The organism is Variovorax boronicumulans (assembly GCF_009811375.1).
Taxonomy (GTDB): domain Bacteria; phylum Pseudomonadota; class Gammaproteobacteria; order Burkholderiales; family Burkholderiaceae_C; genus Variovorax; species Variovorax boronicumulans.
Genome location: NZ_BKDH01000001.1, coordinates 503,078 through 1,403,543 on the forward strand (window position 1 = coordinate 503,078; position 900,466 = coordinate 1,403,543).

Below are 900,466 nucleotides of genomic sequence, written 5' to 3' on the forward strand. Positions count from 1 at the left end.
TTCGTAGGGCTGGGTCCAGTCGCGCTCCAGCCGGTCGGCGGGCACGGGCAGGCCGTGGCGTGCGAGCAGGCGCAGCGATTCGTCGTAGAGCGAGGGTGCGCGGTAGGCTGCATCCACCTGCGCGAGCAGGTCGGCGCGATGCGCGTGCGGCTTGAGCATGGCGGCGTTCTTGTTGCCGAGCAGGAACTCGATGCAGCGGTACTGCGCGCTCTGGAAGCCGCTGGAATTGGCGAGGTAGGGGCGCATCGCCGTGTACTCGGGCGGCGTCATGGTCGAGAGCACGGTCCACGCGCTTACCAGCTGTTCCATGATGCGGCTCACGCGCGCGAGCATCTTGAAGGCGTCAGGCAGGCGCTCTTGCGCGATGCACTGCACGGCGGCGTGCAGCTCGTGCAGCATGAGCTTCATCCAGAGCTCGCTGGTCTGGTGCTGCACGATGAACAGCATCTCGTCGTGCGCGGGCGACAGCGGGTGCTGCGCGTTGAGGATCTCGTTGAGGTGCAGGTAGTCGCCGTAGCTCATGGACTTGCTGAAGTCCAGCTGCGCCTTCTCTTCGTGGACGATGGACTCGGGGGTCTTGTTGCTGTCGTTGTCGGTGCTCATGTCACTGCGTTCTTGCGGTTGAATTCGGCGCGTCGCCACTCGCCGGTCTCGAGCACCTGCACGAGGTGTTCGACCGAGTGCCACACGTCCTCGAAGCCGAGGTACAGCGGCGTGAAGCCGAAGCGCAGGATGTCGGGCATCTGCGAATCGCCGGCGCGGTAGTCGCCGATCACGCCGCGCGCGATCAGCGCCTGCACGATGGCGTAGGCGCCTTCCTCGCGGCTGAGGCACACCTGCGAGCCGCGCAGCGCGTGGTCGCGCGGCGTGACGAGCGAGAGGCCTTGTCCTGCGCAGCGTTGCTCGACCAATTGGATGAACAGGTCGGTGAGCGCGAGCGATTTGGTGCGTAGCGCGGCCATCGCACCGCCGGTGCCGTTGAAGGCTTCGGCGGCCAGCACGGTGTCGAGCCCGCATTCGAGCCCGGCCAAGGCGATGACCGGTTGCGTGCCGCACAGGTAGCGGCCGACGCCTGGGGCAGGGCGGTAGTGCGGCGTGAACTCGAAGGGCGCCGCGTGGCCCCACCAGCCCGACAGCGGCTGTTCGAACTGGCCTGCGTGCTTGGTGTTCACCCAGGCGAAGGCCGGCGCGCCGGGGCCGCCGTTGAGGTACTTGTAGCCGCAGCCAATCGCGTAGTCGGCGTTGCTGTCGTTGAGCGCCACGGGCACGGCGCCCGCGCTGTGCGCGAGGTCCCACACGGTGAGCGCGCCCGCGGCGTGCGCGGCGGCGGTGACGGCCTTCATGTCGTGCATGGCGCCGGTGCGGTAGTTGACGTGCGTGAGCATGAGCACGGCGACTTCGTCGGTCAGCGCGGCAGGCAGCTCGGCTGCATCGATCAGCTTCAGTGTGAAGCCGCGTTCACGGCACAGCGATTCGGCGATGTACAGGTCGGTGGGGAAGTTGCTGCGCTCGCTCACCACCAGCTTGCGTCCGCTCGCCTTCTGCTGCGAGAGCGCGGCGAACAGCACCTTGTAGAGATTGACGGAGGTGCTGTCGGTGCACACCACTTCGCCGGGCGCGGCGCCGATCAGGCGGGCCACCTTGTCGCCCAGGCGCTGCGGCAGGTCGAACCAGCTCGCGGTGTTCCACGAGCGGATCAGGCCTTCGCCCCATTCCTTGGCCACCACGTCGGCGATGCGCGCGGGCGCGGCCTTGGGCAGCACGCCGAGCGAGTTGCCGTCGAGGTAGAGCACGCCCTCGGGCAGGGTGAATTGGTCGCGCAGGGCGCGCAGCGGGTCTTGCGCGTCGAGGGCGCGGCAGTCGGCGAGGGTCGTCGTCATGGAAGGAAGGGTTTCAGCGGGGAAGTTCGCGCAGCACGGCGCGCACGGGGGAGGCATCGGCGCTTGTCAGCTTGAGCGGCAGCGCGATGAGTTCGTAGTCGCCCTCGGGCACGTCGTCGAGCACGAGGTTCTCGAGCACGCGCAGGTCGAGGTGGCGGATGCGCTGGTGGCTGTCGAGGGTCTTGCTGTCGGCCGGGTCGATGCTGGCGGTGTCGATGCCGATGAGCTTCACGCCCATGGCCGCCAGGCGCTCGACGGTGGCGGGTGCATAGGCCGCGAGCTGCGGGTCCCAGCGGTCGACGGGCATGGCCGGGTAGGTGCGCACAAGCACGCGCGGGGGCAGCGTGTCGTTCACGGCATGCGCGATGTGCTCCCAGGTGACCAGCGGGCCGCGGCCGATCGCATGGATCACGCGGCAGGGGCCGAGGAAGGGCGTGAGGTCGACCTGGCCGATGGTCTGGCCTTCGGGGGCGTAGTGCAACGGCGCGTCGGCATGGGTGCCCACGTGCGGCGACAGCGTGATCGCGCTCACGTTGACCGGGCAGCCGGGGCCGATGGTGGCGCACCACTGCTGCGAATACGGCGTGTCGCCCGGGAACACCGGGCTGCCGGCGTGCACGGGGGCGGAAATGTCCCAGAGTCGGAGCGGGGCGGTCATGGCGGGCGGCAGGGCGAAGGAAGAAAAAGGGCAGTGTGGGCCGGTTGGAGTCGGTCCACAAGGGGCCGGCGGGTGCCGAATGCTATGCGCAGTGGCTGCCTTGAGTCGAGAAGTTATCCATCAATCATCGAAAGATTGAATAATCTATTCAATCGACAGGAAATGGAGAACAAATCATGCAAGCCGACCTCGACCGAACCGACCTCCAGTTGCTGCGCGCGCTGCAGGACAACGCCCGCCTGACCTCGGGCGAGCTGGCGCAGATGGCGCACCTGTCGCAGTCGCCGTGCTGGCGGCGGGTGAAGAAGCTGGAGGACGACGGCGTGATCGGCGGCTACCACGCGGGCCTGAACCGGCGCGCGCTGGGTTTCGGCGTGCTGGCCTTCGTGATGGTCGGCATCGACCACCAGACCGAGATCTCGTCGCGCGCCTTCGAGGACGCGGTGTGCGCCATTCCCGAGGTGGTGATGTTCCACGGCATCTCGGGGCCGGCGGACTTCATCCTCGTGGTGGTCGCGAAGGACCTCGATGCGTACTCCGACCTGTTGCAGCGCAAGCTGCACCGCCTGCCGGGCGTGCGCCATGTGCAGACGCATTTCTCGCTGCAGGAGTTCAAGGGGCAGCTGGGCGGGTTGCCGGTACCCATGGCCTGAGAAGGTGTGAATCAACCTACTGCGCGCCCCGATCTCGCATCTGCGGTCCTCACCGTACGCGTGTACGGTTCCGGTCCTCGATGCGACCTCGGGGCGCTCGCTACGGTTTCTTCACACCTTCTGGGCCGTCAGTGCAGTTCGTCGGACAGCATCGGCAGCCCATGCCGCAGGCGCGCGCGCTGGCAGGCGTCGCTGCCGGCCTGCAGCTCGTGGCAGGGGTTGGGTCGCCATTCGTAGATGCCGCAGGCCACCGACTGGCCGATCTTGCCGGTGAGCGCGGCGCAGCGCGCCGGCGTGTGGTCGGTGCCGCGCATGCGGCACAGGGCGTCGTTCACGTCGACCGCCAGGCCCGAGGGCACGCGACCGCCGTGGTCGTCGAGCTCGTGCACGCTGAAGTCGACGCGGTAGCTGGCGCAGCAGGCGCCGCAGGTCTGGCAGGGAGACATGGGATCAGGAAGCGAGCAGCGCGGCGTCACGCACGCGCTGCAGCATGCGGCGGCGGATCAGCCCGCTCGCGGGTCGGATCAGCAGCCAGTAGGCGGTGAAGCGGCGCTGCGCGGCGGCATCGCCGCACCAGACCCGGGTGCGGGTGGTGAGGCGCGTGCCCGTGCCTTCGGGCTCGGCCGTGAAATGAAGCACCAGCTTGGCCAGGCCCGTGGCATCGAGCGCGGCGAAGGCCGGGCCGTCGGCCAGCGGGACCAGGCCGTAGTCGAAGCGCCAGAAGCGGCCGGCCAGGCCGAAGGCCAGTTCGCGCTCGCCGTCGCGCCCCAGCGGCGTGAAGTCGGCAAACCCGAAAGCCTCGCGCTGGCGCAGCGTGGGGGCGGCCAGCCCGAGCCGGCTGGCCAGCCGGTTCGGCAGTTCGCGCAGCGCGATCAGGCTGCGCGCCACGGGGTCGTCGGTGATCTCGGGGCGGGCCGCCACGTCGAGCACGCGCGCGGGCGACGCGGGCACGTGGAGGCTGTGCGTCTCCGCGAACTGGTAGCGCGGCAGGTAGCGGTTCATCAGCTCCATGCGGCGCCCGGGTGGTTCATTGGATCGATGTCAGAGCCTGCCGAGCAGCAGGAACTCCATCAGCGCCTTCTGTGCGTGCAGGCGGTTCTCGGCCTCGTCCCACACGACCGACTGCGGGCCGTCGATGACCTCGGCCTGCACTTCCTCGCCGCGGTGCGCAGGCAGGCAGTGCATGAAGAGGGCGTCGGACTGGGCGATGCGCATCATGTCTTCGTCGACGCACCAGTCGGCAAAAGCCTTGCGGCGCGCCTCGTTCTCGGCCTCGTAGCCCATGCTGGTCCACACGTCGGTGGTGACCAGGTCGGCGCCGCGGCAGGCTTCCATCGGGTCCTTGAAGACCTTGTAGCTGTCGCCCGAGCGGATGCCGGCGATCGACTGGTCGACCTCGTAGCCGCTGGGCGTGCTCACGTGCACGGTGAAGCCCAGGATCTCGGCCGCCTGCAGCCAGGTGTTGGCCATGTTGTTGCCGTCGCCGACCCACGCCACCGTCTTGCCCTGGATCGAGCCGCGGTGCTCGATGTAGGTGAAGATGTCCGCCAGGATCTGGCAGGGGTGGAACTCGTTGGTCAGGCCGTTGATGACGGGCACGCGCGAGTGCGCGGCGAAGGCGTCGATCTTGGTCTGCTCGTAGGTGCGGATCATCACCAGGTCGACCATGCGGCTGATGACCTTGGCGCTGTCCTCGATGGGCTCGGCGCGGCCCAGCTGGCTGTCACCGGTGGTCAGGTGCACCACGCTGCCGCCGAGCTGGTACATGCCGGCCTCGAAGCTCACGCGGGTGCGCGTGCTGGCCTTCTCGAAGATCATGGCCAGCGTGCGGTCGACCAGCGGCTGGTGCTTTTCGTAGGTCTTGAACTTCTTCTTGATGATCGCCATGCGATCGAAGAGGTAGACGTACTCGTCGGCCGTGAGGTCCGAGAACTGCAGGTAGTGGCGCAGGGCGTTCGGTGCGGCGGCGGTCGTCATTGCGCAACGGGCTCCGAGAGGAAGGTTTTGACGATCGGCGCGAGAATCGCAACGATCTCGTCGGCCTCGGCAATGCTCAGGATGAGCGGCGGCACGAGGCGGATCACCTTGTCGGCCGTGACGCTCAGCAGCAGGCCGGCGTCGCAGGCGCGGTTCAGGATCGCGCCGCAGGGCCGGTCGAGCTCGATGCCCAGCATCAGGCCCTGGCCGCGGATCTCCTTCACGCCGGGCAGGCTGCCGATTTCGCGTTCCAGCGCAGCCTTCAGGTGGGCGCCGACGGTGGCGGCGTTCTCGAGCAGCTTGTGCTCTTCCATGATGCGGATGGTTTCCACACCGGCGCGCATCGCCAGCGGGTTGCCGCCGAAGGTGGTGCCGTGGTTGCCCGGGCCGAAGATGTTGGCGGCCTTGGGGCCGGCCACGACGGCGCCGATCGGCACGCCCGAGCCCAGGCCCTTGGCCAGCGGCATCACGTCAGGCTTGATGCCCGCCCACTGGTGGGCGAACCACTTGCCGGTGCGGCCCATGCCGCACTGCACTTCGTCGATCATCATGAGCCAGTCGCGCTCGTCGCACAGCTGGCGCACCTGCTTGAGGTAGTCGACGCGCATCGGGTTGATGCCGCCTTCGCCCTGGATGGTTTCGAAGAACACGGCGACCACGTTCGGGTTGCCTTCGGTGGCCTTCTTCAGCGCCTCGATGTCGTTCAGCGGCACGCGGATGAAGCCTTCGACCAGCGGGCCGAAGCCGGCCTGCACCTTGGGGTTGCCGGTGGCCGACAGCGTGGCGATGCTGCGGCCGTGGAAGGCGGCTTCGTAGACGACGATCTCGGGGCGCTCGATGCCCTTGTCGTGGCCGAACTTGCGCGCCAGCTTCAGGGCGGCTTCGTTGGCTTCCAGTCCGGTGCAGCAGAAGAAGGCGTTGGTCAGGCCCGACAGCTCGGTGAGCTTGGTGGCGAGCTGTTCCTGGCCGGTCACGTGGTAGTAGTTGGAGCTGTGGATCAGCTTGGTCAGCTGGTCCTGCAGGGCGGGCACCAGCTCGGGGTGGTTGTGGCCCAGCGTGTTGACGGCGATGCCGCCCAGGCCGTCGAGGTAGGCCTTGCCCGTGGTGTCCCAGACTCGGCAGCCCTGGCCGTGCGACAGCGCGATCGGCAGGCGACCGTAGGTGTTCATGACGTGGGGCGAGGTGGGTTGCTGGGCGGTGGCGCTCATTCGGTTCTCCAGATAGGGAACGCGAATTCTAGGCGTGCGGTTTGACGGCTTCGTTGAGGATTCCGCATCACAGCAATGCCCCCCATTCAGGATGCAAAAAGGGCCCCGGATACAATCGCTTGCTGCACCGCAGCACCTGTTCCGGTCGCCTCACTTCACGATGATTTCCCCCAACGCCAAAGAAATCTTCATCCAGGGCATCACCCACGATGGCCGCACTTTTCGCCCCAGCGACTGGGCCGAACGCCTCGCCGGCGTCATGTGCTCCTTCCGCCCCGGCGGCGCCTACCCGGGCAGCCACCTGAGCTATTCGCCCTGGTGCATTCCCACGACCATCAACGGCGTGAAATGCGTGGTGGTGAACCGCGCCCTGCGCGACGCCGAGCCCATGGCCTGGGACTTCTGCGTGAACTTCGCCAAAGACAATAACCTCCAGGTGGCCGAGGCCTGCCTAGTGCCCGACCCGGCGGACACGCCGCCCCCTCCCCAAAAGGCCTGACTTCCAGGCCTTTTTCTTTTCTGCGCGGCCGTTTTGGCCTGGGCACTTTTCGAGCGCCCATGAAAAAACCGCCCGAAGGCGGTTTTTCACTTTTGCTTGCTGCAGCGCACCCCGATCAAACGGCGGACCGGAGGATTCCGGTCCGGGCTTGCCTGACAGGTGTCAGGCGGCGGCCTTTTCAGGCGCCAGGGCGAGGGCCTTGACCTTGGCCGACAGGCGGCTCTTGTCGCGGGCGGCCTTGTTCTTGTGGAAGATGCCCTTGTCGGCGACGGTGTCGACGATGCTCTGGGCCTTCGCGAACAGTTCGCTTGCCTTGGTCTTGTCGCCAGCCAGAACAGCCTTTTCGACGTTCTTGACAGCGGTACGGTATTTGGAGCGCAGCGAGGTGTTCGCAGCGTTGAGCTTGACGTCCTGGCGGACGCGCTTGCGGCCCGACGCGAGGCGCGGGTTCTTCTTCTTGGGCTTGGCGGATGCCATATTTAGTGTTCCTTAGGTGTCTGAGGATGATGCAGCAAAGCCCTCCATTATAGGCTGGGTTCCGGTTTTTGCCGAATTGCCTGCTTTTGCCACCTTTCGCAGCCCTACACTCGCCCCCGTGTCCCTGTTCAAATCCGCCTCCACCGTCTCCCTGCTGACCCTCGCTTCGCGGATCACGGGCCTCGTGCGCGACGTGCTGTTTGCCTCGGTGTTCGGCGTCAGCGCGCTCACCGACGCCTTCAACGTCGCTTTTCGCATCCCCAACCTGTTTCGCCGCGTGTTCGGCGAGGGCGCCTTCAGCCAGGCCTTCGTGCCGGTGCTGGCCGCGCGCAAGACCGAGGCGGGGCAGGAGGGCGCCCGGGAGCTGGTCGACCACGTCGCCACGCTGCTGACCTGGGCCCTGGTGGTGCTGTGCGTGGCCGGCGTGGCCGGCGCGCCGCTGCTGGTCTGGGCCATGGCCAGCGGCCTGCAGGGTTTCGACGCCGCCGTGGTCATGACGCGCTGGATGTTCCCCTACATCGGCTTCATGTCGCTGGTGGCGCTGGCGGGCGGCATCCTCAACACCTGGCGCAAGTTCGCCGTGCCGGCGGCGTCGCCGGTGCTGCTCAACATCGCGCTGATCCTGTCGATCTCCATCGGCGCGCCGCTGTTCCGCCGCTACGGCATCGAGCCGATCTACGCCCAGTGCGTGGGCGTGATGGTCGGTGGCGTGCTGCAGCTGGCCCTGCAGATTCCGGCGCTGCGCGCATTGGGGCTCATGCCTCGCATCGGCGCCAGCTTCAAGGCGCTGCGCGCCGCGTGGACCGATCCGACCACCCGCAAGGTCATGAAGCTCATGCTGCCGGCGCTGCTGGGCGTGAGCGTGGCGCAGATCTCGCTGCTCATCAACACGCAGATCGCCTCGCACCTGGCCACCGGCAGCGTGACCTGGGTCACCAACGCCGACCGGCTGATGGAATTCCCCACCGCCATGCTCGGCGTGGCGCTGGGCGTGGTGCTGATGCCGCAACTCGCGGGCGCCCGCGCCGCCAAGGACGACGCGCGCTATTCGTCGCTGCTCGACTGGGGCCTGCGCCTCGTGGTGGTGCTGGCGGCGCCGTGCGCCGTGGCGCTGCTGCTGTTCGCCAAGCCGCTCGTGGCCGTGCTGTTCCACAACGGCGCCTACACCGGCGAGGACGTGGGCCGCACCACCGTGGCGCTCATGGGCTACGGCGTGGGGCTGGTCGGCCTCGTGGCGGTGAAGGTGCTCGCGCCCGGCTACTACGCCAAGCACGACACGCGCACGCCCATGCTGATCGCCGTGACGGTGCTGGTGTTCACGCAGGTGCTCAACTTCTTCCTGGTGCCGCTGCTGCAGCACGCGGCGCTGACGCTGACCATCGGCATCGGGGCGCTGGTCAACGCGCTGTGGCTGCTGATCGGCCTGATCCGCCGCGGCAGCTACACCCCCGAGCCCGGCTGGGGCAAGTTCGCGCTGCAGGTGCTGCTGGGCACCGTGGTGCTGGCGGTCTTGCTGGCCTGGGGCGCGCACTATTTCGACTGGGTCGGCCTGCGCGCGCAGCGCTTGCACCGCATCGGCCTTCTGGCCGCGCTCATCGCCGGCGCCGCGCTGCTCTATTTCGCCGTGCTCACCGCCGCAGGCGTGCGCCTGCGCAGTTTCATGCGCCGCTGAAGCGCTGTTGGCGAGCCGGAAAACACTGCCTTGACGCTCCCCGCGGGCTCCTCTACAAAGCCATATGACGTTCAGCTACCAGGTTCCCACGGCACTGGAATATTTCGAGTCGCTGGTCGGCAGCGATGACCACTTTCCGCTGCTCGAAGCGGCGGCCAGCATCGCGCAGGACGAATACCCCGAACTCGACGTGCAGCAGGTGCTGGGCGACGTCGACCAGCTGCTCGCGCGCCTCAAGCGCCGCCTGCCGGCCGACGCCGCGCCGCTGGCCCGGCTGCGCGCGCTGAACCAGTTCTTCTTCAGCGACCTGAATTTCGGCGGCAACGTCAACGACTACTACGACCCCGACAACAGCTACCTGAACGCCGTGCTGCGCACCCGCCGCGGCATTCCGATCTCGCTGGCCGTGCTGTGGATGGAGCTGGCCCAGGGCCTGGGCCTGCAGACGCGCGGCATCAGCTTCCCGGGGCATTTCATGGTCAAGGTCACGCTGCCCAAGGGGCAGGTCGTGATCGACCCGTTCACCGGCAAGTCGCTCTCGCGCGAAGAGCTGGGCGAGCGGCTCGAGCCCTACAAGCGCGGCAACGGGCTGGTCGGCGAGTTCGACGTGCCGCTGGGCCTGTACCTGCAGCCCGCGAGCCCGCGCGAGATCATCGCGCGCATGCTGCGCAACCTGAAGGAAGTGCACCACGCGCAGGAAGACTGGCCGCGCTACATCGCGGTGCAGAACCGCCTCATTGCCCTCTTGCCCACCGCCTGGGGCGAGCACCGCGACCGCGGCGTGGCGCATGCCGAGCAGGGTCATGCGGCGCTGGCCGTGCGCGACCTCGAAACCTACCTCGCCAACGCCGAAGACGCGCTCGACATCGACGCGATCGCCGAGCGCGTGGCGCTGCTGCGGCGCCTGGCCAACTAGCCACAACGCCCATGACCGACACCCGCACCGGCGTGAGCGCGGCGCCCGACCTGGGCACGCTGCACGAATTCCACGGCGTGCAGCCGGTGCTGCCGGTGTCCGACGTCTCGCGCGCCGCGCGCTGGTTTTCCGAGGTGCTGGGTTTCGAGATCGACTTCATCGCCGGCGAGCCGCCCAGCTACGCCCGCGTGATGAAGGGCGACCGCAGCTACGGCGACCCCGTGTACCTGCGCCTGTGGCAATGCGGCAGCCGCGAGGCCCGGCCCTGGCGCGGCGAAATCGTGATCCACGTCGGCAAGGACATCGACGGCCTGCACGCCGCCTATGTGAAGCGCGGCGTGACCATCATCGAGCCGCCCACGTCCCAGCCCTGGGGCCTGCGCGAATTCGCGATCCGCGAACCCGACGGCCACGTGCTGCGGTTCTGCGGCTATCTCTGAAACACAAAATTACAAACAGATCGATGCGGCCGTGTCGATCCGCGGCCCGCTCGCGCGACGTGTGAACAGGAGCACGCAGATTCCGGCGTCTCCCGATCCCCACCCACTTTCAGGAGAAACGACATGCGATTCATGGTTCTGGTCAAGGCGAGCAAGGATTCCGAAGCCGGCGTGATGCCGAGCACCGAGATCCTCACCGAGATGGGCCGGTTCAACGAAGAACTGGTCAAGGCCGGCGTGCTGCTGGCGGGCGAAGGGCTGCACCCGTCGTCCAAGGGCGCGCGCGTGCGCTGCGAAGGCAAGAAGCGCACCGTCATCGACGGCCCCTTCACCGAGACCAAGGAGCTGCTCGCGGGCTTCTGGCTGCTGCAGGTCAAGTCGAAGGAAGAGGCCATCGAGTGGATCAAGCGCAGCCCGTTCCAGGAAGGCGAGATCGAGATCCGCCAGGTCTTCGAGGCCACCGATTTCGGCGAGGCCATGACGCCCGAGCTGCTGGCGCAGGAAGACCGCTTGCGCGCCGAGTCGGCTGCCAAGGCCGGCCGCTGAACTTCATCCATTCCTCGAAGGAGAAACGATCATGCGATTCATGCTGCTGATGATTCCCCACGGCTACGAAAGCGCCGCGCCCGGCACGGTGCCCGACGACGTCGAGCGCGTGGGCTCGATGATGGCCTTCAACGAGTCCCTGCAGAAGGCCGGCGTGCTGATCGGCTGCGAGGGCCTGCACCCGCCGTCGATGGGCGCGCGCGTGAGCTTTCCGGGCGGCAAGCCGAAGGTGGTCGACGGCCCCTTCGCCGAGGCCAAGGAAGTGCTGGGCGGCTACTGGCTGATCGATGTCGCCTCGCGCGCCGAGGCCATCGAATGGGCGAGCCGCTGCCCGGGCAGCGAAGACGAGGTCATCGAGATCCGCCAGGTGCAGGAGATGGAGGACTTCTCGCCCGAGGTGCAGGACGTGGCGAGCGAGTTCACGTCGATGCAGCAGACGCTGAAGAAGTGAGCCGACCCTAGTCTTCCCGCACCAGCCGGATGCCCACCAGCGTGTAGCGCGTGTCCGGCGCATTCCAGTTGCGATACGACGAGCGGGCATAGAAAGCCCAGGTGTGCCAGGAGCCCCCACGGCGCACCCGCACGGTGCCCGTGGCCGGGCCCTGGGGGTCGTCGACCGGTGAGCGCGCGTAGTATTCGTCGCCATGCCAGTCGGCCACCCACTCCCACGCATTGCCGTGCATGTCGTAGAGGCCCCAGGCGTTCGGCGCGAAGCTGCCGACCGGGGCGGTGAAGGCAAAACCGTCGTCGCCCGCGAGCGCCATCGCGCGCCAGCGCGGCCAATGGGCGGCGCTGCGCGTGTCGAACACGTTGGCCCCGCGCAGCAGCGTGGCCGGATCGTCCCCCGTGCTGTAGCGGGTGCGCGTGCCGGCGCGGCAGGCGTACTCCCACTCGGCCTCGGTCGGCAGGCGGTAGTGCCGGCCCTCCGTCTTGCTCAGCCAGGCGGCCAGCGCCTGCGCGTCGTTCCAGCTCACGTTGACGACCGGGTGGTCGTCGCCCTGCGCGAAGCCCGGGTTGCGCCACGAGTAGCGCGGGTCGCGGCCTTCGAAGGCGTCGCCGCGCCGCGTGGTGGCGGGGTCGTAGTCGGCGCGCCAGCCGTAGCCGCCGGTGCCGTCGGCCACCGATTCGGGCACGTGACCCGAGGCCTCGAGGAAGCGCCGGAACTGGCCCACCGTCACCTCGTGCCGGCCCATCCAGAACGCCCGCGTGATGCGCACCTTGTGCACCGGCCCTTCGTCGGCCAGCTGCGTGAAGCGCTCCTTGGGCAACTGCGGGTAGTCGCGCGCCAGCGCGTCGGGCGCCTCGTCGCTGCCCATGAGGAACTCGCCGGCGGGCAATCGCACGAAGGCCATGCCCAGGCTGTTGCGCTCCACGGCGAGGTCGTCCGCCCGGGCGCCGCCGCAGGCGAGGCCGAACGCGAAACCCAGGCTCCACAAGACGAGGCGTGGTGTCATGGCCCCATGCTATCCGGCCCGCCGCGCCGCAGCGAGGCCGCATGAGCAGCGGACCAGACACCGCCGCCATTCACCGCGCCATCGAGGCGGTCTGGCGCATCGAGTCCGCGAAGATCATCGCCGCGCTCGCGCGCAAGGTGCGCGACGTGGGCCTGGCCGAAGAGCTGGCGCAGGACGCGCTGGTGGCCGCGCTCGAGCAGTGGCCCGTCGACGGCGTGCCCGACAACCCCGCCGCCTGGCTCACGCAGGTGGCCAAGCACCGCGCCCTCGACCGCCTGCGCCACGTGCAGCTGGCTGAGCGCAAGGCGCCCGAGATCGGCCGCGAGCTCGACGCGCTGCACGCCATGGCGCAGGCCGACTTCGCGCAGGCGGTGGATGCGGCGCTCGACGACGACATCGGCGACGACCTGCTGCGCCTGGTGTTCACCGCCTGCCATCCGGTGCTCTCGACCGAGGCGCGCGTGGCGCTCACACTGCGGCTGATGGGCGGCCTCACGACCGACGAGATCGCGCGCGCTTTTCTCGTGCCCGAGGCCACCGTGGCGCAGCGCATCGTGCGTGCCAAGCGCACGCTGGCCGAGGCGCGCGTGCCCTTCGAGGTGCCGCGCCGCCACGAGCTCGAAGCCCGGCTGGCCTCGGTGCTCGAGGTGCTCTACCTGATCTTCAACGAAGGCTACTCGGCCACCGCCGGCGACGACTGGATGCGCCCCACGCTGTGCGACGAGGCGCTGCGCCTGGGCCGCATCGTGGCCGAACTGGTGCCCGGCGAAGCCGAGGTGCACGGGCTGGTCGCGCTGATGGAAATCCAGGCCTCGCGCGCCGCCGCGCGCGTGGGCGCCTCGGGCGAACCGGTGCTGCTGCTTGACCAGAACCGCGCACGCTGGGACCCGATGCTGATCCGCCGCGGCCTGGCGGCGCTGGCGCGCGCCGAAGCGCTGGGCGGCGCGCTCGGCCCCTACGCGCTGCAGGCCGCCATCGCCGCCTGCCACGCCCGCGCGCGCACCGCGGGCGAGACCGACTGGGCCCGCATCGCGGCGCTGTACGACGCGCTGGCCGCGCTGTCGCCGTCGCCCATCGTCGAGCTGAACCGCGCGGTCGCGCTGTCGATGGCCTTCGGGCCGGCCGCCGGGCTGGAGGTGGTCGATGCGCTGCAGGACGAGCCCGCGCTGAAGGGCTACCACCTGCTGCCGACCGTGCGCGGCGACCTGCTCTTCAAGCTGGGCCGCCACGACGAGGCGCGGCGGGAGTTCCAGCGCGCTGCCTCGCTCACGCGCAACACGCGCGAGCAGGCGCTGCTGCGGGCGCGCGCCGAGGCCTGCGGCGACAAGCCTTAGCGGACGGGCGCCGACGTGCCCGCGGAAGGCGAGCCCGGCAACCCGAACTGGTGCCACGCGCGGCGCAGCTGCGTGTCCGAGCCGAAGCCCGACAGCTCGGCCGCGCGCGTCACGCTGGCGCCCGAGGCCAGCGCCAGTTGCGCGGCCGCCAGCCGCAGCCGGCGCAGGTAGGCCAGCGGCGCCACGCCCGCATGCTCGACGAACAGCCGCGTCAGGTGCCGCGCCGAGGTGTGGGCGACCTCGGCCATGCGCGGCACGCTCCAGTCGGCTTGCGGTTGTTCGCTGACCGCGTCCTGCACCCGGTGCAGCGCCGCGTGCAGGTGGTTGCGGTAGGCGAGAAAGGGCGACAGTTCCGGGTCGTGCGGGCCGCGCCGCAGCGCCACCACCATCGTCTGCGCCACCTGGGCCGCCAGCGCCTCGCCGCAGGTGTCGGCGATGCGGTGCAGCATCAGGTCGATGCCCGTCGTGACGCCCGCGCTGCTGTAGACCGGCGGGTCGATCACGAACACGCGGTTGCTCACCACCTCGCAGCGCGGCTCCACGGCGCGCAGTTCGTCCAGGTGATGGTGGTGCGTGGTGACGCGCCGCCCCGTGAGCGCGCCCGCGTGCGCCGCGAGCAGCGCGCCCGCGCAGACCGTGACCAGCTCGACGCCGCCGCGCGTGAAGCGCTGGCCGCGCAGCCAGTGCAGCAGGTCCTGCGCCTCGGGGGTGTCGGTCGCGATGGTGTCGCCCGGCAGGCCGACCAGCACCACCCAGCCCGGGCCGTCCCACTGCGTCGGCAATGGCGACAGCCCCGACAGCGCGACGCCGACCGAGCCCATGACGGTCGGCCTCGGCCCCGCGAATTCGATGACGAAGCGCTCGGGCTGGCCCGCTGCACGCAGCCGCTGGTTGGCGATGCGCAGCGCCTCGGCCGGCCCGGCCCAATCGAGCACCAGGCTGTCGGGCAGGAGCACGAAAACTACGCGGACAGGGGCTCGTTGCGGGTCCATGCGTAGTCCATCTGGCGCGCGGTGCGCTCGGCCAGTTCGCGCCCGGCCAGGCGTTCGACCAGATGCAGGCTCATGTCGATGCCCGCGCTGATACCGGCCGAGCTGACGATGCGGCCGGTGTCGACCCAGCGCACGCCGTCGCGCACGTCGAGCTGCGGGAATTGGGCGCGCAGGTCGGCGAGGTCTTCCCAGTGCGTGGTGACCGCCTCGCGCGTCACGACGCCGCTTTGTGCCAGCAGGAAGACGCCGGTGCAGACCGAGGCGACGAGCTGCGCGCCGGCCGCACACCGGGCGATCCAGCGCAGGGTGTCGGGGCTCGCCATCGGCGCATCGACCACGCCGCCGGGGATGACCAGCACGTCGGCGGTGGCGGCGGCATCGGCCAGCGTGTGGTCGGCGAGCAGCCGCAGGCCGGCGCGCGCCTGCACCGGTTCCCCGGCGCGGGTGTGGGCGACCGAGGCGACCTCGAACGGCGCGGACGCACCCGGCTGCAGGCGCTGGTGGACGCGGGCAGCGGTGGTGAAGACCTCGAAGGGGCCGGCGAAGTCGAGCGCCTCGACGCCGTCGTAGGCCAGGATGCGCACGCGCAGCGGGGTCATGCGGCGGCGCTTTCCGTGGCGCGTTCAAGTGCCTGCGCCACGCTGCAGACCGTGGCGAAGCGCCCGTCCAGCACGGTCGCGGTGCGCGCCTTGATGTCGGCGGCCGACAGGGGGCGGCCGTCGGGCTGCACCATGTCGAAGGTGAGGGTGGCGTCGGTCACGTAGTCGACCTCCCAGCCCAGGTCCGAGGCGTGGCGCGTGGTGGTTTCGCAGCACTGCTCGGTGCGGATGCCGCTCACGATCAGGCGGCGGATGCCGTGCTGCGTGAGCCACACGTCCAGGCCGCTGTTGACCAGCGCGCTGTGGCGGTGCTTGGTGAAGGTGGCGGCCGCCTCGAAGGACGCTAGGCCCTCGATCGGGCGCACATGGCCCGATTCGACCGCGAAGGGGTTGGACGCAACCTGCGGCGGATCGACGTGGAAAACACGCACGACGGGCAGCCCGGCCGCCACGGCGCCGGCGATCAGCGCGTTCTGGGCCTCGAGGTAGGGCGCGAGCAGGGCGGCGTTCCAGTAGGGGCGGTGGCGGAACGATTCCTGGGCGTCGATCACAATCAGACAGGTGGTCATGGCGGTGGCGGGCAAGGCAAAGTGGATGATGCCGCCTATTCTTGGACGCCGCCAGCGCCTCGTCCGCGCCGATGCGGACCGGAACCGATCAGATCAGGACATCAGCCGGCCGCTAGACCAGGCCGCCCGCGTGCAGTTCTTTTTTCAGGTACGCGTAGTACAGCGGCGCCGCCACCAGCCCGGCGGGGCCGAACACCGCCTCGGCCACGAACATCACCGACAGCAGCTCCCACACGCGCATCTGCGTGCGCGCGCCGACCACCTTGGCGTTGATCACGTACTCGGCCTTGTGGATCAGGATCAGGAAGGCCAGGCAGGCCGCGGCCGTGACTGGCGACACCGACAGCGCCACCAGCGTGATCACCGAGTTGCAGACCAGGTTGCCCACGATCGGCACCAGCCCGGCCACGAAGGTCAGGGTGATCAGCGCGGGCGTGTAGGGCAGCTCGAGGCCCCACAGCGGCATCAGGAACAGCAGGAAGATCGCTGTCAGCAGCGTGTTGAAGGCGGCGATCCAGAACTGCGCCGCCACGATCTGGCCGAAGGCCTCGCCGAAGGTGGTGATGCGCTGGAACATCTGCTGCGCCAGTGGCCGGCGCTGGGCCGGCGGCGGTGCCACGGCGGCCAGCGCGCCGATGATCAGGCCCACGTAGGCGAACAGCAGCCCGCCCAGCCAGGCGCGCCCGGCCATGGCGAGCGAGCCGGCCTGCGTGCGCAGGTAGTTGGCGACGATGCGCTGCACCTCAGCCGCGCCCTCGGGCAGGTAGACGGCGATGTCGGGTGGCAGCTTGGAGCGCAGCTCGAGCACCGTGCGGGCCGTGTAGTCGAGCAGTTCGCGGTACTGGTCGGGCGCATCGAGCACGTACTCGCGCGCCTGAGAGAACCCCAGCGTGACCAGGCCGATCGGGCCCAGCAGTACCAGCGTGACCGCCACCACCCGGGCCAGGCTGTCGGCGCCGGAACGCAGGGGCTTCAGGCGCGACAGCCAGCCGCCCAGCAGCCGGGCGAACCAGCGTGCGACCAGGAAGCCGATGCACACGCACAGCAGCCCCGGCAGCAGGTGCTGCCACATCACGAGCATCAGCCCCGCGAGCATCAGCAGGTAGCTGGCCAGTACCACGTGGCGGGAGGCGGCGACCGGGGGCGGGGCGGCGAGGGTGGCGTCGGGCAGCGGCGTGGCCATCCGGGGAGCGGGGCGTGCGGTGAGAAAAAGAAAAAAGAACGGGCGCGCGATCAGGCGACGACCACGGCCGCGCCGTCGCCGCGCTCGGCGATCACGCCGATCTCGTGCACCGACTCACCGGCGGCGCGCAGCGTGGCGGCGCAGGCGGCGGCTTCGGCCGCATCGATCACCACGACCATGCCGATGCCGTTGTTGAAGGTGCGGTTCATCTCGATGTCGTCGATGCCGGCCACCTTCTGCAGCCAGGCGAAGAGCTCGGTCTGCGGCCAGCTGCCCTTCGTGAGGTGGGCGGCGGTGCCTTCGGGCAGCACGCGCGGGATGTTCTCGAGCAGGCCGCCACCGGTGATGTGGGCCAGGGCCTTGATCGGGTGCTTGCCCAGCGCCTCGAGCACGGGCTTCACGTACAGGTGGGTGGGTTCCATCACGGCTTCGCGGAAGGGCTTGCCGTCCAGGGTGGCGGGCAGGTCGGCGCCGGCGCGCTCGATCACCTTGCGCACGAGGCTGAAACCGTTGGAATGCACGCCGGCCGAGGCCAGGCCGAGCACCACATCGCCGGGCTTGACGTTCTGGCCCGTGAGGATCTTCGACTTTTCGACCGCGCCGACCGCAAAGCCGGCCAGGTCGTACTCGCCGGCCGGGTACATGCCGGGCATTTCGGCGGTTTCGCCGCCGATGAGGGCGCAACCCGAGATTTCGCAGCCGCGGGCGATGCCGCCGACCACGGCCGCGGCCGTGTCCACGTCGAGCTTGCCGCAGGCGAAGTAATCCAGGAAGAACAGGGGCTCGGCGCCCTGCACCAGCACGTCGTTGACGCTCATGGCCACGAGGTCGATGCCGACCGTGTCGTGCATGTTCCATTCGAAGGCCAGCTTGAGCTTGGTGCCCACGCCGTCGGTGCCGCTCACCAGCACGGGTTCCTTGTAGCGCTTGGGCACTTCGAACAGCGCGCCGAAGCCGCCGATGCCGGCCAGCACGCCTTCGCGCATGGTTTTCTTCGCCAGCGGCTTGATGCGGTCGACCAGGGCGTCGCCTGCGTCGATATCGACACCGGCGTCCTTGTAGCTGAGCGGGGTGGGCGTGGAGGAGGTCATGGGCGGGCGGTGTCGAGAAGAAGGAGCGAAAAGGTTCGCGAAGCGGCGAGGAAGGGCAGGCAGGGGAGGCGCCGGCGACCGAGGCGGCCGGGCCGATAGAATTCCTCACGATTTTAAGGGCCCTCCGGGCCCCCTCCATGAACCTTCCCGGGATGAAACAGCTCGCGCTCGATATCGGCATTGCGACGGGCCCCAGCTTCGACGCCTTTTTTGCCGGCCCCAACGAGGCGGCGCTGCGACACCTGCAAGTGTGGGTCGGCGGCGCCGATGGCAGCCCCGCGCTGCACTCGCCGGTGCCGACCTACCTCTGGGGCGACAGCGGCAGTGGCAAGACCCACCTGCTCGAATCCGTGCGTGTCGCACTGGCCGAGCAGGGCGCCAGCGTGGGCTGGCTGCACGCCGGCCTGCTGGAGCCGCCCGAGTTCGACGAGCGCTGGGGCGCCGTCCTGCTCGACGACGTCCACCTCTACACCGCGGTGCAGCAGCACGCGGCCTTCAACTGGTTCGTCAACGCCCAGACCCTGCAGCGCGGCGTGGTCGCCGCCGGCGCCTTGCCGCCGGCCGACCTGCCGCTGCGCGAAGACCTGCGCACCCGCCTCGGCTGGGGCCATGTCTTCCATCTGCAGGTGCTGAGCGAAAGCGAACGCCGCGCGGTGCTGCGCCAAGCGGCCGACGCGCGCGGCGTGATGCTGTCCGACGACGTGCTCGACTTCATGCTGCACCGCTTCAGCCGCGACCTGGGCAGCCTGATGGAGCTGCTGTCGCAGCTGGACGGCTACGCCCTGCAGACCCAACGCGCGATCACCATTCCGCTGATCCGCTCCATGCTCGAAAACGAATAGACAGATAAGAAGAAGCGCCTGCTCCTCCTCGAAAAACAACCAATGATCAAGAAATTCATCGACAAGCTGCTCGGCAAGTCCGCCGGCGGCACGCAGGGCAAGAGCCGCTTCGGCAAGCGCCAGGAGGTGCCGGCAGAGGTTCACAAGATCGATCCCGCCCTGGTCGACGAACGCGCGAAGAACGTGGTCACCACGCTGCAGCAGGCCGGCTACGAGGCCTACGTGGTGGGCGGCGCGGTGCGCGACCTGCTGCTGGGCCTGCGCCCCAAGGACTTCGACGTGGCCACCAATGCCACGCCCGAGCAGGTCAAGTCGCTGTTCCGCCGCGCCTTCATCATCGGCCGGCGCTTTCGCATCGTGCACGTGGTGTACGGCCGGGGCCGCGAACACGAAGTGATCGAGGTCTCGACCTTCCGCGCCTACATGGACAGCGCCGCTGCCGAGCAGGTGGCCGGCAACGAACGCACCAGCAAGGGCGAACTCGCGAGCATGAAGCACGCCGTGGACGCCAGCGGCCGCGTGCTGCGCGACAACGTCTGGGGCCCGCAGGAAGAAGACGCGGCGCGCCGCGACTTCACCGTCAACGCCATGTACTACGACCCGGCCAACCAGGTGGTGGTCGACTATCACAACGGCATCAAGGACGCCCAGAAGCTCACGCTGCGCATGATCGGCGACCCGGTCACGCGCTACCGCGAAGACCCGGTGCGCATCATTCGCGCCATCCGCTTCTCGGCCAAGCTCGCCGCGCTCGGTTTCAAGATGGAAGCCAAGACCGCCGCGCCGCTCATCGAATCGAGCAAGCTGCTGGCCGACGTGCCGCAAAGCCGCATGTTCGACGAGATGCTCAAGCTGTTGCAGACCGGCCATGCCATCGCCACGGTCGAGCAACTGCGCAAGCTGGGGCTCGCCACCGGCATCTACCCGTTGCTCGACGTGGTGGTGGAGCGCGCCGACCAGCCCTTCGTGAAGGCCGCCCTGCAAGACACCGACCGCCGCGTCGGCGAAGGCAAGCCCGTGGCGCCCAGTTTCCTGCTGGCCTGCGTGCTGTGGGCCGACGTGCGCGACGGCTGGGCCCAGCGCCAGGAAGGCCGGCACGGCCAGCGCCCGCAGCCGCCCTTCCCGGCGCTGCAGGACGCGATCGACGACGTGTTCAATTCGCGCATCGGGGACGTGTCGGGCCGCGGCAAGCTGGCTGCCGACATGCGCGAGATCTGGATGATGCAGCCGCGTTTCGACAAGCGCACCGGCTCCACGCCCTACAGCCTGGTCGAGCAGGCGCGCTTCCGCGCCGCCTTCGACTTCATGCGCCTGCGCGCCGACGTGGGCGAGGTCGGCGAGGCCATCGCCGAGTGGTGGCAGGAGTTCAGCACCGCCGACGACCTGCGTCGCCAGGACCTGCTCGAGCAGGTGCGCGAAGAACAGAAGGTGCGCCAGCGCGTGCGCCTGCGCGATCCGGCCGCTGCGCCCAAGCCGCGCAGCGAGCAACCGGCGCGCCAGAAGCAGGCCGCAGCCGAGTCGGACGACGGCGACGGACCCGACATCGAGGCCGATGCCGTGCCGCCGGATGGCGAAGCGGCGGCCCCGCGCAAGCGCAAGCGCCGACGCAAGCCGCGCCCGGTGGGCGGCGGTAGCGGTGGTGGCGGCAGCGAGGGCGGCGGGAGCGCCGCAGGCGAATGAGTGCGCCCGACCGGCCGAAGGACGGCAAGAAGAGCGCCCCGGCTGCCAAGGCAGCCAAGGGGGGCAAGCCCGCGCCGCGCGCCGGAAGCAAGCCGCCATCGGCAGGCAGCAAGAGCGGCCCGCCCGCGCGCCGCGCGCCTTCGCGTCCACGCGGTCCGCGTGAGGACTACCCGACCGTTCAGGCCTTCGTCGCCATCGGCGCCAACCTGGGCGATGCCGAGGCGACCGTGAAGGAGGCCATGGCCGCCATCGGCGCGTTGCAACGCACCCAGGTCACGGCCCGCTCGTCGCTCTACCGCAGCGCGCCGGTCGATGCCGAAGGCCCCGACTTCATCAACGCCGTGGTGGCCGTGCGCACCGGGCTGGACGCGGAGCAGCTGCTCATCGCGTTGCAGCGCCTGGAGACGCTGGCCGGCCGCGAGCGGCCCTTTCCCAATGCGCCGCGCACGCTCGACCTCGACCTGCTGATGCACGGCAATTCGGTGATCGAAAGCCCCACGCTGACCCTGCCGCACCCGCGCATGCGCGAGCGCGCCTTCGTGCTCAAGCCGCTGGCCGAGATTGCCCCCGACAAGGTGCCGCGCGCCGCGCTGGCACGCGTGACCGGCCAGGTCATCCAAAAAATCCGCTGACTCTTGGGGCGGCCGGCATGCGGCTGTCCCTGCCGGATCTCGCCGGCGTTGCCGCGTGCGTGCGGCTGGTCGTGGCACTGCGGTTGCCGGCCTGAGCGGGCCGGTCAAGCCGGGGCCCGAAGGTCGGCCCGACCGGTCGTTCCGGTCGCGCCCGTTAAACTCGGGAAGTTTTCACGAAGGCGTCATGAAATTGTGATTGGCGCGTCCCAGGAGTTTTTTCCATGTTCGGCAAGCTGCTGCCCCGAGAGGGCAATTTTTTTGAAATGTTCAACCAGCATGCCGAGCGCATCGTGGAGGCGGCGCGTGCGTTCGAGCAGCTCGTCACCCACTATGCGGACGTGCACCTGCGCGAACAGTACAACCGCGACGTCGACAACGCCGAGCGCGCCGCGGACCGCGTGACGCACGACGTCAACCGCCTGATCCACAAGACCTTCATCACGCCCATCGACCGCGAGCAGATCCACAAGCTCATCAACACGATGGACGACGTGGCCGACCTGATCCAGGACTCGGCCGAGACCATGGCGCTGTACGACGTGCGCCACATGACCGACGAGATCGTGCGCCTCACGGCCCTGAGTGTGAAGTGCTGCGACCGCCTCAAGGACGCCGTGAAGTACCTCGGCAAGATCGCCGACCCGGCCGTGGCTGAGGCCACGCTCAAGACCTGCGAGGAAATCGACCGCCTCGAATCCGACGCCGACCGCGTGATGCGCAGCGCCATGAGCAAGCTGTTCCGCGAAGAGCCGGACGTGCGCGAGGTCATCAAGCTCAAGGCGATCTACGAGCTGCTCGAGACGATCACCGACAAGTGCGAGGACGTGGCCAACGTGATCGAGGGCATCGTCCTCGAGAATTCCTGAGCGGGTAGCAGCCGATGACAACGGTGCAGGTCGCCCTCTGGGTGGTGGTGGTGCTGGTCGCGCTCGCGATCCTGTTCGACTTCATGAACGGCTTCCACGATGCCGCCAATTCGATCGCGACGGTGGTGTCCACCGGCGTGCTCAAGCCGGGGCAGGCCGTGGTGTTCGCGGCTTTCTTCAACCTGATCGCGATCTTCGTCTTCCACCTGAGCGTGGCGGCCACCGTGGGCAAGGGCATCGCCCAGCCCGGCGTGGTCGACGTGCACGTGGTGTTCGGGGCGCTCATCGGCGCCATCAGCTGGAACCTCGTCACCTGGTACTACGGCATCCCGAGCAGCTCGTCGCACGCGCTGATCGGCGGCATCGTGGGCGCTGTGATTGCCAAGACCGGCACCAGTGGCCTCGTGGCCTCCGGCATCTGGAAGACCGTGGCCTTCATCTTCGTGTCGCCGCTGCTGGGCTTCCTGCTGGGCTCGCTGATGATGATCGTGGTGGCCTGGGGCTTCCGGCGTGCCACGCCGTCGCGCGTGGACCGGTGGTTCCGGCGATTGCAGCTGGTCTCGGCCGGTGCCTACAGCCTGGGCCACGGCGGCAACGACGCGCAGAAGACCATCGGCATCATCTGGATGCTGCTGATCGCCACCGGCTACGCCTCGGCCAGCGACGCGGTGCCGCCGACCTGGGTCATCGTGAGCTGCTACGCGGCCATTGCGCTGGGCACCATGTTCGGCGGCTGGCGCATCGTGAAGACCATGGGCCAGAAGATCACCAAGCTCAAGCCCGTGGGCGGCTTCTGCGCCGAGACCGGCGGGGCGCTGACCCTGTTCCTGGCCACCGCGCTGGGCATTCCGGTGTCGACCACCCATACCATCACGGGCGCCATCGTCGGCGTCGGTGCCACGCAGCGCGCCAGCGCGGTGCGCTGGGGCGTGGCGGGGAACATCGTCTGGGCCTGGGTCCTGACCATTCCCGCCTCGGCCTTCGTCGCGGCGATGGCTTACTGGTTCAGTTGGCAGATTTTCTGAAGCACTGAAGCGTCGGCGCCTCGTTCGCAGAGGCGCCGCGCTTGGCTGAGCGACTATTGCGAGATTTTTCGGCCTTCTTCGATCTGGTGTTCGAAGTAGTGCTGGAAGCTGTACACGATGCTCGCCATCAGGATCGAACTGCCGAAGAACAAAGACGCCACCACGGCGCCGATCGTGAGCCAGTTGGTCTGGCCCGGTGCAGCGTCGGTCGGTGCGCCGGCGTTGAAGCGGGCATTCCATTTTTCGGGCGTCATGAGGCCGTAGATGATCGCCATCAAGGCGCAGCCCGCGATCGTGAAGCCGAGCAGCGGGATCAGTGCCCAGCTCACGCCGTCGTCCACGCCGTACATGCGCAGGCGCTCGATGCCGTAGATGCCCAGCGCGGTGGGAATGGGCAACAGCCAGCCGAGCCAGTCGCCCATGCCGCGCAGGTAGAAGCGGTGCAGGCCCAGCGGGCCACCGAGGAAGGAGAGCCAGGCGGCGACGGTCTTGCTTTTCATTTTCTTCATCACATCATTCGGGTTTGGTGCGGCTGCCTTCGCCGAGTACTTTTTCCATCAGGACCACGTCGCGCCAGGCGTCGAACTTCCAGCCGCAGTCTTTCAGCACGCCCACGTGCGTGAAGCCCTGGCTGCGGTGCACGCCGACCGAGCCGGCGTTGGCCGAATCGCCGATCACCGCGATCAGCTTGCGCACGCCGACCGCTTCGGCCGCCTGCGAAAGCGCCGCCAGCAGCTGTGCGCCCACGCCCTTGCCGCGCGCGGCCTCGGACATGTAGATCGAGTCTTCGGCCGAAAACCGGTAGGCCGGGCGGGGCTTGAACCAGTTGCAGTAGGCAAAACCCAACACTTCGCCGTTTTCTTCGGCCACGAGGTAGGGCAGGTTCTTGCCCAGCACGTCGGCGCGCCGGGCGGCCATGTCGGCCTCGGACGGAGGCTCGGTTTCGAAGGTGCCGGTGCCGTGCAGCACGTGGTGGGCATAGATGGCCGTGATGGCTGCGATGTCTTCGTCGCGGCTGGGGCGGAGGGTGAGGGTCATGCGGGTGGGGCAGGCGGCGCGGGGCCGGAATTCGGAGAAAAACCCGGGTCGGGCTATAATCGTGGGCTTTTCAGCGTGCGCTGGCCGGGTGGCCATGTCGCGTGTCTCGACGCTGGAAGAACATCGTGAGCGGGCCTCTTTCTATTTGAACTGGCTCGCTGACCACCCAAGGATAAATCATGGTCGTCATTCGACTCTCCCGCGGCGGCTCCAAAGGCCGTCCGTTCTTCAACATCGTCGTGTCGGACAAGCGCGTTCGCCGCGATGGCCGTTTCATCGAGCGCCTGGGTTTCTACAACCCGACCGCCAAGGAAAACGAAGAAAGCATCCGCATCGCCCAGGACCGCCTCGCGTACTGGAAGAGCGTCGGTGCCCAGGCTTCGCCCACGGTGCTGCGCCTGATCAAGCAAGCCGCTGCCGCGGCCCCCAAGGCGGCCGCCTAAGCCGCCCCGCACGGCGATGCTGCCCACACTCGAAGCCGCCGAACTGCCGGCGGATGCGATCGAGGTCGGACGCATCGCCGATGCCTGGGGCATCAAGGGCTGGTTCAAAGTCCTGCCCCACAGCGCCCAACCCGAGGCGCTTTTTTCTTCCAAGCGCTGGTTCCTGCAGGCTCCCGGAGCCTCCACGCCCGCCGCTTTCCGGCTCGCGGTCCGCGAAGCCAAAGAACATTCCGACTGCATCGTCGCCTCGTCCGAGGACGTGCCCGACCGCAATGCGGCCGAGGCGCTGCGCGGCGCGCGCGTGTTCGTGCCGCGCTCGAGCTTCCCGACCGCCGGTGACGACGAGTACTACTGGGTGGACCTGATCGGCCTGTCGGTCGTCAACCGCGAAGGTGTCGTGCTCGGTGCGGTGCGCGAACTGCTCGCCACCGGCCCGCAGACCACGCTGGTGCTGACGGCCGAAGAAGACGGCAAGACCATCGAGCGCATGGTGCCGTTCGTCTCGGTCTTCGTCGACAAGGTCGACCTGCCCGGCCGCCTCATCACGGTCGACTGGCAACCCGAGTTCTGACCCGGGCCGCGCGCGCATGCGCTTCGACGTCCTCACGCTTTTTCCAGAACTGTTCGCGCCCTTCATGGCCAGCGGCGTGACGCGTCGCGCCTACGAATCGAAGCAGGTCGAGGTCGTGCTGTGGAATCCGCGCGATTTCGCGCAGGGCAACTACAAGCGCGTGGACGACCGCCCCTTCGGCGGCGGGCCCGGCATGGTGATGATGGCCGAGCCCCTGGCGGCCTGCCTCGATGCCGCGCTGGCGGTCCGTGGCGCACCGGCGCCGGTGGTGCTGTTCTCGCCCATCGGCGAGGCGCTGCGCCACGAGGCCGTCGAGCGCTGGTCGGCGAGCGAGGGTGCGGTGCTGGTCTGCGGACGCTACGAAGGCATCGACCAGCGCTTCATCGATGCGCGTGTCACCCACCAGGTCAGCCTCGGCGACTTCGTGCTGTCGGGCGGCGAGATCGCGGCCATGGCGCTGCTCGACGCCGTGGCCCGCCTGCAGCCAGGCGTGCTGGGCGACGAGGCCAGCCATGTGCAGGACAGCTTCAACCCGGCGCTCGACGGCCTGCTCGACTGCCCGCACTACACACGGCCCGAGCAGTGGAACGGGCAGGGCGTTCCGGCGCCGCTGCTCTCGGGCCACCATGCGCAGATCGAGCGCTGGCGGCGCGACCAGCGCCTGGCCATCACGGCCGCGCGGCGCCCCGAGCTGATCGATGCCGCCCGGGCGGCAGGCAAGCTCAACAAGGCCGATGAGGTCGCGCTGAAAAAAAAGCTATAATCCGCGGTTCCCCGATCCTCTGTCCGGCCGCGCCCGGTTTCTTGGTGGTTCTTCCGCCAAAGCCCACGGCGCCTTTAGTGCAGCCCGAAACGATCGATATCCAGGAAATCATGAACCTCATCCAGACCCTCGAGCAGGAAGAAATTTCCCGTCTCGGCAAGACCATCCCCGATTTCATGCCCGGTGACACGGTCATCGTCAGCGTGAACGTCGTCGAAGGCAGCCGCAAGCGCGTGCAGGCCTACGAAGGCGTCGTGATCGCCAAGCGCAACCGTGGCCTCAACAGCGGCTTCACCGTGCGCAAGATCTCCAGCGGCGAAGGCGTGGAGCGTACGTTCCAGACCTACAGCCCGCTGATCGCCGGCATCGAAGTCAAGCGCCGCGGCGACGTGCGCCGTGCCAAGCTGTACTACCTGCGCGAGCGCAGCGGTCGTTCGGCACGCATCAAGGAAAAGCTGCCGGGCAAGTCGCAGAAGGCTGCGTCGGCCGCTTAATCAGCCGCCGTCCTTTCTGCTCAAAAAGCCGCCGCTCTGGCGGCTTTTTGCGTTGGCGCTGCGCTTCAAGACAGTTTTCCATTTTTACGCTCTACTCCTTTCATTCCGCCACAGGCCGCATCCTCTCTTGACCTCCTCCACTTCCGCCCCCACGTCCTCCGCTGTCGTCGAACCCGTCAATGCCGTGGTGCCGCCCGCGTTGCTGCAGATCGACCCGCGCCAGGCGCCCTTCGTGGACGGAAGCGATGGTCTGCCGGCAGTGGCGCCGGCGCAGCTGACGGCAACGGCCCTGCGCGCGCGCTTCGCCTCGCCGCCCGTGTGGACGCCCGAGTTGCGCCGCGAGCCCCGCATGACCGACCGGGTGCCGGCCCAGGCCGCCGTGCTGGTGCCGATCGTGCAGCGCCCGCAAGGCGCGACCGTGCTGCTCACCGAGCGCACCACGCACCTGTCGACCCACTCGGGGCAGGTGGCCTTTCCCGGCGGGCGCGTCGACCCCGAGGACGCCAACATTCAGGCCGCCGCGCTGCGCGAAGCCTGGGAAGAGGTGGGCCTGTCGGCGCAGTTCATCGAGGTGCTCGGCACCTTGCCGACCTACACGACCGTCACGTCGTTTGTCGTGACCCCGGTGGTCGCGCTGGTGCAGCCCGACTTCGTGCTCGACATCAATCCGTTCGAAGTGGCCGAGGCCTTCGAGGTGCCGCTGGCCTGGCTGATGGACCCGGCCAACCACCGCCGCCACGCGGTCAGCGCCACCGATGGGGTCCGACGCGAGTGGTACTCGATGCCGTACGTCGATGGCCCGCACGAGCGCTTCGTCTGGGGCGCCACCGCGGGCATGCTGCGCAACCTCTACCGTTTCCTCGCCGCCTGAGCCGGATCGGGCGCCACCTGGGGTCAAAACCTTCAGGTGCTCTCGCTATCATCGAAGGATGAGCTTCTTTGCCATCCTGTGCGCGTTGCTGATCGAGCAGGTGCGGCCGCTGGGCCCGCACAACCCCGTGTACGGCGGCGTCCTGGCGTGGACGCGCTGGACCAGCCGCAATTTCGATGCGGGTAAGCCGCACCACGGATGGATCGCCTGGGGGCTCGCGGTGTTCGTGCCCACGCTCCTGTCGCTGGGCGTGCACTGGCTGCTGGTGCTCACGCTGGGCCTGCCCTTCGCCGTGCTGTGGAGCGTCGCGGTGCTCTACATGACGCTGGGTTTTCGCCAATTCAGCCATCACTTCACCGACATCCGCGACGCGCTCGACGAGGGCGACGAGCCGCTCGCGCGCTCGCTGCTGGCGCACTGGCAGGGCGTCGATGCCGCCGAGCTGCCGCGCAGCGAAATCGTGCGCCACGTGATCGAGCATTCGGTCATTGCGGCGCACCGGCATGTCTTCGGCGTGCTGGCCTGGTTCTCGGTGCTCGCCGCTCTCGGCCTGGGGCCGGCAGGCGCGGTGTTCTATCGCATGAGCGAGTTCGTCGCGCGCTACTGGGCCCACAAGAACGGCGCGCCGGTGCAGCCTTCGAGCGTGGCGGTGCAGGATGCCGCCGAGCGTGCCTGGCATGCCGTCGACTGGCTGCCCGCGCGCATCACGGCGCTCGGCTTCGCCGTGGTCGGCAGCTTCGAAGAGGCCATCGACTGCTGGCGCAACGATGCGCGGCGCTTTCCCAACGAGAACGATGGCGTGATCCTCGCGGCCACGTCCGGCGCGGTGAACGTGCGTCTGGGCGGCGGCTCGCTGAGCCCGATCCCGGTGGCCGATCCGCTGCCGCGCGCGCAGGCCGGCGAGTCGCCGAGCGTCGGGCGGCGCCTGGACAGTGGCAGCACGCCGGGGCGCGAGCCCGAGCCCGGCCACCTGCGCAGCGTGGTCGGCCTGGTCTGGCGCTCGGTCGTGATGTGGATGGTGCTGCTGGCCTTGCTCACGCTCGCGCGGCTGCTGGGCTGAGGCCATGACCACCCCGCCCGCACCGGCCTTCTGGAGCCCGCGCGTCGGCGCGCTCGAGCCCTACGTGCCCGGCGAGCAGCCGCGCATTGCCAACCTCGTCAAGCTCAACACCAACGAGAACCCGTACCCGCCATCGCCGGACGCCATCGCGGCGATCCAGCGCGCGGCGGCCGACGGCCTCGAACGCTACCCCGACCCCACGTCGCTCGCGCTGCGCGAAGCCGTGGCACGCCGCCACGGCCTGCAGGTCGGCGAAGTGTTCGCGGGCAACGGCTCGGACGAGGTGCTCGCGCACGCGTTCTTCGCCTTCTTCCAGCAGGCGCAGCCGCTGCTGATGCCCGATGTGAGCTACAGCTTCTACAAGGTCTATGCCCAGCTCTACGGCATCGCCTGCGAGCAGCTGCCGGTCGATGAGGGCCTGCGCATCGACATCGATGCCTTCGCAGCGCGCGCACGGCAGGGCTGCGGCGGCATCGTCATCGCCAACCCGAACGCGCCGACCGGCATCGGCCAGCCGCTGGCGCGCATCGAGCAGCTGCTGGCGGCGTGCCCGGATCGCGTCGTGCTGGTCGACGAGGCGTATGTCGATTTCGGCGGCGAGAGCGCGCTGTCGCTGATCAGTCGGTATCCGAACCTGCTCGTGGTGCAGACGCTGTCCAAGTCGCGCTCGCTGGCCGGGCTGCGCGTCGGTTTCGCCTGCGGGCAGGCGCACCTGATCGACGCGCTCGTGCGGGTCAAGGACAGCTTCAATTCGTACCCGATCGACCGGCTGGCGTCCGCCGGCGCCGTGGCCTCGCTCGACGACGAGGCGTGGTTTCGCAAGACACGCGACCAGGTCGTCGACACGCGCGAAGGCCTGACTCTGCAGCTCGAGGACCTGGGCTTCGAGGTGCTGCCGTCGCAGGCCAACTTCGTGTTCGCGCGCCATCCGCAGCGCGATGCGGCCGAGCTGGCTGCACTGTTGCGCGAGCGCGCGGTGCTGGTGCGGCATTTCAGGCAGCCGCGCATCGCGCAGTACCTGCGCATCAGCATCGGCACGCGGGACCAGTGCAGCGCGCTCGTGCAGTGCCTGCAGGACATCCTGGCCTGACCTCCCGAGGCAAGTCCATGTCGACCCTTCATGCCGATCCGCGCGCTGTTGCCTGCACATCGTTCTGGCAAGTCTTGAGCGACAGGCTCGAGAGCCTGCATGCCTTGTCGGGACACGCGCTGGTGGAGGCGCTGAACGCGCTGCTGCAGCCCTTCTTTCCGAACCTGGCCGCCGAAGTGCTGGGCGACCCGCCGGCTTTCACGCTCGTGCTGACGGCGCATGGCGCCGAAGACGATTTCGAAGACCTCATGGCCCTGGTGCACAGCGCGCCCGCGTTGCCCCAGGTCGAGGTGGAGGCCTTCCGGCAGCGCATGCGCGAAGGTTTCAGCATGCGCATGAACGACTTCGAACTGGCCAGCGCGGACGTTCTCGTGAAGCACGAGCCTTACAGGGGGCGGGTGGCGCTGGAGATCGGCTTTGCCAAGCCCATTCCGATGGACATGCAGGACCACGCGCGCCACATGAGCCTGATCATGCTCGACCACATCCTGGGCGAGTACGACTTCGCCGTGAAGGTCGGGCCGGTCGATCACGTCGAGGCCGATGCGCAAGCGGATTTCGATGGTGTGCCGCTCGATGACTTCGTGCCTCTGTTCGACGCATGCTGGCGCGAGGACCTGGGCCACACCGGCGTGTTTCCCGCGGGCGAGCACGGCTGGTCCGGCCTGACTGCCACGCGCACTGCTGAGGACGGCCGCGAGGTCGAGGCGGTCGTGATGCGAAACGACGCCGCGAATGCGCTGCTCGGGCGTGCCGACCTGGGTCATCGGCTCTCGGCCGCCATCCCCGTCGAATCGGGCGAGGAACTGGACGAGGCCCGTGTCTATGAAGACCGGCTGACCGCGCTGCTGCAGACGCACGGCGAAGGCTGCTGCACGCACATCGTGCTGGAGGCGGGCGTTCGCACCGTGCACTTCCATGTGGCCGATCCGCAGGCGGCCATTGCGCATGCGCAATCGGTTCAGGAAGCGCTGGAGTTGCCGGTGACGCTGGACCTGGCCTTCGACCCGACCTGGAAGTCGTACCGCACCTGGCTGGCCTGAGCGCGGCCGGGCCCTCGGTGCGGCGTCAGTAGCGCGTCTGGCTCAGCTCGGCGAACAGCTCACCGTAGATCTTGTAGCGCGAGGCGCTGATCGGACCGGGCTGCGTCGCTGTTTCGACGTTCGAGATCACGCCGCAGCCGGGCTCGTGCAGGTGGGTGCAGTTGTAGAACTTGCAGTCGCCCGTGTGCTCGGCGATGTCGGGCATGAGGCCGGCGAGCTGCATCGGCTCGATGTGGTTCAGGCCGAATTCCTGGAAGCCCGGCGAGTCGATGAGGCCCGTGGTGCGGGCCTCGTCGATCCAGTACCAGGTGGTGCTGGTGGTCGTGTGCTTGCCCGAGTTGAGGGCTTGCGAAATCTCTTGTGTCAGCACGCTCGCGCCGGGCACCAGCAGGTTGGTGAGCGTGCTCTTGCCCGAGCCCGACGGGCCGAGCACCAGCGTCGACTTGCCCTCCAGCAGTTTCATCAGCGAGGCGTAGTCCGCTTCGCCGGAAGCCTTGAGCGACAGCGGCAGCACGCCGTGGTGCATGCGGCGGTAGGGCGCCAGCTTGGCCCAGGCGCGCGCAAAGGGTTCGACGAGGTCGCTCTTGTTGAGCGCGATGATGGGCGTGATGCGCTCGGCCTCGGCCGCGATCAGCGCGCGCGCCAGCTGGTGTTCGGAAAACTCCGGCTCGGCCGCGATCAGGATCAGCACATGGTCGAGGTTGGCCGCGAACGACTTGGTGCGGATCTCGTCCTGCCGGTAGAAGAGGTTGCGGCGCGGCAGCACCTCTTCGATGGTGCCTTCGTCTTCGGTGGCCTGCCAGCGCACGCGGTCGCCGACCACGGCCTGGCTCTTCTTGCCGCGCGGGTGGCAGATCAGCCGCTCGCCCGTGGGCGTTTCGACGAGGCAGTGACGCCCGTGGCTGGCGACGACGAGGCCGTCGTGGTGCGCCTTCCCCGTGTTGTGCGCAGCGGGGGTGAAGGCGGCGCGGCCCGGCTTAGCCACAGGCGCGTGTCCTCATGCGGCGGGGCTCGCGACCAGCGCGTCGGCTTGTCGTGCGCAGTCGAAGTCGGTGATTGAGAGGCCGTTCACATCGTGCGTGTTGAAGCGCACCACGCAGCGGTTGTAGTGCACCGACAGGTCGGGGTGGTGGTCCTGCGTGTGGGCCACCATGGCCAGCGCGTTCACGAAGGCGATGGTCTCGAAGTAGTTCGCGAAGGTGAAGGTCTTCTCGATCGCGACATCGGCGCCGTCGCCGGTGAGCTTCCAGCCGTCGAGCTGGGCTAGGCCCGAGACGATCTCGGTGGCGCTCAGGGCCTTGCGGGGCGGAAGGTTCTTCCAGTCCTTGGGTTTGAACATGCTGCTCATGAGGGGCTTCGCTGAAAAGGTGGTTCGAGGGTCACGCCGCGGCCATGCGCGCAAGGCGCTCGGAGGCGGGGGGATGGGAGTAGTAGAACTTGACGAACACCGGGTCGGGCGTGAGCGTCGAGGCGTTGTCCTGGTAGAGCTTGAGCAGGGCGGCCGACAAGTCGGCGCCGCTGGTCTGCGCCACGGCGTAGGCGTCGGCCTCGAACTCGTGCTTGCGCGACAGGCGCGCCGGCAGCGGGGCGACGAAGAAGCTGAACACCGGCACGGCCAGCATGAACAGCAGCAGCGCCAGCGCGTTGTTGGGCGCCGCGGGCGACAGGTTGGGCTGCACGCCCAGGCCGGCGTAGAACCAGACCTGGGTCGAGACCCAGCCCAGGAGCGCAAAGCCGGCCAGGCTCAGCGCGAACATCGCGACCAGCCGCTTCACGATGTGGCGGTGCTTGAAGTGGCCGAGTTCGTGCGCGAGCACGGCCTCGACTTCGCCGGCGTTGAGCTGGCGCAGCAGCGTGTCGTAGAACACCACGCGCTTGCTGGCGCCGAAGCCGGTGAAGTAGGCATTGGCGTGCGCGCTGCGCGTGCTGCCGTCCATCACGAACAGGCCCTTGGCCGCGAAGCCGCAGCGCTTCATGAGCGCCGTGACGCGCGCCTTGAGCGTCGGGTCGTCCAGCGGCTTGAACTTGTTGAACAGCGGCGCGATGAAGGTCGGGTAGATCAGCATCAGCAGCAGGTTGAAGCCCATCCACGCGCCCCAGGCCCAGAGCCACCAGAGCGTGCCGGCCGCGCCCATGAGCCACAGGATGAGCGCCGCGATCGGCAGCCCGATCAGCGCGCCGAGCAGCGTCGACTTGACGGCGTCGGTGAGCCAGAGCTTCCAGGTCATCTTGTTGAAGCCGAAGCGCTCCTCGAGCCGGAAGGTCTGCCACAGCGTGAACGGCAGCTCCAGCAGGCCGCCGATGAGCGCAAAGGCCGCCAGCAGCGCCAGTTGCTGCACCATGCCGCCGCCCAGCCACACCAGCAGCAGCTTGTTCAGCAGGTCGAGCCCGCCGAGCAGCGTCCAGCCCAGCAGCAGGGCGGCGCCCCAGGCCATTTCGACGAGCCCGAAGCGCGCCTTGGCGATGGTGTAGTCGGCGGCCTTCTGGTGCGCGGCGAGCGTGATGGTCTGTGCAAAAGCTTCCGGCACGGCGCCGCGGTGACGTGCCACGTGGCGCACTTGGCGGGTGGCCAGCCAGAACTTCACGAGCAGGCCCGCCACGAGCGCCGCCGCGAAGGCAAGGGTGAAGATGAGCGAATAAGACATCATGAAGCGGCGAGTTTAGTCCGCGGTATGTCGGGGTGCAGGCCTTCGACGACAATCCTGCGATGCCCGAATCCCTTGACCCGACGCCCCCCGCAACCGTCCCCGCCCTGAAGAAAAGCGACCAGAACCTGGTCTGGCTCGACTGCGAAATGAGTGGCCTCGACCCCGAGAAAGAGCGCCTGCTCGAGATCGCCGTGGTCGTCACCGGCCCCGACCTCACGCCCCGCATCGACGGCCCCGTGCTCGTCATTCACCAGAGCGACGCCGTGCTCGACGCCATGGACGCCTGGAACAAGGGCACCCACGGCCGCAGCGGCCTGATTGACAAGGTCAAGGCCTCCACGCTGGACGAAGCCGCGGCCGAGCAGCAACTGCTCGAATTCATCGCCAAGTACATCCCCAGGAGCGGCTCGCCCATGTGCGGCAACACCATCGGGCAGGACCGGCGCTTCCTGGTCAAGTTCATGCCCAAGCTCGAGGCGTACTTCCACTACCGCAACCTCGACGTCAGCACCCTCAAGGAGCTGGCCAAGCGCTGGAAGCCCGCGGCCTACACCGCCTTCAAGAAGCAGCAGGCGCACACCGCGCTGGCCGACGTGCACGAGTCCATCGAGGAGCTCGCGCACTACCGGGAAACCTTCCTGCGCTTGGTGGATTGACAACAATTAGGTAAAAACCCGAAGCCGTGCCATAATCGCAGGCTTCGCTGATTTGAACGCGTCTTTGGACACAGATCAGCGTCTCTCGCATCTCCCTATCTTGCACACCGCGCCCGATCGCATTCGCTGATCAAAAAGGGCCGCAGCCTCCGACGAAAGCCGGAAGTTGAATGTCGTTGGATGGTTGATGTTTTTAACCACCAACGGGGCGCCGCCTACGGCAGCGCTCGCGTTTGAGATTGATATTCATGACCGACGCTTTTGAAGCGCAGGGCGAACTCGCGCCTGTGCAATCCGCTACCCATAACGAATTCACCGCTGTCGCGGAAACCGTGTCCGAGGCTCCGATCCTCGACGCACTGGACGCCGCAGCCCCCGAGGCCGCCGAAGCCGAAGCGCCTGCCGCGCCCAACGGTTTCATCAAGCTGGGCCTCGCCCCCGAACTGATCGCCGCCGTGGCCGACATGGGTTTCACCCAGCCGACCACCGTGCAGGAAAAGGTCGTGCCGATCGCCATGGGCGAAGCCGGTTCGGCCCGTTTCGTCGACCTGATGGTGTCGAGCCAGACCGGCTCGGGCAAGACCGCCGCCTTCCTGCTGCCCGTGCTGCACACGCTGATCAAGCGCCAAGCCGAGGCCGAAGCCGAAGCCAAGGCCGAGTTCCAGCGCTTGGCCGCTGAAGCCGCTGCCCGTGGCGAAGCGCCGCTCAAGAAGCCCAAGCGCAAGGACCCGACCAACGCCCGTCATTTCAAGGCCGCCACCCCCGGCGCCCTGATCCTGTGCCCGACGCGCGAACTCGCGCAGCAGGTTGCACACGACGCCATCGAACTGGTGCGTCATTGCCGCGGCCTGCGCGTTGCCAACGTGGTGGGCGGCATGCCTTACCAGCTGCAGATCGCCAAGCTGCAGAACGCCGACCTCGTGGTCGCCACGCCGGGCCGTCTGCTCGACCTGCAGCGCTCGCAGCAGCTCAAGCTCGACCAAGTCAAGTTCCTCGTCGTCGACGAAGCCGACCGCATGCTCGACCTCGGCTTTGCCGACGACCTGGCTGAAGTCAACCAGCTCACCATCGAGCGCCAGCAGACCATGATGTTCAGCGCCACCTTCGCGCCGCGCATCCAGCAGCTGGCCCAGCGCGTCATGCGCGAGCCGCAGCGCATCACCATCGACAGCCCGCAAGAGAAGCACGCCAACATCAAGCAGTCGCTGTACTGGGCCGACAACAGCCAGCACAAGCGCAAGCTGCTCGACCACTGGCTGCGCGACACCAGCATCAACCAGGCGATCGTGTTCGCCAGCACGCAAGTCGAATGCGACGGCCTCGCCAACGACCTGCAGCAAGAAGGCTTCAGCGCCGTCGCGCTGCACGGCGCCCTGAGCCAGGGCCTGCGCAACCGCCGCCTGATGGCACTGCGCCAGGGCCAGGTGCAGATCCTGGTGGCCACCGACGTTGCCGCCCGCGGCATCGACGTGCCGACCATCACCCACGTCTTCAACTTCGGCCTGCCGATGAAGGCCGAGGACTACACCCACCGCATCGGCCGTACCGGCCGTGCCGGCCGCGATGGCCTGGCCATCACGTTCGCCGAGTTCCGCGATCGCCGCAAGATCATGGACATCGAGCACTACAGCCGCCAGCAGTTCAAGGCGGAAGTGGTTGCCGGCCTCGAGCCGCAACAGCGCATGCCGCAATCGCGTCCCCCGATGGGCGAGTACCGCGGCGGCCGCGGCGACAACTTCTCGCGCGATCGCAAGTTCGGCAACGGCGGTGCGGGCGGCGGCGGTGGCTACCGCGGCAACAACAACGGTGGCGGCTATGCCGGCGCCAGCGGCTTCAACGACCGCAATTCGCGCGGCCCGGCCCAGGGCCAAGGCCCGCGCGGCTTCCAGGGCGGCCAGAACGCCGGCTTCGGCGGCGGCCGTGACGAAGGCGGCAATGGCGGCGGCTACGGTCGCAAGCCGGGCTGGGGCGACAGCGCCCCGCGCGGCGGCCACGGCCATGGCGGCGGTCGCGGCGACGGCGGTTTCGCACCCCGTGAAGGCTTTGCACCCCGCGAAGGTTTCGCACCGCGCGGCAACGGCGCCGGCCACGGTGGCCCGGGCAAGGTGTTCGTGCCCCGCGACGCGCAAAAGCGCGCGTTCAAGCCCAGCCGCTGATCGCCCCCGCAAGCGGCCCTGAAAAGGGCTGCTTCCCCCCAAAAAGCCCGCGCTTCTCACGAACGCGGGCTTTTTCGTTGTCGGGTTTCCGAGCAGTCCGGCGCCCATGAAGTTGGTTGACACCTGAATCGATGAAAAGTAATGTAATGGCGCATTGCTTCTCCCCGGTCCGTTCGCGGCTGCCGGTTCATCGACACCTGTTCTCGACTTTCGATCATGAAAATTGCGATTCTTGGGGGTGGCCACGGCGCCTATGCGGCCGCCGCGGACCTGTCTGAAACCGGCCATGAAGTGCGCCTGTGGCGCCGCGACGCCGCCGCGCTCGAACCCGTCGTGCAGGCCGGCGCGATCACGCTGAAAGACGCCGCCGGCGCGCGCGAGGTGCCCATCGCGCTCGCTACTGCCGACATCGGCGCCGCGCTCAAGGGCGCCGAGCTCATCGTCATTCCCACGCCCGCCATCGCCCAGCACGACATCGCGCTGGCCATGGCGCCGCACCTGGTCGACGGCCAGGTCGTGTTCCTGCCACCGGGCACCTTCGGCAGCTACGTGATGGCGCAGGCGGTGAAGGCCGCCGGCAACCGCGCCGACGTGGCCTGGGCCGAGACCGGCACCTTGCCCTACCTTGCGCGCAAGCACGGCGAGCGCGAGGTCAACGTCACCATCCGCGCGATCCGCCTGCCCACCGGTGTCTACCCGGCGCGCAAGGAGGCGCAGGCGATCGAGGTGATCCGCCGCGCCTACCCGGCCGTGCACGGCTGCGGCGACGCGCTCTCGGGCGCGCTGATGAACGCCGGCCCCGTCATCCACCCGCCGCTGATGGTGATGAACGCCGCGCCGCTGCAGCACTTCGAGCGCTGGGACATCCACAACGAAGGCACGCAGCGCGCCGTGCGCGACGTGACCGACCGGCTCGACCGCGAGCGCATGGCCGTGCGCGAGGCCTTCGGGCAGGGTGCGCCGCACTATCCGCTGGCCGACCACTACAACAACGACCAGTGGATGTACGGCGATGCGCACAAGCAGCTCGTCAAGTCGGGCGATTGGCGCGAGAACATCGACCTGCACACGCACCGCTACATCACCGAAGACACCGAACTCGGCCTGGCCTTCCTGGCCTCGGCCGCACGCCATGCGGGCGTGGATGCGCCCATCGCGCACGGCCTGCTGGCCATCGTCGGCGGCTTCCTCGGGCGCGACCTGCGCAAGGGCCCGCGCACCTTCGAAAGCCTCGGCCTGGCCAGCCTGAGCGCAGCCCAGCTCAAGCAGAGGCTGCACGATGGCGAATGAGCCCGCGCCGCCGCGCTTTGCCGCCGTGGGCGCCGGCCGCATGGGGCGCGGCATCGCCATCGCGTTCGCCTATGCGGGCCACCGGATTTCGCTGATCGACCTGCGCCCGCGCACGCCCGAGGCCTGGCAGCGCCTGCGCGACGAGGCACAGGCGGAAATCACTGCGAGCCTCTCAGGCCTTGCACAGCTCGGTGTGATCGATGCCTCGCAGGTCGAGTGCATCGCTGCACGCGTGGATTTCGTGAATGCAGCAGAAGCACCGCGCGCACTGGCCGCCGCCGAACTGGTGTTCGAAGGCGTGCCCGAAACCATGGAGGCCAAGCGCGAGGCCTTCGAGCAACTCAACCGCCATTGCCGCGACGACGCGATCCTCACCTCGACCACCAGCAGCATCCTCGTGACGCATCTGGCTGCGCTGGTGCGCCGGCCCGAGCGCTTCCTGAACATGCACTGGCTCAACCCGGCCTACGTGATTCCCGTGGTCGAACTGAGCTGCCACCCCGGCACCGACGCCGGCGTGCTCGCGCGCACGAAGGCACTGATGGAGGCCATCGGCAAGCTGCCCGTGGTCTGTGGCGCTTCGCCCGGCTACATCGTGCCGCGTCTGCAGGCGCTCGTGATGAACGAGGCGGCCCGCATGATCGAAGAAGGCGCTGCCACAGCGGAAGAAATCGACAAGGCCACGCGCTACGGCCTGGGCCTGCGCTTCGCGGCACTCGGCGTGGTCGAGTTCATCGACTTCGGCGGCTGCGACATCCTGCACCACGCGAGCCGCGAGATGTCGGCCTCGCTCGACGCAGGCCGCTACACCGCGCCGGCCATCGTCGGGCGCATGGTCGAGGAGGGGCGGCTGGGCCTGAAGAGCGGCAGCGGCTTCTACGACTACGCGGGCCGCGACACCGCCGCCTACCGGCGCGACGTGCTCTCGCGCACGCTCGGTGAACTGAAGCACGCGGGCCTGTGGCGCGCGCCGGCCGACGAGACGCTGCCATGACGATCCGCCGCGCCTTCGCCGACCTGTCGGTGGGGCAGGTGCACTACGCCGTGTGCGGCGACGCGCAGGCGCCGGCCGTGTTGCTGCTGCACCAGTCGCCGCGCAGCTGGGCCGAGTACCGCGAGGTGCTGCCGCTGATCGCCGGCGCGGGCTACCGCACCATCGCCATGGACACGGCGGGCTTCGGCGATTCGGCCGACGGCGGCGTGCCCGCGAGCATTGCGCAGTGGGCGCGCGTGGCGTGCGAGCTGCTCGATGCGCTCGGCATCGCGCAGGCCGACGTGGTGGGGCATCACACCGGCGGCGTGATCGCGATCGAGCTGGCCGCGGTGTTTCCCGAGCGCGTGCGCAGCCTCGTGCTGTCGTCCACGCCGTACACCGACGAGGTGTTTCGCCGCGCCCGCGCGCAGCGTCCACCCATCGACGAAGTGGCGCCCAGCGACGACGGCAGCCACCTCGCCGCGCTGTGGCAGAAGCGGCAGGCCTTCTATCCGCCGGGGCGTCCCGACCTGCTCGAGGCTTTCGTGCGCGATGCGATGAAGGTCGGCCATCGTGTCGAAGAAGGGCACCGCGCCGTGGCCTCGTACCGCATGGAAGAGCGCATCGGCCGCGTGACGCAGCCGACGCTCATCGTGCGCGCCACGCTCGACCCTTTCGCCGCGCCGCATGCGGCAGAGCTGCAGCATCACCTGCCGCAGGCGCGCATCGTCGACATCGACGGCGGCATGGTGCCCTTGCCCGACCAGATGCCCGAAGCCTTCGCGCGCACGGTGCTCGACTTCCTGGCGACGCGGCCATGAAGGCCGTTCGCATCCATGGCTTCGATGCCGCGCCGGTGCTCGAGGACGTGGCCGACCCCGTGGCGCGACCCGGCCACACCCTCGTGCGCATGCAGGCCGCGACCGTCGGTCACATCGACCGCACCGTGTGGCAGGGCCGCTTCCTGCGGCATCCGCCGTTGCCTTACACGCCGGGCGTGGAAGCGGCGGGCGTTGTCGTCGCGAGCGAGCGTTATGCAGAGGGGCAACGCGTGTGGTTGCGTGGCAGCGGCTTGGGCACGCTGCTCGACGGCACGTGGTGCGAGCTCATCGATGCGCCTGACGATGCACTCGGCGTGCTGCCCGATGCGGTGCCGATGACGCTCGGCGCAGCGTTCTTCTCGCCCACCACATCGGCGTGGGTCGCCTTGCATGAGGTCGCCCGATTGCAGTCTGGAGAGCAAGTGTTGGTAACGGGCGCGAGCGGCGCGGTGGGTTCTCTGGTGATGCAGCTGGCACGCGATGCAGGCTGCACCGCAACGCCGGTCGATCCGAAGGCAGGCCCGCCTGAAGCCGCCAGCGCCGACCTGCTCATCGACACCGTCGGCGGCGACGTGCTCGCCTCCGCCTTGCCTGCCGTGCGCCCCGGCGGCCGAGCCGTGCTGATCGGCTACACCGCCGGCCCGACGCTGCAGCTGGACATCGCGCACTTCCTGCAGCGCGACGTGGCGCTGCTGCCGCTCAACATGTTCCGGCGCGAAGCCGCGGGCCGCGCAGCCGCTCCAGAGTTGCTTGCGAGGCTGGCCGACGGCCGCCTGCACCTCGACGTGCAGCCCTTCGCGCTCGCCGATGCAGCCCTCGCGCTCGACTGGATCGCCAGACGCGGTCATGGCGGCCATCGCGGCCGCGCGGTGCTCGTGCCCTAGTCAGGCCTCAGGCCGGACGCTTCAGTCTTCGTCCGGCACCTCGACCGGCACGTGCACATGCAGGTCGATCATCTGCCGCAGCGTCTGCTTGAGCTCTTCGGCGCGTCGCAGGCCGAAGGGCTCAAGCACGCGGCGCTCGTGCTCGCGCGCCAGTTCCATCAGGTGCTCGACCGCTTTCAGCCCCGCGGGCGTGATGCGCACCAGCGTGATGCGGCGATCACTTTCATGGGGCAGGCGCTCGACCTGACCGCGCGCTTCCATGCGGTCGAGCAGCCGCGTCACCGTCGGCTGCTTGGTCACCGTGACCTGCGCGAGCTGGCCGATGCTGACCGCGTCGCTGCCCGCCAGCGACGCCATCACGCGCCACTCCGACACCGAAAAACCCTGCTGCCGCGCCACCTCGTGGAACTCCGAAGAGATCAGCTGGCTGGCCTGCGCGAGCAGCGCGGGCAGGTAGTCATCGACGAAGCGATGCGTTTCCTTGGATGGTTCAGACATGAAGGCGCCTCCTGTTTGCCGCAGGCATGCGGATTGCATGGCTAGGGTAATTCATGATTGTGGATACATTCATTTCTAAACATTATAGGAACCGTGATGTGACCCCGGGGCCGCATCCTCCCACGAGAAAGAAGAAGGACATCCATGGCTGAGCGTTCGTTCGTCGAAGAAGTCAAGAAGCTGAGACTTACTGGTGGAGAAGTGTTTCGTGGCGAAGGCATTCTGGCCGTCACCAAGGCCCTGCTGGAGTCGGGGGTGTCGTATGTGGCGGGCTACCAGGGCGCGCCCATCTCGCACCTGATGGATGTGCTGGCCGACGCGCAGGACATCCTGGCCGACCACGGCATCCGCTTCGAGAACAGCGCCAGCGAAGCCACCGCCGCTGCCACGCTGGCCGCCTCCGTCAACTACCCGCTGCGCGGCGCCGTCACCTTCAAGGCGACCGTGGGCACCAACGTGGCGTCCGATGCATTGGCCAACCTGGCCTCGGGCGGCGTCACCGGTGGCGCGCTCATCATCGTGGGCGAGGACTACGGCGAAGGCTCGTCGATCATGCAGGAGCGCAGCCACGCCTTCGCCATGAAGTCGCAGATCTGGCTGCTCGATCCGCGGCCCAACCTGCCGAGCATCGTCGATGCGGTGAAGACGGGCTTCGACCTCTCCGAGGCCAGCAACACGCCTGTGATGCTGCAGCTGCGCATCCGCGCCTGCCACGTGCACGGTCACTTCATCGCCGGCGACAACAAGCGCGCCAAGTTCACGCTGAAAGAGGCACTGGAGAACCCGCAGCGCGACGTCAGCCGCATCGTGCTGCCGCCCGCGAGCTTCGTGCATGAACAAGAGAAGGTGAAGGACCGCTGGCCCGCCGCCGTGCGCTTCATCGAGGAGCGCCAGCTCAACGAGTTCTTTTCCGAAGAGGCCGACGACATCGGCATCATCGTGCAGGGCGGCAGCTACAACACGCTGCTGCGCGCGCTCGAACGCCTGGGCCTGGCCGACGTGTACGGCGAGACCCGCGTGCCGCTGTACGTGATGAACGTGGCCTATCCCGTCATCGAGAGCGAAGTCATCCGCTTCTGCGAAGGCAAGCGCGCCGTGCTCATCGTGGAAGAAGGCCAGCCCAACTTCGTCGAGCAGAACCTCGCCACCATCCTGCGCCAGGCCGGCTCCACCACCGCGCTGCACGGCAAGGACATGCTGCCCGTGGCCGGCGAGTACACGACGCTCGAACTGCTCAAGGGCGCGCGCACCTTCTGCGAGCGCTACGAACGCCTCGCGCCGCTGCCCGTGCCCGTACCGGTGCGCAAGGTGATCCCGTTGAAGGAAGTGGCGGCCATCGGCGTCGACGATGCACCCGAGCCCGCGCAGCCGTCGAGCGCGCTCGGCGACGTGGTGCATGCGCGCCCGCCGGGCTTCTGCACCGGCTGCCCGGAGCGCCCCATCTTCAGCGCGATGAAGCTGGTCGAGCGCGAACTCGGTGCGCACCACGTGAGCGCCGACATCGGCTGCCACCTGTTCTCGATCCTGCCGCCTTTCAACATCGGCAACACGACGATGGGCTACGGCCTCGGCGGTGCAGGCGCTTCGGCGCTGAACGCACCGGCCGGCAAGCGCGCGATCTCGATGATGGGCGACGGCGGCTTCTGGCACAACGGCCTGACGAGCGGCGTGGCCAACGCGGTCTTCAACAAGAGCGACAACCTCACCATCATCGTCGACAACAACTACACCTCGGCCACGGGCGGGCAGGACATCCTCTCGTCCACGGCTGTCAACAAGACGCGCAGCACCGGCCACGAGATCGAACGCGCCGTGCGCGGCGTGGGTGTCGAATGGGTGAAGACCATGCGCCGCACCTACGACGTCGCCGGCATGCGCGACGCACTCAAAGACGCACTCACCACCACCAAGAAGGGCCCCAAGGTCCTCATCGCGCAGTCGGAGTGCATGCTCAACAAGCAGCGGCGCGAGAAGCCGCTGGTGCGCAAGGCCATTGCCGACGGCAAGCGCATGGTGCGCGACAAGTTCGGCGTCGATGCCGACACCTGCACCGGCGACCACTCGTGCATCCGCCTGTCGGGCTGCCCGTCGCTCTCGATCAAGCCCAACCCCGATCCGCTGCGCGTCGACCCCGTCGCCACCGTGCTCGACAGCTGCGTGGGCTGCGGCAACTGCGGCGACGTGTCGCACGCCGCCGTGCTCTGCCCCTCGTTCTACAAGGCGCAGGTCGTGAGCAACCCGACCGCTTGGGACCGCTTCCGCCAGCGCGTGCGCACCGCCGTCATCGGCTGGATGCAGCGCGGCGACGCGCGCCGCCGCGACGCCCATGCCTTCTGACGCCATGACGAACAAGGTTCAACCGATAAAGATTGCCATCCTCGCCATGGGCGGGGAGGGCGGCGGCGTGCTCGCCGACTGGATCGTCGACATGGGCGAGGCCAACGGCTACGTCGCCCAGACCACCTCCGTGCCCGGCGTGGCCCAGCGCACCGGCGCGACGATCTACTACGTCGAGCTGTACCCCGACGCGCAGGCGCACGCCGACGGCGGTCGCCCCGTGCTCGCGCTGATGCCGCTGCCGGGCGACGTCGACGTGGTGCTCGCCTCCGAGCTCATGGAAGCCGGCCGCGCGGTGCAGCGCGGGCTGGTCACGCGCGACCGCACCACGCTCATCGCCTCCACGCACCGCGTCTTCTCCATCGCCGAAAAAAGCGCCATGGGCGACGGCCGCGTCGACAGCGAGCAGCTGCTCGCCCACACCGCGCGCGCCGCCAAGCGCTTCATCCGCTTCGACATGGCGCAGGCCGCCGAAGCCTCGGGCAGCGTGATCAGCGCCGTGCTGTTCGGCACGCTCGCGGGCTCGGGCGTGCTGCCCTTCAGCCGAGCCCACTTCGAGGCCACCATCGAGCGCGGCGGCGTGGGCGTGAAGCCCAGCCTCAAGGCCTTCGGTGCGGCCTTCGACCGCGCACAGGACGGTGACGACGGCGAACCCGCCAAGGTGGCGCCGGCTGCCACGCCCGCACCTCAACCGCGCCACCCGGCCGTGCGCGCGCTGGTCGAGCGCGTGCAGCGCGACTTTCCGCAGCCCGCGCACGACTTCCTGCTCGAAGGCGTGCGTCGCCTCATCGACTACCAGGACCTGGCCTACGCCGGCCTCTACCTCGACCGCATGGACGCTGTTGCGAAGCTGCCCGACGACGCCCACCGCCTGCTGCGCGAAACCGCGCGCCACCTGGCGCTGTGGATGTCCTACGAAGACACGGCCCGCGTCGCCGCCCTGAAGACCCGCGCGACCCGCTTCGAGCGCGTGCACGGCGAGGCCGGCGTGCAGCCGGGCCAGCTGCTCGCCATCCACGAGTACATGCACCCGCGCCTGCAGGAAATCTGCGAGACGCTGCCCGGCGGCATTGGCCGCTGGCTCATGCACTCCACGCTGCCCAGGAAGATCGTCGAGCGCTTCACGCAGCACGGCCGCGTGATCCGCACCAGCTCGCTGCGCGGCTACCTGATGCTGCGCATGGTCGCGGCCTGCAAGCGCTGGCGCCGTTCGACGATGCGCTACGCCGACGAGAACCGCCGCATCGAAGAGTGGCTGCAACGCATCGCCGCCACCGCGCCACGCAACCCCGCGCTCGCCGTCGAACTCGCCCAGTGCCAGCGCCTGGTCAAGGGCTACAGCGACACGCACGAGCGCGGCCTGCGCAACTACGACACCGTGATGCGCGCGTTCGAACGTGCGGGTGCCGCGCTGGCGCCCGCCACCCTGCGCGAACTGCGCGACGCGGCGCTGGCCGACGAACACGGCCACAAGCTGCAGGCCGCGCTGGTGCAGCACGCCTTGGCCTGAAGGGACCCGAACCATGACCGCCCCCACGCTCCAGCTTCGCGTCGCCGAAGCGCGCGCCCTCAACCCGCTGATCCGCCTGCTGCGCCTGCGCGCCGAAGACGGTCGCGCGCTGCCCGGCTTCGCCGCCGGCGCGCACATCCGCGTGCAGGTGACGCTGGCCGACGGCGCCACCGACTGGCGCCACTACTCGCTCGTCAACTTCGCCACCGAGCGCAACGCCACCAACGCCCCGACAGACTACGTGATCGCGGTGCGCAAGGAGGCCGACGGCCGCGGCGGCTCGCGCTTCATGCACGAAGGGCTGGCCGAGGGCAGCGTGCTCACCATCGAGCCGCCGAAGAACGACTTTCCGTTGCACACCGGCCCGGGCGGCACGGTGCTGGTGGCCGGTGGCATCGGCGTGACGCCGCTGGCCTCGATGGCCGCGCGCCGCCGTGCCGAAGGCGCCGCCGTGCGCATGCACTACGCCGGCCGCAGCCGCGACCTGATGGCCTTCCTGCCCGAGCTGCAGGCGCTGCTGGGCGACGACCTGCGCGTGCATGCCGACGCCGAGGCCGGCGCGCCGCTGGACATCGACGCGCTGCTCGACGCCGTGCCCGCCGGCGACCGCCTCTACGTGTGCGGCCCCAAGGTCATGCTCGATGCCGTGCTCGCGCGCACCCAGGCCCGCGGCTGGGAGCACGACCGCGTGCACTTCGAGCTCTTCACCGAACCCGTCGTGGAGGAGGGCGACCAGCCCTTCGAGGTGGAGCTTGCCCAGTCGGGCCAGCGCTTCACCGTGCCGGTCGGCCAGAGCATCCTCGACTGCCTCATCGAACACGGCTGCGACCCGATGTTCGATTGCAAGCGCGGCGAGTGCGGCGTGTGCGCCGTGCCCGTGATCGAGGGCGAGATCGACCACCGCGACTACGTGCTCACCGCCCGCGAGAAGGCAGAGGGCACCGTCATGCAGATCTGCATCTCGCGCGCCAAGGGAGCGCGCCTGGTGCTCGACCTCTGAGAAAAGCCAGCCAGGAAGGAGCCAGGAGAACCATGCCTTCGTACCGAGACAACCCCGATGCCGTTCGCGCGCTCGTGCAGAACGACCGCGTGCACCGCGACCTGTACACCAGCCAGGAGCTCTTCGAGCTGGAGCAGGAGCACTTCTTCGCCAACACCTGGAACTACGTCGGTCACGAGAGCCAGCTGCCGAAGTCGGGCGACTGGATCACCAACGAGATCGCGGGCCGCCCGCTGATCGTCGTGCGCCACAGCGACGGCAGCGTGCGCGTCATGATGAACCGCTGCGCCCACAAGGGCTCGCGCCTGGTGAACGGGCCCTGTGGCAACACCGGCAAGTTCTTTCGCTGCCCGTACCACGCCTGGACCTTCAAGACCGACGGCGCGCCGCTGGCCATTCCGCTGAAGACCGGCTATGAGCACACGCAGCTGCACGAGTGCGAGTCGGGCAAGGGCCTCACCCCGGTGAAGCACGTGCGCAGCCACCGCGGCTTCATCTTCGTGAAGATCAACGACGCGGGCCCTGACTTCGACGACTACTTCGGCGATTCGCTGAGCTCCATCGACAACATGGCCGACCGCTCACCCGAGGGCGAGCTGGAAATCGCCGGCGGCTGCCTGCGCTTCATGCACCAGTGCAACTGGAAGATGTTCGTCGAGAACCTCAACGACACCATGCACCCCATGGTGGCGCACGAGTCGTCGGCCGGCACCGCCAAGCGCATGTGGGCCGACAAGCCCGAGGACGAACCCAAGCCCATGGCCGTGGAGCAGTTCGTGCCCTTCATGTCCGACTACAAGTTCTTCGAGGACATGGGCATCCGCACGTATGACCACGGCCACAGCTTCACGGGCGTGCACTTCAGCATCCACAGCAAGTACAAGGCGATCCCCGAGTACGACGACGCCATGAAGGCGCGCTACGGCGAAGAGAAGACGGCGCAGATCCTGGGCATGGCGCGGCACAACACCGTGTACTACCCGAACCTCACGATCAAGGGCGCGATCCAGGCCATTCGCGTGGTCAAGCCCATCTCGGCCGACAAGACCCTCATCGAGAGCTGGACCTTTCGCCTGAAGGGCGCGCCGCCCGAGCTGCTGCAGCGCACGACCATGTACAACCGCCTCATCAACTCGCCGTTCTCGGTGGTGGGCCACGACGACCTGCAGGCCTACCGCGGCATGCAGGCCGGCCTGCACGCCAGCGGCAACGAGTGGGTGAGCCTGCACCGCGACTACGACGAATCGGAGTTGAAGGGCGGCGAGATCACCACGGGCGGCACCAACGAGCTGCCCATGCGCAACCAGTACCGCAGCTGGGTGCAGCGCATGACGGAGACGATGTAATGGCCGCCGCCGATATCACCCGCCAGGACCTCGTCGACTTCGTCGTCAACGAAGCGCGCCTGCTCGACACCCGCCGCTACGAGGAATGGAACGCGCTCTTCACCGACGATGCGTTCTACTGGATTCCGCTCGTGCCCGACCAGGAAGACGGCCTGAACCACACCTCGCACCTGTACGAGGACAAGCTGCTGCGCGAGCTGCGCATCGAGCGCCTGAAGAGCCCGCGCGCGTTCTCGCAGCAGCCGCAAAGCCGCTGCCACCACCTGCTGCAGGTGCCCGTGGTCGAGACCTTCGACACCGAGGCCCAGCGCTTCGTGGTGCGCACCGAGTTCCACTACACCGAGTCGCAGGGCGACGAGCTGCAGTTCTACGTCGGCACCTTCTTCCACCACCTCACGGTGCAGGACGGCGCGCTGCGCATGACGCTCAAGCGCGTCGACCTGCTCAACTGCGACGCGGCGCTTCCGGCCGTGCAGCTCTTCATCTGACAGGGACGCGATGACCCACGCCACCGTCCACCAGGTGTTCGCCGCCACGGCCGCGCGCACGCCGCAGGCCGAGTTCCTCTTCACCGAATCGGTGACCGCCGCCGCCTACGGCATCGCCGCCGGCGCCATCCGCTGGGGCGAAGCCGCCGCAGAAATCGATCGGCTGCGCACCCTCTACGCACAGGCCGGCTACGGCCACGGCCACCGCGTCGGCCTGCTGCTGGAGAACCGGCCCGCCTTCATCTTCCACTGGCTCGCGCTGAACGCGCTGGGCGCCAGCGTGGTGCCGATCAACGCCGAGATGCGTTCGGCCGAGCTGGTCTACCTCATCGGCCACAGCGAGATCGGCCTGGCCGTCACGCTGCCCGAGCGCGCCGCCGACCTGCAGGCTGCCGCCGCGCAAGCCGGCGTGGCCTTCGAGACCATGGGCCCCGACGATGCCGTGCCGCCCGCGAAGACCGCCGCGCCGCGCGCCGGCGAGCCCGTGGGCACCGACACCGAATGCGGCCTGCTCTACACCTCGGGCACCACGGGCCGGCCCAAGGGCTGCATCCTGAGCAACGCGTACTTCCTGCGCGCCGGCGAGTGGTATGCCGCGCTCGACGGCGTGTGCAGCATCCGCCCCGATGCCGAGCGCGTGATCACGCCGCTGCCGCTCAACCACATGAACGCGATGGCGTTCTCGACCATGGTCGTGCTCATTGCAGGCGGCTGCCTCGTGCAGCTCGACCGCTTCCATCCGAAGAGCTGGCTGGCCAGCGCGAAGGAAAGCGGCGCGACCATCGCCCACTACCTGGGCGTGATGCCCGCGATGCTGCTGTCGGCCCCCGCGTCGGCGGCCGACCGCGACCACGCGATCCGCTGGGGCTTCGGCGCCGGCGTCGACCGCAAGAACCACGCGCCCTTCGAAGAACGCTTCGGCTTCCCGCTGGTCGAGGCCTGGGCCATGACCGAGACCGGCGCGGCCGCCTGCATCATGGCCAACCGCGAGCCGCGCCTCGTGGGCACCAGCTGCTTCGGGCGGCAGGAAGACTTCGTCGAGATCCGCCTCATGGGCGAGGACGGCAGCGACGTGGGCACCGACATGCCCGGCGAACTGCTGGTGCGCTCGGCCGGTGCCGACCCGCGCCGCTATTTCTTCTCCGGCTACCTCAAGGACGAAGAAGCCACGCGCGAAGCCTGGGCCGACGGCTGGTTCCACACCGGCGACCTCGTGCGGCGCGATGCCGACGGCAACTTCTTCTTCGTCGACCGCAAGAAGAACGTGATCCGCCGCAGCGGCGAGAACATCTCGGCCGTCGAGGTCGAGAGCGTGCTCAACCAGCACCCGGCCGTGAAGACCTCGGCCGTGGCCGCCACGCCCGATGCGGTGCGCGGCGACGAGGTGCTCGCCTGCATCGTGCTGCGCGACGGCAGCGATGCGTCGCAGCGCGAAGCGGTCGCGGCCAGCATCGTCCAGCATGCGCTGGCGCAACTGGCGTACTACAAGGCGCCGGGCTACGTGGCCTTTGTCGAGGCGCTGCCGCTCACGCCTTCGCAGAAGATCCAGCGCGGCCAGCTGCGCGAGATGGCGCAGTCGCTGCCGGGCCAGGGCCATTGCATCGACACGCGCTCCATGAAAAAGAGGCAGGCATGACCAAGCGACGGCTCTCTTACGAAGGCGTCGCGGTCGCGGTGCCCGTCACCGTGCCCTACGTGCGCTACTCCACGCGCACCGCGCACTGGTTCGTCGGCCAGGCCATCGACGCGCTGGTGCAGGCCAGCGGCGTGGCCAAGGAGCAGATCGACGGCCTGTGCCTGAGCAGCTTCTCGCTTTCACCCGACACGGCCGTGGGCGTCACGCAGCACCTGGGCCTGTCGCCACGCTGGCTCGACCACATGCCCACCGGCGGCGCCTCGGGCGTGATGTGCCTGCGCCGCGCGGCGCGCGCCGTGCAGGCGGGCGATGCCGACATCGTCGCCTGCGTGGGCGCCGACACCAACCACGTCGACTCCTTCCGCCAGACGCTGGGCAGCTTCAGCAACTTCGCGCGCGATGCGAGCTACCCCTACGGCTCGGGCGGGCCGAACTCGATCTTCGCGTTCATCACCGCCAACTACATGCGCACCTACGGCGCCACGCGCGAAGACTTCGGCCGCATCTGCGTGGACCAGCGCACCAACGCGCTGGGCAACCCCAACGCCATGTTCAAGAAGGGCCTCACGCTCGATGAGTACATGGCCGCGCGGCCCATCTCCGACCCGATCCATCTGTTCGACTGCGTGATGCCCTGCGCCGGCGCCGACGCGTTTCTCGTGATGAGCGAGGAGCGCGCACGCGACCTGGGCCTGGCGCACGTCGTGATTCGCGGCGCCATCGAGCGCCACAACGCCTACGCCGAAGACCCGGTGATGGTGCAGGGCGGCTGGCGCAAGGACCGCGATGACCTCTACGCACAGGCCGGCGTGCAGCCCGCCGCGCTCGACTTCGTGCAGACCTACGACGACTACCCCGTCATCGTGATGATGCAGTTCGAAGACCTGGGGTTCTGCGAGAAGGGCGAAGGCTCGGCCTTCGTGCAGGCCAACACCATGACCTTCGACGGCAGCTTTCCGAACAACACCAGCGGCGGCCAGCTCTCGGCCGGGCAGGCCGGTGCGGCGGGCGGCTTCCTCGGCATGGTCGAGGCGATCCGCCAGCTGACGGACCAGGCCGGCGCGCGCGCCGTGCCCAACGCCCAGCTGGGCCTTGTCGCCGGCTTCGGCATGGTGACCTATGACCGCTGCCTCTGTACGGGCGCCGTCATTCTCGGGAGACCCGCATGACGATGCCCATGATGCGCCCCCCGCGCAAGAACCCGGTGCTGCGCACCCGGCAGATGAACCTGCCGCCCGGCGCGCGCGGCCGCGTCGCGCTCGGCCTCACGGCCGCCGCCGCCGAGGGCCGCTTCGAGCTGCAGACCTGCGAGGACTGCGGCACGGTGCAGTACCCGCCGCGCGAGGTCTGCCACAAGTGCCTGTCGTCGGCGCTGCGCTGGCGCCAACAGAGCGGCGAGGGCGCGCTGCTCGGCAGCACCACGCTGCACCACAGCAACGACCTGTTCTTTCGCGAGCGGCTGCCCTGGCGGCTGGGCCTGGTGCACCTGGATGCCGGCCCCACGCTCATGGTCCACCTGCACGGCGAGGTCGGCGATGCGCCCGCGCGCGTGCGTGTCGGCGCCCGGCTCGACCGTGCCGGCCAGGCCGTCCTCATTGCTTTTCCGACTGAAGGGAGTCCCCACATGGCCGACGACAAGATGCTGCGCGAAATGACCAGCGACCCCAAGTTCCGCAAGGTGCTGGTGACCGACGGCAAGACCGAGACGGGCCAGGCCCTCGTGCGTGCGCTGGTGAAGGCCGGTGCCGACATCGTCTGGGTCGGCCATGCCGAACCCTGGAAGAAGATGGGCGACGGGCTGGACGACATCTCTGCGCTGCCGCAGGTCACGCTCGTGCCGCTGGACCTCACCAACGGCCGCCAGGTGACCGAGCTGGCCGGCTCCATCGGCGGCAAGGTCGACATCGTGATCAACAACGCCGAGGTGCACCGCACCTTCGGCATCGGCGCGCGCCGCGGCACCGACGTGGCCAAGGCCGAGATGGACATCAACTACTTCGGCCTGCTGCGCCTGGCGCAGGAGTTCGGCCCCGCGCTCAAGGGCCGCTCGGCCGACGGCGCCACGGGCGCGACGGCATGGGTCAACCTGCTGTCGATCTACGCGCTGAGCAACTTCCCGCCGCACGGCACCTTCAGTGCCTCGAAGGCCGCGGCGCATTCGCTGGCGCAGTGCCTGCGCGCCGAGATGCGGCCCGCCGGCATCCGCGTGATCAACGTGTTCCCCGGCCCCATCGACGACGAATGGAACCAGCACACGCCGCCGCCCAAGCTGGCGCCGACCACGCTGGCCAACGCCATCGTGAAGGCGCTGCGCGACGGTGTGGAAGACGTGTACCCGGGCGACGTGGCGCAGGAGTGGCTGGAGCGCTGGCGCGACAACCCGAAGGTGCTCGAACGCGAACTCGCGGCGGGCGGCTGAGCAGAGGAATCACACGATGACCACGACCACCAACGAACTGATGTCCGCCGCCGAAGTCCTCGGCAGCCTCGTGACCGCCATGGCCAGCGGCCGCATCCGCGTGATCGACCTCACGCAGACGCTCACGCCCGAGTTCCCGCAGATCGCGCTGCCGCCCGAGATGGGCCAGTGCTGGCCCTTCCGCATCGAGGAAGTGTCGAAGTACGACGAGCGCGGCCCGGGCTGGTACTGGAACAACTTCTCCTGCGGCGAGCACACGGGCACGCACTTCGACGCGCCGATCCACTGGATCTCGGGCCGCGACCTGCCGAACAACTCGGTCGACACCATCCCCGTGCAGCACTTCGTCGCACCGGCCTGCGTGATCGACTGCTCGCCGCAGGTGAAGGACGACCCCGACTACCTGCTGACGCTCGAAGACATCGAGGCCTACGAGGCCGCGCACGGCCGCATCCCGAAGGGCGCGTGGGTGCTCATGCGCACCGACTGGTCCAAGCGCACCGACCCCGAGGCGTACCAGAACTTCGACGAGACCGGCCAGCACACGCCGGGCCCGAGCACCGAGGCCGTGCGCTTCCTGGTCGAGCAGCGCGACGTGCTGGGCTTCGGCTCCGAAGCCATCGGCACCGACGCGGGGCAGGGCTACCACCTGCGTCCGCCCTACCCCTGCCACTACTACATGCACGGCGCGGGCCGCTACGGCCTGCAGTGCCTGAGCAACCTCGACCTGCTGCCGCCATCGGGCGCGGTGCTGATCTGCCCCCCGCTGAAGATCGAAAAGGGCAGCGGCAGCCCGCTGCGCGTGCTGGCCCTGGTGGGAGCCACGGCATGAGCGCCGCCGCCCCCAAGGTCGCGGCCGTCACCGGCGGCAGCGCCGGCATCGGCAAGGCCATCTGCGAAGACCTGCTCGCGCAAGGCTACGAGGTGGTCTCGCTCGCGCGCCGCAAGGCCGAGATCGACCACCCCAAGATGCACAGCCTCGAGGTCGACCTGGCCGACCGCGCCGCCACCGGCCAGGCCGTGCGCGAACTGGTCGAGCGCTTCGCACCGACCACGCTCGTCCACAACGCCGGCGTCATCCGCGCCGCGCTGCTGCCCGACGTGAAGCTCGACGACCTCGATGCGCTGGTCGACCTGCACTTGGGCTGCGCCATCCAGCTCGTGCAAGGCGCGCTGCCCGCGATGCGTGCGCAGCGCTTCGGCCGCGTGGTGCTGCTGTCGTCGCGCGCCGCGCTGGGCCTGGCCACGCGCACCAGCTACTCGGCCACCAAGGCCGGCATGCTGGGCATGGCGCGCACCTGGGCGCTGGAGCTCGCGGCCGACGGCATCACGGTGAACGTGGTGGCGCCGGGCCCGATCCGCACCGACATGTTCTACGACGTGGTCGAGGCCGGCAGCGAGAAGGAGCGCGCGCTCGCGGCCTCGGTGCCCGTCAAGCGCCTGGGCGAATCGGCCGACGTGGCACGCGCCGTGCGTTTCTTCGCCGCGCCCGAGAACAGCTTCGTCACCGGCCAGGTGCTGTATGTCTGCGGCGGCACCAGCGTCGGCAGCCTGGCCCTCTAGTTTCATTTCAGCGTCCGTTTCGTTTCGTTCAAAAACATCACCTCTGGAGCATCGCCATGAAAGTCCTGAACCGAATTCGCACCCTCGCGGCCGTCGCCGCGGGCCTCGGCGCGCTGAGCGCCGCCAGCGCGTGGGCCGCCGATCTGAAGGTCGGCTTCATCACCTCGCTGTCGGGGCCGGTGTCGTCGCTGGGCATTCCGTACGAAAAGGGCATGAAGGCCGCGCTCGCCTACAAGGCCGACCTGGGCGGCCGCAAGATCCAGCTGGTGCAGCTCGACGATGCGTCCGACCCCACCACGGCCGCGCGCAACGCACGCAAGATGATCGACGAGGACAAGGTCGACGTCATCATCGGCACGGCCGGTTCGCCCGGCGCGCTGGCCATTGCCGGCGTGGCGCGCGAAACCAAGACGCCGCTGATCTCCATCGCCAACGCCAACCTGCCGGGCGAGGAGGGCGCGTGGATGGTCACGCTGCCGCAGCCCGCACCGCTCATGGTGAGCGCGGTGGTCGAGCGCATGAAGAAGTCGGGCGTGAAGACGGTGGGCTACATCGGTTTCTCCGACGCCTGGGGCGACCTGGTGTACGGCGCGCTGCAAAAGAGCGCCGAGCCGGCCGGCATCAAGATCGTGTCGAACGAGCGCTATGCGCGCGGCGACGCGTCGGTGACCGGGCAGGTACTCAAGATCGTGGCGCTGCGCCCCGACGCGGTGATCACCGGCACCTCGGGCACGCCCGGTGCGCTGCCGTACCTCGCGCTTTCGGAGCGCGGCTACAAGGGCCAGATCTACGGCATGCACGCGCTCATCAACCCCGATTTCGTGCGCGTGGGCGGTGCCTCGGTCGAAGGCCTGCTGGCTCCCACGGGCCCGGTGATCGTGGCCGAGCAGCTGCCGAACGACAACCCGATCCGCAAGGTGTCGATGGACTTCCGTGCGGCCTACCAGAAGGCCAACGGCGCACCGCCGACCGACGCCTTCTCGGCCTACACCTTCGACGCCTGGCTGGTGTACCTGGACGCCGCCCAGCGCGCGCTCGCCACCAAGGCCGAGCCCGGCACGCCGCAGTTTCGCCTGGCGCTGCGCGATGCCATCGTGAGCACCAAGGAGCTGGTGGGCACGCACTCGGTCTACAACTTCAAGCCGACCGAGCGCTACGGCTCGGACGACCGTTCGCGCGTCGTCGTGAAGCTCGAGAAGGGCCAATGGAAGCTGGTGCCCTGAACGCCCTCGCGTCGATCCGATGAACGCCGCCCACCCCATGCACCCGCTGCTTCGTTCCCTGCGCCGCCGGCGCGCGACCGGCACCGTGCTGTTCGCCGCCGCGCTGCTGGCCGGCTGCGCCGCGACCGCCCCGGGCGGCAGCGGCGAGGTCACCATCAAGCGCGACCGCTACGGCGTGCCGCACGTCTACGCCAGCGACACGCGCGGCCTGTTCCACGGCTTCGGCTATGCCGTCGCCGAAGACCGGCTCTACCAGCTGGAGATGGCGCGGCGCTCGGGCAACGGCAGCGTGGCCGAGGTGCTGGGGGCCGAGTTCGTCGCGACCGACAAGGCCACGCGCGCCAACATCGATCCGGTGTCGATCCGCCGCCAGATCGACGCGCTGAGCGCGGACGACCGCGCCATGTTCGAAGGCTATGCCGCGGGCGTCAACGCGCGCATCCGCGACGTGCTGGCCGACCGCGCGAAGCTCATGCCGCGCGAGTTCATCGACAACGGCTTCGAGCCGGCGCCCTGGACCGCGGACGACGTGGCCATGGTCTGGATCGGCCTGATCCTCAACCGCTTCTTCGCGGGCACCGCCGAGGTCGCGAACCTCTCGCTGCTCAACCAGCTCAAGGCGGCGCGCGGCGACGTGGCCGGCCTGCAGCTGTACGAGCAGCTGCGCTGGCTCGAAGACCCGACCGCGCCGACCATCGTGCCGCGCGGCAACGCGAACCGGCTGGCAAGCGCCGAGCCCGGCGATGCCGCGCTCGCGCCGGTCTCCGCGCAGGCCGCGGCCGACTTCCGCGCCACGCAGGTCGCCCGCATGGGCCTGGCCGCCACCGAAGGCATGCCGACCGCCAGCAACGCCTGGGTGCTCGGCCCCTCGCGCACCAAGGAGGGCGTGGCCGTTTTGTACAACGGCCCGCAGCAGGGCTTCAACAACCCGTCGTTCGTGCACGGCATCGGCCTGCACGGCGCGGGCTACGACCTCACGGGCCTCACGCCCATCGGCCTGCTGCCGGTGCTCTTCGGCACCAACGGCACCATCGCCTGGGGTTCGACGGTGGGCTCGCTCGACACCAACGACATCTACCAGGAAGAACTGAACCCGGCCAACCGCTACGAGTACCGCTACGACGGCGCCTACCGCCCGATGACCCGGCGCACCGACGTGATCCGCGTGAAGGGCGCCGCGCCGCAGAGCGTGGACATCTACGCCACGGTGCACGGCTTCGTGCAGAGCTGGGACGTGGACAACGCCCGCGCTTACACCGCGCGCAGCACCTGGCAGGGCCGCGAGGTCGAGACCATGCTCGGCTGGGCGCGTGCCGCACGGGCGCGCGACTGGTCGGGCTTTCTCGCGCAGGGCGAGCGCGTGGCCGCATCCATCACTTGGTTCTATGCCGACGTGGCGGGCAACATCGGCGCCGTGGGCCTGGGCCGCATGCCGCGCCGCCCGGCCACGCAGGACATCCGCTTTCCCGCGCGCGGCGACGGCAGCATGGAGTGGCAGGGCAGCCTGCCGTTCAGCGCCAACCCGCGCGCCTACAACCCCGCGCAGGGCTACCTCGCGAGCTGGAACAACCAGATCGCCGAAGGCCTGCGCGCGGACGGCGCCAACTTCTCGCACGTCGATCGCGTGGCCGAAATCCACGCGCAGCTGCAGGGCACGGCCAAGCTGGGCGCCGACGAGGTCTGGCGCGTGAGCCAGGGCGCGGCATTGGCCGACCTGAACGCGCGCTACTTCGTGCCCCTCATCGTCGACGCGGCCAAAGGCCTGCCGGCCGGCGACCCCGCGCGCCGCGCAGCCGACCTGCTCGCCAACTGGGACCTGAAGAACCGCGTCGCCCCGGGCGGTGAGGTCTACGACAACCGCGCCACCACCGTGCTGCGCGCGTGGCTGGGTGCGATGTCGCGGCGCCTGCTGGCCGACGACCTGCCGCCAGCCGTGTTCGCCACCTACGCCAACCTCGGCTATCCCACGCTCACGCCGCGCGGCTCGCCGGGCAGCGCCCAGCCCGCGGCCGTGGCGAAGCTGCTGTGGAACGCGCTGAGCGGCCCGGCCTCGGGTGTGCCGCAGCGCCACGACTTCTTCAACGGGCAGGACCCGCGCACGATGGTGCGCGCGGCGCTGACCGATGCGGTGGGCGAGCTGCGCACCCGCCTCGGGCCCGACATGGCCGCGTGGACCACGCCCGTGGTGCGGCACCGCTTCTCGCGCATCAACGCCATCGGCGTGCCGTGGGCCGGCGCGGGCGACGAGCCCGAGGTCAGCCCCTACATGAACCGCGGCACGCTCAACTACCGCGTCGTGCTGCGCCCGGGCGCGCTCGACATGTGCTCGGTCGCGGCGCCGGGGCAGAGCGGCTTCGTGAGCCCGGCCGGCGTGCGCGACCGCCATTACGCCGACCAGCTGGCGCTGTTCGAGCGCTTCGAATGCAAGCCGGAGCGGCTCACGCCCGCGCAGGTCGATGCCGACCTCGAATCGCGCCGCACCTTGCGTTACTGACCCGTCCCTCGTCCCCATTCCAACCCCCGAAGAGGAAGCTCCCATGAAGAAAATCTCCCGCCTTGGCCTCGCGCTGCTGGCCGCCTTCACCGCCGTCGGTGCGGCGGCGGCAGACCTCAAGATCGGCTTCATCAGCTCGCTCTCGGGGCCGGTCGCGGCGCTGGGCGTGCCCTACGAGAAGGGCATCCGCGCGGCCATCGCCGAGCGGCCCGAGATCGGCGGGCGCAAGGTGCAGCTCATCGTGCTCGACGATGCTTCGGACCCGACCACCGCCGGGCGCAACGCGCGCAAGCTGGTGACCGAAGACAAGGTCGACGTGCTCATCGGCACCTCGGGCGTGCCGGGCGCGATGGCCATCGCCTCGGTGGCGCGCGAGCTCAACACGCCGCTCATCTCGCCCACGCCCGTGACCATTCCGGGCGCGGACGGCGCGTGGACCGTCACCGTGTCGCAGCCGTTCCCGCTCATGGTGGCGGGCGTGGTCGAGCGCATGCAGAAGTCGGGCGTGAAGACGGTGGCCTTCATCGGCTTCTCGGACGCGCTGGGCGACCTGGCCTACGACTCGCTCGTGAAGAGCGCCACCACCGCCGGCATCAAGGTGGTGGCCAACGAGCGCTATGCGCGCAGCGACTCGTCGGTGGCCGGGCAGATCCTGAAGATCGTCGCGGCGCGGCCCGACGCGGTGTTCGCGGGCAACTCCGGCACGCCGGGCGCGCTGCCTTACCTGGCACTGGCCGAGCGCGGCTACAAGGGCAAGATCTACGGCACGCACGGCCTCATCAACGCCGACTTCGTGCGCGTGGGCGGCACGGCCATCGACGGCCTGCAGGTGCCCAGCGGCCCGGTGCTGGTGGCCGACCAGCTGCCCGACAGCAACCCCATCAAGAAGGTCGCGATGGGCTTTCGCAATGCCTACCAGAAGGCGAACGGCGCGGTGCCCACCGATGCGTTCTCGTCGTACACCTACGACGCCTACCTGCTGCTGGCCGACGCGGCCTCGCGCACCAAGGGCGAGCCCGGCACGCCGCAGTACCGCACGGCGCTGCGCGATGCCATCGTGGGCACGAAGGAGCTGGTGGGCACGCACGGCATCTACACCTTCAAGCCCGACGACCGCTACGGCTCGGACCAGCGCGGCGTGGTCATCGTGCAGATGAACAAGGGCCAGTGGAAGCTCGTTCCATGAACTGGCTCGCCCCCAGGCTGCGCGCACTTCGTGTCGCTTCGCCAACCCCCTACCGGGGGCAACACCAGTGGCCCGGCGAAGCCGGTTCCACGGTGTTCCTCGGCGGCACGCTGACATAGCTCGAAGCAGGAGCACGATCACATGACCGCCTACCGCAACCGCCCCGATCTCGTCGCGGCGCTGGTCCGCGACGACCGGGTGCACCGCGACCTGTACCTCAGCGACGAGCTGTTCGCGCTGGAGCAGGAGCGCTTGTTCGCCCGCACCTGGGTCTTCCTGGGCCATGCCAGTCAGGTGCCGGCGTCGGGCGACTTCGTCACGCAGGAGATTGCGGGGCGTCCGCTGCTCATGGTGCGCCAGCCCGACGGTGCGGTGCACGTCATGTACAACCGCTGCGCCCACAAGGGCACGCAGCTGGTGACCGACGAGAGCGGCAACACCGGCCGCTTCTTTCGCTGCCCGTACCACGCGTGGACCTACAAGCTGGACGGCGCGCCGCTGGGCCTGCCGCTGAAGAACGGCTACGAGGGCACGCAGCTCAAGGCCTGCGAGTCGGGGCAGGGGCTGTCGGTGGTCAGGCACGTGAAGGTGTACCGCGACTTCGTGTTCGTGCGCCTGTCCGACACCGGCCCCTCGTTCGAGGACTACTTCGGCGATGTGCTGGGCGCGCTCGACAACATGGTCGACCGCTCGCCCGAGGGCAGGCTCACCGTGGGCGGTGGCGTGCTGCGCAACATCGTCCATTGCAACTGGAAGATGTACCTGGAGAACATCAACGACACGGTGCACCCGATGTCGACGCACGAGTCGGCCACCAAGGCCGCCGAGGCGCTGTGGGAAGGGCATGCGCCCAGCGACCCCAAGCCGATGGCGATGGAGCAGATCCTGCCCTTCGGCTCGGGCTACGAGTTCTTCGACCAGATGGGCGGGCGCGTGTTCGCCAACGGCCACAGCGTGCTGGGCGTGAACTTCAGCATCCATTCCAACTACGCGCAGCTGCCCGAGTACGAGGCCGCGATGCAGGCCGCGCACGGCGTGGAGCGCGCCGCCGACATCCTGCAGCGCTCGCCGCAGAACTCGGTGCTGTACCCCAGCCTGTCGGTCAAGGGCTCGCCGCAGGCCATCCGCGTGATCCGCCCGCTCGCGGCCGACCGCACGCTCATCGAGGCCTGGAGCTTCCGCGCGGCCGGTGCCCCCGCGCTGCTGTTCGAGCGTGCCATGAGCTACAACCGGCTCGTGTTCTCGCCGATGTCGGTGGTGGCGCACGACGACGTGCACCTGTTCGAGAGCATCCAGAAGGGCCTGCGTGCCGGCGGCAACGAATGGATCAGCCTGCACCGCAACCACGACCCGGCCGAGACGCAGCAGGCCACGGTGACCACCAACGGCACCAACGAGCTGCTCATGCGCAACCAGTTCCGCGCCTGGGCCCGGGCCATGACGCCGGAGGTGGCAGCATGAACGACCCGCGCGACTTCATCGCCCACGAGGCGGCCCTGCTCGACGCGCGCCGCTTCGACGACTGGCTGGCCCTGTTCGCCGACGACGGCCACTACTGGGTGCCGTTGCTCGGCGCGGCGCAGGCCGATCCGTTCTCGCACAACTCGCTGGCCTACGAAGACCGGCTGCTGCTGCAGCTGCGCGTGGAGCGGCTGAAGAACCCGCGCGCGCATTCGCAGCATCCGGCCAGCCACAGCCAGCATGTGCTGCAGCCCTCGCGCATCGAGGAAGAGGGCACCGACGACGTGCGCCTGCGCACGCCGTTCCTCTACATCGAGGCGCGCGGCGACGACCAGATCCTGCTGAGCGGCACCGCCCGCCACCACCTCATTCGCACCCCCACGGGCTGGTCCATCCGCGAGAAGCGCATCGACCTGCTCAATGCCACGCGCGCCTTGCCCGCGATCCAGTTGTTCATCTGAGTTTCTGTTCCTTCCATCCTTCCTCACTGGAGCTACGACATGAAGAACCTGATGCAGACCTTGACGCGCGGTGCCCTCGCCGCGGCGCTGACCGCCTGTGGTGTGGCGAGCGCACTGGCGGCCGACCTCAAGGTCGGACTCAGCGTGTCGCTGTCGGGGCCCAACTCCTCGCTGGGCGTGCCGTACGCCAAGGGCATGCAGGCCGCGCTGGCCTACAAGGGCGAGGTCAACGGCCGCAAGATCCAGCTCGTGGTGCTCGACGACGGCTCCGACCCGACCACGGCCGGGCGCAACGCGCGCAAGCTCATCGAGGACGAAAAGGTCGACGTGCTCATGGGCACCTCGGGCGTGCCGTCGGCCATCGCGATGGCGCAGGTGGGCAAGGAGGCGAAGACGCCCATGATCGGCCTCACGCCGATCCTGCTCGACCCCAACGAGAACCCGTGGGTCATGACGGTGGCGCAGCCCACGCAGCTCATGATCGACGCGGTGGTCGAGCGCATGAAGCGCAACAACGTCAAGACCGTGGGCTACATCGGCTTTTCCGACGCCTGGGGCGACCTGGTGTACGAGGCCCTCATGAAGGCCGCGCCGGGCGCCGGCATCAAGGTGGTGAGCAACGAGCGCTACGCACGCGCCGACGCCTCGGTGACCGGCCAGGTGCTGAAGATCGTGGCGCTGCGCCCCGACGCGGTGATGACCGGCGGCGCCGGCACACCGGGCGCGCTGCCGTTCCTGGCGCTGCAGGAGCGCGGCTTCAAGGGCGGCGTGTACGGCCAGCACGGCCTGATCAACCCCGACTTCGTGCGCGTGGTCGGCGCGGCCGGCCAGAACGCGCTGATGCCCACGGGCCCGGTGATCGTCGCCGAGCAGCTGCCGGCCGACTACCCGACCAAGAAGATCGCGACCGACTTCCGCGCCGTGTTCCAGAAGGTCAACAACGCACCCACCAGCGACGCCTTTTCGGCCTACTCGTTCGACGGCTGGCTGGTGTTTGTGGACGCAGCCTCGCGCGCCATGAAGAAGGCCGAGCCGGGCACGCCCGAGTTCCGCGTGGCGCTGCGCGACGCGATCTTCAGCACCAAGGAGGTGGTCGGCACGCACGGCGTCTACACCTTCAAGCCCGGCAGCCTGTACGGCGTGGACGAGCGCGCGCGCGTGATCGTCAAGCTCGACAACGGCCAATGGAAGCTCGCCCCTTGAATCTCCTGTTTCCCTTCACGACAACGACAACGATGACTCCGACAGAGGTTTTTCTATGAACTGGGACGTGGCATTGATCCTCGTCACCGACGGCCTGGCCAACGGTGCCGTCTATCTGCTGGCCGGGCTCGGGCTGGTGCTGATCTTCTCGGTCACGCGGGTGGTGTTCGTGCCGTTCGGCGACATCGCGGCCTTTGCCGCCCTGTCGCTGGCGGCCTTCGAAACCGGCCGCGTGCCGCCGACCATCGGCATGGTCGCGGTGCTGGCCGCGCTGGCGCTGGCCACCGAGATCGGCAGCCTGCTGCTGCGCGGCGAGGCCGCGCGCATACCGAAGGCGGTGCTGATGTGGGGCGTGCTGCCCGCCATTCCGTGCGTGCTCGCCTGGCTGGCGGCGCGGCCCGGCGTGCCGGTGGCGGTGCACATCGCGGTGGCCGTGCTGCTGGTGGTGCCCATCGCGCCGCTGCTGGCGCGCGTGGTGTTCCAGCCGATCGCCGATGCTTCGGTGCTGGTGCTGCTGATCGTGTCGCTGGCGCTGCACTTCCTGCTGTCGGGCCTGGGCCTGCTGTTCTTCGGGCCCGAGGGCTCGCGCACCACGCCGCTCACGAGCGCGGTGTTCACGCTGGGCGACGGCTTCACGGTCAGCGGCCAGGTGGTGCTGATGGTGGGGGCGGCCGTGGTGCTGAGCGGGCTGTTCTTCCTGGTGTTCGAGCGCACGGTGGCCGGCAAGGCGCTGCGCGCCACGGCCGTGAACCGCGTGGGCGCGCGGCTGGTCGGCATCCGGCCGGTGCGCACGGCGCTGCTGGCCTACGGCTGCGCCTCGCTGCTGGCGGGGCTCATCGGCGTGCTGATCGCGCCGGTGACCACCATGTACTACGACTCGGGTTTCATCATCGGCCTGAAGGCCTTCGTGGCCGCGATCATCGGCGGGCTCGTGAGCTACCCGATGACGGCCATCGGCGCGCTGGCGGTCGGCGTGGTCGAGAGCTTCGCGTCGTTCTGGAGCGGCGCGCTGAAAGACGTGATCGTGTTCAGCCTGCTGATCCCGGTGCTCATGCTGCGCTCCTTCATGGCGGCCCATTCGGAAGAGGAAGAAGACGAGGTGGACCAATGAACGGCAACACGAAACGCATGGCGTGGATCGCGGGCGTGATCGTCGTGCTGGCCCTGGTGCCGGCCGTGGCGGGCAGCTTCACGGTCTCGCTGCTGAACGACATCGGCATCGGTGCGCTGGTGGCGCTGGGCCTCGTGCTGCTCACCGGCGTGGGCGGCGCCACCTCGTTCGGCCAGGCGGCCTTCGTGGGCATCGCGGCCTACGCCACGGCGTGGCTCACGACCGCGCAGGGCCTTTCGCCGTGGCTGGGGCTCTTGTTCGCGCTGCTGCTCACGGGGCTGTCGGCGCTGGCCATCGGCATGCTCACGCTGCGCCTGGGCGGGCACTTCCTGCCGCTGAGCACCATCGCCTGGGGGCTGTCGATCGCGATGCTGTTCGGCAACGTCGATGCGCTCGGTCGCCACACGGGCCTGTCGAACATCCCGGCGCTGCAGATCGGCGGCTGGTCGCTGGCCGATCCGCGCGCCATGTACTACCTGATCTGGGTGGTGGTGGGGCTGGCCTGCCTGTTCAGCCACAACCTGCTGCAGTCGCGGCCCGGCCGCGCGATTCGCGGGCTGCGCGGCGGCGCCACGCTGCTGGCCAGCGTGGGGGCGGATGCCTACCGCGTGCGGCTGTCGCTGTTCGTCACGGCGGCGCTGTTCGCGGGGCTGGCGGGCTGGCTTTATGCGCACATGAACCGCTTCGTGAGCCCGTCGCCCTTCGACGTGCGCGCCAGCATCGAGTACCTGCTGATGGCCGTGGCCGGCGGGCTCGGGCAGCTGGCGGGCGCGCTGGTGGGCGCGGCGCTGGTGCTGGTGCTGAAGAACGGCCTGCAGGACGTGCTGCCGATGCTCACGCAGCGCGCGGGCCAGCTGGAGGCCGTGGCCTTCGCGGCGCTCTTTATCCTGCTGCTGCACTTTGCGCGCGGCGGCGTGATGGGCCTGCTGCGGCGCTGGACGCGCCGGCGCGCCGCGCCGCAGGGTGCCTCGCGCTACACCGGTGCGCCGGTCGAGCCGCTGCCGCACCGGCAGCTGCCGGCGCGCGGCACGCAGGTGCTGTCGGTCAATGGCGCCGTGAAGCGCTTCGGCGGGCTGGTGGCGGTGAACGACGTGAGCTTCGACGTCAAGGCGGGCGAGATCATCGGCCTCATCGGGCCCAACGGCGCGGGCAAGTCGACCATGTTCAACCTGCTGACCTGCACGCTGCCGATGAGCGCGGGCCAGGTGCGCTTTCTCGAGCACGACATTGCCGGCATGCCGCAGCGCGCGGTGGCGCGGCTCGGGCTGGCGCGCACCTTCCAGCACGTGAAGCTGCGCCCGCACATGAGCCTGCTGGACAACGTGGCGCTGGGCGCGCACTCGCGCACGCGCTCGGGCATCCTGAAGGCGGGCCTGCGGCTCGATCGCACGGAAGAAAGCCAGATCCTGCAGGAGGCGCAGCGCCAGCTCGACCGCATCGGCCTGGGCGACCGCGCGCACGAGCTCGCGGGCAGCCTGCCGCTGGGCACGCAGCGCATCCTGGAGATCGCGCGCGCGCTGGCCGCCGACCCCGTGCTGCTGGTGCTCGACGAGCCCGCGGCCGGCCTGCGCCGCAAGGAAAAGATGGCCTTGGGCGACCTGCTGCGCAAGCTGCGCGAGGAGGGCGTGACCATCCTGATCGTCGAACACGACATGGACTTCGTGATGAAACTGGTGGACCGTCTGGTGGTGATGAACTTCGGCTCCAAGCTCGTGGAGGGCGTGCCGTCGGCGGTGCGCGCGGACGAGCGTGTGCAGGCCGCATACCTCGGGAGCGTTGTATGACCGCGATGCTGGAGATTGGCGATCTGCACGTGTCGTACGGGCAGGTGGAGGCGGTGCGCGGCGTGTCGCTCGACGTGCAGCGGGGCCAGATCATCTCGGTGATCGGCCCCAACGGCGCGGGCAAGACCACGCTGCTGGCCGCGGCCATGGGCCTGCTGCCGTGCAAGGGCACGCTGCGCTTCGAAGGCGAAGACCTGCAGGGGCTCGATGTGGAGTCGCGCGTGGAGCGCGGGCTGTGCCTCGTGCCCGAGCGGCGCGAACTGTTCGGCGAACTGACCGTGCTCGACAACCTGCAGCTCGGCGCCTACGCCAAGCGGCTGCGCGGCGACGCGATGAAGCGGCAGCTGCAATCGGTGTACGACCGCTTCCCGCGCCTGGCCGAGCGCCGCGCGCAACGCGCCGACACGCTCTCGGGCGGCGAGCGGCAGATGCTGGCGGTGGGCCGCGCGCTCATGTCGGCGCCGCGCTTGCTGATGCTCGACGAGCCCAGCCTGGGCCTTGCGCCGCTGATCGTGCGCGACATCCTCACCATCGTGCGCAAGCTGCGCGACGACGGCGTGTCGATCCTGCTGGTGGAGCAGAACGCACGCGCCGCGCTCGAAAGCTCGGACGAAGGCTATGTGCTGGAGACGGGCGAGATCGCGCTGTCGGGTGCTTCCGGTGACCTCGCGAGCGACCCGCGCGTGCAGGCCACCTACCTCGGCGGAGGCACGCACGATGACGAGTGACCCGCGCGCGGTGCCGCCGGCGCAGCGCACGCTGCCCGCCATGCTGCAGCGGCAGGCGGCGCTGTTCGGCGCTCGCCCGCTGCTGCGCATCGCGGGCCGGCAATGGACGCACGCCGACGCGGCCGATGCGGCGGCCACGCGCGCCGGCGCACTTGCGCAGCACGGCTTGGCGCGCGGCGACCGCATCGCCGTGATGTGCGGCAACCGCATCGAGTTCCTCGACACCTTCCTCGGCGCGGGCTGGCTCGGCGCCTCGGTCGTGCCGGTCAACACCGCATCGATGGGGCCGCAGATCGAATACTTCCTCGCGAACAGCGAGGCGAAGCTGCTGGTGATCGAGGCGGGCTTTCTCGATCGGCTGGCGACGGCCGACCTGGCCCGCACGGCGCTGCGCGAGGTGTGGGTGGTCGGCGAGGCCGAAACGCCGTGGACGCCGCCCGCCGGCGTGCGCGTGTCGGCCTACCCGTCGGGCGCGCAGGCCCTGCCGCCCGCTGCGGTGCAGCCGGGCGACCCGCTCGCCATCCTCTACACCTCGGGCACCACGGGCCCGGCCAAGGGCGTGATCTGCCCGCAGGCGCAGTACTTCTGGTGGGGCGTGAACAGCGCCGAGGTGCTCGGCGTGGGCCGCGACGACGTGCTGTGCACCACGCTGCCGCTGTTTCACATCAACGCGCTCAACACCTTCGCGCAGGCCGCGCTCACCGGGGCCGAGGTGGTGTTCGAGTCGCGCTTCTCCGCCTCGGGTTTCTGGCCGGCGATGCGCACCAACGGCGCGACCGTGGTCTATCTGCTCGGCGCGATGGTGCCCATCCTGCTCGCCCAGCCCGAGGGCGAGGGCGAGCGCGACCACCGCGTGCGCACCGGCCTCGGCCCCGGCGTGCCCGCCGCGGCGGGGCAGGCCTTCAAGGCGCGCACGGGCGTGGCGCTGCTCGAAGGCTACGGCTCGACCGAAACCAACTTCGCCATTGCCACCGCGCCCGATTCGCCGCGCGGCGGCGTCATGGGCTGGCTGCGTCCCGGCTTCCAGGCCTGCGTGGCCGACGAAGACGACGTGCCGCTGCCGCCCGGCGAGGCCGGCGAACTGCTGCTGCGCGCCGACGAGCCCTATGCCTTTGCCAGCGGCTACTTCCACATGCCCGAGAAGACCGTCGAGGCCTGGCGCAACCTGTGGTTCCACACCGGTGACCGCGTGGTGCGCGATGCCGACGGCGCGTTCCGCTTTGTCGACCGCATCAAGGACGCGATCCGCCGGCGCGGCGAGAACATCTCGTCCTTCGAGGTCGAGCAGGTGCTGCTGAGCCACCCCGGCGTGGCCTCGTGCGCGGTGTACCCCGTGCGCTCCGAACTGGCCGAAGACGAGGTGATGGCCGCGCTGGTGGCGCGCGAAGGCGTCGTCATCGACCCGGCCGAGTTGGCACGCTTCTGCGAAGGCCGCCTGCCGTACTTCGCGGTGCCGCGCTACATCGACCTCTTGCCCGACCTGCCGCGCACCGAGAACGGCAAGGTGCAGAAGTTCAAGCTGCGCGAGCGCGGAGTGGGGCCGCAGACCTGGGACGGTCGGCCCGCCAAAGCCGGATGACGCACGCCACCACGCTTCCGCTGGCCGGGCGCGTGGCCTTCGTGACCGGCGCCGGGCAGGGGCTGGGCGCGGCCATCGCGCGCGGGCTGGCGCAGGCCGGTGCGTGTGTGGCGGTGGCCGACATCGACGAGGCCAATGCACAGGCCGTCGCCACCGAGGTGAACGGCCTCGCGCTGCCGCTCGACGTGCGCGACGAGCAGGCCTTCGGCGACCGTTTCGCGCAGGCCGTGGCGCACTTCGGCGCGGTCGACATCCTGGTCAACAACGCGGCGCGCACGCCGACCACCTCGCTGTGGGACATCACGCCCGCCGAGTGGGACGACGTGCTCGCCATCAACCTGCGTGGCAGCTTCTTCGGCTGCCGCATCGCGGGAAGGCACATGCGCGAACGTAGCGCGGGCCGCATCGTCAACCTGGCCTCGCTGGCCGGGCAGCAGGTCAGCAGCGCCACCGGCGTGCACTACGCGGCCAGCAAGGCCGGCCTGCTGGCGCTGACGCGTGCCTTTGCGCAGGAACTGGCGCCGCACGGCGTGACCGTGAACGCGCTGGCACCCGCCGCCATCGACAGCCCCGCGCTCGCGGCGCTGCCACCCGAGCGGCAGCAGGCGCTGAAGGCCGGCATCCCGCTGGGCCGCTTCGGGCTGGCCGACGAGGTGGCCGCCGCCGTCGTCTACCTGGCCTCGCCGGCCGCGGCCTTCATGACCGGGGCGACGCTGGACCTCAACGGCGGCCGTTTCATGCGGTAGCACCCTGCTGGTGCGCAAATGGCTAAAATGATTCAGAACTAAACCATTCAGGTATGCACACAAATTCGCTCACTGGCCGTCATGCCCTCGTCACCGGCGCCGCTCGCGGCATCGGCGCAGAGATCGCCCGCACCCTTGCCGCCCAGGGCGCTGTGCTGACCTTGCTGGGCCGCGATGCGCAGGCCCTGCAGCGTGTGGCCGAGACCCTGGCCGGCAGCGGCCACGGCGTGGTGGCGGCCGACGTGGCCGACCCGGAGGCTGTTCAGTCGGCCTTTGCGCAGGCGCGGGCCGAGCGCGGGGCTGTGACCGTGCTGGTCAACAACGCGGGCGCCGCCGAGAGCGCGCCGTTTCTGAAGACCTCGGTCGAGCTGTGGCAGCGCATGCTGTCGGTCAACCTCACCGGCAGCTTCCTGTGCGCGCAGGCCGCGCTGCCCGACATGCTCGACGCCGGCTGGGGCCGCATCGTCAACATCGCCAGCACCGCGGGGCAGAAGGGCTACGCCTACGTGTCGGCCTACACGGCGGCCAAGCACGGCGTGATCGGCCTCACGCGCGCGCTGGCGCTCGAAGTGGCGCGCAAGGGCATCACCGTGAACGCCGTGTGCCCGGGCTACACCGACACCGACATCCTGCGCAACAGCGTCGCCAACGTGGTCGGCAAGACCGGCCGCAGCGAAGCCGATGCGCTGGCCGAGTTCTCCAGCGTGAACCCGCAAAAGCGCATCGTGCAGCCCGCCGAAGTGGCCGACGCCGTGCGCTGGCTGTGCGGCGAAGGCGCCGCGTCGGTCACGGGCCAGTCGATCTCCGTTTCAGGAGGAGAAGTCACATGAGTCGCAACGATGCCTCCCACGCCGTGCTGAGCGACGCCGAAGAACTCGGCCACGAAGCCCGCGCCGGCCATGAAGACCACGCCATGCTCAAGCTGTGGCTGCGCATGCTCGCGAGCACCACGCAGATCGAGGCCGAGATCCGGCGCCGGCTGCGCGAGCGCTTCGGCATCTCGCTGGCGCGCTTCGACTACATGGCGCAGCTGTACCGCTACGAAGACGGCCTGAAGATGCGCGTGCTCTCGCGCTACCTGATGGTCACCGGCGGCAACGTCACCGGCCTGACCGACGAGCTCGAGCGCGAAGGCATGGTGGCGCGTGCGCCCAGCCCCGACGACCGCCGCGCCTGGATCGTGAGCCTCACGCCCGAAGGCCGCAACGCCTTCGAAGCCATGGCCACCGAGCACGAGCAGTGGATCCTCGAGATGTTTTCGGGCCTGGACATGAAGACCGTCAAGCAGATGCACAACCAGCTCGGGCTGCTGCGCGTGCACGTGATGCGCGGCGACGGCGCGGTCGAGGACCGCGCATGAGCGGCGAGGGCGGTGGTGTGGAGTTCCAGCGCCCGCGCCTGATCCGTTTCTCCGACTGCGACCCGGCGGGCATCGTCTTCTATCCGCAGTACTTCGTCATGCTCAACGGCCTGGTCGAAGACTGGGTGAGCGAGGGGCTCGACGTGGGCTACCACGCACTGATCGGCGAGCGCCGCGTCGGCCTGCCGACCGTGAAGCTCGACGCCGACTTTCGCGCCGTGAGCCGCATGGGCGACCGCGTGATGCTCGGCCTTTCTGTCGCGCAATTGGGCTCGCGCTCGATCACGCTCGCGTTGCGCTGCTTCGAGCCCACCACGGGCGAGCTGCGCATGCAGGTGCGTCAGGTGCTGGTGACGACCTCGCTCGACACCCACCGCGCCATCGCCGTACCCGACGACATGCGCGCGGCCATCCTGCGCGATGCGCCAGCGCTGGCCGTTGCCGAGCCCGCTGGCAAGACCTGAGAGAGGCTAGAGCGCCGGCGCAGGGCCGTCGGCAGGCTCGAGCGCCTTCTTCTCCTGCGCGTGCTTCTTCAGCCAGCCGCTGAGCTCTCGTTTCCCTTTGGCGTTGGCCTGGCGCCACGCCTCGCGCGCGGCCGCCACGAAGCGTTCTTCCGCCGCATCGGGCGGTGCTTCCGAAGGCGCAGTGTTGTCTTCGTCGAGCCAGCCGGCGGCCACGTCGCAGTGCCGTTCGATCTGCCGCGCGAGCTTGTCGCCGATGGGCCGCGCACTCTTGATCTGGCTCCACATGCTCGGAGAGATTTCGAGCTTGCGTGCGAACGCCTGATCGAGCCCCTTGGCGGGCAGGCCCGCCGCGACGGCGTCCTCGAGAAAGCGGCGATGCAGCACAAGCGCATTGCGGCGGCGCGCGACGGTGGTATGGGGCACTGTTCAAAAACAACAACAAGACAAGAAAAGATTGTCCCGGTTGTTGACGTCGCCGTAAACACTCTTTACAGTTGCCTCCAATTCACGGCAGCAGCCGTCCCTTTTTTCCAACCCCTTACAGCCGACAGCGGCAATTTTTGACCAGGAACCATCGTGAACACCGCACTGACCCTCACCAGCATTCGACCCGCCTCGGGCCGACCGCTCGTGCGCGTCGGGTTCTGCCATGGTTTCGACATGCCGTCGCCCCTGTCGTTGTCTTCGCACCTGAACACCGCGTACGCCGCCAAAGCCGCAGCCCGTCTGCGCGTGGGTGGTCAGTTCGAGGCTCATCAGGTGCCCCCGGGTGGAGGTCGCGCGTAGGCGCGCATCTCTCAAGCTCTCTCGCAAAGAGGCCCGGACACCGCAAGGTTCCGGGCCTTTTTGTTTTTGCCGCTTTCCATTTCGGGTGTGCCTTCACCCCACCGCCAGAAATTGCCGCGTCGACGGTCTGGCGGGATGTGCATGAGTTGATCACTCCTGTGCAGCGACGTTCGACGGGGCCGCGCCCAGCGCGCGGCCCGTCGCGTGAGGACACAACCGAAATGGAAGCGCGGCAGGCTTTCTTGGTTTTTCTTCCGTGTGTGGCGCAGCCTGGTAGCGCATCTGGTTTGGGACCAGAGGGTCGCAGGTTCAACTCCTGCCACACGGACCACACCCGAGCGGGACCGGGCCATGCCAACGCGTGGCCCGCCCGCGGAAACCGGCCGCAAAGATAGGGCGGCGCCGGAACCCGTCACCGGACATTTTTCAAGTCATTACTTTCTTTTTTCGTCACCCACCAAGGAGGCCCTCATGCGCAAGCGCAACTCACCGATCCGGATGATCGCCGTGCACCCGGCGCCGCTGCCGCGCAGGCACATGGTGTGGTCGCTGGCCCAGCGCTTCGGCGTGGGGCTCGGGCCGCGCTACGTGGCCGATCGCGCGTCGGCATTGCCGGGCGGCAGCGAGGCGCCACTCGACAGCCTCGACCTCGACCAGCGCGTGCGCGCGTCGGGCGAGTGGTAGCAGCTCAGCACTGCTCGTCTTCTGTTTCTTCAATGGTGCGTGTAGCTCAATGGCAGAGCCGCGGGTTGTGGTCCCGCTGACAACGGTTCGATTCCGTTCGTGCACCCCATCCGTTCACCACAAGCCATCGCCGCGAAGGGAGGCGATTCGTCATGCATTCACACGTCCTGCAACTCGATATTCAGGGCACGCCGCAAGCCTGGATCTCGCTGGAGCAGGCGGTGTTGCACTACGCCACGGGCAACGTGGCCTGGGAAGACGGCGCGCTGCCGCTGGCCACGCTGCGCGGCGGCTTCAACGTGGCGCGCGGTGTGCAGTCGCGCATCGACGTCGCGCCCATCATCGCGCTGCGCGGTGCGTCGAAGATCAACCTCTTCGACGTCGTGCCCGGCGTGACCAAGGCCAAGCTGCTGCGCCGCGACCGCCACACCTGCGCCTACTGCGCGCAGGTGTTCGCCGACCGCGACCTGCAGTGCGAACACGTCATGCCCGAGTCGCGCGGCGGCCCGTGGAGCTGGACCAACCTCGTCAGCGCCTGCGCCGTCTGCAACAACCGCAAGGCCGCGCGCACGCCCGAAGAAGCCGGCATGCCGCTGGTCTACCTGCCGTACGTGCCCAGCCGCTTCGAGAACTTTCTGCTCGAAGGCCGCAACATCCGAGCGGACGTGCACGAGTGGCTGGCCAGGCGCCTGCCACGCGGCTCGCGGCTGCAGTAGCGCGATGTGCACGTGCACGCGCACAAAGAGAAAAGCCCGCTTCCGTTGGATCAACGGACAGCGGGCTTTGCCTTGTGCGGCTCGCGGTGCGCGAGCGATGCGTGTGTGAATGAATGAAGGCGCGAGTGGCTTGTTGTGTTCAGCGCCCCGCGCCGAAGAAGCTGTAGGCCACTGCGGTGGCTGCTGCGAGCCCGCCGAGCAAGATGAAGAGCACCTTTGTCGTACGGCGAGGGCCGCGCCGTGAACGGACCCAATGTTCCGGCCCGATCAGATCGATCGGAACCGTGGGTTTGCCTATGTCGGATGCCTTTTCCATGCCAAGAAATATAGCGCAGGCGCCAAGGCAAGAAGTTACAACGGCTTTTTGGCCCCATCGCACCGTGGCCGCTTGCCGACACCAGACAGAAACGTGTGAAATATTCCTCATGAACCAACAAATCATTCTCGAGAGCCTGGTCCGCGCCCTGGAGAGCTGGGTCCGCAACGCCTCCGCGGCCGAGCTGTGGCGCGTGCACCGCGAGGGCGGCCTGGGCGCATCGATCCGCACCGAAGGCGAGAGCGTCGTGCACGTGCGCATCGCGCTCGACGGCCCGCCCGATGCGTTGTCGAGCATCGGCAAGACCGACGGCCGCCTGCCCATGACCGAAGCGTTCAGAGGCGCACACGGTGAAGCAGGGTGGGGCACCCCGCCACCGCAAGGCAGCGCCGAGCGCGAGCAGTGGTTTCTGTCGAGCGATGTGGCGCAAGAGCAGGCGCGGCAGTACCTGTTGGCGGAGGTGGTGGCGCGGCGGGATGCGTTGGTGCGGCGGGTGGAGGCGTGGGCTGCGGGTGCGGGTTGAGGTGGGCGAGCGGCTCGCAGCGCGATTGCCTTCGCGTGCGCGACTACAAGTCGACGCGAGTCCTCATTTGTTCACCGTGAGAGTCTTCCGCTGACGCGCTTCTCTCCCTACATTTGAACGACCGCCGCGCCTCACAGCGAGACATCGATGCACGCCGCAGCGATGTCGATGTGAGGCACAAAAGGCGACGGCCAGGGTGCGCTAACACCCTGACCGTCTGACCAAGTGACGTGCAAAACTTTGGAAAGAGCGCACACCAAATGGCTGATCAAATTATCGCCGGGCGAACCACGCCCGAATCCCACGATGCAACCCACCAGCCGGATGCGTCAGACATCCTCGAGAACAAGCTGACGCAATTGCGATCTCTGCTGAGTTGTTGCCATGGTGACTGCAGTGAATGGTTCGATGCGATTGGAGCGCAGCATCGAGACAACATCATGTGGATTGCCGCTGATCTTGTGGATGATGCGGAGCGGCTGTTCCAACAGCTGGCGACATGTCCGGAACAGTCAAACGCGTCAAATAGATAGGGCCAAGAGATGTTGCTGGCCAATATCAAAACGCCACTTCAAGATCCACTTGCTTGACGCAGCTTTGAGTCTTGGAGTGATTGCCGGCGCTCTGCCAAGCATCGTCATTCAGGACGACATCTGCCAACGCGGCTATCGGGAGGCATCGCCAGTTCGAAGGGGCACCGGCCGGTGCCAAACCCTTCTTGCTCTTTCCCGCATACTGGTAGAAGAGCGCTTGCTCCTGACCATCTCTGCCCAGGCCAATGGCATGAGGGGAGAGTTGGCGAAATAGCCCTTCGTACATTGCATTGATGTTGCGTTTGTCCAGGATGGCTTGGCGAATCAAGTTGTAGGTAGTGCTGGTCATGACGGCGTTCGATGATGAACTCAACACTCTAGGTGCCAACGCATCCGTTAAATCGAATGGTTTACCCTTGGAGAGCGTGAGCCGATGTCTCGTTGCCGCGCAATGCCTTGTCAAATCGATTTCATGACACTGGCATCGTATGAGGGCCCCGCTCTGCGCGATCAGATCGCGAGGTACGTACCGGTGGGTTGTGAATCAGACCAGCGTCAGGATCGTCTGAACCTCAGTGACACCGAGCGACGGCAAGCTTCCAACATTGATGCTGTATTTGATGCCAGAGACGCCAAGTGGCGGCGTGTAGTCATCGGGCAATCGAGGGAACTCTCCTGCGACCTCGAATACGTGGACATCACGGAAGGTGAATCGCAGCAACGAGCCGGTCTGCCGCAGACCCTCGTGCCACCCGAGCTGAGCCAGTCGTGCTTCAAACACATCGATGGCGCGCCCGTCATTTCCTAGTTTTTCCCGAATTTCATCCACGCGGTCCGCAAGCGTCTCGTCGCCCCCCAGGGTTCGCTCCAGGAGGACGCTAACGAGGAGTAAGCGTTTCCCGGGAGGTGCTCGAAGCTGATCAAGGCGCGAAATCTCATGCTTCGGCTCGGAGCGAGTTGTGGTTTTCACCTCGATGTGAAGCCCCTGGCCTACAAAGTCGTGGCGTTCGCTGTCGGGTCCGCTCCAGAGGTGGCAGATTCGAGATCCAACCGTCGGGAACAGGACATTTGTGAGCACCCAGAGTTCACCGAAAAGGCCGATCTGCTCACTTGCACCGAGATCCGGCGCAAGCGGACGCAAGGCTGCGCGCACATCGTCGATGATTCGATCGACTGACAGGGCTGGATCGCGACCCTCTGTGCGAATCGCATAGAGCACTTTGTTCGCGACCAGTGTGAGCAGCTCCTCGTGGTGACTACGGGCCGATACATCGAGCCAGGTTTGCTCACCCTCAACTACGCGGACCTGAATGCTCTGGAGGTCCGGCGGCAGGTTCTGGGGGGCAACGTCGACAGCGATCAGGAGATGCAGTCGTCCATCTTCCGTAATGCCGAGGAGGGCGTTCGTGAAATCATCGATGGCGAGCTCGTAGAGGGGCTCATGGCGGGAGCGCAGTTCGCGCAGCCTCGTCCAGCGCTCTGATGTGATTTCACTCATGAAGCAGCCCGCGATTCGCGACGAGTCGATGCTCGCCGTCAGTGGTTCGTGGGAATGACAGCGCCACGCCGAGCACTGCTTGTGTCGGCGCACGCAACGGCTCCGGGTCGAGCGGGTAAAGCAGCAGCAGCCCCTGAGAAGGAGGGCGATCCTCACGCATGGCTCGTGCACTGAATCCGGAGGTCACACGGTAGTTCTCTGGCCCTCCGTGCAAGCCTATGCCCTCATGACGCGGGTCAATAAGAATGCCGATTGATTCGTTCGCCTGTAACGAGCGATGCACAAGCCCGAAAGGCCGACCTCCCAAGAGCACTTGCCGATCACGCTGCGGATTGGCAATGAAAACGGTCCAGTTGACGAGCTCTCCCGCCACAGCGCGTTCCAGGATCCAGTCAGCTATCTCGGCGCCCTGAAACGCAATACTGCTCGGGTGCCCCTCGTACTGGCGCAGGAACAGTGCGACGTCTTCCGCAGGGACGTCGTGCGCGATTGCCCCACCGTGCGCATCCTGCGTTGGCGGGTGCTGACGCAGCAGACCCGACGCCAGCTCAAGGTTCCGCTCCAGTGCATCACCGTCGTGCAGAGGGAACAGGATGGTCTGGGGATTTTCTCCAGACCATGAGCGAGCGTCGTCCGTCAGCATCTTGCTCTTGGCCTTGCTCGTGAGAAGCAGCTTTGAGTGCGCGCGCATTCGGATCGCCATCTCGTCGGGTCGCCGTCCGGCCCTGTTCAACGCCGTGATCGAGTCCCGTAGAGACTCCTCGACAAGTGCGAGTTCGACGAACCATTGAGCGATACCGTCGGTCGTCCAGATTCGTATCAGGTCGTCGTAGCCAGTGCGGAAGCCGTACCAGCGAGCCATCTGAAGCAGTGCATCAGCGAGGGTGGTCGTGCGCAAGAAGTAGGCAACGGTGAGTCCTTCGAGCGTAAGCCCGCGCGACAGTCGGTTGCCGCCGACCGCGATGAGTTGGCGTCCGGGTTTTTCGTCGTATTCCAGCTCGCCACCCGTGGTGCTGTTCAGGACCACGACTTCCGCGCGGGCGAGATTGTTCACTGCTTCTTCGAGTACCGCTTCTTCGGTTGCTGGCAGCTCGACGGCGCCAAGGCTGGTCAGGGCGGACTTGATCATCCGCCGGAGCACGCCGGGTTCGGCTTCTTCGTGATGAAACCAAGTGCGGATCTGCTCCTCAATGGCCGAGCCAATACGTGCCTGATCCCGTTGAAGCTGGGACACATGCACGAGCATTGTGTGTGGCTTGCCCGTCTGACCTCGCAGCAGTCTGATCGCGCCAACGAGTGCGAATGTCAGTAGCGCGTCGGACAGCGACTGAGGTAGATCGAGCGGCCCTCGAGCCACAACGGCCTCGCTTTTCTTTCGCTGCTTTGGCTTCAGAGCTTTCACATCCGCGGCGTCTACGGGTCGCAGGACATCGCGCCCCTCGGCACTCACGCCGAACAGTTCTTCTGTGCCGGTGTAGCCGTCAGGACGCGGGAGCTGTACCACGAAGTCCTTGGGGAACAGGTCCTCACCAACCTTGCTGTCGCTTGCGTCGGGATCAATGAGGATGTTCGCGAAAGGCGTTGCGGTGTAGGCAATGTAGGTCGCTCGCGGGATCTTGTTCAGGATGTCCCGGATCAATGCATTGGTCAGAGAAGGCGCGGTATTTTCGTCGGGAGAAGTCTCCTCATCGACGCTCGGATCGCGACGATTTCCGCGTGTATTGATGGAAGCCTGATCGGCCTCGTCATCGATGAGCAGCACCGGAACTTCGTTGAGCCGGCCCTCCAGCTTGCCGAGCCATTGATTGATTCGCGTCAAGATCGGCGTGATCTTCTTTGCAACGATCAGTACGGTGCCGGTGGAGGCGAAGCCATCGGCAACGGGTGGTTCGTGGAAGTCGGTGGTTTCATCGGTGAGCGTGATCCAGTCGACGCCGACATCCACCAGCTCGCGGTTCAGTCGTCGCTGGGTTTGATTTCGCAGTGAATCGTGAATGCCCGACAGCACGATGATCAGCCGGTAGCCGACATCGGCCGCCCGCGCGGCGACGGCTGTAAAGTTCGCCGTCTTGCCGGACTGGACATATCCGACGACCAAACCGCGACACTGAAAGTTGGGGCGCCCTGCAGGTGTGGTCTTCGAGATGATGCGAAGTGATTCTTCGGCGACTGACGCGATCTGGTGGGGCTGCCACTTTGGCTGGGATAGCAGGAACGCTTCGTGTCGAGACCAGTTCGTCCAGGATGTCCCGTCGGTCCAGAGCTCGAGTCTGGGCTTCAGAGTCAAGCGCGGCGGTAACTTGCCAGCCATCAAGGTTTGTCCGTCAAGAGACCCGGTACGCCAGCGGCCTCAAGTACACGGAGGAATTCGGAAAGAGCCGCCTTGGCTTCAGCGTCTTTCTCAATGACCTGTACAAGCGCGACCAACGCAGGCACTTGCGGCGTGATCTCGACATGCTCACCGCCGAAGCCGAGTTTGCGTTCCCACGGTGTGGAGCCCGTGCTGACAAGGCGAAGTGCGACTTTGTCCTTTTTCGGGGGGGAGGGTGACGTGGTTCCGGCGACAGGCTGTCCATTTGAAGGAGAGAGAGCGTCCGAACTGCCGCCTCCAGGAGAGCTCGTCGTGGAAGAGCCGGATGCACCTTTCTTGCCGCCCGCGGTGGGTTGCTGGTCCGTAGACTTTATCTTCTTGTCATACCGGCTTCGAGCCGCTGCACGTGGGGCCTTCAGAAGTTCTTTAAGGTGGTCGGCGACGGCGAAAGGCAGACGAATGAGTTGCTTGCTGATATCCACCTGGAGCTGTTCTTCTGCCAGTCGGTCGAAGTCCACAGCGACGCGAAGCAACTTGGTGTGTTCGTCTTTGGCAAAGAGGTCCTCCCAGCCGCCCCACTTGATGAGGCGATTGAGACGGTAGAAATAGAAGCCTTGTGCATCATTTGCTCGCCCGTTCAGAGAGAGGCGGTCTCGTTCGACGCGCTGTTCCAAGGGGGGCATCAGCTTGATGTAGTCGTCAAACTCAGCTTCGTTCGGTGTGACGTGCGCACGAACAGAAAGTACCGGCACTTTGTCGAACTCCAGGGCTGGAAGCTCGATACGACGTTCTTCGAAGACTCTGGTCAACGGGTGACCCATCGGGTTGTTGGCTCTCAATGGTTCGCCGTTGAGTCGGATGATCACTTTCTCCCGGCCCGGCACCTTGCCCTCCAGGTAGCGGTGAAAAACCAGCTCCAGGTGTGCCTTGATTGCAGCCAGCTCCAAGGCGTATGGAGATTCTCCCTTGCCCTTGGTCGGTTCCATGGTGGGGCGCATCTGCGTGAGCAGGACTGCGGTACCTGATTCACCGATATCGACGACGCCAGCGTGCTCTGGGGTGACGGTGTTGCTCAACAATTCCCAGCGCCGTGTCTTCGCAAGGTGCTCCTTGTCCCAAGTGAGAGTGCCGGTCTTGTCTCCGGCAGCCTTTGATACCACCGTCAGGCGATCAGCCTGAGACCAAGCAGCGCCCTTGAGTCCATAGCCGAATTTGCCAAGGTCGGCGTCGTCGTATTCGCGTTGGTGCCCGATCTTCATCGCGTTGCGCAGGTCATCGGGTGTCATGCCTGTGCCGTCGTCGCGGATGCACATCCACCTGCCGCCATCGTTCGGATTCGGAAAGGTGATGTCGATCTCTTTGGCCTCATGGGAAAGGCTGTTGTCCACGAGGTCGGCGACAGCGCTGGGAAGGCTGTGCCCGGCGCGTGCCAGGATCTTGAACAGTCCGAGCGGGTCAGGTGCGACGTCGTCGTAGTCGTTGCTCTTGTCGGCCTTGGGTTGGGACGTCACGGGCACTGTTTCGGCCTCCTTGAAAAGTTGAGGGAAGTACTCCGCTAGCACTGCATGGCAGTACGCGCCTTCATCTCCGTACAACGCGATCATCGCGGACTGGCCGAGGCGGGCGCTTTCGCCGTGGTTCACGATGGCCGTGCGGGCCGGGTGATCCAGAGGGAGAGCCACCCATGATGCCTTTGCCGGTGTCATCGAAGCGTCCACGACCATCGCGAACAAGACGCCGGGATCGACGTAGTCGTAATAGGGCGAGATCGGGCAATCGCCTTCGAGTCGCCAGTTTCTGTGCTGCCGCTTGAGCCAGGACGGTACCTTGATGACTGTGTTCGCGTCTTCGAGGCGGTTGCAATCGATGGCAATGATGTCTGAGTCTTTTGCGGAGGGAAACACCTTGTCGACTACGTCCCAGTCGAAGTTGATCGCACGCTGCTTGCCGCGTTCCTTGCCCTGGCGACGGTACTCGTGAAACATGCCGAGTTCCGAGTGGGTAAGGAGTCGAAGAATCGTGAACTTCACTTCGTCCCTTCCGTGGTCTTGATCTGTGACTTTCGCAAGCCGAGCAGTGCTACGCGCATGTCAGGCGTTTCGGGGGCACCCAGGCACTCTCGCATTCCACGCGCGATGGCATAGGCGAACAGTGGAGGCACCGCATTGCCGATCTGCTTGAAGGCCGGGTTCATCGAGCCTTTGAAAATGAAGCCGTCCGGGAAGGATTGAAGTCGGGCAGCCTCTCGGACGGTGATCGTGCGGGCCTGTCCTGAGTCGAAGTGGATATGGGAGTACGAGTCCTTGCCAAGATGCGCCATCAGCGTGCGTACAGGCGTCTCGGCACGAAGTTTCCACCACTTGTTTGGAAACTTTGTCGGGTCGTAGGGAATGCGCCAGGACGTGACGAAGTGACTTACATCGGGGTCGCGGGGGTCGGTTGGTAGCCCGCGCCGCTTTCGACTGGCGAGCCATGTCGCGATCTTCTTCTCAACGTAGGCATGAACCTGCGGATACTCCCAACCAGGCTGAACCTCTGCAAAGATCTTGTAGTCCCGCGGCAGGTAGCGAAAAACGTGGCCGGTTGTGGCCTTGGTGGCAAAGCCCAGCCATTCCCGCATCAGCCGCGAGTAAGCCGTGCTCGGCTTGTTCGTGGTGTAGTCCACTGGCTCGGACGGGTCCTTCGCCCCGCGTCGGATGCGGCCGGTGCGAAGCATTTCCTCCGCGTAAAGAGGCGGCAGGTCGGCGAGAGCATCCGAGGCCGATGTCGCAGGGGGTGCGTCGGCTATCGGGTCGGCAATCCAGCGGTGATGTTCGGAGCCCTCAGCCTTCAGGACGCGTCGAGCAGCGTTCTTTGAGCTGATGTACCCGGACGGCAGCACCAAGTGGTGCGTGGGGGCTGGAAAGCGCGGCTTGATTCCCGTGGATCGATGAAAGCCCACAAGTATCATCCGCTCGCGCATCTGAGGGACGCCGTACCACACAGCATTAAGCAACGTGTAGGCGACGTCGTAGCCCTCTTCGGCAAGGCTCTTCGATACCAGTTCGGCCACGTTGTTGCCGCCGTGGTTGAGGATGTCCGGGACGTTTTCCATCAGCAGTGCTACCGGCTTTGTCGCCCGGATGAAGGCGACGTAGCGCTCCCAAAGGCTCACACGGCCGTCGACCAGGAAGGCTTGGTCAGCGGTAACTTCCTCGCGCAGGCGTGCTTGCTCACGGAGCTTGGCCCGACCCACGCGGGCGAAGGCTTGGCAGGGAGGACCGCCTACCAGCACGTCAATCTGGTTGTCTGTGGCGCCATCAAGCTCCAAGTCAGCAAAAACTGTTTCGGCAGTTTCAGTAACCGCATCGCGGGAGGTGTGGTGGGCGGCGCGATCTCCTCCAGTGGAGCGTGGGCCGAAGTTCGCACCGTGGGAACGTGCGGCCCAGGGATCGCTTTCTATGGAGGCAACCGGCGTAAAACCAGCCGTCAGAAAGCCGAGCGAAATGCCGCCGCACCCGGCGAACATGTCCATATAGCGGATGGATTCACCGCCCTGGATGCGGCGCAACTTGCCGCGAATCAGTTCGCTGTCGACGTCGGACACAAGAGGCGGGTTCGGAGGGCGTGGAGCCAGGTCGGAGCGGGATGCTCGGGGCTTTTCAGGCGTCTTGGAGGACTGCAGCGGCTGCAGAACATGGTGGATGGGCATCCGATCTCTCTCATCAGGAACTTGCTCCGGGACAGCCAGTTGGGGCCGGCCCTGACAAGGCTGCGTCAGGTTTATTCATATCGTGCGCTCCAGCCTGCATCGATGAACGCCTGGAACTGCGGGCGTCGCACTCCAGAATGGCAGTCAATCGATCGGGCCGAAGTTCTTCGCCGTTTCGTGACGGAGTGTAGTGAAGCTGGCAGCTCGTCAAAACTTGCGACTGCAGCTGCCTTGATCGTGCAATGGTCTGGAGCCTCGGAAGGAGTTGACTGGGATAGTGGTAGATGCTTTGGCTACGAAAGATGAGGTCGTGCAGATGAAATACGATATCCGCCAGAGCTTTTACTGGGGAATCCGATGGCTGCATATCGGGGACGACCTCTCCTTGGTCTGTGGGTTGGGCGAAGGTTGCGCCACCGAATAGATCCTCGTGAATGGACGGGAGCTCATGCCGGGCTTTTCGAGTGAAGCTCGGGTTCGTTGCCCGCCGCAACGCGATTGCCTGGCCCGCCCGGCTACTCCTGCTTTGCAGCACATGTGATGGACATCGTCTCCCCTGACAAGCGGTCCCGGATGATGGCCGGCATCAAAGGCAAGGACACGAAGCCGGAAATGGTGGTCCGCAAGCTGATTCACGGAATGGGCTTCCGTTTTCGCCTTCATCGGAGGGACCTGCCGGGATCGCCGGATCTCGTGTTTCCTCGCCTGCGAAAAGTGATCTTCGTGCACGGCTGTTTCTGGCACAGGCATCCGGGGTGTAGATTTGCCTACACGCCAAAGTCGAACGCAGAGTTCTGGCTGACGAAGCTGGAGGGAAACATGCGGCGCGATGCTGCGGTGCAGGACGCGCTGGCTGCCTTGGGCTGGGACGTCATGGTCGTTTGGGAGTGCGAGGCCGCCAACGTGGCTGAGCTCGCGAAGAAAATCCGGGTCTTTCTTTCAGCGGAATCGTTGCCATAAAGCAGGGACTCTCTTGGTCACCGTAAGCCGATAGATAGATCGCGAACTCCGGATAGTCTGTGGCCGGCGAGACCGCTATGCCATTGAGATGTGCAGGCGCGGAATTGGGGATGGGCTGGAAAGGGTGGGCTGACTGATGCAAGTCTTGCGCAAACACTCCGCCCCGAATTGAGCGGCGCCATTGGCTATACAGCGAGCGAAACGGAAAAAGCCCGCTATCTTTTGAATAGCGGGCTTTTAATTTGGTGCCGGAGAGATGAATCGAACACCCGACCTTCTCATTACGAATGAGCTGCTCTACCGACTGAGCTACACCGGCGAAGCCTCAGATTATAGCCAAGAAATCAAGGCTTCTCGGCGTGGTACTGCGTCAAACGCTCGACTTCGTGACGCGAACCCAACATCACGCTCACGCGCTCGTGCAGTTTGGTGGGCTTCAGGTCGAGGATGCGCTGCTTGCCGTTGGTGGCGGCGCCGCCGGCCTGCTCGACGAGCCAGCTCATGGGGTTGGCCTCGTACATCAGACGCAGCTTGCCGGCCTTTTCGGGCTCGCGCTTGTCCCACGGGTACATGAACACGCCGCCGCGCATCAGGATGCGGTGCACGTCGGCCACCATGCTGGCAATCCAGCGCATGTTGAAGTCCTTGCCGCGCGGGCCTTCCTTGCCGGCCAGGCATTCGTCGATGTAGCGCTTCACGGGCTCGTCCCAGTGGCGCATGTTGCTCATGTTGATGGCAAATTCCTTGGTGTCGGCCGGAATCTGGATGTCTTCCTGCGTGAGCACGAAGCTGCCTTGTTCGCGGTCGAGCGTGAACATGGCCACGCCGTTGCCCACGGTGAGCACCAGGGTGGTCTGCGGGCCGTAGATGCAGTAGCCGGCGGCCACCTGCTGGGTGCCGGGCTGCAGAAAGTCGGCTTCCTGCACGCCGGGGGTGTCGTCGGGCTTCTTCAGCACGCTGAAGATGGTGCCGATGCTCACGTTGACGTCGATGTTGCTGCTGCCGTCGAGCGGATCGAACATGAGCAGGTATTCGCCTTGCGGGTAGCGGTTGGGCACCACGTGGATGGTTTCCATCTCCTCGCTGGCCATGGCCGCGAGGTGGCCGCCCCATTCGTTGGCTTCAATGAGCACTTCGTTGGCGATGATGTCCAGCTTCTTCTGGATTTCGCCCTGCACGTTCTCGCTCTCGGCGGTGCCGAGCACGCCACCCAGCGCGCCCTTGTTGACGGCCTGGCTGATGCTCTTGCAGGCGCGGGCGACCACTTCGAGCAACAGGCGCAGCTGGCCGGGAATGAGGCCGTCGGCGCGTTGCTGCTCGACGAGGTAGCGGGTGAAGGAGATTTTTTGCTGTGCCATGGGATCTGTCCTATCCAAATGAGAGGGTCTGTTCGTGGAACACCGCGGAACCGGCTTTGCCGGGCCGCTGGTGTTGCCCCCGGTGAGGGGGTTGGAGAAGCGACACGAAGTGCGCGAAGCCTGGGGGAGAGCTCAATTACCGGCGAGGGCGCGGGTGACGACTTCGTGGGTGTCCTTGCTCAGGTCGGGCTTGGCGGCCACGCGGGCAATCGCTTCGCGTGCGGCGCTGCGGTAGGGCTCGGCCAGCTTGCTCCAGCGGTCGAGCGCGCGCGCCAGGCGGGCGGCCACCTGGGGGTTGATGGCGTCGAGTTCGATCACGCGGTCGCTCCAGAACACGTAGCCGGCCGCGTCCGCGCGGTGGAAGGCGCCGGGGTTGCCGCTGCAGTAGCTGAAGATCACGCTGCGCGCGCGGTTGGGGTTCTTCAGCGAGAAGTCGGGGTGCTTCATGAGCTGCTTGACCAGCGGCAGGATGTCGCCGCCGCGGTCGCTGGCGCCGGCCTGCAGCGAGAACCACTTGTCGATGACCAGCGCCTCGTCCTTGAACATGGCGTGGAAGCGCGCAAGCGCCTGCGCCGCCAGGGTGTGGCCCGACGACACGAGGGCGTTGAGCGCGTTGAAGCGGTCGGTCATGTTGCCCGCGTCCTTGAAGCGCTGCAGGGTCTTGCCGGGCCACACGGTGTCGCCCGAGGCGCGCGCCGCCAGGCACAGGAAGTTGAGCGCCATGCCGGCCAGCGCGCGGCGGCCCGACGAGGTCGGGTCGGGCGTGTAGGCGCCGGTGTCCTTGTTGTCTTCGTAGGCCTGTTCCCAGTCGGCGAAGAGGGCGGTGGCGAGCTGGGCGCGCATGGCTTCGCGCACGAGGTGCACGCGCTGCGGATCGACCACGTCGAGCTGCTCGGCAATGTAGGTTTCCGACGGCAGCGTGAGCACCAGTTCCTTGAAGGCGGCGTCGAGCTGCGGGTGGCGCAGCACGCCGCGCATGGCGTCGAGGTAGGCGTCGTTCAGCACCGGCGTGGTGTCGGTGGCGTGCGCCGCAATGGCTTGCAGCGCGGCGCGCAGGCCCAGGCGCTGGCCGGCTTCCCAGCGGTTGAACGGATCGGGGTCGTTGGCCAGCAGGGTGAGCAGCTGGGCGTCGGTGTACGCAAAGTCGAGGATCACCGGCGCGCTGAAGCCGCGCAAGATGGACGGCACGGGCTCGGCGTCCAGGCCCACGAAGGTGATCTGCTCGCCGGCGCGCGACAGCACGATGGTGCGGGTGCCGCGTGCCACGTCGCTTTCGCCCTCGAGCTGCATGGGCAGCTCGCGGCCGGTGGCGGCGTCGAGCAGGCCGATGTTCAGCGGAATGACGAAGGGTTCCTTGGTCTGCTGGCCCGGCGTGGGCGGGCAGCTTTGCACCACGCTCAGGGTGTAGCTGCGGTTCTGCGCGTCGTACACGCCGTGCGCGGCCAGGCGGGGCGTGCCGGCCTGGCTGTACCAGCGCTTGAACTGGGGCAGCAGGCGGGCCAACTCGGAATCCGGGTTGGCGTCGGCAATGGCCTGGGCGAAGTCGTCGCAGGTCACGGCCTGGCCGTCGTGGCGCTCGAAGTACAGGGTGATGCCCTTTTCGAAGCCCTTGCGGCCGACCAGCGTCTGCATCATGCGAACGACCTCGGCACCCTTTTCGTAGATGGTGACGGTGTAGAAGTTGCTGATCTCGATGTAGCTGTCGGGCCGCACCGGGTGGGCCATGGGGCCGGCGTCTTCGGGGAATTGCGCGGTGCGCAGCACGCGCACGTCTTCGATGCGCTTGACGGCGCGGGCCGAGGCGTCGGCGCACAGGTCCTGGCTGAACTCCTGGTCGCGGAAGACGGTGAGGCCTTCTTTCAGCGACAGCTGGAACCAGTCGCGGCAGGTCACGCGGTCGCCGCTCCAGTTGTGGAAGTACTCGTGGCCGACCACGCTTTCGATGTTGCTGTAGTCGGCGTCGGTGGCGGTGGCCTGGTTGGCCAGAACGTACTTCGTGTTGAAGATGTTCAGGCCCTTGTTCTCCATGGCGCCCATGTTGAAGTCGCTGGTGGCCACGATCATGAAGCGGTCCAGGTCGAGCGGCAGGCCGAAGCGGGCTTCGTCCCACAGCACGGAGTTGACCAGCGAGTTCATGGCGTGCTCGGTCTTGTCGAGGTCGCCGGCGCGCACGTACACCTGCAGCAGATGTTCCTTGCCGCTGCGCGCTTTGATGCGCTGCTCGCGCGCCACGAGCTTGCCCGCCACCAGGGCGAACAGGTAGCTGGGCTTCTTGAAGGGGTCGACCCACTTGGCGAAGTGGCGGCCCTCGGGCAGTTCGCCCTGGTCGACGAGGTTGCCGTTCGACAGCAGCACCGGGTAGGCGGCCTTGCTGGCGCGCAGCGTGACGGTGTACATCGCCATCACGTCGGGACGGTCGAGGAAGTAGGTGATGCGGCGAAAGCCCTCGGCCTCGCACTGCGTGAAGAAGGTGTCTTCGCTCACGAACAGGCCCATCAGCTTGGTGTTCTTGATGGGGCAGCAGGTGGTGAAGAGTTCGAGCTCGAACGCGTCGGGCAAACCGTCGATGACGAGCTGGTCGCCTTCCATGCGGAACGAGGCGCCCTGGCCGTTCACGAGCACGCGCGCCAGGTTGAGCTCGTCGCCGTCCAGGCGCAGCGGCTGGGCCGGCACCTCGGGGTTGCGGCGCAGCTGCATGCGGTTGAGCACGCGGGTCTTGGCGGGGTCGAGGTCGAAGGTCAGGTCGACGGTGTCGATCCAGAACGCCGGCGCGGCATAGTCTTCGCGGCGGATGGCAATGGGTTGCCCTTGGGCGTCACGCTGAAGCAGCATCGAGGGTCTCCAGAAAATTCGAATGGGCCAGTTCGTTGTAGTCGCGAACGGCGGCGATCACGTGGGGGCCGGCCAGCTCGGCGGCGGTATGGGTGCTGCACACGGCCACGGCGCGCATGCCGCCGCGGCGGGCCGCTTCGATGCCGAAGGGCGCGTCTTCGAAGACGATGCAGCGCTCGGGCGCCACGCCGATGCGGCGCGCGGCTTCCAGGAAGATCGCGGGCGTGGGCTTGCCCGAAAAGCCTTCGTCGCCGCCGACGATGGCCAGCGGCAGCGGGTCCATCTTCAGGCGCGACATGGCGAACGCGATGTTGTGCCTGTCGCCGGCCGTGCCCACCGCCACCTTCAGGCCGCGTGCCACCGCGGCCTTGGCGAAGGCGGTGAAGCCCGCCACTTCGGTGAAGTTGTCGTGGAAGAGCTCGCGGTAGATCTCTTCCTTCTCGTGCACCAGGCCCAAGCACTCGGCATCGGAGAGCTCGCGCTCGAACAGCTCGCGCATGCTCTCGGTGCCGGTGCGGCCCGTGGTGCGCGCGAGGATCTCGCTCACGTCGAGCTGCACGCCATGGCGCTGCGCGAAGGTCACCCACGAGCGCGCATGCCAGGGCATGGAGTCGATCATGGTGCCGTCCATGTCGAAGATCAGGGCTTCGACCCTGCCGGTGTTCAGGCTCATCGGTCAGACGCCTTGCTTGAGCGAGGCTTCGATGAACACGTCGAGGTCGCCGTCGAGCACCTTCTGCGTGGCCGAGACTTCGACGTTGGTGCGCAGGTCCTTGATGCGGCTGTTGTCCAGCACGTAGCTGCGGATCTGGTGGCCCCAGCCCACGTCGGTCTTGCTGTCCTCGAGCTTTTGCTGCTCTTCCTGGCGCTTGCGCATCTCGTGGTCGTACAGGCGCGAGCGCAGGCGCTTCCACGCCACGTCGCGGTTGCTGTGCTGGCTGCGGCCGTCCTGGCACTGCACGACGATGCCGGTCGGGATGTGCGTCAGGCGCACGGCCGAGTCGGTCTTGTTGATGTGCTGGCCGCCGGCGCCCGAGGCGCGGAAGGTGTCGGTGCGCACGTCCGAAGGGTTGATCTCGATCTCGATCGAGTCGTCGATCTCGGGGTACACGAAGATCGAGGCGAAGCTGGTGTGGCGGCCGCCCGACGAGTCGAACGGCGACTTGCGCACCAAGCGGTGCACGCCGGTCTCGGTGCGCAGCAGGCCGAAGGCGTAGTCGCCCTCGACCTTGATGGTCGCGCCCTTGATGCCGGCGGTGTCGCCGGGCGTTTCGTCTTCGATCTGCGTCTTGAAGCCCTTGCGCTCGGCGTACTTCAGGTACTGGCGCAGCAGCATGCTGGCCCAGTCGCAGGCCTCGGTGCCACCGGCGCCGGCCTGGATGTCGACGAAGGCGTTCAGCGGGTCGGCCGGGTTGTTGAACATCCGGCGGAATTCGAGCTGCTTGATGTCGGCTTCGAGCGTGGCGGCGTCATCGGCAATGGCCTGCAGGCCATCGAGGTCGCCGTCTTCCTTCGACATCTCGAAGAGCTCGGTGTTGTCCGACAGCCCGTTGGTGAGCCGGTCGAGCGTGACGACCACGTCGTCGAGCGACTTCTTCTCCTTGCCCAGTTCCTGGGCCTTCTTGGGGTCGTTCCAGACGTTCGGGTCTTCGAGCGATGCGTTGACTGTCCTCAGTCGTTCAGCTTTGGCATCGTAGTCAAAGATACCTCCGTAAATCGACCGTACGGACGCTCAGGTCCGCGAGCATTGCGCCGATTTGGTTGATCTGTTCTGCGTCCATGGGGTGTCCTGACTGTGTGAGGTTGGTGTTCGGGGGAACCCGTCATTTTCTCACGGTCCGCCAACCCGCCAGGCAGCGCCCCTGTATTGCGCCTTCCCTCTCGGGGGGAAGGCGCGGGCACCGGAATCAGAACGCCGGAATCAACGACCCCTTGAACTGCGTCTCGATGAAGCTGCGCACCTCCGGCGACTGGTAGGCCGCCACGAGGCGCTTGGCCCAGGGCTTGTCCTTGTCGGCGCGGCGCACGGCGATCAGGTTGGCGTAGGGGCTCTGGGCCGATTCCTTGATGACGGCGTCCTTGCCGAAGGACAAGCCGGCCTTCTCGGCGTAGTCGTTGTTGATGGCCGAAATGGCCAGGTCGTCGAGCGAGCGCGGCAGTTGGGCGGCGTCCAGCGACACCAGCTTGAGCTTCTTGGGGTTGGTCACGACGTCCAGCGGCGTGGCGTTGTTGTTCTTCACGGCCTCGGGCTTGAGGGTGATGAGCTTGGCCTGTTGCAAGAGCAGCAGGGCGCGGTTGCCGTTCGAGGGGTCGTTCTGGATGCCGACCGAGGCGCCGTCAGCCAGCTGGTCGATCGACTTGATCTTGCGCGAGTAGAAGCCCAGCGGCGCGGTGATGGTCAGGCCCACGGGCACGAGGTCGAAGCCGCGCGCCTTGATCTGGTTGTCCAGGAAGGGCTGGTGCTGGAAGGCGTTGGCGTCCAGGTCGCCGGCGGCCAGCGCCGCGTTGGGCAGCTGGTAGTCGTTGAACACCACGACCTGGACGGTCAGGCCGTCCTTGGCGGCCACCTTCTTGACCACTTCGAACACCTGCTCGGCGCTGCCGACGGAAATGCCGACCTTGACGGTGTTCTTGTTGTCCTGCGCGAAGGCAGCACTGCCAGCGAAAAGGGCGGTGGCGAGGGTGGCGAGCACGAGGCCGCGGCGGCGGAAAGTGGAATGCATGGTGGCGCGAAATCGAAGAAATGAAGGCGCCGAATGTGGCATTGCCGCCGCAGATCGGGAACGAACCAATCCTCATATCGATATGGCGTCCACTCGCTCCATGCGGTCTTTCTTATTTGATTTTTCATATAAGCACGAGCCGATTTGTTCGTTCCCTTTCGGCTTGTTTCTTTTCATACTCGGCACCTTTTTGCGAACCTGCGCGGTCGCGCCTGTGCGGCCCGCGCCTTCTTTCATGACCTTCCCTTCGCCTGATGCGGCACGCGGCAACGCGGCGCCGGTCATCCGTCTTCAATCGGTGCAGAAGTCGTTTGCCTTGCCCAGCGGCGAGGTGTTCGACGCCGTGCAATCGCTCTCGCTCGAGATCCAGCAGGGCGACGTGTTCGGCCTCATCGGCAAGAGCGGCGCCGGCAAGTCGACGCTGCTGCGCCTCATCAACCTGCTCGAGCGCCCCGATGCGGGCCAGGTGTTCGTCGGCGGGCGCGACCTCACGACGCTGTCGCGCCGCGAGCTGCGCGACACGCGCCAGAACATCGGCATGATCTTCCAGCAGTTCAACCTGCTGCAGAACGCCACCGTGTTCGACAACGTGGCCTTCCCGCTGAAGATCCATGGCCGCCACTCCAAGGCCGAGATCAACGAGCGGGTGCGCGAGTGCCTCGATCTCGTCGGCCTGGCCGAAAAGATCGACACCTACCCGGCTCAGCTCTCGGGCGGCCAGAAGCAGCGCGTGGCCATCGCCCGCGCGCTGGCGCCGCGCCCGCAGGTGCTGCTGTGCGACGAGCCCACTTCGGCGCTCGACACCGAAACCACCCGCGCGCTGCTCGAAACGCTGCGCGACATCAACCAGAAGATCGGCGTGACCATCGTGATCGTCACGCACGAGCTCTCGGTGGTCGAGGTGCTGTGCCGCAACGTGGCCATCCTCGAAAAGGGCCGCCTCATCGAGCAGTTCGCCGTCGATGCGCCGAGCGAGGAACGCAAGACCGCGCTGGGCCGCGAGATCGACGAACTGGTGCGTCGCCGCGAACGCGAGGCGCGCGAACCCGTGGCGCCGCGCGTGGCGACCGCACAGCGCAACGCGCAGGAGCTGGCCTATGTTTGAGAACATCACCCCCATCCTTCCCGAGCTGTGGACGGCCACGGGCCAGACCTTCTTGATGCTGGCCATCGGCCTGTCGGCGGCGGTGCTCATCGGCGGCCCGCTGGGCATCCTGCTGTTTCTGCTCGGCCCGGGCCAGTCGCTCGAGAACAAGCCGGCGTTCCACATCCTCAACTGGATCGTGAACACGGTGCGTTCCTTCCCGTTCATCATCCTGCTGGTGGCGCTGGTGCCGTTCACGCGGATCATCGCGGGCACCTCCATCGGCCCGCTGGCGGCCGCGGTGCCGCTGTCGTTCGCGGCCATTCCGTACTTTGCGCGGCTGGTCGACCAGTGCCTGCGCGAGGTGCCGCGCGGCGTGATCGAGGCGGCGCACGCCATGGGCGCGTCGGAGTTGCAGATCGTCTGGCGCGTGCTGGTGGTCGAGGCGCGCTCGGGCCTGGTGCTCGCGCTCACCGTGCTGGCCGTGAGCTTCCTGTCGTACTCGGCGATTGCCGGTGTGGTGGGTGGCGGCGGCATCGGCGACCTGGCGATCCGCTACGGCTACTACCGCTTCCAGACCGACGTGATGGTGCTCACCGTGGCGCTGCTCGTGGTGCTGGTGCAGATCCTGCAGTTCGTGGGCAACACCACGGCGCGCCGACTCGACAAGCGTTGATTTCCCTTTCTTCTTTTTCCTCTCTCATCTTTCTGTCCATTCCATGAAAACCGCACTGCTGCGCCGTTCCGTTCTCGCCGTTTCCCTCGTCGCGCTGTCGCTCGGCGGCCTCTCGCTGTCGGCGCAGGCGCAGGACGCCAAGAAGAACCTCGTGATCGGCGGCACCGCCGGCTCCAACGCCGACCAGCTCAAGGCCGGCATCATTCCGATCCTCGAGAAGAAGGGCTACAAGGTGAAGCTGGTCGAGTTCAACGACTATGTGCAGCCCAACCTCGCGCTGGCCCAGGGCTCGCTCGACGCCAATTTCTTCCAGCATCGCGTCTACCTGCAGAAGTTCTCGGCCGACCAGAAGCTCGACCTCGCCGAGCTGGTGCAGGGCCCGATCGCGCCCATGGGCGTGTACTCGACCAAGCGCAAGACGCTGGCCGACGTGAAGGAAGGCGACCGCGTGACGCTGCCGAACGACCCGAGCAACCTGGCGCGCGCGCTGGTGCTGCTGGAGCAGAACAAGCTGGTCACGATCAAGGCCGGCATCGATCCGCTGCGCGCGTCCGAGAAGGACGTGGCCGAGAACCCGAAGAAGCTCAAGTTCATTCCGCTCGAGGCCGCGCAGCTGCCGCGTTCGCTGGGTGACACCGAGTACGCCATCGTCAACGGCAACTTTGCGATCTCGTCGGGCCTGAAGCTCACCGAGGCCGTGGTGCTCGAGAAGACGCCCGACTACTACCTGAATGTGGTCGCCGTGAAGAGCGCCGACAAGAACGCCGCCTGGGCCAAGGACATCGCCGAGGCCTACCGCTCGAAGGAATTCAAGACGGTGGTCGACAGCAAGTTCCAGGGCTACGCCAAGCCCAGCTTCCTGCAGTAATTCACCACGCTTCAGCGAAGGACGCCCCATGCCCGTGCTCGCCGTATTCGATGGCCAGGCCAATTGGCGCGACACGCACGTGTGCGACGGCTGGATCAGCGACCACCTCGCGCGCCACGGCGTGCGCTGGGGGCGCGGCGAGGCCGACGGCCAGCGCGTGCTCGACAGCGCGGGGCTGTTCTATCTGCCGACGGCGGACGGGTATCTGGGGCTGTTGGTCGAAGGCGGGGAGTGGGTCGCCATGCCCGCCGAAGCGCCGCATTTCTTCGATGCGGGCGAGGCTGCTTCGCTCGACGGGCTGCCCGCCGCGTTGCCGCGCTTCGAGGCCTTTGTCGAAGAGGTGCTCGCGATGACGGGCAACGACGCCAGCGACGAGTAAGTCAGCGACGGGCCTGCGCGGCCCGTCGCATCCCCGGCGTCGGTCAGGCCGGCGCCGTCGTCGGGCTCGGGCGCGCCGAACGCGACGGCCCTTGCGTGTAGCGGTCCATCGCCAATCCATCTGTGCGGATCTCCGGCCGCTGGCCCGTCACCAGGTCCGAGATCAGCTTGCCCGAGCCGCAGGCCATGGTCCAGCCCAGCGTGCCGTGGCCCGTGTTCAGGAACAGGTTGGGGTAGCGCGTGGCGCCGACGATGGGCGTGCTGTCGGGCGTCATCGGGCGCAGGCCGGTCCAGAAGCTGGCGTTGGGCAGGTCGCCGCCCGGGAACAGGTCGCTCACCACCTTCTCGAGCGTGGCGCGGCGCGCCGGATTCAGGCGCAGGTCGAAGCCGCCGAGCTCGGCCATGCCGCCCACGCGGATGCGGTTGTCGAAGCGCGTGACGGCCACCTTGTAGGTTTCGTCGAGCACGGTCGATTGCGGGGCGAGCGATTCGTCGAGCAGCGGCACCGTGAGCGAGTAGCCCTTGACCGGGTACACCGGAATGTCCAGCCCCAGCGAGGCGATGGCGGCGCGCGAGTAGCTGCCGAAGGCCATCACGTAGCGGTCGGCCGTGAGGATCTTGCCGGCGCGCGTGCGCACGCCGGTGATGCGGCCGCCGTCGGTCTCCAGGCCGTCGATGGTCTGGCCGAAGCGGAAGTCCACGCCCAGGCCGTGCGCGATCTCGGCGAGGCCGCGCGTGAACAGGTGGCAGTCGCCGGTTTCGTCGTTGGGCAGGCGCAGGCCGCCCGTGAGGCGGTCGCGCGCGCCGGCCAGGCCGGGTTCGACGCGCGCCAGGGCGTCGCGGTCGAGCAGTTCATAGGGCACGCCGCATTCCTCGAGCACGGCGATGTCGCGCTGCACCGCGTCGAGCTGCGCCTGCGTGCGGAACAGCTGCAGCGTGCCGCCGGTGCGGTGCTCGTACTGCAGGCCGGTGTCGGCGCGCAGCTGCTGCAGGCAGCCGCGGCTGTATTCGGCCACGCGCATCATGCGTTCCTTGTTCACGGCGTAGCGCTCGGGCGAGCAGTTGCGCAGCATGGCGGCCATCCAGCGCAGCTGGAACAGCGTGCCGTCCGGGCGGATCGACAGCGGCGCGTGCTTCTGGAACATCCACTTGATCGCCTTCAGCGGAATGCCGGGTGCAGCCCACGGCGTCGAGTAGCCGGGCGACACCTGGCCGGCGTTGCCGAAGCTCGTTTCCTCGGCCGGACCGGCCTGCCGGTCGAGCAAGGTGACTTCGGCGCCGGAGCGCGCGAGGTAGTACGCCGTGGTGGTGCCGATCACGCCGCCGCCGAGAACGATGACTTTCATGGTGTATCCGCTGATCTGAATGGAATGATGTGAATCTAAAGTGCACAATGCAGTGGATTCCATTGTTTTTAGGTCTTTGGCCGTGAAAATCTCTGCCGAAAACCGTCCAAGGCCCCGCGCGGAGTGAAATGCCCGAACTCGACCGAATCGACCGCAAGATCCTCGACCTGCTGCAGCGCCAGGGCCGCATTTCCATGACCGAACTGGCCGAGCGCATCGGCCTGTCGGCCTCGCCCTGCGCCGAGCGCGTCAAGCGCATGGAGCGCGACGGCGTCATCACCGGCTACCACGCGCACGTGTCGCCCGAGGCGCTGGGCAAGACGCTGCTGGTGTTCGTGGAGATCAAGCTCTCGGCCAAGTCGGGCGACGTGTTCGACAAGGTCAAGCAGGAACTGCTGCACATGCCCGAGGTGCTCGAATGCCACCTGGTGTCGGGCAGCTTCGACTACCTCGTGAAGGCGCGCCTGAGCGGCATGAGCGAGTACCGGCACCTGCTGGGCGACATCCTCAAGAAGCTGCCGGTGGCGGCCGAGTCGCACAGCTACGTGGTGATGGAAGAGATCAAGGAAACGCTGATGCTGGCGGTGGACCGGTGAGCGCTGGCGCTATCGTCATCCGGCCCTGGCGCCTGGCCGACTTCGACGCGGTGAAGGCCATCCTCGACGACACCTTCGCGAGCACCTGGCTGCCGCAGCTCACGCCCGAGGCCGCGAAGGCCTATGCCGACAGCGGCGAGCCCGTGGGCTACATCGACGAGAGCGGCCCGGCCTTCTTCGTGGCGGAACTCGATGGCGAGGTGGTCGGCATGGTGCACTGGGAACACGACTTCGTGCAGGCCCTGCACGTGCCCGCCGCGCACCAGCGCAAGGGCATCGCCCGCGCGCTCATGGCCTATGCCGAAGCCGGCATGCGCGCCGACGGCGTGGCGCGGGCGCGGCTCGAGACCGACACCTTCAACACGCAGAGCCAGGGCCTGTATCGCGCGCTCGGCTACCGCGAGGCCGGCCGCTACCCCGACCTCGAATGGCACAGCGGATTCACGACCATCCTGTATGTGAAAGACTTGGCCTGAGCTTTCTTTCCACCTCTTCAAGGACATCGGCATGACCCTCTCGATCCGCCGCGACGGCACCACCGGCACGCGCCACATCCTCAAGATCCGCAACCACGAGATCCCTGTCGATGCCTCGCCCGCGGGCGGCGGCAGCGACGGCGGTGCCGAGCCGCACGACCTGTACGACGCGTCGCTCGCGGCCTGCAAGGCGCTCACGGTGCTGCTCTATGCGCGCCGCAAGGGCATTCCGGTGGAAGACATCGAGGTCGTGGTCGACCGCGATGACAGCGAGGAGCGCAAGGGCATCTACCGCCTGAAGTCGGGCCTGCGCCTGACGGGCGATCTGACCGAGGCGCAGCGCGACGAGCTGCTGCGCGTGGCGGGCAAGTGCCCGGTGCACAAGCTGATGACCGAGGTCAAGACCGAGATCGAAACCGGCTGGGCCGACTGAGCGCGTTGCGCCCTTACTTGGCCGCTTCGGCCTGCTTGCGCGCCGCCGCCACGCGCTTGGCATAGCGGTCGCCCCAATCGGCCAGCGGCCCCAGCGCCGCATTGAGCGTGGCGCCGAGCGAGGTCTCGGAGTACTCGACGCGCGGCGGTACTTCGTGGAACACCTCACGGTGCACGAGGCCGTCGGTTTCCATCTCGCGCAGCTGCTGGATCAGCATCTTCTCGCTGACCTCGGGCAGCAACCGCTTCAGCTCGCCGAAGCGGTAAGGCTGCAGGTGCAGCTCCCACAGGATGACGGCTTTCCACTTGCCGCCGATGACCTCGAACGCGGGGCCGATGCCGCAGTTGTAGGGCTTCTTCGCTGCCATCTCTTGCTCCTTGCGATTCCAATACTTCCCATTTGGTAAGTACCTTACTTTATCGTAGGTACTTGACCATGTGGAAGTGCAATTTCTACCATGCAGGCGTCATCAACCACTGCATCGGATTGCCATGAGCAACAAGAAGGAAGTTTCGGTTCTGGGCCTGGGCGCCATGGGCGTCGTCATCGCACGGCTCTTTCTCGACCAGGGCTACAAGGTCACGCTGTGGAACCGCACGGCCGACAAGGCCGACGCGCTGGTCGCCCGCGGCGCCGTGCTGGCGCGCAGCGCGGCCGAGGCCTTGCGCGCGAGCCGCATGGCCGTGATGTGCGTGTACGACTACCGCGCCGCCGACGCGATCTTCGCGATGGACGGCGTGGCCGCCGCCATGGACGGCCGCCTGCTCGCGCAGCTCACCACCGGCAGCCCGAAGGACGCGCGCGAGGCCGAGGCCTGGGCGCACCGCCACGGCGCCGCGTACCTCGAAGGCGCGATCCAGGCCGCGCCGGACCAGATGGGCCGGCCCGACACGCCGCTGCTGGTGTCGGGTGCGCAGGCCGTGTTCGCCGAGGCCGAACCCTTGCTGAAGGTGCTGGCCGGCGGCATCGTCTACCTCGGCGAGAAGGCCAGCGCGGCCGCGGCCATGGACCTGGCCACGCTGTCCAGCATCTACGGCACGATGCTCGGCTTTTTGCACGGCGCGCGCATTGCCGAGCACGAAGGCTTCGACGTGGCCGAGTACGGCCGCATCGTGGCCGGCATCATGCCGACCTTCGCGGGCTTTCTCCAGCACGAGGGCGCGGTCATCCAGTCGGGCGACTTCGCGATCACGCAGAGCCCGATGCGCATCTCGGTCGAGGCCACGCAGCGCATCCTGCAGACCGCGCAGGAGGCGGGCATCAACACCGAGTTCCCGGCCTTTGCCGCGGGCCTGTTCCGGCGCGCCGATGCGGCGGGGCTCGGCGGCGAGGAACTGGCGGCGCTGATCAAGCTGCTGCGCCAGTAAGGATCAGGCCCAGCGCATCGACTGGATCGCGCGCACCACCTCGGCCTCGCGTTCCATGAAGAAGTCGGTGTGGTTGCAGTGGTCCAGCGTGAGCCGGTGCGAGGTCTGCAGCGCGGCGGCCAGGCGGTCGGCGTCGGCGCGGCGCACGCGGCGGAAGATGCGCAGGAAGTCTGCGGCGTCCTGGCCGGTCTGCGCGTCGAGCGGTCGTTCGAGCCAGGGGAACAGGTCGCGCTGGTCGAACGGCAGCGCGGTCACCACCAGCGCCGGCGCGCGCACCGGCCGGTAGTCGGGCGAGAAGCGGTGGGCTGCGGTGTCCATCGCGGTTTCCACGGCGTCGGGCGTGTTGGGGCGCACGCTGCCGTCGGCCAACTCGTCGAGCGCGTCGCGCAGGTTGGCCTCGAGCGCGGGCCACCAGTTCTTGGACTTGCGTCGCAGGTACGCAATGGCCGCCTTCATCGAGCGGCCGTCCTCGGGCGTGGGCGCGGGCTCGTCGAGCCGGCGGTTCAGCGGCGGGTCTTCGCCACCGGTGTCGGCGTCCTTCGTGTAGTCGAAGGTGGTATCGAGGTACACGAGGCCGCGCACCCGCTCGGGAAAGCGGCCCGCGAAACGCGTGAGTTCGTTGCCCGCGATCGAGTGGCCGCCGAGCACCACACGCGTGAGGCCGAGCGCATCGCACAGCGCGGCCAGGTCGTCGACCAGCGTGTCGACCTCGTAGTGCTGCGTGGCGCTCTTCACCGGCAGCGGCTTGTCCGACAGGCCGTAGCCGCGCCGGCTCACGGCGAGCACGCGCGAGGCGGCGCCGGCCGCGACCAGCGCGGGCGCCAGGCTGTCGAAGCAGCGCGCGTTGCCGCCGAGGCCGGCGAGCAGCACGAGCACGGGACCGCCGTCGTCGCTGCGCTGCCAGTCGCGCACCTGCAGCGAGACGTCGGGCGTGCTCGACACCTTCACGCGGCGGTCGGTGGCCGCCACGGGAAGGTCGTTGCCGATGGGGGCAGTGCCGGCGTTGCCGCCGCCACCACCGCCGCAAGCGGCCAGCCCAGCCGCGCTGCCCAGGAGCACGGCGCGCAGCAGGTCGCGGCGCTGGAAGTGAAGCGGGTTCGCCCAGTGCGGGCGGACCGTGGAAAGACAGGGGCGAGGCACGTCGGGGCTCCAGGCAGGAAGAAGAAAACAGGAGCCTTGCAGTGTGGGCACGCCGCCTGAAGAAGCCCTGCAGCCTTCATGAAGGCTTCCTGAAGCGCAACGACGGGGTGTGGCAGATACTTCGGCCACTTCCCGGAACCGGGCTTGTTCGCTTGGAATCCTTCCCATGAATCTTTTGCTTGTTGAGGACGATCTTGATCTTGGCAACGGCGTGCGCATTGCGCTCGCCAACCAGGGCCTGGATGTGGTGTGGGTCCGCAGGCTCGACGACGCGCTGCGCACGCTCGACAACGGCGCCTTCGACATGGTGCTGCTCGACCTGGGCCTGCCCGACGGCGACGGGCTCGACCTGCTGCTGCGCCTGCGCCGCACCCGCCAGATCCTGCCGGTGCTGGTGCTGAGTGCGCGCGATGCACTCAACGACCGCCTGCGCAGCCTGGACGACGGCGCCGACGACTACCTCGTGAAGCCCTTCGCACTGGCCGAGTTGCTGTCGCGCGTGCGGGCCCTGGCGCGGCGCAGCTACGGCTTCAACGACGAGACCATCCGCATGCGCGGCCTGGCACTGCACGAGCCCACGCGCGGCGTGATCGTCGATGGCGAGCCGGTGGAGCTGTCGCGCTGCGAGTTCGACCTGCTCGCGTTGCTGCTCAAGCGCACCGGCCGCGTGGTCACGCGCCGCGTGATGGAAGAGCAGGTGCTGCCCGGCGGCCAGGCCAACGGCAGCAACTCGCTCGAGGTGCACATCTCCAACCTGCGCAAGAAGATCGGGCAGGGCTACATCCGCACGGTGCGCGGCATCGGCTATGTGATCGACACCCAGTCGCTGGTGCGGAGCCCGTCGAAATGATGCGCCAGCTGGCGCGCGGCTGGAAGAACTGGAACCAGCCGTCCCTGATGCGCCGCCTGCTGGTGGCGCAGATGGCCGTGGTCGCGCTGCTGTGGACCTCGGCCGTGGGGCTGCTGCTGTACGACTCCTACAAGGACCCGGGGCTGCTCCGGTTCACCAGCATCTTCAAGGCGGCGATCTCCATTGCGCAGAAGCTGGAGGACCAACCCGAGCGGCAACGAGAGGCGCTCGAGGCCTTCGACGCCGCGCTCATCGAGGCGCTCAGCGACGGCGACGAAACCAACGAAGCCCTGGCGGTCATGCAGGTGTGGCAGCGCGGCAAGCTGATCTATAACTCGCGCGCCGGTGTGCCCGTGCTGCTGAACTCGGTGCCCGACCGCAACGAGACCGTGGTCGCGGGCGGCCGCGAGTGGCGCGCGCGCACGATGGCCTCGCCCATCGCCGACACCCGCGTGGTGCTGGCCGAGCCCAGCGTGTGGCGGCTGGCCGTCACCGTGCTGTCGCGCGGCTACTACCTGCTGCCGCTGGTGATCAGCCTGCCGTTTCTCGTCTTTCCCGCGTGGCTGTCGGTGCGGCTGGCGCTGCGTCCGTGGCGCCAGGTGAGCCGCGAGACCGCCGAGCGCGGTCCCGACGACCTGACGCCGCTGTCGTACACGCCGCCGCACAAGGAGCTCAAGCCGATGGTGCAGAGCATCAACAGCCTGCTGCTGCGGGTGCGCGACAGCACGACGCGCGAGCGCAGCCTGATCGCCGATGCGGCGCACGAGCTGCGCACGCCGCTGGCGGCCATGCGCGTGAACGTCGAGGCGCTGAAGGAGCAGAGCAGCGACGAGGGCCAGCGCGAACTCATGGCCAACCTGCTGCGCAGCAACGACCGCGCGGCCCGGCTGGTGGGGCAGCTGCTGCAGCTCATGCGCAGCGACGCGGTGGCCACCAACGCGCTGCCCGTGATGCTGTCGCTCGACGGGCTGGTGCAGGACCGGCTGGCCATGATCGAGGGCCTGGCGCGTGCGCGCGGCGTGGAGCTCGAACTGGTGTGTGACGACGCCGTGCCGGTGCTCGGCGAGCGCGAGAGCCTGGTCTCGATGATCGACAACCTGATCGACAACGCGATCAAGTACAGCCCCTGCGGCGCCACCGTGACGGTGCACGTGGCGCGCGAGGGCGCACGGGCGTTGCTGACCGTGGCCGACACGGGCCCGGGCATTCCGCCCGCGCTGCGCGAACGCGTGTTCGACCGCTTCTTCCGCAACCCCGACCAGACGCAAAGCGGCAGCGGGCTGGGCCTGGCCATCGTCAAGTCGGTGGTCGACCGGCACGGCGGCGATGCGGTGCTGGGCGAGGCCCCGGGCGGCGGCCTGCTGGCCACGGTGCGGCTGCCGCTGGCGCAGGCCGACGTGCCGCAGCCTTTGCTCGTCGGCGCCTGAGCCCGGGGGAAAAGGCCCCGGCCGGGCCTGTTCCGGGGCAAGGATTTACACTAGCCGGCTCCCCCGGCGCTCGTCTACAGGACACTTTCACCAATGAAGTGGGTCATTCTTGCCATCTTCGTGCTCAGCGCACTCTACGTTCACTTCCGTGGCCAGGTCCGGCACAAGTTCTTCAGACAGCTCTCTGATCACTCGACCTTCCTGGCGCCGCTGAACGTCTTCATGTACCTTTTCTCGAAGGTGCCCGGTACGCCGTACCTGTCGCCTGCGCAGTTCCCCGAGATGCGCATCCTCGAGGAAAACTGGGAAGTGATCCGCGAAGAGGCGCTGGCCATGCGCAACGGCGGCAGCATCAAGGCCTCGAGCCAGTTCAACGACGTGGGCTTCAACTCCTTCTTCAAGAGCGGCTGGAAGCGCTTCTACCTGAAGTGGTACGACGATGCGCACCCCTCGGCCGCCGTGCTGTGCCCGCGCACCACCGAGCTGCTCAAAGGCATCGGCACCATCAAGGCCGCGATGTTCGCCGAGCTGCCCCCGGGCAGCCGCCTCGTGCGCCACCGCGACCCGTTCGCCGGTTCGCTGCGTTATCACCTGGGCCTGTGGACGCCGGGCGTCGAAGGCTGCTATATCGACGTGGACGGCCAGCGCTACCACTGGCGCGACGGCGAGGCCGTGGTGTTCGACGAGACCTACATCCACTACGCCGAGAACACCACGGACCACGACCGCGTGATCCTGTTCTGCGACATCGAGCGCCCGCTCAAGTACCGCTGGGCCAGCGCCGTGAATCGCTGGTTCGCGAAGAACCTGCTGGCCGCCGCCGCCTCGCCCAACGATGCGGGCGACAAGACGGGCGGCCTGAACCGCGCCTTCAAGTACATCTACCAGATCCGCGTGGTCGGCAAGCGGCTGAAGGCCTGGGACAAGCGCGCGTACTACCTCGTGAAGTGGACGATCTTCGGCGGCCTCGCCCTCTGGATCTTCTGGTGAACTAGGCTCGCCCCCAGGCTACGCGCACTTCGTGTCGCTGCGCCAACCCCCTACCGGGGGCACCACCGGCGGCCCGGCAAAGCCGGTTCCGCGGTGGTTCTTGAAGGATCCAGCCTGACAGCTCTGCTCAGGCCTCAGCCAGTATCAAACGTGCACGCGGCGCACGCCGCCAGCACACCAGGCCCGCCAGCAGCACACCACCGAGCACGTCGAGCAGCACGTGCTGGCGCGTGGCCAGCGTCGAGTAGACGATCCCCGCGGCCCACAGCACGTTCACCCATTGCGTCCACGCGGGCGCCTGCACGCTGCGCAGCTGGCGGCCGAGCCACACGGCCGCGAACACGGCGAAGGCCACATGCAGCGACGGGAAGGCATTGCCGCCCGCATCGGCGCTCTTGAGGAACTGCAGCGCCGGGTACTGCGACCAGTCGATCGCAAAGCTCGGCACGACCGTCGGAAAGCACCAGAACACCGCCAGGCCGATGGCGGCCATGAGCGCGGCCCCGCGTGCGCAGGCCCACAGCTCGGCCTTGTTTTTCGTGAAGGCCGGGGCGAGCGAGATGTAGAACCACAGCGAGCTGTACAGCAGCATCGCGTCGTCGCTCACGTCCACCCAGTGGTCGATGGCCGTGAGCGGCATCACCGTCGGCACCGAGGGCGGGTGATGCATCACCCAGAAGTACAGGACGAAGAAGCCCGAGATGCCGAGCGTGGTGCCGATCATCTTCACGACCCACAGCGTGGCGAAGCGCTGCCCCAGCGCCAGGTGCCAGGGCGTGACGGGGAGGGCGGCGGGGTTCGGGCGGGAGGGCAGCGTCACCGGTGCGCTTTCAGGAGAGGGAAGCGCCACAGCGTAGGCGCATGCATTGCGTGAACATTGCGTTACCTCATGCGAGGGCTCTCTAGAATCACCCGCCTGTCCGGTCCCTCCCCATCCCCCCCATGAGAATCCTGCTTGTCGAAGACGAAGCCGACCTGGCGCAGGCGCTCGCGTCGGCGCTGCGCCAGAACCAGGCGGTGGTCGATGTGGCGAGCTCGCTGCGCGCGGCCGAGGAGGCCGCGCTCGGCGCGCCCTACGACGTGGTCGTGCTCGACCGCGGCCTGCCCGACGGCGACGGCCTCTCGCTCGTCGCGTTCCTCGCGCAGAACCACATCGCCTGCGCCGTGCTCGTGCTCACCGCCATGACCGACGTGGCCGAGCGCGTGCTGAGCCTGGACGGCGGCGCCGACGACTACCTGGCCAAGCCCTTCTCGATGGACGAGCTGCTGGCCCGCGTGCGCGCGCTGGCACGCCGCCCCGCGGTGCGCGCCAACTTCATCATGACGCTCGGGCAGCTGCGCTTCGACCACCACACGCGCCAGGCCCATGTGGGCGAGGCCTGCCTCACGCTGCCGCGGCGCGAGCTGCTGGTGCTCGAGACGCTGCTCGAACACCGCGGCCGCACCGTGCTGCGAGAGGCCCTGCAGGACCGCGTGTACGGCCACAAGGACGACATCCAGTCGAACGCGCTCGACACGCACGTCTCGCGCCTGCGCTCGAAGCTCGACAAGGCGGGCGCGCAGGTCGAGATCCATGCGATCCGCGGTGTGGGCTACCTGATGTGCGCGCCGCAGTCGGCATGAGCCTCAGTTTGCTTTCGCTGCGCTGGCGGCTGATCTGGAGCCTGATCCTCTTGCAGGTGGTGGTCGGCCTGCTGGTGATGGGCGGCTTCCTCGGGCTGGCGTGGGCGTTGGGCCGCGTGGTCGACGAGACCGGCCACGAGACGGTGGCCGCCATCCAGCGCGCCCTGATGCGCGGCGCCGACGGCCAGCTGGTGGTCGAGCCCACGAGCGCGCTGCGGCGGCTGCAGAAGGCCGACCCGCAGTTCTGGTTCATCGTGCGCGACCCGAACGGCGTGCAGCTGCGCCACGGCGAGGTGCCGCCCACCTACCTGCGGCTGCTCGATGCGCTCGACGACACCGAGCGCGTGGCCATCGATCCCGAGAGCGACGGCACCCGCCCCAAGGCCCGCTTCGAGCGCATCGAATCGCGCGCCGGCCCGGTGGTCGTGATGGCGCAGACCGGCGGCCCGCTCACGGTGGAGAACACGCTCAAGGGCACCGGCATCGCCTTCCTGTTCCTGGTGGCGCCGATGGCGCTCGTGACCTGCCTGGGCGTGATCCTGGCGACGCCGTTCGTCGTGAAGCGCGGCCTGAAGGGCGTGGTGGCCACGGCGGAGCATGCCGAGGGCATCGACGTGCACGAGCGCACCACCCGCCTGCCGCTGGCCAACGTGGCCAGCGAGATCCGCCCGCTGGTCAACGCGGTCAACCGCGCCTTCGACCGACTCAATGAAGGCTACGACCGGCAGGAGCGCTTCCTGGCCGATGCCGCGCACGAGCTGCGCACGCCGATCACCACGCTGCAGATCCATCTCGAAGGCCTGCCCAACGACCCGCTGAAGATGAAGCTCATGCAGGCCTCGGCGCGGCTGGCCACGCTGGCCGAGCAGCTGCTCGACCTGCAGCGGCTCGACCACGGCCTGTCGCTGGACCAGCAGGTGGAGCTGAAGTCGCTGTGCGAGCGCGTGGCGGCCGACATCGCGCCGCTCGCGATCCGCAGCCGCTGCACGCTGTCGGTCGACGCGCCGCAGCCGCTCACGGTGCGCGGCGATGCGCCCTCGCTGGAACGCGCGCTCACCAACCTGATCCAGAACGCCATCGAGCACGGCGGGCCGGGCTGCGACATCCAGGTGCGGCTGTGCGAGCCCTCGTGCATCGAGGTGCGCGACTCGGGCCCCGGCATCCCCGAGGCCGACCGCGAGCGCGTGGTGGCGCCGTTCCACCGGCTCGTGCCGCGCGGGCGCGGCGCCGGGCTGGGCTTGCACCTCGTGGCCGAGGTGGCGCGGCTGCATCGCGGCCAGCTGAGCATCGGCTCGAGCGAATCGGGCGGCGCGAAGATGCGGCTCGAACTGATGAACCTCGAGGCCTGAAGAGGAGCCGCTTGTCATGAACGCCATCGACCGGCTGCCCGAACCCACGAACCTTGCCGGCGCGCAAGCGCTGATCGCGCGCGTGCAGGCGATGCTCGATGCCGAAGGGGTGGCGATGCGTGCGCCGCCGCCGGAGCCCACCACCTGCTGCGGGCGCGGCTGCAATGGGTGCGTGTGGGAAGGGTGGCTGGCGGCGGTGGCCTATTGGCGGGATGAGGCGTCGCTGCGGCTGGGTTAGTAGATGCGGGGCCGCAGCACCTTGATCGTTTCCGCACCCGCCAGATGGTCGACAAAAAGATGCTCTGCGAAAAGGTAGCGCCCCACCACGCTGCGCAGATCAGGTGACTCGCACACCGTCACGGTCTCATGGCGCTCGGTGTACATGAGTTGGAAGGCCGGACCTTCCTTCAGCATGTAGAAGCAGCCATCGCTGCTGATTCGCTCGGCCCTGATCCTGCCTTCGTACCAGCGGGTGGCCATCGCATGGTCGACCAGCGCGTCGGCGTCGATGGTGAACACCGCTCGGCACTCTTCGGGCGTGAAGTCGTCGCGAAGTGCCGTGCCGTCTTCGCCGTTGTAGGCCTCGTGGATCAGGTCCGATGCCGTGTTGTGCAGCAGGGCCTCGAGTTGCGCTTGGCGGTCCGGAGGCTGCACCATCTGGTAGGGGGCGATCAACGGAGGCGTGGCAAGGCTGGCGATGTGAAAAGGCTCGACACCCGTTTCCAGGCTGGTGGAAAGCTTCAGGTACCAACGCTCCTGTGCTGCGCGCGGTGTCCTGCGAGTGGCTGTCACGCTGCCGGCATAGTGCACGCGGCGTTCGCCTGTGCCGGTGGGCGTCGATGGCGCAGCATCGGCACTGCCCGTGCCCCAGAACTGATCCCTCAACGACCAATCACCGTCCGCCGGATCGTTCAGGGTCTGGACGATGAGGTCCGCGAGGATCTGCGGCGGTGCCTGCGCGGGCTGGCCATCGACGGACACCGGCACCATGGCATCGACCCTGAACGCCATCGGCTCGCCGAGGCGAAAGCTTTCACCACGATCGACGTGAATCGCTTCCAGTGCCCGGCGCCGTGGTGGCGGCACGGTGCGTCGCACAAGGGTGTAGGCGGCCACGAGCGTCAGCACAGTGAAGATCGGAAACACCGGCAGCCCCACCAACAGCCACAGCAGGTTCCGACCTCCACTCAACGACCAGCGCAGTGCGTTGAAACCGAAGGCGGCAAAGAAGGCCAGCACCGCCAGCGCGACCAGCGAACCCAGCCAGTCGGTGATGCTGGTTCGTGAAGGGGCATTTGAAGGCGGCGGTGCCGGAGACGTCCACGCCGTGTCGTGCCGCTGCACGATGCGCGGCAGGCCGATCACGCGCGGATCGGGCAGCGGCGTCCAGAAACTGTCGTCCTGGGCGGCCAGCGCGATCGTGCGGATGCCATCGCGGTGTTCAAGCTGCAGCGCTGCCTGCGCGACGCCGTCATGCGCCGTGTCATCGAAGCGCTGAGGACGCGCATCGGGCACGCGGTGGTAGCGGCGCTTCTCGACATCGACGATCAGCGCATCCGCACCCGCCGATGCCGCATGAAAGCGCTCGTCAGAAGACGGAAGGCCTTCCGACAGCGGCAGCGCCAGAACCCGCGCGAGGACATCGAGGTAAGAGTGGGGGCGAGACATGCGTCCGAATCTAGCCGGCGATCCCGAGCGCCGCAGCCGCCAGCTTCGCCACCTCCAGCGTGCTCCCGGGCGCCTCGCCGTCTTCCAGCATCCACACCGACGACAGTCCGGCCCACGCCAGCACCCATTGCAACAGTCGCCGCCGCTCGATGCCCGTGGCCTCCGCGATGACCTCGATGCGGCGCGCGAAGCGCCCCGGCGCCAATGCGCTCTCGCCGTCCGGATTGCACAGGATGTTCGCGTGGTCGAAGCCGCGCTCGCCGTGCAGGCCCTTGGGGTCGATGGCGAGCCAGCCGGCCGGGCCGAAGTCGAGCACGTTGCCGTGGTGAATGTCGCCATGCAGCACGACCACGTCGCGCGGTGCGGTCAGCAGTTCGCGTGCGGTGCGTGCGCTGTGGTCGAAGACGCCGCCGTGCGTGGCCGCGCCGGCCCACAGCGATTCGAACCAGCGCGAGAGCGGCACCAGCGTCGGGGGCGGCGGCGTGTCGCGCGGGGCGTGCAGGCGCGCGGCGGCGGCGCACAGGATGCGCGTGGCCTCGTCGTCGTGGCCTTCGTGAACCATCTGCGGCAGCGAGGCAGTGCCTTGCGCGCGCACCATCAGCAAGGCTTCGCCGTCATGGGCCAGCACGGGCGCGGCGCCGTCGCCGTTCCACCAGGCCATCAACAGGCTGCCCGCCTGCTCCTCGGCCTCGTGCGACACCTTGAGCATGGCCGCCACGCCCTGCTGGCGCACGGGCAGCAGCGTGCCGCTCAGCGAAGTGAAGGCCTCGCCGTCGGGGGTGAGGTTCCAGCGTTCCAGGTAAGGCGCGAACACGCCGTGCGGGTCCACTAGCGCGATTCCCAGAACCCCCGGTGCGTGGCGATCATCTCGTCGGCCACCTCGGGCACGGGGCCGATCACCTCGACGGGTTTCTGTCCGCGCGCGAAGACCTCGCGGCAGGGCAGGCTCAGCGTCGGGTTCTCGGGGTGGTCGCCGGTGAGTGCGAGCAGCGCCGATTCCTCCGCGCCGTACACCACGCGCCCGATGTTGGCCCAGTAGCTCGTGCCCGCGCACATGGCGCAGGGCTCGAAGGTGGTCACCAGCGTGCACTGCCACAGGTACTCGGGCGGCCAGTTCTGCGCCGCGTGGCGCGCGAGCGTGGCCTCCGCGTGGTGCACCGTGTCGATGTTGCCCTGCTCGGCGAGAACGGTCTCGCCGTCGGGTGCGACGAGCACGGCGCCGAAGGGGTGGCGGCCCATGGCCATGGCGCGTCGCGCCACGGCGTCGGCGCGACGCAGCGCGCGGGTGATCTGTTCGGGGGTCATGCCCCCATTATTTATGCGTTCTGCGAGCCGCGGTGCGCCCAGCCTGTCGTGTGCTTCTCGATGAGGCTGAACAGCTCATACATGATCATCGCCATCGCACCCACCACCATCAGGCCCGCGAAGGCCAGGCCCATCTGCATGGCCGAGCCGGCCGAGATCAGCAGGTAGCCGATGCCCTCGTTGGCGGCGGTCATCTCCGACACCGTGGTGCCGACGAAGGCCAGCGTGATCGCCACCTTCAGCGAGCCGAAGAAGTAGGGCATGGAGCGCGGCAGGCCGATCTTGATGAGCACGTCCCAGCGCTTGGCACCCAGCACGCGCAGCACGTCTTCCAGCTCGGGCTCGAGCGTGGCCAGGCCGGTCGCGATGTTCACCATGATCGGGAAGAAGCTGATCAGAAACGCCGTGAGGATCGCCGGCCCGATGCCGATGCCGAACCACACAACCAGGATCGGCACGAAGGCCGCCTTGGGCAGGGCGTTGAAGGCCGTCATGAGCGGGTAGATCGCCGCATAGGCCAGGCGCGAGCTGCCGATCACGAAGCCCAGCAGCACGCCCACCACGATCGCCAGGCCAAAGCCCGCCATCGTGACCCAGAAGGTGCGCCACGCGTGGCCCGCGATGATTTCCTTGAACTCCCAGAACTGCTCCCAGATGCGCAGCGGGCTGGGAAAGATGAAGTCCGACACGCCGAAGCCCGCGCAGATCACCTGCCACAGCAGGAGCACCGCCACGAGCAGCAGCCACGGCGACCAGCGCTCGAGTTGTTTGCTGTTTTTCATTGCCGCCTCCTCAGTGCGCCGCCGCCGCGGCGGAGGGGGTGGTGGCGTTGCCGCGGATGGCGCCGATGTGGCCGCGCAACTCGAGCACGATGTCGGTGAACTCCTTGGTGTAGGTCAGCTCCAGCTCGCGCGGGCGCGGCAGGTCGATCTCGCGCTTGACCACGAAGCGCCCGGGGCTCTTGCTCATCACGTACACCGTGTCGGCCAGGAACACCGACTCGCGCAGGTCGTGCGTGACCAGGATCACGTTGAACTGCTGCTCGGTCCACAGGTCGCGCAGGATGCACCACAGCTCCTCGCGCGTGAACGCGTCGAGCGCGCCGAAGGGCTCGTCCAGCAGCAGCATCTTGGGCTCGTGGATGAGCGCGCGGCAGATGCTCGCGCGCTGCTGCATGCCGCCCGAGAGCTGCCACGGAAACTTGTCCTCGTAGCCGCCCAGGCCGACCTTCTGCAGCAGGCGGCGGGCGCGCTCTTCGTATTCCTTGCGTTTCGCTTTGAAGTTCGAGCGGTAGGGCTCGACGATTTCCAGCGGCAGCAGCACGTTGTCGACCGTGGTGCGCCACGGCAGCAGCGAAGGCGCCTGGAAGGCCATGCCCGAGATCTTCAGCGGCCCGGTCACGGGCTGGCCGTCGATGCGGATCTTGCCCATCGAGGGCATCTTCAGCCCCGTGGTGAGCTTCATGAAGGTCGACTTGCCGCAGCCCGAGGGGCCGACGATGGCGATGAACTCGCCGCGCGTCACCTTCAGGTCGATGGCCTCGACCGCGAAGTGGTTGGCGCGCAGCAACTCTTCGTTGTAGGCGAGCCAGACGTCCTGGAAATCGACGAAGGGGGCGGCTGCGTCGGGTGTCGTTGCGCCGGCCGCCATCACTTGCGCAGGATTCCGCTGAGCTCGGCCGCGGGCGGGAGCATGGCCGCGGTCCACACGGCGTCGGGGCTCACGCGCGTCTTGGTGTTGAAGGCGTCGGAGACCTGCGAGGCCATGAGCGACATGCGGCCCGCGTTGACGGCGCCGAAGCCGTCGGTGCGCGCGTCGGCGCTGTTGATGACGGTGTCGATGGCCAGTTGCAGGCGGCGCGTCTCGAGCTTGCTGTCGATGATGCCGTCGCGCGCCTTCACCGACTCGATGCCCAGGGCCGGGTTGGCGATGACTTCCTTGGCGCCCTTGGCAAAGGCCGAGAGGAACTTCTTCACCGCCGCCGGGTTGTCCTTGAGCAGCTTGGGCGAGGCGATGATCACGTTGCCATACAGCTTCACGCCGTAGTCGGGGTAGGGCAGGATCACCACGTCGGCCGCCTTGGCGCCGCGCGCTTCCAGGTTGAGCAGCGAGGTGAACGTGAAGCCCGTGATGGCGTCGATGTCGCCGCGCACCAGCATGGTCTCGCGCAGCGTCGGGTCCATGGCGGTCCAGTTCACGGCACCGATGTTGTTGGCCTTGGCGAAGATCGGGAACGCGCGGCGGCCGGCGTCGAACACCGGCGCGCCCAGCTTCTTGCCGGCGAGGTCGGCCGGCTTGGTGATGCCGCTCTTCTTGAGCGCCATGACCGAGGCCGGTGTGTTGTTGTAGACCATCATCACGGCCACCGGCTTGTTCGGGCTGTCGGGGTTGTTGGCGTGGAACTCCATCAGCGCCGCGAGGTCGGCAAAGCCCATGTCGTAGGCGCCCGAGGCCACGCGCGTCACGGTGCCGCCCGAGCCGTTGCCGGCGTCGATGGTCACGTCCAGGCCGGCGGCCTTGAAGTAGCCCTTGGCCGCGGGGTGCAGGAACAGCGCGGCCGGTCCTTCGAAACGCCAGTCGAGCTGGAACTTGATCGGCGTCGGGCTCTGGGCCATGGCCGAAGACAGGCCGAAGCTGAGGGCCGAGGCGGCGAGGAAGGACTGGATCAGTTGACGCTTGTTCATGCGGGTTCCGTGAATGTGAATGCTTCGGCATTCAAGCAAAAACGGTGCCCGCACGCGATTGGTGCGAACCCTTCCGGTGAATCACCGAGGTGCGTGGCCCGCCCAGGGCGTGTGCGGCGTGCACCGCGCCTGGGAATCCGGGCCGTGGACCGCCGTCAGAGCGCGGCGCCGATCTTGCGCAGCTCGGCGATCTGCGGCGCCTTGGGCAGCCAGACCTTGTCGAATTCGGCGATGACCGGCGCGGGGTTGTAGTTGCTGGCGTTCTTGATCGCGATGCCGCTGGCCTTGAACTTGTCGATGAGGCCCAGCTCGGTGGTCACGATGTCCTTGATCTGCGCGTCGAGCTGCTGCTTCACGAGGTCGGTGATGAGCGCCTTGTCCTTCGCGTCGAGCGTCTGCCAGATGCGGCCCGACACCAGCGGCGCGAAGGGCATGAACAGCGCGTTCATCGGCAGCAGCGTTTTCGAGACGCGGTCGAAGCGCTGGTTCCACGAGAACTCGATGTCGGCTTCGAGCCCGTCGACCTGGCCGTTGGACATGGCGTCGAACACGCCCGGTGTGGGAATGGGCGTGGGCGCAGCGCCCAGCAATTGGTAGAAGTCGCGGTACACCGGCGTGGGGTTGATGCGCAGCTTCATGCCCTTCAGGTCGGTGGGCGAGGCGATGTCCTTGGTCGCGAACACCACGCGCATGCCGGTGATGCCCCAGCCCAGGCCGATGGTGCCGGTCTCGCGCGGCAGCACGTCGAGCAGCTTGAGCGCCGCGGACGTGCGCACGAGCGAGGCGACGTTGGTGGTCGAGCGCACGAGGTAGGGCGCATTGATGGCCGCCACGCTCGCCACGCGCGAGCCGAGTTCGGCGGCTTGAATCCAGCCCATGTCGAGCGCGCCCGACTGCAGCTGCTGCATCATGGCCGACTCGTTGCCGAGCTGGCCCGAATGGAACACCGTGGCGCTCAGGCGGCCGTCGGTGGCCTTCTTCAGCGCCTCGCCGAAGCTCACCGCGGCGCGGTTCCACGAGTGGCCCGCGGGCGTGATGAGGCCCAGGCGGAATTCCTTGGCGGCGGCGGCACGCGACACGGTGCCGAAGAGGGTGGTCGACGCGGCGGCGGTGCCGGCGGCGGCCTGGACGAACTGGCGGCGGGAGAGGGGCATGCGAAGCTCCTGTGGGGTGAGGTGAATGAACGGGAACGCGGATCAGCGCTTACTTGATGAGCGCCAGGGACAGACTCGGGAACAGCGACAGCAGCACCAGCGCCACGCAGCAGATCAGGAAGAAGGGCAGCGTGACGATGAACATCTTTCCGGGCTTGGCGCCGGTCACCGCCGACGCCACGAAGAAGCTCAGCCCCACCGGCGGCGTCATCAGCCCGAGCACGAGGTTGATCACCACCACCACGCCGAAGTGGCGCGGGTCGATGCCGTAGATCTCCGTCGCGATGGGCAAGAGGATCGGCACGGTCATGATGAGACCGGGAATGCCGTCGATCACGGTGCCGATCACCAGCAGGATCACATTCACCAGCAGCAGGAAGGCGATCGGGTCCTTCGCCACGGTCTGAATCCATGCGGCCGTGGCCTGCGGCACCTTGCCGTAGATCAGCAGCCACGAGAACACCGCGGCCGCCGCCACCAGGAACAGCACCACCGCCGAGTAGATCGCCGACTTCAGAAGGATCTGCGGAATCATCGCGAAGCGGAATTCCTTGGTCACGTAGCGCCCCACCAGCACCGCCGCCACTGCGCCCACCGCCGCCGATTCGGTGGGGTTGGCCAAGCCGCCGAGAATCGAGCCGACGATCACGATGGGAATGAGCAGCGTCGGGCAGGCCGTGAGGATCGTGTGCAGCCGCTGGCGGGCGGTGCGCTTTTCGGTGCGCGGGTAGTTGTAGATCACGCCCATGCCGGCGATGACGATGAAGAACAGCACCGTGAGGATCACGCCGGGGATGATCCCCGCGATGAGCATGTCGCCCACCGCCACCTGCGCGAGCACGCTGTACACCACGAACATCACCGAGGGCGGAATGATCGGGCCGAGCATGCCGCCGTACACCGTGATGCCGGCCGCGAAGGTCTTGTCGTAGCCCTGCTTCTCCATCTCGGGCACCATGATCTGGCTCATGATCGCCACCTGCGCGGTGGCCGAGCCGATGATCGACGACACCAGCATGTTCGCCAGGATGTTCACGTAGGCCAGGCCGCCTTTCACCGAGCCGATGAAGGCCAGCGCGAGGTCGACGAGGCGCCGCGTGATGCCGCCGCCGTTCATGATCTCGCCGATGAGGATGAACAGCGGAATCGCAATGAGGCTGTAGCTGTCGACGCCGCCGAACATCTGCACCGGGAACGACTGGAACAGCACCGTGTCGCCCGAGTTGAGGATGTAGACGATGCCCGACAGGCACAGGCAGGCACCGATCGGCACGCCGACCAGCATGATCAGCAGGAAGAAGGCAGAGGTCAGCATTTCAGTTCACGGCGTCCGCGTTGGCGACATGGAACTCGTCGTGCGTGCGCTTGGGCTGCAGGCCGAGGTCTTCGAAGAGGTTGGCCAGCGCATGCACGCTGAGGGTGAGCGCGAAGATCGGCAGGATGAGCTGCACCACCCACGTCGGCCAGTCGAGCGTCTGCGTGCGCTCGGTGTAGAGAAAGTTGAAGCTCTCGGCCGCGAATTCCTTCGCGTCGAAGCCGTGGCGCACGATGCCCGCCGGGTCCATCCACAGCCAGCACATCGCGAGCAGGGCCTGCCCGAGCAGCAGCACGCCGCCCGAGGCGCTGGCCTTGGCGACGCGCGCGGCCCGGGTGCCGAGCTTGTCGGTGAGCAGGGTCACCGCAAAGTCCAGCCGCAGCCGCGTCATCGCCGACGCACCGATGAAGGTGAGCCAGACCACGCAGTACACCGAGGCCTCGTCCACCCAGTAGAGCGGAAAGCCGCCGTAGCGCGTGACCACGTTCAGCAGCACCAGCACGATGAGCAACCCCATGAGGCTGCTGAGCAGGTGGCGCTCGCAGCGCAGGACGAAGTCCGACGCGTCGAGCACGCGGCGGGACAGGCCGCCGCTTTCTTTCAAGGCGTTTTCTTGCATGGTGTTCTGGGCCTTGCGGTGCGTCGTGCGCGCGGCGATTACATGACCGACTGGTACTGCGCGGGCCGCGTGGCCAGCGCCTTGGCGACGACCTTCTCGATGAAGGCGCGCTCCTCGCCGATGAGCGGCAGGCGCGGGCGGCGCATGTGCTCGGTGCCCACGCCCACCAGCAGGTCGATGAGCTTGAGGTTCTGCACCAGCTTGGTCGACACGTCCAGGTGCAGCATCGGCGTCATCCACTGGTACAGCTTCAGGGCTTCGGCAAACTTGCCCGCCTTCATCAGGTCGTACAGCGCGACCGTCTCGCGCGGGAAGGCGCAACCGACACCGGCCAGCAGGCCGTCGCAGCCCAGCGCCAGGCCTTCGTAGGCCAGGTCGTCCACGCCCAGGAACAGCTGGTAGCGGTCGCCCACCGTGTTGCGCAGGTCGGTGATGCGACGGATGTCGTCGGTGCTCTCCTTGATCGCCGCGATCCACTCGCAGTCGGCCAGCTCGACCATGTGTTGGGGCTTGAGGTCCACGCGGTAGGCCACCGGGTTGTTGTAGACCATGATGGGTTTCTGGGCCGCGTTGGCGATGGTGCGCACGTTGAGCATCGCTTCGCGCGCGTCGGCCACGTAGATCACCGAAGGCATGACCATGTAGCCGGCCACGCCCAGCTTGTTGGCGCCGTCGACGTAGCGCAGGGCTTCGCGGGTGCTGGTCTCCGAGACGTTGGCCAGCACGGGGATGCGGCCGTCGGCGGCTTCCAGGGCAATCTTGGCGACCTGCAGCTTTTCTTCCAGCGTCAGCGTGCTGGCTTCACCGAGCGAGCCGCAGGTGACGAGGCCGTGGATGCCGTTGCGGATCTGGAAGTCGATGTGGCGGGCGGTGCCCTCGGCGTCGATGCTTTCGTCGGCGTGGAACTTGGTGGTGATGGCGGGGAAGATGCCTTGCCAGCGGGGATTGCTCATGAACGCGTACCTCGAAAAAAGAAGAAAAGGGCGCTGCGGACAGCGGTCGAAACCAGGGCTTGAGGGCTTGGTTTTTAAATATATTAGTAAGATATGAGAAATATCTGCTCAGGGTATTAGCAGATTGCATGCCAGCCGAAATGGTGGTTGGAGGCTTCTGGAAAGGGCGTTCGGGCCCCCGGAAGCACCGCCTTGGCGCACCCACGCCTCAGGATGCGGCGGACGAAAAAAGCCCCGCAGCGGTGAACGCGGCGGGGCGTGCGGCTTGCGCCGGCGCGGTGCTCAGGTCGGCGTCGTCGCCCCGAAGCCCAGCCAGTACGGATCGCCCACGCGCTTGCCCACACTGCTGGCCGCGTCGCGCACGGTGGCGCCGAAGCGCTCCACCAGCGCTTCCGACAGCTGCTCCGCGGGCAGCGCGATGCCGAAGGCGTAGGTCTGGCGCGTGGCGGGGTCGAGCACCGCCGACGAGATACCCGCCACGTTGGTCACGTACTCGCCGCGCGACAGGGCCCAGCCGGTGTCGCGGATCACGGCCAGGCGCGCCAGCAGGTCCTTGCGCGTCTTCGGTGCGTGGCCGCGGCCCTGGTCGAGCTTGGTGCCGATCAGGGCGCCCACTTCGTCGTCGTCCAGGCGCGCCAGCAGCGCGCGGCCCATGGCGCTCGAGTAGGCCGGGGCACGGCTGCCCGGCGGCGTGTAGATCTGCAGCGCGCCGGCGCCGGTGCGCATTTGGATCACGAGCGTGTCGGTGCCGTCCAGCACGTTGATGTAGCCCGTGCAGCCCGTCTCGCGCACCAGCGCGTCGAGCGCCTCCTCGACCAGCGAGGCCGTGTTGCGCGAGGCGCGGAAGTGGTACGAGGCTTCCATGATCACGCCGCCCGGGCGGTAGGCGCGCGTGGCCGCGTCGCGGTCCAGGAAGCCGTAGCCGGCCATCATGCTCAGCGTGCGCGAGGCCGAGCTCTTGGGCAGGCCCAACTCGGTCACGACGTCCGTCACCGTGATGTCGCGGCGCAGCCGCGCGATCAGCTTCAGGACGTCCATGGCGTTGGCAAGGGTGCTCATCGTGTTCGATAGGTTGGGGTGGGAATCATAGGTTCGGCGCCGGTGCGTCTTTTCGGCCGACCCGGGTGAACGCCCGCTTGACAGCCGAAAGTACGGTTTTATCATTCAGTCCAAGTTTATTGGACATGGTTCCAAAATATGGAACTAACAAGGAATGACCATGCACCATGAAGTGACCGCCGTCGCGCCGCTGGAAGACGAGGGCGCCGGGCACACCGCGCCGCCGCCGGCCGCGCTGCATCCCAAGGCGCTCGCGCCCGCCAACCTGATCCTCACGGTGGTGCTGAGCGTGTTCGGCGCCATCGTCGGCATCCAGATGCTGGCCAGCCTGGGCATCACGCCGAGCACCTCGCTGATCGGCGCGCTCGCGGCCATGACGCTGGCGCGCGTGCCGCTGGCCATGTTCCGGGGCTTTCGCTCGGTGCATGCGCAGAACCTGGCGCAGACGAGCATCTCGTCGGCCACCTTCGGCGCGGCCAACAGCCTGTTCCTGCCGATCGGCATTCCTTTCCTGTTCGGCCTGCCGCAGATGGTGGTGCCGATGCTCATCGGCGTGAGCCTGGCGATGCTGCTCGACGCCTGGCTGCTGTACCGCATGTTCGACACGCCGGCCTTCCCGGCCAAGAACCCGTGGCCGCTGGGCATCGCCGCGGCCGAGGCCATCAAGGCAGGCGACAGCGGCGGCAAGCAGGCCTGGCTGCTGCTGGGCGGGCTGGCCACCGGCGTGGCGGGCGCGGTGTTCAAGCTGCCGATGTCGGCCTTCGGCGTGGCGCTGATCGGCGGGCTCGGCGCCATGACCGCCTTCGGCATCGGGCTGCTGGTGCGCGGCTATTCGGCGCCGCTGTTCGGCTTCGACATCGGCACGCGCTACGTGCCGCACGGGATGATGATCGGCGCCGGCCTCGTCGCGCTGGTGCAGGTGGCGCGCGTGGTGCTGAAGAAGCACGGGCGCGCGGCCGACACTGACAGCACCGCCGCGACGAAAGAGGCGCTGGCCGAGGCGCGCGGCGCCAGCGTGCTCGGCCGCTCGCTCAAGCTGGGCGGCGCGGGCTACCTCGCGATCATGGTGCTGCTGTGCGCGGGCACCGGCATCTACACCGGCATGTCGCCGGGCATGCTGGCCTTGTTCATCGTGTACGGCACCTTCGCGGCCTTCGTGCACGAGCTCATCGTGGGCATCGCGGCCATGCACTCGGGCTGGTTCCCGGCCTTCGCGGTGGCGCTGATCTCGCTGCTGCTGGGCATCCTGATCGGCTTTCCGCCCGAGGCGCTGGTGGTGCTGGCCGGCTTCTCGGCCGCCACCGGCCCGGCCTTTGCGGACATGGGCTACGACCTCAAGGCCGGCCACCTGCTGCGCGGCGAGGCCTCGGGCTCGGCCTTCGAACTCGAAGGCCGGCGCGAACAGATGATCGCCGGCATGGTCGGCTTCGGCGTGGCGATCGTGGTGGTGGCCTGCGCCTACCCGCTGTTCTTCGCCAACCACCAGACCGCGCCGATCAACGCCGCCTACGTGGCCGCGATCAAGGCCGGCATCTCGGGCGAGACCGCGCGCAACCTGGCGCTGTGGGCCGTGCCCGGCGCGCTGCTGCAGCTGGCGGGCGGGCCGCGCCAGCAGCTGGGCGTGCTGTTCGCCACCGGCCTGCTCATCGCCAGCCCGATGGCCGGCTGGATGGTCGCCGCCGGCATCGCTTGCCGGCTCGCGGTGCATGCCGTGCTCGGCGCCGCTGCGCGCGAACGGCTCGAGGTGTTCGCCGGCGGCGTCATCGCGGGCGACGCGCTGTACAGCTTCTTCTCGGGCGCGGTGAAGAGCCTGCGCAAGTAGTTCTCCTTCTTTCCTTTCATCACACACACAGGAATCGAATCCATGAAACGCAATCTGACCAGCGACGACGTCCGCGCGGCCATCTGGGGCGGCGCCATCCTCGGCGGCGGGGGCGGCGGGCTCATTGCGGCCGGCGAGCGCGCCGCGCGGCTGGCGCTGCAGGTCGGCACGCCGCAGCTGTGGAGCGTCGACGAGTTCGACGACGCCGCGCTCACCGCCACCATGGCCCTCGTGGGTGCGCCGGCCGCGCCCGACCCGCACGTGCAGCCGGCGCACCTGCTGCGCACGCTGGAGCTGCTGCGGCGCGAGCTGCCGGCGGGCCAGAAGCTGGTCGCGTTGCATGCCAACGAGAACGGCGCCGAGACCACGGTCAACGGCTGGTTTCACGCCGCCATGACCGGCCTGCCCGTGATCGACCTCGCGTGCAACGGCCGCGCCCACCCCTCGAGCGTGATGGGCGCGCTGGGCCTGCACACCGAGCCCGACTACCTCTCGGTGCAGGCCTACGCGGGCGGCGAGCCGCACCGTTATGTCGAAGGCGTGGTGTCGGGCCGGCTCGAACAGACCTCGGCCGTGGTGCGCCGCGCCTCGGTGGAGGCGGGCGGCCTCGTGGCCGTGGCGCGCAACCCCGTGACCGTGGGCTACGCGCGCCAGCACGGCGCGCCGGGCGCCATCAGCCACGCCATCGCGCTGGGCCAGGCCTTCCTGGACGGCGGCGTCGATGCCGTGGCCCGTTCGCTCGACGGCCGCCTCGTCGCCGAGGGCACGGTGCGCAGCTACCGCTGCGAGCAGCAGGAAGGGCTGGACGTCGGCGTGGTCGAGCTCGACGACGCGGCCGGCACCACGCTGCGCTTCATCAACGAGTACATGCTGCTGGCGCAGGGCGGCGAGCGCATCGCGCGCTTTCCCGACCTGATCATGACCTTCTCGGACGACGGCCAGCCCGTGGTGTCGGCGCATGTGCGCCAGGGCGCGCGGCTGCGCGTGCTGGTGGCGCCACGCGCGCGGCTGCTGCTGTCGCGCACCATGTTCATGCCCGAGCTGTACCGGCCGCTCGAGAAGTCGCTGGGCGAAGCCTTCGCGCCGGCCTGAACGGAGAAGCCACATGACACTGCGCATCCGCTGGATCCGGGCCGTCGGCAACGACACCTACAACGCGCGCTTCGCGCAAGAGTTCGCGCAGGTGAAGAACCCTGGCACCGAGGTCGAGGTGGTGTCGCTGCGCAACGCCTCGGTGCAGCACCACGTCGAGTACCAGAGCTACGAGGCGCTGCTGGGCGCCGACATCGTGCGCGCCGTGCGCGACACCGCGCAGCAGGGCTTCGACGCCGTGGTGGTCGGCTGCTTCTACGACCCGGTGCTGGTCGAGGCGCGCGAAATCTCCGGTCAGACGGTGGTGGTCGCGCCCTGCCAAGCCTCGTTCGAGGTCGCGTCCAACCTGGCGCAGAAGGTGTCGGTGATCGTGGGCCGGCGCAAGTGGGTGCCGCGCATCGAGGCGCGCGTGCGCGAGTACGGCTATGCGCACCTGATCGCCTCGTTCCGCGCGCTGGAACTCGGCGTGGAAGACTTCCAGCGCGACCGCGACGAAACCGTGCGCCGCATGATCGCGCAGGGCCGCCGCGCCATCGACGAGGACGGCGCCGAGGCGCTCATCCTGGGCTGCACGCTCGAGTTCGGCTTCTACCGCCAGTTGCAGGACACGCTGGGCGTGCCCGTCATCGATTCGGCGCTGGCCGCCTTCAAGCGCGCCGAGGCGCTGGCCGACATGAAACAGCGTTTCGATTGGAAGCCCAGTCGCGTCGGCGGCTGCGAGCCACCGCCTGAAGACAAGGAGCTGCTGGCCTGGAACGTGTTCGACCCGGCCGACGTGCCCGTGGTGTCGCTCGTGCGCGCCTGAGCATTGCGCCATGAAAAACGCCCCGCCGCGGAGACCGCGACGGGGCGTTGTGTTTCATCGACGAAACGTCGGCGTCAGTCCTGGGACTTCACCTTCGCCACGGCCAGCGCCGTCATGTTGATGATGCGGCGCACCGTCGCCGAAGGCGTCAGCACGTGCGCCGAGCTCGCGCCACCCAGCAGGATCGGGCCCACCGTGATGCCGTTCGCGCCCGTCATCTTCAGCACGTTGTAGAGGATGTGCGCCGAGTCGAGGTTCGGGCACACCAGCAGGTTGGCCTCGCCCGTGAGCGTGGTCTCGGGCAGGGCGGTGCGGCGGATCTCGTCGGACAGCGCGGCGTCGCCGTGCATCTCGCCGTCGCACTCGATGTCGGGTGCCATCTGCGAGAACAGGTCGCGCGCCAGGCGCATCTTGCGCGCCGAGCCGCGGCTGGAGGTGCCGTAGTTCGAGTGCGACAGGAAGGCCACCTTCGGCGGCAGGCCGAAGCGGCGCACCTCTTCGGCGGCCATCACGGCGATACTGGCCAGCAGTTCGGCGCTCGGGTCTTCGTTCACGTTGGTGTCGGTGATGAACACCGTGCGCTTTTCGAGCGTGAGCGCGTTCAGCGTGGCGAAGCCGGGCGCGCCGCGCTTCAGGCCGATCAGGTTGCGGATGTGCTCCAGGTGCACATCGAAGCGCCCGACCAGGCCGCAGATCATCGCGTCGGCATCGCCCAGGTGCAGCATCAGCGCGGCGATGGTGGTGTTGGAGCGGCGCACCATGGTCTTGGCGGCCTCGGGCGTGACGCCGCGGCGGCCCATGAGCTTGTGGAAGCTCTCCCAGTAGGTGCGAAAGCGCGGATCGTCTTCCGGGTTCACGATCTCGAAGTCGGTGCCGGGGCGGATGTGCAGGCCGGCCTTCTGGATGCGTGCCTCGATCACCGCGGGGCGGCCCACCAGGATGGGCTGGGCCAGGCCTTCGTCGACCGCCCACTGCGCGGCGCGCAGCACGCGCTCATCTTCGCCCTCGGCGTAGGCCACGCGCTTGGTGGTGGAGATTTTTGCGGCGCTGAACACCGGGCGCATGAACATGCCCGTCTGGTAGACGAAGCGCGTCAGGTGCTGGCGGTAGGCCTCCATGTCCTCGATGGGGCGCGAGGCCACGCCCGAGGCGGCGGCCGCCTTGGCCACGGCCGGCGCGATGCGCAGGATCAGTCGCGAATCGAAGGGCTTCGGAATGATGTAGTCGGGGCCGAAGGCCAGCTCCTGGCCGGCGTAGGCGGTGGCCACCTCTTCGCTGATGTCGGCCTTGGTGAGGTCGGCAATCTCGCGCACGCAGGCCAGCTTCATTTCTTCCGTGATCTTGCTCGCGCCGCAGTCGAGCGCGCCGCGGAAGATGTACGGGAAGCACAGCACGTTGTTGACCTGGTTCGGGTAGTCCGAACGGCCCGTGGCAATGATGCAATCCGGGCGCACGGCCTTGGCCAGCTCGGGGCGGATTTCAGGCTCGGGGTTGGCCAGCGCCAGGATGATCGGCTGCGTGCCCATGGTCTTGACCATCTCGGCGCTCATGACGCCGGGGGCCGAGCAGCCCAGGAACACGTCGGCGTCCTTCACCACGTCGGCCAGGGTGCGCGCACCGGTGTCCTTCTGGGCGTAGCGGGCCTTCGATTCGTCGAAGCCGCCCGCGCGGCCCATGTAGATCAGGCCCTTGGAGTCGCAGGCGTAGATGTTGGCGGGCTTGGCGCCCAGGCCGACCATCACGTCCAGGCAGGCGATGGCGGCAGCGCCCGCGCCCGAGACGGCGATCTTGACGTCCTCGATCTTCTTGCCGACCAGTTCCAGGCCGTTGAGCAGCGCCGCGGCCGAGATGATGGCCGTGCCGTGCTGGTCGTCGTGGAACACGGGGATGTTCATGCGCTCGCGCAGCTTCTTCTCGATGTAGAAGCACTCGGGCGCCTTGATGTCCTCGAGGTTGATGCCGCCCAGCGTGGGCTCCAGCGCCGCGATGATGTCGACCAGCTTGTCGGGGTCGTTCTCGGCCAGCTCGATGTCGAACACGTCGATGCCGGCGAATTTCTTGAACAGGCAGCCTTTGCCTTCCATCACGGGCTTGGAGGCCAGCGGGCCGATGTTGCCCAGGCCCAGCACGGCGGTGCCGTTGGTGATGACGCCCACGAGGTTGCCGCGGGCGGTGTATTCGGCCGCGAGCGCGGGATCTTCCGCAATGTCGAGGCAGGGGTAGGCCACGCCCGGCGAGTAAGCCAGCGACAGGTCGCGCTGGTTCAGCAGGGGCTTGGTGGGGGTGATCGAGATCTTGCCCTTGACGGGCGAGCGGTGGTATTCGCGCGCTGCTTCTCGAAGTGCTTCTTCAGCGGGGGACAGGGATGCAGCCATTTGAAAAGTCTCCTAGGTTCTGGCGGGCAATGAGGCTACCGCAAAAGCGCGGCCTCTTCTCTCGGGGGGAACGACGAGACCCTCTATCTTCCGCCTGATCGAGAGGGTCTGCCGACTCGCTAAACTTCAACACCCCCGTTTCCGGGGGGCAAATCCGTGCCGCACGGGCGGTGCGGCGAACCAACGTCCACAACCACAGAACAACACGGAGGGACATCGAATGACACCCGGACCTTTCACCGGCACCGAGCCGGACGTCGTGGTCATCGGCGGAGGCCCTTCGGGCTCCACGGTGGCCGCCTTGCTCGCAGACAAGGGCCACGACGTGGTGCTGCTCGAGAAGGCGCAGCACCCGCGCTTTCACATCGGCGAATCCTTGCTGCCGATGAACATGCCGCTGTTCGACCGGCTCGGCGTGCGCACCGAGGTCGAGGCCATCGGCCTGCGCAAGCACGGCGCCGAGTTCGTCTCGCCCTGGCACGACCACAGCAGCCACTTCGACTTCGGCCAGGCGATGGACAAGAGTTTTCCCTATGCGGTGCACGTGCGCCGTTCGGAGTTCGACGAGCTGCTGTTCCGCCACGCCGGCAAGCGCGGCGCGCGCACCTTCGAGGGCCGGCGCGTCACCGGCGTCGACATGGACGCGGGCAAGGGCACGCCCGACAACCGGGCGCTGGTGAAGGTCAAGGCCGACGACGGCACCGAGACCGAATGGCGCCCGCGCTTCGTGATCGACGCCAGCGGGCGCGACACGCTGCTGTCGAACCAGTTCGACGCCAAGCAGCGCAACCGCAAGCATGCGAGCGCGGCGCTCTATGGCCACTTCGCCAACGCCGAGCGCCGGCCGGGCCGCTTCGAGGGCAATATCTCGCTCTTCTGGTTCGACCACGGCTGGTTCTGGTACATCCCGCTGAAGGACGGCACCGTGAGCGTGGGCGCCGTGGCCTCGCCGGCCTACTTCAAGCGGCGCCAGGGCGCCTCGCTCGAGGACTTCCTGATGCAGACCATCGCGCTGGCGCCCAAGCTGGCTGCGCGGCTGAAGAACGCCACGTTGATGGAAGGCGCCACCACCACCGGCAACTACGCCTACGACTCCAAGTTCTGCCGTGGCGACCGCTTCATGATGGTGGGCGACGCCTACGCCTTCGTCGACCCGATGTTCTCCTCGGGCGTGTACCTGGCGATGAACAGCGGCTTCGAGGCCGCGACCTGCGCCGACCACTGGCTCAAGGGCGAGGCGAAGGAGGCCGAGAAGGCCTTCCGCCATTACGAGAAGGTGATGAAGCACGGGCCGAAGATGTTCTCGTGGTTCATCTACCGCATCACCTCGCCCGCCATCCGCCGCCTGTTCATGGCGCCGCGCAACATCTGGCGCATGCAGGAGGCGCTCCTGTCCATCCTGGCCGGCGACCTGTTCCGCAACACGCCCATCGGGCCGCGCTTCTGGGGGTTCAAGGTGACGTACTACGCGTCGTGCCTGGGCATCCTGCCGCAGGCCGTGAAGACCTGGGCATGGCGCCGGCGCAACCTGAAAGAGTCTCTGGAGACTGCAAAGACCTAGTTTCAGTCGGGAGTCACGGTGTGCTGGGCGAGGGCTTCCAAAGCCTTCACCAGCGCCGAGTGATCCAGCTGGCCGTAGCCCATCGCCGCGCAGGCGTTCATCAGCTGCGCTGCGTTCGCGGTCTGCGGCAGCGCCACGCCCAGCGAACGGGCGCTTTGCATCGCCAGGTTCAGGTCCTTCTGGTGCAGCGCGATGCGGAAGCCCGGCGCGAAGGTGCGCTTGATCATGCGTTCGCCGTGCACTTCGAGGATGCGCGAGCTGGCGAAGCCGCCCATCAGCGCCTGGCGCACCTTGGCCGGGTCGGCGCCGGCCTTCGAGGCGAACACCAGGGCTTCGCTCACGGCGGCGATGTTCAGCGCCACGATGATCTGGTTGGCCACCTTGCAGACTTGGCCGTCGCCCGCGCCGCCCACCAGCGTCACGTTCTTGCCCATCTTGTCCAGCAGCGGCTTCACGCGGCCGAAGGTGCCTTCGTCGCCGCCGCACATGATCGTCAGGCTCGCGGCCTTGGCGCCCACTTCGCCGCCCGAGACCGGTGCGTCGATGTAGCCGGCGCCCAGCGCCACGATGCGGCGCGCGAATTCCTTGGTGGCGATCGGGTCGATGGAGCTGCAGTCCACCACGATCTTGCCCTGCGAACCCTTCAGGCCGTCGGCCACGCCTTCCGCGCCGGGGGCGCCGAACAGCACCTTCTCCACGTCAGGGGTGTCGGGCACCATGATGAAGACGATGTCGGCCTTGCGCGCCACTTCGGCGGCCGAGCCGCAGATGGTGGCCTTCGAGACGAAGGGTTCCGGCGTGTTGCCGTGCGTGTTCACGAAGAGCGTGTGGCCTGCGTCGAGCAGGTGGCCCGCCATGGGGGCGCCCATGATGCCCAGGCCGATGAATCCGATTTTTTGTGCTGCAGTGGTCATGTCTCTGTTTCCTTCGTGAACGTTCATTGCTTCTTCGTGAGGGCTTCGCGCCAGCCCAGGCCTTCCACCGTGGTGGCGCGGGGCTTGTATTCGCAGCCGATCCAGCCGTCGTAGCCCAGCGCGTCGATGTGCTGGAACAGCCACGGGTAGTTGATCTCGCCCGTGCCCGGCTCGCCGCGGCCCGGGTTGTCGGCCAGCTGGATGTGGCCGATGCGCGCCAGCTGCTTGGTGAGCGTGTTGCCCAGCTCGCCTTCCATGCGCTGCGCGTGGTAGATGTCGTACTGCACGCGCAGGTTGTCCGAGCCCACCTCGTCGATCAGCGCCAGTGCCTGGTCGGTGCGCGTGAGGAAGAAGCCGGGGATGTCGAAGGTGTTGATCGGCTCGATCAGCAGGCGCAGGCCCGCGGCTTCGAGTTCGCGCGCTGCCAGGCGCAGGTTCTCGACCACGGTCTTGTGGGCCGCGTCGGTGCTCACGCCCGCCGGCACCTTGCCGACCAGGCAGTTGAGCTGCGGGCAGCCCAGTGCCGTGGCGTAGTCGATGGCCAGCGCGATGCCTTCGCGGAACTCGCCGGTGCGGTCCGGGTGGCAGGCGATGCCGCGCTCGCCCTTGTCCCAGTCGCCGGCCGGCAGGTTGTGCAGCACCTGCTGCAGGCCATTGGCGCGCAGGGCGGCGACGAGTTCCTTCTTGTCGAAGGGGTAGGGGAAGAGGTACTCCACCGCCTTGAAGCCGGCCTTGGCGGCCGCCTCGAAGCGCTGCATGAACGGCAGCTCGGTGAAGAGCATCGTGAGATTGGCTGCGAACTTGGGCATGTCTCTTGTCTCCTCAATCAGTCCAGCATCGCCACGGCGAGGGCGGTCGGTGCGTCGGCCGTGCTTTCGGCCAGCGGTTCGAATTCGTTGATGGCGTCGATCTCGGTGCCCATCGCGATGTTGGTCACGCGCTCCAGCATCACCTCGATGACGACCGGCACCTGGAACTCGGCCATGAGCGCTTCGGCGCGGGCGATGGCGGGCGCCATCTCTTCCTGCTTGTGCACGCGGATCGCCTTGCAGCCCAGCCCCTCGACCACCTTGAGGTGATCGACGCCGTAGCTGCCTTCGATGCCGGCGTCGGCCGGTGCGTTGATGTTGTCGAAGGCCAGCTGCACGCAGTAGTCCATCTCGAAGCCGCGCTGCGACTGGCGGATCAGGCCGAGGTAGGAGTTGTTGACGACGATGTGCAGGTAGGGCAGCTTGAACTGCGCGCCCACGGCCAGCTCTTCGATCATGAACTGGAAGTCGTAGTCGCCCGAGAGCGCGACGATCTTGCGCGTCGGGTCGGCGGCACGCACGCCCAGCGCGGCGGGAATGGTCCAGCCCAGCGGGCCGGCCTGGCCGCAGTTGATCCAGTGGCGCGGGTTGTACACGTGCAGGAACTGCGCGGCCGCGATCTGCGACAGGCCGATGGTGCTCACGTAGCAGGTGTCGCGCTCCAGGTGGTTGTTCATGCACTGGTACACGCGCTGCGGCTTCATCGGCACGGTGTCGAAGTTGGTCTTGCGCAGCAAGGTCTTCTTGCGCTCGCGGCATTCGCCGGCCCAGGCGCCACGGTCGGTGAGCTTGCCGGCGGCCTTCATTTCCTCGGCCACTTCGACGAAGAGTTCGAGCGCGGCCTTGGCGTCGGAGACGATGCCGAAGTCGGGCGTGAACACGCGGCCGATCTGCGTGGGCTCGATGTCCACGTGCACGAAGGTGCGGCCCTTGGTGTAGACGTCGACCGAGCCGGTGTGGCGGTTGGCCCAGCGGTTGCCGATGCCCAGCACGAAGTCCGAAGCGAGCACGGTGGCGTTGCCGTAGCGGTGGCTGGTCTGCAGGCCGCACATGCCGGCCATGAGCGGGTGGTCGTCGGGAATGGCGCCCCAGCCCATGAGCGTGGGGATCACCGGCACGCCGGTGGCTTCGGCAAAGCGCACGAGCAGGTCGGAAGCGTCGGCGTTGATGATGCCGCCGCCGGCCACGATCAGCGGGCGCTCGGCCGCCTGCATCATGCCGATGGCCTTCTCGATCTGGGCGCGCGTGGCGGCCGGCTTGTAGGGCTTGAGGGGCTCGTAGGCGTCGATGTCGAACTCGATCTGCGCCATCTGCACGTCGAAGGGCAGGTCGATGAGCACGGGGCCCGGGCGGCCCGAGCGCATGAGGTGGAAGGCCTGCTGGAACACCTGCGGCACCTGGCCGGGTTCGCGCACGGTGACCGACCACTTGGTGACGGGCTTGGAGATCGACTCGATGTCGACCGCCTGGAAGTCTTCCTTGTACAGGCGGGCGCGCGGCGCCTGGCCGGTGATGCAGAGAATGGGAATGGAATCGGCCCAGGCCGAGTACAGGCCCGTGATCATGTCGGTGCCCGCCGGGCCCGAGGTGCCGATGCACACGCCGATGTTGCCGGCCACGGCGCGGGTGTAGCCCTCGGCCATGTGCGAGGCACCCTCGACGTGGCGCGCGAGGATGTGCGAGATGCTGCCGCGCTGGCGCAGGGCCGAGTACAGCGGGTTGATCGCCGCGCCCGGCACGCCGAAGGCCTGCGTGACGCCTTCTTTTTCCATCACCAGAACTGCGGCCTGGACCGCTGTCATCTTTGCCATTTGAAAGTCTCCTTGAGGTGGCCTCACTGTAGGAAGCGGGGCGCATTCCAAGAAGACGGCTGGGGGCCATAAAACCTATTCCTCCATGGAATAACTGGCTACCATCCGGCCATGGACCGACTACTGGCTATGGAAATGTTCGTGCGGGTCGTCGAGACGGGGAGCTTCTCGAAGGCGGCGCGCGAGTTCAACACCACGCAACCCACCGTGACCAAGCAGGTCGCGGCCACGGAGGCGCGGCTGAAGGTGCGGCTGCTCAACCGCAACACGCGCGGCGTGAGCCTCACGGAGCCGGGCGCGCTGTACTACGAGAAGTGCAAGACCATCGTGCGCGACGCCGAGGAGGCCGACAGCATCGTGCAGCTGCGCCAGAACCAGGCGCAGGGCCTCTTGCGCGTGGGCACGTCGGTGGCCTTCGGGCGGCGCGTGGTGGTGCCGCTGGCGCTGGAGTACATGCGCCGGCATCCGCAGGTGCAGCTGGACCTGAGCTTCGAGGACCGCTACGTGGACCTCATCGCGCAGGGCATCGACGTGGCGATCCGCATGGGCAAGCTGGCCGATTCGTCACTGGGGGCGCGCTACCTCGGCGCGAATCCGTGGGTCATGGTGGCGTCGCCGGCCTACCTGAAGAAGCACGGCACGCCCAAGCGCGCGCAGGACCTCAGCGCACACGTGGCGCTGATCTACAGCAGCGTGGTGGGCGACGAGTTCTGGCGCATGCACACGCCGCGCGGGGAACCGGTGACGGTGCCGGTGTCGGGGCGCTTCCGGTCGAACAACCTGTCGGCGGTGCTGGCTGCGGCGCGTGATGGGTTGGGGATCGCGTTGATGCCGCGCTATGTGGCGAGCGAGTCGCTGGCGGCGGGGAAGGTGAACGCCGTGCTGGGGGACCATGCGTTGCCGGAGCAGGAGATCCACGCGGTGTTTCCTTCGCCGAAGTTGGTGCCGGGGAAGGTGTCGGGGTTCGTGGCGTTTCTGCAGGGGCGGTTTGATGAGGGGTGGTGGGACGCCTGACGGGGTTTGTTCAGGGCGCGTGCACAGGACATCGGGTACTCCCCTCCGCGAATGTCCCCCGGGGCTGCGCCCCTCCTCCTTGATTTCGCTGCGGGGAGCACCCAATGCCCTGCGCACAGGGCACGCTGTGGGTGTTCGCCCTGCGTGAAAGGCCGGCTTCAGGCTGCGAGCCGTTGCGGCGTCCGCCCTGCAGGCCGGGCCAACCCAAGGTGGTCGCGCAACGTGCGCCCCTCGTATTCCGTGCGAAAGATGCCCCGCTTCTGCAGGATCGGCACCACGCCGTCCACGAAGTCCTGCAGCCCATGCGGCAGCGCGTCGGGCATCAGGTTGAAACCGTCGGCCGCGCCGCCCTTGAACCAGCGTTCGATGTCGTCGGCGATCTGTTCGGGCGTGCCGACGATCACGCGATGCCCGCCGCCACCCGCGAGTTCGCGGATCAGCTGGCGCACCGTGTAGCCGTGCGTGCGCCCGGCCGCGACCACGGCGTTGAAGAAGGTGTGGTTGCCGTTGCCATTGCCGGGCAGCGGCAGGTCGTCGGGCAGGCGCTCGTCGAGCTTCAGGCGGTCGGGCGTGATGCCCAGCGTGCCGGCCAGGCGCGTGAGGCTGTAGTCCCAGGGGATCAGGTCGACCAGCGCGTCGCGGCGGCGAAGCGCCTGCGCTTCGGTGGCGCCGACGATGGTGGTGAGGCCAGCCAGCACCTTCACTGCGTCGGGGCCGCGGCCCAGTTCGGCGGCGCGGGTCTTGAGGGCGCGTGCGTAGGCCTGCGACTCCTCGAAGGATTGCGAGGCGGAGAACACGGCTTCGGCATGGCGCGAGGCAAGCTCGCGCCCGTCGGCCGAGGCACCGGCCTGCACCAGCACCGGGTGGCCCTGCGGCGGGCGCGGCAGGTTGAGCGGGCCCTGCACCGCGAAGTGCTCGCCGCGGTGCGCAAGGGCGTGCACCTTGGCCGGGTCGATGAAGCGGCCGGCGGCCTTGTCGCCGACGAAGGCGTCGTCTTCCCAGCTGTCCCACAGTGCCTTGACGATGTCGGCGAACTCGGAGGCGCGGGCGTAGCGCTTGGCATGGTCGGGCGTGGTGTCCAGGCCGAAGTTGCGCGCCGAGGGCAGGTCGGCCGTGGTCACCATGTTCCAGCCGGCACGGCCGGCGCTCACGTGGTCGAGCGTGGCGAAGCGGCGCGCGAGGTTGTAGGGCTCGTTGTAGCTGGTGGAGGCCGTGGCGATGAGGCCGATGTGCGTGGTCGCGGCGGCCACGCAGGCCAGCAGGATGGTGGGCTCCAGCGCGGTGATCGGGCGGAAATGGATCTGGTCGACGATGGCCGCGTTGTCGGCCAGGAACACGGCGTCGAGCTTGGCGGCCTCGGCGATCTGCGCGGTGCGGATGTAGTGCTGGATGTCGGCGAACGCCCACGGGTCGCTCTCGGGCAGGCGCCAGGCCGAGGGCACGAAGCCGGAATGCAGGATGTTGACGTTGAGGTGCAGCTGCCTGCGCGGCGCGGAGTTGTTGTGATTGCTCATTGGCTGAAATAGTCCGGCAGCCGGTAGCCCGCCCACACGGGGTTGGCCTTGAAGAACTTCTGGAACTCGGGCGACTGGTAGGCGGTGGCGATGTCCTTCGCGAATTTCGCGTGTTCGTTGCTGCGCTTCACCGCCACCACGTTGACGTAGGGCAGCGTCATGTCTTCGAGCTTCAGCGCCTCGGTGAGCTTCAGGCCGGAGGCCACGGCGAAGTTGCCCTGCACGGCCGCGAGGTCGGCATCGGCCAGCGAGCGCGGCGCCTGCGCGGCGTCCAGCGGCACGATCTTCAGGCGCTTGGGGTTGCTCGCGATGTCGCGCTCCGACACGCTCAGCGGACTCACGCCCGGCTTGAGCGTCACCCAGCCGATGGCCGCGAGGATGTTGAGCGCACGCGCCGCATTCACCGGGTCGGCCGGCAGCGTGACGGTGGCGCCGTCGGGCACGGCGTCGAGCGTCTTGTGGCGCCGCGAATACAGGCCCATGGGTGGCGTCGGCACATGCACCACGGGCACGAGGTCGAAGCCCTGCTGCTTGTTGGTGGCGTTCAGGTACAGCGAGTGCTGGAAGATGTTGGCGTCGATCTGGCCGCGCTCCACCGCGTCGTTGGGCTGCACGCCCTGGCTGAACTCGACGTACTTGATGCTGTAGCCCAGCTTCTTCAACTGGGGCTCGATGCCGTGGGTGAAGGCGTCGCGGTAGGGGCCCGGCATGAAGCCGACGCGCAGGTCGTCCGCGTGGGCGGGCGCGAGCAGCAGCAGGCTCAGGGCGAGTCCGCCGGACAGCGGGGCAAGGCGGCGCAGCCACGAGGGGGCGCGCGAAAGGGAAGGCATGGCGACAACTCCGGGAGACGGCAAGGGGAGTCGGGCACTCTAGGACGCACGCTGCGCGCTGCGAACGAAGATTTGCGCGCTTGCATATCCGCAGGCCGGATAAACCGCGCCGGCTTTTGTAGGATGCGCCCCATGACCCTGCACATCGGAATCGTCGGCTGCTCCGCCGAAGGCGCGGCCCTTTGCTACAAGACCATCTGCATCGAGGGCGCGGCGCTGCTCGGCCCGCACGCGCACCCCGAGGTGTCGATGCACACGCCCTCGCTGGCGGAGTACACGCGCTGCCTCGACGCGGGCGACCTGGCGGGCGTGGGCGCGCTGATGCTCGGCTCCGCGCACAAGCTCGCCGCGGCGGGCGCGGACTTCCTGATCTGCCCCGACAACACCATCCACCAGGCCTTCGACCACGTGGCGCCGCATTCGCCGCGGCCCTGGCTGCACATCGCCGAGGTGGTAGCCGACGAGGCCGTGCGCCGGGGCTTTCGCCGCATCGGCATCACGGGCACGCGCTGGCTGACCGACAGCGAGGTGTATCCCGAGAAGCTCTCGGCGCGCGGCCTGGAATATGTTCGCCCCACCGTCGACGAGCGCGCCGAGATCGGCCGGATCATCATGGACGAGCTGGTCTGCGGCATCTTCAAGCCCGAGGCCGTGGCCACCTTCCAGCGCGTGATGCAGCGCCTGAAGGACGCCGAGGGCTGCGACGCGGTCGTGCTCGGCTGCACCGAGATCCCGCTGATCATGAGCGACGCGAATTCGCCGTTGCCGACGCTGGATTCGACGCGGCTGCTGGCGCGCGCGGCCTTGCGTCGCGCCACGCAGAAGTAGAACTAGGCCAGGAAGCCTTCGATCAGCTGCGCCACGCGCTGCGGCTGGTCGTGGTGCAGCATGTGGCCCGCGTCGTCGAGCTGCTCGATGCGCACCGAAGGCACGGACTTCAGCCGCTCGTGGAATTCGGCGAGCGTGTAGCGGGCCTTCCACCAGCCGTGCAGGCTGTCGTCCGAGGCCTCGACCATCAGCGTCGGCGCGGTGATGCGCGCGTAGAGCGCCAGTGTTTCGTCCACGCGGAAGATGTTGGCGTTGACGATCTTGTGCGCGGCTTCGCCGAGGATCTGCCAGCGCGTGCTGCCGTCGGGCTGAGCCTGCGGCGCCGACCAGTGGCCGGCCAGCCAGTCGGCCTTGTCCTGCGTGAGGCGCGGGTTGGTCTTCATGAGGCGGCGTGCCACGCCGTCCACCGCCGAATAGCCCGCGAGCGCCTTCTCGCCGCGGTGCAAGCCCTTGAGCTCGTCGATCCACTGGCCGTAGCGCGCGGGCGCCTCGGCGGGCTGGCGCGCGGGCATGCCGAAGCCCTCGAGGTTGACGAGGCGGCGGATGCGCGCCGGGCGCACGCCCGCGTAGTGCATGGCGACGTTGCCGCCCATGCTGTGGCCCACGAGGTCGACCGGGCGGGCATCGTCGCCTTCGCCGGCGTAGTGGTCGAGCAGCCATTCGAGGTCGGCCAGGTAGTCGGGCAGCCAGTAGTTGTCGACACCGCCGCCGTCGGTGAGGCCGAAGCCGCGCCAGTCGGGGGCGATGATGAAGCGGTCGTCCTTCAGCGCATCGACCACGAACTGCCAGGAGGCCGCCACGTCCATCCAGCCATGCACCAGCACCAGCGACGGGCGATCGTTCGACGGCTGGCCCCAGAGGCGGACGTGGTAGTTCAGGTTGCGCACGGGCACGAATTCGCTGCGCGAGCGGCGGAGGGCTTGGTACATATGGCGCTCGATGATACGGAGAGGCCGCGCCGCGCGCAGTCCGCCACAGGACAGGGCGGCGCTCGGTTTCTCGGGGCCGGGGCTGCGCCTGCCGCGCGGGCGCGCTAGCATTCCGCGCATGAAAAAGATTCCACTCGGTCAGAGCGACCTCCACGTCACCCCGATCTGCCTCGGCACCATGACTTTCGGCGAGCAGGTCGATGAGCCCACGGCCCACGCTGTATTGAACCGTTCGCTCGAGCGCGGCGTCGACTTCATCGACACGGCCGAGATGTACGCGGTGCCGGCAAGCAAGGAAACCTGCGGCGCGACCGAAACCATCATCGGGAACTGGTTTGCGGCCAACCCCGGCACGCGCCAGAAAATCACGCTGGCGACCAAGGTGGCCGGCCCCTCGCGCGGCATGCCCTGGGTGCGCGAAGGCACGGGCATGACGGCGGCCGACATCGAGGCCTCGTGCCACGGCAGCCTGCGCCGCCTGCAGACCGACGTGATCGACCTGTACCAGATCCACTGGCCCGAGCGCCACGTGCCGGTGTTCGGGAACATCCACTACAACCCCGAGAAGGAAACCTCGCAGACGCCGATCCACGACCAGCTCGAGGCGCTGGGCAAGCTGGTGAAGGCGGGCAAGGTGCGCACCATCGGCCTGTCGAACGAGACGCCCTACGGCGTGCACGAGTTCGTGCGGCTGGCCGAACAGCACGGGCTGCCGCGCGTGGTGTCGGTGCAGAACGTCTACAACCTCGTGAGCCGCGCGCACGAGAACGCGCTCGACGAGACCATGCACCGGCTGGGCGTGTCGCTGCTGGCGTACTCGCCGCTGGCCTTCGGCCTGCTGACGGGCAAATACGACCAGAGCGGCATCGAAGGCCCCGACGCACCCAAGGGCGCGCGCATCTCGAGCTACGAGTCGGTGCGTAAGCAGCGCTGGGGCAAGCCCGACGCGCTGCGCGCGGCGCGACGCTACAACCAGCTGGCGCGCGACCACGGCCTGAGCCCCACGCAGCTCGCGCTGGCCTTCTGCTACACCAAGTGGCAGGTGGCGAGCACGATCATCGGCGTGACCTCGGTGGCGCAGCTCGACGAAGACCTGGACGCCTACGGCACGACGCTGTCGGCCGAGGTGCTGGCCGAGATCGACAAGATCCGCCTGGACATCCGCGACCCCGCCGCCTGACCTGAGCAAGTGAGCAAGAAAGCCCACGTCTCCGAGACGCCCGCCACCCAGCTGCTGCGGGCGAACAAGGTCGCCTTCACCGAGCACCCCTACGAATACCTGGAGCACGGCGGCGCCCAGCACAGCGCGCAGGTGCTGGGCTTCGATCCGTTCACCGTGGTCAAGACGCTGGTGATGCAGGACCAGGACGCCAGGCCGCTGATCGTGCTGATGCACGGCAACCGCACGGTGTCGACCAAGAACCTCGCGCGGCAGATCGGCGCCAAGTCGGTCGAGCCCTGCAAGCCGGAGGTGGCGCAGCGCCACAGCGGCTACATGGTGGGCGGCACCTCGCCCTTCGGCACGCGGCGCGAGATGCCGGTCTACATCGAGTCGAGCGTGCTCGAACTGCCGAAGATCGCGATCAACGGCGGGCGGCGCGGCTACCTCGTGGGCATCGATCCGCAGGTGTGCGTGACGCTCCTGGGCGCCAAGCCCGTGCAGTGCGCGCTGGCAGAATAGCCGGCGTTTGCTTTTTCCCGCCGGGCATGCAGGCCGGCGGCGCACAACAACAATCCGTTCCCCGGAGACCCGCCTTGAGTTTCGATCTGCCTTCCCTCCTTGCCATCGTGGCGTCGTACCTGATCGGTTCGCTGTCGTTTGCGGTCATCGTGAGCAAGTCGCTCGGCATGGCCGATCCGCGCAGCTACGGCAGCGGCAACCCCGGTGCCACCAACGTGCTGCGTTCGGGCAACAAGGGCGCGGCGCTGGCCACCTTGCTGCTCGACGCGGCGAAGGGCTGGCTGCCAGTGTTCCTGATCCGCCAGTTCGGCGCGCAGTGGGGGCTGGGCGAGGGCGTGGCGGCGCTGGCGGGCCTGGCGGCCTTCCTGGGCCACCTGTACCCGGTGTTCTTCAGCTTCCAGGGCGGCAAGGGCGTGGCCACGGCCGCCGGCGTGCTGGTGGGCATCGCGCCCTGGCTGGGGCTGGCCACGGGCGCGACCTGGCTGATCATCGCGATCTTCTTCCGCTATTCGTCGCTGTCGTCGCTGGTGGCGGCGTTCTTCGCGCCGGCCTACTACCTGCTGGGTGGAAACATTGCGTGGCCACTCGACCGCACGGTGCTGATTGCGATCATCATCATGAGTCTGCTGCTGATCTGGCGGCACCGCGAAAACATCCGCCGGCTCGCGGCCGGCACGGAGTCGAAACTCGGCTCGAAGAAAAAGGCTTGAACTCACCATGGCATCCATCACCCGCTTCCACGTCGGCCCGCGTCTGTCCGAGACCGCGGTGCACAACGGCACCATCTACCTCGCGGGCCAGGTGCCCGACGACACCACGCAGGACATCCGCGGCCAGACCGCGCAGGTGCTCGGCATGGTCGACCGCCTGCTGGCCGAGGCCGGCAGCGACAAGTCGCGCATCCTCATGACGCAGATCTTCCTGGCCGACATCGGCGACATCGGCGCCATGAACGAGGTGTGGGACGCGTGGATTCCGGCCGGCAACACGCCGCCGCGCGCGACCGTAGAGGCCAAGATGGCCAACGCGGCCTACAAGATCGAGATCGTGGTGACGGCCGCGCAGGCCTGAGGCCGGATCGGGAGCGGTCTCAGTACCGCTTCTCGAGAATCATCTCGTCGGCGTCGCGCCGCATCGAGAAGCGGTTGAGAAAGCTGTTGCCCAGCAGCACGAAGGGCATGGGTTGCTGCGAGACGATGGCGTCGATGTCGTAGACCTCGACGTCGCCCACGCGCACGCTCTGCAGCCGCAGCCTGTAACCCGCAGCGTTGCCGTTGGCCGTGCGCATCTGCACCAACTGCCCCTTGCTGTAGTCGAGCCCGATGCGCTGGGCATCGACCGCCGACAGCGCGATGGTGGTTGCGCCGGTGTCGAGCATGAAGGTGACGGCGCGGCCGTTGATCTGGCCCTGCGTCATGTAGTGGCCCCGGCTGTCGGCCTGCAGCACGATGCGGTTGCCGCCGCTGCCGGCAATGCCGCCCCGGCCGATGCTCACGGGCGAATCCATGCGCAGCGAGAAGCGCTTGCCCGCCGATTCGACCACCGCCTGGTCGGCCTGCAGCGACACGAGCTTGACGCCCTGGAAGGTCTCCCCGGCCGCCACCGTCTTGGGCGGCGCGCCGTTCACGATGAGGATGGCGCGGCTGCCGATGGAGCCGGTCAGCGTGACCGAGTCGGCGGCGTGCGCCGCCATGGCCGCGGCCGCCCACAGCGCCGCGACGAGGAGCGCCTTCATGCGCGGGTCAGTCGCGGAAGTTGTTGAAGGACAGCGGCATGTCGGGCACGTCCTTCTTGATGAGGGCCATGGCGGCCTGCAGGTCGTCGCGCTTGGCGCCGGTGATGCGCACGGCGTCGCCCTGGATCGCGGCCTGCACCTTGAGCTTGCTGTCCTTGACGATGCGGGTGATCTTCTTGGCCTGCTCGCTCTCGATGCCGTTCTTGATCTTGATGACCTGCTTGACCTTGTCGCCGCCCATCTTCTGGACGTCGCCCTTGTCGAGAAAGCGCACGTCGACGTTGCGCTTGGTGAGCTTGTTGCGAAGGATGTCCTCGACCTGCACGAGCTGGAACTCGGCGTCGCCGATCATGGTGATCTCCTTGTCCTTGAGCTCGACGGCGGCGGCGGTGCCCTTGAAATCGAAGCGTGTGCCGATTTCCTTGGCGGTGTTTTCGACCGCATTCTTCACTTCGGGCAGATTGGGCTCGCAGACGGTATCGAAAGACGGCATAGGCTCTCCTGGACGCACGGGGACTGAATGCGACAATTCTCCCATGATCGTGGAGTCCAATGTCCCGCTGCAGCCCTACAACAGCTTCGGCATCGTCGCGCGTGCGCAGCACCTGGCGCGCATCGCCAGCGAGGCCGACCTGGCCGCGCTGCACGCCGACCCCGCCTGGCGCGACGAACCCCGTTTCGTGCTCGGCGGCGGCAGCAACATCGTGCTCACGGGCGACGTCAAGCCGCTGGTGCTGAAGGTCGAGATCAAGGGCCGGCGGCTGGTCGAAGAGACGCCGCGCGCCTGGATCGTCGAGGCCGGCGCTGGCGAAACCTGGCACGACACCGTCGAATGGATGGTGCGCAGCGGCTATCCGGGGCTGGAAAACCTGGCGCTCATTCCCGGCACGGTGGGCGGCGCGCCGGTGCAGAACATCGGCGCCTATGGCGTCGAGCTGCAGGACCGCTTCGACTCGCTCGACGCCTTCGACCTCGAAACCGGCCGCGCCTTCACGCTCGACGCGGCGCAGTGCGCCTTCGGCTACCGCGATTCGGTCTTCAAGCACGTGCGCAGCGGCCCGAATGATTTCGGCCTGGCGGGCCGCGCGGTCATTACGCGGGTGCGCTTCCGGCTGCCCAAGCCCTGGAAGCCGGTGGTCGGCTACCTCGACCTTGAGCGCAAGATGGAAGAAACCGCCAACTTCACGCCGAGCGCGGTCGACATCTTCGAGTGGATCTGCGCCATCCGCCGTGCCAAGCTGCCCGACTGGCGCGTGCTGGGCAACGCCGGCAGCTTCTTCAAGAACCCGACGGTCACGCCCGAGCAGTGCGCCGACATCATCGCGCGCGACCCCAAGATCGTTCACTACCCGATGGACGACGGCAGCATCAAGCTCGCGGCCGGCTGGCTCATCGACGCCTGCGGCTGGAAGGGCAAATCGGTGGGCAACGCCGGCGTGTACGAAAAGCAGGCGCTGGTGCTGGTCAACCGCGGCGGTTCGGCCAACCCGGTGACCGGCGGCGAGGTGATGACGCTGGCCAAGGCGATCCAGACCAGCGTGTACGAGCGCTTCGGCATCCGATTGGAGCCGGAGCCGGTGGTGGTCTGACGCGGTGGATCTCGACTTCCTGCACCTGAACTACCGCCGGCGCATCGCCGTGCTGGGCTGGGCGCAGCTTGCCGTCATCGTGGCGGGCATCGCCTCGGTGTTCCTGGTGCGGGCGGGCTGGTGGGGGTCGGTGCTGCTGATCCTCGCGGCCCTCTTATTCGCGGGGCTCCTGAGCCAGATCGAACTCAGCCTGCGCCGCCAGTTCATCCGCGAGGCCCGGCTGCCGCCGTTCCTGATCGGCAAGCTCCGCGCGGCGCACCCGCAACTGAGCCGACGCGACGCCGAGTTGGTGCTGCGCGGGCTGCGGCAGTTCTTCATGGCGTACCTGCGCAGCAACCTCAAGTTCGTCGCCATGCCCTCGCGGGTGGTCGACACGGCCTGGCACGAGTTCATCCTGCACACGCAGGGCTACCAGACCTGGTGCCAGGCGGCCTTCGGGCGCCTGCTGCACCACAGCCCGGCCGAGGTACTGGGGCAGGACGCACGGCGCAACGACGGCCTGCGCCGCACCTGGTACTGGGCCTGCAAGGAAGAAAGCATCGACCCGCGCAATCCGGCGCGACTGCCGCTGCTGTTCGCGCTGGACATCAAGTTTGCGATTGCGGACGGCTTTCACTACATCCCCGATTGCCGGGCGGTCGAGCGCGCGACGGGCACCGACGCGCACTGCGGCTCGAGCTTCGGCGATTCGTCGTCCGACGGTGGCAGCTCGGGCGATGCCGGAGGCTTCGGCGGCAGCGAGGCGAGCGGGAGCGGCGATGGCGGCTCCAGCGACGGAGGTGGCGCGTCCGATGGGGGCGGTGGATGCGGTGGCGGGTGCGGAGGAGGCGGCGACTGACGCCGGGTGCACCTTCCAAAGAAAAACGGGCCCCGAGGGGCCCGTTGTCATTGCTGCCCTTGCGGTTGGCAAGGGCGGCGAAGGGATCGATCAGCTCGCGTCGCCGTCGTTCGCCAGCTTCGGCAACGAGGCGCCTTCGCCCGACGACAGCAGGCCGACCTGCGTGTAGATGGCGAGCTTTTCGCGCGTGTCGACGATGTCCAGGTTGCGCATCGTGAGCTGGCCGATGCGGTCCAGCGGCGTGAACGCGCCTTCGACCTTTTCCATGCTCAGGCGCTCGGGCTTGTACGTGAGGTTGGCCGATTCCGTGTTCAGGATCGAGTAGTCGTTGCCGCGGCGCAGCTCGACCGTCACTTCGCCGGTGATGGCGCGTGCCACCCAGCGCTGGGCCGTTTCGCGCAGCATGATGGCCTGCGGGTCGAACCAGCGGCCCTGGTACAGCAGGCGGCCCAGGCGGCGGCCGTTGTCGCGGTACTGCTCGATGGTGTCTTCGTTGTGGATGCCGGTCACGAGGCGCTCGTAGGCGATGAACAGCAGCGCGAGGCCCGGGGCCTCGTAGATGCCGCGGCTCTTGGCCTCGATGATGCGGTTCTCGATCTGGTCGCTCATGCCCAGGCCGTGGCGACCGCCGATGCGGTTGGCTTCGAGGATCAGCTCGACCAAGTTCGCGTAGCGCACGCCGTTCAGCGCAACGGGCACGCCTTCTTCGAAGCGCACCGAGACGGTTTCGCGCTTGACTTCGACTTCGTCCTTCCAGAAGGCGACGCCCATGATGGGCTGCACGATCTGCATGCCGCTGTTCAGGTGCTCGAGGTCCTTGGCTTCGTGGGTGGCGCCCAGCATGTTCGAGTCGGTCGAGTAGGCCTTTTCGGACGACATCTTGTAGGCGAAGCCGGCCTTCTGCATGAACGCCGACATTTCGGCGCGGCCGCCCAGCTCGTCGATGAAGACCTGGTCGAGCCAGGGCTTGTAGATCTTCAGCGCGGGGTTGGTGAGCAGGCCGTAGCGGTAGAAGCGTTCGATGTCGTTGCCCTTGTAGGTGCTGCCGTCGCCCCAGATGTGGACGTCGTCTTCCTTCATGGCCGACACCAGCATGGTGCCCGTCACCGCGCGGCCCAGCGGCGTGGTGTTGAAGTAGGTCACGCCGGCGGTGGTCACGTGGAACGCGCCGGCCTGCAGGGCGGCGATGCCTTCGTTGGCCAGCTGTGCGCGGCAGTCGATCAGGCGGGCGTTCTCGGCGCCGTAGAGCATCGCCTTGCGCGGGATCTCGTCGTAGTCGGGCTCGTCGGGCTGGCCGAGGTTGGCGGTGTAGGCGTAGGGGACCGCGCCCTTGAGCTTCATCCAGTGCAGCGCCGCGCTGGTGTCCAGGCCGCCCGAGAAGGCAATGCCGACCTTCTGGCCGGCGGGAACGTTTTGGAGAATGGTCGACATGTCAGGGGTTCCGTTTCAACCGAAGTGGCAGATGTAGCTGTAGGGCTCGCCGCTCACGCGGATCTGGAAGCTGGAGTTGCCCGGGATGCTGAACTTCTGGCCGGGGCCCGAGGCGATCCACTCGCTGGTGCCTGCAAGCTGGTATTCGCAGCTGCCGCCGGTGCCTTCCATGATTTCAGGCGCGCCGGTGTTGAAGGTGAGGGTGGAGGGCAGGACCACGCCGACCGATTTCTTGGTGCCGTCCGCCAGCGTGAGGTTGTGGCTCACGCACTTGCCGTCGAAATACACATTGGCCTTGGTGGCCACTGCGGCGCTGTTGATGGTGTCGGTAGTCGTCGTCATTGGATGGATGGCGCCGGCGCCTGCGCGTTCGGCGGATCGAGGGACGCGCCGCGGCAGCAGCACCCCCGGGGTTGGAGAAGCCCTCGATTTTAGGGGCTCGGGCGAGCCGGCCCGCCGTGGGGGAACTCAGTAGCGCCAGCCGTGGCGATGGCCGCCCCATCCGCGGTAGCCACGGTAGTAGCCGCCACCGCCCCAGCCGCGCGAATAACCCAGGTTCAGCGAGATGCCGACCGGCGGGTAGACATAGGGCTGCGCATACGGGTAGGTGTAGGCGGGTTGCACGTAGACGGGCGGGGCGTACACCGGGGCCGGCTGCACGTAGACCGGCGCGGGCGCATTGGACACCACCACGCCGGGTTCGGGCACGACGCTGTCCCAGGGGGAGTTGGCACCTTGCTGGTACTGCCCCTGTTGCGGGTACGGCTGGTACTGTTCCTGGTACTGCGGGCCGTTGTTGGCCTCGACCGGGTAGGGCTGCAATTGCGACTGGGGCTGGACCGGCGCGGTGGTCACGCCCGACGTGGTCACCCCGTAGCCGCTGGCCTGGATCGGGATGGTGGCGCCCGGCCGGCTGGTGGTGCGGGTCGTGTACTGGCGGCCCTGGTACTCGTAGGTGACGTTGTAGCTGACGTCGCTGCCGGTCGTTTCGCGGATCGGCGTGGCGGAAATCACGCGCGCCTGGACCACTTGCTGGGCCTGCACGACGCTGGCGCCCGTGGCCAGCAGGCCGGCCGCCGAGAGCCCCGTGAGGATGCGAAAAACGTGTCTGTTCATGGTGTTCTCTCCTGCAGATCGGGGTTGGAGGCCGGCCGGCGGGACGGGGTTCCGGGGTTTACACGGCGTTCACAGCCCAGCTATCGGCATTGAAACCAGTCGTTACGCCCGTCTTCGGGCCCCAATCGACCACAGGCCGCTTGATCAGGCTGGGGTTGGCCAGCAGCACCGGGCGGGCCGAGGCGGCGTCGACCACCGCGTCGCGCGTGGCCTCGTCCAGCTTGCGCCAGGTGGTGCCCTTGCGGTTGACCAGTGCCTCCCAGCCGGGGGCCTGGAGCCAGCGGTCGAGTTCGGCCTCGGGCACGCCCTGTTTCTTGAAATCGTGGAAGGCGTAGGCCACGCCATGGTCGTCGAGCCAGGCGCGGGCGCGCTTGACGGTGTCGCAGTTCGGAATGCCGTATAGGGTTGTCATGGCCGCCATGATGCCGCGTGCGGCGGGTCGGCGACAATGCCGGCCTCCATGGAAACCCTGAACGACTGGCTCGCGCGCGCCGAGCACCTTCATCCCGACAAGATCGAACTCGGGCTCGATCGCGCCAAAGAAATGGCGCAGCGTCTGGGCCTGCGTTTCGACTGCCCCGTCATCACGGTGGCGGGCACCAACGGCAAGGGTTCGACCTGCGCCATGCTCGAATCGATCCTCACGCACGCGGGCTACCGCACGGCCGTGTTCACCTCGCCGCACCTGGTGCGCTTCGAGGAGCGGCTGCGGCTCAAGGGCGAAGCGGTCGATGCTTCCAAACTGATAGCAAGCTTCGAGGTGGTGGAAAAGGCCCGCGGCGACATGGCCCTGACCTACTTCGAGTTCACCACGCTCGGCATCCTGCATTGCATGATCCAGGAGAAGCCCGACGTGGCGATCCTCGAGGTCGGCCTGGGCGGCCGGCTCGACGCGGTGAACATCATCGACGCCGACTGCGCGGTCATCACCAGCATCGACCTGGACCACATGGAATATCTCGGCCCCGACCGCGAAAGCATCGGCTTCGAGAAGGCCGGCATCCTGCGCGCCGGCAAGCCCGCCATCGTGAGCGATCCGGTGCCGCCGCAAAGCGTCATCGACCACGCCAACGCCATCGGCGCCGACCTGTGGCGCTTCGGGCACGACTTCAACGTCTCGGGCGACAAGCAGCAGTGGGGCTGGTCGGGCCGGGGGCGGCGCTACAGCGGCCTGGCGTACCCGGCGCTGCGCGGCGCCAACCAGTTGCTCAACGCGGCGGGCGTGCTCGCGGCGCTCGAGGCGCTGCGCCCGCAGCTGCCGGTCACGGCGCAGGCGGTGCGCAACGGGCTCGCGATGGTCGAGCTGCCGGGCCGCTTCCAGATCGTGCCGGGCGAGCCCACGCTGGTGCTCGACGTGGCGCACAACGCCCACGCCGTCGCGGCGCTGGCCGAGAACCTCGACGCGATGGGTTTTTCGCCCACCACGCACGGCGTGTTCGGGGTCATGGCCGACAAGGACCTCGCGCCCATCCTGGCGCGCATCGGGCCGCTGATCGATCGCTGGTACTTCACCGACCTGCCCACGCCGCGCGCCGCCAAGGCCGCCGATCTGCTGGCCGCGTGGCAGGCCCAGAACACGCGCAAAGACGCCTCGGGCAGCGTGCACGCGAGCCCGATGGACGCCCTGCGCGCGGCCATCGAGCAGGCAGGTGCCACTGATAGAATCGTGGTCTTCGGATCGTTCTTCACCGTGGGTGGCGTCCTCGAAAACGGCACCCCCCGGCTGCAAGCCAAACACCTGCTGCCAGGCGGCTGATCGTCGGGCTGTCCACACCCATCCGGCACCATCGGGCACCACCTCGCTGCACTCCTCCAGGGATCGAACTTCATGGCGTTTTTCAAGTTCCGCGCGCGCGGCCCACAAGGCAACGAAGGACGCAGCGCCCCCGCGGCGGTGCCGGCGGAAAGTGTCGAATCCATGCGCCGGCGTGCGCGCCATCGGCTGCTCGGCGCGGCGGTGTTGGTGCTGGTCGGCGTGATCGGCTTCCCGCTGCTGTTCGACACCCAGCCGCGCCCCGTGCCGGTCGACATTCCGATCGAGATTCCCGACCGCAACAAGGCCAAGCCGCTGCCCGTGCCCGCCACGCCGGCACCCGCGACGAGCAGCGCGCCGTCGTCGTCGTCCGATGGCAGCTCCCGCGTGGCGGCAGCCTCGTCGGCCGGCGGCATGATCACCGAGACCGCCGACGGCACCGTGATCGAGCCCGGCACGACTGTGCCCGCCACCCCGGCGACGCCCAAGCCCGCCGTGGAGCCGAGGAAGCCCGAACCCAAGCCGGAACCCAAACCCGAGCCGAAGCCCGAACCCAAACCGGAGCCCAAGCCGGAGCCGAAGAAGCCCGAACCGAAGCCCGAGGCCAAGCCGAAGCCGGAACCCGCCAAGCCCGCCGCGAACGCCGACGACGGCGCCCGCGCCCGCGCGCTGCTCGAAGGCAAGCCGCCCGCCGCCGCGCCCAAGCCGGCCGCCGACGACAACGGCCGCTTCGTCGTGCAGGTCGGTGCCTTTGCCGATGCCGACAAGGCGCGCGAAGTGCGCCAGAAGCTCGAACGCGCCGGCCTCAAGACCTACGTACACGTCGCCAAGACGACCGACGGCGAACGCACGCGTGTGCGCGTCGGGCCGTTCGCCTCGCGTGCCGAGGCCGAGAAGGCCGCGGACCGGGTCAAGGGCTTGTCTTTGGCCGCAGCCATCCTCACGTTGTAAGCACCGCCGTCGCCTGCTGCCTGTAGTTCATTGCCGTGGCCCTGCTCGACTGGATCGCCATCGCGCTCATCGTGCTGTCGATGCTGTTCGGGCTGGTGCGCGGCCTGGTGTTCGAAGTGATTTCGCTGATCGGATGGGTGGCCGCCTTCATCGTGGCCCAGTGGGTGGCCTCCGACGTGGCGGCCTGGCTGCCGTTCGGCGACCCGCAGGCCACTTGGCGCTACCCGCTGGCCTTCGTGCTGGTGTTCGTGGCGGTGGCGTTCGGCGTGGGGCTGGCGGCAGCTCTCACGCGCAAGCTGATCGCCGCGGTCGGCCTGCGGCCGGTGGACCGGATTTTGGGAGCAGCGTTCGGCGCGGCACGGGGGGCGGTGGCCCTGCTCGTGCTGGCGGTCGTTGTTCATTTGCTGGCGTTGAGCGACAGTGCCTGGTGGCACGAATCGCGCAGCGCCATTGTTCTCGATGCGGCATTGCAGGGCCTCAAACCCTCGCTGCCTGAAAAGTTGGCAAGCTACCTGCCCTGAGAGGAATCGTTCATGTGTGGAATCGTCGGCGTTGTCAGCAACGCACCCGTCAATCAGCTGCTCTATGACGCGCTGCTGCTGCTGCAGCACCGCGGCCAGGACGCGGCCGGCATCGTGACCTTGCTGGAACGCAAGTTCTTCATGCACAAGGCCAAGGGCATGGTGCGCGACGTGTTCCGCACCCGCAACATGCGCGCGCTGCCGGGCAACGTGGGCCTGGGCCAGGTGCGCTACCCGACCGCGGGCAACGCCTACAGCGAAGAAGAGGCGCAGCCCTTCTACGTGAACGCGCCCTTCGGCATCGTGCTGGTGCACAACGGCAACCTGACCAACGCGCACGCCCTGCGCGCGGAACTGTTCTCCACCGACCACCGCCACACCAACACCGAGAGCGACTCCGAAGTGCTGCTCAACGTGCTGGCCCACGAAGTCGAGCGCTCTTCGCGCGGCGTGCCGCTGCACCCGGCCGAGGTGTTCGCCGCCGTCAAGAACGTCTACAAGCGCCTGCGCGGCTCCTACGCCGTGGTCTCGCTGATCGCCGGCCACGGCCTGCTGGCCTTCCGCGACCCCTACGGCATCCGTCCGCTGTGCATGGGCCGCAGTGCCGACGGCACCGTCATGGTGGCCAGCGAATCGGTCGCGCTCGAAGGCTCGGGCCACGTGTTCGAACGCAACATCGAGCCGGGCGAAGCCGTGTTCATCGATCTCGAGGGCAACGTGCACTCGATGCAATGCGCCGAGGGCGCCTCGCTCAACCCGTGCATCTTCGAGTTCGTGTACCTCGCACGTCCCGACTCGGTGCTCGACGGCATCTCGGTGTATCAGGCACGCCTGAACCTGGGCGAAACGCTGGCCAAGCGCGTGGTCTCCACCGTGCCGCCGAACCAGATCGACGTGATCATTCCGATTCCCGAATCGAGCCGCCCGAGCGCCACGCAGCTCGCGCACCTCCTGGGCATTCCGTACCGCGAAGGCTTCGTGAAGAACCGCTACGTGGGCCGCACCTTCATCATGCCGGGGCAGGGCGTTCGCAAGAAGTCGGTGCGCCAGAAGCTCAACGTGATCGGCAGCGAATTCAAGGGCCGCAACGTGCTGCTGGTCGACGACTCCATCGTGCGCGGCACCACCAGCCGCGAGATCGTGCAGATGGCGCGCGACGCCGGCGCGCGCAAGGTCTACCTGGCCAGCGCCGCGCCGCCGGTGCGCTACCCCAACGTCTACGGCATCGACATGCCGACCAAGGACGAACTCGTGGCGCACGACCGCACCGTCGAGGAAATCCGCGAACTCATCGGCTGCGACGCGCTGATCTACCAGGACGTCGACGCCATGAAGCGCGCCATCGGCTCGCTCAATCCGAAGCTCGCCGGTTTCGACGCCTCGTGCTTCGACGGCGTGTACGTGACCGGCGACATCGACACCGCCGCCATCTCGCGCATGAACGGCAACCGTCCGCGCATCGAGGAAAACGAAGAAGACGCTTCGCGCCTCGCCCTGCCGAACCCCAGCGAGTAAGAGAAAGAAGAGAGGGCCGACGTGAGCCAAGACGAACGCACCTTGCCACCCGGCCTGCACCGCGACACCCTCGCGCTGCGCACCGGCCTGGCGCCCAGCCAGCACGGCGAGCACTCGGAGGCCCTGTTCCTCACGAGCGGCTTCGTGCAGCCCGACGCCGAAACCTCGGCCCGCCGCTTCGCCGGCACCGAGGCCGGCTTCACCTACTCGCGCACCTCGAACCCGACGGTCGCCAGCTTCGAGCAGCGCCTGGCCGCGCTCGAAGGCACCGAGGCCGCCATCGGCGCCTCGACCGGCATGGGCGCGATCCTCATGATGTGCATGGGCCTGCTCAAGGCCGGTGACCACGTGATCTGCTCGCGCTCGGTGTTCGGCTCCACGCTGAACCTGTTCGGCAAGGAGTTCGCCAAGTTCGGCGTCGAGACCACCTTCGTCTCGCAGACCGACGTGGCCGAATGGCGCGCGGCGCTCAAGCCCAACACCAAGCTGCTCTTCGCAGAAACGCCGACCAACCCGCTGACGGAAGTCTGCGACATCCAGGCATTGGCCGACCTGGCCCACGGCGTGGGCGCGCTGCTCGCGGTCGACAACTGCTTCTGCACGCCGATCCTGCAGCGGCCGGCTGAGCTGGGCGCTGACCTCATCATCCATTCGGGCACCAAGTACCTCGACGGCCAGGGCCGTGTGATGGCTGGCGCGATCTGCGGTCCGTCGAAGCTCATCGTCGATGTCTTCGGCCCCGTGGTGCGCACCGCCGGCATGGCGCTGTCGCCATTCAATGCGTGGGTCGTGCTCAAGGGCATGGAAACGCTCGGCATTCGCATGAAGGCGCAATGCGCGAATGCGCTGGCCGTGGCGCAGTGGCTCGAGCAGCAGCCCGGCATTGCGCGCGTGTACTACCCCGGTCTTGCCTCGCATGGACAGCACGAACTCGCGATGCGCCAGCAGTCGGGGCAGGGCGGGGCCGTGGTGTCGTTCGACGTGGTCGGCGACACGCCCGACGCCGCGCGTGCCAACGCCTTCCACGTGATCAACAGCACGCGCGTCGTGAGCATCGCCACCAACCTGGGCGACACCAAGACCATCATCACGCACCCCGGCACGACCTCGCACGGCCGCCTGACCGAAGTGCAGCGCCAGGCCGCGGGCATCAGCCAGGGGTTGATTCGCCTCGCGGTCGGCCTCGAATACATCGACGACATCACGGCCGATCTTTCGCGCGGCCTGAGCACCCTGACTTCCTGATTTTTCATTTCATGACCGGCAAAGTTCGCACCCGCATCGCACCGTCTCCCACCGGCTTCCTGCACCTGGGCACGGCGCGCACCGCACTCTATTCGTGGGCCTACGCGCGCCACCACGGCGGCGAGTTCGTGCTGCGCATCGAGGACACCGACGTGGCCCGCTCCACGCAGGACTCGACCGACCAGATCCTCGCGTCGATGCACTGGCTCGGCCTCGATTACGACGAAGGCCCGATCTACCAGATGCAGCGCCTCGAGCGCTACCGCGAAGTCATCGCGCAGATGCTCGCGGCCGGCACCGCCTACCACTGCTACTGCACGCCGGCCGAGCTCGACGAGATGCGCGAAGCCCAGCGCGCGCGCGGCGAGAAGACGCTGTACGACCGCCGCTGGCGCCCGGCGCCGGGCAAGGTGTTGCCGCCCGTGCCGGAAGGCGTGCCGCCCGTGGTGCGCTTTTGCAATCCGCCCGAAGGCGATGTGACGTGGAACGACCTCGTCAAGGGCGAGATCACCATCAACAACCGCGAGATCGACGACCTGATCATCCTGCGTCCTGATGGTGTGCCGACCTACAACTTCGCGGTGGTGGTCGACGACTGGGACATGGTCATCACGCACGTGTTCCGTGGCGACGAGCACATCAACAACACGCCGTGGCAGATCAACATCTTCCGCGCGCTTGGCGCATCGCTGCCGCAGTTCGGCCACGTGCCCGTGATCCTCGGCGACGACGGGCAGAAGCTCTCGAAGCGCCGCGGTGCCGTGAGCGTCACCGCGTACGAGGACAACGGCTACCTGCCCGAAGCCATGCTCAACTACCTCGCGCGCCTGGGCTGGAGCCACGGCGACGACGAGCTCTTCACGCGCGAGCAGATGGTGAGCTGGTTCGACGGATCGCACCTGTCGAAGAGCCCCGCGCAGTGGGACGCGGCCAAGCTCGCGTGGGTGAATGCGCAGTACATCAAGGCCAAGAGCGGTGACGAGCTTGCACCGCTTGTTGCAGCGCAGTTGCAAAAGCGCGGCATCGTCGCCGACGAGCGTCTGCCTGCGATCTGCGCGCTCTTCAAGGACCGTTGCGACACCACGGTGGCGCTCGCGGGTTGGGCTGCGGCGTTCTATTCGGACATCGAAGTGAGCGATGCGGACCGCGCGCAGCACATCACCGATGCAGTGAAGCCCGCGATCGCAACACTCGTTGAAAAATTGATGACGGTCGCCTGGGAGAGGGCCGAAATCGCAGTTATGATCAAGGAAGTCCTCGCGACACACGCGCTGAAAATGCCCGTGTTAGCGATGCCAGTACGAGTGCTTGTGATGGGAACATCGCAGACACCGTCCCTCGATTCAGTGCTCGAAATTTTTTCCCGTGAAAAAGTTATCGAGCGATTGAAAAAGGCCTGAAAAATCGGGCTATAATTCGAGGCTCGACACCCACACGGGGGTATAGCTCAGCTGGGAGAGCGCTTGCATGGCATGCAAGAGGTCATCGGTTCGATCCCGTTTACCTCCACCATCAAAGTGTCGAGTAGGTTAGAGATGCTGATCGCAGCACGTCCAAGGTTTTGACCCTATCGTCTAGAGGCCTAGGACACCACCCTTTCACGGTGGCTACCGGGGTTCGAATCCCCGTAGGGTCGCCAGTTTCACTTCGGTGAAGTCGGCACGAGTCGTCAACACTCGGTTCCGCAAGGAACGAACGTTGTCTACCAGGAGTGGTAGTTCAGTTGGTTAGAATACCGGCCTGTCACGCCGGGGGTCGCGGGTTCGAGTCCCGTCCACTCCGCCAATAAAATCAACGGGTTGCAGCAGAAATGCTGCAACCCGTTTTTCTTTGTTCGGGCCGTGGGAACACCTGTGGGAACACTTGAACTTGGGAGCAACGCTAGCCTCACCGCCGTGGGTAGCCTATCGGCGCACGCAAACTGCAGTGGGCCTGTGTTTGTGGGGGGAAATGATGAAACTCAGCGAGATGACGAAGATGTCGCTCATGTGCCGCCACCAAGCTGAACGCACCGAGAAATCAGTCGTGCCGGAACTGGGTTGAGCATGGATCTCGCTCTTCTTCGCCATATGCTTGCGCCACTTGTCGAAGCGCTCAAGGATGCAGGTACGCACGCAGAGCTTCCGTCCCTCTGCGAAGGGTTGGGCTTACCGCATCCCGACTCCGAGGGCTCGAAACGAGAGCGCATGATCGCGAGCTTCAATGCGCTCGCCGACGCGGATCTGCCCAACACCGCGCAACGTTTCCTGAAGCGGCATCCCCCTTCTGCTGCGACGCGCAACGTCATCCAGGACATCCTTTGGGCCGACTCCGCATGCCCTGAAATCCCCAAACGGTTCCGTCGCGAAGTGGCGCAGGCTGTGGATATCGAAGATCTCTTTGGGGATGCCCGGCAGTTTGACGCACTGCTTGATCAGCTCTGGATCTTGGATACTGATCCGTGGGCCGGTATGTTCGGCAATAGCAGGACGAACCTTCGGCAAGAAATCCAGCAACACGTGCACAGAAACCGGGGCGATTGGTCCACCGAATCTCTCTTCGATAAGCTGGGTGCGTACACGGCTTCCACTGGGCGCTTCGTACGCTTTCTCGAAGGTCTCGCATCGTCCGATATCCGCCCCGACGAAGCGGCGCAGCGCCACTTCGTGGCGACCGTCAACACGGCGCTGCGCAAATGCGCTGCCGAGCTCAGAGAATGCGATACGGATGGTGGCTATCCCGTCTTCAGCCTGGTTGCCACACACACCGCGGCGGCCGGGCGCCCGAAGAACCTGATCTTTGCTTCATCGATCAAACCTGATCTTAGGTTTCGCGATGCGGTGAACAACGACATCGAGATCGTCACCAATGCCGACAAGGTGCTGGTCTATGACCGTCCCATCGGCATGGATGGTCTCCTTTGGAGCGATTTGCAATCGTGGTGGCGCGACACGGCGAAGATTGCTGATGCCGCGGCAGCAAAGAAGAGCCTCTACAGGCGGTTACGCGATAGCCTGCCGTCCAACTCTCCACCGCAATCCGTCCTCTTTAGCTCGTTCTATGGCAGCTTCGGAAGTGCGGTCCCTGATCTGCCTGCACTGCTGCCCGAAGTGTGGCTGCACTGGGACCCGCGTACGGTCAAAGAGCGCGGCCGTGACGCGCTGCTGCGGTTCAGAATGGACTTTCTGTTGCTGCTGCCCCAAGGGGTCCGCGTCGTCATCGAGGTGGATGGCAAGCACCACTATGCTGACGACGCAGGTCGGGCCGATGTTGTTCGGTACGCGCAAATGGTGGCCGCCGATCGCGAATTGAAACTGGCGGGCTATCAGATCTTCCGGTTTGGCGCTCACGAGTTGCTTAGCGACTCGGCAGGGGGGCTGGTCAAGACGTTCTTCGAGTCACTGTTCAAGAGGTATGGGGTTCCTGTAACTTACCGTCCATGAATCCAGACGACGACGCAGCTCACCGAAAGATCAGGCTCGCCGTGGCGGCGACGGAAACCGGTGCCGTGCTCTTTTCCGGCTCTGACACCTCAACACAGTTTGATCGCGGGTGCGATCATGTCTGCGCGCTGCTTCGCGATGCGTATACCTTGTTCACGGCAGGCTCGTTTCCTACAGCAGTCTTTTTGTCCATCACGGCAATCGAGGAGATAGCGAAGCTTGAGATTGCTGCATTCAGGCAGCCTGGTCTAACCGTGCCCGCGAAGCGCCGTAGCGACGACCACCTCTACAGCCACAAACTGAAGCATGCGATTGCGCTCCAAGAAGTGATCGCTATTGGAACGAGGCTGCCGGCGGCCATTGGCGAAGCACGCGTCCGCGAATTGCTGGATATGTCGGAGTCGGGCGGGCTGGTGGCCCTGCGTGAGTCTTCCCTTTACGCTGAAAATGTCGATGGGCAATTCTTGTGTCCGCACGACCGCATCGATCGGGCACTCGCGCGCGAAATGTTGCTCTTAGCGCTTGAAGTCTGGGACGACAGACTTGTGGGTCTCAGCAACCATACCTATGCACTCGACGGGGAGCTTGTGGCCATGTTCGAGGCCGTAGCGCGGCCATAGCCGGTAGCGATGCGAGGTGCCATTTCCGGAAACAGCATGCTTAAGACTGGGTCATACCGCGCGGGCCGAAGATAGCTTTCGTCGTCCGCTGCCACTTTGTCGATGATGGTTTGGCGCCACGCGGCATAGAGATCGGCTTGCTTCTGCGTAAATCGCGCTTCCAGGCCAAAGGCCTTCACCGCCATGGGGTAGAGCGTATGCCACTGACGGGTATCGGTTCCACTCTGCATGATGGCATTGAGAACCTGAAACCCGGTGTCGACGGCGTAGCCGATGCCGCGGTTCTGTTGGATTGAAAGGAGGCGTGGGATGACGCCGGCTTCGTCCACCATCTCCGCATCTGCGGCGCCTGGCAAGCCATGCGCGGCCAACGCTTCTGCAGCCGCCATGATTTGCGCCCAAGGTTCGCTGTCTGGCCCGAGGAGCGTGGGCTTCGGCGTGCTGTCTCCATGCGCTCGTCGGGCTTTCTTGATGCCAGTGTTCGCGTCGTAAAACGCGATCGCCGCCGAGAGGTAGGTACCTGCCCATTTCGATGCAGATGTCGCGAGGTAGAGAGGGCGCCGGATTTCGATCAGGCGCTTTTGATACCGAAGAGTGACCGGGTGCCGGGCCATCTCCGCTTCCAGAATCTTTCGCTTGATGCGCCAGACGGGATGGTGAACCCAGCGCTTGCCGATCGTCTTGTCGACGACCAGGGTGCGCAACCCGTCCAAGGTGACCTGTCCTCCGAGTGAGCCTATGTTGATCTCGAGTGTCGGTAGATCGAGCTCACGGATGCGGCGTAGCTTTTCTGCGTCGATGCCGTGAGTCACTGTCACCTCGACCAATAAGGTAAGCGGCCAAAGTGGGCTGTAGGTGTCTTCAACATCCTCCTCGAAGTCTCCACTGACCATTGTCATGGTGCCGCCGTGGGTATGAGTCTGGCGTCCGCCGAGCGTGCCGATCACATCAGGCACGATGCTGCCCAGGCGCCGTTCCAGTCGTACCTCATCCAACGCCAGGTTGCGAGAGGCCGTCATCCAAAGCTTGCGAATCCTTTCTTCTTCCCAGTCGCCACCGAACTCCTCAGGGGGATCGCGGATGACCTCGACTTCGAGGCCGGGCGTCGCAATAGACGAGGCTTGCTCAAGGATGGCCTTGACCTGGCGGTGGAGCAGCGTTTCGCGGCGCCAGCGTTGCATGGTTGTAGCATCCGTGTCGGGCGGGAGGTGCGAGCGAAAATCCGCTTCATCGGACTCTTGCCAGCCGTCCAGCGCATCCCGTGCCGCCTGAGTGGCGGCTGCATCGGCCTCTGCGCTCAGTTCTTGATCGTTCCAATGGGCGCACCAGCGGATGTCCGGAAGGATGCGCAGCCGGGCGCGAATCTCCTCGGGTCCGAGCATCGCGATGGTTGGATCGGAAAGCGACAACGTGACGATGGCGTGTCCGCGGCCATCGCTGTCGGCTTGGCGAAGACCTGTCAGGTCGACCAGCAACTCTCGTCCATCGTCAAGCGTCAGCAGCGCCGTCGCGTGGTCATGTAGTGACGCGCCGATAACGGCAACGCGTGCGGCCGGCGCTTCAACCCAGACCTCGTAGCCTTGGCCGCTGAAACCCTCGGCAGTCGCCGACATTCTCCGCCGCGGAAGATCGATGAAGCCTATCTCCAGCAGGTGTCGCGTGGCGGCCAGGCGTGCCGCAACCAGAGAGCAGTCATCCTTCTGCGCGCCCGCCGGATGACGGAAATGCGCCGTGGGACGTGTTCGCAGTGGCTGGCCCGCCATCACGGGAATCAGCGATAGTTTGCACGCAGGGCAGATGCACGTGCACCCAGCTTGCGCGACTTCGGGATCATGGATGTAACGCGGCTCACCGGTTTGCGCGTCGTGCGCCCACTTCAAAGGTACGGTAGTGGAATCGACGGCCCGGTTCCGCGCCATCTCCGGTTGGATTTCAACCTTCCACGTGTTCAAGTCTTGCACCATTCGATCAGCCCCTTTCGGATCCAAAAATGGCATCGGCACATTTTCTGCTGATGGACCGAGGGGGAAACCGTTGGGCGCCTCCAGAAATCATGCCCAACTTCCCAACGTGGACGACGTTCGGGATTCAGCGAAAGCGATATCTGCACACCGCATCCGCCTGGGCAACTCAAGCACGCCCATTTCTTGACGCCGCCGTCCACCACCAACCACAGTTCACCGGCAGGAACCTCGGTCTTTCCCGGGTGTCGATCGACTCGTTTCACGAGAAAGTTGAAGTCCAGAAGCCCGAGGCGGCGCAGCATCAACGCGACGAAGCGTTTCATAAGGTCACCCGATCACGCCAAGAAAGGGATTCACGTCACCGCGGCCCCAGGTGACTTCGGTTGCGCAAACGGGGCATGTCGGAACCGGCCGGCACGTCATCGAGCGATCCTCCACACGGTCGAATCGGCGAATGCGGTTGTGCGTCATGCCGCCTTGGCCGCGGAAACCTGTCAAACCCTGGATCAGCTCATCTACTGCGGCGCAGGCAATGCTGGTAGTGAACGTGACCACTGCCGGGGCCGGGTCGCCACCGCCCTCCACATACGCTTCCGCCTTGCGGCGTTCGAACTCCGCGGGATCAATGCGCTGCAGTCCTTCGGCCGCGGCACGCTGGGCATTGACGACGCCGAGGCACATCAGGCAAGGATTGCCGGGCCTGATTGTCGTGATGCGACCCGTCATGTCGTAGTCCACCCCGCTCTTGGCCGACCGCATTCGCAACCCCACGTCGATCAGCGGAATGCCGTAGTAGTGGGCAAGCCGGTTCAAGGTCAGCCGACCTTGGTTGTCATCGGTACAGCCGAAAAGCACATCGCAAGACCGCAGCACGTCACGCAGTGAGGGGTCCCCTACCCATGCACGCCGGGTTACAACCTTGTTGCCCAGGCCGCAAGCCTCGATTTCGCGCGCGAGGATGTCCACTTTGGCCAGCTTCGCAGGCACGTCGGCGGCGCGCGATCCGTGGACACGATTCAGGTTGGTCGTGTCGATCGTATCGTTGTCCATCAACGCGAGGTGCCCGACACCCAGCCGAGTCAGCAGCGAAACCACGGCACTGCCCGTGCCACCGCATCCGATCACTCCGACGCGCAGCGCCCGCACGATGGGATTGAAATCTTTGCCAAACAGTGCTGCCTGTCGAGCCAGAAACTTCGCATCTTCGCGCTCGGAGTCCGCGCGCCAGATATTGATCTTGCTTCCGACGATAGAGATGGACGACGCTTGCGTGGATGCCTTGGCCGAGGTCCACAGGCGCCCCGCGATGGCGTCGTTCCGGCCGAAGACCAAGCTGGCAAGCCCGTGCGCCCCCTTGTTGAAAGTGGTGCGCGCCAGTTCCGCTTCGTTGCGGTCGTCCTGGTCGGAGAAGAACGCGCTCGCGCCAGGATGCGTGTGAACGAGCCCAGGAACAAGGTTGCGGTGCTGCGCCAGACCCAGCAGTCGCATGAATCCCTGTGTAGACCACGTCACGTGCACTGCGGAGGACGACACCATCTCGTCGGACGTGATTGGCACCACCTCATGCGAGATCAGGCGAATGCGCGGCTGGTTGGACCAGGGGTCCGCCGCGATCTCGGCCTTGCCGAACAGCACGTAGGCCGCGGCCTCCGCGCCGTTCTCCCGGTGAAGCAGCGCGCGCAGCGCCGCTTCATGGGATTCCAGCAAGATGATGTCCAGCGCTGCGGCCGGCATCACTTGGCCTCCACCAGTGCGTGCTCGATGCGCTTGATCATCGTGTGCAGGCCATCGACCCCCGGGCGCCAGCTGTTGTTGTGGCGAGACCAACGCTGCCAGTTGCGGCCCATGAAGGCGTGTGGCTGGTCCGCGCACGTGGGGTAGCGGCCAGCGGATGCCAGCGTCAGCCAGGGGTCGCAGAAGAACATGTCCGGCGCCACGTCGGGATAGCCGGGCGGCAGGATCACCAACACGTCGGCGACCGGGTGGTTGAACTTGCCCTCCGGCAGTTGCATCTGCTTCAGCACAACACCCGTGTGCGTGCCGTCACCGACCACCTCAACGGCGAAGCCGTGGCTGTCCAGATAGCGCTGATCGGCTTCTGGCAAGGCCGCTAGCCCCTCCGTCGTGTCGCGGATCAGCGTGATGAAGCGCTCGATACCCGGCTTGCTGAGGTCGATCAAATCGGCGTCACGGATGAGCACATCCTGGCCGCCGCCACGCACTTCGAGGTAGACGTCATAGGTGTCGGGAGGGACGCCAGCCAGCGCCTTCAAGATCTTGCCGCTGATGGAGGGCTTGCCCCATTCCATTTGGCGATCGTCGATCGTGAACTTGAACGCGCGATCCGTCTGGAAGATGACGAAGCGCTCCGTGCCGCGCGCGCGCAGGTCGTAAGTCTCGTCGAGACGCAGATCTTCGAATTCGCCCGACGGCAGGATCGCGTAGATGCTGAATTCAGCCACCGGACGGACTCCGGCAGCTTGGAGGATCTGGCGGCCGGTAGGGACGGGATCGCTCAGATCCAGGTTGCGCTCGTTGAGCTGTTCATCGGCCACCACGATGCGATAGAGGTGTGCCAGGCGAAGACTGCGGCCTTCGCGGATGGCGGCGCCCACATCTTCGAGGGGGATACAGCTGTCATCGCCAGGATTTTGCGTTTGCATTTGATTGACTTTCTGTCGGCCTTCTGCGGGATTGCAGTTTTCTTGGCCTCCACTAGGTCAATCGCAGCCGATTTCCGAACCGGAAAGCTCGCTCAAGCTTTTTTTATGGTGATCGCGCCGACTGGAAGATCGCCGCAGATGAAGAAGCTGGGGCACCGGGGGCAAGTGCGCGCTTCTTCCTTTATAGGAAAATCGCCACTGCGGACGCGCCTGACGAATTCTTGGACCTTCTCGCTGCGCGTCTTGAGCTTGCGCTCGGAGATCTCCATCGGCTGCGTCGTCTCGCTGGTCAAGTAGGTGACCTCGACCTGGGCCGATCCACCATAGGCCTGCGCGGTCGCAAGATGGAGCAGTGTGTACTCGATATCATCGAAGGCGTTGGATCGCGGTTTGCCGGTTTTGACGCGCCGAACGACGATATGCCCCTCCTCGCCCCGGGCGACGCTGTCGGGTCTGACGAGAATCTCACCTTCTGCCCATCCAAGCGAGATCGGGGGGGCAGGGGCCGGTACGCCACGGCTACGGGTCTCGATGATGCAGTCCACCAGCCGCCGCGCGATCCGCCGGTAGTCTTCCGCATAGCCATGCTCGACCGACCCCTTGGCTTGCCATGCTTGATCGAAGCGAGCGCCGAGTTCGGCTTCGCTCGGCATCGTTAACGCATGTGCGGTCTTCAGCCAATCGAACACATCTCCAACAACGTTGTGCATCTTCATGAAGGCCGTCTCAGTACGGCGGCCTCCGAGTTTCATGACGTGGGTGTAGAGAAACCGGCGTGGACATCGTTCGAACAGGCTCACCTGGCTGTCGGTCCAGGCCGGTTTCTGCTCCCAAGCAATCTGCAAGGCTGGCCTCGGCCGCGACCCGGCAGGTCGATGCGGCGGAGTTGGCGGTTGGATCAGGTGGTGATGGATGGAGGCCATGAACTTGGAAGGGTTGCGTCCTCTGCCATCCGACTGAACTGACGACGCATAGAGGAACAGCCGATCACGGGCGCGGGACAGGGCCACGAAGAACAGGCATTCCTCTTCTTCGTCGTGCCCCGCCTTCACCGCGGTCAATCCAGTGATTCCGTCGGAGCCGTGAATGAGGCCGTCGGGTGGCGCACAGCGCGGTGCCATGTTGTTGCGCGGCAAGCCCGAGGTCACCATCCCGGGAATATGGACGGTGTGAAACTCGAGTCCCTTGCTGGCGTGAATGGTCATCAGGCGGACTGCATCGATACCGTCGGCCGCCCCTGGCAAATGGCGCAATCCGCGGTCTTCCGAAAGAAGGACGAGTCGGCGAATTCGATCTAGAAGGCGCACGCAGGGTGCGCCGGCGCCGGAGGGTTGTTGACGGCAGAAGTTGAGGAACTGCCACAGTGCCAGGCCCCTCATCCTACTTCTCGCGTCACCTGCCTGGTACAGGGTCTTGGCGAGTCCGAGGCGATCGATAACCCAGGTGGATAAAATGCTCCAAGGATTGCCGGTGGCGCTCATCCCCTCAAAAAGCATGGCCACACGGGCCAAGGACGCCTTGCTCGTTTCGACGAGTTCCGCGGGCCAGTTCTTGGTGAGGCGCCACTCGAGAGCCGCCACCTTGCTTTCGCGCAACCGCTCGGCGATCTGTGCGACATCATGCAACGGCAGTTGGTATGTTGGCATCGTGGCGACGCGGACCAGTCCTACGGCGTAGGGGTCGCCTAACATCGAGAGCATGGCGAGGAGATCCTTGATCTCCGGTCGCTCGAACAGACTTCCGAGGTGCAGTACCGGAATGCCTCTGGCTTCAAGGCCTTCGGCGATCTCGCTCAGGCGGGCGTTGGATGCGCAGAGCAGCGCCTGTTCGCGAAATGCGGTTCCGGTTTCCTGCTGGTGCTTGATCGCGGCAGCCACCGCCGAAATCTCGTCCTCCGTTGAGCCCGCAACTCTGAACTCCGGTTTGGTACCCGTGGCACCACGGCTGGACTTCAGGTGCAATGGCAACGACCCGCTGGATGCCTTCATCTTCGCGGAGAAGGCGGTAAAGACGTCAATGACTTCTTGCCCAGACCGATAGTTGACTCCCAGTTGGGCGACCTGCGCTCCGGGGAAATCCAACGTGAACTGGGCCATGTTGGTGGCCGATGCGCCGCGAAAACGGTAGATGGATTGCCGTGCATCGCCGACGACCCAGAGGTCCCGTCCGTCACCTACAAGGGCTTTGAGAAGGCGTACGGAAGAGCGGTTGACATCCTGGTACTCGTCCACGAGCACATGTTTGTGCCGTGCGCGCAGCGCATCTCTCACTTCGGCATCGGTTTCGACTAGGCGCACAGGTTGAGCAACAAGATCGCCAAAGTCGATCAGTTGCTTCTCGGTCATCAGGCGTTCGTATGTCTCGTAGACCAACGCAACTTCCAGGCACTTCTCGGCGCTCTTCATCGCCTCCGCGTCGGTGCCGGATTTCTGCGCCATGGATTGCGCCAATGCTCTATAGCCGGCAGCATCGACCACTTCGTCCTTGGCGCGCGAAATCGCACTGAGCATGTCACTAAGATCGAGCGCCGGATCCCACAAGTTCCGGTAGTGCCGTAGCGCTAGCCGCGGCAGTTCGTCTTCCAGCAGTTCAATGCTTTCGGATCGATCGATGAGACGAGGGTTCGGTGGAAGCTCGAGCTTGTCGTGAAAACGATGGATGACATCCAAGCCGAATGCGTGAAAGGTGCCGATCCACATGGCCGCGGCAGCTTGCGGGTTCCGTGCGGCGAGCCGCTCGCTCAACTCGTTCGCCGCCTTGTTGGAGAACGTGAGAACAAGAATGGATAGAGGGTCCACGCCTTCGGTCAGAAGGCTCTCGATGCGCTGCACCAGCGTTCGCGTCTTGCCCGTTCCCGGCCCGGCCTGCAACTGGAATGCCGTGTCGCGATGGTTGGCCGCTGTAGTCTGGGTAGGGTCGGGGGTCAGTACAGGGACACCTGCGGTAGGCTCCGCGACGACGGGCGGATCGTTCGGCATGAGCAGTGCATCCAGAAGCTGCTGCTGAACCACTTGCAAGGGCGCTCCAAGGCGTGTGGCGATATCGAAGGAAGAGCAGCCGCCGTCGATGTGATGACGCCGCGCTACCGGGCGCGGCAGGAGGAGTTCGCGTGCAAAAAGATCCATGCGGACCTCCCGGCGTTCCCTGGCGCCGTAGTCGAGCACACGCTCTACACCGACCGGTGCATCCTCGGCCGAGCGGTCCGGTTCGACTTCCTCTGTCACGACGTCTTCAGCGCCACCTTCCAAGACGAAATGTCCAAGTTCGTGCGCTATCAGGAAGGCGCGATCGAACGCTGATCCAATGTCTTCATAGAGGATGCACCCGGCTTGGCGGTCGAGCACTGCGCGCCCGCCTTTCAGCGCTGAATCACCCCGTGCTAACGCGTACACATCGAGATCTCGTCGGGCCGCTTCGCGGCTCACGAATTCGAGCAGGCTCCATGGATCGGCACCGTCCTCGACGGCCGCTTGGTGGATGCGTTCCGCTTCGCGCCGCGCGGCCTCGGTTGCGTTCATGGCTAGTCTCGCAATCCCTGAAGGGTCGCCTTCTGGGCTGGCGTCAGCTGGGACGTCTCGAGCGCCTGTTCGAACGATATCTGGGCGGCCACTTCGGGCTTCACGTTCGAACGGAAGCTTTGGCTGGACACCATGGCGGCCGGGCTACACAGATAGGCCGACACCGCATCGGCGGTCGCGTCGAGTTCGGCCGCTAGCCGTTGAACGAAGCGCCCGGGAATGGTAGCGGCGTCAATCGCTCGTTCGCGCAAGCGGATCAAGAACAGATTGCTGACGTCCAGCCTCTTGGCGGTTGCTTTGAACGCGGTGGGATTCAATTGCGCAAAGGGGTTGGCAATAGCCGTGCTTTGTGCAGGTTCCATCGCAGCTTGAAACTGTTGCCAAGCGTGCTCGACGACCTGATCAGACGAAACCTGCACATCATCGCCGGCACGTGAGGCATCCATCATCATCAGCTCAATCGAGCAGTCCACAAGTGCCTGCGCATGTTCGGGATACTGGCTCAGGTAGCGCTCCAGCGTTGCGCGGTCATGCTTGGGCTCAACGGAGAACGCAAGGAGAACTTCTTCTTCGTCGAGTCGGGAATGTTCGGTGCTCATAGTTCAGCCTCCTTTTCAAGAACGGCCTTGAGAGCTTTGCAGGCACGATCACGCCGGTTGCGAACCGTCCTTTCGTCGCACTGCAGAATGCGTGCAATTGTCATGACATCTTCTTCCTTGGAATCGATTGGAATGCCCTGCAAGAGGAGGCCGATGACCTGCTTTTGATCCGGGGGTAGACGGTCAATCGCGGCGAACAGCACTAACCGGAAAGCGGGATCGTCAATTTTTTGCGGATCGCCGTTCAAGAAGGCCTCCAAGGCCACTTCAACCTCGGGCGAAACTTCGGAGCCATCAGGCTCCTGAGACCCCAGCGGAACCGTTGTAACGTCACCGGCTATCGCCTTGAACTTGCGCAGCACGGACGTTCGAAGCGCCACCATCGCTTGGTTGAAATGGATTTCGTAGAAATCCAGCAAGCCTGCTTTTGACGTGCAATCTCTGGTGATCAAGACGACAAAGCGGCTAACGATTTCGTCCCGGACATCGGCCGCGCTGCCGATGTCAGAGTTCCAGATCGTCGAACGCAGTGAATGGTCGACGCGCTTTAGAAGAATCTTAAAAATCTTCTCGAACTCTTTGCGTTCCCCTTCGGCCCACGCTCGCCGAAGAAAATAAAGCAACACTTCTGTTGGCACGTACTCAGGTCGCGCCCTCGCCACTCCATCGAACCGCATGAGTCGAGCATCCGCCTCCACTGGCTCGAGCGTTTCGATCCAAGCTTCGACGGCAGCTGGCCGCTGGTAGAGCGTGCCGTCCTTTTTCTTGCGTGTAAGTGCTACCGGCATCTCTCGCCTCCACTATTTTGGTTTGACCGATCAGCGCATGTTTCACCGAATCCGGATCGGCAGCGATACCTGCGGCTGGATCGGCACCAGCGTCTTTGCATACGCCCGCAGGATCTCGTTGTAGAGATCTGCGTGCTTCGGCGCTTCGACGGTGATGATCAGCGCGTAGCGGATCTTTTCGGCGCCGGTGGCGCTGTGGCCGGCTTCGCGCGCGTTGTAGTGGATGTCGAAGACCGGGTTCTTGAGGGTGCTGCCACGCATGTTCTTCGCACTGTGCAAGACTGTCTCCCATTTGCCCATGTCGGAGCGTCGTTCTTCTTCGGTCGCGTATTTCTTCATGTCGAAGAAGCTCTTGGTGTCGGCGTTGGCCTTGCCATCCTTGATCTTCTCGTCGCTAGGGCGGAATACAACCTCCAGGCCCGCGCGCGTGTACGCAGCGGCATCCTGCGGATCCGTTGGCGAGGCATAGCAGAAGGTTGCTTTGAGGCGGATGCTGCCCTTCAGGCCGCCGACAGGCAGCGGCAGCGAGGCGCGCAGATATTTGCCTGGCTTCAGCTCTCCTTGGTAGACCACGCGCGCCACGCCTTCCGGACAGGTGATGATGCTCGTCAAGTCTTCAGGCACCTTCCCCCAGCCCACCTCGAGCTTGTCGTGCGTCGCTGTGTCCGCGGCGTGGACCAGCAGCGCCTTGATCGCAAGCGGCGACAACTCCGCCCCAAGGATGGCGCGAATGCCAACCGCGCTGCGCAGCAGATACGGAGAGGCAAAGCTGGTGCCCAGTTGCGGCGATAACGCGGCCTTCTTGCCAGGCGCAATCACATGGAAATAGTTGCCCGCATTGCCGCCGAACGCCATGAGGTCCGGCTTGACGACACCCGGACTGCGGCCGGGGCCGACTGCGCTGTATGGCGCGCGCGCCCAATTCGCCTCGGTGTCGTTGGTGGCACCGACAGCCAGCGCATTGACACAGTCCGAAGGTACCTGCACACGGGCGTTTCCGGATGCGCGGTCCATCTGGCCGTTGTTGCCGATGGCGACCGTCATCAAAGTGTCGCCGTCGCTCAGCAGGTCATCGATGACCGACGTCCAGGCGTGCACGTCGGTATCCTCGATCGGCAGGTCCGGGCCCAGACTGAGGTTGATGAACTGGTACTGCCGGGAGAGCAGGACCTGCTCGACGAAACCCAAGGTCCGGTACAACTCCAGCGGATCTTCCGTCTCGGCATCCTTGTCCAGCACGCGCAAGTGATCGACGTAGGCGAAAGGGCGGGCGGCAGTGCCATTCGGCTGGATGGGGCCGAACAGGAACGCGGAACTCACGGCCAGGCCATGCTCAAGGCCCGCCGGATCGTCCTGCGCGTTTTCATCAAGAACGCGGTACGAGCGCAGCCACGGGCCGATCGCGTGTTGTTTGGGCAAGCCGCCATCGAGGATGGCGACCTTGGGCTCCGACGACAGCGGCTGCTCGGTCGGCAGGCTGCAGCCGACCGACACCTCGCCCGTGCGGTGCACGGGCCGCATGCCGCGCAGCTTGGGCACTGGACGGATGACGCGCACGAACACGAATTCGGCAAGCCGTTCGATGTGGTCATGCTTGCCTTCGACGGGCACGAACCACAGGTTGCCTGCGGTGAAGCCAAGTTCGCTGTGAACCTTGACGCTTACTTCCTTGGCGTACTTCACGAAGGCCTGCTGAACGAACAGGCGGCTTTCATCCGGCAGCAGATGGATGCCGACCTCGAAGAAGCGATCCTTGGCGCTGCCGTAGTCCGCAATGCGTTCACGGGGCGTGAATGCGGAGAACTGCTCGATGTGCGCGAGGTCCAGCGCTTCATCGGCCCCTTCTTCGATCTGGTGAGCCCATTCGTTAAGGTGGCGAAACGCCTGGCGCTTGCCGGCAACGAACAATTCTGTCGTCGTGGATTCCTGCGGCACGCCCTTCTTGGTCCATCCGCCGGGTGTCACTTTCACAGTGCGACTGCCGACCGACTCCAGGCCGACGGTGCGCAGCATCGCCGTGGGGAAGAACGACCGGGCGATGTAGCTAGGGTTCATCGTCAGTCGGGCAACCCCAAAGTCACTGGGGCAGGCGTGCGAAGGCAGGGCGTCGAGCGCAGTGGCGGTCGCCGAGAACTGGGGCGTCAGCCGCTGCACAGCTTGCGCGAAGGAGTACACCTCGGCCTTGCCCGGCATGCGCTTGGGCCCCTTGATGTCATGAGTCAGCAGTTCGCCGCGCCCGATCAGAAAATTGGTTTGGCTCATGCGTCAGGCTTTCCTTTCGAGGTTTTCTTGGCCGCGGCCGGTTGCTCGCTGGTGTATTTGCGGATGGTGTCGCGGCTCACGCCAGTGATCTCGGAGATGGTGTGCTGCGACAGGCGGGTCTGCTTGGCCAGCAGCACCGCCAGATCGATGCGGCCTTGACGCTCCAGGACGAGCGCGCGCGACTTGACAAGCTCTTCGATCAAGTCGGCATCCGAGGCCGTGCCCAATGCAATGGCGCGCCGGAAACGCTGGAGGTCCCGTTCGATATCGCTGAACGACTCGCCGTTGAAGACGAAGGTGAGGATGTCGATCCAGCGGCCGAACAAGGCATAGTCCGGCCCCAGAAAACGCTTGATCGCCTGTTTGACGGCCGGCATTTCCGGCGCCTTGAAGTTGACCACCAGGTCGAAGCGCCGCCACAGCGCCGGGTCGATCAGTTCCGCGTGATTGGTGGCCGCCAGTAGCAACCCAGTGCCAGGCCACTCGTCGACCTCCTGCAGGATAACGGTGACCAGGCGCTTTAGCTCGCCGATGTCGGTATCGTCGCTTCGCCGCTTGGCGATGGCATCGATTTCATCGAGCAGCAGCACGCAGGGGCTGCGTTTGGCGAAATCGAGTGCGGCTCGCAGGTTGTTCCCGCTGCGCCCGAGCAGGCTGCTCATGACGGCGGTCAGATCGAGCACGTACAGCGGCATGCCCAGTTGAGACGCCAGCCAACGTGCCGTCAGCGTCTTGCCGACCCCCGGAGGACCGACAAAGATGGCTGAGCGCGTGGGGGTCAGGCCCATCGATACCAAGCGCTTCGTCTGGCGGCGCTCCTGGATCAGTTGGCTTAAGGTTTCTTCCAGGTCGAGCGACAGCAGTGGTTGCTCTCGATCGGGCGCGTCCTTGAAAACCTTCAGCAGAGACAGCCTAGATTCGTCATCGACAGGCAGGGACTGTGCTGGAGCGGCGGGTGGCGCGACCTTGCGCATGGGAGCGCTCGCGCGGGGAGCCTTCGCGCGCAGGTACAGGTCCATCTGCTCAGCCAGCTCCGGATCGGAGTTGCGATACTTGCGCACGAGCCGGGCGACGAACAGCCGCACGTCCTCCGTCTGCTCTGCGAGTGCGAGCCGGATCAACTGGGCTAAGTCTGACTGAACTTCGTTCATTTCGTCCAGCATGCTTGTAACTCGTTGATTTTCAATGGGTTTATTTTTTAGAAAAATGGAATAGACGTATTTTCTCACGTTTCCGTGACGCTGGGAAACGACTAGCAAAGGGGGCGTCCGGCGTCGGGTCGGGGCCTTTGCCCCGCACGTCCCTCGAAGCTTCCGACCGAGTGCGTTTCCGATCTGTGCGCTACCCAAAGGGTGCGGACGCTGCGGCTAAAGTATCCATATGTCACAAACGGAAGAGATCATTCAGCCCAAGAGTTCGCTCGCCTTGAATTGGCCGACGGCACTCAGTTTGTTCACCGCTCTCGTTGCAGCAGGCACGGTCACCCTTCACCTCATTGGTGACGTCAGGCATCGGCAATATCTCGGGTATTGGGGCATCGATGCCGGCCTGTTTCCGAAAACGACAGACTGGATCTTGATCAATGGGTACTACGGGGTGGTCGACCGATTCGTCGCCATCCTGATTGCCATGTTGGGCAACATTCATTGGTTGGCCACTGCCGCCGTCATCCTGGGCGTATATGTCTTCATTTTGCTGTCGCCCGCGAGTGGCGCGTCAGGCAAAGCGCCAGCGTGGCTGTTGCGACAGCCTGAATGGCGACGACGCCTCATCCGGCAGATGCTGCTTACGGGATTGTTCGTGAGCGTAGTTCCCTGCGCGCTTTTCCTGCTGACAGGCTTCATGGCGGTTCCCGCCGCCCTCGGGGAAACTGCTGGCAAGGCCGCGGCCCAGAGCGAGGCTTCGGAATACAGGAAGGGCTGCCAGACGTCGAAAATTCCTTGTGTCGAACTGAAGAGAGAGGGGGGAGTCATCTCCACAGGCTTTGTACTCGACAGTTCCCCGTCGCATATCGCCATCTTCGACGCCCAGATGCAGCGAGGCCGTGTTATCGCGCTTGAAAAGCTTGAGGTGGTTTCGAGCGGCGTGCCAAAGCTCGGAGAGGGCGTCTCGCCCTGATTTCACTGCCGCCTACGAGAGTTCCACATGCCAACAGCCAGAGAGACGTTCGACAGTTCCATCAAGGATGCGATGGAATTGCTCGATCACTTTAATGCCATCAACGTTCTTCCGCCACCGCCGAATGCGGAGGTACTGAAGCGCGCGGGGCTCATCATGGCTTGCACGGCATGGGAGACCTATGTGGAAGATCGGGTGCAGGAAGCCGTGCTGCAGAGGCTGGGCGAAGGCAATGACAGTTTCCAGAATCGATTCGTTCTGCGGCATCTGCAAGCGGTACTCAAGCAGTTCCACAATCCCAGCGCTGAGAAGACCTGCAAGTTGTTCTCGGACTTCCTGGGCATTGATGTGGCGGCATCTTGGCAGTGGAACAACTACGACAGCGCGCGTGCCCGCCAGGAACTCGATGCGCTGATCAAGAAACGGGGCGAGGCGGTACATCGCTCGAAGGCCCCGGCCGCTGGAGTACCTGCCGCTCATCTCATTCGGAAGGACGAGTTGGAGAAGGCGATCAGGTTCCTGAAAAGCTTGGTGGAGGCGACAGAGAAGGCTACCGAGGCTTGACCCAGTTGCTCGATCACTGCTCATGGCTGAGCCGGTACCCTGTCGTTTTATCGAGCGAGGGCGCTTGTGAGCCCAGGGGCTTTGCTCCCATTTATGCAGCATGATGGGTGCACGCACGTGCTCACGGACCGCCTGGCAAAAATTGGCACGCGCAAACAGTCCTGCTCGGTCATGAACGACGCGAAACAGTAAGCCATGACAGCTTCGACCGCAATCGATACGACGAACTTGCTCACGATCTTGGGTGTCATCGCCGCAGTGTGGGCACTCATTTCACCAACCAGCAGACTGCGATTTCGCTTTTGCATGACCTGGCCGGATTGGATCGTCGGCGGCGCGGTCTTTCTCCTCGCCCACTATTTGGTGTTCGCGCCTGCCTTGCAAAGCCTCGGGCTGTACTACAGCCTGGGACCCTGGCGTTGGGGATTCGACAGCACGAGCACGGTTTACCTGCTCCTTCTTGCTGTCGTCTTCTACTTTTTCTGGAGAACAAGATCTCCCACGCTGGCCCGGAGCAGAGTCGGCGTCTTTCATGAGCTGATCGAGAATGTGCTTCTCACCAAGCGCTACGACGAACTGGTGTTGCTGGTCGAGCCGCAACTGCCGAAGCTGATTCGCCTGAGCCAAGAGCAACCCACGCTCGCCCGTTGGGTTGACCGGCTCGATCCACCGAGCATTGACATGGCTGCTCTCTTGCGGGGGGCACGACCCCGTGCGAAGCCGGTTTGGCACCGGCGCTGGAGTGCTGTGCTGCAGGGCTTGAAGTCCTGGTGCGTGAGACGTGACGGGACCAGCGCGCAGGCTCGTGCAGTCCTCGTGAATCTCATCACGTCTCCCGAACTAACCATCCACCTGGCAGTCGCTCACCCACACTTCTGCCTCAAGCTCCTCGAAGCCGACGAAACGGTACGGTCCGACTTCATCGATCACTACATGGATGCACTGCTCGATGCGCCGGGAAGTCGTCTCTACGTGGAGCTGAAAAACAACCAAAACCTGAATGGCGGGAGTCGTCTGTACCTGCCGGAGAACAACCGGCTGCTGCGTTTCTTCTTCGCCGACGCCGCTGCAGCTGTCAAGAACGGTCTAGATGGGGCCGTTGGAGAGGCGGTATGCCGGCGATTGGAAGAAGATGGAAAACTGATTGAGAAGCTGAACGGGCCGCTGGGGTCTTACCGTGACGCAGGCAAATTCCGTTGCCCGATCAATTCCGGCATAACGCTCTTTGAGATCATGGTCCACGAGGGCATCCATCAGGGGCTGCAGGACCATATGTGGCTGCACTACTTCGGGCACTTTGCGGAAAAGATACTGAAGCAGATGTCCGTGGCGCCTGACGAACAGACATATCAGGAGTGGCCGACGCCTTTTCACTATCTTCTCTACCGATTGGTCAGCGTCGCCACTGATTGGGCTGAACAGTGCGCGCGCATCGAGGATTCAGAGATCCCGATGGACACGCGCACCGCCGATGGCTTTGACCGGCACTTCATTTCCAAGGAAGCCACCAAGGTGCTTGGCTCGATGCTGGAAGACATTATTCCAAGCAACAAGATTTCCACATCCTTCAAGACGTATCTGCTGGAAGTTGCCATTCGCAGTCACATCAAGCTTCAGGGCAACCGCGATCTCGCTGACGTCGCATCCTCATTCATGACCGCCGTGATCCGGGGCGCGGCTTCTCCGACAAGGGCGTCCTATCGGGTTGAGCTTCGGAATGTATTTGGACGAATGGACCACAGGATGAGGCACGAGGCAGCGCGATTCGAGGAAGCCTTGGAGGCATCGCTTTCAGATGCCCATGTTGCACAGCGCTGAGTGCGTCAGCGTGAGCCCTTCGGCGCCCGGGAGCTGAGAACCCAAGCACCCAGGCCTGCGCTGCGAACATTCGCGGTCGGCACGACTTGATTGAGGCCGTAGCCGGTCCGCTCATCTCCTTCGGAGATGAGCCGCATGATGGCCCCATGCAGTTCGGGGGACACTGATGCGCCAGTGTCCATGTCACGGAAGAAGCGCATCGTGGCTCCGGCCACGACATCGGCCAGTTGCACCCCCACGGTCTCATGTGACTGACTGAATTCAAGGGCGGCCTCTTCCTCAAACCGATAGTCGGACTGTGGCGTGTAGGGGAGCTCCATGGTGCTACCCAGGTGCTCGGCAGTGGCCTTGCCCTGGCGCAGGATGCTCTCCACCTCGAACTGCTGGTCGTGCACCAGCCGGATGCCGGCCAAGCGGCGCCCGTAGTAGCGATTCATTCGGGCGTAGATGCTGGTGAAGGAAGTCAGGTTCGGCAGCATCCAGACCTGCTTCGCATGTTTGTTGAGATCAGGAGGCGGAAGAAACCGCAGCCAGGACTCGCTTTGAGAATCACATAGCTCGCAGTACTCGGCTTCGGCCACTTCAACCATGTGGGCGACTCCCTGGGCGATTTGCACTGCCGCCCCTTCATATGTCGGTTGCGTGGCCATCTCGCGCAGGCCGGCGAACGATGCGCGAAGAGTCGCGTCTTCTGGCGCCAAGCAGGATGCGATGAACGTGTCCAGCACGCGCTCAGATGCGTGGAAGTGCAAGAAGTCGGCAACTGTGTTTTTGAGGAAGTTAAGCTCCATCGACTCGGGGTAGCCGAGACAGGGCGCCAGAAGCTGGAACGATGTGATGCTGGTGCAGATGAAGTAGCGCTTGTCGACGAGCTCAACGAAAAGAGGCGCTTCCTGGTCGAGCAAGGCGGCGATGACTTCGGCGGAAAACTTCGGCTTGGAGGTCAGCGACTTCGACTTGAGTTCACCCGGAGGAATGCGGTGGCGACTTCGCAGCTCACTGATGCGGCCTTCCCAGTCATGGCCATCCTCAAGTCCGACGCCGGCCAATGCAAAGTAAGGCTGTCCTTTGAAGTCGTAGCCTTTCCCGCTGTTGATCATGTCGCCGCTGTGGCCGCTTTCGTCGATATAGATGGTGGTCATGGTGCCGGTCATCTTCTTCGCAATAGGTTCTTCTTCGCACCTGCAACGCATTTTGGGTGTCCCGGCCAAGGGTACATGGCCGGCCGCGCTGTCGTGCTGCGCATCGAGCCACCCTTGGGGTCTCGCCCCCTTCGGGCTTCCATCGTTCCCGCGCTCCGCTCGGCTGACGCCTTCGGCCCGGCTCGCTAACCCGGGCCTGCGCGCTGCGCTTGCCTTCAGGGGATCGGCTGTGCAGCACTTCCCCACCGCGCTGTGCTTGGCGTCCCTGTGATCCCGCCGAACCGGCTGTGCCGATCGGTCTTCGCGCCTGCGGCGCTGCGCGCTTCGCTTGCGTGGGGTCGGCGTGAAGGGCGGGCCGTTGCCTGTCCAGCCATCTTTCCTGACCTCATCACCTTGTGCGCGACTGTAGCCCGCGGCCGGGTGCCGTCAAGGCGCGCCAGGCCGAGTCCTCGGCTGCGCCTGCGGGCCGCACCTACCTGACGCTTGTTTCCTTGACGGCACCCGTCCGCGCGCTCCTGGCCGTCGCGGGCGATGAACTCAGGAAAGACGGTGGCAACGAGGCCAACCGGGTTCTTCGTGCCGACCCCACCGGAAGACCCGAAGAGGGCTCCGAATCTAGGAATCCGGTGGGGGTTGTTCAACAGCCAACCTTGTCAGGAGAAAGATCATGCAACTCGCTTCCCGATTCGCACCGGCTTCGCCGGTGCTGCGTTCGGAATCCCCACTGTCGGATGACCGGATCAGGGCCGTGGCGCCGTCGATCTTCGCGGAGGCTCCCCACGGCAGCCGCTCGGAACGCTACAGCTACATCCCCACGGCCACCGTGTTGCGGGAATTGAGAGGGGAGGGCTTCGAGCCCTTCATGGTGTGCCAGACCCGCGTGCGGCAGGAGGGGCGGCGCGACTTCACCAAGCACATGATCCGGCTGCGCCATGCGAGCCAGATCAACGGCCGAGAGGCCAACGAAATCATCCTGCTGAACTCGCACGACGGCACCAGCAGCTACCAGATGCTGGCGGGCATGTTTCGCTTCGTCTGCCAAAACGGGCTGGTGTGCGGCGACACCGTGGCCGATGTGCGGGTGCCCCACAAGGGCGATGTGGCGAGCCACGTCATCGAGGGCGCGTATGAGGTTCTGGGCGGCTTCGACCATGCATCGGAATCCCGCGAAGCCATGCAGGCGATTGCGCTGGATGCCGGGGAGTCGGAGGTGTTCGCCCGCGCCGCACTGATCCTCAAGTACGACGATCCGGACAAGCCCGCGCCCGTCACGGAAGCGCAAATCCTGATGCCACGTCGCACAGACGATGACCGCCGCGACCTGTGGAGCGTGTTCAACCGCACGCAGGAAAACCTCATCAAGGGCGGAATGAACGGGCGCGCCGCCAACGGGCGCCGCCAGAGCACGCGTCCGGTGCAGGGCATCGACCAGAACCTGCGGCTAAACCGCGCCCTGTGGCTGCTGGCCGATGGCATGCGCCAGTTCAAAGCCTGAACCCCAAGCCCGGAGGGGCGCAAAGCCTCTCCATTCATTCCCCGCCTTTTCCATGTTTCCTCATAGGAGCTACACCATGAACACCGCTACCTTTCAAGAAACCAACGCCGTCGCCACGGCCGGCGCTGTCGCCGCCTCGCAGGAACTGCTGCTGATCCCGCTGTCCAAGCTGCGGCCTTCGAACCGCAACGTGCGCAAGAGCGGCGGCACGTCGATACCCGAACTGGCCGCGAGCATCGTGCGCGTCGGCCTGCTGCACAACCTCACCGTGGTGGCCGCGCCCGATGGCGAGCACTACGACGTGGTGGCCGGGCGGCGGCGTCTGGCCGCGTTGAAGCTGCTGGTCAAGCGCCGCAAGCTGGCGAAGGGCCATGAGGTGCATTGCCTGCTCGTGCTTGACGATGCGGCCCGCACCGTCAGCCTGACGGAGAACGTGCAGCGCGAGGCCATGTCGCCCATCGAGGAACTGTTCGCCTGGAAAGACCTCGTGGCCGAAGGCCGGCCCGTGGAAGACATCGCCGCCGATTTCGGCGTGACGCCCTTGGTGGTGCGGCGGCGCTTGAAGCTCGCGAATGTCTCGCCTCGGCTGCTGGCGGACTTTGAATTGCAGGCCGTGACGCTGGAGCAATTGATGGCACTGGCCATCACCGACGACCATGCAGCGCAGGAAGCCGCGTTCTACGACTCGCCGCAATGGCAGCGCAGCCCGGAGGCGCTGCGTGATCACCTGACGAGCGACGAGATCGACGCGAGCCGCGATGCGGTGGCACGCTTCGTCGGTTTGGAGACCTATGAGCAGGCAGGTGGCGGTGTTCGCCGCGACCTGTTCGCGGACGACCAGAACGGCATCTTTCTGACGGATGGCGCGCTGCTGGAGGCACTGGCGCGCGACAGGCTCGCGCCGATGGTCGAGCAAGTGCGGGCCGAAGGGTGGGCCTGGGTGGATGCCGTCCCACGCGCCACGTCATCCCATCTGTACCAGTTCCAGCGCGCACGCAGCTCGCGCCGGGAACCCAGCAAGGCCGAGGCCAAGCGCATCGCCAAGCTGGAAGACCGGCAATCGACGTTGCACGAGCGGCTGGACGACGACAACGAGGACATGACCGACGAGCAGGCGCAGGCGCTGCACGACGAAATGGACGAGTTGGGCAACGAACTGGACGCCATCGAACGCCAACTGGTCGAGTACCCGCCCGCCGCGGTGGCGCTGGCCGGCGCCATGGTGTCGCTGGACCCCATGGGCGGCGTGGTCGTGCATCGCGGCCTGCTGCGCGAGGAACAGGCCAAGGCGTTGCGGGAACAGGCGCGGCAGGAGGAGGACACGAACGCCAGTAGCTCGAGCGCGGCCACCGAAGAACCGGCCAAGCCCGACATCTCGGAGAAGCTGGCGAGGCGCCTCAGCGCGCACCGCACGGCGGCATTGCAGGCCGAGGTGGCGCGGCACCCGCAGGTTGCGCTGGTGGCTATGGTGCATCGCCTCGCGCTGCGCGTGATCGTGGACTGCTACGGTTCGGGCGGCTCGCCGGTCGATATCAGCGCCACGCCGCAGGATGGGCTCGGGCTGCATGCGCCGGACATGGCGCAGTCGCGCGCCGCCATCGGCATGGGGAAGGTCCGGCAGGCTTGGGCCGACCGCCTTCCCAACAACCCCGATGCGCTGTTCGCCGAACTGCTGGCCTTCCCGCAGCAGGAACTGCTGTCGCTGCTGGCGGTGTGCGTGGCCTCCACAGTCAGCGCGCTGGCGTCGCATGAGGAAGAAGTCCCCGCCGCTGCGCTCGCGCAGGCGGTGAACCTCGACATGCACGACTGGTGGACGCCGACCGCTGCGGGCTACTTCGAGCATGTCTCGAAATCCAAGGCGCTGGAAGCGGTGCAGGCGTTTGCGCCCGATCACGTCAACCGGCTGACGAAGCTGAGGAAGGCCGAACTCGCGAGCGAGGCCGAGCGGCTGGCGGCGGGAACGGGCTGGCTGCCCGTGATGTTCCGAGGGCGGGAGATTGCTGCCGAAATGCAGGCCGCGCCGGAGGGCAAGGCCGAGACCGATGCCGAGTCCAGCGGCGGTGCCGAGGCAGAAGACCGCGAGGACATGCACGCTGTCGCGTGAGCATGGCGCCCCGGCCTGCGGGCCGGGACTTTTGAATCGGCGCGACGCGCGCGGCAGGTGTGCCGCGCGCGTTTTCACATCCAGCGGCTGCGCCGCCGACATCTCAAAAAGTGAGCCCCGTCGAAGAACGGGTGCAGGGCTGCGACAGGCCTTGCTGCGCTGGGTTCCGGAATGCGGCGCCGTCCCCGACGCTGGCGGGCAGGTCCCGTGAACAACGGGTGGTAGTCACCGACAGGCCATCCGCCATGCTCTCCGATTTACACGCCGCCGATGCCGATCTTGTGTGCCGCCACGCGGCGGAGCGTTCTCCCTTGTCTTCGCCTGTCTGCCGGCTTGGCATTCGGCCGCAGCCGAATCCGTGCAGGGAGGCTGTCTCCGCGGGCAATTGCCGGGCGCATGCGTCCCTTGCGAGGACAGGTCCGCGCCCACGGCCTTGTATGTGTCGTGAATCCTGGCGCGGGCACGGCGGCGCTGCTCTGCGTTTCGCTTGCCTCGGGCTTCATCGCCGCAACCGTCCGGCCCGACAAATTTCCCCTCTGCTGCGCAGATTCCTCGCGAGGCAAATTTCTCGGGCCTGCCGGTCCTCCGCTGCACTGCGGCCTTCGGTGCGGCGCGCCCGAACCCGCGCCGTCCGGATCACGCCAAGGCCGCGATGGGCGCGGACCTGGATCAACCTCGAAAGGACTTCATCATGAGCACCATTGGCAACTTCACCGCATCGGGCAACGGCTACACCGGCACGGTTCGCACCCTGACCTTGAACGTCAAGGTCAAGATCGCCGCCAGCGACAAGGCGAGCGAGAACGCCCCGGACTACCGCGTCGTCGCGGGCAACGGCCTCGAGATCGGCGCGGCGTGGAAGAAGGTCAGCAAGGCGGACCGGCCCTACCTGTCGGTGACGCTGGACGACCCGTCGTTCCCGGCGACCATCTATGCCCGCCTGGTCGAGGGCGATGACGGCGCGCACAACCTGATCTGGTCGCGCAGCAAGGGCGACTGAGCGTCGCCCTCGGCGCCCCGCTGCGGCGGGGTGCCGTCTTCCGCCAATCGCTTCGACGGTCCGCGAGTGCTCGTGGGCCTTGTCGCGTCTGATTTCCAGTTCCTGGGTACCGTGTTCCTTTGCGGCAGCGCGGATCGGCCCAAAAGCGTGATGTCGTGTTCGCACTTCGTCGTAAAGCCGATGTCCCGGGTTCGTGTGTCTGTGGCTTTGCGGAGATGCGCCATACCGGATTCGCGGTTCAGCGGATGTCAGCAGATGCGCTTCCGAGGGCTCACGGATCCGTGCGTCTCCGGCGGTGCCGGACCGCGCTGTCGTGCTGGCGCATCGAGCCGCCCATGGCGTCTCGCCCCGTTCGGGCTTCCATCCCTGACGCCTTTGCACCTGCGGTGCTGCGTGCAGCCGCTTGCGATGCGGGTGCATGCAGGGGGGAGGGCTGGCTTGCTGTTCCCTTCATCGTCGCACGCCGGTCTGGCCGTCAAGGTCTGCGCGTGCCTTGCACGCTGGCGTCCTGGCGGCCGTCTTCGAACCCTGACGGCTGCGCTGCGCCGTGCCGCTTCCGGTCTCGGGCAATTCCGCCCGGCATCCTTCCAAGGAGAAAGACCATGACGACGCTCATCACCGACGAACAACGCGTGCTGCTGCTGGCCAACGGCCGGGAGTCGGCCGAGAACCCCGACTTCGATCCGCGGCCGGTGGTCAAGCTGTTCACGCCCAACGCGGGCGCGACCTGGCTGTTGACCGAACTCGATTCCGAAGACATCGCGTTTGGACTCTGCGATCTCGGGCAAGGTTTTCCCGAACTCGGCTATGTGAGCCTGACGGAGCTGGAGGGTTTGCGCGGGAGATGGGGGTTGCCTATTGAGCGCGATCTCTACTTCGTCGCTGACAAACGGCTGAGCGGCTACGCGCGCGAGGCGCGGCTGGCAGGGCGCATCGTGGCGTAGCGCCAAAGGCGCGACCAACCGGTCGCGCTTTCATTCTGTGTGCGAACCTTGGATTTCTGCCAACTCGCGCCGTACACGCTCGAAGAGCTTGTCTCTGGCCTTGTCGTCGCTGCCATAGGCGAGCGTCAGCAGCGTGAGTGGATGCACGTCCATGACCTCGCAAAGGTCGCTCACCTTGCTGAGGGTCGGACTCTTCAGGCCGCGTTCGAGCGAACTCAGGTACGTGCGACTCGACACATCGGAAAACGCTTCCTGACTCAGGCCACGGGCTTTCCGCACAGCCTTGAGAGCCGCGGGGAAAGAGTGGGGGGCGGAGGTCATTCGGTCGTTCGTCGGGGAACGGCGATGACAACCTATCGACCTCTATAGGGCTACAATCTATAGTGTTCAAAACGCATTCTCATCAAGGCGTTATCGAGTGCGATTCGACGGCGAGGCATCGCGCAAAGCTTTGTGTCGCATGAAGTCACCAATTCGACTTACAGATCTTCGTCTGTCGCACTAGCATTCCAAGGTCTCCTCTCGAAGCCATGGCATTCCTCACCGAACAACAGCGCGACCAGATGCTGGCCAACGGCGCAGCGCGCGCCGATGGCCGCGCCGTCGATCCTTATCCCGTCGTCAAGCTGTACACCTTGGACGCCTCGGCCTGCTGGTTACTCACCGAACTCGATGCCGATGGCGATCGCGCCTATGGGCTGACCGATGCCGGCACGGGCTTCCCCGAACTCGGGCACGTGAACCTGTCGGCGCTCGAGCGTGTGCGCGGACCCCAGGGATTGCGCATCGTCGCCGATCCGCATTTCAGGGCTCGTCAGCCGCTCTCCGGCTACACGGCCGACGCGCAGCGCGACGGGTCGATCAACGATTGAACTTCATCGGTGGGCGGGGCGCACGGGATCGTCGCCGCCCGCGCGACAGCGCATCGCCGCAAAAGCCAGCCACATCGACCGTGCCTGTGGCAGCCTTCGCGCAAGCAAGATGAAGTGAGCTCTGCTATGACCGACCGCAAGGCCGAAGGCCTGCCGAGCGCGCCCTGGCGCGCGTCGGCGGCCTACCTCTACACGCTCGATCTCGACAGTCCCGCGCTCGCGTGGGAGTACCTGCGCCGCCATCCGCAGTACCAGGCGGACTGGGCACGGCGCGCCGCATCGCTCAAGCGGTGGGGGTTGCGACAGCGCCGAAGATCCCCGTCTCGATGCGCGCGAAGCGCGACCGTACTGGATCACGGCGGCTGACGAGTTGCTGCACGTGCGCGCTTCGCGCGCGCACGGCGCTTCGACCCGGCCGACCTTCGACCTCTGGCGCGTGCCTGGCCGCAAGCGCCTGGCGCTCGGCGGCTCGGGCCTCACGTTGCTGACCGAGGTGTCCGCACAGCGGCTGCGCATGTCACTGGCCGATGACCTCTGCGATGGCGCGGCCTACACCTGCGCCGTCCCGCTCGGCCCTGGCCTGCGCGGCCAGTTGGATGCGTTCAACGCGCAAGCGCAGGTTCTTCAGGGCCATGCGCCTGCCGGCAATTCCACGCGGGCTGTCACCCGTGCCGCGCTGCTGCATCTTCGCGCCTTGCAGGCGCTCGACGGCGCGCAAGCCGGCGCGTCGCACCGCGAGATTGCCCAGGCCCTGTTCGGCTTCGAAGCCGCGGTGCGCTGGCATGCCGATGGCGAATTGCGCGCCGCAGTCAGGCACCTGCTGCGGCGCGCCGAGGCGTACATGAGCGGTGGCTATTTGAGCCTCGCGGGCATACAGCGCACTGCAACTGAGTCTCCCGGAGACGAACCGGTGCGCTGAATATCTCCCTGCGCAAGAAGGCCCTTACTCCCGAGACTGCCTCCATTGGGCTGCGAATGGTTCGCGGCCCCGCGACAACGATGGAGGCCCTCATGGCAAGTGCCAGTTCCCCGTTTTTCGCCCGCGCTGCGACGGCTGCGCCGCGACCCCTTGCGGTGCCCGCCGCGCCGGCCAACCCCGAGTTCTTGACCACCGACGAGGCGGGCGCCTTCCTGCGCTTGTCGCCGCGCACGCTGGAGAAGCATCGCGTGCTGGGCGGTGGGCCTCGCTTTCGGAAGTTCGGGGCACGCGTCGTCTACGCGATCGAGGATCTGCGGGCCTGGGCGAACAGCCGGGCCTATGAGATGACGTCCGACCCCGGCTACGTGCAGCGCGACTCCGTCCGCTGACCGGCGAGCGGGCAGGAAACATCACCATGTCGAAGCGTCAGAGCGAGCGCGAACAGCTGTCGCTGTTCCGCGCGCTGCCGGGCGCTGACATGGCGCTGCGCGATGCGCAGGACCTGATGGCCTACCCGTTCTTCTCGCTGGCCAAGTCGCCGCGCGCCGTCCCGATCCGCTTCGAAGCCGGAGGTGTCTCGCTCACCGTCGAAGGGGTGCCCGAGCACGGCATCGCCACGATCTGGGATGCGGACGTGCTGATCTGGGCCGCGAGCCAGATCGTCCAGGCCAAGAAGGAAGGCATCGCGCCTTCGCGCCTGATGGTGGTCACGCCCTACGAGATCCTGCGCTTTGCGCAGCGCGGCACCGGCCGCAGCGACTACCTGGCGCTGCGCGCCGCGCTGGACCGGCTGCAGTCCACCACCGTCGCCACGACGCTGCGCCAGCGGGAGCGTCCGAACGGCGCGATGCGCGTGCACCGCTTCTCCTGGATCAACGAATGGAAGGAGTACATCCGACCCGACGGACGCGCCGACGGCATCGAGTTGATCCTGGCCGACTGGTTCTTCTCGGGCGTGATGGACGAAGCCTTGGTGCTCACGCTCGATCCCACGTACTTCCGGCTTTCCGGCGGCATCGAGCGCTGGCTGTACCGGCTGGTGCGCAAGCACGGCGGGCGCCAGCCCGCGGGATGGCGCTTCGAGATGCGCCACTTGCACCTGAAGTCCGGAAGCCTGCAGCGCCGCTCCGACTTCGCACTGCAGGTGCGCCAACTGGTAAGGCGCCAGGCGCTGCCGGGCTACCGGCTGTCCATCGAGCGCAGTGGTGGCATGGAGTGGTTGGCTTTCCGGCCGATGCCGGGCGAACCGTTTCATAGGGACTTATCCACAGTTTCTGTTGAAGAACCTGTGGATGACGTGGGGACGGGCTCGGTGGATCGCCCGCATGACCCTCGGTGGATCACCCGCAGAACTATCGGTGGATCGCCCGCACCGATCGGTCCGGAGGCCGTGCCCGGCAACGGTTTCGCCCCTCCCTAAACATCTAAAGGGATACATAAATGGAAGTCACGCGCGCGCGAGCCGAAGGTGCTCAAACAACGGGCAGTGCTTCGATCGAAGCAGCCCAAACGGGCCAGACAGCCGAGAACCGCTCGCGGGAAAGTGGTCCTCGGCCCGGCAAGGTGATCGCGCTGCTGAACCAGAAGGGCGGCGCAGGCAAGACAACGCTCGCCACGCATCTGGCCGGCGAGCTGGCGATGCAGGGAAGCCACGTCACGCTGCTCGATGCCGATCCGCAGGGCTCGGCCTTGGACTGGGCGCAGCGGCGGCTTCAGAACGGTCAGGCGCGGCTGTACGGCGTGTTCGGACTCGCGAGGGACTCGCTGCACCAGGAGGCGCCGCAGATCGCCTCGCAGGCCGACTACGTGGTCATCGATGGCCCGCCGCGGGTCGCGGCCCTTGCGCGCTCCGCATTGCTGGCCGCTGACCTGGTGCTGATCCCGGTGCAGCCCAGTGCCTACGACGTGTGGGCCAGCCACGAGATGGTGCAACTCGTCATCGAAGCGAGGGTGTTTCGGCCGCAACTGCGCGCCGCTTTCGTGATCAACCGGCGTGTGGTGGGGACGGTCATCGGGCGTGAGGCGCGCGCGGCGCTGGCCGATCAGCCGTTCGCTGCACTGCCCGCTGAAATCTCGCAGCGCATCGTGTTTGCCGACAGCGTTGCCGCCGGTCGACTCGCCTGCGAAGCGGCGCCGTCGTGCGCCGCGGCGCGCGAGATCGCTGCGCTGGCGCAGGCCGTGCGGGAGATGCTGCGATGACGTCGCGAGCGACATCCGCCTCGCCGAAGCGCGCGCCGATCGGCCGCAGGCCGGCTGCCGATCCGGCGTCGGCCTGGGTGCGGCGGGCCGACGAACCTGCGGCCGCGATCAAGGCGTCGATCTACACCGCGCGCTTGACCATCGACGTGACGCCGGCGCTGCGAGGTCACATCAAGGTGGTCGCGTTCAAGCGCGGCGTGACCGCGGCCGAGATGCTGCGCGAACTGCTGGAGCGAGAGTACGGCGGAGGTGAACCGTGATGCAGCCGCAGCCGCCTTCTGCGCAGTCCTCGCCCTCGGCCGTCGTATCTCCCGGGACCACGCGAGGGCCTACCTCCATGCGGGTGTCATTGGCCTTCGTCGAGCATTGCGTGAACGTCTGGCTGCGCTTCGGTCGGCCAGCGCACGAGACCATTCTGGATCGCTGGCGGCGCGTCGCGATCTTCGAGCCGGATGCGGTCTGCTGCCGTGTCAAGTGGATCGGCAACGACTATGGCACGGCGCTCTGGCAGCTGATGGTGCTGCAGGCCCCCATGCCGTCCGACGGCGCACAGCGCGTTGCCGGTGTACAGCCGGGCGCGCGCATTCTGCTGCGCGCCGATGGCGAGATCCAGGTCAAGGCAGTGCTCGCGGCGATCGACGCCATCGAGGCCTCGGGCATCGACCCGTGCATGGTGGCCGTCACGTACTGGCGCACGGCCGGCAACCGGCTGGCTGCGCGCCAGCCGCTGCCGGCCTACACCGCTGAGCGGCATGCGGCGCATCTGGCGCGCCGGGCGCTGCGATGACGCCGCGCCTGCTCTTCGCCTGCATGGGCGTCGGCTTGGCTGCGTTGTGCGCGCCCGCCGTCATGCCGGTGGGGGCGCACGATCGCGTGTTCGTGGTCTACAACCCGAGCGACAGCGTACCGCGCGGTTGGTACCGCATCGGCCGCATGGAAAGCGCAGCCTCGCTGCACGTCGGCAGCATCGTGCTGGCACGGCTTCCGGCCGACGTGGCCGCCTTCGCGGCCCAGCGCGGCTACCTGCCGAGCGGCGTGCCGATCCTCAAGCGCATCGGCGCGCTTGCGCCGCAATCGGTGTGTGTTTGCGATCAGCTCGTGCGCATTGACGGTGCCGTGGTGGCGAGCCTGCGAACGCATGACGGCGCGCATCGCCCGCTGCAAGCCTGGTCGCAATGCCGCCCCCTTGCGGTGGGCGAACTGTTTCTGCTCGGCGACACGAACCCGGCGTCGTTCGACAGCCGGTATTTTGGGCCCATCTCCGCTTCGGCCGTGTTGGGCGTCGCGCGGCCTTTGTGGACATGGGGTGCACCATGAACTGCGCGGTTTCCTGCGAACGAGCATGCCGTCGAACTGCAGCCGGACGTGCGTCCGTGCTGCACCTGGTCTTGCAGAGGGCCCGCCGCCAGCGTGCAGCGCGAGCTGCACCGCCGCTCCCCTTCGGGCAGCGTTGCGCCCCCCGTGCGCGGCTGGCGGCAGGTCGGAGCCGGGAGCGGATGCGGGAGGCGGAGGCGGAGGGCCAGATAAAAAGGACGGCACGCCGTACCCCCAAATACCAGTCTGCACGTGGGCTTGGCGCGGCACCGCGAGGGATCTCGCGTGTGCCTTGCAGTCACGGGTACCCACGTGGCCGCGGCGTTTGTCTCGTGCCGTTTACGACGGACTGCGTCCCGGGGCGCTCGGAGCTTTGCCATGGCCGGACATGACGACGATCGCTTCCGGGTCAAGCCGGCGGCGCCGAGGTTGCGGGCCGGACCGGGCCCGCAGCGCTTCATCGCGCAGGTGCTCAAGGAAATCTCGAAGGCCGGAGTGAAGCGTTTCGGCAAACAGGAGGGGCGGCCGGCGAGCACTTTCGGACGAGGGCGGATCGCGGCCGCCGTGGCCGGACGACGCCTCGGCCCGAATGCCCGGCGTGTCGTCATCAAGAGTCGCTTCGTCGTCCTCAAGCGCGCCGCTGTGAAGTCCGTCGCTGTCCACCTGCGCTACATCGAGCGCGATGGTGTCACGCGCGATGGACGGAAGGGTCGGGCCTACGGCGCCGACACCAACGAAGTCGACCTGAAGTCCTTCCAGGAACGCGGACAGGGCGACCGTCATCAGTTCCGCTTCATCGTCGCACCCGAGGACGGGCTGGAACTGGATGACCTCAAGGAATTCACCCGCCAACTCATGCGCCGTGTGGAGGTAGACCTGGAAACCCGGCTGGACTGGGTGGCTGTCGATCACTGGGATACGGACAACCCGCACACCCACATCGTGCTGAGCGGGCGGACCGCCAGCGGAGAGGATCTGGTGATCGCCCCGAACTACATGGCGCACGGCATGCGCATGCGCGCCAGCGAGATCGCCACCGAGTGGCTGGGCCCGCGCACCGAGCTCGAGATTCGGCAGAGCCTGATGCGCGAGGTGGACCAGCAGCGGCTGACCGGCCTAGACCGGGCGTTGATCCGGCAGGCCGACCGGGAAGTCAGCATCGACCTCACGGGCCACTCCCCGGCTCGGCAGCGTCAGAACATTTTGCGGGTGAGGCTGCAGCGGCTCGAAGAGATCGGACTTGCCGAGCGGGCGGGTGCAAATCGTTGGAAGCTCCGACCTAGCATGGCGGCCACGCTCAAGACGATGGGTGAACGCGAGGACGCGTTGGAAGCGATGCGACGAGCGCTCAAGGGTCAGCAGCGTGAACTCGTGGTGCACGGCGCAGAGGGCGCTGGCGCCGTCCCGGTGATCGGTCGCATAGTCGGCAAGGGATTGGCCGACGAACTGAACGACCGTGGCTACCTGGTCATCGACGGCATCGACGGCCGAGCGCATCATCTGCAGTTGCCGGCACAGGTCGACCTGTCTCAGCTTCCGCTGCACGCCATCGTCGAGGCTCCGCAGCAGGGCAGGGTGAAGGACGTCGACCGGACGATCGTCGCCGTGTCGGAGAACGGCATCTATGACGCCATCAATCATCTGAACAGGCTCCGGCACGCCGGTGATGGCGATCCACAGGCCACCCTCGACGTTCACGTGCGCCGGCTCGAAGCCTTGCGCAGAGCTGGTCTCGTCGAGCGCGTGCCCGAGGGCAAGTGGAGGATCCCGGCCGATCTGATCCAGAGGACCCAGCAGAACGACGCGCGCAAGACCGCGGCCCGGGTGATCGAGTTGCACTCGCATCTGGCCATCGAGCAGCAGGTGCGAGCGATCGGCGCGACATGGCTCGACCGGAAGCTGGTGACCGACGCGGGCGTCGCGCGTCAGGGCTTTGGTGCCCAGGTGTGCGACGCGATGCAATCCCGCGTCGACTTCCTCTGCGAGCAGGGCTTGGCCGAGCGCCGGGGCCACCGTGTGGTCCTCGCGCGCAATCTGCTGGTAACCCTGAGAGATCGTGAGCTTGCAGCTGCCGGAAAGTCATTGCGGGACCAGACCGGCAAGACCTACAGACCGCTGCAGGATGGGCAGCAGGCCAACGGCATCTATCAACGGTCGATCCAGCTCGTTAGCGGGCGCTTCGCCGTGCTCGACGACGGCGTGAGCTTCAGCCTCGTGCCGTGGCGGCCCGTGATCGAGCAGCGCCTAGCGCAGCATCTGTCGGCCGTGGTGCGCGGGGTATCGGTCACGTGGAGTGTTGGCAGGCAGAGAGGTCCTTCTATTTGACGTCCTCCATTGACGCCCTGATCGATCGCCCGTGCCGGCTAGATCGTCATTCATCACGCGCCTCCGGCTTCAGGAGCACCTCGCCGCCTTCGCGTGCGGTCCAGGATGAGTTCAGGATCTAAGGTGTTGCACGTCGCCGCCACTTGGTCGAGCCACTTCTGTGCGATCTCGATGTCCATGGGCGTACTGCCTCGTTGAAAGCTCGTCCATGGGCTGCAGGGGCCGCAGCATCCGCGATGTGGGGCGGTTTTTTGACCACGCAAAGCGGTTTCGACCCGCGCTCGTCGCTTTCCATGCAGATGCCTTTGGGCTGGATGTAAAACGAGGTCGTCGATCCGGGGTTTCTCGGTAGCATGCGCATAGGCTGGCTGGGCGATAGCGGCCTGAGGTGCGTTGGCTCAGTGCAGCAGATAGAAGCGATAGTCCGAGCCGCCTGCGGCTGCCCCCTTTCGACAGCCTCGTGCCAGCGGGGCGAACCGCCCCATTCGCAGAAAGAAGCGCAACGCTCTTGCGATGATGACCATGGTGTGGGCGCTGCTCACGCTCTGCGCCGCAGGACCTTGCCCGGCCGTGCCTCGGTTATCGAAGCGTCGCGCATCACGGCAGTTCCGTTGACAAAAACGTGAGTCACACCCGTCGACTTGACGTTCGGGTTTTCCAACGTGGAGTGACAGTGGATTTGATCGAGATCGAAGATCGCAACGTCCGCGTAGTATCCAGCCCGGAGTTCTCCCCGATGCTCCAGCCGGAAACGCCGTGCGGGAGTCCAGGTCAGGCGCCCTACCGCCTCGACAATATCCAGGACGCGCTGATCTCTCACGTATTTCTGAAGGAACGACGCTGCCCACGAGAAAGCGATCGGCGAGAACCTCAGGTCTTTCAAAGCGCCCACTTCACTGACGGACACGCCATCGGAAATCACCATGCAGTCGGGCTGCCGGATCAACGTATCAATGTCGGCTTGGCTCGATACCCGTCCGCACCACATCAAGCGAGACATCTCGGCGCCTTCTTCCAGGAGGAGGTCGCAGATGCAATCCCAAGGCGTGGATTGCCGCTCGACGGCAATCTGCTGAATGGTTTTTCCCATGTAAGAAGGGTTCGCTCCGCAATGGTAGAGAACCAGCAAGTCCCACCGGTGGTCGGCAAGCAACTTCCAGTTGGGAAATGCGTTCTCCTGCAAGCGCGCTCGGGAAGGTCCGGGTCGCAGTAGGGACCGCAGTTCGTCGCTTGGCAGCTCAAGTGCCCAAGTCGGGAGAGACGCAATGACTTTCGTGGGCCCCCATTCATCGGGAATGACATCGAAGCCCACATCGGCGCCATCTTTGCGCGCCCAGCGCACCATCTCCAGCAGACGATCCGCCGCGCCCTGCGGCGCGCCGTACTTCGGAGCTATGTGAGACAGCTGGAGCTTGGACCGGGTCGTGCGAGCGATGCCAAGCGCTTCTCCGACCCCCATTTCGATCAACCAGTCGCGGTTGCGGACGTGACTGGCGTACACCACGTCGAACTCCGCCGCAATCGCACCTGCCTCCAAGAGTTCCACGGCGGTCGCATGCATGCCTGGCGCGTACTCCAGCCCAGTGGAGATACCAATCGCACCGTCGTCAAGAGCTTGGCGCAGATACGTCCCCATCGCTGAGAGTTCGTCCGCACCGGCTGCGGAACTGGCCGTTCCCTTGACGGCAAGGCGAACCGTACCGTGGCCCACGTATGAAGCGACGTTCAATACGGGACGCGTGGCCTGGAGCACGTCAAGGTATTCGGCGAACGTCCTCCAGGTGATCTCTGTCGAATCCTGCACCGCGAGAAGGTGCTTCCTCAGCAAAATAGGGTCGGCGCAAGGTGCACAGCTATGACCGCAATTGCCGGCGATCTCGGTCGTGACTCCTTGCGTGATCTGACTCTGGCCACCGGAATCCTTGAGAAACGCAGCATCCGAGTGGGTATGAATATCGATGAACCCAGGTGCAACGATCAAGCCAGAGCAGTCGATCCTCTGGCGCGCAGGTGCGTCGACGATGCCTTGCTGCACCCACACGATCCGTTCGCCTGCGATGGCCACCGTGCCTACGAAGGGCTCCGCTTGGCCCTCGCTCGCGACAACCTGGCCGCCGACGAGTAGGTAATCGATCATCATGCTGGTCGGCTCAGTTGTCGATGCGAATGTTCTTCGCCTTGATCAGGCCGGACCACCGTCCTTCTTCGGCCGCAATGAAGCGAGAGAACTCGCCGGCATTCCGGGGTTGGACCACCATGCCCCGGCCTCGCAGGTCTTGCAGCACTGCGGGGTCCTTGAGGACTTCTAGGATTTCCTTCGAAAGGTAATCCTTGATGGCAGAGGGCGTCTTGGCGGGCGCCGCGATGCCGTACCAGAGTGAGACGTCGATTCCAGGGAGGCCCTGCTCTGCAAGGGTTGGGACGTCAGGGAAAGAGTCCATCCGCTTGTCCACGGTGACTCCGAGTATCTTCACCTTGCCCGATTTTGCGAGCTCAGTGGCACTCAGCGCCGACAGGAACATGAGATCGATCTGTCCGCTGAACACTTGGGTCAGCGCAGGAGCGGTACCCGGAAAGGGAACGTGCAGGAGTTCCACGTGTGCGGCCTGCTCCATCAATGCGATAGCGGCGTGCGCGGTGCTTCCAACCCCCCAGCTTGCTGCGGAGACCGAGCCGGGCTGTTGCTTTGCCACGCGAACGAGATCCGGAACACTGGCAGCCTTCGAGCTCGGATTGGCAACGAGCGCAAAAGGCATGATGCCCATGAATGCCACCGGGTCCAGATCCTTCGAGGTATAGCTGATGTTCTTGTACACCATCGGGTTCAGCACGTTTGTCTCCGGCAGTGCCAACATGAGGGTATAGCCGTCAGGCTGCGCACGAGCGACGGCCGTCGTGCCGACGATTCCGTTCGCGCCGGGCTTGTTGTCCACCACCACCTGTTGGTTTATTCGCTCCGAAAGCTTCAAGGCCATCAGCCGCGCAATACCGTCCGTGTTGCCCCCTGCGCTCCAAGGCACGACCAGCCTGATCGGTCGGGATGGGAACTTTTCGGTCTGCGCGGAGGCCGGCAGAAGGATGGCCGCCAGCAGGGCGCCAAATGCGAGATTGCGGAAAGACATAGTGGGTTCCTAGGTAGTGACGTTCCAAATCTAGTTGGATCGATTTCTGTCCCGCGTGCCACTTTGTCGGAAAGGGAAAGACCGGTTACGGGTTTTCGGATGCACTACTTATCGCGGGCCAAAAGGTGCCGCGCGCCATGCGCCCGGCAGGACACGCAGGTCCGCGATTTTTCAAGCCTGAAGGTTGGAGGAGGGCACGCGCGCGCAAGGTCACGCAATTGCGTCATCAGGCCCCAGGCGAACACCCTCACCCTCAGCGGCAGACCACGACGAACTCGCGTTGTCCCAGCGTGCAATTCGGCCATCGCGGACTTGAAGAATCTCGATGGCTCGAGTGTGCTGCAGCGTTGAGTGTTCAGGTGACTTCCAGCGCAATCGCGCGTCGCAGATAACCAGGTCGCCGGCGACTGCGCGAACAGTCTTGCGAAGGTCGTAGTGGGTGTATCTCGAATATCGCTCACGGATGATCGGACCCAGCTGCTCCTTGCCGGTAAGGAGGACTGCGCCGAGGTCGGCGATAACGTCATCCGTGAAGATATCTAGGATGAGATCAGGATCCAAGGTGCTGCAGGTCGCCACCACTTGATTCAGCCAATTCTGTGCGGTCTCCGCATCGAGGGCTGCACTGCCGTCTTGATAGCTCTTCCAATCGGTCATGGGGATATCTCCGGTAAATAAAGGTGGAATCAGGTCGCCTGACGATCAAGCCTCGTAAGCCACGCCGTCGCGGCCAGGGTCAGCGCCACCCTCGAGCTGTTCGCCGTTGATGCGGATCCCGTGCACAGAAGCAATCGTGTACCCGAAGGGGTTTCGGACCACTTCGTAGCCCAGACTCTCAAGCGGCCGGGACACGGAGCGTGGAATGCGATTCGAAATATCGATGATGTTGCTCGTGGACGAGAAGCGCGGAGCAGCTACGGCCTCTTGCATGTTCATCCCATGATCCGCAACGTTCAGGATTGCCTGCAGCACGCCCATTGCGATCTGCGTCCCGCCTGGCGCGCCAAGCACAATTTCGGGCTCGTCTCCGCGGAACACGATGGTGGGACAGGCCGAAGTGAACCTTGCCTTTCCGGGTGCGATGCTGCCCGTTCTGCCTGGTCGCGGGTCGAACACGCCCATGCAGCCGTTGTACATGAAGCCAAGGCCGGGCGTCATCACACCGGACGGCATCGCGAGCGAATGCGTGATGGCAACACAATTGCGTTCACCATCCACCACTGACAGGTGCGTCGTGTCCTTTGGAACAGGGGCCCCTAAGTTGAGACGGGGCACGTCGGCCTTCTCGCCGGCATTGATAGCGGCAGCAGCCTGCGCCGCGTAAGCCTTGGAGAGCAGGCGATCCAGCGGCACCTCTAGAAAAGCCGGGTCACCGAGATGCCGGTCCTTGTCGATGGTGGCGCGCTTCATGGCCTCACACACGATGCGGATGTATTCCGGCGTGTTGTGCCCGAGCGCCGTCAGGTCGAACTGCTCCAAGATGTTGAGCATCTGGAGCAGCATCGCGCCGCCTCCAGGAGGCTGATTGGTGGTGATGCGCCGGTCTCTGTAGGTTCCTGCCAGCGGAGCGTTCTCGCGTGGTGCGTAGGTCGCGAGATCTTGCAAAGACAGCAGGCCGCCGTGGGTAGCAAAGTCCTCCACCATACGGTGGGCGAGTTCACCGCGGTAGAAGGCCGCTGCGCCATCACGCGCGATCGTTTCCAGCGTGTTCACGTAGTCCGGGTTTCGCAGCGATGTGCCGATGGTCTTAGGAGTGCCGTCCGGCCGGCAGAAAAGTTCCCGACCGGCGGCCGAGTACAGGAGCCGCTCTCTATTGCTTGCTCGACCGGCGAGCGGCTCGTCGATCCAGAACGCATACATCGCCGGCCGTACCATGAACCCGTCCCGGGCCCATGCAATGGCAGGTGCGACCACTTCTCGCCACGGAAGGCGGCCATGCCGCGCGTGCAGGCGCTCTAACCCGCTGAGTGTCCCTGGAACCGCGATAGCTTGGTAGCCGATGTCGTTCAAGCGGCCCTTGATGCTGAACCCAAAACCGTCGCGCGTCTCACCCTCTAGCAAGTGCTCCCACATGTCTGCGCGAGCGCCAAGCGGCGCGGGAGCGTGGAAGTCCACATACTCGTGAATGCCGGCTTCTGGGCGGTATACGGCGGCCGTGCCGAAGCCGCCAATGCTGCACATCAGCGGATCCACCACGGTTTGCACAAGGGCGCAGGCGACTGCCGCGTCGACTGCGCTCCCGCCGGCCCGCAGGATTTCAACGCCCGACTCGGCTGCTTCAGGCTGCGGACAGCTCACCATTCCTTTGCTGCTCATGTCGACTCTTGTATCAAGTTGAGCCCACGGCGCCGGTTGCCCGCTGCCGCTCGGCCGGGCGGAGTGTGCTAGCGCGTCATGCGTCCGGAGTGTTGTCGACCTCCTGCCGTTCTACGCTGGGCAGCTTCTCGTACTCCTCGATGTACCGCGGCACCGGGACGTCCTGCCGACCTTGGGGATCGCGGATGGCACCCGCGAAGACCTGCTTAATCAGCAGTTCACCGGCCCAGCAATCGCGGTCCAGATCGAACTCGAAATCGGTGGGTGGACCCGACCGCATCTTTGCCACAGCCTCGGCAATGGGAATGCGCATCACCGTCGTGCTGTTCAACTCCTTGGAGTTCGGAGGCCTCACATCGGCAAAACGGCCTTTCAGGACGTGGCGCGCGTAGGCCTCGAAGGAGGCGATTTTTTCCTGTGGATCCGTCACTTCTTCTGGACGCCCGAACACCACCACGGAACGGTAGTTAACGGAGTGGTTGTAAAGCGCGCGTGCCAAGACGAGGCCATCCACATGAGTGACAAGGACGCACACCTCCCCACTCAGCGCCGCGCTGAGCATGGTGCTCTGGTTGGAGCCGTGAATGTAGATGTAGTCGCCAATCCGGCCGTAGCCAGTCGGCAACACGCGGGGCGCACCTTCGTGGACGTAGGCCACATTGCACATGAACCCTTCGTCCAGGATGGCGTGGATGGCCTCCTTGTCGTAGATCCCACGGTGCGGACGACGGGTTAGCTTCGTCCGCTCTGTCACTTCGTACTTCTCAGTCATCGACTTTCCTTCGGATTGGGGGGCTGTTCCCCTGGAGCGCGGGGCGCGAAAAGTGTCTTGCTAACGATTCTTGACGGATCTAAGTGTCACTGTCGGGCCACTTTGCGGCGTTGTTGCAGGCCACTTTGCGAGCCTGCATGCTGCGCGCCCGCCCCGATCTACTTCGCGGGTCCGACTGATGCCGGTCGCCTCGCGATGAAGTCCCCGCGGATCTGCTCGTATGCCGCTCCTGCACGAAGTACCTTGGCGTCGCCGCCGTACGGGCCGATCAGCTGGATGCCCATGGGCCAGCGGCCGTTCGGATGGAAGCCGGCGGGTACCACCAAGGCCGGCAAGCCGCCCAGGGTGGCGTAGATTGCGACCTCCATCCAGCGGTGGTAGGTGTCCATCTCACGTCCCGCGATGTGTTTGGGCCAGCGCTCCTCCGCGTTGAATGGCCAACACTGCGCGGAGGGCAGCACGAGCAGATCCCACTGATCCAGCATGGTGCGCATATGCTGGTAGTAGTTCGTGCGAACCTGGCTTGCCTGACGGAAATCGGTGAAGCTCATGCCGCGCGAGCACTCGTACTCCCACTGAGCCTCCGGCTTGATCTTCTCCTTGGCACCCGGCAGTTGCATGAGCGCCCCGACACGTGGCCCCGCGCCTGCGCGGCGCCAAGTCAGCCAGCATTCCCACAGTTGCTTGGGATCGAACCCCAATGGCACCTCCTCGACCACGGCGCCCGCCGCTTCGAGGTGATGCAGCGCTTCGCGACAGGCGTCCAGCACCCCGGTTTCCATCGCGAGGTGGCCGCCAAGGTCGCCCAGCCAGCCTATGCGCATGCCGCTGAAAATCCCCGGATCGACGGCCTCGTTTTCGTTCCAGCCCAAAGGCATCTGCATGGAAAGCGGCGAACGCGGATCGAAACCGCTTTGTGTGGTCAGAAGCCGCCCCACATCGCGGATGCTACGGCCCATGGGACCCTCGTTCGATAGCAGGTCGATCCACACGTCCGACATTCCAGCCTGGGGCACCCTTCCTTGCGACGGGCGCATACCGAAAACATGGTTCCAGCCTGCCGGGTTCCGCAGTGAACCCATTCCGTCTGACCCGTCCGCGATAGGGAGCATGCGCTGCGCCAGGGAAACGGCCGCGCCTCCGCTGCTGCCGCCGGCGCTCACTGCCGGATCCCATGCATTGCGGGTCACACCCCACAGAGTGCTGAACGTATGCGAGCCCAGTCCGAACTCAGGCGTCGTCGTCTTGCCGACCACGATGCAGCCTGCGGCCTTCATGCGTGCGGTCAGGATGGAGTCGCTCGTCGGCATACTGCGGGCCAGCAGCTCGCAACCTTTCGTGGTGGGGAAGCCAAGGACGTCTGCGAAATCCTTGACGGCCATGGGGATGCCATGCAGCCAGCCCCGCACCTTGCCGCTGGCTAGTTCGGCGTCAGCAGCATCGGCTTCGGCCAATAGCTTCTCGACCGGAGCCATGTTTACGATAGTGTTGAAGATGGGGTTGAGCGCATGAATGCGATCGACCGTGGCCTGCATCAGCTCGCGGCAAGAGAACGACCGGCGCCGCAGGCCATCGGCGAGTTCGGAAGCCGTCAGGTCGGTCAAGGCAGGCCTCACGGAGGCGGTTTCACTCATCATTTCTCCTTGGGCCGCGGCAGGGCACAGAACAGAATCCTCCCGCGTCGAGCCACTTAACGTCGTCTGTCATATAAGTGGCATGCCACTTGCATCATCAGCGAGCCACACTCGGCACCATGCCGAAGCGACTTGGCGCATTCTTGACGGGGAACAGCGCGATGAACGGGCCACTTTCAATCGATGAATCGAACCACTTTGGTGCGCAGCCCAAGCCCCGGCGACGGCGAGCGCGTGCATCCAGGGCACGCCTGCTTGAGTTCCTGGTGATCGATCGGCAAAGCCCGGTGACTGTGGTGGACCAAGTTGCCACCGGGATTGAGCACCTGATCGTCACCGGCGGCCTGAAATCAGGCGACCTCCTGCCGTCGACGCGCGAGCTCGCCCGAACGCTCGACATCGGCAGGGCCACTGCGCTCAGTGTCATCGCCAGGCTCAGCGCAGAGGGATTCGTCGAGACCCGCGTCGGCTCCGGCTCGCGAGTGCGCGAGCGATCAGCCGACTTGTTGACCGGGAGTGCCGCGCCCGCGCCAAGCTCGCTCAAACGCAGCCACGTGCCGGGCGCCGTGGCCATCCAGCAGCAGGTTGCCTTGCTGGACACCTTGCCAAAGCATGTCTCGCGCAGTACCCGTTTGATGGATTTGCAAGGCCTGTCGGTGGCTACGCCTTTCGCTCCAGGGATGCCGGCAATCGATCAGTTCCCCTATCACTCCTGGAGCGACTTCTGTGCAAAGTCCTGGAAGCACGCGACGGCCGCCATGCTGGAAACTCGCGACCCGGCCGGCTACAGGCCGCTTCGCGAGGCACTGGCTGGCTACCTGGCGAGTGCACGTGGGGTACGTTGCACGGCGGACCAGATCATCATTGTCTCTGGTGCTCAGCACGCGTTCGATCTCACCTTGCGCGTGCTGACGCAGCCGGGTGACCGGGTGTTGATTGAGGATCCGGGCTTTCTTGGCGCCAGGAATGCCATGCTGTCGGCAGGATTGAATCTGAGGGGGGTCCCGTTAGATGAAGAAGGTGTCATGGTGCCGGACGACAACGGCGGCGCCAAGCTGCTCTACACCACCCCGTCGCACCAGTATCCGATGGGTAGAACCATGAGCCTCGCGCGCCGCCGGGCACTCCTCGAGTGGGCGCGCCGGACATCCTGCTTCATCTTCGAAGACGACTACAGCAGCGAATTTCGGTATGACGGCAAGCCTTTGCCTTCCCTGCAGGGGTCTGACGAGTACAGCCGGGTGATCTACGCTGGAACGTTCAACAAGATCATGTTCCCGTCCTTGAGGCTGGGTTACCTCGTCGTCCCGGAAGAACTCGTTGATGTTTTCCTGAGTATCCGAACCTGGTCGGACGGCTGTCCTCCGGGCGTGATCCAGGCTGCCATGCTCCAGTTCATCGAGCGGGGAGCTTTTTACTCGCACATCCGCCGGTTGCGAGAGATCTACGCAGCACGCCACTCGCTGCTGTGCGAGCTGATCTCCCAGAGGATGGGGCTGATGCTGTCGGTCATCTCGGATCCGGCTGGACTGAACCTCGCGGCGGTCGCGAAGCGCCCGATGGACGACGTGGCCCTCTCACGCCGTGCTCGCAATGCGAATATCGTCTGTCCGCCCCTGTCTCAGTACTTCGTCCATGTGGAACCGCAGTGTGGGTTCCAATTTGGCTTCGCTTCGAGCAACGAGGCTCAGATGAAGGCGGCCATCGACCGACTCGAAGTGGTCTGGGGCCAAGGAGCGTCGACTGCTACTTAACTGGTCTGAGGAACTGGCGCGAAGTGGCATGCAGCAGGAGACCTTCGATGCTTACGCTTCTCGGATCACGAAGGGAACCGCTCATGCTTCAGACTCGAATTGGCTACGAACTTGCTCAAGATGACACAGAGGCGCGCCGCCTGGCGCTGATCGTGCTACGCACGGACCGCACCATCGAGGGCGAGGTGCGATCGAGCCTTCCAACCTCGCAGCCCATCTCCCTGTACCACAGTCGCATCTTCAACGACTTCGAGATCACCGCAGCGACCTTGGAAGCCATGTCGGACCTGCTGCAACCGACGGCGGCCTTGATCCCCGCCGAGTTCAAGCCGCATGTGGTGGGCTACGGCTGCACGTCGGCCACGATGCTCCTGGGCGAGGAACGCATCGCAAGCATCATCCGCCAAGCACATCCGGGCGTACAGGTGACCGAACCCGTTACTGCTTGCATTGCGGCATGCAGGTCGTTGGGCATGAAGAAGATCAAGCTGGTCACACCCTACGAGAGCGCGGTGAACCGGAAGATCGTGGACGGACTGCGTGCCCGCGGGCTGGACGTGGACTCCGTGGTCTCGTTCGAAGAGCCCGATGACCTGAAGGTGGGCGCCATTTCCACGAACAGCGTGGTCGAGGCCGCCCTCCATGCGGGCGGTGGAGTGAAGTCGGACGTCGATGGTGTCTTCATCTCATGCACCACGCTGCCGAGCTTCGGTGCCATTCCGATCATCGAGCGCCTCACGGGCAAGCCCGCGACTTCAAGCAATCATGCGCTGGCATGGCACATGCAAAAGCTTGCCGGCATCAAGAAGTTCCAGAGCTCGCTCGGGCGCCTCTACGCAGACTAGCCGTGGGCTGGCGTCCTCCGACGGCGTTCCCGCCTCTTGCGACATGCTTCGCCGCCGCACCGTCGTCCGTGAGAACGCCGTTACCCCTCTGATGCTCGACCTCAACGAATACCTGAAGAGGATCCTCAGGGCCCGTGTGTACGACGTGGCCGTGGAAACCCCGTTGCAGCCTGCCAGAGAGTTGTCGAGCCGGCTTGGCAATCAGGTTCTCCTGAAGCGCGAAGACCAGCAGGCCGTGTTCAGCTTCAAGCTCCGCGGCGCCTACAACAAGATCGCACAGTTGTCGCCCGAGGAGATGCGTCGCGGGGTGATCTGTGCCTCTGCGGGTAACCATGCTCAAGGTGTCGCACTTGCCGCGCGGCGCTTGGGCGCGACCGCGGTCATCGTCATGCCTTTTACCGCGCCACGCGTCAAGATCGAGGCGGTCAAGGGACTGGGGGGCACCGTGGTGCTGCACGGGGAGAGCTACTCCGAGGCATACGCTCATGCCCTGGAACTACAGGAGGCGGACGGGTTGACGTTTGTGCATCCCTTCGACGATCCCGATGTGATCGCCGGGCAAGGCACGGTAGGCATGGAGATCCTGAGGCAGCATCAGGCGCCGCTGCAAGCCGTGTTCGTGCCAGTCGGCGGCGGCGGGTTGATCGCTGGCGTCGCTGCGTACGTCAAGGCAGTCCGCCCGGAGGTTCAAGTGATCGGGGTGCAGACCGTCGACTCGGATGCCATGGCGCGATCGGCTCTGGCTCGCGAACGCGTCACGCTGGGCGACGTGGGCTTGTTCTCGGATGGAACGGCCGTGAAGCACGTGGGCGCGGAGACCTTTCGCATCGCCAGCAGTCTTGTGGACGACTATGTGACGGTGGATACGGACTCCATCTGTGCGGCGATCAAGGATGTATTCACCGACACTCGCAGCATCGTGGAACCGGCCGGGGCGCTGGCAGTGGCCGCCGTGAAGCAGTACGTCAAGCAGCGAAAGACGCGCGGAGAGACGTATGTAGCCATTCTCAGCGGCGCCAATATGAACTTCGACAGGCTCCGGTTCGTTGCGGAACGGGCGGAGATCGGTGAAGAGCGGGAGGGCCTGCTCGCGGTCACGCTTCCCGAATCACCTGGAAGCCTGTTGCGCCTGTGCAAGACCATCGACACCCTGTCCGGCCCCGCTCGCAGCATCACGGAACTCAAGTACCGTGTATGCGACGCCGAGAATGCCTCGGTGCTGGTCGGGCTGACGATCCACTCCGCAGGGGAAACGGCGCGGGTTGCGGAAGTCCTGACGCAGGCTGGCTTCTCCGCCCAAGATCTGACGCACGATGAACTGGCCAAGGAGCACATGCGGCACATGATGGGCGGACGCTCGCCACTCGCTGCGGGCGAGCGTGTGCTGCAGTTCGTCTTTCCGGAGCGTCCGGGTGCCTTGATGCAATTTCTCTCGTCATTGCCGCCCAACTGGAACATCACGATGTTCCACTACCGCAACCAAGGCGCCGACTACGGCCGGGTGTTGGTTGGCCTGCAGGCGCCCAGCCCAGACGAGGACGATTTCCACCGTGTTCTGGAGAGAGTGGGCTATCCGCATGAGGAGCTCACGTCCGCTCCTTCCTATCGGCTTTTCCTGGGGCCACGCAGCTAAAGGCACGATCAGGGGTCGCCCGGTGCTCGTGCGAGGCCCGACTTGTGCGGGGCCCACAAGTAACTCAGCTGATTGTCATCAAGGACGCGTTGCCGCCGGCCGCTGCCGTGTTGATGCTCACCCGAAGGAGTTGACCGGCGTCACTATCATGAGGAGCCGCGCGGGTGAACGGCCCACGTTCTTGCCGCTGTGTGGCTGTTCGCAAGAGAAGTGGACACAGTCGCCTGGCTCGAGCACCAGTGTTTTGTCGCCGATTCGGAATTCAAACTGCCCGTCCAACAGGTACAGCACTTCCTCGCCTGCGTGCGTCAGGACCTCCGGGTTCATCGACTCGCCCGCGGGGTAGACCAGTTCAAAAGCGCTCATCTGCTGATCGATGAGCTCTCCACTCATGAGGTGGTACGAGTATCCCCGAGCAGTGAGTGGCGGTTCGCCACCGCGGTCCTTGGCTCTGTTCAGGATGTAGCGCGGAGCGGCTTTTGCACCAGGATCCTCGAAAAAATCGCCCAGTGGGATGCCGAGGCGGCCCGCAATCACGATCAGGTTGGAGATCGAGGCACTCGATTCGCCGCGTTCCAGGCGCGACAGGAAACCCGGGGAGAGGTCTGTGTCTTTGCTCAGACGCTCGAGGGTGATCTGCTTGGCGCGGCGGGCTTCCCTGATCCTCGCACCGAGCCGGATTGCAACGGCCCGGGTCTTTTCCTCGAGTTCTGATTTGTTCTTGTCCATCGCAGCGCTGATTTTTTGTGTGTGGTGCAAATCTACCATCGCGGCACGGTGCAGCAAAGAACGCAGGACGTGGAGCTCACAGGCAGGCGCCGGTGGCGCTACTTCCCGCCTGTGAACTGGGCAAGGCTTCTGGCCGAGTCGGGGTCGCGGCCAGACTTTCGGGCAACCGGTACGTCGATGGAGTCGACGGGCGAGACAATCATCAACAGGCGTGCCTCTCCGTGCCCGATGTTCTCGCCGGTATGCGGTTGATCGCAAGCAAAGTGCACGCAGTCTCCGGGCTCCAAGACTATCGTGTCGGATCCGATGCGGAACTCCATGGTGCCTTCAAGAAGATAGAGGACTTCCTCGCCTCGGTGTGTCAGTACCTCTGGATGCATCGTCTCGCCGGCAGGGTAGACGAGTTCGAATGCGCTGACCTTCTCGCCCTCCAGATCGCCGCTGGTGAGGCGGTAGGTGTAGCCGCCGGCACTCAGCGGAGCTTCGCAACTCCTGTCCTTTGCCCGCGTCAACACATAGTCGGGTCGGGGACATTCGTGCGCATCCTCGAAGAAGTCACGCAATGCGATCCCCAGGCTCTCCGAGATCACGATGGGGTTGGAGATCGAAGCGCTTGTCTCTCCGCGCTCGAGGCGAGACAGAAAGCCCGCCGATAGATCGGCCTTTGCGCTGAGGACTTCAAGGGTGATGGCTTTGGAGCGTCGTGCATCACGCAACCGCTCACCCAAACGCCTGGCCACTGTCCTGATGGTCTCGTCGAGGTCGGCTTTGTTTTCTTCCATGAGTTCCGTTGCTATCTGAGTGCATCACTGAAAGGTGCGGCATGCACCAAGGTGGTTGTCGTCTGCCCTTTCCGCGTGCCTTGGAGACGTTCCTCGGTAGGCACGAAACATGCATCATAGGCAAAAAACGGCTAATAACTTTCCCTATGGACAAATGTGCATGGCATGCACATCATTGTGTTCCTAATACAAATTTGAAACGATGACAGCTCCAGGCATTTCAGGCGGCATGACGGAGAACATCCCCGACGTTGGGGGCAGCTACGCGCTCGTCGTCGAGGGCTTAACCAAGGACTTCGGCGGCTTCACCGCCGTGAATAATGTTGACCTTCGAGTACGGCGCGAGACCATCCACGCCCTGATCGGCCCCAATGGCGCGGGCAAGACGACGTGCTTCAATCTGATCACTCGATTCATCCGACCCACCTCCGGCCGCATCTTCTACAACGGGCAGGACATCACTTCGGTGGCGCCCGAAGACGTTGCCAGTCAGGGTCTGGTGAGATCTTTTCAGATATCCGCCATCTTTCCGAAGCTCTCGCTCGCCGAAAACGTTCGTGTGGCGCTGCAGCGCCGGCTGGGAACGACGTATCACTTCTGGAAGCCGCTCTCCAGCCTTAAAGCACTGGATGCGGACGTGGACCGGCTGCTCGATTCGGTCGGCCTGCTTCATCAGCGCGACCAAGTGGCAGGAACGCTGTCCTACGGCCGCAAGCGCGCACTGGAGATTGCGACGACTCTGGCGCTGGAGCCCCAGGTGCTTTTGCTCGACGAGCCGATGGCGGGGATGGGACGCGAGGACATCGAGACCGTCGCCGCGCTTATTCAAAGGGTCTCGAAGGGGCGGACCGTCTTGATGGTCGAACACAACCTGGGCGTGGTCGCGCGGCTCGCGAACACGATCACCGTTCTGTGTCGTGGGGAGGTGCTCGCGGAAGGAACCTACGAGGCCGTTTCAAAGAATCCCGAGGTTGTGTCCGCCTATATGGGAGGCGCTCATGGCTGAGGCCCATCTTCGTGTCGGCGACCTGCACGCGCAGTATGGCGAGAGCCGGATTCTGCATGGGATGAACTTCACCGTTCAGCGAGGCGAGGTCGTCACCCTCCTTGGTCGAAACGGTGCAGGCAAGACGACGACGCTTCGCGCCATCATGGGCTTGGTCGCAAGGAAAAGCGGTTCCGTAGAGTTCGAGGGTCGGGAACTATTGGGGCGGCTTCCCGAGGCAGTCGCCCGCGCCGGCATAGCGTGGTGCCCCGAAGAGCGGGCCATCTTCTCCGGCTTGACTGTGCAGGAAAACCTCATGCTTCCGCCCGTGGTGCGCCCTGGAGGCATGAGCGTCCAAGAAATCCTGACGCTGTTCCCGAATTTGGCTCAGCGCATGAAGAGTCCTGGAACGAAGCTGTCCGGCGGAGAGCAGCAGATGCTTGCCATCGGCCGCATCCTGCGCACCGGCGCGCAACTGCTGTTGCTCGATGAGCCGAGCGAGGGACTGGCCCCGGTGATCATCGAGCAGATCGGATTGACGATCCAGAAGCTCAAGGCGCGTGGCATCTCCATCCTACTGGTTGAGCAGAACGTGAGGTTCGCGACGAGCGTGGCCGATCGTCACTACGTCGTGGAGCATGGCGAAGTAGTTGACACGTTCTCCAGCACAGAGGTCGACAACAAGAGCGCTCAGTTGAGCGCCTACCTGAGCGTGTAAGGCGTCACATGGGCATCGAATCAATTTTTGGCATCCCCACAAATGCGTTCATGAGTCAGCTCTTGCTGGGTCTGATGAACGGGTCGTTCTACGCCATGCTGAGTCTTGGCCTGGCAATCATCTTCGGCCTGCTCAATGTGATCAACTTCCTGCACGGCGCCCAGTTCATGGTCGGAGCGTTCGTAGCCTGGATGTTGTTGACGTGGGCCGGCGTCGGATATTGGGTTGCGCTGCTGGTGGCGCCGCTTGCCGTCGGACTGGCAGCTGCGCTCGTTGAGCGGCTACTGCTGCGTCACCTGTATCGCCTGGATCACCTCTACGGGATGCTGTTGACCTTCGGACTGATGCTGATCGCCGAGGGCGTGTTTAGGAAGAGCTTTGGTTCATCGGGACTGCCTTACCCGAACACCATGCCGGGAGGAATGGACCTGGGATTTATGTTCCTGCCGTACTACCGCGCCTGGGTGGTGGTCGTGTCGTTAGCGGTCTGCCTGGCTACATGGCTTCTCATCGAGAAGACCCGATTGGGAAGCTACCTGCGTGCCGCGACCGAGAACCCTGACGTTGTGCGGGCATTCGGAATCAACGTTCCTGTCTTGCTCACGCTTACCTATGCCTTTGGCGCGGGACTCGCGGCACTGGCTGGGGTCATGGCGGCTCCGATTTATCAAGTCAGCCCTCTGATGGGCTCCAACCTCGTCATCCTCGTCTTCGCGGTCGTCGTCATCGGTGGCATGGGGTCGATCATGGGCTCAATCCTGACCGGATTCTCGCTGGGTGCCATCGAGGGACTGACCAAACTCTTCTATCCGCAGGCGTCCGCCACCGTGATCTTCCTCGTCATGGTCATCGTGCTGCTTGTCAAGCCGGCGGGGCTCTTCGGAAAGATCAAGTGAGAACACTATGAGACAAGCCGCTTCTTTGACACTTCGCCCGATCGTCTTCCTGTTGGCGGCTGCAGTGATAGCGCCCGCGCTGATCTACCCCATCTTCCTGATGAAGGTGATGTGCTTCGCGATATTCGCGTGTGCGGTCAACTTGCTCGTCGGCTATGTTGGGCTGTTGTCGCTCGGGCATTCCATGTTTTTTGGCATGTCTGCCTATGTCACAGCGTACACCCTCAAGGAATGGGGTTGGCCGTTCGAGGTTGCGCTGCTCTGTGCCGTCTTGGCGAGCACGGTGCTGGGCTTTATCGCCGGCGCCATCGCGATCCGAAGGCAAGGAATCTACTTCGCGATGATCACGTTGGCCCTGGCGCAGATGGTCTACTTCTTCTGCCTTCAGGCGCCGTTCACTGGCGGTGAAGACGGTCTGCAGAAGGTTCCTCGGCCAGTGGTCCTTGGCCTGCTCGACACCGCCAACGATAACGTTCTCTATGTGGTGGTGCTCGCGATGTTCCTGGCGGCGTTCGCCATCTATCACCGGACGATTCATTCACCGTTCGGCCAGGTGCTCGAAGCCATACGCGACAACGAGCCGAGAGCCGTCTCGCTGGGCTACAAGGTCAATCGATATAAGTTGCTGGCGTTTGTGCTCTCGGCCGCGCTGACCGGGTTGGCTGGCGGAACCAAAGTGCTCGTCTTTCAGCTTGCTTCACTCACAGACGTGAATTGGCACATGGCCACCGAAGTGGTTCTGATGGTGCTGGTCGGCGGCATGGGTACCTTCCTGGGCCCCTTGGCGGGAGCGGTCTGCATTCTCGCCATGCAGGAATACCTGGCTCCGCTCGGTGAGTGGGTGATGGTGATCCAGGGGGTGATCCTGGTCACTGTGGTTATGGTCTTCCGTCGCGGACTGGTGGGCGAATTCGAGGTATGGCGCACTCGCAAAAGTTCACTGATTGAGGCTGGGAAACACGCCGGCCATCAAGAAGGCGCTGCCGGACTTGCCACCCCGAAGGGTGCGAATCCACACCGTTGATCTCTCATTTTTTTGATTTTCAGTTTGCATGAGATGCACAGGTATTGCCCTGGATGCACGTGAGTGCAAACACCTTTTCCATGACCACTACCAACTTCCTCAGAAAGGAATGAACATGTCCTCGAAAGCGCTCAAGTTCTTCGCAGCCGGCTTGGCTGCGCTCACCGCCATCGCGAGCGTTGTTGCCTCGGGACCTGCCCGCGCGCATGTGTCAGGCGATGTCGTGAAGATCGGCATCCTGAACGACCAGTCCGGCCTGTATTCAGACTTGGCCGGCGTTGGCTCGGTGGAGGCCGCACGCCTCGCGATCGAAGAGTTCGGTGGCCAGGTGCTCGGCAAGAAGATAGAGCTTGTCTGGGCCGACCACCAAAACAAGGCGGACATCGGCGCAGGCATCGCGCGAGCCTGGTTCGACAAGGACGGCGTCGACGCGATCGCCGATTTCTCGAACTCCAGTGTGGGGTTCGCGGTGCAGGCACTCGCGAACGAGCGCAAGAAGATCACGCTGATCACTGCAGCGTCCTCCGACTTCACTGGAAAGGCGTGTACGCCGTTGTCCACCCAGTGGGTCTACAACAGCTACAGCAACGGCTACGGCCTGGCCCGTCTCATGACCCAACGCGGCTTGGACTCCGTCTATCTCCTGACGGTGGACTACGCGTTTGGCCATGCCTTCGCGAACGATGTTCGAAAGGCCGTTACCGACAACGGCGGAAAGGTCGTCGGCGAGTTGCGTTTTCCCCTCAATTCCTCGGACCTGAGTTCGTACCTGCTTCAAGGGCAGGCCTCCAAGGCCAAGCTGATCGTGGCGGCGAGCGCCGGCAGCGACATGACCTCGATCGTCAAGCAGGCGACTGAATTCGGCATCACCCCGAAGCAGGCGCTGGCGGCTCCCTCTGTCTTTCTGACTGATGTGCACAGCATGGGGCTGCAAGCCGCGCAAGGGCTGCAGTTCCTGACGGCGTTCTATTGGGATCGAACCGCGGCCTCTCGCGCTTGGTCCGAGAAGTTCTTCGCGCGCCGCAAGGCCATGCCGACGATGACTCAGGCGGGGGTCTATTCCGCCGTGCGGCATTACCTCAAGGCCATCGAGGCCGCAAAAACCGATGACGCGGCTGCGGTCGCCAACAAGATGCGCGAACTGCCCATCAAGGACATGAACATCGAGAACGGCCGCGTCCGCGAGGACGGGCAAGTAATGCACGACATGTACCTCGTTGAGGTCAAGAAGCCGGCCGAATCCAAGCGCGCCTGGGACTACTACAAGGTCGTTGCTACCGTCCCTGCAGAGCAAGCCTTCCAGCCGCTCGGCGCCAGCGCCTGTCCGCTGGTCAAGAAGTAATCAATTTCCAACCCCTTCCAAGGAGAAAAAAGTGAGCGATTCCATCCGTATGAAACTCGACGAAGTCCACGAGCTCGCAACAACGCTGTTGCTCGCCCAGGGCTTCAACCAAGCCCACGCCAATGCCATCGCCAATACGGTGACTGCGGCCGAGCGCGACGAGTGCCGCCATCATGGCTTGTTCCGCATTCCCTTCTACGTCAATGCACTGCGCGCTGGGCAAGCTTCCGGTGATGCGGAGCCGACAGTCGACGACCTTGCGCCAGCGGTGATACGAGTCGATGCCCACTATGGCTTCTCACCGCTGGCGCTGGAAGTCGGCGATGAGCTCCTCGCCAAGCGGGCGCAGGAGACGGGCATCGCCGCACTGGCCGTCAACAACGCCCTCAACGTGGCGGCCTTGTGGCCAGAGGTCGAGCGCCTGGCGAACCGCGGCCTGGTCGCGTTCGCGTTTGTCGCCGCAGCGCCCTACGTTGCGCCGCATGGCGGCACCAAGCCGCTTTACGGTACCAACCCCATGGCCTTCGCCTGGCCTCGACTCAACCACCCTCCGATGGTCTTTGACCAAGCTTCCAGCGCAAGCGCGCGCGGCGAAATCCAGGTTCGTCTGCGTGATGGCAAGCCGCTGCCCGAAGGCTGGGCGGTGGGCCCGGACGGGAAGCCGACAACGGACCCGAAGGCCGCTCTTGCAGGCGCTCAGCTGCCGTTCGGTGGTGTGAAAGGCGCTTCCATTGCCATGATGGTCGAGTTACTCGCCGGTCCGTTGGTCGGTGATCTGCTGAGCTATGAGGCCGGCGAGAAGGATGTCGCGAACACCGGCGCCCCGTGCGGAGGCGAGCTGATCATTGCCATCGACCCCGTTCGATGCCTCAAGAACGGCAACCGCAAGGCGCAGTTGGAACACGGGGAGCAACTGTTCAGCAAGATCCTCGAGCAGGAGGGAACGCGGCTGCCGTCGCAGCGCCGGTATGAAGCCCGCGGACGTACGGTGGTGGAAGGCGTCACCGTGCCGAAGTCACTGTACGACACGCTGAAGCTGTTCAGCACAGGCACCTACGTTCGGCAAGAGAACGCCTACGAGGGCGACGACCTGCTGCGCGGAAAGCCGGCGAAGGCAGTGGCCTGAGCATGGTCGCCTCAAGCCAGAACTCTCAGTACGCGCCAACGCCGCGTACCCAAGTCAGACGCCGGCCGGAGCGGGCCAGCTACGATCGGCAACTGGTCCATTCGATCATCGACGAGGCTATCGTTTGCCACGTGAGCTTTATCTACGAGGATCAGCCGTGCATCATTCCGACGACGATCCTTCGCATCGATGAAGACCTCTATCTCCACGGCAGCCCGACGAATCGAATGCTGTGCGTCCTCGCTCAAGGTGTACCGGCTGCCATCGCCGTCACCCACATCGATGCTGTTGTGGCGGGTCGGTCCGGTTTCGGTTGCAGCGTGGACTATCGATCCGCCATCATCTACTCCAGCGGGCAACTCGTGGAGGGCCCGCACAAGGCAGAGATCGTCGACCGCGTGATTCAGTCCGTCGTGCCGGGTCATCGGGTGCGCGCGCCAAAGCAAAAGGAGCTCGACGCCACGATGGTGCTGCGCTTCCCAATAGTCGAAGTCTCTGCAAAAGTCCGAGACGTCGGCGTGCGCGACTACGAAGAGGACCTGGGGCTGGACTTGTGGGCCGGCACGATACCTCTGCGTGTCGTGGCCGGAGCACCGGTCAATGCGCCGGATCTGCGGCCGGGCATCAGGACTCCGGACTACGCGCTGAACTACCGACGCGGCAGGGGCTGATCGCTGGTTCGTCGGCTCACCGGGCACGAGGACCAGCATGTGCATTCGCGGCGTACGGAGGTCCGCTGCGCCGGCGTGCCCGGCGCCCGGCCGCCGCCTCGACAAGGGTGCACAGCCTCTTCCACCACTTTCCATTTCGTCACCTCATGGCCACTAGAAACTACCGCCAGCCAGCAACGCCGCTTGACTATCGGAACCAAGCAGCGGTTCCGGACCATCAACGCTATTCGGACAACTGGCGCGCGATGAGCGAGTCAACGCGAAAGCGCCTGGTACATTGGTCCGATGTACCGTACGGGCAAGGAGAACTGCAAACGTGCGACATCTTTCCTGCTCGGAACAACAATGCGCCGGTCTTCGTCTTCATTCATGGCGGCTGGTGGCACTTCCTGGACAAGTCGGATTACAGCTACGTTGCGGAGCCGTTTGTCGAGCGCGGCGCGGCGTGCGTCTGCATCAACTATCCGCTCGCTCCGAAGGCCACGATCGGTGAGATCGTCGCCAGCGTGCAAGCGGCGCTGCTATGGATACATCACAACATCCGTGAATACGGAGGTGATCCCGGCCGAATCGCGGTGGGCGGGCATTCTGCGGGCGGCCACCTATCGGCCATGTCTGCGTTCACGAACTGGGCCAAGCTCGGCGGACCGGAGAACCTGGTGAAGGTCAATTGCGCCATCAGCGGTCTTTACGACCTTGTTCCCATCCTCGACACACCCCACAACGAGAAGATCCGGATGGACAGGGCGACCGCGGACCTGATGAGCCCCGTCGATCTGGTCCGCCCTTCGGCTGCAAAGCACATCCTGTGCGTCGGAGCCGCGGAAACCGAGGGCTTTCTCTGGCAGCACGACACCTTTGTCGAACTTTGCAGACAGCGAGGATTGGCCGTCGCGGATCTGCGCCTCGCAGGTGAGCATCATTTCAGCGTTGTCGACCAAGTGGCAAACGCAGAAAGCGAGTTGTTCAAGTCGCTTTGGGCCGCGATGACCAGCGGCTAGCGACGCGCTGCGCCTTGCCGCTCAGGATACGCAGCTTGGTGGAGTTCTTCACTTCTTCCATGGCTGCGTAGGTGTGCGTCTCACGCACACCGGACCTTGCCACAGTACGGTGCCGGCGAATGCGCGATAGGTGTCCATGTCAGCAACGCGCGTCTTGATCAGGTAGTCGAACCTGCGCGCGACCATGTGGGTATCCAGGACTTCGGGTTGGACTTGCACCGCAGCGCGGAACTGATCAAAGACATTCGGTGTGGTGCGATCCAAAAGTACGTCGATGAATACCAAACTTTGAATAGTTCTGCGAAATACGAAAAATTCGAACAAATGTTCGGTCGCTACAGCTTGATGATAGCGAACAAGACATACCCTGCCATGCCCATGAGCACCCCCCCTGTTCACGTCTGCGAAACCTTCTTTCAGCCCTCTGTGTTAGCCGTTGGCGCGCGCGCGATCTGGCCCTTGGAGGCAGAAACCCTCCTGCAGAGACTGCCAATCGAGGTCGCTTTGGATTCCGTACTGCTTCATGGGGCGACGGATGAGGTCGAGCGCATTCAGCACCAGCTTGCTCGTCGTGACGGCCCCGTCGTTTGCGTCGAACGCATGCAGCCCGGGGATGCAGACGTACCGCTCGAGCGCCTCATGATCGAGCGTGCCTTGAGTATCAACACCGCGGCTGCCGGTGGCAACGCTTCACTTATGTCGATCGGTTGACTATGCGCTATCAAATTGCGTTCGTGGGTGGCGGCAACATGGCCCAAGCGATGGTTTCGGGCCTGCTGCAGGTGGGGGTGCCTCCGCACGATGTCCTCATCATCGACCCCGATGCCCAACAGTTGAAGCGAGTGCAGGAAACCCATGGCGTGCGAGTTGCTGACACGCCGGAAGGGAATCTCGACGGCGTGGACTTGATCGTCTGGGCGGTAAAGCCACAGGTGCTTCGCTCGGCGGCGGAGAAGGCACTGCCTCCCGGCCTTGATGTCTTACACCTGAGCGTCGCTGCGGGAGTGCGGCTCTCCGAGTTGACAACGTGGCTGCGGTCCGGGCGCGTAGTGCGCGCCATGCCGAATACGCCTGCCTTCGTCCGGGCGGGCGTGACGGCGCTGCAGGCAGCCTCGGGTGTGGACGAATCGGAGCGCCGCCTGCTCGAGCGCCTGTTGGGAGGGATCGGCCGAACATTCTGGGTGAACACCGACGCAGAAATGGACGGCGTCACTGCGGTCAGCGGCAGCGGGCCGGCGTACGTGTTTCACTTCCTCGAAAGCCTCCAGTCGGCCGGTGAGGAGCTCGGCTTCTCGCCCCAGATGGCGCATGATTTGGCGCTCTGGGTTGTGGGCGGCGCAGTGCAGCAGGCAGCAGCCAGCCCTGAATCGTTCGCGGAGCTACGCCGACGGGTCACCTCCAAGGGAGGAACGACGGAGGCGGCGCTGGAAGTGCTGCATACACGCAATTGCAAGGGCGCATTGGCTGAGGCGGTGAAAGCAGCGGCGGATCGCGCACGCGAACTAGGCGACCAAGTGGCACAGGGGTGACGAGGCGATCTGTCGCGGACGACGTCAGGGCCGGACGAACGCAGGCGAGATCACGCTCATGAAGGCGGTGGGCACCGCACTGGAAGACCGGTCCGCCGTGTCACTGGCTTTCGATGCGCTCCAGAACCCACCGCAGACCGCTTGAACCCGGACGCGATGGGCGCTCCCCCAACGTCAAACAACGGCGTCCGGACGAGACTGGTTGTCGCCAACCACGTCGTTGCCTGACGCAAGACGCGAAAGAGCCGGTCTGGTGCTTCAAGAGGTGCATCGCCCGCAGATGCCCGTCTCGCAAAGTGGCACCGTCCGAAAGCCATAAGTGGCTAGTAGGTCTGCGAATTGCCAGCCTAAGCTCAACCCGCGCCAGAGTGATTGGCACTCCGATCAAAAGATCGCGAGGTGGCGATCTCTTCGAAACCCACAACGTATGTCATTGCCTAACGCCTCTGTCTTGGAGGGTGTTCTCGTTCTCGATGCGGCCACCTACATTGCGGCGCCGTTGAGCGCGGCGATCCTCTCGGAGTTCGGCGCTCAAGTGATCAAGATCGAACACCCGCGCTCCGGGGATCCGCTGCGGCGCTTCGGAACGAAGGGGACTGATCCCGGGGCCTCCATGCAGTGGCTCAACGAGAACCGCAACAAGCGGTCGGTCACCATCGATCTCGGCAAGCCCGAAGGGCGAGACTTGTTCATTGCACTCGCGAAGCAAGCCGATGTCGTCGTGGAGAATTTCCGCCCCGGCACCTTTGAGAGATGGGGGTTGTCCTGGGAAACCCTTCACGCTGCCAACCCGCGTCTCGTGATGCTTCGGCTTTCCGCATTCGGCCAGGACGGGCCGCTCAGGGAGCAGGTTGGGCTTGCGCGCATCGCGCATGCATTCAGCGGAGTCATGTCCATCAGCGGTGAGCCGGATCGGCCCCCCGCGAATCCGGGGCCGACTTCCCTCGCTGACTACGTCGCGGGTGTCTACGGTGCGCTCGGCCTTCTCCTGGCCCTCTTGGAGAGAGAGCGGTCGGGGCAGGGACAGTTCGTCGATCTGGCACTCTATGAACCCATGTTGAGGACGATGGATGAGGCCTTTGCCGTCTTCGATCGGACCGGCTTCATTCGCCAACGCTTCGGATCGCAAGTTGCCACTGTCGCACCAACGGCCAACTATGAATGTGCGGACGGCCGTTTCGTCACGATAGGCATTCCCGATGAGAAGATGTTTGCGCGTCTCGCCTGCGCAATGAACTTGCCCCATTTGGCACAGCCCGGCTCCCAATTCTCGACCAACGCGATGCGCGTCGAGCATAGAACCGAGATCGAAAGCATCGTCCGCGCTTGGGTTGGGTCGCATGACCGCGACACCGTGATCCGGTTGCTCCAGAACGCAGACGTTCCATGCGCGCCGATACTGGACGTGGGGGAGCTTGCGCGGCACCCGCACGTCGCGGCTCGCGAGAACTTCGTCACGCGCCCGGACGGTTCCGGCGGAACGATCACGATGCAGACTCCCGTGCCTAAGCTTTCGCGCACACCCGGTCGGGTCTCAACCTCCGGCCCCGCGCTAGGGGAGGCGACGGACGAAATCCTGACCCGCCTGCTTGGATTGGGCGAGCTGGAACTCACTGATCTGCGTGCGAAACAAGTCATATGAGTTCGCAGTTTCGGCAGCGCTCTACACTCGAACTTCACCGTTGCGACGGGGTGCTCGTGGTTTGTCTGAACCGTCCCAAGGCTCTCAACGCCATCAACCGAACGATGCGGGAAGAACTGCGCCAAACGCTCGGCGAAGCGCAGCGCGATAGCGGCATATCGGCTCTTGTGCTGACAGCCAGCGGCAGGGCGTTTTGTGCTGGGCACGACATCAAGGAACTACTGGCGCTTTCTCCATCCGCGGCGAGTGCGGTCATGCTGGAGATTGGTGACCTCTACCGTGACCTGCGCGCCTTCTCCAAACCCCTGGTCACTGCGCTCAACGGCCTAGCCCTCGGGGGCGGCGTGGCGTTGGCGCTCTTGTCGGATGCACGTCTCGCCACACCTGATTTCGAGTTCGGTTTTCCCGAGATTGACCACGGCCTGGTGACGGCACTCGGGCCGTGGTTGCTCGGGCTCTTCCTGCCGCGGGCACTTGCACATCAGATTGTGCTGAGCGGCGCGCGCCTTTCAGCCGAACAGTGCGCCAAATATGGACTCGTCTCAGAAAGCGTCGAGCCGAACGATCTGCTCTCGAAGGCCATCTCCTGCGCGTCATCATTGGCAGAGAAACCGCAGAGCGCGTTCTCCATCATGAAGGCGCGATTTTCTGCGGTCACCGACGCCGGTTTTCATGAGGCATTGGCAGCTGGCGCCGGAATGCAAGAGGTCGCGCACGCGGCGCGATTGGAGGGCGGCTCACACTCGGAGAAGCACGAGCATGGTCCGGTCGAAGGAATCAGACCCCAACATTGCCAAGGATCCAGCTCCTGAATGCACCTCTCGCTTCTGCCGCTTCCATGTCACCGTTCGGGCTGCCTGAAGAAGCCTCGCATGAACGCTTGATCTTCGCGACGAACCCGGACGGACTCCGATGCATCGTCGCCATCCAAAGCACCCAGCGCGGTCCAGCGTTCGGCGGCTCACGCCTATGGAAATACAGGGAACGATGCAGATGTGATGGCCGAGGTCGCCTTGATTGGGGAGCGCATCGACAAACTTTTCGATCGCATGCGCAACGGGATTACGCCCTCGCGTGTAGCCGAACTCTGGGCCCGAAGGAAGCTTGGCATGACGTAAGCGACGGCGCATTGGACTAAGAATCCTCTAGGTCCTTCAGCGTGCGCCAACTGGCCCCCCATATCCGAGCGAAGTGGTTTGCGCGGGGGGCGGGCTGCACAACTAGAGTGTCCAGGTCATTCCTGGGGAACCAACCATGTCTCTTCGCAATCTCGCACTGGGCGCCGTCTTGGCTGCCTTCCTGCTGCCGGTATCTGCACAGATCGACAACTTTCCACAACGGCCCATCAGGCTTGTCGTGCCTTGGTCTCCTGGAGCTCACACCGACGCAGTGGCCCGCCTCATGGCCGATAGGCTGACCACCAGGCTCAAGCAGCCGGTCCTGGTCGATAACAAGCCGGGCGCCACCGGGATCATTGGCGCTACCCTGGTGGCTCGTTCGCAACCTGATGGGTACACGTTGCTGTTTGCGCTGCCGGAAACGAACGTGCTGAACCCATTGATCTACAAGAACATCGCGTACGCCGCCAAGGACTTTGACGCAGTGGCGTTCATGGGTGTCGTGCCGTTTGCGCTCGTTGCCAACCCAAGCTCGAAAGCGAGCACGGTGTCCGACTTCGTGCGGCTGGCGAAGGAAAGGCCCGGAGCGGTCTCGGTTGCGACCTGGGGTATCGGGAGCACTGCGCATGTGGCTACTGCGTTGATTGAGCAGTCCGCGAACGTGCACCTGCTGCACGTTCCGTTTCCCGGATCCGCCCCCGCGCTGACGCAACTCCTCAGCGGGCAGGTCGATCTCATGTTCATGGGAACCCAGACCGCCGCAGACCTGGCCAAGGCAGGGAAGGTGAAGGTGCTCGGTGTGACGTCGGCCAAGCGGATGGACGCGTACCCGGAATTCCCGACTCTTGCCGAGCAGGGCTTGCCAATCGATGTTGCGGTCTGGTACGGCTTCATGGTGCCCGCAAACACGCCAGCGGCCATCAAGGACTACTTGGCCAAGGAGATTCTGGCAGTTCTGCAGGACCCTGCCGTGCTGAAAGAGCTGCGCGATCGCACGATGGTGATCACGCCGCAATCTGCCGCCCAGTTCTCACGGTTCCTGAGTGACGAAGAAGCGCGCTGGACCAGCCTCATCAAGGCCAAGAACATCCGAATCGACAACTGACGCGTTCCGACCCACCTGAGGAGATGCCATGAATCTTTCCGAGATCAGCAAGCTCCCCACCGAGCAAAAAACGGCCTTCCTGCGTCAGGCGAGCACCACCTGCTGCTATTACGTCAGGCCCACAGTGCTGGTGGACTTTGACCACGACCACCGGCTCGTTCGGGAGGAAATCTTCGGCCCGGTGCTGGTGGCCATCGAGACCTTGAAGTGCGCGATTTACGAATACATCCAGTACTACAACGTGGATCGGATCAAGCTGGGGCTAGGAGGACTGAGTTCCAATTGCTCGCGCAATTGAACAAAAAAACGGAGTAGTTCCAGAAGTGACTTCAGCCGAATTGAGCGAGTGCGTGCCAGATTGAACCGCTGGAATGAACGCAAGGATGATCGAATTTCGCCATCTCCGTTACTTCATCGCCGTCGCCGAGGAGCTCAATTTTCGTCGCGCCGCTGAGCGGGTTCATATCGACCAAACCCCACTGTCGCGAACCGTACGTGACTTGGAAGAGCGAATGGGTGTGGCGCTCCTCGTTCGGAGGCCCCGCAGACTTCAGCTCACTCCTGCAGGCGTCAAGTTGCTCGACCATGCGCGAAGACTCTTCCTTCGTCTGGAGCGCATCAAGCGCGCTGTGCGGGAAACCGATGCTCGCTACCGGGCGCCGCTTCGCATCGGCGTCGCCGACGGGATCGCCCAACCCAAGCTTTCCGAGTGCTTCGCCAACTGGCGAGCGCTGGCGCCCAACATCCCGCTTGACATTGCCGAGATGCGCGCGGTCGAGCTGCTGGCCGCGTTGCGGCGCGAGGAAATCGATGTCGGATTCTCCTTCGGCGTGCCGGACGACGAGGCCGTCGTCCAGGAAGTGGCATGGTCCTACCCGTTGGTGGCATTGCTCCCGCCCGGTCACAAGTTGGTAGCACGTGACGTCCTGCCGATCTCTGAACTCCTTGCGTTTCCGATGATCGCCTCGCACCCCGGTCGCTTACCGGGGCTGCGCGAGCAGATGGACGCTGTGCGTCGGCAGTACACGGCGAGTCCCATCATCGCGGGCGAGGCCCGGACCCTGGCAGGCTACATCACCCGCGTGGCCTCCGGCCTGGGAGTCGGGGTCGCCGATGCCGGCCACATGGAAACTCTGCGCCGCGCCGACGTAGTGGCCGTACCTCTGGCCGAGGACATACGCATCAACACCTACGTGCTGCACAAGCCTCAAAGCCACGAGTTGCACGACGCGCTGCAACGTTTTCTGGCGCATGCCAAGACGCCGCATTGATGCAAGCGGCGCGCGGCGTTTGGCGCGATGCTGCCTCGCGCCGTTGGCGTTGGACAAAGCGCCGATCCTTTGAAATGCTACCCGCCGCCTGACAGGGCGCGATCTTCCGCGCACAGCCTTCAACAGGCCCAAAGCCACAACAACACGTCCGCCCACGTACGCTGCGCCACGCCCCCGTGGGTGTGCGCTGCGGCACTTCGAATCCAGACTTCAGAAAGCGGTGCGCTTCTGTATGTGCGCCGGAAATGAATGCGGAGGTGACCTATGCCGAGGGAAACGAACGGCATCCTGTTCGGACAGATTGTTGTGGTACTCGGTACCACGACGGGTGGGGTGTGGACGGCCACGCAGTGGACTGCGCATGCGCTGGGCTACCAGCCTAGGCTCGGCCCTCCTTGGTTCGAGACTTCCGGCGTGCCAGTCTACGAGCCGTGGAAGTTATTCGAATGGTGGTACTTCTACGATGCCTATGCATCCCGCGTCTTCGAAAGTGGCGGTGCCATCGCCGCTCTCAGCGGCATGCTCGCCACTGGCGCCGCGATTGCGATGGCGATCTGGCGCGCGCGACTGTCCAAGCAGGTCACGACATATGGCTCCGCGCGTTGGGCTGAGCACCATGAGATCGCCAAGGCCGGACTGACAAACGCGACGGGGGTGTTCCTCGGCAAGGCGCCCGGCAGGGATGAAGCCTACCTACGCCACGAAGGACCGGAGCATGTGATGGCCTTCGCGCCCACGCGCTCCGGAAAGGGCGTGGGACTCGTGGTGCCCACGCTGCTGTCCTGGCCCGGCTCCGCTGTGATACACGACATCAAGGGCGAGAACTGGAATCTCACGGCGGGCTGGCGCTCGCGTTTCTCGCACTGCCTGCTGTTCAACCCGACCGATGCGCGGTCGGCTGCGTACAACCCGCTGCTCGAGGTGCGCCGCGGCGCGCACGAGGTGCGTGACGTGCAGAACATCGCGGACATTCTGGTGGATCCCGAGGGCGCCTTGGAACGTCGCAATCACTGGGAGAAGACCAGCCATGCGCTGCTGGTCGGCGCGATCCTGCATGTGCTCTACGCCGGCGAGGACAAGACGCTGCGCGGCGTGGCCAACTTCCTGTCCGACCCCGCATGCCCTTTCGAGGTCACGCTGCACCGGATGATGACGACTCGGCATCTCGGTGAGGACATTCATCCGGTCGTTGCCTCGGCCGCCCGTGAGGTGCTCAACAAGAGCGACAACGAACGGTCCGGCGTGCTGTCCACGGCCATGTCCTTCCTGGGGCTGTATCGCGACCCGACGGTGGCCGAGGTCACCTCGCGTTGCGACTGGCGCATCGCCGACCTGATCTCGGCGGAACACCCGGTCTCGCTGTACCTGGTCGTTCCGCCCTCGGACATCAGCCGCACCAAGCCGCTGATTCGGCTGATCCTCAACCAGATCGGCCGGCGGCTGACGGAATCGCTCGACGGTTCTGACGGCATCGCGCGCCTCCACAAGGCATTGCTGATGCTCGACGAATTCCCGGCCCTTGGTCGGCTGGACTTCTTCGAGTCGGCGCTGGCGTTCATGGCCGGTTACGGACTGCGTGCGTTCCTGATCGCGCAGTCCCTCAACCAGATCGACAAGGCCTATGGCATGAACCACTCGATCCTCGACAACTGTCACGTGCGCGTCGCATTCGCGACGAATGACGAGCGCACCGCCAAGCGGATCTCGGAAGCGCTGGGGACCGCGACCGAGCTGCGCGCGCAACGCAACTACGCGGGCCACCGGCTCGCTCCCTGGCTCGGCCACCTGATGGTGTCGCGCCAGGAGACGGCGCGGCCGTTGCTGACGCCGGGCGAGGTGATGCAGTTGCCGCCCGACGACGCGGTGGTGATGGTCTCGGGCCATCCGCCGATCAAGGCTAAAAAGCTGCGCTACTACGAGGACCGCAACTTCACGCGGCGCGTGTTGGCGCCTCCTGTGCTGGCTGCGGGCGCCTACGCAGACCGGCCGACAGCGCAGCCCGATGATTGGAGCGGACTGGCGCCGCTGGCCGCGCCCGAGGTTGCGTCGGGCAACTTTGCGGGAGGCTTCACCGACGAGGGTGGCCATCAGCTCAAGCCCGAATTGGAGGTTGTGCGCGACACGCGGGGTCTGCCTGAAGATGACGGCCTTCTGGTGCTCGAGGACGAGGAGGACGTGCCGCTGCGCCCGCAGGACGTGGACCGTCAGCTCGCGCGTACCGCACGCCTCGCAGCGCTGGACCCTGACGACGGGATCGCGCTATGACACGGGCTCGCCTCAATATCTTCATCGAGCCAGAGCACGCCAAGCGCCTGGATCGGTTGGCGGTGCACAAAGGCGTGTCGAAGTCGGCCGTGATCGCCGCCGCGCTGGCTTCGTTCCTGTCGCCCGACGGGGGCGACCAGCGCGAGGCCGCGCTCGCCAAGCGCCTGGACCGGCTCTCGCGCCAGTTCGATCGGCTGGAGCGCGATCAGAACGTGCTGATCGAGACGGTGGCGCTCTATGTCCGCTACTTCCTCACGGTCTCGATCCCGGTGCCCGAGGGCCAGCTGGAAACCGCCCGCGCGCAGGGACGGGCCCGCTTTGCCCAGTTCATCGAGCAGCTCGGGCGCCACTTGCAGCGCGGGCGCAGCCTGGTGCGCGAAGTCCATGAGGAGATTGAGCCCGAAGCGGCGGCGCCCTTGCGGGCAGGGCAGAGGGAATCGGAGGAGGCCGTCGATGGTCCAGCCGCGTGATCCTTCTTCCGGCGCATCGGACGGCGGCGCTGCGGACAGCGCCGTGGCGCGGCGCATCCGCATGCTGCGCACGGCCATGGGGCCCGAGATCGCGGCGGCCCTTGCGGACCCGGAAGTCGTGGAGGTCCTGCTCAACCCCGACGGCTCGCTGTGGGTGGACCGGCTCGGCACTGGCCGCGAGCCCACCGGCGCGGCGCTGCCTTCGCCGGTGGCCGAACGCATCATCCGCCTCGTCGCCACGCACGTGCGCGCCGAGGTTCATGCGGGCCTCCCGATCCTCTCGGCCGAGTTGCCCGAGACTGGCGAGCGCTTCCTGGGCGTGCTGCCGCCGGTGGTCCGCGCCCCCTCGTTCGCGATCCGCAAGCGGGCGCTGCGCATCCTGAGCCTGGCGCAGTACGTGGCCGACGGCATCCTGACGGGGGACCAGGCCGCATTCCTGCGGCGGGCCGTGCACGATCGCCTGAACGTCGTCGTGGCCGGCGGCACCAGCACGGGCAAGACGACCCTCGCGAACGCGCTGCTCGACGAGATCGCCGAGACGCGCGACCGCGTCTTGATTCTCGAGGACACGGTGGAGTTGCAATGCCGCTCCGACGACCACGTGAGCATGCGCACCGAGCCGGGCGTGACCACCATGGCCGACCTGGTGCGCGCCACCTTGCGGTTGCGGCCGGACCGCATCGTGGTTGGCGAGGTGCGCGGCGCCGAGGCGCTGGACCTACTCAAGGCCTGGGGCACAGGGCATCCGGGGGGCATCGCCACCGTGCATGCCGGATCCGCGCTGGGCGCCCTCACGCGGCTGGAGCAACTGGTGCAGGAAGTCTCGGTCACCGTGCCGCGCGCCCTGATCGCCGAGGCGGTCCACGTCATCGTCTTCATCGCCGGCCGCGGCCGCGCCCGGCGGGTACGCGAGATCGCGCGCGTGATCGGCCACGACAGCGAGGGCTACCGGCTTGATACCTCGGCGGTGCCTGGCTTTCCGTTGCTCTCTTCATCCCTCTCTGCTCCTTCCACCCCGTCGTCTCCTGGAGAACCGCCATGACGATTTCACGCAGTTCCGCAAAGCCGCTTCTGTCCATGGTGACGGAGGCCGCGCTCCTGCTGGCCATCGCGCTGCCCGCGCACGCGGCCGGCTCCAACATGCCCTGGGAAGCACCGCTGCAGTCGATCCTCGATTCGATCCAGGGCCCAGTGGCCAAGATCGTCGCAGTGATCATCATCATCGTGACCGGCCTGACGCTGGCCTTCGGCGACACCTCAGGGGGTTTCCGCCGGTTGATCCAGATCGTGTTCGGCCTGTCGATCGCGTTCGCCGCCTCGAGCTTCTTCCTGACCTTCTTCAGCTTCTCGGGTGGAGCGGTGCTGGCATGAATGAGTCGGCTGCTTTCTCCCCGGGTGTCGCGCCCGGTTTCGAGATCCCGCTGCACAGGTCGCTCACCGAACCGATCCTGTTAGGCGGCGCACCGCGCACCGTGGCGATCGCCAACGGCACGCTGGCCGCCGCGGTCGGTCTCGGGCTGCAGCTCTGGGGGCCCGGCATCGCGCTCTGGATCGTCGGCCACGCGCTGGCCGTCTGGGGTGCGCGCCTGGACCCGCAGTTCCTGCAGGTCTTCGCGCGGCACATCAAGCAGCGGCCCCTTCTCGATGTCTAGGGGATGCGTGATGCAAGAAGGGGAGACGCCATGCTGAATCTCGCCGAGTACCGCAAGCGCCCGGCGCTGCTGGCCGACTGGCTGCCCTGGGCCGGTCTGGTCGCCCCTGGCGTCGTGCTCAACAAGGATGGATCGTTCCAGCGCACGGCGCGGTTCCGCGGGCCGGACCTTGACAGCGCGACGCAGGGCGAGCTCGTCGCGACCTCGGCACGGCTCAACAACGCGCTGCGCCGGCTCGGCGCGGGCTGGGCGATGTTCGTGGAGGCCGAGCGGCGGGAGGCGGCCGGCTATCCGGAGTCGTCGTTTCCCGAGGCGCTGTCCTGGCTGGTCGAAGAGGAGCGCCGCGCCGCGTTCGAGGAGGACGCCAGCCACTTCGAGAGCCGCTATCACCTGACCTTGTTGTACCTGCCGCCCGAGGAGTCGAAGGCGCGTGCCGCGGGGCTGCTCTATGAGCGCGCAGGGACAGACGTCCAGGATGGATCGGGTGCAGCGGACGGGTCGGATTGGAAGGGGCGGCTGGAAACCTTCGTCTCCGAGACCGAGCGCTTTTTCGGTCTGCTCGAAGGCGTGATGCCGGAGGTCGAGTGGCTTGACGATGCGCAGACGCTGACCCACTTGCACAGCTGCGTGTCCACGCGTCGGCACGCGGTCGCGGTGCCCGAAGTGCCGATGCACCTCGATGTGCTGCTGGCCGACGAGCCGTTGACGGGCGGGCTCGCGCCGATGCTCGGCAGCCGGCATCTGCGCGTGCTGTCGGTGCGCGGCTTCCCGACCTCGACTTGGCCGGGCCTGCTCGACGACCTGAACCGCCTGGGCTTCGCCTACCGCTGGAGCACGCGCTTCCTCTGCCTGGACAAGGCCGAGGCGGAGAAGGAGCTCGTGCGCCTGCGTCGCCAGTGGTTCGCCAAGCGCAAGAACATCGTCGCGCTTCTGCGCGAGACCATCTTCCAGCAGGAGAGTGCGCTGGTCGACTCGGACGCCTCGAACAAAGCGGGAGATGCTGACGCTGCCCTGCAGGAACTCGGCAGCGACCAGGTGGCCTTCGGCTATGTGACGGCTACGGTGATCGTGCTCGACGCCGATGCGGCGGCCGCCGACGAGAAGCTGCGCGCGGTGGAACGCACGATCCAGGGCCGCGGTTTCGTCACGATCCCCGAGACCCTCAACGCGGTCGAGGCCTGGCTGTCGTCGATCCCGGGCCATGCCTACGCGAGCGTGCGCCAGCCCATCGTCTCGACCTTGAACCTCGCGCACATGCTGCCGGTATCGGCCGTCTGGGCCGGTCCCGAGCGCAATGCGCATCTCGAGGGTCCGCCGCTGATCGTCACGCGCACCGATGGCGCCACGCCGTTCCGGCTGGTCACGCACATCGGCGACGTCGGGCACACACTCGTGGTCGGGCCGACCGGCATGGGCAAGTCGGTGCTGCTCGCCACGCTCGCGCTGCAGTTCCGCCGCTATGCTGGCTCGCGCATCCTGGCTTTCGACATGGGGCGCTCGTTGCGCGCCACGATCCTGGGGCTGGGCGGCGAGCACTACGACCTCGGGACTGATGGCGAGATCGCCTTCCAGCCGCTCGCGCGCATCGACCTGGACGGGTACCGCACCTGGGCGGTGGAGTGGGTGGAGGGACGCCTTCGGCAAGAAGGCCTCGAGGTCGGGCCGGCCGAGCGGGAGATGGTGTGGTCGGCGCTGGCCAGCCTCGCCACCGCACCACTCGAGCAGCGCACGATGACCGGTCTGGCGGTGCTGCTGCAGTCGAATGCCCTGCGCCAGGCGCTGGCGCCCTACGTGCTCGGTGGTGCGCATGGGCGGTTGCTGGACGCGGACCGGGACCGGCTGGGCGCGTCCTCCATCCAGTGTTTCGAGATGGAGGAGCTGATGCACAGCAAGGCGGCCGTGCTGGCCGTGCTGAGCTACCTGTTCGCGCGCTTCGACGAACGCTTCGACGGTGCGCCGACGCTCCTGATCCTCGACGAGGCCTGGCTGTTCCTCGACGACCCGGTGTTCGCCGCGCGCATCCGCCAGTGGCTCAAGACGCTGCGCAAGAAGAACGTCTCGGTGATCTTCGCGACGCAGAGCCTGGCCGATATCCAGAACTCCAGCATCGCGCCAGCCATCGTCGAGAGCTGCGCGAGCCGGATCTTCCTGCCCAACCCGCAGGCCACGGAACCCCAGATCCGCGTGATCTACGAGGGCTTCGGACTCAACCGCCGGCAGATCGAGATCGTCGCCACGGCGCAGCCCAAGCGCGACTATTACTACCAGTCGCGCCTGGGCAACCGGGTGTTCGAGCTCGGGCTCGGACCGGTGGCGCTGGCGTTTGCCGGCGCGGGTTCGCCCGAAGACCAGCGCGAGATCGACCGCGTGCAGGCCTCGGTGCTGGCGTCGCCGTTCGCGCGGATGCTTTCGGTCTTCGCGGCCGCCTGGCTGCGGCACCGCGGTCTCGGATGGGCGGCCGACCTCATTCCATCGTTTCCATCTGCATCTCCATCTCTTTCCTCAACCTCGCAGGAGCCAATGCCATGAACCTCCAGTTTTCCTTCAAACCCCGGATCGCCGCGCTGGTCGCGGTCAGTGCGATCGCTTTCGGTGTGGCGCCACCGGCCCATGCCATCTTCGGCGTCGGCGACACGGTGTTCGATGCGTCCAACTTCATCCAGAACATGCTGACGGCAGCCCGTGCGCTGGAGCAGATCAACAACCAGGTCGAGCAGCTGCAGAACGAGGCGCAGATGCTGCGCAACCAGGCGAGGAACCTGCAGGGGTTGGACTTCAGTGCGCTGTCCGAGCTCAAGTCGACGCTGGCGGCCACGAACCAGCTGATCCAGCAGGCGCAGGGACTCGCGTTCAACGTCTCGCGCATGGAGGACGAGTTCAAGCGTCTCTATCCGGAGTCCTTTTCAGCGGCGATCTCCGGCGCGCAGATGGCCGGCGATGCGCGCCAGCGCTGGCGCAACTCGCTGGAAGCCCTGCGCACCGCGACGCGGGTGCAGTCGCAGGCGATGCAGAACTTCGCCGCCGACGAGCGCGCGCTCACGGATCTCGTGAACCGCAGCCAGTCGGCCACGGGCGCCTTGCAGGCGATGCAGGCGACCAACCAGCTGCTGGCGCTGCAATCGCGCCAGGCGATCCAGGCGCAGCAGCTGCAGATCACGCAGGACCGCGCTGCGGCGCTGGAACAGGCGCGGCAGGTGGCGGTGCAGGAGCGTGCGCGCGAGGTGCGTCGCCGCTTCATGGGCAGCGGCACGCCGTACACGCCCCATAACGTGAATTTCTACGGCAGCTGAGGGGCGTCCATGAAGAACCTGCTTCTCATCGCGACAGCCGCTTTGGCCCTGGTGCTCGCCGGCTGCGGCAAGTCCGAGCCTTCAGCGCCTGCGATCGAGTCCGTCGAAGCCCTGGTCGCGAGTCCCGAGCGGCTGAAGGAGCTGCGCGCGCAGTGCAAGGCCGACCATGCCAGGATGGGCGACGCGCAGTGCCAGGCGGCGGCCGAGGCCACGCGCCAGCGCTTCATGAGCGGCGGCCCATCGCCCTACGCGAGCGATCCGGTCCCGCCACCGGCCGCACCTGCTTCGCCGCCGGCCGGCGCGGGCGCCAAGGACTGAAGCGATGAACGATGTCGCGGTCATCGATCGCTTCCTGGATGTCTTCTCGCGCTACATCGATTCGGGCTTCGGCTTGCTGCATGGCGAGGTGGCGTTCCTCACGGCCACGCTGGTCGTGATCGACATGACCCTGGCCGGGCTGTTCTGGGCCATGGGCCATGCGGCGGGGCAGGGCGACGACGTGATCGCGCGGCTGATCCGCAAGGTGCTCTATGTGGGGGCGTTCGCTTTCATCATCGGCCACTTCAACCAGTTGGCCGGGGTCCTGTTCCGGTCGTTCGCGGGGCTCGGCCTGATGGCGTCGGGCTCCGGCCTGACGCAGGCGCAGTTCCTGCAGCCCGGCCGGCTTGCGCAGGTCGGCATCGAGGCGGGCCGGCCGATCATGGAACAGATCGGCGAGATGACGGGCTTCCCCGAGACCTTCGCCCATCTGGACACCATCGCGGTGCTGTTCCTGGCCTGGCTGGTGCTGATCGTGAGCTTCTTCGTGCTCGCGGTGCAGCTCTTCGTCACCTTGATCGAGTTCAAGCTGACGACGCTGGCGGGCTTCGTGCTCGTGCCCTTCGCGCTGTGGAACAAGACCGCGTTCCTGGCCGAGAAGGTGCTGGGCAACGTGGTGTCCTCGGGCATCAAGGTGCTGGTGCTGGCGGTGATTGTGGGGATCGGCACCGGCCTCTTCGCGGAGTTCCGCACGCCGCCTGGGGCCGAGCCGTCCATCGACCATGCGCTGACGATCATGCTGGCATCGCTGGCGATGCTAGGCCTGGGAATCTTCGGACCGGGGATCGCGACGGGCCTGGTGTCGGGCGCGCCGCAGCTCGGTGCCGGCGCGGCGGCCGGTACGGCCCTGGGTGCGGCGGGGCTGGCCGTCGCCGGTGGCGCGGCCGTGGCGAGCGCGGGTTCCGCCGTGGCCGCGGGCACGCGCATGGCGCCCGGCGCAGCGCGTGCGGCCATCGGCGGCGGCGCGGCGGCCGCGCGCTCGGCCAGCAGCCTGGCGGACGGCGCGAAGTCGGCCTACCAAGCCGGCGCGGCGGCATCCAGCGGTGGAGGTGTGCGCGCGGCCGGTGCCGGCCTTGCCCATCTCGCGAAAACCGGTGCCGGTGCCGTCGGCCAGCAGGTCGCGTCTGGCGCCAGGGCCGTGAAGGACCGCGTGGCGAGCTTCGTGGCCGATGCCTCTGCGCCTGCGACGACGGGGCATGCGGCATCTACCGGTGCGTACGAGCCCGACGCACAGGCCCACGAGCCTGCATGGGCCCGACAGATGCGCCGCAAGCAGCAGCTGAGCCATGCGGCCTCCACGACGGCACATGTCCTGCGCTCGGGCGACCACGGCGGCAGCGGCACGGGCCCGAGCCTGCGCGACGACGCCAGCACCTGATCCGGATTCTTGAGGAGAACGACCCATGCGATTCAAGCGACCCCAGGTGCGGTACTCGGACACGCCCGAGCCCGTCACCCCCTATCAAGCCGCGGCGCAGGTCTGGGACCAGCGCATCGGCAGTGCGCGCGTGCAGGCGAAGAACTGGCGGATCATGGCCTTTGGCTGCCTCTCTCTGGCCCTGCTGATGGCCGGCGGGCTGGTTTGGCGCTCGGCGCAGTCCATCGTGACGCCCTATGTCGTCGAGGTGGACAGCGCCGGCCAGGTGCGTGCGGTCGGCGAGGCCGCCACGCCCTACAAGCCCAGCGACGCACAGATCGCGCACCACCTGGCGCGCTTCATCACCGACGTGCGCTCGCTGTCGATCGATCCGATCGTGGTGCGGCAGAACTGGCTCGAGGCCTACGAGTACACGACGGACCGCGGCGCCGCGACCTTGAACGAATACGCGCGAGCCAACGATCCGTTCTCGCGCATCGGGGAGAGCTCGGTGGCGGTGCAGATAAACAGCGTGGTGCGCGCCAGCGATTCGTCGTTCCAGGTGCGCTGGACGGAGCGCCGCTACGTCAATGGCGAAGCGGCCGGGCTGGAGCGCTGGACCGCGGTGCTGGCGATCGTGCTGCAGGCGCCGCGCACCGAGGAGCGGCTGCGCAGGAACCCGCTGGGCATCTACGTCAACGGTCTGTCCTGGAGCCGCGAGCTCGATGCGACGGACACAGCGAAAGGAACCAAGCCATGAAGACGGATTTCCGTGAACACGCATTTGCGCCGATCCTGATGGCGGCGGCCGTCCTCGCCGGTTGTGCCACGCAGGGCAAGCCGCCGCCGGCGATCCCGCTGGACGAGCCAGTGGCCGTCGCCGCACAGCCGGTGCCCGAACCGTCCCCGCCCGTCGAGGTGGTGGAGGTGCCGAAGCCCTTGCCGCTGCCCGGGCAAATGAAGGCGCTGCCGAGCGCGCAGGAGGCCAAGTCGGTGCCTGAACCCCTCGACGAGAAAGTGCGCGTCTCACGGGCCAACGAGGAGGCCCGCGTACCACCGACGCGCGAGGGCTACGTCAATGCGATCCAGGTCTGGCCGTATGCGGACGGCGCGCTGTATCAGGTCTACACGAGCCCGGGCCGCGTGACCGTGATCGCACTGCAGGAGGGCGAGGAACTGGTGGCGGTCTCGGCCGGCGACACGGTGCGCTGGATCGTGGGCGACACGGTCAGCGGCAGCGGTGCGAGCCAGCGGGTCCACGTGCTCGTGAAACCCACGCGCGTGGGCCTGAAGACGAACCTGGTCATCACGACGAATCGGCGCACCTACCTGTTGGAGCTGTCTTCGACGCCGCAGGCCTGGATGGCGTCGGTGTCCTGGGACTATCCGAAGGACCGGATGCTGGCGTTGCAGAAACAGTCGAGTGAGGCGCGGGCCGCCGCGCCTGTGGATGCGGGCCTGTCGGTGGAGCAGATCCGGTTCCGCTATGCGATCAGCGGCGATACGCCGTCCTGGAGACCGCTGAGGGCCTTCGACGACGGGCAGAAAGTCTACATCCAGTTCCCGGGCGGCATCGCCCAGGGCGAGTTGCCGCCGCTGTTCGTCATCGGGCCGCAGGGCGACGGGCAGCTCGTGAACTACCGCTTCCGCTCGCCGTACTACGTGGTCGACCGCCTCTTCGGCGCGGCGGAGCTGCGGCTGGGCGGCTTCAAGGGCGGCAGAGCCGAGGTGGTGCGCATCGAGCGCACGGATGGCGCGATCGGCAGCGTACAGGGCACGCGGAGCGGTGGGTCATGAGCGCGGAAGAGACCGTGCCGCCCCTGTCGTCCCAGGTCGCGCCCAAGGTGGCGCCGGAGACGGTGGCCCTGCGCGCGCAGCCGCGGCCGGTCATGCGGCTCAATCGCCGCATGCTGGCGGTTGGCGCCGGCACCCTGGCCGCGGCTGTGCTCGGTGGCACGATGTGGTCGCTGCAATCGCAGAAGCGCGAGCGCAACCCGGCGGCCGAGCTGTATAACGTGGACCGCGTGGCCCGGGCCGATGGGTTGGACCAGTTGCCGAAGGACTATGCCGGGATGCCGCCGGCGTCGAAGCCGGCGCCACCGATGCTGGGGCCGCCGCTGCCGGGAGACCTCGGGTCGGCCATGGTGAAGGCACAGCAGCCGATGGAGGCGAGGGCGGGGCAGGGCGTTGATCCGGCGCAGGCCGAGCGCTTGGCGGCCGAGGAGGCGGCGCGATCGTCGGTGTTCTTCCGGCGCGGCGGCGACGGCGCCGCCGCGAAGCGGGGGACGGCCGTCGAGCGGGCCTTGCCCGCAGCCGCCGCGGATCCCTCCGGGATGACGGCGGGGCAGCAGCCGTTCAATCCTTTGGGCGCGATGAACCCAGCCGTGGCTTCGCCCACCGACCCTACGACGGCACAGAACCAACAGGACCGCCAGGAAGCTTTTCTTGCGAATGCCGGTGACACGGCCACGCGCAATCCGGGCAGCCTGCAATTGCCGGCTTCGCCGTACCAGGTGATGGCGGGCACCATCATCCCGGCTGCGCTGGTGACGGGCATCAACTCCGACTTGCCGGGGCAGGTGATCGCCACCGTGACAGAGGCGGTCTACGACACGGCCACGGGGCGCCATCTGCTGATCCCGCAAGGCTCGCGGCTGATCGGGCGTTACGACAGCCAGGTAGCCTTCGGGCAGCGGCGCGTGCTGCTGGTATGGACAAGGCTGATACTGCCGGACACGTCCTCGGTGGCGCTCGATCGGTTGCCGGGCATCGACCCGGCCGGGTACGCCGGGCTGGGGGACGCGGTCGACTGGCACTGGGATCGCATCCTGGCCGGCGCGGCGTTGTCCACGCTGCTCGGCGTGGGAGCCGAGTTGGCCGCGCCGCAGAGCCGGGCGGACCAGGATGGCAATCGCCTCGTGATCGCGGTGCGTGAGGGCGCGCAGGACACGGTGAACCAGGTCGGGCAGGAAATCACGAAGCGCAATGCGAACATCCAGCCGACGCTGACGATCCGGCCGGGGTTTGCGATGCGGGTGATGGTGAACAAGGACTTGATCCTGCGGCCGTATCAGCTATTGTTTTTAAAGCGCGGGAGTTCGCAATGAACAAGACCAAGCTCCGGCTGGGCCCACTGCCGAAAGCGGAAGTGGTCAAGCTGACGATCTCAGTGTCCGCTGAACTGAAAACGACGCTGGACCGGTACGCAGAACTGCACAGTCGGGAATATGAACAGGCCGTCGATGCGGTTGCGCTGATCCCTCACATGCTTCATGCGTTCATGGCACGCGACAGGGAGTTCAAAAGAGTAGTGGCCAAAGCGTCGTCGGACGTTCGGTCTAAGGCCGGTGGTCCGTTGTCGCCATCGAGAGCTGCGCATGAAAGCTGATGCAGCTACTGCAAGGTGGGGCGCGTCAATTACCGATGGTGCTGAGCAACTGCATGCTTTCTGCGGCCAGATAGAGTTCATCCTCTTTGGTCACGAACCTAGCGTGCATCATTGCAAGGCGGATGGGGTATAGCCGTCGGAAGGACTCCCGCACGCTACGGCAACAGATGGACGCAGTGCGTCGGTGCTGCGCAGTGAGCCCAATCATCACGAGCGAAGCCCCACACATTGGCGGGGTACGTGACCCGTGTGGCCTCCGGCTTGCGCGTCGAGGTTGCCGATGCCGGCCACATGACAACCTTGTGCCGCTCATAGAGGACATCCGTGTCGTTGTTGGGCGATCCGCAGCCAAACGAACGCCCCGACGGGCCGAGGTCCGATGCTTCGAAAGTGAGAGTGCCGCTTCCGCGCGCTGCGGTTTGCTGGAACCCGAAGGGCTGTATGCGGCGGTAGGATCAGAGATCGCGTTACGCCATCTCCGGCCTTACGTCGGAAAGTGTGCGAAGGACTTCGCAAACAGCCGAGATGCCTGGACTTGAAAATGCATCTGCAGTGCGGTCCAGCACTCCAGTCGAGCCGCGTACATACGTCGATTCAGCTACTCATCCGGCGACTTCAACCTTGGGTGCCGCGTCCGTGGCACCGCTGGAAATTGGCCTCAGCTCTTTGCGCAGAATTTTCCCCACTGCTGATTTGGGCAGCGACTCGAGGAACGTGATGTGGCGAGGCACCTTGTATGCGGCAAGGAGCTTGCGGCAATGCGCTTCCAACTCTTCCGCCCTCAGCCCAGGTACGCGGCGAACGACGAAGAGATGCGGGGCCTCCGCCGAGCGCTCGTCAGGCACCCCGACGCACGCGCATTCGAGCACGTCCGGGTGCATGGCGACCACGCCTTCGATCTCGTTCGGGTAGACATTAAAGCCGGAGACCAGGATCATGTCCTTCTTCCGGTCGACGATGTACATCAGGCCTTGCGCATCCATGGTGACGATGTCGCCGGTCTTGAACCAGCCGTCCGGCGTGAACGACCTGCGCGTTTCTTCCTCGCGGTTCCAGTAGCCCGCGAAGACCTGCGGGCCCTTGATCAGCAGTTCACCCGGCGTGCCGAGCGGCACCGGTTCGCCCGCCTCGTCGGCGATGAGAACGTCGGTCGACGGCACAGGCGCGCCGATGGTGCCGTTGCGCCCCGGCGCATTGAAGGTAGCGCTGGGCGACGTTTCAGTAAGCCCATAGGCTTCGGTGATGGGTGGGCCGCCGGCCGCAACCCACTTGGCTGCAACGGCGGCCTGGATCGAGGCACCCGCGCCGATGACCACGTTGCAGCGGGAGAAGTCGATGCTGGACAGCTCGGGCAACGTCACCAAGGCATTGAACATTGTGTTGACGCCGATCAGCATGTCGAAGGGCGCCCGCTCGAGTTCGGCGCAAAGCGCCTGGGCGTCGCGCGGATTGATGACCAAGCGGTTGTGAGCGCCGCTGGCAAGGGCCGTCAAAGCCATCCCGAGCGGAAAGATGTGATACAGCGGCAACGGCGTTACGATCTCGAAGTTGTCAATGTCGAGTGCCAACCCCAGCCATGACCGCATCTGCAGCGAGCTGGCAAGCACGCTACGGTGTGTCAGGCAAGCGCCCTTGGAAACACCCGTCGTGCCGCCGGTGTACTGCAGAAAAGCCAGATCGGAGGGACGCACATGCTCGCTGGCAAATTCGGCGTCCGGTAGCGCGGCGGTCGCGTCGCGCAAACCGACGACGCGAGGCCCATCGTTCGCAGCTGGCGCGCCTGCATCGCCGCCCGTCGCGAACAATGCCTGCTTCACCTGTTGCATCGGCACGGTCATGACATACCGAAGCTGTGTCTGGCCGAGAACCTCGGTGACCACACCCATGAACGACTCGGCAGCCACCAGTGCAGACGCCCCCGAATCGGCCAGTTGGTACGCCAGCTCGCGTGCCGTGTAGAGCGGGTTCATGGTCACCCCCACCATGCCCGCGCGCAGGATGGCGGCCAAAGCCACGGGGTAGATGAGGTTGTTGTGCAGCAGAAGGGCGACTCTGTCACCGCGCTTGAGCCCGGCCGCTTGCAGGGACCGCGCGAGCAGCGCCGACGCGTGCTCGACCTGGGCGAAGCTCAGCGATTCTCCGGCGCAGGTGACGGCCGTCCTGGACCCGTGCCTCGTGAACGCGCGTTCGAGCAAGCTGACGAGGGTTTCACTGTCGTCCAGGACGATCTCGCGGGGAAGCCCTGCGGGGTAGGAGGCATGCCAGGGGCGGTGTTCCATGAGTTTTTCCTTCATGCGGTTGGCGGCGGCTCAGGACAGGGCTTCGCGAACGAAGTCCATGCGGTCCTGTCCGAAGAACATCTGGTCGCCGACGAATAGCGTGGGTGCGCCGAACACGCCGCGTTCGACGGCCTCTTGCGTGGTTGCCTTCAGTGCCGTCTTGGTTTCGGCATCCTGCGTCAGGCGCTCGATCTCGGCGGGATCGAATCCGCCCTCGGCCAAAATGCGGGCCGTGAGCTGCGCATCGTTCAAGTTGAGCGCGTCGATCCACAGTGCCTTGAACACGCAGCCGAGCAGTTGCTGCAACTGCTCGGGGCGCCGCAGCTGAATGCCGGTGACCGCACGCATGAGGAACAGCGTGATGACCGGAAAGTGCGGATTGCCCTGGAAGGGAACGCCATAGCGGCGCGCATGGCGCTCGTAGTCCATCTGCGTATAGCGGCCCTTGGCGGGGATGGTGGCCGGTGACGCGTTGCCCGTGGCCTGGTAGACGCCGCCGAGCAGCATTGGCCGGTACACGAGCTCGGCGCCGTGGCTGCCGCATAGCGCGGGAAGCTGCGTCCAGGCCAAGTAAGAAGACGGGCTGCCGACATCGAAGAAAAAATCAACCGACTTGCGCATTCATGGCTCCTTTAATTAAACGAACGTTTGGTTAACGAAAGCTATGTGATTAACGCGCCACCGTCAACGGGGTTTCACTGGACTTCATTCCTCATTGACAAACGAACGTTCAGTGATTAACGTGCAATGACCTAACGAACGTTTTTTAAAGGAGACCGTATGGACCCATCAGCCAACCACCGCGGCGTGGCCCTCGTCATCGGTGCGGGCGACGCGACCGGCAGCGCGATCGGCGCGCGCTTTGCCCGCGAAGGCTACGTCGCGTGCCTGACACGGCGATCGGCCGACAAGCTGGAGCCCGCTGTCGAGCGCATCCGCAAGGCCGGCGGCCAGGCGTTCGGCTACGGCAGCGACGCGCGCAAGGAGGAAGAGGTCGTGGCCCTCATCGACCAGATCGAGAAGGAGCGCGGCCCGATCGAGGTGATGGTCTTCAACATCGGCGCCAACGTGCCCAGCAGCATCCTGGAGGAAACGGGGCGCAAGTACATGAAGATCTGGGAGATGGCCGCCTTCAGTGCGTTCCTGAATGCGCGCGAGGTCGCGCGCAGGATGGTTGCGAGGGGACGCGGGACGATTCTGTTCACCGGCGCGACGGCGGGCATTCGCGGCTCCGCGAACTTCGCGGCCTTTGCCGGCGCCAAGCATTCCCTTCGCGCACTGGCCCAGAGCATGGCGCGAGAGCTCGGCCCGCGGGGCATCCATGTGGCGCACATCGTGGTCGACGGCGCCATCGACACGGAGTTCATCCGCAGCAACTTCCCGGAACGCTACGCGCTCAAGGAGCAGGGCGGCATCCTGAACCCCGAGCACATCGCGGAGAACTACTGGTACCTGCACACCCAGCCTCGAGACGCCTGGACGTTCGAGATGGACCTGCGCCCCTACATGGAAACCTGGTGAAAGACACATGAAAACACGCATCACTGAACTCTTCGGCATTCGCCACCCGATCATCCAGGGCGGCATGCACTACGTCGGCTTTGCGGAGCTGGCCGCGGCCGTGTCCAATGCCGGCGGGCTCGGGCTCATCACGGGCCTGACCCAAAGAACCCCCGAGCTCCTGGCCAAGGAAATCGCGCGCTGCCGCGACATGACGGACGAGCCCTTTGGCGTCAACCTCACGTTCCTGCCGACCTTGTCCTCGCCGCCATACCCCGAGTACATCGCGGCGATTGCCGAGGGCGGCGTTCGCATCGTCGAGACGGCCGGGCGCAGCCCCGAGGCCTACATGCCCGCGCTCAAGAAGGCCGGCATCAAGGTGATCCACAAGTGCACCTCGGTGCGCCACGCGCTGAAGGCCGAAGCGATCGGATGCGACGCCGTGAGCGTGGACGGTTTCGAGTGCGGCGGACACCCGGGCGAGGACGACATGCCCAACATGATCCTGCTGCCCCGGGCCGCCGAGGAACTGAAGATTCCATTCGTGGCCTCCGGGGGCATGGCCGACGCACGCAGCCTGGTGGCGGCCCTGGCGCTGGGCGCGGACGGCATGAACATGGGCACGCGCTTCGTGGCGACGCAGGAAGCGCCGGTCCACCAGAACGTGAAGGACGCCATCGTCGCGGCCACCGAGCTCGATACGCGGCTCGTGATGCGCGGTCTGCGCAACACCGAGCGCGTGTTGACCAATTCATCGGTCGAGCAGCTGATCCGGATCGAGAAGGAAAAGGGGGCCGATCTCAAGTTCGAGGACATCATCGACCAGGTCGCGGGCGTCTACCCGCGCGTGATGCTGCAAGGCGAGATGGATGCCGGCGCCTGGAGCTGCGGCATGGTGGTCGGCCTGATCAACGACATTCCGACGGTGCAGGAACTGATCGACCGCATCATGGAAGAAGCTGAGCATCTGATCGTGCAGCGCCTCGCCGGGTTCCTGGAGCCGGCGCTGGCCTAGCCCTGGACATCCGCCGGCTCGCTGCCCCGCGGGCTGGCTCGCACCCTCTAGGCCAGGTAGCGATCGCGCAGCAGTTTCTTGTAGAGCTTGCCGGTCGCGTGCCGGGGAAAGTCGGATTCGAAATCGATGCTTCTCGGCACCTTGAGCGGACCGAGCAGCTCGCGGCAGCGTGCCTTCAGCGCATCGGCGATCCCCGTGCCCGTGAAATCCGAATGTGCCGGCTGGATGACGGCTTTGACTTCTTCGCCGTATTCCTCGTTCGGCACCCCGAAGACCGCGGCATCTGCGACACGGGGGTCTTGCAGCAGCACGTTCTCGATCTCTTGCGGGTAGATGTTCACGCCGCCCGAGATGATGACGAAGTCCTTGCGGTCCGTCAGGTAGAGGTAGCCTTCATCATCGAGATGGCCGATGTCGCCGAAGGAGCGCCAGCCCTGCGGACTCGTCGCCGCGCGGGTCTTGGCGGGATCGTTCCAGTACTCGAATTGGACATCGCTTTCGAAGTAGACGTTCCCGGTTTCGCCCGTGGGCAGCTCACGGCCGGCGTCATCCAAAATGTGCAGGATGCCGTCGGTCGCTCGGCCGACCGAGCCCTTGTGCTCGAGCCATTCGCGCGACGTGATGGCCGTGGAGCCGATGCCCTCGGTGCCCGAGTAGTACTCCTGAAGGATCGGCCCCCACCAGTCGATCATCGCCTGCTTGACGTGCACCGGGCAGGGCGCCGCGCCGTGAACCGCCTGGGCCATGGAGGCCGTGCTGTAGCGGCTGCGTACATCGCCTTCCAGTCGCAGAAGGCGATGGAACATGGTCGGCACCCAGAGCGAATGCGTGCACCCGAAGCGCGCGATGGCTGCGAGCGCGCGCTCGGCGTCGAACTTCGGCATCACGATGCTGGTGGCACCGGCATGGATCGCAGCCGAGAGGAACCGATTGGGCGCGCTGTGATAGAGCGGCGAGGTGGACAGATAGACCGACGAGGCGTCGAGCGCGAATGCGCGCGCCACCGCGGCGTTGCGGTTGTCGACGGCATCGAAGTCACCCTCGAATGGCGGCTTGCGCACGCCCTTGGGCCGGCCGGTCGTGCCCGATGAATACAGCATCTCGCGTCCTGGCGCGAGCACGGGCGGCAGCTCGCCCGGCGCAGCCAGAAAGCGCGCATCCCAGGATTCGATGGCCGAATCCGCAAAGCCGATCCCGACGCGCCGTGCGCCACCCAGGTCCAGCGACCAAACCGTTTCGGCGCTCATGCAGGCCGACGACACGACCGCGACCGACGCCCCCGAGTCCTTCACGATGTATTCGAAATCCGCAGCCAACAGCCGCGTCGAGGCGAGCACGTAATACAGCCCGATACGCTGCGCGCCGAGTGCAAGAAAGAGCAAAGCGGGCGCGTTCTCGATGCACAGCACGATGCAGTCGCCCCGCTTCAGGCCGAGCGACAGCAAGGCGTTGGCCGCCCGGTTCGCCTCGCGTTCCAGCTGTGAGAAGCTGAACGCCTCGCCCGATTCGAGAAAGTGCACCGCCACCTTGTCGGGCGTGGCAACTGCGAAGCGGCTCAGGTGGTACATGCCGCGCGGTCAGAAGAGATCGATCGCCGGTTCCATCAATGCCGAAGACCCGGCCCGGATCTCGCCGCAGAGCGCCGCCGTCTGCGGCAGGAGCCGCTGGAAGTAGAAGCGGGCGGTGGCGATCTTCGATGCATAGATTGGATCGGTCGACTCGGCGTGCCTGAACGCCACTTCGGCCATGCGGGCCCAGGTCCATGCGAGGGCCACATGCCCCACCAGGCGCAGATAAGGCACAGCGGCGGCCCCAGCCGCGTGCGGGTCATGCGCGGATGTGGCAACGAGCTTGCTTGTGAGTTGCCTCACTTCAGCGACCAACCCGGCGAGCGGTTCCGCGAATTCGCGCATCGCCTCGCGCGGGCCACAGGTCTCGGCGAATGCGCGGGCCATGTCCAGGAAGGCGCCCATCTGCCGGCCCTGGTCGGCCAGCACCTTGCGCCCGAGCAGATCCATGGCCTGCACGCCGTTCGTGCCCTCGTAAAGGCCCACGATGCGCACGTCTCGCAGATGCTGCTCGACGCCGTTCTCGCGGATGTAGCCGTGCCCACCGAACACCTGCATGGCGAGCAGCGTGCACTCCACCGCGAGGTCGCTGGACAGCGCCTTGACGAGCGGGGTCAAGAGGCCCAGCAGGTCGGCCGCCTCGTCGCGTTGAGCGACGTCGGGGTGAAGGCGCTGCACGTCACTGAGCTGCGACGTCCACAGCGCCAGGGCACGTGCGCCCTCGATGTTCGCCTTCTGCGTGAGCAGCATTCGGCGCACGTCGGCATGCCCGATGATCGGGTCGGCCACCTCACTGGAAGATCTCGCGCCGCTGGCACGGCCCTGCAGGCGCTCCTTCGCATAGGCCCGAGCCTTCTGGTAGGCAGCTTCCATCAGCCCGATGGCGATCATGCCGACCAGCACGCGCATGTGGTTCATCTGCACGAACATGCCCGCCAGACCCTTGTTGGGCGCACCCAGCAGCCAGCCGGTCGCGCCGTCGAAATTGATGGTGCAGGTCGAGTTGCCGTGGATGCCCAGCTTGTGCTCGATGGAGCCGCAGACCACCGCATTGCGCGCCCCGGCGGCGCCGCTCGCATCGGGCAGGAACTTGGGAACGATGAAAAGAGAAATGCCCTTCACGCCGGGCGGCGCGTCCGGCATGCGCGCCAGCACCAGGTGCATGATGTTGTCGGTCAGGTCCTGCTCGCCGCCCGAGATGAAGATCTTGCTGCCGGTGATGCTGTAGCTGCCATCGGCCTGCGCCACGGCACGGGTTCGCATCAGGCCCAGGTCGGTGCCGGCGTTCGGCTCGGTCAGGCACATCGTGCCGGCCCATTCGCCCGAGGCGATCTTCGGCAGGTAGAGTGCCTTCTGTTCCTCCGATCCGTTGGCCGCCACGTTCACGTAGGTGGCATGGGACATGCCGGGGTAAGACGACCACGCCATGTTCGCGCCGCCGAAGACTTCGTAGACCGCATTGGCTACGACCGAAGGAAAGCCCTGGCCTCCGAACTCGGGGCTGCACGCCAGTCCGGGCCAGCCGTTCTTCGTGAACTCGTCATAGGCCTTCTTGAAGCCCGGCGGCGTCTGCACCACGCCGGGCGAGGGCATGCTGCACCCGTGCTCGTCTCCGGGCCCATTGAGCGGCGCGATCACCTCGGATGCGAACTGGCCGGCCGCGGTGAGCACCTGGTCGATGGTTTCGGCGTCGAGCTCCGGCTGGCCGCAGGCCTCCAGCATGGCCGGCACCTGGAGCACTTCGTGCAGCACGAATTGAATGTCCCGCATGGGGGCCTGATAGGTCATCGTGATCTTCCTTGCCTCAAGCCACTTCGAACAGGCCCGCAGCGCCCATGCCGCCGCCGATGCACATCGTCACGACGACGAAGCGCGCGCCGCGCCGCTTGCCTTCGATGAGCGCATGCCCTACCAGCCGCGAGCCGGTCATGCCATAGGGATGCCCGATCGTGATGCCGCCGCCGTTGACGTTCAGCTTTTCCGGATCGATGCCCAGGCGATCGCGCGAGTACAGCACCTGGCAGGCGAAGGCCTCGTTCAATTCCCACAGGCCGATGTCGCTCACCTTGAGCCCGTGGGTCTTCAGCAGCTTGGGCACGGCCAGGACCGGGCCGATGCCCATTTCCTCGGGCGCCAGGCCGGCCACCGCAATGCCGCGGTAGGTGCCCAGGGCCTTGAGCCCGCGGCGCTCGGCAACTGCGCGCTCCACCAGCACGCAGGCCGATGCGCCATCCGAGAGCTGGCTCGAGTTGCCCGCGGTGATGACGCCGCCTTCGATGACCGGCTTGAGCATGGAAAGGCCTTCGAGCGTGGTGTCGGGGCGATTGCCTTCGTCGCGGTCCAGCGTGACGTCGCGGTAGCTGATCGCGCCCGTCTGCTTGTCGGCCACGGCCATGCGCGCGGTGATGGGCACGATCTCGTCATCGAACAGATGGCGCTCCTGCGCCAGGGCGGTGCGGCGCTGCGCTTCCGCGGAATACGCGTCCTGCGACTCGCGCGAAATGCCGTACTTCTTTGCCACGATCTCGGCCGTGTTCAGCATCGGGATGTAGGCGTGCTGCACGCGCGCGATGAGCAGCGGGTCGGCCTCTTCACCCACCCACTTGACGAAAGGATTCTGCACGGCGGAGATGTTCTCCTGGCCACCGCCCACGGTCACGTCCATGCCGTCGACGATGATCTGCTTGGCCGCCGTTGCGATGGCCATCAGGCCAGATGCGCATTGCCGGTCCATCGTCTGTCCCGGAACCGACTGCGGCAGTCCCGCCGCAAGCGCCGCGAGACGCCCGATGTTCATGCCCGCGGTGCCGGCGGCCATCGCGCTGCCGACGACCACGTCCTCCACTTCTCCGGGATTGATGCCAGCCCGCTGGACGGCATGCTGGATCGCATGGCCCATCAGGGTCGGCGACTTGATGTTGTTCAATGCGCCGCGAAACGCGCGGCCGATGCCCGTGCGTGCGGTGGAAACGATGACGGCTTCTCTCATGGTCAGACTCCAGGGGTTGGCTAGACAGGTTGGCGCAGCGGCTCGCCGCGGTTCAGGCGCAGGGCGGGCGAGAGTTCCTCATGGCCATCGCTTCGTCCGCCTTACTTTAAATAACGATCGTTTGATAAACGGTAGTGCAATATAGTTTTGCGGCGAGGGCAGCGTCAACACGCTGGAGCGGGTTTGCGGCAGGGGGAAACCCTTGATGTGGAGCCCAGGGGGCCGCGATGGAATCACGATCGTTTATCAAACGAGTGGCATGCTATGATGGGCGCCTCCACGATCTGCAGAGGCCAACTCATGCGCTATCCGTCCACTCACAAAGAGGAAACCCGCAAGAAGCTGCTCGCGAATGCCCGCGCCATCGCCAAGAAGGGCGGCTTCGGCACCACCGGCGTCGATGAATTGATGGCGAGCATCGGCCTGACCGGGGGCGCTTTCTATGGACACTTCCCGTCCAAGGAGGCGCTGTTCGCCGAGCTCCTCGAACACGAGATCTCCAATAGCACCGACATGCTGGCCGGAGACCGCGACTCTCCGCCCGACCACGTCGCCAAGCGGTTGCGCAGCTACCTGAGTTCTTACCACGCGCTGCATCCCGAAACCGGATGCGTCCTGCCGGCCCTCGGGCCGGAGATCGCAAGGGCGGGGCCCGAGGTGCGTGCGGCGGTCGAAGACGGATTGAAGCGCCTGCAGAAAAGCTGGAGTTCGCGCATCGGCGACCCGGATGCGGCATGGGCGTTGATTGCCCAGTGCGTCGGCGCACTGGTGCTGTCCCGTGCGGTCGAATCGGAGCGCACCCGCAAGGAAATCCTGGCCTCCAGCCGCCGCTTCATCGACCAGACGCACGCATTGGACGAGACCCCTGCAAAGCCGTCCAAAGCATCCTGACAGCCGACGCCGATGCTGTCTCGGCGAGCCACTCCTGCAAGTGCGCTGATGCAAACGCTCTCTGCACCGCAGGCAAGCGCGGCGGCTGCCGCGAGCCTTCAGCGGTCAGCCTGCACCTACACCAAGGCGCATCAACTCGCTCGCCTGATCAGGCATCACTATGACGCGGAACTTAGCAAGGTCGGTCTCAGAATCACGCAGTACCGGCTGTTGACGGAAGTCCTGGCACGCGGGCCGGTGCGCCCCTGCGATCTGGCCGAGACGATGTCGCTCTCTCCATCAACGCTGACACGCACTCTCAAGCCCCTCATCTTGACAGGTTGGGTGGATCTTGGACCGGGTACTGACGGGCGCACTCGGAGCGTGCGTATCACCGCTGCGGGCCGCGGCAAGTGTGCCGAGGGCATGCCTCACTGGAGCGTGGCCCAAGCCAAGGTGCACCAGTTGATTGGGAGCCGAAATGCCAGCGCATTGCATGCGCTCATTGGGGAGTGCCTGATGCGCATTTCAGCAGTGGAATGAATGACATCAAGCCATGTCCGGGGCTTGCGACATGGGGAAAAGGGGATGTCGAGGGGGCTCGATCTGGCACTGAAGAAGGCTTCGGCCACTAATTGAAAAGCGGCCGATTAGCGCTCTGCGATCAGCGTCGCAGTTGCATCAGACGAGCGCACCCGGTGCGGCGGCGTCGAAGCCCTTCAGGTTCTTGTGATCGCCCGATTGAATCTTCGAAACCCAGTGCGGATCGCCGAGCAATGCACGGCCGACGGCAATCAGGTCGAATTCGTTGCGTTCCATGCGCTCGACCAATCGCTGCACGCTCGCCGCTTTCGATCCCTTGCCGGCAAAGGCGTTCAGGACGTCGCCGTCCAGGCCGACAGAGCCCACGCTGATCGTGGTTGCGCCGGTCAGCTTCTTGGCCCAGCCCGCGCAGTTCAGGCCGTTTTCGCCGTCGAGCTCCGGAAATTCCGGCTCCCAGAAACGCCGCTGCGAGCAATGCAACACGTCCACGCCAGCTTCCACGAGCGGCAGCAGCCAATCCGTCATTTCCTTGGGGGTGGGCGCGAGACGTACGGTCAGGTCCTGCTGCTTCCATTGGCTGACACGCATGATGATCGGAAAGTCGGGACCCACCGCCTTGCGGGTGGCGGCCACGATCTCGCTGGCGAACCGCGAACGCTCCTTGAGTGTGGCGCCGCCATACCGATCGATGCGCCTGTTGGTGCCGGACCAGAAGAACTGGTCGATGAGATAGCCGTGTGCACCATGAATTTCCACGGTATCGAAGCCCAGGCGCTTGGTATCTGCCGCGGCTGCAGCGAACGCCGCCACGGTGTCCGCGATCGCTTCCTCGGTCATGGCTTCACCGCGCGGCTTGTCCGGTGCGTCCAGGCCCGACGGGCTTTCCACCGGCGAATCGGGTTCTCACCCGGTGTAGCGCGCCGAACCGGTATGCCAGAGCTGCGGACCCATGCGGCCGCCGGCTGCGTGCATGGCATCGACCACCCCCTTCCAGCCGGCCAGCGCAGCTTCGCCGTGAAAGACGGGATGTTGGGATCGTTGCGGGAGGCAGGGCGATCGACGACCGTACCTCAGTGCGAAGGTGCGTGTCTTCATCGACCGGGCGGCGACGCTCTTCGAGCGCCACGAAGACTTGCGACGCAGCTGATCTTTCCGAAATCCGGGAGTGGAGGCGAGGATGCGCCGCGGCTGCTCAGGGAGAACATTCGACCGTCACATAGTCCGCGGGCGTGTTGATCTCTATCAGCTCGAGGTCGTCAGACTGGCGAATGACGTTGTGCGCCACTCCGGCGGGCTGACTGAGGCAGGAGCCGGCAACGACGGTCACCGGTTCCGGCATGCCGTCAAACCTGAATTCGACCCAGCCTTTCAGCACGTACACGAAGTGCGCGGTCATGTCGTGCCAATGCCAGCCGGTCTCCTTGCCGAACGGCTGGACAGCGCGGATGTGCTTGGCGCTGATGCGGCCCCTCGAAGCCTCCGCCATTCCGAGATCCCGGTACTCGACATTCGAGCGAGGACCATCCCGATGAAAGCGGCGGTCGTCCAGAGGGGTGAGAACAAACTTGGATTTCGCCTGGTCAAGCGGCAAGGGACCTGGGTATCGCGCAGTCTTGCTCATCGGATTTCCTTTCAGTTGATTGGTCAGCGAGTGCTGTCGAGATGCACGGCGCTGGCGCAGGTGGCGATGGATGGGCGGTTGGTCTGATCACGCAGCAATCGGCGCAAGAGTCTGGAGCGCGCCGCCTTGCCGAGCCGAAGCATAGGCCGCGTCCATGATCTGCATCATTGCCTCGGCGTCACGCAATGACGCGATCGGCTTCGCACCCGTGCGACATTCGGCAAGGACCCGTTTGACGAACAGGGGGTAGTAGGCGTCCGTGTCCAGTTCGAGACGCAGACTCCGGGTGCCAGCGGCAAGATTGGTTCGGTCGCGGAACTCGATCCGGTCGGGGCCCGATTTCGCGTACATGCGATCGGATGCAAGGGTGAACGAGAACTCGCGCTGCTCGTCAGGGGTACTGGGGAAGCTGTAGCCGGTCTCCACGAGACCGATCACGCCATCTTCGGTTTGCATCGTCAGCAACGAATAGTCTTCAACCTCACGTCGGTGCGTCCTGGCGTTCATGGTCGCCGAGACGCGTGTGACTTCCTTGCCGGTCAGCAATCTGAAGAGGTCGATGAAGTGCGTCGCGACATTGATCGTGGATCCGCCGCCGGAAAACGCGGGATCGAGCGCCCAGCCTGCGCCTGCAGCTTCGTAACGTCCGGGTGGCCCTACGATGAACCGGAAGGACATGTAGTTGAAGTCCGACGGGACACGGCCCTCGGCACCGTTGACTGCGTTGAGCAGGTCGCTCATGCGAAAGATGAGCGGTACCGCGCAATAAAGATCGGCTTCCTCGGTCAGTTTTCGCAGCCGGGTCACCTGCGACATGTTGACGCCGCAGGGCTTCTCCAGCGCAAATGGAATTCGCCGCGCAATCACCGCTTCGGCGAGCTTCGGCATTTCGGAATGCCGACCGAACACAAACGCGAAATCGACTTCCTCGCGCTCTAGCAGTTCATAGGGCGACGAGTACAGCCTGCTCCCGAATCGCGCGGCAATTGCTTCTCCCTTGACATGCTCCGCATCCGAAACGGCGACCACCTCGATCCCGGGTGTCTCGAGCGCATCAAGATAGAGTGGGACATGCCAATGGCTGGCTTCCAGCAATGCAACTTTCATGCGTATTCTCCCCTCGTGCAGCCAGCCGCGCGGAATGCTGCGGCGAACCTGGAAAGCCTATTCATGACATCTTCCTTTCATTCAGATGGCCACAACTGCGTGGTTTCGGGCCCGTCCGGTAGTGACTTGCCGTCGGGTCGGTAATCGAATCCAAGAAAACGAAGGGCATGCAGCGCCTGCCCTTCATGCATCGGGCGTCCGCCTTGGGTGCGACACCCGCGTGCATCGGCGGCGCGGCAAAGCGGCGTCGGCTCGGGTGCATTGACGATGTCCACGACGATGCTGCCGGGATCCAGCCGTTCGGGATTCACGGGCATGGGATCGTTCGCGTGCATACCCAGCGGCGTGGCGTTGATGACGATCTCGAATCCGCGTGGATCGGCTGAACCGGAACGCGTGGTGCAACCGGTTGCGGCGGCGACGGAGGTGGCGAGTTCGTCGGCGCGTCGCTCGTCGACATCGAAGATGGACAAGGCACGGGCGCCCGCGGAAGCGACTGCAAATGCGATGGCTCTGCCTGCACCTCCGGCACCGACGAGAAGAACGGACTTGTTCGCCGGGTCATTGCCTTCCCACTGCATGCCAAGCACACAACCGAGGCCATCGAATATGGCACCGACCCAACGTCCATCCGCATCGCAGCGGATGACGTTGACTGCGCCAACCTGACGCGCAGTCGGATGCAGTTCGTCGACAAAGGACAGCATCCGCTGCTTATGGGGCATCGTGACCAGCACGCCGGAAAGGTTCCCCAACGCCCGTGCACCGGTGACGAATGCGGGCAGGTCATTGTCCTTGACCGCGAACGGGACGCAAACCGCGTCTGCGCGCTGTTCGATGAAGAGCCGGTTCAATAGTTCGGGCGACTTGGCTGTCGTCAGCGGATCGCCCACCAACCCATAGAGTCGGGTTGTTCCGGTGACATGCGGGATCATGCTTTGGCCAGCGCTTCGGTGTAGCGGGTGCGCACCTCGAGCACCACGGCTGCGGGCGCCAGGTCACGCAGGATCATGCGCTGGAAGGCTTCGCCGCAGATCTGGTTGAAGGTCGACTGGATCATGGAGTAGTTCACCATGCGGCCGCGTTTTTCCACCAGTGCCTTCCAGCCCAGCTGGTCTTCGGCTTCCGGCGTCTTGAAATAGGCATCCTTGTAGGCGCTGGCGCGCGCCACCACTTCGCCGCCTCGCGCGGCGATCGCCTGAGCTGCCGGGCTGGCCATGAACTTGACGAACTCCCACGCGCCACCCTGGCGTGGCGAATGGCGATTGATGCACATCTGGAAGCCGTACACCGCGTGCTTGTCGTCGGGCTCCACCGAAGGCGCCGGCGCCCAGGCCAGATCGTCGGCCACGGCTGCCTTCAGGCCTCGATAGCGGTACAGCCCGAAGGTGGCGGATGCCACCGTGCCCGCCCGCATCCCATCCTGGAGCTCGTTGTACGCGAACTGAAGGCTCACAGGCGTCGCAGCTTTCTTTTGGAAGAGGTCCTTGACGATGGTGGCGGCCAGCAACAGCCGCTTGTCGCTGAAGCCAATTTCGCGGCCGCTGGGCGCGAAGAAGGGGTCGCTGTTGCCCGCAACGATGGAGCTCACGATGAACTCCATGAACGCCTGCGCGCCGCCGATCCCGCCGCTCAGGCCGATAGGGACGCCGTAGGCCATCTGGTTCTGCTTGGTCAGCAGCGGGCCGAGCGCGCTCACTTCTGCGTACGTGCGCGGCGGCGTCGCAATCTTTGCCTCCTCGAACTTGCTCTTTCGGTAGACGTAGATCGGGATGCGATAGTCCTGCTGCAAGCCCCAGATCTTGCCGTTGACGCGGGTCTGGTCCATGCCGATCAGCCAGTCCGTGGTGTCCACCTTGTCGCGCGCGATCAGCTCGTCGATGGCCAGCACCGAGCCGGTAGACACGAACTCGGGCATCTGAAAGTTGTTCACGCGGATCACGTCGGGGCTGTCCGACTTGGCGCGCGCCGCGCGTACGCCGTTCTGCCCGGCGGGGTCCACCACCACGCGTACCTTCACACGCGGCTGGCTGGCCTCGAAAGCCGCGATCATCTGCGTCTGCGCCGCCGCGCGCGGGTCTTTGGTGTTGGCCGGGTCGAGAAAGGTGTCGTAGGCGATGGTCTCGGTGGTCTGGGCGAAGGCCCGGCCTGCGGGTGCGCCCAGAATGGCAGCCATGCCACCCAGGAAGATGCGCCGGCTCGTACGGGGCGCTGATTTCTGTTCGTTCATGCTTGCTGGTTTCTGCTCGTTCATGTTTGTCTCCTGGTTTAAGTGCACGTGTGGCGAACTAGCCTTTGACAGCGCCGGCGGTCAGGCCGCTGATGAACCATCGCTGCGCGAGCACGAAGATGGCGACGATGGGAAGGGAGGACACCACGGCGTAGGCCATGACGTACGACCAGGTGATGCCGATGCTGTCGAACACCTGGTTGACCAGGGCCACCTGCAGCGTGCGGTGCGCTACCTCAGGCGCGAACGCGGCCACGGTGATGTAGTCATTCCAGGTCGTGACCATGCCGATGACGGCACTGGCGGCGATACCGGGCCGCACCAACGGCAAGATGACTTTTGTGAAGGTTTGCCAGTGATTGGCGCCGTCCACCTGGGTCGCCTCGTCCAGCTCGCGCGGCACCGCGTCCACGAAGTTCTGCATGAACCACACCGTCTGCGGCACAAGGCGCGCGGCCTGCACCACGATGATGACCGCCGCGTTGTTCAAGAGGCCCAGCGCGTCCAGCAGGAAGTACGTCGGCACCAGCAGCGCAACGCCGGGAATCATGGACGTGGACAGGATCAGCATCATCACGGTGCGCTTGCCGCGGAACTCGAAGCGTGAAGCCGCGTAGCCGGCAGGCGCGGACAGCAGTACGGCGAGCACAACCGCGCCGACCGCGTACAGCACCGAGTTGAACAGGTCGGAGCCGAAGGTCTCGTTGCGGAACACCGCCTTGTACGCCGAGAGGCTCGGCTCGCTAGGGAAGAAGGTAGGCGGGTAGGCCATGACATTGGCCTCGCTCTTGAGTGAGGTGAGCACCGCCCAGGACAGCGGGATCAGCACGACCAGTACCTGGGCCGTCAGCACGGCCCAGGACAGCATTTTTTCGGAACGTCGGATATGCATGATGTTCAGCCCGAGACGCGGCCGGTGAGCCGCGTGTAAAGGTAACCAAGGAAGAGGTTGACCCCCAGCACCACGACGGAGATGACCGACGAGGGCGAGAGGTCCACCGAGCGGAAAGCGCTGGAGAACACTTCGAAGCTCCAGGTTGCGGTCGAGCCCAGCGGCCCGCCGCCGGTGAGCACCAGGATCAGCGTGATGAGCGTGAGATAAAGGATGCCCAGCGCCAGCGCGGTGCTGCCCAGCGTGGGCGCGATGTGCGGCCACACCGCGTGGCGCAGGCGCGCGCGCAGGCCACCCCCGTCGATGTCGATCGCCTCATACAGTTCTGCCGGGATGCTTTGCAGCGAGGCGCTCATCATCACCATCACGTAGGGGAAGGACCACCACGCGGTGACCAAGATGACGAGAAGGAGCGCCAGCGAAGGATCGCCCAGCATCAGGCCGGGCTCCATGCCCAGGGACCGCATCAGGTAGCTCATGGGCCCGTACGAGGGATTGAGCAGCCACAGCCAGAAGCAGCCCACCACGCCCATGGACAGCGTCCAGGGCAGCAACAGCAGGGTGCGCACATATGCAGCGCCGCGCGCAATGTTCTGCAGTGCAAGGGCGCTGGCCAGCCCCAGAGGCAGCACCACTGCCAGCGCGCCGAACACGTACAGCAGGGAGTTGAGGCTGAGTTCAAGGAAGGCGGGAGAAGAGATCACCGAGACATAGTTCGCCAGGCCCACGCCTTGCACCACTTCATAGAGGCGCGTGCGGTGAACGCTCAGCCAAAGCACCACGACCGTGGGATAGAGCGTGACGGCGAGCAGCACGGCGACGGCTGGCGCAAACCAGGCGAAACGCGCCCAGAAGCCCGGCGGTCGGGGGTCCGCCTGCATCACAGTCGCGGCTGCCGCGTAGGGAATGGCATTCATAAAGACGACCTCACATAGAACGACGTTCCAATGTAGTGACTTGACTATGCCTCGTCATGCGGGATATCCCTTGATATTGGCTTGGGTCTCAGTGCTACATTGGAACCCTGTTCTAAATAGATGGAGATTTTTGTGGCCACTGGCGACATGATCGAGCGCGTGCTGGACATCCTCACGCTGCTGGCCGACTACCCCCAAGGGCTGCCAATCAGCGAGGTCGCGCGGCGACTGGAACTGCCCAAGAGCGCCGTGCACCGACTGCTGTCCATATTGGTGAGGCGGGGGCTGGCGGTGCAGGATGAGTACAGCCAGCGCTACCGTATGACGGTGAAACTGGCCGCCATCGGCTTTCGCTTTCTCGCGGCCTCCGGCATCACGGAGATTTGCCAGCCCTCCCTTGACCGGCTCGCCGCGCGCACCGGCGAACTGGTTCGCCTGGCGTTGGTGGAAGACGACGCGCTGATCTGGATCGCCAAAGCCCAGGGCGCGCTCTCCGGCCTGCGTTACGACCCCGATATGGGTCAGCCCGTGGTGCTGCACGCCACGTCGACCGGCAAGGCCTGGCTCGCAACCCTGGACGACGCGCAGGCCGTGGCCCTGGTGAAGGCGCGGGGCTTCGTCGTGCCTTCCCGGTTCGGCCGGCCCGTCGTGCGCGACGAGGCCAGCCTGCTTGCCGAACTTGCGCTAACGCGCGAGCGCGGCTATGGCACATCCATCGAGGAAGGGGAGCCAGGCACATGCGCGGTGGGCTGCGCCATCGTGGATCCGCAAAGCCGCCGCGCCATCGGCACCGTCAGCGTGGCCGGCCCCGTGGCGCGACTCCCGCCGGAGCGCATCGCCGCCATCGCGCCCGACGTGCAAGCCACCGCGGCGGAGATCGCCGACCTGTGGCCCAGCCGCAAGGTGATGGAGGCCATGATGGGGATGACGCCGCTGAAAGTCTCCAATGGCTGAAGGCCTTCCCCGTTGGAAGCTCGCCGGAGCCGAGGTGCCATGCGCGTGCGCCGCTCCGGGCGTCGTTCTCGTTCACAGGCGCCTATCGTGCGCGGCCAGCCGAGCGGCTGCGCTGTGTTTCCGAAGGGGCGGCCAAGTCGCGCTCAACCTGCGCGCGGCCGTGCTCACCACATTCAAGGAACAAAACCATGCTGGCAGGTGAAGGTGCAGTGGCTATCTGGAACGACATCGCCGAGGCCGGGCGCGCAGAGTTTTACGCTTGGCATCTGCACGAGCACATGCCCGAGCGCGTGGGCATTCCCGGTTTTGTGCGGGGGCGCCGCTATCGCGCTGCCGATGCAGCGACCCAGCCAGAGTTCTTCACCCTGTATGAAACCTCGAGCTTCCAGGTCATCCAGAGCAGTGACTACCTGTCGCGCTTGAACGAGCCTACGGAGTGGACGCGTGCGACCACCGCGCATTTCCAGACGACCACGCGATCACTCACGCGCGTGGTGGCCAGCCACGGCGTGGGCTCGGGTGGCGCGATGCTGACTGTGCGCTTCGACATTGCGGACGACGCGGTGCGCGACGTGGTGCCGCGTCTCGGTTCGGCTCTGGAAGCCGCTGCGCGGCTGCCGCGCATCAGCGGTGCGCACCTGCTGGGCTCGGATGTCGGCATGTCGGGCCAGCGCACCGCCGAAAGCAAGGATCGCAAGGACCTGCAGGCCCCGGCTCGCTGGGTGCTAGTGCTGGAAGCATGCGACCCCGGCGCCTTTGACGCGGCCCTTGCGCTGTTGCAACAGTCCACCGAACTGCGTGACGCTGCCGTGGGCCGCTATCTGCATGAATACACGCGGCTAAAAACCGCCTGGCAAGCGGGATGAGGGATCACAGCTCCCCCTTCGACCCGCAGGTGCGCGCAGCGGCACGCGGCCGGCTCTGCGCGACAACAGCTTCAATTTTTGAATGAGGAGACACCAAGATGGCAACAGTTGAGATCCAGGACGTAGCCAAGTCCTTCGGCAGCACGCAGATCATCCGCGGCGTGAGCATCGACATCCGCGACGGTGAATTCGTCGTGCTGGTCGGCCCGTCGGGCTGCGGCAAGTCCACGCTGTTGCGCATGGTCGCGGGCCTGGAAGGCATCGACGGCGGCGAGATCCGCATCGGCGGGCGCCGCGTGAACGGCCTGCTGCCCAAGGATCGCGACATCGCCATGGTGTTTCAGAACTATGCGCTGTACCCGCATCTCACGGTGGCGGACAATCTCGCGTTCTCGCTGAAGCTGCGCCATGCGCCGCAGCAGGAGACCGAAGAGCGCGTGGCCCGCGCCGCCAAGATCCTGGGACTGGAGCCGCTGCTCACGCGGCTGCCCAAGCAGCTCTCCGGCGGCCAGCGTCAGCGCGTCGCAATGGGCCGAGCCATCGTGCGCGACCCGCAGGTCTTCCTGTTCGACGAGCCGCTGTCCAATCTGGACGCGAAGCTGCGTGTGGCCATGCGCGCAGAGATTCGGGAGCTGCACCAGCGCCTGAAGGCCACCACCGTCTACGTGACGCACGACCAGATCGAGGCCATGACCATGGCAGACAAGATCGTGGCCATGCACGACGGCATCGTGGAACAGGTAGGCACGCCGCTCGACTTGTTCGACCGGCCGCGAAACGTCTTCGTCGCGGCCTTCATCGGCTCGCCGTCGATGAACCTGCTGCCCGTCAAGGTGAACGGCAAGGGTGTTGTGGACAACGCGGGCAACCACTGGACTGTGCCGGGCGTGCCGGCCACAAGCGGGCAGGCCCTCACGCTGGGCGTGCGGCCCGAGCATCTGCGGCTGGACGCCGAGGGCGTGGAAGCGCGCGTGCTGGTGGTGGAGTCCACCGGCTCGGAGACGCACCTCATCGTCGATGCGGGCGGTACCAAGCTCACCTGCGTGCTGCGCGAACGGGTCGGTGTGCGCCCCGGCGACCAGGTACGCCTGGGTGCGGACAGCGCGCATGTTCATCTTTTCCGCGCGGATTCCGGCGAACGGCTCGAGACGTTGCACTGATCCTGCAAGGACCGGCGTTCAAGGGGCGGCCATCAACGGCATCGCAGCGGCGGTGCACTTGAGGCAATGCGCACCAAGGCAAAGACGGCGACGCGGAGTTTCACGCCCTGCCGTAACAGGCCAACGGCACGCCGGGCTGGCTGGCCCCAGGGATGACAGCCCGGCGGCAAAACTCCGAATGAGGTTTGCCTCAGACCGGAAATATCAGTCGACACAAGGAAACAGGCAAATGAACGGTATCCAGATCGAGCGCGCCGACAGCGTGACCGGCGCTTCTTCGACTTGCGGCGAGATCCACGGGATCTTTTTCAGCCGAGGCGTGCTGCGCCGCCCGGACAAAGCGGCAGCGCACGCGGGGCTGGGCGCATGAACAGCCTCGAGCCGAGCGCCATCGAGGCCGCCGCGCGCTACCTGCACGCACTTCAGACGTCGGGTCGCTCCGGTGCAAGGCTCGAAGCCGGCTTGCGCCCTGCCACGCCGGAAGACGGTTGGCGCATCCAGCGGCGAATCAGCGAACTGCGCGGCAGCCCCGCCATCGGCTGGAAGTGCGGATTGCCCCCGGGCGATCGCTGGGTCGCCGCCGCACTGCATGAAGCCAGGCCATCGGGCGGCATGGCTGCCGCGCCTGCCGGACCGACCGGCGCAGCGCGCATCGAGCCCGAACTGGCATTCGAGCTCAAGCAAAGCCTGCCGCCACGGGCCACCCCCTACACCCCTGCAGATGTCAATGCCGCCATCGGCGGCGTGCGGCTGGCGGTCGAGGTGCTCGGTTGTCGCTATGACGATGCTGCAGGCGCCAGTGGCCCTGAACTGATGGCCGACAGCCTCTGGCACCAAAGCGTGGTGCTGGGACCGACTGCCGCACTGGACTTTGCGCAGGAGCCATTTCCTGGTCCCTTCGAGATTGCACTCTCGGTACAGGGCCAGGACGACATCACATTGGCAGCCAGCCACCCCAACGGCGACCCGCGCTTGCCTCTTTACTGGCTGGCCGAGCTTCTGCGCAGCCAGGGCATGGGTCTGGAGGTCGGGCAGGCCGTCATCACCGGCTCATTGGCGGGGGCGATTGACCTGCCGTTCAAGCGTCCCGCCGTGCTTCGCTACGGCGACTTCGGCGAAGTCGCGCTGACGCTCGAACCGCTGTGACAACGCGGCCTCCAATCTGAATTCACACCTCCAAAGCCAACAGGATTCCCATGCGTCTCGTTCGATTCGGCCCTCGCGGCTCTGAAAAACCCGGCCTCCTTGATGCACAAGGCACCTTGCGCGATTTGTCCTCCGTCGTGAGCGACATTCACGGGCCGACGCTTTCACCCGAGAGCCTTGCGAGGCTGCGCGCCCTCGATGCCTCGAGTTTGCCCGCCGTGCCTGCCGACACACGGCTCGGCCCCTGCGTGGGCCAGGTTCCGAATGTGGTTTGCATCGGCCTCAACTATTCCGACCATGCGGCCGAGACCAACACGCCGATTCCCACGCAGCCGATCGTCTTCAACAAGCACACCAGCGCGCTGGCTGGTCCCAACGATCCGGTCGTCATCGCGCCCGGCTCGGGCAAGCTTGATTGGGAGGTCGAACTCGCTATCGTGATCGGTCGTCCGGCCTGGCATGTCAGCGAAGCAGAAGCGTTGCAATATGTGGCCGGCTACTGCCTCTGCAACGACGTGTCCGAGCGTGCCTGGCAGATCGAAATGGAAGGCCAGTGGACCAAGGGCAAAAGCTACCTTGGCTATGCGCCGATAGGCCCCTGGTTGCTGACGGCTGACGAAGTGCCGGACCCGCAGAACATCGACCTCTGGCTCGACGTGAACGGAACTCGCCGGCAGACCGGCAACACCCGCACGCAGATTTTCGGCGTTGCCACCATCGTGTCCTATCTCAGCCGCTTTATGGCGCTTCGGCCCGGCGACGTGATTCCAACCGGTACACCGCCGGGTGTCGGTCTCGGCCAGAAGCCGCCTGTGTTCCTGAAGGACGGTGATGTCATGACCTTGGGCAGTGACCTGCTCGGCACGCAGCGCCAGCAAACCATCGCCTACAGCGACACTATGGGCGCCGCCTGGCGCGCTGGCCACTTGCCTGCGCTTTAAGGCGATTGCCCACGCGAGTACGCCCGAGGGCGCCATGCGAATGACTGAGTCGGCCGCGATCTGCCTGTACCTAGCCGCGCGGTTCTCGGCGGGCCAGGGGGATGTAGGTTGCGGCGAGCAGGACTTCGGGCCGTACCTCAACCACCTCCATTTCGGCGAGGCGACCTCGACCTTTCCGCAGACGCTCGTGTTGCGGTATGCGCACTTCGAGCCGGCGGAGCGGAAGCAGCCACAGGTGGCTGACGACTATGCCAAGTGGTTCCTCGCGCGCCTGCGAACGCTGGAGCCGCTGCTCGCCTTGCTATCCCTTGCCGTGCGACGACGGGCTGCTGGCGCCGGCGAGCCGCGCGATCTGAAAGACACTGTCTGGCGAGACCTGGACATAGTCATTCAGTCCGCCGGACCGCATGATCGGATAGGCCTCGGCGGTCTGATATACGCCGTCTTTGAGGAGTGCCTTGTCGATGTACACGGCCACCACCTCGCCCAATACGAGCCAGCCACTGACCTTGTCGCCATCGGTGTTCCGGAACTGCACGACGTCGATCACCTTGCATTCCATGGCTGCGCGGCTTTCGCCCACCCGCGGGACGTTGACCATGCGACCCGGCACGGCCGTGAGGCCGGCGAACGGAAACTCGTCCTCGCCGTGCGCAAGCGGTGCTGAGGTCTGGTTCATCTGATCACCCAGCTCGCGGGTGACCAGGTTCCAGGTGAACTCCCGCGTTTCCGATGCGTTTTGAACGCTGTCTTTCCAGGCGATCGAAGAAAACCCGATGATCGGTGGGTCGTAGTTGAACGCGTTGAAGAAACTGTAGGGCGCGAGATTGACCCGCCCCTGCGCGTCGCGCGACGAGATCCAGCCGATGGGCCGCGGGGCCACCAGCGCATTGAGCGGGTTGTGGCTCAACCCGTGGCCCTTGGCGGGCTCGTAGTAGTGAAAGTCTCGAATTGTCATCATTGGGCCTGCTTTTCCGCGCGGCGGCGCTATTGCGCCACCAGATTGAGGGTCTTCGCGATGCTGACGAACTTGTCGTTCTCTGTGCGCAAGAAGGCCGCTGCCTGCTGCGGCGTCATGGAGTCCAGCTTGCGCAAGCCCTGTGCCGCCGCAAGCGCGACGAACTCCGGACTCTCGTTCCACTCGTGGAAGGCCTTGCTCAGGCGCGCGACGACGGCATCGGGTGCGCGCGCGGGCGCGAACAAGCCCGTCCAGATGCCGAATTCGAAGTTCTTGAACCGCGCGTGCTCGCTCAGCGTCGCGAGGTCCGGCAGGAGTGGATGTCGCTTCGTGCTCGCGATGGCGAGGGCCTTGATCCGCCCCGTCTGGATCATTCCCAGGATCGGTCCCGCGAGAGGAACAAATGCGAGGTCGACTTCGCCGCCGCCCACGGCCGTGGCGATGGGTGCGATGCCTTTGTACGGAATCTCCAGCAACTTGACACCGACGCGCCCCTGCAATTCGGCGGCCGCAAGATGAGCGAGCGTGCCCTGGCCCCAGTGTGCAATGGACAACTCCTTCGCGCCCGGCTTTCGCATCTGCTCGAGGAGCGCGCCGAGGTTGTTGAAAGGGCGGTCGGGATGGCTGACGAGGACCATGTCCGCGCTCCCGAATGAACCGATGAGCTTGAAGCTGTCGGACGCGTACTTCGCCGAAGCGAGAGTGAGCGGCGCCACCACCAGATCCGGACCGGCAGTGGCGAGCAGCGTGTATCCGTCGGGCGCGGCGTTCAACACGTTCATCGCTGCGATGGAGCCGTTCGCCCCGGGCATGTTTTCGATCACGAGGGTCTGCCCGAGGGCGCGCTGCAGAACGGGTGTGGATGGCCGCACCGAAGCGTCGACGCCGAACCCAGCCGGGTAAGCGACCTTGACCAGGATGGCTTTGTTCGGATAGGGCTGCGCGGTCGCGGCAGCGCAGCCGCAAAGCGCGACCGCGACAAGAGCGGCATCAAAGAATCTGCGAGTCAGAGTTTTCATGTTTGTCTCCGTGCGCCGGCCAGAAAGCCGGCTAAGTGTTGTGAATAAAAGATTCATGCGTACACATCGGTGATGGCGTCGACAGCTTCGAACCCATCAAGACGTCTCCAATCGCACTGGGGCGCAGCAATGACTTCCGGTGGCGCATCAACCGGGCCGACTGTTGCGCGGGCAAAGGGATAACTGCTGCGGGCACGGAGCGGGGCACTTGGGCATTTGTAGAACGATCGTTTAGTAAACGAAGACTATGTCACCGCCAGCCACCTGTCAACAAGAAGCTCTTCCATGAGATCCGGGGAAACCCTGGGCGTATGCGCGGGTTTGGACGCCGCCGGCGATGTCTTTCACGCACGCGCAAGCCTTACCAGGCGGAGATCCATGAAGTGGCACTTCGAAGCAAGGTTGGCGCTGCGCTGCAATCACCACGGGCGAAGTTCCGAGAGACTGGGGGCCTCAGCAACCCATCTTCACGGAGACACAACATGCCCGTCATTGTTTGCGAATGCAAGGTCGGAATCCAACCCGGCGTCAAGGCCAAGATCGCCACCGAAATCACGAGCGCGATCAGGGAAATCATCCTTTCGCCGCTCGACTTGATCAGCGTCGTATTCCATGAAGCCACGCCCGAGAACACCTACCGTTCGGGAGAGCCCACTTCCGAAACCCTGATCTTCTGCCACATACGTGACGGGCGCAGCGACGGCGCCGTGCTGTCGCTGGCCAAAAAGGTGAGCGCGATCTGGAGCGCATGCACCGGCGCATCCGAGGACGAGGTCGAGGTTCTCGTTGCACTGTATCCCGCCAAATACGTCGTGCGCGGCGGCGAACGCCTGCCCGAAGCCCCTCGCGTCTGAGGGTGGTGCGGCTGTAGCGCCGCACCTGAGCGTCGTGCCAAAAATCAAAGGAGACAAGTCAATGAAATCAACCCGCCCGATAGATGTTCACAAACTGGCCGACGAGGCGAAGTTCAACAGCTTTCACCGCTCCGTACTGATCTGGTGTTCCGTCATCCTGGTCCTCGATGGCTACGACCTGGCGGTCGCCGGCACCGCGCTTCCGTCGATCATGAAGGCAATGAATGTCGACGCAGCGACCGCGGGCTTCATGGCCAGTTCGGCGCTGTTCGGCATGATGTTCGGTGCGATCGGGCTCGGCGCGCTCGCCGACAGGATAGGGCGCCGATGGGCGATTGCGATCTGCGTGTTCCTGTTCAGCGTGTTCACCGCCGCCGCCGGGTTCACCAGCGACCCGGTCACCTTCAGCGTGATGCGCTTCCTCGCCGGGCTCGGCATCGGCGGCGCGATCCCGACTGCGGCCGCGCAGATGACCGAATACTCGCCGAAGAAGGTGCGCGGCTTGATGGTCACGCTGATGTGCTGCGGCTACGCGGTCGGCAGCATCCTCGCAGCGCTGCTAGGCAAGCAGTTCATCGAGACCTACGGCTGGCAATCGGTGTTCATTGCCGCCGGCGCGCCGGTGGTGTTGATCCCGTTCATCCTGAAGTACATGCCGGAGTCGCTGCCGTTCCTGATCAAGCAGCACGACGACGCGCAACTGCGCGAAGTGGTCCGGAAGATTCGGCCAGACATGCGGTTCGAGCCGCACGAGGAGTTCCTCGTTCCTGCCGAGGACAAGGCCGAAGGTCCGAGCGTAGCCAGGCTATTCCTGGACGGCCGCGGCTTCAGTTCGGTGATGTTGTGGGTCGCCTTTATGACCTGCCTGTTTATGCTCTATGCGCTCAGTTCGTGGCTGGTCAAGCTGATGGGCATGGCCGGCTATAGCCTGGGCTCGGCACTGAACTTCCTGCTCGCCTACAACACCGGTGCCGTCGTCGGCGCCGTCGGTGGCGGATGGCTTGCAGACAAGCTGAACATCAAGTGGGTGACAACCGCATTCTTCGCGGTTGCCGCGGTCTCGCTGACTTTTCTTGGCTACGGCGCGCAGCCGCTGTTCCTGATCGTTGCCATCGTGGGCGCGTCGACGCTGGGCACCCAGATTCTGCTGTACGCGTATGCCGGGCAGTTCTACCCGACGTCGATCCGTTCGACGGGCCTTGGTTTCGCCTCAGGAGTCGGGCGCATCGGCGCGATCGCAGCGCCCATCGTGATCGGCCTTTTGGTCTCCATGAAGTTGCCGCTGGCGCACAACTTTCTTGCCATTGCACTGGCCGCCGTGATCGGAGGTGTCGCGGTTGCACTGATCAATCACAAATCGTCGGACACGCTCCGACCTACAACCAACCAAGGAAAATTCCATGTCTCGCAAACTTGAAGGCAAGATCGCAATCGTTACTGGTGGATCCACGGGAATCGGGCTCGCTACCGCCCAGCGGTTCGCTAGTGAAGGAGCCCACGTCGTTATCACCGGTCGCCGACAAGCCGAACTCGACGCTGCGGTCTCCGCGATCGGTGACGCTATCGGCATCCGGGTCGACTCATCGAACATGGCCGAACTCGACACGCTGTTCGATCGGGTGAAGCGGGATAAGGGTCGGATCGACGTATTGTTCGTGAATGCCGGCGGCGGCTCGCGGCTGCCGCTCGGGAGCATTACAGAGGAGCAGTATGACGACACATTTGGCCGTAACGTCAAAGGCGTACTGTTTACTGTACAGAAGGCGCTGCCGTTGCTGGCGGACGGCGCATCAGTCATCCTGACTGGCTCCACCGCCGCCAGCGGAGGCACCGAAGCATTCAGTGTCTACGCCGCCTCAAAGGCCGCCGTACGCTCGTTCGCCCGCAATTGGATTCTCGATCTAAAAGGCCGCGGCATCCGGGTCAACACGCTCAGCCCTGGACCTACCAAGACACCAGGCTTCTTTGACCTGGCCGGTCCCGACGCCGCACGGCAACAGGGAATGCTCGATGCGATGGCCACGCGGATCCCCATGGGCCGCGTCGGCGAACCGGACGAAATTGCGAAAGCGGCAGTCTTTCTTGCCTCCGACGATTCGAGCTTTGTCAACGGCATTGAGCTGTTCGTGGACGGCGGCAAAGCCCAGATCTGAGTACGCAGCAAGCGAGAGAAGCAGATCATGTCATGAGCAAAGTCATCATCACCTGCGCTGTCACGGGTGCAATTCATACGCCCTCGATGTCACCCTATCTCCCGGTCACACCGGAAGAGATCATCGAAGCCTCTGTCGGCGCCGCCGAGGCGGGCGCGGCGATCATTCACCTTCACGCACGCGATCCGATCACGGGTAAGCCGGATCAGAGCCCCGAGGCATTCGGCCGATTCCTGCCGCAGATCAAGGCACGCACCGATGCGGTGATGAACATCACCAGTGGCGGCTCGCCGTACATGACGATAGAGGAGCGCATTCAGCCGTCAATGCGCTTTGCGCCCGAGGTGGCCTCGCTCAACATGGGATCCATGAATTTCGCGCTGTTCCCGATGTTGGCGCGGTTCAGCGAATTCAAACATGCCTGGGAGCGCGAAGCGCTCGAAACCAGTCGTGACCTGATCTTCCGCAACACCTTCAAGGATATCGAATACGCCCTGGCGCAATGTTCGGCCAACGACACGCGCTTTGAATTCGAGTGCTACGACGTGAGCCACCTCTACAACTTGGCGCACTTCGTCGAGCGCGGTCTGGTCAACGCACCGTTCTTTGTTCAGACTGTGTTCGGCATCCTGGGAGGAATCGGCACGCACCCTGAAGACGTGTTGCACATGAAGCGGACAGCCGACCGGCTGTTCGGCAATGATCTTCGCTGGTCGGTGCTGGGCACAGGCAAGGATCAGCTTCGTCTTGCAGCAATATCTGCCAGTATGGGCGGCAATGTGCGCGTTGGACTGGAGGACAGTCTGTGGCTTGGACGCGGCACGCTGGCCGAGAGCAACGCAGCGCAGGTGCGGCAGGTACGACAGATTATCGAAGGGCTTGGTCTTGAAGTCGCCAGCCCGAAAGAAGCAAGGGAGATCCTGAAATTGAAGGGCATTGGGCAAGTCAACTTCTGAGGCGACGCATCAGTGTGTTGCAGTCCTGCGGAATTCGGACGGCGTCATGCCAGTTGCTTGCTTAAAAGCGGTGCTGAAGTGTTGAGCGTGACTGAAGCCGCAGTCCAGCGCGATTTCAGTTGCGGTGCGACGGGGATCCAGGAGGAACTCCTTAGCCCGCTCGAGACGCAGACTGTAAACAAAGCGTAGGGGTGTCTGCCCGGAACTCTCGCGAAAAGCCCGGATGAAATGCCGGGGACTGACACCAGCAACTCGTGCCAGGTCCTCGATCGTGAAGGGCCTGGACAGGTCGGCCTCGATGTAGTCGACTATGCGCCGGAAGCTGCGGGGGGCAAGGCCACCGCTCGAACGGACGGTGGCTGCCTGACTGCCGTCAATCCGCGCCAGAAGAGCGAGCGTCTGCATTGCCCAGCCATCCGCGAACAACCCGTAAAGGCTGTCTGCATTGCGCGCCTCACGGCAAAGCATTGAAAGGCTACGTTGCAAATCCTCGCTGCCGAAGCCAATCAGGGGTCGATTGAAATGACAGCCGGCGTCGGACGCGACGGCCGGGTCGAGGAAGGCTACCGTGTAGTCGAACGAGGGGGCAACCTTGAACTCGCCTACGACGGAGGTCGAGGCCGGGAGCAGCGTCAGGTTTGTTCCCTTTCTGATCTCCGAGTCGATGCGGCGTCCGTCAAGTTCCAGATGCAACTCGTTGAGGCCGCTGCGAAACCAGAACAGCGCAAGTCGCGGTTGACAGAAACGCCAGGAGATGGGCCCGGTGGCTCGGCGCGCGAGGACTTCAACATGCGTGGTGCGCGAGTCAGCAATGGTTCCGGAGACGAGTTCACCTCCAACCTCTCGGTACTCGGTTTGTGAGTCCAGGTGACCATGCATTGCTTACCTCCGGCATTCTGGCGTGGATGGCTTTGCACTACACGATGGATGTCATGACGCAAAGATCGGTGCTAACTGGCGATTGCTTTCTCGTAATCGGCCCGGAACTCGCCCAATACTGAGCGCGCCGGACGCGGCGCACCGAGATGCAGGTAGCGTAGTTCATCCATCAAGGCACTCCAAAGTGAAGGGCCGCCCTTTTCCAGCAGCTCCGAGCGCAAAGACGCCTCCGGATCCGTATGCCGAAGGCCCCAGGCAGCCATATATGCGAGCAGAGGTACAAGCTGTATGGCCGCTTCCGTGAGGCTGTAGATGCCTTTCTGCTGATGATTCGGATCCGAACCTCGTGTCAGCAGGCCGGACGCGGTCAAGTGCTTCAGCCGGCTTGCCAGAATGTTCGAGGCGATGCCTTCCTTGTTTTGCTCCAGCAGGGCGCCATAGCTGCGCCTGTTCTCGAACATGACATCGCGGATAACGATCAGGCTCCAGCGGTCGCCGATCTGCTCAAGCGTCAGGTTGATCGGGCAGCCCGATCGTCTTGTTTGCGACAAAGTCCTCTCCTGAATTTCTACTTGCATTATGCAAGTTGTAGGCGTACCATTCAACCGCTTGCACAATGCAAGTGCCGTAGAGATCTTGGCAGATCGTTAGGAAACACTATGAAATTCTCCACCATCACTTCGCGTGCCGTGCTCGCAGTATCGCTAGCATTCGCTGGCACCTTCGTTGCGGTAGCACCGGCCCAAGCTGAAGCGCCGATGCAGCGCAAGCAGGTTCCTGGCTTCTATCGCACGATGATCGGCGGCTATGAAGTCACCGCGCTCCTTGACGGCGGCGCCGGCATTGACTCCAGCCTCCTGCATGGCGATCCAGCGCTCATCCAGTCCCTTTTGGCGCGCTCCTTCCAGAACGATCCGAAGAATGTGTCGGCCACCGTCCAAGGCTACCTCGTCAACACCGGCTCCAAGCTTGTTCTCATCGATACGGGTGCAGGCGGCCACTGGGGTGGCCCCACGCTGGGCAAGCTCGTGCAGAACTTGAAGGCTTCCGGCTACAAGCCGGAGCAGGTTGACCTGGTGCTGCTGACCCATCTTCACGCTGACCATGTTGGCGGGATCTACAAGAACGGGAAACGCGTCTTCCCGAAAGCGACCGTGATGATGAAGAAGGCCGACGCCGACTTCTGGCTGTCGAAGGAAATCGCCGCCAAGGCCCCCAAAGAAGCAAAAGTCTTCTTCACGATCGCACAGGATGGCGCTGCGCCTTACATCGCTGCAGGCAAGTGGAAGCCGTTCGAAGGCATGGATGAAATCGTCCCCGGTATCGCTCCCTATGCCATTCCCGGCCATACGCCCGGTCACACCGGCTACATGATTTCCTCAAAGGGTCAGTCGCTGCTGGTCTGGGGCGACACCGCTCACGTCGTCGCCGTCCAGATGCCGCACCCGGAAATCGGCATCGTCTTCGACTCGGACGGCCCGATGGCCATCAAGACTCGTGAAGACCTTCTGGTGAAACTCGCTGCGGACAAGACGATGATCGCCGCCGCCCACATGCCGTTCCCTGGCCTGGGCCGCGTTCGCAAGGCTGACACCGGCGCTGGATACGACTGGGTCCCGGCGACCTTCCTCGACCTGAAGTGAGCTGAACGATGACCTACGATTCATCTTCCGTCCGCAAGCTCCGCGATGCGATGTTCGCCTTCAACATTGCGCATCCCGAACAAACCATCGAGACGCTCCGCGTTGGCATGGAGGCAATTCCACAGGCAAACCCGCCGGCGGCTGACCTGACCGTCGAACCGACGAAGCTCGGTGGCGTGGCAGCGGTAGCGATTACGGCTCCCGGCGCGTCCAAAGACCGAGTCATCTACCATTTTCACGGTGGTGGCTGGGTGGCTGGCTCTCCTGCCTCGCATCTGGGCATGCTCGGAGAGCTGTCTCGAGCCGCAAAGTCCCAGGTCATCGTCCTGGACCACTCCAAGGCACCCGAGCACCCGTTTCCGGCTTCCTACGACGAGTCCATCCGCGGCTACGAAGCGGTGCGTGCGCTTGGCAAGCCGTTCGCCGTGACAGGAGACTCCAGTGGCGGTGGCATGGTTCTCAACGTTCTTGCCTATGCATCCTCGAAGGGCCACAAGGACGCGCGAGCAGCGCTACTGATTAGCCCATGGGCAGACCTAACACTGACGCTGCCCTCGTTGACGCAGTTGGCCGACCGCGACCCCATGGTCAACGCGAGTGCGATGCGGGAGATGGTCGAGGCTTACGCTGGCAACCACGACTTGAAGGATCCGCGCATCTCGCCCGTGTTCGCCGACATGCACGGTTTTCCTCCACTGCTCATCCATGTCGGAAGCGACGAAGTACTTCTCGACGACGCGCTTGAAATTGACAGAAAGGTGCGCGCGGCCGGCGGCGAGTCGCACCTTGAGGTCTGGCCAGAGATGCTGCACGTTTGGCACATTCAGACAGGCTCTTTGCCTCAGGCCCACGACGCGCTGCAGAGAGCCGGCGAGTTTCTCGTCGGGCACCTCGAGAAATAGAAGTCGTAGGCATGCGATGGGAATATCGCAACGACTACTGAGACCAACCTAGGAGATTGCAATGACCACTGACACCAACGCGCCGGGAACGGCATGGATGCAAATCGTCAAGAAGAAAGGAACGAGCGACTTCGCGGCGTCGTTCACCGCTGACGCCAGCCTTCAGACCTCAGCCCTCAGCAAGGCCGTGGTCGGCCCGGCACTCATCGGGGCGTTCTTTGCCGCTACGAGCAAGATGTACGAAGACTTCGTGTTCACCGCGGAGACGGTCGACGGTGCGAAGACTTACCTCGAGTGGGATGCCACCCACGGTGGCAAGCCGATCGCCGGCACCACCATCATCACCCGGAATGAGTCTGGCCTCATCAAAAACATCAAGCTCTTCCAGAGCCCGTTTCCTGTCGTTCGTGAATTCTCATCTGGCCTCGAGAAGCGGCTCGCAGGAACACTCGGCCAAGACTTCTTTAGCTAAGCCGGGAAAACAGCCAACTTCAACGCCTCATTTAACCTGAACAACACAACCGAGGAAACACTCGTGCCAACATTTCACGCCCACATTCCGGCTCAAAAGTTCTCCAGCGAAGAGAAGCGGGCCCTGGCGGATGCCTTAAATCTCGCTCTTCATGAAGCCATGGATACGCCTATGGATGACCGTTTCGTCATCATCAGTGAGCACAAGGACGATGAATTCTTCATCCATCCGACCTTTCCTGCCATGGAGAGATCCGACAAGCGCATGGTCGTAACGGTGACGTTCGGTACGAGCAGGACGGTGGAGCAGAAACGCAAGCTCGCGGAGTTGGTTACCCGATACGCAGTAGAAAAGGTTGGCGTCAGCAAAGACGATATCAGCCTGATGATGTATTCCATTCCCTTGGAAAACATGAGCTTCGGAGGCGGAAAGCTGGTCTCTGATATCGACCTCTCCATGCCTTGGGTAAACAAGTAAGAAGGACGAAGCTGCCCTGTTCTTGAAAACGGGGCAGCGAATTGACTGGAAACGGATGTCTCGTTCGTTTCTCAGGCGTGTGGCTCATGTGGCTTCGATCCGACACCATTCTCGCGACGGGAATCGCGATTGAATAAACCACCACTCCGGTCCTTGGTGCTGCGGACGCGCACCGAGCCGGAGGCATTGGAGGCTGCATTCCTTGCGCCCGTCCAAAAAGAGGTAAAGCTATGACCGACTGGCATTTCTACGAACCGGCGCGGGGGCATTCCCTGCGTCACGATCCGCTCAACGCCATCGTCGCTCCGCGACCGATTGGTTGGATCAGCACAGTCTCTAACGACGGCGTGCGCAACCTTGCGCCCTACAGCTTCTTCAACCTGTTCAGCTACAAGCCGCCGATCGTCGGCTTTTGCTCGCTTGGTGCGAAGGACTCGCTCGCCAACGCGCGTGACACCGGCGAGTTCGTATGGAATCTGGCGACGCGAGAGCTCGCCGAGGCGATGAACGCCTCCGCGGTAATGGCGCCCGCGCACGTCGATGAGTTCGAGTTGGCCAAGCTGGAGACGCTGCCCTCTGCCAAGGTGCGGCCATCGCGCGTTGCGGCTAGCCCGGTGCAGTTCGAGTGCGTGGTCACCCAGATCGTGCAGCTTGAGGCGCAGGGCGGCGCGGCGCTCCCGGCGTGGCTGGTGTTGGGCGAAGCAGTAGCGATCCACATTGACCGGCAGCTGATCACGAACGGCGTTTACCAGACTGCGCAGGCGCGCCCGATCCTGCGCGGCGGTGGGCCGGCCGACTACTTCGAAATCGGCGCGGGACAGCTCTTCACGCTTGAGCGACCGGGTGATTGACTTGGCGTCGAGCGAGATGGTGCACGCAGCGATTCATCGCCGGCCGCTTGATGGCGTCCGGAAATTTTCCGCGGAACTCGGTCGCCGCCTGCAAGGCAAGGTCGATGCGAGTCACTTTTACGGCGCCGCCTGACATCTTTCTACAAGGAGAACTCCCATGTTTCAACGTACCGATATCGCATTCGAAGCCGAGGGCGGCGTCACGCTGCGCGGCTGGCTCTATGTGCCCACCGGCGGCACCGGCCCCCATCCCGCCATCACCATGGCGCATGGCTACGCAGGCGTGAAGGAGCACGGCTTGGAGCGATTCGCCGAGAAATTCGCCTCCAACGGCTTTGTCGTCCTCCTGCACGATCACCGCAACTTCGGTGCCAGCGACGGCACGCCGCGCCAGGATATCGACCCATGGCGTCAGATCGCCGATTGGCGGCGCGCGATCAGCTTCCTCGAACACCAGGACGTCGTCGACGCGAAGCGCATCGGCTTGTGGGGCACGAGCTATTCCGGTGGCCACGCACTCGTGCTTGGCGCAACCGAACGCCGCTTGCGCGCGGTCGTCACGCAGGTGCCGACGATCAGCGGCTTCGAGCAAGGACTGCGCCGCATTCCGCCCGACGCCATCGCCGCCATCGAGGAGGCCTTCTCGGCGGACGAACGCGCGCAGGCGCGCGGCGAGCCGCCGCGCCGGCAGACGATCGTCAGCGCCGATCCGGCCGTCCCTGCTTCGTACCGCGCCAAGGGCGCCATCGAGTTCTATCTGCAGCCCGTGCCCGACGGCGCCTGGGAGAACAGCGTCACGGTGCGCTCGACGCGCGCCGCGCGCATGTACGAACCGGGCGCGTGGATTGCGCGCGTGTCTCCCACGCCGCTGCTGATGATCGTCGCGCTGCAGGACACGATCACGCTGACCGATCTCGAGCTGGCCGCCTACGAGCGCGCCCTTGAGCCGAAGCGCCTCGTGACGATCCCCGGCGGCCATTTCGATCCGTACATCACCAGATTCGATCAATCCAGTGCGGCCGCGCTGGACTGGTTCAAGGAACACCTCGCGTAACCGCAACTTGCAACAACGCAGGAGCCCGACATGTCTCATCTCACCCATGCCATCGAGCATGGCATTGCCACGATCATTCTCGATCGCTCACCGCAAAATCGCATCGGCGACCAGATGGTTAACGAACTGGCCATGGCGATCAACGCGATCGAACACAGTGACGCGCGCGTCGTGCTGGTGCGCGCCGAAGGCGAAAACTTCAGCTTTGGCGGCGACATCATGCCGTGGCCCGACGACACCCCCCGCCAGTTGCGTGCGCGCTTCGAGGGTTACATGGACGTCTTCAATCGCTTCGAACGCCTGCCCTTGCCTGTCATCGCGGTGGTGCACGGCTTGTGCGCCGGCGGTGGTTTCGAGCTGGCGTTGCGCGCCGATGTCATCTTTGCGGCCGAAAGCGCAACGTTCTGCCATCCGGAACAGTCGCTTGCCTTGGTGACCCTGCTGGGCGGCATCTACCGCGTCGCCGAACGCGCAGGACGCGCACGTGCCATGGAATGGGCACTGACTTCCGAGCGCGTCCGCGCCGCAACGATGGAGCGCTTCGGCGTGATCAACCGCGTCGTCACCGATGTCGGGCTGCTTGCAGAGGCGCACGCGTTCGCCGCGAAGTTCGTGCACGGCCCTACACGCGCCCACGCCGTCCACAAGGCCTTGCTGCGCGCCTGGGCCAACGGCGGTGTCCAGGCGGCCGACGATGTGATGTTCAACGTTGCCATGCCCTTGTTCGAGACAGAAGACGTGAAGGACGGGCTTGCTTCGGCCATCAAGGCTCTGAAGGCCGGCACACCGCGCCCGCCGCTCGAATTCAAGGGCCGTTGATCCGCCACGCAAGCCCTGTCAAGGAGCGGCACATGCACGAGTTGCTGGAGCGGGTGGTCGAGGCGCACGGGGGGATTGGCGCGCTGGAAGCGGGATGAAACGCTCAGCGCCACGATCGTGACGGGTTGACCTGCCCCCAGTACCTCACTTGATTAACAGAAGGAATTCACATGTCTCATCCATTCCCCGATTTTCGCCTTACTGGCCAGGTCACCGTCGTTACTGGTGGCGGTAGCGGTATTGGCAGGGCCCTGGCACACACGTTTGCTGGCGCGGGTGCCCGGGTCGTTGTACTAGATACAAACGGCGCGGCGGCAGAACAGGTGGCCAACGAGATAGGCTCGATGGCACAACATGCGGTTGCCGACGTGTCCAATGAAGACGCGATCGAAAGCGTCATGGAGGACGTCGCCCGCCAACACGGTCGAATCGACGTGCTATTCAACAACGCAGGTATCAATCGGCGCAACACCTCGTTTGATTTGACGATCGCGGATTGGAATGCGGTTGTAGCAGTAAACATGACCGGCATGTTTCTTTGCGCCAGGGCCGCCGCGCGGCACATGCGCGATGGCGGCGGCGGGCGAATCGTCAACACCGCATCGATACTTGGTATTTCCGGCGGTTGGTATCCGAATATTGTCTACCAGGCTACTAAAGGCGCGGTGGTCAATATGACCCGTTCGTGGGCAGTCGAATGGGCGCCCTACAACATCCGCGTCAATGCTGTAGCGCCGAGCATTATTCGCACTCCAATGACCGAGGCGCTCACAAGTCAGCCGGACGTGGTCGCGAAATTCGAAGCGCTGACACCGTTAGGAAGACTGTGCGAACCCGCGGACATGACCGGGCCAGTGTTGTTTCTTGCTACTGCCGCATCGAGCATGGTTACCGGCCATATCCTTCCCGTCGATGGCGGCGTATTGGCGCAATAACAGTTGAACCCAACCGGCCCCAACAGATCGTCGATCCAGATTTGGGCCACGGTTTCCTGTTCAGTACGCCACACAATTTGCCGGTCCTGCCCTGCAATTTCTGAATTAATTAAACTGAAACATGGAGAAAACACTATGAATTACAAGGGGTTTGACCTTGCTGGAAGAGTCGCAATAGTAACCGGCTCAACTTCCGGAATTGGGCTAGCCATTGCTCGTGGCTTGGCCCAATGCGGTGCGCAAGTCATTGTATCAAGCCATCTCCAGTCGGACACCGATGCGGCAGCGTCGTTATTGGCAAGCGAGGGTTTCGACGTCAAAGGTATCCGCTGCGACATCACCAATCTTGATGACGTCAAAAGCTTTGCCGAAGAATCCAAACGCGCTTTCGGTCGCGTCGATATTGTCGTTTGCCACGCGGCCGGCCCGGTCCCGGTCGGGCCGATTGCCGACACCGACATTGATCTGCTGGACGCTTTGCTCCTCACAACAGTGCGAAATAACCTGGTGTTAATCCGTCAATTCTTGGCGGGGATGGCCGAACGCCGCTACGGGAGCATTCTCATGACGTCCAGTATCGCATCGGAACGCGCCAGTCCGGCCCTCGGCGCCTATGGTGCCGCCAAGGCTGCGCTGAACGGCGTGGTACGCAGCATCGCGGCCGAATGGGGGCAATGGAACATTCGCGCCAACGCCTTAGCCCCATCGATGGTGCGCACGGCGTTCTCGCAAATCATGTTGAACACCCCAGACGCTGTAAAAGCGATGGCCGCAAAATCGCCCTCTAACCGCATCGCCGAACCAGACGATATCGTCGGCGCCGCGATTTTGCTGGCGTCGCCGGCCGGATCGTACATATCCGGCCAAACCCTGCTCATCGACGGCGGTCGTTCAATCATTTAACCGGTACTACGGCGCGATTCGCACTGCACTTACACAAACAAAATACGGAGACAACATGTCGGAGAATCAAAAAATTAATGTCCGTTCGTTCATCGATGACCGGCCGGTCGGGCGCTATCAAATCTTTATTATTATCTTGGTTTTTCTGGTCGTTGCATTTGATGGCATGGATGTCGCGATCATGGGTTTCGCTGCGCCGGAAATCATTCGGACCTGGGGCATTACAAAGTCGCAAATGGGCTCGATCTTGGGGGCAGTTTTCTTCGGCGTAGCAGTCGGTGCCCTCATTGCAGGCCCCATCGGCGACCGCTACGGTCGCAAGCTCATTCTGACCGCGAGCGTGTTGTGGTTCGGCGTGCTGACCTTGGTTTCCTCTCAGGCGGCAGACGTCAATACGTTGATCACGCTGCGGATCTTGACAGGCCTCGGCCTCGGCGCGGCATTGCCGAACGCTGTTACGCTGATTTCCGAGTATGCACCAATGAGAAAACGCTCGCTGATCGTCACGATCGTCTACAGCGGCTTTACTGGCGGGGCTGCCGTTGCCGGCCTGATTGCGGCATGGCTACTTCCGGCATTTGGATGGCGAGTCATGATCGCAATCGGGGGGCTGCTCCCGATCGCATTGGCCCTCGTCCTAGCCATGTGGCTGCCTGAATCGGTCGCGTTTCTCGCGCTGAAAGGAAAACGCCTTGCGGCCATCCCTAAAATTCTCCGCAAGATCGACAAAGGCTCCAGCGTCCTCTCGGATGCCACGTTTTGGATTCCGACGCCCGTTGATCAATCAAAGGGATCTGTCGCCATCTTGTTCACAAAAGCCTATGCCATGGGGACTTTTTTGCTGTGCCTAGCGTATTTCATGGGCGTGTGCGCCACATACGTCATGGTCAACTGGCTGCCAGTCATTGCCAAGGACGCCGGTTTCACCCTCGGGCAGGGCGTGGTCATTACGTCCCTGATCACGCTCGGCGGTCCGATCGGATCGATCTGTATCGGTGCGATCATGGATCGGGTACGTCCGCACTGGGTACTGGTACCGACGTTTCTGATCGCTGGCGCATTCCTCGCCTCCCTCAGCGTCGCACCAAGAAATTTTGGTGCCTTGTGCATATTGATGTTTGCTTTGGGGTGCTTCTTCCACGGATCAATGACTGGCTTGCAGGCGCTCTCGGCCATGTCATTCCCAACTGCGGCCCGCTCGACAGGGATCAGCTGGATGCATGGCTTCGGCCGCTTGGGCGCTATTGCCAGCGGCTTTATCGGCGCAACCATGATGGGCTGGGGATGGGGACTCGGACAGATTTTCATGGCGCTGGCGGTGCCGATGGTCGTCGCAGCCTGTGCGGTCGCTCTTTTGGGCATGCGCAATGAGCGCACTCGTATTGAGCGTATTGAAATAGGTAACTCACAGGCACTCAGTTTGCGAACCTGACCCAGCCACCGGAGCATTGGCGCTGCGGTGGGCGAATGCCACAGCGCCAGTATTGACGTTCCCGAAGGCGTGACGTAGAAGTTCTCACGCAGGTAGTCCATGACACGGTGATGCTCATCGCCTCCATGATCAAGCCGATCACGAGCGCCGCAGCCATACAGCTGGTCGAGCAGGGCAGGTTGAGCTTGGGCGATCCAGCTGCCGCAGTGGTCCCCGAGCTGGGCGCTCTCAAGGTCCTGCAAGGCTGGGACGCGAACGGTGTGCCCCTGCTGCGCGATGCCGAGGATAGCGACATCCGCTAGATGTCAGCTGTCAAGAGCAAGCGCAGCGTGTATTGCGCTTGTGCTTGGGCCGTGCGCCGACAATGCTTCCGCCCTGGCTCATCCGGCCGCTGCGCCCGACCAAAAAGCGCTAAGGAGCGAGCTGATGGAGACGTCACGTCAGTTGACGTCAAACTTGCGCTTGGGGAGCTCCCCCTCGGAGTCAGGTGTCGCCATACATGAACGAGAGAAAAACAAATCGAACCCCGGCAGTCACTTCCAGGACTTCGTGCAAAAGTGAGGAGGAGAAGACCATTGCAGCGCCAGTGGGGGGCCGGTATAAGGTCTCGCCGAACTCAGGGAAGCGCAACTCGCCGCCGGTAAATTTATCGGCGTTCAGGTTGATCGACAGCGCGAAGCGCCGATATTCGGTAGGCAGGATATTGTCTCGGTGGCCATACCCGAAGCCGCCGCGGATGCCTTCATATCGCGCCATACGCATCGTCTCGTGCTTTGTGATGCGATAGTGGAAAGCGCGGGCGACCTCCTGTTCGACACGCAGCATCCGGCGCAAAAGAAATTGAACCGTTGCTTTTTCATGAAAGAAATGATCTACCCGGTCTCTGCGCCCCTGATCAGGGGCCGGCACTTTATAGTCTGCGTTGAAATAGTTAATCGCCTTACTCGCCTGCACGAGAACCTGGCCGCGCGTGTTGAATAATTCGATCAGAGTGCGGCACTCGTCGGCGCTGAACACGTCTGGCACTGTAAGTACCGGCGCGCGAGACAACATGTTTTCCGTAGCACGCTCCGACTGGAGCCGGGCACAGGCGACGTGGCGTGCAGCAGGAAACGCGGAAGCCGTCGAACATGGGACGATTGCCGCAATACGCTGATTACCGCGCAGCAAGATCGCCTTTGCACCTTCCCTCAGGGCAGCGCAGACTTACCGCAACCGCCGAGCGCGAGGCTTACTTGAGCAGGGTCAAGCTCGTCGCGCTGACTGGTGAAACGATCCTCTCACTCGCCACGCTGCGCCGGGGTGAAATCGCACGGAGCTGGGTACAACTGCTTCCTTGCTCTCCCTCTCCGTCTACAGACCAACACGAGCTGAGTTCATGTGAGTTTGCATGAGCGTGCTTACGCTACGGTATGCCTGGATGGGTCGTTCGCGGCTGCACCGCAGGGCAATCTGTTGACCTGATGTTCTCAGGAGTGTGCAGCTTGTCTACCAATGAATCCGATGATCGCGGAAAGTCTGGTGCTGGTGCTCCACACCTGCTGACCGCTGCGCCAGCGTTCTTCCGCATTGCCGACGTGATGCGCATCACCGCCTTGAGCCGCGCCACCGTGTATCGGCGGATCGCTGACGGGATTTTTCCGCCACCGGTGCATTTGGGTGGGCGGGCCTGTGGCTGGACGCCGGCGGCGCTCCAGGCCTGGATCGACGATCCAGGTGGCTACCGCGCACCTCGCACGCCACATGATGATGACGGTGCCGAATTGATGCCAGCGTCGCCAGGGAAGAGGAGGGCGGCGACAGACTCCCTGAAGCAAAGCAGGAGTCAGCCTTCAAGCAGGACTGCGCTGAGCCGCTCGCCGAGCTTGCGCCAGGCTTCGCGTTTCTCGTCGGCGTAGTCATGGTGAAGGTAGTGCCGGCGCACCTTGCTGCCCGGCATGACGTGGTTTTGGCAGCGGTCGATGACATCCAGGCTGATGCCGAGCGACTGCATCATCGTGGCCGCGGTACGGCGCAGATCATGCGGGGTCCATTCCCCGTTCTCCCCTTTGGACAGCACCAGCGTGTCGTCGTTGCGGCGGTTCTTGAGCGGCTTGCGGTTCTTGAAGCGCATCTGTCTGTCGCCGACCTGCTTGGAAACGGTTTTGACGTCGATATGTCCTTCTTTCTGGCGGGCAGGGAAGCACCACGCGCTCTTGCCTTCACCTTCGCCAGTGAGCCCGCGCAGTTCCTTGAAGTGGCCAAGCACGAAGTCCGATAGGTAAACCTGCCAGTCCACGCGCGTCTTGGTGTTCTCGCGCGGAACGAACCAGGTGCCGGCCTCGAGGTCTATGTGTTCCCATCTGGCCATCAGCAGCTCGCCGATGCGACATGCGGTGCCGAGGCAGAGCCACAGGGCCAGTTGCGTTTCCCGTTGCAGCGGACGATCGGCGCTGCGCCGGTTCTCGGCCGATTCGTACTGCGCCAACGTCGTCGCGAAGATATCCCGCAACTCGCGGATTTCGGCAGGCTTGAGGACACGTTGGCGGATGACGGGCTCGTAGCCGCTGGGCACCACCTGCTTGGTCTCGACCAGCTCGGCCGGGTTTCCCTCGCTGAGCAGTGCTTTCCAAGGCTGTCGCTTGATCGCCCAGCGATACATTTGCCGAATCTCGGACAGCATGCGTTCTGCCGTGCGCCCGCGGCCACGGCCGCGACCGACCTTACGCAGCGCGTCGCACAGTTCGGTGTCAGTGATGCCGCGCACGGGCCTGTTGCCAAGGCGGGGCAGGATGTCCTTATCGAACGTGCGGCGCAGTTCGGCGTTGCCGTCGGAGCGTTGCACGCCGTTCTCGAGCCATGCATCGAACATGTCGCCCAGGGTAGATGCCTCACGTTTGCGCTGGATCTCCGCAGCGATGAGGGCCTCGCGCTGAGCTGCCTGCTCGGCCTCGCGTTCCATCATCGCCACACGCGGGTCGGCACCAGAGGCGATGCGGGCGCGCTCCTCGGAGGCGACTTCGCGTGCCTTCGCGAGCGACACGTCGGCGGCGTTGCCCAGGGCAAGTTTTTGGCGCTTGCCGTTGAAGCCGTAGACCAGCATCCACGACTTGTAGCCAGTTGGCAAGATGCGCAGGAACAACCCGCCGCCGTCAGCCATCAGGCGTTCTTTTTCTGTTGCTTTGGCGGTTTTGACCGCCCGATCTGTCAGTTGAAAGTGAGCCATCCCGTCGTCCCTGGTGTAGGGGCTCGTGAGGGGTGGCCGGGCATTTGTTCGCATGCTCCGACGTCAATCCACGACCCCCGGGCAATATGGGGACAGAATAACTCAAATGTGGGCTCCATGGGAACACCGTGGGAACAATTGGCACGCGCTTGAAAGAGTCGAGGCTAGGCCGTTTGGTGCTGCATGAGACAAAAATTCCTTTTTAAAACAATGAGTTGTGGTTTACTCGGATGTTTTATGGCGCCTCAAGTTGTCGCACTAAGTTGGTGTATTTCTTGGGATTTACGGCCTGTCACGCCGGGGGTCGCGGGTTCGAGTCCCGTCCACTCCGCCAAACACAAGCCCCAGTAGCAGTTCTGCTACTGGGGCTTTTTGTTTTGCTCCGGGGCTTGGGCGCAGATGGGCACTTGTTCCAGGGATTCCGGCTAACCCCACCACTACCAGCTGGCAGCGTGACATTTGGGAACGTTCTTCACCGTGGCGATGTACGCGACGCCGCCAGGCCAGGCGTTGGTGATGCATCAGGGCAGTTTCTCGCCCTCCAGGAGATGAAATGATTTTTCCCCGGTCCACTCTCAAGCTCGGTGTCGCAGGTCTCGTGGCTGCCGCCGCCGTTTTCACCGCCGCATCGGCCAGTGCGGCCACCAGCTGGTCCATTGGCGTCAACCTGCCTGGCGTGGTCGTGAGCGAGCCCGCACCGGTCTACTACGAGCCAGCGCCTGTCTATTCGAGGCCAGCCCCGACCTACTACCAGCCCGCACAGCCGGTCTACTCCGCCCCGGCACCTGTCTACTACGAGCCTGAATCCCGTTGGGAAGAGCGCCGCGCGCAACGCTGGGAGGAACGCCGCGCAGAGCGCCGTGAATGGCGTCGCCGGCAGTGGGAGCGCGAGCAGCACCGTCGCTACTACGAGGATCGCGACTGACATCGGGAACGTCGATCCCTGCGAATCTGCCGGGCCTGGCATCAGTGATCTGCTGCCAGGCCCGGCTCGCACGCACGCGCGGTTGACCTGAGCGCAGCGCGCTTCCGGAGCGCTGCCACGCGCTCCCGGCGGTTGCCTGCGCGCCCTGCGCATCCGCAGGGCCGACAGGACTTTCACCGAGCCATCAACGCATGAAGTCCGGGCATACTCGCGCGCCCTCCAGATTTCCAACAACTACGCCAAGAAGAACTTCATGTCAGGACACGGCTTTCACGTGCATGGTCCGCACGATCACGAACTCGAACATGCCGCCTCCGGCGGCCACGACCACGGCCATGACGGTGCCACCTCCTCAGGCAAGGGCATGAGCACGACGGGAAAGATTGCCGTGAGCACCGCCGCCATTGCGACGGCGGGCGCGATCTTCGCGTACATGGGCGGGGCCACGCAAGCGAACGCCGGCCTCTACAAGAACAACGCGGCCATCAAGAAGACCGAGGCCTCGAACCAGTGGAATTACTTCCAGTCGAAGAGCACCAAGCAGGCGCTGGCGGAGTTCGCACGCGACACCGCCACCGACGACGGCCGTCGCCAGGGCTGGCAGGTGAAGGTCACCCGCTACGAGCAGGAGAAGACCGAGATCCAGGCCGCCGCCAAGAAGCTGGAGGACGAGGCCAGCCGCTGGGACGCGCAATCCGAGACGCAGATGCACCAGCACCACCGATGGGCGCAAGCCACCACCGTGCTGCAGGTCTCCATCGCGCTGGCGGCCATTGCGCTGCTCACCCGGAAGAAATGGCTGGAGCGCGCGATGTACGGCGTGGCCGTCGCGGGCGTGGCGATCGGCGCGCTGGCGGCACTGCATATCTAGGACGGGGCGGGGCGGTTCACCAGCGCGTGAATCCCGCGCAGGTCCAACCGCTCCAGCAGATCGACAAGCAGGGCCATGAAAGGTGCGTAGGCGGCTTCGTCGGCGTGGCGTTCGATCCAGTGCTCGATGTCCGTGACGCGACCCTGAAGCGCCAGACTGGCGAGTTCGTCCAGGGCGCGGTCCCCCGGCATGGCATCTCGGGGCATCGCGGGCGTCGGTGATGCTTCGCCAGGCGCTGTCTCCCGCTGCGCGACGACGGGCCAGTCCGCGTCGGATGCATCGACCGGCACCGACAGCGTGAAGGAGAACGTCGCACCCTGACCGGCCACGCTGGCCACGCTCAGCGTTCCGCCCATGGCCGAGACAATGCGCTGCGCGATGAACAGGCCCAGTCCCGTGCTGCCGCTCGCGGGGTGCATCTGCTGGAAGGCGCCGAAGATGTCGATGTTCCGGCTCATGTCGATGCCGATCCCGGTGTCACTGACCGCGAAGCTCAAGACACAGGCGCGCCCTTCGGGCCTGGCCGTGACGGACAAGGTCACCACGCCGTCGCGCGTGAACTTGGCGGCGTTGGACAGCAGGTTCAGCAGCACCTGCTGCATGCGCCTTCCGTCCAGGCCGATCTCTCGGGGCATTCGCTCGGAAGGGCGGTAGCGAAAGCGGTTGTTCCGCTGCGCGCACAGAGCGACGGCGTAGTCGGAAATGTCGTCCAGCAGGCGCGGCAGGTCGGTGGTGACGGGGTGGACCGTCAGCGGTTGCAGCTCTGCCTTGGCGTACTCCAGCAGTTCGTCGATCAGGTGGAGCTGGTACTTGACGCTGCGCTGGATGGTCAGCAGATGCTTGCGCTGCGTGTCGTGCGCATCGGCGAGCAGGAGAGACGCGTACCCGCCGATCGTCGCAAGCGGTGCGCGCAAGTCGTGGCCGATGTAGCCCAGGATCTCGACTTTCTGATGGGCCTTGGCCTCGATGTGGGCGAGGGCCGCGCGCAGATCGACATGCAAGGCGGCGGCGTGCATGTTGCCGAACGCGAGCGCGTAGCCGATGTGGGTCAACTTCAAGCCGAAGGCCAGCAGGGTCTGGAAATTGCCCGACGCCAGAAAGTCCTGTGGCACGGGAAAGAAGGGCGTGCCGACCAAGCGTGCACCATGAACCAGCAACGCCAGCAAGGCGACGACGACCACTTCGGGGTTGCTGTTTCCCCCGCGCCCACGACCCATCGTGCACAGTGCCTGAAGGGTCATCAGGGCGATCACGGACTGGGCCGCGCCGTACACGTAGACACGCGCCGAGGTGTCGTACGTGACATAGGAGAAGCAGGCCAGCAAGGCCACTTCCACCGCCAGTACCCCTGCCATCCAGGGCAGCCACGCGCGGCGCCGGTCGAAGAACAGGCAGATGCCTGCATAGAACAGGACCGAACTCTGTGTCGTGAGGAAATTCCCGAGGAGGATGGAGAAGAAGTCGGGGATCCTGTCCCGCAGGATGAGCAGCAAGGCGCCGACGCCGAACACAAGGAAGCCGACGCCCCAGACCAGCAGATAGCGCGCGCGTCCCTTCGCCCACAGCGCCAGCATGCCGGCGGCAAGGACAAACTCCGCCAGCGCCGTGAAGAACGCAGCAGTTCCCAGATTCAGATTCATTTGGACTTCGATCGACGCTTGGCGATGCGCGTCGCTCCGAGGGGAGTCCGATTCTGCGGAGGATCTCGTCAGCCGCCTTTGCCTGGCGGTGCGCCGGTTTTGATCGGGCGCCCTGTCCGGTCATTGACCGGTTCGCGCCTTCCCAGGTTGCGCGAGTTCAGGCGCAGCGCTACCCCAGCAGCAAGACCTGCGTGCCGTCGGAGGCCACCATCACGCCCGGCGAGGCCGCATCGATCTCGATGCGGATGCCCATGTGCAAGGCCGGGTCCAGGGGGCGCTGGCGGCCCGCGTTGAAGAGCGCCACGTCGCGCAGATAGGTGCCGTGCTGCGCAAGGTTCAGCACGAACTTTTCCGGATAGGCACCGGTCGCGGTCAGGTGATCCGAGAATTTCTCGGTCATCGTGAAGAAGAGGAACAGCGGGTTGTCGGCCATGCCGCGAATCTAGCCGCGCTGCACGCAATCCGACTACCGGGTTTGTGGGAGGGGGGGAAGCGCCCGGCCGCAGCCTTCAGGCCATCCCGTAGCGCAGCAGCCAGTTCCAGATCACCGCCGAGCCGTTCGACATCGCCAGCGCCGACTTCGCGTAGCCCATGAGGTCGGCCAGCCGCACCTCGGCGCGGATCACGACGTCGTGGCGCTGCAGGTCTTCTTCCTTCACGTCCGCGCGGCGCCGGTCGAGCTCGTCGCGCAGCACGGTGGCGTAGGCGCGCGGGCTCTTCAGGCGCAGGAACATGATCGGCTCGACCACGGCGTCGAGCGCGGGATCGACGAAGGTGTGGATCTCGGGTTCGCGCGAGACGACCTGGTCGCCATGCGCGTCCCGGATCAGCTGCTGGGCCTCTTCGAGCGCGGCCTCGTTCGCCGCGTAGATCCGACCGCCGCGTCCTTCGCAGATGAACACGTACTGGTCGGGTCGCGAGAGCCAGTCGACCGGCCCGCGCTGGGCGAAGACGGCCAGGCCTTCGGCGCCGGGCAGCAGCGACTGGCGCAGCGGGTACTTGGTGAGGGGGTCTTCAGCGAACATCTTGCAGCTTCCTCGAAATGACGAGCGACGGGGTGTCGGCGCGGCGGTCGGCGGGCACGACCAGCACATCGCCCGTGGCCCAGCACAGCACGCGTTGCGCCACGCTGCCGAACAGGAAGTCGGCCAGCGGATGGGCGCGGCGCTTGCCGACCACCAGCAGCTCGGCGCGCGCATGCTGCTGCTGCACCGTGGCCTGCCGCGCCGGGTCGCCGCGGCCGATGGCCGACAGCACGCGGTTGCGCCGCGCGCTGGACGAGTCGGTGAGCGAGAACAGCCGCTCGCGCGCCTGTCGCATGCTGTCGTGGCGGTAGGTCTTGATGGCGTGTTCGGACACTTCGGCGTAGCGCAGCTTGCTCTCGTGCATCGTGTTGAGTGCGTGGAACAGCTCCAGCGCGGCGTCGGGGTCCAGCCCGTGGGCCAGGCTCACGAGCTCGCGCGAGGCGGGCGTGAAGTCGACGGCCACGAGGATGCGGCTGTAGCGCAGGCGCGTGTCGAGCCGCGTCACGAGCACCGGGCAGCGCAGCTGCCGCAGCAGGCGCTCCACGGGCTGGCCGGTGAAGAAGGCGGCGGGCGAGCGGTCGCGTTCGTGGCTCAGCACCACGAGGTCGACGTAGCGTGCCTCGTCCACGATCTGCGCGAGGCCGCCGCCCGGCCCCGCGACCTGCTTGACCAGCACATCGAAGCGCGAGGCCATGGCGCGGGCCAGCCCCGCGAGGGCGGTCGCTGCTTCGGCGTGCGCGAGCGGCGCCAGGTCCGCGGGCGCGTACACGAGCTTCAGCAGCGCGCCGTGCTCGGCCGCGAGCAGCGCGGCGCGTTCGACCGCGCGGTTGCCGCGCGCCGTCAGGTCGGTGACGGCGAGGATGGATTGAAAAGACGGCGTGCTGGATGCGACGCCGCCTCCGGGAAGGGCGTGCTCCCGCTGAACCTGATGATGATGCATGACGCACTCCAGTCGAACGCGACCCCGGATGACGGGGGCGCAGCCGCGCGGGGCAGGTGCCCGGCGGTCGATGGTTTGCGCTGAAAAGAGAGAGGGGGAAAGAGGCGGACCGCCGGGCTCAGGAATGTGCGGGCGTCTGCTGGGCCGCCGCTGTCATCCGCGCCCACGCAGGCGTGCAACCGCCGGGGCGGGACGTCAAGGTGCGGAGGAAGGGCTGGGCGTTCATGCGGGGGAGTCTAGGCCGGATGCGGCCGAATCCGCTCAGTACCCGCACAACCTTTGCCAGATTGACGCCGCGCGGTGCAGGGCGCGCGCGGTGGGGCTTCCCATTTTTCCTTTTCATTTGTCATGCGCAGGAGGGGACGTGTTTCCGTGTCTGTCCCCGTCTTCCTGGAGGTTCACGCATGAGATCCCACTGCCTAGCGCCCGGCCGGGCCGCAGAGATAGCCCATGAGCGCATCGACGATCGAGGCCTCGAGCGCGGCCGGCTCGAACTGCGCGGGCGGCTCGATGACGGCCGCATGCACCAGCGTCTCCATGATCTGCAGCACCACCCAGGTGGCGAGGTCGAGGTTGCGCGGCGCGAGCTCGGGGCGGTGCTCGTCCAGCAGCTGGCGCACGCGCCGGAAGATGTCGTGGTCGGCCGCACTCTCTTCGCGCGGCGCATCGAAGAAGGGAAATTCCTTTTCGAGCACGCGATGCAGCGCCGGGTAGAGCGCATGCGCCGCGAGCAGCGCGCGCACCATGGCCTGCACGCGCCCGCGCAGGCTGCGCGCACGCGAGGCGGCCAGCACCTCGTCGATCACCGCGTACATCTGACCCGCGTGCCGCTCGTGCAGCGCCGTGATCAGCGAGTCCTTGTTCGGGAAGTACTGGTAGAGCGAGCCCACGCTCACGCCGGCGCGTTCGGCCACCACGTTGGTGTTGGTGCCGGCATAGCCGCGCTCGCCCAGAACGCGAGCCGTGGCTTCCAGAATGACCTCGACCATCTGCTGGGAGCGCGCCTGGCGCGGCGTCTTTCTTGGCTGGGGAAGGGATTTCATCGGGCGGTTCGAATGCGAGTTTTCAATGCGAGTGAAGGCTCGTATTCTAAGAAGAACCGAGCAAATGCTCGCATTCAAGAGTTCGCAACATCCGAATCGATACACACACCATGACAGCCAATGCCTCCGAGGCCCACGCGCCGCGTGCGTTGCCTTCCGCCTTCCCGCTCCTGCAGCCAATCGCCGCGGTCCCACCCGAACGGGGCACGCGGCTGGAAGCCCATGTCCTCCAGTGCCGCCTCGTGACGCCGCACATGCGCCGCATCACCCTCGGCGGCCCGGACGTCGCCGCCTTCTTGCGCCACGCGGCGGCCGACCAACCCGGCGCCTGGGTGAAGGTGTTCGTGCCCGGCGGCGAAGGGCGGGCCTACACCATTCGCCGCATCGACCGCGTCGCCGCCACGCTCGAGCTGGACTTCGTGCTGCACGGCGACAGCGGCCACGAAGGCCCCGCTTCGGCCTGGGCGGCACGGGCGCAGCCAGGCGAACGCATCGGCTTCGCCGGGCCGCGCGACGGCGGTTTCGCGCTCCCGGACGACGCGCGCTGGGTGATGCTGGCCGGCGACGCGACCGCGCTGCCTGCGATCCAGTCGATTGCCGCGAGCCTCGGGCCGGAGATCCGCCTCAAGACCTATGTCGAAGTGCCCACGGCGGCCGATGTGCAGGAGATCCGCAGCCAAGCTGTGTTGCGCACCTGCTGGCTCACCGGCGATCCGGCCGAGCCGGGGCTGGCGCTTCAACAACAGCTGATGCACCGGCCGCAGCCGGCGGGGCCCGGTTACATCTGGCTGGCGGGCGAGTCGGGCGTGGTGCGCACGTTGCGCGCCCATTTCCTGAACGACCAGGGCCTGGCGCGCACGCGCCTGACCGCCAAGGGCTACTGGAAGCACGGCGAAGCCGATCACCGCGACCGGGCCTGAGCCCGACGCGCCGGGTCAGTGTTCCGCCGGTGCGTGGCGCGTGCGGGTGTCCGACGGCCGCTCGCCGAAGCGCGCGCGGTACTGGGCCGCGAAATGGCCCAGGTGAAGGAAGCCGTATTTCTCCGCCACGTCGCGCACGCCCGTCTGCGTGGACGCGGCCTGCAGCTCGGCGCGCACCCGGTCCAGCCGCAGCTCGCGCAGGAACTCCATCGGTCCCTGGCCCGCATGCTGGCGGAACGCGATCTGCAGGGCGCGCGCGCTGCAGCCGGCCTCGCGGCACACGTCGGCCAGCGACAGCGGCTGCTCGGCGTGCGCGGCCATGAACTCCTGCGCCTTGCGCACCGCACGCGGCAGCAGGTGGCGCTGCGCGTCGCCGGCCAGGGCGCGCGAGTGGTTGTGGCCCGCCGACATCAGCAGGCTCGACATCAGGTACTCCTCGGCATGTTCGGCCAGGCGTCCGCCGCCTTGCAGCGCATTGCCGGCATCGAGCGTGAGCCGCAGGTAGTCGATGAAGTGCACCAGCGGCGCGAGCGCGGGGTTGTCCAGCGGCACACCGAGGTCGAACACCAGGTGCTGGCGCACGGGCGCCTGCAGCAGCGCCTCGAGCCGCGACAGCAGCGCCGCGCGCGCGATGCGCACGATCAGGTGCGGGCTGTCGTCGGCCCAGCGCATCGACAGCAGCTCGGTGGGCGAGGGCAGCGAGGCGACGCGCGGCGTGGCCTCGACCTGCTGGCCGCCACAGCGGATGTCGGCGCCGCCGCGCAACGGAATCTGCAACAGGAAGAAATCCTGCAGGTAGCCTGGGTCGATCTGCACGCCGGGGCCGTACTGCACGTAATTGAGGCTCACGTCGCGGTGCAGCCGCGCGCTGTGGTGGCAGGCGTCCAGTTCGGTGCGCGGGCGCAGCATCGTGAGGCCGTGGGGGCAGAACACGCGGGCCACGCTCTCGCGCGCCTCGTCCATGTCGTGGCTCTCGAACAAACGGTAACGCTGCAGCGGCAGCCGTGGGGCGGTGGCGGTTTCCATAGGGAAGCGCAGTGACCGTAGCAAAAAGCCTTCCAGCCCACAATTCGGGCCGTCCCTTGGCCCCCCCGAAAAAACCTGCGCGGCAGGGACAGCGCCTGCGTTTTCGGGATCGGCCGGCGAGGCCTTGCGTTCTACCTTTGGCCCATTCGCCGAACCGGCGATTCAACCGAGGAGAGCAAGCGTCATGTTCAAGGGACTCGAAGGCAAGAGCGCCATCGTCACGGGTGGTTCGACATTGATAGGCGCCGGCGTGGTGCGCGCCTTCCACGCGGCGGGCGTGAAGGTGGTCATCGCCGACATCGACGCCGACAAGGGCCAGCCGCTGGCCGACGCGCTGGGCGCCGGGGTGCGCTTCGTGCGCACCGACATCACCGACGACGCGCAGGTGAAGGCCTGTGTCGACGAGGCCGCCACCCGCCACGGCGGCGTGCACTTTCTGGTGAATCTGGCGTGCTCGTACGTGGACGACGGCTTCAAGTCGCCGCGCGCCGACTGGCTCACCTCGTTCAACGTGAACGTGGCCAGCGCCGTGGCCATGCTGCAGGCGGCGCACCCGCACATGGTGGCGGCCGGCGGCGGGGCGGTGGTCAACTTCACCAGCATCTCGTCGCGCGTGGCCCAGACGGGGCGCTGGCTCTACCCCGTGAGCAAGGCCGCGATGGCGCAGCTCACGCGCAACATGGCGATGGACCTCGCACCCGACCGCATCCGCGTGAACAGCGTCTCGCCGGGCTGGACCTGGTCGGCCGTGATGGACCAGCTCACGGGCGGCGACCGCGCGCGCACCGACCGCGTGGCCGCGCCCTACCACCTGCTGGGGCGTGTCGGCGACCCCGACGAGGTGGCGCAGGTGGTGCTGTTCCTGTGCTCCGAGCACGCGAGCTTCGTCACCGGCGCCGACTACGCGGTGGACGGCGGCTACTCCGCCATGGGCCCGGAGCAGGCCGTGCCAGCCATTCCCCGCCTGATGGAGCCCTGATCGGCATCCACAACAACACCCCCACGAGACAACACAGAAGGAGCAAGCCATGAAGCGAATCGCCATCGTCGGCGCGGGCCAGTCGGGCCTGCAACTGGGACTGGGCCTGCTGGACGCAGGCTACGAGGTCACCATGTACAGCAACCGCACGGCGGACGACATCCGCCACGGCAAGGTCATGTCGAGCCAGTGCATGTTCCACACCGCACTGCAGGTCGAGCGCGACCTCGGGCTCGACCATTGGGCCAGCGACTGCCCCACGGTCGATGGCATCGGCTTCGCCGTGCCGCACCCCGAGCAGAAGGGCGCCAAGGCCGTCGAATGGGCGGCGCGGCTGAACTCCAGCGCGCAGTCGGTCGACCAGCGCGTGAAGGTGCCGGCGTGGATGGCGCTGTTCCAGCAGAAGGGCGGTGAGCTGGTCTTCAAGGACGCGGGCATCGACGACCTCGAGGCCTGCACCCGCAGCCACGACCTCACGCTGGTGGCCAGCGGCAAGGGCGAGATCTCCAAGCTCTTCGAGCGCGACGCCGCCAAGTCGACCTACGACCAGCCGCAGCGCGCACTGGCGCTCACCTACGTGAAGGGCATGCGCCCGCGCACGCCGTACTCGGCCGTGTGCTTCAACCTGATTCCGGGCGTGGGCGAGTACTTCGTGTTCCCGGCGCTCACCACCACGGGCCCGTGCGAGATCATGGTGTTCGAAGGCGTGCCCGGCGGCCCGATGGACTGCTGGGCCGACGTGAAGACGCCGCAGGAGCACCTGGCGCGCAGCAAGTGGATTCTCGACACCTTCACGCCCTGGGAGGCCGAGCGCTGCGCCGACATCGAACTCACCGACGACAACGGCATCCTCGCCGGCCGCTTTGCACCCACCGTGCGCAAGCCCATCGCCACGCTGCCCTCGGGCCGCAAGGTGCTCGGCCTGGCCGACGTGGTGGTGCTCAACGACCCGATCACCGGGCAAGGTTCGAACAACGCGGCCAAGTGCGCCGACACGTACCTGAAAAGCATCCTGGCGCGCGGCGAGGGCGCGGCCGATGCGCCGTGGATGCAGCAGACCTTCGACCGCTACTGGTTCGGCTATGCGCAGTGGGTCACGCGCTGGACCAACATGCTGCTCGCACCGCCGCCGCCGCACGTGCTCAAGCTGCTCGGCAGCGCCGGCGCCGTGCCGCCGATGGCCAGCGCCATCGCCAACGGCTTCGACGATCCGCGCACCTTCTTCCCGTGGTTCGCCGACCCGCAGGAGGCCGACCGCTACCTCGACACCTGCGCGGCTGCTGCGGCAGCTGCGTAGGCGGAGCCAGCGCATGACACGACGCGTGGCCATCGTCGGCGCCGGCCAGTCCGGCATGCAGCTCGCGCTGGGCCTGCGGGCCAGGGGGTACGCCGTGACGGTGTATGCGAACCGCACGGCGCAGGAGATCTTCGACGGACCGGTGATGTCCAGCCAGTGCATGTTCGAGACCGCGCTGCAGACCGAGCGCGAACTGGGGCTCGACAGCTGGGCCGACACCTGCCCGGTGGTCGAGGGCATCGGCATGTCGGTGCGCAGCCCCGAAGGCCAGCGCGCCATCGCGTGGGAGGCGAAGCTCGACGGCCCCGCGCAGTCGGTCGATCAGCGCCTGAAGATCTCTGCGTGGATGCAACTCTTCGAGGCGCGTGGCGGCCGCCTCGTGCACCAGGACGCGGACATCGACACGCTGGAAGACTGCGCGCGCACGCATGACCTCGTGGTCGTTGCGAGCGGCAAGGGCGAGATCTCGGCGCTGTTCCCGCGCGACGCGGCGCGCTCGCCGTTCGACGCGCCGCAGCGCGCGCTGGCGCTCACCTACGTGAAGGGCATGCGCCCGCGCGAACCGTTCGCGGCCGTGAGCTTCAACCTCATTCCGGGTGTCGGCGAGTACTTCGTGTTCCCGGCACTGACCACCAGCGGCCCGTGCGAGATCATGGTGTTCGAAGGCGTGCCGGGCGGTCCCATGGACTGCTGGGACGACGTGAAGACGCCGCAGGAGCACCTGGCGCGCAGCAAGCAGATCCTGGCCACCTTCCTGCCGTGGGAGGCCGAGCGCTGCGAACACATCGAACTCACCGACGACCACGGCGTGCTGCGTGGCCGCGTCACGCCCGTGGTGCGCCACCCGGTCGCCACGCTGCCCTCGGGCCGCCAGGTGCTGGGGCTGGCCGATGCGGTGGTGCTCAACGACCCGATCACGGGGCAGGGCTCGAACAACGCGGCCAAGGCGGCCGACATCTACTTCAAGCGCATCCTCGAGCATGGCGATGCGCCCTTCGACGCCGCGTGGATGCAGCAGACCTTCGACCGTTATTGGGAGGGCTACGCCCGCTGGGCCACCGACTGGACGCACAGCCTGCTCACGCCGCCCGCGCCGCACCTGCAGAAGCTGCTGCAGAGCGCCACGCACAGGCCGGCCGTGGCGAGCGCGGTGGCCAACGGTTTCGACGACCCGCGCAACTTCGCGCCCTGGTGGTTCGACGCGGCCGAGGCCGATCGCTTTCTCGAAGCCAAGGCGCGCGAGGCCGCGGTCGACCGCTTCGACCGGCGCGACTTCCGCAAGGCGCTCGGCCAGTTCAGCACCGGCGTCACCGTGATCACCACGCGCGCGCTCGACGGGCGCCGCGTGGGCATGACGGCCAACTCGTTTTCGTCGGTGTCGCTCGATCCGCCGCTGGTGCTGTGGAGCCTCGCGCGGCAGGCGCCCAGCGTGGCCGACTTCACGGGCGCGAGCCACTTCGCGATCAACGTGCTGGCCGCGCCGCAGCATCACCTGTCGCGCCAGTTCTCGACGCCGCAGGCCGACAAGTTCGGCGGCGTCGACTGCTGCGAGGGCACGGCCGGCGTGCCGCTGCTCAACGGCGTGCTCGCGCGCTTCGTGTGCCGCAACGTGCGACAGTACGACGGCGGCGACCACCTGATCTTCATTGGCGAGGTCGAGGGCTACGAACGCTTCGACGGCGAGCCGCTGGTTTTTCACTCGGGCTACTACCAGGTCACGACGCGCCATCCGGAATGCGTACAGTGAGCCCCTGGTTCCCCACGTCCACCTTTGAGCATTGAACGGAGTCACACACCCATGCAGAACAAGGCATCCACCTCCTCGTCGCAAGACATCCGCATCCAGGCCGCCGACGGCAGCGGCAGCTTCGGCGCCTACCTGGCCCTGCCGCGCGGCGGTACCGGCCCGGGCCTGGTGCTCGCGCAGGAAATCTTCGGCGTCAACAAGACCATGCGCGACGTGGCCGACTACTACGCCGAGGAAGGCTATGTGGTGCTCGTGCCCGACCTGTTCTGGCGCCAGGAGCCCGATGTGCAGCTGGGCTACACGCCCGACGACTGGCAGCGCGCCTTCGCGCTGTACCAGGGCTTCGACGAAGCGCTCGGCATGCAGGACATGCAGGCCGCCATCACCGCGCTGCGCCAGCGCCCCGAGGTGCCCGGCGGCAAGGTCGGCGTGCTCGGCTTCTGCCTGGGCGGCAAGCTCGCCTACCTGGCGGCCTGCCGCACCGACGCGGATGTGGCGGTGGGCTACTACGGCGTGGGCATCGACGCCGCGCTCGACGAGGCCGACCGCATCCGCTGCAAGCTGGCGCTGCACGTGGCCGAGCTCGACGGCTTCTGCCCGCCCGAGGCGCGCGACCGCATCGTGCAGACCCTGCGCGGCCGGCCGAACGTCGAGGTGCATGTGTACCCCGGCGTCGACCACGCCTTTGCGCGCGTCGGCGGCGAGCACTTCCACCGTGCCTCGGCGCTCATGGCGCACGAGCGCAGCGTGGCCGCGCTGAAGTCGGCCATCGGCCCGAACTACGACCTGGCCGCGTTGTGGGACAAGCACTGCGAGTACGAGTTCGGCACCCGCAACGTGGACGACACCATGGGCACCATGGTGGCCGAGCCCTACGTCAACCACATCCCGACCATGACCGGCGGCGTGGGCTACAAGAACCTGCACGCGTTCTATACGAACCACTTCGTCAACAGCAACCCGCCCGACACCTCGCTGGTGCCGATCTCGCGCACCGTGGGCGCGACGCAGGTGGTCGACGAGATGCTGTTCTGCTTCACCCACACCACCGAGATCCCGTGGATGCTGCCCGGCGTGGCGCCCACCGGAAAGCGCGTGGAGATCCCGCTGCTCGCGGTCATCAAGTTCCGCGGCGACAAGCTCTACCACGAGCACATCTACTGGGACCAGGCGAGCGTGCTGGTGCAGGTGGGCCTGCTCGACGCGGCGTTGCTGCCGGTGGCGGGCGTGGAAACGGCGCGCAAGCTGCTCGACGAGACGCTGCCGTCGAACACGCTGCTGACGCGCGCTTGATGCGAACCTGATGCGAACCTGATGCGTCCGCGCGGCGAAGCTGCCGCGCGGGACGCGGCGGGCGTCTCAGACCGTCATGCCTTGTTCGACGTCGAGCGTCTTGCGGCGTGCCATGGCCAGGTTCGACTTGGTCTTGTCCAGCACCAGGTAGACGAACAGGCCTTCCTTCTTCTGCATCGGGCGGATGATGTGGTACTGCTTGCCGAGCGTGATCAGCATGTCTTCGATGCTGTCGTTCAGGCCGAGGTCGCGCATGGTGCGCAGCTTGGCGCGGACCACTTCGGTGTTGCCGGCGGCGGCCACCTCGAGATCGACGCCCGAGCCGATCTGGCCCAGGATCATGCCGCTGCTCGAATCGACCAGCGCTGCGCACAGGGCGCCGTCGCAGGTCATCAGTTCGTCCATGGATTGCTTGATATTTGCCATCGAAATCTTTCCTAGTCCTCGCCCCTGAAAGTCGGCGGCCACCCGGGCGAAGGGAATGGGCGGCTGCCGGTGTCGAATGGGTGTGGTGCGCCGATGCCCGGCGTCAGGCGTGCTGCAGCAGCTGCGTCGCCTGTTTCGCGAAGTAGAGGACCTGGCCGATGATGGCTTCGCGGCTGGTGACCACGCTCACGATCAGCGTCATCTCGGGGTGCCGCGCCTGCAGCATCAGGATGTGGCCGTGCGTGGCCTCGATCGCCACGTTGTCGCAGTGGCCCAGCTGGCTTTCCTCGCCGGCCACGGCGCCCAAAGCGGCGAGCGAACTGGCAATGGCCGACAGGCGCGCGACCTGCGCGGTGTTCTCGACGCGCGCGGCCAGCTCCAGGCCGTCCTCGGTCGAGATCACCACGGCCTTCACGCCCTTGATTTCCCGCATCAGGGTGTCGATGGCCGATTCCGCTGCAAGCCTGATTCTTGGAGTGATGTTCATTGCTGCCTGAATGGAAGGAAAAGGAGAAAAAGAGGGGCGTCCTGCGTTCAGACCTCGAGCTGGAGCAGGAGCAGTTCCAGCAGCTGCACGACCTGCTGCGCATCGGTGACGTTGGCCGGCAGCACCGGGCACACGACGCCCTTGGCCTCCATGCGGCGGGCGTAGGCGTCGATGCCGGGGCTCGGGTGCGTTTCCATGCGGCCCACCGCCACCACGCAGGCGGTCTGCGCGATGAGCTCGGCAAAGCCGTCCAGGTAGATGTCCAGGTCGGCCAGCGGATCGGGGCGGCTGTTGTCCACCAGGATCACCACGCCGAGCGCGCCGCGTCCCAGGATGCGCCACATGAAGTCGAAGCGCATCTGGCCGGGCGTGCCGTACAGGCGCAGCTTCTCGCCGTTGTCGAGCGTGAGTTCGCCGTAGTCCAGGCCGACCGTGGTGGTGGCCTTGGCGACCGAGGTGTCGCTGTTGCGCACGTCGGTGCTCACGGGCGGGATCTCGCTCACGCCGGCGATGGCCGTGGTTTTGCCGGCGCCCATGGTGCCGGTGAAGAGGATCTTGTGTTCTACGGTCATTGAGGGCCTGACGGCAGCAAGCCGAGTCGGTTCCTGATGCGTGCGAGCAGGCCGGGCTGCACGGTGTCGCGGGCGGGTGCCGGGAAGCGGCTGTCGGGAAAGACGCTGTCGGGGGCCGAGGCCGCCACCAGCGCGCCGGGGGGCGCGGCGCGTTCGAGCAGGCCGGCGCGCTGCAGGTCGGCCAGGAAATCCGCGCACTCCTGGCGCGTGGCGGGCGAGCGCTGCTGCAGCGACAGCACCGACGCCGGCCGGTTGGACATCAGCGTGGCCAGCCGCAGGCGGATCGGCGCCTCGAGCACGGCCGCGGGCGGCCAGCGCAGCATGCGGAATTCTTCGTGCTCGCCGATCGGCACCTCGGTCGTAGCCAGCCCCAGGCCGCGGGCGTGGACCACCATCGCGCCGAGGCGGTTGAGCGCCACTTCCAGCGCATCGGTGTGCAGCGGCAGGGCCAGGAAAGGGCCGCGTTGCGGGTCTGCATGGGCGACGGTCAGCGTGGGCACCGCCGGTTGCGGCGAGGCGGCGGCAAGGGCGACCTGGTCGCCGACGACCCGCAGGTCGGCCTGTTCAGCTTTCCATGACCAGTTCTGGTGCGTGCGGTGGTCGAGCAGCCGGATCAGCGACTTGAGCAGCACTTCTTCGCGGTGCGGCAGCCCTTCGACGCTGTAGCTCAGCAGAGCGCGTTGACTTTTGGGAACGGTGTTAACGGCCGTCATGCAGCCTCCGCACCACCGTGCCCATCGGCCGGCCGCTGTGGGATGTTGCGTTCAACCGCATCGAAAACACCGATTGGAGGCGGCATCGCCGTTCTTTTTGCAACTTAAGCACTCACTGTAAGAAGTTGGACGGAGACGCCGATCGCAACGCTGGCTGGGAGAACTAAAGTGTTTGTTTGGAGGTGGCGTCAAAAATATAACACTTGTTTCAAATAAAAACACAAGATTACGAACAACTGTTTTCAGTGGGTCGCGGACGCGACAAAGCCTCGCGTGCCGCAGCGCGGCACGCGAGGTTTCAGGGAGGGGCGGGGAAAGCGGCGGGCGGGGAGAAGGGTGCCCGCCGGGGCGTCAGTGCGCCAGTTGGGCCTGCAGCTCGGCCACTTGCCGGCGCAGGTCCGCGTTCTCGGCCGTGAGCTCGGCCACGCGCTGTTGCAGTTGCTGCACGGCGTCGAGCGCCGCCGGTTCGGCGCCTTCTTCGGTTTCAGGTGCGGCCTCGCGTGGCTTGCGCTTGGCCTCGCGCACGCGCTTGGCGGCCTGCTTGAGCTCGTCCTTGCCGGCGTTGGCGGCCGACACCTGCTCTTCGGCGGGCAGCGAAGCGACGGCCGCGGCCGTGTTGATCGAGATCACGCCCGACTTCACGGCCGCCACCAGTTCGGGCGCGGCCTGCTTCTGGATCTTCTCGATCATCACGACCTGGCTGCTGCTCAGGCGCGCGGCGCGGGCGATGGCCTCGCGGCTGTTCAGCGGCACGGGCGGCGGCAGGGCCTCGTCGGAAGCGGGAGTGGAGGTCGAAGCGGGCGCGTCGTCGACGTCGAAGGGCGGGTCGTCCGCCGTGGTCGGGGTGGTCGGCGTGGAGGCGGTGCTGCGGGCGCGGCGCTCGTCCACGATGTCTTTCTTGCGCAGCGCCAGCACGCCGCGCAGGTAGTCCGAGATGCTGCGGCGGCCCAGGTGCTGGTCGATCATCCACAGGTGCACGTCCTGCAGCGTCTTGAAGCGCGTGTTCTGCACGGTCTGGAAGGGCAGGCCGTGCTTCTGGCAGATGCCGTAGCGGTTGTGGCCGTCCACCAGCACGTCGCCCCACAGCACCAGCGCGTCGCGACAGCCTTCGGTGAGGATGCTGCGTTCGAGGGCTTCGTACTCCTCCGGCGTCAAGGGATCGATATAGGCTTTGAGTTCTTCGTTGACGACGATGTTCATGGGTACGGGAGCGATGTAAGGGGCGGAATTTTAGGTGTCTCGGTTTCGGCCGCTCGAACGTCTAGACAGGGAGAGAGACGAGAAGGCGTCACTGGGAAAAACAGGGCTTTCTTGCGTCATCAAATGGTAATAGTTCTTATTTGCATCTTTGCCCTTGAACACTTCAGGAGTACCCATGGATCTGTCGCTTTCCCCGTCCGCGCCCACGCTGGGGGAGGTCTTCATCGCGAACCGTGCCCAGCTCCAGCGCGTCGCGCAAAAGATCGTCCGCACCGCTGACCTCGCAGACGAAGTGCTGCAGGACGCCTACCTGAAGCTCGCCGACGGCGCTTCGGTGCGCGATGTCCGCAAGCCGCTCGGCTACTGCTGCCAGGTGGTGCGCAACGTGGCGGTCGACTACCACCGCCACCATTCCGTGGAGGCCAGCTACCGCACCTACTGCGACGACGTCGAGCTCGTGAGCCCGCCCAGCAGCAACGACGCACCCGACCGCGTGCTCGGCGGCCGGCAGGCGCTGGTGGCCATCGACCGCGTGCTCGAGGCCTTGCCGCCACGCACCCGCCTCGCGTTCGAACTCAACCGCCTCAGTGGCCTGACCCAGCGCGAGATCGCCACGCGCCTGGGCTGCTCCGCCACGCTCGTGAACTTCATGATCAAGGACGCCGACGCGGCACTCGAAAGCTGCCGCTACCTCGTGCAAGCCGCCTGAGTTTTCCGACGCACCGCATCGGCGCTACGATGGCCGCCGATGAGCAGCAGCAGCAACGACACGCAAAGCGACCCCACCTGGCAGACCGCCTGGGCGTGGGTCCGCCGCCAGCACGCCGGCGAGGGCGAGCTCGACGCCGCCGCGAGCGCCGAGCTCGCGCATTGGCTCGCCGCCGATCCCGCGCACCACCAAGCCTACGACGAGGCAGGCCGCCTCTGGCTGCTCGTCGGCCTCGTGCCGCCCGCGCACGACGTCCCTTCGCCGGACGCCGAAGACGCGGCCCGCTAGCCCGCTCCCTCTTTTTTTCGCAGCTCCTGCAGCGGCCCTCGCCGCGGCGCAGCCGTGCACGGTCTGGATGCATGCGGGACTAAACACCCGGCCTCGCGGCGCGTCTTGTATCGCAAGGGCAAACCCTGCCCGTCATTGCACTTACCAAGAGGACCGCCCATGTCTACCAGCTGTTTCGACCGCGAGGACGAGACCTTCATCGTGCTCGTCAACCACGAAGCGCAGTACTCCATCTGGCCGCACTGGAAGGCCGTGCCCGGCGGCTGGAGCGCCGTCGACGGCGTCAAGGGCGACAAGAAGACCGTGCTCGACTACGTCGAAGCCCAGTGGACCGACATGCGCCCGAAGTCGTTGCGCGACTGGATGGCCGCGCAGCAGCCAACCGACAACGCCTCCACCTCCGCCTGACGCGCATGCAGGCCTCGCTGCCCCTGCTGTGCCTGCCCTGCGCGGGCGCCAGCGCCACCATGTACCTGCGCTGGCGGCGTGCGCTGCCGCGCTGGATCGAGGTCGTGCCGGTCGAGCTGCCGGGCCGCGGCGGGCGCCTGGGCGAGAGCTTCGTCGACGACTTCGACCGCATGGTCGCGCAGCTGTGCGCCGAGCATGAAGGCCTGCTGCGCGGTCGCTACGCGCTCTTCGGCCACAGCATGGGCGCCTTGCTGGCCTGGGGCATGGCGCAGCACCAGCGGCAGCAGCAGCGCCCGCTGCCGGGCGCGCTGATCGTCTCCGGCAGCGCAGCGCCTTCGCAGCGCGACCCCGACCGCTTTCTCGACACCACCGACGACGCGGCCCTCATCGCCGACCTGCGCAAGCAGGGCGGCACGCCGGACGAACTCTTCGACAGCCCCGAGCTGCTGCGCATGACGCTCGACACCCTCGGCGCCGACTACCGCCTGTGCCGCAGCTTCGTGCACGCCGACCCCGCGCCGCTGCCCGTGCCGCTGCATGTGCTGGCCGGCCGCCAGGACGACATCGCCCCGTGGCGCATGCAAGCCTGGGCCGGCGAGACCGCGCACGCGCGCTTCACGCTCGAGGGGTTCGAGGGCGGCCATTTCTTCATCCGCCAGCACGAGACCCCCGTGCTGGCCGCGCTGGCGCGGCACCTCGCGCCGGCGGTGATGGCGGCGGGAGGCGTCGATGCGGCTCGTGCCCTGGCATGACCCGTTGCCGTCGGGCATCGCGTTGCATCGCCTGGACCTCGACCTCGCGGCGGACGACGGCGATGCCTGGGCCGACCTCGCGCCCGATGAGCGCGCACGAGCGACTCGCTTCGCCCGCCGCGCCGACCGCGTGCGCTTCGCCCACACCCGCGCCGCCGTGCGCCGCCTGATTGCGCAGCGCCTCGCCTGTCGTCCAGCGGACGTGCCGCTGCGCACCGACGCACACGGCAAGCCCTTCGTCGAAGCCGGTAGCGACAACGCCGCGCCCCTCTTCAACGTCTCGCACGCCGGCGACCACGCGCTCATCGCGCTGGCCGATCCGGCGCGCGTGCGCTGCGTGGGCGTCGACATCGAAGCCTGCGCGCGCGACCTCATGGCCGACGCCGACGCGTTGCTCGCCATGGCCTTCACCGCGCGAGAGCAGCGCGAAATCCGCAGCGACGCCGACCTGCCACGCGCCTTCTACCGACGCTGGGTCGGCAAGGAGGCTGTGTTGAAAGCCGCCGGCGTCGGCATGGCCGAACACCTGCAAAGCATCGGCATCCACCCCGACGCCCACGGCGCGCTCGCCGTCGACTGCGCCGTGCCCGCGTGGGCCGGCATCGAAGCGATGGCGCTGTCCGCGCCGCCGGGCTATGCCGCCGCGCTGGCCTGGCACACCAAGGAAGACCCCCTGTGAACCCGATGCATCCCGTGGACTTCGTGACCCATCTGCGTGACCTCGCCGCGCAGCGCCCCGACGACATCGCATTGATCGCCATCACCGACCGCGATGGCAGCGCACTCGACACGCCCATCAGCTACCGCGCCCTCGACGCGCGCGTGCGCGCCCTCGCGGCGCACCTGCAGCAGGCCTTCGCGCCCGGTGGCCGCGCACTGATCATGCTGGACAACAGCGACGACTACGTCGTGAGCTTCTTCGCCTGCCTCTACGCGGGTCTCGTCGCCGTGCCGGTGTTCCCGCCCGAGTCCACGCGCAAGCGCCACCTGGGCAAGCTCGAAGGCATCGCCGCCGATGCCGATGCCTGCTGCGTGCTGACCCACGCCGCCATCCGCGATGCGATGGCGGGCGTGGACGCCGCCTTTGCGCAAGCCGTGCTCATCGCCGTCGATGAGATCGACGCCGCCGGCGCCGACGCATGGCGCCCGCACACGCCGGCCGCCACCGACATCGCCTTCCTGCAATACACCTCCGGCTCCACCTCGGCGCCCAAGGGCGTCATGGTCACGCACGCCAACCTGATGGCGAACATGCGCGCGATCGAAGAGGGCCTTTCGGTCTGCACGAGCGACACCTTCGTCACCTGGCTGCCGCTGAACCACGACATGGGCCTCATCGGCGGGCTGCTGCAGCCGATGCACCGCGGCACGGTCGTGGCGCTGATGTCGCCGCGCTACTTCCTCGAGCGTCCCGTGCGCTGGCTCGAAGCCGTCTCGCGGCTGCGCGCCACGGTCAGCGGCGGGCCCGACTTCGCCTACCGCCTGTGCCTGGACCGCGTGTCCGACGCGCAGTTGCAAAGGCTCGACCTGTCGTCGTGGCGCCTCGCGTTCTCCGGCGCCGAGCCGGTGCGCGCCGACACGCTGCGGTCGTTCCAGCAACGCTTCGCGCCCGCGGGCTTTCCGGCCGAGGCGGTGTACCCCTGCTACGGCCTGGCCGAATCGACGCTGTTCGTCACGGGCGGACACCGCGGCGCCGGCATGGTCGCGCACGCCTTCGACAAAGCGCGCCTGGCACAAGGCGCCGTGGTGCGCGACGACGGCGGCGCCATGCTCGTGGGCTGCGGCCGGTCCGTCGCACACCATGCGGTGCGCATCGTCGACACCGCCACGCTGACCGCCTGCGCCGACGGCGTCGTCGGCGAAATCTGGGCTTCGGGCCCGAGCCTGGGCGGCGGCTACTGGAACAAGCCCGAGGTGTCGCAGAAGACCTTCGTCGAGCACGAGGGCACGCGATGGCTGCGCACCGGCGACCTGGGCTTCGTGCACGACGGCCAGCTCTATGTGGCCGGCCGCATCAAGGACATGATCATCGTGCGCGGCCACAACCTGTATCCGCAGGACATCGAGCGCGAAGTCGAGCGCGAGGTCGAGGCCGTGCGCAAAGGCCGCGTCGCGGCCTTCGCGGTCGAGGGGCCGGAAGGCGAGGGCATCGGCCTCGCGGCCGAGGTGTCGCGCAGCATCCAGAAGCTGGTGCGGCCCGAGGTGCTGGTCGAGGCGTTGAGCGCCGCCGTGAGCGAGCAGTGCGGCGAGCCGCTGTCGGTCGTGATGCTGCTCAACCCCGGCGGCATGCCCAAGACCACGAGCGGCAAGCTGCAGCGCGGCGCCTGCCGCCAGGGATGGATCGATCGCACGGCGGACGCCTATGCGATCTACGCACACGGCGCGTTCGTGCTGGGCGGCAGCGCCCCCGCAGTCGACACACCCGAAGTCGCACTCGACGACGTCGAACAGGCCCTCGCCACGATCTGGCACGAGGTGCTGCGCCGCCCCGCCGAACGGCCGCTGGCGCGCGATGCGCACTTCTTCACCCACGGCGGCAACTCGCTCGCCGCGACGCAGGTGGCCGCGCGCATCGGCGAGCGCTGGGACATCGACTTTCCATTGCGTGCGCTGTTCGAACAGCCGCGCCTGGGTGACCTCGCGCGCGAACTGCGGCGCGTGCTCGCGCTCGGTCAGCGCCGCGCGCACCAGCCGATCCCGGCCCTGCCGGCCGAGCGCCGCACGGGGCTGCTCGCGCTGTCGCATGCGCAGGCGCGCCAGTGGTTCCTCTGGCAGCTCGATCCGAAGAACAGCGCCTACCACGTGGGCGTGGCGCTGCGCCTGTCGGGCGTGCTGGATGCCGACGCACTGAAGGCGGCGCTCGAAGGCCTGCTCGCGCGCCACGAGAGCCTGCGCACCGTGTTCCGCACGGCGGCCGACGGCACGGTCGGCCAGCAGGTGCTGTCGACCGCACCGCTGGCGCTTGCCCACATCGACCTGCGCGCGCTGCCGGACAGCGACCGTGAAGGCGCCGCCGCCGCACAGGCGCGCGCGCTGCAGGCCGAGCCCTTCGACCTCGTGGCCGGCCCCGTGCTGCGCGCCGCCTGGCTCCAGCTCGGCGACACGCACCACATCCTCGCGATCGTCACGCACCACATCGTGTCCGACGGTGCCTCGCTGCAGGTGCTGCTCGACGAGTTCGGCGTGGCCTATGCGGCGCACGCGAAGGGCGAGGCGCCGTCGCTCGCCGCACCGGCGATCCAGTACGCCGACTACGCCGCGTGGCAGCGCGACTGGCTCGCCGCCGGCGAGGCCGAACGCCAGCTGGCCTACTGGCGCACCCAGCTCGGCAGCGACCACCCCGTGCTGGCACTGCCCACGGACCGCCCCCGTCACGCGGTCGCCAACTACCGCGCGGCCTCGCATGCCTTCGACCTCGACGCGGCCCTCGTCGCCCGCCTGCAAGCCACCGCGCAGGCGCATGGCGCCACGCTGTTCATGGTGCTGCTCGCGGGCTTCCAGGCGCTGCTGCATCGCTACACGGGTCAGCCCGACGTGCGCGTGGGCGTGCCGGTCGCCAACCGCCACCGCCCCGAGACCACGGGCCTCATCGGCTTCTTCGTCAACACGCAGGTGCTGCGCGCCACGCTGAACGGTCGCACCCCGTTCGCGCAACTGCTGGCCCAGATCCGCGAGGCCGCGCTCGGCGCGCAGGCCCACCAGGACCTGCCGTTCGAACAGCTCGTGGACGCCCTGCAGCCGCAGCGCAGCCTGAGCCACAACCCGCTGTTCCAGGTGATGTTCAATCTGCTGCGCGAAGACACGGCCGTGCTGCGCGGCCTGCCGGGCCTGGCGGTCGACGAGTACCGCATGGAGGACAGCGCCGCGCAGTGCGAACTCGCGCTCGACATCCGCGAGCGCGCCGACGGCCAGGTACGCGCGGTCTTCACCGCGGCGGCAGAGCTGTTCGACGGGGAGACCGTCGCGCGCATGGCCGCGCACTACCGCGCGCTGCTCGACGCGCTGACCGCCGACCCGGCCCGCGCCATCGGCGATGCGCCATGGCTCGTTGCCGAAGAGCAGGCGCAACTGCACGCCTGGGGCACAGGCACATCGCCCGCATCCGCCGCGACACCCGTACACCGGCTTTTCGAGGCGTACGTCCGCCGTGCACCGGATGCCATCGCGTTGATCGCCGGTGACACCGAACTCTCCTACGCCGCCCTCGACCGCCGCGCGAACCGGCTCGCGCACCGCCTGCTGCGCCACGGTGTGCGGCCCGACACGCCAGTCGCCGTGGCCGTCGATGCCCCGGTCGATCGCGTCGTCAGCCTGCTGGCCGTGTTGAAGGCCGGCGGCACCTACCTGCCGATGGACCCGTCGCATCCGCCGCAGCGGCTGTCGGAGTTGCTGGCCGACAGCGGCGCCGCGCTGCTGCTGACCGGCAGCCACAGCTCAGTGAACGGACCCGTCACGCGCATCACGGTCGATGACGCATCGCTCGACGACGAACCGGACGCCCCCCCGCAGGTCGCGCTGCACGACCACCACCTGGCCTACGTGATCCACACCTCGGGCACCACCGGCCGCCCCAAGGGCGTGGCGGTCGCGCACGGCGCGCTGTCGATGCACCTGCAGGCCATGGCCGACACCTGCGGCTTCACGGCGAGCGATCGTTCGCTGCAGTTCGCGCTGCCGCACGTCGACGCCGCCATCGAGCAGTGTCTGCTGCCGCTGACCACCGGCGCCGCGCTGGTGCTGCAGCCGCAGTGGTGCTCGCTCGCCAGCGAACTCGACGCCTTGCTCCAACGCCACCGCGTCAGTGTGGTCGACCTGCCGCCGGCCTACGCGCGCCAGCTGCTGCAAGACCAGCCGCCGTTCCAGCACGCCGTGCGCCTCGCGCTCTTCGGCGGCGAGGCCTGGACCGGCGAAGACCTCGCGCTGGTCCGCCGCGAGCTGCACCCTGCACGCATCGTGAACGCCTACGGCCCGACCGAGGCCGTGATCACGCCGACCCTGTGGTCCGCCGACGCCGAGGCCATCGTGCAGGGCTACGCCCCCATCGGCCGCCCGGTCGGCCGCCGCACGGCCCATGTGCTCGACGCCGATCTGCAGCCCGTGCCGCAGGGCGTGCCCGGCGAGCTGTACCTCGGCGGCGACGGCCTCGCGCGCGGCTACCTCGGGCGCGCAGCGCTGACGGCCGAGCGTTTCGTCGCTGATCCCTTCGACGGGGCCGGCGGTCGCCTGTACCGCACCGGTGACCTCGTGCGCTGGCGTGCCGACGGCCAGCTCGAGTACCTCGAGCGGCTCGACCACCAGGTGAAGGTGCGGGGCTTCCGCATCGAACTTGGCGAGGTCGAGGCGCGCTTGCGCGAGCAGCCCGGCGTGCGTGAGGCGCTGGTGTGCCTGCACGAGGGCGCAGCGGGCCCGTCGCTCGTGGCCTACGTCGCACCCGCTGCAGGCGCATCGCTCGACGCGACCACGCTCAAGACGCAGCTGGCGCAGGCGCTGCCCGACTACATGGTGCCTTCGGCGCTGATGGTGCTCGACAGCTTCCCGCTCGGCGCCAATGGCAAGGTCGACCGCCGCGCGCTGCCCGCACCGGCGGCCGCCGGCACCCCAGGCTACGAAGCCCCCCGCGGCGACGTCGCGCAAACATTGGCCGCGATCTGGGCCGAGCTGCTCAAGGTCGCGCAGGTCGGCCTGCACGACAACTTCTTCGACCTCGGCGGCAACTCGCTGCTCGTGATTCGCATGCACCGGCTGGTGGAAGACCGCCTGCAACCGGGGCTCGCGGTGGTCGACCTCTTCAAGTACCCGACCGTCGGCGCGCTCGCCCGTCACATCGAGCAGAAGGGGCGCAGCCCCGCCGCTGCTTCCGCCACCGACGACGCCGCGCAGGCAAAACAGCGCGCGCAGCAGCAGCGCGCCGCCTTGCTGCAACGCCGCCGACCCACGGAAAGAACCCTCTGATGCACGCGCAAGACGACACCCCGCTTTCCCCTGACACCACGGGCCTCGAGATCGCCATCGTCGGCATGGCCGGCCGCTTTCCCGGTGCGCCCGACGTGGACGCCTTCTGGCGCAACATCCGCGACGGCGTCGAGTCGGTCACCGTCTTCAGCGACGACGAGCTGCGTGCGCGCGGCGTGCCCGAGCGCGCGCTGGCCGACCCCGACTACGTGAAGGCCGGCGTGCTGTTCGACGGCTTCGACCGCTTCGACGCCGGCTTCTTCGGCTATTCGCCGCGCGAGGCCGAGCACCTCGATCCGCAGCAGCGCATCTTTCTCGAATGCGCCTGGGAGGCGATGGACCATGCGGGCTGGCCGACCGGCCAGAAGGGCGGGGCGCCCGTCGGCGTCTACGCGGGCGACGGCCCCAACCTCTACCTCATGAAGCACCTGCTGCCCGCCGTCGGCATCGACGCGGGCACCGGCATCGCCGACATGCTGGGCCTCATGAGCGGCAACTCCGCCGGCTCGCTGTGCACGCGCGTGGCCTACAAGCTCGACCTGCGCGGCCCGGCGCTGAGCGTGCAGACCGAATGCTCGACCTCGCTGGTGGCCGTGCACCTGGCCTGCCAGGGCCTGCTGAGCCACGACTGCGACATGGCGCTGGCCGGCGGCGTGTGGCTCAACCTGCTGCAGGAGGGCGGCTACCGCTACCAGAACGGCGCCATCCTTTCGCCCGACGGCCATTGCCGCGCCTTCGACGCCCAGGCCGCGGGCACGGTGATCGGCAGCGGCGCGGGCATCGTCGTGCTGCGCCGGCTGGCCGACGCGCTGCGCGACGGCGACACCATCCACGCCGTCATCAAGGGCACGGCCGCCAACAACGACGGCGCCGACAAGATCGGCTTCACCGCACCGAGCGTGCAGGGCCAGGCCGGCGCGATCCGCGCGGCGCAGCTCATGGCCGACGTGCCCGCGCACACCATCGGCTATGTCGAGGCGCACGGCACGGGCACCACGCTGGGCGACCCGATCGAGCTGGCTGCGCTCACGCAGGCCTTCCGTTCGGACGGTGGTGATGGCGGGCGCTGCGGCTACTGCGCCATCGGCTCGGTCAAGACCAACATCGGCCACCTCGACGCGGCGGCCGGCGTGACGGGGCTCATCAAGGCGACGCTGGCGCTGCGCCACCGCACGCTGCCGCCGAGCCTGCACTTCGAGCAGCCGAACCCGCAGATCGATTTCGCGAACAGCCCGTTCCGCGTGAACACCGAAGCGCGCCCGTGGCCCGAGGGCGACACGCCGCGCCGTGCGGGCGTCAGCTCTTTCGGCATCGGCGGCACCAACGTGCACGTCGTGCTGGAAGAGGCGCCGCCCGCCGCTGCGTCCGAATCAACGACAGGCTGGCAGGTGCTGCCGCTGTCGACCCGCAGCGCATCCGCAACGCGACAAGCCGCGCAGCAGCTGGCCGATCACCTGCGCGTGCACCCCGCGTTGCCGCTCACCGACATTGCTCACACCCTGCAGGCGGGCCGCCGCGTCTTCGAGCACCGCAGCGCCGTGGTGGCCGACCATGCCGAAGGCGCCGTGCAATTGCTCTCGGCGGGTGAAGGACTGGCCGTGCGCGCCGCGCCCGCGCAGGCGCCCGAGGTGGTCTTCCTCTTCCCGGGCGGTGGCACGCAACATGCCCAGATGGGCCGCGCGCTCTACGAGGACGACGCGGCCTTCCGCGACGACATCGACCGCTGCTGCGCGCTGCTGGAACCCGAGCTGGGCTTCGACCTGCGCACCGTGCTGTTCCCCGCGCCCGGCGGCGAAGCCGAGGCCGACGCGCGGCTGTTCGACATCGCGCTCGCGCAACCCGCGCTCTTCGTCGTCGCGTACGCGATGGCGCAATGGTGGATGCGCCGCGGCGTGCGGCCCGCGGTGATGATGGGCCACAGTCTGGGCGAGTACGTCGCCGCCTGCCTGGCGGGCGTGTTCCGCCTCGAAGACGCGCTGCGCGTCGCGGCCCTGCGCGGGCGCCTGCTGCAGTCGATGCCGCCCGGCGCGATGACGGCGGTGCCGCTGTCGCGATCCGCGCTCGCGCCCTTCCTGGCGCCGGGCTGCGACCTCGCCGCCGCCAATGCCGAGCAGCTGTGCGTGATCGCCGGCCCGCGCGACGCGGTCGAAGCCGCCGAGGCGCGGCTGCGCGCGGCGGGCCACCTGCCGCGCCGGCTGCATGTGTCGATCGCTTCGCACTCGGCGATGACCGAGCCGCTGCTCGCGCCGCTCGAGGCGCTCATCGCCTCGGTGCCGCGCCGGCCGCCGACGATTCCCTTTGTCTCGAACGTCACGGGCCAGCTGATCACGCCCGAAGAGGCCGTGAGCCCCGCCTACTGGGCGCGCCACCTGCGCGGCACCGTGCAGTACGCCGACGGCGTGGGCACCTTGCTGCAGGTGCCGGGCCGCGTGCTGCTCGAGGTCGGTCCCGGCGAAACGCTGGCGGGCCTGGCGCGCCAGCATCCGCTGGCCGACACCGCCGCCGGCGTGTTCGCCAGCCAGGCGCATCCGCAGCAGCAGGCACGCAATGCGCAGCAGATCGCGCAGACGCTGGCCCAGCTGTGGGTCGCGGGCGTGGACATCAACTGGGCCGCCTGTCGCGCGGGCGCCGCGCGTCGGCGCGTGCCGCTGCCGGCGTATCCGTTCCAGCGCCGCCGCTACTGGGTCGAAGCGTCCAGCGCTGCGAAGGCGCCGCAACGAACCAACGCTGACGCGTTCTATGTGCCCTCGTGGCAGCGCACGGAGCCGCTGGTCGTCGCGCCTTCGACCGATACCGGCGGTTGCCTGCTCGTGCTCGGCGACAGCCGCAGCCTCACGGGCCACCTCGTGCGCCAGCTGCGCGCGCAGGGCCGCACCGTGGTGCTGGCCGAGCGCGGCAGCGCCTTCGCACGCACGGGCCACGGCCACTGGACGTTGCGCCCCGGCGCGCGCGACGACCACGCCCGCTTGCAGACGGAGATCGCGGCCGACTTCGGCGCCATCGCCGGCATCTACCACCTGTGGAGCCTCGACGAGGCGCTGCCCGCGCAGCAGCCGCAGGCCGGGTTGCTCGAGCGCAGCTTCTTCAGCCTGCTCGCGCTCGTGCAGTCGCTCGACGCGGGCGAGCGCACGCTGCCGCTCGCCGTCGTCGCCAACCAGCTCGAAGACGTGACCGGCACCGAGCCGCTGTGCCCCGAGAAGGCCACGCTGCACGGCATCGGCAAGGTGATTGGCCAGGAATACCCGCGCGTGCATTGCCGCGTGATCGACGTGGTGCTGCCCGCGCCCGAAAGCGATGCCGAAGGCCGGCTGGTCGCGCAGATCGTGGCCGAGGCCGCGGCGCTGCAGGCCGAGCCCGGTGAGCCGCTGGTGGCCTGCCGTGGCGCGCACCGCTGGATCAAGACCTACGAACCCGCAGCACTGACCGCTGCGGCGCAGCCACGCCTGCGCCACGAAGGCGTCTACCTCGTCACCGGCGGCCTGGGCGGTGTTGGTCTCGCGCTGGCGAAGCACCTGGCCGTGCACTGGCAGGCGCGGCTGGTGCTGCTCGGCCGCACGGCGCTGCCGGCGCGCGCGGATTGGCCGGCGCTGGTGGCGGCCGACAGCACACCCGCCGATCTGAAGGCGCGGCTGCAGCAACTGCTCGAACTCGAAGCGCTCGGCGCACAGGTGCTCACCGTGTCGGCCGACGTGTCCGACGCCGACGCGGTGCGTGCCGCCCTCGCACAGGCGAACGCCCGCTTCGGCCCGCTGCACGGCGTCGTGCACGCGGCCGGCGATGCGGGCGGCGGCATGATGGCCGGGCGCACGCGCGCGCAGGTCGACACCGTGTTCGCGACCAAGGTGCGCGGCACGCGCGTGCTGTTCGATGCGCTGCGCGGCCAGCCGCTGGACTTCGCGCTGCTGTGCTCGTCCATCTCCAGCGTGGCCGGCGGCCTGGGCATGAGCGACTACGCCGCCGCCAACGCCTACCTCGACGCCGTGGCCGTCGCGCACGAACGGCTCGGCGCGTTCCCGGTGTTCTCGGTCAACTGGGACGCCTGGCGCGGCCTGGGCATGGCCGCGCACATGGACGTGCCCGACGACATCGGCATGGACGGCCCCGAGGGCGCGCGCGTCTTCGAGCGCATCGTCAACGGCCCGGCGCGGGCGCAGACCGTGATCTCGACCACCGACCTGGCCACGCGCCTGGGCCCGCTCGACAACGGCATGCTCGACCTGCTCGGCGATGAGGCACCGGCTGCCGCCGCAGGCTCGGCCCATCCCCGGCCCGCGCTGCAGACCCCGTTCGTCGCGCCGCAGGGCGAGATCGAGACCGCGCTCGCCGCGCTGTGGACCGAGCGCCTGGGCATCGCGCCCATCGGCGTGGACGACAACCTGTTCGAGCTCGGCGGCGATTCGCTCGTGGCCATCCAGCTGCTGTCGCGCGTGCGCAAGCGCTACGCGACCGAGCTGCACCCGAGCGAGTTCTTCAAGGCGCCGACCATCGCCGGCCTGGCCGCGCGGCTCGGCGTCGCCTCGACCACCGCCGCGCCGCAGCGCAGCGCGATGGAGATCACGCCCGTCGCGCGCGGCGGTGCGCTGCCGCTGTCGCCGATGCAGCACCGCCTCTGGCTGGTCGACCGCCTCACGGACGCCGCCAACCGCAGCGGCCGCGCGGCCTACAACATGTCGGCCGGCCTCGCGCTGCACGGCGAGCTCGACATCGGCGCGCTGCGCGCCGCCATCGACGCGATCGTCGCGCGCCACGAGGTGCTGCGCACCGTGTTCACCGAGGACGACGACGGCGAACCCATGGCCGTCGTACGCCCCGGTGCGCCGCTCGACATTCCCGTGATCGCGCTCGACGACGGAGCGCGCTACGGCCAACTGTTCGACGAGCTGGTGCGTGCACCGCTCGCGCTGGCCGAAGGGCCGCTCATCAAGGCCACCGTCGTGCGCATGGCCGCGCGCGAGCATGTGCTGGTGCTCGTGGTGCACCACATCGTGTTCGACGGCTGGTCGATCGCCGTGTTCGCGCGCGAGCTGGCCGCGTTCTACGAACGCGCGCGGCGCGGCCAGCCGCTGGCACTGGCGCCGCTGCCCGTGCAGTACGCCGACTACGCCGGCTGGTATGCGCGCGCGCTCGCCTCTGAAAGCTTCGCGCCGAAGGCCGCGTTCTGGCGCGAGCGGCTGGCGGGCGCGCCGCAGGCCTCGGGCATCAAGCCTGACCACCAGCGCCCGGCCGCGCCCACGCATGCCGGCGACTCGGTGCGGCTCACGCTGTCGCCGGCGCTGTCGCAATCGCTGGCCGCGCTCGCGCGGGCGTCGGACACGTCGCTGTTCACGCTGCTGCTGTCGTCGTTCTTCCTGTTCTTCCACCAGGCCTCGGGTGCTGATGACATCGTCATCGGCACCGACGTCGCGGGCCGCGGCCACCCGGACCTCGAAGGGCTGCTCGGCTTCTTCGTCAACGTGGTGCCGCTGCGCTCGCGCCGCGCGAAGGCTGGCACCGACTTCGCGCAATGGCTCGCCGCCACCAAGGCCGACACCCTGGCCGCGATGGACCACCAGGACGTGCCCTTCGACCGCATCGTCGAGCTGTCGGGCGTGCCGCGTGCGCGCGACCGCAACCCGCTGGTGCAGGTGCTCTTCGTGCTCCAGAACACGCCCGAGATCCGGTTTGCCATCGAAGGCGCCGAGGTCCAGGTGCTGCCCCAGCAGATGAACGAATCCAAGTTCGACCTGGCGGTGTTCGCCAGCGAACAGGGCGGCGCGCTCACCGCCGAGTGGGTGTTCGCCACCGACCTCTACCGGCGGGAGACCGTCGAAACCTTCACCGCTTCGTGGCACGCGCTGCTGGAGCGGATCGTCGCCACACCCAGCCAGCCGATCGACGCGCTGGCCCCCATGCCCTCGGAGGAATCCATCGCCATGACAAACGCTCCCAACGTCCGCCCGGCCTCGAAACTGGACAAGCTCGGCAAACTTGGAAAGCTCGACGCCCTGGGCGCCGGCCGCGCCCCCGTGCGCGCCGCCGCGCGGCCCGCCGTGCAGACCTCGTTCCTGAAGCCCGGTGCCGAGTTCCCCATCGTGCTGCAGGCCACCAGCCCCGAGCTCGACACCGTCGCCTGGGCCAAGGGCCAGGCCGACTACATCGAGATGCTGGTCGCGAAGCACGGCGGCATCCTGTTCCGCGACTTCGGCCTGAAGACGCCGCAGGACTTCGAGGCCTTTGCCGAGGCCATCGAGCCCGAGCTGTACGGCAGCTACGGCGACCTGCCGAAGAAGGAGGGCGGCAAGAAGACCTACCGCTCCACGCCATACCCCGAGCGCCAGATGATCCTGTTCCACAACGAGAGCGCGCACCTGGACCGCTGGCCGCGCAAGCAGTGGTTCTTCTGCGAGCTGCCGTCGCCCGTGGGCGGCGCCACGCCCATCGTCGACTGCCGCGAGATGCTGCGCCGCCTGCCGGCCGAGGTGGTCGCCGGTTTCGAGCGCAAGGGGCTGCAGTACGTGCGCACCTTCACGCCCGGCCTGGACGTGAGCTGGCAGGATTTCTACAAGACCGATCGCCGCGAGGACGTCGAGGCCCGCCTGGCCGCCGCCGGCATCGAATGGCGCTGGTTCGACGGCGACACGCTGCAGACGCGCACCCGCTGCCCCGCCGTGATCCGCCACCCGCTCACCGGCGAGCGCGTGTTCTTCAACCAGGTGCAGCTGCACCACGTCGCCTGCCTCGAGCCGCAGGTGCGCGAAGACCTGCTGGCCATGGGCGGTGTCGAGCGCCTGCCGCGCCACGTGACCTACGGCGACGGCTCGCCCATCGCCGACGAGACCATGGCCATCGTCGGCGAGGCCTACGAGGCCTGCGCCGTGCGCTTCGACTGGCGCCAGGGCGACGTCGTGATGCTCGACAACATGCTCGCGGCCCATGCACGCGACCCCTTCGAGGGCCCGCGAAAGATCGTGGTGGCGATGGGCGCGATGTTCGACCGCGCCGCGCTCGACGACGGCGCGCGCGGTGCCGAGTCCCGCCTGGCCGACGAACAGGGCGCCTGAACGAAATGACGACCATGACCGACCACTTCGACGACACGACCTTCCCGCTGAGCCCCGAACAACGCGCCGTGCCGGCCGATGCGCCGCGCCTGCTGCTGCGCGCCGACATCGAGGGCGGGCTCGACGCTGCGCGCCTGCGCGACGTGGTGGCGCGCGTGCTGGGTGCGCACGGTGCCTTGTGCAGCGCCATCCGCGCGGTGCCGGGCTACCGGGGGCTGCGCCAGCAGTACAACGAGGGCATGGCGCCGTTGGCCTGGAGGAATGCCGATCTGCGCGATGCGCCCGAATCTGCGGTCATCGAATGGCTGGCGAACCTGCAAGCCACGCCGCTGGACATCGCGCGCGGCGAGATGGTCCATGCCGGGCTCGCACGCACCGGTGAAGCGCGTCACACGTTGGCGCTTTCCGTGCATGCCTGGGTTGGCGACCGGGGCAGCCTGCAACATCTGTTCGACCAGATCGCCACGGCCTTCGCTGACGAAAACGCTTTCGATGCCGCCGAGGTGTTCCCGTATGCACGCTTCGTGACTTGGCGCCAGGACCTGCTCGATGGCGAAGACGCTGCCGAGGGACGCGCCTACTGGCATCGCTACCTCGCGCAGGCCGCCACGCTCACGCCGCCGCGCCTCGTCGGTCGGCAAGCTGCTGCCTCCCAGCAGGCTGTGCGCGTGCGTGCTGACGAACCTGTCGACGCCACTTTCGCGGGCCGCATCGCCGCCTGCGCCGACACACTGGGCGCACAGCCCGACACGTTGTTGCAGGCCGTCTGGTGGCTGCTGATCGCGCGCCTGGACGGCACCGGCCGTTTCATCGCCGGCTGGCAGCACGACTGCCGCCGCGACTACCCGCCGATGCAAGGTGCAGTCGGCGTGTTCGACAAGGTGCTGCCGCTCATCGTCGAGACCGCGCCCGAGACGCGCTTTGGCGACTGGTTCGACAACGTCGACGGCACGCTGGCCGCGCATGTCGAGGCGCAGGAATACTGGGCCGTCGAGGAGCCACCCATCGCCGCGCACCTCGCGGTCGGCTTCGCGTGCCACGAACGGCCGCGCCGTCACGGCGCGGATCCGCAATGGCAACTGGCTGCGCTGCCGGGGCCGCTGCCGACGTTCGAACTCGCCCTGCAGGTCGCATGGGACGTCGACGGTGCCGCGCTCTCGGTGCATGCCGCTGCGGCGCGCCACAGCGAGATGGCGGTGCAGCGCCTGCTGATGCAATACCTCTGCCTGCTGGACGCCGTGGTCGAACGCCCCGACGCCGCGCTCGGCGCGCTGCCGCTGGTCGGTGCGCGCGAGCGCGAGCTGCTGCTGCAGTCGCAAGAGGCCGTGGCCGATGTCGGCACGCAGACGGTCACCCAGCGCATCGCCCACTGGGCCGTCGAAACGCCCGATGCGCCCGCACTAGAAGCAGGCGACCAGCGCCTGAGCTACCGCGAACTCGACCAGCGCATCGGTCGCATCGCCCGCTGGCTGCAAGGGCAGGGCGTGGTGCCGGGCACCATCGTCGCGCTGAACCTGCCGCGTGCGCTCGACCTGCCGGTGGCGATCCTCGCCGTCTGGCGCGCGGGCGCCGCCTACCTGCCGCTCGACCCCGACTGGCCCGAGGCGCGCCGCGCGGCGGTGCTGGCCGATGCGAAGCCGTTGTTCACCATCGACGCGGCGTTGCCCGATGCGGCCACGCTGCCCGAAGCACAAGCCGCATCGCACATCGCCGCACCGAACGACCTCGCCTACGTGCTCTACACCTCCGGCTCCACCGGCACGCCCAAGGGCGTGGCCGTCGAGCAGGGCCAGCTGCAGAATTACGTGGCAACCGCCTCGGCCGCGATGCAGCTCGACACCTGCCGCCGCTGGGCGCTCACCAGCTCGGTGGCGGCCGACCTGGGCAACACCGCGCTGTTCGGCGCGTTCCACAACGGCGCCTGCCTCGTCGTGGCGGCGCCGCACGAGGCCAAGGACGCCGAGGCCTTCGCGCGCTTCATGCGCACACACGCCATCGACGCACTGAAGATCGTGCCCTCGCACCTCGAGGCGCTGCTCGAAAGCGCCACGCCCTGCCTGCCGCGCACGCTGGTGCTCGGCGGCGAGGCCGCGCCGCGCGCGCTGGTCGAGCGCATCGCGCGGCTGGCGCCGCAGTGCGCCATCTACAACCACTACGGGCCGACCGAGGCCACGGTCGGCGTCATGGTGCATGCCGTCGAACCCGGCGCGCCCGTGCCCGAACAGCTGCCGCTGACGCGCGTGCTCGCGAACAACCGCGTGCGCGTGCTCGATGCATCGCGCGGCCTCGTGCCGGCGGGCGGGCTGGGCGAGGTGTACATCGGCGGGGCGCAGCTGTGCCACGGCTACCTGAACCGCGCGAACGCTGACGTGTTCGTCGCCGACCCGTTCCGCGCCGGTGAGCGCCTCTATCGCACGGGCGACCTCGCGTGGGTGCTACCCGAAGGCGGCCTGCGGCTTGCGGGGCGCGCGGACCACCAGGTGAAGGTCCACGGCTACCGCGTCGAGCCGGCCGAGGTCGAGGCGGCGCTGCTGGCGCGGCCCGGCGTGCGCCAGGCCGTGGTGCTGGCCGTGCCCGATGCGGCCGGCGCGACCACGCTCGCCGCCTTCTTCGTCGGCGACAGCGAGGCGGCCGACGGCCGCGCGCTGCGCGAACAGCTCGCCGCGCTGCTGCCCGCGCACATGGTGCCCGCGCGCTGCACGGCCGTGAGCGCCTTCGCGCGCCTGCCGAACGGCAAGATCGACCGGCTCGCGCTGGCGGCCTCGGCCCCGGCCGAAGCGCCACGGCGTGCAGTGAAGGCCCCGCGCGACGCGCTCGAAGCGCTGCTTGCCGACGGCATGGCCACGCTGCTGGGCAGCGGCCCGGTCGGCGTGGAAGACGACTTCTTCGAACTCGGCGGCCACTCGCTGCAGGTCATCAAGCTGGTGGCGCGCATCCGCAAGCTGCTGCAGGTCGAGGTGGCGGCCGGCGTGGTGTTCGACCACCCGACGCCCGCGGCGCTCGCCGCCGTGCTGCGCGAGGCCAGCGTCGACGCGGCCGCACTCGAAAATCTGGCGCAGACGCACCGGCAGCGCGACCTCGCCGACGAATCCGTGGGCGAGGCCGCATGAGCATCGCCATGGACGAGATCACCCGCACCGTGCACGACGGCCAGGCGGTGCCGCTGTCGTATGCGCAGGAGCAGCTGTGCTTCCTGCAGAAGCTGGAGCCTGGGCTCACGGCCTACAACCTGCCGCGCGTGTTCCGGCTGACCGGCGCGCTCGACGCCGATGCGCTGGCGCGCGCGTTCCAGGCGGTCGTTGCGCGCCACGCGATCCTGCGCACGCACTTCATCGAGCACGACGGCGTGCCGATGCAGGTGGTGCAGGCCGAAGTGCCGTTCGCGCTGGAGCGCATCGACCTCGCGGACCAGGGTGCCGACGCGCAGCAGGCCGCTGTCGATTCGCTCGTGCGCCGCACCGCGACGCATGTGTTCGACCTGGGCCGCGCGCCCGCGCTGGTGGCCCGGCTCGCAAAGCTCGCAGACGATCGGCATGTGCTGGCCGTCTGCCTGCACCACATCGTCTCCGACGCCTGGTCGAACCCGATCCTGGCGCGCGACCTCGGCGCGGCCTATGCGCTGGCGCTGCGCAGCGAGGGCCCGGTGCAGCTGCCGCCACCGCCCGTGCAGTACGCCGACTTTGCCGTGTGGCAACGCGCCCGCGTGCAGGGCGGGGCGCTCGCGCCGCAGCTCGCGCACTGGAACCGCCACCTCGGCGACGAGGTGCCGTCGCTCGATCTGCCCACCGACCGCGCGCGCCCCGCGCAACAGACCTTCGCCGGCACCGCGCTCGGCTTCGAGCTGCCGCCGGCTCTGGCGGCAGCGCTGCAGACCTTCTGCCGCGCCGAACGCTGCACGCCGTTCGTGGTGCTGCTCGCGGCCTGGCAGGTGCTGCTGTCGCGCTGCAGCGGGCAGGACGATTTCGCCATCGGCGTGCCCAACGCAGGCCGCCACCGCGAGGAGGTGCAGGACCTGCTGGGCTTCTTCATCACCACGCAGGTGTTCCGTGCGCGGCTCGCGCCCCGGCGCACGCTGCGCGAGGTGTGCCGCCAGGTGCGTGCCGATGCGCTGGCCGCGCTTGACCATGCCGACCTGCCGTTCGAGGTGCTGCTGGCCAGCCGCAAGGACCGCCGCGACCCCGCGCGCAGCCCGCTGTTCCAGGCCATGTTCGGCGTGCAGATGGCCGGCGAGGCCGTCGCGCTCGACTTCGCCGGCGTGCGCGCCGAGCTGCAAGAGTTCGACGACGCGGGCGCCAAGTTCGACCTGTCGCTGGACTTCTACATCGACCCGCACGGCGTGCGCGGCCGGCTCGAATACAACACGGACCTGTTCGACGCCACGACCGCGCAGCGCCTGGTGCGCGCCTACCAGCGCGTGCTGCAGGCGATGTCGGACGACCCCGACCGCGTGCTCGCGAACCTCGTGCTCACCGACGCGGACGACGAAGCGCGGCTGCGCGCGTGGAGCGAGAACCTGCCGCACCGCCCGTACACGCAGCCCGTGCACCAGCGGATCGAAGCGCAGGCGCGCGAGCGGCCCGAGGCGGTCGCGCTGGTGTTCGGCGACACGGTGCTGCGCTACGGCGAACTCGACGCGCGCGCCAACGCGCTGGCCCATCACCTGATCGGCCTCGGTGTACGGCCCGACATGCCCGTGGGCATCGCCGCCGAGCGCAGCCTCGAGATGGTGGTGGGGCTGCTGGCGATCCTGAAGGCCGGCGGCGCCTATGTGCCCATCGACCCCGAGCTGCCGCGCGAGCGCATCGCCTACATGCTGGAAGACAGCGGCGTGACGCTGCTGCTCACGCAATCGCATCTGCGCGAGGCGCTGCCGGTCGCGGCGCACGTGCAGGTGCTCGCGCTCGATGCGCTCGACCTGTCGGCCGAATCCACCGCCTGCCCGCAGGTCGCGCTGCATGGCGAGAACCTCGCCTACGTGATCTTCACCTCGGGCTCCACGGGCCGCCCCAAGGGCGCGGCCAACCGCCACAACGCGCTCTACAACCGTCTGGCCTGGATGCAGGACGCCTACGCGTTGAACCATGGCGACACCGTGCTGCAGAAGACGCCGTTCGGCTTCGACGTGTCGGTGTGGGAGTTCTTCTGGCCGCTGATGCAGGGCGCGCGCCTTGTCGTGGCCGCGCCTGGCGACCATCGCGAGCCGGCACGGCTGGTCGAACTGATCCGCACGCACGGCGTGACCACGCTGCATTTCGTGCCCTCGATGCTGCAGGCCTTCCTGGCGCACGACGGCATCGAGGCCTGCACCAGCCTGCGGCGCATCGTCTGCAGCGGCGAGGCGCTGCCCGCCGAGGCGCAGGCGAAGGTGTTCGAGCGCCTGCCGGGCGCAGGGCTGTACAACCTCTACGGCCCGACCGAGGCGGCCATCGACGTGACGCACTGGACCTGCCGCGCCGACGGGCTGAACCATGTCGCCATCGGCCGCCCCATCGCGGGCTGCAAGACCTACGTGCTCGACGCGGGCCTGAACCCGGTGCCGCCGGGCGTGGGCGGCGAGCTGTACCTGGGTGGCATCGGCCTGGCGCGCGGCTACCTGCACCGGCTGGGCCTCACGGCCGAGCGCTTCGTCGCCGACCCCTTCAGCGACAGCGGCGAGCGGCTGTACCGCACGGGCGATCTCGTGCGCTGGCGCGACGACGGCCAGCTGGCCTACCTGGGCCGCATCGACCACCAGGTGAAGGTGCGGGGCTTCCGCATCGAGCTCGGCGAGATCGAGGCGCAGTTGCTGGCGCAGCCGCGGGTGCGCGAGGCCGTGGTGGTGGCCGACGAAGGACCGGGTGGCACGCGGTTGATCGGCTACGTGTCGCCGCAGCCCGGTGCGGTGGTGGACGCGGCCGTGCTCAAGGCGCGCCTGGCCGAGGTGCTGCCCGAGTACATGGTGCCGGCGCTGCTGTGCGTGCTGGCGGCCCTGCCGCTCAACGCCAACGGGAAGATCGACCGCAAGTCGCTGCCCAAGCCCGAGCGCAGCGGGGCGCAGGCCTACGAGGCGCCCGAGGGCGTGGTCGAGCAGGCGCTCGCCACGGTCTGGGCCGAGGTGCTCGGCCTGCCGCGCGTGGGCCGGCAGGACAACTTCTTCGAACTCGGTGGTGATTCGATCCTGAGCCTGCAGATCGTGTCGCGGCTGCGCACGGCGGGCTGGAAGCTCACGCCGCGCCAGATGTTCGAGCGCCAGACCATCGCCGGGCAGGCGGCCGTGGCCGAGCCCGTGGGCGCGGCGGTGCAGGCCGAGCAGACCGCAGCCGAAGGCGAGGTGCCGCTGCTGCCGTTCCAGGCCGCGTTCTTCGAGGCCGACATGCCCGAGCGCCACCACTGGAACCAGTCGCTGCTGGTGCAAGGCCGCGAGCCGCTGGCGGTGCCCGCGCTCGAAGCCGCGCTGGCGGCCGTGGTGCAGCACCACGATGCTTTCCGCCTGCGCTTCCATCGCGCGGCCGATGGCCGCTGGCAACAGGCCTACGAGGCCTTGCCGGCGCGCTGGCGCGAGGAATGGCTCTGGGTGCGCGATGCAGCGAACCCCGCGCAGATCGCCGCGCTGTGCGACGAGGCGCAGCACAGCCTCGACCTCGCGCATGGACCGCTGCTTCGCCCGCTGGTCATCCGCCTGCCCGGCGGCGACTGGCGCCTGCTGCTGGCGGCGCACCACCTCGTGGTCGATGGCGTGTCGTGGCGCATCGTGCTCGACGACCTGGCCACCGCGTACGCGCAGTGCCGCGACGGCCGACCGGTCGTGCTGCCGCCGAAGAGCGCCAGCCTGCAGGCCTGGGCGCGCGCGTTGCAGAGCGAAGCTGCCGCGATGGATGGCGAACTCGCGCACTGGCAGGCCTTCGCCGACGTGCCGGTCGCGCTGCCCTGCGCGCGGCCCGAGGGCGTGAACACCGTGGCGCGCCGCGCCAGCATCGCGTGGCAGCTCGACCGCGCGCGCACGCAGGAACTGCTCAAGGCAGCACCGGCCGCCTACCGCACGCAGGTCAACGACCTGCTGCTGACCGCGCTCGGGCGCGCGCTGTGCGGCTGGAGCGGGCACGCGCAGCTCGCGATCCTGCTCGAAGGGCACGGCCGCGAAGACATCCTCCCCGCGCAGAAGGCGCTCGACCTGTCGCGCACCACCGGCTGGTTCACCAGCCTGTTCCCCGTGCGGCTCGATCCGCTGGGCGCGTGGGGTGATGCGATCAAGCGCGTGAAGGAAGACCTGCGCAGCGTGCCGCAACGCGGTCTCGGCCATGGCGTGCTGAGGCACCTGGGCACGGACGCACAGCAGCAGGCGCTGCGCGCATTGCCGCGTCCGCAGCTGGTCTTCAACTACCTGGGGCAGGTCGACAGTGCGCCCGAGGCCGTATGGTCGCTCGCGACCGAAGACGCGGGCGAGCCCGTCGCGGCGAGCGCGCCGCTGCTGCACGAATTCAGCGTCAACGCGCAGGTGCGCGACGGTGCGTTGCAACTGACGGTGGACTTCAGCGCGGCGCGGCATGCGCAAGAGGACGTGCAGGGCTGGATGAACCGCTTCGGTGACGAACTCGAGGCGCTGATCGCGCACTGCACGTCGGGCGCTTCCGGTGTCACGCCGTCGGACTTTCCGCTGGCCGGGCTCGACGCCGCGCAGCTCGACGCACTGCCGCTGTCCGTGGCACACCTCGAAGACCTCTATCCGTTGTCGCCGATGCAGTCCGGCATGCTGTTCCACAGCCTGGTCGATGCGCAGGGCGAGGCTTACATCAATCAGCTGTGCATGGACATCGACGGCCTCGATGCCGAGCGCTTCCGCGCCGCATGGCAGCGCGTGCTCGCGCGCCACGAGATCCTGCGCAGCGGCTTCCTGGCCGACGGCGCCATGCCGCTGCAATGGGTGGCGCGCAGTGCCGAGATGCCGTGGGCCGAGCAAGACCTGCGCGAGAGCGCCGATGTGCCAGGTGCACTGGCGCGGTTGGCCGCCTCGCAGCGCGCGAGCGGCTTCGACCTCGCGCGCCCGCCGCTCATGCGCATCGCGCTGGCCCGCACGCAGGCGCAGCGCCATCACCTCGTGTGGACCTGCCACCATCTGCTGCTCGACGGCTGGAGCGTGGCGCAGCTGCTGGCCGAAGTGCTGCGCAGCTACGCGGGGCAGGCCGGCGAGCCCGCACCCGGACGCTTCCGCGACCACATCGCGTGGCTCGCGGCGCGCGACGCGCAGGCCGGCGAGGCGCACTGGCGCCGCGTGCTGGCCGGCGTGGAAGAACCGACGCGCCTGGCGACCGCGCTGGTGCAGCCGGTGCCACCGCGCCCCGGCAAGGCCCGCCAGCGCCTGGCCTTCGACACCGAAACCACGCGCATCCTGCGCGAAGCCGCGCGCACCGCGCACGTCACGCTCAACACGGTCGTGCAGGCCGCCTGGGCGCTGCTGCTGGGCCAGCGCACGCGCAACGGAACCGTCGTGTTCGGCGCCACCGTCGCCGGCCGCAACGCCGAGATGCCGGGCGCCGAGCGCATGCTGGGCCTGTTCATCAACACGCTGCCCGTGGTCGGGCGCCTGCGGCCCGGCCAGCCCGTGGGCGAGTGGTTGCGCGAACTGCAGGCGGCGCAGGTCGCGTCGCGCGAACACGAGCACACGCCGCTGCACGAGATCCAGGCCTGGGCTGGGCAGGGCGGGCAGGGCTTGTTCGACACGCTGGTGGTGTTCGAGAACTACCCGGTCGATGCGGCCTTGCGCGGCGACGCTGCGGCGGGCCTCCGCTTCGGTGCGGTGCGCACGCAGGAAGAAACCTCGTACCCGCTGACGCTGATGGTGCACGACGATGCGGCGCTGCACATCGACCTCGTGCATGCGCTCGACGTGTGCGACGACGCGCAGGCCGCGGCGCTCGTGGGCCAGTTGCGCGCGGCGCTGCTGGCGCTCGCCGGCGATGCGGCGCAGGCCGTGGACCAGCTGACGCTGACCGATGCGACCGAGCGCGAGCGGTTGTCGTCATGGTCGCGCGGTGCATTCGCACCGCAGGCGGTCGTGCCCGTGCACCACCTCATCGAACAGCAGGCGAAGGCGAACCCCGACGCGCTGGCGCTCGTCACGGCCGAGCATCGCCTCACCTACGCCGCACTCAATCGCCTCGCCAACCGCTGGGCGCACCGGCTGATCGCGCAGGGCGTGCGCCCCGACATGCCGGTTGCGATCGCGGTCGATCGCTCGGCCGAAACCGTCGTCGGCCTGCTCGCCGTGCTCAAGGCCGGCGGCGCCTATGTGCCGCTCGACCCGGCGTTCCCGCCCGAGCGACTCGCCTACATGGTCGAGGACAGCGGCGCCTCGCTGCTGCTCACGCGCCGCGCGCTGATGCCGCGCCTGCCCGACGCAGCGAGCGTGCAGCGGCTGGCGTTCGACCTCGACGCGGCCGACGACGGCATGGCCGCCTGGCCCGACCACGACCCGGCGGTGCCGGTGCATGGCGAGCAGCTGGCCTATGTGCTCTACACCTCGGGCTCCACCGGCCGCCCCAAGGGCGTGGCGATGCGTCACGACGCGGTCGCGCGTCTCATCGCGTGGCAGCTGCAACGTCTGCCGGGCGCGAGCCGCACGTTGCTGTTCGCCTCGCCGTGCTTCGACGTGGCGTTCCAGGAAATGGTCAGCGGGCTGGCCGGCGGCGGCTGCCTCGTGCAGACCACCGATGCGCAGCGGCTCGACCTCGACGCGCTGGAAGACCTGGTGCACAGAGAAGGCGTCGAACGCATGTTCCTCACCTTCTCGGTGCTGCAGCATTTCGCCGAGCAGTCGCTGGCCTCGGGCCGCCGGCTGCCGGCGCTGCGCCAGGTCATCACCGCGGGCGAGCAGCTCAAGCGCACGCCCGCGCTGGCCGAGTGGCTGGCGCGCGAGCCGCAGTGCCAGCTCATCAACCAGTACGGGCCGACCGAGACGCATGTGGTGAGCGAGTTCGTGCTCGACGGCGCAGGCGACGAAGACCTGCCGCCCATCGGCACGCCCGCATCGAGCGCGCGGCTGCGTGTGCTCGACGCGCAACTGAACCCCGTGCCTGTCGGCGTGGCCGGCGAGCTGTGCGTGGGCGCCGAGGTGCTGGCGCGCGGCTACCTGCACCGCGCCGGCCTGACGGCGCAGCGCTTTGTCGCCGACCCGTTCGATGCGAACGGCGGGCGGCTCTACCGCACCGGCGACCTCGTGCGCTGGCGCGATGACGGCCAGCTCGAGTACCTCGGCCGGCTCGATCACCAGGTGAAGGTGCGGGGATTCCGCATCGAACTCGGCGAGGTCGAGTCGCAGCTGCTCGCGCAACCCGGCGTGCGCCAGGCCCTGGTGCTGGCGCAGGAAGGGCCGGGCGGTGCGCGGCTGGTGGCCTATGCGGCCGGCGCCGAAGGCCAGCCGCTGCGCCCCGCGGCGCTGCGTGCGGGGCTGGCGGCGGCGCTGCCCGACTACATGGTGCCGAGCGTCATCGTGGCGATGCCGCAGGGGCTGCCGCTGAACGCCAACGGCAAGGTCGATCGGCAGGCGCTGCCACCGCCCGAGGCCGCGGAAGCGCGCGCCCACGTGCCGCCGCAGGGCGCCACCGAAACCGCGCTGGCCGGCCTCTGGGCCCAGGTGCTGGGGCTGTCGCGCGTGGGACGCGGCGACAACTTCTTCGAGCTCGGCGGGCATTCGCTCGCGGTGCTCAAGCTGCGCCAGCAGGTCAAGGCGCAGATGGGCATCGACCTGCCGCTGCAGCGTTACTTCGAGCTGCCCGACCTGGCGGCCTGCGCGCAGGCGCTCGACGCGCAAGGGCCGGCGCAGGCGCAGCAGGCCGCGCAGGCCGAGAGCGATCTCGATCGCATGGATGCATTGTTGGAAAGTCTGGGGGGTTGAGTGAGCAGTAGCGAACGCAGTAGGGCCATCGCCCAACGGCTGGCGGGTTTGCCGCCGGCGCGGCAGAAGGAATTCATCGCCGCGTTGCGTGCGCAGGGCATCGATTTCGGCCGCCTGCCGATCGTGCCCGACCCGGCCGCCGTGCCGGGTGCGCCGCGGCCCGCCTCGTACGCGCAGGCGCGCCAGTGGTTCCTCTGGCAGATGGACCCCGAAAGCACCGCGCAGCACATCACGGCCGCGCTCACGCTGCACGGCGTGCTCGACCACGCGGCGCTGCGTGCGAGCCTGCAGGCGCTGGTGGTGCGGCATCCGTCGCTGCGCACGCGCTTCGGCGTGAGCGACGACGGCGTGCCGCAGCAGACGGTGTCGTCCGAGGCGGTGCTCGACCTGCGCGAAGCCGATCTTCGCGCCCACCCCGCGCAGGTGCGCGACGAGGTCACGCGCCTCGTGCGCACGCCCTTTGACCTCGCGCGCGGCCCGCTGCTGCGCGTGGGCCTGCTGCGCACCGGCGAGACCGCGCACTTGCTGGTGCTGGTGATGCACCACATCGTGTCCGACGGCTGGTCGATGCAGCTGCTGGTCGACGACTTCGGCGCGCTGTACCAGGCGCACCGTCAAGGGAACGACGCCGCCGTGTCGCCCGCGCCCGCCCTGCAGTACGCCGACTACGCCGCCTGGCAGCGCCACTGGCTCGAAGCAGGCGAGGGCGAACGCCAGCTCGCCTACTGGACCGAACGCCTGGGTGGCGAACAGCCGCTGCTGCAACTGCCCGCCGACCGCGCGCGTCCGCCGCAGGGGCCGTACCTGGCCGCGCGCCGCCGGCTCGACCTGCCGGGCGAGCTGGCACAGGCGCTGCGCCGCCGCGCGAGCGCCGAGGGCGCGACGCTCTTCATGGTGCTGCTGGCCGGCTTCCAGGTGCTGCTGCACCGCTACACGGGCCAGGGCGACATCCGGCTCGGCGTGCCCGTGGCCAACCGCGACCGGCCCGAGACGGCCGGCATCCTCGGCCTGTTCGTCAACACGCAGGTGCTGCGCGCCGAGCTGGCCGGCCACACCACGCTGGCCCAGGTACTGGCGCAGGCGCGCGAGGCGGCGCTGGGCGCGCAGGCGCACCAGGACCTGCCGTTCGAACAGCTGGTCGAGGCGCTGCAGCCCGAGCGCAGCCTGAGCCACCCGCCACTGTTCCAGGTGATCTTCAACCACCGGCAGCAGGACCTGGGCGCGCTCGACCGGCTTGAAGGCCTGCGCATCGAACCCTGCGAACTCGATGAACAGGCGGCGCCTTTCGAACTCGCGCTCGACACGCTGGAGCAGGCCGACGGCACGCTCGGCCTGAGCTTCACGTACGCCCGCGCGATCTTCGAGTCCGCCACCATCGAGCGCATGGCCGCGCACTACGTCGCGGTGCTGCGCCAGCTGGCCGACGACCCTTCGCGCACGCTGCGCGAGGTGGCGCTGCTCGGCCCGCAGGAACACGCCCAGCTGCGCGAATGGGGCGAGGGCCGGGACACGGCCTGGGACGAGGTGCCCGTGCACCGCCTCGTCGAGCGCCAGGCCGCGTTGCGGCCCGAGGCCACGGCGCTGATCGTCGATGGCGTGCCGATGCGCTTCCGAGACTTCGATCGGCGTGCCAACCGGCTCGCGCACGCCCTCATCGCGCAGGGCGTGCGGCCCGAGGACCGCATCGGCCTCGCGGTGGAGCGCTCGCCCGAGATGGTGGTGGCGCTGCTCGGCGTGCTGAAGGCGGGCGCGGCCTATGTGCCGCTCGACCCCGACTACCCGCCCGAGCGGCTCGACTTCATGGCGGCCGACAGCGGCGTGCGGCTGCTGCTCACGCAGGCGCGCGTGCGGGAACGGCTGGGCGCATCGATGCAGGCGCTGCCCGCGCTGCTGCTCGACGGCGGCGTGCTCGACAGCGGCCCCGAAGACGCACCCGATGTCGCGGTGCATCCCGAGCACCTGGCCTACGTGATCTACACCTCGGGCTCCACCGGCCAGCCCAAGGGCGTGGCCGTGGCGCATGGCCCGTTGAGCATGCACATCCAGACCATCGGCCGCGCCTACGGCATGACGCCGGAGGACCGCGAGCTGCAGTTCGCATCGATCAACTTCGACGGCGCGCACGAGCGCATCTGGACGCCGCTGGCCTTTGGCGCCACGCTGATGCCGCGCAGCCAGGAGCTGTGGACCGTGCACCGCAGCCGCGAAGAGATGCAGCGCCACGGCATCACCGTCGCGTGCTTCACGCCGGGCTACCTGCAGCAGATGGCCGACGAACTCGGCGAGGAAGGGCGCGTGCTCACGCTGCGTTCGTACACCGTGGGCGGCGAGGCCATGGGCCGCGTGGCCTGCGAGCGCGTGATGCAGACCCTGCAGCCGCCACGCCTCATCAATGGTTACGGCCCGACCGAGACGGTGATCACGCCAACGATCGCCAAAGCCTATGCCGGCACTGCTTTCGACGCCGCCTACCTGCCCATCGGCGCGCCCGTGGGCGACCGCCGCGCCGTGGTGCTCGACACCGACATGAACCTGGTGCCGCCCGGCATGGCCGGCGAGCTGTACCTGGGCGGTTCGGGCCTGGCGCGCGGCTACCTGAACCGCGCAGGCCTGAGCGCCGAGCGCTTCGTGGCCGATCCCTTCGACACCGCGGGCGGGCGCCTGTACCGCACCGGCGACCTCGTGCGCTGGCGCGCCGACGGTCAGCTCGAGTACCTGGGGCGGCTCGATCACCAGGTGAAGGTGCGCGGTTTTCGCATCGAACTCGGTGAGGTCGAGGCGCGGCTGCGCGCGCAGCCCGGCGTGCGCGAGGCTGTGGTGGTCGCGCGCCACCGTGCGGGCGGCGCGCTGCTGCTGGCCTACGTGTCGAGCCTCGATGCGCAGCGCCCGGTCGAGGCCTTCACGCTGCGCGATGGGCTGGCGCAGGTGCTGCCCGAGTACATGGTGCCCTCGGCGATCACCGTGCTCGCGGCGCTGCCGCTGAACGCCAACGGCAAGGTCGACCGCGGGGCGCTGCCCGAGCCCGTGTTCGCTGCGGCGGCCAACACCTGGGAAGCGCCGCAAGGTGCGGCCGAGGAGGCGATGGCTACGGTGTGGGCCGAGGTGCTGGGCGCGCCGCGCGTGGGCCGCAACGACAACTTCTTCGAACTCGGCGGCCATTCGCTGCTGGCCATGCAACTGCTCGAGCGGCTGCGCCGGCAGGGCTTCGGTGCGCAGGTGCGCACGCTGTTCCAGAACCCGCGCTTCGCCGACTTCGCGCGCGCCACGCTGGAAGCCGGTGCCGCGCCGCGCCCGGCGCCGGTGGTGCCCGACAACGCGATCCCCGACGGCTGCACGCGGCTCACGCCGCAGATGCTGCCGCTGGTGACGCTCGACGACGCGCAGCTGCGCCGCATCGAGGCCGCTGTGCCCGGCGGCGCGGCCAACATCCAGGACATCTACCCGCTCGCGCCGCTGCAGGAAGGCCTGCTGTTCCACCACCTGATGCAGGCCGAGGGCGACGTCTATGTGCAGTCGCTGCAGATGCGCTTCGACAGCGAGGCCCGGCTCCATGCGTTCATGGACTGCCTGAACCGCGTCATCGCGCGCCACGACATGCTGCGCACGGCGGTGCTGTGGGAAGGGCTGGCGGAGCCGGTGCAGGTGGTGCACCGCCATGCACCCGCCGAGATCGAATGGCTGGCTATCGACGCCGCCGCGGGCGATGTCGCCGCGCAACTCGAAGCCCATGTGCGCCCCGGCCACTACCGCCTCGACGTGCGCCGCGCGCCCATGCTGCGCGCCATCGCCGCGCACGATGCGGCGGGCGGCGGCTGGCTGTTGCAGTTGCCAAGCCACCACCTGGCGCTCGACCATGTCTCGCGCGACCTGCTGGTCGAGGAGATCACGCTGCTGCTGCAGGGCCGCGCCGACGCGCTGCCCCCACCCGTACCGTTCCGCAGCTTCGTCGCGCAGGCGCGGCTCGGCGCCGACGTGGCCGAGCAGGAGACTTTCTTTCGCCGCATGCTCGGCGACGTGCGCGAACCGACCGCGCCCTTCGACCTGTTCGATGCGCGCGGCGACGGCACGGCCGTGGAAGAAGCGCACCTCGAACTCGACGCGGCGCTGGCGCAGGCCGTGCGCACGCAGGCGCAGCGCAGCGGCGTGAGCGCGGCCACGCTGTTCCACCTGGCATGGGCGCTGGTGCTGGCCAAGACCACGGGCAAGGACGACGTGGTGTTTGGCACCGTGCTGTTCGGCCGGCTCGCGGGCGGCGAGGGCGCGGGGCGCGCGCTCGGCATGATGATCAACACGCTGCCGCTGCGCGTGACGCTGGGCCGCAGCCATGCACTGGCCTGCGTGCGCCAGACCCACGCCGCGCTGGCCGGCCTGCTGCACCACGAGCACGCGAGCCTGTCGCTCGCGCAGCGCTGCAGCGCGGTGCCCAAGGGCACGCCGCTGTTTTCGACGCTGCTGAACTACCGCTATGTGGCGCAGGCGCCCGAGGCGGGTGCCGATGCCGGCGGCTGGGAGGGCATCGAGACGCTCGGCGCGCAGGAGCGCTCCAACTACGCCTTCGCGCTGTCGGTGAACGAACGCGCCGACGGCTTCGCGCTGACCGCGCAGGTCGATGCATCGGTTGGCGCCGCGCGCGTGTGCCAGTACATGCACGACGCGGTGCGCCGCGTGGCCGACGACCTCGCGCACGCGGCCACGCACCCCGTCGTGGCCTTCGATCTGCACACCGCCGACGAGGCGCAGCGCCTGCAGGCCTGGGGCGTGAACGCGCCCGCCTACCAAGACACCGCGCCGGTGCATGTGCTGGTCGCGCGCCAGGCCGCGCTGCGGCCCGAGGCCACGGCGCTGATCTTCGGCGAACGCACACTGAGCTACGCCGCGCTGGAGGCGCGCGCCAACCGGCTGGCGCACCACCTCGTGCGCGCGGGCGTGCGGCCCGAAGTGCGCGTGGGCCTCGCGGTGCGGCGTTCGGCCGACATGGTCGTGGCGCTGCTCGCGATCCTGAAGGCCGGCGGCGCCTACGTGCCGCTCGACCCGGCCTACCCGCCGCAGCGGCTGGCGTACATGGTGGAAGACAGCGGCGTCGCGCTGCTGCTGGCCGACGATGCCGTGGTGCTGGACCGCATCGGCATGCCCGGTGTGAAGGCGCTGACGCTCGACACGCTCGACCTGTCGGACGGCCCGTCGCACGACCCCGGCGTGGCGGTGCACCGCGACCACCTGGCCTATGTGATCTACACCTCAGGCTCGACCGGCAAGCCCAAGGGCGTGGCCGTGGCGCACGGCCCGCTGGCCATGCATGTGCAGTCGATTGGCGAGGCCTACGGCATGACGCCGGAGGACCGCGAGCTGCAGTTCGCGTCGATCAACTTCGACGGCGCGCACGAGCGCACCTGGGTGCCGCTGGCCTTCGGCGCGGCGCTGATGCCGCGCGACGAAGAGGTCTGGCCGGTGGAGCGCACCTGCGCCGAAATTGCCCGCCACGGCATCACGATTGCCTGCTTCACGCCCGGCTACCTGCACCAGATGGCCGAGCTGATGGGCGAGGCCGCGAGCCGGCTGCCGATCCGCTCCTACACCGTGGGCGGCGAGGCGATGCCGCGCACCAGCTTCGCGCTGGTGCAGTCGGTGCTGAAGCCGCCGCGCATCGTCAACGGTTATGGGCCGACCGAGACGGTGATCACGCCGATGATCGCCAAGGCCGCGCCGGGCGAGGGTTTCGACGCGGCCTACATGCCCATCGGCCGCCTCGTCGGCGACCGCACGGCCTACGTGCTCGACGGCGCCATGAACCAGGTGCCGCCCGGCGTGGCCGGCGAGCTGTACCTCGGCGGCGACGGCCTGGCGCGCGGCTACCTGCAGCGCGCGGGCCTGAGCGCCGAACGCTTCGTGGCCGACCCCTTCGGCGCGCCGGGCGGTCGGCTCTACCGCACGGGCGACCTCGTGCGCTGGGAGGCCGACGGGCAGATGGCGTACCTCGGGCGCATCGACCACCAGGTGAAGATCCGCGGCTTTCGCATCGAACTGGGCGAGATCGAGGCGCAGCTGCTGGCGCTGCCGCAGGTGCGCGAGGCCGTGGTCGTCGCCAGCCAGGGCGCGGGCGGCGCGCGGCTGGTGGCGTATGTGTCGCCGTTGGCGGGCGAGCGCATCGAGCCGGCGCGGCTGCGTGCCGGCCTCGCGGCGCTGCTGCCCGAGCACATGGTGCCGGCGGCCATCGTCGTGCTCGACACGCTGCCGCTCAACATGAGCGGCAAGGTCGATCGCCATGCGCTGCCGGCGCCGGTGTTCGCCGGCGGCGACGGCTACGACGCGCCGCGCGGCAGCGCCGAGCAGGCGCTCGCGCGCATCTGGTCCGAGGTGCTGGGCGTGGCACGCGTGGGCCGCGACGACAACTTCTTCGAACTCGGCGGCGATTCGCTGCTGAGCCTGAAGGTGATGGCGCAGGCACGGCGCCTGGGCCTGCCGGCGCTCGATCTGAAGCTGCACGACTTCCTGCGCACGCCGACCATCGCGGGGCTGCTGGGCGGGCGTGCAGACGCGCCGCCGCTGGTCGCCCTGAACGCCGTGGTGCCCGTTGCGGCGCCGCTGTTCTGCCTGCATGCCGCGCTGGGCACGGTGTACGACTACGCGCCGCTGGCGCGCCGTCTGCAGGGCGTGCGCACCGTGTACGGCCTGCCGTGCCGCATGCTCGCCGATCCCGCGCACCGCGACGTGTCGCTGGCGCGCATGGCCGACGACTACGCCCGCATGGTCCGTGGCGTGCAGCCGCAGGGGCCGTACCACCTGCTGGGCTGGTCGCTCGGCGGCGCGCTCGCGGCGGCCGTGGCCGCGCGGCTCGAAGCAGAAGGGCAGGCCGTGGCGTTCCTCGGCCTGGTCGATCCCTACGTGCCCGAGCCCGACGCGCCCCTGCAGACGGTGGACGACGACGGCCGCCGCGACTTCGCTGACTTCGTCGCCTCGGCCTGGCCGGCGGCGCGCCTCGACGGGCTGCTCGACATCGACGACTTCGTCTGCGACGAGGCGACGGTCGCCGCGCTGATCGCCCTGGGGCGTGCCAAGGCGCAGGCCCGCGGCGACGCGCTGGAGATGCCGGCGCACGCGAACCTGCCCGACGACGAACTGGCCCGCATCTTCCTCGTGAGCCAGCAGCTGAAGGCGATCGAGACCGAGGCGCTCGTGCCGCTGCGTTGCCACGCCGAGTGCTGGTGGATCGCGCGGCGCCCGGCGGCGGACCGCGCCGCGCTCGCGCTGCAGCTGGGGCGGCCGGACCTCGCGAGCGCTGCGGCGCTCGACGAGGACCACCACGCGATCCTGCGCAGCCCGGTGTTGTTGACGCAACTGGGCGAGCGACTGGGCGAGGCCGAAGTCCTCGCGGCCTGACGCCCGGGCATAAAAAAACGCACGACCCGGAAGCCGGGTCGTGCGTCAAGGGCACCTTCTGCCGGTGCCGCCCTAAGTCAATTCGTTGGTGCGTGTCAGAGCTTGTAGCTGAGCTTCAGCCAGGCGTTGCGCGGGTTGCCCTGCGTGTAGCCGTTGTAGGCGCCCAGGCCGTTGTAATAGCGCTTGTCGCCGAGGTTCTCGATGTGCAGCGAGGCGCTCAGGCGGTTGTTGATGTCGTAGCGCGCCATCAGGCCGAACAGCGTCAGGCCGCCTTGCGAGGCGCGGCCGAGTTCGTTGAACTCGTCGTAGTAGATGCCGCTCTGGTAGCTCACGCTGCCGCCGATGGTGAGCTTGCTCCACTCGCCCGGCAGGCGGTAGCTGGTGGCCACCCGGAACAGGCGGCGCGGGTACTGCGGGTTCAGCAGCACGCCGTCGGCATCGCGCTTGGCGTGGTAGGTGTAGCCCGCAAGCATCTGCAGGCCCGGCAGCACTTCGCCGGCGGCGGTGAGTTCGAAGCCCTTGCTCTTGGCGCCCTGCACCGCGCGGTACGGAATGCCGCCGTCGGGCAGCAGCGAGCCGGCGCCGGTGTCGATCACGGCCAGGTTGGTCTCGCGCGTCTTGAAGATCGCGGCGCTGGTGTTGAGCTTGCCGCCGAAGTGCTCGCCCTTCAGGCCCAGCTCGATGTTCTTGCCGCGCTGCGGCGCGATGAGCGAGTTGTTGCGGTCGCGCACCGTGTTGGGCTGGAAGATGTCGGTGTAGCTGCCGTACAGCGAGAGTTCCTTGCTCACGTCGAACACCACGCCCAGGTAGGGCGTGACCACGCCGTTCTCGCGCATCGAACTCACGCCGGTGCGCCGCCAGGTGGTCCAGTCGAGCGTGGACGCATCGGATTTGTACCAGGTGCCGCGCGCGCCGACGATCAGCGACAGCGGCTCGGCCAGCTTCAGCCGGGTCGAGGCGTAGATGGCTTTCTCGGTGGTGTTCAGCGGCGCCGTGTACAGCGGGTACGAGAAGGAGGTCGGCTCGGGGAAGCTCTGCAGCTGGTAGAAGTTCAGCGGCCGGCGGTCGATCATGCGCGGCACGGCGCCACGCGTGTAGACCGTGGCGTCGTAGGTGTTGTAGCTCATGCCCACCACGGCCTCGTGCGTCTGGCCGAAGGCCTCGAACGGGCCCTTCAGGTGCACGTCGAGGGCCTTGTTGGCGCCTTCGGCGGGGTTCTCGCGGATGTCGATGGTGGAGGCGCCGGTGCGTGCGTTGATCGCGCGGTAGATGCTCAGGTCGCCCGAGGCGCGCTCGCGCTTGCTCTTGAGGTAGCTGGCGTCCACCTTGAGTTGCCAGCCCGCGCCCAGGCGCTGGTCGAGGTTGGCGAACAGCTTGTCGGAGTACATGTCCCAGTAGCTCCACGGGGCGCTGGAGTTGAATGAGCGCGGCAGGTTCGTGCGCTGGCCGTTGCTGAAGAACAGCGGGCTCTGGCCGTAGTTGGCGCCGTCGATGGCGGTCTTCTGGTGCTCGAAGCCCACCGACAGGCGCGAACCCGCCGCGAGGTCGACTTCGAGAATGCCGTACAGCGCGTCTTCGCTGCGCTTCTTGTTCTCGATGAAGCTCTTGCCGTCGGTGCGCGAGGCCATGAAGCGGCCGCGCACGGTGCCGTCGGCGTTGAGGGGGCCGCCCACGTCGATTTCCGCGTTGTAGCGGCTCCAGCTGCCGATGCCGCCCGAGATGTGGCCGGCGAATTCGGAAGTCGGGCGCTTGCGCACGAGGTTGATGGCGCCGCCGGGCGAGCCCACGCCGTTGAGCAGGCCAGCCGCGCCGCGGATCACTTCGACGCGGTCGTAGAAGGCGGTGCTGATCATGCTCGACTCGCCGGCCACGCTGTTGAAGCCCAGCGTGGGCACGCCGTCGATCATGGTGCTCAGGGCGAAGCCGCGCGAGGAGAAGGTCACGCGCTCGTCGTTGCGGTCGGCCACGATGCCGGGCGTCTGGCGCAGCACGTCTTCGAGGGTGACGAGGTTCTGGTCGTCGATCTGCTGGCGGCCGATGACGCTGACCGACTGCGGCGTTTCGCGCAGCGACAGGTCCATGCGCGTGGCACCGGCGGCGGCGCGCGTGGTGTACGAGCCCGTGCCTTCGGTGGTGCCGTCGGTGGCGGCCTGCGCGGCCACGGTCACGGCCGGCAGCGTGGACGCGCCGGCCGTGCTCTGGCGCTGGATGGTGACGCGCGTGGGGCCGTTGCGCACCGCCACGAGGCCGCTGCCGGCCAGCAGGCGGTCGAGCGCCTGCTGGAAGCTCAGGCGGCCCGACACGGCCGGTGCGGCCAGGCCCGAGACCACGTCACCGGCGGCGAGCACCTGCACGCCGGTCTGGCGCGACAGCTCGTTGAGCGCGGCGCCCAGCGGCTGGGCGGGGACGTTGATGTCGCGTGCTTGTGCAGCGGCCTGGTCGGCGCCCTGGGCGGCGGCGAGGCCGCTCCAGCTGGCAAGGGCGGTTCCGAAGGCAGCGGCAAGCGCGGCGCTCAGGAGTCGGTGGCGAGGCGAGAAACGCATGGGTGAAGGCTCCAGACAAATAAATCGGTGCGGCATGAAAACGGGGCGCGCCGCAGCCGTCGATCGGATGCGGGGTGCTTCTGGATGTAAGACGTTTGAACTCGAAAAAGAGAGACAGGCCCGTGACAAGGCATCGGCCGCCGCGTCGATGCGGGTCGAAAAACGAGCGGGAAAAGGAGCAGCGCGCCCGTGGGCACGCCCGGGTCAGCGCGCCTGCAGGCGCACGCTGCCGTCGGGCCGGGCCACCGCCACCAGCGGCAGGATGGCCGGCAGCGCGTCGAGCAGGCCGGCCGAGTCGTTGGTCCGAAAGCGCCCCGAGAGCCGCATCGCGTCGATGCGGGCGTCGGCGCCGACGATGGGCGCGCTGCGGTAGCTGTTGACCGCGGCCAGCGCGTCGCCCAGCGGCGTGTTGTCGAACACCAGCCAGCCGTCGCGCCAGGCCGAGAGGGCGGCGGTGTCGGCCTGGCGCACTGGGTCGGCGTGGCCGTCGCGCACCTCGAGCATGTCGCCGGCGCGCAGGTCGACCACTTCGCCGCTGCGTTCGGTACCGGCGTGGCGCAGCACCTGCACGCGCACATGGCCGTGCTCGACGCCCACGGTGATCGGGCCGCCGCGGTCGCGCACGGTGAAGGCGGTGCCGACCACTTCGATGATCGCCTCGCGCGTGCGCACCACGAAGGGCCGCTCGGCGTCGGGCGCCACGTCGAAGCGGACCTCGCCGCGCGCCATGTCGATCATCCGGCGGCGGCGGTAGAGCGTGACGTCGACGGCGCTCTGGGGCGCGAGGTCGAGGCGGCTGCCGGCCGAGGCATCGGCGGCATCGGCCAGCGTGACCTTGAGCATCCGCGCGTTCGGTGTGCGGTACGTCGCCTGGAACACCGGCTGCTGCCAGTACCACTGCACGCCGCGCCCGGCGACCACGCCGGCGCCGAGCAGCCCGGCGACCGACAGCAGCATCTTGCGGCGCGAGGGGTTGCGCGGGGCCGGTGCGGGCACGGGCTCGTCGAAGTGCGCGCGCAGGTCGTCGGCCATGCCGCCCAGGGCGTTCCAGCGCTCGCGCGCCTCGCGCACGGCGGCGGCGTGTTCGGGCGAGCGGGTGCGCCACTGGTCGAGCGCGAGCCGGGCGCTGTTGGCGGCCGGGCTCGGCGGCGCGATCTCGTCCTCGACGATGAGCGCGAGCGCGCGTTCGATCAGCCGTTCACGCGGAACGACCGCTGTGGCCGCACGGCTCATGAAAAGTCTTCGGCCAGTGCGGTGTCGAAACCGGCGTGGCTGTTCACCGCCTGCGGCTCGATCAGTTCCTGGCGCAGCTCGGCGAACACGCGCGAGCAGTCGATGGTGGCGCGCAGCAGGTGCTTGGCGACCGCCATCTCGGTGATGCCCAGGCGCTGCGCGATCTCGGCGCGCGAGTGGCCGTAGGCGCGGAACAGCAGGAACACCTCGCGCCGGCGCGGCGGCAGCTGTTCCATGGTTTCCACCACGCGGCGCAGCACGCGGTGCTGGGCCACAACGTATTCGGACGAGGGGGCCGTGAGGTGCGTGCCCACGACGGCATGCGAGACGGCCCACTCCTGCGCCACCTTGCGGTGGCGGGCTTCGTCGATGCACAGGTTGCGCGCCACGCGGAACAGCAGGGCGCGCGGCGACTCGATGGCGGCGCCGTCACGCAGGCCGAGGGTGTGCGTGTACACCCGCTCGAAGCTGGACTGCGCGATGTCGGCCGCATGGTGCGGGTCGCGCAGGTCGCGCGTGAGCTGCCGGCGCAAGTCCGCGTAGTGAGACACAAGTTCCTGGACGAGGTCGCGCATCCGGTCGCCTTCTCGCAAGCATCGACAAAAGACCCCTGGGCCGATGGCTGGTGCGCGCCGGTGAAGAGGAGGCGAGGGCGCTGGCTTCGGTGACCCCGGGGATGGGGTGAATAAGAACTATTCTTATTGAGTGTAGCACCGAAGCCTTGCGTTTCCGTGGCTAGACCACGGGCGCGGCGTGGGCGGGGCGCTCTGCGGCCGGCACCTGTGGCGCCTGCGCCGTGTGCCGCGGCGTGGCGTTCAGCAGCGCCTGGCCGATCTCGTCGGAGCGGATGGCGGTGACCGACAGCAGCGTGTCGCTCAGGCCGTGGCTGGTCTCGCAGGCGCCCTGCAGGAAGATGCCCGGGCGCAGCGCCGGCGTGCCCTGCACGCGGTAGTCGCGGTCGACCGAGAAATCGCCCAGGTAGGGCGCCAGCGGCGCCAGCAGCGTGCGGTGCGCGTCGCGCGCGTAGCCGGTGGCGAGCACCACGGCGTCGTAGGCCTTGTCGTGGCGCGCGCCGGTGTTCAGGTCGTGCAGCGACAGGTGGATGCCGTCCTGCGCGGCGCGCACGGCCGACACCTCGTGCCGCCGCAGGAAGCTGTGGCGCGTCGAGCCGGCCACGCGCTGGCGGTAGAACACGTTGAAGATCTGCTGGATCAGTTCCAGGTCGGGCGCGGCGTAGTTGGTGTGCCAGAACTCCTCGAGCAGCTCGGCGCGCTCGTTCACCGAGCGGTTGAACACGAAGTCGGTGAAGTCGGTGTTGAAGATCTCGTTCACGAACGGGCTGTCGTCCGAGGGCTTGATGGAGCGCGCCCGCATGATCAGGTCGACCTGCGGCTTGGCCGGGTGCGACTGCAGGTCCATGAAGATCTCGGCCGCGCTCTGGCCTGCGCCCACGATGGCGATGCGGTCGGCGCCGGGGTGGCGGGCGATGGCCTCCAGGTAGGTGCTCGAATGGAACACGCGGCCGTCGTCCCGCAGGGGCTGGAAGCGCGCCGGGATGTTGGCCACGCCGCCCACGCTCACCACCAGGTTGCGCGCCAGGCGCTCGCGCACCGCGCCGTTGGCGTCGCGCGAGCGCACGCGCAGCAGCGAGACCTCGTTGCCCTTCATCTCGGGCACCACCTCGAACACGGCCTCGCCGTAGGCGCAGCGGTCTTCGAACTGCGCCGCTGCCCAGCCCAGGTAGTCGTTGAACTCGTGGCGGCTCGGGAAGAAGGTCTTGAGGTTGATGAAGTCCTGCAGGCGCTGCTTCTCGTGCAGGTAGTTCAGGAAGGTGAAGCGGCTGGACGGATTGCGCAGCGTGGCCAGGTCCTTCAGGAACGAGATCTGCATGTGCGCGTTGTCCAGCAGCATGTTGCGGTGCCAGACGAAGCCCGGCTGCTTCTCGATGAACAGCGCATCGACGAAGTGGCCCTTCTGGCGCTTCTCGTCGAGCGCGATGGCCAGTGCGATGTTGGACGGGCCGAAGCCGACGCCGATCAGGTCATGGATTTGCATGGATGTCCTCCAGGGATGGCTCGTGTCGACGAGCCGGGGCCGGCGAAGCGGCGGTGGGGTCGGCGCGCGGAATCCACAGCGCCTCGCCGAAGAAACGCTCGCGCCACAGCACGCCCAGCAGGGCGCGCTTGTGCGGAAAGTCGAACTCCTTCACATGGGCGTAGCCGCAGCGGCCCAGGCTCCGGATCATTTTTTCGTTGTCGGCGCGCGGCTCGATCACCAGGCGCTGCGTGCGCGGGTCGTCCAGGAACAGGTAGTGCGACACCGACGGCATCCAGGCCGTGAGAAAGGGCTTGCCGCGAAAGCGCGCCTCGCCCACCAGCGCATGCCAGCCGCGGTCGTGGTCGGCCGCGTCGTAGAAGGGCGCGATGCGGTCTTCCTTGGCCCAGTAGGCCTCGAAGTAGCCGAAGGGCTCGCCGTCGAAGCGGCCGACGAGGCCGGTCACGCGCGGGTCGGCTGCGATGCCTTCCAGGTACTGGCGGTGGCGCGCGAGGTCGCCTTCCTCTTCCCAGAAATGGGCGACCACGGGGTCGTTCATCCACCGGTGGAAGGCGGGGAGGTCGCGTTCGATGTCGACCGTGTCGAGCGTGAGCGTCTTACCCAGCCACGGGACGTGCCGGCGGTACACCGTGCCCTGCGGCTTGGCGGGGCGCAGCGGATGGCGCTTGCCCTGCGTGACGACGAAGCGCTGCGCGAAGGGCTCGCGCGGCTGCGGCAGCCAGGCCCGCGGCCATTGCCAGAAGGCTTCGCGCGTCACCGTGGGCAGCGCGCCCTCGGCCGGCGTGACGATGCCTGCGTCCACCAGCCGCGTGCCGGTCGGCAGCGGCGATTGCAGCGCGAGCTGCCGCGCGGCCGGGTGGCGCTGAAAGGCCGCCTCGATCGCCGCCAGCAGGTGCGCTTCGTCAGGCTCGCCCGCGCAAGCGCCCAGCCATTCGAGGCGCGGCGTGCCGGGCTGCGCGCGCAGGGCCCAGGTGCTGCCGTGGCGGTCGCCGTCGAGCGGCGTCACCTTGAGCGCGGTGCCTTCCAGCCGGACGTCCAGCACCCGGCCTTCGGGATGCGCGTGAAAGCGCCATGCAGTGTCGTGGGCGGTCAAGCAAAACCTCCGGGGTGTGGTCGATGTGTGTGGGATGCAGAAGGAAGACGCGGGCTGCGGCCGGATGTTTAGTCGGCGGTGCTTGCACAGCGCTCCCGCTCGAACTCGGGCGAGAGCGGGCACGCGCCGCAGTAGCCCAGCCGCGGCACGAGGTAGTAGAGGCAGCACTGGCGGTGCAGCGCGATCGGCGGCGCGCTGCGGTCGGCCACGCGCACGCCGCGGCGCGCGGGCATGCACATCGGGTTGTCGCGCGCCTCGCCGCACGGTTGCGGCCAGGTCGGGCGGTGCAGCAGGTGCTCGAGGTCGGCGGCCACGGCGGGCGCCTGGCCGCTCATGCGCAGGCCTTCTTCCAGCACCGGCTCGAGGTAGCGCACGGCGTTGCCCCAGAGGATCTTGGGCGCCAGCCGCGTGAGCTGCGTCAGCCGCGCGAACAGGGGCGCGAGGTGCGTCCACAGCAGAACGTCGTAGCGCGCGGTCGTGTCGGTGCCGGGGCGCGGCGTGCCGATCTCGACGATGTGGAAGCACTCCGGGTCGCCGTCTGCGTCGTCGAGGCTGACCCAGACCTGCTCGGGCCTGACCGGAAAGCCGTGCTGCAGCAAGCTCGCCGCAGCGGCCACGGGCGGCAGCAGCGCGTGCAGGTAGTTCATGCTCCAGGCGGAGGCGACCGCGCGCAGGTCGCGCTCCGGCATGTTCAGCGTGCGCGCCTTCAGGCGCAGCAGCGCCAGCAGGCGCGGCGGGTCGGCCAGCAGGTCGGCCACGCGCACGGCGTCGGGCGGCGGGTGCGGGGCGCAGGCCAGCGTTTCGCCGTAGGGCGCCCACTCGCCCTGGAAGATCGGCGCGAGCAGCGGGATCACGGGGCGGGGCCGAAGGTGGCGTGAAGAAGAAGGCGCACAGGCATGCAGCAGAAGACGCGCCGGCGCGCGGGAAATTTAGTCCACGCAGGCCCCGCACCTAAACAGCGTGCCCCACGGAGCGTCTACTCACTCATCGACAGCAGTGCAGGCGTGCGAATCCCCATGAGCTTCCCGAGACACCGTCCCTCCGATCCGGCCTTCAGCATGGCCTGGCGGCTTTTTCGCGAGCTGCACGACGCACCGTCGCCCGAGCGCGCCGAGCAGCTCGTGGCCTGGCTCGGCCAGGACCCGGGCCATGTGCGCGCGCTCGACGAGGCCCTGACGCTGTGGGCGCTGGCGGGCGCCTCGGTGGTGGAGGCCGCGCGCGAGGCGGGGGCGCAGCCGCTGCTGCAATAGGCGCTGCGCCTTCCTGCTAAACAAGCAGGCGCGCCGAACGTCATTGCAGGGAGCCCGTCTCCCTTTGCAACGAACCGTCCGCCGCATGAACCTCACACCCGCCAGCGCCCCCGCGTCCGAACTCGTCCGGCTGTTGCGGCCCTACTTCCCGTGGATCGCGCTGTCGACCGTGACCGGCATCGGCGCGGGCATCGCGACCGTCGCGCTGCTGGCGACCATCAACCAGGTGCTGCATCGCCCCGGCGGCCTGGCCGGCGGGCTGCTGCTGACCTTCATCGGCCTGTGCGTGGTGGCGCTGGTCGGGCGCGCCACCTCCGACATGTCGAACAACGTGGTCGGCCAGCGGTTCGTGGCGCAAGTGCGCAAGAGCCTGGCGCTGAAGATCCTCGCGGCGCCGATCGATGCGCTCGAGCGTTACCGCATGCACCGCCTGATGCCCGTGCTCACGCAGGACGTCGACATGATCAGCGACGTGGCCTTCATGCTGGCCTCGACCATGATCGCGCTGGCCGTTTCCCTTGGTTGCCTGGGTTACCTGGCGTGGCTTTCGCCGCCGCTGTTCGGCCTGCTGCTGGGGGCGCTGCTCGTGGGCATCACCGTGCAGAGCCTGGCGCATGCGCGCGGCATCTCGGGCTTCTTCAAGGCGCGCGAGCAGGAAGAGGCGCTGCACAAGGCCTACCGCGGCATCAGCGAAGGCGCGAAGGAGCTGCGCATGCACCGCGCGCGCCGCGCCAAGGTGTACGAGCAGCAGGTGGCGCACACGGTGGAGCGCATCCACGACATCAATCGGCGTGCCATCAACATCTTTGTGCTGGCCTCGTCCTTCGGCTCGGCGCTGTTCTTCTTGCTGATCGCGCTGATCCTCGGCTGGGCCGCGTTCCGCGACACCGCGCCCGTCGTGCTCAGCGGCTTCGTGCTGGTGCTGCTGTTTCTGAAAGGCCCGCTCGACCAGGTGGTGGCGGCCCTGCCGCACCTGGGGCGCGCGAAGGTGGCGTTCGAGCGCATCGGTGACCTGTCGGCCCGCTTCGCCACGCCCGAACCGCACCTGGACCTGCACGCGCCGCCCGCCACGCCGGTGCTGCACGACGCCATCGAGCTGCGCGGCGCGCGCTATGCGTTCCCGGCGGTGGAGGGCGCAGAGCCCTTCGTGCTCGGCCCGGTGGATTTGCGCATCGGCCGCCGCGAGATCGTCTTCGTCGTCGGCGACAACGGCTCGGGCAAGACCACGCTCATCAAGCTGCTGCTGGGCCTGTACGCGCCGGTGGATGGCGAGCTGCTGCTCGACGGCAAGCCCGTGACGCCGCAGACGCGCGACGACTACCGCCAGCTCTTCACCACCGTGTTCTCGGACTTCTACCTGTTCGAAGACCTCGTGGCCGGCGAAGAGGGCGGCCACCAGGCGCTGCCCGAAACCGCCTTGCCCTACCTGCAACGGCTGGAGATCGCGCACAAGGTGTCGGTGAAAGACGGCGCCTTCAGCACCACCGACCTCTCGACCGGCCAGCGCAAGCGGCTGGCGCTGGTGCACGCGTACCTCGAAGGCCGGCCGGTGCTGGTGTTCGACGAATGGGCCGCCGACCAGGACCCGGCCTTTCGCCATCTGTTCTACACCGAGCTGCTGCCCGAGCTGCGCGCCAAGGGGCATTCGCTGGTGGTCATCTCGCACGACGACCGCTACTTTCATGTGGCCGACCGCATCGTCCACATGAAGGCCGGGCGCATCGCGCAGGCCACCGAGGCGCCGGCGCCGAGCCTCGCGGCTTGACCCGTTCGCGAAGCGGGTGCTAGTGTGAGGTTCGCTTCGAACGAACCTCCACAACAGAAAGAACAGGCTTCCTCATGCACCTTCGCTCCACCCCGCGCTCATGGACGCGCGCCGCCTGCCAGGGCGCCGTGCTGGCCAGTGCCTTGCTCGCCGTCAACGCCATGGCCCAGAAGCCGCACCAGGGCGTGCTCGACGCCGCCACGCAGCAAAAGGACGAGACGCTGCAGCTGCTGGAGCGCATGGTCAACATCGATTCCGGCTCGACCAACACCGAAGGGTTGGCCAAGGTGCGCGAGATGGTCGCGGACGAACTGCGCAAGCTCGACGCGCGCATCGAGAGCTTTCCCGCCGAGCCGCACCCGGGCACCAACCTGGTCGCGACGCTGACCGGCCAGGGCAAGAAGAAGATCCTCATCCTGGCCCACATCGACACCGTGTTCAAGGACGGCACGGCCGCGGCCAAGCCCTTCTACATCAAGGACGGCCGCGCCTACGGCCCCGGCGTGATGGACAACAAGGGCGGCGTCGTGGCCGGTCTGCAGGCGCTGAAGATCCTGCAGAAGATCGGTTTCAAGGACTACGGCCAGATCACCTTCCTGATCGACACCAACGAAGAGACGGGCTCGGTCGGCACCAGCGCGCTCATCGAGCGCGTGGCCAAGCAGCACGATGTGGCGCTGAACCTCGAGCCGGGTCGCCCGGCCGACGGCCTCGTGGTCGAGCGCAAGGGCTCGGCCACGGCGCTCATCGAGGTGAAGGGGCTCGCGTCGCATGCGGGCGTCGCGCCCGAGGCGGGCCGCAACGCGGCCATGGAAGTCGCGCACCAGGTGCTGCAGTTGTCGAAGGTGGCCGATGCGGCCAAGAAGACCACGGTCAACTTCACGGTGCTCACGGCCAACGGACCAACCAACGTGATCCCCGCGTCGGCCAGCGCCAAGGGCGACGTGCGCGCCGCCACGCCCGAGGAGCTCGACCGCGTCGAGAAGGACCTCATGCGCATCGCGCAGAACAAGCTCATCCCCGAGACCGAGGTGCGCGTGCGCCTCGTGCGCGGCCTGCCGCCGATGCCGCGCTCGCCCGCATCGGACAAGCTGGTGCGCATGGCCGAGGGCATCTACGGCGAGATCGGCAAGAAGCTCACCATCGAGAGCAGCGGCGGCGCCGCCGACGCCAGCCTCGTGGCCGGTGTCGGCGTGCCGGTGCTCGACGGCTTCGGCATCGTGGGCGGCGGCATCCACACGCCGGAGGAGTACGCCGAGGTCGAGAGCGTGGTGCCGCGGCTTTACTTGCTGTCGCGGATGCTCATGGACTTGAGCGCGAACTAGGGCCTGTTGCCGGGGCTTCAGCCCCGCTTCGGAATGCCCAGGCCCTTCACCACCGCCGGCCGCGTCACGAAGGCCTCGAGCACGCGCGCGACGTTCTTGAACTCGCTGAAGCCCACGAGGTCGCCGGCCTCGTAGAAGCCGATCAGGTTGCGCACCCACGGGAAGGTGGCGATGTCGGCGATGGTGTAGCTGTCGCCCATGATCCATGCGCGGTCGGTCAGGTGCTTGTCGAGCACGCCGAGCAGGCGCTTCGATTCGGCCACGTAGCGGTCGCGCGGGCGCTTGTCTTCGTAGTCCTTGCCGGCGAACTTGTTGAAGAAGCCGAGCTGGCCGAACATCGGGCCGATGCCGCCCATCTGGAACATCACCCACTGGATGGTCTCGTAGCGGGCCGCCGCATCCTTCGGGATGAACTGGCCGGTCTTCTCGGCGAGGTACAGCAGGATCGCGCCCGATTCGAACAGCGCCAGCGGCTGGCCGCCCGGGCCGTTCGGGTCGAGGATGGCGGGGATCTTGTTGTTCGGGTTGAGCGACAGGAACTCCGGCGACATCTGGTCCTGGGTCTCGAAGCTCACGAGGTGCGGCTCGTAGGGCAGGCCGGTTTCCTCCAGCAGGATCGACACCTTCACGCCGTTGGGCGTGGGCAGCGAGTACAGCTGCAGGCGCTCGGGGTGCTGCGCGGGCCATTTCTTCGTGATGGGGAAGTGCGAGAGATCGGTCATGGGGGAAGTCCTTGGAATAGGGGCGACAACGGCGAGCGCCGGATTCTGCACGGGTCAGGCTGGCGGCGTGCGCGCATGGCCTTGCAGGCGCGGCAGCACCTCGCGGCCGAGCTCGTCGACGATGTCCTGCGCGGGCCGCCGGCTGCTGCGCACGAGGTTCAGCAGCACGTGCGCGACGCCGGCGTCTTCCATGCGGTCGAGGTAGTCGATGAGCGCATGGCGTCCGGCGCGCAGACCGAGTTCGATGGGCTCGGCGGGCGCGTCGGCATCGTCCAGCAGGTCGAGCTGCAACGACTGAACGAAGGGCTTGGCCTCGCCGCCCGCGCGTTCGCGCAGCGCGGTCTGCCACAGGCCGATGCGGCCCTGCTGGCGCGCCTCGTCGCGGTGGTAGGTGGCCCAGCCGTCGGCGTGGGCGGCGGTCCATTGCAGCGACTGGCGCGCCGAGCCCACCACCAGCATGCCGATGCGCGCGGCGGGCGCCGCCATGAGGTCGTGGCCGCCGGTGGCTTCGTGCAGCGCGGCGCGTTCGTGCGCATCGGGCGAGAGCGCCGAGCGCACGAGGTTCCAGCGTTCGCGGAAGACGTCGCCGCGCAGCGCGATGTCCTGTTGGAAGATGGCGAACTCGGCCTCGCGGTCGCCCGAGCCCAGCCCGAGGATGAAGCGGTCGTTCGACAGGCGGTTGAGCGAGAGCGCGGCCTTGGCCACGTGCAGCGGATGGCGCAGCGGCAGCACGGCGGCGGCGGTGCCGAGCGCGATGCGCTGCGTGGCGGCGGCCAGCGCGGTGAGCCAGAGGAAGGGCTCGTCGAGCACCGCGGTTTCTTCGCCCTGCGGCACCATCACGGGCACGTCGCGCGTCCACAGCGCGGCAAAGCCGAGCGTGTCGGCCAGGCGGGCCAGCTGCAGTTCGGACGCGGGGTCGGCCATCGCGCCGGGCGGGCGCGCCAGCGGCGTCATCAGGCCCAGGGTGAGGCGCCCGGCGAGCAGCGTCTGCCGGTAGGCGGTGTTGAAGGGCGCCATGGCGGCGTCAGGCGCGCCGCTTGCGGGAGGCCGGCGCGGCGGGTGCAGCGAACAGCCTCTCGATCGATTGCCGCACGTCGGCCTGCATGTCGGCGATGGCCTTGGTGTCGCCCGAGAGGTGCTTGAGCAGCGCCTGCAGGAACAGCCCGTCGAAGAGGGCGTAGCAGGCCGAGGGCGGCAGGCCCGGCGCCTGGCCGGAGAGTTCGGCGAAGCGGCTCATGATGCGCCAGATCATGTCTTCGAGGCTCTTGTCGATCTGCACCACGTCGTCGTGGAAGGCCGCTTCGAACAGCGCCTGCGAGCGCAGGTCGTACCAGAGCCGGTGCACGTGGCCTTCGCCTAGCAGCGTGTCGCCCAGGCTCTGCAGGAAGCCTTCCATGAGCTCGTCATACGTCGTGGCGGTGTCGACTGCGTGGTCGTAGCGCGTGACGCAGCGCGCCTTGTACTGCTTGACGCTGCAGACGATGAGGTCGACCTTGTCGCTGAAGTAGTAGTGCAGCACGCCATGCGAGAACTCGGAGTTCTGCGCAATTTCGCGCAGGCTGGTGCGCGCGTAGCCGAGCGTGGCCAGCGTGGTGAGGGCGGCTTCGCCGAGCTCGGCGCGGCGCTGCTCGAACTTGTCGGCCGGTGCCTTCTGCACCCGTCCGGCGTGCTTCTTTACCCGTGAATGAGTGGTCATTTCTAGCCAGGCCGCAGAGTGCCGGCCGCTGTGTTTCCTGGTGATTGCAAACCATAGCACGCGGCGTGGGAAATCCCTCGTACGTGCATTCCAGAGGCATTTTACGAAATTTGGGCAGTCGTCAAAAAAATTCTTGACACTCGTCAAGTCGATTCCTAGCATGGCCGCTCCATCTCATACACATATCCACAGGAGACAAGTGATGGCCAAGTTCGACTTGACGGGGCGCAAGGCCCTGGTGACGGGGGGTGCGCGCGGCATCGGCGCGGGCATCGCCCAGGCGTTGGCGCAGGCGGGTGCGTCGGTGATGATCGGCGACGTGCTCGCCGATCTGGGCAAGGAGACCGCGCAGCGGCTCTCCGCCGAAGGAGCGAAGGTGGGCTTCGTCCCGCTCGACGTCACGAAGGACGGCGATTGGGCTGCTGCCACCGAAGCCACGGTGAAGGCGCTGGGCGGCTTCGACATCCTGGTCAACAACGCCGGCATCGAGATCACCTCGCTGGTGGTCGACGTCGACGGCGACGACCTGCGCCGCATGCTCGACGTGAACGTGGCCGGCACGCTGCTGGGCATGAAGCACGCCTTTCGCGCCATGCGCCCCGGCGGCAGCGCGGGCGGCGGCGGGGCGGTGGTCAACATCGCCTCGGTCGCGGCCACCATCGCCTTTCCCGCCATTGCCGGCTACTCGGCGACCAAGTCGGCGGTCGACCGCGCCACGCGCGTGGCGGCCATGGAGTCCGGCAAGCTGGGCTACGGTGTGCGCGTCAACTGCATCTATCCCGGGCTCGTGCCCACCGACATGGGCATGAAGCTCGCCAACGACATCGTGGCCGCGGGGCTCGCGCCCAGCGTCGAGGCCGCCGTGGGCGACGTCATCGGCCAGACGCCGCTGGGCCGCCTCGGCGAGATCGGCGACATGGCCGACGTGGTGGTCTTCCTCTGCTCCGACGCCGCCCGGTTCATCACCGGCGCGGGCCTCGCGGTGGACGGCGGCATGGGCATGTGAGCGATCAACCAGGAGAGAAACAATGAGCAGCAAGAAGAAACCCGTCATCGTCTACGGCGCCTCCGGCTACACCGGGCGCCTGGTCTGCGAGTACCTGCGCGAGTACCACATCCCCTTCATTGCGGCGGGCCGCAGCGCGGAGAAGCTCGAGGCCGCGATGAAGTCGAACGTGCCCGGCATCGAGACCGCGGACTACGAAGTGGTCGAGGTCGCGCACACGGTCCAGGCACTCACCGAGCTCTTCACCGGCGCCTCGGTCGTGCTCAACACGGTGGGGCCGTTCGCCAAGTTCGGTCCCGAGGTGGTCGATGCCTGCCTGGCCGCCGGCTGCCACTACACCGACACCACCGGCGAACAAGACTGGCTCATCACGCTCGACCAGAAGTACGGCGCCAAGTTCGCCGCTGCAGGCCTGCTGCTGTCGCCCGGCCTGGCCCAGATGTACACCACCGGCGAAATCGCGGCGCAGCTGTGCCTGGAAACGCCCGGCCTGGACACGCTCGACATCGCCGTGTTCTGGGGCGGCAGCCCGACCATCGCGTCGACGCAGACCATCCTGGTGAACGCAGCCACGTCCAAGGCCTTCTACCTGGAGCAGAACCAGTACGTCGAGTGGCAGCCCGACGCGGGCCTGTACCACCTGTCGATTCCCGGCCAGCACGAAGCCGCACTGGCATTGCCCTGGGGCGGCACCTCGCACCCGGTGTGGTTCAAGCGCGACCCGCGCGTGGCCAACGTGAAGGTGCTCGGCGGCGTCTTCAACAAGCCGCTGATGCTGGGCGTGCCGCAGATCGTGGCCGCCGCGCTCAAGGCCACCGAAGGCATGAACGACGAAGACCGCTATGCCGCGCTGGCCCAGACGGCCGCGGGCGTGATGAACACCATGCCGCCGCGCGAGAACCCGCGCATCAACAAGTCGGTCGATTCGGTGCATGCCTCCGGTCCGCTGGGCCGCGCGCACTGCGTGATCTTCGGCAACTGCAACTACAAGCAGACCGGCCTGCTGCAGGCCTATGCCGCGGCCTCGCTGCTGCAGCAGGCACCGCGCCGCGCCGGCTTTGCCTCGGGCTGCCAGGCCTTCGGGCACCGCGAGCTGTTGGGGGCGCTGCGCAGCTTCGGGCTGGTGCAGGAACCCGTGCTCACGCGGATGGGCTGACGCGCATGCGCCTCGTCGACTACCTCGACAAAGGCGCCCAGCAGGGCGCCGATTCGCCGTGCCTCACCATGGGCGACGCCGACCTGAGCTACGGCCAGGTGCAACGCATCAGCTGGCGCGTGGCGCGCGGCCTGCAGCGCGCGGGCATCCAGCCCGGGGACAAGGTGGCGGTGCTCTCGAGCAACGACGCCCTGGCCTTCGCCACGGTGTTCGGCATCTCGCGCGCCGGTGGCGTGTGGTGCCCGATCAACCCGCGCAACGAAGCCAGCGAGAACGCCTTCGTGCTCGACACCTTCGATTGCGCCTGCCTCGTGTTCCACAGCAACTACGCGCCCATGGTCGAGCAGATGCGCGCGCAGCTGCCGAAACTGAAGGCGCTGGTGTGCCTCGACCAGCGGCAGGCCTTCGCGCCCGCCATGGACGAATGGCTCGACGGGCTGGACGATGCGCCGATCGACATCGCACCGCCCGACGACGTGGCCATGATCGCCGGCACCGGCGGCACCACCGGCCAGCCCAAGGGCGTGATGCTCTCGGGCGGCAACCTGGAGGCCATGTCGGCGCTGACCCTCATGGGCTACCCGTTCGAAGGCCGGCCCGTGTACCTGGCGCTCGCGCCGCTCACGCATGCGGCCGGCGTGCTGTGCCTGCCGGTGATGGCGCTGGGCGGGCGCGTGGTCATCATGCCCAAGCCCGACCTGAGCGAGTTCCTCGCGCTCATCGAGCGCCGGCGCGTCACCCACACCTTCCTGCCGCCGACGCTGATCTACATGCTGCTGCAGCACCCGGAGCTGGCGCAGACGAAGCGCGACTCGCTGCAGTGCTTCTGGTACGGCGCCGCGCCCATGTCGGCCGCGCGGCTCGAAGAGGCGCTCGACAAGATCGGCCCCGTCATGGCCCAGCTCTTCGGCCAGACCGAGGCGCCGATGATGGTCTCGATGATGCCGCCACGCGATCACTTCAATGCCGATGGCTCTGTGGCGCGCCAGCGCCTGGCCTCGGCGGGGCGGCCCGGGCCGCTGGTGCAGGTCGGCATCATGAACGGCGAGGGCGCTTTGCTGCCCACGGGCGAGAGCGGCGAGATCGTGGTGCGCGGCTCGCTCGTGATGCGCGGCTACTACAAGGATCCGAAGGCCACGCAGGAGGCCTCGCGCCACGGCTGGCACCACACGGGCGACATCGGTTACCTCGACGGCGACGGCTTCCTGTACATCGTCGACCGCGCCAAGGACATGATCATCTCGGGCGGCTTCAACGTCTACTCCGCCGAGGTGGAGCAGGTGCTGATGCAGCACCCCGACGTGCAGGACAGCGCTGTCGTCGGCCTGCCCGACGAAAAGTGGGGCGAGCGCGTGGTGGCCGTGCTGCAGCTGCATGCGGGCCGCAGCGTGGATGCCGAGGCGATCAAGACCTTCGTCAAGTCGCGCATCGGCAGCGTGAAGGCGCCCAAGCAGGTCGAGGTGTGGGCCGACCTGCCGCGCTCCAAGGTCGGCAAGGTGCTCAAGAAGGAAGTGCGGGCGTCGCTGCTGCAGAAGCTGCAGTCGCCCTGATGCGGATTCAGTCGCGCTGGTAGTGGCCCTGGTGCGCCTGGCGCAGCTCGAACTTCTGGATCTTGCCCGTCGAGGTCATCGGCAGCGCGGGCAGGAAGACGATGTCCTTGGGCACCTCGAAGCCACCGAGGTGCTCCTTGCAGTGCGCCGTGAGCGTGGCTTCCGAGAACTCTGCCGGCGCATCGGGCCGGCGCGTGACGAAAGCCGTGATGGCCTCGCCCCAGCGCTCGTGCGGCAGGCCGACCACCGCCGCATTGAGCACGCCCGGGTGGCGCAGCAGCACTTCTTCGACCTTGAGCGAGGGCACGTTCTCGCCACCCGACTTGACCATGTCCTTGAGCCGGTCGAGAAAGATCAGCTGCCCGTCGTCGTCCAGCTTGCCCAGGTCGCCCGAGTGGTGCCAGCCGAAGCGCTGCGCGTGGGCCGTGGCCTGCGGGTCCTTGTAATAGCCGAGCATCACGTTCGGCCCGCGAAAGACGATCTCGCCGACCTGGTTCGGTGCCAGCAGCTCGCCCTCGTCGCCCATCACCGCGACCTCGTTCACCAGCGTGCCCACGCCCCAGTACGAGCCGAAGCGCTCGCGCTGCTGGTGCGTCTCGAAGATGGTGGCGCCGGGGTACATCTCGGTCTGCCCCGAGGCCAGCGCGAAGTTCGGGCACAGCGCATCGAGCAGGCGCAGCAGCAGCGTGCGCGACATCGGCGCCATCGCATACACGCACAGCCGCAGGCTCGACAGGTCGCGCGATTCGCGCTGCGGGTGGGCCAGCAGCGCGCCGTACATCATGGGCAGCCCGACCGTCACGGTGATCCTGTGGCGCTCGATGGCGGCGAGCATCGCGCCGGGGTCGAAGCCGCGCAGGATGACGTTCGTGCCGCCCACCGCGAGCGCCGACATCAGCACCGTGTGCTGCCCGCAGTGAAACAGCGGCAGCACGTTGCTCCACACGTCGTGGTGCGCGGGGCCGCCGCCCCATTCGAGCATGTTGCTCTGGAGCACCGAGTGCACCGAGGCGTGCGAATGCATCACGCCCTTCTGCCGGCCGGTGGTGCCGCTGGTGTACATGATGAGCGCGAGCTGGTCGCTGTCGATGGCCACGTCGGGCAGCGTGGCGGGGCCCTGCGCGATGGCCTGCGCCACGGTGGGCATGCCGGGCGGCGGCGTGTCGCCGTCGAGCACGCACAGCAGCGGCGAGACGCCCGCCCTGTCCAGCAGCTGGCGCAGCTCGGGCTTGGCGTGCAGCGCGGTGTCGATCACCAGGTGCCGCGCTTCGGCGTGTTCGAGGATGTAGCCGATGGCATCGACCGCGAGCGCCGTGTTGATCGGCACCCACACGAGGCCGGCCTTCTGGATGCCGATCAGCGCGACCACCATCTCGATCGAGTTGTTGCACAGCATGGCCACGCGCTCGCCGCTGGCCAGGCCCAGGCCCAGCAGGTGGTGCGCGAAGCGGTTCGATGCGGCGTCGAGCTCGCTGTAGCTCATGCGGTGCTCGCCTTCGATGAGCGCGGTGCGCGCGCCGAAGCGCCGCGCGCTGCGGTGGATCACGTCGCCCAGCGCGATGCGGGCGATGCGTTGGAAGGAGGAGGGCGTGGGCTCGGTACGGGCGGCGGGCATGGGGGCGTGTCTCCGGTCGTTGGGGGTGTTCGATCGGAGCGCAGACTAAGACCGGCACCGCCTGCCGGTCTTGCGAAGAGTGGCTATGCGGCGCCGGCCGCCCGCCGGGGCCGCGTCAGAAGCGGGCCTTGAGGAAGGCCGAGGGCCCCTGCAGCCGCACCTTCAGGCGCGAATCGGCAAAGCCGCCCTCGCGCGTGAGGTCGATGTTGGTCACGCCATACGACAGCACCAGGCCCACGTTCTTCACCGGAAACCACTCCACGCCGGCTGCGGCGTTGTAGATGTTGCCGTGGAAGCGACCGCTGCTTTTCCACACGCCGGAGGCGTCGGCGAACAGCCGAAGGTCGGGCGTGATCGCGTGGCGCACGCCGACCTCGAGCAGGGGCGCGATGGCGTTGTCGCTCGAACGCTCGCTGACCGAACGCACCTGCCCGTTCACGCCGACCAGCGCACTGGCGCCGAGCGTCGCGCGGTAATAGGCCGCGCCGGCGCCCAGCCCGAAGACGGTGTTGCCCGAACCGAGCCACCACTTGTAGGCGAGCTTGGCGAAGTCGAGCTGGGCCGAGAGGTTCGCGTTGCCGATGGCGCTCAGCGAGCCGAAGCTGCCGAACGAGGTGTTGCCCGCGACCTGCCCTTCGTAGTCGCGCTTGTAGCGGTAGTAGTCGAAAGACAGGCCCTGGCTGTCGCCGATCAGCACGTCGGCCGAGATGCGCGGCATGGTCACGCGTCCCGGCTTGAGCTCGTTCGAGCGCAGCACGCCGTAGGGGGTTTCGACCGAGGCGCTGAACTTGGGATCGGCACTGAAGGCCCCCACCGAGAAGCTGAATCGGTCCAGCGCCGGCGAGGGCTCGGCCGCAGCAAAGGGCGCGAAGCAGAGAAGGGAGAGGGCGCCGGTTCCGGCCAGGGCGCCCAGGGCGCCGAATCTCGCGGTCCGGTCGAACGGACGCGAACGAAGCAACAGCATGAAAGAAATCCTTCGGGTGAAAGATGCCTCGGGCATGTGCATGGCGCGATGCCTCCGGGCTGAGGCTCCCTGAAACCGCATCACCTTAGTGACGAGGCATCGCGCTGCGCATGCGCCGTTGGCCGATGTGCCTGTAGGAAATTGCCGATCGCACGCCGATGCATGCCGCGGCGCTACAGTCCGCCCATGCGCGAACACCTTTCCACCACCACCGGTCCCCAGCGTCTTCTCTACGGGGCCGCGGCGGCCGTCGCGGTGGCGCTCGTGCCCTGGCCGATGGGCCTCACGGCGCGCGCGCTGGCCGGCTGGTGCGCGGGCGTGGCGGTGTACCAGGTGCTCAGCTGGTGGCTGGCCGAGACCTTCGATGCCCAGCGCACGCGCGAGCGCGCGCAGCAGCTGGACCAGCCCAACGTCGTGATCCTGGTGTCGATGCTGGTGGCGGTGGGCGTGAGCGTGGTCGCCATCGCGATGCTGCTGCAGCAGGTGCGCCAGCTCAGCGGCTGGGCGCGCGGCGCGCACGTGGCGCTGGGGCTGGTGGCGCTGGCGGGCTCGTGGCTCATGATGCACACGATCTACGCCTTCCACTACGCGCACCGCTATTACATCGACCGCAAGGACAGCGCCTCCGACGGCGGGCTCGACTTTCCGGGCAAGGAGGCGCCCGACTACTTCGACTTCATTTACTACGCCTACGTGATCGGCATGACCTCGCAGGTGTCGGACGTGCAGGCCACCTCGCACGAGATGCGGCGCATCACGCTGGTCCACAGCGTGCTCGCCTTCGCCTTCAACATGCTGGTGCTGGCCCTGTCGGTGAACGTGGTCGCAGGCGTGGTCTGAAGAAAACTCAGCCCGCGGCCTTGCGCAGCGACGGCAGCTTGACGATGCCGGTCGACAGCGCCACGCCGCACACGATCACGAAGGCGCAGATCAGCATCCACTGCGTGATCTGCTCGCCCAGGAACACGGCGCCGTAGAACAGCGCGAACACCGGCACGAGGAAGGTCACGGTGAGGGCGCGGGCCGGGCCGGCGCGCTCGATGAGCCGGAAGAACAGGATGTAGGCCACGCCCGTGCAGGCGATGCCCAGGGCCAGCAGCGCCAGCCACGCGCGCAGGCTGGGCATCTGCGCGGGCCAGAGCCAGATCGCGGGCAGCGCGAGGAACAGGCTGGCGCCGATCTGGCTGCCGGTGGCCGTGGTCAGCGCGGGCACGCCCGACAGATGGCGCCGCGTGGCGCTGGCCGAGATGCCGTAGCACAGGCAGGCCGCCAGGCAGGCCAGCACGGCCCACAGCGCGGCGTGGTTGCTGGCGCCGGCATGCAGGCCGGCGCTGCGGCTGGCGAGCATCGCGACGCCCGCGAAGCCGATCACCAGGCCGACGAGGCGCGAGCCGTTCGGCCGCTCGCGGAACCAGGCCCAGGCCACCAGCGCGCCGAACATCGGCGTGGTGGCGTTGAGCACCGCCGCCAGGCCGGTGTTGATGGTCAGCAGCGCAAAGCAGAAGAGCGCGAAGGGCATGCCCGAGTTGAAGATGCCGACCGTGAGGCTGGCCTTCCAGTGCTTGGCGATCGACGGCCCCTGGCCGCGCAGCAGCGCGATCGGCAGAAGGAACAGCGCCGCGATGACCACGCGCACGGCGGCCGTGGGCAGCGCGCCGAACTCCGCCGCGCCGATGCGCATGAACAGGAAAGAGGCGCCCCACAGCGCCCCCAGCAGCACGAGGTCGACGAGCCACGCCTTCGGTGCGAGCGCGGCGGGGGCGGGCGAAGGCGAGGGAGCGACGGTGGTGTTGTTGTTCGTTGTGGTCATGCGTCTCTTTGGGGATTGGCGCGGCGCCACATCGAGGGCATGTGGCGCTGCGCCATGGGCGGTGTTTTCTTCTGTCTTACTTGCCGGTCTCGAGTTCGAGCAAGGCCGTCTTGCGCTCGAGCCCGCCAGCGTAACCGGTCAGCGAGCCGTCTGCACCGAGCACGCGGTGGCAGGGCACGATCACGCTGATCGGGTTGCGCCCGACCGCCGCGCCGACCGCGCGCACCGCGGCCGGGTTGCCCACGCGCTGGCTCAACGCGCCGTAGGTCGTGGTCTCGCCGGCCGGGATGGCGAGCAGCGCCTGCCACACGCCCTGCTGGAAGGCGGTGCCGTGCGACAGGTCGAGCTGCATGTCGAAGTGGCTGCGACGGCCCGCGAAATAGTCGCGCAGCTGCGCGGCGGCCTCGACCAGCGCGGGGTGGTCGTCCTTGGTCTGCCAGCCCGTGGTGTCGGGCCAGTGGCGCTGATGATCGAACCAGACACCGGCCAGGCCCTGGTCGGTGGCGGCCATCGTGACGCCGCCCAGCGGCGTGTCGGTGTGCGAGGTGTAGATGACGGTGCGTTTGAATTTCATGGTCTTTCAGGCACGGGGCCTGCCGTTGCGAGGTCGGAAGAAGTGGCGGTCGGCGCGGCGGCCGATGCCGGTTCGGAGGGCGCGGGCGGCGTGTGCCAGGCCCGCAGCACGGCGTAGCTGCGCCAGGGGCGCCAGGCCTGCGAGGCCTCGCCCGCGGCGCGCGCGGTGGTCACGCCCAGCGCCTTCTGCAGGGCCACGTCGCCGGCGGGAAAGGCGTCGGGCCAGCGCAGCGCGCGCATCGCGATGTACTGCGCGGTCCAGGCGCCGATGCCGGGCAGCTCCTGCAGCGCCGCGAGGGTCGAGGGCACGTCGGCGCCCGCATGCAGCGCCAGCCGGCCCGAGGCCACTTCGCGCGCGATGGCCTGCAGCGCGGCCTGCCGCTGGCGCACGATGCCCAGCTGCCCGAGCGCATCGCCGCTGGCCGCTGCCAGCGCGGCGGGCGTGGGGAAGAGGCGGCTCAGGCCGTCGATGGGCGTGTCGATCGCGTCGCCGAAGGCCTCGACCAGCCGCGAGCCCAGCGTGCGCGCCGCGGCCACGGTGATCTGCTGGCCCAGCACCGCGCGCACCGCGAGCTCGAAGCCGTCGACCGTGCCCGGCACGCGCAGCCCGTCGCCGTGCGGAAAGGCCGCATGCAGCGCTGCGTTGATCGCCATCGGTTCCGCGTCGAGGTCGAACAGCGCGCGGGCGCGGCTGATGACGATGGGCAGCACCGCGGCCAGCGAATCGCTCACGGCCAGCAGCACCTGCTCGCGTTCGAGGTCGAAGCGCAGCTGCAGCCAGCCGGCGTGCGTCTGCCCGCCCTGCTGCACGCGCAGGGTGCGCGCCAGCCGCACATAGGTGGGCGTGCTGCCCTTGGCGGGCTCCTTGCCGTCGGCGGTGTGCACGGTCTCGACGCCGCGCAGCGCGCGCCGTGCGAAGAAGCCGAGCATGGCGTTGGCGTCGTAGGGCGGGCGAAAGCCCAGCCGCACCTCGATGGCCTTGCCTTCACCGCCCTCGGTGCCGCCCGCGCGGCGCAGCGCGCTCGGGTTGAGCCCGTAATGCTCCACGAAGGCTGCATTGAAGCGCCGCACGCTCGCGAAGCCGCTGGCCAGCGCCACCTGCGTCATCGGCAGGCGCGTGTCGGCGATGAGCTGCTTGGCCGCCAGCAGGCGGCGCGTCTGCAGGTACTGCAGCGGCGACACGCCGAACTGCGCCTCGAAGATGCGCCGCAGGTGGCGGTCGCTCACGCCCAGGCGCGCCGCGATCTGCGCCGCGCCGGGGCCTTCTTCGGACCAGGCGTCGGGCTCGTCGATGAGCCGCGCCGCCTGCAGCGCCAGGATGCGCGAGGCATCTTCGGTCGACCAGCTGGCCGCGCGCGGTGCCAGCTCGGGCCGGCAGCGCAGGCAGGGCCGAAAGCCTGCGGCCTCGGCCTGGGCCGCGTGGCGGAAGAAACGGCAGTTCTCGCGCCGCGGCAGCTTCACGCGACACACCGGCCGGCAGTAGATGCCGGTGGAGGTCACGGCCGTGAAGAACGAGCCGTCGAAGCGCGCGTCGTGCGTCTTCATCGCCAGGTAGCAGGCGTCGCTCTCGAGCACTTCGGAGGGGGCGTGGGCGGTAGACATGGGGAAATGATACGGTTTCGACTCGTTTCAACTGGCCGTTTTCGGACATCGATGTCTACAACGCGTTGCCTACAATGCCCGACTCCGAACCAACAGTGACCCCGCCCTTCATGCAGCTCAGCGCATCGATCTTCAAGGCCTATGACATCCGTGGCGTCGTGCCCCTCAGTCTCGATGTCGAAGTGGCCGAGGCGCTGGGCCGTGCCTTCGGCAGCGCAGCCCGCGCGGCCGGCGAGACCGCGGTGGCCGTGGGCCGTGACGGTCGCCTGTCGGGCCCGGCGCTGGTGGACGCGCTGATCGACGGCCTGGTCGCCACCGGCGTCGAGGTGATCGACATCGGCGCGGTCACGACCCCGATGCTGTACTTCGCGGCCCACACGCTGTGCACCAGTGGCATCCAGGTCACGGGCAGCCACAACCCGAAGGACTACAACGGCTTCAAGATGGTGCTGGCCGGCCGCGCGATCTACGGCGACGAGATCCAGGGCCTGCGCAAGACCATGGAAGACGGCAGCGCCACGCTGGCGCCCGGCGGCAGCGTGCGCAAGGTCGACGTGACCGACGCCTACGTGCAGCGCATCGTGGGCGACATCAAGCTCGCACGCCCCATGAAGATCGTGGTCGATTCGGGCAATGGCATCGCGGGCGCGACCGCACCGGCCATCTTCCGCGCCATCGGCTGCGACGTGGTCGAGCTGTTCAGCGAGGTCGACGGCAACTTCCCCAACCACCACCCCGATCCGAGCAAGCCCGACAACCTCCGGGACCTGATGGCCGAACTGGCCAAGGGCGGGGCCGAGCTGGGCCTGGCTTTCGACGGCGACGGCGACCGCCTGGGCATCGTCACGAAGGACGGCCAGAACATCTTCCCCGACCGCCAGATGCAGCTCTTTGCGCAGGACGTGCTCTCGCGCGTGCCCGGCGGCACCATCGTCTACGACGTGAAGTGCTCGCAGCGCCTGGCGCCGGCCATCGAGGCCGCGGGCGGCACGCCGATGATCTACAAGACCGGCCACTCGCTCATCAAGGCGAAGATGAAGGAAATCGATTCGCCGCTGGGCGGCGAGATGAGCGGCCACATCTTCTTCAAGGAGCGCTGGTACGGCTTCGACGACGGCACCTACGCCGGCTGCCGCCTGCTCGAGATCCTGAGCAAGCACCCGGACGCGAACGCCGTGCTCAATGCGCTGCCCACCAGCTTCTCGACCCCCGAACTGAACGTCGCCTGCGCCGAAGGCGAGCCGCACGCGCTGGTCGCCCAGCTCGTGCAGAACGCGCGCTTCGACGCGCCCGCCCAGGTCTCGACCATCGACGGCCTGCGCGTGGACTGGCCCGATGGATTCGGGCTGATCCGCGCTTCCAATACCACCCCCGTGCTGGTGCTGCGCTTCGAAGGCCAGACCGAGGCGGCGCTCCAACGCATCGAGACCGAGATGCTTGCGGTGCTGCGAACGGTCAAGCCCGACGCCACGCTGGCCGCTGCTGCCCACTGAAGAACCTGTGCGTTCCCTGCTGCTTCGCCTCTACGGCGTCTTCACCACCGCCGTCCAACCGCTGGTCCGCCGCAAGCTGCGCCGCCGCGCCATCGCCGAGCCCGGCTATGCCGTGGCTGTCGAAGAGCGCTTCGGCCACTACGACGACGCCACCACCGGCTTTGCCCAGTGCTGGGTGCATGCCGTCTCGCTGGGCGAGACGCGCGCCGCCGCCATCCTGATCGCCGAGCTGCGTCGCCAGTACCCGGGCATTCCGATCCTGCTCACGCACGGCACTGCCACGGGCCGCGAAGAGGGCGCCAAGCTGCTCGAGCCGGGCGACACGCAGGTCTGGCAGCCGTGGGACACGCCGGGCGCCGTCGCCCGCTTTCTCGACCGCTTCCAGCCGCGCATCGGCGTGCTGATGGAAACCGAGGTTTGGCCCGAGATGGCCGCCGCCTGCGCCGAGCGCCGCATTCCGCTGGTGCTGGCCAATGCGCGGCTCAACGAGAAATCGCGCGCCGCGGCCGAACGGCTCAGCGGGCTGGCGCGGCCGGCCTACTCGGCGCTCGCCGCCGTCTGGGCGCAGACCGAGGCCGACGCGCACCGGCTTGTGTCGCTGGGCGCCAAGGTGGCCGGGATCTACGGCAACCTCAAGTTCGACGCCACGCCCGACGCGCGGCAACTGGCCACGGCCGTGTCGCTGCGCGAGCACCTGCCGCGCCCGATGGTCGTGCTGGCCAGCTCGCGCGACGGCGAAGAACGCCTGCTGCTCGAGGTGCTCAAGCGCTTCGGCGCCACCTCGCCGGTGCCGCCCGAGCAGGGCGCGATCCGCTCGATCGCCAAGCGCGTGCACGACGTGCAATGGATGATCGTGCCGCGCCATCCGCAGCGTTTCGACGAAGTGGCGGCGCTCATCGAGGCCGAAGGCTTCGCCGTGGCGCGCCGCAGCGCGGCCGGCCAGCCGGCCGAGGCCGAGATCTGGCTCGGCGATTCGCTGGGCGAGATGGCGCTGTACTACGGCCTGGCCGACGTGGCCTTGCTCGGCGGCAGCTTCGAGCCCCTGGGCGGACAGAACCTCATCGAGCCGGCGGCCTGCGGCTGCCCGGTGGTCATGGGCCCCTCGACCTTCAACTTTGCCGAGGCGGCGCAGCTGTCGCTCGCGGCGGGCGCGTCGCTGCGCGTCGAGGGCATGGAGCAGGCCGTGACGGCGGCGCTCAAGCTGGTCGAGAACCCGGAGCGCCGCGCCGTGATGGCGCAGGCCGCGCTGGCCTTTTCGTCGTCGAACCGTGGCGCGGCCGAACGTACGGCGGCGGCGGTGCTGGCGATTGCGCAGGCGGCGGAGCCGGTGACGACACCGGTGGCCGGCGACGACAGCGCGCCGCCCGAAGCGGCGCGGGCCGAACCCACGCTGGATTGAGCGGCCCGTTGCCGGGTCAGCGCACCGGCGGGTTCAGGATCACCGGCGGCGGCGGTGCCGACGGCATCGTCGGCGCGGGCGGGTTGAACGGCTGCACCGGCACCGGCGGCACCACCGGAATGGCCGGCGGCGTCACGGGCACCACAGGCGCACCCGTCGTCGCGGCAGGCACCGCAGGCGCGCTGCCGTTGCGTGCCAGCGTCGCGTTGATCGCGTTCATGTCGTCGGTCGTCAGCGTGCCGTTGGCCTGGCGCAGCTTCAGGTTGCCCAGCAGCACGTTGTAGCGCGCCTGCGCGAGGTCGCGCTTGGTCTGGAACAGCTGGCTCTGCGAGTTGAGCACGTCGATGTTGATGCGCACGCCCACCTGGTAGCCCAGCTTGTTGGCGTCGAGCGCGCTCTGGCTGGAGGATTCGGCCGCTTCGAGCGCCTTCACCTGGCCGGCGCCCGACACCAGCCCGAGGTAGGCCGCGCGCGTGGCCTGCGCCACGCTGCGGCGCGTGCCCTCGAGCACGCTGCGCGACTGGTCTTCGAGGGCCAGCGTTTCCTTGATGCGGTTCTCGGTGGCAAAGCCCGCGAACAGCGGCAGGTTGAAGGTGACGCCGACCGTGGCGGCGTTGACGCGCGTGCCCACCGTGCTGGTGCTGGTGCCGGTCGGGTTGCGCGTGACGTTGTAGCCGAGGTTGGCGTCCAGCGTGGGCTTGTGGCCGGCCTGCGCCTTCTGCACCTCGAGCCCGGCCACGTCCAGGCCCAGGCGCGCCTGGCGGATCGCCGGATGCACCTCGTCGGCTTGCGCCACCCAGGCGTTGATGTCGGCGGGCTGCGCGGTCGGCAGCACGACCGGCGCGGCCAGCGGCACGGGCACGCTGCCCGGGCGGCCGACCAGCTGGTCGAGCACCACCTTCTTGACCTGCAGGTCGTTCTCGGCGGCGATTTCCTGGGCGATCACGAGGTCGTAGCGGGCCTGGGCCTCGCGCGAGTCGGTGATGGTGGAGGTGCCGACCTCGAAATTGCGCTTGGCCGAGGCCAGCTGCTCGGCCACGGCCACCTTCTGCGCGCGCACCAGGGCCAGGCTGTCCTGGCTGGCGAGCACGTCGAAGTAGGCCTGGCTCACGCGCACGATCAGGTCCTGCTCGGCGATGGTGAGCACCGCCTGCGCCACCTCGGCCTGGCGCTTGCCCTGCTCGTAGGTGGCCCAGTTGGCGGGGCGGTACAGCGGCTGCGTGGCGTTGATGCCGACGTTCTGCGTGGTGAAGTCGCGCGAGGCGCTGCTGCCGCGGCCGGTGCCGGTCAGGGTGTCGATGTCCAGGTTGCTGCGGTTCACGCCCGCGGTGAGCCCGACGGCCGGCAGGATGCCGGCCTTGGCCTGCGCGGCGCGCGCCAGGTTGGCCTCGTACTGGGCCCGCGCGCCCTGGTAGGTGGCATCGAAGCCGCGCGCGGAATCGTAGAGTTCGTTCAGTGTCTGGCCCTGGGCCGGCAGTGCGAGCAGGCTCGCAATGGCGCTTGCGAGGGCTGCGGAAAGAGGCAGAAGCCGGGGCCTGGGAGGCATTGAACGTCCTTGGGAGGGAAAGAATCAGTAGCGCGGCACGCTCGGGTCGTGCTGCGCGGACCAGGCGTCGATGCCCCCCGCCACGTTGGCGAGCGAGTCAAAGCCGTTCTGGTGCAGAAAAGCGGCCACGCGCTGGCTGCGGGCGCCGTGGTGGCACAGGCAGGCGATGCGGGGCGCGGGCTGTCCGTCGCCGCCGGCGAGTTCGGCCAGCCGGCCGGGGATCTCGTTCATCGGGATCGAGACCAGCGTGAAACCCTGCGGCGCGACGCTCGCCGTCTGCAGCTCCCAGGGCTCGCGCACGTCGAGCAGCACCGGGGCGGCGTCGGCGTCCTGTGCGAACCAGGCGGCCAGGTCGGCGGGGCGGACTTGATCGATCATTCGGTGGGCCGCTCGATCAGAAGGCGAAGCGCGAGGGCTCGGGGAAGTTCAGCAGGCGCGGCGCCACGGTGTCCCAGGGCTGGATCGTGTCCCACTTGCTTTCGCTGGTGCGGGTCACGAAATGGGCGCGCATCATGGGCTCGTCGCCGACGATGGCCGACAGGCGGCCGCCGACCTTGAGCGAACCGAGCAGGTTCTGCGGAATGCGCGCGACCGAGCCGCTGAGCACGATCACGTCGAAGCTCGGGCCGCTGGCCAGGGGCACGGCGCCATCGGCGTGGCGCACTTCGACGTTGGTCACGCCGTTGCTGCGCAGCGTCTCGGCGGCGCGGGCGGCCAGCACGGGGTTGATCTCGAGCGACAGCACCTGGGCCGCGCGGGCGCCGAGCAGGGCGGCCATGAAGCCGGAGCCGGTGCCGATCTCGAGCACCGATTCGTGCTTCTGGATGTGCAGGTCCTGCAGGGTGCGGGCCTCGACCTTGGGCGACAGCATGAATTCGCCGGGCACCGAGCCGTCGAGCAGCGGCAGCTCCATGTCGAAGAAGGACAGCGTGCGGTGCGCGTCGGGCACGTAGTCTTCGCGGTGAATCTCGGCCAGCAGCTCGAGGATGTCCGACTCCAGCACGTCCCAGGGACGGATCTGCTGTTCGATCATGTTGAAGCGCAAGCGCTCGAGGGTGGGCGTGGGGTTCATGGCGTGGCTTTCCTTGAAGGCTCTGGACGGGACAAACCTTCAATTTTAGGTCGCGTCGATGACGCCACCGCGCCAGTCGGCCATCGGGCGGGCGTCATGCGGGGCTCCCGGGGCGCACGCACAGGCCGTAAAGCACGGTTTCGCACTGGGTGGCGATGAATTTTTCGGGGTCGAGCGTGCTGACGCCGTCGACGCAGACCATGGCCGAATGCTTCCAGAGCATGAGGAACACCATGGGCGCGACCACCGAATAGATGGCGTGGTCGATGTCCATTTGCACGAACTCGCCGCGGTCGATGCCGCGCTGCAGGATGCGTCGCAGGAGTTCGTGGCCGGGGCGCACCACCTGCTCGCGGTAGAACTCCGCCAGCTCGGGGAAATTGCCGCCTTCGCTCATCATCAGCTTGGTCAGGCCCGAGGCCTTGGTCAGGCCGACGCGCTCCCACCAGACGTTCATGCAGTAGCGCAGCATCTCGGCCGTCGTGCCCTCGAAGGCCTCGAACTCGGCGTTCCACTCTGTGAAACGGCCGCCGAGGTTTTCGATCACCACGGCCTTGAACAGCTCTTCCTTGCTCGGAAAGTAAAGAAAGAGGGTGCCCTTGGACACGCCGGCGCGGGCCGCCACTTCTTCCGAGCGGGTGGCGGCAAAGCCCTTTTCGACGAACAGGTCGAGCGCCGCCGCCAGCAGCTCGCCCGGACGCGCCTCCTTGCGCCGCTCGCGCTTGGACGGCAGCGGGCAGAACTTGTCGACGAGGGAGCGGGGGGAGGCCATGGCGTTAATGACTGACGGGTTAGTAATGTAGTGACCGGCATCCGGCCCGTCAAGCCGCGACAATACCGGTCCCCGCTTTTTCCAACCCACCCGGAGCCGCGCCATGTCTTCCTCACCGTCGCCCACCGAAACCATCGTGCTCGGCGGAGGCTGCTTCTGGTGCACCGAGGCGGTGTTCGACCGGGTGCAGGGCGTGCTGGACGTCGAATCGGGCTACAGCAACGGTCAGACCCTGAACCCGAGCTACGAGCAGATCTGCACCGGCCGCACCGGCCATGCCGAGGTCGTGAAGCTCGAATTCGACCCGGCGCAGATCAGCCTGCGCGAGCTGCTCGAGATCTTCTTCGTGGTGCACGACCCCACCACGCTCAACCGCCAGGGCAACGACGTCGGGACCCAGTACCGCAGCGGCATCTACACCACGAGCGATGCCCAGAAACAGGTTGCCGACTCGGTCATCCGCGAAATCGAGGCCAGCAAGACCTACAGCTCGCCCGTGGTGACCGAAGTGGCGCCGCTGGCCAACTACTCGACCGCCGAGGCCTACCACCAGGACTACTTCCTGAACCACCCGAACCAGGGCTACTGCGCGTTCGTGGTCGGCCCGAAGGTCGAGAAGTTCCAGAAGACCTTCGCCTCGCGCGTCAAGGCCTGAGTCTCTTTTTTCACGCCCCGTGTCCGCCACCCTGCGCCAGACCCCGACCCGCACGACGCGCGCCACCCGCGCGCTCGTCGTCGCGCTGGCGTTCGCGCTCTGGTTCGCCGGCACGATGGGGCTCATGCACCGCTCGCTGCACGTGCCGGGCCTGCCCGCCGCTGCTGCGGCGGCGCAGGCACAGGCCGCGCACCGGCACGACAGCGGCCACACGCTGGCCAGCCTGTTCGGCGTGCACGACGACGCCGACTGCCGCCTGTACGACCAGCTCGCGCACGGCACGGGCGTGCCCGGCGTGCCGCTGGTGGTGCTGCCGATGCTGCTGCCGGCGGCCACGTTTGCTTATCTGCAGGGCGAAGCCATCGCCCGCTGGGTCGCGCTCTTCGACGCGCGCGGCCCGCCGTCCACTCGCTGAATCCCCCGTGTTCCGGTTGCTGCACCCCTTCGGGCGGGTGAGGGCGGCCGGTCGTTCCCCGATTCAACGAGTGTTCCTTCTTCATGACCCCCCAATTCCGTCGCAACGCCATCGGCGCTGCCGTTCTTTCGCTCGCCTCGGTGGCGAGCCTGGCCCAGACCGCCGACACCGCCGCCGCCCCAGCCGCTGACGCCACCAGCCTGCGCGAAGTCACCGTCACCGGCAACCCGCTGGGCGCGAGCGACCTGATCGCGCCGACCACCTCGCTGTCGGGCGACCAGCTGCTGCTGCGCTCCGAATCGACGCTGGGCGAAACGCTGAACAACCTGCCCGGCGTGAGCAGCAGCTACTTCGGCCCCAACGCCAGCCGCCCCAGCATCCGCGGGCAGGACGGCGACCGCATCCGCATCCTGCAGAACGGCGGCGGCGCACCCGATGCCTCGGCGCTGAGCTACGACCACGCGGTGCCCGTCGACGCGCTGGTGACCGAGCGCATCGAGGTGCTGCGCGGCCCCTCGGCGCTGCAGTACGGCGGCAGCGCCGTGGGCGGCGTGGTCAACGTGATCGACAACCGCATCCCGACCGAGCCCATCAACGGCTTCGGCGGCCGTGCCGAGCTGGGCTACGCCAGCGGCAACAAGGAAAAGAGCGGCGGCGTGCTGCTCGAAGGCGGCAACGACCGCTTCGCGCTGCACGTCGACGCCTTCAACCGCGATTCGAAGGACGTGGCGGTGCCGGTCGACCTCGAATGCAGCAAGCCCGGGCGCCTGTCGCTCGCGCGCCGCATCTGCAACTCGCAGAACGAGGCGCACGGCGGCGCGGTCGGCGGCACGCTGTTCTTCAGCCAGGGCTGGATCGGCGCCTCGGCCAGCACCTACCGCAGCAACTACGGCACCGTGGCCGAGGACGACGTGACCATCGGCATGAAGTCCGACCGCTACGCGCTGGAAGGCGAATGGCGCCCGGGCGGCTTCATCCGCAGCATCCACGCGAAGGTGAGCCGCACCGACTACCGCCACACCGAGTTCGAGGGCCGCGAGGCCGGCACCACTTTCTCGAACCTGAGCAACGACCTGCGCATCGAGGCGCGGCACGAGAAGATCGGCAACCTCGAGGGCCTGGTCGGCTTCAGCCGCGAGACCAACCGCTTCGCCGCCGACGGCTCGGAGGCCTTCGCGCCGCACAGCCGCACGCGCTCCAACGCGCTGTTCCTGCACGAAGAGCTCGGCACCTCGTGGGGCCGCCTGAGCTTCGGCGCGCGCACCGAGAAGGTCACGGTGCGCTCGCTGGGCTACCCCGACGACCTGTCGGTGACGCGCTTCGCCATCGGCGAGCGCAGCTTCAACCCGCACAGCGCGGCGTTCGGCGCGCTGGTCAACCTCACGCCGCAGTGGCAGCTGACCTCGAACCTGGCCTACACCGAGCGCGCACCGAAAGACTACGAACTGCTCGCCAACGGCCCGCACGTGGCCACCGCGGCCTGGGAGGTGGGCGACCCGAACCTGGGCAAGGAAAAGTCCACCGGCTTCGACCTGGGCGCGCAGTGGAAGTCGGGCCCGAACACGGCCCGCGTGAACGCGTACGTCACGCGCTTTCGCAACTACATCGGCCTGACCGCGTCGGGCCGCACGCTCGACGAGGAAGGGCAGGTCGTCACCGACCCCGAAGCGACCGACACGCTGGCCGAGTACCGCTACGGCGGCATGCGCGCGCGCTTCACCGGCATCGAGGCCAACGGCAACCTGCGGCTGCTGGGCGCCGACGGCTTCGCGCGCATGGCCGACGCGGGCACGCTCGACCTCGAGTGGCGCGGCGACATCGTGCGCGCCAAGAACCTCGACACCGGCGAGCCGCTGCCGCGCATCGCGCCGCTGCGCCTGGGCGCCACGCTGGCCTACGGCAACGGGCCGTGGACCGCGCGCGTCGGCTTCGACTACAACGCGGCGCAGCGCCGGGTGCCGAGCGTGGGCGCGCGCGAGACGGACGCGTACACGCTGTGGAACGCGTCCATCAGCTACCGCATGAAGGTACAGCGCGCCAACCTCACCTGGTACGCGCGCATGGACAACATCGGGAACACGCTGGCCTACACGCCGACCTCGATCCTGACGACCACGGTGTTCCCGAAGGCGCCGCTGCCGGGGCGTTCGTTGAAGGTGGGCTTGCGCGTCACGTTCTGAGGCTGCGGCCTTGCGCGCGGCGGGCGCGCGCTATCCTCGCCGGGTGAATTCGTTCGTCATTTCTTCCCTGCTGCCCGTCGTTCTCCTCATTGCCGCCGGCTACCTCGCCGGACGGCGCCGGTGGATCGGCGGCAATGCGGTGAAAGACCTGTCGAATCTCATCTTCCTGCTGCTCGCGCCCGCGCTGCTGTTCCGCGCCATGAGCACGGTGCACGTGCAGGAGTTGAGCCTGAAGCCCGTGGCGGCGTACTTCATCGCCTCGGGCCTGCTGTTCGCGGCCACGCTCGCGTGGCGCGGCTTCAACCGCACGGGCGCGGTGCTCGCGCTGGCCAACACCTACAGCAACACCGTGATGATCGGCATCGCGCTGATCGGCCTGGCCTACGGCGAGCCCGGCATGGTGGTGCTGCTCACGCTGATCTCGCTGCACTCGCTCGTGCTCATGACCAGCGCCACCGTGGTGCTCGAGCTGGCCGTGGCGCGCGAGCACGCGGCGGTGAGCGGCGCCGATCGGCGCTCCATGGCGCGCACCGTGGGGCGCGCGCTGCGCAACGCCATCATCCATCCGGTGCCGCTGCCCATCATCGCGGGCCTGCTGTTCGCGCAGACGGGGCTCGTGATGCCCGAGGTGATCGACAAGCCGATCCAGCTGCTGGGCCAGGCCTTCGGGCCGGTCGCGCTGGTGATGGTGGGCATCACGCTCGCGCTCACGCCCATCGGGCGCCACTGGCGCGGCGCGCTGGTGCAGGCGCTGGTGAAGAACCTCGTGCACCCGCTGCTGGTGGCGCTCATCGGCTGGCTGCTGGGCGTGCGCGGCATCCCGCTCACCGTGATGGTGGTGGCGGCGGCGCTGCCCATCGGCGCCAACGTGTTCCTGTTCTCGCAGCGCTACCGCAGCGCCGAAGACCTGGTCACGGCCAGCGTCGCCGTGTCGACCGTGCTGGCGCTGGGCACGCTCACCCTGGTCATGGTCTGGGTGCAGTGGTTGCCCTGACGGCCCCCATTTCTCCCGCGCTTTTCGCGAACTTTTGCCCGACTGAGCGACAGCGCTAGCCCTATGCCGTTTGGCAGGGGTGGCCGTTTGGTGGGCTGGCGAGCGGCGTTCGCGCCCCTACATTTGCCGGCTGATGACGATCTACCCGGCGCGTGTTTCGCCCCTTGCCCTTGCAGTGACGGCGGTGGTCGCGACGGTGATCGCGCTGCACGGCGCGCGCGCGCATGCGGCGGGCGAGGCCAAGCCATGCCGCACGCCCTGCCTGGCCGTTCCGGTGCCGGCCGAGGCGCCGCAGGCCAAGGAAGCCGAGCCCAAGCCCGCCGTCGTGCGGCCGGCGCCGAAGCCGCGCCCGCAGATCACCGCCACCGCAGCGCCGGCCCCGGCCCCGGCGCCCGAGGCGCATCGCGAACCCGTCGAGCGGCGTCCCGCGCCTTCGAAACGCTGCAGCGAGATCAACATGCGCGCCGCCGTGGGCGAGCCGCTGTCGGACCAGGACATGACCATTTTGAGGAGCCAGTGCTGATGACCACGACCCACACGAACACAGCGAACACCGCCGCCCCCCGCACCCTGTGGCGCGTGCTGGCGCTGTGCACTGCCGCGCTGCTGGCCACCGCCTGCGCGCACCGCCCCGCGCCCAGCAGCGCCATGCCCTTCGATCAGGCCGTCACCCAGGCGGTCGACGACCTCATGGTGCAGACGCAGAAACTGCCGGCCTTCCTGGCCAAGGTGGAGTCGACGCTGACGCAGCGGCGCATCGTGATCGACCCGTTGCTCGAAGGCGCCAGCGGCCAGCAGACCGAGGTGACACGCGTGGCCGAGCAGCGCATCGTGCAGCGCATGCAGGCGCAGTTCAAGCAGTTCACCGTGACGCCGTTCAACGCCAACGAGATCGGCAACGCGCAGTACGTGCTCAACGGCACGCTGGTGCGCGACAAGGACGCCTCGGGCGCGCCGTACCGGTTGAACCTCGCCATGACCGAGATCAAGAGCGGCATGGTGATCGCGCAGTCGGTGGCGCGCATCAGCGATGCCTCGCTCGACACGCGGCCCACCGCCTTCTTCCGCGACAGCCCCGTGAACGGCAAGGACCGCGGCGTGGAGGGCTACATCCGCACCGCCGAGACGCCGGCCGGGCAGGCCGCCGACGCGCTGTACCTGGAGCGCCTGCCGACCGCCACGGTGCTGCAGGAGGCCACCGCCGCCTACGAGGCCGGCCGCATGAGCGAGGCCCTGAGCCGCTACGAGGCCGCGTCGAAACGCGCCGACGGCCAGCAGCTGCGCATCTACAGCGGGCTGTACCTCACGCAGTCGCAGCTGGGCCGCACGGCCGACGCCGAGCGCACCTTCGGCACGCTGGCGCGGCTGGGGCTCGAGAGCAACAACCTGAGCGTCAAGTTCCTGTTCAAGCCGGGCTCGACCGACTTCCTGGCCGACCCGAAGATCAGCGCGGCCTACCCGATGTGGCTGCGCCAGATCGCGCGGCAGGCGGCGCAGATCGACGCGTGCGTGGTGGTCACGGGCCACACGAGCCGCACGGGCTCGGAGGCGGTCAACGAGCGGCTGTCGCTGCAGCGCGCGACCAGCGTCAAGGCGCGGCTGGTGGGCGAGGCGCCGCCGCTGTCGAAGAAGCTGCGCGAAGCCGGCATGGGCTTTCGCGAGAACATCGTCGGCACGGGGGCCGACGACGCGAGCGACGCGCTGGACCGGCGCGTCGAATTCAAGGTGGCCGGTTGCGAGGCCTGAGCCAGGCTCAGGGCGCGAGGCGTTCGCGCACCCAGTCCGCACCTTCGAGCCGGTAGCGCAGCCGGTCGTGCAGCCGGCTCTTGCGGCCCTGCCAGAACTCCCAGCGGTCGGGCACCAGCCGGAAGCCGCCCCAGTGCGGCGGACGCGGCGGCGAGAGCAGGTGCTTGGCGGCGTACACGGCGGCGTTCTTCACCAGCACGTCGCGTCCGCTGATCACTTCGCTCTGCGGGCTGGCCCAGGCGCCGATGCGTGAATCGAGCGGGCGGCTGGCGTAGTAGGCGTCGCTCTCCTCGGCACTGACGCGTTCCACGCGGCCTTCGATGCGCACCACGCGCTCCAGCTCGACCCAGTGGAACTGCAGCGAGGCATACGGGTTGCCCGACAGCTCGCGGCCCTTGCGGCTGTCGTAGTTGGTGTACCAGACGATGCCGCGCGCGTCGTAGCCCTTGATCAGCACGATGCGGCTGGACGGGCGCAGGTCGCTGCCCACGGTGCACAGTGTCATCGCGTTGGGCTCGGGGATGTGCGCGTCGACGGCCTCGGTGAGCCAGCGCTCGAACTGCTGGATCGGGTCGGCGGCGCTGCGGGTCTCGTCGAGCTCGGCGCGCTCGTAGCTCTTGCGCAGCGCGGCCAGCGCGTCCTTGGAAAGAGGAGAAGAAGTCATGCCGGGATTGTTGCGCACATACTTCGCCCATGACGACAACCGAGACGAACGCCCCGACCGTGATCGTGCTGGCCTCGGGCCGTGGCGAGCGTTTCATCGCGGCCGGCGGCACGGGCTCCAAGCTGAAGGCGCTGCTCGCGGGCCGGCCGGTGCTCGAGCGCACGCTCGACGCGGTGCGCGCGAGCGGCCTGCCGTGGCACCTGGAAGACGCGGGGCACCCCGGCATGGGCGATTCGATCGCCGCCGCGGTGCGTGCCACGCCCGACGCGGCGGGCTGGCTGATCCTGCCGGGCGACCTGCCGCTGGTGCAGCCCGCGACGCTGCGGGCGGTGGCCGCTGCGCTCGGCGGGCGGGTGAATGCCGTGCAGCCGCAGTACCGGGGCGAGCGCGGGCACCCGGTGGGTTTTGCGGCGGGCTGCAGGGCCCAGCTGGCGGCGCTGGAGGGGAATCTGGGCGCATCGTCCGTGCTGCGGGCGATGCGTGCCATCGATTCGGTCATCGATCTGGCCGTGGACGATGCCGGCGTCGTGACCGACATCGACACGCCCGAGGCCCTGGCGCGGGCCGAGGCGCTCTGGCAGGCGCGCGCGGGCGCCTGACCGCTCACACTTTTTGCTTAGTTCTGGGCAACGACCGCGCAGAGCACGCGCGGGCCGGAGTTGCCGGCGGGCTGCGTCGTGAAGTCGTCGCGGTCGCGGTGCACCACGAGCGCGCGGCCGCGCACGTTGTTGGCGGTGCCGTCGGTCAGCGAGATCGCGTGGTTGTCGACGCTGAAGCGCGCCACGCCGCTGGCATCGGCCACGAGGCTGGGCAACTCGCCGGCGTGGCTGCCGGGCGCGGAGAACTTGCCGTGCGTGCCGCCGGCCGGGTTGAAGTGGCCGCCCGAGGCGTTGCCGTTGTTGCCGCAGTCGCCCTTTTCATGGATGTGGAAACCGTGCTCGCTGCCCGGCGCCAGGCCGCGCACCTCGCCGGACACGCGCACGCCGTGGTCGAGTGCGGTGAGCGTCACCGAGCCGCGCGCGGGGTTGGGCGTGACGGCGGCGGTCGGCGTCAGCTCGACCGTGGTGCTCGGCTTGCCGCCCATGCTGCCGCAGGCGGCGAGCACGGCAGTGGCGAGGAGGGCGGTGCCAGTGGCGAGGAGACGGCGATGGATCATTGGTTTTCCTTGTTGATGAACGGGGTGGAGGGTTGAGAGGAAGCGGTGTCCGAAGACCCCGCAACGTATACCGGAGCCGGGGCTGTCCCGCAATCGGCGGGTGTCTGAAATGGCGGTTCGGCGGCCAGCGCCACCAGCCGGGCCAGCGCGGCGTCGTGGATCGCGTGGCGCTGCAGCTCGAGCAGGGTCTGGCGTGCGTAGTCGAGCGAGCTGCCGTAGCGGCCCACGGCATTCGCGAAGATGTGGCGGTAGCGCTCGTCGCTGAGCTCGCCCGTGAAGTTGGGGCTGCGCCGTGACAGCGTGAAGGCCAGCGCGCGCACCGGCCCTTCGGCGGTGCCGCATTGCAGCCACTTGGGGTCGTACACGCCGGTCGGCATCTCGCGCAGCCAGAGGCGCTTCAGCGTCTCCAGGCCCTCGGCCTTCGGCACGCGGAACACGACGCCCCGGCAGCTGCCGCCCGAGAGCAGCCCGAACACCAAGCCCGGCGTCTGCACGCTGCCGCGGTTGACGCGGCTCCACATCTTGAGCGCGCGGTGCCAGCCGTGCACCGAGGCCGCGCGCCGCTCCGCAAAGCCGAACTCGGGCCGCCAGATCAGCGAGCCGTAGCCGAACAGCCAGAGATCGTCGCGTCCGCCCCAGTCGGCGATCGCGCGTTCCAGCATCGGCTGCGGGTCGCGCAACGGACGGGGCATGGGGTCCAGCCCCGGCGGACCGGGGTCCGGCGCGCCGGCTGACACGGGGGTGTCGGGGGTGGCGCCTACAATTTCGTGATCATGGTTCACCGCACCATTATTTACCGACCCCTTTCCTACGGAGATCGCGCTTCCATGAACAACGACGACAGCCAGCAGAATTTCGCCCTCGGCTTCCTGGTGGCATTGATCGCGCTCGTGATCATGTTCGTGATCGGCGTCGCCTTCTGGCACAAGGGCCTGGGTGCGACGGCCGCGCAGGCCAAGCCCGCTGTCGCGGCTTCGGCGCCGGCACCGGGCGGCGCGGTGCAGGTGACCGAAGTCACCGAGACCGTCACCGTGGTGATCCCCGACGGCGCCAGCATCCGCGTGGTCGGCGGCGTGGTGAACTTCTACTTCGCGACCGGCAGCGCCGACCTCGCACCGGGCGCCGCCGAGGCGCTGGCCCTGGTCATCAAGGGCGTCGAGGGTGGCCGCAAGGCGGTGGTTTCGGGCTTCCACGACACCACCGGCGACGCCGCCGTCAACGAGGAACTGGCCAAGAAGCGCGCCCAGATGGTGCGCGAGGTGCTGGCGGGCCTGGGCGTGCCGGCCGAGAAGATCGACCTGCAAAAGCCCGCCGTCACCGCCGGCTCGGGCAACAACGCCGAGGCGCGCCGCGTCGAAGTCCGGCTGGTCGACTGAGCGATCCGGCCTTTTGCATCTCCATCAAAAAACCCGGCATGGCCGGGTTTTTTTGTGCCTGCACGCGGCCGGGTGCATGCCTGAGTAATTTCGTATCGTTCTGCGGCCTGATTTCATCGGGGCGTCGCGCTCGAATTGGTACGATGGGCCTCCAGGCCCACAGTCGCGCCGGCGACACGCAGCAAGAGCCAACTTCCCCATGAGCAGCACACACCCCACCGTCCGCGACGTCACCGATCGCATCCGCGCGCGCAGCCGCGACACGCGCAGCACCTACCTCACGCGCCTGGCCGAGATCCGCGCCCGCGACCGCGGCTCCGACCGCATGGGCTGCGCCAACGTGGCGCACGCCGTGGCCGGCATCCCGGCCAACGACAAGTTCAAGGTGGTGGCCGAGCGCGCGCCCAACCTGGGCATCGTCACGGCCTACAACGACATGCTCTCGGCCCACGCGCCGTATCAGGGCTACCCGGACATCATCAAGCACGAGGCCCGCCGCCACGGCGCCACCGCGCAGGTCGCCGGCGGCGTGCCCGCCATGTGCGACGGCGTCACGCAGGGCACGCCCGGCATGGAGCTGAGCCTGTTCAGCCGCGACCTGATCGCCATGAGTACCGCCGTCGCCCTCACGCACGACATGTTCGACGGCGCCCTGATGCTCGGCGTGTGCGACAAGATCGTGCCGGGCCTGCTGATCGGCGCGCTGCATTTCGGCCACCTGCCCACCGTCTTCGTGCCCGCCGGGCCGATGCCCTCGGGCCTGTCGAACACCGCCAAGTCGAAGGTGCGCGAGCAGGCGGCGCAGGGCCTCGTGGGCCGCCAGGGCCTGCTCGAGGCCGAGATGGCCGCCTATCACACGGTCGGCACCTGCACCTTCTATGGCACTGCCAACAGCAACCAGATGCTGCTGGAGGCCATGGGCCTGCACGTGCCCGGCACGGCCTTCATCCAGCCCGGTGACGCCATGCGCGAGACGCTCACGCGCGAGGCGGTGCGCTCGGTGCTCGGCAAGGCGAGCGACACGGCCTTCAACTGCCCGCCGATTGGCGAGATGGTCGACGAGCGCTGCATCGTCAACGCCATGGTCGCGCTGCTGGCGACGGGCGGCTCCACCAACCACCTGATCCACTGGGTGGCCGTGGCGCGCGCCGCGGGCATCCTCATCGACTGGGACGACTTCTCCCAGCTGTCCGACGTGGTGCCGCTGCTCACGCGCGTGTACCCCAACGGCAGCGCCGACGTGAACGAGTTCCAGGCCTGCGGCGGCCCGGGCTTCGTGATCGGTGAGCTGGTCGAGGCTGGCTTGATGCACGCCGACGTGCTCACGGTGCGCGCCGGCGGCATCCGCGAATTCGCCAACATCCCGTCGCTGGCCGGTGAGAACACGCTGCAATGGACGCCCGCTGCACCGCTGCAGAAAGAAGCCGTCACGCGCCCGGTGGCCAGCCCCTTCAGCGCCACCGGCGGCCTCAAGCTGCTCAGCGGCAACCTGGGGCGCAGCGTGATCAAGGTGTCGTCGGTGCCCGACGATCGCCATGTCATCGAAGCGCCCGCGCGCGTGTTCGACTCGCAGGCCGCGCTGCAAAAAGCGTTCACGGCCGGCGAGCTGGAGCGCGACGTGGTCTGCGTGGTGCGCTGGCAGGGCCCGCAGGCCAACGGCATGCCCGAGCTGCACAAGCTCACGCCGCCGCTGTCGGTGCTGCAGGGCAAGGGCTTCCGCGTGGCACTGGTCACCGACGGGCGCATGAGCGGCGCCTCGGGCAAGATTCCCGCGGCCATCCACGTGTCGCCCGAAGCCGCCGCCGGCGGCCCGCTGGCCAAGGTGCGCGACGGCGACCTGATCCGCCTCGACGCCGTAGCGGGTACGCTCGCCGTGTTGCTGCCCGAAGACGAATGGGCCGCGCGCGAGACCGCGACGCTGTCCGACGCACAACGCATCGCGGACGGCCACGGCCTGGGCCGCGAACTGTTCGCCGGCATGCGCCGCAACGCACTGACCGCCGAAGAGGGCGCCTGCACCTGGATGTGACGGGGCCCACGCGGGCCGCAAGAAATTTTTGGAGCCATGAGATGACAGACAGACTCACCCCCCTCGACGTGATGCGCGACGCACCCGTCATTCCGGTCATCGTGCTGAACGACGTGAAAGACGCCGTGCCCCTGGCGCGCGCGCTGGTCGCAGGCGGCATCCGCATGCTCGAAGTGACGCTGCGCACGCCGCAGGCGCTGCAGTGCATCGAGGCCATCGCCAAGGAAGTGCCCGAGGCCGTCGCCGGCGCCGGCACCATCCGCAGCGCGGCCGACGCGCAGGCCTCGGCGCTGGCCGGCGCGAAGTTCGGCGTGAGCCCGGGCTACACGCGCGCGGTCGGCAAGGCCTGCCACGACCTCGGCCTGCCGCTGCTGCCCGGCGTGGCCACCGGCAGCGAGATCATGACGGCGCAGGAAGACGGCTACACCCAGCTGAAGTTCTTCCCCGCGCTGCAGGCCGGCGGCCTGCCGATGCTCAAGGCCTGGCAGGGCCCGTTCGGCGACGTCACCTTCTGCCCCACGGGCGGCATCCATGCGGGCAACGCAGCCGAGTTCCTCGCGCTGTCGAACGTGGCCTGCGTGGGCGGTTCGTGGATCGTGCCGACCGACGCCATCCGCGACGGCGACTGGACCCGCATCGAGCAACTGGCGCGCGCCGCGAGCCAGCTGCCGCGCTGAGCATGTCGGCCGATTTCGACGCGGGCGACCTCAAGGTCATCGCGTTCGACGTGTTCGGCACGGTGGTCGACTGGCACAGCGGCATCGCGGCCGAGGTCGAGCGCGTGCTGCCCGGCGTGGACGGCGCGGCCTTTGCGCTGGCCTGGCGCGCCGGCTACCAGCCCGCCATGAAGGCCGTGATGGAACGCATCGCGGCCGGCGAGGGCGGCTTCACGCTGCTCGACGAGCTGCACTTGAGCATGCTCGAACAGGTGCTGCACGACTTCAGCCTGGCCGACCACCTCGACAGCGCCGCCAAGCGCGACCTGAGCCGCGCCTGGCACCGCCTGCCGGCCTGGCCCGATGCGGTCGAGGGGCTCACGCGGCTGAAGAAGAAGTTCACCATCTGCACGCTCTCCAACGGCAACATCGGCCTGCTCACCGAGATGGCCAAGCGCGCCGGCCTGCCCTGGGACTGCGTGCTGTCGGCCGAGGTGTTCAAGGCCTACAAGCCCGACCCGCGCACCTACCTCGGCGTGGCGGGCGTGTTCGACGCGACGCCCGGGCAGGTCATGCTCGCCGCGGCGCACCACGACGACCTGGCGGCCGCGCGCGTGTGCGGCCTGAAGACGGCGTACATCGAGCGGCCCCACGAGTTCGGCCGCAACCAGCCGAAGGTCGTGTCGCCGCAGCCGGACAACAACCTGCATGTGCGCGACATCATCGCGCTGGCCGACCGGCTGGGCTGCTGATCGATCAGTCCGTGATGAGCTTTTCCACCGTGCGCAGGTTGCGCGTGGTGGTGCTCGACTTGTAGCGGGTCTTCGCAAGCAGCTTCGCGACCGGCGTCTCCAGGCTTTCGCCGCGCGGGCACTGCCAGTACAGCACGCCATCGCCGCGCACCAGCTGTTCGACCTTGGCGTCGACCGTGCCGGCTTTGTCCATGATCTCGTCGAGCATCGCGGCGTCGGAGCCGAACACGAGGTACGGATGGTGCGTGTCGTCGATGCGCTCAAAGGGGTAGCTTGCGGCCATGTCGGCCACGCGCTGCTGCGTGAGCAGCACGATCCACGCCTCGTAGCCGAAGCACTGACGCAGCGCCTGCTCGATGCGCGTGCGCAGCGCGGCGGCATCGGGCGCGTCGGTGTCGAACAGCACGTTGCCGCTGGCGAGCACCGTGCGCACCGCGCCGAAGCCGAGTTCGTCGACGAACAGCGCCTTCAGGTCGGCGCTCTTGATCGTGATGCCGTTGACGTTCACGCCGCGCAGCAGGGCGACGTAGCGCGTCAGCGGCGCGTCTTTCTTCTTTGTCTTCGGGCTTGCCATGGCGTGGGGTGTGGCCCGAAGCGGCTCAGCGCAGGCCGCCGCCCGCGGCGTTCTCGTTGCGCTGGATCAATTCAATCTTGTAGCCGTCAGGGTCCGTCACGAAGGCGATCACCGTCGTGCCGCCCTTGACCGGACCGGCCTCGCGCGTCACGTTGCCGCCCGCGGCCTTGATCTTGTCGCAGGCCGCGTAGGCATCGGGCACGCCGAGCGCGATGTGGCCATAGGCGGTGCCGAGCTCGTAGCTCTCGGTGCCCCAGTTGTAGGTGAGCTCGATCTCGGCCTGGTCAGGGTTGCCGTTGCCGTAGCCGACGAACGCGAGGCTGTACTTGTACTCGGGGTTTTCCGACGTGCGCAGCAGCGTCATGCCGAGCACCTGCGTGTAGAAGTCGATGGAGCGCTGGAGATTGCCAACGCGCAGCATGGTGTGGAGAAGTCGCATCTCGTGGGTCGTGTCGTTATGGGGGATGGCGCTATTGTCGCCCTCTGGTCCGGGCGATCAAGCGGCCAGCGTCAGCAGGTGCGCCTGGTACTTCTTCAGGAAATCCATCAGATGCCGTGGGTACTCGGGCACCACCGCCGCGCGCACGCTGGGGCGCGCCGCCAGCGCGTGGCGCCAGGCGTTCACCTTGGGCAGCGCGTCGAACAGGTGCGAATCGCTGATCGCGTCGAACACTTCGAAGTAGCGGAACACCGGTGCGAACACCGCGTCGACGAGGCTGAAGGCTTCGCCCGCGAAGTAGGGGCCTTGCGCCAGCGCGGCCTCGACGCGTTCGAACTTGGCGGCCAGTGCCTCGCGCTTCTGCGCGAACACGGCGGCGTCCTGTGTGGTCTCGTAGCCCCACAGGTCGGCGAGGATGGCCGAGCCGAACTCCATCCATGCACGGTGCTGTGCACGTGCGAGCGGGTCTTCGGGGTGCAGGCGGGCGCCGGGTTGCGTTTCCTCGAGGTACTCGCAGATCACGTTGCTCTCGAACAGCACGGCCTCGGTGCCGTCGGGGCGCTGCACCTTCAGCAGCGGCACCTTGCCCAGCGGCGAGATGTCGAGAAACCACTGGGGCTTGTTCGCGAGATCGATCACGACGCGCTCGAAGGGCACGTTCTTCTCGTGCAGCGCGATCGCGGCGCGTTGCACGTAGGGGCACAGCAGGTGGCTGACGAGGGTGAGGGCCTGGGTCATGGGGCGTTCCGCTTTCGAAGAGTTGGGGTCGGGATCGGCGCGATTCTTGCGGGCCTGAACAACCTTTTCTGGAAAAGCCCATTCGGGCGCCGCCCGGTTGCTACGGCTTGGGAAAAAGGTACGCGCCGGCCGCAGGCTTGAGAAGGGGCTTGAGTTCGGTGAACGGCAGCGCCACCGTGGTGCCGAGGCAGGCGCCGAGCGCATGCGGCACGCCGCTGACCGCGACGGCCAGCGCATCGCGCCCGCGGGTGCGCTCGAAATGCAATGCCAGGTACTGGGGCCACACCTCGTCGCAACCCGTGTAGTGCTGCGGGTCTGCGGCGGCTGCGGATTCGGGCCCACGTCCCTCTGCCTTCAGCTTCTTCCCGATCAGCGCCATGAGCGTCTGGCTCGGCACGAACCCGTCCGGCGTCCTGGTGAACGCGCGGAACAGGCGTTCGAAGTCGAGGTACTCGCCACGGACCAGGTCGAGTGTGTAGGGCGCGTAGTGGTTGTGGGGATGGGCGCCGCCGCAGTCGGCGCTTCCCGATTCGACGACGCTCATCAGCGTCGGGCTGAGAAAGGTGACGCGCACCGATTCCGCGTCGTAGTTTCCCAGCGAGCCGGCCGCCGGATGCGTCTCGGTGTAGAGGGTGGCCTTGCATTCGAGCGCGGCGAGGCTGAGCTGTCCGTGCCTGCGCGCGAGGATGGCGTTGACCTTCTCGACCACGCGCGCATCCGGGTGTCGCGTGAGCCGCGGGTAAGAGAAGGGCGTGCGCGGATCGATGACCATGCGCCATGCCACCGCTCCGCTGACGTGCTCCGCGCCTTGCTTGAGCGGGGTCTGCAGCTTCAGGTGGTCGTAGGGTGCCGTCTCGATGGAGATCGGCGCGTCCGAAGCCGCGCCGGTGGTGTTGCCTGGCGGGATGGCGCGCGTCACCGGCGCAGTGGCGCCGGGACTCCGGTCTGGGTCGTACTGGCGAACTTGCCGAAGCTCGAACGCGACGTTTTTCTTGCCGGGGCCATCGCTCCAGCTTCCGGCAAAAGTGCCGTCAACCACCTGGCCGCGCCACGTCGGGCCCGGCTGCCGGGTCTGCGCATCTTCGAACAGCGGCGCGTTGCCGCCTTGTGCCGCCCGGTACATCGCCTCGCCCTGGATCGGGAGGGCTTCCACGAGCTTCGTCACCGGCCCGGAGAGTGGAATGTCGACACCGTGGCGGCGATAGAAATACCGCCCGCCGCTGGAGGCATTCACTTCGAGCACGACCTCGCTGGTGCCGAGGGTGCCTTGGTAGACCGTACGGACTTCTGCCAGGGCCGGCGTCGCCGACCCGAGCAACGTCGCCCACGCGAGGAGGAGTCGGGTCGCGTTGCGCATATCGGAGTTCCTTCCGCTACGAGGCCGTTTCCAGCCAGTGCGTGATCCGCCCGTTGTGCATCACGCCGATGCGGTCGGCCATCGCATGCGCCTCGGCCTCGTTGTGCGTGACCAGGATCGCGGTCTGGCCGGCCTTCTTCAGGATGCCGCGCACCTCGGCGGTCAGGCGCTCGCGCGTGCCGCCGTCGAGGTTGGAAAACGGTTCGTCCAGCAGCAGCAAGGCGGGCGAGGGCGCCAGCGCGCGGGCCAGTGCGATGCGTTGCTGCTGGCCGCCCGACAGCTCGTGCGGGTAGCGCTCGCCGGCCTCGGCCAGGCCGACCAGTGCGAGCATCTCGGCCACGCGCGCCTGCTGCGCCGCGCGGCCCAGGCGGCGCAGGCCGAAAGCAACGTTCCTGGCGGCCGACAGGTGCGGGAACAGCGCGTACTCCTGGAACATCATGCCCACGCGCCGCTGCTCGGGCGGCAGGTGCTTCTGGGGCGACGACAGCAGCGTGTCGCCGAGGCGGATGGTGCCGGCGCGCACGGGCTCGAAGCCGGCGATGGCGCGCAGCACCGTGGTCTTGCCGCAGCCCGAGGGGCCGAACAGGCAGGCGATCTCGCCCGCGGGCAGGTCCAGCGAGAAGCCGTCGACCACCGTGTGCGGGCCGCGTGGCGTGTCGTAGGCGAGCTGGAGCGAGTCGAGATGAAGCGGGGAACTCATGCGGGGTCCGTGTCGGGAGGCGTCACCGCCGGTGTCGTGCCGAGCTGGTTGCGCGCCAGCAGCACCACCGGCAGCAGGCCGGCGACCACGATGGCCAGCGCGGCGATCGCGCCTTCCTCGTAGGTGCCGCGCGCGGCCTCGGCATACAGCCAGGTGGCGAGGGTGTCGAAGTTGGCCGGGCGCAGCAGCAGAGTGGCTGGCAGTTCCTTCATGGCGTCGACGAAGACCAGCAGTGCGCCCGCCGCGATGGCGGGCTGCAGCAGGGGAAGGTGCACGCGGCGCAGCGTGCCGCCGGTGGTTTCGCCGAGCAGGCGCGAGGCCTGCTCGATGGCCGGCGGAATGCGCGCCAGCCCGGCCTCGATGCCACCCACGGGCATCGCAAGAAAGCGGATCGCGCAGGCCATGACCAGCACGATGCCCGCACCCATCAGCGGCAGGCCCTGCCAGCCCATCGCGCCGGCCAGCGCCGCGTCGAAGGCCAAGGCCGGCGTCAGCAGGCCGATGGCGAGCACGGTGCCCGGCACCGCGTAGCCCAGCGTGGCCGCGCGCGCCTGCCAGCGGGCGCGGTTGAGGCTCGTGCCCTGGCTGCGCGAGGCCCAGGCCACGACCAGCCCCGCCGCCACGGCCACCACCGTCACGCCGGCCGCCAGCGCCAGCGTGTTGCCCAGGCTGGCCACGAGGCCCTGCGAAATGCCGCCGCCCTGGTGCAGCCGCTTGCCGCTTTCCCAGACCAGGTACAGCGCGGGCGCGACAAAGCCGATCAGCACCGGCAGCGCCGCCGTCGCGGTCGCCGCCCAGGCCGCGCCGCCGTGCAGGCGCCGGGGCTGCACCGCGCGCATGCGCTGCGCGGAGCCGAAGCGCTGGTGCTGGCGGCCGTTGCGTTCGAGCCAGACCAGCGCCACCACCACGAACAGCATCGCGCAGGCGATCTGCGCGGCGCCGGCCAGGTCGGAGCGCGTGATCCAGGTGGTGTAGACCGCCACCGTGAGCGTGTTCACGCCGAGGAATTCGGAGGCGCCGATGTCGTTGAGCGTCTCGAGCAGTGCCAGGCTCAGGCCCACGGCCAGCGCCGGCCGCGCCAGCGGCAAGGCCACGCGAAAGAACGCGCCGCGGCGGCTCTCGCCCAGCGTGCGCGCCGCTTCCAGCAGGTGCGCCGGCTGGGTCATGAACATCGCGCGCGCCGTCATGTAGACATACGGATAGAGCACGAAGCCCAGCACGAAGATCGCGCCCGGCATCGAACGCAGGTCGGGCAGGCGGAACTGGCGCGGGCTGTCGAAGCCCAGCATCCAGCGGATCGCGCCCTGCACGGGGCCGATGGGGTGCAGCAGGTCGAGGTAGGCGAAGGCGACGATGTAGGTCGGCATCGCCAGCGGCAGCAGCAGCGCCCAGTTGAGCACGCCGCGGCCGGGAAAATCATGCGCCGTGACCAGCCAGGCGCAGCCGGTGCCGATCACAAGGACCAGGGTGCCGACGCCCGCGAGCAGCAGCGCGGTGTTGAGCGCCGCCTGCGGCAGCACGTGCGCGAACAGCGGCCCCCAGTGGCCGACGCCCGAGCCGAACGCGAGCCAGGCCAGCGTGAGCACCGGCGCGAGCACGCCGAGCGCGATCAGGAACGACGCGCAGCGCCATGCCGGGCCCGCGGCGCGCAGGCCCGGCGGCTGGCGCCGCGAAATCAGCATTCAGTTGCCGGCAAGGTGTGCCCGGCCATGCAAAGTCACTGGTCGAAGCCGACCTTGTCGACGAGGGCGCTGGCCTGCTTGCGGTATTTGGCAATCTCGGTCAGCGGCAGCGGATCGACCTTCAGCTCGCCGATGGACTGGCCGATGATCGGGTCGAGGGCCACGCCCTTGCGCACCGGGTACTCGTAGTTGGCGTCGGCGTACAGCGCCTGGGCCGGTTCCGACACCAGGAACTCGAGCAGCTTGACCGCGTTGGCGCGCTGCGGCGCGTTCTTGGCCACGGCCGCGCCGCTGATGTTCACATGCGTGCCGCCGCTCTTGGCGCTGGCGAAGGTCGGGCGGATCACCTTGATGGCGTCGCCCCACTTGCGCGCGTCGGTGCCTTCCTTGGCGCTCTTCATCTGGCCCACGTAGTACGAGTTGGCCACGCCGATGTCGCAGATGCCGCCGAGGATGTCGCGCGCCACGTCGCGGTCGCCGCCGGTGGCCTTGCGCGCCAGGTTGCCCTTGACGCCGCGCAGCCACTGCTCGGTCTTGGCTTCGCCGTCGTGCGCAATCATCGCGGCCACCAGGGCCGTGTTGTAGGGGTGCTGGCCGGCGCGGATGCAGACCTTGCCCTTGTACTTCGGGTTGGCCAGGTCTTCGTAGCGGAAGCTGGTCAGCGGCTGGTTCTTGTCGGCGTACAGCACGCGCGCGCGCAGCGAGAGCGCGAACCACTGGCCGTCGGCGCCGCGCAGGTTGGCCGGAATGGCCGACTCGAGCGCGGCCGACTTCACCGGCTGCGTCACGCCGCCTTCGACGAGGTCGACGAGGTTGCCGATGTCCACCGTCATCAGCACGTCGGCCGGCGAGCGCGCGCCTTCGGCCTTCACGCGTTCCAGCAGACCGTCCTTCACGAACACCGTGTTGACCTTGATCTTGCTCTGCGCGCTGAACGCCGAGATCAGCGGCTGGATCAGCGCCGGCTCGCGCGTCGTGTAGAGCGTGAGCTCGTCATTGGCGGCGTGCGCGGGCAGGGCGGAGAGGGCGAGCCAGGCGGCAGAAACGCCGAGGAGGGCGTGCGCCACGCGGCCCTGGGGGCCGGAACGGTCGGTCATGAAGGATCCTCCAGGTGCGGTGAGGTGTTCTAGGAAATGCATCGGCGACGGCGGAGCCTGTCGCTGATGCGAACAATTATCACTGACAGGGAGGAGCGGGTTTTCCTTTTGGCTTACAGCTTGAGGGCCTACTTGAAGCGCCTCACCGCCCCGCCGGCACCTCGAACACCAGGCACGTCGTCGTCGCATGCGCATACAGCGTGCCGTCCGCCCCGACCAGCCGCGCCTCGGCGGTGGCGAGCTGCCTGCCGCAGTGGATCACCTTGCCCTCGGCGCGCACGCGCTGCACCTTCGGCGTGAGGCCCTTGACGTAGTTCACGCTGAGTTCGGCCGTCGTGTACGCGCGACCGGGCGGCATCATGGTGTGGACCGAGCAGCCCAGGGCCGAGTCGAGCATCGTGGCGACCCAGCCGCCGTGGATGGTGCCCAGCGGGTTCAGGTGCTGCGGCAGCGGCGTGCCCTGGAAGATGGCGATGCCCTTGCTGACCGAGACGATGGTGAAGTCCAGCGTCTTGGCGATGGCGGCGTAGGGAATCTCGCCGTTGAGCATGGCCTGCATGACCTCCAGGCCGGTCTTGCCGGCGACCTGCTCGGGGCGTGCGAGCCCGGGGCCGGGGCCGTTCTCGAGGCGCTCGGCGATCTGCCGTTCTTCGGCGATCCATGCGTCGAGCAGATTGGAAGGGGTGTCGGTGAAAGCTTGCTGCGTCATGCCTGTGTTCCTGCTGGGGGCTTTGCGGGGAGGGGTTGATTGCATATGCAATAGTTGCACATACAATAATACCCCATGGACACACCCACCCAACCCCGCGGCTGCACCAGCTTCAAGACGCGCCAGCTGATGCGCCGCCTGACGCAGCACTACGACGCCGAGGTGTCGCGCAGCGGCCTCAAGACCACGCAGTACTCGCTGCTGTCGCACCTCAAGCGCCTGGGCCCGATGCGCCCGGTCGACCTGGCGGGCGAGTTGAAGATGACCGCGTCCACGCTGAGCCGCAACCTGCAGCCGCTCATTACCGCGGGCTGGGTGGCGCAAGTGGCGGGCGCCGATGCGCGCAGCCGGCTGGTGTCGCTCACCGACGCCGGCGAGGCCAAGTGGCGCGAAGCGCAGCAGCACTGGAAGACGGCGCAGCTCAAGCTCAATGCGCTGCTGGGCGTGGAGCGCGTGCTGGCGCTGCATGCGCTCATCGACGAGTCGCTCGCGCTGCTGGGCACGGGCGAGCCGGTCGACGTGCAGTACTGACGCTTCCCACCACCTTCAGCAACGAACACGTTCCGCGTCTACGCAGCCGCGCGGCCGGATTTCCTGTCTCTTCGTTTCTCCCCCGACCCATTCCAACAGTTCCAGAGGTCCCATGTTCGCCACCCACGTCTCCGCATGGCTGCAGCGCCGCGGCATCCACTACGGCTGGATCGTCGCCACCGTCACCTTCCTGACCATGCTCACCATGTCGGCCGCGCTCGGCCTGCCGGGCGCGATGATGAAGCCGCTCGGCGAGGAGTTCGGCTGGAGCACCGAGCAGATCTCGTCCGCGCTCGCGCTGCGTTTTGCGCTGTTCGGCCTCATGGGCCCGTTCACCGCGGTGCTGATGGAGCGCTACGGCCTGCGCGCGGTGATGTGCGCCGGCCTCACGCTGGTCGGCCTGGGCATGGCGCTGGTCACCACGGCCTCGCAGCTGTGGCAGCTGTTCGTGCTGTGGAGCCTGATGCTCGGCCTGGGCACCGGCATGACGGCGTTGGTGCTCGGCGCCGTGGTGGCCAACCGCTGGTTCGTCGCGCGGCGCGGCCTGGTCGTGGGCATGCTCACGGCCAGCGCGGCCACCGGCCAGCTGGCCTTCCTGCCGCTGGCGGCCTGGATGATCGAGCACTGGGGCTGGCGCTCGGCCATCGTGCCGATCGTGGTCGGCAGCGTGGTGATCGCGCTGCTCGCGCTGTGCCTGGTGCGCAACCGGCCGTCGGACATCGGCCTGCTGCCTTATGGTGAAGCGCCCGGCACGCAGCCGGCGCCGGCGCCCGCCTTCACGATGAACTTCGCCACGCCGTTTCGCGTGCTGCGCGAGGTGGCGACCAACCGCACCTTCCTGATCCTGGCCGGCACCTTCTTCATCTGCGGCCTGAGCACCAACGGCCTGGTACAGACGCACTTCATCTCGCTGTGCGGCGACTACGGCATGAGCGCCGTGCCCGCCGCCTCGGTGCTCGCGATGATGGGCGCCTTCGACTTCGTCGGCACCATCCTGTCGGGTTGGCTCTCCGACCGCTACGACAACCGCAAGCTGCTTTTCTGGTACTACGGCCTGCGCGGGCTGTCGCTGTTCTGGCTGCCGCATTCGGAGTTCACGATCTACGGCCTGGGCCTGTTCGCGATGTTCTACGGCCTGGACTGGATCGCCACCGTGCCGCCGACCGTCAAGCTCGCGGGCGCCGCCTTCGGCCCCGCCAAGGTCGGGCTGGTGTTCGGCTGGATCTTCGCCGCCCACCAACTGGGCGCGGCCACCGCGGCCTACGGCGCGGGCTTTGCGCGCACGCTGCTGCTGACCTACACGCCGGCGCTGTACACGGCCGGCGCGGCCTGCCTGTTCGCGGCGCTGATCGTCATGGCGATCCGCCGTCCCGCCAAGACCGCCACCGCACCGGCTGCGGCCACCACTAACGCCGCCGCACGCGCCTGACCGCCGGAGACCCGCATGACCACCCCCCAACAAGCGAACGGCGACCTCGATCCGCGCACGCGCCGCCTGCTCGAGGCGCCCATCATCCCCACGCTGCTGCGGCTGGCCGCGCCCAATGTGCTCGTGATGCTGGCGCAGGCCTCCGTCGGGCTCATCGAGACCTACTTCGTCGGCAAGCTCGGCACCGACGCGCTGGCCGGCATGGCGCTGGTGTTCCCCATCGTCATGCTGATGCAGATGACCTCCAGCGGCGCGATGGGCGGCGGCATCGCCTCGTCGATCGCGCGTGCGCTGGGCGCGCGCCGCCGGGGCGACGCCGATGCGCTGGTGTGGCATGCGGTGGTCATCGCGATCGGCTTCGGCCTGTGCTTCACGCTGGCGCTGCTGCTGGGCGGGCGCTGGCTCTATGGCGTGATGGGCGGCACCGGCGCGGCGCTGGAAGCCGCGCTCACGTACTCGAACTGGGTGTTCGCGGGCGCGGTGCTGGTGTGGCTGTTCAACTCGCTGTCCGCCATCATCCGCGGCACCGGCAACATGGCGGTGCCGGCCAACGTGACGGTGGTGGGCGTGGTGTTCCTCATTCCCGCGTCGCCGCTCCTGATCTTCGGCATCGGGCCGTGGGGCGGCATGGGCATCGCGGGCGGGGCGCTGGCGCTCCTGCTGTACTACCTGCTGGGCTCGCTCGCGCTCATCGCCTACCTGCGCTCGCCGCGCAGCCTGCTGCGGCCCACGCTGGCGGCGTTCCAGATGCGCTGGCCGCTGTTCCGCGACATCCTGCGCATCGGCCTGATCGGCACGGTGTCGACCGTGGCGACCAACCTGTCGATCGGCATCGCCACCGCACTCACCGGCCATTTCGGCGCGGGCGCGCTCGCCGGCTACGGCACGGCATCGCGGCTCGAGTATCTGCTGGTGCCGCTGGTGTTCGGCCTCGGCGCGCCGCTGGTCGCGATGGTCGGCACCTGCATGGGCGCGGGGCTGCGCGAGCGCGCGCTGCGTGCCACCTGGGCCGGCGCGGCGCTGGCCTTCGGCATGGCCGAGGTCATCGGGCTGGCAGCGGCGCTGTTCCCGCGCCCGTGGCTGATGCTGTTCGGCCACGACCCCGTGATGCTCGAGACCGGCGCACACTACCTGCGCGTGGTGGGGCCGTTGTACGGTTTCTTCGGCGTTGGGCTGGTGCTGTACTTCGCCTCGCAGGGCGCGGGCCGGCTGCTGTGGCCGGTGCTCGGCAACATCGCGCGGCTCGCCGTGGCGGGCACGGGCGGCTGGCTGGCGCTGCGCTGGGGCGGCGGGCTCACCGGCGTGTTCGCGGCGCAGGGCGTGGCGCTGGTGGTGTACGGCATCGTCATCGCCTCGGCCATCGCGGGCGGTGCGTGGTTCGGCCGCGTCGGCTGGCCGCGCACGACCCAAGGGTTGCTGCGCCGCGTGGCGCAGGCCTGAAGCGCTCACTTTTTCTTTTCATCAACGAAAGGCTCGCCATGCAGATCAAGGATTCCGTCGTCTTCATCACCGGTGCCAACCGGGGGCTCGGCCTGGCGTTCGCCAAGGCGGCACTCGCGGCCGGTGCGCGCAAGGTCTACGGGGCCGCGCGCGACCCGAAGAGCGTCACGCTCGCGGGCGTCGTGCCCGTGGCGCTCGACGTGACGCAGCCCGCGCAGATCGAGGCCGCGGTGCGCGCCTGCGGCGACGTGACGCTGCTGGTCAACAACGCGGGCATCTCGCGCGGATCGAGCTTCCTGGGTTCGCCCGACGCGGTGGCCGCGGCGCGCGCCGAGTTCGAGACCAACTTCTTCGGCCCCTGGGCGCTCACGCAGGCCTTTGCGCCGGTGCTCGCGTCGAACGGCGGCGGTGCGGTCCTCAACGTGCTGTCGGCCCTGGCCTGGACGACGTTCCCCGGCGTGGCGACCTACAGCGCCACCAAGTCGGCGGCCTGGTCGCTCAGCAACGGCTTGCGCAACGAACTGGCGGGGCAGGGCACGCAGGTCACGAGCCTGCACGTGGCGCTCATGGACACCGACATGGCGGCGCGCCTGCCTGGCCCCAAGACCTCGCCCGACGACGCGGCGCGACAGGCACTGGCGGGCGTGGAAGCGGGGCTGCCCGAGGTGCTGGCCGACGAGGTCACGCGCCAGCTCAAGCAGAGCCTGTCAACCGAGCGGCCCGCGTATGCGAGTCCGCCGGTCTGAAGTGCGTCAATAGCGGTAGGGGTTGTTCGGGCGACGGTCGTAGCGGTTGGGCACACCGTCGCCGTCGTTGTCCCGGCGGCCGTGGCGACGGCCTTCCCAGTCGCGGCGGCCGTGGTCGTAGTAACCGTGGCGACGCGGACCGTCGTAGTAGCCCGGGTGGTAGTGGCGCGGGGGCGGCGGCGGGGCGTAGTAGTGATGGCGCGGCGGCGGCGCGGGCGTCACGTACACCTGGGCCTGGATGAACGGGCCGCCGGCCTGGGCATGGGCCGGCGCGGTGAGGGCGGCCAGCGACAGCAGGGCGGCAGCACCGAAGGCGAATGTCAGCTTTTTCATGGCGACTCCTGGGGAGTGATTGCGATGCCTCATCGTCGCGCCATTATGTGAAGTTCTTGTAAGCCGGAAGCGAAATCGCATGAAGAGCTGTAAGCCGCTGCGCTCGCGCTTTTTCAGCGTTGCGGGGCCGGCAGCATGCGCCGCAGGGCTTCGAAGAACAGATCGGACTGTTCCCGCTCGCCCTGGATCTGCGCCGCCACATGCGCGGCCAGTTGGGCGTTGACGGGCACCAGCGGGCGCCCGGTCGATTGCGCGATCACCTGGTGCAGGCAGGCGCGCTCCAGGTAGTACAGGTCGTCGTAGGCGTGGGCGATGGTGCCGCCCGCCACGATCACGCCGTGGTTCGCGAGAAAGGCCACGTCCTTGCCGGCCATGGCGCGCGCAATGCGTTCGCCCTCGGCGTCGTCCAGTGCCAGACCGTTGTACTCGGCATCGATGGCGATGCGGTTCATGTAGCGCATGGCGTTCTGGCTGGCGGTCGGATCGAGCGCGCGGTCGACCGTGAGCGTCAGCGCCGTCGCATAGGGCATGTGGCAATGCAGCACCACGGCGTGGCCCGTGAGCCGGTGCACTGCGCCGTGGATGAAGAGGGCGGTGGGCTCCACGCGGTGGCGGCCCGCGAGCACTTCGCCGTGCACGTCGATCAGCACGATGTCGTCAGGACCGATCTCGCTCCAGTGCAGCCCGCGCGGGTTGATCAGGTAGCGGTCCTGCGCGCCCGGCAGCAACACGCTGAAATGGTTGCACACACCTTCGGACAGCCCGTGGTGGGCCGCGGCGCGCAGCGCGAGCGCGAGGTCTTCGCGCAACTGGCGCACGGCGGGGCTGGCGTATTCGGAATCGGCAGACATCGCGGGGGTCTCCTTCTTTCTTGTGGTGGGTGAATCGTTCGTGCCGGATCAGGCGCGGACCAGACCGGCCCAGGCCGCCACGAAGCGCTGCGCGTCTTCGCGCACGGCGGCGGCGGTCTTGCCGGGCTTGTAGAGCGACGAGCCGATGCCGAAGCCGGCGGCGCCGGCCGCGCGCCACGTGCCCATGTTGTCGGGGGCGATGCCACCCACGGGCATCACGGGCGTGCCGGCCGGCAGCACCGCGAGCAGGGCCTTCACCACGGCGGGCGAGGCCAGCTCGGCCGGGAACAGCTTGAGCCCCGTGGCGCCGGCCGCGAGCGCGCCGAAGGCTTCGGTCGGCGTCATCACGCCGGGCAGGCAGACCATGCCCAGGCGCGCGGCCTCGGCGATGACGTCGGCATTGAAGTTGGGCGACACGATCAGCTCGCCGCCGGCCGCATGCACCTCGCGCACCTGCTTGGCGTCGAGCACGGTGCCCGCGCCGACCAGCGCGTTCGGAAAGCGCTGGCGCATCAGCGCGATGCTCTCCAGTGGCTGCGGCGAATTGAGCGGCACTTCGAGCAGCCGGAAGCCGGGCTCGACGATGGCGTCGCCCACGTCGGCGGCTTCGGCGGGCGAGAGGCCGCGCAGGATGGCCACGAGCGGCAGGGCCTGCATCGCGGCGTTGAATTTGTCGAGGGGCGTGGTCATGGGGCGGGTGTCCGGTCGGTGTCGAGAAAGCCGGACAGCGTGTGCAGTCCGGCCCAGGTGGCTTCGGCGCCGAGCGTGCGCGTGGCGACGCCGGTGGCGCGCAGGGCCAGGGTGTAGCGCTGGGTGAGGGCCGAGGAGCCGATCAGCACGACCTCGCCGACAGCCTGTACCGATTGCGTGCGCAGCTCTTCGCCGATGAGCAGGCCCGACAGGTAGCTCGACAGCTCTTCCTTGGGCATGCGTTCGAACAGCGCGAGCGTGCGGGTGCCGAAGGCGTTGTGCAGCAGGCCGTGGCCGTTCTCGGAGCGCGTCACGCCTTCGAGGAACGCGGCTTCGTCGAGCGGCGCGGCGGCGTCGAGCGTGCGCCCCAGGATCGAGTGCTGGCTCAGCAGCGCGTAGAACTCGCCCGTCATGTAGGTGCGAAAGCCCGCGACGCGGCCTTTCTTGACCGTGGCCCATTTGTTGTGGGTGCCGGGCAGCACGAAGACGCCGTCGTCCAGGCCAGTGATCGTCATGGCGCCGAGGATCTGCACCTCTTCGCCGCGCATCACATCGGGCACGCCGGCGTGTTCGTCGCTGAGGCCGGGCACGATGGCGATGCGCGCGCCGGGGATGGCGTCTGTGGCGATGATGCTGCGGCCTACTTCGACGCGGCCTGCGGGGCAGGGGCAGTAGGGCGCTTCGACCCAGCCCTGCTTGCTGCCGGCCATGCCGGAGATCAGGCAGCGCGTGTCTGCCAGGCGCATCCAGTCGCCGAACAGCGACTCGAACACGGCAGGAAAGCCGCCCTCGGGCACGGTGAGGATGCCGCGGGCGTCGCTGCGCTCTTCGATGACCTGCCCGCTCGGGTCGAGCAATGCACCGCGTAGCGAGCTTGTGCCCCAGTCGATGGCGATGAGTCTTGTCATGTCTGTCGTCTGTTGCGTTTCGAGAGTTTGTTCGGGGCGCGTGCCCAGGGCACCGGGTACTTCCCTCCGCGAATGTCCCCCGCCTTCGGCTCCTCCTTGATTTCGCTGCGGGAAGCACCCAGTGCCCTGGGCACTGGAGGCGCGGTTGTTGTGCGTGCCGATCAACGACTGCAGCGAACAACGCTCACGTCGATGGGGTGCCTTGCGCAGCGAAATCAAGGAGGAGCCCGAAGGGCGGGGGACATTCGCGGAGCAAGGTACCCCGTCGGCGGGAGCGCGCCCTGGATCTCTCCAAATCAGTGATTGTCTCGCGGCACAAAGGCCCCACGGCGACCGCGCAGAAAGGCCAGGTCCGCCCCCTGGTCGGCCTGCAGCACCGTGTCGACGTACAGCTTCCAGTACCCCGAGTCCAGCGGCGCTTTGGGTGCCACCCACTTCGCGCGGCGCTTCGCCAGCTCCTCGTCGCTCACGTGCAGGTGCAGCTTGCGGTTCGGCACGTCGAGCTCGACGATGTCGCCGTCCTGCACCAGTGCCAGCGGGCCGCCCGCAGCCGCTTCGGGCGCGGTATGCAGAACGACGGTGCCGTAGGCCGTGCCGCTCATGCGCGCGTCGCTGATGCGGACCATGTCCGTGATGCCCTTGCGCAGCACCTTCGGCGGCAGCGGCATGTTGCCGGCCTCGGCCATGCCGGGGTAGCCCTTGGGGCCGCAGTTCTTGAGCACCATGATGCAGTGCTCGTCGATGTCCAGGTTCTCGTCGTCGATGCGCTTGTGCAGGTCGTCGGCGCTCTCGAACACCACCGCGCGGCCCTTGTGCACCAGCAGCTCGGGCGTGGCCGCGCTGGGCTTGATGATGGCGCCGTTGGGCGCGAGGTTGCCGCGCAGCACACAGATGCCGGCCTTGTCCTTGAAGGGCTCGGCCTGGGTGCGGATGACCTGCGGGTTGTAGTTCTCGGCGTCCTTCACGTTCTCCCACACGCTCTGGCCGGTGACGGTGAGGATGTCCTTGTGCAGGTGGTCGGCGATTTCCTTGATGACCACGGGCAGGCCGCCCGCGTAGCAGAAGTCTTCCATCAGGAACTGGCCCGAGGGCTGCAGGTTCACGAGGCAGGGCAGGTCGGCGGCGAGGCGGTCGAAGTCGTCGAGCGTGAGCTCGACGCCCATGCGGCCCGCAATGGCCAGCAGGTGGATCACGAAGTTGGTCGAGCCGCCGATGGCCGCGTTGACCTTGATCGCGTTCTCGATCGCCTGCCGCGTGAGGATCTTCGACATGTTCAGGTCTTCATGCACCATGTCGACGATGCGCCGGCCCGCCTGCCGTGCGAGCACATTGCGGCGGCCATCGACGGCAGGGTAGGCCGCGTTGCCCGGCAGGCCGATGCCCAGCGACTCGACCATGCTGGCCATGGTGCTGGCCGTGCCCATCGTCATGCAATGGCCGTGGCTGCGGTGCATGCAGCTCTCGGCTTCGAAGAAGTCTTGCAGCTTGAGCGTGCCGGCGCGCACCTGCTCGCTCATCTGCCACACGCCGGTGCCCGAGCCCAGTTCCTGGCCGCGCCATTTGCCCGAGAGCATGGGCCCGCCCGACACGCCGATGGTCGGCAGGTCGACGCTGGCCGCGCCCATCATCAGCGCGGGCGTGGTCTTGTCGCAGCCCATGAGCAGCACCACGCCATCGAGCGGATTGCCGCGAATGCTTTCTTCGACGTCCATGCTCGCGAGGTTGCGGTACAGCATGGCGGTGGGGCGCAGGAGCGTCTCGCCGAGCGACATCACCGGGAACTCGAGCGGGAAGCCGCCGGCCTCGTACACGCCGATCTTCACCTGCTCGGCGAGCGTGCGGAAGTGCGAGTTGCAGGGCGTGAGTTCACTGAAGGTGTTGCAGATGCCGATGACCGGGCGACCGTCGAACTGGTCGTGCGGCACGCCCTTGCCTTTCATCCAGCTGCGGTAGATGAAACCGTCGCGGTCGTGGCGTCCGAACCACTGCTGGCTGCGCAGTTCGCTGGCGGGCTTTTTCTTCGGGGCGTTGCTCATGGGATGTGTCTCTTCGTCGTTGATGCTTTGCGGAAATCCTCAGGGTTTTTCCTGCGGGAAGACCGTTTCAATCATCATATGATAAGCGTGACGAGCTGTCGCGCATTCAGGGTTTTCGAGTGGCCGGCACAGGCAAGAGCTGCCTGAATCCGGCCCCGATACGGGCAGGCAAACAGGCACCGGACACCACCAGAACCACACACCCACAGGCAGGCATGATCAAGAACGTTCACGGCAACACGGTCGACCGCATCGGCAGCGACATCGTCGCGGGCCGCTATGCGCCCGGCGCGTCGATTCCGCCGGAGCCGCTCTTGTGCGAAGAGCTCGGCGTGAGCCGGACCGTGGTGCGCGAATCGATCAAGTCGCTGATCGCCAAGGGCCTGGTGACCAGCGGCCCGAAGGTGGGCACGCGTGTGCAGCCGCCCGACCAGTGGAACTGGTTCGACGCCGATGTCATCGTCTGGCAGACGCAGGCGGGCCTGTCGGCCGAGTTCCTGCGCGACCTGCAGGACCTGCGCCGCGTGGTCGAGCCCGCCGCGGTGGCGCTGGCCGCCCAGCGCGCCACCGCCGAAGACATCGCCGACATGGAAGACGCCTACGCGGGCATGAAGCGCGCCATCGAGTTCGGCGGCGACTACATCACGCCCGACCTGCGCTTTCACCAGGGCCTCATCCGTTCCAGCCACAACCGCATGCTGGTGCAGATGAGCCGTGCGCTGGGCGCGTTGCTGCGCACCAGCTTCGAGATTTCGACCACTCGCAAGAACGGGCCCGCGAGTTCGCTGCCGCTGCACCGCGCGGTGCTCGACGCCGTCATCGCACGCGATCCGGCCGCCGCCGAGAAAGCCGTGCTGGTGCTCATCGACGGTGCGCGCCACGACATCGAGACGGTGCTGGCCTCGCGCAAGAAGATTCCGCGCATCAGCCGCCCGGCGACGCAGCTGAAGGCCTTCCCGCTCTAGACGCGGCGGCCGCGCAGACATCCCATAACAACACTGGAAAGTCAGGAGACGCAGATGCTGATGCAAAGGGCTATCGACGGATTTTTTCGCCTGCTGGAGTTCCTCGTCGTCGTGTGCATGGTGGCGATGGTCGTCATGGTGTTTGGCAACGTGGTGCTGCGCTACGGTTTTAATTCGGGCATTTCGGTGTCGGACGAGATGTCGCGCTACTGCTTCATCTGGCTCACCTACATCGGCGCCATGGTGGCCATGCGCGACGGCGCGCACCTGGGTGTCGACACGCTCATCAAGCATCTGCCGCTCATGGGCAAGAAGGTCTGCTTCTTCCTGAGCCAGTCGCTCATGCTGTTCTGCAACGTGCTCTTCTTCATGGGCACCTACGAGATGCACGAGCTGCAGGTGACCAACATTTCGCCCGTGGTCGGCATCTCGATGATCTGGGTCTACGGCATCGGCTACGTGGTGTCGGTGGTGATGGCCCTCTTCAACATCGACAAGCTCTGGCGATTGTTCAGGGGCCGGGTGCCCGACCAGGAGCTGATCCAGATCATGGAATCCGAAGAACAGGTGCTCGACGCCGCCGCACACGGGAAGGTGGCGCAATGACTGTCACGATCTTCATCGTCTCCCTGCTCGGCGCCATGGCACTGGGCATTCCGATTTCGTACTCGCTGCTGGTGTGCGGCGTCTCGCTGATGGGCTGGCTGGCCTACACCGGCGGCCTGCCGGCCTTCGACAGCCAGATCATTGCGCAGCGCTTCGTCGATGGCGCCGACAACTTCCCGCTGCTCGCGGTGCCGTTCTTCCTGCTCGCCGGCGAGTTCATGAACGCCGGCGGGCTCAGCCGGCGCATCGTGAACCTGGCGATGGCCTGGGTCGGCCACTACCGCGGCGGCATGGGCTATGTGGCGGTGCTGGCCGCGATCATCATGGCCTCGCTGTCGGGCTCGGCCGTGGCCGACACGGCCGCGCTGGCCGCGCTCCTCATCCCGATGATGAAGGCCGCCGGCTACCAGATGAACCGCTCGGCCGGTCTCATCGCCGCGGGCGGCATCATTGCGCCGGTGATCCCGCCGTCGATCGGGCTCATCGTGTTCGGCGTGGCGGGCAACGTGTCGATCACCAAGCTGTTCCTCGCGGGCATCGTGCCCGGCATCCTGATGGGGCTTGCGGTGGGCGTGGCCTGGTGGATCGTGGCCCGGAAGGACAACGTGAAGTCCTCGCCGCGCGTGCCCTGGGGCGAGCGGCTGAAGGTCACGGCGCAGGGCAGCCTGGCGCTGGCGCTGCCGATCATCATCATCGGCGGCATGAAGTTCGGCGTCTTCACGCCGACCGAAGCCGCCGTGGTCGCGGCCGTCTATTCACTCGTGGTGGGTCTCTTCATCTATGGCGAACTCAAGGTCAAAGACCTGTACCGCCTCACGCTCGCGGCCGGCAAGACCACCGCGGTGGTGATGTTCCTCGTGGCCGCCGCGATGGTGAGCGCCTGGCTCATCACGGTGGCCAACATCCCGACCGAGGTGGTGTCGCTGCTCGAGCCCTTCCTGGACAACAAGACGCTGCTGATGTTCGTGATGATGGTGCTGATCGTCATCGTGGGCACCGCGCTCGACTTCACGCCCACCGTGCTGATCCTCACGCCGGTGCTGATGCCCGTGGTGCTCAAGGCCGGCATCGACCCGGTGTACTTCGGCGTGCTGTTCATCATGAACAACGCCATCGGCCTGATCACGCCGCCCGTGGGCACGGTGCTCAACGTGGTGAGCGGCGTGGCGCGCATCTCGATGGACGATGCCTTCAAGGGCGTGATGCCGTTCTTCATCGCCCACCTGGTGGTGCTGTTCACGCTGGTGTTCTTCCCGCAGCTCGTGACCGTGCCGCTGCAGTGGTGGATGGGGCGCTAGTTCTTCTTTTTTCCTGTCAGTCAGTTCGTTCAACCAACCCCTCGAATCGAAGGAGACAAGCATGTTGTTTCGCAGAACCCTGATGACCGCCGCCCTCGTGGCCGGCGGCCTGCTGGCGTCGACCGGCGCCCTCGCGCAATTTGCCGAACGCACGATCAAGTTCACCAACGGCGTGAACGAAGACCACCCCGTGGGCGTGGGCGTGAAGAAGATGCAGGAAGTGCTGGCGGCCAAGACCGGCGGCAAGATGAAGATCACGGCCTTCTGGGGCGGCGCCGCGGGCGGCGACCTGCCGGCCACGCAGGCGCTGCGCGCCGGCACGCAGGAAATGGTGTGCACCTCGAGCTCGCCGCTGGTGGGCATCGTGAAGGAACTCGGCGCCTTCGACCTGCCGTTCCTGTTCGCCAACGAGAAGGAGGCCGATGCGGTGCTCGACGGCCCCGCGGGCGAGTACTTCAACAAGAAGCTCGAAGCCGCCGGTCTCGTGAACCTGGCCTACTGGGAGAACGGTTTTCGCAACCTCACCAACAGCAAGAAGCCAGTGGCCAAGGCCGAGGACTTCGAAGGCGTGAAGCTGCGCGTGATGCAGAACAACATCTTCCTGGACTCGTTCAAGACCCTGGGCGCCAACGCCGTGCCCATGGCCTTCGGCGAGGTGTTCACCGCGCTGGAGACCCGCACCATCGACGGCCAGGAGAACCCCTTCGTGACCATCGAGACCTCCAAGTTCAGCGAGGTCCAGAAGTACCTGAGCGTGACGCGCCACGCCTACACGCCCTTCCTCATCCTCTACAGCAAGAAGCTCTGGGACCAGCTGAACCCGCAGGAGCAGGCGGTGCTGCGCGAGGCCGCGAAGGAAGGCCAGAAGGTCCAGCGCGAAGCCAACCGGGCGCTCAACGAGAAGTCGCTCGCCAGCCTGCGCAAGACCATGACGGTGAACGAAGTCTCGGCGGCCGAACAGAAGCGCATGCTGGAGAAGGTCAAGCCCGTGTACGACAAGAACGTGCCCAACATCGGCACGGAAGCCGTGGGCGTGGTCACCGACGCGCTGAAGAAGGCGCGCGGGGGCTGACCGAGGCTTTCGGCCATGCGCTGAATGTTTGCAAGAGCCGCGCGGCACCCGCCGCTGCGGCTTTTTCTTTTTGCGGAATCCTTGTCATGAAAATCACGCAGCTCGAAACCATCCGCCTGGGCGAGTTTCCCAACATCCTGTGGGTGCGCCTGCACACCGACGAGGGCCTGGTCGGCCTCGGCGAGACCTTCATGGGCGCCGAAGCGGTCGAGGCCTACCTGCACGAGTGGGCGGCGCTGAAACTGCTGGGCACCGACCCGCTGCAGATCGAGGCGCGCAACCGCGACATCACGGGCTACCTGGGCTGGCGCGGATCGGGCGTGGAAACGCGCGGCAACTCGGCCGTCGACATCGCGCTGTGGGACCTGTTCGGCAAGGCTGCCAACATGCCGGTGCACACGGCGCTGGGCGGCAAGAGCCGCGATGCGATCCGCATCTACAACACCTGCGCGGGCTACCAGTACATCCGCAGCGCCACGAACCAGACCAGCTCGAACTGGGGCCTGGCCAACAACAACGGGCCCTACGAAGACCTGCAGGGCTTCCTGCACCACGCCGACGAGCTGGCCGAGTCGCTGCTGTCCGAAGGCATCACGGCCATGAAGATCTGGCCCTTCGACCCGGCGGCGGAGAAGAGCCACGGGCAGTACATCAGCAACGCCGACCTCGACACCGCGCTCGAGCCCTTCCGCAAGATCCGCCAGGCGGTGGGCGGCAAGATGGACATCATGGTCGAGTTCCACAGCCTGTGGCGGCTGCCGATGGCGCAGAAGATCGCGCGCGCGCTGCAGGAGTTCGACACCTTCTGGCACGAGGACGCCATCCGCATGGACAGCCTCGACCTGCTCAAGCAGTACGCGAAGGACTGCCAGGCGCTCGTCTGCGCCAGCGAGACGCTGAGCTACAAGTGGGGCTTCAAGGACTACCTGCAGACCGGCGTGGCCGGCGTCGCGATGCTCGACCTGAGCTGGTGCGGCGGCCTCACCGAGGCGCGCAAGATCGCCGCCATGGCCGACGCCTGGCAACTGCCCGTGGCACCGCACGACTGCACGGGGCCGGTGGTCTGGGCCGCCTCCACGCACCTGAGCCTGCATGCGCCCAATGCGCTCATCCAGGAGAGCGTGCGCGCCTTCTTCACCGGCTGGTACAAGGAGCTCGTCACCGAGTTGCCGAAGGTCGAGAACGGCATGATCAGCCTCAACGACAAGCCCGGCCTCGGCCTGGAACTGCTGCCTGACCTGCACAAGCGCGCCGACGCGATCGTGCGGGTGTCGAAGGCGGCGTAGCGCCTGTCAGCGGTTGTCGTCGGTGCGCAGCCGCAGCAGGGCGCGCACGAAGCCGTGGTCCGAGCGCGAGCGGTCGCGGCCTTCGTGCAGGTGGTCGTTGAAGTAGTCGACGCGGCGCACGTCGCCCAGGCTGTGGCGGCTGCTGGCGACGAACTCCTCGCTCACGAGTATCTGGTCGAGCACGTCCGGAAAACCCTGGTGGATGTGCGAATAGGCCACGTCCTTCTTCAGCGCCGACTCGCCCTGCATCTCGTAGGCGTTGAACAGCGCCACATCGCGCGCGGCCTTGTCGTAGGCCACCTCGGAGGTGGCGGCCACCAGCTGCGTGGTCACGCTGTGCGGGTTGTCGTTGAAGTCGCCCATCACCACCAGCGGCACGTTGGTGCCCTGCAGCAGGTCGATCACGATGCAGCGCAGGGCCGCGGCCTCGGCGCCGCGCATCAGCAAGGAGCGCAGCGAGGCCATCGCGCCGATCTTGCGGTCGTCGCGGTCTTCGAGGGAGTTGCCTTGCGCGTCCTGCAGGAACTTGGGGCGCTTGGACTTCAGGTGCACCGTCAGCACATGCACCTGCTGGCCGTGCTTCATGCGCACGGTGGCCAGCAGGGGCGGGCGCTCGAAGCGCGTGTGTGGGCCGATGCCCGGCACCTCCACACCGAAGCCCGCGGGAAAGTCGACGAAGGACTGCACGCTGTCCACCTGCAGCCGCGTGACGATGCCGACGCGCGGCGTGCCCTGTGCGCCCGGCCGACCGGGCGTGCCCGGCGGGCTCGCGGGCGGTGGCGAGTTCTCGGCGCCCGGCACCGAGACGAAGTCGTAGCGCAGGCCGCTGCGGCCGATGGCGGCCTTCAGCGCGGCCTCGTCCCACACCTCCTGCACCGCGAGCACGTCGGCATTGAGCGCGTGGATGCGCTCGCCGATCCAGTCGATCTTGCGTTCGTATTCGCGCTCGTTGTAGGCGTCCTGGTTCTCGTAGTACACGCGGTTGGGGTTCGCGAGGTTGAGCAGGTTGCAGGTCGCGACGAAGAGCGTGGCGTAGTTGGGCGGGATGTAGGAGGGCATGGCCCGCACATTGTGTCCTGAGACGGTGCAAACGAACCTGCTGCGCCGGCCGCCCCGGTAGAAACGAAAAAGGGCACCGAAGTGCCCTTTGTGGAATCGACGCGCGTGCGCGTTTCAGCGACCGAACGAACGACCGCCGCCGCCACCGGAGCGGCCACCGCCGCCACCGCCGTAGCCACCGCCGCCACCCGAGCGGCCACCGCCACCCGAACGGTTGCCGCCGTAGCCGCCACCACCGCCGCCGCCCGGGCGACCGCCGCGACCGCGACCACCCATGTGGTCGACGCTCGTGCGCAACGGGTCCGGCTGGCCGGCTGCACCGCCGCCTGCGACGGCTTCAGCGCGCAGGTGCGCGACCTGGTTGGCTTGCGTCGGGCTGTGGCTGTTGCCGTGATGGCGCGGTTGGCGCTCTTCGTGGGGCGTGTGGTGATGCGGCTGCTGCGGTGCGCGCGGCTGGCCTTGCTGCGGGCCGCGGCCCTGTGCGGGACGGGCTGCGCCCTGGCCACGCGGGCCCTGGCCCTGGCCTTGGCCGCCACCGTTGGCATTGCGGCCTTGACCGCCGCCGCCCTGGCCGCCACCGCGGCGTTGACCGCCGCCATTGCCGCCACCACCACCGCCGTTGCCGCCACCCTGGCCGGCCTTGTTCTCGCGGATGCGCGACATCATTTCGGTGCGTGCGGCCTTGGCGGCTGCCTGCATGACTTCGCGGCTCGGCGGACGGCCGGCGCCGCCCCAGATCGTCTGGCGACCCATGGCGATCGGCTCGGCGCGTTCGCCTTCTTCAGGACCGAAGCCCTCGACCTTCTGCACCGGAATCGTCTGCTTGGTGAAGCGTTCGATTTCCTGCATGAAGCCTTCTTCGTCCAGGCACACGAAGCTCACGGCCTCGCCACTCGAACCGGCGCGGCCGGTGCGGCCGATGCGGTGCACGTAGTCTTCGCTGACGTTCGGGATTTCGTAGTTCACGACGTGCGGCAGCTCGTCGATGTCGATGCCGCGGGCTGCGATGTCGGTGGCCACCAGCGCGCGGATGTCGCCGCTCTTGAAGCCGGCCAGCGCCTGCGTGCGGGCGCTCTGGCTCTTGTTGCCGTGCAGCGCCATCGCCTCGATGCCGTTCTTGGTGAGGAACTCGGCCACGCTGTTGGCACCGAACTTGGTGCGCGTGAACACGAGCACCTGGCTCCACTTGTTCTCGTTGATGATGTGCGCGAGCAGCGCCTTCTTCTTGCCGCGGCCCACGGGGTGGATCACCTGCGTGATGCGCTGCACCGTGGTGTTGCGCGGCGTGACCTGGATGCTCTGCGGGTTCTTGAGCAGCGAGCCGGCGAGGTCGCGGATCTCGTCGCTGAAGGTGGCCGAGAACAGCAGGCTCTGCTTTTCCTTGGGCACCAGGGCCAGGATCTTCTTCACGTCATGGATGAAGCCCATGTCCAGCATGCGGTCGGCTTCGTCCAGGATCAGCATCTGGACCTGGCTCAGGTCGAGCATGCCCTGCTGCTGCAGGTCGAGCAGGCGGCCGGGGGTGGCCACGAGGATGTCGACGCCCTTCTTGAGCTTGCTGATCTGCGGGTTCATGCCCACGCCGCCGAAGATCACGGTGGAGTCCAGCTGCAGGTACTTGCCGTACGTACGCACCGACTCTTCGACCTGGGCCGCGAGTTCACGCGTGGGGGTCAGCACGAGGGCACGGATGCCGATGCCGCCGAACTTGTTGGTGGCGCTGCGGCTCATGGTGAGCTTGTGCAGCATCGGCAGGGTGAAGGCCGCGGTCTTGCCGGTGCCGGTCTGCGCGCCGCCCAGCAGGTCGTGGCCGTCGAGGACCACGGGAATGGCTTGCGCCTGGATGGGGGTGGGGGTGTCGTAGCCGTGCTCGTGCACAGCCTTCAAGATGGCGGGAGCCAGCTTCAGTTCGTCAAAATTCATTGTGGAAACAACAAGCGCCATACACGGCGCAGTGGCATCGGCCCGCCAGGCGTCGTTTTGGGGTGACGCCGAGCCAGTCAAGGCAGATGAAGGTCAGGGGTGGGAGCCGGAAGACCCGCGGTGATTTGGGGTTTTCTTCGTCCCCGGCAGAGAGCCGGTTTGCGGGCAACTGGACCCGGCAACGAGGACTATTGTCGCATGAGTCGATAATCATGGGTTCGCCGCGCCCGGATCACTGTCCGGACGACCGTGCTTTTACGCAAATCCCAAGCTACCCAAGGTAATCATTCACAGATGGCTCAATACGTCTATTCGATGAACCGCGTCAGCAAGACCGTGCCGCCCAAGCGGCAGCTCTTGAAGGACATTTCGCTCTCTTTCTTCCCCGGCGCCAAGATCGGCGTGCTCGGCCTGAACGGCTCGGGCAAGTCCACGCTGCTCAAGATCATGGCGGGTGTGGACAAGGAATTCGAGGGCGAGGCCCTGCCCATGCCGGGAATGACGATCGGCTACCTGGAGCAGGAACCCAAGCTCAACGCCGAGCACACGGTGCGTGAATCGGTCGAGGAGTCCATGGGCGCGGTGTTCGCGGCCAAGGCCCGCCTCGAAGAGGTCTACATCGCCTACGGTGCCGAAGACGCCGACTTCGACGCGCTGGCCGCCGAGCAGGCCCAGCTCGAAGCCATCATCGCCACCGCCGGCACCGATTCCGAGCACCAGCTCGAAATCGCCGCCGACGCACTGCGCCTGCCGCCGTGGGACGCCAAGATCGGCCTGCTGTCGGGCGGTGAAAAGCGCCGCGTGGCGCTGTGCCGCCTGCTGCTGTCCAAGCCCGACATGCTGCTGCTCGACGAACCGACCAACCACCTGGACGCCGAATCGGTGGAGTGGCTCGAAGTGTTCCTGCAGCGTTTCACGGGCACCGTGGTGGCCATCACCCACGATCGCTACTTCCTGGACAACGCCGCCGAGTGGATCCTGGAAATGGACCGCGGTCGCGGCATTCCCTGGAAGGGCAACTACAGCACCTGGCTCGAGCAGAAGGGCGAACGCCTGGCGCAGGAGCAAAAGAGCGAAGAAGCCCACGCCAAGGCCCTGAAGAAGGAACTCGAGTGGTCGCGCCAGAACCCGAAGGCACGCCAGGCCAAGAGCAAGTCGCGCCTGGCCCGCTTCGAGGAGCTGAGCGACATGGAATACCAGAAGCGCAACGAAACGCAGGAAATCTTCATTCCTGTGGCGGAGCGACTGGGCCAGCAGGTGTTCGAGTTCCACGGCGTCAGCAAGTCCTTCGGCGACCGCATGCTGATCGACAACCTGAGCTTCACCGTGCCGCCGGGCGCGATCGTCGGCATCATCGGCCCGAACGGCGCCGGCAAGTCGACGCTGTTCAAGCTGCTCGCGGGCAAGGAAAAGCCGGACACGGGCGAGGTCGTCATCGGCCAGACCGTGAAGATGGCCTTCGTCGACCAGCACCGCGACGAACTGGCGTCCGACAAGACCGTGTGGGAAGACATCTCGAACGGCCTGGACATCATCAACGTCGGCAAGTTCCAGATGGCCAGCCGCGCGTACGCGGGCCGCTTCAACTTCAACGGCGCCGACCAGCAGAAGAAGGTCGGCACGCTGTCGGGCGGTGAACGCGGTCGCCTGCACTTGGCCAAGACGCTGATCGCGGGCGGCAACGTGCTGCTGCTGGACGAACCGTCGAACGACCTGGACGTGGAAACCCTGCGCGCCCTGGAAGACGCGCTGCTCGAGTTCGCCGGCACCGTGATGGTCATCAGCCACGACCGCTGGTTCCTCGACCGCATCGCCACGCACATCCTCGCGGCCGAAGGCGACAGCCAGTGGACGTTCTTCGACGGCAACTACCAGGAGTACGAAGCCGACAAGAAGAAGCGCCTCGGCGAAGAAGGCGCCAAGCCCAAGCGCATGCGCTACAAGGCACTCAAGTAAGACAGGACGCAGGCGGCTTCGGCCGCTTCGACGACCAGAGCGCGCGGTTCCGCAAGGGGCAGCGCGCTTTGTCGTTCAGGGGGCGCCGTGGCCGACGAGGTCCGCGTCGAGCCAGCCGCGCAGGCTGTTGACGAAGGCCAGCGCTTCGACGCGGGGCAGGTCGTCCACGCGCACGACCGCTTCGGTCAGCTGCCCTTCGCGCAGCCGACGGGCACGCCCGATGCCGTCGAGCAGCCCGCAGTGCAGCGGCGGCGTGACCCAGCGGCCGTCGAGCCGCAGCGCGATGCTGCCGCGCGTGCATTCGGTGATCTCGCCGTCGCGGTTCCACAGCAGCGTGTCGAACACGCCGGGTGTGGTCGGTGTGAACGCCTCGTAGTGCGCGCGGCGCGTCGTCTTGAAGCGCGAGAACTCGCTGTCGGCCTCGTCGAAGGCGCGCGCGGCCAGCTGCAGGCGCACGCGCGGTGGCGCAGCGTCCATGGCGAAGGCCTCGGCGCGCGGTTGTCCTTGCGCATCGAGCAGCAGGCGCACGCGCCATGTGCCTGCGGCATGCGCTGCGCGCAGTTGGTCCAGGCAGGCCGTCAGGTGTGCTTCATGCCACGGATAGCCGAAGTGCACCGCCGCGTTGCGCATGCGGGCGAGGTGCGCGGGCGCATCGCGCAGTGCGCCATCGGTCAGCGCCAGGGTTTCGAGCAGCTCGAAGGAGGTCATGGTTGCGAAGATACCGCCGCGCCGAGAAAGGCGCGCTTGTGCCGCCACTCGTCCCACTCCGCGTCGGCCTGCGCATCGGCCGTGATGCCGCTGCCGATGCCGCAGCGCGCGGCGCCGTCGCGCAGCGTGACGGTGCGGATCGGCACGTTGAAGGTCGCGTGCCCGCCGGGCCGCACCACGCCCACGGCACCGCAGTACACGCCGCGCGCGTCGGGCTCCAGCGCGCGGATCATGCGCATGGCGCTCACCTTCGGCGCGCCGGTGATGGAACCGCAGGGGAACAGCGCCGCGAACAGGTCGGCCAGCGTCGTGCCTTCGCGCAGGCGGGCTTCCACGTCGGAGGTCATCTGCCACACGGTGGGCAGCGCCTCGGTGTGGAAGAGGCGCGGCACGCGCACCGAGAAGGGCTGGGCCACGCGCGAGAGGTCGTTGCGGATCAGGTCCACGATCATCACGTTCTCGGCGCGCTCCTTGGGCACGGTGCGCAGCCGCAGCGCGTGGGCCGCGTCCTCGGCGGGCGTGGCGCCGCGCGGCGCGGTGCCCTTCATGGGGCGCACGAGGATGCGGTCGCCGTCGCGGTCGAAGAACAGCTCGGGCGACACCGACAGCACCTGTTCGTCGCCGGTGTCGATGAAGGCGCCGTAGCCGTTGGGCTGTGCCTGCCGCAGCGCGTGGAACCAGGCCTGCGCGTCGCCGTCGAAAGTGGCGCGCAGCGGCGCCGTGTAGTTGAGCTGGTACAGCACGCCATCGGCGATGGCGCGGTGGATCGCCTGCATGTTGCGGTCGAAGGCCTCGCGCGACAGGTCGGCCGTCCACGCGACGGGCGCCACGGCGGGCGCCGGCGCGTCCGGCCATGGCAGCACTTCGTCATGCACGCCGAACCAGGCCAGTGGCCCGTCGGGCGCATGCACCTCGAACGCCGGATCGAACGCCGCGGCGGCCTCGTAGCGCAGGTGGCCGACGCACCAGCGACCTTCGCGGGCCAGCGCCTCGACGGCCTCCAGCACAGGGCGCACCTCGTGCGGCGCATGGGCGACGAGCACGCGCACCGGTGCGCCGAAGGCGGCGCGCAGCCGGGTCGCCCCGTCGGTGCGCGGGTCGGCGAAATCGATCAGCGTGGACAGCAAGCGCGCGCCCGGGCCTTTTTGTCAGGTGGCCGCGCGGACCGGCGCAGCGGCGGCTGCCCCCGCCGAGCCCGCGAGTGCCCGCTTGCGCACCGCGTAGATGTTGTTGCGCAGGGCATAGAGCTCGTCGGCGTACGACAGCGGCACGGCCACCTTGTTGACCACGCGGTCGAGGTCGTCGAGTTCTTCCAGCAGCTTGTCGCGCTCGGCCTGGCTCTGGCGCCCGTCCACCTTGGCCTCGATGTCGCGCAGCCGCGCGTACCAGCGGAACACGCGGCGGCGCACGCGGAACTGGTACAGCGGCGGGATCACGCGGCTCAGCGGCAGCATCAGCACCAGCACGCCGCCCAGCACCAGCCACATGCGCTCGACCAGGTTGCTGGCCCAGAACGGCAGGTAGCGCTGCCAGAAGGGAGGCGTGCCGTTGATCGCGCGGTCGCCCTCGGGGCTCACGGGCAGTTCGCTGGTGCGGGTGTTGGGGAAATCGCGCGCGCGGTTGAACCAGCCGGCGTCGCTGTGCACGGTCTGCGCGGCCTGTGCGAACAGCTGGCGCAAGGCCGGGTGGGTCTCGTCGCGCGACAGCAGCGAGGTGGTGGCGGCCAGCAGCGACACGTCGTGCAGCGGCAGGTCCTTCGACAGGTCGACCACGCCGCGCGGCAGCGTCACGGCCGACAGGAACGGAAAGCGCCGCGTGTAGGCCTCGGCCTGGCCGAAGTCCATGAGCTGGATGTCGCCGGCGCGCAGCAGCCGCTGCACCTGCGGCGACTGCGGGGCCGAGAACAGCACGATGGCGTCGAGCAGCCCGGCCTGCAGCGCCTCGGCCGCGGCGGCCTGCTCGAGGTTCGACAGCAGCAGGTCGTCGGGCCCGAGCCGGTTGGCCTTGAGCAGCCGCTCCATGATCTCGGGCAGCCCGCTGCCCGGCAGGTCGACGTTCACGCGCAGGCCGCGCAGCTGCGTGAGCGAGGTCAGCATGCCGGTCTTGCGATCGATCTTCTGCGCGGTGTCGGTGCGGTAGAAGAGCCAGATGGGCTCGAAGAACAGCGCGCCCAGCGAGCGCAGGCCGGCCTCTTCGTCGGCCACCGGGTCGGCGCTGCCGCCGCGCACGAAGGCCACGTCGGCACCGCCGGTGCGCAGCAGCTGCAGGTTCTCGGTCGAGCCCGAGGTGGCCTTGAGTTCGACGGTGATGCCGCTGTGCTTCAAGGCGTCGGCGTAGCGCTTGCCGAATTGCGCGTAGGCGCTGCCCGTGGGGCCGGTGGCCAGCGTCACGTGCTTGGGCGGCTGCGGCTGCAGCCACCAGTAGGCCGCAATCAGCAGGCCGATGACGATGAACACGATCGGGCCGGCCGAGGCGATCAGGTCGCGGATCGACAGCAGGATCAGCTTCAGGGTGCGGGGGAACGCCATGGGGTGCCTCGTCGTGCGGTGCGCGCGTCAGCCGCGCGGTGCGGCCAGGTCGGCGGCGCAGGGAATGTGCAGCTCGCCCACGGTCACCGCGCGCGCGGCGCGCACGGCGCGCACGGTGGCGATGGCGGTGGCCTCGGCGGCCATGGTGCTCAGCACGGTCATGCCGGGCGCATCGCCTTCGAGCGGCACGCGGCCGGTGGCCAGTGCGAACAACGTGTCGCCGTCGCTCATGGTGTGCACCGGGTTGATGGCGCGCGCCAGGCCGTCGTGCGCCACCATGGCGAGCCGGTTGGCCTGCACCTTGGTCAGCACCGCGTCGGTGGCGATCACGCCGATGGTGGTGTTGGTGCCCGCCAGCAGCGGCTTGGGCAGCTCGCCGCGCAGCAGCGCGCGGCGCGTGTCGAGCAGGGCGCTGCCGTCCTCGGTGCGCGCGCCGGCCACGGGCAGGGCGGTGTCGGGGTCGATCACGTCGCCCAGCGAATTGACCGCGATCAGCGCGCCGACCGTGACGCCGCCCACGGTGACCGAGGCGGTGCCGATGCCGCCCTTCATCGCGCGGTGCACGCCGAAGAGCTTGCCCACCAGTGCGCCGGTGCCCGCGCCCACGTTGCCTTCGGCGGGCGCATCGGTCGAGGCGGCTTCGCAGGCGGCGTAGCCTGCGGCTGCGTCGGGGCGGATGCGCGCGTCGCCCATCGGCAGGTCGAACAGCACGGCGGCCGGCACGAGGGGCAGGGTGCCGAAGCGCACGTCCATGCCGACGCCGCGCTCTTCGAGCCAGCGCATCGCGCCCTCGGCGGCGGCCAGGCCCCAGGCGCTGCCGCCCGCGAGCATGACGGCGTGCACTTCCTGCACGAGGTTGCCGGGCGAGAGCAGGTCGGTCTCGCGCGTGCCGGGCGCGGCGCCGCGCACATCGACACCGGCCACGGCGCCGTCGCGCGCAATGATCACGGTGCAGCCGGTGGGGCGGCGGGTGTCGGAGAAATGGCCGACTTCGATGCCGGCGACGTCGGTGATGGCACCGGCGCGAGAAGAGGGGGAAGAAGACGCAGCGGACATGGCGGCCGATTATGGGACCGCGACCTTTACGATCCCCACAATGACAGTTGCAAGAAGTTTCTCCCCCGAGGGCGGCAGCCGCCACGTGGTGGTGATCGGCGCGGGCGCGGTGGGCTGCGCCACCGCCATCGAGGCCTTGCGCGCGGGCCTGCGCGTGACGCTGGTGGAGCCCGGCGAGCCGGGTGGCCCGCAGGCCACGAGCTAAGGCAACGCCGGCTGGCTGTCGTCGCACTCCGTGGTGCCGCCCGCGCTGCCGGGGGCCTGGCGCAAGGTGCCGGGCTGGCTGGCCGACCCGCTCGGGCCGCTGGCGTTGCGCTGGCGCCACCTGCCGCGCGCGCTGCCGTGGCTGTTGCGCTACCTGGCCTCGGGCTGGACCGAGGCGCGCGTGCAGCGCACCGCCGACGCATTGCGCACGCTGCTGGCCGATGCGCCCGCGCTGCATGCGCAACTGGCCGCCGAGGCCGGCGTGCCGCAGCTCATCGAGCGGCGCGGGCTGCTGCATGCCTACCGTTCGCGCGCCGAGTTCGACGGCGACGCGCTGGGCTGGCGCGTGCGCCGGCGCGCCGGTGTCCAGTGGGAAGAATGGCCGGCGGACGAACTGCGCCGCCGCGAGCCCGATCTGGCCGCGCGCTACACGTTCGGCATCTTCGTGCCTGAAGCCGGCCACTGCCGCAATCCGGGCGCCTACGTGGCGGCCCTCGCCCAACATGCGCTCGACGCGGGCGCCGAACGCGTCGCCGCGCGGGCCACCGGCTTTCGCATCGAGGGCGGCCGGCTGCGCGCCGTGCACACCGACGCCGGCGAGATCGCCTGCGATGGTGCTGCCATCTGCGCCGGCGCGCGCTCGGGCCCGCTGGCCGCGGCGGCCGGCTCGGCGGTGCCGCTGGAGTCCGAGCGCGGCTACCACGTGGTGCTCGAAGGCGCCACGGCCGGCCCGCGCACGCCGACCATGGTGGCCGACGGCAAACTCATCGCGCACTGGATGGACGGCGGCCTGCGCGCGGCCGGCCAGGTGGAGATCGCGGGCCTCGAAGCGGCGCCCGACTGGCGCCGCGCCGAGATCCTGCACGCGCATCTGCAGTCGATGTTTCCGTCGCTGGCACCGCCCGCGCCCGGTGCGCCTTCGGTGGCGCACTGGCTCGGACACCGCCCGAGCCTGCCCGACGGCCTGCCGTGCATCGGCCCGTCGGCGGCCAGCGGCGACATCGTGCTGGCCTTCGGGCATGGCCACGTCGGCCTGTGTGGCTCGGCGCGAACCGGGCGGCTGGCGGCGCAACTGCTGGCGGGCGTTGCGCCGGAGATACCGCTGGCGCCCTTCGATCCGGGGCGCTTCAGGTCCTGAGGTTCACAGCTTCTCAGTTCGCCGGCGTGATCGACAGCACGGTGAGTGCGCCGTCGACCTTGTCGACGGTGAACTTCACCTTGTCGCCGGCCTTCACCTTGGCGAGCAGTGCCGGGTCGCTCACGCGGAACACCATGGTCATGCCGGTCATCTCGAGGTTCGGGATGTCGCCGTGGCGCAGGGTGATCTTCTTGGCGTCGGTGTCGACCTTGCGGACTTCGCCGTCGACCTGGGGCAGCGCGGCCTGCGCGAACGCCGCGGCGGCGAGCACGAGGGTGGAGAGGGCGGTGAGGACTTTTTTCATGGTCGGGGTTCCTTCCTGGTTTGGATGGGATGAAGGGTAAGAGGGGGTCAGCGGTAGCTCTGGTAGACGCGCGTGCTGCCGTCGGCCAGCACCAGCAGCACGTCGTAGGCGTCGCGCTGGTCGCCGTAGGCCGGGCCGTCCATGCCGGGCGAGCCGATCGGCATGCCGGGCACGGCCAGGCCGATGGCCTTGGGCTTTTCCTTCAGCAGGCGCTGCATCTCGCGCGCGGGCACGTGGCCTTCGATGGCGTAGCCGCCGACGCGGCCGGTGTGGCACGAACCCAGCTTGACTGGAATGCCGAGCCGCTCGCGCGCCGGGCCGTTGCCCTCATCGTGCACGCGCGTGGCAAAGCCGTTCTTGTTGAGGTGCTTGACCCAGTCCTGGCAGCAGCCGCAGTTCGGGTCTTTCCAGATCTCGACCATCGGCGCGGCGGCCTGCGCGGCGAGCGGCAGGGACGCGGTGGCGGCGGCGAGTTTCAGGAGGGTTCGTCGTTGCATGGTGGGGTTCCTTTCAGTGGGTCATCGTGCGGGCGCGGCAGCGGCCCGCACGCGCACGCGGCCGGCCATGCCGAGTTCGTAGTGGTCCTTCACGAGGCAGGCGAAGTCGAAGTCGCCGGCGCGGTTGAAGGTCCAGATCAGTTCGCCGGTCTTGCCCGGCTGCACATGCGCCATCCAGGGCTCGTCGTGCTCCATGCCGGGGTGCTTCTTCATCATGGCGGCATGGTCCTCGATGACGGCGGTGGTGCCAAGCACGAGCTCGTGCAGGTCCTTGCCGCGGTTCTTCAGCCGCAGGCGGATGGTGTCGCCTTCGCGCACCTCCAGGACCGAGGGCGTGAAGGTCATGTCGTCGGCCATCGCGATGTCGATGGTGCGCTTCACGGCACTGGCCTTGCCGGCGATGCCCCAGGCTTTCTGCTCGGGCGCGAGCGATGCGGCGGCGGCCTTGCCGGCCTGGGGCGCGTGGCTTTCGTGGGCCGTGGCGAACGTGGTGGCGGCCGCCAGTGCGATGCCGGCGACGAGGGGGGAGAAACGGGTGTGCATGAATGGAATCTCAAAAAAGTTGGATCGATGCGATCAGTGGTTGTGGGCCCCATGGCCCGAGGGCTTGCGCACGGTGGCGCTGCCGCTGTCGGGGCTCGCGGGCGCGGCGCCCGTCTTGCGCGGCGCCACCGGTGCACCGGTGGCCGACACCTCGCGCGCGACCGTGCCGGCCGGGTGCTTGAACCAGCCCGGGTCGCGGTAGTCGCCCGGCTTCTGGTCGCGCCGCACCTTCAGCAGCGTGAACATGCCGCCCATCTCGGCCGAGCCGAAGGGGCCGGTGCCGGTCATCATGGGCACGGTGTTGTCGGGAATGGGCATTTCCATCTCGCCCATGTCGGCCATGCCCTTGTCGCCCATCACCATGTAGTCGGGCACGAGCTTCTTGATTTTTTCGGCCACGCCCTTGTGGTCCACGCCGATCATGGTCGGCACGTCGTGGCCCATCGGGCCCATGGTGTGGTGCGCCTTGTGGCAGTGCAGCGCCCAGTCGCCTTCCTCGTCGGCAATGAACTCCATCTGCCGCATCTGGCCCACCGCCACGTCGACCGACACCTCGGGCCAGCGCGCGGTGCGCGGCACCGGGCCGCCGTCGGTGCCCGTGACCTCGAACTCGTGGCCGTGGATGTGGATCGGGTGGTTGGTCATCGTGAGGTTGCCCGCACGGATGCGCACGCGGTCGCCTTTGCGCACGTTGAGCGTGTCGATGGCCGGGAACACGCGGCTGTTGAAGCTCCAGATGTTGAAGTCGGTCATGGTGTTGACCTTGGGCGTGGCGCTGCCGGGCTCCACGTCGAAGCTGCCGAGCAGGAAGCAGAAGTCGCGGTCGACCTTCTCGATCAGCGGATGCTCCGCCTTCGGGTGCGTGACCCAGAAGCCCATCATGCCCATTGCCATCTGCACCATCTCGTCGGCGTGCGGGTGGTACATGAAGGTGCCGGGGCGGCGCGCCGTGAACTCGTAGACGAAGGTCTTGCCCGGCGGGATGTGCGGCTGCGTGATGCCGCCCACGCCGTCCATGCCGTTGGGCAGGCGCTGGCCGTGCCAGTGCACGGTGGTGTGCTCGGGCAGCTTGTTGGTCACGAAGATGCGCACGCGGTCGCCCTCGACCACCTCGATGGTCGGGCCCGGCGACTGGCCGTTGTAGCCCCACATGTTGACCTTGAAGCCGGGCGCCATCTCGCGCACCACGGGTTCGGCGACGAGGTGGAATTCCTTGACGCCGGCGTTCATGCGCCAGGGCAGCGTCCAGCCGTTGAGCGTGACGACGGGGTTGTAGGGCCGGCCGTTGGGCGGCACCAGCGGTGGCGCGGTGGCGGTCGATGCCTGCGTCACCGGCTCGGGCAGCGCGGCCATGCTCACGCGGCTCACGGTGGTGGCGGCCACGGCCGTGGCGGCGCCCGCAAAGAAGTTGCGACGGTTCATGTCAGTGGCCTCCCGCCGCAGGTTCGTTGGTGGCCGCGGTCTGCAGGGCCGTCATGCCGCCGGGCGAACTGCCCGTGAGCACCAGTTGAAGATCGGTGTCGGCCAGCCAGAAATCGCGCTGGGCCTCCATGCCGGCGTTCACGGCGAGCATGCTGGCGCGCGTTTCGCCGAGCAGCTCCCACACGCTGGCGAGCATGCCGTTGTAGCGCAGCACCATCTCTTCGTTGACCTGCTTGCGCAGCGGCAGCACCTCGTCGCGGTAGCGGCGCGCCAGGGCGTAGGCGGTGTTCCAGCCCTGCCAGGCTTCGCGCGCCTCGCTGGCGGCGAGCACGCCCACGTCGCGCACGCGCGCGGCCGACTGCAGGTACTGCGCCTCGGCGCGGCCGCTGCGGGCCTGGCCCCAGTCGAAGATCGGAATCGGCAGCTCGAGCTCGAAGCCGCGCGTGGTCGATTTCGAGCGATCGGCGTCGTTCTCGAAGGTGGTGTTGCGCACCACGCCCAGCTCCATCGCATTGATCATGCGGGTGGCGTGCGTGAGGCCGAGCGAACCGGCCACGGCCGTGTTCTGCGCCTGCGCCGAGCGCACGTCGAGCCGGTCGCGCAGCGCCAGGGCCTGCACGTCGCCGAGTTCGGGCGCGGCCTTCGGCAGCGGCGGCAGGCGGTCGGGCAGGGTGTAGGCGGTGCGCGCGCCGCTCAGGCCCAGCAGGCGCGTGAGCTGTTCGCGGCTGGCGACGGCCGCCTGTTCGGCGCGTGCGAGTTGCGCGGACGCGTCGGCCAGCAGCAGCTGTTCGCGCGTGCGCTGCAGCGCGCTCCAGTTGCCGACCTGGGCCATGCGGTGCGCCAGTTCGGCGCCGGCCTCGGTGGCGTCCTTCGCGTCGCGCAGGTAGCTCACGCTCTGCTGCGCGGCCACCGCGCGCACCCAGGCGCGGCGGGTGTCGGCGGCCAGCAGCAGCACGCTTTGCGCCGCCTGCAGCTTGGCGGCCTCGTGCCGCTGGCCGGCCCAGCGCGCCTGCCACGGCAGCGTGAGCAGGCCCACCACGTTGAAAGTCAGCATGCGCTCGAACTCGCGTTCGCTGCCCTGCGCCAGGCGGCTGAAGGACAGCACGGGGTTCGGCAGGCTCGCGGCCTGCACGCGGTCGGCGTCGCTCAGTTGCAGCGTGGCAAAGGCGTCCTGCACGCGCGGGCTGTTGACGAGCGCGATGCGCACGGCGGCCTCGGCGTCCAGCGGCTTGGCGAGCAGCGCGTCGACGCTTTGCTGCGAGGCGTCGTCCGGCTTGCGCTGGGCCGCGGCGCCCGCCATGAGCGGGTTGCCGTCGACCAGCGCCTGCACGTCGCCCGCGCCGCCGTCGGGCGACAGGCTGGCGCAGCCGGCGAGCACCAGCGCAGCGGTCAGCGCGGCGGCGGTTCTGAGGAATGAAAAGTGACTTTTTCGCCCGAGGGGCGGGCTATCTGTTCGATAGCGGGGGATGCCGGCATAGGGCCGGCGAGCAAGGGAATTCACGAGCGATCTCCATGGGCAATACAGCGAACGCTGCGAGCCGGGAAGGGCTCACTGCGGACGGACTACGGGCAGGAAGATCAGGAAATGGGCGGCTTGAAGCCCAGGACGGGCTCGGCGCTGGCAAAGCGGGCCGCGTGCGCGGCCGGTGGCGCCTGGGGCGCCGCATGCGGGGTGTCGACCAGCGGCATGCCGCCGAGCGCCACCGTGTGGCAGACCTGGCAGGCGACACAGGTGCCGCAGTTCGCGTGGTCGGTGCCGTGGGACTGCTGCGAATCGCCGCTGCTGTCGTGCATGGCCGCCATGTCGTGGCCGGTGTCGGCCTCCATGGTGGCGTCATGGCAGTGCGATTCGGCGATGCCGGCTGCTGCAGCCACCACCTCGGCGGCGGGCAGCGAATGCCGCACCATCTCGAGCGCCATGGCGTCGCCGAGCCAGCCGCGGATGGGCAGCAGGGCGATCATGAGGGCGAGCAGCAGGGTGCGCATGGTTGGGCGCGATGATAAACCGGGGCGGGGCGCCGGCGCCTCAAGACACCAGTTGGCCGCGGGCCTTGTCGACCCACACCTGCAGGTTGTCGAGCAGGTCCTTCTGGCTGAAGGAGCAGCTTTCCTCGCTGAAGAGCGCGCTCGATTCGAGGCGGTCCAGCAGGTTCAGCAGCACCTCGCCGTAGCGCGGCGGCAGGGCGCCGAGCAGTTCGGTGCTGGCGCGCGCGGCCGTGGAGAGCGTGGTGACGGAGCCGCTGCCGCCTTGCAGCGCGGCGATGCCCGAGGCGATGGTGTCGAGTTGCGTCACGGTGCTCATGAGGTGGCCTTCGCTGGTGGTGGCAGTGCCAGCCCGCGCTCGCGCATCAGGTCGCGCAGCACGTCGGGGTAGTCGGTGATCAGGCCATCGGCGCCCGCGTCCATGAGCCGCACCATGTCGGCGCGCTGGTTCACGGTCCAGGGCACGACCTTCATGCCGAGCTTCTGCGCCTCGCGGATCGCGGGGGCACCCAGGTCGGCGTGCGCTGGCGACCAGATCACCGGCCCGGTCGATGCACCGGCCGCGGCCTTCACCAGCTGCGGCACCGAGGCGAAGCTCGCGGGGGCGAGGCCGGCGGTCCAGCGGCTGTCCTTCAGCGTGCGGGGCGTGGTGAGGTAGGCGCGCGACAGCTGCGGCGCGAGCTGGCCGACCAGCGCGAGCGTGCGCCAGTCGAAGCTCTGGATGGTCACGCGCTCGCCCACCTTCGCCTTGTCGATCTCGGCCAGCAGCGCGCGCACCATGGGCTCGGGCGCGGCCGTCTCGTCGGGCTTGGTCGGGTCGATCTTGGTCTCGATGTTGAAGTGCACCCGCGCGGCATCGGCGCCGCGCGCCTGCACCTGCGCGAACAGCGCGGCCAGCGTGGGAATGCGCTCGCCGTCGCGCGGCTGCTGCAGCGCGAACTGCTTGCCGTAGTTGCTCTCGGGGTTGAGGCGGCCCACGTCGTAGGTCTGCAGCTGCGCCAGCGTGAGTGAGCGCACGGACGGGGCGGGTTGGGCCGTGAGCCAGGCACCGCGCGCGTCGCGCGTGTGGTCGGCGTTGAGCGCCGTGTCGTGCGACACCACCACCACGCCGTCGGCCGTGAGCCCGATGTCGAGTTCGAGCGTGGTCACGCCCAGGTCCATCGCGTTGGAGAACGCGGCCAGCGTGTTCTCGGGCGCCAGGCCGCGTCCGCCGCGGTGGGCCTGCAGGTCGAAATGCTGTTTCGCCTTCGGGGCGATGGCGGCGCAGCCGGCGCCGAGCAGGGCGGCGGCGATCAGGAGGAAGGCGGTGCGTTGTTTCATTTGAGTTGCACTTTGATGCCGTTGTCTTGCACCGTGATGTCGCCCACCTCGTAGGTCTTGCGGCCGACCGTGAGTTCGTCGGCCGTGAAGCTGCGCAGGATCTGGCCCTGCAGCAGTTCCTGCGCGACCACCGCGCCGACCTTCTGCAGGCGCTCGGCGTCGCGGCCTTCCACGCCCTGCAGCTCGAGCCGCTCGGCCTTGGGCTGGTCCAGCCGCAGCGCGCGTGCCGCCGCGTCGTAGCGCAGCGCGCTGCTCACCGACACCACGCCCTGCACCGGCGAGGCCGCCAGCAGTGGACTGGCGATGGTCAGCGTGGCCGTGATGGCGGCGCGGTTGGCGCGCCCGTCCAGGCCCAGTTGCGGGTCGCGCAGCCCGACCATGAAGATCTCGGCATAGCGCTCGGCCACCGGAAAGCGCTTGGCGATTTGCGACTGCAGCTCCTCGCGCGTGGCGGTGTACTCGTTGGTGAAGAAGTTGAAGCCGGCCAGCGCCGCGAACGGCGCGGGCAGGGCGGCGGCGCCCAGCAGCGCGCGCAGCACCCGACGGCGGAAATGAGAGGGCGGGATTCGGTCGGTCATGGAGCTTGCGAGCTTGCCACAGGCGACGAGGTTCCCGCCAGCGGCGCAAGAGCGCGCCGGCGTGTCGGAGGTTCAGCCGTTCACGCGCAGTTCGTAACGCGCAAACGTCCCGCCGCGCAGGTCGATGCAGCTGTGCAGCGCGAAGCCGAAGCCTTCGTACAGCGTGCGCAGCGCGGCGCGGTCGGCCACGCAGTCCAGCCGCAGCCAGGGGCGCCCGAGCGCGCGGGCGTGGTCGCGTGCATGGCCCAGCAGCGCGCGCGACACGCCCCGGCCCGCCCAGGCGCGGCGCACGGCCAGCTTGTGCACGAACAGCGCGCTGCCGGGCGCGATCTCGGGCCAGAACGACGGGTCTTCCAGGTCCAGGCGCATCACGCCGGCCCAGTCGCCGTTCTCTTTGGCCACCACGTAGCGGCCGGCGTCGGTGTCGCGCTGGATGCGTTCGATGCCGGTGTCGGCGGCGCTCCAGAGCGGGCGTCCGCCCTCGGCGAGCCATTGCGCGGCTTCGGTCAACACGGCCGCGACGGCGGGCGCTTCGCTGGAAAGGGCGGGTTCGATGTGCATCGGCGCGCAGCTTACCGATCGTGGCGGATCACGTGGAAGCCTTCCTCGGCCGTGGGCGGCACGAAGTGGCGGGTGATCAGGTCGAACTGCGCGTCGGAGGTTTCGAAGGGGTGCTCGCCCGCCGCGTTGCGCGCCCGCAGCCTCGCCTTGCAGACCTCGTCCGGCACGTCGAGAAAGTGCAACTGGTGCGCCGCGCCGGCCTGCTCGAAGAGGCCGCGCGCCCAGGCCCGGTTGCTTACCGTGTTGGCCGGAAAGTCGAGCACCACCGACACGCCGGCGCCCAGCAGCGCGCAGACGTGCTCGCCCATCGCCTGCTTGAGCCGGCCCGCGGCGCGCACGTAGTCGGGCAGTGCGTGGATTTCACCGGGGTAGAGCGCGGCGAGCCAGGTGTCTTCGCTGATGCACACGGTGGCGGGCGCCTGCGCCAGGCGCCGGGTCAGCGTGGATTTTCCGGCGCCGATCTTGCCGCAGACCATGTGCAGCACGGGCGGGGGAGATGTGGGGGGTGTCGATGTCATTCGGTCTCCTGCGGGTGGGGGGAACAGACCTCGGGAGACGGACAAGAAAAACCCGCCTCCTGGGGCGGGTTGCATGGCGTGGTTTCGAACCGTGCGCTAGCTCACCCGCTCTCGCGAGAGCGGGCGAATGATCGATGCGGTGCGAAGGCGGGCCATGAGGGCGAGGTTAACCCGGCCCGGGGCGCGCGGGCGAACCAGGAACCACGGTTCGAAATGCGCAAGAAATACCTGTGGCGCGCTTTGGGCGCATTTGTGAATCGGATTCGATATTTTTGTTATCTATGTAATTATTTGTGTTTATTCCATTTTTTATATTCTTAGCCGGTGTAATCAGTTCGAACTAATTTGAATTTCTTATTGCAGTCCGGCAAAAAATACGTGCTAAAGAAGCGGACCGGTTTTTTTCGAAGCCGACAGGCCACGGAAATCGCAGGGCCGCGAGGCTCCGGGCCCTCATTTCTGGAGCAGCTCATGGACGAATTCCTGATCGCCGTCGACGCCGAAGACCGGCCGCTGCACGCGGTCGAAAAGATGAGTGCCCACCGCGAGGGTATCCTGCACCGGGCGTTCTCGATCTTCCTGTTCGACACGCAGGGCCGGGTGCTGCTGCAGCAGCGCGCCCTGGGCAAGTACCACTCGCCCGGCCTGTGGAGCAACAGCTGCTGCGGGCATCCGCGCCCCGGCGAGCACACCGGCGCGGCCGCCGTGCGGCGGCTGCACGAAGAGCTGGGCCTGCGGTGCGCGCTGCAGCCGGTGACGGCCTTTCTCTACCGGGAGGCGGTGTCCGCGGAGCTGGTCGAGCACGAGTACGACCACGTGTTCGTCGGCATTGCGCACGACCTGCCGCAACCCGACCCCGGCGAAGTGCGCGAGTGGCGATGGCTGGCCTTGCCCGACCTGCACCGCGAACTGGCGCGGGCCCCGGCGCACTTCACCATCTGGCTGCACCGCATCGCCGAGCGCTTCGGGCCGGAAGGCCTGGGGGCCTGGCGGGAGCGCGCATTGACGGCGCATTGACGCGTAGCCCCGGGGCTGGCCCGCAAGGCCCACCGATTCCCGTGGCTTTCGGTCGAATTGCACTTACTGCCAAAGTTCTATATCAAAAAAATTCTCTTTAACAGGAACTGTGATTGCACTAAATTCTCAATTCACTCCCGGCGATGCCTTACAAGCCTGGGAGTCGGTTAATTCAAGGATTTGATGAGAAGGAATCACCTCTGTTGAATTGGATTGGATCCGTGGTTTGCGTCCGTAGTCATGGGAATTCACGCAATTAGAATTCCCCGTTGCGTGGCCTTCTCGCCATTCGATGCGATTGAATTGCTTTGAAAGAAGGCAGACATGAAGCAGAAGAGCGAACAGGCCGCGGTGTACCCCTGCACGTCCACAACAGCCCCCGGCTGAAAGGGGGCTGCGGTGTTGCGCATCACCTTCCGGCAACTGGAGGCCTTTCACTGGGCCGCGACATTGGGCTCCGTCAACGCGGCGGCCCGCCACCTCTTTGTCAGCCAACCGGCCATCACGGCCCGCGTGAGGGAGCTCGAAGGCATCCTCGGGCACGCGCTGTTCGCGCGCAGCCAGCAGGGCGTGCAGCTGACCGCGGCCGGCGACGAACTCTTCCAGCAGGTGCAGCAGCTGCTGAAGGCAGGCGAAGAGGTCGAGCGCCGCGGCGGGCGGCTGGTGCCGCCGCTGGCCGCGGGGCTGCGGCTGGGCATCGACGAATCGCAGCACCTGTAGCTGCGGCTGCTGTTGCCGCCGCGCGCGGTCAGTCGTGCAGCGACGACAGGAACTGCTTCAGCTCCGGCGTCTGCGGCGCGCCGAACAGTTCCGCCGGCGGGCCCATCTCGTGCACGCGGCCCTGGTGCATGAAGATCACGCGGTCGCTGACCTTGCGCGCAAAGCTCATCTCGTGCGTGACCATCAACAGCGTCATGCCTTCGTCGGCCAGCGACTCCACCACGCGCAGCACCTCGCCCACCAGCTCGGGGTCGAGCGCCGAGGTGATCTCGTCGCACAGCAGCACCGCCGGCTCCATCGCGAGCGCGCGCGCGATCGCCACGCGCTGCTGCTGGCCGCCTGAGAGCTGATCGGGCATCGCATCGAACTTCTCGGCCAGGCCCACGCGTTCGAGCAGCTTGCGCGCCTGCGAGGCGGCTTCCATCGACGAACGCTTCTTCACCAGCGTGGGCGCCAGCATCACGTTCTTGCCGACCGTGAGGTGCGGGAACAGGTTGAAGCCCTGGAAGATCATGCCCACGCGCTGGCGCAGCGTGCGCATGGCCATCGCGCTCTCGTGCAAGAGCGGCTTGCCGTCGACCGTGAGCGCACCTTCCTGGAACACCTCGAGCCCGTTGATGCAGCGCAGCAGCGTGCTCTTGCCCGAGCCGCTCTTGCCGATGATGGCGATCACCTCGCCGCGCTTCACGTCCAGGTCGATGCCCTTGAGCACCTCGTTCGTGCCGTAGGACTTGCGCAGCGCCGTGATGCGCACGATGGGCGCGGCGAACGTTGCGGCTTCGGGTTGCGATTGGGGTTGTTCAAGCACGGCGGCCATGGGTCTTCCTCTCGAGGGTCTTGGCGTACAGGCTCACGGGGAAGCACAGCACGAAGTAAAGCAGGGCGACGCAGCTGAACACCACGAAGGGCTGGAAGGTGGCGTTCGAAATCATGCTGCCGGCCTTGGTGAGTTCGACGAACCCGATCACCGACGCCAGCGCCGTGCCCTTGATCACCTGCACCAGGAAACCGACGGTCGGTGCGATGGCGATCTTCACGGCCTGCGGCAGGATCACGTGGCGCATCTGCTCGCCGAAGCTCAGCGCCAGGCTGCCCGAGGCCTCCCACTGGCCCTTGGGGATCGAGGCCACGCAGCCGCGCCAGATCTCGGTGAGAAAGGCGCTGGTGTACAGCGTGAGCGCCACGCTCGCGGCGGTCCACGCCGACACGTCGATGCCGAACAGCGCGATGCCGAAGTAGGCGAGAAACAGCTGCATCAGCAGTGGCGTGCCCTGGAACAGCTGCACGTACAGGCCCACGGCCCACTCCGCCGCCTTGCCGCCGCGCAGCCGCGCGAACAGCAGCAGCGCGCCCACGATCCCGCCGCCAACGAAGGCGATGAGCGAGAGCACGACCGTCCAGCGCAGCGCCATCAGCAGGTTGCGCAGGATGTCCCACAAAGAAAAGTCGACCATGGTGAAAGTGCCTCGCGGTCAGCGGCCGAAGAAGAAGCGCGGCCCGGCCCAGTTGAGCAACCGGCGCAGCGCCACGGCCAGCGCGAGGTACAGCAGCGTGGCGACGATGAAGGATTCAAAAGCGCGGAAGTTACGGCTCTGGATCAGGTTGGCCGCATAGCTCAGCTCCTCGGTCGAGATCTGTCCGCACACCGCCGAGCCCAGCATCACGATGACGATCTGGCTCACCATCGCGGGCCACACCTTCTTGAGCGCCGGCGGCAGCACCACGCGCAGGAACACCTGCGCCTTGCTGAGCGCCAGGCTCACGGCGGCTTCGATCTGCCCCTTGGGCGTGGCCTCGATGCCGGCGCGGATGATCTCGGTGGAGTACGCGCCCAGGTTCATCACCATCGCGATCACCGACGCCACCTCGGGCGAGAGCTTCACGCCCGCCGCCGGCAGCCCGAAGAAGATGAAGAACAGCTGCACGATGAAGGGCGTGTTGCGGATCAGCTCCACGTACGCGCCCACGAGCGCGCGCAGCCACGCCGGCCCGCCCGAGCGGGCCCACGCGCACAGCGTGCCCACCGCCAGGCCGAGCACGGTGCCCACGGCCGTGAGGCCCAGCGTCCATGCCACGCCGCGCAGCAGCAGCGGCCACTCGGCGAGCACGGCGCCGAAGTCGAATTCAATGCCCATGGCCGCGCCTTTCGATCAGACCGGCAGGTCGCCGGCCGCCTTGCCGAGCCACTTCTTGGACATCGCGTCGAGCGTGCCGTCCTTCTTGGCGGCGGCAATGATCTCGTTGACCCGCGTCTTCAATGCGGTCTCGCCCTTGGCGATGCCGATGAAGCAGGGGCTGTCTTTCAGCAGCAGCTTGTACTCGGCGCTCACCTTCGGGTTCTTCGCGAGCATGTCGCCGGCCACTGCCGCGCTGGTCGCGAGGGTCTGCGTCTGGCCGGCCACGAAGGCGGCGATCGTCGCGTTGTTGTCCTCGAAGCGACGGTAGTCGACGTTCGGCGGCGCCACCTTGTTCAGTTCCTGGTCTTCCATGGCGCCGCGCGTCACGGCGACGGTCTTGCCGGCCATGTCGGCGAAGCTCGTGAGCTTCATGCTCTTGGCCGCATACACGGCCTGGAAGAAGGGCGCGTAGGCCGCGCTGAAGTCGATCACCTTCTCGCGCTCGACGTTCTTGCCGAGCGTGGAGATCACGAGGTCGGCCTTGCGCGTCTGCAGGTAGGGAATGCGGTTGGCGCTGGTCACCGGCACCAGCTCGACCTTCACGCCGAGCTTGGCGGCGACGAGCTGCGCCATCTCGACGTCCAGGCCCTGCGGCTGCATGTTGCGGTCGACCGAGCCGTACGGCGGGTAGTCGGTGGGCACGGCGATCTTGATGGTCTTGGCCTTGAGCACGTTGTCGAGCGCGTTCTGCGCCTGGGCGGCGCCGGTGGCGGCCAGCAGGGCGACGCTGGCCAGCGCGAGGGCAAGACGGCGGGTGGCGAAAGAGGTCATAGCAGGGCTCCTAGGTAGGTCGATGAATCGGTGGTGGCGTCGTCGGCGGGCGCGGCCTTGCGGCGGCGCTTCGGCGCGGGGGTGTTGTTCAGCGGTGCCAGCGCATCGCGCAGCTGCGCGAGCGGGTCGGCAGGCGCCTGCACGCGCAGCGCCGACTGCACCGTGCCGATGTGTTCGGCCATCAGCGCCTCGGCGGCGGCGTGGTCGCCGCGCTCCAGCGCCGCGACGATCTGCACGTGGTCCTCGCACGACTGCACCGCGTCGTGCGTGCTCTGGTAGAGCATGGCGATCAGCGTGGTGCGCGCGGTGAAGTCGCGCAGCGTGTCGGCCAGCAGCGTGTTGCCCAGGCACTCGGCCAGGCACACATGGAAGTCGCCCAGCAGGAAGCTGCGGTGGCCGACGTCGCTCTCTTTCAGTGCGGCCTTTTCACGCTGCAGGTGCGCCTTCAACTGGCGCAGGGCGGCCTTGTCGATCTTGTCGGTACTGCGGATGAGCCCGAGCTCGATCACGCGCCGCGCCTCGAAGGCCTCGCGCGCCTCGTCCTGCGAGGGCTCGATGACGAACCAGCCGCGCCGCGCGCTCACCGTGACGATGCCGCGCGCGGCCAGCCGCGTGAGCGCCTCGCGCACGATGGTGCGGCTGCAGTCGAACAGCATCGCCAGCGGCTGCTCGCCCAGGCGCGCGCCGGGCGCGAGCTTCTGCGCCATCACCGCTTCGACGATGCGTGCACTGATTTCGGATGCGGAGATGGCCATATGCCTGCATATCAGCAGCTTCCGTGCCAACTGGTATGCAAGCCGTGTGCACCGAAATGGGCCGGCCGTGGTGCGCCGGCGGTGCGCGCTAGCGCTGGCCGAGCGCGCTGCGGGGCAGGGCCAGCAGCATGAGCAGCGCCGACAGCACCAGCGCGCCGCTCAGCACATACAGGCTGGCCGTGAAGCCGCCCGTGAGCGTCTTGAGCGCGCCCACCATCATCGGCGCCACCAGCCCCGCGCTGCCGCCGATGGTGCTGATGAGCGCAATGCCCGCCGCCGCCGCGCTCTTCGACATGAAGCTGCCGGGAATCGCCCACAGCACGGTGAAGGCGCTCGAGATGCCCATCGACGCCAGCGCCAGGCACAGCACGGCGGCCACCGGGCTGTGCATGAAGAGCGTGGTCAGCGCCAGCCCGGCTGCGCCCGCGAGCGCGCCCAGCGCGAAGTGCCAGCGGCGTTCCTGGTGCCGGTCGGAGTGGCGCCCCACGACGATGTTGGCCGCGATGCCGGCCACGGCGGGAATCACCGAATAGAAGCCGATCTGCAGCACGCTGAGCCCCATCGACTTCAGGATCGTCGGTTGCCAGAACGACAGCGCATAGATGCCCAGGATGATCAGGAAGGACATGAAGCCGATCAGCCACACGCGCCCGTCGCGCATCGCCGCGCCGAAGGTGTGGCGTCCGGCGGCGCCGTGCGCGGCCTGGTCCTCGGCCAGCAGGTGGGCCACGCGCTGCTTCTCGGCCGGCGAGAGCCACGGTGCCTGCGCCGGGCTGTTCGACAGCGTGCGAAAGGCAATGACGCCCAACAGCACGCTCGGCAGCCCTTCGAGCAGGAACAGCCACTGCCAGCCGCGCAGTGCCAGCACGCCGTCGAGGTAGGTCATCGTGAGCCCGGCGATCGGCCCCGCGACGATGGGCGCCGCGCCGAAGGCCATGAAGAAGAGCGCGGTCGCCTGTGCGCGGCGGCGCGAGGGGAACCACAGCGTCAGGTAGAACAGCACGCCGGGCGCGAAGCCGGCCTCGAACACGCCGATGAGAAAGCGCAGCACGTAGAACTGCGTGGGCGTGGTGGCGAACATCATCGCCGCCGAAGCCAGGCCCCACAGGCCCATGATGCGCAGCAGCGTGGCGCGCACGCCGATCTTCGCGAGCATCAGGTTGCTCGGGATCTCGAACACCGCGTAGCCGAGAAAGAAGATGCCCGCCCCCAGGCCGAACACCGCGTCGCTGAAACCCAGCTGGTCTTTCATCTGCAGCTGCGCGTAGCCGACGTTGGTGCGGTCCAGGTAGTTCAGCACGTAGCAGGCGCACAGCAGCGGCATCAGCCGCCAGGTGATCTTGCGAAAGAGCGCGGCGTCGTCGCGCGCATCGGCCGAGGCCGGCGTGCGCGCGCCGGCGGCGGCATCGAGGGTGGCGGTGTTCATCGGTGTGTCTCCTTCTCTTTCTTGCTGTTGTGCGCGTGTTGGCAGGTCAGGCTCGCACGAGCGCGCCGAAGCTGGTTTCGCCCCACAGATGGCTGGTCGGCGCGCCCGGAAACAGCCAGTGCGGCGAGCACTCGGCCGACGGCACGACGTTGCTGAAGCCGTGCAGCGCCGAGGTGCCCGCGAGCGTCTTCTCGAGCACCATCGACAGGTACTGGTCGTTGCTGCTCTCCTGCGTGTTGCCGTTGAGGATCACCTCGGCGCCCGTGGCCTGCGCATAGCGGCGGATGCCGTTGTGGCGCGACTGCAGCGGCGCCCAGCTGTCGGCCGACACGCCGTTCTCGCTGCTCACGCGCAGGCCGTCGCCCGTGCGGTACACCAGCGAGTGGTTGCCTTCGGTGTGCCCCGGCGTGTGCACCAGCGCGACGCCGGGGCCGAGCTGCAGGCTGCCGTCGAAGGCGGCGATGCGTTCGGGCGGCACCCCGTCCAGGCCGTGCGGGCAGTACCACTCGGCCTGCACCGGCAGAAGGCCCTGCACGTTCGCGAGTTCCTGGCGATGCGCCAGCAGCTTCGCGTTCGGCAGCAGGCCCGGCGCACCCGCGCTGCCGAGCCAGCGGCGCACGTCCTGCGTGTGCAGGTGGTCGTAGGTGATGTGGTCGATCTGCCCGGGCGCCACGCCGCAGCCGGCGAGCGCCTGCAGCACGGTCTGGTAGACCGGCGCGATGGCCTTGTGCAGGAATTTCGGCGTCTGGTCGCTCAGGCGCTTGAAGTAGGGCGTTGCGTTGCCGGCCTCGAAGTCGGCCGGCGTGAAGAGCAGCGTGCGCAGCCGGCCTTCGAAGTCGTCGTACTGGACGAGCACGGTGCGCGCCAGCAGGTGCACCATGTGCGGCTTGAGCAGCTGCTGCGAGTACACGCCGGTGAAGGCGAACCACGCGGGGTAGGGAATGCGCAGCAGGTTGAAGCTGCGCGCGAAGTGAACGGGCGGTGCGTCGAGCAGCCGCTCGCGCAGGGCCTCGGCGCCGCGGCGGATGGCGCGCAGGCGGTCCTGCGGCATGGCGGCGTGGCGCGTGCCGTCGAGCTCGGTGATCTGCGCGAAGCCGGTGGGGTCGGGGTCTCGGGTCATGGTCGTCTCCTGTGTCTGGATGCGTGGGCTGCCTGGTTCGTCGCTCAGTACATCGAGCGCCCTCCGGAGATATCGAACACCGCCCCGGTGCTGAACGAGCACTCGTCCGACGCCAGCCACGCCGCCATCGCCGCCACCTCGTCGACGTCGACAAAGCGCCCCATCGGCACGCGCGAGAGCAGGGCGGTGCGCAGCTGCTCGCGGTGCTCGGCGGGCACGTCCGCGAAGACGGCGGTGTCGGCCGCCGACGGCGTGATGCAGTTCACCAGCACGCCCGACGACGCCAGCTCCTTGCCGAGCGACTTGGTCAGCGCGATGAGCCCGGCCTTTGAGGCCGAGTAGGCGGCGTTGAAGCCGTTGCCTTCCTTGCCCGCGACCGAGGCGATGTTGACGATGCGCCCGCGCCGCTGCACCAGCATCAGCGGCGCGACGGCGCGGCAGCACAGCCAGGCGCCCGTGAGGTTGATGTCGAGCACGTGGCGCCACTGCGCGGGCGTGTGCTCCCACGCGGGCACGGTCGGCCCCAGCACGCCCGCGTTGTTGACGAGCACGTCGATGCGGCCGAAGCGCTCCTGCGACTGCGAAGTCGCGCGGGCGATCTGGTCTTCATCGCGCACGTCGACCAACGATGTGACCACGGTGCCCAGCGGCGCCAGTTGCGCCGCCGCCTCCGCCAGCGTTGCGGCCTCGACATCCCACAGCGCGACGCTCGCGCCGTTCGCGAGGCAGCGCCGCGCGATGGCCAGACCGATGCCGCGCGCGCCGCCGGTCACGATCGCGTGGCGCCCTTCGAGCGGCCGGGCGAGCGTGTCGGTCATGCCGTGGCGGCCTCGGCCCGGGGGGCGGTTTGGCCGAGCAGTCCGGCGACCAGCCCGCCCACCATCTCCGGGGGCACGCCCACGAGCAGCTGGCGCAGCATCGTCAGCGTGTCGAAGTACACGCGCTCGCACACCAGCCGGTCGCCCTCGAAGATGAAGAAGGCGTTCATGCGGCAGCGAAAGCTGTTGCCCGTGGGCGGCAGGCCCTTGAGCGGGCCGCGGTGCGTGCCGAGCAGCCAGAACTCCACGATCACCGAATCGTCGGCATGGCGCAGCTGGATGATCTCGTGGCGCTGGTCGGGGAAGGCGCGGCGCGTGTCGGTGTAGTACTGGCGCACGTCGGCGATGCCGTCGTGCACCTCGCCGCTGGGAATCAGCTCGTAGTGCGGATGCGGGAAGGTGCCCAGCACCGCGTCGAAATCCTGCCGCGTCTCGTCGGCGAAATGGTCGAGCACGAGGCGCTCGCGGCGGGCTTGCAGGTCGGTCAGGGTGGTCATCGGGGTGTGCTCCATGCGACAGGGGTGACAGGGGACATCGGGTTGCCGCGAATGCGTCGACCCGGGTGGCCTGCGTACTATCGACAGCCCCTCGACGCCAGACTGTCCGGTGTTGGCAATCGAGGCCCCGGACAAACCCGCGATGCCACGCTCTTCCCCTTCTGCCAGCGCCAGCCCCGCCGAGCCGGACGCGCAGCCTTCGCCCGTGCACAACAGCGACATGCGGCTGGCCGACGACGTGCAGCAGCGCCTGCTCGCGGTGGCGCACCGGCGCACGCTGGTGCGCGGCGAATCGCTGTTCCACAAGGGCTCGTCGCCCGACGCGCTGTTCGGCGTGGTCAGCGGCTCGTTGCGCGTGAGCGTGGTCGCGCCGGGCGGGCGCGAGGCGGTGATCGCGATGCTCGAGCCGGGTCACTGGTTCGGCGAGGTCTCGCTGCTGGTGGGGCGCGAGCGCGTCTACGACACCTGCGCCGTCGACACCACCGAGATGGCCGTGGTCGCGGCGGCCGACTTCCACCGGCTGGTGGCCGACCATCCCGACGTGCACATGGCCTTCACCCGGCTCGTGTGCCTGCGGCTGCGCCAGGCGCTGGCCTGGATCGACGACGTGATCCTGATGCCGCTGCCCGTGCGGCTGGCGCACCGGCTGCTCACGCTGGACGCGCGCGCGGTCGCGCCGACGGAGGAAGGGGGCGGCACGCTGCTGGGCGTGTCGCAGGAAGACCTGTCGTTCATGCTCGGCGTGTCGCGCCAGAGCGTGAACCGCCAGCTCAAGCTGTGGGAGGAAGACGGCACGCTGCGCGTGCGCTACCGCAGCATCGAACTGCTCGACCGCGCGCAGCTGGAGCGGCACGCGGCCACGCCGCGCTGAACGCGGCCGGAGTTCAGTCCATCCGCGCGCCCGAGGCCTTCACCGCCTTGTCCCAGCGCGGCGTTTCCGTCGCGAGGAAGCGTGCGAAGTCTTCGCTGCCCAGGTAGGCCGGGTCCGCGCCCTGGCTCACCATGCGCTCGCGCACCTCGGGGCTGGTCAGCACCTGCCTGAACGCATCGCTGAGCCTGGCGACCACGTCCTTGGGCGTGTCCTTCGGCGCCAGGAAACCATAGAAGCCCACCACCTCGAAGCCCTTGACGCCCGACTCGATGACGGTCGGCACGTCGGGCAGCGCGGGGTTGCGCTCGCGGCTGGTCACGGCCAGCGCGCGCACCTTGCCCTGCTTGTGATAGTTGGCGGCCTGCGGAATCGATTCGGCCATGAACTGCACCTGCCCGCCCATCAGGTCGGTGAAGGCCGGCGCGCTGCCGCGGTAGGGGATGTGCACCATGAAGAGGCCGGTCGCGGTCTTGAACATCTCGGGCACGAGGTGGCTGATGCCGCCGTTGCCCGCCGAGCCGTAGTTGACCTGGCCCGGCCGCGCCTTGGCGTAGTCGATGAACTGCTTGAGGTTCTGCACCGGCAGCTTGGGCGTGACCAAGAGCGCGAGCGGCTGCATCGCGGTGCGCGCGATCGGCACGAAGTCGCGCTGCGTGTTGTAGGGCAGCTTGCTGTAGAGCGCGCCGTTGATCACCGCCACCCCGGTGTTGGCCAGCACCAGCGTGTAGCCGTCGGCCGGGCTCTTGGCGACGAAGTCGGCGCCGACCGAGCCGCCCGCGCCGGGCTTGTAGTCGACGATCAGCGGCTGGCCGAGCACGGCCTGCAGCTTGTCGGTCAAAAGGCGTGCGTGCTGGTCGAGCGGGCCGCCGGCCGGAAAGCCGATGACGACCTTGATCGGCTTGTCGGGGTAGGCGGCCAGGGCCGCCGTGGTGCCGAACGTGCCAAATGCGCCGAGGGCGAAAGAAAGGACCGCCGATGCGGTCCGGGTGGGCTTGCTCATGATCCGTCTCCTTTTTTGTGGAGACGATCATAAGCAGCGCGGTCAGCTCGCCAGCGTGGCCTTCAGCGTGATCTCGGGCACGCTCGCCAGCGCCTTCGACAGCGGGCAGCCGGCCTTCGCGGCGGCGGCGATTTCCTGGAACTTCGCTTCGTCGAGGTTCGGCACGGCCGCGTCCAGTTCGAGCTGGATGCGGTCGATCTTGAAACCGGCGCCGTCCTTGGCCAGCCGCACGGCGGCCCTGGTGTCGATGCGCGTCGCGGTCAGGCCCGCCGCTTCCAGCGCGAAGGCGAAGGCCATCGTCAGGCAGGCCGCATGGGCTGCGCCGACGATCTCCTCGGGGTTGGTGCCGCGCCGGTCGTCTTCGAAGCGGCTGGCGAAGCCGTAGGGGTAGTCCTTGAGGGCGCCGGTCTCGGTGCTGACGAGGCCCTTGCCGGTCTTGCCGGCGCCTTCCCAGTGAACGCTTGCGTGCTTGTCTGCTGCCATGGACATTCCTTCAGTCAGGTGGAGGGTGGATCGGAGGGAGAACCGCAGGTATCGCTCCGAAATCCGCGCCTGTCTGTAGTCGCAGAGCGCATCGCATCGGGGGCCGACGTCAGCCGCCGTGCACGCCCCAGGTGCTGCGTTTCAGTTGGCCCCGGACCTCGCCGCCCGGCCAGGCCTGCGTCGACACGCTGACATACCAGAGGCCGGCCATCAGGTCGGCCATCTGGGCGGGCGTCAGCCGGCTCGTGCCGGTCCGCTCGTAGCCGGCGCCGGTGCCGTCGTTGCGCGGCTCCCCCTCGCTGGGCAGCGGCAGCTGGATCGCCAGCGGGCCATTGCTGCCCGTGGCGGCGGGGCCGTAGAAGCCGACGACCGTCGCCGGCCCGCTCAGGCGCGCGGCGTTCACGCGCCATTCGAACACCCCGGTGGCCAGCGTCAGCGTACCGGCCGCCGAGCCGCCGGCCTTGCCCTTGTGCGGCGGGACCACGTCCTCGGTCCCGAGCCAGCAGTCGGCCACGAACCATGTCGGCGGTTCCTTGGACGGCGAGTCCGTCGCGGGGGCCGACATGCCGAACCGGGGGACCCGCGAGCAGCCCGCCGCGGCCAGGGCGGCCAGTGCGGCACCGAAGAGGGCGATGCGTCGGCGCAGGGGAGTGCGGGCGGGGTCAGGCATGGCAGACAGGCACAGGTGAAGCGGAGCCCGCACGATAGCCGATGCGCTGTGCCTACCCGACGTACGAAGAATGGGCGTCGCCAAGGTGACGCCCCGGGGGCTTCCCCGATGGGAGCGGCGGCCGGTGCGGCTTAGGCTGGCGCATTGCGCCTTTTCGCACCGCTTTCTTTCCCCTCTCCTTCCTCCTCCGCCTGTTCACAGACCATGCAACCACGCCCGCATTACAAGTTCTGGCCCAAGCGCCTCCCGCATTCGATCACCGTCCCCGCGACCTCGCTGTGGCACAACCTGGCCACCTCGGCGGCGCGCTACCCCGACAAGGCCGCGCTGGTCTTCTTCGGCCGCGTGCTGAGCTACCGCGACGTGGCCGACCAGGTCGAACGGCTGGCCGGCACGCTGCATGCGCTGGGCGTGCAGCGCGGCGACCGCGTGGTGCTGAACATGCAGAACTGCCCGCAGCTGGTGATCGCGCATTTCGCCATCCTGCGCGCCAACGCCGTCGTGGTGCCGGTCAACCCGATGAACCGGGCCGAAGAGCTCAAGCACTACATCGTCGACCCCGACGCCAAGGTGGCGATCACCACCGGCGACCTCGCGGCCGAGCTGGCCAAGGCCAGCGACGCACTGCCGCCCGAGCAGCGCCTGTCGCACCTCATCGTGAGCCAGTTCACCGACGCCTTCGATGCCGGCGTGACCGGCGACGACGCCCCCGCGCCGGCCTGGGCCGACTGGCTCGGCACGCGCCACCCGCTGCCCGCGCTGGCCGACGGCCGGGTCATGGCGTGGACCGACGCGCTCGCGGCCGGCCACCCGGCCCCCGCGCACGTGGTGGGCGCCAACGACATGGCGCTGCTGCCCTACACCAGCGGCACCACCGGCCTGCCCAAGGGCTGCGTGCACCACCATTCGAGCCTCATGCACAACGCGATGGCGGGCCAGCTCTGGGGCCAGGCGACGTCGGAGGCGGTGGTGCTGGCGGTGGTGCCGATGTTCCACATCACCGGCGTGGTGAGCATGATGCACACCTCGATCCTCGCGGCGGCCACGCTGGTCATCATGCCGCGCTGGGACCGCGACGTGGCGGGCCGGCTCATCTCGCGCTGGAAGGTCACGAGCTGGACCAACATCCCCACCATGGTCATCGACCTCATGGCCAGCCCCAACTTCGCGAGCTACGACCTCACGAGCATGACCCACATCGGCGGCGGCGGTGCCGCCATGCCGCAGGCCGTGGCGCAGCGCTTGTTCGAGCAGTACGGCCTGAAGTACCAGGAAGGCTACGGCCTCACCGAGACCGCCGCGCCCTCGCACACCAACCCCTCGGACCACCCCAAGCAGCAGTGCCTGGGCATCCCGTTCATGAGCACCGACGCGCGCGTGGTCGACCCCGACACGCTGCAGGAAATGCCCATCGGCGAATCGGGCGAGATCATCATCCACGGCCCCGAGGTGTTCCAGGGCTACTGGAAGCGCCCCGACGCCACCAAGTCCGCTTTTGTGGAGTTCGAGGGCAAGCGCTTCTTCCGCTCGGGCGACATGGGCCGCATGGACGAGGAGGGCTACTTCTTCATCACCGACCGTTTGAAACGCATGATCAACGCGAGCGGCTTCAAGGTGTGGCCGGCCGAGGTCGAGCTGCTGATGTTCCGCCACCCCGCGATCCAGGAGGCCTGCGTCATCTCGACCAAGGACGACTACCGCGGCGAATCGGTCAAGGCCGTGGTGGTGCTGCGCGCCACGCACAAGGACACGACCGAGCAGCAGATCATCGACTGGTGCCGCGAGAACATGGCGGTCTACAAGATTCCGCGCAAGGTGGAGTTTGTCGATGCGCTGCCCAAGAGCGGCAGCGGCAAGGTGATGTGGCGCCTGCTGCAGGAGAAGGAAGGCACGGCGGCCTGATCGTCGCTGTGGGCTACAGCTGGCGCGCGTAGCGCCCCGGCGCCTGGCCCACATGGCGGCTGAACGCCGTGCTGAACGTGCTGGCCGAGCTGTAGCCGACGCGCGCGGCCACCACCGCCGGCGCGCAGCCGCCGCGGCGCAGCAGGTCCTTGGCGATCGCCATGCGCCAGGCCAGCAGGTACTCCATCGGCGGCAGGCCCACGGCGCGCGAGAAGCGCTCGAAGAAGGCCGAGCGCGAGAGCGCGGCCTTGCCGGCGAGTTCTTCCACCGTCCATGAACGCGCGGGGTCCGCGTGCATGTGCCGTACGGCGACGGCCAGCCGGCTGTCCGCCAGCGCGCGCAGCAGCCCCGGCGGCGCGCCTTCGCCGGGCGCCGAGCGCAGCGCCTCGATCAGCAGCACCTCGACCAGCCGCCCGAGCACGAGGTCGCGCCCCGGCCGCTGCGCCATCGACTCTTCGCGCACGAGCTGCACCAGCAGCGACAGCCGCGCGACGCCGCGCATGTGCAGCACAGAAGGCAGCAGCGACACCATCAGGGCCGCGTCGGGCGAATCGAAGGCGAAGTAACCGCCGAGCATGCGCACGTCGGGCGGACCGTTCCGGTCGCCGTGGCGGACCTCGTTGTGTGCGTCCTCGCGCGCCGCCTGCTCATGCGAATCGAGAAACACCGGCGGTGCCGGCGTGCGCCCCGACAGCGTGAAGCCGGGCGTGGCCGGCATGAGCAGGAAGTCGCCGGCGGCCAGCGCCAGCGGCGGCTGGCCGTCGACCGCCAGGACGCACTCGCCCTCGAGCATGGTGCAGAAGCTGGGCTGGCCGAAGGCCGTGTAGCGCACGGCCCAGGCGCCGGCGCCCGCGATCACCTTGGAATACACGGCGCGCGGGCGAAGCAGCGCGATGACCTCGGCCAGGGGATCGGCCATGGCTGGACTCCTGCAAAATAAATGGCGACGTTCGATGGTAGCAAGTCCGGTTGGTCGTCCCTATCGTTGGGGCTCTTCATCACCCACTTCCAAGGAACCCCATTGAAAACCGCACTGATCACCGGCTGCTCCTCCGGCTACGGCCTGGCCACCGCGCGTCACTTCCACGCCCAGGGCTGGCGCGTCGTCGCCACCATGCGCACGCCGCGCGACGACCTCTTTCCCGACGCGCCGAACCTGCGCGTGCTGCCGCTCGACGTGACGCGGCCCGACAGCATCGCCGCCGCCATCGAGAACGCGGGCCCGATCGACGTGCTCGTGAACAACGCCGGCGTCGGTCTCTTCGGCGCCTTCGAGGCCACGCCCATGGCCACCGTGCGCGAGGTGTTCGAGACCAACACCTTCGGCATGATGGCCATGGCGCAGGCCGTGCTGCCGCAGTTCCGGGCGCGGCGCTCGGGGGTGCTGGTCAACGTCACCTCGAGCGTCACGCTCGCGCCGATGCCGCTGGTGGCCGCGTACACCGCGAGCAAGACGGCGATAGAGGGCTTCACCGCCTCGCTCGCCTTCGAGCTGGCGGCGTTCAACGTGCGCGTGAAGCTGGTCGAGCCGGGCTACGGGCCCGGCACGCGGTTCACCGAGAACGGGGCGCAGCGCATGCAGGGCCTGATCCCGCCGGAATACGCGCCGCTGGCGCAGGGCGTCTTCGCGGCGCTGGGCAATCCCACGGCCGTGACCACGGCGGCCGACGTGGCCGAGGCCGTCTGGCGCGCCGCGAACGACACGGCGGAGACGCTGCGCTATCCGGCGGGCGCGGACGCGGTGGCGCTCGCGGCAGCCCGGCCGGCCTGAGCCACGCTGTCCGCAGTGCGGACAGGACGGGCAGGGCGGTACTGCGGCCTTTTTGCTTAAAATGAGAATAATTCTTATTTGTAGGCGGAACCCCCGCCGCCGTGCCGCCCGCCATGTCCGCTGCCGAAGCCGCCTTCCAGCAAGTCCACACCCTCTACAGCGACCACCACGGCTGGCTGCAGTCGTGGCTGCGCAAGAAGCTCGGCAATTCGTGCGACGCGGCCGACCTGGCGCAGGACACCTTCGCGCGGCTGCTGACGGCGCGCAACCCCGAGGTCATCGTGCAGCCGCGCGCCTACCTCACGAGCGTGGCCAAGAACATCCTCGTGAACTGGTACCAGCGCCAGGCGCTGGAGCGGGCCTACCTCGAGGCGCTGGCCGTGATGCCCGAGCCCGAGGCGCCGTCGCCCGAGCAGCGGCTGGTGATCCTGCAGACGCTGCACGAGATCGACGCGATGCTCGACGCCCTCAAGCCACTCGCGCGCCGGGCCTTCCTGCTGTCGCAGCTCGACGGCATGAAGTACGAGGACATCGCGCGCGAGCTGGGCGTGTCGCTCGTCACGGTCAAGCGCTACATGCAGCAGGGCTTCCGGGGGTGCCTGGCGGTGATGGCATGAGCGCCGCGCCGGGCCGCCCCAAGCAAGCTCGCGCCGAAGTGCGAAGCACGAAGGCATTCTGATGAGCGCCATGAATTTCGAAACGTCGGCACTCGCCCCGCGCGTGCTCGACGAGGCCGCCGAATGGCTGATGCGGCTGCACGACAGCGCCGTCACCGACGAAGACCGCCATGCCTGCGAGCGCTGGCGCCAGAGCCACCCCGACCACGCACGCGCCTGGGCGCGCGCCGAGCAGCTGATGAACAAGCTCGGCGGCCTGCCGCCGGCGCTGGCGATGTCCTCGCTCGCGCGGCCCGCGCGCGGCAACGCGAACAGCCGCCGCGCCACCCTCGGCCGGCTGGCCGCGCTGCTGGCGGCCGTGCCCGCCGGCTGGCTCGGCTGGCAGGCGGTCGAGATGGCGGGCGAGCGCGGCTGGATGGCCGGGCACCGCACCGCCACCGGCGAGCGCCGCGAACTGCGGCTGGCTGACGGCAGCCGCCTCACGCTCAACACCGCCAGCGCGGTCGATGTGCACTTCGACGGCACGCAGCGCCGCGTGGTGCTGCAGGCGGGCGAGATCTTCATCGCCACCGCGCCCGACCCCGCCGCCGCGCACCGCCCGTTCCGCGTGGCCAGCGCCGGCGGCACGCTGGAGGCGCTGGGCACGCGCTTCAGCGTGCGCAAGGAGACGGGCGGCGCCACCCACATCGCCGTGCTCGAAGGCGCGGTGCGCATCACGCCCGAGCGTGCCGCCGCGCGCGTGCTGCCGGCGGGGCAGCAGGCCCGCTTCACGGCCGACGGCATCGACGACTTCCGTCCGGCGGACGCCTCGGTGTTGGCCTGGACGCAGGGCATGCTGCTCGCCGACGGCATGCGGCTGGCCGACTTCGCCGCCGAGCTGTCGCGCTATCGCCCCGGGCTGCTGCAGTGCGACGCAGCGGTGGCCGAGCTGCGCGTCTCGGGCGCCTTTCCGCTGGCCGACACCGACGGCGTGCTGCGCATGCTGGTGTCGACGTATCCGGTGGACGCGGCCACGCGCCTGCGCGGCTACTGGGTCACGCTGGTGCCGCGTGCGGCACCCGAAGAGCGCGCGACGGGCGCTTCGAAAAATATATCGATCCGGGGGTGAGACTTTTTTTCGTTTCGGCTGGCAAGGAGGGTGAAGAACCCACCGTTGCCCAACCGAAAGGCCCGTCTCCATGTCTGCACCCCGCCCGTCCGCCTTGCGCCCGTTCGCAGAGCGCCGCCTGAACACCGTCCTTCGCCATGCCCTGATGGCGCTTGCCCTCGGCGGCCTGGCCGGCGCGGGAGGGCCGGCTTTCGCGCAGGCGCAGTCGTCCTCGCTCGACGCCGCCGCGTCCCGCGCCTACGACATTCCCGCCGGCCCGCTGGGCCGCACGCTCGCCGCCTTTGCGGCGGGCAACGGCATCGCGCTGTCGTTCGACCCCGCGCTCACGCAGGGGCGCAGCAGCCCCGCGGTGGCCGGCCGCTACACCGCACGCGAAGCCATCGAGCGGCTGCTCGCGGGCAGCGGCCTGCAGGCGGTGGCGCGCACCGACGGCAGCTACACGCTGAACCGCCGCGAGGCCGGCACGCCCGCCCCAGGGGCCGGCGGCATCGACACGCTCACGCCCGTCACCGTCACGGCCGAGGCCGACCGCAGCGGCACCACCGAAGGCACCGGCGCCTACACCACGCGCGCCACGGCGGCGGCCACCGGGCTCGCGCTCTCGCCGCGCGAGACGCCGCAGTCGGTCACCGTCATCACGCGCCAGCAGATCGAGGACCAGAACCTGCTGTCGCTCGGCCAGGCCATGCAGAGCGTGCCCGGCGTGTTCTCGGTGAGTTCCGACAGCGACCGCACCGACCTGTACGCGCGCGGCTTCTACATCGACAACTACCAGTACGACGGCGTGCCGACCACGGTCACCACCGATTTCTTCGGCGCCTCCACCAACGACCCGGTGCTGTACGACCGCATCGAGGTCGTGCGCGGCTCGACCGGGCTGCTCACCGGCGCGGGCAACCCCTCGGCCTCGGTGAACCTGGTGCGCAAGCACGCCGACAGCAAGGTGTTCGCCGGCAACGCATCGCTCGCGCTGGGTTCGTGGAACCTGCGCCGCGGCACGGTCGACCTGCAGACCCCGGTGACGAAAGACGGCCGCGTGCGCGCCCGCCTCATCGGCATGACGGAAGACCGCGATTCCTTCATCGACATGTACCACGGCCGCAAGCATGTCCTGTACGGCGTGGTCGATGCCGACCTCACGCCCAGCACCACGCTGAGCGTGGGCATCGAGTCGCAGGCCACGCGGCCCACCTCGTCGACCTGGGGCGGGCTGCCGCTGACCTTCAGCGACGGCACAGCCACGCGCTGGGACCGCTCCAAGACCGTCGGCACGCCGTGGACCCACTGGGACACGACCACCACCACCGCCTTCGCGAACCTCACGCACCAGTTCGACAACGGCTGGAAGCTCAAGGCCAACGGCTCGCACCGGCAGAGCAAGCAGAACGCCAAGCTGCTGTACCTCTACGGCGACCTCGACCGCCTCACCGGCACCGGCCTGGGCTCGCTGCCCGGCTACTTCGAGCACCAGTTCCGCCAGAACAGCCTCGACCTGCAGGCCACCGGCCCCTTCACGCTGCTGGGGCGCACGCACGAACTCGTGGTGGGCGTCAGCAACAGCCAGTCGCGCTACGTGGAGGCGAGCCATCCGCGCACCAGCGCGTTGCCCGACACCGGCAACTTCTACGACTGGAACGCCGCGTCGTACCCCGAACCGGGCTGGGACCCGCTGAAGGTCTCGGCCATCACCAAGACGCGCCAGACCGGCACCTACGGTGCCGCGCGCCTGTCGCTGGCCGATTCGCTCAAGCTCATCGTGGGCGGGCGCCAGAACAGCTGGCGTTCCACGCGCCTGACCGCCGACGCACCGGCCACGCGCAAGCACGAGGTGTTCACGCCCTACGCGGGCCTGGTGTACGACCTGAGCGAGAACTACTCGGTGTACGCGAGCTACACCGACATCTTCCAGCCGCAGAACTACCGCGACGCCGTCGGCGCGTACCTCGACCCGGTGACCGGCAAGAGCTACGAGATCGGCCTCAAGGGCGAGCACCTGAACGGCAAGCTCAACACCTCCATCGCCGTCTTCCGCGCCGAGCAGGAGAACGTGGCGCAGCGCGACGGCACCAAGCTCGTGCCCAACTCGAGCGAAGGCGCCTACTACGGCGCGCGCGGCGTGACCAGCAAGGGCATCGAGCTGCAGGTGTCGGGCGAACTGGCCCCTGGCTGGCAGCTGAACGCGGGCATCGCGCGCACGCTGGGCCGCGAAGGCAACGGCAACCGCATCAACACCGCCATGCCGACCACGCAGGCCACGCTGTTCACCACCTACCGGCTGCCCGGTACGTGGCACCGGCTCACTTTGGGCGGCGGCGTCAACTGGCAGAACCGCACCTCCTACGCGTACAGCGTGGGCGATGTCGACCTGCGCTACCAGCAGGGCTCGCGCGCGGTCGTGAGCCTGATGGCGCGCTACGCCTTCACGCCCAAGCTGGCGCTGCAGCTGAACATCGAGAACCTGTTCGACAAGAAGTACTACAGCAACATCGACGGGCAGGCCTACTTCGGCACGCCGCGCAACGCGGTGGCGACGCTGAGCTACGCGTTCTGAGCGGGAAAAGGCGGGGGGCATGACCCTTTTTTCGTTCTCGTTTGTCATGTAGGGGAGGGGCGCACGTCCGCGCCCCGTTTTCCGGTCCCCGATGAACACCCGCACCTCCTCCTTTTCTCCCGCCCTGCGGCTGCTGTCCCGCGTCGCCGCCGCCGTGTTCGGCGGCTACGCGCTGGCCTCGGCCGCCGCCGTCTTCCTGGCCGCCGTGCTGCCGGCCGGCCCCGCCGAGGCCGCGCTCGGGGGCATGCAGTTCAGCTTCGCGGTCTACACCGTCGCCGTGATCTGGGCCTTTGCGCCCGTCTCGCTGCCGCGCGCCTGGGCCGGCCTGCTGCTGCCGGCCGTGGTGCTGGCCGGGCTCGGCCTGGCCTTGCGCGGCGCGGGAGGCGGGGCATGAGCACGAAGACAACCAAGGCGCCGTCGCAGGGCGGCTTTCGCCAGGCCCAGGCCTGGCTGCACACCTGGTGCGGCCTGTGGTTCTCGTGGCTGCTGTTCGCGGTGTTCCTCACCGGCACGCTGGCGGTGTTCGACGAGCCCATCACCCACTGGATGACGCCGGAGCACCACGCCGAGGAAGCCGCCGCCGCAGCCAAGAAGGAGAAGGGCGAGCCCACGGCCGACCGCGCGCAGCGCCTGGCCTGGGGCATGGCCTACATGGCCGAGCACCACCCGGGCGCCTCGATGTGGGAGCTGTGGCCTTCGGATGCGCAGGGCGGCGGCGAGCTGCGCGTGTTCTGGTTCGACGCCAACCGGCAGTACGCAGGCGTCGCGCTCGACCCCGCCACCGGCAAGCCGTTGAAGGAAGACGGCGGCCACGCGGCGCGCGCCACGCTCGGCGGCCACCACTTCGTCGACTTCCACTACGAGCTGCACGCCGGCACCGTCGGCCTGTGGATCGTCGGCATCGCCGCGATGGCGATGCTGGTGGCGCTGGTGTCGGGCGTCATCACGCACAAGCGCATCTTCAAGGACTTCTTCACCTTCCGGCCCAAGAAAGGCCAGCGCAGCTGGCTCGACGCGCACAACGCCGTGGCGGTGTTGACCTTGCCCTTCCAGTTCATGATCGCCTACACCGGCCTCGTGATCTCTGGCACCAGCTTCATGCCGGCCCCCAAGGTCTTGCACTACGGCACGGGCCCGCAGGCGCAGGTGCGCTTCGTCTCCGAGCTGGGCGACAGCGACAAGCCCGCCGCCACCGGCCGCGCGATGCCCGTGCCCGTGCTCGAACCCTTCGCGGCGCGCGGCCAGGAGCGCATGGGCCAGCCGGTGCGCGCGGTCGTCATCGACCACCCGGGCGACGCGGGGGCGCGCATCGGCGTGTACGGATGGAACGGCGACGACGAATCCGCGCGCCGGCTCAGTGCCACCACCGGCATGGTGCAGTTCTCGGCCGCCACCGGCGAGGTGCAACGCGTGCGCCTGCCGGGCGCCGCGGACGGAGGAGCCGCCATGCTCGCGCAGTCGGCCATGGGCGGGCTGCACATGGTCACCTTCGGCGGCTGGCCGATGAAGTGGCTCTACTTTTTATGTGGCCTCGCGGGCACCGCGATGATGGGCTCGGGCGCGGTGCTGTTCATCGTCAAGCGCCGGCAGAAGCACCTGGGCGAGTTCGGCGGCGCGACGGCGCGGGTCTACCGGCTGGTCGAGGCGCTGAACGTCGCGGCCATCGCCGGGCTGGCCATCGCCTGCGTGGGCTACCTGTGGGCCAACCGGCTGGTGCCGGTGGGCATCGGGCACCGCGCGGACCGCGAACTGCAGGTCTTCTTCGCGCTGTGGGCGCTGGCGCTGGTGCATGCCTTCTTGCGCTCGCCGGCGCGCGCGTGGCGCGAGCAGCTCGGTGCGCTGGCCGCGCTGTGCCTGCTGCTGCCGGTGCTCAATTTCGTGACCACGGGTGATCACCTGCTGGCTCAGCTGCTACGCAGTGATTGGGAAAGCCTCGGCGTCGAACTGGGCGTGGTGGCCTTCGGCCTTGCGGCGCTGGGTGCGCTGCGTCATCTGCGGCGAAAGGCGGCGCGATGACGACGGCTTGGACTTCGTGGCTTGGCCTTGCGCTGGCGTATGCGGGCATGGCGTGCCTGAGCTTTGCCATGGACCGGCACCACGAGCAGCTGACGCGCGGACGCGAAGTGCCCGCGCGCCGGCGCACGGGCTTGCGCGTGATCGGCATGGTGCTGCTGGCCGCGGCCATCGCGCCCTGCGTGATGGCGTGGGGCCCCACGGTCGGGACGGTCGCGTGGCTGGGCTTCCTGTCGGCGGGTGCGTTGCCGGTGGCCTTGCTGTTGCCGTACCGCCCGCGTGCGGTGGCGTGGGGCGCCGGCGCTGCCGCCGTGGCTGGTGGTGCGGGGCTTGCGCCGGTGCTGGCGGCGCTGCTGCGCTGAGGTCAGTCCACCTTGATGGCTGCGGCCTTGACCACCTGCTGCGCCTTCGCGGTCTCGTCGGCGATGAACTTGTTGAACTGCGCGGAGGGCATGGTGAAGGGTTCGGCGCCGAGCTTCTCCAGCCGTTCCTTCAGCTCGGGCGAGACCATGATCTTCGCGACCTCGGCCTGCAGCCGCTCCACCACGGGCTGCGGCGTCCTAGCGGGCGCGAACAGGCCGACCCAGAACAGGTAGGCCGAGCCCGGCACGCCGGCCTCCACGGTGGTGGGTGCGTCGGGCAAGGCGGACGAGCGACCGGCGGTGCCCACGGCCAGCGCCTTCAGCTTGCCGCTCTTGATCAGCGGCAGCGCCGACACCATCGGCGCGAAGAACCAGTCGACGCGTCCGGCCATCACCTCGGTCATGGCTTCGGGTGTGCCGCGAAAGGGCACGTGCTGCGCGTCGACGCCGGCCGCGAGGCGGAACACCTCGGCATTCATGTGCGTGGCGGAGCCGTTGCCCGCGGAGCCGTAGTTCAGCCCGCCGGGCTTGGCCTTCGCCTTGGCCACGAGGTCTTTCACATCGGTGAAGTGCGAGGGCGCGGTCACCAGCACGTTGGGCAGGCTGGCCATCGGCGTCACGCCCGTGAAGTCCTTCAGCGTGTCGTACGACAGGCCCTTGTAGATCCACGGGTTCACGAGGTGGCCGGCCGAATGCACCAGCAGCGTGTAGCCGTCGGCCGGCGCCTTGGCGGCGATGGCCGCACCCAGCGTGCCGCCCGCGCCGGGGCGGTTGTCCACGATCACGCTGGTGCCCAGCGCAGGCCCCAGCTTTTCGGCGACCAGGCGCGCGACGATGTCGGTGCCGCTGCCTGCCGTGAAGGGCACGACCAGCTTGATGGGCTGCGTGCCCGGCCACGCGCCTTGTGCATGGGCGCCGCCGAGCGTGCAGGCCGCGAGTGCCGCGGCGATCGTGAGTGCCTGTCGGCGGCTCCAGGGGAGTGTCTTCTTCATGCGTCTTGTCTCCGTTGATGGGTTGGTGCGAGCGATGAATGACTGACTGGGAAAGGAGCGCGCTAGGCGGGCGGTGCGTTGGCCATCACCAGCGCCACCAGCACCGGGCGGTTGCTGCGGTTCTCCAGCTGGCGCTTCTCGCCGGGCGCGAAGCGGCAGCTGTCGTAGGGCAGCAGCACGTCTTCCTGGTGCGCGCCCTCGAGTTCGCCGACGACGTGCAGCTCGCCCTCGAGCACGAGGTAGAGCTTTTCCATCGGCGAGCCGTCCAGCCCGGTGCGGCCGCCCGGCAGGATCTGGCTCATGCCCATCCACATCTGCGTCGAGGGGCCGGCCTCCTTGCCCTGCAGGCGCAGGCAGCGCATGTCGAAGTGGTTGGGCGCCTCGTAGTGCGGCGCCTCGCTGAAACGGGTCACATGCATGGTGGGTGTCCTTGGGGCTCAGGGGCGCAGCACGACGCGGTCGGTGCTGCCCGACAGCACCAGCCGGTAGGCGTCGATCGCTTCGTCGAGCGCGAAGTGGCGTGCCACGGGAAAGGGTTTCAGCGTGCCGCGCTCGAAGCCTTCGCGCATCGCGTCGAGTTGCGCGGTGGACGCCACGCAGTCCATCGCCAGCGAGTCGATGCCCACGTAGGTGTGCATGCCGCGGTAGAACGCGAAGATGTCGAAGGGCACCGCGCGGTCGTGCGTGGCGATGAAGATCTGCGTGGCGCCCTTGGCCATCGCCTTGTTGGCGGCCTCGAAGTAGGCGCTGCCCACGGTGTTGTAGACGATGTGCGCGCCGCGCCCGTCGGTGAGTTCGCGCACCTGCGCGCCCACGTCGGCGTGGTGGCGCGCATCGACCACGTCGACCGGCGCGCTCGCGAACCCCGCGAAGGGCCCGGGGCCGCGCTGCACCGCGATCACGCGCGCGCCGGCCTGCGCGGCCAGCTGCACCGCCGCCTGCCCGACCTTGCCGTTGGCGCCCAGCACCAGCACCGTCTGGCCCGCCTGCGGCATGCCGCTGCGCCGGAAGCCCTCGTAGGCCGTGACGAAGGGCACGCCCACCGCGCCGGCCTCGTCCATCGAGATGCCCTTCGGCTTGGCGCGCAGCGCCGCTTCGGGCAGCACGAGGTAGCGCGCATGCGAGCCGTCGCGCGTGATGCCGACATCGCCGCCCGAGCCGTAGACCTCGCGGTCGATCCATTCCGAAGGGCCGCTCACCACGGTGCCCGCGAAGTCGCGGCCCGGCGTGCGCGGCCAGACGGCCTGCGGCATCAGGCCCAGCGCAGCCTTCACGTCGCTCGGGTTCACGGCGGCGGCGGCCACGCGCACCACGGCATGGCCGGGCGGCGCCACGGGTTCGGGCTGCGGTGCGGCCTCCAGGTGCAGCGCCTCGAGGTTGGCGGCCTTGCCGTTCACGCGCAGGGCGCGCGGTTCATGAAGGATGGCGCTCATCGTGCGGCTCCCTGAACGGCGCGGGTGTCGGCCAGCCCCAGCATCGCGCGGGCCTCGCGCGGGTTGGCGACCTCGCCGCCCAGGCTGCGCAGGATGTCGCGCGCCTTCGCCACGAGCTGCGCGTTGCTTTCGGCCAGCACGCCTTTCTCGAGGTAGATGTTGTCTTCCATGCCCACGCGCACGTGGCCGCCCAGCAGCCACGACTGCGCGACGATCGGGAACTCCGTGCGGCCGATGCCGAAGGCGCTCCAGAAGGCGCCGCGCGGCAGCAGGTTGCGCGCATAGAGCAGCGTCTCGGGCGTGGGCGCGAAGCCGTACTTCACGCCGAGCACGAAGGTCCACATGGCGGGCCCGTCGAGCGTGCCGTCGGCGATGAGGTCCAGCGCCAGGTGGATGTCGCCCGAGTCGAAGATCTCCAGCTCGGGCTTCACGCCGGCCTCGCGCATCACCTTCGCCATGCGGCGCACGTTCTTCGGCGTGTTGATCACCACGTCGGGGCCGGAGTTCATGGTGTTGAGGTCGAGCGAGCACACGTCGGGCCGGATCAGCGCGATGTGCTCCACGCGCTTTTCGGGCGGCAGCAGCGTGGTGCCGGGCGCGGCGATCTTCGGGTCGTCCTCGCTCGGAATGAAGCGCCCGCCCGGCCCGGTCGTGAGGTTCACGATCAACTCGCGGTTCTCGCGGCGGATGCGGTCGACCACCTCGCGGTACAGATCGACCTCCATCGAGGGCTTGCCCGTCTCGGGGTGGCGCACGTGGATGTGCACCTGCGCCGCGCCGGCTTCGGCGGCGGCCAGGCATTCGTCGGCGATCTGCACCGGCGTGATCGGCAGGTGCGGCGTCTGCTCGGGCTTCACGAGGTTGCCCGTGACGGCGCAGGTGATGAGCGTCTTCGCGTTGTTCACAGGTGGCGCCCTCCGTCGACCACGATGCGCGTGCCGGTGACGAAGCGCAGCGTGGTGGCCAGCGCTTCCACGGTGGCCGCCACGTCGTCGGGTTTGCCGATGCGCCCCAGCGGCGTGGTGCTGGCCATCTTGTCGGCGAACGCGGCGCCGCGCCCGGGCACGAAGCCCGACTCGATCGCGCCCGGCGACACCGACACCACGCGCACCGCCGGCGCCAGCGCCTTGGCCAGCGCATCGCCCACCACGTCGAGCCCGGCCTTGGCCGCGACATACGCGAGGTTGCTGCCCACGCCCGTGAAGCCGGCGATGGACGAGATGTTGACCACCAGCCCGTCGCCGGTGGCCTTGAGCATCGGCGCGAAGGCGCGGATGGTGGCGAACACGCCGCGGAAGTTGGCGCGCAGCAGGTCGTCGATGAGCTCGTCGGTCAGCGCGTCGAGGTCGCCGGCCGGCACGGGCTGCGTGTGGCCCGCGCTGTTGACCAGGATGTCGCAGCGCCCGTGCGCGGCCTTCACCTCGGCGGCGGCGGCCTGCAGGCTCGGCGTGTCGACGATGTCGGCGCGGATCGCGCCGTGGCGCTGGCCGCTGTCCGAGGGCAGGGCGGCGGCGCGCACGGCGGCGTTGTCGTCGCCACCGCGGTGCAGCAGCACGCAGGTGGCGCCCAACGCGGCCAGCCGCGTGGCCGTGGCGTAGCCGATGGCGCCGAGGCCGCCGGTGATGACGGCGATCTTGCCGTGGAGTCGGGATTGGGGATCGAAGCTCATGGGATGAAGGGAAGTTGCGGAATCAGGGGATCGGTGGGCGGGGGAACTTCATCTCGCCCGGCTCCAGCTGGAAGTCGTACTGCAGCGTGGCGCTACCGCCGTCGGACGCGAGCGCGAAGCGGCCGATGAGCTGGCGCGTCACGCCGAAGGTCGGGTCGCTCTCCAGGTTCTCGTCGTCGTCGGCGAACACCTGCGTGACCAGCACCTTGTGGCCCGGCTTGCTCAGCATGAAGTGCAGGTGCGCGGGCCGGTTCGGGTGGCGTTGCTGCGCGCGCAGCAGCACGCCGCACGGCCCGTCGGTCGGCACCGGGTAGCCGGCGGGGCGCACGCTGCGGAAATGAAAGCGACCCTCGGCATCGGTGGTGAAGCGCCCGCGCAGGTTCATGTCGTCCTGTTCCGGGTCCTGGTTCTCGTAGAGCCCGACCGGCGAGGCCTGCCACACGTCGACCGTGACGCCGGCCATCGGCTGCCCGCCCACATCGCACACCGTGCCGGTCACCTCCAGCGGCGTGCCGGGCGTGCCCGAGCGCGCGATGCTCTCGCCCGCCGCGCAGGCCGGCGAGTTGGCGCGCCAGAAGGGGCCCAGCAGGGCGGCCGGCGATTCGCCGTGCGGGTCCTGGTTGTTCTGCAGCGCCACCACCGTGGACACGCCCAGGATGTCGGCCGCCAGCACCACCTCGTTCTTGGTCTCGCCCGTGGCGTGGCCGATGGCGACGATGAATTCGAGCGCCTGCTCGAACTCCTCCTCGGTCAGCTTCACCTCCTGGACGAAGGCATGCAGGTGGCGCGTGAGCGCGTCCATCACGGTGCGCAGGCGCGGATCGGGGGTGCGTTGCATGGCGTCGAGCGCAAAGCCGAGCACCGAATCGGGGGAGGTGGCGATGTTCATCTGCAATCCTTGCAATCGTTTGCATGATCTTAAGGCAGATTCCGGAAAAGTAAAATGGTGGGTATCCGAGATGCCAGAATGGGAATTCGCCAACCATGGCGCACCGGATGACCAACAATCGTTTGCACCAATGAGCACCCATCCCCCCTCCAGCCCCGTCACCATCCGCGACGTCGCCCGTGCCGCCGGGGTGCATGTGTCGACCGTGTCGCGCGCGCTCAGCCCCGAGAAGCGCTCGCTGATCAGCGACGAGGTGCTGCGCGTGGTCGAGGAGGCCGCGCAGCGCCTGGGCTACCGGCCCAACCGCGCGGCCTCGGCGCTGCGCACGGGCCGCACCCACACCATCGGCGTGCTGGTGCCCGACATCACGAACGCGGTGTTCCCGCCGATCCTGCAAGGCATCGAGGCCAGCGCGGCGGCGCGCGGCTACTTCGTGTTCGTCACCAACGTGGTCGATCCGGCGCTGGCGCGGCCGGTGCTCGAGCGCATGCTGGCGCAGCGCGTGGACGGCGTGATCCTGGCCACCGCCACGCGCGACGACCCGCTGGTCGACTTCGTCGCCAAGGCCGGCATGACCGCGGTGCTGGTCAACCGCGCTGACGAGACCGGCCGCCTGCCCGCCGTGGTGAGCGACGACCGGCTGGCGATGAAGCTCGCGGTCGATCACCTCGTGGGCCTGGGCCACAAGCGCATCGCGCACCTGGCGGGGCCGCAGACCATCCCCACCGGCGTGGGCCGCCTGCTGGGCGTGGAGCAGGCGCTGCGCGACCACCGCATGAAGCCGGCGCGCATCGTCGAGTGCGCGAGCTACAGCCGCGAAGCGGGCGCGGCCGCGATGAAGCAGATGCTCGCGGCCGGCGCCGCGCCGCAGGCCGTGGTCTGCTGCAACGACCTCGTGGCGCTGGGTGCCTACGACGCGCTGCGCGAGGCCGGCCTGCGCGTGCCGAAAGACATCTCCATCACCGGCCACAACGACATGCCGCTGGTCGACATGGTCGATCCACCGCTCACCACCATCCGCCTGCCGCACCGCGAACTCGGCTGGCGCGCGGCCGAGATGCTGTTCGAGGAGATCGACGGACAGGCGCTCTCGGCCTCCACCGTGGTGCTGCGCCCGGAGCTGGTGGTGCGCAAGTCGACGGGCGCGCCGGCTGCGCGCTGAGCGAAGACGAAAACAAATGCATCCGCAGGGCGGTGCGCACACTTCGCGCCGAGAATCGTCGGCCATTCCCGGCCCCGTGTTCCGCTTCCTTTTCGCATGCGCTTTCGTCCCGTCTTCCTGCTTCTTTCCCTCGGTCTTTTCCTCCCGCTGCTGACCCACGCCGCGTCGCCGCGCACCTGCCTCGTCGTGGGCGTGAGCGACGGCGACACGCTCACCGCGCGCTGCGGCCGCAGTGGCGCCTACGAACAGGTCAAGGTGCGCATCGCCGCCATCGACGCACCCGAGAAAGCGCAGCCCTACGGCCAGCGCAGCCGCCAGGCGCTGAGCCGCCTGTGCTACGCCGAGAAGGCCGTCATCACCGAGCGCGACACCGACCGCTACGGTCGCACCGTGGCCGACGTGCGCTGCAACGGCGAAGACGCCGGCCGCCGCCTGGTGGCCGAAGGCTGGGCCTGGGTGTACGACTACCACGGCATCGCGAAGAAGCGCGGCGGCGACCTGTTCCGCCTCGAGGCCGCGGCGCGTGCGCAGCACCTGGGCCTGTGGGCCGACACCGCGCCGACGCCGCCGTGGGACTGGCGCCGCGAACGCCGGGAGCAGCCGCGCAACAACAACAGCAACCACGGCGGTAGCTCGCAGCCTTGGGGCGACGTGCGCTTCGAACCCCTGTCATGACGGCTTCATGGGCGCGCGGGAGCATCGCGGGTTCCCACGATTCCCACGGACCCCCAGGACATGGCCAAAGACTTCGCGCGCATGGAGGACTCGAACCCCTCCGGCAATCCCACCATCCACGACGTGTCCGATCCGCAGCGGCGGGTCTTCGTGCGCGGCGGCCTGGCGGCGGCCGTGGCAGGCCTGTTCGGGCCGCTGGCCGGCTGTGCCAGCACGGGCAGCGGCGGTAGCAACGCCGTGAGCGGCCTGGGCCGCGCCATCGGTTTCAAGAGCGTGCCCATGGCGGCGGTCGACCAGGTGGTCGTGCCCGAGGGCTACCGCACGCAGGTGCTGTACCGCTGGGGCGACCCCACCGGCATCGCGGGCCGCATGCCCGCCTTCAAGACCGACGCTTCCGACTCCGCCGACGACCAGGCGCTGCAGGCCGGCATGCACCACGACGGCATGGCCTTCTTTCCGCTGGACGGATCGAACCGCGGCCTGCTGGTGCTGAACCACGAGTACGTGGACGACGGCCTGCTGCACACCGACGGCATGAAGACCTGGAGCGCCGCGAAGGTGCGCAAGTCGATGCACGCGCACGGCGTGTCGGTGATCGAGCTGCAGCGCGACGGCGCGGCCTGGCAGCAGGTGCTGCCTTCGCGTTTCGCGCGCCGCATCACAGCGCTCACGCCGATGACGCTCACCGGCCCCGCGGCTGGCCACCCGATGCTGCGCACGGCGGGCGACCCCTCGGGCACGCAGGTGCTCGGCACCTTCAACAACTGCGCCAACGGCCAGACGCCGTGGGGCACCTACCTGACCTGCGAGGAAAACTTCGCCGACTACTTCGAGGGCACCGCCACGCCCGATGCGCACCAGAAGCGCTGGGGCCTCAAGAAGGGCAACGGCGCCAAGTACCGCTGGCACGAGCACGAAGAGCGCTTCGATGTGGCCAAGCACCCGAACGAATCGAACCGCTACGGCTGGGTGGTCGAGATCGATCCGCAAGACCCGACTTCCATGCCGCGCAAGCGCACCGCACTGGGCCGCGCCGCGCACGAGGGTGCCGCCGTGGCGCTCACCGACGACGGCCGCGCCGTGGTCTACATGGGCGAGGACTCGCGCTTCGAATACATCTACAAGTTCGTGAGCCGCGACAAGGTCCGCCCCGGCGGCGCCGCCGCCAACCGCGACCTGCTCGACCACGGCACGCTCTACGTGGGCCGCTTCGACGTCGACGGCACGGGCGAATGGCTGCCGCTGGTGCAGGGCAAGGGCGGGCTGGTGGCCGACAAGGGCTTCGCCACGCAGGGCGACGTGCTCATCAAGTCGCGCCAGGCCAGCGACATCCTCGGCGCGACGAAGATGGACCGCCCCGAGTGGACCACCGTCGATCCGCTGACGAAGGAGGTCTACTGCACGCTCACCAACAACAGCAACCGCGGCGCCCCGGGCCAGCCCTTCATGGACGCGGCCAACCCGCGTTCCAACAACACGATGGGCCAGATCATCCGCTGGAAGGAAAGCGGCGACCTCGACGCCACGAAGTTCGCGTGGAACCACCTCGTGCTCGCGGGCGACCCGAAGCAGACGCGCTACGAGGCGCAGGGCAACGTCAAGGGCGACGCCTTCGGCAGCCCCGACGGCCTGATGGTCGATGCGCGCGGCGTGCTGTGGATCCAGACCGACGTGTCGACCTCCACGCTCGGCAAGGGCGAGTACACGAACCTGCCCAACAACCAGATGCTGGCCTGCGACCCGACGAAGGGCGAGATCCGCCGCTTCCTGCTCGGCCCGGCCGGCTGCGAGATCACCGGCCTCACGGCCACGCCCGACCTGCGCACGCTGTTCATCAACATCCAGCACCCGGGCGAGCCGGCCAACGAGCGCAGCGACCCCGAGCGCCCGCTCGCCGTGTCGAAGTGGCCCGACGGCGCGGGCCGGCCGCGCTCGGCGACCGTGGTCATCACGAAGATCGACGGCGGGGTGATCGGCAGCTGACGCGGCCAAGGGGGCGCCTCGCGGGGCGCCCTCGGGGCTTCAGCAGTGGCCCGAGTACCAGCAGCGCACCTCGGGCATGAACAGCCCCCAGACGAAGCTGATCGCGCACACGATCAGCATCAGCAGCGCGAACATGCGCAGGCCCTCGGCGCCCCAGCGCGGCGCGAAGATGCTCACGAGAAAGCCCGAGATGAATGTGCCTTCGAGCCAGGCCGCGCCGCCCCAGCGCAGGATCCAGAGCCAGAACAGCGCATCGAGCGCATGAAAGACGACCCACCAGAGCAACGTCATCGCGCGGCGTGAGGGTGCTTGTTTACGACTCGCTGCGGCCTTGCACGTCGGCCACCACGCGCGCGTTGCGCTGGAAGCTCCAGTAGGCGCTGGCCCAGTCCCACATCACGACCACGCGGTTGCGGAAACCGATGAGGAAGTACGCGTGCGCGAACAACCAGAACAGCCATGCGGGCCGGCCGCTGAAGCGCAGCGGGCCGAAGGGCGTGCCCAGGTCGACCACGGCCGAGTTGCGCCCGATGGTGGCCAGGTTGCCGTAGTCGGCGTAGCGGAATGGCACGGTGGGCTGGCCCGCCAGGCGGCGCAGGATGTTCGCCGCCGCCGCACGGCCGGCCTGCTTGGCGCCGGGCGACACGCCGGGCACCGGCTTGGGCGGCTTGCCGGGCGCGTGGCTCATGGCGGCGGCCAGGTCGCCCACCACGCTGATCTCGGGGTGGCCGGCCAGGCTCAGGTCGGGCTCGACCTTGATGCGGCCCGCGCGGTCGCACTCGACGCCCGTGGCATTGCCGAGCAGCCGGCCCAGCGGCGAGGCCGCGACACCGGCCGCCCACACCACGCAGCTGCTGGGAATGCGGTAGCTCTGCAGCGGCGCGCCGTCGGGGCCGCCGCCGGTCTGCACTTCGAGGCCGGCGTTGTCGATGGCGGTGACGCGCGCGTTCAGCCGCACCTCCACGCCGAGCCGTTCCAGTTGTTCGAGCGCCTTCTGGCTCAGGCTCTCGGGCATGGCCTGCAGCACGCGCGGGCCGCCCTCGACCAGCAGCACCTGCGCGCTGCCGGGGTCGATGCGACGGAACTCGCCCGCGAGCGTGTGCTTGGCGATCTCGGCCAGCGTGCCGGCCATCTCGACGCCGGTCGGCCCGGCGCCGATCACCACGAAGGTGAGCAGCGCGCGGCGGCGCTCGGGGTCGGCGGTGGTCTCGGCCGTCTCGAAGGACATCAGCACGCGGCGGCGGATCTCGAAGGCGTCGGCCAGCGTCTTCAGGCCCGGCGCGGCGGGCGCCCACTCGTCGTGCCCGAAGTAGCTGTGGGTGGCGCCGGCCGCCACGATCAGGTGGTCGTAGGCCACCTGGCTGCCATCGGCCAGCTGCACCGTGCGCGCGGCCGGGTCGATGCCCGTCACCTCGGCCAGCAGCGTGGTCACGTTGGCCTGCTTGCGGAACAGCGCACGCACCGGCGCCGCGATCGACGGCGCCGCGAGCCCGGCGGTCGCCACCTGGTACAGCAGGGGCTGGAACAGGTGGTGGTTGGTCTTGTCGATCACCGTCACATCGACGTCGGCCCGCTGCAGCTTGCGCGCTGCCTCGAGTCCGCCGAAACCGCAGCCGATGATGACAACGTGGGGCCTGGCCGAAGGAGAGGGGGTTTGCATCGTCGAATCATACGCAGCGGGCCGGGGCGTTCCGGGGCCGCTTGCGCGCAGGACGGGCTCCTGCGGCGGCGCGGCGGCGGCGTCTTGTCCTACGTGCTTTTGTCGCCGGTATGGGCTAAAACTTCCGGCTCACCCGACTGGAGACACCATGACGTTTTCCCGGCCGATCGCCCCCGTGGCGAGCGCCTTGCGCGAGCAATTCCGCACGGTGCGCGCCGCCAGCCTGGCGCTGGCCGCGCCGCTGTCCGCCGAGGACCAGTGCATCCAGTCGATGCCCGACGCCAGTCCGACCAAGTGGCATCTGGCGCACACGACGTGGTTCTTCGAGACCGTGCTGCTGCAGCCGCATGCGGCGGGGCACCAACCCTTCGATGCGCGCTTTCATTACCTCTTCAACTCCTACTACGAAGCGCTCGGGCCGCGCCACCCGCGGCCGCAGCGCGGCCTGCTCACGCGGCCCTCGCTCGACGAGGTGCACGCCTACCGCCGCCATGTCGACGAGGCGGTGCTCGCGCTGCTCGCGGCGCCGGAGGCGCTCGAATGGGCGGCCATCGAGGCCATCGTCGCGCTCGGGCTGAACCACGAGCAGCAGCACCAGGAGTTGCTGCTCACCGACATCCTGCATGCCCTGTCGTGCAACCCGCTGCTGCCGGCCTGCAAGCCCGCGAGCGGCCCGGCACGGCGGCTGGCCGCCGTGCCGGCCGAGGTGCGCTGGCTGGAGCAGCCGGGCGGCATGGTCGAGGTCGGGCATGCGGGCGAGGGCTTCTGCTTCGACAACGAGACGCCGCGCCACGCCGCCTTGCTGCGCCCCTACGCCATCGCTGACCGGCTGGTGAACTGCGGCGACTACGCGCAGTTCATCGCCGACGGCGGCTACCACCGGCCCGAGCTGTGGCTGTCCGACGGCTGGGCCACGGTGCAGGCCCAGGGCTGGCGCCACCCGGCCTACTGGCTCGAAGCCGACGACCCGCGCATCGCCACCCTCGGCGCCGGCGGCGGCCCTGCCGCGCCCGGCGGCTGGCAGGTGTTCGGCCTGCACGGCGTGCGGCCGATGGAGGCCGACGCGCCCGTGTCCCAGCTGAGCTTCTACGAGGCCGCCGCGTACGCCGAATGGGCCGGCGCACGGTTGCCCACCGAGTTCGAATGGGAGGCCGCCTTCGACGCGTCCGGCATCGCGCAGATGAGCGGCCATGTCTGGCAATGGACGCGTTCGTCGTACGACCCGTACCCGGGCTTTCGTCCGCTGCCCGGCATCGCGGCCGAATACAACGGAAAGTTCATGGTGGGCCAACTGGTGCTGCGCGGCGGCAGCGTGGCCACGCCGGCCGGCCACACGCGGCCGAGCTACCGCAATTTCTTTCCGCCGGCGGCACGCTGGCAATTCTCGGGGCTGCGGCTCGCGAAAGACCTTTGACCGACACCTCGATGGAGCCGAGCACCATGCGCAATCCGACCGCCCCGTTCGCCCTCGCCAGCCACCTGCAGCGACAGGAAGCAGCGACCCCGCCCGACACCGCCCCGTGGTCCGAGTTCGGCCGCGCCATGCAGGCCGGCCTGGCGCGCACGCCGCGCCACATCTCGCCCAAGTTCTTCTACGACGTGGCCGGCTCGCAGCTGTTCGACCGCATCTGCGAACTGCCCGAGTACTACCCCACGCGCACCGAGCTGGGCATCCTGGGCGCTCGCGCCGGCGAGATCGCCGCGCAGATCGGACCGAACGCCGAGATCGTCGAGTTCGGCGCCGGCTCGCTCACCAAGGTGCGGCTGCTGCTCGATGCGCTCGAATCGCCGAAGCGCTATCTGCCGATCGACATCTCGGGCGAGCACCTCGAAGCAGCGGCGGCGCGCCTGAAGGCCGACTACCCGGCGCTCGCGGTGCAGCCCATCGCGGCCGACTACACCATGCCGCTCGTGCTGCCTGCGCCCATGGCCGGGGCGGGCCGGCGCGTGGGCTTCTTCCCGGGCTCGACCATCGGCAACTTCGAGCCCGACGAGGCGCTGGCGTTCCTGCAGCTTGCGGCGCGCATGCTGCGCGGCGGCGGCCTGCTGATCGGCGTCGACCTGGTGAAAGACCCCGACCGGCTGCACGCGGCCTACAACGACGCGCAGGGCGTGACGGCGGCGTTCAACCTCAACCTGCTGCGGCGCGCGAACGCCGAGCTGTCGGCCGACTTCGACCTCGACGGCTTCTCGCACGCGGCCTTCTACAACGCACCGATGCGCCGCATCGAGATGCACCTCGTGAGCCGGCGCGCGCAGAGCGTGCAACTGCGCGGCGAGCGCTTCTCGTTCGAGGAAGGCGAGACCCTGCACACCGAGTACTCGCACAAGTTCACCGTCGAGGGCCTGCAGGCCCTGGCGGTGCGCGCGGGCTTCCGCGTCGGGGCGGTATGGACCGACCCCGAGCGGCTGTTCAGCGTGCACTGGCTGGTGAGCTGATTCGCTAGCTGTCCAGCCCCGCAAGGCACACGTACTTCACCTCGAGGAAGTCGTCGAGCCCGTACTTCGAGCCCTCGCGCCCCAGCCCCGACTGCTTGACGCCGCCGAACGGCGCTTCGGCCGTCGAGACGAGCCCGGTGTTCACGCCCACGATGCCTGACTCGAGCGCTTCGGCCACGCGCATGATGCGGCCGATGTCGCGGCTGTAGAAGTACGCGGCCAGGCCGAACTCGGTGTCGTTGGCCGCGGCGATGGCTTCGGCCTCGGTGTCGAACGCGAAGATCGGCGCCAGCGGGCCGAAGGTTTCCTCGCGCGCGAACAGCATGTCGGGCGTGGCGCCGCCGATCACGGTCGGCTCGTAGAACAGGCCGCCCAGCGCATGGCGCTTGCCGCCCGCCAGCACGGTGCCGCCCTTGGCGACGGCGTCGGCCACGTGCTCCTCGATCTTCTCGACCGCCTTGGCGTCGATCAGCGGGCCCTGGTTGACGCCGGCCTCGGTGCCGTTGCCGACCTTCAGCGCGTTGACCTTGGCCACCAGCTTCTGCGTGAAGGCCTCGAGCACGCCGCGCTGCACGTACAAGCGGTTGGCGCACACGCAGGTCTGGCCGGTGTTGCGGTACTTGGAGACCATCGCGCCTTCGACGGCCGCATCCACATCGGCATCGTCGAACACGATGAAGGGCGCGTTGCCGCCGAGTTCGAGCGACAGCTTCTTGATCGTGTCGGCCGACTGCTTCATGAGCGTGCGGCCCACCTCGGTCGAACCCGTGAAGGTGAGCTTGCGCACGATGGGGCTGCGCGTCATCTCGCCGCCGATCTGGCTGGCCGAGCCGGTGAGCACCGACAGCAGGCCCTTGGGCACGCCCGCGCGTTCGGCCAGCACGGCAAAGGCCAGCGCCGAGAACGGCGTCTGCGTGGCCGGCTTCACGACCATCGCGCAGCCGGCCGCGAGCGCGGGCCCGGCCTTGCGCGTGAGCATGGCGGTGGGGAAGTTCCAGGGCGTGATGGCGGCGGTGACGCCCACGGGTTGCTTCAGCGCCAGGATGCGGCGGTCGGCCTGCGGCGCGGGAATGGTGTCGCCGTACACGCGGCGCGCTTCTTCGGCGAACCACTCGATGAACGAGGCGGCGTAGGCGATCTCGCCGCGGCTCTCGGCCAGGGGCTTGCCCTGCTCGGTGGTCATGATGAGCGCGAGGTCGTCCACGTTCGCCAGCATCAGGTCGTTGAGCTTGCGCAGGATGGCCGAGCGTTCCTTGGCGGGCACCTTGGCCCAGGCCTTCTGCGCCTTCTCGGCGGCGGCGATGGCGCGCACGGTCTCCTCGGTGCCGCACATGGGCACGGTGCCGATCTGCTCGCCGGTGGCGGGGTTGGTGACGGCGACGGTGGTGCCGTTGTCGGCATTCACCCAGGCGCCGGCGATGCAGGCCTGCTGGCGCAGCAGGGTCGGGTCTTGGAGTTTCAGTGGCATGGGTGGTTTGTCTCAGGCTTGCAATGCGGCGGCGAGGATGTCGAGGCCTTCGCCGAGCACCGCGTCTTCGATGGTCAGGGGGAACAGGAAGCGGACCACATTGGCGTGCACGCCGCAAGTCAGCAGCAGCAAACCCGCGTCGCGCGCTCGGGTTTGCACCTGCTTCGTGAACTCGGGGTCGGGCGCACCGTCGGCACCCGCGAACTCGACCGCCACCATCGCGCCCAGGCCGCGCACGTCCGCGATCTGCGGCACCTTCGCGCGCAGCCCTTCGAGGCGTGCCTTGAGCCGGTCGCCCAGTATCTGCGCGCGCTCGCACAGGCGTTCGTCCTCGATCACGTCGAGCACCGCATGCGCTGCCGCAATGGCCAGCGCGTTGGCGGCGTAGGTGCCGCCGAGGCCGCCGGGCGCGGGTGCGTCCATGATCTCGGCGCGTCCGCACACGGCCGACAGCGGCGTGCCGCCGGCCAGGCTCTTGGCCATCGTCATGAGGTCGGGCACCACGTCGTGATGGTCCATGGCGAACCACTTGCCGGTGCGCGCGAAGCCGGTCTGGATCTCGTCGGCGATCAGCAGGATGCCGTGCCGGTCGCAGATCTCGCGCAGCGCGCGCATGAACTCGGGCGGTGCGGCATAGAAGCCGCCTTCGCCCTGCACCGGCTCCAGGATGATGGCCGCCACCTGCTCGGGCTCGATGTCGGCCTTGAACAGCTTGTCGATGGCGCGCAGCGAATCGTCCACCGACACGCCGTGCAGCGCGATCGGCGCGGGCACGTGGAAGATGCTGCCGGGGAAGGGCCCGAAGCCGGTCTTGTACGGCACCACCTTGCCCGTGAGCGCCATGCCCATGAAGGTGCGGCCGTGGAAGCCCCCGCTCAGTGCGATCACGCCGGGCCGGCGCGTGGCGGCGCGCGCGATCTTGATCGCGTTCTCGACCGCCTCGGCGCCGGTCGTGAAGAAGGCGGTCTTCTTGGCGTGGGTGCCGGGCGTGAGGCGGTTCAGGCGCTCGGCCAGCGACACCACGCTTTCGTACGGCACCACCTGGTAGGCCGTGTGGGTGAAGCACTCGAGCTGCGCGCGAATGGCCTCCGCCACGCGCGGATGCCGGTGGCCGGTGTTGAGCACGGCGATGCCCGAGCCGAAGTCGATGTAGCGCCGGCCTTCGACGTCCCACAGCTCGGCGTTGAGCGCGCGCTCTGCGTAGATGGGAAAGCCGATGCCGACGCCGCGCGGCGTGGCGGCGATGCGGCGCGCGTCGATGGCGGCGTTGGTCGTGGATGTCATGAGAGATTCCTTTGTTGCTTGTATTGGGGGGCGCTCAATGGCTGCCCGGCGCCACCATGCGATGACGGATCTGGTCGGCGACCACGGCCACGATCAGCAGGGCGCCCAGCACCACCATCTGCAGGTACGAGCCCACGCTGGCCAGGTTCATGCCGTTCTGCACCAGGCCGATGAAGATGGCGCCCATCACCACGTTGGGCACGCGGCCGATGCCGCCGCGCAGGCTCACGCCGGCGATCACGCAGGCCGCGATCGATTCGAGCGCCACGGTGCCGCCGAGGTTGGCCTCGCCGGTTTCCACGCGCGCCGTGAGCAGCAGGCCGCTCACGGCCGCCAGGCCCGCGCACAGCAGGTAGGCCATGAGCAGCACGCGGCGCGTGTCGATGCCCGACAGCGCCGCGGCCTTGGCGTTGCCGCCCACCGCGAGCAGGTGCGTGCCGGTCGGCAGGCGGCCCATGAGCACGCCCATGCCGGCCACGCACACGGCCGTGACGAGGATCGGCACCGGCACGCCGAGCACGGTGCCGAAGCCGAACAGCTCGCTGAACTGCGCCGGCATGCCCGACACCGGCACGCCGCCCGTGAGGAACAGCGCAAAGCCGAAGCCGATCGACTGCACGCCCAGCGTCACGATGAAGGGCGACACGCCGATCACCGCCACGCCGAAGCCATTGACCAGGCCCACCACCAGCCCGGCGAGCATCCCGCAGGCGCAGCCCACGAGCACCACCATCCAGGCCGCGTCGGGAAAGGCCGCGCCCAGCGCCTGCATGGCGAGCGCCGAGACCACCGAGGTGATCGCCATCACCGTGCCCACCGAGAGATCGAAGCCGCCGGTGACCAGCGCCAGCATCTGGCCCAGCGACACGAGGATCAGGTAGACCGACTGGCGCAGCAGGTTCACCAGGTTCTGCACCGTGAGGAACTGGTCGGACAGCGTGGCGAACACCACGCAGGCGATCACCAGCATGAAGGGCAGCACGCCCAGGCGCAAAAAGAGACTGCGCAGCAGGCCGAGGGCGCGCCCGGCCAGGCCGGGCGTGGGAGCCGCGGGGGCGGCGGTGAGGGAAGGCGAAGTCATGAGGAGGGGTTCTCGCTGGGGCCGAAAAACAGGTTGAGCACGGCGGTTTCCTGGATGGCGTCGCCATGCAGCTCGCCGGCGATCTCGCCGCGGCACATCACGTACACGCGGTGGCTCAGGTGCAGCACCTCGGGCAGGTCGGACGAGATCACGACCACCGCCGCGCCGCCTTCGCAGAGCTTGCGGATCACCTCGTACAGCGCGCTGCGCGTGCCGACGTCGACGCCGACCGTGGGCTCGTCGAACACGTAGAGCGCGGCGTCGCGCGTCATGCCCTTGCCGAACAGCACCTTCTGCTGGTTGCCGCCCGAGAGCAGGCCCACGGGCCGTTCGAGGTTGCGCGGCGCGAGTTCGACGCGCTCGGCGGCCGTCGTCGAAAGCCGCCGCCCGAGGCGCTTGCGCAGCCAGCCGCCGCGCCCGCGCAGCGGCCCATGCACGAGGGGCAGGGTGATGTTGGCGCGCGAGGTGAAGCCGAGCACCAGTCCTTCGCCCTTGCGGTCGGGCGGCAGGTAGAACAGGCCCTCGTCGAGCAGCTGGCGCACCGTCGCGCCGGTGCGCGGCCGGCCCCTGAACAGCACGCGGCCTTCGCTTACGGGGTCGAGGCCGTAGATCGCGCGGAACAGCTCCGACTTGCCGCAGCCGACCAATCCGGCCAGCCCGACCACTTCGCCGCGCCGCACCGTGAGGCTGGCGTTTCGTACGCCGTTGGGCGAGGCCAGCCCCTCGACCTGCAGCACCACCTCGCCGGGGGTGGCCGTGATGCGCGGGTAGATGTTGTCGATGGCGCGCCCGCTCATCAGCTCGATGAGCCGGTCTGCGCTGGTCGCATGCGCGTCCACCGTCGTGACCTTGCGGCCGTCGCGCAGCACCGTGATGCGGTCGGCGATCTGCGCGATCTCCTGCATGCGGTGCGAGATGTAGACGATGCCCACGCCGCGCGCCTTCAGCCGCGCCACCAGCTCGAACAGGCGCTGCGTCTCGGTGTCGGTGAGCGAGGCGGTGGGTTCGTCGAGGATCAGTACCGACACCTCGCCGCGCAGGCCCTTGGCGATCTCCACCATCTGCTGCTGCGCGCGCGTGAGGCCCGCCACGGGCGCGTCGACGTCGATCTCGAAGCCCAGGTCGGCCAGCATCGTGCGGGCGCGTTCGCGCACCGCCGCGCGGTCGAGCAGGCCGCGCTGGCGCGGCTCCTCGCCCAGGCTCAGGTTCTGCGCCACCGACAGCGTCGGGATCAGCGAGAACTCCTGGAACACCGCGCTGATGCCGTGGCGCCGCGCGTCGTGCACGTTGGCGAACTTCACCGGCGCGCCGTGCATGCGGATCTCGCCCGCCGTCGGTACATTGGCGCCGGCCAGCAGCGAGATCAGCGTCGACTTGCCGGCGCCGTTCTCGCCGAACAGCACGTGCACCTCGCCGGCGCGCAGCTCGAAGTCCATCGCATCGAGCGCGAGCACGCCGGGGTAGCGTTTGCCCAGGCCGAGGGTCTGCAGCAGCACGGGAGCCATGGCCGGCCTACTTGACCTCGAACACCGGCTTGAAGCCGGTCGGCGGCAGGATGTCGGCCTGCTTCACGGTCTTGATGTTGCCGCTGTCGACCACGAAGATCTTCGGGCCGACGTGCTTCACCACGTCCTTGTTCTCGAGCAGGCGCACGGCCTGGTCGACCGCGATGCGGCCCTGGATCACCATCGAGTCGGCCGGCGCGGCCACGATGCGGCCCTTCTGGATGCCTTCGTACACGCCTGGCGTCATGTAGAACGAGAGCACCTGCACCTTCTTGTCGAGGTTGCGTGCGCGCAGGATGCCGGTGGCGGCCTCGGCGGTCACTGCCGTGCCGGCCACGTAGGCCAGATCAGGGTTGCCCTGCAGCACGTCTTCGACCAGCTTGGCCTGCGCCTCCTTGCCGGTGTCGCCGTACTTGGGGTCGAGCACCGTCACGGCGCTGCCTTTGATCGCTTCCATGAAGCCCTTGTGCGCGGCCTCGACCCAGCCCGCGCCGGCCGGGCCGGGGAACCAGCCGACCTTCACCGCCGGCGAGCCCGCGGGGTGCTTCTTGGCGAGGTACTCGCCGGTCGACTGGCCCATCGTGTAGAACGACACCAGCGACTTGGCCGACAGGTCGGGCGAGCTGACGCCATTCACGAGGTCGATCACCGGCACCTTCTTGGCGGCCGTGGCCTTGATGACGTTGTTCAGCCCGTCGCCCGAGATCGCGCCGATGACCACCGCGTTGGCGCCGCGCGCCACGCAGTCCTCGATCTGCGAGACCTGCTTGCTCAGGTTGGTGTAGCCGCCCGCGTCGACCACCTGCAGCTTCACGCCCAGGCGGCGCGCCTCTTCGATCACGCCGTAGTCCACGCCGAGCCAGTAGGCGTCCTTCATGTGTGGGAACGACACGCAGATGTCCCACTTCTTCGACGCCTTGGCCAGCGGCGTGTAGTCGATGGGTTTCTTCGTGCCCTCGGCCGAGAAGGCGGGTTCGGTGGCCTCGGCCTTGTAGGGAAACCAGTCGGCGGCCGAGGCCGGGGCATGCCACGCCAGGGTGGCGGCGAGCGAAGCGGCGATCAATGAAACGCGCAGGGGTGAGCTGTTCATGAAGAACTCCTTGGGTGACAGCGGTGAAGAAAAGGGGAGAGGGCGCGCGTCAGGCCGCGAGCGCGGCCCGCAGGCGGTCGAGCCGTCGTCGGCGTTCGGCGCGGGCTTCGAGCGCCTGCGCCATGTCGACCTCGACGAAGCGCGCCTTGTGGTTGGGCTGCATCTGGGCGATGAGGTCCATGTCGGCGCTGATGACCGTGCCGACCATCGCGTAGCCGCCGCCCGACACCGCGTCGCGGTGCAGGATGATCGGCTCGCGCCCGCCCGGCACCTGGATGGAGCCGTAGGGGTAGCCCGCGTCGACGATGTTCGACGGGTCGTCGCCCGCGCCGAAGGGCGGCGTGCGGTCCTGGAACTTCAGCGGCGTGCCGTGCTTGTAGCGGTAGCCGATGCGGTCGGCCTCGGAGCCCACGGTCCAGGTGTCGGCGAAGAAGCTGTGCACCGACACCTCCTGCAGGCGATGGAAGTAGATGCCCGGCAGCACGCGCAGGGCCACTTCCTTCTCGAGCACCGGCAGCAGCGCGGCATCGACCGTGCGGCCCGCGCGGGCGTTGGGCGCAGGCGTGCCCACGGGGAGCTTGTCGCCGGCCAGCAGCTTGCGGCCGTTGAAGCCGCCGAACGCGCCCAGGCCGTAGGTCGAGCGGCTGCCCAGCACCACCGGCACGTCGATGCCGCCGGCCACGGCGATGCACATGCGCGCGCCGAGCTTCATGAAGTCGAAGGCGAGCTTGTCACCGGCCTGCACGGCGAACGATGTGTTGCGCGGTACTTCGTTGCCGTTGAGCTTGATCTTCGCGTCGGCGCCGGTCACGGCCACCAGCGCGGGTGCGTCGAACTGCAGCTCGGGCCCGAGCAGCGTGCTTTCGATGACGGCCGCGCCTTCGTCGTTGCCCACCAGCAGGTTCGCGAGCACCAGGCTTTGCTGGTCGAGCGCGCCCGACAGCGGAATGCCCAGGTGGTAGTAGCCGGGACGGCCGGCGTCCTGCACGCTGGTCGCGAGGCCGGGCTTGAGGACTTCAATCGCCATGGAGCACCTTCAGGAGCTGTTGGTTGTAGCCGTCGGGGTCGGCCAGGAACTCGTTGAGCGAGAACGACACGGGCGCGATGCGCAGCGCGTAGGTGCCGGCCTCGACTTGCGCCACCTGGCGGTCGTACTCGGCGCGGTCGATGGGCTTCCACTTGACGATGTCGCCGGGCTGGAAGAACACCATCAGCTCCTTGAGGTACGACAGCCGCTGCGCCGGGTCGAAGATCGGCGCGGGCGTGACGCCGAACATCTGGTAGCCGCCCGCGCCGCGCACCGAGTAGATGCAGCTGAAGCAGCCGCCGTGGCCCAGCGTGAGCTTGGGCGTGTCGGTGCGCGGGCTCAGGTACTTGGGCACCTGGATCTGGCGCTGGCGCTCGACCATCTGGAACAGGAAGGGCAGGCCGGCCACGAAGCCGACCATCGACACGAACCACGGCGCCGACGAGTGCGCTTCGATGAAGGCCTCGACCGAGGCATGGCCGTTGATGCGCGCCGCGTACTCGATGTCGGTGCTCGACGGGTCCTGGTGACGCTCGCGAAAACGCATCAGCGTCTCGTGCGTCCACGGGTCGTTGTAGAGCACCGGGATCTCGACGATGCGCGTCTGCATCTGCAGGTCGGCATCGCCCAGGCCCGCTTCGATGTCCTTGAGCGTGGCGAGCAGCGCGTCGGGCGCGATCGTGTCGGGGTCGAAGCGCACGAGGTAGGCGGCGTTGGCCGGACAGATCTCGGTCACGCCGGGCAGGGCGCGGCGGCGCAGCTCGTTGCAGATCGCCATGCCCTTGAAGAAGGCGGGCAGCGACATCTCTTCGCTGATCTCGACGAACAGGTGCTCGTCGCCGCCGAAGCTGTAGCGGGCTTGCGGGGGGAGGGTGCTTGCAGCGGTCATGCGGCCACCTTCAACAAAGGAGGCGCGTCGGCGAGTGGATTCGCGGCGAGCCAGGTTTCGAGAAATCCCGTATGGAACGCGGCCTTGGCCACATCCGCGTCCTCGCACAGCGCGCGGTGCAACGGGATCGTCGTGTGAATGCCTTCGACTTGCAACTCGTCGAGCGCACGGCGCATGCGGGCCAGGGCGCTGGCGCGGTCGGTGTCGTGCACGATGAGCTTGCCGAGCAGCGAGTCGTAGTACGCGGGCACGGTGTAGCCGGGAAACAGGAAGGTGTCGAAGCGCACGCCCGGGCCGCCCGGCACCACGAGCTGCGACACGAGGCCGGGGCTCGGCATGAAGTTCTTTGCGGCGTTCTCGGCGTTGATGCGCACCTCGATGGCCGCGCCGGTCAGGCGGATGTCCTCTTGCTGCAGGCGCAGCGGCTGGCCCAGCGCGATGCGCAGCATCTCCTTCACGAGGTCGACGCCGGTGACCATCTCGGTGATCGGGTGCTCGACCTGGATGCGCGTGTTCATCTCGATGAAGAAGAACTCGCGCGTGTCGTCGTCGTACAGGTATTCGAGCGTGCCCGCGCCGCGGTAGGCCACGGCGCGCGCGAGCCGCAGTGCCGATTCGCACAGCGCGGCGCGCGTGGCCTCGCTGATGGCGGCCGAGGGCGCTTCTTCCCAGACCTTCTGGCGGCGCCGCTGCAGCGAGCATTCGCGCTCGAAGCAGTGCACCACGCGCTCGCCGTCGCCCAAAATTTGCACCTCGATGTGGCGCGCCTGGCGGATGAAGCGTTCGAGGTACACCTCGCCGTTGCCGAAGGCGGCCTGCGCTTCGGCGGTGGCGGTGGCGAACTGCTGGCGCAGCTCGGTTTCGTCGTGCGCCACGCGGATGCCGCGCCCGCCGCCGCCGGCCGAGGCCTTGATCATGATCGGGTAGCCGATGTCCTTCGCCACCTCGACGGCGGTGCCCGGGTCGGTCACCACGCCCGCGCTGCCGGGCACGGTGGGCACGCCGGCGCGCAGGGCGGCGGCACGTGCCGCGGCCTTGTCGCCCATGGTGCGGATCGCATGCGGCGTCGGGCCCACGAACACCAGGCCTGCGGCCTCGACGCGCTCGGCGAACGCGGCGTTCTCCGAAAGAAAACCGTAGCCCGGATGCACCGCGCCGGCGCCGCTGTCGGCGGCGGCCTGCAGGATCGCGTCGATGCTCAGGTAGCTCTTGGTGGCGTGCGCCGGGCCGATGCGCACGGCCTTGTCAGCCATGCGCACGGCGAGGCTCTGCGCGTCGGCGTCGCTGTAGACGGCGACGGTCTTCAGCCCCAGCTCCTTGGCGGCGCGGATGATGCGCACCGCGATCTCGCCCCGGTTGGCGATCAGCAGTGTGTCGAATGCGGCGGTCATGGGCGGTTGCCTCAGGCCGTTTCGATGACGGCCAGCAGCTGGCCCGGATCGACCGGCTCGCCGTTCTCGACGGCGAAGCTGGCCAGGCGTCCCGCCGCGTCGGCCGTGACTTCGCTGAACTGCTTCATCACCTCGACCAGGCCGAGCACGTCGCCCACGGCCACGGTGTCGCCTTCGGTCTTGAACGGCGGCGCGTCGGGCGCCGAGCGGCGGTAGAAGGTGCCCGGCAGCGGGCTCAGGACTTCATGGGTAGCGGGCATCGGGACACTCCTGGAACAGGTTCGGGTAACGAGGAAAAAAACTCAGGCGGGCTTGGCCAGGCCTGCAACTTCGATGCCGTTGTCGGCAAGGGCGCGCCGCGTGGCCTGCACCAGCGCGAGCGCGCCGGGCGTGTCGCTGTGGATGCAGACCGAGTCGAAGCCGATGGCCACGTCCTGGCCGTCGACCGTGCGCACCACACCCTCGGTGCAGGCGCGCAGCACCTTGGCGGCCACGGCCTCGGGGTCGAGCGCGCCGACGCGGCGCGTGAAGACGATGGAGCCGCTCAGGTCGTAGTCGCGGTCGGCATAGAACTCGCGCACCACCGGCTGGCCCAGCTCGCGCGCCACCTGGAAGGTGACGGACGACTCCATGCAGAACAGGCGCAGCGTGGGTTCGATCTGCTGCAGTGCGGTGACGAGGGCGCGCGACAGCGCCTCGTCGCGTGCCGCATGCATGTACAGCGCGCCGTGCGGCTTGATGTGCTGCAGCGTCATGCCGGCCAGGCGCGCGAACTCGCGCAGCGCGCCGAGCTGGTAGACCATGTCGTTCACCAGCTCGTCGGCCGGCGCGGTGATGTGGCGGCGCCCGAAGCCCACGAGGTCGCGAAAGCCCGGGTGCGCGCCGATGCCCACGCCGTGTTCGCGGGCCAGCAGCACCATCCTGCGCATGATGTTCGGGTCGCCGGCATGAAAGCCGGTCGCGATGTTGGCCGAGCTGATCAGCGGCATGAGCTGCTCGTCCACGCCGTCGCCGATGGTCCAGGGGCCGAAGCCTTCGCCCATGTCGGAATTCAGATCGATCCGCGTTGTCTTCGTCACGTCGTCCCGCCTTTGTGTGGTGCGCATCGTCAAGGGGGCGATGCAGGTTGGCGCGAAGGTTAGTCAGCAGTCGAAAGGCCGAAAAGCATTGTTTTCAGGCGGCCCGGTATCTGAAAAACAGATGCTGCAAGCCGCTGGATTGGGCGCTACGCTGGAGGGAAGCGATCGCGCGGTATCGGGTTTTCGCCCGAGGCGGGCAGCGCGTATCCGTAAATACCCTAGGAAGACGGCGCCATGTCCCTGACCCTTCGCCAGCTCAAGTACTTCTCGGCGGTGGCCGAGGTGGGGCGCATCTCGCATGCGGCGCTGCAGCTGAACATCTCGCAGTCGGCCGTGACCACCGCCATCCGCGAGCTCGAGGAGCTGATGGGGCAGCAGCTCTTCGAGCGGCACCCGCACGGCGTGGAACTCACCAAGGCCGGGCGCCGCTTCCTGAGCCACGCCTACGCGGTGCTGTCGGCGGCCGACGAGGCGGTGCGCATGCCGCACGAAGGCGAGAACGTCGAGGGCTCGCTCACCATCGCGGCCAGCTACACGGTGCTGGGCTACTTCCTGCCGCACCACCTGCAGCGCTTCGAGCAGCTGCATCCGCAGGTGACGGTGAAGGTGCACGAGGTGGCGCGCGAAGCCATCGAAGAAGGCCTGATCACGCAGCGCTACGACATCGGCGTGGTGCTCACCTCGAACGTGGTGCTGCGCGAGCTGTCGCTCGAAACCTTCTTCGGTTCGCAGCGCCGGCTGTGGGTGCCGGCCAAGCACCCGCTGCTGGACAAGGCCGAGGTGACGCTGGCCGACGTGGCGGCCGAGCCCTACATCATGCTCACGGTGGACGAGGCCGCGGCCACCGCGCTCAAGTACTGGAGCAAGACGCCGCACCAGCCGCAGATCCGGCTGCGCACGAGTTCGGTGGAAGCCGTGCGCAGCACGGTGGCCAACGGGCTGGGCGTGACGGTGCTGTCGGACATGGTCTACCGCCCGTGGTCGCTGGAAGGCAAGCGCATCGAGACCATCAACCTGCGCGACGCGGTGCCCACGATGAACATCGGCCTGGGGTGGAAGCAGGGCGTGGAGTTTTCGCCGGCGATGACCGCGTTCCGCAACTATTTCCGGCAGCTGTTTCTCGAGCCGGCATCGGGGCGCACGGGGCGCGGCCGCGCCTGACACTGCAGGGGGAAACCCTGCCGGCATCGGGCCGGGATGACCCGGCGCAAGGAAAGCACGTCGCGCCAGCGTCACAATAGCCGCTGTCCCGAGCGCGCAATGCGGCATCGGCACCTTGCACCTCCCCGGAGATCGATCCCATGAAAGCAACCTGGAACGGCGTCACCATCGCCGAAAGCGACGACACCGTGCTCGTCGAAGGCAACCACTACTTCCCGATGAGTTCGCTCAACCGCGACGTGGTCACCTTCAGCAACCACAAGACCACCTGCCCGTGGAAGGGCTCGGCGAACTACTACTCGCTGCTGGTCAACGGCGAGCTGCACGCCGACGCCGCCTGGTACTACCCCGACCCGAAGCCCGAAGCCGAGGAAATCCGTGACCGCGTCGCGTTCTGGAAGGACGTGAAGGTCAGCGCCCAGTGAGCACCGCCGCCTTCGCTCCCCCGTTCACGCCGCCGGCCGAACTGGCCGGTGCGCTGCGCGAACACGGTTATGCGGTGCTCAGCCCGCAGGGCGTGTGCGACTGGCTCGGCGTGCCGCTGGCGCAGCTCGAAGCGCTGCATGCCGACTGGAACGACCTGCCGCCCGACGAGTACCTGAAGGACGGAGGGCGCTACCGCACGCGGCGCCACGCCTGCTTCACGGTCGAGGCCGACGCCACGCTGGCGCAGGTGCCGCACCGCGCGCACTGGCAGCCGGTCGAATACAACGCGCTGCACGGCGGCATGCAGCGCTGGTTCGCGCCGATGCTCGAGGCCACGGTGGCGCAGCCCGTGTGGCAGCGGCTGATGCAGCAGCTGGGCCAGGTGAGCAGCGACATGCGCGGCGCACCGCAGCGCTGGTTCGTGGAAGCGCACCAGTTCCGCATCGATACCGCCGGCGGCATCGGCCGCCCCACGCCCGAAGGCGCGCACCGCGACGGTGTCGACCTGGTTGCGGTGGTGCTGATCGGGCGCCAGGGCATCAAGGGCGGCGAGACGCGCGTGTTCGAGGCCAACGGCCGGCGCGGCGAGCGTTTCACCATGACCGAGCCGTGGACGCTGCTGCTGCTGGACGACGCGCGCGTGATCCACGAATCGACGCCGATCCAGCCGATGGAAGAGGGCGGCGATGGGTGGCGCGACACGCTCGTCGTCACCTGCCGGTCTGAGGGTTTCCAGGGGGATTGAGACGCCTGCGGACTTCGCTGGTCGGAGTCCTACAGGGCGGGTTCTGCATAGCGGTTAAATTCGGGGCCCGACCCGGTGCGAACCGGGTCCGTCAGTCTGTCTGTCTGCGAACGCTAAGCGAGGTCCCGCCATGTTCAATCACATCCTGGTCCCCATCGACGGCTCCGAAACTTCCATGCTCGCGGTCAGCAAGGCCAGCGGTCTCGCCCTGGCCTTCGGCAGCCGCATCACGCTGATCCACGTGATCGACAACTACCCCTTCATCGGCGTGGGCGCGGACTATGCGCTCGGCCAGAACGAATACCTCGCGGCGGCCACCGCCAGCGCCAACGCGGCGCTCGCACGCGGCGTGGCCGCCCTGGCGGCCGAAGGCCTGCACAGCGACCAGCGCGTGATCGACGGCCACGTGGTGCACGAAGGCATCGTGGACACCGCCATCGCCATCGCGGCCGACCTGATCGTGATGGGCTCGCACGGGCGCAGCGGCATCGAGAAGCTGCTGCTGGGCAGCGTGACGCAGCGCGTGCTGCAGGACGCCACCATGCCGGTGCTCGTCGTCAAGGGCCGCTGAGCACGAAGCCCGCCGCACGTTCGAAGTGCAACGGCTCCCGCGTCGCGGGATGCACGAACCCCAACTCCCTGGCATGCAGCAGCAGGCGCGGCGCGCGTGCCTGCAGTGCCGCATCGCCGTACAGCGCATCGCCCAAAATCGGGTGCCCGATCGACAGCAGGTGAACGCGCAGCTGGTGTGAACGGCCGGTGAGCGGCTCCAGCAGCACGTGCGTGGCCGCCGGGCCGCTGGGCGGCGACACGCTGGCCAGCGCGCGCCAGCGCGTGAGGCTGGGCTTGCCGGCCGGGTCGATCTTCTGCAGCGGCCGGCGCGGCCAGTCGGCCATCAGCGGGGCGTCGATGAGCGACCAGTCATCGCGCTGCGGCATCACGCCGTCGACCACGGCTTCGTAGCGCTTGTGCACCTCGCGGTCGGCGAAGGCCGCGCTCAGGGTGCGCTGCATCTCCAGGCCGCGCGCCATCACCACGAGGCCGCTGGTGCCCATGTCGAGCCGGTGCACGATGAGCGCGTCGGGCCACTGGCGCTGGGCGCGTGCGCTCAGGCAGTCCTGCTTGTCCTCGCCGCGCCCGGGCACGCACAGCAGGCCGGCGGGCTTGTCGAGCACCAGCAGGTGGGCGTCTTCGTGAACGGGAAGCAGGTCGGGCGGCGAAACGGTCATGGGGACAGCGAGTGTAGAGAGGCTCAGAAAGCCGGAAGTAGGCTGGGCTATCCTCGACCGATATGCCCGGCGCCGCTTCTTCTCCCTTGTCTCCCACGTTCACCGACCTGAGGCGCGAGCGCCCCTTCATGCAGCTGTGGGTGGCACGCCTGTTCGGCACCGCCGCCTCGCAGATGATGCTCGTGGCCATCGGCTGGCACATGTACGAGCTGACGGGCAGCGCATGGGACCTGGGCCTGGTCGGGCTGTACCAGTTCGTGCCCGCGCTGCTGCTCGCGCTGTTGGCCGGCCACGTGGTGGACCGGCACCACCGCGCCCGCATCGTGGCGGTGTGCTTCGCGGTGCAGGGCACCGTGGCACTGGCGCTGCTGTTCGCGGTGCTGCACAAGAACGACACGCGCGGGCTGCTGCTCGGGCTGTCGCTGGTGCTGGGCGCGGTGCGCGCCTTCCAGATGCCGGCGCAGCAGGCGCTCACGCCGCTCCTGGTGCCGCCGCTGCTGCTGTCGCGTGCGATGGCGTTCAGCTCGGCCGGCATGCAGGGCGCGATCATCGGCGGCCCCGCGCTCGGCGGGCTGCTGTTCGTGGCGGGCATGGCGGTGGTGTACGGCGCGAGCGTGCTGTGCTTCGCGGTGGCCTGCGTGCTGGTGCTGCGGCTGCGCTACGACCATGCGCCGGCCGCGCGCGAGCCGGTCACGCTGGCCACGGTGTTCGCGGGCGTCAATTTCATCTGGAAGCGCAAGCCGGTGCTGGGCGCGGTGTCGCTCGACCTGTTCGCGGTGCTGCTGGGCGGCGCGGTGGCGCTGCTGCCGATCTATGCCAAGGACATCCTGCACACCGGCCCCTGGGGCCTGGGCCTGCTGCGCAGCGCACCGGCGGTGGGCGCGCTGGTGATGTCGATCGCGCTCACGCGCCGGCCGGTCGAGCGCAACGTGGGACGCACGCTGCTGCTGGCCGTGGGGGCGTTCGGGCTGTGCATGGTGGTGTTCGGGCTGTCGAAGAGCTTTCTCGTCTCGCTCATCGCGCTCGCGGTGTCGGGCGGGGCCGACATGGTCAATGTCGTGATCCGCCAGACGCTGGTGCAGCTGGAAACGCCCGACGCCATGCGCGGGCGGGTGAGCGCGGTCAACTCGATCTTCATCGGCGCGAGCAACCAGCTCGGCGAGTTCGAGTCGGGCGCCACGGCGGCGCTGCTGGGGCCGGTCGGCTCGGTGGTGCTCGGCGGCGTGGGGACGATGCTGGTGGCGCTGACGTGGTTCCGCCTGTTCCCGTCGCTGGCGCAGCGCGACCGGCTGGTGGTGGCGGCCCCGGCGTCGGCGCGGTCCTGATCGTCAGTCGAAGAGGGCGCGGGCCTGCGGCGTGTCGAGCGTGAGATCGCTCAGCGCCACGGCCACGCAGGGAAGAATCCAGCCGTCGATCTTTTCGTCGAAGCTCAGGCCCGGCCATTCGATGAGGTGGCGGCTCTCGCCCGACAGGCGCTGGCAGATGCAGGTGCGGCAGGTGCCGTTGCGGCACGAACTGGGCAGCTCGATGCCGGCCGCCTCCGCCGCATGCAGCAGCGTGACGCCCGCCTCGGCCTCGAATTCGAGGCCCGACGGTTCGAGACGGACCTTCATCGCGCGGGAGGTTCTTGCTGCTGTTGCTGTTCGCGGCGTTGCTCGCGCAGCATGAAGAGGTACAGGCTCTCGACCTTGTCGCGCGCCCAGGGCGTCTTGCGCAGGAACTTGAGGCTGGAACCCACGCTGGGCTCGCTGATGAAGCAGCGGATCGGCACCAGGTGCCCCAGCTGCTCCCAGCCGTAGTAATCGGCCAGCGCAGTCACGATGGCCTCCAGCGTGAGGCCATGCAACGGGTTGCGCGGCTGCGCCGGCTTGGGGGCGGGCGCGGGAGTGTCGGTCACTTGTTCTTGAGCTTGCCGCGCGGAATCACTGCCGTGGTGACAGTGCGCACGGGCTCGATGCCGCCGGTGGGTGCCTTCGGCGGCGAGGTGTCCTTCTTCGGTTTCTTCGCTTCCTTGTTGGTGCGTTGCTGACCCTTGGCCATGTGCTTTCTCCAGTTGATACGTGCGGATGCCGGAGGAGTTTAGCGGTGCGGCGACAATAGCCGGTTCCACACGTTTTTCCGCTTTCATGTCCGATTACGAAGTTCGCCCCGCCACGATGCGCGACGCCAAGGCCGTCGCCGAAGTCCATGCCCTCTCTGCCAAGGCTGCCTACGAAGGCATCCTGTCCGAAGACGACCTGCGCGTGCTGGCCCCCGCCTCGCGCGAGGCCAAGTGGCGCGAGGCCATCGAATTCAGCGAACCCCAGGTTCATGTGGTGACGCACGGCAGCGAGATCGTCGGTTTCGTGGGCTTCGACCGCTCGCGCGACCCCAAGACGCCGCCCACCACGGGCGAGATCTGGGCCATCTACGTCAAGCCCGAGCACTGGGGCAAGGGCGCCGGCGTGGCCCTGTGGGACGCCGCACGCGAAGGCCTGGCCGAAGAAGGCTGCACCACGGTCACCATCTGGGTGCCGCTGCGCAACGACCGCGCCATGCGCTTTCACGAACTCGCCGGCTTCAAGCGCGAGATGAAGACGGCCAAGACCACCGCCCTGGGCACGGTGCGCGTCGAAGAGATCCGCCTGAAGCGGGCGGTGGACTGATCCACCCCCGGATGCCGCGTACGGTCTTCACCGGCGCGGCCATCGGCTGCGGATAAGCTCGCCGCTTCTTCCACAGCCTGACTTTCGCCCATGGCCACCAGCCTGCTCCTGCTGCTCGACGACATCGCCACCGTGCTCGATGACGTCTCCGTCCTCACCAAAGTTGCTGCCAAGAAGACCGCCGGGGTGCTCGGCGACGACCTCGCGCTGAACGCGCAGCAGGTCACCGGCGTGCGCACCGAGCGCGAGCTGCCGGTGGTGTGGGCCGTGTGCAAGGGCTCCCTCGTCAACAAGGCGATCCTGGTGCCGGCCGCGCTGGCCATCGGTACCTGGCTGCCCTGGCTGGTGACGCCGCTGCTCATGGTGGGCGGCGCGTTCCTGTGCTTCGAGGGCGCCGAGAAGCTGGTCCACAAGTTCCTGCACAAGCAGGAGCACGAGGCCGACACCGCGCGCCACCAGAAGGCCGTGGCCGACACCACGGTCGACGTGGTCGCGGTCGAGAAGGACAAGATCAAGGGCGCGGTGCGCACCGACTTCATCCTCTCCGCCGAAATCATCGCCATCACGCTGGGCACCGTGCAGGGCCAGCCGTTCACGACGCAGCTCAGCGTGCTGGTCGGCATCGCGCTGATCATGACGGTGGGCGTCTACGGCCTCGTGGCCGGCATCGTGAAGCTGGACGACGCGGGCCTGTACCTGAGCCAGCGCAGCAGCGCGGCGGCGCGCGCCCTGGGCCGCGGCATCCTGGCGGCGGCGCCCTGGCTCATGAAGGGCCTGTCGGTGGCTGGCACGGCCGCCATGTTCCTCGTGGGCGGCGGCATCCTGGTGCACGGCGTGCCGGCGTTCGGCCATGCGGTCGAAGACTGGGCCAAGGCCACGGGCGGCGTGTTCGGCACGCTGGGCTCGATGGGCGTCAATGCCGTCGTGGGCATCGTGGCCGGTGCCGTCGTGCTGGCCGTGGTGGAACTCGTCGGCAAGCTGCGCGGCAAGAAGGCGGCGGCGCACTGAGCGCCTGTTGACCTTGCGGCCGGGCCTCAGCGGTCCGGCTTGCCGCGCTGGAACAGGCCGACGCCGACCAGCGCCACCCCCAGCGCGAGCGCGAACCAGCCGACGAGGTACGCACCGGCCACCATCTCGAACCAGCGCGTGCCCTGCAGAAAGCGCGGCCCCAGCAGCACGGCGACGCCGATCAGGAGGCAGAGGATGCCGCGCTCGATGGTGCGCAGCTGTCGTTGGGGGCGTCGGGCCATGGGGGGTCTTTGCAAGGGAAAACGGAAGCGGCCATTGTCCCGCGCCGCGCGGGCAGGCCGGTGGCCACCGCAAAACGTCGCGTGCGCGCATCGCTCGGCGCGCAAAAATGCTTCCAAACGTTGCAGAATCGCAGGCCATGCCATACCGCCACCTGCCCACCGGTTCCGCCTTCTTCCTTCCGTTGCGACGCGCCTGCGTGGGCGCCTCGCTGGCCGTGATGGCCGCCACGGCCTTCGCGCAGCCGCAGCCCGACCCCGCCGGTTTTCCGATGGACTCGGTCGGCTACCTCAACGAGGAGCTGCCGCGCATGGAAGCGGCCATTGCCGCGAAGGACCGCAGCTTCTTCCTCGGCGCGATGACGCGCATGGTGCAGTTCTCCGAGCGCTGGGGCTTCAAGGCCAAGGCCAACCCCGAGCTGGCCGCCTACCCGATGTGCACGGCGGCCGTCATGGACTACGCGGTGGTCGGTATGTGCAGGCTGAACCCCGCCGACGATGCCTGCGAGCCGGGCCTGGCGCCGCGTTTCGATGCGAACGTGAAGCGCTGCCGCGAGCTGGCCGCGCAAAAATAGGCCTCCGGCCTTTCGTCCTTCCTCTCACCGAACGAAGTCCCCGCGCCATGGCCGTGCGTGCGGGGCGGAGACACACGCATGGACTACACCCGCTACCAGACCCTCGCCCTCACGCGCCGCGGCGCGAATGGCGCGGTGCTCGACATCCAGATGCGCGCCACCAATGGCAAGCTGCCCACGGCCGGCCATGACGGCCACCGCGAGCTGGCCGAGATCTGGCGCGACGTGGCGGCCGACGACACGGTGCGCTGCGCCGTGCTGCGCGGCGAGGGCATGGGCTTCTCGGGCGGCGGCGACCTGGGCATGGTGCAGGACATGACCACCGACGACACCGTGCGCCAGCGCGTGTGGAAGGAAGCGCGCGACCTGGTCTACAACATCATCAACTGCGACAAGCCCATCGTGAGCGCCATGCACGGCCCGGCCGTGGGCGCGGGGCTGGTGGCGGGGCTGCTGGCCGACATTTCCATTGCAAGCAAGAACGCGAAGATCGTCGATGGTCACACCCGCCTGGGCGTGGCGGCGGGCGACCATGCGGCCATCGTGTGGCCGCTCTTGTGCGGCATGGCCAAGGCCAAGTACCACCTGCTGCTGTGCGAGCCGGTGAGCGGCGAGGAGGCCGAGCGCATCGGCCTGGTGTCGCTGGCGGTGGACGAGGCCGACCTGCTGCCGCGCGCCTACGAGATCGCCGACCGCCTCGCGGCCGGCAGCCAGAGCGCGATCCGCTTCACCAAGTACGCGCTGAACAACTGGCTGCGCCAGGCGGGGCCGACCTTCGATGCCTCGCTGGCGCTGGAGTTCATGGGCTTCGCGGGCGCCGACGTGCGCGAAGGCGTGGCCTCGCTGCGCGAGAAGCGCGCGCCGAACTTCGGCTGAGCCGACCTCCGCCGGGTCAGGCCTTGCTCAGCCCCTGCAAGGTCTGCAGGAGCACGACGCGCGTCTGCCCCAGCACCATGCCCTTCCACTCGTCGTTGTCGCAGTAGAACGCGTCACGCAGGCGGCGGCGGATCTCGCGCTTCTGCGCTTCGGGCGCCTCGGGGTGGCGGCGCAGCCAGGTGTCGGCGCGCAGGCGGTCGAGCACTTCCAGGTCGGGCAGCGTGCCGAACTCCAGGCCCATGGGCGCGACGCGCGCGTTCGGGCATTCGTCGTACGCGGTCGAGATCACCGGGCCCGACACGTCGGCCGAGGCCGAGTCGCCCGCGAAGGGCGCGAACACGTCGGCGCCCCACCAGGCGTGGGCCAGCGCGAGGTCTTCGGGCGTGTTGCGGCCCGGGTAGATCTTTTCGCCGTGGCCGTAGGGGCCCAGGCCCGTGTGCACGTCGATCCAGCCCAGGTGCGTGGCCGAGGCCGCATAGCCGCGCAGGATGGCGCGGATGGTGCGGTTGCTCCACGAGGGCGCGGTGCCGCCGTAGAAGAGGCCGTCGGGCGAGGTGTACTGCCCGCGCGTGACGGCCGCGCGGAAGGCGGTCATGCCGTGCGTGGCGATGTAGGCGGCCACCGCCGCGTCGTCTGCCGGCGTCGGCGGCCAGCTGGCGGGCAGCACCAGCGGCTCCACGTCGGCGTACTCGGCATTCACCGGCAGCGGCGCGCTGAAGTCGATGTGGTTGCGGTTCAGGTCGATGTTGTCTTCGTTGGTGCGGTGCAGGTGCGAGAAGCCATGCGGGTTCACTGCATGCACCAGCAGCAGCGCGACGCCCGCGCGCTCCAGGCGTGCGAGCAGGTCGGCGTCGTTCAGCGTGGCCACCTGCGCGCCCGAGCCGCAGAAGCCCTCGGGGCCGTGCGTGCCCGAGGTGACGAGCAGCACCTTCTTGGCGTCAGCCGCGCCGATCAGCGCGACGTCGGTGGCGAGTTCTTCGCCGAGCGCGCCGCGGTGCGTGGGGTGCACGAACGACTCGAGGGTGGCGCCGCGCGCCGCGGCGGCCTCGAGGAACTTGGCGCGGGCTTCGACGTACGTGCCCGAGAAATGGCGGGTGGCGGCGGTGGCAGGCTGGGACATGGCGGGAAGATTCCTGTGCATGAAGGCGGGAAGGAGGAAGACGGTATCAGGCCGGCGCGTGGGCGTTGGCGGCATCGATGTCGCGGCCGGTGTGGTCGCGCAGCCAGAGCAGGCCCAGCAGCGACACCAGCGTCATCCCCACCAGATACCAGGCCGGCGCCAGCTTGCTGCCGGTGGCGTTGACCAGCCAGGTGCTGACGAAGGGCGCGAAGCCGCCGAACAGCGCCACGCCCACGCTGTAGACCAGCGACATGCCGCTCGCGCGCACGCGCTTGGGAAACATCTCCGGCAGCATCGTGATGCCCGGCACCGTCTGCACCACCAGGCCGATGCTCAGCACGCCGAGCACAGTGAACAGCACCACGGGCGTGGGCGAGGCGTTGAGCCAAAGAAAGCCCGGGTAGATCAGGATCGCCATCACGATGCGGCTCCAGAGGATGAGCGTCTTGCGGCCCACGATGTCTGACCACTTGCCCACGAAGGGCGCGAGCGCGAACGACAGCAGGCCCGTGAGCGCCGCGCCGAACAGCGCCACCGAGGGCGTGAGGCCCAGTTCGCGCACGGCGTAGGTCGGCATGTAGAAGGTGACCACGTAGGCCGCCGTGGTGCCGCCCACCAGCGCGAGGATGGCGGCCAGCACCGTCCTGCCGTGCTGCGTGCAGACGATCTTCAGGCTGCTCTCGCGCGGCGCCTTCGCGTCTTCGGGCGTGATGTGCAGCGACTCTTCGAGGTGGCGACGGATGTACATGCCCACCGGCGCGATCAGCATGCCGAGCACGAACGGCACGCGCCAGCCCCAACTCTGCATGGCCTCGGCGGACAGCGAGACGGTCAGTACGCCGACCACCACGGCACCCATCAGCACGCCCAGGCCCTGGCTCGCGAACTGCCAGCTCGCCATGTAGCCGCGATTGGCCGGCGTGGCGTGCTCCACCAGCAGCGTGGTGGATGCGCCCACCTCGCCGCCGGCCGAGAAGCCCTGGATCAGGCGCGCCAGCACGATCACGATCGGCGCCGCGACGCCGATGCTCGCGTAGGTCGGCGTGAAGGCGATCAGCGCGCAGCCCAGCGCCATCAGGAAGATCGTGAGCGTCATGGCCTTCTTGCGGCCTGCGCGGTCGGCGTACGCGCCGATCACGATGCCGCCCAGCGGCCGCATGATGAAGCCGACGCCGAAGCTCGCCACCGTCAGCAGCAGCTGGCCGTAGGAACTGAAGGTGGGGAAGAACAGCTTGCCGATCACCAGCGCGAGAAAGCCGTAGACCGTGAAGTCGAAGAATTCCAGTCCGTTGCCGATGGTGGTGGCCACGATGGTCTGGCGCCGACGGGCCGGCGACGAGGGCGATGTGGGCGAGGGCTGGGAAGCGGGGGTGTTCATGTGTCTCCTGTGTGTATCGGGGGCGCAGGCCGCGTGGGCCCGAACCGCGGCGGATGCTAGAGACTCGCCGCTGTCATGAAAAGACAATAATTGGGCGTCAACGATAACTTTTAGTTGTCACTCCAAAGATGAAGCCCAATCAGTTGCATGCCTTCGTGGCCGTGGTCGAGCAGCTCAGCATCCGCGCTGCCGCGCGCGTGCTCGGCATTTCGCAGCCGGCCGTGACCAAGATCGTGCGCGAGCTGGAGCGCGAGGTCGGCGCGCCGCTGGTGGAGCGCAGTGTGAAAGGCGTGCGGCTCACGCAGTTCGGCCTGGCCTTCGCGCCGCGCGCGCGGCTGCTGCTGGCCGACATGGAACGCGCCCGCGACGAAATTGCGCAGATCCGCGACGGCGCCACCGGCTCCGTCTCGCTGGCCGTGAGCGCCTCGTTCGCGCTCACCGTGCTGCCCGCCGCCTTCAAGGACTTCCACACCCGCCTGCCGGCGGTCGACGTGCAGTTCAGCGAGGCCGTGCTGCCGTGGATGCTCGCGCGGCTGCGCGACGGGTATCTCGACTTCGCGGTGGCGCACATCGTGCCCGGCACGCTCGATCCGCAGTTCGAGGCGCTGGAGCTGTTCCCGGTGCAGCTGGTGGTCGGCCTGCGCGAGCGCCATCCGCTGCGCAATGCGCGCTCGCTGAACGACCTTTATGCCGCCGAATGGGTCCTGCCGGGCGACGACCATGGCGGAACCAACGCCGTGGCGCCGCTGTTCACCCCGCTCGGGCTGCCGCCGCCCACGCGCGTGCTGCAGGGCCACTCGGTCACCGTGGCGCTCGCGCTGGTGGGCCACATGGATTTGATCGGCCTCTTCGTCGAGCCGCTGGCCGGGCTGAGCTTCAAGCGCCACGGCATCCGCCGTGTCGACGTGCGCGAGACGCTGCCGGTGCTGAACGTGTGCGTGGTGCGCCGGCGCGGGCAGCCGTCGACGCCGGCGGCGCAGCACTTCATCGAGTGCATTCAGCGGGCGTCGGCGGCGGCGATGAAGGTGTAGCGGAGGCGGGGCGGCTCAACTCCAGAGCAGCAGCACCACGAGAGCGACGCCGGCGTAGGTGGCCAGGTAGCCGACGCCTGTCAGTAGCAGCGCGAAGCCGACGAGGTAGATCATGCGTCGCCCCCAATCCGGCGCGCTCGGTACGCAACGCCAATAGATCAGCGCGGCCGCGAGGATCAGCATTCCCGCGAATAGACGGACGAAGAAGATCGCGAGCTCGGGAGGAAAAAGGACCGACTGGTACAGCCAGATACCGAGGAATCCCGTCAGCGGGATCGAGGCCGCCCAAGCGAGCACGCCAAGTGCGAGGCGGCCCGCTGTTTTCATTGGGTGGCCTTCGTACAGCATGGATTTCGGCGCCGAATGCTCGTTGGCAGTCATAAATTTCCTCCCTGATTGGCGTTTCGAAATGGAACGCTCTGGAGGCGATGCTAGGGACGCGAGCGCCAAAACACTGTTCTCAAATGAGGCTTCCGCTCATTCCCGTCAAGCCGCCGGGCCAAGCTTCCCTGGCCTCAGCTCAACGCCAGAACAGCACCAGTGCCACGAAAAGCAGTTTGACGCCGAAGGCCACGAGGGCGCTGGCGACCACCATCAGCACCACGAAGGCGACGAAGTAGGCCACGCGTCGGCCCCAGTGCGGCACGCTCGGCACGGCATACCAGTAGAGCAGCGCGGCCGCGCCGATGTTGATGGCCTGGACCGCATACATGGTGACGCGCGAGGCTTCGGGCGAGTCAAGGACCGATGGGCCCAGCCACATGCACAGAAGTCCCAGCAGCGGAACCACGGTGACCCAGGCGAGCACGCCGAGCGCCAGGCGTCCGGCCGTCTTCATCGCAGGGCGTCCCGTCTGGTCGATGTTTCACTGGCAGTCATGAATTCCTCCTTGATGGCGTTTCAACATGGAACGCTCTGGCGCTCGATCCTATCGGCGAGTGCCATGAAACTGTTGTCAAATGAGAACTCCTCTCATTCATAATCCCTCCCGCTTCCGCACGCCGGAAGCGTCACCAGGCCGCCGGGAGGCGCGCCGCCAGAAGACATCCAAGGGATTTGAATGAAGAGAGTTTGTGTGGGCTTCGCGCTCGCTGCCGTGCAGGCAGCGCAGGCGCAATCCGTGCCTGCGTCCGCTGCCCCCGAATCGCGGGCAAGCGAGCTGAGCACCGTCAACGTCGAGGCCTCGCGCGCCAACGGCTTCCTGGCCGAGACGGTCGAGGCGGGCACGTTTCGGGGGGCGTCCGTGATGGACGTGCCGGCCACGGTCAACACCGTGACGCGCGAGGTGATCGAGCTGCAGGGCGCGGCGGGCGTGTACGACGTGCTGCGCAACACGGCCGGCGTGACGCGCCAGCAGAACGGCGGCGACACCTTCGACCAGCTCGTCATCCGCGGCATCGCCGTGGAGAACCGCACCAACTACCGCCTCAACGGCGCGCTCGCGATCCCCAACGTGTCGGAAATTCCGATGGAGAACAAGGAGCGCGTCGAGGTGCTCAAGGGCGCGTCGGCGCTGTACTACGGCTTCACCACGCCGGCCGGGGTGATCAACTTCGTCACCAAGCGCGCGCGGCGCACGCCCGTCACCTCGCTCGGGATGAGCTTCGACAACCAGGGCGGGCTGCAGGGGCAGGTCGACATCGGCCGCCAGTTCGGCGAGAACGACCAGTTCGGGCTGCGCCTGAACGCGGCCGGCGGCCAGCTGGGCTCGACCATCGACGGCGTGGACGGCAAGCGCAGCTTCGTCTCGGCCGCGCTCGACTGGCGTGTGAACCGGCGGCTCACGCTGAAGGCCGACATCGAGCACTATCGCAAGCGCATCACCGAGCAGGCCGGCATCGCGCGGCTTGCGGCCGTCAACGGCGTCATCGCGCTGCCGGCGCTGCCCGATCCGCACCAGCTGATCGCGCCGCCCTGGGCCGTGTTCGAGGCCGAGGTCACCAACACGCAGCTGCGCGCCGACTACGCCTTGAGCGACCACTGGGCGCTCAGCGTGGAAGCCGGCCATTCCGAGGCCGAGCGCGACCGGCGCCTGGCGCAGTTCGGCACCTACAACGTGCGCACCGGCCTGGGCCGTCTCACGGGCAACGTGCAGCACCTCGAGCAACGCTCCGACCTGCTGCGCGCCGAGCTGTTCGGCACCTTCGCCACCGGCGCGCTGCAGCATGAGCTGACGCTCGGCGCGGCGCGCAGCGACAAGACGCAGGCGCCCGTGTTCCAGCGCAACTACGGCGGCGCGACCACGCTGCAGAACCTGTACAACCCCGTGCCCATCGGCGCGCTGGCGCTGAGCGCGATGCCGTCGCGGCCCACCTCGGGCGCGCAGGACAGCGAGGAGCTGGGCCTGTACGCGCTCGACCGCATCACCTTCTCGCCGCAGTGGCAGCTGGTGGCCGGCCTGCGCCACACGCGCTACCAGAGCTGGCAGGGCGCGAGCGCCACGCTGCCGGCCCTCGACTACAGCGTGCGCAAGACCACGCCGCTGGCGGCGCTGAGCTACAAGTTCACGCCCGACCTCATGGCCTACGTGTCGTACTCGCAGGGCGTGGAAGAGGGCGAGGTGGCGCCGGCCGGCACCGCCAACCAGAACACGCGCATGCCGCCGGGCGTGAGCCGGCAGAAGGAGGTCGGCCTGCGCTGGCTGACCGGCGGCGGCACGCTGCTGTCGGGCGCGCTGTTCGACATCGAACGGCCCGGTGCCTACACCGACAGCGCCAACACCTTCGTGGCCAGCGGGCGCCAGCGCTACCGCGGCCTCGAGGTGTCGGCGCAGGGGCGGCTCACGTCCGCGCTGGCGTGGCAGCTCTCGGGCCAGTGGCTCGATGCCGAGTTCCGCCGCATCAACGCGCAGTACGACGGCAAGCGGCCCGAGAACACGGCGCGCACCACGGCGAGCGCCTTTCTCTCGTACGACATCGCGGCCGTGCCGGGGCTGTCGGTCAACGGCGGCGCGTACTTCACGGGGCGTCGTCCCGTCGATGACCTGAACCAGGGCTTCATCGGCGGCACCACCGTCTTCGGCCTGGGCGCGCGCTACGTGGCGCAGTTCATGGGCAAGCGCACTACCTTCCAGCTGAACGTCGACAACGTGGGCGACAAGCGCTACTGGTCGGCGGCCGGCACCCGGCTGGCGGTCGGCACGCCGCGTACGATCAAGGCCCTGGTCAAGATCGATCTCTGAACCCGCGCGCCCCGCCTTGGCGGGGCTTCCTGTTTCTCGTTTTCTTCTGTTTTTCATGGCTTTGCTGCGACGCGTCTGGTTCCAGATCCATTGGTTCATCGGCATCACGGCGGGCAGCGTGCTGGTCGTCATCGGCCTGAGCGGGGCGACGCTGTCGTTCCGCGCCGAGATCACCGACCTGCTGAACCCGATCCCGGCGGCCTCGGCCGCGCCCGCATTGGCCCCGCCTGCGCTCGTTGCGCGCGTGCAGGCCGAGATGCCCGGGCGACGCATCGCGACCGTCGCCGTGTCGACCGAGCCCGGGCGCCCCGCGCGCATCGGGTTCGCGCCGCCGCCGGGCGAGCGGCGCGGCGAGACGCGCTTCGCCGATCCCGCCACCGGCGCGCTGCTGCCCGATCCAGTGGGCGAGCACTTCTTCGAGTTCGTCGAGGAGCTGCACCGCTGGCTGCTGCTGCCGCGCGACGACGGCAAGCCCATCACCGGCTCGCTGGCCGGCCTGTTGCTGCTGCTCGCGCTGTCGGGCCTGTACCTGCGCTGGCCGCGCCGGCCCTTCGCGTGGCGCCAGTGGCTGCGCATCGACTTCGCGCTGCGCGGTCGTGCCTTCCTGTGGAACCTGCATGCCGTGATCGGCACCGTCGCGCTGCTGGCGTATGTGGTGTCGACCACCACCGGCATGTACTGGGCCTTCGACGGGCTGCGCAAGGCGGTGGACGGCGCGGTCGGCGAGGGCCGCGTGGTGCGCGCCGAACGCGCGCCGGCCGACGCCCCGGTGACGCTCGACCTGGCGCGCGTCTGGCAGGCCTTCGCCGACACCACGGGCGGCGACTGGACCCAGGTGACGCTGCGGCTGCCCGCGCGCAACGGCACGCAGGTGGAGGCCGTCTACCTGCGCACGCACCCCGAGCACGAGCGCGCGCGCAACCGCCTGTACCTGCAGGCCGCGACCGGCGAGACGCTGCGCCACGAACGCTATGCCGACAAGCCGCTCGCGGGCCGCCTCGTGAACAGCATCTACCCGCTGCACATGGGCACCTACTGGGGCCTGCCGGGGCGCATCGTGATGATGCTCACGAGCGGGGGGCTCGCGCTGTTCGCGATCAGCGGCTGGATGATGTACCTCGGCCGCCGCCGCACTGCGAAGGCCGTGCGCGCCGAGCGTGCGCGGCTCGACGCGGCCGCCGTGCCCGTCCCGGCGGGCGATGCGGGGCAGGTGCTGGTCGCCTTCGCGAGCCAGACCGGCCATGCCGAGCGCCTCGCGCTGCAGACGGCCGGTGCGTTGCAGGCGGCCGGTGTCGCGGCGGTGGTGCGGCCCGTGTCGGCACTGAGCGCTGACGCCTTGCTGCACTTCCGTCAGGTGCTGTGGGTGGCGAGCAGCTTCGGCGAGGGCGAGCCGCCCGACAGCGCGCGGGCCTTCGCCCGTGCGTTCGCGCGGCAGAGCGGCCCGGGCCTGCGCCACCTGCGCTACGGCCTGCTCGCGCTCGGCGACCGCCACTACGCGACCTTCTGCGGCTTCGGCCGCAAGCTCGACCACGACCTGCACAACCAGGGTGCGCAGCCGCTGTTCCCCATGATCGAGGTGGACGGCGAAGACCCGGTGGCGCTCGCGCGTTGGCACGATGCGCTGCGCGAGACCTTCGGGGTGCGCGATACCGCATGGCCTGTGTCGACCGCACCGGCTTTCGAGGCCTGGCGGCTCGACGGCCGGCGCCTGCTCAATGCGGGTAGCCAGGGCGATCCGCTGTTCGAAATCGAGCTGCGGCGCGTCGATGGCAGTGGCGCGATGGACTGGGTGCCCGGCGCACTGGTCGAGATCGTGCCGCGCCAGATGCACGACGACGGCACTCCGGCGCCCGCGCCGCGCAGCTATTCGGTCGCGTCGATTCCGTCTGACGGCGCCGTCCAGCTGCTGGTGCGGCAGGCGCGGCACGACAACGGCCTGGGCGTGGCCTCGGGCTGGCTCACGGTCGGCGCGCCGATGGGCACCGAACTCGCGCTGCGCCTCGTCGCCAACCCGGGCTTCGCGCTGCCCGACGATGCGCGGCCCTGCATCTTCATCGGCAACGGCTCGGGCTTTGCGGGCCTGCGCGCGCTGCTGCGCGAGCGTGCGCGCCGAGGGCACGGCCGCAACTGGCTGGTGTTCGGCGAACGGCAGGCGGCGCACGACGGCTTCGGCGCGGACGAGGTCGCGGCATGGCAGGCCGGCGGCCTCGTGGCGCGCGCCGATTTCGTCTACTCGCGTGACCAGGCGCAGCGCGTGTACGTGCAGGACTGCCTGCGCGAGGCCGCCGAAGCGTTGAAGCAGTGGGTGGACGAAGAGGGCGCGATCGTCTTCGTGTGCGGCAGCCTCGAAGGCATGGCGCCGGGCGTGGATGCGGCGCTCACCGAGGTGCTGGGCGAGAGCGGCATGGACGCGCTCATCGCCGAAGGCCGTTACCGCCGCGACGTCTACTGATCAAACGGGCGGAAAGCTCACGCCCGGTTCGCCCGCCTGCCAGGGCGCGTACTTGGTCATGATGCGCGCGAACAGCTCTGACGCGGTCCAGCCCGACAGCCAGGCCTGCAGGCGCGGCCAGGGCTGGGCGTCGAACCAGGCCACGTCGACCATCGCGAACTGGCGAACGAAAGGCATGAGCGCCGCGTCGGCCAGCGTGGCGTGCGCGCCGGCCAGTTGTGCCGACGTCGCGAGCCGGTCTTCGAGCCCTTGCAGGAAGCGCAAGCCCTCGTCGCGCGCCGAGCCTTCCGATGCGGGGTAGCGCGCCGGGTACTTGTAGCGGTCGAGCAGCGGCTTGAAATCGTTGTCGCAGGCCGCCACCAGCGCGAGCAGGTCGTCGAGCGTGCCGCGCTCCGGCGTCAGCCAGCGCAGCGGATCGTGGCGGCGCAGCGCCCACAGCATCACGTCCAGGCTCTGTTCCAGCACCGCTGCACCGCCGTCGAGCACCAGCACGGGGACAGTGCCCTTGGGCGAGGCCGCGAGCATCTCGGCGGGTTTGCGCTTCAACTCGACCTCGCGCAGCTCGCAGCGCTGTTCGCTCGCCACCAGCGCGAGCCGGGCCCGCATCGCATAGGGGCAGCGGCGGAACGAATAGAGCACGGGGAGGGCGGAATCGGGCATGCGAACGACAGGTGGACAAGCGGAGCCGGCCGATTGTCGGCCCGTGCCCGCCGGGTCGCGCGGCGGCGGGTTTTTCCTCACAATCGACCGCCATGGGCGAACGCCTTTTCCTCCGGCTTCACGACGACCCGCTGCACGGGCCGGAGTCGGGCGTGCCCGACGGCACGCTGCAGGTGCTGCCGATCGCACCGGCCCTGCGGTCGCATGTCTCGCACCTGCTGATGTACCGCGAGACCTTCGCGCCCGGCCACGAGGTGCGCGAGCGCGTGCTGCCCGACGGCGCGATCCGGTTGGTCTTCAACTTCGGCGATGCGCCCTCGGCCGACGACGCGCCGGGGCAGGCGGTCGAAGCCATCGGCGCCTTCGCCGCGCCCGCCGTGGTGCGGATGCGTGACACGGTGGAAGGCCTGTCGGTGGCGCTGCGCCCCGGCGCGGCGGCAGCGCTGCTGGGCGTGCCGGCCGGCGAGATCGCGGGCCGCGCGGTGCACCTGGACGAACTCTGGGGCGGCGAGGGCACGACGCTGCTCGCGCGCATGGCCGAAGCGCGCGGCGATGCCGCACGCGCGGAGTTGCTGCAGCAAGCTCTGGTGAAGCGCCTGCAGAAAGCCGGCGACGGCACGCCGCCGGCCGCCGCGATGCACGCCGCGCGGCTCATCGCCGCCGCCGACGGGCGTCAGGCATTGCGCGAGGTGGCGCAGGCGGTCGGCGTGGGCGAGCGCCGGTTGCAGCAGCTCTTTCATGCGCACGTCGGGCTGTCGCCGCGCGCCTGGGGCCGGCTCGCGCGGCTGCATGCCTGCCTGCGCGCGCTGCGCCTGCACAGCGCGCCGGCCTGGGCTGACATGGCGTCGGACCACGGGTTCTACGACCAGTCGCACCTCGTCAACGAGTTCCGCGGCCTGTGCGGCGTGACGCCCACCGAGTTCCTCGGGCGCCGGGTTTCGGTTTCTTCCAAGACGGCGCGCTGAGGCCGGCCTATCGTGGCGGCTCGTCCTGCCCAAGGACCCTCACCGAACGAAGGAGCAACGACACATGACAGCAGCCCCCTCTACCCCCGACGCCGCGCACCGTCCGCTGGCGGGCCGCGTGGCCGTGGTGACCGGCGCCAGCCGCGGCGCGGGCCGCGGCATCGCGCAGGAACTGGGCGCGGCCGGCGCCACCGTGTACGTGACCGGGCGCAGCACCCGCGCGCGGCCGGCCGACAGCTACGGCCAGCTGCTCGCCCTGTCCGAACTGGCCGCCTTGCCCGGCACCATCGACGACACCGCCGAGGAGGTCACGCAATTCGGTGGGCGCGGCATTGCCGTGGCCTGCGATCACACGAAGGAAGGCGAGGTGGCGGCGCTGTTCGCGCGCGTCGAGCGCGAGCAGGGCCGGCTCGACCTGCTCGTGAACAACGCCTGGGGCGGCCACGAAAGCTTCACGGGTGTCTTCGAGGCGCCGTTCTGGGAGCACCCGCTCGCCAACTGGGATTCGATGTTCGACCGCGGCGTGCGCAACCACCTCGTGGCCAGCCGCTGCGCCGCGCCGGGGATGGTGGCGCGCAAGCAGGGCCTGATCGTCACCACCACCTTCTGGGACCGCGGCCACTACCTGCGCGGCAACCTGTTCTACGACCTCGCCAAGGCATCGATGACGCGGCTGGCCTTCGGCATCGCGCAGGAACTGCAGCCGCACGGCGTGGCTTCGGTGGCGGTGTCGCCGGGCTGGATGCGCACCGAGTTCGTGCTCGCGGGCCACAAGACCGACGAAGCGCACTGGCAGGAGCGCCCCGCGCTGGCGCGCACCGAGTCGCCGCGCTACCTGGGCCGCGCCGTGGCCGCGCTGGCAGCCGATGCGCAGGTGCTCGACAAGACCGGCCAGGTGCTGCGCGTGGCCGACCTGGCGCGTGCCTACGGCTTCACCGACATCGACGGGCGGCAGGTCGAGGCGTTCGAGCTGTAGGGCGCGTCAGCGCAGGTCGCGCACGTCGATGCGAAAGCGCAGCTCGGGCGCGCCGCCCAGCCCGGGCTCGGTGATGAACTCCTCGACCAGCGCGCCGCCGTTGGCGCGGATCACGCGCTGCGAGGCGAGGTTGTCGGTGCTGGTCGTGATCTCGACGTGGTCCAGGCCGATGGCGCGCGCATCGGGCAGCAGCGCGCGCAGCGCGGCGGTGGCATAGCCCCGGCCGCTTTTCCACGGCACCACGCCGTAGCCGATGTGGCCGAGGCAGTACGAAGGCTGGGCGTTGGTGCCCGGCTGCCAGCGCAATTGGATGCTGCCGCAGAACTCGCCGTCCCACAGCCAGCGCCGGTAGCCCGGCAGCCGCGGCACGGTGCCGCCAGTGGGCAGCGCGATGGGCGGGCCCTTGGCCTCGCGGTCGACGAGGCCGGCGAGAAAGCCGTCGGGGTTGGCGCGGATCAGCGCCAGTTCTTCCAGGCCGGCTTCGGCCCGCAGGTTGTTGGGCGACCAGCCGCGTTCCAGTGCGGCGATGTAGCCAGGCAGGTGCTCGGGCGAGGGCCAGACGAGTTGCAGTGCGGAAAGGGACATGGGAAACAGTCCTTGTTGCTTTGATCAGTACGAGCGCAGGGCGATGCCCCAGCGCCCCTCGGCCTGCACGACGATCCAGAGGTTGGCGTGCGTGCTGAGCACCGCGCCGGCCGCATCGCGCCGCGTGTAGTGCACGACGAAGTGCACCTTGTCGTGGCTCACGAGCACCGGCTCCTTCTTTTCGTACTGCGTGCGCGCCCAGCCGCCGGCCTTGAGCGTGTCGAAGAAATCCACCGGGTGCCGGCCGGGCGCGGGCCAGTCGAGCCGCTGCGCGCCCGAGAGCATCGTGTGCGGAAAGTGCAGCTCGGCGTCCATGCCGCGCGTGTCCGAGGCATTGAACGCGGCCGTGAAACGGTCGAGGCAGGCCGACGCGGCGGCGACGACGGCCGCGTGCGGCGCGTCGGAGGGCGGCGGGGCGACGAAGGCAGAGAAATCGGTCATGTGCCGGATGGTAGGCGAGCGTGCGCATGTCGGTTGCGTCTGCAATAAATGCAACTGAGTTGCGTCAATCCATATAATGCAATTCTGTTGCAACTATGGAGCCTGCCCTCATGGCCGATCGCCTTCCCGTCACCGTGCTGTCCGGCTTCCTGGGCGCCGGCAAGACCACGCTGCTCAACCACATCCTGCACAACCGCGAGGGCCGCCGCGTGGCGGTGATCGTCAACGACATGAGCGAGGTCAACATCGACGCCGCGCTGGTGCGCGAAGGCGGTGCCGCGCTGTCGCGCACCGACGAGAAGCTGGTCGAGATGAGCAACGGCTGCATCTGCTGCACGCTGCGCGAAGACCTGCTGATCGAGGTGAAGCGGCTCGCCAAGGAAGGGCGCTTCGACCAGCTCGTGATCGAGTCGACCGGCATTTCCGAGCCGCTGCCCGTGGCCGAGACCTTCACCTTCGCGGGCGAGGACGGCCAGAGCCTGGCCGACGTGGCGCGGCTGGACACCATGGTCACGGTGGTCGATGCCTTCAACTTCCTGCGCGACTACGGCTCGCCCGACAGCCTGGGCCAGCGCGGCCAGTCGCTGGGCGACGAAGACACGCGCACGGTGGTCGACCTGCTGATCGAGCAGATCGAGTTCTGCGACGTGCTCGTGGTCAACAAGACCGACCTCGTGACGGGCGAGGAGCGCGAGCGGCTGATGGCCATCTTGCGCAGCCTCAACCCGCGTGCGCGCATCGAAGAATCGGAATTCGGTCGCGTCGCGCTCGACCGCGTGCTCGACACGGGCCTGTTCGATTTCGAGCAGGCCGAGCAGGCGCCCGGCTGGCTGGCCGAGCTGCGCGGCGAGCATGTGCCCGAGAGCGAGGCCTACGGCATCCGCAGCTTCGTCTACCGCTCGCGCCTGCCGTTCCATCCGCAGCGCTTCTGGGACTTGGTGCAGAGCGAGTGGGAGGGCGTGGTGCGCTCCAAGGGCTTCTTCTGGCTCGCGAGCCGGCCGACCCGCGCGGGTGCATGGTCGCAGGCCGGCGGCGCCTGCCGCTACGGCGTGGCGGGCCTGTGGTGGGCGGCCGTGCCGCGCGAGCACTGGCCGACCGACCCCGACGGGCTCGAACTCATCCGCAAGAACTGGGACGACGCCACCGGCGATGCGCGCCAGGAGCTGGTGCTGATCGGCATCGGCATGGACGAGGCCGCATTGCGCGCGCGGCTCGATGCCTGCCTGCTCACGCCCAACGAGATGCGCTTCGGCCCCTCGTGGTGGCAGAACCTGCCCGATCCGTTTCCGTCGTGGAACGTGTGAGCGCGCGGGCGGTTCAGTCGCCGGCGCTGTTGGGCTGCATCGCCTGCTGCACCAGCCGCGCCATGGCCGACGCGTTCTCGCTGCCGACGGCGGCCAGGCCCTGCACGGTGCCTTGACGGTCCTGCAGGGCTTCGTCCTGGCTGGCCTTGAGCTTGCCTTCGAGGCGGTCGATGGGGATCTCGATGCCCACCACGGCGCGCGCCAGCTTGCGGATGAAGGTCTCGGGCGCGTCCGTGGTCTGCCAGGGCACGGGTTGGCCGGCCTCGTTCGCCGCGGTCAGCCGCGCGAGCAGGTCGAGCAGCCAGGCTTCGTCGTCGATGGTGCGCGCGATGCCGTGCGCGTGCGCGACGGCGTAGTTCCAGGTCTGCACCACCTGGCCGTGCTCGGCCTTGCCGGGGTACCAGCCGGGCGTGATGTAGGCCTGCGGCCCCTGGAACATCACGACCGAAGGGGCCGCGGCATCGAGCTGGCGCCACACGGGATTGGCGCGCGACACGTGGCCGAGCAGCGTGCCGAACGGGCCGCGCGAGCGGTCGAGCAGAAAGGGCAGGTGGTTGGCGACCAGCCCGTCGGCGCCCGGCACGACCCAGGCGCCCAGCGGATGCGCGTCGATCAGCGCGTGGCTCGCGCCGAGGTCGGGCTGGCGGTGGTGCCGGGAGACGTACACGTGCAGCGCGATGAAACTATCGAGCGCAGTCGCCGCACATGCCGTGCAGCGTGAGCGCCGTGTGCCGCGTGTCGATGCCCTGCTTGCGCAGCGCCTTGCCGAGCCGGCCCATCACCTTGGGCAGTTCGGGGTCGGAGGGCAGGGCCAGCACCTTGTGGCACTGGTCGCATTCGAAGGTGTTGCCCGAGGCGGTGTCGACGTGCCGCGCGAAGCGGTTGACCCGGTCTGCGCCCACGCGGCGGTCGCACAGGCCGGCCTCGACCAGCCGGTCGAGCACGCGGTAGAGCGTGACGCGGTCGGGCGGCTCGCCCGTGGCGGCGGTGTAGGCGGCGGCCACTTCCTCGTGGGTCAGCGGCTGCGAGCCGTGTTCGAGCAGCTCGAGCACGGTCTGGGCGGCGCGCGTCACGCGCAGCCCGCTGCCGCGCAGCAGCGCCTCGCTGTCGAAGGCGGGGCGGGGCGACGAGGTCTTCGGGGACGGGTTCGGGGTGGTCTTCATGCGAAACGCCATTGTGTTGCATCCGGCGCTCCCTTGTGCCGGCAAGGGCGCCGGGGCGGCCCGAGGCGCGGATGTTGCGAGGTGCAAGTCAGCCAACCGGCCGTTTCGCCGCGGCCCGGGTCGCCCGAATGCGCTAAGGTCCGGGCATTCGCATTCCTGAATACCTTCGTTGACCATGTCCCGTCCCCCCATCGAAATCGAAACCGCCCCGAACCCCACCGCCTCGGTGATCCTGATGCACGGCCTGGGTGCCGACGGCAACGACTTCGTGCCGATCGCCGGCGAACTCGACCTGTCGGCCGTGGGCCCGGTGCGCTTCGTGTTCCCCAACGCGCCCGTCATTCCCGTGACTATCAACGGCGGCTACGAGATGCCCGCCTGGTACGACATCGCGGTGGCCGATCTGGTGGCGCGCGAGGACGAGGCCGGCCTGCGCCGCTCGCAGGCGAGCATCGAGGCCCTCATCGCCAACGAGAAGGCACGCGGCATCCCCGCCCATCGCATCGTGGTGGCCGGTTTCTCGCAAGGCTGCGCGATGGCGCTGATGACGGGGCTGCGCCACGGCGAGCGGCTGGCCGGCATCGTCGGCCTTTCGGGCTACCTGCCGATCGCCGCGACCACGGCGGCCGAGCGCCACGGCGCCAACCACGACACGCCCGTGTTCCTCGCGCACGGCCGGCAGGACCCGGTGGTGCCGCTGGCGCGCGCCGAACAGTCGCGCGACGCGCTGGTGGCGCTGGGCCACCCCGTCGAATGGCACGAATACCAGATGGCGCACTCGGTCTGCATGGAAGAGATCGCCGACCTCAACCACTTCCTGCTGCGCGTGTTCGGCTGAAGGCCCGCCACGCCGGGCCGCGCGCGCATCCATCCTGATCCTGTCACCCCGAAAGAACGCACAGAAGGAGACCCCCATGATCCTGGTCATCGGACACGCGCTGGCAAAGGCCGACACCCTGCAGGCGATGCTGGCCATCAGCGTGGAACACGTGCTGCGCTCGCGCGCCGAGCCCGGCTGCATCTCGCATGACGTCACGACCGACGTGCAAGACCCGCTGCAGCTCACCTTCGTGGAGCGCTGGAGCGACATGGCGGCGCTGCAGGCGCACTTTCGCGTCGATGCGTCGCGCGCTTTCGGCAAGGCGCTCGCGGCCATGGCCGACGGCGTGCCGTCGATCCATGTCTACCAGTCGGAAGAGATCGACCTCGCGGCGGGCCGCGCCAAGGCCTGAATTTCGAACCCCGCTGCGCGCCGCAAGGCCGGTGGTATTTGAGAGGGTAGCTATGAAAAAAGTAGCAAAAAACAGCATAGCCGGATGCGGGATTCCCTGCTTCAGCAGTGCCTGTCCGCCCGTGCTACCTTCCAGCCCCACAGAAGATTGATGGGTCATAAGAACATGAGCAACAGATTGCAGGAGAGGCTGGGTGCACTCCCGGCCGCGCGATTGAAGGGAATGCGTCGCGGCATCGAGAAGGAAAGCCTGCGCGCGCTGCCCGACGGCAAGCTGGCCCTCACGCCGCATCCGCTGGCGCTGGGCTCGGCGCTCACGCATCCGCACATCACGACCGACTTCAGCGAATCGCAGCTCGAACTCATCACGGGCGTGCACGCGGGCGTGGAGTCGGCGCTCGAAGAGCTCACGCGGGTGCACCAGTTCACCTACCGCGTGCTCGACCAGCTCGGCGACGAGCGCCTGTGGGTGTCGAGCATGCCCTGCGGCCTGCCGACCGACGAGACCATTCCGATCGGCCGCTACGGCTCGTCGAACGTGGGCCGCGCCAAGAGCGTGTACCGCATGGGCCTGAGCCACCGTTATGGCCGCCGCATGCAGACCATCTCGGGCATCCACTACAACTGGTCGCTGCCGGAGGTGTCGAGCGAAGAGTACTTTGCGCTGATCCGCAACTTCCGCCGTCAGGCCTTTTTGCTGCTGTACCTGTTCGGCGCCTCGCCGGCCCTGTGTTCGAGCTTTGTCGCGGGCCGCCCGCACGAGCTGCAGCCGCTGGGCGACGGCAGCATGTACATGCCGCACGGCACCTCGCTGCGCATGGGCCGCCTGGGCTACCAGAGCGAGGCGCAGGCCTCGCTGGCCGTGAGCTACAACAGCCTGGAGGGCTACGGCGCCTCGCTGCAGGACGCGCTCACGCGCCCGTGGCCAGCCTACGAGGCCATCGGCATCCGCAACCTGGGCGGCGACTACAACCAGCTGGGCACCAGCCTGCTGCAGATCGAGAACGAGTTCTACGGCACGATCCGCCCCAAGCGCGTGATCCACTCCGGCGAGCGCCCGCTGCATGCGCTGCGCGAGCGCGGCGTGGAGTACGTCGAGGTGCGCCTGATGGACCTCGACCCCTTCGAGACCGTCGGCATCAACGCGCAGACCATGCGCTTCATCGACGTGTTCCTGCTGCACTGCCTGCTGAACGACAGCCCCGACGACACGCCGCAAGAAATCGCCGACCTGGCGCAGAACCAGCACCTCACGGCCGCGCGCGGCCGCGAGCCGGGGCTGAAGCTGCGCCGCGACGGGCGCGAGGTCGCGCTCACCGACTGGGGCCTGGAGCTGGTCGAGCAGTGCCTGCCGATTGCCGCCGCGCTCGATGCGGCGCAGGGCGGCACGCAGCACGTCGACGCGGTGCGCGCCGCCAAGGCCGGCCTCGAGAACCCCGACAGCCTGCCTTCTGCCCGGGTGCTCGCGGCCATCGAGCAGCAGCACGGCAACTCCTTCGTCGGCTTCGTGCGCGCCCAGTCGGAGCAGACCCGCGCCGCGCTGCTCGCGCTGCCGTTCTCGGCCGCGCAGCAGGCCGGGTTCGAGCAGATGACGGCCGAGTCGATCCAGGCGCAAAAGCGCATCGAGGCGGCCGACACCATGCCCTTCGAGATCTACCGCGAGCAGTACGTCTCGCCGGCGCGCCTGGGCATGGCCCCCGGCCGCCTGCCGGTCGCGGCCTGAGACGGTCACCCCGGCGGCGCCGGCCGGCGCATGCCGACAGCGCCGCTGGCCGATGGCCTACAGCCATTGACCTGTCCGGCTCACCGTGACGCGGCGGCCAGCCCCGAAGATGGCGTCATGCGCTGCCCAGTTCCGGACCCGAGACACCCACCATGACGCTCCATGCCTACCTGGTCGAGGACAGTCCGGTGATCCGCGAGAACCTGGTCGACTTTCTCGAGGACGTGGTCGATGCGCACGTGATCGCCTCGGCCAGCACCGCCGACGAAGCGCTCGACTGGCTGCGCGACCACAAGAGCGACTGGGACCTGGCCATCGTCGACCTGTTCCTGCAGCGCGGCAACGGCTTGGCCGTGCTGAACGCCTGCCGCCAGCGCTCGCCGCACCAGAAGGTGGTGGTGCTCAGCAACTACGCCACCGCCGACATGCGCCTGCGCTCGCAGCAGCTGGGCGCCGATGCCTTCTTCGACAAATCGGCCGAACTCGACCAGCTGGTGGCGTACTGCGCCACCGTCCAGCCGTCGCATGGGTGACTCCCGCCGGGGGCGCCCGGCGGCGAACGGGGCGGGGAACTGAGGTAAAACGTTGGGTTGTTGTCAATTGGCAACCTTTACCAACACCGTTCAGACAGCGAGCAGAGACCTCATGAGCAACAGCACCTCCATCGACTTCCAGGGCCGCGTGGCCATCGTGACCGGCGCCGGCGGCGGCCTGGGCCGCCAGCATGCGCTGGCCTTGGCGGCGCGCGGCGCCAAGGTGGTGGTCAACGACCTGGGCGGCGCGCGCGACGGCTCGGGCGGCTCGGTCAGCGCCGCGCAGGCGGTGGTCGACGAGATCAAGGCGGCCGGCGGCGAAGCCATTGCCAACGGCGCCTCGGTGACCGACTTCGAGGCCGTGCAGGCCATGGTCAAGCAGGCGGTCGACGCCTGGGGCCGCGTCGACATCCTGGTGAACAACGCCGGCATCCTGCGCGACAAGAGCTTCGCCAAGATGGAGCTGGACGACTTCAAACTCGTGGTCGACGTGCACCTGATGGGCGCCGTGAACTGCACCAAGGCCGTCTGGGCGCTCATGAACGAGCAGAAGTACGGCCGCATCGTGATGACCACCTCCTCGTCGGGCCTGTACGGCAACTTCGGCCAGAGCAACTACGGCGCCGCCAAGCTGGCGCTGGTGGGCCTCATGCAAACGCTGAGCATCGAAGGCGCCAAGAACGACATCCGCGTGAACTGCCTGGCGCCCACCGCCGCCACGCGCATGACGGAAGACCTGTTCCCCAAGGACATGCTCGAGGCCTTCCGCCCCGAGGCCGTGGTGCCCGCAATGCTGGTGCTGGCCGCGCAGGACGCGCCCAACCGCACCATCCTCTGTGCCGGCGCCGGCACCTTCGAGGCCGCCCACATCACGCTGACGCAGGGCGCCTGGCTGGGCATTGCCGCCGACACGCCCGAGCAGCTGGCCGCGCGCCTGTCGGAAGTGACCGCGCGCGAGGGCGAGGCCGTGCCGCAAAGCGGCGCCGCCCAGGGCGCGAACGAAGTTGCCAAGGGCCAGGCGAACGCCGGCCGACGCTGAGCCTTCGTCACGCGGTGCATGGCGCTTGACTTCGAGCGCACTCGAGCATTTCCAATGAATTCACCGGATGTCCGGTGTCTTCATTCATCCAAGGAAATCACGCCATGCACACGATCGACAACAAGGCCCTGGTCCAGCGCATCCACGCGGAGCTGGACAGGGGCAACGGCCAGGCTTTCATCGACAGCCTCGCCGACGACGCCAGCTGGACGCTGGAAGGCAGCACGCCCTGGTCGCGCACCTACCAGGGCAAGCAGGCGATCCGCGAGGAGCTGATCAAGCCGCTGTTCGGGCAGTTCGCCGGGCCCTATGTGAGCAAGACCGAATGCATCATTGCGGAAGGCGACCGCGTGGTGGTGCTGTTCAGCGGCGACGTGCCCACCAAGGCCGGCAAGCGCTACAACAACCGCTATTGCTACGTCTACCGACTCGAAGGAGGCCAGGTGAAAACATTGACCGAGTACTTCGACACCGCGCTGGTCGAGCGGGCGCTCGACGCGCCGACCGCCCATGCCGGCTGATCCCGCCACTGTCGCCGCCACGCCGTCGTTCCACATCGGCGAGCTGGCCGCGCGCACGGGCCGCACGGTGCACGCCATCCGCTGGTACGAATCGCAGGGCCTCGTGCCCGGCGTGGCGCGCGATGCGGGCGGGCGGCGCGTGTATGGCGAACTGCATGTGGGCTGGCTCGACCTGATGGACCGGCTGCGCCGCACCGGCATGTCGATCGCCGAGATGCGCGACTACACGGCGCTCGCATTGCAGGGCAAGGCCACGCTGCGCCAGCGGCGCGATCTGCTCGAGGCGCACCGCGCGCGCGTGCACCAGACCATTGCCGACTGGCAGCAGGCGCTGTCGCTGGTCGATCGCAAGATCGATTTCTACGACGCCTGGATGGCCGGCGGGCGGCGCCCGCCGCTCATTCCGGTGGAAACGCCGCAGCACCTGCCCGCGCCGAAGCGCAAGCCGGCGCGCTGAGCTTCGACTCGACTACTCGGCGACGAAGCCCTCGCCGTCGCGGCGGATCGAATCGCGGGCGCGGTGATTGTTGAGGCGGCCCAGCGTGTTGTCGAGCAGGCGCTTGAGCTTGTCGGCCGCGCCGCGGAAGGCCTCGTCGAGGCTGGTGGCGTGCTGTGTCACCGCGAGCGGCTGGTGGTGCGCCAGGCGCGCTTCCATCACGCAGCACTTGTCGCCGCCGCCGGCCTTGTCGTGGTTCTCGTCGCTCAGGTGCACCTCGACGCGCGTCACGTCTTCGACGAAACGGCTCAGGTGCTGCTTGATCTCGGTGTCTGCCCAGCGCTCCAGCGTGTCCTTGTTGGTGATGCCATTGCTCGTGTTGACCTGGATCTGCATTGCGTATGTCCCTGCTGGATGGTGAACGAGCCTTCACTGTGCACCCGAAAGAGTGCCCCTGTGCGTAGGTGTGTTGCCCCTTTTTGCCGGGGCATGGCCGCGTGCTCAGCTCTGGATGTAACTGGTCAGCTGCGTGATGGTCTGCTCGTGCTCGGAAATGATGTCGTCCATCAGGTCTTGAATGGAGATCATGCCGACCACCTTGTCGCCGTCGACCACGGGCAGGTGGCGGAACTTGCGCTGGCTCATGAGCGCCATGCAGGCGCGGGTGCGGGTCTGCGGGGTGACGGTCATCACGTCGGGCGTCATGATCTCGGCGACCTTCATCTCTTTCGAGTTCTTGCCCTGCAGCGCCACCTTGCGGGTGTAGTCGCGCTCGGACAAAAAGCCCACGAGCTTTTCGCCGTCCATCACCATGAGCGCGCCCACTTCGAAATGCGCCAGCGTGGCCAGCGCGTCGAACACGCTGGTGTCGGGCGAGGTGCGCCAGGCGGCGGAATCGTGGCGCTTGAGCAGTTCGGAGACGGGTTTCATCGCAGGCACTCCATTCAGGGGTTTCGATCCGGCCGACGCACGTGGCGGCGCCGTGCTTCGGACAAATCATAGGGGCGGAATCGCCCTTCGCGATGCAAAACCCTCCCGGGTGTTGCGCGTGTCATGCCGCGCACACGAACCCGGGGATGATCAAGGGTGCTCAGGGCGCGGCGGCCAGCACGCGGCTCAGCGCCACGGCATTGCCCGCGACGTCCTTCACGAGGCCCTGCGCGTCGAAGTTCACCTGGAACTCCGACCAGCTGTCGCGCCAGTAGCGCCACACCGGCGCGTCCAGGCTCGGGTTCTCGCTGGCCACCGGGTAGCCCAGTGCCATCAGCACCTGTTCGCGCGTCATGCCCGGCATCACCTTGCCCGCGAGGATGGCGGCGCCCACCGCAGGCGGGAAGCTGGCGATCTTGCGCTTCGGGTCTTCGGTGACCACGTAGCGCTTGGCGAAGTCGATCAGCGTGATGTTGCGGCTGTAGTCGTTCTTGATGCGCTGGGGCTTGCCCGCGAGATCGAGGTTGAAGAAGCGGAAGTCGTAGGCCGTGATGCGCGCCGGCGTGCCCACGGGGACGATGCTCGTGCCCTGTTCGTCGTAGTTGATGTCGCTGATCGAGTCGCCGTAGGTGCGCATGTTGCAGCACAGGAAACCGTCGGTCAGCGGACCGGGCGGGGGCGACGGGCGCTGGGCGTGCACCGCGGTGGCGGACAGGATGGTGGTGGCCGCGAGCAGGGCGGCGGCGGCAAGGCGCTGGACCATGAAAAGGATCTCCCTCGGTGTGACTTTTTGAAACGGCTGCGGGCGCAGCGCGCGGATTCTAGGGGTGATCTTGCGGCCAACAAGCCAGTGAATACGCCAGTTGGTGCTATCAAAAGCGCAGCATCGAGGAATCGGTCCGTTTCCCGGTTCACAATGCGCACCCGGCCTGCGAGGCCGGTCCCTTCCAGACAGCGCGAAAGAAAGAGCATCCATCGATGGCGATCCAGTGGTTCCCCGGTCACATGTATTCGACCCAGAAGGCCATCACCGAACGGGTGAAGGACATCGACGTGGTGATCGAACTGCTCGACGCGCGCCTGCCCGGCTCCAGCGCCAACCCGATGCTGGCCGAGCTCACGGCCGGGCGGCCCACGCTGAAGGTGCTCAACAAGCAGGACCTGGCCGACCCCGTGCGCACCGAGGCCTGGCTGGCGCACTACAACGCGCTGCCCGACACCCGCGCCATCGCGCTCGATGCGAGCCTGACCATGCCCGCGCAGCGCATCGTGCGCGCCTGCCACGAGCTGTCGCCCAACCGCGGCGGCATGGCCAAGCCGATGCGCGTGCTGATCTGCGGCATTCCCAACGTGGGCAAGTCGACCCTCATCAACACGCTCACCGGCGGGCGCAAGGCCAAGACCGGCGACGAGGCCGGCATCACCAAGCTGGAGCAGCGCATCACGCTGGCCGACGACTTCTACCTGTGGGACACGCCCGGCATGCTGTGGCCGCGCATCATCGTGCCCAAGAGCGGCTACAACCTCGCGGCCAGCGGCGCGGTGGGGCGCAATGCCTTCGACGAGGAAGAAGTGGCGCTGGAGCTGCTCGACTACCTCAAGGCGAACTACGCCGAGGGCATCGTCGCGCGCTTCAAGCTCGTCGAGCTCGATGCCGCCACCCTGGGCGGCATGAAGGACGAAGACGTCCTCGACACCATCGGCCGCAAGCGCGGCGCGCTGCTGGGCAAGGGCAAGGTCAACCTGCAGAAGGCCGCCGAGATCGTGATGCACGAGTTCCGCGCCGGCAACCTGGGGCGCATCACGCTCGAGACGCCCGAGGAGTTCGCGCAGTGGCTGGCCGCCGGCCAGCGCGCCGATGCCGAGCGCGCCGCGAAGAAGGCGGCGCGCGGCAAGAAGGGCAAGCAAAAGCCCGAAGCGCCCGAGACAGACGGCGGCTCAGCGGCCGACGCGTGAAGGTCTTGCGCGCGGCTCGCTGAAGGCCGCGCGGGCCGCCCCTATCATCGAGACATGCAACGTCTCACGCGCCAGCGCAACGCCGTTTTCTCCGCCTTCAGCGACGCCGGCCGCGTGCTGACCGCCCCCGAAATCCTCGAGCACGCACGGGCCATCGTGCCCGAGATCAGCCTGTCGACGGTGTACCGCCAGGTCTCGCTGCTGCTGGCCGACGGCGAGATCGCAAAGGTCGAACTGCCGGGCGAGCCCGCGCGCTATGAAGTGGCCTGCAAGGCTGATCCGCACGACCACCATTCGCACGGCGCAGGCGAGGGTGGCGATGCAGGGCACCACCACCATCACTACTTCCATTGCTCGCACTGCGGCCAGGTGTTCCTGCTGCACGCGTGCCCGGGGCCGATGCATGACCTCGCCCCCAAGGGCTTCCAGGTGACGCACCACGAGGTCACGCTGCATGGCCTGTGCGTGGCCTGTGTCGACGCCGGCGCGAAAGCGCCGAAGGCGCATCCGCCGCACTGACGACGGCAGGGCCCCGGATGCCGGGGAAGGTCAACAAAGTTATTGAGAATGAATTCGCAATAACGTATATTCGCGTGTCCGAACGAACTCCCCGGCCACGCACATGCAAGTCCTGTCCTCGCTCAAGGAAGCCAAGAAGCGTCACCGCGATTGCCAGGTGGTGACGCGGCGCGGCCGCACCTACGTCATCTGCAAGTCCAACCCGCGCTTCAAGGCGCGGCAAGGCGGCGCAAAGAACAAGCGCTGAGCATTCGGCGGCTCTGCCGCCGTCGCCTTCATTCCCCATTCGATGACCGCATCGGCGTGCCCACGCCGGGGCGTGCCTGCGCGCGTCTTTCCTTTCCTTCTTCCTTCCATCGGAATCCCTCCGCCATGCTCCGAGCCTCCGGCCTCACCAAACGCTACGGCGCGCACACCGCGCTCGACCGTCTCGACCTCGACATCCGCGGCGGCGACATCTACTGCCTGCTGGGTGCCAACGGCGCGGGCAAGACGACCACCATCAACCTGTTCCTGAACTTCATCGCGCCGACCGACGGCACGGTGCAGATCAACGGCACCGACGTCACGCGCCACCCGGTCGCGACCAAGCAGGACGTGGCGTACATCCCCGAGCAGGTCACGCTCTACGGCACGCTCTCGGGCCTGGAAAACCTGCGCTTCTTCGCCGGCCTGGCGCTGGGCCACGAACTGCCGCGCGAACGCCTGCTTGCGCTGATGACCGAGGTGGGGCTCGACCACGCCGCCGCCGACAAGCGCGTCAGCATGTATTCGAAGGGCATGCGCCAGAAGGTATGGATCGCGGTGGCGCTGGCCAAAGAGGCCAAGGCGCTGCTGCTCGACGAGCCCACCTCGGGGCTCGACCCGCACGCCGCGGCCGAGTTCTCCGACCTGCTGCGCCGCGCGGCCGACCGTGGCGTGGCCGTGCTCACCACCACGCACGACCTGTTCCACGCGCAGCAGACCGCCACGCGCGTCGGGATCATGAAGCGTGGCCGGCTGGTCGAGAGCCTCGACGGCGCGCAGATCGGCCAGACCGACCTGCAGTCCCTCTACCTGCAACACATGAGGGCCTGACCCGATGACGATGCGCTGGATCGCCCGACGCGAATTCACCGAACGCCTGCGCGATGGCCGCCTGTATTGGGCGGGCGGTCTCGTGGCCGTGCTGCTCTTCACCGCGCTGGCCGTCGGCTGGGCGCACCAGCGCGGCGCGCATGCCGAGCAGGTGGCCGCGCAGGCCATGGACTACCGCGACTGGCTGCACCAGGACAAGCGCCATCCGCACGACGCCGCGCACCAGGGCATGCACGCCTTCAAGCCCGAGCCGCCGCTGTCGATGGTCGATGCGGGCATCAACCCCTACATCGGCAGCACCGTGTGGCTGCAGGCACACCGCCAGAGCGAGGTCAAGTTCAATGCCGCGCAGGACGCGACCGGCCTGCAGCGCTTCGGCAACCTGTCGGTGGGCTGGATCCTGCAGGTGCTCGGTCCGCTGCTGGTGATCGTGTTGGGCTTCAACGCCTTCGCGGGCGAGCGCGAGCAGGGCATCCTGCGCCAGACGTTGAGCCTGGGCGTGGCGCCGCTGCGCCTGCTGGCCGGCAAGGCGCTCGCGCTGTCGGCGCTGCTCGCGGTGCTGCTGGTGCCGGCGGCCTTGGTTGCGGCCGTTGCCGTGGCGGTGGGCGCGGAGCCGGGCGGGCGTGTCGATGCGCTGCTGCGGTTGGGCGCGTGGTCGCTGGGCTACGCGGTGTACCTCGGCATCTTCGTGTGCCTCGTGCTGGGCGTGTCGGCGCTGTCGTCCACCTCGCGCATGGCGATCACCGTGCTGCTCGCGCTGTGGATCGGGCAGGCTGTGATGGCGCCGCGCGTGCTCTCCGAGCTTTCGCGCACCTGGTATCCGAGCCCGACGCGGCTCGAATTCAACAAAGCGCTGGGCGCGGAACTCAAGGCCGTGTCGAACCAGGTCTGGCAGCAGAACTTCGGCACCACCGAGCGCTGGGGGCGCGACGTGCCGCTGAGCAAGTGGGGCATTGCGCTGCGCCTGGACGACCAGGCCTCGTACCCCGTGTACGACCGCCACTACGGCCGCCTGTGGGACACCTGGGAACAGCAGCAGAAAGTGCAGGAGTGGAGCGGCCTGCTGCTGCCGCTGCTCGCGGTGCGCAGCTTCTCGATGGGCATGGCGGGCACCGACTTCTCGCACCACCGCCGCTTCACCACGGCGGCCGAGCTGCACCGCCGCCACATCCAGGACCTGATGAGCAAGGACCTCGTGGCGCATGCCGATCCGCTCGGCGACCGCCACTTCTCCTACCAGGCCACGCCCGAGCTCTGGGCCACCGTGCCGCCCTTCGACTACCACCCGCCCGGGGCGGGGTGGGCGCTGCGGCACCAGGCACGCAGCTTCGCCGTGCTGTGCGTCGGCCTGCTGCTCGCGGCGGCGTTCGCGGCCTTCGCCACCTTGCGCCAGCGCGCGCTCTGAGAGGGGATGCCACCCATGTCGTCCCTCCATCCTCCCCAAGGCCGCCGCCTGCTGGCCGTGATGCGCCAGGAAGTCCGTTTGATGCTTGCCGAGCGCGGCCTGTGGGTCGTCGGCGCGCTGTTCCTTTTGCTCGTGGCCTATGCATTGGGCAACGGCCTGCTGCAGACCGCCCAGCGCGACCGCGCGCAGGCGGCCGTGGCGCAGGCCGACCGCGACACCCGCACCGCGCAGCGCACCTTGCTCGAAGGCATCTTCGCCGGCACCGCGCAGCCCACGCCCTTCGAGAACCCGGCCGATCCCTCGCGCATGGCCAGCGGCTACGGCGGCCAGCACGTGCTGCTGCCGACCGCGCCGCTGGGCCCGGTCGCGCTGGGGCAGAGCGACCTGTTCCCGAGCCAGTACCAGGTCACGAACCAGAGCCGCGTGGTGTTCATGAACCCCAGCGACATCGAGAACCCGTGGCACCTGCTGAGCGGGCATTTCGACCTGGCCTTCGTCATCGTCTACCTGCTGCCACTGCTCATCTTCGCGCTCAGCTACAACCTGCTGTCGGCCGAGCGCGAGAACGGCACCCTGCGCCTGCTGCTGTCGCAACCGCTGCGGCTGCGCACGCTGCTCGCGGGCAAGCTCACGGTGCGCGCAGCCGTGCTGCTGGGGCCGGCGGTGCTGCTGCCGGTGGCGGTGCTGTGGATCGCGCGCCATGCAGGGCTCACGGCGGGTGGCGCGGGCAGCGCCACGCTGTGGTGGGCGCTGCTGGTGGGCGCCTACGCGCTGTTCTGGTTCGCGCTGGTGGTGGCGGTGAACGCCTTCGGCGCCTCGTCGGCGACGAATGCGATGGTGCTCGTCATCGCCTGGGTGCTGCTGGTGCTCGTGGCGCCGGTGCTGCTGAACCTGGCCGTCACGCAGGTGGCACCTGCACCGTCGCGCACCGAGCTGGCCACGCGCCAGCGCGTGGTCACGGCCGAGGCGATGAAGCGCTACCAGGACCTGCTGGGCACCGAGTACCAGCACGTGGGGCAGGGCGCCATCCTTGTGCCGCGCGACGGCAAGATCGAGATCGCCGGCCGCTCGCTGGCCAACTACCGCATCCAGCGCGAGGTCGACGAAGCGATCCGCCCCGCGCTCGCGCGCTTCGACGCGCAGCAGGCACAACAGCAGGCGCTGGTGGGCCGCTTCGGCGCCGTGTCGCCGGCGGCCGTGGCCTACGAAGGCATGACCGCGCTGGCCGGCAACGGCGCACGCCGCCATGCGCGCTTCGACGCGCAGACCGTGGCGCACCACGAAGCCTGGAAGGCCTTCTTCTTCCCGCGCATCGATGCGCGCGATGCGCTCGCTCCCGCCGACTTCGACCGCATGCCCACCTTCGCCTGGCACGAGGAGCCTGCCGACCTCGTGCGCGGACAGGCCGCGCTGGCCGTGCTGCAACTGCTGGTGCCGAGCCTGCTGCTGTTCGGGCTCGCGGCCTGGCGGCTGCGGCGCTTCTCGGTGGCCTGACGCTTTCTTCATTTCTTCCACGCACCGCTCCATGACCCCGTTCACCCGCACCACCGTCGCGCTGGCCGCCTTCACCGCCTTGCAAGTCGCCTCTGCACAAGACAGCAGCAACAACGCCGAACTCGGCACCGTCACCATCGAAGGCAGCCGTGACGCGAACAGCCTGCACCTCGATGAGTCGAGCGGCTCGGCTTCGCGCCTGGGCCTGTCGGTGCGCGAGACGCCGGCCTCGGTCGAGATCCTGTCGCAGGACGCGATCCAGCAGCGCGGCGCCCGCACCTTCAGCGAAGCACTGCGCGGCATGGCGGGTCTGTCGGGCGGCGGCCCGCCGTCGTCGCCGACCACGCTGTCGCTGCGCGGCTTCACCAGCCTCATGTACCTGTACGACGGCGTGCGCAGCTCGGGCGCAGGCGTCACCAACCGCGTGCAGGACACCTGGAACTACGAACGCATCGAAGTGCTCAAGGGCCCGGCCTCGGTGCTCGACGGCGAGGGCGCCATCGGCGGCACCGTCAACTTCGTGACCAAGCGGCCCGACCGCAGCAACCCGCACAAGGAGGCGTTGCTCTCGTACGGCAGTTATGGCTCCACGCGCGCGGCCTTCGGCTTCGGCGGCGCGCTGGGCGAGGCCAGCGCCTACCGGCTCGACTACAGCCGCAACGACACGAAAGTGGGCACCATCGACCGCAACGGCGAGCGCATCGACCACTTCACGAGCGGCCTCTTGGTGGACCTGGGCGGCTCGGTGAAGCTGGACCTGTCGTTCGACTACCTGCGCGACGACAACGACGCCTACTGGGGCACGCCGCTCGTGCCGCGCAGCTTCGCCACGCAGCCGACGAACGTCGTCAGCACGCCCGACGGCCGCGTGATCGACCGGCGCATGGCACGCACCAACTACAACGTGCGCGACGACGAGAACTCGTCCGAAACCTACTGGCTGCGCGCGCGCCTTGCGGGACAACTCGACGGCGGCTGGTCGTGGCGCAACGAGTTCTCGGCCAACCAGTCGAAGCGCATGTTCCGCAACTCCGAAAGCGCCACCTTCGTGCCGCCCGCCAGCATCGCGCGCGACCAGACGCTCATCACGCACGACCAGGACTTCTGGCTCGACCGCTTCGACGTCACGCACAAGGGGAAGATCGCCGGCCTGGACAACCGCTTCGTCGTCGGCGGCGAGTACAGCGAAACCCGCTTCGGCAGCCAGCGCCGCTTCTCCAACAGCAGCCCCGCCACCGCCGCGCAACTGCGCGTGCCCGTGTTCGACCCGTACACCGGCTACTTCGACGACAACCCCGCGCTGACCACCGGCGCGGGCAACCGCGCCGACACCTTCTCGCGCGTGAAGGTCGCCTCGGTCTTCGTGGAAGACGCGCTCAAGCCGATGCGCGACCTCACGCTGGTCGGCGGCCTGCGCCACGACCGCACCGAGGTCGACCGCCGCATCTGGGACCTGAACGCAGGCAGCGTCACGCGCTTCGGCGCGAGCTACCGTGCCACCTCGGGGCGCCTCGGCGCCGTGTACGACCTGTCGCCGCAGTCGAGCCTGTATGCGCAGTACACCAACGCCACGCTGCCTGTGGGTTCGCTCTTCCTGCTGTCGGCCTCGAACGCCGCGTTCCCGATGTCGCGCGGCAAGCAGGCCGAGGTGGGCTTCAAGCAGAGCCTGCCCGCGGCCAACCTGGAGTGGACCGCGGCGCTGTACAAGATCGAACTCGACAACGTGCTCTCGCGCGACCCGAACAACGCGGCCACCACCGTGAACAACGGCCGCCAGTCGTCACGCGGCCTCGAGCTGTCGGCCGTGTGGAAGCCCACGCGCGAATGGACGCTGGCGGGCAACCTCGCGGCGCTCGATGCGCGCTTCGACACGCTGGTGGAAGCCGGCAACGTCTCGCGCGTGGGCAAGACCCCGCCGAACGTGCCCGAGCGCATGGCCAACGTCTTCGCCACCTACCGGCCCGACGGCTCGAAGTTCGAGTACTTCGCGTCGCTGAACCACACGGGGCCGATGTACACCGACAACGCCAACCAGATCCGCATCAACGGCTTCACCACGGTCGATGCGGCCGTGAGCTACCGCCTGAAGAACGCACTGCTGAGTTTCCGCGTGCGCAACCTGACGGACCGGCTCTACGCGACCTGGACCGGCCGCGCCGCGAGCCAGGTGCTGCTGGCGCCGCGGCGGACCTTCGAGGTGTCGGCGAAGTTTGATTTCTGAAGCTCGTGTGCCGGGGCGAACCGGCAGCGTGCCCCGTGCACAGGACACTGGGTGCTTCCCGCAGCGAAATCAAGGAGGAGGGCGAAGCCCCGGGGGACATTCGCGGAGGGAAGTACCCGGTGGCCTGTGCACTCGCCCTGAACAAACCCAGCCTCAGCGCATCTGCAGTCGCGCATCCTTCGGATACCCGATCGTGTAGTCCGCCGACACGCGCGCCGTCTGTCCCGCGTCCAGGTCGAAGCGCCACATCGCCAGCCCCGGCTGCTTGTTCCACGCCTGCTCGGCCGGCTGCGGCGCAAAGCGCGTGGTCACGCGCACCTGCTCGTCGACCGACACCGGCGCGGCCTCCAGCACCTGCACCGCGATCGGCGTGCGGTGGCGGTTCTCGACCACGTAGGCGCGCTGCACCTGGCGCTCGGCGCGCGAGCCGACGAAGCCGCCCGAGCCCTGGTTGTCGCGCTCGGGCTCGACCTGCACGCGCACCAGTTCGTCGCGGCCGAACGAGAGCGTGAGCTTCGCGTCGCTCGGCGCGTTCCAGCGGCCCTGGCCGACGAAGTTGCCGTCGCGGTACAGCTGCATCGGGCCGGCCGGCCACACGCCCGCGGGCTGCGCCATCTCGGCGACCAGGAAGGCGCTCGGGTCCACGCGCGGGCTGGTGCGTGCGGCGAGCTGCGCGGTGTCCTCATGCTGGCCCAGCGCCAGGGTCACGCGCTGGCCGTTGGAAGGCACGTCGATGCTTTGCGGCACGGCAAATTCGGTGGCGAAGCTGTTGTCGAACACGCTCACGTCGAACAGCGGCTCGCGCACGCGCTCCATGGCCATCTTGCGATCGGCGGCAATGGCGGCCGGGGCGGCGGCAGGCATCGGCGCGGCCATGTACGCCGACTCGGCATTCACGCGCGGCGGCGGCTCGATGCCGATGCGCCATGCGCTCGGCGTGCGCCCCGTGGTCTCGCGGCGTGGCTGGCCGGTGGACAGCACCAGCTTCACGCCGCGCCAGTCCTCGCCCGTGGCCTGCGCCACCAGCGCCTGGCGCTCGATGCGCACCTTGCGCGTCGTGGTGTCGAGCAGCGCGCGGTAGCTGGGTGTCCAGCCGGGGCCGTTGACCTGGTAGCTGAGCTTCACGTCGGCGTCGGCACTGGCGGCCAGCGTGACGGTCACGGCCGTCACCTGCGCGCCCTGGCCCTGCGTGCGGCCGCGCTCGGCCAGCAGCGGCTTGAGCTGGCGGTCGAGGTCGGTCTGCTGGCGCTGGATCTGGTGCTGCTTGAGCAGCGCGTCCTGGCCCGAACGGCGCATCGCGTCGGTCACGGCTGTGAGGTTGCGCGCGTCGATCGGCGCACGCGCGCCGGGGCCCGACTCGCCGCCCGACAGCCCCTTGAGATAACCCGTGACCATGCCCAGCGCATCGGTCTCGGCCTGCAGCGCGGCCTTGCGGTCTTCGAGTTCGCGGATGCGGCCGTCGAGCGCGCTGGTGGCGCAGTTGGCCGAGAGCTCGCGCGCCTCGCTGAGCACCGAGGTCTCGCCCACGCGCACGGCCGCGCCGGCCGACACCTGCAGGCTCTGCACGTCGAGCCCGGCCGGCAGGCAGGCGAAGGTGACCGAGCGGCTGCCCGCCGCGACGCGCGCCACGCGCTCCACCGTGGCGCTGCCGGGGTAGACCTTCACCTGCGTGATGCGCGAGGCATCGGCCTGCAGCTGTGCATGGGCGCCGGCGCCCGCGGCCAGCCAGAGGGCAGCGACGGCGGTGGCACGCAGGAGGGGGCGGGCGGAGAACGGTGTGTGCATGGAAAGCCTTCCGGAAGAAAGTCGGTGACGAATCTCCGCTTCTACGGACGGGGCGGGCGAACGGGGTTAAGGCGTCGCAAAGTTTTTTTCATGACGCCGGTGTGACGCGGGCGCGCCGCTGTCGCGCAAGCATCTGCCGGCGGCGAACCGGTCACCCAAGAGACGGTGCGCGGCGGCTCCGCTTCCTAGAGTGGGTCTTGCCTTCCATCCACTCCCCAGAAAGGACACCCCCCATGCTCGACACGATCCAGGCCATCAACCGTTCGGCCGCCTTCAATCGCTGGGCCGGCTTCGACGTCACCCAGGCCGCCGACGGGCAGGCCGAACTGCGCATGAAATGGCGCGAGGAAGACATGGGCCAGTACACCGGCTTTCTGCACGCGGGCATGATCGCGGCGCTGCTCGACACCGTGAGCGGCTTCGCGGCCGCCACCGTGGCGGGCCGCGTGCTGGCTTCGCACTTTTCCATCAACTGCATCTCGCCCGCCATCGGCGAGGCCTTCGTGGCGCGCGGGCGCGTGGTGAAGGCGGGGCGCAAGCAGGTCTTCGTCGGGGCCGAGCTGTTCGCACAGCCCGAGGGCCAGGGCGAAGACAAGCTCAAGCTCGTGGCGACGGCGAACGCCATCCTGGTGCCGGTGGACGAGGCGTCGACGACGCCGAAGCCGAAGCAGGCGGCGTAAGCACCACGGCAGGCTCGGCCTCGGGCTTGCGCTTCAGCCCGAACAGCGGGCGCAGCCAGCCGATGCGGCGGATCAGCCCGTCGGTCAGCAGCCAGCAGCCGGCAATGGTCACGGCGACCAGCGCCACGGGCTCCCACACCGGGCCCAGCGCCAGCGGCACCAGCAGCGCCACCCCCGCGACGATCAGCGTCTGGTGCAGCATGTACCAGGGGTAGACCGACTCGTTGGCCCAGCGCAGCTAAGAGAACTGCTGAGAGATACGTGCGATCAGCTTTTTTGCAACGAAGCCATTGCTGCGTTCAAATTTGAAGAAAGTGCTATCTAGACTCTTTGCGCCCATTTAGTCGAATTACAGCACGCGAATAGCGAATTGTCCTTCTGGAATTAGTACCTTTGAAGGTGGTGTGTTAATCGTAATCGAAGGCAGATTATTTCTGTGCCAAATAAGTCCCATGGTAATTTCTCGAAGCCCTGCATTTAGTTCGGATATGCTGATTTTTGTTTTTACTTCTACTTGATGGGCTATTTTATTTCTCGTCTGTATGCATGCGGAGAAGAATTTTTCCTTCGGTATCCCTCTAATTTCGGTGGGGGTCTTGAGTGTTTTTGCAAACCTGGTTAATGCGCTGCTAAAGGATTCCTCTTGCAGTGCCGATAGAGCGCCGGATAGGGATTTTGCCTCCATGGCATCCATTGGTGCTCTTTTTCTGACTGTTGATTGTTGGATTCTTCGCTGAAATTGAATTAATAGTTTTTTTGTTTTTTCGCTGCGCGACTTTCTTTCTATTAGTTGCTCTATTGCTAGGTAGCTGGTTAAGAACGACGCTTTTTCTGATGCTTCTGTTGTTCCCAATCCAAGAATGTGGAGCGCAATTTCAGATGGTGCATCTAGCTTTACATCTATCGGCCAAATCTTACTAATGGCTTCGAAAACGTACAACGGATCACTCGAATTAACCTCAAGATTGCCTCCGATAATTATTTCTCCATGAAGTCCATCATCGGGATATGTCTGCACACCCCAAATTGTATCGATAATCACGCCACCTTCTTTTGAGGCCATGTCCTTTACAGCTGTTGAGACTGATGCTGATTGTTTATCGCCTTGGGGCACAAGTAACCCCAGTCCGAGTAGAGCATTTAGAACCCGGAGTTTTATCCGTAGAGCTTCTCCAGCATCACGCGCCGCCTTCTCAGTTGGGAAGCCGCCAGCTTCAAAATGAAATGCTGTAGCCTGTGAAAGTGAGTTTGCATTCCTCGCGAATAGCGACAAAGCAGTTCCATCGGGTAATGTGTGAAGGTGCCGATCCGCTATCACGTTGAACTTGCCAGCACGGCTGGAGCCAAGGCATAGCCTGAAGCAGTAAGCGGTGGGTTTGGAATTTTTCATGCACGTAATTTAGTGGAGATTTAAATAGACTGTAGCGAGTTTCGTCTCGGTTGAGACTACATAAATACCTGCGCTGCGGTGGGTAGTAGAAGCCCAAGCGAAAAGGGTCTTTATCCGTGGCGCCACCGGCGGCCCGCCCCGCACCTTTTCTCGTGCGCAAGCTGCGCCGCGAATTCCTCATCGCCGCCACCGACATCGACTGGCTGCAGGCCGAGGGCAACTACGTCGGCCTGCATGTCAACGGCCATGACTACCTGCTGCGCGCCACGCTCACCGACTTCCTGACCCAGCTCGACCCCGCCACCTTCGTGCGCGTGCACCGCAGCCACGCCGTGAACCTGGGCCGCATCAAGGAGATCGAGCCGCTCGACGGCGGCGACGCCCGGCTGCACATGCACGACGGCACGAGCGTGCCCTGCAGCCGGCGCTACCGCGACGCGCTGCGCGGCGGCGCAGGCTGATCGCTGCGGCGTCGCGTTCCGATCCGGTGCGCACCCAGCGAAATCGGCCCATTCCTGGGTCGTTTCGCACCATTCAAGAGCCTGCAGGCACCATTTTTGCTTTCTTGCGCCGGCACCCCGAGCCGTTCGGGTGCGACGCACCAAATCAAACCAAAAACCTGCAAGAAGCTCTCATGGACGCACTCAAACAGGGCGCTGACGCGCTGTTCATCCTTCTCGGCGCCATCATGGTCCTGGCCATGCATGCCGGCTTTGCCTTCCTGGAACTGGGCACCGTGCGCAAGAAGAACCAGGTCAATGCGCTGGTCAAGATCCTGGTCGACTTCTCGGTCTCGACCATCGTGTACTTCCTGGTGGGCTACGGTGTGGCTTACGGCACGCATTTCTTCGTCAGCGCCACCGAACTGTCGGCAAGAAGCGGCTACGAGCTGGTGAAGTTCTTCTTCCTGCTGACCTTCGCGGCGGCCATTCCCGCCATCATTTCGGGCGGCATCGCCGAGCGCGCCAAGTTCTGGCCGCAACTGATCGCCACCGCGGTGATCGTCGGTTTCGTCTATCCGCTGTACGAGGGCATCGCCTGGAACAAGGCCTTCGGCATCCAGGGCTGGATCGCCTCGGTCACCGGCCACGAGTTCCATGACTTCGCCGGCTCGGTCGTCGTGCACGCCGTGGGCGGCTGGCTCGCGCTGCCGGCCGTGCTGCTGCTGGGCGCGCGCCGCAACCGCTACCGCGGCGACGGCTCGCTCAGCGCCCACCCGCCGTCGAACATCCCGTTCCTGGCGCTGGGCGCGTGGGTGCTGTGCGTGGGCTGGTTCGGTTTCAACGTGATGAGCGCGCAGAGCATCGACAAGATCTCGGGCCTGGTCGCCGTCAACTCGCTGATGGCGATGGTCGGCGGCACGCTGGTGGCGCTGGCCATGGGCAAGAACGACCCCGGCTTCGTCTACAACGGCCCGCTCGCCGGCCTCGTGGCCGTGTGCGCCGGCTCCGACCTCATGCACCCGCTGGGCGCGCTCGTGGCGGGCGGCGTGGCCGGCGCCATCTTCGTCTTCATGTTCACGCGCACCCAGAACAAATGGAAGATCGACGACGTGCTCGGCGTGTGGCCGCTGCACGGCCTGTGCGGCACCTGGGGCGGCATCGCGGCGGGCATCTTCGGCACCCAGGCGCTGGGCGGCATCGGCGGCGTGAACCTGTGGGCGCAGCTGATCGGCACCTTGCTCGGCGTGGTCTGGGCGCTGATCGGCGGCGCCGTGGTGTACGGCGTGCTCAAGGCGACCATGGGGCTGCGGCTGTCGCAGGAAGAGGAGTACGACGGGGCGGACCTGTCGATCCACCATATTTCGGCGACGCCGGAGCGGGAGGTGAATTGGTGAGGGCGATGCGGCTCAGGACATGAGCCGCATCGGGGGATTTGCGGCGCACGGCACGAATTTGCCAGCTGTAGCAAACTTGCCGGCGGCCCCCGATCCCACCTGTTCACCACCCCATGACCCAATTGCCCCCCGCCCTCGAAGTCCTCCCCCGCGACCTGACCGCCTACCGCGAGGGCAACGTCGGCATCGACTACGTGCACCGCTTCGAGTCCGGCAAGCCCGGCCCGCACGTGCTGATCAACGCGCTGACGCACGGCAACGAGATCTGCGGCATGACCGCCGCCACGCACCTGCTCGACACCGGCGTGCGCCCGAAGATCGGCACGCTCACCGTCAGCTTTGCCAACGTGGCGGCCTACGAGTCCTTCAACGAGGCGCTGCCTTTCGACAGCCGCCAGTTGGTGCACAACCTCAACCGCGTGTGGTCGCCCGAATGGCTCGACGGCAGCGAGGACAGCCCCGAGCTGCGCCGCGCCCGCGAACTGCGCCCGGTGGTGAGCGCGGCCGACCACATCCTCGACATCCATTCCACGAGCCAGCCCGTGATCCCGTTCTGGGTGTACCCGGCCTTCGACCGCAACGCCGAGGCCGCCATGGCCATCGGCCGCCCGTCGGTGCACCTGGTGATGCCCGACGGCCTGGGCTCGGGCACGCCGCTGATCCAGCACGGCCAGCATGGCCGGGCCGACGGCAAGGGCGTGGCGCTGGTGGCCGAGTGCGGCCAGCATTTCCTGCGCTCGGCCTCCGAGCTGGCCACCGCCATCTCGCTCGACTTCCTGGCGCACTTCGGCCTCATCGACAAGGACCCGGCCGTGCCCGCGCCCGGCGAGCAGCGTCGCTTCGAGCTGCTCCAGACGCACGTGATCAAGTCGGAAGACTTCGCCTTCGTGCGCCCGCTGATCGGCTTCGAGACCTTTGCCAAGGGCGAACTGATCGCCACCAACGGCCCGGACGAGATCCGCGCGCCGTGCGACGACTGCACGATCTTCATGCCCGCGCAGCGCACGATCGTGGGGCGCGAGGCGGTGTACCTGACCAGGCCGCTCTGAGGCCGGCGCCCCTCAGCAGATCAGCAGGTGCCGCGGTTTGTCCGCGGTGCTGTAGTCGGCATGCCAGTAGTGCGGGTCGTTGCAGAGGCTGAACGCGGCCTGCTTGCCGGCGTGCCGGTCCGTGAAGTGCCTTTGGAGCGTGACGTGCACCGAGCCCTCGTCGGGCCAGTCGATGCCGACATCGACGACGCGGTTGCCCGCGGCGACCTCGGCGGCGACGATCCGCTGCAGGGCGGGGTGCAAGAGGGTGTTGAGGCGGGCGAGGGCTTCGCGGCGTTCGGTGGGGGCGAACGAGGAGGCGAGGCAGGCTTCGGTGAACATCGCTGGATGGGCCATGGCGCGCTTCCCGGTCAGACCGTTGCAGATGCCCTCGACTTCGGGATCGTCCGGCCCTTGCACTTCGGATAGTTGGCGCAGCCCCAGAAGCTGCCGTCGTTCTTGGACGAGCTTCTTTCGACCATCTTGGTGCCGCAACTCGCGCAGGTGGGCCGCCAGTATTCGCCTTCGTAGGCCACGGCCAGCAGTGCCGCCTGTTGTTCGGGCGTGCGCTGGCCGATGAGCCGGAGCAAGGCTGCGCCGTCCTGGGCGTGGATGCCGTTCGCCTTCGCAAACGCCGCCGCTTCCGCCGAGAAGGTCGAGCTCGTCACGTAGGTGCCGCTCTTCAATTGGTGCGAAGCCATCACGCCGAAGAACTCCCGCATCTCCTTCACGCCCACGGCTTTGCTCTGCCAATGCTTGCACTGGACGATGCGCGGCATGTCACTGTGCCTGGACTGGAGCCAGATATCGACGCCGCCGTCCGCGCCATGCGATTGGCTGCGCGTGGTGAAGCCGGCTTGTGCGTAGAGCGCTTCGCACAAGGCCTCGAAGCGACGCCATTCGATGGCGTGGAGCACGGCGGGGCTCCACTGCGATTCCTGGCCCGCATGAGGTGTTGTCGATGGCGCGGGCGACAGCACGGGCTCGCGACGCTCGGCTGTCGAGGCGGGCGCGGGGCGTGCGGGAACGCGAGTTGCCGCGGGTTCGATCTCCACGTGGGCGGTTTGACGACGGACGATGTAGTGCAGGCCCAGCAGCACGGCCCCGACCGCCAGCGCGACCCAACCGGCAGGCTGGAGCGCAGGCCCCAGCGTGCCCACGATCGGCCCTTTCAGGAAGGCGGGAGCGACCACCAGCAGCAGGATGCCGACGAAGATCGCCATCCAGGCCTTGCCGGCCAGTTCCTGTCGCGCCCGCTCGCGTCGGCGCTCGGCTCTTGTCTGTCTTGCCATCGGTCGCTTGCCTCGCTCCTCGAAAGATCTCTTTATAAGCCGGGGCGGGCGCCTGGGTCTTCACCGTGCGACCGCGGTGTTCTGCGCGTCGCGAAGCGCGTTGTCTGCGGCTTGCCGCGCTTGCGAACTGCTGGACTCGTGGGCACGGGACTCTGCCGGTGTTTCGGGTGGCTTGTTGATCTCCTTGACCAGGTCGGCCAGGTGCGTGTCGTCGTCTCCCCCGCACTGCTCGGATGGCCACCTCAGACGGGCGCCGTCGAAGTGCCAGCCGGCCGTGCCGCCCGTGGCGGCTTTTGTGCGCAGCCAGAGCTGTTCCCAGCGCGGAAATGCCGCGGGGTCGCCGCGCCGGTGCAAGTCCCGCAGCATGTCGTAAAGGGCCACCTGCGTTTCGCGCTGAGCAGGCTGCGTCGAAGCGAGGATTTCGGCCACCTCGAAAAGTCGCGGCGTCGAGATGAAGTAGCGATTTCCCTGGCGGGTGCGCTGCGTATCCGGCCCCTCGGGCATGAGATAGCCTGAGCCGCCGGTCCCGCTCTCGGAACCGAGGATGCAGAGCGCTTCGGCCGGCGTGAAGCGCCTGAGATCGTCGAGGGCCGCTGCTGTGGCCTTTCGATCCCCGCGTGCCACGACTTGGCTGAACTGCCGGAATTCGTTGTACGAAGCGTTCCAATCCGCTCGATCAGCGGTTTTGACGATGTCGTAGGCGACGAACACCAGCACTACGCCAGCAGCGAGGCCCCCAAAGCTCGCGCCGAGACTCTTGGTCGCACCGCCTGCGGCCACGATCGCCACGAGGATCATCAGCAAGGCCACCCCGATCGCATAGGGCAAGAGGTACACGAACCACAACGGCAACAGGTTCAGGCCAACGACGCACAGGGCCGAGAGCACAGGGACGACGGAAAGCCAGATGAGGAAGGATTTCGTCCGGACGGTCATGCGCCGCGATCCCCGAGGCTCGTGAGGGCTCGTTCCCACGCGCGCAACTCAACTGGCAACGAACAACGCCGGGTCCACCATCGTCCGGTTCAGCATCACCCCCCAATGCAGGTGCGGCCCGGTCACCCGTCCCGTCGCGCCCACCGCGGCCAACGGGTCGCCGGCCTTGAGCATGTCGCCCACCTTCACGTCCCAACGGCTCAGGTGGCAGTACATCGTCAGCAGGCCGCCGCCGTGGTCGACCCAGACGGTGCCGCCGTTGAAGAAGTAGTCGCCGGTGTCGATCACCCTGCCGGCCAGCGGCGCGCGCACGGGCGTGCCGGTGCCGGCTGCGATGTCCATGCCGCTGTGCGGATTGCGCGACTGGCCGTTGAACACGCGGCGCAGGCCGAACGAGCTGGAGCGGCGGCCCGGCACGGGCACGCGCATCTGCAGCGCGGCGTCGGGGCGCAGGTCGGAGAGCGTGGCCATCACGCCGGTCAGGTGATCGCGCTCCTTGGTGTAGCGAGCCTCGTCCTCGGGCGACAGGTCGACCGTGCGTGGCGCCACTGTCAGGCGTTGTTCGCGGTACTGCTTCGAAGCCACGGTGTAGGCGATCTGTCGTTCGGGCTTGCCCTCGGCGCGCACGCTGATGCGGGCTTCGCCCGGTGGGGTGGCGAGCGGAATGCCGACCAGCGCGGTCCATTCGATCGGATCGCCCAGCACCAGCACCGGCACATCACCGGCGAAGGCCTTGGGGCGCGTGGCGGCGGGGCCGAGCGACAGGCGGGCGACGCCGCCTGGCACCAGCAAGGCGCGCGGCCAGACGTCGGGCGCCTGCGGCTTGTTGTTCTTCTTGGCCGGGGCAGCGGCGCCGGCGGGCAGCGCCAGCAAGCCGAGGGCGCCGAGCACGGCGCTGCGGCGGTTCAACGCAGCAGAAGGGAGATCGGAGAGAGGAAGGGTCATGTGCATGGACAGGATTCGAATGAGGAGTTGAGGGTGCGGCGGTTCAGTCGCCGCTCTGTTCCCGCCAGGTTCCGGGCGCGAGCCCCTCGAGCGTGTAAGGCCCGATGGCGGCACGGATGAGGCGCAGCGTCGGCAGCCCCACGGCCGCCGTCATGCGTCGCACCTGGCGGTTGCGGCCTTCGCTGATCGCCAGCTCCAGCCACGCGGTGGGAATGAGCTTGCGCTCGCGGATGGGGGGCTCGCGGTGCCACACGTCGGGCGGCGGATCGAGCCGGCGCGCCCGTGCGGGGCGCGTGGGGCCGTCGTTGAGCTGCACGCCGTTGCGCAGCGCCGCCAGCGCTTCGTCGGTCGGCACGCCCTCGACCTGCACCCAGTAGGTCTTCTCCATCTTGAAGCGCGGATCGGCGATGCGCGCCTGGAGCTTGCCGTCGTCGGTGAGCAGCAGCAGGCCTTCGCTGTCGGCATCGAGTCGACCGGCGACGTAGACACCGGGGAGGTCGATGAAGTCCTTCAGCCCGCGCCAGCGGCCCTCGGGCGTGAACTGGCTGAGGACGCCGTAGGGTTTGTTGAAGCGGATGAGGCGGGAGCTGGTTGGCAGATTCATGGGCGGGTGGCATCGCGTGGCGCATCGGCCAGCTGCGGCAGATAGTCTCGCACCAGTTCTTCCACGGTGTCCGCTTGCAAGCTGTCGCGTCCAGACTTGAGTGGATCGCGATCGGGTCGCTGGGCCAACCACCGCTTGAAGCGCACGAAGGCGAGTGGATGCACGGTGTTCATGCGCGCCATGTGCCCGGTGGTGCCGACCACGACGGCCGAGAAGCGCGGGGCGCTCACCAACTGTTCGGCGTTGTGGGCTTGCACGGCCCAGAAGTCGTCTTCATCGTCGCTGAGCTGTGCCGGGTGGGGGTCATGCTCTTGTGCTTCGCGACGCAGGATGTCGACCTCGAAGCCTTTGCTGTTGACCGCCGTGTAGCGCTGATCGGCGATCAAGGCGAAGGTCTTGTCGACCTTGCGCAGCAAGGCCAGCATGGACGAATCGAGCCGCTTGAGCTGCGTTGCCAGGCGAAAACGCTTGCGCGTGTCCCAGAGCAGGTCGACATCGCGCGTGGCCACGGCGGCACTCTGCAGGCGCACGCCCGCTGCTGCTTCGTAGGCGTAGAGCGCGTGCGTGCCGACCACGGTGAAGTGCTCCGCGATGTCCGCGCGCTGGAGCATGTCGAGGATGTCGATGACGATGGTCGGCACGCGGCCGACGAACAGCGCCCGGTTCATGCGCTGATGGCGGGCGAGTGCCTCGCCGAGATCCTTGACGCGTCCTTCGGCTTCTTCCTTTCTTTGGACGAAGCCCGCGTGGATGGCCTCGGTTTCAGGGCTCCGTGCCCCGAGGCTTTTTTGTGCGTTGCGGGTGCTGGTGCGCACGAGGTATTCGACGCCGTTCACCGTCTTCCAGTACATGCCACCGCGCACGCCCGCGGCTTGCACTTCCGCCGCTTCGAGGGCCTCGAACGTGGCTCTGGCATCGATGTACTGGCGCCGGGCGTCGTCGCCGATGTCCTGGAAGTTCATGATTTTCCGTATAAAAACCAAGAGTCTTAATTTATATGGAAAATTATTTCAAATCAATAACTTATGTCAACTGATGAGGTATGAAAAAAGCCGGAGCCACAACGGCCCCGGCTTTGCGGGAGAACGCGACCAGCGGGCTTACTTGGCCCAGCTGTCCCGCATCCCCGCCGCGCGGTTGAACACCACCTGTCCGCCGGCGGCGGCGCCCTTCGTGTCACGCACGAAGTAGCCATGCCGTTCGAACTGGATGCCCACGCCGGGTTCGGCCTTCGCCAGCGACGGCTCGACGAAGGCCGTGCACACCTCGAGGCTGTGCTTGTTCAGCTCGTCCAGCAGCTCGCCGCTGCCGGGGTTGGCTTCGGCGAACAGGCGCTCGTACAACCGCACCTCGGCCTGCACGGCATCCGCAGCAGCCACCCAGGTGATGTTGCCCTTGACCTTGATCGCGTCCGCGCCGGGCGTGCCGCTCTTGGTGTCGGGCACCAGCGTGGCCTGCACTTCGAGGAGCTTGCCGTCGGCGTCGCGCGTGGCGCCGGCGCATTCGATGACGTGGCCGTACTTCAGGCGCACCTTGTTGCCGGGGAACAGGCGGAAGAAGCCCTTGGGCTGCACGTCTTCGTAGTCGGTGCGCTCGATCCAGACGTCGCTGCCGAGCTTGAACTCGCGCTTGCCCATCTCGGGGTGGTGCGGGTGCACGGGGGCGGAGCAGTCGTCGAGCGTGTCGTCGCCGCCCATCAGCTCACCCCAGTTGGTGATGACGAGCTTCACCGGGTCGAGCACGGCCATGGCGCGCGGCGCGATGGGGTCGAGGGTGTCGCGCAGCGCGGCCTCGAGGCTGGCGTATTCGATCCAGCCGCCCGACTTGGTGGTGCCGCTGCGTTCGCAGAACAGCTGCAGCGCGGCGGGCGTGTAGCCGCGGCGGCGCAGGCCGGCGATGGTGGGCATGCGGGGGTCGTCCCAGCCGTCGACGTGTTTCTCTTCGACCAGTTGGCGCAGCTTGCGCTTGCTGGTCATCACGTGGGTCACGTTCAGGCGCGCGAACTCGTACTGGCGTGGGTGCGGGCTGGCGACGAGGCCGCCTTCGGCCAGGCGGTCGAGCAGCCAGTCGTAGAAGGGGCGCTGGTCTTCGAATTCGAGCGTGCAGATGGAGTGGGTGATCTGCTCCAGCGCGTCTTCGATGGGGTGCGCGTAGGTGTACATCGGGTAGATGCACCACTTGTCGCCCGTGTTGTGGTGCGTGGCCCGGCGGATGCGGTACAGCGCGGGGTCGCGCATGTTGATGTTGGGGCTCGCCATGTCGATCTTGGCGCGCAGGATGGCGGCGCCGTCGGCGAGCTTGCCGTCGCGCATCTCGCGAAAGCGCGCCAGGTTTTCGTCGGGCGTGCGGCTGCGAAAGCGGCTGTCGGTGCCGGGCGTGTTGAAGTCGCCGCGGTTGGCGCGCATTTCTTCGGGCGTCTGCTCGTCGACATAGGCCAGGCCGGCGCCGATCAGGTACTCGGCGGCTTCGTACATGAAGTCGAAGTAGTTGCTGGCGAAGTACTCGTGCTCCTGAATCGTGCCGGGCGCGCTGGGGCGGTCGGCCAGGTAGGTTTCGTAGCCGAGCCACTTCACGGCGTCGCGGATGGAATCGACGTACTCCTGCTCTTCCTTCTCGGGGTTGGTGTCGTCGAAGCGCAGGTGGCACACGCCGCCGTATTCCTTGGCGAGCTGGAAATTCAGCCAGATGCTCTTGGCGTGGCCGATGTGCAGGTAGCCGTTGGGCTCGGGCGGAAAGCGCATGCGGACCTTGGCGGGGTCGGGCATGCCCTGGGCGTGGTGGGCGGCGTCGCCCGGGGAACCGCCCCAGGTGCGGCCTGCGTAGGCACCCTGTGCGAGGTCGTTCTCGATCACGTGGCGCAGGAAATTGCTCGGTGCAGCGGTCGTTTTAGTGCCGCTTTTGTCGGTCGGGGAGGTCATCGCGTCATTCTAGAGGGGGGCCTGTCGGGGTTACTTTTGGCAACGCTCTTCACAATGCAGCGTCCACCCGCTTTGCAATTGCAGCGTTCAATACGGACATGGGGCGCACAACGCCCCCCAACAAGGAGTCCCACATCATGAGCGTCACACGTTCTACCCTCTTCAAATGGGCCGCCGCCGGTGCGGTGGCCTTCGGTGCGCTGTTTGCCGCCACCTCGGCCAGCGCCCGCGGCGACGTGAGCTGGTCGATCGGCGTCGGCGTGCCCGGCGTGGCGGTCGGCGTGGGCGGTCCCGCCTACTACCCGGCCCCGGTCTATGCGCCGCCGGCCCCGGTGTATTACGCACCGCCACCCCCGGTCTACTACCGTCCGCCGCCGCCGGTGTACTACCGCCCGGCGCCGGTCTACTACGCACCGCCGCCGGCCTATTACGGCCCGCGCTACTACGGTCGTGGTTATCACCGCGGTCATGGCCACGGACACGGCCACTGGCGCTGATTTACAACGCCATTCGTGACTGAATGAAAAAGCCGGCCCCGAAAAGGCCGGCTTTTTGCTGCGCGTCCGCGGCGTAGATTTCACATGGCGCGAAACAGGTGGGCGTAGAGCCGGCTGACCGGGATCTTCTCGGCCCGCCCGCGCAGCGCGAGGTGCAGCTTGCCAGCCTCGTCGCGGTGCACCGCCTCGATGGCCGCGCTGCGCACCACCACCGCCCGGTGCACCTGCCAGAAGGTGTCGGCATCGAGCTGGGGCAGCAGCTGCTTCAGGGGCGTGCGGATCAGGTATTCCTGCGTGGCGGTGAGCACGCGCAGGTACTTGTCGGCGGCCTCGAAATACAGCACCTCGTCGATCGGCACCATGCGCACGGTGGCGCCGCCCGCATCGCTGGCGGCGATCATGCGCAGCGGCGCTGACGGCGGCGACGATGCCGAGGGCGCGCCGCCGGCGGCGCCCAGCACCTGGCGCCACTGGGCGAGGGTGCGCTCCAGCACCTCGTCGGCCGGGATGGGTGGCGTCATCGACGGTGCGGTCGCCGCCAGCGCCTGCCGCAGCCGCGCCACGGTCTTGCGCAGGCGCTCGGGCTGCACGGGCTTGAGCACGTAGTCGATGGCCTCGGCCTCGAAGGCGCGCGCGGCGTACTCGTCGTAGGCGGTCACGAACACCAGCTGCGGCATCGGCGCTTCGTCGGTGGGCCAGCTGTCGGCCAGCTCGGCGGCGGCGCCCAGGCCGTCCAGGCCGGGCATGCGGATGTCGAAGAACAGCACTTGCGGCAGCAGCCGCAGCGCCTCGCGCACGGCGCTGCGGCCGTCGCGGGCGGTGGCGACCACGCGCAGCTCGGGCCAGGCGGCGGCCAGTTCGGCCTGCAGGGCCTGGGCCAGCAGGGGTTCGTCTTCGGCGATGAGGGCAGTGAGGGGCATCGTCTTCTTGTTGTCGTGGGGCCTGTTCAGGCGGGCAGGGGAAGGTTCAGGGTGACGCGCGTCCCGCCGCCCGTGGGCGCGGGGTGCAGGCTCAGTCGGCCTTGCTCACCGTACACGGTGGCCAGCCGCTCGCGCACCTGTTCGAGCCCGAAGCCGCCACCTTCCGAGGGCTGCGGCCGGGTCGCATCGAGCCCGACACCGGTGTCGCTCACTTCGATCACCAGTTCGCCCGCCTCGCGGCGCGCGCGCACGGCAATTTCGCCGCCTTCGACCTGAGGCTCGAGGCCGTGGCGGATGCTGTTCTCGACCAGCGGCTGCAGCAGCAGCGGCGGCACGGGCGTATCGCGCAGGTCGTCGGGCAGGTCGAGCGTGTAGCGCAGGCGCTCGCCCATGCGCACCGACATCAGTTCGAGGTAGTCGCCCAGCCGGTCGAACTCGGCCGACAGCGGATGCGACAGCGCGCGCGAGCCGCTGAGCGTCATGCGCAGATAGCTGTTCAGGCGATCGAGCATGGCCACGGCGCGCGGCGGGTCGACGGTGATCAGCACACGCAGGTTGGCCAGCGTGTTGAAGAGCATGTGCGGCTCGAGCTGGGTTTCGAGCAGCTTGAGGCGGGCTTCGGTGGCGTTGCGCTGGGCCAGTTCGATCTGGCTCTGCATGTACTTGCTCTTGCCGAGGCTGTAGAAAAGGAAGCAGATGCCGGCCCCCGCGATGATGGTGACGGTGACGCCCGTGGCCAGCTTGTGGCCCCGCAGGTCGAGAAAGTCGAAGGCGGGCGCGCCGCTCCAGGCGTCGCCGATGAGGTTGCCGGTGAGGAAGCCGAAGGTCACGCCCACCACGACCAGCAGCGGGCCCCACGGCCATTTCGGCCAGAGGGCGTCGCGGTGTCCGGTGATGAGGAGCCGGCCGCCATCGATGAACAGCCAGCTCGCGGTGCCGATCGCCAATGAGTAGACCATGTGGGCGGCCCAGCTGCCGCCGCCGGCGATGGTCAGCGCGCTGGCAATCATGCAGTTGAAGACCGCGGTGATCAGCCCATGCCGCAGCATGGACTGGAGGTTGGTGGCACTGAACCGGGCACTGAGCCCGGCAGCAAGGGGCGACAGCGACGGGCCCAGGCTCACCGGCGGTCCTCGCCGCCCAGCGCGCGGCGTTCACGTTCCAGCAGCCGGTCGTACAGGCCGCCGCCGGGCGCAATGAGCCAGACCACGGCGCCGTGGATCAGCAGGCCCAGCCCCCAGCCCATGAGCGGGTACACGGCCCAGTTGTGGCCGCGCGAGGCGGCAAGCGCAACCAGCCCGACATTGACGACCACATAGACGAAGGCATGGATGAACCAGCCCATCTTGGCGCCGGCGCGGCGGCGGGCGCGCCGCTCGATGTCGGCGGACGAAGAAGAGGAGGAGGAAGAAGAGGAAGGGGACATGGGGGTCATGACAGCTCCTTGAGAGAGGCAGGTGAAAGGGGAACGAAGTCGCTGGCGGCCGATGCCGGCATCGACGGTGAAGGTGGCAGGGCCGCGCGCTGGCGCAGCTCCTCGGTGGTCTCGCCCGGCCCGTCCGGCCGCCAGCCCGGCGGCTTCACGAGGTAGCCGACGAAGGCGCGCAGCGAACGCGCCGAACGCAGGTCGCGCCACAGGTCGCGCCACTGGCTGAACTCGATCTCGAACAGGTTGTACGAGGTGATCGGCTTCACCAGCCCGTAGCGGCAGGGCAGGTCGGCGCGCTCGGGGATGTAGGTGCCGAACAGGCGGTCGAACACGATCAGCACGCCGCCGTAGTTGCCGTCCAGGTACTCCAGGTTCGAGGCATGGTGCACGCGGTGGGCCGAGGGCGTGTTCAGCACCCATTCGAGCGGGCCGAGCTTCGGAATCCAGGTCGCGTGGATCCAGAACTGGTAGAGCAGGTTCAGCGTGAGCATCAGCAGGATGATCCGCGGCGGCATGCCCAGGAGCGGCGCCAGCAGGAAGAAGGCCAGCGTGCCGGTGAGCCGGCCGGTCCAGCCGAAGCGGTAGGCGGCCGACAGGTTCAGCTGGTTCGGCGAATGGTGCACGGCGTGGGTGCACCAGAACCAGCGCACGCGGTGCGCGGCGCGGTGGTACCAGTAGTAGCAGAACTCCTGGCCGACGAAGCAGGCGAGCCAGCCGGTCCAGTGGTCCATCGGCAGCGTGAAGAGCCGGTGGGCGTAGAGCCAGTCCATGGCGCCGACCCAGAAGGCCAGAGGCAGCAGCCAGCGCAGCGGGTATTCGCGCACCAGGAAGTCGAACACCGAGATGCCCGCCGCCTTCCAGTCGTAGCTGCGCCAGCCGTTGCGCCACGACAGCACCAGTGCTTCGGCCAGCGAGGCAAGCAGCACCACCGAGATGGAAATCTTGAGGATCAACACGAGCACGGTCATGGCGGTTCCTGGCGGCGAAGGGCGGGCGGGGCTGAAGTGCGCAGAATCTTAGGCCGCGCGGGCGCCGCTGACCATCGCGCCCGACGCGGCGGCCAGCCGCCACAGGCGTGCGGCGCGGGCCGCGAAGACGCCACTGAAGGCGCCGTACAGCGCCGGCACGCCCAGGGCGAAGGCGGCCTGGTGGCGCAGCTCCGGATGCAGGGCCAGCGACACGCCCACCACGTACTTGGTGAGGAAGATGCCCATCATGAGCATCAGCGGCACGGCGGTGCCGGCCACCTGGAACTGGCGCGCCGTGGCGTCGTAGCGCGTGGTCGCCGGCAGCGGACGGCGCAGCACCAGCACCATGAGCAGCAGCGCGGCCACGGCCCAGCCGAGCAGGGCGCCGGCCGACTCGCCGGACACCGACACCACGCCCCAGAACGACAGGCCGGCCATGGCGACCGGCATCACCAGCACGCGGTTCAGGCCGATGCGGTTGGCCACGAGCTGCCGGCCACCGAGCCAGGCCAGCAGGACGAACACGGCGAACACCCACTTCGGGGTGTGAAGAAGGATTTGCATCAGCATGAGAGGCTCCGTTCGGTTGGAAGAGGACAAAGGGGGCAGGGAATCGATGGAGCGGACTGTGCCGATGCCGCCCGGCCCCCGCCACGGCCATGCGACGAAATGCGGGTGGGCGGCGTGAAGTGCGGGTCGCCGGCGCGAATGGCGAGCGCGGGATGGCTGGGTCGCCGCGCAAACGGAAGCTTTACCGTCGCTTTACGGCACGGAAAACTTGGGGAGTGATATTTCGCGCTGTACTCTAGGCCGCCTCCCTTCAGGCCGCCTTTTCGCACCCCTTCGCACGCACCGCCCATGGATTCCCAAACGCCCCCCGAACCCCTGCCACCCGTCGTGTCGCCGACCCATCCGCCGGCGCGTCGACGCCGCTGGTTCGGGAGCCTGATGGCCCTGCTGCTGCTCGTGGCGCTCGGGGGCGGTGCCTGGTACCTGGTGCAGCGTTCCAAGTCGCCGGCACCGGGCGCGGGCGGACCGGGTGCAGGTTCAGGCCGTCCCGGCGGCGGTGGCCCGGGCGGTCGGGCAGGCGGGGGAGGCCCGGCCTCCAGCACCGTCGGCACCGCCGTCGCGCGGCAGGCCGACATCCCGGTGCAGCTCGAAGCGCTGGGCACGGTCACGCCGCTGGCCAATGTGACGGTGCAGCCGCAGGTGTCGGGCGTGCTCACGGCCGTGCTGTTCAAGGAAGGCCAGATGGTCAAGAAGGGCGACGTGCTCGCCACCATCGACCCGCAGCCCTTCGAGAACGCGCTGGCGCAGGCCGCCGGTGCGCGCCAGCGCGACGAGGCCCAACTGGCCGCGGCGCGCGTCACGCTGCAGCGCTACCAGACGCTGCTCGGCCAGGACTCCATCGCCCGCCAGGACGTCGACACCCAGGCCGCATTGGTCAAGCAGCTCGAAGGCACCGTGGCCATCGACCGCGCCAACGAGAACACCGCCAAGCTCAACCTGGCCTGGAGCCGCATCACGGCGCCGGTGAGCGGGCGCATCGGCCTGCGGCCGGTGGACGCGGGCAACTACATCTCGACCGGCAGCACCGGCGGCGTGGCCACCATCACGCAGATCGCGCCCATCGACGTCGAGTTCGCCATTCCGCAGGACCGCGTGCCCGAGGTGCAGGAGCGGCTGGGCCAGGGTGCCACGCTCGCCACCACCGCCTTCGACCGCACGCGCACGCGCCGGCTGGCCGACGGCAGCTTCTCCACGCTCGACAACATGGTCGACACGCAGACCGGCACCGTGAAGGCCAAGGCGCGCTTCACCAACGCCGACGGCGCGCTGTTCCCGAACCAGTTCGTCAACCTGCGGCTGCTGCTGCGCACCGTGAGCAGCGCGGTGGTGGTGCCGGTCACGGCGCTGCGCCACGGCCCCAACGGCGACTACGTGTACGTGGTGACGGCCGAGAACACGGCCTCGCAGCGGCCGGTGACGCGCGGCGAATCGAGCGTCGATTTCGCCTCCATCACCAAGGGCCTGCAGCCCGGCGAAACCGTGGTCACCGAAGGCGGCGACCGCCTGAAGGACGGCGCGCGCGTGCAGACCACGGTCGACCGGCCGGCCGGTGCGGCCTCGGGGGCGGCCGCGCCGGGCGGACGGCGTGGAGGACGTCGGCAGGAAGGTGCCGGTGGTGCGCAGGGCGGCGGTGCTCGTCCCGCCGAAGCGGCGGCACCGGCTTCGCCATCGCAGGCACCGGCTGCACCTGCCGCCGGAACGGCTGCGCCGGCTGCAGCGCCAGCGGCAGCAACGCCTGCACCTGCAGCCACACCCGCCAAGCTCCCTACTGCCGAGCAGCGCCAGCGCATGCTCGATGCGGCCAAGGACGATCCCGAACAACTCGAACGCCGCAAGCGTTTCCTCGAAGCGCTCGACCGCGGCGACCCCGCCGCACTGGAGCGCTGGCAGCGCATGGCCGAGCGCGGTGGCGAACGCGGCGGTGAGGGACGGCGCAGCCCATGAGCCCGTCGCGCCCGTTCATCCTGCGGCCGGTCGCCACCTCGCTGCTGATGCTGGCCATCGTGCTGGCCGGCCTGGTGGCGTTCCGCTTCTTGCCGCTGGCGGCGCTGCCGCAGGTCGACTACCCGACCATCCAGGTCCAGACGCTCTACCCCGGGGCCAGCCCCGAGGTCATGAGCAACACCGTCACTGCGCCGCTGGAGCGCCAGTTCGGCCAGATGTCAGGCCTGGACCGCATGAGCTCGACCAGCGCGGCGGGCGTGTCGATCATCACGCTGCAGTTCTCGCTGGGCCAGACGCTCGACGTCGCCGAGCAGGAAGTGCAGGCCGCCATCAACGCCGGCGGCTCGCTGCTGCCGGCCGACTTGCCCGCGCCGCCGGTGTACGCCAAGGTCAACCCGGCCGATGCGCCGGTGCTCACGCTGGCCATCACCTCCGACACGCTGCCGCTCACCGAGGTGCAGAACCTCGTGAACACCCGGCTCGCGCAGAAGATCAGCCAGGTCTCGGGCGTGGGCCTCGTGTCGCTCAGCGGCGGGCAGCGCCCGGCCGTGCGCATCCAGGCCAATACGCAGGCGCTGGCGGCCAACGGCATCGGGCTGGATTCGCTGCGCACCGCCATCAGCGCGGCCAACTCCAACGGCGCCAAGGGCAGCTTCGACGGCCCCAAGCGCGCCTACACCATCAACTCGAACGACCAGCTGCTCACGGTCGACGACTACAAGAACCTCATCGTCAGCTACAAGAACGGCGCGCCGATCCGCATGGTCGACGTGGCGCGCGTGGTCAACAGCGCCGAGAACACACAGCTCGGTGCCTGGGCCGGGCGCAAGGTCGACGGGCAGGTGCAGCTCACGCCGGCCATCATCCTGAACGTGCAGCGCCAGCCCGGCGCCAACGTGATCGCCACCGTCAACGCCATCAAGAAGCAGCTGCCCGAGCTGCAGGCCGGCATGCCCGCGGGCCTGCAGGTCGAGGTGCTGAGCGACCGCACCGCCGGCATCCGCTCGTCGGTGCAGCACGTCGAGATGGAACTGGTGTTGGCCGTGGTGCTCGTGGTGCTGGTGATCTTCGCCTTCCTGGGCAGCCTGCGCGCCACCGTCATCGCCAGCATCGCCGTGCCGATCTCTCTCATCGGCAGCTTCGGCCTGATGTACCTGCTGGGCTACAGCCTGAACAACCTGAGCCTGATGGCGCTGACCATCGCCACCGGCTTCGTGGTGGACGACGCGATCGTCATGATCGAGAACATCGCGCGCTACATCGAGGAGGGCGAGAAACCCCTGCAGGCCGCGTTCAAGGGCGCCACGCAGATCGGCTTCACCATCATCTCGCTGACCGTGTCGCTCATCGCGGTGCTGATCCCGCTGCTGTTCATGGGCGACGTGGTGGGCCGCCTGTTCCGTGAGTTCGCCGTGACGCTGGCGATCACCATCCTGATCTCGGGCGTGGTCTCGCTCACGCTGGTGCCGATGATGTCGGCGCGCTGGCTCAAGCACGAGCCGAAGAAAGACCCGTCGGGCACCGGTTTCGGCGCGCGCGCCCAGCGTTTTTTCGACGGCGTGATGGTGCGCTACGACCGCTCGCTGCACTGGGTGATCGCGCACCAGCCGCTCACGCTGCTGGTGGCGCTGCTCACCCTGGTGCTGACCGTGCTGCTGTACCTCACCATTCCGAAGGGCCTGTTCCCCACGCAGGACACCGGCCAGCTGCAGGCCCGCGTGCAGGCCGCGCAAGACGTGTCCTTCGAGCGCATGGCGCAGCTGCAGCAACAGGCCGCGCGCGCGATTCTTGAAGACCATGACGTCGAGAACCTCAGCTCCTTCGTCGGCGTGGACGCGGCCAACAACACGATGCTGCACACCGGCAGCATGCTCATCAACCTGACCCGCAGCCACGACAACCAGCAGGAGGTGATGGAGCGCCTGCGCGAGCGCGTGCGGCAGGTGGCCGGCCTCACGCTGTACCTGCAGCCCACGCAGGACCTGACCATCGACGCCGAGACCGGGCCGACCGAGTACCGCGTGTCGCTCGAAGGCGTGAACAGTGCGCTGGTCACCGAGTGGATGCAGAAGCTGGTGGCGAAGCTGCAGGAATCGGACAAGGTGCGCAACGTGAGCAGCGATGCTGGGGCGCAGGGGCTGGCGGCGTATGTGAACGTGAACCGCGACACCGCGTCGCGGCTGTCGATCACCGCGAGTTCGGTGGATGACGCGCTGTACAGCGCTTTCGGGCAGCGCATCGTGTCGACCATCTTCACGGAGACGAACCAGTACCGCGTGATTCTGGAAGCGCAGCCTGGCATGGTGAACACGCCGCAGACGCTGGGGCAGTTGAACCTCATTGCGGGGTCGGGCACGGCGACGCCGTTGTCGGCGTTTGCGGAGATCAGCGAGCAGCAGGCGCCGCTGCAGATCACGCACGTGGCGCAGTATCCGGCGAGTACGTTGAACTTCGATACGGCGCCGGGGGTGTCGCTGGGTGGATCGGTTGCCGCGATTCGCGCGGCTGCCAAGGAGATCGGGTTGCCCAGCAGTGTGACGATGACTTTCCTGGGGGCTTCAGGGGCCTATGAGAAGTCTTTGTCGAATCAGCTGTGGTTGATTTTGGCGGCGGTGGTTTGTGTGTACATCGTTCTTGGGGTGCTGTACGAGAGCTATGTGCATCCGTTGACGATCTTGTCTACGTTGCCTTCTGCTGGGGTTGGGGCTTTGTTGGCCTTGATGCTGACTGGCAATGATCTGGGGGTGATTGGGATCATCGGGATCATCTTGCTGATCGGCATCGTGAAGAAGAACGCGATCATGATGATCGACTTTGCTATCGATGCTGAGCGGACGCAGGGGAAGTCGGCTCGGGAAGCCATTCATCAAGCTGCTCTGTTGCGGTTTCGGCCGATCTTGATGACTACTTTGGCTGCGCTGTTTGCTGCTGTGCCGCTGATGTTCAGTTTTGGGGATGGGGCGGAGTTGAGGCGGCCTCTGGGGTTGGCGATCTTTGGGGGGTTGATCGTTAGTCAGCTGCTGACTTTGTTCACTACGCCTGTTATTTATCTGGCGTTTGATCGGTTGGGTGGGGGGAGTGCGCGTCGGTCTTCTTCTGAGCTTGAGGAGGAGGCGGCTTGATCTGTTTGCACTCCTGCTGCTTGTTTGCTTCCCGGGGCCGGGAGTTCCGCCCGGCGGCGGACTCACTTTCTTTTGCTTCGCCAAAAGAAAGTAAGCAAAGAAAAGGCGACCCCACTGTCTGCGACCCCTTCGCTTCGCTACGGGGCAACCTGCGGTGCTCACGTTTCGCGGGGTCTCGCAGAACTCGCTTCGCTCAAACAGCTGCGAGCCCTGATCCGCGAAACGCTGCGCTCCTCGGCGCAGCCAGAGGGGAGGGGGAATGCGGGCCGTCGCTTCGCTCGGCCCGGGAGTACCAACAGCCGAATTCAATGCCCGAGCGCGGGGCTTCGCCTGCGCGCGGCTCCTTGCCAACAGCAAGGGCAATGCAAACGCCAACGGCAACACCAGCACCAGCACCAGCACCAGCACCAGCACCAGCACCAGCACCAGCACCAGCACCAGCACCAGCACCAGCGCACCAACCAATCCCAGCCGCAGCAGGCGCAAAGCGCCTGCTGCGGCCCACTGGCCGAGCGAAGCGATGGCCCGCTGGTATCCAAACCCCTTCTGTATGCGCCGAGGAGCGCAGCGTTTCGCGGATCAGGGCTCGCCCTTGTTTGAGCGAAGCGAGTTTGGGCGAGACCCCGCGAAATGCGAGCACCGCAGGTTGCCCGAAGCGAAGCGTAGGGACGCAGACAGCAGGGTCGCCTTTCTTTTGCCTACGTTTCTTTGGCGAAGCAAAGAAAAGTAGGTCGGCCGCCGGGCCGAGACCCGGCCTCGGGAAGCAAAACGAGGCACTGCGATGAACCTGTCGCGTCCTTTCGTCCGCCGCCCCATAGGCACAGTCCTCCTGACCATAGGCATCGCCCTGGCAGGAATCGCAGCGTTCTTCGTCCTCCCAGTCTCCCCGCTACCCCAAGTCGACTATCCAGTCATCTCGGTAAGAGCCTCCATCCCAGGAGCAAGCCCCGAGACGATGGCAACCAGCGTCGCCACGCCATTGGAGCGGCACCTGGGCACCATCGCAGGCGTCAACGAAATGACGTCCACCAGCTCCGTAGGCTCCTCCCGAGTCACGCTGCAATTCGACCTCAGCCGCAACATCGACGGCGCCGCAAGAGAAGTCCAGGCAGCCATCAACGCCAGCCGCGTAGACCTGCCAGCGACATTAAGAAGCAACCCGACCTACCGCAAAGCCAACCCGGCTGCGTCGCCAGTCATCATCCTGGCCCTCACGTCCAAAACAAAGACCCCAGGCCAGATCTACGACGCCGTCTCCAACATCGTCAGCCAGCGCCTGTCGCAAGTAGACGGTGTAGGCGACGTAGAGATCGGCGGCGGCTCGCTCCCCGCGGTACGCATCGAACTGCTCCCCTTCGCCCTCAACCGCTACGGCATCAGCACCGAAGACGTGCGCGCCGCCATCCAGGCGTCGAATGCGAACCGCCCCAAGGGCATGGTCCAGGGCGAAGGCCGCAAGCTGCAGATCTACACCCAGACCCCGGCGCTGCGCGCGAGCGACTACGCCTCGATGGTCGTGGCCTGGCGCAATGGCGCGGCGGTGCGGCTGCGCGAGGTGGCCGACGTGATCGACGGCGTGGAAGACACGCGCACGCTGGGCCTGTTCAACGGCGAGCCGGCGATCATCGTGCTGATCACGCGCCAGCCCTCGGCCAACATCATCGAGACGGTCGACAACGTGCGCGCGCTGCTGCCCGAGCTGCAGGCGCAACTGCCGCCGGACGTGACGCTGCAGGTCGCGTCGGACAGCACCAACTCCATCCGCAGCTCGCTGCGCGAGGTGGAGATGACGCTGGTCATCGCGGTGCTGCTGGTGGTGCTGGTGGTCAGCCTCTTCCTGCGCAGCGTGCGCGCGACGGTGGTGCCGGCGGTGGCCACGGTGGTGGCGCTCCTGGGCACGTTCGGGGTGATGCACCTGCTGGGCTTCAGCCTCAACAACCTGAGCCTGATGGCGCTCACGGTGGCCACGGGCTTCGTGGTGGACGACGCCATCGTGGTGCTGGAGAACACCAGCCGCCACATCGAATCGGGCATGTCGCGCATGAAGGCGGCGCTGCTCGGCGCGCAGGAGGTGGGCTTCACGGTGCTGTCGATCAGCGTGTCGCTGGTGGCGGTATTCATTCCGCTGCTGTTCATGGGCGGGCAGGTGGGGCGGCTGTTCCGCGAGTTCGCGGTCACGCTGTCGGCGGCGGTGCTGATCTCGCTGGTCATCTCGCTCACCACCACGCCGATGATGTGCGCGTGGATGCTCAAGCCCGGCGGCGAGCACGACAAGAACAAGCCGCAAGGCCGCTTCGGCCGCGCCGCGGCGCGCAGCTACGACTGGATGCTCAAGCGCTACGAGAGCGCACTCGACTGGGCGCTGGACAGCAAGGCGATCGTCATGGTCGTGCTGCTGGCGGTGGTGGGGCTCAATGTCTACCTGTTCAGCGCGGCGCCCAAGGGCTTCTTCCCGCAGCAGGACAGCGGCCAGCTCAACGGCGGCCTGCGCGCCGACCAGAGCATTTCGTCGCAGGCCATGGGCGCCAAGCTGCGCGAGGTGGTCGACATCATCCGCAAGGACGAGGCGGTCGACACCGTGGTGGGCTTCACGGGCGGCGGGCGCGCGGGCGGCGGCTTCATGTTCGTCAACCTGAAACCGGCCAGCCAGCGCAAGGACAGCGGCCTAGCCGTGATCGCGCGGCTGCGCCCGCAACTGGCGCAGGTGACGGGGCTGCGCGTGTTCCTCGGCCCGGTGCAGGACGTGCGCTCGGGCGGGCGCTCCAGCAACTCCACCTACCAGTACACGCTCAAGAGCGACAGCCTCTCCGACCTGCGCACCTGGGCCGTGAAGCTGGCCGACGAGATGAAGCAGCAGCCCACGCTGACCGACATCGACACCGACCAGGACCAGAACGGCGTGGAGACGGTGGCCAAGGTCGACCGCGACAGCGCGCGGCGGCTGGGACTGACCTCCACCGCCATCGACAACGCGCTGTACAACGCCTTCGGCCAGCGGCAGGTGGCCACCATCTACACCGAGCTCAACCAGTACCACGTGGTGATGGAATGGGCGCCGGGCTACACGCGCAGCCCGAACGCGCTGCGCGACGTGTACGTGCCGGCCACGAAGACCTCGGTGGTGGCGGGGCAGGCGGTGACCACGCAGGTGGCGGCCACGGCGTCCACGGGCGGCACGACGACGTCTGCCAGCGCCGCCGCCGCGACGGTGCCGGTGTCGGCCAACGCCGGCTCGCGCAACGCCTCGACCGGCAACGTGCTGAGCAACACGGCCACCGCGCTGGTGCCGCTGTCGGCGGTGGCGAAGTTCGAGGAGCAGTCGGTGGCCACGTCGGTGAGCCACGAGGACGGCGAACTCGCCACCACCATCTCGTTCAACCTGGCCGAGGGCGCCAACCTCGGCGACGCGCGCGAGGCCATCGCCAAGGCCGAGGCCAACATCGCCATGCCGACCAACGTGCGCGGCGCCTTCGCCGGCACCGCGCTGAGCGCGCAGCAGTCGCAGGGGCAGCAGGCGATGCTGATCGTGGCGGCGCTGGTGGTGATCTACATCGTGCTGGGCATCCTGTACGAGAGCCTGGTGCATCCGGTGACGGTGCTCTCGACGCTGCCCTCGGCCGGCGTGGGCGCGGTGCTGGCGCTCTTGATGTTCCGCATGGAGTTTTCCATCATCGCGTTGATCGGCGTGTTCCTGCTGATCGGCATCGTGAAGAAGAACGCCATCCTGATCATCGACTTCGCGCTGGAGGCCGAGCGCTCGCGCGGCCTGAGCCCGCTCGAGGCGGTGCGCGAGGCCTGTCTGCTGCGCTTCCGCCCGATCCTGATGACCACGCTGGCCGCCGCGCTCGGCGCGCTGCCGCTGGCCATCGGCTTCGGCGAGGGCGCCGAGCTGCGCCGGCCGCTGGGCGTGGCGATCATCGGCGGGCTCATCGCGAGCCAGCTGCTGACGCTGCTCACCACGCCGGTGGTGTACCTGCTGCTGGACAAGCTGCGCCGCCGCGGCAAGAACGAACACGCGCTGAGCCGCGCCCCGGCCGTCTGAGACCCATGACCATGAATGCCTCCCTTTCTTCTATCGGCCCTTCACGCCGTTTCTTCGCGCTGAGCACGCTCGCGCTGGCCGCCGTGCTCGCCGGCTGCGCCGTGGGCCCGGCCTACAAGGTGCCCGAGTCGGCGGCATCGGCCGGCTGGAAGGAACAGCCCGCTGCCGACGGCTGGCTGCCCGCTGCGCCGGCCGACGCGCTCGATCGTGGCGAGTGGTGGAAGCTCTTCGGCGACGCCACGCTCGACGAACTCGCGGCGCGCGTGCAGGTGTCGAACCAGAACATCGCCGCCGCCGTCGCCAGCTACACGCAGGCCCAGGCGCTGGTGCGCGAGCAGCGCGCGGGGCTGTTCCCGTCGGTGTCCTTCGACGGCAGCGGCAAGCGCTCGGGCACGGTGGGCGGCAACGCCTCGGCCAGCCCGTCGAACACCTTCGGCGCCACGCTGGGCGCGAGCTGGACGCCCGACGTGTGGGGCCGCCTGCGCGAGGCCGTGAACAGCGCGCAGGCCAACGCCCAGGCCAGCGAGGCCGACCTGGCCTCGGCGCGGCTGTCGGCCGTCGGCGACCTGGCCACCAACTACTTCTCGCTGCGCGAGGCCGACGCCGAGATCGTGCTGCTCGACGAAACCATCCTCGGCTACCAGCGCGCCTTCGAGATCACGAGCAACCGCTATGCCGCCGGCATTGCCGCGCAGACCGACGTGCTGCAGGCGCAGACGCAGCTGGTGAACGCCAAGGCCGACCGCGTGGGCCTGCAGCGCACGCGCGCCACGCTGGAGCACGCCATCGCGATGCTGGTGGGCGTGGCGCCGGCCGACTTCAGCCTGCCGCCCGCGCGCTGGACGCCCACGGTGCCCGGCGTGCCGACCGGCGTGCCTTCGACGCTGCTGCAGCGCCGTCCCGACATCGCGGCGGCGGAGCGCGCGGTGGCCGCGGCCAATGCGCAGATCGGCGTGGCGCGCTCGGCTTATTACCCGAACATCTCGCTCACGGCCTCGGTCGGCAGCAACGCCAGCCGCGTGAGAGACCTCTTCGGCGCGGCCAACACGCTGTGGGGGCTGGGCCTGTCGGTGGCGCAGGTGGTGTTCGATGCGGGCGCCATCAGCGCCAGCGTCGATGCCGCCAAGGCCGGCCACGAGGCCAGCGTGGCGCGCTACCGGCAGACCGTGCTGGCCGCGTTCCAGACCGTGGAAGACCAGCTGACCACCGGCGCCACGTTGGCGCAGCAGGAAGGCTTGCGCCGCGAGGCCACGGCAGCGGCCGACAAGACCGAGCAGCAACTGCTCAACCGGTATCGCGCGGGGCAGGTGAGCTACACCGATGTGGTGCAGGCGCAGGCCGCCGCACTGAGCGCGCGGCGCGCGCTCGTGCAGCTTCAGGTCAATCGCCAGGCCGCGGCAATCGCGCTGATCCAGGCCATGGGCGGCGGTTGGCAGGCCGACTGGATGGGGGCGACCCGTCCGGCCGGCAACAGCACTTCAAACAACAGCGCCGCTTCCCGCACACCGTAAGGGGCGGGTGTCGCGGGCGGGCATGGGAACCTGCCTGGCCCGTCGGCCCGACCGGCGCGAACACCGGATCGGGCGTCGTCGCTTCGCGGCGGTGGTCACCGCTCGGCGCTCACAGGATCGCTCTCTCCCCATCAGTGCGCTGGTCGGTCGAGGGCCTCGCCCAGGTAGTCCTTGTCTGTCACCAGGACCCAGAGGGCGAGCACCATGATCACCGCAGCCACGAGGACTGCATTGACCAGCGCCGGCTCGACCATGCGGAAGTCGAGCAACCAGGGCGACACCGCCAGCCAGGCTGCCAGCGCCACTTCGGTCCACTCTTCCCACTGGTGCGGCACGAAGGTCGCGCCCAAGGCCACGGCGCCCAGCAGGATGCCGGTCGCCACCATGGTCCACATGGCGAGCGAATTGCCCTGAAAGCCCAGTACCCATGGCGAGACGATCAGCCACACGCCGGCGACGGCGTTGACGGGGTCCTGCCAATGCTTCACATGCTTCATGGTCGTACCTCCTGTCGCAGCACGACGCCACGACTCTGGTTGGACTGCCGCGCCGCGCCGTGGTTCCGCCATGCGGCATGGCGCGGGGCTTGCGGATCGGCGCCGCCTTCCTATACTTGAGTGCGCACTCAATTAAACGAACGATGGAGACCGTCGACGCATGGCCAGGCCCCGCAGCGCAGACAAGCACAACGCCATCCTCGAGGCGGCGCTGGTCGAGTTCGGCCGGCGCGGCGTGTGGGCCACGCCGACCTCGGCGATCTCGCGCACCGCGGGCGTGGCCGAGGGCACGCTGTTCACCTATTTCGCGAGCAAGGCGCTGCTGACCGACGCGCTGTACCGCGCGCTGAAGACCGAGCTGGCCGGCGTGATGCTGGCCGACTGGCCCGAGGCCGCCGACCCGCGCACCCAGTTCCGCCACATCTGGGACCGCTACGTGCGCTGGGGCGTGGCGCACCCCGGCAAGCTGCGCGTGCTGGCGCAGCTCAAGGTCTCCGACGAACTGAGCGACGAGAGCCGCGCCGCCGGCATGGCGCCGTTCGCGCGGCTGGAAGCGGTGGCGCAGGAGTGCATGCGGCGCGGGCTGGTCGTCGAGCGGCCGATGGAATTTCTGGGCGCGATGCTCACGGCGATGGCCGAGACCACGGTCGGCTACATCGCGCAGGCCGGTGATGAACACGAGGCCTTCGACTACGCCGAAGCCGGCTTCGAGATCTTCTGGCAAGGCATCGCCGTGCCGCCCTGACGACGACGACACCTTCCGCACGAACGACAAGACCCCACCGAAGAAAGACCACGCCATGCCCCAACTCAAACGCCGCCACTTCGTGCTCGGCACCCTCGGCGCCGCCGGCGCCCTGGTCGTCGGCTGGGCCGCCACGCCGGCGGCTTCGCGCCTCGTGCCCGGCGCGCCGCTGCCGGCGGGCAACGGGCAGGTCGCGCTCAACGGCTGGGTCAAGGTGGGCAGCGACGACACCGTCACGCTGGTGATGACGCAGTCGGAAATGGGGCAGGGCACGCACACCGGCCTGGCGATGCTGCTGGCCGAAGAAATGGACGCCGCGGTGTCGCAGGTGCGGCTCGAGCAGGCCGGCTTCGACGCCATCTACAACAACCAGGCCATGATCCTCGACGCGCTGCCCTTCAAGCCCGGCGACGAGGGCTTCGGCAAGCGCGCGGCGCACCAGGTCGTGGGCAAGCTGCTGCGCACGATCCCGGGGCTCTCGGGCACGGGCGGTTCGTCGAGCGTCACCGACCAGTGGGGCCCGGTGCGCGAGGCCGGTGCGTCGGCGCGCCTCATGCTGGTGGGCGCGGCGGCGGCGCAGTGGCAGGTGCCCGCCGGCGAATGCCGCACCGAGGCCGGCCGCGTGCTGCACCCGGCCTCCAACCGCAGCGCGCGCTTCGGCGAACTCGCGGCAAAGGCCGCGCAGCAGCCGCTGCCCACGGCGGTGAAGCTCAAGGCGCAAGCCGACTTCCGCGTCATCGGCCAGCCGCAGCGGCGCATTGACAACGCCGGCAAGCTCAATGGCACGGCCACCTACGGCATCGACGTGCTGCCGCCGGGCCTGCTGTACGCCAGCATCGCCATGTGCCCGACGCTGGCCGGCCGCGTCGCGCGCTTCGACGCCAAGGCGGCCGAGGCGCTGCCCGGCGTGCGCAAGGTGATGCCGCTGGAACCGGTGGCCGCGAGCCTCGTGGGCACCGGCAGCACGGCGGGCGGCGTGGCCGTGATTGCCGACACGCCGTACCACGCGATGCGTGCGCTGAAGCAGGTCGACATCGAATGGGACCACGGCCCGGCCGCGAGCCTGTCGAGCGCCGAGATGATCGACCGCCTCGCGCGCACGCTCGACGCCGACGCGGGCAACGCGCGCCTCGATACCGGCGGCGTGGCGGCGGCGCTGAAGTCCGCTGCGCGCACGATCGAGGTCGAGTACCGCGTGCCCTTCCTGGCGCACGCCACCATGGAGCCGATGAACTGCACCGTGCAGTTCAAGGACGGCGCCGCCACCGTCTGGGCGCCCACGCAGGCGCCGGGCTTTGCGCGCGCGGCGGTCGCCAAGGCGCTGGGGATCGATGCCGAGAAGGTCACGCTGCACGTCACCTACCTGGGTGGCGGCTTCGGGCGGCGCTACTTCATCGACTTCCTGGTGCAGGCCGCGCAGCTCGCACGCGAGGCCGGCGGCGCGCCGGTGCAGCTGATCTGGTCGCGCGAGGAAGACATGACGCACGATTTCTACCGCCCGGCCTACGTGGCGCTGTGCAAGGCCGGCTTCGACGCGGCGGGTGCGCTGGTCGCGTGGCAGACCACCAGCGCCGGCTCCAGCCTGGGTGCGCCGTCCTTCATGGACAACTCGACCGACGGCGCCTGGAACACCGCCTACGACTTCCCACAGGCCCGCGTGGCGCATGTGCCGGTGGAGTCGGCCGTCACCACCGGCATCTGGCGCTCGGTGGCGCATTCGCAGAACGGCTTCTTCGTCGAGAGCTTCATCGACGAATGCGCCGTCGCCGCCGGCAAGGACCCGGTGGCTTTCCGCGCCGGCCTGCTCGCCAAGGACGCACGCCACCTGGCGGTGCTCAAGCGTGTGGCCGAACTCTCGAAGTGGGGCGAGCCGCTGGCCGACGGACCCGACGGCACGAAGCGCGCGCGCGGCGTGGCCATTCACCGCGCCTTCGGCAGCATCGTGGCGCAGGTGGCCGAGGTGTCGGTGACGCCCGAGCGGCAGATCCGCGTGCACCGCGTGGTGTGCGTGATCGACTGCGGCCTGCCGGTCAACCCGAACCTGATCCGCCAGCAGATGGAAGGCGGCATCGTGTTCGGCCTGTCGGCCGCGCTGCGTGGCGAGATCACCGTGGCGCGCGGCCAGGTGCAGCAGAGCAACTTCCACGACTACACGCCGCTGCGCATCGACGAGTGCCCGGCCATCGAGGTCGACATCCTCGCCGGCACCGGCGCCGAGGTGCCGCCCGGCGGGGTGGGCGAGCCGGGCACGCCGCCCATCGCGCCCGCCGTGGCCAACGCCGTGTTCGCGCTGACCGGCCAGCGCCTGCGCAGCCTGCCTCTGCGGCTGGCCTGATCTCCCGGAACAGCAAGAAAGACACCCCATGACCACCACCACGCTGAAGATCAACGGCCAGACCGCCACCGTGAGCGCCGAGCCCGACACCCCGCTGCTGTGGGTGCTGCGCGGCGAAATGAAGCTCGTCGGCACCAAGTTCGGCTGCGGCAAGGCGCTGTGCGGCGCCTGCACCGTGCACCTGGACGGCCAGGCCGTGCGCTCCTGCGTCACCCCGCTGGAGGCCGTGGGCGGGCGCGAAGTCACCACCATCGAGGGCCTGAAGGGCCGGGAGGCCGACGCCCTGCGCGCGGCCTGGACCGAGGTCGACGTGGTGCAGTGCGGCTATTGCCAGAGCGGCCAGCTCATGTCGGCCTGCGCGCTGCTCAAGGCGACCCCGAAGCCCAGCGACGACCAGGTGTCGGACGCCATGCGCGGCAACATCTGCCGCTGCGGCACCTACCCCCGGATTCGCGCCGCGATCCACCTGGCGGCAGAAACAGCGGGGCGGTAACGCAGAAACCGGGGTGGTTGTTTACAGAAGTTAATAATTTTTCCGTAATTCTCGAAAAAGTCGCCAGAACGGTATTTTTACGGAAATTGGGGATATGAAGCTTCGATACGCCGCCGTACCATCCGCGCGGCCCGCTTCCGGCCGTCCCCTGTTTCCGACTTTCGATGACCCCCCCAGATCCCTCGCGGACGCGCGTTCTGTCCGTGGCCGACACGCTGCGCACCCGCATCTTCGACGGTGCGATCGCCCCCGGCGCCCACCTGATGGAGATTTCGCTCGCCAACGAGCTTGGCGTGTCGCGCACCCCTGTGCGCGGCGCCATGGCGCGGCTGGCCGACGAGGGGTTGCTGGTCTACCACCCGCAGCGGGGTTTCCAGGTGCGCCGTTTCGACGCCAAGGACGTGTTCGACGCCTTCAGCGTGCGCGCCACGCTCGAAGGCATGGGCTGCCGCCTGCTCAGCGAGCGCGGCCTGGACGACGAGGCGCTGGCCGAACTGACGGCCATGGTCGACGAGCAGCATGCGCTGCTGCACGACAGCGGCGAATGGACCGACGAGCGGGCCGACCAGTGGCAGGACCTGAACCAGGCCTTCCACCACAAGTTGCTGTCGCTGGCCGACAACCGCTGGCTCAGCGAGGCCGTGCAGCGCGCCTGCCAGCTGCCGGTGATCTTCGACAGCCGCTCGCGCCCGCACAGGCACGACGCCGCGATGCTGCTGTACCGCCACAGCCAGGCCCTGCAGGCGCTCGAAGAGCACCGCTGCATCGTCGAGGCGCTCGGCCGGCAGGAGGCCTCGGGCGCCGAAGCCGCGATGCGCGAGCACATCAACGCCAACCGCGACCTGCTGGTGCTCTACCTGCGCCAGAGCGCCGGCCGCACCCGCGCGCTCGCCTGATCAGCCGCCGCGCGCCACCGGCGCCATGAGGTAGGCCCCCGACTCGAACAGCTGCGCCTCGGCCTGGTCGATGCGCCGGATCACCGGCTTGCCCGCGCGGCTCGCGAGCAGTTCGACCAGCGCTTCCGTCACGGCCACGCCGGCCGCCACCGACGGGAAGAACGAGGGGCTGTGGATGGTGAAGAGCAGCGTCTCGTCCGCCAGCAGCGACAGCGGCGAGGTCACGCTGTCGGTGATCGCCACGATGCGGCAACCGGCCGCCTTCGCCGCCTCGGCCACCTGCAAGGCTTCGCGCGAGTAGGGCGCAAAGCTCGCCACCACCAGCGCGTCGCCCTTGGCAAAGGCGCGCTGCTGCATCTCGAGCGAGCCGCCCTGGCCGTCCACCAGGTGCACGCTGGTGCGAAAGAGCCGGTACACGTACACGAACGAGAAGGCGATCGGAAAGCAGGCGCGAAAGCCCGCCGCGTGCACGGCCGGCGCCTTCTCCAGCAGCGCGCAGGCCTTGAGCAGCGCCGGCCCGCTCTGCTGGTGCGTGAGCTCCAGGTTGCGCCGCTGCACCTCGAACATCTCGCCTGCCAGGCCCTGGTCGGCGACGCGGCCCACCAGCTGCTTGGCGCGCCCGCCGTAGGTCTCGGTGCCCAGGCCCATGTCGGCGGCGAAGGCCTCCTTCAGCTGCGGCCAGCCCTCGAAGCCCAGGTGCTGCGCGAAACGCACCAACGTGGCCGGCGTGCTCTGCGCGCGCGTGCCGACGTTGCGCATCGAACCCGTGACCACTTCGTTGGGGTGGTCGAGCACGTAGCGCGCCACCTGCTGCAGGGCAGGGCTCAGGTCGTTGAAGCGTTGGCGGATCTGTTCTTTGGCGTTCATCGAAATACCTTCGTGCTTCGCACTGCGGTGCGAGCTTGCTTGGGGCGGCCCGGCGCAGCGCTCATGGCGGTGTCTCTTTTCGTGCGGTGTCTGGAACGAATGTACCGGAGCAGGGAAATCCCGGGAGTTGACGGAACAAATGTTCCAAACAATAATTCGGCCGAAACGTTAGTTCCAAACACAGGCCCCCGCTTTCCTCCCGCCATGACGCACGTCTTCCACCGCCACCTTCGCCAGACCCCGCCTGTTGCCGCCAGCGCGCAGGGCATGTTCATCCGCGACGCCGAAGGGCGCGAGTACCTTGACGCCTCGGGCGGCGCGGCCGTGTCCTCGCTCGGCCACGGCCATCCCGAGGTGATGGCCACCATGCACGCGCAGATCGACACACTGGCCTACGCCCACACCAGCTTCTTCACGAGCGAGGTGGCCGAGCAGCTGGCCGACGAACTCATCGGTTCTGCCCCCGAAGGCATGAGCCACGTGTACCTCGTGAGCGGCGGTTCCGAGGCGGTCGAGTCGGCGCTGAAGATGGCGCGCCAGTACTTCGTGGAGATCGGCCAGCCGCAGCGCACGCACTTCATCGCGCGCCGCCAGAGCTACCACGGCAACACGCTGGGCGCGCTCGCGGTGGGCGGCAACGCCTGGCGGCGCGAGCCCTTCGCACCCATCCTCGTGCCGGCCACGCACGTCGCGCCGTGCTATCCGTACCGCGAGCAGCGCGAAGGTGAAAGCGCCGAGCAGTACGGCCTGCGCCTGGCAGATGAGCTGGAAGCGGCCATCGTCGCGCAGGGCGCTGACCGCGTGATCGCCTTCGTGGCCGAGACCGTGGGCGGTGCCACCGCCGGCGTGCTCACGCCGGTGCCGGGCTATTTCAAGGCCGTGCGCGAGGTCTGCGACAAGTACGGCGTGCTGCTGATCCTCGACGAGGTGATGTGCGGCATGGGCCGCACCGGTTCGCTGCATGCCTGCGAGCAGGAGGGCGTGGTGCCCGACCTGATGACCATCGCCAAGGGCCTGGGCGGCGGCTACCAGCCGATCGGCGCGGTGCTGGCGCAGCGCCGCATCGTCGAGGCCATGTCCAAGGGCAGCGGCTTCTTCCAGCACGGCCACACCTACCTGGGTCATCCGATGGCCTGCGCGGCGGCACTCGCGGTGCAGCAGGTGATCCGCCGCGACGGCCTGGTCGCCAAGGTGCGCGACGACGGCATCGCCTTCGGCGCGATGCTGGCCGAGGCGCTGGGCGAGCACCCGCACGTGGGCGACATCCGCGGTCGCGGCTTCTTCTGGGGCGTCGAGCTGGTGGCCGACCGCGCGAGCAAGCAGCCCTTCGATCCGGCCCTGGCCGTGAACGCGCGCCTCAAGAAGGACGCGATGGCGCGCGGCCTGCTGTGCTACCCCTTCGGCGGCACGGTGGACGGCCGCCAGGGCGACCACGTGCTGCTGGCGCCGCCGTACATCGCGACACGCGACCACCTGCACGAAATCGTCGCGCGGCTCACGGCCTCGGTCGACGCGGTCACGCGCGGCGTGACGCGCTGAGCCACCGCCCCTTTTTTCTTCAACCGCCGTTCCGAGGAGCGTTCCATGCCCCAGCTTCGCCCGTCGCTTTCCATCGCCGCCGCCGCCTTCGCGCTGGCCCTTGCCGCCCTGGCACCGACCGCTCCCGCACAAGCGCAGCCCGCCAACGACACGCTCGCCAAGATCAAGGCCAGCGGCGCCATCACCTTCGGCTACCGCGAGGCCTCGTTCGGCTTCTCGTACCTGGACGCCAACCTCAAGCCCGTGGGCTACAGCATCGAGATCTGCAACCGCATTGTCGAGGCGGTGAAGACCGAGCTGAAGCTGCCGGCCCTCGACATCAAGTACCAGGCCGTGACCTCGGCCAACCGCATCCCGCTGGTGCAGAACGGCACGGTGGACATCGAGTGCGGCTCCACCACCAACCTGGTCGAGCGCCAGTCGCAGGTGGCCTTCTCGCCGGACATCTTCCGCTACAACGTGCGCACGCTGGTGAAGGCCGATTCGGGCATCAAGAGCATCGCCGACCTGCAGGGCAAGACGGTGGTCACCACCGCCGGCACCACGTCGTTTCGCCTGCTGCGCGCGGCCGACAAGGGCCGCAGCCTCGAGGTGAACCAGCTCTCGGGCAAGGACCACACCGACTCGTTCCTGCTGGTCGAGAGCGGTCGCGCGCAGGCCTTCGTGCTCGACGACATCCTGCTGGCGGGCCAGATCGCCAACGCGCGCAACCCGAAGGATTTCGTTATCACCGGCGAGAGCCTGCGCACCGAGAACCAGTCGCTGATGTTCCGCAAGGACGATCCGGCCTTCAAGGCGCTGGTGGACCGCGTGGTGTCGGGCATGATGAAGTCCGGCGAGATGGAAAAGCTCTACAGCAAGTGGTTCATGTCGCCGATTCCGCCCAAGGGCATCAACATCAACTACCCGCTCAATGCCGAGACGAAGGAGGCCTTTGCCAACCCGTCGTCCAAGGGCATCTGATCTCACCTGACTTCATGACACGCATCGCCCTCATCCACGCGCTCTCGCATTCCGTCGCCCCCATCAACGAAGCCTTCGCACGCGACTGGCCCGAGGCGGTGCGCATGAACCTGCTGGACGACAGCCTCTCGGCCGACCTCGCGCGCGACGGCAAGGGGCTCGACGCGGCGATGCACGAGCGCTTCCAGCGGCTGGCGCAGTACGCGGTGGACACGGGCGCGCGCGGCATCCTCTTCACCTGCTCGGCCTTCGGGCCGTGCATCGAGGCGGTGGCGCAGCGGCACGCGGGCATTCCGGTGCTCAAGCCCAACGAGGCCATGATCGAAGAGGCCGTGCAGGGCGAAGGCCGGCTGGGCCTGATCGCGACTTTCGCGCGCACGCTGGAATCGATGCCGCCGGAGTTTCCTTCGGGCATGGCGCTCGAACTCGCGCTGGCCGAGGGCGCGCTGGCCGCGCTCGATGCGGGCGACACGCAGCGCCACGACGCGCTCATCGCCGAACAGGCCGCCGCGCTGCGCGCGCGCGGTTGCACGCGCATCGCCCTGGCTCAGTTCAGCATGGCGCGGGCGCGTGGTGCTTGCGAGGCAGCGAGTGGACTGCCGGTGCTGACGACGGTCGACAGCGCGGTGCGTGCGCTGCGCCGGCGTGCTTCAGCTTCAGTGTGAGCCGCCGTTGCCGACGACCGTGACCAGCGTGGTCATCGCCACCTGCGCGGCCTCGCCGCGTGCGAGCGGGCGGCCCGGGCCGGCGTTGCCGCTGTCGGTTTCCAGGCCCTGTGCCAGGCGGCGGTAGATGTCCGACGAGGGCATGGTCGCCGCCGTGCCGAGCGCGTCGCAGTAGGTGTCGGTGAGCACGGCGGCCAGCCGTTCGCGCTCGGCGTCGCACAGCACGGGCGCGTCGGCGGCGAAGACCGACGCCACGCAGTGCATCAGGTAGGCCTGGGTCTCGAGCGAGAAGGCCTGCTGGCGCACGTAGTCTTCGACCGCATGCCAGAAAAGGGTGTCGGAGGTGCGGCGCCAGCTTTCGAGCACCTTGCGCGACTTGGCGACCAGGTCGGCGTGCGCGTCGTGCGGTTCGGCCGGCCGCAGCGCCAGGCCCTGCAGCGTGAGTGCGGCCACCGGGCCGGCCGCGCCGAGCAGGAAGCTCCAGAACTTCCAGCGCGCAAACCATTTCTTGTCATGGGCCGGGCCCAGCGGCTCCAGCAACCGGAAGTCGATGCACAGGGCGGCGTTGGCCTGCAGGCCGGAGGCCATGCGGTCGGCCTCCACATGGCCCTGCGCGACGATGCAGGCGCTGGCGCCGCAGCGGTCGATGTCGGCCAGGCGCTGCGTCAGCTGGCGCAGCTCGTGGGCCGAGGCGCCGGTGGCTTCGGCCACGCGCAGCATGCCGTGGCACTGCTCCCGCTCCCGCTGGCAGGGGCTCTTGAGACGGTCTTCGACATGGTCGTCGAGCGTCGAGGGGCGTTCTTCTGCGACGCAGTCCTCGAGTTCACTCCCGGTGGTGAACGTTGACATGGATGCTCCTTCGGGCGCAGATGAATAACTGTTATCAATATGTATTAACGCGCCGAGGTCGAACATCACCTGAACTAGGTATTTCCGTGGGCGGGCTGCCTCGCGTTCCACCGGCGGAACGGCGCCTGAACAGGGCCTGACCGATGGCCTCGCCATAATTGCCGCTCTTTCAAGGAGTACGCGTGGATATCGTTTTGCTGGTCAAGGCCGCTGTCATGGGCATCGTGGAGGGTCTGACCGAATTCCTGCCGATCTCGTCGACCGGCCACCTCATTCTTGCGGGCTCGCTGCTGGGCTTCGACGACGCCAAGGCCAAGGTGTTCGACATCGCCATCCAGACCGGCGCGATCTTCGCGGTGATCCTGGTCTACTGGCAGAAGATCCATTCGACCGTGGTGGCGCTGCCGCGCCAGCCCAAGGCGCGCCGGCTGGCGCTGAACATCGTCATCGGCTTCCTGCCCGCGGTGGTGCTGGGCCTCCTGTTCGGCAAGATGATCAAGGCACACCTGTTCATCCCGACCGTGGTGGCGAGCACCTTCATCATCGGCGGCTTCATCATCCTGTGGGCCGAGAAGCGCCCGCCCGGCTCGGTTCGCGTCGAGCACGTGGACGACATGACGCCCTGGGACGCGCTCAAGGTCGGCCTGGTGCAGTGCTTCGCGATGATCCCCGGCACCAGCCGCAGCGGCTCGACCATCATTGGCGGCATGCTGCTGGGCCTGTCGCGCCAGGCGGCCACCGATTTCTCGTTCTTCCTGGCCATTCCGACGCTGATCGGCGCGGGCGCCTACAGCCTCTACAAGGAGCGCGCGCTGCTGTCGGTGGCCGACATTCCGATGTTCACGGTGGGCCTGGCCTTCTCGTTCATCAGCGCGTGGCTGTGCGTGCGCTGGCTGCTGAAGTACATCAGCACGCACAACTTCATTCCGTTCGCCTGGTATCGCATCGCCTTCGGCATCGTGGTGCTGGCCACGGCGTGGACCGGCGCGGTGGTCTGGGCGGAATAAGCCTGCAGCTTCAGGCCGCCGCGCCCAGCAGCGCGCCGGCGGCCTTCGCCTCCCGCCGCACGGCGATGGCGATCGGCCCGTCGATAGCCGGGTCGAACCCGCCCGTGGCGCCCAGCGCGGTGATCACGGCGCACACCCTTCCCGCGTAGTCGTACACCGGCGCCGCCACGGCGCTGATGCCGCGCAGGTAGGTGTCCCGCACGATGGCGCAGTGCGCCTGCTGCACCTCGCGGCGCAACGCGCCGATGGGGTCGTCGGCATCGAGCAGCGCCCGCATGTCCTCGGTGGCGTCGGCCAGTTCCTGCTCGGCCAGCGCCACCACGCGCGACTCGTCGAGCAGGCCCAGGAAGGCGCGCCCGGTGGCCGACCACAGCATCGACATCACCGAGCCGGCGCGCACGTTCACCGTCACCGGCAGGCCCGGCTCCTCGAAGCGCACGATGGTCGGGCCCTTGTTGCCCATCACCGCGACGAAGCAGGTCACCTCCAGCGATTCGCGCAGGCGGATCAGACAGGGCTCGGCCGCGCGGATCGGGTCGGCCTGGCGCATGGCGGCCAGGCCGATCTGGATCGCCTCGGGGCCCAGGTAGTAGTGCTGCGAGGCGGTGTCCTGGCGCACCAGGCTTTCCTCCATCAGGCTCGCGAGGTAGCGGTGCACCTTGGCCGGGCTCTCGCCCACGTGGGTGGCCAGCGCCGTGAGGCTGCTGCGCCCGCCCAGGTGCGCCAGGCCCTTGAGCACGGCCATGCCGGTCTCGGCGGACTGCACGCGCTGGCGGCGCTCGCGGGGAGGGGAAGAGGGTGCTTCGGCGGGGGAGGTCATGTCGTCGGCATCTTAGGTGGCGGCCTCGGTGGCCGGGTAAACCCGTGGTTTGGTGATTACGCAATGCGTATGATAATTACGCAATACACAATTTCCACCCCGGAGACACCCCGATGAAGAAGCACTTCGCCCGCGGCCTTGCGGTCCTGTCCCTGGCTGCCCTGGCCACTGCCGCCAGCGCCCAGACCACCTTCCCCGCCAAGCCGATCCGCTGGCTCGTGCCCTACGCAGCGGGCGGCGGCTCCGACTTCCTCGCGCGCACCGTTGCCCAGACGCTGTCGACGCAGGTCGGCCAGCCGGTGCTGGTGGACAACAAGCCGGGCGGCAACACCGCGCTGGCCGCCGCCGAAACCGCGCGCGCCCCGGCCGACGGCTACACCGTGCTCTCGGCCGACAACGGCACGCTGGTGTTCAACCCGGCGCTGTACAAGTCGCTGAGCTACAGCCCCACCAAGGACCTGGCGCCCGTCACGCTGATGGGCAAGTTCCCGATGATCCTGGTGGTCGGCGCCAACTCGGGCTTTGCCACCGCCAAGGACTTCATCGCCCAGGCCAAGGCCAAGCCGGGCGGCATCAACTACGCCTCGGCCGGCGCGGGCAGCCCGCACCACCTGGCGATGGAACTGCTGAAGGTGGAGGCCAAGCTCTTCATGGTCCACGTGCCGTACCGCGGCGCGGCGCCCGCGCTGGCCGACGTGGTCGGCGGGCAGCTGCCGGCCATGATGGTCGACATGGCCGCCGGCGCCGGCTTCATCAAGGGCGGCAAGGTGCGCCCGCTGGCCGTGGCCAACCCCACGCGCCTGCCGCAACTGCCCGACGTGCCCACCTTCGCCGAGCTCGGCTACAAGAACGTCGAGGCCGCCGCGCTGGTCGGCGTGGTGGTGCCTGCGGCCACGCCGGCCGACGTGGTGAACACGCTCAACCGCCAGCTGGTGGCCGCCATCCACGAGCCCTCGGTGAACAAGCGCATGGTCGACTTCGGCGTCGAGCCCGTGGGCAACACGCCCGCGCAGTACACCGAGCTGCTCAAGGCCGAGACCGCGCGCTGGCACAAGCTGATCCGCGACCTGAAGATCACGCTCGACTGAGTCTGCTGCCATGTCCGATACCGCCATGCCTTCGCGCACCTCCGGCTGCCCCGTCGCGCACGGGGCGCTCTCCGCCGAGCGCACGCCCACCGGCTGCCCCGTGAGCCAGCGCGCCGCCGAGTTCGACCCCTTCGAAGACGGCTACCAGCAAGACCCGCCCGAGTACGTGCGCTGGGCCCGCGAGCAGGAGCCGATCTTCTACAGCCCCAAGCTGGGCTACTGGGTGATCACGCGCTACGACGACATCAAGGCGGTGTTCCGCGACAACCTCACCTTCAGCCCGTCGAACGCGCTGGAGAAGATCACGCCCACGGGCGAAGAAGCCAACGCCGTGCTCGCAAGCTACGGCTTTGCGCTCAACCGCACGCTGGTGAACGAGGACGAGCCGGCCCACATGCCGCGCCGCCGCGCGCTCATGGACCCGTTCACGCCCGAGGCGCTGAAGCACCACGAGCCGCTGGTGCGCGAACTCGCGCGCAGCTACGTCGACCGCTTCATCGACGACGGCCGCGCCGACCTCGTCGACCAGATGCTGTGGGAAATCCCGCTCACCGTGGCGCTGCACTTTCTCGGCGTGCCCGAGGAAGACATGGACACGCTGCGCAAATACTCCATCGCGCACACCGTCAACACCTGGGGCCGCCCCAAGCCCGAAGAGCAGGTGGCCGTGGCGCACGCCGTCGGCAACTTCTGGCAGTACGCCGGCAAGGTGCTCGACAAGATGCGCCAGGACCCCGACGCACCGGGCTGGATGCAGTACGGCATCCGCAAGCAGATGCTGCACCCCGAGGTCGTCACCGACTCGTACCTGCACTCGATGATGATGGCCGGCATCGTGGCCGCGCACGAGACCACCGCCAACGCCACCGCCAACGCCGTGAAGCTGCTGCTGCAGCATCCGCAGGTGTGGCAGGAGCTGTGCGACGACCCGGGCCTCATTCCCAACGCCGTGGAAGAGTGCCTGCGCCACAACGGCTCGGTGGCCGCCTGGCGCCGGCTCGTCACCAAGGACACGCAGGTCGGCGGCGTCGACCTGCCGGCGGGCTCGCGCCTCTTGATCGTCACCTCGTCGGCCAACCACGACGAAGGCCACTTCGCCGATGCCGACCTGTTCGACATCCGCCGCGACAACGCCAGCGACCACCTGACCTTCGGCTACGGCTCGCACCAGTGCATGGGCAAGAACCTGGCGCGCATGGAGATGCAGATCTTCCTGGAGGAGTTCACGCGCCGCTTGCCGCACATGCGCCTGTCGGAGCAACGCTTCAGCTACGTGCCCAACACCTCGTTCCGCGGCCCCGAGCACCTGTGGGTCGAATGGGACCCGCGCGCCAACCCGGAGCGCGCCAACGCCGGCCTGCGCGACGTGCAGGTGCCCGTGCGCATCGGGGAGCCGTCGGCGCACGCCATCGCGCGGCCCGTGGTGGTCGAGCGCGTGACGCCGGTGGCCGACGGCGTCGTGCGGCTGCGCCTGGTGTCGCCCGACGGCAAGCCGCTGCCGCGCTGGACGCCGGGCTCGCACATCGACGTGGAATGCGGCTCACCCGAGCTGTCGCGCCAGTACTCGCTGTGCGGCGACCCCGACGAAGCCCACGCGCTGGAGATCGCCGTGCTGCACGAGCCCGAAGGCCGTGGCGGTTCGGCCTGGGTGCATGCGAACGTGAAGGTGGGCGACCGCCTGCGCATCCGCGGCCCGCGCAACCACTTCCGGCTCGACGAGTCGCTGCCGAAGGCGATCTTCATCGCCGGCGGCATCGGCATCACGCCCGTGAGCGCGATGGCGCGCCGCGCCAAGGCGCTGGGCATGGACTACGAACTGCACTACAGCGGCCGCAGCCGCGCGAGCATGGCCTTCGTCGACGAACTGGCCGCGCTGCACGGCGGGCGCCTGCACGTGCATGCCGCCGACGAAGGCCGGCGCAACGACCTGCACGCGCTGCTGGCCACGCCCGTGCCCGGCGCGCAGGTGTATGCCTGCGGCCCGCTGCGCATGCTCGAAGCGCTCGAAGACTGCTGCGCCGCATGGCCCGAGGGCGCGCTGCGCGTGGAGCATTTCGAATCGACGCTGGCCACGCTCGACCCGTCGAAGGAACATGCCTTCGAGGTGGAGCTGAAAGACTCCGGCCTCGTGATCACCGTGCCGCCCGACCAGACCTTGCTGACGGCCCTGCGCGCGGCCAACGTCGATGTGCAGAGCGACTGCGAGGAAGGCCTGTGCGGTTCGTGCGAAGTGCGCGTGCTGGCCGGCAAGGTCGATCACCGCGACGTGGTGCTCACGCGCAGCGAGCGCGATGCGAACACGAAGATGATGGCCTGCTGTTCGCGTGCCTGCGAAGGCCGGCTGGTGCTCGAGCTTTGAGGCTTTTCGCCGCGCATTGATTCATCGCAAGTGTTTCGCGGCACGCCCACCGCACAGTGGGGCGTGCCGAATCGGCACCTCACCGAAGGAACCATGTGATGAAGACGAGAACCACCGCGGCCCTGCTTTTCACGGCGCTGCTTGCCGGCCCCGTGCTGGCCGCCACCTGCGACATCGAGATCGAAGGCAACGACGCGATGCAGTTCAACAAGAGCGCCATCGCGGTGCCGGCCAGCTGCAAGCAGTTCACCGTGAAGCTCAAGCACGTCGGCAAGCTGCCCAAGGCCGCGATGGGCCACAACTGGGTGCTGAGCAAGGCCGCCGACGCGCAGGGCGTGGCGGCGGACGGCATCGGCGCGGGGCTGGACAAGGCCTATGTGAAGCCGGGCGATGCCCGTGTCATCGCGCATTCGAAGGTCATCGGCGGCGGCGAGACCGATGCCGTCAGCTTCGACGTGAGCAAGCTCAAGGCGGGAGACAGCTATGCGTGGTTCTGCTCGTTCCCGGGGCACGCGTCGCTCATGAAGGGCACGCTGGCGCTGGTCAAGTAGGCGCCGCGCCGCCCAAGGGCATCCGCAAAACCACCTGGGTCTCGCCGGGGCGCGACTGCAGCTGCAGCTGCGCGCCCAGGCGGCGTGCGCGCGCCCGCAGGTTGCGCAGCCCCGCGCCGCCGCTCACGCCGTCCACTGCAAACCCGCGGCCGTCGTCGCGCACGCTGAGCTGCAGCTCGGCGCCCGCGCGCGCCACCGTCACGTCCACGCGCCGGCCCGCGCTGTGCTTGAGCACGTTGGTCAGCGCCTCCTGCAGGAAGCGCATCAGGTCCAGGCTCTGCGAGGGCGCGAGTTCGAGCGTGTCGATGCCCGACACCTTCCAGCGGCAGTCGATGCCGTTGGCGTCCAGCAGCTGCGCGCTGCGGTAGCGCAGCGGCGCCAGCAATTCGCCGAGCGCGCGCGCGCCGTCGTCGCGGCCGGTGGCGTCGATGATCAGCCGCAGGTCGTCGCGCAGGCTCTTGAGCATCGCCAGCAGCTGCGGCGCGCTGAGGTGCTCGGGCGTGCGCTCCAGCGTCGCGATGCTGCCCACCAGCATGCCGCCCAGGCCGTCGTGCAGGTCGCTCACCAGCGCCACGCGCTCGCCGATGCGCGCGTGCGCGAGCTCCAGCGCGTGCTGCTGCGCGAGCGTGGACGCGAGCTCGGCCTTGGCGGCGTTCACTTCCTCGATCAGCTCGGTGTTGAAGTTCTCGATGCGCCGCAGGCTCTGCACGAAGCGCCCGGCCTGCGTGAGCGCCATGCCCAAGAGCAGCACGTACGAGGACATGGTTGTGTAGTAGATGTTGCTGTCGATCACCTGCGTGAACACCAGCAGGTCGTGCGCGCCCGTGAGCGCCGACACCGCCATGAACGGCGCGAGCGAACGCATCGGGCTGCCCCGGTGGCGCAGCGCGTGGAAGATGCCGCTGCTGTTCACCACGATGATCGTGAGGCCGCCCACCAGCGTCCAGATCGCGCGGTGGGTGGGCAGGTTGGCGGTGCCCGCGAACCACAGGTCGAGCACGCCGACGGCCGCCACCGCGAACGCCGCGATCTCCAGGCGCGGCAGGCGCCGCCCGGCAAAGCGCAGCACGAACACGCCGTACGACACGCTGAAGAACAGCAGCAGCGAGGTGTTCAGCGCCTGCCAGCTGTGGTTGCTGGCAAAGGGCCACGGGCTGGTGGCGATCTGGTTGTAGCCGAACAGCAGCCACAGCACCGACATTGCCGCGAACCAACCGTAGGCCGTCTCGCGCCGGCGCAGCAGCCACCACGCCGCGAAGAAGGCCGACACCGCCGCGCTGGTCGCCAGGCCGAACACCTGCAGATCGCGCCGCATGAGCTGCTCGCGGCCGAACTCGGCCTGCATGGCCGCGGGCGTGCCCAGGCTCACCGGCCCCAGCCCGGCCTGGTAGGCCGACAGGCCCGAGACGCGCACCAGCAGCGTGTTGGTGCCGGCGCGCAATTGCGGCGCGTCCAGCAGCCAGTAGCGCGGCGAGTTCCATGCGCGCGTGAGCGGCTCGACCAGGCTGCGGTCGCGCCAGATCGTCGTGCCGTTGAGCGAGACCTCGCCGGCCATGTTCAGGTAGTGCAGCAGCAGCCCGGTTTCGGTCACCGGCGCGGGCTGCTCCCAGGTCAGCCGGTACCAGACCACGCCGTCGAAGCCGGGCCAGCGCGTGGCCCAGCTGTCGGGTAGGGCGACGGGCGTCCAGCCGTCGGCGGGTGGGGTCGTGTCGTCCCAGCCGGTGCCGCGTGCGGCTTCGGCGCGAAGTTCAGGAACAACCGGTGTTTGTGCGTGTGCGCTGCCAGTAGAAAGCAGCAGCCACAGGGCCCACAGCAGCAGGCCCGCGAGGAACCTCAGCGCAGCAGGCCCTGCCTTCGGCCCTGGTAGACCGCCTCGGTGCGCGAGTTGACGGCCAGCTTGCGGTAGATGTTCTTGGTGTGGCATTCCACGGTGAGTCTGGAGATCGACAGCGCCTCCGCCATGTCGCGGTTGCTCATCCCTTGCGACACGAGCTCGAGGATTTTGCGCTCGCGCGGCGTCAGCATGACGGGCGTGGTGGCCGGCGTCAGCGACGGGTCGTCGGGCGGCGAGGGTAGGCTGGGCAGCTGGGTCGCGACCCAGCCGAGGATGCGGCGCGCGATGGCCGGGTCGATCGGTGCGCCGCCTTGCTCGATGCTGCGCAGTGCGATGCTGAGCTCGAGGTCGTCGCGTTCCTTCAGCAGGTAGCCGATGGCGCCGGCACGCAGCGCCGCGAAGATCACGGCCTCGGTGCGCCAGGCCGAGATCACCACCGCGGGCACCAGCCGGTGGTGCTCGTGCATCCACTCGATCAGGTCGACGCCGCTGCCGTCGGGCAGGCCGATGTCGATCAGCGCCACGCCGAAATGCTGCTGCTCCAGCAGCGAGCGGGCCGAGGTCAGGCTGTCGGCCCAGGCGATCTGGGGCTCGTCGCATCCGAGCGTCGACAGCACGTACGCCAGGCGCTCGCGCATCGCCGGATCGTCTTCGACCACCAGCGCGGGGCTCAGCGAGACCACTTCAACGTCTTCCAGGAGAGGGGCAGACATAGGACGACATTTTTGAGCCGTGGTGTACGTGGTGCAACGTTTTTTCTTAAATGAAACGACTGTTTCTAAAGTTCCTATTTGTATCTTGATGTTAATTCAAAGCGACCACAACCCTAATCGAGGATGACCCCTCCGCTCAGGTTGACTATTGCGCCCGTCATGGCCCCGGCCAGCGGCGAGGCCAGGAACACCGCGGTGCCCGCGAGCTGGTCCAGCGAGGGCAGGCGTTCGACCAGCAGGCCCTCGGGCCGCGCGGCCAGCATCTGCTCGACCGTGAGGCCCATGCGCTCGGCCGCCGGGCGAAACACCTCGCCGCTGTGCGAGCCCGCGGCCACCGCCTCGGGAATCGCGTGCGAGCGGATGCAGGCCGTGCGGATGCGAAAGGCCGCCAGCTCGCCCGCCATGTGGCGCACGAGCCCCTCCACGCCGGCGCAGGCCACGGCATGCCCGAGGTACCCGGGGCCGGGTAGGCGCGAGGCGGGCGTCGAGACCGACAGGATCACGCCGCCGCCGCGTGCCGCCATGTGCGGCGCCACGGCCTTGGCGGTGAGGAAGTTGGCGCGCGTGTAGGCGTGGATGGGGAGGAAGAAATCCTCCAGCGACAGCTCGGCCAGCGGCCGGCCCTGCACGTGGAAGACGCCGACGGCGTTGAACGCGAGGTCGATGCCGCCGGTGTGCTCGGCGACCTCGGCCGCGTGGCGCAGCATCGCTGCTTCGTCCAGCGCATCGACCACCGCGGCCTGCGCATGGCCGCCGGCTTGGGCGATGTCTCGCACGACCGCGTCGAGCTTGTCGCGGCTGCGGCCGGTGACGAACACGCGGGCGCCTTCGCGTGCAAAGGCGCGGGCGATGGCGCCGCCGAGGGCACCGCTGCCGCCGTGGATCACCGCGCAGCGGTCTTGCAAAGAGGGGACATTCGAGGGCATGGACGTTTCTCCTTGGAGTGTTTGGCGCCCGCGACATGCGGGCGCTCGTTCCAAGGACGGCGCAGGCCCAGCTGATCCGACAGCGCAGTGGGATTTTTTTTCAGACTTGCGGGATGCGCGGCGCGATCACGCCCGGGTCGTACCAGGTCACCGGGCGGATCTCGAACACGCCGCCCTCGAAGTCCAGCCGCCGCGCCGCATGCCGCGCGTCTTCGAGCGACTCGCATTCGACGATGTAGATGCCCATCAGCTGCTCCTTCGTCTCGGCGAACGGCCCGTCGGTCACCAGCGGATGCGCGGCGCCGGCGTGCCGCACGGTGGTGGCGGTGTCGGGCATCAGGCGCAGCACGGTGCCGAGCCGGCCGGCGGCCTGCAGCTCGTCGCGCAGGTCGGTGTGGCGCTCGAGCATCTCGTCTTCGACCTCGGGCGCCCAGCCGGCCGCCGCAGCTTCGGAACCGTAGATCAGGATGGAATAGAGCATCGTGCGTCCTTTGCTTGAAGGGAGTCGGAAGAGGCGCCCGAGCCGAGGCGGTCGAGCAGCAGGCGGATGTGCGCGGCCTCGGCGGCGGTGCGGGCCAACGCGAGCGCGTCGGCAAAGGCGCGGCGCGCTTCGTCGGCGCGGCCCAGCTGCGTCAGCAGCCCGCCGCGCAGGCCGTGGAAGTGGAAGTACGCCGACAGCGGCTCTGCCAGCCCGTCGACCATCGCCAGCGCCGCCTCGGGCCCGCGCACCTTGGCCACGGCCACCGCGCGGTTGAGCGTGACCACGGGCGAGGGCTGCAGCTTTTCGAGCCCGGCGTAGAGCCGGTCGATCTCGGCCCAGTCGGTGTCGGCGGCGCGCGCGGCCCGCGCATGCGTGGCCGCGATGGCCGCCTGCAGCTGGTACGGCCCGACGCGGCGCCGGCGCAGCGCGGCGTCGAGCAGGGCTAGGCCTTCGTCGATCGCCGCGCGGTGCCAGCGCGTGCGGTCCTGGTCTTCGAGCAGCACGACCATGCCGGCCGCATCGAGCCGCGCATCGGCGCGCGCGTGCTGCAACAGCAGCAGGGCGCACAGGCCGGTGGTCTCCGGCTCGTCGGGGAACAGGTCGCACAGCAGGCGCGCGAGCCGGATCGCCTCTTCGCACAGCGCCACGCGCACATGGGCCGTGCCGCCGCTGGCCGCGTAGCCTTCGTTGAACAGCAGGTAGACCACCGCGCCCACGGCCGCCAGCCGCTCGCCGCGTTCGCGCACGCCGGGCGCATCGAAGGGCAGACCGGCCGCGGCCACGCGCTGCTTGGCGCGCGTGATGCGCTGCTCCATCGCACGCTCGCCGACCAGGAAGGCGCGCGCGATCTCCGGCACCGACAGCCCCGAGACGATGCGCAGCGCGAGTGCGATCTGCTGCGCCAGTGGCAGTGCGGGGTGGCAGCAGACGAACAGCAGGCGCAGCACGTCGTCGCGGTAGTGCGACTGGTCGAGCTGTTCGGCGAGGTCGGGGTCGAGGGTCGCGTCCGCGTCGCCGTCGTCCTCTTCGGGCAACGGATCGTGCCGGTCGCGCCGCCGCAGTTCGTCGAGCGCCGCGTTGCGCCCCACGAGGATCAGCCACGCCAGCGGGTCGTCGGGCGGGCCCTGCTCGGGCCAGTGCCGCAGCGCACGCAGGCTGGCTTCCTGAAAACCTTCCTCGGCCGTGTCCAGGTCGCGGAAGTAGCGCAGCAGCGCCGCCACCGCGCGCGGGCGCGCGGCGGTCAGCGTGGTGGCGATCCAGCTCAGCTCGGTGGTGGTCATCGTCGGCGCGGTGCGTGTCGCTTCGAAGAAGGTCGGTTCAACCCCAAGGACGCGCCAGTATGCGGCGGGCCGACAGCGGCGCGCAAAAAAAGTCCGCGTGGACAATGCGGCGCATGTCCGACCTCCACGCCCTGACCCGGCAGTTTCCGCATCCCGGCCGGCTCGATGCCATCCTGCTGCGCCCCGCGCGGCGCACGCCTGTCGCGTCGGTGCAGGAGGTGCTGGCGGTCGAAGGGCTGGGCCTGGCCGGCGACCGCAGCAGTGCCGGGCGCGGCGGTGGCAAGCGGCAGGTCACGCTGATCCAGGCGGAGCACCTGCCGGTTGTCGCGGCGCTCGCGCAGCGCATGGAAGGGGTCGACGCGGGGCTGCTGCGCCGCAACCTCGTTGTGTCGGGGCTGAACCTGCTGGCGGCACGCTCGCTGTTTCGCGACCAGCCGCTGGTGTTGGCGCTCGGGCCCGAGGTGCTCCTCGAGATCACCGGGCCCTGCGAGCCCTGCTCGCGCATGGAGGAACTGCTCGGCCCCGGGGGCTACAACGCCATGCGCGGGCATGGCGGCGTGACGGCGCGGGTGCTGCGTGGCGGTGTGCTGCGCGTCGGCGACGCGGTCGCCTGCCGCACCGCTTGAACACCACCTACATCAGGTTGCGCAGCGAAGCCTCGATGGCCGCCGCCGTGGCCAGCGGCTTTTCCATCGGGAACAGGTGGCTGCCGTCGAGCATCGTGATGCGGCCCTTGGTGACCTGTTCGGTCATCGCCATGCCCACCTGCTTCATCTCGACCGACTGGCGTCCGCCGATGAAGGCCACCTTGCACTTGATCGGATGGCGGCGCAGCAGCCCGCCCAGCGTGTGGGGCAGCGTGTTGTAGATGGCGGTTTCCACGTCGCGGTCGAAGCTCAGCGAGCGCGTGTCTTCGCTGTCGAAGGTGCCGTGGTCGATGTAGTCGTGCAGCACCTGCTCGTCCCACTTCGCGAACGCCTTCTTGCTGCGGAAGTGCTCGAACACCGCCTCGCGATGCTCCCAGCTGTTGCGGCGCTTGCGGCTGGTGGCGCCGGGCGAAATGCTCTTCATGAGCGGCGTGCGCTTGACCACGTTGAGCGTGTTCGCGCGCCAGCCGCCGAGGATCGGCGAGTCGATCAGCAGCACGCCGCGCGCCAGCTCGGGGTGGCGCGCCGCGCACATCAGGCTCAGGAAACCGCCCAGCGAATGGCCGATGAGGAACACCGGGCCGCCCGCGCGGTCGGCGCGCAGCTTGGCGAAGTCGGCCAGCTGCTGCACCAGGTGCGGCCAGTTGTCGGTGACGGGGTACTTCGGGTCGTGCCCGAATTTCTCGATGGCGTCGACCTCGAAGCCCCGGTTGCGAAGGCTGTCGAGAACGACGCGGTAGGTGCTCGCCGGAAAGCTGTTGCCGTGCGAAAAGATGACAGGAGGCACGGACAGATTCAGATGAGCTTTTCGTCGGGCGTGGAGATCTTGCGCAGCGGGCTGTGGCGCGTGGCCGGCATCCGCAGCGGGTGTTCGGTGGCGCTGTCGTCCCACACCGGGTCTTCGATGCTGTCGAACACCTCGCGCAGCTTCTGGCCCCAGCTGTTGTGCATCATGCGGTAGTAGGGGTTGTCGGCGTCGATGCAGATCACGCGGTCGGTCTCGAGCTTGTTGGCCTCGTACACCACCAGATCGAGCGGCAGGCCCACCGACAGGTTCGACTTCATGGTCGAGTCCATCGACACCAGCGCGCACTTGGCGGCTTCGTCCAGCGGCGTCTCGGGGGTGAGCACGCGGTCGAGCACGGGCTTGCCGTACTTCGACTCGCCGACCTGGAAGTAGGGCGTCTCGGTGGTGGCTTCGATGAAGTTGCCCGCGGCGTAGACCAGGAACAGGCGCATGCCTTCGCCCTTGACCTGCCCGCCGAAGATGAACGACACGTTGAAGTCCAGCCCCGCATGCTTGAGCGCTTCGGCGTCGCGGTCGTACACGTGACGCACGGCCGAGCCCAGCACGCGTGCGGCGTCGAACATGCTCTTGGCGTTCCAGATGGTGATGGGTTCACCCTGCGTGCCGTCTTCGCGCGTTTCGCGCAGCTCTTCGATCTGCAGGATTTCGCGCACCGACTGCGAGATGCTCAGGTTGCCCGACGACAGCAGCACCATGACGCGGTCGCCCGGCTGCTCGTAGACGATCATCTTGCGGAAGGTGCTGATGTGGTCCACCCCCGCGTTCGTGCGCGAGTCGGAGAGAAACACCAGGCCGGCGTTGAGTTTGATGCCTACGCAATAAGTCATGGGTTCGCCTTGCAGGAACTGGGCCCGCTCATGCGGTACTGCGTTCACGTGCGTTCAGTTTCTGGAGGGCATAGAGCGCGTCGAGGGCTTCGCGCGGGCTCATGGCGTCCGGGTCGAGGGCAGCCAGCGCGGATTCTACGGCGCTGGCCATGGGGGTTTCGGTGGCTGGCGGCGGCGCGAACAGGTCGACTTGCGCACGCGTTTGCGCATGCTGCGATTCGAGCGCATCGAGCGCCTGCCGCGCGTGGTTGACCACCGCCGCGGGCATGCCCGCGAGGCGCGCCACCTGGATGCCGTAGCTCTTGCTCGCCGGGCCCGGCTGCATCTCGTGCAGGAACACGATGTCGCGGCCCGACTCGGTCGCGCTCACGTGCATGTTCACGGCGCCGTGGTGCGTGGCCGGGAACTCGGTGAGCTCGAAGTAGTGCGTGGCGAACAGCGTGAAGGCCTTGCTGCGGTCGTGCAACTGCGCCGCGATGCCGGCTGCCAGCGCCAGGCCGTCGAAGGTGCTGGTGCCGCGGCCGATTTCGTCCATGAGCACCAGCGACTGCGCCGTGGCGCTGTGCAAAATCTGCGCGGCCTCGGTCATCTCGAGCATGAAGGTCGACTGCGCGTTGGCCAGGTCGTCGGCCGCGCCGATGCGCGTGTGAATGGCGTCGATCGGCCCGAGCCGGCAGGCCGTGGCCGGCACGTGCGAGCCGATGGAGGCCAGCAGCACCACGATGGCCACCTGCCGCATGTAGGTCGACTTACCGCCCATGTTCGGGCCGGTGATGATCTGCATGCGCTGCTGCGGCCCCATCTGCGTGTCGTTGGCAATGAAGCCGCCCGACGACTTCTCGGCCAGCCGCGCCTCCACCACCGGGTGGCGGCCCTGCTGGATCTCGATGCACGGGTGCGACACGAAGGTCGGCGCGCGCCAGTTCAGCGTGTGCGAGCGCTCGGCCAGCGCGCACAGCGCGTCGAGCGCGGCAATGCCGCCGGCCAGCTGCGTGAGCGCCGGCACCGACGGCTGCAGCGCATCGAGCAACTGCTCGTACAGCCACTTCTCGCGCGCCAGCGCGCGGTCTTGCGCGCTCAGCGCCTTGTCTTCGAAGGCCTTCAGCTCGGGCGTGATGAAGCGCTCGGCGTTCTTCAGCGTCTGGCGGCGGCGGTAGTTGTCGGGCACCTTCGAGAGCGCGCTTTGCGTCACCTCGATGTAGAAGCCGTGCACGCGGTTGAACTGCACGCGCAGGTTGCTGATGCCGGTGCGCTCGCGCTCGCTGATCTCGAGCTTGAGCAGGAAGTCGTCGCAGTTCTCGCTGATCTCGCGCAGCTCGTCGAGCTCGGCGTCGTGGCCCGTGGCGATCACGCCGCCGTCGCGCACCAGCGCCGACGGATCGGGCTTGATCGCGCGCACCAGCAGGTCGGCGCAACCCGGCGGCGGTGCGAGGCGTTCGGTGATCTGCGCCAGCAGCGCCGCGGCGCCCGGCAGCAGCGGCGCCAGCTGCTCGGCCTTCGCCAGCGCGAGCTGCAGCGCCACCAGTTCGCGCGGGCGCACCTGGCGCAGCGCAATGCGCGCCGCGATGCGTTCCACGTCGCTGGTGTTCTTCAGCTGCTCGCGCAGCGTGCGCCAGGGCGCGGCCGTGGCGCCGGGCCCGGGGGACTGCAGCGCGCCGATGGCGTCGAGCCGGCCCTGGGCTTCGCTGCGGTCGCGACGCGGCGAGAGCAGCCAGCGCTTGAGCAGGCGGCTGCCCATGCCCGTCATGCAGGTGTCGAGCAGCGAGAACATCGTGGGCGAGTCTTCGCCGCGCAGCGTCTGCACCAGCTCCAGGTTGCGGCGCGTGGTGGGCGGCAGCTCGATCAGGTCGCCGTCGCGCTCCACCGACAGGCGCCGCACGTGCGACAGCGCGCGGCCCTGCGTGTGCTCGGCATAGCCCAGCAGCGCGGCGGCTGCGGCGTGCGCGTTGCCCAGCGATTCGGCGTTCCAGGCCGCGAGGCTGTGGCTGCCCATCTGCTCGCTGAGCTTGCGTTCGCCCAGGCCGGGGTCGAACTGCCAGGCCGGACGCAGCGACAGCGTGAACGGCACGGCCGCGCGCGCGGCCTTCAGGCGCTGCTCGAACGCGGGCGTGACCTCGGCGCTGTACAGCAGCTCGCTCGGCGCGATGCGCGCGATCCAGGCTTCGAGCGCGTCGGCCGGGCACTCGGCCAGCCGCAGCTCGGCGCCCGTCACGCTGAGCCAGGCCAGGCCGCAGAAATTGCGCGTGCCCGCATGCACGGCGAGCAGCAGCGAATCGCTCTTGTCGTTGAGCAGTTCCGAGTCGGTCAGCGTGCCGGGCGTGACCACCCGCACCACCTTGCGCTCGACCGGCCCCTTGCTGGCACCGACCTCGCCCACCTGCTCGCAGATGGCCACGGATTCGCCCAGCTTGATGAGCCGCGCGAGGTAGGTGTCGACCGAGTGGAAGGGCACGCCGCACATCAGCACCGGCTGCCCGGCCGACTGGCCGCGCTGGGTGAGCGTGATGTCGAGCAGGCGCGAGGCCTTTTCGGCGTCGGCCCAGAACAGTTCGTAGAAATCGCCCATCCGGTAGAACAGCAGGGTGTCCGGATGGTCGGCTTTGAGGCCCAGGTACTGCGCCATCATGGGCGTGTGCCCGGAGAAGTCGCTGGAGGAGGGGGCGGGGTGGGCAGTCGTCGTTTTCACTCGGGGATTATCGGGGACGGGCGAACGGAGATCAGCCGACGGTCAACGTGACCGGCTTGCCGATGCGGCTGAGCATTTCGACCAGCGTGTCGATGGTGAACTTGGTCGTTTTCTTGTTCACCACGTCCGACACCCGGGGGCGCGAAACCATCAGGATCTCGGCCGCCTCGGCCTGCTTCAGCTGGTGCTCGGCGATCCAGTCGGCCAGCGCCTCCATGAGCTGCTGCTTCAGCAGCCGGGTGTCGTTGATCTGCTTGTGCGAGGCGGCCTGCAGGCGGCGGGCCTCGGCCGGCGCAAAGCCCAGCTCGAGGAAGAGGTTGGCGCCCGGCGGGGTGACGTGGCGAATGGCTGTGTCTGTCTTCATGGTGTGTCCTTCCTGGCGTGGATCACGGCGCGGTAGCGCGCTTCTGCGATGGCCTTGTCTTGCGGGCTGGTGGCCTGTGTCTTCTTTTGAAAGCAGTGCAGGACATAGACCGCTTCCTCGAACTTCGTCACGTACATCACGCGGTAGATGCCGCTGGCGTCCCGCAGCCGGATTTCCCATGTGCCGGCCCCCACATCGTTGAAGGGCTTCCAGTCCGTCGGGTCCAGCCCGGCTTGCACCTTGCCCAGTTCGAAACCCGCCGCGCGGCGCGGTTCCACGGGAAAGGCCAGCAGGTCCGCATAGGACGAGCCCACCCAGCGGATTTCCTTCTCGTCCATTGACGCACTCGCATGTATAAGATTTTATACGTGAAGCCTGATGCGTTCCACGCGCCATGACTCCTCCCTGGGGCGGCATTGTCGAGAGACGTCGGGGGGCTTCGCCTCGCGTGGCACCATGCCGGTCCCGATGACCGTGAACTTTGTGGGGATCCAGCGCAGATCCACCACGTGGCCTGTTCCAGGCGCGGCGCCCCGCCGCACGCGCCCTTTGGCCGTTCCTGAATCCAGAGGCGTCCCCCGCGCGTAGTCATGCGCATGCGCATGACTACGCGGGCGCACGCGACCTTCATCGATGGAGACCCCAGTGAGCTACGAGGACATCCGGAAACGATTTCATGTGCCCGCCCGCAAGGGCGCCAGGGTGCTGGTGCACGGGCAGCCCGGCACCGTGACCACCGTGCGGGGGCTCACGCTGCGCGTGCGGCTGGACGGCATGAGCTGGTCGCGGCCGTACCTGCCGGACGAGCTGCAATGGCTGCCGGCCCCAGCGCCCGAGCCGCAGGGGCAGGGGCAGAGCGGCCCCGAGCACTGACGCGGCCGGGCGGCCTGCACCGCCCCTCCTAAAATCCCTCGGCGCAAACCCCGCGTGAAGAACAAAGGCGCCCATGGCCCCGTCGGATGAAATCAAAGGCCCTGCAGCGGACGCGCTCCCGGACACCGCCACCTTGCCCGCTGACCTCGCGGCGCTGTATCTGTGCATGTCGCCAGCCCAACTGGCGGACCTGCGCAAGTCGAAACGACCCGAAGGGCGCACGGGCACGGGCAACACCGGCCCGTCCGTCATCCGACCCGTCGAAGGCACGGGCGGCGCCAAGGACCCGGCGCTCTACCAGCTCGGCACGCTGCGCGAATTCGCCAAGGCGCACGCCGCGCCCTCGGCCTTCGACACCGCGTTGAACACGGGCCTGCCGGGCTGGTTCGGCGCCAAGCTGCCTTTCTTCGCCGAGCGCGAGCCCCGCATCAAGCGCGGCAAGCGCGTGCTCATCGGCGGCGCCTGGGACCGGGCCGATCCGCTGCGCGAGCAGCGCTTCGTCGCGCTCGCCAAGGGCCGCATCCGCTTCACGTCGCTGACGTGTGCCGAAGCCGCGGCGAGCCTGTGGGCCGACGTGGCCAGCCACCGCGCGTTCGCCGACCAGGGGTTGGCCCTGCTCGCGCGCGAGACGCAGGCCATCGAGGCCTCGCTGGCCGACACGGCCCGCCTGGCCGCGACCGCACCGACCGATGCGGCGGCCTGACCTCCCTTCAAGTTCGACGATGGAAGTGCTCCGATGCTGATCAACTGCGTGGCCTATGAAAACGGCGCCAAGCTCGCCGACATTCCCGTCGAGGACATCAGCGACTACATCTCCCGCGCCGGCTGTTTCGTCTGGGTGGCGCTGAGCGACGCCACGCCCGAAGAACTGGCGCAGATGCAGGACGAATTCGACCTGCACCCGCTGGCCGTCGAAGACGCCCAGCACGGCCACCAGCGGCCCAAGGTGGAGGAGTACGGCGACTCGCTGTTCGTCGTGATGCACCTAGTCGAGCCTTCGGCCGAAGCCGAAGGCGAGCACAGCGTGAACGTGGGCGAGGTCAACGTGTTCGTCGGCCGCAACTACGTGCTGTCGGTGCGCAACCGCAGCCAGCAGGGCTTCCTGGGCGTGCGCGAGCGCTGCGAGCGCGAGCCCGACCTGCTGCGCAACGGCGCGGGCTTCGTGCTCTATGCGCTGATGGACGCGGTGGTCGACCGCTACTTTCCGGTGATCGATGCGCTCGAAGTGGAACTCGAATCCATCGAGCAGCAGATTTTTGCCCAGGGCGGCGCGGCGCGCGACAAGATCAAGCAGCTGTACGACCTGAAGCGCCGCAGCCTTATCCTCAAGCGTGCGGTGGCGCCGCTGGTGGAGGCAGCAGGCAAGCTGCACGGCGGGCGCGTGCCGCAGATCTGCGTGGGCACGCAGGAGTATTTCCGCGACGTGGGCGACCACCTGGTGCGCATCAACGGTTCGATCGATGCGGTGCGCGACACCATCGCCACGGCGGTGCAGGTGAACCTCTCGATGGTCACCATCGAAGAGAGCGAAGTGACCAAGCGGCTCGCCGCCTGGGCCAGCATCTTCGCGGTGTGCACGGCCTTTGCGGGCATCTGGGGCATGAACTTCGAGCACATGCCGGAGCTGAAATTCCGCTACGGGTACGCGATGGCGCTGGGGCTGATCGTCAGCACCTGCGGCTACCTCTACTACCGGTTCAAGCGCGTCGGCTGGCTCTAGCGCGAAGCCCGGCCCCGGGCTTCGCGACTGAATCGCGCTTTCCTTATTCGTCGTGCGTGTCGTGCGTCGCCACGGCACCGCGACGCCAGTAACCCGACGCCCGAACCCACTTCGGGTTCGCACCGCGCTCGCCCACGAGGTGCGCGCGCAGCGCCTTCGCGATCGCCGATTCGCAACCCACCCAGGCGTGGAAGTCGCCGTCCGGCAGCGCCATGGTTTTCAGCGTGTCGACCAGCACGGGGCTCAGGCCCGGCGCGGCGCCTTCGCGGTGCACCCAGCGCAGCGTGAGCTCGGCCTGCGTCTCCAAAGGAATCTCGTCGGCTGCGCTGTCGACTTCCGCCAGCACCACCACACGCGCGCCGGCCGGCAGTTCGGCCAAGCGGCGCGAGATGGCGGGCAGGGCGGTGTCGTCGCCGATCAGCAGGTGCCAGTCGAATTCGGTCGGCACGATGAACGAGCCGCGCGGGCCGCCCACGCCGACGATGTCGCCGGGCTTGGCTTGCTCGGCCCACTGTGTGGCGGGGCCGGCGTCGTGCAGCGCGAAGTCGATCTCCAGCGTGTTGGCTTGTGCGTCATGGCGGCGCGGCGTGTAGTCGCGCATGGCGGGGCGCCCGCCCTCGGGCCACACGGGACCGTCGGGGCCGGTGGTCGGTAGCGTGAGCTGGCCGGTGGCGGCATCGGGAAAGAACAGCTTCGCGTGGTCATCGAAGCCGGGGCTGGTGAAGCCCTGGAGTGCGTCGCCGGTCAGCGTGATGCGGATCAGGTGCGGCGTCACGCGCTGCACGGTCTTCACCGTGAGCTGGCGAAAACGCAGTTCGTGGCGCACGCGGCGGGGCGTGCGGTCGGGCGTGTTGGAAGAGGACGCAGTGGTGGTGAAGTCGGTCATGTCAGGTTGGTTCAGATGCGTTCGAGCTGTTGTGCGGCGCTGTCGAGCACCGCGGCGAATTCGTGGGCTTGTTGTTCGGTGAGGGGGGCGCCGCCAAGGCGCAGGCGCATCGCGAGCTTGAGGTTCTCGATGGCGCGGGTGACTTGCGGGGGCCGTCCGGCGCGCGGGCCGGCGCCGTCCACGCCGCCCGCCATGCGGGCCATCATGGCGTCGGCCGTCTCGCGGTTGGCGGCCAGGAACTCCTGGCCGCTCGGCGTGATGCTGTAGCGCTTGCGACCGCCGACGTCGGCGGTTTCCACGCTCAGGTAGCCCAGCTCTTCCAGCAGCGTGAGCGTGGGGTAGACCACGCCGGGGCTCGGCGCGTAGGTGCCGCCCAGGCGGTCTTCGATGGCCTTGATGAGCTCGTAGCCGTGCGAGGGCTTGTCGGCAATGAGCTGCAGCAACACGAAGCGCAGTCCGCCGTGGCCGAACACCCGGCCCGCGCCGCCGCCGCGCCCGCCGCGCATCCCGCGGCCGCCGCCAGCCAGGCCGTCTTCGTGTTCGCCGCGCGGGGCGTGGCGGTGGTGATGGTGGTGCGGAGCGTGGTGAAGGTGGCGCATGGGGATGGCTTTCTTGAGTGGGTCGAGACTATTCTAGATATATCGAAATAAAAAATGAAAACCCACCCATCGGGCGACCCTGCCGGTCGCATGGGTTCTGGCGGCGCGGCCCCTTCGGGCTACAGCGGACGCAAAGGCGCCGCGCGCGCAATCAGCCGGATCTGCTCGAAATCCAGCCGGTCCAGCGCCTGGCGCAGCGTCAACACCATCGGCTGGCTGTGCGCCTCCGTGGCCAGCCGGTTCACCCACTCGTGCAGGTCGCTCCAGCGGCCGTCGCGGGCGAGCACTTCGAGTTCGTCCTTCTGCGCCGGCGACAGCGGCGTCAACACCGGCAGCAGCCGGCCGCGCGCCCGGGGCCTGGCACGCGGGCGCGGCGCGGCGATGGGTTCCGATGGCGGCGGTGCAGGCGCGTCCGACGAAGGCGCCGGCTCGGTCGACAGCGAGAACACCACCCGCGTCCCCGCGCCCATGCCGCTGTGAATGGCGAGCCGCCCGCCCATCCGCTGCACGATGCGCTGCGCAATCACCAGCCCGAGCCCGCCGCCCGCCATGCTGGGCGCGTTGTCGGCCAGCAGGCGGGTCATGCGCTCGAGCGTGTCGGCGTCGATGCCCGTGCCGCTGTCGGTCACCTCGAAATGCAGCTGCCACGCGCCGTCGCTCGGCTGTGCCTGCAAGCGCAGCCCGATGGCGCCGTTGCGCGTGAACCTGGCCGCGTTCGACAGCAGGTTCAGCACCACCTGCTGCAGCCGCTTGCCGTCCAGGCGGACCAGGGCCGGCAGCTCGCCGTCGATCGTCAGTTCGAAGCTGTTGTGCTGGCGCTGCGCGAGCGCGTGCGCGTACTGCGCGACGTTGTCGACCAGCGTGCGCAGCTGCACCGGCTGCGCCTCGACGGCCAGCGGCGCCAGCTCGCCCTTGGCGTAGTCGACCAGGTCATCGATCAGCTCCAGCTGGTAGGCCGCGCTGCGTTCGATGGTGGCGAGCCGCGTCGGCGCGGGCATGTCGCCGGCATCCTGCATCAGCCGCAGGTTGCCCAGGATGGTGGCCACCGGCGCGCGCAGGTCATGGCTGATGTAGGCCAGCAGTTCCTTCTGTTCGCGCGTGCGCTGCTCGGCCTGGCCCAGCGCCTCGCTCAGGGCGCGGGTCTTGCGCACCACTTCTTCTTCGAGCCGCTGCTGTTCCTGGGCCTGCCACGCCAGCAGTGTCTGCTGCGCCGCGTTGCGCTGGCGCGTTTCCTGGAACGACCACGCCGTGATCGCGAACGCGCCCACCAGCATGCCCGGGAACGCCAGCGCATAGTGGTCGAAGTCGGACATCGAGCGCTCCGCGAACATCAGCGCCGACATGCGCATCAGCGCGCCCACGCAGATCACGAGCATCACCATCAGCGACAGCCGCCCGCCCGGCCCGGCGCGCCGCTGGTAGATGAAAGTGCAGACCGTCAGCGCGAGCACGATCAGCGGCGCGTTCACGATGCCGATGGCCGCGAAGGTCGCGTAGGGGCCGAGCAGGGTGCCCAGCAGCACGACGATCTCGACGCCGGCCAGCACGAACAGCAGCGGGCGCCCGGGCACGCGCACCGGGCTCTGGCGGCCGCGCTCGTGAAAGTACAGCAGCAGGCACAGCGCCGTGGCCGCCACCATCACGCTGTGGCCGCGGTAGCTCCAGTCGGTGCTGTCGGGCCACAGCGCGATGCGCGCATAGCCGCGGTAGGTGGCCTCGTACAGCGCCAGCAGCGCGAAGCTCCCCGCCTGGAAGGCCAGCATTGGCGCGCGCGAAATCCACCACAGCGCGGCCGAGTACACCGCGAAGGCCAGCAGCCCGCCGATCAGCAGGCCGCTGAGCAGCGCATGGTTGCGTTCGATGTGATGCCACGCCTCGTCGGTGTGCAGCTCCAGCACCAGCTTGATCTGGCCCGTGCTCATCACGCGCACCAGCACCTGCACCGCCTCGCCCGGCTGCAGGTCGATCTGCAACTGCGGAATGCGGTCGTGGCGGTGCGTGCTGTCCATCGGGTCGGACACGCCGGCCTGCGCGTGCGTCCATGCGGGTTGGCCATTGCGCGTGCGCAGCAGATGAAAGTCGACATGCCGCAGCCACGTCACGTTGAGCCCGAGCCGCGCCGTGCGCACCTCCTGCGCATCGTTGACCAGCGACAGGCGCAGCCAGACCGCCGAGGTCGAGAACCCGCGCATCAGCTGGTCGGGCGTGGCGGGCACGAACCCGTTCGCACCGCCGCTGGGCAAGGCGAGCACCTCGCGCGCCGACAGGCGGGCCGTGGGGTCTTCCAGCACCTCGACGGTCTGTTCGACGGAGACATTGCCCCGGTTCAGCGCGCTGAACCTGACGGCTTCCGCCGCGCTGGCCGCGAAGCCCCACAACCACAAGGCCAGGCCGAGCAGCAGACCGCTTGCCCACCAGGGGCGTGTGCGCACCGGATGCATCGCGCGTCAGGTGCCGGAACGTTCGACACCGGCCTGGCGGCAGGCCGAGGGCGTGCAGTCGAAGTACTCGCGAAACGCCGTCGCGAAATTCGCGGCGCTCGAGAACCCCACCGCCGCGGCGATCTCCTCGATGCGCATGGCCGATTCGAGCAGCAGGCGCTGCGCCTCGTGCAGCCGCGCTTCGCGCACGAACTCGAACACCGTGCGGTTCGTCAGCTCCTTGAACACGCGCGACAGGCGCTTTTCATGCGTGCCGACGCGCGCCGCCAGCTCGCGCAGCGGCAGCACGCGGCTCAGGTCGGCCAATATCAGCCGCTCCGCTGCCTGCATGAGCGCGCGGTCCATGCCCGAGCCCGGCGCGCCGCCGTCGTTCGCGGCGGGGCTGTCGGGCGGGGGCGCCACCTGCGGGGCAGCGGCGGTGCGCGCCCTGCGGGATTCCGCCAGCGCCAGGTGAATCTCGACGCGGGCCATCACCTCGGCCGGGTCGAAGGGCTTCACGATGTAGTCGACCGCGCCGGCCCGCAGGCCCGTCAGGCGCTCTTCCAGGCTGGCCGACGAGGTCACGAAGATCACCGGAATGTCCGCCGTGGCCGGGTCGGCCTTCAGCAGGCGGCAGGCGGCAAACCCGTCGGTGCCGCCCAGGCGCACGTCCAGCAGCACCAGGTCCATCTGCAGCGTCGTCGCCCGCCGGTAGCCCTCCATCGCGTCGAAGGCGAGCGTGATGCGGTAGCCGGTGCCCCGCAGCGTTTCCAGCAAGAGCTTGAGTTCGTCAACGTTGTCGTCGACAACCAGCAGATGAGCTCTCCGGGGCTCCGGAGGTGACCAATAGGACATGGAAAGAGGGGGCGCCGGCACCGCGTTGGAACGCCCTGTGGCCGAAACAATGTAACCAAGAAATTAATTTGGTAATCATTGTCACAAGAAATGCAAATTCATCCAATGACCGGTCTTCATTCCTGATCGAGCCGCCCGCCATTGCCGCCCGAGGCCTTAAAAAAGGTGCCGCGGCGAGGGGGTCTGTCAGAGGGAAAACGGGGGGCTGGACAGGGCCCGTCCGGTATTGCAGGAAATAGCCGGGCCGATTCCGTCCATCAAAAGAATTGGACGCTCCGGCAAAAGCCCGTAAGCCAAAAGACCGCCAGCGCTCGCTTTCCCAACTTGCGAATTGCTGATTTTCTTTCGCCAATCGTGTGAAGTATTCGACATTCACACACGTTTGTGAACAGTTGTACGCCACGGCAAACGCCACGGCCTCTCCGGCAAAAGTCCGGACACCCCCCCGAACCAAGAATCCCGCCCCATGCAAGCGCAAGCCTGCGTGACCCACGCACCGGGTCGCGCCGGCGAGTCCTCGAGAGCCACCCACGGCCTTCGAGATTTCCCAACGTGCGACCCGGGCTGTTCGCTGAAAGCGAGGGCTCGCCCGAGGTCCGGAGTCAAGGAGAAAGACCAATCATGGAAGCTGTTTACAAGTCTGGTGGCGCGTCATCCCGCAAAGCGACGGCGGAAGCCCCTCTGGTTCTGGATCGCCCGTCGATCGTCACGCTGAAGATCGCGCCCGAGAGCGTGCTCAAGTTCGAGCGCCGCGGCGACGACCTCGTGCTCGTGCTGCGCGACGGCCAGGAAGTCGCCGTGCGCGGCTTCTTCGCCGAGTACCCCGACGCCGGCCGCAACGACCTCGTGCTCGAAGACGGCGCCGGCGTGCAGTGGTGGGGCCAGTACACCGCGCCCTGGAAAGACTTCCACTTCACCGAGATCGAATGGAACGACGCCGGCGGCGCCTTGCTGCCCGACGGCGTGCCCGGCTGGCTGCTGGGCGCGCTCGGCGTGCTGGGCGTCGGTGCCGCCGCGAGCGGTGGTGGTGGCGGCGGCGGCGGTGGCCCGGCCTTCATCCCGCCGTTGCTTCCCGCGCAGAACCGTGGCCCCGAAGGCAAGGCCGACCCTGTCGTCACCGATCAGGACAAGCCCGTTAGCGGGCAAGTGCACGCGACCGACCCGGACCGCGACGCGCTGAACTACACCGTCGCCAAGGGCCCCGAGCACGGCACCGTCACCGTCGATCCGTCCACGGGCCAGTTCGTCTACACGCCCAAGCCCGGCTACGAAGGCCCCGACAGCTTCGAAGTGACCGTCAGCGACGGCAAGGGCGGCACCACCACCGTCACGGTGCCCGTGACCGTCTCGCCCGTGAACGACGCGCCCACCGCGCCCGACTACACCGAGACCACGACCGAAGACACGCCCGTGAGCGGTCGGGTGACCGGCAGCGATATCGACAGCGGCGACACGCTGACCTACACGAAGGGCAGCGACCCGGCGCACGGCACGGTGACGGTCAACCCGGATGGCACGTACACGTACACGCCGAACCCGGACTTCAACGGCACCGATACGTTCACCGTCACGGTGAGCGATGGCCATGGCGGTACGACGACGAGCACGGTGACGGTGACGGTCTCGCCCGTCAACGACGCGCCCAAGGCGCCGGACTACGACGAGACGACGAACGAAGACACGCCGATCAACGGAAGCGTGGTCGGCACCGACGTCGATGGCGATGCGCTGACGTACGTGAAGGGCAGCGATCCGGCGAACGGCACGGTGACGGTCAATCCCGATGGCACGTATGTCTACACGCCGAATCCGAACTTCAATGGCACTGACAGCTTCACCGTGACGGTGAGTGATGGTCAGGGCGGCACGACGACCAGCACGGTGAACGTGACCATCAACCCGGTCAACGACGCACCGACGGCGCCCAACTACAACCAGACCACGAACGAAGACACGCCGATCAGCGGCCAGGTCGTTGGCAGCGACGTCGATGGCGATGCACTGACGTACGTGAAGGGCAGCGACCCGGCGCACGGCACCGTCACGGTCAATGCCGATGGCACCTACACCTACACCCCAGGTGCCAACTTCCACGGCACGGACAGCTTCACCGTGACGGTGAGCGACGGCCATGGCGGCACGACGACGAGCACCATCACGGTCACCGTCGATCCGGTGAACGATGCACCGACGGCACCCAACTACAACCAGACGACGAACGAAGACACGCCCGTCAGTGGGCAAGTGATTGGTACCGACGTCGATGGCGATCCACTGACCTACACGAAGGGCAGCGATCCGGCGAACGGCACGGTCACGGTCAACCCCGACGGCACGTACACCTACACCCCCGGCGCGAACTTCAACGGCACCGACAGCTTCACCGTGACGGTGAGTGATGGCCATGGCGGTACGACCACCAGCACCGTGACGGTCACGATCGACCCCGTGAACGACGTGCCGACGGTGCCCGACTACACCAAGACGACGAACGAAGACACGCCCGTCAGCGGGCAAGTGATCGGCAGCGACGTCGATGGCGACACGCTGACGTACACCAAGGGCAGCGATCCGGCACACGGCACCGTCACGGTCAATCCCGACGGCACGTACACCTACGTTCCCGGCGCCAACTTCCACGGCACGGACAGCTTCACCGTCACCGTGAGCGACGGCCACGGCGGCACGACGACCAGCACCATCACGGTCACCGTCGATCCGGTGAACGACGCCCCCACGGTGCCCAACTACGCCCAGACCACGGACGAAGACACCCCCGTCAGCGGCCAAGTGATCGGCAGCGACGTGGACGGCGACACGCTGACGTATGCACTGGGCAACGGCCCTGCGCATGGCACTGTCACGGTCAACGCCGATGGCACCTACACCTACGTCCCCAGCGCGAACTTCAACGGCACCGACACGTTCACCGTCACCGTGAGCGACGGCCACGGCGGAACTACCACCAGCACCGTGACGGTCACGATCGACCCGGTGAACGACGCGCCGACGGTGCCCAACTACGCCCAAACGACGGACGAAGACACGCCCGTCAGCGGAAACGTGGTCGGCAGCGACGTCGACGGCGACACGCTGACCTACGCGAAGGGCAGCGACCCCGCGAACGGCACGGTCACGGTCAACCCGGACGGCTCCTACACCTACACCCCGAACGCCAACTTCAACGGCACCGACAGCTTCACCGTCACCGTGAGCGACGGCCACGGCGGCACGACGACCAGCACCGTCACCGTGACCATCGACCCCGTCAACGACGCCCCCGTGTTCGTCGACGGCGGCGGCACGCCGGTCGACACGGCCACCGGCTACGTCTTCGGCTACGACGAGAACCGCCCCGCAGGCACCGTGCTCGGCAAAGTCCAGGCCACCGACATCGACAGCGCAACCGTCACCTACAGCATCCTCTCGGGCAACGACAACGGCTACTTCGCCATCAACCCCGCCACGGGCGAGATCAGCCTCACGCCGGCAGGTGCAGCGGCTTTCGTCAACGACTACGAAGCAGGCGCCAACGCGCACGCGCTGGTGATCGGCGCGACCGACGGCACGGCCACGACCACCATCCCCGTCACGCTCAACGAGCAGAACATCAACGACGCACCGACGGTGCCGAACTACATCCAGACCACGGACGAAGACACGCCCGTCAGCGGTCAAGTGGTCGGCAGCGACGTCGACGGCGACACGCTGACCTACACCAAGGGCAGCAACCCGTCGCACGGCACAGTGACGGTGAACCCCGACGGCACCTACACGTACACGCCCAGCGCCGACTTCAACGGTACCGACAGCTTCACCGTCACAGTCAGCGACGGCCACGGCGGCACGACCACCAGCACGGTGAACGTGACCATCAACCCCGTCAACGACGCCCCGGTGTTCGTCGACGGCGGCGGCACGCCGGTGGACAGTGCCACCGGCTACGTCTTCGGCTACGACGAGAACCGCACTGCGGGCACCGTGCTCGGCACGGTCCGCGCCACCGACATCGACAGCGCAACCGTCACCTACAGCATCCTCTCGGGCAACGACGCCGGCTACTTCGCCATCAACCCCGCCACGGGCGAGATCAGCCTCACGCCGGCAGGCGCTGCAGCCTTCGTCAACGACTACGAAGCGGGCGCCAACGCGCACGCGCTGGTGGTCGGTGCGAGCGACGGCACCGTCACGACGAACATTCCCGTCACGCTCAACGAGCAGAACGTCAACGAGGTGCCGACGGCGCCCGACGACACCAAGACCACGGACGAAGACACGCCGGTCAGCGGTCAGATCATCGGCAGCGACGTCGACGGCGACACGCTCACCTACGTGAAGGGCAGCAACCCGTCGAACGGCACGGTGACGGTGAACCCCAACGGCACCTACACCTACGTTCCCAACGCCAACTTCAACGGCACCGACAGCTTCACCGTCACGGTGAGCGACGGCCATGGCGGCACGACCACCAGCACGGTGACCGTGACCGTCAACCCGGTGAACGACCCGCCGACGGCCACGGCGACCGACGCCGGCATCGTCTCCGAAGGCAGCCTGCCCGGCGGCATTGCGGCGGTGGGCGAGCCGCCGGTGCAATCGACCGGCAAGATCTCCATCGCGGACCCCGACAGCCTGGCGGGCGACCTGTCGGTGTCGCTCAGCGGCCCGGCCGGCGTCACCTCCGGCGGCCAGCCGGTGTCGTGGACCTGGGACGCGGGCACGCACACGCTCACGGGCAGCGTCACCGTCGACGGCGTCACCACCGAGGTGATGACCGTGGCGGTGGGCAATGTCACCGCCACGGGCGCGGGGCAGTTCGAGGCGGGCTACACCGTCACGCTGAAGGCGCCGATCGACCACCCGACGGGCAACGGCGAGGGCTTGTCGAACCTGCACTTCGAGGCCGTGGTGAGCGATGGCCAGCTCAGCGGCGCGCCGGTGGGCTTCAACGTGCCGGTCAAGGACGATGCGCCGGTGCTCGTGAACGGCGAGCAGTCCGTCGACGTGGCACCGATCAACACGAACCTGATGGTGATCCTGGACCTCTCCGGGAGCATGGAGGAGGAGACGCCGACGCGGCTCTCCCGTGCGAAGGCGGCCGTCCAGAACCTGATCGACGGCTACGACTTGTACGGCGATGTGCGGGTGCAGCTCGTCACCTTCAGCACGACCGGGCACGCACAACAAGCCTGGATGACGGCAGCCGACGCCAAGGCGCTGGTGCAGGACCTGCAGGCCAGTGGCAGCACCAACTACGACGCTGCCCTGGCTTCGGCGATGAGCGGTTTCTCGGCTGGCGGCAAGCTGCAGGGTGCCCAGAACGTGTCCTACTTCCTCACGGACGGCGAGCCGACGCGTGGGGACGGCAATCCCGACCAGCTCGGGAACAGCAGCAGCAGCAACGCGGCTGACAAGGGCATCCAGGCAGCGGAAGAGGCGATCTGGAAGACCTTCCTCACCACCAACAAGATCAATTCGTTCGCACTGGGCCTGGGTTCCAGCCTGGGCCCGACGGAGCAGGCCTACATCGACCCCATCGCCTACAACGGCAACACCGGCACGAACACCAACGGCAAGATCGTCACCGACACGAGCCAGCTGAACGACATGCTGCAAGGCACGATCAGCGTGCCGCCCACCGTCAGCAACCTGCTGACCGGCGGCCTCGGCGGTTCGTCGGGCTTCGGTGCCGACGGCGGCCATGTGTCCACGCTGACCATCGACGGCACCGTCTACGCCTTCGACAGCAGCACGGGCCTGATGACGAAGACCGGCCCCGCCACCGGCAGCGACTACAGCTACAACCAGGCGACGCACCAGGTCACCATTGCCACCGACAAGGGCGGCAAGCTGGTGGTGGACTTCGACACGGGCGAGTTCAGCTACCAGGTGGCACCGCGCACCACCACCTCGCACAACTACGACGAGACGCTCAGCTACCAGGTGGTCGACCGCGACGGCGATGCGAGCAACGTGGCCACGCAGACGCTGCACGTCAACTACACGCCTGCAGCGGGGGCGGCAGCGCTCTTCAGCTCGGCCGACTCGCTGGGCCTGGCCGGCGTCGATGAAGTCACGGTGTCGATCGAGCAGCAACAGCAACCGCACGATGCGCCGCATTTCCCCTTCGGCGACAGCCCGGCATGGGGAGGGCTGCAGCTGTCCGACATGCTGCAGGGCTTCGGCGCCGCCGAGTCGCTGCATGCGCTGCTGCAGGCCGCGTTCCCGCCGGCCTTCGGGGGCGCGCAGGCGTCTCCCACGGCGCTGTCGCTGGCGTCCTCGGCCGATTCGCTCGCGGCCTACGCACCGCCCGTGGCCCCTTCGCTCGACGACGAGCTTCACATGGGCCTCGCGCTTCACCACTGACCGACCGGCGTGCCGGCGCCGCTTGCGGCGTCGGCACCTGGTGGTCTGCACGTCTTCACGCATGCTTGCTTCCCGTCATCTTTCGTCTGCTGCCGCGGGCCTTTTCTTCCTGTTCGCCGGATCGGCGGCGCTTGCGCAAGCGAGCACCGCCGCCCCGCTGGGCATGGCCGAGGCCGTGCGCCTGGCCGCCACCTCGCACCCGACCGTGCGCAACGCCGTCGGCCAGGCGCTGCAGGCGGGCGAGGGCATTGCAGCCGCGCGCTCGGGCTACTACCCGCAGGTCAGCGCCGGCGTCAGCGCACGCACGGGCAACCGCCAGCTGCAGGCCGACGGTCGCCGCCAGGTGCACCAGGCCTCGCTGTCGGTGACCCAGCTGCTGTACGACTTCGGCAAGGTGTCGAGCGCCGTGAGCGAAGCCGAAGCCTCGGCCACGGCCGCGCGCGCCAAGCTGCTGGTGGCGGTCGACGACGTGGTGCGCGACACCGCGCAGGCATGGATCGAAGTGCATCGCCAGCAGGCGCTCGGCGAAATCGCGCAGGCCCAGGTGAAGGGCGTGCAGTCGCTGGCCGGCCTCGTGGGCGAGCGCCAGGCCAAGGGCGCCACCAGCCAGTCCGACGTGGCGCAGGCGCAGTCGCGCCTGGAAGCCGCGCGCGCCCAGCAACTCAACACCGCGTCGCAGGCCGAGCGCTGGCGCCTGAGCCTCATGCACCTGACCCAGGGCCGCACGCCGGCCGGCATCGCCGGCGAAGCGCCCGCGCCGCTTGCGAGCGCCTGCGCCGCGCTGCCGCAGACGGCCTTGCCCGCGCCAACCGTGCAGATGGCGCAGGCCGAGCGCGACATGGCGCAGGCCGCGCTGCGCGGTGCCGATGCGCAGCTGCTGCCCACGCTGTCGCTCAACGCCGCCGTCAACCGGGAGCTCGAATCGGGCGCGCGGCCTGCCGGCCAGTCCGCCAACGAAAGCACCTTCACCGTCAACTTCACCGCGCCGCTGTACGAAGGCGGGCGCAGCCAGGCCCGCCAGCGCGCCGCCGCGCACGCCGTCGAGGCGGCCGAGGCCGCGCTGGGCTACGCAGAACTCAGCGTGCGCCAGCGCCTCGAAGACGCGCGCGTGCAGTCGCAGGGCCACGCGCTGCGCCTGCCCGTGCTCGCCGCGCGCGTGCACAGCACGCAGCGCACGCGCGACCTGTACCGCGAGCAGTACCTGCAGCTGGGCACGCGCTCGCTGCTCGACCTGCTCAATGCCGAGCAGGAGTTCCACGGCGCGCGCTTCGAGCAGGCCGAGAGCGCGCACGAGGTGCAGCGGCTCGCGGTCGAGTGCCTGTACCAGTCGGGCCGCCTGCGCGAGGCCTTCGGGCTGGTCGATGCGGGCGAGCTCGTCGCCGGAGGCCAGCCATGACCGCCACCACCCTGCCCGAACTGTCGGCCGCGCGCGGCCCTGAGCTGCTCGCCGGCTGGGTCGACGCCGTGCTGGCCGTGGCCGCCCACTACCACCTCGACACCTCGCGCGAGCGCATCCGCGGCGCCGCCGCATGGAGCGACCATGAAGACATCGGCGAGCGCGTGCGCCAGATGGCCCGCCAGGCCGGGCTCACCGTGCGCCAGGTCGCGCCGCGCCTGGACACCCTGAGCCCCTGGCGCCTGCCCGTGGTGCTGCAGCTGCGCGACGGGCAGGTGGCCGTGGTCACCGCCATCTCGGCGCAGGGCTTGCGCGTGATGCTCGGCGGCGACCAGGGCGCGGAAACCGTCTGTACCGTGGACGAGCTGCAACCCGCGCTCGAAGCCATGGCCGTGCTGCGGCCCGCGCAATCGGCACCCGACTCGCGCGTGGACACCTACATCCGCCCGGTGGAGCCGCACTGGCTGCGCCAGATCGTGCTGGCCGACTGGCGGCCCTACGCGCACATCCTCGTCGCGTCGCTGGCCTACAACCTCATGGCGCTGGCCGGCACGCTGTTCTCCATGCAGGTGTACGACCGCGTCGTGCCCGCGCAGTCGCTGCCCACGCTGCATGTGCTGTTCGGCGGCGTGCTGCTGTCGATCGCGTTCAGCTGGGTCATGCGCGGCGCGCGCATGCGCATCACCGACGTGGTGGGCAAGCGCGCCGACCTGCGCATTTCGGACCGCGTGTTCGGTCACGCGCTGCGCGTGCGCGGCTCGGCGCGCCCGCGCGCCACCGGCACCTTCATCTCGCAGCTGCGCGAGCTGGAGCCCGTGCGCGAAATGCTCACGTCGACCACCGTGGCGGCCGTGGCCGACCTGCCGTTCTTCTTCGTGTTCTGCGTGCTGTTCTGGTTCATTGCCGGCTGGCTCGTGCTCGTGCCGCTGGCCGCGTGCGTGCTGCTGATCGTGCCCAGCCTGCTGGCGCAGCCGCGCCTGCGCGCGCTGGCCCAGACGGGCATGCGCGAGTCGTCGCTGCGCAACGCCATGCTGGTCGAGGCCGTGCAGGGCATCGACGACATCAAGGGGCTGCAGGCCGAGCCGCGCTTCCAGAACCAGTGGAACCACTACAACGCCGTCAACGCCGACTCGGGCCTGCAACTGCGCGCGCTGCTCAACACCCTGAGCAACTGGACGCAGACCGTGCAGGGCGCCGCTTTCGCCTTCGTCGTGTTCTTCGGCGCGCCGCTCGTCATGGACGGCCACATGAGCACTGGCGTGCTCGTGGCCGCATCGATCCTGTCGACCCGCATGCTCGCGCCGCTGGCCGGCGTGACGCAGGTGCTCAACCGCTGGCAGCAGGCCAAGGTGGCCGGCGAGGCGCTCGACCAGCTCATGAAGCTGCCGGTCGACCACCCGCCCCACGAGACCCGCGTGCACCGGCCCGCCGTGCAGGGCGACTACACGCTGCGCGACGCCGTCTTCAGCCACGACGGCCAGACCACCGCGCTGCACGTGAAGGCGCTGCACATCGGCGCCGGCGAACGCATTGCCGTGCTCGGGCGCAACGGCGCGGGCAAGTCGACCTTGCTGCAGGCGCTGTCGGGCCTCCTCGAGCCGCGCGCGGGCAGCGTGCTGCTCGACGGCGTGTCGATGGCGCACATCGACCCCGCCGACGTGCGCCGCGACGTCGGCCTGCTCGCGCAGGACGCGCGCCTGTTCCACGGCACCCTGCGCGAGAACCTGCAGATGGGCACGCCCCACGCCACCGACGCCGAACTGGTGGCGGCCCTGCAGGCCACCGGCGCCTGGGCCTTCGTGCGCCGCCTGCCCACCGGGCTGGACCATCCGCTGCTCGAAGGCGGGCGCGGCCTCTCGGGCGGACAGCGCCAGAGCCTGCTGCTCGCGCGGCTCCTGCTGCGCCGCCCCGGCGTGCTGCTGCTCGACGAGCCCACCGCCTCGCTCGACGAAGTGGCCGAGCGTGAAGTGATCGAACACCTGCGCGCGCTGCCCGCCGGCCGCACGCTGGTGCTGGCCACGCACCGCCCGGCCGTGCTCGAGGCGGTCGACCGCATCCTCGTGGTGGACGGCGGCGCCGTCGTGCTCGACGGGCCGCGCGACCAGGTGATGGCGCGGCTGCGCCAGGGCGCGGTCGCCTCGCGCGAGGCGATGGCCTCCGCAGGCCGCAGCAAGGAGGGGCAGGCATGAACGCCGTGACATTGACCAAGGCGCAGGTGCAGGCCGCCGCGCAGGCACCGGTCGTATCCACCGCCACCGTGTGGGGCCCCGGCGGCGCCGACGACTTCGACGAGGCCCGCGCCAGCGGCTCCGCGCGCGTCGTGTGGTTCGTCGCGCTCTTTCTGCTCGCCTTCTTCGTGTGGGCCTGGGTCTTCGAGATCGACGAGGTGTCCAGCGGCATGGGCAAGGTGATTCCCAGCTCGCGCGAGCAGCGCATCCAGTCGCTCGAAGGCGGCATCCTGGCCGAACTGCGCGTGCACGAAGGCCAGATCGTCGAGAAGGGCCAGGTGCTCGCGCAGCTCGACCCCACGCGCGGCGAATCGAACGTGGAAGAAACCGCCGCGCGCTACCGCGCCGCCCTGGCCAGCAGCGTGCGCCTGCGCGCCGAGGTGCAAGGGCAGGGCAGCCTGCAGTTCCCCGCCGAGCTGAAGGCCTACGCGCAACTGGTCGATTCCGAAAGCGCGCTCTTCCGCTCGCGCCAGGGCAGCCTGCGCGACACCGTGTCCGGCCTGGGCCAGGCGCTCGCGCTCGTGCGCAAGGAGCTCGACATCACCCGCTCGCTGCAGGTGAGCGGCGCGGCCAGCAACGTCGAGCTCATCCGCCTGCAACGCCAGGCCGCCGACCTGGAGCTGAAGATTGCCGAGGCGCGCGCCAACTACATGGTGCGCAGCCGCGAAGAACTGGCCAAGGCCGATGCCGAGGTCAAGTCGTTGTCGTCCGTGGTGCGCGGGCGTGCCGACTCGCTCGAGCGGCTCACCTTGAACTCGCCCGTGCGCGGCATCGTCAAGAGCTTGCAGGTCACCACCATCGGCGGCGTCGTGCCGCCCAACGGCTCGCTGCTGACCCTCGTGCCGCTGGACGACCAGCTGCTGGTCGAGGCGCGCATCTCGCCGCGCGACATTGCCTTCATGCGGCCCGGGCAGGAGGCGCAGATCAAGATCACCGCCTACGACTACGCCGTGTACGGCGGCCTCAAGGGCCGCGTGGTGACCATTGCGCCCGACACCCAGCGCGACGAGGTCAAGCCCGAGATCGTGTACTACCCCGTGCTCGTGCGCACCGACTCCGACGCACTCACCGACAAGGCCGGCCGCCGCATGCCCATCGTGCCCGGCATGGTGACCACCGCCGACATCCGCACCGGCCGCAAGACCGTGTGGGACTACCTGACCAAGCCGCTGAACAAGGCGCGCGAAGCCATGCGCGAGCGCTGACCCGCGCGCGCTCATCTCTCCCCGCAAACCCATCCGACACCCATCCGACCCAAGAGGACGCTAGCCATGAAAACCACCCCGCACGCATCCCCCGCCGCTGCCGCCTTCGTGCTCGCCGCCGCGCTGCTCGGCGCCGCCGCTCCTGCGGTGGCCCGCGACAACCCCGTGGACCCCGTGAGCAACCCCGACAAGCTGGACTACCGCGACGTCGAGGCGCGCCGTCCCGACTTCAAGGAGCCCTTTCTGCGCGACGGCGTCGTGTCGCGGCCCGAGCGCTTTCGCGAGATCAAGCCCGGCCTCAACCAGGCCCAGGTGCTCGCCGTGCTCGGGCAGGCCCTGAAGCAACAGCGCGGCGCGCTCGGCACCGAGTGGGACTACCACTTCAAGTTCCAGATGCCCCAGTCGGCCAACTACCTCGTGTGCCAGTACAAGGTCGTGTTCGACGACAGCCAGGCCGTGCGCAGCGCCGTGTGGCGCCGCCGCCAATGCCTGGACCTGCTGCCGCGCTGAGCCGCGACGCCGGCCCGCAGCCCATGCCTCGCGATTCCAAGCGCGCGCCCCGTCCCTACGAGGCCTTCGTGTACGGCAACTCCGCCGACGAGCCCACGCGGCTGGCCGAGCGTTGCCTGGAGGTGATCGAGGGCACGCTGAAGAGCGTCGACCGCGTCGTGGCCTGCCTGCGCGCGGCCGAGCTGGAACACGGCATCGGCATCGCCGCCATGACGCGCGCGCAGATCGCCGACGCCGCCGAATGGCACCGCGCCAAGCTGCAGGGCCTGCTGGCCGTGAAGCTGCAGCTCACCAACCGCGGCGGCGACATTCATCTGGTGGACGACCTGCACCTGGTCGTGCGGCTCAAGTCGCGCCTCACCGCGCCCGGCGGCTTTCTGCCGGAGCTGTACCACCTCATGCCCCATGGCTGACGTGGACGACGCGGCCCTCGTGGTGGATGCGGTCCGCGGCGTGGGGCCTTGTCTTCTTCCGGCGTTGAACGACGACGCCCGCACGGCCGCCCCGGGAGGCACGCCGTGATCCGCCGCACCAAGCGCTTTCGCAAGAACCTCTACCGGTTGAGCGACGTGGCGCTGTGGCTGCTCCTTGCGCTCTTCCTCGCGCTGGCGGCCGACGCGCTGCCGGCGCGAGGCGTCAGCCAGGACCACCACGACAGCGAAGCCGAGCGCGCCACGCACGCGCACTAGCTGGCGGCCGGCCCCGCGCCGAGTCTTGCTTCGCTCCGCCTCCGTTGAAGCAGAAAAACCGGGGCACCTCAGATATCTCGTCGATTCGAGAAATCGTCGACGAATTCTTTTCTCTTGCGCGGCTTCGCTTCTCTACAGTGAATGCCCCCGCGACAAGACGGCCCGCTGTAGCGGCCGACGAACCCCGTGAAAGGAACGCCTTCTTCCCATGCATCCATTGATCGATTGACGAACGAATGAACCGCCTTGCCTCACGGCGGGTGTCGCTGCCTCTTTGTGAAGCAGAGACACGAATGTGAGGCACAAAAGGCGACGGCCAGGGTGCGTGAACACCCTGACCGTCTAACCAAGAGACGTGCCCAACTTTCGAAAGGAAGCACACCAAATGGCTGATGCAATTATGGCCGGGCGTTCCACGCCCAAATCTGCCCGTCGCACACGCGGCGCGACCCCTTCGTCCACCCCCACAGGCGAAGACGCCCGAGACCTCCTCGAAATCAAACTGGCCCAGCTGAACTCCCTGCTGTGGTGCTGCTACGGCGACGGCAATGGGTGGTTCGAGGAAGCCGGAGAGAAACACCGGGATCACATGCTGTGGATTGCGGCGGATCTGGCGAGGGAGGCGGAGAGGTTGTTGGGGGAGAGTGGGAGGGGGTAGGGGCGCTGTTGCTCGCCGCCGTGTCTTTGTGGCCGGCGGCGGCTCACTTTCCCACTTCCTTCAACGTAGCAAGGGCTGGGTGTCGCCCACTCCTCGATCGCGGTTTGACCGCTTTGCAGCGGTTGCCAACATACAACTTCAATCACCGAGCGTCCGCTGCCTGTCTGGTTGCGGTCGCACGCTTGAGTCGCTTCCCACCACAGCTCGGTTGCCAAGCGTTGGTGAGCGCTGAAGGGCGGGGCCACTTATACGCGCAGCGTAGAACAGGCTCTGCGCCACCTCTGCCCGGGACAAGCTTCCTTCCACGGGATTGCAACACTGTCGTTGGGCTCCAATGAGGTGCGTTCACAGCGAAGCGAAGCTTCCGCGGTCCGCAGGTCATAATAGAAAAGCGCTCCGCGCCCAAGTCTGTCGCCTGACATATAGCGTGAAAAAGATCCGACACCCAGAGAAAATCGGCCAAATCGTGGATTCAAAAGAAGAGCGCGTTCATCACCTAGAAGTCGACCTCGATGAGGATGACGGCGAATATCTGTCTCGCTGCCAAGTCGATACGCCTCCGAAGATCGTCGATCTTACTTGGCGGCTAGTCAACGATCGCCGGCCAGACGTTGACAGCGTCGTCGACTTTGGGTGCGGAGATGCGCGTTTTGCGAGTGCCGGGAAATGGGGCTCGTACGTCGGCTATGAAATCGACCCGAAAAGAGCGCCGAAGTCGAGACTGCCCTGCGGGGCATCCTTCCAGGTCGCTGACGCCTTTGGTGTCAGCAGTCTCGCCGGTTGCTTCTCTGCTTGCGTTGGCAACCCTCCGTACGTTCGTCACCACGATCTTGGAGGCGCTTGGCTGGCGAAGACGGAGTCGCGGCTCTCGCAGATTGACGGTTACGTCTCTGACGGGCGAAGCAATGCGTACGTGTATTTCATGTGGCTCGCACTGGACTGCGTTGCTGCCAATGGTTTGGTTGCCATGGTTGTGCCATACGAGTGGAGCAGTCGGCCAGCGAGCGCCGCTCTGCGCAAGTTCATCTCCGACAAGCGTTGGGGTGTGGACATCTATCATCTCCACGAAGCAGGATTTGAGCGTGTGTTGACGACGGCATGCATCGCGATCATCGACAAAGCTTCGAAGACTGGTCGATGGAAGTTCCATGACGTCGCTCCTGATCTATCCACGCGCCCACTTCGAAGCGTGACGCGCTCGTCCGAGCGTCGGCTTGACTACGAAGAGGCTGCTACAGGGACGCGCGCGCATCGCGGATTGAGCCCCGGCGGACAAGAGGCCTTCGTGCTCACAGAAGAAAAGCGAATCCACTTTCGACTTGAGAGAGGCAGGGATGTCGTACCAGCAGTGACCTCGTTTCGGCATTTGGAGTCCAAGCAGGCAACTTTGTCCGAGTCGCTTTTTCGAGAGAACTACATCAACGCGGGGAAACCGTGCTGGCTCTTGAATACAGCGGCGGATCCATCCGCTGCGCTTGGTGTATATCTCGCGACAATTGGTGAGTCGATACGCGCAAACTACACCTGTTCGGCGCGGCGCGAGTGGTGGAGGTTTCCAATGCCTCGACCCCCGCATATCCTCTATGCGTCCGGTTTCAAATCGACGGTCGCGCCTAAGATGTTTCGCAACGACATTGGTGCGATACACGTCGGAGGTATCCACGGAATCTATTGCGAGCGGGCTGGGATGGTTAAGTCCGTCTTCGACCGCCTAAGTGAGATGGATCTCTCGTCTCGTGTAGTGCCGCTTTCCAATGGCTTTCTCAAGCTGGAGGTGCACCAGATGAATTCGATACTCAATGCTCTGGTTCACGAACTACAGGGGAATAGCCAATGAACGAGGTCGTTGCAACCGTAGACGCTGGGCAGTCTCCGGAAAGACGCAGCGCCTCTATCCCCTTCGAGGTAGAAGCGCGCCTTCTGCAGGAATTGGGAGAGAGGCTTGTCGCATCTCCTGAAGTAGCCTTGCTTGAGTTGATTAAGAACGCCAACGACGCTGAGGCTCTGAGCTGCAAGCTGATCTTGAGCAGTTACCGTGGCAAGCATGCTCTCTTGATCGAGGACGACGGTAACGGCATGTCGGAGGCTGACTTCCGCGAACGCTGGATGCGCATTGCGACGAGTAGCAAAAAGGAAGCTTTCACACCGCGCTTCGGAAGGCCGGTCACGGGCCAGAAGGGGATAGGACGCTTCGCCATCCGTTTCCTCGGCGCCGCGCTGAAGCTCCAATCTTTCAGCAGAGACGCTGCATCTGGAAGGTGCTATTCGCTCGAAGCAGTCTTTGATTGGAAGCGCTTGGACTCGGCCGGCAGTCTCAACAATGCGTTGGTTTCGTTCCGAGTGGAGCGCGTGGAAGACGACCATCCGACGGGTACGCAACTTCGCGTTTGGCGGCTCAAGCAAAACATGGTCACAGCGGTCGACAAGCCGCTGCTAACGCGTGTGCTGAAGATTGCAAGTCCCATCGGCGCGTTTGATGGTGGACCGTTTGATGTGAAGCGAGCGAAGACGAAGAAGGGTGACCCGGGATTTGGGGTTGATTTCGTTGGGTTTCCAGCACTGCCGACTGGCACGACGGACATTGCTGCCAGCGTGCTTGAACACGCGTGGGCACGGGTCACTATCTCGCTTGTTGACGATTTGCTGAGATACAAAATTCGATTCGCAGAGGACGGCGAGGTGTATGAGAAGGAGCTCCTATTCCCGAACGGACTCAAGCGCGGACTGCATGCCGACTTCGCGTTCACACCCAAGCGCAAAGATGCATTTCTAGGCGTCAGGGTCTTGCGGCCAGAGATCTGGGGGTGGTTGAAAGACAACTCCGGCATTGGTGTAGTCGACAACGGTTTCCGAATCAGGCCTTATGGCTTCAACGACGACGACTGGCTCTACCTGAATCAGGACGGGTCGCATAACAGACGAGAGTGGAGATCGCCAATCTCTGAGGAACACTGGCCTATCCTGCCAGGGGAGCAGATCAAGCCTAAGTTAAATCCGGCGCTCAACGTCGCTGCAACATCACAGCTGATCGGATATGTCTATGTTTCATCAAGAGCATCCGACGACCCGGAAGAAGCAGACCTCATACCGGCGATGGATCGTGAGGGTTTCTTGCTGAACGCTGGTTACGCGAGCGTCGTCGATATCGTCCGGGGTGGGATTGAGTACTTGGCGTCGGTGGATAAAAGTCGCCAGCTCCGGTTCGAAGAGGAGCGTGCTGAAGATGAGCGCGAGTCTTTGCGCGCAGATCTGGCCGAAACGGCGGCCGGCATTCAGGCGGATCCACGCTTGGCTCCAGAAGAGAAAGCCGCTTTAGTTCAGCACTTCAGTCAACTGGCGACGAGGCTCGTCAAGCAAGAGGAGTATGACCGCGCGGCTCGACAGCGCCTCGAGATTGCTGCCGGTATGGGCGTTGTGGCCGGGTTCATGACGCACGAAGCTGAGAGGCTATTCCTATCTCTGGACGACGTCATCGGCGAGGTCCGGGAATTGGCTGGAGGACATCCGGCGCTTGCATCCAAACTCGACACCCTAACCGCTTGTCGCGCGAATTTGGACGGTTACATACGCTATACCCGTCTCTACACGGATTCATTGCGGCTAGACAATGTAAAGCCGTTCAACGCTGCGGGTCAGATCGGATGGATCAAAGAGAACTTCTCTCACATCGCAGAGAGCCGAGGTATTGAGACCGAGATCCTTTGTGAGGAGGACGTCGAAGTTCCTGCAATTCCAGTCGCTCTCTACAGCGCATTAGTCCTCAATCTCTACACCAACGCTGCCAAAGCGATCTTGGCGAGAAGCGATGATTCGTTACCCAAAACAATTTCAATTTCTGCGTGGAACGACCAGCGTAAGCACCACCTGACAGTTCAAGACACTGGATCGGGCATTCCGCCAGAGCTGCGCGAGCGCATTTGGGATCCGTTTTACACGACAACCTCTCGTGTAAACAGCCCATTAGGTTCAGGCATGGGGCTCGGTCTCGCACTTGTACGGGAATTGACTGAGCGCGCAGGTGGGAGCGTGCGGGTAGACGAGCCATCGCCGGGCTTTATGACGTGCATGCACATCGCAATTCCGAGGAAATAAATGCCAACTAGCACTAAGCACGTCGTCCTTTTGTTCGAGGACACAGATGCAGTCGCAATTGGGTTGAAGAAGCAAATTGCGCTTCACCCCGATATCGATCTTCGGCAGTTCGACCTCAACGTATCACCGCCTGACGCTGCCGGGACGTACGAAGACAAGCTGACCGAGGCAATCCGATCCAGCGACTATGCGAAGGACCTGGTGCTGATCGTCACGGATCACGATCTGTCATCTAAGAAGTGGAACGGCCTCTCACAAGCTGCAGTTTCGAGTGCCGCGCGCAAACTAGGCCTTCCCGTGGCGGGATATCGCAAAAAACTTCCAATGCCGACCGATGTCATTCAGCGCATTCCGGGCAATGGGTTGATTGAGCTTGTAAAGGGCGACAAGGGGTGGGGCGATGAGGTTGCACGACTCGCCCGTGGGTTTGTCGACCTGGAGCAGCGAATCAGCATGCTTGCGGCCTCTATGGGAAGCCGCCCCAGTCAAATGCGATCGATGTCGCCCGGTGCTCTGCTCGCGAGCGTTCTGGAAGTACCCGAAGTCGCTGCTCATCTCGATAGCCTTGCCTGCGGCGACCAAACAGTGATCGCCGAGATCTTGAACTTCTCGCCAGCCTCGCGAGCCAAGACGCCACCGAAGCTAAACGAGGAGGTGAAGCGCCGACTAAAAGTCGCAATGGGCGTTTGGCTCGTCGATCTAATCATGGCGTATCCGGGTGCGCTGATCAATGAAGTCGGTACCGCGAGCTATCTTGACATTCACCCAGAAGACTTCAAGCGCGCCGAAATCAAGGCAGTCTTCGAAGGCGCTCGCTACAAGGAGTTGCCATTTGCAAGCGACTCGGCGCCGCTTTGGTGGCGCCATAACCTTGACGACATCTTGAATGAGGCTGGGGTCACCACGGGGCTCGATCTGTGCGTAGCGAAGGGGGTCAAGAAGGTTCGCTACTGCCCGTGCTCAGTCGATCCCAAACTTCACGCTGGCTACCTGTGTCTCGCGCTCAACGAGCCAATCAGCGCCAAGAATTCTTCTGGTCGAGTGCATTGGTTCCCAGTTGGCGCGGACTTGGCCAGGCTGACGAAGTCGATCTACCAGAAGCTTGGCCCCTGGATCGGAACCTGAAATGGCGACTGGTCCACAGGATAAGTTGGCCAACGACGCCAACGTTGCATACCGAAAGGCCTTCGCCGGATTTAATCGACACGCTCACACAGTCGCCACTATCACCCCCCTGCTGGACGGCGGCGAGTGCTTTGTCGCCAAGCCGTTAAGAGACGGGGTCGAGGTGAACGGTGCATTGCGTATAGAGCGCTTGCCTCGTGAGCGAAGCGATGGTGAGCCCGATCCGCGAGAGCCCAGGATTTGCGTCCTTCTTGAGTCGCGAGACTTCTACAGGCCCGACGCAGATCCCGATCATGGGGAGGGACGCAAGCTTGCTCACTCGGCGGTACGCATGGGCTACTACAAGCCCGTGAAGACGACTTGGAAGACGCTCCTCGGCATTCGATACGACTACGAGTTCCGCGGCGCGCGCGGGCGCCATCCGATCTTTCACGCTCAGTTCGACAATGGCGAGCTCCACGAACGTTCGGTGCGGCTCTTTCCTAACCTTCCAGACATTGAAAAGCTGGGCGATGTCTTAAAAGGTGTCCGAGTTCCCACCGCAAACGTCGTCGGAGCAACCGCATTGCTCAAGCTCGCTGCGGATCACCTTTCACTACAGTCGTTTCTGGCCGTGCAAAACGAGATCGCGTCGCTTCCCTTTTTTCAGAACTGGCGATGTGATCTGCGTAGCCTGGATGATCCAGAATCGCCCCCCAAAATGCTCTCGTGCGGCTGGTATGGCACGCGTCAATAGCTAAGTCTTCAAGCTTCTGCGGCCGTTCACCAGCTCCGCTCCAGAGACTGTCTGGTCTCGGAGCTGAGTCGCCGCACTTATCAAAAAATTCAAACGTCGACTTGCAACGCGGGCAGACGTTCGGCCCTTCAATGCCAAAAGTCTGCTTCCAGCCTGAGGCGGCCACCTAAGCGCTGCTAGTGGCAGCGCTTAGGTGGCCCAGAAGTGTTCGGAAATCCACGGTTTTCAGCGAAGGATTTCCGACACTCCCGCTTCACCTCTGCGGCATATCCTTAACCGAATATCCAAGGCTAACGGTCGCATCCTCCGGAATCCCCGGCATCGTCGCATTCCAAGCCTGCCACTGCGCCCGCATCGCCTCCAGCCGCTGCGGCTCCTTCTTCCCCAGGTTCGCGCGTTCGCGCTCATCGGCCGGAATGTTGAACAGGTACTCGTTGCCGTCGACCTTCAGGTACTTCCAGTCGCCGTCGCGCATCGCTTCCTGGCCGCGGTGGTTCATGCGCCAGTGCAGGGGGCGGCGGAAGGTGTGGGTGGCGTCTTTCAGCACGGGCATCAACGACACGCCATCGAGAGGGTACGCCGCGTCGGCCTTCACGCCGGCGGCGTCGAGCATGGTGGCCGACCAGTCCATGGTCATGCACAGCTGGGTGCTCTCGCCGCCCTTGGAGATCACCTTCGGCCAGTGCGCGATCCATGGCACGCGGATGCCGCCTTCGGTCAGGTCCATCTTGCCGCCGACCAGCGGCCAGTTGTCCGAGAAGCGCTCGCCGCCGTTGTCGCTGGTGAACACGACGAGGGTGTTGTCGGCCATGCCGTGCTTTTCGAGCGCGGCCATGATCCAGCCGATGCCTTCGTCCATGTGATGGATCATGCGGCGGTACACGTGGATGTTGCCGCCCGACAGGTCGAACAGGTTGTCCTTCACGAGCGGCGCCTTGTCGGCGTCGTCGCGGGTTTCCCACGGCCAGTGGGGCGCGGTGTAGTGCAGGCTCAGGAAGAAGGGCGCCTCTTGCGTGGCCATGCGTTCGACGTAGTCGACGGCGCGCTTCGACAGCACATCGGTCAGGTAGCCCTCGTCGTCCTTGTGCTCTTCTTCGCCGTACCAGAGGTCGTGGCGGCCGGCCGAGTCGCAGTGGGTGAAGTAGTCGACACCGCCCGACATGGGGCCGAAGAACTCTTCATACCCCGAGCGCAGCGGGCCGAAGCTGGGCGGGTAGCCCAGGTGCCACTTGCCGATGAGCGCGGTCTTGTAGCCGCTGTCTTTCAGCAGCGACGGCAGGGTGGGGTGCTCGGTGGGCAGGCCCAGGGTGGTGCTGCCGCGGCTTCGGCTGTTGATGGGCTCTTCGGCCGCGCCGCGCAGGCGGTACTGGTAGCGCGCGGTGATCATCGCGAAGCGCGTGGGCGAGCACACGGGCGAGTTCGAGTAGCCCTGCGTGAGCTTCAAACCGTTGGCGGCCAGGCCGTCGAGCACGGGCGACACGCGGCCGAAAGGCGCCTCGCGGCCGCCGTAGCAGCCGAGGTCGGCATAGCCGAGGTCGTCGGCCACGATGAAGATGATGTTGGGGCGGGTGCTGCTGCGTGTCGTCATAGGTCGCTGAGAGGTTTTTCGATCAGGGCTGGTATCCGGACTTCTGGACCACGGGCGCCCACTGCGCCTTGTAGGCCTTGAGCATCGCGGCGGTCTGCGCCTGGGTGCTCACCACCGGCGTCATGCCGGCGTCCTTGAACTTGCGTTGGGTGTCGGGGTCTTGCATCACGGCGTGGATGGTGGTGGTCAGGCGCTCGACTTTCTCCTTGGGCATGCTGGCCGGCGCGAAGAAGGTGTTCCAGCCGGTGGCGGCGAGGTCGAGGCCGGCTTCCTTGAAGGTCGGAATATTCGGCGCGAAGGGTGAGCGCTTTTCGCCCGACAGCGCCAGGATGCGCAGCTTGCCGGCGGTGTGCTGCGGCAGCACGACGTCTTCGGTGTCGACGGCAATGGGCACCTGGCCGCCGATCAAGTCATTCAGCAGCGGGGCGGAGCCGCGGTAGCCGATCACCTGGGTCTGCACCTTGGCCTTCTCGCCCACCATGAGGCCGAAGAAGTGCGGCAGGCTGCCGGTGGCGGGCACGCCCACGTTGGCCTGCTGCGGGTTGGCACGCATCCATGCGAGCAAATGGTTCAGCTCGCGCACGGGCAGGGTAGGCGACACGGCCAGCGCAAAGTCGTAGGCGTTGACGTGCGACACGGGCACGAAGTCGCGCTCGGCGTCGTAGCCGTTGTCCTTGAAGACGAGCGGCGCCACCACCATCACGGCGGGGTTGGCGAGCATCAGCACGTTCTGGTTGGCGGGCGTGGCCTTGGCCTGCTGCGCGGCCAGGCGGCCGCCCGCGCCGGGCTTGTTGTCGACGATGACGGGCACGCCGAGCTGGGCCGTGAGCTTGTCGCCCACGATGCGCGCTACGCGGTCGGTGGCGCCGCCGGGCGCGTAGCCGACGACGATGCGCAGCGGGCTGTCGAGTGCGGCTTGGGCGGCCTGTGCGCGCGCGAGCGTGGGGGCGGCGATGGCCGCCACGAGGCCGGCCATGGCCAGCACGGCGGCGAGGCGGCGGCGGGCCGGGTTGAAGGAAGAAGCGAAAGCGGGGAGGGCGCGCGGGATCATGAAGGGTGTGTCCTTGTGGTCGATCGGTCGGTCAGTCATTGGCCTGGAAGTTCACGGCCTTCATGATGCCGGCCCAGCGGGCAATGTCTTCGCGCATGGTCTTCACGAGCGCCTCGGGGCCGTCGGCCACGGGGTACATGCCGTTCTGCAGCAGCAGCTGGCGCACGTCGCGGCTGTTCACGGCGCGGATGATTTCGGTGCGCAGCTTCTCGGCGGTGGCGGGCGGCGTCTTCAGCGGCGCGTAGTAGGCGAACCACGCGGTGGCCACCACGTCCTTGTAGCCGCTCTCCACGAAGCTGGGCAGCTGCGGCATGAGCGGCGAGCGCTTGTCGCCGCTGGTGGCCAGCACTTTCACGCGGCCGGTGGGCAGCATCTGCTGCGCGCCGCCGATGGTGTCGAAGTACACGGGCACGGTGCCGCCCATGACGTCCTGGCGCGCAGGCGTGGAGCCGCGGTAGGGCACGTGCACCATCTTCAGGCCGGCCGCGCGGTTGAGCATTTCACCCAAAAAGTGCGAGGGCGTGCCGGCGCCGTACGAGCCGAAGCTCACCTTGTCGCCCTGCGCCTTGGCCCAGGTGATGAACTCGGCCAGCGTGTTGGCAGGCACGTCCTTGTGCACGGTGAGCGCCAGCTCGAAGCGTGCGGCGTTCACCAGCGGCACGAAGTCCTTGATGGGGTCGTACGACAGGTTGCGGTAGGCGCTGGGGAACATGGTCATCATGCTCGCGGTGCCCAGCAGCAGCGTGTGGCCGTCGGGCGGCGCGGTCTTCACGGCATCCACGGCAATGCGGCCGGCCGCGCCCGAGCGGTTGTCGATGATGAGCGGGCCGAGCGAATCGCGCACCTGGTGGGCAATGGCGCGGGTCAGCACGTCCTGCGTGCCGCCGGCGGGCACGCCGATGAGCACCTTGATCGGCTGGCCGGGGGTGAAGGCGGCGGGCTGCTGCTGCGCGAACGCAAGCGGTGCGAAGGATGCAAGGGGTGCAAGGGCCAGCCCGCCAAGGGTGGTCAGGGTGCGGCGGCGGGTCGGGTCGGGAAGCTGGGGCATCGTCAATCTCTCCGGGGTCTCGTTCGGCGTTCGGCAGGGTCTGTGCGTGGCCGGGGCGGGTGGCCGCGGCTGCGGACGATTCTGGAGACGCTACATTCGATTGATCAAATCAACCATCGCCCGGATTTACCCGGCCTTTCGAGACCCCGCCCCATGACTGCCGAAGACGCCGCCACCCCGCCGCGCCGCCCGCTGGACGACCTGCTGCTGTACCGGCTGTCGCGCCTGCTCGCGGTGGCGGGCAGCATGGTGATCCGGCTGTGCGAGGGCCGCTTCGGCATCACGCGGCGCGAGTGGCGCCTGATCGCGGTGCTGGCGAGCCGGGGCGAGCTGGGCTCGTCGCAACTGGCCGAGCATGCGCAGCTGGACCGGGCGCGCACCTCGAAGGCGGTGGGCTCGCTGGTGGCCAAGCGGCTGGTGTCGCGCACGGCGCTGGCCGGCGACCGGCGGCAGGTGCGGCTGGGCCTCACGGCGACGGGGCAAGCGCTGTACGACGAACTCTTTCCGCTGGTGACGCGCATCAACGCCGAGCTGATGGGCACGCTCGACGCAGACGATGCCGCGCGCTTCGACGACGCGCTGCACCGGCTGCAGGCGCACGCCGAAACCATGGTGGCGCAGGCGGTGCTGCCCAAGGCCGACCGGGGGCGCCACGCGGCGGCGGCTGCGGCAGCTGCAGCAGGCAACGGCAAGAAGAACAGCACGGCGCGCAGCGGCAAGGCCGTCAGTCCACCTTCATCCCGGTCGCCTTGACGATGCGGCCGTAGCGCGCCTGCGCCGTGGCCAGGCGCGTGGCGGCGGCGGCATCGGTTTCGGCCAGCGGCACCATGTCGAGCGAGGCCAGGCGGTTCTTGAGTTCGGGCAGGGCCAGCGCCTTGTGCAGCGCCTGGCGCAGGGTCTGCATCACGGGCTCGGGCGTGGCGGCCGGCACCATGGCGAGGTAGAGCACTTCGAACTCCAGGTCTTTCAGGCCCAGCTCGCCCACGGTGGGCACCTCGGGCAGCAGCGGCGCGCGCTGGCGGCCGGTGACGGCCAGGGCCCGCAGCTTGCCGCCTTGAATCTGCGGCAGCACGCCGGGCGTGGCGACGATGCCGGCCTGCACCTCGTTGCCGAGCATGGCCATCACGGCCGGGGCGTTGCCCTTGTAGGGCACGTGCACGATCTTCGCGCCCGTGGCGCTCGCAAAGATCTCGGCGGCAATGTGGCCCGGGCTGCCGTTTCCGGCCGAGCTGAAGGTGGCGGGCTCGGCCTTGGCTTGCGCGATGAAGTCGGGCAGCGTCTTGGCCTTCACCGAGGCGGCGGTGGTGAAGCTCAGGCCCGACGAGCTGAAGATCATCAGCGGCTTGAGGTCCTTGGCCGCGAAGGGCATCGACGCGTACAGGTGCGGGTTGACGGTGAAGGTGCTGTCGATGCCCAGCAGCACGGTGTAGCCGTCGGCCGCGCTCTTGGCCACGGCGTCGGCGCCGATGTTGCCGCCCGCGCCGGGGCGGTTGTCGACCACGAAGGGCTGCTTCAGGTCTTTCTGCAGCGCATCGGCCAGCGCGCGCCCGAGGATGTCGATGGGGCCGCCGGCCGGGAAGTTGACGAGGAACTTCACGGGCTTGGCGGGGTAGCTCGCCTGGGCCTGCGTGGCCGGCGCGGCGAGGCCGAGGGCCAGCGCGGCGCAGGCGGCGGCGAGCGCGAGGCGGCGGCGCGCACCAAAGGAAGAGGAAGGCTTCGAGGAAAAAATCGTGGTCATGGCTGCTGTGTCTGTCTCCGTATCCACGGCACTCTAGAAGGCTGCGCGCTGCGGCACAACTGAAGTCTCTTCCGCCAGCTATTCCCTCTGGTTATATTTGAAAGCACGTCGCCCCACTGGCTTCGAGGAGAACCGCATGTCAGCCATGAACTTTGAGCGCCTGAAGATGCGCCACCTGCAATGCCTGGTCATGGTGGCGCAGGAGCGCAACCTGGTGCGCGCGGCCGAGGCGCTGTCGCTCACGCAGCCGGCGGTGTCGAAGACGGTGGCCGAGCTCGAAGAGATCGTCGGGCGCCAGCTGCTGCTGCGCCGCCGCCGCGGCGTGGAGCTCACGCCGGCCGCCGAGGTGCTGGTGCGCCACGCGGTGTCGGCGCTGCGCGGCCTGCGCGAAGGCCTGGGCCTGGCGATGGACCAGCCCGAGGCCGACCAGCTGCGCGTGGCGGTCGGCGCCTTGCCCAACATGGCGGCGCACCTGCTGCCCGAGGCCGTCGCGCGGCTGCATGCGGCGCACCCGGCGATGCGCGTGCGCGTGGTGAGCGGCACCAACGCGCAGCTGATGACGCAGCTGCGCCAGGGCGAGATCGACCTCGTGCTCGGCCGGCTGGCGCAGGCCTCGGCCATGGCCGACCTGGCCTTCGAGCAGCTGTACAGCGAGGTGCTGCTGCTGGTGGTGCGCCCCGGCCATCCGCTGGCCTCGCGGCGCAAGCCCACGCTCGACGCGCTGGCCGCCTACCCGCTGGTGCTGCCGGTGTCGGGCACGCTGATCCGGCACACGGCCGACGCCTTCCTCATCGCGCAAGGGCTGGCGCTGCCGGCGCGGCTGGTGGAGGCGACCGACACCAGCTTTGCGGTGGGCCTGCTGCAGCGCTCCGACGCGGTGTGGTTTGCGCCGCAGGGCGCGGTGGAAGGCTTCGTGGCGCGCGGCGAACTCCAGCGCGTGGCCATCGACACGGCGAGCACCGAAGGCCCGGTGGGCGTGACCGTGCGGCGCGGCAGCGAGACGGGCGAGGGCGCGCGGCTGCTGCTGGACACCATCCGGGGCATTGCGGCCACACGCGCTGCCTGAAGGGTTTCTTCAGGCTTCCTTCAGAATAGATCGAGCGCTCGGTCTAATAATTCGGACATGACCGAATTCTGCGAGAACCACCGTGCGCAAAGTTGACCCCGAACGCCAGCAGGCCAAGCGCCGCCAGATCCTGGAGGCCGCGGGCGACTGCTTTGCGCGGCGCGGCTTCCATGCCACCACCACCGCCGAGATCTGCACCGCCGCGGGCATGAGCCCCGGCAATCTCTTTCATTACTTTCCCAGCAAGAACGCGATCATCGAGGCCCTGGCCGAAGAGGAGTGGCGCGACACGGCCGCGTACTTCGCCGCGATCGACGACGACCCGGCCGACCCGCTGGAGGTGGTGCTGTCGTTCCTCGACGTGGTGATGGTCTTCGCCTCCGACCGCAGCTACTCGCGGCTGGCGCTGGAGGTGGCTGCCGAGACCCTGCGCAACCCGGTGGTCTGCGCCAGCGTGGCCGCGGGCGACACCGAAATGCGCGACGGCCTCGCGGCCCTGCTGCGCAAGGCGGCGGCGCGCGGGCAGATCGACCCCGAGCTCGACCCCGTGCAATCGGCCAACTGGATCGCCGCGCTCATCGACGGCGTGTTCTCGCGCCTGGCGCTCGACACGGGCTTCGACCCGGCGCGCGAGGCACCGATGCTGCGGCGCGTGGTGGGGCGCTTTCTCGCGAAGCCGGGGCGGGGCGCATGAACCACACCCCCGTTGCAGCCGAGCGCCAGTCGCTCGTCGATGCGTTGCGCGGCTTTGCGCTTTTGGGCATCCTGGTCGTGAACATCGCGGCCTTTGCCTCGCCGTACTACGGCCAGCCGCTGCCCGACCCGATGATGCGTTCGGGGCTGGACCGCGTGGCGGCCTTTGCCGTCGCCTTCCTGTTCGAGACCAAGTTCTACCTGCTGTTCTCGTTCCTGTTCGGCTACAGCTTCACGCTGCAGATGCAGTCGGCGCAGCGCAGCGGCAAGCCCTTCGTGCCGCGCCTGGCGCGCCGGCTGGTGGCGCTGTGGTGCATCGGCGCGCTGCATGCGGTGCTGCTGTTCCATGGCGACATCCTCACGACCTACGCGGTGCTCGGCGCCGTGCTGCTGGCGCTGCGCCACCAGAGCGACGCGGTGCTGGCGCGCTGGGCACTGCGGCTGGTGCTGGCGACCGCGATGGTGTGGGGCGCCATCGGCATGCTCGCGATGCTGGGCGGGCCGGCGACCGAAGACGTTCTTCGCACCGCGAGGGCCGACGCGGCCTCGGCGCTCGCGGCCTACCGCGGCACGGCGGCGACGGTCATCCGCCAGCACCTGCGCGAGCTGTCGCAGGTGTGGATCGTGCTCGGGCTGGTCCAGGCGCCGATGGCGTTGGCGATGTTCTTCGCGGGCGTCATCGAGGGCCGCCGCAACCTGTTCGCGCGGGCCGACCGCTACCGGCCACTGTTCAAGCGCCTGCTGGTGCCCGGGCTGGTGCTGGGGCTGCCGGGCGCGGCCGTGTATGCGTGGACCGCGTCCGTCGTGCCGGGCTCGCGCTGGGACGTGCTGGGCCTGGCGGTCGGCGTCTTCACCTCGCCGCTGCTCACGGCGACATACGTGGGCGCGATGATGCTGCTGTTCCAGTCGCGCTGGGGCGGCTGGCTGGCGCAGGCGCTCGCACCGGCGGGGCGCATGGCACTGTCGAACTACCTGCTGCAGTCGGCGGTGTGCGCGTGGCTCTTCCTGGCGTACGGGCTGCGGCTCATCGGCGAGCTCGGGCCGTTCATGAGCCTGATGGTCGCCTTCGGCATCTTCGGCGCGCAGATGCTGGTCAGCCGCTGGTGGCTGGCACGCTTTGCGTACGGCCCGGTGGAGTGGGTGCTGCGCGCCTTCACCAACCTCGAATGGCCCGCCCTGCGGCGTATGCAAGGGTCACGTTGAGCGACGAGAATGCCCTCGTTCCAACGAGGAGGATGCGCCGATGAGTTCCATGGAAGACGTGTGGGCCTACCGCGAAGAGACGCTCTACCCGCGCCTGTTCGGCCCCGAGCGCACCGGCATCTACGTGCTGGACTTCGACGAGTTCAAGGCGTTGGGCGCGGAAGACGTCGATCCGCGCTGGCTGCACCTGGGCGTGTTCGAGTTCGCGCCCACGCCCGTGCGCAACACCTGGCTGTACGTGACCTCGGGCGGCTCCACGCCGTGGGAGACGGAGCCGGCCGACTACAACTCGGAAGACTATTCGTGGATCGGCTCCGAGCTGGTCATCGAGGTGCCCTCGCAGCCGCAGGACCAATGGGCCATCAAGCTCCTGCGCCGCCTGCTCGCCTACAACGTGCTGCTCGCGCACTCGCATTTCGGTGAAGACAAGCAGCCCTTCGACTACGGCGACCGCATTCCCGTCGGCGAAGCGATCCGCGAGAAGGGCACCGTGGCCCTGCGCCATGTGGTGCTGATGGAGCCGAAGCACTACCCCGCGACGGCGCAGCTCGATTCGGGCCGCTTCGACTTCCTGCACCTCGTCGGCATCAACGATTCCGAGCGCGACTGGGCCAAGGCCCACAGCTCCGAGGCGCTGCTGCGCCTGCTCGAAGTGCATGGCGGCGCGCCCGTGACCGACGTGCGACGCAAGGCGGTCGTTTGAGCCGCGCCAAAGGCGCGGCCACCGTCGGCGGTGCCGAGCGTTCGCACGGGCGAGCGCTCGAGCTGGCCGAGTCGCTCAGCGCGATGGGCCCCATCGAGGTCAAGCGCTTCTTCGGCGGCTTCGGCCTCGTGCAGGCCGGCGTGCAGTTCGCCTTCGTGATGAAGGGCACGCTGTACCTGCGCGTGGACGACGCCACCCGGTCGGAATTCGAACGCCTGGGCGCGGTGCCGTTCTCGTACGCGACCAGCGCCTCGACCGTGAAGGTCGCGAGCTACTACGAAGCGCCGGTCGATGCGCTCGAAGACCCGCACGCCTTGCGCGAGTGGGCGACGAAGGCGCTGGCGAGCGCACTGGGTGCGCGCAAGCCCGCGCGCCGCAAGTCGGTCGGTTGATTCCTCAGCGTGACAGCAACGTCGACAGCTGAAACACCGCAAAGCCCAGCAGCAGCGCACCCGACAGCTTGTTGATGCCCTGCAGCACGCGCGCGCCGAGCTTGTGCCGCACCATCGACACGATGCTCGACAGCCCCAGCCACCACAGCGCCGAGCCGAGGAACACCCCAGCCACCATCGTGAGCGCCGCACCGCTGCCGCTGCCCACGTGGCCGCTGCCGAGCGAAGCGAACACCGCGACGAACGACAGGATCGTCATCGGGTTGGCCAGCGTGAGCACGAACACCGACAGCAGCGCCTTCAGCGGCGTGGCCGCGTCTTCCGCGGCCCGGGCCTGCGTGGCCGCCGGCGCGCGCAGCAGCTGCACGCCCATCCACGCGAGAAAGGCCGCACCACCGAGCGCCAGCGGCACGCGCGCCGCGACCATCGTCGACACCACGGCCGACACGCCGAAGGCACCGATGGCGCCATAGCAGGCATCGGCCAGCGCGGCGCCCAGGCCGCTGAGAAAGCCGATCGTGCGGCCATGCGCGAGCGTGCGTTGGATGCACAGCAGGCCGATGGGGCCGACGGGTGCGGCGATCGAGAGCCCGATGACAAGGGCCTTGAGAAAGAGAGGGAAGTCCATGCCGACGATTGTTCGGCGACGCCTGCATGGCGAGAATGGCGAAATTCAGGCGAGCGGCATGGCTTGCCTGAAATCGGAAGCGAAATTCTCAATCGGGCCTGAAATCCATGGAAATCGACGCCAAGAACTGGCAGATCCTCGACGTGCTGCAGCAGGACGCGCGCACCTCGCTCACGGCACTCGCACGGCAGGTGGCGCTGTCGGTGCCGTCCACCTCCGAGCGCGTGAAGCGCCTCGAAGAAGCCGGCGTCATCGAGGGCTACCGCGCCGTGGTGCCGCCGCGCAAGGCGGGTTACACCGTGACGGCGCTGGTCGGCATCACCACCGCACAACCCGACAAGGCCCGGCTGCTGAAGCTGCTCGGCAGCCGGCGCGAAGTGCTGGAGTGCTTTCACGTCACGGGGCAGGACTCGTACGTGCTGAAGGTGGTCGCGCGCGACATCGAACACCTCGAAGCCTTCGTGAGCAGCATCAACCACCTGGGCGAGACGCGCACCTCGATCGTGATGTCGGTGCCGATCGCGGCGCGCGCGGTGGCGGCGCCGGCGGGCACGGTGCCCGACTGAGGCGCGCTTCTCTCGCCCCAAAAAAATGGTCCGCACAAAGGCGGACCGAATGGACCCGCCTGACGGGCTCCTGGAGAAACGGAACATCCGCGGGCGCAGGGCCGCCCGCGGTCATTCACTCACTTGCTTGCTTCTTTGCGCGTGACAGTCTTCCCTGATCAGAACGAGTGGCGCAGCCCGACGTCGTAGCCCGTCGAGGTCTTGGGCACGAACACCCCGGTGTTCACGAAGGCGGGGCCGCCGACCGTGAGCGCCGCGCCGTTCTTGTTGCTGATGCGCGCGACGGTGGCGTACAGGGCGGTGCGCTTGGACAGGTTGTGGATGTAGCCGATGGCCAGCTTGTTGGCCTTGGGGTCGGCGACCGACGGCGTGAACGGCAGGTTGACGGTGTTGAGGTCGTACTTGACCTGCGAGTACGAGGCGCGGATCAGGCCCGGGCCGACCGGCGCGGTCACGCCGATCAGGTAGCCCGTGAGGTCGACGTCCGGCACGCCGCCGACGAAGGGCGTGACGGCGTAATCGCGCGTTTTCTTGATTCGAGACAATTCGCCGAACAGCTTGACCACGCCGAAATCGTAGGAGCTGCCGAGATTGAATGTCTTGACGTTGTCGGTGGTGCCCGCATAAAAATTGTCGGCCGCCGTGCTGTTGCCATACGACACGGCCACGTCGAACGGGCCATTGGCATAGCCGAAACGCCCACCCAAGTAGCGGCCTGCGCGCGATGCAGCCGAATTGCCCGAATTGAGTACGCCCGCCGCATTGACGCCGGGCGGCGTCGCCGTGCCGGGGTCGTATTTGGTGTTTTCGTGCAACGCGTACATGAATTGGCCATAAAAGCCGCCGAGATTCTTCGGCAGAAAATAGCCGATCGAATTGCTGGCGCGGTTGTAATTCAGGTCGCCGCCGAAACCGCCCGAGCCACCGCCGGCGTTCGTGTTGGCGGCGGTGAAGATCAGGCTGCGGCCCACGCCGACGATGCCGAAGGGGTCGAACACGATGTCGTTCCAGGCGGTGGGCACGTAGTCGCGGCCCAGGCGCAGTTCACCGAAACCGCCCGACAGGCTGACCGTGGAACGGCGCTGGAAGGTGGTGATGCCGGTCTTGCCGTCGTCAGGGCTGATCGGCGCCTCGAGCCAGAAGCTGGCCGCGAGCCCGCCGCCCAGGTCCTCGGTGCCGCGAAAGCCCAACCGGCTCGTCGAATAGCCGCCCGAGCTCAGCGCGGTCTGGCTCGCGGTGCGCGTGCCCTGGTTCACGTAGAACGGGTTGAACAGCGTGGCGCCGTTCATGTCCTGCGATTTGGAGGAGTAATTGCTGATGCCCGTGTCCACCACGCCGAACAGCGTGACGGAAGACTGTGCATTGGCGAATCCGACACCGAACAGTGCGGCGGCGGTGAGGAATTGTCTTTTCATTGTTGCCCTTGAATTGAATATGAAATTCATCGCTCCCACGCACCGCGTTGGAGCTCCGGTTTGGCGTGCAGAAATACGTTCAATTGATTTCTTCTGCCTTCCGCATGGTTCATGCGTCTGGGCAAATCATATCGATCGATTGCGACAGAAAAAGACCGAAGCCGGCTTTTTCAATTACGTTTTCCGTGCAGCCGGGTTACGAATTGGAAAGCTCCGCTTGCTGCTTGCAGAGAATTGATGAATTGGTCTTCATCCTGTCGTTTTTGTAATTGAGCCGTTCGCGCGGCGACGGTCCGAATTCCTAGCGTGTCGGCATGGCGAAGCAAAACCGCCATCGCCGAAGCGGGTGGTCCTCTTCGGCGTTCAACGAAGGAGATGACACATGACGAACAGGAAGATGGCCTTTGCGCTGGCGGCGATGGCCGCTGCAGCGCTCCCGTTGGTGGCCGGCGCACAAACCAGCCAGCAGCACGTCGAGGGGCCCGCGCATTTCGCGGCGACCGAAGCCGGCATCAAGGAGCACCCCGAAAACGCCGGCCCGGGCAAGACCGACGCCCAGGTGGTGGCCGAACTGCGCGCCGCGCAGCAAAGCCCCGAGTGGGCCGGCGTGCTGCGCTGGGGCGCACCGATCCCCGTGAAGGCCACGCAGCCCCGCACGCGCGCGGAGGTGGTGGCCGAGCTGGAGCGCGCGCAGTCGCAACCGGGCTGGGAACGCGCCTCGCGGCTGGGGGCGCCGATGGTGCTGCCTGCGGCGGCGCCTGCGCGGTAGGGGAGAAGAAAGACGGCGGCGGGTGCTTCAGCCCGCCGCCGCGCCCTGCATCACCGCCGGCTGCCCCATCGCCGGATCGTTGCCCTCGAAGCGCATCTTCGGCAGGAACTGCGGGTACTCGCGCTGCATGAAGTCGATGACGCCTTCGCGCACGTGGCAGCGCAGGTCGAAGGCCAGGCCGGAGGTGGCGGCGGTGCAGAGCACGCGGACCTGCATGGTGCGTTCGGTGGCGTCGGTCACGCGCAGGTTGAAGAAGCGGCCGTCCCACTCGGGCGCGGCCTTCACGAGGCGCTCGACCTCGGCGCGCAGCGGCGCCAGCGGCGTGCCGTAGTCCAGGTAGAAGAAGACCGAGCCGAGCAGTTCGGCCGAGTGGCGGGTCCAGTTCTGGAACGGCTTCTCGATGAAGTAGGTGAGCGGCAGGATGAGGCGCCGGTCGTCCCAGATGCGCACGACCACGAAGGTGCCGGTGATTTCCTCGACGCGGCCCCATTCGCCCTCGACCACGAGCACGTCGTCGATACGGATCGGCTGCGACAGCGCGATCTGCAGGCCGGCGATGAGGTTGCTGAAGACGGGCTTGGCCGCCAGGCCCGCCACGATGCCGATCACGCCGGCCGAGGCCAGCAGGCTGGCGCCGACCTGGCGCGCGCCCGGGAAGGTCATGAGCATCATGGCGCCGCCGGCCACGACGACGACCGACATGGCGGTGCGCGCGAGCACGCGGGTCTGCGTGAGCACGCGGCGCGCTTGCAGGTTGTCGGAGATGTCCGAAGGGTGCTGCGCGAGCACGCCGTCGGCAAAGCCGCTGATGGCCTTGAGCACGAACCAGGTGCTGGCCGCGATGAGCAACAACCCCGTGAGATGCCGCACGCTGCCGATGAAGCGCAGGTCGTCCGGCGCCGCCTGCCACACCATCATGAGCGCCGCCAGCGGCAGCACCAGCCGCGCGGGGGCGGTGCAGTTGAGCACCATCGCATGCACGGCGGGCGCCGGGCGGGTGATCCGCCTGAGGACCATGCCCCCGATGCGGTGGGCGAGAAGGGCGAGGGGCGCGGCGATCAGGGCGGCAATCCAGGTGCCGAACCAGGGGTGTGCGAGGAGCTCTTGGGTCATCAGGCGGGGGTGGTCTTTGCTTCTGGGGTGTTGTCGTTCAGTGGTTGAAGAATGCGCGCTGCGTCGTCGCGCAGCTGCGTGGCGAGCGCCGTGGCCAGGTCGAGCCGGCGCACCAGCCAGGGGCTGATGTCGTTGTCGAACGGGTCAGGCAGTGGAATGGGGCCGCCGACGGTGGTGGCCCCCGTGCTCTCGGGGTGAGAGGGCCCTGCGATCGGAATGGTTCCCAGGGCGGCCTCGATGCGTTGCGCTGTGCGCACGAGCGGACCTTCGATGTCGCCCGGCGTGAGGCGGTCGCGGCGCAGCACGAGCATCGACTTCACGGCGCTGAGCTGCGCGAGCAGCTGGTAGCTGTGGGCCTGCAGATGTTCGAGCGGTTCGAGCGGCGGCTGCACGGCGCGCGGTTCGGAAAGCGAGCGCTGCGTGGCCTGCACGAGCGCGGAGAGGCTGTCGTAGGCCTCGCGGCGCGCGAGCCGCCATTCGAGCTCGGGGCTGCTCTGGATGGCCTGCAGCTGGCCCAGGCCGAGCGCGAGCCGCGCATGGCGTGCCTGCGCGGTGAGCACGCGCGCCACCAGCGCGGGAATCTGCGTGCGCTCCCACGAGGGCAGCACGTAGCAGAAGCCCCAGGCCAGCGCGGCGCCGATGAGCGTGTCGGCGATGCGCTCGAACAGCGCGAAGATGGGCGCGGTGCCGGTGTTCAGCATGTGGGCCTGCAGCAGGCCCAGCACGGTGGCGGCCACGGCGGTGACGAGGTAGCGCCGCACCGCGAAGCTGTGGGCAATGGCCTGCGCGATGGTCACGGTCACCAGCAGCATCAGCGGCGACGGGTGCGCCGACAGCAGGCCTACCGCGAGCACGCAGCCCAGCAGCGTGCCGGCGACGCGGCTGTTGCGCCGCTCCAGCGTCTGCGAGAGGCTGCCGCGCAGCACGACCACGATGGTCAGCAATATCCAGTAGTCGTGCGACCCCCAGGGCATCGACACGGCGATGCCGTAGCCGGCCGCGATGGCCAGCGCCGCGCGAATGGCGTGGCGCAGCGGCGGCGCGTCCCAGCGCCACAGCGCGAGGAAGGGGCGCAGCGACCAGTCGGTCGGGCTCACGAAGAGCTGCCAGTTGGCGCGCACCACGGCCAGGTTGGGCTCGGCGTCGCCGCGCGCCATGGCCGCCAGGCGCAGCACCTCGTCGTTGATGTGGCCGATGCGGCTGGCCAGTCCGCGCGCGAGCATGGCGGCCGAGGGGCCCATCTGACCGTGCGTGTCTTCGTCGTCGGCCGTCACGTGGATGGCGGCCAGGCGCGGCCGGCGGTCGGCCACGGCGGCGGGGTGGCGGCGCATGAGCAGCGCATCGGCCAGGCCGGTCGTTTCGTCGGCCAGCTCTTCGAGGATGCGGCGCATCTCGACCAGCGCCTGCGCGTGCGACGGATGGGCGCGCAGGGCGTCGAGGTCGAGCTCGCTGGCGAGCAATTGGTCGCGCATCTCGAGCACGATGACGAGCATGCCGGCCAGGCGCTGGCGGCGCGGCGTGCGCGGCGATTCGAGCACGATGTCGCGCGTAGCCTGCAGCTGGTCGGCCAGCGCGGCCTGCTCGCGCAACAGCTGGCCCAGCAGTGAGGCGGGGGTGTCGCGGATGTCGCGGGTCTCGTCCTGCGGCGTGAACTGGCTGGCCTCGGTGCGCATGAGCGCGGCCAGCGAAAACAGCACGTCGGCGATCGACTGCGTGCGAAAGCGCCCGTTGAGCAGCAGGTTGGCCAGCGTGGCCCACACCACGTACAGGCCGGCGCCCAGGCCGAATTCGGTGGTGCGCGCGATGGCGTCCGACAGCCCGGCGGGGGCGGGCGTGGCCATGGAGAAGACCATCGAGAACATCACCGCGATGGCGATCGGAATGCCGCGCTTGCCCCAGGCCATGGCCACGAAGGCCATGAAGGTGGCGGGCACCAGCAGCAGCCCGAGGCGGATCGGTGCGCCGTGCAGCATCTGCACCGCGAAGAACAGCGGCAGGCCGATGAGCGGCGCCGGCAGCATCTGCAAAAACTTGCCGCGGCGCGGGCCGGGCAGGTCGGGCGGCGCCGTGACGATCACGCCGGTGGCGGCGGCCGAGGCGGCCAGGGTGCCCAGCCACAGGTGCACCCCGCCCGAGATCACGAGCAGGCCGAGCGCGACGGTGAGCCCGCTCGCGACGTAGTGGCTCAGCGCAATGCGCAACGCCGCACGAACCCGCGCGGCGGCGCCCGGCCCCGTCATCACTTGGCGGAGGCGTCGCCCTCGGCGGGCGCCTCGCGCTTGATGCGGGTGAGCTTGCGCGGGGCGGCCGGCGCGGCGGGGGCTGCGGCGGCCGGGGTCTCGGCGCTGCCGTCGAGCGGGGCGGCCGTGGCTTCGGTCACGGTGCTGCGGGCGTACAGGTCGACCGAGGCGTCGGCGGGGCTCGACCTGGTCGAGGCCGAGACGGCGCGCACGCGGTCGCTGGCGCGCAGCTTGTCGTCCACGTTGGCGAACTTGGAGTACTTGGCGAGCAGCGGCACCAGCTGGCCGTACACGCGCGGGGCGCCGGCCAGGCATTCGCGCTGGTCGAGGAACTCGGGCTCGCCCGTGAAGTTGCCGATGAGGCCGCCGGCCTCGGTCACCAGCAGCGAGCCGGCGGCCACGTCCCAGGGGTTCAGGCCGGTCTCGAAGAAGCCGTCGGTGAAGCCCGCGGCCACGTAGGCCAGGTCGAGCGCGGCGGCGCCGGGGCGGCGCAGGCCGGCCATGCGGGGCATCATGTCCGCCATGATGGCCAGGTACTGCTTGAAGTTGTCGCCGGTGCGGAACGGGAAACCGGTGGAAATGAGGCACTCGCTGAGCTTCACGCGCTTGGACACGCGGATGCGGCGCTCGTTCATGTAGGCGCCGCGGCCCTTGGTGGCCGTGAACAGGTCGTTGCGCGACGGGTCGAAAACGACCGCCTGCTCGATCTTGCCGCGCACCGACAGCGCGATCGACACGCAGTAGACGGGGAAGCCGTGGATGAAGTTGGTGGTGCCGTCGAGCGGATCGATGATCCAGACGAATTCGGAGTCTTTGGCGCCGTATTCGGTGCCCGATTCTTCGGCCAGGATGCCGTGCCCCGGGTATGCGCCCAGCAAGGTCTCGATGATGACCTTCTCGCTGGCGTGATCGACTTCGGTGACGAAGTCGTTGACCTGCTTCTGGGAGATGCGCACGGCCTCGACGTCGAGGGCGGCGCGATTGATGATGGCGCCGGCGGCGCGTGCGGCCTTGACGGCCACATTGAGCATGGGATGCAGGTTGGGGGACGACATTCTGGATTGTGAGAAGAACGGGTGGGAGAGGTCCCCAAGAATGCAATCTGGGCGACCCTGCGGTCCGGCGATGCGGGCGGCGAGAATCGGGCATTTTACCGGCTCAGCCCGTTTGTGTCTTCCCCACCCGTCATGCGCACCCGTTTCATCCTCATCCAGACCAGCCACGCCGGCAATGTGGGCGCCGCCGCCCGCGCCATGAAGACCATGGGTTTCGACGACCTGGTGCTGGTTGCGCCGCGCTGGGCCAACGTGCTGCGGCGCGAGGAAACCATCCAGCGCGCCAGCGGCGCCCTGGACGTGCTGAACAACGCCCGCATCGTCGAAACGCTCGATGAAGCCCTCGACGGCGTGACCCACCTGTGCGCCACGGCCATGATCCCGCGCGACTTCGGCCCGCCCACGCGCACGCCGCGCGAGCACCTGGAGCCGCTGGCCACGCAGGGCGACCAGCACGTGGCCTTCCTGTTCGGCTCCGAGCGCTTCGGCATGCGCAACGAGGACGTCTACCGCTGCAACGTGGCCCTGAGCATCCCGACCGACCCGAAGTTCGGCTCGCTCAACCTGGGCGCGGCCATCCAGGTGGTGGCCTACGAATGGCGCCTGGCGCTGGGCGGCTACGGCGTGCGCGAGGCCATCGCCCCGGTGCAGGCGGCCGACGCGCAGGCCGTGGCCGGCATGCTCGACCACTGGGAGCGCTCGCTGGTGGACATCGGTTTTCTCGACCCGGCGGCGCCCAAGAAGCTCATGCCGCGGCTGCAGCAGCTGTTCAACCGCGCGCAGCCCACGCCGGAAGAAATCCACATCCTGCGCGGCATCGCCAAGGCCATGAGCGACGCCACCCGCGGGCCGCGCGGCAGCTGAACCGTCACAAAACCCCATCGCGCGTAAGCGAAGACGCCCGGCTTTAGACTGCCCGGCCCCTATCGATATAACGACAACAAAGGCAGCGATGTTCTCTCGACTGCGCGCCGACATCCGGTGCATCCTCGAACGCGACCCGGCCGCCCGCAGCGCCTGGGAAGTGATCACGGTCTACCCCGGCTTCCATGCCGTGGTGCTGCACCGCTGGGCGCACGCCTGTTGGACCCACGGTTTCAAGTGGCCGGCCCGCTTCATCGCGCACTGCGCGCGCGCGTTCACGGGCATCGAGATCCACCCGGCCGCCAAGATCGGCGAGCGCGTGTTCTTCGATCACGCCATGGGCGTGGTGGTGGGCGAAACCGCCGAGATCGGCGACGGCTGCACCATCTACCAAGGCGTGACGCTGGGCGGCACCTCGCTCTACAAGGGCACCAAGCGCCACCCGACGCTGGGCAAGAACGTGGTGGTGAGCGCGGGCGCCAAGGTGCTGGGCGGCTTCGTCGTGGGCGACGGCGCCAAGATCGGCTCCAACGCGGTGGTCATCAAGCCGGTGCCGGCCGGGGCGACCGCGGTGGGCATTCCGGCGCGCATCATCCCGTCGAAAGAAGGCGAGAGCGCCGACGTGGCCGCGCCGCAGAAGTTCTCGGCCTACGGCATCACGCAGGACGACGACCCGCTGAGCCAGGCCATGCGCGGCCTGATCGACAACGCCTCGAGCCAGGAGCACCAGATCGCGCTCCTGTGGCAGGCCATCGAGAAGCTGTCGGCGCAGCCGGGCACCAAGGACTGCGTGCCGGGCGACGCGGCGCGCGGCGAGTCGTTCGAGGCCGACAAGCTCACGCAGCTGATCGGCAAGTAGAGGAGGGGCGCAGGGGCGCGGTCGCCGTTCAGGCGGGCGAGGCCCTGTCTCGCCGCAGGTTGTCTTCCAGCTGGTCCAGCGCATCGCCGTGGTCCAGCGCCCAGCCATAGAGCGCGCGCAAGGGCTCGACGAAGACCTCGCCCAGCGGCGTCAATGCGTACTCCACGCGTGGCGGCACCACCTGGAACACCTCGCGGTGGACCAGGCCGCCCGCCTCCACCTCGCGCAGGGTCAGGGTCAGCATCTTCTTCGATATGCCCGGCAGGGCGCGCTCCAGTTGGCCGGTGCGCATCGCGCCGTGGCTGAGGGCGTACAGCACCATCGAGGTCCACTTGCCGTTCAGGACGTAGTGGATGCGCCGCTGCGCACAGTCCTCGCGCAGGACGAACGACGTGTCGCCGGGCGGCGCCGCGACGCGCGGGACACGGCCCGCACGGTTCATCCGGTTCTTCATGGTCACTTTTTTATCCCTATCGCACTTTTACGTCACTACTTCCAGATTGGTGACGTGAAATCTACCATTCCTGTTTCGTTGCGAGGCATGGTGCCCGCCACACGACAGGAGCAGATTTTCATGAAAGCAGCCGTCATCCGATCCTTCGGCGACCCCGACCAGATCCAGCTCGAAGAGGTCGCCACGCCGGCACCGGGACCGGGCGAAGTCCTGGTCAAGGTGCTGGCCGTCGGCGTCAATCGACTGGATCACTATGTGCGTCTGGGGCAGATCGCCCCGGCCTTGCCGTTCCCGCACATCCTGGGTTCGGATGCCGTGGGCGAGGTCGCCGCGCTGGGCGCTGGCGCTTCGCGCTTCGCGGTGGGCGAGCGCGTGATCGCCATGCCCGGCTACCCGACCGACCCGGCGCAGTGGAACACCCGCCCGGTCACGGCGGCGGCCAGCTATGCGATTCCCGGCATCCACATGCCGGGCACCTACGCCCAGTACATCGTGGTGCCCGAGCACTGGCTGCTGCGCGACACCACCGGCCTGCCGGCCGAGCAGATGGCCGCACTGCCGGTCTCCTTGCTGATCGCGATCCGCGCGGTGCAGGTCGTCGGCGAGGTCAAGGCCGGCGACCGGGTGCTGGTGCATGCCGGCGCGTCGAGCACCGGCATGATGAGCATCCAGGTGGCCCGCGCGCTGGGTGCGCGCGTCGTCACCACGGTGCAGAACGCGGCCTCCGCCGAACTGGCCGTGCGCCTGGGCGCCGAGCTGGCGATCGACACCGGCACGCAGGACTTCGTCGAGCCCGTGCGCACCTGGAGCGGCGGGCAGGGGGTCGATGTCGCGATCGACAACCTCGGCGGCGATGTGCTGTCCCGGACCCTCGAGGCCGTGAAGCCCATGGGCATCGTGGTGGCGATGGGGTTCATGGCGGGCACCGACGTGCGCTTCGACATCTGGCGCTTCTTCTTCGCGCAGCAGCAACTGCGCGGCACGCTGGTGGGCGACATCGAGGACTTCGCTGCCTGGCTCGACGCGATACGGCAGGGCCGGGTCCGCGCGCAGATCGACAGCGTGTTGCCGCTCTCGCAGGCCGCCGAGGCGCACCGGCGCATCGCCGCCAACGAGGCGCGGGGCAGCATCGTGCTGCAGCCGTGGGCGAGCTGAAGCGGGGCGCGCCATGGACGCTTCGCGTGCGACCGGGAACGACGAGGTGCTGCAGCGGCTGCAGGCCCTGGGCCTTGTCCTGCCCGAACCGCCATCGCCGCTGGGTGCCTACCGCGCAGTGATCGAGGCGGCGGGCCTGCTGCATGTCTCCATGCAGGGGCCGGTGGTGGCGGGGCATCCGCTGCCGCGCGGGCTGCTCGGCGCCGAGCTGACGCTGGAAGAAGGCCGTCAGGCGGCCCGGCTGGCGGTGCTCAATGCGCTGGCCCAGGTGCGCCTGAACCTGGGCGGTTTTCAACGGGTGCGGCAGGTCGTGCGGCTCGAAGGCCATGTCGCCTGCGTGCAGTCGTTCACCCAGCACCCGCAGGTGCTCGACGGCGCCTCCGAGCTGCTGGCCCGCCTGTTCGACACGCGCGCGGGCCATGCGCGGTCGGTGTGCGGGGTGCGCAACCTGCCGGGCAACCTGCCAGTGGCCGTGACCTTGACCCTTGAAGTGGAACCCTCACGTCGCTGAGGTTGCCGACACCGCTGACGCCGCCCGGCGTTCAGCCGTTCATCTCCACCACGCCTCACTCATTGAAGCGGTGCCGAGCGGCCCGTTGCCGACGTGTTCAGTTCGCTGAGCATGTGCACCAGGCGCGCCGTCGAGCGCGTGCCGAGCTTCTCGCGGATGCTGCGCAGCTGGTGGTCGATCGTGGAGAGCGAACGGTCCAGCTGGCGCGCGATTTCCTTGTAGCTCAGGCCGCCGGCCGCCAGCTTCGCCACCTTCAGCTCCGCCGGCGTCAGCGCCGCGAGGTTCGCGGGGGCCCGCTCGCTCTGCACCTGCGCGAACCGGTGGGCGGCGCTCAGCAGCGGGCCCAGCGCAGTGCGGGCCAGGCCCGGCAACTCGTCGCACACGGCGTGCTTCCAGCGCGGGGCCCTGTGGTGCCAGTCGGCGCAGATCATGCCCACCGGCCGGTCTTCGTCGTGCACGGGAACCGCCAGCTTCGAGGCCGTGCCGGCCTGCATCAGCGTGGCGCGCAACTCCTGCGTGAAGCTGCGCTCTTGCGACACGTCGATGATGGGGGCGATGCCGCTGCCGCTCCAGACGGCGCGGATGCCCGGGTTGGCGGCGCTGAAGCGCAGGCCGATCACCGCAGGCAGCGGTTGCGACGGGCGCTGCACCTCGGCCGCGACCACGTAGTCATGCAGGCGGCCGCTGGCGTCGACATAGCCGCCGAAGCCGGCGTCGACGCGGTCGGCGTCGAGCGTGTCGCGCAGCCATTGCACCGAGATGCGCCAGCAGGCCTGCGGGTCGTCCAGGTACAGCAGCAGCTGCGCGGCCAGCTCGCGGCCCGGTCGCCAGGTGATCGCGCGCTCGCCTTCGAACAGGCGCCGCCGGAGCTGGCGTTGAAGCACAAGGATGTCGTGGTCTTCGAGCATGGGGCCGGGCTGCAGTGCGGAAGTCGAATGCTACGGCCCGGCGTTCCCGGGCGGAAGGGGGCTGCTTCCGATGGCACGCCGGTGTGGCCCCGCGACGCTGGCGCCGTTCAGGCGAGCGTCGACCCTGCGGCCGTCACGCCGCACCGCTGGCCGTCAGCGGGTCGTAGTCTGGCGAGCGCAGCAGCTCGTGCAGCTGGCGACGGCGCACGCCCATGTTGCCGCCGTCGAACAGCGGGAGCACCAGGGCGTCTTGCAGCATGCCGGCCAGCGGCAGGTCGTGGTCGTAGCTGTCGATGCCCACCACGCGCATCAGGTCGGTGATCACGCGCACCGCGGTCTCGGAGCCGTAGATCTTGGCCTGCAGCGCCAGCTCCAGCGCCGCGGGCGATTGCGTGTCCAGCGCGTGGCACGCGCGCCAGTTGAGGTAGCGCGAGGCTTCGATGGCGGTCTTGGCATCGGCCAGCGCATACCCCACGGCCTGGTGCTCGATGATCGGAAGGGCGCCGCCGCGGCATTGGGTCTTGGCGAAGTGCAGGGAGAAATCGAAGGCCCCCTGCATCAGGGCCGTGCCGAACACGCCGACCAGCGCCGCCGTCGCCGAGAAGCTGGCGGCCACCAGGTCCTTGCCGCTGCCCACCGGGCCCAGCACGTTGGCCTGCGCGGTGCGCACGCCCTCGAGGCGAAAGCGGGGCGTGAGGTGCGCGCGGTGGCCCATCGAATCGTGATAGCGCTCGACCACGATGCCGCCCTCGGGCCGCGGAACGACCAGCACCGACAGCCCGCTGTCGGGCGGCGCGTCGGCGTCGGTGCGGCACACCACGCACAGCAGGTCGGCGCCTTGCTCGTCCCATCCGGTCGCGCTCGAAATCCACTGCTTGGTGCCGTCGATGACCCACTGCCCGCCATCGAGCCGGGCGCGGGTGCGCGTGCCTTCGCCGGGGGCTGCGGCATCGAAGTTGGCGCTGCCGCCGGGCTCGCTGTTGCACAGGGCGGCCAATGGCACACCGGAGCCTTCCAGGAACGGCCCGAGAAACGCCTTCTGCTGCTCGGGCGAACCCCCGATCGTCACGGGCAGCAGGCCCAGCAGCGTGGCGAACATCGTGAGCGACACGTTGGGGTCGACGCGATAGAACTCCTCGGCCACCACGGCCATGTCCAGCATGCCCGTGCCTTCGCCGCCGAACGGCATCGGGATGATGCGCCGCAGGAACCCGGCCTTCACCAGCTGTGCGTAAAACGGCCGCGTGGCGACGAAGCGCGCCAGCGGCGTGGGCAGGTGGCGCGTGGCCGGTGCGACCTCGGTCAGTACGCTGCGCGCGAAACGGCGAGCCGACAGTTGCAACTCGCGCTGCGCGGGGGTGAGGGTGAAGTCGATCGGCATGGTGTCTCCGTTGTAGGTCTGTCCGGCTCGCGGCCCCAAGGTCGCAGGGCGGATGCGCCGGGTCGGCGGAATTGTCTGCCGGGGTCGGTCGCACCGCCTTCGCGAACATTCGCGATGCCGGTGGGCGTGTCAGGCCCTGCCCGAGGAGATGCGTGTCAGTGCGGACACGCGTGTGCATTGGCGCGGAGCCCGGCCACACAGCCTTCACACGAACCATTGAAGTTCGGTCAACGGCGGCGAAGCACGCCCCCGCATCGCCCGGCGTAGCGCCGGGCCTGAGGTCAGGAGCGCTTGGCGGAGGCGCCGTGCAGCGTGCCGTGCACGTGCCCAGCGTGCTGGCCGAAGGTCTCGGGTGCGAGCGCGGCGGTGTCCAGCTCCTGCAGGATGCCGCAGGCGCTGGCCGATTCGGGGCCGCCGCACTGCAGGCGCAGCGCCTTCAGCTGCTTTTCCAGCGTCTTCAGCTCGGCGATGCGCGAGGCCACGTGGCCGATGTGGTCGTCCAGCAACTGGTTCACCTCGCCGCAGTCGTCCTGCGGCGCATCGCGGAATTTCAGGAGGCTGCGGATCTCGTCGAGCGTCATGTCCAGCGAGCGGCAGCGGCGGATGAAGCCCAGGCGCTGGGCATGCTCGTCGTCGTAGATGCGGTAGTTGCCGTCGGTGCGCGCGGGCGCGGGCAGCAGCTGCTCGCGCTCGTAGTACCGGATGGTTTCGACCGGCGTGTTCGTGGCCTTGGCCAGTTCACCGATTTTCATGATGCGGCATCTCAAGGAAGTGGCAATCAACGGTTGACTCTACACCTGCTTCAGGGTTTCCAATGAATGCATGACGAATCAGACCACCCTGAATCAGCCGGTGCCACGCGCTGCGCCGCATGACCACGCCCATGACCACGGGCACAGCCACGGACATGACCACGCGCATGACCATGCACACGATCACGCCCCCGCCGCGCCGGCAACGGCCTGCTGCGGCAGCGCGGTGTGCGGCAGTGCCCCGGCATCGGCCGAGCCGGCCGATCTGCCGAAGGGCGCCGTGCTGTTTCGCATTCCCGCCATGGACTGCGCGGTCGAAGAGTCCGAGATCCGCCGCGCCCTCGAGCCCGTTGCGGGCGTGAAGGCCCTGCGCTTTCGCCTGAGCGAACGCACGCTGGCCCTCACCACCGAAGACGGTGCGCTGCCCGCCGCGCTCGACGCCATCCGCCAGGCCGGCTTCAAGCCCGAGCCGGTGGCATCGTCGACGGGGCAGAAGGCCGAGCCCGCGCGCTTTGCCGGCATGTCGACCGGCCTGGCGCGCCTCGTGGCCGCGCTGGTGCTGGCCATCGCGGCCGAGACCGTGTCCTTCCTCGCGTTCGACGGCGTGGGCTTCATGGCCGCCGAGATGGGGCTCGCGCTCGCGGCCATCGCGCTGGCCGGCCTGGACACCTACAAGAAGGGCTTCGCCGCGCTGGTGCGCGGGCGCCTCAACATCAATGCGCTGATGGCCGTCGCCGTCACGGGCGCCTTCATCATCGGCCAGTGGCCCGAGGCCGCGATGGTGATGGCGTTGTACGCCATCGCCGAGCTCATCGAGGCCCGCGCCGTCGACCGCGCGCGCAACGCCATCCAGAGCCTGCTCGCGCTCGCGCCCGAACAGGCCGAGGTGCGGCAGCCCGACGGCAGCTGGCAGACCGTGCGCGCCGACGCGGTGGCGCTCGACGCAGTGGCCCGCATCCGCCCCGGCGAGCGCGTGCCGCTGGACGGCGTGGTGCTCGAAGGCACCAGCGCCATCGACCAGGCCCCGGTCACGGGCGAGAGCATTCCGGTCGACAAGGCCGCGGGCGATGCGGTGTTCGCCGGCACCATCAACCAGACCGGCGCACTGGTGTTCCGCGTGACGGCCGTGGCCGCCAACACCACGCTCGCGCGCATCATCCACGCGGTCGAAGAGGCGCAGGGTTCGCGCGCGCCCACGCAGCGCTTCGTCGATCGGTTCGCCGCCATCTACACGCCGACCGTCTTCGTGCTGGCGCTGGCCATCGCGGTGCTCACGCCGTGGCTGCTGGGCTGGACCTGGGTGCAGGCCGTCTACAAGGCGCTGGTGCTGCTGGTCATCGCCTGCCCGTGCGCGCTGGTCATCTCCACGCCCGTGACGGTCGTGAGCGCGCTGGCCTCGGCCGCGCGGCGCGGCATCCTGATCAAGGGCGGCACCTACCTCGAAGAGGCGCGCAAGCTCAAGGCCGTGGCGCTCGACAAGACCGGCACCATCACCGAAGGCAAGCCCAAGCTGGTCGAGTCGGTGCTGATCGACAAGGCTGCGGGCGATGAAGGCGCGGTGTACGCGCTGGCCGCCAACATCGCGGGCCGTTCCGACCACCCGGTGTCGAAGGCCATCGCCCAAGGCCTGGGTGGGGCGGTCGAAGAGGTCGGCGACTTCACCGCGCTGCCCGGACGCGGCGTGCAGGCCACGCACGCCGGCCAGACCTACGTGCTGGGCAACCACCGGCTGATCGAGGAGCGCGGCCTGTGCTCGCCGGAACTCGAAGCCGAACTCAAGCGGCACGAGGAGGCCGGCCGTACCGTGACGCTGCTCGCGTCGGAAAAGTCGGTGCTGGCGCTGTTCGCAGTGGCCGACACCATCAAGCCCTCGTCGCAGGCCGCCGTGGCCGAGTTGCGCGCGCTGGGCGTGACGCCCGTCATGCTCACCGGCGACAACACCGCCACCGCGAAGACCATCGGCGCGCACGCCGGCATCGACGACGTGCGCGGCAACCTGCTGCCCGAAGAAAAGCTCGATGCCATCCAGGCGATGCAGCAACGCTACGGCGCCGTCGCGATGACCGGCGACGGCATCAACGACGCCCCGGCACTGGCCAAGGCCGACATCGGCTTCGCCATGGGCGGCGCGGGCACCGACACCGCGATGGAAGCGGCCGACGTGGTCATCATGAACGACGACCTGCGCCGCATCCCCGAGACCATCCGCCTGTCGCGCCGCTCGCATGCGGTGCTGTGGCAGAACATCACCCTCGCACTCGGCATCAAGGGCGTGTTCTTCGTGCTCGCGGTGTTCGGCAGCGCGACCATGTGGATGGCGGTGTTCGCCGACATGGGGGCGAGCCTGCTGGTGGTGGCGAACGGGCTGCGGCTGATGCGGACCGAAAAGTGAGCGCGCTACGTCCCGTTTCTTGAGGACGTGTCGGGCGGGGCCTGGCGGGCCTCGAGCGCGGCGGCGATGCGTTCGAGGTTGGCGTTCATGCGCCGCGTTTCGACGATGTGATCCGACAGATAGTGGCGCACCTCTTCGATGTACTGGCCTTGTTTCAGGCCCCCGCTGCGACGCATGAAGAAAATCCAGACGCCGATGAGCAGCAGCATGGGGCCCCAGCTGATGATGAGTTCTACAAAGGTTTGCATGTTTCTCCCGGAAGCGTGAGATGTGATGAAAGGGGCAATCGGCACGGGCCGCGGCGCAGGTTAGCGCAAGGTGGCCGGTTGCCGGCATCCCCAGCGCGTGGAACTCACTAACATCGAGCGAGTTCTTTCGCTCTCACGGTTTTCCGCCCATGTCCGTCACCACCCTCCTGCTGCAACTCGTCGTCATCCTCACCACCGCGCGCCTGTGCGGCTGGGTGCTGCGCCATGTGGGGCAGCCGAGCGTGGTGGGGGAGATGGCGGCGGGGCTGATGCTCGGGCCGGCGGTCATGGGGCTGCTGTTCCCGTCGCTGCATGCGCAGCTGTTCGCCAAGGAGTCGCTGCAGGGGCTGTCGTCGCTGGCGACGGTGGGGCTGGTGCTGTTCATGTTCGTGGTGGGCCTGGAGCTGCGGGCCACGCGCAACATGCGCGCGCAGCTGCAGGCGGCCGGCGCGGTGGGCGTGCTCAGCGTGCTGGTGCCGCTGGTGCTGGGCCTGGCGATCTCGCCGGCGCTGCATCCCACGCTCGCGCCGGCCGGCGTGGGCTTCTGGCCCTTCGCGCTGTTCATGGCGGCGGCGCTGTCGATCACGGCCTTCCCGGTGATGGCGCGCATCCTGAAAGACCGCGGCATGACGCGCACGCCCTTCGGCCAGCTCTCGCTGAGCGCGGCGGCAGTGGTCGATGTGTTCGCGTGGATCCTGCTGGCCTTCGTGGTCGCGCTGGTGGGCACCAGCGACGGCTACGCGGGCCTGATCAAGATCACGGTCGGCGTGGTGGTGATGCTCACGGTGCTGTTCCTCGGGCTGAAGCCGGCCTTTGCGTGGCTGCTGCGCGTGAAGGCACCCGACGGCGAGCCGTCGACCACGCTGATGGCCGCGCTGATGATCGGCCTGCTGGTCACGGCGCTGCTGACCGAATGGCTGCACCTGCACGCGGTGTTCGGCGCCTTCCTGTTCGGCGCCTGCCTGCCGCGCGACGACCGCCTGCTGCGCTCGCTGAGCGAGCGCATCGAGCCGATCTCCATCGTGGTGCTGATGCCGCTGTTCTTCGCGCTCGCGGGGCTGGGCACCACGGCCAACGCGTTCTCGGGCGCCAGCCTGGGCGCGATGCTGCTGATCGTGGGCGTGGCCACCGTGGGCAAGATCGCGGGCGGCGCGGCCGGTGCGCGCATTGCCGGCTACAGCTGGCGCGACAGCCTGGCCACCGGCTCGCTCATGAACGCGCGCGGGCTGATGGAGCTCATCGTCATCAAGATCGGCCTGGACGTCGGCCTGATCGGCCCCGAGCTCTTCACGATGCTGCTGGTGATGGCGCTGGCCACCACCGCGATGACCGGGCCGCTGATGACGCTGTGCGTGGGCCGCAAGCCGAAGCCCGCCGAGACGGCGGCGCACGCCGAGCCCTGAAGCCCTTCAGCTGCTGCGGCGCACGCTGAACCCGATGCGCGTCTCGCCGCCCTGGCTCGACGCGAACACCTGTCCGCCGTGCATGCGCGCGATCGCCTCGACGATCGACAGGCCCAGCCCGTGGTGGCGCGTGGAGCCGTCGCGCGCCTGGGCCGCGCGGTAGAAGCGCTCGAACAGGCGCGGCAGGGCCTCGGGATCGATGGGCGCGCCGCGGTTGATCACGGCGATGGTGTGGTGCTCTCCGCCAGGGGCGGCCGCAATCTCGATGCGCAGCGTCGAGGCCGGTTCGGCAAAGCGGATCGCATTGCCCAGCAGGTTGAAGAGGGCGCGCCGGATCAGCCCCGCGTCCACCTCGGCCACGGCCTCGCCGTGCACCTCGGCACGCAGGCCGGCCTCGTCGAGCATGGCGTCGTAGAAGTCGATCACGTCGCGCGCCTGCTCCGCCAGGCTCACCGGGGCCATCGAGCGCGCCGAGGTGCCGCGGTCGGCCTTCGAAAGAAACAGCATGTCGGTCACGATGCCCGACAGCCGCCCCATCTCCTCGAGGTTGGAGGCCAGCACGGCCTGCAGCTCCTCGTTGCTGCGCGGGCGCGTGAGCGCCACCTCGGTCGAGCCGAGCAGGTTGGCCAGCGGCGTGCGCAGCTCGTGCGCCACGTCGGCGTTGAACGACTCCAGCTGCACGTAGGCGCGCTGCACCCGCGCCAGCAGCGCGTTGAACTGCGTGATCCAGGGCCGAAGCTCCTGCGCGAAGGCGCCGGGGTCGATCGACTGGTGGACGTGGTCGGGCGTGATGGCCGCGGTGCGCTCGGCCAGCGCCTTCAGCGGCCGCAGCCCGCGCCGCACCAGCCACATGCCGGTGAGCGACACAAGCGCCGTGCCCAGCACCACCGCGCCCAGCAGCGTCCAGGCCAGGCGTTCGAGCAGCCGGGAGTCCTGCGCGATGTTCACGCCGACCTGCACCGACAGGTCGGTGTGGAAGTCGCCGTTCTGCCAGGGCACGACGATGGCGCGCCGCAGCCAGCGGCCCTGCGGCGGCGGCGTGGACTGGAACAGCGGCTTGCCGGCGTTGGCGATCGACAAGGTCACGTCGTCCTGCATCGAGAAGAAGTCGTCGAGCTTGTGGCGCAGAAAGACGAGGTCGCCGCCTTTCTCGGCCTCCTTGAGCAGGTGCTCGACGAGCACCGTCTTCTGGTCGAGCGCGTCGCGCTGCTTGGCGCCGAAGCTCCAGGCGGTCACGAGGTAGATGGCCAGGCAGATGATGCTCAGGCCGGACAGCGTCTGCGCGGCGAACCAGAACGAGAGCCGGCTCTGTATTGAATGTGGTTTTGTCTTCATTCGCGACATACCGCGGAACCGGCTTTGCCGGGCCGCTGGTATGGCCCCCTGCAAGGGGGTTGGCGGCCACACGAAGTGGGCAAGCCTGGGGGTGTACTCATACCCAGGAGCGGTCTTCCAGGACGTAGCCCATGCCGCGAACGGTGTGCAGCAGCTTCACGTCGAAGGGGTCGTCGATCTTGCTGCGCAGGCGGCGGATCGCCACCTCGACCACGTTGGTGTCGCTGTCGAAGTTCATGTCCCACACCTGCTCGGCGAGCGTGGAGCGCGACAGAATCTGCCCGCGCCGGCGCAGCAGCACCACCAGCAGCGTGAACTCCTTGGCCGTGAGGTCCAGCCGCGTGCGGTTGCGCATGCACTTGCGGCTCACCAGGTCCAGCTCCAGGTCGGCCAGGCGCAGCACGGTGGGCTCCTGCGTCTTGCCGCGCCGCAGCAGCGCCTGCACGCGCGCCAGCAGCTCCGAGAAGGAGAAGGGCTTCACCAGGTAGTCGTCGGCGCCTTGCTGCAGGCCCTGCACGCGGTCTTCGACCTTGTCGCGCGCGGTGAGCACCAGCACGGGCACGTTCTTCGTGCGGCGAATGGCCTGCAGCACGGCAAAGCCGTCGATGCCCGGCAGCATCACGTCCAGCAGCACGAGCGCGTAGTCGCCCTCGGTGGCGAGGTAGCGGCCTTCGATGCCATCGCGGGCGATGTCGACCACGTAGCCGTTCTCTTCCAGCCCCTTTTTCAGGTAATCGCCCAGTTTGGGTTCGTCTTCGATGACAAGAATTCGCATGGTACGGATCGTACCCAAGGCCTTTCGAGACGCTGGTTACGATTTAGTAATCCTATTGAAGGACAAAGCGCCGACACGCTGTCGTACAGTGGGCCGGGCCCTCGGTTCGCAGGGCTTTTCTTGGTCGGCGCGCCACGCCCCGTCGATATACTTTTGTCAACAATGCGCCGCTGGCTCCTGATTTTCCTGCTGTTTCTCCTGCCTTTCCAGTACAGCTGGGCGGTGTCGGCCGCCTATTGCCTGCACGAAGGCGACAAGGGCAGCGGCCACTGGGGCCACCACGAGGACGAGCCGCGCGGCACCGACCGCACCCACGCGGGCGACGGCGCCAAGAAGGACAGCACCCGCCAGCCCAACGCGGCGGTCGGCCATTGCATCGTTGCCCACTTCGGGCAGGCCCAGCATGCGGACACCGCTGCCGCGCTGCCGGCCCAGGCGCCCGTGGCTTCGCAGCCGCTGCGCGCCGCTTCCACCGAACGCTTCGCCTCGCACATCGCCGAAGTGCCGGTGCGCCCTGACTGGTTGCTCGCCGCTTGATTCGGCGAGAGCACAGCACCTTTTCTTTTTTCTGATCCCACCGATCCGCTGAGCGCTTTTCGCCGAATTCGTCCGTCCGTTGTTTCGCAACCCAGGAGAATTCGATGCGCACGCTTTTCGTGCCGCTGGCCGTGTTGGCCTTGGCGGTACCCCCGGCCTTTTCACAGCAGACCCCGCAGGCGGCCGGTCCTTCGTCGTCCCTGTCGGCACCCGCCCGCACGCTGGAGCCCGAAGGCCCGCTGACCCTGCGCACCGCCGTCGCGCTGGCGCTGCAGGCCAACCCGGGCCTGTCGGCCGCGCGCCATGAGCAGGCTGCCGCCGATGGCGCCGTGGTGCAGGCCGGCGCCTGGCCCAACCCCACGCTCGACACGCAGCTGGAAGACCTGCGCCGCAACAACCGCACGACCACGCTGCAGCTGAGCCAGCCCCTCGAGTTGGGTGGCAAGCGCGCCGCGCGCGTCACCGCAGCCGAGCGTGCGCGCGACCAGGCGGTGTCGGCGCTGTCGGCGCGGCGCGCCGAACTGCGTGCTTCGGCTGTCACTGCCTTCTTCGATGTGCTGACCGCGCAGGAGCGCCTGCGCCTGGCGCAAGACTCGGTGGGGCTCGCGCAGATCGCCACCCGCGCTGCGGCCAACCGCGTGGCGGCGGGCAAGGTGTCGCCGCTCGAAGAAACCAAGGCGCGCGTGGCCGAGGCCGGCATCCGCGTCGAACTGCTGCAGGCCGAGGGCACGCTGCGCGCGTCGCGCCAGCTGCTGGCCGCGCTGTGGGGCAACCCGGCGCCGCGCTTCACGCAGGTGGACGGCGCGGTCGACCAGCTGCCGGCCCAGGCCGCCGCGCCCGAGGTGGCGCGCCGCCTGCCCGATGCGCCCGTGCTGCGCCAGGCCCGCCTCGAGGTCGAGCGCCGCCGCGCGCTCAGCGACCTGGAGCAGGCCAAGCGCATTCCCGACGTGACCGTGTCGCTCGGCGTCAAGCGCGTGCCCGCGTCCGAAGGCGAGGGCGGCGAGGCCGTGAGCAGCAGCCGGCGCAACCAGGTGGTGGTGGGCCTGTCGGTGCCACTGCCGATCTTCGACACCAACCGCGGCAACATCGCCGAAGCACTGAGCCGCGAAGACAAGGCGCGCGACGAGCTCGCCGCCGCCGAGCTGCAACTGGGCGCCGACGTGGCCCAGGCCAGCGAGCGCCTGCGCTCGGCGCGCGCCACCGCCGAGACGCTGCAGCGCGACGCACTGCCCGGTGCCGAGACCGCCTACCGCGCCGCCACCAAGGGCTTCGAGCTGGGCAAGTTCAGCTTTCTCGAGGCGCTCGACGCGCAGCGCACGCTGTTCCAGGTGCGCAACCAGTACCTCGTCGCGCTGGCCGAGGCGCACCGCGCGGCCGGTGAACTCGACCGCCTGCTGGGCACGGAGGGCGACGACATCGCCTCGAACGCGACGCCGAACCTCACGCCAGTCGCGCGCTGAAGAAGAACACCGAACCGATTCCGACCATGACCACACCACACAACCGCACCACGTCCGCCGGCCGCAAGCAGTGGATCGCCATTGCCGCCGTCCTGCTCGCCGGCCTCGTCGCCGGCGCGCTCATCCTGCGCACCGCGCCGTCCAAGCCCGAGGCGGGCGGGCACTCGGAGTCCGCCGGCCATGCCGACGGTGAGCACCACGAGGAAGACAAGAGCCACGCCAAGGGCAAGGAAGACGACCACGGCCATTCGCATGACGAAGGCCATGGCGACAAGGAACACCACACGGAAGAAGGCAAGGACGCGGGCAAAGAGCCCGGCAAGGAAGCGCCTGCAACCGCAGAGCCGCAGAAGGCCGCCGCCAACGCCCACAAGGAAGACGAAGAAAAGATCCCCTTCACCGACGAGCAGGTCAAGGCCGCCGGCATCGCCATCGACAGCGTCGGCCCGGCGCGCATCAAGACGTCGCTGCAGCTGCCCGGCGAGATCAAGTTCAACGAAGACCGCACGGCCCACGTGGTGCCGCGCGTGGCGGGCGTGGTCGACAGCGTGTCGGCCAACCTCGGCCAGGAAGTCAAGCGCGGCCAGGTGCTGGCCGTGATCTCCAGCCCCGCGCTCTCGGAGCAGCGCAGCGAGCTGCAGACCGCGCAGCGCCGGCTGGCGCTGGCACGCACCACCCACGACCGCGAGAAGAAGCTGTGGGAAGAAAAGATCTCGCCGCAGCAAGACTTCCTGCAGGCCGAGCAGGCCATGCAAGAGGCGCAGATCGCCGTGGCCAACGCCAACCAGAAGCTGCTGGCGCTGGGCGCCACGCCCGGCTCGTCGGCACTGGGCCGCTACGAGCTGCGCGCACCCTTCGACGGCATGGTGGTCGAGAAGCACATCTCGCTGGGCGAATCGGTGGGCGAGGCGGTCAACGTGTTCACCATTTCCGACCTCTCCACCGTGTGGGCCGAGATCAGCGTGCCCGCCAGCAGCCTGAACCTCGTGCGCGTCGGCGAGGCCGTGACCATCCGCGCCGGTTCCTTCGAGCAGGCCGCGCGCGGCACCGTGTCGTACGTGGGCTCGCTGCTGGGGGCGCAGACGCGCACCGCCACCGCGCGCGTCACGCTCACCAACCCGCAGCGCACCTGGCGCCCGGGCCTGTTCGTGAACGTGGAGCTGGTGGCATCGGAGGCCGATGCACCCGTCACCGTGTCGGCCGAAGCGGTGCAGACCGTGGACGACCAGCCCACCGTATTCCTGCGCGTGCCCGGCGGCTTTGTGCCGCAGCACGTGAAGACCGGCCGCAGCGACGGCCAGCGCATCGAGATCGTGGGCGGCCTGAAGCCGGGCGCGGCCTATGCGGCCAGCGGCAGCTTCGTCGTGAAGTCGCAGCAGGGCAAGAGCTCGGCCACGCACACCCACTGAGGACGACCGCATGTTCGAACGCATCATCCGCTTCTCCATCGAGCAGCGCTGGCTGATCCTGCTGGCCGTGCTCGGCATGGCGGCGCTCGGCGTCTTCAGCTACCAGAAGCTGCCGATCGACGCCGTGCCCGACATCACCAACGTGCAGGTGCAGATCAACACGTCCGCGCCCGGCTACTCGCCGCTCGAAGCCGAGCAGCGCGTCACGTACCCCATCGAGACCGTCATGGCCGGCCTGCCGGGCCTGCAGCAGACGCGCTCGCTGTCGCGCTACGGCCTGTCGCAGGTCACGGTGATCTTCAAGGACGGCACCGACATCTACTTTGCGCGCCAGCTCGTCAACGAGCGCATCCAGTCGGCGCGCGAAAGCATGCCGCCCGGCGTGTCGCCGGTGATCGGGCCCATCTCGACCGGCCTGGGCGAGATCTACCTGTGGACCGTCGAGACCGAGGAGGGCGCGAAGAAGGCCGACGGCAAGCCCTACACGCCGACCGACCTGCGCGAGATTCAAGACTGGATCATCAAGCCGCAGCTGCGCAACGTGCCGGGCGTGACCGAGATCAACTCCATCGGCGGCTACGCCAAGGAGTTCCAGATCGCGCCCGACCCCGCGAAGCTGCTCGCGCACGGCCTCACGATGACCGACCTGGTCACCGCGCTGGAGCGCAACAACGCCAACGTGGGCGCGGGCTACATCGAGAAGCGCGGCGAGCAGTACCTCATTCGCGCGCCGGGGCAGGTGAAGTCGGTGGAAGACATCGGCAACGTGATCCTGGGCAACGCCGGCGGCATTCCGCTGCGCGTGTCCGACGTGGCCGAGGTCGGCATCGGCCAGGAGCTGCGCACCGGCGCCGCCACCGACAACGGCCGCGAGGTGGTGCTGGGCACGGTGTTCATGCTCATCGGCGAGAACAGCCGCACCGTTTCGCAGGCGGTCGACAAGAAGATGCAGGAGATCAACCGCACGCTGCCCGCGGGCGTGAAGGCCGTGACGGTGTACGACCGCACGGTGCTGGTTGACAAGGCCATCGCCACCGTGAAGAAGAACCTCTTCGAGGGCGCGGTGCTGGTGGTGGCCATCCTGTTCCTGTTTCTGGGCAACATCCGCGCGGCCATCATCACCGCCACCGTGATCCCGCTGTCGATGCTCTTCACCTTCACCGGCATGGTGAACCAGAAGGTCAGCGCCAACCTCATGAGCCTGGGCGCGCTCGACTTCGGCATCATCATCGACGGCGCGGTGGTGATCGTGGAGAACTGCGTGCGGCGCCTGGCGCATGCGCAGGAGAAACACGGCAGGGCGCTCACGCGCAGCGAGCGTTTCCATGAGGTGTTCGCGGCCTCGCAGGAGGCGCGCCGGCCGCTGCTGTTCGGCCAGCTGATCATCATGATCGTGTACCTGCCGATCTTTGCGCTCACCGGCGTCGAGGGCAAGCTGTTCCACCCGATGGCCTTCACCGTGGTGATCGCGCTCTTGGGCGCAATGATTTTGTCGATCACCTTCATCCCGGCCGCCGTGGCGCTGTTCATCGGCAACAAGGTCGCCGAGAAGGAAAACCGCCTCATGCTGTGGGCCAAGCGCGGCTACGCGCCGCTGCTGTCGCGCGCGATGAACGCCAAGCCGCTGGTCATCACCACGGCGGTGGTGGCCGTGGTGCTTTCGGGCCTGCTGGCCACGCGCCTGGGCACCGAGTTCGTGCCCAGCCTGAGCGAGGGCGACTTCGCCATCCAGGCGCTGCGCATCCCGGGCACCAGCCTCACGCAGTCGGTCGAGATGCAAAAGCAGCTCGAGCGCACGCTGAAAGACAAGTTCCCCGAGATCGAGCGCGTGTTCGCGCGCACCGGCACGGCCGAGATCGCGTCCGACCCCATGCCGCCGAACATCTCCGACGGCTACATCATGCTCAAGCCCGAGAGCGAATGGCCCAAGCCCAGGCGCACGCGGCCCGAGCTGCTGGCCGCCGTGCAGGAGGAGGTCGAGAAGTTGCCGGGCAACAACTACGAGTTCTCGCAACCGATCCAGCTGCGCTTCAACGAACTGATCTCGGGCGTGCGCAGCGACGTGGCCGTGAAGATCTTCGGCGACGACATGGACGTGCTCAACCAGACCGCCGGGCAGGTGTCGAACGCGCTGGGCAAGGTGCCCGGCGCCGCCGAGGTGAAGGTGGAGCAGACCACCGGCCTGCCCATGCTCACCGTGAACATCGACCGCCAGAAGACCGCGCGCTACGGCCTGAACGTGGGCGACGTGCAGGACGCCATTTCGACCGCCGTGGGCGGGCGCGAGGCCGGCACGCTGTTCGACGGCGACCGCCGCTTCGACATCCTCGTGCGCCTGCCCGAGACCCTGCGCACCGACCTGGACGCCATCCGCCGGCTGCCGATCGCATTGCCGAAGGGCGCGGGCGGCGAGGGCTTGCGCACCAGCTTCATCCCCTTGGGCGAGGTGGCCACGCTCGACCTCGCGCCCGGCCCCAACCAGGTCAGCCGCGAAGACGGCAAGCGCCGCATCGTGGTGAGTGCCAACGTGCGCGGGCGCGACCTCGGCTCCTTCGTGGCCGAGGCCGAAGAGGCCATGCGCGCCGTGCGCATTCCGCCGGGCTACTGGACCGTGTGGGGCGGCCAGTACGAGAACCTGGCCTCGGCCACGCAGCGCCTGCAGGTGGTGGTGCCCGTGTCGCTGCTGCTGGTGTTCACGCTGCTGTTCGCGATGTTCGGCAACCTGAAGGACGGGCTGCTGGTGTTCACCGGCATTCCGTTCGCGCTCACGGGCGGCATCGTCGCGCTGTGGCTGCGCGGCATTCCGCTGTCGATCTCGGCGGCCGTGGGCTTCATTGCGCTGTCGGGCGTGGCCGTGCTCAACGGGCTGGTGATGATCTCGTTCATCCGCAACCTGCGCGAGGGCGGCCTGCCGCTGGACGAAGCGATTCGCGAAGGCGCGCTCACGCGGCTGCGCCCCGTGCTCATGACCGCGCTGGTGGCCTCGCTGGGCTTCGTGCCCATGGCCATCGCCACCGGCACCGGCGCCGAAGTGCAGCGCCCGCTGGCCACCGTGGTCATCGGCGGTATCCTGTCGTCGACCGCGCTGACGCTGCTGGTGTTGCCGCTGCTGTACCGCATCGCGCACCGGCGCGATGAAGACGAGGTGCAGGAAGCCAACGCAGAGCAGCAACACGGCGCACCTCTCGACCCCGCACTGCAAGGTTCCCATGGCCCATGAGCATTCACACGCCACAGCCGTTGCTGGTGGCAACGAGAAGGCGCTGCGCTGGGCGCTGGCGCTGACCTCGACCTACCTCGTCGCCGAGGTGATCGGCGGGCTGGTGTCGGGCAGCCTGGCGCTGCTGTCCGACGCGGCCCACATGGCCACCGACACCGTGGCGCTGGCCATCTCGCTGGCCGCCATCTGGCTGGGCAAGCGGCCGGCGGACAAGCGCCGCACCTTCGGCTACTACCGCTTCGAGATCCTGGCGGCCGTGGTCAATGCGGTGCTGCTGTTCTTCGTGGCGATCTACGTGCTCTACGAGGCGTACCGGCGCATTTCGCAGCCGGCCGAGATCCAGTCGACCATGATGCTGCTCGTGGCCATCGGCGGCCTGGTGGTCAACCTCATCGGCATGCGCCTGCTGGCCAGCGGCAAGGACGAGAGCCTCAACGTGAAGGGCGCCTACCTCGAAGTGTGGGCCGACATGCTCGGCTCGGTCGGCGTGATCGTGGGTGCGCTCGTCATCCGTTTCACCGGCTGGGCCTGGGTCGACTCGGTGATTGCCGTCGCCATCGGCCTGTGGGTGCTGCCGCGCACCTGGCGCCTCTTGCGCGAGAGCCTCAACGTGCTGCTCGAAGGCGTGCCCGACGACGTCGACCTGCCCGAGGTCGAGCGCGCGCTGCAGGCGCAGCCGGGCGTGGCAGGCCTGCACGACCTGCATGTGTGGGCACTGTCCAGCGGCAAGGTGAGCCTGAGCGTGCACGTGGTGTGCACGCCCGATGTGGTCGACCTGGCGCCGCTGATGTTGCAGCTGCGCGGCCTGCTGGCCGAGAAGTTCGACATCCACCACTCGACCGTGCAGGTGGAGCGGGTGCCTTGCGAGCAGGCGGGGGAGACCCATGGGTTCGGGCCTGCGGTGACGGCGGGCTGACGCAAGGGCGGGGCACAACAAAAAACGCGACAGTCGCACGGGGCAACTGTCGCGTCGGGGGCGGCGCCGATGGGGCGCTGCATGGCCTGCCTGCAGGCTTAGAGGATGGTCACGTGGACCTTGTCTTCGACCAGCAGCTCGGCGGTGCCGGCGAGGTTGGTGTAGACGCTGTACGTCACACCGCCCACCGTGGCGTTGCCGCCCTGGGTCCAGCTGTCGTCGCCGCCCAGCAGGTTCACATCACCGTTGGCGCCGTTGACCAGCATCTGCACCTTGCCGTCGGCCACGACCATGTCGCGTGCGCCACCGGCCAGCACGTCGCTGGCGTGCAGTGCCAGCGTGTTGCCGCCGGCGCCCAGGTCGAACTTCTCGAAGCCCTGCACCTTCGCCCCGAGGGCCGACAGGTCGATGTGCATGGCTTTGCCGTCCATGACGAGCGTGTCGATGCCCAGGCCGCCGTCGAGGTGCGCGAAGTCGCCGCTGTTGATGCGAACCGTGTCGTCGCCCGCGCCGCCGTGCACCGTGTCGCCCGTGCCGACCTTCGTGAAGGTGTCGTTGCCGGCGCCGCCTTCGAGGCGGTCGGCGTAGCCGAGCCTGGCGATGAGCGTGTCGTCGCTGTCGGTCCAGGTCATCGTTGCGTGGTCGAGTACATAGGCTTCGAGTTCCGGTTCGATGTGGAACGTGCCGGCGCCTGCGTTCTGCAGCGTGACCGTCACGCCCTGCTGCACGAGCAAGTCGGCCTTGAAGCCCGAGTGCTGGTACACCTCGTAGACCACGCCCCACACCGAGATGTTGGCCTGCTTGACCCAATCGCCTGCGTCTGTACCGTTGGGCAGCACGTCGGACAGCGTCACCGCATCACCGGCATTGCCCTTGACCACCATCTGCACGCGACCGTTCTCCATGAACTGGTTCATGGCACCGTTTTCCATCACGTCGGCCAGCGACAGCTTGAGCGTGTTGTTGCCCGAACCGGTGAGGTCGATGATTTCGACGGAGCTGACTTTGCCAGCGAGCGCGGTCAGGTCCAGCGTCTGGTTGGAGCCGGTCAGCTTGAGCGTGTCGGTGCCGCCGTTGCCGGAGATCGCCGAATCGGCCAGGTGCTTGACGTCGGTGACGACGAATTCGTTGTTGTCCGAGCCGCCATGCAGCGTGCCCACCGATCCTTCGGTCAGCGTCTGTCGCTGCGCGGGATTCGAGCCCGTGTCGACGCCGCTCCAGCTCAGGTCGCCGATCAGGATGGCGTCGTTGACCCCCGGCGCCGTTCCGCTGTCCTGGCCGTACACCTTGATGTAGGAAATGGGGGTGTTCGACGAGAAGCCGATCTTGGCCATGCCGGCCGACGAATCCGGGTGGGCGACCATGTTCTTCGTGCCCAGCAAGACGCCTTCTGCCGAATAGAACTCGACCTTGCCGTAAGGTGCTCCGTGCGTGTTCCCATATTCGATCTCCACCGATTTGGCGGGCGCGGGAATCTTGAAGCTCGCGATGCCTTGAGACGAGAGGTACAGGCTGGAGTAATTGGAAGGCTCCACGAACCCTTGAATCATCTCAATCTTGACGCCGGCGGTGGTCGTGTGCGATGCACCGGCATTGATTTTGCTCAGATTGTCGAAAGAATCTTTTCCTTGGAGGCGAGATGACGTGTATTGCGACACATTGCCTGCAGGGTCGACGATGGCTGCCGAGATATTGGATTCGTTCAATGGCACCGAGCCTGACTGGATGTCATCAAGCACATGGTGGTAATCAACATCTGTGATGATGCGTATTACGAAATGACTGATTTTTGCCCCGGCAGGTGCCTCAAAAGAAACTTTTTTATTGCGAATATTGGAAGATAGAAGATCAATTTCAACGCGGCCAATTAATTTTTCGGATGCATCATAAAATAGAGCTTCCGCAACCGTTGTTCCAGCGAAGGTAAAGGAAACATATTCTTTTTGGCTTGAGAATTTGAATTTTGTCGAGTCTCCGTTTTGTCCGCTGCCAATTAAAAGGGCTCGTCCCGAAACTCCCAGAGAGCTTGCGTATTCGCCATAAAAATCGGCGCCTATAGTCCCCGTGGCTGAGGTTATCGTCAATTCGCCAAAAGTTCTATTTTTTTCCACCGCACTGGTTGAAATGCCTTCGAAATTGATTTTCGAAAAAGATCCGGGATCCGAAATGAACACCTTGCCGGCGGCAATATCCGCAGCGGTCAGTGCGTAGTCGAAGTGATCGCCACGCAGCATCAGGCTGAGCTTGTGGCCCACAGCCACGCTCGCCGCATCGAATCGAACCTCCACGCCACCATTGACCAGTGCCATTTGGATCGGCGCTGCAGGTGCGACGGTGTCCAACGTCATCGCCTGCGATTGCGCCGGGCCTGCATTGCCAGCCTCGTCCACCACGCGCGTCTGCACGGTCCAACTGTCGGTATGGCTGTTGTCGTCCTGCGCACTCCAGCGGTCGCCGAACACGAAAGCGGCCTTCCAGGTCTGGCCGCCGTCGGACGACACCTGCAGCGTCTCGCCCGCGCCCAGAGCGGCCGACAACTTGCCCTGCAGCAGCCGCCCGGCGCCGCCGTCGTTGGTCAGGTAGTCGTCGACGTCGAAGCCGCTGTCCTTGCCGATGTCGGTGACGGTGGCGGTCTGCGTCGGGGGAGTGGTGTCGACCACGAAGTTCCAGGCGTCGCTGGCATCGCTGGTCTGGCCCACGGGGCTGGTCGACGTAGCGGTGATGCCGTGTGCGCCGTCAGTCAGATTGGTCCGGGGCGTGAAGCTCCACTTGCCGCTCTCATCGGCCACGGTCTGGCCCAGGTAGGTGGCGCCGTCGTAGAACTTGACCGTGTGGTTCGCCTGCGCCGTGCCGGCAAGGGCCGGCCTCGCATCGTTGGTGGCTTCACCTTGCCGCAGCATGTGCGGCTCGCCCACGTCGTCGAGCACGCTGTCGATCACAGGCGCGTTCGGCTTGTCGGTGTTGACGGTGACCTTGTAGCGCCCGGTCGGCATGGTCTCATTGCCGGCGGCGTCGCGCTCCACGAGCATGAAGGTGTTCAGGCCTGCGGCCAGCGGGGTGTCGACCTGGAAGGTCCACTGACCGTTTTCGCCGATGGTGGCCAGGCCCAGCTCATGGGTGCCGGTGGCGTCTTTCACCATCACGGTGACGGTGTGGCCGGGCGTGCCGTTGCTGATGCCGCTGAGCAGCGGACGCGTTTCATCGGTGGTGCCGCCCGAGATCACGTTGCCCGTGACCCCGCCCACGTTGTCCGTGAAGCCGCTGACGTTCAGTCGGCTGGCATCGGGCGGGGTGACGTCGATCTCGAAGTTGAACGCGGGCGAGGGCGGGCTCTCGTTGCCGCTCTCGTCGCGCGTGACGATGGTGATGGCGTGCTGGCCTTCGAGCAGGTCGGTCGAGGGCGTGAAGGTCCAGGCGCCGTGCTCGTCCACTTCGGTCGTGCCGATCTCGGTGCCGTTGTCGCGGATGACGATGGTGTCGCCCGGCGTGCCCCGGCCGCCAAATTCGGGCTGGCGGTCGTCGGTGACGCCGCCGTGGGCGATGCTGCCCAGGATGTCGCCGGCGTCGTCGGCGGCGCTGCCCACATGAAGAGGCGGGGGCGCAAAGGTCGATGCGAGGTCGATGTTCTGGAAAGGGGCGACGCTGTTCGTCTGCTCGGAGGCCATGGAATTCCTGTGCTCTGAAATGAAGAAACCAGACCGCATCGGCATGCGAGCGAACGCAATCCGATCGTGGGGTCTGGTGGGGTAGGGCACTCTAGAAAGAAGCCCTGTGCAAGGCCATCGGACGAATCTGAAAGCCGAGCGCAAAGGAATAAGCCGGTCCCGAAAGCGCGCACAAAGTCGTGCAGGACGGCACAAGACGATGTGTCGCCGGGCAGAAATGAAAAAACGCGACAGCTGCACGGGGCGGCTGTCGCGTCGAGGGCGGCGCCGATGGGGCGCCGCGTGGCCTGTCTGCAGGCTTAGAGGATGGTCACGTGGACCTTGTCTTCGACCAGCAGTTCGGCAGTGCCGGCGAGGTTGGTGTAGACGCTGTAGGTCACGCCGCCCACCGTGGCATTGCCGCCTTGGGTCCAGCTGTCGTTGCCGCCCAGCAGGTTCACATCACCATTGGCGCCATTGACCAGCATCTGCACCTTGCCGTCGGCCGTGACCATGTCGCGCATGCCACCGGCGAGCACGTCGCTGGCGTGCAGCGCCAGCGTGTTGCCGCCGGCGCCCAGGTCGAACTTCTCGATGCCCTGGATCTTCAGGCCGAAGGCCGACAGGTCGATGTGCATGGCCTTGCCGTCCATCACCAGGGTATCGATGCCAAGACTGCCTTCAACGCGCTCGAAGTCGCCGCTGTTGATGCGGATGGTGTCGTCGCCCGATCCGCCATGCACCGTGTCGCCCGTGCCGACCTTCGTGAAGGTGTCGTTGCCGGCGCCGCCTTCGAGGCGGTCGGCAAAGCCGAGCCTGGCGATGAGCGTGTCGTCGCCTTGGGTCCAGGCCTGCGTCGCGTGGTCGAGCGCACCGTCCGATACGAGGTCGAGGCTGAAGGCCTTGAGCGCGACGTTGCTGAGCTTGACGGTCACGCCTTGCTGCACCAGCAGCTCGGCGGCGAGCGTCGAGTGCTGGTAGCCGTCGTACACCACGCCTGCCAGCGTGACGACGCCGACCTTCTTCACCCAGTCGCCCTGATCGACGCCGGGCGCCAGCAGGTCGCTCAGGTTCACGGTGTCGCCGGCATTGCCCTTGACCATCATCTGCACGCGGCTCTTGTCTCCCTGGTAGAACAGGTCGACCCCACCGTTGTTCAGCACTTCGGCCAGCGACAGCGTCAGCGTGTTGTAGTTGGTGCCCGTGATGTCGATGATCTCCATCGAGCTCAGCTTGGTGCCGACCTTGGTCAGGTCGAGCACGTGCGCGTAGCCCATGAGCTTGAGCGTGTCGATGCCGCTGCCACCGTGGATGGCCGCGGTGGCCTGGTTGAAGTAGCTCGCGGCGCTGACCTGCAGCGACACCACGTCGTCGCCCGCGCTGCCGTAGAAGGTCTCGGGGGCGTAGTCGATCAGGTTCGGGTCGCGCGTTTCCGCCACGTGGTTCACCACCTTCTGGCTGAATGCATCCAGCGTGACGCTCGTGCTCAGCGAGATCACCTTGAACGAGCCGATGTCCACCAGCTCCGCCGAGGTGTAGGCGAACACCTTGGTGTGGCGCGCGTCGGTGCCGCCGATGAAGTTCTCGGTATGAATCAGGTTGCCCTTGACGTCGAACACCTGGATCTGCGCGCCCATGGCGTTGTCGATGCCGGTCAGGCGCAGCGTGAAGTAGTTCGCCGGCTTGTCCAGGGTGAACAGGGCGTTGGCCTGCGTGGCGTCGTTCAGCGTGAGGCCCGCCAGTGCCGTCGTGGTTGCGACCGTCTTGGCCAGCGTGCCCGTGGTCGTGACCTTGAAGCCGGTGCCGGTGTACACGTCGCCTACCGGCGCCTTCTGCAAGGTGTCGCCCACCGTCGTCAGGGTGGCCGTGCCCACCACGTCATACGGCTTGGACACCGCGCCGAGCGCGCCGTCCTTGCCGATGACCTGCGCGGTGACCGCGAAGTCCTTCGCCGCGCCCTGGTAGGAGTACGTGACCGTCGAAGGCACGTTGATCGTGGCCAGGCCGGTGTTGATGTCCAGCTGTGTCAGCACCTGGTCGTAGGTGCTCATGCCCCACTGGATGTGCACGGTGTCACCGGCCTTGGCGCCCGTGCCGGTGAGTGACAGCACCATCTGCGAGCCGTCCTGGGCCTTCGCCGTGGTGTAGGTGCCTTCGGCGTCCGCAATGCGCAGGATGGCGGGCGCCGCCGCCGGGGCCGTCCACGTCATGTCCTGGCTGCTCAGCACGCCGCTGGTGCGGCCCTTGTCGTCGACGATGCGGGTCTGGATCTTCCAGTCGCCCGAGTGCGCCTGCATGTCGACGAAAGCCCAGTTTCCGCCGTTCAGCGTCGCGTTGTGCCAGCTGGCGCCACCGTCGGTGGAAACTTGCAGCGACAGGCCGTCGCCCAGTGCAGCTTTGAGGGTGCCGGCAATGAGGCGGCCGGCGCTGTCGTCCGCGGTGACGTGGTTTCCGGCCACCCCTTCGTCCTTGCCCACCAGGGTCACGGTGACCGCGTCGGCACCGAGCACGGGTGCCTTGTCGGTGATGTACAGCTTCGACGTCTGGCTCTCGCCCTTGCTGTTGACGGCGGTGTAGCCATAGACGTACTCGATGTCGTCCACGAGCTGCAGCGTGCTGGTGGCGTACTTGCGGAAGATGTAGTCGCCCGCGGCATGGCCGCTCGCGGTCTTCATGTACACGGTGAGCTGCCCTGCATCGGTGCGCAGCGTCAGCACACCCGACGCCGCGTCGTACAGCGCGACCACCTTGCCGCTGGGGTTGTCCACCACCAGCTTGTCTGCGGCGGTGATGCGGAACACCTCGTTGCCGATGGTGAACTGGCTGATCTTCGCCTTGGCGTCCATGACCACTTGCGTGTCGTTCTCCAGCAGGCTGCCGTAGGCCCAGGCCACGAACATCTGGTCGATCACCGCGTCCTTCAGCTTGGCCGGGTCAGAGACGGCCACCGTCGTTCCGCTGGTCGACACCTGGTTCAGGGCGGGCAGGCCGACGTCCGAGCCGATGGCCACGGTGGTGACCTCGATCTGGTTCGCTGTCGCCGTCTTGCCGTCCGGGTCGCTCATCAAGGCCTGCCATTGCTTCAGCGTTGCGGCGCTGGTGGCGTAGGGGTAGGGGTGGCCGTCGGACAGGAAGAACACCTGTTTCGTCTTGAACGGGTTGTTGCCCGCAGCGGCGTACTCTGCCTTGATGAGCTGGCCTGCCAGGGTCAGTGCGGCGTCGTAGTTGGTGACCTCATTTCTCGAGACCGTCGAATCGATGGCCGCGAGCAGCTTGATGTAGTTCGGGTCTTTCTCTCCGGTGAAAGTGAACGTCCCCTTGTGGGTCGCACTGTCCCCGAACGCGATCAGGCTGAACGTGGCCGGCACGTTCATCTTGGCGTACGCCTCGGCCAGCGCCCGCATGGACTGGACCTGGTTCGCGCTCTTGGCCCCCGCCATGCTGCCGGAAACGTCCGCAACGAAGGTCACGCTGATCGACTTCTTGCTGTCGAGCAGGCTGGCGTAGTCGTCGCCGCTGTTGTCCACGCTGAAATCGATCGCCTTGGAGGGCGCGCTGCTGTTGCCCGCCGCGTCGACGACCGTGTGACTGAAGCTGTGCTGGCCGATGTCCAGCGGCACGGAAGGCGTGAATGTCCAGTCGCCTGTGTCGTTGGTCTGCGTGTGGCCGATTTCCTTGCCGTGGTCGTAGATGAAGACGGTGGTGTTCGGCTCGGCCTTGCCCGAATACGTCGGCGTGATGTCATCGGTGACGGAGCCATGGGAAATGGGGCCTTGAATCGCCCCGGCGTCGTCCGTCAGTACAGCGTCCGACGCTGAAGGCGCCGTGTAGTCGGTGCTCAGCACGAACTCGCTGGACGGCGCGCTCACGTTGCCTGCCTTGTCGGTGGCCGTGACCGTGAACTTGTGTTCACCCTCGGCCAGCGGCGACGTCGGCGTGTAGTTCCAGTTGCCGCTGCCGGCGGCCACCACCGTGCCGAGCTTGGCCGCACCGTCGTACACCGTCACGGTGCTGCCGGGCTCGGCCTTGCCCGCCAACGTGGGCGAGGGGTCATCGGTCACGCCGCCGTTGGGCAGCAGGCCCTGCTTGCTGCCCACGTCGTCGACCGCCGTGTCGATGGTCGGCGTATTCGGTGCCACGGTGTCGATCGTGAAGCCGAAGACCGGGGTCGGGTTGCTCACGTTGCCCGCCAGGTCGGTGGCCGTGGCGGTGATGTTGTGCCGGCCCTGGGCCATGTCGGCAGAAGGCGTGAAGCTCCAGGTGCCATCGGGCTGCACGATGGTGCTGCCCAGGAAGTACCCGCTGGCATACACCTTGATGGTGGTGCCGGCCTTGCCTGAGCCCTGGATCTCGGGGCGCGGGTCGTCGGTCAGGCCGTCGGCCGCGATCGGGCCCTTGACGCTGCCCTGGTCATCCATCACCCGGTCGATCGACACCGGCACACCCTTGGTGTCGATGACGATGTTCAGGGACTCTCCCTGGCCGCTGCTGTTGCCTGCAGGGTCCACCACCTCGGTGGTCAGCGCGTGCGGGCCGTCCGCCAGCGGCGTGGTGGGCGTGAACGTCCAGTCGCCGTGGGCGTCGACCGGTGCCTCGCCGATCTTCACGCCGTTGTCGTACACGTTGACCGTCGCGCCGGGCTCCGCCTTGCCGTTGAGGGTGGGCTTGTTGTCGTCGGTGGTGTCGCCGTTCAACAGCGGGCCGGTCTTGCCGCCCACGTCGTCGATCACCTCCAGGCCCGTGACCTGGCCGGGGGGCTGCGTGTCCACCGAGAAGTTCCAGATGCCGGTCGCATCGCTGGTCTGGCCCAGCGCGTTGGTCGCGGTGGCGGTGATGTCGTGCGGGCCATCGGCCAGCGGGACGTCGGGCGTGAAGTGCCAGGTGCCGGTGGGGTCGGTCACGGTCTCGCCCAGGTAGGTGCCGTGGTCGTAGACCTTGACCGTGGTGCCTGCCTGTGCCGTGCCGATGATGGTGGGCCTGGCGTCGTCGGTCACTTCGCCCTTTTGCAGCATGTGCACCTCACCCACGTCGTCCTTGACGTTCTGGATCGACGGAACCTCCGGACGCCCTGTCTCCACATTCACCTGGTAGCGCCCGGTGGGCGCGGTCTCGTTGCCGGCGGCGTCGCGTTCCACGAGCATGAAGGTGTTCCGGCCGGCAGCCAGAGGGGCCTCGACCTGGAAGGTCCACTGGCCGTTCTCGCCGATGGTGGCCTGGCCCAGCTCATGGGTGCCGGTGGCGTCCCGGACCATCACGGTGACGGTGTGGCCGGGCACGCCGGTGCTGATGCCGCTGAGCAGCGGGCGTGCATCGTCGGTGGTGGCGCCCGAGGCCACGTTGCCGGTGACGCCGCCCACGGCGTCGGCGACGCCGGTCACGGCCAGCCGGCTGGCGTCGGGCGGGGTCACGTCGATCTCGAAGTTGAACGCGGCGGAGGGCTCGCTCTCTTCGCCGGCCGCGTTGCGTGCGACAACGGTGATGGCGTGGTGGCCTTCGAGCAGGTCGGTCGACGGCGTGAACTCCCACAGGCCGTTCTCAGCGACCGTGGTCCTGCCGATCTCGGTGCCGTTGTCGCGGATGACGATGGTGTCGCCCGGCGTGCCCTGGCCGCGGAAGTCGGGCTGGCGGTCGTCGGTGATGCCGCCGTGGGCGATGGTGCCCTGGATGTCGCCTGCGTTGTCGGCGGTGTTGCCGAGGGTGGGGGGCGCCAGTGCGAAGGTCGATGCGTCGGCGCCTGTTGCGGGACCGATGTTCTGGTGAGGCATGAAATTCCTGTGTTCTGAGATGAAAAAAACCGGATCGGCGCGCGAACACATGCGGCGCGATCAACGCGGATTGGGGGAGCGAGCACTCTAGGAACAGCCCCCGTGCGCGGCTATCGGACGAATCTGAAAGCCAGGCGCGAAGAGATAAGCCGGTGCTGAAAATGCGGGCAACGCTGTCCGCCAATGGCTTGGTGCCGAGAGATGGAAATGAAAAACGCGACAGTCGCACGGGGCAGCTGTCGCGTTGAGGGCGACGCCGATGGGGCGCCGCATGGCCTGTCTGCAGGCTTAGAGGAGGGTCACGTGGACCTTGTCCTCGACCAGCAGCTCGGCGGTACCTGCGAGGTTGGTGTAGACGCTGTAGGTCACGCCGCCGACGGCGGTGTTGCCACCCTGGCTCCAGCCATCGTCACCCGCGCTGCCGCCCAGCAGGTTCACATCGCCGTTGGCGCCGTTGACCAGCATCTGCACCTTGCCATCGGCCGTGACCATGTCACGCATGCCACCGGCCAGCAGGTCGCTGGTGTGCAGCGCCAGCGTGTTGCCGCCCGCACCCAGGTCGAACTTCTCAAAGCCTTGCAGCTTCAGGCCGAAGGCGGCCAGGTCGATGCGCATGGCGGTGCCGTCCATGACGAGGGTGTCGATGCCCAGGCCGCCGTCGACGCGCTCGAAGTCGCCGCTGAGCACGTGGATGACGTCGTTGCCCGCACCGCCATGCACCACGTCGCCCGTGCCGACGTGGGTGAAGGTGTCGTTGCCGGCGCCACCTTCGAGGCGGTCGGCAAAGCCGAGTCGGGCGATGAGCGTGTCGTCGCCTTGGGTCCAGGCCTGCGTCGCGTGATCGAGCGCACCGTCCGATACGAGGTCGAGGCTGAAGGCCTTGAGCGCGACGTTGCTGAGCTTGACGGTCACACCCTGCTGCACCAGCAGCTCGGCGGCGAGCGTCGAGAACTGGTACACGTCGTACGCCACGCCCTGCACGGTGACGCTGCCCTTCTTGAGCCAGTCGCCCTGGTCGTTCTTGTTGGGCAGCAGGTCGCTCAGGTTCACGATGTCACCGGCATTGCCCTTGACCATCATCTGCACGCGGCTCTTGTCGCCCTGGTGGAACAGGTCGATGCCGCCGTTGTTCAGCACCTCGGCCAGCGACAGCGTCAGCGTGTTGTTGCCCGCGCCCGTGAGGTCGATGATTTCCATGGCGCTGAGCTTGCCCGCCGCCTTGGTCAGGTCGAGCACATGCGAGGCGCCCACGAGCTTCAGGGTGTCGATGCCGCTGCCGCCGTGGATGGCTGCCGTAGCCTGGTTGAAGTAGGTCGCTGAACTCACCTGCAGCGACACCACGTCGTCGCCCGCGCTGCCGTAGAAGGTTTCGGGTGCGTACTCGATCAGGTTCGGGTCGCGCGTTTCCGCCACGTGGTTCACCACGCGTTGGCTGAACGCGTCGAGCGTCACGCTCGGGCTGAGTGCCGTGACCTGGAACGAGCCGATGTCGACCAGCGCCGCCGAGGTATACGTGAACACCTTGGTGTGGCGCGCGTCTGTGCCGCCGATGAAGTTCTCGGTGTGGATGAGGTTGCCCTTCACGTCGAACACCTGGATCTGCGCACCCGTGGCGTTGTCGATGCCGGTCAGGCGCAGCGTGAAGTAGTTCGCTGGCTTGTCCAGGGTGAACAGGGCGTTGGCCTGCGTGGCGTCGTTCAGCGTGAGTCCCGCCAGTGCCGTCGTGGTCGCGACCGTCTTGGCCAGCGTGCCCGTGGTCGTGACCTTGAAGCCGGTGCCCGCGTACACGTCGCCCACCGGTGCCTTCTGCAAGGTGTCGCCCACGGCCGTCAGGGTGGCCGTGCCCACCACGTCATACGGCTTGGACACCGCGCCCAGCGCGCCGTCCTTGCCGACGATCTGCACGGTGACCGCGAAGTCCTTCGCCGCGCCCTGGTACGAGTAGGTCACGGTCGCCGGCACCTTGAGGGTGGCGGTGCCATTGGTGATATCGGCCTGCGTCAGCACCTGGTCGTACGTGCTCATGCCCCACTGCACATGCACCTTGTCGCCGGCCTGGGCGCCCGTGCCGGCGAGCGACACGTTCACCAGCGAGCCGTCTTGCGCCTTCGTGGTGGTGTAGATGCCTTCGGCCTCCGCAATGCGCGTGATGACGGGAGCCCCGGGCGCGTCGAGCAGCGTGACCTCGCGCTCGACCACCGGGCTGCTGTGACCCTGGCCGTCGCTCACGCGGGCCTGCACGCGCCAGTCGCCGCCGTGCGCCTGGGTGTCCACGAAGGCCCAGGCCTTGCCGTTGACTGCGGCGTCGTGCCAGGTCTGGCCGCCGTCGACCGACACCTGGACCTTCAGGCCGTAGGGCAGGGCGCCGCTGAGGCTGCCGGTGACCACGCGGCCGGCGCTGCCGTCGGCCGTCACGAAGTCGGTGGCGATGCCGCTGTCCTTGCCCAGGCTGTCGATGGTGAGCGTCGTGCCCACGCCCAGCGTGACCGTTACGCCCTGCTGCACCAGCAGGTCGGCGCCGAAGCCCGAGTGCGCGTACACGGTGTAGACCACGCCGTGGAGGGTGACGGTGCCGTTCTCGACCCAGTCGCCCGGGAAGGTGCCGTCGGGCAGCAGGCCGCTCAGCGCGACCGCGTCGCCGGCATTGCCCTTGACCAGCATCTGCACGCGGCCGTTGGCCACGAACTGGTCGACCGCGCCGTTCTCCATCACGTTGGCGAGCGACAGGTTGAGCGTGTTGTTGCCCGTGCCGGTGAGGTCGACGACCTCGACCGAGCTGAGCTTGGCGCCGAGCGCGACCAGGTCCAGCGTCTGGTTGGCGCCGGTCAGCTTCAGGGTGTCGAGCCCGCCGTTGCCGGCAATGCCCGAGTCGCTGAAGTCGGCCACGGCCCCTACCTTGAAGACGTTGTTGCCCGCATCGCCGTGCAGCACCGCCGCGCTGTCGGCCGTGAGCGTGAACACGCCGGTCGTGGCGACCTTGCCGCTGCTGGAGATCTGGATGTTGTCGATCCACAGCTGGTCGTTGCCGCGCTGACCCGCGTTGTAGTAGGTGACGATCTCGAACCTGGAGAACGACTTGCCGGTCGACGCGACATCGATGTTGATGGTGCCATTCAGGGGCGCCATGCTGGCGCTGTGCAGCAGGCTGCCGTCCTTGGCGTACAGCCGGATGGTGGCGTAGTTGTTGTTGTCGCCGATGTAGAAGCTGAGCTTGTCGCCCACCAGGCCGCCGTCGAGCGACACGCGGATGCTGCCTGCGACCCAGAGCGCGTTCGAGTACGGCTTCTGGTGCATGTAGGGGGTGTAGTAGCTGGAATACAGGCCCTGCGGGTAGGTCATGCCGCTGACCGAGCCGCCGCTGGAGGACAGGCTGTAGAAGCTCAGGCTGCCGAGCTTGTAGGAGGCGCCCGTCGGCAGGCTGATCGCGCCGGAGATGGCGTTGAAGTTCTCCAGGTACACCGACTCCCGCAGCGACTCGGCCGACACGTTGCCGGCCTTGTCCACCAGGCCGGCGGTGGTCTGGCTGCCCAGTGCGAAGGGCGCGTTGATGACGACGCGACCGGCCGCCACGTCCGCGGCCGTCAGCACGTGGTCGTAGCGCTTGTCGCCTTGGGTCAGGGTGATGCGGCCACCGACTTCCGCGTTGGCCTTGTCGAACGCCACCGTGGCCTGCGAGCCGTTGATCGTCATCGCGGTCGGGGCTGCGGGTGCGGTGGTGTCCAGAGCCACGGTGTGCGAGTTCACGGGGCCTGCATTGCCTGCCGCATCGACGACGCGTGTCTGCACCGTCCAGCCGCCGGCGTGGCTGTGGTCGTCCTGCGCGCTCCACTTGTCGCCCGTGACGATGGCCGCTTTCCAGGTGGTGCCGCCGTCGGTCGACACCTGCAGGGTCTCGCCCGCGCCCAGGGGCGCCGTCAGGCTGCCGCGCATCAGGCGGCCCGCGCTGCCGTCGTTGGTGAGGAAGTCGCTGTCGCTCGTGCCGCTGTCCTTGCCGAGGGCGGTGAGCGTGGCGGTCTGCGTTGGCGCCGTCGTGTCCACGGTGAAACCGAACGGGTCGGACGGTGCGCTGGTGTTGCCCGCCCGGTCGATGGCGGCCACCGTGATGCGGTGCGGGCCTTCGCTCAGCGCGGTGGTCGGTGTGAACGTCCAGTGGCCCGACGCGTCGGCCTGCACGCGGCCGATCTCCACGCCGTCGTCGTACACGACGACGGTGCTGTTGGCCTCGGCCGTGCCGGTGAAGGCGGGGCGCGTGTCGTCGGTGGTCGCGCCGTCGGCCATGTTCGGGGTGACGATGCTGCCCACGTCGTCGGCCACCGACACGATGACCGGCGCCTGCGGCGCGGTGGTGTCGACCACGAAGTCCCAGGCATTGCTGGCGTCGCTGGTCTGGCCCAGCGGGCTGGTGGACGTGGCGGTGATGTGGCGCGGCCCGTCGGGCAGCGCGGCCGTGGGCGTGAATGCCCAGCGGCCATTGGCGTCGGCCACGACTTCGCCCAGGAAGGTGGCGCCGTCGTAGAGCTTCACGGTGTGGTGGGCCGGCGCCGTGCCGGCCAGGGCCGGCCGGGCGTCGTCGGTCACTTCGCCCTGCTGCAGCGTGTGCGGCGTGCCCACGTCGTCGTACACGCTCTCGATCACGGGCGGCGAAGGCGCGTCGGTGTTGACCGTCACGCGGTACGGCGCCGTGAGCGCGGTCTCGTTGCCCGCCGCGTCCTTCTCGTAGACACGGATCACGTTCAGGCCCGCGGCCAGCGGCGGGTCGACCTGCAGCGTCCAGCGGCCGCCTTCGCCGATGGTGGCGCGGCCCAGCTCGCGCTCGCCGCCGGCGTCCTTCACCATCACGATGACGGTGTGGCCGGGCACGCCGGAGCTGGCGCCGCTGATCACCGGGCTGGCATCGTCGGTGGTGCCGCCCGAGGCCACGTTGCCGGTGACGCTGCCCACGGCGTCCATGACACCGGTGATGGCCAGCTGGCTGGCGTCGGGCGGGGTCACGTCGATCTCGAAGTTGAACGCGGCGGAGGGTTCGCTCTCTTCGCCGGCCGGGTTGCGCGCGACGACCGTGATGGCGTGCAGGCCCTCGAGCAGGTCGGTCGACGGCGTGAATTCCCACTGGCCGTTCTCGGCGACTTCGGTGGTGCCGATCAGCACGCCGTTGTCGCGGATGAGGATGGTGTCGCCCGGCGTGCCCTGGCCGTGGAAGTCGGGCTGGCGGTCGTCGGTGACGCCGCCGTGGGCAATCGGGTCCTGGATGTCGCCGGCGTTGTCGAGGGCGCCGTCCACCACGGGTGGGGTCGGTGCGCTGCTGCCGGTGCCGGCTTCGAATGGCGTGCGTTCGTCAGGGGGCATCGACGATGGCGCGACAGTCCATCCGTTGGTGCTCGTGGCGGAATCAATTTTTTGGTCGTCGACAACGACGTTTGTTTTCTCGGGTGCCATGCGGTTTCTGTGCTCTCAATAAGAAGTCGACCGGATCGGCGTGCCTGTGCACGTTGTGCGATCCACGGTCTGGGGGATCGGGCACTCTAGGGAGAAGGGGCACGCAAGGCCATCGGACGAATCTGAAACGCGAGCGCGAAGGCATGAGCCGGCGCTGATGAGCGAACAAAGTCGGCGGGGAAGGCACGGGGGTGAACAAGGGCTTCGGAATGCAGACCGTTGGGACGGGCGGGGCGATGGCTGGCAAGAAAGAAAAAACGCGACAGGCGCTCGAGGCGGCTGTCGCGTAGGGCGCCTCGCATCCGGCGCGGGTTGCACCGGTGCGATGGCCTACAGGATCGTCACGTGGACCTTGTCCTCGACCAGCAGCGCGGCGCCGGCGAGGTTGGAGTAGACGTGGTCGGCGGTGCCGCTCACTGTGGCATCGCTGCCCTGGACGCCGCCGCCGTCGCCGGGCGGGTCGACCTCGCCGTGGGTGCCGGCTGGCTGCATCTGCACCGTGCCGTCGGGAGACACCGGGTTCTGCGCGCCCTGCGCCGTCTTCAGGTCGAGGGCCGACAGGTCGATGAGCATGGCTTTGCCGTCCATCACGAGGGTGTCGACGCCCAGGCCGCCAGGGACGCGCGCGAAGTCGCCGTCGCCATGGAGGCGGGCGGTGTCGTCACCCGCGCCGTCCTCCAACCGGTCTGCATAACCGAATCGGGCGATGTGTGTTTCATCGCTGTCGGTGAGCGGTGGTGTTGCCCCGGGTCCGGCATCGCTGAACGTGTCGGAGGTGTTTTGCAGGTTGACCGTCACGCCCTGCTGCACCAGCAGTGCCGCATCGAAGCCCGAGTGCGCGTACTCCTCGTAGACCACGCCCTCGATGGTCACGTTGGCGCCCCTCACCCAGTCGCCGGGGTCGGTGCCGTTGGGCAGCGCGTCCGACAGCGTCACCGCATCGCCGGCGTCGCCCTTGACCAGCATCTGCACGCGGCCGTTGGCAACGAACTGATCGACCGCGCCGTTCTCCAACACGTCGGCCAGCGACAGCTTCAAGGTGTTGTCGCCCGTGCCGGTGAGGTCGACGACTTCGACGCCGCTGAGCTTGCCCGTGACCGAACTCAGGTCGAGTGTCTGGTCCGCGCCGGTCAGGGTGAGGGTGTCCAGTCCTTCGTTGCCGATGACCTTCGCATGGCCGCCCTCGAAGTACGACACGTCGGGAACCAGGAACACGTCGTCTCCCGCCCCGCCGTAGTGGACGTCGGAGCCCGCCTGGATTTCCTGCAGGGTGGGGATGTCCACCAGTTCAGGGTGCGGGTACAGCACGGCGAGGGACAGGTTGTCGACCTCGATCCAGTCGGTTTCGATGCCATCGACGAGCCCGGTACGGATGTCGAACGAGGCAAAGGAAAGCCCGTCGGGCATGATGAATTTCGCGTGCCCGTCGGCCGGAAGGCTGTGGCTTGCTCCGAAGGTGCCTTCGAAGATGACCTTGCCCGATGCGTCGTAGAAGGTGACCGACTGCGTGGTTTGGGAATGCCGCCAGTCGAATTCGATGGCGTTGTAGGTGTTGCCCTTCAGTGATGCGTTGGTCGTGCCGCTGATGTGCCATGCCTGCCCGTGGTCGGGGGAGGCGCTGTCGAAAACGCCGTTGTTCGACGAAGCGTCGGCCGCCGCGTCTTTTCTTGTCAGGAGCAGCATGCCGGCATCGGCTGTTTGTCCCGGTGCAAGGTCGACGGTTTCACCGGCATCGAAGTCTTCCCGTTCGGTGTTCGATCGGATCACCATGTAGGGAGAGTGAACTCCCGTTGCGCTGACCACCGACGCGGCCAGGTTCAGCGAAACGTCGGTCACCGCAACGGTGGCCTGGCCTGCCGCCATGTCTGCCGCCGTCAACAGGTAGTCCACGTTCTGCTTGCCGTTGAGCAGGTGAATCCGGTCGCCCGGCGACACCGCGGCCTTGTCGAAGCTCACGGTCACTTGCCCGTTGCCCAGCACGACCGCAGTGGGCGCGTGGGGCGTGGTGGTGTCCAGGGTCACCGCCTGCACGTTCACCGGTCCCACGTTGCCGGCCAGGTCCACCACGCGCGTCTGCACCGTCCAGTCGCCCGCATGGCTGTGGTCGTCCTGGGCACTCCATTGCATGCCATTCACGAAGGCGGTCTTCCAGGTCTGGCCGCCGTCGGTGGACACCTGCAGGGTTTCGCCGGCCGCGAGCGATGCGCTCAGGCGGCCCGTCATGAGGCGCCCCGCGCTGCCGTCGTTGGTGGTGTGGTCGTCGGCGTTCATGCCGCTGTCCTTGCCGATGCCCGAGACCGTGCTGGTCTGCGTGGGCGCCAGGGTGTCCACCTCGAAGTGCCAGCCGCTGCTCGCGTCGCCGGTCTGGCCCACCGGGCCGGTGGCCGTGGCGGTGATGTGGTGTGCACCCTCGCTCAGGTTGTCTTTGGGCGTGAACGCCCAGGTGCCGTCGGCGCCGGTCTGGGTGGTGCCCAGGACGGTGGTGCCGTCGTGGAACGTCACGGTATGGCCGGGCTGGGCCGTGCCGTGCAGGGTCGGCCGGGCGTCGTTGGTGACCTCGCCGGGGGCCAGCATGTGGGGCATGCCCACGTCGTCGTAGACGTGCTCGATCACCGGGGGCGTCGGCTTGCTGGTGTCGATGGTCACCTGGTAGCGCCCCGTCGGCGCGGTCTCGTTGCCCGCTGCGTCTTTCTCCACGAGCGTGAAGGTATTCAGGCCCGCGGCCAGTGGCGAGATGACCTGCAGCGACCACTGGCCGTTGTCGCCGACGACGGCGTCGCCCAGCGCATGGGTGCCGGTGCTGTCCCTGACCATCACCGTGACGGTGTGGCCGGGCTGGCCGGTGCTTGTGCCGGTGAGCAGCGGGCGGGTGTCGTCGGTGGTCTTGCCGGCGGCCACGTTGCCGGTGATGCCGCCCGCGGTGTCGAGGACGCCGGTGATGGACAGCTTGCTGGCGTTGGGTGGCGTGACGTCGATCTCGAAACTGAACGGGCCCGAAGGCTCGCTCTCGTTGCCGGCGGGGTCGCGCGCCACGATGGTGATGGCGTGATGGCCTTCATTCATGTCGGTCGACGGCGTGAAGGCCCATTGGCCGTCTTCGTCCACGATGGTCTGGCCGATCTCGACGCCGTGGTTCCTGATGAGGATGGTGTCGCCCGGCGTGCCCTGGCCCTGGAACTCGGGTTGGCGATCGTCCGTGACGCCGCCGGCGGCGAGGGTGCCCATGATGTCGCCCGCGTCGTCGATGACGCTGTCCATGGTGGGCGGCTGTGGCGCGAAGGGCCGTGCGCTTGCTGTCTGATCGATGCTCGGGCTGTTGTCGATGAAGACGTTTGCCTTGTTGGATGCCATGCAGTTCCTGTGCTCTGAAAGGGGAAAGAAAGATCGGATCGGGCAGCGAATTCACGCTGTTCGATCCGGCGGCCCGGGCGTCAGGAACTCTAGGAAGAACAGGGGAGCGGAACCATCGGACGGGTCCGATAAAAGCCAGGGCGAGCGATGCGGACGCGAGCGCGCCCCTCGCGCATCGGCGAAGCAAGATGTGTCTTCGGTGGTGAATGCCGCCGCGCGAGAACCGGCGGCGGGGGAGGCTCAGCGCGCGGCGCGAACGGCCGACTTGGGCCGGAAGGCCTTGCAGACCGTGTCGTCGGTCTCGAGGTACGGCCCACCGATCAGGTCGATGCAGTAGGGCACGGCTGCGAAGATGCCGGGCACGAGCTGCGTGCCGTCGGCGTCCTTCAGCCCTTCGAGCGTCTCGGCGATCGACTTGGGCTGGCCCGGCAGGTTGATGATGAGGCTCTGGTCGCGGATGACCGCCACCTGGCGCGAGAGGATGGCGGTCGGCACGAAGCGCAGGCTGATCTGGCGCATCTGTTCGCCGAAGCCGGGCATTTCCTTGTGGGCCACGGCCAGCGTGGCCTCGGGCGTGACGTCGCGCAGCGCGGGACCGGTGCCGCCGGTGGTGAGCACGAGCGAGCAGCCGGCATCGACCAGCTCGATGAGCGTGGCGCTGATGCGGTCGGCCTCGTCCGGGATCAGGCGGGCTTCGAACTCGAGGGGGTTCTTCAGCGCGCGGCCCAGCCAGTCCTTGAGCGCGGGCAGGCCCTTGTCCTCGTAGGTGCCGCTGGAGGCGCGGTCGCTGATGGAGACGATGCCGATGCGCACCGAATCGAAGCCTTCGCTCATGCGTCTTCTTCCCGGTCTTGCGCCGCAGCCGCTTCGGCGTGATCGTCGCCGCCATGCACCGCGAGTTGCGCGCGCACGAGCTGGAAGATCTCGCGGTAGGCCTTGCCCTGGCGCGGCGCCTCGCCGGCGGGGCCGGACTTCAGGTCCTTGCGGGCCTGGCGCACGAGGGCGCGCAGCTGCTGGGAGTCGGTGGCGGGGTGGGTTTCGATCCAGCCGCCGAGGGCGTCGTCGTCGGCGATCAGGCGTTCGCGCCAGCGTTCGGCCTCGTGCAGCGCGGCGGCTTCGGCGGCCGGCACGGTGTTCTGCTCGGTCAGGGCCTGCTTCACGGCCTCGAGCACCTCGGGGTCGAGGGCGCGCATGAGCTTGCCGATGAACTGCATCTGGCGGCGCTTGCCCTCGAAATTGGTGATGCGTTTCGCCTCGGCGATGGCGTCGACCAGTTTCTCGCTCAGCGGAAGGGCGTCGAACAGGCCGGCACGCAGGGTGAGCAGTTCTTCGCCCAGTTTCTGCAGTTCGGCGCTCTCGCGCTTGAGTTCGGTGCGGCTGGCTTCGTCGGTGCCGCCCTTGAGCTCGCGCTTGAGCTCCAGGTCGAGTTCGCTGCCTTCGGCAACGAAGTGGCCACGGACGAAATAGCCTTTTTTGGGTTTGCGGGACATGGGGTGGATTCTGGGCCGCGCCGTGCGGCGCTGCAACGCGCACAGGGGGCGCGGAAGGGAAAACGTGAAACAGGGGGCGCAAGTATCATAGCCACCACATGACGACATCCTCCTCGCGCGCCGATTCCGGCTTCGCCTACAGCCGCTCCTTCTTCGAAAACCTGGTCGATTCGGCCCTGGCCCACGCCAAAAAGCTCGGGGCCACCGACGCCGGCGCCGAGGCCTCCGAGGGCTGCGGCCTGAGCGTCTCGGTGCGCAAGGGCGAGCTCGAGAACGTCGAGCGCAACCGCGACAAGTCGCTGGGCATCACGGTCTACGTGGGCCACCGCCGCGGCAACGCCAGCACCTCCGACTTTTCCGAGGCGGCCATCGCCCGCACGGTGCAGGCGGCCTACGACATCGCCCGCTTCACGGCCGAAGACCCGGTGAGCGGCCTGCCCGACGAGGAGGACATCGCCAAGGTGCAGCCCGAGCTCGACCTGTTCCACCCCTGGGACGTGACGAGCGAGCAGGCCGCCAAGCTGGCGCTGGAGTGCGAGGCGGCGGCGCTGTCGACCGACAAGCGCATCACCAACAGCGAAGGCGCCGGCGTCTCGGCGCAGCAGAGCCACTTCTTCAGCGCCCACACGCACGGCTTTCGCGGTGGCTACGCCAGCTCGCGGCACTCGATTTCGGTGGCGCCCATCGCCGGCAAGGGCGACGACATGCAGCGCGACGCCTGGTACAGCTCGATGCGCTCGGCCGACGAACTGGCCAGCCCGCAGGCCGTGGGCCGCTACGCCGCCGAGCGCGCGCTGAGCCGCCTGAAGTCGCGCAAGATCAAGACCACCGAATGCCCGGTGCTGTTCGAGTCGCCGCTGGCCGTGGGCCTCTTGGGCGGGCTGGTGCAGGCCGTGAGCGGCGGGGCGCTGTACCGCAAGAGCACCTTCCTGCTCGACTCGCTGGGCAAGCCGGTGCTGCCCAAGCACGTCGACGTGGCCGAAGACCCGCACGTGCTGCGCGGCAAGGGCAGCTCGCCCTTCGACGACGAAGGCGTGATCACCCGCGCCCGCAAGGTGGTCGATGCCGGCCGCCTCGAAGGCTACTTTCTCTCGACCTATTCGGCGCGCAAGCTGGGCATGAAGACCACCGGCAACGCCGGCGGCTCGCACAACCTGACGCTGAGCTCGCGCCTCACGAAGCACGGCGACGACCTCGACGCCATGCTCGCCAAGCTCGGCACCGGCCTGTTCGTGATCGAGCTGATGGGGCAGGGCGTCAACTACGTGACGGGCGACTATTCGCGCGGCGCCAGCGGTTTCTGGGTGGAAAACGGCCGCATCGCCTATCCGGTGCAGGAAATCACGATTGCCGGCAATTTGCGTCAGATGCTGATGGGAATTGAAGCGATTGGCGCAGATGCTTACACTTTCGGCGCAAAAACCACGGGGTCGATCCTGGTCAACCGCATGAAGGTGGCGGGCGCCTGACAGGCCCTGCCGCTCGCAACGGCGCTGGCTCGACGACCCCTCCATTCAAGGACAGGGGGACAGGACATGAGCAAACACAGCGCCGTACGCAAGCCGGCCCTCGAACACGAACTGCTGCGCGACCCGCGCCTGGGCTTCGAGCCGGCGGGCAGCAGTTCGGTGCGCTGCCTGCAGCACGGCGTGCCCTGGCCCTTCGACTGCTGGCACTACCACGACGAGTACGAGTTGCAGTGCATCAACCGCACCAGCGGCGACGCCTTCGTCGGCAACCACATCGGCCGCTTCGAGCCCGGCTATGTCGCCCTGGTGGGCGCGCGGCTGCCCCACACCTGGATCTCGCACGACGTGCCGCCCGAGGGCGTGGCCGACCGCAGCATGGTGATCCATTTCCGCGACGCGCCCCTGCGCCAGGGCGTTGACCTGTTCCCCGAGCTGGAAACCGTGCTGCCGATGCTCGACCGCGCCAAGCTGGGCATCGAGTTCTTCGGCATCGGCGACCTCGTGCGCGAGCGCTTCGGGCGCGTGCAGAAGCAAAAGGGCATGGCCCGGCTGTCGGAGTTCATCGGCCTGCTGCACGAGCTCGCCAGCTGGAGCGACTGGCGCCAGATCTCGAGCAACGCCGACCCGAGCGACGAGGACCCCACGGCCAACACCCGCATGCGCCGCGTGCTCGACTACCTGCACGCCCATCTGGCCGAAGAGCTCTCGCTGCCCACCGTGTGCGGCGTCGCCAACATGGCCGAGAGCAGCTTCTCACGCTACTTCCACAAGCACATGGGCAGCACCTTCACCGACTTCGTCACGCGGCTGCGCATCACCAAGGCCTGCGAGATGCTGCAGGTGTCCGACCGGCTGGTGAGCGACATCTGCTACGAGGTCGGCTTCTCGAACCTCGCGAACTTCAACCGCCGCTTCCTGCAGCTCAAGGGCATGACGCCCTCGGCCTACCGGCAGCAGGCGCAGGAGCGTTTCGGCCTGCGCAGCGCGCAGCACACGCCACTCGCTGCCTGATGGCCGACTAATACGCGCTTGCCTCTCGGGCTAAACCCCGAGACGGCTTGGCAGCAAAGTATCAGACGCCCGGTGGGCGTGTAGGAGGCCTTTCGGATCGGCCGCCTAACCTTTGTTTCGTTGCTTCTGCCGGCATTTCGCCGGCAACTTGCACGAACAACAAAGGAGACACAAATGCCGATTCCGCATTCCCACCGTCTGGCCGGCCTCGCGCTGGCGCTGGCCACGCTGGCGCCCGCCGCGCTGGCGCAGGTCTGCAAGGAGGACGTGCGCGTCCTGTCGCAGCCGCGCGAAGGCCTGACGCTGCTCGAGAAATCGAAGGACGAGTTCAAGCGCCTGAGCGGAGCCTCGTTCAGCGTGGACAACCTCAACGAGAACGACCGCCGCGCCAAGTCGCGCGCCGATGCGTCCACGGTCGGCAAGTACCACGTGTACTACGTCGACGAGGCCAACGTCGCCCAGTTCGTGCAGTCCAAGTGGATCGTGCCGCTCACGCCGTACTACCCGGCCAGCTACGACTACGCCGACTTCGACGCCGGTCGCCAGAAGGTCGCGACCTTCGCCGGCCAGACCTGGTTCGCGCCCCTCACCGGTGGCGGCGACCTCATGGTCTACCGCAAGGACCTGCTCGAGAAGGCGGGCATCAAGCCGCCGGCCACGCTCGACGAGTTCGTGGCGGCCGTGAAGAAGCTCAACGACCCGACCAACGGCGTCTACGGCGTGGCGCTGCGCGGCCAGCGCGGCTCGGGCGCCAACGTGTGGCGCTGGATGCCGTTCTTCCGCGGCTACGGCGGCCAGTGGTTCGACGGGGACAAGCCGGTCTTCAACTCGCCCGCCGCCGTGAAGGCGACCCAGACCTACCTCGATCTCTTCAAGTACTCCGCGCCCGGCACCAAGACGGGCGGATGGGACGAGTCCACCGGCGCCTTCCTGGCCGGCAAGGTCGCGATCCTGGTCGAGTCGACGCCGCTGGCGGGCAACGCGCTCGACCCGAAGATGTCGACCGTGGTCGGCAAGATCGCCTACGCCGTGCCGCCCACGCCGCTCACCGGCGGCGGCTACGGCCACGGCCTGGCCATCGGCGCGCGCGCCAACAAGAGCGAAGAGGCGAAGAAGTGCGCGGGCCTCTTCATCGCCTGGGCCACGTCCAAGGAGAACGAGCAGCGCCGCCTCGCGCAAGGGCAGTTCGGCGAGCTCAACCGCACCAGCGTGCTCGGCAGCCCCGAGTTCGCCAAGCGCTACGGCGCCGACCTGGGCAAGGCGCTGGCCGACACCGGCAAGGTCACGGCCGTGAACTTCTGGCAAGACCCGGCCTGGCCCGACCTGGGCGACCGCTGGGGGATCATTCTGGAAGAGCTGATCACCGGCTCGCGCACCGACATCCAGGGCGGGCTCGACGAACTCGACGCCTATGCCAAGCAGCTGATCGCGCGTCGCAAGAAGTGAGCATGCGTTCCCACACCACACGGCTGCCGGCCGTGTTCATCGGGCCGGGGCTGCTCGTGCTGGCGGTCCTGGCGCTGGTGCCGACGGTGTTCGCCATCGCCATCTCGCTGCAGGACCGCGAGCTGGGCCAGGCCGACACCGGCTGGGTCTGGTTCAGCAACTACGTGCAGCTGTTCTCCGACCGGCGCTTCCTGAACTCGGTGCGCGTGTCGCTGGTGTGGGAGGTGCTGACCGTCAGCGCCACCATGGCCCTGGCCGTGCTCATGGGCACGCTGATGCACCGCTGCGCCACGCCGCGCTGGCGCCAGGTGCTGTCGATGCTGTTCATCGTGCCGGTGCTGCTGCCGCGCGTGTCGGCCGCCTTCGTCTGGAAGTTCGCCTTCCATCCGCTGTTCGGCCTCATCACGTGGCCGTACAAGGCGATCACCGGCGAGCCGCTGGACCTGTTCGCCGACCCGGTGCTGGCGCTGCTCACGGTGGCCTTCGTTGACGTGTGGCAATGGGGGTTGTTCTTCGGCGTCATCGTGCTGAAGCTGCTCGAGACCCTGCCACCGCAGCCCTTCGAGGCCGCGCGTCTCGATCACGCGAAGACCTGGGAGGTGTATGCCTACGTGGCGCTGCCGATGCTGAAGGCGCCGCTCATCAGCTTGGCCTTCGTGAAGATGGTGGAGTCGCTGCGCGCCTTCGACCTCATCTACGTGATGACGCGCGGCGGCCCCGGCATTTCGACCGAGACGCTCGACATGTACGCCTTCTCGCAGGGCTTCATCGAGTCGGGCCGCATCTCGTACGCGTCGAGCATGGCGGTGCTGATGATGGTCGCCTCCACGGTCGCGTTCACCTACATCTGGAAATGGACCAAGCCGTCATGAAGAAGCTTGCCATCGGAACGTTGCTGGCGCGGCTGGCGCTCATCGCGGCCGGGCTCTCGGCCCTCGTGCCCGTGCTGTGGACCTTTCTCAATTCGTTCAAGAACCGGGTCGACATCGTCTCGGCCGTGCCGAAGTTCTTCTTCACGCCCACGCTGGACAACTACCTCTACGTGCTGAACCGCGAGGCCGTGGCCGCGGGCTTGGTCAACTCGATCGTGGTGGCGGGTGCGGCGGTGATCATCGGCGCGGTGCTGGGCCTGCCGGCCGCCTATGCGCTGGCGCGCTACCCGCTGCGCTGGGGCAACGACATCCAGTTCTTCGTGCTGTCGATGCGCTTCCTGCCGCCGGTGGCGGTGGCCATTCCGCTCATGGTGATCTGGCTGCAGCTGGAGCTGTACGACTCGCGCATCGCGCTCATCGCCACCTACACGCTGCTCACGCTCTCGACCGTGATCTGGCTCGCCATTCCGGCCTTCAAGGCGGTGCCGAAGGAAGTGGAAGAGGCCGGCCGCGTCGACGGCTACGGGCCCTACGCGATCTTCTTTCGCATCGCGCTGCCGATTGCCGCGCGCTCGCTGGTGGGTGCCATCGCCTTCGGCTTCGTGCTGGTGTGGAACGAGTTCCTCATCGCGCTGATGCTCACCACCTCCGAGGCCAAGACGCTGCCCATCGTGGCGTCGGAGCTCAGCCAGCTCGGGCGCGATGTGCCCTGGGGCATCTTGAACGCCTCGGTCATTTTGCTGTCGCTGCCGCCGCTGCTCATGGTGGGCGTGCTCAGCGGTTTCCTCAATGCCGCGTTCAAGCGCAAGCGGGAGGCTGAATGAACCCCGCTGCTTCTCTTTCTCCAGAACCAAAAATGTCCGCCATCCGCTGTCACCACCTCATCAAGCGCTACGGGGAAACGCAGGTCGTCCATGCCTTCGATCTCGACGTGGCCGACAACGAGTTCGTCGTGTTCCTCGGCCCCTCGGGCTGCGGCAAGTCGACCATCCTGCGCATGCTCGCGGGCCTGGAAGACATCAGCGGCGGCGACCTGCACATCGGCGGTCAGCGCGTGAACGACCTGCCGCCGCAGGAGCGCGGCATCGCGATGGTGTTCCAGAACTACGCGCTGTACCCGCACATGACGGTGCGCGACAACATCGCGTTCGGGCTCAAGCGCCTGAAGGTGCCCAAGGCCGAGATCGACAGCCGCATCAAGGAGGTGTCGGACACGCTGGGCCTGGAGCGCTACCTGCAGCGCAAGCCCACCGAGCTGTCGGGCGGCCAGCAGCAGCGCGTGGCGATCGCGCGCGCCATGATCAAGACGCCGAAGGTGTTCCTGTTCGACGAGCCGCTGTCGAACCTCGACGCCAAGCTGCGCAACCACATGCGCATCGAGATCGCGAAGCTGCACCAGACGCTGAAGACCACCACGGTGTACGTCACGCACGACCAGCACGAGGCCATGACGCTGGCCGACCGCATCGTGCTGCTGCGCGACGGGCGCGTCGAGCAGGTCGGCACGCCGCAGGAAATCTTCGAACGCCCGCGCTCGGCCTTCGTGGCCGGCTTCATCGGCACGCCGCCGATGAACCTGATGGAGATGGCGGTGCACGGCCTGGACAACGGGCAGTGCGAGCTGCGCGGCGGCGGCGGTTCGGTGCGCGTGGATGCGCGCCGCTTCGCGCTCGAAGGCCGCGCGCGCGTGACGCTGGGCGTGCGCCCGGCGCACCTGCACCTCGACACCGCCAAGGCGAACAGCGAAGGCTTTGCCGGCGAGGTCCAGCTCATCGAATACCTCGGCAACGAAGTGCTGGTGAGCGTCGGGCAGGGCGGCGAAGAGATTGCCGTGCTCCTGCCGTCCGCGGCGGGACCCCGGCTCGGCGAGCCGCTGCGCTTGGTGGCCGATGCGCAGCAGGTGCACCTGTTCGATGTCGCGACGGGCGCCTCGCTGCTGCGTCCGGACGCCGTGCTGCATTGAATGGCGGCCCCCGTTTCAACCCTCTGAGAAAGATGCAATGAAAGCACTGGTTCTGGAAAAGGCGCACGAGATCACGCTGCGCGATGTCGAGCTGCCGCTGCACGTCGGCCCGCGCGACGTGAAGATCCGCATGCACACCGTCGGCGTGTGCGGCAGCGATGTTCACTACTACCAGCACGGCGGCATCGGCCCGTACGTCGTCGACGCGCCCATGATCCTCGGTCATGAGGCTTCGGGCGTGGTGGCCGAGGTGGGCGCCGAGGTCACGCACCTGAAGCCCGGCGACCGCGTCTGCATGGAGCCCGGCATTCCCGACATGGACTCGCGCGCCGTGCGCGAAGGCTTCTACAACCTCGACCCTGCCGTGCGCTTCTGGGCCACGCCGCCGATCCACGGCTGCCTCACGCCGTTCGTGGTGCACCCGGCGGCCTTCACCTTCCGCCTGCCCGACAACGTGAGCTTCGGCGAAGGCGCCATCGTCGAGCCGCTGGCCATCGGCCTGCAGGCCGCGAAGAAGGCGGCGCTGAAGCCGGGCGACGTGGCGGTGGTCATCGGCGCCGGCACCATCGGCGCGATGACGGCGCTGGCCGCGCTCGCGGGCGGCGCGGCGCGCGTGATCCTGGCCGACCTCGTGCCCGAGAAGCTGGCGCTGTTCGCCCACAACCCGGCGGTGACGACGGTCGACGTGCGCAGCACCAGCCTCGCCGACACCGTGCAGGCCCTCACCGACGGCTGGGGCGCGAACGTGGTCTTCGAAGCCAGCGGCAGCGTGCGCGCCTTCGACAACGTGTTCGACCTGCTGTGCCCCGGCGGCTGCCTGGTGCTGGTGGGCATACCCGCCGCGAAGGTGGCTTTCGACATCGTCGCGATCCAGGCGAAGGAGGCGCGCATCGAGTCGGTGTTCCGCTACGCCAACATCTTTCCGCGCGCGCTGGCGCTCATCGCGTCGGGGCAGGTCGATGTGAAGCCCTTCATCTCGCGCACCTTCGCGTTCGAAGACGGCATCGCCGCCTTCGAGGAGGCCGCGGCCGGGCGCGTCACGGATGTGAAGATCCAGATCGAATTCCCTGCCGCCGAAGCGGCCTGAACGCCCCGCAAGGGCGCGGGACAAGGGGAAACGCTGGGGAATGCAGTGGCAGGGCGCGGCTACAGTGGCTGCGCTTTGCCACTCGCCGCCCTGCGCGCTTCCTCGCCCATGCTCTTGCCGTTTCGCAATGTCGTTCTCACCGGTGCCTGCGGCGGCCTCGGGCAGGCGCTGGCGCGGGCGCTGATCGACAGCGGTGCGCGTGTGGCGCTGGTGGGGCTCGACACCGAGCGCCTTGCGGCGCTCGCGGCCCCAGCCGAAGGGCGCTGCAAGGCCTACACGCCCGACGTGTCCGACGGCCCCGCCATGCAGGCGATGGCGGCCGACTGGATGCAGCGCTTCGGCCCGCCCGACCTCGTGATCGCCAACGCGGGCGTGGCCGGCGGCTACGACACCGCCGAGGCCGACGACCTGGCCGTGTTCCGCCGCATGCTCGAGATCAACCTGCTCGGCGCAGCCACCACCTTCCAGCCTTTCGTGCAGCCGATGCGTGCGCAGGGCCGCGGCGCGCTCGTGGGCGTGGCCAGCATCGCGGGCTGGCACGGCATGCCGGGCAACGGCGCCTACTGCGCGAGCAAGGGCGGCCTGATCCGCTATCTCGAAAGCCTGCGCGCCGAGCTGCGCGGCACGGGGCTCACGGTGCACACGGTGAGCCCGGGCTACATCCGCACCGCGCTCACGGCCGGCAACCGCTTCGCGATGCCGGGGCTGCTCGAGGCCGACGCGGCGGCGCGCCAGCTGCTGGCGGGCCTGGCAGCCCGGCGCGAAAAGATCGTGCTGCCGCGGCGCATCGGCTGGCTGTCGAAAGCGCTCGACCTGTTGCCCGCGCCGCTGCACGACCGCCTGCTGCGCGGCCAGCCGCGCAAGCCGCGCGTGGGCGAGGCGGGTGCCACCGCCATTCCCGGTCTGAATTCCCAGAAAGAACCTCCCCGCCGATGACGTCTTCCGCTGCCGCCGCCACCGTTCCCACGCACGAACAGATCGCCCTCATCGGCGCCGGACCCTCGGGCCTGGCGGGCGCGCGCAATCTGCAGAAGCTCGGCGTTCCGTTCCAGGGCTTCGAAGCGCACAGCGACGTGGGCGGCCTCTGGGACATCGACAACCCGCGCTCCACGGTCTACCACTCGGCGCACCTGATCTCGAGCAAGCGCACGACCGAGTTCGCCGAGTTCCCGATGGCCGACACCGTGGCCGACTACCCGAGCCACCGCGAGCTGCGCCGCTACTTCAGCGACTTTGCCGACCGCTTCGGCCTGCGCGCGCACTTCCGCTTCGGCACGCGCGTGCTGCGCGTGGAGCCGGTGAGCGACGCACCCGACACGCGCTGGCGCGTGAGCGTCGAGTCGCCCGACGGCACCGTGGAAACCGATGAGTACAAGGGCGTGGTGATCGCCAACGGCACGCTCTCCGAGCCCAAGCACCCGCAGTTCGAAGGCCACTTCGACGGCGAGCTGCTGCACACCAGCAGCTACAAGCACGCGGAGCTGTTCAAGGACAAGCGCGTGCTGATCGTCGGCGCCGGCAACTCGGGCTGCGACATCGCGGTCGATGCCGTGCACTACGCGCAAAGCGTCGACATCTCGGTGCGGCGCGGCTACTACTTCGTGCCCAAGTACGTGTTCGGCAAGCCGGCCGACACGCTGGGCGGCAAGCGTCCGCTGCCGCCGTGGCTCAAGCAGAAGGTCGACGCCACCGTGCTGCAGTGGTTCACGGGCGACCCGGTGCGCTTCGGTTTTCCGAAGCCCGACTACAAGATGTACGAGTCGCACCCGGTGGTGAACTCGCTGGTGCTGCACCACGTGGGCCATGGCGACATCGGCGTGCGCGCCGATATCGCGCGGCTCGCCGGACGCACCGTGCATTTCAAGGACGGCAGCGCGCGCGACTACGACCTGATCCTCACGGCCACGGGCTATGCGCTGCACTACCCGTTCATCGACCGCGAGCTGCTCAACTGGCAGGGCATGGCACCGCGCCTGTACCTGAACATCTTCTCGCCGCGCTTCGAGACGCTGGGCGTGCTCGGCATGATCGAGGCCAGCGGCATCGGCTGGCAGGGACGCTACGAGCAGGCCGAGCTGCTGGCGCGCTACTTCCGCGCGCAAGCCGCGGGCTCGCCCAAGGCGGCGGCGCTGCGCACGGCGGTGCAAGGGCCGCCGCCCGACCTGTCGGGTGGCTTCAAGTACCTGCAGCTGGAGCGCATGGCCTACTACGTGCACAAGGACACCTACCGCGCGGCCGTGCGCCAGGCCGCTGCCGCACTGGCTGACTGACCGACCGATCCCTTCTTCACGAGGTTCCGCGCATGCTGCCTGTCGACGAGATCCGCCTGCACTTCAACCCGGCCTCGCTGGTGCTGCTCAACGTGGTGCTGGGCTTCCTGATGTTCGGCATTGCGCTGGACACGCGCATCGACGACTTCAAGCGCGTGGCACGCATGCCCGGTGCGATGGCGGTGGGCATCGGCGCGCAGTTCGTGGTGCTGCCGGCCGTGACCTTCGTGCTCACGCTGATCCTGCAGCCGGGCCCGAGCATCGCGCTGGGCATGATCCTCGTGGCCTGCTGCCCGCCGGGCAACATCTCGCAGATCCTCACGCACCGCGCGGGCGGCAACGTGGCGCTGTCGGTGTCGATGACGGCCATTTCGAATGCGCTCTCGATCGTGGTGATGCCGTTGAACTTCGCGTTCTGGGGCGGCCTGCATCCCACCGCCTCGGTGCTGCTCAAGACCATCGCGCTCGACCCCTTCGACATGCTGGGCCACATCGTGATGATCATCGGCATTCCCTTCGTGCTGGGCGTGGCCTGCGCGCACAAGCTGCCGGGGCTCACGGCGCGCATCAAGAAGCCGGCGCGCATCCTGAGCTTCCTGGCGCTGATCGCCTTCATCGTCGGCGCCATCGCGGGCAACTGGCGCTACTTCCTCGACTACGTGGGGCTGGTGCTGATGGCGGTGGTGATCCACGACGCGCTGGCCTTCGGCACCGGCTACCTGTGCGCGCGGCTCTCGGGGCTGGGCGACTACGACCGGCGCGCGGTGGCCATCGAGGTGGGCATCCGCAACGCGGGGCTCGGGCTGGTGCTGATCTTCAGCTTCTTCGGCGGGCTCGGCGGCATGGCCGTGGTGGCCGGCGTGTGGGGCTTCTGGGACATCATCGCGGGCCTGGCACTGGCGAGCTGGTGGGGGCGCAAGCCTGCGACGCCATGAGCGAAACCTGGAAGGCGTCCGCGCGGCGCGTGCTGGTGACAGGTGGTGACGGGTTTCTCGGGCGCAGCGTGCTCGCAGTGCTGGCCGCGCAAGGCACCTTCGAGACGCTGGTGGCACTCGACGTGCGCGAGGTGCCCGCCGAGCGCCGGCTGCCCGGCGTGGTCTACCTGCAGCGGGACGTGCGCGACGACGGCATCGCCGACGTGCTCGCCGAACACGCGATCGACACGGTGGTGCACCTCGCGTCCATCGTCACGCCCGGCAAGGACTCGAACCGCGCTTTCGAGCATTCGGTGGACGTGGGGGGCACGCGCAACGTGCTCGACGCCTGCGTGGCGCGCGGCGTGGGGCACATCGTGGTGTCGTCGAGTGGCGCGGCCTACGGCTACCACGCGGACAACCCGGCCTGGATCACCGAGTCGCAGCCGCTGCGCGGCAACCCGGTGTTCGCCTATGCCGACCACAAGCGACAGGTGGAAGAGATGCTGGCCGAGTGCCGCAGGCAGCATCCCGCGCTGGCGCAGACGGTGCTGCGCATCGGCACCATCCTCGGCGAGCGCGTCGACAACCAGATCACGGCGCTGTTCGAGAAGAAGCGGCTGATCGCCATCCGCGGCAGCGACAGCCCCTTCGTGTTCGTGTGGGACGAGGACGTGACCGGCGCCATCGCCCATGCGCTCGGCGGCGCGCCGCCCGGTTGCTACAACCTCGCGGGCGACGGCGCGCTCACGATCCACGAGATTGCTGCGCGGCTCGGCAAGCGCGCCATCGCCTGGCCGGCCGGCGTGCTGCAGGCGGCGCTGGCCGCGGGCTCGGCATTGGGCGTGAGCCGCTACGGGCCCGAGCAGCTCGACTTCCTGCGCTACCGGCCGGTGTTGCTGAACACCGCGCTGAAGACCCAGTTCGGCTACGTGCCGCGCAAGACCAGCCGCGAAGCCTTCGAGGCCTTCATCGCGGCGCGGGCGCAGCAGGGGCGGCCGGTCACTTGCGCGTAGCGTCCGCCGCCGGCGGCGGTGCGATCAGGTAGTCGAGCATGCGCCGCGCATTGAGCGGCAGGTCTTGCGACGAGCGCACGCAGGCCATGAGCGTGCGCTCGGCCCACGGGTCGGCGAGCGAGGCGCGCGCGATCTTCATCGAACGGGCGCAGCGCTCGGCCGCGGTCTGCGGCACGATGCCCACGCCGATGCCGTACTCGACCATGCGGCACACGGCCTCGAAGTTGCGCACACGCACGCGGTAGGCCAGGTGCCTGGCGAGCGCGCGCACATGCCCGGTGATCAGCTGCTGCAGCGCGCTGTCGGCGGGCAGGCCGACGAACTCGCTGTCGACCACCTCGGCCAGGTGCAAGCGGCGCCGGCTGGCCAGCGCGTGGCCGCGCGGCATCACCAGCACGAGGTCGTCGCGGCGGAAGGGGTGGCATTCGAGGCCGTCGCTCTCGATGGCGTCGGAGACGATGCCGATGTCGCACAGGCCGCTGCGCAGGGCCTCCACGGTGTCGGGGCTGGCGCGCTCCTCGAGGTCGACCGAGATGCGCGGATGCTCGGCCAGGAAGCGGCTCAGCACCTCGGGCAGGTGCTCGGTGAGCGCCGAGGTGCCGCACATGAAGCGCACGTGGCCCTTGAGGCCCTGGCCGTACTCGCCGAGCTCGCCGCGCAGCCGCTCCATCTGCTGCAGCACGACGCGCGCGTGGTGCAGCAGCGTGCGTCCGGCCTCGGTGGGGCGCACGCCTTGCGCGTGACGCGTGAGCAGGGGCGTGCCGAGCGCGTCTTCCATGCCGCGCACACGCTGGCTGGCCGAGGCCAGCGTCATGTGCGAGCGGCCGGCGCCGGCCGTGAGGCTGCCGGCTTCGACGACGTGGAGAAAGAGCCGCAGGTCGGTCAGGTCGAATCGCATGATGGGCCGCAAGGTAGCACGCCAGCCTCAGCCTGTGCCTGAGGCTGGCTGCGCGAAAGCCGCATTTCCAGCCGCTGCGCCGGTCGGCAGACTCCGCGGCGATGACGATTTCCAACGATGCAACGGGCCTGTGGGCGGCGGCGGCCGCGGTGTTCCTGCTGGCCGGCCTGATCAAGGGCGTGATCGGCCTCGGGCTGCCGACCGTGGCGATGGCGCTGCTCGCGCTGTGGATGTCGCCGGCGCAGGCGGCGGCGCTGCTGATCGTGCCGTCGCTGGTCACCAACCTCTGGCAGACCGGACCGCGCGCGAGCTTCGGCGCGGTGTTCCGCCGCATCGGTCGCATGCAGGCCGGCGTCGTGGTGGGCACGCTGGCCGGGGCGTGGTGGCTGGGCGTACCGGCCGGGGCCTGGGCTTCGCTGGCGCTGGGCGTGGCGCTGGTGATCTATGCGCTGTGGGGGCTGACGGGGCGGCAGCTGCACGTGAGCGACGCGCAGGCGCGCTGGCTGGGGCCTGTGGTGGGCGCTGCGACGGGACTGGTGACGTCTGTGACCGGCGTGTTCGCGGTGCCGGCCGTGCCGTACCTGCAGGCGCTGGGTTTCCAGCGCGATGCGCTGATCCAGGCCATGGGCATCTCGTTCACCACCTCCACCGTGGTGCTGGCCCTGGGGCTGGCGGCGAACGGAAGCTACCCGGCGGCGGTGCTGGGCGGGTCGGTCGCGATGCTGGCGCCGGCGGTCGGCGGCATGGTGCTGGGCACCTGGCTGCGGCAGCGGCTGCCGGTGGCCGTGTTCCGGCGTTGCTTTCTGATCGGGCTGGCGCTGCTGGGGGCGTACATGGCGCTGCGCGCCGTCATGTCCGCCTGATCCCGTGACCGGTCAGCTGGCGGCCAGCAGGGCCGCGCGCACGCGTTCGATGGTCTGGCGGTAGGGCAGGGCGAAGTCCTCGATGGCCGCGTTGGCGTCGAGCCAGTAGAACGAGAACACCAGGCCTTCTTCTTCGGGGCTGCCCGTGGCCATGTGCTCGAAGGTCTCGGGCAGGGCGCGGTGGTCGCGCATCAGGAAGATGTGCCAGCGCTGCGGGTGGCGGTGCGTGTTGCCTTCGACGCCGGCTTCGCATTCGCGCTCCAGCGTGCCCAGCGACTCCAGCCGGCCGGCGAACACCAGGCCCGACTCTTCGAGCAGCTCGCGCCGCACGGCCGCCTCGGGCGACTCGCCGGGCTCGATGGTGCCCTTGGGCAGCTGCATGTTGCCGTCCTCGGGATGACGGAACACCAGCAGCCGGCCCTGCGCATCGACCAGGCAGGCGCAGGCCTTCGGGATCGTGGCGACGGGCGCGGCGCCGAGCGGGCTGCTGCTGCCGTTCTTCATGGCGGTGGCCGCCTCAGGCGCCCGTGAGGGCGGCCTTGACCGCGGCGCTGACCTGGCCCATGTCGGCCTTGCCGGCCAGGCGCGTCTTGACCACGCCCATCACCTTGCCCATGTCGCCGGGGCCCGAGGCGCCCAGCTCGGCCACGATGGCCTTCACCGCGGCGGCCGTTTCGTCGGCGCTCATGCGCTGGGGCAGGTAGACCTCGAGCACCTTGATCTCGGCGGCTTCCTTGTCGGCCAGGTCGGCGCGGCCACCCGTGGTGAACGCGGCGATCGAGTCCTTGCGCTGCTTGACCATCTTGTCGACGATGGCCACTACCATGGCGTCGTCGAGTTCCACGCGCTCGTCGACTTCCTTTTGCTTCATGGCGGCGAGCAGCAGGCGGATGGTGGCCAGGCGCTCCGAGTCCTTGGCGCGCATCGCCGTCTTCATGTCTTCGGTGATTTGTTCTTTGAGAGTCATTCTTCGCAACCTTTCGGAAAAAACAAAAGCCGCGGCAGGTTTCCCTGGCGCGGCTGGTGCAACGGGGCGCTGGCGGGGACTTTCGTCGGGGCCAGCCACCCTGGGCGTTGCTTAGTACAGCTTCTTGGGGAGCTGCATGCTGCGCACGCGCTTGTAGTGGCGCTTGACCGCAGCTGCCTTCTTGCGCTTGCGCTCAGCCGTCGGCTTCTCGTAGAACTCGCGGGCGCGCAGGTCGGTCAGCAGGCCGAGCTTTTCGATGGTGCGCTTGAAGCGGCGCAGGGCGACGTCGAAGGGCTCGTTTTCTTTAACGCGGATGGTGGTCATTGATGAATCGTTGAAATGGATTTGGCCGGGGGAGATCGAGGCCCCAAGCCGGGGTTCCTCAACTGAAAACTTTTTGCGGCCGTTGAGGGAAGGCCAGAGTTAGCCCGCGATTATAGCGCGGTTGCGCACGCATGTGCGCTCGCCCACGCCCATTGGAAGTTGTATCCGCCCAACCAGCCGGTCACATCGACCACTTCGCCGATGAAATACAGGCCCGGCTGCTTCGATTCCATGGTCTGGGACGACAGATCGCGCGTGTCGACGCCGCCCGCCGTCACCTCGGCCTTCTTGTAGCCCTCGGTGCCGCTGGGGGTGATCTGCCAGCGGGCGATGCGCTCGGACAGCGCCGCCAGCGCCTTGTCGGTGGCCTCGTTGACCGGGCGCTGCAGGGCCGGGTCTTCGCCGACCCAGGCGTCGGCCAGCCGCGAGGGCACCAGCGTGGCCAGCTCGTTGGCGATGCGTTTCTTCGAGCGCCGCTTGGCGTCGGACAGCGACTCGGCCACGTCCATGCCGGGCGCGAAGTCCAGCGTCAGCGGGGCGCCGGGCTTCCAGTAGCTCGAGATCTGCAGCACCGCCGGGCCCGACAGGCCGCGGTGGGTGAACAGCAGGTCTTCCAGGAAGGCCATCCTGTCCTTCTTGCCGCCGGTCTCGATGCGCACCGGCAGCGCCAGCCCGGCCAGGCCGGCGTAGGGCGCCCAGGCGTCGCCGCCGAAGGTTAGCGGCACGAGCGCCGGGCGCGGCGTGACCAGGCGCAGGCCGAACTGCTCGGCGAGCCGGTAGCCGAAATCGCTTGCACCAATCTGGGGAATCGACAGGCCGCCGGTGGCCACCACGAGCTTGGGCGCGTCGATCGGGCCGCGCGTGCTACTGATTTGGTAGCGCCCGTCGACAAAGGCGATGTCGCCGAGCTTGCACGGCTGCCAGCGTTCGACGTTGCCGGCGGCGCACTCGGCCAGCAGCATGTCGACGATCTGCTGCGAGGAGCCGTCGCAGAACAGCTGGCCCTTGTGCTTCTCGTGGTACGCGATGCCGTGGCGCTGCACCATGTCGATGAACTGCTGCGGCGCGTAGCGCGAGAGCGCCGAGCGGCAGAAATTCGGGTTGTCGCCGACGAAATGGCGCTGCGGGGCGCGCACGTCGAGGTCGCGGTTGGTGAAGTTGGCGCGGCCGCCGCCCGAGATGCGGATCTTTTCGCCGACCTTCTCGCTGTGGTCGACCAGCAGCACGCGCAGGCCGCGCTGGCCCGCCAGGGCGGCGCAAAAAAGACCGGCGGCGCCGGCACCGACGACAACGACGTCAAAGGAAGAAGAGGGAGGGGAAGAAGAAGGAGAGCTCAAGCGGGTCCGTCTGCCGCCAGCACCGGCGGCGGGTTGTATTTGAGGTGGCCCACGTAGCGCAGCGGCTGCGTGGCGGCGATCGAGGGCACGTCGCCCTCGCGCATGTGGAGCAGGTCGGCGGGGCTCACCCAGCGCGGGTCGGCGTCGGTGATCGGCACGCCGGCCTGGCGGTAGGCCTCCAGCACGAACTGGGAGCAGAAGAACTGGTCGTTGCGACTGGCGCCCAGCTGCACCGTGGCCAGGCCGCTGATGCAGTACGCGCTGACGGCCGACGGAATCAGCGGCAGCTCGCACAGCCGGCGGTTCAGCACGAAGGGCGCGTTCAGCAGCACGCCGGCGGTGTTGTAGCGGGTGCCGACCTGCGAATGCGCCCACTCGCGCATCTTCTCGACGTCGGCCTCGACGAGGCCCGGCACGCGGAAGGCGACGACCATCTGCTCTTCGTCGACCACCTCGGCCAGCGGCCGTGCGCGCACGCCGGTGCCCACGGCCTCGGCGATCTGGCCGTCGCCCAGGTACAGCACGGCATGGCTCACCGGCGAGAAGGTGCCCAGGCGGATGCCGAACGAATTCACCGTGGCGATCGAGGTCAGCAGGATGTCGCCGGGCGCCAGCACCTCGGCGCCGATCAGCTCGCCGCCGTTGCCGGGGGCGATCACCGAGCTTTGCACGCGCAGGCGCAGGCCGGAGGTTTCGGAGGGCATCTCGATGCGCGTGGCGCAGGCCGAGAGCAGGAGCGGCAGCGCCGCGGCGAGCGCCACGGCGCGAAGAAGGGAGGCCATGGTCATCCCTTCCAGACGAACGGGAACTTCAGCTGCTTGAAGAAGCCGTTGGGCACGTAGTCGCCCAGCACGCCGTATTTTTCGGGCCAGAGCTTGGTGCTCTTCACGGCCGTGCCGAAGAGGTAGTCGAGGAAGGCGTAGTGCGCCGCGTAGTTCTTGTCGAGCGCCTCGATGTCCTGGCTGTGGTGCCAGTGGTGGAAGTTGGGCGTCACGATGAGGTAGCGCAGCGGCCCCAGGCGCACGCTCACGTTGCAGTGGTTGAACACCGCCTGGAAGCCGACCACCACGATGTAGGCGTCGATCACGTCCTTGCTGAAGCCCAGCACGTAGATCGGCGCGAGCACCAGCGTGCGCGTGATCAGCAGCTCCAGGATGTGCTGGCGCGAGCCCGCCATCCAGTCCATGCTCTTCACGCTGTGGTGCACGGCGTGCAGGCGCCACAGCACCGGCACCTCGTGGTACGCGCGGTGCGTCCAGTACTGCACGAGGTCGGCCACCAGGATGATCAGCAGGATGCCGGCCCAGAACGGCAGGTTGCTCACCCAGCCGCGGATGCCGTCGTTGGCGGCCCAGCCGAAGAGCTTGTGCACCATGAGGTTGGTGGCCAGCAGCACGAAGCCCACGATCATGTGGTTCACCACGAAGTGATGAAAGTCGGTCTGCCACTCTTCGCGGAACACCGGCTGGTCCTTGCGCAGCGCAAAGAGCTTCTCGATGAAGATGAAGATCAGCGACGAGCCCAGCAGGTCGAGGATGAACCAATCGAGCCCGATGTACGGCGTGTGGTCCGCGAAGTCGTGCACCGGCACCTTGTGCCCGCCCAGCAGCGCCGACACCACCACCAGCAGGAACGCGGCCGACGAGAGCCAGCGCGAGCGGTTGAAGATGATGTTGACCAGCGAGAGCCCGCCCGCAATGACCAGCGCCGTCAGCAGAATGACGCGCATGACGTCGACGTTGTAGCTCTTGCGCAGCTCGGGCGTCGTCAGGTACTGCGGGAAGTGGAAGGCCAGCACGCCCAGAAAGCACAGGGCGGCGAGGCTGAAGGCGATGGTGCCCGTGACCAGCCCGCGCCCGCGGCGCAGCTCGCCGTGGCTTTCGGTGAATTCGTTGAGTTTGTCGAGCATCCCTGCCTCTTCCTTCTTGTTCGTTGGGCCGGGCGGGATTTTAGGCGGCGCCCGGACGGCGGCGCTACACTGCGCCTCCTCATGGCCCGCCGCTCCCTTCGTCGCTGCACGACCGCGATTTTCGTGGTCCTGTCGCTGCTGTTCTCGCAGCTGGCGCTGGCAGGCTATGTCTGCCCCGGCGCCCCGGACAGCCCGGGTTCGATGGCCGAGAGGATGGCGTCGGGCGAGCCCTGCGAAGGCATGGACATGGCCCAGCCGGTGTTGTGCTTCCAGCACGCCGCCGACCTGTCGCTGTCCTTCGAGCCGGTGAAGCTGACCACGCCTTCGCTGCCGGCCATCGTGCAGCTCGTGGTGATGCCCCTGGTGCTGGTGTCGGAGGGCCATGTCCTTCCGCCGCAGGCCGTGCCGGAGCGGCAGCATCCACCGCCCGATCCCGTTTTTCTCGCCACGCGCAGACTGCGCGTCTGACATCTCCGTCGACTGACCGGTGCTGGTGCGGCGCGTCCGCCTGCCAGCGATTCGCTCGTTCGTTTGCGGAGTTTTCATGTTCATTTCCTTTTCGCGCGCGGCCGCATGGGCTGCCGCGCTGCTGCCGTACCTGGCGACGGCGGCCCCCCTGTCCCTGGAGGACGCGCTTCAGCGGGCGACGCAGCGCTCCGAAGCCACCCGCGCCGCCCGTGCCGGCGTCGCCAGCGCCACGGCGGCGGCCTCCGCGGCCCCGCAGCTTCCCGACCCGACGCTGCGCATCGGCGTCGACAACCTGCCCGCGACGGGTGCGGACCGTTTCCACACCACGCGCGATTCGATGACGATGAAGCGCATCGGCATCAGCCAGGAATGGCTGTCCGCCGACAAGCGCGCCGCGCGGCAGGCCGCCGCCGAGGCGTCGGTCGGCCTGGAGGCGGTGCGGGTGCAGGCCGCCGTGGCCGACACCCGCCGGCAGGCCGCGCTCGCCTACGTGGACGCCTTCTACGTAGGCGAGAGCGTCAAGCTCGCGCGGCGCATGGAACACCATGCGCACGAAGAACTGGAAGCCTCGCGCGCACGCCTGTCGTCGGCCGCGGGGAGCAGCCAGGACGTGCTGGCGCTGGCCGGCGCCAGAGGCATCGCGGAAGACGAGACGGCCGACCTCCAGCAGCAGCAGGAAGCCGCCAGCGTCGCCTTCCAGCGCTGGGTCGGCGTGCCGCCCGACGAACTGCGGTCTCCGGGCGCCATCGCCGTGCCCTCCGAAGCCGCCTACGTGGCCGCGCACCCCACGGTCGCGGCCCTGCAGCGCGATGTCGACGTGGCCAGGCAGACGGCGGCCGTCATCGCGTCCAACCGCAAGCCGAACTGGACCTGGGAGCTCGCCTATGGCCAGCGCACCGGCTACGCCGACATGGTGTCGGTGGGCCTGAGCATTCCTCTGCCGATCGCACCCGGCGAGCGGCAGGATCGGGACACCGCCGCCAAGCTCGCCTTGGTCGAGAAAGCCGAGGCCGACCTGGCCGAAGCCACCCGGGCCGCGACCGCCGAGTACCAGGCGCTGCGCAGCGATGCGCAACGCCTGCAGCAACGCATCGACCGCTACCGCACGGGCGTGGTCGTTCCGGCCGGCCAGAGAACGGCAGCCGCGACCGCGGCCTACCGCTCCAACCAGGGCAGCCTCGTCACGCTGTTCGAGGCGCGGCATGCCGAAGTCGAAGCGCAGCGCAAGCTGCTGACGCTGCAGCGCGACCTGGCCAGAACCCACGTCCAACTGGCCTTCCGGCCGCTCACCAGCGAGGGGGCCCCATGAACCGCACACGCACGATCGGTGCTTCGCTGCTGGCCGCCCTGTTGCTCGCAGCAGGCGCCTTCTACCTGGGGCGCACGACCGCCCCGCCCACGGAGGCGTCGGCGACCACGCCGCCCACCGCTGACAGCCGCAAGGTTCTCTACTGGCACGACCCCATGGTGCCGGGCCCGCGCTTCGACAAGCCCGGCAAGTCGCCCTTCATGGACATGCAGCTGGTGCCCATGTACGCCGACAGCATCACCGGCACGGGCAACGAAGGCGGTGTGCAGGTGAGCCCCACGGTCCAGCAGAACCTCGGCATCCGGTATGCCGGCGTGCGGCGCGCGGAAGTCTCCGCGTCTTTCGATGCCGTCGGCGCCGTGCAGTTCGACGAGCGCCTCAACGTCGTCGTGCAGACGCGCGTGGCGGGCTACGTCGAGCGCCTGTCGGTCCGCGCGCCGATGGAGCGCGTGCGCAAGGGGCAGGCGTTGGCGACGGTCTTCGCGCCTGAATGGCTCGGGCCGCAGAACGAATGGCTGGCCCTCAAGCGCTCGGGCGTTTCCGCCGACATCGTCGCCGCGGCGCGTGATCGCATGCGGGCCCTGTCCATCCCCGCCGAGCTCATCCGCCGCAGCGAGGAAACCGGCACGGCGCAGGCGCGCTACGTGCTCACCGCACCGTCCGACGGCGTGGTGGCCGAGCTGGGCGTGCGCGAAGGCGTTGCGGTCACGCCCGGCACGACACTGTTCCGCATCGCTGGCCTGGAGAAGGTCTGGGCGGTGGCCGAGATTCCGGAAGCACAGGCCGTGCGGCTCGCACGCGGCCAGAAGGTCAAGGCGACCCTCCAGGCCGATGCCGCCCAGTCGTTCGACGGCACGCTCGACGAGATCCTGCCCGAGGTCAACGCAGCCACCCGCACCCTGAAGGCCCGCTTCGAGGTCGACAACCGGCGCGGCACGCTCACGCCCGGCCTGCTGCTGCGCCTGCAGGTGACGGGGCCCGCCAGCACCCGGCTGGTCGTGCCGTCCGAAGCCGTGATCCGCACCGGCAAGCGCGCGGTCGTCATCGTGCGCAAGGCCGATGGCGCGTTCGAGCCGCGCGATGTGTCGACTGGCACGGACCTGGGCGACGACACCGAAGTCATCTCCGGTCTGAATGAAGGCGAGCAGGTGGTGGCCAGCGGCCAGTTCCTCATCGACTCGGAGGCCCGACTGCGTTCGGTGCTGGGCAGCATGGCATCGCTCGCGGCCAAGGCCGCAGCGCCGACCGCCGTGCTGCACCAGGCCGAAGGCAAGGTCGAAAGCGTGGCGCCCGACGGCCTCACGATCTCGCACGGCCCTGTCGCCACGCTCAAGTGGCCGCCGATGACGATGGGCTTTGCGAAGGCATCGCCAGAGGCGTTCCCGGACGTCCAGCCCGGCGACCTGGTCCGCTTCGAATTCAAGGAGGGCGGCCCCACCGGCTACGAGCTGGTCTCCGTCCAGCGCATGCCACAGGGCGCCAAGCGATGATCGCCGCCGTCATCCGCTGGTCGATCGGCAACCGCTTCCTGGTGCTGATCGCGACCTTGTTCCTGGTGGCCGCCGGGTGGTGGTCGGTGGCGCGCACGCCACTCGATGCGCTGCCCGACCTGTCCGACACACAGGTCATCATCCGCACGCCTTTCCCCGGCAAGGCGCCCCAGGTGGTCGAAGACCTTGTCACCTACCCGCTGACCACCACCATGCTCAGCGTGCCCGGCGCGAAGACCGTGCGCGGCTACTCGTTCTTCGGCGACTCCTTCGTCTACGTGCTGTTCGACGACAAGACCGACCCGTACTGGGCGCGCTCGCGCGTCGTCGAATACCTCAATCAGGTTCAGAGCCGACTCCCAGCTGGTGCCAACGCATCGCTCGGCCCTGACGCCACGGGCGTGGGCTGGGTCTACGAGTACGCGCTGGTCGACCGCACGGGCACGCGCGACATCGGGCAGCTGCGCGCGCTGAACGACTGGTTCCTCAAGTTCGAACTGAAGACCGTGCCCGACGTGGCCGAGGTCGCCAGCATCGGCGGCATGGTGCGCCAGTACCAGGTGGTGCTCGACCCCGACCGCATGCGCGCGCTGGGCATCACGCAGCAGGTGGTCGTGGCGGCGCTGCAGAAGGCCAACCAGGCCTCGGGCGGCTCGGTCGTCGAACTCGCCGAGGCCGAGTACATGGTGCGTTCGCGCGGCTACCTGCGTTCGCTGGACGACTTCCGCACCATCCCGCTGGCCGTGACGGGCGCCACGCCGGTGCTGCTGCGCGATGTGGCCACCGTGCAGATCGGCCCCGAGATGCGCCGCGGCATCGCCGAACTCGACGGCGAGGGCGAAGTGGCCGGCGGCGTGATCGTCATGCGCTCGGGCAAGAACGCGCGCTCGACCATCGAGGCCGTCAAGGCCAAGCTCGATGCGCTCAAGCCCGGCCTGCCGCCGGGCGTCGAGATCGTGCCGACCTACGACCGCTCGCTGCTGATCGACCGCGCCGTCGACAACCTGCGCGGCAAGCTGATCGAGGAGTTCATCGTGGTGGCGCTGGTCTGCGCGGTCTTCCTGTTCCACCTGCGCTCGGCGCTGGTGGCCGTGGTGGCCTTGCCGATCGGCGTGCTCGCGGCCTTCATCGTGATGCACTGGCAGGGCGTCAACGCCAACATCATGTCGCTGGGCGGCATCGCGATCGCCATCGGCGCGATGGTGGACGGCGCCATCGTGATGGTCGAGAACGTGCACAAGCACATCGAGGCCTTCGAGACGACGCAGGGCCGGCAGCCGACGGTGGTCGAGCGATGGCGGCTCGTTGCCGACGCGTCGGTGGAGGTCGGGCCGGCGCTGTTCTTCTCGCTGCTGGTGATCACGCTGTCTTTCGTCCCCGTGTTCTCGCTCGAGGCGCAGGAAGGGCGGCTGTTCTCGCCGCTGGCCTTCACCAAGACCTACGCCATGGCCGCTGCGGCGGGTCTGTCGGTCACGCTGATCCCGGTGCTCATGGGCTACCTGGTGCGCGGGCGCATTCCGCACGAAGGTGCCAATCCCGTGAACCGCTTTCTGATGGCCGTGTACCGGCCCGCGCTGGAACTGGTGCTGCGTTTTCCCAAGGGGACGCTCGCCGTCGCCGCGGTGCTGCTGGCGCTCACCGTGGTGCCGCTGATGCGCCTGGGCGGCGAGTTCATGCCGCCGCTGGACGAAGGCGACCTGCTCTACATGCCGTCGGCGCTGCCGGGGCTGTCGGTGTCGAAGGCGGCCGAACTGCTGCAGCAGACCGACCGCCTCATCAAGACCGTGCCCGAGGTCGCGCGCGTGTTCGGCAAGGCCGGCCGCGCGGACACCGCGACCGACCCGGCGCCGCTCGAGATGTTCGAGACCACGGTCCAGTTCAAGCCGAGAAGCGAATGGCGCGCCGGCATGACACCCGACCGACTGATCGAGGAACTGGACCGCGCCGTCAAGGTGCCGGGCCTGACCAACGTGTGGGTGCCGCCCATCCGCAACCGCATCGACATGCTGGCCACGGGCATCAAGAGCCCGGTCGGCATCAAGGTGGCGGGGGCGGACCTGGCCACCATCGATGCGCTCACCACGCAGATCGAGGCGGCGGTGAAGGGCGTGCCCGGCGTGTCGTCGGCGCTGGCGGAGCGGCTCACCGGCGGGCGCTACATCGACGTCGATGTCGATCGCCTCGCCGCCGCGCGCTACGGCCTCTCGGTGGCCGATGTGCAGGCCGTGGTATCCACGGCCATCGGCGGCGAGAACGTGGGCGAAGTGATCCAGGGCCGTGAGCGCTACCCGATCAACGTGCGCTACCCGCGCGAGATCCGCGATTCGCTGGAGCGGCTGCGGCAGCTGCCCTTCGTGACGGAAAAGGGCGCGCAACTGCTGCTGGGCGATGTCGCGCGCATCGCGATCGAAGACGGCCCGCCGATGCTGCGCAGCGAGAACGCGCGGCTGTCGGGTTGGGTCTACGTCGACGTGCGCGGGCGCGACCTGCACTCCGCCGTCCACGACATGCAGGCGGCCGTCGACCGGGCCGTGAAGATGCCCGCGGGCTATGCGGTGTCATGGTCCGGCCAGTTCGAGTACCTGGCGCGCGCGACCGAGCGGCTGAAGTTGGTCGTGCCGGCCACGCTGGCGGTGATCTTCGTACTGCTCTACCTGCTGTTCCGCTCGTTCGCCGATGCGGCGCTCGTGATGGCGGCCGTGCCGTTCTCGCTCGTCGGCGGCTTCTGGCTCATCTGGGCGCTGGGCCATTCGATCTCGGTGGCCACGGCGGTCGGCTTCATCGCGCTGGCCGGCGTGGCGGCCGAGTTCGGCGTGGTGATGCTGGTCTATCTGAAGAACGCGCTGGCGCGGCGCCTCGACGCCGGCGAGCCGATGAACGAGGAGACGCTCCTGGCCGCGATCCGCGAAGGCGCCGTGCTGCGCGTGCGGCCCAAGGCCATGACCGTGGCCGTCGTGATGGCCGGCCTGCTGCCCATCCTGTGGGGCAGCGGCACCGGCTCGGAGGTGATGACCCGCATTGCCGCACCCATGGTGGGCGGCATGGTCACCGCGCCGCTGCTGAGCATGCTGGTCGTGCCTGCGGCCTGGTATCTCTTGCGCCGCCGCGCCCCTTTGTCGTCTGCTGTTTCCAACCACGCTTCCAACCCAGGAGCCACCCCATGAACTTCCTCCATCTCCTTGCCTTCGCACTGATCGCGGGCCTGGCCGGTGCCGCCCAGGCCCAGGCGCCGAAGAGCGAGCCTCCGCCCGCGAAGGCGTCCGCGCCGGGCATGCTGACTGATGCGGTGGTCCAGAAGATCGACCCGGCCCGCGGCCTGATCGTGCTGAAGCACGGCGACATCCCCAACCTGGCGATGCCGCCGATGACGATGGGTTTCGATGTGGCCGAGAAGCAGATGCTCGAACAGGTCAAGCCCGGCGACAAGGTCCGGTTTCATGTCGAGGTGGTGAAGGGCAAGCCGACCGTCACGCACCTCGAAGCTGCGCGCTAGGAGGCGCCTGGCTAGGTCCCGAACCGGCCGGCGTCGCCCGGCTGCAGCGCGGCCGCGGCCAGCCCCTGCAGCACGTCGCCCACCACGATCACCGCCGGGCTGGCCAGCCCGGCGTCGGCGATGCGGGCCTGCAGGCCCTGCAGCGTGGTCACGAGGTGGCGCTGGTGCGGCAGGCTCGCGTGCTGCACCACGGCCACGGGCGTGTCGCCCGGCAGGCCGTGCAGCAGCTCGCGCTCGATGTGGCCGGCGCCCGAGACGCCCATGTAGATCACGAGCGTGAGGCGTGCGTTGTGCGCCGTGGCGGCCAGCGCGCGCCAGTCGGTCGGGTCTTCGGCCGCGCCGGCGCCGGTCTTGGCGTGGCCGGTGACGAAGACCACGCCCTGCGCATGGTCGCGGTGGGTGAGCGGCACGCCCAGCGAGGTCACGGCGGCCAGGCCGGCGGTGATGCCGTTGACCACCGCGCATTCGATGCCGGCCTCGCGCAGGTGCTCCACCTCTTCGCCGCCGCGTCCGAAGATGAACGGGTCGCCGCCCTTCAGGCGCACCACGGTCTCGCCTTCGCGCACGGCCGTGATCATGAGCCTCTCGATAAAGGCCTGCGGCGTGCTCTTGCAGCCGCCGCGCTTGCCCACGTGCACGATGCGCGCGCCGGGGCGGGCGTAGGCCTGGAGCACGGCGTCGTTCACGAGGTCGTCGACCAGCAGCACCGTGGCGGCCTGGATCGCCTTGACGGCCTTGACGGTCAGCAGCTCGGGGTCGCCGGGGCCGGCGCCCACCAGCGTGCAGCGGCCGGTGATGAGGGTGGAGGGGGTGTTCATGCGTGGGAGGCCAGTCCGGTGATGTGCCTGACTTGCGTCGAGATGGCTTCGGGCACGGGAAGCTCGCCGGCCAGCACGCGTCGCGTGTAGGCGGCCGTGGTGGCGACGTCGATTTCTTTCGGCAACCCAGGCACGTCGGCGGCGGTGCCGGCGGCCTGGGCCTGGAGTTCGCTGCGCACGCCGCGCACGAAGCCGTCGATCTGCGCGGTGCGGCGCGGGTCGGAGACCACCTCGCCTTCGAGGCCGCGCGAGAGCAGGGCGGTCATGCCCGTGAGTTCGAAGGTCTCGCCCATCGTGCGGGCGTATTCGGGGTGCGTGTAGCTGGCCACCACCACGCAGGGGCCGGTGGTCGGGCGCATGAGCTTGACCACGCTGTGGCCGGGGTTGCGCAGACCGACCACGCGGCGCACGTCGAGCAGGCGCTTGAGCGCGGGGTTCAGCAGCTCGGTCGGGGCAAAGCCCACCTGGCCGGCGGCCAAGGGGGTGAGTGTGGTCATCGGGGGCATGTCCAGGGCTGAAAGCACGTTCGATGCCAGTACGCGCGAGGTTTCGCTCGCGCTGCCGTGCACCAGCACCGCCAGGCCTTCGCGCGCCAGCAGCAGCGCCAGGAGCGGCGTGAGCACCGGCAGCTTGCGCGCGCCGTTGTAGCTGGGCAGCACGATCAGCGGGCCGCCGCGGGTCGTCACGGGGTTCAGGCGTGCATGCGTGGCGTCGAGAAAGCCGGCCATCTCCTCGGGCGTCTCGCCCTTGATGCGCATGGCCAGGCAGAAGCCGCCGATCTCCAGGTCGGTGACCGTGCCGTCCAGCACCTGGCCGAACAGGTCGCAGGCCTGCTCGCGCGTGAGCGGACGGGCGCCCCGCGCGCCGCGGCCGATTTCCTTGATGTAGTGGCTGATTCCCATGGGTAGGCGGATTGTCCCGCAACGCTTATGCCGGAATGTGAGTCGGCTTATGCCCCCACGGCCAGTGCTTCGGCCGGGGTGGCCCGCACCATGCGCTTGAGCTCCGGCACGCACGACCCGCAGTTGGTGCCGCATTTCAGCGCCCCCTGCAGCGCCGCCAGCCGCTCGTCGGCGCTGCCGGTGCAGCGCACCAGCTCGGCCTCGATGGCGCGGTCGGTCACGTTGAAGCAGGCGCACACCGGCTTGCCGCGCGACTGCACGGCCACCGGCGCGCGGGCGCCCGGCGACAGCAGCAGGCGGCCGTAGCTCTGGGCCGGCAGTTCCTCGCGCAGCAGGGTGGCGATCCAGGCTTCGGCGCTGGTGTCGCCGCCCAGCAAAAAGGCTTCCAGCCCGGCGCTGCCGTCGGCGCGGCGCACCAGCCGCGCGGCGCGGCGCTGGCCGCGGCGGTGGTCGGCGTAGCGCAGGGTGTCGGCGGTCTGCAGGCCCAGCAGGGCTTCGATTTTTTCGACCAGCGCGGCGTCGGGCGCGTCGTGCGCGGCGGCGCGAAAAAGGACGCCGCTGCGTTCTTCTTCGCCGGGCGCATTGCCCGCGAACGGCACGCAGGTGGCGAAGGGGAACAGCGCCATCAGCGGCTGCAGTGCGCGCTGCGCCGTGAGCGCGTCGCCGGCGGGCAGCCAGGCCATCGCCAGCAGCGACCACGGCAGCTCGGCCTTGAGGATCTTCACGGGCGTGTGCTTGAGCTCGGGCTGCTTCGAGGTGGGGCAGTAGGCCGGCGTGGTGAGCGCGTTGATGCCCGCGAGCCGCACGCCGGTCGACGAGCAGCCGCTCAGGTACTCCTCGCCCCAGTGCATGGCGACGAAGGCCTGGCTCAGGCCGATCTCGGCGCTGGCGCGCGCCGGCAGCAGGATCGAGCCGCGCTTCGATGTGAGGTGCACCAGGTCGCCTTCGGCGATCTGGCGGCGCGCCATGTCCTGCGCATTCATCTGCACCACGGGCTCGGACACGTGGCCGAACAGCTTGCCGACCGTGCCGGTGCGGCTCATGCCGTGCCACTGGTCGCGCAGCCGGCCGGTGTTCAGCGAGAAGGGAAAGCGCGCCTCGCGCGCCTCGGCCACGGGCTTGTAGGGCGTGTCGACAAAGCGCGCGCGGCCGTCGGGCGTGGGGAACACGCCGTCTTCGTACAGGCGCACGCGACCGGCGCGCTCGCCTTCCTTCAGCGGCCATTGCTGCGGGCCGGCGTTCTCGAGCATCGCGTAGCTCAGTCCGGTGATGTCCAGGTCGCGCCCGCGCGTGGATTCGCGGTGCTCGTTCCAGACCGATTCGGCGCTCTCGTACGGGAACAGCGTGAAGCTGCGGCCCAGCTGCTGTTCGAGCCGGCGCGCGAAGGCCACGGCTATCGACCAGTCGTTGCGCGCCTCGCCGGGCGCCGGCACGGCCGGGCGCACGCGCGAGATGCGGCGCTCGCTGTTGGTCACGGTGCCTTCCTTCTCGCCCCAGGTGGTGGCGGGCAGCAGCAGGTCGGCGAAGGCGCAGGTGGCGGTGGTGGCGAAGGCTTCCTGCACCACGACGAACTCGGCGCGTTCGAGCGCGCGGCGCACCGTGGCCTGGTCGGGCATCGACTGCGCGGGGTTGGTGCAGGCGATCCACAGCGCGCGGATTTCGCCGTCGGCCGCGGCCTGGAACATCTCGACGGCCGTCTTGCCGGGCTTCTCGGGCACCGAGGGCACGCCCCACAGCGCGGCCACTTCGGCGCGGTGCTCGGGGTTGGCCAGGTCGCGGTGCGCGCTCAGCAGGTTGGCCAGGCCGCCCACCTCGCGCCCGCCCATCGCATTGGGCTGGCCCGTGAGCGAGAACGGGCCCGCGCCGGGCTTGCCGATCTGGCCGGTCGCCAGGTGCAGGTTGATGAGCGCGGCGTTCTTCGCCGTGCCGCTGGAAGACTGGTTGAGGCCCTGGCAATACAGGCTCAGCGTGGCGGGCGAGGTGGCGAACAGCCGCGCCGCCGCGAGCAGGTCGTCCTTGGGAATGCCGCACACCTGCGCCACGGTGTCGGGCGTGCAGTCGCGCACCGTGGCCTTCAGTGCGTCGAAGCCGTTGGTGCGAGCCGCGATGTAGGCGGTGTCGGTCCAGCCTTCCCACAGCATCAGGTGCAGCATGCCGTGGAACAGCATGACGTCGGTGCCGGGCTGGATCGGCAGGAACAGGTCGGCGATCTCGACCGTGTCGGTACGGCGCGGGTCGGCCACGACGATCTTCAGCGCCGGGTTCGCGGCCTTCGCGTCCTCGATGCGGCGAAACAGGATGGGGTGCGCCCACGCCGTGTTGCTGCCCACGATGAACAGGCACTCGGCGTGCTTCAGGTCGTCGTAGCAGGCCGGCGGCGCGTCGGCGCCCAGCGTCTGCTTGTAGCCGGCCACCGCGCTGCTCATGCACAGGCGCGAGTTGGTGTCGATGTTGTTGGTGCCGACCAGGCCCTTGGCCAGCTTGTTGAAGACGTAGTAGTCCTCGGTGAGCAGCTGGCCCGACACGTAGAAGCCGACCGCGTCGGGGCCGTGGTCGCGCACCACCTGCGCGAACTTGCCGGCGGCGAGGTCGAGCGCGTGGTCCCACGTCACGGGCGCGGGCGCTTCCTTGCGCGCGAGTCGCTGCAGGGGCTGCAGCAGCCGCGTCTGGCGCGTGACGGTCGCGCTGGCCGTGAGGTGCAAGGTCGAGCCCTTGGTGCACAGGCGGCCGAAGTTCGCCGGGTGGTCGGGGTCGCCGCGCACGCCGGTGATCTGGTCGCCCTGCGATTCGATGATCACGCCGCAGCCGACGCCGCAATAGGGGCAGGTGGAGCGCGTCTCCTGGGTCATGCGGGCCTCAACCTTCTTCCGGGGACAGGACCGTCACGGCGGCCAGGCGCTGCGGCCCGGCGACGGGGCGCTCCAGGTCGAGCGCGTGCGTGGCCAGCTCGCCGGCGTCCAGGTGCACCACGCCGTCTTCGAGCTTCACCGCGAACTTCGGCGTGCAGCCTTCGTCGGGCGAGCGGGCGCAGCCGTCGTCCAGGCCGATGGCCCAGTTGTGCAGCGGGCAGGCCACGCTGGTGCCGAACACGATGCCCTGGCTCAGCGGACCGCCCTTGTGCGGGCAGCGGTCGAGCAGGGCGAAGACCTGGTCCTCGGCATTGCGGAACACGGCCACGTCCAGGCCAGCGGGCCGCATCACGCGGCGGGCGCCGAGCACGGGGATGTCGTCGAGGCGGCAGATGGCTTTCCAATCGCTCATGGTGGGGCTCTCTTGTCTTGGGGTCGGGCGCGGGTCAGGTCTTGATCTCGGCGTACAGGCCGGTCACGCGGTCCATGATCGCGAGCAGGTTCTCGCTGCTCACGAACACGTCGGACATCAGCGCGGGCGAGGCGCCCGCACCGTCCAGGCGCTGCAGGCCGCGGTTGAAGAACATCCATTGCGCGTCGGCCAGCACCAGCTCCTGGCGGATCTGCGCGGTGGCCTCGGGCGCGTTGCGCAACAGCTCGAGCGCGGCCAGGAATTCGGTGCGCGCCTTGGCGATCTCGGCGGTGCTGCCGGCCGGGTCGATCTGCATCGCCGCGGCCAGGTAGCACTTGGCCATGCGCTGCGACAGCATGCGCTGGCGCCCCGCGATGTTGACCAGCCGCCCGACCGGCCTGCCCGAGGCGGCCTCGTACTGCGCCGTGCCCTGGTGGGCCAGCGCGAGCACGGCGGCGTCGAGCGCCACCACCCGCGCGGCGGCTTCCCGGCCGGGCGCCGCATCGGCCAGCTCGGTGCGGAACGCGCGCCAGGCGCCGTCCAGGCCGTCGTAGGTGGCGCGCAGCGTTGGCGTCGGCGCAAAGGCCTTGAGCTCGCCGAGCTGGCGCTCGAACAGCGCCACCGAGCGGTCGAGCACCTGCTGCGCGCTGCGCGGTTCCACCTTCTGCACCAGCGCCAGGTAGGCCTTGCTCGCGCGCTGCGACAGCATGCGCTGGCGGCCGGCCTTGTTGATGGCGTCGTTGAGGTCGGCCACCTGCGCACGGGCGCCCACCGGGGCGAGTGCGGCGAGGGCGGAAGAGGCGATGAAGAGTCGTCGTTTCAAGCGGTCGCTCCGATCACACGCTCAGCGGCGCAAACTGCCGCACATCCACCGAGGCCTGCGCCGATTCGAACCACGGGTCGGGCTCGCCGTCGAGCGCGAACTGCAGCCGCTCCCACAGCGCCTTGCGGCCCTCGGCGTCTTCGAGGATCTTCTTCTTCACGTAGTCCAGCCCGACGCGGCCGATGTAATGCACCGTGCGCTCCAGGTACCAGCCTTCCTCGCGGTACAGCTGCAGGAAGGCGCCGGCGTGTTCCATCACTTCCTCGGCGGTCTTCACCTTCACGAGGAACTGCGCCACCTCGGTCTTGATGCCGCCGTTGCCGCCCACGTACAGCTCCCAGCCCGAGTCGACGCCGATCACGCCCACGTCCTTGATGCCGGCCTCCGCGCAGTTGCGCGGGCAGCCCGACACGGCCAGCTTGACCTTGTGCGGCGAGTACATGGCCCACAGCGCGCGCTCCAGGTCCTTGCCCATCTGGGTGGAGTCCTGCGTGCCGAAGCGGCACCACTCGCTGCCCACGCAGGTCTTCACGGTGCGCAGCGACTTCGCATAGGCAAAGCCCGAGGGCATGCCGATGTCCTTCCACACGCCTTCCAGGTCTTCCTTCTTCACGCCCAGCAGGTCGATGCGCTGGCCGCCCGTGACCTTGACGGTCGGGATCTTGTACTTGTCGGCCGCGTCGGCAATGCGGCGCAGCTCGTCGGGCGTGGTGTGGCCGCCCCACATGCGCGGAATGACGGAGTAGGTGCCGTCCTTCTGGATGTTGGCGTGGCTGCGCTCGTTGATGAAGCGGCTCTGCGGATCGTCCTTCGCCTCCTTCGGCCAGGTGCTGATGAGGTAGTAGTTGACGGCCGGGCGGCAGGTGGCGCAGCCGTTGGGCGTGCGCCAGCCCATGCCGCGGTAGACCGCGTCGTGCGTGAGCCAGTGCTCCTTGCGGATCGCGTCGCGCACGTCCTGGTGGCTCATGTCGGTGCAGCCGCACACGGCCTTCTTCTTCGGCGTGGCCGAGTAGTCGCCGCCGGCCGTGAACATCAGGATCTGCTCGACCAGCCCGGTGCACGAGCCGCAGCTGGCGCTGGCCTTGGTGTGCTTCTTCACCTCGTCGAGCGTGAACAGGCCCTTCTCCTTGATGGCCTTGCAGATGGTGCCCTTGTTCACGCCGTTGCAGCCGCACACCTCGGCGTCGTCGGGCATGCTCGCGGCCTTGCTGTGGCCCTCGTGGCCGGTGTCGCCGATGTTCGATTCGCCGAACATCAGCTTGTCGCGGATGTCGTGCACGCTGCGCCCGTCGCGCAGCAGCTTGAAGTACCAGCTGCCATCCACCGTGTCGCCGTACAGGCAGGCGCCGATCAGCTTGTCGTCTTTCAGCACCAGCTTCTTGTAGACGCCACCGAAGGGGTCGCTCATCACGATCTCCTCGGTGCCTTCGCCGCCCATGAACTCGCCGGCGCTGAACAGGTCGATGCCCGTGACCTTGAGCTTGGTGGACGTGAGCGAGCCGAGGTAGCGGCCGATGCCGAACTGCGCCAGGTGGTTGGCCGCGACCTTGGCCTGCTCGAACAGCGGCGCGACCAGGCCGTAGGCGATGCCGCGGTGCGCCGCGCATTCGCCGACCGAGTAGATGCGCGCGTCGGTCACCGTCTGCATCGTGTCGGTCACCACGATGCCGCGGTTGCAGTGCAGGCGCATCTTCTCGGCCAGCTCGACATTGGGGCGGATGCCCACCGCCATCACCACGAGGTCGGCCGCGACCTCGGTGCCGTCCTTGAAGCGGATGGCCTTCACGCGGCCATCGTCGCCCCCCACCAGGTCCTGCGTCTGCGCGCCCATGAGGAACTTCAGGCCGCGGTCTTCCAGCGACTTCTGCAGCAGCTTGCCCGCCACGTCGTCCAGCTGGCGCTCCATGAGCCAGGGCATCACGTGCACCACCGTCACGGTCATGCCGCGCAGCATCAGGCCGTTGGCCGCTTCGAGGCCGAGCAGGCCGCCGCCGATGACCACGGCGTTCTTGTGCGTGCGCGCGGTCTCGATCATGTAGTCGGTGTCGGCGATGTCGCGGTAGGCGATCACGCCCTTCAGGTCCTTGCCGGGCACGGGCAGCATGAAGGGGTTGGAGCCGGTGCACATCAGCAGGCGGTCGTAGGGCGCCTCGGTGCCATCTTCCGCGCGCACGATGCGGTTCACGCGGTCGACCTCGACCACCTTCTTTCCGGCGTGCAGCGTGATGTGGTTGTCCGAGTACCACTCCCAGCTGTTGAGCACGATCTCATCGACCGTCTGCTCGCCCGCGAGCACGGGCGACAGCAGGATGCGGTTGTAGTTGGGGTGCGGCTCGGCGCCGAAGACGGTGATGTCGTACAGGTCGGGTGCGATCTTCAGCAGCTCTTCGAGCGTGCGCACGCCGGCCATGCCGTTGCCGACCATCACGAGTTTCATTTTCTTCATGGGGCGGGACCTTTCAGGGAAATCAACCGAACGACGGCCCGCGGCGCGCGGTCAGAATCGCGCCATGAGCTTTGAAGTGGACATCGGCTACAGCAGCCAGCGCGGGCCGCGCGACGCGAACGAGGACTTCGCCGGCACGGTGCATGCGCCGGCCGGCGACGAGGCACGCGGGCTCATCGCGGCGATTGCCGATGGGGTCTCGAGCGGCGGACGCGGCCGCGAAGCGGCGCAGACCACGGTGATGGGCCTGCTGGCCGACTACTTCGCCACGCCCGCGACCTGGGAGCCGACCGCCGCGCTCGACCGCCTGATCGGCGCGCAGAACGGCTGGCTGGCCGACCACAACCGCCGGCGCCAGGGAAAACAGGAGGGCGCCGGCACGGCGCTCACCACGCTCACCGCGCTGGTGCTGCACGGCCAGAGCTACACGCTGGCCCACGTGGGCGACACGCGCGCCTGGCGCGTGCGCGCCGACGACGAGCCTGCGCAGCTGCTCACGCAGGACCACGCCTTCGACCACCCCGACATGCGCAGCCGGCTCACGCGCGCCATCGGCCTGGACGACCAGGTGCGCGTCGACTACCTGCAGGGCGACGTGCGCGTGGGCGACTGCTTCGTGCTCAGCACCGACGGCGTGCACGGCGTGCTCAAGCCGCAGCAGGTGGCCGCGCTCGCGCTGCAGGGCGACGCCGAGGCCGCGAGCGAGGCGCTGGTGCAGGCCGCACTCGACGCCGGCACGCGCGACAACGCGACCGCGCTGGTGATCCGCGTGGTGGGGCTGGACGCGCGCCAGCTCGACGACGAACTCGGTGACGGCCGCCGCCTGGCGCCGCCGCCGTGGCTCAAGGTGGGCGACGTGCTCGACGGCTACGTCGTCACCGGCCTGGTGGCCGACACCGGCGTGCACCTGCTGTACCAGGCGCGCCATCCGGTCACGCGCGAGCTGGTCGCGCTCAAGACCCTGCACCCCTCGCGCGCCGGCGACCCGCAGGAGCGCGCGATGCTGGCGCACGAAGCGTGGCTGGGGCAGCGCGTGGGGCAGGGCGGCGGCTTCGTGCGTGTGCACGAGCGCGCGCCGGACGCCAGCGCGCTGTACATCGTGTTCGACTGGCACGGCGGGCGCACGCTCGAGCAGATGCGCAAGGACGGCACGCGCGGCACCGTGGCCGAGGTGGTCGCCGCGGCCATCGAGGTGAGCCGCGCGCTCGGGCGGCTGCACCGCCACGGCGTGGTCCACCGCGACATCAAGCCCGGCAACCTGCACCGGGGTGACGACGGGCGCTGGCGCATCCTCGACCTGGGCGTGGCGATCTCGGGCCGCGAAGGCGCGGCGCAGCGCGAGCTGCATGCGGGCACGCCGAGCTACATCAACCCCGAGCAGTGGGAAGAGGGCGGCGTGGCCGATGCGGGCAGCGACCTGTTCGCGCTCGGCGCCACGCTCTACCAATGGCTCGGCGGGCACCTGCCCTACGGCGAGATCGAGCCCTACCAGGTGGCGCGCTACCGGCGCGACCCGGTCGCGCTCTCGCGCCTGCGGCCCGACGTGCCCGTGTGGCTCGACCACCTCGTGCGCAAGGCCGTGGCCCGCGACCCGCGCGAACGCTTCGAGACCGCCGAGGAGATGCTGCTCGCGCTGGAGCGCGGCGCCTCGCGCCCCGTGAACGCGCCCGCCGCCACGCCGCTGATCCGCCGCGACCCGCTCGCGCTGTACCAGCTCGCGCTCGGCGTGTCGGTGCTGTTCAACGTGCTGCTCATCGTGTGGCTTCTCTTCCTGCCACGTTGAGCGGGGGCGGGCGAAGAGGCTCATGAACGGGCGGCCTTGCGAACGGGCGAGGGCTTGGCAACCGCAGGGGCCGGTGTGACGCGCGCGCGTCCGCCTTTTTCGGCCCAGGTGCGCGTCCAGCGGATCTGCATCACGCGCATCACGCCCAGCATCGCCAGCGAGAGCACACCGAAGAACACGAAGCCCCAGGCGTAGCTGCCCAGGTACTGCTTCGACAGGCCCATGGCGTTGGGCACCAGGCCGCCGCCGAGGGCGCCGATCTCGCCGATCATCGAGCCGGCCACCGCCGTGCTCGTGGGCCAGCGCAGCGGCACCAGCTGGAACAGCGCGCCGTTGCCCGCGCCCAACGCGGCGAAGCACACGATGAGCAGCAGCGTGGTGAGCGCCAGCGAGCCCGACGAGAAGCCCACCAGCACGAGGCCCACGGCCACCACCAGCAGCACCACCGTGAGCGTGTTCACGCCGCCCCAGCGGTCGGACAGCCAGCCGCCCACGATGCGCACCGCCGCGCCCATGAAGGCCGCGAGCATCGTCAGCTGGCCGGCCTGCACCTTGCTCACGCCGAACTGGTCGTAGTAGTACGAGGGCAGGAAGGTCGTGAGGCCGATGAAGCCGCCGAAGGTCACGCCGTAGATCAGGCTGAAGACCCAGCCGTCTTTCTCGAACAGGCAGGCGATGTGTGCGCGGAAGCTGCCGTGCGGGTCCACGTCCGGCGGCTCCTTGGCGAAGAACACCATCACGACCATCGGGATGAGGATCGCGACGGCGGCCACGCCGTACACCGCCTGCCAGCCCAGCCAGTTGGCCAGCGGCGGCGCCACCAGCACCGACACGGCCGTGCCCACGTTGCCCGCGCCCACCAGGCCCATCGCCAAGCCCTTGTGCTGCGGCGGGAACCAGCCCGAGCCCAGCGACAGCGCCACGCCGAAGCTCGCGCCCGCGATGCCCAGCAGCACGCCCATGGCGAGCAGGTCGTTGAAGCTCTTGACGAAGAAGAAGCCGAACAGCATCGCCACGGCGATCAGGCCCATCTCGACCAGCGTGGCCTTCTTGCGGCCGATGTACTGCGACAGCAGGCCCAGCGGAAAGCGCATGAGCGCGCCCGCGATGATCGGCACCGACAGCATCAGGCCCTTCTGCGCGGGCGAGAGGTTGAAGGTCTCGCCGATGAAGGGCGCCATGGCGCCGTTGAGCACCCAGATGCAGCAGGAGAACGAGAAGTACAGGAAGGCCGCGAACAGGGTCGGACTGTGGCCTGACTGCAAGAAATTCCTGAAACCGGACATGGTGTTCAAAGGTGCAAAAAGCCGCGGCGCGACCGGGCAGCGGTCGTGTCGACGGACAGGGGTGGAGTCGGGGTACCGGCGGCGAACGCCGTCGGCATGGGGGTGAGCCCGGCCTGAGGAGGGCCGGGTTGGATGCAGGAACCTGCAGCCTCACCAAAGCGGTGCTTCGTTACACCGTGCCCCCTTCGATGCAAGAGGCGTGCCTGCGAATGCAGGCTGGCGTGGCCTATGCTTCCCGGGCCTTGCCACACCTTGCCGCCATGTCCCTTCTCGTCGTCCTTTCCCCTGAACCCGCTGAAGGCGAGCCCTTGTCGGCGTCGCTGCAGCAGTCGATCGATGCCGCGGGCGTCGCGGTGCTCGGGCGCGCGGGCTGCCACACGCTGGTGCAGCGCGCGCAGGCGCTTGCACCGTCGATGGTCCTGGTGCATCTGGATGAAACAGAGCCGCAGCTCGACGCGCTGCTCGATGCGCTGGCGCCCTGGGGCGGCGCACCGCCGTGCGCCCTGGGCGTGATGAGCGCGCCGCTGGACGGCGCGCAGCACGCGGCGCTCGTGGCTGCGGGCGTGCACGGGTGGGTACCCATCGACAGCGCCGGTGCGCTCGCGGCACTGACCGCACAGGCGCAGGCCCGCTGGACCCGCGAGGCCGCGCTGCGCACCGAACTCGACGCCCTGCGCACCCGCATGGACGAGCGCAAGTGGGTCGACCGCGCCAAGGGCCTGCTGATGTCCGCGCGCGGCATTGGCGAGGACGAGGCCTTCGGCCTGCTGCGCGGCGCCGCGATGCACGCCAACCTGCGGCTGGGCGAGGTGTCGCGCTCGGTCATCGAGGCCGCGCAGTGGGCCGAGGCGATCAACCGCGCGGGCCAGCTGCGCATGCTCTCGCAGCGGCTGGTGCGCGTGGCGGCGCAGCTCGCGGCCGGCATCGATGCGCAGCGTGCGCGCGTGCTGCGCACGCAGTCGACCGAGCGGGTGCAGCAGACGCTGGATCATCTGACGGCCCTCGAGCTGGGGCCGGCCGGCGTGCAGGCGCTCGGCGAGGTGCAGGCCGCGTGGCTCGCGCTGGCCGCGCTGCTGGTTGCCAAGCCAGCATCGCAAGGGCTGGCCGCGATCGATGCGCGCGGCGAGGCCTTGCTGTCGGCGGCCGAGTCGCTGACGGATGCGCTGGAGGCCTCGGGTGCGCGGCGCGCGCTGCGCATCGTCAACATCTGCGGACGGCAGCGCATGCGCGCGCAGCGCCTCGCCAAGGACGCCTTGCTGGCCTCGACGCTCGCGGCTGGCGCCTCGCGCGAACGGCTGCTGCCGACCATGAACGAATTCGAAGCCGCGCTGCTGGAGCTGGAGCGCGCGCCGCTCAGTTCGCCCGAGATCCGTGCCGGGCTGGCGAGCGCGCGCGACGAGTGGCTGCGCCTCGTCGGCGGCGTGCAGGCGCTCGACAGCGCCGAGGGGCGCGCCACGCTGGTGCGTTCCAGCGAGGCGCTCGTGGACACCTTCGAGCGCCTCACGGGGTGGTACGAGCACAGCCTGCAGGTCATCATGTCTTGATGCCCGTCGTGCTGCGCCTGCCGGGTCAGGCCGCAGCCTTCTCCACATGCGCCTGGCGCGTGTAGAGGAAATCGATCACCGCCTTGCGCGCATGCACATAGGCCGGGTCTTCGGCCAGCGCGACGCGGTTGCGCGGGCGCGCGATGTCCACCGCCAGCACGTCGCCGATGGTGGCGGCCGGGCCGTTGGTGAGCATCACGATGCGGTCGCTCAGCAGCACGGCCTCGTCGACGTCGTGCGTGACCATGACGACGGTGCTGCGCGTCTTCTGCACGATGGCGAGCAGCTCGTCCTGCAGCTTGGCGCGGGTGAGGGCGTCGAGCGCGCCGAAGGGCTCGTCCATCAGCAGCACCTTGGGCTCCATCGACAGCGCCCGGGCGATGCCCACGCGCTGCTTCATGCCGCCCGAGATTTCACCGGGGCGCTTCTGCGCCGCGGGCGTGAGGCCCACCAGCGCGAGTGCCGCGTCGGTGCGTTCGCGCAGCTGCGCCTTGTTCTCGGTGGCCGCGAACACGCGCTCGACCGCGAGGTACACGTTCTCGAAGCAGGTGAGCCAGGGCAGCAGCGAGTGGTTCTGGAACACCACGGCGCGCTCGGGACCCGGGCCCTTGATCTCCTTGTTGGCGCACAGCAGCACGCCCTGCGTGGGCGTGGTCAGCCCGGCGATGAGGTTCAGCAGCGTCGACTTGCCGCAGCCCGAGTGCCCGATGAGCGTGACGAACTCGCCCTTGGCCACGTTCAGGTTCACGTCGCGCAGCGCGACGAAGCGGCCCTTGGGCGTCTTGAACGCCTGTTCGACGTTGTGGATCTCGATGTACTTGCTGTCGTCGTTCATGACTTCACCTCTTCGAACGTGAATGCGGTGGCGAGCTTGATGAGCGCGAACTCCAGCACCAGGCCGACGATGCCGATCACGAAGATCGCGATGATGATGTTGGCGACGTTGAGGTTGTTCCACTCGTCCCACACCCAGAAGCCGATGCCGACGCCGCCCGTGAGCATCTCGGCCGCGACGATCACCAGCCACGCGGTGCCCACGGCCAGGCGCACGCCCGTGAGCATGTAGGGCAGCACGGCGGGAAAGAGGATCTTGGTGAGGATCTTCCATTCGCTGAGGTTGAGCACCTTGGCCACGTTCATGTAGTCGCTGGGTACGCGCTGCACGCCCACGGCGGTGTTGATGACCATCGGCCAGATCGAGCAGATGAAGATGGTCCAGATCGCGGCCGGGTTGGCGCCCTTGAACACCAGCAGGCCGATGGGCAGCCACGCGAGCGGCGACACCGGGCGCAACAAACTGATCAGCGGGTTGAACATGCGCGAGAGGAATTCGAAGCGCCCGATGGCGAAGCCGGCCGGAATGCCGACCGCTGCCGCCAGTCCGAAGCCCAGCGCCACGCGCTGCAGCGACGACAGCACGTTCCAGCCCACGCCCTGGTCGTTCGGCCCCTTGCTGTAGAACGGATCGCTGAACACCGTGAGCGCCTGCTGCCAGGTGGCCAGCGGCGAAGGAAAGCCGGTGGTGCTTTTCATGGCCACGATCTCCCACACCAGCACCAGCAGGCCGAAGCCCAGGAACGGCGGGAGCACGCGCATCCAGAAGGCGCGCAGATCGAGGGGCGCGCGGGTGCGCGGCACGGGTGCCGCCGCCGCAACGGCCGCAGCAGGGGCGGGTGCCAGGGGCCTGGACACCACGGGCGCGGCGACCTGCGAGGCCACGGCGTCGAGCGGGGAATGGAAGACAGCGCTGACCATGGTGCGTTTCTCCTCAGACATGGAGCTTGAAAGACTCGGCGTACTTCTTCGGGTCCTTGCCGTCCCAGACGGTGCCGTCGAAGAGCTTGCTGGTGCGCAGCACGTCCTTGGGCACGGGCGTCTGCGTCGCGGCGGCGGCCTGCTTGTAGATGTCGATGCGGTTGATCTCGGTGGCCACCTTCAGGTAGTCGGGGTGCTCCTTCAAGAGGCCCCAGCGCTTGTGCTGCGTGAGGAACCACATGCCGTCCGACAGGTAGGGGAAGTTCACGGCGCCGCCGTTGTAGAACTTCATGTGGTTGGGGTCGTCCCAGCTCTTGCCCAGGCCGTTGGTGTAGCGGCCCAGGATGCGCTGGTTGATCGCGTCCACGCTGGTGTTGACGTAGCTCTTGTCAGCAATGGTTTCGGCCATCTTGTTCTTGTTCTGCAGGCCGGTGTCGATCCACTTGCCGGCCTCGAGGATCGCGGCCGTGACGGCGCGCGCGGTGTTCGGGTACTTCTTCGTGAACTCCGCGGTGCAGCCCAGCACCTTCTCGGGGTGGTCCTTCCAGATGTCCTGGGTGGTGATGCCGGTGAAGCCGATGCCGTCCATGATCGCGCGCTGGCCCCAGGGCTCGCCCACGCAGTAGCCGTCCATGTTGCCCACGCGCATGTTGGCCACCATCTGCGGAGGCGGCACGGTGATGTTCTTCACGTCCTTGAACGGATCGATGCCGGCCGAGGCGAGCCAGTAGTAGAGCCACATGGCGTGCGTGCCGGTGGGGAAGGTGTGGGCGAAGGTGTATTCGCCCTTTTCCTTGGCGATGAGCTTGGCGAGCGAGGCGGCATCGACCGCGCCCTTGTCGGCCAGCTTCTTGGACAGCGTGATGGCCTGGCCGTTGTTGTTGAGGGTCATGAGCACGGCCATGTCCTTCTTCGGGCCGCTCACGCCCAGGTGCATGCCGTACACCAGGCCGTAGAGCACGTGCGCCATGTCGAGGTCGCCGTTCACGAGCTTGTCGCGCACGCCGGCCCAGCTGGCTTCCTTGCTGGGCACGATCTTCACGCCGTACTTCTTGTCGATGCCCAGCACCGAAGCCATCACCACGCTGGCGCAATCGGTCAGCGGGATGAAGCCGATCTTCACTTCTTCCTTCTCGGGCTTGTCCGAGCCTTGGGCCCAGACGGCGGCGCGCAGCGCCGGGTCGATGCCCACGGCGCCGAGGGCGGCGGCCTGCAGCACGCGGCGCCGGCTCAGTTTGGTTTTCAGCAGCAGATCGGACATGGGCGGGGCTCCAGAAGTGAAAGACAAAAACGAAAAGGCGTCCGCACCGCGCAGGGGCTGCTCGTGAACGAGCCCTTGCGGGATGGGGACGCCTTTGTCCGGTTCGGTGGGCCGCACCCGCCGTTGGGTGCAACCTGCCTGAAGACCTTGCGGTCTGTGACAAGCTCCATGCAAGCGGTGTGCCAGCTCGCAACTGCCGTTGGGAGCTATGGAAAAGATAGCTGGCAGGGCGCGCCGGTGCGGGAGAAAGTTCCAGTCGGCCTGCGAAACCGGGCTACGCACAACTGTTGTGCGCTGCACCAATCCAAGCGGCCCGGGTCAGCGCCGCGGTGCAGGTTCGAGCGGCAGGTAGTCGGCCATGGCCAGCATCGACTCGGCCACGTCGACGAGGCGGCGCTTCTGGTTCATGGCGGTCTGGCGCAGCATCTTGTGCGCCTCGGCCTCGCTCAGGCGCCGGTGCGCCATCAGCAGGCCCTTGGCGCGCTCGACGATCTTGCGTTCGTTGAGCGAGGCACGCACGGTGTCGAGTTCGTCGCTCATGGCCTGCAGGCGCTGCGACTGCTCCTGGACCATGTCGAGCACCGAGCGCTCGAGGTGGCGCCCCAGCTGCGCCGGCGTGGCGTCCTGCGCCTGCTGGGCATCGTCGAAGAACAGCGCGCCGCCGGCCTGCGGGGCCAGCGTGCCGAGCAGCTGCCGGTAGGCCGCCAGTTCGCTGCGCGCCTGGGCGGTCTTGTGGTCGCACAGCGCGCGCAGGTCGGCCGAGAGGCGGTTCTCGACCGTCTGCATGGCGTCGATGCGCCGGGTGCAGCAGTCGAACCAGGCCTGGCTCAGCAGCGCGTCGGCCGGCACCGAGGTGGCGCCCTTGCGGCGCAGGCGCTCGAGCTCGGCCAGCACGGCGTCCGACTGGCTGTCGTGCCAGAGCGTGCGCACCGCGTCGCCCGAGAAATCGATGAACACCTGGAAGCAGCGCTCCTGCGACTCGATGAGGTGGCGCCATTGTTGGCGCTGCGCGTCGTCGCCCCGGCCCAGCGCGAGCGCGGCGGCGCCGAAGGCCCGCTCCTGGCCGGCGAACTCCTTGCCCTGCATGAAGTTGAACATCGCCACCAGCAGGCGCGAGATTTCGGGGTCGGTGGCGCCGTCGGCCGCCTCGAATACCACCGCCAGCAGGCCGGCCACGAGCTTGGCGAAGGCGGCCACGGCCTGTGCCGGCTGGAGTTCGAGCGCGTCGATGCGCCGGCGCAGCGCGGGCAGGGCGTCCAGGCCGGGCAGCACCCAGGCGATGCGGCTGAACAGGCGCGCGCCATGGCCGGCGCCCACCGCGCGGTGGTGCTCGGCCTCAAGCCGGTCGAAGCCGGCGCGCACCTGCTGCTCGAGCGCGAGGCATTCGGCGATCTGCGGGCCGCGCTGGTCGGCAAAGCGCCCGCCGTGCGAGGCCAGGAACACATTCGACATGCCGCGCTCGCGCTGCAGCGCATGCACGAGCCGGCCGATGGCGCCGACCAGCTCGCTGGTGCGCGCGAGCTGGTCCAGCGCGTCGATCTCGCATCGGCGCGCGGCGATCAGGAAGCTCAGGCCGGAAGTCATTCGTGGGGGCGCAGAAGGGGCGCCTTCCGCTCGTGCAACTTCCGTGCCTCGCTTGTCCCTTCGCGGGCGCCGCCGGCGGGCGGCCCCTACACTCGGCGCCATGCTCTTGTTGGGAATCGAATCATCCTGCGACGAGACCGGCGTGGCGCTGGTCGAGTCGCACGGCGACGCGCTGCCGCTGCTGCGTTCGCACGCGCTGCACAGCCAGATCGCCATGCACCAGGCCTACGGCGGCGTGGTGCCCGAGCTGGCCAGCCGCGACCACATCCGCCGCGTGCTGCCGCTCACCGAAGCCGTCATGGCCGAAGCCGGACGCTCGCTGGCCGAGATCGACGTGGTGGCCTACACGCGCGGCCCGGGCCTGGCCGGCGCGCTGCTCGTGGGCGCGGGCGTGGCCTGCGCGCTCGGCGTGGCGCTGGGCAAGCCGGTGCTGGGGGTGCATCACCTCGAAGGGCATCTGCTGTCGCCGTTCCTGAGCGCCGACCCGCCCGAGTTTCCGTTCGTGGCGCTGCTGGTGTCGGGCGGCCACACGCAGCTGATGCGGGTCGACGGCGTGGGCCGCTACGAACTGCTCGGCGAAACCATCGACGACGCGGCCGGCGAGGCCTTCGACAAGAGCGCCAAGCTCATGGGCCTGCCGTACCCCGGCGGCCCCTGGCTCGCGAAGCTGGCCGAAGGCGGCGACGCCGCGGCCTTCAAGCTGCCGCGCCCGCTGCTGCACAGCGGCGATCTCGATTTTTCGTTTGCCGGCCTGAAGACGGCCGTGCTCACGCAGGCCAAGAAGCTCGGCGACCAGCTCGAGGCGCGCAAGGCCGACCTGGCCGCCTCCACGCAGGCGGCGATCGTCGAAGTGCTGTTGAAGAAGTCGCTCGCGGCGCTGGACCAGACCGGCCTGAAGCGGCTGGTGGTGGCGGGCGGCGTGGGGGCCAACAAGAACCTGCGCGAGCAGCTGAACGCGGCCTGCGCCAAGCGCAAGGTGCGCGTGCACTACCCCGAGCTGCACCTGTGCACGGACAACGGCGCCATGATCGCCATGGCCGCCGCGATGCGGCTGCAGTCGGGCCTGTCGCAGGCCTCGGAGCGCTATGCCTTCGACGTCAAGCCGCGATGGCCGATGGCATCGCTGATGACGCCCGAGACGCCGCTGCCGGAAACCGCGTAGCCGACTGCTGCCGTGCACGCCCCAGCGAGGGCAGCGGCAGCACGTCGAGCACGTTGCGCCAGAGCTGGCGCCACTCGGGCCAGTCGTGGCCGCCTTCGGTGGTGAACACGCGCCCCGGCGGCAGGGCGTCGGCCAGCAGCTTGTGGTTGCTGGCAAAGCGGTCGGCCAGGCCGAAACCCAGGTACAGCGGCGGCAGGTCCTGGGAAGGCTTCGGCGCCAGGTACTGCTGGAAGAAGGGCCAGAGCTTGCGGTCGGGTTCCTCGTCGGGCTGCGGCCCGGTGGGCGCCTGCCAGGCGCGCAGGCCGCCGGCCTTCTTGATCTCGGCGCCGAGCACGCGGCGCCCGAGGTAGGGCGCCAGCGCCACGATGCCGTCCACCGAGCCCGGGCGCGCCAGTTCGTGGATCAGCGCACCGAACCCGCCGATGGAAATGCCGACCAGCCAGATCGAGGTGTAGCCCTTGGCCCGCTGGGGCTCGATGACGTCGGCGTGCAGACGCTCGCTGAGGGTCTGGTCGTAGTAGTAGGAGACGTCCGCATCGACCAGCAGTGCGTCGGCTGCGAGGTGCCGCTCGCGCACGGCGCTGATGAAACCCTCGCGCTCGAACTCTTCGGGTTTGAGGTAGGCCCCTGGCAGGAAGATCAGGAGCGTGTCGGACCGTTCGTTGTCATTGGCTGACTGCAGGTGCGTTTTCATGGTGCCTTGAGGCACACCCGCTGTCCGCACCGCCCGGGAACTCGATGCGTTTACGAGATGCCCACGAAGAAGAAAGTACTAATAAATCGTCACATCATGTGACGTTATCCGGCACTATTGTGAATACGGCGCTTGTTTAAAGTCAAAACAAGCTGTCACTAACATTTTCTTCGTGGGGGCATCGCCGGGACTAGTTGATCTGCAAGTTCGAAACCTGGCTTGCCGGCACCAGCTTGCCCAGCTTCAGGGTCAGCACGCCGTTCTCCAGCTTGGCTTCGCTGGTGGCCAGGTCGATGGCTTGCGGCAGCTCGTAGGCGAGCTTGATCTGGCGCTTGGCTTCGGCCTTGCTTTCGATGCGGACCACGGCGCCTTCGATGGCCACCGACAGGTCTTCACGCGACAGGCCGGGCACGTCCAGCGACAGGGTCCAGCTCTTGTCGTCCTGCTCGACCAGGGGCGAGCGGCGGGCGCCGGCAAAAGCCTCGTTCACGAAGCGCTCGAAGGCGCGGTCGTGGGCACGGGGAGCGAAATGCGCGCGGTGGGTGGGGGTGAAGAACATGGCGAAAACTCCTGGGTGAATGAACACAATGGGGACATGGAATGTGTGTCCCTTACACTGCGCGGCCTTTCCATCGTGAGTGCCGCTTGACACCTCATCTAGGCGCATCGGCACGCGTTTCAAGACAATGAAAACCCCCTTTATTTGGCGCCGCCAGGCCTTGAAATTCGCAGCGGCGGCGCTATGCGCGACCCCGTTCGCCGGCCTGGCCCAGGCCCCGCAACCCGCCCCCATCCGGCTGGCGCTCATCGAGAGCATGAGCGGCCCGTTCGCCAACACCGGCGAGGCCGTGTTCCGCAACCTGCAGTGGGCCGTGGAGCGCGTGAACGCGCGCGGCGGCGTGAAGCTGCCGGGCGGCGCAAGGCCGCTGCAACTGGACCGCTACGACAGCAAGGGCCAGAACGAAGAAGCGCTGTCGGCGCTGCGCGCGGCCATGGACGACGGCACCCGCATCGTGCTGCAGGGCAACTCGTCGGTGACGGCCGCGGCGCTGATCGATGCCATCGACAAGAACAACGAGCGCGACCCCTCGCGCCGCGCGATCTTCCTGAACTACTCGGCGGTCGATCCGGTGCTGACCAACGAGCGCTGCAGCTTCTGGCACTTCCGCTTCGACGCCCATGCCGACATGCGCGTGGCCGCGCTGATGGACGTGGTCAAGGACGACGCGGCGCTCAAGCGCGTCTACCTGATCGGCCAGGACTACAGCTTCGGCCAGGCCGTGCTGCGCGAGTCGCGCCGCCAGCTGGGCGTGCAACGCCCCGACGTGGAAATCGTCGGCGACGAACTGCACCCGATGGGCAAGGTGAAGGACTTCGCGCCCTACGCCACCAAGATCCTCGCCAGCGGCGCGCAGGCGGTGGTCACCGGCAACTGGGGCAACGACCTCACGCTGCTCGTGAAGGCCGCGCGCGAAGCCGGCTTCAACGGCAGCTTCTACACCTTCTACGGCAATGCGCTGGGCGCGCCGGCCGCCATCGGCGACGCGGGCATCGGCCGCGTGGTCGCGGTGGCCGACTGGCTGCCGAACGTGCAGACGCCGCAGTCCGAGGCCTTCTACCGGGCCTTTCGCACGCGCTTTCCGCGCCCGGCCGACGACTACGTGCACATGCGCATGCAGCTGCTGGTCGAGTCGCTCGCGCAGGCGCTGGAACGCGCGGGCAGCACCGAGGCCGTGCCGCTGGCGCGCGCGCTGGAGCAGGCCGACGTGAGCCTGTACGGCCAGCGCGGGCGCATGCGCGCGGCCGACCACCAGTTCCAGCAGCAGCTCGTGGTCGGCGTGATGGACAAGCAGGGCAAGCCCGGCGTGCAGTTCGACGTCGAGGGCTCGGGCTACGGCTTTCGCGTGATCAAGACGATTGCGCCCGAGCGCGCCGAGCAGCCCACGTCCTGCAAGATGAAGCGCCCTTGAGGCAGACGACACCCGACAGCACAGGAACCCCCAGACATGCGTGAAGCCATCCACCACCTCGAAGCCTCGAAGATCCGCGAAGTCGCCAATGCCGGCATGGGCCGCGACGACGTGCTCGCCTTCTGGTTCGGCGAGAGCGACGAGGTCACTCCCGAGGTGATCCGCCAGGCGGCCATCGAGTCGCTGCAGCGCGGCGAAACCTTCTACGCGCACAACCTCGGCCTGCCCGAGCTGCGCGAAGCCATCGCGCGCTACACCAGCCGCCTGCACCCGACGGTCGACGCCTCGCGCATCGCCGTCACCTCGGGCGGCGTGAGCGCGCTGATGCTCGCGGTGCAGGCGCTGGTCGACGCGGGCGACGACGTGGTCGCCGTCACGCCCGTGTGGCCCAACCTCACGGCGCAGCCGGCGATCATGGGCGCGCAGGTGCGCACCGTGCCGCTGGTGCCGGTGAACGGGCAGTGGACGCTCGACCTGCCCGCGTTGCGCGCGGCGGTCACGCCCAAGACGAAGCTGCTGATCGTCAATGCGCCGAACAACCCCACGGGCTGGACGATGACGCGCGACGAGCAGCAGGCCGTGCTCGACCATTGCCGCGAGACCGGCACCTGGATCCTGGCGGACGAGGTGTACGAGCGCCTGTACTTCGAGCCCACGCCGAACGGCTGCGCGCCGAGCTTCCTCGACATCTCGACGCCGGACGATCGTCTGGTGGTGACGCACAGCTTCTCGAAGAGCTTCCTCATGACCGGCTGGCGCCTCGGTTGGCTGGTGCTGCCGCCGGCGATGGTCGACGGCATCGGCAAGCTGATCGAGTTCAACACCTCGTGCGCCAGCGTGTTCACGCAGCGTGCCGCCATCGCCGCGCTCGAGCACACGGCCGACATCACGCCGCGCGTGGTCGCGCACTTGAAGCAATGCCGCGACACGCTGGTGCCGCTGTTGGCAGCCGTGCCGGGCGTGCAGGTGGCGCCGGCCAAGGGCGGCATGTACGCCTTCTTCCGGCTCGAAGGTTTCGGCGATTCGCTCGAACTCGCCAAGCGCCTCGTCGCCGAAGCGGGCCTGGGGCTCGCGCCGGGCAATGCCTTCGCGCCCGAGGCGCAGGGCTGGCTGCGCTGGTGCTTCGCATCGAAAGACCCGCAGCGGCTGGTGCAGGGCGTCGAGCGGCTGCGCGGCTGGCTGGCCAAGCAGGCGCGCTGAGGCTTTCCGGCATGGCATCGAGGTCCGCGCCCGTCGATGCCGTGCGCATCCGCGGATCGGCGCTGCCGGGCCTGCAGGCGATTGCGGCCGAATCGAGTCGCAGCTTTCCGCGCCACATGCACGACGTGTTCGGCATCGGCGTGATGGACCGCGGCGGACAGCGCTCGGCCAGCGGGCGCGGCGCGGTCGAAGCGGTGCGCGGCGATGTCATCACGGTGAATCCGGGCGAGGTGCACGACGGCGTCGCGATGCGCGGTGAAGCGCGGGCCTGGCGGATGCTGCATCTGGCGCCAGCGCTGCTGTCGGATGGCACACCGCCGGGGTTCGAGCTGACGCGGCCGGTGCTGAGCGATCCGGCGCTGCGGCAGGGCTTTGACCGGCTGTTCGCGGCCGTCGTCGAAGGCGACGACGCGCTGGCGCTGGAGCAGGGCGTGCTGCAGCTGCTGCGCGATGCGCCTGGCGCGCGGGCTCCTGAGTCGCCACGGCGTGTGGCGCCGGCAGCGATGGAACGTGCGCGCGCACGCATCGCCGACGACTGCATCCATGCGCCCACGCTCGCTGAGCTGGCGCGTGAGGCCGGCCTGAGCCGCTACCAACTGCTGCGCGGCTTTGCTGCCGCCTTCGGGCTGCCGCCGCATGCCTGGCTGCAGCAATGCCGGCTGTCGCGCGCCCGTCAGCTGATCGCGCAGGGCAGGGCGCTGGCCGATGCCGCAGCCGGTGCAGGCTTCTCTGACCAGAGCCACATGACGCGGGCCTTCGTGCGCTTCCTGGGCTTCACGCCCGGGGCGTACGCGGCGGCGGGCTAGCTCGATTCCTGCAATTTCGTTCAAGACCGCCGCGCCCCTGGCGGGAGACGCTCGCGCTTTCTGCAAAACGGAAGGCGATCAGGATGTCGGAACGAAGCAAGGGAATGTGGCTGTGCGCGCTCGCGATGGTCACGGTCGGAAGCACGGTGGTCGCGAGCAAGCTCATCGCCAGCGGCCTGCCGCCGTTCACGGCGACCGCGCTGCGCTTTGCGCTGGCGCTGCCGGTGTTCGTGGCGCTCATGGGGTTCATGCGCGCCCGCTGGCCGCGCCCGGACCGCCACGACGCCGTGCTGCTGCTGTGCCAGGCGGCGGCGGGCAGCGTCGGCTACACGGTGCTGCTGATCCTGGGCGTGCGCTGGGCGCCGGCCGCCGATGCGGGCGTGGTGACCGGCACGCTGCCGGCCATGGCTGCGTTGGTCGCTGTGCTGGCGCTGCGCGAGCGGCCGGGGCGCTATCTGGTGGGCGGGATCGTGCTCGCGAGCCTGGGCGTGCTGGCGATCACGCTGCGTCCGGGCGATGAGGGCGGCGAGCGCACGTCGACCGCGCTGCTCGGCAACCTGCTGGTGCTGGGGGCGGTGGCGCTCGAGTCGCTGTTCATCCTGCTCAACAAGCGGCTGCGCGTGCCGCTGGCGCCGCTCGTGCAATCGACGGCGATGGTCGCGCTGGGGCTGCTGCTGTCCGTCGTTCCCGCGCTGCTGGAGCGCGCCTGGCTTCAGCCGGTGCCCGCCGAGGCGCTGGCCGGGGTGGCCTACTACGCGCTGGTGCCGACGGTGGCGGGTTTCCTGCTCTGGTACGCGGGCGCCGCCCGGCTGCGGGGCGCCGAGGCGGCGCTGTTCACGGCGCTGATGCCGGTGTCGGCGCTGGTTCTGGCCGCATGGTGGCTCGGGGAGGCCGTGGGGTGGGCCCAGGTCGCCGGAGCCGCCTGCGTGCTGGGGGCGGTGGGGCTGGTTTCGCTTGACGGAAGGCGGCGGGAGGGAGCGGTCAAGCCGGCCGATGTATACTCCCAAAGCTTTGCATGCCGCAAGGCGCACGGTGAGGGCAGTTCCAGTGCTCACCGCAAGTCAAACATCCCGGAACAAGGAAATTCAACATGATCGCAGCCTCCATCAAGGCCGAAGTTGTCAAGGACAACGCCCGTGCAGCCAACGACACCGGCAGCCCCGAAGTGCAAGTCGCACTGCTGACCGCCCGTATCAACGAGCTGACCCCCCACTTCAAGACGCACGCCAAGGACCATCACGGTCGTCGCGGCCTGCTGCGCATGGTCAGCCGCCGTCGCAAGCTGCTCGACTACCTCAAGTCCAAGGACGCCGAGCGTTACACCGCGCTGATCGCCAAGCTGGGTCTGCGCAAGTAATTCGAATCGCATGAAAAAACGCCTGGGTTAGTCCGCTAGCTCAGGCGTTTTTTACTTCGCGATCCACTTTCGGAGTGCCCAACAGAGCGAAGCTGTGTCATTCCAATGAAGTTCGTCCCGAGCTTCGCTGGAATGGCATCGTGTTCTGAGCAGCCTCCGCCCCTTGCGAATCCTGTGTGATTCGCTATCAAAATAGGAGCAATAATGAGCCTCTTCAACAAAATCACCAAGTCCTTCCAATGGGGCGACAAGACTGTCGTCATGGAAACCGGTGAAATCGCCCGCCAGGCGACCGGCGCCGTGCTGGTCGACATCGACGGCACCGTGATTCTGGCGACCGTGGTCGCTTCCAAGACCGCCAAGCCCGGCCAAGATTTCTTCCCGCTGACCGTCGACTACATCGAGAAGACCTACGCCGCCGGCAAGATCCCCGGTAGCTTCTTCAAGCGCGAAGCCAAGCCCAGCGAACACGAAACCCTGACCAGCCGCCTGATCGACCGTCCGATCCGCCCGTTGTTCCCCGAAGGTTTCCTGAACGAAGTGCACGTGGTGATCCACACCGTGTCGCTGAACCCTGAAGTCGACGCCGACATCGCCGCCATGATCGGCGTGAGCGCCGCGCTGTCGATCTCCGGCATCCCGTTCAGCGGCCCGATCGGTGCCGCCCGCGTGGGCTACATCAACGGCCAGTACGTGCTGAATCCGGGCCCCACCGCCCGCAAGGATTCGCAGATGGACCTCGTCGTCGCCGGCACGCAAGCCGCCGTGCTGATGGTCGAATCCGAAGCCCAGCAACTCAGCGAAGAAATCATGCTGGGTGGCGTGGTGTTCGGCCACGAGCAAGCCAACATCGCGATCAACGCGATCCACGACCTCGTGCGTGACGCCGGCAAGCCGGAATGGCTCAAGGAAGGCACCTGGGTGCCGGAAGCCAAGGACGAAGACTTCATCGCCAAGATCAACGGCCTGGCCGAAGAAAAGCTGCGCGCTGTCTATCAAATCCGCAGCAAGCAAGCCCGCACGCAAGCCCTGCGCGAAGCCAATGCCAGCGTCTTCACGGCACTGAAGGCCGAAGGCGCCGAATTCGACGCCGGCAAGGTCAGCGACCTGCTGTTCGCGATCGAATCGCGCATCGTGCGCGGCCAGATCCTGCAAGGCGAGCCGCGCATCGACGGCCGCGACACGCGCACCGTGCGCCCCATCGAAATCCGCAACTCCGTGCTGCCCCGCACCCACGGCTCGGCGCTGTTCACGCGCGGCGAGACGCAGGGCCTGGTCGTCACCACGCTCGGTACTGAGCGCGACGCACAGCGCATCGACGCGCTGGCCGGCGAGTACGAAGACCGCTTCCTGTTCCACTACAACATGCCTCCCTTTGCCACTGGTGAAGTGGGCCGCATGGGCTCCACCAAGCGCCGCGAAGTGGGTCACGGCCGTCTGGCCAAGCGCGCGCTCGTCGCCGTGCTGCCGACCAAGGAAGAGTTCCCGTACACCATCCGCGTGGTGTCGGAAATCACCGAGTCGAACGGCTCCTCGTCGATGGCTTCGGTCTGCGGCGGCTGCCTCTCGATGATGGACGCCGGCGTGCCGATGAAGGCGCACGTGGCCGGTATCGCCATGGGCCTGATCAAGGAAGACAACCGCTTCGCGGTGCTGACCGACATCCTGGGCGACGAAGATCACCTGGGCGACATGGACTTCAAGGTGGCCGGCACGACCAACGGCATCACCGCGCTGCAGATGGACATCAAGATCCAGGGCATCACCAAGGAAATCATGCAGGTTGCATTGGCGCAGGCCAAGGAAGCGCGCATGCACATCCTGGGCAAGATGCAAGAAGCGATGGGCGAAGCCAAGGCCGACGTGTCGCAGTTCGCACCGCGCCTGACCACGCTGAAGATCAACCCCGAGAAGATCCGCGACGTGATCGGCAAGGGCGGCGCCGTGATCCGTGGCCTGCAGGAAGAAACCGGCACGACGATCAACATCGACGAAGACGGCACCATCACCATCGCCTCGACCGATCCGGAAAAGGCCGAATTCGCCAAGAAGCGCATCGAGCAGATCACCGCTGAAGTCGAAATCGGCAAGGTCTACGAAGGCCCGATCACCAAGATCCTGGACTTCGGCGCGCTGGTCAACCTGCTGCCCGGCAAGGACGGCCTGCTGCACATCAGCCAGATCGCGCACGAGCGCGTCGAGAAGGTGACCGACTACCTGAGCGAAGGCCAGATCGTGAAGGTCAAGGTTCTCGAGACCGACGAAAAGGGCCGCGTCAAGCTGTCCATGAAGGCCCTGACCGAGCGTCCGGCCGGCATGGAATACAGCGAGCGCCCGCCGCGCGAAGACCGTGGTGATCGCGGCGACCGTGGCGACCGCCGCGAGCGTTCGGACCGTGGCGACCGCGGTGACCGCGGTGACCGCGGTGACCGCGGCGGCGATCGTGGCGAGCGCGCACCGCGCTTCAACGACCAGCAGCAGCAACCCCGCGGCGAGCAGCAACAGCAGCCCGCCGGCGAGTCGCAGCAGCAAGCGCCGCGCGAACCGCAGGAGTAAGCAGCGAGGCGCGACGGCCCGTGCCGTCGCCTCTCGCGTGGACAGTGGTGATGCCCGCCCCGTGCGGGCATCCGAGCCTCGGAGACCCCCATGAAAGCCATTGAGATCACTTCGTACGGCGCCCCCGAGGTGCTGCGCGTCGCTGCGCGTCCCGACCCGGTGGCGGGCGAGGGTGAGCTGCTGATCCGCGTGGCGGCCAGCGGCGTGAATCGCCCGGACGTGCTGCAGCGGATGGGGCACTACCCCGTGCCGCCCGGTGCCTCCGACCTGCCGGGCCTCGAAGTGGCCGGCGAGATCGTGTCGGGTGACGCCAAGGCGCTGGCCGATGCGGGCTTCCAGGTCGGCGACCGCGTGTGCGCGCTGGTGGCTGGTGGCGGCTATGCCGAGCTGTGCGTGGCGCCCGTGGCGCAATGCCTGCCGGTGCCCAAGGGCTGGAGCGATGTCGAGGCGGCTTCGCTGCCCGAGACCTTCTTCACCGTCTGGAGCAATGTGTTCGAGCGCGGCCGCCTGCAGAAGGGCGAGACCCTGCTGATCCAGGGTGGCTCCAGCGGCATCGGCGTCACGGCGATCCAGATCGCCAAGGCGCTCGGCGCGACCGTGATCGTCACGGCTGGCAGCGACGACAAGTGCGAAGCCTGCCTGAAACTCGGCGCCGACCACGCGATCAACTACCGCACGAGCGATTTCGTCGAAGTGGCGAAGCAGCTCACGGGCGGCAAGGGCGTGGACGTGGTGCTCGACATGGTGGCCGGCGACTACGTGGCGCGCGAGGTCGAATGCCTGGCCGAAGACGGCCGGCTCGTGATCATTGCGGTGCAGGGCGGTGTGAAGAGCGAGATCAACGCGGGCCTCGTGCTGCGTCGTCGGCTCACGATCACCGGCTCGACGCTGCGTCCGCGGCCGGTGGCGTTCAAGGGCGCCATTGCCAAGGCACTGCGCGAGAAGGTCTGGCCGCTGCTCGAAAGCGGCGCGGTCAAGCCCGTGATCCACAGCACCTATGCGGCAGCAGGTGAACCCAGCGGTGCGGCCCAGGCTCACACGCTGATGGAATCGAACCAGCACATCGGCAAGATCGTGCTGACTTGGTGAGACGAACAACGCGATGACAACCTTCAAGAAACTGATTGCCGGCAACTGGAAGATGAATGGCGGCCTGGCCGCCAACGAGGCGCTGGTGAAGGCCCTGCAGCAAGGGCTGGCCGCCAGCCCCGCGGCCTGCGGTGTTGCACTGTGCGCGCCTGCGCCGTACTTCGCCCAGCTGCAATCGCTGCTGGCGGGCACGCCGTCGCTGGCCCTTGGTGCGCAGGACATTTCGGCGCACCCGCAAGGTGCGTTCACCGGCGAGCAGTCGGCGGCGATGCTGAAGGATTTCGGTGTGCGCTATGCCATCGTGGGCCATTCGGAGCGTCGCCAGTACCACGGCGAAACCGACGATGCCGTGGCGGCCAAGACGGCGGCGGCGTTGGCGAACGGCATCACGCCGATCGTCTGTGTCGGCGAGACGCTGGCACAGCGCGAAGCAGGGCAGACCGAAGAGATCGTCAAGCGTCAGCTGGCTGCGGTGATCCATGTGAATGGCCACTGCATCAGCGAGATCGTCGTGGCCTACGAACCGGTCTGGGCCATCGGCACGGGCAAGACGGCTTCGCCCGAACAGGCGCAGGCGGTGCATGCCGTGCTGCGTGCGCAACTGCACCATGCCGCGAGCGAACATGCCGCGGGCATCAAGATTCTGTACGGCGGCAGCATGAACGCGGCAAATGCCGCCGAACTGCTGGCGCAGGCCGACATCGACGGCGGCCTCATCGGTGGCGCCTCGCTCAAGGCGCCCGACTTTCTGCAGATCATTTCTGCCGCTGCACGCTGATCGCGGCAACGGCAGCCATCACTTAGGAGTAAGAACGAATGAACGTGGTCCTCAATCTTCTGGTCGGCGTGCAAATGCTGGCGGCGCTGGCAATGATCGGCCTGATCCTGATCCAGCACGGCAAGGGTGCCGACATGGGCGCGGCCTTCGGCAGCGGCAGTGCGGGCAGCCTGTTCGGCGCCAGCGGCAGTGCCAACTTCCTCTCGCGCACCACGGCCGTGCTGGCTGCGGTGTTCTTCGCCTGCACGCTGCTGCTGGCCTACTTCAGCCACGCACGTCCTGCGGGCGGTGGCAGCCTGCTGGAGCGCGCAGCCGTGGGTGCGCCTGCTGCACCGGCCGCGCCTGCGACTGGCGCTGCGGGCGAAATCCCCGCTGCAGCAGCACCTGCCAAGGCCGCTTCGGCGCCTGCTGCACCTGTTTCGGGCACCGGCCAGATTCCGGCCAAGTAATCAGGTTGTTTTCATGCAGCCGTTCGTGAGAAACGGCTTCATTTCAGGGTAAACTCTAAATCTGTTCAGAAAGCCAAATGCCTCAACGGCACCTCATGCCATCTGGACAGTTAAAAACCGCGGTCGTGGTGAAATTGGTAGACACGCTATCTTGAGGGGGTAGTGGCGAAAGCTGTGCGAGTTCGAGTCTCGCCGACCGCACCAAATCTCACCGGCAGAAGATCTCTTTCCAGAGGCTCTTCTGTCGGTGGCAAGCGGTGAAAATTTCTCGATGAACCTCGATTCCTACCTTCCCGTCCTTTTGTTCATTTTGGTCGGGGTCGGCGTAGGCGTCGCCCCGCAAGTCATCGGATACATCCTCGGGCCCAATCGGCCCGATGCTGCGAAGAACGCGCCCTACGAGTGCGGCTTCGAAGCCTTCGAGGATGCGCGCATGAAATTCGATGTGCGCTATTACCTCGTCGCGATTCTCTTCATCCTCTTCGATCTCGAGATTGCCTTTCTCTTTCCGTGGGCCATTGCGCTCAAGGAAATCGGCGCTGTTGGCTTCTGGGCCATGATGATCTTTCTCGCCATCCTCGTCGTGGGCTTCGTCTACGAGTGGAAAAAAGGCGCGCTCGACTGGGAATGACAAGGAAGCTACACGATGGCCATTGAAGGCGTTCTCAAAGAAGGCTTCGTCACCACGACCTACGACTCGGTCGTGAACTGGGCGAAGACCGGATCTCTCTGGCCGATGACGTTCGGCCTCGCATGCTGCGCGGTCGAAATGATGCACGCGGGCGCTGCCCGCTACGACATCGACCGTTTCGGCATGCTGTTCCGTCCCAGCCCGCGCCAGTCCGATCTGATGATCGTGGCCGGCACGCTGTGCAACAAGATGGCGCCGGCGCTGCGTAAGGTCTACGACCAGATGCCCGAGCCGCGCTGGGTGCTCTCGATGGGCTCCTGCGCGAACGGCGGCGGTTACTACCACTACAGCTACTCCGTGGTGCGTGGCTGCGACCGCATCGTGCCGGTCGACGTCTATGTGCCGGGTTGCCCGCCTACCGCTGAAGCACTGCTGTATGGCGTGATCCAACTGCAGCAGAAGATTCGCCGCACCAACACCATTGCCCGCGCCTGAGAGATTGCCGACGATGACTGACTTTGCAATTTCGCCGGAGGTGCTGCGCGCCACCATCGCCGAGACGCTCGGCGCCAAGGCCAAGAGCGTGACGATCGCGCTCGAAGAAGTGACCGTCGTGGTCAGCGCTGCCGACTACATCGACGCGGCGTTGCTGCTGCGCGATGCGTCCGGCTGCCGCTTCGAGCAGCTGATCGACCTGTGCGGCATGGACTATTCCGACTACCGCGAAGGCGAGTGGCAGGGCGAGCGCTACGGCGTCGTCTCGCACCTGCTTTCCGTGAGCCTCAACCAGCGCGTGCGTCTGAAGGTGTTCGCGACCAGCGAAGACCTGCCCGTGATCGACTCGCTCCAGCCCGTCTGGAGCGCTGCCACGTGGTTCGAGCGCGAAGCCTTCGACCTGTACGGCATCGTGTTCGACGGTCACGACGACCTGCGTCGCATCCTGACCGACTACGGCTTCATCGGCCACCCGTTTCGCAAGGACTTCCCGGTGTCGGGTCACGTCGAAATGCGCTACGACGAAGAGCAGAAGCGCGTGGTCTACCAGCCGGTCTCGATCGAGCCGCGCGAAATCACGCCGCGCGTGATCCGCGAAGACAACTACGGCGGCGGTTTGCACTGACAGATATGGCCGAAATCAAGAACTACACACTCAACTTCGGTCCCCAGCACCCCGCAGCACACGGCGTGCTGCGCCTGGTGCTCGAGCTGGACGGCGAAGTGATCCAGCGCGCCGACCCCCACATCGGCCTGCTGCACCGTGCGACCGAGAAGCTCGCCGAATCGCGCACCTTCATCCAGTCGCTGCCTTACATGGACCGCCTCGACTACGTGTCGATGATGTCCAACGAGCACGCCTACTGCCTCGCCATCGAGCGGATGATGGGCCTGGACGTGCCGATCCGCGCGCAGTACATCCGCGTGATGTTCGCCGAGATCACCCGCCTGCTGAACCACCTGCTGTGGCTCGGCGCGCACGGTCTGGACTGCGGCGCGATGAACATGCTCATCTACTGCTTCCGCGAGCGTGAAGACCTGTTCGACATGTACGAAGCCGTGTCCGGCGCGCGCATGCACGCGGCGTACTTCCGTCCGGGCGGCGTCTACCGCGACCTGCCGGATTCGATGCCGCAGTACAAGGTCAGCAAGATCAAGAATGCGAAGGCCATCGAAAAGCTCAACGAGAACCGCCAGGGCTCGTTGCTCGACTTCATCGACGACTTCTGCAAGCGCTTCCCGAAGATGGTCGACGAGTACGAGACGCTGCTCACCGACAACCGCATCTGGAAGCAGCGCACCGTGGGCATCGGCGTGGTCACGCCGGAGCGCGCGCTGAACCTCGGCTTCACCGGCCCGATGCTGCGTGGCTCGGGCGTCGAATGGGACCTGCGCAAGAAGCAGCCCTACGACGTCTACGACCAGATGCAGTTCGACGTGCCCGTGGGCAAGACCGGCGACTGCTACGACCGCTACCTGGTTCGCGTGGAAGAAATGCGCCAGGCCAACAAGATCATCCAGCAGTGCTCGGCCTGGCTGCGCGCCAACCCCGGCCCGGTGATCACCAGCAACCACAAGGTCGCCGCGCCCGCGCGCGAATCGATGAAGGCGAACATGGAGGAGCTGATCCACCATTTCAAGCTCTTCACCGAAGGCTTCCACGTGCCCGAAGGCGAAGCGTATGCCGCCGTCGAGCATCCCAAGGGCGAGTTCGGCATCTACCTCGTGAGCGACGGCGCCAACAAGCCGTACCGCCTGAAGATCCGCGCCCCGGGCTTCCCGCACCTCGCTGCCCTCGACGAAATGTCGCGCGGCCACATGATCGCCGACGCTGTCGCGGTGATCGGCACGATGGACATCGTGTTCGGCGAAATCGACAGGTGAGAAAGAGCGAATGACGACTTCCTCAACCCATCACCATGACGCGGCGCCCTCGGCGCCGCTGAAGGCCGCCATCCTCGAGCGCTTTGCGCGCGAGGTCGCGAAGTACCCCGAAGCCGGCAAGCAGTCGGCCGTGATGGCCTGCCTGGCCATCGTCCAGCAGGACGAAGGCTTCGTGAGCGTGCAGCGCGAGCGCGAGATCGCCGCCTACCTCGGCATGGCGCCCATCGCCGTGCACGAAGTGACGACCTTCTACAACATGTACAACCAGCATCCGGTGGGCAAGTTCAAGCTCAACGTGTGCACCAACCTGCCGTGCCAGCTGCGCGACGGCGTCACCGCGCTCGTGCACCTCGAGAAGAAGCTCGGCATCAAGATGGGCGAGACCACGGCCGACGGCCTGTTCACGCTGCAGCAGAGCGAATGCCTGGGCGCCTGCGCCGATTCGCCCGTGATGCTGGTCAACGACCGCACCATGTGCAGCTTCATGAGCAACGACAAGCTCGACCAGCTCATCGACGGTTTGCGCAGTGCCAAGCCAGGGGAGGCTTCGTGATGACGCCCGAACAGGTTCTCTCGCAATTCCAGGCCACCGGTGTCCAGACCTGCTTCCATGACCGCCACATCGGCGCTCAGATCTATGCAGGCCTGGACGGCACCAACTGGCACCTGGCCGACTACGAAGCGCGCGGCGGCTACCAGGCGCTGCGCAAGATCCTCACCGAGGGTCTCACGCCCGACCAGGTGATCGCCGAAGTGAAGGCCTCGGGCCTGCGCGGCCGCGGGGGCGCCGGTTTCCCGACCGGCCTGAAGTGGAGCTTCATGCCCCGCCAGTTCCCGGGCCAGAAGTACCTCGTCTGCAATTCGGACGAAGGCGAGCCCGGCACGTGCAAGGACCGCGACATCCTGCAGTTCAACCCGCACATCGTGATCGAAGGCATGGCCATCGCCGCGTATGCGATGGGCATCAGCGTGGGCTACAACTACATCCACGGCGAGATCTTCCAGAGCTACGACCGCTTCGAGGCCGCCCTTGAAGAGGCGCGTGCCGCCGGCTATCTCGGCGACAAGATCATGGGCAGCACGTACAACTTCCAGTTGCACGCCGCCCACGGCTTCGGTGCCTACATCTGCGGCGAAGAAACCGCGCTGCTCGAGTCGCTCGAAGGCAAGAAGGGCCAGCCGCGCTTCAAGCCGCCGTTCCCGGCGAGCTTCGGCCTGTACGGCAAGCCGACCACCATCAACAACACCGAGACCTTCGCGGCGGTGCCCTGGATCATCCGCAACGGCGGCCAGGCCTACCTCGAGTGCGGCAAGCCGAACAACGGCGGCACCAAGATCTACTCGGTGAGCGGTGACGTCGAGCTGCCCGGCAACTACGAAGTGCCGATGGGCACGCCGTTCTCCAAGCTGCTCGAGCTGGCCGGCGGCGTGCGCAAGGGCCGCACGCTCAAGGCCGTGATCCCCGGCGGCTCATCGTCGCCGGTGCTGCCGGCCGACATCATGATGGCCTGCACCATGGACTACGACTCGATCGCCAAGGCCGGCTCCATGCTCGGTTCGGGCGCCGTGATCGTCATGGACGACACGCGGTCGATGGTCGAGTCGCTCAAGCGCCTCTCGTACTTCTACATGCACGAGTCCTGCGGCCAGTGCACCCCCTGCCGCGAAGGCACGGGTTGGCTCTACCGCGTGGTGGACCGCATCCACAACGGCCAGGGCAAGCCCAGCGACATGCAGCTGCTGGACTCCGTGGCCGGCGACATCATGGGCCGCACCATCTGTGCGCTCGGCGATGCGGCAGCCATGCCCGTGCGCGCCATGATCAAGCACTTCCGCCATGAGTTCGAGGCCCTGATCCCGGGTCACGTCCCGACGGCGCCCGTCAAGGCCTGAGTGCGAGAAGAAACACAGACATGATCGAAATCGAACTCGACGGCAAGAAGGTCGAAGTGACCGAAGGCAGCATGGTGATGCATGCGGCCGAAAAGGCGGGCACCTACATCCCGCACTTCTGCTATCACAAGAAACTCAGCATCGCGGCCAACTGCCGCATGTGCCTGGTGGACGTGGAAAAGGCGCCCAAGCCGATGCCGGCCTGCGCCACGCCCGTCACGCAGGGCATGATCGTTCGCACCAAGAGCGACAAGGCCATCAAGGCCCAGCAGTCCGTCATGGAGTTCCTGCTGATCAACCACCCGCTGGATTGCCCCATCTGCGACCAGGGCGGCGAATGCCAGCTGCAGGACCTGGCCGTCGGCTATGGCGGTTCTTCTTCGCGTTACGAAGAAGAAAAGCGCGTCGTGTTCCACAAGGACGTCGGCCCGCTGATCAGCATGGAAGAAATGAGCCGCTGCATCCACTGCACGCGCTGCGTCCGTTTCGGCCAGGAAGTGGCCGGCGTGATGGAGCTGGGCATGTCGCACCGCGGCGAGCACTCCGAAATCGAAACCTTCCTCGGCGACTCGGTCGACTCCGAGCTGTCGGGCAACATGATCGACATCTGCCCGGTCGGCGCGCTCACGAGCAAGCCCTTCCGCTACAGCGCCCGCACCTGGGAACTGTCGCGCCGCAAGTCGGTGAGCCCGCACGATTCCACCGGTGCCAACCTGATCGTTCAGGTCAAGAACAACCGCGTGATGCGCGTGGTGCCGCTGGAGAACGAAGACGTCAACGAATGCTGGATCGCCGACCGCGACCGCTTCTCGTACGAAGCGCTCAACGGTACGGAACGCCTGACGCAGCCCATGCTGAAGCAGGGCGGCCAATGGCAGCAGGTCGACTGGCAGACGGCGCTCGAGTACGTTGCCAACGGCCTCAAGCAGATCAAGACCGACCACGGCGCGCAAAGCATCGGCACGCTGGTCAGCCCGCACAGCACGCTCGAAGAGCTGCAGCTCGCCGCCATGCTCACGCGTGAACTCGGCAGCGACAACATCGACTACCGCCTGCGCAATGCCGAATTCACGGCCTTCGAAGGTGTGCGCTGGCTCGGCACCTCGATCGCCTCGCTCACGCAAGTGCAGCGCGCGCTGGTCGTCGGTTCGAACCTGCGCAAGGAACACCCGCTGTTCGCGCAGCGCATCCGCCAGGCCGTGCGCAAGGGCGCCGCGCTGTCGGTGATCACTTCGTCCAGCCTCATGGCCGACCGCGGTGCCTGGGCCATCGACGTGGCGCAAGCGGCCATCGTCGAAGCCGACCAGTGGGTCGAGGCGCTGGCCGCCGTGGCCGCTGCCATCGCCCAGACCAACGGCGCCGCCGCACCGCTGGCACCGAAGAACGCGCCCGACGCTGCCGCGCAAGCCATCGCAGCCTCGCTGCTGAGCGGCGAACGCAAGGCGATCCTGCTCGGCAATGCCGCCGCGCACCACGCACAAGCCAGCAGCCTGCTGGCCCTCGCGAACTGGATCGGCGCACAGACCGGCGCCACCGTCGGCTACCTGACCGAAGCCGGCAACACCGTGGGCGCACAGCTCGTCGGCGCCTTCCCGCAGAACGGCGGCCTCGATGCCGGCCGCATGCTCGCCGCCGGCTCCGGCCTCAAGGCCGTGCTGCTGCTGAACACCGAGCCGGTGTTCGACTCGGCCGCCGGTGCTGCCGCCGCCGATGTCATCGGCAATGCGCAGATGGTGGTCACGCTGAGCCCCTTCAAGGCCAACCTCGAGTTCAGCGACGTGCTGCTGCCCATCGCCCCGTTCACCGAAACGCCCGGCACCTTCGTCAATGCCGAAGGCCGCCTGCAGGGCTTCCATGCCGTCGTGAAGCCGCAAGGCGAGACGCGTCCGGCGTGGAAGGTGCTGCGCGTGCTGGCGAACCTGCTCGGCCTGCCGGGCTTCGCCTTCGAATCGACAGCCGAGGTGCTGGCCACTGTCGGTGACAAGGGCACCGTGCCGGCGAACGCGTTGAGCAACGCCACCTCCGCCAAGGCCGTCGCGGCCAGCGGCGCCGTGGCTGCGCCCGTGGTCGCGAGCATCTACCAGCTCGACTCGATCGTGCGCCGCGCACCGTCGCTGCAGCTGACCGCCGACGCGCGCAACAGCGCACAGGCCGCACCCGCTCGTGCCGAGGAGGCCCTGGCATGATCGACGCAATTCATGGCTTCGGCCAGGGGCTGGTCGCCGCAGGCTGGTGGACGTCCGTCGTCTGGCCCGTGGTCTGGACGCTGATCAAGATCATCGTCGTCGTGATCCCGCTGATGCTGGCCGTGGCGTACCTCACGCTGTGGGAACGCAAGGCCATCGGCTTCACGCAGATCCGCGTGGGCCCGAACCGCATCGGGCCGCTGGGCCTGCTGCAGCCGATCGCGGACGCGCTCAAGCTGATGACCAAGGAAATCATCCTTCCGACGGTCGCCAACAAGGGCCTGTTCCTGCTCGGCCCCATCATGACCATCATGCCGGCGCTGGCCGCATGGGCCGTGATTCCCTTCGGCCCCGACGTGGCGCTGGCCAACATCAATGCCGGCCTGCTGTTCGTGATGGCCATCACCTCGCTCGAGGTGTACGGCGTGATCATCGCCGGCTGGGCCTCGAACTCGAAGTACGCCTTCCTGGGCGCGCTGCGCGCCTCGGCACAGATGGTGAGCTACGAAATCGCGATGGGCTTCTGCTTCGTCGTGGTGCTGATGGTCACGGGCAGCCTGAACATGTCCGACATCGTGACAGTGCAGGGCAAGGGCATGTTCCAAGACATGGGCATTGGCTTCCTGTCGTGGAACTGGCTGCCGCTGCTGCCGATCTTCGTCGTGTACTTCATCTCGGGCCTGGCCGAAACCAACCGCCACCCGTTCGACGTGGTGGAAGGCGAATCCGAAATCGTGGCCGGCCACATGATCGAGTACTCGGGCATGAGCTTCGCGATGTTCTTCCTGGCCGAGTACGCCAACATGTGGCTCGTCTCGATCCTGACCGTGGTGCTGTTCCTCGGTGGATGGCTGCCGCCGTTCGAGTTCCTGAGCTTCATTCCGGGCTGGATCTGGCTGGGCCTGAAGACCTTCTGCGTGGTCACCATGTTCCTGTGGGTGCGCTCAACGTTCCCGCGCTTCCGCTACGACCAGATCATGCGTCTGGGCTGGAAGATCTTCATTCCCGTCACCCTGGTGTGGCTGGTCGTGGTCGGTGGCTGGATGCAGACGCCGTTCAACATCTGGAAATAAGCAGGAAGCGACGACATCATGACTGCTTCACACACCGCCGGAGGGCTCGGACGCACCTCCAAGCTGGCCTCCGCACCGTTCTCGCTCAAGGACTTCCTGGGCAGCTTCATGCTGTTCGAGCTGTTCAAGGGCCTGGCCATCACGGGCAAGTACGCCTTCGCGCGCAAGATCACCGTCCAGTTCCCTGAAGAGAAGACGCCGCTGTCGCCGCGCTTTCGCGGCCTGCACGCGCTGCGCCGCTACGAGAACGGCGAAGAGCGCTGCATCGCCTGCAAGCTGTGCGAGGCCGTGTGCCCCGCGCTGGCGATCACCATCGAATCCGACGTGCGTGACGACGGCTCGCGCCGCACCACGCGCTACGACATCGACCTGACCAAGTGCATCTTCTGCGGCTTCTGCGAAGAGAGCTGCCCGGTCGACTCGATCGTCGAGACGCACATCTTCGAATACCACGGCGAAAAGCGCGGCGACCTGTACTTCACCAAGGACATGCTGCTGGCCGTGGGCGACCGCTACGAAAAAGAAATCGCGGCGAACAAGGCGGCCGACGCCAAGTACCGCTGAGCCGGCTCCGCTCGAAACCCGTACCAATCGAATTCCAATGGACGTCAAGACCGGTCTGTTCTATCTGTTTGCCGCGGTGCTGCTGTTTGCAGCCTTCCGCGTCATCACCTCCCGCAACCCCGTGTACGCCGCGCTGTACCTGGTGCTGGCTTTCTTCCAGGCCTCGGCCATCTGGCTGCTGCTGCGCGCCGAGTTCCTGGCGATCTCGCTCGTGCTGGTGTACGTCGGTGCCGTGATGGTGCTGTTCCTGTTCGTCGTGATGATGCTGGACATCGACGTCGACGGCCTGCGAGAGGGCTTCTGGAAGCACTTCCCGCTGGCGGCAGGCATCGGCGCGCTCATCGCGCTTGAAATGGCAGCCGTGCTCATGGGCGGCTTCCGCCTGGGCGAAGGCCCGCGCGCCATGGCGACGACCTCGCCCAACAGCTCGAACACGCTCGAGCTGGGCAAGCTGCTGTATTCCGAATACCTCTATCCGCTGGAAATCGCCGCGGTCATCCTGCTGGTGGCCATCATTGCCGCCATTGCACTGACGCTGCGCACCCGCAAGGACAGCAAGTACGTCAACCCGTCGGACCAGGTGCGCGTGAAGGCGCGCGACCGCGTGCGCATCGTGCAGATGCCCGTCACGCGTGCGGCCGAGCCGGTGGTTGAGGCCCCGGCAGCGGATGCCGCTGCAAAGGAAAACAAGGCATGACGCTCACGCTCGGACACTTCCTCTCGCTCGGCGCGATGCTCTTCGCGCTGTCGGTGATCGGCATCTTCCTGAACCGCAAGAACCTGATCGTGCTGCTGATGGCCATCGAACTGATGCTGCTGGCGGTCAACATGAACTTCGTGGCCTTCTCGCACTACCTGGGCGACATGCACGGCCAGATCTTCGTGTTCTTCATCCTGACGGTGGCGGCGGCCGAATCGGCCATCGGCCTGGCGCTGCTGGTCCTGTTGTTCCGCAACAAGTCCAACATCAACGTCGACGAACTCAACTCGCTCAAGGGTTGACAGCAGTATGAGCGCAACCCTTTCCGCATCCACCTTGCTGGCCGTGCCGATGGCACCCCTGGTCGGCGCCGCACTTGCCGGCCTGTTCGGCACGAAGTTCGGCGGCAACCACATCGGCCGCAAGGTCACGCATTCGCTGACCATCCTGGGCGTGTTCGTCGCCTTCGTGATCTCGGCGATGACGCTGAAGTCGGTCATCGTCGACGGCGCCCGCTTCAACCAGACCATCTACGAATGGATGATGGTCGGCGGCCTGAAGATGGAAGTCGGCTTCCTGGTCGACGGCCTCACGGCCATGATGATGTGCGTCGTGACCTTCGTGTCGCTGATGGTCCACATCTACACCATCGGCTACATGGAAGAAGACGACGGCTACAACCGCTTCTTCTCGTACATCTCGCTGTTCACCTTCTCGATGCTGATGCTCGTCATGAGCAACAACATGCTCCAGCTGTTCTTCGGCTGGGAGGCGGTGGGCCTGGTGTCGTACCTGCTGATCGGCTTCTGGTTCAACAAGCCCACGGCCATCTTCGCGAACATGAAGGCCTTCCTGGTCAACCGCGTGGGTGACTTCGGCTTCATCCTGGGCATCGGCCTGATCGCCGCCTACGCCGGCACGCTGAACTACGGCGAAGCCTTCGCCAAGGCGCACACGCTGGCCGGCATCACCTTCCCGGGCACCGAGTGGATGCTCATCACGGTGATCTGCATCTGCCTGTTCATCGGCGCGATGGGCAAGAGCGCCCAGTTCCCGCTGCACGTGTGGCTGCCCGACTCGATGGAAGGCCCGACCCCCATCTCGGCGCTGATCCACGCAGCGACCATGGTGACGGCCGGCATCTTCATGGTGGCGCGCATGTCGCCGCTGTTCGAGCTGAGCGACACGGCCCTGAGCTTCATCCTCGTGATCGGTGCCATCACCGCGCTGTTCATGGGCTTCCTGGGCATCATCCAGAACGACATCAAGCGCGTGGTCGCGTACTCGACGCTGTCGCAGCTGGGCTACATGACCGTGGCGCTCGGTGCCTCGGCCTACTCGGTCGCGGTGTTCCACCTGATGACGCACGCGTTCTTCAAGGCGCTGCTGTTCCTCGGCGCGGGCTCGGTGATCATCGGCATGCACCACAACCAGGACATCCGCTGGATGGGCGGCGTGCGCAAGTACATGCCCATCACCTGGATCACCTCGCTGCTGGGTTCGCTCGCGCTGATCGGCACGCCATTCTTCTCGGGCTTCTACTCGAAGGACAGCATCATCGAGGCCGTGCACGAAAGCCACCTGTGGGGCGCGCAGTTCGCCTACTACGCGGTGCTGGCCGGCGTGTTTGTGACGGCGTTCTACTCGTTCCGCATGTACTTCCTGGTCTTCCACGGCAAGGAACGCTACGACCAGAACCCGGACGCACACCACGACGACCATGCGCACGACGCGCACGGACACGACGACCACGGCCACGGCCACGACGCCCACAAGCCGCACGAATCGCCGATGGTGGTCTGGCTGCCGCTGGTGCTGCTGGCGATCCCCTCGGTGGTGATCGGCTTCATGACCATCGACCCGATGCTGTTCGGCAGCTTCTTCAAGGACGCGATCTTCGTCGACGGTGCCAAGCACCACGCGATGGGCGAGCTGAAGGAAGCCTTCCACGGCCCGGTCGCCATGGCGATCCACGGCCTGCAGACCGCACCGTTCTGGTTGGCGCTGGCCGGCGTGGCGCTGTCGTACTACATGTACATGATGAACCCGGCGCTGCCGGCCGCCATCAAGCGCGCCTTCAGCCCGATCTACAACCTGCTCGAGAACAAGTACTACCTCGACTGGATCAACGAGAACATCCTCGCCCGCGGTGCGCGCCTGCTCGGCACGGGCCTGTGGAAGGGCGGCGACCAGGCGCTGATCGACGGCGCGCTCGTCAACGGTTCCTGGAAGGTGGTGGGTCGCGTGGCCGGCGTCGTGCGCTGGCTGCAGTCGGGCTTCATCTACCACTACGCCTTCGCGATGCTGCTGGGCATCTTCATCCTGATGACGTACTTCGTCTGGTTCAAACGTTGAGCCCGAACGCTGGAGAAAAAGAAAAATGGGTTTGTTGAGCCTTGCCATCTGGGTGCCGATCGCATTCGGCGCCGTGCTGCTGGCGTTTGGCCGCGACGAGCACGCCAAGGGCGTGCGCTGGGTCGCGCTCGTCGGTGCCATCGTGAGCTTCCTGGTCACGGTGCCGCTGTTCACGCGCTTCCAGAACGGAACCGCCGCGATGCAGTTCGTCGAGAAGACGAGCTGGATCTCGCGCTTCAACGTCAACTACCACCTGGGCATCGATGGCATGTCGCTGTGGCTGGTGCTGCTGACCTCGTTCATCACGGTCGTGGTCGTGATCTCGGCCTGGGAAGTGATCACCGAGCGCGTGAACCAGTACATGGGCGCGTTCCTGATCCTGTCGGGTTTCATGATCGGCGTGTTCTCGGCGCTCGACGGCATCCTGTTCTATGTGTTCTTCGAAGCCACGCTGATCCCGATGTACCTGATCATCGGCATCTGGGGCGGCCCGAACAAGATCTACGCGGCGTTCAAGTTCTTCCTGTACACGCTGCTTGGCTCGCTGCTGATGCTGGTCGCGCTGATCTTCCTGTACAACAAGTCGGGCGGCAGCTTCGACATCCTGAGCTGGCACAAGCTGCCGCTGGGCTCGACCGCGCAGACCTTCCTGTTCTTCGCCTTCTTTGCGGCCTTCGCCGTCAAGGTGCCGATGTGGCCGGTTCACACCTGGCTGCCCGACGTGCACGTCGAGGCCCCTACGGGCGGTTCGGCCGTGCTGGCCGCGATCATGCTGAAGCTGGGTGCCTACGGTTTCCTGCGCTTCTCGATGCCCATCGCGCCTGACGCTTCGCACGAGTGGGCCTGGCTCATGATCGCGCTGTCGCTCATCGCCGTGATCTACGTGGGCTTGGTTGCGCTGGTGCAGCAGGACATGAAGAAGCTGGTGGCGTACTCGTCGGTCGCCCACATGGGCTTCGTGACGCTGGGCTTCTTCATCTTCAACGAACTCGGCGTGTCCGGCGGCATCGTGCAGATGATTGCCCACGGCTTCGTGTCGGGCGCCATGTTCCTGGGCATCGGCGTGTTGTACGACCGCGTGCACTCGCGCCAGATCGCCGACTACGGCGGCGTGGTCAACACCATGCCCAAGTTCGCCGCGTTCGCGCTGCTGTTCGCCATGGCCAATTGCGGCCTGCCGGGCACCGCCGGTTTCGTGGGCGAATGGATGGTGATCCTGGGCGCCGTCAAGGCCAACTTCTGGGTCGGCCTGGGCGCTGCCACCGCACTGATCTTCGGCGCTGCCTACACCCTTTGGATGTACAAGCGCGTGTACCTGGGCCCGGTCGGCAACGACCACGTCAAGGAACTGAAGGACATCAACGCCCGCGAATTCCTGATGCTCTCGCTGCTGGCCATCGCCGTGCTGTGGATGGGCCTGTACCCGAAGCCTTTCACCGACGCGATGGATGCCTCCGTCGTCGAGCTTCTGCGCCACGTGGCGATTTCGAAGCTGCCCGTCTGATGCCACGCTGAAGAAGAGAACGAGATGATTGACAAACTCAGCTGGGTGACGATCTACCCCGAAATCGTGTTGCTGGTCATGGCCTGCATCATTGCGCTGGTCGACCTGTCGGACACGAGCCCGCGCCGCACCCGCACCTACATCCTGACGCTGCTCACGCTGGCGGCGGTGGCCGTGCTCACGGGCCTGGCCGCTGTCGGCGGCAAGACCTCCTACGGCTTCGGCGGCATGGTGGTGAGCGACACGATGGGCAACTGGCTCAAGTGCTTCGCTTCGCTGGCCCTGATGGTGACGCTGGTCTACGGCCGTCCCTACGCGGCCGACCGCGAGATGCTGCGCGGCGGCGAGATGTTCACGATCAGCATGCTGGCGCTGCTGGGCATGTTCGTGATGATCGGCGGCAGCAACTTCCTGCTGATCTACCTCGGCCTCGAGCTGCTCACGCTGTCGAGCTACGCGCTCGTGGCGCTGCGCCGCGACAACGCGGTGGCCAGCGAAGCCGCCATGAAGTACTTCGTGCTCGGCGCCATGGCCAGCGGCTTCCTGCTGTACGGCCTGTCGATGATGTACGGCGCGACCGGCTCGCTCGACCTGAACGAAGTGTTCAAGGCGATCTCGACCGGCAAGGTGAACCACCAGGTGCTGGTGTTCGGCCTGGTCTTCATCGTGGCCGGCCTGGCGTTCAAGGTCGGTGCCGCACCGTTCCACATGTGGGTGCCCGACGTCTACCAGGGCGCGCCGACGGCGATCACGCTGCTGATCGGCGCCGCGCCCGAGCTGGCTGCCTTCGGCATCATCATCCGCCTGCTGGTCGACGGCCTGCAGCCGCTGGCCATCGACTGGCAGCAGATGCTCGCCGTGCTGGCGGTGGCGTCGCTGGTGATCGGCAACCTGGCCGCCATCGCGCAGAGCAATCTCAAGCGCATGCTGGCCTATTCGACCATCGCGCAGATGGGCTTCATGCTGCTGGGCCTGGTGGCGGGTTCCGACCTGCAGGGCACGCAGAACGCGCAGGCCGCCTACAGCGCCGCGATGTTCTATGTCGTGACCTACGTGCTGACCACGCTGGCGAGCTTCGGCATCATCCTGCTGCTGGCGCGCGAAGGCTTCGAAAGCGAAGAGATCACCGACCTGGCCGGCCTCAACCAGCGCAGCCCGCTGTACGCCGGCGTGATGGCCATCGCGATGTTCTCGCTGGCCGGCCTGCCGCCACTCGTTGGCTTCTACGCCAAGCTGGCCGTGCTGCAGGCGCTGATCGCCTCGGGCGCCGCCATCTACATCGGCCTGGCCGTGTTCGCCGTGATCACCTCGCTGATCGGCGCGTTCTACTACCTGCGCGTGGTCAAGGTCATGTACTTCGACGCGCCCGTCACGGCGACCACCGTGTCGGCCTCGTTCGACGTGCGCACCGTGCTCACGATCAACGGCGCGCTGATCCTGATTCTTGGCGTGCTGCCCGGCGGTCTGATGACGCTGTGCTACGACGCTATCGCGGCCACGCTGGCCCACTGACGCGGTCCGCAACACGGTGTCGCAAACCGCGTCGGTCTGGGTGGTGCTGCTGGTGGCCCTGGTGGCCGCCAACCTGCCGTTCCTGAATGAGCGCCTGTTCGGGGCGGTGCCGCTGTCGACTCCGCACAAGTCGCTCGCCATCCGCTTCGGCGAACTGGTGGTGCTGTACTTCATTGCCGGCGGCATCGGCCTGCTGTTCGAGCGCAGGGCAGGGCAGATCGCCGCCCAGGGCTGGGAGTTCTACGCGGTGACGGCTTCGCTGTTCGTCGTGCTGGCCTTCCCGGGGTTCACCTGGCGCTACCTGATGAAGCACAGGCACTGACCGACATGACTTCTTCCGCCCCCGATTCGCATCTGAAGGAAGCGCTCATCAGCAGCGAAGAGCTCTTCAAGGGCAAGTTCCTGCACGCCAAGCGCGACACCATCCGCCTGCCTGACGGCCATAGTGCCACGCGCGAGTACGTGGTGCACCCCGGTGCGGTGGTGGTGATTCCGCTGCTCGACGACGGCCGCGTGGTGCTGGAGCGCCAGTTCCGCTACCCGGTGGACCGCGTGATCGTCGAGTTTCCCGCGGGCAAGCTCGACGCCGGCGAAGATCCGCTGCTGTGCGGCCAGCGCGAACTGCTCGAGGAAACCGGCTACTCCGCGCGCGAATGGGCGCATGCGGGCGCCACGCACCTGGCGGTGGCGTACTCGACCGAAATCATTCACATCTATTTCGCACGCGGCCTCTCGCTGGGCGAGCGCCAGTTGGACCACGGCGAGTTTCTCGACGTGTTCACCGCCACGCCGCAGGAGCTCATCGGCTGGTGCCGCGACGGCACCGTGACCGACGCGAAGACGCTCACCTGCGCCCTGTGGCTGCAGAACGTCCTCTCGGGCGCATGGGCACTGGATTGGCAGGCCGCAGCCTCGCAAGGCGGCGCGGGATAATCCGCGCATGAAGGTCCTCGATCTCCGCTGCACGCACGGCCACGGCTTCGAGGGCTGGTTTGCGTCCAATGAAGCGTTTGACAGCCAGCTCGCGAGCGGCCTGGTCGAGTGCCCGGTCTGCGGCGACACCGCCATCGTCAAGCTGCTGAGCGCGCCCCGCCTGAACCTGAGCAACGCCAAGGCGCCGAAGGAAGAAGGGCGCGGCGACGCAGCGCACGCACCGTCGGCGCCCGCAGCGCCTTCCACGCAGGTCTCGGCATCTTCGACTTCACCCGAAGCCCGCTGGATGCGCGCCGTGCGCGAAGTGCTGGCCAAGACCGAAGACGTCGGCGACCGCTTTGCTGACGAGGCGCGCAAGATGCACTACGGCGAAACCGCCGAGCGTGGCATCCGCGGCCAGGCCACACCGGAGCAGACCGAGGCGCTGCTCGATGAAGGCATTCCGGTGATGGCGCTGCCGATTCCGGCGGCGCTGAAAGAAACCCTGCAGTAACCGGCCGGCTCGGCGACGAGCCCGTCCGGCCCGGCCCGCTCAGGCCGTGAACTGCAGCGCGGCCAGCCGCGCGTACACGCCGCCTTGCGCCACCAGCGCCGCGTGCGTTCCCTGTTCGACGATGCCGCCGTGGTCCAGCACGATGATGCGGTCGGCCTTCTGCACGGTCGCCAGGCGGTGGGCGATCACGAGCGTGGTGCGGTTTTCCATCGCCGATTCGAGCGCGGCCTGCACCATGCGCTCGCTCTCGGCGTCGAGTGCGCTGGTGGCTTCGTCTAGCAGCAGTAGCGGCGGGTTTTTCAGGATGGCCCGCGCGATGGCGATGCGCTGGCGCTGGCCGCCCGACAGCCGCACGCCGCGTTCGCCCAGGAAGGTGTCGTAGCCCTCGGGCAGGGCCTGCAGGAAGTCGTGTGCGAAGGCGGCGCGCGCCGCGGCGTGCACCTCGTCGGCGCTGGCGTCGGGCCGGCCGTAGCGGATGTTCTCGAAGGCGCTGGCCGAGAAGATCACCGCGTCCTGCGGCACGAGGCCGATGCGGGTGCGCAGGTCGTGCAGCGCAAGCGCGTCCAGCGACGCACCATCGAGCACGATGCGGCCCGACTGCGGGTCGTAGTAGCGCAGCAGCAACTGGAACACCGTGCTCTTGCCCGCGCCGCTCGATCCCACCAGCGCCACGGTCTCGCCCGGCGCGATGTCCAGGCTGAAGTCGCGCAGCGCCGGCGTGCCCGGCCGCGAAGGGTAGTGGAAGGTGATCGCGTCGAAGCGGATCGCGCTGCCCGCGGCGGGAACCGGCGCCACCGCCGGCCGTGCGGGCGAGGCGATGGCCGTCGGCGCGTGCAGCAGTTCCATCAGGCGCTCGGTGGCGCCGGCGGCGCGCAGCAGGTCGCCGTACACCTCGCCGAGCACCGCGGTGGCGCTCGCCAGGATCGCCACGTAGACCACGGTCTGGCCCAGGTGGCCAGCCGTGATGTCGCCGCGCAGCACGGCCTGCGTGCCTTCGTACAGGCCCCAGAGCAGGGCGGCCGAGGTGGCGATGATGATGAAGGCCACGAGCACCGAGCGCGCGCGCGTGCGGCGCACGGCGGTATGAAAGGCGTTTTCGGTCGAGCTGTTGAAGCGGTCGGCCTCGCGGCCTTCGGCCGTGTAGCTCTGCACCACCGGAATCGCGTTCAGCACCTCGGCCGCGATGGCGCTCGAGTCGGCCACGCGGTCCTGGCTGGCGCGCGACAGCTTGCGCACGCGGCGGCCGAACCACATGCTCGGCAGCACCACCAGCACCAGGATGCCCAGCACCTGCACCATCACATAGGGGTTGGTCCAGACCAGCACCGCCAGCGCGCCCACGCCCATGACGGCATTGCGCAGGCCCATGCTCAGCGATGAGCCAACGACCGTCTGCACCAGCGTGGTGTCGGCCGTGAGGCGCGACAGCACCTCGCCGGTCTGCGTGGTCTCGAAGAAGGCCGGGCTCTGCTGCAGCACATGGCCGTAGACCGCGTTGCGCAGGTCGGCCGTGACGCGCTCGCCGAGCCAGCTCACCGTATAGAAGCGCGCCGCCGAAAACAGGCCCAGCGCCACGGCCACCGCGAAGAGGGCGCCGAAGTGCTCGCGCAGCGCCATGGTCTGGGCGCCCTTGTCGGCGCTGACCAGGCCGCCGTCAATCAGGCTACGCAGGGCGATAGGAAAAGCCAGCGTCGTGACCGCCGCCATCACCAGGAAGACCCCCGCCAGGACGATCTGCACGCGGTAGGGGCGAAGGAAGGGGCGCAACCCCGACAGCGAGCGGGGCGAACCCTTGGCTGCGGAGGACGACGGAGGGGAAGAAGCCATGGGCGCGAATTCTACCGAGCCCTTGCCCCCACAAAGGTCGCCTTGACAGTAATTGCCATGACAACTAATATTTCAGGCATGAGCGATGCCCCCATTTCCCCGGTCCCTCCGACGCCCGACGAGGCCGTGCGCCCGCCGGCCGACTTCTATCGCGCCGAGGACTACCGCGCCGAAGAGAGCATCGGCTACCTGATGCGCCGCATCGTCACGTCCGTGGGCCAGACCGTCGGCACGCGCATGTGCGAGCCGGGCAGCCCCACGTACCCGCAGTGGGTGCCGCTGTACAAGCTGCACGTCGGCGCCGCCACCACCGTGGCCGAACTGGCCCGCGCCTGCGAGCTCGACACCGGCGCCATGACGCGCCTGCTCGACCGCCTCGAGGCCAAGGGCCTGTGCCGCCGCGTGCGCTCGCTCGAAGACCGCCGCGTGGTCAACATCGAACTCACCGACGAAGGCCGTGCGGCCGCGAAGGAAGTGCCCTATGTGCTGAGCCGGGTGCAGAACGAGTACCTGGCCGGCTTCAGCCTCGAAGAATGGGAGCAGCTCAAGGACTACTTGCGCCGCATCCTCGACAACGCACAGGGCCTCGCGGCCCGTGGAGAGAAGAATGACTGAGTCTTTCGCCGTGCGGGCGCTGCGCCGCACGCCCGTCGTGGCCGCCGCGCTGGCGGTGGTCGCGCTCGCCGGTTGCGCCGACATGGCCGGCATCGGCTCGCACGCCAAGTTCCGCGATGCGACCACGCTCGGCATCGCGGCCGACCCCGCGCGCGCGCCCGTCCCCAGCCTGGACAGCCAGTGGTGGCAGGCCTTCGGCGACAGCCAGCTCAACGCGCTGGTCGACCAGGCCGTGGCCGGCAACCCGAACCTGCAGGTCGCGCGTGCGCGCCTCGTGCGCGCCCAGGCCTCGGCGGACATCGCCGGTGCGGCGCTGCTGCCCAAGGTCGGCGCCGACCTGAACCTGAACCGCCAGAAGTTCAACAGCAACTACATCTACCCGGCGCCGCTGGGCGGCTCGACGCAGAACATCGGTCTGCTGCAGCTCGGCGCGAGCTGGGAGCTCGACTTCTTCGGCAAGAACCGCAGCGCACTCGACACCGCCCTCGGCGCGGCCAACGCAGCAGCGGCCGACGCCGATGCCGCGCGTGTGCTGCTTGCGAGCAACGTGGCGCGCAGCTACTTCCAGTGGGCGCGCCTGAACGAACAGGTCGAAGTGGCCAAGCGCACGCTGGCCCAGCGCGACGAGACCTTCAAGCTGGTGCGCGACCGCGTCTCGGCTGGCCTCGATACGCGCCTCGAACTGCGCCAGAGCGAAGGCGGCTTGCCTGAAGCCCGCCAGCAGATCGAAGCGCTCAACGAGCAGATCGCGCTGCAGCAGCACGCGCTCGATGCGCTCGTGGGCCAGCCCAACGTGTCGGCCTCGCTCAAGCCGCCAGTGCTCGCGGGCGTGAAGCCGATGGCGCTGCAGGCGAACATTCCGGCCGACCTGCTGGGCCGCCGCGCCGACATCGCCGCCGCACGCTGGCGCGTCGAAGCGGCCACCAGCGACGTGGCCAATGCCAAGACCCAGTTCTATCCCAACGTGAACCTCACGGCCTTTGCCGGCTTCCAGAGCCTGGGTTTCGGCAAGCTGCTCAAGTCGGGCAGCGAGCAGTGGGGCGTGGGCCCGGCCATCCACCTGCCGATCTTCGAAGGCGGGCGCCTGCGCGCCAACCTGCGCGGCAAGTCGGCCGACCTCGACGTGGCCATCGAGAGCTACAACGCCACCGTGCTCGACGCCGTGCGCGACGCGGCCGACCAGGTCTCGAGCGCGCAGTCGATCGTGCGCCAGCAGACCGAGCAGCGCGCCGCGCAGACGGCCGCCGAAGGCGCCTACGACATTGCCGTGCAGCGCTACCGAGCGGGCCTGGGCAACTACCTCAACGTGCTGACCGCCGAAACCGCCGTGCTGGCCCAGCGCCGGCTCGCGGTCGACCTGGCGGCCCGCGCGCTCGACACGCAGGTGGGCCTGGCGCGCGCCCTGGGCGGCGGCTGGCAGCTGCCGGCCACCGCCACGGCTGCGGCCCCGACGGCTGCCACCCGGAATTGATTTGCTGATCCGCCTTCTTCGGAAAGAACTCCATCATGAGCGATAACAACACTCCGACATCCGCTTCCCCCGTGCCCACCACCGCAGCGCCCGAGGCGCCTGCAAGCAACGGCAAGCGCCGCCGCGCACTCACCGCGCTCACCGCCGTGGTGCTGGTCGCCGGCGGCGGCTGGGGCCTGTACGAATGGCTGGTCGCCAGCCATTACGAGAACACCGACAACGCCTACGTGCAGGGCAACGTCATCCAGATCACGCCGCAGATCGGCGGCACCGTCATGGCCATCGGCGCCGACGACACCGACTTCGTGAAGGCCGGCCAGCCGCTGGTGCAGCTCGACCCGGCCGATGCCAAGGTCGCGCTCGAGCAGGCCGAGGCCGCGCTCGCGCAGGCCGTGCGCCAGGTGCGCACGCTGTACGCGAACAACGGTTCGCTGGCCGCGCAGGTCACGCTGCGCCAGAGCGACATCGCCAAGGCCCAGAGCGACATCGCCAAGGCGCAGGACGACCTGCAGCGCCGCCGCGCGCTGTCGGGCAACGGCGCCGTGTCGAAGGAAGAACTGAACCACGCCGAGACGCAGCTGGCCAACGCCAAGAGCGCACTGGCCGCCGCACAGGCCGGCGTGGTCGCCGCGCGCGAGGCGCTGGCCAGCAACCAGTCGCTGACCGAAGGCACCAGCGTGGCGCAGCACCCGAGCGTGCTGGCCGCCGCCGCCAAGGTGCGCGAGGCCTACCTCGCCACGCAGCGCGTGGCCATGCCCGCGCCGGTCGACGGCTACGTGGCCAAGCGCACCGTGCAGCTGGGCCAGCGCGTGGCCGCCGGCACGCCGATGATGTCCATCGTGCCGCTGCACCAGCTGTGGGTCGACGCCAACTTCAAGGAAGTGCAGCTGCGCAACATCCGCATCGACCAGCCCGTGAAGCTCACCGCCGACGTGTACGGCAAGAAGGTCGAGTACACCGGCAAGGTGGCCGGCCTGGGCGTGGGCACCGGCGCCGCCTTTGCGCTGCTGCCGGCGCAGAACGCCACCGGCAACTGGATCAAGGTGGTGCAGCGCGTGCCCGTGCGCATCGCGCTCGATCCCGAGCAGCTCAAGGCCAACCCGCTGCGCATCGGCCTGTCGATGGACGCCGAGATCGACATCACGCAGAAGACCGGCAAGATGCTGGCCGACGCGCCGCGCAGCACCGCCTTCGCGCAGACGCAGGTCTACAGCCAGCTCGACCGCGGCGCCGACGCCGAGGTGGACCGCATCGTGGCCGCCAACCTCGGCCGCGGTGCGCCCACGGCAGCCGTGAGCCGCCCGGCGGCGTCCGCCGCCGCACCGGCCGTGCACGCCGCCACGCAGGGCCAGCCGGGCTGATCGCCGCCGGCCGCTGAACCCTCACAGCCCGCGCCATGGCCACTGCTGCTCCCGCTTACATCGCGCACCCCCCGCTCGAGGGCTCCGCCCGCGTGTGGGGCACGGTCGCGCTGTCCGCCGCCACCTTCATGAACGTGCTCGACTCGTCGATCGCCAACGTGTCGCTGCCGGCCATCTCGGGCGACCTTGGCGTGAGCACCACGCAAGGCACCTGGGTCATCACCAGCTTCGCGGTGGCCAACGCCATCGCGGTGCCGCTCACGGGTTTCATGACCCAGCGCTTCGGCCAGGTGCGCCTGTTCATGGCCAGCGTGATCCTGTTCATGGTCGCTTCGCTGCTGTGCGGCCTGGCGCCCAACATGACCACGCTCATCCTGTTTCGCGCGCTCCAGGGCTTCGTGGCGGGGCCGATGATCCCGCTGTCGCAGACGCTGCTGCTGTCGAGCTACCCGAAGGCCAAGGCCGGCCTGGCCATGGCCATGTGGTCGATGACGACGCTGGTCGCGCCCGTGATGGGACCGCTGCTCGGCGGCTGGATCACCGACAACATCTCGTGGCCGTGGATCTTCTACATCAACATCCCGGTCGGCATCGTGGCCGCGGCCATCACCTGGACGCTGTACCACAAGCGCGAGAGCAAGACGCACAAGGTGCCGATCGACGCCATCGGCCTGGCGCTGCTGGTGCTGTGGGTGGGCTCGCTGCAGCTCATGCTCGACAAGGGCAAGGAGCTGGACTGGTTCCACTCGGCCGAGATCGTCACGATGGCCGTGGTGGCCGTGGTCGGCTTTGCGTTCTTCCTGGTCTGGGAGCTGACCGACAAGCATCCGGTGGTCGACCTGTCGCTGTTCAAGCGGCGCAACTTCTGGTCGGGCGCGGTGGCCACGGCCATCGCCTACGGCCTGTTCTTCGGCAACGTGGTGCTGCTGCCGCTGTGGCTGCAGCAGTGGATGGGCTACACCGCCACGCAGGCGGGGATGATCATGGCGCCCGTGGGGCTGCTGGCGATCTTCTTCTCGCCGGTGGTGGGCCTCACAGTGTCCAAGATCGACCCGCGCCGCTACGCGACCTTCTCGTTCCTCGTGTTCGCGCTGGTGCTGTGGATGCGCTCGAACTTCAACACGCAGGCCGACTTCGTGACGATCATCATCCCGACGATCATCCAGGGCATCGCGATGGCGTTCTTCTTCATTCCGCTGGTGACCATCACGCTGTCGGGCCTCACGCCCGACCGCATCCCGGCCGCGTCGGGGCTGTCGAACTTCCTGCGCATCACGGCGGGCGCCATGGGCACCTCGATCGCCACCACGCTGTGGGACAGCCGCGCGGCCCTGCACCACGCGCAGCTGGTGGAGTCGGTGAACCCGGGCAACAGCGCGGCCACCAGCGCCATCTCGGGGCTGACGAGCAGCGGCTTCAGCACCGAGCAGGTGCTCGGCCAGATCAACCGCCTCGTCGACCAGCAGTCGTTCATGCTTGCAACGAACGACATCTTCTATGCCTCGGCGGTGCTGTTCCTGCTGCTGATTCCGCTGGTGTGGCTGGCACGGCCGCAAAAGGGCGGCGCGGGCGGCGACGCGGCCGCCGGCGCGCACTGACAACCGGCAGCGCTCGCGCATGGACCAGTTCGCGGCCATGAAGGCGTTCCGCGCCGTCGTGGAGGCCGGCGGCTTCACCGCCGCGGCCGACGCGATGGACGTGTCGCACACGGTGGTCTCGCGCCACGTCAAGCAGCTGGAAACGGCGCTGGGCGTGCAGCTGCTGAACCGCACCACGCGCCGCTTCGCGCTCACGCAGGCGGGCCAGACCTACTACGAGCACGCGCGGCAGATCCTCGACCAGGTCGAGACTGCGGCGCTGGTCGTGGCGCAGCACCAGGTGGAGCCCACGGGCCTGCTGCGCATCAACGCACCGATGTCCTTCGGGCTGGAGGAACTGGCGCAGTGGCTGCCGGCTTTTCTCGACGCGCACCCGCAGGTCAAGGCCGACCTCGTGTGCAACGACCGCTTCGTCGACCTGATCGAAGAGGGCTTCGACGTGGGATTGCGACTGGCGTATGCACTCTCGGACTCGACGCTGATCGTCAAGCGCCTCGCGAGCTTCGAGGAGTGGTGGGTGGCATCGCCCGCCTACCTGCAGCGGCGCGGCACGCCGCGAACGCCCGCCGACCTGGCGGCGCACGACTGCCTGAACTATTCATTGGCCGCGAAGGCCGCCCTGCCCAGCTTCACCGCGCCGGACGGCAGCGTCCACACCGTGGATGTGGGTGGGCGGCTGCAGGCCAACAGCGGGCTCGTGCTGCGCAGCGCCGCGCTGGCGGGCACGGGGCTGGCGGCGTCGCCGGCGTTCCTCGTGCGCGACCCTGTGGCGCGCGGCGAACTGGTGCGCGTGCTGCCCGAATTCCGCCAGCAGCCGTTGAACCTGTATGCGCTGTATCCGCAGAACCGGCACCTGTCGCCGAAGGTGCGGGCGTTTGTCGACTTTGCTGCCGCGCGCTACCTGCCCGCGGACGGGCAGGGCGGCGACTGAGGCCGTTCAGGCCTTCGCCTCCAGCAGCCGCAATACCTCCTCGGTCGAGCGCACCTCGGCCACCACATCCGACACGCCGCGCAGCGCTGCGCGATGCAGTTCGCGGTGGCCCAGCACGCCGCCTTCCTCCAGGTCGAGGTCGCGCGTCGCGCAGGCATCGCCCACGATGAGGCTCTGGTAGCCGCGCGGTGCGGCATCGAAGGCCGTGGCCGACACGCACATGTGCGTCATGAGGCCCGTGAGGATCAGCGTCGTGATGCCGCGTGCCTGCAGCTCGGCTTCGAGCGCAGTGCCCGCGAAGGCACTCGGCGTGGCCTTGCGCAGCACCGTGTGCTGCGGGGCAGGGCGCAGTTCGTCGTGGATGCCGAAGGCATGGCTGCCTTCCGCGAAGATCGGGCTGTCGGCGGGCGCCACGTGCTGCACATGGAACACCGGCATCGCATGCCGGTCGGCGGCATCGATCAGGCGCCGGGTCTGGCGCAAGGCGGCCAGTCCGTCGGGGATGGGCATGCGCCCGTCGAAGTACTCGTTCTGGAAATCGATCGCGATCAGCGCCGTGGCGGCGGGATCGAGACGGCTCGTGGGCACGGCGCCGGTAAGGCTGCGGATGCTGGGGTGCTTCATGTGTTCTCTGCGTGAGTGAAAGAAGGCCTGAAGCGTAGGCAGCCCGCGCGCTGCGGGGTAGAGGCGTGGCCGCACAAGATTTGTGCGGATATTGAAGGGTGACGCGGCTATTTGACGCCGTGCCCCAGCGCCTTCAGCACGTCATGGCACGCACCCATCGTGTGGTAATCGGTCTTGCCCGCCGGGCTCTTCTCGTCGCTGATCTTCGCGTTCTGCGGCGTGAGGATGCGGTACCACGCACCGTGCGTGTGGTCGACGAAGTGCGCCCAGCTGTAGGCCCAGATCCGGTCGTACCAGTCCCAGTAGCCGGCGTCGCCCGTGCGCACCGCGAGCAGGGCGGCGGCGGCGAAGCTTTCGGCCTGCACCCAGAAGTACTTGTCGCTGTCGCACACCGCGCCATCGGGCCCGAAGCCGTAGACCAGCCCGCCGTGCGCGGCGTCCCAGCCGCGCTGCATCGCGGTGTCGAAGAAGTGGCGTGCACGCGGAACGATCCATTCGGTGCCCGGCGCGTCGGAGCCCAGGTGGCTCTCGAGCTGCAGCAGCAGCTTGGCCCATTCGGTGAGGTGGCCGGTCTGGAAGCCCCAGGGCCGGAAGATGTTGGTCTTGTCGCCGCGGTTGTAGTCCCAGTCGACCGACCAGTCCTCGCGGTAGTGCTCCCACACCAGCCCGTCGGCGAGCGCGGCCTGCCGGCCCGTGATGCTTTCGGCCAGCGTGCGTGCGCGCTGAAGGTAGAAGGGCTCGCGCGTGGCGTCGTAGGCCGCGAGCATCGCCTCGCAGGCGTGCATGTTGGCGTTCTGGCCGCGGTAGGGGCCGACCTGCCAGGCGGGCGTGGCCTCGTCGGCGTACAGCTGGTGCGCCGGTTCCCAGAAATGCCGTTCCATCAGGTCGCGGGTGTGCGCGAGGCCGGCGCGTGCTTCCTCGACGCCGGCCATCAGCGCATGCGCGTGCGCCAGCAGCACGAAGGCCAGGCCGTAGCAGTGCTGCGTGCCGTCCTGCACGGTGGCTTGATGGCCATCCCAGTCGATCTGCCATGCATAGCCACCATTCGGCTGCGCATGCGCGGTCTGCAAAAACGCCAGGCCGTGGTGCACCGCCGCAAGATCGTCGGGCCGGCCGAAGCGGCGCCACGCCATCGCGTGGTTGAACACGAAGCGCGTGCTGCTCACGAGGTGGCGCGTGCGGCGGTCGTACACCGTGCCGTCGTCGGTGAAGAAATGGAAGAAGCCGCCCGAGGCATCGCGGCTGCGCGGCGCGTAGAACGCCAGCGTGTGGGCGATGTGGCTGGCAAGGAATTCGGGGGAGCGGAAGTTCGGCATGGCGGTGGTGGATTCAATCCGGGTGAAAGCGCATCGCGGCAGCGCAGCGGGCACGCCAGTTTTTCACGAAGCGTGCATGCGTGCCCGACATCCTCATGACGGTGCGCGTGCATGCATCGCGCGTTCGCAGGTGTGCGTGCTGCGGTGCGCAATGTCGTCGGGACGACAGTCGCTCGCACAGAGGGTGCGCACTCTGTGAATGGTTGCAGTGCAGCATAGGCATTTGCCCCAGTATGCAATTGCATAGCAGCCACCAACAATCGGTCCGCGCTCGATGGTGGCGCATTGAGATGGACCGCATGACCGATTTCTTTTTTCCGCACACGGACGACGCCGCGAGATGAGCGACGTCATTCTTGAAACACGCCAGCTCACCAAGGAATTCAAGGGATTCACCGCGGTCAGCAAGGTCGACCTCTCGGTGAAGCGCGGTTCGATCCACGCGCTCATCGGCCCCAACGGTGCCGGCAAGACGACCTGCTTCAACCTGCTCACCAAATTCCTCGAGCCCACGGCCGGCACGATCCTGTTCAACGGCCACGACATCACGGGCGAACGCCCGGCGCAGATTGCGCGGCGCGGCGTGATCCGCTCGTTCCAGATCTCCGCCGTGTTCCCGCACCTCACGCTGCTCGAGAACGTGCGCCTGGGCCTGCAGCGCAAGCTCGGCACCTCGTACCACTTCTGGAAGAGCGAGAAGTCGCTCAAGCCGCTCGATGCGCGCGCCCGCGAACTGCTCGCCGAGGTGGGCCTCGAAGAGCTGGCCGACGAACAGACCGTGAACCTGCCCTACGGCCGCAAGCGCGCGCTCGAGATCGCCACCACGCTGGCCATGGAGCCCGAGCTGATGCTGCTGGACGAACCCACGCAGGGCATGGGCCACGAAGACGTGCACCGCGTGGCCGAGCTCATCAAGCGCGTGTCGGCCGGACGCACCATCCTGATGGTCGAACACAACATGAGCGTGGTCTCGACCATCGCCGACACCATCACGGTGCTGCAGCGCGGCGCCGTGCTGGCCGAAGGCCCGTACGCCGAAGTCTCGAAGAACCCGCAGGTGATGGAGGCCTACATGGGCACCACCGACGGCGAAATGCAGGGGGCTCACTGATGACCGCTGCACTCGAAATCAAGGGCCTGCAGGCCTGGTACGGCGAATCGCACGTGCTGCACGGCGTCGACATGGTCGTGCAGCCGGGTGAAGTCGTCACGCTGCTGGGCCGCAATGGTGCGGGCCGCACGACGACGATGCGCGCCGTGATGGGACTCACCGGCGCCCGCAAGGGCAGCATCAAGGTCAACGGCGTCGAGACCGTCTCGATGGCGACGCACCGCATCGCGCACCTGGGCATCGGCTATTGCCCCGAAGAACGCGGCATCTTCGCCAGCCTCTCGTGCGAAGAAAACCTGATGCTGCCGCCCGAACTCAAGGGCGCGGGGCAGGGCATGTCGGTCGACGAGATCTACGCCATGTTCCCCAACCTGGCCGAGCGCCGCCACAGCCAGGGCACGCGCCTGTCGGGTGGCGAGCAGCAGATGCTGGCCGTGGCGCGCATCCTGCGCACCGGCGCCAAGCTGCTGCTGCTCGACGAAATCTCCGAAGGCCTGGCGCCCGTCATCGTGCAGGCGCTGGCCCGCATGATCACCACGCTGCGCGCCAAGGGCTACACCATCGTCATGGTCGAGCAGAACTTCCGCTTCGCCGCGCCGCTGGCCGACCGTTTCTACGTGATGGAGCACGGCCGCATCGTCGAGAAGTTCGGCGCCGCCGAGCTCGAAGCCAAGATGCCCGTGCTGACCGAGTTGCTCGGCGTCTGAGTTCTTTCACCCCTTCTTGCTACTGCCGGAGACATCCATGAAAAATCAGCTCACCGCTTTCGCCCTGGCTTTCAGCGCACTGGCGCTTGCAGCGTCCGCCCAGGCGCAAGGCCAGGACAAGGTCAAGATCGGCTTCATCACCGACATGTCCAGCCTGTACGCCGACCTCGAAGGCAAGAACGGCGCGCTGGCGATCCAGATGGCCATCGACGACTTCGGCGGCAAGGTAGCCGGCAAGCCGGTCGAGCTGCTCACCGTCGACCACCAGAACAAGCCCGACATCGCCGCCTCGAAGGCGCGCGAGTGGATCGACACGCAAGGCCTGAGCATGGTCTTCGGCGGCACCAACTCGGGCGTGGGCCTGGCGCTGGCCAAGGTCGCGGCCGAGAAGAAGCGCGTGTACTTCAACAACGGCGCGGCCTCGTCGGCGCTCACCAACGAACAGTGCTCGCCCTATACCGTGCACTACGCCTACGACACCGTCGCGCTCGCCAAGGGCACCGGCGCCGCGGTGGTCGACGGCGGCGGCAAGACCTGGTTCTTCCTGACGGCCGACTACGCCTTCGGCCACGCGCTCGAAGCCGACACCTCCACCGTCGTGAAGGCCAAGGGCGGCACGATCGTCGGCGCGGTGCGCCATCCGCTCAACGCGTCCGACTTCTCGTCGTTCCTGCTGCAGGCGCAGAACTCCAAGGCGCAGATCCTGGGCCTGGCCAACGCGGGCGGTGACACCGTCAACAGCATCAAGGCCGCCAAGGAGTTCGGCATCGGCAAGTCGATGAAGCTGGCCGGCCTGCTGATCTTTTTGAGCGACGTGCACAGCCTGGGCCTGAAGAACACCGAGGGCCTGCAGTTCACCACCAGCTGGTACTGGGACCTGAACGACGAGACCCGCAAGTTCGCCAAGCGCTTCTTCGACAAGACCAAGCGCATGCCCACCGAGATCCAGGCCGCCGACTACTCGGCCACCATGACCTACCTCAAGGCCGTGGACGCCGCCAAGACCGACGATGCCGACAAGGTCATGGCCGAGCTCAAGAAGATGAAGCTCAACGACTTCTTCGGCACCGGCCAGATCCGCCCCGACGGCCGCTACGTGCACGACATGTACCTGATGCAGGTCAAGTCGCCCGCCGAATCGAAGACGCCGTGGGACTACTACAAGCTCGTGAAGAAACTGCCCGGCGACACGGTGTTCACCACCAAGGCCGAGTCCAAGTGCACGCTCTGGAAGTGACACCACCGAACACCCCACAGGAACAACATCCATGAAGACCACCACATTCGCTCTCTCCGCCGTTTTCGCCGCCGCCGCGCTGGCCGCCGGTGCCGCCCAGGCGCAGGACAAGGTCAAGATCGGCTTCGTCACCGACATGTCGAGCCTGTACGCCGACGTCGAAGGCAAGAACGGCGCGCTGGCGATCCAGATGGCCATCGACGACTTCGGCGGCAAGGTCAACGGCATGCCCATCGAGCTGCTCACGGCCGACCACCAGAACAAGGCCGACATCGCCGCCTCCAAGGCGCGCGAGTGGATCGACACGCAGGGCCTGACCATGCTGTTCGGCGGCACCAGCTCCGGCACGGCCCTGGCCATGGCCAAGGTGGCGCAGGAGAAGAAGCGCGTCTTCGTCGTGAACGGCGCCGGCAGCTCGGCGCTCACCAACGAACAGTGCTCGCCCTACACCGTGCACTACGCCTACGACACCGTCGCGCTCGCCAAGGGCACCGGCGCGGCCGTGATCGGCCGTGGCGACAAGAGCTGGTACTTCCTGACCGCCGACTACGCCTTCGGCCAGGCCCTGGAAGCCGACGCGACCAAGGTCGTGAAGGAAAAGGGCGGCACCGTGCTGGGCTCGGTGAAGGCGCCGCTCAACACCTCCGACTTCTCGTCCTTCCTGCTGCAGGCGCAGAACTCCAAGGCACAGGTGCTGGCGCTGGCCAATGCCGGCGGCGACACCATCAACAGCATCAAGGCCGCGAAAGAGTTCGGCATCACCAAGAGCATGAAGATGGTGGGCCTGCTGGTGTTCGTGACCGACGTGCACAGCCTGGGCCTGAAGAACACCGAAGGCCTGCTGCTGACCACCAGCTGGGACTGGAACCTCGACGACAAGACGCGCGCCTTCGGCAAGCGCTTCTTCGAGAAGACCAAGCGCATGCCCACCGACATCCAGGCCGCCGACTACTCGGCCACCATGACCTACCTGAAGGCCGTGCAGGCCGCCAAGACGGTCGATGCCGACAAGGTCATGGCCACGCTCAAGTCCACGCCCATCGACGACTTCTACGCCAAGGGCAGCATCCGCGCCGACGGCCGCTTCGTGCACGACATGTACCTGGTGCAGGTCAAGTCGCCGGCCGAATCCAAGCAGCCGTGGGACTACTACAAGGTGGTCCAGAAGCTCAAGGGCGAAGAAGTCTTCACGACCAAGGCCGAGAGCCGCTGCGCCCTCTGGAAGTGACCTCCCGCGGGCGCCCCTGCGGCGCCCGGGTTCGTTGAAACGCTTATGAACATTTCCCTTCCCGCCTTGTTGAGCCAGCTCCTTCTGGGGCTGGTCAACGGCTCGTTCTACGCCATCCTGAGCCTCGGGCTGGCGGTGATCTTCGGTTTGCTCAACGTCATCAACTTCGCGCACGGCGCGCTGTTCATGCTCGGGGCCGTCCTCACCTGGATGGCCATGGAGTACCTGGGCGTCAACTACTGGGTGATGCTGATCGCCGCGCCGGTCCTCATCGGCCTGTTCGGCGTGGTCATCGAACGATTGCTGCTGCGCTGGATCTACAAGCTCGACCACCTCTACGGCCTGCTGCTCACGCTGGGCCTCACGTTGCTGATCGAAGGCGTGTTCCGCTCTGTCTACGGCGTGTCGGGGCTGCCCTACGATGCGCCCGAGCTGCTGTCCAGCGCCACCGACCTGGGCTTCATGGTGCTGCCCAACTACCGTGCCTGGGTGGTCGTGGCCTCGCTGGTGATCTGCTTTGCGACCTGGTACGTGATCGAGAAGACGCGCCTGGGCGCCTACCTGCGCGCCGGCACCGAGAACCCGCGCCTGGTGGAAGCCTTCGGCGTCAACGTGCCGCTGATGATCACGCTGACCTACGCCTTCGGCTGTGCGCTCGCCGCCTTCGCCGGCGTGCTGGCCGCACCGGTGATGCAGGTGTCGCCGCTGATGGGGCAGAACCTCATCATCGTGGTGTTCGCGGTGGTCGTGATCGGCGGCATGGGCTCCATCATGGGCGCCATCCTCACGGGCCTGGGCCTGGGCGTGATCGAGGGGCTCACCAAGGTTTTCTATCCCGAGGCTTCTTCGACGGTTGTGTTCGTGATCATGGTCATCGTGCTGCTCATCCGCCCCGCCGGCCTGTTCGGCAAAGAGAAATAAGGCGAGCGGCATGAACATGAAAAAAATCTCCACCGTCGTCTACGCGCTGCTGCTGGTCGCCCTGGTGCTCGCGCCGTTCTTCGGCGCCTACCCGGTGTTCGTGATGAAGCTCATGTGCTTCGCGCTGTTCGCCGCGGCCTTCAACCTGCTGCTGGGCTACACCGGCCTGCTGTCCTTCGGCCATGCGGCCTTCCTGGGCGGCTCCGCGTACGTGGCGGGCCATGCGATCAAGGTCTGGGGCCTCACGCCCGAGCTGGGCCTGATCGCGGGCACGCTCACCGGCGCCTTGCTGGGCTGGCTGTTCGGCGTGCTGGCCATCCGCCGCCAGGGCATCTACTTCGCGATGATCACGCTGGCGCTCGCGCAGATGATGTTCTTCGTCGCGCTGCAGGCCAAGTTCACGGGCGGCGAAGACGGCCTGCAGGGCGTGCCGCGCGGCAAGCTCTTCGGCGTCGTCGACCTGTCCAACGACCTCACCATGTACTACGTGGCGCTGGTGATCGTGGTCGCGGCCTTCCTGCTGATCGTGCGCACCATCCACTCGCCGTTCGGGCAGGTGCTCAAGGGCATCAAGGAAAACGAGCCGCGCGCGCTCTCGCTGGGCTACGACGTGAGCCGCTTCAAGCTGCTGGCCTTCGTGATCTCGGCCGCGCTGTCGGGCCTGGCCGGTTCGCTCAAGACGCTGGTGCTGGGCTTTGCCACGCTGTCCGACGTGCACTGGACCGCCTCGGGCCAGGTCATCCTGATGACGCTGGTGGGCGGCCTGGGCACGCTGTCGGGCCCCATCGTGGGTTCGGCGGTGGTCGTGCTGCTCGAGAACAAGATCGGCGAACTCGGCAACTTCCTGGCGCGCATCACGACCGTCGACTGGTTCAACACGCTGGGCGAGTCGGTCACCATGGTCACGGGCCTGATCTTCGTGATCTGCGTGCTGGCCTTCCGCAAGGGCATCATGGGCGAGATCATCGCCTTCATCGAGCGCCGCCGCGCGAAGTAGCGATGCCGGTGGCGCGGCGGCGGGGAGGTTACCCTCCCTGCGGCGCCACCGCTTGTGCCCCCTGTGGCCGGGGCGCAGAATCCGGCTCCCACTTCGAGGAGCCGGCCATGGCCCTTCTTCCGTACTTTGTCCTCCCGCCCGAGCGGCGCGAAACGCCCTTGAACGTGCTCGGCACGCAGGTGACGGTGCTGGCGTCGAATGCCTCGACGCAGAGCTACGGCGTCACCTTCCAGCGCGGCGACGAAGGCACGGGCCCGCCACCGCACAGTCACGACTGGGACGAGTCGTTCTACGTGCTCGGCGGCGAGGTCGAATTCCTCTGCGACGGCCAGGCGCATCGGTGCCAGCCCGGCACGCTGGTGCACGTGCCGCGCGGCACGGTGCACGGCTTTCACTACGGCAAGGGCGGCGGCCAGATGCTCGAGATCACGGGGCAGGACGCGATGGCTGCGCAGATGTTCACCGCCATCGACCGCGAGATTCCGGCGGGGCCGGCGCCCGACATTCCGAAGCTGCTGGCGGTGCTGGCGCGCAATGGGGTGACGGTCTCGGCGTGAGTCGCGGCCCTCATCGGCACTGACAAGCCGACGCTGTCCAAAACCACCGGTTCCCGTGGCGACGCCGCATGCAGCGCTCGGCACAATCATCCGCACCCGGCCGCACCGGCCCACACCGACAAGAAGATGGAGGAGACCCCCATGCGCAGATGGCTGCTCGCACTTTTCGTGGCGCTCGCGCTGACAGGGTGCATGACCCCGCCTCCGCTGCCGCCGAACGGCGGCCAGCTCGCGAAGGGCGCGAAGGTCGGCCTGCTGGTCCGCATCCCCACCGCATCCGCGGAGCACATGCACGTGGGCACGACCGTCTTCAACAACTTCTCGACCACGTACCCGTTCCCCTGGAACCCCACGGCCAAGGTCTACGAGGCCTTCACGTCGGAGCTCGAAAAAGCCGGCTTCCAGGTGGTGCGGCTGACGAGCTTTGCCACGACTTCCGTCAACGCGCTGGCCGTCTTCAAGCACGATCGATGGATCGCGAATCCTGCGCAAGCGTGGGCGACACGCAAGCTGAAGGACGACCAGATTGCCGCGGTGGTCCTCGTCGAGGCGACGCGGACGCAGGCGCGCATGGAGTGCACCGGCGGGCCCTGCGGCGAGAGCGTCATGCAGAACTCGGGCCTTTTCACGCGCAGCATGCTGGGGTCGACGCGGTACTACGCAGTGCCCGCGATCGAAGCCAAGGTCTTCGTCATGGACCCGCCGCTGAACCTCGCGGCCTACGAGCCGATGCTCGCCCAGCAGCGGCAACGGGTGCGGCAGCTCAAGGATTTCCAGGAGCCGCGCGACCTCAAGCGGTTGAGCGCTGCCGAGTTCGCGCCGGTCGCTTCGGCGATCGACGACCACGTCCGCGCGCTGTCGCGCAACACGGCGCAGGCGCTGAGCCAGGGCGTGAAGTAGCCCCTCGCGCTGTGCTTCGGCTCACAGCCGCAGCGGCGCCGCGTACCCCGTCATCTCGAGGTACCCGCGGCCCACGCGCTGGCCTTGCTGCGCATCGCGCAGCTCGCTCAAGCCTTCCCAGTACACACCGCCCGTGGAGCCCCGGCTGTCCAGTTCCTGGTCGTCGAGCAGGGCCTGCACCTCGAAGCGGCCCGCGGGCGTGTCGATGCGCCAGTGCGTCGGGTAGCTCGCGCGCGTGCGCGGGCTGGTCCAGCTGCGCAGCGCGTCGAAGCGCACCTCGCCGGGCTGGAAGATGCGCGCCGCGCCACCGCGCGGGCGGAACGATCCGCCGGACCACAGCGCGCTGCCGTCGCGGCGGCGCAGGTGGAAGGCGGTGAGCGCGCTGCCGTCGTCGAGGTTCATGCCGATCCAGTCCCAGCCCACGGCCTCGGGGTGCATCAGCGCCTCGCTCCATTCGTGGTCGAGCCAGGCGGTGCCGGCGATCTCGAACGGGGCCTGGCCTTGCAAGGTGAGGCGGCCTTGTGCCTGCAGCTGCGGCTCGCTGTAGTAGTAGCTCGCCTGCTCGGGCTCGGGGCCTTTGCGCGACAGGCCTTCGCGGCCCTGCAGCAGCACGGGTTGCGACGGCGCGAAGCGCAGGTCGAGCGTGAACTCGCCGGCGGGGATGCGCGCGGTGTAGGCGCCGCTGCCGGCGTCGCGCACCAGCGACCAGTCGCGCAGCCGCACGTCGGTGTCGGCCTCGCTGGCCGAGGCCACGTCGAAGCCCGCGCGTGCGATGCGCTGGTCGTGCCGCAGCACGCGGCCTTCGAGGTCGGTGACGGCGGCGTGCGCGAACACCAGCTGCTTGGCCGCGAAGGCCGAGCGCATGGCCTGCGTGGCGTCGACGCGCGAGCGGAAGAAGGTCACCTGGAAGCCGAACGCGCGCCCCGCGGCGGTCTGGCCGTGGCCGGTGATGTACCACCACTCGGTGCGCAGCTCGGGGTGGCTGCCGAAGTCGCGCGGGAACTGCAGTGCTTTCGCGGGCAGGGCCCAGGCGGCATGCGGCGCGCCCGAGGCGGCCAGCGCGGCGAGCAGCAAGAGTTGCCGCCGCGCGATGAGGCCGCTAGGTGCGCGCAGGGCCATCGTCAACCCGCCACCAGCGCGTCGATGCGTTGCTGCGCGGGCGCGATGTCGCCGAAGGCGTTGCGCACCCAGTCGGCGTCGTGGTAGCTCGGCAGGTAGCGTTCGCCCGCGTCGCACAGCAGCGAAAGGATCGAGCCCTGCTGGCCGGCCGCGCGCATCTCGTGCGCCACGGCCAGCATGCCGACGAAGTTGGTGCCGGTCGACGGGCCGACCTTGCGGCCCAGCAGCGCCGACAGCGCATGCATGGCGGCCACCGAGTCGAGGTTGGGCACTTCGAGCATGCGGTCGACCAGGGTGCGCACGAAGCTGGGCTCCACGCGCGGGCGGCCGATGCCTTCGATGCGCGAGCCGGGCGCCGTGAGCGTGGCGTCGCCGCTGCGGTGGTAGGCCGAGAACACCGAGCCCTCGGGGTCGGCCACGCACACCTGCGTGTCGTGGCAGCGAAAGCGCAGGTAGCGCCCGATGGTGGCGCTGGTGCCGCCGGTGCCGGCGCCCACCACGATCCACGCGGGCACCGGATGCCGCTCGCGCGCCATCTGCTGGAACATGCTCTCGGCGATGTTGTTGTTGCCGCGCCAGTCGGTCGCGCGCTCGGCGTAGGTGAACTGGTCCATGTAGTGGCCGCCGGTGCGCTCGGCCAGCGCGCGGGCCTCGTCGTACACCTGCGCAGCGTGGTCGACGAAGTGGCAGCTTGCACCGTAGAAGGCGATCTGCGCCACCTTCTCGGGCGAGGTGCTGCGCGGCATCACGGCGATGAAGGGCAGGCCCAGCAGCCGCGCGAAGTAGGCCTCGCTCACGGCGGTGGAGCCGCTGGAGGCCTCGACGATGGTCGTGCCTTCGCGCACCCAGCCGTTGCACAGCGCGTACAGGAACAGCGAGCGCGCGAGCCGGTGCTTGAGGCTGCCGGTGGGGTGCGTCGATTCGTCCTTCAGGTACAGGTCGATGCCGTGCGCGGCCAGCGCGGGCAGCGGCAGCGGAATGAGGTGCGTGTCGGCGCTGCGCTGGTAGTCGGCTTCGATGCGGCGGATCGCGCCGGCGAGCCAGCTGTCGCAGGAGGAGGTTGAAGGGGTGGTGGGCTGCATAGCGCGCCAGTCTACAAGTCATGCCTTGTCACCCGTCGGGTGACAGAAATCGGGATACTGCCCGCTGCCAATCCACAACAAGACCGGAGACGAACTGCATGAAGAGAATGAACCATCGGCTTTCCCTGGGCGCCGTGTCGCTGGCGGTGCTCGCCCTCGCAGGGTGTGCGTCCAATGCCCCGGGCGTGAACACGCCCACGCGCCCCGCCTCATCCTTCGCGGTGCCCGGCCTCGAGAAGCCCGCCGAAGTGCTGGTCGACCGCTGGGGCGTGCCGCACCTGTACGCCGGCACGCTCTACGACGCCTTCGTGGCGCAGGGCTTCATCGCCGCGCGCGACCGGCTCTGGCAGATGGACCTGTGGCGCAAGCGCGGCCTGGGCGAGATGGCGAAGGACTTCGGCCCCGCCTGGGTCGAGAGCGACCGCGCCGCGCGCGCCGTGCTCTACCGCGGCGACATGTACCGCGAATGGCTGGCCTACGGCTCCGACGCCAAGCGCGTGGCCGAGGCCTTCACGGCCGGCGTCAACGCCTACGTGGCGCAGGTGCGCGCGCAGCCCGCGCTGCTGCCCACCGAGTTCGCGCTGCTGGGCTACCAGCCGTCCACGTGGTCGCCCGAAGACGTGGTGCGCATCCGGCACCACGGGCTCACGCTCAATTTCAGCTCGGAGGTCGACCGCGCACGCGCGTTCTGCGCCGGCGCGCCGGGCGTCAAGGCCGACTGGCTGCGCCGTGAACTCGATCCACCGGTCACGCCCAAGGTGCCCGAGGGCTTCGATCCCTGCAGCCTTCCGGCGGCGGAGCTGCGCGCGGCCTACCTGCGGGCAACCGATGCGCCGCGCTTCACCAAGGAGAACACGCGCGTGGGCATGAACGCAGGTGCGTCTTCCACGCCGGTCGCGCTGCTGCCGGGCAGCGCCGAGGCGATGGCCGCGAAGGCCGAGCAGGACGACGCGGCGCAGGGCGACCCCACGGCCGCCTACGGCAGCAACAACTGGGTCATCGCGCCGAAGCTCACGTCCACGGGCCGGCCGATTTTGGCGAACGACCCGCACCGCGCGCACGGCGCGCCGAGCCTGCGCTACATGACGCACCTGAGCGCGCCCGGCATGGACGCCATCGGCGCCGGCGAGCCCTTCCTGCCGGGCCTGTCGATCGGCCACAACGGCACCATCGCCTTCGGCCTCACGCGCTTCTACATGGACCAGGAAGACCTGTACGTGTACGAGCTCAACCCGGCCAACCCCGAGGAGTACCGCTACCAGGGCCGCTGGGAGCCGATGACGCGCGTCACCGAGCGCATCGCGGTCAAGGGCGAGGCCGCGCCGCGCGAGGTGGTCAACACCTTCACGCGCCACGGCCCGGTGCTGGTCGCGGAGCCCGGCAAGCGTCGCGCCTTCGCCTTGCGCGCCGCCTGGCTGGAGCCCGGCATGGCGCCGTACTTCGGTTCGATGGACTACATGCGCGCGCGCAACTGGGACCAGTTCCGCGCCGCCATGAACCGCTGGGGCGCGCCGGGCGAGAACCAGGTGTATGCCGACAGCAGCGGCAACGTCGGCTGGATTCCGGGCGGGCTCACGCCGATCCGTCCGAACTGGGACGGCCTCATGCCCGTGCCGGGCGACGGCCGCTATGAATGGTCGGGCTTTCGCAACGGCGACGAACTGCCCTCGGAGTTCAACCCCGCGCGCGGCTACGTGGTCACGGCCAACGAAAACAACATCCCGCCCGACCATCCCGCCGCGAAGAAGGGCGTGGGCTACGAGTGGAGCGATGCGGCGCGCGCGCTTCGCCTCAAGGAACTGTTCGCGGCCAAGGTGGCGGCGGGTTCGCGCTTCACCATCGAGGACTCGGAGCGCATGCAGAACGACATCGTCGCCACGCCGGCGCAGCGGCTGCTGAAGCTGCTGGCCGGCCAGCGCAGCGACGACGCCCAGACCGCGGCGGCGCTGCGCCTGCTGCAAGGCTGGGACGGCGCCATGGACCGCGACAGCGCAGCCGCCGCGCTGTACGAAGTGTGGAGCAGCAAGTTCCTGCGCCAGGCCGTGCTCAAGGCAGGGGCGGGCGATGCCGGTGCCGCGCTGGCCGCACCCGGCGACAACACGCGCATGGTGCTGCTGCTGGAGAACCCGTCCGGCTGGGTCAGCAACGCGCAGCGCGATGCCTTGCTGCTGACGACCTTGCCCGCCGCCATGCAGGAGCTGTCCGCCAAGCTCGGGCCCGACCCGGCGGGGTGGAAGTGGGGCGCCTTGCACCGCGCCGAGTTCCGGCATCCGCTGGGCGGCGTGGTCGATGCGGCCACGCGCAAGAAGCTCGAGGTGGGCGACTGGCCGATGTCCGGTTCGTCGTTCACGCCGATGGCGGCCACCTACCGCGCGAACGACTACAAGCTGACCTCGGGCGCGTCGTTCCGCATGGTGCTCGACGTGGGCAACTGGGACGCCTCGCGCGTCATCAACACGCCGGGCCAGTCGGGCAACCCCGACAGCCCGAACTACCGCGACCTGGCGCCGCTGTGGCTCGAAGGCAAGTACGTGCCGCTGGTCTACAGCCGCGGGGCGGTCGAGAAAGAAACGGTGGAACGGATCCAGCTGACGCCGGGGCGCTAGCAGGACCGGCAACGGAAGAGGGCGCTGCCCGCGCCCCGCGGCGACGCGCCCGGCCCTACCGGTCGTCACGCGGTCGTCATTCGCCGATGTGATGCTTGCAGGAGTTGAAATACTGCCCACAAGCTTGCTGACACGATCCACTTCTTCCTTGTTGACTTCAGCGCATGGTGGTCGTGGGCGAGTGGTTGGACGGGGCTTGGGCCGGGGCAGGGACGACAGGCTCGTGCGAGCCTTTGTCTCCGGCCTGACGTGCACCGTGGTGTGCGTCTGCATCGCCTGGGGATCGACAGCGAAGGCCGTGGCCTCGGGCACCGACGTGCAGTCGGCAGACTCCGCCACCCGCGCGTCGTCCGAATCGCAGATGCTCGACTTCGACCTGCCCGCGCAGCCCTTGGCGGCTGCCCTGGCGCAATACGCCGCGGTGTCGGGGCGATCGGTGATGTTCATCGACGAGTGGGTGGCGGGGCGAACCTCCGCCCCGGTGCGCGGGCGCCATGCGCCGCATGCCGCCTTGCGGGCCTTGCTGGCCGGCACGGGGTTCACCGCGGACGACGTGGACACGCAGCTTTCCGGTGCCTTCATCCTGAAGCGCGTCGCCGCGGCGCCCGGGGTGGCATCGACCGGCGGTTCGCCACGCGGGTACGACGCCCTGGTCCAGGCCCGTGTCTGGGACGCGTTGTGTGCCGATCTTCGAACGGCCCCCGGCCACTACCGCGCGATCCTGCAACTGCAGGTGACCGCGTCGGGCCGCATCGGCCAGGCCCGCCTGGTGTCGTCTTCGGGAGACCCCGGGCGGGACGCCGCCATGCTCGCGGCATTGGCCCCTCTGAAGATGGACCATCCTCCGCCGGTGGACCTGGCGCTGCCGCTCACGCTGGCCATCCTCCCGCACGATGTGTTGCCCGGGCCCCGCTGCGCCACGGTGCACTGACGCATGACGGAGAACGTCATCCCGCTGCTGCGCAGCTTCCTGGTGCAACGCTACGAGCAGCTCAGGCAGCGCCTGGCCGTGCGGCTGGGCAATCGCGAACTGGCGGAAGACGCCCTGCACGAAACCTGGCTGAAGCTGGAGCGCAGCCAGCCCATGGCGGGCCCCATTGCCACGCCCCAGGCGTATCTGCTGCGCATGGCGGTCAACCTGGCCATCGACGTCCGGCGTGCACAGAGCCAGGTCTTGCTGTCCGACGACATCGACATGCTGATGAACGAGCTGCCGGACCCGGCGCCCGGTCCCGCCGAGGTCGCCGAGGCCCGTTCGCAGCTGGAGGCGCTGGATGGCCTGCTGTCGCGCCTGCCGCCGCGCCGCCGCGAGATCCTGCTGCTGGTTCGCCTGGAGGGCTGGTCGCAGCGGGACGTGGCCACGCGGCTTGGCATTCCTGTGCGGACCGTCGAGTACGAACTGAAGGCCGCGCAGGATCTTCTGTTCGCGCGGCTGGAACCGCGCCCTGGCAGGTCTTCATGACGGCACGAAGAAATAGTTTGCGGATTGCGGTGTCGGCAACCGTCTATCAAGTACGGGGCCCCTGAAACCGACATGACGACGCACCCTTCACCACCGACGCTTCCCGAGACGCTGCGCGAAGACGCGCGCGCGTGGGTGCGCAAGCTGCATTCGGGCGCCGCCACGCAGTGGGAGGCCCAGGCGTTCCGCCGCTGGCGCGACGCGAGTCCCTTGCACCAAGCGGCGTTCATCGAGGCCCGGCAGCAGTGGCGCGTGCTTCAACCCGCGCTGAACAAGCTGGTGCGCACCGACGCCGAAGCGGCGAGCCTTCACCGCGAGACCCTGCGCAAGCCCGCAGCGAGCCGCCGGGCCTTCCTGGGCGTGGCCGGCGCAGCCGCCGCGGCCGGTGTCGCGGGGGTGGCGGTCTATTCGCCCTTGGGGTTGTGGCCCACGGCCAACGAGTGGAATGCGGACTGGCGCACGGCCGCCGGCGAGCAGCGTGCGATCGCGTGGTCCGACCAGATCGACGTGACCTTGAACACCCGCACCAGCATCCGCCGGGTGGCCTCGGACGACCAGGCCGAGGGGCTGGAATTGCTGAACGGCGAAGCGGCGATCGAGATGCTGCCCAGTGCACACACCTTCAGCGTCGTGGCCGGCGCCGGCCGCAGCATTGGCGAGTCGGCGCGCTTCGAGATCAGCCGCCTGGAAGGGCGGGTGTGCGTGACCTGCCTGGCGGGGCGCGTGCGCATCGAGCATCCGGCCGGCGACCGTGTGCTGCTGGCACGCCAGCAAGCGGTCTACCGCGACCACTCGATCAGCGGCATCGCCGCCGCAGACCCCGAGGTGGCTTCTGCCTGGCGGCGCGGTGAGCTCGTGTTCAAGCAGGCGCCCTTGTCGGTGGTGCTGGACGAGATCAATCGCTACCGCCCCGGGCGTGTGATGCTGATGGTGGATGCGCTGCGGGGGAAAACGGTCACCGCGACCTTCAAGCTCGACCGCCTCGATCTGGCCTTGCTCCAGATGCAGCGGTCCTTCGGTTTGAACGCCCGGTCGCTCCCCGCCGGCGTGCTGGTCCTGAGCTAGAGGTGGACCTCGGGGTTGGGTGGTGACCCTGTCTCGATGTCGCGGCTCCCCATGGGGGTCGTGCGCAGCCACTGTGAAGCTTTCGTGACTTTGCCGAGGTGCAGCGCGTCCCCGCCGTTGATCTGCAAGGACTTTCCGGACCGAGGCCGCAGCGACACGCGCGCGCCCGCAACGAGGCCAAAAATATTCTTCTGGAATTCGACGTTTCCGTCCCGTCAAGAAACTGACGGCTCCTGTCGCCTTGGCTTTCGATCGCCATCGCAGGGGCTTCTTGAATGGGGTTGGCCTGCGCGACGCGCGCAGCCCCTTCGGCACAGGCTTTACTTCGGCGGGAACGAGAAATGACCATCAGTGGGTGCAACGAAAAGAAGCGACCGGCGCGCGCGGCGCAACAGGTTTTCAGGAGGGCGCCCCTCGCGCGGGCCATCGCGGTGGCGCTGGCTGCCGGTGGGGTCCTCGGCAGCGCGCACGCCCAGCGGGCGTTCAGCCCGGCGTGGTTCGCCGACAAGGGCGCGGCGCAGGCGGGCGCGATCGCCACGGGCAAGCTGCCGAACGGCGCGCCGGCGTCCAGCCTGGTCCACCCGACGCAGCCGTCGTCGGCGGCGAGCCAGCAGCTGCAAACGTCCATCACCAACCTGAACCTGGCCGCGCGCGCGATCGCCGCGCAGCAGGCACAGCAGACACAGAAGCGGGCCGAGGCGCTGGCCAGCGGCGAGTCCGCGCCGGACGGCCTGGCCGAAGGCGGCCTGAAGGTCGACACGAATTCGCTGACCGCCGGCTGGCTCAACGCCAGGGACCCCGTGCAGGCCGCAGCGAACGGCAGGACCACGGTCACCATCGAGCAGACCGCCGACAAGGCCATCCTGAACTGGGAGACCTTCAACGTCGGCAAGAACACGACGGTGAAGTTCGACCAGCGTGCAGGCACCCACGCCAAGACCGGCGCCAACGAGTGGATCGCGCTCAACCGCATCAACGACCCCAGCGGCCGACCCAGCCAGATCGCCGGCCGCATCGAGGCCGAGGGCAGCGTCTACCTCATCAATCGCAACGGCATCCTGTTCACCGGCAGCAGCCAGGTCAACGTGCGCAACCTGGTCGCCTCCAGCCTGAAGCTCAGCGACGAACAGTTCAAGGTTGGTCTCAACACGCGCCTGGGCGCGAAATCGGGTGACCCCGGTTACTGGAGCGGCCTCGAGGTGGGCGTCGGGATTCCCACCTTCGGCGAGAACTCCAAGCAGATGCCGGCCGATTCGAACGTGCAGTTCGCCGACATGGGCCCGGCCTTCGATCCGGGCAAGCCGCCGGGCGACGTGAAGGTGCTGGCCGGTGCGCAGATCACGGGCCAGGGGGGGCACGTGCTGATGTTCGCACCCAAGGTCAGCAATGCGGGCAGCATCCGCACGCCGAGCGGCCAGACGCTGCTGGGCGCCGGCGAGAACGTGTGGCTGGAAGCCAAGGAGATCAGCCCCACCGTGCGCGGCTTCGATGCCGTCACCTCGTCGGTGCGGCCCTGGCTCTTTCCGGCCAAGTTCCTGATCAATCCGCAGACGGCGCCCGCCTTCCAGCCCTATCTCATCGGGCGCATCGTGTCCGACATCCTGCCGCTGATGGAGCAGCGCGCGGCCCAGGTCGGCTACAGCGTGCACAACACCGGCATCGTCCAGGCCGATCACGGCGACATCACCATGGTGTCGCGCGAGATCCACCAGGGCGGCATCCTGCAAGCCAGCACCGCGCTGAACAACCGCACGGGCTCCATCCGCCTGCGCGCCTGGGGCCAGGGCGTGCACAACATCGACATCAACCTGGCGGCCGACGTCCCGCGCCTGACGGCCTGGTCGGGCGGCACGCTGACCCTGGGGCCGGACAGCATCACCCAGGTCGTCAACGACTGGCAGGACACCACGCGGATCGAAAGCGGCTCGCTGGCCAACCGCTACCAGCCCGGGCGCATCGAGCTCTACGGCAAGACGATCGACGTGCAGACCCGTGCCCAGGTCACCGCCGCCGCGGGCCACATCGACATCCAGGCCCAGGCCAACCCGGCGGCCCTGCAGCGCAACACCCAGGTGGGCGACGGCAGCCGCATCCTCATCGGTGAGCACGCCACCGTCAGCACCGCGGGTCTGATGCAGATGCCGGTGGACATGGCCAGCAACTTCGTCGAGGCCGAACTGCGCATCAACGAACTGCGCGACTCCCACCTGCAGGCGAACACCTGGCTGTACGGCCGGAAGGTCATCGTGGATCGACGCCGGTCGGGTGCCTTCAAGGGGCTGATGGCGGGCGTCGAATGGGTCACCGACGAGTCCGGCAAGGCGCTCAAGGGCGTCTGGGTCGGCACCCCGCTGGCGGACGTGACGGGCTGGGTGGGCAACGGCCTGGTCGGCCTGTCCGAGCTGGCGGCGCGAGGCGGCGACATCACCATCCAGTCCAATGGCTCGGTGATCACGCGGCCGGGCTCCATCCTGGATGTGTCCGGCGGCTCGGTGCGCTACAGCGACGGCTGGAACACGGAAACCCTGCTGCGCGGCGCGGACGGGCGCACCTACACCATGTCGTCCGCGCCGGCGGACATGACCTACACGGGCATCGCCGGCCAGTACCTGCACGCGCATGCGCGCTGGGGCGTCACGCAGACCTATGTCAATCCGATGCTGTCGGGGCGGCGCTGGGAGCCGGGCTACGAAGAAGGCCGCAATGCCGGTTCGATCGACATCCGTGCCGGCAGCGCCTTCATCCTGGAGGGCGAGTTCAGGGGCTCGGTGCAGCCTGGCGACCGGGTGCAGGAAGTGGCCGAGCTGCCTCGGGCCGGCCGCCTCACGGTGGGCTCCAACCGGGCGCAAGAGGGCATGTGGACCCTCGGCCAGGTCGTCATCAGCGACAAGCCCGCGTTGCTGCCGGCGGGTTTCAGCATCGACAGCCCGCTGGGCAAGGACGCCTTCCTGACCGAGCCGGAAGGGCAATCTCCCGGCTCTGGCGCGGGCGTGGGCCGCACCACCTGGCTGTCCGCTGCAGGGCTGAGCCATTCAGGCCTGGGCGCCATCGAGTTGAACCTCAACACCGGCTTCGTGCTGGAAGACAACGCGGTGGTGACTCTGCAGCCGGGGGCGCGCTTCACGGCCGCGGTCTACGACGGCCAGGGCATCCCCGGCAACTTCGACATCCAGGGCAAGCTCATCGCCCCGGGCGGCTCCATTGCCCTGAGCGCCGGCGGCAAGGCGGACAGCGTGCTGCGCCTGGGTGCGAACAGCCTGCTGAGCGTCGCGGGCCAGTGGGTCAACGACACCGGCAGCGGCGTCACGCTGGGCCGCGCCATCCACGGAGGCTCGATCGCACTGGGGACCCCGATGAAGGAGGGCCTGGGCACGGTGTACGGCAACGTGGAGGTGGCCGCCGGCGCGGCGCTGGACGTGTCCGGCGGCGGCTGGCTGTCCGGTGTCACGGCGGGCGGCAAGGCCGGCAAGGTGAAGGCCGGCAACGGCGGGGCCATCAGCCTGACGGCGTTCGACAACACGGCGCTCGAGACGCTGGACCTGCGCGGCTGGGCGGGGGGCGATGCGTCCCGGCTCACGCTCACGGCGATCGGCGACGTGCAGGTGGGCGGCGCCGCGCCCGCGGCCGAAGCCACGGGCGGCAAGGCATCGGGCGCGGCCAAGCCGTTGCACCTGCCGCAGACCCTGTACGCCGAGCGCGGCTTCGGCACGATCGGCATCCGTTCGCTCGGCGGGGACGTCGTGGTCGCAGAAGGTGCACAGGTGCACATCCAGCCCACGAGCTGGGACATGCCCGCCGCGATATCGACGCTGCGCACGCTGCCCAGCGGCAGCGCATTGGGCGAGGTGCTGGCCCCCAAGGCACTGGACGAGTTGAGCGAACAGCGCCGCGCCGCGCGCGCGCCCGGTGGCCTGTCGCTGGCGACCGGCGCGACCGGTGGCGGCATCCGCATCGACGCGAACGCCAGCATCCAGACAGAACCCGGCGGCGCGATCTCGCTGGACGCGGACGGGTCCGGGCAGGCTTCCGTGCGGGTGGCAGGCCGCCTTCAGGCGCCGGCCGGGACGCTGAACATCCGCGCCAAGAACACCTTGACGCTGGCCGATGGGGCCGAGTTGCTGCTGCCCGGCGTGGCGCAGATCTTCCACGACCCGGCCATGCGCCTGCCCCAGGGCAAGGTGCTGCCGGGCGGCACGGTCACACTGAGCGCCGGCACGCTGGACGCGCAGGCCGGTGCGCTGATCGACGTGTCGGGCGCGCGGGGCACGGTGGCGTATTGGGACCGCGGCACGGGCGCGCTCGGTGCCCTGCGGCGCGTGGAACAGGAACTGGGCAGCAATGGCGGCGCGGTCGTGATGGAGGCCGCGGCCGGCGGCGCCATGAATGCCAGGCTGCGCGCCCACGGCGGCAATGCCCAGGCGGCGGGCGGGTCCTTGTCCATCACGGACACCAGCGCGGCCGGGCGTGCGTCGGGGGACCTGGTGGCGCCGGACATCGGCTCCTTCCTGTACTACAAGAGCCCCACCGGCACGTACACGTTCAACGGTGAAAAGTACGCGCGGATCATCGGCACCAGCGGCAACCTCGACGTGCGCGACGAGTACGCCGGCGACGTCAAGATGAACAGCGCCATGCGCACCGCGATCAACACCACGCTGCCGACGTCGGTGTCCAGCAGCAAGGGGCTCGTCCTCGACGCGGGTGCGGCGCTTGCCGCAGGGCCGGGCGCCGACAGGGCGCCGTGGGAGCACGACGCGAGCATCGACAAGCGGGTGGTCGAACTGCTCAACAAGTATTTCTGGAGCGGCACCGGAACGGCGCTGAGCCACAAGATCAATATCGGCAACATCGCCACCTCGGACGGCACCCTGCACGTGTCGGCGAAGGCGCTGCAGGACACGGGCTTGTCGGCGGTCGACCTGCGTTCCACGCAGGTGGGCGTGCAGCTGGCCGGTGGCGTCGACCTGAGCGTCGCCGGTCGCCTGGGCATCACCGCCCCGGTCATCCAGAGCGACGGGCTGGGCGGCGTGGTGCGCTTGCATGCCCACCATCTGCAACTGAATCCACTGACAGGTGCGGTGGGCGCGGTCGGTGCGGTCGGCGCCACGGCCCGCAATGCGGGCGAACTGATCCTGTCGGCCAGCCAGGCCATCGACATCGCAGGCAGGGGGGCGAAGGGCGAGTCGGCGTTGCCCGTCGACGTCAAGCTGCGCGGGTTCGAACGCACGGTGCTGGACACCGGCGACCTGCGCTTCGTGGCGGGCGCCTACAGCGAAGGCGGCACCGACTACGACGACCCGCAGCTGCGGGCCACGCTGGACGTGGGTGGCGCGCTGGAGATCAAGGCCGCGCAGGTCTACCCGGCCACCGCTGTCACGGCGCGCATCAACTCGGACCAGGCCATCGCCGTGCGCGGCAACGGGAGCGCCGCGGCGCCTCTGTCGGCCGGCGGCAGCCTGACGCTGAACGCGCCCGTCATCGAGCAGGACGGCGTGCTGCGCGCGCCCTTCGGGCAGATTGCGCTGAATGCCAGCGAGCGCCTGACGCTGGGCACGAACAGCCTGACCTCGGTGTCCGGTGCGGGCCTGGATGTGCTCTACGGCAGCCTGCGCAACGCCGAATACTGGCTGGACCCGGCCAACCCGCAGGGCCGCAATCGCGCCAATGCCGGCGATGCCTCGTCCCTGGACGAAAACCGCTACCTGTCGTCCCTGCCGGAAAAGCGCGTGCTCCTGCAAGCACCCGATGTGGCCATGGCCGCGGGCGCGGTGGTGGACATCGCGGGCGGCGGCGACCTGCATGCGTGGGAGCACGTGCCCGGCTCGGGCGGCTCGCACGACGTGCTGACGCTGCCCGGCATGTACGCGGTGCTGCCGGGCTACCAGGGCCTGTCGCCCGTGGCGGGCGGTGCGGCGGGCCAGAAGGTCTGGCTGGCCGGCGGAGGCCTGGGCGCTGGCTGGTACACGCTCCTGCCGGCACGCTATGCGCTGCTGCCCGGCGCCTTCGCGGTGCAGAGCACGGGCCAGGCCTTGCCGGCGTGGGCCGCGTCCCGTGGCGAGGTGGTCAGCCTGCGCGACGGCTCGACGATCGTGGCCGGGCGGGAACAGAACACGGTCAGTGGCGCGCGCGATGCCACGGCCTCGGGCTGGCGCGTGCTGCCCGCCAGCCTGGTGCGCAAGGTCAGTGAATACAACGAAGCGCGGGGCAACGCCTTCTTCTCGTCGGATGCGTTCAAGCTGACGCAATACCGCCTCACAGGGCAGGACGTCGTGACCCCGCGCCTGGCGCGCGATGGCGGCGCCGTGGTGTTCAAGGCCGACCGCGCCCTGACGCTGGACGGCGAGCTGCGCGCGCAACCCGATGCGGGCGGGCGCGGCAGCCTGGTGGACATTGCCGCCGCCAAGATCGCCATCGTCGGCGCGGGGCAGGACAGCAGCGACCTGCGCGCCGACGGCTACCTGGTCGTGGATGCCGGCAGCCTGACGCGCTTCGGCGCGGGCAGCCTGCTGGTGGGCGGCACGCGCACGGGCAATGTGCGCGGCCTCCAGGTGGACGTGGCCGCCAGCGACGTGGTGCTGCGCAACGCGGCAGGCACCGCGTTGAGCGGCCCGGAGGTGATCCTGGCCGCGGCGAATGCGGTGTCGATCGAGTCGGGCAGCGTGCTGCGCGCGCACGGCGCCGCGTCGGGCGACGAGGCGAACCTCGTGCTCAAGCCGCAGGTGGCGGCCGTGTGGAGCGACAACAACACGCCCAACGACACCAGCGACGACCACATCGTCACACCCTCCAAAGACTGGGGTGCGCTGGTGCGCGTGAGCAGCGGCCAGGCCGTGCGAGCGCTGCGCGAGAACGTGGACACCACCGTCGGCGGCCAGGTGCGCATCGGCGCCGGTGCGCTGCTGCAGGGCGACGAGGCGTTGCTGCTCGACGCCACCAACAACACCGAGATGGCCGCCGGCGCGCAGTTGTCGGGCAAGGCCTTGTCGGTGGCCGCGAGCCGCATCGGCATCGGCGGCGGCAGCGGCGGCCTGGTGCTGGACACCGACGCCCTGGCGCAGCTGTCGCGCGCGCAGTCATTGACGCTGCACAGCTACGGCAGCCTGGACTTCTATCGCTCGCTGGACATGCGCGGCCTGGCGCAGGTGGTGTTCGACGCCGCAGCCCTGCGGGGTCATGGCGCCGATGCCGTGCAGGTGCAGGCCTCCCACCTGACGCTGCAGAACACGGGCGCGTCGCTCGGCAGCGCGGGCACAGGCAGCGGTCGCCTCGCGCTGTCGGCCGGCGAGCTGGTGCTGGGCGCGGGCAACAAGACGATGTCCGGCTTCGACCAGGTGCTGCTGTCGGCCAGCCGGCGCATCGCCGGTGAAGGCACCGGAAGCCTGGACGCCGGTGCGGCGGCGCTGACGCTGCGCACGCCGGTGCTGCAAGGGGTGTCCGGCGCCGACCAGGCCCTGCGAACGCAGGGCCAACTGGTGTTGCAGCAGGACGCGCAGCTGGATGCGCAAGAGATGGCGTCACTGGGCCGCGCCAGCCTGGGCGCGCGTCTCAGCCTGTCGGGCCAGGGCGTGACCGTGGCGCTGCCGGTGCTCGCGCTGGGTGGCAGCATTGCGGTCGATGCCGGCACGGGCAACCTCACGGTTGCAGAGTCGGGCCGCCTGCACGCGGGGGGCCTGGAAAAAGTCTTCTTCGACGCGGCCCAGTACGTGGACGCGGGCCAGATCAGCCTGGCGACCCGGGGCGGCCTGATCGACCTGGCCCCGGGCAGCCTGCTGGACCTGTCTGCCCATCCGCACGGTGGCGACGCCGGCCGCCTGACGGTGGACGCATCGGACGGCGGACGGGTCCACTTCGGTGGCACGCTGCAAGCGCAGGCCGGTGCCGGCGGCAACGGCGGCAACTTTGCGCTGGCCATCGATCGGCTGGACGATTTCGGCGCGCTGGCGCGAACGCTCAACGATGCGGGCTTCAGCCGCTCGCGGCAGTTCCGCGTCCGCCAGGGCGACCTGACGATCGCGGGCACCACGCGGGTGGCCGACTTCGAAGTCATCACCGACCGCGGCGTGATTGCTGTCGACGGCACGGCGCGCGTCGAGGCCGACGCGGCCTACGGCGGCAGCATCCGCCTGGTCGGCGGGGCGGGGTTGACGATGCAGCCTGGCGCGGTGCTGGCGGCCCATGCCACCGACGCCATCGATGGCCTGGGCAGCAGCCGCATCGACCTGGAAGCGGTCGACGGCCAACTGCACCTGGCCGGCGGCACGCTGGACCTGAGCGGCGGCGAAGGCGGCAAGCTGCGACTGCGGGCGCAGCGCACCGCAGGCAACGACGGCCTGAACGTCACGGCGCTGAACGCCGCCGTACTGGGCGCGCGCTCCGCGGTGCTCGAAGGCGTGCGCCGCCATGCGAGCACGGATGGCACGGTGGAATCCGTGGCCCCGCAGGCGATCGCCGAGGCCAATGCCTTTGCAGGCCACACCGGCATCCTGGCGAGGCTGGGTGGCAACGCCGCCGCCTACACCTTGGCGGCGGGCATCGAGATCACCAGCCCGGGCGACCTGACGCTGGGCCGCGACTGGAACCTGTTCGACAGCTTCGGTGCGGCGCACCGCGAAGGCACGCTCACGCTGCGCGCCGGCGGCAACCTGAACATCGACGGCCATCTGAGCGACGGCTTCGACGTGGCGGGCCGCGACAACGGCGCGGGCCGGGCGGCGCGGCTGCAGCAGGCCGCGTCGTGGAACCTGCGCCTGGTGGCGGGCGCGGACCTGGGGTCGGTCGATGCACTGGCCACGCGGCCATCGGGCGCGCTTGCAGCCGACACCGGCACGATCCGCGTGGGCACGGCCGGCACCGAGTCGGGCGCCGGCAAGCTGGTGCGCACCGGCAGCGGCGACCTGACGGTACGCGCCGGGCGCGACCTCGTGCTGGCGCACAAGGAGTCCGCGCTGTACACCGCAGGCCGGGCCGAGGCCGATCCCACCTTGGGCGGCGGCTTCGACACCGCCAGCGTCGATGCCCAGTACGGCACCGCAGGTGGCCACGTGGATGTCGCGGTCCAGGGCAGCGTGCGTGCGCCCACCGCGCAGGGCGCGCGTTCGGACCAGATCCTGACCGAATGGCTGTTCCGCCAGGGCCGCTATGGCGGAGATCTCAGCAGTCCCACCGGCTACTACGACGCGTACAACATGGGCGAGAGCTGGGCGCCGGTCATGTCCGCCCGGGGCCAGCAACCGAGCTGGTGGGTGAACCACGCCAGCTTCCAGCAGGGCCTGGGCGCGCTGGGCGGCGGCAACGTGAAGCTGTCGGCGGGCGGCGACCTGGTGAACCTGGTGGTGGCCTTGCCCAGCACCATGCGCGTGACGGGCGGGCGTTCCGCTGGCGATGCCGCGGCCTCCACGGTGACCCGCAACGGCGGGCAGCTGCAGGTGGCGGCGGGCGGCACCCTGAAGGCCGGCCAGTACTACGTGGGCCGCGGCGCCGGCGAGATCGAAGCCGGCGCAAGCGCCTCCGGCTATGCCCTGACCGGCATCTCGAGCAGCTGGCCCAACACCGCCTATTCCTACGACATCGCGCCCGTGCTGGCGCTGTCGGACGCCACGCTCAAGCTGCAGACGCTGGGCGACCTGGTCCTGCAGACCGTGATCGACCCGATGCAGATACGCCGTGCCTACGTCGACCAGGCCGACCGGGACACCAGCGGCGCGTCCAGCCATGCGATGTTCATGAGCAGTCAGACAGAGCGCAGCGCCGTCAGCCTGGTGTCCACCGGCGGCAACGTGCGCCTGGTCAACCAGTCGGAATTCGTGGCAGGAAACGACACGGAGAACACCACCAGGCTGGTGAGCGGCATGACGGACACCAAGCTCCAGACGGACATGGTGGGCCTGTACCCGGCCAAGGTCAGCGTGTCGGCCCTGAGCGGCAACATCGACGTCGCGGGCCTGCTGGCGATGGCGCCGGCGAACAGCAGCGACCTGTCTTTGCTGGCCGCGAAAGACCTGCGCTTCCTGCGCGGCAGCAGCCTGCAGAACACGGGTGCCATCGTCATGACCCAGACCACGCTGGACAAGTGGCCGTCGATATTCCGGCCGTGGATGGGTTTCACGATCACGCTGGGCGGGGCATCGGCGTTCGGCGCGCCGCTGAAGTCGGTCTATGGCGGCTTCTCGGTGACGAACACGTTCCTGACCAACAGCCTCAATGGCATGGAGCTGTTCGACAACCCCGATGTGCTGCCGATGCAGGTGCATGACTTCACGCCCAGCCGCTTGTACGCGGCGACCGGTTCCATCAGCGACCTGAATCTGATCGCGTCGGAATCGGTGCACGTGCAGGCCGGCACCGACATCCGCAACTTCGAGCTCAGCGCGCGCAACCTGCGCCCCACCGACACCACCATGCTGGCGGCGGGCAACGACATCCTGGCTGTCGCCAACAGGCTCCTGTCGCACCGCTATGCGCGATACAGCGGCGACGCGGCGGCCTACTACTACGACAGGGGCAGCCGCACCGCGCTGCAAGGGCCGGGATCCCTGCTGCTGCTGGCCGGGCGCGACATCCAGGGCAACAACCTGTCGCTGTACACCAATGCCAATCGCTATTGGGACTACGTGTCGGCAACGCCGCTCGGCGAAGAATCGAACGTCATCAAGGCCCTGCCCGCCGAGGGCGCCGGCATCACCCTGATGGCCGGCATGAACAAGGCCGCCAGCTACGACGCCTTCGAGCGGGCCTACCTGAACCCGGCCAACGTGGCCGCCATGCCGGACTATCTGAAGACCACCCTGGCCGACGGCACCGTGGCGCCGCTGTACCTGAGCGACGGGGTGGAAAACCGCGGCGACCTGGCCAAGTTGGCGCGCCGGGGCCTGGTGTCCTTCGTGGAAGGCATGCTCGGTGCCGACAAGGTCGCCAGCCTCACCGGCACTGCGCACGGCAAGCTGAGCCCGCAGCAGGCGTGGGAGCAATACCGGCAACTGCCGCCCCTGGTGCGCGAGCAGTTCCTGCGCCAGGTCTTTGTCTACGAACTGCGCGAAGGAGGGCGCGACCAGAACGGGGGCGATGGGCAGAACGGCCCGATCAACGGCGGCTACCGTCGCGGCTCCGCGGCCATCGACACGCTGTTCCGCGGTGCGACGGCCGAAGGCCAGCCCGTTCGCTACGCCGCGGACCTGCCGGACAACTGGCGCAGCAGCTGGTCCGGCGTGGGCAGCATCGCCGCGACCCGGATGGCGGCGCGCACCCACCAGGGGGGCGACATCAACGTCTTCACCCCCGGCGGCGGCCTGCAGGTGGCGGGGCTGGGCGCGGTGGTGCCGGACGGATACGGCCTGGTGACGCTGGCCTCGCCGGGGCAGGTCAATGTGTTCACCGACCGGGACATCATCGTGAACCGTTCGCGCATCCTGTCCTTCGTCTCGCAGGCCGAGCCGCTGGGCAGCGACCAGGTGTTGTGGTCCAGCCAGGGCGACATCGACGCCGGCCGCGGCGCCAAGACCGTGCGCATTCCGCAGGCGCCGGAAGTCACGTCGGACGCAGACGGCAACATCACCGTGGAGGAAAAGCGCGACATGAGCGGCGCCGGCATCGGCACCGTGGGCGAAGGCGACGTGGACCTGGTCGCGCCCCGGGGCACCATCGATGCGGGCGATGCCGGCATCCGGGTCGCGAGCAACCTCAACATTGCCGCACTGCAGGTGCGCAACGCCGACAACATCCAGGTCAAGGGCGAAACGACCGGGCTGCCGGTGGTGGCCGCGGTGAACATCGGGGCACTGACCACCGCCAGCGCGGCGGCGTCGGCGGCGGCCATGGCGGCGCAGGAGTCCATGCGCCAGGAGCGGGCCGCGGCACGGCAGAACCTGCCCTCGGTCTTCACGGTGCGGGTGCTGGGCTTCGGCAACGAAAGCCTGCCGTCGGGCGGTGCGGGTGCATCGTCGCCGCCACGCCCCGGCGCGCAAGCGGGTGCTGCGCCTCGGTACGACCCTGCCAATCCTGTGCAGGTCTTTGGGCACGGCAACCAGTTCGACGCGTCGGTGATGTCGTTGCTGACCGACGCCGAGAAGACCAGGTTGCGCCATGCCGGCAAGTAAGACGATGTCCGCGGCTGAGTTCGATCCCGGTCCTTGTTTTCAAGGGCCATTCATGGGTCACGGCGAGCCCGCCGGCGTGGCGCTGCGGGCGTTCCTGACGGCGAACTACGCGTACCTGCATCGCCGCTTGGCCCGCGATCTCGGCTGTTCCGACCAGGCCAGCGAGTGCCTGCACGACGCCTGGCTGCGCCTGGGCGACATGACGGCATCGGAGCCCGTGCGCAGTCCCGGGGCCTATGTCTATCGAACGGCGCGCAACCTGGCGATGGATCGCCTGCGCAGCGATCGGTCCTGGCAGTACGTGGGCGAATGGGATACGGCCCTCGATCTCCTGGCCGATCACGCGCCCGGCCCCGATGCCATCGTCGAGGCACGTTCGGCCGTGGAGGCCGTGGAGCAGGCGATGCAGCGGCTTTCGCATCGGCATCGTTCGGTGCTCGTGGCACTGCAGATCGAGGAGATGACCCGCCAGGACGTGGCAGACCGGCATTGCATCTCCTTGCGCCGGGTGGACACAGCACTTCGCCAGGCCCTGGACTACTGCGCGCATGCGTCCGGTCACACCGTGCGGGCGGAAGGCGCTTCGCCCCGGCGGGGTCTTTCGCGGCGATGGCAGGAGAAAGTCGTCGCGCCGATGCGCGCCGGCGCGCAGCGCGCGGAGAAATGAAATCCCGCCTGCGGGCGGCGCCGGACCGGTAGCAACTTGCTGCTGCCGATCTCGCCGGCGTTCGGGTGGGAGCGGTTGCGGGACGCACGATCTGTCCGATCAAGCACCCGATACCCAACGCGTATCGCCCGACATGAAGACGGTATTTCACGGCCAACACCGGTTCCCCTAGCATCGTTCCAACGACACGGGAGACCGAATGGACACAAGGACAGAAGCGGCGGGTCGCTTCCTTTCGCGCACTGCGCTACCGGCTTCGAAAAGCCAGGGGGCCCCATGAGCGGACCTCTCGACGGTGTGCGCATCATCGACATGACCGCGGTGCTGATGGGGCCCTATGCCACCCAGATCCTCGGCGACCTGGGCGCCGACGTCATCAAGATCGAGTCGCCCGGCGGCGACACGGTGCGCGACATCGGGCCCGGCCGCCATCCCGGCATGGGCGGCATCTTCCTGCACGCCAATCGCAGCAAGCGCAGCGTGGTGCTGGACCTCAAGCAACCCGATGGCCGCGAGGCGCTGTTGCGGCTCGCCGCCGATGCCGACGTGCTCATCTACAACGTCCGGCCGCAGGCCATGGCGCGCCTGGGGCTGGATTACGCCGCCATTGCTGCCGTCAATCCGCGCATCCTGTATGTCGGCGTGTACGGCTATGGGCAAGACGGGCCCTATGCGGCCAAGCCCGCCTATGACGACCTGATCCAGGGCGCGGCCGCGATTCCCACCTTGGGCGTGCGCGCGGGCGCCGACGTGCCGCGCTACGTGCCCAGTGCCATGGTCGACCGCATCGTGGGCATGAGCGCGGCCAACGCCGTGTCGGCGGGGCTCTTCCACCGCGAGCGCACGGGCAGGGGGCAATCGATCGACGTGCCCATGTTCGAGACCATGGCGCAGTTCGTTCTCGGCGACCACATGGGCGGCTGCACCTTCGAGCCGCCGATCGGGCCTGCCGGCTATGCGCGGCTGCTCAACGAGCACCGCCGTCCCTATGCCACGCTGGACGGCCATCTGTGCGTGCTGATCTACAACGACAAGCAGTGGAAGACCTTCTTCGGCCTGATCGGCAAGTCGCAGGAGATGGAGGCCGATCCGCGCTTCAGCACCATCGGCCGGCGCACCGAGAACATCGGCGAGCTGTACCAGCTGGTGGGCCAGGTGATGAAGACCCGCACATCGGCCGACTGGACCGCACGGCTCGAAGCCGCGGACATCCCGGTCATGCCAATGCACACCCTCGAGTCGCTGATGGACGACCCGCATCTCAAGGCCGTGGGCTTCTTCGAAACCGTGGAACACCCCAGCGAAGGGCGCCTGCGCGCCATGGCGATCGCGACGCGGTGGTCCGATTCGCCCCCCACGGTGGTGCGCCAGGCGCCCCGGCTCGGAGAGCACAGCGCCGAGGTGCTGGCCGAGGCCGGCTACAGCGCGGCGCAGATCGAGGCACTGGCCGCACAGGGCGCCACCTTGTTGCCCGCCGAACTGATTTCCGAAGCGGACTGAACCGCCATCGCATGGACCTGAACGGAGCGCACCCTTGATCCAGCTGAACACCGGCTTCCATTTCGACGAACTGCCAACAGGCATGCGCTTTCGTTCCCGTGCCCGCACCGTGACCGAGGCGGACCTCGTGAGCTTCATCAACCTGAGCTGGCTGAACGAAGAACTGTTCACCGACACCAGCGACCGGGCGCACATGGCGATTGCGGGCCGGGTGGTGCCGGGTGCGCTGGTCCATGCCTTTGCCGAGGGGCTGATCACGCCGTCCATGCAGGGCACGGGCCTCGCGTTCCTGAATGCAGAGCTCGACATCGCCGCGCCGACCTTCGTGGGCGACACGATCCATGTCGAATGCGAAGTGATCGAGCGACGCCCCACCGCCAAGCCGGGACGCGGCCTCGTGCGCACCCGCAATTCGGTTCTCAACCAGGATGGCAAGACCGTCCTCACCTACACGCCGCTGCGCATGATGCGCATGAAGCCGGCAGACGAAAAGAAGGCGCACTGACATGGAAGACTTCCTCAAGATCGAACGCGACGGCGGCGTGGCCGTGGTGACGATGAACCGTCCGCAGACCCGCAATGCACTGTCCGACGCAGATGCCGTCGAGTCGCTGATCGCGCTGTGCGACACCGTCAACCGCGACCTGTCCGTGCGCGCCGTGGTGCTGACCGGTGCGGGCACGGCGTTCTCGTCGGGCGGCAACCTGAAGACCTTGCGCGACACCATCGGCAGCGGGCTCGGCGAAGCGGTGCACAGCCGCTATGCCTACCGCGACGGCATCCAGCGCCTGCCGCTGGCGTTGTGCAACCTCGAAGTGCCGACCATCGCGGCCGTCAACGGGCCGGCCTACGGCGCGGGCAGCGATCTGGCCTGCATGTGCGACATCCGCATCGCGTCCCGCACGGCCGTGTTCGCCGAAAGCTTCGTCAAGCTCGGGCTGATTCCGGGTGACGGCGGCGCGTGGCTGCTGCCCCGGGCGGTCGGCATGTCGCGCGCCTGCGAGATGGCCTTCACCGGCGATCCCATCGATGCCGCGCAGGCCCTGCAATGGGGGCTGGTCTCCGATGTGGTCGAGCCCGATGCGCTGATGCCCACCGCATTGCGGCTCGCGCAGCGCATCGCCAGCAATCCGTCGCACGCCCTGCGCATGACCAAGCGGCTGCTGCGCGAAGCACAGCATGCGCGGCTCGACACGGTGCTGGAGATGTCGGCGGGCTTCCAGGCGCTGGCCCACCACACCGCCGCGCACGAGTCCGCACTCGATGCTTTTCTCGATGCGGCGAAGGCCCGTGCCGCGGAACGCACCTGACAGCGGGGAATGAACATGTCCTTTCAACGGCGCCACATCCTTGCCGCTGCGGGTGCGCTCGCAGCGATGCCCCTGGCCCGCGCGGCCGATGAACCCAAAGCCTGGCCGCAGAAGCCGATCCGTCTGGTGCTGCCTTACGCTGCGGGCGGACCCACCGACGTCGTGGCACGCGCCATCGGGTTCAGGCTCTCGCAACTGCTGGGGCAGCCGGTGGTCGTCGACAACCGCACCGGCGCCAGCGGCAACATCGCGACCGAGTTCGTGGCCCGCTCGGCACCGGACGGCTACACGGTGCTGTACCACTCGTCGGGCCTGGCCATCAGCCCGGCGCTGCACAAGAACCTGCCCTACGACACGCTGCGCGATCTCGTGCCCGTGGCGCTGCCCGCGCTGATCCCGACCGTGCTCATGGCAAGCCCGAGCTTGCCCGTCGCCAACATCGAGGAGTTCGTGCAGTACATGAAGGCGCGGCCCGGCAAGCTCGCCTACGGCTCGGGCGGGCAGGGCAACGTCACGCACCTGGGTGTCGCGCTGTTCCTGCAGGCCCTGAAGCTCGATGCGATGCATGTGCCCTACAAGGGCACCGCACCCGCCATGGCAGACCTCATGAGCGGACAGACCCAGTTCCTGCTCGACGCCGTGAACTCGTCGCTGCCCTTCATCCGCGATGGCCGCGTGCGCGCGTTGGCTGTGGCCGGCAAGGCGCGCATCGGCGTGCTGCCCGGCGTGCCGGCGCTGGGCGAGTCGCTGATCCCGGGCTTCGATGCACCCACCTGGCACGGCTTGCTGGTGGCCAAGGGCACGCCGCCGGCCATCGTCAAGACGCTCAACGAAGCCGTCAACAAGGTGGTGGCCGACCCGGGCCTGCGCGGCCAGTTCGAGCCGCAGGGCGTGCTGCTCCAGGCTTCCACGCCCGAGCAGTTCGGCGCCTACCTGCGCGCGGAGCTCAAGCGCTGGGCCGGCGCGGTGCAGGCCGCGGGCATCGAGGCCGAATAAGAAGACAGGCATCGGACCCGCGATTGGCAGGCCGGACAACAACGACAAGGAACCAGAGACATGAAGACCCCTTTCCTCGCGCGCTGGCTGCTGGCGCTTTCATTGGGTTGCGCCGCCGCGCTGGCGACCGCGGCCGGGTATCCGGACAAGCCCGTCAAGATCATCGTGTCGCTGCCGCCCGGCAGTGGCGCCGACACCACCGCGCGCTTCCTGGCCCGGCACCTGAGCGAAAAACTCGGCCAGCCTTTCCTCGTCGACAACCGGCCCGGCGCCGACAGCTTCATTGCCGCGCGCGCCGTGGCCACCGCACCGGCCGACGGCTACACGATGTTCGTCGCCAGCAACTCGCCGATGGTGACCAACGTGGCCGTGTTCCGGCAGTTGCCTTACGACGCGGTGAAAGACTTCCAGCCGCTGGCGCGCATCGCCCGCTTTCCGATGGTGCTGGTCGTGCCCGCCAGCTCGCCCTTCAAGACCCTGCAAGACCTGGTGGTGGCTGCGCGCCAGGCGCCGGGCAAGCTCAACTTCGGCAGCGGCACCGCCACCTACCGCGTCGCGCTCGAACTGCTGCACGAGCGCAACCAGATCAAGGCCACGGCCGTGCCCTACAAGGGCACCTCGGCGGCCATGACCGACCTGGCCGGCGGCAACATCGACTACACGATGGCGGAGGTCAGCGCGGTGATGCCGCTGCTGCGCGGCGGCAAGGTGCGTGCGCTGGCCGTCGCCGCCAACGAACGCATCAAGGAACTGCCGCAGGTGCCGACCGTGAGCGAGAGCGGAACGCCCGGCTACGAGTCGTATGCCTGGACCGGCGTGTTCTTTCCCGCGGGCGTGCCCGAGCCCGTGCTCACCCGGGCGTCACAGGCCATCAAGGAGCTGATGGACAGCGACGAGGCCAGGACCTTCATCACCCTGCAGGGCGGGGCGGTGTTCTACGGCGCGCCGCAGGCCTTCGGCGAGTTTCAGCGGGCCGAGATCGAGAAGACCCGGCGCATCGTGAAGACCGCCAACATCGGCTACGAAGACTGAGCCGGTGGCTGCGTTGCAGAAGGCTGGACAGCAGCATGCGCCACCGCGATGAAATTGCGTGCGGCCGGCGTCAAGGCGTCGGGCAGCGTGGCCATCGCGATGCCCACGGTGTACTTGGAGGGCATGTCGGTCAGCGGGATCAGGCGCACGCCGTTGCTGGCGTAGCGCTGCACCACCGCCGGCACCAGCGCCATGCCGAGGCCGCTTTCCACCAGGCCGAGGATCGTCTGGACCTGCACCGCCTCCTGCGTGATGCGCGGCTGCACGCCGGCATCCTGGAACACCTGCATGGTCAGCACGTGCATGGTGGGCACCAGCGTGCGCGAGTACGCGATGAAGGGCTCGCCCTCCAGCTCGGCGATGGCGATCTCGCTGCGCTGCGCGAAGGCCGAATCGGCGCTCACGGCCAGCACCAGGTGGTCCAGCTGCAGCACCGTGAGTTCCGCGGCCGTCGGCGTCAGCACCGGATAGCGCACCAGCGCGAGGTCGAGCGAGTGGTCTTCGATGCGCCGCAGCAGATCGGTGGTGGTCGATTCCTCGATCTCCAGGTCCACGCGCGGGTACTGGCGGTGAAAGCTGCGCACGATCTGCGGCATCAGCGAATAGGTGGCCGAGCCGACGAAGCCGATGCGCAGCAGGCCCTCTTCGCCCGCCACACCGTCGCGGGCCGCGCGGCGGACCTCGTCGACGAAGAAGAGTGCGCGCTTGGCGTTCTGCAGCACGGCTTCGCCGGCGGCCGTGAGCCGCAGGCCGGTGGAGAGTCGGTCGAACAGGAGCACGCCGAGTTCTTCCTCGAGCTTCTTGATCGAGGTGGACAGCGGCGGCTGCGCCATGTGCAGCCGCTCTGCGGCGCGGTGAAAGTTGAGCGTCTCCGACAGGACGACGACCTGCCGCAGTTGGCGAAGCTCCATGGGGGCGAATGTCTCGGTGATTGCGGCAGTAACGGGTGGCCCGCTGCGGCTGCCAAACGGTGCAGGAGCCACGCGGATTATGGCGCTTGCACCCACCCGAACGAAGCGGGCAAAACCCGATGAAGCATCTGTGAGGACACACCATTGAACACCCTGCAATCGTTTTCGCTGGTCGCGATTCCACCGGAGGACGAAGCCCTGCGCGCGCCGGTGCGCGCCTTCCTGCAGTCGGCGCTGCACGGCGTTGCGCCGGCCGTGCGGGCGCGCTCCTGGATGGGGTTCGACGCCGACTTCAGCCGCGCGCTCGGGCGTCAGGGCTGGATCGGCCTGACGCTGCCCCAGGCCTATGGCGGCGCCGGGCGCAGCAGCTTCGCGCGCTTCGTGCTGCTGGAAGAACTGCTCGCCGCGGGCGCACCCGTCTCGGCCCACTGGATCGCGGACCGGCAGACCGCGCCGCTGATCCTGCGCTACGGCAGCGAGGCGCAGCGCGCGTTCTTCGTGCCGCGCATCGCGCGCGGCGAACTCTTCACCAGCATCGGCATGAGCGAGCCCGACACCGGCTCCGACCTGGCCGGTGTCCGCTCGCGCGCCGTGCCCACCGCCACCGGCTGGCGCCTGAACGGCCGCAAGATCTGGACGACCAATGCGCACCGCGCGCACTACATGTGCACGCTGGTCCGCACCTCGGGCACGTCGGAAGACCGGCACAAGGGCCTGTCGCAGTTGCTGGTCGACCTGACGCTGCCCGGCATCACCGTGCGGCCGATCCGCGATCTCAGCGGTGACGGACACTTCTGCGAGGTGCTCTTCGAGGATGTCGAGCTGCCGGCCGATGCGCTGGTCGGCGAAGAGGGCGCGGGCTGGCAACAGGTGACGGCCGAACTGGCCTTCGAGCGCAGCGGACCCGAGCGCATCTACTCCAGCTTGGTGCTCGCCGAAGCCTGGCTCGCCGAACTGCGCCAGGGCCCGGCGCCGGCTGCCGGCGTGCAGGTCATCGCGGGGCGCATCGCCGCGCGCATGGCGATGCTGCGCGCGATGTCGCTGGCCGTGGCGGAGCAGTTGGGCCGTGGGCTCGATCCCGCGTTCGAGGCCTCGCTGGTGAAAGACCTGGGCACCGAGTTCGAACAGGCGATACCCGGATGGATCGAGGAAGCCTTCGACGCGCCCGGCCATCCGGTGCCATCGGCCGGCCTGCTGCAAACCCTGGCCTACGTGACGCAACTGGCCCCCAGCTTTTCCCTGCGCGGCGGCACGCGCCAGATCATGCGCGGCATCATCGCCCGCGGGCTGGGCGTTCGCTAGCAGCGCCGCACACAAGGACACATGATGGACGACACACTCCTTGACGATTTCGAACGCCCGCTGCGCGCGCTGTGCACGGACGACACCTTGCGCACCGTCGAAGCCGGCGCGCCCACCGACGCGCTGTGGCAGGCCATCGATGCGCTCGGCTACACCGATGCACTCGTGGCGGAAGCGCAGGGCGGCGCAGGCCTGTCGCTGCGCGAGCTGTTCGCGCTCGTGTTCGCCGCGGGCAAGGCCGGGCTCGGGCTTCCCTTCGGCGAGACCGCCGTCGCGCGCGCACTGCTGGCGGCGGCGGGGCATGGCGAGCGGCGCGGCGCCGGCCCCATCGCGATCGCGCCGGGTGTTCCCGGCGACGCGGGTTCCATCGTTTGCCGCGACGTGCCCGGCGGCGCGCTCGCGCAGCAGGTGCTCGTGAGCTGGCAAGGCGAATGGCTGCTGTTGCCGCGCGATCGTGCAACGGCCACGCCGGGTGCATGGCGCCCGCAGGCTTCGGCCACCCTGCAGTGGCACACACCCGATCTCGCCGTGGCGCGCTTCGATGCGGGCGCAGCCGATGCCGTGGCGCTTTGCAACGCACTTCACGCCGCAGGCATGGCGGGCGCCATGGCGCGCGTGCTCGAACTGGTGACCGACTACGCGCGCGACCGCAAGCAGTTCGGCCGGCCGATCGCGCAGTTCCAGGCCGTGCAGCAGGAACTCAGCGTGCTGGGCGAGCAGGCGCATTCGGCCACGCTGGCCGCACGACTGGGATGCAGCGCTGCTGGCGTGCAACCCGATCCGTTGCTGGCGGCCACCGCGAAGCTGCGGGCCTGCGAGGCGGCGCGCAGCGTCTGCGCCATCGCGCACGCCGTGTTCGGTGCCATCGGCATCACCGAGGAACACGTGCTCGGCCTGTACACGCGCCGCCTGCATGAGTGGCGGGCCGTGCCGGGCACGGAGACGCAATGTGCGCGCCTGCTTGGCGAGGCCCTGCTCGCGCAGCCCGACGGGCTGTTCGATTTCGTCCGGCTGCGCTTGGCCGCGCCGGCCCTGGCCTGAGTTTTCACCAATCCGCGTGGCCGGCAGTCGCCACGCATCGAAGGAGACAAGCGAATGGGACCCTTGCAAGGAATCAGGATCGTCGAGCTCGCCGGCATCGGCCCGGGCCCCATGGCCTGCATGCTGCTGGCCGACCTGGGCGCCACGGTGCTGCGCATCGATCGCACCGAGGCGGCCGACCTGGGCGTCAAGCGCCCGGCCAAATACAACCTGCTGCTGCGCAACCGCCAATGCGCGATGCTCGACCTCAAGCAGCCCGCAGCCGTCGCGCAGGTGCTCGAGCTCGTGGAGAACGCCGACGTGCTGATCGAGGGGTTCAGGCCCGGCGTGGCGGAGCGCCTCGGGCTCGGGCCGGAAACCTGCCTTGCGCGCAATGCACGTCTCGTGTACGGCCGCATGACAGGCTGGGGCCAGACCGGCCCGCTCGCGCACGCCGCGGGCCACGACGTGAACTACCTCGCGCTCACCGGTGCGCTGAACGCCATCGGCCGCAAGGACCAGGCGCCTTCGATTCCCCTGGCCCTGGCCGGCGACATGGGCGGCGGCGCGCTCTACCTGGTGATGGGCGTGCTGGCGGCGCTGCTGGAAGCGCGCGGCTCCGGCCAGGGCCAGATCGTCGATGCCGCCATCGTCGACGGCGCGGCCTCGCTGGCCACCTCCTTCTACGGCCTGCATGCTGCGGGCTTGTGGGACGAGCGGCGCGGCACCAACATCCTGGACACCGGCGCGCCGTTCTACGAGGTCTACGAATGCCAGGACGGCGGCTGGATCTCGGTCGGCCCGATCGAGGCGCGCTTCTATGCGCAGCTGCTGCAGAAGCTGGACCTCGATGCCGCAGCGCTCGGCGACCAGCACGACCGCGGCGCATGGGCACAGGCCAAGGTGCAGATCGCGCAGCGCTTCAAGTCGCGCACGCGGCAACAGTGGTGCGATCTGCTCGAAGGCAGCGATGTCTGCTTTGCGCCGGTGCTGTCCTTTGCCGAGGCGCCGCAGCATGCGCACATGAAGGCGCGCGGCACCTTCGTCGAGGTCGAGGGCGTGGTGCAGCCGGCCCCGGCGCCGCGCTTCAGCCGCACCGTGCTCGCCATGCCCAGGGCGCCGCAGGAGTTGCCGGACGCCGACCTCGCCGCCATCGCCGCCGAATGGCGCACCGCGCGACGCTGACTTGCGCATCGGCGCTCCATACTGCGGGGAGTCTCTTCCTTCGTGTCCATGGATGAATCCTTGAACCCCAGCCTTGCGACGGTGCCGGAGCGCAGGATCGAACCGGTCGCCAGCACCAAGCTGCTTCCGCCACGTCCGTCGCGCCGGCTGGTGCCGCGCGACGCCTTGCAGGCGCGGCTGCTGGAGGCCCGGCGCCAGCGCTGCGTGGTCGTGCAGGGGCCCGCGGGCAGCGGCAAGACCAGCACCCTGGTGGCCTGGCGGCAGGCCCTGCTGGCGCTGGACTTCGACGTCGCCTGGCTGTCGCTGTCCGCCGAAGACTGCGAGCCGACACGCTTCTTCGACTGCCTGCTGGCCAGCATCGGCGAGGTCGATCCCGAGGCGGTGCGCGAGGCGGCGCTGCTGATGGGGCGGGACAGCGACGAGTCGGCGCTCGAGCACGCCGTGATCACGGTCGTGCAGGCCATCTCGTCGCGCTCGCGGGAGCTGGTGCTGATGCTCGACGACCTGCAGCACCTGGAGGACGCGCGCATCTTCCAGGTGCTGCAATGGCTGCTCGACTACGCACCGCCGCGGCTGCACCTGGCCTTCGCCTCGCGCACCGCCTTGCCGTTGTCGTTCGCGCGGCTGCGCTCCCAGGGCCTCGTGAGCGAGTTCGACCTGCGCGACCTGCGCTTCACCGCCGAGGAAACCGAGCGCTTCCTGCGCGAGCAGCTGGCCAGCGTCGACAAGCGCGACGTGCAGGTGCTGCACGAGCTCACCGATGGCTGGGTGGCCGGCCTGCAGCTGTTCGTGGTCGACATGCAGGCCAAGCGCGGCGCCCCGTATGCCCGGGTGCAGGTGCGCGACGCGCAGGCCTTTGCCAGCTACTTCGAAGGCGAAGTGCTGGCGCACCTGCCGCCCGATGAGCTGGCGCTGCTCACGCGGCTGGCCCTGTGCAACCGTTTCTGCGCCTCCCTGTGCGCCGCGTTGCTGGTGCTGCCGCACGCTGGTGCGGACATGGCGTTGCGGCTGGCGCGCCTCGATAGCGAGAACCTGTTCATCAGCCAGGTCAGCAGCCACGACCGCGAGACCTGGTATCGCGTGCATCCGCTGCTGCGCGAGATCCTGCTGGCGCGCCTGGAAAGGCTGCCGGGCGACGAACGCGGTGCGCTGCACGGCGCGGCCTGGCGCTGGTTCGAGGCGCACGGGCACTTCGACGAAGCCGTGCGCCATGCGGTGCTGGCGGGCGATGCGCACGCGGCAGCCGACATCGTGGAGGCCTGCGCGTCCGACCTGCTGGCCCGGGGCGAACTGACCTCGCTGGGCGGCCTCATGCGGCGGCTGCCGATGGCCCAGGTGCAGGCGCGCTTCGGGCTGCGGCTCGTGGCGGCCTACCTGCGCCTGTATGCGCGCGACATCGAAGCGCTGGAGGGCAGCATCTCGCAGCTGGAGGCGGAATTCGACACGCTGGACGCACTGCAGCGCCGGGGTCTCACGCTGCTGCGCGGCGGCCTGGCCCTTCAGCGCGACGACACCGAGACCCTGCTGGCGATCGCGCCGCAACTCGAAGCCATTCCCGACGACGCGCAGGCCATCTTCGCCGGGCGCAACCACCTGCTGGCCTGGATGCACATGTACCGCGATGCCTACGCCGAGGCCCGCGCGCTGCTGGAAGAGGCCGCGCAGCAGCACGGCACCTCGACCGGGCGCGGCCTGATCGCGCGCTGCCTCGCCGGCATGAGCTTTGCGCTCGAAGGCCGCATGACTGAAGCGGAGCACCTGTTCCGCGCGGTCCTGCAGGAGGCGCAAGGACACGGCGCCGCCCGCATCGGCGTGGCCAGCATGGCCGCGGGCCTGCAAAGCGACGTGCTCTACGAGTGGAACGAACTCGAGGCCGCCTGCAGCCTGCTCGAGCCTCGCATCGAGGTGCTGGAGCGCGCCTCGATTCCCGATGCGGTGCTGCGCGCCTTCGTCGTCCTGGCGTGCGCGCACTGGCTCGCGGGCCGCCGCCTCGAAGCGCTCGACCATCTCGATCACCTGGAGGACTACGCCGTGCGCCACAGCCTGGACCGCCTGCTCGCGCATGCGCTGGTCCTGCGCCTGCGCCTGTATCTCAAGCAAGGCGAGACCGCGCAGGCCGACCAGGTGTTCGAGCGGATCAAGGTGCTGAACGTGCGCCATGCCGATGCGGGCAAGGGCACGGCCGCCGAAACCTGGCGCATCACCGAGCGTGCGCGTGCCGACATGTGCCTGCACTGGAACGACTTCGACGGCGCCGTCGATTGCCTGAAGCCCCTCGTGGCCTGCACCGAATCGGCCGGCCGCTTGCGCATCCTGGCGGCCCTCCGGCTGCAACTGGCCATCGCGGAGTCGGGGCGCGGCAACCAGCGGCCCGCGCGTGAGCAGGCGATCGAAGCCTTGCGGCTGGGCCATCGGCTCGGTCTCGTGCGCAGCCTGCTGGACGTATCGGCGAACGTGCCGTCGCTCCTCGATGCGCTGCTGGCGGATACGGCGCTCGACCCGGTCCTTGCGTTCTATGCGCGGCGGCTGCTGGAGGCGGCCGCGGCCACGCGACGCGCACGCGCGGCTGTCCGCATGGCCAAGAGCGCCGCAGCCGAAGGCGTGGCCGTCGACCTGCTCAACGAGCGCGAGCGCGAGGTGCTCGACCTCGTGGCGCAGGCCATGCCCAACAAGAAGATTGCCCGCGTGCTGGGCGTCACGCCCCACACCGTGAAGTGGCATCTGCGCAAGATCTACAGCAAGCTGGGCGTCGCCGAGCGCGACGAAGCGGTCGCGCGCATGCGCGATCTCTCGCTGGTCCGGGAAACCCCCAGGCCGCACTGAACACCGGCTAGCCATCGCGGCTAGTGGCTCGCGGCCTTCGGCTTCGCATCATCGATGCACGCGACAGCGCCTGTCAGGCGACTGCCGCTGCGGACCGCCCGGTCCGGCACATCGATCCCAGCGAAACGAAAGGAATGGAGATGCAACAGCTCTGCAAGGACCGCGTGGTCGTCATCACCGGTGCCGGCCGCGGCCTCGGCCGCGAATACGCATTGGAGTTCGCGCGCCAGGGCGCGAAGGTGGTCGTCAACGACCTGGGCGCCAGGCCCGACGGCACGGGCGCCATGAACGGCCCCGCGCAGGAAGTGGTGGCCGAGATCCGCGCGATGGGCGGCGAGGCCGTGGCCAACACCGACGACGTGTCCGACTGGGAGGGTGCCAAGCGGCTGATCCAGTCCGCGATCACCGCGTTCGGCGGGCTCGACGTGCTGGTCAACAACGCCGGCATCCTGCGCGACAAGACGCTCGTGAACATGGACATCGACGATTTCGACGCCGTGATCCGCGTCCACCTGCGCGGCACCTTCGCACCGATGCGCCATGCCGCCGCGTACTGGCGCGAAGAAGCCAAGGCCGGCCGCCCGCGCGTGGCGCGCGTCGTCAACACCAGTTCGTCGTCGGGCCTGTACGGCATCGTCGGGCAGACCAACTATGGCGCGGCCAAGGCCGGCATCGCCAACATGACCATCGTCGCATCGCGCGAGCTGGAGCGCTATGGCGCGACGGTCAATGCGATCTACCCGACCGCGATGAGCCGCCTCACGGAAGACCTTTTCAAGAGCGGCCAGCTCAACCCCAAGGCACCGGCCGGCGCCGCAGGGTTCGACCCGCTGGACGCGGCGAACGTGGCGCCGCTGGTCGTCTGGCTGGGCAGCGTGCATTCCGGCGCCGTCACCGGCCGGGTGTTCGGCGCCAAGGGCGGGCGCATCACGGTGGCCGAAGGGTGGCGTGCCGGCCCTCATGTGCAGAAGGACAGCCGCTGGACCGTCGCCGAGCTGGGCGAGGTGCTGCCCGGCCTCGTCGCGCGCGCGGCGCCGAACGCCGACCTGAGCGGCCAGCTGAATGCGTCGAACGCGTGACATGAACAAGGACTGCGGACACCGGTCCGCCCCAGGAGGCACCGCATGAAAACGGCGAACTACCTTGGAGACTTTGCCGCCCTGACGCCGGACAAGCCCGCCGTCATCAACGGCAGCAGCGGCGAACGCCTCAGCTACCGCGAACTGGACGAACGCTCCAACCGGCTCGCACAGGTGCTGTACGCCCAGGGCCTGCGCCGCGGCGATTGCATCGCAATGCTGCTGGAGAACCACATGCGCTGCTTCGAGGTCGCCTGGGCCGCCTTTCGCTCGGGGCTGCTGCTGACGGCGGTCAACCGGTTCCTCACAGCGGGGGAGGTGGCTTACATCGTGGAGGACAGCGGTGCGCAGGTGCTGGTCTCCTCGGTCGCGATGGCCGGTGTCGCGGCCGAGCTGGCCGGCACCACGCCGCACTGCGCGCGGCGGCTGATGATCGACGGCGTCATTCCCGGGTGGGAGTCCTACGAGCAGGCCGTGGCCGGCGCGCCGGCGAAGCGGCTGGCCGAGGAGTGGGTGGGCGGCACGCTGCTGTACAGCTCCGGCACGACGGGCCGACCCAAGGGCATCGTGCGCGCGGCGGCCCGTGCGCGCTTCGACGACGACGTGGCCGACCCGCGCCTGATGATGATGCACCGGTACAAGTTCGACGCCGGTTCGGTCTACCTGTCGACGGCGCCGCTGTACCACGCAGCCCCGCTGTCCTATGCGACCAACACGCACTTCTTCGGCGGCACCGTGGTGTTCATGCCCAAGTTCGATGCGGTCGAGTCGCTGGCGCTGATCGAGCGTTACCGCGTCACCCACAGCCAGTGGGTGCCGACCATGTTCATCCGGTTGCTGAAGCTGCCGGACGCATCCCGCGAAGCCTTCGACCTGTCCAGCCACCGCGTGGCCATCCATGCCGCGGCGCCGTGCCCTGCCGAGGTCAAGCGCCGCATGATCGACTGGTGGGGCCCGATCGTGGTGGAGTACTACGGCGGCAGCGAGGGCAACGGCCTGACCTCCATCGACAGCCGGGAAGCGCTCGCGCACCCCGGCTCGGTGGGCCGTGCCGTGCTGGGCGTGCTGCGCATCTGCGACGACGACGGCAACGAGCTCGCGGCGGGCCAGGACGGACTGATCTATTTCGAGCGCGACAAGCTGCCCTTTCACTATCACCGCGACCCCGGCAAGACCCGCGCGGCCCAGCATCCACGGCACCCGAACTGGACCGCGATCGGCGACATCGGCCACCTCGACACGGACGGCTACCTGTACCTGACCGACCGGCTCTTCTACATGATCATTTCGGGCGGGGTGAACATCTACCCGCAGGCCATCGAGGATGCGCTGGCCCTGCACCCCAGCGTGCAGGACGCCGCCGTGATCGGCGTGCCCGACGCCGAGATGGGCGAGGCCGTGAAGGCCGTCATCGAGCCCGCGCCCGGCGTGGCGCCCACGCCGGCCTTGGCCGAAGCGCTCATCGCCTTCCTGCGCGGCAAGGTCGCGAGCTACATGCTGCCGCGCTCGGTGGACTTCATCGACGAGATGCCGCGCCTTCCTACCGGAAAGCTTTACAAGCGCGCGCTGCGCGAGCGCTATGCCAGGCCTGAACTGAACCAGGAACCACAGACATGAACGACACCACCGAAACCCTGCGTGCGTCGCAGTTGCGCATCGAGGGCGGTATCGCCGAACTCAGTCATCAGCGCCCGGCGCTGCGCAATGCGCTGTCGACCGAACTGCAGATGGACTACGTCGACGTGATCGCGCGCGTCGAGAGCGACCGCGAGATCCGCGTGCTGCTGATCACCGGCTCGGACGGCAGTTTCTCGGCCGGCGGCGACGTCAAGTTCATGCGCGAACGGCTGACCGATCCGAGCGTGGCGACGGCGGACTACATGCGCAGCCGGCTGCGCAAGGCGCACCAGTGGCTGACCCGCCTGCGCGAACTCGAGGTGCCGGTGGTCGCCGCGGTCGACGGGCCGGCCTACGGCGCGGGCTTCGGCCTGGCATTGCAGGCGGACTTCGTGCTCGCGTCGACACGCGCGGTGTTCTGCGCCTCGTTCGCGCGCCTGGGTGCCGTGCCCGACTTCGGCCTGCTGCACACGCTGCCGCGCATCGTGGGCCTGTCCCGCGCGAAGGAGCTCATGCTGACGGCGCGCCGCTTGGGGGCCGAGGAGGCGCAGGCCTGGGGCCTCGTGCATGCGGTCCATGCGGACGATGCGTTGCAGGCCGAGGCGAGGGCGTTCGCGCAGCGCCTGTGCGCAGGCCCGCGCGAGGCGGCCGGCATGACCAAGAACCTGGTCAACCGAAGTTTCGAGACCGACTGCGCCGCGATGTTCACGGCCGAGGCCAGCGCGCAGGCCGTGGCCATGCAGACGCCTTATCACGCCCAGGCCGTGGCCGACTTCGCGCGCGACGGCGCCTTCCGCTACGACTGGGACCGCATGGCGGCCGGGCGGTCCACCTCCTGAATCGCGAAGGAACAAGCGCATGACTGACAACGTTTTGGTCGCCGGCGTCGGCATGGTGCCTTTCACCAAGCCCGGCGCAGGCCCCAACTACCTGGAGATGGGCAGCGATGCCGTGCGCCTGGCGTTGGCTGACGCCGGCATCGGCTACGGCCAGTTGCAGATGGCCTTCGCGGGCTATGTCTATGGCGACACCAGTTGCGGGCAGGGCGTGCTGTACCGCGTGGGCCGCACGGCCCTTCCGGTGTTCAACGTCAACAACGCCTGCGCCACCGGCTCCAGCGCCCTCTACCTGGCACGCGCCGCGGTGCAGAGCGGACAGGTCGAGTGCGCGCTGGCGCTGGGTTTCGAGCAGATGCAGCCGGGGGCCACGCGTTCCAACTTTCCGGATCGCCCGATCCCGCGCGGCGACGTGCTGCCGATCCAGGACGCGCTGTGCGGCGATGCCGGCGAGATCCCGCGCAACCTGGTGACCTTCGGCGGCGCCGGCCGCGAGCACATGCGCCAGTACGGCACCCGGATGTCCACCTTCGCCGCGATCCGCGCCAAGGCCAGCCGCCATGCGGCGAACAACCCGCTGGCGCTGTTCAGGAAGGTCGTGACGACCGAAGACGTCATGAACGACCAGGTCATGTGGGAGGGCGTGATGACCCGCATGATGGCCTGCCCGCCCACCTGCGGCGCGGCCGCCGCGGTCGTCTGCTCGCCCGCGTTCGCGCGGCGGCACGGCCTGCGCACCGACGTCGCGATCCTGGCACAGGCCATGGTCACGGACCCGCAGGAGTCCTTCGAGCCGCCGACCATGAAAGGCTTCGTCGGCAGCTACATGGCTCAGCGCGCCTCGCGTGCGGTCTACGAGCAGGCCGGCGTCGATCCGCGGGACATCCCGGTGGTCGAACTGCACGACTGCTTCGCGCACAACGAACTGCTGAGCTACGAATCGCTGGGCCTGTGCCCCGAAGGCGGTGCCGAGCAGTTCGTGCTGGACGGCGACAACACCTACGGCGGCCGTGTCGTCACGAATCCCTCCGGCGGCCTGCTGTGCAAGGGCCATCCGCTGGGCGCCACCGGCCTGGCGCAGTGCTACGAGCTGACGCACCAGCTGCGCGGCACGGCGGACCGACGCCAGGTCGAGGGTGCGCGGCTGGCGCTGCAGCACAACCTGGGCCTGGGCGGCGCCTGCGTGGTCACGCTGTACGGCAGGCATTGAGTTTTTCAGACGGTTCCCGTCGTTGCGGCTTTCCGACTTTCACCAGGAGACAAGACCATGTTCACGCACTCGCAAGATGCCACCACCCTGCACCGGCGGGTCCTGCGGCTCAGCCTGTGGGGGGCCTTGCTGGGCCTTGCCGCATCGGCGACGGCGCAGCCCGCGGCCTATCCCGACCGGCCGGTGCGCATCGTGTCGGTCAGCGGCGCGGGCACCGGGGTCGACGACTTCACCCGGCTGGCCGCCAAGTACCTCAGCGACAAGACCGGCAAGTCGTTCTATGTGGAGAACCGGCCCGGCGCCAACAGCATCCTGGCATCGGACCACGTGGCCAAGGCGACACCCGACGGCTACACGCTGCTGCTGGCGGTGGCCAGCGCCGTGGCCGCCAACCCCTACATGTTCAAGAGCCTGCCCTACGACGCGAACAAGGACCTGCTGCCGATTGCGCGCATGTCCGTGGTCCCCATCGTGGTGACGGTGCCGGCCACGTCGCCGTACCGCAGCCTGGACGCCTTGCTGGCGGCCGCGCGCGCCCATCCCGGAAAGCTCAGCTATGGCACCAGCACATCGGGCTACAAGGTCATGACCGCGGCGATCAACGGCCTGGCGAAGGTCCAGGCGCTGGACGTGCCCTACAAGAGCTCGTCGGGCATGCTGCCCGACCTGCTCGCCGGCACCATCGACTACGCGATGCTGGAGGTGTCGCAGGCCGTGCCGCAGGTGGAAGGCGGCAAGCTCCGGGCACTGGCGGTGTCGAGCCCGGTGCGCGTTGCGGCGCTGCCCGATGTGCCCACGCTGGGCGAGCTGGGCCTGGGCGATGCCACCCTGACGAGCTGGCTGGGCCTGTTCGCGCCGGCCGGCACGCCGCGGCCCATCGTGGACAAGCTCTCGCTGCTGGCCGTGGAGTTCGTCGCGTCGCCTGAAGCCCAGGCGCATTTCACGCGGCGCGGCACGGCGGCCTACCCGGCGGCCTCGGCTGAGTTCACGAAGGCCATCCGCGAAGACCAGGCGCGCTGGAAGCACTACATCACGACCACGGGCCTTCAGCCGGAGTAGCGCGGCGGCGGCCCTTTCGCGTTCGACCTGTCCGTCTTGCCATCTGTCCGGACCGTGCGTCCGGCGAGGAACCCGCCATGCACCGCATCCAGACCTTCGTGCTCGCCGCCGCCCTGGCGTGCAGCGCTCCGGGCTTCGCCCAGGGCTTTCCGACCCGTTCCATCACCATGGTCGTGCCCGCGCCGGCCGGCGGCGCGTCGGATGCCATTGCACGCTCGCTGGCCGACGCGATGGGCAAGGCGCTGGGGCAGGTCATCGTCGTCGACAACAAGCCCGGCGCGTCGGGCATGCTGGCCACGCAGCTCGTCGCGCGTGCGCCCGCCGATGGCTACACGCTGCTGGTGACGCACACCACGCCCATCTACTACGCGCACCACACGTTCTCGAAGGTGCCCTACGACGTGCGTCGGGACCTCGCCTTCGTGACGCACATCTGCGATGCGAGCCTGGTGCTGGCGGTGCACAAGGATGTGCCTGCCAGGAACATGACGGAGTTCATTGCATGGGCCAGGTCCAACAAGGGCAAGGTCAGCTACGGCTCCTATGGCGTGGGCTCGTCCGGGCACCTGATGAGCTCCTACCTCGCCGAGTCACGGCAACTCGGCATGTCGCATGTGCCCTACAAGGGCGAGGCGCCCATGATCCAGGACCTCATCGGCGGGCACATCCCCTGGGCCTTCGCCACGGCCGGCTCCCTGTCGCCGCACTTCACGAGCGGCCAGTTGCGGCCGCTGGCCGTGGTGGGCGAGCAGCGGCTCGACGACCTGCCGGGCGTGCCGACGCTGATCGAGGCCGGCTTTCGCGACCCGGAGTTCAAGATCATCGGCGGGCTGACCATGATGGTGGCCGCGGGCACCCCGGCGCCCGTGCTCGCCCGCCTGGAGAAGGAGGCGAGGGCGGCCATTCAAACCGTGCAGCTCAGGGCGCGGTTCCAGGTCTTCGGCCTGATCGGCGTTGGCAACAGCGCCAAGGAGGCGCGCGAAGGCTTCGAAGCCAGCGGGCCGGTCATCGAGAAGCTCGTGCGGATCTCCGGGGCAAAGATGGACTGAATGCGTGCGCCGACTCGCCATTACGGCTAGTGAATCTTGCGCTGCGAGTGGCGATCATGAACCCCAAGGCGACCGGTTTCCCCAACGCCGAAGTTCCATCAACAGACGCATCGAGAGGAGCTCCCAGTGGATGTGAATCGCACGGTCTTTCGCGAAGACCACGAAATGCTCAGGCCCAGCGCACAGCGTTTCTTTGAACGCGAGTGCGTGCCTCGCCAGGCGGCGTGGGATCAGGCCGGCCGGATCGACCGCGAGACCTGGCTCAAGGCCGGACGCGAAGGCCTGCTGTGCGTGACGGTGCCGGCCGAATACGGCGGCGGTGGCGGCGACTTCGGCCATGCGGCGGTGGTCCTCGAAGAGGTGCACCGTGCGGGTGTGTCGGGCGCGGGGTTCTCGCTGCACTCCGACATCATTGCGCCGTACATCGTGCGCCTGGGCACCGAAGCGCAGAAGCAGCAATGGCTGCCCGGCATCTGCCGCGGCGAGCAGATCCTGGCGGTGGGCATCACCGAGCCAGGCGGCGGCTCCGACGTGAAGGCGATCCGTACCACCGCCGTGCGCGACGGCGACGACTACGTCATCAACGGCAGCAAGATCTTCATCAGCAACGGCCTGAGCTGCGACATGGTGCTGCTGGTGTGCAAGACCGCTCCGGCCGCCGGCGCCAAGGGCGTGAGCCTGATCATGGTCGAAGCCGACCGCGCGGGTTTTCGCCGCGGCCGCAAGCTCGACAAGGTGGGCCAGCCCGCGGCCGACACCGCCGAACTGTTCTTCGACAACGTGCGCGTTCCCGTGGCCAATCGCCTAGGCGAAGAGAACCAGGGCTTCGCCTACCTCATGCAGGAGCTGGCGCAGGAGCGCCTGATCATCGCTCTGTATGCCGCTGTTGCGCTGGAGCGCCTGCTCGGCCTCACGCTCGAGTACGTGAAGGACCGCCGCGCCTTCAACCAGACCGTGTGGGACTTCCAGAACACGAAGTTCAAGCTGGCCGACGTCAAGGCGCAGTCGGTGGCCGTGCGCACGCTGGTCGACTACTACCTGGGCGAACACCTGCGCCGCAAGCTCAGCGTGCAGGAGGCCGCCATCGCCAAGATGTACGCCACCGAGGCGCTGTGGAAGTGCCTGGACGACATGGTGCAGCTGCACGGCGGCTACGGCTACATGCTGGAGTACCCCATCGCACGCGCCTTCACCGACTACCGCGTCTCGCGCGTGGTGGGCGGCGCCAACGAGGTCATGCGCGACCTCATCGCACGCAAGCTGTAGGCACCGCGCTGCCTGCAACTTTCCTTCCTTCTTCCCCCTTACTGAACTGGAGAAACCATGAGTGAAAAAGTCCTGGTCGGCGGTGTCGGCATGATCCCGTTTGCCAAGCCCGGCGCGAGTCCGAGCTACACCGACATGGGCGCCGACGCGGTGCGCCGCGCGCTGGCCGATGCCGGCATCGGCTACGAGCTGGTGCAGCAGGCGTACGTGGGCTACGTGTACGGCGACTCGACCTGCGGGCAGACGGCGCTGTATGAGGTCGGGCTCACTGGCATTCCGGTCGTCAATGTCAACAACAACTGCTCGACCGGCTCGACCGCGCTGTACCTGGCACGCCAGGCCGTGGCGCTGGGCGACGCCGACTGCGTGTTGGCGCTGGGCTTCGAGCAGATGCAGGCCGGCGCGCTCAAGTCGCACTGGGACGACCGGCCGCGCACGCGGGCCCGCGTCTCGCACATCGTGAGCGACCTCACGGCCGACGTGCCCGAGCTGCCGCAGGCCCTGCGCACCTTCGGCGGCGCGGGCCGCGAGCACATGCAGAAGTACGGCACGAAGATGCAGACCTTTGCCGCCATTCGCGCCAAGGCCAGCCGGCATGCTGCCGCCAATCCGCTGGCGATCTTCAAGAACGTCCTCAGCACCGAGGACGTGATGAACGACAAAGTGATGTGGCCCGGCGTGATGACGCGCCTGATGGCCTGCCCGCCGACCTGCGGCGCGGCCGCCGCGCTGATCGTGTCCGAGAAGTTCGCGAAGAAGCATGGCCTGCGCAGCGACGTGCAGATCCTGGCGCAGGCGATGACCACCGACCCGGTCGCCTCCTTCGATCCGCCCTCGATGATCAGCTACGCCGGCTTCCACATGGCACAGGCGGCGGCGAACAAGGTCTACGAGAAGGCCGGCGTCGACCCCGCGGACATCCGCGTCTGCGAGCTGCACGACTGCTTTGCCCAGAACGAACTGCTGACCTACGAGGCGCTGGGCCTGTGCCCGGTGGGCGAGGGCGAGAAGTTCGTCGAGGACGGCGACAACACCTACGGCGGGCGGGTGGTGACCAATCCGTCGGGCGGCCTGTTGTCCAAGGGCCATCCGCTGGGCGCAACGGGTCTCGCGCAGTGCTACGAGCTGACGCACCAGCTGCGCGGCACGGCCGACCAGCGGCAGGTGGACGGCGTGACGCTCGCGCTGCAGCACAACCTGGGTCTGGGCGGCGCCTGCGTGGTGACGCTGTACGGCCGCAACTGAGCAGGGACGCGACATGCTCGACCGCAACCTGATCGGCCACGCCCTCGGCAAGCGCAGCCTCACCGTCGAAGAGGGCGCCGTGCGCTCGTACGCGCAGGCCATCGGCGAGACCGATGCCACCTACCTCGATGCGTCGGCCGCACGCGACGCCGGCCACCGCGCGCTGCGCGTGCCGCCCACCTTCCTGTCGTGCCTGGAAGGCCGGCTGTTCCAGACGCGCGCGCTGCTGGAGCTGGCCCGCATCGACCTCAAGCGCCTGCTGCATGCGGAGCAAAGCTACGAGTACCACGCACAGGCCTATGCCGGCGATGTCCTCAGCTACGAGCCGAAGATCGTCGACGTCTACGACAAGAAGGGCGGCGCGCTGGAGTTCCTGGTGAAGCAGACCCGCGTGACCAACCAGGACGGCGTGCACATCGCCGACCTGCGCACGGCCCTCGTGCAACGCCAGCTCGCACAGGCATGACCACATGACGACCCCGGCACTGAAAGACCTGCAGGTGGGCGACAGCATTCCCGCGCTGCAGCTGCCCGCGATCTCCCGCACCACGCTGGCGCTGTATGCCGGCGCCTCGGGCGACCACAACCCGATTCACATCGACATCGACTTCGCCCGCAATGCCGGCCTGGACGACGTGTTCGCGCACGGCATGTTGTCGGCCGCCTACGTGGGACGGCTGGTCTCGGACTGGGCAGGGCAGGAGCGCCTGCGGCGCCTGCATGTGCGCTTCACCGGCATCACGCAGGTGCACGACGTGCCGCTGTGCACCGGCCGCGTGACCGAGCGCTTCGAGCACGAAGGCGAGCCGCGCCTGCGTGTCGAAGTGCAGTGCGCCAACCAGAACGGCGACGTGAAGATCCTCGGCGAAGCCGTGGTGGCCGCCCTTTGAAATTCATCCACAGGAGAAAGCAAGCATGAACAGAAATCTCGAAGGCAAAGTGGCCATGGTCACCGGCGCAGGACGCGGCATCGGCCGGTGCATCGCGCTGAAGCTCGCCCATGAAGGCGCCAAGGTGGTGGTCAACGACCTCGACGCCGCACCGGCCGAAGAGGTGGTGGCCGAGATCCGCGCCGCCGGCGGCCAGGCCGTCGCGTTCGCCAGCAGCGTGACCGCGCCGGACTTCGGCACCAACTTCGTCAAGGCGACGCTCGACGCCTTCGGCGCCATCGACATCATCGTCAACAACGCCGGCTACACCTGGGACAACGTGATCCAGAAGATGAGCGATGAGCAGTGGGACGCGATCCTGGACTGCCACCTGAAGGCGCCGTTCCAGGTGCTGCGCGCCGCACAGCCGTACTTCCGCGAAGTGAGCAAGGCCGAGGCCGAGAACGGCAAGGAGGTGTTTCGCAAGGTGGTGAACATCTCCTCGATCTCGGGCACGCAGGGCAGCACGGGCCAGGTCAACTACTCGGCGGCCAAGGCGGGCCTGGTGGGCATGACCAAGACGCTGGCCAAGGAATGGGGCCGCATGAAGGTCAACGTGAACTGCGTGGCCTTCGGCTTCATCGCCACCCGGCTCACGCAGCCCGTGAAGGAGGCCAAGACAATCCAGATCGAGGGCAAAGAGATCCGAATCGGCGTGCGGCCCGAGACCATCGAGCGCGCCAGCAGCGAGATTCCGCTGGGCCGCCCCGGCACGCCCGAGGAAGCGGCGGGCTCGGTCTACATGTTCTGCATTCCGGAGTCGAACTACGTCACCGGCCAGACGCTGATCTGCGGCGGCGGGCGCGGCGGTTTCTAGCCAGGCACGCTTCAAGGCAGCTTTCATGGCACGGTTGACCCGCCACTACGCACACTGGCCCGCCGGCGTTCCGCAGACGCTGGAAGTGGCCGATCGCAACCTGTTCAGCCACCTCGCCAGAAGCGCCGAGGCCGCGCCGGACAAGGTCGCGATCTCCTACTACGGACGCTCGACCAGCTACCGCAGCCTGCATGCCGATGCGCTGGCGCTGGCCGGCTACCTGCAGCAGCGGCTGGGCGTGCGGCGCGGCGACCGCGTGCTGCTGCTGATGCAGAACTGCCCGCAGTTCGTCATCGCCTACTACGCGGTGCTGCGGTGCGACGCCGTGGTGGTGGCGATGAACGCCATGAGCACCGCCGAGGAGGTCGCCTACTACGCCAGCGATTCCGGCGCGCGGGTGCTGATCGCCACGCAGGACATGATGGACAGGGCGCAGTCCCTGCTCGACGACAACCGCCTGGACGGCTGCGTGGTCGGCGCGGTCTCCGAGCTGGCCGGAAGGCCGCAGGATGTGCCCTTCCTCGAGATTCCCGAGTTCGTGCGCGAAGCGCGGCGGCCGTTGGGCGGCCCCGGGCTGCACACGTTCTCCGGCGCGCTCGCGGCAGGCATCGCGCCGACCCCGATGCAGGGCGGGGGCGGCGACCTTGCCGTGGTGGCCTACACCTCGGGCACCACCGGCAAGCCCAAGGGCGCCATGCTGACCCACCGCAACTTCGCCCATGCATCGCTGCAGCGCGTGCAGTGGCTGTCGGAGCAGGCCGACCAGTCCGAGCTGCTGGTGCTGCCGGCCAGCCACCTGGCCGGCATGAACGTGATGAACCTGGCGATCTACGTCGGGCGCACCGTCGTGCTGCTGTCGCGCTGGGATGGCGACGCGGTGGTCGAGCTGATCGAGCGGCTGCGCCTGTACGCCTGGTGCGCCGTCACGCCGATGCTGGCCGAGGTGTTCTCGCGGCCCGACATCGCGCAGCGCGACCTGTCGTCGCTGCGGCGGCTCTATGGCGGCGCCACGGCCATGCCCGAGGCGCTGATCCGCAAGATCGAGGAACGGCTGGGGCTGTCCTTCATCGAAAGCTACGGCCTCACGGAGGCCTGCGGCGCCTCGCACATCAACCCGCCCCACGCGGCGCGGCGCCAGTGCGCGGGCGTGCCGCACATCAACTGCGATGCCCGCGTGATCGATCCGGACTCGGGCGCGGAACTGGGGCCCGCGCACCCCGGGGAAATCGTGATCCACGCGCCGACCCTGTTCGAGGGCTATTGGAACCAGCCGGAGGCCACGGCGGCGGCGACCATCGAGATCGACGGCAAGCGCTTCCTGCGCAGCGGCGACATCGGCCATCACGACGAGGACGGCTATTTCTATGTCACCGACCGGCTCAAGCGGATGATCAACGCGGCGGGCCTGAAGATCTGGCCCGCCGAGATCGAGACCTCGCTGTACGGCCACCCGGCGGTGCAGGAAGCCTGCGTGATCTCGGCCTTCGATGCGCGCCGCGGCGAGACCGTCAAGGCCTTCGTCGTGCTGCGTCCGGCGGCGCGCGGCACGCTGGCGCCGGAGGCGGTGACGGAATGGGCGCGCACGCGCCTGTCGGCCTACAAGGTGCCGCGCCTGGTCGAGTTCGTCGAGGCCCTGCCCAAGACCGCGACCGGAAAGATCCTGTGGCGCGAGATGCAGGCGCAGCAGGACGCGAACGATCAGGCCGCGCGCGCTGCCGCACTCGCGCTCACGTGAAGACCCTCCAAGGAGACAAGACATGAACAAGAAGATCGGTGCCGTGTGGCTGGCCCTGGCCGTGGCCGTCCCCACGCTCTCGCAGGCCCAGGCCGACGAGGGGTATCCCTCTCGCGCGGTGCGCTTCATCGTGCCCATCGGGCCCGGCAGCAGCGGCGACACGCTCACGCGGCTGATGGCGGAGCAGTTCAGGGCCGTCTCGGGGCAGGCGACCTTCGTCGAGAACCGGCCCGGCGCCGATCTTGTCGTGGGCACGCAGAACCTGCTGGGCGCGCCGGCGGACGGTCATTCGGTGGTGCTCGTCAGCAACAGCACCATGGTGATCAACCCGCTGGTCATCAAGGACCTGCCCTACAAGGTGGAAGACCTGACGCCGATGCTCGACCTGGTGCGCATTCCGGCCGTGCTGGTGACATCGCCCGACTCGCGGTTCAAGACGCTGGGCGACCTGCTCGATGCGGCCCGCAAGGCGCCGGGGTCGGTCAGCATCGGTGTCTACGGCAACTCGTACAGGCTGGGCGCACTGGACCTCGCGCGCCGGGCGGGCGTGAAGTTCAACGCCATTCCCTACAAGGGCGCCTCGCAGGCCATCGCCGACGTGATCGGCGGCGTGGCCGATGCGGCGCTGACCGATGTCGGCGGCGCGGCGCCGCTGATCGCCTCGGGCAAGGTGCGGGGGCTGGGCGTGTCGTCGGGCAAGCGCCATGCGTTGATGCCGGGAGTGCCCACCGTGCAGGAAGGCGGCGTGGCCGACTACACGCTCTTCACCTTCATCGGCTTTGCGATCCGTGCCAAGACGCCGGCGCCGATTGCCGGCAAGTTCGAGGCACTGATGGTGCGCGCGGCCGCAGACCCCGCGTTCCGCGAGCAGGTGGTGCGCATCAGCGGCGGGGAGTTCGCCGGCACGGGGCGGGAGCCGTTCAGCGCGATGATCGCCAGCGAATCGGTGCGCACGCGCGAACTGGTCAAGCTGGCCGGGCCGAATTTCATGCAGTGATCGATCGCGCGGTCCCCGGCGCCGTGGCACCGGGGACCACCTTCGGGCCGGGTCAGCGCGCGATGACCGCGTCGCCCAGGATCTTCACCTCGCCGTCCTGGTTGGTGGTGCGGATTTCCACCTTCACCCGCTCCTCGCCGCCGGCCTCGAACTTCTCGATGACCTCGCCCGTGCAGGTGATGGCATGGCCCAGGTGCGTGATGCCGGCGAAGCGCGCGTTGAACTGGCGCACCTTGCGCTGGTCGACCCACTGCGTCAGCAGGCGGCCCAGGTAGGCCATCGACAGCATGCCGTGCGCGAACACGTCGGGCATGCCGCCGCGCTGCGCGAAGTCCAGGTCGATATGCATCGGGTTGTGGTCGTTCGATGCGCCGGCAAAAAGCGCCAGGGTCGTGCGGTTGATCGGGGCGAGTGCCAGTGGGGGCAGCGTATCGCCGGGTTCGAGGGCGTCGAAATTCAGGGTCTTCATCGGGTGTTCCTTGTGTTGTTCAGCCATTGCGGTGCACCAGCACCTTGCGGATGTCGGCCACGTGCTCCGAGCGCTGGTTGGTGACGCGGGTTTCCATGACGACGAACTCGAGCGCGCCGCCTTTCTTCTCGTAGACGTCGGTGACCCGGCTGTCGAAGTGCAGCGTGTCGCCCGCATGGGCCATGCGCCGGTAGGTAAAAGACTGCTCGCCGTGCAGCACGCGCGCCAGCTCGATGCCGGCGTCCTCGCGCCAGTTGCTCGGCGGACGCGCGAGCTCCAGTGAGAACAGGAAGGTGGGTGGCAGCGGCAAGGTGGGGTGGCCGGCATCGCGCGCGGCGGACTCGTCGAAGTAGACCGGATCGGTCTCGCCGATGGCCTTGGCGAAGAAGCGCAGCTGCCCGGCTTCGGCGGTGATGGCAAAGGGCGGGAAAGCCATGCCGATGATGTTCCTGTCGATCATGAAGATGCTCCTTGTTTGAATGCCGGCTTGCCCGGCCTACAGCTTGCGCGAGATCAGGTCGCGCATCACTTCGCTGGTGCCGCCGTAGATGCGGCTCACGCGCATGTCGACGAAGGCGCGTGCGATGGGGTACTCCAGCATGTAGCCGTAGCCGCCGTGCAGCTGCACCATGTCGTCGATGCACTTCCACAGCGTTTCGGTGGCGAACAGCTTGGCGATCGCGGCTTCTTCGACCGTGAGGCGCCGGCTCATGTGCGCCGCGAGGTAGTGATCGACCATCGTGCGCAGCGCCACCGACTGGGCCTTGATGTCGGCCAGCTTGAACTTCGTGTTCTGGAAGTCCCACACGGTCTGGTCGAAGGCGCGGCGGTCCTTCACGTAATCGAGGGTCTGCTGGAGAAGGCGCTCGAGCTTGGTCGCGGCGCTGACGGCGATCATGAAACGTTCCTGCGGCAGCTCCTGCATCAGGTAGGCGAAGCCCTTGCCTTCTTCGCCCAGCCGGTTGGCCACCGGCACGCGGATGTTGTCGAAGAACAGCTCGGCCGTGTCCTGGGCGCGCATGCCGACCTTGTCGAGCTTGCGGCCGCGGCGAAAGCCGGGGCGGTCCGTCTCGACCACGACCAGGCTCACGCCCTTGGCGCCAGCGGCCGGGTCGGTCTTGCACACCACGACCACGAGGTCGCTGAGGAAGCCGTTGCTGATGAAGGTCTTGCTGCCGTTGATGAGGTAGTCGTCGCCGTCGCGCACGGCGGTGGTGCGCAGCGATTTCACGTCCGAGCCGCCGCCCGGTTCGGTGATGGCCACCGCCAGGATCTGCTCGCCGCGGCAGATGCCCGGCAGCCACTTCCGTTTTTGCGCCTCGGTGCCCAGGCGGTGGATGTAGGGCGCCACGATGTCCGAATGCAGCCCGATCGACAGGCCGCCGACACCGGCGTGCGCGATCTCCTCGGCAATGATGGCCGCGTGGCCGAAGTCGCCGCCACCGCCGCCGTATTCGGTGGGCAGCGTGGTGCACAGCAGGCCCTCGCGGCCGGCCTTTAGCCAGACCTCGCGGCTGACCTGGCCGTCGCGGTCCCACTCGGCCTGCTGCGGCACGCACTCGCGTTCGAGAAAGCGGCGCACCGTGGTGCGGAATGTCTCGTGGTCCTCACGATAGACGCTGCGTTCGACCTGCATGTCGCGATCTCCTTGGGTGACGGAACGGAGCGATCCGCCGAAGGCGTCACGGCGCAATCCGTTCCCTTGGTGATCGTCGTGCGACGCAGGGCCGGACGCACTAGCCGCGATGGCTAGGGCGTGTTCGCGCGATCAAGGGCCGTGGCCGGGCGCGTTGCGACCGACGGACCGGCCCGCAAGGGAGCCAACGGCCAGTGGCAGGCCTTTGGCGACACCGATCACCTGGCCACCGAAGACCTGCCGCCCGGCTGGCGAGAAGGAGGCCGTGGAACGGGTCCAGCGGATGCCGGGCGCTACCAGTCCTCTTTCACCGCCAGCACCACGTCGCGACCCGCGGCGGCGCGCCCGGCCATCCACGCCGTGAACGTGCCGGCCGCCACCACGGCCGCGCACAGCGCCAGCAGCCGCACCCAGGGCACCAGCAGGTCCATGCTCCAGTGGAAGCTCTGCGGGTTCACCACCTTCACCAGCACCACCGACACGGCCAGCCCGAGCAGCAGCCCGGCCACCGCGCCGATGGCGGTCCAGGCCGCGCCTTCGCCGGCCACCACGGCCAGCACCTGCCGCCGCGTGAAGCCCAGGTGCGCGAGCAGGCCGAACTCCTTGCGCCGCGCCAGCACCTGCGCGCTGAAGCTGGCCGCGATGCCGAACAGGCCGATGGCGATGGCCACGGCCTGCAGCCAGTAGGTGACGGCAAAGCTGCGGTCGAAGATGCGCAGCGAGGTGGCGCGGATCTGGCCGACCGAGGCCAGCTCCACGGCGCCGTCGCGTGATGTTCGCGACGCGAGTTCGCGCACAGCCGCTTGCACCTCGGCCTCCGACGCACCGGGCGCGAGCCACAGCGCGACGTCGCTCACGTCGTGCTCGCCGGTGATGCGTTCGAAGTCGCGCGCGTCCATCGCGATGGCGCCGAACTGCCGCGCGTAGTCGCGCCACACGCCGGCCACGAAGAACACCTGCGGCGTTGACGTGCGCATCGCATCGGCCAGCGGCGAAAACGCGGTGCCCGGCTTCGCGCCGTACAGCTCGACCATCGGCTCGCTCACGTAGATGCCGGTCTGCCCGGGCGGCACCGGCAGCGCCTCGCCCACCAGCGGCAGGCCGCGCACCACGCCGCCTTCGAGGCTGCGCGCGATCAGCGTCACCGCGGGCTGCGCGGGGTCGAGCTGCAGCGACTGCGTGCGCAGCGTGCCGGTGCGCGCCACGCCGGGCAGTTGCGCCAGCGCCTGCACGAAGGCCGGCGCGAAGGTCGCGGTGTCGGTGCTGCTGGTGCCGCCGCTGTTGCCGCTGCCGCGCCCGCCCGAGGTGGCGCGCACGTACAGGTCGGCCGGCAGCACCACATCGAGCCAGTGCGTGACCGACTCGCGAAAGCTCGCGACCATCACCGTGAGCGCCACCGCCAGGCTCAGGCTCGCGACCACGCCGCTCACCGCCACGGCCGCCGTGCCGCGCATACGGCGCGCGCGCTCGACGGCGAGCATCGGCAGCACGCGCCGCGCAAACGCGGGCGCCACGCGGTCGTACAGCAGCGCGATCAGCCAGGGCAGGGCGGTGATGCCGCCCACCAGCAGGCAGGCCACCGACAGGTACGCCGCCACCGGAATGCCGCCGATGGCCGGCAGGTTGGCCAGCGCCGCGCCCGCGCCGATGAGCCCGAGCGCGAGCCAGTGGTGGCGGCCCTGCGCAGGCGCCGCGCCCAGGCCCTTGAGCGTCTGCGCCTCGGGCAGCGCCTGCGCGGCGCGCGCCGGCCACCAGCCACCCACCAGCGCGGCCACCACGCCGAGCCCGCCGTACAGCAGCGCGGCGCCGCTGCTCCAGTGCAACCGGGGCGCCACGCCTTCGAAGTAGCCGCCGCCCAGGTCGCCACCCAGCACGCGCAGCGCGAAGGCCGCGAGCGCGGTGCCCAGCGCCAGGCCGGCGGCGCTGCCAATCAGCCCGAGCACCAGCGATTCGGCCAGCACCAGCCGCAGCCGCCCGCGCGGCGTGAGGCCCAGCACGCCGAGCAGCGCGAACTGCTGCGCGCGCTTGGCCACGCTGAGCGCGAGCACCGAGAACACCAGGAACGCCCCCGTGAACAGCGCCACCAGCGCCAGTACCGTGAGGTTGACGCGGTAGGCGCGCGACAGGTTGCTCACGCGCTCGGCCGCATCGCCCGGCTCTGCGAACTTCAGGCCCGCCGGCCAATCGGGCGACTTCTCGAGTGCGGCCACGAAGGCCGCGCGGTCGGTGCCCGGCGCCAGCCGCAGGTCGATGCGGCTCAACTGGCCGAGCGGGCCGAACAGCTCCTGCGCGACCGCGATGTCCATCACCGCCAGCGCCGCGCCGCCGGCCGTCACATGGCCCGACACCGCGAGGCGCTGCCACGCGGCGCCGCTGCGCAGCTGCAGACTCTCACCGGTCGCGGGCTGCAGCGGCAGCTGCAGCGCCTGGCGCGCCGCCGCGTTGAGGAACACATGGCCGGGCGCGAACAGCGCGAAGCGGTCGGCACCGGCGGCCGACTGCGGCATCAGCGCGGGCGCGATGGTGGGCAGCGCGAGCGCATCGACGCCGATCACGCGCAGCGGCACCTGGCGCCCGTCGTGGGCCAGGGCCAGGGCCTGGAACTCGAGCACCGGGCTCGCCAGCGCCACTTCGGGCCGGCGCGCGAGCCGGCCGAACACGGCCTCGTCGAAGCTGCCCTGCGCGGCGCGCACCTCGAGGTCGGGCTGGCCGTTCACCGAGCGCACCGCGCTGGAGAACTCGTCGAGCGCCGAGGCGTTGATGAGCTGCACCGAAAACGCCAGCGCCACGCCCAGCATCACGGCCAGCACGGCCGCCGCGTTGCGCCAGGGGTGGTGCCGCAGTTCCTGCCAGGAGAAAGTCGAAAGCAATGCACGCATGGGGTCATTGTGGCCGCCGTGGCAGGATGGCGTCTGTTCGACGATGACGACTTCACGCCCGAGGATTCCGACGATGCGGCTTCTGCCCTCCGCCTGGTGCCGCCGCTGGCTGGCGCCCTGGCTTCTCGTGCCCTGGCTGGCGGGCGCAGCGAGTGCGCAACTCGCACCACCGTCCGCACCGCTCTCGCTCGCCAGCGACCCCGCCGTGCTGGCCCGCACCGCGCTCGGCGCCGAGCGCGGCACGCTGGTGGTCGGCGTGCTGCGCGGTGACAAGGCTGCCTACGGCATCGCCCACAACCCCGAGCCGCTGGTGGCGCGCGCCATTGCGCCGGCCAGCGCGGAGCAGCCGATGTTCGAGATCGGCTCCGTCACCAAGGTCTTCACCGGGCTGTTGCTCGCGCAGGCGGTGGAGCGAGGCGACGTGGCGCTCGACGACAGCGTGGGCAAGCTGCTGGCCGGCCATGCCGAGGGCGTGCCGCCCGCCGTGGCGTCGATCACGCTGCGGCAGCTCGTCACCCACACCGGCTGCCTGCCCGTGATGGCCGACGGCGTGACCGGTGGCGCCGCGCTGGCCGAGCAGTTCCGCAGCTTCGACCTGCCGATGTTCTGGGCCGCGCTCGCGCGCATCCACCTCACGGGCGTCGCGGCGCCGTGCGAGGCGCGCTACAGCAACTTCGGCATGGCGCTGCTCGGACAGCTGCTGGCGCTGCGCTACGGCACCTCGTGGGGCGAGCTGGTGCGTGCGCGCATCACCGAGCCGCTGGGCATGAACGACACCGTGATCCCCCTCGGCGACAAGGCCTCGCGCATGGCGCCGCCGTTCGCGGGCGACCAGCGCCAGCGCCGCTTCGACATGCATGCCTACGCGCCCGCCAGCGCGCTGCGCTCGACCGCCGCCGACATGCTGGCCTTCAGCCGCGCGATCCTCGCCGGCGCCCAGGGGCCGCTGGGTCCGGCCGCCGCGCGCCTGCTCGCGCCGCTCGCGCGCTACGAGGGTGCCGAGATCGGCTACGCCGTGATGGTGCGCGGCCCCGAGACCGGCCGGCGCACCTACTACCACGCGGGCGTCACCGAGGGCTACCGCACGCTCTGGCTGCTGGCGCCCGACACCGGCGAAGCGCTCATCGTGCTCGCCAGCAACCAGCGCGCACCGCTGCAGCCCGTCATGCTCGCCATCGGCAAGAGCCGCTACCCGGTGCCGACGACCGAAGTGCCCATCGATCCGAAGCGCCTGGCCGACTACGCGGGCGAGTTCCGCGTCGGCAAGGCGCAGGTGCTGGGCGTCACCGTGCGCGATGGGCGTTTGCTGGCGCGTGAGTCGGGCAAGGGCTACAACGGCCTCACGCCCACCGGGCCGGATCGTTTTGCGGTGACGGCCATCGGCGCGCAGTTCGTGTTCCGGCGCGGCGATGGGGGTGAGGTGATCGGCGTCACGCTGACGCAGGGTGGCAGCCGGCTCGAAGGGCGGCGGGTCGGGGTTGCCGTGCCGCAGGACTGAACGCCTCAGGCCCGTTCCGACATCGCGTGCAGGTACGCCCGCACCGCCCCATTGCTGCTCAACCCGATCGCCCGGTCGTACGCCTGACGCGCCGCCACGCGCGCACCGCCGGCCGCGAGCAGGTGCGCACGCGCCGCCCAGAACGGCTGGTAGTTCGCCACCTCGTCCGATGGAATCGCATCGAGCGCGCGCAGCCCGGTTTCGGGCCCGCGCGCATTCGCCAGCGCACACGCCAGGCTGACCTGCGCGCCGATGCTGGGCCGCAGCGCGAGCAGGCCTTCGTACAGCGACACCAGCACCTCGGGCGGCACCGGTGCGCCCGCGCGGCGTTCGCAGTGGGCCGACTGGATCGCGGCCTCGAGCTGGTAGGGCCCGAGCGACTGCATGGCCGACGCGATGCGCAGGTGGTGCTCGGCCTCGGCCAGCAGCGCGTGGTCCCAGCGCGTGATGTCCTGCTGGTCGAGCGGCACGTAGGCGCCGGCCTCGGTGCGGCGCGCCGCGGTGCGCGCCTCGCAGAACAGCATCAGCGCCAGCAGGCCCAGCGGCTCGGGCTCGGCGGGCAGCAGGCGGCACAGGATGCGGCCCAGGTCGATGGCCTCGGTCGTCAGTCCGCGCGGCAGGGCGTCAGCACCGTCGACGTCGTCCCAGCCGGTGCCGTAGGCGGCGTAGATGCCGTCGAGCACGTCGCGCAGCCGGTGCGGCAGGTCGCGCGCCTGCGGGTATTCGAAAGGAATGCCGGCCGCGCGGATGCGGGCCTTGGCGCGCACCAGCCGCTGCCCCAGCGCGGAAGGCGAGGTGAGGAAGGCGCCGGCCATGCGCGCGGCGTCGAGCCCGAGCACGGTCTGCAGCATCAGCGGCGCGCGCGCGGCGGCGTCGATGGCCGGGTGCGCGCAGACGAACAGCAGGCGCAGGCGCTCGTCGGGCACGGTGGTGGCATCGGGGTCGGCCTCGTCCATCTCGCCGGCGAGCAGCAGCAGGGTCTGCGTGGCGTCGTCCTGCACGCGGCTGTGGCGCCAGGCGTCGAGCTTGCGGTGCCGCGCGACGCTCAGCAGCCAGGCGTCGGGCTGCACCGGCACGCCGTCGGCGGGCCAGCGCTCGAGCGCGCGGGCGAAGGCGTCGGCCAGGGCGTCTTCCGAGGCCGCGATGTCGTGCGTGCGGGCGGACAGGATGGCCAGCAGCCGCCCGTACGACTCGCGTGCCGCGCGTTCGGCGGCGTGGTGTGCCGCCGGAGTGGTCACGTCTGGCTCGCGCCCGCCGCTGCGGTGGCGGTGAAGACCGGCCGCACTTCGACGCCGCCGCTGGCGGCGCAGGGCGCACGCGCGGCCCATTCGAGCGCGGCGTCGAGGTCGGGCACGTCGACGACGAAGTAGCCGCCGAGCTGCTCCTTGGTGTCGGCGAAGGGGCCGTCCTGCACCTGGCGCTTGTCGCCGCGCACGCGCAGCGTGGTGCCGGTCATGGGCGGCAGCAGGCCGTGGCCGCCGAGCGAAATGCCCGACTGGCGCACCGCGTCGGCGTACGCGACCCAGCTGGCGCGGTAGGCCTGCGACGAGGCGTCGTTGCGTTGTTCGAATTCGGCCGCGGGTTGGTAGAACATCAACATGTACTGCATGGTGTTTCTCCGTGAGGAAAAGCTTGCCGAGCAAGATCGCTCACCACAATGACGGCCCGCAACCGGTCATTTCGACACCGGGCACGGTGCCGAGCAGAAGATTCTTGTCCTGTTCGCTCTTTGGCGCAACGTGGGCGCGCGGCCCCCGCGCTCACACCTTCTCAGGCCGCGCGGGCGCGCACCGCGGGCGTGAACAGCGCTTCCATTTCCTGGCGCAGCCGGTAGGCGGCGGTGGTGGTGTCCATCGCCACGTCGGCCCAGCTCAGGCTCTGGCCCTTCTTCACGGGGCGCACGAGCCTGACGTTGTGCGCCAGCCCGAGCGGCAGGCCGCCCAGGCGCAGTGAGCGCTCGGCCGGCAGCAGCTTGCCCCAGACGGTGTAGCCGCCTTCGCCGTCGAGCATCTCGCCCGCCGCGAGGTCGCGCTTGGCGGTGGCGACCACGTCGGCGTTCCAGCCGGTGGCCACGCCGGTGGGCTCGCCGCGCAGCGCCACGCTGGCGACCGACATGCCCACTTCGAGCCCGATCAGGTGCCAGCGCTTGTACAGCGTGAAGTAGCGCCCGCTCGGGTCGGTGTGGGCGTTGTATTCCTCGAAGCAGTTCTTGATGTAGTCGGTCTCGGCCTCGACCGTGACCCACACGCCCATGCGGATGTCGTACGGGATCTTGCGGCCGTCGGCCTCGAGCGACGAGATCACCTCGACCATGCCCTTGCGCTCCAGCACGCCGCCTTCGCTGCGCGGGCGCGTGACGAAGGGAATGTCTTCCACGCTCGCGGGCGGGTAGAGCAGGCCGTCGGAAGGCACGCCCAGGCCGGTGGCGTTGGCCACGGCCGAGCTTTCGATCGACGGCTTGGAGCCGTCGAGAAAACTGTTGAACATCTTCGGGTTGAGCCCGCCGCGTTTCGCCTGCTCGGGCGTGAGGCCGTAGTTGCCCCACACGGTCTCGGGCGTCGATTCGGTGAAGTGCGGCAGCCACTTGTGGCCGCGCCCCGCCGCCACCACGGGAAAGCCGCAGGTGCGGGCCCAGTCGACCAGGTCGCAGATCAGCGCGGGCTGGTCGCCGAAGGCCAGCGAATACACCACGCCGGCCTGCTGCGCCTTGTGCGCGAGCAGCGGGCCGCAGAAGGCGTCGGCCTCGACCGTCACGTTGACCACGTGCTTGCCGTGCGCAAAGGCATCCAGGCAGTGGTCGACCGCGGCGACCGGGTTGCCGGTGCACTCGACCACGATGTCGATGCTGGGCTCGCGCGTCACGGCCTGCCAGTCGTCGGTGATCCAGGTGGCGCCGGTCTTCAGCGCCTCCTGCACCGAGCCGGCGTTGCTGCGCTCGGCCTGCCAGCCCACGCGTTCCAGGTTGACGCGCGCGGCGGCGGGCGAGAGGTCGGCAATGGCGACCAGCTGCACGCCGGGCGTGCGCGGAATCTGCGCCAGGTACATGGCGCCGAACTTGCCGGCGCCGATCAGGCCGATGCGGATGGGGCGGCCTTCGGCGGCGCGTTGTTGCAGGCGGGTGTGCAGGCTCATGGCGGTCAGGCTTCCACGGTTTCGATCAGGTCGGGCGAGGTGCGCAGCGCGCTTTCGGGCAGGCCGTCTTTCCACGGCACCTCGACGAGGTAGGGCGTCAGCAGGCAGTCGTCGGGCAGCACCTCGATCGGCGTGAAGTCGCGGTGCGCGATGTACTCCGGCCGCTGGTGGCGGCGGATGTGGTTGCTGACCGCGCACAGGCTCAGGTACACGGCCACGCGGTTGAAGGGCGAGAGGTTGCTGCCCGAGGCATGCACGAGGCAGCTGTGGAACAGGATCATCGAACCGGCCGGCCCCTTGGGCGAGACGATGCCGCCTTGCGTGCCGCCGGCGCGGTCGACCAGCTGGCGGATCAGGTCGTTGTCGACCGTCCACAGCGGGTAGCTGGTGGTCGTGAGGTCATGCTTCGCATCGACCACGCCCTTGCGGTGGCTGCCCGGAATGAACATCAGCGGGCCGTTGTGCTCGGTCACTTCATCGAGAAAGATGGCCACGTTCATCGCGCGCTCGGTGGGCATCAGGTCGTCGTTGAGCCAGGTGCCGTAGTCCTGGTGCCACTGCCACACGTCGCCCTCGAAGGCCATCTTGCCGTTGATCTTGAACTGGTGCATGTAGACCGCTTCGTCGAACAGGTCCATCACCGGCCCGACCATGCGCGGGTGGCGCGCCAGCCGCGCGAAGGGCTCGCTGATGAGGTGCGCCGCGAAGTTCGTGCGCACGGCGTCGGAGCCCTTCTCGCGCACGTTGAAGGCTGCGCGCTTGCTGTACAGGTCGGGCACCGCCTCGGTCAGCACCTTGGTCTCTTCGGGTGAGAAGTGGCCGGGGAAGAACAGGTAGCCCTCGCGCTCGAACTGCGCGCGTTGCTCGGGGGTCAGCTTCATGCCTTGTCTCCTTTTTTGGTGGGGGTTCCAGATGCGGATGCCGTGCGTGCCAGCTGCTGCGCGAGCCGCTCGGCCAGCGCGTCGCTGGCGCGCGAGACGTGCTCGTCGCTCAGGCGCGCGGCGCGTTCGACGTCGCCGGCGGCAATGGCGTCGGCAATGGCTTCGTGCTCGTCCCACAGCGACTCGCGCTGCGGCTCGGCCTGCAGCACCGCGCCCATCGCGCGGCGCAGATGGCGCCAGTGCGGGTCGGCGCTCTGGCCGATCAGCGGGTTGCCCGAGGCGGCGTAGATGGCCTGGTGAAAGGCCACATCGGCGTCGATCATGGCTTCGACATTGCGCCCGCGCGCCGCGCGCCGGCCGCGTTCGATGAGCTTCGGGTCGATGCGAAAGCGCTGCTGCGCCGCCAGCCGCGCGGCCAGCACGTCGAGCGCGCCGCGCACCTGGTAGACCTTGCGCATCGCCTCGGCTTCCAGCGGCGCCACCAGCACGCCGCGGCCCGGCGCGTCCTGCACGAAGCCGTCTTTCTTGAGCAGCCGCAGCGCCTGCAGCACCGGCTGGCGCGACACCGCGAGCCGCGCCGCGATGTCCTCCTGCGTGAGCCGCTCGCCCGGCGCGAGCGCGCCGCTGCTGATGGCGCCGAGCAGGGCGCGGTAGACCTGGTCGACGAGGTCGGGGGCGACTTCGATGCTGAGCAACTGGGCGGGCATGGTGGGCCTTTTCTGAACTCTGTATACAGAGTACGGACTTCGGCGGCGGGGCGCACTGGGGGTTTTCCCCCCGCGCCGTGGCGCGTTACCAGGGCGCCCGCAGCGGCGCGACGCTTTCGTGCGAAGGGAAGTGCGGCAGCACTTCCTCGGCCAGTTCCTGTAGGACTTCTTTCGCGGGGCGGCGCGAGAACTGCACGCCGAGCGCGGCATGGTTGACGCCGGCCTCGCGCCATTCCGTCAGCAGGGCGATCAACCCCTTGCGGCCCGTCTTGAGCACGTAGCCGCCGTTCATCGGGGTGCGCGGATGGTCCGGGTCTTCGCTCAGGTCGATCCATTCGTTCGTCATGTGCGGGCGGAAGCCGCCGCCGGGAATCAGCGCGCGCCAGGCGCGGATCTTCTCGGCCAGTTGGCGCGGCCCCATGACGTTCTGCGTCGAGCCCGGGTAGGTGAGCCAGCCGTCCGCGTGCGTGCCGATCCACTCGAGCGACTGCTGCGACGAGCCGGTCACCATCAGCGGGATCGCGCCGCTGGCGGGCCGGGGCAGCAGCGTTGCATCGCTGAGCTGCCCCAGCGGCGAAGCGATGGGGCCGGCGCCGGGCTGCACCAGTTGCCGGAAGTAGGCGACCGATTGCGCGAAGCGCGCCCCGCGCGTGCCGTGCTCCAGGCCGTAGGCGGGAAACTCGACGGGGCGGTCGCCCGACGCCACGCCGAGCACCAGCCGCCCGCCCGAGAGCTGGTCGATGGTGACCGCCGCCTTGGCAAGGTCGATCGGATGGCGCAGCGAAAAGATCGCGCTCCCGATGGCCAGCGACACGCGCTGCGTGCGCGCGGCCAGGAAGGCCAGGTAGGTGAGCGGATCGAACACCTGGCCCGCGTCGCCGAAGCGCGGATCGAACAGAGGCACGTCGCGCGCCCAGATGGCCGCGAAGCCCTGGCGGTCGATGTCGGCCAGCAGCGCCGACTGGCCTTCGAGCACGGCCATGTCGCCCTCGAAAAAGCGCAGCGGCAGGAAGATGCCCAGCGTGAGCGCGTCGGGCGCGAACATGCGGCGGTAGCCGGGGTGGGTGGCGAAGGCGTGGGCGGAGGCGCCGGTGGGCAGAGAAGCTTGCATGTCAGAGGTTGGAAGAAGAAGGGGAAGGCAACGTCAGGCGTCCGTCGCGGGTTCGGGCAGTGCGATGCCCCGTTGCACGGCCGGCCGTGCGGCCACGCGTTCGTGCCACCCGGTCAGGTGGCGGTGGCGGCTGAAGTCGAACGCGACGATCCGCGCGATGTGCGTCCAGCCAAAGGTCGCGATGTCGGCCACGGAGTACGAATCGCCCGCCAGCCAACGGTGGTTCGCGAGGTGGCCATCCAGCGTCGAGAAGGCGGCCTCGGTGAGTTCGCGATAGCGGTCGATGGCCTCGGGGTTGCGGTGTGCGGCAAACCGCTCAAAATGCACGCGCTGCCCCAGCAGCGGCCCCATGCTCGACGCATGGAACATCAGCCACGTGATCGCCTGCCAGCGTGCGGCAGGTTCCGTCGGCAACAGGCGTCCGGCCTTGTCGGCCAGGTACAGCAGGATGGCCGCCGACTCGAACAGCGTGATGCGGGCCGCATGGTCCACCAGCACCGGAATGCGGCCATGCGGGTTGAGCGCGAGGAACGCGGGGAGGCGGTGCTCGCCGCGGTCGATGCGCACGTGGTGCAGCGTGTAGGGGAGGGCCAGTTCTTCCAGCGCGATGGTGATCTTGAAGCCGTTGGGCGAGCTGTCGGTGTAGAGTGAGAGGCTTGGTGTCATGGAAGATAGAAAATCTGATTTCCTTGGTCATCGAAGAACCGATGCTAGGGAGAGAGAACCTGGTCGACAAACGATGATTCGTCGATCAAGAAATCAGTTTTTCTAATGACTGGAAACCCATGGGAAGCGTCCTGCCCTTGCTCGCCTTGCGTGCCTTCACCGAAGCCGGCCGGTGCGGCAGCCTCAAGGCCGCCGCCGACGTCCTGGGCGTGACGCCGGGCGCGGTGAGCCAGCAGATCCGGGTGCTCGAACAGCGCCTGAACGTGTCGCTGTTCGTGCGCGAGCGCTACGGCGTGCAGCTCAGCGAGGCGGGGGCGCGCATCCATCCGAGCCTGGTGCGCGCGTTCGACCAGATCGAACACGCCGTGTCCGTGCTGGAGGCCGCGTCGAAGCAGCAGACCCTCACCGTGAGCACCGTCGCGTCCTTTGCCGCGAGCTGGCTTGTGCCGCGCCTGGGCGCGTTCTCGGCGTTGCACCCGGAGATCGAGGTGCGGGTCGAAGCGTCGTCCAAGCTGGCCGATCTGCAGCGCGACGGGGTCGATGTCGCGATACGCCACGGGCTGGGCGTCTACCCCGGCCTGCAGGTCGAGCGGCTGATGGCGCCCGTGCTCTTGCCGGTGGCCAGCCCCTCGTTGCTGGCCCAAGGCCCGGCGATCCGCAAACCCGCCGACTGCCTGAAGTACACGCTGCTGCACGACAGCGACCGCGCGGACTGGGCGCTGTGGCTGCAGGCGCATGGCGTCGAGCCTGAGGTTGCCGCGCTGCGGGGTCCCGGCTTCGAGGAAGACCTGTTGCTGCTGCGCGCCGCGGCCGCCGGCCAGGGCATCGCGCTCGTGCAAGACACGCATGCGCAGGAGTTCCTCGACGAAGGCCGCCTGGTCGTCGCAATGAACAAGCGCTGGCCCGCTCGCTTTGCCTACTACCTGGTGAGCAAGCCGGGCGCCACGCGGCGGCCGGCGGTGAAGGCGTTTTCGGAATGGGTGATGGCGCAAGCGGCATCACCCGCGCGTGCGCCGTCTGCCAGCAGCCGCTAAGCTTGCGCGATGCAACTCCCTACCTACGACGACGTCATCGCCGCGGCCGCGCGGCTCGAAGGCCATGCCCACCGCACGCCGGTGCTGCAATCGACCACCGCCAACGAGCGCTGGGGCGCGCAGTTCTTCTTCAAGTGCGAGAACTTCCAGCGCATGGGCGCGTTCAAGTTCCGCGGTGCGTTCAATGCGCTGTCGAAGTTCGACGCCGCGCAGCGCAAGGGCGGCGTCATCGCCTTCTCGTCAGGCAACCACGCGCAGGCCATCGCGCTGTCGGCGCGGCTGCTGTCGATGCCGGCCGTGATCGTCATGCCCAAGGACGCGCCCGCCGCCAAGGTCGCGGCCACGAAGGGCTACGGCGCCGAAGTGGTGATGTACGACCGCTTCACCGAAGACCGCGAGGCGCTGACGAAGCGGCTCGCGCAGGAGCGCGGCATGACGATGATTCCGCCCTACGACCACCCCGATGTGCTCACGGGGCAGGGCACGGCGGTGAAGGAACTCATCGAAGAGACCGGCCCGCTCGATCACCTGTTCGTGTGCCTCGGCGGCGGCGGGCTGCTGTCGGGCTCGGCGCTGTCGGCGCGTGCGCTGTCGCCCGCCTGCAAGGTCTACGGCGTGGAGCCCGAGGCCGGCAACGACGGCCAACAGTCGCTGCGCGCCGGGAAGATCGTGCACATCGAAACGCCCAAGACCATCGCCGACGGCGCGCAGACGCAGCACCTGGGCGAATACACCTTCGGGATCATCCAACGCGATGTCGATGACATCTTCACGGTGACCGACGAGCAGCTCGTCGATGCGATGCGCTTCTTCGCCGAGCGCATGAAGATGGTGGTGGAGCCGACGGGGTGCCTCGCGTTCGCGGGCGCGATCGCTGCTGCCAAGGCCATCGAAGGCCAGCGCGTAGGCATCGTGATCAGCGGCGGGAACGTGGACCTGTCGCGCTACGCGTCGCTGATCGGCTGATTCTTCTCAGGCCCGGATACCGCTCGCCGTCAGGTGCAGCAACCGGTCCGCACGCGCCGCCGCGCTCTCCGAGTGCGTGACCAGCACCAGCGACGCGCCGTGCTCGCGCGTCTGGCCGATCAGCAGGTCCATCACCTTTGCGGCGGTGGACGGGTCGAGGTTGCCGGTGGGCTCGTCGGCGAGCAGAAGCGCGGGCCGATGCACCAGTGCGCGGGCGATGGCCACGCGCTGCAACTGGCCGCCCGAGAGCGTCTGCGGCAGCCGCGCGCCCATGCCGGGCAGGCCGACGGCCTCCAGCATGTGGGCCACGCGCGCGTCTTCGCGCGGGCGACCCAGCAGCATCAGCGGCAGCGACACGTTCTGCGCCACGTCGAGGTGCGGCAGCACGTGGAAGGCCTGGAACACGAAGCCCACGTGCTGGCGCCGCCAGAGCGCGCGGGCCTCGCCGTCGAGCGCGCCGATGTCGGTGCCGTCGTGCGACACGCTGCCTTCGTCCCAGCTGTCGAGGCCGGCCATGCAGTTGAGCAAGGTCGATTTGCCGACGCCCGATTCGCCCACGATGGCGACGAACTCGCCGGGCGCGACCTGCAGGCTCACGTGTTCGAAGACCGGCGCGTCGCCGTAGTGCTTGCCGAGGTTGGAGAGGTGCAGGGTCATGCGGGCGTCGCCCCGCGTGCGATGTGGGCGATGTGCCGCACGGCGGCCTGCACCGCGTCGGGCGCGTCGCAGGCGATCACGGTGCGCTGCGGCATGCTGCGCAGCCAGGTGATCTGCCGCTTGGCGAGCTGGCGCGTGGCGGCGATGCCGCGCTCGCGCAACTCGTTCAAGGCCTTGGCATCGGGCGGCGCGTCGCCGCAGGCGTCGAGCATCTCCCAGGCCTGGCGGTAGCCGACGCAGCGCATCGAGGGCAGGTCGGGCGACAGGTCGCCGCGCGCGCGCAGCGCCTTCACCTCGTCGAGAAAGCCGGCCGCGAGCATCGCGTCGAAGCGCTCGGCGATGCGGCCGTGCAGCCAGGCACGGTCTTCGGGTTCGAGCGACACGAGCACGCCGCCGTCGACGGCCTTGGCGGCCTTGGTGTCGCTGGCGTGGAAGCTCGACAGCGGCTGGCCGCTGCTTTCCCACACCTCGAGCGCGCGCTGGATGCGCTGGCTGTCCTGTGGCGCGAGCCGCGCGGCGGTGACGGGGTCGACCTGCGCCAGCCGCGCATGCATGGCGGGCCAGCCGAGCGCGGCGGCTTCGGCATCGAGGCGCGCGCGCACGGCGGGGTCGGCGGCGGGCATGGCGTCGATGCCGTCGAACAGCGCCTTGAAGTACAGCATGGTGCCGCCCACGAGCAGCGGCAGCGCGCCGCGCGCGCGGATGGCGTCGATGAGCCGCGTGGCGTCGGCCACGAAGGCGGCGGCGCTGTAGCTGCCGCGCGCATCGAGGATGTCGATCAGGTGGTGCGGCACGGCGGCCTGTTCGGCGGCGGTGGGCTTGGCGGTGCCGATGTCCATGCCGCGGTAGACCAGCGCCGAGTCGACGCTGACGATCTCGACCGGCTGCAGCCGGGCCACGGCCAGGGCGACGGCGGTCTTGCCGGACGCGGTAGGGCCGGCGAGCGCGATGTAGCGCGGGGGAACAGGGGAAGCGGGGGGCATGCGTCGAGGGTAGCAAATGGCACGCCCCGGGCCGCTGCACGGGGCTTGTCTCGGACGCCGGGCGGCTGCGCGGGGCTTGCCCGCGACGCCGTGCGTCAGGCGACGGCGGTCGTGTCCCGCATCCGCCGGATGTCCCGCAGCGGCGGCGCACCGAACAGGCGCGCGTACTCGCGGCTGAACTGCGAGGCGCTTTCGTAGCCCACGCGCACGCCGGCGGTGCCGGCATCGATGTTCTGGTTCAGCATCAGCTGCCGCGCTTCCTGCAGGCGCAGCTGCTTCAGGTACTGCATCGGGCTCATGCCGGTCACGGCGCGGAAGTGCTGGCGGTAGGTCGACGGGCTCATGTGCGCGGACGCGGCCAGCTCGTCCGCCTGCACGGGCTTCCTGAAATTCATCTTGAGCCACGCCAGGCTCTGCGCCACCTGCTGGCTGGGCGAGCCGACGGTCATGAGGCGCTGCAGCTGCGGGCCGTGGCGCCCGGCGAGCAGGCGCACGACGATTTCCTTCTGCAGCAGCGGCGCGAGCTGGGGAACGAGCCGGGGCTCGGCCAGCAGCTCGACGAGCCGCGTGACGGTGCCCAGCAGCGTCGGGTCGAGCGCGCCCAGCGACAGGGCGCGCTGGTTGTGGGGCTCCCTGGACGGCGGCGGCAACGCCATCTCGGTCGCCACCTGCACGATGGCGCGCGGATCGAGCCGGATCATGAGGCCCAGGAAGGGCTGTGCCGCGCTGGCGCGGGTGACGTGGGCCACCACGGGCAGGTCGGCCGTGATCAGCAGCGACTGCCCGGCGCCGTACTCGTAGATCTCGTCGCCGAGCGCCGCGCGCTTCTGTCCGCCGACGGTGATGCCCAGGCCGAAGCCGTAGATGCAATGCACGGGCTCGGTCGCGGCGCTGCGACGGTGCAGCGAGAGCTCGGGAATGGCGGTGGCGTGGTCGCCGTCGTTTCGGGCAATGCGCCCGACGGCCGTGGCCAGGGCACCGAGGACGGCCGAATCGTCTGGCTGCGTCGGCTGTAGCACTTCCATCTGAATCCTTTCGGGTGCTTGCGCAAAGTCTAGCGGGCGCTTCTCATGCGCTTGGCGTTTTTGGCGCAGTCTCGTTGTTTCAGGCAAGAACGCGCGCGGATTGGGCAAGTGGCCGTGGGCGCTTCGTCGGACACTGGCCGCCGTGAAGTCCTGCCGCGCGCGGCGCGAGGACCGTGCTTCCCCTCCACGATGATGAAAAAAGAAATGACCCACGACGAACGACATCCGCATCGCATCACCGCCTCGCTCGTGGCCGCACTGGCCATCGGCGCGAGCATGGCTTGGTCCGCGCCCGCCTTCGCCAGCACCGCGCTGGCGCAGAAGTACGCGTGCGTGGCCTGCCACCAGCCCGCCGTGAAGGTGGTGGGCCCCTCCTGGAAGGAAATCGGCGCGCGCTACGGCGACGGCAAGGGCTCGGCCGCGCAGCTGGCCGCCAGCATGAAGGCCGGCAGCTCGGGCAAGTGGGGCGCGATGCCCATGCCCGCGCAAGCCCAGGTTCCCGACGCGGACCTGCAGGCGCTCGCGCAATGGGTGCTCGACGGCGCCAAGTGAACCAGATCATTTCAACCCACCCACGGAGAAAACCCACATGAGCGCGCTCCACGTCAACGGCCGTGACCACACGGTCGACGCCGACCCCGGCACCCCCATCCTCTGGGCCCTGCGCGACACGCTGGGCATGACCGGCACCAAGTTCGGCTGCGGCGCGGCGCTGTGCGGCGCCTGCACCGTGCACATGGACGGCCAGGCCATCCGCTCGTGCATCACGCCCATCGCGGCGGCCGAGGGCAAGAAGATCACCACCATCGAAGCCGTGACCGGCGGCAACGACCGCGTCGGCGCGGCCGTGCATGCCGCGTGGGTCAAGCACGACGTCGCGCAGTGCGGCTACTGCCAGAGCGGCCAGATCATGAGCGCGACCGCCTTCCTGCAGTCGCTGCCCAAGGGCAAGCAGCCCAGCACCGACGAGATCGACTCGGCCATGGCCGGCAACATCTGCCGCTGCGGCACCTACGCCCGCATCCGCGCCGCCGTGGCCGATGCGGCCAAGACCCTCGCCTGAAGGAGCCGACGACATGCTGCCCCACATCGACTACAACGACCTGCCGCGCGCGCTGCAGCGCCTGATGGCCCAGCCTGCGACCGATGAAGCTGACGAGGCCGCCACGCTGCCGCGCCGCAGCTTCCTGAAGATGGCTGGCGCCGGTGGCCTCGTGCTCGGCGCCTTCCCGCACCTGGCCATGGCGCAGGCCGACGGCCCGGCCAAGGCCGGCGGTGCGCTCAAGCCGACGCAACAGCCCTCGGCCTTCGTGCAGATCGCGCCCAACGGCGAGGTCACGGTGACCATCAACCGCCTCGAGTTCGGCCAGGGCGTGCAGACCGGCCTGCCGATGATCCTGGCCGAGGAGCTCGACGCCGACTGGGCCCTGGTGCGCAGCCGCAACGGCACCAACGACGCCGCCTATGCCGACCCGCTGTTCGGCATGCACCTGACCGGCGGTTCCAACTCGATCAAGAACAGCTACACGCAGTACCGCGAACTGGGCGCGCGTGCGCGGGCCATGCTGCTGTCGGCAGCCGCACAGCGCTGGAAGGTCGACGTGGCCACGCTGCGCACGCAGGCCGGCACCGTGATCGGCCCGGGCGGGCGCAAAGCGGGTTACGGCGAGCTGGCCGAAGCGGCCATGGCGCTGCCGGTGCCGGAGACGGTGACGCTGAAGAGCCCGAAGGACTTCCGGATCATCGGCCGCCCGACCACGCGCCTGGACGCGCGCGCCAAGAGCAGCGGGCGACAGGACTTCGGCATCGACGTGAAGCAGCCCGGCCAGCTCACGGCCGTGGTGGCGCATCCGCCGGTGTTCGGCGCTCGCCTGGCCTCGGTGGACGACAGCGCGGCGCGCGCCGTCAAGGGCGTGAAGGCCGTGCTGCGCATTCCGCTGGACCGTGGCGCCGAGGGCGTGGCCGTGGTGGCCGACGGCTACTGGCCCGCCAAGCTGGGCCGCGACGCGCTCAAGCTGCAGTGGAACACCGATGCGGTGGAGAAGGTCGACAGCGACAAGCAGCTGGCCCAGTACCGCGAACTGGCCGGCCGCCCCGGCAACCGCAAGTTCGACGCCGACATGGCGCCGCTGGCCGGTGCGCCGCACAAGCTCGAGGCCGAGTTCGTGTTTCCTTACCTGGCCCACGCGCCCATGGAGCCGGAGAACTGCACCGTGAAGCTGTCGGACGGCCGCGCTGAGCTGTGGGTCGGCACGCAGTCCGCTGACCTCGACGGCCAGGCCGCGGCGCGCACGCTGAAGCTCGACCCCGCGCAGGTGAAGGTGAACGTGCAGATGGCGGGCGGCGGCTTCGGCCGGCGCTTCGTGGGCTCGAGCGACTTCGTGGTCGAGGCCTGCGAGATCGCCAAGGCCGCGCGCGCCGCCGGCCTGAAAGACGCCCCCGTGCGCCTGCTGTGGAGCCGCGAGGACGACATCAAGGGCGGCTACTACCGCCCCATGCACCTGCACCGCGCACGCATCGGTTTCGACGAACGCGGCAAGATCCTGGCGTGGGACCACGTGATCGTCGGCCAGTCGATCACCGCGGGCACGGTGTTCGCGGGTTCCATGGTGAAGGACGGCATCGACGCCACCGCGGTGGAGGGCATGCGCGATCCGTACCCCGTGCCGATGCGCCTCACGGTGCACCACCCGCAGGTCAACGTGCCGGTGCTGTGGTGGCGCAGCGTGGGCTCCACGCACACCGCCTTCGTGATGGAGACGCTGATCGACGAGATCGCCCGCACGACCAAGCAGGACCCGGTGGCCTACCGCATGAGCCTCTTCGGCGACAAGCACCCGCGCCACCGCGCCGCGCTGCAGCTGGCCGTGGACAAGAGCGGCTACGGCAAGAAGAAGCTGGCCGAAGGCCGCGCCTGGGGCTTGGCCGTGCACGAGTCCTTCGAGTCGGTGGTGGCCTACGTGGTCGAAGCGTCGGTGAAGGACGGCCAGCCCGTGCTGCACCGCGTGACCTCGGGCGTGCACTGCAACCTGGCCGTGAACCCGCGCAGCGTGGAAGCGCAGGTGCAGGGCGCGGCGGTGATGGGGCTGTCGACCTGCCTGCAGGGCAGCGCCATCACGCTGAAGGACGGCGTCGTGCAGCAGGGCAACTTCGGCGACTTCAGCGTGGCGCGCATCACGCAGGTGCCCGAGTTCGACGTGCACATCGTGCCCAGTGCCGATGCGCCCAAGGGGATGGGGGAGCCGGGCCTGCCGCCGCTGGCGCCTGCCTTCGCCAACGCCGTGGCGCGGCTGACGGGCAAGCCCTTGCGCCAGCTGCCGTTCGATCTGGCCTCGGCCTGACGCGGGAACGGAACCGCCTGAAAAAGGCGGGCTAGATGGCAGCGGGGGCGGGCGGCGTGTGCGCCTCGCCCCGCACCTCTTGCGGCGACAGCGCCGCGGAAGGCAATGAGGGCTGTGCAGGCCGCGGCGACACCAGCCGCGGCTGCGGCCGGCTGTCCGCCACGGTGCTGCTGTCCTCGGGCTTCATGCGAAACAGCTGCGACAGCGCCGCGCGGTACTGCGTCGCACCCACCGAGTTGGTGTTGTGGTGCGAACCGCCCTCGACCAGCACGAACATCTTGGGCACCGTGGCCGCGTCGTACAGCTTGCGCCCGAGCGTGGGGTTGATCAGGCTGTCGGCGGTGCCGTGCACCACGAGCAGCGGCGCGCCGATGTCCTTGACGGTGCGAATCGCCTCGAAGCGCTGCGTGATGAACGGGCCGAAGGGCAGCCAGCCCCACTTGAAGCTGCTGGCCACGTCGGCGATGGAGGTGAAGGTGCTCTCGACGATGGTGCCGCTCTCGTCGTTCACCGTGGCCGCCAGGTCGATGCCGATGGCGCCGCCCAGCGAGTGGCCGAAGATGTAACGGTGCTGGCGCGGATGGCGTGCGGCCAGCCAGGTCCAGGCGGCGCGGGCGTCTTCGCGGGCCGAGGCTTCCGAGGGCAGGCCCTTGGAACTCTTGCCGAAGCCGCGGTAGTCGATGGCCAGCACCGAGAAGCCCAGCTCGTGCATGCGCTGGATGCGCGGTGCCGAGCCGGCCACGTTGTAGCGCGCACCATGCAGGTACAGCAGCACGGGGGTCTCGGTGGTTTCGGGGGCGCCGCCGAGCCACAGGCCGTGCAGGCGCGCCGGTTCACCGGTGATGGACGACTGGAAGTCGATCCAGACATCCTGCATGCCTTCGGTCATCTGGGCCGAATTGCCCCAGCTGCGGTCGCTGGGCTGGAAGATCCATTCGCGCTGGCGTTCGTCGAGGGTCGAACAGCCGGCTGCCAGCAGGGCACAGAGCGAAAAGATGGACGCGAGGAGGGGCCAGCGTTTGATCATGGGGTGGAGGGACAGCGAAAGTCGGCCGAAAGTTCATCTGCTTGCTTTCTGAAACGCGTCGGCATCGCGTGTCAGCTCCCCCTGTGCAGCGCTCGCCGGCGCCTGGCACGAGACCATGCAACGTGCGTGCCCGCACCGTGGATGACGCCACAAAACCCTCGAAAACCCTCGAAATGGGCGCTGACGGCGCTTATCTGCCGCACAGGCCCCGGTGTTCAGCCCGGCGCCGGCTGCACGAAATACACCACCATCCGCAGGTGCCGGTGCGTGTCGACCACCAAGATTTCGTGGTGAAACTCCAACGGTCCGCTGTCGGCCGTCTGTACGCATCCGAGGCCGCGCCGGGCGGGCGCGCTGTCGGGGGTGTCCCACCAGCGGCGGAAGTCGGGCGAGAGCGCTTTCAGGTCCGCGACCAGGCCCAGCATGGCCGGATCGTCGGGTGCGATGGCGAAGTCGTATCGGAATTGCGCCAGCAGCCCGGGCGCATCGTCGCGCCAGGCGGGCAGGCGCCGGCGCAGTTCGGGGTCGGCGAACACCATGCGAAGGAGGTTGCGCGCCTCGCGCTCCCGCGCGTTGAAGCCGAAGAGTGCGTCGGCCGCGGCGTTCCAGGCCACGACGTCCCAGCGCAGGTTGAACACGTAGGCGGGGCGGGTGGGCAGCTCGTCCATGAGCTGCTGGATGCGGGGCGTGACCGACGCCTGCTGATGGGCCTCGGGCGGCGGCGGGCGCTTGTGGGCCAGCAGGAACAGGTGGCTGCACTCGGCGTCGTCAAGCTTCAGGGCATGCGCCACGCCGAGCAGGAATTTCTGCGACACCTGGATCTCGCGCCCCTGTTCGAACCAGGTGTACCAGGTGAGCCCCACGCCGGCCATCACCGCGACTTCTTCGCGCCGCAGGCCGGGCGTGCGGCGCCGCCCCTGCGAGGGCAGGCCGACATCGGCGGGCGTGAGTTTGCGGCGGTGCCGGGTCAGGAACTCCGACAGCTCGTTCTTGGTGCGGCTGAGGCTGCGTTCGATCAAGGCTGTTGTCTCCAGTAATAGGATAAACGCTTAAATTGTAATGTGATGATCTTGTCCTGAAGATGGGGCTTCCGCAACCCGAACGCGCACCCGGAGGCCCCTTTTGACCGCACCTTGCGATTCACTTTCCCTTTCCGACAGCCCACCCGCCGCGAGGCGCGACGGCCGCGCCGGCGCCCGCGAATGGACGGGGCTCGCGCTGCTGGCGCTGCCGACCCTGCTGCTCGGGCTCGACCTCACGCTGCTGCACCTGGCACTGCCCGCGTTGGCCCTGGACCTGCGCCCCACGAGCGCGCAGGCGCTGTGGATCGTCGATGCCTACGGTTTCATGATTGCCGGCTTTCTCGTCACGATGGGCACGCTGGGCGACCGCATCGGGCGGCGCAAGCTGCTCATGGTGGGGGCGGCGGCGTTCGGTGTGGCGTCAGTGATCGCGGCCTCTTCGACCAGCGCCAACCAACTGATCGCCGCGCGCGCCGTGCTCGGCGTGGCGGGCGCGACGCTGATGCCGTCGACGCTGGCGCTGATCAGCAACATGTTCCTGCACCCGCACCAGCGCGCGCTCGCCATCGGGCTGTGGGCGACCATGTTCGCGCTCGGCATGGCGGCCGGGCCCGTGGTGGGCGGCCTCCTGCTCGCGCACCACGGCTGGGGCGCGGCCTTTCTCGTTGCGCTGCCGGTGGTCGGGCTGCTGCTGGTGGCGGCGCCGTTCCTGCTGCCGGAGTACCGCGCGCCGCAGCAGGGGCGGCTCGATCTGCCCAGCGTCGCGCTGTCGCTGCTCGCCTTGCTGCCGGTGGTCTACGGCATCAAGCAGGTCGCGAAGGACGGGATCGGCATTGGCGCCGTGATGGCGCTCGTCGGCGGGCTGGCGTTCGCGCTGGGGTTCGTCCGGCGGCAACGGCGGTTGCGCCACCCGCTGATCGACCTCGGCCTGTTCGCCAGCCGGGCCTTCAGCGTCGCGCTCGTGGTGCTGCTGGTGGGGCTGGTCGGTGTCGGCGGCACGATGCTGCTGGTGACCCAGTACCTGCAACTGGTGGCGGGCTTGTCACCGCTCGCGGCCGGGCTGTGGATGGGCCCGCCGGCGCTCGCGATGCTGGTGGCCGGCATCACCGCGCCGCTGCTCGCGCGGCGCATCCGGCCGGGCCATGTGATGGCGGGCGCGCTGGGGTTGTCGGTCGTGGGCTACCTGGTGCTGAGCCAGCTCGATCGCACGCCGCATGGCATTGCGCTGGTGACGGCCGCGTTCTCGCTCGTGTACCTCGGCCTGGGCACCATCGCCGCGCTGGGGACCGACCTGGTGGTGGGCGCCGCACCACCCGAGAAGGCGGGGTCGGCCTCGGCCTTGTCCGAAACGGTGCAGGAGCTGGGTCTGGCCGTGGGCATCGCCACGCTGGGCAGCCTGACGACGGCGGTGTATCGCACGCGGATGGGCGACCCGATCGACGGCATGGCGGTGAACCTTCAACGCGCGGTATCGGACAGCCTGGCCGGCGCCACGGCGGTCGCGCATGAATTGCCCGCAGGCGTGCTCGAACAGGCGCAAGCCGCCTTCCTCGCAGGAATGAATGCAGCCGCAGCCACCAGCGCCGTCAGCATCGCGGTCCTGGCGGTGCTGGCCGCCGTCACGCTGCGGCATGTCGGCGTGGCCGCCGATGACGGGCTCAGCGCCCGCGCATGAACAGCGAATCGAGCTCGCGGATCGACAGCTGGCGCCAGGTCGGCCGGCCGTGGTTGCACTGGTCGGAGCGCTCGGTGGCTTCCATCTGGCGCAACAGGCCGTTCATCTCGTCGATGGTGAGCTTGCGGTTGGCGCGCACCGCGCCGTGGCAGGCCATGGTCGACAGCAGCTCGTTCTGCGCGCGCTGCACCACGGTGCTTGCGTCGTGCTGGCCCAGTTCGGCGAGCACGCTGCGCGCCAGCTCCACCGGGTCGCCGTCGGCCAGCGTGCCGGGCACGGCGCGCACCGCCAGCGTGCGGGCCGAGAAGGGCGTGATCTCCAGCCCCAGCGTGGGCAGCACCTCGGCGCAGGCCTCGGCCGTGGCCACTTCCTGCGGCGTGGCGGCGAAGGTGGCCGGGATCAGCAGCGGCTGGCTCGTGATGGCCGCGCCGTCGAGCTGGGTCTTGAGTCGCTCGTAGACGATGCGCTCGTGCGCCGCGTGCATGTCGACGATCACGAGGCCCTGGCTGTTCTCGGCCAGGATGTAGATGCCCTGCAGCTGGGCCAGCGCGCGGCCCAGCGGCCAGGCGTCCTGGTTCATGACGGGCGCTGGCATGGGGGCCAGTGCCTCGCTGTCGGGCAGCCCGACCGGCGCGCGGAACGACATCGCCGGCGCTTCGGTCTGCCACTGCGACGGGGCTGTGACCGGCGCATGCCCCTGTTCCTCGGAACGCCGCGGCCACATGGCCTCGAAGTCGCCGGCACCGCGCTCGCGTGCCTGGAACGGAATCGCGGGCTGCGACCAGCTGGCGCTCGGCGGCAGCGGCGTGGGCTTGAAGAAGGGCTGCGGCGGCGCGTCGGCCGGTGCCAGGGCATCGCCGGCGCGCGGCGCGGCCAGTGCGTCCTCGATGGCGTGGCGCACCGCCTGGTGCACCTCGCGCCCGTCGCGGAAGCGCACCTCGATCTTGGTCGGGTGCACGTTGACGTCGACGCGCGCGGGGTCGATCTCCAGGTACAGCACGTACACCGGCTGGCGCTGGCCGTGCAGCACGTCTTCGTAGGCGCTGCGCACGGCGTGCGACAGCACCTTGTCGCGCACGAAGCGGCCGTTGACGTAGAAGAACTGCTGGTCGTTGCGCGAGCGCGCCGCATCGGGAATGCCGGCGCGGCCGACCACGCGCACCGGGCCGCCTTCGCGCAGCACGGAGACGCTCTGCGACACGAAGTCGTCGCTCAGCGCATCGGCCAGCCGCTGCTCGGGCGTGGCGGCGGCGCGCCACTGTTCGATCAGCTTGCCGTCGTGCCAGACCGAAAAACCCACCTCGGGCCGCGCCAGCGCATGGCGGCGCACGGCCTCGATGCAATGGGCCAGCTCGGTGGCGTCGGTCTTCAAGAACTTGCGCCGCGCGGGCGTGGCAAAGAACAGCTCGCGCACCTCGACCGTGGTGCCCACCGAGCGCGCCACGGGCCGCAGCTCGCCGGTGCCGCCGTCGAGCACGAAGGCGCTGTCGGCGCCGGTGAAGCGCGAGAGGATGCTGAGCTCGGCGATCGCGTTGATGGCCGCGAGCGCCTCGCCGCGAAAGCCCATGGTGCCGACCGTTTCCAGGTCGCTCAGGCTCGCGATCTTGCTGGTGGCGTGGCGGCGCAGCGCCACCGTGAGTTCTTCGCGCGGAATGCCCAGGCCGTCGTCTTCCACCGAAATCAGCCGCACGCCGCCCGAGGCCAGCCGCACGGTGATCTGGCGCGCGCCGGCGTCCAGCGCGTTGTCGAGCAGTTCGCGCACCACCGAGGCGGGGCGCTCGACCATTTCACCGGCGGCGATCTGGCTGATCAGCTCGTCGGGGAGTTCACGGATCGGGCGGCGTTCGGCGGGGGGGAGGGAGGAGGGTAGGGCACTCACCGGAAACATTCTAAAAGCGGGGCGCAGACCGGGCGGTTGGCGGGGTATCGGGGTGTCCGGGGCGGTGTATTTGGCGCGCTTATACCGATCCTCAACCGATCTCATTGGCTTTGACGAAGGCGAAAACCTAAGCTCCCTCTCGCCAACGTATTCGCACAACAAGAACGCACCGGAGACACCCAATACACCGCCATGGCCCACCGCCATGCCGCGCAGGGGGCCGCCGCGCGCGTTCGCCGACCACCCTGAAAGCCGACGCCATGACGACACCCCGCCCCCTGCGCTCCGCCGCCTGGTTCAACAACCCCGAACACAGCGAACTCTCGGTCCTGCACCTGGCCTGGTTCCTGAACTACGGCCTCACCCGCGAGGAGCTGCAATCGGGCAAGCCGATCATCGGCATCGCGCAAAGCGGCTCCGACCTCACGCCCTGCAACCGCCACCACCGCGAGCTGTCGCTGCGCGTGCGCGAAGGCATCCGCGAGATGGGCGGCATCGCGATGGAGTTCCCGATGCACCCGATCCAGGAGAACGGCCGCCGCCCCACGGCCGCGCTCGACCGCAACCTGGCCTACCTGGGGCTCGTCGAGATCCTCACCGGCTACCCGATCGACGGCGTGGTGCTGACCACCGGCTGCGACAAGACCACGCCCGCCGCGCTGATGGCCGCGGCCACCGCCAACATCCCCGCCATCGTGCTGTCGGGCGGCCCCATGCTCAACGGCTGGCACGAAGGCCAGCGCACCGGCACCGGCACCACGCTGTTCAAGGCGCGCGAGCTGTTCGCCAAGGGCAGCATCGACTTCCCCGGCTACATCGACCTCGTGGGCTCTACCGTGCCCTCGGCCGGCCACTGCAACGTGATGGGCACCGCCTCGACCATGAACGCCCTGGCCGAAGCGCTGGGCATGAGCCTGCCCGGCTGCGCGGCCATTCCCGCGCCGTACCGCGAGCGCGGCCAGATGGCCTACGAAACGGGCCGGCGCATCGTCGACATGGTGCGCGAAGACCTCAAGCCCTCCGACATCCTCACGCGCTCGGCCTTCGAGAACGCGATCGTCGTCAACTCGGCCATCGGCGGCTCGACCAACGCGCCGATCCACCTCATCGCCATCGCCAAGCACGCGGGCGTCGAACTCAACATCCAGGACTGGGAAAAGGTCGGCCTCGACGTGCCGTTGCTGCTCGACATGCAGCCTGCCGGCAAGTACCTCGGCGAGGAGTTCTACCGCGCGGGCGGCGTGCCCGCCGTGGTCGCCGAACTGCACCGCCACGGCCTGATCCGCACCGACGCGCGCACCGTCAACGGCCACACGCTCGCCGCCAACTGCGCCGACGCGCCGGTGAAAGACGCCGACGTGATCCGCCCCTTCGACCAGCCGCTGCGCGAAAACGCCGGCTTCCTCGTGATGTCGGGCAACCTCTTCGACAGCGCGATCATGAAGACCAGCGTGATCTCCGACGAGTTCCGCGCGCGCTACCTGAGCAAGGCCGGCGACCTCGACGCCTTCGTGGGCCGCGCCATCGTGTTCGACGGCCCGGAAGATTTCGAAGCCCGCATCGAAGACCCGTCGCTGGACATCGACGCGAGCTGCATCCTGTTCATGCGCGGCGTCGGCCCCATCGGGCACCCGGGCTCGTCGGAGGTGGTCAACATGCGCGCGCCGTCGCACCTGCTCAAGAGCGGCGTGTCGGCCTTGCCCTGCATCGGCGACGGCCGGCAGTCGGGCACCTCGGGCTCGCCGTCGATCCTCAACGCCTCGCCCGAAGCCGCTGCGGGCGCCGGCCTGGCGCTGCTGCAGACCGGCGACAAGGTGCGCGTGGACCTGAAGGAACGCACCGTCAACATGCTTGTCAGCGACGACGTGCTGCAGGCGCGCGCCCGTGACCTCGAAGCGAAGGGCGGCTACCCGATTCCCGCGAGCCAGACGCCGTGGCAGGAGATCCAGCGCGCGATGGTGGACACGCTGTCCGAAGGCATGGTGCTGAAGCCTGCGACCAAGTACCAGCGGGTGGCACAGACGGCGGGGATTCCGCGTCGGAATCACTGAGGACTTTTGTTCAGGGCGACGCTCCCGCCGACGGGTGCCTTGCTCCGCGAATGTCCTCCGGCCTGCGGCCTCCCCCTTGATTTCGCTGCGCAAGGCACCCATCGACGTGATCGTCGAGCCGAGCGGTTGTTGATCGGCGCGCACCAGCGATGTGTCCCGTGCTCAGGACACTGGGTGCTTCCCGCAGCGAAATCAAGGAGGAGCCGAAGGCGGGGGACATTCGCGGAGGGAAGTACCCGGTGGCCTGTGCACACGCCCTGAATGAACCCGCCCCCGCACCCAGAATTTTTTAAATCAGAAGAAGGAGTCAGACATGAAGTGGATGAGCGTTCAAACGCCGCAGGGCCCCCGCGTGGGCTACATCAAGGACGGCGCACTGCAGCCCGTCAATGTGAGCCGCATGCAGGAGATCGTCGAAGGGAAAACCTGGAACGATGCAGGCAATCCGATCCCCCTCGCCGACGTCAAGCCCACCTTGCCGTTCGCCCCAAGAAACATCATCTGCATCGGCGCCAACTACCGCGACCATTGCATCGAGACCGGCCTGGCGATTCCCGAGAAGCCCGTCGTGTTCGCGAAGTTCAGCAACACGCTGGCCGCTGATGGCGACGCGATCACCTGGCCCGAAGGTTTCACCGAGAAGGTCGACTGGGAAGCCGAACTCGGCGTCGTCATCGGCAAGCGTGCGCAGGGCGTGAGCGAAGCCGACGCGCTCTCGCATGTGTTCGGCTATGTCGCCGCCAACGACGTGAGCGCGCGCGACGTGCAACTGGGCGAGGCGCAGTGGGTGCGCGGCAAGTCGCTCGACGGCTTCTGCCCGCTTGCGCCCACCGTCGTCACGCGCGACGAAGTGGTCGACGTGCAATCGCTGGGCATCCGCTGCCTCGTCAACGGCGAGGCCGTGCAGTCGTCCAACACCAGCGAAATGATCTTCTCGGTCGCGTTTCTCGTCGCGTACCTCTCGCGCGCCATCACGCTCGAACCCGGCGACCTGATCCTCACCGGCACGCCCGCCGGCGTCGGCCTGGGCCTCAAGCCGCCACGCTTCCTGAAGCGCGGCGACGTGGTCTCGGTCGAGATCGATGGGCTGGGTTCGGTGACGAACCCGGTCCACGGCGCGGTCGCACGCGGCTAGCCTCCACGGCTTTCAGACAGACCTAACTATTCAGGAGACAACAACAATGACAACCACGAGTCCCTACGGCGAGCTGGTCACAGGCGCCATCCACAAGGCGCGCTGGCGCCTGCTGCCCATGCTGATCGTCATGTACATCATGTCGATTCTTGATCGCGTGAACGTCGGCTTCGCCAAGCAGGCGCTGCAGATCGACACCGGCCTGAGCAACAGCGCCTTCGCGCTCGGCGCTGGCATCTTCTTCGTGAGCTACGCGATCTTCGAAGTGCCGAGCAACGTGATCCTGTCGCGCGTCGGCCCGCGCATCTGGCTGTGCCGGATCATGGTCACCTGGGGGCTCGTGGCCTCGGCCATGATGTTCGCGACCACCGAGACCTCCTTCTACGTGCTGCGCTTCCTGCTCGGCATCGCGGAGGCGGGCTTCTACCCCGGCGTGCTGCTCACGCTGACCTACTGGTTCCCCGCGAAGGTGCGTGCGCAGGCCAACGGCATTTTGCTGTTCGGTTTTGCGGGCGCGCTCGTCATCGGCGGGCCGATCTCCGGCGCGCTGCTCGACATGAACGGCATCGGCGGCCTCAAGGGCTGGGAGTGGATGTTCCTCATCGAGGGCCTGATGGCCGTGGTGGTGGGCATCGTGGCCTTCTTCGTCATCGTCGACCGGCCGCACAACGCGCCCTGGCTCACGACCGCGCAGCAGAACGCGCTGCAGGCCGTGCTCGACCAGGAAGCGGCAGAGAAGTCGGCCGACAGCCCGCAGACCGTGTGGCAGACGCTGTGCAATCCGCGGGTCATGTTCTTCGCGCTGAACTTCTTCATCGTGCAGATCGCCGCCTACGGCCTCATCTTCTATCTCCCGACCCAGGTGGGGCAGATCCTGGGCCAGAAGATCGGCCTGCTGGTCGGCTTCGTCACCAGCATCCCGTGGCTGCTGGCGCTGTTCGTCGTGTACTTCGTCACGCGCTGGTCCGACCGTCACCACGACCGTCGCCGCGTCACCGTGGCCACGCTCTACACGATCTTCGGTGTGTGCGTGTGCCTGTCGGCGCACGGCTCGCCGATCTTCGCGATCGCGGCGCTGTCCATCGGTGCGTCGACCTACCTGTCGGGCACGCCGATCTTCTATGCCTTCCTGTCGGAGCGGCTGTCGGGCCTGGGCATTGCCACGGGCATCGCGCTGGTCAACTCCATCGGCAACCTGGGCGGCTTCGTGGCGCCCAACCTGCGGACCTACGTGGAGCAGAACCATGGCGGCTCGGCCGCGGGGCTGTACACGCTGGGCAGCGCGGCGCTGCTGGCTGCATTGATGCTGGCGCTCATGCCCAAGGGCTGGCGCGTGGCGAAGAAGAGTGGGGCGGCGGCAGCGCCGGCGGCCGTGCTCGACGGCCGGGCACGCGCCTAGTCGTTCAGAAGGCCTGTCGCCAGACGCGCGACAGGGCCTGCCACGCGCAGTCGACCTCCGGCCGCTTGAGCGCGCCGGCCAGGCAGACAAAGCGCAGGTCGCAGCCGATGCTCACCCGGTCGGCAATGACCAGGCCGTCGCGCTGGCTGGCCTGCAGCGCCAGTGCGTCGCGCGCCAGCGAAATGCCCACGCCGGCGCGCACCAGCGCCAGCATCGACATCTCCTGGTCGGCCTGCGCGGCTTTCTTCAGCACCAGCTTGTGAGCCTGCAGCACCGGCGCCAGCAACCGCGAATGCGACGAGGTCGCCGGTGCCAGCACCCACGGCAGGTACGCCAGCTCGGGCCAGTCGCGGCCCAGCACCTGGGGCGCCCAGCCGCTCGGGCCGATCACCTGGTAGTTGAAGCGCGCCAGCACCTGCGAATGGAACAGCTCGCCGTCGTGGCGCCGTGAGGCGGCGCTGGCCTGCGGCAGGTCGGTGGCCTCGGGGTCGCCGAGGTAGAAGCCGATGTCCAGTTCCTTGTTCAGCAGTTGGGCGAGCACGTCGCCGCTCGTGCCCTGGTGCAGCTCGGTCTCGAGCTCGGGCGCCAGCGCAACCAGTTCGGTGAGGAAGGGGCTGAGCCGCGTGAAGTCGGGGTCGAGGATGGTGCCGATGCGCAGCGAGCCGCGCACGCCGCCCTTGAGCCGCTCGGCGGCCACCGCGAAATCGTTCAGGCTCTCGAGCGCGTGCTCCGCGTGGTTGAGCAGCGCCGCGCCGTCGCGCGTGAGCAGCAGGCCGGTGGGCGTGCGCTGGAAAAGCTCCAGCTCGACCAGCGCACCCAGTTCCTTGAGCTGCAGGCTCACGGCCGGCTGCGTGAGGAACAGGCGCTGCGCGCCGCGCGACACCGAGCCCTCGCGGGCCACGGCCACGAAGGCCTGCAGGAGCCGGGGCTCGATCTTCTTCATGCCGCGCCGGGGAAAGGCTGCAGCTGCTTGTACATGACGAAGGCGTCCACGAAGCCCAGTTGCGGATGCTTGAATGCGCCCGGCAGTGTGCCGACGATGGCGAAGCCCATGTGCTGCCACAGCCGCACCGCGCGCTCGTTGGTGGAGACGACAAAGTTGAACTGCATCGCCAGAAAGCCCATGCGCAGGGCCTGCTGCTGCGAGTGTTCGCACAGCGCCGAGGCCACGCCCAGGCCGCGCGCCGCCTCGGACACCACGTACCCGCAGTTGCTCACGTGCGCGCCCTGGCCGGGCTGGTTGGGGCGGATCACATAGGTGCCGAGCACGGCGCCTTCGTCGTTGCAGGCCACGAAGGTCAGCGTGGGCACCTTCGTCCACGAGTGGCGGGCCTGTTCTTCCGTCACATCGGGCGGGTAGGTGTAGGTGTCGCCGCGGCGGAACGTCGGTTCGAGGACGGCCCAAAGGGCAGGCCAGTCGGTATCGAGGGCTTCGCGGATCTGGATCATGGGGTGATTCGGAAAAGGTGCGACATGCCAACAAGGATAATCCGCGCCCATGGAAATCATCAGCTTTCTCGTCGACTTCATCCTTCACGTCGACAAACACCTCGAGGCCTTCGTGGTCGCCTACGGCCCCTGGGTCTATGCGCTGCTGTTCCTGATCGTGTTCGTCGAGACCGGCGCGGTGGTCATGCCGTTCCTGCCGGGCGACTCGCTGCTCTTCATCGTCGGCGCGCTGTGCGGCGTGGGGCTCATGAGTTTTCCGCTGGCCTGCGGCATCCTGATCGCGGCGGCCATCCTGGGCGACCAGTGCAACTACTCGATCGGGCGCTACTTCGGGCCCAAGGTGTTCCAGTGGGAGAACTCGCGCTTCTTCAACCGCAAGGCCTTCGACCAGGCCCACAGCTTCTACGAACGCTACGGCGGCATCACCATCGTGCTGGCGCGCTTCATGCCGTTCATTCGCACCTTCGCGCCCTTCGTGGCCGGCGTGGCCGAGATGAACCGCGCGAAGTTCACGGCCTACAACGTGGGCGGTGCGCTCATCTGGGTGCTGGGCATCGCCACCGCGGGCTACTTCTTCGGCAACCTGCCGTTCGTGCGCCAGCACCTGGACAAGATCATCTGGGCGCTGATCTTCGTGCCCGGCCTGCTGGCGATCTTCGGCGCGTGGCGCGCCTCGAAGGCCGAGAAGGCGCGGGCGGCGGCATCGCAGGCCTGAGCGGCTCCCGGCTCGCCGCCAAGAAAAAACGCGCCGGAGGGCGCGTTTTTTCGTTGAGGGTTGGAATGATCAATCAATAGCGCGGCCCGTTGTCCGGGTAGTAGCCACTGCCGCGCGGGTAGCGTTGCTGGTTGTAGTAGTTGCGCTCGTCGACGTTGCGGCCCACCTGGTTGCCGATGATGCCGCCGATGGCCGCGCCGCCGAGCGTGCTGCCCGTGTTGCCGCCGATCGCATGGCCCACCGCCGCGCCGCCGAGTGCGCCAATGCCGGTGCCGAGGTTCTGGTTCGGACCGCTCGCACAACCTGCCAGCGTCATGACCGAAGTGGCAGCTGCAGCGGCGATCCAGAGACGTGTCTTCAACATGAGGTCCACCTTTCGAGAGTGATGGCTCATCATGGTCAAAAGTATGCATTTCGCGGTGTAGGAGCCTGCCGCGCTTGCCTGTGCGCAGGGGCGCGTGTTGCGGAACGCAACGCCTGAAAGCGGGTGTGGCTACGTGGTGCTACGGGGTTCGCGGCTTCGGCGCCTTCTTCTTCGGGGCTTCCAGCGCACCCGACGACGCGGCCCGCAGGATGCGGCGGAAGGTAGGGCATTCCATGTGGCTGGGCGCGGGGCAGACCGCCGCATGCCGCAGGCCGTCGCGCATCGCCGTGAGCTGGCGGATCGTGCGGTCCAGGTCCTGCGCCTTGTCCGCGAGCACCTGCCGGTCGATGCGCGGCTTGCCCTCGGGCGAGAACATGTGGCCGATTTCCTCCAGCGAGAAACCGGCGGCGCGCCCCAGCGCGATGAGCGCCAGCCGCTCCAGCACCTCGGGCGCGAACACGCGGCGCAGGCCGTGCCGGCCGGTCGACGCGATCAGCCCTTTTTCTTCATAGAAGCGCAGCGTCGAGGCGGGAACGCCGGCGCGTTGCGCGACTTCCGAAATGTCCATGTGCCGGCCCCCTCTTGACTTCAAGTCGACTTGAATTGGCACAGTCTAGCTCTCGCCGCTTGAAGGCACCTGAAGGAAAACGATCATGGACGACACATCTCCCGCCAATGCCGAGCAGGCCGCCTTGTGGAACGGCCACGCCGGCAGCGCCTGGGTCCGGACGCAGGCCGTGCTCGACGCGATGTTCCAGCCGCTCGAAGCGCGGCTGAGCGACGCGGTGCGCGCCGTGGGCGCCCGCCGCGTGCTCGACGTGGGCTGCGGCACCGGCCGCACGACGCTCGCCGTGGCGCGGCAGCTCGGCCCGACCGGCCAGTGCCTCGGCGTCGACATCTCTGCGCCGATGATCGAGGCGGCGAAGGCCCGCGCCGCGCGCGAGGCGCTCCCATCGGCCCGCTTCGTCTGCGCCGATGTGCAGGGCCACGCCTTCGAGCCGGCCGCGTTCGACACGGTGATCTCGCGCCTGGGCGTGATGTTCTTCGACGACCCGGTGCGGGCTTTCGCGAACCTGCGGCATGCCGCGACGGAGGGCGCGGCCCTGCGCTGCATCGCCTGGCGCGGCGGGGCCGACAACCCGTTCATGACCACGGCCGAGCGCGCCGCCGTGCCGCTGCTGCCCGGCCTGCCGCCGCGCCAGCCGAACGCACCGGGCCAGTTCGCGTTCGCCGACCGCGCGCGGGTCGCGGGCATCCTCGAGGCGAGCGGATGGGGCGAGGTCGACATCCAGCCCTTCGAGGTCGAATGCGCGTTCCCCGCGACGGCGCTGGCCGACTACTTCACGCGGCTCGGGCCGGTCGGCCTGGTCCTGCGGGAGGTGGATGCCGCAACGCGCGCGCAAGTCGTCGAGACGCTGCACGCCGCGTTCGCGCCCTATGTGCAAGGCGACGACGTGCGCTTTGTCGCGGCCTGCTGGATGATCGCGGCGCGCGCGCCGGTGCGGGAGCGCGGCCATGTCTGAGGCCGTCGAATGCGCGCTGCGCACGCTGTGGATCGGCGCCGGCGCGACCGCGGTGATGGACCTGTGGGCCGTGCTGCGCCAGCGCCTGTTCGGCATTCCCTCGCTGGACTACGCGCTCGTGGGTCGCTGGCTCGTGCACCTGACGCGCGGGCGCTTCTTTCACGATCCCATCGGCAAGTCGCCGCGCGTGGCGGGCGAGGGCGCCATCGGCTGGACCGCGCACTACCTGCTCGGCATCGCGTTCGCGGCCGTGCTGCTCGCGGGCTGGGGGCTGGCGTGGGCGCGCCAGCCGACGCTGGTGCCTGCGTTGATCGTCGGTATCGGCACCGTGCTCGTGCCGTTCTGCGTGATGCAGCCTGCGATGGGCGCGGGCTTTGCCGCGCGCCGCACGCCGCGCCCTGCGATGGCGCGGTTCCAGAGCGTGGTCACGCACAGCGTCTTCGGCGTCGGCCTTTATCTGGCCGCGTGGGTCGCCCGCGTGGCGGGCTTCTAGGTCAGAGCTGCCGGCTGCGCGCGAGCGGCGGGTTCTGCGCGAAGTAGCGCTGGATGCCGCGCATCAGCGCGTCGGCCAGGTCCTCCTGGTAGTCGGCGCGGCGCAGGTTGGCTTCTTCCTCGGGGTTGCTGATGAAGGCCGTTTCGACCAGCACGCTCGGGATGTCGGGCGCCTTCAGCACCGCGAAGCCGGCCTGCTCGACCTGCGCCTTGTGCAGCCGCGCGCCGATGCCCTTGATCTCGCCGAGCATCGCACCGCCGAGCTTCAGGCTGTCGTTGATCTGCGCGGTGGTGCTCATGTCGAGCAGCGCACGCTGCACCTGCGCCTCGTGGTTGCCCACGTTCACGCCGCCGACCTTGTCGGCGTCGTTCTCCTTGTTGGCCAGCCAGCGCGCGGCGCTGCTGGAGGCACCGCTCTGGCTCAGCGCGAACACGCTGGCGCCGCGCGCGGCGGGCGTGGTGAAGGCGTCGGCGTGGATGCTCACGAACAGGTCGGCCTGCACGCGCCGCGCCTTCTGCACGCGCACGCCCAGCGGCACGAAGAAGTCGGCGTCGCGCGTGAGAAAGGCGCGCATCGGGCTGCCGTTGACGCTGGCCGCGTTGATGCGTTCGCGCAGGCGGTGCGCCACCTGCAGCACGATGTCTTTCTCGCGCGTGCCGTTCGGGCCGATGGCGCCGGGGTCTTCACCGCCGTGGCCGGGGTCGAGCGCCACGATGATGATGCGGTCGGTGCGGCTGGCCGTGGCGCGGGGCGGTGGGCCGGGCGGCGTCACGGGCCGGGCCGGGGGCGCCGCGGCCACCACGGGCGGCGGTGCCGGCGGCAGCGGCATGCCGCCGGGCGGCAAGGCCGGTGCGGGCGCGGACGGCGCGGGGCGCGCGGCCTGCTGCGCCATCAGGTCGCCCAGCGGGTCGCCGGGCGGCATGGCGGGGCGCACCGGTGCGGGGGCTGGTGATGGTGCGGCGGGAGCGGGCGGGGCGGTGGCGACGATGGGGCCGTTGCTCGGGGCGGTGGTGGTGCTGCTGCCGTTCTTGGGCGCATCGCGCAGCCGCTCGGCGATCAGCGCTTCCATCGGGTCGATGGCCTGCTCGGGGTACAGGTCGAGCACCAGCCGGTGCTTGTAGGCGGCCACGGGCGCCAGCGAGAACACCTGCGGGCGCACGGTCTGCTTCAGGTCGAACACGATGCGCACCACCTTCGGTGCGTTCTGCCCGATGCGCAGGCCGTTGATGTACGGGTCGCCGGGCTTGATCTTGCCGACCAGGTCGCGCAGCTCGGTGTTCAGGTCGATGCCCTCGATGTCCACGGCCAGCCGGGGCGGGCTGCCGACCACCAGCTGCTGCGAGTTGAGGCGGGCGTCGGACTCGATGGTCACGCGGGTGTAGTCGGCGGCGGGCCACACGCGCACGGCGAGGATGCTGGCGCCGCGCGCGATCTGGTGCACGCCCAGCATCAGCGCGATGCTGCCGCCTTGCAGCAGCACGCGCCGTTTCAGGCCGGTCGCCTTCATGCGGCCAGGCACGCCAGCAGATCGCTGCCGCGAGGGGTGTTCGCCAGGAGGGTCACGCTGCGGGTGTCGTCGGTCATTGCTTCTATTTTAATAGCTAGGTCGGCAGGTGGGGTGCGCCCCGCGGCGTTTTCCGGCCACTCGGCCAGCTTGAGGCCCGGGCCCGCGAAGATGTCGCGGAAGCCCGCGTCGTCCCATTCGCGCGGGTCGGCGAAACGGTAGAAGTCGAAGTGGTAGATGGCCAGCCCGTCGGGCGCCTCGTGCGGCTCGACCACCGCGTAGGTGGGGCTCTTGATGCGCCCGGTGATGCCCAGCGCGCGCAGCAGGTGACGCACGAAGGTGGTCTTGCCGGCGCCCAGGTCGCCCTGCAGCGCGATGAAAGCGTCGCGCAACGCGGGCGATGCGGCGAGCGCGCGCGCCAGCGCGTCGGTGTCGTCTTCGCCCTGCCAGCGCAGGGTGCGCGTTTCTACAATCGGCAAGTGATCGTCAGCCATCCACTCGTTGCTCGTATTCAGGCCTTGGCCCGGGAACTCGGATTCTCCCAAATCGGAATCGCGGGCGTCGATCTGTCGAGCGCCGAAGACGGTCTGATGCAATGGCTGGCCCATGGGTTCCATGGAGAAATGCAATACATGGCAACGCACGGCACGCGCCGCGCGCGGCCCGCGGAGCTGGTGCCGGGCACGGTGAGCGTGATCACCGCGCGCATGGACTACCTGCCGCGCGCCACGCCGGGCGACTGGCAGGCCGTCGAGTTCGACCGCCTCACGCGGCCCGGCGAGGCCATCGTGTCGGTCTATGCGCGGGGCCGCGACTATCACAAGGTGCTGCGCAACCGCCTGGCCAAACTCGCCGAGAAGATCGCCGAAGAGGTCGGCCCCTTCGGCCACCGCGCCTTCACCGATTCGGCGCCGGTGCTCGAGGCCGAGCTCGCCTCGCGCAGCGGCCAGGGCTGGCGCGGCAAGCACACGCTGGTGCTCGACCGCGACGCGGGCTCGATGTTCTTCCTGGGCGAAATCTACGTCGACATGGCGCTGCCGCCGAGCGAGCCCGTCAGCGCGCACTGCGGCAGTTGCAGCGCCTGCATCGACGTGTGCCCGACGCGCGCCATCGTCGCGCCGCAGCGGCTCGATGCGCGCCGCTGCATCTCGTACCTGACGATCGAGCACGCCGGCGCCATTCCGGTGGCGCTGCGCCCGCTCATGGCCAACCGCATCTACGGCTGCGACGACTGCCAGCTGATCTGCCCCTGGAACAAGTTCGCGAAGAAGAGCACGCTGCCCGACTTCGACGCGCGCGAGGGGCTCACGGGCCGCACGCTGGCCGAGCTGTTCGCGTGGAGCGAAGAAGATTTTTTGCGCCGCACCGAAGGCAGCCCGATCCGCCGCATCGGCCACGAGCGCTGGTTGCGCAACATCGCGGTGGCGCTGGGCAATGCGGTGCGCTCAGGCGAGGCCGGCGCGAAGGAAGCGTTGGCCACGCGCGCTGGGCATCCGAGCGAGCTGGTGCGCGAGCATGTCGCGTGGGGGCTGGCGCAGCAGCCCGAAGATCAACCGATTTAAGCGGGAAGAATCTCGCGCACGCGTTCCCATGGGCGACACATCAGCGTGCCACGTGGCGACACGACGATGGGCCGCTGCAACAGGATCGGGTGCGCCACGATCGCGTCGAACAGCTGGTCGTCCGTCAGTTGCTCGTCCGCCAGCTTCAGTTCTTCGTAGGGCGCTTCCTTGGTGCGCAGCAGGTCGCGCGCCGTCAGGCCCATGGCCTTCGCCAGCTCACGCAGCTTCTTCTTCGAGGGCGGCGTTTCCAGGTACAGGACGATCTCGGGCTCCACGCCGCTTTCGCGGATCAAGCCCAGTACGTTGCGCGACGTGCTGCAGTTGGGCTTGTGGTAGATCGTCATCGGGTAGGCGGTGGTCGGTGTGCGTGCGGTCATGGGGTCGATTATGAGAAGAGAAGAACGGGCCTCAGCTTGTCTCTTCGTCCGCATCCATCGAGAACGGAAAGCGCGCCGCCCAGAACGCCGCCAGCCGCGGGTCGGCGTCCACGCGCCGCACCACGCGCGCCATGCGCGGCGCCACGCGGTAGAAGCGCCGGCGGGTCGGCGTCCAGCGCGACACCACGGTCACGTACAGGTCGAGCATGCTGAGCTTGTCGCCGAGCAGGTAGGGCGACGGTTCGTCGATCTGCGTGTCCATGAGGTGCCAGCAGTGCGCGATGCGCGCGGCCGTGCGCTCGAGCACCACGGCCTGCGCGGCGGCATCGGCCGCGAGGCGCGAAGGCTCGTCGCGCACCCAGAACATCGAATAGATCGAGGCCGGCAGGTAGACCATCCAGCGCAGGTACTGCGCGCGGCGCGGGTCGCCGGGCGCGGGGCAAAGCCCGGCCTCGGGATAGCGGTCGCCCAGCCAGATGAGGATGGCCGCGCTCTCGGTCATGACTTCGCCCGAAGGCAGCACGAGCGCGGGCACCTGCTGCATCGGGTTGACGCCGGTCAGTCGCTCGCGCTCGGACTCGCCCTCCCAGGGGGCGACGTCGACCGTGTCGACCTGCGCGCCGATCAGCGTCAGCGCGGCGTGGATGGGCGTGGCGCCCGAGCCGGGCGCCCCATAGAGGGTGTAGCGGTCGGCGGCTGCTGCTGCGACCGCCGGGGCGGATGGAGAGGCCATCCGCGCAGGCTACTGCAGGCTTGCGCCTCTTGCCAACCCGCTCAGGCGGCCAGCAGCGCGTCGACCTTGTCCAGCGCCTCGAGCGTCTTGAAGCAAGCCTCGGCCACTTCCGTGCCCTTGACCGCGAAGTGGCGGTGGAAGTACTTGCGGTGCTCCACGTGCTCGTGGAAGTGGTGCGGCGTGAGCACGGCCGAGAAGATCGGCACGTCGGTCTCCAGCTGCAGCGACATCAGCGTGCTGACGACGGTGTTGGCGACGAACTCGTGGCGGTAGATGCCGCCGTCCACCACCAGCGCGCAGCCGATGATGGCCGCATACTTGCCCGAGTTGGCCAGGCGCTTGGCGTGCAGCGGGATCTCGAAGGCGCCGGGCACATCGAAGATGTCGATGAGCTCACGCGCCACGCCGAGCCGCGCCATCTCTTCGAGAAAGGCGTCGCGTGCCTGGTGGACGATGTCGGAATGCCATTGCGCCTCGACGAATGCGATGCGCTGGCCGCGCGGCGAACCCGACGCGGTGACGGCAGAAAGGGGAAGGTCGTTGATCTGACTCATGGTGTGCCTCTTGAAAGCAGGTTTCCTGAATCAGGGCGCACGAAACCACAGGCCCGCTCGCGCGCCGGTCTGCCAAAAAAGAGCAAAGCAAGGCGCGCGGGCATGCCCGCATTTCGCGCTCTCTTTCATCCGGACTGTGACCGTCGGCTTCGGAATCGCACCGAAATCTGCTGACCCTCGGACCTGTGGCAGGCCTGAGGCGCTCGCGGGCTTGTGCAACTTTCGTTGCCATCACCGCCGGTGGGGAATTGCACCCCGCCCTGAGAACGCTTGCCGTCCGGCGAACCGGACGACGGCGCGATTCTAGAAGCACGCCGCCGGGCCGGTTGTCGCCCGCGCGCCAGACCTTCGAGCGCGCGGGGATTTGCTTCAGAAGCGGTACGTCGCGCTCGCGGTCAGGGTACGTCGCTGGCCGTAGAAGCAGTCGCCGCGCGCCAGGCAGGTGGTGATCTGCACCTTGTCGGTCAGATTGGCCACGTTGAGCGCCAGGCGCAGCGGGCCGTTGTCCCACGCGAACATCGCGTCGAACAGCGTGACTGCGGGCGCGGGGTTGTTGTCCATGCCGTCGTACGACTTGCCCAGGTAGCGCACGCCGCCGCCGGCCGAGAAGCCGTGCAGGCCGCCGATCGAGAAGCGCTTGGTCACCCAGGCCGAGGCCGTGTGCTTGGGCACGCCCGAGATGCGCTTGCCCAGGTCGGAGCCGTTGCTCCTGGACACGCGCGCGTCGGTGTAGGCGTACGAGGCGATCCAGTCCCAGTCGCGCGCGATGCTGCCCTTGTACTCCAGCTCCAGGCCCTTCACGTGCACTTCGCCGAGCTGCACGCTGTTGAGCGGGTTGGTCGGGTCGGGGGTCTTGCGGTTGGTGTCGCGCAGGTCGTACATGGCCGCCATGAACGAGGTGCGCTGGCCCGCGGGCTCCCACTTCACGCCGGCTTCCCACTGCTTGCCGCGCTGCGGCTTGAAGGGGTTGTTCGACGTGTCGACGCCGCCCAGCGGCAGGAACGATTCGGCATAGCTCAGGTACGGCGCCCAGCCGCCGTCGGCCAGGTAGACCAGGCCGGCGCGCTTGGTGGTGGCCTTGTCGTCGGCCGCCGCGGCGGGGCGGCCTTCGGTGTCGGTGGTGGCCTTGTCGTGGCGCAGGCCCAGCAGGCCGATCCAGCGGCCGTACTTGACCTGGTCCTGCACGTACAGGCCCGCCTGCTTCTGCACCACCTCGGGTGCGCGCGTGAAGCTGGTGGGGGCCGTGTAGTTGCCGTACACCGGCGCGTACACGTCGAGCGCGCCCGCACGGCCGCGGCCCGAGAGCTTGGAGGTGGTGTTGCGCTGGAAGTCGGCGCCCAGCAGCAGCGTGTGCTCGACCTCGCCGGTCTTGAAGTGCGCTTCGGCCTGGTTGTCGAGCAGCAGCATCTTGCCGCCGTTGATGTCGCTGCTCAGGTCGCGTTCGATGGTGCGCTGGTCGGCGTTGAACACCGGACGCGCCGGACGGCCCGTGAGGCGGTTGGCCGTGAAGCTGGTGTACGAGGTGTTGTACCAGACCTTGCTCTCGGTAGAGCGCAGGTTCTGGCGCACCGTCCAGGTGTCGTTGATGCGGTGGCTGAACAGGTAGCCGAGCGAAGTGCTGCGCGTGTCGAAGCGGTCGAAGCCCGGCTCGCCTGTGAAGGTCGAGGTCGGGATGCGGCCGTACAGCGAAGGCAGCAGCGTGCCCTGCCACGGGAAGAAGCCGATCAGCGAGCCGCTCTTGTCCTTCTGGTAGGACGCCTGCAGCGTGAGCGAGGTGTCGGCGTTCGGACGCCAGGTGAGCGAGGGCGCGATCGCGATGCGGTCGTCCGACACGTGGTCGACCTGCGTGCCGCTGTCGCGGTTCACGGCCACGAGGCGGTACATCCACTTGCTCTCGGGATCGAGCGAGCCGGTGAAATCGGCGGCGATCTGCTTGCGCGCGTTGTTGCCCAGCTGCAGCTGCACTTCGCGCTGCGTCTCGGCCTGCGGGCGCTTCGACACGAGGTTGAGCACGCCGCCGATGCCGCCCTGGCCGTAGAGCACCGACGACGGGCCGCGCAGCAGCTCCACGCGCTCCAGCATGTACGGGTCGGGCCGGCTGGCGTTGTAGGTGCCGTAGGTGCGTTGCAGGCCGTCGAGGTACTGCACGGCGTCGCCACCGCGGGCCTTGAACGAATCCACGCGGCTGTCGAAGTAGCTCGACACCACGCCGGCCGTGTAGTTGGTGGTCTCGCGCAGGGTGAGCGCGCCCTGGGCTTCGATCTGGTCGCGTGTGACGACCGAGATGGCCTGCGGCGTTTCGATCAGCGGCGTGTCGGTCTTGGTGGCCGTGCTGCCGCGCCTGGCGACGAAGCCCGTCACGGGGCCGGTGGCGGTCTCGCCCGCATCGCCCGAGACGGTGACGGTGGGCAGGGCCTGCCGTGTGTCGGCAGCGGCGGCTTCTTGCGCGTGGGCATGTGCGCTGGCGGCAAGCGCCACGGCGGTGACCGCGAGCGTGGCATAGCCCCGCCGCGTGCGCGGCGTTCCGGGGCGACGATTCTTGGATGTCATGTGCAGCTTCTCCTGTGTCCTGCGTCAGGTGTGTCTAGGGCGGGGGAGTGGCTGCGGCGCGGTCAGGCGCGCCATGGCTTCTCGGGTGCGATCGAAAAAAACGGAAACGAACGAGCGCGTGCCGTGGCGCATTCCGAAAGGAAAGCGCATCCGGCTGGTGTTGTGTGTCTACGGCGTCGTGGGGGCAGTGGCCGGGGGCGACGACGGGATGTGTCGTCGCTCGGGCTGCTGCGTCTTCGTTCCTTCGAAGACGGCTGGCGGGCTCGCGGCGGGCGCGGGCGGCTGGCTGAGGCGGGCGATTATAAAAGGCCGCGTCAGCGGCCTGCGAGGAACTGCGTCATGCGGTGCAGTTCCTCATCGAGGCCCGCGCGGAAGGCCGCGCCGTGCGGCTTCTTCGCGTCGGCGTAGCCGAAGGTGGGCTGCAAGCGGCCCTCAGGGGCGCTCACGTTGGCCCAGCCGATCACGCGGTCGTGCCACAGCATCGGCAGCGCGTAGTAGCCGAACTGCCGTTTCGGCGCGGGCGTGTAGGCCTCGAACTTGTACGTCCAGCCCCACAGCAGCTCGAAGCGGCGGCGGTCCCACACCACCGGGTCGAAGGGCGCGAGCAGCCGCACCGCGTCGTCGGGCGCATGGCGGCGCGAGGCGGGGTTCTCGTCGGCAGGCCAGTACCACGTCGTGCCGTCGATGCGGCAACTGGCCAGCTCCTCGCGCGCCAGCCGCAGCGCCGCCTGCGTCTGCGCGGCCAGGTGCGGCGCGCCGTAGCCGAGCAGACGCACGAGGTAGGTCAGGCTCGTGGCCGGCAGCGGCGCGTACTTGCGCACCACCAGTTCGATGAGCGCCGCCGCACGCTGCGCGCGCCCGGCGGGGCTGTCGTCGGCGGGCGGATGGCTCACCGCTTCGTAGACCCGCGTGCCGCTATCGCGCCGCACCACGCGCAGCAGGCCGCGGTAGTGCATGCCGTCGAGCAGGTGCGTGGTGGCGTTGCTGGAGCCGCCCCAGTAGTTCTGGATGCGGCCATGCGCGAAGTGCTGCTCGACCTGGCGCGGATGCACCGGGCCGTGCTCGCGCACATAGGCCAGCACGTCGGCGGCCTTGCGGCGCGTGTCGGCGTCCCAGGCTTTCCTGGCCTCGCGTGGATGCATCAGCGCCAGGTGCTCGCGCGGCAGGAAGCCGTAGTTGACGAGGCAGTCTTCCTCGATCGCAAGCCGCGCGTAGCGGCTTTCGAGATCGCCCGCGCGGTAGTCCTTCACGCGATGGCGCAGCGTGAGGTCTTGCGCCCGCGCGGGCGCGCGGATCGGGTCGGCCTGCACGAAGCCGAGCTTGCGGATGGCGGCGGGCAGCGTCGTCGGCGTGAAGAGGGTGCGCGCGACGGCGTAGCGGCGCAGGTCGTCGAGGGTCGGGTCAGCCATGGGGCGGATTGCAGCACAAGCGGCTGCCTTTCGCTTCGGCCGGATCGATCAGACCGCGCTGCGGTGTCGTTCGATGCAGACGTCGAGCGTCTCGGCGCCGGGGCGCTGCCACCAGTCGAGGTTCGAGAAGATCTCGACCTCGCTGAAACCCGCGAAGCCTGCATCCTCGACCCAGCCGCGAACCTTCTTCAGCTCGACCACGCCATCGCCCATCATCCCGCGATCGGAGAGCAGGTCGCGCGTCGGCGTGAGCCAGTCGCAGACGTGGTACGCCAGCAGCCGCTCACGGCCGGCGCGGGCGATCTGCTGCTGCAGCTTCGGGTCCCACCACACGTGATAGATGTCGAGCGCCACGCCGAGCATGCCGGTCTTGCCCGCATCGAGTTCGTCGCACAGGTCGAGCGCGTGCTCGAGTGTGTTGATGCAGGCGCGGTCGGCCGCCTGCATCGGGTGCAGGGGCTCGATGGCCAGTGGCATGCCGACTTCGCGCGCGTAGTCGAGCGATGCGGCGATGCCGTCGCGCACCTCGCTGCGTGCGCGGCCGATGTCCTTGTACGCCGCCTTGCCGTCGAGCGCGCCGGGCAGGGCGCCGACGACCAGCACGAGGCAGGGCGCGTCGAGCGTCTTGGCCTCGTCGATGGCGCGGCGGTTGTCGTCGAGCGCGGCCTTCAGGCCGGCCGCGTCGGGCGCGGGAAAGAAGCCGCCCCGGCAGTAGCCCGAGAGGCCGATGCCGTGCGCCTTCAATTGCCTGGCCACCTTGTCGAGCCCGACGGCCGCGACCTGGTCGCGCCACGGGCTGACGGCACGGATGCCGCGCTCGGCGCACTGGTCGATAAGGCGGTCCAGCGGCACCTCGGCGCCCGACTGCTTGCGGATGGTCGCCGTGTTGATCGACAGCCAGTCGTGGTTCTGCGAGAAATCGCGCATGGGTTCGCTCAGCCTTCCACGCCGTGCAAGGCCAGCAACGTCTTCATGCGCCGCACCGCGAGCTCGGGCTGCTCCAGCAGGTTGGCTGCATCCGCGAGACGGAAGAGCTCCGCGAAGTGCTGCAGCGAACGCGTGCTCTGCTGGCCACCCACCATCGTGAAGTGCTTCTGGTGGCCGTTGAGCCAGGCCATGAACACCACGCCCGTCTTGTAGAAGCGCGTGGGCGCCGCGAAGATGTGGCGCGACAGCGGCACCGTCGGGCCGAGGATCGCGTGGAACTTCTCGGTGTTGCCTTGTGCCAGTGCGCCGAGCGCGGCACTCGCGGCCGGCGCGATGGCGTCGAAGATGCCCAGCAGCGCATCGCTCTTGCCATGCGTCGGCTCGCTGCCGAAGCCGTCGCCGGCGATCAGCTCGGCGTAGTTGAAGTCGTCGCCCGTGTACATGCGCACGCCCTTCGGAAGGCGGCGGCGCATGGCGATTTCCTTGTCCTTGTCGAGCAGAGAGATCTTGATGCCATCGACCTTTTCGGGGTGCGCCGCGATGATGCCGACGGCGGTGTCCATCGCTGCGTCGACATCCTTGGTGCCCCAGTAGCCTGCGAGCGCCGGGTCGAACATGTCGCCCAGCCAGTGCAGCACCACGGGTTGCTTGGCCTGGCTCAGGATGCGGTCGTACACGCGCTCGTAGTCTGCGGGGCTTTTTGCCACGCGGGCCAACGCACGGCTCGCCATCACGATCAGCTTGCCGCCGAGCGCTTCGATGGCGGCCATCTGTTCTTCGTAGCCGCGGATCACATCGTCGACGCTCTTCACGTCGTCGATGTTCAGATGGTCGGTGCCGCAGCCCGAGGCGACGAGTGCGCCCGGCACGTCCTTCGCGGCATCGAGCGAGCGGCGGATCAGTTCGAGCGAGGTGGGCCAGTCCAGGCCCATGCCGCGCTGCGCGGTGTCCATCGCTTCGGCCACGCCCAGGCCCAGTGAGAACAAATGGCGGCGGTAGGCGATGGTGGTGTCCCAGTCGACCGCGCATTGCAGCCACGGGTCGATGGCGGCGAGCGGGTCGGCCACGACGTGCGCGGCCGAGTAGGCGATGCGGTTGAACTTGACGCCCGCATCGGGCTTCACCGGCGCGGTGCCGCGCAGGGCGTAGGGCGCGAGCGCGCCGCTCGCGGTGGGGAGAGTCAGCGACAGGGCCATGGCTTTGTCTTCTTCTTCCTCAGACCTTCAGCGTGGGCACGTCGATCCAGCGGCGCTCCTGCCACGAGGCGAGCGCGGCCTCGACCAGCTGCACGCCCTTGGCGCCTTCGGGCAGTGTCCACTTGTAGGGCGCGTCTTCCACCACGTGGCGAATGAAGTGTTCCCACTGGATCTTGAAGCCGTTGTCGTAGACCTGCGAGTCCGGAATTTCCTGCCACTGGTCGAAGAAGTTCATCGTCTGCTTCTCGTCGGGGTTCCACACCGGGCGCGGCGTGGCCACGCGCGACTGGGCGCGGCAGCTCGACAGGCCCGCCACGGCCGAGCCGTCGGTGCCGTCGACGTGGAAGGTCACGAGGTCGTCGCGGCGCACGCGCGTGGCCCAGCTCATGTTGAGCTGCGCGATCACCGGCTCGCCGTTGTGGCCCGTGAGTTCGCAGGTGGCGTAGGCCGCGTCGTCGGCGGTGGCCTCGTAGGGCTTGCCGGCTTCGTCCCAGCGCGTGGGGATGTGCGTGGCGCCGATGCACGACACCGACTTCACCTCGCCGAACAGGTTGTCCAGCACGTAGCGCCAGTGGCACATCATGTCCAGGATCATCCCGCCGCCGTCTTCCTTGCGGTAGTTCCAGCTCGGGCGCTGGATGGGCTGCAGGTCGCCCTCGAACACCCAGTAGCCGAACTCCAGGCGCACGCTGAGCATGCGGCCGAAGAAGCCCGCGCGGCGCAGCATGTCGAGCTTGCGCAGGCCGGGCAGGAAGAGCTTGTCCTGCACCGCGCCGTGCTTCAGGCCCGTGGCCTTGCCGGCTTCGTCGGCCAGGCGAGCGATCTCGACGGCTTCGTTGAGGTTGGTGGCGATCGGCTTCTCGCAGTACACGTGCTTGCCGGCGCGGATGGCCTTGGCCAGCAGCGTGGGGCGCATCTGCGTGGTGCCGGCGTCGAAGAAGACGGTGTCGTCCTTGTTCGCGAGCGCCTGGTCGAGGTCGGTGCCCCAGCGCGCGATGTTGTGGGCCTTGGCGAGCGCTTCCATTTTCTCGGCGTTGCGGCCGATGAGGATCGGGTCGGGCATGACTTTGTTGCCGTTCGACAGCGTCACGCCGCCCTGGGCGCGGATGGCGCAGATGGAGCGGATCAGGTGCTGGTTCATGCCCATGCGTCCGGTGACGCCGTGCATGATGATTCCGAGACGTTGGGTGGCCATCGTGGATTCCTTGGGGAGATGCAGGGGAAAAGAGAAAGGGGCTTCGATCGGCGTGGCGCGTGGCAACGCCGGGGCAGGCCGGGCTGCCCCGTGTGCACGACGCGGCGCGAGACCTCGGCGTGTCTGCTGTTACTGCTGGACCGCGAGGCCGGCGGCCTTCACGAGTTGCGCGTTGCTGGTGATCTCGTCCTTGATGTAGGCGTCGAACTGCTCGGGCTTGAGCGTCCAGGCGTCGGCGCCCAGCTTGAGGAAGCGCTCCTTCACCTCGGGCGTGGCCAGGGCCTTGACCACCTCGTCGTGCAGGCGGTTGACGACGTCGCGCGGCGTCTTGGCGGGCGCCATCATGCCGATCCAGAAGTTGAACTCGGAGCCGGGCACGCCGGCCTCGGTGGTGGTGGGCACGTCGGGCAGGGCGGCGGCGCGCTTGGGCGAGCCCACGGCCAGTGCGAGCAGCTGGCCTTCCTTGATCTGGCCGATGACGGGTGCGATGGGCGAGAAGTAGTAGTCGACGCGGCCCGAGAGGACTTCCGTCACGGCCTCACCCGATCCCTTGAAGGGGATGTTGGTCGCATCGATCTTCGCGGCCATCTTGAATTTTTCGGCGTTCAGGTGCGTGGCGCTGCCCTGGCCGGCCGAGGCGAAGTTCATGCTGCCAGGCTTGGCGCGCGCGGCGGCCAGCAGTTGCGGCAGGGTCTTGATGTTCTTGCTGGGCGAGATGACCAGCGCGTTGGGCAACGACGAGATCGGCGTGACGCCCGCGAAGTCGTGCACCGTGTCGAAGGGCAGCTTGGCGAAGGTCGACGGGCTCACCGTGTGCGACGACGAATGGATCATCACCGTGTAGCCATCGGGCGCGGCGGTGGCCACCGCCTGCTGACCGATGGTGCCGCTGGCGCCGCCGCGGTTCTCGATGATCAGCGCCTGGCCCATGCTGGTGCCCATCTTGTCGGCGATGGCGCGGGCAATGATGTCCGTCGTGCTGCCGGCGGCGAACGGAACGATCACGCGGATCGGCTTGGTGGGGTAGCCGTTCTGCGCGGTCGCCAGGCCCGGCAGCAGGGCGGCCAGGCAGGTCAGCGAGGCCAGGAGGGTGGTGCGTGCAAGTTGCTTCAAGGTTGTCTCCGCGCGGTCGGGCCGCAGTTCTTGAGTCATCAATTCACCATTGAGTGAATTAGTGAATTGTAGGAACGGCTGCGCCGCAGCGTCAACCGACGCTGCTTGGTGAAAACCCGGGGGCGTGGAAAAGGGCGCCTGCAGCGCCCGAAGGCTCAGTGCAGGACGTAGCCCAGCACGAGATCGGTCATGTGCGAGAGGCGTTGCGCCATCGCCTTGGGCGCACGCAGGTCACGCCCGAAGATGGCTGACAGCGTGTGGTTGTTCGAGAGGTAGAAGTAGCACAGCGAGGCGATCGAGATGTACAGCTGCACGGGGTCGACGCCGGCGCGAAAGAGGTTGTCCTTCTTGCCGCGCTCCAGCACGGTGTCGAGCAGCTGCACCAGCGGCGAGTTCATCTCCTGGATGCGGTCGGAGCGCTTCAGGTGCGCCGCGCCGTGCAGGTTCTCGCTGTTGAGCAGCGTGATGAACTCGGGATGCTCCAGGTAGTAGTGCCAGGTGAACGACACCAGCTGGCGGATCGCCTCGACGGGCTCGATCTCGTCCAGGTGCAGGCGCTGCTCGGCGGCGCGGATGTCGGCGTACACGCGCTCCAGCACGGCCAGGAACAGGTCGTCCTTGCTGCCGAAGTAGTAGTAGATGAGGCGCTTGTTCAGGCCCGCGCGCTCGGCGATGCTGTCCATGCGCGCACCGGCCAGGCCGCGCGCGGCGAACTCGTCGCGCGCCGACGCGAGGATGGCCAGCTGCGAGCGGTCGGCGTCGCGCGAGCGCGGCTCGAGCGTTTCGGGCAAAGAGTCCTTGGGGGCCTTCATGACGCGAATTTAACCAATTGGGGAATTAAGACAAGGCGTGGAAGGCAGGCACACATAATCGCCGGAGACATTTGCAACTGAGGTTCGAACTTTCCATGAGTACATCACAACCCGCGGGCCACCTGATCGTCGAGTGCCTGGTCGAACAAGGCATGCAACTCGCCTTCGGCGTACCGGGCGAGAGCTTCCTGGCGGTGCTCGACGGCTTCCATGCGTACCGCGAGCGCGCACGCTTCGTGGTGAACCGGCAGGAGGGCGGCGCGGCCTTCATGGCCGAGGCGCACGGCAAGCTCACCGGGCGCCCGGGTGTGTGCTTCGTGACGCGCGGGCCGGGCGCGACCAATGCCTCGATCGGCGTGCACAACGCGTTCCAGGACTCGACGCCGATGGTGCTGTTCGTGGGCGACGTCGGCAGCGACTTCCGCGACCGCGAGGCCTTCCAGGAAGTGGACTACGCCAGCTTCTTCGGGCCGAGCACCAAGGGTTTCGCCAAGCGCGTGGAGCGCATCGACGACGCCGACCGCATTCCCGAGTACATCGCGCGCGCCTTCGCCACCGCAATGAACGGCCGGCCGGGCCCGGTGGTGCTGGTGCTGCCCGAGGACATGCTGCGCACCGAGACGGCGGCGCGGCCGCTGGCGCGCGTGGAGGCGGTCCAGCCGTGGAGCGACCCGGGCGCGCTGCGCACGCTGCGCGAGCTGCTGCTGAAGTCGCAGCGCCCGCTGCTGATCGCCGGCGGCGGCGGCTGGACGCCGCAGGCCGCGCAGGTGCTGCAGCGCTTCGCCGAGAACTGGCGCCTGCCGGTGGCGAACGCCTTCCGCTTCCAGGACACCTTCGACAACCACCACCCGCAGTACGCGGGCGACGTCGGCATCGCCATCAACCCGAAGCTCGCGCAGCACGTGAAGGACGCAGACCTGGTCCTGGCCATCGGCCCGCGCCTGGGCGAGATGACGACCGGCGGCTACACGCTGCTCGAAGCGCCGAAGGCGAAGCAGACGCTGGTCCACATCCATGCGAGCGCCGAGGAACTGAACCGCGTCTACCAGGCCGACCTGGCGATCAACGCCGGCATGAGCGCCGCGGCGCGCAGCCTCGAGGTGCTGAGCGCGCCGCCCTCGCTGCCGTGGGAAGCCTGGACGCAGCAGCTGCACGCCGACTACGAAGCCTGGCTGCAGCCGCAGGCGCTCGCCGGCATGCCGGCCGAGACGCCGCGCGGTGCGGTCGACATGGCGGCCGTGGTGGCGCTGCTGCAGAAGCACCTGCCGGCGGATGCGGCCATCACCAACGGCGCCGGCAACTTCGCGAGCTGGGTGCACCGCTACTTCCGCTACCACGGGCTCGCCAAGGGCGCCAAGACGCAGCTGGCGCCCACCAGCGGGGCGATGGGCTACGGCGTGCCGGCGGGCATTGCCGCGAGCATCGCGACCGGGCGCGTGGCCTTCACCATTGCGGGCGACGGCGATTTCCTGATGAACGGGCAAGAACTCGCAACGGCTTCGCAGCACGGCGGCAAGAGCATCGTCGTGCTGCTCAACAACGGCATGTTCGGCACGATCCGCATGCACCAGGAGCGCGAGTATCCCGAGCGCACCAGCGGCACCGCGCTGCGCAACCCCGACTTCTGCGCCTTGGCGCGCGCCTACGGCTACGCGGCCGAGCGCGTCACCGAGACGGCGCAGTTCGAGGCCGCGCTGCTGCGCGCGCTGGCGGCCGACACGGGCACGCTGATCGAGATCCCGCTCGACCCCGAAGTGATCACCACGCGCGGCACGCTGGCGTCGATCACGCGCGCGGCGAAGCAGCAGGCGCAGGGCTGAGCGTCACGCGATGGCGGGCCACCTCGTCGCGCAGCGCGGGCGAGCGCAGTTCGAAGACGTCGAACAGGCCGAGCGCATCGAGCGTGGGGATCAGCGCCGCGAGGTCGTCGCGGGCGACGCGGCGTTCGTCGGCTGTGGCGTTGGCGTCTTCGAGCACGCGCGCATTGGCGAGGAAGGCGCCGACCGAGCCCTTGCGCACGGTGTGGCCGTCGATGACGGTGAAGTCCTGTCCGTCGGGAATGATGTCTTGCGCTTTCATGGAGATTCCTTGGTGGAGATGCCTTCGATGCTAGGCAGCGGGGCGATCCCCGGCTTGCGGCGCGGGGCCAATCAATACCGCCTGCGGGCCAGTCATGGCGGCTGAATCGCCTGCCATGCTCTGGCGTTACGCGCACGAGGCACCGCGCGTCACGGGCTGCCACGCACACGAGACCGGCCAGCTGTTCGCGTTGCGCGAAGGCCTGCAGGTCATCGAGACGCCTGCTGGGCGCTGGGTGCAGCCGCCAGGATGGATCGGCTGGATCGCGCCGCGCTGCGCGCATGCCGCGCAGAGCTTCGGGGCCACGGCGGGATGGCACCTGCACATCGATGCGTCGGTGGCGCAGGCCTTGCCGGAGGGGCCGCACGTCTTTGCCGCCACACCGCTGGTGCGGGGGCTGGTGGCGCGGCTGATTTCGCTGGACCCATCCGACGCACTGCTGGAGCCCCGCCGCGCGCGATTGGTGGGGGTGCTGGTCGACGAGTTGGCGGCCGGCGGGCGCGAGTCGCTGCACCTGCCCATGCCGCAGGACCCGCGGCTGGTGGCGATGGCGCGTGCGCTGGCAGACGATCCGGCGCTGGCCGACGGCATCGACGAGTGGGCCGATCGCATCGGCATGGCCCGGCGCACGCTCACGCGCCGCTTCGCCGCCGAGACCGGGCTGAGCTTCACGCAATGGCGCCAGCAGGCGCGCCTGCTCAAGGCCATTGAAATGCTGAGCCTGCGCGAGCCGGTGACGGCAGTCGCGCTGACGGTGGGCTACAGCTCGGTGAGTGCCTTCATCGAGGCCTTCCGCAAGCACTTCGGCTGCACGCCCGCGCGCTTTTTCGAGGCGGGCGAGGGCTTGCTGCAGGCGAAAAAAAAGCCCGCATGACGCGGGCTTTTTGACTCAGGAGCACGAGGCCCCCGAACGCTTACTTGACGTGCTTGCCAATCAGCGCAGCCAGTTCGAACATCGAAACTTGGGCCTTGCCGAAGATTTCCTTCAGCTTGGCGTCGGCGTTGATGTTGCGCTTGTTGGCCTTGTCTTGCAGGTTGTTCTTCTTGATGTAGTCCCACAGCTTGCTCACCACAGCCGTGCGCGGCAGAGGCGTCGAACCGACCACAGCGGCCAGAGCCGGGCTGGGGGTCAGGGCCTTCATGAACGCAGCGTTGGGGGTGCGCTTCTTGGCGGGAGCGGCCTTCTTTGCAGGAGCCTTCTTCGCCGGTGCAGCCTTCTTTGCAGGAGCAGCCTTCTTGGCGGGCGCCGCTGCCTTCTTGGCCGGTGCGGCCTTCTTTGCAGGAGCCGCAGCCTTCTTTGCGGGAGCGGCCTTCTTTGCCGGAGCTTTCTTGGCCGGAGCCTTCTTTGCAGTTGCCATGGTTGATTTCCTTTTTTGGTTGAACGTTCACCAATGAAAAACTTGCGTCTCCAGTGGCAATGCGGATGCTAAATGAGAAAAAACGCGTTTCCAAGGGAAAAAGCGCTTTTTTCATTGGGAGCTGTTGTTTTTTCAGAGGGGAGAAGGGACGTTGTTCACGTTCGTCGCCCCGGCCACGTCGCCAGCACCACGCCCACGAGGGCGATCGCGAACGCAAGCAGCTGCGGCGAAGTGAGGTTTTCCCCGAGCACGAGCACGCCCACGAGGGCCGCACTGACGGGCAGCAAGACAGTGAAGACACCCGCTTGTGCCGCTGGTACGTGGCGAAGTCCGGTCATCCACAGCCACACGGTCCAGATGCTGGCGGCCAGTGCGTAGGCCACGAGCAGTGCCCAGGTGCCGAAGCGCACGGCGGTGAAGTCGAACTGCAGCGCGAACCAGATGCCGAAGGGCATCGACAGCACGAAGCCCCACAGGTTGATGAGCGAGGCGATGCGCTTGGGCCCCAGCTTGCCGGTGAGCGACTTGCCGATCACCGCATAGGCGGCCTCGCAGAGCACCGCGCAGAACACGAGCAGGTTGCCCAGCCATGGCATCGACGGCGCACCGGCCGCGCTGCCGGTGGCGGGCGGTGCATGCGTCGGCGTGAACGCGAGCAGGCCGATGCCCAGTGCCGCGCAGGCAATGGCCAGGCCGATGCGCACCGTGATGCGCTCGCGCAGGAAGAGCCAGCTGGCCACCGCGACCACCGCGGGGATCGACGCCATGATCACACCCGCCGACACCGCGCTGGTGAGGCTCACGCCGAACAGCATGCAGATCGAGAACAGGAAGTTGCCGAGGAAGGACTCGAGGAACACGAGCCCGCGCGTGCGTGCGCTCATGGGCGGTTCGTCCGGCGTGGGCTGGAGCCAATGCGGCATGGCGAGCGCCGCGATGCCGAAGCGCAGCCAGGCCAGCAGCAGCACCGGGAAGGCTGCCACCAGCGGCTTGGAGAGGGCGACGTAGATGCCGACGAGCGACATGCTCAAGGCCAGGCAGCCGTAGGCCACGAGGCGGCCGGAGGTGGAAGCGGCGGGGTTCAATAGACTGGGCGCTGGTTGTTGATCGGATGGATTCGATGATGCCCCACGTTCTTGTCTACGGCACGCTGCGGCGCGGCGGGCGCAACGACATCGCGCGCTACCGGCCGGCGCCGGTGTTCGTCGGCGAGGCCGTCATCGCGGGCACGCTGTACGACCTGGGCGCGTACCCGGGCGTGGTGCTCGGCGGTGCGGGGCGTGTGAAGGGCGAGGTCTACCGCATCGCGCCGCAGGTCGAGCGCGAACTCGACCGGCTCGAGGAGGTGGCCGACGACGATTCGGGCGAGTACATCCGGCGCCGCGTGCGTGTGGCGGTGGGCGGGCAATCGATCGACTGCCTGGTCTACGAGATCCATCCGACGCGCATCGCGGGCCACCATGTGATCGACAGCGGCGACTGGATCGCACATGCGGCGGGCGCCGCGGGATAGGCGTGGTTTTCACAACCGAAAGAGTGATTCCGCATCGCGAAAAGCCGAACTGCTGCGCCGCAATATTTTTTCTCGATATGAGAAAAATAATTTCTCATTGAGAGATATCTCTGTAAGTTGTTGATTTTGTTGGTTCAAAAATATGTCTTCTATAAGACATAAGAGTCCGCAATCGGATTACAGTAACCCCACGGCCGCAACGCCAACCTTCAATCAACCTCACGGAGTGACCATGCCCCAGACCCTGAACGAACAACTGAGCCGCGAACAGCAAATTGCCGCCCTCGAAAAGGACTGGGCCACCAACCCTCGCTGGAAGGGCGTGAAGCGCGGCTACAGCGCAGCCGACGTGGTTCGCCTGCGCGGTTCGCTCCCCATCGAGCACACGCTGGCCAAGCGCGGCGCTGAAAAGCTCTGGGCCAAGATCAACGGCGGTGCCAAGAAGGGCTACGTGAACGCCTTCGGCGCGATCTCCGCCGGCCAGGCGATGCAGCAGGCCAAGGCCGGCCTGGAAGCCGTGTACCTGTCGGGCTGGCAGGTCGCCGCCGACGGCAACACGTCGGAAACGATGTACCCCGACCAGTCGCTGTACGCCTACGACTCGGTGCCGACGATGGTCCGTCGCATCAACAACACCTTCAAGCGCGCCGACGAAATCCAGTGGGGCCGTGGCATCAACCCGGGCGACAAGGAATTCATCGACTACTTCCTGCCGATCGTCGCGGACGCTGAAGCCGGCTTCGGCGGCGTGCTGAACGCCTTCGAACTGATGAAGAACATGATCGCGTCGGGCGCTGCCGGCGTGCACTTCGAAGACCAGCTGGCCGCCGTCAAGAAGTGCGGCCACATGGGCGGCAAGGTGCTCGTGCCGACGCAGGAAGCCTGCGAGAAGCTGATCTCGGCGCGTTTCGCCGCCGACGTCATGGGCGTGTCGACCATCGTTCTGGCCCGCACCGACGCGGAAGCCGCGAACCTGATCACGTCGGACCACGACGCCAACGACAAGCCTTTCCTGACCGGCGAGCGCACGCAAGAAGGCTTCTACCGCGTCAAGAACGGCCTGGAGCAAGCCATCAGCCGCGGCGTCGCCTACGCCCCGTACGCCGACCTGGTGTGGTGCGAAACCGGCGTGCCGGACATCGGCTTTGCCCGTGAGTTCGCGCAAGCCGTGCACGCCGCCTGCCCCGGCAAGCTGCTGTCGTACAACTGCTCGCCGTCGTTCAACTGGAAGAAGAACCTGGACGACAAGCAGATCGCCTCGTTTCAGGAAGACCTGTCGGCGCTGGGCTACAAGTACCAGTTCATCACGCTGGCCGGCATCCACATCAACTGGTTCAACACCTTCCAGTTCGCCCACGCGTATGCCAACGGCGAAGGCATGAAGCACTACGTGAACATGGTGCAGGAACCCGAGTTCGCCGCACGCGACAAGGGCTACACCTTCGTGTCGCACCAGCAGGAAGTCGGCGCCGGCTACTTCGACGACGTGACCACCGTGATCCAGGGCGGCTCGTCCAGCGTGAAGGCGCTGACCGGTTCGACCGAAGAAGAACAGTTCCACTGAGCTGCCTTCGTTGATCGCTGAGTGACGGCGCGTGGCGCTGTCGCCCCCCAAGCCCGGCCTCGTGCCGGGCTTTTTCGTGGGCGCTCGACGGGCGAGGCTCAGGCTTCGAGACGCACTTCGCGCACGCCGCGCCCCAGCCGCTGGCGCAGCAGCGTGCGCAAGGTGACGCCGTCCGCGTAGCCGACCATGCCCGCGATTTGCTCTAGGCTCTTGTTGCTGGTCTTGAGCAGGTGCACGGCGCGTTCGACGCGCAGGTCTTGCACATACGACAACGGGCTCTTGCCCAGCACCTGCTGCATGCGCCGGGCCAGCGTGCGCTTGCTGGTGCCCGCGGCCTGCGCCGCCTCGTCGAGCGAGAAGCCCTCGGCCAGCCGGCCGCGCGCCCAGCGCTCGAAGCGCTCCACCAGCGGGTCGGCGTGCGAGAGGTGGTCGGAGATCACGTAGGCCGACTGCGAGGGGCGCGAGTCCACGATGAGGTAGCGCGCCACCAGCGCTGCGAGTTCCGGGCTGGCCTGGCGCACCAGCCACAGCGCCATGTCGACGTGGCTCAGCGCCGCGCCCGCCGTGACGAGCGGCCCCGAGCTGACCAGCATGCGCGAATCGTCGAGCAGCACCGCCGGGTAGCGCTGCCGGAAGAGGGTGGCCAGCCACCAGGTGGTGGTCGCCTTGTGGCCCGCGAGCACGCCGGCTTCCGCCAGCACGAAAGTGCCGATGCACGCGGCGGCGATGCAGCCGCCGTCTTCGGCGCGCGCGCGCAGTGCCGCGCAGGCATCGCGGACGTCGGCGCGTTGCAGGGCGGGCTCCAGCGTCTCAGGCATCTTGCAGCCGAGCGCCGGGACGATGAGCCAGTCGGTGGCGGCGCCGGTGTCGGCCAGCGTGTGCGTCACCGGCACGGTGAAACCCTGGGCGGTGCGCACGCGCTTGCGGGTGCCCACGATGGTGACGTCGAAAGGCGCCACGTCGAGCTGCAGCATGGCGGCGAGTTCGTTCGCGGTGGTGAAGACGTCGAGCACCGTGGCCAGGCCGGAGTCGAACACGCCGTCGAGGGCGAGGACATCGAGTTTCATGGCAATAACGATATCAAAGATGTCAAAAAAGCCAATGGTCCAGAGGGCGGGGCTTGCCTAGAGTCCATGCCAGCGCCGCGCAATCCCGTGCGCTGTTGTTGTCCACCCAGGAGATGTCCCATGATCAAGTTCGCACTGTTCGCCCGCCTTGAAGCCAAGCCCGGCAAGGAAGCCGCCGTCCAGCAATTCCTCGAGGCCGGCCTGGCCATGGCGCGCGAGGAAAAGACCACGCCGATCTGGTTTGCGCTGCGGCTGTCGCCCAGCACCTTCGGTGTGTTCGATGCGTTCGAGGACGAAGCCGGCCGCCAGGCCCACCTGACCGGCCCGATCGCCCAGGCCCTGATGACGCAGGCGCCCGAGCTGTTCGCGGGACCGCCCTCGATCGAGCCGATCGAAGTGCTCGGCCTCAAGAACGTGGCGGCCGCGGCGTCGTGAGCGTGCAGGCGCAGCCCATGACGACGCCCGTCGGCGACCCGGTGTTCGTCAGCGACGGCGAACGCTTCGGGCCCACCGAGGCGGCCATCGGCCCGTGGTCCGCCGATGCGCTGCAGGGCAGCGCGACCGCCGCCTTGCTTGTGCGCGCGCTCCAGGCGCACGAGGCAAGCCGCGGCCGCGAGGTGGCGCGGTTGAGCTTCGATTTCTGGCGCCCTGCGAGCCGGGCGCCGATCACGCTCGAATTCACCCTGCTGCGAGACGGCTCCAAGGCGCGCACGGTGGCGTTCGACATGGTCCAGGACGGCAAGTCCGTGCTGCGATGCACCGCCTTGCTGCTGCGCAGCGGGCAGACGCCCGCGCTGCCGGCCGCCGACGCCTTCGCCGCTGTGACATTCGCGCCGCCGGAAGAGGGCGCGCCCATTCCTGCGGTGGCGTCCCGCATGAGCCCGTTCTTTGCCGGCGTGGACGTGCGCATGGCACGCGGGCAGATCCTCGAGCCCGGCCCGGCGGCCGCGTGGCTGCGCCTGGGCCGGCCGCTGGTCGACACCGAGGCCGCATCGCCGCTGGCCCAGGTGGCCTCGGCGGCCGATCTCGTGGCGGGCATCTCGCAGTGGGCGCATCCGGCGCGGCTGGGCTTCGTCAATGCCGACCTGACGATCAACCTGCGGCGGGCGCCGCGCGGCGACTGGGTGCTGGTCGATGCCCTCACGCTTGCGGGCCCGATGGGCACGGGCTATGCCGTCGGGCAGCTGCACGACCGCGACGGGCCGGTCGGACAGTGCGTTTCCAGCCTCCTGTTCGAGGCGCGCGGCTGAAGCGGGCAGCGGCTAGAATCGCCCACTCTGCACTCAACAAGAGCGAGAAAGGCACCTTGGTTATGACACCGCGAACTACCCCGCAAGGATTCAGCGGCTTTTTCTTCTTCGAAGGAAAGGGCCGGTAGCCCCGCGCTCGCTGGTTTTTCCAGCGCACCAACCAAGCAAAGCGCGGCATCCACCGCGCTTTTTTGTTTTTCTCCCCGAGGTTTTCACATGATCCAGATCACGCTCCCCGACAACTCGCGCCGCGAGTTCCCCGGCCCGGTTTCGGTGGCCGAAGTGGCCCAGTCCATCGGCCCCGGCCTCGCCAAGATGACGGTGGCCGGCAAGATCGACGGCAAGCTCGTCGATGCCAGCGACGTCATCGACCGCGACGCCAGGCTGCAGATCATCACGCCCAAGGACGACGAGGGCCTGGAGATCATCCGCCACTCGACGGCCCACTTGGTCGGTCACGCGGTGAAGCAGCTGTACCCGACGGCCAAGATGGTGATCGGACCGGTGATCGACGAAGGCTTCTACTACGACATCTCGTTCGAGCGCCCGTTCACGCCCGAGGACATGGCCGCCATCGAGGCGCGCATGCGCGAGCTGATCGCGCAGGACTACGACGTGATCAAGAAGATGACGCCGCGTGCGGAAGTCATCGAGGTCTTCAAGTCGCGCGGCGAGGACTACAAGCTGCGCTTGGTCGAAGACATGCCCGACGAGCAGGCCATGGGCCTGTACTACCACCAGGAATACGTCGACATGTGCCGCGGCCCGCACGTGCCGAACACGCGCTTCCTGAAGGTCTTCAAGCTCACGAAGCTGGCCGGCGCCTACTGGCGCGGCGACGCCAAGAACGAGCAGCTGCAGCGCATCTACGGCACGGCCTGGGCCGACAAGAAGCAGCTCGACCAGTACATCCAGCGCATCGAGGAAGCCGAGAAGCGCGACCACCGCAAGCTGGGCAAGGAACTCGACCTGTTCCACATCGACGAAGTGGCGCCGGGCGTGGTGTTCTGGCACCCGAAGGGCTGGGCGGTCTGGCAGCAGGTCGAGCAGTACATGCGCGGCATCTACCGCGACACGGGCTACTGGGAAGTGAAGGGCCCGCAGATCCTGGACAAGAGCCTGTGGGAGAAGACGGGCCACTGGCAGAACTACCGCGACAACATGTTCACGACGGAGTCGGAGAAGCGCGAATACGCGCTCAAACCGATGAACTGCCCGGGCCACGTGCTGATCTTCAAGAGCGACCTGCGCAGCTACCGCGACCTGCCACTGCGCTACGGCGAGTTCGGCCAGTGCCACCGCAACGAACCCAGCGGCGCGCTGCACGGCATCATGCGCGTGCGCGGCTTCACGCAGGACGACGGCCACATCTTCTGCACGGAAGACCAGATCCTCGACGAATGCATCGCCTACACGGCGCAGCTGCAGAAGGTCTATGCCGACTTCGGCTTCACGGACATCCTCTACAAGGTCGCGACGCGGCCCGAGAACCGTGTCGGCTCCGACGAGCTGTGGGACAAGGCCGAGCACGCGGTGATGGAATCGCTGCGCCGCTCGGGCGTGGATTTCGTCATTTCGCCCGGCGACGGCGCCTTCTACGGCCCGAAGATCGAGTACACGCTGCGCGACGCCATCGGCCGCCACTGGCAGTGCGGCACGATGCAGGTCGACTTCAACACGGCCGAGCGCCTGGGAGGCGAGTACGTCACGGAATCGAGCGGTCGCGCCCACCCGGTGATGCTGCACCGCGCCATCGTCGGTAGCCTCGAGCGCTTCATCGGCATGCTCATCGAACACCACTCTGGCGCCATGCCCGCATGGCTCGCTCCGGTGCAGGTGGCGGTGCTCAATATCAGCGAAGGACAGGCCGACTACGCGGCGCAAGTTGCGAAAACGCTGCAAAATCAAGGGCTTAGAGTTCAGCTGGATCTGCACAACGAAAAGATTACGTATAAAATACGGAAGCATTCGTTGCAAAAGCTCCCTTACATCCTCGTCGTGGGTGACAAGGAAAAGGAAGCAGGTGCCGTCGCAGTGCGCGCCCGGGGCAATCAAGACCTCGGTGCAATGTCCCTCGAATCGTTCACGCAACGGCTCGTCCAGGACGTTGCTGACAAGCGTTGATTTGTCTCTGAAACACCCCATATGTTTCTCTGCCACATCGTGCCGCCTGTCCGCGAAGACTGAGCGGCGATCGCTACAGATTTTGTAGCAAACTTTGAAGGATTCTGACCATCGCTACTGCATTTCGCGACCGCCGCCACCGCGAGGAACGCCAACACCGCCTGAACCGGGAAATCATGGCCCCGGAAGTCCGCCTGGTCGGCCCGGAAAACGAGCCATTGGGTGTCATGAGCCTTTCCGAAGCCTTGCGCCTTGCGGGTGAGGCTGACGTGGATCTGGTGGAGGTCGTTGCTGCGGCTAATCCGCCCGTGTGCCGCCTGATCGAGTACGGAAAGTTCAAGTACCACGAGCAGAAGAAGGCAGCCGAGGCGAAGTCGAAGCAGAAGGTCATCGAGGTCAAGGAAATCAAGTTCCGGCCCGGTACCGACGATGGCGACTACAACATCAAGATGCGCAACATCAGGCGCTTTCTTGAAGAGGGCGACAAATGCAAGATCACGCTGCGCTTCCGCGGCCGCGAGATCACGCACCAGGAGCTCGGTCTGGCACTCTTACAGCGCATTCGCGACGAGCTGGGCGACACGATCATGGTCGAGCAGTTCCCGAAGCTGGAAGGCCGTCAGATGATCATGATGATCGCTCCGGGTCGCAAGAAGGTTGGCGGCGCGGCGCCGAAGCCGGCAGCAGATGCTGCGCCGGCAGCAGCGCCCACGGCAACCGCCTGAGGCATTTGCAGTAGACGGGTTTTGAAGGGATTTCGCCCTGGCCCGCATTTCGAAAGAAGTGCAGGCGGGGGCGAGATAAAGAAGTGTCTCGGGGCCAACAAGTCCGTGGAGTATCCGCGGCGCCTCACGAGCACAAACTAAAGGAGCATTTACATGCCCAAAATGAAGACCAAGAGCAGCGCGAAAAAACGTTTCCGCGTTCGTCCCGGTGGCACCGTCAAGCGCGGTCAAGCCTTCAAGCGTCACATCTTGACGAAGAAGACCACCAAGAACAAGCGTCACCTGCGTGGTGCAGTCGCAGTGCATGAGACCAACATGGTTTCTGTCGCCGCCATGCTGCCCGGTCGTGGCATTTAACTCAGACGAACAAGGAGTACACACATGCCTCGCGTCAAACGTGGTGTAACGGCTCGCGCCCGCCACAAAAAAGTTCTCGCACTCGCCAAGGGTTTTCGCGGTCGCCGCGGTAATGTCTTCCGCGTCGCCAAACAGGCGGTGATGAAGGCTGGGCAATATGCCTACCGTGACCGCCGTACCAAGAAGCGCGTGTTCCGTCAGCTGTGGATCGCGCGTATCAACGCCGCCTCGCGTGAACTGGGCCTGACCTACAGCCAGTTCGCCAACGGCATCCGCAAGGCCGGTATCGAGATCGACCGCAAGATGCTTGCGGACATCGCCGTGCACGACAAGGCCGCTTTTGCCGGCATCGTGGAGCAGGTCAAGGCCAAGCTGGCTGCTTGATTTTGCACAGCAGGTTGCCGTCTCCGGACGGCTTCTTGCGCCCACGGCTCAAGGGCTGGCGCTTGAAAAGGCTCCAGCTCTTTTTTATTTCCCCTCGAAGATTTTTGTTGCTATGAACGAGTTGGACTCCCTGGTCGACACCGCACGCGCCGCCTTCGCCGAAGCGAAAACGCCCGCAGAGCTCGAAAACGCCAAGGCCCAGTTCCTTGGCAAGTCGGGCCGCATCACCGAGCTGATGAAGGGCATGGCCGCGCTGAGTGTCGAAGAGAAGAAGTCCCGCGGCGCCGCGATCAACGTCGGCAAGCAGGCCATCGAGGCCGCACTGACCGACCGCCGCCAGCAACTCGCCGACGAAGAACTCTCGCTGCAGCTGCGCGCCGAAGCGCTCGACGTGAGCCTGCCCGGTCGCCACCGCGCCGGCGGCGGACTGCACCCCGTGAGCCGCACCCTGGAGCGCATCGAGGAAATCTTCTCGAGCATGGGCTTCGACGTCGCCGACGGCCCCGAGATCGAGAGCGACTGGCACAGCTTCACCTCGCTCAACAACCCGCCGAACCACCCGGCGCGTTCGATGCAGGACACCTTCTACGTCGACCTCAAGGGCGACGACGGCATTCCCTACAACCTGCGTCCGCACACCAGTCCGATGCAGGTGCGCTACGCCCACCAGCACACCAAGAAGTACGCGGCCGAGTTCGCCGCTGCTGCCGCCGACACCACCGGTACCGTGAAGGCGCCCGAGATCCGCGTGATCGCACCGGGCCGCACCTACCGTGTCGACAGCGACGCCACTCACTCGCCCATGTTCCATCAGTGCGAAGGCCTGTGGCTCGGCGAGAACGTCAGCTTCAAGGACCTGAAGGTCGTCTTCACCGACTTCTGCCGCACCTTCTTCGAGCGCGACGACCTCGTGCTGCGGTTCCGCCCGAGCTTCTTCCCGTTCACGGAGCCGAGCGCCGAGATCGACATCCAGTTCGCGAGCGGCCCGCTGGCCGGCCGCTGGCTCGAAGTCGCCGGCTCGGGCCAGGTGCACCCGAACGTGGTGCGCAACATGGGCCTCGATCCCGAGCGCTACATCGGCTTTGCCTTCGGCATGGGCCCCGACCGGCTCACCATGCTGCGCTATGGCGTGAACGACCTGCGCCTGTTCTTCGACGGCGACCTGCGTTTTCTCTCGCAGTTCCAGTAAGCACGTCCTTTCCACAGATAGAAAAACCAGATCGAGATCGAAGAGATGCAATTCCCGGAATCCTGGCTGCGCGAGTTCTGCAACCCGCCCCTCGACAGCGCCGCACTGGCCGAAACGCTCACCATGGGCGGTTTCGAGGTCGAAGAGCGCCGTCCGGTGGCGCCGCCTTTCACGCGCATCGTGGTCGGCGAAATCAAGGAAGCCGAGCAGCACCCGAATGCCGATCGCCTGCGTGTGTGCCAGGTCGACGTGGGGCAGGGCGCCTTGCTGAACATCGTGTGCGGCGCGCCCAATGCGCGCGTCGGCATCAAGGTGCCGTGCGCCCTCGTCGGCGCCGAACTGCCCCCGGGTGAAGACGGCAAGCCCTTCCTCATCAAGCTGGGCAAGCTGCGCGGCGTCGAGAGCCAGGGCATGCTGTGCTCGGCGCGCGAACTGAAGCTGAGCGAAGACCACGGCGGCCTGCTCGAACTCGACGCCGACGCCCCCATCGGCGCCGACGTGCGCGACGTGCTCAAGCTGGACGACGCGCTGCTCACGCTAAAGCTCACGCCGAACCTGGCGCACGGCCTGAGCGTGTACGGCGTGGCGCGCGAACTCGCCGCACTCACCGGCGCACCGCTGAAGACGCCGGCCATTGCGCCCGTGGCCACGTCGTTCTCCGATGTGCTGCCCGTCAAGGTCGAGGCGCCCGACCTGTGCGGCCGCTTCTCGGGCCGCATCGTGCGCGGCGTGAACACCAAGGTCGCCACGCCCGCGTGGATGGTCGAGCGCCTCGCGCGCTGCGGCCAGCGCAGCGTGACGCCGCTGGTCGACATCTCGAACTACGTGATGTTCGAGTATGGCCAGCCCAGCCACATTTTCGACCTCGACAAGATCCACGGCAGCCTCACAGTGCGCTGGGGCAAGGCGGGCGAACAGCTCAAACTGCTCAACGGCACGACGATCACGGTCGACGAGAAGGTCGGCGTGATCGCCGACGACCGCGAAGTCGAATCGCTCGCCGGCATCATGGGCGGCGACGCCACCTCGGTGACCGACGACACGCGCAACATCTACGTCGAGGCCGCGTTCTGGTGGCCCGAGGCCGTGCAGGGCCGTTCGCGTCGCTTCAACTTCTCGACCGACGCCGGCCACCGCTACGAGCGCGGCGTCGACCCGAGCCGCACCGTGCAGATCATCGAGCGCATCACGCAACTGGTCGTCGAGATCTGCGGCGGCGAAGCCGGCAAGATGGACGACCAGACGCTGCGTCTGCCCGAAGCCGCGCCCGTCACGCTGCGCGTCGCCCGCGCCGCGCGCGTCATCGGCATGCCGCTGACGCAGGCGCAATGCGCCGACGCGCTCAACCGCCTGGGCTTTGCAATCACCGAAGGCGAAGGCACGTTGACCGTCACGCCGCCGCCGCACCGCTTCGACCTGCTGATCGAGGAAGACCTCATCGAAGAAGTGGCGCGCCTGATCGGCTTCAACAACCTGCCGACCACCGCGCCGCTCGCGCCCATCACGGCCCGCGTGCGCCCCGAAGCGCAGCGCAGCCGCTTCGCTGTGCGCCGCAGCGTTGCAGCGCTGGGTTACCAGGAAACCATCAACTTCAGTTTTGTCGAAGCGCACTGGGAGCAGGACCTCGCGGGCAACGTCAACCCGGTCAAGCTGCTGAACCCCATCGCCAGCCAGATGAGCGTGATGCGCTCGTCGCTGCTCGGCTCGCTGCTGCAAGTGCTCAAGTTCAACCTCGACCGCAAGGCACCGCGCGTGCGCGTGTTCGAGCTGGGCCGCGTGTTCCTGCGCGACGACAGCGTCGTCACCACCGACAGCACCGTGCGCGGCGTGAACCAGCCCATGCGCGTGGCCGGCCTCGCCTGGGGCGATGCCGAGGCGTCGCGCTGGGACGGCAAGCCGCAGCGCGCCGACTTCTACGACGTCAAGGGCGACGTAGAAGCACTGCTCGCGCCGCGCGTGCCGACCTTCGAAGCGGCCGAGCATCCGGCGCTGCACCCCGGCCGTTCGGCCCGTGTGCTGCTCGACGGCCAGGCCATCGGCTTCATCGGCGAACTGCATCCACGCTGGCGCCAGAAGTGGGACTTCACCCAGGCGCCTGTGCTGTTCGAGCTCGATCTCGACGCCGTCACGGCGCGGCCCGTGCCCGTGGCGCAGCCGGTGCCCAAGCACCAGGCCGTCGAGCGCGACATCGCGGTGGTCGTGGCCGAAGCGGTGTCGCACGACGCGCTGATGCAGGCCATCCGTGCGGGTGCGTCCGCCTCGGGCCTGCTGCGCGATGCGACGCTGTTCGACATCTACCGTCCGCAGCCGTTGCGCGAAGGCGCCGTGGCAGCGCCGGGTGCGCTGGCGCCGGGCGAGAAGAGCATGGCCGTGCGCCTGACCTTCCAGAGCGATGCCGCCACGCTGACGGACGAGCAGGTCGAACCCGCTGTCCGTGCAATCGTCGAACAACTGGGCGCCACCCTGGGCGGCCGCTTGAGAGGATGAAGATGAACGCCGCCGAATTCACGCTCGAAGCCCTCGAAACGCCGGCGCTCACCAAGGCGCACCTGGCCGACCTGCTGTTCGAGCAGATCGGCCTGAACAAGCGTGAGTCGAAGGACATGGTGGAGGCGTTCTTCGAGCTCGTGGCCAGCAGCCTGATCGAAGGCACGGACGTGAAGATCTCGGGCTTCGGCAACTTCCAGATCCGCGTGAAGGCGCCGCGTCCCGGACGCAACCCGCGCACCGGCGAAGCCATTCCGATCGGCGAGCGCCGCGTGGCCACCTTCCATGCGAGCGCCAAGCTCAAGGAGCAGATCCAGGGCAGCGTCGAGCCGCAGGGCGGCACTTCCGAAGTCGAGTGGAGCCTGGGCGCGGAATAGTGCTTGGTGCTGTGCGGCCGCGTAGAGTAATCTATGAGGTTTCCCGCGCACAGTCTTGATTTCAATGGAGAAAACGCTCCCGCCGATTCCCGTCAAACGCTACTTCACCATCGGTGAGGTCGGCGAGCTCTGCGGTGTGAAGCCGCACGTGCTGCGCTATTGGGAGCAGGAGTTCACGCAGCTGCGCCCCATGAAGCGGCGCGGCAACCGCCGCTACTACCAGCACCACGAAGTGCTGATGATCCGCCGCATCCGCGACCTGCTCTACGACCAGGGCTTCACCATCAGCGGTGCGCGCAACAAGCTGCAGGAACTCACACAAGGCGAGCGCGACCGCCGCAAGGCGGGCGAAGTGCCGCTCGAAGGCCTGGAGGCCATCGAGATCGGCCAGGAGGAATTCGACGCCGCCGTGCACGAGGAACCGGGGTCCGCGGCGGCCGCGCAGACCGTCGATCTGTCGCAGTTGTTGCACCTTCGCCGCGAACTCTTTGAAATTCGTGAGCTCCTGACTGTCGGACACTGAATTTAGCCCGCTATAATCGAGAGCTTCGGTGTGTGGCGCAGCCTGGTAGCGCACTTGCATGGGGTGCAAGGGGTCGAAGGTTCGAATCCTTTCACACCGACCAAAATTGACAGGGGTTAGCAGCGTAGTAGTTGCTAACCCCTTCGTCATTTCTGCTGCCCATGTACCTAGAGGTCCCCTCAATCGTGACGCTTCGACCTCGCCGAGAGGTCCGCACGACCGCCAGAGCGCGAAGACATTGCCCAAGGAAATGGACCGGCTACTGGGGCCAGGCTAAGGGCCCGGCGCTCGCTCGGCGAATCGGAGTGGCGCCAACTGAAACACACGTCAAGCCGCTGCTCACTTGAGCGGCGGCTTTTTCTTCATGCGTCCGGTGGTGGCGCGTTTCCGGATGCGCAAATCCTTCCGCGGCCGCCGAATGGGGCGCGCACGGGCTGTGCGCATCAACGCGCTGGAGTTGACGCACGGCCTGGCGCCACAGGCCTGCCAGCCGCTGCTTTACTACGTGGCCGGCCCGCGCGCGCAGTTTCTGACCGGGCAGGTGCTGAGGCTCGGTGCCGGGCATTGAGTTCCTGCGGCGGGCGCGTCGCCGTCCGCTGCAGGCCTTTGTGGCTCGGTGACTCGGTTTTCCGGTGTCGGCCGGCTCCGGCGGCCAGCGGGGCGCCAACCGCTCGACCGCCGGCGTGTACGCCGCGTGCGAATGGCCGCAGGAGCTTCAGGCCTTCAGGGCCTCGCTCGCCGCAGCGCGAATCCGGTCCGCCGATTGCCGCGCGCGCCGCATGATGCCGCGCGTGTCGTAGGCCAGCAGCCGGCCGTTGCGCTTCACGATCCGCCCGTCGACCATGACGGTGTCGACGTTGGCGGCGCTGCCGCTTTGCACGATGGCGGTCTCGACGTTGCCGACCGGGCCCATGTTCAGGTCTTGCGTGCGCACCAGGATGATGTCGGCGCGCTTGCCTTCGGTGATCGAGCCGGTGACGTCGCCCAGCCCCATGGCGATGGCGCCGTTGAGGGTCGCCATCTCGATCGCCTCGGGCACGCCGACCGCCTTCGACTGCGCGCTGGGCGTGCCGGCCCACGGCACGCCCAGGTTCCAGGTGAAGCGCATGGCCTCGAACATGTCGGGCGGCGCGATGGAGGTCGCATCGCTCGACAACGAAATGGTCAGGCCCGCGTTGCGCATCGCGAAGAGCGCGGCGCGTGCATCGCCGGTGCTGCTGAGCCGCAGCTCGGAGTGCGTGGCAAAGGACAGCGGCGTTTTCGTGCGTGCCATGGCCGCCAGGTCAGCGGTGCTGGCGGGCACGTAGTGCGCGAGCATGAAATCCGGCCCCAGGTAGCCGCGTCGTTCGTAGTCGACGGCATCGACGTTGTTCGGTGCCTCCTGCGGTGCGTGAATCGCAACGGGCAAGCCGCTGGCCTTGGCGGCCTTCATCTCTTCGTGGAACACGGCGTCGGTGCTCTGCTGCGGGCCGCGCAGGTTCAGCCCCAGGTGCACCAGCCCGTCGAAAGGCGAACGCTCGCCGAACCACTCGCGTCGCACGCGGACCAGGTCGTCGTAGCGGTTGAGCTCGTCGGCGGGCATCTTGTCGACGTGGCCGTAGGCGTAGCGGGCGCGCAGCAGCGAGTGCTGGTGCGCACGCAGCTCGGCATCGGCATGGGCCGGGGAGCGTGTGTTGTGCGACCAGTTGTGCACGGTGGTCGTGCCGCCGTTCGCCAGCTCGGCGCAGCCCAGCATCACGCTGTTGTAGAAATCGTCGGGCGTGTACAGGGTCGAGGTCGCGTTCTTGGCGGGGTAGTACGAGAAGCCGCCGTCGCGCGCGGTGAAGCTGCGGCCGATGGCGCTCCACATGTGATAGTGCGAATTGACGAAACCCGGCATGACGATCATGTCGGTCGCATCGATGATCTCCGCGCCAGCCGGTGCGCTCAGGCCGCGCCCGATCTTCTCGATCACGCCGTTGCGGACCCATACGTCGGCGCGCGGCAGCACGCCCTTGGCGCGGTCGACCGTGATGACCGCGCCGTTGCGGATCAGGTAATTGCCGCGTCGAAGGCCGGGCGATGCGGGCGCACGCGCTGTGCGGGCCGACACCGACGCCGAGCCGACGAGCGCCGGCGCACCGGTGGCGGCGACCATCAAGGCGCCGACAAAACGGGTGAAGTCTCTCTTGGTTGTTTTCATGGGTCGACCGAGTGATTGAAGTGACGGAAAGAAGAAAGAGGAAAGCCCGCTCAATACGCCTTGAGAAGAAAGGCCGCCGTCATCGCCAGCCCCGTCAGCACGACGAAGCCGCGCACCACCTCGGGCTTCAGTCGCCGTGCGAGCATGCCGCCGGCATAGCCACCCACCGTGGCACCGAGGGCCATCCACAGCGCGTGCGTCCAGACGATCGCGCCACTGGCCGCGTAAATCGCCACGGCGATCAGCGTCAGGATCGCGGAGACGAAGTTCTTGATGCCGTTCATGCGCCCCATGTCGGTATGCCCCAGCGCACCGAGCACGGCGAGCAGCAGGATGCCGAGGCCACCGTTGAAGTAGCCGCCATAGACGGCAACCGCGGCAATGCCCAGGTCGGCGATCCAACGGCCTCGCGGCTTGTGGTTGTTGTCGGCGGCGAGCCTTCGGCGCACCAGGCCGGGCCCGATCGCGAAGAGCAGCGTCGCGGCCAGCAGAAGCCACGGCACGATGCGGGCAAAGGCATGGTTCGACGTCGACAGCAGCAGCGCCGCACCGGCCGCGCCGCCGAGCACCGACAGCACGCCCAGCCGCAGGAGCGAAGGCGACATCGGCCCCGACAGTTCCTTGCGCAAGGCCCAGGCACCGGCCAGGTAGCCCGGCAGCAACGCGGCGGTCCCGGTGGCGTTGGCCGACACCAGCGGCACGCCGACCATCGCCAGTGCCGGCAGCGTCAGGAAGCTGCCGCCGCCCGCCACGGCATTGAGTGCGCCGGCCAGGGCCGCGCCGCCGCCGAGCAGCGCCCAGTCGAGCAGCATCACGGCTTGCGTGCCGGCAGCGACATGCGGTCGGTGTGCAGCAGCAGCGTGAGCAGCACGCCGACAGCAGCCAGCAGCGTGATCTGCACCAGCCCGGCCGTGCTCCAGCCGAAGCGCGAGGCGATGCCGCCGATGATGAAGCCCGCGACTGCACCCGCGCCGTACAGCGTGGTGACGAACACGCCGGTGGCGCGGCTCGTGAGCGAGGCATGCACCGCCTTGATGTGATACCCCGCCAGGTTCACGTACAGCACGCCGCTCACCACGAAGCCCCACGCGAAGGACAGCGCCGACTGCACCACCATGCCGGTGGGGCCCGAGAACATCAGGAAGCCCAGCAGGCCGGTGCCCACGAAGCTCGCCGAGAGCACGAGCTTGGGATGGAAGCGGTCGCCGAGCCAGCCGCCGAAGATCGATGCGAACACGCCGAAGCCGAAGGTGCTCATCACGCGGCCGGTGTCCGACGGCGTGTAGTGCAGGTGCTCGCGCAGGAAGGTCGGGTACATGCCCAGGTAGCCGTAGATGCAGAGCCCGCCGATGACGCTCATGCCGGTCAGCAGGGCTGTGTTGCGGTTCCACAGGGTGGTGGCGCCGCGCTGGTCGGTGCGCCCGCCGGTGGCCGCCACGTTCTCGGTCATGCGCTTGCTCACGGTGAGCGCGATCACCGCCATGGCCGCAAAGCCCGCGACGCCGAACACGATGAGCGGCAGGCGCCAATCGCGCTCGACGCCGATCAGGTGGCCGCCGAGCAGCGGCCCCAGGATCGCGCCGATGCCGAAGGAGAAGTTGATGGCGCCCACGGCGGTGGCCCGGTAGCGCGCGAAGTAGCTCGCGGCGATGGCGATCACCACCGTCAGTTGCATCGCTTCGCCGATGCCGGTGACGGCCCGGTAGACGATCATGTCGGCGAAGCCGTACGAGTAGGCCGCCAGCAGCGTGCCCAGCGAGAAGATCGCAATGCCGATCTGCAACACCGTCTTGCGCGACAGCCGCGCCAGCAGATAGCCGGTCGGAATGCCGGCCACGGCCATGCCCAGCGTGAAGATGGTGGACAGCAAGCCGGTGTCTGCCAGGCTGAAACCGAACTCCTTGCGCACGTCCGCGGCGATGAGCGGAAAGATCTGTCGGTCCATCGCGTTGAGCGCGTACGAGGCGAGCAGCACCAGGAACATGCCGATCTCCAGCGCGGTGATGGGCGCCTCGCGGCGCGCGCCACCGGCCGGTGAAATGACCGAGGTTGAGGAATGCACGTGTCGTCTCCTTCTCGTCGAGCGAGAAATCTGTTTGTTGTTCGTTCGTTGCCCAGAGTCGCCGGCGCTGTGCCGGCGAAGGTTCACGCGGCGGTGCTAGCGGGGCTTGCCGCGCCGTACCAGTCGAGGATCTGCTCGCCGGTCATGAAGGCCACGTCGTCATGCGTCTGGATGTGCGCCAGCGCTTCACGGAAGTAGCGCAGGCGGTGCGGCGCGCCCATGATGTAGGGGTGCACCACCAGCGCCATGACGCGGGCCGAATCTTTCGCGTCGGCGTAGAGCTGTTCGAACTGGTCGATGGCGCGGTCGCGGTACTCGCTGGCCTTGTGGTGCTGGATCAGCATCATTGCCACGTCGTTGCATTCCTGCGTGTAGGGCACGTTCACGATCGTGCCTCCGTCGCGTGTCTTCAGCCGCACCGGCTGATCGTCGAGCACCCAGTCGCACACGTACTCGTAGCCCTGATCGGCCAGGATGTCGGGCGTGTGCCAGGTCTCGGTGAGCCCCGGGCCGAGCCAGCCGCGCGGGCGCTTGCCGGTGTAGGCGCGAATGGCCTCTGTGGTCTTGGCGATGTCCTCGACCTCGTCGGGGACCTTTTGCATGTTGCGCTGCCCGAAGCCGTGGCCGATGAACTCCCACTGGCGTTCCTTCGCCGCCTTGGCGATGGGCTCGTAGGCGCCGATGGCCGAACCGTTGATGGCGAGCGTGGCGTTGATGCCGAGTGCGTCGATCACTTCGAGCATGCGCCAGAAGCCGACGCGGTTGCCGTACTCGTGCCAGGCCCAGTTCGGGATGTCGGGCATCGGCGAACCGCCGGCCGGTGGCGTCAGCACGGTGCGGGGCATGGTCTCGTCGATGTTCCATTCCTCGACGTTGACGATCACCCAGACGGCCAGTCGTTTGCCGCCGGGCAACTTCAGTGCGGGGCGATCCGCGATGGACGAGTACGAGATGCGTTCGAGTGGTTTCATGGTGTCTCCGTGTGCTGTTGCGGGCTCAGACGATCTCGACCTGCAGGGGCGCGAGCCCGTCGATGCGGCCGGTGAGCTTGTCGCCGCGCTGCACCGGGCCGACCCCTTCGGGCGTCCCGGTGAAGATCAGGTCGCCGGGCAGCAGGCGGTATTGCTTGGACAGCTCGCTGACGATCTCGTGGACATTCCAGATCATCTTTTCGAGCACTGAGTCTTGCCGCACCGCGCCGTTGACCGAGAGGTTGAGTGTTCCCGACCGGATGTGCCCGACCTTCGCCACCGGATGGATCGGGCCGCAGGGCGCCGAGTGGTCGAAAGACTTGCCCTGTTCCCACGGCAGGCCGCGCTTGTTGCATTCGCGCTGGCGGTCGCGCCGGGTCATGTCCAGGCCCGCAGCGTAGCCAAAGACGTGATCCAGCGCATCCTCGGGCGTCACGTTCGACGCATGAGTGCCGATGGCCACGACGAGTTCGAACTCGAACTGGAAATCGTCCGTCAGCGTGGGGTAGGGCACGCGCCCGTCGGTCACCACCGAGTCGGACGGCTTCTGGAAGAAGAACGGCGGATCGCGCTCGTCGCCTTCCTTCATCTCCCGGATGTGGGCCAGGTAGTTGCGGCCCACGCAGTAGACGCGGCGCACGGGAAAACGCTGTTCGCTGTCCACGATGTCGATGGAGATGGGCTGGACTTGAAGGGCGTCGGTACGGGTATCGGTCGCGCGCTCGGCCGTCGGGTGGGGGGACATGGGTTTGTCTCTCTGGAAGGTTTGGAAAGGAGTGGCTAGAGTCTAGGAACGAGGCCTTCTCACCTCAACGCGCAGGCTTGCGCAAAGATATGCAATCCTTGCGATCTTGAGATCAGCTCTTCATGCCACCCACGCCTTCCCTCGACGAATTCGTGCCGCCGCCCCGCGCCGGTGCCGCGCGTGCCGCCATCAGCAACTACACGATGGCGGCGCGGGCACAGCGCGCCTATTTCGGCATTCATGACCAGAGCAACTGCCTGCCGAATCCGGTGCCGCACCGGCACGAGTACTTCCAGATCTACGTCAACACGCGGGGCGAGACCACGCACTACATCGGTGGCAACCAGCGCGCCATCGGCGCCGGCACTGTGAGCTTCGTGCTGCCCTTCCTGGTTCACTACATCCCGAACGCGGCCGACGGCGTGTTCCATGTGATCAACATCAGCAAGGACTACCTGCTGCCGTCACTGGACCTCGACGTGTTCGAGCTGTCGGAGGTGCCGTTGTCGCGCGCGTCCGAGCTCGCGCCTTTCCGGTTCCAGCATTGCCTGGATTTCCGCTTCGATGAAACCGAGACCCACCAGCTCCAAGCGCTGTGCGAACACATGGCGCAGGAAGCGCAGCGGCCGCCGGGCGAAGACACCGCCAGCCACCTGCTGATTCGCAGCCATCTGCTTCATCTGATCGGCATGGTGTGGCGACGTTACGGCGAGGAGTTTCGCAACTGCGAGGCGCAGGGGATGGCCCTGCAGTCGTACCGGCCGGCGGTGCTGCGCTGCATCCGCTACATCAGCCGCAACCTCGCGCAGGAGCTGACGTTGGGCGACGCGGCGCATGCGAGCCATGTGTCGCCCACGCATCTGGCCCACTTGCTGAAGAGCGAAACGGGCAAGACCTTCCTGGAGCTGGTGACCGAACGCCGGATCGAGCGCGCCAAGACGCTGCTGGTCTTTACCGGCGCCTCTGCGGCGGAGATCGGCGAAAGCACCGGTTTCGGAGAGCCGACGCAGTTCGCGCGCCGTTTCGGGCAGATCGTGGGGGCGACGCCTTCTGCGTACCGGCGGCAATTTCAGCGAGGAGGGAATCGGACGTGGGACTGACGGCGCGATGCTCCCAGTAAGCAATCAGGCTCTCGAGCTTGACGTCGGTGGCTGCAAGTCCGACGTGGGTATTCGTTGCATGGCAGTCCTTCGCGTACGGCCGCTCCAGACTGATTGCAGCCGCTCAGATCTTGAGTCCAAATGATTGCCTGCCTCGGAAGCAGTCATTCGTTGGCTGCCAGCGACCGTGCGCTTCAGATCTCGGTCTGCTCTGAAATCTCCAACGCGTCGTCGACCTCAATGCCGAGATATCGCACGGTGGACTCGAGTGTCGAATACCCGAGCAGCAGCTGCACCGCGTACGGATTCTTCGTGCACCGATAGATCAGCGCAGCCTTGGTGCGTTGCATCGGATGGGCCCCGTAGTCGGCACGATGAAGCCCCGGTTCAATTCGCTTCTACGGCAGTCGTCCGACAGGCAATCCTTAGGCGAACTCAATGATCAAGCGATGGAATATGCATTGTGGACCGGCATGACCATCTCTAACCTTGGGCGACATCCTCCACCGCCCAAAGCTTCGACATGTCTTTTGACGAACCGGCCATTCACGACTTTCACGCCCGAACCTATCCGCTGAGAATTTACTCGGGGACGGATGCGCTGATCGAACTCCCCCGGGAACTCCAGCGCGCCGGCGCCTCCCGTGCGCTGATCCTGTGCGGGCGCAGCGTCCGTGAGCGCACCGGGCTCACGCAAGTGATCGAGACCTTGGCGGGTGGCCGCATCGTCGGCATCTTCTCGGGCATCTCCGAAGGCGCGCCTGCGGAGTGCCTCGAGGAGGCTGCTGCGAAGGCGCGCGAGGTGCAGGCCGACGCGCTCATTGCTGTCGGTGCAGGCAGCGTGATCAAGGGCGTGCGCATCGTTGCCATGTTGCTCGGGGAGAACCGTTCCCTGCTGGAAATGGCAACGGTCCATCGCGATGACGAGCCGCCGGTGAGCCAGCGTCTGAATGCGCCGAAGATGCCGATCTTCAATGTGCTGACTTCGCCAACCTCGGCACAAAATCGTGGCGGTTCGGCTGCGCGCTATCGCGGTTCCGCGCATCACCTGGAATTTTTCGATCCCAAGACCCGGCCACGCGCGGTGTTCTGGGACACGAGGGCGCTGGCCACTGCGCCGGCGGCGCTCGCGCGCTCCACGAGCTTCGAGGTCTACTGGTGGGCCTTGATGTGCATGGGGGCCGTGCGCACAGCCAACCCGCTGGTCCAGGCCAGTCGACGGCACGCGTGGGAACTGGCACGACACGCCTATCCGAAGCTGGGCGAAGCGGACGATGCGGCTGCCCGGATCGACCTGTGCGCCGCTGCGTTGCTGCAAAACCGCGACGAGGAAGATGGCGGGCGGCCCTGGTCATGCCAGCTGCTGGCGCGCGCGGCCTACGCGTGCGCCGTCGGCGTCTTCAACCACTACGAAGGGGTGACGCAATCGCGCGGCTATGCGGCCTTTGCACCGGCCATGATCCGTGAACTGGGCGCGGCAGTGCCCGAGGTGGCGCACGCGATGGGCGAGGCACTGGGCACGGAACTGCCATCGAGCGGCAACGGCACCGAGACGGCCGCGCAGGTCGCGGCGCAAGTGGCACGCAACTTCCAGGCGCAAGGGTGGCGGACTGACTTGCACGATTGTGGAATCCCCGCCGCCGATGCGCCCCGGCTGCTCGCGCTCGCACTGCGCAACTTCAACGCCAATCACGACCGGCTGCTGGATCGCCATCGCGAGGCGATGCTCGCCGCCATCACCAGGACGATCGCTCCCTAGCGCTCAGGTGGTGCTGTTTCGCACCTCCTGCCGGATCCATTGAAGAAAGGATCCGAAGGCCGGTGTTGCCGCGCGCGCGGTGGACCACACGAGGTAGTAGCCGTTGTCGCTGCGCGCGACCAGGTCGAAGGGGGCGACGAGTGTGCCGACCTTGAGCAACTCCACAGCGTAGGCGCGCTGGACGATGGCGACGCCCAGCCCATCGACAGCCCCCTGGATCGCGAGCGAGGAGTTCTCGAACGACAAGCGGCGCTTGGGCTTGAGCTTCGCCAACCCGGCGTGGTCGAGCCAGCGTTGCCAATCGTCCATGCGACGCACGGAATGCAGGAGCGTCGCCTTCGACAGGTCGGCGGGTGTCGCGAGCGGGCATGTGTCGCGCAGGAACGCGGGGCTGCAGACGGGTTGGAAGGCGTCGTCGAACAACCTCAGACCGTCAAGGCCTGGAGGTACATCGGTTCCCATGAAGGAGGCCATGTCCACGTCCTCGGCTTCAAAGCGGATTTCGCGAAAGCTCGTCATGAGCTGGATGTCCAGCTCGGGATGCGCCCCGTGGAAACGGGACAGGCGGGGCACCAGCCACTTCTCTGCGAGCGTGGGCAGCAGGCACAGCTTGAGCGTGTCGTGACGCGGTCCGCGCGCGATGGCGTTCAGCGTCAGTTCGATCGTCTGAAATGCCTGCGTGAGCGCGGGCCGCAGCACTTGGCCCGCGTCCGTCAGTTCGACCGAGCGGCCCTTGCGCCGCAGCAGCGGCACGCCCACGACTTCCTCGAGCAGTTTGACTTGCTGGCTCACCGCGCCGGGTGTGACGCACAACTCCGCCGCAGCATTCGAGACGCTTTGATGGCGCGCGGTGGCTTCAAAGGCTCGCAGGCCGAGAAGGGGCAGGCGGCTACGGTTCATTTGATTTAGTACTTCTAAAAGGTTCAGGGGAAAAAACTGCCTTGTTTTAGGATGGGCAGCTACATAAACTGAAATCTAGCCAATCTAAAACGACGAGGCAAGACATGGAAATCACCAAGTACCCTGAACCGCACTTCCGCAATGATGCGGACGGCATGACGCTGCTGGGGGCGCGCTACCGCGACACCGGCGAGTTGCGCTTCCCACCCCCCGAGTTTCTCCAGGCCGGAGAGGCCGCGGAGCCGGTTTCCATGGGCGCCAGCGGGCGTCTGTACACCTTCACCACGGTTCATCCCGCCAAGGCGGCCGCGTACGCGCTGGGCATGGTCGACTTCGACAACGGCCTGCGGGTGTTTGGCCGCCTGGCCTGGCCCGAGGGCAGCGAGCCCGCCATCGGTGACCTGGTGCATGCCGTCGCGTTCGAACTCCCGGACGGCACGCCGGATTACGCCTTTGCGCCGCTGAAGGGAGCCGCAGCATGAACGAGCCGTTGATCACCGGTGTCGGCATCTCCGACTTCGGCCGCTTTGCGCATCTCAACGAAGAGGCGCTCGCGCAGGCCGCCATCCTGTCCGCGTTGAAGGACGCAGGGGTGGGCATGCGCGATGTGCAGGCCTTTTACTGCGGCAACGCGCTCGGCGGCCACCTGCCCGGCCAGCGCGCGCTGCGAGAGCTGGGCACCGGCGGCGAAGCCGTCTACAACATCGACAACGCCTGCTCGAGCGGGGCCACCGCGTTTCACCTGGCGTTGCAGGCGCTTCGCGCGGGGCAGTACGAGACGGTGCTGGTCTTCGGCATGGACCACCTGAGCGGTCTCGGCGGCGGCGCGCTGCCCATGAACGAACGCGACTGGAACAACCGGCGCGGCATGATCATGCCCGCGCTCTACGCGATGCGCGCGAAGCGCTACATGCACGAGCGCGGCGTTCCGGCCGAGGTGCTGGCGGATGTGGCGGTGAAGAACCGACGCCACGGCATGCTCAACCCCATCGCGACCTTCTGCCGCCCCGTGACGCGCGAAGAGGTGTTGGCTTCACGCATGGTGGCCGATCCGCTGACGCTGCTGCAGTGCTGCCCGGGTGTGGTGGACGGCGCTGCCGCGCTGGTGCTCAGCACACGTCCTTCCCGAGGCACGGCGAAGCCGGTGCGCGTGCTGGCCTCGGTGGTGCAGTCGGGCCTGTTCGAGATCAACCAGGTGGACATGACCGAGGCGGAAATCACGCGGCGCGCGGCGCGGCTGGCGTACGAGCAGGCCGGTGTCGGCGCTGGCGATCTCAGCCTGATTGAGCTGCACGATGCCTTCACCATTTCCGAGCTGCTGTACTACGAGGCACTCGGCCTGTGTGAGCCTGGGGAAGGGCCGGGATTGCTGGCCAGCGGCGCCACGGCGCTCGGCGGGCGCATTCCCGTGAACGCGAGCGGCGGTTTGCTGGCCAAGGGGCATCCGCCGGGCGCCACGGGTGTCGCGCAGATCGTCGAGCTGTGCGAGCAGCTGCAGCAGCGCGCCGGCAAGCGGCAGGTGCAAGGCGCCCGCCTTGGCCTGAGCCAGGTGACGGGCGGCGGCATCTGGGGCGTGGACCATGCCGCGTGTTCCATTCACATCCTCGCTGCGTGAAGAAGGAGCCCGTCATGACAGACCACATCATCCCCAACGAGTTGGCCGGCCTGACCGCCATCGTGACGGGCGGCGCCCGGGGCATCGGCCTGGGCATCGCCCGAAGCCTGGCCGAGGTCGGATGCCGCATTGCCCTCTGGGACATCGACGCGGACGCGCTCCATGCCGCGACTGCAGCGCTCAGAGCGGAAGGTGCCGAGGTGTCTGCGCGCCGCGTGAGCGTGACGTCGCCGGAAGATGTCCAGGCCGCCACCGCCGAGCTCCTGGAGCGCAATGGCCGCATCGACGTGCTTGTCAACAACGCGGGCATCGGCGGCGACAAGCTCGTCACGAAGATGGAGCTCGACTTCTGGCAGCGTGTCATCGAGACCAACCTGACCTCGCAATTCATCTGCTGCAAGGCGGTGCTTCCGACGATGGTCGCGCAGAAGTTCGGCCGAATCATCAATCTGTCTTCGCGCGCCTGGCTGGGCAACCGCGGCCAAGCCAGCTACTCGGCGTCGAAGGGCGGCGTCGTCAGCCTGACCCGCAGCCTGGCGCTGGAGTTCGCGCGCAGCGGCGTCACGGCCAATGCCATTGCGCCGGGGATCGTGGAAACCCCGCTGTTCGGCACGCTCGCGGCCCAGGCCCAGGAAGACCTCAAGCGCACCGTTCCCATGCAGCGCATCGGCCAGGCCGAGGATGTCGCCAACGCGGTGCGCTTCTTCGCTTCGCCAGCGTCCAGCTATGTGACGGGGCAGGTGTTGTACGTGTGCGGCGGGCGCAGCCTGAGCAGCGCATCGGTCTGACACCGGCCTCACAAGGAAAGGAGACAACATGAAAAGAAGAGAGTTCACGTTGGCAGCCGCCGCCGCGCTGCTGGCACCGGCAGCGTCCGTGCGGGCAGACAACTATCCGTCGAAGCCCGTGCGCCTGATCGTGCCGTATCCGCCCGGTGGTGGCACCGACACCGTCGCCCGCGCCGTGTTCGAGCGTGTCGCCACGCTCATGGGGCAGCCCTTCGTGGTGGACAACAAGGCCGGCGCCGGCACCACCATCGGCCTGGGCGAGCTGGCGCGGTCCCGCCCCGATGGCTACACCGTCGGCGTCGGCGGCACCAGCGACCCGCTGCTGCCCCTTCTGTACGACAGGCTGGCGTTCAATCCCTCGGCCGACCTGACGTTCGTGGCCACGCTGGCGACGGTGCCCATCGTGCTGGCTGCCGGTCCGAGCATTCCTGCCAAGACCCTGCAGGAGCTGCTCGCCGCCGGGCGCGCAAAGGGGGCGCAACCGCTGGCCTATGCCTCGCCCGGGACCGCCTCGCCGCACCATCTGGCAGGCATCTACCTGGGCGAGATGGCGGGCCTTCCGCTGGTGCATGTGCCGTACAAGGGCACCTCGCAGGCGCTGACCGATCTGGTCGGTGGTCACGTGCCGCTCGCCATGCTGGGCCTGCCTTCGGCCTTGCCGTTCGCACGCCAGGGCAAGCTGAAGATCCTCGGCGTCGCGACCGCGCAGCGCTCCGCCCTGGCGCCCGAGATCCCCACCATCAGCGAGAGCGGGGTGCCGGGCTTCAATGCCGGCTACTGGTGGCATGTGACCGTGCCGACCGGCACGCCGCAAGCAGTCATCGCGCAGCTGCGCGATGCGGTGGACAAGGCGCTGCGCACCCCGGCGCTGACCGAGTCCCTGCTCAAGAGCGGCTTCGAGCCGATGCTGCTGTCGCCCGCCGAGGCGGAGAAGGCACTCAGGGAGGACACCGCCAAGTGGACGAAGGTGATCCGCGCGAACAACCTTCGCGGCGGCTGACCGAGGAGACGAATCGACATGCTTGGAGACTCCCTCAACGGCATCCGCGTCATCGACTTCACCCAGGTCGCCGCAGGACCGGTGTGCACGCAGACACTCGCCGACCTCGGCGCGGATGTCGTCAAGATCGAGGCGCCCACAGGCGAGCTGTGCCGCGCGCTGGCACCCTTCGTCCAGGGGCAGAGCCTCGGATTCATGGCGCTCAACGGCAACAAGCGCAGCGTGGCGCTTGACCTCAAGAACCCGCAGCAGCGCGAAGCGGCGCTCCAGCTCGCCGCCGACGCGGACGTGGTGGTCGAGAGCTTCCGTCCGGGCGTGATGCAGCGGCTCGGCCTGGGCTACGAGGACGTGCGGCAACGCAATCCGGGCGTCATCTATTGCTCCGTCTCTGCTTACGGGCAGGAGGGGATGTGGCAGCACAAGCCAGGCGTTGATGGTGTGCTGCAGGCGGTCTCCGGCCTGATGAGCGTGACGGGCTTGCCGGAGGCGCCGCCATGCAAGGTGCAGGTGCCGGTCGTCGACATGGTGACCGGCTACGTCGCCGCCATCGGCGTGCTGGGAGCGCTGGCGCGGCGCCGACGTGAGGGAGAGGGCGATCGCGAAGGCGAATGGATCGACGCCAGCATGTTTGCGTCCGCCATCGCGTTGCAGCAGATGAGTTTCGCCAGCTACTTCGCCGACGGGGTTCCCCCGGCGCGCATCGGCAGCGCCGCGCCCTATGCCGCGCCCAACGAGGCACTGCGTTGTGCGGATGGCTGGATCATGCTTGCCGCCTACCACCCGTCGCGCTGGGAGGCGCTGTGCGGGGTCCTCGAATGCCCCGGGCTGCTGACCGACCCACGCTTTCGTGAGCTGTCGGCCCGCATTGCGCACCGTCGCGAGCTGGTGCAGTTGCTGGAAGAGCGCATGACGCGCCGCCCGCGCGCCGAATGGCTGAAGCGCTTCGAGGCGGTGGACATCATCTGCGCGCCGATCAACGACTACTCGGAAGTCATCGCCTCGCCGGCATTCGCGGATGCGAGGTTGTCCGAGACGGTGCGCCATCCGATTGCCGGCGAGCTGACCCTGCCCGGGACGCCGTTGCGCGCGGTGGGCGAGGTGCCGCGCGCCCGACGTCCCGCGCCGCTCGTGGGGGAGCACACCCGCGAGGTGTTGCGTGCCGCCGGGATCGCTCACGACAACGAAGGAGACACGACATGCCTGTGACGCTCGAGGTGCGCGATTTCATTGCCACCGTGACCCTGAATCGCCCGGAAGCGATGAACGCGATCGACCCGGAGTCCGCCGCGCAGTTGCACGAAGCCTGGAACGAGATATCGGTCCGCAAGGACGTGCGGGTCGGCATTCTCACGGGAGCGGGCGAACGGGCCTTCTGTACCGGCGCCGATCTGAAGAAGACCATGCCGCCCGCAGAGAGCTTTGCCGAACTGCATTTCGGCTCGAGGGCCGGCCTCCCGCCCGTGTCGACCCTGCAGACGCCCAAGCCGATGATCGCCGCGATCAACGGCTTCGCGTTGGGAGGCGGACTCGAGATGGCGATGCTCTGCGACATCCGGATCGCTGCGAGCACCGCGGTATTCGGCCTGCCGGAGGTCTGCATCGGGAGCATCCCGGCCGGCGGTGGTACGCAGCGCCTCGTGCGCGCGGTGGGCCAGTCGGACGCGATGCTGCTGCTGTTGACCGGCGAGCGCATCGACGCCCAGGAAGCGTTGCGCATCGGCCTGGTCAGCCGGGTGGTTGCGCCACCGGATCTCGCGTTGGCCGCGCGGTCGATCGCGCAGCGCATCGCCTCGAATGCACCCCTGGCCGTGGTCACTGCCAAGAGGCTCGCCCAGGTCGGCCGCGAGTTGCCGTTGACGGCCGGCCTCGAATTGGAGCAGCAGAGCTTCGGCAACCTGCGCGATTCCGACGATCGGATCGAAGGGCGTCGTGCCTTCGCCGAGAAGCGCGCGCCGAGTTTTCAGGGGCGTTGACCCCCGCGAACTGCGCCGGGCGCTTCACGCCGATCAAGACCATTGGAGAGACATGACCCAGGACGCCAAGAATTTCGCCGGCACACGTGCCATTTCCCCGCAGCATCGATTCGATGTGAACGCGCTCGCTGCCTGGCTCGAAAGCAACCTCGAAGGTTTCGCCGGCCCGCTCACGGTGGAGATGTTCAAGGGAGGGCAATCCAACCCGACCTACAAGCTCGTGACACCTGCCCGAAGCTACGTGATGCGCGCCAAGCCGGGGCCCGTCGCGAAGCTGCTGCCTTCTGCGCATGCCGTGGAGCGTGAGTTCAAGGTCATGAGTGGCCTTGCCGGTACCGACGTGCCGGTGCCGCGCGTGTACTGCCTGTGCGAAGACGAGTCGGTCATCGGCCGTGCGTTCTACATCATGGAGTTCGTCCAGGGCCGAGTGCTGTGGGACCAGTCCCTGCCAGGCATGAGCAACGTTGAGCGCGCGGCGATCTACGACGAGATGAACCGCGTGATCGCCGCCCTGCATGCGGTGAAGTTCGTGGAGCACGGCCTCGCCGATTTCGGAAGGCCCGGCAACTATGTCGAGCGCCAGATCGGCCGCTGGAGCAAGCAGTACGTTGCATCCGCCACTCAGGAGATTCCCGAGATGGAGCGATTGATGGCGTGGTTGCCGGCGCATGTGCCCGAAAGCGCTCGCGATGAACGGATGGTCTCGATCGCGCATGGCGACTTCCGCCTCGACAACCTGATCTTCCACCCCACCGAGCCACGCGCGATCGCCGTGCTCGACTGGGAGTTGTCCACGCTCGGCCATCCGCTCGCGGACTTCAGCTACCACTGCATGTCGTGGCACATCACGCCTCGGATGTTTCGCGGCATCGGCGGACTCGACCTGGAGCGCCTGGGCATTCCGACCGAGAGCGATTACATCCGCAGGTACTGCGATCGCACCGGCATCACGACGCCTGAGGCGCTGGCGCCCGATTGGAATTTCTACCTGGCCTACAACCTGTTCCGCATGGCGGCGATCCTGCAGGGCATCGCCAAGCGGGTCGAGGCGGGCACGGCGTCGAGCGCGCAGGCCGAGGCCGGGGGTGCGCGGCCGATGGCCGAACTGGCGTGGCATTTCGCGCCGCGGGCCTGAGCACGATGGCGGCCTGCTGGACTCCTTGCCCGTACGGGTTCAGAGCGACTGCAGCCAGGAGAGGTAGCCGGCAGCTCGCCGTTCCGCGCTGCCGTCGAGAAGGAAGATCATTGCCGCCTGCACCGCAAGACCAGCTCCCGCGCCTTGCCAGACGGAGCTCTGCGGCGCCAGGATGACGAGCAGGATCCCGGCTGCGGCGAGCGCGAACTCGATCCAGCGATTCCTCGCAAATTCGTTCATGACGACCTGCATGCGAGGAATTTCCTCGATGCCCAGGCGCACCCGCTCGTTCGCGACGATGTGCTGGACGCGCGCGAGGTCTTGCGGGCTGCGCCACCAGACGGAGCCGCCGACACCCAGCTGGACCAGCGCCGCCAAGACAAGCGGGCCCGCCGCACCACGCCAGAACGCGCTGTGGCGCCAGGTCCATGTGGCCACGGCGATCGCGGTCACCGCGACGGCGACGAACATCAGGCCACCCCATCGCTCCGCATGGAAGTAGGTCTCGGCCGTGTTCATCCGAAGGTCCGGCGCGGGGAGCCGCTGCATCACGCCTCAGGCCACGGCCGCTCTGGCGAGGGCGGCGTCCTGCTCCGGCGTTCCACCGGACACCCCGAGCGCTCCGGTCAGTGCCCCATCCGCGTCGAAGATCGGCAGGCCGCCGCCCATCAACAGCAGGCCCCCTGCATGGACGTGGTCGAAGTGCGGGACCGGGGCCCCTACCTGCAGCGGTGCGTTCAGCGATTCGCTGGGCATGCGGAACATCACCGAAGCGCGCGCCTTGGCCAGCGCCAGTTCGTTGGACGCCAGCCATGCATCATCCATGCGCGAGAAGGTCACGAGGTTGGCGCCGCGATCCAGGATCGCAAACACCGCGTTGAGGCCTGCATCCTTGGCCGCCTGGCGGCCGCGGGCCACGATGCGATGCGCCTCGTCGATGGCGATGTCAGGCATTCTGGGTCCACTCCGTCTCCTGCCATTGCTTGGCCACGTCGACCGTCGCGAACGGGCGCATCGTGCGATACAGGTGTTCCTTGGCAGGGATGATCTCGACCATCGCATCGATCATTTCCTGCGGGTCTTCCTGGTTGGCCAGGCCTTCGGTGAAGTCGGGCATCGGAACGACCGCGGTCTTGGGGTCGTACCACTGGACATGGCTTTCCACGCCCGTGTCGTTGAACCCGGTGAGGAAGGCGCCCGGATTGACGGTGGCCACCTTGACGCCGAAGGGCGCGAGCTCGACCTTCATCGAGCCCGCGATGGCCTCGATCGCGTGCTTGGTCGCGCAGTAGATGCCAAGGAAAGGCACCACCAGGATGCCGCCCATGGACGAGGTCCACACCACCTTGCCGGCGCGGCGGGCCACCATCTTGGGCACGATGGCCTGGACCAGTTCGAGGTGCCCGAACACGTTGATGTCGAACGACTCGCGCGCCCGCTGCATCGGGATGTCGGTGATGGGCCCGGCCTCCATGACGCCGGCATTGAGCACCAGCACGTCAGGATCGAAGGAGCCCGCGTGGGCGATATCGATCTTGTCGAGCAGATTGAGCTTGATCACCTCCAGCTCGACGCCTGCTTCGGCCGCATCGGCACGCAGTTCGCGAACCTGTGGCCATGTTTCGGCGCCGGCCACCACCTTGTGGCCAAGCCGTGCCAATGCAATGGCCGTGCCGCGGCCGAAACCCGAGCTTGCGCCCGTCATCAAGATCTTCTGGGACATGAATGAGTACCTGCGAGTGAATCGTGCATTCAGTCTAGGAAGACCGTACGATCAAAACAATCCCATCAATTCTTGTTGTGCCGGTGAATCCCATTCATCAATTCAAGGGCTGTGACCTGCTCTCCCTGAATGTGTTCCTTGCCGTCGCGGCGCATGCCAGCTTTCGCGAGGCAGGAAAGGAACTCGGCATCACCGCATCGGCGGTGAGCCATTCCATCAAGGCGCTGGAGCAGCGCCTGTCGGTCAGGCTGCTCAACCGGACCACGCGCAGCGTGTCGCTGACCGATGCAGGGGAGCGATTGGCGGCAACGCTGCGGCCCGCACTCTCGTCAGTGGCCGGCGCCCTGCAGGAGATCGACAGCTTCGGCGGCATCCCGAGCGGCACCCTGCGGATCAATTCCAGCGAAGGCGCGGTCCGCCTGGTGCTGCAGCCGGTGCTGGCGCGCTTTCTGCGCGAGAACCCGCAGGTTCACCTCGACATCGTGTGCGACGGAAAGCTCAGTGACATCGTGGCCCACGGTTTCGATGCGGGCATCCGGCTGGCGGAGGCCGTCCCGCAGGACATGGTGTCGATCCGCGTGGGTGCGCCGGTGCGTTTCGCCGCGGTGGCTTCGCCGGGCTATCTGGCGGCACGTGGACGACCTGCCGTGCCGCAGGATCTGCATGGCCATGACTGCATCCGCTTCCGCTTCGACAGCGGCGCGATTTATCGCTGGGAGTTCGAGCGCCACGGAAACGCCGAGACCGTCAACGTCAACGGTCCGCTCACCCTGACTGACCAGCCCTTGATGGTCGATGCAGCCATCGACGGCATCGGCATCGCCTTCGTGCCCGATCACCTCGCAGCTAGCGCGCTGAGCGACGGGCGACTCGAGCGTGTGCTGGATGCGTGGTGCCCGGCATATCCAGGCCTGTGCCTCTACTACTCCGGTCACCGGCATGTTTCCAGCGCGTTGCGCGCGCTGATCGCGATGCTGCGCGAGGCGCTCCAGAACGACGTTCAGCACGAGCGCGCCTGAATTCGTGCGCGTGAGCGCAGGGCGCGCAGTCATCTGCGCAGCCACGATTTTTCTCAGCTGAATCCGCGGGCGAAAGGAACGCTCTCGGCATCTCCCTGGGGCGGAAGTCCCTCGTCATTTCAACGCACCGAAGCCTTGCGTATCGCTGCACGAACGACACCCATGAACCCCGCGGCGTCGAGGGCGAAAAGGGCAGGGTCGTTTCAATAGAACTAAAGACAAGGCAGATTATTTGTGCATTGTTCCGGCAGTGCGCGCGGCCTAAAGTTCCCGCACCAAACAACGAAGAGACAAGCTTTCTCTGCAAGGAGGAAGTCAGCGCGAATGCAACCGGTGCATGTGGGCCTCCGCCTGCGAAGCCGAGCGCTGCGCGTGCGCGAATGCCATGAACCCTTCCCTGGAATCGATCACCCGGCCCGACCCGAACGCACCGCTGCTGCGTGTGCGCGACGTGGTCGTCAGGTTTGGCGGCATCGTCGCGCTCGACCAAGTGAGCTTCGATGTGCCCAAGCAGAAGATCGTTGGACTCATCGGGCCCAACGGCGCGGGAAAGACCACGCTGTTCAACTGCCTGAGCAGACTGTACGAGACCACTTCCGGCGGCATCGAACTCGACGGCCTTTCCATCCTGGACCTGCCGGCCCATGCGATGGCGGCACGCGGCATCGGACGCACGTTCCAGAACCTCGCGCTGTTCCCGAGTGCGACCGTGTTCGAGAACATCCTCATCGGCTGCCATACGCGCAAACACGGCAATCTCCTGGCCGACATGCTCAGCCTGCGGCGCAGCCGGCAGGTCAACCGCGCGGCGGCTGCCGTGGCGAACGAACTGATCGCCTATCTGCGACTGGGCGACGTCGCGCACCGCAAGGTCGCGCAGCTGCCCTTCGGCACGCAGAAGCGCGTGGAGTTCGCGCGAGCGCTGGCGATGAAGCCCCGGCTGCTGCTGCTCGACGAGCCGGCTTGCGGTCTGAATCATGAAGAAGTCGAAGGGCTGGCCGAGCTCATCCGCGGGACGCAGCGTGATTTCGACCTGACGGTGTTGCTGGTGGAGCACCACATGGGCCTGGTGATGGGCATCTCGGACTGGATCGTTGCACTCAACTTCGGCCGCAGGATCGCCGCCGGGACGCCTGCCCAGGTGCAGGCGAGCCCGGAGGTCATCGCTGCATATCTGGGGGAATCCAAATGACGCCGCTGCTGCAGGTGAAGAAGCTGTCCGCCTCCTACGGGGCCATCACGGTGCTGCACGGCATTGACCTCGACGTGAAGCGCGGCAGCGTCACGGCGCTGCTTGGCGCCAACGGAGCGGGCAAGACGAGCGCGCTGAGAGCCATCTGCGGTCTGTTGACGCGCAAGGGTTCCATGGAGCTGGACGGCAGGCCGCTCATAGGCATGGGCACGGAGGACATCGCCCGCCTGGGCATCAGCCACGTGCCCGATGGGCGCGGCACCTTCACCCATCTGAGTGTCGAGGACAACCTGCGCCTGGGCGGGATCTTCCAGAAAGACAAGAAGCAACTGGCGTCCGACATCGAGCGGATGTACGAGTACTTCCCGATCCTCAAGGCGCGCCGCCTGCAGCAAGCCGGCCTGCTTTCGGGAGGGGAGCAACAGATGCTTGCCGTGGGCAGGGCCTTGATGTCGCGCCCTCGCTTGCTGCTGCTCGACGAGCCGTCGTTTGGCCTGGCGCCCAAGGTTGTCGCGGAGATCTTCGCGATCTTCCGCCAGCTCAACGAGAAGGAGGGGCTGAGCATTCTGCTGGTCGAACAGAACGCAGCCCTGGCCCTCGACATCGCGCAGGAGGCCTACTTGATCGAGACCGGCCGCATCGTCTTCTCGGGTTGCGCCGCCAGCGTGCAGAACAACGAAGGCATCCGTCGCGCATACCTGGGAGGCTGAACATGGAACTGCTCGTTCAACAGGTCACCGCCGGTCTTGCGACCGGTGCCATCTATGCCTGCGTCGCGCTGGCGATCGTCATGATCTACCGGGCCATCGGCCACGTGAATTTCGCGCAGGGCGAAATGGCCATGGTCTCGACCTATCTGGCCTGGCAGCTCATCGAGTTCGGACTGCCGTACTGGCTGGCCTTCGTGCTGACGCTGGTGCTGTCCTTCGTGCTGGGCGCCATGGTCCAGCACCTGCTCATCCGCCGGATCCGCAACGCATCGGACATCAACCAGATCATCGTCTTCATCGGCGTGCTGCTGGTGCTCAACAGTGTGGCCGGGTTCATCTGGAGCTACACCGTCAAGCCGTTCCCTTCGCCCTTCGGGACGGCACCTTTCATGGGCAGCCCCCTGGCCAGCGCGCACCAGGTGGGAATGATCGGCGTGATCCTCGTCGTGCTGCTGCTGCTGTTCCTTTTCTTCCGCTTCACCCGCACAGGTCTGGCGATGCGCGCGGCGGTGAGCAATCCGAACTCCGCCCGGCTGCTGGGCATCCGGGTCAAGGCGCTCGAGGCGCTGGGGTGGGGCATGGCCGCCAGCATCGGGGCCATCGCCGGCATCCTGGTGGCGCCCATCGTTTTTCTCGAACCGAACATGATGGCCGGCATCGTCATCTACGGCTTTGCAGGGGCCGTGCTCGGCGGCTTGAACAGCCTGCTCGGCGCGCTGATCGGCGGGCTGCTTCTGGGCGTGCTGGAAAACCTCATCAGCACCTTCGTTCCGGTCGTCGGCGGGGAGCTGAAGTCCACCATCGCACTGATCGCGATCGTGGTCGTGCTTCTGGTCCGTCCGCAGGGCCTCATCGGCAAGCCAACAACGCACAGGGTATGACCGCTTCATCCAATTCCCGCTCCCCAGCCGGCCGGTACGGCCCTGTGATCGCGATCCTCATTGCTGTTCTGGTGCCCGTGCTGGCGAAGGACTTCCTCGTCTTCCAGGCCACGCAACTGATGGTCTATGCCATTGCCATCATGGGCTTGAACATTCTGGTCGGCATCAACGGGCAGCTCTCGCTGGGGCATGGCGCTTTCTATGCATTGGGCGCCTACACCGTCGCCATCCTCATGGACGGCTACGGAATGCCCTATGGGTGGGCGCTACCCGTCGCGGCGTTGGTCACCTTCGCCGCGGGCTTTGCCTTCGGACTGCCGGCGCTTCGCCTGGAAGGCATCTACCTCGCGCTGGCCACTTTCACGCTCGCCATTGCGCTACCTCAGATCCTGAAGCTGTCGGTGCTCGACCCGTGGACCGGCGGCGTGCAGGGCATCTCCATCGCGAAGCCGGAGGCGCCGGCTTTCCTGCCGCTCAATGCGGACCAGTGGCTGTATGTGCTGACCCTGGCCATCACGTGTCTCGTCTACTGGCTGGCCAGGAACCTGATCGGCAGCAGGACGGGCCGGGCGCTCACGGCCGTGAAGGACAACGCGCTGGCCGCGCGCACGATGGGCATCAACGTCGCGCTCTACAAGACGTTGGCGTTTTCCGTCAGCGCCTGCTTCACCGGCATCGCAGGGGCTCTCAGCGCGATCGTCGTCCAGTACGTCTCGCCGGACAGCTTCAGCTTCTATCTGTCGGTGGCCATCCTGGTCGGGCTGGTGGTCGGCGGCGTCGGCTGGCTGCCGGGCGCTTTTCTCGGTGCCGCCTTCATCCTCTTCGTGCCCAACATCGCCGAGGGCGTGTCCAAGGGCCTGTCGGGCGCCGTCTACGGCGTGCTGCTCATCGCACTCATCGTGCTGCGCCCCGGCGGCTCGGCAGGGTTCGGCGCCGCCTGGCGCGGACTGCTTTCACACACCGGGCGCACGACGCGCCAGATATCGCTTTCACAAGAAAAGGAGACAGGATCTTGAACACGCACACGCGCTTTTCCAGAAGAACCGGGCTCACGGCCCTGGCCGCACTGCTGATAGGGGGGCCGCTGACCGGACGGGCTCAGAAACGATACGGCCCCGGCGTCACCGACACCGAGATCAAGATCGGCAACACCAGCCCTTACAGCGGCCCGGGGTCGGCCTACGGCGCGATCGCGAAGATGCATGCGGCGTACTTCAGGATGATCAACGAGAAGGGCGGGGTCAACGGCCGCCGGATCAACTACCTTTCCTACGACGATGCATTGAGCCCGCCCAAGACCGTCGAGCAGACGCGCAAGCTGGTCGAACAGGACCAGGTGCTCGCCGTGTTCAATTCGGTCGGCACCGCGGCCAACCTGGCGGTCCAAAAGTACCTGAACAACAAGAAGGTGCCGCAGCTCATGATCGGCGCCGGCTCGACGCGGCTGATCGATCCGAAGACCTTCCCCTGGACCATCGGCTGGCAGCCGACGTACCACAGCGAAGGCGCGATCTACGCGAAGTACATCCTGGCCAACATTCCCGATGCGCGGGTCGCCATCCTGTCGCAGAACGACGATTTCGGTCGCGACTATCTCGGCGGCCTCAAGGCGGGATTCGGCGACAAGGCCAAGAACCTGATCGTCTCGGAGACCACCTACGAGCCCACGGACGCCACCGTCGACTCGCAGATCCTCAAGATGAAGGCTTCGGGTGCCAACGTCCTGGTGAACATCACCACGCCGAAGTTCGCCGCCCAGACCATCAAGAAGGTGGCCGAGATCGGCTGGAAGCCGACGCACTTCCTGACCAGCATCTCGATCTCGATGGGCGCCGTGATGCGGCCCGCGGGCCTGGAGAACGGGCAGGGGATCATCAGCGCGGCCTACCTGATGGAGGCGACCGACGACCGCTGGAAGGACTACCCCGAGATGCGGGAGTGGAACGCCTTCATGGACAAGTACCTGCCCGACGCCAACAAGGCCGACTGGATGAACGTCTTCGGCTATGTGGCTGCGCAGGCATTGGTGCATGTGCTGCAGCAGTGCGGCGACGACCTCTCGCGCGAGAACCTGATGAAGCAGGCCGCCAGCATGAAGAACGTGCGCTTCAAGCTGATGCTGCCGGGCATCTTCGCCAACAGCAGCGACAAGAACTTTTTCCCGGTGCGGCAGCTGCAGATGGTGCGGCTGAATGGCCAGAAATGGGAGCCGTTCGGCTCCGTCATGGGCAGCGACGAATAGACCACGGAATCCAGGAAAGAACCATGCACGACTACAAGATGCTCATCGACGGCCAATGGCTGGGCGCTCGTTCCGGCCAGACGCTCGACACAGAGAATCCCTACACCGGAAAGCTCTGGGCCCGCATTCCCAAGGCGGCGCTCGAGGACGCGGACGCCGCTGTGCGCGCGGCCCACCGGGCCTTGAAGCAGGGCCCGTGGGGGGCGCTCACCGCCAGCGGACGCGGCGCGCTCCTGCGCCGGCTGGGCGACCTGATCGCCGGCGAGGCCGAGGCGCTGGCGCGCACCGAGGTCCGCGACAACGGCAAGCTCTTCGCCGAGATGCGCGCGCAGCTCAATGCCGTGGCACACATGGCGCACTACTATGCGGGCCTGGCGGACAAGGTGGAAGGCAGCGTGCCGCCGCCCGATCGCAGCGGCATGTTCACCTACACGCGCCGCGAGCCCGTGGGGGTCGTCGTCTGCATCGCGCCGTGGAATTCGCCACTGGCTCTGCTCGCGTCGAAGGCCTTTCCCGCGCTGGCCGCCGGCTGCACGGTCGTTGTCAAGCCGTCCGAGTACACCTCGGCCTCTTCGCTGGAGCTCGGTCGATTGTTCGAGCAGGCCGGCTTCCCGCCGGGTGTCGTGAACATCGTGACCGGCCTGGGTGCCGACCTGGGCGAAGCGCTGGTGACGCATGCAATGACGGCCAAGATCGCCTTCACCGGCGGCGAGGCGGCCGGTCAGCGCGTCAACGAATTGGCCGCGCGCGATTTCAAGAGCGTGACGATGGAGCTGGGTGGAAAGTCGCCCAACATCGTCTTCGACGATGCCAACCTGGATGATGCGGTGAACGGCGCAGTCGCGGGCATCTTCGGGGCTGCGGGCCAGACCTGCATCGCGGGCTCGCGCCTGCTCGTGCAGGAAAGCATCCACGACGCATTCGTCGAGCGGCTGGTGGCGGTCGCCAAGGTCGCGCGCCTGGGCGATCCGAACCTGCCTGACACCCAGATCGGTCCGATCGCGACCCGGCCTCAGTACGACAAGATCCTGAAGTACATCGAGATCGCGAAGAACGAAGGCGGCCACTGCGTGCTGGGCGGACGCCCGAGCGCAGAGCTCGGCGGCCTGTTCGTCGAGCCGACGATCTTCACCCGCATCCACAACGGCATGCGCATCGCGCGCGAGGAGGTCTTCGGGCCCGTGCTGTCGATCCTCACCTTCAAGGACGAGCGCGAGGCGCTGGAGATCGCCAACGACACCTTCTACGGCCTGGCTTCGGGTGTCTGGACCCAGAACATGGGCCGGGCGTTCCGGATGGCCAACGCACTGGAGGCTGGGACGGTCTGGATCAACACCTACCGGGCGCTGGGCGTGCACATGCCGTTTGGCGGCTTCAAGCGCAGCGGGCTGGGGCGCGAGAACGGCCTGGAGGCCATCGAAGGCTACCTGCAGACGAAGAGCGTGTGGCTCAACTACGACGCGCCGACCGCGAATCCGTTCGTGATGCGCATCTAGTGCCAGCCCAGCCCCAAGCCATCAGGAACAACGCCTCTCATGACACAGACAGAACAGTACGACTACATCATCGTCGGCGCGGGATCGGCGGGCTGCGTGCTCGCCAACCGGCTTTCCGAAGACGCTTCGAAAACGGTGCTGCTGCTCGAAGCCGGCCCCGAAGACCGCAGCATGTGGATGAAGATCCCCGCCGGGACGACCAAGGTCTTCCGGCCCAGCGCCGTCAACTGGGGCTACTTCACCGAGCCCGAACCGAACCTGCGCGGCCGGAAGATCTACTGGCCGCGCGGCAGGACACTGGGCGGATCGAGCTCGATCAACGGCATGGTCTATCTGCGCGGCCATCCGGAAGACTACGACCAGTGGGCGCGCCTGGGCAATCCGGGCTGGGGGTGGGATGACGTGGTGCCGTACTTTCGCAAGAGCGAAGATCAGCAGCACGGCGCCAGTGCACTGCATGGTGCCGGCGGCCCGCTGGCCGTGACCGACCCGGTCATCGACGACCCCGCTGGGCGGCTCTTCATCGAGTCGGCGATCAACACCGGCTCGCCCTTGCGCAAGGATTTCAACGACGGCGTGCAGGAAGGCGTTGGGCGGGCGCAGGTCACCGTGCGCGATGGCCGCAGAAGCTCGACCTCCGTCGCCTTCCTGCATCCGGTGCGCGGGCGTGCCAACTTGCACGTCGCCGTCGAAGCGCTCGCCGAAAAAGTGGTGCTCGAAGGCAAGCGCGCCACAGGCGTGAGCTATTCACAGCGCGGCGTCAGCAAGCTCGCCACCGCCCGGCGCGAGGTCATCCTGTGCGGCGGCGTGATCAATTCACCGCAGCTTCTCATGCTCTCGGGCATCGGCCCGGCGGCGCATCTGCGCGAGCACGGCATCGACGTTGCCCTGGACTTGCCGGGCGTGGGCGAGAACCTCCAGGACCACCTCTATGTGTACTACGTGGCGAAGTGCGAGAAGTCCATCTCCCTGAACCACAAGCTCTCAGGACCGAACCTGTACGTCGAGGCGATGAAGTACTTCGCGAACCGCAGCGGCTACCTGAACATCGGCGCGGTCCAGGCGACGGCATTTGCCCGCGTCGGGCCGCAGGCCACCCGACCCGACGTGGAGGTCAGCTTCCGGCCGATGAGCCTGAACATCAGCAAGAAGGGCGACATCGCGCTGGACAGCTTCCCGGGCATCAACGCCTCGTGCAGTTTGCTGCGTCCCCGGGCCCGCGGGCGCATTCGCCTGGCCAGCGCCAATCCGCGCGACTACCCGCGGATCCACGCCAACTACCTGGACAACGCAGAGGATCTGCAGGTGATGCGCGAGGGACTTCGCTGGATACGCAAGACCTTCGAGACCGAGCCGCTCTCGCGTTTCATCCAGAGCGAACATGCGCCGGGACATGCAGTCCAGTCGGACAGCGAGTGGGAGGATTTCATCCGCGACTCGGCTCAGTCCGTCTACCACCCGGTGGGCACCTGTGCGATGGGCAACGACGGCATGGCTGTACTGGATCACGAACTGCGGGTGCGCGGCATCGATGGACTGCGCGTCGTAGATGCCTCCGTCATGCCTCGAATCACCTCTTCCAACACGAACGCGCCTGCGATCATGATCGGGGAAAAAGGCGCCGACATGATCCGCGCGACAGAGGGGCGTTGACGCCAGATCCCCAACTGCCGAGAACTGGGTTCTTTCTGGTCCGTCGGTGTCGTCGGTTGGCCGCCTGCACATCGGCGGCGCTGATGTGATCTTCGTCAGGGGGCGTTTGGACAAAGCAGGTGGTTGTACCTCCGAAACCGGCCACTGGATCGGCGAACGAGCCGCTGCAAAGCAGACAAGCGCGGCTGGCTACATGCAAAGAAGGCGGGATGGGAATGAGTTCCTCATAAGCCACACAGTCGATAGCTGAAAACGGTGGCCGATCAGTGCGCAGGATCCATGCGCAGCCGGTACGCAACGCCATCGCGTCCAGGGTCGGCGCCGCCATGCAGGCCGTCGGCCTGTACCTGCACGCCGTGCACCCAGCCGATGGTGTAGTTGTACGGGTTGCGGCCAATGGCGTAGCCCTGTGCTTCCAGCGCGCGTGTGGTGGAACGCGGAATGCGGTTGCACACGTCGATGGAGTTGCTGGTGGACGAGAAGCGAGGTGCCGACACGGCTGCCTGCATCTCCATACCGTGGTCGATCACGTTGAGCAGCACCTGCAGCACGCCCATGGCGATCTGCGTGCCACCGGGCGCGCCGAGCACCACGTCGAGCTCGCCGTCCTTGAAGGTCATGGTGGGGCAGGACGAGGTGAAGCGGCTCTTGCCCGGCTGGATGCTGCCGGCGCGACCCGGACGCGGGTCGAACACGCCCATGCAGCCGTTGTACAGAAAACCCATGCCCGGGGTGATGATGCCCGAGGGCATGGCCAGCGAGTGGGTCAGGGACACGGCGTTGCCGTCGGCGTCCACCACGCTCAGGTGGGTGGTGTCGCGCGGCACGGGTGCGCCAGGGTTCACGCGCTCCACGTTGAAGCGATGGCCCGCCCGGATCTGCTCGGCCACTTCTCGGGCCATGTCCTTGGACAGCAGCTGATCCAGCGGCACATCGAAGAACTTCGGGTCGCCGATGCAGCGGTCCTTGTCGATCGTCGCCTTCTTCATGGCCTCGCACACCCTCTGCAGGTAGGCGGGGCTGTTGTGCTCCAGACTCGCCAGATCGAAGTGCTCGAGGATGTTGAGCATCTCCAGCAGCATGGCACCGCCGCCCGGGGGCTGGTTGGTCGTGATGGTGCGGTCGCGGTAGCGGCCCACCAACGGCGGGTTGCGCTGCACCTGGTACCGGGCCAGGTCGTCGAGCGTGATCAGCGCCCCCAGCGACTGCAGGTGCGTCACCATTTTTAGCGCCAGGTCACCCTGGTAGAACGGGCGCGCACCTTCTTCAGCAATTTGGCGCAGCACGGCGGCCATGCCTTCGTTGCGCAGTGGTGCGCCGATGGGCTTGGGGCGGCCATCGGGGCGGCAGTACAGCTGGCGGCTTTCCTCGCAGTACTGCAGCCGCTCCAGGTTGCCGACGCGACCCATGGTGGGCTCGTCGATCCAGAAGGCGTGCATGCCGGGTCGCACAAAGTAGCCGTCCGCGGCCCAGCGGATGGCGGGCTCCACCACCTGCTGCCACGGCAGGCGGCCGTGCGCCTGGTGCATGGCCTCCAGGCCCTTGAGCGTGGCCGGCGTGCCGATGGACTGGGGGCCGATGTCGTTGACGCGGCCCTTGAGGATGAAACCGAAGCCGTCCTTGGTCTCGCCCTCCAGCAGGTGCTCCCACATGTTTTCCCTGGCCGCCAGCGGCGCGGGCGAGTGGAAGTCGAAGTATTCATGTACCTGGGCGCCCGGCAGGTAGACGGCGGCGGTGCCGAAACCTGCGATGCCGCACATCAGCGGATCGACCACGGTCTGGGCCAGCGCGGTGGCCACGGCGGCATCCACCGCGTTACCGCCCGCGCGCAGGATGTCGATGCCGGATTCGGCGGCCTCCGGCTGCGGACAGGCCACCATTGCTTCTTTTTTCATGAGGTGTGATGACGAACCCCTTGCTGCATCGGCGATACGGCAAGGGGTGAAGATGGAAGAAAAAGGGGGGCGGTGCTTGCGCGGTCGCCGGCTTACTTGGCGCTGAGGTTCAGTGCCCCGAGCGTGGGCCCCCAGGCCTTGGCGTCACGCGCCGCCGTTTCCATGACGAGCGCGGAAGGGCCGGACATGGGGATCACGCCCATGCTTTTGAGCTTGGCCTGCACGTCGGGACTCTGGTGGAAGGCCGTCGTCGCCTTGTTGAGCTTTTCCACGATGTCGGCCGGCGTGCCGGCGCGCGCCACCACGGCACTCCAGCCCATGTTGTCAAAGCCCTTCACGCCCAGCTCGCCCAGGGTGGGCACATCGGGCAGCTCAGGGGTGCGTTGCGGCGACAACACGGCCAGTGGATTGAGCTTGTGGTTCTTGATGTGGGGCAGGGCGGTGCCATATACCGGTGCCATCACCTCGGTTTGCCCGCCAATGGTGGCCAGGATGCCGTCGGCCTCGCCCTTGTAAGGGATGTGGGTCATCGAAATGCCCAGGGCATTGGACACCAGCTCGACCGCCAGGTGGGTGGAGTTGCCCAGGCCGGCGGACGCGAAGTTCAGCTTGCCGGGCGCCGCCTTGGCTTTTTCCGTCAGATCCTTGAGCGTCTTGATGCCCGTGGCCGGGTTGGCCGACAGCACGAACGGCACCGTCGTCAGCATGGTCACGCCAACAAAATCCTTCTCGGGGTTGTAGGGCAGTGGCTTGTAGGTGAACTGATTGAGCACCATCAGCGACACGCTGCCCAGCAGCAAGGTGTAGCCATCGGCGGGCGCATTCAGCGCGTTCTGTGCGGCAATGAGGCCGCCCGCACCGGGCTTGTTCTCCACCACGATGGTGGCGCCAATGGCCTTGCCTGCGTGTTCGGCCCACATGCGTGCGATCGTGTCGCTGCTGCCGCCCGGGGCCTGCGACACGATCAGGCGCACGGGACGACTGGGGTAGGAGGCTTGCGCGAACACGGTGGTGGCCGTGGCGGCTGCGACCGCGACACCCATCAGGATCTTGTAGACGTTCGTGATTGCTTTGGGCACAGGGATTCCTTAGAGGGTCTGTCATGGAAGATGAAGTAATTTTCATGACAACCCCTGCCATCCGCCTAGTGAAAATGCAAAATGGATGCATGAAGGTTTACTCATGATCGAGCGTTCGGAAGGCCTGTCCTGGGCACGAGGCATCAAGGTCCGGCATCTGGAATCCTTTCTGGTGCTGGACGAGGCGGGCACGCTGACCGAAGCGGCTGCGCGGCTGCACATGACGCAATCTGCCATGTCGCATTGGCTGGCAGAGCTCGAACGCGTGGCGGGCACGCCGCTGGTGGTGCGCGGGCGCAAGGTGCAGCTGACGCCTGCCGGGCATCTGCTCAAACGCCTGGCCATCACGGTGCTCGGCGATATCGCCCGCACCGGCCTCGAAATGCATGCGGTGGCTGCGGGACGCGTGCCGCGACTGAACGTGGGCAGCGTCTGGGCAGGCATCGCCGGCGGCCTGCCCGAAGCCGTGACCGCGTTCCAGCAGCGCCATGCCGATGTGGCCGTGTCCATCCACGACGGCCTGTTCGACGACCTGCTCAAAGGCCTGGACACGCGTGCCATGGATGCCGTGATCGGCGTTCTGGATGCGCGGGCGCACCAGCCGCAACTGGCGCACCACGTGCTCTTTGACGACCGGGTGAGCATCGTCATCGGCCAGGGCAGCAAGCACTGGGACAGCAACCAGCCGCTGGGCTTTGCCGACGTGCTGCGCGAGCATTGGGTGATGCCGCCCCTTGGCACGCTCACTCGCATCCAGATGGATGCCTATCTCATCGAGCAACAGGCATCGTGGCTGGTGCCCAAGGCAGAAACCGCCTCGTTGGCCATGATGCAGGCGCTGCTGCAAAAGGGCGACTATGTCGGCGTGTGCGCGGAATCCATGGCGGACTACATGGCCTCGCTGGGGCTGTTCCGCAAGGTCGCCGTCGATTCGAACATCCGCTTCGGCCCCATCACCGTGGTGTGGAACCGCGAGCACGTCTCGGCCACGCTCATGGATTTCATTGCCTGCCTGAAGGCGCATGCGCGGGGCTTGCCTGCCGCACACGTGCAGGAGGCGCCCAGCGCTTAGCAGCCGGCCAAGGCACGTGTCTCAGGTCGAATCGGAAGCTTCGTAGACCACCACTGCCGCGGCCAGGTCCTCCAAGGCGGTGCCCACGGCTTTGAAGACGGTCCGCCCGTCACCATCGGCGCGTCCCTGGATCCGGCCCGCGGCCAGGTCGGCCAACTCCCCTGCTACATCGTCGGCGGCGAACACGCCGCGCGACAGGGGCCCGAGCAATTCGCCACTCTTTTGCAACGCCTCTTGTGTATCGACAAACAGACGTGCACCCGCAAAGCAGGCATCGTCGGCTTCGCGCATCTGCGGCGTGAAACTGCCGATCAGGTCGAGGTGGCTGCGAGGCCGCAGCCACGCTCCCTGCACCACCGGCTGCGTGGCGAGCGTGGCACAGCTCACGATGTCGACGTCGTTCACCGCCTTGGCGAGATCCGGCGCAACGGCCGCCTCGATGTTCTGCGCGCACAGCCGCGCAGCGAGTGCCTTCGCCGTAGATTCGTCGCGGTCCCACACCACCACGCGTTCGATCGGACGCACGGCGCGGTAGGCCTCGGGAATCAGACTGCCGACACGCCCGCAACCGACGACCAGCAGGCTGCGCGCATCGGCAGGCGCGAGATAGGACGCGGCCAGGGCCGAGGCGGCAGCGGTGCGGCGCGACGTGATCTCGTTGCCGTCGATCTGCGCCAGCGGCTCGCCCGTGCGTGCGTCGTACAGCACATAGGTCGAGAACAGTCCGGGCAGGCCGCGCTGCGCGTTGCCCGGGAAGATGGTCACGGTCTTGATGCCCAGGTAGCGGTCGTGCTGCCAGGCCGGCATGACCAGCACGGTGCGGGGCGAGGTGTGCGTCCCGGCCTGCAGCGAATGCGTGTGTCGCAAGGGCACCTCGCAGCCGGCGATGAACATCTCCCGAAGGGCCGGGATCAGGCGGTCAAAGGGCAATGCACGCCGGGTGCTTTCGGTATCGATGATCTTCATGAGGTTGCGGAGGAAATCAGGTGAATGAAGGTGCCCGCAGTCATGCCTCGAGCACCACGTCTTCGAGCGGGATGGCCTGACAGGCAAGGCACACGGCCGGGTCTTCCGGTTCGCTGCCGTGCAGATGGCGCACCTTGCCGCTCAGCACGCGCACCGCACAGCTCTCGCACTGGCCCACACGGCAGCCGCTGGCCATCTGCACGCCGAGCGATTCGCCAAAGGTCAGCAACGTGCCCTGTCTGGGCGTCCACGTCGCGGGGGCGTGGCCCGAGCGCGCGAAGCTGACGGTGAAGCGCTGGTCGCCGTCGGCGGGCGGCGTGGTGGGCGAGCGGAAGACCTCGCTGAAGATGTCGAAGCGCGGAACGCCCCGTGCCACGAGGCCGGCGGTCACCGCGTCCATCATGGCCGGCGGTCCGCACAGGTAGAAGCGGGCGCGCTGCGCGATCAACGCGTCGTCCACCACGCTCGCGTCGATGAAGCGATCCGACTGGTAGTCGATGCCCTGACGCTCCTGCGGCTGTGGTGCGTTGTAGTGGTCGACAACCTGCAACTGCGGCAGCCGCGCGCAGTGCTGCGCAATGCGCTCGCGAAACGCGTGGGTCGTGCCGTTCTGGTTGGCGTAGTAGAGCCGGATGGCCGGACCCTGCGCACCGTCGGGCAGCGATTCGAGCAGGCTGATGAAGGGCGTGATGCCGATGCCGCCCGCGAAAAAGACCAGCGGCTGCGGCGAGTGGCGCGGCAGCACGAAGCCGCCGGACGGCGCCCGCAGCGCGAGGGTGTCGCCGACTTTCAACGCGCGGTGCAGGTGGCTCGACACGCGCCCCTCGTGCGGCGTGCCGTCGGCCGAGCGGCCGCGCTGGTGGCGCACGGCCACGCTGTAGCTGCGCCGGCCCGGCACCTCGGCCGCGCCCGTGAGCGAGTAGGCGCGCGTGACCTGCGTGCCATCGTCCAGATGCAATTGCATCTCGATGTGCTGACCGGGTCGGTAATCGGGCAGTTCGCCGCCGTCGACTGGCTCGAAGTGGATGCCCAGCACGCCGTCGGCCTCGGGCCGCAGCGCGCTGATGCGGAAGGGGCGGTAGCCGGACCACTTGCGCTGCCGCACCTCTGTGGCCGGGTCGCGTTCGATGTCGCAGAGAAACGAGCGATGCGGCACCGAACCGCTCACGGGGTCGCAGCTGTCGGCGGATATCAGCGCGTTGAAGTTGCTGCCCAACGCGCCTTCAATCGGCAGGCCGTCGCGGTCGAACTCGGGGCAGCTCTGCCACCAGCCGAACTCGGCCACGATGACGTCGTCCGCCAGTTGGGGCGTGACGCGTGCGACGAAGCGGGCCTCGCCCACGCGCGTGCGGACGAGCATCCAGTCGCCGTCCACGATGCCCTTGGCGGCCGCGAGCGCGGGGCTCAATTCGGCCACCGGATCGGGCGCGCGCTTGCGCAGCGAGGCCAGACTGCGGTGCTGGCTGTGGCAATAGAAACCGTTCTTGGCCGAACTCAGCACATAGGGAAAGCGGCCCTGGCGCGTGGCCTTCGCATCGCGCGGCGTGTCTGCCGGTTCGACGAAGGTGGCGATCGGCGGCTGGCCGTGGCGCAGCAGGGTTTCGGAATAGAGCTCGACACGGCGCGTCGGGGTGTCGAAGCCGCGCACGCCGGTGGGCGTGGCGCGGGCGTACTTCTGCTCGCTCGCGTCGATGGCGCAGGCCATGCCTTCGGGCCGGGCACGCAACTGGTCGACCGTGAGGCCGAGCGGCTCGAGCATGTGGTTCCAGCCCGCGTCGAGGCTGCCGCCGAAGAAGTCGTCGCCCATGCCCAAGCGAACGGCCAGGTCGAACAGCACGTCGTTGTCGGCGCGCGATTCACCGCGTGGCGTCACCATGCGCTGGCGCAACTGCACCCAGCCGGCCGCACGGTCGTCGATCTCGAAGCCGATGCGCAGGCCCTCGCGCTCCCAGGGTGTGTTGACCGGCAGCAGGATGTCGGCGTACCGGGCGGCGGGTGTTTCGAACAAGTCACAGTGCACGTGGAATTCGAGCTGCGACAGCGCCTGATGCGCGAGCGCGGTGTCGGCCTGCGACACAGGCAGGTTGGTGCCGAAGGCCATCATCGCGCGCACCTTGTAAGGCTCGCCGTCGAGAATCGCGCGGTAGGTGTCGCGCGCCGTCACCCAGCCGTGCGCGGGAGGACCGATCGGGCGCTGCGCCAGACCGAGGGCCTTGGCGCGCTGCGCGTCGGGCAGCAGTGAGAGCGAGTTGACGGCGTTGACGCGCGGACCGACGCGAACGCGATTCGCGCCGATGCGGTCGAAGCTACCGCACAGCGCATACAGCGTGGCGACTGCGCGCTCGGCTTGCGTCGCGTTGGTGTGCTGGCCGATGCCGGTCCAGGCGTGATAGGCCACGCGGCGGCAAGTGCCGCAGAGGTCGGCGACCGTGCGCAACGAAGCCTCGGCAACGCCGGTGATGCGTTCGACATTCGGCGGTGTGTAGGCGGCACAGCCCTGGGCCAGCAGTTCGAACGCTGGCGCGCACGACAAGCGATGCGCGCCCACGTCGACCTCCACCGCGCCGCGCAGACGGAAGTGGGCGGCGTCCTGGGTTTGCGCCGCCTGCTCGGTGTCGTAAGGCACCGCGCGGTTCAGTGCGTCGTTCCACGCCACGAAGCGGTTGCCCTGGGCATCGGGCCACAGGTCCTGCTCGCGCAGGAAGTGTCCGTTGTCGCCGCGCACCAGCAGCGGGGCATTAGTCCATGCGCGCACGAAACCTTCGTCGAAGCGCGCGTCCGCGATCAGCAGGTGGATCAGCCCCAGCGCCAGTGCCGCATCGGTTCCGGGCCGCACGGGGAGCCAGATGTCAGCCTGCCGCGCGAGCGCCGTGGGGCGCGGATCGATCACCACCATCTTCGCCCCGTTCGCGCGGCCTCGGCCGATCGCATTGGCCTGCGCCAGCCAGGTGTTCGCGGGGTTGTGACCCCACAGCACGATCAGTTCGGCCTGCGCGTAGTCGGCCGCGGGCATGCCGCAGCCGAAGGTGAAGGCGTGCGCGAAGTCCTTGTGCCAGTTGCAGACCTCGGTCGCATAGCAGATGTTGGGGCTGCCGAAGAGGCGCACGAAGCGCTCGATCCAATCGATGCTGTCCGTCAGTGGCGTGCCGCTGGGCGTGGTCACGGCGAACACCACCGACTCGGCACCGCTCTCGGCCTTGATGGCACTCAGGCGCTTGGCGGTCTCGGCCAGCGCCTCGTCCCAGCCGATGCGCACCCAGCCCGGATCCGCTTCGGTCTTGGGCCTCGTGCGGCGCATCGGGTAGCGCAGACGGTGCGGGTTGTGCACGAGCTCGGGCGCAGCCTTGCCCTTCATGCACATCGCCTGGCCGGTGGGGTGCGAGGTGTCGGGCCGAACCGACACCAGCATGTCGTCACGCACCTCGTTGAGCGTGCCGCAGCGCGAACGGCAGAGCGTGCAGTAGCCCTGCCTGGTTTGCGTGGGCGCCGTCGTCGTCATCACTTGCATCCGGAAGCTGCGCGGCTCAAGGCATCACCGGTGCGACATAACTCAGCGTGCGCCCGAAGGCCCAGAGCATGAAGAGCACCAGCGGTGCATGCACCAGCAATTGCAGGAAGGTAAAGCCCACGATGTCGCGTGCCTTCAGCGACAGCACGCCCAGCAGCGGCAGCATCCAGAACGGGTTGATCAGGTTGGGTAGCGCCTCGGCCGCGTTGTAGACCTGCACGGCCCAGCCCAGGTGGACCTTCAGGTCGTTGGCCGCTTGCATGACGTAGGGCGCCTCGATGATCCACTTGCCGCCACCCGAGGGAATGAAGAAGCCCAGCACGGCGGAATACGCGCCCATCACCACGGCGAAGCTGTCGACGCTGGAGATGCTCACGAACAGATGCGCGATGCGGTCCGACAGCGTGATGCCTGCGTCGCCCTTGGCGCCGGTCAACATGGCCGCGATGGCACCGTACAGCGGGAACTGGATGATCACGCCCGCCGTCGACGGCACCGAGCGCGACACCGCGTCGAGAAAGCTGCGCGGGCGCCAGTGCAGCAGCAGCCCGATCATGAGGAACAGCAGGTTGTAGGTGTTGAGGCCCGAGATCGCGATCAGCGGGCTCTTGGCCATGAACTCCTGCGCCAGCCAGCCGAAGCCCAGCGCGCACAGGAGCAGCGTGAGCAGCGGACTGCGCTCGAACCACTCGCCGGGGCGGCGCTCGGCGGACTCTGGGGAAGCGGGCTTGGCTTCCGTGAGGTCCACGCCCAGGTCCTGCGCCGTGACCGCGTGCTTCGCGTCGGGCGCCGACCACAGTGCGATGGCCACCGACACGACCATCAACACCAGCGCCATGGCGACCGACTGCCACAGGAAGATGGTCTGACTGAACGGGATCACGCCGGTGATGTCAAGAATGCTCTTGGGCAGGCTGCTGGCGTTGGCCTGCAACTGCGCCGCCGACGAACTGAGCCCCAGCGCCCAGGTCGCGCCCATGCCGAGGTAGGCCGCCGCGCCGCCCGCGCGGTAGTCCATGCGCAGGTCGAGGCGGCCGGCCAGCGCGCGCACATAGAGCGCGCTGAAGATCAGCGAAATGCCCCAGTTGAAGAGCGACAGGATCATGCTGATCGCCGCCACGTACGCGATGGCCTGGCGCCCCGACGCGGGCAGAGCGGCCAGCTTGCGGATGAGTCGCGCCGCCGGCGGCGAGGTCGCCACCACGTAGCCGCCGACGGCCACCAGCGCCATCTGCATCGTGAAGACAATGAGGCTCCAGAAGCCGTCGCCGAAAGACTTGGCCACCGCCTGCGGGCTCGATCCGTTCAGCAGCGCGGCGCCCGCGACCACCACCACGGCGATGGCCGCGAACACGAAGGCGTCGGGAAACCAGCGCTCGGCCCAGGCCGTGAAGCGCAGGCCCAGGCGGCTCAACAGCCCGGCATCGGTCGAAGCCTCCTGGGGTACAGAAGGGTGGGCGCCGTGTCCGGCGGAAGTGTGTGATGTCGATGGCATGGGGGTCTCCTGCTACTGCTGCTGGAACGGTGGGCGTCCTCGTCACACGCCTGACATGGCGTGCTGCCCGGATGTTAGGAATTGCCATCGACAATTCATAATCTCTATTTTCAATAGAGCGATATAGGATGCATCTATGTCGATAACGATCAAGCAGCTGCAGCACTTCGTGGCCGCAGCGCACACGGGGCAGGTGTCCCGCGCAGCCCAGCGCTGCTATGTGAGCCAGCCGTCGCTGACCACTTCGCTCAAGAACCTGGAGTCGACGCTGAAGGTGCAGCTCTTTACGCGGCACTCCGACGGGCTAAGGCTGACCGTGCAGGGCGAGGGCTTCCTTCGGCATGCGGAGCACATGCTGCATACGCTCGATGCGGCGGTAGAGGAGACGCGCAACTCGGTGTCCTCGGTCGAGGGGCGGGTGCAGATCGCCATCACCGACACCGTGTCCGAATACATGCTGCCCAAGATCATCGGCGCGATGCGCAGGCAACTGCCGTTGGTCGAATTCGAGCCCGTGGAGCGCAACCGGCTCGAGATCGAGAACGGCTTGCGCAGCGGCGAATTCGACCTGGCTGTGGTCCTGGTGTCGAACCTCTCGCGCGCGCCGGACATCCGGCGCGAGAACCTGCTGAAGTCGGAGCGCCGTCTGTGGACTTCGTTCGACCATCCGCTGGTGGCGCAGAAGTCGGTGTCGCTGCGCGAGATCGCGCAGATGCCCTTCGTGCTGCTGGACATGGACGAGCACGTGGACACCGTGGGCCGCTACTGGAGCGCGATGAAGCTCAAGCCCAAGGTCGTGTTCCGCACCAAATCGATCGAGGCCGTGCGCAGCCTTGTCGCACAGAACGTGGGTGTGACCATCCTGTCGGACCTGGTGTTTCGCCCCTGGTCACACGATGGTGGGCGCATTCGCAGGACAGTGGTGTCGAGCGCGGTGCCCTCGATGGACCTGGGACTGGCTTACCGGCGCGGGGCTGTTCTTTCCGAAGCTACGGCAGCCTCTGCAAGCACCTTGCGGTTGCTGGCCAAGACACTGACGAGAGAGTCACAGCCGCGGATGGATGACGAGCCGCTGTAGCTTTCGAGTGGGCCGCTTCCTGCGACACGCATGGCAGGCGTGGGGTGAGCGACAGCTACCGGCAGTTGTCGCCCAGTCATCGAAGGCGGGCTTATCGCAAGCCAGAAGAATCGCGTCCAGGACCGCGTCTCTTGCAGCCTCATCGGCATTGTCCCGGCAGGCCGCGCAATACGGGCAGCAGTTGCTGCGTTCGCGCAGGATATTTCAGAACAGCCGGAATTGCGGTGTGTCACCCTGTTAAGAAGAAGGAAGGGGGCGGTTCGCACTGCGCCGACCGATCAGGCAGTTCCGGCTTCAGCCACGCGCAACCGGTAGAGACCGACGTCGACGAGCCCCGCGTGGAAGCCGGCCTCGCAGTAGGAGAGGTAGTAGGTCCACAAGCGCTTGAACGCGGCGTCGAAACCCAGTGGCTCGATCTGCGGCCAGGCGGCGAGGAACCGGCGACGCCACTCTGCCAGGGTTCGCGCGTAGTCCTTGCCGAAGCAGCGGGAAGCCTCGATCACCAACCCTGCGCGTTGCGCCTGTTCCCGCAGCACGCGCGGGCTGGGCAGCATGCCGCCGGGAAAGATGCAGTGCTGGATGAAATCGGTCCCCTGGCGGTAGCTGTCGAACTGTGCATCGGCGATCGTGATCGCCTGCAGCACCACCACACCACCGGGATTGAGGCGCTCGCGCAAGGTGGCGAAGTAGGTGGGCCAGTAGGCTTCGCCGACGGCCTCGATCATCTCGATGGACACGATGCGGTCGAAACGGCCCTGCACGTCGCGGTAGTCCTGCAGCCGCAGGTCGACCCGGTCGGCCACCCCCCAGTCCTGCGCGCGTTCGCGGGCGAAGGCCAGTTGCTCGCTCGACAGCGTGACGCCGGTGACGCGCGCTTCGTGCCGGCGGGCCAGGCTCGCGGCCAGTGTTCCCCAGCCGCAGCCGATCTCGAGCACGTCGCCGCCTTGCGGGGTGTCGAGCATGTCGGCGATGGCAGCGAGGCGGCGCGCCTGGGCGGCTTCCAGCGTGTCGTCGTCGGCGTCGCTGAACATCGCGCTCGAATACAGCATGCTGTCGTCCAGCCAGTGCCGGTAGAACGCGTTGCCCAGGTCGTAGTGGAACGCGATGTTGTGCCGGCTTCCGCGCCGGCTGTTGCTGTGGGTCAGGTGCCGCAGCCGCGCCGCCCAGCGCGCCAGCCCGCGCCCCTTGAGCAGCGATCCCCAGGCCGATTCGTTGGCCAGGCCGAATTCGAACAAGGCCAGCAGGTCCGGACTTTCCCACTCGCCATCGCGAAATGACAGGGCCAGGCCCAGATCGCCTTGCAGCGCCAGGCGCAGCAGCGGGCGCCAGCTCAGCAGGCGCAGGCTCGCGTGCGGCCCGGGTTCGCGGCCGGCCACGTCGATGCAGCGGCCGCCCGGAAGGCTCAAGCTCAGCCGGCCGAAACGCGTGCGGGCCAGCAGCCGGCGCAGCGGGGAGAAGACCGGAGGGGCATCGAGAGCGGGTGCGGAAGGTGTGGTCAGGCTCATGGGGTCTTGTTCGAAGGAACGATGGTGAGGTCGTGGTCGGGGGCAGCCGGTCGCGGATGCAGCGGCACGCGCTTGATCCACAGACGCAGGGCCTGCCAGTGGATGGCGGCCACCACCTTGAGAGTCAGCAACGGATGCGTGATGAACACGCGCAGCAGCGCCAGGTCGCTCAGGGGGGCGCGTTGGCCGTCGAGCCGCGCGTTGAGCACGGCGCCGGCCGCGTCGTGCACGCTGATGCCGACCGAGACCGCCTCGCCCGGCGGTGCGACGCGGAACCGGTAGTGCAGGTCCATGCCGTTGAAGGGAGAGACGTACATCTGCTTGTCGCAGTGCTGCTCGACGACGGACGCGCCGTCGTCAGCGACCGGGATCAGGTAGCTGTGCCGTTGCCCGAAGGTGTTGTTGACCTCGTACAGCAGCGCCTGCAGCGCGCCGCCGGGTGCATGGCAGAACCAGATGCTGAGCGGGTTGAACACATGGCCGAGCAGCCGCGGCATGGCCAGCAGCCGGATCGCGCCGCCGGTTGGAAGGCCGGCCTCGCGCAGCCGCGCTTCCACCTGGGCCCGCAGGTCGCGGCCCGAACCGTCGCCGTGGTCGGCGGCATGGAAGCTGAACAGGTTGAACCGGTCCACCGAGAAGCAGCGCAACCGGGCGTGCAGTTGCGGCAGTTCATCGATGTCGATCAGCAGGTTGTAGACCCGGTAGCTCAGCCGATGCCGCTTCGGCCGCAACCGCTGGTGCATGACGCGCCCGATGTAGAGCGCCGAGCCTTCGTGCGCGTTCATGAGGCGACGGTCTGCGCGCCTTGCGGCAGATGGATGCGCCCGGACTCCTGCGCCACGCGCCAGGGCCGGCGCACGCCGCCGAGCGCTTCGGCGACGGCCAGGCCGGCCTGCAATCCGTCCTCGTGGAAGCCGGCGCCGAAGTAGGCGCCGCAGAACCAGGTGCGGCGCTGGCCCTGCAACTGCCACAACTGGCGCTGCGCGGCCATGGCCGCGGCATCGAACAGCGGGTGGTCGTAGACCTCGGTGCGGATCAGGTGCTCGGGCCGCGGGTCGATCGCCGGGTTCAGGGTCAGGAACAGCGGCTCGGCCGCCGCGCCCTGCGGCAGGTGGGGCTGCAGCCGGTTCATCCAGTAGGTCACCGTCGGGGCCGCCCCGCTGCCGCGCGTGCCGAGGTAGTTCCAGCTCGACCACACGGCGCGCCGCGCCGGCATCAGGGCGGGGTCGCGGTGCAGCACGGCCAGGTTGCGGCTGTAGGGAAGGGCACCGAGCAGGGCCCACTCGGCACCGGTGGGCTCGTCAAGCAGCGCCAGCGAGCGGTCCGCATGGGTGGCCAGGACCACCTGGTCGAAGCGCTCGGGCCACCAGCCGGCGCTGGTGCGAAGCCGCACACCCGCCGGCTCGCGATGCAGTTCGAGCACGGCCCGGTCCAGATGGATGCGGTCGGCGAAAGGCTGGCTGAGGCGCCGTACGTATTCGCGGCTGCCGCCCACCACCGTGCGCCAGACGGGGCGGCCGCTGATCTGCAGCAGCCCATGGTTCTCGCAGAACCGCACAAAGGCGGCGACCGGATGGCGACCCACCTGCGCCGCCGGCGTGGACCAGATGGCCGCAGCCATGGGGTAGAGGTGGTCGTCGCGAAACGCGCGGCCATAGCCGTGGGCATCCAGGTAGTCGTCGAGCGCCTGGTCGCCTGCGACCTGCGCATCGCGCGGCGCCTCGCGGTAGAACCGCAGCAGGTCGCGCAGCATGGCCCAGAAGCGGGGGCGCGCCAGGTTGCGCTTTTGCGCGAACAAGCCGCGCAGGTCGGTGCCGGCGTATTCGAGCCCGCCGGCGTTCAGGCTCACTGCGAACGACATGTCCGAGGCCGCGGTCGGCACGGCCAGATGCTGGAACAACGCGGTGAGGTTCGGGTATGCGGGCTCGTTGTAGACGATGAAGCCGGTGTCCACCGGCACCCGGCCTTCCCGGCCCGGCGCGTCCACGGTATGGCTGTGGCCGCCCAGCCGGGGCTCGCTCTCGAACACCGTGACCTCGTGGCGCTGGGACAGCAGCCAGGCGCAGGACAGGCCCGAGATGCCGGTGCCGACGACGGCGATGCGCTGCTCGGGAGGCACGGAGGCAGGCGTCGGCAAGGCGGCAGACGGGGCAAGAAGAGGCAGCATGGAGAGTCTCCGTCGGGTCGTGCTGCCTGTACGCAGGAAATGGCCGTTTGGATTACCGCCGTGTCGCTGCGATGATCCGAACGCGGCTTCCTTGCGTATGACAGCACATGACCGCGGCTCCTGATCCGTCCAACCCCTCTGCGGGCACTCCGTTGCCCCGCAGTCGTCGAGCGTCCCTCTTGACCGTTGTCTCCCCCGATTCCGAGCCATCTGCCTTGCCCGACGACCTCTGGGCCGAGGCGATGGCCGCCGTGGCGCAGCGGCAGGACCGGGACGCGTTCGCGCAGCTGTTCTCGCATTTCGCGCCGCGCATCAAGCACTACCTGATGCACAGCGGCAGCCCGGCCATCCAGGCCGAAGAGCTGGCCCAGGAGGCCCTGGTCACGGTCTGGCGCAAGGCCGCGCTGTTCGATCCGGCCCGGGCGGCCGCCACGACCTGGATCTTCGCCATCGCGCGGAACCTGCGTGTGGACGCGCTGCGGCGGCGCCAGGGTGTGCAGTCGTCTGAAGACGCGTTCGACTTCGACCTGCTCCAGTCGGATGACCCGACCGTCGAAGACCAGCTGCACGACGCGCGCCTGAGCGAACGGCTGCGCGGCGCGCTGCGCCAGCTTCCGCCCGAGCAGCAGCAGGTGCTGCACCTTTCCTATTTTGAAGACGCGCCGCATGCCCGCATCGCGGCCCAGCTGTGCATTCCGCTGGGCACGGTGAAGTCGCGCGTGCGCCTGGCGGTCGCCCAACTGCGCCGCCTGCTGGAACATTGACGATGGACATCCGACACCACCCCGACGACGACCTGCTGCTGGCCGGGTCCTCCGGCCACTTGCCGGCTGGCATGCGACTGGTCCTGGCCAGCCACCTGGAACTGTGCCCGCTGTGCCGCGAGCGCGCGCGCGCACTCGATGCCATGGGCGGCATCCTGCTCGATGACCTGGAAGCGGTCCCGCTTGCCGATGACGCGCTGTCGTGCACCTGGGCCCGGATCGATGCGCACGAAGGCGCTGAACCCGCTGAACCCGCTCGCGTGCGGGTCAGCGCGCCCCCACCGCTGCCGCCCAGCGCGCGCTGGCCGCGTGCGCTCGCTCACTGCAGTGCCACGCCCTGGCGCTGGATCGGTCCCGGCATGCGCTGGAGCCGTGTGACCGTGCCCGAGGCCCCGGAGGCCAACGTCTTTCTTCTGCGCATCGCGGCCGGCAAGTACCTGCCGCAGCACACGCATCAGGGGCAGGAGTTCACCCAGGTGCTGCACGGCCGCTTCCACGATGGCCGGGCCTTGTTCGGCCCCGGCGATTTCGATGCGGCCGATGCCGAGATCAACCATCAGCCGGTGGTCCAGGACGGCAGCGAGTGCATCTGCCTGGCCTCGCTGGACGGTCGGCTGCGCTTCGACGGGGCTATTGCGCGTTTCTTCGGCGCGCTGGTCGGGATGTGATGCGCGCCGCGACCCACGCCGACACGCCGCTCACGGCCGTGCCCCATGCCAGGTCGGCGGCCGTGACGGCCCAGGGCCAGTCGCGCAGCGTGGCCTGGTTCGTCAGGTCATAGGTCGCGTAGGCCACGAGCCCGAGCAGCGCGCCGCGACGCAACGCCACGGCGGGCTCGCCAGCCTCCAGTGCCGGCGCGATCGCCAAGACGACCAGGCCGACCAGGTAGAGCGCATAGAACAGCGCCGCCGCCGTCCAGTCGACCTGCGGCGCCATCAGCGGACCGAGCGCAGGCTGGTACAGGCGCGGCCCCATGACCGACAGCCAGACGGCATCCAGCACCAGAAAACACCCGAGCGCCCACAGGTAGGCAGCGAGCAAGGTACGCGGGGATGGCTTCATGGGGTGCTCCGTGCAGGAGAGGTCAGTCGGTAGCTCAGTTGGCGATCGCCCTTGGTGTCAGCGTCGAGCCCGATCCAGCGTCCGCTGTCGGCGGCATACCAGATGCGGATGCGCTGCTGCGCCGCCTGCAGTCGCCAGCCGCGCGCCCGCACGGGCTGACCGCGGACCTCGAGGGTCGCATCGGGCAGCGGCTCGAAGCGGACCGGCTCGACCTTGCCCGTCTGGGGATCGATCAGGCGCTGTTGTTTCACCAGCCGGGGATTCCAGTAGGCAAAGCTCATCAGGCAGTCGCCGTCGAAGCGCGGCGCGATCTGCTGGCGGGTGCCGTCGTCGTCGGTCTCGGCGCGCAGCTCACGCAGGCAGTCTCCGGCCCAGCGCTCCTCGGCCTGGTGCCGGTAGCGGTAGACCGGGATGCCGAGCATGCGCACGGTGAACAGGGCACGACTGTCGACGCTGCGCGTCGCCGCCGTGCCGCCGACGACAAAGCGATGGGTCCCGATCGGCTTGCCATCGAGCATGGCGGTGAAGTGCCATTCGCCCGCTTCCTCGTCACCTTCCTGTGCCACGGCCAGGCAGGTCGCCAGTGCCAGCATCAGCCCCAAGGCCCGGTGCTTCATGGACGGGCGCCACGCCGCGGCGGCCAGGGGATGAAGGCACTGGTGCGTGCCGCGTAGCTGCGGTAGGCGGGCCGGCGCTCGGCAATGTCGTGCTCCAGCAGCGCCACGCCCGACACCTTGAGCAGCAGGACGGTCATCAGCAGCGGAGACACCAGGCACCACGCCACCGCCCATCCGCCCGCTGACAGCGCTGCCAACCCAAGGCCCCACCAGACGCAGGCCTCGCCGAAGTAGTTGGGGTGGCGCGACCAGGCCCAGAGGCCGCGGTCCATCACCGCATCCTCGCGGCGCGGGTTGCGCAGGAAGCGGGCGAGCTGGGCGTCGGCCACGGCCTCGAAGACCACACCGCCGCCGGCCAGCAGCAGGGCCAGCACATCCAGCCAGGACAGGGGCGACGGGTGCGCGAACGCGGCCAGCAGCGGCCAACCGACGATCCATGCCAGCACCGCCTGGAGCCCGAACACGAGGTAAAGGCTTTTCAGTCCGAAGTGTGGTTCGTTGCGCGCACGCATGGCCTGGTAGCGGCGGTCTTCGCCGTGGCCCCAGTTGCGACGCCCGATGTGCAGCGCCAGCCGGCAAGCCCATATCAGCAGCAGCCCGAGCACCCAGACGCTGCGGGCGTCGAGCGCGCGGGCATGGGCGCCGGCGTAGGCCAGGGCCGGCGCCGCGATCATCAGGGGCCAGATCCGGTCCGCCAGGCTGGCGTCGCGCACCACGACGCTGAACACCCAGACCGGCAACGCCAGGCCGAGGGCGATCGCCAGACCCAGGCATGCGAGCGACAGCATCACCGTTTCTCGAACAGGTAGTGACCGACCCACCACTGGCCGCCCTCGGCGTAGCCGAACAGCTCTTCCACCGAAATGAAGAAGAGCCGCCAGCGGGTCCACCACACCGGCGCGTCGCGCGCTCCGTAGACGGTGGCCAGCAGGGGCATGAGGGTGACCCGCCGGGCGTCCATGCGCGCCAGCCAGGCGGCCGAGGTCCGCGCGTAGTGGCGGCCATCCCAGCGCCAGCGGTGCAGCAGGCGCAAGTCGTCCTGGCAGCGCAGGGCGAGATCGTCGCTCGGCATCATGCCGCCGGAGAAAAAGTGGCGGCTCATCCAGTCGCTGGCATCGCGCGCCTCGAACGGGTAGGGCGCTTCGCGGTGGACGAAGACGTGCATGAAGAACCGCCCCTGCGGTTTCAACCAGCGGGCCACGTGCGAAAAGGCGCGCGGCCAGTTGCGCAGGTGCTCGAACATCTCCACCGACACCACCCGGTCGAAGCGCTCGCCGGTCTCGAAATCATTGAAGTCGCAGGTGATCACCTCGAGGTTGCCCAGGCCGCGTGCCGCGGCTTCGGCCGTGATGAACAGCCGCTGCGAGTGCGAATTGGAGACCGCCGTGATGTGGGCGCGCGGGAAGTGTTCGGCCATCCACAGGCTCAGCGAGCCCCAGCCGCAGCCCAGCTCCAGAATGCGCAGCCCGTCTTCCAGGCCGGCGCGGGCGCAGGTCTCGGCCAGGGCCGCCGCCTCGGCCTGCTCGAGCGTCTGCACTCCTTCAGGCCACCAGCAGCAGCTGTACTTCCGGTGAGGGCCCAGCACGCCTGTGAAGAACTCAGCGGGCAACTCGTAGTGCTGCTCGTTGGCTTTTTCGGGCAGCAGGGCCAACGGTGCCTCCTGCAGTCCGTCGAAAAATGCCTCCGAACGCAGGGCGACGGCTTCCGGGGCGCCGCTGTCCAGCTCGACCAGGCGCTGGCGCAGCAGCCGCCGCACGCCCAGCCGAACGGCGCCGTCGGGCACCAGGCCTTGTTCAGCCCAATGGATGGCAGTGGAGGTGCTCGAGGCTTGGGGCATGGCGGTGGGTGCAAGAGGAGAGTCTCTTCCTCCTACGCCAGGCCGGCCGCAATGGATCACTGTTCGTCGGCTTCAGCGCATGGGGACTGGGGCGACGGTGCGAAGTATGGCGGTCGGACACTTGGCGGCGCTACAGGCCAGGCCCACTATCTCTGGACAAACTGGACATGCACCGCAAGAGCTGCGAAGCGGACGTAGCTGTGCACACGGCTCCCGGCGTCAAGAGAGGGCTGAGCCCGCGCCTACGTTGATTTCACGAGGCTTGATGCATCGGCGCGTGGCGCGACCGGCCGACGATCCGGATCGCAGACGCAGGGGCCGTCTGAATCGCCGGATGGGCGGGCAGGTGCAAACCCTGGGTGAACGGCTAGACCACGCCCCGGAACAAGGGCAGGCAGGCCATTGCAAGCTGTTTGACGTGGCGGTCGTCGGTGCCGCAGCAACCGCCCATGACATTGAGGCGCTTCAACCGGTGCATCTTGAGCGCGGCATAGGCCTGCCCCAACTCCACCGGGTCGCCCGCATCCAGTTCGGGCGCCTCGTTCAACTCGGCATGGCTCATCCTGGAGGCGTTCGCGCGCAGACCGCGAATCCGCTCGGCCCACGGCGCGTCGCCATGCACCACCTGCTGGAAGTGGCTGGGGTGGGCGCAGTTGATCATGAAGTAGGCCGGATAACCCGCGGTGGCGCCGTCCACCTGCTGGATGGCGTCCGCCAGGGACTGCCCCGTCGGCAGCCTGCCATCGGTCTCCACCGTGAAGGAAATGACGACGGGCACGCTCGCCTGCTTTGCGGCCAGCGCGATCCCCGACGCCTCTTCGACGTAGTTCATGGTGATGGCGGTCACCAGGTCGGCCGCGGTGCCGGCGAAGGTCTCGACCTGCGCACGATGGTAGTCCTGCGCTTCGCGCACCGACATGGCACGGTCCGGGACATAGCCGTCGCCGCGAGGTCCAAGGCATCCGCTGATGACGATCGGCGTCTGGCGGGTCTGGTAGGCATCGCGGATGTCCTCCAGCAGACCCACCAGCTGCCGGTCGACCGCCGCGAGCTCCTCGGGGCTGTAGCCCAGCCTGCTCCCCCAGTCTGGATTGGACCGCCAGGTTGCGGTTTCCAGAATCAGCCCGACGTCGAAGCTTCTGGCCAGCGCCGCGTAGGTCCGGAAATACTTCCGCAGCACTCTTTCGCCTTCCGGCGTTCGGAGCAGGTGAAAGGCGGCAAAGTCGGGAAGTTCCTGTCCCTCCAGAAAGATCAGGGTGGTCTCGATGCCGCCGTCGGTCATGAAGAAATCATCGCCGAGCTGCGGCAATGCGCTCCTGTAGGTTGCCATCGCTGACTCCTCTCATTCGGGTGTCCGAATGGCCGCAGCCGCCAAGGCGCCGGGCCCGCGAAGCGGATGATGACAGTGAGCGCCTCGCGGGCCAAGTGCATGGCCGGCGGCGCGCCTTCCTCCCCCTTCAGGCTTCGGCTGTCGAGCAACTGCCGGTGGCGGTCACTCGAAGCCTGACGGAGGGGCTGGAGTTCACGGAGTGATCTCTCCGGATCGGATGGCCATGCGTACAGCTCCGGCTGTCGTCGTGACCCCCAAACGTCGGCGGACGCGCCGCAGGTGATTCTCGATGTTGCGTTCGGAAAGGCCCATGCTGGATGCCGGCTTCCGCCTGCGGCTTTCCGGCAGCCATCCAGCGCATGACCGTTTGTTCGCGCGGAGTCAGGCGATGCTCGAACCGCTGAGCCTTTCCGGTCGACGCCTGCACCCGGCGGCTCCGTGCAACGGCGTCAGCTCGTTCGGCGCTTCACATTCGGAACCAAGGCCTTGATCACCGCGTCGGCCATCCGATGCAGAGAAGGCGCATTCTGATAAACGCGCTCCATCACTGCCAGGCCTCGGGTGAATGTGATGACAACCTGCGCGGTTTCCTTGGGGGACAGCGAAAGCTGTGTCGACATGTCTCCCTTCGACATGGCGGCTGACACGACGACCTGGAGTTCATCGAGCAACTGACGCAGCCGCGCCTGGATGCGCGGCCCTGCACCATCGACCTCCGTTGCCGTCTTCGTGGTGAGACAGCCCCGAGGCGGTACGCCTTGCGTCATGTTGGCGATCGCGACCTTGAAGAAGGCGCGCAACGCCGTCTCTGCGCGCGGTTTGTCGAGGGCTGTGCGCGCGTTGTCCAGAAACCTGGTGGCGTACGCCTCGAAGGCCAGCAAGAACAGCTCTTCCTTGCCGCCATAGGCGTGATAGAGCGAACCACGCTGCACATCGGCGGCCTCTGCCAGATCGCCCATGGACGTGGCCCGCCAGCCTTTTTGCCAGAACACGTCCAGCACGGCGTCCAGCACCTTGGCCTCATCGAACTGCCTGACTCCTGCCATGAGAAATCCTCGCGCTTTCTATTTTTGACAACTACGTCAAACTTGACAATACTGTCAATGATAATCCGTCCGCCATGCAGGCGATGCCCGCGGCGCCAGGCAAGACACTGGCATCGTTCTGAAGGAACCCCACTCGATGACTCGGCTTTCTGCCTCACCGCCAGTTTCCCAACTCGGCATCGATCGTCGATGGGTGGGTGTGCTGTTCGGACTTGCTTCGGCCCTGATCTGGGGCGCCTTTCCGGTCGTGACTCGCTTCGGGCTGACTCACACGGCATTGGACGTCTACGACATCACCTGCATCCGGTACACGGTCTCGGGCGTGATGCTGCTGCCGTTTCTCGTACGACGGGGCCTCATGGGGCTGAGCTGGACAGCCATCGCGCTCATGACCGCCGGCATTGGCGCGCCCTACATGCTGGTGGTCGCCTTCGGCCTCGGCATGGCGCCGGTGGAGCAGTTCGCCGTGGTCACGCCTGGCAGCATGATCCTGTTCTCGGCGCTCATCAGTGCCTGGGGACTCGGTGCCAGGCTCTCGCGCAGGGAGACGGCGGGCATTGCGCTGATCATCCTCGGGGTCGCGTTGGTCGGCTTCCACAATTTCAGCGCCGTCCGCTCCTCGCCGTGGGCCTACCTGATCTTTCTTCTGGGCGGGCTGCTGTGGGCCATCTACACAGTCTCGTCCAAGCAGTTCTCTGCATCGGCGCTTCACGCCACCGCCATCGTTTCGGTGTTCTCGATGATCATCTACCTGCCCGCCTATCTCGCGACGCGCGGGCTGCACCTGTTGCAAGCGCCGCTGGGCGACATCGGTGTGCAGGCGTTCTATCAGGGGGTCATGGTCTCTACGGTGGCCTTGTTCTTTTTCAGCAAGTCCGTCCAAATTCTGGGCGCAGCCGTCGGTGCCACGTTCGCTGCACTCGTTCCCGGCGCAGCGACGCTGCTCGCTTTGCTGGTCCTTGATGAGCGGCCCAGCGCCACAGCCATTGCCGGGCTGGCCATCGTCACAGGCGGCATGACGGCGATGCTGATCCAGCAGCGTCGATCCTCGTCCCCCGTTGAATCCAGAGGACATTGAGTCCCTGAACCCGGCAATTTTCGTCGAGGAGTTTCTGCATCGAAGGGCGCAGCTTCCTCGGTGGTTCATTCATCGAACAGGCGGCGCAGCCGCGAGGCCGTGGAGCAGCACCGTCCAGTGCTGCAGTCGGGCCATGGCGGCCTCGCGGCCTCTCTGCGCCGCTTGTGGACCGCTACCGTCGTCGGCCAGCGCGATCAGTTCGTGGGCAGCCGTCGTCACGGTCCGCGCGAAGTCCTCGGTGTGGCCTCGCCACACCACGATGCGATGGTGCAGGCCCATTTGCGCGGCGCGCTGCGCATTGATCGCCTGCTCGGGCTGGTCGGTCAGGAGCAGCAGGATCGGCTTGCGGTACACCGCCGCGACCGACAGCGCCGCCATGCCGGGCGCGGAGACGATGAAGGCGCTGCGCGCGGCCCTCTCGATCCAGTGCTCGTCCTGCGCGTGCCAGCCCGCGCGCTGTGCATAGCCTTCGCCGACGAGATGCGCCGGCGTGCGCGCCTCGGCCAGCCCACGCTCCAGGCCGTCGGCCAGTGCGGCTTCCTTGAAATGCGGGTTGAGGTACACGGCGGCCTGCGGCGCGAGGTCGTCGTGCGCTTCCGTGTCGGCGCCGACCACGGCCACCGGCGTGGCGAGCCGGTGGCCGCCGCGTCCGTCGGCCTGCGGCTCGCCGTAGGCGAAATCGTGCGCGATGCGCGCGCGGCTGCGGTCGATCTGCCATGCGACGATGCGGCCGAAGATGTTCGCCATCCACGCCGGCATGCGCCCGCTGAAGTTGGTCTGCAGCGCGTGCCGCAGGCTCGCGCCGTACACATGCACCACCTTGCGCCGCCAGACCGGCATCCAGCCCATGAACAGCAGCGCGGGGTGAAAGGAATCGTTCACCACCAGATCTGCATCGCGAAACCACGCGCGCAGCCGAAGGATGTCGCGCGGCATGCGCTCCGGACGGAACACGTAGTGCGCCACGTTGCGGTCGGTTTCGCGGCGCAGCATGTTCTGCTCGCGGTCGAACTGCACCGCGTAGTGGCGCGAGAGCACCGGCGCCTCGATGCCGAAGCCGGCAAGAAAACGCGCGCCTTCGTCGGAGGTGGTGAGCACCTGCACGCAGGCGCCCGCGGCGCGCAGCGAATGCGTGAGCAGCTGCGCGCGCATCAGGTGGCCGCGCGCGTCCGCGGTCGCGAGGTAGACGATGCGCGGCGGCATCGACGGACTCAGGCCGCCACCGGCCGCGCACGGCCAGGGCGCAGGCGCAAGGCCACGCCCGCGAGGTACATGCCCAGCGCGCCGGTGATGCCGAAGCCGCGCTCGGTGTCGCGCACCTCGCGCATCAGCTGTGCGAGCCGTGCTTCTTCGTGCGGCGCCACGCAGCGCTGCAGCGTGTGGCTGCACAGGCGGATGTGCCGGTCTTCGTCGGCCAGCACGCGCGTGAGCAGCGGGTGCAGCGCATGCCGCGGGCCGATCAGCGCGCAGTGGCGCTGCAGGATGCGCGAGGCCATCTGCTCGGCGGCGAGGCCGATCGCATAGGCCGGCACGAGGCCACCGTGCGCGAAGTGCGGCGCATGGCGCTGGATCAGGCGCTGCCAGCGCGCGAGCTTGCGCTGGCTCAGCCAGTCGGGCTTCGGCGCTGCTTCCGGCGATGCAGCCGCCTGCGCGGTGCCGCCGCGCGCGACGATGGCATCGGCGAAAAGCCGCGCATGCAGTTGCTCGTCGGCCAGGTGCTGGTCGAGCTGGCGCGTGAGCCACTCGGGCGCGTTGGTGCGCAGTTCGCGCTGCAGCGCCTGCTCGGACGATTCCTCGCCGATCAGATACAGGCGCAACAACATCACTTCGCCGGCGCGGCTCGCATGCATCTGGCGCAATGCGGCGCGCTTGATGTGGTGCACCAGCCGGGCCTGCAGCGCCGGCCAGCCACGCAGTTGCGGCGGCGAGAGGCAGTCGAATGCCGCGTTCGCCGGGGCGGTGTCAGCGGCCATCGGTTTTTTTGGCCACCGGGGTCTGCGGCTGCAGTTGCTGCCAACCGAGCACGAGGCCGATGAAGCTGCCTTGGAGGAAGGCGCGCGCCGATGCATCGGCACCGGCGAACTCGCGCTGCTGGCCGTCGTAGCGCACGTAGCCCTTGCCGCCCGCGGCACCGAGCACCAGCTTCTCGTTCTTGTGGAAGCCACGCTGCATCAGCGGCAGCAGCAGCGACTGCGACTCGAGGCCATAGAGGAACAGGTCGCGCTGCACCACCTGGCGCGGAATCTGCCCGCTCAACGCCTGCAACTCGAGCGACCAATCGCCTTGCCGCATCGCCTCGGACAGCTCGCTGCCCTTGGCCCCCGACGCGTGGAAATGCGCACGTGCCACCGACTTGGAGGCGCGGCCCAACCCCAGGCCGACGGTGATGTCCGCATCGGTGGCGCCGCCTTTGCGGTTGTCCCGCACCTGCACGAATTCGTTGGCGAGCCGAGCGGCGATCGAGGGCCTGGAGAGCGTCTCGGCGATCTGCGCCGGCGTGAGCACCACGCGCTCGGCGCCGCCTTCGATCACCACGACCTGGTACGGGTCGATGCGGATGTCGCTGAACTCGCCGCCGACGGGCGAGTGCGCATGGCTGCTCACCGACCACCCGTTGCCCGAGCGGCTCAGCAGCGCATGGAAGGTCAGCGGCACGCGCTGGCCACTGTGGCGCGACTGGCCGGAGCCTTGCAGCAGCACGTCGCCCACGATGGTCTTGCGGCCGTAGCTGCGCGGGTTCGCAAAGCGCAGGGTGTGCGCCGCGCTGTCGAGTGCGGCGCGCGTGTCGGCATCGTCGAGCGCGAGGTGGTTGCACTCGTTGGCGGGGCCCGCGAGCGCGGAGAAGGGGCAGCCGCTGTCGGACTTGAAGTTGAAGACGCCGCGCCCCGTGAAGTCGGCGGCGCCCGCCGCGGCGCATGCACCGGCCAGCACGAGAAGGCCGAGGATGTTTTTCTTGTTCATGTCGGGCGATGGTACGAAAGCGCCTGCGCATCCGCGCTCGTGTGGCCCGTCGTGTGCAGGCCGATGCCGCGCGCGAAGGCGCCCAGCATGTCGATGGCCGAGAAACCCACGATCAGCGCCACGCCCGCGAGCCAGCGCAGGCCGCGCAGGGGCGGCAGGTCCTGGTGGTTGAGCGCGCGCACGCTGAAGCCCAGCCGCGTGAACAGCACGCACAGCGGCCCGATCGGCCCGCTCTTTGCGAGCCACTGCCAGCGCGCCGACACATAGCTGCGCAAGAGGTGCGGCGTGAGCGAATACGTGTCCTGTCCGCGCATCCAGCGCAGCTTGAGCGCCTCGGTGCGTGTGTCGGGCAGGCGGTGCTCGGTGTGGGCCGCGGCCGCGTAGTGAATGGGGACGTTGGCCGCCTTCAGCCGCATGCCCAGCACCTGGCAGTGCGCGCGGTACACGCCATCGAGCGCCTGGTAGCTGTGCTGCTCGAACACGTCGCGGCGAAAGGCCACGTTGTTCGCGTAGAAGTTGCTCGTCGTGCCCGCGTGGTCGGCGTTGGGGAAATACATGAAGTCGATGGTCGTGAGCGCGGTGCCCACGATGCTGGCCGCGTAGCTCGTGCGGCCGGCCACCACCGCGGGCGCGTCGGCGCCGCGCGTGAAGGGCGTGAGCATCTGCAGCAGCCAGTCGTCGTCGGGCAGGCAATCGGCATCGGCGAACACCACGTGATCGCAGCGCGCCGCATCGGTGGCCGCGAAGCCGACGTTCTTGGCGTCGTAGTAGCCAGTGGCGGCGTCGATGCGAACGAAGTCGATGGGGCGGCCCGCCAGCGCCGTGACGGCCTCGCACGTTGCGGCGCTCAGCCCGTCGTGCGTGATGACCACCTGGGCCAGGGCCGTGAGCGGCAACTGCTGCTTCGCCAACAGGGCGATCAGGCGCTGCAGGCTGGTGCTTGCGGCGGCTTCGGCATCCGCTCCGCCGCGCAGGTTGTTGGTCTCCAGGACCAGCGCGCAACGCGCGGCAACGTGATCGGGCATCATCGAATTTTCCTGTCGGGACATTGTTTTGAAGGCTTGCATCCTGCTTTTATCTCACAACCGCCGCCGCTGCCAGTGCCTGAAGGGAGGGGCTTGCGCATGAAGCTCGCCATCTTCGGCGCCGGGTATGTGGGCCTCAGCTTCGCCGCCTGCATGGCCGAAGCGGGGCACGAGGTGCTGTGCGCGGACGCCGATGCCGGCCGCATCGAGGGGCTGCAGCAGGGCCGGATGCCGCTGCACGAGCCGGGGCTGGAGGCGCTGGTGTCCGCAGGCCTCTCGGCGGGGAGGCTGCGCTTCACGGCCGACGAGCGCGTCGCGAGCCTGCATGGCGACGCGCTCTTCATCGTGGTCAACACGCCGGCCGATGCGCAAGGCGATGTCGACTTGCGGCATGTGATGGCCGTGGCCCGCAGCATCGGGCAGCACCGGGACCGCGATGCCGTGGTCGTCTGCAAGTCCACCGCGCCGGTCGGTACCGCGGAGCAGGTCGAGGCCGTGCTGCGCGCAGCGCTTTCGCAGCGCGGTGCGGCCCACCGCGTCGCGGTGGCCGTGAACCCCGAGTTCCTGCGCGAGGGCTCGGCCGTGCGCGATTGCCGCCAGCCCGACCGCGTGGTGATTGGTGCGACCGACCCCGCGGCCATCGACCTGCTGACACGGCTCTACGAACCCTTCGTGCGCGACCCGGCGAAGCAGCTGCTGGTGATGGACCGGCGCTCCGCCGAGCTCACCAAGTACGCCGCCAACGCGATGCTCGCGACCCGCATCAGCTTCATGAACGAGATGGCGCGCGTGGCCGAGCATGCGGGCGCCGACATCGAGATGGTGCGCCGCGGCATCGGCTCGGACCGGCGCATCGGCCCCGACTTCCTGCAAGCGGGCGCGGGCTATGGCGGCTCGTGCCTGGCGAAGGACGTGCGGGCGCTGCGGCATGCGGCCGATCGCGAAGGGCAGCCGCTGCGCCTCCTCGCGGCCGTCGAGACCGCGAACCACGAGCAGAAGGGGCGCCTCTTCGACCTGATGACGCATCACTTCGAAGGCCGCATCGCGAACAAGACCATCGCCCTCTGGGGCCTGGCCTTCAAGCCCGACACCGACGACATGCGCGATGCGCCGAGCCTCGTGCTGCTGGAGCGCTTGTGGGCGGCGGGCGCGCACGTGCAGGTGCACGACCCGGCGGCGATGCCGAATGCGCGCGCCATCGTCGGCGAGCGCGGCGATGTGCGCTGGTGCGACACGCCCGAAGACGCATTGCAAGGCGCCGACGTGCTGGCGCTCGTGACCGAATGGCCCGTGTTCCGCCGCCCCGATCTGGCGCGCATCGCCAGCACATTGAAGGCGCCCGCGATCTTCGACGGCCGCAACCTCTACGCCGCCGCCGAAGTCGAAGCCGCCGGCATCGCGTACTACGGCATCGGGCGCGGCCGGTCAGTGCGGCGCTGAATCGTCGTCCGCAGCGCATGCCGGTCACTCGCCGGCTTTTGATCCATTGAAAACGTCAACCCCATGTCGGAACGAATCGAACTGAAGCTTGATTGGACAAGAAAACAGGTCCGGCAACTGGCCGCAAACGGCGAGGTGTCCATCCTGCAATTTTCCGCCGCACAGGAGGTGCCGCCTTCGCTGCTGGAAATCCTGAACGAGGATCTCTTCAGGCATCGGCCGGACATCACATGGCGGATGTATGGAAGCTACGCGCGCGTGTGCGATCTTTCTTGCCTGAGGCTCATGCCCCATGTCGAAAGATTGAGCCTTGACTGCCTCACCCGGGTCAGCAACACGCATGCCGTAGAGGCCTTGCCGAAGCTGAAGGAGTTCGTCTTTGATGTGTACGAAGCAGATTCACTGGATGTGTTGAGCGCAGTGCCCACAGACCTGCAGAGACTCAGAATTGGCAAGACGAAAACGAAGAAGACCGATCTTTTCGGGCTGGAGCGCTTTTCCCATCTGAGGAAACTCGTTGTTGCCGGCCACACGCGAGGCCTCGAGGTGATTGGAAAGCTGTCGACCTTGAATGAGGTGTCCCTCATGGGGATGCCGCTGTCGAACCTGGTCTTTCTACGGCATCTTCCCCACCTGCATACGCTTCAACTGGGATTCGGAAGCGCGCAGAACCTGGACACGCTTGCGGGCCTGAACGCCCTGAGACACCTGGCACTGCTGCGGATCAAGGATCTGTCGGACCTGTCGGTCGTCAGCCAACTGGAGACGCTGCAAAGGTTGACCGCGCAAGATCAGCCACACCTTGCCAGCTTGCCCTCGTTGGCTGCGCTCGAGGATCTGGCGCTGATCGTCCTCAACAACGTGGGGCTGAAGGACCTGAGCTGGGTGGCCTCTGCACCGGCGCTCGAAAGCCTGGCCATGTTTCAGATGCCAATGCTGGTGCACGGTGACATCCAGAGTCTCCTGCGTCAGCCCGGCCCCCTGAAGCGCCTGATGGTGGGGTTGAAAAGCGCCCGCGAGCACAAGCTCGCGCGACAGGCGATCGAGGATTCAGGCCTGTGGGACGATGGCGGATGGTGGCGGTGACATCACGACCCTTGGCGTGGTCGTCGCATTGAACTGCGAGGTGACGTCTGTACTCATCAATTCGGAGACGGCCTGCATGAGCATGGCCGCACTGACCGGCTTGGGCACCCCCACTCGCATATTCGGGCCAGCGCTCATTCCTGGCGCGCGTGGCTTTGGCGCACGGCTTGCAGATACCCGTCCAATGCCAGCAGAACCTCCTCCACCATGACGTCCGCGCTCGGCAGGGCGGCGCTCACCAGCAGCGTCTGCTTCACCAAAGCATCGACGACGGTGTAGGCGCCGAAGGCCACGCGCGCATCGTGCAGCCCTTCGGGCCAGTCCACCGCGCTCGACAGTGCCTTGCCGAAGAGGTTGACGTTGTGCTGGTACAGGCGGTTGTAGACGAGCTGCGGCGAGACACGGCGCTCGATGGAGCTCAGCATCCGCCAACGCCCGCCGCCCTCCAGCATCGTGTGCACCTGGGTCTGCGCCAGCAGACGCGTGATCTCGCTCAGCGTGCGTTTGCCTTCCGCCTGGACGACGTCGTCCACCGCGCTGGACAGCGCGGTCGAGAGCTTGCGCACCCAGGTGCGCACGGTCATGGCCGCGACCGCTTCCTTGCCGGGGAAGTATTGGTAGACGCTGCCGACGCTGACGCCGGCCACGTTGGCGATGTCGCGCATCGACGTCTTCTCATAACCCTTTTCCAGCAGCAGGAGCACGAAGGCGTCTTGTATCGCGATGGACGTCATCCATGCGCGTGACTGGGAGGGCTTGCGTCGGGGTTTGAGGGCGGTCGTCATGGCTGAAAAGCGAACACCGGGATGGCGCACGCAAGGAGGAGGGCCTCGTTGCCCAGGGAAATCAACGCCTCGGGGCGCGTCCCGAAAACTGAACATGCCTGCCCGGTCGATTTCCTAGACTTCTTCCAACCCAAGGCAGCCGGCGGCCGCGAGCCCCGAACCTCACTTCAACCCAAGGCCAACGCGCGCACTCGTCATTCTTGCATGTCACCTCCTGCGTCCTACAAAGCTCCTTTGCGCGAACTGCGCTTCGTCCTGAACGATTTGCTCGGCATCGATGAAGAACTGAAGGCGCTTCGCCTGCCCGGCGCCATCGCCCGCGAAGACGTCGACGCGCTGATGGAGGACATGGCGACCTTCGCCGAAGAGGTGCTCGCACCGCTCAACCAGAGCGCGGACCGCGAAGGCTGCGCCTGGCGCGATGGCGAAGTCGCCACCCCCGGCGGCTTCAAGGCCGCCTACGACACGTTCCGGGGCAAGGGCTGGGCCGGCCTGGGCGCGGCGATTGAACACGGCGGCCGCGCGTGGCCGACGGTGCTGACCCATATGGTGACGGAGCTGATCGGCTCGGCCAACCATTCCTGGCTGATGTACCACAGCATCTCGCGCGGCGGCTACGAATGCATCCGGGCCAACGGCACGGCCGCGCAGCAGGCGGCGTACCTGCCCCACCTGGCCAGCGGCGCGTGGACCAGCAGCATGTGCATCACCGAGCGCGAGGCCGGCACCGACGTGGGCCTGCTGCGCACGGTGGCCGTTCCCCAGCCGGACGGCAGCTATCGCCTCACGGGCCTCAAGCGCATGGTCACGGCCGCCGAGCACGATCTGGCCGACAACATCGTCCACCTCGTGCTGGCCCGGATCGCGGGTGCGCCCGAGGGCGCGCGGGGGCTTTCGCTGTTCATCGTGCCGCGGCACCTGCCCGGCGCGGCCGAGCGCAACGGTGTGCGCTGCGAAGGGCTCGAGGACAAGATGGGCATCCGCGGCACGCCGACCTGCTGGTTGCGGCTCGACGGTGCGCGCGGCGAATTGCTGAACACCGCCGGCAACGGCCTGGCGGCCATGTTCGTGATGATGAACATCGCCCGCCTGGCCACGGGCATGCAGGGCGTGAACCAGGCCGAGGCGGCCTACCAGCTGGCGCGCGATCACGCCCGCACGCGGCTGCAGGGACGCGGCTTCGGCGGGGCGCGCAGGCCCGAGCCGCAGCCTGCCGCCGATCCGTTGATCGTGCATGCCGATGTGCGCCGCATGCTGCTGGTGCAGAAGGCCTGGACGGAAGGCGCGCGCGCGCTGGCCTACTGGTTGGCGTTGCAGGTCGATCGCTCGAAGCTCCACCCCGAGCCCTCGGTGCGCCGCGAGGCCGACGAGCTCGTCTCGCTGCTCACGCCGGTGCTCAAGGCCTTCGCGACGGACAACGGCTACGCCAGCACCACCCTGGCACAGCAGGTCATGGGCGGCTGGGGCTACCTGGACGACAGCGGCGTTCATCAGTACCTCCGCGACGTGCGCGTGGGGCAGATCTACGAAGGGGCCAACGGCATCCAGGGTCAGGACCTGCTCGGTCGCAAGATCCTCGGCGACGGGGGCGCCAGGCTGCGCCGGTTCCTGGACGTGGTGCACCAGGTGCTCGAGAAGCACGAGGCGCACCCGGTGCTGCAGCCCTGGGTGGCGCAGACGCGGACGCTGTGCGCGCGCCTCGAGGCGCTGGCCCGGCACCTGATCGCTCGGGCACCGTCGCACCCCGACCAGGTCGGCGCGTCCGGCCACAGCTGCCTGCGCATCGTCGGTGTGCTGGCCCTCGCGTGGCAGTGGATCGGCATGGCCTCGATCGCGCAGCGCAGGATCGACGCGCGGCAGTCCGATGGCTTCGACGTCGCCAAGGTGGCCACGGCCCGCTTCTATTTCGCGCACCTGTTTCCCGAGGTCGAGCAACACCTGCAGGTGGCCGCGCAGGACGACGACGCCGTGATGGCGCTGGACGCCGACTTCTTCTGATCCCGCCGCGCGGCCGCTCCCGGCTGCGCCCACAAAAACACCGGATGCGGAACCCAGCGGCACCGCGCTGCCCGGCCCTGCATCCCATTGGAAAATCCATGAACCTGATCTCGATGTTCGACGAGAGCGCGTCGCGCTGGCCCACGAAGACGCTGCTGTACTACGGCGACGAAGCCTTCAGCTACGCGCAGATCCAGGCGCTCAGCCGCCGCGCCGCGCAGGTGCTGCGCGACCGGGGCGTGGGGCAGGGCGACCGTGTGGCCCTCATGTGCTTCAACACGCCGTACTTTCTCATCGGCGTGCTGGGCGCGCTGCGCCTGGGCGCGGTCATCGTGCCGGTCAACCACAAGCTGCAAAAGCCCGAGGTCGAGTTCATCCTGCGCCACAGCGACGCCAGGCTCTGCATCATCGACGTCGCCCTGGGCGTGGCGCAACGCATCGAGACCGAGGCCTGCCTGCTGGGCACCGGCGACATGGCCGGCGCGGTGGACGTCGGCTTCGATCACTTCGACACGCTGGTGCAGCGCACGGAAGCGGGCGAGCTGCCTGCGCTGGTCGATGACGATGCGCTGGCGCAGGTGCTCTACACCTCGGGCACCACCGGCCAACCCAAGGGATGCCTGCACAGCCATCGTGCGGTCTTCACCACGGCGCTGGTCTGCGCGGCGGCCCTGTCGATGACGCACAACGACCGGATGCTCATCGCGATGCCGATCTGGCATGCGGCGCCGCTCAACAACTGGACCTTCGGAACGCTGCTGATGGGCGGCACGCTGGTCTTCCTGCGCGAGTACGCGCCGCGCGGATTCCTGGAAGCGATTGCGCGGCACCGCGTCACGCTGACCTTCGGCGCGCCCATCGCCTTGCTCGCGCCGCTCGAACTCGCCGACTTCGACCGCCACGACCTGGGCTCGATGCGGCTGTGGATCTACGGCGGCGGTCCGCTGGGCGAGGACATGGCGAAGCGGCTCATGCAGCGCTATCGCACGACGCAGTTCATGCAGGTCTACGGCATGACCGAGATGGGCCCGCTGGGCACCGCGCTGTTCCCGGAGGACGCGCTGCGCAAGGCAGGGTCGATCGGCCGCTCCAGCCTGCCGGGCGTGCAGGTGCGCGTGGTTGCCGAAGACGGCAGCGCGACGCCCGCGGGCCAGGTCGGCGAGATCCAGTTGCGCAGCGAAGCCGCCATGCGCGGTTACCTGAACGACCCCGAGGCCGCGCGCGCCGCGTACACGCCCGACGGCTGGTACCGGAGCGGCGACCTGGCCCGGGTCGACAAGGACGGCTACTACTACGTGGTGGACCGGCTCAAGGACCTGATCACCACCGGCGGCGAGAACGTGTACTCCAAGGAGGTGGAAGACGCGCTGTCGCCGCATCCCGACCTGGCCGACGTGGCCGTCATCGGCCGCCCGCACCCGGACTGGGGCGAAACCGTGGTGGCGGTCATCGTGCCCCGGCCCGGTCGGCAACCGGACAGCGAGGCGCTCAAGGCCTTCCTGGCCGACAAGCTGGCCCGCTACAAGATTCCGCGCGACTACGTCTGCGTCGACACGCTGCCGCGCACGCCGTCGGGCAAGTTGCAAAAACACCTGCTGCGGCAAGACATCGGCGCACCGGCTTCCTCTCTTCTTTCCACTTTCAAGGATCTCCACGCATGAACCTGTTCGACCTGAACGGAAAAGTCGCCGTCGTGACCGGGGCCAGCCGCGGCATCGGCCGCGCCACCGCCGAGCACCTGGCGCTGCTCGGGGCCAAAGTCTGTGTCTCCAGCCGGCGGCTCGAGGCCTGCGAGGAAGTGGCCGAGGGCATCCGCGCGCAAGGTGGGCAGGCCTTCGCCTGCCAGGCCAGCATCTCGCAGCCCGAGGAGCTGCGCGCGATGGTGGCGCAGGTGCGCGAGCGCTTCGGCGCCATCGACATCCTGGTCTGCAATGCGGCCACCAACCCGCACTACGGGCCGCTGGCCGAGATCGCGGACGAGATGTTCATGAAGATCGTGCGCAACAACGTGCTGAGCAATCTCTGGCTGGCCAATCTCGTTCGGCCCGACATGCAGGCCAGGGGCAACGGCGCCATCGTGATCGTCTCGTCCATCGCGGGCCTCCAGGGCTCTTCGACGATCGGCGCCTACGGGTTGTCCAAGGCCGGCGACATGCAACTGGCCCGCGACCTGGCGGTCGAGTGGGGCCCGCAGGGCATTCGCGTCAACTGCATCGCGCCGGGCCTGATCGACACCAAGATGGCCGGCATGCTGCTCGCGGACCCCGAGATCCAGTCGTTCACGCAGAAGAAATTGCCCTTGCGGCGCGTCGGGCAGCCGCAGGAGATCGCCGGCGCCATCGCCTTCCTGGCATCGCCCGCAGCCGCGTTCGTGACCGGCCAGACGCTCGTCGCCGACGGCGGCGCCGTCATCGTCTGAACACCCGCAGATCGCCATCCACAAGGAGACTCACCATGAACCTGACAAAGACCATCGCCGCGCCGATGCTGTGCATCGCCCTGGCTGCCAGCGCCCAACCCGTGCAGACCGTGAAGATCGCCACGCTCGACATGCTGTCGGGCCCGATGGCCGGCCTGGGACAGAACGTGTTGAAGAGCTTCCAGTACGCGGCGCGGGTGGCGAACGAGGAGAAGTGGGCGGGGCCCTACCAGTTCGAGATCGTTCCCTTCGACAACAAGCTGTCGCCGCAGGAGGCCGTGGCGCTGCTCGGCACGGTCGTGGCCAAGGACATCCGCTATGTGGTCCAGGGCGCGAGCTCGTCCAGCGTGGGCATCGCGCTGGGCGAGGCCATCGACAAGCACAACGCCCGCAATCCGGGCAAGGAGATCGTCTTCCTGAACTACGCGTCGCAGGCACCGGTGCTCACGAACGAGAAGTGCAGCTACTGGCACTTCCGCACCGACGCGCACTCGGACATGAAGGTCGATGCGCTCACCACCTACCTGGCCGGCCGCAAGGACATCCGCAAGATCCACCTGCTCAATCCCAACTACGCCTACGGGCAGGACACGGCGCGCGCATCGCGCGAGTCGCTTGCGCGCAAGCGCGCCGACATCGAGATCGTGGGCGACGACCTGCACCCGACCGCGCAGGTGAAAGACTTCGCGCCCTACATGGCCAAGATCCGCCAGTCCGGCGCCGACGCGGTGATCACGGCCAGCTCGGGTTCCGACCTGGCGCTCATCGTGCGCGCGGCCAACGACTTCGGGCTGAAGGTCGACTTCTACACCTTCAACGGCAGCAACTACGGCGTGCCCGGCACCATCGGCGCGACGGGCGAGGGCCGCGTCAAGCTGGTCTCGACCTTCAACCCCAACGACCCCGGTGCGAAGAGTTCGGCCGTGCTGGGCAACTTCAAGAAGCAGTTCGGCGAGGACTTCATCAACGGCATGGGCTACAACGCCGTCGTCGCACTGTCCGGCGCCATCCGCAGCGCGAAGTCCGCCGAGCCGGCGAAGGTGGCCGCCCAGCTCGAGGGCTTGCGCTTCGAGGGCATCAACGGTCCCGTGGTCCTGCGCAAGTCGGATCACCAAGCCCAGCAGGCGATGTTCGTCCAGAGCTGGGAGAAGGTCGACGGCGCGGCCGTCCGGTACGACCAGGAAGGCACCGGATTCGGCTGGAAGCAGATCGCGAGCGTGGACGCCAAGGCGGCCGAGCAGCCCACGACCTGCCGCATGAAGAGGCCCCTGTGACCGCACGACGGCGCGAGGCGTTCGCCCCGGCACCATGACCACCATCTACATCGACGAAAGCGGCCACAGCGGCGACATGGTCGACAGCGGCACGGGCTACGACTTCAAGAGGCAACCCTACTTTGCATTGGCGGGCGTCGGGCTGCAGGACGAGGAGGAGTGGGATGCACGCCTCCAGGCGTTGCGCGATCGCCACCGCATTCCCTCGGGCGAACCCGGTGCCCGATCGCTGGCATCCAGGCCGGAGTTCTCCGCTGCCGTGATCCACGCCTTGCTCGACCGGCGGGCCCCGCTTTTCGTCGAGCTGGTCGACAAGCGCTACTTCATCTGCAGCTGCATCACGTCGTTCCAGCTGCTGCCGTCCTGCCTGGGCTACCCCGAGTCGATGCGGCTCGACTTTCTCAGGAACGCCGTCGCGGATTTCCTGCACGTCCATGCCGATGCGCAGGTGCTGGACAGCTTCGTCGCGTCCTGCCTGACGCCGGAGGCCGGGACGCTTCACGCATCGTTTGCCAGCCTGCGCGACCTGGCCACGCACACCGCCGAGGAGGAGGAAGAGGCCGCGGCGCAGGTCGCGAAAGGGTTCGGCCGCATCGTCGAAGCGGCGAACACCGAGTACCACGCGCTGAGCGGGGCCCAGCATCAGCCCTGGCTGGAGTTTCTTCCGCCGCCCGAGCTCAACACGTCGTCGACGCAGGCCTGGACGCTGCCGAACCTGACGTCGTTCATGCGCATTTACGCCCGAATCCATCTCTACTACCGGCACTGCCTGGCCGATGTCCGGCTGGTGCACGACCAGAATTTCGAGGTGCAGCGCATCCTGGGGCAGGGGAAGGCCGCTGCCGAAGGCGCGGACCGTGCGATGGAACTGCTGTGCACGCCCCCGTCCGACCACCGCTTCGAAGAAGTGGCCGCCCTCGATTTCAGGCAATCGCACGAAGCGGCCGGCGTGCAGATGGCCGAGGTGGTGGCGGGCGCCACCATGCGCTTCTTTCGCGACCTGCACGCAGGCACAGGCGTGTGCCCCGCGCTGCGCGAGGCCATGATGCGGCTGATCTCCGAAGGGGACGAGCGCACGGGGCACGGCCTCAAGCAGGTGGTGCCGACCCGCCAGGTTCGCATCGGTGCCGAAGAGGCGTGGGCCTGAGCGGACGATCGCGTCTCGTCGACCGCCGACGCGGAACCTTCGGGCGAGCAGGGCCTCCTATCTGGCTTCTCCGCTTCTTTCCCCCCGTTTCGCCCGATGAATGAAATCCGCAATGCCGCCGCCGAGCTCGCTCTTTTTCGCCGCCGCGTGGTGGTGGTCGGTTGCGCGGTGCTGTTCGGCTTCGGACTGATCGGCGCGCGGCTGGTCTACCTGCAGGTGGTGCGCCATGAAACGCTGGCGGACCGGGCCGAGAGCAATCGCACCGCGATCGTCCCCGTGGTGCCCAACCGCGGGCAGATCCTGGACCGCAACGGCGTGGTGCTGGCGTCCAACTATGCCGCCTACACGCTGGAGATCACGCCGTCGAAGGTGGGTGACATCGCCACCGTCATCGACGAACTGGGCGAGCTGCTCGAAGTGACGCCCAGGGACCGCCGCCGCTTCCAGCGCCTGCGCGAGGATTCGCGCAGCTTCGACTCCCTGCCCATCCGCACCCGCCTGAGCGACGAAGAGGTGGCGCGCTTCGCGGCGCAGCGCTATCGATTTCCCGGCGTGGAAATCCGGGCGCGGCTGTTTCGCACCTACCCGCACGGGGAGGTGGGCGCGCACGTGATCGGCTACATCGGCCGCATCAACCAGCGCGAGAAGACCGCGATGGACGACTGGGAAGAAGACGAGCGCGCCAACTACCGGGGCACCGACTACATCGGCAAGGTCGGCATCGAGCAGAGCTACGAAAAGGCGCTGCACGGCCAGACCGGCGTGGAGCAGATGGAAACCTCGGCCGGCGGGCACGCGGTGCGCCGCCTGTCGCGCCACCCCGCCAGGCCGGGGCAGACGGTGATGCTGTCGCTCGACATCAAGCTGCAAAAGCTCGTGGAAGACATGTTCGGCGAGCGCCGGGGCGCGCTCGTGGCCATCGATCCGAAGACCGGGGAGGTGCTGGCCTTCGTGAGCAAGCCCACCTTCGATCCCAACCTGTTCGTCGAGGGCATCGACACGGAGAACTGGAAGGCGCTGACCGAGTCGCCCGACAACCCGCTGCTGAACCGCGCGCTGCGCGGCACCTACCCGCCCGGCTCCACCTACAAGCCCTTCATGGCGATGGCGGCGCTGCAGACCGGCAAGCGCAGCGCCGACAAGGTGGAGAACGACCCGGGCTTCTACAACTTCGGCGGGCGCACCTTCCGCAGCCACCGGGGCGGGCTGGGCGGCGTCGACATGCACCGCGCCATCCAGTTCTCGAGCAACACGTACTTCTATTCGCTGGCCGCCGAGATGGGCGTGGACCTGATCCACGACTTCATGGCGCCCCTGGGCTTCGGGCAGCTCACCGGCATCGACCTGCAGGGCGAGTCGCGCGGCGTGCTGCCCAGCAGGGCGTGGAAGCGCGCGGCCTACCGGCGCGCCGACATGAAGGCCTGGCACCCGGGCGAGACGATTTCGCTGGGCATCGGGCAGGGCTACAACAGCTTCACGATGCTGCAGCTGGCCTCGGCCAACGCCACGCTGGCCAACGGCGGCGTGCGCTACCAGCCGCACCTGGTGCGGGCCATCCGCGACACGTCGACCGGCGAGGTGGTGCAGCAGGTCCAGCCCCCGGCCCAGGACCTGGGCTATGCGCGCAAGCACGTCGAGGTGGTGCGCGACGCGATGGTGGCGGTCACCAAGGGCGGCACCGGCACGCGCGTGTTTGCGGGCGCCGCGTACACCTCGGCCGGCAAGACCGGCACCTCGCAGGCCGTGGGCCTGAGCCCGAAGGCGCGCGCGAGCGGCAAGGCGCTCGATGCGCGCCAGCGCGACCACGCGCTGTACATGGCATTCGCCCCGGCCGAAGACCCGACGATCGCGGTGGCCGCGATCGTCGAGAACGCGGGCTTCGGCGCGGCGCACGCGGCACCGATCGTCCGGCGGGTGTTCGACTACTGGATTGCGGGGCAGTACCCCAACGACGCCGACATGGCGGCGGTCCAGGTGGGGAAGGCCGGCGCGCCCATCGGCCAACCGCTGGTGGCCAGCGAGGTGCCGGTGCTGGACGACGGTGCGCAGGGGGATGAGGCTGGGGTGCTTTGAGGGGCCGGGGGCGAAGCGTCAACCCGGCGTGAGCCGCTGAGCAAACCAGTCCGCCACGAAGGCGGTCCGCTCCGACGCGTGGTTGTAGATCGTGTGCTCGCCGTCCTCCCACACGCGCAAGGTGACGTCGGGGTTCGTCGCGGCTTCCCGAAGTTCGATCAATAGCTGGGAGGCGCCGGGGCGTCGGCGGGGATGGCGCCGGGTTGGAAAACCTGCGTGAAGTCGCAGCACTCCTGTGCAAGCAGCACCGTGGAGTCGATCAACGTGCTTCGCTGCTCGCTCCTGCTCATCGCGACGTAGGTGATGTCGGGGATTGCCGGCGTGACCTTGATGGGTTGCAGCAAGCCCAGGTCGACCATCGGAGCGAGGCAATCACGAGGAAGGGGACTGATCCCGATTCCAGACACGGTCATGCCGATGATGGCAATGATGCTGTTGCTGGGCAGCGACTGCTTCGGGGTGAGGCCGAAGGACTTGAACCAGTTCTCCGAGGCGAGGCCCGCCCCCGAGCGGCTGCCCTGGGTCAGGATTCGATGCGAGGCCAGCTCGTGGAGGCGCAACGTCCTGTCCGCAGGCAGCATGCCGGGCTTGCACATCCAGGCGCTGACCACCTTGCCGATGGCTTTCTTGGTGATCCGGCTGTCGTCTTCCGCGTCGGGAACGATCGCAAGATCAATCTCGTCGGCCAGGAGTCTCTTGCGAATGGTCACGCTGCCGTCGACGTCGGGCTCCAGGACAACGCGGGGGTGATGGACCTGCATCATGCCCACCAGCCGCGGGAACCAGGTCATTGCGGTGAGTTCGGTGAGGCCGATCCGCAGTCTGCGTTCGACCACCTGTGCCTGTGCAAGCTGCTCCATCGCTTCGTCGCGCTGGGCAAGAAGCCGCTTGGCGATCGCAAAGGTCTGCTGCCCCTTCTCCGTCAATCGGGCGGCGCGTGAAGAGCGGTCAAACAGTGAAGTGTCCAGGAGGCTCTCCAGTTCCTGGACTCGCCGCGAGATCGCCGACTGCGTGGTGTGAAGCTTCTCCGCGGCCTGCGAGAAGCCGCCAAGCTTGACCACCCAATAGATCGCCTCAAGTTGCTTGAACGACATCATGTTCGTTCTGCCGGTGGGACTTCATGCACTGCGGGTTCCCCCTTGGAATATGTGTAAAACAGATGCAATTCTATAAAAATAAATCGTTTTTTTTAATTTTTCAAAGTCTCCAGAATGCGGGCTTCCATCTCATTTCTTGGCCTCTGGCATCAAGCCGCTTCAGGAGTTGCGCTCATGTTCCGATTGACTTTCACTCGCGTCATCGCCGTCGCTCTTTGCGTCTGCGCCACCACGGCACAGGCCGATCGTCTCAGCGACATCAAGGCGCGCTCCAAGCTGGTGTGCGCCACGCTGACGGGGGCGGAACCCCTTGCGTTTCAGAACCCTGCCACCCGCGAGTACGTCGGCTTCGATGTGGATACGTGCAAGAGCCTCGCAAAGCACCTCCACGTTGAACTGGAGCACCGCCCGATTTCCGTCGAAGCCCGCATTCCCGAGTTGGCGCTGGGGCGTGTGGATGTGGTGGCGGCCTCCCTGGGCTACACGAAGGAGCGTGCCGAGCAGATCGCCTTTTCGGACATCTACTACCAGCTGCCCTTGAAGATCATCGTGGCGAGCAATTCGCCCATCAAGACGTTCGCCGACCTTGCCGGGAAGAAGATCGCCGCCAACAAGGGCTCGACCTCGGAGCTCAACGCTCGCAACAAGCTTGCGGGTTCCGAAGTGGTGACCTACCAGGACGGCACCATGGCCTTCCTGGCGCTCGCACAGGGAAAGGTTCAGGCCTATGCCATTTCCCAAGCACCCGGCGCGCGACTGCTCCACGAAAGTTCAGGCAAGTTCCGCTTTCTCGACGAGTCCCTCGTCTACGAGCCCACGGGCCTGGGTGTGAAGAAGGGCGAGAGCGAATTGCTCGATGCGGTGAACAAGGCATTGCGCGACATGGAGTCGTCTGGAGAACTCGACGCGTTGTGGCGCAAGTGGTTCGGGCCCGACACGAAGCTGAAGATCGTTCGCGAGAAGAAGCTGACGCCGCTCAGTGCATTCTGATCAAGCTCGCAAATCAGAGCCACGAGCGCATCCATGCTTGATCTGAATTTCGGGGCCGTGTTGAACGGCCGCTATCTGGACTGGTTGATCGCCGGCGCGTACAACACACTCGTGCTCTTCGCGGCTGCATGGGTGTCGGGCCTCCTTCTGGCACTTGTCGTCGTTTCCATGCGGCAGTCCGGCTTGGCCGGACTCCACGCCGTCTCCAAAGGGTTCGTTGGCTATCACCGGAACGTGCCTGGCCTGGTCCAGATCTTCATCTGGTACTTCGGCGTGCCTCAGGTGCTGCCCGAGGCCTGGCAGGCGTGGATCAACGCCCATGGGAGCGAATTCATCTTCGTCTGGATCGCGCTGACGCTGAACGCGGCGGCCTTCATGTCGGAGGATCTGCGCAGTGGTGTGCGGTCCCTGTCGCCCACGCAGATGGAGGCGGCGCGAGCGTTGGGCCTGTCCTACGCCAAGGCGATGCGCTTCGTCGTTCTTCCGCAGGCACTTCGTGTCGCAGTGCCGCCTTTGACCAACCAGTCGCTGGGGCTGTTCAAGGCGACGAGCTTGGCCATGGCGATCGGCCTCGCCGAACTGACCTACGCGGCCCACCAGATCGAGAGCGAGAGCTTTCGCACCTTCGAGGTCTACGCCATTGCGTCGATCTTCTACTGGGTCTGCTCGTTCGCGCTGATGGGCATCGGCCACGCCTGGAGCGTTCGCCTGGATCCGCTGCGAGGTGTCCGATGATCGACATCCTTCGTGACTATGGCCTTCTGCTCCTGGTCGGCCAGTTCCCGAATGGCCCCGTTGGCGGCTTGGCGCTCACGCTGTTTCTCGCCGTGTCCGGGCTGCTGCTTTCGTTTCCCCTCGCCGTCGTGATGGGGGTGGCCCGGACGTCTCCCATCAAGGCCGTTCAGTACCCGGCGACCGCTCTCGTCTACGCCGTGCGCGGCCTGCCTGTCCTGATGCTGATCTTCTGGGCCTACTTCATCGTGCCGATGGTCGTGGGGCACAGCATCTCCGGGATCACCACCTTGATCGTCGCACTTGTCGTCTACGAGCTCGCCTTCATGGGGGAGGTCGTGAAGGCGGGCATCGTGGCCGTCCCCAAGGGCCAGGTCGAGGCCGCTCGATCATTGGGAATGACCTACTTTGCAACGATGCGCAAGGTGATCCTGCCGCAGGCACTCGTCAACATGATTCCGAGCATCCTGAACCAGTTGATCAACCTGATCAAGAACACGTCGCTCGGCTACATCATCAGCGTCGGAGAACTGACCTACTCGGCCTACCAGATCAACGCCCAACTGCTCACCCGTCCATTTCAGGTGTATCTGATTCTGGCCATCACCTATTTCGTCCTCTGCTGGGCGCTGGGATTGGCTGTCTCCCGGTTGGAGAAGAAGTTGAACCAAGCACGCTGCACGACCGACGTGCCGACCCCCCTCCAGCGCCTGGTGTCCAAAGAGGCCACGACATGATCACCTTCGACAACGTGGACAAGTTCTACGGCGGCTATCAAGCCCTCAACCAGATCAACGAAACCGTCAAGCAAGGCGAGGTGGTGGTGGTGTGCGGGCCCTCGGGTTCCGGCAAGTCGACGTTGATCCGAACGGTCAATCGGCTGGAGCCGATTTCGAAGGGCCGCGTCATGGTCAACGGCGAAGACGTGCACAACCCGAAGACTGACGTGAACAGCTTGCGCAGTCGCATTGGCTTCGTCTTCCAGAGCTTCAATCTTTTCCCGCATCTGAGTGTCATGCGCAATCTCGAGCTGGCACCCATGACGGTAGCGAAGGTGAGCCAGAGCGAGGCGCGCGAGCGCGCAATGGAGTTGCTGGTGAAGGTTGGCTTGGCGCACAAGGCGGATGCCTACCCCCCACAGCTCTCGGGAGGCCAGCAGCAGCGTGTGGCGATTGCCAGAGCGCTCGCGATGCGTCCGCCGGTGATGCTTTTCGATGAACCCACGAGCGCGCTGGACCCCGAGATGGTGGGTGAGGTCCTGGCCGTCATGAAGCAGCTGGCCTTGGATGGCATGACCATGATGTGCGTGACCCACGAGATGGGCTTCGCGAAAGAAGTGGCGGACCGAATCCTGTTCATGGACGCGGGGGCGATCGTCGAGCGTGCCGCTCCCGATCAGTTCTTCGCCAATCCACAGCACCCCCGCGCCCGGAAGTTCATCGCCGAAGTTCGGCGCCCCTGAGTCCCGGCCGCATTCCGATCAAGCCGATTGTGCGTAGCTGCACAGGAGTCGTCATGTCCAATTTTCTTTCCAAGTCTCTGGCTCGCATCAAACCGTCGAGCACCATTGCCGCCACGCAGCGGGCTCGCGAGCTCGCCGCGCAGGGCCGCGACGTGATTGCGCTCAGCACGGGCGAGCCCGACTTCGAGACACCCGAGCATGTTCAGGTCGCTGCCATCCGCGCACTCACGGGCGGCAAGACCAGGTACACGCCGACCCACGGCATCCCCGAGTTGCGTGATGCCGTCGTCGAGAAGTTCCGGCGGGAGAACGGCGTTGTCTACACGCGCGAGGAAATCATCATCAGCAATGGCGGCAAGCAGGTCATCGCGAATGCGTTCATGGCCACGCTCAACGAGCACGACGAGGTGCTGATTCCCGCGCCCTACTGGGTCTCGTATCCGGAGCTCGTGGCCCTGTGCGGAGCGACCTCCGTCATTGCAGAGACGACCGCCGCCAACGGCCTGAAGCTGACACCGGAAGCTCTCGAGCGGCACATCACTCCCCAAACGAAATGGGTGGTTCTCAACTCGCCAGGGAACCCCTCCGGCGCAGCCTACACGCGCGATGAACTGCGTGCGCTTGCAGAGGTCCTGCTGCGTCATGAGCACGTCTGGGTCATGAGCGACGACATCTACGAGCACCTGGTGTACGACGCGTTCGAGTTCGCAACCATTGCAGCCGTCGAGCCGCGGCTGCGGGAGCGGACGCTGATCGTCAATGGCGTTTCGAAAGCCTATGCGATGACGGGGTGGCGCATCGGCTACGGGGCCGGGCCGGCCTCCTTGATCAAGGCGATGGACGTGGTACAGGGGCAGGTGACATCCGCCGCCAGTTCGGTCGCGCAATGGGCGGCTGTGGCGGCGCTGCAAGGCCCACAAGATTTTCTGGCGGCGAGGCGCGAAGTGTTCAAGCAACGCCGAGACCTGGTCGTTGACCAACTCGATGCCTGCGTTGGCCTCGCATGCGCACGGCCAGAGGGCGCCTTCTACGTATTTCCATCGTGCGCCGGAACCTTCGGGAAACGAGCGCCCAGCGGCAAGCCGATTCAGGACGACGCGACATTCGCGCTGGAGCTTCTTGCCGCAGAAGGCGTCAGTGTTGTGCATGGAAGCGCATTCGGCATGCCCGGTCACTTCCGCGTTTCGTACGCCGCGAGCACGCAGAGCCTGGTCGAAGCCTGCAAGCGCATCCAGCGCTTCTGCGCCGAGCTCTCTCCCTGCTGAATCCGCCGGCCACGCGACGCAACCGTGCGCGAGTTGCTCTCGATCTCCGCCGTACGGTCCGAGCGAGTTACAGCCCGTTGATTTCTGGTTGATACGGAATCAAAAACTTTACCCCTTGATTGACAAGATAGGAGACGAAAAATGCCGCTGTGGACGGAATTTGAACCTGCACAAGCCGTGAATGAATTTCGCGCCTTTGCTGAAACCTACGCAAAGCCCGCTGCGGCTCAACTCGATCGGAATGACGCATACCCTTCCGAGGTTGTGGAGCAAGCGGCAAAACAGGGCCTGAATGCGCTGATCGTCCCCAAAGAATATGGGGGTGGCGGATGCTCATTCCGGCGAGTGGTTTCGTTTTTCGAAGAAATTGGGGTGGCCAGTGCCTCGGTCGGAATTTCTCTGAACTCGAATTTTCAGGCGCAGAACGCAATTCTGCGATCTGGCAACGAAAAATTGAAGAACGAGTTTTTGCCGAAATTTTCACGAGGCCTGACAGCGGCCTATGCGCTGACTGAACAAAATCATGGCAGCGACATCCGCTCGTTGGACACCAAGGCGGTGCTTGAAAACGATCATTGGATCTTGTCCGGCCAAAAATCATTCATTACATCGGGGAGTGGTGCCGATCTGTTCATCATCCTGGCTCAAACCGAGAAAGGACTGGGGGTTTTTGCAGTTCCGCGAGAAATACCTGGCGTAAGCACCTTTGTTGGCGAGAGGAGCGAGACCTTTGGCGGGCGAAACGGGCCACACGTGGAACTCAAACTCGAGAACGTTCGGTTGCCCTACGAATACCTTCTCGGCGAGCCGGGTGGAGGCCTGAAAGTCGTGCTGCGCAATCTGAACTATTCGCGCACGCTCAACGCGGCCATGGTCATCGGCATGGCGCGTGCAGCATTTGACGAATCCCTTGCCTACGTCAAAAACCGAAAGGCCTTCGGGCAATCGGTCTTCGATTTTCAAGGGATTCAATGGTATTTCGCAGAAATGCTCACGGACATCGACGCAGCCCGCTTGTTGTTGTATTCGGCGGCTGACGCATTGGAGGCGCAGCGCGAGCCCGAGCGCTACGCCAGCGAAGCAAAGCTGTTTTGCTGCTCCGTCGCCAACCGGGTGACGTCCCAGGCTATTCAGGTTTGCGGCGCATACGGGACGGCTGTGAATTCGCCTTTCAATCGCTATTGGCGGGATGCCAAGGTTGCGGAGATCGGAGGAGGGTCGGTGGAAATATTGAAGAACACGATTGGGAAATACATTGGCCGAATGGAGTTGGGCTGATTGAAAACAGCCTGCAAATCGGTCGGCTAAAAAAGGTCGCTACCCATCTTCTTCTGAAGAAGAGAGTGGTGGCGAAACGCTTCAAATATTCTGCAGAGAACCCAAGCAATGCTCAATCAAAATATCCGCAATTTGGCGCTCCTCATTCAGGACGCCGTTCGACGATCGCCTGAAGCGGTGTTCGGCACAGACAAGGTGTCGGCCCCCATGGCAGATGCTTTCAAGACAGCGCAGACGCTTTGCGCATCGATGTCTGGCGCCATTCTCAAGGGACAAACAGTGGCTTTTGTTGGAGTCACCAGCGAGCACTATTTGATTTTCTGGATGGCCTGTCAGTTGCACGGCGTCCGTACGGCACTCATCAATCCGCACTACCCTCAAGACCTGATCAGGGAAATGCTGCTTGATCTGAATCCGGATGCCGTTGCATTTTTCGATGACACGTACCGCGCACCCACTCATCCGAACTGGGCTTCTATCGACGCACGGAACGCGTGGTCCGGCCATTTGGTTGTAAAGAGTGCCGAGGTCCCGAGACCAGGCAAATCAGACGTGCCAGTCGAGGGCGATGCGCTCTTGACGGGGCTGGCCTGCGACGGCTCGGAGATCGCGTGCTATATGCATACCTCGGGCACCTCGGGTCGCCCCAAGTTTTGCGCACTGAGCCACTCCTATTTCATCAGGCTGGGTCGCTTCATTGCCGACTCTCTCGGCTACGTTCGCAATGACGTTGTCTTTGCGCCGATGCCGATGTTCCATATCAACCCTCTGGGCTACGGTGTCGTGGCGGCCTGGACTGCAGGCGCGGGCGTTCTGGGGACACAGCGTTTTGCCGCACAGAACTTCTGGAGCACCGTGAAGCAGATCGGCGCGACCGCACTCGTTCTGCATGTCACGCCCCTTCAAATGCTGATGAAGGAAGCGGATGTCGACGCAAGCGCGGGCCACAAGGTGCGCGTGGTATTTGGCGCCATCAGCGAATTCCTGGGCATGTTCGGAATCCCCATTGGAATCACGGCGTATGGGTCCACCGAAGCCGGTGGGCTTTGTCACACATGGCATGTTCGCGCAGGCGACCGCTCCTTGGCGGAAGAAGGCCCTACCCACTACGCCGGGCGCGTGCGTTTCGACGCCGAATTCAAGATATCCGAAGAGGGCGAAATCCATGTCAGAGCGCGGGAGGCGGACACGCTGTTTTCTGGCTACCTTCGCGACGGAGCTTTAGACCCTTCGACGGACGCCGACAGCTGGTTTCACACGGGCGACCGAGGCCGCGTTGACCACCTTGGAAACCTTGTCTTCATCGAGCGGATGAGCGAATCCATTCGAGTCAACGGCGAATACGTTCCGATCGATTTCGTGGAACGTTCTTTGGAAAAGGAAGCGGAGTTGTCCGAGTTCGCGATCTGGTCGAGAGCGGATGCGGTGAGCGGTCAACGCGTCGTCTTGTGGATTGCAGATCCTCGAATTGACCTGGAGAAGACGCTCGCAGCAATTCAGCGTCTGCCGAGCATCATGCGGCCCGTGGAAATCATCCAGATCGCGAGCCTCCCCCGCGACACCGGAGTGAACAAGGTTCAGCGCCGACGGCTGCACGACGAGCACGCACTGTGGCGTCATGAAGTTTCCGCGCAATAGCACTCGAGGGTACGTTTCATGAATGCTTGTCGTGTCAGCTGTGAACTCACAGGGCATGTTGCCGTGCTCGAGATCAACAATCCCCCGCACAATTTCGTCGACGTCGAACTGGTCAAGGAATTGGCCGACAGTCTTGAGCATCTCGATGCGGTCGAGGATTGCCGCTCGATCGTTCTGCGCAGTGGTGGCAGCGTGTTTTGCGCTGGAGCGAATTTCGATCAAGCCGAAAACAGCACGGCGCTCGACCCGTCGCCGTTCTACGCGCAGGCCATGCGGCCTTTCTCGAACCGGAAACCCATCGTTGCGGTGATACAGGGCGCTGCCATCGGTGCCGGATTGGGGCTTGCCCTGGTCGCTGACTTCCGCGTGGGATCGCCCCAGTCCCGGTTCAGCGCCAACTTCAACCGACTGGGCATTCATCCCGGTTTCGGAATCAGCCACACCTTGCCGCGCGTCGTGGGCGCGCAAAAGGCCGCCTGGATGCTCTACACGGGCGAGCGGATCAGCGCGCAACAGGCATTGGCGCTGGGGTTGATCGACGCTCTTTCGGAGGATCAAGACCCGTTTGCCACGGCACTGGCCATGGCGCAAGAGATCGCGCGCTCGGCGCCCGGTGCCGTCCAAAGCACGAGGCGCACGTTGCGAGCGGGATTCGCGGACCACGTGATGCAAGTGAATCGCCATGAGTGCGCGGTTCAACTCGAGCAGTTTCGGCATCCCGACTTTCTGGAGGGCGTGAGGGCTGCCGCACAACGCCGCGTTCCGGTGTTTCAGGGCCGTTGAACGCCTTCTACATCAGGCCCGCAGCGTTGCGGAGCCTGGACCTTCGCTTGATCTGTCAGTGCAGGGCGCATTGAACATTCACGGGACACGATATGAATCGAACACTTACCGAGAGACATCCAGGGGCTCCTGATCGCTCGACCCACCTGAGTCGGCGATCCGCCATGCAGCTCGTGACCGCCGGTCTGGCGGTGTGGACTGCAGGTGCATGGGCGGCGTCGGCGCAGAGCGATGCCTTTCCCGTGCGGCCCATTCGCATGGTCATTCCATTTCCTCCATCGGGCGCCGCCGATCTCGTCGGCCGCCTGTATGCCAAGGCTCTGGCAGAACTCTCGGGCCAGCCGGTGGTTCCTGACAACAGGCCTGGCGCAAGTGGCCTGATCGGGGCACAGAACGTGCTCGCATCTGCGCGCGACGGATATTCGCTGCTGATCGGGAGTTCGTCGACGCTTGCAGTGAACGCTGCCATCGCCAAGAGCTTGCCCTACGATCCCCTGACGGACTTTGTACCAGTGGGCGTCCTGGCAACGGGGCCCGTTGTGCTTGTGACGGGGGCATCTTCGGGAATCAAGAGCTTCGAAGACCTGGTCCAGAAAGCACAGGCCCGTCCCAAGACCCTGAACCTGGGCATCGGCTCCACGGCCTTGCAGCTGCAAGCCGAGTGGCTCAACGAGACGGTGGGCATCAAGACCACGACCATTCCGTACAAGGGTGGCAGTGAGGTGGCCTCCGCCTTGTTGGCAAATGCCGTCGACGTTGGAATGCTGGATGTGTCGGCAGCCCATGCCCTCATCCGGTCGGGCAAGTTGCGAGGTCTTGTACTTGGTGCAAGCCAGCCTCTCGCCTCGCTCCCGGGTGTGCCGACGACCGCGCAACTCGGTGTCAGGGGCTATACCGGCGAATCCTGGATCGTCGCTGCGGTAGCTGCGGGCACTCCGGATCATGTGGTGGACTACTACGCCACGGTGCTGGCGAAGGCCGCCAAGCTGCGATCGACGCAGGATTGGCTCCGCGAGCGAGACCTCGGCTACGTCTATCGCACCGCAGCGCAGACCAAGGCGTTGATCGCTGCCGACATCGCGCTCTACAAGCAGTTGGTCGATCGACTGGGTATCCCGAAGGTATGAAGGCCGTGACACCAATACCTCGCACGCTGCTACTGGCTGGGCGCTACAGCCAGGTCTTCAGGGAACCTCTGCTGGCCTGTCTCGGCCCCGGTTGGGTTGCCGAGTCATGGTGCGCCGAGGAGGGCACGGAAGGCTTGACGCGCAAGGCAGCCGTGGCCGAAATCCTGATCGGATCTGCCGAATGGGCGCGACACGCACAAGGCCTCGGTGTTGAAGCGACCTTCGCCGCCAGCCGCCGGCTCGGCCTGACCATTCTTCCGTTCTCGGGCGTCGACTGGTTGCGCTCCGAGTGGGTGCCAGCCAACTCGGTGGTCTGCAACGTCAGCAACGGCAGCGATCCCATCGCCGAGTACGTGATGGGCGCCATCTTGAACGCCGAGATTCCGTTCCGCGAGATGGATGCCGAATTGCGGCAGCACCGATGGACCTGGGGCGGCGGCTCCGTTGTCGGTCGCAAGCACGGCGAGTTGCAAGGCAAGACCATCGGCTTGGTGGGCTTCGGAAGAATCGGCCAACGTGTCGCTCAATTGGCCACTGCGTTTCGAATGCAGGCGATCGCCGTGAGTCGATCTCCTGGCGTCTCCCGCGAGCTGAACTGGTGGCGCGGCATGGAGGCTTTGCCGGCCCTCCTTGCGCAGAGCGACTATGTTCTTCTGTGTGTACCGGGTGGCGCAGAAACGCTGAACCTGATCGACAAGGATGAGCTGTCTCGCATGAAGTCGAACGCCATCCTGATCAACGTCGCGCGCGGGCCGGTCGTCAACGAGGCGTCACTCTTTGGAGCGCTTCAACGCCGCGAAATTCGTGGTGCCATCGTTGACACCTGGTACACATATCCGTCGCCATCTTCGATGGTGGGCGCGCCCGGCAGCCTGGCGTTCGAAACCTTGGACAACCTGGTGATGACACCGCATGCCGCGGGATGGACGGATGCACTGGAAACGCGCCGGGTTGAAACCGTCGTGCGCAACGTGCACTGCTACCTGCATCGCAAGGCGCTCACCGACGTTGTCATCGACAAGCGTTCAGCGACGAGCGAATGCCTTTGATTTCCTGGAAACCGTTCACTGTGTCTGGAGAAGAACGATGCAATTGACAGCAGCCTGCCTGCCGCCGCCGGAGAACTATGCGGCCCCCGACTTTCAGGTCCCCGCGCGGGCGTGCGATTCTCATTGCCATGTCACGCCTGAAGATTTCTTGAACACGGTGCCGGACGCGAGCTACGAGCCCGCACCGGCACCGCCGGCGGAACTGCGCCGCTTGCGCCGATCGATCAAGTTCGAGCGATCGGTGGTCGTTCAGGCCAGCGTGTATGGCAAGGACAACCGCGCCGTCGAGCAAGCGCTGCGCGCTGAGCCGCAGGTGCTGCGTGGCGTCGTGGTGGGTGATGCGGACACGACCGATGCGCAACTCGATGCCTGGCACGCCATGGGCGTCAGGGGAATGCGATTCATCATGTCGGGCCAGCTTGGCGGCACCGTCGATCTCAACGACCTGAAGGTCCTGGCGCCGAAACTGGCGGACCGTGGTTGGCATGCCGAGATCCTTCCCAGGGAGGATCAGTGGCCCTCGCTCAAGTCAACGCTGGAGCAGTTGCCCTGCACGCTGGTCGTCGACCATCTCGGTGGGTTGTCCTTGGGGGCGCAGTCCGGCGAGGCTGAGCACGTCTTGTCGTCGCTGCTCTCAACGGGCCGCGTGTGGGTCAAGCTGATCGGCTATCGCCTGTCGGCCGACCTTCGAGATCCTCGCATCGCCCGCCGCGCCCAGCGCCTGTACTCGGAAGCGCCAACTCGCATGGTCTGGGGAACCGACTGGCCCCATGTGGGCTTCTCGGTGGAGCAGGACGCTGGCATCTTGCTCAATGCTCTGGCGAGTTGGTTTGACCACGATGCAAGCGCCATCGAGAGGATCCTTGCCTCCAATCCTGAGGAGCTTTTCGACTTCCCGCGAGCTGCCGTCCGCATGGATCCCGTCGATCCGATCATCGTTACTGGAACCCCACAGCGCCGAACTTGACGCTCGGGGCGAGAACGGGGGAAGGCGATTCGGCACGGTCTGCGCATCTGTTCAATCCGGTAGCCCCGCTCGGACGGGTTGCGATCACCGGGCGCCAGCTGGCCGGGCGGGGCGAGAATCCTCCGATTCCGTCCGCCTTCCCCGTCCCACCCGAATCGCCCAGCGCCCGTGACCTCCACCGACCTCCAGGGCTTCATCCTCACGCGCCACTGGCGTGATGCTCCGACCGGCACCGAGATCGAGTACTGGCTGGCCACCGAGGCAGGGCCGAGGAAAGTGGTGCTGACCTCCCGCAGCAGCGTCGCTTTCGTCGCCGCCCGGCACAGGGCGGCGGTGGAAGTCCACCTCGCGGCCATGCCGGGCGTGCAGTTGCGGGAGCTCGCGCTCCGGAATTTCCAGCAGGAAGCCGTCCTCGGCGTCTATGCGACGCACTTCCGCCAGATCGGCCGGTTGGCGCGCGCCCTGCAGGCGCAGGGCATTCCCTTGCTCGAAGCCGACGTGCGCCCGCACGACCGCTACCTGATGGAGCGCTTCATCACCGCCGGCGTGCGGGTGGAGGGCGGGCGCGGCGAGGGCGCCACGCTCGTCGACTGCAAGCTCAGCCCCGCGCCTGAATTCCGGCCGGTACTCAAGGTCGTGTCGCTGGACATCGAGACGAGCCAGCATGAAGGGCTCTACTCCATTGCGCTGGACGGCACGCCGGAGCGCGTCGTCTTCATGCTTGGCGCGCCGCCGCCCGAGCCGGGCGACCCCATGGACTTCTCGCTCGTCTATTGCCCGACCCGCAAGGCGATGATCGAGCAGCTCAACGACTGGTTCGAGCGCAACGACCCCGACGTCCTCATCGGCTGGAGCGTGGTCCAGTTCGACCTGCGCGTGCTGCAGAAAACCGCCAACGACTGCTGCGTGCCGCTGCTGCTGGGGCGGGAGCGCCGGCCCATCGAGTGGCGCACGCACCCGGGCAAGCAGGGCTACCTGTTCGCGCCCACGCCGGGGCGGATCGTCCTCGATGGCATCGAGGCGCTCAGGGCCGCGGTGTGGAGCTTTCCGTCGTTCAGCCTCGAGAACGTCTCGCAGACGCTGCTGGGCGAAGGCAAGGCCATCGGCGACGAGTACGACAAGATGGCGGAGATCGAGCGGCGTTACCAGCACGACAAGCCCGCGCTCGCGCTGTACAACATCCGCGACTGCGAGCTGGTCCTGCGCATCTTCGAGAAGGCGAAGCTGCTGCAGTTCATGATGGAGCGCGCCCAGGTCACCGGCCTGCAGGCCGACCACTTCGGCGGCTCCATCGCCGCGTTCAGCCACCACTACCTGCCGCGGATGCATCGTCTGGGCTACGTGGCGCCGAACGTGGGCGAGATCGCGAGCAAGGCCTACCCGGGCGGCTACGTGATGGACTCGAAGCCGGGCTTCTACGACTCCGTCGTGGTGCTGGACTACAAGAGCCTCTATCCCTCGATCATCCGCACCTTCCTGGTCGATCCGGTGGGCCTCGTCGAAGGTTCGAACGCCGCCGATCCGACCGGGCTCATCCACGGACCGCAGGAGACCGTCTTCTCGCGCGACAGGCACTGCCTGCCGCAGATCGTGACCACGCTGTGGCACGCGCGGGACGAGGCCAAGCGCGCGAAGAACGAGCCGCTGTCGCAGGCGCTGAAGCTGCTCATGAACTCCTTCGCCGGCGTGCTGGGCGCGTCCGAGTGCCGGTTCTTCAACCCGAAGCTGGTGTCCGCCGTGACCCTGCGCGGGCACGAGATGATGAAGCTCACGCGCGAGTTCGTGGAGCAGCGGGGCTACGAGGCGATCTATGGCGACACCGACTCGATCTTCATCTGGCTCCGGCGCACCCACACCAACGAGGAGGCGCACGCCGTCGCGGCCCGCCTGGCGGGCGACATCAACGACTGGTGGGCGCGCACGCTGCGCGAGGAGCAGGGCCTGCAGAGCTTTCTCGAGATCGAGGTCGACACGCACTACAAGAAGTTCTTCATGCCCACCATCCGCGGCTCGGAGGTGGGCAGCAAGAAGCGCTACGCCGGACTCAGCGTGGATGCCGCGGGCAAGGAGGAGATGGTGTACCGCGGCCTGGAGATGGCGCGCAGCGACTGGACCCCGCTGGCGCGCCAGTTCCAGGAGGGCCTGCTGTCACGCATCTTCCAGGGCGAGCCCTACAAGGCGTTCGTGACCGACTATGCGAAGGCGACGCTGGCGGGCGCCAAGGACGACCTGCTCATCTACCGCAAGCGCCTGCGCCATCGGCTCGACGACTACCTGGTCAACGTGCCGCCCCAGGTGCGGGCCGCGCGCATCGCCGACGAGCACAACGCCCGGGTCGGCCGGACCCAGCAGTACCAGAAGGGCGGCTGGATCCAGTACGTCATGACCCGCAACGGGCCGGAGCCGCTGGAAACCCGCCATTCGCGCATCGACTACGAGCACTACCTCACCCGGCAACTGCAGCCGATCGCCGATGCCATTCTTCAGCCCATGGGAGACAGCTTCGCGGCCTTGACGACGTCGCAGCGCGAGCTCTTCGAGCCAGGATCGCCGTGAAGCGACCGCAGGATCAGGTGCCGGGCCGCGGGTCCTTGTCCGTGATGGACAGGTCGACCGGCACCCGCGTCTCGTGCCGGATGTTCCCGGGCATCTCGAACACCACCGTAAGGTGCCCCTTGACGCGCTCGAAGGGCTTGTCCAGCTTCACGTAGAAGCCTCGCTGGCTGCTCAGGGCGTTGTCGTAGGTCCAGAGCGAAAAGTCCTGCAGCGACGGCGCGCCGCTGTCGTCCTTCAGGCGCAGCTTTTCGTTCTTCTCGTTGGTCAGCGCGTAGTCCTTGATCCGGTAGGTGGCAGCGTCGGCGATGTCGTCGTTCGTGTTGACGATGTGGCCGTTGCGTTGGTATTCGTCGACCTTGGCCTTGGGCAGCGGGT

821 protein-coding genes, 8 tRNA genes, 12 pseudogenes and 1 riboswitch (2 of these 842 cut by a window edge) are annotated in these 900,466 nt (G+C 67.9%); of the genes and pseudogenes, 479 read left to right on the top strand and 362 right to left on the bottom strand.

Annotation, left to right across the window (positions count from 1 at the left end):
* The 3 genes in view from kynA to kynB are tightly spaced (at most 13 nt apart) and all read right to left on the bottom strand, a layout consistent with a single transcriptional unit that may run on beyond the window.
* A protein-coding gene (gene kynA / locus VHAB30_RS02315) for a tryptophan 2,3-dioxygenase (protein WP_159275673.1) crosses the window boundary here: on the bottom strand, window positions 1-603 show its 5' portion. 258 nt of this gene lie to the left of the window's left edge; the window shows 603 of its 861 coding nt (coding positions 1-603); it begins with the start codon at window positions 601-603; the stop codon falls past the left edge of the window.
* A complete protein-coding gene (gene kynU / locus VHAB30_RS02320; RefSeq protein WP_159275674.1) occupies window positions 600-1,880 on the bottom strand; it encodes a kynureninase in 1,281 nt (426 codons plus the stop codon). The genes kynA and kynU overlap by 4 nt, the downstream gene beginning before the upstream one ends.
* A 13-nt stretch (window positions 1,881-1,893) precedes the next feature.
* Window positions 1,894-2,538 (bottom strand): arylformamidase, encoded by a 645-nt coding sequence (gene kynB / locus VHAB30_RS02325; RefSeq protein WP_159273237.1) that lies wholly within the window; start codon window positions 2,536-2,538, stop codon window positions 1,894-1,896.
* Window positions 2,539-2,714: 176 nt separating this feature from the next.
* On the opposite strand from kynB, the gene VHAB30_RS02330 reads away from it, so the two are divergent.
* Complete coding sequence (locus VHAB30_RS02330) at window positions 2,715-3,191, top strand: Lrp/AsnC family transcriptional regulator (protein ID WP_070062307.1); 477 nt, start codon at window positions 2,715-2,717, stop codon at window positions 3,189-3,191.
* Window positions 3,192-3,319: 128 nt separating this feature from the next.
* Here VHAB30_RS02330 and VHAB30_RS02335 read toward each other — a convergent pair whose 3' ends face one another.
* From VHAB30_RS02335 to VHAB30_RS02350, 4 genes are read right to left on the bottom strand one after another with little or no spacing between them, the layout of a single operon-like run.
* Window positions 3,320-3,637, bottom strand: a complete 318-nt coding sequence (locus tag VHAB30_RS02335) for a YkgJ family cysteine cluster protein (protein WP_159275675.1) — start codon at window positions 3,635-3,637, stop codon at window positions 3,320-3,322.
* Window positions 3,638-3,641: 4 nt separating this feature from the next.
* Window positions 3,642-4,202, bottom strand: a complete 561-nt coding sequence (locus tag VHAB30_RS02340) for a DUF2867 domain-containing protein (RefSeq protein WP_159275676.1) — start codon at window positions 4,200-4,202, stop codon at window positions 3,642-3,644.
* 30 nt (window positions 4,203-4,232) lie between these two features.
* Window positions 4,233-5,168, bottom strand: coding sequence for an ornithine carbamoyltransferase (gene argF / locus VHAB30_RS02345; RefSeq protein WP_159275677.1), 936 nt, complete (start codon window positions 5,166-5,168; stop codon window positions 4,233-4,235).
* The gene (locus VHAB30_RS02350; protein WP_139706505.1) at window positions 5,165-6,376 is read right to left on the bottom strand and encodes an aspartate aminotransferase family protein; all 1,212 of its coding nucleotides are present in this window, start codon (window positions 6,374-6,376) and stop codon (window positions 5,165-5,167) included. The genes argF and VHAB30_RS02350 overlap by 4 nt, the downstream gene beginning before the upstream one ends.
* A 160-nt stretch (window positions 6,377-6,536) precedes the next feature.
* Between VHAB30_RS02350 and VHAB30_RS02355 the strand changes: the two genes are divergently transcribed.
* Window positions 6,537-6,875: a DUF3579 domain-containing protein gene (locus tag VHAB30_RS02355; protein ID WP_159275678.1), complete on the top strand. Its 339-nt coding sequence runs from the start codon at window positions 6,537-6,539 to the stop codon at window positions 6,873-6,875.
* Between the two features lie 162 nt (window positions 6,876-7,037).
* Here the strand turns inward: VHAB30_RS02355 and rpsT are convergent, their stop codons facing one another.
* On the bottom strand, window positions 7,038-7,352 hold the full coding sequence (gene rpsT, locus VHAB30_RS02360; RefSeq protein WP_056571937.1) for a 30S ribosomal protein S20: 315 nt from the start codon (window positions 7,350-7,352) through the stop codon (window positions 7,038-7,040).
* Between the two features lie 118 nt (window positions 7,353-7,470).
* Here rpsT and murJ point away from each other — a divergent pair, with 118 nt between their 5' ends.
* The 5 genes from murJ (at window position 7,471) to VHAB30_RS02385 (ending at window position 11,377) form a co-directional block, all read left to right on the top strand.
* Window positions 7,471-9,024 carry a murein biosynthesis integral membrane protein MurJ gene (murJ, locus tag VHAB30_RS02365; protein WP_159275679.1) on the top strand — a complete coding sequence of 518 codons (1,554 nt, stop codon included), beginning with the start codon at window positions 7,471-7,473 and terminating at the stop codon, window positions 9,022-9,024.
* Between the two features lie 64 nt (window positions 9,025-9,088).
* Entirely contained in the window at window positions 9,089-9,940 is an 852-nt protein-coding gene (locus VHAB30_RS02370; RefSeq protein ID WP_062477211.1) for a SirB1 family protein, read from the top strand.
* Window positions 9,941-9,951: 11 nt separating this feature from the next.
* Window positions 9,952-10,380, top strand: coding sequence for a bleomycin resistance protein (locus tag VHAB30_RS02375; protein WP_056571928.1), 429 nt, complete (start codon window positions 9,952-9,954; stop codon window positions 10,378-10,380).
* A gap of 123 nt (window positions 10,381-10,503) precedes the next feature.
* Window positions 10,504-10,926: a YciI family protein gene (locus VHAB30_RS02380; protein ID WP_095950564.1), complete on the top strand. Its 423-nt coding sequence runs from the start codon at window positions 10,504-10,506 to the stop codon at window positions 10,924-10,926.
* A gap of 31 nt (window positions 10,927-10,957) precedes the next feature.
* On the top strand, window positions 10,958-11,377 hold the full coding sequence (locus VHAB30_RS02385; RefSeq protein WP_159275680.1) for a YciI family protein: 420 nt from the start codon (window positions 10,958-10,960) through the stop codon (window positions 11,375-11,377).
* A 7-nt stretch (window positions 11,378-11,384) separates the two neighbouring features.
* Here the strand turns inward: VHAB30_RS02385 and VHAB30_RS02390 are convergent, their stop codons facing one another.
* Window positions 11,385-12,278 (bottom strand): formylglycine-generating enzyme family protein, encoded by an 894-nt coding sequence (locus tag VHAB30_RS02390; RefSeq protein WP_235926795.1) that lies wholly within the window; start codon window positions 12,276-12,278, stop codon window positions 11,385-11,387.
* 143 nt (window positions 12,279-12,421) lie between these two features.
* Here VHAB30_RS02390 and VHAB30_RS02395 point away from each other — a divergent pair, with 143 nt between their 5' ends.
* The gene (locus VHAB30_RS02395; RefSeq protein ID WP_159275682.1) at window positions 12,422-13,714 is read left to right on the top strand and encodes an RNA polymerase sigma factor; all 1,293 of its coding nucleotides are present in this window, start codon (window positions 12,422-12,424) and stop codon (window positions 13,712-13,714) included.
* On the opposite strand, the gene VHAB30_RS02400 is transcribed toward VHAB30_RS02395, so the two are convergent.
* The 5 genes from VHAB30_RS02400 to purM form a co-directional block, all read right to left on the bottom strand.
* Complete coding sequence (locus VHAB30_RS02400) at window positions 13,711-14,706, bottom strand: GlxA family transcriptional regulator (protein WP_159275683.1); 996 nt, start codon at window positions 14,704-14,706, stop codon at window positions 13,711-13,713. The genes VHAB30_RS02395 and VHAB30_RS02400 overlap by 4 nt on opposite strands.
* Window positions 14,676-15,305 (bottom strand): DJ-1/PfpI family protein, encoded by a 630-nt coding sequence (locus VHAB30_RS02405; RefSeq protein ID WP_159275684.1) that lies wholly within the window; start codon window positions 15,303-15,305, stop codon window positions 14,676-14,678. The genes VHAB30_RS02400 and VHAB30_RS02405 overlap by 31 nt, the downstream gene beginning before the upstream one ends.
* A complete protein-coding gene (locus VHAB30_RS02410; protein WP_159275685.1) occupies window positions 15,302-15,874 on the bottom strand; it encodes an isochorismatase family protein in 573 nt (190 codons plus the stop codon). Before VHAB30_RS02410 ends, VHAB30_RS02405 begins: the two co-directional genes overlap by 4 nt.
* A gap of 112 nt (window positions 15,875-15,986) precedes the next feature.
* Window positions 15,987-17,057, bottom strand: a complete 1,071-nt coding sequence (locus VHAB30_RS02415) for an AI-2E family transporter (RefSeq protein WP_159275686.1) — start codon at window positions 17,055-17,057, stop codon at window positions 15,987-15,989.
* Window positions 17,058-17,107: 50 nt separating this feature from the next.
* The gene (purM, locus tag VHAB30_RS02420; protein WP_159275687.1) at window positions 17,108-18,148 is read right to left on the bottom strand and encodes a phosphoribosylformylglycinamidine cyclo-ligase; all 1,041 of its coding nucleotides are present in this window, start codon (window positions 18,146-18,148) and stop codon (window positions 17,108-17,110) included.
* Between the two features lie 152 nt (window positions 18,149-18,300).
* Between purM and hda the strand changes: the two genes are divergently transcribed.
* The 5 genes from hda (at window position 18,301) to VHAB30_RS02445 (ending at window position 23,193) form a co-directional block, all read left to right on the top strand.
* Window positions 18,301-18,990 carry a DnaA regulatory inactivator Hda gene (hda, locus tag VHAB30_RS02425; protein ID WP_056571899.1) on the top strand — a complete coding sequence of 230 codons (690 nt, stop codon included), beginning with the start codon at window positions 18,301-18,303 and terminating at the stop codon, window positions 18,988-18,990.
* 42 nt (window positions 18,991-19,032) lie between these two features.
* Entirely contained in the window at window positions 19,033-20,670 is a 1,638-nt protein-coding gene (gene pcnB / locus VHAB30_RS02430; RefSeq protein ID WP_159275688.1) for a polynucleotide adenylyltransferase PcnB, read from the top strand.
* The gene (gene folK / locus VHAB30_RS02435; protein ID WP_159275689.1) at window positions 20,667-21,302 is read left to right on the top strand and encodes a 2-amino-4-hydroxy-6-hydroxymethyldihydropteridine diphosphokinase; all 636 of its coding nucleotides are present in this window, start codon (window positions 20,667-20,669) and stop codon (window positions 21,300-21,302) included. Before pcnB ends, folK begins: the two co-directional genes overlap by 4 nt.
* A 221-nt stretch (window positions 21,303-21,523) precedes the next feature.
* Window positions 21,524-22,168, top strand: a complete 645-nt coding sequence (locus VHAB30_RS02440; protein ID WP_056571891.1) for a DUF47 domain-containing protein — start codon at window positions 21,524-21,526, stop codon at window positions 22,166-22,168.
* A 14-nt stretch (window positions 22,169-22,182) separates the two neighbouring features.
* A complete protein-coding gene (locus VHAB30_RS02445; protein ID WP_062475084.1) occupies window positions 22,183-23,193 on the top strand; it encodes an inorganic phosphate transporter in 1,011 nt (336 codons plus the stop codon).
* A 53-nt stretch (window positions 23,194-23,246) separates the two neighbouring features.
* Here VHAB30_RS02445 and VHAB30_RS02450 read toward each other — a convergent pair whose 3' ends face one another.
* Both VHAB30_RS02450 and VHAB30_RS02455 read right to left on the bottom strand, forming a co-directional pair.
* Complete coding sequence (locus VHAB30_RS02450) at window positions 23,247-23,693, bottom strand: TM2 domain-containing protein (protein WP_159278255.1); 447 nt, start codon at window positions 23,691-23,693, stop codon at window positions 23,247-23,249.
* 13 nt (window positions 23,694-23,706) lie between these two features.
* Window positions 23,707-24,231, bottom strand: a complete 525-nt coding sequence (locus VHAB30_RS02455; RefSeq protein WP_062475081.1) for a GNAT family N-acetyltransferase — start codon at window positions 24,229-24,231, stop codon at window positions 23,707-23,709.
* Window positions 24,232-24,410: 179 nt separating this feature from the next.
* On the opposite strand from VHAB30_RS02455, the gene rpsP reads away from it, so the two are divergent.
* The 8 genes from rpsP to VHAB30_RS02495 all read left to right on the top strand — a co-directional run bounded on the left by rpsP (window position 24,411) and on the right by VHAB30_RS02495 (window position 30,566).
* Window positions 24,411-24,674 carry a 30S ribosomal protein S16 gene (rpsP, locus tag VHAB30_RS02460; protein WP_007831311.1) on the top strand — a complete coding sequence of 88 codons (264 nt, stop codon included), beginning with the start codon at window positions 24,411-24,413 and terminating at the stop codon, window positions 24,672-24,674.
* A gap of 16 nt (window positions 24,675-24,690) precedes the next feature.
* The gene (rimM, locus tag VHAB30_RS02465; RefSeq protein ID WP_159275690.1) at window positions 24,691-25,245 is read left to right on the top strand and encodes a ribosome maturation factor RimM; all 555 of its coding nucleotides are present in this window, start codon (window positions 24,691-24,693) and stop codon (window positions 25,243-25,245) included.
* A gap of 16 nt (window positions 25,246-25,261) precedes the next feature.
* Window positions 25,262-26,008, top strand: coding sequence for a tRNA (guanosine(37)-N1)-methyltransferase TrmD (gene trmD, locus VHAB30_RS02470; RefSeq protein ID WP_159275691.1), 747 nt, complete (start codon window positions 25,262-25,264; stop codon window positions 26,006-26,008).
* Between the two features lie 110 nt (window positions 26,009-26,118).
* Window positions 26,119-26,502 (top strand): 50S ribosomal protein L19, encoded by a 384-nt coding sequence (gene rplS / locus VHAB30_RS02475; RefSeq protein WP_056572437.1) that lies wholly within the window; start codon window positions 26,119-26,121, stop codon window positions 26,500-26,502.
* 127 nt (window positions 26,503-26,629) lie between these two features.
* Window positions 26,630-27,373, top strand: coding sequence for a CoA pyrophosphatase (locus VHAB30_RS02480; RefSeq protein ID WP_174250200.1), 744 nt, complete (start codon window positions 26,630-26,632; stop codon window positions 27,371-27,373).
* A gap of 58 nt (window positions 27,374-27,431) precedes the next feature.
* The gene (locus VHAB30_RS02485; RefSeq protein ID WP_062475069.1) at window positions 27,432-28,433 is read left to right on the top strand and encodes a CobD/CbiB family protein; all 1,002 of its coding nucleotides are present in this window, start codon (window positions 27,432-27,434) and stop codon (window positions 28,431-28,433) included.
* Between the two features lie 4 nt (window positions 28,434-28,437).
* Complete coding sequence (gene hisC / locus VHAB30_RS02490) at window positions 28,438-29,523, top strand: histidinol-phosphate transaminase (RefSeq protein WP_159275692.1); 1,086 nt, start codon at window positions 28,438-28,440, stop codon at window positions 29,521-29,523.
* A gap of 17 nt (window positions 29,524-29,540) precedes the next feature.
* Window positions 29,541-30,566, top strand: a complete 1,026-nt coding sequence (locus VHAB30_RS02495; protein ID WP_159275693.1) for a hypothetical protein — start codon at window positions 29,541-29,543, stop codon at window positions 30,564-30,566.
* Window positions 30,567-30,591: 25 nt separating this feature from the next.
* On the opposite strand, the gene rsgA is transcribed toward VHAB30_RS02495, so the two are convergent.
* Genes rsgA through VHAB30_RS02510 form a run of 3 tightly spaced genes read right to left on the bottom strand, consistent with a single transcriptional unit; the run spans window position 30,592 to window position 33,211 of the window.
* Window positions 30,592-31,551, bottom strand: coding sequence for a ribosome small subunit-dependent GTPase A (gene rsgA, locus VHAB30_RS02500; RefSeq protein WP_159275694.1), 960 nt, complete (start codon window positions 31,549-31,551; stop codon window positions 30,592-30,594).
* Window positions 31,552-31,563: 12 nt separating this feature from the next.
* Window positions 31,564-31,914: a 4a-hydroxytetrahydrobiopterin dehydratase gene (locus VHAB30_RS02505; RefSeq protein WP_095746391.1), complete on the bottom strand. Its 351-nt coding sequence runs from the start codon at window positions 31,912-31,914 to the stop codon at window positions 31,564-31,566.
* A gap of 31 nt (window positions 31,915-31,945) precedes the next feature.
* Window positions 31,946-33,211: a M48 family metallopeptidase gene (locus VHAB30_RS02510; protein ID WP_159275695.1), complete on the bottom strand. Its 1,266-nt coding sequence runs from the start codon at window positions 33,209-33,211 to the stop codon at window positions 31,946-31,948.
* Window positions 33,212-33,273: 62 nt separating this feature from the next.
* Between VHAB30_RS02510 and orn the strand changes: the two genes are divergently transcribed.
* The 6 genes from orn (at window position 33,274) to VHAB30_RS02540 (ending at window position 39,994) form a co-directional block, all read left to right on the top strand.
* The gene (gene orn / locus VHAB30_RS02515) at window positions 33,274-33,870 is read left to right on the top strand and encodes an oligoribonuclease (protein WP_159275696.1); all 597 of its coding nucleotides are present in this window, start codon (window positions 33,274-33,276) and stop codon (window positions 33,868-33,870) included.
* A 248-nt stretch (window positions 33,871-34,118) separates the two neighbouring features.
* The gene (locus VHAB30_RS02520; protein WP_070062330.1) at window positions 34,119-36,026 is read left to right on the top strand and encodes a DEAD/DEAH box helicase; all 1,908 of its coding nucleotides are present in this window, start codon (window positions 34,119-34,121) and stop codon (window positions 36,024-36,026) included.
* Between the two features lie 216 nt (window positions 36,027-36,242).
* On the top strand, window positions 36,243-37,316 hold the full coding sequence (locus VHAB30_RS02525) for an NAD/NADP-dependent octopine/nopaline dehydrogenase family protein (RefSeq protein ID WP_159275697.1): 1,074 nt from the start codon (window positions 36,243-36,245) through the stop codon (window positions 37,314-37,316).
* Entirely contained in the window at window positions 37,306-38,310 is a 1,005-nt protein-coding gene (locus VHAB30_RS02530) for a 3-hydroxybutyryl-CoA dehydrogenase (protein WP_159275698.1), read from the top strand. Before VHAB30_RS02525 ends, VHAB30_RS02530 begins: the two co-directional genes overlap by 11 nt.
* Window positions 38,307-39,110 carry an alpha/beta fold hydrolase gene (locus tag VHAB30_RS02535; RefSeq protein ID WP_159275699.1) on the top strand — a complete coding sequence of 268 codons (804 nt, stop codon included), beginning with the start codon at window positions 38,307-38,309 and terminating at the stop codon, window positions 39,108-39,110. Before VHAB30_RS02530 ends, VHAB30_RS02535 begins: the two co-directional genes overlap by 4 nt.
* Window positions 39,107-39,994, top strand: a complete 888-nt coding sequence (locus tag VHAB30_RS02540; RefSeq protein ID WP_159275700.1) for a quinone oxidoreductase family protein — start codon at window positions 39,107-39,109, stop codon at window positions 39,992-39,994. Before VHAB30_RS02535 ends, VHAB30_RS02540 begins: the two co-directional genes overlap by 4 nt.
* 21 nt (window positions 39,995-40,015) lie before the next feature.
* Here the strand turns inward: VHAB30_RS02540 and VHAB30_RS02545 are convergent, their stop codons facing one another.
* Entirely contained in the window at window positions 40,016-40,492 is a 477-nt protein-coding gene (locus VHAB30_RS02545; protein WP_062475035.1) for a MarR family winged helix-turn-helix transcriptional regulator, read from the bottom strand.
* A gap of 144 nt (window positions 40,493-40,636) precedes the next feature.
* On the opposite strand from VHAB30_RS02545, the gene VHAB30_RS02550 reads away from it, so the two are divergent.
* The 24 genes from VHAB30_RS02550 to VHAB30_RS02665 all read left to right on the top strand — a co-directional run bounded on the left by VHAB30_RS02550 (window position 40,637) and on the right by VHAB30_RS02665 (window position 68,591).
* Window positions 40,637-42,829, top strand: coding sequence for a thiamine pyrophosphate-dependent enzyme (locus VHAB30_RS02550; protein ID WP_159275701.1), 2,193 nt, complete (start codon window positions 40,637-40,639; stop codon window positions 42,827-42,829).
* A gap of 4 nt (window positions 42,830-42,833) precedes the next feature.
* A complete protein-coding gene (locus VHAB30_RS02555; protein WP_159275702.1) occupies window positions 42,834-44,339 on the top strand; it encodes an indolepyruvate oxidoreductase subunit beta family protein in 1,506 nt (501 codons plus the stop codon).
* Window positions 44,340-44,352: 13 nt separating this feature from the next.
* Window positions 44,353-45,339, top strand: coding sequence for a PDR/VanB family oxidoreductase (locus VHAB30_RS02560; RefSeq protein WP_159275703.1), 987 nt, complete (start codon window positions 44,353-44,355; stop codon window positions 45,337-45,339).
* A gap of 32 nt (window positions 45,340-45,371) precedes the next feature.
* The gene (locus tag VHAB30_RS02565) at window positions 45,372-46,685 is read left to right on the top strand and encodes an aromatic ring-hydroxylating dioxygenase subunit alpha (RefSeq protein ID WP_159275704.1); all 1,314 of its coding nucleotides are present in this window, start codon (window positions 45,372-45,374) and stop codon (window positions 46,683-46,685) included.
* Entirely contained in the window at window positions 46,685-47,173 is a 489-nt protein-coding gene (locus VHAB30_RS02570) for an aromatic-ring-hydroxylating dioxygenase subunit beta (protein WP_159275705.1), read from the top strand. The genes VHAB30_RS02565 and VHAB30_RS02570 overlap by 1 nt, the downstream gene beginning before the upstream one ends.
* Window positions 47,174-47,183: 10 nt before the next feature.
* Window positions 47,184-48,809, top strand: coding sequence for an AMP-binding protein (locus VHAB30_RS02575; RefSeq protein ID WP_159275706.1), 1,626 nt, complete (start codon window positions 47,184-47,186; stop codon window positions 48,807-48,809).
* On the top strand, window positions 48,806-49,978 hold the full coding sequence (locus VHAB30_RS02580) for a thiolase family protein (RefSeq protein WP_159275707.1): 1,173 nt from the start codon (window positions 48,806-48,808) through the stop codon (window positions 49,976-49,978). The genes VHAB30_RS02575 and VHAB30_RS02580 overlap by 4 nt, the downstream gene beginning before the upstream one ends.
* Entirely contained in the window at window positions 49,975-51,228 is a 1,254-nt protein-coding gene (locus VHAB30_RS02585) for an SDR family NAD(P)-dependent oxidoreductase (RefSeq protein WP_159275708.1), read from the top strand. Before VHAB30_RS02580 ends, VHAB30_RS02585 begins: the two co-directional genes overlap by 4 nt.
* 16 nt (window positions 51,229-51,244) lie before the next feature.
* Window positions 51,245-52,060: a cyclase family protein gene (locus tag VHAB30_RS02590; RefSeq protein WP_056571816.1), complete on the top strand. Its 816-nt coding sequence runs from the start codon at window positions 51,245-51,247 to the stop codon at window positions 52,058-52,060.
* On the top strand, window positions 52,057-52,791 hold the full coding sequence (locus tag VHAB30_RS02595; RefSeq protein WP_159275709.1) for an SDR family NAD(P)-dependent oxidoreductase: 735 nt from the start codon (window positions 52,057-52,059) through the stop codon (window positions 52,789-52,791). The genes VHAB30_RS02590 and VHAB30_RS02595 overlap by 4 nt, the downstream gene beginning before the upstream one ends.
* 56 nt (window positions 52,792-52,847) lie before the next feature.
* Entirely contained in the window at window positions 52,848-54,014 is a 1,167-nt protein-coding gene (locus VHAB30_RS02600; RefSeq protein WP_062474998.1) for an ABC transporter substrate-binding protein, read from the top strand.
* A 37-nt stretch (window positions 54,015-54,051) separates the two neighbouring features.
* On the top strand, window positions 54,052-56,508 hold the full coding sequence (locus VHAB30_RS02605) for a penicillin acylase family protein (protein ID WP_159275710.1): 2,457 nt from the start codon (window positions 54,052-54,054) through the stop codon (window positions 56,506-56,508).
* A 43-nt stretch (window positions 56,509-56,551) separates the two neighbouring features.
* The gene (locus VHAB30_RS02610) at window positions 56,552-57,694 is read left to right on the top strand and encodes an ABC transporter substrate-binding protein (protein WP_159275711.1); all 1,143 of its coding nucleotides are present in this window, start codon (window positions 56,552-56,554) and stop codon (window positions 57,692-57,694) included.
* Between the two features lie 141 nt (window positions 57,695-57,835).
* Window positions 57,836-59,155, top strand: coding sequence for an aromatic ring-hydroxylating dioxygenase subunit alpha (locus VHAB30_RS02615; protein ID WP_159275712.1), 1,320 nt, complete (start codon window positions 57,836-57,838; stop codon window positions 59,153-59,155).
* On the top strand, window positions 59,152-59,616 hold the full coding sequence (locus VHAB30_RS02620; RefSeq protein WP_159275713.1) for an aromatic-ring-hydroxylating dioxygenase subunit beta: 465 nt from the start codon (window positions 59,152-59,154) through the stop codon (window positions 59,614-59,616). The genes VHAB30_RS02615 and VHAB30_RS02620 overlap by 4 nt, the downstream gene beginning before the upstream one ends.
* A gap of 39 nt (window positions 59,617-59,655) precedes the next feature.
* Window positions 59,656-60,819, top strand: coding sequence for an ABC transporter substrate-binding protein (locus VHAB30_RS02625; protein ID WP_095746374.1), 1,164 nt, complete (start codon window positions 59,656-59,658; stop codon window positions 60,817-60,819).
* Between the two features lie 55 nt (window positions 60,820-60,874).
* A complete protein-coding gene (locus tag VHAB30_RS02630) occupies window positions 60,875-61,930 on the top strand; it encodes a branched-chain amino acid ABC transporter permease (protein ID WP_159275714.1) in 1,056 nt (351 codons plus the stop codon).
* Window positions 61,927-63,714 (top strand): branched-chain amino acid ABC transporter ATP-binding protein/permease, encoded by a 1,788-nt coding sequence (locus tag VHAB30_RS02635; protein ID WP_095746373.1) that lies wholly within the window; start codon window positions 61,927-61,929, stop codon window positions 63,712-63,714. Before VHAB30_RS02630 ends, VHAB30_RS02635 begins: the two co-directional genes overlap by 4 nt.
* Window positions 63,711-64,442, top strand: coding sequence for an ABC transporter ATP-binding protein (locus VHAB30_RS02640; protein WP_095950531.1), 732 nt, complete (start codon window positions 63,711-63,713; stop codon window positions 64,440-64,442). The genes VHAB30_RS02635 and VHAB30_RS02640 overlap by 4 nt, the downstream gene beginning before the upstream one ends.
* Window positions 64,432-66,021, top strand: a complete 1,590-nt coding sequence (locus VHAB30_RS02645) for an ATP-dependent acyl-CoA ligase (protein ID WP_159275715.1) — start codon at window positions 64,432-64,434, stop codon at window positions 66,019-66,021. The genes VHAB30_RS02640 and VHAB30_RS02645 overlap by 11 nt, the downstream gene beginning before the upstream one ends.
* Window positions 66,018-66,767, top strand: a complete 750-nt coding sequence (locus tag VHAB30_RS02650) for an SDR family NAD(P)-dependent oxidoreductase (protein WP_159275716.1) — start codon at window positions 66,018-66,020, stop codon at window positions 66,765-66,767. Before VHAB30_RS02645 ends, VHAB30_RS02650 begins: the two co-directional genes overlap by 4 nt.
* A gap of 53 nt (window positions 66,768-66,820) precedes the next feature.
* Window positions 66,821-67,597 (top strand): SDR family NAD(P)-dependent oxidoreductase, encoded by a 777-nt coding sequence (locus VHAB30_RS02655; RefSeq protein WP_139702005.1) that lies wholly within the window; start codon window positions 66,821-66,823, stop codon window positions 67,595-67,597.
* Window positions 67,594-68,127 (top strand): MarR family winged helix-turn-helix transcriptional regulator, encoded by a 534-nt coding sequence (locus VHAB30_RS02660; RefSeq protein WP_062473285.1) that lies wholly within the window; start codon window positions 67,594-67,596, stop codon window positions 68,125-68,127. Before VHAB30_RS02655 ends, VHAB30_RS02660 begins: the two co-directional genes overlap by 4 nt.
* The gene (locus VHAB30_RS02665) at window positions 68,124-68,591 is read left to right on the top strand and encodes an acyl-CoA thioesterase (RefSeq protein ID WP_159275717.1); all 468 of its coding nucleotides are present in this window, start codon (window positions 68,124-68,126) and stop codon (window positions 68,589-68,591) included. The genes VHAB30_RS02660 and VHAB30_RS02665 overlap by 4 nt, the downstream gene beginning before the upstream one ends.
* Before the next feature lie 6 nt (window positions 68,592-68,597).
* Here the strand turns inward: VHAB30_RS02665 and VHAB30_RS02670 are convergent, their stop codons facing one another.
* The gene (locus VHAB30_RS02670; protein ID WP_159275718.1) at window positions 68,598-69,014 is read right to left on the bottom strand and encodes a hypothetical protein; all 417 of its coding nucleotides are present in this window, start codon (window positions 69,012-69,014) and stop codon (window positions 68,598-68,600) included.
* 3 nt (window positions 69,015-69,017) lie between these two features.
* The gene (locus tag VHAB30_RS02675; protein ID WP_159275719.1) at window positions 69,018-69,347 is read right to left on the bottom strand and encodes a hypothetical protein; all 330 of its coding nucleotides are present in this window, start codon (window positions 69,345-69,347) and stop codon (window positions 69,018-69,020) included.
* 284 nt (window positions 69,348-69,631) lie between these two features.
* On the opposite strand from VHAB30_RS02675, the gene VHAB30_RS02680 reads away from it, so the two are divergent.
* The 4 genes from VHAB30_RS02680 to VHAB30_RS02695 all read left to right on the top strand — a co-directional run bounded on the left by VHAB30_RS02680 (window position 69,632) and on the right by VHAB30_RS02695 (window position 70,777).
* Window positions 69,632-69,708: transfer RNA gene (locus tag VHAB30_RS02680), tRNA-Pro, on the top strand.
* A gap of 140 nt (window positions 69,709-69,848) precedes the next feature.
* The gene (locus VHAB30_RS02685; RefSeq protein ID WP_159275720.1) at window positions 69,849-70,061 is read left to right on the top strand and encodes a short-chain dehydrogenase; all 213 of its coding nucleotides are present in this window, start codon (window positions 69,849-69,851) and stop codon (window positions 70,059-70,061) included.
* A 35-nt stretch (window positions 70,062-70,096) separates the two neighbouring features.
* Window positions 70,097-70,170, top strand: a tRNA-His gene (locus VHAB30_RS02690).
* Window positions 70,171-70,213: 43 nt separating this feature from the next.
* Window positions 70,214-70,777, top strand: a complete 564-nt coding sequence (locus VHAB30_RS02695) for an HNH endonuclease (RefSeq protein ID WP_159275721.1) — start codon at window positions 70,214-70,216, stop codon at window positions 70,775-70,777.
* Between the two features lie 139 nt (window positions 70,778-70,916).
* Here VHAB30_RS02695 and VHAB30_RS02700 read toward each other — a convergent pair whose 3' ends face one another.
* Window positions 70,917-71,093, bottom strand: coding sequence for a hypothetical protein (locus VHAB30_RS02700; protein ID WP_157627325.1), 177 nt, complete (start codon window positions 71,091-71,093; stop codon window positions 70,917-70,919).
* Window positions 71,094-71,202: 109 nt separating this feature from the next.
* Between VHAB30_RS02700 and VHAB30_RS02705 the strand changes: the two genes are divergently transcribed.
* A complete protein-coding gene (locus tag VHAB30_RS02705) occupies window positions 71,203-71,616 on the top strand; it encodes a hypothetical protein (RefSeq protein WP_159275722.1) in 414 nt (137 codons plus the stop codon).
* A 260-nt stretch (window positions 71,617-71,876) separates the two neighbouring features.
* Window positions 71,877-72,149, top strand: a complete 273-nt coding sequence (locus VHAB30_RS02710; protein ID WP_159275723.1) for a hypothetical protein — start codon at window positions 71,877-71,879, stop codon at window positions 72,147-72,149.
* 25 nt (window positions 72,150-72,174) lie between these two features.
* On the opposite strand, the gene VHAB30_RS02715 is transcribed toward VHAB30_RS02710, so the two are convergent.
* The 5 genes from VHAB30_RS02715 to VHAB30_RS02735 form a co-directional block, all read right to left on the bottom strand.
* Window positions 72,175-72,498: a hypothetical protein gene (locus VHAB30_RS02715; protein ID WP_159275724.1), complete on the bottom strand. Its 324-nt coding sequence runs from the start codon at window positions 72,496-72,498 to the stop codon at window positions 72,175-72,177.
* A gap of 195 nt (window positions 72,499-72,693) precedes the next feature.
* Entirely contained in the window at window positions 72,694-73,647 is a 954-nt protein-coding gene (locus VHAB30_RS02720) for a PD-(D/E)XK motif protein (protein WP_159275725.1), read from the bottom strand.
* Window positions 73,640-75,958 (bottom strand): Z1 domain-containing protein, encoded by a 2,319-nt coding sequence (locus tag VHAB30_RS02725; RefSeq protein ID WP_159278256.1) that lies wholly within the window; start codon window positions 75,956-75,958, stop codon window positions 73,640-73,642. The genes VHAB30_RS02720 and VHAB30_RS02725 overlap by 8 nt, the downstream gene beginning before the upstream one ends.
* Window positions 75,958-77,988, bottom strand: a complete 2,031-nt coding sequence (locus VHAB30_RS02730; RefSeq protein ID WP_216850686.1) for an ATP-binding protein — start codon at window positions 77,986-77,988, stop codon at window positions 75,958-75,960. Before VHAB30_RS02730 ends, VHAB30_RS02725 begins: the two co-directional genes overlap by 1 nt.
* A complete protein-coding gene (locus VHAB30_RS02735) occupies window positions 77,985-79,544 on the bottom strand; it encodes a DNA cytosine methyltransferase (RefSeq protein WP_216850687.1) in 1,560 nt (519 codons plus the stop codon). Before VHAB30_RS02735 ends, VHAB30_RS02730 begins: the two co-directional genes overlap by 4 nt.
* Before the next feature lie 645 nt (window positions 79,545-80,189).
* Between VHAB30_RS02735 and VHAB30_RS02740 the strand changes: the two genes are divergently transcribed.
* Window positions 80,190-80,609 carry a very short patch repair endonuclease gene (locus VHAB30_RS02740; RefSeq protein WP_159275727.1) on the top strand — a complete coding sequence of 140 codons (420 nt, stop codon included), beginning with the start codon at window positions 80,190-80,192 and terminating at the stop codon, window positions 80,607-80,609.
* A gap of 243 nt (window positions 80,610-80,852) precedes the next feature.
* Here VHAB30_RS02740 and VHAB30_RS02745 read toward each other — a convergent pair.
* From VHAB30_RS02745 to VHAB30_RS02775, 7 genes are all read right to left on the bottom strand, one after another.
* Window positions 80,853-80,928: transfer RNA gene (locus tag VHAB30_RS02745), tRNA-Thr, on the bottom strand.
* 25 nt (window positions 80,929-80,953) lie between these two features.
* Window positions 80,954-81,967, bottom strand: a complete 1,014-nt coding sequence (locus tag VHAB30_RS02750; RefSeq protein WP_056571748.1) for a class 1 fructose-bisphosphatase — start codon at window positions 81,965-81,967, stop codon at window positions 80,954-80,956.
* A gap of 132 nt (window positions 81,968-82,099) precedes the next feature.
* A complete protein-coding gene (pepN, locus tag VHAB30_RS02755) occupies window positions 82,100-84,799 on the bottom strand; it encodes an aminopeptidase N (protein ID WP_095950520.1) in 2,700 nt (899 codons plus the stop codon).
* Complete coding sequence (locus VHAB30_RS02760; RefSeq protein WP_159275728.1) at window positions 84,783-85,472, bottom strand: HAD family hydrolase; 690 nt, start codon at window positions 85,470-85,472, stop codon at window positions 84,783-84,785. Before VHAB30_RS02760 ends, pepN begins: the two co-directional genes overlap by 17 nt.
* 3 nt (window positions 85,473-85,475) lie before the next feature.
* Window positions 85,476-86,580 (bottom strand): peptide chain release factor 2 gene (gene prfB, locus VHAB30_RS02765; RefSeq protein WP_095950518.1). Its coding sequence is split into 2 segments (ribosomal slippage): window positions 85,476-86,498 and window positions 86,500-86,580, totalling 1,104 coding nucleotides; the frame shifts between segments, so codons are not numbered across the junction.
* Window positions 86,581-86,706: 126 nt separating this feature from the next.
* Entirely contained in the window at window positions 86,707-87,522 is an 816-nt protein-coding gene (locus tag VHAB30_RS02770; protein WP_159275729.1) for a MetQ/NlpA family ABC transporter substrate-binding protein, read from the bottom strand.
* Window positions 87,523-87,594: 72 nt separating this feature from the next.
* Window positions 87,595-87,759 carry a hypothetical protein gene (locus tag VHAB30_RS02775; protein WP_159275730.1) on the bottom strand — a complete coding sequence of 55 codons (165 nt, stop codon included), beginning with the start codon at window positions 87,757-87,759 and terminating at the stop codon, window positions 87,595-87,597.
* Here VHAB30_RS02775 and VHAB30_RS02780 point away from each other — a divergent pair.
* The 4 genes from VHAB30_RS02780 to VHAB30_RS02795 are packed head-to-tail and all read left to right on the top strand — an operon-like array spanning window position 87,758 to window position 90,529.
* Complete coding sequence (locus tag VHAB30_RS02780; protein ID WP_062473317.1) at window positions 87,758-88,627, top strand: methionine ABC transporter ATP-binding protein; 870 nt, start codon at window positions 87,758-87,760, stop codon at window positions 88,625-88,627. The genes VHAB30_RS02775 and VHAB30_RS02780 overlap by 2 nt on opposite strands.
* Entirely contained in the window at window positions 88,620-89,282 is a 663-nt protein-coding gene (locus VHAB30_RS02785) for a methionine ABC transporter permease (RefSeq protein ID WP_056571730.1), read from the top strand. Before VHAB30_RS02780 ends, VHAB30_RS02785 begins: the two co-directional genes overlap by 8 nt.
* A 43-nt stretch (window positions 89,283-89,325) precedes the next feature.
* Entirely contained in the window at window positions 89,326-90,150 is an 825-nt protein-coding gene (locus VHAB30_RS02790) for a MetQ/NlpA family ABC transporter substrate-binding protein (RefSeq protein ID WP_062473320.1), read from the top strand.
* A 28-nt stretch (window positions 90,151-90,178) separates the two neighbouring features.
* The gene (locus VHAB30_RS02795) at window positions 90,179-90,529 is read left to right on the top strand and encodes a hypothetical protein (protein ID WP_159275731.1); all 351 of its coding nucleotides are present in this window, start codon (window positions 90,179-90,181) and stop codon (window positions 90,527-90,529) included.
* A 43-nt stretch (window positions 90,530-90,572) separates the two neighbouring features.
* Here VHAB30_RS02795 and VHAB30_RS02800 read toward each other — a convergent pair whose 3' ends face one another.
* Window positions 90,573-91,874, bottom strand: a complete 1,302-nt coding sequence (locus VHAB30_RS02800) for a D-amino acid dehydrogenase (RefSeq protein ID WP_062473324.1) — start codon at window positions 91,872-91,874, stop codon at window positions 90,573-90,575.
* Window positions 91,875-92,002: 128 nt separating this feature from the next.
* Between VHAB30_RS02800 and VHAB30_RS02805 the strand changes: the two genes are divergently transcribed.
* Genes VHAB30_RS02805 through VHAB30_RS02815 form a run of 3 tightly spaced genes read left to right on the top strand, consistent with a single transcriptional unit; the run spans window position 92,003 to window position 93,379 of the window.
* Complete coding sequence (locus VHAB30_RS02805) at window positions 92,003-92,470, top strand: winged helix-turn-helix transcriptional regulator (protein ID WP_062473326.1); 468 nt, start codon at window positions 92,003-92,005, stop codon at window positions 92,468-92,470.
* Window positions 92,467-92,946, top strand: a complete 480-nt coding sequence (locus VHAB30_RS02810; protein WP_159275732.1) for a GNAT family N-acetyltransferase — start codon at window positions 92,467-92,469, stop codon at window positions 92,944-92,946. The genes VHAB30_RS02805 and VHAB30_RS02810 overlap by 4 nt, the downstream gene beginning before the upstream one ends.
* Window positions 92,947-92,977: 31 nt before the next feature.
* Entirely contained in the window at window positions 92,978-93,379 is a 402-nt protein-coding gene (locus VHAB30_RS02815) for an OsmC family protein (RefSeq protein WP_070062377.1), read from the top strand.
* Window positions 93,380-93,392: 13 nt separating this feature from the next.
* Here the strand turns inward: VHAB30_RS02815 and VHAB30_RS02820 are convergent, their stop codons facing one another.
* On the bottom strand, window positions 93,393-93,746 hold the full coding sequence (locus tag VHAB30_RS02820; protein WP_062473331.1) for a winged helix-turn-helix transcriptional regulator: 354 nt from the start codon (window positions 93,744-93,746) through the stop codon (window positions 93,393-93,395).
* Between the two features lie 124 nt (window positions 93,747-93,870).
* Between VHAB30_RS02820 and VHAB30_RS02825 the strand changes: the two genes are divergently transcribed.
* A complete protein-coding gene (locus VHAB30_RS02825) occupies window positions 93,871-94,746 on the top strand; it encodes an NAD(P)-dependent oxidoreductase (RefSeq protein WP_159275733.1) in 876 nt (291 codons plus the stop codon).
* A 3-nt stretch (window positions 94,747-94,749) separates the two neighbouring features.
* On the opposite strand, the gene VHAB30_RS02830 is transcribed toward VHAB30_RS02825, so the two are convergent.
* Window positions 94,750-95,886 (bottom strand): alpha/beta hydrolase, encoded by a 1,137-nt coding sequence (locus VHAB30_RS02830; protein WP_159275734.1) that lies wholly within the window; start codon window positions 95,884-95,886, stop codon window positions 94,750-94,752.
* A 166-nt stretch (window positions 95,887-96,052) separates the two neighbouring features.
* Between VHAB30_RS02830 and VHAB30_RS02835 the strand changes: the two genes are divergently transcribed.
* The 3 genes from VHAB30_RS02835 to lpxO all read left to right on the top strand — a co-directional run bounded on the left by VHAB30_RS02835 (window position 96,053) and on the right by lpxO (window position 99,153).
* On the top strand, window positions 96,053-96,736 hold the full coding sequence (locus VHAB30_RS02835) for a response regulator (RefSeq protein WP_062473337.1): 684 nt from the start codon (window positions 96,053-96,055) through the stop codon (window positions 96,734-96,736).
* The gene (locus VHAB30_RS02840; protein WP_159275735.1) at window positions 96,733-98,163 is read left to right on the top strand and encodes a sensor histidine kinase; all 1,431 of its coding nucleotides are present in this window, start codon (window positions 96,733-96,735) and stop codon (window positions 98,161-98,163) included. The genes VHAB30_RS02835 and VHAB30_RS02840 overlap by 4 nt, the downstream gene beginning before the upstream one ends.
* Before the next feature lie 93 nt (window positions 98,164-98,256).
* On the top strand, window positions 98,257-99,153 hold the full coding sequence (gene lpxO / locus VHAB30_RS02845; protein ID WP_159275736.1) for a lipid A hydroxylase LpxO: 897 nt from the start codon (window positions 98,257-98,259) through the stop codon (window positions 99,151-99,153).
* 127 nt (window positions 99,154-99,280) lie between these two features.
* Here the strand turns inward: lpxO and VHAB30_RS02850 are convergent, their stop codons facing one another.
* Window positions 99,281-99,973, bottom strand: a complete 693-nt coding sequence (locus tag VHAB30_RS02850) for a phosphatase PAP2 family protein (RefSeq protein ID WP_223301405.1) — start codon at window positions 99,971-99,973, stop codon at window positions 99,281-99,283.
* A gap of 122 nt (window positions 99,974-100,095) precedes the next feature.
* On the opposite strand from VHAB30_RS02850, the gene VHAB30_RS02855 reads away from it, so the two are divergent.
* From VHAB30_RS02855 to VHAB30_RS02865, 3 genes are read left to right on the top strand one after another with little or no spacing between them, the layout of a single operon-like run.
* Complete coding sequence (locus tag VHAB30_RS02855) at window positions 100,096-100,776, top strand: response regulator (protein ID WP_062473345.1); 681 nt, start codon at window positions 100,096-100,098, stop codon at window positions 100,774-100,776.
* Window positions 100,773-102,125 carry a sensor histidine kinase gene (locus VHAB30_RS02860; protein WP_159275737.1) on the top strand — a complete coding sequence of 451 codons (1,353 nt, stop codon included), beginning with the start codon at window positions 100,773-100,775 and terminating at the stop codon, window positions 102,123-102,125. The genes VHAB30_RS02855 and VHAB30_RS02860 overlap by 4 nt, the downstream gene beginning before the upstream one ends.
* 16 nt (window positions 102,126-102,141) lie before the next feature.
* On the top strand, window positions 102,142-102,363 hold the full coding sequence (locus tag VHAB30_RS02865; protein WP_095746351.1) for an oxidoreductase-like domain-containing protein: 222 nt from the start codon (window positions 102,142-102,144) through the stop codon (window positions 102,361-102,363).
* On the opposite strand, the gene VHAB30_RS02870 is transcribed toward VHAB30_RS02865, so the two are convergent.
* From VHAB30_RS02870 to VHAB30_RS02920, 11 genes are all read right to left on the bottom strand, one after another.
* Window positions 102,360-103,793, bottom strand: coding sequence for a hypothetical protein (locus VHAB30_RS02870; RefSeq protein ID WP_159275738.1), 1,434 nt, complete (start codon window positions 103,791-103,793; stop codon window positions 102,360-102,362). The genes VHAB30_RS02865 and VHAB30_RS02870 overlap by 4 nt on opposite strands.
* 10 nt (window positions 103,794-103,803) lie before the next feature.
* On the bottom strand, window positions 103,804-104,622 hold the full coding sequence (locus VHAB30_RS02875; protein ID WP_235926400.1) for an aminoglycoside phosphotransferase family protein: 819 nt from the start codon (window positions 104,620-104,622) through the stop codon (window positions 103,804-103,806).
* Window positions 104,622-105,098 carry a nucleoside deaminase gene (locus VHAB30_RS02880; RefSeq protein WP_159275739.1) on the bottom strand — a complete coding sequence of 159 codons (477 nt, stop codon included), beginning with the start codon at window positions 105,096-105,098 and terminating at the stop codon, window positions 104,622-104,624. Before VHAB30_RS02880 ends, VHAB30_RS02875 begins: the two co-directional genes overlap by 1 nt.
* 11 nt (window positions 105,099-105,109) lie before the next feature.
* The gene (locus tag VHAB30_RS02885) at window positions 105,110-105,880 is read right to left on the bottom strand and encodes an ABC transporter permease (RefSeq protein WP_139702026.1); all 771 of its coding nucleotides are present in this window, start codon (window positions 105,878-105,880) and stop codon (window positions 105,110-105,112) included.
* Between the two features lie 10 nt (window positions 105,881-105,890).
* Window positions 105,891-106,748: an ABC transporter ATP-binding protein gene (locus tag VHAB30_RS02890; protein ID WP_070062386.1), complete on the bottom strand. Its 858-nt coding sequence runs from the start codon at window positions 106,746-106,748 to the stop codon at window positions 105,891-105,893.
* Window positions 106,748-107,782, bottom strand: coding sequence for an ABC transporter substrate-binding protein (locus tag VHAB30_RS02895; protein ID WP_062473355.1), 1,035 nt, complete (start codon window positions 107,780-107,782; stop codon window positions 106,748-106,750). The genes VHAB30_RS02890 and VHAB30_RS02895 overlap by 1 nt, the downstream gene beginning before the upstream one ends.
* A 155-nt stretch (window positions 107,783-107,937) precedes the next feature.
* Window positions 107,938-108,936 (bottom strand): TRAP transporter substrate-binding protein, encoded by a 999-nt coding sequence (locus VHAB30_RS02900; protein ID WP_159275740.1) that lies wholly within the window; start codon window positions 108,934-108,936, stop codon window positions 107,938-107,940.
* Between the two features lie 49 nt (window positions 108,937-108,985).
* Window positions 108,986-110,251 (bottom strand): TRAP transporter large permease, encoded by a 1,266-nt coding sequence (locus VHAB30_RS02905; RefSeq protein WP_062473357.1) that lies wholly within the window; start codon window positions 110,249-110,251, stop codon window positions 108,986-108,988.
* 1 nt (window position 110,252) lies between these two features.
* Window positions 110,253-110,870: a TRAP transporter small permease gene (locus VHAB30_RS02910; RefSeq protein ID WP_159275741.1), complete on the bottom strand. Its 618-nt coding sequence runs from the start codon at window positions 110,868-110,870 to the stop codon at window positions 110,253-110,255.
* 38 nt (window positions 110,871-110,908) lie between these two features.
* On the bottom strand, window positions 110,909-111,823 hold the full coding sequence (locus VHAB30_RS02915) for a dihydrodipicolinate synthase family protein (RefSeq protein WP_062473360.1): 915 nt from the start codon (window positions 111,821-111,823) through the stop codon (window positions 110,909-110,911).
* Window positions 111,824-112,105: 282 nt separating this feature from the next.
* On the bottom strand, window positions 112,106-112,882 hold the full coding sequence (locus VHAB30_RS02920) for an IclR family transcriptional regulator (protein ID WP_159275742.1): 777 nt from the start codon (window positions 112,880-112,882) through the stop codon (window positions 112,106-112,108).
* 160 nt (window positions 112,883-113,042) lie between these two features.
* Between VHAB30_RS02920 and VHAB30_RS02925 the strand changes: the two genes are divergently transcribed.
* Genes VHAB30_RS02925 through VHAB30_RS02935 form a run of 3 tightly spaced genes read left to right on the top strand, consistent with a single transcriptional unit; the run spans window position 113,043 to window position 116,601 of the window.
* Window positions 113,043-114,704: an OPT/YSL family transporter gene (locus VHAB30_RS02925; protein ID WP_159275743.1), complete on the top strand. Its 1,662-nt coding sequence runs from the start codon at window positions 113,043-113,045 to the stop codon at window positions 114,702-114,704.
* 42 nt (window positions 114,705-114,746) lie between these two features.
* Window positions 114,747-115,796 carry an S-methyl thiohydantoin desulfurase domain-containing protein gene (locus VHAB30_RS02930; RefSeq protein WP_159275744.1) on the top strand — a complete coding sequence of 350 codons (1,050 nt, stop codon included), beginning with the start codon at window positions 114,747-114,749 and terminating at the stop codon, window positions 115,794-115,796.
* A gap of 13 nt (window positions 115,797-115,809) precedes the next feature.
* Window positions 115,810-116,601: an aspartate/glutamate racemase family protein gene (locus VHAB30_RS02935; RefSeq protein ID WP_159275745.1), complete on the top strand. Its 792-nt coding sequence runs from the start codon at window positions 115,810-115,812 to the stop codon at window positions 116,599-116,601.
* A gap of 74 nt (window positions 116,602-116,675) precedes the next feature.
* Here VHAB30_RS02935 and VHAB30_RS02940 read toward each other — a convergent pair whose 3' ends face one another.
* Window positions 116,676-118,976, bottom strand: coding sequence for an NADP-dependent malic enzyme (locus VHAB30_RS02940; RefSeq protein ID WP_070062392.1), 2,301 nt, complete (start codon window positions 118,974-118,976; stop codon window positions 116,676-116,678).
* Window positions 118,977-119,196: 220 nt separating this feature from the next.
* On the opposite strand from VHAB30_RS02940, the gene VHAB30_RS02945 reads away from it, so the two are divergent.
* Entirely contained in the window at window positions 119,197-120,537 is a 1,341-nt protein-coding gene (locus VHAB30_RS02945; RefSeq protein WP_159275746.1) for an NAD(P)/FAD-dependent oxidoreductase, read from the top strand.
* 2 nt (window positions 120,538-120,539) lie between these two features.
* Here VHAB30_RS02945 and VHAB30_RS02950 read toward each other — a convergent pair whose 3' ends face one another.
* The 3 genes from VHAB30_RS02950 to gcl are packed head-to-tail and all read right to left on the bottom strand — an operon-like array spanning window position 120,540 to window position 124,071.
* Entirely contained in the window at window positions 120,540-121,451 is a 912-nt protein-coding gene (locus tag VHAB30_RS02950; RefSeq protein WP_159275747.1) for a 2-hydroxy-3-oxopropionate reductase, read from the bottom strand.
* 23 nt (window positions 121,452-121,474) lie between these two features.
* Complete coding sequence (gene hyi, locus VHAB30_RS02955) at window positions 121,475-122,260, bottom strand: hydroxypyruvate isomerase (RefSeq protein ID WP_159275748.1); 786 nt, start codon at window positions 122,258-122,260, stop codon at window positions 121,475-121,477.
* 17 nt (window positions 122,261-122,277) lie between these two features.
* Window positions 122,278-124,071, bottom strand: coding sequence for a glyoxylate carboligase (gene gcl / locus VHAB30_RS02960; protein ID WP_062473376.1), 1,794 nt, complete (start codon window positions 124,069-124,071; stop codon window positions 122,278-122,280).
* 111 nt (window positions 124,072-124,182) lie between these two features.
* Between gcl and VHAB30_RS02965 the strand changes: the two genes are divergently transcribed.
* Window positions 124,183-125,085 (top strand): LysR family transcriptional regulator, encoded by a 903-nt coding sequence (locus VHAB30_RS02965; RefSeq protein WP_159275749.1) that lies wholly within the window; start codon window positions 124,183-124,185, stop codon window positions 125,083-125,085.
* A 158-nt stretch (window positions 125,086-125,243) separates the two neighbouring features.
* Here VHAB30_RS02965 and VHAB30_RS02970 read toward each other — a convergent pair whose 3' ends face one another.
* A complete protein-coding gene (locus tag VHAB30_RS02970; RefSeq protein ID WP_159275750.1) occupies window positions 125,244-126,599 on the bottom strand; it encodes an LLM class flavin-dependent oxidoreductase in 1,356 nt (451 codons plus the stop codon).
* Window positions 126,596-127,429: a MetQ/NlpA family ABC transporter substrate-binding protein gene (locus VHAB30_RS02975; RefSeq protein WP_159275751.1), complete on the bottom strand. Its 834-nt coding sequence runs from the start codon at window positions 127,427-127,429 to the stop codon at window positions 126,596-126,598. The genes VHAB30_RS02970 and VHAB30_RS02975 overlap by 4 nt, the downstream gene beginning before the upstream one ends.
* A 132-nt stretch (window positions 127,430-127,561) precedes the next feature.
* Here VHAB30_RS02975 and VHAB30_RS02980 point away from each other — a divergent pair, with 132 nt between their 5' ends.
* Entirely contained in the window at window positions 127,562-128,257 is a 696-nt protein-coding gene (locus VHAB30_RS02980; RefSeq protein ID WP_159275752.1) for an aspartate/glutamate racemase family protein, read from the top strand.
* A 2-nt stretch (window positions 128,258-128,259) separates the two neighbouring features.
* Here the strand turns inward: VHAB30_RS02980 and VHAB30_RS02985 are convergent, their stop codons facing one another.
* Window positions 128,260-129,186 carry an alpha/beta fold hydrolase gene (locus VHAB30_RS02985; RefSeq protein WP_159275753.1) on the bottom strand — a complete coding sequence of 309 codons (927 nt, stop codon included), beginning with the start codon at window positions 129,184-129,186 and terminating at the stop codon, window positions 128,260-128,262.
* Window positions 129,187-129,304: 118 nt separating this feature from the next.
* On the opposite strand from VHAB30_RS02985, the gene VHAB30_RS02990 reads away from it, so the two are divergent.
* The 4 genes from VHAB30_RS02990 to VHAB30_RS03005 all read left to right on the top strand — a co-directional run bounded on the left by VHAB30_RS02990 (window position 129,305) and on the right by VHAB30_RS03005 (window position 131,938).
* Window positions 129,305-130,366: an aldo/keto reductase gene (locus tag VHAB30_RS02990; RefSeq protein ID WP_062469984.1), complete on the top strand. Its 1,062-nt coding sequence runs from the start codon at window positions 129,305-129,307 to the stop codon at window positions 130,364-130,366.
* A gap of 9 nt (window positions 130,367-130,375) precedes the next feature.
* The gene (locus VHAB30_RS02995) at window positions 130,376-130,867 is read left to right on the top strand and encodes an aminoacyl-tRNA deacylase (RefSeq protein WP_159275754.1); all 492 of its coding nucleotides are present in this window, start codon (window positions 130,376-130,378) and stop codon (window positions 130,865-130,867) included.
* Between the two features lie 74 nt (window positions 130,868-130,941).
* Window positions 130,942-131,577: a glycerol-3-phosphate 1-O-acyltransferase PlsY gene (gene plsY, locus VHAB30_RS03000; RefSeq protein WP_070062403.1), complete on the top strand. Its 636-nt coding sequence runs from the start codon at window positions 130,942-130,944 to the stop codon at window positions 131,575-131,577.
* A 7-nt stretch (window positions 131,578-131,584) separates the two neighbouring features.
* A complete protein-coding gene (locus VHAB30_RS03005) occupies window positions 131,585-131,938 on the top strand; it encodes a RidA family protein (RefSeq protein WP_070062404.1) in 354 nt (117 codons plus the stop codon).
* Between the two features lie 19 nt (window positions 131,939-131,957).
* Here VHAB30_RS03005 and VHAB30_RS03010 read toward each other — a convergent pair whose 3' ends face one another.
* Both VHAB30_RS03010 and VHAB30_RS03015 read right to left on the bottom strand, forming a co-directional pair.
* Window positions 131,958-132,602, bottom strand: coding sequence for a retropepsin-like aspartic protease family protein (locus VHAB30_RS03010; RefSeq protein ID WP_159275755.1), 645 nt, complete (start codon window positions 132,600-132,602; stop codon window positions 131,958-131,960).
* Window positions 132,603-132,609: 7 nt separating this feature from the next.
* Window positions 132,610-133,095 carry a YajQ family cyclic di-GMP-binding protein gene (locus VHAB30_RS03015; RefSeq protein ID WP_095746332.1) on the bottom strand — a complete coding sequence of 162 codons (486 nt, stop codon included), beginning with the start codon at window positions 133,093-133,095 and terminating at the stop codon, window positions 132,610-132,612.
* Between the two features lie 43 nt (window positions 133,096-133,138).
* Between VHAB30_RS03015 and murB the strand changes: the two genes are divergently transcribed.
* Both murB and VHAB30_RS03025 read left to right on the top strand, forming a co-directional pair.
* Window positions 133,139-134,191 carry a UDP-N-acetylmuramate dehydrogenase gene (gene murB, locus VHAB30_RS03020; protein WP_159273310.1) on the top strand — a complete coding sequence of 351 codons (1,053 nt, stop codon included), beginning with the start codon at window positions 133,139-133,141 and terminating at the stop codon, window positions 134,189-134,191.
* A 4-nt stretch (window positions 134,192-134,195) separates the two neighbouring features.
* Entirely contained in the window at window positions 134,196-135,029 is an 834-nt protein-coding gene (locus VHAB30_RS03025; RefSeq protein ID WP_159275756.1) for a glycine-rich domain-containing protein, read from the top strand.
* 90 nt (window positions 135,030-135,119) lie between these two features.
* Here the strand turns inward: VHAB30_RS03025 and argG are convergent, their stop codons facing one another.
* From argG to VHAB30_RS03045, 4 genes are all read right to left on the bottom strand, one after another.
* Window positions 135,120-136,460, bottom strand: coding sequence for an argininosuccinate synthase (argG, locus tag VHAB30_RS03030; RefSeq protein ID WP_095746330.1), 1,341 nt, complete (start codon window positions 136,458-136,460; stop codon window positions 135,120-135,122).
* Window positions 136,461-136,475: 15 nt separating this feature from the next.
* Window positions 136,476-136,802, bottom strand: coding sequence for a pyrimidine/purine nucleoside phosphorylase (ppnP, locus tag VHAB30_RS03035; protein WP_062469962.1), 327 nt, complete (start codon window positions 136,800-136,802; stop codon window positions 136,476-136,478).
* A gap of 126 nt (window positions 136,803-136,928) precedes the next feature.
* Entirely contained in the window at window positions 136,929-137,576 is a 648-nt protein-coding gene (locus tag VHAB30_RS03040) for a hypothetical protein (RefSeq protein ID WP_159275757.1), read from the bottom strand.
* A 58-nt stretch (window positions 137,577-137,634) separates the two neighbouring features.
* Window positions 137,635-137,988 (bottom strand): ArsC family reductase, encoded by a 354-nt coding sequence (locus VHAB30_RS03045; RefSeq protein ID WP_174250201.1) that lies wholly within the window; start codon window positions 137,986-137,988, stop codon window positions 137,635-137,637.
* Between the two features lie 36 nt (window positions 137,989-138,024).
* Here VHAB30_RS03045 and folC point away from each other — a divergent pair, with 36 nt between their 5' ends.
* The 11 genes from folC (at window position 138,025) to VHAB30_RS03100 (ending at window position 147,603) form a co-directional block, all read left to right on the top strand.
* Window positions 138,025-139,332 carry a bifunctional tetrahydrofolate synthase/dihydrofolate synthase gene (folC, locus tag VHAB30_RS03050; RefSeq protein ID WP_159275759.1) on the top strand — a complete coding sequence of 436 codons (1,308 nt, stop codon included), beginning with the start codon at window positions 138,025-138,027 and terminating at the stop codon, window positions 139,330-139,332.
* 72 nt (window positions 139,333-139,404) lie between these two features.
* Window positions 139,405-140,280 (top strand): SPOR domain-containing protein, encoded by an 876-nt coding sequence (locus tag VHAB30_RS03055; RefSeq protein WP_159275760.1) that lies wholly within the window; start codon window positions 139,405-139,407, stop codon window positions 140,278-140,280.
* Between the two features lie 35 nt (window positions 140,281-140,315).
* On the top strand, window positions 140,316-140,801 hold the full coding sequence (locus VHAB30_RS03060; RefSeq protein WP_070062414.1) for a CvpA family protein: 486 nt from the start codon (window positions 140,316-140,318) through the stop codon (window positions 140,799-140,801).
* Between the two features lie 12 nt (window positions 140,802-140,813).
* Window positions 140,814-142,316, top strand: a complete 1,503-nt coding sequence (purF, locus tag VHAB30_RS03065) for an amidophosphoribosyltransferase (RefSeq protein WP_070062415.1) — start codon at window positions 140,814-140,816, stop codon at window positions 142,314-142,316.
* Window positions 142,317-142,337: 21 nt separating this feature from the next.
* Window positions 142,338-143,561, top strand: a complete 1,224-nt coding sequence (locus tag VHAB30_RS03070) for an O-succinylhomoserine sulfhydrylase (protein WP_070062416.1) — start codon at window positions 142,338-142,340, stop codon at window positions 143,559-143,561.
* Between the two features lie 11 nt (window positions 143,562-143,572).
* Complete coding sequence (gltX, locus tag VHAB30_RS03075) at window positions 143,573-144,961, top strand: glutamate--tRNA ligase (RefSeq protein WP_159275761.1); 1,389 nt, start codon at window positions 143,573-143,575, stop codon at window positions 144,959-144,961.
* A 36-nt stretch (window positions 144,962-144,997) separates the two neighbouring features.
* Window positions 144,998-145,073 (top strand) — tRNA-Ala (locus tag VHAB30_RS03080).
* A 51-nt stretch (window positions 145,074-145,124) separates the two neighbouring features.
* Window positions 145,125-145,200 (top strand) — tRNA-Glu (locus tag VHAB30_RS03085).
* Between the two features lie 69 nt (window positions 145,201-145,269).
* Window positions 145,270-145,346, top strand: a tRNA-Asp gene (locus VHAB30_RS03090).
* A gap of 260 nt (window positions 145,347-145,606) precedes the next feature.
* Window positions 145,607-146,983 carry an AbiJ-related protein gene (locus VHAB30_RS03095; protein ID WP_159275762.1) on the top strand — a complete coding sequence of 459 codons (1,377 nt, stop codon included), beginning with the start codon at window positions 145,607-145,609 and terminating at the stop codon, window positions 146,981-146,983.
* Window positions 146,980-147,603, top strand: coding sequence for an AbiV family abortive infection protein (locus tag VHAB30_RS03100; RefSeq protein ID WP_159275763.1), 624 nt, complete (start codon window positions 146,980-146,982; stop codon window positions 147,601-147,603). Before VHAB30_RS03095 ends, VHAB30_RS03100 begins: the two co-directional genes overlap by 4 nt.
* Here the strand turns inward: VHAB30_RS03100 and VHAB30_RS03105 are convergent.
* The 9 genes from VHAB30_RS03105 to VHAB30_RS03145 all read right to left on the bottom strand — a co-directional run bounded on the left by VHAB30_RS03105 (window position 147,549) and on the right by VHAB30_RS03145 (window position 160,560).
* Window positions 147,549-149,555: a hypothetical protein gene (locus VHAB30_RS03105; protein WP_159275764.1), complete on the bottom strand. Its 2,007-nt coding sequence runs from the start codon at window positions 149,553-149,555 to the stop codon at window positions 147,549-147,551. The genes VHAB30_RS03100 and VHAB30_RS03105 overlap by 55 nt on opposite strands.
* Window positions 149,552-149,890, bottom strand: a complete 339-nt coding sequence (locus VHAB30_RS03110) for a DUF6527 family protein (protein ID WP_174250202.1) — start codon at window positions 149,888-149,890, stop codon at window positions 149,552-149,554. Before VHAB30_RS03110 ends, VHAB30_RS03105 begins: the two co-directional genes overlap by 4 nt.
* A gap of 4 nt (window positions 149,891-149,894) precedes the next feature.
* Entirely contained in the window at window positions 149,895-151,301 is a 1,407-nt protein-coding gene (locus VHAB30_RS03115; RefSeq protein WP_159275765.1) for a ThiF family adenylyltransferase, read from the bottom strand.
* Window positions 151,301-152,230 (bottom strand): multiubiquitin domain-containing protein, encoded by a 930-nt coding sequence (locus VHAB30_RS03120; RefSeq protein WP_159275766.1) that lies wholly within the window; start codon window positions 152,228-152,230, stop codon window positions 151,301-151,303. Before VHAB30_RS03120 ends, VHAB30_RS03115 begins: the two co-directional genes overlap by 1 nt.
* 92 nt (window positions 152,231-152,322) lie before the next feature.
* Window positions 152,323-155,748, bottom strand: a complete 3,426-nt coding sequence (locus VHAB30_RS03125) for an ATP-dependent helicase (protein WP_159275767.1) — start codon at window positions 155,746-155,748, stop codon at window positions 152,323-152,325.
* A 2-nt stretch (window positions 155,749-155,750) separates the two neighbouring features.
* Entirely contained in the window at window positions 155,751-156,347 is a 597-nt protein-coding gene (locus VHAB30_RS03130) for a hypothetical protein (protein WP_159275768.1), read from the bottom strand.
* On the bottom strand, window positions 156,344-157,135 hold the full coding sequence (locus tag VHAB30_RS03135) for an RNA polymerase sigma factor (RefSeq protein WP_159275769.1): 792 nt from the start codon (window positions 157,133-157,135) through the stop codon (window positions 156,344-156,346). Before VHAB30_RS03135 ends, VHAB30_RS03130 begins: the two co-directional genes overlap by 4 nt.
* 42 nt (window positions 157,136-157,177) lie before the next feature.
* Window positions 157,178-159,397 (bottom strand): S8 family peptidase, encoded by a 2,220-nt coding sequence (locus tag VHAB30_RS03140; RefSeq protein WP_159275770.1) that lies wholly within the window; start codon window positions 159,395-159,397, stop codon window positions 157,178-157,180.
* A complete protein-coding gene (locus tag VHAB30_RS03145) occupies window positions 159,394-160,560 on the bottom strand; it encodes an AAA family ATPase (protein WP_159275771.1) in 1,167 nt (388 codons plus the stop codon). The genes VHAB30_RS03140 and VHAB30_RS03145 overlap by 4 nt, the downstream gene beginning before the upstream one ends.
* 217 nt (window positions 160,561-160,777) lie before the next feature.
* On the opposite strand from VHAB30_RS03145, the gene VHAB30_RS03150 reads away from it, so the two are divergent.
* The 3 genes from VHAB30_RS03150 (at window position 160,778) to VHAB30_RS03160 (ending at window position 163,897) form a co-directional block, all read left to right on the top strand.
* Entirely contained in the window at window positions 160,778-161,515 is a 738-nt protein-coding gene (locus VHAB30_RS03150; protein WP_159275772.1) for a hypothetical protein, read from the top strand.
* A 27-nt stretch (window positions 161,516-161,542) separates the two neighbouring features.
* Window positions 161,543-162,079, top strand: coding sequence for a HEPN domain-containing protein (locus VHAB30_RS03155; RefSeq protein WP_159275773.1), 537 nt, complete (start codon window positions 161,543-161,545; stop codon window positions 162,077-162,079).
* A gap of 195 nt (window positions 162,080-162,274) precedes the next feature.
* The gene (locus VHAB30_RS03160) at window positions 162,275-163,897 is read left to right on the top strand and encodes a hypothetical protein (RefSeq protein WP_174250203.1); all 1,623 of its coding nucleotides are present in this window, start codon (window positions 162,275-162,277) and stop codon (window positions 163,895-163,897) included.
* A 5-nt stretch (window positions 163,898-163,902) separates the two neighbouring features.
* Here the strand turns inward: VHAB30_RS03160 and VHAB30_RS03165 are convergent, their stop codons facing one another.
* A complete protein-coding gene (locus VHAB30_RS03165) occupies window positions 163,903-165,039 on the bottom strand; it encodes a DUF3800 domain-containing protein (RefSeq protein WP_159275774.1) in 1,137 nt (378 codons plus the stop codon).
* 667 nt (window positions 165,040-165,706) lie between these two features.
* On the opposite strand from VHAB30_RS03165, the gene VHAB30_RS03170 reads away from it, so the two are divergent.
* The 4 genes from VHAB30_RS03170 (at window position 165,707) to VHAB30_RS03185 (ending at window position 170,582) form a co-directional block, all read left to right on the top strand.
* A complete protein-coding gene (locus VHAB30_RS03170; protein WP_159275775.1) occupies window positions 165,707-166,534 on the top strand; it encodes a DUF932 domain-containing protein in 828 nt (275 codons plus the stop codon).
* A gap of 76 nt (window positions 166,535-166,610) precedes the next feature.
* Window positions 166,611-168,638 carry a ParB/RepB/Spo0J family partition protein gene (locus VHAB30_RS03175; RefSeq protein WP_159275776.1) on the top strand — a complete coding sequence of 676 codons (2,028 nt, stop codon included), beginning with the start codon at window positions 166,611-166,613 and terminating at the stop codon, window positions 168,636-168,638.
* Between the two features lie 691 nt (window positions 168,639-169,329).
* On the top strand, window positions 169,330-169,638 hold the full coding sequence (locus VHAB30_RS03180) for a DUF736 domain-containing protein (protein ID WP_159275777.1): 309 nt from the start codon (window positions 169,330-169,332) through the stop codon (window positions 169,636-169,638).
* A 602-nt stretch (window positions 169,639-170,240) separates the two neighbouring features.
* A complete protein-coding gene (locus tag VHAB30_RS03185; protein WP_159275778.1) occupies window positions 170,241-170,582 on the top strand; it encodes a DUF2958 domain-containing protein in 342 nt (113 codons plus the stop codon).
* Window positions 170,583-170,612: 30 nt separating this feature from the next.
* Here VHAB30_RS03185 and VHAB30_RS03190 read toward each other — a convergent pair whose 3' ends face one another.
* Window positions 170,613-170,903 carry a helix-turn-helix domain-containing protein gene (locus VHAB30_RS03190; RefSeq protein WP_159275779.1) on the bottom strand — a complete coding sequence of 97 codons (291 nt, stop codon included), beginning with the start codon at window positions 170,901-170,903 and terminating at the stop codon, window positions 170,613-170,615.
* Window positions 170,904-171,112: 209 nt separating this feature from the next.
* Between VHAB30_RS03190 and VHAB30_RS03195 the strand changes: the two genes are divergently transcribed.
* The 10 genes and pseudogenes from VHAB30_RS03195 to VHAB30_RS03235 all read left to right on the top strand — a co-directional run bounded on the left by VHAB30_RS03195 (window position 171,113) and on the right by VHAB30_RS03235 (window position 178,211).
* A complete protein-coding gene (locus VHAB30_RS03195) occupies window positions 171,113-171,454 on the top strand; it encodes a DUF2958 domain-containing protein (RefSeq protein ID WP_159275780.1) in 342 nt (113 codons plus the stop codon).
* Between the two features lie 126 nt (window positions 171,455-171,580).
* The gene (locus VHAB30_RS31085; RefSeq protein ID WP_235926404.1) at window positions 171,581-171,820 is read left to right on the top strand and encodes a transcriptional regulator domain-containing protein; all 240 of its coding nucleotides are present in this window, start codon (window positions 171,581-171,583) and stop codon (window positions 171,818-171,820) included.
* Between the two features lie 13 nt (window positions 171,821-171,833).
* Window positions 171,834-172,373, top strand: coding sequence for a DUF2285 domain-containing protein (locus VHAB30_RS03200; RefSeq protein WP_235926799.1), 540 nt, complete (start codon window positions 171,834-171,836; stop codon window positions 172,371-172,373).
* Window positions 172,374-172,465: 92 nt separating this feature from the next.
* Entirely contained in the window at window positions 172,466-172,762 is a 297-nt protein-coding gene (locus tag VHAB30_RS03205) for a helix-turn-helix transcriptional regulator (protein WP_216850689.1), read from the top strand.
* Between the two features lie 26 nt (window positions 172,763-172,788).
* Window positions 172,789-173,613 (top strand): annotated as a pseudogene (locus VHAB30_RS03210) (replication initiator protein A); the annotation flags it as partial.
* Window positions 173,614-173,813: 200 nt separating this feature from the next.
* The gene (gene parA / locus VHAB30_RS03215; protein WP_235926407.1) at window positions 173,814-174,572 is read left to right on the top strand and encodes a ParA family partition ATPase; all 759 of its coding nucleotides are present in this window, start codon (window positions 173,814-173,816) and stop codon (window positions 174,570-174,572) included.
* Entirely contained in the window at window positions 174,569-174,832 is a 264-nt protein-coding gene (locus tag VHAB30_RS03220; protein WP_159275782.1) for a chromosome partitioning protein ParB, read from the top strand. The genes parA and VHAB30_RS03220 overlap by 4 nt, the downstream gene beginning before the upstream one ends.
* Window positions 174,833-174,909: 77 nt before the next feature.
* Entirely contained in the window at window positions 174,910-175,359 is a 450-nt protein-coding gene (locus VHAB30_RS03225) for a DUF2840 domain-containing protein (RefSeq protein ID WP_455342402.1), read from the top strand.
* Window positions 175,356-175,889 carry a S26 family signal peptidase gene (locus VHAB30_RS03230; RefSeq protein WP_159275784.1) on the top strand — a complete coding sequence of 178 codons (534 nt, stop codon included), beginning with the start codon at window positions 175,356-175,358 and terminating at the stop codon, window positions 175,887-175,889. Before VHAB30_RS03225 ends, VHAB30_RS03230 begins: the two co-directional genes overlap by 4 nt.
* Window positions 175,890-176,264: 375 nt before the next feature.
* Complete coding sequence (locus VHAB30_RS03235; protein WP_159275785.1) at window positions 176,265-178,211, top strand: DUF3363 domain-containing protein; 1,947 nt, start codon at window positions 176,265-176,267, stop codon at window positions 178,209-178,211.
* A gap of 53 nt (window positions 178,212-178,264) precedes the next feature.
* On the opposite strand, the gene VHAB30_RS31260 is transcribed toward VHAB30_RS03235, so the two are convergent.
* From VHAB30_RS31260 to VHAB30_RS03265, 7 genes are all read right to left on the bottom strand, one after another.
* Window positions 178,265-178,390, bottom strand: coding sequence for a hypothetical protein (locus tag VHAB30_RS31260; protein WP_268894283.1), 126 nt, complete (start codon window positions 178,388-178,390; stop codon window positions 178,265-178,267).
* Between the two features lie 359 nt (window positions 178,391-178,749).
* Window positions 178,750-180,351: an N-acyl-D-amino-acid deacylase family protein gene (locus VHAB30_RS03240; protein ID WP_159275786.1), complete on the bottom strand. Its 1,602-nt coding sequence runs from the start codon at window positions 180,349-180,351 to the stop codon at window positions 178,750-178,752.
* 10 nt (window positions 180,352-180,361) lie between these two features.
* Window positions 180,362-181,333 (bottom strand): tripartite tricarboxylate transporter substrate binding protein, encoded by a 972-nt coding sequence (locus tag VHAB30_RS03245; RefSeq protein ID WP_159275787.1) that lies wholly within the window; start codon window positions 181,331-181,333, stop codon window positions 180,362-180,364.
* Between the two features lie 210 nt (window positions 181,334-181,543).
* Window positions 181,544-181,990, bottom strand: coding sequence for a nuclear transport factor 2 family protein (locus VHAB30_RS03250; RefSeq protein ID WP_159275788.1), 447 nt, complete (start codon window positions 181,988-181,990; stop codon window positions 181,544-181,546).
* A gap of 45 nt (window positions 181,991-182,035) precedes the next feature.
* A complete protein-coding gene (gene ggt, locus VHAB30_RS03255) occupies window positions 182,036-183,649 on the bottom strand; it encodes a gamma-glutamyltransferase (protein ID WP_159275789.1) in 1,614 nt (537 codons plus the stop codon).
* A 76-nt stretch (window positions 183,650-183,725) separates the two neighbouring features.
* A complete protein-coding gene (locus VHAB30_RS03260) occupies window positions 183,726-184,421 on the bottom strand; it encodes a pyridoxamine 5'-phosphate oxidase family protein (RefSeq protein WP_047787184.1) in 696 nt (231 codons plus the stop codon).
* A 158-nt stretch (window positions 184,422-184,579) separates the two neighbouring features.
* Window positions 184,580-186,025, bottom strand: coding sequence for an amidase (locus VHAB30_RS03265; protein WP_235926409.1), 1,446 nt, complete (start codon window positions 186,023-186,025; stop codon window positions 184,580-184,582).
* 149 nt (window positions 186,026-186,174) lie between these two features.
* On the opposite strand from VHAB30_RS03265, the gene pdxR reads away from it, so the two are divergent.
* The 3 genes from pdxR (at window position 186,175) to ilvA (ending at window position 190,287) form a co-directional block, all read left to right on the top strand.
* Window positions 186,175-187,809, top strand: a complete 1,635-nt coding sequence (gene pdxR, locus VHAB30_RS03270) for a MocR-like pyridoxine biosynthesis transcription factor PdxR (protein ID WP_159275791.1) — start codon at window positions 186,175-186,177, stop codon at window positions 187,807-187,809.
* Window positions 187,810-187,892: 83 nt separating this feature from the next.
* Window positions 187,893-188,654 (top strand): maleate cis-trans isomerase family protein, encoded by a 762-nt coding sequence (locus tag VHAB30_RS03275; protein WP_159275792.1) that lies wholly within the window; start codon window positions 187,893-187,895, stop codon window positions 188,652-188,654.
* A 91-nt stretch (window positions 188,655-188,745) separates the two neighbouring features.
* Complete coding sequence (gene ilvA, locus VHAB30_RS03280) at window positions 188,746-190,287, top strand: threonine ammonia-lyase, biosynthetic (RefSeq protein ID WP_235926412.1); 1,542 nt, start codon at window positions 188,746-188,748, stop codon at window positions 190,285-190,287.
* Window positions 190,288-190,404: 117 nt separating this feature from the next.
* Here the strand turns inward: ilvA and VHAB30_RS03285 are convergent, their stop codons facing one another.
* Both VHAB30_RS03285 and VHAB30_RS03290 read right to left on the bottom strand, forming a co-directional pair.
* Complete coding sequence (locus VHAB30_RS03285; RefSeq protein WP_159275794.1) at window positions 190,405-191,016, bottom strand: helix-turn-helix domain-containing protein; 612 nt, start codon at window positions 191,014-191,016, stop codon at window positions 190,405-190,407.
* Window positions 191,017-191,114: 98 nt separating this feature from the next.
* Window positions 191,115-191,798, bottom strand: coding sequence for a helix-turn-helix domain-containing protein (locus tag VHAB30_RS03290; RefSeq protein WP_159275795.1), 684 nt, complete (start codon window positions 191,796-191,798; stop codon window positions 191,115-191,117).
* 229 nt (window positions 191,799-192,027) lie between these two features.
* On the opposite strand from VHAB30_RS03290, the gene VHAB30_RS03295 reads away from it, so the two are divergent.
* The 8 genes from VHAB30_RS03295 to VHAB30_RS03330 all read left to right on the top strand — a co-directional run bounded on the left by VHAB30_RS03295 (window position 192,028) and on the right by VHAB30_RS03330 (window position 199,561).
* Window positions 192,028-192,804 (top strand): ABC transporter ATP-binding protein, encoded by a 777-nt coding sequence (locus tag VHAB30_RS03295; RefSeq protein ID WP_216850690.1) that lies wholly within the window; start codon window positions 192,028-192,030, stop codon window positions 192,802-192,804.
* A complete protein-coding gene (locus tag VHAB30_RS03300; RefSeq protein WP_159275797.1) occupies window positions 192,797-193,501 on the top strand; it encodes an ABC transporter ATP-binding protein in 705 nt (234 codons plus the stop codon). Before VHAB30_RS03295 ends, VHAB30_RS03300 begins: the two co-directional genes overlap by 8 nt.
* Window positions 193,502-193,509: 8 nt before the next feature.
* A complete protein-coding gene (locus tag VHAB30_RS03305; RefSeq protein WP_159275798.1) occupies window positions 193,510-194,397 on the top strand; it encodes a branched-chain amino acid ABC transporter permease in 888 nt (295 codons plus the stop codon).
* Window positions 194,398-194,404: 7 nt separating this feature from the next.
* Window positions 194,405-195,421 carry a branched-chain amino acid ABC transporter permease gene (locus tag VHAB30_RS03310; RefSeq protein WP_159275799.1) on the top strand — a complete coding sequence of 339 codons (1,017 nt, stop codon included), beginning with the start codon at window positions 194,405-194,407 and terminating at the stop codon, window positions 195,419-195,421.
* 115 nt (window positions 195,422-195,536) lie between these two features.
* A complete protein-coding gene (locus VHAB30_RS03315; RefSeq protein ID WP_159275800.1) occupies window positions 195,537-196,763 on the top strand; it encodes an ABC transporter substrate-binding protein in 1,227 nt (408 codons plus the stop codon).
* Between the two features lie 31 nt (window positions 196,764-196,794).
* Window positions 196,795-197,889 (top strand): Ldh family oxidoreductase, encoded by a 1,095-nt coding sequence (locus VHAB30_RS03320; protein WP_216850691.1) that lies wholly within the window; start codon window positions 196,795-196,797, stop codon window positions 197,887-197,889.
* A 2-nt stretch (window positions 197,890-197,891) separates the two neighbouring features.
* Window positions 197,892-198,560, top strand: a complete 669-nt coding sequence (locus tag VHAB30_RS03325) for a pyridoxamine 5'-phosphate oxidase family protein (RefSeq protein WP_159275801.1) — start codon at window positions 197,892-197,894, stop codon at window positions 198,558-198,560.
* Window positions 198,561-198,706: 146 nt separating this feature from the next.
* A complete protein-coding gene (locus VHAB30_RS03330) occupies window positions 198,707-199,561 on the top strand; it encodes an alpha/beta hydrolase (RefSeq protein ID WP_159275802.1) in 855 nt (284 codons plus the stop codon).
* Here the strand turns inward: VHAB30_RS03330 and VHAB30_RS03335 are convergent.
* Window positions 199,527-199,846, bottom strand: a pseudogene (locus VHAB30_RS03335) (Lrp/AsnC ligand binding domain-containing protein); the annotation flags it as partial. The gene VHAB30_RS03330 and the pseudogene VHAB30_RS03335 overlap by 35 nt on opposite strands.
* Before the next feature lie 93 nt (window positions 199,847-199,939).
* Between VHAB30_RS03335 and VHAB30_RS03340 the strand changes: the two are divergent.
* The 21 genes and pseudogenes from VHAB30_RS03340 to VHAB30_RS03440 all read left to right on the top strand — a co-directional run bounded on the left by VHAB30_RS03340 (window position 199,940) and on the right by VHAB30_RS03440 (window position 218,966).
* Complete coding sequence (locus VHAB30_RS03340; RefSeq protein ID WP_159275803.1) at window positions 199,940-200,272, top strand: hypothetical protein; 333 nt, start codon at window positions 199,940-199,942, stop codon at window positions 200,270-200,272.
* Between the two features lie 2 nt (window positions 200,273-200,274).
* Window positions 200,275-201,090: a pyrroline-5-carboxylate reductase gene (gene proC, locus VHAB30_RS03345; protein WP_159275804.1), complete on the top strand. Its 816-nt coding sequence runs from the start codon at window positions 200,275-200,277 to the stop codon at window positions 201,088-201,090.
* A 7-nt stretch (window positions 201,091-201,097) separates the two neighbouring features.
* The gene (locus tag VHAB30_RS31370; RefSeq protein WP_159278264.1) at window positions 201,098-201,235 is read left to right on the top strand and encodes a hypothetical protein; all 138 of its coding nucleotides are present in this window, start codon (window positions 201,098-201,100) and stop codon (window positions 201,233-201,235) included.
* A 282-nt stretch (window positions 201,236-201,517) separates the two neighbouring features.
* A complete protein-coding gene (locus VHAB30_RS03355) occupies window positions 201,518-202,732 on the top strand; it encodes a CaiB/BaiF CoA transferase family protein (RefSeq protein ID WP_159275805.1) in 1,215 nt (404 codons plus the stop codon).
* Entirely contained in the window at window positions 202,729-203,544 is an 816-nt protein-coding gene (locus VHAB30_RS03360; RefSeq protein ID WP_159275806.1) for an enoyl-CoA hydratase/isomerase family protein, read from the top strand. Before VHAB30_RS03355 ends, VHAB30_RS03360 begins: the two co-directional genes overlap by 4 nt.
* A 442-nt stretch (window positions 203,545-203,986) precedes the next feature.
* Complete coding sequence (locus VHAB30_RS03365; protein WP_159275807.1) at window positions 203,987-204,955, top strand: Bug family tripartite tricarboxylate transporter substrate binding protein; 969 nt, start codon at window positions 203,987-203,989, stop codon at window positions 204,953-204,955.
* A 106-nt stretch (window positions 204,956-205,061) separates the two neighbouring features.
* Window positions 205,062-205,253: pseudogene (locus tag VHAB30_RS31265) on the top strand (aldehyde dehydrogenase family protein); the annotation flags it as partial.
* Between the two features lie 85 nt (window positions 205,254-205,338).
* The gene (locus VHAB30_RS03375; RefSeq protein ID WP_159275809.1) at window positions 205,339-206,226 is read left to right on the top strand and encodes a LysR family transcriptional regulator; all 888 of its coding nucleotides are present in this window, start codon (window positions 205,339-205,341) and stop codon (window positions 206,224-206,226) included.
* Window positions 206,227-206,490: 264 nt separating this feature from the next.
* Window positions 206,491-208,491 (top strand): conjugal transfer protein TraG, encoded by a 2,001-nt coding sequence (locus VHAB30_RS03380; protein WP_159275810.1) that lies wholly within the window; start codon window positions 206,491-206,493, stop codon window positions 208,489-208,491.
* Window positions 208,488-208,961 (top strand): CopG family transcriptional regulator, encoded by a 474-nt coding sequence (locus tag VHAB30_RS03385; RefSeq protein ID WP_159275811.1) that lies wholly within the window; start codon window positions 208,488-208,490, stop codon window positions 208,959-208,961. Before VHAB30_RS03380 ends, VHAB30_RS03385 begins: the two co-directional genes overlap by 4 nt.
* Window positions 208,945-210,003, top strand: a complete 1,059-nt coding sequence (gene trbB / locus VHAB30_RS03390; RefSeq protein ID WP_159275812.1) for a P-type conjugative transfer ATPase TrbB — start codon at window positions 208,945-208,947, stop codon at window positions 210,001-210,003. The genes VHAB30_RS03385 and trbB overlap by 17 nt, the downstream gene beginning before the upstream one ends.
* Window positions 210,000-210,332, top strand: a complete 333-nt coding sequence (locus VHAB30_RS03395) for a TrbC/VirB2 family protein (RefSeq protein ID WP_159275813.1) — start codon at window positions 210,000-210,002, stop codon at window positions 210,330-210,332. Before trbB ends, VHAB30_RS03395 begins: the two co-directional genes overlap by 4 nt.
* Window positions 210,329-210,613, top strand: coding sequence for a VirB3 family type IV secretion system protein (locus VHAB30_RS03400; protein ID WP_159275814.1), 285 nt, complete (start codon window positions 210,329-210,331; stop codon window positions 210,611-210,613). The genes VHAB30_RS03395 and VHAB30_RS03400 overlap by 4 nt, the downstream gene beginning before the upstream one ends.
* A gap of 30 nt (window positions 210,614-210,643) precedes the next feature.
* Window positions 210,644-213,142, top strand: coding sequence for a conjugal transfer protein TrbE (gene trbE / locus VHAB30_RS03405; protein ID WP_159275815.1), 2,499 nt, complete (start codon window positions 210,644-210,646; stop codon window positions 213,140-213,142).
* Complete coding sequence (trbJ, locus tag VHAB30_RS03410; protein ID WP_159275816.1) at window positions 213,139-213,903, top strand: P-type conjugative transfer protein TrbJ; 765 nt, start codon at window positions 213,139-213,141, stop codon at window positions 213,901-213,903. The genes trbE and trbJ overlap by 4 nt, the downstream gene beginning before the upstream one ends.
* 9 nt (window positions 213,904-213,912) lie before the next feature.
* Complete coding sequence (locus tag VHAB30_RS03415) at window positions 213,913-214,221, top strand: EexN family lipoprotein (protein WP_159275817.1); 309 nt, start codon at window positions 213,913-213,915, stop codon at window positions 214,219-214,221.
* Between the two features lie 4 nt (window positions 214,222-214,225).
* Complete coding sequence (trbL, locus tag VHAB30_RS03420; protein ID WP_159275818.1) at window positions 214,226-215,599, top strand: P-type conjugative transfer protein TrbL; 1,374 nt, start codon at window positions 214,226-214,228, stop codon at window positions 215,597-215,599.
* A 25-nt stretch (window positions 215,600-215,624) separates the two neighbouring features.
* Window positions 215,625-216,338 carry a conjugal transfer protein TrbF gene (gene trbF / locus VHAB30_RS03425; RefSeq protein ID WP_159275819.1) on the top strand — a complete coding sequence of 238 codons (714 nt, stop codon included), beginning with the start codon at window positions 215,625-215,627 and terminating at the stop codon, window positions 216,336-216,338.
* Window positions 216,335-217,375, top strand: a complete 1,041-nt coding sequence (gene trbG, locus VHAB30_RS03430) for a P-type conjugative transfer protein TrbG (RefSeq protein ID WP_159275820.1) — start codon at window positions 216,335-216,337, stop codon at window positions 217,373-217,375. Before trbF ends, trbG begins: the two co-directional genes overlap by 4 nt.
* On the top strand, window positions 217,372-218,685 hold the full coding sequence (locus VHAB30_RS03435) for a TrbI/VirB10 family protein (RefSeq protein ID WP_159275821.1): 1,314 nt from the start codon (window positions 217,372-217,374) through the stop codon (window positions 218,683-218,685). The genes trbG and VHAB30_RS03435 overlap by 4 nt, the downstream gene beginning before the upstream one ends.
* Window positions 218,682-218,966, top strand: coding sequence for a DUF2274 domain-containing protein (locus tag VHAB30_RS03440; protein ID WP_159275822.1), 285 nt, complete (start codon window positions 218,682-218,684; stop codon window positions 218,964-218,966). The genes VHAB30_RS03435 and VHAB30_RS03440 overlap by 4 nt, the downstream gene beginning before the upstream one ends.
* Before the next feature lie 602 nt (window positions 218,967-219,568).
* On the opposite strand, the gene VHAB30_RS03445 is transcribed toward VHAB30_RS03440, so the two are convergent.
* Both VHAB30_RS03445 and VHAB30_RS03450 read right to left on the bottom strand, forming a co-directional pair.
* Window positions 219,569-221,260, bottom strand: a complete 1,692-nt coding sequence (locus VHAB30_RS03445) for an AMP-binding protein (protein WP_235926420.1) — start codon at window positions 221,258-221,260, stop codon at window positions 219,569-219,571.
* Window positions 221,261-221,275: 15 nt separating this feature from the next.
* Complete coding sequence (locus VHAB30_RS03450; protein ID WP_159275823.1) at window positions 221,276-221,866, bottom strand: 2-hydroxychromene-2-carboxylate isomerase; 591 nt, start codon at window positions 221,864-221,866, stop codon at window positions 221,276-221,278.
* Window positions 221,867-222,025: 159 nt separating this feature from the next.
* Here VHAB30_RS03450 and VHAB30_RS03455 point away from each other — a divergent pair, with 159 nt between their 5' ends.
* Together VHAB30_RS03455 and VHAB30_RS03460 are read left to right on the top strand one after the other, a co-directional pair.
* Window positions 222,026-222,766 (top strand): SDR family oxidoreductase, encoded by a 741-nt coding sequence (locus VHAB30_RS03455; RefSeq protein WP_159275824.1) that lies wholly within the window; start codon window positions 222,026-222,028, stop codon window positions 222,764-222,766.
* 7 nt (window positions 222,767-222,773) lie between these two features.
* Window positions 222,774-223,760 carry an NAD(P)H-dependent flavin oxidoreductase gene (locus tag VHAB30_RS03460; RefSeq protein WP_159275825.1) on the top strand — a complete coding sequence of 329 codons (987 nt, stop codon included), beginning with the start codon at window positions 222,774-222,776 and terminating at the stop codon, window positions 223,758-223,760.
* Window positions 223,761-223,807: 47 nt separating this feature from the next.
* Here VHAB30_RS03460 and VHAB30_RS03465 read toward each other — a convergent pair whose 3' ends face one another.
* Genes VHAB30_RS03465 through VHAB30_RS03475 form a run of 3 tightly spaced genes read right to left on the bottom strand, consistent with a single transcriptional unit; the run spans window position 223,808 to window position 228,317 of the window.
* Complete coding sequence (locus VHAB30_RS03465; protein ID WP_159275826.1) at window positions 223,808-225,328, bottom strand: AMP-binding protein; 1,521 nt, start codon at window positions 225,326-225,328, stop codon at window positions 223,808-223,810.
* 9 nt (window positions 225,329-225,337) lie between these two features.
* Entirely contained in the window at window positions 225,338-227,116 is a 1,779-nt protein-coding gene (locus tag VHAB30_RS03470; RefSeq protein ID WP_159275827.1) for an acyl-CoA dehydrogenase C-terminal domain-containing protein, read from the bottom strand.
* A 16-nt stretch (window positions 227,117-227,132) separates the two neighbouring features.
* Window positions 227,133-228,317: an acetyl-CoA C-acyltransferase gene (locus tag VHAB30_RS03475; RefSeq protein ID WP_159275828.1), complete on the bottom strand. Its 1,185-nt coding sequence runs from the start codon at window positions 228,315-228,317 to the stop codon at window positions 227,133-227,135.
* Between the two features lie 300 nt (window positions 228,318-228,617).
* On the opposite strand from VHAB30_RS03475, the gene VHAB30_RS03480 reads away from it, so the two are divergent.
* Both VHAB30_RS03480 and VHAB30_RS03485 read left to right on the top strand, forming a co-directional pair.
* Window positions 228,618-229,208, top strand: coding sequence for a TetR/AcrR family transcriptional regulator (locus VHAB30_RS03480; protein WP_159275829.1), 591 nt, complete (start codon window positions 228,618-228,620; stop codon window positions 229,206-229,208).
* 48 nt (window positions 229,209-229,256) lie between these two features.
* Entirely contained in the window at window positions 229,257-229,730 is a 474-nt protein-coding gene (locus VHAB30_RS03485) for a MarR family winged helix-turn-helix transcriptional regulator (RefSeq protein WP_159275830.1), read from the top strand.
* 138 nt (window positions 229,731-229,868) lie between these two features.
* Here VHAB30_RS03485 and VHAB30_RS03490 read toward each other — a convergent pair whose 3' ends face one another.
* The 7 genes from VHAB30_RS03490 to VHAB30_RS03520 form a co-directional block, all read right to left on the bottom strand.
* The gene (locus tag VHAB30_RS03490) at window positions 229,869-230,618 is read right to left on the bottom strand and encodes an oxidoreductase (RefSeq protein WP_235926421.1); all 750 of its coding nucleotides are present in this window, start codon (window positions 230,616-230,618) and stop codon (window positions 229,869-229,871) included.
* Window positions 230,619-230,922: 304 nt separating this feature from the next.
* Window positions 230,923-231,351, bottom strand: coding sequence for a cupin domain-containing protein (locus VHAB30_RS03495; RefSeq protein ID WP_159275831.1), 429 nt, complete (start codon window positions 231,349-231,351; stop codon window positions 230,923-230,925).
* An 87-nt stretch (window positions 231,352-231,438) separates the two neighbouring features.
* Window positions 231,439-232,458 carry a Gfo/Idh/MocA family protein gene (locus VHAB30_RS03500; RefSeq protein ID WP_159275832.1) on the bottom strand — a complete coding sequence of 340 codons (1,020 nt, stop codon included), beginning with the start codon at window positions 232,456-232,458 and terminating at the stop codon, window positions 231,439-231,441.
* Between the two features lie 77 nt (window positions 232,459-232,535).
* A complete protein-coding gene (locus tag VHAB30_RS03505; RefSeq protein ID WP_159275833.1) occupies window positions 232,536-233,393 on the bottom strand; it encodes a shikimate dehydrogenase family protein in 858 nt (285 codons plus the stop codon).
* Window positions 233,390-234,712: an ABC transporter substrate-binding protein gene (locus VHAB30_RS03510; RefSeq protein WP_159275834.1), complete on the bottom strand. Its 1,323-nt coding sequence runs from the start codon at window positions 234,710-234,712 to the stop codon at window positions 233,390-233,392. The genes VHAB30_RS03505 and VHAB30_RS03510 overlap by 4 nt, the downstream gene beginning before the upstream one ends.
* A gap of 34 nt (window positions 234,713-234,746) precedes the next feature.
* A complete protein-coding gene (locus tag VHAB30_RS03515) occupies window positions 234,747-235,580 on the bottom strand; it encodes a carbohydrate ABC transporter permease (protein WP_159275835.1) in 834 nt (277 codons plus the stop codon).
* Window positions 235,581-235,585: 5 nt separating this feature from the next.
* Window positions 235,586-236,497: a carbohydrate ABC transporter permease gene (locus VHAB30_RS03520; protein ID WP_159275836.1), complete on the bottom strand. Its 912-nt coding sequence runs from the start codon at window positions 236,495-236,497 to the stop codon at window positions 235,586-235,588.
* A gap of 147 nt (window positions 236,498-236,644) precedes the next feature.
* Here VHAB30_RS03520 and VHAB30_RS03525 point away from each other — a divergent pair, with 147 nt between their 5' ends.
* From VHAB30_RS03525 to VHAB30_RS31100, 7 genes and pseudogenes are all read left to right on the top strand, one after another.
* Window positions 236,645-237,451, top strand: coding sequence for an IclR family transcriptional regulator (locus VHAB30_RS03525; protein ID WP_159278266.1), 807 nt, complete (start codon window positions 236,645-236,647; stop codon window positions 237,449-237,451).
* Between the two features lie 188 nt (window positions 237,452-237,639).
* Complete coding sequence (locus VHAB30_RS03530) at window positions 237,640-238,317, top strand: hypothetical protein (protein WP_159275837.1); 678 nt, start codon at window positions 237,640-237,642, stop codon at window positions 238,315-238,317.
* Between the two features lie 98 nt (window positions 238,318-238,415).
* A complete protein-coding gene (locus tag VHAB30_RS03535) occupies window positions 238,416-239,477 on the top strand; it encodes an ABC transporter ATP-binding protein (protein ID WP_159275838.1) in 1,062 nt (353 codons plus the stop codon).
* Window positions 239,478-239,706: 229 nt separating this feature from the next.
* Window positions 239,707-239,847 (top strand): hypothetical protein, encoded by a 141-nt coding sequence (locus tag VHAB30_RS03540; RefSeq protein ID WP_159275839.1) that lies wholly within the window; start codon window positions 239,707-239,709, stop codon window positions 239,845-239,847.
* Window positions 239,844-240,623, top strand: coding sequence for a hydratase (locus VHAB30_RS03545; protein WP_159275840.1), 780 nt, complete (start codon window positions 239,844-239,846; stop codon window positions 240,621-240,623). Before VHAB30_RS03540 ends, VHAB30_RS03545 begins: the two co-directional genes overlap by 4 nt.
* A 50-nt stretch (window positions 240,624-240,673) precedes the next feature.
* Window positions 240,674-241,564: a fumarylacetoacetate hydrolase family protein gene (locus tag VHAB30_RS03550; RefSeq protein WP_159275841.1), complete on the top strand. Its 891-nt coding sequence runs from the start codon at window positions 240,674-240,676 to the stop codon at window positions 241,562-241,564.
* A pseudogene (locus VHAB30_RS31100) lies at window positions 241,542-241,859 on the top strand (hypothetical protein); the annotation flags it as partial. The gene VHAB30_RS03550 and the pseudogene VHAB30_RS31100, both read left to right, overlap by 23 nt.
* A gap of 6 nt (window positions 241,860-241,865) precedes the next feature.
* On the opposite strand, the gene VHAB30_RS03560 reads toward VHAB30_RS31100, so the two are convergent.
* Window positions 241,866-242,522, bottom strand: a complete 657-nt coding sequence (locus VHAB30_RS03560; protein WP_159275842.1) for a flavin reductase family protein — start codon at window positions 242,520-242,522, stop codon at window positions 241,866-241,868.
* Between the two features lie 29 nt (window positions 242,523-242,551).
* Window positions 242,552-243,541: a tripartite tricarboxylate transporter substrate binding protein gene (locus VHAB30_RS03565; RefSeq protein WP_159275843.1), complete on the bottom strand. Its 990-nt coding sequence runs from the start codon at window positions 243,539-243,541 to the stop codon at window positions 242,552-242,554.
* Between the two features lie 482 nt (window positions 243,542-244,023).
* Between VHAB30_RS03565 and VHAB30_RS03570 the strand changes: the two genes are divergently transcribed.
* From VHAB30_RS03570 to VHAB30_RS03585, 4 genes are all read left to right on the top strand, one after another.
* Entirely contained in the window at window positions 244,024-244,395 is a 372-nt protein-coding gene (locus tag VHAB30_RS03570) for a tautomerase family protein (protein WP_093103315.1), read from the top strand.
* A 61-nt stretch (window positions 244,396-244,456) separates the two neighbouring features.
* Complete coding sequence (locus VHAB30_RS03575) at window positions 244,457-245,812, top strand: MFS transporter (RefSeq protein WP_159275844.1); 1,356 nt, start codon at window positions 244,457-244,459, stop codon at window positions 245,810-245,812.
* Window positions 245,796-246,548: an SDR family oxidoreductase gene (locus VHAB30_RS03580; protein ID WP_159275845.1), complete on the top strand. Its 753-nt coding sequence runs from the start codon at window positions 245,796-245,798 to the stop codon at window positions 246,546-246,548. The genes VHAB30_RS03575 and VHAB30_RS03580 overlap by 17 nt, the downstream gene beginning before the upstream one ends.
* 32 nt (window positions 246,549-246,580) lie before the next feature.
* On the top strand, window positions 246,581-247,504 hold the full coding sequence (locus VHAB30_RS03585) for a BKACE family enzyme (protein WP_159275846.1): 924 nt from the start codon (window positions 246,581-246,583) through the stop codon (window positions 247,502-247,504).
* 9 nt (window positions 247,505-247,513) lie between these two features.
* Here the strand turns inward: VHAB30_RS03585 and VHAB30_RS03590 are convergent, their stop codons facing one another.
* On the bottom strand, window positions 247,514-248,383 hold the full coding sequence (locus VHAB30_RS03590; RefSeq protein ID WP_159275847.1) for an AraC family transcriptional regulator: 870 nt from the start codon (window positions 248,381-248,383) through the stop codon (window positions 247,514-247,516).
* 71 nt (window positions 248,384-248,454) lie between these two features.
* Window positions 248,455-248,961 carry a winged helix-turn-helix transcriptional regulator gene (locus VHAB30_RS03595; RefSeq protein ID WP_159275848.1) on the bottom strand — a complete coding sequence of 169 codons (507 nt, stop codon included), beginning with the start codon at window positions 248,959-248,961 and terminating at the stop codon, window positions 248,455-248,457.
* An 81-nt stretch (window positions 248,962-249,042) separates the two neighbouring features.
* Between VHAB30_RS03595 and VHAB30_RS03600 the strand changes: the two genes are divergently transcribed.
* The 11 genes and pseudogenes from VHAB30_RS03600 to VHAB30_RS03650 all read left to right on the top strand — a co-directional run.
* On the top strand, window positions 249,043-250,026 hold the full coding sequence (locus VHAB30_RS03600; RefSeq protein WP_159275849.1) for an MBL fold metallo-hydrolase: 984 nt from the start codon (window positions 249,043-249,045) through the stop codon (window positions 250,024-250,026).
* 8 nt (window positions 250,027-250,034) lie between these two features.
* Window positions 250,035-250,928 carry an alpha/beta hydrolase gene (locus VHAB30_RS03605; RefSeq protein ID WP_159275850.1) on the top strand — a complete coding sequence of 298 codons (894 nt, stop codon included), beginning with the start codon at window positions 250,035-250,037 and terminating at the stop codon, window positions 250,926-250,928.
* A 61-nt stretch (window positions 250,929-250,989) separates the two neighbouring features.
* Window positions 250,990-251,400 (top strand): hypothetical protein, encoded by a 411-nt coding sequence (locus tag VHAB30_RS03610; RefSeq protein ID WP_159275851.1) that lies wholly within the window; start codon window positions 250,990-250,992, stop codon window positions 251,398-251,400.
* Window positions 251,401-251,463: 63 nt separating this feature from the next.
* A complete protein-coding gene (locus tag VHAB30_RS03615) occupies window positions 251,464-251,877 on the top strand; it encodes a tautomerase family protein (protein ID WP_159275852.1) in 414 nt (137 codons plus the stop codon).
* 230 nt (window positions 251,878-252,107) lie between these two features.
* Entirely contained in the window at window positions 252,108-252,728 is a 621-nt protein-coding gene (locus VHAB30_RS03620) for a flavin reductase family protein (RefSeq protein ID WP_159275853.1), read from the top strand.
* Window positions 252,729-252,885: 157 nt separating this feature from the next.
* On the top strand, window positions 252,886-253,782 hold the full coding sequence (locus tag VHAB30_RS03625) for an alpha/beta hydrolase (protein WP_159275854.1): 897 nt from the start codon (window positions 252,886-252,888) through the stop codon (window positions 253,780-253,782).
* A gap of 30 nt (window positions 253,783-253,812) precedes the next feature.
* Window positions 253,813-254,601 carry an enoyl-CoA hydratase/isomerase family protein gene (locus VHAB30_RS03630; RefSeq protein WP_159275855.1) on the top strand — a complete coding sequence of 263 codons (789 nt, stop codon included), beginning with the start codon at window positions 253,813-253,815 and terminating at the stop codon, window positions 254,599-254,601.
* Between the two features lie 170 nt (window positions 254,602-254,771).
* The gene (locus VHAB30_RS03635; protein WP_159275856.1) at window positions 254,772-255,536 is read left to right on the top strand and encodes an SDR family NAD(P)-dependent oxidoreductase; all 765 of its coding nucleotides are present in this window, start codon (window positions 254,772-254,774) and stop codon (window positions 255,534-255,536) included.
* 135 nt (window positions 255,537-255,671) lie between these two features.
* The gene (locus VHAB30_RS03640) at window positions 255,672-256,439 is read left to right on the top strand and encodes an SDR family NAD(P)-dependent oxidoreductase (protein WP_159275857.1); all 768 of its coding nucleotides are present in this window, start codon (window positions 255,672-255,674) and stop codon (window positions 256,437-256,439) included.
* Between the two features lie 55 nt (window positions 256,440-256,494).
* Complete coding sequence (locus VHAB30_RS03645) at window positions 256,495-257,871, top strand: MFS transporter (protein ID WP_159275858.1); 1,377 nt, start codon at window positions 256,495-256,497, stop codon at window positions 257,869-257,871.
* Window positions 257,872-257,969: 98 nt separating this feature from the next.
* Window positions 257,970-258,173, top strand: a pseudogene (locus VHAB30_RS03650) (serine hydrolase); the annotation flags it as partial.
* Window positions 258,174-258,354: 181 nt separating this feature from the next.
* Here the strand turns inward: VHAB30_RS03650 and VHAB30_RS03655 are convergent.
* Window positions 258,355-258,888, bottom strand: a complete 534-nt coding sequence (locus VHAB30_RS03655) for a 2OG-Fe(II) oxygenase family protein (RefSeq protein ID WP_159275859.1) — start codon at window positions 258,886-258,888, stop codon at window positions 258,355-258,357.
* Between the two features lie 446 nt (window positions 258,889-259,334).
* Here VHAB30_RS03655 and VHAB30_RS31325 point away from each other — a divergent pair, with 446 nt between their 5' ends.
* On the top strand, window positions 259,335-259,769 hold the full coding sequence (locus VHAB30_RS31325; protein ID WP_159278267.1) for a helix-turn-helix transcriptional regulator: 435 nt from the start codon (window positions 259,335-259,337) through the stop codon (window positions 259,767-259,769).
* Here VHAB30_RS31325 and VHAB30_RS03665 read toward each other — a convergent pair.
* A complete protein-coding gene (locus VHAB30_RS03665; protein ID WP_159275860.1) occupies window positions 259,697-261,076 on the bottom strand; it encodes a tyrosine-type recombinase/integrase in 1,380 nt (459 codons plus the stop codon). The two genes, VHAB30_RS31325 and VHAB30_RS03665, sit on opposite strands and share 73 nt — an antisense overlap.
* 553 nt (window positions 261,077-261,629) lie before the next feature.
* On the opposite strand from VHAB30_RS03665, the gene VHAB30_RS03670 reads away from it, so the two are divergent.
* Both VHAB30_RS03670 and VHAB30_RS03675 read left to right on the top strand, forming a co-directional pair.
* Window positions 261,630-262,001 (top strand): hypothetical protein, encoded by a 372-nt coding sequence (locus tag VHAB30_RS03670; RefSeq protein WP_159275861.1) that lies wholly within the window; start codon window positions 261,630-261,632, stop codon window positions 261,999-262,001.
* Window positions 262,002-262,254: 253 nt separating this feature from the next.
* Entirely contained in the window at window positions 262,255-262,872 is a 618-nt protein-coding gene (locus VHAB30_RS03675; protein WP_159275862.1) for a DUF4337 domain-containing protein, read from the top strand.
* Here the strand turns inward: VHAB30_RS03675 and VHAB30_RS03680 are convergent.
* The 5 genes from VHAB30_RS03680 to VHAB30_RS03700 form a co-directional block, all read right to left on the bottom strand.
* Window positions 262,869-264,512 (bottom strand): ATP-binding protein, encoded by a 1,644-nt coding sequence (locus tag VHAB30_RS03680; protein WP_159275863.1) that lies wholly within the window; start codon window positions 264,510-264,512, stop codon window positions 262,869-262,871. The genes VHAB30_RS03675 and VHAB30_RS03680 overlap by 4 nt on opposite strands.
* Before the next feature lie 169 nt (window positions 264,513-264,681).
* Window positions 264,682-264,945 (bottom strand): hypothetical protein, encoded by a 264-nt coding sequence (locus tag VHAB30_RS03685; protein ID WP_159275864.1) that lies wholly within the window; start codon window positions 264,943-264,945, stop codon window positions 264,682-264,684.
* A 76-nt stretch (window positions 264,946-265,021) separates the two neighbouring features.
* On the bottom strand, window positions 265,022-265,537 hold the full coding sequence (locus tag VHAB30_RS03690; RefSeq protein ID WP_062469933.1) for a hypothetical protein: 516 nt from the start codon (window positions 265,535-265,537) through the stop codon (window positions 265,022-265,024).
* Complete coding sequence (locus VHAB30_RS03695) at window positions 265,527-266,477, bottom strand: universal stress protein (protein ID WP_095746320.1); 951 nt, start codon at window positions 266,475-266,477, stop codon at window positions 265,527-265,529. The genes VHAB30_RS03690 and VHAB30_RS03695 overlap by 11 nt, the downstream gene beginning before the upstream one ends.
* 419 nt (window positions 266,478-266,896) lie before the next feature.
* Entirely contained in the window at window positions 266,897-267,520 is a 624-nt protein-coding gene (locus VHAB30_RS03700) for a TetR/AcrR family transcriptional regulator (RefSeq protein ID WP_159275865.1), read from the bottom strand.
* Between the two features lie 110 nt (window positions 267,521-267,630).
* Here VHAB30_RS03700 and VHAB30_RS03705 point away from each other — a divergent pair, with 110 nt between their 5' ends.
* The gene (locus VHAB30_RS03705; protein WP_159275866.1) at window positions 267,631-268,440 is read left to right on the top strand and encodes a siderophore-interacting protein; all 810 of its coding nucleotides are present in this window, start codon (window positions 267,631-267,633) and stop codon (window positions 268,438-268,440) included.
* A 15-nt stretch (window positions 268,441-268,455) separates the two neighbouring features.
* Here the strand turns inward: VHAB30_RS03705 and VHAB30_RS03710 are convergent, their stop codons facing one another.
* The gene (locus tag VHAB30_RS03710) at window positions 268,456-269,466 is read right to left on the bottom strand and encodes an AraC family transcriptional regulator (protein ID WP_159275867.1); all 1,011 of its coding nucleotides are present in this window, start codon (window positions 269,464-269,466) and stop codon (window positions 268,456-268,458) included.
* A gap of 184 nt (window positions 269,467-269,650) precedes the next feature.
* Here VHAB30_RS03710 and VHAB30_RS03715 point away from each other — a divergent pair, with 184 nt between their 5' ends.
* The 5 genes and pseudogenes from VHAB30_RS03715 to VHAB30_RS03730 all read left to right on the top strand — a co-directional run bounded on the left by VHAB30_RS03715 (window position 269,651) and on the right by VHAB30_RS03730 (window position 274,782).
* Complete coding sequence (locus VHAB30_RS03715) at window positions 269,651-270,445, top strand: SDR family oxidoreductase (protein ID WP_070062424.1); 795 nt, start codon at window positions 269,651-269,653, stop codon at window positions 270,443-270,445.
* Window positions 270,446-270,494: 49 nt separating this feature from the next.
* Window positions 270,495-271,742, top strand: a complete 1,248-nt coding sequence (locus tag VHAB30_RS03720) for a styrene monooxygenase/indole monooxygenase family protein (RefSeq protein WP_159275868.1) — start codon at window positions 270,495-270,497, stop codon at window positions 271,740-271,742.
* Window positions 271,743-271,755: 13 nt separating this feature from the next.
* Window positions 271,756-272,991: pseudogene (locus tag VHAB30_RS03725) on the top strand (styrene monooxygenase/indole monooxygenase family protein); the annotation flags it as partial.
* A 9-nt stretch (window positions 272,992-273,000) separates the two neighbouring features.
* Window positions 273,001-273,489 (top strand): annotated as a pseudogene (locus VHAB30_RS31330) (flavin reductase family protein); the annotation flags it as partial.
* Between the two features lie 51 nt (window positions 273,490-273,540).
* Complete coding sequence (locus VHAB30_RS03730; RefSeq protein ID WP_159270810.1) at window positions 273,541-274,782, top strand: dienelactone hydrolase family protein; 1,242 nt, start codon at window positions 273,541-273,543, stop codon at window positions 274,780-274,782.
* A gap of 66 nt (window positions 274,783-274,848) precedes the next feature.
* Here the strand turns inward: VHAB30_RS03730 and VHAB30_RS03735 are convergent, their stop codons facing one another.
* The 5 genes from VHAB30_RS03735 to VHAB30_RS03755 all read right to left on the bottom strand — a co-directional run bounded on the left by VHAB30_RS03735 (window position 274,849) and on the right by VHAB30_RS03755 (window position 278,180).
* Window positions 274,849-275,208, bottom strand: a complete 360-nt coding sequence (locus tag VHAB30_RS03735; RefSeq protein WP_070062428.1) for a hypothetical protein — start codon at window positions 275,206-275,208, stop codon at window positions 274,849-274,851.
* Between the two features lie 103 nt (window positions 275,209-275,311).
* A complete protein-coding gene (locus VHAB30_RS03740; RefSeq protein ID WP_062469906.1) occupies window positions 275,312-275,695 on the bottom strand; it encodes a roadblock/LC7 domain-containing protein in 384 nt (127 codons plus the stop codon).
* Between the two features lie 47 nt (window positions 275,696-275,742).
* A complete protein-coding gene (locus tag VHAB30_RS03745) occupies window positions 275,743-276,267 on the bottom strand; it encodes a GTP-binding protein (protein ID WP_062469903.1) in 525 nt (174 codons plus the stop codon).
* On the bottom strand, window positions 276,264-276,980 hold the full coding sequence (locus VHAB30_RS03750) for a hypothetical protein (RefSeq protein WP_070062429.1): 717 nt from the start codon (window positions 276,978-276,980) through the stop codon (window positions 276,264-276,266). The genes VHAB30_RS03745 and VHAB30_RS03750 overlap by 4 nt, the downstream gene beginning before the upstream one ends.
* Window positions 276,981-277,331: 351 nt before the next feature.
* Window positions 277,332-278,180: a plasmid replication/partition related protein gene (locus VHAB30_RS03755; RefSeq protein ID WP_159275870.1), complete on the bottom strand. Its 849-nt coding sequence runs from the start codon at window positions 278,178-278,180 to the stop codon at window positions 277,332-277,334.
* A 175-nt stretch (window positions 278,181-278,355) separates the two neighbouring features.
* On the opposite strand from VHAB30_RS03755, the gene VHAB30_RS03760 reads away from it, so the two are divergent.
* From VHAB30_RS03760 to VHAB30_RS03805, 10 genes are all read left to right on the top strand, one after another.
* Window positions 278,356-278,889: a sigma-70 family RNA polymerase sigma factor gene (locus VHAB30_RS03760; protein ID WP_070062431.1), complete on the top strand. Its 534-nt coding sequence runs from the start codon at window positions 278,356-278,358 to the stop codon at window positions 278,887-278,889.
* Between the two features lie 39 nt (window positions 278,890-278,928).
* Window positions 278,929-279,177: a FecR/PupR family sigma factor regulator gene (locus VHAB30_RS03765; RefSeq protein ID WP_159275871.1), complete on the top strand. Its 249-nt coding sequence runs from the start codon at window positions 278,929-278,931 to the stop codon at window positions 279,175-279,177.
* A gap of 159 nt (window positions 279,178-279,336) precedes the next feature.
* Window positions 279,337-279,585, top strand: a complete 249-nt coding sequence (locus VHAB30_RS03770) for an MbtH family protein (RefSeq protein WP_159275872.1) — start codon at window positions 279,337-279,339, stop codon at window positions 279,583-279,585.
* Window positions 279,586-279,590: 5 nt separating this feature from the next.
* Entirely contained in the window at window positions 279,591-280,337 is a 747-nt protein-coding gene (locus tag VHAB30_RS03775; RefSeq protein ID WP_159275873.1) for a thioesterase II family protein, read from the top strand.
* Window positions 280,315-281,016, top strand: coding sequence for a 4'-phosphopantetheinyl transferase family protein (locus VHAB30_RS03780; protein WP_159275874.1), 702 nt, complete (start codon window positions 280,315-280,317; stop codon window positions 281,014-281,016). Before VHAB30_RS03775 ends, VHAB30_RS03780 begins: the two co-directional genes overlap by 23 nt.
* Before the next feature lie 5 nt (window positions 281,017-281,021).
* Window positions 281,022-286,289 carry a non-ribosomal peptide synthetase gene (locus VHAB30_RS03785; RefSeq protein ID WP_159278268.1) on the top strand — a complete coding sequence of 1,756 codons (5,268 nt, stop codon included), beginning with the start codon at window positions 281,022-281,024 and terminating at the stop codon, window positions 286,287-286,289.
* Entirely contained in the window at window positions 286,289-293,329 is a 7,041-nt protein-coding gene (locus VHAB30_RS31335) for a type I polyketide synthase (RefSeq protein ID WP_159275875.1), read from the top strand. The genes VHAB30_RS03785 and VHAB30_RS31335 overlap by 1 nt, the downstream gene beginning before the upstream one ends.
* 5 nt (window positions 293,330-293,334) lie before the next feature.
* On the top strand, window positions 293,335-296,439 hold the full coding sequence (locus VHAB30_RS03795) for a non-ribosomal peptide synthetase (protein WP_235926425.1): 3,105 nt from the start codon (window positions 293,335-293,337) through the stop codon (window positions 296,437-296,439).
* Window positions 296,436-304,199, top strand: coding sequence for a non-ribosomal peptide synthetase (locus VHAB30_RS03800; protein WP_159275877.1), 7,764 nt, complete (start codon window positions 296,436-296,438; stop codon window positions 304,197-304,199). Before VHAB30_RS03795 ends, VHAB30_RS03800 begins: the two co-directional genes overlap by 4 nt.
* The gene (locus VHAB30_RS03805; RefSeq protein WP_235926427.1) at window positions 304,200-311,576 is read left to right on the top strand and encodes a non-ribosomal peptide synthetase; all 7,377 of its coding nucleotides are present in this window, start codon (window positions 304,200-304,202) and stop codon (window positions 311,574-311,576) included.
* A gap of 95 nt (window positions 311,577-311,671) precedes the next feature.
* On the opposite strand, the gene VHAB30_RS03810 is transcribed toward VHAB30_RS03805, so the two are convergent.
* The 6 genes from VHAB30_RS03810 to fhuF all read right to left on the bottom strand — a co-directional run bounded on the left by VHAB30_RS03810 (window position 311,672) and on the right by fhuF (window position 319,354).
* Window positions 311,672-314,119, bottom strand: coding sequence for a TonB-dependent siderophore receptor (locus VHAB30_RS03810; RefSeq protein WP_159275878.1), 2,448 nt, complete (start codon window positions 314,117-314,119; stop codon window positions 311,672-311,674).
* A 204-nt stretch (window positions 314,120-314,323) separates the two neighbouring features.
* A complete protein-coding gene (locus VHAB30_RS03815) occupies window positions 314,324-315,352 on the bottom strand; it encodes a FecR family protein (RefSeq protein WP_159275879.1) in 1,029 nt (342 codons plus the stop codon).
* Window positions 315,349-315,927 (bottom strand): RNA polymerase sigma factor, encoded by a 579-nt coding sequence (locus VHAB30_RS03820; protein WP_159275880.1) that lies wholly within the window; start codon window positions 315,925-315,927, stop codon window positions 315,349-315,351. The genes VHAB30_RS03815 and VHAB30_RS03820 overlap by 4 nt, the downstream gene beginning before the upstream one ends.
* Before the next feature lie 160 nt (window positions 315,928-316,087).
* Window positions 316,088-317,407, bottom strand: a complete 1,320-nt coding sequence (locus VHAB30_RS03825) for a lysine N(6)-hydroxylase/L-ornithine N(5)-oxygenase family protein (protein WP_159275881.1) — start codon at window positions 317,405-317,407, stop codon at window positions 316,088-316,090.
* Window positions 317,394-318,500: a GNAT family N-acetyltransferase gene (locus VHAB30_RS03830; RefSeq protein ID WP_216850692.1), complete on the bottom strand. Its 1,107-nt coding sequence runs from the start codon at window positions 318,498-318,500 to the stop codon at window positions 317,394-317,396. The genes VHAB30_RS03825 and VHAB30_RS03830 overlap by 14 nt, the downstream gene beginning before the upstream one ends.
* A gap of 68 nt (window positions 318,501-318,568) precedes the next feature.
* Complete coding sequence (gene fhuF, locus VHAB30_RS03835; RefSeq protein WP_159275882.1) at window positions 318,569-319,354, bottom strand: siderophore-iron reductase FhuF; 786 nt, start codon at window positions 319,352-319,354, stop codon at window positions 318,569-318,571.
* A 162-nt stretch (window positions 319,355-319,516) separates the two neighbouring features.
* Between fhuF and VHAB30_RS03840 the strand changes: the two genes are divergently transcribed.
* From VHAB30_RS03840 to VHAB30_RS03850, 3 genes are all read left to right on the top strand, one after another.
* The gene (locus tag VHAB30_RS03840; RefSeq protein ID WP_062469860.1) at window positions 319,517-319,750 is read left to right on the top strand and encodes a hypothetical protein; all 234 of its coding nucleotides are present in this window, start codon (window positions 319,517-319,519) and stop codon (window positions 319,748-319,750) included.
* Between the two features lie 85 nt (window positions 319,751-319,835).
* Entirely contained in the window at window positions 319,836-321,515 is a 1,680-nt protein-coding gene (locus tag VHAB30_RS03845; RefSeq protein WP_159275883.1) for a cyclic peptide export ABC transporter, read from the top strand.
* Between the two features lie 74 nt (window positions 321,516-321,589).
* Window positions 321,590-322,840 carry a glutamate carboxypeptidase gene (locus VHAB30_RS03850; RefSeq protein ID WP_159275884.1) on the top strand — a complete coding sequence of 417 codons (1,251 nt, stop codon included), beginning with the start codon at window positions 321,590-321,592 and terminating at the stop codon, window positions 322,838-322,840.
* A 17-nt stretch (window positions 322,841-322,857) separates the two neighbouring features.
* Here the strand turns inward: VHAB30_RS03850 and VHAB30_RS03855 are convergent, their stop codons facing one another.
* From VHAB30_RS03855 to VHAB30_RS03865, 3 genes are read right to left on the bottom strand one after another with little or no spacing between them, the layout of a single operon-like run.
* Window positions 322,858-323,562 (bottom strand): glutathione S-transferase N-terminal domain-containing protein, encoded by a 705-nt coding sequence (locus VHAB30_RS03855; protein WP_159275885.1) that lies wholly within the window; start codon window positions 323,560-323,562, stop codon window positions 322,858-322,860.
* 54 nt (window positions 323,563-323,616) lie between these two features.
* Entirely contained in the window at window positions 323,617-324,579 is a 963-nt protein-coding gene (locus tag VHAB30_RS03860) for a TIGR03571 family LLM class oxidoreductase (RefSeq protein ID WP_159275886.1), read from the bottom strand.
* Between the two features lie 7 nt (window positions 324,580-324,586).
* Entirely contained in the window at window positions 324,587-325,219 is a 633-nt protein-coding gene (locus VHAB30_RS03865) for a TetR/AcrR family transcriptional regulator (protein ID WP_216360121.1), read from the bottom strand.
* A gap of 241 nt (window positions 325,220-325,460) precedes the next feature.
* Here VHAB30_RS03865 and VHAB30_RS03870 point away from each other — a divergent pair, with 241 nt between their 5' ends.
* From VHAB30_RS03870 to VHAB30_RS03880, 3 genes are read left to right on the top strand one after another with little or no spacing between them, the layout of a single operon-like run.
* Window positions 325,461-326,264 (top strand): SDR family NAD(P)-dependent oxidoreductase, encoded by an 804-nt coding sequence (locus tag VHAB30_RS03870; protein ID WP_095746287.1) that lies wholly within the window; start codon window positions 325,461-325,463, stop codon window positions 326,262-326,264.
* A gap of 22 nt (window positions 326,265-326,286) precedes the next feature.
* On the top strand, window positions 326,287-327,420 hold the full coding sequence (locus VHAB30_RS03875; protein WP_159275887.1) for a DUF5938 domain-containing protein: 1,134 nt from the start codon (window positions 326,287-326,289) through the stop codon (window positions 327,418-327,420).
* Window positions 327,421-327,425: 5 nt separating this feature from the next.
* Window positions 327,426-328,970: an acyl-CoA synthetase gene (locus tag VHAB30_RS03880; RefSeq protein ID WP_159275888.1), complete on the top strand. Its 1,545-nt coding sequence runs from the start codon at window positions 327,426-327,428 to the stop codon at window positions 328,968-328,970.
* Window positions 328,971-328,977: 7 nt separating this feature from the next.
* Here VHAB30_RS03880 and VHAB30_RS03885 read toward each other — a convergent pair whose 3' ends face one another.
* Complete coding sequence (locus VHAB30_RS03885; RefSeq protein ID WP_159275889.1) at window positions 328,978-330,585, bottom strand: class I adenylate-forming enzyme family protein; 1,608 nt, start codon at window positions 330,583-330,585, stop codon at window positions 328,978-328,980.
* A 115-nt stretch (window positions 330,586-330,700) separates the two neighbouring features.
* On the bottom strand, window positions 330,701-331,549 hold the full coding sequence (locus tag VHAB30_RS03890) for a hypothetical protein (protein WP_159275890.1): 849 nt from the start codon (window positions 331,547-331,549) through the stop codon (window positions 330,701-330,703).
* Between the two features lie 186 nt (window positions 331,550-331,735).
* Here VHAB30_RS03890 and VHAB30_RS03895 point away from each other — a divergent pair, with 186 nt between their 5' ends.
* The gene (locus VHAB30_RS03895) at window positions 331,736-332,389 is read left to right on the top strand and encodes a DUF1345 domain-containing protein (RefSeq protein WP_159275891.1); all 654 of its coding nucleotides are present in this window, start codon (window positions 331,736-331,738) and stop codon (window positions 332,387-332,389) included.
* Between the two features lie 7 nt (window positions 332,390-332,396).
* Here VHAB30_RS03895 and VHAB30_RS03900 read toward each other — a convergent pair whose 3' ends face one another.
* The 3 genes from VHAB30_RS03900 to VHAB30_RS03910 form a co-directional block, all read right to left on the bottom strand.
* Window positions 332,397-333,359 carry a DMT family transporter gene (locus VHAB30_RS03900; protein WP_159270831.1) on the bottom strand — a complete coding sequence of 321 codons (963 nt, stop codon included), beginning with the start codon at window positions 333,357-333,359 and terminating at the stop codon, window positions 332,397-332,399.
* Window positions 333,360-333,435: 76 nt separating this feature from the next.
* A complete protein-coding gene (locus VHAB30_RS03905) occupies window positions 333,436-333,933 on the bottom strand; it encodes a methylated-DNA--[protein]-cysteine S-methyltransferase (protein ID WP_062469816.1) in 498 nt (165 codons plus the stop codon).
* Window positions 333,930-335,534 carry a DNA-3-methyladenine glycosylase 2 family protein gene (locus VHAB30_RS03910; RefSeq protein WP_159275892.1) on the bottom strand — a complete coding sequence of 535 codons (1,605 nt, stop codon included), beginning with the start codon at window positions 335,532-335,534 and terminating at the stop codon, window positions 333,930-333,932. The genes VHAB30_RS03905 and VHAB30_RS03910 overlap by 4 nt, the downstream gene beginning before the upstream one ends.
* A gap of 110 nt (window positions 335,535-335,644) precedes the next feature.
* On the opposite strand from VHAB30_RS03910, the gene VHAB30_RS03915 reads away from it, so the two are divergent.
* Window positions 335,645-337,027 (top strand): phosphomannomutase/phosphoglucomutase, encoded by a 1,383-nt coding sequence (locus tag VHAB30_RS03915; protein ID WP_159275893.1) that lies wholly within the window; start codon window positions 335,645-335,647, stop codon window positions 337,025-337,027.
* 7 nt (window positions 337,028-337,034) lie between these two features.
* Entirely contained in the window at window positions 337,035-338,426 is a 1,392-nt protein-coding gene (locus tag VHAB30_RS03920) for a 3-deoxy-D-manno-octulosonic acid transferase (RefSeq protein ID WP_159275894.1), read from the top strand.
* A gap of 16 nt (window positions 338,427-338,442) precedes the next feature.
* Here the strand turns inward: VHAB30_RS03920 and VHAB30_RS03925 are convergent, their stop codons facing one another.
* The 4 genes from VHAB30_RS03925 to VHAB30_RS03940 all read right to left on the bottom strand — a co-directional run bounded on the left by VHAB30_RS03925 (window position 338,443) and on the right by VHAB30_RS03940 (window position 341,816).
* On the bottom strand, window positions 338,443-339,972 hold the full coding sequence (locus VHAB30_RS03925; RefSeq protein WP_159275895.1) for a TolC family outer membrane protein: 1,530 nt from the start codon (window positions 339,970-339,972) through the stop codon (window positions 338,443-338,445).
* A gap of 24 nt (window positions 339,973-339,996) precedes the next feature.
* Entirely contained in the window at window positions 339,997-340,350 is a 354-nt protein-coding gene (locus tag VHAB30_RS03930) for a rhodanese-like domain-containing protein (RefSeq protein WP_159275896.1), read from the bottom strand.
* A gap of 16 nt (window positions 340,351-340,366) precedes the next feature.
* Window positions 340,367-341,044 carry a protein-L-isoaspartate O-methyltransferase family protein gene (locus VHAB30_RS03935; protein WP_095950802.1) on the bottom strand — a complete coding sequence of 226 codons (678 nt, stop codon included), beginning with the start codon at window positions 341,042-341,044 and terminating at the stop codon, window positions 340,367-340,369.
* A gap of 94 nt (window positions 341,045-341,138) precedes the next feature.
* Window positions 341,139-341,816, bottom strand: a complete 678-nt coding sequence (locus VHAB30_RS03940) for a TetR/AcrR family transcriptional regulator (RefSeq protein WP_070062459.1) — start codon at window positions 341,814-341,816, stop codon at window positions 341,139-341,141.
* Between the two features lie 103 nt (window positions 341,817-341,919).
* Between VHAB30_RS03940 and msrA the strand changes: the two genes are divergently transcribed.
* The 6 genes from msrA (at window position 341,920) to VHAB30_RS03970 (ending at window position 347,806) form a co-directional block, all read left to right on the top strand.
* Window positions 341,920-342,471, top strand: coding sequence for a peptide-methionine (S)-S-oxide reductase MsrA (msrA, locus tag VHAB30_RS03945; protein WP_159275897.1), 552 nt, complete (start codon window positions 341,920-341,922; stop codon window positions 342,469-342,471).
* 19 nt (window positions 342,472-342,490) lie between these two features.
* Entirely contained in the window at window positions 342,491-342,886 is a 396-nt protein-coding gene (locus VHAB30_RS03950; RefSeq protein WP_235926429.1) for a hypothetical protein, read from the top strand.
* An 83-nt stretch (window positions 342,887-342,969) separates the two neighbouring features.
* Window positions 342,970-345,066, top strand: a complete 2,097-nt coding sequence (locus tag VHAB30_RS03955) for a TonB-dependent receptor (protein ID WP_159275898.1) — start codon at window positions 342,970-342,972, stop codon at window positions 345,064-345,066.
* Between the two features lie 43 nt (window positions 345,067-345,109).
* Window positions 345,110-346,060 carry an AEC family transporter gene (locus tag VHAB30_RS03960; protein WP_070062462.1) on the top strand — a complete coding sequence of 317 codons (951 nt, stop codon included), beginning with the start codon at window positions 345,110-345,112 and terminating at the stop codon, window positions 346,058-346,060.
* 133 nt (window positions 346,061-346,193) lie between these two features.
* Window positions 346,194-346,583 (top strand): hypothetical protein, encoded by a 390-nt coding sequence (locus VHAB30_RS03965; RefSeq protein ID WP_159275899.1) that lies wholly within the window; start codon window positions 346,194-346,196, stop codon window positions 346,581-346,583.
* Window positions 346,583-347,806, top strand: a complete 1,224-nt coding sequence (locus tag VHAB30_RS03970) for an OmpA family protein (RefSeq protein ID WP_159275900.1) — start codon at window positions 346,583-346,585, stop codon at window positions 347,804-347,806. The genes VHAB30_RS03965 and VHAB30_RS03970 overlap by 1 nt, the downstream gene beginning before the upstream one ends.
* A gap of 7 nt (window positions 347,807-347,813) precedes the next feature.
* On the opposite strand, the gene pdxH is transcribed toward VHAB30_RS03970, so the two are convergent.
* Window positions 347,814-348,470: a pyridoxamine 5'-phosphate oxidase gene (pdxH, locus tag VHAB30_RS03975; protein WP_159275901.1), complete on the bottom strand. Its 657-nt coding sequence runs from the start codon at window positions 348,468-348,470 to the stop codon at window positions 347,814-347,816.
* Between the two features lie 29 nt (window positions 348,471-348,499).
* On the opposite strand from pdxH, the gene VHAB30_RS03980 reads away from it, so the two are divergent.
* On the top strand, window positions 348,500-349,069 hold the full coding sequence (locus VHAB30_RS03980; RefSeq protein ID WP_159275902.1) for a nucleotidyltransferase family protein: 570 nt from the start codon (window positions 348,500-348,502) through the stop codon (window positions 349,067-349,069).
* 17 nt (window positions 349,070-349,086) lie between these two features.
* On the opposite strand, the gene VHAB30_RS03985 is transcribed toward VHAB30_RS03980, so the two are convergent.
* Complete coding sequence (locus tag VHAB30_RS03985; protein ID WP_159270842.1) at window positions 349,087-349,626, bottom strand: superoxide dismutase family protein; 540 nt, start codon at window positions 349,624-349,626, stop codon at window positions 349,087-349,089.
* On the bottom strand, window positions 349,623-350,318 hold the full coding sequence (locus tag VHAB30_RS03990) for a gamma-glutamylcyclotransferase (protein WP_062480152.1): 696 nt from the start codon (window positions 350,316-350,318) through the stop codon (window positions 349,623-349,625). Before VHAB30_RS03990 ends, VHAB30_RS03985 begins: the two co-directional genes overlap by 4 nt.
* 135 nt (window positions 350,319-350,453) lie before the next feature.
* Between VHAB30_RS03990 and VHAB30_RS03995 the strand changes: the two genes are divergently transcribed.
* The 4 genes from VHAB30_RS03995 to VHAB30_RS04010 all read left to right on the top strand — a co-directional run bounded on the left by VHAB30_RS03995 (window position 350,454) and on the right by VHAB30_RS04010 (window position 354,439).
* Window positions 350,454-351,002 carry an OmpA family protein gene (locus tag VHAB30_RS03995; RefSeq protein WP_159275903.1) on the top strand — a complete coding sequence of 183 codons (549 nt, stop codon included), beginning with the start codon at window positions 350,454-350,456 and terminating at the stop codon, window positions 351,000-351,002.
* A 199-nt stretch (window positions 351,003-351,201) separates the two neighbouring features.
* Entirely contained in the window at window positions 351,202-353,031 is a 1,830-nt protein-coding gene (gene edd, locus VHAB30_RS04000) for a phosphogluconate dehydratase (RefSeq protein WP_139702881.1), read from the top strand.
* Between the two features lie 41 nt (window positions 353,032-353,072).
* Window positions 353,073-353,708, top strand: coding sequence for a bifunctional 4-hydroxy-2-oxoglutarate aldolase/2-dehydro-3-deoxy-phosphogluconate aldolase (eda, locus tag VHAB30_RS04005; protein WP_070062470.1), 636 nt, complete (start codon window positions 353,073-353,075; stop codon window positions 353,706-353,708).
* A gap of 2 nt (window positions 353,709-353,710) precedes the next feature.
* On the top strand, window positions 353,711-354,439 hold the full coding sequence (locus tag VHAB30_RS04010; protein WP_159275904.1) for a haloacid dehalogenase type II: 729 nt from the start codon (window positions 353,711-353,713) through the stop codon (window positions 354,437-354,439).
* A gap of 4 nt (window positions 354,440-354,443) precedes the next feature.
* Here VHAB30_RS04010 and VHAB30_RS04015 read toward each other — a convergent pair whose 3' ends face one another.
* The 8 genes from VHAB30_RS04015 to VHAB30_RS04050 form a co-directional block, all read right to left on the bottom strand.
* Window positions 354,444-355,013 carry a DUF1697 domain-containing protein gene (locus tag VHAB30_RS04015; RefSeq protein ID WP_159275905.1) on the bottom strand — a complete coding sequence of 190 codons (570 nt, stop codon included), beginning with the start codon at window positions 355,011-355,013 and terminating at the stop codon, window positions 354,444-354,446.
* Window positions 355,014-355,038: 25 nt separating this feature from the next.
* Window positions 355,039-355,452 carry a lactoylglutathione lyase gene (gene gloA / locus VHAB30_RS04020; RefSeq protein ID WP_070062472.1) on the bottom strand — a complete coding sequence of 138 codons (414 nt, stop codon included), beginning with the start codon at window positions 355,450-355,452 and terminating at the stop codon, window positions 355,039-355,041.
* Window positions 355,453-355,509: 57 nt separating this feature from the next.
* On the bottom strand, window positions 355,510-356,190 hold the full coding sequence (locus VHAB30_RS04025) for a glutathione S-transferase family protein (RefSeq protein ID WP_159275906.1): 681 nt from the start codon (window positions 356,188-356,190) through the stop codon (window positions 355,510-355,512).
* Between the two features lie 100 nt (window positions 356,191-356,290).
* Window positions 356,291-357,547 (bottom strand): hypothetical protein, encoded by a 1,257-nt coding sequence (locus VHAB30_RS04030; protein WP_159275907.1) that lies wholly within the window; start codon window positions 357,545-357,547, stop codon window positions 356,291-356,293.
* Between the two features lie 16 nt (window positions 357,548-357,563).
* The gene (locus VHAB30_RS04035) at window positions 357,564-358,247 is read right to left on the bottom strand and encodes an ABC transporter ATP-binding protein (protein WP_159275908.1); all 684 of its coding nucleotides are present in this window, start codon (window positions 358,245-358,247) and stop codon (window positions 357,564-357,566) included.
* Window positions 358,244-359,929 (bottom strand): ABC transporter permease, encoded by a 1,686-nt coding sequence (locus tag VHAB30_RS04040; protein WP_159275909.1) that lies wholly within the window; start codon window positions 359,927-359,929, stop codon window positions 358,244-358,246. Before VHAB30_RS04040 ends, VHAB30_RS04035 begins: the two co-directional genes overlap by 4 nt.
* 35 nt (window positions 359,930-359,964) lie before the next feature.
* Window positions 359,965-361,026 (bottom strand): Fe(3+) ABC transporter substrate-binding protein, encoded by a 1,062-nt coding sequence (locus VHAB30_RS04045; RefSeq protein WP_159275910.1) that lies wholly within the window; start codon window positions 361,024-361,026, stop codon window positions 359,965-359,967.
* Between the two features lie 142 nt (window positions 361,027-361,168).
* Window positions 361,169-361,735 (bottom strand): PaaI family thioesterase, encoded by a 567-nt coding sequence (locus VHAB30_RS04050; RefSeq protein WP_159275911.1) that lies wholly within the window; start codon window positions 361,733-361,735, stop codon window positions 361,169-361,171.
* 75 nt (window positions 361,736-361,810) lie between these two features.
* Between VHAB30_RS04050 and VHAB30_RS04055 the strand changes: the two genes are divergently transcribed.
* The 4 genes from VHAB30_RS04055 to VHAB30_RS04070 all read left to right on the top strand — a co-directional run bounded on the left by VHAB30_RS04055 (window position 361,811) and on the right by VHAB30_RS04070 (window position 365,881).
* Window positions 361,811-362,266, top strand: a complete 456-nt coding sequence (locus VHAB30_RS04055; RefSeq protein WP_159275912.1) for a MarR family winged helix-turn-helix transcriptional regulator — start codon at window positions 361,811-361,813, stop codon at window positions 362,264-362,266.
* Between the two features lie 112 nt (window positions 362,267-362,378).
* Window positions 362,379-363,695, top strand: a complete 1,317-nt coding sequence (locus VHAB30_RS04060; RefSeq protein ID WP_159275913.1) for an MFS transporter — start codon at window positions 362,379-362,381, stop codon at window positions 363,693-363,695.
* 15 nt (window positions 363,696-363,710) lie between these two features.
* A complete protein-coding gene (locus tag VHAB30_RS04065; RefSeq protein ID WP_062480125.1) occupies window positions 363,711-365,135 on the top strand; it encodes an MATE family efflux transporter in 1,425 nt (474 codons plus the stop codon).
* Between the two features lie 38 nt (window positions 365,136-365,173).
* Complete coding sequence (locus VHAB30_RS04070) at window positions 365,174-365,881, top strand: SDR family oxidoreductase (protein ID WP_159275914.1); 708 nt, start codon at window positions 365,174-365,176, stop codon at window positions 365,879-365,881.
* Between the two features lie 6 nt (window positions 365,882-365,887).
* On the opposite strand, the gene VHAB30_RS04075 is transcribed toward VHAB30_RS04070, so the two are convergent.
* The 5 genes from VHAB30_RS04075 to VHAB30_RS04095 form a co-directional block, all read right to left on the bottom strand.
* Complete coding sequence (locus tag VHAB30_RS04075; RefSeq protein WP_095746254.1) at window positions 365,888-366,214, bottom strand: hypothetical protein; 327 nt, start codon at window positions 366,212-366,214, stop codon at window positions 365,888-365,890.
* Between the two features lie 113 nt (window positions 366,215-366,327).
* A complete protein-coding gene (locus VHAB30_RS04080; RefSeq protein ID WP_159270854.1) occupies window positions 366,328-367,065 on the bottom strand; it encodes an aldolase in 738 nt (245 codons plus the stop codon).
* 48 nt (window positions 367,066-367,113) lie between these two features.
* A complete protein-coding gene (locus VHAB30_RS04085) occupies window positions 367,114-367,755 on the bottom strand; it encodes a 2-dehydro-3-deoxy-6-phosphogalactonate aldolase (RefSeq protein ID WP_159275915.1) in 642 nt (213 codons plus the stop codon).
* Window positions 367,752-368,663, bottom strand: a complete 912-nt coding sequence (locus VHAB30_RS04090) for a 2-dehydro-3-deoxygalactonokinase (RefSeq protein ID WP_062480116.1) — start codon at window positions 368,661-368,663, stop codon at window positions 367,752-367,754. Before VHAB30_RS04090 ends, VHAB30_RS04085 begins: the two co-directional genes overlap by 4 nt.
* Window positions 368,664-368,959: 296 nt before the next feature.
* Window positions 368,960-370,699, bottom strand: a complete 1,740-nt coding sequence (locus VHAB30_RS04095; RefSeq protein ID WP_062476021.1) for an IlvD/Edd family dehydratase — start codon at window positions 370,697-370,699, stop codon at window positions 368,960-368,962.
* A 215-nt stretch (window positions 370,700-370,914) separates the two neighbouring features.
* On the opposite strand from VHAB30_RS04095, the gene VHAB30_RS04100 reads away from it, so the two are divergent.
* The 5 genes from VHAB30_RS04100 to VHAB30_RS04120 all read left to right on the top strand — a co-directional run bounded on the left by VHAB30_RS04100 (window position 370,915) and on the right by VHAB30_RS04120 (window position 375,926).
* On the top strand, window positions 370,915-371,664 hold the full coding sequence (locus VHAB30_RS04100; protein ID WP_062476018.1) for a FadR/GntR family transcriptional regulator: 750 nt from the start codon (window positions 370,915-370,917) through the stop codon (window positions 371,662-371,664).
* 54 nt (window positions 371,665-371,718) lie between these two features.
* Window positions 371,719-372,270, top strand: a complete 552-nt coding sequence (locus VHAB30_RS04105; protein ID WP_223301408.1) for a TRAP transporter small permease — start codon at window positions 371,719-371,721, stop codon at window positions 372,268-372,270.
* Window positions 372,267-373,568, top strand: coding sequence for a TRAP transporter large permease (locus VHAB30_RS04110; RefSeq protein WP_070062487.1), 1,302 nt, complete (start codon window positions 372,267-372,269; stop codon window positions 373,566-373,568). Before VHAB30_RS04105 ends, VHAB30_RS04110 begins: the two co-directional genes overlap by 4 nt.
* 61 nt (window positions 373,569-373,629) lie before the next feature.
* On the top strand, window positions 373,630-374,640 hold the full coding sequence (locus VHAB30_RS04115; RefSeq protein ID WP_062476013.1) for a TRAP transporter substrate-binding protein: 1,011 nt from the start codon (window positions 373,630-373,632) through the stop codon (window positions 374,638-374,640).
* An 86-nt stretch (window positions 374,641-374,726) separates the two neighbouring features.
* Window positions 374,727-375,926 (top strand): mandelate racemase/muconate lactonizing enzyme family protein, encoded by a 1,200-nt coding sequence (locus VHAB30_RS04120; protein WP_062476010.1) that lies wholly within the window; start codon window positions 374,727-374,729, stop codon window positions 375,924-375,926.
* Window positions 375,927-375,932: 6 nt separating this feature from the next.
* On the opposite strand, the gene VHAB30_RS04125 is transcribed toward VHAB30_RS04120, so the two are convergent.
* Window positions 375,933-376,985: an endonuclease/exonuclease/phosphatase family protein gene (locus VHAB30_RS04125; RefSeq protein ID WP_159275916.1), complete on the bottom strand. Its 1,053-nt coding sequence runs from the start codon at window positions 376,983-376,985 to the stop codon at window positions 375,933-375,935.
* Between the two features lie 114 nt (window positions 376,986-377,099).
* Window positions 377,100-378,908: a DEAD/DEAH box helicase gene (locus tag VHAB30_RS04130; protein ID WP_159275917.1), complete on the bottom strand. Its 1,809-nt coding sequence runs from the start codon at window positions 378,906-378,908 to the stop codon at window positions 377,100-377,102.
* 294 nt (window positions 378,909-379,202) lie between these two features.
* Between VHAB30_RS04130 and ettA the strand changes: the two genes are divergently transcribed.
* Window positions 379,203-380,864 (top strand): energy-dependent translational throttle protein EttA, encoded by a 1,662-nt coding sequence (gene ettA / locus VHAB30_RS04135; protein ID WP_062475998.1) that lies wholly within the window; start codon window positions 379,203-379,205, stop codon window positions 380,862-380,864.
* 75 nt (window positions 380,865-380,939) lie between these two features.
* Here ettA and pabB read toward each other — a convergent pair.
* The 3 genes and pseudogenes from pabB to VHAB30_RS04150 form a co-directional block, all read right to left on the bottom strand.
* Window positions 380,940-382,696: pseudogene (gene pabB, locus VHAB30_RS04140) on the bottom strand (aminodeoxychorismate synthase component I).
* 24 nt (window positions 382,697-382,720) lie between these two features.
* Entirely contained in the window at window positions 382,721-384,100 is a 1,380-nt protein-coding gene (locus tag VHAB30_RS04145) for a TAXI family TRAP transporter solute-binding subunit (protein WP_159275918.1), read from the bottom strand.
* Between the two features lie 27 nt (window positions 384,101-384,127).
* Window positions 384,128-385,156, bottom strand: a complete 1,029-nt coding sequence (locus VHAB30_RS04150) for a P1 family peptidase (RefSeq protein ID WP_159275919.1) — start codon at window positions 385,154-385,156, stop codon at window positions 384,128-384,130.
* On the opposite strand from VHAB30_RS04150, the pseudogene VHAB30_RS04155 reads away from it, so the two are divergent.
* Window positions 385,155-386,498 (top strand): annotated as a pseudogene (locus VHAB30_RS04155) (NAD(P)/FAD-dependent oxidoreductase). The gene VHAB30_RS04150 and the pseudogene VHAB30_RS04155 sit on opposite strands and share 2 nt — an antisense overlap.
* 13 nt (window positions 386,499-386,511) lie before the next feature.
* On the opposite strand, the gene VHAB30_RS04160 reads toward VHAB30_RS04155, so the two are convergent.
* The 11 genes from VHAB30_RS04160 to VHAB30_RS04210 all read right to left on the bottom strand — a co-directional run bounded on the left by VHAB30_RS04160 (window position 386,512) and on the right by VHAB30_RS04210 (window position 394,224).
* The gene (locus tag VHAB30_RS04160) at window positions 386,512-386,802 is read right to left on the bottom strand and encodes a copper-binding protein (RefSeq protein WP_062475985.1); all 291 of its coding nucleotides are present in this window, start codon (window positions 386,800-386,802) and stop codon (window positions 386,512-386,514) included.
* Between the two features lie 47 nt (window positions 386,803-386,849).
* Window positions 386,850-387,299, bottom strand: a complete 450-nt coding sequence (locus tag VHAB30_RS04165; RefSeq protein ID WP_159275920.1) for a DUF411 domain-containing protein — start codon at window positions 387,297-387,299, stop codon at window positions 386,850-386,852.
* Between the two features lie 21 nt (window positions 387,300-387,320).
* The gene (locus tag VHAB30_RS04170; protein ID WP_159275921.1) at window positions 387,321-387,842 is read right to left on the bottom strand and encodes a cupredoxin domain-containing protein; all 522 of its coding nucleotides are present in this window, start codon (window positions 387,840-387,842) and stop codon (window positions 387,321-387,323) included.
* Between the two features lie 33 nt (window positions 387,843-387,875).
* Window positions 387,876-389,264, bottom strand: a complete 1,389-nt coding sequence (locus VHAB30_RS04175; protein WP_159275922.1) for a multicopper oxidase family protein — start codon at window positions 389,262-389,264, stop codon at window positions 387,876-387,878.
* Window position 389,265: 1 nt separating this feature from the next.
* A complete protein-coding gene (locus tag VHAB30_RS04180; RefSeq protein ID WP_308789330.1) occupies window positions 389,266-390,642 on the bottom strand; it encodes a TolC family protein in 1,377 nt (458 codons plus the stop codon).
* 200 nt (window positions 390,643-390,842) lie between these two features.
* Window positions 390,843-391,250 carry a hypothetical protein gene (locus VHAB30_RS04185; protein WP_159275924.1) on the bottom strand — a complete coding sequence of 136 codons (408 nt, stop codon included), beginning with the start codon at window positions 391,248-391,250 and terminating at the stop codon, window positions 390,843-390,845.
* Window positions 391,251-391,290: 40 nt separating this feature from the next.
* Complete coding sequence (locus VHAB30_RS04190) at window positions 391,291-391,566, bottom strand: hypothetical protein (RefSeq protein WP_062475969.1); 276 nt, start codon at window positions 391,564-391,566, stop codon at window positions 391,291-391,293.
* Window positions 391,563-392,567, bottom strand: a complete 1,005-nt coding sequence (locus VHAB30_RS04195) for a glycerophosphodiester phosphodiesterase (RefSeq protein ID WP_159275925.1) — start codon at window positions 392,565-392,567, stop codon at window positions 391,563-391,565. The genes VHAB30_RS04190 and VHAB30_RS04195 overlap by 4 nt, the downstream gene beginning before the upstream one ends.
* Window positions 392,564-393,145: a DUF1439 domain-containing protein gene (locus VHAB30_RS04200; RefSeq protein ID WP_062475964.1), complete on the bottom strand. Its 582-nt coding sequence runs from the start codon at window positions 393,143-393,145 to the stop codon at window positions 392,564-392,566. Before VHAB30_RS04200 ends, VHAB30_RS04195 begins: the two co-directional genes overlap by 4 nt.
* Before the next feature lie 72 nt (window positions 393,146-393,217).
* Window positions 393,218-393,706, bottom strand: coding sequence for a GNAT family N-acetyltransferase (locus tag VHAB30_RS04205; RefSeq protein WP_159275926.1), 489 nt, complete (start codon window positions 393,704-393,706; stop codon window positions 393,218-393,220).
* Between the two features lie 11 nt (window positions 393,707-393,717).
* The gene (locus VHAB30_RS04210; protein WP_159275927.1) at window positions 393,718-394,224 is read right to left on the bottom strand and encodes an AAA family ATPase; all 507 of its coding nucleotides are present in this window, start codon (window positions 394,222-394,224) and stop codon (window positions 393,718-393,720) included.
* A gap of 471 nt (window positions 394,225-394,695) precedes the next feature.
* Between VHAB30_RS04210 and idi the strand changes: the two genes are divergently transcribed.
* Both idi and VHAB30_RS04220 read left to right on the top strand, forming a co-directional pair.
* On the top strand, window positions 394,696-395,241 hold the full coding sequence (idi, locus tag VHAB30_RS04215; protein WP_159275928.1) for an isopentenyl-diphosphate Delta-isomerase: 546 nt from the start codon (window positions 394,696-394,698) through the stop codon (window positions 395,239-395,241).
* 399 nt (window positions 395,242-395,640) lie between these two features.
* Entirely contained in the window at window positions 395,641-395,961 is a 321-nt protein-coding gene (locus tag VHAB30_RS04220) for a LysR family transcriptional regulator (protein ID WP_159275929.1), read from the top strand.
* A 28-nt stretch (window positions 395,962-395,989) separates the two neighbouring features.
* Here the strand turns inward: VHAB30_RS04220 and VHAB30_RS04225 are convergent, their stop codons facing one another.
* The 9 genes from VHAB30_RS04225 to VHAB30_RS04265 form a co-directional block, all read right to left on the bottom strand.
* Entirely contained in the window at window positions 395,990-396,778 is a 789-nt protein-coding gene (locus tag VHAB30_RS04225; protein WP_159275930.1) for an amino acid ABC transporter ATP-binding protein, read from the bottom strand.
* On the bottom strand, window positions 396,762-397,415 hold the full coding sequence (locus tag VHAB30_RS04230; protein ID WP_159275931.1) for an amino acid ABC transporter permease: 654 nt from the start codon (window positions 397,413-397,415) through the stop codon (window positions 396,762-396,764). Before VHAB30_RS04230 ends, VHAB30_RS04225 begins: the two co-directional genes overlap by 17 nt.
* A gap of 18 nt (window positions 397,416-397,433) precedes the next feature.
* Entirely contained in the window at window positions 397,434-398,096 is a 663-nt protein-coding gene (locus VHAB30_RS04235) for an amino acid ABC transporter permease (protein WP_159275932.1), read from the bottom strand.
* Window positions 398,097-398,111: 15 nt separating this feature from the next.
* Window positions 398,112-398,909, bottom strand: coding sequence for a transporter substrate-binding domain-containing protein (locus VHAB30_RS04240; RefSeq protein WP_139702851.1), 798 nt, complete (start codon window positions 398,907-398,909; stop codon window positions 398,112-398,114).
* Window positions 398,906-399,664: a GntR family transcriptional regulator gene (locus tag VHAB30_RS04245; protein ID WP_159275933.1), complete on the bottom strand. Its 759-nt coding sequence runs from the start codon at window positions 399,662-399,664 to the stop codon at window positions 398,906-398,908. Before VHAB30_RS04245 ends, VHAB30_RS04240 begins: the two co-directional genes overlap by 4 nt.
* A gap of 88 nt (window positions 399,665-399,752) precedes the next feature.
* On the bottom strand, window positions 399,753-401,090 hold the full coding sequence (locus VHAB30_RS04250) for an MFS transporter (protein WP_159275934.1): 1,338 nt from the start codon (window positions 401,088-401,090) through the stop codon (window positions 399,753-399,755).
* 46 nt (window positions 401,091-401,136) lie between these two features.
* The gene (locus VHAB30_RS04255; protein WP_159275935.1) at window positions 401,137-402,210 is read right to left on the bottom strand and encodes an MBL fold metallo-hydrolase; all 1,074 of its coding nucleotides are present in this window, start codon (window positions 402,208-402,210) and stop codon (window positions 401,137-401,139) included.
* A 44-nt stretch (window positions 402,211-402,254) separates the two neighbouring features.
* A complete protein-coding gene (locus tag VHAB30_RS04260; RefSeq protein ID WP_159275936.1) occupies window positions 402,255-403,028 on the bottom strand; it encodes an SDR family NAD(P)-dependent oxidoreductase in 774 nt (257 codons plus the stop codon).
* Entirely contained in the window at window positions 403,025-403,525 is a 501-nt protein-coding gene (locus VHAB30_RS04265) for an ester cyclase (protein ID WP_223301409.1), read from the bottom strand. The genes VHAB30_RS04260 and VHAB30_RS04265 overlap by 4 nt, the downstream gene beginning before the upstream one ends.
* 142 nt (window positions 403,526-403,667) lie before the next feature.
* On the opposite strand from VHAB30_RS04265, the gene VHAB30_RS04270 reads away from it, so the two are divergent.
* Window positions 403,668-404,396 (top strand): Crp/Fnr family transcriptional regulator, encoded by a 729-nt coding sequence (locus VHAB30_RS04270; protein WP_159275937.1) that lies wholly within the window; start codon window positions 403,668-403,670, stop codon window positions 404,394-404,396.
* 13 nt (window positions 404,397-404,409) lie between these two features.
* On the opposite strand, the gene VHAB30_RS04275 is transcribed toward VHAB30_RS04270, so the two are convergent.
* The 3 genes from VHAB30_RS04275 to VHAB30_RS04285 form a co-directional block, all read right to left on the bottom strand.
* A complete protein-coding gene (locus tag VHAB30_RS04275) occupies window positions 404,410-405,396 on the bottom strand; it encodes a Bug family tripartite tricarboxylate transporter substrate binding protein (RefSeq protein ID WP_159275938.1) in 987 nt (328 codons plus the stop codon).
* A gap of 42 nt (window positions 405,397-405,438) precedes the next feature.
* Window positions 405,439-405,879, bottom strand: coding sequence for an OsmC family protein (locus tag VHAB30_RS04280; RefSeq protein WP_159275939.1), 441 nt, complete (start codon window positions 405,877-405,879; stop codon window positions 405,439-405,441).
* A 109-nt stretch (window positions 405,880-405,988) separates the two neighbouring features.
* Entirely contained in the window at window positions 405,989-406,444 is a 456-nt protein-coding gene (locus VHAB30_RS04285; RefSeq protein ID WP_159275940.1) for a CHRD domain-containing protein, read from the bottom strand.
* Between the two features lie 309 nt (window positions 406,445-406,753).
* Here VHAB30_RS04285 and VHAB30_RS04290 point away from each other — a divergent pair, with 309 nt between their 5' ends.
* Window positions 406,754-408,451, top strand: coding sequence for a long-chain fatty acid--CoA ligase (locus VHAB30_RS04290; protein WP_159275941.1), 1,698 nt, complete (start codon window positions 406,754-406,756; stop codon window positions 408,449-408,451).
* A gap of 13 nt (window positions 408,452-408,464) precedes the next feature.
* On the opposite strand, the gene VHAB30_RS04295 is transcribed toward VHAB30_RS04290, so the two are convergent.
* Window positions 408,465-409,370, bottom strand: a complete 906-nt coding sequence (locus tag VHAB30_RS04295) for an AraC family transcriptional regulator (RefSeq protein ID WP_159275942.1) — start codon at window positions 409,368-409,370, stop codon at window positions 408,465-408,467.
* A 102-nt stretch (window positions 409,371-409,472) separates the two neighbouring features.
* Here VHAB30_RS04295 and VHAB30_RS04300 point away from each other — a divergent pair, with 102 nt between their 5' ends.
* From VHAB30_RS04300 to VHAB30_RS04330, 7 genes are all read left to right on the top strand, one after another.
* Window positions 409,473-410,222 carry an SDR family oxidoreductase gene (locus tag VHAB30_RS04300; RefSeq protein ID WP_159275943.1) on the top strand — a complete coding sequence of 250 codons (750 nt, stop codon included), beginning with the start codon at window positions 409,473-409,475 and terminating at the stop codon, window positions 410,220-410,222.
* A 113-nt stretch (window positions 410,223-410,335) separates the two neighbouring features.
* Window positions 410,336-410,839 (top strand): sigma-70 family RNA polymerase sigma factor, encoded by a 504-nt coding sequence (locus VHAB30_RS04305; RefSeq protein WP_070062515.1) that lies wholly within the window; start codon window positions 410,336-410,338, stop codon window positions 410,837-410,839.
* 61 nt (window positions 410,840-410,900) lie between these two features.
* Entirely contained in the window at window positions 410,901-411,947 is a 1,047-nt protein-coding gene (locus tag VHAB30_RS04310) for a FecR domain-containing protein (RefSeq protein WP_216850693.1), read from the top strand.
* 70 nt (window positions 411,948-412,017) lie between these two features.
* Entirely contained in the window at window positions 412,018-414,498 is a 2,481-nt protein-coding gene (fhuE, locus tag VHAB30_RS04315; RefSeq protein WP_159275944.1) for a ferric-rhodotorulic acid/ferric-coprogen receptor FhuE, read from the top strand.
* 91 nt (window positions 414,499-414,589) lie between these two features.
* A complete protein-coding gene (locus tag VHAB30_RS04320) occupies window positions 414,590-414,892 on the top strand; it encodes a DUF3649 domain-containing protein (protein ID WP_095948980.1) in 303 nt (100 codons plus the stop codon).
* Window positions 414,889-416,514, top strand: coding sequence for a PepSY-associated TM helix domain-containing protein (locus tag VHAB30_RS04325; RefSeq protein WP_159275945.1), 1,626 nt, complete (start codon window positions 414,889-414,891; stop codon window positions 416,512-416,514). Before VHAB30_RS04320 ends, VHAB30_RS04325 begins: the two co-directional genes overlap by 4 nt.
* Entirely contained in the window at window positions 416,511-416,873 is a 363-nt protein-coding gene (locus tag VHAB30_RS04330; protein WP_159275946.1) for a DUF3325 domain-containing protein, read from the top strand. Before VHAB30_RS04325 ends, VHAB30_RS04330 begins: the two co-directional genes overlap by 4 nt.
* A gap of 2 nt (window positions 416,874-416,875) precedes the next feature.
* Here VHAB30_RS04330 and VHAB30_RS04335 read toward each other — a convergent pair whose 3' ends face one another.
* The 6 genes from VHAB30_RS04335 to VHAB30_RS04360 all read right to left on the bottom strand — a co-directional run bounded on the left by VHAB30_RS04335 (window position 416,876) and on the right by VHAB30_RS04360 (window position 421,856).
* Entirely contained in the window at window positions 416,876-417,865 is a 990-nt protein-coding gene (locus VHAB30_RS04335) for a Bug family tripartite tricarboxylate transporter substrate binding protein (protein ID WP_159275947.1), read from the bottom strand.
* 62 nt (window positions 417,866-417,927) lie between these two features.
* Window positions 417,928-418,284, bottom strand: a complete 357-nt coding sequence (locus VHAB30_RS04340) for a cupin domain-containing protein (RefSeq protein WP_159275948.1) — start codon at window positions 418,282-418,284, stop codon at window positions 417,928-417,930.
* An 18-nt stretch (window positions 418,285-418,302) separates the two neighbouring features.
* The gene (locus tag VHAB30_RS04345; protein ID WP_159275949.1) at window positions 418,303-419,298 is read right to left on the bottom strand and encodes a quinone oxidoreductase family protein; all 996 of its coding nucleotides are present in this window, start codon (window positions 419,296-419,298) and stop codon (window positions 418,303-418,305) included.
* Window positions 419,295-420,203 (bottom strand): BKACE family enzyme, encoded by a 909-nt coding sequence (locus VHAB30_RS04350; protein ID WP_062482144.1) that lies wholly within the window; start codon window positions 420,201-420,203, stop codon window positions 419,295-419,297. Before VHAB30_RS04350 ends, VHAB30_RS04345 begins: the two co-directional genes overlap by 4 nt.
* Window positions 420,200-420,967, bottom strand: a complete 768-nt coding sequence (locus VHAB30_RS04355) for an SDR family NAD(P)-dependent oxidoreductase (RefSeq protein WP_159275950.1) — start codon at window positions 420,965-420,967, stop codon at window positions 420,200-420,202. The genes VHAB30_RS04350 and VHAB30_RS04355 overlap by 4 nt, the downstream gene beginning before the upstream one ends.
* A 22-nt stretch (window positions 420,968-420,989) precedes the next feature.
* Entirely contained in the window at window positions 420,990-421,856 is an 867-nt protein-coding gene (locus VHAB30_RS04360; RefSeq protein ID WP_159275951.1) for a dioxygenase family protein, read from the bottom strand.
* Window positions 421,857-421,986: 130 nt separating this feature from the next.
* On the opposite strand from VHAB30_RS04360, the gene VHAB30_RS04365 reads away from it, so the two are divergent.
* From VHAB30_RS04365 to VHAB30_RS04375, 3 genes are all read left to right on the top strand, one after another.
* Window positions 421,987-423,018 carry a LacI family DNA-binding transcriptional regulator gene (locus VHAB30_RS04365; protein ID WP_159275952.1) on the top strand — a complete coding sequence of 344 codons (1,032 nt, stop codon included), beginning with the start codon at window positions 421,987-421,989 and terminating at the stop codon, window positions 423,016-423,018.
* A gap of 96 nt (window positions 423,019-423,114) precedes the next feature.
* Window positions 423,115-423,693, top strand: coding sequence for a thermonuclease family protein (locus VHAB30_RS04370; RefSeq protein ID WP_159275953.1), 579 nt, complete (start codon window positions 423,115-423,117; stop codon window positions 423,691-423,693).
* Between the two features lie 60 nt (window positions 423,694-423,753).
* A complete protein-coding gene (locus tag VHAB30_RS04375; RefSeq protein WP_159275954.1) occupies window positions 423,754-425,676 on the top strand; it encodes a PhoX family protein in 1,923 nt (640 codons plus the stop codon).
* A 39-nt stretch (window positions 425,677-425,715) separates the two neighbouring features.
* Here VHAB30_RS04375 and VHAB30_RS04380 read toward each other — a convergent pair whose 3' ends face one another.
* Both VHAB30_RS04380 and VHAB30_RS04385 read right to left on the bottom strand, forming a co-directional pair.
* Complete coding sequence (locus tag VHAB30_RS04380) at window positions 425,716-425,967, bottom strand: hypothetical protein (protein WP_159275955.1); 252 nt, start codon at window positions 425,965-425,967, stop codon at window positions 425,716-425,718.
* A gap of 22 nt (window positions 425,968-425,989) precedes the next feature.
* A complete protein-coding gene (locus VHAB30_RS04385; protein ID WP_062477668.1) occupies window positions 425,990-427,336 on the bottom strand; it encodes an NAD(P)/FAD-dependent oxidoreductase in 1,347 nt (448 codons plus the stop codon).
* A 148-nt stretch (window positions 427,337-427,484) separates the two neighbouring features.
* Here VHAB30_RS04385 and egtB point away from each other — a divergent pair, with 148 nt between their 5' ends.
* Together egtB and egtD are read left to right on the top strand one after the other, a co-directional pair.
* Window positions 427,485-428,750, top strand: coding sequence for an ergothioneine biosynthesis protein EgtB (gene egtB / locus VHAB30_RS04390; protein ID WP_159275956.1), 1,266 nt, complete (start codon window positions 427,485-427,487; stop codon window positions 428,748-428,750).
* A gap of 26 nt (window positions 428,751-428,776) precedes the next feature.
* A complete protein-coding gene (egtD, locus tag VHAB30_RS04395) occupies window positions 428,777-429,775 on the top strand; it encodes an L-histidine N(alpha)-methyltransferase (protein ID WP_159275957.1) in 999 nt (332 codons plus the stop codon).
* Between the two features lie 4 nt (window positions 429,776-429,779).
* Here egtD and VHAB30_RS31040 read toward each other — a convergent pair whose 3' ends face one another.
* Genes VHAB30_RS31040 through VHAB30_RS04440 form a run of 10 tightly spaced genes read right to left on the bottom strand, consistent with a single transcriptional unit; the run spans window position 429,780 to window position 440,616 of the window.
* Window positions 429,780-431,243, bottom strand: coding sequence for an NAD-dependent succinate-semialdehyde dehydrogenase (locus VHAB30_RS31040; protein WP_070062531.1), 1,464 nt, complete (start codon window positions 431,241-431,243; stop codon window positions 429,780-429,782).
* A 12-nt stretch (window positions 431,244-431,255) separates the two neighbouring features.
* Window positions 431,256-432,527, bottom strand: coding sequence for a 4-aminobutyrate--2-oxoglutarate transaminase (gene gabT / locus VHAB30_RS31045; protein ID WP_216850694.1), 1,272 nt, complete (start codon window positions 432,525-432,527; stop codon window positions 431,256-431,258).
* A gap of 34 nt (window positions 432,528-432,561) precedes the next feature.
* Window positions 432,562-433,608 (bottom strand): ABC transporter permease, encoded by a 1,047-nt coding sequence (locus VHAB30_RS04405; protein ID WP_070062533.1) that lies wholly within the window; start codon window positions 433,606-433,608, stop codon window positions 432,562-432,564.
* A complete protein-coding gene (locus VHAB30_RS04410) occupies window positions 433,605-435,113 on the bottom strand; it encodes a sugar ABC transporter ATP-binding protein (protein ID WP_216850695.1) in 1,509 nt (502 codons plus the stop codon). The genes VHAB30_RS04405 and VHAB30_RS04410 overlap by 4 nt, the downstream gene beginning before the upstream one ends.
* A gap of 7 nt (window positions 435,114-435,120) precedes the next feature.
* Entirely contained in the window at window positions 435,121-436,203 is a 1,083-nt protein-coding gene (torT, locus tag VHAB30_RS04415) for a TMAO reductase system periplasmic protein TorT (protein WP_159275958.1), read from the bottom strand.
* Window positions 436,204-436,252: 49 nt separating this feature from the next.
* Window positions 436,253-437,230, bottom strand: coding sequence for a 5-oxoprolinase subunit C family protein (locus VHAB30_RS04420; RefSeq protein ID WP_159275959.1), 978 nt, complete (start codon window positions 437,228-437,230; stop codon window positions 436,253-436,255).
* Window positions 437,220-438,119 carry a 5-oxoprolinase subunit B family protein gene (locus VHAB30_RS04425; protein WP_159275960.1) on the bottom strand — a complete coding sequence of 300 codons (900 nt, stop codon included), beginning with the start codon at window positions 438,117-438,119 and terminating at the stop codon, window positions 437,220-437,222. Before VHAB30_RS04425 ends, VHAB30_RS04420 begins: the two co-directional genes overlap by 11 nt.
* Window positions 438,116-439,510: an acetyl-CoA carboxylase biotin carboxylase subunit gene (locus VHAB30_RS04430; protein WP_159275961.1), complete on the bottom strand. Its 1,395-nt coding sequence runs from the start codon at window positions 439,508-439,510 to the stop codon at window positions 438,116-438,118. The genes VHAB30_RS04425 and VHAB30_RS04430 overlap by 4 nt, the downstream gene beginning before the upstream one ends.
* An 11-nt stretch (window positions 439,511-439,521) precedes the next feature.
* A complete protein-coding gene (locus VHAB30_RS04435) occupies window positions 439,522-439,770 on the bottom strand; it encodes an acetyl-CoA carboxylase (RefSeq protein WP_062477615.1) in 249 nt (82 codons plus the stop codon).
* Between the two features lie 42 nt (window positions 439,771-439,812).
* The gene (locus tag VHAB30_RS04440; RefSeq protein ID WP_159275962.1) at window positions 439,813-440,616 is read right to left on the bottom strand and encodes a 5-oxoprolinase subunit PxpA; all 804 of its coding nucleotides are present in this window, start codon (window positions 440,614-440,616) and stop codon (window positions 439,813-439,815) included.
* A 207-nt stretch (window positions 440,617-440,823) separates the two neighbouring features.
* On the opposite strand from VHAB30_RS04440, the gene VHAB30_RS04445 reads away from it, so the two are divergent.
* The 4 genes from VHAB30_RS04445 to VHAB30_RS04460 all read left to right on the top strand — a co-directional run bounded on the left by VHAB30_RS04445 (window position 440,824) and on the right by VHAB30_RS04460 (window position 443,492).
* Window positions 440,824-441,750: a LysR family transcriptional regulator gene (locus VHAB30_RS04445; protein WP_062477611.1), complete on the top strand. Its 927-nt coding sequence runs from the start codon at window positions 440,824-440,826 to the stop codon at window positions 441,748-441,750.
* A gap of 140 nt (window positions 441,751-441,890) precedes the next feature.
* A complete protein-coding gene (locus VHAB30_RS04450) occupies window positions 441,891-442,175 on the top strand; it encodes a DUF427 domain-containing protein (RefSeq protein ID WP_056579293.1) in 285 nt (94 codons plus the stop codon).
* The gene (locus VHAB30_RS04455; protein WP_159275963.1) at window positions 442,172-442,921 is read left to right on the top strand and encodes a 2OG-Fe dioxygenase family protein; all 750 of its coding nucleotides are present in this window, start codon (window positions 442,172-442,174) and stop codon (window positions 442,919-442,921) included. The genes VHAB30_RS04450 and VHAB30_RS04455 overlap by 4 nt, the downstream gene beginning before the upstream one ends.
* 130 nt (window positions 442,922-443,051) lie before the next feature.
* Window positions 443,052-443,492, top strand: coding sequence for a universal stress protein (locus VHAB30_RS04460; protein ID WP_056579296.1), 441 nt, complete (start codon window positions 443,052-443,054; stop codon window positions 443,490-443,492).
* Here the strand turns inward: VHAB30_RS04460 and VHAB30_RS04465 are convergent.
* Window positions 443,479-444,150, bottom strand: a complete 672-nt coding sequence (locus tag VHAB30_RS04465) for an RluA family pseudouridine synthase (protein WP_159275964.1) — start codon at window positions 444,148-444,150, stop codon at window positions 443,479-443,481. The two genes, VHAB30_RS04460 and VHAB30_RS04465, sit on opposite strands and share 14 nt — an antisense overlap.
* Before the next feature lie 128 nt (window positions 444,151-444,278).
* On the opposite strand from VHAB30_RS04465, the gene VHAB30_RS04470 reads away from it, so the two are divergent.
* Window positions 444,279-445,475, top strand: coding sequence for an MFS transporter (locus tag VHAB30_RS04470; RefSeq protein ID WP_095949037.1), 1,197 nt, complete (start codon window positions 444,279-444,281; stop codon window positions 445,473-445,475).
* A gap of 3 nt (window positions 445,476-445,478) precedes the next feature.
* Here the strand turns inward: VHAB30_RS04470 and VHAB30_RS04475 are convergent, their stop codons facing one another.
* From VHAB30_RS04475 to VHAB30_RS30935, 3 genes are read right to left on the bottom strand one after another with little or no spacing between them, the layout of a single operon-like run.
* Window positions 445,479-445,763 (bottom strand): 2Fe-2S iron-sulfur cluster-binding protein, encoded by a 285-nt coding sequence (locus VHAB30_RS04475; protein WP_159275965.1) that lies wholly within the window; start codon window positions 445,761-445,763, stop codon window positions 445,479-445,481.
* Window positions 445,760-446,047, bottom strand: a complete 288-nt coding sequence (locus VHAB30_RS04480; RefSeq protein WP_159275966.1) for a VF530 family protein — start codon at window positions 446,045-446,047, stop codon at window positions 445,760-445,762. Before VHAB30_RS04480 ends, VHAB30_RS04475 begins: the two co-directional genes overlap by 4 nt.
* Window positions 446,044-446,190: a hypothetical protein gene (locus VHAB30_RS30935; RefSeq protein WP_167395057.1), complete on the bottom strand. Its 147-nt coding sequence runs from the start codon at window positions 446,188-446,190 to the stop codon at window positions 446,044-446,046. Before VHAB30_RS30935 ends, VHAB30_RS04480 begins: the two co-directional genes overlap by 4 nt.
* Before the next feature lie 86 nt (window positions 446,191-446,276).
* On the opposite strand from VHAB30_RS30935, the gene VHAB30_RS04485 reads away from it, so the two are divergent.
* Together VHAB30_RS04485 and VHAB30_RS04490 are read left to right on the top strand one after the other, a co-directional pair.
* Window positions 446,277-446,795 (top strand): GNAT family N-acetyltransferase, encoded by a 519-nt coding sequence (locus tag VHAB30_RS04485; RefSeq protein WP_062477596.1) that lies wholly within the window; start codon window positions 446,277-446,279, stop codon window positions 446,793-446,795.
* 90 nt (window positions 446,796-446,885) lie between these two features.
* Window positions 446,886-447,803, top strand: coding sequence for a DUF808 domain-containing protein (locus tag VHAB30_RS04490; RefSeq protein WP_070062547.1), 918 nt, complete (start codon window positions 446,886-446,888; stop codon window positions 447,801-447,803).
* Between the two features lie 26 nt (window positions 447,804-447,829).
* On the opposite strand, the gene VHAB30_RS04495 is transcribed toward VHAB30_RS04490, so the two are convergent.
* Window positions 447,830-448,045: a hypothetical protein gene (locus VHAB30_RS04495; RefSeq protein WP_062477590.1), complete on the bottom strand. Its 216-nt coding sequence runs from the start codon at window positions 448,043-448,045 to the stop codon at window positions 447,830-447,832.
* Window positions 448,046-448,182: 137 nt separating this feature from the next.
* On the opposite strand from VHAB30_RS04495, the gene VHAB30_RS04500 reads away from it, so the two are divergent.
* A complete protein-coding gene (locus VHAB30_RS04500) occupies window positions 448,183-448,617 on the top strand; it encodes a hypothetical protein (RefSeq protein WP_235926431.1) in 435 nt (144 codons plus the stop codon).
* A gap of 78 nt (window positions 448,618-448,695) precedes the next feature.
* A complete protein-coding gene (locus VHAB30_RS04505) occupies window positions 448,696-449,493 on the top strand; it encodes an enoyl-CoA hydratase/isomerase family protein (RefSeq protein WP_159270903.1) in 798 nt (265 codons plus the stop codon).
* Window positions 449,494-449,509: 16 nt separating this feature from the next.
* On the opposite strand, the gene VHAB30_RS04510 is transcribed toward VHAB30_RS04505, so the two are convergent.
* Window positions 449,510-450,613 carry a M14 family metallopeptidase gene (locus VHAB30_RS04510; RefSeq protein ID WP_159275967.1) on the bottom strand — a complete coding sequence of 368 codons (1,104 nt, stop codon included), beginning with the start codon at window positions 450,611-450,613 and terminating at the stop codon, window positions 449,510-449,512.
* 46 nt (window positions 450,614-450,659) lie between these two features.
* A complete protein-coding gene (locus tag VHAB30_RS04515) occupies window positions 450,660-451,991 on the bottom strand; it encodes an MFS transporter (RefSeq protein ID WP_159275968.1) in 1,332 nt (443 codons plus the stop codon).
* A 128-nt stretch (window positions 451,992-452,119) separates the two neighbouring features.
* Here VHAB30_RS04515 and VHAB30_RS04520 point away from each other — a divergent pair, with 128 nt between their 5' ends.
* Window positions 452,120-453,022, top strand: a complete 903-nt coding sequence (locus tag VHAB30_RS04520) for a LysR substrate-binding domain-containing protein (RefSeq protein ID WP_159275969.1) — start codon at window positions 452,120-452,122, stop codon at window positions 453,020-453,022.
* Between the two features lie 15 nt (window positions 453,023-453,037).
* Here VHAB30_RS04520 and VHAB30_RS04525 read toward each other — a convergent pair whose 3' ends face one another.
* The gene (locus VHAB30_RS04525) at window positions 453,038-453,403 is read right to left on the bottom strand and encodes a hypothetical protein (protein WP_159275970.1); all 366 of its coding nucleotides are present in this window, start codon (window positions 453,401-453,403) and stop codon (window positions 453,038-453,040) included.
* 139 nt (window positions 453,404-453,542) lie between these two features.
* Window positions 453,543-453,860 (bottom strand): hypothetical protein, encoded by a 318-nt coding sequence (locus tag VHAB30_RS04530; protein WP_159275971.1) that lies wholly within the window; start codon window positions 453,858-453,860, stop codon window positions 453,543-453,545.
* 222 nt (window positions 453,861-454,082) lie between these two features.
* Here VHAB30_RS04530 and VHAB30_RS04535 point away from each other — a divergent pair, with 222 nt between their 5' ends.
* Both VHAB30_RS04535 and VHAB30_RS04540 read left to right on the top strand, forming a co-directional pair.
* Window positions 454,083-456,203 carry a TonB-dependent siderophore receptor gene (locus VHAB30_RS04535; protein ID WP_159275972.1) on the top strand — a complete coding sequence of 707 codons (2,121 nt, stop codon included), beginning with the start codon at window positions 454,083-454,085 and terminating at the stop codon, window positions 456,201-456,203.
* A 55-nt stretch (window positions 456,204-456,258) separates the two neighbouring features.
* Window positions 456,259-458,655, top strand: a complete 2,397-nt coding sequence (locus tag VHAB30_RS04540) for a PepSY domain-containing protein (protein WP_159275973.1) — start codon at window positions 456,259-456,261, stop codon at window positions 458,653-458,655.
* On the opposite strand, the gene VHAB30_RS04545 is transcribed toward VHAB30_RS04540, so the two are convergent.
* Window positions 458,656-459,315 (bottom strand): glutathione S-transferase, encoded by a 660-nt coding sequence (locus tag VHAB30_RS04545; protein WP_159275974.1) that lies wholly within the window; start codon window positions 459,313-459,315, stop codon window positions 458,656-458,658. It abuts the gene before it with no gap.
* Window positions 459,316-459,407: 92 nt separating this feature from the next.
* On the opposite strand from VHAB30_RS04545, the gene VHAB30_RS04550 reads away from it, so the two are divergent.
* A complete protein-coding gene (locus tag VHAB30_RS04550) occupies window positions 459,408-460,280 on the top strand; it encodes a helix-turn-helix transcriptional regulator (protein WP_159275975.1) in 873 nt (290 codons plus the stop codon).
* Between the two features lie 64 nt (window positions 460,281-460,344).
* Complete coding sequence (locus VHAB30_RS04555; RefSeq protein ID WP_159275976.1) at window positions 460,345-461,256, top strand: SDR family oxidoreductase; 912 nt, start codon at window positions 460,345-460,347, stop codon at window positions 461,254-461,256.
* 6 nt (window positions 461,257-461,262) lie between these two features.
* Here the strand turns inward: VHAB30_RS04555 and VHAB30_RS04560 are convergent, their stop codons facing one another.
* Complete coding sequence (locus tag VHAB30_RS04560) at window positions 461,263-461,841, bottom strand: GNAT family N-acetyltransferase (protein ID WP_159275977.1); 579 nt, start codon at window positions 461,839-461,841, stop codon at window positions 461,263-461,265.
* Window positions 461,842-461,865: 24 nt separating this feature from the next.
* Window positions 461,866-462,282: a hypothetical protein gene (locus VHAB30_RS04565; protein ID WP_159275978.1), complete on the bottom strand. Its 417-nt coding sequence runs from the start codon at window positions 462,280-462,282 to the stop codon at window positions 461,866-461,868.
* A 110-nt stretch (window positions 462,283-462,392) separates the two neighbouring features.
* Between VHAB30_RS04565 and zigA the strand changes: the two genes are divergently transcribed.
* Complete coding sequence (zigA, locus tag VHAB30_RS04570; RefSeq protein ID WP_159275979.1) at window positions 462,393-463,586, top strand: zinc metallochaperone GTPase ZigA; 1,194 nt, start codon at window positions 462,393-462,395, stop codon at window positions 463,584-463,586.
* A gap of 13 nt (window positions 463,587-463,599) precedes the next feature.
* Here zigA and VHAB30_RS04575 read toward each other — a convergent pair whose 3' ends face one another.
* Together VHAB30_RS04575 and VHAB30_RS04580 are read right to left on the bottom strand one after the other, a co-directional pair.
* Window positions 463,600-464,253 (bottom strand): FMN-binding negative transcriptional regulator, encoded by a 654-nt coding sequence (locus VHAB30_RS04575; RefSeq protein WP_159275980.1) that lies wholly within the window; start codon window positions 464,251-464,253, stop codon window positions 463,600-463,602.
* A gap of 16 nt (window positions 464,254-464,269) precedes the next feature.
* Window positions 464,270-464,749, bottom strand: a complete 480-nt coding sequence (locus VHAB30_RS04580; RefSeq protein WP_159275981.1) for a Fur family transcriptional regulator — start codon at window positions 464,747-464,749, stop codon at window positions 464,270-464,272.
* Between the two features lie 175 nt (window positions 464,750-464,924).
* On the opposite strand from VHAB30_RS04580, the gene VHAB30_RS04585 reads away from it, so the two are divergent.
* The 7 genes from VHAB30_RS04585 (at window position 464,925) to VHAB30_RS04615 (ending at window position 470,253) form a co-directional block, all read left to right on the top strand.
* Window positions 464,925-465,587: an alpha/beta hydrolase gene (locus tag VHAB30_RS04585; protein WP_070062612.1), complete on the top strand. Its 663-nt coding sequence runs from the start codon at window positions 464,925-464,927 to the stop codon at window positions 465,585-465,587.
* Window positions 465,588-465,663: 76 nt separating this feature from the next.
* Window positions 465,664-465,981, top strand: coding sequence for a putative quinol monooxygenase (locus tag VHAB30_RS04590; RefSeq protein ID WP_062477003.1), 318 nt, complete (start codon window positions 465,664-465,666; stop codon window positions 465,979-465,981).
* A 165-nt stretch (window positions 465,982-466,146) separates the two neighbouring features.
* Window positions 466,147-467,703, top strand: a complete 1,557-nt coding sequence (gshA, locus tag VHAB30_RS04595; RefSeq protein WP_095746179.1) for a glutamate--cysteine ligase — start codon at window positions 466,147-466,149, stop codon at window positions 467,701-467,703.
* Between the two features lie 152 nt (window positions 467,704-467,855).
* The gene (locus tag VHAB30_RS04600; protein WP_139706529.1) at window positions 467,856-468,236 is read left to right on the top strand and encodes a response regulator transcription factor; all 381 of its coding nucleotides are present in this window, start codon (window positions 467,856-467,858) and stop codon (window positions 468,234-468,236) included.
* A gap of 112 nt (window positions 468,237-468,348) precedes the next feature.
* Complete coding sequence (locus VHAB30_RS04605) at window positions 468,349-469,275, top strand: SDR family NAD(P)-dependent oxidoreductase (RefSeq protein WP_062476995.1); 927 nt, start codon at window positions 468,349-468,351, stop codon at window positions 469,273-469,275.
* A 104-nt stretch (window positions 469,276-469,379) separates the two neighbouring features.
* Window positions 469,380-469,796: a nuclear transport factor 2 family protein gene (locus VHAB30_RS04610; RefSeq protein WP_159270919.1), complete on the top strand. Its 417-nt coding sequence runs from the start codon at window positions 469,380-469,382 to the stop codon at window positions 469,794-469,796.
* Window positions 469,786-470,253: a MerR family transcriptional regulator gene (locus VHAB30_RS04615; RefSeq protein WP_159275982.1), complete on the top strand. Its 468-nt coding sequence runs from the start codon at window positions 469,786-469,788 to the stop codon at window positions 470,251-470,253. Before VHAB30_RS04610 ends, VHAB30_RS04615 begins: the two co-directional genes overlap by 11 nt.
* A 12-nt stretch (window positions 470,254-470,265) precedes the next feature.
* On the opposite strand, the gene VHAB30_RS04620 is transcribed toward VHAB30_RS04615, so the two are convergent.
* The 3 genes from VHAB30_RS04620 to bamE (VHAB30_RS04630) form a co-directional block, all read right to left on the bottom strand.
* The gene (locus VHAB30_RS04620; RefSeq protein WP_062476985.1) at window positions 470,266-470,628 is read right to left on the bottom strand and encodes an HPF/RaiA family ribosome-associated protein; all 363 of its coding nucleotides are present in this window, start codon (window positions 470,626-470,628) and stop codon (window positions 470,266-470,268) included.
* Between the two features lie 105 nt (window positions 470,629-470,733).
* Window positions 470,734-471,162: a CBS domain-containing protein gene (locus tag VHAB30_RS04625; RefSeq protein ID WP_070062567.1), complete on the bottom strand. Its 429-nt coding sequence runs from the start codon at window positions 471,160-471,162 to the stop codon at window positions 470,734-470,736.
* Between the two features lie 160 nt (window positions 471,163-471,322).
* Window positions 471,323-471,925 (bottom strand): outer membrane protein assembly factor BamE domain-containing protein, encoded by a 603-nt coding sequence (bamE, locus tag VHAB30_RS04630; protein ID WP_062476980.1) that lies wholly within the window; start codon window positions 471,923-471,925, stop codon window positions 471,323-471,325.
* A gap of 215 nt (window positions 471,926-472,140) precedes the next feature.
* Here bamE (VHAB30_RS04630) and ylqF point away from each other — a divergent pair, with 215 nt between their 5' ends.
* The 7 genes from ylqF (at window position 472,141) to VHAB30_RS04665 (ending at window position 479,834) form a co-directional block, all read left to right on the top strand.
* Complete coding sequence (gene ylqF / locus VHAB30_RS04635) at window positions 472,141-473,118, top strand: ribosome biogenesis GTPase YlqF (protein WP_159275983.1); 978 nt, start codon at window positions 472,141-472,143, stop codon at window positions 473,116-473,118.
* Between the two features lie 54 nt (window positions 473,119-473,172).
* Window positions 473,173-473,637 (top strand): Fur family transcriptional regulator, encoded by a 465-nt coding sequence (locus VHAB30_RS04640; protein ID WP_159275984.1) that lies wholly within the window; start codon window positions 473,173-473,175, stop codon window positions 473,635-473,637.
* 103 nt (window positions 473,638-473,740) lie between these two features.
* Complete coding sequence (gene ykgO / locus VHAB30_RS04645; RefSeq protein WP_159275985.1) at window positions 473,741-473,884, top strand: type B 50S ribosomal protein L36; 144 nt, start codon at window positions 473,741-473,743, stop codon at window positions 473,882-473,884.
* Between the two features lie 125 nt (window positions 473,885-474,009).
* Window positions 474,010-474,714 (top strand): ABC transporter ATP-binding protein, encoded by a 705-nt coding sequence (locus VHAB30_RS04650; protein ID WP_062476970.1) that lies wholly within the window; start codon window positions 474,010-474,012, stop codon window positions 474,712-474,714.
* 4 nt (window positions 474,715-474,718) lie between these two features.
* On the top strand, window positions 474,719-476,119 hold the full coding sequence (locus tag VHAB30_RS04655) for an ABC transporter permease subunit (RefSeq protein ID WP_159275986.1): 1,401 nt from the start codon (window positions 474,719-474,721) through the stop codon (window positions 476,117-476,119).
* A gap of 15 nt (window positions 476,120-476,134) precedes the next feature.
* Complete coding sequence (locus tag VHAB30_RS04660) at window positions 476,135-477,613, top strand: ABC transporter permease subunit (protein WP_159275987.1); 1,479 nt, start codon at window positions 476,135-476,137, stop codon at window positions 477,611-477,613.
* Between the two features lie 31 nt (window positions 477,614-477,644).
* Window positions 477,645-479,834 carry a TonB-dependent receptor gene (locus VHAB30_RS04665; protein ID WP_159275988.1) on the top strand — a complete coding sequence of 730 codons (2,190 nt, stop codon included), beginning with the start codon at window positions 477,645-477,647 and terminating at the stop codon, window positions 479,832-479,834.
* 153 nt (window positions 479,835-479,987) lie between these two features.
* Here the strand turns inward: VHAB30_RS04665 and VHAB30_RS04670 are convergent, their stop codons facing one another.
* The gene (locus VHAB30_RS04670; protein WP_159275989.1) at window positions 479,988-481,619 is read right to left on the bottom strand and encodes a DUF4139 domain-containing protein; all 1,632 of its coding nucleotides are present in this window, start codon (window positions 481,617-481,619) and stop codon (window positions 479,988-479,990) included.
* Between the two features lie 233 nt (window positions 481,620-481,852).
* Between VHAB30_RS04670 and VHAB30_RS04675 the strand changes: the two genes are divergently transcribed.
* Window positions 481,853-482,299 carry a PaaI family thioesterase gene (locus VHAB30_RS04675; RefSeq protein WP_062476955.1) on the top strand — a complete coding sequence of 149 codons (447 nt, stop codon included), beginning with the start codon at window positions 481,853-481,855 and terminating at the stop codon, window positions 482,297-482,299.
* Here the strand turns inward: VHAB30_RS04675 and VHAB30_RS04680 are convergent.
* Window positions 482,217-482,501: a hypothetical protein gene (locus tag VHAB30_RS04680; protein WP_235926434.1), complete on the bottom strand. Its 285-nt coding sequence runs from the start codon at window positions 482,499-482,501 to the stop codon at window positions 482,217-482,219. The two genes, VHAB30_RS04675 and VHAB30_RS04680, sit on opposite strands and share 83 nt — an antisense overlap.
* Before the next feature lie 147 nt (window positions 482,502-482,648).
* Window positions 482,649-483,689, bottom strand: coding sequence for a hypothetical protein (locus tag VHAB30_RS04685; protein WP_159275990.1), 1,041 nt, complete (start codon window positions 483,687-483,689; stop codon window positions 482,649-482,651).
* Between the two features lie 119 nt (window positions 483,690-483,808).
* On the opposite strand from VHAB30_RS04685, the pseudogene VHAB30_RS04690 reads away from it, so the two are divergent.
* From VHAB30_RS04690 to VHAB30_RS04700, 3 genes and pseudogenes are all read left to right on the top strand, one after another.
* Window positions 483,809-484,150 (top strand): annotated as a pseudogene (locus VHAB30_RS04690) (LytTR family DNA-binding domain-containing protein); the annotation flags it as partial.
* A gap of 173 nt (window positions 484,151-484,323) precedes the next feature.
* Window positions 484,324-485,526 (top strand): ammonium transporter, encoded by a 1,203-nt coding sequence (locus tag VHAB30_RS04695; RefSeq protein WP_062476947.1) that lies wholly within the window; start codon window positions 484,324-484,326, stop codon window positions 485,524-485,526.
* A gap of 113 nt (window positions 485,527-485,639) precedes the next feature.
* Window positions 485,640-486,575: a M14 family metallopeptidase gene (locus VHAB30_RS04700; protein WP_159275991.1), complete on the top strand. Its 936-nt coding sequence runs from the start codon at window positions 485,640-485,642 to the stop codon at window positions 486,573-486,575.
* 12 nt (window positions 486,576-486,587) lie between these two features.
* Here the strand turns inward: VHAB30_RS04700 and VHAB30_RS04705 are convergent, their stop codons facing one another.
* From VHAB30_RS04705 to VHAB30_RS04735, 7 genes are all read right to left on the bottom strand, one after another.
* A complete protein-coding gene (locus tag VHAB30_RS04705; protein ID WP_159275992.1) occupies window positions 486,588-486,911 on the bottom strand; it encodes a hypothetical protein in 324 nt (107 codons plus the stop codon).
* Window positions 486,912-486,925: 14 nt separating this feature from the next.
* Window positions 486,926-487,777, bottom strand: a complete 852-nt coding sequence (locus VHAB30_RS04710) for a restriction endonuclease (protein WP_235926436.1) — start codon at window positions 487,775-487,777, stop codon at window positions 486,926-486,928.
* A 129-nt stretch (window positions 487,778-487,906) separates the two neighbouring features.
* Window positions 487,907-488,782, bottom strand: coding sequence for a hypothetical protein (locus tag VHAB30_RS04715; protein WP_159275994.1), 876 nt, complete (start codon window positions 488,780-488,782; stop codon window positions 487,907-487,909).
* 48 nt (window positions 488,783-488,830) lie between these two features.
* Window positions 488,831-489,727 carry a M23 family metallopeptidase gene (locus VHAB30_RS04720; RefSeq protein WP_159275995.1) on the bottom strand — a complete coding sequence of 299 codons (897 nt, stop codon included), beginning with the start codon at window positions 489,725-489,727 and terminating at the stop codon, window positions 488,831-488,833.
* A gap of 43 nt (window positions 489,728-489,770) precedes the next feature.
* The gene (locus VHAB30_RS04725; protein WP_159275996.1) at window positions 489,771-490,331 is read right to left on the bottom strand and encodes a pseudouridine synthase; all 561 of its coding nucleotides are present in this window, start codon (window positions 490,329-490,331) and stop codon (window positions 489,771-489,773) included.
* Window positions 490,328-491,293, bottom strand: coding sequence for a GSU2403 family nucleotidyltransferase fold protein (locus tag VHAB30_RS04730; protein WP_095948921.1), 966 nt, complete (start codon window positions 491,291-491,293; stop codon window positions 490,328-490,330). The genes VHAB30_RS04725 and VHAB30_RS04730 overlap by 4 nt, the downstream gene beginning before the upstream one ends.
* Window positions 491,294-491,431: 138 nt before the next feature.
* A complete protein-coding gene (locus tag VHAB30_RS04735) occupies window positions 491,432-493,249 on the bottom strand; it encodes a glutamine--tRNA ligase/YqeY domain fusion protein (RefSeq protein WP_159275997.1) in 1,818 nt (605 codons plus the stop codon).
* A gap of 137 nt (window positions 493,250-493,386) precedes the next feature.
* On the opposite strand from VHAB30_RS04735, the gene VHAB30_RS04740 reads away from it, so the two are divergent.
* Window positions 493,387-493,746, top strand: coding sequence for a hypothetical protein (locus tag VHAB30_RS04740; RefSeq protein WP_070062581.1), 360 nt, complete (start codon window positions 493,387-493,389; stop codon window positions 493,744-493,746).
* Between the two features lie 80 nt (window positions 493,747-493,826).
* Here the strand turns inward: VHAB30_RS04740 and VHAB30_RS04745 are convergent, their stop codons facing one another.
* From VHAB30_RS04745 to VHAB30_RS04765, 5 genes are all read right to left on the bottom strand, one after another.
* The gene (locus VHAB30_RS04745) at window positions 493,827-494,666 is read right to left on the bottom strand and encodes a LytR/AlgR family response regulator transcription factor (RefSeq protein WP_159275998.1); all 840 of its coding nucleotides are present in this window, start codon (window positions 494,664-494,666) and stop codon (window positions 493,827-493,829) included.
* 26 nt (window positions 494,667-494,692) lie between these two features.
* Complete coding sequence (locus VHAB30_RS04750; RefSeq protein ID WP_159278274.1) at window positions 494,693-495,715, bottom strand: sensor histidine kinase; 1,023 nt, start codon at window positions 495,713-495,715, stop codon at window positions 494,693-494,695.
* A 71-nt stretch (window positions 495,716-495,786) separates the two neighbouring features.
* Window positions 495,787-496,101, bottom strand: coding sequence for a 2TM domain-containing protein (locus tag VHAB30_RS04755; RefSeq protein WP_390903972.1), 315 nt, complete (start codon window positions 496,099-496,101; stop codon window positions 495,787-495,789).
* Window positions 496,098-497,063, bottom strand: coding sequence for a sterol desaturase family protein (locus VHAB30_RS04760; protein WP_159275999.1), 966 nt, complete (start codon window positions 497,061-497,063; stop codon window positions 496,098-496,100). Before VHAB30_RS04760 ends, VHAB30_RS04755 begins: the two co-directional genes overlap by 4 nt.
* A 48-nt stretch (window positions 497,064-497,111) precedes the next feature.
* Window positions 497,112-497,633 carry a DUF6622 family protein gene (locus VHAB30_RS04765; protein WP_159276000.1) on the bottom strand — a complete coding sequence of 174 codons (522 nt, stop codon included), beginning with the start codon at window positions 497,631-497,633 and terminating at the stop codon, window positions 497,112-497,114.
* Between the two features lie 288 nt (window positions 497,634-497,921).
* On the opposite strand from VHAB30_RS04765, the gene VHAB30_RS04770 reads away from it, so the two are divergent.
* The 4 genes from VHAB30_RS04770 to VHAB30_RS04785 all read left to right on the top strand — a co-directional run bounded on the left by VHAB30_RS04770 (window position 497,922) and on the right by VHAB30_RS04785 (window position 508,252).
* Window positions 497,922-499,577, top strand: a complete 1,656-nt coding sequence (locus VHAB30_RS04770) for an efflux RND transporter periplasmic adaptor subunit (RefSeq protein WP_159276001.1) — start codon at window positions 497,922-497,924, stop codon at window positions 499,575-499,577.
* Window positions 499,574-502,699: an efflux RND transporter permease subunit gene (locus tag VHAB30_RS04775; protein WP_159276002.1), complete on the top strand. Its 3,126-nt coding sequence runs from the start codon at window positions 499,574-499,576 to the stop codon at window positions 502,697-502,699. Before VHAB30_RS04770 ends, VHAB30_RS04775 begins: the two co-directional genes overlap by 4 nt.
* A 781-nt stretch (window positions 502,700-503,480) precedes the next feature.
* Entirely contained in the window at window positions 503,481-506,741 is a 3,261-nt protein-coding gene (locus VHAB30_RS04780) for an efflux RND transporter permease subunit (RefSeq protein ID WP_159276003.1), read from the top strand.
* An 11-nt stretch (window positions 506,742-506,752) separates the two neighbouring features.
* Window positions 506,753-508,252, top strand: coding sequence for an efflux transporter outer membrane subunit (locus VHAB30_RS04785; protein ID WP_159276004.1), 1,500 nt, complete (start codon window positions 506,753-506,755; stop codon window positions 508,250-508,252).
* A gap of 131 nt (window positions 508,253-508,383) precedes the next feature.
* Here VHAB30_RS04785 and VHAB30_RS04790 read toward each other — a convergent pair whose 3' ends face one another.
* Window positions 508,384-508,749, bottom strand: a complete 366-nt coding sequence (locus tag VHAB30_RS04790) for an SPW repeat protein (protein ID WP_070062617.1) — start codon at window positions 508,747-508,749, stop codon at window positions 508,384-508,386.
* 160 nt (window positions 508,750-508,909) lie between these two features.
* On the opposite strand from VHAB30_RS04790, the gene VHAB30_RS04795 reads away from it, so the two are divergent.
* The 4 genes from VHAB30_RS04795 to VHAB30_RS04810 all read left to right on the top strand — a co-directional run bounded on the left by VHAB30_RS04795 (window position 508,910) and on the right by VHAB30_RS04810 (window position 513,218).
* Window positions 508,910-509,494 carry a TetR/AcrR family transcriptional regulator gene (locus VHAB30_RS04795; RefSeq protein WP_159276005.1) on the top strand — a complete coding sequence of 195 codons (585 nt, stop codon included), beginning with the start codon at window positions 508,910-508,912 and terminating at the stop codon, window positions 509,492-509,494.
* A gap of 55 nt (window positions 509,495-509,549) precedes the next feature.
* On the top strand, window positions 509,550-511,829 hold the full coding sequence (locus VHAB30_RS04800; protein ID WP_159276006.1) for a xanthine dehydrogenase family protein molybdopterin-binding subunit: 2,280 nt from the start codon (window positions 509,550-509,552) through the stop codon (window positions 511,827-511,829).
* Window positions 511,830-511,857: 28 nt separating this feature from the next.
* Window positions 511,858-512,322: a (2Fe-2S)-binding protein gene (locus VHAB30_RS04805; RefSeq protein ID WP_070062620.1), complete on the top strand. Its 465-nt coding sequence runs from the start codon at window positions 511,858-511,860 to the stop codon at window positions 512,320-512,322.
* 164 nt (window positions 512,323-512,486) lie between these two features.
* Window positions 512,487-513,218, top strand: a complete 732-nt coding sequence (locus VHAB30_RS04810; RefSeq protein WP_083259300.1) for a GntR family transcriptional regulator — start codon at window positions 512,487-512,489, stop codon at window positions 513,216-513,218.
* On the opposite strand, the gene VHAB30_RS04815 is transcribed toward VHAB30_RS04810, so the two are convergent.
* Complete coding sequence (locus VHAB30_RS04815) at window positions 513,219-514,085, bottom strand: MurR/RpiR family transcriptional regulator (RefSeq protein WP_159276007.1); 867 nt, start codon at window positions 514,083-514,085, stop codon at window positions 513,219-513,221.
* A 204-nt stretch (window positions 514,086-514,289) separates the two neighbouring features.
* On the opposite strand from VHAB30_RS04815, the gene VHAB30_RS04820 reads away from it, so the two are divergent.
* The 3 genes from VHAB30_RS04820 to VHAB30_RS04830 are packed head-to-tail and all read left to right on the top strand — an operon-like array spanning window position 514,290 to window position 517,252.
* Window positions 514,290-515,624 carry an aspartate aminotransferase family protein gene (locus VHAB30_RS04820; RefSeq protein ID WP_159276008.1) on the top strand — a complete coding sequence of 445 codons (1,335 nt, stop codon included), beginning with the start codon at window positions 514,290-514,292 and terminating at the stop codon, window positions 515,622-515,624.
* 45 nt (window positions 515,625-515,669) lie between these two features.
* Window positions 515,670-516,587, top strand: a complete 918-nt coding sequence (locus tag VHAB30_RS04825; RefSeq protein WP_159276009.1) for a transporter substrate-binding domain-containing protein — start codon at window positions 515,670-515,672, stop codon at window positions 516,585-516,587.
* Between the two features lie 14 nt (window positions 516,588-516,601).
* Window positions 516,602-517,252, top strand: a complete 651-nt coding sequence (locus VHAB30_RS04830; protein ID WP_159276010.1) for an aspartate/glutamate racemase family protein — start codon at window positions 516,602-516,604, stop codon at window positions 517,250-517,252.
* On the opposite strand, the gene VHAB30_RS04835 is transcribed toward VHAB30_RS04830, so the two are convergent.
* Window positions 517,244-518,101: a hypothetical protein gene (locus VHAB30_RS04835; RefSeq protein WP_159276011.1), complete on the bottom strand. Its 858-nt coding sequence runs from the start codon at window positions 518,099-518,101 to the stop codon at window positions 517,244-517,246. The genes VHAB30_RS04830 and VHAB30_RS04835 overlap by 9 nt on opposite strands.
* A 182-nt stretch (window positions 518,102-518,283) precedes the next feature.
* On the opposite strand from VHAB30_RS04835, the gene VHAB30_RS04840 reads away from it, so the two are divergent.
* Window positions 518,284-519,108 (top strand): undecaprenyl-diphosphate phosphatase, encoded by an 825-nt coding sequence (locus VHAB30_RS04840; RefSeq protein WP_062474913.1) that lies wholly within the window; start codon window positions 518,284-518,286, stop codon window positions 519,106-519,108.
* Between the two features lie 10 nt (window positions 519,109-519,118).
* Here VHAB30_RS04840 and VHAB30_RS04845 read toward each other — a convergent pair whose 3' ends face one another.
* Complete coding sequence (locus tag VHAB30_RS04845; RefSeq protein ID WP_095948905.1) at window positions 519,119-519,928, bottom strand: IclR family transcriptional regulator; 810 nt, start codon at window positions 519,926-519,928, stop codon at window positions 519,119-519,121.
* Between the two features lie 113 nt (window positions 519,929-520,041).
* Between VHAB30_RS04845 and VHAB30_RS04850 the strand changes: the two genes are divergently transcribed.
* From VHAB30_RS04850 to azu, 3 genes are all read left to right on the top strand, one after another.
* Window positions 520,042-521,016: a Bug family tripartite tricarboxylate transporter substrate binding protein gene (locus VHAB30_RS04850; protein WP_159276012.1), complete on the top strand. Its 975-nt coding sequence runs from the start codon at window positions 520,042-520,044 to the stop codon at window positions 521,014-521,016.
* Between the two features lie 10 nt (window positions 521,017-521,026).
* A complete protein-coding gene (locus tag VHAB30_RS04855) occupies window positions 521,027-523,375 on the top strand; it encodes a cytochrome P450/oxidoreductase (protein ID WP_159276013.1) in 2,349 nt (782 codons plus the stop codon).
* Between the two features lie 98 nt (window positions 523,376-523,473).
* Window positions 523,474-523,926, top strand: coding sequence for an azurin (gene azu, locus VHAB30_RS04860; protein ID WP_159276014.1), 453 nt, complete (start codon window positions 523,474-523,476; stop codon window positions 523,924-523,926).
* Here the strand turns inward: azu and VHAB30_RS04865 are convergent.
* The 5 genes from VHAB30_RS04865 to VHAB30_RS04885 form a co-directional block, all read right to left on the bottom strand.
* Entirely contained in the window at window positions 523,919-525,850 is a 1,932-nt protein-coding gene (locus VHAB30_RS04865) for a sensor histidine kinase (RefSeq protein ID WP_159276015.1), read from the bottom strand. The genes azu and VHAB30_RS04865 overlap by 8 nt on opposite strands.
* Window positions 525,760-526,473 carry a response regulator transcription factor gene (locus VHAB30_RS04870; protein ID WP_159276016.1) on the bottom strand — a complete coding sequence of 238 codons (714 nt, stop codon included), beginning with the start codon at window positions 526,471-526,473 and terminating at the stop codon, window positions 525,760-525,762. The genes VHAB30_RS04865 and VHAB30_RS04870 overlap by 91 nt, the downstream gene beginning before the upstream one ends.
* A gap of 113 nt (window positions 526,474-526,586) precedes the next feature.
* Window positions 526,587-527,399, bottom strand: coding sequence for an SDR family NAD(P)-dependent oxidoreductase (locus tag VHAB30_RS04875; protein ID WP_159276017.1), 813 nt, complete (start codon window positions 527,397-527,399; stop codon window positions 526,587-526,589).
* Window positions 527,400-527,499: 100 nt separating this feature from the next.
* Window positions 527,500-527,880: a YciI family protein gene (locus VHAB30_RS04880; RefSeq protein ID WP_070062632.1), complete on the bottom strand. Its 381-nt coding sequence runs from the start codon at window positions 527,878-527,880 to the stop codon at window positions 527,500-527,502.
* The gene (locus VHAB30_RS04885; RefSeq protein WP_159276018.1) at window positions 527,862-529,160 is read right to left on the bottom strand and encodes an RNA polymerase sigma factor; all 1,299 of its coding nucleotides are present in this window, start codon (window positions 529,158-529,160) and stop codon (window positions 527,862-527,864) included. Before VHAB30_RS04885 ends, VHAB30_RS04880 begins: the two co-directional genes overlap by 19 nt.
* A 113-nt stretch (window positions 529,161-529,273) precedes the next feature.
* Here VHAB30_RS04885 and VHAB30_RS04890 point away from each other — a divergent pair, with 113 nt between their 5' ends.
* Window positions 529,274-529,786 carry an MOSC domain-containing protein gene (locus VHAB30_RS04890; protein ID WP_159276019.1) on the top strand — a complete coding sequence of 171 codons (513 nt, stop codon included), beginning with the start codon at window positions 529,274-529,276 and terminating at the stop codon, window positions 529,784-529,786.
* A gap of 7 nt (window positions 529,787-529,793) precedes the next feature.
* Here VHAB30_RS04890 and VHAB30_RS04895 read toward each other — a convergent pair whose 3' ends face one another.
* The 5 genes from VHAB30_RS04895 to VHAB30_RS04915 are packed head-to-tail and all read right to left on the bottom strand — an operon-like array spanning window position 529,794 to window position 534,830.
* A complete protein-coding gene (locus VHAB30_RS04895) occupies window positions 529,794-530,600 on the bottom strand; it encodes an alpha/beta fold hydrolase (protein ID WP_174250240.1) in 807 nt (268 codons plus the stop codon).
* A 2-nt stretch (window positions 530,601-530,602) separates the two neighbouring features.
* Complete coding sequence (locus tag VHAB30_RS04900) at window positions 530,603-531,442, bottom strand: proteasome-type protease (protein ID WP_062474940.1); 840 nt, start codon at window positions 531,440-531,442, stop codon at window positions 530,603-530,605.
* 28 nt (window positions 531,443-531,470) lie between these two features.
* Window positions 531,471-534,128: a DNA mismatch repair protein MutS gene (mutS, locus tag VHAB30_RS04905; protein WP_159276021.1), complete on the bottom strand. Its 2,658-nt coding sequence runs from the start codon at window positions 534,126-534,128 to the stop codon at window positions 531,471-531,473.
* 31 nt (window positions 534,129-534,159) lie between these two features.
* The gene (locus VHAB30_RS04910) at window positions 534,160-534,492 is read right to left on the bottom strand and encodes a helix-turn-helix domain-containing protein (protein ID WP_159270960.1); all 333 of its coding nucleotides are present in this window, start codon (window positions 534,490-534,492) and stop codon (window positions 534,160-534,162) included.
* Window positions 534,489-534,830, bottom strand: coding sequence for a type II toxin-antitoxin system RelE/ParE family toxin (locus VHAB30_RS04915; RefSeq protein ID WP_159276022.1), 342 nt, complete (start codon window positions 534,828-534,830; stop codon window positions 534,489-534,491). Before VHAB30_RS04915 ends, VHAB30_RS04910 begins: the two co-directional genes overlap by 4 nt.
* Window positions 534,831-535,125: 295 nt before the next feature.
* Here VHAB30_RS04915 and VHAB30_RS04920 point away from each other — a divergent pair, with 295 nt between their 5' ends.
* The 3 genes from VHAB30_RS04920 (at window position 535,126) to corA (ending at window position 537,085) form a co-directional block, all read left to right on the top strand.
* Entirely contained in the window at window positions 535,126-535,365 is a 240-nt protein-coding gene (locus VHAB30_RS04920) for a polysaccharide deacetylase (protein ID WP_159276023.1), read from the top strand.
* A 133-nt stretch (window positions 535,366-535,498) separates the two neighbouring features.
* Window positions 535,499-536,068, top strand: a complete 570-nt coding sequence (locus tag VHAB30_RS04925) for a hypothetical protein (protein ID WP_235926444.1) — start codon at window positions 535,499-535,501, stop codon at window positions 536,066-536,068.
* A gap of 33 nt (window positions 536,069-536,101) precedes the next feature.
* Window positions 536,102-537,085, top strand: a complete 984-nt coding sequence (gene corA, locus VHAB30_RS04930; protein WP_159276025.1) for a magnesium/cobalt transporter CorA — start codon at window positions 536,102-536,104, stop codon at window positions 537,083-537,085.
* A 43-nt stretch (window positions 537,086-537,128) separates the two neighbouring features.
* On the opposite strand, the gene VHAB30_RS04935 is transcribed toward corA, so the two are convergent.
* From VHAB30_RS04935 to VHAB30_RS04950, 4 genes are all read right to left on the bottom strand, one after another.
* Window positions 537,129-537,971 (bottom strand): siderophore-interacting protein, encoded by an 843-nt coding sequence (locus VHAB30_RS04935; protein WP_159276026.1) that lies wholly within the window; start codon window positions 537,969-537,971, stop codon window positions 537,129-537,131.
* 11 nt (window positions 537,972-537,982) lie between these two features.
* Window positions 537,983-538,570, bottom strand: a complete 588-nt coding sequence (locus VHAB30_RS04940) for a PadR family transcriptional regulator (RefSeq protein ID WP_062474958.1) — start codon at window positions 538,568-538,570, stop codon at window positions 537,983-537,985.
* Window positions 538,571-538,689: 119 nt separating this feature from the next.
* Window positions 538,690-541,002, bottom strand: coding sequence for a sensor histidine kinase (locus VHAB30_RS04945; protein ID WP_159276027.1), 2,313 nt, complete (start codon window positions 541,000-541,002; stop codon window positions 538,690-538,692).
* A 15-nt stretch (window positions 541,003-541,017) separates the two neighbouring features.
* On the bottom strand, window positions 541,018-541,845 hold the full coding sequence (locus VHAB30_RS04950) for a response regulator transcription factor (protein WP_159276028.1): 828 nt from the start codon (window positions 541,843-541,845) through the stop codon (window positions 541,018-541,020).
* 621 nt (window positions 541,846-542,466) lie between these two features.
* Between VHAB30_RS04950 and VHAB30_RS04955 the strand changes: the two genes are divergently transcribed.
* The 11 genes from VHAB30_RS04955 (at window position 542,467) to VHAB30_RS05005 (ending at window position 560,850) form a co-directional block, all read left to right on the top strand.
* On the top strand, window positions 542,467-548,211 hold the full coding sequence (locus VHAB30_RS04955) for a tandem-95 repeat protein (protein ID WP_159276029.1): 5,745 nt from the start codon (window positions 542,467-542,469) through the stop codon (window positions 548,209-548,211).
* A 61-nt stretch (window positions 548,212-548,272) separates the two neighbouring features.
* A complete protein-coding gene (locus tag VHAB30_RS04960) occupies window positions 548,273-549,607 on the top strand; it encodes a TolC family outer membrane protein (protein ID WP_159276030.1) in 1,335 nt (444 codons plus the stop codon).
* Complete coding sequence (locus VHAB30_RS04965) at window positions 549,604-551,796, top strand: type I secretion system permease/ATPase (protein ID WP_159276031.1); 2,193 nt, start codon at window positions 549,604-549,606, stop codon at window positions 551,794-551,796. The genes VHAB30_RS04960 and VHAB30_RS04965 overlap by 4 nt, the downstream gene beginning before the upstream one ends.
* Window positions 551,793-553,040, top strand: a complete 1,248-nt coding sequence (locus VHAB30_RS04970; protein WP_159276032.1) for an HlyD family efflux transporter periplasmic adaptor subunit — start codon at window positions 551,793-551,795, stop codon at window positions 553,038-553,040. The genes VHAB30_RS04965 and VHAB30_RS04970 overlap by 4 nt, the downstream gene beginning before the upstream one ends.
* Before the next feature lie 66 nt (window positions 553,041-553,106).
* Complete coding sequence (bamE, locus tag VHAB30_RS04975; protein ID WP_062479197.1) at window positions 553,107-553,550, top strand: outer membrane protein assembly factor BamE domain-containing protein; 444 nt, start codon at window positions 553,107-553,109, stop codon at window positions 553,548-553,550.
* Window positions 553,551-553,573: 23 nt separating this feature from the next.
* Complete coding sequence (locus VHAB30_RS04980) at window positions 553,574-553,963, top strand: hypothetical protein (protein ID WP_143599085.1); 390 nt, start codon at window positions 553,574-553,576, stop codon at window positions 553,961-553,963.
* 105 nt (window positions 553,964-554,068) lie between these two features.
* Window positions 554,069-554,239 (top strand): hypothetical protein, encoded by a 171-nt coding sequence (locus tag VHAB30_RS04985; protein ID WP_157627413.1) that lies wholly within the window; start codon window positions 554,069-554,071, stop codon window positions 554,237-554,239.
* Window positions 554,240-555,324: 1,085 nt separating this feature from the next.
* Window positions 555,325-556,734: an Eco57I restriction-modification methylase domain-containing protein gene (locus VHAB30_RS04990; RefSeq protein WP_159276033.1), complete on the top strand. Its 1,410-nt coding sequence runs from the start codon at window positions 555,325-555,327 to the stop codon at window positions 556,732-556,734.
* A complete protein-coding gene (locus VHAB30_RS04995) occupies window positions 556,731-558,989 on the top strand; it encodes a sensor histidine kinase (protein WP_159276034.1) in 2,259 nt (752 codons plus the stop codon). The genes VHAB30_RS04990 and VHAB30_RS04995 overlap by 4 nt, the downstream gene beginning before the upstream one ends.
* Before the next feature lie 63 nt (window positions 558,990-559,052).
* Window positions 559,053-560,114, top strand: a complete 1,062-nt coding sequence (locus tag VHAB30_RS05000; protein ID WP_216850696.1) for a hypothetical protein — start codon at window positions 559,053-559,055, stop codon at window positions 560,112-560,114.
* Window positions 560,115-560,139: 25 nt separating this feature from the next.
* The gene (locus tag VHAB30_RS05005) at window positions 560,140-560,850 is read left to right on the top strand and encodes a hypothetical protein (RefSeq protein WP_159276036.1); all 711 of its coding nucleotides are present in this window, start codon (window positions 560,140-560,142) and stop codon (window positions 560,848-560,850) included.
* A gap of 253 nt (window positions 560,851-561,103) precedes the next feature.
* On the opposite strand, the gene VHAB30_RS05010 is transcribed toward VHAB30_RS05005, so the two are convergent.
* The 3 genes from VHAB30_RS05010 to VHAB30_RS05020 form a co-directional block, all read right to left on the bottom strand.
* A complete protein-coding gene (locus tag VHAB30_RS05010) occupies window positions 561,104-562,438 on the bottom strand; it encodes a sulfatase family protein (protein WP_159276037.1) in 1,335 nt (444 codons plus the stop codon).
* Window positions 562,439-562,460: 22 nt separating this feature from the next.
* Window positions 562,461-563,414 carry a Bug family tripartite tricarboxylate transporter substrate binding protein gene (locus tag VHAB30_RS05015; RefSeq protein ID WP_159278276.1) on the bottom strand — a complete coding sequence of 318 codons (954 nt, stop codon included), beginning with the start codon at window positions 563,412-563,414 and terminating at the stop codon, window positions 562,461-562,463.
* A 106-nt stretch (window positions 563,415-563,520) separates the two neighbouring features.
* A complete protein-coding gene (locus VHAB30_RS05020) occupies window positions 563,521-564,537 on the bottom strand; it encodes a Bug family tripartite tricarboxylate transporter substrate binding protein (protein WP_095746125.1) in 1,017 nt (338 codons plus the stop codon).
* A gap of 153 nt (window positions 564,538-564,690) precedes the next feature.
* Between VHAB30_RS05020 and VHAB30_RS05025 the strand changes: the two genes are divergently transcribed.
* Window positions 564,691-565,290 carry a MarR family winged helix-turn-helix transcriptional regulator gene (locus VHAB30_RS05025; protein ID WP_139704504.1) on the top strand — a complete coding sequence of 200 codons (600 nt, stop codon included), beginning with the start codon at window positions 564,691-564,693 and terminating at the stop codon, window positions 565,288-565,290.
* Here the strand turns inward: VHAB30_RS05025 and VHAB30_RS05030 are convergent.
* The gene (locus VHAB30_RS05030; protein ID WP_159276038.1) at window positions 565,262-566,275 is read right to left on the bottom strand and encodes a Bug family tripartite tricarboxylate transporter substrate binding protein; all 1,014 of its coding nucleotides are present in this window, start codon (window positions 566,273-566,275) and stop codon (window positions 565,262-565,264) included. The genes VHAB30_RS05025 and VHAB30_RS05030 overlap by 29 nt on opposite strands.
* Before the next feature lie 136 nt (window positions 566,276-566,411).
* On the opposite strand from VHAB30_RS05030, the gene pcaQ reads away from it, so the two are divergent.
* The 5 genes from pcaQ (at window position 566,412) to VHAB30_RS05055 (ending at window position 570,332) form a co-directional block, all read left to right on the top strand.
* A complete protein-coding gene (pcaQ, locus tag VHAB30_RS05035; protein ID WP_159276039.1) occupies window positions 566,412-567,341 on the top strand; it encodes a pca operon transcription factor PcaQ in 930 nt (309 codons plus the stop codon).
* Window positions 567,342-567,423: 82 nt separating this feature from the next.
* Complete coding sequence (locus tag VHAB30_RS05040) at window positions 567,424-568,035, top strand: TetR/AcrR family transcriptional regulator (protein ID WP_070063172.1); 612 nt, start codon at window positions 567,424-567,426, stop codon at window positions 568,033-568,035.
* Window positions 568,032-569,237 (top strand): DUF418 domain-containing protein, encoded by a 1,206-nt coding sequence (locus VHAB30_RS05045; RefSeq protein WP_159276040.1) that lies wholly within the window; start codon window positions 568,032-568,034, stop codon window positions 569,235-569,237. The genes VHAB30_RS05040 and VHAB30_RS05045 overlap by 4 nt, the downstream gene beginning before the upstream one ends.
* Before the next feature lie 40 nt (window positions 569,238-569,277).
* The gene (locus VHAB30_RS05050) at window positions 569,278-569,940 is read left to right on the top strand and encodes a suppressor of fused domain protein (protein WP_159276041.1); all 663 of its coding nucleotides are present in this window, start codon (window positions 569,278-569,280) and stop codon (window positions 569,938-569,940) included.
* Window positions 569,941-570,023: 83 nt separating this feature from the next.
* Window positions 570,024-570,332, top strand: a complete 309-nt coding sequence (locus VHAB30_RS05055) for a TfoX/Sxy family protein (protein ID WP_159278277.1) — start codon at window positions 570,024-570,026, stop codon at window positions 570,330-570,332.
* A gap of 4 nt (window positions 570,333-570,336) precedes the next feature.
* On the opposite strand, the gene VHAB30_RS05060 is transcribed toward VHAB30_RS05055, so the two are convergent.
* On the bottom strand, window positions 570,337-570,960 hold the full coding sequence (locus VHAB30_RS05060) for a LysE/ArgO family amino acid transporter (protein ID WP_159276042.1): 624 nt from the start codon (window positions 570,958-570,960) through the stop codon (window positions 570,337-570,339).
* 107 nt (window positions 570,961-571,067) lie between these two features.
* Between VHAB30_RS05060 and VHAB30_RS05065 the strand changes: the two genes are divergently transcribed.
* Entirely contained in the window at window positions 571,068-571,526 is a 459-nt protein-coding gene (locus VHAB30_RS05065; protein WP_062479155.1) for an Lrp/AsnC family transcriptional regulator, read from the top strand.
* 158 nt (window positions 571,527-571,684) lie between these two features.
* Here VHAB30_RS05065 and VHAB30_RS05070 read toward each other — a convergent pair whose 3' ends face one another.
* Window positions 571,685-572,941, bottom strand: coding sequence for a porin (locus tag VHAB30_RS05070; protein ID WP_159276043.1), 1,257 nt, complete (start codon window positions 572,939-572,941; stop codon window positions 571,685-571,687).
* A gap of 382 nt (window positions 572,942-573,323) precedes the next feature.
* Here VHAB30_RS05070 and VHAB30_RS05075 point away from each other — a divergent pair, with 382 nt between their 5' ends.
* Entirely contained in the window at window positions 573,324-573,710 is a 387-nt protein-coding gene (locus VHAB30_RS05075; RefSeq protein WP_070063166.1) for a hypothetical protein, read from the top strand.
* A 27-nt stretch (window positions 573,711-573,737) separates the two neighbouring features.
* On the opposite strand, the gene VHAB30_RS05080 is transcribed toward VHAB30_RS05075, so the two are convergent.
* Genes VHAB30_RS05080 through VHAB30_RS05090 form a run of 3 tightly spaced genes read right to left on the bottom strand, consistent with a single transcriptional unit; the run spans window position 573,738 to window position 578,118 of the window.
* Window positions 573,738-574,823: a mechanosensitive ion channel family protein gene (locus VHAB30_RS05080; RefSeq protein WP_062479147.1), complete on the bottom strand. Its 1,086-nt coding sequence runs from the start codon at window positions 574,821-574,823 to the stop codon at window positions 573,738-573,740.
* On the bottom strand, window positions 574,823-577,063 hold the full coding sequence (locus VHAB30_RS05085; RefSeq protein ID WP_095949132.1) for an FUSC family protein: 2,241 nt from the start codon (window positions 577,061-577,063) through the stop codon (window positions 574,823-574,825). Before VHAB30_RS05085 ends, VHAB30_RS05080 begins: the two co-directional genes overlap by 1 nt.
* A complete protein-coding gene (locus VHAB30_RS05090; protein WP_139706900.1) occupies window positions 577,063-578,118 on the bottom strand; it encodes an inositol monophosphatase family protein in 1,056 nt (351 codons plus the stop codon). The genes VHAB30_RS05085 and VHAB30_RS05090 overlap by 1 nt, the downstream gene beginning before the upstream one ends.
* Before the next feature lie 132 nt (window positions 578,119-578,250).
* Between VHAB30_RS05090 and VHAB30_RS05095 the strand changes: the two genes are divergently transcribed.
* Window positions 578,251-578,982 carry an RNA methyltransferase gene (locus VHAB30_RS05095; protein WP_159276044.1) on the top strand — a complete coding sequence of 244 codons (732 nt, stop codon included), beginning with the start codon at window positions 578,251-578,253 and terminating at the stop codon, window positions 578,980-578,982.
* 67 nt (window positions 578,983-579,049) lie between these two features.
* A complete protein-coding gene (gene cysE / locus VHAB30_RS05100; protein WP_223301446.1) occupies window positions 579,050-579,841 on the top strand; it encodes a serine O-acetyltransferase in 792 nt (263 codons plus the stop codon).
* 28 nt (window positions 579,842-579,869) lie between these two features.
* On the opposite strand, the gene VHAB30_RS05105 is transcribed toward cysE, so the two are convergent.
* A complete protein-coding gene (locus tag VHAB30_RS05105) occupies window positions 579,870-580,295 on the bottom strand; it encodes a winged helix-turn-helix transcriptional regulator (RefSeq protein ID WP_235926827.1) in 426 nt (141 codons plus the stop codon).
* A 120-nt stretch (window positions 580,296-580,415) separates the two neighbouring features.
* Between VHAB30_RS05105 and VHAB30_RS05110 the strand changes: the two genes are divergently transcribed.
* Both VHAB30_RS05110 and VHAB30_RS05115 read left to right on the top strand, forming a co-directional pair.
* Complete coding sequence (locus tag VHAB30_RS05110) at window positions 580,416-581,450, top strand: quinone oxidoreductase family protein (protein ID WP_159276045.1); 1,035 nt, start codon at window positions 580,416-580,418, stop codon at window positions 581,448-581,450.
* Between the two features lie 13 nt (window positions 581,451-581,463).
* Window positions 581,464-581,961, top strand: a complete 498-nt coding sequence (locus VHAB30_RS05115) for a RidA family protein (RefSeq protein WP_159276046.1) — start codon at window positions 581,464-581,466, stop codon at window positions 581,959-581,961.
* 59 nt (window positions 581,962-582,020) lie between these two features.
* Here the strand turns inward: VHAB30_RS05115 and VHAB30_RS05120 are convergent, their stop codons facing one another.
* The 3 genes from VHAB30_RS05120 to cadR form a co-directional block, all read right to left on the bottom strand.
* Window positions 582,021-582,869 (bottom strand): helix-turn-helix transcriptional regulator, encoded by an 849-nt coding sequence (locus VHAB30_RS05120; RefSeq protein WP_159276047.1) that lies wholly within the window; start codon window positions 582,867-582,869, stop codon window positions 582,021-582,023.
* Window positions 582,870-583,002: 133 nt separating this feature from the next.
* A complete protein-coding gene (locus VHAB30_RS05125) occupies window positions 583,003-584,250 on the bottom strand; it encodes an acyl-CoA dehydrogenase family protein (protein WP_159276048.1) in 1,248 nt (415 codons plus the stop codon).
* Window positions 584,251-584,531: 281 nt separating this feature from the next.
* Complete coding sequence (gene cadR, locus VHAB30_RS05130; RefSeq protein ID WP_095746108.1) at window positions 584,532-585,002, bottom strand: Cd(II)/Pb(II)-responsive transcriptional regulator; 471 nt, start codon at window positions 585,000-585,002, stop codon at window positions 584,532-584,534.
* A 70-nt stretch (window positions 585,003-585,072) separates the two neighbouring features.
* On the opposite strand from cadR, the gene VHAB30_RS05135 reads away from it, so the two are divergent.
* The gene (locus VHAB30_RS05135; protein WP_159276049.1) at window positions 585,073-587,394 is read left to right on the top strand and encodes a heavy metal translocating P-type ATPase; all 2,322 of its coding nucleotides are present in this window, start codon (window positions 585,073-585,075) and stop codon (window positions 587,392-587,394) included.
* A 5-nt stretch (window positions 587,395-587,399) separates the two neighbouring features.
* On the opposite strand, the gene VHAB30_RS05140 is transcribed toward VHAB30_RS05135, so the two are convergent.
* Window positions 587,400-587,642: a hypothetical protein gene (locus VHAB30_RS05140; protein WP_159270994.1), complete on the bottom strand. Its 243-nt coding sequence runs from the start codon at window positions 587,640-587,642 to the stop codon at window positions 587,400-587,402.
* A 149-nt stretch (window positions 587,643-587,791) separates the two neighbouring features.
* Between VHAB30_RS05140 and VHAB30_RS05145 the strand changes: the two genes are divergently transcribed.
* Window positions 587,792-589,045, top strand: coding sequence for a cation:proton antiporter (locus VHAB30_RS05145; protein WP_070063158.1), 1,254 nt, complete (start codon window positions 587,792-587,794; stop codon window positions 589,043-589,045).
* 6 nt (window positions 589,046-589,051) lie between these two features.
* On the opposite strand, the gene VHAB30_RS05150 is transcribed toward VHAB30_RS05145, so the two are convergent.
* Window positions 589,052-590,380: a heavy metal sensor histidine kinase gene (locus VHAB30_RS05150; protein WP_159276050.1), complete on the bottom strand. Its 1,329-nt coding sequence runs from the start codon at window positions 590,378-590,380 to the stop codon at window positions 589,052-589,054.
* Window positions 590,381-590,477: 97 nt separating this feature from the next.
* Window positions 590,478-591,155, bottom strand: a complete 678-nt coding sequence (locus VHAB30_RS05155; protein ID WP_095746105.1) for a heavy metal response regulator transcription factor — start codon at window positions 591,153-591,155, stop codon at window positions 590,478-590,480.
* A 162-nt stretch (window positions 591,156-591,317) separates the two neighbouring features.
* Between VHAB30_RS05155 and VHAB30_RS05160 the strand changes: the two genes are divergently transcribed.
* The 5 genes from VHAB30_RS05160 to VHAB30_RS05180 all read left to right on the top strand — a co-directional run bounded on the left by VHAB30_RS05160 (window position 591,318) and on the right by VHAB30_RS05180 (window position 598,697).
* Complete coding sequence (locus tag VHAB30_RS05160; protein WP_159276051.1) at window positions 591,318-591,692, top strand: hypothetical protein; 375 nt, start codon at window positions 591,318-591,320, stop codon at window positions 591,690-591,692.
* A gap of 104 nt (window positions 591,693-591,796) precedes the next feature.
* Window positions 591,797-593,152, top strand: a complete 1,356-nt coding sequence (locus VHAB30_RS05165) for a TolC family protein (RefSeq protein ID WP_159276052.1) — start codon at window positions 591,797-591,799, stop codon at window positions 593,150-593,152.
* Between the two features lie 26 nt (window positions 593,153-593,178).
* Complete coding sequence (locus VHAB30_RS05170; RefSeq protein ID WP_159276053.1) at window positions 593,179-594,561, top strand: efflux RND transporter periplasmic adaptor subunit; 1,383 nt, start codon at window positions 593,179-593,181, stop codon at window positions 594,559-594,561.
* 10 nt (window positions 594,562-594,571) lie between these two features.
* Window positions 594,572-597,781 (top strand): CusA/CzcA family heavy metal efflux RND transporter, encoded by a 3,210-nt coding sequence (locus tag VHAB30_RS05175; protein ID WP_159276054.1) that lies wholly within the window; start codon window positions 594,572-594,574, stop codon window positions 597,779-597,781.
* A complete protein-coding gene (locus VHAB30_RS05180; protein WP_159276055.1) occupies window positions 597,771-598,697 on the top strand; it encodes a cation diffusion facilitator family transporter in 927 nt (308 codons plus the stop codon). The genes VHAB30_RS05175 and VHAB30_RS05180 overlap by 11 nt, the downstream gene beginning before the upstream one ends.
* A 98-nt stretch (window positions 598,698-598,795) precedes the next feature.
* Here the strand turns inward: VHAB30_RS05180 and VHAB30_RS05185 are convergent, their stop codons facing one another.
* The 6 genes from VHAB30_RS05185 to yjgA form a co-directional block, all read right to left on the bottom strand.
* Entirely contained in the window at window positions 598,796-602,362 is a 3,567-nt protein-coding gene (locus VHAB30_RS05185) for an Ig-like domain-containing protein (protein ID WP_159276056.1), read from the bottom strand.
* 299 nt (window positions 602,363-602,661) lie between these two features.
* Entirely contained in the window at window positions 602,662-608,106 is a 5,445-nt protein-coding gene (locus VHAB30_RS05190) for an Ig-like domain-containing protein (RefSeq protein ID WP_159276057.1), read from the bottom strand.
* Between the two features lie 288 nt (window positions 608,107-608,394).
* Window positions 608,395-613,452, bottom strand: coding sequence for an Ig-like domain-containing protein (locus VHAB30_RS05195; protein WP_159276058.1), 5,058 nt, complete (start codon window positions 613,450-613,452; stop codon window positions 608,395-608,397).
* A gap of 420 nt (window positions 613,453-613,872) precedes the next feature.
* Window positions 613,873-616,893 (bottom strand): Ig-like domain-containing protein, encoded by a 3,021-nt coding sequence (locus tag VHAB30_RS05200; protein ID WP_159276059.1) that lies wholly within the window; start codon window positions 616,891-616,893, stop codon window positions 613,873-613,875.
* Between the two features lie 240 nt (window positions 616,894-617,133).
* Window positions 617,134-617,727, bottom strand: coding sequence for a molybdopterin adenylyltransferase (gene mog, locus VHAB30_RS05205; RefSeq protein WP_159276060.1), 594 nt, complete (start codon window positions 617,725-617,727; stop codon window positions 617,134-617,136).
* Window positions 617,724-618,383: a ribosome biogenesis factor YjgA gene (gene yjgA, locus VHAB30_RS05210; RefSeq protein WP_062476481.1), complete on the bottom strand. Its 660-nt coding sequence runs from the start codon at window positions 618,381-618,383 to the stop codon at window positions 617,724-617,726. The genes mog and yjgA overlap by 4 nt, the downstream gene beginning before the upstream one ends.
* A 98-nt stretch (window positions 618,384-618,481) precedes the next feature.
* On the opposite strand from yjgA, the gene pmbA reads away from it, so the two are divergent.
* The 11 genes from pmbA to VHAB30_RS05265 all read left to right on the top strand — a co-directional run bounded on the left by pmbA (window position 618,482) and on the right by VHAB30_RS05265 (window position 630,431).
* A complete protein-coding gene (gene pmbA / locus VHAB30_RS05215; RefSeq protein ID WP_062476484.1) occupies window positions 618,482-619,852 on the top strand; it encodes a metalloprotease PmbA in 1,371 nt (456 codons plus the stop codon).
* A gap of 66 nt (window positions 619,853-619,918) precedes the next feature.
* Window positions 619,919-620,863, top strand: coding sequence for a helix-turn-helix domain-containing protein (locus VHAB30_RS05220; protein ID WP_070063149.1), 945 nt, complete (start codon window positions 619,919-619,921; stop codon window positions 620,861-620,863).
* A 174-nt stretch (window positions 620,864-621,037) separates the two neighbouring features.
* Window positions 621,038-622,309 (top strand): ABC transporter substrate-binding protein, encoded by a 1,272-nt coding sequence (locus VHAB30_RS05225; protein ID WP_159276061.1) that lies wholly within the window; start codon window positions 621,038-621,040, stop codon window positions 622,307-622,309.
* Window positions 622,310-622,311: 2 nt separating this feature from the next.
* Window positions 622,312-623,181, top strand: a complete 870-nt coding sequence (locus tag VHAB30_RS05230) for a carbohydrate ABC transporter permease (RefSeq protein WP_159276062.1) — start codon at window positions 622,312-622,314, stop codon at window positions 623,179-623,181.
* An 11-nt stretch (window positions 623,182-623,192) separates the two neighbouring features.
* On the top strand, window positions 623,193-624,005 hold the full coding sequence (locus VHAB30_RS05235) for a carbohydrate ABC transporter permease (RefSeq protein WP_216850729.1): 813 nt from the start codon (window positions 623,193-623,195) through the stop codon (window positions 624,003-624,005).
* A 32-nt stretch (window positions 624,006-624,037) separates the two neighbouring features.
* Entirely contained in the window at window positions 624,038-625,144 is a 1,107-nt protein-coding gene (locus VHAB30_RS05240; protein ID WP_159276064.1) for an ABC transporter ATP-binding protein, read from the top strand.
* A gap of 37 nt (window positions 625,145-625,181) precedes the next feature.
* On the top strand, window positions 625,182-626,231 hold the full coding sequence (locus VHAB30_RS05245; protein WP_159276065.1) for an NAD(P)-dependent alcohol dehydrogenase: 1,050 nt from the start codon (window positions 625,182-625,184) through the stop codon (window positions 626,229-626,231).
* A 108-nt stretch (window positions 626,232-626,339) separates the two neighbouring features.
* Complete coding sequence (locus tag VHAB30_RS05250; protein ID WP_159276066.1) at window positions 626,340-627,167, top strand: SDR family oxidoreductase; 828 nt, start codon at window positions 626,340-626,342, stop codon at window positions 627,165-627,167.
* Window positions 627,164-628,501, top strand: a complete 1,338-nt coding sequence (locus tag VHAB30_RS05255; protein WP_159276067.1) for a flavin-containing monooxygenase — start codon at window positions 627,164-627,166, stop codon at window positions 628,499-628,501. The genes VHAB30_RS05250 and VHAB30_RS05255 overlap by 4 nt, the downstream gene beginning before the upstream one ends.
* 32 nt (window positions 628,502-628,533) lie before the next feature.
* Window positions 628,534-629,436: a bile acid:sodium symporter family protein gene (locus VHAB30_RS05260; RefSeq protein ID WP_095746086.1), complete on the top strand. Its 903-nt coding sequence runs from the start codon at window positions 628,534-628,536 to the stop codon at window positions 629,434-629,436.
* Entirely contained in the window at window positions 629,433-630,431 is a 999-nt protein-coding gene (locus VHAB30_RS05265) for an SDR family oxidoreductase (RefSeq protein WP_159276068.1), read from the top strand. The genes VHAB30_RS05260 and VHAB30_RS05265 overlap by 4 nt, the downstream gene beginning before the upstream one ends.
* On the opposite strand, the gene VHAB30_RS05270 is transcribed toward VHAB30_RS05265, so the two are convergent.
* Complete coding sequence (locus tag VHAB30_RS05270; RefSeq protein ID WP_159276069.1) at window positions 630,418-631,329, bottom strand: LysR family transcriptional regulator; 912 nt, start codon at window positions 631,327-631,329, stop codon at window positions 630,418-630,420. The two genes, VHAB30_RS05265 and VHAB30_RS05270, sit on opposite strands and share 14 nt — an antisense overlap.
* A 101-nt stretch (window positions 631,330-631,430) precedes the next feature.
* Between VHAB30_RS05270 and VHAB30_RS05275 the strand changes: the two genes are divergently transcribed.
* Window positions 631,431-632,192 (top strand): sulfite exporter TauE/SafE family protein, encoded by a 762-nt coding sequence (locus tag VHAB30_RS05275; protein WP_159276070.1) that lies wholly within the window; start codon window positions 631,431-631,433, stop codon window positions 632,190-632,192.
* 12 nt (window positions 632,193-632,204) lie between these two features.
* On the opposite strand, the gene VHAB30_RS05280 is transcribed toward VHAB30_RS05275, so the two are convergent.
* The 6 genes from VHAB30_RS05280 to VHAB30_RS05305 all read right to left on the bottom strand — a co-directional run bounded on the left by VHAB30_RS05280 (window position 632,205) and on the right by VHAB30_RS05305 (window position 636,729).
* Window positions 632,205-632,696 (bottom strand): NUDIX domain-containing protein, encoded by a 492-nt coding sequence (locus VHAB30_RS05280; RefSeq protein WP_159276071.1) that lies wholly within the window; start codon window positions 632,694-632,696, stop codon window positions 632,205-632,207.
* Between the two features lie 13 nt (window positions 632,697-632,709).
* Entirely contained in the window at window positions 632,710-633,159 is a 450-nt protein-coding gene (locus VHAB30_RS05285) for a GatB/YqeY domain-containing protein (RefSeq protein ID WP_062476513.1), read from the bottom strand.
* Window positions 633,160-633,270: 111 nt separating this feature from the next.
* Window positions 633,271-633,483, bottom strand: coding sequence for a 30S ribosomal protein S21 (gene rpsU, locus VHAB30_RS05290; protein WP_007833691.1), 213 nt, complete (start codon window positions 633,481-633,483; stop codon window positions 633,271-633,273).
* Window positions 633,484-633,593: 110 nt separating this feature from the next.
* Window positions 633,594-634,820 carry a BaiN/RdsA family NAD(P)/FAD-dependent oxidoreductase gene (locus VHAB30_RS05295; RefSeq protein ID WP_159276072.1) on the bottom strand — a complete coding sequence of 409 codons (1,227 nt, stop codon included), beginning with the start codon at window positions 634,818-634,820 and terminating at the stop codon, window positions 633,594-633,596.
* Complete coding sequence (locus tag VHAB30_RS05300) at window positions 634,817-635,602, bottom strand: YaeF family permuted papain-like enzyme (protein WP_159276073.1); 786 nt, start codon at window positions 635,600-635,602, stop codon at window positions 634,817-634,819. Before VHAB30_RS05300 ends, VHAB30_RS05295 begins: the two co-directional genes overlap by 4 nt.
* 2 nt (window positions 635,603-635,604) lie before the next feature.
* On the bottom strand, window positions 635,605-636,729 hold the full coding sequence (locus tag VHAB30_RS05305) for a sterol desaturase family protein (RefSeq protein ID WP_159276074.1): 1,125 nt from the start codon (window positions 636,727-636,729) through the stop codon (window positions 635,605-635,607).
* 81 nt (window positions 636,730-636,810) lie between these two features.
* Here VHAB30_RS05305 and VHAB30_RS05310 point away from each other — a divergent pair, with 81 nt between their 5' ends.
* The 5 genes from VHAB30_RS05310 (at window position 636,811) to VHAB30_RS05330 (ending at window position 643,489) form a co-directional block, all read left to right on the top strand.
* Window positions 636,811-637,197 (top strand): hypothetical protein, encoded by a 387-nt coding sequence (locus VHAB30_RS05310; RefSeq protein WP_159276075.1) that lies wholly within the window; start codon window positions 636,811-636,813, stop codon window positions 637,195-637,197.
* Between the two features lie 76 nt (window positions 637,198-637,273).
* Entirely contained in the window at window positions 637,274-638,506 is a 1,233-nt protein-coding gene (locus VHAB30_RS05315) for a TolC family protein (RefSeq protein ID WP_159276076.1), read from the top strand.
* The gene (locus VHAB30_RS05320; RefSeq protein ID WP_159276077.1) at window positions 638,503-639,996 is read left to right on the top strand and encodes an efflux RND transporter periplasmic adaptor subunit; all 1,494 of its coding nucleotides are present in this window, start codon (window positions 638,503-638,505) and stop codon (window positions 639,994-639,996) included. The genes VHAB30_RS05315 and VHAB30_RS05320 overlap by 4 nt, the downstream gene beginning before the upstream one ends.
* Window positions 639,993-643,160, top strand: a complete 3,168-nt coding sequence (locus VHAB30_RS05325; RefSeq protein WP_159276078.1) for an efflux RND transporter permease subunit — start codon at window positions 639,993-639,995, stop codon at window positions 643,158-643,160. Before VHAB30_RS05320 ends, VHAB30_RS05325 begins: the two co-directional genes overlap by 4 nt.
* Window positions 643,157-643,489: a copper-binding protein gene (locus VHAB30_RS05330; protein ID WP_159276079.1), complete on the top strand. Its 333-nt coding sequence runs from the start codon at window positions 643,157-643,159 to the stop codon at window positions 643,487-643,489. The genes VHAB30_RS05325 and VHAB30_RS05330 overlap by 4 nt, the downstream gene beginning before the upstream one ends.
* Before the next feature lie 11 nt (window positions 643,490-643,500).
* Here VHAB30_RS05330 and cobA read toward each other — a convergent pair whose 3' ends face one another.
* Genes cobA through nirB form a run of 6 tightly spaced genes read right to left on the bottom strand, consistent with a single transcriptional unit; the run spans window position 643,501 to window position 651,739 of the window.
* A complete protein-coding gene (gene cobA, locus VHAB30_RS05335; protein ID WP_095746075.1) occupies window positions 643,501-644,307 on the bottom strand; it encodes a uroporphyrinogen-III C-methyltransferase in 807 nt (268 codons plus the stop codon).
* Window positions 644,304-645,209: a DNA-binding protein YbiB gene (ybiB, locus tag VHAB30_RS05340; RefSeq protein WP_159276080.1), complete on the bottom strand. Its 906-nt coding sequence runs from the start codon at window positions 645,207-645,209 to the stop codon at window positions 644,304-644,306. Before ybiB ends, cobA begins: the two co-directional genes overlap by 4 nt.
* Before the next feature lie 47 nt (window positions 645,210-645,256).
* Window positions 645,257-648,058, bottom strand: a complete 2,802-nt coding sequence (locus VHAB30_RS05345) for a nitrate reductase (protein ID WP_159276081.1) — start codon at window positions 648,056-648,058, stop codon at window positions 645,257-645,259.
* A gap of 7 nt (window positions 648,059-648,065) precedes the next feature.
* The gene (nirD, locus tag VHAB30_RS05350) at window positions 648,066-648,470 is read right to left on the bottom strand and encodes a nitrite reductase small subunit NirD (protein ID WP_062475470.1); all 405 of its coding nucleotides are present in this window, start codon (window positions 648,468-648,470) and stop codon (window positions 648,066-648,068) included.
* A 34-nt stretch (window positions 648,471-648,504) separates the two neighbouring features.
* Window positions 648,505-649,293 carry a type IV pili methyl-accepting chemotaxis transducer N-terminal domain-containing protein gene (locus VHAB30_RS05355; protein ID WP_159276082.1) on the bottom strand — a complete coding sequence of 263 codons (789 nt, stop codon included), beginning with the start codon at window positions 649,291-649,293 and terminating at the stop codon, window positions 648,505-648,507.
* A gap of 13 nt (window positions 649,294-649,306) precedes the next feature.
* Window positions 649,307-651,739, bottom strand: a complete 2,433-nt coding sequence (gene nirB / locus VHAB30_RS05360; protein WP_159276083.1) for a nitrite reductase large subunit NirB — start codon at window positions 651,737-651,739, stop codon at window positions 649,307-649,309.
* 64 nt (window positions 651,740-651,803) lie between these two features.
* Here nirB and VHAB30_RS05365 point away from each other — a divergent pair, with 64 nt between their 5' ends.
* A complete protein-coding gene (locus VHAB30_RS05365; protein ID WP_159276084.1) occupies window positions 651,804-653,522 on the top strand; it encodes a bifunctional protein-serine/threonine kinase/phosphatase in 1,719 nt (572 codons plus the stop codon).
* Between the two features lie 20 nt (window positions 653,523-653,542).
* On the opposite strand, the gene VHAB30_RS05370 is transcribed toward VHAB30_RS05365, so the two are convergent.
* The gene (locus tag VHAB30_RS05370; protein WP_159276085.1) at window positions 653,543-654,808 is read right to left on the bottom strand and encodes an MFS transporter; all 1,266 of its coding nucleotides are present in this window, start codon (window positions 654,806-654,808) and stop codon (window positions 653,543-653,545) included.
* 260 nt (window positions 654,809-655,068) lie between these two features.
* Here VHAB30_RS05370 and VHAB30_RS05375 point away from each other — a divergent pair, with 260 nt between their 5' ends.
* A complete protein-coding gene (locus VHAB30_RS05375) occupies window positions 655,069-656,352 on the top strand; it encodes a type IV pili methyl-accepting chemotaxis transducer N-terminal domain-containing protein (protein ID WP_159276086.1) in 1,284 nt (427 codons plus the stop codon).
* Window positions 656,353-656,377: 25 nt separating this feature from the next.
* On the opposite strand, the gene VHAB30_RS05380 is transcribed toward VHAB30_RS05375, so the two are convergent.
* The 4 genes from VHAB30_RS05380 to VHAB30_RS05395 form a co-directional block, all read right to left on the bottom strand.
* On the bottom strand, window positions 656,378-657,187 hold the full coding sequence (locus VHAB30_RS05380) for an ABC transporter ATP-binding protein (RefSeq protein ID WP_070063125.1): 810 nt from the start codon (window positions 657,185-657,187) through the stop codon (window positions 656,378-656,380).
* Window positions 657,184-658,107, bottom strand: a complete 924-nt coding sequence (gene ntrB, locus VHAB30_RS05385; protein ID WP_159276087.1) for a nitrate ABC transporter permease — start codon at window positions 658,105-658,107, stop codon at window positions 657,184-657,186. The genes VHAB30_RS05380 and ntrB overlap by 4 nt, the downstream gene beginning before the upstream one ends.
* Window positions 658,108-658,120: 13 nt before the next feature.
* Window positions 658,121-659,368, bottom strand: a complete 1,248-nt coding sequence (locus tag VHAB30_RS05390; RefSeq protein WP_062475451.1) for a CmpA/NrtA family ABC transporter substrate-binding protein — start codon at window positions 659,366-659,368, stop codon at window positions 658,121-658,123.
* Window positions 659,369-659,686: 318 nt separating this feature from the next.
* Complete coding sequence (locus VHAB30_RS05395; RefSeq protein WP_062475447.1) at window positions 659,687-660,952, bottom strand: nitrate regulatory protein; 1,266 nt, start codon at window positions 660,950-660,952, stop codon at window positions 659,687-659,689.
* Window positions 660,953-661,052: 100 nt separating this feature from the next.
* Between VHAB30_RS05395 and tsaD the strand changes: the two genes are divergently transcribed.
* Entirely contained in the window at window positions 661,053-662,114 is a 1,062-nt protein-coding gene (tsaD, locus tag VHAB30_RS05400; protein WP_159271055.1) for a tRNA (adenosine(37)-N6)-threonylcarbamoyltransferase complex transferase subunit TsaD, read from the top strand.
* Here tsaD and VHAB30_RS05405 read toward each other — a convergent pair.
* Together VHAB30_RS05405 and VHAB30_RS05410 are read right to left on the bottom strand one after the other, a co-directional pair.
* On the bottom strand, window positions 662,050-662,808 hold the full coding sequence (locus tag VHAB30_RS05405; RefSeq protein WP_159276088.1) for an alpha/beta hydrolase: 759 nt from the start codon (window positions 662,806-662,808) through the stop codon (window positions 662,050-662,052). The two genes, tsaD and VHAB30_RS05405, sit on opposite strands and share 65 nt — an antisense overlap.
* 190 nt (window positions 662,809-662,998) lie before the next feature.
* The gene (locus tag VHAB30_RS05410) at window positions 662,999-663,367 is read right to left on the bottom strand and encodes an Hsp20/alpha crystallin family protein (protein ID WP_159276089.1); all 369 of its coding nucleotides are present in this window, start codon (window positions 663,365-663,367) and stop codon (window positions 662,999-663,001) included.
* 127 nt (window positions 663,368-663,494) lie between these two features.
* Here VHAB30_RS05410 and VHAB30_RS05415 point away from each other — a divergent pair, with 127 nt between their 5' ends.
* The 27 genes and pseudogenes from VHAB30_RS05415 (at window position 663,495) to VHAB30_RS05545 (ending at window position 689,236) form a co-directional block, all read left to right on the top strand.
* Window positions 663,495-664,778 (top strand): branched-chain amino acid ABC transporter substrate-binding protein, encoded by a 1,284-nt coding sequence (locus VHAB30_RS05415; RefSeq protein WP_139702816.1) that lies wholly within the window; start codon window positions 663,495-663,497, stop codon window positions 664,776-664,778.
* Window positions 664,779-664,808: 30 nt separating this feature from the next.
* A pseudogene (locus VHAB30_RS05420) lies at window positions 664,809-665,978 on the top strand (pyridoxal phosphate-dependent aminotransferase); the annotation flags it as partial.
* Between the two features lie 11 nt (window positions 665,979-665,989).
* A complete protein-coding gene (locus VHAB30_RS05425; protein WP_159276091.1) occupies window positions 665,990-666,784 on the top strand; it encodes an AraC family transcriptional regulator in 795 nt (264 codons plus the stop codon).
* 83 nt (window positions 666,785-666,867) lie between these two features.
* Entirely contained in the window at window positions 666,868-667,878 is a 1,011-nt protein-coding gene (locus VHAB30_RS05430; RefSeq protein ID WP_159276092.1) for a DMT family transporter, read from the top strand.
* Entirely contained in the window at window positions 667,875-668,141 is a 267-nt protein-coding gene (rpsO, locus tag VHAB30_RS05435; RefSeq protein ID WP_056579564.1) for a 30S ribosomal protein S15, read from the top strand. Before VHAB30_RS05430 ends, rpsO begins: the two co-directional genes overlap by 4 nt.
* A gap of 204 nt (window positions 668,142-668,345) precedes the next feature.
* A complete protein-coding gene (gene pnp, locus VHAB30_RS05440; RefSeq protein ID WP_159276093.1) occupies window positions 668,346-670,697 on the top strand; it encodes a polyribonucleotide nucleotidyltransferase in 2,352 nt (783 codons plus the stop codon).
* A gap of 90 nt (window positions 670,698-670,787) precedes the next feature.
* A complete protein-coding gene (locus VHAB30_RS05445; protein ID WP_159276094.1) occupies window positions 670,788-671,786 on the top strand; it encodes an NAD(P)H-quinone oxidoreductase in 999 nt (332 codons plus the stop codon).
* A 13-nt stretch (window positions 671,787-671,799) separates the two neighbouring features.
* Complete coding sequence (gene tpiA, locus VHAB30_RS05450) at window positions 671,800-672,564, top strand: triose-phosphate isomerase (protein WP_159276095.1); 765 nt, start codon at window positions 671,800-671,802, stop codon at window positions 672,562-672,564.
* A gap of 38 nt (window positions 672,565-672,602) precedes the next feature.
* Entirely contained in the window at window positions 672,603-673,013 is a 411-nt protein-coding gene (gene secG / locus VHAB30_RS05455) for a preprotein translocase subunit SecG (protein ID WP_056579571.1), read from the top strand.
* Between the two features lie 119 nt (window positions 673,014-673,132).
* Window positions 673,133-673,217, top strand: a tRNA-Leu gene (locus VHAB30_RS05460).
* Between the two features lie 67 nt (window positions 673,218-673,284).
* Window positions 673,285-673,644: an NADH-quinone oxidoreductase subunit A gene (locus VHAB30_RS05465; RefSeq protein ID WP_055805154.1), complete on the top strand. Its 360-nt coding sequence runs from the start codon at window positions 673,285-673,287 to the stop codon at window positions 673,642-673,644.
* A gap of 15 nt (window positions 673,645-673,659) precedes the next feature.
* Window positions 673,660-674,139 (top strand): NuoB/complex I 20 kDa subunit family protein, encoded by a 480-nt coding sequence (locus VHAB30_RS05470; RefSeq protein WP_007837763.1) that lies wholly within the window; start codon window positions 673,660-673,662, stop codon window positions 674,137-674,139.
* A gap of 13 nt (window positions 674,140-674,152) precedes the next feature.
* Window positions 674,153-674,764 carry an NADH-quinone oxidoreductase subunit C gene (locus tag VHAB30_RS05475; protein ID WP_159276096.1) on the top strand — a complete coding sequence of 204 codons (612 nt, stop codon included), beginning with the start codon at window positions 674,153-674,155 and terminating at the stop codon, window positions 674,762-674,764.
* Between the two features lie 5 nt (window positions 674,765-674,769).
* Window positions 674,770-676,023: an NADH-quinone oxidoreductase subunit D gene (locus VHAB30_RS05480; RefSeq protein WP_070063113.1), complete on the top strand. Its 1,254-nt coding sequence runs from the start codon at window positions 674,770-674,772 to the stop codon at window positions 676,021-676,023.
* A gap of 10 nt (window positions 676,024-676,033) precedes the next feature.
* Entirely contained in the window at window positions 676,034-676,576 is a 543-nt protein-coding gene (locus VHAB30_RS05485; RefSeq protein ID WP_062475406.1) for an NADH-quinone oxidoreductase subunit NuoE family protein, read from the top strand.
* A complete protein-coding gene (gene nuoF, locus VHAB30_RS05490; protein ID WP_070063112.1) occupies window positions 676,576-677,916 on the top strand; it encodes an NADH-quinone oxidoreductase subunit NuoF in 1,341 nt (446 codons plus the stop codon). Before VHAB30_RS05485 ends, nuoF begins: the two co-directional genes overlap by 1 nt.
* A gap of 20 nt (window positions 677,917-677,936) precedes the next feature.
* On the top strand, window positions 677,937-680,102 hold the full coding sequence (gene nuoG, locus VHAB30_RS05495) for an NADH-quinone oxidoreductase subunit NuoG (protein WP_159276097.1): 2,166 nt from the start codon (window positions 677,937-677,939) through the stop codon (window positions 680,100-680,102).
* Entirely contained in the window at window positions 680,099-681,175 is a 1,077-nt protein-coding gene (nuoH, locus tag VHAB30_RS05500) for an NADH-quinone oxidoreductase subunit NuoH (protein WP_095949076.1), read from the top strand. The genes nuoG and nuoH overlap by 4 nt, the downstream gene beginning before the upstream one ends.
* Window positions 681,176-681,193: 18 nt before the next feature.
* Window positions 681,194-681,739 carry an NADH-quinone oxidoreductase subunit NuoI gene (gene nuoI, locus VHAB30_RS05505; RefSeq protein ID WP_062475395.1) on the top strand — a complete coding sequence of 182 codons (546 nt, stop codon included), beginning with the start codon at window positions 681,194-681,196 and terminating at the stop codon, window positions 681,737-681,739.
* 37 nt (window positions 681,740-681,776) lie between these two features.
* Window positions 681,777-682,436 carry an NADH-quinone oxidoreductase subunit J gene (locus VHAB30_RS05510; RefSeq protein ID WP_062475392.1) on the top strand — a complete coding sequence of 220 codons (660 nt, stop codon included), beginning with the start codon at window positions 681,777-681,779 and terminating at the stop codon, window positions 682,434-682,436.
* Window positions 682,433-682,741 (top strand): NADH-quinone oxidoreductase subunit NuoK, encoded by a 309-nt coding sequence (gene nuoK, locus VHAB30_RS05515; RefSeq protein ID WP_007837741.1) that lies wholly within the window; start codon window positions 682,433-682,435, stop codon window positions 682,739-682,741. Before VHAB30_RS05510 ends, nuoK begins: the two co-directional genes overlap by 4 nt.
* A 7-nt stretch (window positions 682,742-682,748) precedes the next feature.
* A complete protein-coding gene (gene nuoL, locus VHAB30_RS05520) occupies window positions 682,749-684,794 on the top strand; it encodes an NADH-quinone oxidoreductase subunit L (RefSeq protein WP_159276098.1) in 2,046 nt (681 codons plus the stop codon).
* Between the two features lie 25 nt (window positions 684,795-684,819).
* Entirely contained in the window at window positions 684,820-686,298 is a 1,479-nt protein-coding gene (locus VHAB30_RS05525) for an NADH-quinone oxidoreductase subunit M (protein WP_062475386.1), read from the top strand.
* Window positions 686,299-686,322: 24 nt separating this feature from the next.
* On the top strand, window positions 686,323-687,810 hold the full coding sequence (nuoN, locus tag VHAB30_RS05530) for an NADH-quinone oxidoreductase subunit NuoN (protein ID WP_062475383.1): 1,488 nt from the start codon (window positions 686,323-686,325) through the stop codon (window positions 687,808-687,810).
* A gap of 16 nt (window positions 687,811-687,826) precedes the next feature.
* Complete coding sequence (locus VHAB30_RS05535) at window positions 687,827-688,132, top strand: DUF2818 family protein (protein ID WP_070063106.1); 306 nt, start codon at window positions 687,827-687,829, stop codon at window positions 688,130-688,132.
* A 5-nt stretch (window positions 688,133-688,137) separates the two neighbouring features.
* Window positions 688,138-688,743, top strand: a complete 606-nt coding sequence (locus VHAB30_RS05540) for an NUDIX domain-containing protein (protein ID WP_174250206.1) — start codon at window positions 688,138-688,140, stop codon at window positions 688,741-688,743.
* A 7-nt stretch (window positions 688,744-688,750) separates the two neighbouring features.
* Entirely contained in the window at window positions 688,751-689,236 is a 486-nt protein-coding gene (locus VHAB30_RS05545; protein ID WP_159276099.1) for a DUF1178 family protein, read from the top strand.
* A 39-nt stretch (window positions 689,237-689,275) separates the two neighbouring features.
* Here VHAB30_RS05545 and VHAB30_RS05550 read toward each other — a convergent pair whose 3' ends face one another.
* Window positions 689,276-691,063, bottom strand: a complete 1,788-nt coding sequence (locus tag VHAB30_RS05550) for an ABC transporter transmembrane domain-containing protein (RefSeq protein WP_159276100.1) — start codon at window positions 691,061-691,063, stop codon at window positions 689,276-689,278.
* 78 nt (window positions 691,064-691,141) lie between these two features.
* Between VHAB30_RS05550 and VHAB30_RS05555 the strand changes: the two genes are divergently transcribed.
* From VHAB30_RS05555 to VHAB30_RS05575, 5 genes are read left to right on the top strand one after another with little or no spacing between them, the layout of a single operon-like run.
* Complete coding sequence (locus tag VHAB30_RS05555) at window positions 691,142-691,678, top strand: MarR family winged helix-turn-helix transcriptional regulator (RefSeq protein WP_159271080.1); 537 nt, start codon at window positions 691,142-691,144, stop codon at window positions 691,676-691,678.
* Window positions 691,671-693,149 carry an efflux transporter outer membrane subunit gene (locus tag VHAB30_RS05560; RefSeq protein ID WP_159276101.1) on the top strand — a complete coding sequence of 493 codons (1,479 nt, stop codon included), beginning with the start codon at window positions 691,671-691,673 and terminating at the stop codon, window positions 693,147-693,149. The genes VHAB30_RS05555 and VHAB30_RS05560 overlap by 8 nt, the downstream gene beginning before the upstream one ends.
* Before the next feature lie 35 nt (window positions 693,150-693,184).
* Window positions 693,185-694,510: an efflux RND transporter periplasmic adaptor subunit gene (locus VHAB30_RS05565; RefSeq protein ID WP_159276102.1), complete on the top strand. Its 1,326-nt coding sequence runs from the start codon at window positions 693,185-693,187 to the stop codon at window positions 694,508-694,510.
* Window positions 694,511-694,545: 35 nt separating this feature from the next.
* Complete coding sequence (locus VHAB30_RS05570) at window positions 694,546-696,108, top strand: DHA2 family efflux MFS transporter permease subunit (protein WP_159276103.1); 1,563 nt, start codon at window positions 694,546-694,548, stop codon at window positions 696,106-696,108.
* Between the two features lie 19 nt (window positions 696,109-696,127).
* On the top strand, window positions 696,128-697,039 hold the full coding sequence (locus tag VHAB30_RS05575) for a LysR family transcriptional regulator (RefSeq protein WP_159276104.1): 912 nt from the start codon (window positions 696,128-696,130) through the stop codon (window positions 697,037-697,039).
* 6 nt (window positions 697,040-697,045) lie between these two features.
* Here VHAB30_RS05575 and VHAB30_RS05580 read toward each other — a convergent pair whose 3' ends face one another.
* Window positions 697,046-697,663 (bottom strand): cysteine hydrolase family protein, encoded by a 618-nt coding sequence (locus tag VHAB30_RS05580; protein WP_159276105.1) that lies wholly within the window; start codon window positions 697,661-697,663, stop codon window positions 697,046-697,048.
* Window positions 697,664-697,770: 107 nt separating this feature from the next.
* On the bottom strand, window positions 697,771-698,979 hold the full coding sequence (locus tag VHAB30_RS05585) for an AGE family epimerase/isomerase (RefSeq protein WP_159276106.1): 1,209 nt from the start codon (window positions 698,977-698,979) through the stop codon (window positions 697,771-697,773).
* Between the two features lie 340 nt (window positions 698,980-699,319).
* On the opposite strand from VHAB30_RS05585, the gene VHAB30_RS05590 reads away from it, so the two are divergent.
* The 8 genes from VHAB30_RS05590 (at window position 699,320) to VHAB30_RS05625 (ending at window position 706,637) form a co-directional block, all read left to right on the top strand.
* Window positions 699,320-700,090 carry an ABC transporter ATP-binding protein gene (locus tag VHAB30_RS05590; RefSeq protein WP_062474077.1) on the top strand — a complete coding sequence of 257 codons (771 nt, stop codon included), beginning with the start codon at window positions 699,320-699,322 and terminating at the stop codon, window positions 700,088-700,090.
* The gene (locus VHAB30_RS05595) at window positions 700,090-700,797 is read left to right on the top strand and encodes an ABC transporter ATP-binding protein (RefSeq protein ID WP_062474075.1); all 708 of its coding nucleotides are present in this window, start codon (window positions 700,090-700,092) and stop codon (window positions 700,795-700,797) included. Before VHAB30_RS05590 ends, VHAB30_RS05595 begins: the two co-directional genes overlap by 1 nt.
* A 37-nt stretch (window positions 700,798-700,834) precedes the next feature.
* Entirely contained in the window at window positions 700,835-702,034 is a 1,200-nt protein-coding gene (locus VHAB30_RS05600; RefSeq protein WP_159276107.1) for an ABC transporter substrate-binding protein, read from the top strand.
* 31 nt (window positions 702,035-702,065) lie between these two features.
* Window positions 702,066-703,262 (top strand): ABC transporter substrate-binding protein, encoded by a 1,197-nt coding sequence (locus tag VHAB30_RS05605; RefSeq protein ID WP_062474071.1) that lies wholly within the window; start codon window positions 702,066-702,068, stop codon window positions 703,260-703,262.
* A 45-nt stretch (window positions 703,263-703,307) separates the two neighbouring features.
* Window positions 703,308-704,183 (top strand): branched-chain amino acid ABC transporter permease, encoded by an 876-nt coding sequence (locus VHAB30_RS05610; protein ID WP_062474069.1) that lies wholly within the window; start codon window positions 703,308-703,310, stop codon window positions 704,181-704,183.
* Between the two features lie 10 nt (window positions 704,184-704,193).
* On the top strand, window positions 704,194-705,180 hold the full coding sequence (locus VHAB30_RS05615) for a branched-chain amino acid ABC transporter permease (protein WP_172438368.1): 987 nt from the start codon (window positions 704,194-704,196) through the stop codon (window positions 705,178-705,180).
* A 107-nt stretch (window positions 705,181-705,287) separates the two neighbouring features.
* Complete coding sequence (locus VHAB30_RS05620) at window positions 705,288-705,737, top strand: cupin domain-containing protein (protein ID WP_159276108.1); 450 nt, start codon at window positions 705,288-705,290, stop codon at window positions 705,735-705,737.
* A 141-nt stretch (window positions 705,738-705,878) separates the two neighbouring features.
* Complete coding sequence (locus VHAB30_RS05625; protein WP_159276109.1) at window positions 705,879-706,637, top strand: hypothetical protein; 759 nt, start codon at window positions 705,879-705,881, stop codon at window positions 706,635-706,637.
* Between the two features lie 21 nt (window positions 706,638-706,658).
* Here VHAB30_RS05625 and VHAB30_RS05630 read toward each other — a convergent pair whose 3' ends face one another.
* Window positions 706,659-707,756, bottom strand: coding sequence for a lipocalin-like domain-containing protein (locus VHAB30_RS05630; RefSeq protein ID WP_159276110.1), 1,098 nt, complete (start codon window positions 707,754-707,756; stop codon window positions 706,659-706,661).
* Window positions 707,757-707,758: 2 nt separating this feature from the next.
* On the bottom strand, window positions 707,759-708,838 hold the full coding sequence (locus tag VHAB30_RS05635; RefSeq protein WP_070063094.1) for a PLP-dependent cysteine synthase family protein: 1,080 nt from the start codon (window positions 708,836-708,838) through the stop codon (window positions 707,759-707,761).
* Window positions 708,839-708,936: 98 nt separating this feature from the next.
* Here VHAB30_RS05635 and VHAB30_RS05640 point away from each other — a divergent pair, with 98 nt between their 5' ends.
* From VHAB30_RS05640 to VHAB30_RS05690, 11 genes are all read left to right on the top strand, one after another.
* Complete coding sequence (locus VHAB30_RS05640) at window positions 708,937-711,444, top strand: penicillin acylase family protein (protein WP_159276111.1); 2,508 nt, start codon at window positions 708,937-708,939, stop codon at window positions 711,442-711,444.
* A gap of 223 nt (window positions 711,445-711,667) precedes the next feature.
* Window positions 711,668-712,375 (top strand): STN domain-containing protein, encoded by a 708-nt coding sequence (locus tag VHAB30_RS05645; RefSeq protein WP_159276112.1) that lies wholly within the window; start codon window positions 711,668-711,670, stop codon window positions 712,373-712,375.
* A gap of 3 nt (window positions 712,376-712,378) precedes the next feature.
* Complete coding sequence (locus VHAB30_RS05650) at window positions 712,379-712,906, top strand: RNA polymerase sigma factor (RefSeq protein WP_159276113.1); 528 nt, start codon at window positions 712,379-712,381, stop codon at window positions 712,904-712,906.
* Between the two features lie 72 nt (window positions 712,907-712,978).
* Complete coding sequence (locus VHAB30_RS05655) at window positions 712,979-713,971, top strand: FecR family protein (protein WP_159276114.1); 993 nt, start codon at window positions 712,979-712,981, stop codon at window positions 713,969-713,971.
* Window positions 713,972-714,312: 341 nt separating this feature from the next.
* Window positions 714,313-726,063: a filamentous hemagglutinin family protein gene (locus VHAB30_RS05660; protein WP_159276115.1), complete on the top strand. Its 11,751-nt coding sequence runs from the start codon at window positions 714,313-714,315 to the stop codon at window positions 726,061-726,063.
* 52 nt (window positions 726,064-726,115) lie between these two features.
* Complete coding sequence (locus tag VHAB30_RS05665) at window positions 726,116-726,730, top strand: RNA polymerase sigma factor (RefSeq protein WP_216850697.1); 615 nt, start codon at window positions 726,116-726,118, stop codon at window positions 726,728-726,730.
* Between the two features lie 276 nt (window positions 726,731-727,006).
* A complete protein-coding gene (locus tag VHAB30_RS05670; protein ID WP_159276117.1) occupies window positions 727,007-728,230 on the top strand; it encodes a CaiB/BaiF CoA transferase family protein in 1,224 nt (407 codons plus the stop codon).
* A gap of 82 nt (window positions 728,231-728,312) precedes the next feature.
* A complete protein-coding gene (locus tag VHAB30_RS05675) occupies window positions 728,313-728,735 on the top strand; it encodes a hotdog family protein (protein WP_159278280.1) in 423 nt (140 codons plus the stop codon).
* Between the two features lies 1 nt (window position 728,736).
* Entirely contained in the window at window positions 728,737-729,540 is an 804-nt protein-coding gene (locus VHAB30_RS05680) for a crotonase/enoyl-CoA hydratase family protein (RefSeq protein ID WP_159276118.1), read from the top strand.
* Window positions 729,541-729,555: 15 nt separating this feature from the next.
* Window positions 729,556-730,536: a tripartite tricarboxylate transporter substrate binding protein gene (locus VHAB30_RS05685; protein ID WP_159276119.1), complete on the top strand. Its 981-nt coding sequence runs from the start codon at window positions 729,556-729,558 to the stop codon at window positions 730,534-730,536.
* Between the two features lie 60 nt (window positions 730,537-730,596).
* Window positions 730,597-731,568, top strand: coding sequence for a Bug family tripartite tricarboxylate transporter substrate binding protein (locus VHAB30_RS05690; protein ID WP_159276120.1), 972 nt, complete (start codon window positions 730,597-730,599; stop codon window positions 731,566-731,568).
* Here VHAB30_RS05690 and VHAB30_RS05695 read toward each other — a convergent pair.
* Complete coding sequence (locus tag VHAB30_RS05695; protein WP_062474040.1) at window positions 731,556-732,479, bottom strand: LysR family transcriptional regulator; 924 nt, start codon at window positions 732,477-732,479, stop codon at window positions 731,556-731,558. The two genes, VHAB30_RS05690 and VHAB30_RS05695, sit on opposite strands and share 13 nt — an antisense overlap.
* A gap of 144 nt (window positions 732,480-732,623) precedes the next feature.
* On the opposite strand from VHAB30_RS05695, the gene VHAB30_RS05700 reads away from it, so the two are divergent.
* The 17 genes from VHAB30_RS05700 (at window position 732,624) to VHAB30_RS05780 (ending at window position 752,648) form a co-directional block, all read left to right on the top strand.
* Window positions 732,624-733,781, top strand: a complete 1,158-nt coding sequence (locus VHAB30_RS05700) for an acyl-CoA dehydrogenase family protein (RefSeq protein ID WP_159276121.1) — start codon at window positions 732,624-732,626, stop codon at window positions 733,779-733,781.
* 24 nt (window positions 733,782-733,805) lie between these two features.
* Entirely contained in the window at window positions 733,806-734,822 is a 1,017-nt protein-coding gene (locus VHAB30_RS05705) for an acyl-CoA dehydrogenase family protein (RefSeq protein ID WP_159276122.1), read from the top strand.
* A gap of 54 nt (window positions 734,823-734,876) precedes the next feature.
* Window positions 734,877-735,986: a CaiB/BaiF CoA transferase family protein gene (locus VHAB30_RS05710; protein WP_159276123.1), complete on the top strand. Its 1,110-nt coding sequence runs from the start codon at window positions 734,877-734,879 to the stop codon at window positions 735,984-735,986.
* Window positions 735,987-736,046: 60 nt separating this feature from the next.
* Window positions 736,047-738,809 carry a LuxR C-terminal-related transcriptional regulator gene (locus VHAB30_RS05715; protein WP_159276124.1) on the top strand — a complete coding sequence of 921 codons (2,763 nt, stop codon included), beginning with the start codon at window positions 736,047-736,049 and terminating at the stop codon, window positions 738,807-738,809.
* Between the two features lie 140 nt (window positions 738,810-738,949).
* Window positions 738,950-739,888 carry an SDR family oxidoreductase gene (locus VHAB30_RS05720; protein WP_159276125.1) on the top strand — a complete coding sequence of 313 codons (939 nt, stop codon included), beginning with the start codon at window positions 738,950-738,952 and terminating at the stop codon, window positions 739,886-739,888.
* 45 nt (window positions 739,889-739,933) lie between these two features.
* Window positions 739,934-741,505, top strand: coding sequence for an acyl-CoA synthetase (locus VHAB30_RS05725; RefSeq protein WP_159276126.1), 1,572 nt, complete (start codon window positions 739,934-739,936; stop codon window positions 741,503-741,505).
* Window positions 741,502-742,344, top strand: coding sequence for an enoyl-CoA hydratase/isomerase family protein (locus VHAB30_RS05730; RefSeq protein WP_159276127.1), 843 nt, complete (start codon window positions 741,502-741,504; stop codon window positions 742,342-742,344). The genes VHAB30_RS05725 and VHAB30_RS05730 overlap by 4 nt, the downstream gene beginning before the upstream one ends.
* Before the next feature lie 19 nt (window positions 742,345-742,363).
* Window positions 742,364-743,551 (top strand): lipid-transfer protein, encoded by a 1,188-nt coding sequence (locus VHAB30_RS05735; protein ID WP_159276128.1) that lies wholly within the window; start codon window positions 742,364-742,366, stop codon window positions 743,549-743,551.
* Between the two features lie 57 nt (window positions 743,552-743,608).
* Window positions 743,609-744,610: a Bug family tripartite tricarboxylate transporter substrate binding protein gene (locus VHAB30_RS05740; protein ID WP_159276129.1), complete on the top strand. Its 1,002-nt coding sequence runs from the start codon at window positions 743,609-743,611 to the stop codon at window positions 744,608-744,610.
* A gap of 77 nt (window positions 744,611-744,687) precedes the next feature.
* Window positions 744,688-745,659, top strand: coding sequence for a Bug family tripartite tricarboxylate transporter substrate binding protein (locus VHAB30_RS05745; RefSeq protein WP_159276130.1), 972 nt, complete (start codon window positions 744,688-744,690; stop codon window positions 745,657-745,659).
* Window positions 745,660-745,785: 126 nt separating this feature from the next.
* Window positions 745,786-746,925: an acyl-CoA dehydrogenase family protein gene (locus VHAB30_RS05750; RefSeq protein ID WP_159276131.1), complete on the top strand. Its 1,140-nt coding sequence runs from the start codon at window positions 745,786-745,788 to the stop codon at window positions 746,923-746,925.
* Between the two features lie 57 nt (window positions 746,926-746,982).
* On the top strand, window positions 746,983-748,170 hold the full coding sequence (locus tag VHAB30_RS05755) for a lipid-transfer protein (protein ID WP_159276132.1): 1,188 nt from the start codon (window positions 746,983-746,985) through the stop codon (window positions 748,168-748,170).
* A 13-nt stretch (window positions 748,171-748,183) separates the two neighbouring features.
* Window positions 748,184-748,636, top strand: a complete 453-nt coding sequence (locus tag VHAB30_RS05760; RefSeq protein ID WP_159276133.1) for a MaoC family dehydratase N-terminal domain-containing protein — start codon at window positions 748,184-748,186, stop codon at window positions 748,634-748,636.
* A 4-nt stretch (window positions 748,637-748,640) separates the two neighbouring features.
* The gene (locus tag VHAB30_RS05765) at window positions 748,641-749,060 is read left to right on the top strand and encodes a MaoC family dehydratase (RefSeq protein ID WP_159276134.1); all 420 of its coding nucleotides are present in this window, start codon (window positions 748,641-748,643) and stop codon (window positions 749,058-749,060) included.
* 25 nt (window positions 749,061-749,085) lie between these two features.
* On the top strand, window positions 749,086-749,916 hold the full coding sequence (locus VHAB30_RS05770; protein WP_062474014.1) for an SDR family NAD(P)-dependent oxidoreductase: 831 nt from the start codon (window positions 749,086-749,088) through the stop codon (window positions 749,914-749,916).
* Between the two features lie 25 nt (window positions 749,917-749,941).
* Window positions 749,942-751,651 carry an AMP-binding protein gene (locus tag VHAB30_RS05775; RefSeq protein ID WP_159276135.1) on the top strand — a complete coding sequence of 570 codons (1,710 nt, stop codon included), beginning with the start codon at window positions 749,942-749,944 and terminating at the stop codon, window positions 751,649-751,651.
* Window positions 751,652-751,673: 22 nt separating this feature from the next.
* The gene (locus tag VHAB30_RS05780) at window positions 751,674-752,648 is read left to right on the top strand and encodes a tripartite tricarboxylate transporter substrate binding protein (RefSeq protein ID WP_159276136.1); all 975 of its coding nucleotides are present in this window, start codon (window positions 751,674-751,676) and stop codon (window positions 752,646-752,648) included.
* Between the two features lie 52 nt (window positions 752,649-752,700).
* Here the strand turns inward: VHAB30_RS05780 and VHAB30_RS05785 are convergent, their stop codons facing one another.
* The 4 genes from VHAB30_RS05785 to VHAB30_RS05800 all read right to left on the bottom strand — a co-directional run bounded on the left by VHAB30_RS05785 (window position 752,701) and on the right by VHAB30_RS05800 (window position 757,632).
* On the bottom strand, window positions 752,701-753,117 hold the full coding sequence (locus VHAB30_RS05785) for a MaoC family dehydratase (protein WP_062482834.1): 417 nt from the start codon (window positions 753,115-753,117) through the stop codon (window positions 752,701-752,703).
* A gap of 19 nt (window positions 753,118-753,136) precedes the next feature.
* Window positions 753,137-753,577, bottom strand: a complete 441-nt coding sequence (locus VHAB30_RS05790) for a MaoC family dehydratase N-terminal domain-containing protein (RefSeq protein WP_062482837.1) — start codon at window positions 753,575-753,577, stop codon at window positions 753,137-753,139.
* A 36-nt stretch (window positions 753,578-753,613) separates the two neighbouring features.
* A complete protein-coding gene (locus VHAB30_RS05795; RefSeq protein ID WP_159276137.1) occupies window positions 753,614-754,753 on the bottom strand; it encodes an acyl-CoA dehydrogenase family protein in 1,140 nt (379 codons plus the stop codon).
* Window positions 754,754-755,046: 293 nt separating this feature from the next.
* Window positions 755,047-757,632, bottom strand: coding sequence for an FtsX-like permease family protein (locus VHAB30_RS05800; protein WP_159276138.1), 2,586 nt, complete (start codon window positions 757,630-757,632; stop codon window positions 755,047-755,049).
* A 73-nt stretch (window positions 757,633-757,705) separates the two neighbouring features.
* On the opposite strand from VHAB30_RS05800, the gene VHAB30_RS05805 reads away from it, so the two are divergent.
* Window positions 757,706-759,130, top strand: a complete 1,425-nt coding sequence (locus VHAB30_RS05805) for a serine hydrolase domain-containing protein (protein WP_159276139.1) — start codon at window positions 757,706-757,708, stop codon at window positions 759,128-759,130.
* A gap of 5 nt (window positions 759,131-759,135) precedes the next feature.
* On the opposite strand, the gene VHAB30_RS05810 is transcribed toward VHAB30_RS05805, so the two are convergent.
* From VHAB30_RS05810 to VHAB30_RS05840, 7 genes are all read right to left on the bottom strand, one after another.
* Window positions 759,136-760,368, bottom strand: coding sequence for an RNA polymerase sigma factor (locus tag VHAB30_RS05810; RefSeq protein WP_159276140.1), 1,233 nt, complete (start codon window positions 760,366-760,368; stop codon window positions 759,136-759,138).
* The gene (locus VHAB30_RS05815; RefSeq protein WP_062478473.1) at window positions 760,365-760,739 is read right to left on the bottom strand and encodes a YciI family protein; all 375 of its coding nucleotides are present in this window, start codon (window positions 760,737-760,739) and stop codon (window positions 760,365-760,367) included. The genes VHAB30_RS05810 and VHAB30_RS05815 overlap by 4 nt, the downstream gene beginning before the upstream one ends.
* Window positions 760,740-760,900: 161 nt before the next feature.
* A complete protein-coding gene (locus tag VHAB30_RS05820; RefSeq protein ID WP_159276141.1) occupies window positions 760,901-762,262 on the bottom strand; it encodes an NAD(P)H-dependent oxidoreductase in 1,362 nt (453 codons plus the stop codon).
* Window positions 762,263-762,267: 5 nt separating this feature from the next.
* Window positions 762,268-763,143, bottom strand: coding sequence for a phytanoyl-CoA dioxygenase family protein (locus VHAB30_RS05825; RefSeq protein ID WP_159276142.1), 876 nt, complete (start codon window positions 763,141-763,143; stop codon window positions 762,268-762,270).
* Window positions 763,140-763,850, bottom strand: a complete 711-nt coding sequence (locus VHAB30_RS05830) for a GntR family transcriptional regulator (RefSeq protein ID WP_159276143.1) — start codon at window positions 763,848-763,850, stop codon at window positions 763,140-763,142. Before VHAB30_RS05830 ends, VHAB30_RS05825 begins: the two co-directional genes overlap by 4 nt.
* A gap of 85 nt (window positions 763,851-763,935) precedes the next feature.
* A complete protein-coding gene (locus tag VHAB30_RS05835; RefSeq protein WP_159276144.1) occupies window positions 763,936-764,961 on the bottom strand; it encodes an LLM class oxidoreductase in 1,026 nt (341 codons plus the stop codon).
* Window positions 764,962-764,994: 33 nt separating this feature from the next.
* On the bottom strand, window positions 764,995-765,627 hold the full coding sequence (locus VHAB30_RS05840; protein ID WP_159276145.1) for a glutathione S-transferase family protein: 633 nt from the start codon (window positions 765,625-765,627) through the stop codon (window positions 764,995-764,997).
* Between the two features lie 119 nt (window positions 765,628-765,746).
* Between VHAB30_RS05840 and gcvA (VHAB30_RS05845) the strand changes: the two genes are divergently transcribed.
* The gene (gene gcvA / locus VHAB30_RS05845) at window positions 765,747-766,661 is read left to right on the top strand and encodes a transcriptional regulator GcvA (protein ID WP_159276146.1); all 915 of its coding nucleotides are present in this window, start codon (window positions 765,747-765,749) and stop codon (window positions 766,659-766,661) included.
* A 9-nt stretch (window positions 766,662-766,670) separates the two neighbouring features.
* A complete protein-coding gene (locus VHAB30_RS05850; RefSeq protein WP_159276147.1) occupies window positions 766,671-767,627 on the top strand; it encodes a threo-3-hydroxy-L-aspartate ammonia-lyase in 957 nt (318 codons plus the stop codon).
* A 6-nt stretch (window positions 767,628-767,633) separates the two neighbouring features.
* Here the strand turns inward: VHAB30_RS05850 and VHAB30_RS05855 are convergent, their stop codons facing one another.
* From VHAB30_RS05855 to VHAB30_RS05865, 3 genes are all read right to left on the bottom strand, one after another.
* Window positions 767,634-768,284 (bottom strand): ABC transporter ATP-binding protein, encoded by a 651-nt coding sequence (locus tag VHAB30_RS05855; protein WP_062478488.1) that lies wholly within the window; start codon window positions 768,282-768,284, stop codon window positions 767,634-767,636.
* On the bottom strand, window positions 768,281-769,267 hold the full coding sequence (gene miaA / locus VHAB30_RS05860; protein ID WP_159276148.1) for a tRNA (adenosine(37)-N6)-dimethylallyltransferase MiaA: 987 nt from the start codon (window positions 769,265-769,267) through the stop codon (window positions 768,281-768,283). Before miaA ends, VHAB30_RS05855 begins: the two co-directional genes overlap by 4 nt.
* Before the next feature lie 95 nt (window positions 769,268-769,362).
* A complete protein-coding gene (locus tag VHAB30_RS05865) occupies window positions 769,363-770,292 on the bottom strand; it encodes an AraC family transcriptional regulator (RefSeq protein ID WP_159276149.1) in 930 nt (309 codons plus the stop codon).
* Between the two features lie 204 nt (window positions 770,293-770,496).
* Here VHAB30_RS05865 and VHAB30_RS05870 point away from each other — a divergent pair, with 204 nt between their 5' ends.
* From VHAB30_RS05870 to VHAB30_RS05880, 3 genes are read left to right on the top strand one after another with little or no spacing between them, the layout of a single operon-like run.
* On the top strand, window positions 770,497-770,844 hold the full coding sequence (locus VHAB30_RS05870) for a c-type cytochrome (protein ID WP_235926446.1): 348 nt from the start codon (window positions 770,497-770,499) through the stop codon (window positions 770,842-770,844).
* A gap of 37 nt (window positions 770,845-770,881) precedes the next feature.
* Complete coding sequence (locus VHAB30_RS05875) at window positions 770,882-771,355, top strand: (2Fe-2S)-binding protein (RefSeq protein WP_070063074.1); 474 nt, start codon at window positions 770,882-770,884, stop codon at window positions 771,353-771,355.
* A 13-nt stretch (window positions 771,356-771,368) separates the two neighbouring features.
* A complete protein-coding gene (locus tag VHAB30_RS05880) occupies window positions 771,369-773,633 on the top strand; it encodes a xanthine dehydrogenase family protein molybdopterin-binding subunit (RefSeq protein WP_159276150.1) in 2,265 nt (754 codons plus the stop codon).
* A 31-nt stretch (window positions 773,634-773,664) separates the two neighbouring features.
* Here VHAB30_RS05880 and VHAB30_RS05885 read toward each other — a convergent pair whose 3' ends face one another.
* Both VHAB30_RS05885 and VHAB30_RS05890 read right to left on the bottom strand, forming a co-directional pair.
* A complete protein-coding gene (locus tag VHAB30_RS05885) occupies window positions 773,665-774,660 on the bottom strand; it encodes an alpha/beta hydrolase (protein ID WP_174250208.1) in 996 nt (331 codons plus the stop codon).
* 215 nt (window positions 774,661-774,875) lie between these two features.
* Window positions 774,876-775,679 carry a helix-turn-helix transcriptional regulator gene (locus tag VHAB30_RS05890; protein WP_159276151.1) on the bottom strand — a complete coding sequence of 268 codons (804 nt, stop codon included), beginning with the start codon at window positions 775,677-775,679 and terminating at the stop codon, window positions 774,876-774,878.
* Window positions 775,680-775,782: 103 nt separating this feature from the next.
* Between VHAB30_RS05890 and VHAB30_RS05895 the strand changes: the two genes are divergently transcribed.
* Entirely contained in the window at window positions 775,783-777,357 is a 1,575-nt protein-coding gene (locus VHAB30_RS05895) for an MFS transporter (RefSeq protein WP_159276152.1), read from the top strand.
* On the opposite strand, the gene mutL is transcribed toward VHAB30_RS05895, so the two are convergent.
* Complete coding sequence (gene mutL / locus VHAB30_RS05900; RefSeq protein WP_390903973.1) at window positions 777,341-779,245, bottom strand: DNA mismatch repair endonuclease MutL; 1,905 nt, start codon at window positions 779,243-779,245, stop codon at window positions 777,341-777,343. The genes VHAB30_RS05895 and mutL overlap by 17 nt on opposite strands.
* A 251-nt stretch (window positions 779,246-779,496) precedes the next feature.
* Between mutL and VHAB30_RS05905 the strand changes: the two genes are divergently transcribed.
* The 3 genes from VHAB30_RS05905 to VHAB30_RS05915 all read left to right on the top strand — a co-directional run bounded on the left by VHAB30_RS05905 (window position 779,497) and on the right by VHAB30_RS05915 (window position 783,821).
* Window positions 779,497-781,287, top strand: coding sequence for an IlvD/Edd family dehydratase (locus VHAB30_RS05905; RefSeq protein ID WP_159276154.1), 1,791 nt, complete (start codon window positions 779,497-779,499; stop codon window positions 781,285-781,287).
* 313 nt (window positions 781,288-781,600) lie between these two features.
* Entirely contained in the window at window positions 781,601-782,422 is an 822-nt protein-coding gene (locus VHAB30_RS05910; RefSeq protein WP_159276155.1) for a fumarylacetoacetate hydrolase family protein, read from the top strand.
* A gap of 46 nt (window positions 782,423-782,468) precedes the next feature.
* A complete protein-coding gene (locus VHAB30_RS05915) occupies window positions 782,469-783,821 on the top strand; it encodes an MFS transporter (protein WP_070095029.1) in 1,353 nt (450 codons plus the stop codon).
* Window positions 783,822-783,825: 4 nt separating this feature from the next.
* On the opposite strand, the gene VHAB30_RS05920 is transcribed toward VHAB30_RS05915, so the two are convergent.
* Window positions 783,826-784,764: a LysR family transcriptional regulator gene (locus VHAB30_RS05920; RefSeq protein WP_062478516.1), complete on the bottom strand. Its 939-nt coding sequence runs from the start codon at window positions 784,762-784,764 to the stop codon at window positions 783,826-783,828.
* Window positions 784,761-785,270 (bottom strand): GNAT family N-acetyltransferase, encoded by a 510-nt coding sequence (locus VHAB30_RS05925; RefSeq protein ID WP_159276156.1) that lies wholly within the window; start codon window positions 785,268-785,270, stop codon window positions 784,761-784,763. Before VHAB30_RS05925 ends, VHAB30_RS05920 begins: the two co-directional genes overlap by 4 nt.
* Before the next feature lie 49 nt (window positions 785,271-785,319).
* Here VHAB30_RS05925 and VHAB30_RS05930 point away from each other — a divergent pair, with 49 nt between their 5' ends.
* On the top strand, window positions 785,320-785,985 hold the full coding sequence (locus VHAB30_RS05930) for a DedA family protein (RefSeq protein ID WP_062478522.1): 666 nt from the start codon (window positions 785,320-785,322) through the stop codon (window positions 785,983-785,985).
* 73 nt (window positions 785,986-786,058) lie between these two features.
* Here VHAB30_RS05930 and VHAB30_RS05935 read toward each other — a convergent pair whose 3' ends face one another.
* Window positions 786,059-786,349: a glycine zipper domain-containing protein gene (locus VHAB30_RS05935; RefSeq protein ID WP_223301444.1), complete on the bottom strand. Its 291-nt coding sequence runs from the start codon at window positions 786,347-786,349 to the stop codon at window positions 786,059-786,061.
* Window positions 786,350-786,488: 139 nt separating this feature from the next.
* Window positions 786,489-786,917: a helix-turn-helix domain-containing protein gene (locus VHAB30_RS05940; RefSeq protein ID WP_159276157.1), complete on the bottom strand. Its 429-nt coding sequence runs from the start codon at window positions 786,915-786,917 to the stop codon at window positions 786,489-786,491.
* An 85-nt stretch (window positions 786,918-787,002) separates the two neighbouring features.
* Here VHAB30_RS05940 and VHAB30_RS05945 point away from each other — a divergent pair, with 85 nt between their 5' ends.
* The gene (locus VHAB30_RS05945) at window positions 787,003-787,872 is read left to right on the top strand and encodes a class I SAM-dependent methyltransferase (protein ID WP_159276158.1); all 870 of its coding nucleotides are present in this window, start codon (window positions 787,003-787,005) and stop codon (window positions 787,870-787,872) included.
* Window positions 787,865-788,365 carry a DUF2938 domain-containing protein gene (locus VHAB30_RS05950; RefSeq protein ID WP_159276159.1) on the top strand — a complete coding sequence of 167 codons (501 nt, stop codon included), beginning with the start codon at window positions 787,865-787,867 and terminating at the stop codon, window positions 788,363-788,365. Before VHAB30_RS05945 ends, VHAB30_RS05950 begins: the two co-directional genes overlap by 8 nt.
* A 1-nt stretch (window position 788,366) precedes the next feature.
* Here the strand turns inward: VHAB30_RS05950 and VHAB30_RS05955 are convergent, their stop codons facing one another.
* Both VHAB30_RS05955 and tsaE read right to left on the bottom strand, forming a co-directional pair.
* Window positions 788,367-789,872 (bottom strand): N-acetylmuramoyl-L-alanine amidase, encoded by a 1,506-nt coding sequence (locus VHAB30_RS05955; protein WP_159276160.1) that lies wholly within the window; start codon window positions 789,870-789,872, stop codon window positions 788,367-788,369.
* A complete protein-coding gene (gene tsaE, locus VHAB30_RS05960; RefSeq protein ID WP_056579690.1) occupies window positions 789,869-790,363 on the bottom strand; it encodes a tRNA (adenosine(37)-N6)-threonylcarbamoyltransferase complex ATPase subunit type 1 TsaE in 495 nt (164 codons plus the stop codon). The genes VHAB30_RS05955 and tsaE overlap by 4 nt, the downstream gene beginning before the upstream one ends.
* Between tsaE and queG the strand changes: the two genes are divergently transcribed.
* Complete coding sequence (gene queG, locus VHAB30_RS05965) at window positions 790,349-791,431, top strand: tRNA epoxyqueuosine(34) reductase QueG (RefSeq protein ID WP_174250209.1); 1,083 nt, start codon at window positions 790,349-790,351, stop codon at window positions 791,429-791,431. The two genes, tsaE and queG, sit on opposite strands and share 15 nt — an antisense overlap.
* Here the strand turns inward: queG and arsC are convergent.
* The 10 genes from arsC to VHAB30_RS06015 all read right to left on the bottom strand — a co-directional run bounded on the left by arsC (window position 791,428) and on the right by VHAB30_RS06015 (window position 802,297).
* Window positions 791,428-791,808 carry an arsenate reductase (glutaredoxin) gene (arsC, locus tag VHAB30_RS05970; protein WP_159276161.1) on the bottom strand — a complete coding sequence of 127 codons (381 nt, stop codon included), beginning with the start codon at window positions 791,806-791,808 and terminating at the stop codon, window positions 791,428-791,430. The two genes, queG and arsC, sit on opposite strands and share 4 nt — an antisense overlap.
* 31 nt (window positions 791,809-791,839) lie before the next feature.
* Window positions 791,840-792,541 carry a glutathione S-transferase family protein gene (locus VHAB30_RS05975; protein ID WP_095746014.1) on the bottom strand — a complete coding sequence of 234 codons (702 nt, stop codon included), beginning with the start codon at window positions 792,539-792,541 and terminating at the stop codon, window positions 791,840-791,842.
* A gap of 41 nt (window positions 792,542-792,582) precedes the next feature.
* Complete coding sequence (locus VHAB30_RS05980) at window positions 792,583-793,095, bottom strand: 6,7-dimethyl-8-ribityllumazine synthase (RefSeq protein ID WP_062473480.1); 513 nt, start codon at window positions 793,093-793,095, stop codon at window positions 792,583-792,585.
* A gap of 113 nt (window positions 793,096-793,208) precedes the next feature.
* Window positions 793,209-793,367: riboswitch (FMN riboswitch) on the bottom strand.
* A gap of 97 nt (window positions 793,368-793,464) precedes the next feature.
* Window positions 793,465-795,645 carry a TonB-dependent siderophore receptor gene (locus VHAB30_RS05985; RefSeq protein ID WP_159276162.1) on the bottom strand — a complete coding sequence of 727 codons (2,181 nt, stop codon included), beginning with the start codon at window positions 795,643-795,645 and terminating at the stop codon, window positions 793,465-793,467.
* Between the two features lie 314 nt (window positions 795,646-795,959).
* On the bottom strand, window positions 795,960-797,054 hold the full coding sequence (locus tag VHAB30_RS05990; RefSeq protein ID WP_159276163.1) for a DNA glycosylase AlkZ-like family protein: 1,095 nt from the start codon (window positions 797,052-797,054) through the stop codon (window positions 795,960-795,962).
* A 48-nt stretch (window positions 797,055-797,102) separates the two neighbouring features.
* Window positions 797,103-797,981, bottom strand: coding sequence for a sugar phosphate isomerase/epimerase family protein (locus VHAB30_RS05995; RefSeq protein WP_159276164.1), 879 nt, complete (start codon window positions 797,979-797,981; stop codon window positions 797,103-797,105).
* Between the two features lie 8 nt (window positions 797,982-797,989).
* The gene (locus tag VHAB30_RS06000; RefSeq protein WP_159276165.1) at window positions 797,990-799,177 is read right to left on the bottom strand and encodes a dihydrodipicolinate synthase family protein; all 1,188 of its coding nucleotides are present in this window, start codon (window positions 799,175-799,177) and stop codon (window positions 797,990-797,992) included.
* A gap of 19 nt (window positions 799,178-799,196) precedes the next feature.
* Window positions 799,197-800,372 (bottom strand): Gfo/Idh/MocA family protein, encoded by a 1,176-nt coding sequence (locus tag VHAB30_RS06005; protein WP_159276166.1) that lies wholly within the window; start codon window positions 800,370-800,372, stop codon window positions 799,197-799,199.
* Window positions 800,373-800,501: 129 nt separating this feature from the next.
* Window positions 800,502-801,485, bottom strand: a complete 984-nt coding sequence (locus tag VHAB30_RS06010; RefSeq protein ID WP_070061271.1) for a tripartite tricarboxylate transporter substrate binding protein — start codon at window positions 801,483-801,485, stop codon at window positions 800,502-800,504.
* 155 nt (window positions 801,486-801,640) lie between these two features.
* On the bottom strand, window positions 801,641-802,297 hold the full coding sequence (locus tag VHAB30_RS06015) for a TetR/AcrR family transcriptional regulator (RefSeq protein ID WP_095946946.1): 657 nt from the start codon (window positions 802,295-802,297) through the stop codon (window positions 801,641-801,643).
* A gap of 95 nt (window positions 802,298-802,392) precedes the next feature.
* Between VHAB30_RS06015 and VHAB30_RS06020 the strand changes: the two genes are divergently transcribed.
* Window positions 802,393-804,117, top strand: coding sequence for a thiamine pyrophosphate-binding protein (locus VHAB30_RS06020; RefSeq protein WP_159276167.1), 1,725 nt, complete (start codon window positions 802,393-802,395; stop codon window positions 804,115-804,117).
* On the opposite strand, the gene VHAB30_RS06025 is transcribed toward VHAB30_RS06020, so the two are convergent.
* Window positions 804,083-804,376 (bottom strand): hypothetical protein, encoded by a 294-nt coding sequence (locus VHAB30_RS06025; RefSeq protein ID WP_095746007.1) that lies wholly within the window; start codon window positions 804,374-804,376, stop codon window positions 804,083-804,085. The genes VHAB30_RS06020 and VHAB30_RS06025 overlap by 35 nt on opposite strands.
* Before the next feature lie 115 nt (window positions 804,377-804,491).
* Between VHAB30_RS06025 and VHAB30_RS06030 the strand changes: the two genes are divergently transcribed.
* Window positions 804,492-805,250: an AraC family transcriptional regulator gene (locus tag VHAB30_RS06030; protein ID WP_235926448.1), complete on the top strand. Its 759-nt coding sequence runs from the start codon at window positions 804,492-804,494 to the stop codon at window positions 805,248-805,250.
* Window positions 805,251-805,290: 40 nt separating this feature from the next.
* Here VHAB30_RS06030 and VHAB30_RS06035 read toward each other — a convergent pair whose 3' ends face one another.
* Entirely contained in the window at window positions 805,291-805,734 is a 444-nt protein-coding gene (locus VHAB30_RS06035; RefSeq protein WP_062473465.1) for an SWIB/MDM2 domain-containing protein, read from the bottom strand.
* 155 nt (window positions 805,735-805,889) lie between these two features.
* A complete protein-coding gene (locus VHAB30_RS06040; protein WP_159276169.1) occupies window positions 805,890-806,819 on the bottom strand; it encodes a DMT family transporter in 930 nt (309 codons plus the stop codon).
* Between the two features lie 35 nt (window positions 806,820-806,854).
* Here VHAB30_RS06040 and VHAB30_RS06045 point away from each other — a divergent pair, with 35 nt between their 5' ends.
* Both VHAB30_RS06045 and aceA read left to right on the top strand, forming a co-directional pair.
* On the top strand, window positions 806,855-807,247 hold the full coding sequence (locus VHAB30_RS06045; protein WP_062473460.1) for a gamma-glutamylcyclotransferase family protein: 393 nt from the start codon (window positions 806,855-806,857) through the stop codon (window positions 807,245-807,247).
* A gap of 232 nt (window positions 807,248-807,479) precedes the next feature.
* A complete protein-coding gene (aceA, locus tag VHAB30_RS06050) occupies window positions 807,480-808,811 on the top strand; it encodes an isocitrate lyase (protein WP_056579731.1) in 1,332 nt (443 codons plus the stop codon).
* A 98-nt stretch (window positions 808,812-808,909) separates the two neighbouring features.
* Here the strand turns inward: aceA and VHAB30_RS06055 are convergent, their stop codons facing one another.
* Window positions 808,910-809,878, bottom strand: coding sequence for a GlxA family transcriptional regulator (locus VHAB30_RS06055; RefSeq protein ID WP_095746003.1), 969 nt, complete (start codon window positions 809,876-809,878; stop codon window positions 808,910-808,912).
* Window positions 809,879-809,998: 120 nt separating this feature from the next.
* Here VHAB30_RS06055 and VHAB30_RS06060 point away from each other — a divergent pair, with 120 nt between their 5' ends.
* From VHAB30_RS06060 to VHAB30_RS06115, 12 genes are all read left to right on the top strand, one after another.
* Complete coding sequence (locus VHAB30_RS06060) at window positions 809,999-810,313, top strand: putative quinol monooxygenase (protein WP_159276170.1); 315 nt, start codon at window positions 809,999-810,001, stop codon at window positions 810,311-810,313.
* Between the two features lie 17 nt (window positions 810,314-810,330).
* Window positions 810,331-811,128, top strand: coding sequence for a thioesterase family protein (locus VHAB30_RS06065; RefSeq protein ID WP_159276171.1), 798 nt, complete (start codon window positions 810,331-810,333; stop codon window positions 811,126-811,128).
* A gap of 216 nt (window positions 811,129-811,344) precedes the next feature.
* A complete protein-coding gene (gene thrS, locus VHAB30_RS06070) occupies window positions 811,345-813,252 on the top strand; it encodes a threonine--tRNA ligase (protein ID WP_062473452.1) in 1,908 nt (635 codons plus the stop codon).
* A gap of 101 nt (window positions 813,253-813,353) precedes the next feature.
* Window positions 813,354-813,977, top strand: coding sequence for a translation initiation factor IF-3 (gene infC, locus VHAB30_RS06075; protein WP_082818065.1), 624 nt, complete (start codon window positions 813,354-813,356; stop codon window positions 813,975-813,977).
* Between the two features lie 153 nt (window positions 813,978-814,130).
* Window positions 814,131-814,334 carry a 50S ribosomal protein L35 gene (gene rpmI, locus VHAB30_RS06080; RefSeq protein ID WP_007832497.1) on the top strand — a complete coding sequence of 68 codons (204 nt, stop codon included), beginning with the start codon at window positions 814,131-814,133 and terminating at the stop codon, window positions 814,332-814,334.
* Window positions 814,335-814,358: 24 nt separating this feature from the next.
* On the top strand, window positions 814,359-814,718 hold the full coding sequence (rplT, locus tag VHAB30_RS06085) for a 50S ribosomal protein L20 (protein WP_007832499.1): 360 nt from the start codon (window positions 814,359-814,361) through the stop codon (window positions 814,716-814,718).
* Between the two features lie 112 nt (window positions 814,719-814,830).
* Entirely contained in the window at window positions 814,831-815,907 is a 1,077-nt protein-coding gene (gene pheS, locus VHAB30_RS06090) for a phenylalanine--tRNA ligase subunit alpha (RefSeq protein WP_056579739.1), read from the top strand.
* A 45-nt stretch (window positions 815,908-815,952) separates the two neighbouring features.
* Window positions 815,953-818,394, top strand: a complete 2,442-nt coding sequence (gene pheT, locus VHAB30_RS06095; protein ID WP_159276172.1) for a phenylalanine--tRNA ligase subunit beta — start codon at window positions 815,953-815,955, stop codon at window positions 818,392-818,394.
* A 2-nt stretch (window positions 818,395-818,396) separates the two neighbouring features.
* Window positions 818,397-818,771: an integration host factor subunit alpha gene (locus VHAB30_RS06100; protein WP_095747662.1), complete on the top strand. Its 375-nt coding sequence runs from the start codon at window positions 818,397-818,399 to the stop codon at window positions 818,769-818,771.
* 64 nt (window positions 818,772-818,835) lie between these two features.
* Window positions 818,836-819,294 carry a MerR family transcriptional regulator gene (locus VHAB30_RS06105; RefSeq protein ID WP_159276173.1) on the top strand — a complete coding sequence of 153 codons (459 nt, stop codon included), beginning with the start codon at window positions 818,836-818,838 and terminating at the stop codon, window positions 819,292-819,294.
* Window positions 819,295-819,320: 26 nt separating this feature from the next.
* Window positions 819,321-819,397: transfer RNA gene (locus VHAB30_RS06110), tRNA-Pro, on the top strand.
* Between the two features lie 240 nt (window positions 819,398-819,637).
* Window positions 819,638-819,862, top strand: coding sequence for a hypothetical protein (locus tag VHAB30_RS06115; protein ID WP_235926450.1), 225 nt, complete (start codon window positions 819,638-819,640; stop codon window positions 819,860-819,862).
* 147 nt (window positions 819,863-820,009) lie between these two features.
* Here VHAB30_RS06115 and VHAB30_RS06120 read toward each other — a convergent pair whose 3' ends face one another.
* From VHAB30_RS06120 to VHAB30_RS06140, 5 genes are all read right to left on the bottom strand, one after another.
* On the bottom strand, window positions 820,010-821,476 hold the full coding sequence (locus VHAB30_RS06120) for an amidohydrolase family protein (protein WP_159276174.1): 1,467 nt from the start codon (window positions 821,474-821,476) through the stop codon (window positions 820,010-820,012).
* 50 nt (window positions 821,477-821,526) lie between these two features.
* A complete protein-coding gene (locus VHAB30_RS06125) occupies window positions 821,527-822,285 on the bottom strand; it encodes a sulfite exporter TauE/SafE family protein (RefSeq protein WP_174250243.1) in 759 nt (252 codons plus the stop codon).
* Window positions 822,286-822,287: 2 nt separating this feature from the next.
* The gene (locus VHAB30_RS06130; RefSeq protein ID WP_235926452.1) at window positions 822,288-823,538 is read right to left on the bottom strand and encodes an MFS transporter; all 1,251 of its coding nucleotides are present in this window, start codon (window positions 823,536-823,538) and stop codon (window positions 822,288-822,290) included.
* A gap of 83 nt (window positions 823,539-823,621) precedes the next feature.
* The gene (locus tag VHAB30_RS06135; RefSeq protein WP_159276176.1) at window positions 823,622-824,509 is read right to left on the bottom strand and encodes a polysaccharide deacetylase family protein; all 888 of its coding nucleotides are present in this window, start codon (window positions 824,507-824,509) and stop codon (window positions 823,622-823,624) included.
* Between the two features lie 25 nt (window positions 824,510-824,534).
* Window positions 824,535-825,254 carry a fumarylacetoacetate hydrolase family protein gene (locus tag VHAB30_RS06140; RefSeq protein ID WP_159276177.1) on the bottom strand — a complete coding sequence of 240 codons (720 nt, stop codon included), beginning with the start codon at window positions 825,252-825,254 and terminating at the stop codon, window positions 824,535-824,537.
* Between the two features lie 122 nt (window positions 825,255-825,376).
* Between VHAB30_RS06140 and VHAB30_RS06145 the strand changes: the two genes are divergently transcribed.
* Window positions 825,377-826,354: an AraC family transcriptional regulator gene (locus VHAB30_RS06145; protein ID WP_235926454.1), complete on the top strand. Its 978-nt coding sequence runs from the start codon at window positions 825,377-825,379 to the stop codon at window positions 826,352-826,354.
* Between the two features lie 194 nt (window positions 826,355-826,548).
* On the opposite strand, the pseudogene VHAB30_RS06150 reads toward VHAB30_RS06145, so the two are convergent.
* Window positions 826,549-826,743, bottom strand: a pseudogene (locus VHAB30_RS06150) (integrase); the annotation flags it as partial.
* A 134-nt stretch (window positions 826,744-826,877) separates the two neighbouring features.
* Between VHAB30_RS06150 and VHAB30_RS06155 the strand changes: the two are divergent.
* Entirely contained in the window at window positions 826,878-828,113 is a 1,236-nt protein-coding gene (locus VHAB30_RS06155) for an iron-containing alcohol dehydrogenase (RefSeq protein ID WP_062473398.1), read from the top strand.
* A 3-nt stretch (window positions 828,114-828,116) separates the two neighbouring features.
* Here the strand turns inward: VHAB30_RS06155 and gcvA (VHAB30_RS06160) are convergent, their stop codons facing one another.
* Window positions 828,117-829,013, bottom strand: a complete 897-nt coding sequence (gene gcvA, locus VHAB30_RS06160; protein ID WP_082818057.1) for a transcriptional regulator GcvA — start codon at window positions 829,011-829,013, stop codon at window positions 828,117-828,119.
* A 104-nt stretch (window positions 829,014-829,117) separates the two neighbouring features.
* On the opposite strand from gcvA (VHAB30_RS06160), the gene VHAB30_RS06165 reads away from it, so the two are divergent.
* From VHAB30_RS06165 to VHAB30_RS06195, 7 genes are read left to right on the top strand one after another with little or no spacing between them, the layout of a single operon-like run.
* Window positions 829,118-829,495, top strand: a complete 378-nt coding sequence (locus tag VHAB30_RS06165) for a Zn-ribbon domain-containing OB-fold protein (RefSeq protein WP_062473394.1) — start codon at window positions 829,118-829,120, stop codon at window positions 829,493-829,495.
* Window positions 829,492-830,628, top strand: coding sequence for a thiolase family protein (locus tag VHAB30_RS06170; RefSeq protein ID WP_159276178.1), 1,137 nt, complete (start codon window positions 829,492-829,494; stop codon window positions 830,626-830,628). Before VHAB30_RS06165 ends, VHAB30_RS06170 begins: the two co-directional genes overlap by 4 nt.
* A 14-nt stretch (window positions 830,629-830,642) precedes the next feature.
* Window positions 830,643-831,416: an SDR family NAD(P)-dependent oxidoreductase gene (locus VHAB30_RS06175; protein ID WP_062482472.1), complete on the top strand. Its 774-nt coding sequence runs from the start codon at window positions 830,643-830,645 to the stop codon at window positions 831,414-831,416.
* Between the two features lie 28 nt (window positions 831,417-831,444).
* Window positions 831,445-832,416 carry a Bug family tripartite tricarboxylate transporter substrate binding protein gene (locus VHAB30_RS06180; RefSeq protein WP_082818344.1) on the top strand — a complete coding sequence of 324 codons (972 nt, stop codon included), beginning with the start codon at window positions 831,445-831,447 and terminating at the stop codon, window positions 832,414-832,416.
* Window positions 832,417-832,434: 18 nt separating this feature from the next.
* Window positions 832,435-833,622 carry a CaiB/BaiF CoA transferase family protein gene (locus VHAB30_RS06185; protein ID WP_062482477.1) on the top strand — a complete coding sequence of 396 codons (1,188 nt, stop codon included), beginning with the start codon at window positions 832,435-832,437 and terminating at the stop codon, window positions 833,620-833,622.
* Window positions 833,613-834,389, top strand: a complete 777-nt coding sequence (locus tag VHAB30_RS06190; protein WP_159276179.1) for an enoyl-CoA hydratase/isomerase family protein — start codon at window positions 833,613-833,615, stop codon at window positions 834,387-834,389. Before VHAB30_RS06185 ends, VHAB30_RS06190 begins: the two co-directional genes overlap by 10 nt.
* Before the next feature lie 52 nt (window positions 834,390-834,441).
* The gene (locus VHAB30_RS06195; protein ID WP_159276180.1) at window positions 834,442-835,524 is read left to right on the top strand and encodes a phosphotransferase; all 1,083 of its coding nucleotides are present in this window, start codon (window positions 834,442-834,444) and stop codon (window positions 835,522-835,524) included.
* 39 nt (window positions 835,525-835,563) lie between these two features.
* On the opposite strand, the gene VHAB30_RS06200 is transcribed toward VHAB30_RS06195, so the two are convergent.
* Genes VHAB30_RS06200 through VHAB30_RS06210 form a run of 3 tightly spaced genes read right to left on the bottom strand, consistent with a single transcriptional unit; the run spans window position 835,564 to window position 837,247 of the window.
* Window positions 835,564-836,043, bottom strand: a complete 480-nt coding sequence (locus tag VHAB30_RS06200; protein ID WP_159276181.1) for a hypothetical protein — start codon at window positions 836,041-836,043, stop codon at window positions 835,564-835,566.
* A gap of 36 nt (window positions 836,044-836,079) precedes the next feature.
* Entirely contained in the window at window positions 836,080-836,478 is a 399-nt protein-coding gene (locus VHAB30_RS06205; RefSeq protein ID WP_062482487.1) for a GlcG/HbpS family heme-binding protein, read from the bottom strand.
* Window positions 836,471-837,247 carry an SDR family oxidoreductase gene (locus VHAB30_RS06210; RefSeq protein WP_062482489.1) on the bottom strand — a complete coding sequence of 259 codons (777 nt, stop codon included), beginning with the start codon at window positions 837,245-837,247 and terminating at the stop codon, window positions 836,471-836,473. The genes VHAB30_RS06205 and VHAB30_RS06210 overlap by 8 nt, the downstream gene beginning before the upstream one ends.
* 83 nt (window positions 837,248-837,330) lie before the next feature.
* Between VHAB30_RS06210 and VHAB30_RS06215 the strand changes: the two genes are divergently transcribed.
* The 8 genes from VHAB30_RS06215 to VHAB30_RS06250 all read left to right on the top strand — a co-directional run bounded on the left by VHAB30_RS06215 (window position 837,331) and on the right by VHAB30_RS06250 (window position 846,440).
* Entirely contained in the window at window positions 837,331-838,266 is a 936-nt protein-coding gene (locus VHAB30_RS06215) for a LysR family transcriptional regulator (RefSeq protein ID WP_062482492.1), read from the top strand.
* A 385-nt stretch (window positions 838,267-838,651) separates the two neighbouring features.
* On the top strand, window positions 838,652-839,458 hold the full coding sequence (locus VHAB30_RS06220; RefSeq protein ID WP_159276182.1) for an ABC transporter ATP-binding protein: 807 nt from the start codon (window positions 838,652-838,654) through the stop codon (window positions 839,456-839,458).
* Entirely contained in the window at window positions 839,455-840,168 is a 714-nt protein-coding gene (locus tag VHAB30_RS06225; RefSeq protein WP_159276183.1) for an ABC transporter ATP-binding protein, read from the top strand. Before VHAB30_RS06220 ends, VHAB30_RS06225 begins: the two co-directional genes overlap by 4 nt.
* A 2-nt stretch (window positions 840,169-840,170) precedes the next feature.
* Complete coding sequence (locus tag VHAB30_RS06230; RefSeq protein WP_062471874.1) at window positions 840,171-841,049, top strand: branched-chain amino acid ABC transporter permease; 879 nt, start codon at window positions 840,171-840,173, stop codon at window positions 841,047-841,049.
* The gene (locus VHAB30_RS06235) at window positions 841,046-842,065 is read left to right on the top strand and encodes a branched-chain amino acid ABC transporter permease (protein ID WP_159276184.1); all 1,020 of its coding nucleotides are present in this window, start codon (window positions 841,046-841,048) and stop codon (window positions 842,063-842,065) included. Before VHAB30_RS06230 ends, VHAB30_RS06235 begins: the two co-directional genes overlap by 4 nt.
* Window positions 842,062-843,291 (top strand): ABC transporter substrate-binding protein, encoded by a 1,230-nt coding sequence (locus VHAB30_RS06240; protein ID WP_159276185.1) that lies wholly within the window; start codon window positions 842,062-842,064, stop codon window positions 843,289-843,291. Before VHAB30_RS06235 ends, VHAB30_RS06240 begins: the two co-directional genes overlap by 4 nt.
* Window positions 843,292-843,314: 23 nt before the next feature.
* Complete coding sequence (locus tag VHAB30_RS06245) at window positions 843,315-844,787, top strand: aldehyde dehydrogenase (RefSeq protein WP_159276186.1); 1,473 nt, start codon at window positions 843,315-843,317, stop codon at window positions 844,785-844,787.
* Between the two features lie 39 nt (window positions 844,788-844,826).
* Entirely contained in the window at window positions 844,827-846,440 is a 1,614-nt protein-coding gene (locus VHAB30_RS06250) for a GMC family oxidoreductase (protein ID WP_159276187.1), read from the top strand.
* Window positions 846,441-846,703: 263 nt separating this feature from the next.
* Here VHAB30_RS06250 and ggt (VHAB30_RS06255) read toward each other — a convergent pair whose 3' ends face one another.
* Window positions 846,704-848,335 (bottom strand): gamma-glutamyltransferase, encoded by a 1,632-nt coding sequence (gene ggt, locus VHAB30_RS06255; RefSeq protein ID WP_159276188.1) that lies wholly within the window; start codon window positions 848,333-848,335, stop codon window positions 846,704-846,706.
* Window positions 848,336-848,427: 92 nt separating this feature from the next.
* A complete protein-coding gene (locus VHAB30_RS06260; RefSeq protein WP_082818001.1) occupies window positions 848,428-849,414 on the bottom strand; it encodes a Bug family tripartite tricarboxylate transporter substrate binding protein in 987 nt (328 codons plus the stop codon).
* Between the two features lie 103 nt (window positions 849,415-849,517).
* Between VHAB30_RS06260 and VHAB30_RS06265 the strand changes: the two genes are divergently transcribed.
* Window positions 849,518-850,486: a LysR family transcriptional regulator gene (locus tag VHAB30_RS06265; RefSeq protein ID WP_095946992.1), complete on the top strand. Its 969-nt coding sequence runs from the start codon at window positions 849,518-849,520 to the stop codon at window positions 850,484-850,486.
* Window positions 850,487-850,507: 21 nt separating this feature from the next.
* Here the strand turns inward: VHAB30_RS06265 and VHAB30_RS06270 are convergent, their stop codons facing one another.
* The 3 genes from VHAB30_RS06270 to VHAB30_RS06280 are packed head-to-tail and all read right to left on the bottom strand — an operon-like array spanning window position 850,508 to window position 856,455.
* Window positions 850,508-851,452, bottom strand: a complete 945-nt coding sequence (locus tag VHAB30_RS06270) for a bifunctional Delta(1)-pyrroline-2-carboxylate/Delta(1)-piperideine-2-carboxylate reductase (protein ID WP_159276189.1) — start codon at window positions 851,450-851,452, stop codon at window positions 850,508-850,510.
* A gap of 40 nt (window positions 851,453-851,492) precedes the next feature.
* On the bottom strand, window positions 851,493-854,960 hold the full coding sequence (locus tag VHAB30_RS06275; protein WP_159276190.1) for a molybdopterin-dependent oxidoreductase: 3,468 nt from the start codon (window positions 854,958-854,960) through the stop codon (window positions 851,493-851,495).
* Window positions 854,961-854,976: 16 nt separating this feature from the next.
* Window positions 854,977-856,455, bottom strand: a complete 1,479-nt coding sequence (locus VHAB30_RS06280) for a short-chain fatty acid transporter (RefSeq protein ID WP_174250210.1) — start codon at window positions 856,453-856,455, stop codon at window positions 854,977-854,979.
* A 136-nt stretch (window positions 856,456-856,591) separates the two neighbouring features.
* Between VHAB30_RS06280 and VHAB30_RS06285 the strand changes: the two genes are divergently transcribed.
* Window positions 856,592-857,533: a LysR family transcriptional regulator gene (locus VHAB30_RS06285; RefSeq protein WP_062471895.1), complete on the top strand. Its 942-nt coding sequence runs from the start codon at window positions 856,592-856,594 to the stop codon at window positions 857,531-857,533.
* Window positions 857,534-857,811: 278 nt separating this feature from the next.
* On the opposite strand, the gene VHAB30_RS06290 is transcribed toward VHAB30_RS06285, so the two are convergent.
* Genes VHAB30_RS06290 through VHAB30_RS06300 form a run of 3 tightly spaced genes read right to left on the bottom strand, consistent with a single transcriptional unit; the run spans window position 857,812 to window position 861,205 of the window.
* Complete coding sequence (locus VHAB30_RS06290) at window positions 857,812-859,038, bottom strand: SAM-dependent methyltransferase (RefSeq protein WP_159276191.1); 1,227 nt, start codon at window positions 859,036-859,038, stop codon at window positions 857,812-857,814.
* Window positions 859,035-859,823 carry a DUF1365 domain-containing protein gene (locus tag VHAB30_RS06295; RefSeq protein ID WP_159276192.1) on the bottom strand — a complete coding sequence of 263 codons (789 nt, stop codon included), beginning with the start codon at window positions 859,821-859,823 and terminating at the stop codon, window positions 859,035-859,037. The genes VHAB30_RS06290 and VHAB30_RS06295 overlap by 4 nt, the downstream gene beginning before the upstream one ends.
* A complete protein-coding gene (locus VHAB30_RS06300; RefSeq protein ID WP_159276193.1) occupies window positions 859,820-861,205 on the bottom strand; it encodes an NAD(P)/FAD-dependent oxidoreductase in 1,386 nt (461 codons plus the stop codon). The genes VHAB30_RS06295 and VHAB30_RS06300 overlap by 4 nt, the downstream gene beginning before the upstream one ends.
* 215 nt (window positions 861,206-861,420) lie before the next feature.
* Here VHAB30_RS06300 and VHAB30_RS06305 point away from each other — a divergent pair, with 215 nt between their 5' ends.
* Both VHAB30_RS06305 and VHAB30_RS06310 read left to right on the top strand, forming a co-directional pair.
* The gene (locus tag VHAB30_RS06305) at window positions 861,421-861,969 is read left to right on the top strand and encodes a sigma-70 family RNA polymerase sigma factor (RefSeq protein WP_235926456.1); all 549 of its coding nucleotides are present in this window, start codon (window positions 861,421-861,423) and stop codon (window positions 861,967-861,969) included.
* A gap of 2 nt (window positions 861,970-861,971) precedes the next feature.
* Complete coding sequence (locus tag VHAB30_RS06310) at window positions 861,972-862,637, top strand: ChrR family anti-sigma-E factor (protein ID WP_159276195.1); 666 nt, start codon at window positions 861,972-861,974, stop codon at window positions 862,635-862,637.
* On the opposite strand, the gene VHAB30_RS06315 is transcribed toward VHAB30_RS06310, so the two are convergent.
* From VHAB30_RS06315 to VHAB30_RS06345, 7 genes are all read right to left on the bottom strand, one after another.
* Window positions 862,600-863,031 carry a DUF2177 family protein gene (locus VHAB30_RS06315; protein ID WP_159276196.1) on the bottom strand — a complete coding sequence of 144 codons (432 nt, stop codon included), beginning with the start codon at window positions 863,029-863,031 and terminating at the stop codon, window positions 862,600-862,602. The genes VHAB30_RS06310 and VHAB30_RS06315 overlap by 38 nt on opposite strands.
* Window positions 863,028-863,648: a DUF6134 family protein gene (locus tag VHAB30_RS06320; protein ID WP_216850698.1), complete on the bottom strand. Its 621-nt coding sequence runs from the start codon at window positions 863,646-863,648 to the stop codon at window positions 863,028-863,030. The genes VHAB30_RS06315 and VHAB30_RS06320 overlap by 4 nt, the downstream gene beginning before the upstream one ends.
* Entirely contained in the window at window positions 863,645-864,436 is a 792-nt protein-coding gene (locus VHAB30_RS06325) for a DUF1295 domain-containing protein (protein WP_159276197.1), read from the bottom strand. The genes VHAB30_RS06320 and VHAB30_RS06325 overlap by 4 nt, the downstream gene beginning before the upstream one ends.
* Window positions 864,436-865,485: an SAM-dependent methyltransferase gene (locus VHAB30_RS06330; RefSeq protein ID WP_159276198.1), complete on the bottom strand. Its 1,050-nt coding sequence runs from the start codon at window positions 865,483-865,485 to the stop codon at window positions 864,436-864,438. Before VHAB30_RS06330 ends, VHAB30_RS06325 begins: the two co-directional genes overlap by 1 nt.
* 367 nt (window positions 865,486-865,852) lie before the next feature.
* Window positions 865,853-866,815, bottom strand: a complete 963-nt coding sequence (locus VHAB30_RS06335; RefSeq protein WP_159276199.1) for a homocysteine S-methyltransferase family protein — start codon at window positions 866,813-866,815, stop codon at window positions 865,853-865,855.
* 192 nt (window positions 866,816-867,007) lie between these two features.
* The gene (locus VHAB30_RS06340; RefSeq protein ID WP_235926458.1) at window positions 867,008-867,127 is read right to left on the bottom strand and encodes a LuxR C-terminal-related transcriptional regulator; all 120 of its coding nucleotides are present in this window, start codon (window positions 867,125-867,127) and stop codon (window positions 867,008-867,010) included.
* Between the two features lie 137 nt (window positions 867,128-867,264).
* Entirely contained in the window at window positions 867,265-867,861 is a 597-nt protein-coding gene (locus VHAB30_RS06345) for a TetR/AcrR family transcriptional regulator (RefSeq protein WP_159276200.1), read from the bottom strand.
* Between the two features lie 136 nt (window positions 867,862-867,997).
* Between VHAB30_RS06345 and VHAB30_RS06350 the strand changes: the two genes are divergently transcribed.
* Complete coding sequence (locus VHAB30_RS06350; RefSeq protein ID WP_159276201.1) at window positions 867,998-868,939, top strand: DMT family transporter; 942 nt, start codon at window positions 867,998-868,000, stop codon at window positions 868,937-868,939.
* Window positions 868,940-869,008: 69 nt separating this feature from the next.
* Here the strand turns inward: VHAB30_RS06350 and VHAB30_RS06355 are convergent, their stop codons facing one another.
* The 4 genes from VHAB30_RS06355 to VHAB30_RS06370 are packed head-to-tail and all read right to left on the bottom strand — an operon-like array spanning window position 869,009 to window position 872,928.
* Window positions 869,009-870,142: a hypothetical protein gene (locus VHAB30_RS06355; protein ID WP_159276202.1), complete on the bottom strand. Its 1,134-nt coding sequence runs from the start codon at window positions 870,140-870,142 to the stop codon at window positions 869,009-869,011.
* A gap of 8 nt (window positions 870,143-870,150) precedes the next feature.
* Window positions 870,151-870,912, bottom strand: a complete 762-nt coding sequence (locus tag VHAB30_RS06360) for a hypothetical protein (protein WP_159276203.1) — start codon at window positions 870,910-870,912, stop codon at window positions 870,151-870,153.
* The gene (locus tag VHAB30_RS06365; RefSeq protein ID WP_159276204.1) at window positions 870,902-871,900 is read right to left on the bottom strand and encodes a hypothetical protein; all 999 of its coding nucleotides are present in this window, start codon (window positions 871,898-871,900) and stop codon (window positions 870,902-870,904) included. The genes VHAB30_RS06360 and VHAB30_RS06365 overlap by 11 nt, the downstream gene beginning before the upstream one ends.
* On the bottom strand, window positions 871,897-872,928 hold the full coding sequence (locus VHAB30_RS06370) for a glycosyltransferase (protein ID WP_159276205.1): 1,032 nt from the start codon (window positions 872,926-872,928) through the stop codon (window positions 871,897-871,899). The genes VHAB30_RS06365 and VHAB30_RS06370 overlap by 4 nt, the downstream gene beginning before the upstream one ends.
* Window positions 872,929-873,024: 96 nt before the next feature.
* Between VHAB30_RS06370 and VHAB30_RS06375 the strand changes: the two genes are divergently transcribed.
* Window positions 873,025-874,365: a UDP-glucose dehydrogenase family protein gene (locus tag VHAB30_RS06375; protein WP_159276206.1), complete on the top strand. Its 1,341-nt coding sequence runs from the start codon at window positions 873,025-873,027 to the stop codon at window positions 874,363-874,365.
* Window positions 874,366-874,428: 63 nt separating this feature from the next.
* Window positions 874,429-875,451 (top strand): hypothetical protein, encoded by a 1,023-nt coding sequence (locus VHAB30_RS06380; RefSeq protein ID WP_159276207.1) that lies wholly within the window; start codon window positions 874,429-874,431, stop codon window positions 875,449-875,451.
* A gap of 134 nt (window positions 875,452-875,585) precedes the next feature.
* Here the strand turns inward: VHAB30_RS06380 and VHAB30_RS06385 are convergent, their stop codons facing one another.
* Window positions 875,586-876,236, bottom strand: a complete 651-nt coding sequence (locus VHAB30_RS06385) for a TetR/AcrR family transcriptional regulator (RefSeq protein WP_159276208.1) — start codon at window positions 876,234-876,236, stop codon at window positions 875,586-875,588.
* 234 nt (window positions 876,237-876,470) lie between these two features.
* On the opposite strand from VHAB30_RS06385, the gene VHAB30_RS06390 reads away from it, so the two are divergent.
* From VHAB30_RS06390 to mrdA, 6 genes are all read left to right on the top strand, one after another.
* Window positions 876,471-878,234 carry an acyl-CoA dehydrogenase C-terminal domain-containing protein gene (locus VHAB30_RS06390; RefSeq protein ID WP_159276209.1) on the top strand — a complete coding sequence of 588 codons (1,764 nt, stop codon included), beginning with the start codon at window positions 876,471-876,473 and terminating at the stop codon, window positions 878,232-878,234.
* Window positions 878,235-878,332: 98 nt separating this feature from the next.
* Window positions 878,333-879,895, top strand: coding sequence for a class I adenylate-forming enzyme family protein (locus tag VHAB30_RS06395; protein ID WP_159276210.1), 1,563 nt, complete (start codon window positions 878,333-878,335; stop codon window positions 879,893-879,895).
* Window positions 879,892-880,653, top strand: a complete 762-nt coding sequence (locus VHAB30_RS06400; protein ID WP_159276211.1) for an SDR family NAD(P)-dependent oxidoreductase — start codon at window positions 879,892-879,894, stop codon at window positions 880,651-880,653. Before VHAB30_RS06395 ends, VHAB30_RS06400 begins: the two co-directional genes overlap by 4 nt.
* 35 nt (window positions 880,654-880,688) lie before the next feature.
* Window positions 880,689-881,927, top strand: coding sequence for a branched-chain amino acid ABC transporter substrate-binding protein (locus tag VHAB30_RS06405; protein WP_159276212.1), 1,239 nt, complete (start codon window positions 880,689-880,691; stop codon window positions 881,925-881,927).
* A gap of 34 nt (window positions 881,928-881,961) precedes the next feature.
* Window positions 881,962-883,074: a DUF3800 domain-containing protein gene (locus VHAB30_RS06410; protein WP_159276213.1), complete on the top strand. Its 1,113-nt coding sequence runs from the start codon at window positions 881,962-881,964 to the stop codon at window positions 883,072-883,074.
* A gap of 96 nt (window positions 883,075-883,170) precedes the next feature.
* Entirely contained in the window at window positions 883,171-885,147 is a 1,977-nt protein-coding gene (mrdA, locus tag VHAB30_RS06415) for a penicillin-binding protein 2 (RefSeq protein ID WP_159276214.1), read from the top strand.
* An 18-nt stretch (window positions 885,148-885,165) separates the two neighbouring features.
* Here mrdA and VHAB30_RS06420 read toward each other — a convergent pair whose 3' ends face one another.
* Both VHAB30_RS06420 and VHAB30_RS06425 read right to left on the bottom strand, forming a co-directional pair.
* A complete protein-coding gene (locus VHAB30_RS06420) occupies window positions 885,166-885,309 on the bottom strand; it encodes a hypothetical protein (protein WP_235926460.1) in 144 nt (47 codons plus the stop codon).
* Entirely contained in the window at window positions 885,306-886,244 is a 939-nt protein-coding gene (locus VHAB30_RS06425) for a LysR family transcriptional regulator (protein WP_308789331.1), read from the bottom strand. The genes VHAB30_RS06420 and VHAB30_RS06425 overlap by 4 nt, the downstream gene beginning before the upstream one ends.
* 174 nt (window positions 886,245-886,418) lie before the next feature.
* Between VHAB30_RS06425 and VHAB30_RS06430 the strand changes: the two genes are divergently transcribed.
* The 12 genes from VHAB30_RS06430 to VHAB30_RS06485 all read left to right on the top strand — a co-directional run bounded on the left by VHAB30_RS06430 (window position 886,419) and on the right by VHAB30_RS06485 (window position 900,091).
* The gene (locus tag VHAB30_RS06430) at window positions 886,419-887,234 is read left to right on the top strand and encodes an ABC transporter substrate-binding protein (protein WP_159276215.1); all 816 of its coding nucleotides are present in this window, start codon (window positions 886,419-886,421) and stop codon (window positions 887,232-887,234) included.
* Window positions 887,235-887,267: 33 nt separating this feature from the next.
* Entirely contained in the window at window positions 887,268-887,969 is a 702-nt protein-coding gene (locus tag VHAB30_RS06435; protein WP_159276216.1) for an amino acid ABC transporter permease, read from the top strand.
* A complete protein-coding gene (locus VHAB30_RS06440) occupies window positions 887,966-888,703 on the top strand; it encodes an amino acid ABC transporter permease (protein ID WP_159276217.1) in 738 nt (245 codons plus the stop codon). Before VHAB30_RS06435 ends, VHAB30_RS06440 begins: the two co-directional genes overlap by 4 nt.
* A complete protein-coding gene (locus VHAB30_RS06445; RefSeq protein ID WP_159276218.1) occupies window positions 888,700-889,428 on the top strand; it encodes an amino acid ABC transporter ATP-binding protein in 729 nt (242 codons plus the stop codon). The genes VHAB30_RS06440 and VHAB30_RS06445 overlap by 4 nt, the downstream gene beginning before the upstream one ends.
* Before the next feature lie 53 nt (window positions 889,429-889,481).
* Window positions 889,482-890,693: a pyridoxal phosphate-dependent aminotransferase gene (locus tag VHAB30_RS06450; protein ID WP_159276219.1), complete on the top strand. Its 1,212-nt coding sequence runs from the start codon at window positions 889,482-889,484 to the stop codon at window positions 890,691-890,693.
* A 141-nt stretch (window positions 890,694-890,834) separates the two neighbouring features.
* Complete coding sequence (locus VHAB30_RS06455) at window positions 890,835-891,971, top strand: acyl-CoA dehydrogenase family protein (protein WP_159276220.1); 1,137 nt, start codon at window positions 890,835-890,837, stop codon at window positions 891,969-891,971.
* Window positions 891,972-892,079: 108 nt separating this feature from the next.
* Window positions 892,080-893,609 carry a class I adenylate-forming enzyme family protein gene (locus tag VHAB30_RS06460; RefSeq protein ID WP_159276221.1) on the top strand — a complete coding sequence of 510 codons (1,530 nt, stop codon included), beginning with the start codon at window positions 892,080-892,082 and terminating at the stop codon, window positions 893,607-893,609.
* Between the two features lie 63 nt (window positions 893,610-893,672).
* Window positions 893,673-894,392, top strand: coding sequence for an enoyl-CoA hydratase/isomerase family protein (locus VHAB30_RS06465; RefSeq protein WP_308789332.1), 720 nt, complete (start codon window positions 893,673-893,675; stop codon window positions 894,390-894,392).
* 164 nt (window positions 894,393-894,556) lie between these two features.
* Complete coding sequence (locus VHAB30_RS06470) at window positions 894,557-895,519, top strand: Bug family tripartite tricarboxylate transporter substrate binding protein (RefSeq protein WP_159276223.1); 963 nt, start codon at window positions 894,557-894,559, stop codon at window positions 895,517-895,519.
* Window positions 895,516-896,568: an NAD(P)-dependent oxidoreductase gene (locus VHAB30_RS06475; RefSeq protein WP_159276224.1), complete on the top strand. Its 1,053-nt coding sequence runs from the start codon at window positions 895,516-895,518 to the stop codon at window positions 896,566-896,568. Before VHAB30_RS06470 ends, VHAB30_RS06475 begins: the two co-directional genes overlap by 4 nt.
* Before the next feature lie 37 nt (window positions 896,569-896,605).
* Window positions 896,606-897,535: an amidohydrolase family protein gene (locus VHAB30_RS06480; protein WP_159276225.1), complete on the top strand. Its 930-nt coding sequence runs from the start codon at window positions 896,606-896,608 to the stop codon at window positions 897,533-897,535.
* Window positions 897,536-897,703: 168 nt separating this feature from the next.
* Window positions 897,704-900,091: a DNA polymerase II gene (locus tag VHAB30_RS06485; RefSeq protein WP_159276226.1), complete on the top strand. Its 2,388-nt coding sequence runs from the start codon at window positions 897,704-897,706 to the stop codon at window positions 900,089-900,091.
* A 13-nt stretch (window positions 900,092-900,104) separates the two neighbouring features.
* Here the strand turns inward: VHAB30_RS06485 and VHAB30_RS06490 are convergent, their stop codons facing one another.
* Window positions 900,105-900,466, bottom strand: partial view of a hypothetical protein gene (locus tag VHAB30_RS06490; protein WP_235926463.1) — the 3' portion only. It continues 202 nt past the right edge of the window; the window shows 362 of its 564 coding nt (coding positions 203-564); its start codon lies beyond the right edge, outside the window; the stop codon is at window positions 900,105-900,107.

Bases quoted from the DNA above. Each gene is read 5' to 3' on its own strand.
- kynU (WP_159275674.1), bottom strand. From the start codon at position 1,880: ATGACGACGACCCTCGCCGACTGCCGCGCCCTCGACGCGCAAGACCCG.
- kynB (WP_159273237.1), bottom strand. From the start codon at position 2,538: ATGACCGCCCCGCTCCGACTCTGGGACATTTCCGCCCCCGTGCACGCC.
- VHAB30_RS02330 (WP_070062307.1), top strand. From the start codon at position 2,715: ATGCAAGCCGACCTCGACCGAACCGACCTCCAGTTGCTGCGCGCGCTG.
- VHAB30_RS02335 (WP_159275675.1), bottom strand. From the start codon at position 3,637: ATGTCTCCCTGCCAGACCTGCGGCGCCTGCTGCGCCAGCTACCGCGTC.
- VHAB30_RS02340 (WP_159275676.1), bottom strand. From the start codon at position 4,202: ATGGAGCTGATGAACCGCTACCTGCCGCGCTACCAGTTCGCGGAGACG.
- argF (WP_159275677.1), bottom strand. From the start codon at position 5,168: ATGACGACCGCCGCCGCACCGAACGCCCTGCGCCACTACCTGCAGTTC.
- VHAB30_RS02350 (WP_139706505.1), bottom strand. From the start codon at position 6,376: ATGAGCGCCACCGCCCAGCAACCCACCTCGCCCCACGTCATGAACACC.
- VHAB30_RS02355 (WP_159275678.1), top strand. From the start codon at position 6,537: ATGATTTCCCCCAACGCCAAAGAAATCTTCATCCAGGGCATCACCCAC.
- rpsT (WP_056571937.1), bottom strand. From the start codon at position 7,352: ATGGCATCCGCCAAGCCCAAGAAGAAGAACCCGCGCCTCGCGTCGGGC.
- VHAB30_RS02370 (WP_062477211.1), top strand. From the start codon at position 9,089: ATGACGTTCAGCTACCAGGTTCCCACGGCACTGGAATATTTCGAGTCG.
- VHAB30_RS02375 (WP_056571928.1), top strand. From the start codon at position 9,952: ATGACCGACACCCGCACCGGCGTGAGCGCGGCGCCCGACCTGGGCACG.
- VHAB30_RS02380 (WP_095950564.1), top strand. From the start codon at position 10,504: ATGCGATTCATGGTTCTGGTCAAGGCGAGCAAGGATTCCGAAGCCGGC.
- VHAB30_RS02385 (WP_159275680.1), top strand. From the start codon at position 10,958: ATGCGATTCATGCTGCTGATGATTCCCCACGGCTACGAAAGCGCCGCG.
- VHAB30_RS02390 (WP_235926795.1), bottom strand. From the start codon at position 12,278: ATGGCCTTCGTGCGATTGCCCGCCGGCGAGTTCCTCATGGGCAGCGAC.
- VHAB30_RS02395 (WP_159275682.1), top strand. From the start codon at position 12,422: ATGAGCAGCGGACCAGACACCGCCGCCATTCACCGCGCCATCGAGGCG.
- VHAB30_RS02400 (WP_159275683.1), bottom strand. From the start codon at position 14,706: ATGGACCCGCAACGAGCCCCTGTCCGCGTAGTTTTCGTGCTCCTGCCC.
- VHAB30_RS02405 (WP_159275684.1), bottom strand. From the start codon at position 15,305: ATGACCCCGCTGCGCGTGCGCATCCTGGCCTACGACGGCGTCGAGGCG.
- VHAB30_RS02410 (WP_159275685.1), bottom strand. From the start codon at position 15,874: ATGACCACCTGTCTGATTGTGATCGACGCCCAGGAATCGTTCCGCCAC.
- VHAB30_RS02415 (WP_159275686.1), bottom strand. From the start codon at position 17,057: ATGGCCACGCCGCTGCCCGACGCCACCCTCGCCGCCCCGCCCCCGGTC.
- purM (WP_159275687.1), bottom strand. From the start codon at position 18,148: ATGACCTCCTCCACGCCCACCCCGCTCAGCTACAAGGACGCCGGTGTC.
- hda (WP_056571899.1), top strand. From the start codon at position 18,301: ATGAAACAGCTCGCGCTCGATATCGGCATTGCGACGGGCCCCAGCTTC.
- pcnB (WP_159275688.1), top strand. From the start codon at position 19,033: ATGATCAAGAAATTCATCGACAAGCTGCTCGGCAAGTCCGCCGGCGGC.
- folK (WP_159275689.1), top strand. From the start codon at position 20,667: ATGAGTGCGCCCGACCGGCCGAAGGACGGCAAGAAGAGCGCCCCGGCT.
- VHAB30_RS02440 (WP_056571891.1), top strand. From the start codon at position 21,524: ATGTTCGGCAAGCTGCTGCCCCGAGAGGGCAATTTTTTTGAAATGTTC.
- VHAB30_RS02445 (WP_062475084.1), top strand. From the start codon at position 22,183: ATGACAACGGTGCAGGTCGCCCTCTGGGTGGTGGTGGTGCTGGTCGCG.
- VHAB30_RS02450 (WP_159278255.1), bottom strand. From the start codon at position 23,693: ATGAAAAGCAAGACCGTCGCCGCCTGGCTCTCCTTCCTCGGTGGCCCG.
- VHAB30_RS02455 (WP_062475081.1), bottom strand. From the start codon at position 24,231: ATGACCCTCACCCTCCGCCCCAGCCGCGACGAAGACATCGCAGCCATC.
- rpsP (WP_007831311.1), top strand. From the start codon at position 24,411: ATGGTCGTCATTCGACTCTCCCGCGGCGGCTCCAAAGGCCGTCCGTTC.
- rimM (WP_159275690.1), top strand. From the start codon at position 24,691: ATGCTGCCCACACTCGAAGCCGCCGAACTGCCGGCGGATGCGATCGAG.
- trmD (WP_159275691.1), top strand. From the start codon at position 25,262: ATGCGCTTCGACGTCCTCACGCTTTTTCCAGAACTGTTCGCGCCCTTC.
- rplS (WP_056572437.1), top strand. From the start codon at position 26,119: ATGAACCTCATCCAGACCCTCGAGCAGGAAGAAATTTCCCGTCTCGGC.
- VHAB30_RS02485 (WP_062475069.1), top strand. From the start codon at position 27,432: ATGAGCTTCTTTGCCATCCTGTGCGCGTTGCTGATCGAGCAGGTGCGG.
- hisC (WP_159275692.1), top strand. From the start codon at position 28,438: ATGACCACCCCGCCCGCACCGGCCTTCTGGAGCCCGCGCGTCGGCGCG.
- VHAB30_RS02495 (WP_159275693.1), top strand. From the start codon at position 29,541: ATGTCGACCCTTCATGCCGATCCGCGCGCTGTTGCCTGCACATCGTTC.
- VHAB30_RS02505 (WP_095746391.1), bottom strand. From the start codon at position 31,914: ATGAGCAGCATGTTCAAACCCAAGGACTGGAAGAACCTTCCGCCCCGC.
- VHAB30_RS02510 (WP_159275695.1), bottom strand. From the start codon at position 33,211: ATGTCTTATTCGCTCATCTTCACCCTTGCCTTCGCGGCGGCGCTCGTG.
- orn (WP_159275696.1), top strand. From the start codon at position 33,274: ATGCCCGAATCCCTTGACCCGACGCCCCCCGCAACCGTCCCCGCCCTG.
- VHAB30_RS02520 (WP_070062330.1), top strand. From the start codon at position 34,119: ATGACCGACGCTTTTGAAGCGCAGGGCGAACTCGCGCCTGTGCAATCC.
- VHAB30_RS02525 (WP_159275697.1), top strand. From the start codon at position 36,243: ATGAAAATTGCGATTCTTGGGGGTGGCCACGGCGCCTATGCGGCCGCC.
- VHAB30_RS02530 (WP_159275698.1), top strand. From the start codon at position 37,306: ATGGCGAATGAGCCCGCGCCGCCGCGCTTTGCCGCCGTGGGCGCCGGC.
- VHAB30_RS02535 (WP_159275699.1), top strand. From the start codon at position 38,307: ATGACGATCCGCCGCGCCTTCGCCGACCTGTCGGTGGGGCAGGTGCAC.
- VHAB30_RS02540 (WP_159275700.1), top strand. From the start codon at position 39,107: ATGAAGGCCGTTCGCATCCATGGCTTCGATGCCGCGCCGGTGCTCGAG.
- VHAB30_RS02545 (WP_062475035.1), bottom strand. From the start codon at position 40,492: ATGTCTGAACCATCCAAGGAAACGCATCGCTTCGTCGATGACTACCTG.
- VHAB30_RS02550 (WP_159275701.1), top strand. From the start codon at position 40,637: ATGGCTGAGCGTTCGTTCGTCGAAGAAGTCAAGAAGCTGAGACTTACT.
- VHAB30_RS02555 (WP_159275702.1), top strand. From the start codon at position 42,834: ATGACGAACAAGGTTCAACCGATAAAGATTGCCATCCTCGCCATGGGC.
- VHAB30_RS02560 (WP_159275703.1), top strand. From the start codon at position 44,353: ATGACCGCCCCCACGCTCCAGCTTCGCGTCGCCGAAGCGCGCGCCCTC.
- VHAB30_RS02565 (WP_159275704.1), top strand. From the start codon at position 45,372: ATGCCTTCGTACCGAGACAACCCCGATGCCGTTCGCGCGCTCGTGCAG.
- VHAB30_RS02570 (WP_159275705.1), top strand. From the start codon at position 46,685: ATGGCCGCCGCCGATATCACCCGCCAGGACCTCGTCGACTTCGTCGTC.
- VHAB30_RS02575 (WP_159275706.1), top strand. From the start codon at position 47,184: ATGACCCACGCCACCGTCCACCAGGTGTTCGCCGCCACGGCCGCGCGC.
- VHAB30_RS02580 (WP_159275707.1), top strand. From the start codon at position 48,806: ATGACCAAGCGACGGCTCTCTTACGAAGGCGTCGCGGTCGCGGTGCCC.
- VHAB30_RS02585 (WP_159275708.1), top strand. From the start codon at position 49,975: ATGACGATGCCCATGATGCGCCCCCCGCGCAAGAACCCGGTGCTGCGC.
- VHAB30_RS02590 (WP_056571816.1), top strand. From the start codon at position 51,245: ATGACCACGACCACCAACGAACTGATGTCCGCCGCCGAAGTCCTCGGC.
- VHAB30_RS02595 (WP_159275709.1), top strand. From the start codon at position 52,057: ATGAGCGCCGCCGCCCCCAAGGTCGCGGCCGTCACCGGCGGCAGCGCC.
- VHAB30_RS02600 (WP_062474998.1), top strand. From the start codon at position 52,848: ATGAAAGTCCTGAACCGAATTCGCACCCTCGCGGCCGTCGCCGCGGGC.
- VHAB30_RS02605 (WP_159275710.1), top strand. From the start codon at position 54,052: ATGCACCCGCTGCTTCGTTCCCTGCGCCGCCGGCGCGCGACCGGCACC.
- VHAB30_RS02610 (WP_159275711.1), top strand. From the start codon at position 56,552: ATGAAGAAAATCTCCCGCCTTGGCCTCGCGCTGCTGGCCGCCTTCACC.
- VHAB30_RS02615 (WP_159275712.1), top strand. From the start codon at position 57,836: ATGACCGCCTACCGCAACCGCCCCGATCTCGTCGCGGCGCTGGTCCGC.
- VHAB30_RS02620 (WP_159275713.1), top strand. From the start codon at position 59,152: ATGAACGACCCGCGCGACTTCATCGCCCACGAGGCGGCCCTGCTCGAC.
- VHAB30_RS02625 (WP_095746374.1), top strand. From the start codon at position 59,656: ATGAAGAACCTGATGCAGACCTTGACGCGCGGTGCCCTCGCCGCGGCG.
- VHAB30_RS02630 (WP_159275714.1), top strand. From the start codon at position 60,875: ATGAACTGGGACGTGGCATTGATCCTCGTCACCGACGGCCTGGCCAAC.
- VHAB30_RS02635 (WP_095746373.1), top strand. From the start codon at position 61,927: ATGAACGGCAACACGAAACGCATGGCGTGGATCGCGGGCGTGATCGTC.
- VHAB30_RS02640 (WP_095950531.1), top strand. From the start codon at position 63,711: ATGACCGCGATGCTGGAGATTGGCGATCTGCACGTGTCGTACGGGCAG.
- VHAB30_RS02645 (WP_159275715.1), top strand. From the start codon at position 64,432: ATGACGAGTGACCCGCGCGCGGTGCCGCCGGCGCAGCGCACGCTGCCC.
- VHAB30_RS02650 (WP_159275716.1), top strand. From the start codon at position 66,018: ATGACGCACGCCACCACGCTTCCGCTGGCCGGGCGCGTGGCCTTCGTG.
- VHAB30_RS02655 (WP_139702005.1), top strand. From the start codon at position 66,821: ATGCACACAAATTCGCTCACTGGCCGTCATGCCCTCGTCACCGGCGCC.
- VHAB30_RS02660 (WP_062473285.1), top strand. From the start codon at position 67,594: ATGAGTCGCAACGATGCCTCCCACGCCGTGCTGAGCGACGCCGAAGAA.
- VHAB30_RS02665 (WP_159275717.1), top strand. From the start codon at position 68,124: ATGAGCGGCGAGGGCGGTGGTGTGGAGTTCCAGCGCCCGCGCCTGATC.
- VHAB30_RS02675 (WP_159275719.1), bottom strand. From the start codon at position 69,347: ATGAGCCTCGAACTGACCACCCACGCGCAGACGGGCTGCGGCTTTGGC.
- VHAB30_RS02685 (WP_159275720.1), top strand. From the start codon at position 69,849: ATGCGCAAGCGCAACTCACCGATCCGGATGATCGCCGTGCACCCGGCG.
- VHAB30_RS02695 (WP_159275721.1), top strand. From the start codon at position 70,214: ATGCATTCACACGTCCTGCAACTCGATATTCAGGGCACGCCGCAAGCC.
- VHAB30_RS02700 (WP_157627325.1), bottom strand. From the start codon at position 71,093: ATGGAAAAGGCATCCGACATAGGCAAACCCACGGTTCCGATCGATCTG.
- VHAB30_RS02705 (WP_159275722.1), top strand. From the start codon at position 71,203: ATGAACCAACAAATCATTCTCGAGAGCCTGGTCCGCGCCCTGGAGAGC.
- VHAB30_RS02710 (WP_159275723.1), top strand. From the start codon at position 71,877: ATGGCTGATCAAATTATCGCCGGGCGAACCACGCCCGAATCCCACGAT.
- VHAB30_RS02715 (WP_159275724.1), bottom strand. From the start codon at position 72,498: ATGACCAGCACTACCTACAACTTGATTCGCCAAGCCATCCTGGACAAA.
- VHAB30_RS02720 (WP_159275725.1), bottom strand. From the start codon at position 73,647: ATGAGTGAAATCACATCAGAGCGCTGGACGAGGCTGCGCGAACTGCGC.
- VHAB30_RS02725 (WP_159278256.1), bottom strand. From the start codon at position 75,958: ATGGCTGGCAAGTTACCGCCGCGCTTGACTCTGAAGCCCAGACTCGAG.
- VHAB30_RS02740 (WP_159275727.1), top strand. From the start codon at position 80,190: ATGGACATCGTCTCCCCTGACAAGCGGTCCCGGATGATGGCCGGCATC.
- VHAB30_RS02750 (WP_056571748.1), bottom strand. From the start codon at position 81,967: ATGGCACAGCAAAAAATCTCCTTCACCCGCTACCTCGTCGAGCAGCAA.
- pepN (WP_095950520.1), bottom strand. From the start codon at position 84,799: ATGCTGCTTCAGCGTGACGCCCAAGGGCAACCCATTGCCATCCGCCGC.
- VHAB30_RS02760 (WP_159275728.1), bottom strand. From the start codon at position 85,472: ATGAGCCTGAACACCGGCAGGGTCGAAGCCCTGATCTTCGACATGGAC.
- VHAB30_RS02770 (WP_159275729.1), bottom strand. From the start codon at position 87,522: ATGCATTCCACTTTCCGCCGCCGCGGCCTCGTGCTCGCCACCCTCGCC.
- VHAB30_RS02780 (WP_062473317.1), top strand. From the start codon at position 87,758: ATGACCTTCCCTTCGCCTGATGCGGCACGCGGCAACGCGGCGCCGGTC.
- VHAB30_RS02775 (WP_159275730.1), bottom strand. From the start codon at position 87,759: ATGAAAGAAGGCGCGGGCCGCACAGGCGCGACCGCGCAGGTTCGCAAA.
- VHAB30_RS02785 (WP_056571730.1), top strand. From the start codon at position 88,620: ATGTTTGAGAACATCACCCCCATCCTTCCCGAGCTGTGGACGGCCACG.
- VHAB30_RS02790 (WP_062473320.1), top strand. From the start codon at position 89,326: ATGAAAACCGCACTGCTGCGCCGTTCCGTTCTCGCCGTTTCCCTCGTC.
- VHAB30_RS02795 (WP_159275731.1), top strand. From the start codon at position 90,179: ATGCCCGTGCTCGCCGTATTCGATGGCCAGGCCAATTGGCGCGACACG.
- VHAB30_RS02800 (WP_062473324.1), bottom strand. From the start codon at position 91,874: ATGAAAGTCATCGTTCTCGGCGGCGGCGTGATCGGCACCACCACGGCG.
- VHAB30_RS02805 (WP_062473326.1), top strand. From the start codon at position 92,003: ATGCCCGAACTCGACCGAATCGACCGCAAGATCCTCGACCTGCTGCAG.
- VHAB30_RS02815 (WP_070062377.1), top strand. From the start codon at position 92,978: ATGACCCTCTCGATCCGCCGCGACGGCACCACCGGCACGCGCCACATC.
- VHAB30_RS02820 (WP_062473331.1), bottom strand. From the start codon at position 93,746: ATGGCAGCGAAGAAGCCCTACAACTGCGGCATCGGCCCCGCGTTCGAG.
- VHAB30_RS02825 (WP_159275733.1), top strand. From the start codon at position 93,871: ATGAGCAACAAGAAGGAAGTTTCGGTTCTGGGCCTGGGCGCCATGGGC.
- VHAB30_RS02835 (WP_062473337.1), top strand. From the start codon at position 96,053: ATGAATCTTTTGCTTGTTGAGGACGATCTTGATCTTGGCAACGGCGTG.
- VHAB30_RS02840 (WP_159275735.1), top strand. From the start codon at position 96,733: ATGATGCGCCAGCTGGCGCGCGGCTGGAAGAACTGGAACCAGCCGTCC.
- lpxO (WP_159275736.1), top strand. From the start codon at position 98,257: ATGAAGTGGGTCATTCTTGCCATCTTCGTGCTCAGCGCACTCTACGTT.
- VHAB30_RS02855 (WP_062473345.1), top strand. From the start codon at position 100,096: ATGAGAATCCTGCTTGTCGAAGACGAAGCCGACCTGGCGCAGGCGCTC.
- VHAB30_RS02860 (WP_159275737.1), top strand. From the start codon at position 100,773: ATGAGCCTCAGTTTGCTTTCGCTGCGCTGGCGGCTGATCTGGAGCCTG.
- VHAB30_RS02865 (WP_095746351.1), top strand. From the start codon at position 102,142: ATGAACGCCATCGACCGGCTGCCCGAACCCACGAACCTTGCCGGCGCG.
- VHAB30_RS02870 (WP_159275738.1), bottom strand. From the start codon at position 103,793: ATGTCTCGCCCCCACTCTTACCTCGATGTCCTCGCGCGGGTTCTGGCG.
- VHAB30_RS02880 (WP_159275739.1), bottom strand. From the start codon at position 105,098: ATGACCCCCGAACAGATCACCCGCGCGCTGCGTCGCGCCGACGCCGTG.
- VHAB30_RS02885 (WP_139702026.1), bottom strand. From the start codon at position 105,880: ATGAAAAACAGCAAACAACTCGAGCGCTGGTCGCCGTGGCTGCTGCTC.
- VHAB30_RS02890 (WP_070062386.1), bottom strand. From the start codon at position 106,748: ATGGCGGCCGGCGCAACGACACCCGACGCAGCCGCCCCCTTCGTCGAT.
- VHAB30_RS02895 (WP_062473355.1), bottom strand. From the start codon at position 107,782: ATGAACAAGCGTCAACTGATCCAGTCCTTCCTCGCCGCCTCGGCCCTC.
- VHAB30_RS02900 (WP_159275740.1), bottom strand. From the start codon at position 108,936: ATGCCCCTCTCCCGCCGCCAGTTCGTCCAGGCCGCCGCCGGCACCGCC.
- VHAB30_RS02905 (WP_062473357.1), bottom strand. From the start codon at position 110,251: ATGCTGACCTCTGCCTTCTTCCTGCTGATCATGCTGGTCGGCGTGCCG.
- VHAB30_RS02910 (WP_159275741.1), bottom strand. From the start codon at position 110,870: ATGCAAGAAAACGCCTTGAAAGAAAGCGGCGGCCTGTCCCGCCGCGTG.
- VHAB30_RS02915 (WP_062473360.1), bottom strand. From the start codon at position 111,823: ATGAGCAATCCCCGCTGGCAAGGCATCTTCCCCGCCATCACCACCAAG.
- VHAB30_RS02920 (WP_159275742.1), bottom strand. From the start codon at position 112,882: ATGAGCACCCTTGCCAACGCCATGGACGTCCTGAAGCTGATCGCGCGG.
- VHAB30_RS02925 (WP_159275743.1), top strand. From the start codon at position 113,043: ATGCACCATGAAGTGACCGCCGTCGCGCCGCTGGAAGACGAGGGCGCC.
- VHAB30_RS02930 (WP_159275744.1), top strand. From the start codon at position 114,747: ATGAAACGCAATCTGACCAGCGACGACGTCCGCGCGGCCATCTGGGGC.
- VHAB30_RS02935 (WP_159275745.1), top strand. From the start codon at position 115,810: ATGACACTGCGCATCCGCTGGATCCGGGCCGTCGGCAACGACACCTAC.
- VHAB30_RS02940 (WP_070062392.1), bottom strand. From the start codon at position 118,976: ATGGCTGCATCCCTGTCCCCCGCTGAAGAAGCACTTCGAGAAGCAGCG.
- VHAB30_RS02945 (WP_159275746.1), top strand. From the start codon at position 119,197: ATGACACCCGGACCTTTCACCGGCACCGAGCCGGACGTCGTGGTCATC.
- VHAB30_RS02950 (WP_159275747.1), bottom strand. From the start codon at position 121,451: ATGACCACTGCAGCACAAAAAATCGGATTCATCGGCCTGGGCATCATG.
- hyi (WP_159275748.1), bottom strand. From the start codon at position 122,260: ATGCCCAAGTTCGCAGCCAATCTCACGATGCTCTTCACCGAGCTGCCG.
- gcl (WP_062473376.1), bottom strand. From the start codon at position 124,071: ATGGCAAAGATGACAGCGGTCCAGGCCGCAGTTCTGGTGATGGAAAAA.
- VHAB30_RS02965 (WP_159275749.1), top strand. From the start codon at position 124,183: ATGGACCGACTACTGGCTATGGAAATGTTCGTGCGGGTCGTCGAGACG.
- VHAB30_RS02970 (WP_159275750.1), bottom strand. From the start codon at position 126,599: ATGAGCAATCACAACAACTCCGCGCCGCGCAGGCAGCTGCACCTCAAC.
- VHAB30_RS02975 (WP_159275751.1), bottom strand. From the start codon at position 127,429: ATGCCTTCCCTTTCGCGCGCCCCCTCGTGGCTGCGCCGCCTTGCCCCG.
- VHAB30_RS02980 (WP_159275752.1), top strand. From the start codon at position 127,562: ATGACCCTGCACATCGGAATCGTCGGCTGCTCCGCCGAAGGCGCGGCC.
- VHAB30_RS02985 (WP_159275753.1), bottom strand. From the start codon at position 129,186: ATGTACCAAGCCCTCCGCCGCTCGCGCAGCGAATTCGTGCCCGTGCGC.
- VHAB30_RS02990 (WP_062469984.1), top strand. From the start codon at position 129,305: ATGAAAAAGATTCCACTCGGTCAGAGCGACCTCCACGTCACCCCGATC.
- VHAB30_RS03005 (WP_070062404.1), top strand. From the start codon at position 131,585: ATGGCATCCATCACCCGCTTCCACGTCGGCCCGCGTCTGTCCGAGACC.
- VHAB30_RS03010 (WP_159275755.1), bottom strand. From the start codon at position 132,602: ATGAAGGCGCTCCTCGTCGCGGCGCTGTGGGCGGCCGCGGCCATGGCG.
- VHAB30_RS03015 (WP_095746332.1), bottom strand. From the start codon at position 133,095: ATGCCGTCTTTCGATACCGTCTGCGAGCCCAATCTGCCCGAAGTGAAG.
- murB (WP_159273310.1), top strand. From the start codon at position 133,139: ATGATCGTGGAGTCCAATGTCCCGCTGCAGCCCTACAACAGCTTCGGC.
- argG (WP_095746330.1), bottom strand. From the start codon at position 136,460: ATGTCGACCATTCTCCAAAACGTTCCCGCCGGCCAGAAGGTCGGCATT.
- ppnP (WP_062469962.1), bottom strand. From the start codon at position 136,802: ATGACGACGACTACCGACACCATCAACAGCGCCGCAGTGGCCACCAAG.
- VHAB30_RS03040 (WP_159275757.1), bottom strand. From the start codon at position 137,576: ATGAACAGACACGTTTTTCGCATCCTCACGGGGCTCTCGGCGGCCGGC.
- VHAB30_RS03045 (WP_174250201.1), bottom strand. From the start codon at position 137,988: ATGACAACCCTATACGGCATTCCGAACTGCGACACCGTCAAGCGCGCC.
- folC (WP_159275759.1), top strand. From the start codon at position 138,025: ATGCCGGCCTCCATGGAAACCCTGAACGACTGGCTCGCGCGCGCCGAG.
- VHAB30_RS03055 (WP_159275760.1), top strand. From the start codon at position 139,405: ATGGCGTTTTTCAAGTTCCGCGCGCGCGGCCCACAAGGCAACGAAGGA.
- purF (WP_070062415.1), top strand. From the start codon at position 140,814: ATGTGTGGAATCGTCGGCGTTGTCAGCAACGCACCCGTCAATCAGCTG.
- gltX (WP_159275761.1), top strand. From the start codon at position 143,573: ATGACCGGCAAAGTTCGCACCCGCATCGCACCGTCTCCCACCGGCTTC.
- VHAB30_RS03095 (WP_159275762.1), top strand. From the start codon at position 145,607: ATGGATCTCGCTCTTCTTCGCCATATGCTTGCGCCACTTGTCGAAGCG.
- VHAB30_RS03100 (WP_159275763.1), top strand. From the start codon at position 146,980: ATGAATCCAGACGACGACGCAGCTCACCGAAAGATCAGGCTCGCCGTG.
- VHAB30_RS03110 (WP_174250202.1), bottom strand. From the start codon at position 149,890: ATGAAACGCTTCGTCGCGTTGATGCTGCGCCGCCTCGGGCTTCTGGAC.
- VHAB30_RS03115 (WP_159275765.1), bottom strand. From the start codon at position 151,301: ATGCCGGCCGCAGCGCTGGACATCATCTTGCTGGAATCCCATGAAGCG.
- VHAB30_RS03120 (WP_159275766.1), bottom strand. From the start codon at position 152,230: ATGCAAACGCAAAATCCTGGCGATGACAGCTGTATCCCCCTCGAAGAT.
- VHAB30_RS03125 (WP_159275767.1), bottom strand. From the start codon at position 155,748: ATGAACGCAACCGAGGCCGCGCGGCGCGAAGCGGAACGCATCCACCAA.
- VHAB30_RS03130 (WP_159275768.1), bottom strand. From the start codon at position 156,347: ATGAGCACCGAACATTCCCGACTCGACGAAGAAGAAGTTCTCCTTGCG.
- VHAB30_RS03135 (WP_159275769.1), bottom strand. From the start codon at position 157,135: ATGCCGGTAGCACTTACACGCAAGAAAAAGGACGGCACGCTCTACCAG.
- VHAB30_RS03140 (WP_159275770.1), bottom strand. From the start codon at position 159,397: ATGAGCCAAACCAATTTTCTGATCGGGCGCGGCGAACTGCTGACTCAT.
- VHAB30_RS03145 (WP_159275771.1), bottom strand. From the start codon at position 160,560: ATGCTGGACGAAATGAACGAAGTTCAGTCAGACTTAGCCCAGTTGATC.
- VHAB30_RS03150 (WP_159275772.1), top strand. From the start codon at position 160,778: ATGTCACAAACGGAAGAGATCATTCAGCCCAAGAGTTCGCTCGCCTTG.
- VHAB30_RS03155 (WP_159275773.1), top strand. From the start codon at position 161,543: ATGCCAACAGCCAGAGAGACGTTCGACAGTTCCATCAAGGATGCGATG.
- VHAB30_RS03160 (WP_174250203.1), top strand. From the start codon at position 162,275: ATGACAGCTTCGACCGCAATCGATACGACGAACTTGCTCACGATCTTG.
- VHAB30_RS03165 (WP_159275774.1), bottom strand. From the start codon at position 165,039: ATGACCACCATCTATATCGACGAAAGCGGCCACAGCGGCGACATGATC.
- VHAB30_RS03170 (WP_159275775.1), top strand. From the start codon at position 165,707: ATGCAACTCGCTTCCCGATTCGCACCGGCTTCGCCGGTGCTGCGTTCG.
- VHAB30_RS03175 (WP_159275776.1), top strand. From the start codon at position 166,611: ATGAACACCGCTACCTTTCAAGAAACCAACGCCGTCGCCACGGCCGGC.
- VHAB30_RS03180 (WP_159275777.1), top strand. From the start codon at position 169,330: ATGAGCACCATTGGCAACTTCACCGCATCGGGCAACGGCTACACCGGC.
- VHAB30_RS03185 (WP_159275778.1), top strand. From the start codon at position 170,241: ATGACGACGCTCATCACCGACGAACAACGCGTGCTGCTGCTGGCCAAC.
- VHAB30_RS03190 (WP_159275779.1), bottom strand. From the start codon at position 170,903: ATGACCTCCGCCCCCCACTCTTTCCCCGCGGCTCTCAAGGCTGTGCGG.
- VHAB30_RS03195 (WP_159275780.1), top strand. From the start codon at position 171,113: ATGGCATTCCTCACCGAACAACAGCGCGACCAGATGCTGGCCAACGGC.
- VHAB30_RS31085 (WP_235926404.1), top strand. From the start codon at position 171,581: ATGACCGACCGCAAGGCCGAAGGCCTGCCGAGCGCGCCCTGGCGCGCG.
- VHAB30_RS03205 (WP_216850689.1), top strand. From the start codon at position 172,466: ATGGCAAGTGCCAGTTCCCCGTTTTTCGCCCGCGCTGCGACGGCTGCG.
- parA (WP_235926407.1), top strand. From the start codon at position 173,814: ATGGAAGTCACGCGCGCGCGAGCCGAAGGTGCTCAAACAACGGGCAGT.
- VHAB30_RS03220 (WP_159275782.1), top strand. From the start codon at position 174,569: ATGACGTCGCGAGCGACATCCGCCTCGCCGAAGCGCGCGCCGATCGGC.
- VHAB30_RS03225 (WP_455342402.1), top strand. From the start codon at position 174,910: ATGCGGGTGTCATTGGCCTTCGTCGAGCATTGCGTGAACGTCTGGCTG.
- VHAB30_RS03230 (WP_159275784.1), top strand. From the start codon at position 175,356: ATGACGCCGCGCCTGCTCTTCGCCTGCATGGGCGTCGGCTTGGCTGCG.
- VHAB30_RS03235 (WP_159275785.1), top strand. From the start codon at position 176,265: ATGGCCGGACATGACGACGATCGCTTCCGGGTCAAGCCGGCGGCGCCG.
- VHAB30_RS31260 (WP_268894283.1), bottom strand. From the start codon at position 178,390: ATGGACATCGAGATCGCACAGAAGTGGCTCGACCAAGTGGCGGCGACG.
- VHAB30_RS03240 (WP_159275786.1), bottom strand. From the start codon at position 180,351: ATGATGATCGATTACCTACTCGTCGGCGGCCAGGTTGTCGCGAGCGAG.
- VHAB30_RS03245 (WP_159275787.1), bottom strand. From the start codon at position 181,333: ATGTCTTTCCGCAATCTCGCATTTGGCGCCCTGCTGGCGGCCATCCTT.
- VHAB30_RS03250 (WP_159275788.1), bottom strand. From the start codon at position 181,990: ATGACCGATTGGAAGAGCTATCAAGACGGCAGTGCAGCCCTCGATGCG.
- ggt (WP_159275789.1), bottom strand. From the start codon at position 183,649: ATGAGCAGCAAAGGAATGGTGAGCTGTCCGCAGCCTGAAGCAGCCGAG.
- VHAB30_RS03260 (WP_047787184.1), bottom strand. From the start codon at position 184,421: ATGACTGAGAAGTACGAAGTGACAGAGCGGACGAAGCTAACCCGTCGT.
- pdxR (WP_159275791.1), top strand. From the start codon at position 186,175: ATGCCGAAGCGACTTGGCGCATTCTTGACGGGGAACAGCGCGATGAAC.
- VHAB30_RS03275 (WP_159275792.1), top strand. From the start codon at position 187,893: ATGCTTCAGACTCGAATTGGCTACGAACTTGCTCAAGATGACACAGAG.
- ilvA (WP_235926412.1), top strand. From the start codon at position 188,746: ATGCTCGACCTCAACGAATACCTGAAGAGGATCCTCAGGGCCCGTGTG.
- VHAB30_RS03285 (WP_159275794.1), bottom strand. From the start codon at position 191,016: ATGGACAAGAACAAATCAGAACTCGAGGAAAAGACCCGGGCCGTTGCA.
- VHAB30_RS03290 (WP_159275795.1), bottom strand. From the start codon at position 191,798: ATGGAAGAAAACAAAGCCGACCTCGACGAGACCATCAGGACAGTGGCC.
- VHAB30_RS03295 (WP_216850690.1), top strand. From the start codon at position 192,028: ATGACGGAGAACATCCCCGACGTTGGGGGCAGCTACGCGCTCGTCGTC.
- VHAB30_RS03300 (WP_159275797.1), top strand. From the start codon at position 192,797: ATGGCTGAGGCCCATCTTCGTGTCGGCGACCTGCACGCGCAGTATGGC.
- VHAB30_RS03305 (WP_159275798.1), top strand. From the start codon at position 193,510: ATGGGCATCGAATCAATTTTTGGCATCCCCACAAATGCGTTCATGAGT.
- VHAB30_RS03310 (WP_159275799.1), top strand. From the start codon at position 194,405: ATGAGACAAGCCGCTTCTTTGACACTTCGCCCGATCGTCTTCCTGTTG.
- VHAB30_RS03315 (WP_159275800.1), top strand. From the start codon at position 195,537: ATGTCCTCGAAAGCGCTCAAGTTCTTCGCAGCCGGCTTGGCTGCGCTC.
- VHAB30_RS03325 (WP_159275801.1), top strand. From the start codon at position 197,892: ATGGTCGCCTCAAGCCAGAACTCTCAGTACGCGCCAACGCCGCGTACC.
- VHAB30_RS03330 (WP_159275802.1), top strand. From the start codon at position 198,707: ATGGCCACTAGAAACTACCGCCAGCCAGCAACGCCGCTTGACTATCGG.
- VHAB30_RS03340 (WP_159275803.1), top strand. From the start codon at position 199,940: ATGAGCACCCCCCCTGTTCACGTCTGCGAAACCTTCTTTCAGCCCTCT.
- proC (WP_159275804.1), top strand. From the start codon at position 200,275: ATGCGCTATCAAATTGCGTTCGTGGGTGGCGGCAACATGGCCCAAGCG.
- VHAB30_RS03355 (WP_159275805.1), top strand. From the start codon at position 201,518: ATGTCATTGCCTAACGCCTCTGTCTTGGAGGGTGTTCTCGTTCTCGAT.
- VHAB30_RS03360 (WP_159275806.1), top strand. From the start codon at position 202,729: ATGAGTTCGCAGTTTCGGCAGCGCTCTACACTCGAACTTCACCGTTGC.
- VHAB30_RS03365 (WP_159275807.1), top strand. From the start codon at position 203,987: ATGTCTCTTCGCAATCTCGCACTGGGCGCCGTCTTGGCTGCCTTCCTG.
- VHAB30_RS03375 (WP_159275809.1), top strand. From the start codon at position 205,339: ATGATCGAATTTCGCCATCTCCGTTACTTCATCGCCGTCGCCGAGGAG.
- VHAB30_RS03380 (WP_159275810.1), top strand. From the start codon at position 206,491: ATGCCGAGGGAAACGAACGGCATCCTGTTCGGACAGATTGTTGTGGTA.
- VHAB30_RS03385 (WP_159275811.1), top strand. From the start codon at position 208,488: ATGACACGGGCTCGCCTCAATATCTTCATCGAGCCAGAGCACGCCAAG.
- trbB (WP_159275812.1), top strand. From the start codon at position 208,945: ATGGTCCAGCCGCGTGATCCTTCTTCCGGCGCATCGGACGGCGGCGCT.
- VHAB30_RS03395 (WP_159275813.1), top strand. From the start codon at position 210,000: ATGACGATTTCACGCAGTTCCGCAAAGCCGCTTCTGTCCATGGTGACG.
- VHAB30_RS03400 (WP_159275814.1), top strand. From the start codon at position 210,329: ATGAATGAGTCGGCTGCTTTCTCCCCGGGTGTCGCGCCCGGTTTCGAG.
- trbE (WP_159275815.1), top strand. From the start codon at position 210,644: ATGCTGAATCTCGCCGAGTACCGCAAGCGCCCGGCGCTGCTGGCCGAC.
- trbJ (WP_159275816.1), top strand. From the start codon at position 213,139: ATGAACCTCCAGTTTTCCTTCAAACCCCGGATCGCCGCGCTGGTCGCG.
- VHAB30_RS03415 (WP_159275817.1), top strand. From the start codon at position 213,913: ATGAAGAACCTGCTTCTCATCGCGACAGCCGCTTTGGCCCTGGTGCTC.
- trbL (WP_159275818.1), top strand. From the start codon at position 214,226: ATGAACGATGTCGCGGTCATCGATCGCTTCCTGGATGTCTTCTCGCGC.
- trbF (WP_159275819.1), top strand. From the start codon at position 215,625: ATGCGATTCAAGCGACCCCAGGTGCGGTACTCGGACACGCCCGAGCCC.
- trbG (WP_159275820.1), top strand. From the start codon at position 216,335: ATGAAGACGGATTTCCGTGAACACGCATTTGCGCCGATCCTGATGGCG.
- VHAB30_RS03435 (WP_159275821.1), top strand. From the start codon at position 217,372: ATGAGCGCGGAAGAGACCGTGCCGCCCCTGTCGTCCCAGGTCGCGCCC.
- VHAB30_RS03440 (WP_159275822.1), top strand. From the start codon at position 218,682: ATGAACAAGACCAAGCTCCGGCTGGGCCCACTGCCGAAAGCGGAAGTG.
- VHAB30_RS03445 (WP_235926420.1), bottom strand. From the start codon at position 221,260: ATGAAGGAAAAACTCATGGAACACCGCCCCTGGCATGCCTCCTACCCC.
- VHAB30_RS03450 (WP_159275823.1), bottom strand. From the start codon at position 221,866: ATGCGCAAGTCGGTTGATTTTTTCTTCGATGTCGGCAGCCCGTCTTCT.
- VHAB30_RS03455 (WP_159275824.1), top strand. From the start codon at position 222,026: ATGGACCCATCAGCCAACCACCGCGGCGTGGCCCTCGTCATCGGTGCG.
- VHAB30_RS03460 (WP_159275825.1), top strand. From the start codon at position 222,774: ATGAAAACACGCATCACTGAACTCTTCGGCATTCGCCACCCGATCATC.
- VHAB30_RS03465 (WP_159275826.1), bottom strand. From the start codon at position 225,328: ATGTACCACCTGAGCCGCTTCGCAGTTGCCACGCCCGACAAGGTGGCG.
- VHAB30_RS03470 (WP_159275827.1), bottom strand. From the start codon at position 227,116: ATGACCTATCAGGCCCCCATGCGGGACATTCAATTCGTGCTGCACGAA.
- VHAB30_RS03475 (WP_159275828.1), bottom strand. From the start codon at position 228,317: ATGAGAGAAGCCGTCATCGTTTCCACCGCACGCACGGGCATCGGCCGC.
- VHAB30_RS03480 (WP_159275829.1), top strand. From the start codon at position 228,618: ATGCGCTATCCGTCCACTCACAAAGAGGAAACCCGCAAGAAGCTGCTC.
- VHAB30_RS03485 (WP_159275830.1), top strand. From the start codon at position 229,257: ATGCAAACGCTCTCTGCACCGCAGGCAAGCGCGGCGGCTGCCGCGAGC.
- VHAB30_RS03495 (WP_159275831.1), bottom strand. From the start codon at position 231,351: ATGAGCAAGACTGCGCGATACCCAGGTCCCTTGCCGCTTGACCAGGCG.
- VHAB30_RS03500 (WP_159275832.1), bottom strand. From the start codon at position 232,458: ATGAAAGTTGCATTGCTGGAAGCCAGCCATTGGCATGTCCCACTCTAT.
- VHAB30_RS03505 (WP_159275833.1), bottom strand. From the start codon at position 233,393: ATGATCCCGCATGTCACCGGAACAACCCGACTCTATGGGTTGGTGGGC.
- VHAB30_RS03510 (WP_159275834.1), bottom strand. From the start codon at position 234,712: ATGAACGAGCAGAAACCAGCAAGCATGAACGAACAGAAATCAGCGCCC.
- VHAB30_RS03515 (WP_159275835.1), bottom strand. From the start codon at position 235,580: ATGCATATCCGACGTTCCGAAAAAATGCTGTCCTGGGCCGTGCTGACG.
- VHAB30_RS03520 (WP_159275836.1), bottom strand. From the start codon at position 236,497: ATGAATGCCATTCCCTACGCGGCAGCCGCGACTGTGATGCAGGCGGAC.
- VHAB30_RS03525 (WP_159278266.1), top strand. From the start codon at position 236,645: ATGATCGAGCGCGTGCTGGACATCCTCACGCTGCTGGCCGACTACCCC.
- VHAB30_RS03530 (WP_159275837.1), top strand. From the start codon at position 237,640: ATGCTGGCAGGTGAAGGTGCAGTGGCTATCTGGAACGACATCGCCGAG.
- VHAB30_RS03535 (WP_159275838.1), top strand. From the start codon at position 238,416: ATGGCAACAGTTGAGATCCAGGACGTAGCCAAGTCCTTCGGCAGCACG.
- VHAB30_RS03540 (WP_159275839.1), top strand. From the start codon at position 239,707: ATGAACGGTATCCAGATCGAGCGCGCCGACAGCGTGACCGGCGCTTCT.
- VHAB30_RS03545 (WP_159275840.1), top strand. From the start codon at position 239,844: ATGAACAGCCTCGAGCCGAGCGCCATCGAGGCCGCCGCGCGCTACCTG.
- VHAB30_RS03550 (WP_159275841.1), top strand. From the start codon at position 240,674: ATGCGTCTCGTTCGATTCGGCCCTCGCGGCTCTGAAAAACCCGGCCTC.
- VHAB30_RS03560 (WP_159275842.1), bottom strand. From the start codon at position 242,522: ATGACAATTCGAGACTTTCACTACTACGAGCCCGCCAAGGGCCACGGG.
- VHAB30_RS03565 (WP_159275843.1), bottom strand. From the start codon at position 243,541: ATGAAAACTCTGACTCGCAGATTCTTTGATGCCGCTCTTGTCGCGGTC.
- VHAB30_RS03570 (WP_093103315.1), top strand. From the start codon at position 244,024: ATGCCCGTCATTGTTTGCGAATGCAAGGTCGGAATCCAACCCGGCGTC.
- VHAB30_RS03575 (WP_159275844.1), top strand. From the start codon at position 244,457: ATGAAATCAACCCGCCCGATAGATGTTCACAAACTGGCCGACGAGGCG.
- VHAB30_RS03580 (WP_159275845.1), top strand. From the start codon at position 245,796: ATGTCTCGCAAACTTGAAGGCAAGATCGCAATCGTTACTGGTGGATCC.
- VHAB30_RS03585 (WP_159275846.1), top strand. From the start codon at position 246,581: ATGAGCAAAGTCATCATCACCTGCGCTGTCACGGGTGCAATTCATACG.
- VHAB30_RS03590 (WP_159275847.1), bottom strand. From the start codon at position 248,383: ATGCATGGTCACCTGGACTCACAAACCGAGTACCGAGAGGTTGGAGGT.
- VHAB30_RS03595 (WP_159275848.1), bottom strand. From the start codon at position 248,961: ATGCAAGTAGAAATTCAGGAGAGGACTTTGTCGCAAACAAGACGATCG.
- VHAB30_RS03600 (WP_159275849.1), top strand. From the start codon at position 249,043: ATGAAATTCTCCACCATCACTTCGCGTGCCGTGCTCGCAGTATCGCTA.
- VHAB30_RS03605 (WP_159275850.1), top strand. From the start codon at position 250,035: ATGACCTACGATTCATCTTCCGTCCGCAAGCTCCGCGATGCGATGTTC.
- VHAB30_RS03610 (WP_159275851.1), top strand. From the start codon at position 250,990: ATGACCACTGACACCAACGCGCCGGGAACGGCATGGATGCAAATCGTC.
- VHAB30_RS03620 (WP_159275853.1), top strand. From the start codon at position 252,108: ATGACCGACTGGCATTTCTACGAACCGGCGCGGGGGCATTCCCTGCGT.
- VHAB30_RS03625 (WP_159275854.1), top strand. From the start codon at position 252,886: ATGTTTCAACGTACCGATATCGCATTCGAAGCCGAGGGCGGCGTCACG.
- VHAB30_RS03630 (WP_159275855.1), top strand. From the start codon at position 253,813: ATGTCTCATCTCACCCATGCCATCGAGCATGGCATTGCCACGATCATT.
- VHAB30_RS03635 (WP_159275856.1), top strand. From the start codon at position 254,772: ATGTCTCATCCATTCCCCGATTTTCGCCTTACTGGCCAGGTCACCGTC.
- VHAB30_RS03640 (WP_159275857.1), top strand. From the start codon at position 255,672: ATGAATTACAAGGGGTTTGACCTTGCTGGAAGAGTCGCAATAGTAACC.
- VHAB30_RS03645 (WP_159275858.1), top strand. From the start codon at position 256,495: ATGTCGGAGAATCAAAAAATTAATGTCCGTTCGTTCATCGATGACCGG.
- VHAB30_RS31325 (WP_159278267.1), top strand. From the start codon at position 259,335: ATGTTCTCAGGAGTGTGCAGCTTGTCTACCAATGAATCCGATGATCGC.
- VHAB30_RS03665 (WP_159275860.1), bottom strand. From the start codon at position 261,076: ATGGCTCACTTTCAACTGACAGATCGGGCGGTCAAAACCGCCAAAGCA.
- VHAB30_RS03670 (WP_159275861.1), top strand. From the start codon at position 261,630: ATGATTTTTCCCCGGTCCACTCTCAAGCTCGGTGTCGCAGGTCTCGTG.
- VHAB30_RS03675 (WP_159275862.1), top strand. From the start codon at position 262,255: ATGTCAGGACACGGCTTTCACGTGCATGGTCCGCACGATCACGAACTC.
- VHAB30_RS03680 (WP_159275863.1), bottom strand. From the start codon at position 264,512: ATGAATCTGAATCTGGGAACTGCTGCGTTCTTCACGGCGCTGGCGGAG.
- VHAB30_RS03685 (WP_159275864.1), bottom strand. From the start codon at position 264,945: ATGGCCGACAACCCGCTGTTCCTCTTCTTCACGATGACCGAGAAATTC.
- VHAB30_RS03690 (WP_062469933.1), bottom strand. From the start codon at position 265,537: ATGTTCGCTGAAGACCCCCTCACCAAGTACCCGCTGCGCCAGTCGCTG.
- VHAB30_RS03695 (WP_095746320.1), bottom strand. From the start codon at position 266,477: ATGCATCATCATCAGGTTCAGCGGGAGCACGCCCTTCCCGGAGGCGGC.
- VHAB30_RS03700 (WP_159275865.1), bottom strand. From the start codon at position 267,520: ATGAAATCCCTTCCCCAGCCAAGAAAGACGCCGCGCCAGGCGCGCTCC.
- VHAB30_RS03705 (WP_159275866.1), top strand. From the start codon at position 267,631: ATGACAGCCAATGCCTCCGAGGCCCACGCGCCGCGTGCGTTGCCTTCC.
- VHAB30_RS03710 (WP_159275867.1), bottom strand. From the start codon at position 269,466: ATGGAAACCGCCACCGCCCCACGGCTGCCGCTGCAGCGTTACCGTTTG.
- VHAB30_RS03715 (WP_070062424.1), top strand. From the start codon at position 269,651: ATGTTCAAGGGACTCGAAGGCAAGAGCGCCATCGTCACGGGTGGTTCG.
- VHAB30_RS03720 (WP_159275868.1), top strand. From the start codon at position 270,495: ATGAAGCGAATCGCCATCGTCGGCGCGGGCCAGTCGGGCCTGCAACTG.
- VHAB30_RS03730 (WP_159270810.1), top strand. From the start codon at position 273,541: ATGCAGAACAAGGCATCCACCTCCTCGTCGCAAGACATCCGCATCCAG.
- VHAB30_RS03735 (WP_070062428.1), bottom strand. From the start codon at position 275,208: ATGGCAAATATCAAGCAATCCATGGACGAACTGATGACCTGCGACGGC.
- VHAB30_RS03740 (WP_062469906.1), bottom strand. From the start codon at position 275,695: ATGAACATCACTCCAAGAATCAGGCTTGCAGCGGAATCGGCCATCGAC.
- VHAB30_RS03745 (WP_062469903.1), bottom strand. From the start codon at position 276,267: ATGACCGTAGAACACAAGATCCTCTTCACCGGCACCATGGGCGCCGGC.
- VHAB30_RS03750 (WP_070062429.1), bottom strand. From the start codon at position 276,980: ATGACGGCCGTTAACACCGTTCCCAAAAGTCAACGCGCTCTGCTGAGC.
- VHAB30_RS03755 (WP_159275870.1), bottom strand. From the start codon at position 278,180: ATGAACATCGTCGTCAACGAAGAACTCAAAGCCTATATCGATCCCTTG.
- VHAB30_RS03760 (WP_070062431.1), top strand. From the start codon at position 278,356: ATGGATCTGTCGCTTTCCCCGTCCGCGCCCACGCTGGGGGAGGTCTTC.
- VHAB30_RS03765 (WP_159275871.1), top strand. From the start codon at position 278,929: ATGAGCAGCAGCAGCAACGACACGCAAAGCGACCCCACCTGGCAGACC.
- VHAB30_RS03770 (WP_159275872.1), top strand. From the start codon at position 279,337: ATGTCTACCAGCTGTTTCGACCGCGAGGACGAGACCTTCATCGTGCTC.
- VHAB30_RS03775 (WP_159275873.1), top strand. From the start codon at position 279,591: ATGCAGGCCTCGCTGCCCCTGCTGTGCCTGCCCTGCGCGGGCGCCAGC.
- VHAB30_RS03780 (WP_159275874.1), top strand. From the start codon at position 280,315: ATGCGGCTCGTGCCCTGGCATGACCCGTTGCCGTCGGGCATCGCGTTG.
- VHAB30_RS03785 (WP_159278268.1), top strand. From the start codon at position 281,022: ATGCATCCCGTGGACTTCGTGACCCATCTGCGTGACCTCGCCGCGCAG.
- VHAB30_RS31335 (WP_159275875.1), top strand. From the start codon at position 286,289: ATGCACGCGCAAGACGACACCCCGCTTTCCCCTGACACCACGGGCCTC.
- VHAB30_RS03795 (WP_235926425.1), top strand. From the start codon at position 293,335: ATGACGACCATGACCGACCACTTCGACGACACGACCTTCCCGCTGAGC.
- VHAB30_RS03800 (WP_159275877.1), top strand. From the start codon at position 296,436: ATGAGCATCGCCATGGACGAGATCACCCGCACCGTGCACGACGGCCAG.
- VHAB30_RS03810 (WP_159275878.1), bottom strand. From the start codon at position 314,119: ATGCGTTTCTCGCCTCGCCACCGACTCCTGAGCGCCGCGCTTGCCGCT.
- VHAB30_RS03815 (WP_159275879.1), bottom strand. From the start codon at position 315,352: ATGAGCCGTGCGGCCACAGCGGTCGTTCCGCGTGAACGGCTGATCGAA.
- VHAB30_RS03820 (WP_159275880.1), bottom strand. From the start codon at position 315,927: ATGCGCGACCTCGTCCAGGAACTTGTGTCTCACTACGCGGACTTGCGC.
- VHAB30_RS03825 (WP_159275881.1), bottom strand. From the start codon at position 317,407: ATGCAAATCCATGACCTGATCGGCGTCGGCTTCGGCCCGTCCAACATC.
- VHAB30_RS03840 (WP_062469860.1), top strand. From the start codon at position 319,517: ATGAGCTTCCCGAGACACCGTCCCTCCGATCCGGCCTTCAGCATGGCC.
- VHAB30_RS03845 (WP_159275883.1), top strand. From the start codon at position 319,836: ATGAACCTCACACCCGCCAGCGCCCCCGCGTCCGAACTCGTCCGGCTG.
- VHAB30_RS03850 (WP_159275884.1), top strand. From the start codon at position 321,590: ATGCACCTTCGCTCCACCCCGCGCTCATGGACGCGCGCCGCCTGCCAG.
- VHAB30_RS03855 (WP_159275885.1), bottom strand. From the start codon at position 323,562: ATGACCGATCTCTCGCACTTCCCCATCACGAAGAAATGGCCCGCGCAG.
- VHAB30_RS03860 (WP_159275886.1), bottom strand. From the start codon at position 324,579: ATGGCGCCCTTCAACACCGCCTACCGGCAGACGCTGCTCGCCGGGCGC.
- VHAB30_RS03870 (WP_095746287.1), top strand. From the start codon at position 325,461: ATGGCCAAGTTCGACTTGACGGGGCGCAAGGCCCTGGTGACGGGGGGT.
- VHAB30_RS03875 (WP_159275887.1), top strand. From the start codon at position 326,287: ATGAGCAGCAAGAAGAAACCCGTCATCGTCTACGGCGCCTCCGGCTAC.
- VHAB30_RS03880 (WP_159275888.1), top strand. From the start codon at position 327,426: ATGCGCCTCGTCGACTACCTCGACAAAGGCGCCCAGCAGGGCGCCGAT.
- VHAB30_RS03885 (WP_159275889.1), bottom strand. From the start codon at position 330,585: ATGCCCGCCGCCCGTACCGAGCCCACGCCCTCCTCCTTCCAACGCATC.
- VHAB30_RS03890 (WP_159275890.1), bottom strand. From the start codon at position 331,549: ATGCTGTTGCTTCGTTCGCGTCCGTTCGACCGGACCGCGAGATTCGGC.
- VHAB30_RS03895 (WP_159275891.1), top strand. From the start codon at position 331,736: ATGCGCGAACACCTTTCCACCACCACCGGTCCCCAGCGTCTTCTCTAC.
- VHAB30_RS03900 (WP_159270831.1), bottom strand. From the start codon at position 333,359: ATGACCACAACGAACAACAACACCACCGTCGCTCCCTCGCCTTCGCCC.
- VHAB30_RS03905 (WP_062469816.1), bottom strand. From the start codon at position 333,933: ATGAAATTCAAACGCACCGTCATCTACACCTCGCACACCGACACGCCG.
- VHAB30_RS03910 (WP_159275892.1), bottom strand. From the start codon at position 335,534: ATGTCTACCGCCCACGCCCCCTCCGAAGTGCTCGAGAGCGACGCCTGC.
- VHAB30_RS03915 (WP_159275893.1), top strand. From the start codon at position 335,645: ATGCAGCTCAGCGCATCGATCTTCAAGGCCTATGACATCCGTGGCGTC.
- VHAB30_RS03925 (WP_159275895.1), bottom strand. From the start codon at position 339,972: ATGCCTCCCAGGCCCCGGCTTCTGCCTCTTTCCGCAGCCCTCGCAAGC.
- VHAB30_RS03930 (WP_159275896.1), bottom strand. From the start codon at position 340,350: ATGATCGATCAAGTCCGCCCCGCCGACCTGGCCGCCTGGTTCGCACAG.
- VHAB30_RS03935 (WP_095950802.1), bottom strand. From the start codon at position 341,044: ATGAACCCCACGCCCACCCTCGAGCGCTTGCGCTTCAACATGATCGAA.
- VHAB30_RS03940 (WP_070062459.1), bottom strand. From the start codon at position 341,816: ATGGCCTCCCCCCGCTCCCTCGTCGACAAGTTCTGCCCGCTGCCGTCC.
- msrA (WP_159275897.1), top strand. From the start codon at position 341,920: ATGTCTTCCTCACCGTCGCCCACCGAAACCATCGTGCTCGGCGGAGGC.
- VHAB30_RS03955 (WP_159275898.1), top strand. From the start codon at position 342,970: ATGACCCCCCAATTCCGTCGCAACGCCATCGGCGCTGCCGTTCTTTCG.
- VHAB30_RS03965 (WP_159275899.1), top strand. From the start codon at position 346,194: ATGACGATCTACCCGGCGCGTGTTTCGCCCCTTGCCCTTGCAGTGACG.
- VHAB30_RS03970 (WP_159275900.1), top strand. From the start codon at position 346,583: ATGACCACGACCCACACGAACACAGCGAACACCGCCGCCCCCCGCACC.
- pdxH (WP_159275901.1), bottom strand. From the start codon at position 348,470: ATGACTTCTTCTCCTCTTTCCAAGGACGCGCTGGCCGCGCTGCGCAAG.
- VHAB30_RS03980 (WP_159275902.1), top strand. From the start codon at position 348,500: ATGACGACAACCGAGACGAACGCCCCGACCGTGATCGTGCTGGCCTCG.
- VHAB30_RS03985 (WP_159270842.1), bottom strand. From the start codon at position 349,626: ATGATCCATCGCCGTCTCCTCGCCACTGGCACCGCCCTCCTCGCCACT.
- VHAB30_RS03990 (WP_062480152.1), bottom strand. From the start codon at position 350,318: ATGCCCCGTCCGTTGCGCGACCCGCAGCCGATGCTGGAACGCGCGATC.
- VHAB30_RS03995 (WP_159275903.1), top strand. From the start codon at position 350,454: ATGAACAACGACGACAGCCAGCAGAATTTCGCCCTCGGCTTCCTGGTG.
- edd (WP_139702881.1), top strand. From the start codon at position 351,202: ATGAGCAGCACACACCCCACCGTCCGCGACGTCACCGATCGCATCCGC.
- eda (WP_070062470.1), top strand. From the start codon at position 353,073: ATGACAGACAGACTCACCCCCCTCGACGTGATGCGCGACGCACCCGTC.
- VHAB30_RS04010 (WP_159275904.1), top strand. From the start codon at position 353,711: ATGTCGGCCGATTTCGACGCGGGCGACCTCAAGGTCATCGCGTTCGAC.
- VHAB30_RS04015 (WP_159275905.1), bottom strand. From the start codon at position 355,013: ATGGCAAGCCCGAAGACAAAGAAGAAAGACGCGCCGCTGACGCGCTAC.
- gloA (WP_070062472.1), bottom strand. From the start codon at position 355,452: ATGCGACTTCTCCACACCATGCTGCGCGTTGGCAATCTCCAGCGCTCC.
- VHAB30_RS04025 (WP_159275906.1), bottom strand. From the start codon at position 356,190: ATGACCCAGGCCCTCACCCTCGTCAGCCACCTGCTGTGCCCCTACGTG.
- VHAB30_RS04030 (WP_159275907.1), bottom strand. From the start codon at position 357,547: ATGCGCAACGCGACCCGACTCCTCCTCGCGTGGGCGACGTTGCTCGGG.
- VHAB30_RS04035 (WP_159275908.1), bottom strand. From the start codon at position 358,247: ATGAGTTCCCCGCTTCATCTCGACTCGCTCCAGCTCGCCTACGACACG.
- VHAB30_RS04040 (WP_159275909.1), bottom strand. From the start codon at position 359,929: ATGCTGATTTCGCGGCGCCAGCCGCCGGGCCTGCGCGCCGCGGGCCCG.
- VHAB30_RS04045 (WP_159275910.1), bottom strand. From the start codon at position 361,026: ATGACCGACCGTTCCGGCCCCCAGGGCCGCGTGGCGCACGCCCTCCTC.
- VHAB30_RS04050 (WP_159275911.1), bottom strand. From the start codon at position 361,735: ATGACGCAGCAAGCTTTCACCGACACCCCTTCCAATCTGCTCGACGCA.
- VHAB30_RS04055 (WP_159275912.1), top strand. From the start codon at position 361,811: ATGGACACACCCACCCAACCCCGCGGCTGCACCAGCTTCAAGACGCGC.
- VHAB30_RS04060 (WP_159275913.1), top strand. From the start codon at position 362,379: ATGTTCGCCACCCACGTCTCCGCATGGCTGCAGCGCCGCGGCATCCAC.
- VHAB30_RS04065 (WP_062480125.1), top strand. From the start codon at position 363,711: ATGACCACCCCCCAACAAGCGAACGGCGACCTCGATCCGCGCACGCGC.
- VHAB30_RS04070 (WP_159275914.1), top strand. From the start codon at position 365,174: ATGCAGATCAAGGATTCCGTCGTCTTCATCACCGGTGCCAACCGGGGG.
- VHAB30_RS04075 (WP_095746254.1), bottom strand. From the start codon at position 366,214: ATGAAAAAGCTGACATTCGCCTTCGGTGCTGCCGCCCTGCTGTCGCTG.
- VHAB30_RS04080 (WP_159270854.1), bottom strand. From the start codon at position 367,065: ATGTCTGCCGATTCCGAATACGCCAGCCCCGCCGTGCGCCAGTTGCGC.
- VHAB30_RS04085 (WP_159275915.1), bottom strand. From the start codon at position 367,755: ATGACCACGCCCCTCGACAAATTCAACGCCGCGATGCAGGCCCTGCCG.
- VHAB30_RS04090 (WP_062480116.1), bottom strand. From the start codon at position 368,663: ATGACAAGACTCATCGCCATCGACTGGGGCACAAGCTCGCTACGCGGT.
- VHAB30_RS04095 (WP_062476021.1), bottom strand. From the start codon at position 370,699: ATGAGCAACGCCCCGAAGAAAAAGCCCGCCAGCGAACTGCGCAGCCAG.
- VHAB30_RS04100 (WP_062476018.1), top strand. From the start codon at position 370,915: ATGATCAAGAACGTTCACGGCAACACGGTCGACCGCATCGGCAGCGAC.
- VHAB30_RS04105 (WP_223301408.1), top strand. From the start codon at position 371,719: ATGCTGATGCAAAGGGCTATCGACGGATTTTTTCGCCTGCTGGAGTTC.
- VHAB30_RS04110 (WP_070062487.1), top strand. From the start codon at position 372,267: ATGACTGTCACGATCTTCATCGTCTCCCTGCTCGGCGCCATGGCACTG.
- VHAB30_RS04115 (WP_062476013.1), top strand. From the start codon at position 373,630: ATGTTGTTTCGCAGAACCCTGATGACCGCCGCCCTCGTGGCCGGCGGC.
- VHAB30_RS04120 (WP_062476010.1), top strand. From the start codon at position 374,727: ATGAAAATCACGCAGCTCGAAACCATCCGCCTGGGCGAGTTTCCCAAC.
- VHAB30_RS04125 (WP_159275916.1), bottom strand. From the start codon at position 376,985: ATGCCCTCCTACATCCCGCCCAACTACGCCACGCTCTTCGTCGCGACC.
- VHAB30_RS04130 (WP_159275917.1), bottom strand. From the start codon at position 378,908: ATGAATTTTGACGAACTGAAGCTGGCTCCCGCCATCTTGAAGGCTGTG.
- ettA (WP_062475998.1), top strand. From the start codon at position 379,203: ATGGCTCAATACGTCTATTCGATGAACCGCGTCAGCAAGACCGTGCCG.
- VHAB30_RS04145 (WP_159275918.1), bottom strand. From the start codon at position 384,100: ATGGCGTTCCCCCGCACCCTGAAGCTGATCCTGCTGTCGATCCGCGAC.
- VHAB30_RS04150 (WP_159275919.1), bottom strand. From the start codon at position 385,156: ATGTCCGCTGCGTCTTCTTCCCCCTCTTCTCGCGCCGGTGCCATCACC.
- VHAB30_RS04160 (WP_062475985.1), bottom strand. From the start codon at position 386,802: ATGAAAAAAGTCCTCACCGCCCTCTCCACCCTCGTGCTCGCCGCCGCG.
- VHAB30_RS04165 (WP_159275920.1), bottom strand. From the start codon at position 387,299: ATGCAACGACGAACCCTCCTGAAACTCGCCGCCGCCACCGCGTCCCTG.
- VHAB30_RS04170 (WP_159275921.1), bottom strand. From the start codon at position 387,842: ATGCACACCCGTTTCTCCCCCCTCGTCGCCGGCATCGCACTGGCGGCC.
- VHAB30_RS04175 (WP_159275922.1), bottom strand. From the start codon at position 389,264: ATGAACCGTCGCAACTTCTTTGCGGGCGCCGCCACGGCCGTGGCCGCC.
- VHAB30_RS04185 (WP_159275924.1), bottom strand. From the start codon at position 391,250: ATGCGCACCCTGCTGCTCGCCCTCATGATCGCCCTGCTGCCCATCCGC.
- VHAB30_RS04190 (WP_062475969.1), bottom strand. From the start codon at position 391,566: ATGAGCACCGTGACGCAACTCGACACCATCGCCTCGGGCATCGCCGCG.
- VHAB30_RS04195 (WP_159275925.1), bottom strand. From the start codon at position 392,567: ATGAAACAACGCACCGCCTTCCTCCTGATCGCCGCCGCCCTGCTCGGC.
- VHAB30_RS04200 (WP_062475964.1), bottom strand. From the start codon at position 393,145: ATGACCGACCGAATCCCGCCCTCTCATTTCCGCCGTCGGGTGCTGCGC.
- VHAB30_RS04205 (WP_159275926.1), bottom strand. From the start codon at position 393,706: ATGCACATCGAACCCGCCCTTTCCAGCGAAGCGCCCGCCGTCGCGGCC.
- VHAB30_RS04210 (WP_159275927.1), bottom strand. From the start codon at position 394,224: ATGACATCGACACCCCCCACATCTCCCCCGCCCGTGCTGCACATGGTC.
- idi (WP_159275928.1), top strand. From the start codon at position 394,696: ATGGACGAATTCCTGATCGCCGTCGACGCCGAAGACCGGCCGCTGCAC.
- VHAB30_RS04225 (WP_159275930.1), bottom strand. From the start codon at position 396,778: ATGGCCGCCGTGCTTGAACAACCCCAATCGCAACCCGAAGCCGCAACG.
- VHAB30_RS04230 (WP_159275931.1), bottom strand. From the start codon at position 397,415: ATGGTCGACTTTTCTTTGTGGGACATCCTGCGCAACCTGCTGATGGCG.
- VHAB30_RS04235 (WP_159275932.1), bottom strand. From the start codon at position 398,096: ATGGGCATTGAATTCGACTTCGGCGCCGTGCTCGCCGAGTGGCCGCTG.
- VHAB30_RS04240 (WP_139702851.1), bottom strand. From the start codon at position 398,909: ATGACCTCTTTCGCCACCCGCCGTCTTGCCCTCGCGCTGGCCAGCGTC.
- VHAB30_RS04245 (WP_159275933.1), bottom strand. From the start codon at position 399,664: ATGGCCATCTCCGCATCCGAAATCAGTGCACGCATCGTCGAAGCGGTG.
- VHAB30_RS04250 (WP_159275934.1), bottom strand. From the start codon at position 401,090: ATGAACACCGCCACCCTCGATGCCGCCGCCGGCGCGCGCACGCCGGCC.
- VHAB30_RS04255 (WP_159275935.1), bottom strand. From the start codon at position 402,210: ATGACCCGAGACCCCGACCCCACCGGCTTCGCGCAGATCACCGAGCTC.
- VHAB30_RS04260 (WP_159275936.1), bottom strand. From the start codon at position 403,028: ATGACCGACACGCTCGCCCGGCCGCTCGAAGGGCGCCACGCGATCGTG.
- VHAB30_RS04265 (WP_223301409.1), bottom strand. From the start codon at position 403,525: ATGACCACCCTGACCGACCTGCAAGCCCGCCGCGAGCGCCTCGTGCTC.
- VHAB30_RS04270 (WP_159275937.1), top strand. From the start codon at position 403,668: ATGCCACGCTCTTCCCCTTCTGCCAGCGCCAGCCCCGCCGAGCCGGAC.
- VHAB30_RS04275 (WP_159275938.1), bottom strand. From the start codon at position 405,396: ATGAGCAAGCCCACCCGGACCGCATCGGCGGTCCTTTCTTTCGCCCTC.
- VHAB30_RS04280 (WP_159275939.1), bottom strand. From the start codon at position 405,879: ATGGCAGCAGACAAGCACGCAAGCGTTCACTGGGAAGGCGCCGGCAAG.
- VHAB30_RS04285 (WP_159275940.1), bottom strand. From the start codon at position 406,444: ATGTCGGCCCCCGCGACGGACTCGCCGTCCAAGGAACCGCCGACATGG.
- VHAB30_RS04290 (WP_159275941.1), top strand. From the start codon at position 406,754: ATGCAACCACGCCCGCATTACAAGTTCTGGCCCAAGCGCCTCCCGCAT.
- VHAB30_RS04295 (WP_159275942.1), bottom strand. From the start codon at position 409,370: ATGGCCGATCCCCTGGCCGAGGTCATCGCGCTGCTTCGCCCGCGCGCC.
- VHAB30_RS04305 (WP_070062515.1), top strand. From the start codon at position 410,336: ATGTCCGCTGCCGAAGCCGCCTTCCAGCAAGTCCACACCCTCTACAGC.
- VHAB30_RS04310 (WP_216850693.1), top strand. From the start codon at position 410,901: ATGAGCGCCATGAATTTCGAAACGTCGGCACTCGCCCCGCGCGTGCTC.
- fhuE (WP_159275944.1), top strand. From the start codon at position 412,018: ATGTCTGCACCCCGCCCGTCCGCCTTGCGCCCGTTCGCAGAGCGCCGC.
- VHAB30_RS04320 (WP_095948980.1), top strand. From the start codon at position 414,590: ATGAACACCCGCACCTCCTCCTTTTCTCCCGCCCTGCGGCTGCTGTCC.
- VHAB30_RS04325 (WP_159275945.1), top strand. From the start codon at position 414,889: ATGAGCACGAAGACAACCAAGGCGCCGTCGCAGGGCGGCTTTCGCCAG.
- VHAB30_RS04330 (WP_159275946.1), top strand. From the start codon at position 416,511: ATGACGACGGCTTGGACTTCGTGGCTTGGCCTTGCGCTGGCGTATGCG.
- VHAB30_RS04335 (WP_159275947.1), bottom strand. From the start codon at position 417,865: ATGAAGAAGACACTCCCCTGGAGCCGCCGACAGGCACTCACGATCGCC.
- VHAB30_RS04340 (WP_159275948.1), bottom strand. From the start codon at position 418,284: ATGCATGTGACCCGTTTCAGCGAGGCGCCGCACTACGAGGCGCCCAAC.
- VHAB30_RS04345 (WP_159275949.1), bottom strand. From the start codon at position 419,298: ATGAGCGCCATCCTTCATGAACCGCGCGCCCTGCGCGTGAACGGCAAG.
- VHAB30_RS04355 (WP_159275950.1), bottom strand. From the start codon at position 420,967: ATGAGCTTCGATCCCCAATCCCGACTCCACGGCAAGATCGCCGTCATC.
- VHAB30_RS04360 (WP_159275951.1), bottom strand. From the start codon at position 421,856: ATGAACATCGCCACCTCCCCCGATTCGGTGCTCGGCTTTGCGCTCGAC.
- VHAB30_RS04365 (WP_159275952.1), top strand. From the start codon at position 421,987: ATGAGCACCCATCCCCCCTCCAGCCCCGTCACCATCCGCGACGTCGCC.
- VHAB30_RS04370 (WP_159275953.1), top strand. From the start codon at position 423,115: ATGCGCTTTCGTCCCGTCTTCCTGCTTCTTTCCCTCGGTCTTTTCCTC.
- VHAB30_RS04375 (WP_159275954.1), top strand. From the start codon at position 423,754: ATGGCCAAAGACTTCGCGCGCATGGAGGACTCGAACCCCTCCGGCAAT.
- VHAB30_RS04380 (WP_159275955.1), bottom strand. From the start codon at position 425,967: ATGACGTTGCTCTGGTGGGTCGTCTTTCATGCGCTCGATGCGCTGTTC.
- VHAB30_RS04385 (WP_062477668.1), bottom strand. From the start codon at position 427,336: ATGCAAACCCCCTCTCCTTCGGCCAGGCCCCACGTTGTCATCATCGGC.
- egtB (WP_159275956.1), top strand. From the start codon at position 427,485: ATGACGTTTTCCCGGCCGATCGCCCCCGTGGCGAGCGCCTTGCGCGAG.
- egtD (WP_159275957.1), top strand. From the start codon at position 428,777: ATGCGCAATCCGACCGCCCCGTTCGCCCTCGCCAGCCACCTGCAGCGA.
- VHAB30_RS31040 (WP_070062531.1), bottom strand. From the start codon at position 431,243: ATGCCACTGAAACTCCAAGACCCGACCCTGCTGCGCCAGCAGGCCTGC.
- gabT (WP_216850694.1), bottom strand. From the start codon at position 432,527: ATGACATCCACGACCAACGCCGCCATCGACGCGCGCCGCATCGCCGCC.
- VHAB30_RS04405 (WP_070062533.1), bottom strand. From the start codon at position 433,608: ATGACTTCGCCTTCCCTCACCGCCGCCCCCGCGGCTCCCACGCCCGGC.
- VHAB30_RS04410 (WP_216850695.1), bottom strand. From the start codon at position 435,113: ATGGCTCCCGTGCTGCTGCAGACCCTCGGCCTGGGCAAACGCTACCCC.
- torT (WP_159275958.1), bottom strand. From the start codon at position 436,203: ATGAACAGCTCACCCCTGCGCGTTTCATTGATCGCCGCTTCGCTCGCC.
- VHAB30_RS04420 (WP_159275959.1), bottom strand. From the start codon at position 437,230: ATGGCGATTGAAGTCCTCAAGCCCGGCCTCGCGACCAGCGTGCAGGAC.
- VHAB30_RS04425 (WP_159275960.1), bottom strand. From the start codon at position 438,119: ATGACCGCTGCAAGCACCCTCCCCCCGCAAGCCCGCTACAGCTTCGGC.
- VHAB30_RS04430 (WP_159275961.1), bottom strand. From the start codon at position 439,510: ATGACCGCCGCATTCGACACACTGCTGATCGCCAACCGGGGCGAGATC.
- VHAB30_RS04435 (WP_062477615.1), bottom strand. From the start codon at position 439,770: ATGCCCGCTACCCATGAAGTCCTGAGCCCGCTGCCGGGCACCTTCTAC.
- VHAB30_RS04440 (WP_159275962.1), bottom strand. From the start codon at position 440,616: ATGCGCACCACACAAAGGCGGGACGACGTGACGAAGACAACGCGGATC.
- VHAB30_RS04445 (WP_062477611.1), top strand. From the start codon at position 440,824: ATGTCCCTGACCCTTCGCCAGCTCAAGTACTTCTCGGCGGTGGCCGAG.
- VHAB30_RS04450 (WP_056579293.1), top strand. From the start codon at position 441,891: ATGAAAGCAACCTGGAACGGCGTCACCATCGCCGAAAGCGACGACACC.
- VHAB30_RS04460 (WP_056579296.1), top strand. From the start codon at position 443,052: ATGTTCAATCACATCCTGGTCCCCATCGACGGCTCCGAAACTTCCATG.
- VHAB30_RS04465 (WP_159275964.1), bottom strand. From the start codon at position 444,150: ATGACCGTTTCGCCGCCCGACCTGCTTCCCGTTCACGAAGACGCCCAC.
- VHAB30_RS04470 (WP_095949037.1), top strand. From the start codon at position 444,279: ATGCAGCTGTGGGTGGCACGCCTGTTCGGCACCGCCGCCTCGCAGATG.
- VHAB30_RS04475 (WP_159275965.1), bottom strand. From the start codon at position 445,763: ATGAAGGTCCGTCTCGAACCGTCGGGCCTCGAATTCGAGGCCGAGGCG.
- VHAB30_RS30935 (WP_167395057.1), bottom strand. From the start codon at position 446,190: ATGGCCAAGGGTCAGCAACGCACCAACAAGGAAGCGAAGAAACCGAAG.
- VHAB30_RS04485 (WP_062477596.1), top strand. From the start codon at position 446,277: ATGTCCGATTACGAAGTTCGCCCCGCCACGATGCGCGACGCCAAGGCC.
- VHAB30_RS04490 (WP_070062547.1), top strand. From the start codon at position 446,886: ATGGCCACCAGCCTGCTCCTGCTGCTCGACGACATCGCCACCGTGCTC.
- VHAB30_RS04495 (WP_062477590.1), bottom strand. From the start codon at position 448,045: ATGGCCCGACGCCCCCAACGACAGCTGCGCACCATCGAGCGCGGCATC.
- VHAB30_RS04500 (WP_235926431.1), top strand. From the start codon at position 448,183: ATGCCATACCGCCACCTGCCCACCGGTTCCGCCTTCTTCCTTCCGTTG.
- VHAB30_RS04505 (WP_159270903.1), top strand. From the start codon at position 448,696: ATGGACTACACCCGCTACCAGACCCTCGCCCTCACGCGCCGCGGCGCG.
- VHAB30_RS04510 (WP_159275967.1), bottom strand. From the start codon at position 450,613: ATGTCCCAGCCTGCCACCGCCGCCACCCGCCATTTCTCGGGCACGTAC.
- VHAB30_RS04515 (WP_159275968.1), bottom strand. From the start codon at position 451,991: ATGAACACCCCCGCTTCCCAGCCCTCGCCCACATCGCCCTCGTCGCCG.
- VHAB30_RS04520 (WP_159275969.1), top strand. From the start codon at position 452,120: ATGAAGCCCAATCAGTTGCATGCCTTCGTGGCCGTGGTCGAGCAGCTC.
- VHAB30_RS04525 (WP_159275970.1), bottom strand. From the start codon at position 453,403: ATGACTGCCAACGAGCATTCGGCGCCGAAATCCATGCTGTACGAAGGC.
- VHAB30_RS04530 (WP_159275971.1), bottom strand. From the start codon at position 453,860: ATGAAGACGGCCGGACGCCTGGCGCTCGGCGTGCTCGCCTGGGTCACC.
- VHAB30_RS04535 (WP_159275972.1), top strand. From the start codon at position 454,083: ATGAAGAGAGTTTGTGTGGGCTTCGCGCTCGCTGCCGTGCAGGCAGCG.
- VHAB30_RS04540 (WP_159275973.1), top strand. From the start codon at position 456,259: ATGGCTTTGCTGCGACGCGTCTGGTTCCAGATCCATTGGTTCATCGGC.
- VHAB30_RS04545 (WP_159275974.1), bottom strand. From the start codon at position 459,315: ATGCCCGATTCCGCCCTCCCCGTGCTCTATTCGTTCCGCCGCTGCCCC.
- VHAB30_RS04550 (WP_159275975.1), top strand. From the start codon at position 459,408: ATGGGCGAACGCCTTTTCCTCCGGCTTCACGACGACCCGCTGCACGGG.
- VHAB30_RS04555 (WP_159275976.1), top strand. From the start codon at position 460,345: ATGACAGCAGCCCCCTCTACCCCCGACGCCGCGCACCGTCCGCTGGCG.
- VHAB30_RS04560 (WP_159275977.1), bottom strand. From the start codon at position 461,841: ATGTCCCTTTCCGCACTGCAACTCGTCTGGCCCTCGCCCGAGCACCTG.
- VHAB30_RS04565 (WP_159275978.1), bottom strand. From the start codon at position 462,282: ATGACCGATTTCTCTGCCTTCGTCGCCCCGCCGCCCTCCGACGCGCCG.
- zigA (WP_159275979.1), top strand. From the start codon at position 462,393: ATGGCCGATCGCCTTCCCGTCACCGTGCTGTCCGGCTTCCTGGGCGCC.
- VHAB30_RS04580 (WP_159275981.1), bottom strand. From the start codon at position 464,749: ATGAAGACCACCCCGAACCCGTCCCCGAAGACCTCGTCGCCCCGCCCC.
- VHAB30_RS04585 (WP_070062612.1), top strand. From the start codon at position 464,925: ATGTCCCGTCCCCCCATCGAAATCGAAACCGCCCCGAACCCCACCGCC.
- VHAB30_RS04590 (WP_062477003.1), top strand. From the start codon at position 465,664: ATGATCCTGGTCATCGGACACGCGCTGGCAAAGGCCGACACCCTGCAG.
- gshA (WP_095746179.1), top strand. From the start codon at position 466,147: ATGAGCAACAGATTGCAGGAGAGGCTGGGTGCACTCCCGGCCGCGCGA.
- VHAB30_RS04600 (WP_139706529.1), top strand. From the start codon at position 467,856: ATGACGCTCCATGCCTACCTGGTCGAGGACAGTCCGGTGATCCGCGAG.
- VHAB30_RS04605 (WP_062476995.1), top strand. From the start codon at position 468,349: ATGAGCAACAGCACCTCCATCGACTTCCAGGGCCGCGTGGCCATCGTG.
- VHAB30_RS04610 (WP_159270919.1), top strand. From the start codon at position 469,380: ATGCACACGATCGACAACAAGGCCCTGGTCCAGCGCATCCACGCGGAG.
- VHAB30_RS04615 (WP_159275982.1), top strand. From the start codon at position 469,786: ATGCCGGCTGATCCCGCCACTGTCGCCGCCACGCCGTCGTTCCACATC.
- VHAB30_RS04620 (WP_062476985.1), bottom strand. From the start codon at position 470,628: ATGCAGATCCAGGTCAACACGAGCAATGGCATCACCAACAAGGACACG.
- VHAB30_RS04625 (WP_070062567.1), bottom strand. From the start codon at position 471,162: ATGAAACCCGTCTCCGAACTGCTCAAGCGCCACGATTCCGCCGCCTGG.
- bamE (WP_062476980.1), bottom strand. From the start codon at position 471,925: ATGGTCCAGCGCCTTGCCGCCGCCGCCCTGCTCGCGGCCACCACCATC.
- ylqF (WP_159275983.1), top strand. From the start codon at position 472,141: ATGGCGATCCAGTGGTTCCCCGGTCACATGTATTCGACCCAGAAGGCC.
- VHAB30_RS04640 (WP_159275984.1), top strand. From the start codon at position 473,173: ATGCAACGTCTCACGCGCCAGCGCAACGCCGTTTTCTCCGCCTTCAGC.
- ykgO (WP_159275985.1), top strand. From the start codon at position 473,741: ATGCAAGTCCTGTCCTCGCTCAAGGAAGCCAAGAAGCGTCACCGCGAT.
- VHAB30_RS04650 (WP_062476970.1), top strand. From the start codon at position 474,010: ATGCTCCGAGCCTCCGGCCTCACCAAACGCTACGGCGCGCACACCGCG.
- VHAB30_RS04655 (WP_159275986.1), top strand. From the start codon at position 474,719: ATGACGATGCGCTGGATCGCCCGACGCGAATTCACCGAACGCCTGCGC.
- VHAB30_RS04660 (WP_159275987.1), top strand. From the start codon at position 476,135: ATGTCGTCCCTCCATCCTCCCCAAGGCCGCCGCCTGCTGGCCGTGATG.
- VHAB30_RS04665 (WP_159275988.1), top strand. From the start codon at position 477,645: ATGACCCCGTTCACCCGCACCACCGTCGCGCTGGCCGCCTTCACCGCC.
- VHAB30_RS04670 (WP_159275989.1), bottom strand. From the start codon at position 481,619: ATGCACACACCGTTCTCCGCCCGCCCCCTCCTGCGTGCCACCGCCGTC.
- VHAB30_RS04675 (WP_062476955.1), top strand. From the start codon at position 481,853: ATGCTCGACACGATCCAGGCCATCAACCGTTCGGCCGCCTTCAATCGC.
- VHAB30_RS04680 (WP_235926434.1), bottom strand. From the start codon at position 482,501: ATGCTGCACCAGACGCTGATCGTCGCGGGGGTGGCGCTGCTGGTGCCG.
- VHAB30_RS04685 (WP_159275990.1), bottom strand. From the start codon at position 483,689: ATGAAAAATTCCAAACCCACCGCTTACTGCTTCAGGCTATGCCTTGGC.
- VHAB30_RS04695 (WP_062476947.1), top strand. From the start codon at position 484,324: ATGGACGCACTCAAACAGGGCGCTGACGCGCTGTTCATCCTTCTCGGC.
- VHAB30_RS04700 (WP_159275991.1), top strand. From the start codon at position 485,640: ATGACCCAATTGCCCCCCGCCCTCGAAGTCCTCCCCCGCGACCTGACC.
- VHAB30_RS04705 (WP_159275992.1), bottom strand. From the start codon at position 486,911: ATGGCCCATCCAGCGATGTTCACCGAAGCCTGCCTCGCCTCCTCGTTC.
- VHAB30_RS04710 (WP_235926436.1), bottom strand. From the start codon at position 487,777: ATGGCGATCTTCGTCGGCATCCTGCTGCTGGTGGTCGCTCCCGCCTTC.
- VHAB30_RS04715 (WP_159275994.1), bottom strand. From the start codon at position 488,782: ATGACCGTCCGGACGAAATCCTTCCTCATCTGGCTTTCCGTCGTCCCT.
- VHAB30_RS04720 (WP_159275995.1), bottom strand. From the start codon at position 489,727: ATGACCCTTCCTCTCTCCGATCTCCCTTCTGCTGCGTTGAACCGCCGC.
- VHAB30_RS04725 (WP_159275996.1), bottom strand. From the start codon at position 490,331: ATGAATCTGCCAACCAGCTCCCGCCTCATCCGCTTCAACAAACCCTAC.
- VHAB30_RS04730 (WP_095948921.1), bottom strand. From the start codon at position 491,293: ATGAACTTCCAGGACATCGGCGACGACGCCCGGCGCCAGTACATCGAT.
- VHAB30_RS04735 (WP_159275997.1), bottom strand. From the start codon at position 493,249: ATGACCTCCCCGACCGACAAAAGCGGCACTAAAACGACCGCTGCACCG.
- VHAB30_RS04740 (WP_070062581.1), top strand. From the start codon at position 493,387: ATGAGCGTCACACGTTCTACCCTCTTCAAATGGGCCGCCGCCGGTGCG.
- VHAB30_RS04745 (WP_159275998.1), bottom strand. From the start codon at position 494,666: ATGCCCCTCACTGCCCTCATCGCCGAAGACGAACCCCTGCTGGCCCAG.
- VHAB30_RS04750 (WP_159278274.1), bottom strand. From the start codon at position 495,715: ATGCTGCGGCATGGGCTGATCACCGCGGTCTTCAACTGCATGATTGCC.
- VHAB30_RS04755 (WP_390903972.1), bottom strand. From the start codon at position 496,101: ATGACCCCCATGTCCCCTTCCTCTTCTTCCTCCTCCTCTTCTTCGTCC.
- VHAB30_RS04760 (WP_159275999.1), bottom strand. From the start codon at position 497,063: ATGACCGTGCTCGTGTTGATCCTCAAGATTTCCATCTCGGTGGTGCTG.
- VHAB30_RS04765 (WP_159276000.1), bottom strand. From the start codon at position 497,633: ATGCTGATGCAAATCCTTCTTCACACCCCGAAGTGGGTGTTCGCCGTG.
- VHAB30_RS04770 (WP_159276001.1), top strand. From the start codon at position 497,922: ATGGATTCCCAAACGCCCCCCGAACCCCTGCCACCCGTCGTGTCGCCG.
- VHAB30_RS04775 (WP_159276002.1), top strand. From the start codon at position 499,574: ATGAGCCCGTCGCGCCCGTTCATCCTGCGGCCGGTCGCCACCTCGCTG.
- VHAB30_RS04780 (WP_159276003.1), top strand. From the start codon at position 503,481: ATGAACCTGTCGCGTCCTTTCGTCCGCCGCCCCATAGGCACAGTCCTC.
- VHAB30_RS04785 (WP_159276004.1), top strand. From the start codon at position 506,753: ATGAATGCCTCCCTTTCTTCTATCGGCCCTTCACGCCGTTTCTTCGCG.
- VHAB30_RS04790 (WP_070062617.1), bottom strand. From the start codon at position 508,749: ATGAAGCATGTGAAGCATTGGCAGGACCCCGTCAACGCCGTCGCCGGC.
- VHAB30_RS04795 (WP_159276005.1), top strand. From the start codon at position 508,910: ATGGCCAGGCCCCGCAGCGCAGACAAGCACAACGCCATCCTCGAGGCG.
- VHAB30_RS04800 (WP_159276006.1), top strand. From the start codon at position 509,550: ATGCCCCAACTCAAACGCCGCCACTTCGTGCTCGGCACCCTCGGCGCC.
- VHAB30_RS04805 (WP_070062620.1), top strand. From the start codon at position 511,858: ATGACCACCACCACGCTGAAGATCAACGGCCAGACCGCCACCGTGAGC.
- VHAB30_RS04810 (WP_083259300.1), top strand. From the start codon at position 512,487: ATGACCCCCCCAGATCCCTCGCGGACGCGCGTTCTGTCCGTGGCCGAC.
- VHAB30_RS04815 (WP_159276007.1), bottom strand. From the start codon at position 514,085: ATGAACGCCAAAGAACAGATCCGCCAACGCTTCAACGACCTGAGCCCT.
- VHAB30_RS04820 (WP_159276008.1), top strand. From the start codon at position 514,290: ATGACGCACGTCTTCCACCGCCACCTTCGCCAGACCCCGCCTGTTGCC.
- VHAB30_RS04825 (WP_159276009.1), top strand. From the start codon at position 515,670: ATGCCCCAGCTTCGCCCGTCGCTTTCCATCGCCGCCGCCGCCTTCGCG.
- VHAB30_RS04830 (WP_159276010.1), top strand. From the start codon at position 516,602: ATGACACGCATCGCCCTCATCCACGCGCTCTCGCATTCCGTCGCCCCC.
- VHAB30_RS04835 (WP_159276011.1), bottom strand. From the start codon at position 518,101: ATGTCAACGTTCACCACCGGGAGTGAACTCGAGGACTGCGTCGCAGAA.
- VHAB30_RS04845 (WP_095948905.1), bottom strand. From the start codon at position 519,928: ATGACCTCCCCCGCCGAAGCACCCTCTTCCCCTCCCCGCGAGCGCCGC.
- VHAB30_RS04850 (WP_159276012.1), top strand. From the start codon at position 520,042: ATGAAGAAGCACTTCGCCCGCGGCCTTGCGGTCCTGTCCCTGGCTGCC.
- VHAB30_RS04855 (WP_159276013.1), top strand. From the start codon at position 521,027: ATGTCCGATACCGCCATGCCTTCGCGCACCTCCGGCTGCCCCGTCGCG.
- azu (WP_159276014.1), top strand. From the start codon at position 523,474: ATGAAGACGAGAACCACCGCGGCCCTGCTTTTCACGGCGCTGCTTGCC.
- VHAB30_RS04865 (WP_159276015.1), bottom strand. From the start codon at position 525,850: ATGCCACACCAAGAACATCTACCGCAAGCTGGCCGTCAACTCGCGCAC.
- VHAB30_RS04870 (WP_159276016.1), bottom strand. From the start codon at position 526,473: ATGTCTGCCCCTCTCCTGGAAGACGTTGAAGTGGTCTCGCTGAGCCCC.
- VHAB30_RS04875 (WP_159276017.1), bottom strand. From the start codon at position 527,399: ATGCCCTCGAATGTCCCCTCTTTGCAAGACCGCTGCGCGGTGATCCAC.
- VHAB30_RS04880 (WP_070062632.1), bottom strand. From the start codon at position 527,880: ATGCTCTATTCCATCCTGATCTACGGTTCCGAAGCTGCGGCGGCCGGC.
- VHAB30_RS04885 (WP_159276018.1), bottom strand. From the start codon at position 529,160: ATGACCACCACCGAGCTGAGCTGGATCGCCACCACGCTGACCGCCGCG.
- VHAB30_RS04890 (WP_159276019.1), top strand. From the start codon at position 529,274: ATGTCCGACCTCCACGCCCTGACCCGGCAGTTTCCGCATCCCGGCCGG.
- VHAB30_RS04900 (WP_062474940.1), bottom strand. From the start codon at position 531,442: ATGACTTATTGCGTAGGCATCAAACTCAACGCCGGCCTGGTGTTTCTC.
- VHAB30_RS04910 (WP_159270960.1), bottom strand. From the start codon at position 534,492: ATGAAGACAGACACAGCCATTCGCCACGTCACCCCGCCGGGCGCCAAC.
- VHAB30_RS04915 (WP_159276022.1), bottom strand. From the start codon at position 534,830: ATGGACGAGAAGGAAATCCGCTGGGTGGGCTCGTCCTATGCGGACCTG.
- VHAB30_RS04920 (WP_159276023.1), top strand. From the start codon at position 535,126: ATGGAGACCCCAGTGAGCTACGAGGACATCCGGAAACGATTTCATGTG.
- corA (WP_159276025.1), top strand. From the start codon at position 536,102: ATGCTGATCAACTGCGTGGCCTATGAAAACGGCGCCAAGCTCGCCGAC.
- VHAB30_RS04935 (WP_159276026.1), bottom strand. From the start codon at position 537,971: ATGACCGACTTCACCACCACTGCGTCCTCTTCCAACACGCCCGACCGC.
- VHAB30_RS04940 (WP_062474958.1), bottom strand. From the start codon at position 538,570: ATGCGCCACCTTCACCACGCTCCGCACCACCATCACCACCGCCACGCC.
- VHAB30_RS04950 (WP_159276028.1), bottom strand. From the start codon at position 541,845: ATGTCCTATTGGTCACCTCCGGAGCCCCGGAGAGCTCATCTGCTGGTT.
- VHAB30_RS04955 (WP_159276029.1), top strand. From the start codon at position 542,467: ATGGAAGCTGTTTACAAGTCTGGTGGCGCGTCATCCCGCAAAGCGACG.
- VHAB30_RS04960 (WP_159276030.1), top strand. From the start codon at position 548,273: ATGCTTGCTTCCCGTCATCTTTCGTCTGCTGCCGCGGGCCTTTTCTTC.
- VHAB30_RS04965 (WP_159276031.1), top strand. From the start codon at position 549,604: ATGACCGCCACCACCCTGCCCGAACTGTCGGCCGCGCGCGGCCCTGAG.
- VHAB30_RS04970 (WP_159276032.1), top strand. From the start codon at position 551,793: ATGAACGCCGTGACATTGACCAAGGCGCAGGTGCAGGCCGCCGCGCAG.
- bamE (WP_062479197.1), top strand. From the start codon at position 553,107: ATGAAAACCACCCCGCACGCATCCCCCGCCGCTGCCGCCTTCGTGCTC.
- VHAB30_RS04980 (WP_143599085.1), top strand. From the start codon at position 553,574: ATGCCTCGCGATTCCAAGCGCGCGCCCCGTCCCTACGAGGCCTTCGTG.
- VHAB30_RS04995 (WP_159276034.1), top strand. From the start codon at position 556,731: ATGAACGAGGTCGTTGCAACCGTAGACGCTGGGCAGTCTCCGGAAAGA.
- VHAB30_RS05010 (WP_159276037.1), bottom strand. From the start codon at position 562,438: ATGACGACACGCAGCAGCACCCGCCCCAACATCATCTTCATCGTGGCC.
- VHAB30_RS05015 (WP_159278276.1), bottom strand. From the start codon at position 563,414: ATGGCCGGCCTCGTGGCGGCCATCGCCGCCCCCACGCTCGCGCGCGCA.
- VHAB30_RS05020 (WP_095746125.1), bottom strand. From the start codon at position 564,537: ATGCCCCAGCTTCCCGACCCGACCCGCCGCCGCACCCTGACCACCCTT.
- VHAB30_RS05025 (WP_139704504.1), top strand. From the start codon at position 564,691: ATGACTGCCGAAGACGCCGCCACCCCGCCGCGCCGCCCGCTGGACGAC.
- VHAB30_RS05030 (WP_159276038.1), bottom strand. From the start codon at position 566,275: ATGACCACGATTTTTTCCTCGAAGCCTTCCTCTTCCTTTGGTGCGCGC.
- pcaQ (WP_159276039.1), top strand. From the start codon at position 566,412: ATGTCAGCCATGAACTTTGAGCGCCTGAAGATGCGCCACCTGCAATGC.
- VHAB30_RS05045 (WP_159276040.1), top strand. From the start codon at position 568,032: ATGAACCACACCCCCGTTGCAGCCGAGCGCCAGTCGCTCGTCGATGCG.
- VHAB30_RS05050 (WP_159276041.1), top strand. From the start codon at position 569,278: ATGAGTTCCATGGAAGACGTGTGGGCCTACCGCGAAGAGACGCTCTAC.
- VHAB30_RS05055 (WP_159278277.1), top strand. From the start codon at position 570,024: ATGGGCCCCATCGAGGTCAAGCGCTTCTTCGGCGGCTTCGGCCTCGTG.
- VHAB30_RS05060 (WP_159276042.1), bottom strand. From the start codon at position 570,960: ATGGACTTCCCTCTCTTTCTCAAGGCCCTTGTCATCGGGCTCTCGATC.
- VHAB30_RS05065 (WP_062479155.1), top strand. From the start codon at position 571,068: ATGGAAATCGACGCCAAGAACTGGCAGATCCTCGACGTGCTGCAGCAG.
- VHAB30_RS05070 (WP_159276043.1), bottom strand. From the start codon at position 572,941: ATGAAAAGACAATTCCTCACCGCCGCCGCACTGTTCGGTGTCGGATTC.
- VHAB30_RS05075 (WP_070063166.1), top strand. From the start codon at position 573,324: ATGACGAACAGGAAGATGGCCTTTGCGCTGGCGGCGATGGCCGCTGCA.
- VHAB30_RS05080 (WP_062479147.1), bottom strand. From the start codon at position 574,823: ATGACCCAAGAGCTCCTCGCACACCCCTGGTTCGGCACCTGGATTGCC.
- VHAB30_RS05085 (WP_095949132.1), bottom strand. From the start codon at position 577,063: ATGACGGGGCCGGGCGCCGCCGCGCGGGTTCGTGCGGCGTTGCGCATT.
- VHAB30_RS05090 (WP_139706900.1), bottom strand. From the start codon at position 578,118: ATGTCGTCCCCCAACCTGCATCCCATGCTCAATGTGGCCGTCAAGGCC.
- VHAB30_RS05095 (WP_159276044.1), top strand. From the start codon at position 578,251: ATGCGCACCCGTTTCATCCTCATCCAGACCAGCCACGCCGGCAATGTG.
- VHAB30_RS05105 (WP_235926827.1), bottom strand. From the start codon at position 580,295: ATGAAGAACCGGATGAACCGTGCGGGCCGTGTCCCGCGCGTCGCGGCG.
- VHAB30_RS05110 (WP_159276045.1), top strand. From the start codon at position 580,416: ATGAAAGCAGCCGTCATCCGATCCTTCGGCGACCCCGACCAGATCCAG.
- VHAB30_RS05115 (WP_159276046.1), top strand. From the start codon at position 581,464: ATGGACGCTTCGCGTGCGACCGGGAACGACGAGGTGCTGCAGCGGCTG.
- VHAB30_RS05120 (WP_159276047.1), bottom strand. From the start codon at position 582,869: ATGCTCGAAGACCACGACATCCTTGTGCTTCAACGCCAGCTCCGGCGG.
- VHAB30_RS05125 (WP_159276048.1), bottom strand. From the start codon at position 584,250: ATGCCGATCGACTTCACCCTCACCCCCGCGCAGCGCGAGTTGCAACTG.
- cadR (WP_095746108.1), bottom strand. From the start codon at position 585,002: ATGAAAATCGGTGAACTGGCCAAGGCCACGAACACGCCGGTCGAAACC.
- VHAB30_RS05135 (WP_159276049.1), top strand. From the start codon at position 585,073: ATGACGAATCAGACCACCCTGAATCAGCCGGTGCCACGCGCTGCGCCG.
- VHAB30_RS05140 (WP_159270994.1), bottom strand. From the start codon at position 587,642: ATGCAAACCTTTGTAGAACTCATCATCAGCTGGGGCCCCATGCTGCTG.
- VHAB30_RS05145 (WP_070063158.1), top strand. From the start codon at position 587,792: ATGTCCGTCACCACCCTCCTGCTGCAACTCGTCGTCATCCTCACCACC.
- VHAB30_RS05150 (WP_159276050.1), bottom strand. From the start codon at position 590,380: ATGAAGACAAAACCACATTCAATACAGAGCCGGCTCTCGTTCTGGTTC.
- VHAB30_RS05155 (WP_095746105.1), bottom strand. From the start codon at position 591,155: ATGCGAATTCTTGTCATCGAAGACGAACCCAAACTGGGCGATTACCTG.
- VHAB30_RS05160 (WP_159276051.1), top strand. From the start codon at position 591,318: ATGCGCCGCTGGCTCCTGATTTTCCTGCTGTTTCTCCTGCCTTTCCAG.
- VHAB30_RS05165 (WP_159276052.1), top strand. From the start codon at position 591,797: ATGCGCACGCTTTTCGTGCCGCTGGCCGTGTTGGCCTTGGCGGTACCC.
- VHAB30_RS05170 (WP_159276053.1), top strand. From the start codon at position 593,179: ATGACCACACCACACAACCGCACCACGTCCGCCGGCCGCAAGCAGTGG.
- VHAB30_RS05175 (WP_159276054.1), top strand. From the start codon at position 594,572: ATGTTCGAACGCATCATCCGCTTCTCCATCGAGCAGCGCTGGCTGATC.
- VHAB30_RS05180 (WP_159276055.1), top strand. From the start codon at position 597,771: ATGGCCCATGAGCATTCACACGCCACAGCCGTTGCTGGTGGCAACGAG.
- VHAB30_RS05185 (WP_159276056.1), bottom strand. From the start codon at position 602,362: ATGGCCTCCGAGCAGACGAACAGCGTCGCCCCTTTCCAGAACATCGAC.
- VHAB30_RS05190 (WP_159276057.1), bottom strand. From the start codon at position 608,106: ATGCCTCACCAGAACATCGGTCCCGCAACAGGCGCCGACGCATCGACC.
- VHAB30_RS05195 (WP_159276058.1), bottom strand. From the start codon at position 613,452: ATGCCCCCTGACGAACGCACGCCATTCGAAGCCGGCACCGGCAGCAGC.
- VHAB30_RS05200 (WP_159276059.1), bottom strand. From the start codon at position 616,893: ATGGCATCCAACAAGGCAAACGTCTTCATCGACAACAGCCCGAGCATC.
- mog (WP_159276060.1), bottom strand. From the start codon at position 617,727: ATGAGCGAAGGCTTCGATTCGGTGCGCATCGGCATCGTCTCCATCAGC.
- yjgA (WP_062476481.1), bottom strand. From the start codon at position 618,383: ATGTCCCGCAAACCCAAAAAAGGCTATTTCGTCCGTGGCCACTTCGTT.
- pmbA (WP_062476484.1), top strand. From the start codon at position 618,482: ATGACGACATCCTCCTCGCGCGCCGATTCCGGCTTCGCCTACAGCCGC.
- VHAB30_RS05220 (WP_070063149.1), top strand. From the start codon at position 619,919: ATGAGCAAACACAGCGCCGTACGCAAGCCGGCCCTCGAACACGAACTG.
- VHAB30_RS05225 (WP_159276061.1), top strand. From the start codon at position 621,038: ATGCCGATTCCGCATTCCCACCGTCTGGCCGGCCTCGCGCTGGCGCTG.
- VHAB30_RS05230 (WP_159276062.1), top strand. From the start codon at position 622,312: ATGCGTTCCCACACCACACGGCTGCCGGCCGTGTTCATCGGGCCGGGG.
- VHAB30_RS05240 (WP_159276064.1), top strand. From the start codon at position 624,038: ATGTCCGCCATCCGCTGTCACCACCTCATCAAGCGCTACGGGGAAACG.
- VHAB30_RS05245 (WP_159276065.1), top strand. From the start codon at position 625,182: ATGAAAGCACTGGTTCTGGAAAAGGCGCACGAGATCACGCTGCGCGAT.
- VHAB30_RS05250 (WP_159276066.1), top strand. From the start codon at position 626,340: ATGCTCTTGCCGTTTCGCAATGTCGTTCTCACCGGTGCCTGCGGCGGC.
- VHAB30_RS05255 (WP_159276067.1), top strand. From the start codon at position 627,164: ATGACGTCTTCCGCTGCCGCCGCCACCGTTCCCACGCACGAACAGATC.
- VHAB30_RS05260 (WP_095746086.1), top strand. From the start codon at position 628,534: ATGCTGCCTGTCGACGAGATCCGCCTGCACTTCAACCCGGCCTCGCTG.
- VHAB30_RS05265 (WP_159276068.1), top strand. From the start codon at position 629,433: ATGAGCGAAACCTGGAAGGCGTCCGCGCGGCGCGTGCTGGTGACAGGT.
- VHAB30_RS05270 (WP_159276069.1), bottom strand. From the start codon at position 631,329: ATGCGATTCGACCTGACCGACCTGCGGCTCTTTCTCCACGTCGTCGAA.
- VHAB30_RS05275 (WP_159276070.1), top strand. From the start codon at position 631,431: ATGACGATTTCCAACGATGCAACGGGCCTGTGGGCGGCGGCGGCCGCG.
- VHAB30_RS05280 (WP_159276071.1), bottom strand. From the start codon at position 632,696: ATGAAGAACGGCAGCAGCAGCCCGCTCGGCGCCGCGCCCGTCGCCACG.
- VHAB30_RS05285 (WP_062476513.1), bottom strand. From the start codon at position 633,159: ATGACTCTCAAAGAACAAATCACCGAAGACATGAAGACGGCGATGCGC.
- rpsU (WP_007833691.1), bottom strand. From the start codon at position 633,483: ATGACCACCATCCGCGTTAAAGAAAACGAGCCCTTCGACGTCGCCCTG.
- VHAB30_RS05300 (WP_159276073.1), bottom strand. From the start codon at position 635,602: ATGGCCTCCCTTCTTCGCGCCGTGGCGCTCGCCGCGGCGCTGCCGCTC.
- VHAB30_RS05305 (WP_159276074.1), bottom strand. From the start codon at position 636,729: ATGCTCGACAAACTCAACGAATTCACCGAAAGCCACGGCGAGCTGCGC.
- VHAB30_RS05310 (WP_159276075.1), top strand. From the start codon at position 636,811: ATGGCCCGCCGCTCCCTTCGTCGCTGCACGACCGCGATTTTCGTGGTC.
- VHAB30_RS05315 (WP_159276076.1), top strand. From the start codon at position 637,274: ATGTTCATTTCCTTTTCGCGCGCGGCCGCATGGGCTGCCGCGCTGCTG.
- VHAB30_RS05320 (WP_159276077.1), top strand. From the start codon at position 638,503: ATGAACCGCACACGCACGATCGGTGCTTCGCTGCTGGCCGCCCTGTTG.
- VHAB30_RS05325 (WP_159276078.1), top strand. From the start codon at position 639,993: ATGATCGCCGCCGTCATCCGCTGGTCGATCGGCAACCGCTTCCTGGTG.
- VHAB30_RS05330 (WP_159276079.1), top strand. From the start codon at position 643,157: ATGAACTTCCTCCATCTCCTTGCCTTCGCACTGATCGCGGGCCTGGCC.
- cobA (WP_095746075.1), bottom strand. From the start codon at position 644,307: ATGAACACCCCCTCCACCCTCATCACCGGCCGCTGCACGCTGGTGGGC.
- ybiB (WP_159276080.1), bottom strand. From the start codon at position 645,209: ATGGGAATCAGCCACTACATCAAGGAAATCGGCCGCGGCGCGCGGGGC.
- VHAB30_RS05345 (WP_159276081.1), bottom strand. From the start codon at position 648,058: ATGACCCAGGAGACGCGCTCCACCTGCCCCTATTGCGGCGTCGGCTGC.
- nirD (WP_062475470.1), bottom strand. From the start codon at position 648,470: ATGAGCGATTGGAAAGCCATCTGCCGCCTCGACGACATCCCCGTGCTC.
- nirB (WP_159276083.1), bottom strand. From the start codon at position 651,739: ATGAAGAAAATGAAACTCGTGATGGTCGGCAACGGCATGGCCGGCGTG.
- VHAB30_RS05365 (WP_159276084.1), top strand. From the start codon at position 651,804: ATGAGCTTTGAAGTGGACATCGGCTACAGCAGCCAGCGCGGGCCGCGC.
- VHAB30_RS05370 (WP_159276085.1), bottom strand. From the start codon at position 654,808: ATGTCCGGTTTCAGGAATTTCTTGCAGTCAGGCCACAGTCCGACCCTG.
- VHAB30_RS05375 (WP_159276086.1), top strand. From the start codon at position 655,069: ATGTCCCTTCTCGTCGTCCTTTCCCCTGAACCCGCTGAAGGCGAGCCC.
- VHAB30_RS05380 (WP_070063125.1), bottom strand. From the start codon at position 657,187: ATGAACGACGACAGCAAGTACATCGAGATCCACAACGTCGAACAGGCG.
- ntrB (WP_159276087.1), bottom strand. From the start codon at position 658,107: ATGGTCAGCGCTGTCTTCCATTCCCCGCTCGACGCCGTGGCCTCGCAG.
- VHAB30_RS05390 (WP_062475451.1), bottom strand. From the start codon at position 659,368: ATGTCCGATCTGCTGCTGAAAACCAAACTGAGCCGGCGCCGCGTGCTG.
- VHAB30_RS05395 (WP_062475447.1), bottom strand. From the start codon at position 660,952: ATGACTTCCGGCCTGAGCTTCCTGATCGCCGCGCGCCGATGCGAGATC.
- tsaD (WP_159271055.1), top strand. From the start codon at position 661,053: ATGCTCTTGTTGGGAATCGAATCATCCTGCGACGAGACCGGCGTGGCG.
- VHAB30_RS05405 (WP_159276088.1), bottom strand. From the start codon at position 662,808: ATGAAAACGCACCTGCAGTCAGCCAATGACAACGAACGGTCCGACACG.
- VHAB30_RS05410 (WP_159276089.1), bottom strand. From the start codon at position 663,367: ATGTTCTTCACCCCCACCCACCGCGCGCATTTCGCTCCCCGTGCCCAC.
- VHAB30_RS05415 (WP_139702816.1), top strand. From the start codon at position 663,495: ATGAAAACCCCCTTTATTTGGCGCCGCCAGGCCTTGAAATTCGCAGCG.
- VHAB30_RS05425 (WP_159276091.1), top strand. From the start codon at position 665,990: ATGGCATCGAGGTCCGCGCCCGTCGATGCCGTGCGCATCCGCGGATCG.
- VHAB30_RS05430 (WP_159276092.1), top strand. From the start codon at position 666,868: ATGTCGGAACGAAGCAAGGGAATGTGGCTGTGCGCGCTCGCGATGGTC.
- rpsO (WP_056579564.1), top strand. From the start codon at position 667,875: ATGATCGCAGCCTCCATCAAGGCCGAAGTTGTCAAGGACAACGCCCGT.
- pnp (WP_159276093.1), top strand. From the start codon at position 668,346: ATGAGCCTCTTCAACAAAATCACCAAGTCCTTCCAATGGGGCGACAAG.
- VHAB30_RS05445 (WP_159276094.1), top strand. From the start codon at position 670,788: ATGAAAGCCATTGAGATCACTTCGTACGGCGCCCCCGAGGTGCTGCGC.
- tpiA (WP_159276095.1), top strand. From the start codon at position 671,800: ATGACAACCTTCAAGAAACTGATTGCCGGCAACTGGAAGATGAATGGC.
- secG (WP_056579571.1), top strand. From the start codon at position 672,603: ATGAACGTGGTCCTCAATCTTCTGGTCGGCGTGCAAATGCTGGCGGCG.
- VHAB30_RS05465 (WP_055805154.1), top strand. From the start codon at position 673,285: ATGAACCTCGATTCCTACCTTCCCGTCCTTTTGTTCATTTTGGTCGGG.
- VHAB30_RS05470 (WP_007837763.1), top strand. From the start codon at position 673,660: ATGGCCATTGAAGGCGTTCTCAAAGAAGGCTTCGTCACCACGACCTAC.
- VHAB30_RS05475 (WP_159276096.1), top strand. From the start codon at position 674,153: ATGACTGACTTTGCAATTTCGCCGGAGGTGCTGCGCGCCACCATCGCC.
- VHAB30_RS05480 (WP_070063113.1), top strand. From the start codon at position 674,770: ATGGCCGAAATCAAGAACTACACACTCAACTTCGGTCCCCAGCACCCC.
- VHAB30_RS05485 (WP_062475406.1), top strand. From the start codon at position 676,034: ATGACGACTTCCTCAACCCATCACCATGACGCGGCGCCCTCGGCGCCG.
- nuoF (WP_070063112.1), top strand. From the start codon at position 676,576: ATGACGCCCGAACAGGTTCTCTCGCAATTCCAGGCCACCGGTGTCCAG.
- nuoG (WP_159276097.1), top strand. From the start codon at position 677,937: ATGATCGAAATCGAACTCGACGGCAAGAAGGTCGAAGTGACCGAAGGC.
- nuoH (WP_095949076.1), top strand. From the start codon at position 680,099: ATGATCGACGCAATTCATGGCTTCGGCCAGGGGCTGGTCGCCGCAGGC.
- nuoI (WP_062475395.1), top strand. From the start codon at position 681,194: ATGACTGCTTCACACACCGCCGGAGGGCTCGGACGCACCTCCAAGCTG.
- VHAB30_RS05510 (WP_062475392.1), top strand. From the start codon at position 681,777: ATGGACGTCAAGACCGGTCTGTTCTATCTGTTTGCCGCGGTGCTGCTG.
- nuoK (WP_007837741.1), top strand. From the start codon at position 682,433: ATGACGCTCACGCTCGGACACTTCCTCTCGCTCGGCGCGATGCTCTTC.
- nuoL (WP_159276098.1), top strand. From the start codon at position 682,749: ATGAGCGCAACCCTTTCCGCATCCACCTTGCTGGCCGTGCCGATGGCA.
- VHAB30_RS05525 (WP_062475386.1), top strand. From the start codon at position 684,820: ATGGGTTTGTTGAGCCTTGCCATCTGGGTGCCGATCGCATTCGGCGCC.
- nuoN (WP_062475383.1), top strand. From the start codon at position 686,323: ATGATTGACAAACTCAGCTGGGTGACGATCTACCCCGAAATCGTGTTG.
- VHAB30_RS05540 (WP_174250206.1), top strand. From the start codon at position 688,138: ATGACTTCTTCCGCCCCCGATTCGCATCTGAAGGAAGCGCTCATCAGC.
- VHAB30_RS05545 (WP_159276099.1), top strand. From the start codon at position 688,751: ATGAAGGTCCTCGATCTCCGCTGCACGCACGGCCACGGCTTCGAGGGC.
- VHAB30_RS05550 (WP_159276100.1), bottom strand. From the start codon at position 691,063: ATGGCTTCTTCCCCTCCGTCGTCCTCCGCAGCCAAGGGTTCGCCCCGC.
- VHAB30_RS05555 (WP_159271080.1), top strand. From the start codon at position 691,142: ATGAGCGATGCCCCCATTTCCCCGGTCCCTCCGACGCCCGACGAGGCC.
- VHAB30_RS05560 (WP_159276101.1), top strand. From the start codon at position 691,671: ATGACTGAGTCTTTCGCCGTGCGGGCGCTGCGCCGCACGCCCGTCGTG.
- VHAB30_RS05565 (WP_159276102.1), top strand. From the start codon at position 693,185: ATGAGCGATAACAACACTCCGACATCCGCTTCCCCCGTGCCCACCACC.
- VHAB30_RS05570 (WP_159276103.1), top strand. From the start codon at position 694,546: ATGGCCACTGCTGCTCCCGCTTACATCGCGCACCCCCCGCTCGAGGGC.
- VHAB30_RS05575 (WP_159276104.1), top strand. From the start codon at position 696,128: ATGGACCAGTTCGCGGCCATGAAGGCGTTCCGCGCCGTCGTGGAGGCC.
- VHAB30_RS05580 (WP_159276105.1), bottom strand. From the start codon at position 697,663: ATGAAGCACCCCAGCATCCGCAGCCTTACCGGCGCCGTGCCCACGAGC.
- VHAB30_RS05585 (WP_159276106.1), bottom strand. From the start codon at position 698,979: ATGCCGAACTTCCGCTCCCCCGAATTCCTTGCCAGCCACATCGCCCAC.
- VHAB30_RS05590 (WP_062474077.1), top strand. From the start codon at position 699,320: ATGAGCGACGTCATTCTTGAAACACGCCAGCTCACCAAGGAATTCAAG.
- VHAB30_RS05595 (WP_062474075.1), top strand. From the start codon at position 700,090: ATGACCGCTGCACTCGAAATCAAGGGCCTGCAGGCCTGGTACGGCGAA.
- VHAB30_RS05600 (WP_159276107.1), top strand. From the start codon at position 700,835: ATGAAAAATCAGCTCACCGCTTTCGCCCTGGCTTTCAGCGCACTGGCG.
- VHAB30_RS05605 (WP_062474071.1), top strand. From the start codon at position 702,066: ATGAAGACCACCACATTCGCTCTCTCCGCCGTTTTCGCCGCCGCCGCG.
- VHAB30_RS05610 (WP_062474069.1), top strand. From the start codon at position 703,308: ATGAACATTTCCCTTCCCGCCTTGTTGAGCCAGCTCCTTCTGGGGCTG.
- VHAB30_RS05615 (WP_172438368.1), top strand. From the start codon at position 704,194: ATGAACATGAAAAAAATCTCCACCGTCGTCTACGCGCTGCTGCTGGTC.
- VHAB30_RS05620 (WP_159276108.1), top strand. From the start codon at position 705,288: ATGGCCCTTCTTCCGTACTTTGTCCTCCCGCCCGAGCGGCGCGAAACG.
- VHAB30_RS05625 (WP_159276109.1), top strand. From the start codon at position 705,879: ATGCGCAGATGGCTGCTCGCACTTTTCGTGGCGCTCGCGCTGACAGGG.
- VHAB30_RS05630 (WP_159276110.1), bottom strand. From the start codon at position 707,756: ATGGCCCTGCGCGCACCTAGCGGCCTCATCGCGCGGCGGCAACTCTTG.
- VHAB30_RS05635 (WP_070063094.1), bottom strand. From the start codon at position 708,838: ATGCAGCCCACCACCCCTTCAACCTCCTCCTGCGACAGCTGGCTCGCC.
- VHAB30_RS05640 (WP_159276111.1), top strand. From the start codon at position 708,937: ATGAAGAGAATGAACCATCGGCTTTCCCTGGGCGCCGTGTCGCTGGCG.
- VHAB30_RS05650 (WP_159276113.1), top strand. From the start codon at position 712,379: ATGACGGAGAACGTCATCCCGCTGCTGCGCAGCTTCCTGGTGCAACGC.
- VHAB30_RS05655 (WP_159276114.1), top strand. From the start codon at position 712,979: ATGACGACGCACCCTTCACCACCGACGCTTCCCGAGACGCTGCGCGAA.
- VHAB30_RS05660 (WP_159276115.1), top strand. From the start codon at position 714,313: ATGACCATCAGTGGGTGCAACGAAAAGAAGCGACCGGCGCGCGCGGCG.
- VHAB30_RS05665 (WP_216850697.1), top strand. From the start codon at position 726,116: ATGGGTCACGGCGAGCCCGCCGGCGTGGCGCTGCGGGCGTTCCTGACG.
- VHAB30_RS05670 (WP_159276117.1), top strand. From the start codon at position 727,007: ATGAGCGGACCTCTCGACGGTGTGCGCATCATCGACATGACCGCGGTG.
- VHAB30_RS05675 (WP_159278280.1), top strand. From the start codon at position 728,313: ATGCGCTTTCGTTCCCGTGCCCGCACCGTGACCGAGGCGGACCTCGTG.
- VHAB30_RS05680 (WP_159276118.1), top strand. From the start codon at position 728,737: ATGGAAGACTTCCTCAAGATCGAACGCGACGGCGGCGTGGCCGTGGTG.
- VHAB30_RS05685 (WP_159276119.1), top strand. From the start codon at position 729,556: ATGTCCTTTCAACGGCGCCACATCCTTGCCGCTGCGGGTGCGCTCGCA.
- VHAB30_RS05690 (WP_159276120.1), top strand. From the start codon at position 730,597: ATGAAGACCCCTTTCCTCGCGCGCTGGCTGCTGGCGCTTTCATTGGGT.
- VHAB30_RS05695 (WP_062474040.1), bottom strand. From the start codon at position 732,479: ATGGAGCTTCGCCAACTGCGGCAGGTCGTCGTCCTGTCGGAGACGCTC.
- VHAB30_RS05705 (WP_159276122.1), top strand. From the start codon at position 733,806: ATGGACGACACACTCCTTGACGATTTCGAACGCCCGCTGCGCGCGCTG.
- VHAB30_RS05710 (WP_159276123.1), top strand. From the start codon at position 734,877: ATGGGACCCTTGCAAGGAATCAGGATCGTCGAGCTCGCCGGCATCGGC.
- VHAB30_RS05720 (WP_159276125.1), top strand. From the start codon at position 738,950: ATGCAACAGCTCTGCAAGGACCGCGTGGTCGTCATCACCGGTGCCGGC.
- VHAB30_RS05725 (WP_159276126.1), top strand. From the start codon at position 739,934: ATGAAAACGGCGAACTACCTTGGAGACTTTGCCGCCCTGACGCCGGAC.
- VHAB30_RS05730 (WP_159276127.1), top strand. From the start codon at position 741,502: ATGAACGACACCACCGAAACCCTGCGTGCGTCGCAGTTGCGCATCGAG.
- VHAB30_RS05735 (WP_159276128.1), top strand. From the start codon at position 742,364: ATGACTGACAACGTTTTGGTCGCCGGCGTCGGCATGGTGCCTTTCACC.
- VHAB30_RS05740 (WP_159276129.1), top strand. From the start codon at position 743,609: ATGTTCACGCACTCGCAAGATGCCACCACCCTGCACCGGCGGGTCCTG.
- VHAB30_RS05745 (WP_159276130.1), top strand. From the start codon at position 744,688: ATGCACCGCATCCAGACCTTCGTGCTCGCCGCCGCCCTGGCGTGCAGC.
- VHAB30_RS05755 (WP_159276132.1), top strand. From the start codon at position 746,983: ATGAGTGAAAAAGTCCTGGTCGGCGGTGTCGGCATGATCCCGTTTGCC.
- VHAB30_RS05760 (WP_159276133.1), top strand. From the start codon at position 748,184: ATGCTCGACCGCAACCTGATCGGCCACGCCCTCGGCAAGCGCAGCCTC.
- VHAB30_RS05765 (WP_159276134.1), top strand. From the start codon at position 748,641: ATGACGACCCCGGCACTGAAAGACCTGCAGGTGGGCGACAGCATTCCC.
- VHAB30_RS05770 (WP_062474014.1), top strand. From the start codon at position 749,086: ATGAACAGAAATCTCGAAGGCAAAGTGGCCATGGTCACCGGCGCAGGA.
- VHAB30_RS05775 (WP_159276135.1), top strand. From the start codon at position 749,942: ATGGCACGGTTGACCCGCCACTACGCACACTGGCCCGCCGGCGTTCCG.
- VHAB30_RS05780 (WP_159276136.1), top strand. From the start codon at position 751,674: ATGAACAAGAAGATCGGTGCCGTGTGGCTGGCCCTGGCCGTGGCCGTC.
- VHAB30_RS05785 (WP_062482834.1), bottom strand. From the start codon at position 753,117: ATGAAGACCCTGAATTTCGACGCCCTCGAACCCGGCGATACGCTGCCC.
- VHAB30_RS05790 (WP_062482837.1), bottom strand. From the start codon at position 753,577: ATGATCGACAGGAACATCATCGGCATGGCTTTCCCGCCCTTTGCCATC.
- VHAB30_RS05795 (WP_159276137.1), bottom strand. From the start codon at position 754,753: ATGCAGGTCGAACGCAGCGTCTATCGTGAGGACCACGAGACATTCCGC.
- VHAB30_RS05800 (WP_159276138.1), bottom strand. From the start codon at position 757,632: ATGCGTGCATTGCTTTCGACTTTCTCCTGGCAGGAACTGCGGCACCAC.
- VHAB30_RS05805 (WP_159276139.1), top strand. From the start codon at position 757,706: ATGCGGCTTCTGCCCTCCGCCTGGTGCCGCCGCTGGCTGGCGCCCTGG.
- VHAB30_RS05815 (WP_062478473.1), bottom strand. From the start codon at position 760,739: ATGCAGTACATGTTGATGTTCTACCAACCCGCGGCCGAATTCGAACAA.
- VHAB30_RS05820 (WP_159276141.1), bottom strand. From the start codon at position 762,262: ATGAGCCTGCACACCCGCCTGCAACAACGCGCCGCCGAAGGCCGCCCC.
- VHAB30_RS05825 (WP_159276142.1), bottom strand. From the start codon at position 763,143: ATGAAGCTGACCCCCGAGCAACGCGCGCAGTTCGAGCGCGAGGGCTAC.
- VHAB30_RS05830 (WP_159276143.1), bottom strand. From the start codon at position 763,850: ATGCCCGCCCAGTTGCTCAGCATCGAAGTCGCCCCCGACCTCGTCGAC.
- VHAB30_RS05835 (WP_159276144.1), bottom strand. From the start codon at position 764,961: ATGCAAGCTTCTCTGCCCACCGGCGCCTCCGCCCACGCCTTCGCCACC.
- VHAB30_RS05840 (WP_159276145.1), bottom strand. From the start codon at position 765,627: ATGACACCAAGCCTCTCACTCTACACCGACAGCTCGCCCAACGGCTTC.
- gcvA (WP_159276146.1), top strand. From the start codon at position 765,747: ATGGGAAGCGTCCTGCCCTTGCTCGCCTTGCGTGCCTTCACCGAAGCC.
- VHAB30_RS05850 (WP_159276147.1), top strand. From the start codon at position 766,671: ATGCAACTCCCTACCTACGACGACGTCATCGCCGCGGCCGCGCGGCTC.
- VHAB30_RS05855 (WP_062478488.1), bottom strand. From the start codon at position 768,284: ATGACCCTGCACCTCTCCAACCTCGGCAAGCACTACGGCGACGCGCCG.
- miaA (WP_159276148.1), bottom strand. From the start codon at position 769,267: ATGCCCCCCGCTTCCCCTGTTCCCCCGCGCTACATCGCGCTCGCCGGC.
- VHAB30_RS05865 (WP_159276149.1), bottom strand. From the start codon at position 770,292: ATGGAAGTGCTACAGCCGACGCAGCCAGACGATTCGGCCGTCCTCGGT.
- VHAB30_RS05870 (WP_235926446.1), top strand. From the start codon at position 770,497: ATGACCCACGACGAACGACATCCGCATCGCATCACCGCCTCGCTCGTG.
- VHAB30_RS05875 (WP_070063074.1), top strand. From the start codon at position 770,882: ATGAGCGCGCTCCACGTCAACGGCCGTGACCACACGGTCGACGCCGAC.
- VHAB30_RS05880 (WP_159276150.1), top strand. From the start codon at position 771,369: ATGCTGCCCCACATCGACTACAACGACCTGCCGCGCGCGCTGCAGCGC.
- VHAB30_RS05885 (WP_174250208.1), bottom strand. From the start codon at position 774,660: ATGATCAAACGCTGGCCCCTCCTCGCGTCCATCTTTTCGCTCTGTGCC.
- mutL (WP_390903973.1), bottom strand. From the start codon at position 779,245: ATGTTTCCGGTGAGTGCCCTACCCTCCTCCCTCCCCCCCGCCGAACGC.
- VHAB30_RS05905 (WP_159276154.1), top strand. From the start codon at position 779,497: ATGACGACACCCCGCCCCCTGCGCTCCGCCGCCTGGTTCAACAACCCC.
- VHAB30_RS05910 (WP_159276155.1), top strand. From the start codon at position 781,601: ATGAAGTGGATGAGCGTTCAAACGCCGCAGGGCCCCCGCGTGGGCTAC.
- VHAB30_RS05915 (WP_070095029.1), top strand. From the start codon at position 782,469: ATGACAACCACGAGTCCCTACGGCGAGCTGGTCACAGGCGCCATCCAC.
- VHAB30_RS05920 (WP_062478516.1), bottom strand. From the start codon at position 784,764: ATGAAGAAGATCGAGCCCCGGCTCCTGCAGGCCTTCGTGGCCGTGGCC.
- VHAB30_RS05925 (WP_159276156.1), bottom strand. From the start codon at position 785,270: ATGATCCAGATCCGCGAAGCCCTCGATACCGACTGGCCTGCCCTTTGG.
- VHAB30_RS05930 (WP_062478522.1), top strand. From the start codon at position 785,320: ATGGAAATCATCAGCTTTCTCGTCGACTTCATCCTTCACGTCGACAAA.
- VHAB30_RS05935 (WP_223301444.1), bottom strand. From the start codon at position 786,349: ATGTTGAAGACACGTCTCTGGATCGCCGCTGCAGCTGCCACTTCGGTC.
- VHAB30_RS05940 (WP_159276157.1), bottom strand. From the start codon at position 786,917: ATGGACATTTCGGAAGTCGCGCAACGCGCCGGCGTTCCCGCCTCGACG.
- VHAB30_RS05945 (WP_159276158.1), top strand. From the start codon at position 787,003: ATGGACGACACATCTCCCGCCAATGCCGAGCAGGCCGCCTTGTGGAAC.
- VHAB30_RS05950 (WP_159276159.1), top strand. From the start codon at position 787,865: ATGTCTGAGGCCGTCGAATGCGCGCTGCGCACGCTGTGGATCGGCGCC.
- VHAB30_RS05955 (WP_159276160.1), bottom strand. From the start codon at position 789,872: ATGAAGGCGACCGGCCTGAAACGGCGCGTGCTGCTGCAAGGCGGCAGC.
- tsaE (WP_056579690.1), bottom strand. From the start codon at position 790,363: ATGGCTGACGATCACTTGCCGATTGTAGAAACGCGCACCCTGCGCTGG.
- arsC (WP_159276161.1), bottom strand. From the start codon at position 791,808: ATGACCGCACGCACACCGACCACCGCCTACCCGATGACGATCTACCAC.
- VHAB30_RS05975 (WP_095746014.1), bottom strand. From the start codon at position 792,541: ATGGCCTCTCCATCCGCCCCGGCGGTCGCAGCAGCAGCCGCCGACCGC.
- VHAB30_RS05980 (WP_062473480.1), bottom strand. From the start codon at position 793,095: ATGAGTCAGATCAACGACCTTCCCCTTTCTGCCGTCACCGCGTCGGGT.
- VHAB30_RS05985 (WP_159276162.1), bottom strand. From the start codon at position 795,645: ATGACATCCAAGAATCGTCGCCCCGGAACGCCGCGCACGCGGCGGGGC.
- VHAB30_RS05990 (WP_159276163.1), bottom strand. From the start codon at position 797,054: ATGGCTGACCCGACCCTCGACGACCTGCGCCGCTACGCCGTCGCGCGC.
- VHAB30_RS05995 (WP_159276164.1), bottom strand. From the start codon at position 797,981: ATGCGCGATTTCTCGCAGAACCACGACTGGCTGTCGATCAACACGGCG.
- VHAB30_RS06000 (WP_159276165.1), bottom strand. From the start codon at position 799,177: ATGGCCCTGTCGCTGACTCTCCCCACCGCGAGCGGCGCGCTCGCGCCC.
- VHAB30_RS06005 (WP_159276166.1), bottom strand. From the start codon at position 800,372: ATGGCCACCCAACGTCTCGGAATCATCATGCACGGCGTCACCGGACGC.
- VHAB30_RS06015 (WP_095946946.1), bottom strand. From the start codon at position 802,297: ATGAAGGCCCCCAAGGACTCTTTGCCCGAAACGCTCGAGCCGCGCTCG.
- VHAB30_RS06020 (WP_159276167.1), top strand. From the start codon at position 802,393: ATGAGTACATCACAACCCGCGGGCCACCTGATCGTCGAGTGCCTGGTC.
- VHAB30_RS06025 (WP_095746007.1), bottom strand. From the start codon at position 804,376: ATGAAAGCGCAAGACATCATTCCCGACGGACAGGACTTCACCGTCATC.
- VHAB30_RS06030 (WP_235926448.1), top strand. From the start codon at position 804,492: ATGCTCTGGCGTTACGCGCACGAGGCACCGCGCGTCACGGGCTGCCAC.
- VHAB30_RS06035 (WP_062473465.1), bottom strand. From the start codon at position 805,734: ATGGCAACTGCAAAGAAGGCTCCGGCCAAGAAAGCTCCGGCAAAGAAG.
- VHAB30_RS06045 (WP_062473460.1), top strand. From the start codon at position 806,855: ATGATGCCCCACGTTCTTGTCTACGGCACGCTGCGGCGCGGCGGGCGC.
- aceA (WP_056579731.1), top strand. From the start codon at position 807,480: ATGCCCCAGACCCTGAACGAACAACTGAGCCGCGAACAGCAAATTGCC.
- VHAB30_RS06055 (WP_095746003.1), bottom strand. From the start codon at position 809,878: ATGAAACTCGATGTCCTCGCCCTCGACGGCGTGTTCGACTCCGGCCTG.
- VHAB30_RS06060 (WP_159276170.1), top strand. From the start codon at position 809,999: ATGATCAAGTTCGCACTGTTCGCCCGCCTTGAAGCCAAGCCCGGCAAG.
- VHAB30_RS06065 (WP_159276171.1), top strand. From the start codon at position 810,331: ATGACGACGCCCGTCGGCGACCCGGTGTTCGTCAGCGACGGCGAACGC.
- thrS (WP_062473452.1), top strand. From the start codon at position 811,345: ATGATCCAGATCACGCTCCCCGACAACTCGCGCCGCGAGTTCCCCGGC.
- rpmI (WP_007832497.1), top strand. From the start codon at position 814,131: ATGCCCAAAATGAAGACCAAGAGCAGCGCGAAAAAACGTTTCCGCGTT.
- rplT (WP_007832499.1), top strand. From the start codon at position 814,359: ATGCCTCGCGTCAAACGTGGTGTAACGGCTCGCGCCCGCCACAAAAAA.
- pheS (WP_056579739.1), top strand. From the start codon at position 814,831: ATGAACGAGTTGGACTCCCTGGTCGACACCGCACGCGCCGCCTTCGCC.
- pheT (WP_159276172.1), top strand. From the start codon at position 815,953: ATGCAATTCCCGGAATCCTGGCTGCGCGAGTTCTGCAACCCGCCCCTC.
- VHAB30_RS06100 (WP_095747662.1), top strand. From the start codon at position 818,397: ATGAACGCCGCCGAATTCACGCTCGAAGCCCTCGAAACGCCGGCGCTC.
- VHAB30_RS06105 (WP_159276173.1), top strand. From the start codon at position 818,836: ATGGAGAAAACGCTCCCGCCGATTCCCGTCAAACGCTACTTCACCATC.
- VHAB30_RS06120 (WP_159276174.1), bottom strand. From the start codon at position 821,476: ATGAAAACAACCAAGAGAGACTTCACCCGTTTTGTCGGCGCCTTGATG.
- VHAB30_RS06135 (WP_159276176.1), bottom strand. From the start codon at position 824,509: ATGAAACCACTCGAACGCATCTCGTACTCGTCCATCGCGGATCGCCCC.
- VHAB30_RS06140 (WP_159276177.1), bottom strand. From the start codon at position 825,254: ATGTCCCCCCACCCGACGGCCGAGCGCGCGACCGATACCCGTACCGAC.
- VHAB30_RS06145 (WP_235926454.1), top strand. From the start codon at position 825,377: ATGCCACCCACGCCTTCCCTCGACGAATTCGTGCCGCCGCCCCGCGCC.
- VHAB30_RS06155 (WP_062473398.1), top strand. From the start codon at position 826,878: ATGTCTTTTGACGAACCGGCCATTCACGACTTTCACGCCCGAACCTAT.
- gcvA (WP_082818057.1), bottom strand. From the start codon at position 829,013: ATGAACCGTAGCCGCCTGCCCCTTCTCGGCCTGCGAGCCTTTGAAGCC.
- VHAB30_RS06165 (WP_062473394.1), top strand. From the start codon at position 829,118: ATGGAAATCACCAAGTACCCTGAACCGCACTTCCGCAATGATGCGGAC.
- VHAB30_RS06170 (WP_159276178.1), top strand. From the start codon at position 829,492: ATGAACGAGCCGTTGATCACCGGTGTCGGCATCTCCGACTTCGGCCGC.
- VHAB30_RS06175 (WP_062482472.1), top strand. From the start codon at position 830,643: ATGACAGACCACATCATCCCCAACGAGTTGGCCGGCCTGACCGCCATC.
- VHAB30_RS06180 (WP_082818344.1), top strand. From the start codon at position 831,445: ATGAAAAGAAGAGAGTTCACGTTGGCAGCCGCCGCCGCGCTGCTGGCA.
- VHAB30_RS06185 (WP_062482477.1), top strand. From the start codon at position 832,435: ATGCTTGGAGACTCCCTCAACGGCATCCGCGTCATCGACTTCACCCAG.
- VHAB30_RS06190 (WP_159276179.1), top strand. From the start codon at position 833,613: ATGCCTGTGACGCTCGAGGTGCGCGATTTCATTGCCACCGTGACCCTG.
- VHAB30_RS06195 (WP_159276180.1), top strand. From the start codon at position 834,442: ATGACCCAGGACGCCAAGAATTTCGCCGGCACACGTGCCATTTCCCCG.
- VHAB30_RS06200 (WP_159276181.1), bottom strand. From the start codon at position 836,043: ATGAACACGGCCGAGACCTACTTCCATGCGGAGCGATGGGGTGGCCTG.
- VHAB30_RS06205 (WP_062482487.1), bottom strand. From the start codon at position 836,478: ATGCCTGACATCGCCATCGACGAGGCGCATCGCATCGTGGCCCGCGGC.
- VHAB30_RS06210 (WP_062482489.1), bottom strand. From the start codon at position 837,247: ATGTCCCAGAAGATCTTGATGACGGGCGCAAGCTCGGGTTTCGGCCGC.
- VHAB30_RS06220 (WP_159276182.1), top strand. From the start codon at position 838,652: ATGAACCCTTCCCTGGAATCGATCACCCGGCCCGACCCGAACGCACCG.
- VHAB30_RS06225 (WP_159276183.1), top strand. From the start codon at position 839,455: ATGACGCCGCTGCTGCAGGTGAAGAAGCTGTCCGCCTCCTACGGGGCC.
- VHAB30_RS06230 (WP_062471874.1), top strand. From the start codon at position 840,171: ATGGAACTGCTCGTTCAACAGGTCACCGCCGGTCTTGCGACCGGTGCC.
- VHAB30_RS06235 (WP_159276184.1), top strand. From the start codon at position 841,046: ATGACCGCTTCATCCAATTCCCGCTCCCCAGCCGGCCGGTACGGCCCT.
- VHAB30_RS06245 (WP_159276186.1), top strand. From the start codon at position 843,315: ATGCACGACTACAAGATGCTCATCGACGGCCAATGGCTGGGCGCTCGT.
- VHAB30_RS06250 (WP_159276187.1), top strand. From the start codon at position 844,827: ATGACACAGACAGAACAGTACGACTACATCATCGTCGGCGCGGGATCG.
- ggt (WP_159276188.1), bottom strand. From the start codon at position 848,335: ATGAAAAAAGAAGCAATGGTGGCCTGTCCGCAGCCGGAGGCCGCCGAA.
- VHAB30_RS06265 (WP_095946992.1), top strand. From the start codon at position 849,518: ATGATCGAGCGTTCGGAAGGCCTGTCCTGGGCACGAGGCATCAAGGTC.
- VHAB30_RS06270 (WP_159276189.1), bottom strand. From the start codon at position 851,452: ATGAAGATCATCGATACCGAAAGCACCCGGCGTGCATTGCCCTTTGAC.
- VHAB30_RS06275 (WP_159276190.1), bottom strand. From the start codon at position 854,960: ATGCAAGTGATGACGACGACGGCGCCCACGCAAACCAGGCAGGGCTAC.
- VHAB30_RS06280 (WP_174250210.1), bottom strand. From the start codon at position 856,455: ATGCCATCGACATCACACACTTCCGCCGGACACGGCGCCCACCCTTCT.
- VHAB30_RS06285 (WP_062471895.1), top strand. From the start codon at position 856,592: ATGTCGATAACGATCAAGCAGCTGCAGCACTTCGTGGCCGCAGCGCAC.
- VHAB30_RS06290 (WP_159276191.1), bottom strand. From the start codon at position 859,038: ATGAGCCTGACCACACCTTCCGCACCCGCTCTCGATGCCCCTCCGGTC.
- VHAB30_RS06295 (WP_159276192.1), bottom strand. From the start codon at position 859,823: ATGAACGCGCACGAAGGCTCGGCGCTCTACATCGGGCGCGTCATGCAC.
- VHAB30_RS06300 (WP_159276193.1), bottom strand. From the start codon at position 861,205: ATGCTGCCTCTTCTTGCCCCGTCTGCCGCCTTGCCGACGCCTGCCTCC.
- VHAB30_RS06310 (WP_159276195.1), top strand. From the start codon at position 861,972: ATGGACATCCGACACCACCCCGACGACGACCTGCTGCTGGCCGGGTCC.
- VHAB30_RS06315 (WP_159276196.1), bottom strand. From the start codon at position 863,031: ATGAAGCCATCCCCGCGTACCTTGCTCGCTGCCTACCTGTGGGCGCTC.
- VHAB30_RS06320 (WP_216850698.1), bottom strand. From the start codon at position 863,648: ATGAAGCACCGGGCCTTGGGGCTGATGCTGGCACTGGCGACCTGCCTG.
- VHAB30_RS06325 (WP_159276197.1), bottom strand. From the start codon at position 864,436: ATGCTGTCGCTCGCATGCCTGGGTCTGGCGATCGCCCTCGGCCTGGCG.
- VHAB30_RS06330 (WP_159276198.1), bottom strand. From the start codon at position 865,485: ATGCCCCAAGCCTCGAGCACCTCCACTGCCATCCATTGGGCTGAACAA.
- VHAB30_RS06335 (WP_159276199.1), bottom strand. From the start codon at position 866,815: ATGGCAACCTACAGGAGCGCATTGCCGCAGCTCGGCGATGATTTCTTC.
- VHAB30_RS06340 (WP_235926458.1), bottom strand. From the start codon at position 867,127: ATGGGCCTTTCCGAACGCAACATCGAGAATCACCTGCGGCGCGTCCGC.
- VHAB30_RS06345 (WP_159276200.1), bottom strand. From the start codon at position 867,861: ATGGCAGGAGTCAGGCAGTTCGATGAGGCCAAGGTGCTGGACGCCGTG.
- VHAB30_RS06350 (WP_159276201.1), top strand. From the start codon at position 867,998: ATGACTCGGCTTTCTGCCTCACCGCCAGTTTCCCAACTCGGCATCGAT.
- VHAB30_RS06355 (WP_159276202.1), bottom strand. From the start codon at position 870,142: ATGCCGCCGCGCATCGTCTACCTCGCGACCGCGGACGCGCGCGGCCAC.
- VHAB30_RS06360 (WP_159276203.1), bottom strand. From the start codon at position 870,912: ATGGCCGCTGACACCGCCCCGGCGAACGCGGCATTCGACTGCCTCTCG.
- VHAB30_RS06365 (WP_159276204.1), bottom strand. From the start codon at position 871,900: ATGAACAAGAAAAACATCCTCGGCCTTCTCGTGCTGGCCGGTGCATGC.
- VHAB30_RS06370 (WP_159276205.1), bottom strand. From the start codon at position 872,928: ATGATGCCCGATCACGTTGCCGCGCGTTGCGCGCTGGTCCTGGAGACC.
- VHAB30_RS06375 (WP_159276206.1), top strand. From the start codon at position 873,025: ATGAAGCTCGCCATCTTCGGCGCCGGGTATGTGGGCCTCAGCTTCGCC.
- VHAB30_RS06380 (WP_159276207.1), top strand. From the start codon at position 874,429: ATGTCGGAACGAATCGAACTGAAGCTTGATTGGACAAGAAAACAGGTC.
- VHAB30_RS06385 (WP_159276208.1), bottom strand. From the start codon at position 876,236: ATGACGACCGCCCTCAAACCCCGACGCAAGCCCTCCCAGTCACGCGCA.
- VHAB30_RS06395 (WP_159276210.1), top strand. From the start codon at position 878,333: ATGAACCTGATCTCGATGTTCGACGAGAGCGCGTCGCGCTGGCCCACG.
- VHAB30_RS06400 (WP_159276211.1), top strand. From the start codon at position 879,892: ATGAACCTGTTCGACCTGAACGGAAAAGTCGCCGTCGTGACCGGGGCC.
- VHAB30_RS06405 (WP_159276212.1), top strand. From the start codon at position 880,689: ATGAACCTGACAAAGACCATCGCCGCGCCGATGCTGTGCATCGCCCTG.
- VHAB30_RS06410 (WP_159276213.1), top strand. From the start codon at position 881,962: ATGACCACCATCTACATCGACGAAAGCGGCCACAGCGGCGACATGGTC.
- mrdA (WP_159276214.1), top strand. From the start codon at position 883,171: ATGAATGAAATCCGCAATGCCGCCGCCGAGCTCGCTCTTTTTCGCCGC.
- VHAB30_RS06425 (WP_308789331.1), bottom strand. From the start codon at position 886,244: ATGATGTCGTTCAAGCAACTTGAGGCGATCTATTGGGTGGTCAAGCTT.
- VHAB30_RS06430 (WP_159276215.1), top strand. From the start codon at position 886,419: ATGTTCCGATTGACTTTCACTCGCGTCATCGCCGTCGCTCTTTGCGTC.
- VHAB30_RS06435 (WP_159276216.1), top strand. From the start codon at position 887,268: ATGCTTGATCTGAATTTCGGGGCCGTGTTGAACGGCCGCTATCTGGAC.
- VHAB30_RS06440 (WP_159276217.1), top strand. From the start codon at position 887,966: ATGATCGACATCCTTCGTGACTATGGCCTTCTGCTCCTGGTCGGCCAG.
- VHAB30_RS06445 (WP_159276218.1), top strand. From the start codon at position 888,700: ATGATCACCTTCGACAACGTGGACAAGTTCTACGGCGGCTATCAAGCC.
- VHAB30_RS06450 (WP_159276219.1), top strand. From the start codon at position 889,482: ATGTCCAATTTTCTTTCCAAGTCTCTGGCTCGCATCAAACCGTCGAGC.
- VHAB30_RS06455 (WP_159276220.1), top strand. From the start codon at position 890,835: ATGCCGCTGTGGACGGAATTTGAACCTGCACAAGCCGTGAATGAATTT.
- VHAB30_RS06460 (WP_159276221.1), top strand. From the start codon at position 892,080: ATGCTCAATCAAAATATCCGCAATTTGGCGCTCCTCATTCAGGACGCC.
- VHAB30_RS06470 (WP_159276223.1), top strand. From the start codon at position 894,557: ATGCAGCTCGTGACCGCCGGTCTGGCGGTGTGGACTGCAGGTGCATGG.
- VHAB30_RS06475 (WP_159276224.1), top strand. From the start codon at position 895,516: ATGAAGGCCGTGACACCAATACCTCGCACGCTGCTACTGGCTGGGCGC.
- VHAB30_RS06480 (WP_159276225.1), top strand. From the start codon at position 896,606: ATGCAATTGACAGCAGCCTGCCTGCCGCCGCCGGAGAACTATGCGGCC.